Source organism: Trichodesmium erythraeum IMS101 (assembly GCF_000014265.1).
GTDB classification, from domain to species: Bacteria; Cyanobacteriota; Cyanobacteriia; order Cyanobacteriales; family Microcoleaceae; genus Trichodesmium; species Trichodesmium erythraeum.
On sequence record NC_008312.1, the window covers coordinates 1095757 to 2018502 of the forward strand.

The 922746-nt window shown below is 33.4% G+C and carries 603 protein-coding genes, 2 tRNA genes, 56 pseudogenes and 1 riboswitch (1 of these 662 only partly in view); of the genes and pseudogenes, 327 read left to right on the top strand and 334 right to left on the bottom strand.

The window, feature by feature from the left end; genetic code table 11:
* Positions 1-993: the 5' portion of an FG-GAP-like repeat-containing protein gene (locus TERY_RS24690; protein ID WP_011610498.1), read on the bottom strand. It extends 1683 nt beyond the left edge of the window; the window shows 993 of its 2676 coding nt (coding positions 1-993); its start codon is at positions 991-993; its stop codon lies beyond the left edge, outside the window.
* A 127-nt stretch (positions 994-1120) separates the two neighbouring features.
* On the opposite strand from TERY_RS24690, the gene TERY_RS03175 reads away from it, so the two are divergent.
* Complete coding sequence (locus TERY_RS03175; RefSeq protein ID WP_011610499.1) at positions 1121-1855, top strand: diacylglycerol/polyprenol kinase family protein; 735 nt, start codon at positions 1121-1123, stop codon at positions 1853-1855.
* A gap of 680 nt (positions 1856-2535) precedes the next feature.
* Here the strand turns inward: TERY_RS03175 and TERY_RS03180 are convergent.
* From TERY_RS03180 to TERY_RS03185, 3 genes and pseudogenes are all read right to left on the bottom strand, one after another.
* On the bottom strand, positions 2536-3108 hold the full coding sequence (locus TERY_RS03180) for an RNA-guided endonuclease TnpB family protein (RefSeq protein WP_011610500.1): 573 nt from the start codon (positions 3106-3108) through the stop codon (positions 2536-2538).
* Positions 3109-3972: 864 nt separating this feature from the next.
* Positions 3973-4128 (bottom strand): hypothetical protein, encoded by a 156-nt coding sequence (locus TERY_RS34405; RefSeq protein ID WP_196797209.1) that lies wholly within the window; start codon positions 4126-4128, stop codon positions 3973-3975.
* A gap of 551 nt (positions 4129-4679) precedes the next feature.
* A pseudogene (locus TERY_RS03185) lies at positions 4680-6257 on the bottom strand (photosystem II high light acclimation radical SAM protein).
* Between the two features lie 432 nt (positions 6258-6689).
* On the opposite strand from TERY_RS03185, the gene TERY_RS03190 reads away from it, so the two are divergent.
* The 3 genes from TERY_RS03190 to TERY_RS03200 all read left to right on the top strand — a co-directional run bounded on the left by TERY_RS03190 (position 6690) and on the right by TERY_RS03200 (position 8763).
* Positions 6690-7058, top strand: a complete 369-nt coding sequence (locus TERY_RS03190; RefSeq protein ID WP_011610502.1) for a DUF1830 domain-containing protein — start codon at positions 6690-6692, stop codon at positions 7056-7058.
* Between the two features lie 393 nt (positions 7059-7451).
* On the top strand, positions 7452-8006 hold the full coding sequence (locus TERY_RS03195) for a hypothetical protein (protein WP_011610503.1): 555 nt from the start codon (positions 7452-7454) through the stop codon (positions 8004-8006).
* A gap of 7 nt (positions 8007-8013) precedes the next feature.
* The gene (locus TERY_RS03200; protein WP_011610504.1) at positions 8014-8763 is read left to right on the top strand and encodes an ATP-binding cassette domain-containing protein; all 750 of its coding nucleotides are present in this window, start codon (positions 8014-8016) and stop codon (positions 8761-8763) included.
* Positions 8764-9355: 592 nt separating this feature from the next.
* On the opposite strand, the gene TERY_RS03205 is transcribed toward TERY_RS03200, so the two are convergent.
* Positions 9356-10114 carry a winged helix-turn-helix domain-containing protein gene (locus TERY_RS03205; RefSeq protein ID WP_011610505.1) on the bottom strand — a complete coding sequence of 253 codons (759 nt, stop codon included), beginning with the start codon at positions 10112-10114 and terminating at the stop codon, positions 9356-9358.
* A gap of 1654 nt (positions 10115-11768) precedes the next feature.
* On the opposite strand from TERY_RS03205, the gene TERY_RS03210 reads away from it, so the two are divergent.
* The gene (locus TERY_RS03210) at positions 11769-12020 is read left to right on the top strand and encodes a DUF6761 family protein (protein ID WP_011610506.1); all 252 of its coding nucleotides are present in this window, start codon (positions 11769-11771) and stop codon (positions 12018-12020) included.
* A gap of 955 nt (positions 12021-12975) precedes the next feature.
* Here the strand turns inward: TERY_RS03210 and grxD are convergent.
* The 4 genes from grxD to TERY_RS03230 all read right to left on the bottom strand — a co-directional run bounded on the left by grxD (position 12976) and on the right by TERY_RS03230 (position 15490).
* Entirely contained in the window at positions 12976-13311 is a 336-nt protein-coding gene (gene grxD, locus TERY_RS03215) for a Grx4 family monothiol glutaredoxin (protein ID WP_011610507.1), read from the bottom strand.
* Positions 13312-13633: 322 nt separating this feature from the next.
* On the bottom strand, positions 13634-13894 hold the full coding sequence (locus tag TERY_RS03220) for a BolA family protein (protein ID WP_044136349.1): 261 nt from the start codon (positions 13892-13894) through the stop codon (positions 13634-13636).
* Positions 13895-13927: 33 nt separating this feature from the next.
* Complete coding sequence (locus TERY_RS03225; RefSeq protein ID WP_011610509.1) at positions 13928-14629, bottom strand: hypothetical protein; 702 nt, start codon at positions 14627-14629, stop codon at positions 13928-13930.
* 177 nt (positions 14630-14806) lie between these two features.
* The gene (locus TERY_RS03230) at positions 14807-15490 is read right to left on the bottom strand and encodes an HAD-IA family hydrolase (protein WP_011610510.1); all 684 of its coding nucleotides are present in this window, start codon (positions 15488-15490) and stop codon (positions 14807-14809) included.
* A gap of 1171 nt (positions 15491-16661) precedes the next feature.
* On the opposite strand from TERY_RS03230, the gene TERY_RS03235 reads away from it, so the two are divergent.
* From TERY_RS03235 to zwf, 4 genes are all read left to right on the top strand, one after another.
* Positions 16662-16955, top strand: a complete 294-nt coding sequence (locus tag TERY_RS03235; RefSeq protein WP_011610511.1) for a Dabb family protein — start codon at positions 16662-16664, stop codon at positions 16953-16955.
* Between the two features lie 1576 nt (positions 16956-18531).
* Entirely contained in the window at positions 18532-19596 is a 1065-nt protein-coding gene (fbp, locus tag TERY_RS03240; protein ID WP_011610512.1) for a class 1 fructose-bisphosphatase, read from the top strand.
* A 196-nt stretch (positions 19597-19792) separates the two neighbouring features.
* Positions 19793-20935, top strand: a complete 1143-nt coding sequence (tal, locus tag TERY_RS03245; protein WP_011610513.1) for a transaldolase — start codon at positions 19793-19795, stop codon at positions 20933-20935.
* Positions 20936-21284: 349 nt separating this feature from the next.
* The gene (gene zwf, locus TERY_RS03250; RefSeq protein WP_011610514.1) at positions 21285-22814 is read left to right on the top strand and encodes a glucose-6-phosphate dehydrogenase; all 1530 of its coding nucleotides are present in this window, start codon (positions 21285-21287) and stop codon (positions 22812-22814) included.
* A 71-nt stretch (positions 22815-22885) separates the two neighbouring features.
* Here zwf and TERY_RS36060 read toward each other — a convergent pair whose 3' ends face one another.
* Positions 22886-23008: a hypothetical protein gene (locus tag TERY_RS36060; RefSeq protein ID WP_370496534.1), complete on the bottom strand. Its 123-nt coding sequence runs from the start codon at positions 23006-23008 to the stop codon at positions 22886-22888.
* Positions 23009-23188: 180 nt separating this feature from the next.
* On the opposite strand from TERY_RS36060, the gene opcA reads away from it, so the two are divergent.
* Complete coding sequence (opcA, locus tag TERY_RS03255) at positions 23189-24511, top strand: glucose-6-phosphate dehydrogenase assembly protein OpcA (RefSeq protein WP_011610515.1); 1323 nt, start codon at positions 23189-23191, stop codon at positions 24509-24511.
* Between the two features lie 1664 nt (positions 24512-26175).
* Here opcA and TERY_RS03265 read toward each other — a convergent pair.
* Both TERY_RS03265 and folB read right to left on the bottom strand, forming a co-directional pair.
* Complete coding sequence (locus TERY_RS03265) at positions 26176-26781, bottom strand: methyltransferase domain-containing protein (protein WP_011610516.1); 606 nt, start codon at positions 26779-26781, stop codon at positions 26176-26178.
* Positions 26782-27559: 778 nt separating this feature from the next.
* Entirely contained in the window at positions 27560-27922 is a 363-nt protein-coding gene (gene folB, locus TERY_RS03270) for a dihydroneopterin aldolase (protein ID WP_011610517.1), read from the bottom strand.
* Between the two features lie 636 nt (positions 27923-28558).
* On the opposite strand from folB, the gene folK reads away from it, so the two are divergent.
* The 7 genes and pseudogenes from folK (at position 28559) to TERY_RS03290 (ending at position 33525) form a co-directional block, all read left to right on the top strand.
* Positions 28559-29074 carry a 2-amino-4-hydroxy-6-hydroxymethyldihydropteridine diphosphokinase gene (gene folK, locus TERY_RS03275; protein ID WP_011610518.1) on the top strand — a complete coding sequence of 172 codons (516 nt, stop codon included), beginning with the start codon at positions 28559-28561 and terminating at the stop codon, positions 29072-29074.
* A gap of 672 nt (positions 29075-29746) precedes the next feature.
* Positions 29747-30241: pseudogene (locus tag TERY_RS36065) on the top strand (class I SAM-dependent methyltransferase); the annotation flags it as partial.
* 48 nt (positions 30242-30289) lie between these two features.
* Complete coding sequence (locus tag TERY_RS36070) at positions 30290-30586, top strand: hypothetical protein (RefSeq protein WP_370497399.1); 297 nt, start codon at positions 30290-30292, stop codon at positions 30584-30586.
* Positions 30587-30694: 108 nt separating this feature from the next.
* Complete coding sequence (locus TERY_RS36075; protein WP_011610519.1) at positions 30695-30871, top strand: methyltransferase domain-containing protein; 177 nt, start codon at positions 30695-30697, stop codon at positions 30869-30871.
* Between the two features lie 102 nt (positions 30872-30973).
* Complete coding sequence (locus TERY_RS36080; protein WP_370496538.1) at positions 30974-31147, top strand: hypothetical protein; 174 nt, start codon at positions 30974-30976, stop codon at positions 31145-31147.
* A gap of 214 nt (positions 31148-31361) precedes the next feature.
* Complete coding sequence (gene panD, locus TERY_RS03285; protein WP_011610521.1) at positions 31362-31838, top strand: aspartate 1-decarboxylase; 477 nt, start codon at positions 31362-31364, stop codon at positions 31836-31838.
* 700 nt (positions 31839-32538) lie between these two features.
* Complete coding sequence (locus tag TERY_RS03290; RefSeq protein ID WP_011610522.1) at positions 32539-33525, top strand: TauD/TfdA family dioxygenase; 987 nt, start codon at positions 32539-32541, stop codon at positions 33523-33525.
* Between the two features lie 95 nt (positions 33526-33620).
* Here the strand turns inward: TERY_RS03290 and TERY_RS36085 are convergent.
* The 3 genes and pseudogenes from TERY_RS36085 to TERY_RS03300 form a co-directional block, all read right to left on the bottom strand.
* Positions 33621-33782, bottom strand: a pseudogene (locus TERY_RS36085) (IS5/IS1182 family transposase); the annotation flags it as partial.
* On the bottom strand, positions 33763-34164 hold the full coding sequence (locus TERY_RS03295) for an IS5/IS1182 family transposase (protein WP_370497347.1): 402 nt from the start codon (positions 34162-34164) through the stop codon (positions 33763-33765). The gene TERY_RS03295 and the pseudogene TERY_RS36085, both read right to left, overlap by 20 nt.
* A gap of 71 nt (positions 34165-34235) precedes the next feature.
* A complete protein-coding gene (locus TERY_RS03300) occupies positions 34236-34463 on the bottom strand; it encodes a transposase (protein ID WP_011610523.1) in 228 nt (75 codons plus the stop codon).
* A 288-nt stretch (positions 34464-34751) separates the two neighbouring features.
* Here TERY_RS03300 and tmpR (TERY_RS03305) point away from each other — a divergent pair, with 288 nt between their 5' ends.
* The 6 genes from tmpR (TERY_RS03305) (at position 34752) to TERY_RS03335 (ending at position 40603) form a co-directional block, all read left to right on the top strand.
* Positions 34752-35471, top strand: coding sequence for a bifunctional dihydropteridine reductase/dihydrofolate reductase TmpR (gene tmpR, locus TERY_RS03305; protein WP_011610524.1), 720 nt, complete (start codon positions 34752-34754; stop codon positions 35469-35471).
* 83 nt (positions 35472-35554) lie between these two features.
* A complete protein-coding gene (locus TERY_RS03310; RefSeq protein WP_011610525.1) occupies positions 35555-36460 on the top strand; it encodes a dihydropteroate synthase in 906 nt (301 codons plus the stop codon).
* Between the two features lie 30 nt (positions 36461-36490).
* Complete coding sequence (gene tmpR, locus TERY_RS03315) at positions 36491-37210, top strand: bifunctional dihydropteridine reductase/dihydrofolate reductase TmpR (protein WP_011610526.1); 720 nt, start codon at positions 36491-36493, stop codon at positions 37208-37210.
* A 379-nt stretch (positions 37211-37589) separates the two neighbouring features.
* Positions 37590-38483 (top strand): dihydropteroate synthase, encoded by an 894-nt coding sequence (locus TERY_RS03320; RefSeq protein WP_011610527.1) that lies wholly within the window; start codon positions 37590-37592, stop codon positions 38481-38483.
* Between the two features lie 634 nt (positions 38484-39117).
* Positions 39118-39498, top strand: coding sequence for a 6-carboxytetrahydropterin synthase QueD (gene queD, locus TERY_RS03330; protein WP_370497381.1), 381 nt, complete (start codon positions 39118-39120; stop codon positions 39496-39498).
* Between the two features lie 922 nt (positions 39499-40420).
* Positions 40421-40603, top strand: a complete 183-nt coding sequence (locus tag TERY_RS03335; RefSeq protein ID WP_044136358.1) for a hypothetical protein — start codon at positions 40421-40423, stop codon at positions 40601-40603.
* Between the two features lie 670 nt (positions 40604-41273).
* Here TERY_RS03335 and TERY_RS03340 read toward each other — a convergent pair.
* From TERY_RS03340 to TERY_RS03360, 5 genes are all read right to left on the bottom strand, one after another.
* Positions 41274-42266: an L-histidine N(alpha)-methyltransferase gene (locus TERY_RS03340; RefSeq protein ID WP_011610528.1), complete on the bottom strand. Its 993-nt coding sequence runs from the start codon at positions 42264-42266 to the stop codon at positions 41274-41276.
* Positions 42267-42388: 122 nt separating this feature from the next.
* Complete coding sequence (locus TERY_RS03345) at positions 42389-43891, bottom strand: P-loop ATPase, Sll1717 family (RefSeq protein WP_011610529.1); 1503 nt, start codon at positions 43889-43891, stop codon at positions 42389-42391.
* 8 nt (positions 43892-43899) lie between these two features.
* Positions 43900-45300 (bottom strand): KGGVGR-motif variant AAA ATPase, encoded by a 1401-nt coding sequence (locus tag TERY_RS03350; RefSeq protein WP_011610530.1) that lies wholly within the window; start codon positions 45298-45300, stop codon positions 43900-43902.
* The gene (locus tag TERY_RS03355; RefSeq protein ID WP_011610531.1) at positions 45301-45825 is read right to left on the bottom strand and encodes a HEPN domain-containing protein; all 525 of its coding nucleotides are present in this window, start codon (positions 45823-45825) and stop codon (positions 45301-45303) included.
* Positions 45826-45857: 32 nt separating this feature from the next.
* Positions 45858-46097: a GTP cyclohydrolase II domain-containing protein gene (locus TERY_RS03360; RefSeq protein ID WP_011610532.1), complete on the bottom strand. Its 240-nt coding sequence runs from the start codon at positions 46095-46097 to the stop codon at positions 45858-45860.
* 332 nt (positions 46098-46429) lie between these two features.
* On the opposite strand from TERY_RS03360, the gene TERY_RS03365 reads away from it, so the two are divergent.
* Together TERY_RS03365 and TERY_RS03370 are read left to right on the top strand one after the other, a co-directional pair.
* On the top strand, positions 46430-47467 hold the full coding sequence (locus TERY_RS03365; protein WP_011610533.1) for an ABC transporter substrate-binding protein: 1038 nt from the start codon (positions 46430-46432) through the stop codon (positions 47465-47467).
* 250 nt (positions 47468-47717) lie between these two features.
* On the top strand, positions 47718-48290 hold the full coding sequence (locus tag TERY_RS03370) for a TerD family protein (protein WP_011610534.1): 573 nt from the start codon (positions 47718-47720) through the stop codon (positions 48288-48290).
* 736 nt (positions 48291-49026) lie between these two features.
* Here TERY_RS03370 and rsmA read toward each other — a convergent pair.
* Positions 49027-49872 carry a 16S rRNA (adenine(1518)-N(6)/adenine(1519)-N(6))-dimethyltransferase RsmA gene (gene rsmA, locus TERY_RS03375; RefSeq protein WP_011610535.1) on the bottom strand — a complete coding sequence of 282 codons (846 nt, stop codon included), beginning with the start codon at positions 49870-49872 and terminating at the stop codon, positions 49027-49029.
* Between the two features lie 417 nt (positions 49873-50289).
* On the bottom strand, positions 50290-51633 hold the full coding sequence (locus tag TERY_RS03380) for a hypothetical protein (protein WP_011610536.1): 1344 nt from the start codon (positions 51631-51633) through the stop codon (positions 50290-50292).
* A gap of 261 nt (positions 51634-51894) precedes the next feature.
* Between TERY_RS03380 and TERY_RS03385 the strand changes: the two genes are divergently transcribed.
* Positions 51895-52671, top strand: a complete 777-nt coding sequence (locus TERY_RS03385) for an SH3 domain-containing protein (RefSeq protein WP_011610537.1) — start codon at positions 51895-51897, stop codon at positions 52669-52671.
* 2494 nt (positions 52672-55165) lie between these two features.
* Here TERY_RS03385 and hrcA read toward each other — a convergent pair.
* From hrcA to TERY_RS03435, 7 genes are all read right to left on the bottom strand, one after another.
* Entirely contained in the window at positions 55166-56278 is a 1113-nt protein-coding gene (gene hrcA / locus TERY_RS03400) for a heat-inducible transcriptional repressor HrcA (RefSeq protein WP_011610538.1), read from the bottom strand.
* A gap of 325 nt (positions 56279-56603) precedes the next feature.
* On the bottom strand, positions 56604-56966 hold the full coding sequence (locus TERY_RS03405) for a rhodanese-like domain-containing protein (RefSeq protein ID WP_011610539.1): 363 nt from the start codon (positions 56964-56966) through the stop codon (positions 56604-56606).
* Between the two features lie 1635 nt (positions 56967-58601).
* Complete coding sequence (locus TERY_RS03410) at positions 58602-61664, bottom strand: response regulator (RefSeq protein WP_011610540.1); 3063 nt, start codon at positions 61662-61664, stop codon at positions 58602-58604.
* A gap of 520 nt (positions 61665-62184) precedes the next feature.
* Entirely contained in the window at positions 62185-66126 is a 3942-nt protein-coding gene (locus TERY_RS03420) for a GAF domain-containing protein (RefSeq protein WP_011610541.1), read from the bottom strand.
* Positions 66127-66423: 297 nt separating this feature from the next.
* Positions 66424-66906 (bottom strand): chemotaxis protein CheW, encoded by a 483-nt coding sequence (locus TERY_RS03425; protein ID WP_011610542.1) that lies wholly within the window; start codon positions 66904-66906, stop codon positions 66424-66426.
* 41 nt (positions 66907-66947) lie between these two features.
* Positions 66948-67316, bottom strand: coding sequence for a response regulator transcription factor (locus tag TERY_RS03430; RefSeq protein WP_155994281.1), 369 nt, complete (start codon positions 67314-67316; stop codon positions 66948-66950).
* Between the two features lie 524 nt (positions 67317-67840).
* Positions 67841-69007, bottom strand: a complete 1167-nt coding sequence (locus TERY_RS03435) for a response regulator (RefSeq protein WP_011610544.1) — start codon at positions 69005-69007, stop codon at positions 67841-67843.
* 732 nt (positions 69008-69739) lie between these two features.
* Here TERY_RS03435 and TERY_RS24695 point away from each other — a divergent pair.
* Positions 69740-69943 carry a hypothetical protein gene (locus TERY_RS24695; protein ID WP_052845742.1) on the top strand — a complete coding sequence of 68 codons (204 nt, stop codon included), beginning with the start codon at positions 69740-69742 and terminating at the stop codon, positions 69941-69943.
* Positions 69944-70138: 195 nt separating this feature from the next.
* Here the strand turns inward: TERY_RS24695 and TERY_RS03445 are convergent, their stop codons facing one another.
* The 5 genes from TERY_RS03445 to TERY_RS03460 form a co-directional block, all read right to left on the bottom strand.
* Positions 70139-72049, bottom strand: a complete 1911-nt coding sequence (locus TERY_RS03445; RefSeq protein ID WP_011610546.1) for a transketolase C-terminal domain-containing protein — start codon at positions 72047-72049, stop codon at positions 70139-70141.
* 240 nt (positions 72050-72289) lie between these two features.
* Positions 72290-72418, bottom strand: a complete 129-nt coding sequence (locus TERY_RS36090; RefSeq protein ID WP_370496548.1) for a hypothetical protein — start codon at positions 72416-72418, stop codon at positions 72290-72292.
* 666 nt (positions 72419-73084) lie between these two features.
* Entirely contained in the window at positions 73085-74011 is a 927-nt protein-coding gene (locus TERY_RS03450; protein ID WP_011610547.1) for a spermidine synthase, read from the bottom strand.
* 615 nt (positions 74012-74626) lie between these two features.
* A complete protein-coding gene (locus tag TERY_RS03455) occupies positions 74627-76162 on the bottom strand; it encodes a bifunctional ADP-dependent NAD(P)H-hydrate dehydratase/NAD(P)H-hydrate epimerase (protein ID WP_011610548.1) in 1536 nt (511 codons plus the stop codon).
* 996 nt (positions 76163-77158) lie between these two features.
* Positions 77159-77959 carry a hypothetical protein gene (locus TERY_RS03460; RefSeq protein ID WP_044136361.1) on the bottom strand — a complete coding sequence of 267 codons (801 nt, stop codon included), beginning with the start codon at positions 77957-77959 and terminating at the stop codon, positions 77159-77161.
* 121 nt (positions 77960-78080) lie between these two features.
* On the opposite strand from TERY_RS03460, the gene mnmA reads away from it, so the two are divergent.
* Complete coding sequence (gene mnmA / locus TERY_RS03465; protein ID WP_370497383.1) at positions 78081-79175, top strand: tRNA 2-thiouridine(34) synthase MnmA; 1095 nt, start codon at positions 78081-78083, stop codon at positions 79173-79175.
* A gap of 142 nt (positions 79176-79317) precedes the next feature.
* Here the strand turns inward: mnmA and TERY_RS32215 are convergent, their stop codons facing one another.
* From TERY_RS32215 to acsF, 3 genes are all read right to left on the bottom strand, one after another.
* The gene (locus tag TERY_RS32215) at positions 79318-79521 is read right to left on the bottom strand and encodes a hypothetical protein (protein WP_196797210.1); all 204 of its coding nucleotides are present in this window, start codon (positions 79519-79521) and stop codon (positions 79318-79320) included.
* Between the two features lie 198 nt (positions 79522-79719).
* Positions 79720-81618: a squalene--hopene cyclase gene (gene shc / locus TERY_RS03470; protein ID WP_011610552.1), complete on the bottom strand. Its 1899-nt coding sequence runs from the start codon at positions 81616-81618 to the stop codon at positions 79720-79722.
* A gap of 705 nt (positions 81619-82323) precedes the next feature.
* On the bottom strand, positions 82324-83400 hold the full coding sequence (acsF, locus tag TERY_RS03475; RefSeq protein WP_011610553.1) for a magnesium-protoporphyrin IX monomethyl ester (oxidative) cyclase: 1077 nt from the start codon (positions 83398-83400) through the stop codon (positions 82324-82326).
* 1245 nt (positions 83401-84645) lie between these two features.
* On the opposite strand from acsF, the gene TERY_RS36095 reads away from it, so the two are divergent.
* Positions 84646-84861, top strand: a complete 216-nt coding sequence (locus TERY_RS36095) for a hypothetical protein (protein WP_370496552.1) — start codon at positions 84646-84648, stop codon at positions 84859-84861.
* A gap of 145 nt (positions 84862-85006) precedes the next feature.
* Positions 85007-85183 (top strand): 50S ribosomal protein L32, encoded by a 177-nt coding sequence (gene rpmF / locus TERY_RS03485; protein WP_011610554.1) that lies wholly within the window; start codon positions 85007-85009, stop codon positions 85181-85183.
* Positions 85184-85675: 492 nt separating this feature from the next.
* Here the strand turns inward: rpmF and queA are convergent, their stop codons facing one another.
* Complete coding sequence (gene queA, locus TERY_RS03490; protein ID WP_011610555.1) at positions 85676-86785, bottom strand: tRNA preQ1(34) S-adenosylmethionine ribosyltransferase-isomerase QueA; 1110 nt, start codon at positions 86783-86785, stop codon at positions 85676-85678.
* 480 nt (positions 86786-87265) lie between these two features.
* On the opposite strand from queA, the gene TERY_RS03495 reads away from it, so the two are divergent.
* Complete coding sequence (locus TERY_RS03495) at positions 87266-87655, top strand: hypothetical protein (RefSeq protein ID WP_011610556.1); 390 nt, start codon at positions 87266-87268, stop codon at positions 87653-87655.
* A 531-nt stretch (positions 87656-88186) separates the two neighbouring features.
* Here the strand turns inward: TERY_RS03495 and TERY_RS03500 are convergent.
* Complete coding sequence (locus TERY_RS03500) at positions 88187-88729, bottom strand: YraN family protein (protein ID WP_011610557.1); 543 nt, start codon at positions 88727-88729, stop codon at positions 88187-88189.
* Between the two features lie 145 nt (positions 88730-88874).
* Between TERY_RS03500 and TERY_RS03505 the strand changes: the two genes are divergently transcribed.
* Positions 88875-89309: a pentapeptide repeat-containing protein gene (locus TERY_RS03505; RefSeq protein WP_011610558.1), complete on the top strand. Its 435-nt coding sequence runs from the start codon at positions 88875-88877 to the stop codon at positions 89307-89309.
* A gap of 2059 nt (positions 89310-91368) precedes the next feature.
* Here TERY_RS03505 and dnaG read toward each other — a convergent pair.
* The gene (gene dnaG, locus TERY_RS03510; protein WP_011610559.1) at positions 91369-93396 is read right to left on the bottom strand and encodes a DNA primase; all 2028 of its coding nucleotides are present in this window, start codon (positions 93394-93396) and stop codon (positions 91369-91371) included.
* Between the two features lie 1059 nt (positions 93397-94455).
* On the opposite strand from dnaG, the gene TERY_RS03515 reads away from it, so the two are divergent.
* The 5 genes from TERY_RS03515 to argH all read left to right on the top strand — a co-directional run bounded on the left by TERY_RS03515 (position 94456) and on the right by argH (position 101574).
* On the top strand, positions 94456-95145 hold the full coding sequence (locus TERY_RS03515; RefSeq protein WP_044137161.1) for a DUF502 domain-containing protein: 690 nt from the start codon (positions 94456-94458) through the stop codon (positions 95143-95145).
* Positions 95146-95214: 69 nt separating this feature from the next.
* Complete coding sequence (gene nusB, locus TERY_RS03520) at positions 95215-95838, top strand: transcription antitermination factor NusB (protein WP_011610561.1); 624 nt, start codon at positions 95215-95217, stop codon at positions 95836-95838.
* 301 nt (positions 95839-96139) lie between these two features.
* Complete coding sequence (gene ftsY / locus TERY_RS03525; protein ID WP_011610562.1) at positions 96140-97801, top strand: signal recognition particle-docking protein FtsY; 1662 nt, start codon at positions 96140-96142, stop codon at positions 97799-97801.
* Between the two features lie 617 nt (positions 97802-98418).
* On the top strand, positions 98419-99843 hold the full coding sequence (locus TERY_RS03530) for a SpoIIE family protein phosphatase (RefSeq protein ID WP_011610563.1): 1425 nt from the start codon (positions 98419-98421) through the stop codon (positions 99841-99843).
* Between the two features lie 339 nt (positions 99844-100182).
* The gene (argH, locus tag TERY_RS03535) at positions 100183-101574 is read left to right on the top strand and encodes an argininosuccinate lyase (RefSeq protein ID WP_011610564.1); all 1392 of its coding nucleotides are present in this window, start codon (positions 100183-100185) and stop codon (positions 101572-101574) included.
* 799 nt (positions 101575-102373) lie between these two features.
* Here the strand turns inward: argH and TERY_RS03540 are convergent.
* Together TERY_RS03540 and TERY_RS03545 are read right to left on the bottom strand one after the other, a co-directional pair.
* Entirely contained in the window at positions 102374-102556 is a 183-nt protein-coding gene (locus TERY_RS03540) for a hypothetical protein (protein ID WP_011610565.1), read from the bottom strand.
* Positions 102557-103506: 950 nt separating this feature from the next.
* Positions 103507-104712, bottom strand: a complete 1206-nt coding sequence (locus tag TERY_RS03545) for a Coenzyme F420 hydrogenase/dehydrogenase, beta subunit C-terminal domain (protein WP_011610566.1) — start codon at positions 104710-104712, stop codon at positions 103507-103509.
* A gap of 1905 nt (positions 104713-106617) precedes the next feature.
* On the opposite strand from TERY_RS03545, the gene TERY_RS32225 reads away from it, so the two are divergent.
* The 9 genes from TERY_RS32225 (at position 106618) to ureC (ending at position 116280) form a co-directional block, all read left to right on the top strand.
* The gene (locus TERY_RS32225) at positions 106618-106863 is read left to right on the top strand and encodes a hypothetical protein (protein ID WP_155994282.1); all 246 of its coding nucleotides are present in this window, start codon (positions 106618-106620) and stop codon (positions 106861-106863) included.
* 668 nt (positions 106864-107531) lie between these two features.
* Positions 107532-108863: a 16S rRNA (cytosine(967)-C(5))-methyltransferase gene (locus tag TERY_RS03550; protein ID WP_011610567.1), complete on the top strand. Its 1332-nt coding sequence runs from the start codon at positions 107532-107534 to the stop codon at positions 108861-108863.
* A gap of 1139 nt (positions 108864-110002) precedes the next feature.
* Positions 110003-110329, top strand: coding sequence for an urease subunit gamma (gene ureA, locus TERY_RS03555; RefSeq protein WP_011610568.1), 327 nt, complete (start codon positions 110003-110005; stop codon positions 110327-110329).
* A gap of 510 nt (positions 110330-110839) precedes the next feature.
* The gene (locus TERY_RS03560; RefSeq protein ID WP_011610569.1) at positions 110840-111148 is read left to right on the top strand and encodes an urease subunit beta; all 309 of its coding nucleotides are present in this window, start codon (positions 110840-110842) and stop codon (positions 111146-111148) included.
* A gap of 93 nt (positions 111149-111241) precedes the next feature.
* The gene (gene ureG, locus TERY_RS03565) at positions 111242-111880 is read left to right on the top strand and encodes an urease accessory protein UreG (protein WP_011610570.1); all 639 of its coding nucleotides are present in this window, start codon (positions 111242-111244) and stop codon (positions 111878-111880) included.
* The gene (locus TERY_RS03570; protein WP_011610571.1) at positions 111880-112719 is read left to right on the top strand and encodes an urease accessory protein UreD; all 840 of its coding nucleotides are present in this window, start codon (positions 111880-111882) and stop codon (positions 112717-112719) included. The genes ureG and TERY_RS03570 overlap by 1 nt, the downstream gene beginning before the upstream one ends.
* Before the next feature lie 5 nt (positions 112720-112724).
* On the top strand, positions 112725-113252 hold the full coding sequence (locus TERY_RS03575) for an urease accessory protein UreE (RefSeq protein ID WP_011610572.1): 528 nt from the start codon (positions 112725-112727) through the stop codon (positions 113250-113252).
* Positions 113252-113950 (top strand): urease accessory protein UreF, encoded by a 699-nt coding sequence (locus TERY_RS03580; RefSeq protein ID WP_011610573.1) that lies wholly within the window; start codon positions 113252-113254, stop codon positions 113948-113950. The genes TERY_RS03575 and TERY_RS03580 overlap by 1 nt, the downstream gene beginning before the upstream one ends.
* Positions 113951-114567: 617 nt before the next feature.
* Positions 114568-116280, top strand: coding sequence for an urease subunit alpha (ureC, locus tag TERY_RS03585; RefSeq protein WP_011610574.1), 1713 nt, complete (start codon positions 114568-114570; stop codon positions 116278-116280).
* A gap of 888 nt (positions 116281-117168) precedes the next feature.
* Here ureC and TERY_RS03590 read toward each other — a convergent pair.
* Positions 117169-117255: transfer RNA gene (locus TERY_RS03590), tRNA-Ser, on the bottom strand.
* 473 nt (positions 117256-117728) lie between these two features.
* Between TERY_RS03590 and TERY_RS03595 the strand changes: the two genes are divergently transcribed.
* The 7 genes from TERY_RS03595 (at position 117729) to TERY_RS36105 (ending at position 123668) form a co-directional block, all read left to right on the top strand.
* Positions 117729-118097 (top strand): 2Fe-2S iron-sulfur cluster-binding protein, encoded by a 369-nt coding sequence (locus TERY_RS03595; protein ID WP_011610575.1) that lies wholly within the window; start codon positions 117729-117731, stop codon positions 118095-118097.
* A gap of 16 nt (positions 118098-118113) precedes the next feature.
* The gene (locus TERY_RS03600) at positions 118114-118614 is read left to right on the top strand and encodes a thermonuclease family protein (RefSeq protein ID WP_011610576.1); all 501 of its coding nucleotides are present in this window, start codon (positions 118114-118116) and stop codon (positions 118612-118614) included.
* A gap of 357 nt (positions 118615-118971) precedes the next feature.
* Positions 118972-119796 carry an inositol monophosphatase family protein gene (locus tag TERY_RS03605; protein ID WP_011610577.1) on the top strand — a complete coding sequence of 275 codons (825 nt, stop codon included), beginning with the start codon at positions 118972-118974 and terminating at the stop codon, positions 119794-119796.
* A 547-nt stretch (positions 119797-120343) separates the two neighbouring features.
* Positions 120344-121321: a DnaJ domain-containing protein gene (locus tag TERY_RS03610; RefSeq protein WP_011610578.1), complete on the top strand. Its 978-nt coding sequence runs from the start codon at positions 120344-120346 to the stop codon at positions 121319-121321.
* A 155-nt stretch (positions 121322-121476) separates the two neighbouring features.
* Positions 121477-122880, top strand: coding sequence for a histidine--tRNA ligase (gene hisS / locus TERY_RS03615; protein ID WP_011610579.1), 1404 nt, complete (start codon positions 121477-121479; stop codon positions 122878-122880).
* Between the two features lie 188 nt (positions 122881-123068).
* Complete coding sequence (locus TERY_RS36100; protein ID WP_011610580.1) at positions 123069-123437, top strand: NAD(P)-dependent oxidoreductase; 369 nt, start codon at positions 123069-123071, stop codon at positions 123435-123437.
* Between the two features lie 105 nt (positions 123438-123542).
* On the top strand, positions 123543-123668 hold the full coding sequence (locus TERY_RS36105; protein WP_370497386.1) for an NAD(P)-dependent oxidoreductase: 126 nt from the start codon (positions 123543-123545) through the stop codon (positions 123666-123668).
* Positions 123669-123844: 176 nt separating this feature from the next.
* On the opposite strand, the gene TERY_RS03625 is transcribed toward TERY_RS36105, so the two are convergent.
* Positions 123845-124267, bottom strand: a complete 423-nt coding sequence (locus TERY_RS03625) for a DUF4359 domain-containing protein (protein WP_011610581.1) — start codon at positions 124265-124267, stop codon at positions 123845-123847.
* 547 nt (positions 124268-124814) lie between these two features.
* Positions 124815-125774: a M48 family metalloprotease gene (locus TERY_RS03630; RefSeq protein WP_011610582.1), complete on the bottom strand. Its 960-nt coding sequence runs from the start codon at positions 125772-125774 to the stop codon at positions 124815-124817.
* Positions 125775-125893: 119 nt separating this feature from the next.
* Between TERY_RS03630 and TERY_RS03635 the strand changes: the two genes are divergently transcribed.
* From TERY_RS03635 to TERY_RS03645, 3 genes are all read left to right on the top strand, one after another.
* A complete protein-coding gene (locus TERY_RS03635) occupies positions 125894-126271 on the top strand; it encodes a hypothetical protein (RefSeq protein ID WP_011610583.1) in 378 nt (125 codons plus the stop codon).
* Positions 126272-127001: 730 nt separating this feature from the next.
* A complete protein-coding gene (locus tag TERY_RS03640; protein ID WP_011610584.1) occupies positions 127002-127508 on the top strand; it encodes a hypothetical protein in 507 nt (168 codons plus the stop codon).
* A gap of 100 nt (positions 127509-127608) precedes the next feature.
* On the top strand, positions 127609-131199 hold the full coding sequence (locus TERY_RS03645; protein ID WP_044136371.1) for a tetratricopeptide repeat protein: 3591 nt from the start codon (positions 127609-127611) through the stop codon (positions 131197-131199).
* A 212-nt stretch (positions 131200-131411) separates the two neighbouring features.
* On the opposite strand, the gene TERY_RS03650 is transcribed toward TERY_RS03645, so the two are convergent.
* The 3 genes from TERY_RS03650 to cobI form a co-directional block, all read right to left on the bottom strand.
* A complete protein-coding gene (locus TERY_RS03650) occupies positions 131412-132323 on the bottom strand; it encodes an Rpn family recombination-promoting nuclease/putative transposase (RefSeq protein WP_011610586.1) in 912 nt (303 codons plus the stop codon).
* Between the two features lie 201 nt (positions 132324-132524).
* Positions 132525-133760 (bottom strand): molybdenum cofactor synthesis domain-containing protein, encoded by a 1236-nt coding sequence (gene glp, locus TERY_RS03655; protein ID WP_011610587.1) that lies wholly within the window; start codon positions 133758-133760, stop codon positions 132525-132527.
* A gap of 561 nt (positions 133761-134321) precedes the next feature.
* On the bottom strand, positions 134322-135020 hold the full coding sequence (gene cobI, locus TERY_RS03660; RefSeq protein WP_011610588.1) for a precorrin-2 C(20)-methyltransferase: 699 nt from the start codon (positions 135018-135020) through the stop codon (positions 134322-134324).
* A gap of 1443 nt (positions 135021-136463) precedes the next feature.
* Between cobI and TERY_RS03665 the strand changes: the two genes are divergently transcribed.
* From TERY_RS03665 to TERY_RS24705, 7 genes and pseudogenes are all read left to right on the top strand, one after another.
* A complete protein-coding gene (locus TERY_RS03665; protein WP_011610589.1) occupies positions 136464-138188 on the top strand; it encodes a diflavin flavoprotein in 1725 nt (574 codons plus the stop codon).
* 238 nt (positions 138189-138426) lie between these two features.
* A complete protein-coding gene (locus tag TERY_RS03670) occupies positions 138427-138654 on the top strand; it encodes a transposase (RefSeq protein ID WP_011610279.1) in 228 nt (75 codons plus the stop codon).
* A gap of 77 nt (positions 138655-138731) precedes the next feature.
* The gene (locus TERY_RS03675; RefSeq protein ID WP_370497370.1) at positions 138732-139127 is read left to right on the top strand and encodes an IS5/IS1182 family transposase; all 396 of its coding nucleotides are present in this window, start codon (positions 138732-138734) and stop codon (positions 139125-139127) included.
* Positions 139108-139269, top strand: a pseudogene (locus TERY_RS36110) (IS5/IS1182 family transposase); the annotation flags it as partial. The gene TERY_RS03675 and the pseudogene TERY_RS36110, both read left to right, overlap by 20 nt.
* Before the next feature lie 550 nt (positions 139270-139819).
* Positions 139820-140489: pseudogene (locus tag TERY_RS36115) on the top strand (transposase); the annotation flags it as partial.
* Positions 140490-142303: 1814 nt separating this feature from the next.
* Entirely contained in the window at positions 142304-143359 is a 1056-nt protein-coding gene (locus TERY_RS03685) for a glucokinase (RefSeq protein ID WP_011610590.1), read from the top strand.
* Positions 143360-144061: 702 nt separating this feature from the next.
* A complete protein-coding gene (locus tag TERY_RS24705) occupies positions 144062-144310 on the top strand; it encodes a hypothetical protein (RefSeq protein ID WP_011610591.1) in 249 nt (82 codons plus the stop codon).
* Between the two features lie 229 nt (positions 144311-144539).
* On the opposite strand, the gene TERY_RS03695 is transcribed toward TERY_RS24705, so the two are convergent.
* Positions 144540-144815, bottom strand: coding sequence for a hypothetical protein (locus TERY_RS03695; RefSeq protein ID WP_044136374.1), 276 nt, complete (start codon positions 144813-144815; stop codon positions 144540-144542).
* 894 nt (positions 144816-145709) lie between these two features.
* Here TERY_RS03695 and TERY_RS03700 point away from each other — a divergent pair.
* Positions 145710-146276 carry a DUF1802 family protein gene (locus TERY_RS03700; protein WP_011610593.1) on the top strand — a complete coding sequence of 189 codons (567 nt, stop codon included), beginning with the start codon at positions 145710-145712 and terminating at the stop codon, positions 146274-146276.
* A gap of 629 nt (positions 146277-146905) precedes the next feature.
* Here the strand turns inward: TERY_RS03700 and TERY_RS36120 are convergent.
* Positions 146906-147064, bottom strand: coding sequence for a hypothetical protein (locus tag TERY_RS36120; protein ID WP_370496558.1), 159 nt, complete (start codon positions 147062-147064; stop codon positions 146906-146908).
* Positions 147065-148680: 1616 nt separating this feature from the next.
* Positions 148681-149693, bottom strand: a pseudogene (locus TERY_RS34410) (IS630 family transposase).
* A gap of 1946 nt (positions 149694-151639) precedes the next feature.
* Here TERY_RS34410 and TERY_RS03705 point away from each other — a divergent pair.
* From TERY_RS03705 to TERY_RS03725, 4 genes are all read left to right on the top strand, one after another.
* Positions 151640-152266, top strand: coding sequence for an alpha/beta fold hydrolase (locus TERY_RS03705; RefSeq protein ID WP_011610594.1), 627 nt, complete (start codon positions 151640-151642; stop codon positions 152264-152266).
* Positions 152267-153990: 1724 nt separating this feature from the next.
* Positions 153991-155346, top strand: coding sequence for a hypothetical protein (locus TERY_RS03715; RefSeq protein WP_011610595.1), 1356 nt, complete (start codon positions 153991-153993; stop codon positions 155344-155346).
* 846 nt (positions 155347-156192) lie between these two features.
* Complete coding sequence (locus tag TERY_RS03720; RefSeq protein ID WP_011610596.1) at positions 156193-157203, top strand: RNA polymerase sigma factor, RpoD/SigA family; 1011 nt, start codon at positions 156193-156195, stop codon at positions 157201-157203.
* A gap of 331 nt (positions 157204-157534) precedes the next feature.
* Positions 157535-157993, top strand: a complete 459-nt coding sequence (locus tag TERY_RS03725) for a hypothetical protein (protein WP_155994285.1) — start codon at positions 157535-157537, stop codon at positions 157991-157993.
* Positions 157994-158177: 184 nt separating this feature from the next.
* Here TERY_RS03725 and cobO read toward each other — a convergent pair whose 3' ends face one another.
* The 3 genes and pseudogenes from cobO to TERY_RS29770 form a co-directional block, all read right to left on the bottom strand.
* Positions 158178-158777, bottom strand: coding sequence for a cob(I)yrinic acid a,c-diamide adenosyltransferase (cobO, locus tag TERY_RS03730; protein WP_081432391.1), 600 nt, complete (start codon positions 158775-158777; stop codon positions 158178-158180).
* Positions 158778-159177: 400 nt separating this feature from the next.
* Positions 159178-159399: an IS5/IS1182 family transposase gene (locus TERY_RS03735; protein ID WP_011610599.1), complete on the bottom strand. Its 222-nt coding sequence runs from the start codon at positions 159397-159399 to the stop codon at positions 159178-159180.
* 78 nt (positions 159400-159477) lie between these two features.
* Positions 159478-160319, bottom strand: a pseudogene (locus TERY_RS29770) (IS1 family transposase).
* A 369-nt stretch (positions 160320-160688) separates the two neighbouring features.
* Between TERY_RS29770 and TERY_RS03750 the strand changes: the two are divergent.
* Complete coding sequence (locus TERY_RS03750; protein WP_011610602.1) at positions 160689-161876, top strand: hypothetical protein; 1188 nt, start codon at positions 160689-160691, stop codon at positions 161874-161876.
* 453 nt (positions 161877-162329) lie between these two features.
* Here TERY_RS03750 and TERY_RS36125 read toward each other — a convergent pair whose 3' ends face one another.
* On the bottom strand, positions 162330-162461 hold the full coding sequence (locus tag TERY_RS36125; protein ID WP_370496561.1) for a hypothetical protein: 132 nt from the start codon (positions 162459-162461) through the stop codon (positions 162330-162332).
* 192 nt (positions 162462-162653) lie between these two features.
* On the opposite strand from TERY_RS36125, the gene hypF reads away from it, so the two are divergent.
* From hypF to hypA, 6 genes are all read left to right on the top strand, one after another.
* A complete protein-coding gene (hypF, locus tag TERY_RS03755; RefSeq protein ID WP_011610603.1) occupies positions 162654-165011 on the top strand; it encodes a carbamoyltransferase HypF in 2358 nt (785 codons plus the stop codon).
* Between the two features lie 120 nt (positions 165012-165131).
* Positions 165132-165308 (top strand): hypothetical protein, encoded by a 177-nt coding sequence (locus TERY_RS27030; RefSeq protein WP_370497388.1) that lies wholly within the window; start codon positions 165132-165134, stop codon positions 165306-165308.
* Between the two features lie 18 nt (positions 165309-165326).
* Entirely contained in the window at positions 165327-165575 is a 249-nt protein-coding gene (locus TERY_RS03760; protein WP_011610604.1) for a HypC/HybG/HupF family hydrogenase formation chaperone, read from the top strand.
* A 388-nt stretch (positions 165576-165963) separates the two neighbouring features.
* Positions 165964-167097: a hydrogenase formation protein HypD gene (gene hypD / locus TERY_RS03765; RefSeq protein ID WP_011610605.1), complete on the top strand. Its 1134-nt coding sequence runs from the start codon at positions 165964-165966 to the stop codon at positions 167095-167097.
* A gap of 1432 nt (positions 167098-168529) precedes the next feature.
* Positions 168530-169636 (top strand): hydrogenase expression/formation protein HypE, encoded by a 1107-nt coding sequence (hypE, locus tag TERY_RS03770; RefSeq protein WP_011610606.1) that lies wholly within the window; start codon positions 168530-168532, stop codon positions 169634-169636.
* A 255-nt stretch (positions 169637-169891) separates the two neighbouring features.
* Complete coding sequence (hypA, locus tag TERY_RS03775; RefSeq protein WP_011610607.1) at positions 169892-170236, top strand: hydrogenase maturation nickel metallochaperone HypA; 345 nt, start codon at positions 169892-169894, stop codon at positions 170234-170236.
* A 317-nt stretch (positions 170237-170553) separates the two neighbouring features.
* Here the strand turns inward: hypA and mglC are convergent, their stop codons facing one another.
* The 3 genes from mglC to mglB form a co-directional block, all read right to left on the bottom strand.
* The gene (gene mglC, locus TERY_RS03780) at positions 170554-171558 is read right to left on the bottom strand and encodes a galactose/methyl galactoside ABC transporter permease MglC (protein WP_011610608.1); all 1005 of its coding nucleotides are present in this window, start codon (positions 171556-171558) and stop codon (positions 170554-170556) included.
* 209 nt (positions 171559-171767) lie between these two features.
* Complete coding sequence (locus tag TERY_RS03785) at positions 171768-173297, bottom strand: ATP-binding cassette domain-containing protein (protein ID WP_011610609.1); 1530 nt, start codon at positions 173295-173297, stop codon at positions 171768-171770.
* A gap of 233 nt (positions 173298-173530) precedes the next feature.
* On the bottom strand, positions 173531-174607 hold the full coding sequence (gene mglB / locus TERY_RS03790) for a galactose/glucose ABC transporter substrate-binding protein MglB (protein ID WP_196797212.1): 1077 nt from the start codon (positions 174605-174607) through the stop codon (positions 173531-173533).
* 826 nt (positions 174608-175433) lie between these two features.
* On the opposite strand from mglB, the gene TERY_RS36130 reads away from it, so the two are divergent.
* From TERY_RS36130 to TERY_RS03800, 3 genes are all read left to right on the top strand, one after another.
* On the top strand, positions 175434-175517 hold the full coding sequence (locus tag TERY_RS36130) for a DUF2887 domain-containing protein (protein WP_071820739.1): 84 nt from the start codon (positions 175434-175436) through the stop codon (positions 175515-175517).
* Between the two features lie 279 nt (positions 175518-175796).
* Positions 175797-176636, top strand: a complete 840-nt coding sequence (hypB, locus tag TERY_RS03795) for a hydrogenase nickel incorporation protein HypB (protein WP_011610611.1) — start codon at positions 175797-175799, stop codon at positions 176634-176636.
* Positions 176637-180162: 3526 nt separating this feature from the next.
* A complete protein-coding gene (locus tag TERY_RS03800) occupies positions 180163-182067 on the top strand; it encodes a calcium-binding protein (RefSeq protein WP_011610612.1) in 1905 nt (634 codons plus the stop codon).
* 2129 nt (positions 182068-184196) lie between these two features.
* Here TERY_RS03800 and TERY_RS03805 read toward each other — a convergent pair.
* Positions 184197-185135 carry a glycosyltransferase gene (locus tag TERY_RS03805; RefSeq protein ID WP_011610613.1) on the bottom strand — a complete coding sequence of 313 codons (939 nt, stop codon included), beginning with the start codon at positions 185133-185135 and terminating at the stop codon, positions 184197-184199.
* A 489-nt stretch (positions 185136-185624) separates the two neighbouring features.
* Here TERY_RS03805 and TERY_RS03810 point away from each other — a divergent pair, with 489 nt between their 5' ends.
* Positions 185625-186266, top strand: a complete 642-nt coding sequence (locus TERY_RS03810) for a TenA family protein (protein ID WP_011610614.1) — start codon at positions 185625-185627, stop codon at positions 186264-186266.
* A gap of 649 nt (positions 186267-186915) precedes the next feature.
* Here the strand turns inward: TERY_RS03810 and TERY_RS03820 are convergent.
* Positions 186916-188208, bottom strand: coding sequence for a pentapeptide repeat-containing protein (locus TERY_RS03820; protein WP_011610616.1), 1293 nt, complete (start codon positions 188206-188208; stop codon positions 186916-186918).
* Positions 188209-188306: 98 nt separating this feature from the next.
* Between TERY_RS03820 and def the strand changes: the two genes are divergently transcribed.
* A complete protein-coding gene (gene def, locus TERY_RS03825) occupies positions 188307-188870 on the top strand; it encodes a peptide deformylase (protein WP_011610617.1) in 564 nt (187 codons plus the stop codon).
* Between the two features lie 268 nt (positions 188871-189138).
* The gene (locus TERY_RS03830) at positions 189139-189339 is read left to right on the top strand and encodes a hypothetical protein (protein WP_011610618.1); all 201 of its coding nucleotides are present in this window, start codon (positions 189139-189141) and stop codon (positions 189337-189339) included.
* A gap of 472 nt (positions 189340-189811) precedes the next feature.
* Here TERY_RS03830 and TERY_RS36135 read toward each other — a convergent pair.
* A pseudogene (locus TERY_RS36135) lies at positions 189812-190250 on the bottom strand (hypothetical protein); the annotation flags it as partial.
* A 179-nt stretch (positions 190251-190429) separates the two neighbouring features.
* A complete protein-coding gene (locus TERY_RS03835) occupies positions 190430-191326 on the bottom strand; it encodes a hypothetical protein (protein ID WP_011610619.1) in 897 nt (298 codons plus the stop codon).
* A gap of 156 nt (positions 191327-191482) precedes the next feature.
* Between TERY_RS03835 and TERY_RS03840 the strand changes: the two genes are divergently transcribed.
* On the top strand, positions 191483-193414 hold the full coding sequence (locus tag TERY_RS03840; protein WP_011610620.1) for a mechanosensitive ion channel domain-containing protein: 1932 nt from the start codon (positions 191483-191485) through the stop codon (positions 193412-193414).
* A gap of 243 nt (positions 193415-193657) precedes the next feature.
* Positions 193658-193834 (top strand): hypothetical protein, encoded by a 177-nt coding sequence (locus TERY_RS32250; protein WP_155994288.1) that lies wholly within the window; start codon positions 193658-193660, stop codon positions 193832-193834.
* A 190-nt stretch (positions 193835-194024) separates the two neighbouring features.
* Here TERY_RS32250 and TERY_RS03845 read toward each other — a convergent pair whose 3' ends face one another.
* The gene (locus tag TERY_RS03845) at positions 194025-195500 is read right to left on the bottom strand and encodes an AAA-like domain-containing protein (protein WP_011610621.1); all 1476 of its coding nucleotides are present in this window, start codon (positions 195498-195500) and stop codon (positions 194025-194027) included.
* Positions 195501-196203: 703 nt separating this feature from the next.
* Here TERY_RS03845 and TERY_RS03850 point away from each other — a divergent pair.
* The 4 genes and pseudogenes from TERY_RS03850 to TERY_RS29780 all read left to right on the top strand — a co-directional run bounded on the left by TERY_RS03850 (position 196204) and on the right by TERY_RS29780 (position 200714).
* Positions 196204-198357, top strand: a complete 2154-nt coding sequence (locus tag TERY_RS03850; RefSeq protein ID WP_011610622.1) for a hypothetical protein — start codon at positions 196204-196206, stop codon at positions 198355-198357.
* A gap of 450 nt (positions 198358-198807) precedes the next feature.
* On the top strand, positions 198808-200169 hold the full coding sequence (locus TERY_RS03855; RefSeq protein ID WP_011610623.1) for an MAC/perforin domain-containing protein: 1362 nt from the start codon (positions 198808-198810) through the stop codon (positions 200167-200169).
* 169 nt (positions 200170-200338) lie between these two features.
* Positions 200339-200434 (top strand): annotated as a pseudogene (locus tag TERY_RS32255) (IS1 family transposase); the annotation flags it as partial.
* The gene (locus TERY_RS29780) at positions 200424-200714 is read left to right on the top strand and encodes a hypothetical protein (RefSeq protein ID WP_011610624.1); all 291 of its coding nucleotides are present in this window, start codon (positions 200424-200426) and stop codon (positions 200712-200714) included. The pseudogene TERY_RS32255 and the gene TERY_RS29780, both read left to right, overlap by 11 nt.
* A 788-nt stretch (positions 200715-201502) precedes the next feature.
* On the opposite strand, the gene TERY_RS03870 is transcribed toward TERY_RS29780, so the two are convergent.
* From TERY_RS03870 to TERY_RS32260, 10 genes are all read right to left on the bottom strand, one after another.
* Complete coding sequence (locus tag TERY_RS03870; protein ID WP_196797213.1) at positions 201503-202858, bottom strand: vWA domain-containing protein; 1356 nt, start codon at positions 202856-202858, stop codon at positions 201503-201505.
* 515 nt (positions 202859-203373) lie between these two features.
* Positions 203374-203991: a hypothetical protein gene (locus TERY_RS03875; protein WP_011610626.1), complete on the bottom strand. Its 618-nt coding sequence runs from the start codon at positions 203989-203991 to the stop codon at positions 203374-203376.
* Positions 203992-204108: 117 nt separating this feature from the next.
* Positions 204109-205227: a hypothetical protein gene (locus TERY_RS03880; protein ID WP_011610627.1), complete on the bottom strand. Its 1119-nt coding sequence runs from the start codon at positions 205225-205227 to the stop codon at positions 204109-204111.
* Between the two features lie 798 nt (positions 205228-206025).
* Positions 206026-206154, bottom strand: a complete 129-nt coding sequence (locus TERY_RS36140; protein WP_370496572.1) for a hypothetical protein — start codon at positions 206152-206154, stop codon at positions 206026-206028.
* Between the two features lie 21 nt (positions 206155-206175).
* Positions 206176-206382: a hypothetical protein gene (locus TERY_RS36145; protein ID WP_370496574.1), complete on the bottom strand. Its 207-nt coding sequence runs from the start codon at positions 206380-206382 to the stop codon at positions 206176-206178.
* Positions 206383-206474: 92 nt separating this feature from the next.
* On the bottom strand, positions 206475-206822 hold the full coding sequence (locus TERY_RS36150) for a hypothetical protein (RefSeq protein ID WP_011610628.1): 348 nt from the start codon (positions 206820-206822) through the stop codon (positions 206475-206477).
* Positions 206823-207346: 524 nt separating this feature from the next.
* Positions 207347-209527: a hypothetical protein gene (locus tag TERY_RS03890; protein ID WP_011610629.1), complete on the bottom strand. Its 2181-nt coding sequence runs from the start codon at positions 209525-209527 to the stop codon at positions 207347-207349.
* A gap of 347 nt (positions 209528-209874) precedes the next feature.
* On the bottom strand, positions 209875-210780 hold the full coding sequence (locus tag TERY_RS03895; RefSeq protein ID WP_011610630.1) for a hypothetical protein: 906 nt from the start codon (positions 210778-210780) through the stop codon (positions 209875-209877).
* A 58-nt stretch (positions 210781-210838) separates the two neighbouring features.
* Positions 210839-211654: a hypothetical protein gene (locus TERY_RS03900; protein ID WP_011610631.1), complete on the bottom strand. Its 816-nt coding sequence runs from the start codon at positions 211652-211654 to the stop codon at positions 210839-210841.
* 164 nt (positions 211655-211818) lie between these two features.
* The gene (locus tag TERY_RS32260) at positions 211819-211974 is read right to left on the bottom strand and encodes a hypothetical protein (RefSeq protein ID WP_155994292.1); all 156 of its coding nucleotides are present in this window, start codon (positions 211972-211974) and stop codon (positions 211819-211821) included.
* Positions 211975-212621: 647 nt separating this feature from the next.
* Between TERY_RS32260 and TERY_RS03905 the strand changes: the two genes are divergently transcribed.
* Positions 212622-216608, top strand: coding sequence for a sister chromatid cohesion protein PDS5 (locus TERY_RS03905; RefSeq protein ID WP_011610632.1), 3987 nt, complete (start codon positions 212622-212624; stop codon positions 216606-216608).
* Between the two features lie 300 nt (positions 216609-216908).
* Here the strand turns inward: TERY_RS03905 and TERY_RS03910 are convergent, their stop codons facing one another.
* Entirely contained in the window at positions 216909-218216 is a 1308-nt protein-coding gene (locus TERY_RS03910) for a methylglyoxal synthase (protein WP_011610633.1), read from the bottom strand.
* Between the two features lie 914 nt (positions 218217-219130).
* On the opposite strand from TERY_RS03910, the gene TERY_RS03915 reads away from it, so the two are divergent.
* Positions 219131-220921, top strand: a complete 1791-nt coding sequence (locus tag TERY_RS03915; RefSeq protein WP_011610634.1) for an ABC transporter ATP-binding protein — start codon at positions 219131-219133, stop codon at positions 220919-220921.
* A 375-nt stretch (positions 220922-221296) separates the two neighbouring features.
* Positions 221297-221728 (top strand): beta-carboxysome assembly chaperone CcmS, encoded by a 432-nt coding sequence (locus TERY_RS03920; RefSeq protein ID WP_011610635.1) that lies wholly within the window; start codon positions 221297-221299, stop codon positions 221726-221728.
* A gap of 541 nt (positions 221729-222269) precedes the next feature.
* On the opposite strand, the gene TERY_RS03925 is transcribed toward TERY_RS03920, so the two are convergent.
* The 3 genes from TERY_RS03925 to TERY_RS03935 form a co-directional block, all read right to left on the bottom strand.
* Positions 222270-223058: a hypothetical protein gene (locus TERY_RS03925; protein WP_011610636.1), complete on the bottom strand. Its 789-nt coding sequence runs from the start codon at positions 223056-223058 to the stop codon at positions 222270-222272.
* A gap of 42 nt (positions 223059-223100) precedes the next feature.
* Positions 223101-224096 carry a multicopper oxidase domain-containing protein gene (locus TERY_RS03930; RefSeq protein ID WP_011610637.1) on the bottom strand — a complete coding sequence of 332 codons (996 nt, stop codon included), beginning with the start codon at positions 224094-224096 and terminating at the stop codon, positions 223101-223103.
* 336 nt (positions 224097-224432) lie between these two features.
* The gene (locus TERY_RS03935; protein WP_011610638.1) at positions 224433-226520 is read right to left on the bottom strand and encodes a DNA polymerase III subunit gamma/tau; all 2088 of its coding nucleotides are present in this window, start codon (positions 226518-226520) and stop codon (positions 224433-224435) included.
* Between the two features lie 708 nt (positions 226521-227228).
* Between TERY_RS03935 and TERY_RS03940 the strand changes: the two genes are divergently transcribed.
* The 4 genes from TERY_RS03940 to ppc all read left to right on the top strand — a co-directional run bounded on the left by TERY_RS03940 (position 227229) and on the right by ppc (position 234583).
* Complete coding sequence (locus TERY_RS03940) at positions 227229-228032, top strand: hypothetical protein (protein WP_011610639.1); 804 nt, start codon at positions 227229-227231, stop codon at positions 228030-228032.
* 1623 nt (positions 228033-229655) lie between these two features.
* Complete coding sequence (locus tag TERY_RS36155) at positions 229656-229856, top strand: transposase family protein (protein ID WP_063823333.1); 201 nt, start codon at positions 229656-229658, stop codon at positions 229854-229856.
* A gap of 432 nt (positions 229857-230288) precedes the next feature.
* Positions 230289-230522: a hypothetical protein gene (locus tag TERY_RS03950; protein WP_011610640.1), complete on the top strand. Its 234-nt coding sequence runs from the start codon at positions 230289-230291 to the stop codon at positions 230520-230522.
* Between the two features lie 944 nt (positions 230523-231466).
* The gene (gene ppc, locus TERY_RS03955; protein WP_011610641.1) at positions 231467-234583 is read left to right on the top strand and encodes a phosphoenolpyruvate carboxylase; all 3117 of its coding nucleotides are present in this window, start codon (positions 231467-231469) and stop codon (positions 234581-234583) included.
* Positions 234584-234764: 181 nt separating this feature from the next.
* Here the strand turns inward: ppc and TERY_RS03965 are convergent, their stop codons facing one another.
* The 3 genes from TERY_RS03965 to TERY_RS36160 form a co-directional block, all read right to left on the bottom strand.
* Entirely contained in the window at positions 234765-235985 is a 1221-nt protein-coding gene (locus tag TERY_RS03965; RefSeq protein WP_011610642.1) for a hypothetical protein, read from the bottom strand.
* 477 nt (positions 235986-236462) lie between these two features.
* Positions 236463-238115, bottom strand: coding sequence for an iron uptake porin (locus tag TERY_RS03970; protein WP_011610643.1), 1653 nt, complete (start codon positions 238113-238115; stop codon positions 236463-236465).
* A gap of 1987 nt (positions 238116-240102) precedes the next feature.
* Complete coding sequence (locus tag TERY_RS36160) at positions 240103-240267, bottom strand: hypothetical protein (RefSeq protein ID WP_370496581.1); 165 nt, start codon at positions 240265-240267, stop codon at positions 240103-240105.
* Between TERY_RS36160 and TERY_RS29785 the strand changes: the two genes are divergently transcribed.
* The 4 genes from TERY_RS29785 (at position 240191) to TERY_RS34425 (ending at position 241302) form a co-directional block, all read left to right on the top strand.
* On the top strand, positions 240191-240427 hold the full coding sequence (locus TERY_RS29785) for a PfkB family carbohydrate kinase (RefSeq protein WP_370497391.1): 237 nt from the start codon (positions 240191-240193) through the stop codon (positions 240425-240427). The genes TERY_RS36160 and TERY_RS29785 overlap by 77 nt on opposite strands.
* A 75-nt stretch (positions 240428-240502) precedes the next feature.
* The gene (locus TERY_RS36165) at positions 240503-240631 is read left to right on the top strand and encodes a hypothetical protein (protein WP_370496583.1); all 129 of its coding nucleotides are present in this window, start codon (positions 240503-240505) and stop codon (positions 240629-240631) included.
* Between the two features lie 115 nt (positions 240632-240746).
* Entirely contained in the window at positions 240747-241091 is a 345-nt protein-coding gene (locus tag TERY_RS34420; protein WP_044136388.1) for a transposase family protein, read from the top strand.
* Positions 241066-241302, top strand: coding sequence for a transposase family protein (locus TERY_RS34425; RefSeq protein WP_011610644.1), 237 nt, complete (start codon positions 241066-241068; stop codon positions 241300-241302). Before TERY_RS34420 ends, TERY_RS34425 begins: the two co-directional genes overlap by 26 nt.
* A gap of 130 nt (positions 241303-241432) precedes the next feature.
* Here TERY_RS34425 and TERY_RS03985 read toward each other — a convergent pair whose 3' ends face one another.
* The 8 genes from TERY_RS03985 to TERY_RS32265 all read right to left on the bottom strand — a co-directional run bounded on the left by TERY_RS03985 (position 241433) and on the right by TERY_RS32265 (position 249039).
* Positions 241433-242041 (bottom strand): hypothetical protein, encoded by a 609-nt coding sequence (locus TERY_RS03985; RefSeq protein WP_011610645.1) that lies wholly within the window; start codon positions 242039-242041, stop codon positions 241433-241435.
* A 22-nt stretch (positions 242042-242063) separates the two neighbouring features.
* Positions 242064-242939 carry a DUF7676 family protein gene (locus TERY_RS03990; RefSeq protein WP_011610646.1) on the bottom strand — a complete coding sequence of 292 codons (876 nt, stop codon included), beginning with the start codon at positions 242937-242939 and terminating at the stop codon, positions 242064-242066.
* A 505-nt stretch (positions 242940-243444) separates the two neighbouring features.
* The gene (locus tag TERY_RS03995; RefSeq protein ID WP_011610647.1) at positions 243445-244149 is read right to left on the bottom strand and encodes a CADD family putative folate metabolism protein; all 705 of its coding nucleotides are present in this window, start codon (positions 244147-244149) and stop codon (positions 243445-243447) included.
* 356 nt (positions 244150-244505) lie between these two features.
* Positions 244506-244964 (bottom strand): hypothetical protein, encoded by a 459-nt coding sequence (locus TERY_RS04000; RefSeq protein WP_011610648.1) that lies wholly within the window; start codon positions 244962-244964, stop codon positions 244506-244508.
* A gap of 457 nt (positions 244965-245421) precedes the next feature.
* Positions 245422-247656, bottom strand: coding sequence for a 5-methyltetrahydropteroyltriglutamate--homocysteine S-methyltransferase (gene metE, locus TERY_RS04005; RefSeq protein ID WP_011610649.1), 2235 nt, complete (start codon positions 247654-247656; stop codon positions 245422-245424).
* A 294-nt stretch (positions 247657-247950) separates the two neighbouring features.
* Positions 247951-248133 (bottom strand): hypothetical protein, encoded by a 183-nt coding sequence (locus TERY_RS04010; RefSeq protein WP_011610650.1) that lies wholly within the window; start codon positions 248131-248133, stop codon positions 247951-247953.
* Positions 248134-248234: 101 nt separating this feature from the next.
* Complete coding sequence (locus tag TERY_RS04015; RefSeq protein WP_011610651.1) at positions 248235-248807, bottom strand: hypothetical protein; 573 nt, start codon at positions 248805-248807, stop codon at positions 248235-248237.
* A gap of 91 nt (positions 248808-248898) precedes the next feature.
* Positions 248899-249039 carry a hypothetical protein gene (locus TERY_RS32265; protein WP_011610652.1) on the bottom strand — a complete coding sequence of 47 codons (141 nt, stop codon included), beginning with the start codon at positions 249037-249039 and terminating at the stop codon, positions 248899-248901.
* A 502-nt stretch (positions 249040-249541) separates the two neighbouring features.
* A riboswitch (cobalamin riboswitch) is annotated at positions 249542-249689 on the bottom strand.
* 122 nt (positions 249690-249811) lie between these two features.
* On the opposite strand from TERY_RS32265, the pseudogene TERY_RS27055 reads away from it, so the two are divergent.
* From TERY_RS27055 to TERY_RS04045, 5 genes and pseudogenes are all read left to right on the top strand, one after another.
* A pseudogene (locus TERY_RS27055) lies at positions 249812-251092 on the top strand (IS701 family transposase).
* Positions 251093-253429: 2337 nt separating this feature from the next.
* Positions 253430-254699: pseudogene (locus tag TERY_RS04030) on the top strand (IS701 family transposase).
* 3761 nt (positions 254700-258460) lie between these two features.
* Positions 258461-259081, top strand: a complete 621-nt coding sequence (locus TERY_RS04035) for a COP23 domain-containing protein (RefSeq protein ID WP_011610654.1) — start codon at positions 258461-258463, stop codon at positions 259079-259081.
* Between the two features lie 349 nt (positions 259082-259430).
* A complete protein-coding gene (locus TERY_RS04040) occupies positions 259431-260072 on the top strand; it encodes a tetratricopeptide repeat protein (protein WP_011610655.1) in 642 nt (213 codons plus the stop codon).
* A gap of 96 nt (positions 260073-260168) precedes the next feature.
* Entirely contained in the window at positions 260169-261767 is a 1599-nt protein-coding gene (locus tag TERY_RS04045) for a CHAT domain-containing protein (protein WP_011610656.1), read from the top strand.
* Positions 261768-262141: 374 nt separating this feature from the next.
* On the opposite strand, the gene TERY_RS04050 is transcribed toward TERY_RS04045, so the two are convergent.
* The 4 genes and pseudogenes from TERY_RS04050 to TERY_RS04065 form a co-directional block, all read right to left on the bottom strand.
* Entirely contained in the window at positions 262142-263581 is a 1440-nt protein-coding gene (locus TERY_RS04050) for a protein kinase domain-containing protein (protein WP_011610657.1), read from the bottom strand.
* Between the two features lie 367 nt (positions 263582-263948).
* Positions 263949-265871, bottom strand: coding sequence for a cation:proton antiporter (locus TERY_RS04055; RefSeq protein ID WP_011610658.1), 1923 nt, complete (start codon positions 265869-265871; stop codon positions 263949-263951).
* Positions 265872-268233: 2362 nt separating this feature from the next.
* Positions 268234-269087 (bottom strand): annotated as a pseudogene (locus TERY_RS29790) (IS630 transposase-related protein).
* Positions 269088-270211: 1124 nt separating this feature from the next.
* On the bottom strand, positions 270212-272293 hold the full coding sequence (locus tag TERY_RS04065) for a DUF255 domain-containing protein (RefSeq protein WP_011610660.1): 2082 nt from the start codon (positions 272291-272293) through the stop codon (positions 270212-270214).
* Between the two features lie 542 nt (positions 272294-272835).
* Here TERY_RS04065 and TERY_RS24715 point away from each other — a divergent pair.
* Positions 272836-273207, top strand: a complete 372-nt coding sequence (locus TERY_RS24715) for a hypothetical protein (protein ID WP_011610661.1) — start codon at positions 272836-272838, stop codon at positions 273205-273207.
* Between the two features lie 288 nt (positions 273208-273495).
* Here the strand turns inward: TERY_RS24715 and rbsK are convergent, their stop codons facing one another.
* Positions 273496-274413 carry a ribokinase gene (gene rbsK, locus TERY_RS04075; protein ID WP_011610662.1) on the bottom strand — a complete coding sequence of 306 codons (918 nt, stop codon included), beginning with the start codon at positions 274411-274413 and terminating at the stop codon, positions 273496-273498.
* Positions 274414-276163: 1750 nt separating this feature from the next.
* Between rbsK and bchH the strand changes: the two genes are divergently transcribed.
* The 4 genes from bchH (at position 276164) to TERY_RS04100 (ending at position 287225) form a co-directional block, all read left to right on the top strand.
* Complete coding sequence (gene bchH, locus TERY_RS04085; protein WP_011610663.1) at positions 276164-279910, top strand: magnesium chelatase subunit H; 3747 nt, start codon at positions 276164-276166, stop codon at positions 279908-279910.
* Between the two features lie 1124 nt (positions 279911-281034).
* A complete protein-coding gene (locus tag TERY_RS04090; protein ID WP_011610664.1) occupies positions 281035-281481 on the top strand; it encodes a HEPN domain-containing protein in 447 nt (148 codons plus the stop codon).
* A gap of 51 nt (positions 281482-281532) precedes the next feature.
* A complete protein-coding gene (locus TERY_RS04095; protein ID WP_011610665.1) occupies positions 281533-284241 on the top strand; it encodes a P-loop ATPase, Sll1717 family in 2709 nt (902 codons plus the stop codon).
* 1502 nt (positions 284242-285743) lie between these two features.
* Positions 285744-287225, top strand: a complete 1482-nt coding sequence (locus TERY_RS04100) for a phospholipid carrier-dependent glycosyltransferase (RefSeq protein ID WP_011610666.1) — start codon at positions 285744-285746, stop codon at positions 287223-287225.
* Between the two features lie 1201 nt (positions 287226-288426).
* Here the strand turns inward: TERY_RS04100 and trmB are convergent.
* A complete protein-coding gene (gene trmB, locus TERY_RS04105; RefSeq protein ID WP_011610667.1) occupies positions 288427-289089 on the bottom strand; it encodes a tRNA (guanosine(46)-N7)-methyltransferase TrmB in 663 nt (220 codons plus the stop codon).
* 253 nt (positions 289090-289342) lie between these two features.
* On the opposite strand from trmB, the gene TERY_RS04110 reads away from it, so the two are divergent.
* The gene (locus tag TERY_RS04110; protein ID WP_011610668.1) at positions 289343-289558 is read left to right on the top strand and encodes a hypothetical protein; all 216 of its coding nucleotides are present in this window, start codon (positions 289343-289345) and stop codon (positions 289556-289558) included.
* Between the two features lie 1550 nt (positions 289559-291108).
* On the opposite strand, the gene TERY_RS32275 is transcribed toward TERY_RS04110, so the two are convergent.
* Both TERY_RS32275 and TERY_RS04115 read right to left on the bottom strand, forming a co-directional pair.
* The gene (locus TERY_RS32275) at positions 291109-291261 is read right to left on the bottom strand and encodes a hypothetical protein (protein ID WP_155994296.1); all 153 of its coding nucleotides are present in this window, start codon (positions 291259-291261) and stop codon (positions 291109-291111) included.
* 41 nt (positions 291262-291302) lie between these two features.
* Positions 291303-291452 (bottom strand): hypothetical protein, encoded by a 150-nt coding sequence (locus TERY_RS04115; RefSeq protein WP_155994298.1) that lies wholly within the window; start codon positions 291450-291452, stop codon positions 291303-291305.
* Positions 291453-291732: 280 nt separating this feature from the next.
* On the opposite strand from TERY_RS04115, the gene TERY_RS04120 reads away from it, so the two are divergent.
* The 4 genes from TERY_RS04120 to TERY_RS04135 all read left to right on the top strand — a co-directional run bounded on the left by TERY_RS04120 (position 291733) and on the right by TERY_RS04135 (position 299619).
* The gene (locus TERY_RS04120) at positions 291733-292827 is read left to right on the top strand and encodes a Get3/ArsA fold putative tail anchor-mediating ATPase NosAFP (RefSeq protein ID WP_011610669.1); all 1095 of its coding nucleotides are present in this window, start codon (positions 291733-291735) and stop codon (positions 292825-292827) included.
* Positions 292828-293116: 289 nt separating this feature from the next.
* Positions 293117-294097 (top strand): chlorophyll synthase ChlG, encoded by a 981-nt coding sequence (gene chlG, locus TERY_RS04125; protein WP_011610670.1) that lies wholly within the window; start codon positions 293117-293119, stop codon positions 294095-294097.
* A gap of 1567 nt (positions 294098-295664) precedes the next feature.
* Positions 295665-297545: a PBP1A family penicillin-binding protein gene (locus TERY_RS04130; protein ID WP_011610671.1), complete on the top strand. Its 1881-nt coding sequence runs from the start codon at positions 295665-295667 to the stop codon at positions 297543-297545.
* Positions 297546-298506: 961 nt separating this feature from the next.
* A complete protein-coding gene (locus tag TERY_RS04135) occupies positions 298507-299619 on the top strand; it encodes a geranylgeranyl reductase family protein (RefSeq protein WP_011610672.1) in 1113 nt (370 codons plus the stop codon).
* Positions 299620-300193: 574 nt separating this feature from the next.
* Here TERY_RS04135 and TERY_RS04140 read toward each other — a convergent pair.
* Positions 300194-303400, bottom strand: a complete 3207-nt coding sequence (locus tag TERY_RS04140) for an efflux RND transporter permease subunit (protein ID WP_011610673.1) — start codon at positions 303398-303400, stop codon at positions 300194-300196.
* Positions 303401-304212: 812 nt separating this feature from the next.
* On the opposite strand from TERY_RS04140, the gene TERY_RS04145 reads away from it, so the two are divergent.
* Positions 304213-305016 (top strand): thermonuclease family protein, encoded by an 804-nt coding sequence (locus TERY_RS04145; RefSeq protein WP_011610674.1) that lies wholly within the window; start codon positions 304213-304215, stop codon positions 305014-305016.
* 596 nt (positions 305017-305612) lie between these two features.
* Here TERY_RS04145 and TERY_RS04150 read toward each other — a convergent pair.
* Entirely contained in the window at positions 305613-306815 is a 1203-nt protein-coding gene (locus TERY_RS04150) for an argininosuccinate synthase (protein WP_011610675.1), read from the bottom strand.
* A gap of 584 nt (positions 306816-307399) precedes the next feature.
* Between TERY_RS04150 and TERY_RS04155 the strand changes: the two genes are divergently transcribed.
* The 12 genes from TERY_RS04155 (at position 307400) to TERY_RS04205 (ending at position 322746) form a co-directional block, all read left to right on the top strand.
* Positions 307400-308332 carry a glycosyltransferase gene (locus TERY_RS04155; RefSeq protein WP_011610676.1) on the top strand — a complete coding sequence of 311 codons (933 nt, stop codon included), beginning with the start codon at positions 307400-307402 and terminating at the stop codon, positions 308330-308332.
* 272 nt (positions 308333-308604) lie between these two features.
* Positions 308605-308826, top strand: coding sequence for a hypothetical protein (locus tag TERY_RS04160; protein ID WP_011610677.1), 222 nt, complete (start codon positions 308605-308607; stop codon positions 308824-308826).
* 1907 nt (positions 308827-310733) lie between these two features.
* Complete coding sequence (locus tag TERY_RS04165; protein WP_011610678.1) at positions 310734-311666, top strand: methyltransferase domain-containing protein; 933 nt, start codon at positions 310734-310736, stop codon at positions 311664-311666.
* 361 nt (positions 311667-312027) lie between these two features.
* Positions 312028-312195: a YqaE/Pmp3 family membrane protein gene (locus tag TERY_RS27085; RefSeq protein ID WP_011610679.1), complete on the top strand. Its 168-nt coding sequence runs from the start codon at positions 312028-312030 to the stop codon at positions 312193-312195.
* Between the two features lie 303 nt (positions 312196-312498).
* The gene (locus TERY_RS04175) at positions 312499-312963 is read left to right on the top strand and encodes an NINE protein (protein WP_011610680.1); all 465 of its coding nucleotides are present in this window, start codon (positions 312499-312501) and stop codon (positions 312961-312963) included.
* 541 nt (positions 312964-313504) lie between these two features.
* Complete coding sequence (locus TERY_RS04180; RefSeq protein WP_011610681.1) at positions 313505-314572, top strand: branched-chain amino acid aminotransferase; 1068 nt, start codon at positions 313505-313507, stop codon at positions 314570-314572.
* 577 nt (positions 314573-315149) lie between these two features.
* Positions 315150-316007 (top strand): EI24 domain-containing protein, encoded by an 858-nt coding sequence (locus TERY_RS04185; RefSeq protein ID WP_011610682.1) that lies wholly within the window; start codon positions 315150-315152, stop codon positions 316005-316007.
* Positions 316008-316252: 245 nt separating this feature from the next.
* Complete coding sequence (locus tag TERY_RS36170) at positions 316253-316384, top strand: hypothetical protein (RefSeq protein ID WP_370496597.1); 132 nt, start codon at positions 316253-316255, stop codon at positions 316382-316384.
* Between the two features lie 107 nt (positions 316385-316491).
* Entirely contained in the window at positions 316492-316950 is a 459-nt protein-coding gene (gene sodN, locus TERY_RS04190) for a superoxide dismutase, Ni (RefSeq protein WP_044137173.1), read from the top strand.
* Positions 316951-316980: 30 nt separating this feature from the next.
* Positions 316981-317328: a nickel-type superoxide dismutase maturation protease gene (gene sodX / locus TERY_RS04195; RefSeq protein ID WP_011610684.1), complete on the top strand. Its 348-nt coding sequence runs from the start codon at positions 316981-316983 to the stop codon at positions 317326-317328.
* A 1688-nt stretch (positions 317329-319016) separates the two neighbouring features.
* Entirely contained in the window at positions 319017-320609 is a 1593-nt protein-coding gene (locus tag TERY_RS04200; protein WP_011610685.1) for an Hsp70 family protein, read from the top strand.
* 136 nt (positions 320610-320745) lie between these two features.
* Positions 320746-322746 (top strand): NHLP bacteriocin system secretion protein, encoded by a 2001-nt coding sequence (locus tag TERY_RS04205; protein WP_011610686.1) that lies wholly within the window; start codon positions 320746-320748, stop codon positions 322744-322746.
* 498 nt (positions 322747-323244) lie between these two features.
* Here the strand turns inward: TERY_RS04205 and TERY_RS04210 are convergent, their stop codons facing one another.
* The 6 genes from TERY_RS04210 to TERY_RS04235 form a co-directional block, all read right to left on the bottom strand.
* Positions 323245-323553, bottom strand: coding sequence for a hypothetical protein (locus TERY_RS04210; RefSeq protein WP_011610687.1), 309 nt, complete (start codon positions 323551-323553; stop codon positions 323245-323247).
* Positions 323554-323659: 106 nt separating this feature from the next.
* Positions 323660-323902, bottom strand: a complete 243-nt coding sequence (locus tag TERY_RS04215; protein WP_011610688.1) for a DUF2442 domain-containing protein — start codon at positions 323900-323902, stop codon at positions 323660-323662.
* Between the two features lie 88 nt (positions 323903-323990).
* On the bottom strand, positions 323991-324143 hold the full coding sequence (locus TERY_RS34430) for a DUF4160 domain-containing protein (RefSeq protein ID WP_011610689.1): 153 nt from the start codon (positions 324141-324143) through the stop codon (positions 323991-323993).
* Positions 324144-324200: 57 nt separating this feature from the next.
* Positions 324201-324512 carry a nucleotidyltransferase domain-containing protein gene (locus tag TERY_RS04225; protein WP_011610690.1) on the bottom strand — a complete coding sequence of 104 codons (312 nt, stop codon included), beginning with the start codon at positions 324510-324512 and terminating at the stop codon, positions 324201-324203.
* A gap of 53 nt (positions 324513-324565) precedes the next feature.
* Positions 324566-324880, bottom strand: a complete 315-nt coding sequence (locus tag TERY_RS04230) for a type II toxin-antitoxin system VapC family toxin (protein ID WP_155994302.1) — start codon at positions 324878-324880, stop codon at positions 324566-324568.
* Between the two features lie 45 nt (positions 324881-324925).
* Entirely contained in the window at positions 324926-325159 is a 234-nt protein-coding gene (locus TERY_RS04235; protein WP_011610692.1) for a hypothetical protein, read from the bottom strand.
* A 181-nt stretch (positions 325160-325340) separates the two neighbouring features.
* Here TERY_RS04235 and TERY_RS04240 point away from each other — a divergent pair, with 181 nt between their 5' ends.
* On the top strand, positions 325341-326228 hold the full coding sequence (locus TERY_RS04240) for a GNAT family N-acetyltransferase (RefSeq protein ID WP_011610693.1): 888 nt from the start codon (positions 325341-325343) through the stop codon (positions 326226-326228).
* Here the strand turns inward: TERY_RS04240 and TERY_RS04245 are convergent.
* Positions 326198-326413, bottom strand: a complete 216-nt coding sequence (locus TERY_RS04245; RefSeq protein ID WP_044136397.1) for a hypothetical protein — start codon at positions 326411-326413, stop codon at positions 326198-326200. The genes TERY_RS04240 and TERY_RS04245 overlap by 31 nt on opposite strands.
* An 88-nt stretch (positions 326414-326501) precedes the next feature.
* Between TERY_RS04245 and TERY_RS04250 the strand changes: the two genes are divergently transcribed.
* A complete protein-coding gene (locus TERY_RS04250) occupies positions 326502-327254 on the top strand; it encodes a transposase (RefSeq protein WP_011610694.1) in 753 nt (250 codons plus the stop codon).
* Positions 327255-328686: 1432 nt separating this feature from the next.
* Here TERY_RS04250 and TERY_RS26130 read toward each other — a convergent pair.
* Complete coding sequence (locus TERY_RS26130; protein ID WP_011610695.1) at positions 328687-333840, bottom strand: NHLP family bacteriocin export ABC transporter peptidase/permease/ATPase subunit; 5154 nt, start codon at positions 333838-333840, stop codon at positions 328687-328689.
* A gap of 995 nt (positions 333841-334835) precedes the next feature.
* Here TERY_RS26130 and cbiD point away from each other — a divergent pair.
* The 4 genes from cbiD (at position 334836) to ggt (ending at position 341672) form a co-directional block, all read left to right on the top strand.
* Positions 334836-335993 carry a cobalt-precorrin-5B (C(1))-methyltransferase CbiD gene (gene cbiD, locus TERY_RS04260; RefSeq protein ID WP_011610696.1) on the top strand — a complete coding sequence of 386 codons (1158 nt, stop codon included), beginning with the start codon at positions 334836-334838 and terminating at the stop codon, positions 335991-335993.
* A 1391-nt stretch (positions 335994-337384) separates the two neighbouring features.
* Positions 337385-338932, top strand: coding sequence for a glutamine-hydrolyzing GMP synthase (guaA, locus tag TERY_RS04265; RefSeq protein WP_155994643.1), 1548 nt, complete (start codon positions 337385-337387; stop codon positions 338930-338932).
* 532 nt (positions 338933-339464) lie between these two features.
* Positions 339465-339689 carry a hypothetical protein gene (locus TERY_RS04270; RefSeq protein WP_011610698.1) on the top strand — a complete coding sequence of 75 codons (225 nt, stop codon included), beginning with the start codon at positions 339465-339467 and terminating at the stop codon, positions 339687-339689.
* Positions 339690-339899: 210 nt separating this feature from the next.
* Complete coding sequence (gene ggt / locus TERY_RS04275) at positions 339900-341672, top strand: gamma-glutamyltransferase (protein WP_011610699.1); 1773 nt, start codon at positions 339900-339902, stop codon at positions 341670-341672.
* A 361-nt stretch (positions 341673-342033) separates the two neighbouring features.
* Here the strand turns inward: ggt and TERY_RS04280 are convergent, their stop codons facing one another.
* The 3 genes from TERY_RS04280 to TERY_RS04285 form a co-directional block, all read right to left on the bottom strand.
* The gene (locus TERY_RS04280; protein ID WP_044136399.1) at positions 342034-342237 is read right to left on the bottom strand and encodes a hypothetical protein; all 204 of its coding nucleotides are present in this window, start codon (positions 342235-342237) and stop codon (positions 342034-342036) included.
* Positions 342238-342270: 33 nt separating this feature from the next.
* Positions 342271-342414: a hypothetical protein gene (locus TERY_RS32285; protein WP_155994304.1), complete on the bottom strand. Its 144-nt coding sequence runs from the start codon at positions 342412-342414 to the stop codon at positions 342271-342273.
* A gap of 848 nt (positions 342415-343262) precedes the next feature.
* The gene (locus tag TERY_RS04285; protein ID WP_011610700.1) at positions 343263-345758 is read right to left on the bottom strand and encodes a putative PEP-binding protein; all 2496 of its coding nucleotides are present in this window, start codon (positions 345756-345758) and stop codon (positions 343263-343265) included.
* A gap of 194 nt (positions 345759-345952) precedes the next feature.
* On the opposite strand from TERY_RS04285, the gene TERY_RS04290 reads away from it, so the two are divergent.
* The 3 genes and pseudogenes from TERY_RS04290 to TERY_RS27090 form a co-directional block, all read left to right on the top strand.
* A complete protein-coding gene (locus TERY_RS04290; protein ID WP_011610701.1) occupies positions 345953-346720 on the top strand; it encodes a phosphoribosyltransferase family protein in 768 nt (255 codons plus the stop codon).
* Positions 346721-347556: 836 nt separating this feature from the next.
* Entirely contained in the window at positions 347557-348327 is a 771-nt protein-coding gene (locus tag TERY_RS04295) for a DUF1350 family protein (RefSeq protein ID WP_011610702.1), read from the top strand.
* Positions 348328-348878: 551 nt separating this feature from the next.
* Positions 348879-349019 (top strand): annotated as a pseudogene (locus TERY_RS27090) (transposase); the annotation flags it as partial.
* A 660-nt stretch (positions 349020-349679) separates the two neighbouring features.
* Here TERY_RS27090 and TERY_RS32290 read toward each other — a convergent pair.
* Together TERY_RS32290 and TERY_RS04300 are read right to left on the bottom strand one after the other, a co-directional pair.
* On the bottom strand, positions 349680-349838 hold the full coding sequence (locus tag TERY_RS32290) for a hypothetical protein (RefSeq protein WP_155994305.1): 159 nt from the start codon (positions 349836-349838) through the stop codon (positions 349680-349682).
* Positions 349839-350774: 936 nt separating this feature from the next.
* Positions 350775-351782 carry a Gfo/Idh/MocA family oxidoreductase gene (locus TERY_RS04300; RefSeq protein ID WP_011610703.1) on the bottom strand — a complete coding sequence of 336 codons (1008 nt, stop codon included), beginning with the start codon at positions 351780-351782 and terminating at the stop codon, positions 350775-350777.
* A 305-nt stretch (positions 351783-352087) separates the two neighbouring features.
* On the opposite strand from TERY_RS04300, the gene TERY_RS04305 reads away from it, so the two are divergent.
* From TERY_RS04305 to TERY_RS04315, 3 genes are all read left to right on the top strand, one after another.
* Entirely contained in the window at positions 352088-352378 is a 291-nt protein-coding gene (locus tag TERY_RS04305) for a 2Fe-2S iron-sulfur cluster-binding protein (protein ID WP_011610704.1), read from the top strand.
* Positions 352379-352862: 484 nt separating this feature from the next.
* Positions 352863-353165, top strand: coding sequence for a 2Fe-2S iron-sulfur cluster-binding protein (locus TERY_RS04310; protein WP_011610705.1), 303 nt, complete (start codon positions 352863-352865; stop codon positions 353163-353165).
* A 316-nt stretch (positions 353166-353481) separates the two neighbouring features.
* Positions 353482-353778, top strand: coding sequence for a 2Fe-2S iron-sulfur cluster-binding protein (locus tag TERY_RS04315; protein WP_011610706.1), 297 nt, complete (start codon positions 353482-353484; stop codon positions 353776-353778).
* Positions 353779-354317: 539 nt separating this feature from the next.
* Here the strand turns inward: TERY_RS04315 and TERY_RS04320 are convergent.
* Positions 354318-355925 (bottom strand): SpoIID/LytB domain-containing protein, encoded by a 1608-nt coding sequence (locus tag TERY_RS04320; RefSeq protein ID WP_370496606.1) that lies wholly within the window; start codon positions 355923-355925, stop codon positions 354318-354320.
* A gap of 1390 nt (positions 355926-357315) precedes the next feature.
* Here TERY_RS04320 and grpE point away from each other — a divergent pair.
* Positions 357316-357957 carry a nucleotide exchange factor GrpE gene (grpE, locus tag TERY_RS04325; RefSeq protein ID WP_044136401.1) on the top strand — a complete coding sequence of 214 codons (642 nt, stop codon included), beginning with the start codon at positions 357316-357318 and terminating at the stop codon, positions 357955-357957.
* 384 nt (positions 357958-358341) lie between these two features.
* Positions 358342-358689: an anti-sigma factor antagonist gene (locus TERY_RS04330; RefSeq protein WP_011610709.1), complete on the top strand. Its 348-nt coding sequence runs from the start codon at positions 358342-358344 to the stop codon at positions 358687-358689.
* A gap of 1014 nt (positions 358690-359703) precedes the next feature.
* Here the strand turns inward: TERY_RS04330 and TERY_RS04335 are convergent.
* Positions 359704-360837, bottom strand: a complete 1134-nt coding sequence (locus tag TERY_RS04335) for a PP2C family protein-serine/threonine phosphatase (protein ID WP_044137179.1) — start codon at positions 360835-360837, stop codon at positions 359704-359706.
* A 169-nt stretch (positions 360838-361006) separates the two neighbouring features.
* On the opposite strand from TERY_RS04335, the gene TERY_RS04340 reads away from it, so the two are divergent.
* From TERY_RS04340 to TERY_RS29795, 3 genes and pseudogenes are all read left to right on the top strand, one after another.
* Complete coding sequence (locus TERY_RS04340; RefSeq protein WP_011610711.1) at positions 361007-361453, top strand: ATP-binding protein; 447 nt, start codon at positions 361007-361009, stop codon at positions 361451-361453.
* 768 nt (positions 361454-362221) lie between these two features.
* Positions 362222-362404 carry a transposase gene (locus tag TERY_RS27095; RefSeq protein WP_370497140.1) on the top strand — a complete coding sequence of 61 codons (183 nt, stop codon included), beginning with the start codon at positions 362222-362224 and terminating at the stop codon, positions 362402-362404.
* A 302-nt stretch (positions 362405-362706) separates the two neighbouring features.
* Positions 362707-363559, top strand: a pseudogene (locus TERY_RS29795) (IS630 transposase-related protein).
* Positions 363560-364585: 1026 nt separating this feature from the next.
* Here the strand turns inward: TERY_RS29795 and TERY_RS36175 are convergent.
* The 3 genes from TERY_RS36175 to infC all read right to left on the bottom strand — a co-directional run bounded on the left by TERY_RS36175 (position 364586) and on the right by infC (position 371097).
* The gene (locus TERY_RS36175; protein ID WP_011610714.1) at positions 364586-364714 is read right to left on the bottom strand and encodes a hypothetical protein; all 129 of its coding nucleotides are present in this window, start codon (positions 364712-364714) and stop codon (positions 364586-364588) included.
* 1321 nt (positions 364715-366035) lie between these two features.
* The gene (locus tag TERY_RS04365) at positions 366036-369068 is read right to left on the bottom strand and encodes a HEAT repeat domain-containing protein (protein ID WP_011610715.1); all 3033 of its coding nucleotides are present in this window, start codon (positions 369066-369068) and stop codon (positions 366036-366038) included.
* Between the two features lie 1492 nt (positions 369069-370560).
* The gene (gene infC, locus TERY_RS04370) at positions 370561-371097 is read right to left on the bottom strand and encodes a translation initiation factor IF-3 (protein ID WP_011610716.1); all 537 of its coding nucleotides are present in this window, start codon (positions 371095-371097) and stop codon (positions 370561-370563) included.
* 370 nt (positions 371098-371467) lie between these two features.
* Between infC and TERY_RS04375 the strand changes: the two genes are divergently transcribed.
* On the top strand, positions 371468-372292 hold the full coding sequence (locus tag TERY_RS04375; protein ID WP_011610717.1) for an alpha/beta fold hydrolase: 825 nt from the start codon (positions 371468-371470) through the stop codon (positions 372290-372292).
* 248 nt (positions 372293-372540) lie between these two features.
* Here TERY_RS04375 and TERY_RS36180 read toward each other — a convergent pair.
* The 8 genes and pseudogenes from TERY_RS36180 to TERY_RS04405 form a co-directional block, all read right to left on the bottom strand.
* Positions 372541-372858: pseudogene (locus TERY_RS36180) on the bottom strand (D-alanyl-D-alanine carboxypeptidase family protein); the annotation flags it as partial.
* Between the two features lie 48 nt (positions 372859-372906).
* A complete protein-coding gene (locus TERY_RS34445) occupies positions 372907-373086 on the bottom strand; it encodes a hypothetical protein (RefSeq protein WP_196797214.1) in 180 nt (59 codons plus the stop codon).
* Positions 373087-373462: 376 nt separating this feature from the next.
* The gene (locus tag TERY_RS27105; RefSeq protein ID WP_081432519.1) at positions 373463-373918 is read right to left on the bottom strand and encodes an IS630 family transposase; all 456 of its coding nucleotides are present in this window, start codon (positions 373916-373918) and stop codon (positions 373463-373465) included.
* A gap of 8 nt (positions 373919-373926) precedes the next feature.
* A complete protein-coding gene (locus TERY_RS04385; RefSeq protein ID WP_011609939.1) occupies positions 373927-374430 on the bottom strand; it encodes a helix-turn-helix domain-containing protein in 504 nt (167 codons plus the stop codon).
* Between the two features lie 46 nt (positions 374431-374476).
* A complete protein-coding gene (locus TERY_RS04390) occupies positions 374477-375220 on the bottom strand; it encodes an IMS domain-containing protein (RefSeq protein ID WP_011610719.1) in 744 nt (247 codons plus the stop codon).
* A 2-nt stretch (positions 375221-375222) separates the two neighbouring features.
* Complete coding sequence (locus tag TERY_RS04395; protein WP_011610720.1) at positions 375223-375522, bottom strand: hypothetical protein; 300 nt, start codon at positions 375520-375522, stop codon at positions 375223-375225.
* Between the two features lie 476 nt (positions 375523-375998).
* Complete coding sequence (locus TERY_RS04400; protein WP_196797215.1) at positions 375999-377633, bottom strand: NB-ARC domain-containing protein; 1635 nt, start codon at positions 377631-377633, stop codon at positions 375999-376001.
* A gap of 1242 nt (positions 377634-378875) precedes the next feature.
* Complete coding sequence (locus TERY_RS04405) at positions 378876-381935, bottom strand: UPF0182 family protein (protein WP_011610722.1); 3060 nt, start codon at positions 381933-381935, stop codon at positions 378876-378878.
* Positions 381936-385661: 3726 nt separating this feature from the next.
* Here TERY_RS04405 and TERY_RS32295 point away from each other — a divergent pair.
* The 3 genes and pseudogenes from TERY_RS32295 to TERY_RS04425 all read left to right on the top strand — a co-directional run bounded on the left by TERY_RS32295 (position 385662) and on the right by TERY_RS04425 (position 391608).
* Positions 385662-386699, top strand: a pseudogene (locus tag TERY_RS32295) (IS630 family transposase).
* A 63-nt stretch (positions 386700-386762) separates the two neighbouring features.
* Positions 386763-387392 (top strand): hypothetical protein, encoded by a 630-nt coding sequence (locus TERY_RS34450; protein ID WP_011610723.1) that lies wholly within the window; start codon positions 386763-386765, stop codon positions 387390-387392.
* A gap of 61 nt (positions 387393-387453) precedes the next feature.
* Positions 387454-391608, top strand: coding sequence for a response regulator (locus TERY_RS04425; RefSeq protein WP_011610724.1), 4155 nt, complete (start codon positions 387454-387456; stop codon positions 391606-391608).
* A 911-nt stretch (positions 391609-392519) separates the two neighbouring features.
* Here the strand turns inward: TERY_RS04425 and TERY_RS04430 are convergent.
* From TERY_RS04430 to TERY_RS36190, 5 genes are all read right to left on the bottom strand, one after another.
* On the bottom strand, positions 392520-393692 hold the full coding sequence (locus TERY_RS04430) for an LL-diaminopimelate aminotransferase (protein WP_011610725.1): 1173 nt from the start codon (positions 393690-393692) through the stop codon (positions 392520-392522).
* Between the two features lie 1766 nt (positions 393693-395458).
* The gene (locus tag TERY_RS04435) at positions 395459-395788 is read right to left on the bottom strand and encodes a thioredoxin domain-containing protein (RefSeq protein WP_011610726.1); all 330 of its coding nucleotides are present in this window, start codon (positions 395786-395788) and stop codon (positions 395459-395461) included.
* 76 nt (positions 395789-395864) lie between these two features.
* Positions 395865-395990, bottom strand: a complete 126-nt coding sequence (locus TERY_RS36185) for a hypothetical protein (RefSeq protein ID WP_370496613.1) — start codon at positions 395988-395990, stop codon at positions 395865-395867.
* 1494 nt (positions 395991-397484) lie between these two features.
* Entirely contained in the window at positions 397485-397679 is a 195-nt protein-coding gene (locus tag TERY_RS27115; protein ID WP_081432524.1) for a transposase, read from the bottom strand.
* 68 nt (positions 397680-397747) lie between these two features.
* Entirely contained in the window at positions 397748-397843 is a 96-nt protein-coding gene (locus TERY_RS36190; RefSeq protein WP_370497143.1) for a transposase, read from the bottom strand.
* A gap of 1152 nt (positions 397844-398995) precedes the next feature.
* On the opposite strand from TERY_RS36190, the gene glpX reads away from it, so the two are divergent.
* The 4 genes from glpX (at position 398996) to TERY_RS04455 (ending at position 405975) form a co-directional block, all read left to right on the top strand.
* Positions 398996-400033: a class II fructose-bisphosphatase gene (gene glpX, locus TERY_RS04440; RefSeq protein WP_011610727.1), complete on the top strand. Its 1038-nt coding sequence runs from the start codon at positions 398996-398998 to the stop codon at positions 400031-400033.
* A 748-nt stretch (positions 400034-400781) separates the two neighbouring features.
* On the top strand, positions 400782-402077 hold the full coding sequence (locus TERY_RS04445) for a glutamyl-tRNA reductase (RefSeq protein ID WP_011610728.1): 1296 nt from the start codon (positions 400782-400784) through the stop codon (positions 402075-402077).
* Positions 402078-402303: 226 nt separating this feature from the next.
* Positions 402304-403809 carry a DNA methyltransferase gene (locus TERY_RS04450; RefSeq protein ID WP_011610729.1) on the top strand — a complete coding sequence of 502 codons (1506 nt, stop codon included), beginning with the start codon at positions 402304-402306 and terminating at the stop codon, positions 403807-403809.
* A 1881-nt stretch (positions 403810-405690) separates the two neighbouring features.
* On the top strand, positions 405691-405975 hold the full coding sequence (locus tag TERY_RS04455; RefSeq protein WP_011610730.1) for a hypothetical protein: 285 nt from the start codon (positions 405691-405693) through the stop codon (positions 405973-405975).
* Positions 405976-406906: 931 nt separating this feature from the next.
* Here the strand turns inward: TERY_RS04455 and TERY_RS04460 are convergent.
* Both TERY_RS04460 and rpaB read right to left on the bottom strand, forming a co-directional pair.
* A complete protein-coding gene (locus TERY_RS04460; RefSeq protein WP_011610731.1) occupies positions 406907-407551 on the bottom strand; it encodes a cofactor assembly of complex C subunit B in 645 nt (214 codons plus the stop codon).
* A 206-nt stretch (positions 407552-407757) separates the two neighbouring features.
* Positions 407758-408489, bottom strand: a complete 732-nt coding sequence (rpaB, locus tag TERY_RS04465) for a response regulator transcription factor RpaB (RefSeq protein WP_011610732.1) — start codon at positions 408487-408489, stop codon at positions 407758-407760.
* A 1447-nt stretch (positions 408490-409936) separates the two neighbouring features.
* Here rpaB and radA point away from each other — a divergent pair.
* Positions 409937-411490: a DNA repair protein RadA gene (gene radA / locus TERY_RS04470; protein WP_011610733.1), complete on the top strand. Its 1554-nt coding sequence runs from the start codon at positions 409937-409939 to the stop codon at positions 411488-411490.
* A gap of 2134 nt (positions 411491-413624) precedes the next feature.
* Here the strand turns inward: radA and rfbB are convergent.
* Complete coding sequence (gene rfbB / locus TERY_RS04475) at positions 413625-414698, bottom strand: dTDP-glucose 4,6-dehydratase (protein WP_011610734.1); 1074 nt, start codon at positions 414696-414698, stop codon at positions 413625-413627.
* Positions 414699-415757: 1059 nt separating this feature from the next.
* On the opposite strand from rfbB, the gene TERY_RS04480 reads away from it, so the two are divergent.
* On the top strand, positions 415758-417581 hold the full coding sequence (locus TERY_RS04480) for a CapA family protein (protein WP_011610735.1): 1824 nt from the start codon (positions 415758-415760) through the stop codon (positions 417579-417581).
* A gap of 1365 nt (positions 417582-418946) precedes the next feature.
* Here the strand turns inward: TERY_RS04480 and TERY_RS24720 are convergent.
* From TERY_RS24720 to TERY_RS32310, 11 genes and pseudogenes are all read right to left on the bottom strand, one after another.
* Positions 418947-419360 (bottom strand): annotated as a pseudogene (locus TERY_RS24720) (type ISP restriction/modification enzyme); the annotation flags it as partial.
* Between the two features lie 12 nt (positions 419361-419372).
* On the bottom strand, positions 419373-419582 hold the full coding sequence (locus TERY_RS34455; protein WP_196797216.1) for a type ISP restriction/modification enzyme: 210 nt from the start codon (positions 419580-419582) through the stop codon (positions 419373-419375).
* Positions 419583-419608: 26 nt separating this feature from the next.
* Positions 419609-419818 (bottom strand): type ISP restriction/modification enzyme, encoded by a 210-nt coding sequence (locus TERY_RS34460; protein ID WP_196797217.1) that lies wholly within the window; start codon positions 419816-419818, stop codon positions 419609-419611.
* A 26-nt stretch (positions 419819-419844) separates the two neighbouring features.
* Positions 419845-420054 carry a type ISP restriction/modification enzyme gene (locus TERY_RS34465; protein ID WP_196797217.1) on the bottom strand — a complete coding sequence of 70 codons (210 nt, stop codon included), beginning with the start codon at positions 420052-420054 and terminating at the stop codon, positions 419845-419847.
* 12 nt (positions 420055-420066) lie between these two features.
* Entirely contained in the window at positions 420067-420291 is a 225-nt protein-coding gene (locus tag TERY_RS34470; RefSeq protein WP_196797218.1) for a type ISP restriction/modification enzyme, read from the bottom strand.
* 26 nt (positions 420292-420317) lie between these two features.
* Entirely contained in the window at positions 420318-420527 is a 210-nt protein-coding gene (locus tag TERY_RS34475) for a type ISP restriction/modification enzyme (protein ID WP_196797217.1), read from the bottom strand.
* A 26-nt stretch (positions 420528-420553) separates the two neighbouring features.
* The gene (locus TERY_RS34480) at positions 420554-420763 is read right to left on the bottom strand and encodes a type ISP restriction/modification enzyme (RefSeq protein ID WP_196797219.1); all 210 of its coding nucleotides are present in this window, start codon (positions 420761-420763) and stop codon (positions 420554-420556) included.
* Between the two features lie 26 nt (positions 420764-420789).
* Positions 420790-420999, bottom strand: a complete 210-nt coding sequence (locus tag TERY_RS34485; protein ID WP_196797219.1) for a type ISP restriction/modification enzyme — start codon at positions 420997-420999, stop codon at positions 420790-420792.
* Positions 421000-421025: 26 nt separating this feature from the next.
* A pseudogene (locus TERY_RS34490) lies at positions 421026-421181 on the bottom strand (type ISP restriction/modification enzyme); the annotation flags it as partial.
* 294 nt (positions 421182-421475) lie between these two features.
* The gene (locus TERY_RS32305) at positions 421476-421952 is read right to left on the bottom strand and encodes a type ISP restriction/modification enzyme (RefSeq protein WP_052845744.1); all 477 of its coding nucleotides are present in this window, start codon (positions 421950-421952) and stop codon (positions 421476-421478) included.
* Between the two features lie 505 nt (positions 421953-422457).
* Positions 422458-422712 carry a hypothetical protein gene (locus TERY_RS32310; RefSeq protein WP_011610737.1) on the bottom strand — a complete coding sequence of 85 codons (255 nt, stop codon included), beginning with the start codon at positions 422710-422712 and terminating at the stop codon, positions 422458-422460.
* 1420 nt (positions 422713-424132) lie between these two features.
* On the opposite strand from TERY_RS32310, the gene TERY_RS04495 reads away from it, so the two are divergent.
* The 4 genes from TERY_RS04495 to TERY_RS04515 all read left to right on the top strand — a co-directional run bounded on the left by TERY_RS04495 (position 424133) and on the right by TERY_RS04515 (position 432748).
* Positions 424133-425374, top strand: coding sequence for an insulinase family protein (locus TERY_RS04495; protein ID WP_011610738.1), 1242 nt, complete (start codon positions 424133-424135; stop codon positions 425372-425374).
* Positions 425375-427144: 1770 nt separating this feature from the next.
* Positions 427145-428119 (top strand): acetyl-CoA carboxylase carboxyl transferase subunit alpha, encoded by a 975-nt coding sequence (gene accA / locus TERY_RS04505; protein ID WP_011610739.1) that lies wholly within the window; start codon positions 427145-427147, stop codon positions 428117-428119.
* Between the two features lie 1373 nt (positions 428120-429492).
* Positions 429493-430224, top strand: coding sequence for a GTP cyclohydrolase I FolE (gene folE, locus TERY_RS04510; protein ID WP_011610740.1), 732 nt, complete (start codon positions 429493-429495; stop codon positions 430222-430224).
* A 1084-nt stretch (positions 430225-431308) separates the two neighbouring features.
* Complete coding sequence (locus TERY_RS04515; RefSeq protein ID WP_011610741.1) at positions 431309-432748, top strand: phosphoglucomutase/phosphomannomutase family protein; 1440 nt, start codon at positions 431309-431311, stop codon at positions 432746-432748.
* Positions 432749-433622: 874 nt separating this feature from the next.
* Here TERY_RS04515 and TERY_RS36195 read toward each other — a convergent pair.
* A complete protein-coding gene (locus TERY_RS36195; protein ID WP_370496622.1) occupies positions 433623-433745 on the bottom strand; it encodes a hypothetical protein in 123 nt (40 codons plus the stop codon).
* Between the two features lie 2174 nt (positions 433746-435919).
* Between TERY_RS36195 and TERY_RS04520 the strand changes: the two genes are divergently transcribed.
* Positions 435920-437635, top strand: a complete 1716-nt coding sequence (locus tag TERY_RS04520; protein ID WP_011610742.1) for a histidine kinase dimerization/phospho-acceptor domain-containing protein — start codon at positions 435920-435922, stop codon at positions 437633-437635.
* A 1124-nt stretch (positions 437636-438759) separates the two neighbouring features.
* On the opposite strand, the gene TERY_RS04525 is transcribed toward TERY_RS04520, so the two are convergent.
* Positions 438760-440061, bottom strand: a complete 1302-nt coding sequence (locus TERY_RS04525) for an FGGY family carbohydrate kinase (RefSeq protein ID WP_011610743.1) — start codon at positions 440059-440061, stop codon at positions 438760-438762.
* A 1137-nt stretch (positions 440062-441198) separates the two neighbouring features.
* Here TERY_RS04525 and TERY_RS04530 point away from each other — a divergent pair.
* From TERY_RS04530 to TERY_RS04540, 3 genes are all read left to right on the top strand, one after another.
* Complete coding sequence (locus TERY_RS04530; protein WP_011610744.1) at positions 441199-442509, top strand: tetratricopeptide repeat protein; 1311 nt, start codon at positions 441199-441201, stop codon at positions 442507-442509.
* Positions 442510-443131: 622 nt separating this feature from the next.
* Positions 443132-444211, top strand: coding sequence for a tetratricopeptide repeat protein (locus TERY_RS04535; protein ID WP_011610745.1), 1080 nt, complete (start codon positions 443132-443134; stop codon positions 444209-444211).
* Between the two features lie 218 nt (positions 444212-444429).
* Positions 444430-448077, top strand: coding sequence for a tetratricopeptide repeat protein (locus TERY_RS04540; RefSeq protein ID WP_011610746.1), 3648 nt, complete (start codon positions 444430-444432; stop codon positions 448075-448077).
* Positions 448078-448124: 47 nt separating this feature from the next.
* Here TERY_RS04540 and TERY_RS04545 read toward each other — a convergent pair whose 3' ends face one another.
* The 6 genes from TERY_RS04545 to TERY_RS04570 all read right to left on the bottom strand — a co-directional run bounded on the left by TERY_RS04545 (position 448125) and on the right by TERY_RS04570 (position 452875).
* The gene (locus tag TERY_RS04545) at positions 448125-449057 is read right to left on the bottom strand and encodes a HEAT repeat domain-containing protein (RefSeq protein ID WP_155994307.1); all 933 of its coding nucleotides are present in this window, start codon (positions 449055-449057) and stop codon (positions 448125-448127) included.
* 191 nt (positions 449058-449248) lie between these two features.
* A complete protein-coding gene (locus tag TERY_RS04550; RefSeq protein WP_011610748.1) occupies positions 449249-449878 on the bottom strand; it encodes a chromophore lyase CpcT/CpeT in 630 nt (209 codons plus the stop codon).
* A 66-nt stretch (positions 449879-449944) separates the two neighbouring features.
* A complete protein-coding gene (locus tag TERY_RS04555; RefSeq protein ID WP_011610749.1) occupies positions 449945-450604 on the bottom strand; it encodes a HEAT repeat domain-containing protein in 660 nt (219 codons plus the stop codon).
* Positions 450605-451310: 706 nt separating this feature from the next.
* Positions 451311-451616, bottom strand: a complete 306-nt coding sequence (locus TERY_RS04560; protein ID WP_011610750.1) for an ankyrin repeat domain-containing protein — start codon at positions 451614-451616, stop codon at positions 451311-451313.
* 145 nt (positions 451617-451761) lie between these two features.
* A complete protein-coding gene (locus tag TERY_RS04565; RefSeq protein WP_011610751.1) occupies positions 451762-452250 on the bottom strand; it encodes a bleomycin hydrolase in 489 nt (162 codons plus the stop codon).
* An 85-nt stretch (positions 452251-452335) separates the two neighbouring features.
* On the bottom strand, positions 452336-452875 hold the full coding sequence (locus tag TERY_RS04570) for a bleomycin hydrolase (protein ID WP_011610752.1): 540 nt from the start codon (positions 452873-452875) through the stop codon (positions 452336-452338).
* A gap of 486 nt (positions 452876-453361) precedes the next feature.
* Here TERY_RS04570 and TERY_RS04575 point away from each other — a divergent pair, with 486 nt between their 5' ends.
* Complete coding sequence (locus TERY_RS04575; protein WP_011610753.1) at positions 453362-454156, top strand: phycobilisome rod-core linker polypeptide; 795 nt, start codon at positions 453362-453364, stop codon at positions 454154-454156.
* 1397 nt (positions 454157-455553) lie between these two features.
* Positions 455554-456486 carry a phycobilisome linker polypeptide gene (locus TERY_RS04580; protein WP_011610754.1) on the top strand — a complete coding sequence of 311 codons (933 nt, stop codon included), beginning with the start codon at positions 455554-455556 and terminating at the stop codon, positions 456484-456486.
* Positions 456487-456683: 197 nt separating this feature from the next.
* On the opposite strand, the gene TERY_RS04585 is transcribed toward TERY_RS04580, so the two are convergent.
* Together TERY_RS04585 and TERY_RS04590 are read right to left on the bottom strand one after the other, a co-directional pair.
* Positions 456684-457541 carry a HEAT repeat domain-containing protein gene (locus TERY_RS04585; RefSeq protein WP_011610755.1) on the bottom strand — a complete coding sequence of 286 codons (858 nt, stop codon included), beginning with the start codon at positions 457539-457541 and terminating at the stop codon, positions 456684-456686.
* 21 nt (positions 457542-457562) lie between these two features.
* Positions 457563-458036, bottom strand: coding sequence for an ankyrin repeat domain-containing protein (locus TERY_RS04590; protein WP_011610756.1), 474 nt, complete (start codon positions 458034-458036; stop codon positions 457563-457565).
* Between the two features lie 784 nt (positions 458037-458820).
* Between TERY_RS04590 and TERY_RS34500 the strand changes: the two genes are divergently transcribed.
* Positions 458821-459108: a hypothetical protein gene (locus TERY_RS34500; protein WP_011610757.1), complete on the top strand. Its 288-nt coding sequence runs from the start codon at positions 458821-458823 to the stop codon at positions 459106-459108.
* Positions 459109-459593: 485 nt separating this feature from the next.
* Entirely contained in the window at positions 459594-460871 is a 1278-nt protein-coding gene (locus TERY_RS04600) for a HEAT repeat domain-containing protein (protein ID WP_011610758.1), read from the top strand.
* Between the two features lie 847 nt (positions 460872-461718).
* Here TERY_RS04600 and TERY_RS04605 read toward each other — a convergent pair.
* The 8 genes from TERY_RS04605 to TERY_RS04630 all read right to left on the bottom strand — a co-directional run bounded on the left by TERY_RS04605 (position 461719) and on the right by TERY_RS04630 (position 467160).
* Complete coding sequence (locus TERY_RS04605; protein WP_011610759.1) at positions 461719-462099, bottom strand: transposase; 381 nt, start codon at positions 462097-462099, stop codon at positions 461719-461721.
* Positions 462056-462220 (bottom strand): transposase, encoded by a 165-nt coding sequence (locus tag TERY_RS27120; protein WP_071820545.1) that lies wholly within the window; start codon positions 462218-462220, stop codon positions 462056-462058. Before TERY_RS27120 ends, TERY_RS04605 begins: the two co-directional genes overlap by 44 nt.
* 302 nt (positions 462221-462522) lie before the next feature.
* On the bottom strand, positions 462523-462978 hold the full coding sequence (locus TERY_RS27125) for an IS630 family transposase (RefSeq protein ID WP_081432519.1): 456 nt from the start codon (positions 462976-462978) through the stop codon (positions 462523-462525).
* A gap of 8 nt (positions 462979-462986) precedes the next feature.
* Entirely contained in the window at positions 462987-463490 is a 504-nt protein-coding gene (locus tag TERY_RS04610; protein WP_011609939.1) for a helix-turn-helix domain-containing protein, read from the bottom strand.
* Positions 463491-464168: 678 nt separating this feature from the next.
* A complete protein-coding gene (locus tag TERY_RS04615) occupies positions 464169-464780 on the bottom strand; it encodes a HEAT repeat domain-containing protein (protein WP_011610760.1) in 612 nt (203 codons plus the stop codon).
* A 658-nt stretch (positions 464781-465438) separates the two neighbouring features.
* Positions 465439-465933: a bleomycin hydrolase gene (locus tag TERY_RS04620; protein ID WP_011610761.1), complete on the bottom strand. Its 495-nt coding sequence runs from the start codon at positions 465931-465933 to the stop codon at positions 465439-465441.
* A gap of 71 nt (positions 465934-466004) precedes the next feature.
* Entirely contained in the window at positions 466005-466547 is a 543-nt protein-coding gene (locus TERY_RS04625) for a bleomycin hydrolase (RefSeq protein WP_370497145.1), read from the bottom strand.
* Between the two features lie 79 nt (positions 466548-466626).
* Positions 466627-467160 carry a bleomycin hydrolase gene (locus TERY_RS04630; RefSeq protein ID WP_011610763.1) on the bottom strand — a complete coding sequence of 178 codons (534 nt, stop codon included), beginning with the start codon at positions 467158-467160 and terminating at the stop codon, positions 466627-466629.
* A gap of 196 nt (positions 467161-467356) precedes the next feature.
* Here TERY_RS04630 and TERY_RS04635 point away from each other — a divergent pair, with 196 nt between their 5' ends.
* The gene (locus tag TERY_RS04635) at positions 467357-468151 is read left to right on the top strand and encodes a phycobilisome rod-core linker polypeptide (protein WP_044136416.1); all 795 of its coding nucleotides are present in this window, start codon (positions 467357-467359) and stop codon (positions 468149-468151) included.
* 147 nt (positions 468152-468298) lie between these two features.
* Here TERY_RS04635 and TERY_RS04640 read toward each other — a convergent pair whose 3' ends face one another.
* Positions 468299-469783 carry an ankyrin repeat domain-containing protein gene (locus TERY_RS04640; RefSeq protein ID WP_011610765.1) on the bottom strand — a complete coding sequence of 495 codons (1485 nt, stop codon included), beginning with the start codon at positions 469781-469783 and terminating at the stop codon, positions 468299-468301.
* A 260-nt stretch (positions 469784-470043) separates the two neighbouring features.
* Between TERY_RS04640 and TERY_RS04645 the strand changes: the two genes are divergently transcribed.
* Entirely contained in the window at positions 470044-470511 is a 468-nt protein-coding gene (locus TERY_RS04645) for a DUF4079 family protein (RefSeq protein WP_011610766.1), read from the top strand.
* Between the two features lie 483 nt (positions 470512-470994).
* Here TERY_RS04645 and TERY_RS04650 read toward each other — a convergent pair whose 3' ends face one another.
* Positions 470995-471753 (bottom strand): DUF1997 domain-containing protein, encoded by a 759-nt coding sequence (locus TERY_RS04650; RefSeq protein ID WP_011610767.1) that lies wholly within the window; start codon positions 471751-471753, stop codon positions 470995-470997.
* 238 nt (positions 471754-471991) lie between these two features.
* Between TERY_RS04650 and TERY_RS04655 the strand changes: the two genes are divergently transcribed.
* The 3 genes from TERY_RS04655 (at position 471992) to rdgB (ending at position 474408) form a co-directional block, all read left to right on the top strand.
* Positions 471992-472657 carry an NAD(P)H-binding protein gene (locus tag TERY_RS04655; protein WP_011610768.1) on the top strand — a complete coding sequence of 222 codons (666 nt, stop codon included), beginning with the start codon at positions 471992-471994 and terminating at the stop codon, positions 472655-472657.
* Between the two features lie 213 nt (positions 472658-472870).
* Complete coding sequence (locus TERY_RS04660; protein ID WP_011610769.1) at positions 472871-473605, top strand: glycoside hydrolase family protein; 735 nt, start codon at positions 472871-472873, stop codon at positions 473603-473605.
* A gap of 185 nt (positions 473606-473790) precedes the next feature.
* The gene (rdgB, locus tag TERY_RS04665) at positions 473791-474408 is read left to right on the top strand and encodes an RdgB/HAM1 family non-canonical purine NTP pyrophosphatase (RefSeq protein WP_011610770.1); all 618 of its coding nucleotides are present in this window, start codon (positions 473791-473793) and stop codon (positions 474406-474408) included.
* A gap of 372 nt (positions 474409-474780) precedes the next feature.
* Here the strand turns inward: rdgB and TERY_RS36200 are convergent, their stop codons facing one another.
* A complete protein-coding gene (locus TERY_RS36200; RefSeq protein ID WP_044136418.1) occupies positions 474781-474996 on the bottom strand; it encodes a hypothetical protein in 216 nt (71 codons plus the stop codon).
* A 12-nt stretch (positions 474997-475008) separates the two neighbouring features.
* Positions 475009-475188 (bottom strand): annotated as a pseudogene (locus TERY_RS36205) (calcium-binding protein); the annotation flags it as partial.
* Between the two features lie 109 nt (positions 475189-475297).
* On the opposite strand from TERY_RS36205, the gene TERY_RS04680 reads away from it, so the two are divergent.
* From TERY_RS04680 to TERY_RS04695, 5 genes are all read left to right on the top strand, one after another.
* Positions 475298-475801: a helix-turn-helix domain-containing protein gene (locus tag TERY_RS04680; protein ID WP_011610771.1), complete on the top strand. Its 504-nt coding sequence runs from the start codon at positions 475298-475300 to the stop codon at positions 475799-475801.
* An 8-nt stretch (positions 475802-475809) separates the two neighbouring features.
* Positions 475810-476265: an IS630 family transposase gene (locus tag TERY_RS27130; RefSeq protein WP_081432519.1), complete on the top strand. Its 456-nt coding sequence runs from the start codon at positions 475810-475812 to the stop codon at positions 476263-476265.
* A 697-nt stretch (positions 476266-476962) separates the two neighbouring features.
* Positions 476963-477094: a transposase gene (locus TERY_RS32320; RefSeq protein ID WP_155994645.1), complete on the top strand. Its 132-nt coding sequence runs from the start codon at positions 476963-476965 to the stop codon at positions 477092-477094.
* An 859-nt stretch (positions 477095-477953) separates the two neighbouring features.
* On the top strand, positions 477954-478991 hold the full coding sequence (locus TERY_RS04690) for an IS630 family transposase (RefSeq protein ID WP_011610772.1): 1038 nt from the start codon (positions 477954-477956) through the stop codon (positions 478989-478991).
* 69 nt (positions 478992-479060) lie between these two features.
* Positions 479061-479882, top strand: coding sequence for a tetratricopeptide repeat protein (locus TERY_RS04695; protein ID WP_011610773.1), 822 nt, complete (start codon positions 479061-479063; stop codon positions 479880-479882).
* Between the two features lie 131 nt (positions 479883-480013).
* Here the strand turns inward: TERY_RS04695 and secG are convergent, their stop codons facing one another.
* A complete protein-coding gene (secG, locus tag TERY_RS04700; protein ID WP_011610774.1) occupies positions 480014-480247 on the bottom strand; it encodes a preprotein translocase subunit SecG in 234 nt (77 codons plus the stop codon).
* Positions 480248-480311: 64 nt separating this feature from the next.
* Complete coding sequence (gene gpmI / locus TERY_RS04705; RefSeq protein ID WP_011610775.1) at positions 480312-481910, bottom strand: 2,3-bisphosphoglycerate-independent phosphoglycerate mutase; 1599 nt, start codon at positions 481908-481910, stop codon at positions 480312-480314.
* 1415 nt (positions 481911-483325) lie between these two features.
* Here gpmI and TERY_RS32325 point away from each other — a divergent pair.
* From TERY_RS32325 to thrB, 6 genes are all read left to right on the top strand, one after another.
* Positions 483326-484402: a hypothetical protein gene (locus TERY_RS32325; RefSeq protein WP_011610776.1), complete on the top strand. Its 1077-nt coding sequence runs from the start codon at positions 483326-483328 to the stop codon at positions 484400-484402.
* A gap of 339 nt (positions 484403-484741) precedes the next feature.
* Positions 484742-485473, top strand: coding sequence for an MORN repeat-containing protein (locus TERY_RS04715; RefSeq protein WP_044136423.1), 732 nt, complete (start codon positions 484742-484744; stop codon positions 485471-485473).
* A 514-nt stretch (positions 485474-485987) separates the two neighbouring features.
* Positions 485988-486197, top strand: coding sequence for a photosystem I reaction center subunit IV (locus tag TERY_RS04720; RefSeq protein ID WP_011610778.1), 210 nt, complete (start codon positions 485988-485990; stop codon positions 486195-486197).
* 1088 nt (positions 486198-487285) lie between these two features.
* Positions 487286-488188: a DNA-formamidopyrimidine glycosylase gene (locus tag TERY_RS04725; RefSeq protein WP_011610779.1), complete on the top strand. Its 903-nt coding sequence runs from the start codon at positions 487286-487288 to the stop codon at positions 488186-488188.
* Positions 488189-488810: 622 nt separating this feature from the next.
* On the top strand, positions 488811-489029 hold the full coding sequence (locus TERY_RS04730; RefSeq protein ID WP_011610780.1) for an NAD(P)H-quinone oxidoreductase subunit O: 219 nt from the start codon (positions 488811-488813) through the stop codon (positions 489027-489029).
* A 1178-nt stretch (positions 489030-490207) separates the two neighbouring features.
* Entirely contained in the window at positions 490208-491125 is a 918-nt protein-coding gene (thrB, locus tag TERY_RS04735; RefSeq protein WP_011610781.1) for a homoserine kinase, read from the top strand.
* 525 nt (positions 491126-491650) lie between these two features.
* Here the strand turns inward: thrB and TERY_RS36210 are convergent.
* The 3 genes from TERY_RS36210 to TERY_RS04750 all read right to left on the bottom strand — a co-directional run bounded on the left by TERY_RS36210 (position 491651) and on the right by TERY_RS04750 (position 498726).
* Complete coding sequence (locus tag TERY_RS36210) at positions 491651-495646, bottom strand: hydantoinase B/oxoprolinase family protein (protein WP_011610782.1); 3996 nt, start codon at positions 495644-495646, stop codon at positions 491651-491653.
* 303 nt (positions 495647-495949) lie between these two features.
* Positions 495950-497347 (bottom strand): solute carrier family 23 protein, encoded by a 1398-nt coding sequence (locus TERY_RS04745; protein ID WP_011610783.1) that lies wholly within the window; start codon positions 497345-497347, stop codon positions 495950-495952.
* A 1079-nt stretch (positions 497348-498426) separates the two neighbouring features.
* Positions 498427-498726: a hypothetical protein gene (locus tag TERY_RS04750; protein ID WP_011610784.1), complete on the bottom strand. Its 300-nt coding sequence runs from the start codon at positions 498724-498726 to the stop codon at positions 498427-498429.
* A gap of 174 nt (positions 498727-498900) precedes the next feature.
* On the opposite strand from TERY_RS04750, the gene TERY_RS04755 reads away from it, so the two are divergent.
* From TERY_RS04755 to TERY_RS32330, 3 genes are all read left to right on the top strand, one after another.
* Positions 498901-500034 carry an iron-containing alcohol dehydrogenase family protein gene (locus TERY_RS04755; RefSeq protein WP_011610785.1) on the top strand — a complete coding sequence of 378 codons (1134 nt, stop codon included), beginning with the start codon at positions 498901-498903 and terminating at the stop codon, positions 500032-500034.
* A gap of 336 nt (positions 500035-500370) precedes the next feature.
* Positions 500371-501549: an aspartate aminotransferase gene (locus tag TERY_RS04760; protein WP_011610786.1), complete on the top strand. Its 1179-nt coding sequence runs from the start codon at positions 500371-500373 to the stop codon at positions 501547-501549.
* A 416-nt stretch (positions 501550-501965) separates the two neighbouring features.
* Complete coding sequence (locus TERY_RS32330) at positions 501966-502139, top strand: hypothetical protein (RefSeq protein ID WP_155994309.1); 174 nt, start codon at positions 501966-501968, stop codon at positions 502137-502139.
* A 556-nt stretch (positions 502140-502695) separates the two neighbouring features.
* On the opposite strand, the pseudogene TERY_RS04765 reads toward TERY_RS32330, so the two are convergent.
* A pseudogene (locus tag TERY_RS04765) lies at positions 502696-503965 on the bottom strand (IS701 family transposase).
* Between the two features lie 1505 nt (positions 503966-505470).
* On the opposite strand from TERY_RS04765, the gene TERY_RS04770 reads away from it, so the two are divergent.
* On the top strand, positions 505471-506091 hold the full coding sequence (locus TERY_RS04770) for a HupE/UreJ family protein (protein WP_196797220.1): 621 nt from the start codon (positions 505471-505473) through the stop codon (positions 506089-506091).
* Positions 506092-506929: 838 nt separating this feature from the next.
* The gene (cobW, locus tag TERY_RS04775; RefSeq protein ID WP_011610788.1) at positions 506930-507976 is read left to right on the top strand and encodes a cobalamin biosynthesis protein CobW; all 1047 of its coding nucleotides are present in this window, start codon (positions 506930-506932) and stop codon (positions 507974-507976) included.
* 540 nt (positions 507977-508516) lie between these two features.
* Here cobW and TERY_RS36215 read toward each other — a convergent pair.
* From TERY_RS36215 to TERY_RS04795, 5 genes are all read right to left on the bottom strand, one after another.
* A complete protein-coding gene (locus TERY_RS36215; protein ID WP_011610789.1) occupies positions 508517-509002 on the bottom strand; it encodes a hypothetical protein in 486 nt (161 codons plus the stop codon).
* A gap of 6 nt (positions 509003-509008) precedes the next feature.
* Positions 509009-509293, bottom strand: coding sequence for a zinc-ribbon domain-containing protein (locus tag TERY_RS36220; RefSeq protein WP_011610790.1), 285 nt, complete (start codon positions 509291-509293; stop codon positions 509009-509011).
* A 7-nt stretch (positions 509294-509300) separates the two neighbouring features.
* A complete protein-coding gene (locus TERY_RS04785) occupies positions 509301-510482 on the bottom strand; it encodes a protein kinase domain-containing protein (protein ID WP_011610791.1) in 1182 nt (393 codons plus the stop codon).
* Between the two features lie 1395 nt (positions 510483-511877).
* A complete protein-coding gene (locus tag TERY_RS29815; protein WP_081432398.1) occupies positions 511878-512465 on the bottom strand; it encodes a PP2C family protein-serine/threonine phosphatase in 588 nt (195 codons plus the stop codon).
* A complete protein-coding gene (locus TERY_RS04795) occupies positions 512438-512653 on the bottom strand; it encodes a hypothetical protein (protein ID WP_044136431.1) in 216 nt (71 codons plus the stop codon). The genes TERY_RS29815 and TERY_RS04795 overlap by 28 nt, the downstream gene beginning before the upstream one ends.
* Before the next feature lie 4434 nt (positions 512654-517087).
* Here TERY_RS04795 and TERY_RS36225 point away from each other — a divergent pair.
* The 5 genes and pseudogenes from TERY_RS36225 (at position 517088) to TERY_RS04815 (ending at position 520825) form a co-directional block, all read left to right on the top strand.
* The gene (locus tag TERY_RS36225; protein WP_370496638.1) at positions 517088-517267 is read left to right on the top strand and encodes a hypothetical protein; all 180 of its coding nucleotides are present in this window, start codon (positions 517088-517090) and stop codon (positions 517265-517267) included.
* Between the two features lie 156 nt (positions 517268-517423).
* Complete coding sequence (locus tag TERY_RS36230; protein ID WP_370497148.1) at positions 517424-518230, top strand: serine/threonine protein kinase; 807 nt, start codon at positions 517424-517426, stop codon at positions 518228-518230.
* A 38-nt stretch (positions 518231-518268) separates the two neighbouring features.
* Positions 518269-518957 (top strand): annotated as a pseudogene (locus tag TERY_RS36235) (formylglycine-generating enzyme family protein).
* 453 nt (positions 518958-519410) lie between these two features.
* Entirely contained in the window at positions 519411-519713 is a 303-nt protein-coding gene (gene avd, locus TERY_RS04810; RefSeq protein ID WP_011610792.1) for a diversity-generating retroelement protein Avd, read from the top strand.
* Positions 519714-519958: 245 nt separating this feature from the next.
* Complete coding sequence (locus TERY_RS04815) at positions 519959-520825, top strand: reverse transcriptase domain-containing protein (RefSeq protein WP_011610793.1); 867 nt, start codon at positions 519959-519961, stop codon at positions 520823-520825.
* On the opposite strand, the gene TERY_RS32335 is transcribed toward TERY_RS04815, so the two are convergent.
* On the bottom strand, positions 520812-520982 hold the full coding sequence (locus tag TERY_RS32335) for a hypothetical protein (RefSeq protein WP_155994310.1): 171 nt from the start codon (positions 520980-520982) through the stop codon (positions 520812-520814). The two genes, TERY_RS04815 and TERY_RS32335, sit on opposite strands and share 14 nt — an antisense overlap.
* Before the next feature lie 1169 nt (positions 520983-522151).
* Here TERY_RS32335 and TERY_RS32340 point away from each other — a divergent pair.
* Complete coding sequence (locus TERY_RS32340; RefSeq protein ID WP_155994311.1) at positions 522152-522328, top strand: hypothetical protein; 177 nt, start codon at positions 522152-522154, stop codon at positions 522326-522328.
* Between the two features lie 1255 nt (positions 522329-523583).
* Here TERY_RS32340 and TERY_RS04820 read toward each other — a convergent pair.
* Complete coding sequence (locus TERY_RS04820) at positions 523584-525437, bottom strand: SUMF1/EgtB/PvdO family nonheme iron enzyme (protein WP_011610794.1); 1854 nt, start codon at positions 525435-525437, stop codon at positions 523584-523586.
* Positions 525438-528798: 3361 nt separating this feature from the next.
* Here TERY_RS04820 and TERY_RS04825 point away from each other — a divergent pair.
* The 4 genes from TERY_RS04825 (at position 528799) to TERY_RS04840 (ending at position 534717) form a co-directional block, all read left to right on the top strand.
* A complete protein-coding gene (locus TERY_RS04825; RefSeq protein ID WP_011610795.1) occupies positions 528799-529482 on the top strand; it encodes a cyclic nucleotide-binding domain-containing protein in 684 nt (227 codons plus the stop codon).
* A 201-nt stretch (positions 529483-529683) separates the two neighbouring features.
* Positions 529684-531486 (top strand): PDZ domain-containing protein, encoded by a 1803-nt coding sequence (locus tag TERY_RS04830; RefSeq protein WP_011610796.1) that lies wholly within the window; start codon positions 529684-529686, stop codon positions 531484-531486.
* A 475-nt stretch (positions 531487-531961) separates the two neighbouring features.
* Positions 531962-532876 (top strand): vWA domain-containing protein, encoded by a 915-nt coding sequence (locus tag TERY_RS04835; protein WP_011610797.1) that lies wholly within the window; start codon positions 531962-531964, stop codon positions 532874-532876.
* A gap of 1346 nt (positions 532877-534222) precedes the next feature.
* Complete coding sequence (locus TERY_RS04840; protein ID WP_011610798.1) at positions 534223-534717, top strand: TerB family tellurite resistance protein; 495 nt, start codon at positions 534223-534225, stop codon at positions 534715-534717.
* A 703-nt stretch (positions 534718-535420) separates the two neighbouring features.
* Here the strand turns inward: TERY_RS04840 and TERY_RS04845 are convergent.
* Entirely contained in the window at positions 535421-535972 is a 552-nt protein-coding gene (locus tag TERY_RS04845; RefSeq protein WP_011610799.1) for a 3-isopropylmalate dehydratase small subunit, read from the bottom strand.
* 388 nt (positions 535973-536360) lie between these two features.
* On the opposite strand from TERY_RS04845, the gene TERY_RS04850 reads away from it, so the two are divergent.
* The 3 genes and pseudogenes from TERY_RS04850 to TERY_RS29825 all read left to right on the top strand — a co-directional run bounded on the left by TERY_RS04850 (position 536361) and on the right by TERY_RS29825 (position 540458).
* Positions 536361-537239, top strand: coding sequence for a hypothetical protein (locus TERY_RS04850; protein ID WP_011610800.1), 879 nt, complete (start codon positions 536361-536363; stop codon positions 537237-537239).
* A gap of 216 nt (positions 537240-537455) precedes the next feature.
* Positions 537456-539135, top strand: coding sequence for an AarF/UbiB family protein (locus TERY_RS04855; protein WP_011610801.1), 1680 nt, complete (start codon positions 537456-537458; stop codon positions 539133-539135).
* Positions 539136-539579: 444 nt separating this feature from the next.
* Positions 539580-540458 (top strand): annotated as a pseudogene (locus TERY_RS29825) (IS630 family transposase).
* An 83-nt stretch (positions 540459-540541) separates the two neighbouring features.
* On the opposite strand, the gene TERY_RS04870 reads toward TERY_RS29825, so the two are convergent.
* The 11 genes and pseudogenes from TERY_RS04870 to TERY_RS04915 all read right to left on the bottom strand — a co-directional run bounded on the left by TERY_RS04870 (position 540542) and on the right by TERY_RS04915 (position 552600).
* A complete protein-coding gene (locus tag TERY_RS04870; RefSeq protein ID WP_011610804.1) occupies positions 540542-540895 on the bottom strand; it encodes a DUF1257 domain-containing protein in 354 nt (117 codons plus the stop codon).
* A gap of 156 nt (positions 540896-541051) precedes the next feature.
* A complete protein-coding gene (locus tag TERY_RS04875; protein WP_011610805.1) occupies positions 541052-542572 on the bottom strand; it encodes a stress-responsive protein Ycf46 in 1521 nt (506 codons plus the stop codon).
* 152 nt (positions 542573-542724) lie between these two features.
* Complete coding sequence (locus tag TERY_RS04880) at positions 542725-543075, bottom strand: hypothetical protein (protein ID WP_011610806.1); 351 nt, start codon at positions 543073-543075, stop codon at positions 542725-542727.
* A 385-nt stretch (positions 543076-543460) separates the two neighbouring features.
* Positions 543461-544135: pseudogene (locus tag TERY_RS29830) on the bottom strand (IS1 family transposase); the annotation flags it as partial.
* A 2409-nt stretch (positions 544136-546544) separates the two neighbouring features.
* Positions 546545-547614: pseudogene (locus TERY_RS29840) on the bottom strand (transposase).
* 411 nt (positions 547615-548025) lie between these two features.
* Positions 548026-548606, bottom strand: a pseudogene (locus tag TERY_RS36240) (transposase); the annotation flags it as partial.
* A gap of 237 nt (positions 548607-548843) precedes the next feature.
* Complete coding sequence (locus TERY_RS34520; protein ID WP_011610808.1) at positions 548844-549476, bottom strand: transposase family protein; 633 nt, start codon at positions 549474-549476, stop codon at positions 548844-548846.
* Positions 549406-549576 (bottom strand): helix-turn-helix domain-containing protein, encoded by a 171-nt coding sequence (locus TERY_RS34525; protein WP_370497150.1) that lies wholly within the window; start codon positions 549574-549576, stop codon positions 549406-549408. The genes TERY_RS34520 and TERY_RS34525 overlap by 71 nt, the downstream gene beginning before the upstream one ends.
* Positions 549573-549728, bottom strand: a complete 156-nt coding sequence (locus tag TERY_RS36245) for a hypothetical protein (protein ID WP_011610809.1) — start codon at positions 549726-549728, stop codon at positions 549573-549575. The genes TERY_RS34525 and TERY_RS36245 overlap by 4 nt, the downstream gene beginning before the upstream one ends.
* Positions 549729-550754: 1026 nt before the next feature.
* Positions 550755-551273 (bottom strand): annotated as a pseudogene (locus TERY_RS36250) (IS630 family transposase); the annotation flags it as partial.
* A gap of 610 nt (positions 551274-551883) precedes the next feature.
* Positions 551884-552600, bottom strand: a complete 717-nt coding sequence (locus tag TERY_RS04915; protein ID WP_011610810.1) for a glycerophosphodiester phosphodiesterase family protein — start codon at positions 552598-552600, stop codon at positions 551884-551886.
* Between the two features lie 84 nt (positions 552601-552684).
* On the opposite strand from TERY_RS04915, the gene TERY_RS24750 reads away from it, so the two are divergent.
* Entirely contained in the window at positions 552685-553953 is a 1269-nt protein-coding gene (locus tag TERY_RS24750) for an S-layer homology domain-containing protein (protein WP_011610811.1), read from the top strand.
* 1255 nt (positions 553954-555208) lie between these two features.
* Positions 555209-555403: a hypothetical protein gene (locus TERY_RS04925; protein WP_044136434.1), complete on the top strand. Its 195-nt coding sequence runs from the start codon at positions 555209-555211 to the stop codon at positions 555401-555403.
* A gap of 609 nt (positions 555404-556012) precedes the next feature.
* Here the strand turns inward: TERY_RS04925 and TERY_RS32350 are convergent.
* Positions 556013-556156, bottom strand: a complete 144-nt coding sequence (locus TERY_RS32350; protein ID WP_155994313.1) for a hypothetical protein — start codon at positions 556154-556156, stop codon at positions 556013-556015.
* A 336-nt stretch (positions 556157-556492) separates the two neighbouring features.
* Between TERY_RS32350 and TERY_RS04930 the strand changes: the two genes are divergently transcribed.
* Entirely contained in the window at positions 556493-558217 is a 1725-nt protein-coding gene (locus TERY_RS04930) for a bicarbonate transporter BicA (RefSeq protein WP_011610814.1), read from the top strand.
* An 85-nt stretch (positions 558218-558302) separates the two neighbouring features.
* Here TERY_RS04930 and TERY_RS04935 read toward each other — a convergent pair whose 3' ends face one another.
* Positions 558303-559955 (bottom strand): SulP family inorganic anion transporter, encoded by a 1653-nt coding sequence (locus tag TERY_RS04935; RefSeq protein ID WP_011610815.1) that lies wholly within the window; start codon positions 559953-559955, stop codon positions 558303-558305.
* Positions 559956-560165: 210 nt separating this feature from the next.
* Here TERY_RS04935 and TERY_RS04940 point away from each other — a divergent pair, with 210 nt between their 5' ends.
* Positions 560166-560456: a helix-turn-helix domain-containing protein gene (locus TERY_RS04940; RefSeq protein ID WP_011610816.1), complete on the top strand. Its 291-nt coding sequence runs from the start codon at positions 560166-560168 to the stop codon at positions 560454-560456.
* 465 nt (positions 560457-560921) lie between these two features.
* On the opposite strand, the gene TERY_RS24755 is transcribed toward TERY_RS04940, so the two are convergent.
* The 3 genes from TERY_RS24755 to TERY_RS04955 form a co-directional block, all read right to left on the bottom strand.
* The gene (locus tag TERY_RS24755) at positions 560922-561128 is read right to left on the bottom strand and encodes a transposase (protein WP_052845749.1); all 207 of its coding nucleotides are present in this window, start codon (positions 561126-561128) and stop codon (positions 560922-560924) included.
* 4687 nt (positions 561129-565815) lie between these two features.
* Positions 565816-566451: a tRNA (adenosine(37)-N6)-threonylcarbamoyltransferase complex dimerization subunit type 1 TsaB gene (tsaB, locus tag TERY_RS04950; protein WP_011610817.1), complete on the bottom strand. Its 636-nt coding sequence runs from the start codon at positions 566449-566451 to the stop codon at positions 565816-565818.
* A gap of 355 nt (positions 566452-566806) precedes the next feature.
* Entirely contained in the window at positions 566807-567055 is a 249-nt protein-coding gene (locus tag TERY_RS04955) for a Ycf34 family protein (protein WP_011610818.1), read from the bottom strand.
* Between the two features lie 468 nt (positions 567056-567523).
* On the opposite strand from TERY_RS04955, the gene TERY_RS04960 reads away from it, so the two are divergent.
* Positions 567524-568795, top strand: a complete 1272-nt coding sequence (locus TERY_RS04960) for a CCA tRNA nucleotidyltransferase (protein WP_011610819.1) — start codon at positions 567524-567526, stop codon at positions 568793-568795.
* A 299-nt stretch (positions 568796-569094) separates the two neighbouring features.
* Complete coding sequence (locus TERY_RS36255) at positions 569095-569217, top strand: hypothetical protein (protein WP_370496644.1); 123 nt, start codon at positions 569095-569097, stop codon at positions 569215-569217.
* A 782-nt stretch (positions 569218-569999) separates the two neighbouring features.
* Here TERY_RS36255 and TERY_RS04965 read toward each other — a convergent pair.
* Positions 570000-571121, bottom strand: a complete 1122-nt coding sequence (locus tag TERY_RS04965) for a mechanosensitive ion channel domain-containing protein (protein WP_011610820.1) — start codon at positions 571119-571121, stop codon at positions 570000-570002.
* An 837-nt stretch (positions 571122-571958) separates the two neighbouring features.
* On the opposite strand from TERY_RS04965, the gene TERY_RS04970 reads away from it, so the two are divergent.
* Positions 571959-574994: a plasmid replication protein, CyRepA1 family gene (locus TERY_RS04970; RefSeq protein ID WP_370496647.1), complete on the top strand. Its 3036-nt coding sequence runs from the start codon at positions 571959-571961 to the stop codon at positions 574992-574994.
* A gap of 397 nt (positions 574995-575391) precedes the next feature.
* Here TERY_RS04970 and TERY_RS04975 read toward each other — a convergent pair whose 3' ends face one another.
* Complete coding sequence (locus TERY_RS04975; protein WP_011610822.1) at positions 575392-576210, bottom strand: methyltransferase domain-containing protein; 819 nt, start codon at positions 576208-576210, stop codon at positions 575392-575394.
* A gap of 997 nt (positions 576211-577207) precedes the next feature.
* Here TERY_RS04975 and TERY_RS04980 point away from each other — a divergent pair.
* From TERY_RS04980 to TERY_RS36260, 4 genes and pseudogenes are all read left to right on the top strand, one after another.
* Entirely contained in the window at positions 577208-578740 is a 1533-nt protein-coding gene (locus TERY_RS04980; RefSeq protein WP_011610823.1) for a ferredoxin--nitrite reductase, read from the top strand.
* A 409-nt stretch (positions 578741-579149) separates the two neighbouring features.
* On the top strand, positions 579150-580658 hold the full coding sequence (locus TERY_RS04985) for an MFS transporter (RefSeq protein ID WP_011610824.1): 1509 nt from the start codon (positions 579150-579152) through the stop codon (positions 580656-580658).
* A 151-nt stretch (positions 580659-580809) separates the two neighbouring features.
* Positions 580810-583014, top strand: a complete 2205-nt coding sequence (locus TERY_RS04990) for a molybdopterin-dependent oxidoreductase (RefSeq protein WP_011610825.1) — start codon at positions 580810-580812, stop codon at positions 583012-583014.
* Between the two features lie 944 nt (positions 583015-583958).
* A pseudogene (locus TERY_RS36260) lies at positions 583959-584072 on the top strand (RloB domain-containing protein); the annotation flags it as partial.
* Positions 584073-585106: 1034 nt separating this feature from the next.
* Here TERY_RS36260 and TERY_RS04995 read toward each other — a convergent pair.
* From TERY_RS04995 to TERY_RS36265, 3 genes are all read right to left on the bottom strand, one after another.
* Entirely contained in the window at positions 585107-585472 is a 366-nt protein-coding gene (locus TERY_RS04995; RefSeq protein WP_011610826.1) for a type II toxin-antitoxin system PemK/MazF family toxin, read from the bottom strand.
* Positions 585465-585767 carry a DUF2281 domain-containing protein gene (locus TERY_RS32355; protein ID WP_071820740.1) on the bottom strand — a complete coding sequence of 101 codons (303 nt, stop codon included), beginning with the start codon at positions 585765-585767 and terminating at the stop codon, positions 585465-585467. The genes TERY_RS04995 and TERY_RS32355 overlap by 8 nt, the downstream gene beginning before the upstream one ends.
* 169 nt (positions 585768-585936) lie before the next feature.
* Positions 585937-586161 (bottom strand): toxin-antitoxin system TumE family protein, encoded by a 225-nt coding sequence (locus TERY_RS36265; protein WP_370497152.1) that lies wholly within the window; start codon positions 586159-586161, stop codon positions 585937-585939.
* A gap of 99 nt (positions 586162-586260) precedes the next feature.
* Between TERY_RS36265 and TERY_RS32360 the strand changes: the two genes are divergently transcribed.
* Positions 586261-586398: a hypothetical protein gene (locus TERY_RS32360; RefSeq protein WP_155994314.1), complete on the top strand. Its 138-nt coding sequence runs from the start codon at positions 586261-586263 to the stop codon at positions 586396-586398.
* Positions 586399-588113: 1715 nt separating this feature from the next.
* Here TERY_RS32360 and metH read toward each other — a convergent pair.
* Positions 588114-591704 carry a methionine synthase gene (metH, locus tag TERY_RS05005; protein ID WP_044137191.1) on the bottom strand — a complete coding sequence of 1197 codons (3591 nt, stop codon included), beginning with the start codon at positions 591702-591704 and terminating at the stop codon, positions 588114-588116.
* A 1299-nt stretch (positions 591705-593003) separates the two neighbouring features.
* On the opposite strand from metH, the gene TERY_RS05010 reads away from it, so the two are divergent.
* Positions 593004-594305 (top strand): response regulator, encoded by a 1302-nt coding sequence (locus TERY_RS05010; protein WP_011610829.1) that lies wholly within the window; start codon positions 593004-593006, stop codon positions 594303-594305.
* 443 nt (positions 594306-594748) lie between these two features.
* Positions 594749-595621, top strand: coding sequence for a PhzF family phenazine biosynthesis isomerase (locus tag TERY_RS05015; RefSeq protein WP_011610830.1), 873 nt, complete (start codon positions 594749-594751; stop codon positions 595619-595621).
* Positions 595622-596873: 1252 nt separating this feature from the next.
* On the opposite strand, the gene TERY_RS05020 is transcribed toward TERY_RS05015, so the two are convergent.
* The 3 genes from TERY_RS05020 to TERY_RS05030 all read right to left on the bottom strand — a co-directional run bounded on the left by TERY_RS05020 (position 596874) and on the right by TERY_RS05030 (position 600983).
* Positions 596874-597650: an NAD-dependent epimerase/dehydratase family protein gene (locus tag TERY_RS05020; protein WP_011610831.1), complete on the bottom strand. Its 777-nt coding sequence runs from the start codon at positions 597648-597650 to the stop codon at positions 596874-596876.
* 629 nt (positions 597651-598279) lie between these two features.
* Positions 598280-599794, bottom strand: a complete 1515-nt coding sequence (locus TERY_RS05025; protein ID WP_011610832.1) for a GMC family oxidoreductase N-terminal domain-containing protein — start codon at positions 599792-599794, stop codon at positions 598280-598282.
* Positions 599795-600179: 385 nt separating this feature from the next.
* Entirely contained in the window at positions 600180-600983 is an 804-nt protein-coding gene (locus TERY_RS05030) for an aspartyl/asparaginyl beta-hydroxylase domain-containing protein (RefSeq protein WP_011610833.1), read from the bottom strand.
* A 116-nt stretch (positions 600984-601099) separates the two neighbouring features.
* Between TERY_RS05030 and TERY_RS05035 the strand changes: the two genes are divergently transcribed.
* Both TERY_RS05035 and TERY_RS05040 read left to right on the top strand, forming a co-directional pair.
* Positions 601100-601990 carry an ABC transporter permease gene (locus TERY_RS05035; protein WP_011610834.1) on the top strand — a complete coding sequence of 297 codons (891 nt, stop codon included), beginning with the start codon at positions 601100-601102 and terminating at the stop codon, positions 601988-601990.
* Between the two features lie 512 nt (positions 601991-602502).
* Complete coding sequence (locus TERY_RS05040) at positions 602503-602874, top strand: hypothetical protein (protein ID WP_011610835.1); 372 nt, start codon at positions 602503-602505, stop codon at positions 602872-602874.
* A gap of 691 nt (positions 602875-603565) precedes the next feature.
* Here the strand turns inward: TERY_RS05040 and TERY_RS05045 are convergent.
* From TERY_RS05045 to TERY_RS27180, 3 genes are all read right to left on the bottom strand, one after another.
* Positions 603566-603769: a hypothetical protein gene (locus tag TERY_RS05045; protein WP_155994315.1), complete on the bottom strand. Its 204-nt coding sequence runs from the start codon at positions 603767-603769 to the stop codon at positions 603566-603568.
* 195 nt (positions 603770-603964) lie between these two features.
* Positions 603965-604159 carry a DUF4347 domain-containing protein gene (locus TERY_RS32365; RefSeq protein WP_155994646.1) on the bottom strand — a complete coding sequence of 65 codons (195 nt, stop codon included), beginning with the start codon at positions 604157-604159 and terminating at the stop codon, positions 603965-603967.
* A gap of 43 nt (positions 604160-604202) precedes the next feature.
* A complete protein-coding gene (locus tag TERY_RS27180) occupies positions 604203-604322 on the bottom strand; it encodes a DUF4347 domain-containing protein (protein WP_081432527.1) in 120 nt (39 codons plus the stop codon).
* 162 nt (positions 604323-604484) lie between these two features.
* Between TERY_RS27180 and TERY_RS36270 the strand changes: the two genes are divergently transcribed.
* The 3 genes from TERY_RS36270 to TERY_RS34535 all read left to right on the top strand — a co-directional run bounded on the left by TERY_RS36270 (position 604485) and on the right by TERY_RS34535 (position 605275).
* Positions 604485-604733, top strand: coding sequence for a transposase family protein (locus TERY_RS36270; protein ID WP_011610837.1), 249 nt, complete (start codon positions 604485-604487; stop codon positions 604731-604733).
* The gene (locus tag TERY_RS36275; RefSeq protein ID WP_052845808.1) at positions 604720-604962 is read left to right on the top strand and encodes a transposase family protein; all 243 of its coding nucleotides are present in this window, start codon (positions 604720-604722) and stop codon (positions 604960-604962) included. The genes TERY_RS36270 and TERY_RS36275 overlap by 14 nt, the downstream gene beginning before the upstream one ends.
* 157 nt (positions 604963-605119) lie before the next feature.
* Positions 605120-605275, top strand: coding sequence for a hypothetical protein (locus TERY_RS34535; protein WP_196797131.1), 156 nt, complete (start codon positions 605120-605122; stop codon positions 605273-605275).
* Positions 605276-605333: 58 nt separating this feature from the next.
* Here the strand turns inward: TERY_RS34535 and TERY_RS27185 are convergent, their stop codons facing one another.
* Positions 605334-605468, bottom strand: coding sequence for a DUF4347 domain-containing protein (locus TERY_RS27185; RefSeq protein ID WP_081432401.1), 135 nt, complete (start codon positions 605466-605468; stop codon positions 605334-605336).
* 309 nt (positions 605469-605777) lie between these two features.
* Here TERY_RS27185 and TERY_RS05055 point away from each other — a divergent pair, with 309 nt between their 5' ends.
* From TERY_RS05055 to TERY_RS29875, 6 genes and pseudogenes are all read left to right on the top strand, one after another.
* Positions 605778-607412 carry an alpha-D-glucose phosphate-specific phosphoglucomutase gene (locus TERY_RS05055; RefSeq protein WP_011610838.1) on the top strand — a complete coding sequence of 545 codons (1635 nt, stop codon included), beginning with the start codon at positions 605778-605780 and terminating at the stop codon, positions 607410-607412.
* A 731-nt stretch (positions 607413-608143) separates the two neighbouring features.
* Positions 608144-609110 (top strand): annotated as a pseudogene (locus tag TERY_RS24760) (IS5 family transposase).
* A 231-nt stretch (positions 609111-609341) separates the two neighbouring features.
* Positions 609342-609509, top strand: coding sequence for a hypothetical protein (locus TERY_RS32375; RefSeq protein WP_155994316.1), 168 nt, complete (start codon positions 609342-609344; stop codon positions 609507-609509).
* Positions 609510-609907: 398 nt separating this feature from the next.
* Positions 609908-610153: a transposase family protein gene (locus TERY_RS34540; RefSeq protein ID WP_011610840.1), complete on the top strand. Its 246-nt coding sequence runs from the start codon at positions 609908-609910 to the stop codon at positions 610151-610153.
* 54 nt (positions 610154-610207) lie between these two features.
* A complete protein-coding gene (locus tag TERY_RS29870; RefSeq protein ID WP_011610841.1) occupies positions 610208-610507 on the top strand; it encodes a transposase family protein in 300 nt (99 codons plus the stop codon).
* A gap of 8 nt (positions 610508-610515) precedes the next feature.
* Positions 610516-610692, top strand: a complete 177-nt coding sequence (locus tag TERY_RS29875; protein ID WP_081432402.1) for a transposase family protein — start codon at positions 610516-610518, stop codon at positions 610690-610692.
* Between the two features lie 106 nt (positions 610693-610798).
* Here TERY_RS29875 and TERY_RS34545 read toward each other — a convergent pair whose 3' ends face one another.
* On the bottom strand, positions 610799-610936 hold the full coding sequence (locus TERY_RS34545; protein WP_196797221.1) for a hypothetical protein: 138 nt from the start codon (positions 610934-610936) through the stop codon (positions 610799-610801).
* 140 nt (positions 610937-611076) lie between these two features.
* On the opposite strand from TERY_RS34545, the pseudogene TERY_RS05080 reads away from it, so the two are divergent.
* Positions 611077-611769 (top strand): annotated as a pseudogene (locus tag TERY_RS05080) (IS1 family transposase).
* A gap of 61 nt (positions 611770-611830) precedes the next feature.
* On the opposite strand, the gene TERY_RS05085 reads toward TERY_RS05080, so the two are convergent.
* The 4 genes from TERY_RS05085 to TERY_RS05100 form a co-directional block, all read right to left on the bottom strand.
* Positions 611831-613804, bottom strand: coding sequence for a hypothetical protein (locus tag TERY_RS05085; protein WP_011610842.1), 1974 nt, complete (start codon positions 613802-613804; stop codon positions 611831-611833).
* A 158-nt stretch (positions 613805-613962) separates the two neighbouring features.
* On the bottom strand, positions 613963-615978 hold the full coding sequence (locus tag TERY_RS05090) for a tail fiber protein (RefSeq protein ID WP_011610843.1): 2016 nt from the start codon (positions 615976-615978) through the stop codon (positions 613963-613965).
* A 419-nt stretch (positions 615979-616397) separates the two neighbouring features.
* Entirely contained in the window at positions 616398-619721 is a 3324-nt protein-coding gene (locus TERY_RS05095; RefSeq protein ID WP_011610844.1) for a DUF6603 domain-containing protein, read from the bottom strand.
* A 153-nt stretch (positions 619722-619874) separates the two neighbouring features.
* The gene (locus TERY_RS05100; RefSeq protein ID WP_011610845.1) at positions 619875-623825 is read right to left on the bottom strand and encodes a hypothetical protein; all 3951 of its coding nucleotides are present in this window, start codon (positions 623823-623825) and stop codon (positions 619875-619877) included.
* 491 nt (positions 623826-624316) lie between these two features.
* Here TERY_RS05100 and TERY_RS36280 point away from each other — a divergent pair, with 491 nt between their 5' ends.
* The 6 genes from TERY_RS36280 to hpsN all read left to right on the top strand — a co-directional run bounded on the left by TERY_RS36280 (position 624317) and on the right by hpsN (position 630987).
* Entirely contained in the window at positions 624317-624565 is a 249-nt protein-coding gene (locus TERY_RS36280; RefSeq protein WP_011610837.1) for a transposase family protein, read from the top strand.
* Positions 624552-624794: a transposase family protein gene (locus TERY_RS36285; protein ID WP_052845808.1), complete on the top strand. Its 243-nt coding sequence runs from the start codon at positions 624552-624554 to the stop codon at positions 624792-624794. Before TERY_RS36280 ends, TERY_RS36285 begins: the two co-directional genes overlap by 14 nt.
* A 157-nt stretch (positions 624795-624951) precedes the next feature.
* The gene (locus TERY_RS34555; RefSeq protein WP_196797222.1) at positions 624952-625107 is read left to right on the top strand and encodes a hypothetical protein; all 156 of its coding nucleotides are present in this window, start codon (positions 624952-624954) and stop codon (positions 625105-625107) included.
* Positions 625108-625839: 732 nt separating this feature from the next.
* Complete coding sequence (gene glmM, locus TERY_RS05110) at positions 625840-627309, top strand: phosphoglucosamine mutase (protein ID WP_011610846.1); 1470 nt, start codon at positions 625840-625842, stop codon at positions 627307-627309.
* 296 nt (positions 627310-627605) lie between these two features.
* Complete coding sequence (gene hpsL, locus TERY_RS05115) at positions 627606-629210, top strand: hormogonium polysaccharide biosynthesis protein HpsL (RefSeq protein ID WP_011610847.1); 1605 nt, start codon at positions 627606-627608, stop codon at positions 629208-629210.
* 796 nt (positions 629211-630006) lie between these two features.
* Positions 630007-630987, top strand: a complete 981-nt coding sequence (gene hpsN, locus TERY_RS05120; RefSeq protein ID WP_011610848.1) for a hormogonium polysaccharide biosynthesis glycosyltransferase HpsN — start codon at positions 630007-630009, stop codon at positions 630985-630987.
* 148 nt (positions 630988-631135) lie between these two features.
* On the opposite strand, the gene TERY_RS05125 is transcribed toward hpsN, so the two are convergent.
* Entirely contained in the window at positions 631136-631972 is an 837-nt protein-coding gene (locus TERY_RS05125) for a glycosyltransferase (protein WP_011610849.1), read from the bottom strand.
* A gap of 371 nt (positions 631973-632343) precedes the next feature.
* On the opposite strand from TERY_RS05125, the gene hpsO reads away from it, so the two are divergent.
* Positions 632344-633510, top strand: a complete 1167-nt coding sequence (gene hpsO, locus TERY_RS05130) for a hormogonium polysaccharide biosynthesis glycosyltransferase HpsO (RefSeq protein ID WP_011610850.1) — start codon at positions 632344-632346, stop codon at positions 633508-633510.
* Positions 633511-634324: 814 nt separating this feature from the next.
* On the opposite strand, the gene TERY_RS05135 is transcribed toward hpsO, so the two are convergent.
* Positions 634325-634756 carry a helix-turn-helix domain-containing protein gene (locus tag TERY_RS05135; protein ID WP_011610851.1) on the bottom strand — a complete coding sequence of 144 codons (432 nt, stop codon included), beginning with the start codon at positions 634754-634756 and terminating at the stop codon, positions 634325-634327.
* A 112-nt stretch (positions 634757-634868) separates the two neighbouring features.
* Here TERY_RS05135 and TERY_RS05140 point away from each other — a divergent pair.
* Positions 634869-635290, top strand: a pseudogene (locus TERY_RS05140) (IS1 family transposase); the annotation flags it as partial.
* A gap of 348 nt (positions 635291-635638) precedes the next feature.
* Here the strand turns inward: TERY_RS05140 and TERY_RS05145 are convergent.
* The gene (locus tag TERY_RS05145; protein WP_011610853.1) at positions 635639-640162 is read right to left on the bottom strand and encodes a tetratricopeptide repeat protein; all 4524 of its coding nucleotides are present in this window, start codon (positions 640160-640162) and stop codon (positions 635639-635641) included.
* Between the two features lie 423 nt (positions 640163-640585).
* Here TERY_RS05145 and TERY_RS32390 point away from each other — a divergent pair, with 423 nt between their 5' ends.
* The gene (locus TERY_RS32390) at positions 640586-640762 is read left to right on the top strand and encodes a hypothetical protein (protein ID WP_155994317.1); all 177 of its coding nucleotides are present in this window, start codon (positions 640586-640588) and stop codon (positions 640760-640762) included.
* A 295-nt stretch (positions 640763-641057) separates the two neighbouring features.
* Here the strand turns inward: TERY_RS32390 and TERY_RS24770 are convergent, their stop codons facing one another.
* The 6 genes from TERY_RS24770 to TERY_RS05175 form a co-directional block, all read right to left on the bottom strand.
* Entirely contained in the window at positions 641058-641843 is a 786-nt protein-coding gene (locus tag TERY_RS24770; protein ID WP_011610854.1) for a DUF4384 domain-containing protein, read from the bottom strand.
* Between the two features lie 400 nt (positions 641844-642243).
* Positions 642244-643050 carry a DUF4384 domain-containing protein gene (locus TERY_RS24775; RefSeq protein ID WP_011610855.1) on the bottom strand — a complete coding sequence of 269 codons (807 nt, stop codon included), beginning with the start codon at positions 643048-643050 and terminating at the stop codon, positions 642244-642246.
* Between the two features lie 532 nt (positions 643051-643582).
* Positions 643583-644335, bottom strand: a complete 753-nt coding sequence (gene rnc / locus TERY_RS05160; protein ID WP_011610856.1) for a ribonuclease III — start codon at positions 644333-644335, stop codon at positions 643583-643585.
* 247 nt (positions 644336-644582) lie between these two features.
* Positions 644583-646040 carry a metallopeptidase TldD-related protein gene (locus TERY_RS05165; RefSeq protein ID WP_011610857.1) on the bottom strand — a complete coding sequence of 486 codons (1458 nt, stop codon included), beginning with the start codon at positions 646038-646040 and terminating at the stop codon, positions 644583-644585.
* Positions 646041-648013: 1973 nt separating this feature from the next.
* Entirely contained in the window at positions 648014-649189 is a 1176-nt protein-coding gene (gene moeB / locus TERY_RS05170) for a molybdopterin-synthase adenylyltransferase MoeB (protein ID WP_011610858.1), read from the bottom strand.
* A 268-nt stretch (positions 649190-649457) separates the two neighbouring features.
* Positions 649458-649925, bottom strand: coding sequence for a Mov34/MPN/PAD-1 family protein (locus tag TERY_RS05175; RefSeq protein ID WP_011610859.1), 468 nt, complete (start codon positions 649923-649925; stop codon positions 649458-649460).
* 1794 nt (positions 649926-651719) lie between these two features.
* On the opposite strand from TERY_RS05175, the gene TERY_RS05180 reads away from it, so the two are divergent.
* Both TERY_RS05180 and TERY_RS05190 read left to right on the top strand, forming a co-directional pair.
* Complete coding sequence (locus TERY_RS05180) at positions 651720-652385, top strand: FHA domain-containing protein (protein ID WP_011610860.1); 666 nt, start codon at positions 651720-651722, stop codon at positions 652383-652385.
* 1440 nt (positions 652386-653825) lie between these two features.
* Complete coding sequence (locus tag TERY_RS05190) at positions 653826-654179, top strand: hypothetical protein (RefSeq protein WP_011610861.1); 354 nt, start codon at positions 653826-653828, stop codon at positions 654177-654179.
* A 1025-nt stretch (positions 654180-655204) separates the two neighbouring features.
* Here the strand turns inward: TERY_RS05190 and TERY_RS34560 are convergent.
* On the bottom strand, positions 655205-655387 hold the full coding sequence (locus tag TERY_RS34560; protein ID WP_052845751.1) for a hypothetical protein: 183 nt from the start codon (positions 655385-655387) through the stop codon (positions 655205-655207).
* Positions 655388-655660: 273 nt separating this feature from the next.
* On the opposite strand from TERY_RS34560, the gene TERY_RS05200 reads away from it, so the two are divergent.
* Both TERY_RS05200 and TERY_RS32395 read left to right on the top strand, forming a co-directional pair.
* Positions 655661-657085 carry a deoxyribodipyrimidine photo-lyase, 8-HDF type gene (locus TERY_RS05200; RefSeq protein WP_011610862.1) on the top strand — a complete coding sequence of 475 codons (1425 nt, stop codon included), beginning with the start codon at positions 655661-655663 and terminating at the stop codon, positions 657083-657085.
* 292 nt (positions 657086-657377) lie between these two features.
* On the top strand, positions 657378-657536 hold the full coding sequence (locus TERY_RS32395) for a hypothetical protein (protein ID WP_155994318.1): 159 nt from the start codon (positions 657378-657380) through the stop codon (positions 657534-657536).
* Between the two features lie 578 nt (positions 657537-658114).
* Here TERY_RS32395 and ppk1 read toward each other — a convergent pair.
* The 3 genes from ppk1 to TERY_RS05215 all read right to left on the bottom strand — a co-directional run bounded on the left by ppk1 (position 658115) and on the right by TERY_RS05215 (position 662606).
* Positions 658115-660277, bottom strand: coding sequence for a polyphosphate kinase 1 (gene ppk1 / locus TERY_RS05205; protein ID WP_011610863.1), 2163 nt, complete (start codon positions 660275-660277; stop codon positions 658115-658117).
* A gap of 1897 nt (positions 660278-662174) precedes the next feature.
* A complete protein-coding gene (locus tag TERY_RS05210) occupies positions 662175-662408 on the bottom strand; it encodes a hypothetical protein (RefSeq protein ID WP_044136443.1) in 234 nt (77 codons plus the stop codon).
* Positions 662409-662420: 12 nt separating this feature from the next.
* The gene (locus tag TERY_RS05215; RefSeq protein WP_011610864.1) at positions 662421-662606 is read right to left on the bottom strand and encodes a hypothetical protein; all 186 of its coding nucleotides are present in this window, start codon (positions 662604-662606) and stop codon (positions 662421-662423) included.
* 157 nt (positions 662607-662763) lie between these two features.
* Between TERY_RS05215 and TERY_RS24785 the strand changes: the two genes are divergently transcribed.
* Positions 662764-664242: an AMIN domain-containing protein gene (locus tag TERY_RS24785; RefSeq protein ID WP_011610865.1), complete on the top strand. Its 1479-nt coding sequence runs from the start codon at positions 662764-662766 to the stop codon at positions 664240-664242.
* 506 nt (positions 664243-664748) lie between these two features.
* On the opposite strand, the gene TERY_RS05225 is transcribed toward TERY_RS24785, so the two are convergent.
* A complete protein-coding gene (locus TERY_RS05225; protein ID WP_011610866.1) occupies positions 664749-665258 on the bottom strand; it encodes a DUF3172 domain-containing protein in 510 nt (169 codons plus the stop codon).
* 150 nt (positions 665259-665408) lie between these two features.
* Positions 665409-667320, bottom strand: a pseudogene (gene ltrA, locus TERY_RS05230) (group II intron reverse transcriptase/maturase).
* An 888-nt stretch (positions 667321-668208) separates the two neighbouring features.
* Between ltrA and clpS the strand changes: the two are divergent.
* A complete protein-coding gene (gene clpS, locus TERY_RS05235; RefSeq protein ID WP_011610869.1) occupies positions 668209-668496 on the top strand; it encodes an ATP-dependent Clp protease adapter ClpS in 288 nt (95 codons plus the stop codon).
* 73 nt (positions 668497-668569) lie between these two features.
* Positions 668570-669421 carry a CPBP family glutamic-type intramembrane protease gene (locus TERY_RS05240; RefSeq protein WP_011610870.1) on the top strand — a complete coding sequence of 284 codons (852 nt, stop codon included), beginning with the start codon at positions 668570-668572 and terminating at the stop codon, positions 669419-669421.
* Positions 669422-670649: 1228 nt separating this feature from the next.
* Here the strand turns inward: TERY_RS05240 and TERY_RS34565 are convergent.
* The 3 genes from TERY_RS34565 to TERY_RS32400 form a co-directional block, all read right to left on the bottom strand.
* Complete coding sequence (locus tag TERY_RS34565) at positions 670650-671117, bottom strand: hypothetical protein (RefSeq protein WP_011610871.1); 468 nt, start codon at positions 671115-671117, stop codon at positions 670650-670652.
* A 1412-nt stretch (positions 671118-672529) separates the two neighbouring features.
* On the bottom strand, positions 672530-673081 hold the full coding sequence (locus tag TERY_RS05250; protein ID WP_044136445.1) for an NUDIX hydrolase: 552 nt from the start codon (positions 673079-673081) through the stop codon (positions 672530-672532).
* A gap of 1159 nt (positions 673082-674240) precedes the next feature.
* Entirely contained in the window at positions 674241-674393 is a 153-nt protein-coding gene (locus TERY_RS32400) for a hypothetical protein (protein WP_155994319.1), read from the bottom strand.
* A gap of 1086 nt (positions 674394-675479) precedes the next feature.
* On the opposite strand from TERY_RS32400, the gene TERY_RS05255 reads away from it, so the two are divergent.
* Positions 675480-676352: a hypothetical protein gene (locus TERY_RS05255; RefSeq protein WP_011610873.1), complete on the top strand. Its 873-nt coding sequence runs from the start codon at positions 675480-675482 to the stop codon at positions 676350-676352.
* A 470-nt stretch (positions 676353-676822) separates the two neighbouring features.
* Here the strand turns inward: TERY_RS05255 and TERY_RS05260 are convergent, their stop codons facing one another.
* The 11 genes from TERY_RS05260 to petB all read right to left on the bottom strand — a co-directional run bounded on the left by TERY_RS05260 (position 676823) and on the right by petB (position 697828).
* Positions 676823-677701, bottom strand: coding sequence for an ABC transporter permease subunit (locus TERY_RS05260; protein ID WP_011610874.1), 879 nt, complete (start codon positions 677699-677701; stop codon positions 676823-676825).
* A 1531-nt stretch (positions 677702-679232) separates the two neighbouring features.
* On the bottom strand, positions 679233-680144 hold the full coding sequence (locus tag TERY_RS05265; protein WP_011610875.1) for a 2OG-Fe(II) oxygenase: 912 nt from the start codon (positions 680142-680144) through the stop codon (positions 679233-679235).
* 6520 nt (positions 680145-686664) lie between these two features.
* Positions 686665-688218: a bifunctional phosphoribosylaminoimidazolecarboxamide formyltransferase/IMP cyclohydrolase gene (purH, locus tag TERY_RS05270; protein WP_011610876.1), complete on the bottom strand. Its 1554-nt coding sequence runs from the start codon at positions 688216-688218 to the stop codon at positions 686665-686667.
* 311 nt (positions 688219-688529) lie between these two features.
* Positions 688530-690107, bottom strand: coding sequence for a hypothetical protein (locus tag TERY_RS05275; protein ID WP_155994320.1), 1578 nt, complete (start codon positions 690105-690107; stop codon positions 688530-688532).
* A 45-nt stretch (positions 690108-690152) separates the two neighbouring features.
* On the bottom strand, positions 690153-690518 hold the full coding sequence (locus TERY_RS05280) for a hypothetical protein (RefSeq protein ID WP_011610878.1): 366 nt from the start codon (positions 690516-690518) through the stop codon (positions 690153-690155).
* On the bottom strand, positions 690505-691095 hold the full coding sequence (locus TERY_RS05285) for a hypothetical protein (RefSeq protein ID WP_011610879.1): 591 nt from the start codon (positions 691093-691095) through the stop codon (positions 690505-690507). Before TERY_RS05285 ends, TERY_RS05280 begins: the two co-directional genes overlap by 14 nt.
* A gap of 15 nt (positions 691096-691110) precedes the next feature.
* On the bottom strand, positions 691111-692781 hold the full coding sequence (locus tag TERY_RS05290; protein WP_011610880.1) for an AAA family ATPase: 1671 nt from the start codon (positions 692779-692781) through the stop codon (positions 691111-691113).
* Positions 692782-693783: 1002 nt separating this feature from the next.
* Entirely contained in the window at positions 693784-694164 is a 381-nt protein-coding gene (locus tag TERY_RS05300) for a hypothetical protein (protein WP_011610882.1), read from the bottom strand.
* 235 nt (positions 694165-694399) lie between these two features.
* On the bottom strand, positions 694400-695542 hold the full coding sequence (locus tag TERY_RS05305) for a glycosyltransferase (RefSeq protein ID WP_011610883.1): 1143 nt from the start codon (positions 695540-695542) through the stop codon (positions 694400-694402).
* Between the two features lie 1077 nt (positions 695543-696619).
* Entirely contained in the window at positions 696620-697102 is a 483-nt protein-coding gene (gene petD, locus TERY_RS05310; protein WP_011610884.1) for a cytochrome b6-f complex subunit IV, read from the bottom strand.
* A 57-nt stretch (positions 697103-697159) separates the two neighbouring features.
* The gene (petB, locus tag TERY_RS05315) at positions 697160-697828 is read right to left on the bottom strand and encodes a cytochrome b6 (protein ID WP_011610885.1); all 669 of its coding nucleotides are present in this window, start codon (positions 697826-697828) and stop codon (positions 697160-697162) included.
* Between the two features lie 348 nt (positions 697829-698176).
* Between petB and ctpA the strand changes: the two genes are divergently transcribed.
* On the top strand, positions 698177-699415 hold the full coding sequence (gene ctpA, locus TERY_RS05320; protein WP_011610886.1) for a carboxyl-terminal processing protease CtpA: 1239 nt from the start codon (positions 698177-698179) through the stop codon (positions 699413-699415).
* Between the two features lie 941 nt (positions 699416-700356).
* Here ctpA and TERY_RS05325 read toward each other — a convergent pair.
* The 3 genes from TERY_RS05325 to ndk form a co-directional block, all read right to left on the bottom strand.
* Positions 700357-700776 carry a hypothetical protein gene (locus TERY_RS05325; RefSeq protein WP_011610887.1) on the bottom strand — a complete coding sequence of 140 codons (420 nt, stop codon included), beginning with the start codon at positions 700774-700776 and terminating at the stop codon, positions 700357-700359.
* Positions 700777-701972: 1196 nt separating this feature from the next.
* Positions 701973-702068 (bottom strand): photosystem I reaction center subunit XII, encoded by a 96-nt coding sequence (gene psaM / locus TERY_RS27200; RefSeq protein WP_071525264.1) that lies wholly within the window; start codon positions 702066-702068, stop codon positions 701973-701975.
* Positions 702069-702289: 221 nt separating this feature from the next.
* Positions 702290-702739, bottom strand: a complete 450-nt coding sequence (gene ndk, locus TERY_RS05330; RefSeq protein ID WP_011610889.1) for a nucleoside-diphosphate kinase — start codon at positions 702737-702739, stop codon at positions 702290-702292.
* 158 nt (positions 702740-702897) lie between these two features.
* Between ndk and speA the strand changes: the two genes are divergently transcribed.
* Complete coding sequence (gene speA / locus TERY_RS05335; protein WP_011610890.1) at positions 702898-704979, top strand: biosynthetic arginine decarboxylase; 2082 nt, start codon at positions 702898-702900, stop codon at positions 704977-704979.
* A gap of 475 nt (positions 704980-705454) precedes the next feature.
* Here the strand turns inward: speA and TERY_RS05340 are convergent, their stop codons facing one another.
* Positions 705455-706621, bottom strand: a complete 1167-nt coding sequence (locus TERY_RS05340) for a sugar phosphate nucleotidyltransferase (RefSeq protein ID WP_011610891.1) — start codon at positions 706619-706621, stop codon at positions 705455-705457.
* A 521-nt stretch (positions 706622-707142) separates the two neighbouring features.
* Here TERY_RS05340 and TERY_RS32405 point away from each other — a divergent pair.
* Complete coding sequence (locus TERY_RS32405) at positions 707143-707310, top strand: hypothetical protein (protein ID WP_011610892.1); 168 nt, start codon at positions 707143-707145, stop codon at positions 707308-707310.
* A 397-nt stretch (positions 707311-707707) separates the two neighbouring features.
* Positions 707708-707881, top strand: a complete 174-nt coding sequence (locus TERY_RS29905; protein ID WP_370497156.1) for a hypothetical protein — start codon at positions 707708-707710, stop codon at positions 707879-707881.
* 465 nt (positions 707882-708346) lie between these two features.
* On the opposite strand, the gene TERY_RS05350 is transcribed toward TERY_RS29905, so the two are convergent.
* The 5 genes from TERY_RS05350 to TERY_RS05370 form a co-directional block, all read right to left on the bottom strand.
* Complete coding sequence (locus TERY_RS05350) at positions 708347-709201, bottom strand: segregation/condensation protein A (protein WP_011610893.1); 855 nt, start codon at positions 709199-709201, stop codon at positions 708347-708349.
* 388 nt (positions 709202-709589) lie between these two features.
* Positions 709590-709964 carry a lipopolysaccharide assembly protein LapA domain-containing protein gene (locus tag TERY_RS05355; RefSeq protein WP_011610894.1) on the bottom strand — a complete coding sequence of 125 codons (375 nt, stop codon included), beginning with the start codon at positions 709962-709964 and terminating at the stop codon, positions 709590-709592.
* A 147-nt stretch (positions 709965-710111) separates the two neighbouring features.
* Positions 710112-710858, bottom strand: a complete 747-nt coding sequence (locus TERY_RS05360; protein ID WP_011610895.1) for a DUF3153 domain-containing protein — start codon at positions 710856-710858, stop codon at positions 710112-710114.
* Positions 710859-710860: 2 nt separating this feature from the next.
* Positions 710861-711100, bottom strand: coding sequence for a metallopeptidase TldD-related protein (locus TERY_RS05365; RefSeq protein ID WP_011610896.1), 240 nt, complete (start codon positions 711098-711100; stop codon positions 710861-710863).
* Positions 711101-711663: 563 nt separating this feature from the next.
* Entirely contained in the window at positions 711664-712023 is a 360-nt protein-coding gene (locus tag TERY_RS05370; RefSeq protein WP_011610897.1) for a single-stranded DNA-binding protein, read from the bottom strand.
* A gap of 643 nt (positions 712024-712666) precedes the next feature.
* On the opposite strand from TERY_RS05370, the gene TERY_RS05375 reads away from it, so the two are divergent.
* From TERY_RS05375 to argB, 4 genes are all read left to right on the top strand, one after another.
* A complete protein-coding gene (locus tag TERY_RS05375; protein ID WP_044136450.1) occupies positions 712667-713668 on the top strand; it encodes a rod shape-determining protein in 1002 nt (333 codons plus the stop codon).
* Between the two features lie 715 nt (positions 713669-714383).
* Complete coding sequence (gene mreC, locus TERY_RS05380) at positions 714384-715139, top strand: rod shape-determining protein MreC (RefSeq protein WP_011610899.1); 756 nt, start codon at positions 714384-714386, stop codon at positions 715137-715139.
* 126 nt (positions 715140-715265) lie between these two features.
* The gene (mreD, locus tag TERY_RS05385; protein WP_011610900.1) at positions 715266-715862 is read left to right on the top strand and encodes a rod shape-determining protein MreD; all 597 of its coding nucleotides are present in this window, start codon (positions 715266-715268) and stop codon (positions 715860-715862) included.
* 265 nt (positions 715863-716127) lie between these two features.
* Positions 716128-717006, top strand: coding sequence for an acetylglutamate kinase (argB, locus tag TERY_RS05390; protein WP_011610901.1), 879 nt, complete (start codon positions 716128-716130; stop codon positions 717004-717006).
* A gap of 168 nt (positions 717007-717174) precedes the next feature.
* Here argB and TERY_RS05395 read toward each other — a convergent pair whose 3' ends face one another.
* Together TERY_RS05395 and TERY_RS05400 are read right to left on the bottom strand one after the other, a co-directional pair.
* Positions 717175-717708, bottom strand: a complete 534-nt coding sequence (locus TERY_RS05395) for a hypothetical protein (protein ID WP_011610902.1) — start codon at positions 717706-717708, stop codon at positions 717175-717177.
* Positions 717709-717937: 229 nt separating this feature from the next.
* Entirely contained in the window at positions 717938-718261 is a 324-nt protein-coding gene (locus TERY_RS05400; protein ID WP_011610903.1) for a YtxH domain-containing protein, read from the bottom strand.
* Positions 718262-718714: 453 nt separating this feature from the next.
* Here TERY_RS05400 and TERY_RS36290 point away from each other — a divergent pair.
* Positions 718715-718826: pseudogene (locus tag TERY_RS36290) on the top strand (IS630 family transposase); the annotation flags it as partial.
* A 64-nt stretch (positions 718827-718890) separates the two neighbouring features.
* Here the strand turns inward: TERY_RS36290 and TERY_RS05405 are convergent.
* From TERY_RS05405 to rpsB, 6 genes are all read right to left on the bottom strand, one after another.
* The gene (locus TERY_RS05405) at positions 718891-719202 is read right to left on the bottom strand and encodes a hypothetical protein (protein WP_011610904.1); all 312 of its coding nucleotides are present in this window, start codon (positions 719200-719202) and stop codon (positions 718891-718893) included.
* A gap of 457 nt (positions 719203-719659) precedes the next feature.
* Entirely contained in the window at positions 719660-719824 is a 165-nt protein-coding gene (locus TERY_RS32410) for a hypothetical protein (protein ID WP_155994321.1), read from the bottom strand.
* Between the two features lie 223 nt (positions 719825-720047).
* On the bottom strand, positions 720048-722531 hold the full coding sequence (gene recG / locus TERY_RS05410) for an ATP-dependent DNA helicase RecG (protein ID WP_011610905.1): 2484 nt from the start codon (positions 722529-722531) through the stop codon (positions 720048-720050).
* 750 nt (positions 722532-723281) lie between these two features.
* Positions 723282-724298 carry a hypothetical protein gene (locus tag TERY_RS05415; RefSeq protein ID WP_044136451.1) on the bottom strand — a complete coding sequence of 339 codons (1017 nt, stop codon included), beginning with the start codon at positions 724296-724298 and terminating at the stop codon, positions 723282-723284.
* A gap of 99 nt (positions 724299-724397) precedes the next feature.
* A complete protein-coding gene (tsf, locus tag TERY_RS05420) occupies positions 724398-725057 on the bottom strand; it encodes a translation elongation factor Ts (protein WP_011610907.1) in 660 nt (219 codons plus the stop codon).
* A 159-nt stretch (positions 725058-725216) separates the two neighbouring features.
* Positions 725217-726035 carry a 30S ribosomal protein S2 gene (gene rpsB / locus TERY_RS05425; protein WP_011610908.1) on the bottom strand — a complete coding sequence of 273 codons (819 nt, stop codon included), beginning with the start codon at positions 726033-726035 and terminating at the stop codon, positions 725217-725219.
* Between the two features lie 164 nt (positions 726036-726199).
* Between rpsB and TERY_RS32415 the strand changes: the two genes are divergently transcribed.
* Entirely contained in the window at positions 726200-726364 is a 165-nt protein-coding gene (locus tag TERY_RS32415; protein ID WP_213960333.1) for a hypothetical protein, read from the top strand.
* A 220-nt stretch (positions 726365-726584) separates the two neighbouring features.
* Here the strand turns inward: TERY_RS32415 and TERY_RS05430 are convergent, their stop codons facing one another.
* The 5 genes from TERY_RS05430 to TERY_RS05445 form a co-directional block, all read right to left on the bottom strand.
* On the bottom strand, positions 726585-726929 hold the full coding sequence (locus tag TERY_RS05430) for a hypothetical protein (protein ID WP_011610909.1): 345 nt from the start codon (positions 726927-726929) through the stop codon (positions 726585-726587).
* 347 nt (positions 726930-727276) lie between these two features.
* Complete coding sequence (locus TERY_RS27210; RefSeq protein ID WP_081432404.1) at positions 727277-727444, bottom strand: tetratricopeptide repeat protein; 168 nt, start codon at positions 727442-727444, stop codon at positions 727277-727279.
* A 264-nt stretch (positions 727445-727708) separates the two neighbouring features.
* The gene (locus TERY_RS05435) at positions 727709-728374 is read right to left on the bottom strand and encodes an HAS-barrel domain-containing protein (protein ID WP_011610910.1); all 666 of its coding nucleotides are present in this window, start codon (positions 728372-728374) and stop codon (positions 727709-727711) included.
* A 274-nt stretch (positions 728375-728648) separates the two neighbouring features.
* Positions 728649-728843, bottom strand: a complete 195-nt coding sequence (locus TERY_RS05440; RefSeq protein WP_011610911.1) for an NAD(P)H dehydrogenase subunit NdhS — start codon at positions 728841-728843, stop codon at positions 728649-728651.
* Between the two features lie 92 nt (positions 728844-728935).
* Positions 728936-730006, bottom strand: a complete 1071-nt coding sequence (locus TERY_RS05445) for a P-loop NTPase (RefSeq protein WP_011610912.1) — start codon at positions 730004-730006, stop codon at positions 728936-728938.
* Between the two features lie 396 nt (positions 730007-730402).
* Here TERY_RS05445 and hemF point away from each other — a divergent pair, with 396 nt between their 5' ends.
* The 3 genes from hemF (at position 730403) to psb29 (ending at position 733225) form a co-directional block, all read left to right on the top strand.
* Positions 730403-731434: an oxygen-dependent coproporphyrinogen oxidase gene (hemF, locus tag TERY_RS05450; RefSeq protein ID WP_011610913.1), complete on the top strand. Its 1032-nt coding sequence runs from the start codon at positions 730403-730405 to the stop codon at positions 731432-731434.
* Between the two features lie 68 nt (positions 731435-731502).
* Positions 731503-731886 carry an anti-sigma factor antagonist gene (locus TERY_RS05455; protein WP_011610914.1) on the top strand — a complete coding sequence of 128 codons (384 nt, stop codon included), beginning with the start codon at positions 731503-731505 and terminating at the stop codon, positions 731884-731886.
* A 619-nt stretch (positions 731887-732505) separates the two neighbouring features.
* The gene (psb29, locus tag TERY_RS05460) at positions 732506-733225 is read left to right on the top strand and encodes a photosystem II biogenesis protein Psp29 (RefSeq protein WP_011610915.1); all 720 of its coding nucleotides are present in this window, start codon (positions 732506-732508) and stop codon (positions 733223-733225) included.
* A gap of 956 nt (positions 733226-734181) precedes the next feature.
* Here the strand turns inward: psb29 and TERY_RS05465 are convergent.
* The 3 genes from TERY_RS05465 to TERY_RS05475 form a co-directional block, all read right to left on the bottom strand.
* Positions 734182-734721 carry a late competence development ComFB family protein gene (locus TERY_RS05465; protein WP_011610916.1) on the bottom strand — a complete coding sequence of 180 codons (540 nt, stop codon included), beginning with the start codon at positions 734719-734721 and terminating at the stop codon, positions 734182-734184.
* Positions 734722-735179: 458 nt separating this feature from the next.
* Positions 735180-736064, bottom strand: coding sequence for a peptidoglycan DD-metalloendopeptidase family protein (locus TERY_RS05470; protein ID WP_011610917.1), 885 nt, complete (start codon positions 736062-736064; stop codon positions 735180-735182).
* 1741 nt (positions 736065-737805) lie between these two features.
* A complete protein-coding gene (locus tag TERY_RS05475) occupies positions 737806-738018 on the bottom strand; it encodes an Hfq-related RNA-binding protein (protein WP_011610918.1) in 213 nt (70 codons plus the stop codon).
* Between the two features lie 62 nt (positions 738019-738080).
* Here TERY_RS05475 and dapF point away from each other — a divergent pair, with 62 nt between their 5' ends.
* From dapF to TERY_RS05495, 5 genes are all read left to right on the top strand, one after another.
* Positions 738081-738917 (top strand): diaminopimelate epimerase, encoded by an 837-nt coding sequence (gene dapF, locus TERY_RS05480; RefSeq protein WP_011610919.1) that lies wholly within the window; start codon positions 738081-738083, stop codon positions 738915-738917.
* Between the two features lie 290 nt (positions 738918-739207).
* A complete protein-coding gene (locus TERY_RS32420; protein ID WP_155994323.1) occupies positions 739208-739360 on the top strand; it encodes a hypothetical protein in 153 nt (50 codons plus the stop codon).
* A gap of 540 nt (positions 739361-739900) precedes the next feature.
* On the top strand, positions 739901-740062 hold the full coding sequence (locus TERY_RS32425) for a hypothetical protein (protein ID WP_155994324.1): 162 nt from the start codon (positions 739901-739903) through the stop codon (positions 740060-740062).
* A gap of 1589 nt (positions 740063-741651) precedes the next feature.
* Positions 741652-742410 (top strand): uroporphyrinogen-III C-methyltransferase, encoded by a 759-nt coding sequence (cobA, locus tag TERY_RS05490; RefSeq protein ID WP_011610920.1) that lies wholly within the window; start codon positions 741652-741654, stop codon positions 742408-742410.
* A gap of 308 nt (positions 742411-742718) precedes the next feature.
* Positions 742719-743336, top strand: a complete 618-nt coding sequence (locus tag TERY_RS05495; protein WP_011610921.1) for a molybdenum cofactor guanylyltransferase — start codon at positions 742719-742721, stop codon at positions 743334-743336.
* A 1134-nt stretch (positions 743337-744470) separates the two neighbouring features.
* Here the strand turns inward: TERY_RS05495 and TERY_RS29910 are convergent.
* The gene (locus TERY_RS29910; RefSeq protein ID WP_011610922.1) at positions 744471-744617 is read right to left on the bottom strand and encodes a transposase; all 147 of its coding nucleotides are present in this window, start codon (positions 744615-744617) and stop codon (positions 744471-744473) included.
* 770 nt (positions 744618-745387) lie between these two features.
* Here TERY_RS29910 and TERY_RS36295 point away from each other — a divergent pair.
* A pseudogene (locus TERY_RS36295) lies at positions 745388-745657 on the top strand (transposase); the annotation flags it as partial.
* 958 nt (positions 745658-746615) lie between these two features.
* Here TERY_RS36295 and TERY_RS36300 read toward each other — a convergent pair.
* Complete coding sequence (locus TERY_RS36300) at positions 746616-746795, bottom strand: transposase (protein WP_370497158.1); 180 nt, start codon at positions 746793-746795, stop codon at positions 746616-746618.
* Between the two features lie 1045 nt (positions 746796-747840).
* On the opposite strand from TERY_RS36300, the pseudogene TERY_RS36305 reads away from it, so the two are divergent.
* Both TERY_RS36305 and TERY_RS05505 read left to right on the top strand, forming a co-directional pair.
* Positions 747841-748411, top strand: a pseudogene (locus TERY_RS36305) (IS1 family transposase); the annotation flags it as partial.
* A 355-nt stretch (positions 748412-748766) separates the two neighbouring features.
* Positions 748767-751730: an insulinase family protein gene (locus tag TERY_RS05505; RefSeq protein WP_011610923.1), complete on the top strand. Its 2964-nt coding sequence runs from the start codon at positions 748767-748769 to the stop codon at positions 751728-751730.
* 1997 nt (positions 751731-753727) lie between these two features.
* Here the strand turns inward: TERY_RS05505 and TERY_RS05510 are convergent.
* From TERY_RS05510 to hemW, 13 genes and pseudogenes are all read right to left on the bottom strand, one after another.
* Positions 753728-755119, bottom strand: a complete 1392-nt coding sequence (locus TERY_RS05510; protein ID WP_011610924.1) for a hypothetical protein — start codon at positions 755117-755119, stop codon at positions 753728-753730.
* Positions 755120-755331: 212 nt separating this feature from the next.
* Positions 755332-757020, bottom strand: a complete 1689-nt coding sequence (locus TERY_RS32430; RefSeq protein WP_011610925.1) for a hypothetical protein — start codon at positions 757018-757020, stop codon at positions 755332-755334.
* Positions 757021-757050: 30 nt separating this feature from the next.
* Positions 757051-757380 carry a hypothetical protein gene (locus TERY_RS05520; RefSeq protein WP_011610926.1) on the bottom strand — a complete coding sequence of 110 codons (330 nt, stop codon included), beginning with the start codon at positions 757378-757380 and terminating at the stop codon, positions 757051-757053.
* Positions 757381-757545: 165 nt separating this feature from the next.
* On the bottom strand, positions 757546-758562 hold the full coding sequence (locus TERY_RS05525) for a hypothetical protein (protein ID WP_011610927.1): 1017 nt from the start codon (positions 758560-758562) through the stop codon (positions 757546-757548).
* Positions 758563-758646: 84 nt separating this feature from the next.
* Entirely contained in the window at positions 758647-759930 is a 1284-nt protein-coding gene (locus TERY_RS24790; RefSeq protein WP_011610928.1) for a hypothetical protein, read from the bottom strand.
* 180 nt (positions 759931-760110) lie between these two features.
* Positions 760111-761844 carry a hypothetical protein gene (locus tag TERY_RS24795; protein WP_052845753.1) on the bottom strand — a complete coding sequence of 578 codons (1734 nt, stop codon included), beginning with the start codon at positions 761842-761844 and terminating at the stop codon, positions 760111-760113.
* Positions 761845-761930: 86 nt separating this feature from the next.
* A complete protein-coding gene (locus tag TERY_RS24800; RefSeq protein WP_011610930.1) occupies positions 761931-762893 on the bottom strand; it encodes a zinc-ribbon domain-containing protein in 963 nt (320 codons plus the stop codon).
* Between the two features lie 312 nt (positions 762894-763205).
* Complete coding sequence (locus tag TERY_RS34570) at positions 763206-764354, bottom strand: hypothetical protein (protein WP_011610931.1); 1149 nt, start codon at positions 764352-764354, stop codon at positions 763206-763208.
* A gap of 6 nt (positions 764355-764360) precedes the next feature.
* Entirely contained in the window at positions 764361-766481 is a 2121-nt protein-coding gene (locus tag TERY_RS34575) for a hypothetical protein (RefSeq protein WP_011610932.1), read from the bottom strand.
* Positions 766482-766719: 238 nt separating this feature from the next.
* Complete coding sequence (locus TERY_RS05550) at positions 766720-768192, bottom strand: tubulin-like doman-containing protein (RefSeq protein WP_011610933.1); 1473 nt, start codon at positions 768190-768192, stop codon at positions 766720-766722.
* A 205-nt stretch (positions 768193-768397) separates the two neighbouring features.
* Positions 768398-769666: pseudogene (locus TERY_RS27235) on the bottom strand (IS701 family transposase).
* 1559 nt (positions 769667-771225) lie between these two features.
* Entirely contained in the window at positions 771226-771483 is a 258-nt protein-coding gene (locus TERY_RS05580; protein ID WP_044137207.1) for a DUF1830 domain-containing protein, read from the bottom strand.
* Positions 771484-771683: 200 nt separating this feature from the next.
* Positions 771684-772949 (bottom strand): radical SAM family heme chaperone HemW, encoded by a 1266-nt coding sequence (gene hemW / locus TERY_RS05585; protein ID WP_011610937.1) that lies wholly within the window; start codon positions 772947-772949, stop codon positions 771684-771686.
* 973 nt (positions 772950-773922) lie between these two features.
* On the opposite strand from hemW, the gene TERY_RS05590 reads away from it, so the two are divergent.
* From TERY_RS05590 to TERY_RS05605, 4 genes and pseudogenes are all read left to right on the top strand, one after another.
* Positions 773923-775002 carry a PIN domain-containing protein gene (locus TERY_RS05590; protein WP_011610938.1) on the top strand — a complete coding sequence of 360 codons (1080 nt, stop codon included), beginning with the start codon at positions 773923-773925 and terminating at the stop codon, positions 775000-775002.
* Between the two features lie 435 nt (positions 775003-775437).
* Complete coding sequence (locus TERY_RS05595) at positions 775438-776091, top strand: TIGR04282 family arsenosugar biosynthesis glycosyltransferase (RefSeq protein ID WP_011610939.1); 654 nt, start codon at positions 775438-775440, stop codon at positions 776089-776091.
* 975 nt (positions 776092-777066) lie between these two features.
* Complete coding sequence (locus tag TERY_RS05600) at positions 777067-777549, top strand: transposase family protein (protein WP_011610940.1); 483 nt, start codon at positions 777067-777069, stop codon at positions 777547-777549.
* Positions 777550-777561: 12 nt separating this feature from the next.
* Positions 777562-777963: pseudogene (locus tag TERY_RS05605) on the top strand (transposase family protein); the annotation flags it as partial.
* Positions 777964-778842: 879 nt separating this feature from the next.
* Here TERY_RS05605 and TERY_RS29935 read toward each other — a convergent pair.
* Positions 778843-779569 (bottom strand): annotated as a pseudogene (locus tag TERY_RS29935) (IS1 family transposase).
* Between the two features lie 603 nt (positions 779570-780172).
* On the opposite strand from TERY_RS29935, the gene TERY_RS05620 reads away from it, so the two are divergent.
* Complete coding sequence (locus TERY_RS05620; protein ID WP_011610942.1) at positions 780173-780856, top strand: TIGR04283 family arsenosugar biosynthesis glycosyltransferase; 684 nt, start codon at positions 780173-780175, stop codon at positions 780854-780856.
* A 221-nt stretch (positions 780857-781077) separates the two neighbouring features.
* Here the strand turns inward: TERY_RS05620 and TERY_RS05625 are convergent.
* Positions 781078-782347: pseudogene (locus tag TERY_RS05625) on the bottom strand (IS701 family transposase).
* A 699-nt stretch (positions 782348-783046) separates the two neighbouring features.
* Here TERY_RS05625 and TERY_RS05630 point away from each other — a divergent pair.
* The 3 genes from TERY_RS05630 to TERY_RS05640 all read left to right on the top strand — a co-directional run bounded on the left by TERY_RS05630 (position 783047) and on the right by TERY_RS05640 (position 785383).
* Complete coding sequence (locus TERY_RS05630) at positions 783047-783532, top strand: photosystem I reaction center protein subunit XI (RefSeq protein ID WP_011610943.1); 486 nt, start codon at positions 783047-783049, stop codon at positions 783530-783532.
* Positions 783533-783708: 176 nt separating this feature from the next.
* The gene (locus TERY_RS05635; protein WP_011610944.1) at positions 783709-783825 is read left to right on the top strand and encodes a photosystem I reaction center subunit VIII; all 117 of its coding nucleotides are present in this window, start codon (positions 783709-783711) and stop codon (positions 783823-783825) included.
* Between the two features lie 829 nt (positions 783826-784654).
* Positions 784655-785383 (top strand): 2-phosphosulfolactate phosphatase family protein, encoded by a 729-nt coding sequence (locus TERY_RS05640; RefSeq protein ID WP_011610945.1) that lies wholly within the window; start codon positions 784655-784657, stop codon positions 785381-785383.
* Between the two features lie 182 nt (positions 785384-785565).
* On the opposite strand, the pseudogene TERY_RS26145 reads toward TERY_RS05640, so the two are convergent.
* Positions 785566-786589, bottom strand: a pseudogene (locus TERY_RS26145) (transposase).
* A gap of 360 nt (positions 786590-786949) precedes the next feature.
* On the opposite strand from TERY_RS26145, the gene TERY_RS05655 reads away from it, so the two are divergent.
* Positions 786950-787153 carry a hypothetical protein gene (locus TERY_RS05655; protein ID WP_044136466.1) on the top strand — a complete coding sequence of 68 codons (204 nt, stop codon included), beginning with the start codon at positions 786950-786952 and terminating at the stop codon, positions 787151-787153.
* Positions 787154-787279: 126 nt separating this feature from the next.
* Positions 787280-787717 (top strand): ATP-binding protein, encoded by a 438-nt coding sequence (locus TERY_RS05660; RefSeq protein ID WP_011610948.1) that lies wholly within the window; start codon positions 787280-787282, stop codon positions 787715-787717.
* A gap of 632 nt (positions 787718-788349) precedes the next feature.
* Here the strand turns inward: TERY_RS05660 and TERY_RS29940 are convergent.
* Positions 788350-788709 carry a hypothetical protein gene (locus tag TERY_RS29940; protein ID WP_011610949.1) on the bottom strand — a complete coding sequence of 120 codons (360 nt, stop codon included), beginning with the start codon at positions 788707-788709 and terminating at the stop codon, positions 788350-788352.
* Between the two features lie 284 nt (positions 788710-788993).
* Positions 788994-789260, bottom strand: coding sequence for a hypothetical protein (locus TERY_RS29945; RefSeq protein ID WP_081432406.1), 267 nt, complete (start codon positions 789258-789260; stop codon positions 788994-788996).
* Between the two features lie 344 nt (positions 789261-789604).
* Between TERY_RS29945 and TERY_RS05675 the strand changes: the two genes are divergently transcribed.
* Together TERY_RS05675 and TERY_RS05680 are read left to right on the top strand one after the other, a co-directional pair.
* A complete protein-coding gene (locus TERY_RS05675) occupies positions 789605-789991 on the top strand; it encodes a response regulator receiver protein (protein ID WP_011610950.1) in 387 nt (128 codons plus the stop codon).
* On the top strand, positions 789943-790779 hold the full coding sequence (locus TERY_RS05680; protein ID WP_044136472.1) for a hypothetical protein: 837 nt from the start codon (positions 789943-789945) through the stop codon (positions 790777-790779). The genes TERY_RS05675 and TERY_RS05680 overlap by 49 nt, the downstream gene beginning before the upstream one ends.
* A gap of 102 nt (positions 790780-790881) precedes the next feature.
* On the opposite strand, the gene TERY_RS24820 is transcribed toward TERY_RS05680, so the two are convergent.
* Positions 790882-792366, bottom strand: coding sequence for a sigma-70 family RNA polymerase sigma factor (locus tag TERY_RS24820; protein WP_052845755.1), 1485 nt, complete (start codon positions 792364-792366; stop codon positions 790882-790884).
* Between the two features lie 946 nt (positions 792367-793312).
* On the opposite strand from TERY_RS24820, the gene TERY_RS05690 reads away from it, so the two are divergent.
* Complete coding sequence (locus tag TERY_RS05690) at positions 793313-793555, top strand: transposase (RefSeq protein ID WP_011610953.1); 243 nt, start codon at positions 793313-793315, stop codon at positions 793553-793555.
* An 832-nt stretch (positions 793556-794387) separates the two neighbouring features.
* Positions 794388-794528: a hypothetical protein gene (locus tag TERY_RS32445; protein WP_155994326.1), complete on the top strand. Its 141-nt coding sequence runs from the start codon at positions 794388-794390 to the stop codon at positions 794526-794528.
* Between the two features lie 714 nt (positions 794529-795242).
* On the opposite strand, the gene TERY_RS32450 is transcribed toward TERY_RS32445, so the two are convergent.
* From TERY_RS32450 to TERY_RS29960, 4 genes and pseudogenes are all read right to left on the bottom strand, one after another.
* A complete protein-coding gene (locus TERY_RS32450; RefSeq protein ID WP_196797223.1) occupies positions 795243-795440 on the bottom strand; it encodes a hypothetical protein in 198 nt (65 codons plus the stop codon).
* Between the two features lie 838 nt (positions 795441-796278).
* Positions 796279-796491, bottom strand: coding sequence for a hypothetical protein (locus TERY_RS34580; RefSeq protein WP_011610954.1), 213 nt, complete (start codon positions 796489-796491; stop codon positions 796279-796281).
* Positions 796492-797730: 1239 nt separating this feature from the next.
* A pseudogene (locus tag TERY_RS29955) lies at positions 797731-798545 on the bottom strand (IS630 transposase-related protein).
* Between the two features lie 947 nt (positions 798546-799492).
* Positions 799493-800219: pseudogene (locus TERY_RS29960) on the bottom strand (IS1 family transposase).
* Between the two features lie 1874 nt (positions 800220-802093).
* On the opposite strand from TERY_RS29960, the pseudogene TERY_RS05715 reads away from it, so the two are divergent.
* Positions 802094-803363: pseudogene (locus tag TERY_RS05715) on the top strand (IS701 family transposase).
* A 732-nt stretch (positions 803364-804095) separates the two neighbouring features.
* Positions 804096-804335: a transposase gene (locus TERY_RS24830; RefSeq protein ID WP_011610957.1), complete on the top strand. Its 240-nt coding sequence runs from the start codon at positions 804096-804098 to the stop codon at positions 804333-804335.
* A 313-nt stretch (positions 804336-804648) separates the two neighbouring features.
* Here the strand turns inward: TERY_RS24830 and TERY_RS05725 are convergent.
* From TERY_RS05725 to TERY_RS05740, 4 genes are all read right to left on the bottom strand, one after another.
* Positions 804649-804720: transfer RNA gene (locus TERY_RS05725), tRNA-Asn, on the bottom strand.
* Positions 804721-804879: 159 nt separating this feature from the next.
* The gene (locus TERY_RS05730; RefSeq protein ID WP_011610958.1) at positions 804880-805425 is read right to left on the bottom strand and encodes an NYN domain-containing protein; all 546 of its coding nucleotides are present in this window, start codon (positions 805423-805425) and stop codon (positions 804880-804882) included.
* 180 nt (positions 805426-805605) lie between these two features.
* Positions 805606-806301 carry an ATP-binding cassette domain-containing protein gene (locus tag TERY_RS05735; protein ID WP_011610959.1) on the bottom strand — a complete coding sequence of 232 codons (696 nt, stop codon included), beginning with the start codon at positions 806299-806301 and terminating at the stop codon, positions 805606-805608.
* Complete coding sequence (locus TERY_RS05740; RefSeq protein ID WP_011610960.1) at positions 806298-806564, bottom strand: hypothetical protein; 267 nt, start codon at positions 806562-806564, stop codon at positions 806298-806300. Before TERY_RS05740 ends, TERY_RS05735 begins: the two co-directional genes overlap by 4 nt.
* A gap of 1917 nt (positions 806565-808481) precedes the next feature.
* On the opposite strand from TERY_RS05740, the gene psbD reads away from it, so the two are divergent.
* Complete coding sequence (psbD, locus tag TERY_RS05745) at positions 808482-809540, top strand: photosystem II D2 protein (photosystem q(a) protein) (RefSeq protein ID WP_011610961.1); 1059 nt, start codon at positions 808482-808484, stop codon at positions 809538-809540.
* Positions 809541-809687: 147 nt separating this feature from the next.
* Here psbD and TERY_RS34585 read toward each other — a convergent pair.
* Positions 809688-810541 (bottom strand): annotated as a pseudogene (locus TERY_RS34585) (IS1 family transposase).
* Positions 810542-811903: 1362 nt separating this feature from the next.
* Between TERY_RS34585 and TERY_RS05755 the strand changes: the two are divergent.
* From TERY_RS05755 to cysK, 4 genes are all read left to right on the top strand, one after another.
* Positions 811904-812185, top strand: coding sequence for a 4a-hydroxytetrahydrobiopterin dehydratase (locus tag TERY_RS05755; RefSeq protein ID WP_011610962.1), 282 nt, complete (start codon positions 811904-811906; stop codon positions 812183-812185).
* An 848-nt stretch (positions 812186-813033) separates the two neighbouring features.
* Positions 813034-814668, top strand: a complete 1635-nt coding sequence (locus TERY_RS05760; RefSeq protein ID WP_011610963.1) for an HD domain-containing phosphohydrolase — start codon at positions 813034-813036, stop codon at positions 814666-814668.
* Between the two features lie 1143 nt (positions 814669-815811).
* The gene (locus tag TERY_RS05765; RefSeq protein WP_011610964.1) at positions 815812-817731 is read left to right on the top strand and encodes an iron uptake porin; all 1920 of its coding nucleotides are present in this window, start codon (positions 815812-815814) and stop codon (positions 817729-817731) included.
* Positions 817732-819164: 1433 nt separating this feature from the next.
* Positions 819165-820127: a cysteine synthase A gene (gene cysK / locus TERY_RS05770; RefSeq protein WP_011610965.1), complete on the top strand. Its 963-nt coding sequence runs from the start codon at positions 819165-819167 to the stop codon at positions 820125-820127.
* A 1061-nt stretch (positions 820128-821188) separates the two neighbouring features.
* On the opposite strand, the gene TERY_RS05775 is transcribed toward cysK, so the two are convergent.
* From TERY_RS05775 to TERY_RS05785, 4 genes are all read right to left on the bottom strand, one after another.
* Positions 821189-821689 carry a hypothetical protein gene (locus TERY_RS05775; RefSeq protein ID WP_011610966.1) on the bottom strand — a complete coding sequence of 167 codons (501 nt, stop codon included), beginning with the start codon at positions 821687-821689 and terminating at the stop codon, positions 821189-821191.
* A gap of 222 nt (positions 821690-821911) precedes the next feature.
* A complete protein-coding gene (locus tag TERY_RS24835; protein WP_011610967.1) occupies positions 821912-823732 on the bottom strand; it encodes an Hsp70 family protein in 1821 nt (606 codons plus the stop codon).
* A 48-nt stretch (positions 823733-823780) separates the two neighbouring features.
* Positions 823781-824080: a heat shock 70kD protein 12B gene (locus TERY_RS24840; protein ID WP_011610968.1), complete on the bottom strand. Its 300-nt coding sequence runs from the start codon at positions 824078-824080 to the stop codon at positions 823781-823783.
* Positions 824081-824097: 17 nt separating this feature from the next.
* The gene (locus TERY_RS05785) at positions 824098-825900 is read right to left on the bottom strand and encodes a hypothetical protein (RefSeq protein WP_011610969.1); all 1803 of its coding nucleotides are present in this window, start codon (positions 825898-825900) and stop codon (positions 824098-824100) included.
* A 546-nt stretch (positions 825901-826446) separates the two neighbouring features.
* Between TERY_RS05785 and TERY_RS05790 the strand changes: the two genes are divergently transcribed.
* Both TERY_RS05790 and TERY_RS05795 read left to right on the top strand, forming a co-directional pair.
* The gene (locus TERY_RS05790) at positions 826447-827121 is read left to right on the top strand and encodes a DnaJ domain-containing protein (protein ID WP_011610970.1); all 675 of its coding nucleotides are present in this window, start codon (positions 826447-826449) and stop codon (positions 827119-827121) included.
* A gap of 1952 nt (positions 827122-829073) precedes the next feature.
* Positions 829074-830343: pseudogene (locus TERY_RS05795) on the top strand (IS701 family transposase).
* Between the two features lie 111 nt (positions 830344-830454).
* Here TERY_RS05795 and TERY_RS05800 read toward each other — a convergent pair.
* Positions 830455-831693, bottom strand: a complete 1239-nt coding sequence (locus TERY_RS05800) for a VWA domain-containing protein (RefSeq protein ID WP_011610971.1) — start codon at positions 831691-831693, stop codon at positions 830455-830457.
* A 2569-nt stretch (positions 831694-834262) separates the two neighbouring features.
* On the opposite strand from TERY_RS05800, the gene TERY_RS05805 reads away from it, so the two are divergent.
* The 5 genes from TERY_RS05805 to TERY_RS05825 all read left to right on the top strand — a co-directional run bounded on the left by TERY_RS05805 (position 834263) and on the right by TERY_RS05825 (position 843288).
* Positions 834263-834952, top strand: a complete 690-nt coding sequence (locus TERY_RS05805) for an ATP-dependent Clp protease proteolytic subunit (RefSeq protein ID WP_011610972.1) — start codon at positions 834263-834265, stop codon at positions 834950-834952.
* Positions 834953-835166: 214 nt separating this feature from the next.
* Positions 835167-835757 (top strand): ATP-dependent Clp endopeptidase proteolytic subunit ClpP, encoded by a 591-nt coding sequence (clpP, locus tag TERY_RS05810; RefSeq protein ID WP_011610973.1) that lies wholly within the window; start codon positions 835167-835169, stop codon positions 835755-835757.
* Between the two features lie 2882 nt (positions 835758-838639).
* Positions 838640-839266, top strand: a complete 627-nt coding sequence (locus tag TERY_RS05815; RefSeq protein ID WP_011610974.1) for a DnaJ domain-containing protein — start codon at positions 838640-838642, stop codon at positions 839264-839266.
* Between the two features lie 744 nt (positions 839267-840010).
* Complete coding sequence (locus TERY_RS05820; protein ID WP_011610975.1) at positions 840011-841258, top strand: FkbM family methyltransferase; 1248 nt, start codon at positions 840011-840013, stop codon at positions 841256-841258.
* A 1085-nt stretch (positions 841259-842343) separates the two neighbouring features.
* On the top strand, positions 842344-843288 hold the full coding sequence (locus tag TERY_RS05825) for a calcium/sodium antiporter (protein WP_011610976.1): 945 nt from the start codon (positions 842344-842346) through the stop codon (positions 843286-843288).
* A gap of 2777 nt (positions 843289-846065) precedes the next feature.
* Here TERY_RS05825 and TERY_RS26155 read toward each other — a convergent pair.
* A pseudogene (locus TERY_RS26155) lies at positions 846066-846918 on the bottom strand (IS630 transposase-related protein).
* Between the two features lie 254 nt (positions 846919-847172).
* Here TERY_RS26155 and TERY_RS32460 point away from each other — a divergent pair.
* Both TERY_RS32460 and TERY_RS05865 read left to right on the top strand, forming a co-directional pair.
* Positions 847173-847406, top strand: a complete 234-nt coding sequence (locus tag TERY_RS32460) for a winged helix-turn-helix domain-containing protein (protein WP_044136478.1) — start codon at positions 847173-847175, stop codon at positions 847404-847406.
* Between the two features lie 44 nt (positions 847407-847450).
* The gene (locus TERY_RS05865; protein WP_155994328.1) at positions 847451-847639 is read left to right on the top strand and encodes a hypothetical protein; all 189 of its coding nucleotides are present in this window, start codon (positions 847451-847453) and stop codon (positions 847637-847639) included.
* 1106 nt (positions 847640-848745) lie between these two features.
* Here TERY_RS05865 and TERY_RS05870 read toward each other — a convergent pair.
* Together TERY_RS05870 and ychF are read right to left on the bottom strand one after the other, a co-directional pair.
* Positions 848746-849111, bottom strand: a complete 366-nt coding sequence (locus TERY_RS05870; RefSeq protein WP_011610979.1) for a phage holin family protein — start codon at positions 849109-849111, stop codon at positions 848746-848748.
* Between the two features lie 26 nt (positions 849112-849137).
* Entirely contained in the window at positions 849138-850229 is a 1092-nt protein-coding gene (gene ychF / locus TERY_RS05875; RefSeq protein ID WP_011610980.1) for a redox-regulated ATPase YchF, read from the bottom strand.
* A gap of 533 nt (positions 850230-850762) precedes the next feature.
* Between ychF and TERY_RS36310 the strand changes: the two are divergent.
* Positions 850763-850889 (top strand): annotated as a pseudogene (locus TERY_RS36310) (IS630 family transposase); the annotation flags it as partial.
* A 2862-nt stretch (positions 850890-853751) separates the two neighbouring features.
* Here TERY_RS36310 and TERY_RS29980 read toward each other — a convergent pair.
* Both TERY_RS29980 and TERY_RS29985 read right to left on the bottom strand, forming a co-directional pair.
* Positions 853752-854770: pseudogene (locus TERY_RS29980) on the bottom strand (transposase).
* Positions 854771-855038: 268 nt separating this feature from the next.
* Positions 855039-855581 (bottom strand): annotated as a pseudogene (locus TERY_RS29985) (helix-turn-helix domain-containing protein); the annotation flags it as partial.
* Between the two features lie 287 nt (positions 855582-855868).
* On the opposite strand from TERY_RS29985, the pseudogene TERY_RS36315 reads away from it, so the two are divergent.
* A pseudogene (locus tag TERY_RS36315) lies at positions 855869-856584 on the top strand (transposase); the annotation flags it as partial.
* Between the two features lie 829 nt (positions 856585-857413).
* Here TERY_RS36315 and TERY_RS36320 read toward each other — a convergent pair.
* The 3 genes and pseudogenes from TERY_RS36320 to TERY_RS36325 all read right to left on the bottom strand — a co-directional run.
* On the bottom strand, positions 857414-857599 hold the full coding sequence (locus tag TERY_RS36320; protein WP_370497161.1) for a hypothetical protein: 186 nt from the start codon (positions 857597-857599) through the stop codon (positions 857414-857416).
* A 257-nt stretch (positions 857600-857856) separates the two neighbouring features.
* Positions 857857-858012 carry a hypothetical protein gene (locus tag TERY_RS34595; protein ID WP_196797224.1) on the bottom strand — a complete coding sequence of 52 codons (156 nt, stop codon included), beginning with the start codon at positions 858010-858012 and terminating at the stop codon, positions 857857-857859.
* 611 nt (positions 858013-858623) lie between these two features.
* Positions 858624-858965 (bottom strand): annotated as a pseudogene (locus tag TERY_RS36325) (IS701 family transposase); the annotation flags it as partial.
* A gap of 264 nt (positions 858966-859229) precedes the next feature.
* On the opposite strand from TERY_RS36325, the gene TERY_RS05915 reads away from it, so the two are divergent.
* The 3 genes from TERY_RS05915 (at position 859230) to TERY_RS32470 (ending at position 860189) form a co-directional block, all read left to right on the top strand.
* On the top strand, positions 859230-859532 hold the full coding sequence (locus tag TERY_RS05915; protein WP_011610986.1) for a helix-turn-helix domain-containing protein: 303 nt from the start codon (positions 859230-859232) through the stop codon (positions 859530-859532).
* Positions 859533-859626: 94 nt separating this feature from the next.
* Positions 859627-860028 carry a transposase gene (locus TERY_RS32465; RefSeq protein WP_011610987.1) on the top strand — a complete coding sequence of 134 codons (402 nt, stop codon included), beginning with the start codon at positions 859627-859629 and terminating at the stop codon, positions 860026-860028.
* Complete coding sequence (locus TERY_RS32470; RefSeq protein ID WP_155994330.1) at positions 860022-860189, top strand: hypothetical protein; 168 nt, start codon at positions 860022-860024, stop codon at positions 860187-860189. The genes TERY_RS32465 and TERY_RS32470 overlap by 7 nt, the downstream gene beginning before the upstream one ends.
* Before the next feature lie 100 nt (positions 860190-860289).
* Here TERY_RS32470 and TERY_RS32475 read toward each other — a convergent pair whose 3' ends face one another.
* A complete protein-coding gene (locus TERY_RS32475; protein WP_155994331.1) occupies positions 860290-860430 on the bottom strand; it encodes a hypothetical protein in 141 nt (46 codons plus the stop codon).
* A gap of 474 nt (positions 860431-860904) precedes the next feature.
* On the opposite strand from TERY_RS32475, the gene TERY_RS34600 reads away from it, so the two are divergent.
* From TERY_RS34600 to TERY_RS05945, 4 genes are all read left to right on the top strand, one after another.
* Positions 860905-861135: a helix-turn-helix domain-containing protein gene (locus TERY_RS34600; protein ID WP_196797225.1), complete on the top strand. Its 231-nt coding sequence runs from the start codon at positions 860905-860907 to the stop codon at positions 861133-861135.
* Positions 861042-861251 (top strand): hypothetical protein, encoded by a 210-nt coding sequence (locus TERY_RS30010; RefSeq protein WP_044136482.1) that lies wholly within the window; start codon positions 861042-861044, stop codon positions 861249-861251. Before TERY_RS34600 ends, TERY_RS30010 begins: the two co-directional genes overlap by 94 nt.
* Positions 861252-861635 carry a transposase family protein gene (locus tag TERY_RS05935; protein WP_011610989.1) on the top strand — a complete coding sequence of 128 codons (384 nt, stop codon included), beginning with the start codon at positions 861252-861254 and terminating at the stop codon, positions 861633-861635. It begins immediately after the preceding gene.
* 767 nt (positions 861636-862402) lie between these two features.
* Complete coding sequence (locus TERY_RS05945) at positions 862403-864031, top strand: aminotransferase class I/II-fold pyridoxal phosphate-dependent enzyme (RefSeq protein ID WP_011610990.1); 1629 nt, start codon at positions 862403-862405, stop codon at positions 864029-864031.
* 409 nt (positions 864032-864440) lie between these two features.
* On the opposite strand, the pseudogene TERY_RS30015 reads toward TERY_RS05945, so the two are convergent.
* The 3 genes and pseudogenes from TERY_RS30015 to TERY_RS34605 form a co-directional block, all read right to left on the bottom strand.
* A pseudogene (locus TERY_RS30015) lies at positions 864441-865455 on the bottom strand (IS701 family transposase).
* A gap of 804 nt (positions 865456-866259) precedes the next feature.
* Positions 866260-866743, bottom strand: a pseudogene (locus tag TERY_RS36330) (transposase family protein).
* A gap of 54 nt (positions 866744-866797) precedes the next feature.
* On the bottom strand, positions 866798-867043 hold the full coding sequence (locus TERY_RS34605) for a transposase family protein (RefSeq protein WP_011610993.1): 246 nt from the start codon (positions 867041-867043) through the stop codon (positions 866798-866800).
* A 474-nt stretch (positions 867044-867517) separates the two neighbouring features.
* Between TERY_RS34605 and TERY_RS30030 the strand changes: the two genes are divergently transcribed.
* From TERY_RS30030 to TERY_RS36345, 8 genes and pseudogenes are all read left to right on the top strand, one after another.
* Positions 867518-867718, top strand: coding sequence for a transposase (locus TERY_RS30030; RefSeq protein ID WP_196797226.1), 201 nt, complete (start codon positions 867518-867520; stop codon positions 867716-867718).
* 53 nt (positions 867719-867771) lie between these two features.
* Positions 867772-868618 (top strand): IS630-like element ISTer1 family transposase gene (locus TERY_RS30035; protein ID WP_076611779.1). Its coding sequence is split into 2 segments (ribosomal slippage): positions 867772-868077 and positions 868079-868618, totalling 846 coding nucleotides; the frame shifts between segments, so codons are not numbered across the junction.
* 870 nt (positions 868619-869488) lie between these two features.
* On the top strand, positions 869489-869605 hold the full coding sequence (locus TERY_RS36335; protein ID WP_370497163.1) for a hypothetical protein: 117 nt from the start codon (positions 869489-869491) through the stop codon (positions 869603-869605).
* A 287-nt stretch (positions 869606-869892) separates the two neighbouring features.
* Positions 869893-870102: pseudogene (locus TERY_RS36340) on the top strand (IS5/IS1182 family transposase); the annotation flags it as partial.
* Between the two features lie 832 nt (positions 870103-870934).
* Entirely contained in the window at positions 870935-871156 is a 222-nt protein-coding gene (locus tag TERY_RS34610) for a hypothetical protein (RefSeq protein ID WP_011610996.1), read from the top strand.
* 65 nt (positions 871157-871221) lie between these two features.
* On the top strand, positions 871222-871410 hold the full coding sequence (locus tag TERY_RS34615; protein ID WP_011610997.1) for a transposase: 189 nt from the start codon (positions 871222-871224) through the stop codon (positions 871408-871410).
* A 1218-nt stretch (positions 871411-872628) separates the two neighbouring features.
* Positions 872629-873231 carry a precorrin-6Y C5,15-methyltransferase subunit CbiT gene (gene cbiT, locus TERY_RS06000; RefSeq protein ID WP_011610998.1) on the top strand — a complete coding sequence of 201 codons (603 nt, stop codon included), beginning with the start codon at positions 872629-872631 and terminating at the stop codon, positions 873229-873231.
* Between the two features lie 643 nt (positions 873232-873874).
* Complete coding sequence (locus TERY_RS36345; RefSeq protein WP_370496698.1) at positions 873875-874009, top strand: hypothetical protein; 135 nt, start codon at positions 873875-873877, stop codon at positions 874007-874009.
* A 106-nt stretch (positions 874010-874115) separates the two neighbouring features.
* Here the strand turns inward: TERY_RS36345 and TERY_RS06005 are convergent, their stop codons facing one another.
* From TERY_RS06005 to TERY_RS32485, 4 genes are all read right to left on the bottom strand, one after another.
* Positions 874116-874499 (bottom strand): transposase family protein, encoded by a 384-nt coding sequence (locus TERY_RS06005; protein ID WP_011610999.1) that lies wholly within the window; start codon positions 874497-874499, stop codon positions 874116-874118.
* Positions 874500-874709 carry a hypothetical protein gene (locus TERY_RS34620; RefSeq protein ID WP_011611000.1) on the bottom strand — a complete coding sequence of 70 codons (210 nt, stop codon included), beginning with the start codon at positions 874707-874709 and terminating at the stop codon, positions 874500-874502.
* Positions 874696-874848, bottom strand: coding sequence for a transposase family protein (locus TERY_RS34625; RefSeq protein ID WP_370496701.1), 153 nt, complete (start codon positions 874846-874848; stop codon positions 874696-874698). The genes TERY_RS34620 and TERY_RS34625 overlap by 14 nt, the downstream gene beginning before the upstream one ends.
* A gap of 405 nt (positions 874849-875253) precedes the next feature.
* Positions 875254-875394, bottom strand: a complete 141-nt coding sequence (locus tag TERY_RS32485; RefSeq protein ID WP_155994332.1) for a hypothetical protein — start codon at positions 875392-875394, stop codon at positions 875254-875256.
* Positions 875395-875784: 390 nt separating this feature from the next.
* On the opposite strand from TERY_RS32485, the gene TERY_RS06015 reads away from it, so the two are divergent.
* Positions 875785-876666 carry a phosphatidate cytidylyltransferase gene (locus tag TERY_RS06015; protein WP_011611001.1) on the top strand — a complete coding sequence of 294 codons (882 nt, stop codon included), beginning with the start codon at positions 875785-875787 and terminating at the stop codon, positions 876664-876666.
* Between the two features lie 363 nt (positions 876667-877029).
* Here the strand turns inward: TERY_RS06015 and TERY_RS06020 are convergent, their stop codons facing one another.
* Positions 877030-877806 (bottom strand): LmeA family phospholipid-binding protein, encoded by a 777-nt coding sequence (locus tag TERY_RS06020; protein WP_011611002.1) that lies wholly within the window; start codon positions 877804-877806, stop codon positions 877030-877032.
* A 135-nt stretch (positions 877807-877941) separates the two neighbouring features.
* Here TERY_RS06020 and TERY_RS06025 point away from each other — a divergent pair, with 135 nt between their 5' ends.
* Both TERY_RS06025 and TERY_RS06030 read left to right on the top strand, forming a co-directional pair.
* A complete protein-coding gene (locus TERY_RS06025; RefSeq protein WP_011611003.1) occupies positions 877942-878706 on the top strand; it encodes a pseudouridine synthase in 765 nt (254 codons plus the stop codon).
* 676 nt (positions 878707-879382) lie between these two features.
* A complete protein-coding gene (locus TERY_RS06030; protein WP_011611004.1) occupies positions 879383-880270 on the top strand; it encodes a RodZ domain-containing protein in 888 nt (295 codons plus the stop codon).
* A 370-nt stretch (positions 880271-880640) separates the two neighbouring features.
* On the opposite strand, the gene TERY_RS34630 is transcribed toward TERY_RS06030, so the two are convergent.
* From TERY_RS34630 to TERY_RS36355, 4 genes and pseudogenes are all read right to left on the bottom strand, one after another.
* Positions 880641-880892 (bottom strand): transposase family protein, encoded by a 252-nt coding sequence (locus tag TERY_RS34630; RefSeq protein ID WP_196797297.1) that lies wholly within the window; start codon positions 880890-880892, stop codon positions 880641-880643.
* A 492-nt stretch (positions 880893-881384) separates the two neighbouring features.
* Positions 881385-882902, bottom strand: a complete 1518-nt coding sequence (gene malQ / locus TERY_RS06040; protein WP_011611005.1) for a 4-alpha-glucanotransferase — start codon at positions 882900-882902, stop codon at positions 881385-881387.
* A gap of 3426 nt (positions 882903-886328) precedes the next feature.
* Positions 886329-886511: pseudogene (locus TERY_RS36350) on the bottom strand (transposase); the annotation flags it as partial.
* Positions 886512-886937: 426 nt separating this feature from the next.
* Positions 886938-887094, bottom strand: a pseudogene (locus TERY_RS36355) (IS630 family transposase); the annotation flags it as partial.
* A 646-nt stretch (positions 887095-887740) separates the two neighbouring features.
* On the opposite strand from TERY_RS36355, the gene TERY_RS30045 reads away from it, so the two are divergent.
* Together TERY_RS30045 and TERY_RS30050 are read left to right on the top strand one after the other, a co-directional pair.
* Positions 887741-887929, top strand: coding sequence for a DUF4277 domain-containing protein (locus TERY_RS30045; RefSeq protein WP_011611007.1), 189 nt, complete (start codon positions 887741-887743; stop codon positions 887927-887929).
* 6 nt (positions 887930-887935) lie between these two features.
* On the top strand, positions 887936-888079 hold the full coding sequence (locus TERY_RS30050) for a DUF4277 domain-containing protein (protein WP_081432529.1): 144 nt from the start codon (positions 887936-887938) through the stop codon (positions 888077-888079).
* 1751 nt (positions 888080-889830) lie between these two features.
* Here TERY_RS30050 and TERY_RS06055 read toward each other — a convergent pair.
* Complete coding sequence (locus TERY_RS06055; protein WP_011611008.1) at positions 889831-890733, bottom strand: bestrophin family ion channel; 903 nt, start codon at positions 890731-890733, stop codon at positions 889831-889833.
* Positions 890734-891419: 686 nt separating this feature from the next.
* Positions 891420-892169, bottom strand: coding sequence for a hypothetical protein (locus TERY_RS06060; protein ID WP_011611009.1), 750 nt, complete (start codon positions 892167-892169; stop codon positions 891420-891422).
* 80 nt (positions 892170-892249) lie between these two features.
* Here TERY_RS06060 and TERY_RS34635 point away from each other — a divergent pair, with 80 nt between their 5' ends.
* Entirely contained in the window at positions 892250-892438 is a 189-nt protein-coding gene (locus TERY_RS34635) for a hypothetical protein (RefSeq protein WP_196797227.1), read from the top strand.
* 1525 nt (positions 892439-893963) lie between these two features.
* Here the strand turns inward: TERY_RS34635 and TERY_RS06070 are convergent.
* The 3 genes from TERY_RS06070 to TERY_RS06080 all read right to left on the bottom strand — a co-directional run bounded on the left by TERY_RS06070 (position 893964) and on the right by TERY_RS06080 (position 900726).
* Positions 893964-894473, bottom strand: coding sequence for a DUF4112 domain-containing protein (locus tag TERY_RS06070; RefSeq protein ID WP_011611010.1), 510 nt, complete (start codon positions 894471-894473; stop codon positions 893964-893966).
* Positions 894474-894785: 312 nt separating this feature from the next.
* Positions 894786-896702, bottom strand: coding sequence for a molecular chaperone DnaK (dnaK, locus tag TERY_RS06075; RefSeq protein WP_011611011.1), 1917 nt, complete (start codon positions 896700-896702; stop codon positions 894786-894788).
* A gap of 1747 nt (positions 896703-898449) precedes the next feature.
* Positions 898450-900726 carry a heavy metal translocating P-type ATPase gene (locus tag TERY_RS06080; RefSeq protein WP_011611012.1) on the bottom strand — a complete coding sequence of 759 codons (2277 nt, stop codon included), beginning with the start codon at positions 900724-900726 and terminating at the stop codon, positions 898450-898452.
* A 1081-nt stretch (positions 900727-901807) separates the two neighbouring features.
* Between TERY_RS06080 and TERY_RS06085 the strand changes: the two genes are divergently transcribed.
* Together TERY_RS06085 and TERY_RS32495 are read left to right on the top strand one after the other, a co-directional pair.
* Entirely contained in the window at positions 901808-902566 is a 759-nt protein-coding gene (locus tag TERY_RS06085) for an ATP-binding cassette domain-containing protein (RefSeq protein ID WP_011611013.1), read from the top strand.
* Between the two features lie 593 nt (positions 902567-903159).
* The gene (locus TERY_RS32495; protein WP_155994333.1) at positions 903160-903297 is read left to right on the top strand and encodes a hypothetical protein; all 138 of its coding nucleotides are present in this window, start codon (positions 903160-903162) and stop codon (positions 903295-903297) included.
* A 10-nt stretch (positions 903298-903307) separates the two neighbouring features.
* Here the strand turns inward: TERY_RS32495 and TERY_RS27330 are convergent.
* Positions 903308-903992, bottom strand: a pseudogene (locus tag TERY_RS27330) (IS1 family transposase).
* 866 nt (positions 903993-904858) lie between these two features.
* Between TERY_RS27330 and lepB the strand changes: the two are divergent.
* Entirely contained in the window at positions 904859-905455 is a 597-nt protein-coding gene (gene lepB, locus TERY_RS06095) for a signal peptidase I (protein ID WP_011611014.1), read from the top strand.
* A 261-nt stretch (positions 905456-905716) separates the two neighbouring features.
* Here lepB and TERY_RS06100 read toward each other — a convergent pair whose 3' ends face one another.
* Together TERY_RS06100 and TERY_RS06105 are read right to left on the bottom strand one after the other, a co-directional pair.
* Positions 905717-906034 (bottom strand): hypothetical protein, encoded by a 318-nt coding sequence (locus TERY_RS06100; protein WP_011611015.1) that lies wholly within the window; start codon positions 906032-906034, stop codon positions 905717-905719.
* A gap of 465 nt (positions 906035-906499) precedes the next feature.
* Positions 906500-907636, bottom strand: a complete 1137-nt coding sequence (locus tag TERY_RS06105; protein WP_011611016.1) for a peptidylprolyl isomerase — start codon at positions 907634-907636, stop codon at positions 906500-906502.
* A 1655-nt stretch (positions 907637-909291) separates the two neighbouring features.
* On the opposite strand from TERY_RS06105, the gene efp reads away from it, so the two are divergent.
* The 3 genes from efp (at position 909292) to accB (ending at position 910935) form a co-directional block, all read left to right on the top strand.
* Positions 909292-909849 carry an elongation factor P gene (efp, locus tag TERY_RS06110; protein ID WP_011611017.1) on the top strand — a complete coding sequence of 186 codons (558 nt, stop codon included), beginning with the start codon at positions 909292-909294 and terminating at the stop codon, positions 909847-909849.
* 99 nt (positions 909850-909948) lie between these two features.
* The gene (locus TERY_RS36360) at positions 909949-910086 is read left to right on the top strand and encodes a hypothetical protein (protein WP_370496709.1); all 138 of its coding nucleotides are present in this window, start codon (positions 909949-909951) and stop codon (positions 910084-910086) included.
* Positions 910087-910431: 345 nt separating this feature from the next.
* Entirely contained in the window at positions 910432-910935 is a 504-nt protein-coding gene (gene accB / locus TERY_RS06115) for an acetyl-CoA carboxylase biotin carboxyl carrier protein (protein ID WP_011611018.1), read from the top strand.
* Positions 910936-912874: 1939 nt separating this feature from the next.
* Here the strand turns inward: accB and TERY_RS06120 are convergent.
* Positions 912875-913573, bottom strand: coding sequence for a GerMN domain-containing protein (locus TERY_RS06120; protein WP_011611019.1), 699 nt, complete (start codon positions 913571-913573; stop codon positions 912875-912877).
* Positions 913574-915405: 1832 nt separating this feature from the next.
* The gene (gene proS / locus TERY_RS06125) at positions 915406-917211 is read right to left on the bottom strand and encodes a proline--tRNA ligase (protein ID WP_011611020.1); all 1806 of its coding nucleotides are present in this window, start codon (positions 917209-917211) and stop codon (positions 915406-915408) included.
* A gap of 453 nt (positions 917212-917664) precedes the next feature.
* Between proS and TERY_RS06130 the strand changes: the two genes are divergently transcribed.
* The 4 genes from TERY_RS06130 (at position 917665) to TERY_RS32500 (ending at position 919340) form a co-directional block, all read left to right on the top strand.
* Positions 917665-918096 carry an NUDIX domain-containing protein gene (locus tag TERY_RS06130; RefSeq protein WP_011611021.1) on the top strand — a complete coding sequence of 144 codons (432 nt, stop codon included), beginning with the start codon at positions 917665-917667 and terminating at the stop codon, positions 918094-918096.
* Between the two features lie 500 nt (positions 918097-918596).
* Positions 918597-918743 carry a transposase family protein gene (locus TERY_RS27340; RefSeq protein WP_196797228.1) on the top strand — a complete coding sequence of 49 codons (147 nt, stop codon included), beginning with the start codon at positions 918597-918599 and terminating at the stop codon, positions 918741-918743.
* Positions 918706-918843: a hypothetical protein gene (locus TERY_RS34640; protein ID WP_196797349.1), complete on the top strand. Its 138-nt coding sequence runs from the start codon at positions 918706-918708 to the stop codon at positions 918841-918843. Before TERY_RS27340 ends, TERY_RS34640 begins: the two co-directional genes overlap by 38 nt.
* 302 nt (positions 918844-919145) lie before the next feature.
* Positions 919146-919340: a hypothetical protein gene (locus TERY_RS32500; protein WP_155994334.1), complete on the top strand. Its 195-nt coding sequence runs from the start codon at positions 919146-919148 to the stop codon at positions 919338-919340.
* A gap of 1486 nt (positions 919341-920826) precedes the next feature.
* Here the strand turns inward: TERY_RS32500 and TERY_RS06135 are convergent.
* On the bottom strand, positions 920827-921054 hold the full coding sequence (locus TERY_RS06135; protein WP_011611022.1) for a transposase: 228 nt from the start codon (positions 921052-921054) through the stop codon (positions 920827-920829).
* 534 nt (positions 921055-921588) lie between these two features.
* Between TERY_RS06135 and argF the strand changes: the two genes are divergently transcribed.
* The gene (gene argF / locus TERY_RS06140) at positions 921589-922509 is read left to right on the top strand and encodes an ornithine carbamoyltransferase (RefSeq protein WP_011611023.1); all 921 of its coding nucleotides are present in this window, start codon (positions 921589-921591) and stop codon (positions 922507-922509) included.
* Positions 922510-922746: the final 237 nt, after the last annotated feature.

Consider the following 922746-nt stretch of genomic DNA (forward strand, 5'->3'; position numbering starts at 1 on the left):
GGTAACGACATCCAGGTTGCCGTCTCGGTTTACGTCTGCTACCGCTAATTCTAATGGATTATCGCCTACAGCAAAATTGCTAGAACTGCTAAACTGACCTTTCCCATTTCCAAACAACACTGTCACGCTATCGTTCCTGAAATTTGCCGTCACGATATCCTGGTTGCCGTCTCGGTTCATATCTCCTACTGTAACGAGAGCGGGCACAACACCTTCTAATTTAGATAAGAATGCAGTTAACACTCCTCCTTTACCATCACCCAAAAAGATTGATATGCCATTTGCTACTCCAATGTTTGCTACTACAATATCCTGAAACCCATCTTGATTAAAATCTGCTGCTGCCATCCCTAGAGGTTGATCACCCGTTGGGAAAGTTTGAGTCTCAAAAGTCAAATCTGAATTAGCCTCCACTATAACCGTTCCATTTAAAATCTCCCTCCTATCATCCTCACCCCGCAACCGAGCAATTTCCCCCTCGCTCAACTCATCCCCATTCACCAACGCTGCCAAATACTCCCCCTCATCTCCTGGAGTATCTGTGAGATTTAACTTCCACTCAATAGAGTGTGCTATTTCCTCGGTAAGTACACCAACTAGATCAAACTCCCTTGTTTCACTCCCCACAACAGACAATGGCTCAACCAAACTATCCCCTAAATACACCTCACCAGTCAGAGGGTCAAAACCTCCTGCCGCACCATTCATCAGTGCTGCTGGCACAACATTTATCTGTGGCCAGTCCTCACCCTTTACCAAAGCATCAATAATAGTCCTTCCCAAATCAACATTTGTAGACTCCCCAAAGACACTCAACATATCCCTCTCAAAAGTCTCAGAACTAGCAAACTCAGCTAAATTGTTCCGAACCTCACTCCACCCCTCTTCAATTATCCCCATAGCCCCTAGTGGTTCCACAGAAACTTGGGCCATAAAATTGACATCTGGGACAGTAAAAGTGACATCTGGAAAAGTACACCCATCATCAATCATAAATTTCTTCCCATAGAGTTAAATATTAGAGATTAGTATAGTATATTATTCAAACATAATAATTCTATTGTATTAAGGACTTACAGTAAAGAAACCAGGAAAAAAACCTAGTTTCTGAAGTGCTCCTATGTACATCCTGTTATTATTAAATGCTATCCTTTTCAGCTTTCTTATAGTGTCTATCATCAGCACATTTCCCAATATTTGGCTCCAAGTTTTCCTCGTCGGTGGATGGTTAGGAATTATTTTAATCTTTGCCGAAGCACTGAACCGTTTTGCCAAAGTCGACCCAGAGATATCGCGAAAAGTCGTTCATATTGGCACAGGTAATGTAATTCTATTTGCTTGGTGGCTAGAAATTCCCCCCTGGATAGGCATTACTGCCGGAATTATCTCAGCAGCGATCGCCCTTATTTCCTACCGACTTCCCATCCTTCCCAGCGTTAACAGTGTAGGGCGCAAAAGCCTAGGAACATTTTTCTACGCAGTTAGTATTGGTATTCTCATCGGTTGGTTTTGGTCTATTCAACAACCTCAATATGCCGCCATAGGAATATTAACCATGGCTTGGGGTGATGGGTTCGCAGCTATCATTGGTCAAAACTTTGGCAAACATCCCTATCAAGTCTGGGGAATGAACAAAAGTTGGGAAGGCTCCCTAGGAATGTGTTTAGTTAGCTATACCGTTTGTAGTCTAATTTTATTAGCAGTGCAAGGCAACATTTGGCAAACCTGGATAGTTGCTATTCCAGTCGCCTTAGCTGCTACTGCTTTAGAGACCCTATCAAAAGTAGGTCTGGATAATTTGACCGTACCATTAGGTAGTGCTGCCCTTTGCTTTTTCCTCAATCAATTTTTTTAACTAGAATAGAGCCAAGACACCTTCCCGACCTCGCTCCAGGAAACAGCAGAGAACTCCTATGCATTAATCAAATAAACTCACATCAAATTTCATCCATTAATGCTATAATTAAATAAGACTTCATAAATTTAAATCATTAACACACTCTAGTCATAACTTATTTCCAGAATTTAATCTCACATTCATCTAGAGTAGGCTTTTCATATTTATAAACCACATCATCATAAGCAAAACCCAGTAGATACCTTATGCAAAGTCTCCACTGGGTTTACCATACCAGAAAATTGCTGTAAAATTTCATCAGCTCAAAACTTGAACAGTCTCAGTAACTTCAGGAAATTATGTAATATTTAAAGTTAGAAACTATTTGTGAAATATTGAAAATGAACTTGTATTAGGAGTCAGCGACAATACTTAAACAGACTAGAGAAATTTAAAGATTCTCATATAATAGTTTCCTATTCAAAAGTTAGTTTAGTTAATCAATTATGCAGAAAATCAACTCCAATATCTTTGAAATTTGTCTAAAACTTTGTCACTCTAAGTATTAGCTTTTCTCTACATCTACCATCAAGATTTTTTTGAGCTAATTAACCTTCAAACCAAGCAAAAAATTAAATTTTTTTACCAACTAATTTCAGAGCTTAAATATTTTCAAAATTAGTAACCTTAGCCAAAATTTAAACCCCAAAATCAACATCAATTAAATTATTAGACAATAGTAAATTTTTAACAGGAATTTCTACTACAAAAATAGCAAAGTAACAACCTGCATTATCTTTGATAATAGTGACAGAAGTAGGTATACTAGGCAATTCTCTTAACCCAACAACCTTAAAATTTCCTATCTTTGTTAGATATATTTGATCTTCAGCTATCTTATAGTTATATTTTAAAAATCTAGCAGTTTGTTCTGATTTTTTAGTTTTGAACGTAGGAGGTTTAACCTTAACACCTTTTTCTTTACTAGTACAACTATTAAAGAAACTTTGGTAAGCTTGATCTAAATCTTTAAGACATTGTTTTAATGGAGTATCTGCTACATCTTTTAACCAAGTTAATTCTTTTTTAGCTTGAGTTATAAACTGCTTACTTAAATCAGTATATGAAGGTTTCTTAACAGTATAAACATATAACTGATTACAATGAACTAAAGACTGATTCCAAACATATCTACAACAGCCAAATAATTTATTTAATTTAGCTATTTGCACAATATTAGGTTCTATAGGATATTTATATTTAGCTTTCAATATTTTTCACCACTAAAACTAAAGCAATATTATTATAGTCTTAGTTGCTATTTATCTTGACCCTTCCTTGCACAAAAGCGTAGGTCTTTATGCCAATATTTTGATAATTTAGTTAAGAAAAGACATACCCCAATGACTAGTTATTCCTTGATCATTATTGTCTTGATATTTTCCCCAACTATTAAACTCAGGAGAAGTTCAAAGCAGTCAAAGTCCTTAAGCGAGTGAGGTTTTAGACCCATTACACGCTCTGCGCTCCAAAGACTTCTGCACCCACCCCTATCCTAGCAGAGGAATATTAAGAATGGGTAAAGGCTATAGGGAATAGCTTACCCTTGCTTCCTTATCCGTTCTTGGTTTCGGACTACCCACCCGTAACTAAATTAACTAATAAACATTCAAATATCTAAACCAGTAAAACTTTATATAAATTTGAGCAAGCAAATGAAGAAGCTATAGCATATTAAAGAATTTGATCTAATTTTTCTATTTAAACCATTTCATATTATGTTATTTTTCTTTGCCGACAGATAGAGCATTGAAACATTTAATTAGTTTCGTCAAAAATTATAAGTTATTGACACCATCCCCAGGGCAAAAGCGTAGAGAAATAACCGAGCCTTAGAAACTCAGCGGGTTTACTTTTACAAGCTGTCGCTACTTTTGTAGTAGCCTTACACTTGCTTACCCGTCCGTTTTTTTCTAGTGAATACACAAAGAGCAACTAAAACTAACAATATAATAACTTATTGTATTAAAAAAAAATCCACTAAAAAATCTACTAAAAAGTCGCCCTAGAAGGGCGAAACTTTAAACCAAAATTTTCGGTGAGTTGAGAAATTTACTAATTTTTTGATACTTGCTCTAATCTGCATCTAACCAATTAGGTCCTTGATAAACATCTCCTTCAAAAGGACTTACACCAATCATTGGGTACATATCATCACTAGGACCAAAAATCCGACGAATAGCTTCTGAGATATAAACAACGGCCTTTTCCATAGATTTGAAAATACTCATAATTTTACCTCTTTTTGTAATTAAATTTGATACCTTTTATACTTAATATGAGTTTAGCTCATTCTTACCTAAATTGACTGTAGTTGTAACATTTATTTGAACCTTGTATTATTTCGTAATTATTTTACTGATGTTACGCAAAAATAGAATTAGTTATAGAATTAGTTGTTGATATAAAGCATCAGCTGTATAGTACATTTACTCAATAAAATTATATTTAAATCATCAGTTATAAACAAAATATTTTTGTAGAGACATTCCAGAGAATGTCCCTACTAAGGTCTACCTATAAAAAGCCGGGTGTGGTGTTTTTTGAATCAAGCTATAAAACCATTATTTAGCCAAACATTAAATATTTTTCAGCTAATAGTTAAAGGTTTTCGTCCATCGCCGACATAAAATGCTACAGGATATCAAAGGTTAATTATCCCCATAATAGAAAAATGATCAGCAAAATTAAGACCCCCAACTATCTCCGTAGTTAACTAACATAAAAATCTCAGGGTAGTTAGCAAATTTCCCAATCATAAAATTTAGTTTGTGCAGAGAATTTAAAATTTGACTTCTAACTTCTTAATTTGAGGCTCATTTTTAATAGGCGCACTTAAACCTTCACTAAGTTTAGAACAACCTAATTTTTCTTCTAAAATATCCATAACTTCACGACCAAAATCATTAGGGTTTCTTTGCCAAACCTCCATACAAACCTCACCAAAAAATGCACCTAAAAGTTCTGAGTTCCATAACAACTTTCTCGCTGTCCAAGGTATTAAACTTATAGGGTCATATCCAGGACTCAATATTTATTTTGAGAAAGCATAATCTTCTAAATGAGTATGAGGTTGTAACCCTATAAAAAAAATAGCAGGTTCTACTTTATCAGCTCCAAAAATTTTCTCTAGTTCTCTATGATAAGCAATAGTTTACCTAATTGTTTCATAGGTTTCATCAATTACATTAAACGAGTAATTAACTGAAACTAAATCATTAAAACCAGCAGCTTTTAAATTTCGACAATTTTCCCAAACCACCCGCAAGTTATAACCCATCCGCATTTTTCTAACAAGTTCTTGAGAACCACTGATAATACCAACTTCAAAATAATTCATCCCAGTTTTTGCCATTAACTCCCACAACTTCGGAGTAAGATATCCGCACGAATATATGCTGCCCAGTGAATATCATTCAGCCCTGCATCAAGGATTTTTTCTAATAACTCCACAGCATCATTAATATACTTCCGAGCCGGAATAAACTGAGCATCAGTAAACCAGAAATTACGAATACCACGATCATATAGTTGCTTCATTTCTGCAACTACCTCATCAGCAGAGTTGATACGGACTTGTTTACCTTCAATAACTGTATAGATGCAGTAACAACAGTTATGGGGGCAACCGCGTTTTGTTTGTACTCCAATATAGAAGTCTCGGTCTTGGAGATAATATATAAACTCTGGTCAGATACTATTGATATAGTGATACTCACAAGCAGTTTTCTCAATATAAGTAGGTTGTTCATGGATCATCCGATCACGGGGTAATGTTTCCCCTACCACATAACATCGTTGATCTCTAAAATCTTCTCCTCAAACAATTTAGTCTTTCTAACAAGACCTCTCCTTCCCCACAGATACAATAGTACTAGTGGGTAAGCTACGGCCCAGTTGTTCGTAAAAACACTTACTGCTCCACCAACTACTACTACACGAGCTTCTGGTCGATAAGCTTGAGCTCTTTTTAGACCCTGTTTAATTAGTCCTATATTGCGCCAAAGCTCTGTGTAATAGGAAGTAGCTAACCGTAGACCTCCTACTGCACTCCTAAGTTTAATTAGGGGGTTTTTTCCATAATAAAACTCAAAAGCATTTTGCAGAGGGTTTCCTCCACGGCCCCCGACAGGTGCATAGATCTCGATATCTCTCCAGGAGAATACTAATAGGTTTGGCTTGAATTTATCAATACAGTGATTTAAAGCTGTTCTTTAGCTAGAGGTGGTACGGCACCCACATCAAATATCTTTTGTTCTACTTCTGGGAAGAGTTTGTGGACATTATTTGCTAAATACACAACTCCGATAGGAAAAATGGGATTACATGGGAGCCGAACATAAAGAATTTTATTTTCCATAATGTCTTTGTGATACAAGGTTGTGTAAATCCTTTTTTAAGAAAGATTGTTAGTCTGTCAGAGTCATTTAGTTTTAATCTTAAACTTTCTTAAAATTTCGATCTGCAATCTTAAATAATGTTAGTTAATGAGGACAGTCATTTTTATTTTTTTCTATTCCTTACTCCCTGATGCCTAGCCTCTACTGGAAAAAATATTTACAATAGCAAGCACTAGTTTGTAAGATATTAACGTTTTTTAAAAAAAAATTAATGTTTTTGATCTCCTTTTCCAACTAGATATTTACTTAGTTGATATAGAGATTTATCTTGACCATTGAATGAAAAACTTTAAACTTAAGTATTCAAAATTACAACTCATAGAGTTCAGTTAATGTTAAGCTATCTGAATAATTAAATAACTGTATAAACAAAAAACTTTTGATAGATTAATATGGCACAAATTCTTGATCCCCTACCATCTAAAAGCTCCAATCCAATTATCTGTTGTTACATAAATGCCACAAGTCAAATCCAGATAGCTAAAATTAGTAATATACCTAATTGGTATTTTGAAAGAGTTGTATTTCCAGGTCAACGTTTAGTATTTGAATCAGTTATTGGTGCTTTAATGGAGGTTCACACAGGAGCATTGGCCAGCTCTATCTTGTCAGATACAATACCTTGCGATCGCCTACAAATAAATGAAAGTCCTTATTCTTCAATTTGTGAAACTAAGAATTCTGTAGCAAGATCAGTCAATTTATCTCCAAGACTAACCTCTCCTTCAAAATCAAGACAAGTTTTGAGTAGAGTAGATTAATTACCTTAAGCTCCCAAGAGTTAAATTAAAAACTATGAGGATAAATCAACTTAATTATAGTCTAAATATAAGCTTAAAAAAGTTGATTTACTAGATAATTAAAACTCCAAACAAATGGAGTTGTTTTTGTGTTTCGTATTTCCATAAACCTTAGAGAGAATATGATAGTAATTACTCATTTTCTCTCTATAATTCCTGACAATTTTTGGATAAAATGAATAGATCTTATGTCAAAGTAAATATTACTAAATAAAAACATTTTTCCTTTGCTTTGATTTGTTCATATCCATTTACCAGGACGGTAAAAGACTACCTCCTCAGAAATTATCAAACAAAATTTTAGTTCAAACTAGGTATAATTTTATTATGGTTAATTAGGCGTATTTATTCAGTATGATTGAAAATCAAGACTCAGAAACACTTGTATTTAAAATTTCTCCTCTGATAAAACTAACTCTTTTAAGCTTATATGTTGCATTAACTGTACCTTTGCCTTTTTTATCTCAAGCCACAAATGCGCCAGTACCCCCTTTTATTTTAGTAATAGGACTAACAATAGGAGCGATAGCATTATATGGAGCTCTAGCAGAAAGAGTAATAGTAAATGGTCAAGGAATTCAAGTATCCTATCCAGCTTGGGTACCAGACCTCTTTCGCAAAGGTTGGTATTTACCTTGGACAGAAATAAAAGCTCTCAAACCTCGGACTACAGGCCAAGGTGGTCTAGTCTACTATTTTTTGAATAACTCTGAAGAAGGTTATTTGTTGCCCATGCGAGTAGTGGGTTTTGCCAAATTAGTTCGGATAGTAGAAACTTACACTGGTATAGATACAACTGATGTACGTCCTCTATCACAACCTTGGATGTATTTTATTTTATTGGGTTGTACCATACTTTTACTATTAGTAGATGCTTGGACGATCTTTAATGCAGTTGCAATTTCCTAGCTAAAAAATGGAACAGCAGCAGTCTCAACTATATCTAGAAAAAGTAAGTTTAACCGCCCCAGTTAGCTCCCTGTATTTACTTAAAAATATTTCTTTTGCTGTAGAAAAAGGTGCTCGGGTTGCGATAGTAGGAGCTTCTGGAGCGGGTAAGACATCTTTGTTACGACTATTAAATAAATTGAGTTCTCCTACTTCTGGTTATATCTATTTAGATAATCAAGAGTACTGCAAAATACCTATAGTTCAACTACGAAAAGAAGTAACTATGGTATTACAGGAGTCAAAACTTTTGGGAATGCCAGTAGTAGAAGCGATCGCTTATCCTTTAAAACTTAGAGGACTAAAACAAGCAGAAATTGAGCAAAGGTGCGAACATTGGATACAGCAGTTAAATATTCCTGAATCTTGGTTATCCATGTCTGAATTACAACTTTCAATGGGGCAAAGACAGTTAGTAGCGATCGCTCGTGCTGCTGTAATTAAACCTAAAATTCTTTTATTGGATGAACCAACCTCAGCCCTAGATCTTGGTAATGCTAATCGAGTTATACAAGTATTAGCAAAATATGCAGAAAGTGGAGTAACAGTAATTATAGCAACTACTCAAACACATTTAGCCCAACAGTTTTGTCAAAAGCTAGTATATCTAGAACAAGGAGTATTAATTGAAGATGCCCCTAATAGTAAAGTTAATTGGGTTGAATTGCATCATCATATCATCCAAACACAAGCTCAAGAAACTGAAGAGTGGAGTTAAAGAAGTCGTCACTACTTAGCACTCGACACTCAACAGGAGCATTTTCTTATACCTGAACCAATATTAAGCTGTTGAGCATTCAAAGCATATCTACAATTTTTCTCAAAAATAATCTTGAAACAACAGATAATAGGAAATATAAAACCTAAATAATTTTTAGTTGAAACCGCCCCAGCAACTCAGCTCTCCCAACCATATAATCATATAATAATTAGGTCTTACTGATTAATTCTCAAAGCATTGACACAAATTATGTTTGAGGCAAATTTCGGTTTTTCTAAAAGTACCAGAAGTTAGTCACCTCAAACTCATGCATAGAAATGCATTTGAGGCACTCCCATACCAGAGGGAAGCAAGAGAAAAATATATCCAACTACCTCCTCTATAAAATCCTTGTTCCGACCTAAGTCCCTTCCATGGAAAGTACCTACCCACAAAAGAAAATAATTATTCAACCAGACTTGATCTAAAAGAACTTCAACCCATCCTAAAACATTAGTGGCAACAGCGGTATATTTTTACCCAAAGTAGCTCAAAGCTATTAACCCAGTTTCGACCCAAAAGGCTAACTGAGCTAAAAGTTGATAGAATATTAAGCTGGTGCAACTTTTTGAGGTTGTTGATAGCTCTTCTGATAATTATTATTCCATTGATCTATAGTTAAAATTTCTCTATTAAATCTATAACCAACATTTCTAACTGTCTGAATTAGACTAGGTTGACGGGGGTCAATTTCAATTTTTTTCCGCAGAGATAGTACATGAGTATCTATAGTACGAGGATTATCTATAGAATCTGGCCATCCTCTGTGCAGTAATTCTGAACGACTTAGGGGTATTCCTTCTGCTTGAGCTAACACATAAAGAAGATTAAATTCTTGTGGAGTTAAATCAATCAAATTACCCTTGAAGATAACTCTACGGTGTACCAAATCAATAATCAAATCACCATAATCTAAACTAATGGGTGGGGTAGAACTAATACTTCTGCGACGACGTAGTAGTGCTTCTATCCTAGCCATAAACTCTTGCATACCAAAAGGCTTTGTAATATAGTCATCCGCTCCTGACTTTAAGCCTGCCACAATATCAGCTTCAGTTTTGCGTGAGGATAACATTAAAATTAAACACTGTTGCTGTTGCTGAAGCCATTGGCAAAACTCAAAACTATTTCCATCTGGTAGATCAGTTTCCAGAATTACGAGACTTGGGCAATGAGCGTATATTAATTTTTTTGCATGATCAACATCTGCTGACTGATGAACCAAGTGTTTTGATTGCTGCAAATGCCAAGCAAGTAAGGAGCGCAGATGCACATTACCCTCTACAATTAAAATACAAGCATCTCCCACTTAAATAATTTCCTAATAGATTCTTCTTGAATATTACTAAGTATAAAAATAACATAAATTATTGTGGCGCTTTTGTAACAGAAGCTACTAAAAATCATGCACCTAAAATCTAGATAGATTGATTTCTAACTGTCTGAGTTGTATTAGCATAAAAATTGATTCTAGCCTGATATCCGTACTTAATTTTGCCGAAAAATTGAGCTTAAAGACTTGCCGATATGATGTGGGTAACCTTTTAGTTATTTTTTTGAGCGCGCTCAGTCAGAGACAAAAACGGATATTTAGACAACTAAGTGATCAGAAATTCGGTTGTTTAGTGAGCTGCTTTGACACCACAAACTACTCTTATAGTCTAATTATACTAAAATCAGTTAACCTTGATAAGTATATTTTGGTTAGTGTCTGGAGAATTGGAACGCTAATGGCCCCGATAATTTTTCAAGGGTACTGTAACAATTAATTAATCTTTGACATACTTCTCCGCGTAAACGCGGGGGGCAGATCCAGAAAGCAGAATTCAATATTCAACGAGTCAACTTAAATTAAATTGTGATTACTGTAACAATTAATTAATCTTTGACATACTTCTCCGCGTAAACGCGGGGGGCAGATCCAGAAAGCAGAATTCAATATTCAAGGAGTCAACTTAAATTAAATTGTGATTGCGGCATCTATCTAATCAATCGAATTTTTCTCTTCCCAAGGGCTTGCCCTTTTCCTTGATACTACTCCCGTATTCCTTAAAGTACACCTTCTTTCCTTAAAAAACTTATGTGTTCTGGTACTTGTTGTTTAGAACTTTTCTGACTATAAGCATTACAAATCTAATCTCATAACTCTAGTTAATAGTTTAATATGCCAACGCTACAATGAAATGGTCAGTCGCTTGTTTTGAGAGCAATTTGATAAGATATCCCTTATTTAAATAAGGCACAAAGTTCTCCCTAATAGAGTCCGGCTTTAAACCCCATTTTTTTTGTAAAATTTTGACCCGCTTCCAGCTCCCCGATCTCAAAAAGCAAGAGCCATTTTGGGAGCGAGTAAGGAAGTAAGTAGAAAAACTCAAGAGTAAATGCAAGTCCCCTTGTCAAGCAATCAAAAAAGCCTTCAAGATATTGTTCTAGCTATCCTTTACTTTGCTATATCTAAATAAAAAAGATAAATTTTTGTAACGAAACTAAACATTTCCATACATAAACTAATTAATATATTAAATGTTATGTCTTAATTTATATGTTTTCTTTCGGAAAACATAGGGACAAACTAATCTTGTATAGCAATCCTATCAGCAAGAGTGAAAGATTGAAGCTGTTTTAGGGTAGGTGCCATAAGGCACTAATACTGAAGGAACTAAAGTTATAACTATTTTTTAACAAGTCTAGTAACTTTACATAAGATTTAGGATTGCTACAGACATTTCAAGGACATCCGAAAATGGTGAAAAAATAGAGTGAAGTTAAACTTCAAGGATATAAAAACACGCCCATTCATATATATGTAAATGTTACTGTAACTTACAATACTAATGCTTAAATTAGTTGAAACTAACGTCGAAAAAAAGTAGTATAATTTGCATTAAAGAGAAAATAATATTAACCTAAAGTTAGGTTCTAATAACATTAAGATAACCATTTAGCTTGGGAACAGAAAAGTAATGTTAACTGACACTCTCACAATTCGTCACTATCAAAAACTAACCGACGCCCTCGTCGAAATGTGGAACCGTGGTTATCGCTATGAGGAAATGCGTATATATTTAGATGGCTACCTGGCATCTTTAAGAATCTCTAAAGCGATCGAACCATTTTTAATCAACAGATTGGAGGAAGAAACGACTCGCTACATGTATGACCCTTCAAATTTTGAAATACAATTACAAACTCAACCAGAATTAGATTTGTATTAAATTCTTAAGTCTAAGTAGGGTTTGCTGAAAAAATTTTTATAGGCGAGATTTGTTGTACGGAATTAGAAATAAGGAGGTACGGATAAATGACAATTACACAGGAGGTAGCAGTAAAAATTGTCCCCTGATTTTCGACCTAGGTATGCCTACTCGTCTGATCTATCCATAAACTTGATCCACCGAACTTCTGCTACTTTGAGAAATTCAACGTGTGGTTAAAGCATAATTTGCCTTAAGAATTAATCAGCCAGTCTTAAGTAAGTTTAATAGAGATAAAAAAATGAAGGGTACTTTATTATACCTTTCATTTTTTATCAATTTAGATCCTTAACATTCAATACCATGAGTGCTAAGAGTCGTTAACAATGGACAGCAAGATTAACCGGGTTCGGGGGAATCTCCCAATATCTACAAGAAAACCTGTAGATCCTTTTAAGCACTAGCTTTGCCTTGGATTTGCGGGGCTAATAGAGGTTTCAATTACTTAAGCATAGGCCAATGGTTGCTTATCAGGAATTCGGTTATGCCGTAGCCTAACTTTAACACCACAAGCTACTATATTTGTGGGGTTTTACCATTACCTATATAACTTGATAAGAGCTATCTCAATCTATATAAACTAATGGTTAATAAATATTAGTAAATCAACAATAGTTAATTAACCCCCTGGGCTGTTAGGTGCCAAGAAACAAACTAAACAAAGGGGAAGGTTTGATTTACGTTTCACAGGTTACTACAACCAACCCTAACAAACTTAATCAAGGTCCCCTCGGTTGGAGGGGAGCAAGACGAGTTAATTAAGGTTGCCTGATGGGTCAGTTTTTTGTCTCAGAATATCTGTCCGCGACTAATCAATTAACATACATAACATAATGTATTCAAAAAAGAACAACTAAGAAGCCACCTCCTTAGGGGCGAGATTTTAAACTCTATTTTTCGGTAAATGTTGAGATTTCTAGGAAGCTGAAGCAACTGCTAGTTTTTGCTCTAGCTCTTCTTTTTTATTGTTGTACATTTCAATCATCACATCAGAACCTCCCAAGAATTCTCCGTCGACGTAAACCTGAGGAATTGTAGGCCAATTAGAATACTCCTTGATCCCTGTACGAATATCTTGATTTTCTAATACATCACAAGTTTCATAGGTCACTCCTAAAATATTCAATATTTGAACTACATTATTAGAGAAACCACATTGAGGCATCAACTTATTACCTTTCATAAAAACCATAATTTTGTTTTTAGTAACTAAGTCATCAATTTTTGCTTTTAATTCTGGTGTGAGAGTCATATTTCTTTCCTCAAATAGATGATCATGGAAGCCATCGGCATTTACTATTTAGCTAGCCCTAATTTATAGTTGATATGCTTAAGTGATAGGCGATCGCTTTTTAACTAGAACTTACGCACCAAAACAGGTTGATCAAAGAAATTTCATAGTTTAAAAAAAAATAATCAGGATAATAAACCCGGTTTTTTGTTTAAGTACGTAAGTCCTATTAATTATAGAAAATATTAATTTGCCTGATGTTTAATAGCAAATTATAAGAATTAATTAATTATGGCTAATGTAGCCAAATAATCCTGTCTACCTTGTAACCCAAAAGCAAAAATTAAGCAGTTTGTCCTGCGGTTTTCCACTCTTCGGGAGTATAGGTTTTTAAAGCTAAAGCATGGATAGCTTCAGAAGCCATTGGTTCTTTTACAGCGGCATAAACCATTTGATGTTGTTTTACCAGAGTTTTCCCTTCAAACTCAGAGGAAACAACAATAGCCTGTAAATGGTCGCCACCCCCTGTTAAATCTTGGACTTCTACCTGAGCATCTGGCAACTTAGCTTTAATCATTGACTCAACTTGCTCTAAATTCATAATTTTTCCCCTAAGAAAGTACTGCTATTCTACATTTTAATTAAGAGACTGAGATGATGTTGGAGGTTGACCATCTCCAGAAGTTCTAGGATAAGGAATATCCACAAACCCTAGCTCTAGTAACTGCTGGTAAGCTTTTTTTCCCAAATCACGAGTCGGTTGCTGAGAGCTAATAATTTGAACCAGTAATGGTACTGCTAGTTCAGGTTGATTTTGGGCCCTGTGGACAAGGGCCAACTGATAAGTAGCTTGGTCTCTCATTTGGGCAGTTTCCAGAGCTTTAGTACGTTGGCCATCTGCTAAACGATTGTCAATACCAGAAAAACTAGCAGCTAATTGACTATGGAAATTAGAAAGTTGATTAAATATTTGACGAGCTTCTTGTAGTTTTTGGTTAGCTAAATCATAATTCTCGGAAGTAATAGCATTGTCAGCTTCCTTCATTAAACTTTGGCCTCCCTGGAGACTGAGAAGACTATTCTGTGGATCTAAAGGACGAGCATTTTCGGGTTGGGTAGGTTGTATTGGTTGAACTGGAATAGGAGATGATTTTTCTGGGTTTAGTTCAAGTTGGGTAAGTTGTATTGGTTGAACTGGAACAGGAGAAAATTTTTCTGAGTTTACACTTTCTGATGATTGAGCATTAAGTGGTTTTTGTAAAAGTGTGAAAGCTGCCACAATTGGAAGAGTAAAACCCAAGGTGAAGTAAATAAAACGAATATACTTATTAAATAGCATGATTATGTTAGTTGATTTATATAAATAAAAAACTATTTTTCACATATATTATCACTATTTTTAACGGTTACTGAAGCGCGGGTATAATTTTCGTGCTTAGGAATTAGGAAGTAGTTATAATTTATGTCTAGATTATGTAACAGCTATTTGAAAAATATATATTCTATAGTCTATAAGTTATGTTGATAAAAACGATGGTAGTTGCCACAAATGGGGTTGAAATTCTGTGAGGGAATTGAGAATTTGATGAGCAGAATGAAATAAGTTTTTATCCATGTCAGGATCGGGAACAACAACTACAGACATTCTAGCGGCTAAAGCAGCTTCCATACCTGCTAAAGAATCTTCAAATACTAAACATTTTTCTGGAGAAACTTCTAATTTTTGAGCGGCTATTAAGAATATATCTGGGGCTGGTTTTCCATGTTGGATATTGGGGTCATCTCCTACAACAATATAATCAAATAATTGGAACCATTCTTGATGATTTTTTGTTTTTAAATTAAATGGTTCACGGTAAGAACTGGTGGCTACAGCTTGAGGAATTTTATTTTGAGATAAATGTTGAGTAAGGCTAATTGCACCTGGCATTGGTTTGGCTTGAGGAAAGCGTTTATATGTGAGAAGATTTCTTTGCTGAAGATAATTTTCAGGAGTGATAGGTAGTTCTAATAGTTCTACAATTTTTCTGGCAGAATCAATAGATTTTCTGCCGGTAATTTTACATTTAATATGTTTGTCAAAAGTTTTGCCATAACGGCTTGTTACTTCTTGGTTTACTTGAGCATGAATTGATTCTGTATCTAGAAGTAAACCGTCTAAGTCGTAGATAATATGGGTTATTTTTGGGAAATCATTCATATGAATTTTTTGTCCTAAAAATTGATGGGTTAAAACAACTCAAATTGATACTATCAGGACTTACGTATCCAAACAAGAAACTGAGTTTATTGCCTTGATTATTTTTTTGCCCCAGATGGGTATAAGTCATTTGTCAAATCACATGAAGTCTAAAAAAATAGCTCTAACTCCTATTCTTTCTAACTCCTGCCTTCTAGTCGCCCATTTTTTTCTCTGTTCAGATAGGATTACTATATTCAGTTAATAAAACTTAGCATTTTGAGATAAAATATTGTACTTTTTTGAGACTTCACAAGAAGTTCATAGGAATTACTCAATAGTACTAATTGTAGTGGTCATGTCTAAAATAATGACACATTATGAACGATATAAAGTTGTTAGGGAATCAAAAGAAAAAATTCTCAAAATATTCAGGGTAAGCTTTTCAAGGTTTTAGGGTGTTGAAAAAAATAGAATCTTTAACTAATAAGGATTTTAGTCTTTTTTTCCTGAATTCCCAAAAAGTCTGATGTATGAATTAGGTTTAGCAATTTTTTTTTCGTACAGCTTGCTTGTTTGCTTACTATCTGACTGGTACTTGATTTTTATGCAAGTCCCTAAATACCTGGGCAAAATTATTTTTTCTAAGGATGAGCAGGGAGTAAGGATCACTCTGTCAGAAAGAGTAGAGAATTTGCATTCTCAAATTTGGCGATCGCCGAGCTGTTAACAAATTAGAATTTTCAGTTTCTCTTAAAATAGCTTTAAGAATTCAGTTCTCATGGAACCTCTGGAAAAATGCTGGGAGAGGGAAGGGCGGGGCAAAGATTTAAGAACCTTTTGTGGAAATGTCTATTTATCAGTTATCAGTCGTCGTAGAAAGAATTAAAGCGATCGCCTACTATGAGCCAAACTCAACCCATAAATTTATTTGGCACTGTAACAAAATCTTTAATCCAATAAAGTAAGCATTCATTAGCATCAAACTCACCTCTTAAATTAGTAATCGCTGCACCTCAATTTGTGTTATAATTTAAGAGAAGTTTATACCCCAAAATAAGGTATTAAGTCTCCTGCCCTTTTGAGGGGATGAAAAAAATATTCGATTCAGTATTTTAAGGATCTGACAATAGATGTCAGGACTGATGACTGATAATTGATAATTAATAACTAAAATGAGGGATTTATTTAGATGATAGTACATATAGTTTTATTTAAATGGAACTCAGATACTTCAACAGAAACTATTGCCTCGGTTATGTCTGCTTTGAGAGGAATGAAAGGGAAGGTTCCAGAAATAATTGATTTATCTTGTGGGGATAATTTCTCAGAATTGTCTCAAGGATTTCAAAATGGTTTAGTGGTTCAAGTTAAGGATAAAGCTGCTCTTGATGCTTATGCAAAAAATTCTATTCATCAACAAATTATTCAGACTTTGATTAAGCCAATTTTGGCAGATAAAATTACTATTGATTATGAAGTTTAATCAAATTACAATTGAGAAAATTATCCCTATATTTTAATAAAAAATTATGATTTTGAAACTTGGCATTAAGCATTCAGCTATCAGTTATTAACTCATGATCCCAGGAAGTAAGAATTAGTTGCTTAGGATCATAAAAAAATATTAATGAAATTGGTTTTAGCTGACCTTAGTAAATACATTTGCCTCGACAAAATTTAGCTTCAAATAATAGTTTAGGAGCTGTGGTAACAAATAGCCATCTGTTTAATATGCTTTAGGGGGGCTTAATTATCAGTTATCTCAAGTCTGCTTGCTTTAGAGTGTTTAAGAAACTGGGTTTATGGGAGCTAGATTTCATAGCAAATCAAGAAAAAACGTTACAATTTGACTATTTGGTTATTAGTACTCATGTATCTGAAACTTTAGGCTTTTAATGTCATTAAAAAAAGTACACAAATTATTACTACTAGAATGTGGGGAAAGGGAATAGATTTAAATTCATAAAACTTGCTCTTTACCATTCTCAAATATTACTTGACTGAAAGTTTAACTATTCTAAAAATTACTTAGGAAACACTATATTTAAAATATAGAAAAAAGATTATTTAAAACTTCAACCTAATCATCCCATGACTATTAGGAAAAATTACGGCATTTCACGTTCAGAAAATAGGTAATTTAACTAGTTTTGTGACTAAAACCATGGAAGCAAGGATGAACAAAGTCTGTAAATAGTGGAAAGATAGCAGGCGTTTAGACTAGTGAAACTTATCTACATTTTTTGGTAGTCCTGCATAGAGTGACATAGTATATGACGATCCTAAAATTCTGGGAAAAAAATAATGTTACTCTTTCATAGAATAATAATGGTATGCAGGAACAAAGAAGGTTTAGGATGGGGACAAGATGCTTCCACTGCCATACTTGACGACAAAAATAATACAGCTTATTACGTGTAATTGTGATATAATGGTTTCAGTAAATTAACTCAACAAGAATGAAAACTTAATCCCATACTTCCCCGAATTATTGAAAAAGCTAGTGCGACTGTACTTTATAAACTAGTAAATGCCCGCTTCAGATTTTACTAGCTTTACAATGCACTTTCACTGACTTCAAACTTATTTTTTATGCTTTTCAATACACTTAGATCTGTTCTACCTTCTGTTGTCGTACTAGCTTTTGCCAGTATGATTAAAGCCTAGCAAGTTTTACTCCTGGGTTCCAGAATTGTTGTAATAGTTAAAAATTCAGTAAAACTTTTTAGATCTTGTTTTTGTCTACATTATCAACAGGACTTACGGAAAGGCATCTCTGTATAGTGTGAATATCTGAAAGAATCACCAAAAATATATCATATATAGTGGTGCTGGATAAGTCCTGATCAATTGAATATCAAAGGCTAATAATATAATTTTTGACTTTTGACTTTTAAATGTTGACTTACGCAACTATATAAAGTTCATATTAAAGTTGAGCAACCTCTGACTGAAGCTAAAATAAAATAAATCTAAGAAATTCATATCTAAGAAGTAAAGTTCAAATATGAACAACTAGTCTATTGACTGGAGCTACTCAAGATGGAGAAACTACATATATGGTAAATACCCAAGCTCGGGAAGACCTCCACATTCGTCTGGAGGAAACACAGTTATTGGATCGTGACTGTACTACCTTATCACGTCATGTACTACAGCAACTTCATTTTTCACCGGATGCTCAAGATATAAGCTCCTTAATGAATAGAATAGGTTTGGCCGGGAAGTTAATCGCTCGTCGCCTAACTCGTGCTGGGCTATTAGAAGATACTTTAGGGTTTACTGGCACAGTTAATGTCCAGGGAGAGTCCGTCAAAAAGATGGATATCTATGCCAATGATGTATTTATCTCTGTATTTAAGCAAAGTGGCCTTGTCTGCCGCTTGGCATCTGAAGAGATGGAAAAACCTTATTATATTCCAGAAAATTGTCCAATTGGCCGCTATACTTTGCTTTATGACCCTCTGGATGGTTCTTCTAATCTAGATACAAATTTAAATGTGGGATCTATATTCTCAGTTCGCCAACAAGAAGGTAATGATGAAAATGGTTTAGCTCAAGATTTACTTCAAAATGGACATAAACAAATTGCTGCTGGTTATATTCTATATGGACCGAGCACAATGTTGGTATATTCAATAGGTCAAGGAGTACACGCATTTACTCTAGACCCGAGCCTAGGTGAGTTTATTCTTGTTAATGAGAATATTAAAATTCCAGAACATGGTCCGGTCTACAGTGTGAATGAGGGTAACTTTTGGCAGTGGGATGATAGTATGCGGGATTATATCCGCTATGTTCATCGCCATGAGGGTTATACTGCTCGTTATGGTGGCGCATTAGTGGGAGATTTCCATAGAATTTTATATCAAGGTGGGGTATTTTTGTACCCAGGTACAGTTAAAAAGCCAGAAGGAAAATTACGTCTGTTATATGAATCAGCTCCAATGGGTTATCTAGTGGAACAAGCAGGTGGGAGAGCTAGCACAGGAACTGAAGAAATATTAGATGTAGTAGCAGATCAACTGCATCAACGGACGCCATTGATTATTGGTAGTAAGGAAGATGTGGCGCTTGTTGAGTCTTTTATTAAAGAACAAAAACGCATTTCTAATCAAGGTTAATAGCTTGAATTAGGTTATAGATTGAAAGTTGTTGTCAGCATAAATTGTGATTGCACATAGACTTTACTACTCTTAAGAATAATAGTAAATAAATTTTGAATATCTGCTGAAGCAGATAATATTTGTTATTCTTAAGAAGTATCTAAAAGTACAAAAAACTCCGAAAAAACATAGTACAAATTAAGTTAATATAGCTATGGTAACTAATCATTTGCTGGAAATCGAAAACCTAGGACAGAGTATCTGGATGGATAATCTGAGTCGCAATATAATTGAGTCTGGAGAACTCAAGAGCATGATTGGCAAGAAAGGAATTCGTGGCATTACTTCTAATCCTGCGATCTTTGAAAAGGCGATCGCTGGTAATGCTATCTATGATGCAGATATTGAAGCTGGCATCAAGGCTAGTAAGTCAGTGATTGAAATATACGAATCTCTTGTGTTTAAGGATATTCGTGATGCTTGTGATATATTTATGCCAGTGTATGAAGAGACTAAAGGGTTGGATGGTTATATTAGTATAGAGGTACCACCAACTATTGCTAAAGATACAGAAAGTACTATCAGCGAAGCAATTCGTTATTACACGGCTATCGGTCGCGAAAATCTAATGATTAAAATTCCTGGTACTCCAGAAGGTTTACCAGCTGTGACGCGAGTGATTAGTGAGGGGATAAATGTAAATGTCACTTTACTGTTCTCTGTAGAAAGCTATATAAATACAGCTTGGGCTTATATTGAAGGTTTAGAAGCTAGAGCTGCTAAAGGAGAGGATATTGATAAGATAGCTTCTGTGGCAAGTTTTTTTCTAAGTCGCATTGATAGTAATATTGATGGTTTAATTGATGAAAAACTCAAGAAGGTAACAGATGAAACTGTTAAAGCAAAATTAGAAGCAGTTAAAGGAAAAGTAGCGATCGCTAATGCTAAAATCGCTTATCAAGAATACAAAAAAATTATTCAAAGCGATCGCTGGAAAGCTTTATCAGCAAAAGGAGCAAAAGAGCAAAGACTTTTATGGGCAAGCACTAGCACCAAAAATCCAGCCTACAGTGATGTCATGTATGTTGACGAATTAATTGGACCTAACACAGTCAATACCTTGCCCCCCCCAACGATAGATGCTTGTGCTGACCATTGTGATGTTGACAACCGAGTTGAGACCAACATTGAAGTGACAAAGGAGGTTATGGAGAATCTCAAAGATCCTGATATTAATATTAACATTGATCAAGTAATGGAGCAACTCCTAGTAGAAGGAATTGATAAATTTATCAAACCCTTTACTTCTCTAATCAATTCCTTAGAAGAAAAAGTTAAAAAATTAACGCCTGTTTGACTTTAAAAGAACTTGATATCATCAGTCATCGAAAAAAAGTTATACTTTGACTGATGATAAAAATAGGAATTAATGTAGTTAAAGATGCTGAATTATTGAATAATTCAACATAGGATAAATCATAGTAAATAAATAAATAGCTAAATTTTCAGACAGCAGATGCCAAGTTATCTGAGGTAATGTTCAATCCTCAAGTGTGCGAGAATATAGCTTTAGTGTGGTGATTATGACTGCTAGCACCCCACAGAGATAAAATTCGTTGCTATAAATCAAAAAAAAAGATACTTGGGCAAAAACAAAAGAGCTTCTATAGTAATCAATAGTAATCAATTAGAAGGAGTCAATATAGATGGTAGCAGTATTAGAAAATCCTCTGCGAGTTGGACTACAACAAGACCGGGTTCCAGAACCACAAATTATGATTATTTTTGGTGCATCCGGTGATCTAACCCAGAGAAAACTTGTTCCAGCATTATATCAAATGAAGCTAGAACGGAGACTTCCTCCTGAACTAACAATAGTGGGAGTTGCTCGCAGAGAATGGAGCCATGATTACTTCCGCGAACAAATGAAGATAGGTGTAGAAGAATTTGGTGGTGGCTTACAATCTGAAGAACTGTGGAATGATTTTGCTAAGGGGATTTTTTACTGCCCTGGTAATATAGATCAACCAGAAGATTATCAAAGACTCAAAAAACTTTTGAGTCAATTGGACGAAGAGAGAGGTACGCGAGGTAATCGCGTATTTTACTTGTCTGTAGCTCCCCGATACTTTGGAGAAGCAACCCAACAGTTAGGGGCAGCAGGAATGTTAGTTGATCCTAAAAAGCAAAGATTAGTAATTGAAAAACCCTTTGGTAGAGACCTCAGTTCAGCTCAGGTACTCAATAAAATTGTGCGTCAAGTTTGCCCCGAAGAGCAAATATACCGTATTGACCATTATCTAGGGAAAGAAACTGTTCAAAACTTAATGGTATTTAGATTTGCAAATGCTATTTTTGAACCTCTGTGGAACCGTCAATTTGTTGATAATGTCCAAATCACTGTTGCAGAAACGGTAGGGTTAGAAGGACGTGCTGGATATTATGAAACATCAGGTGCATTGCGGGACATGGTACAAAACCACCTGATGCAGCTATTCTCCCTGACAGCAATGGAACCTCCTAATTCTTTAGATGCTGACAGTATTCGCAATGAAAAAGTAAAAGTAGTTCAGGCAACCCGCCTAGCAAATTTAGAGCGTTTAGAATATTCAGCAATTCGTGGTCAGTATACACAGGGTTGGATGAAAGGTAAAAGTGTACCAGCTTATCGGGAAGAGGGAGGAGCAAATCCTAACTCTACAACACCTACGTATGCAGCACTGAAACTCAATATTGATAATTGGCGCTGGAAAGGGGTACCATTTTATTTGCGGACTGGCAAGCGAATGCCAAAAAAAGTCTCAGAAATTGCTATTCAGTTTAAAGAAGTACCGTTTCTGATGTTTCAGTCAGCGGCAAAACAAGCGAATCCTAATGTCTTGGCTTTACGCATCCAGCCTAATGAAGGGGTATCAATGCGTTTTGAAGTCAAAACACCAGGTAGTTCCCTGCGAACTCGCTCAGTAGATATGGATTTTCGTTACGATACTGCTTTTGGTAAGCCTAGTACAGATGCTTACAGTCGTTTGTTGGTTGACTGTATGTTAGGAGACCAAACCTTATTTACTCGTGGCGATGAAGTAGAAGCATCTTGGCGAGCATTAACACCAATACTTAGCATCTGGGATGCTCCTGCTCCACCAGAAGTCATACCTTTGTATGAAGCAGGCACCTGGGGGCCAGTTGAGGCTGAACTGTTGCTCAACCAAGATGGTCGTCGTTGGCGCCGACTTTGAATTAATTATCATTGATCCGGTTTTTACAGTAATGTCAAATAGGTTCGCTTATCCAAGGCTAACTACTGAAGTCAAAGTTGAACATTCTGCAAAAAAGACCTTTCTACGGTGAGGCACACCGAAAGTAATGCTTGGGGAGACACACCCTCTAGTTGTGTTGGAGAAATCTTACATGATTGTGTTTGGTGAGTCATTGAACCAAGAATTCCCGTTGCGAAGAGCGTGGGGAGTGTCAAATTAGAAGTGTTATAACCGGTTCAAGTTTTTACTTAAGAATTTCAAATTTTGTAGAAATTTTTTTAGGAAAAAGAAGCCGAAACAAACACCCGGTTTAACGCAAGCACCACAAAAGAACTAAGCATTTACGAAAAAAAATGAGTACAACACTTGTTGCCTTACAACAACCAAAAGATATCTCTCTGGGTGAAATTGAAGCAGAACTGAATAAAATCTGGCTCAGTCAAGGTGGAGGCAAGGCAACTCCAATTGCTACCAGAGCAGCAACTTTTAGTATGGTCATATATGAACCCGAAGAATTCCAGCAACTTTTAGCCGGTTTAGGATTCTATAAGGGTGAAATAGATGGTGTGAACGGAATAGTAGCTCGTGAAGCTATTAAGGAAGCTCAAAAAGCCTATAATTTACCAATCACAGGTAGAGTAGACTCTGAAACTCTTGCGAAGTTACGCTCAGAGTGGGCTACAAAGTCACTAGAAAATAGACAATTCCCTAATATAGATGTCAGGGGTTCTAGTGTTAGCGAAGTGATTGCAGCTCAAAATCCTTGTCGGGTTATTACGTTGTGTCCTACTTTCGGAGAAGATACAGGAGTAACAGCTCAAGTTTCTGCTTACTGCCCAGTTCAGAAAAAGCAGTCTTCACTAATTTGTTGTGAATATATTACCCTACATGGAACTAGAGAAGCACTGGAACGGGTGAGTGATGTAGTTACATCGTTAATGATTCCTGATCTACCAAAGTTTGTTTGGTGGAAGGCAACTCCCAACCGAGAACAGGAGCTTTTCCGTCGCCTATGCAAAACTAGCAACTGTATTATTCTAGATTCTTCTTATTTTAGTGATCCAGAATCAGAATTTCTCAAAATGCTGGAGTTGATTGAAAATAAAACCTATATTGCTGACTTAAATTGGCATCGTCTTTCTGCATGGCAAGAGTTAACTGCTGCCACTTTTGACCCGCCAGAGCGTCGTGCTTCTTTAGGTGAAATTGATACTATTACTCTTGATTATGAGAAAGGTAATGTATCTCAAGCGTTAATGTTTTTGGGCTGGTTTGCTAGTCGTCTTGATTGGCAACCTACAACTTATACTGAAACTGGTGGTGATTATGACATCATTCATATTAAGTTTATTGGTCCTAACAATAAAGAGATTTTAGCAGAGTTGGCAGCAATTTCTACTACTGACTATGGTGAAATACCTGGAGATTTAGTGGGCTTGCGTTTGGATTCTAGTAATCCTAGTGCAGATTGTTGTACTATTTTGTGTTCTGAAACTACTGGTTGTATGCGATTAGAGGCTGGTGGTAGTGCTCAATCTTGTCGTACAGAGCAAGTCAGTGCTTTAAGCGATCAGAAGGCGGAATATTTGATGGCTCAACAGTTACAACGTTGGGGACGAGAGGTTTTGTATGAAGATAGTTTAGCTGTAACTGTTGAAATTCTCAAATTGCGTTAATTTTGGCAAGACAAAATATCTAGTAAAATGAATATTTTCTAGGAAAAAAATGTAGATATGTTTCATAAAACATATCTACATTTTTGTTTGATTGCTGGGTCTTTTAACTGGCTATCAGCTTTTAGTATTTATATAGAATCTGGTTATATGGCGTTGCATTACTGCAGGATGATTTCTAATTAAGAAGAAAATTGTAATTTATGTGTTCAAAAAGAATTTATCACCGTTTAACTCCAAGCCAATGACTCTAAATACTCCTTCTTAAGCGATCGCTCCCTAATATTAGTTTTATAAATATTTGCTACCATTTATTGAGTAAGGGAGTAGGGAAGTAATATCATGCCTGGTAGCATCGTTGGTGAACAGATATGAGCTATATTGCTATGCCACGCTACTCTTCAAGCTTGTGATAAATTATTAGTAGACTACTAAGGAAAATAGGTGATATCTTGAATAAGTGAGCGCTATTTCATTATAGCAAGACTTGGATTTTGATTTTAACTTTGATTTGGACTTACTTATCTCTGAACTTGAGTTTTGGTTTCTTGTGCTTCTCACAGGTATATCGTACCCTAATTTCTCTTTTTTGTACAACAAAGCCCTTCATCAATTATCGGCCAGAGTCGTTTGGTTGTTTCTAGTTCTGGTGTATGAGCTGGTAAGAACCCCAAGCAGATATCTCCAGAATAAAAATTTAGGTAAAACCATAGAACGAAACCATGCACATCATGTCTGCACATGAATCAAATATTAGAATATATTTATCATTATCCAAAATAGACAAAGAGAATTATTGGTATTACAGACAAACAGCTAATAAAATTAATAGAAAATGCTCAAAAAATTGAACTAGAAAGAAGACAAGCGATCGCTTTCCTGTCGTTATTTTGGTCAGTCGTTATTTTGCTCAGAAACCCAATTTTCCCTATCTGCCATTTCTACAAAAATAACATTGTCAGGCTCCTGAGAAGTTTACCCCATCACCGACATCACATCATCATCGTTACCAGTCACTGCAACAATTAAAACCCTATTGTCCTGATCATACTTAATGGCCTTCCGTTGTTTAGGCATTAACTTGTAGCAAATAGTTACGCTGCCGTCAGGTTTAGTAATGGCCTTGTCCCAACTAAAACTAACAACGGCATCTTTCTCGCGCGCTCGCTTTGCAAAGTCTATAAATTCTTGCAAAGAACGAGCCCATTGACCAAAAACAATGGCCTAACAATTTAAGAAAGGGGCTTTATCCTTAGTCTTGTGAATGATTTTCTATTCGTAAATATTATTTGTTGGACCAAACAATTAATGTTTGTTAACTTCAGTTATGAAAGAAAATGATTTTTCTCTACTTATATTTATAGCAATACTTTTAAGAATTAGTAAAACTCAGCTTATGTAGAAGATATTACTTCGGTTATGGTATTTGAAGGAGATTAGATAAATAAAAATATTTACTAGCGCGCCTCTGCAAATTTTCAGACTAAATTACCAAATAACGGACTTGATTTTTATTACTGACTGCTGCTAATAGCTAGATACTAGAGTGCAGATAAACAAGCAAATGACGGACAGTGTAAATGGTAAAAATATTTTATTATGGCTTCCTAAACTGGATAGGTGTACTTCACGGGCAACACCAAATTTATGTATATATAATCTTACAATTATTTAGTAAAAATTGTTAGTAATACTGATCCTAATAAGTAATAATTAGCTTGTAAATTTAACCCCGCTTCCTTACCAAATTTTTCACGAGCTGTTGGACTGTAAAGTTTCAAACCACCAGGAGAAATACTCAAATACTGTAATTCATCTTGCCATTTAAAATAGGAATCAACTAAATAAAAATATCCACCATGGCGTAACACTCTATTCACTTCATTAAATACCTGTTGGGGATGAGGATAATGTAAAAAACTAATAGTGTTAAAAACAGCATCAAATACATCATTTTCAAAAGGTATTTCTTCAGCATTTCCTAATAAAAATTTTAAACGCTGTGGATAACAATTACGACTATTAGCTTGACTTATCATTTCTGGAGATAAGTCTAAACCATTACCTTGAAGAGTAGGAAAATTAACAGCAAGACGATGGAGAAGTTTTCCTGTACCACAACCTAAATCAAGTACATTTGCTGAATTTGATAAATCTACATATTCCAGTAACCTTTTATGTATAGCTTGATAAACTATAGAAGGGAATAACCAATCATAACTTGGTGCCCAAAGGTCAAAAAATGTTTGTTTAACAGAAGTCTTATTTGTCATATAATTTCAGTTTTTAATTATCAGTTATTAGTACGTATAAAAAAGCTATAGACTTGAAATACTGGAATTTATAGAGTATTTATTAGGCTAATAATAAAACTATTTCAGGCAATATACTCGCCCTAAAAAGTTTGATCATTAATAATAGAAAATTAATAATTATCAAGCTCCCTATAAGCAATTGCCTGAGTCTCCTAATCATGGAATAATATAACCATATTTATTTAGTCTTTAATCAATAGTGAGGTATATAGTTATACATATCAATTGTATTCATAGAAATATTTAATTTATGCCATATCATAAATAAGTTGGTAATCTTGTCCCATCAAGGTTTTGAGTAAAATTGGTGTAGGGTGACGGGGAGTATTTTTCACATTCTGCTAATCTGATATTCAGTTTTTTCTGCCCTCCCCATGCCTAAATATTTTGACTCTCCTATCTCTTTTACCTAAGACACAAGTACTATTACCAGTAAATTAATTAATTAAAAATTGTTATTTATAATAGAAATTTATATCATAGACTTATTAGCAAATTATGGCGTGGGATAATTGATAGTAAGTTAATCAGGTTCAATCTATTATTAATTGATAAATATTGTTTTTTTACTCTTAGAAAAATTGATTTTATTATAACTATGTTTAAGCTAATTTTCCCAAAAATATGTACTGTTTAATTATTAAAAATTAGAACGAAAAAAAGAGAAAATTTTACTATTTAATAATTGGGAAAACTAGCCTATTGTGGATAGTTTATAATTAAATTTTTAAATAAGTTATTTCTCCTTTACTCTAGTAATTTCAATAGTAACTTTGCCACCAAAATCGGGTATAGGTGCGGCTAATTTAGTTAAACGAACCTTGACATTTTGTACTAGTCGTTGTTGTAAAATATCTGTAGCGATCGTATTCGCTACTTTTTCTAATAAAGCAGACTTAGATTGTTTTACTAGTTTTTGGACAGTATTAACTATACTACCATAATCTACAGTATCTTCTAAGGCATCACTTTTGCTAGCAGCAGTCAAATCTAACCCCAAAGTTAAATCTACTTCAAACCATTGACCTAATACTTTCTCTTCTGGAAAAAATCCGATGTATCCGTAGCATCGAATTCCAGTAATGGAGATTGAGTCCATAATAACTAATTAAAAAATAGTTCCATCATTTTATTATATTAAATGGTTTTAATATTAAATGGTTAAACTATTCAGATAATTTATGAAAGGGTATATATTTATTCCTTCAGTTGTTAGTTTTGAGCAAATGATGAAACGAAACCTCTCCTAAGTTAATTCTTGAGATTTTACTAAGGCATGGCTAAATTCTCCTAACACCTCGAAGATGACAATTAATACAACGGTGGCTTGAATTTATTCCTTATTAGTGCTAATCCAACATTTTCTGGTGGCAAAAAATGAGTTAAATTAATTCTAAATAAGGGAATTAACTTAATGGTATAAAATGATTAAACCATTGGTAATTTATGATTTATGCCTTTTTCCATCTATATTTTATATTTAAACTTATTTTCTAGCCCTATTTTGCTTAAGTGCTATTATACTACAATTTGGCTAAAAATAATTAACTATCCTTTCTGGCCGTGGATTATTAATACAAAAAAAAGGGACTTTGTATACAATATCCCTAACTACTTGTTTAAAAAAACTAATTTTGTACTTTAAGAGTATAGAAATTACTATAAAATTGAGGATTATTGATAAAATAATATCAACCAATCACGAACCAGTAAATTATAAGCGATCGCTCTAAAAATGTCTAATCCTACTAACTTAAAGAACTCCCCAAAAAATCAAGGCCATGTAGCTATTGGTATGGGTAGCAATTTGGGAGAATCCCTTGATACTCTCAAGAATGCCATTCAAACTTTAGATGAAATTGCTGGTATTAAATTAATTACTTATTCTAGTTGGTATAGAACTAAACCTATAGGTCCACCACAACCAGATTATATTAATGGTTGTGCATTATTAAAAGTAGAATTAACCCCTCATAAATTATTAGAAGTTCTGTTAGATGTTGAACAAAAATTTAAACGGGTACGTTTAGAACATTGGGGACCTAGAACTTTAGATTTAGATTTAATTTTATATGATGATTTAATATTAGATACTCCTAATCTGCAAATACCCCATCCTCGAATGAAAGAAAGAGCTTTTGTACTTGTCCCACTAGCAGAAATAGCTCCTAATTGGATCGACCCAGTTTCGGGAAAAGCGATCGCTCTTCTTCAAGAAGAGGTAGAATGTTCTGGAATATCTAAGCTGTAAAATAGAAAATATTAACTTGATTTTCTGGTCACGGAACGTAAATTCAATAATACTGGAAATTTGTAGTTGATACTAAGGAAATCTCTTGAGGGTAATTAATTTTCTCTAGCTTCTGGCTTGTTCTCATTCCTAAGTGAGGTATTTGAAAAAAGCAATCTATAGATAGGGGACTTGACAGTTCAATAAAAATTGACTACACTTACTTAAACTTACACAATACTCAGGGATATTGTAACAGCATGAGTAATGAGTGAAAACTATATGAATAAGTATCCTGAGCTTCCTGGTAATTTTTTTGCCTCAATAGGAAAGATAAGTTACAGACTGCACTCAGTGGTATATGGGTGAGACACTGTAGTCTAAAGCTTATACAATTCCCAAACCATGTAAGTTTGGGTAAGTTTAGTAGAAGGGGAAGAGATAAATTGATCATAGATAGGATTTACTTATTGCAAAGGAATTTTGGGCATTTGAAATTGCTAATTACGGACTGCTCCACAAAAGTTGTTGTTTGCTATTGCCAAGCTGCACTAACGCAATGACAGAATTAGTTTATTTTACATAAGTCCTAATAGAATAATATTATACCTCTTCAAAAATGAGGATTTGGAAAGGGTGGGGCAAGGATTTGAGAACTTTTATTTGAGATGTCCATTAATATTGAATATATTTATGACACAAAACAAATTTTCTGAAGCCGATACAGAGGCATTTTATGATATTGAAGACAGTCTTTATCGTAGTTTTTGGGACTCAGAGGGAAGTTTATACTGGGGCTATTTTGAAAATTTAACTGAGGCAAAACCTAAAAATTTTATCACAGCTTGTAAACGGTGGAACGAATATATGTTGTTCCAGAGTGGGATAGAAAAAGATTCGCGAGTACTAGACCTTGTTTGTGGTAATGGCAATACTGCTATATGGCTATCCCAACAGACAGGGTGCGAATTAGTAGGAGTTGACCTCAGTAGTGTCCGCATTGAGAACGCCAAAACCAAAGCACAGCAGTACCCATCACTCAGGTTGAAGTTTATCAAGGCATGAGCAACTAATCTACCTTTTGAAGATAAAAGGTTTACCCATGTTTGGAGCCAAGCCACATTATATCACGTTCATGATCGCCATCAAGCATTACGATCAGCTTACCGCGTACTTGAGGAAGGAGGCATATTTATATTCGATGACCTGATAAGTCCGGCACAGGAAATCAACGAAATGGCCCGTAAATATGTATACGATAGATTGCTGTTTGAACCAATATTTAGTCTGGACTCCTATAAAGAATTCCTCAGGGAGTTAGGGTTTATGGTCTTGGTAACTAAAGACTTGAAGGAACACCTAAACAAAAGCTATGAATTGCTGTCCCAGTTAGCTTTGGCTAAATACCCGGAACTAAGTGCAGCTTATGATCAGACGTGTAAAGCAATTAAAACTAATCAATTAGGATGGGGATATTACTCATGTGAAAAAGTCAGCGATCGCCTCTCCTGGATTTACAAAAATGGTAAATAACATAACTTAGAGGAGAAATATGATGCCTGGGCAGCTGTTTATGATACAGACTTAGACCAACCTTATCATTGTTCTCCAGTCCATTCGGCTAATGCCTTATGGAAAGTATTGCCAGATAAGGATGCCATCATCCTAGATGCAGGAGCAGGCACAGTTATGGTGGGTGAAGCTCTAGCAGAATTAGGATACAACAATATCATCGGGGTTGACTTTTCCGAACAAATGCTAGAAGTAGGGAGGAAAAAGCAGGTTTATACCGCTCTTTACCAAGGTAATTTGGAATAACCTCTAGCTTTTGGCTCTCAAGCAAGTTATAATCTAATATTAGCAGTTGGTGTATTCACGTTTGGTCATGCTCATCCTCGTGCTTTAAGAAATCTGTCCAGTTTGCTGAAACCCGGTGGATATTTTGTACTAACTGTGCGAGTAAATTATTATGATGATGAGAGCAATTCCTTACACGAGGTACTTCAAGAGTTACCTTGGAATTTAGTTACTCAAGAAAGTTTTAATATTTATGAAACCGAACCAATGTATGTTATGGTTTTGCAAAAGTCCTAATGGTACTTAAACATTTTCTGGTTGAGAAGATGGGTCAAAGTCTGTCTAGACAAGGAAATGACGTCGATACCCTAAAAATGGCTAAAACCTGTGCTGGTTCATAATTTATAGCTTGTTTTACATCGAGCCCTTTTGATGTCTATAATTTGAGTCTGTTTTCTCCCTCTATTTTTTTTAATTCCCACTGGTTGTAAATGTAGACAAAAAAGAAATCATGACTACAATCAAATTAATGCATGCTAAACTTCATCGCGTACGAGTAACAGACGCAAAGCCTGACTACGTTGGCAGCGTGACTATAGACTCGGATTTACTCGAAAAAGTAGGAATTTTGCCTTTAGAAGAAGTGCAAATAGTTAATCTTAATAATGGCCAACGTTGGTTAACTTATGTTTTACCCGGACAAGCAGGATCGGGTATGGTTTGTCCAAATGGGGGTGCGGCACTTCTATGTAAAAAAGATGATATATTAATTATCTGGGCTAATGAACAATGCGATCGGGCTGAAGTCCTAGAAAATGGACATAAAGCAAAAATATTTGTGGCAGATGAAAATAACCACTGCCGAGAATTTCTCTATCAAATTTTAAATCCCAATCAAGGAAGTGTTGAATTTCACTCCCTGCCAGTAATTCCAGAAGGTAAAACATCTGAATACCTCCAACAAATGATCGAAACAAATAAAATTTAATCTTTGGAAAATAACACAGTTGAAAATAATAGGTGAGTAAATATTATACCTAATTTTATTGATTAGATATCTCCAGAAAAAGTTTTGGCACCAGATTCCGATCAGCGAAAAGCTGATTATAAAAGCTGATCATAAATATCTATATTATGCCTGACCCTATAATCAGCCTATAATAACCAGATTTAGTATCAAACCCTGGGCCCGCCGTTACCAAATAGGCATTTTTGGAGAGGTCTATTTGATAGGGAAGTAGGGAGTTGGAGAAGCCATTTAAAAATAAGTTGTACAAATTTAATCGGAAATGAATTGTCCAATCTAGCTTCCATAAAAAAACTGTTCAGGTTATTTTGACACGAGTCTGGGAAGATAAATTTTAAATTAGTATCCCTAGTGATAGGTGCTCAAAAATCTTCTCTAACTACTTACTAATGCTAGATAATACTAGATCGAGAAATTCAAGATTTCAACTATGGGCAATAGTCCATTTATTACAGTAAAAGGAAAACGTTTCTACTACATTTGGTTGCATGATAACTTTCTGAGTTCTTAATCTCGCCATCCTACTTCCGTTCAAAAAATTTATGATATTTCTGAGGTTATAATATCTCCCAAACCTCTAAAGGTCCAGTTAACAGATAATGACCTGATTATAGACTGGGATGAAGAAACTCATCATCGCAATATTTTTCCTATTTCTTGGTTGATCAGTCATGCTTATGATGAAGCAGCAGAAAAAGGGGACTTTCACAGTAAAATCGAACTGTGCAAACAAGAAGAAATTTTATGGGATACTGCACGGATAGAAGCACATTCACCAGAAAAACACGACTTTAATTCATGCCGCCCTCTCGACAGAAGTGACTTATCTCGCCAAGGTTGTGTTGAAATATATACCTTGGGTTTTGCAGTCATCAAAAATATGCCCTTATCAGAGTTAAATAATTTTCTCAGTAGTATTGGGCCAATTCCTTATACAGAGGGGGGACACTTCTATACGGTAAAATCTAAGCCAGCGGCTAATGACATAGCTGACACTGGGCACGCGCTACCTCCCTACACAGATTATGAAAGTTATATGTATGCTTCTCACCTACTGCAATTTCTTTACTTTAAAGCAACTAATGAAGATTCAACACTTGTAGATGGCTTTCGGGTAGCCCAAGATTTTCAAAAGCACCACCCAGACTATTTCCAAATTTTGGTAGAAACTCCTGCTCAGTTCCAGCAGTTTTACACAGAGTGGAAATATTATCACCGTCTAGACTATTTCCAAATTTTGGTAGAAACTCCTGCTCAGTTCCAGCAGTTTTACACAGAGTGGAAATATTATCACCGTCGTAGTCGCCGGATCATTGAATTAGACATAAAAGGGGAGGTTTCAGGAGTTTATTTTGGTAACTCCCACGCTTGTAATTGGGATATTCCTTTTGACAAAATGGAAAAATTCTATGAGGCTTATAGTCAATTCTTCCGTTATTTGAAAAGTCCTGAATATCAGTATCATTTCCGTTCAGAAGCAGAAGACTGCCTAATGATTCAGAATTTTCAAGTGCTACATGGAAGAACAGCTTTTGATGCTAATTCTGGTTCGCGACATCTAGAGGTTTCTTATGTAGCTTGGAATTACTTTACAGGAAGAGAAATTTTTCGGCAGTTTCAACATTTGTACTTGAATGAGAATTATTAAATTAGATGATTTGAGAAGTTGGTTAATGAGGCATCAAAATGAGTATTTGGTAGATACCCACTATATAGAACCTATTTGGGATCTTTTTTTGCCGTTCAGGCGATCGCCAATCTCTTAAGCATAAGTCTAACAAAACAAAGATTAATCTTGGTGGTGGCATTCTCAAGAGTTCTTTCAAAGTTTTTGACTAAACTCTTACATCTTTCCATCCAAGAATTAGTTCTTTCAATGACCCATCTAGCTTTGACGGGTACAAAACCCCTTTGTCCCTGCTTCTTCTTCGAGGGCTTTCGAGGGCTTAGGTGAGAGCTTAAACCGAATCTTGGTCATAATCGCTGGATAAATTTTTTTCAACTCAATCGTTAATTTTTCCGGGTGATATCCGTATGTCTGAAGAATAGTGATTTTAGGAATATTGACAGGTTTAGATTTGAAGTAATTAATATTGTCAGACAACATTTCAATTAATCCCACATCATCAGAGACTGATGCTTTAGTACAATGAGTAAAAAAAGGAAAACCTAGGCTATCTACTGCTAGATGCCGCTTGATTCCATTAGTACTCTTGTAAAAGCAAAATCCTTTCGACTCTGTACTTGCATTACAAGTATTTTTGACTGCTTGTGAGTCAATGATGATTAAAGTTGTCCCGGAGCGCTTTTTTTTTTACCTTTTGACGCAGTTGTCCATGTAAAACATCTCTAATCTTCTCAATTACCCCTTCCAATACGCCATTGTTTGTAGTGCCAAAATACCGTCGAATAAGGAGGTAAATCCTTGGGTAAATCACACCAGTTACAACCATTCTTAAGTTGGTAGAGAACACCATCCAATATTTCTCTTTTAGTCCATTTGGGGGGAAAAGTTCTTTTCTTTTTGGGTAACAGGGGTTCAATTATAACCCACTCCTCATCTGTCAAGCTACTAGAATATGGCATTTTCTATCCATTATAGTCTTTCAGAAAGATCCCAAATGGCTTCTATATATTTAGATATGTATGGTTATAATGGCTCAAAAAATTGGAATTCAATTCTGAAAAGATTCTAGGTAGTTTATTTTAATAAATTTAATGAATCTTAACTAATGCAAGAAGTAGACAAATAATTTTAACTGATGCAGGACTTACGCTAAAATGTATAAGTTATGTTTTTTGTAGGGGCTAACAACAGAAGTTAAAAAGTTTGTGTGTAAGTTCTGTGATGATTAAATTTAATTCTCAAAGACAATGATTAAAAAAGCACTTGTAACGGGTTCAGCAGTTGGAATAGGTAGGGCGATCGCTCTCGACTTAGCTAGGAAAGGATTTGATGTAGCATTTCACTATAACCGAAGTGCAGAAGCAGCCAACCAAGGAAGTCAAGAAGCAGCTACCTACGGAGTCAAGTCTATTGCTCTACAAGCAGATGTTACTAAACCAGAGCAAGCTAAATCTTTAGTAGAAAATGCAGCCGAAAAACTCGGAGGGTTATCTGTTGTAGTTAATAATGTGGGAAACTTTCTGGAAAAAACAACTAGTCAAATATCCATAGAAGAATGGGATGAAATGCTTGATTCAAATTTAAATTCCACTTTCTATGTCACTCAAACAACAATTCCTTACCTCAAGGCAGCAGGTTGGGGACGTATTGTCAACTTCAGTTTCGCAAGTGCCCAACATCTAAAAGCAGATGACCAACAAACAGCCTATAGAATTGCCAAAACTGGTATAATCATCTATAGTAAGTCCCTAGCTCAAGAATTAGTTAAGGATAAAATTACAGTAAATGTAGTTGCCCCAGGAGCAGCAGAAAATACTATTGGTCTGGAGGAAACTATTCCTCTGCTCCCAACTAAGCGACCTGCAACTTTGAAAGAAGTAACTCATGCAGTTGCTTTTTTTGTCAGTCCTGAGTCAGATTACATTACTGGGCAAGTTCTGGAAGTAGCAGGGGGTTACAGGTTGTAGCAATACTTAGCTATTTTCCTTGACAAAGATTGGGAATTTTAGCCGACTGAAAATTGTTATTGATTAAATAAAGGAGTTCAAAAATGCTTACTCTCGCAGAAATCTACGAAATTTATGACAAATATAAAGATGACTACAATACCCAAATAGAAGAGTTCAGTATTGGGAATAAAAAATTTAATTTTAATTCTCAAACATCTATTTTAGGAATCATTAATCTTTCTCAAGATTCTTGGTATAAGCAAACTATTTCTTACACTCCAGAACAAGCAATTCGCCGTGGAAAAGTATTAACACTTCAAGGTGCGGATATTATAGATATTGGCACTGAGTCTACTGTGAAAACTGCAGCTAGGGTAGACGAGTTGAAACAAACAAGTCAACTTTTGCCTATTCTGAAAACTTTCAGTCAAGAAGGTGTGTTAACTTCAGTGGAAACTTATTATCCAGAAGTTGCCAGAGAATGCTTAAAAGCAGGTGCAAATGTCATCAACTTTCTGGGAACTGAGCATAGTGAAGAAATGTATCAAGCTGTAGCTGACTTTGATGCAGCAATTATTATTTGTTATGTAGAAGGAAAACACGCTAGAGATGTAGGGGAATTTGACTTTACTTCAGGTAGAGATATGATAGATGTACTATACAATTATTTTGAAAAAGAGATAGAAATAGCAACGAAAATAGGAGTGAAAAAGATTTTTATTGATCCAGCAGTAGGTGTAGGATACACAAATTTTTACTACCAACACAAAAATGTATCAAATAGAATGAGATATCAAATTGAAACTCTTTTAAATGCTTTTCGGCTTAGAAAATTAGGCTTTCCTGTTTTTAATCAAATACCTACAGCTTTAGAAATTTTTGGAGAAGAGTTTAGAAGTGCTCAAGTGTTCACGGCAGTGTTTGCAGCACTAGGAAAAAATGATATGATTAGAACTCATGAAGTTGCTAAAGTTAAAGCTCTTTTAGAAACTCTGAGTTGCTTGTGATAGTTTAGATAGAACTTAATATTCAAGACAATGCTAAAAAAAGCACTTGTGACAGGTTCAGGAGTGGGAATAGGTAGGGCGATCGCTCTTGACTTAGCTGAGAAAGGATTTGATGTAGCATTTCACTATAACCGGAATGCCGAGGCAGCTAACCAAGCAAGTCAAGAAGCAGCTACCTACGGAGTCAAATCTATTGCTCTACAAGCAGATGTGACTAGGCCAGAGTCAGCTCAATGTTTAGTAGAAAATGCAGCAGAAAAACTTGGAGGTTTATCAGTAGTAGTCAATAATGTGGGCAACTTTTTAGGAAGACCTACTAGCAAAATATCCATAGCAGAGTGGCAGGAAGTTATTGACTCTAACCTCAATTCCAATTTCTATGTTACTACAGCAGCACTCCCCCATCTGAAAGCAGCTAATGGGGCACGAATAGTTAATTTTGCTTGCGCTCATGCTCAAAATGTGGTAGCACGAAAGACAAATACGGCTTATGTAATTGCCAAAACAGGGATTATCATCTATAGTAAGTCTCTGGCTCAAGAGCTGATTAAAGACAAAATTACTGTTAATGTAGTATCTCCTGGAATAGCTGAGAATTCTTTTGACCTAGAAGAAATGATTCCTAAGTTACCTGCTAAACGTCCAGCAACTTTGCGAGAAATTAATCATGCAGTTTGGTTTTTTATTAATCCTAATTCTGATTATATTACAGGACAAATTATAGAAGTATCTGGTGGTTGGAATTTATAGACAGGAAATAGGGAATATCAAAGGCAAAAGATAGAAGCTAGAAGGGAAGAAAAAGCACTTATGGGAGAAGTTTTTTTTATGATTGATGATCCGGATATGATATGACATATATCTGGCAATTTTTGGGAATTTTAGATTCAAAAAAATAGCTGTAATCAAATGGATAGTAGGAAAAAATTTAACTTATTTAGGTTAGTCAGCCTCTGACTAATAAATAAGGTCTTAAGCACTTTTATTTAAGGGAGATAAGAAAGAAAATTTCTGGTTTTTTTGCCTCCGGATGAAACTATAGGTACTGCTTCCCTACGGCACATGAAAAACGTACTTCCTCCCCCACCAAAGCTAATTAATAACTAATAACTGATAACGGATAAATGATATGCTGAATCTTGAAGATTTATATACAATCCATGAACAAAACCAAGATTCTATAAAAGCCAAAGTAGAAGAATTTTCTATTGGTAATAAGCAGTTTAACTTTAATACTGAGAAAGCTATTTTAGGAGTAATAAATCTTTCTAATGATTCTTGGTATAGAGAAAGTGTCTGTTTGAGTGCAGAAACAGCCATTCGTAGAGGAATAGTTTTGAAGTCTCAAGGTGCAGATGTAGTAGATATTGGAGCAGAATCAACTTTAGAAAAGGCGGAAAGAGTAGAAGATATTAGGCAAAAAAGTCAAATTTTGCCAGTTCTGAAAGCCCTTCATCAAGAAGGTGTTTTAACTTCTATAGAAACATATTATCCAGAAGTTGCCACGGAATGTTTAAAAGCAGGAGCTAATATAATTAATTTAACTGGACCCGAAAAAAGTGCAGAAATTTATCAGACTGTATCTGAATTTAATGCGGGGGTAATTATCTGTTATGTTCAGGGAAAAAATGTTAGAGAAGTAGGTGATTTTGATTTTGGAGATGACCCCACAAATTTAATGTATGAATATTTTGCTCAAGAAATAGAAACGGCAACTAAGTATGGTGTGAGAAAAATATTTATTGACCCTGGTTTAGGATTTTATTATAAAAATCTTCAGGATAGTTCTTTACGAATTGGTTATCAGATGAAAACTTTTTTAAATACTTTTAGATTGAGGAAATTAGGTTTTCCAGTATGTCATGCACTTCCCCATGCTTTTGAATGTTTTGGAGAAGAAGTTAGAAGTGCTGAACCTTTTTTTTGTGTCTTGGCTGCACTGGGAAAAACTGACTTATTTAGAACTCATGAAGTTCCTAAAATTAGAGCTGTTTTAGATACTTTGGGATTATTTCAAAAATAAGGAAGTAGGGGGAATTTCTAGTGGTGTACTAACATCCCCAAAACAAAAATGTAGGCCTTTGTAGAATAAAGTGAATCCTAACAAACCTGTTCTCCTCTTTTGGTTAGATTTCGTCCCTCAGCCTAACTAACCTCTATTGCAGCAATTTTAGTTGTGTTAGTCTAGTAGAGTGCCTTAGACGGTTTAATTTAGGCTGTCAAAGGTATTTATAAATATGTTGTAATGCACTATTTTAGTGGTATTATTCTAGTTGTTTATGCCCTGATGGAACTTATCACCAATTTCCTCAAGTTAAGAACATATAACTTGATATCTTATCTTTCAAGCTTGATAGACTACTTTTGGAAGTTAAGTTTTAAGTTGATGAAATTGGTATTATACAAAATAGTAGTAGAAAATAGGGTTAAAGTTAGTAGCAAGGAAGAAGGAATAAAAAACTTAAATTTGAGTAGAGAGTTCCCAAAAGTTGAGGTATGTAATAATAGATATGCTTCAATTTTATTTCTTCCTGATAGTCTTCTTAATTCGTTACCTTTTAGTTTTACTTATAACTGATAGCTGAGGTGTTAAATGAAAAAAAAAAGATGAAAAAGATCAAACTATAAAAAATGAATCTGACTCAGAAACTTGGGTAATAGGTAAAGAGTTTAGGTTTGAAGCTTCTCATCAACTACCTAATCATGATGGGAAATGTGCAAGATTACATGGTCATTCTTGGCGTGGTGTTATTTATGTTTCTGGTAATAAGTTGATAACTTCTGGAGCTAAAAAAGGTATGATTATGGATTATGGAGATATTAAAAAATATCTCCAACCACTACTGGATAATTATTTAGACCATTACCATTTAAACGAAACTACAGGTTTAGCTAACCCAAGCAGCGAAGCCATAGCTAAATGGATTTACGAACAATTAGAAAATAAAATTCCTGGGCTTGTAGCAGTTAGAATTGATGAAACTTGTACCAGTCAATGTATTTATTCAAAAGGTAAAATTAATTTTTTGATTTCTTAGAATAAAGAGTCAGTAATTAGTAGCTAGGATAAAAAAAATACTATATTTTTTTGTTTATTAAATAGTCATCATAAATTGGATTCAAACTTTTTATAAGAGTTAATTTGAACCGAACTTTTTTAAAGTTATTGCTCCTGATTTTTAACTTGTGAATTATTTCTTTCTGTAAGCATTCAGCTATCAGCTATCAGCTAGTGTCTAGTGACAAAAGTTAGTAATATTATTTTTAGACAGCGCTTTTCAAATTGATGAACTACATCGCCATAACCAAAACCTTGTAGAGAAATTGCATATAGGTAGGTTGCATAAGGGCGTCCCTATAGTGGTCTACTGTGGAGAAAAACTACCGTAATTTATACAATTAGACACTAGAAGGAAAAATTAGTCTCCAAAAAGAATTAAAAGTCTGACACGAAAAAGATAATCAGCTTTAAGTAAGTATTTTATTACTTTCATTGGTTTCTTGTCTTAGCAAATGATCAGAGTTATAATGAATCTAATGCCACATACCAAGGGCGAGAAGTTAACCATCAAAGTGCTAAAGGAGCTGCCTATATCGAACGTTTTAATATTTTTTTAAAGCGCAAAGGTTTACCCTTCAGTTATGTTAGTATTTGCGAATTAGTTTATTATATAGGTGTAGTTCATCAGCTATTTTTGTGAAATAAAAATATCCTGAATGACCTTACTTGTTGTAATGAAGCACAGTGGTCTGAAGAAGATGTGCGATGGTGTTGTCAATGCGCAAAATGTGCTTTTTCTTATGCTTTAATTGAAGCCGTAACAGATTATCATTTTGCCTCCCAGGTAGTAGGAAAAGACTTATTTAGCTTAAAAAAAAATTGAGGATATTTGGAAACGTTTATTTGACCCAAATTATGAGAAACCATTTGAGTGTGTTGGTGAAAAACGTGAGACTTTGATGGCTTTAGTTAAATGCCGAAAACAACGTCTCAAAAATGGCGAATCTTTGGGTATTCTGGCCGAGATACCTGAAGTCGAATTTGATAAATCTCTACTAAAAATATCTACTCCTCAAAATATTCCAATTCAACATCAAGAAAAACTTAATTTGGTTTTGACTGAATCAGGTAAATATTCTTAATCATTTAGGGATTTTTAAACAAAAATAACTTATACACTCAAACAAGAAACTGGGTTTATTATCTTGATTTTTCAAGTCACAAAATTTTGCATTATAACCATACTTCTAGGTAACTCCTAATCAAAAAATATTCGATTACTGTGAATTTAAAGAGTAGGAAATAGAGACAGGAAAACAAAAAAGTATATTCCCAAAATTAAATCAAGCATATTCCAGATTACAGGGTAAATATTTTTTGTTTACTCCCTATTCTACTACCTTATTAATTAGGGCTGGCTGATTAAATCAGGACTTACGGACCAAGCGCTATATCTAGTAGGGTTTAACAGCCGTTAACTTCTACAGATCATGTATATTTTCATCTGCGTGAATAAGTCCTGTAAATATTAAAATATTAACTGATATTAGTTACTGTTTTTTAGGGTCGAAAAAAGTACCCGGCTTTCAGTGAAAAATCCTTATACATTTTAGAGTTTTGGGCTGACCATAGCAGAAAAATCAAGGGACAAATATATTCGACTACCTACTCACTATTATGTATTGATGCTGCATAAAAATTCCATACCTACTCCCCTATTTTTCCTCCTGGGAGGGGTTAGGGGTAGGTTGGTTATAGTTAGGGGTGAATACCTTTTTTCAATACTCCTTAAAAATGTTTTTTCAGCAAACCCTATATACTTTTTTGGCAGAGATAAACTCCTTCTTCTTGATTAGCAGATTCCCAATAATTCAACATATTTATCCCATAACTACTGAGGATTTCTTGGAGTTTTGCAGTAGTATAACGGTAGGAAAAAAATAACCCAATTTTATCTCCGCTTTTCCATTCTATCAATTGATTATCCAATTTAAAAGTCACATCATTATTTAATTCAAAATCAGCATTAACTCTTTTTAAATCAGGTTTTTCCTCATCATCTTTAATCCTAAATTTAATGCTCCCATTTTCCCGGTTAACTCCCACATCTTCCAATACAGTAGTTAGCCAATCTTTAGTCAAGTTATTATTATATTGCGCCATTATTTTTTCAATACCTTGAACATAGTCAGAACCAGGTGCTAAATTTGCACTTAATAGCAATAAATCTCCCTCAACCAAAAAATTGTTTAAAATTGGGAAAATTTCCTGGGGATGAAAATTAGGAATCATGCCAAAAAATGTAATAATTCTCCTTTCCTGCTCACTTCTTTTCTGAATCTGAAGCATTAAATTATCACTATGAAGTAAATCACAAACAATTGGTTGTACAGATAATTCAGGAAAAGAACTCCTAGCTTTTTGAGCAGAAATTATTGCTAGAGATAAACTAACATCTAGAGGATAATAAGTTAATTCTCGTCGTTTATTAGATAAGTAGGACAATAACAAACTATCTTTAGTTCCACCACCAGAACCTAATCCAATTAACTGTAAACTGGAAAATTTATCTAGAGTTTCTGCTGTTTTTTGGAAACATTTTTTATAAGTATCAACACAATTTCTATCATTTTGAGAAGGGGAATATTCTTGATGAATTTTTAACCATTTTTGACTTTGCTTAACACTATCATAATGAAACTTATGATTAATTTTTTTCCCCGAGAAACTAACTAAATAATCTTGATAAACTTGGTCCGGAAATTGACTTGGATGTACAAATACTTGTTCAAATGTTGCTGACATAATAATTAAAGATTATTTGATTTAGGATAAGCAAATATTGGATATGATAATAAATTTATAAGTGGAACTCAAGGAATTCAAAATCAATATTAATGACAAATAATTCCTTGATTTTAATTGTTTTATCTTGAACGTTTAATTCCACCCTTGCGTTTAACTTCAAAACCATATCGATAAATATCGGGGATATTAATTCTCCGATCTAAGCGAATTTCAACAATACCTAATTGTTCTAAGTATTGTAAAATTTCTTGGGGCTTTAATGAAGGTGGTTCTTGGTTCCATTTTGTGTTTTCTAGTAAGTTGAGAAATTTTTCTTCTTCAGTTAGAAGTGTTAAATCTTTAAGTTCTTTTCTTAAAGCTTCTAACCAGGGATATTCTTCCTCTGTAAGTTCTTTGATTCGATCTTGAGAGGTATCCATTAAAGCTCCTTGTAAATCAGAAGGTTCTAATAAGCGATTTTCGGGCAATTCTTTTTCGTCAAATTTTTCTAATCTACGCTCTGCAGCCAAGGAGAATAACCTTAAAAAAGAACGAGGAGAAATGCTACGTTTTGCATCTTGAAGGTGATTAGAAATCCAGTTATAAGTGTAGCCTTTGCGAGGATTTTCTCCCATAAATACCCCAACTATTTTTTCCATTAATAATTCAAAACGAGATTCATCTGATGTAGGTAATATACCTAGGATGTTATCTCTTTTTAAAGTTGAAGGAATTAAATCAGGAACTATTTTTAAATAATCATTCATTTCTTCTCCAGAGTTAGCTAAACGCTTTACCAATAACTGATATAACAATGGAGTTTTCCACTCTAAAGTAATTTGATGTCCCCTGAGTTTAGAAGCATCTGGAAATCCTAAAAAATCGTGTTGAAATAAGTCTGTGCGTAGAAATATTTTGGGTCTAATTCGTTCCCAACGACGCCATCTATCTAGCCAAAATGCTAATAGTTCGGCGATGGGAGCCCGCAGTTTTAAATAAGAAGGAACAATTCGATCTAGTTCATCATAAGTGATAAATAACCAGCGATCGTCTGCCAATAATTCTTCATCTAATTTATCTAAAGCATAGTTGATACTTTCAAAGTTCTGGCGAGCATCTGGAAACCAGCCGGAAAGTAATGATAATTTGTTAGTTAAACAACCACGAATGTCCTCTGGTATTTCCTGAGCCCAATTGTGATTTGATAATTCTTTTTCTTGTTGAAATATTACTCCTAATACCAATCCGATCCAAAAAATACGCCAATCACTTCTATCCTTGTCTTTCATGTAGTTTTCTGTTACATCTGGTGTAGGAAATTTTTTTTCCCTAGTCTTAGTACGACCATATCCAGCAATCCAAATTGTTTTTTCTAAAGGGGGTAAGCGTTTAATTGTTAAGTTTTTTACTAAGGCTTTGCGACCATTAGGACTTCCTAGTAAACGAAAAAATTCTGTTTTACCAACACCTCTGCCACCTAATATTAAAAATGTATCAGTGTCCAATGTCTTACGGTAGCGATCTACAGGTAAAAAGTTTTTTAGAAATAAATTTTCATTATCACTTTCATGTTCAGCTATACCTTTTCCTGGTGTAACATTAGCCATAATTTCTAATAGCTTTTTTTTATCAAAGTTAGTCATTTTCCTACCTAATTTTTCAGGTTCAATTTACGGTTAAAAAGACGGCACAGTCTTTCTGCCAGTCGTTGATAAGGTTTACCTGTTAAAATATCAATAATATTTAACAAAGAACTATCTTCTTCAACAGCAGAATATTCAAATAAATTTATTTCTCTACGCAATTCACTTTGCCAGTCTATAACTATTGGGTAAAAACGATCTTCTTGACCATTGGAGTTAGGAACATCTTCGCTAGAGCTATAGTAATGATCTTGAAAAACACTATAAGCGTCCTCTCGAAATTTTCTCAGCTCCTGCTCTCTTCCTGGTACACCTATTCCTGGAGCTAGAGCATGGATGAGTAACAGTGGCAAAGCTTCGGGAGCTAAAGGTTTTGCTAGACGACGAATAACTTGAGTTAGTCCTGCCCAACTTTGACGAGATTGAGTGCCAAAAATGACTGCTGCATGGGAGAATTCAGCGATCGCTAATCCTCCAAGATCGTGAAAACCTGTTCTGGTATCAAGTAAAATAAAATCTAGTTTCCCTGCTGCTTCATTCAGTTCTTTGAACTTATCAGACGCTGCTTCATTCAGTTCTTTGAACATATCAGACCAAGTTTTTTCCAGTGGGTTATTGACATTGAGCAAATTCTGGCAATCAAGTCTTGCCAACTTTTCCAGATAGTTATTATCCACATTTCCTGCACTCAGTATAGGTAAAATTCTGTCTTCATCTCCTAATAAATTTTCATCCTTGAATGATTCTAAATGATCCTTAAGTTCCCAATTCTTACCTTGGATATTTTTCTCTAACAAATAATCAATTATCCCTGGAAGACTCTTCTCTCGATCTGGGAAGAAAAAAGTGAATATACCAGGAGATTCTAAATCTAAATCGACTACAGCTACTTGATGACCGTGACGAGCTAATGTCAGAGCTGTTGCAACTAATGTTGTTGTGCGACCAACTCCACCTTTGAAGGAAAAAAACGAAACTATTGCTGGTTTATGACCTTGATCTACTACTTTCTGAGGCCAAGGAGGCTCAGTTTCTTTTTTATTTGTCCATGCTTGTTTAGCAACATGACGCTCTAACACATACCAACGAGGTTGACTTTCATCATCCCATTCAGCGGAAACTCTTTCCGAGCGGATCACATCTATCAAATTTTTATAACCATCTTTTTCTCCTTGTGGTAGCCAAATATCGTGGCCGTAGTAGGAAACGAGTTTATTCTCAAGGCGTTCTTCTAAGTGATTTAGAATAATATCTTCAAGATTTTTGTTTTCTAGAGGTTCCAGGAAAAGTCTAATCTTTCCCTGCACATCGCGAATTATAGTTATTGATTCTAGTTGGTCTTTTATAGAAGATTCTTCAAAGCATTCTTGCACTTTGTCAAATGTTTCACTGAAAGTAATATTAGTCATTTAAAGCTCCTCACTAGATATCCTACCATCCAAAATTAGTTTGGGAATAATTTCGTTATAGATTTCTGCTGCTCGTTTAACTGCTTCTTTTGCCTTGAATTCCTTGCACCAACCAGACTGAAAATAACGTCGCTCTGGATGATATTCAGCTAAAACTGTCCCTTTTATCCGGGAAATTGACAGTTGAGCATCAAGAATAGGATAAATTATCCGTAATCTTCCAATGCCTTTACCTTGAAGTTGTCTTAAATTGTGACCGAATTTTTGACAAGCTTTATTGTTAATATATTGCTCTACTATAACTTTAAGAGTACATTCTACCACATAGCCTGCCAAGTAAACTGCATTATCCCAACGATGTTGAGCTAGCATAATTTCTGCATCATATAAATGCCTTCCAGCAGCTTGGATAAATGACTCTTTAAAATGACTCTTAAATGACTCTTTGATAGATGAATCTTTTGAATCTTTTGAATCTTTTGACTCTTTTGACTCTTTTGACTCTTTGATAGATGAATCTTTCATATTTTAATCAGCTAAGTTTCTCCCTTTAATGGTTAAAAAATATTCTCATCTGGAACTTCTTTATTTGTATAATAAGCTGTCGCTTTCTTGGCCGCAATTTCTACTGGGACATCTTCTGGCACCAACTGATCACGAATAGGCACTCGCTCCACTATTTTAATACCAGAGTTAATAATAGGGCTATATTTGATATCACTCATCGACACTAAACCCTCAATATTACTCATGCCTAAGCAATGAAAAACATCAGCCATTAATTCCCGAAACCGCATATTTTGTAATCCTACTACACATTCAGTCCCAGGAAAATTATGATTTATATGGTAGTATAATATAAATCTAACTATTAGTATTTAAATCAACATTAGTCGTAAGTCTTTAGCTATCAGATACTGAAAACTGTTGACTGTTGACTGATAACTGAAAAAAATGGAGTATTATAACTCTTCGCGCTATAGCTAATGCCTGAATGCTTATTAATTAAGTTAATTATAACTAAAAATTATTAACTGAAAACAAAGCAGGTAAAAAAGAGAGTTTTGTTACTTATAGCTGATAGTTAATACTTGAATGTTTACTATATTAAATAAACCTAGTAAAAAATATGAATTATATTAGTCGCCGTAAATTTATTTACTATACTAGCCTAGCTGTTGGTAATGGCATATTAACAAGTTGTACTAATACTAATAAATCCAATTCAGTAGCTAAAAACGACAAAAATATTGACAAAGTTACTTATGGAACAAACTGGTATGCTCAAGCCGAACATGGAGGTTTTTATCAAGCAATTGCTACAGGAATTTATGAAAATTATGGTTTAGAGGTTACTATCAGAATGGGAAATGCTCAAGTCAATGGAACTCAGCTATTAGTAGGAGGTGCAATAGACTTTTACATGGGCTCTAGTCTGAGTGCAATTAGTTCTGTAGAAGCCAAAATTCCTACTATTACAGTCGCAGCTATTTTCCAAAAAGATCCTCAAGTATTAATTGCTCATCCAGGGATGGGAAATGACTCTTTAGAACAATTAAAAGGCAAGGCAATTTTTACCTCATCTTTATCTGAAAAAGGCTATTGGCAATTCCTAAAAAGTAAGTTTAATTATACAGACGATCAGAAACGTCCTTATAATTTTAGTGTAGCTCCATTTTTATTAGATAAAAATGTAATTCAGCAAGGTTATCTCACATCTGAACCTTTTACAATTCAGCAAAAAGGAGGCTTTGAACCTGTAGTTATGTTATTAGCAGATGCTGGCTATCAACCTTATGCTACTACTATAGAAACAACAAAAGAAATGGTAGAAAAAAATCCCGATTTAGTCCAGAGATTTGTTGATGCTTCAATTAAAGGTTGGTACAGTTATTTAGAAAATCCCGAACCTGCCAATCAACTAATTAAAAAAGATAATCCAGAAATGACAGATGAATTATTAGCTTATAGTTTAGAAAAAATGAAAGAATATGGTGTTGTTATTTCTGGAGATGTTATTACTAAAGGTATCGGTGCTATGACAGACCAACGCTGGAAATCATTTTTTGATAGTGTAGTGGAGACCGGAATAATTAAGCCAGCTACTAACTATAAAGAAGCCTTTACTTTACAGTTTGTTAATAAGGGAGTAGAAGCATATCAATGAGTTAATTTTTCGGAAATAAATAACCTTAATTAATATAGTAATATTAAATTGGTTATGATTTTTTTATAAACAATTAATTTAAACTAAAAAAGTTTGAAATAATGAATGTAAAAAGCAATCCGATGCTTCCCTTAACTAACTACCCCCAAAATATTACAATTAAAATAGGATTGCTATCTTAATAATTGTTAACTAATAACTTATAAACTGGGATAGGATTGCTATATTAATAACCGATAAGAGGTAAATTATGTCTATTAATCTCAGCAAAGGTGAAAGACTAAATCTTTCCAAAGAATCTCCTAATTTAACACAAGCTGGTATTGGGTTAGGATGGGATATTAATACTACAGATACAGGTTCTGAATTTGATTTAGATGCTTCTGTATTTATGTTAGGAGCTAATGCAAAAATTCCTTCAGAAAAATACTTTGTTTTCTACAATAATTTAACATCACCAGATGGTTCTGTTAAACATTCAGGAGATAGTAGAACAGGAGAAGGTTCTGGAGATGATGAACTAATAGAAATAGATTTAAAAAAAGTAGATCAAGAAATTCAAGAAATAGTGTTTGTCGTAACTATTCATGAAGCGGATGCTCGAAGACAAAACTTTGGACAAGTCAGAAATTCTTTTATTAGAATTTGTAATATTACTACTGGAGAAGAAGTAACTAAATATGAATTAGAGGAAGATTTTTCCCGAGAAACTGCCCTAGAATTTGGGAGACTTTATCGCAAAGATAATGACTGGAGATTCCAAGCTGTTGGACAAGGTTATAATTCTGGCTTACAAGGGTTTATTGATAAGTATGTTTCTTAGCTTAAGATTGTAGAGAAATAATGGTAATATTAACCCATAATTTTTTCTTAGGTATTGACTAGATAATTCTAGTTCTTATAAAGCATAATTCCCATTGATAAAACGAAAAAATTATACGGCGCTTTCCGTTGTCGGTGAGGTAGAGAAATAGCACTTACCAAACTAGTTTTTGCACTAATACTTTTAGTAACAGAATATAAGACGGCAATATATGGGAATTGATATTTTCTGTTGTAAGTGTGTAGTAACTATTTTCCTGGTGAGTTATTTTGGATATAAGTTCATAAGTATATTATCAAATTTTGATTCCTAAATATACCTCATAAACTGCGGAAACTGCCGTATTTTTTTTTGATGATAAATTCTCATATTTATGGGTATTTTCTAAGAAGTCAAATTAGTCATTGACTATAACAGTTGTTATTCTTGTTTTTAGATAATTGATTTAAACAAATTGAAATTTATATAAAGGAGAAAGACTTTATCTATCTCAAGAATGAAATGAAAGTTTGAAGTAATCTTGAGTTAGAGTTGATAAATTATATTAATTCAATTTATTTATACAACTAAATTACAAATTCAAGAGTTGGAGCTAAAAATATCTCAATTTAAAAAACAAAATACACAATAAAAACATCCTTATTTTAATGTTTAAGAAGATATTATTATTATGTAAAATTATGGCAGTTAGCAACCCTGTAAAAACATCTCCCCAAGACAGGGTTGCGCGACTTAATTACTTTAATAGTTTATTGTGAGAGTGTAAAAAATGCTCTAAACTATTTGCTAAGGTAACCCACTCCTGAACAGTTAAATCTTCTGCACGACTTTGGGGGTTAACTTTTAAGTTTTCTAATAACTCGAAAAGGCGATCGCGCTCAACAACTGCTTTGAGGTTATTTCTCAACATTTTCCGTTTACTAGCAAAACCTAATTTAACTAACATTTCCATTTGTTTCGGGTTATTTGCCTGGGGTTCTATTAATTGAGGCCGTAGTCGTATTACTGCTGAATCTACTTTGGGTGGTGGATAAAATGCTTTAGCAGGTACATCACAAATAAATTCACATTTGGCTAAATATTGAATTTTTACTGATAAGGAACTATAAGCTTTTGAATCTGGTTTTGCACAAATTCTATCTGCCACTTCTTTTTGTAATAATAAGACAATTAAATCATAAGTATTGGTTAGAGGTTGGGAAATTGTTCCTAATAGTTTTTCTAATATTAATCCAGTAATATTATAAGGTATATTAGCTACAACTTTATGAGGATTTTGGAAACCTATAAATTGTGCTAAATTTGTTTCTAAATCTAGGGATAAAATATCTCCTTGTAATAATAAAAAATTTTTGACTCTGCCAAATTTTTTGACTAACTTTTGACATAAATCTCTATCAATTTCTACTGCCACAACTGAAGCTGCTAGAGGCAATAAACGATGAGTGAGGACCCCTGTACCTGGCCCAATTTCTAGGATGCGATCGCTCTCAGATAATTCAGCAGCTTGGATAATTTTATTGAGAGCTTTATCACTCAATAGCCAATGTTGAGCAAATCTTTTTCGAGGTTGAATAGTCATTTTAGTTATCAGTTATCATTTATCAGCTACCCTAGCAATAGCAAGAATATTTTCTTTTTTTTATACCCTTAAAAGAGTCATAAATAGAACCAGCCAGATTTTTATATATCATAATATATACAACAGATGGTGAGATAGGTAAACCATCAAATTTGGGGATACCACGGAAATTAAAAGTAATTTTATTTCTTTTTTCTTTCTCAATATCTAATAATTGAAAAAAATCCCGTACGCTCCATTTAGAAGACTTTATAGATCCCTTACCCCATTAGGGGTAAATTGGAGAATGAAAACGTCACGCCGCTAACCCCGCCCCCATCTCCACATTTAGATATATCAGAAAAAAGTTTTATAAGCTTAAGATAATGTATCGTTTCCAAAGCTATAGTGAATGCTTTCGACCTTTTGACCTCCCAACTATATTTCAGTAAAATGTTTATACAATAAATAATGAATAAATTGATAGCGATCGCCTATTCTTTGTAACAATAATTGACTACTAGCATAATTAAGAAAACGACGATAATTCCAAGGAATATGCCCATTATTAAATAAAACAATTCGCAGCACCAATTTTTTTAATCCTGGGAAACCAAGCTTTCCACCAATTAAGCCACCAATAGTACCACTAATTAACCCTTCCTTTAATTCCCAAACATATCCAAAAATAAATCCAAAAGTAAACCCCCAAAATAATATACTAATCAAATTAACAATTAACTTATATGCTTGTAACTCGCCATTAGTATCCAACCAACTTGGCTGTAATTTTTTTATTCTAAATTCCTGAATATTTTCTGCTGCCATTCGTTTTGCTAACCATGCCAACCATCGTCTTGTTTGTTCTGGCAGTGGTTCTTGACCCCTAGAATACCATTTATCCTTATTTTCTACCCCTAATTGAAAACGAACATAAGCATTTAATAAATATTTTTCTCTTATCTGTTTAGAAGTAATTCTTCTCCAAGCAGCAATTAAAATTTCCTCATAAGCTAAAGTCATCATGCTTAACATTAATGGTATTTTAGCTAAGTTCAATAACTCTGGTTCATCCTGAATATATACCCAAAGTTCTCGACTTCTAGACGCCAATAAATAATCTTTAATATGACTGTTTTTTAAAGGTTGTAACAAAACAGCAGCATTCACTCTCAACTTATTGTAACAATTTTTATAAGCTGCAAAACTACTACAAACAACTAAATGTTTAGGTTGAAAATCTACTGATAATTTGTTAATCTCTTCTAAGCAATACTCAGATAATTCTGGGGATACTTGATCGAACCCATCTATTAAAGGTAATATTAGCTTATTTTCTAGCCATTCCCTAGTAACTTTCAAGGATATGTTGTATTTAAACTTAAGTTGATAGACTAACCAATCTGAAATTTTATGATTAGGATTTTTCCATGTGGAAAGATCTAATAAGACTGGAATTGGTAAGTTTTGTTCTTTTTCAGCCCTAATCACAAGCCTTCTTGCTAATTCCAGTAAAGTTGTAGTTTTGCCACCTCCAGGATTTCCTAATATAAGTAATTTTCCTTTCATACGGTCAAAAACTTGTATGATATTTACTTGCTCAGGAAGTTTAAAAATAGGGCGCTTTCCTACTTTTACTTCTAGCTCCCAAGAACGTTTTAATTGTTGTGGTGGTTGCTGACGAACCAGATTAATTATTACTGCATGGTGTATAGACTGCGATCGCAGTTGCAGAACTTCTCTCTTAACTATATTTAATAGTTTATCGCGATTTCTTTGCACCTTTGTATAACTCTATTTTAAATGGTTTAGTTAGCTATTATATTGTTAAAATATTAAGCACTTAAAACTTAATTTTTACTCTCCCCTAGTTTGAGATTAGATATACAGTTTAATAGACTAAAAATGATAAAAAATGTAATTAATTTTGTCTGTCTGCTTAACAGCATATCTTAGCTTTAATAGCTAATAGTAAAGCTTTTTATTTAAATGAAAATTGACTAAAAAAGTGAAATAAAATTAAGTTAATCAAGGAATAAAATTATGTCATTACATAAGAGAAATCTGATTCTTGCAGCCATAACTGGATTTGCTAGTACTGCCTCTATTTTTTATTTGACACTTCAGTCTAATTCTTCACAATTTGCTAGTAATTATTTGCAGAAACAAAAGTTGCATAGCAACCTAGTTTCTACTAAACTACAACCCTCATTTTCAACTCTTAACTCCTCAGATTTAGTTACTCAAGAATCTAGTCCAGTTATAATTACACCACCAACATCAGGATGCAAAATAGTTATGGCCATAGTAGATGATCCTGAAGGACCTCTGAATGTTCGTAGCATTCCAGAAGTAAAAGAAGGTAATATAGTTGGTCAACTTAACAATAATACCTTTATTTCTGTCGCAGATGAACAATCTGGTTGGCTACAAATTACTAATCCTCTTAGAGGTTGGGTTGCTAAGAGCCGAACTCGCAGTAGTTGTGCAAGAGTAGAGCAGACCATTACTTTTTCTCCAGGAAGCGACTTAGCTATTGTTAGAGGTGAGATTATTGGTACTGGTAGTCATAACTACCAAGTTAGGATGATTCAGGGCCAGAGCCTAACTATTAAAAATTTAGGAGATGTCTTTCCGGCAATTATTAGCCCTGATGACCAACTTATGACAAGGGAACCTAAGATTTATATTCAAGGTAATGAAAGTGAATGGACAGGTACTATGCCTGTGAGTGGGGTATACACTTTACAATTAGATTCTAATTTTCGTGGATTTAAATATGAGTTTTTAGTATTAATAAAAGGCAATGATAGTTATTAGCTTAAACTCACAATCTATTAAAATTTTGCCTACTTTATTTTATGGGAATAATTATTTTCAAATAGGAATTGATATTATAACTTATATACCTTTTCCATGATTTGAAATGCATTATAATTGACACAGCAATCATACTTCACAATAATTTGATAAGTAATTTGATAAGTAATTGCTAAATCTAACCCCATGCTTTTCCCTACTTCACTTTGTCTAAAATGAACATTAGTATTTGTTAACAAATCTAGAAAACTTAGATAAAGTTATCAAAAATTATCGCTTTTAATGGGTCTTGAATCGATGTTTAAAGATTTTAAAACAGGAGTGTATAATTTAGAAGGAAGCCAAGCTAGTATCCAATGTTTTACCAATTCGATTTTACTGATAGCCATTTCCTATATATCTTCATATTATCGTGGTCAAATAATAAAAAAAAACGGGTATCAAAACTATATTTGTAGATTTACAGAGTTAAGACGAAAAGAGAGAATAAATAACCATTTTTGGGTAATTATCTATGGTAATTTGTGGACGATAGCTGGGTATTATTTATTTGAGATTGTTGAAAATATTATTAATTTAAATCCTCAGAAAAAGCCTAATTATCGAAAAAGATTAATAGCTATATCAAAACTATAAATTCTTTAATTATATGGAGGTAACTGTCATAATTTATCCGAAGGCTGAAATTTTTAATTGACGATCTCTCAAAATTTTAAATTGCCTAAAATTAAGTTTGTGAGCTATCTTAAATTGAATAATACATCAATTAATATAGGGGAGTCGTTGAGCTTTGCTGAACGACTCCCTTTCTAAATAATGATTATTATTCTCAAAAATTTGGCAATTTTTAACCCTCACAAACAGTAGTTAAACCCTTATTCCACAATAGTTTCCACAATAGTGTTAAGGCGCTTGTCACCCCGTGAAGCTTAAATCATATAGGTTTATAGGTTTAGGAAATTTTGATTTTGCTCCACTCTATATCAAACTTGGCACACAGTTAGTTTGCTAAAGCTGCTTCTTGAATATATTTATTTGCCTTAGCGAGAGCGATCGCTGGCTCGTAAGCCTCAATAGCTTTCTAGTTTTGCCCCCAGTATTCTTTGTTTTTCTGCCTCTCTCTATTAAATAGTATTTATGGGAATAGTCGTCTGCTGCATGTTGTGCCCATAATTTCATTTTTTCCCCGTATGTACTCAGTTGTTCTAGCATTTGATCTCGTTCAGCAACTGATGCTTTTGGGCAAAGAGCGAGTAGAGCTAGCGAACCATAAAAGCAATATACTGGAAAATTAAAGAACTCGGTGGCACTGCCCTCAAAATACTCTTCTACTCATATGACATAATATTTTGATTGATGAAAATTACCAAGGAAACAAGACAGAATTAATTTATGAAGATAGATTTGAAATAAACCATAGCAGTCATTAATATTTTCATAGAAAAGAATAAATTTTTCCTCATTAAAAGCACTGCCTAATAATAATTCATGTTTTTTTTCATAGCCGAGTAAATTTAGTACAGCTTGATGAGAAATATTGGTGTAGTAGTAATTATTTTTTGCCTTAAAATGCCAATGTAAGTCAGCTGTGCTTGAGCAAATATAGAGATAAATTTTAATAATAATAAATTGAAGGAACTTTCGGCTGCACTCAGAGATAATTATATCGTGCGGCATTGTTTGCCAATAAAGTCATACAGAAAACAAGAGTTAGGAGCCAGGAGTTAAGAGTCAGGGGTTAACACTCAGGAGACAATAATGGTCGGTAGTCAGAAAAATAAATCAAGTATAAATACTTAAGAGTTTTCTAAATATGGAGTCCGATAGCAATTTGCTAATTAACTTAGTTTACCGAGTATATCTGAGCATTTTCAATTTTCCCACACCAAACAACTCTATTACAAATTTTTTGCCGAATGTGGGTTCAAATATCTTCTTAATTATCCTGAAATTCAAGCTATAGCAGAAGCAATAACATCTCCTCAGTAAAGTTTCCTGAAAAAATATGTCAGTCAGGGCAGGAAATGGGCAATAGTTAGAGCCATTAATTTTTCTGCATTTTTCCCACTCAGGTCAAGGGAAATGCCAAGTGAGCAAATATTAATTTCGTCGTAATTTTTGCGCAATGCCTCTTAAAGTTTAGCACCACTTAAACTAATGTATGATAAAAATCTTATATTTATTCAACCAGCCCTAAGTAGATTTTTAACCCGCCCATGTTGCATCTGTGGAAACCATTTAAAGCATAAGTATTCCCTGATATAATTTATAACAACTATAGATAAAAATATATATTACAAAATCATTCATAATGCTTATCAATTATCTAGGCTATAATCCATCTTATTCATAAAACTTGTGTAGTATTTTTATGATGCTGAATGTGGGTTTTAAGTATAACCAGATAACCTCAATTGGATTTTACTAAACCATTCCCTACTTATTTACTCATCTCAAATGAAAACTTTATATAAAATTAATTATTTTCAGCTACTTAATAACTTCCCATTGCTTCCGATAGAAAATCCGCCGTAGATTTAACTAGAACGATCGCATTCTCATAGACCATCCTAGTCGGTCCTAAAACTCCCACACTTCCTAGAGGAACTGTCCCATTTCCATAAGTTGCAGAAACTAAGGCACAACCTTGAATAGGTTCCAAAGGATTTTCTGAACCAATTGTAACTCTCACCTGTCGATCTGTTTTTTTAGTAGTACTTCCAAATATCAAAGGCCACAATTTATCTTGTTTTTCTTCAAGTAGTTGAATAATAGTTTGGACCTGTTCAAGTTGGGAGAATTCTGGCAAACGTAGTGCTTCTGCTATACCGCTAATTAATATTCTAGTATATTTAGGCGTTCCACAACGCAGAGTTAAATTTTCCAACAGATTTTTGATCAATTTAGCGTATTTCTCAAACTCCCAGTCTAGCTCACTCCAGTCCAATAAAGATAATTCCCCTATTACTCGTCCTTTTAGCTGACTATTCAAAAAATTTGATAATATTTGTAATTCTCGATCAATATCTTCTAAATTGGGGACGGCAGAATTACCCTGTAAATTTTTGCGATCATTTATCTGATTTATTGTCTTTAAGTCCATAATCAGTGATTGAGTTTCATAGGTATTTGTCACTACAATTAGCATGATTTTCTCTGCTTCCACTTGTACCAATTGTAGATGTCGTAGCTTAGCCGTCGAAGTTTGGGGCATTGTCACCAGAGTAATATAACCACTGAGGCTAGCTAAAATTTGAGCGGCTCCTTGAAGTACAACTTCTAGGCGACCTTCTGGCCAATTTAGTTGCTTTTGTAAAAGCTCTTCAATTTCAAAAGCTAGATTTTCTGAAGGTCTAATTAATTGGTCAACATATATTCGGTAACCTGAGTCCGATGGAATTCTTCCAGCCGAAGTATGAGGTTGATATAATAGTCCGCTTTTCTCTAAAAAGCTCATCCCATTGCGAATTGTCGCTGGACTAACACTGAGATTATACTCTTCTACAAGGGATTTTGAGCCAACTGGCTCTGCTGTCGCAATATAGTGGCGAACTGTTGCCCAGAGAATATGTTGATGACGATTATTAAGCTTAACTTGTAATGACATGGATGTAGGGTGAGTATATTCCGGAAGCTACCAAACAATAATAGAAAAAATAATTTTATGTTTATGATAAGGTTAAATTTATTTTTCTTAATAAAATTTAGTACTTTATTATGATATAATCATATTTTTTATATGAATATGTAGCAAAATGAACTTTCCTGACCATAAATCTTAGTCACCGATCCTAAAAATTTTCTATAATGAGGCTTACAGAAAAACTAGGGTTATCAATGAGTGAGAGCAAAAAAAACTATAACCAGGGCTTTTTATTTTGGTGAGTAAGTTCTGCTGTATATAAATTAACTATATCTATATATAGCTATAGCTAATAACGAGGTATACTTTGGTCTACTACTGATGAGTACGCATCTATACCACCAATAATATTTTTAACATTTGTAAAATCCTGATTTTTCAACCATTGGCACATTTGAGCTGAACGGATCCCATGATGGCACAAAACTAAAGTTTCTTGGCTAGAGTCCAAATGAAGATGAATTTTCTCTGACCATTCATGAAATTCACTTAAAGGTAAAACTTTAAAACCTTTGATAAAAGCTACTTCAATTTCTTGCCGTTCCCGAACATCAACTAATTGTAAATTTTCAGGAATACCGTTTATTAGGCGACTTGCCAGCTCTTGGACAGTAATTTCAAGAATAGGTTGTTTAGAAGACTGTTGTGACATTTTTAGACGCAAGAATCTATTAATTTACTAGTAGTATAAATATACATCAAAGAAAGTCGAATCTTACTCCCGACTCTGATATGTAAAGATATAGTGCTTTGTCAATTTTTAAGATTTGGGTTAAAACAATCAATTGAGAAGACAAGGGGGGAAAGTAGACAAAGAGAATTTTTAATAAATTACCTATCAAATCAACCTTTACAAACCAGTAGTAAGACTTTTGAGTTTGGTACAAGTATCAATGATACACTTTGTTGATAGACTACCACATCTTTGATATTTTTTCTTGGCAAACACCATATTTAGTCCCATCATTTGTGTACAAAACTAAATCACAATCAGAAGAAACCCTTCTGCATAAAAGCCTTCTGCCCTCTGTCTTTTTTTCACAAAAAAACATCTCTAATAATAAATAAAAAATAAAATCAATTATGGCGCAGATATCATTAATTCTTTCCCCCTACTCTATACAGGCATTCCATATAATGTCTCTATTTACTCCCTCTTTTTATAAATGTCTAAATTGTAAATGTTCAAATGGACATAATATTAGCTAGTTTGTGTTTTTTGATTATATTACACACTTTCAAATCTTGTTAAACTAAGCAGACCCATTTTCAGTTTTCCTTTATAAAGTTTGCTCATCTTCAGAAACAGATGCGAGACTTTGACCTTATTGAGCTCCTCTCTTAAAGCTCTTTTTTCATAGGTACATCTTTAAAATTCCACTTTTAGATTGAATAAATCCGAGTGGTTAACTACTTTTAAATTTTTGGCAGTTTTAAAATTTCTCAGTGGATATTTAGCATATACTCCCAATTCCTTAACTACCTACTTTATCATACCACTTTTCAAAAATATTGTAACAATAGAAGAGGTCTAAAACTGTTAAGCGATCGCTACTACTCTGTGGCATAAGTGAAACTACTAAAAACAAAAAATAACTATACAAAAACCATCCATTATCCTGTAGATTTAGGATACTTATAACTGCTAATTAATAAGGATGTTCAGGAAAAAATTATCTGAATTTAATGATGATAAAATTGCTCTATAAGCACAATTAAACATTACTACAGTCACAAAATCAGGAAATGGGGAAGAAGGATGCAAAATCTAAAAAAAAAGACTGAAACTTGAGAACATAAGCTAGATATCAAATACAAGACTATGGGCATAAACTATGGATGAAGATGTCGAAGCTAGAAGTAAATTAGGGTAAAAATTCCAGTCTTTAATAAAGCCTTGAAAATGAAAAATCATCCCTCTATAGATTCTATTGGAATAGACAAATGGAATTATCAGACAGCATATCAGTATCAAGTATCGTAGATATACAGAAATTTTGTAAGCTCTGGCAACAAACTGAAGTAACACCAAAGTTAGCGTTTCGACTGTCGCCAATATGAAACGCGGACCACGGCGTCAGTCATATCGTCTACTTTACTTTAATTAATTGGATATAGCTTCATAGTCGCAAGAACAATACTGTAGTCTAAAGAGCTGAATTAGTTTAAGAGATCAAGTGTGGCAGCCATATCACTCCTTGCAACTGGAATCATCTAATTACCTATCTTACACCTTGCTGACACACTACCATCTATTTCTAGCTTAAAATTTTTGAAATACAATGCTTTAGCCCCCTACTGTCGGTAAATAGCTTTGTAAACTATTAATTAAATCTTGGTCTAAAAAAGGTTTAGTTAAATAGTCATTTGCACCCAAATGTTTAGCTAACTGACGATAGGATAGACTGCTACGAGATGTTAAAATTAATATAGGCATTTCTTCCATAGAATATTGTTTACGACAATGACTAAGAAACTGTAAACCATTCATCTCTGGCATTTCCACATCACAAATAATAGCCTGAATTGGAATATGCTGTTGTAGCTTTACTAATCCTTCTTTAGCATCTTTAGCTTGTACAACATTATATCCTGATTTATGTAAAGTTTGAGAAATAGTTTGACGAGTAGTTAAAGAATCATCTACTACCAAAATAGTTGGTAGTTGAGGCAAAGCTGGCTGTTTTAACTTATTTTTAATCCCCGGAAATTTATAAGTATTTGATTCTCCTTTGTGTAATGTTTTTTCTAATAATTTAATGCCGTCTATAACTGGTACTAAACTACCATCTCCTAAGATTGTGCAACCATACAAATATGATGGTGCTGTTAAAATTTTGCTAAAAGGTTTAATCGTCAAATTTTGTTCCATTAATATCTGTTCAACTTTGATAGCAATTGTATCTGTATCTTCAGAAATCAAAAATAACATTACCTTTCCTTGATATTTTTGACCATAAGGACTTTGACCAAATTCAACAGCTTTTTGTTGAATATCACCTAAAACTATAGGATAATTATAATCCGATACAATTGATGGTGCTATTAATACTTTTTTACCTCGCCAAGAATATATTTCTTTCCCTTCTTTATTAACTTTAATTTCAGTCGGATCTGCATAGATAATAGTTGCTAAAATATCTAAGGGAATAGCAAATAAATTACCTTCCATACGAAAAACTAATAATTTTGTGATTGTCAAAGTCCAAGGTAATCTCAGAATAAATCTTGTGCCTTTACCTCTTTCTGATTGGATAGTAATATTGCCTTTTAATGCTTCTATTTGACGTAAAGCTACATCTAATCCTACCCCTCTTCCTGACAATTCACTCACTTTTTCCTTAGTTGAAAAGTCTGGATAGAATAATAATTGGTATAACTGTTTAGTTGATAATTTTGTGGCTTCACTAGCAGAAATAACTTGCTTAACTATAGCTTTATTCCGGATTTTTTCAACATCTATACCACCTCCATCATCTCGAATTTCAATATAAGTATAATTTCCTTGATAATAAGATTTGATAGTAATTATTCCTACCTCTGATTTACCATTAGCTTGTCTTATTTCTACTGGTTCAATACCATGATCGAAAGCATTTCTTAGTATATGAAGTATGGGGTCATATAATTTTTCTAAAACTACTTTGTCTAACATAGTATTTATCCCAATTAATTCTAGTTTTACCTGTTTTTGGTTTTGTACCGATAAATCTCTAATCATTCTAGGGAATCTATTAAATAATGATTCCACAGGTAACATTCGAGTCTTGTTAAGATTACTTTGTATACGCTGTAAGGTTTGTTGCTTTTTTTTGACAATTTGTTGACTCTGCTGATGTAGTACTTTAATATCGTCTACTGCTTCTCCTATTTGAGCAATTTCTTCTGTAATATTTGGTATTATATTTAGTAGAGATGCTAGTTTATTATTTTGAGGATTTGATGAATTTTTTAGTTTCTCATAAAAAACATTAATATCTTGAAGATTTATCATTAATTGCTTAATTTTTTGCCACCCTTTATCTAATGTTTCTATTGAAGCTTGAGCTTGTATATTTTGGAGCATAAAACTATTTTCTTGAGTAGCTAAATCTCCTACTAAATTATTCAATATTTCTAGGTTTTTCAGGTCTATCCTAATACCTAAAGCATATGAGGGTTGAGAAGTAGTTTGTTTTTGCTCAACTTGCTTTTGATTATCAGTAACTTCTGCCCCATAATCTTGTTGTTCCAAAACATTTCCTGATAATGTTGCAGCATTAGAGTTTTGAGTCTTTTTTCTGTTAGTTATCTCTGCTTTTTGACTTTTATTTTGATTAGCAATGTGAGATTTTTTAGTAGATTTCTTGACTTGTTCTGTCTTTTGATTATTAGTCACTTCTAGTCCATAATCTTGTTGATCAGAAACATTTTCTGATAATGTTGTAGCATTATGGGCAGTAGTTTTTGTTCTGTTATTTATCTCCGCTTTTTGAAGTTGAATTTGATTAGCAACATGAGATTTTTTAATTGGTTGACTAACTTGTTTTTTGTTAGTAGTTCCTACAGCTTTTTTAGGTTTTAACGGTTTAGTCAATTTTACTAATGTCTCATTTAATTGTCCACCTTGAGCGCGATCGCCTTCTAATACTGCTTTATGTCCTGCCCAAAAATCTGCTAAAGCTAATTGAGCAATTTTTGTTGTATATTTTGGATTTACCTCTAAAGCTTTAATTGCAGTTTGAGCAATAGAAGTAAACCCAGGCAAATCAAGCATTGCTCCCAAAGTCGCGAAGACTTCTGCTTGTCTCTTCAATTCATCTTTAAGGGATAAACCATTATCACCTTTACTTCTTCCAGCCAACAAATTTTCCCAACGCTGCAAACCAAAGGGTATTTCTTCTGTAAAGAGAAACATAGCCATATCACCCTGTTCCATTGGCATTTCAGGAAACTCTGCTGCTGCTTCTAGAGAATTCCCAAGTTTATTTTCTAGCTGCTGAAAAACCTGCTTTGCTTTGGCAAGAGCTGTCTTTTTATCGTAGTTACCTGTTTCAATTTGTTCTAGAGTTGCTGATTGCAAACAGTCAAAAGCTTGCAGCAGTAAATTCTCTAACTCCATGTCAAAAACAGTATTTTCCTGATAAAGAGCCCTAATGCCATTTTCTAAGTCATGGGCAATTTTTTGAATTCCCATCAAACCAATACAAGCAGCACCTCCCTTAATTGAATGAGCTGCCCGCATCAATTTATGAAGCGTTTTAATATCATGCTTTTGAGAGATATTAATCAATCCTTCTTCAAGAGTGTGCAGTAATTTTGTAGTTTCTTCTACAAAGAATTCGTAGGCTTGATCGTCAATTTCAATCATTGTATAAAAGTTCAAATTTTAAAGAATATAAACAGCATATTATAACACTACACAAAAGTGTTAGCACATTAATAAAATTATAGTAGCTTTATTTTCCTAGAGATTAGACTACAGTAGGGTTGTTCCTTGGAGCTCCATATAAGGATTTTTATGATTAAAAGCGTGTTCCCAATTTGCTGAAAACCACTGAAATCCAATAAAAACAATAGTTTTGACTTGAGCTAGTAGCTGTTTGCATTCGCATTCTGACACGAAAAGGCTGACAGCACTTTTCAAATTGATTACAAACAAAGGAATTCCCAAGCCTCTCCTCGGATAGGGACTCAACAAAATATTCACCACATTTATTTCAGTCCGGATACTTGAAGTCAGGGGCACTGTTTCGCTACGCAACACAAAAAAACGTAGTTCCTCCTCCAGGAGGCTAACTGTAACAGTGATAATTTAAATGACCTCACATCAGAATCAAAAACTTATAGGGAGTTGTAGGGAGTATATCCCTACTACCTAAGAACCCCAATTAATTTACCTTAAACTCAGCAACATTCTTTTCTAAATCTCCAGCCACTGCTAGTAATTTAGCAAAAGACTCTGCCACAGTCATAGATTGTTCAGAAGTTTGATTAGCGATCGCTGCCACTTCCTGCATTGTTTTTGACAGTGTACTAGAAGTATCAGCTTGAGTAGTAGCAGAAACAGTAATATCCTTTACCAACTCATTAATTTTTCCACTCACATCCAACATATCTGTCAGAGTTTGTCGCGCTCCCTTAACTAACTGAGTACCAATCATTACCCGCTTTCGCCCCACTATCATTGATTTAATAACTTCACTGGTGCCAGACTGAATCTCCTCAACAATTTGCTCTATTTCCTCAGTAGCACTAGCTGACTGCTCTGCCAGAGAACGTACCTCACTAGCCACCGTAGCAAATCCTTGGTCATCTTGCCCCGCTCTAGTTGCTTCTACCGAAGCATTCAATGCTAAAACATTTGTTTGATTTGCCAAATCATTAATCAAACTAAGAACCCGTGAAATCTTCTTAGAAGTTTCCCCTAAACTTTTCACCTTCCTAGCAGTTGCCTCAACTGTTTTCTGAATTCCCAGGATTCCATCCACAGTACGGTTCATGGCAGCATCACTCGTTTGTAGAATCTGATTTGCTTGCTGCACCTTAGTTTCTGCTTGTTTGGCATTAGCTACCACTGCCTTAACTGAATTAGCCATTACCTGAATTTGTTGGAAAGCATTAGCTATTGCTTCTGCTTGGCGTTGAGCTTCACCGGACAGCTTTTTAATTTCTGCTTCATTATCAACTGTAGTCAAACTCACAACATTTGTTGCCGACTGCACCTGCAAGACTAACTGCTGTAAGCTTTCAATCGCAGCATTAAAGAAATCAGCAACAGTTCCCATTACACCAGTTGTAACAGTAGCACGCACTGTCAAATCCCCATCAAAAGAATTTTCTATTTCTGCCAAAAACTTTTCTATCTGAGTTTCTAGTAATTCTTTTTGGTTTTGCTGTTCCATAGATATACCTTCTGCTTTTTGACGAGCTTGTTCAATTTGTTGTAACAAAAGTGCTTGGTCAAGAGCATACCCAATTTGCAAAGATACCTGCTTAAAAACTTCAACATCTGACTCTAACCAATTGCGAGTTTCAGAACATTGATGCACCCCTAATAAACCATATAGAGTTTGGTTAACTAAAATCGGAGCCACTATATTCGCCTTAACTTGCCATTTTCCTAGTTGTTCTTCATGACATGCTGTCAAACCTGCTTTACTTACATCTGGTGTAACCTGTACCCGACCTTGACGATATGGTTCCACATAATCTACCGGAAAACAAGTTACCTCAGTTTCCATATCTATAATATTGATATACCCCTGTTTAACCGCCTCACTAATAATCTTACCATCCCAGTCTTTATCAAAACGATAAACTACTACCCGGTCAGCTTCCATCAGTTTAAGTGCTTCTTCTACTCCTGTACGAAAAATGCGGTTTATGTCAAGAGATTCCCGAATTCTTAAACTAATTTGATTCAGTTTTTTAGACTGTTCTACAGTTGTTTTTTGCCGTTGTAGAAGATTTTCCTGCTCAACTGCAAAACCGATTTGAGTTGCTAATTGCTTAATAAAATCAACTTCTGAATCTTTCCAATTACGGGGAGCAGAACATTGATTAGTTACAAAGAAACCATATAGCTTTTTCTCAACCAGAATTGGAGCTGTCAATGTCGCTTTAATTTTTAGAGGTTCAGCATCTTTTAAATAACATTCAGTATTCTTAGCATCATCAATCATAGTTTGAGAGGGGTCGTGTAGATTATTGAATACCTTAACTCGTCCTCGAAGATAAGCTTTAATATGATGTTCCTTAAAACATTTAGCATCCAATTTTGTACCCATAGCAGTAGGCCACATACTATCTACTGATTCAGCCACAACAGTACCATTATAGTCATCATCTAATTTATAAACCATCACTCGGTCTGCTGTTAAAACTTGGCGAGTCTCAACTACTACTGTATTAAAAATATCCTGTTCATTCAAAGATTCCCGAATCATCGAGCTAATTTCATTCAAGCGTCGTGCTTGTTCAGTTGCGACCTTTTGCTGTTCTAAAAGTCTTTTCTGTTCTAAGGCAGTACTGAGTTGACTACCTAACTGTTTGACAAAATTAATTTCTGATTCTTGCCAACTTCGAGGTTGAGAACATTGGTGAACAATTAATAAACCATATAGTCCTGCTTCTACTAAAATTGGAGCAACAATATTTGCTTTAACTTCAAAAGGTTCTAATAATTTAATCTGACACTCAGATATCCCAGAACCTTGAATATTTTCAATTGTGCTAACTTGCCCACGCAGATAAGGCTTAAAATTTTTGGCAAAGCAAGGGTCAGCTATTTTCTTACCCATAGTTTCTGTCCAACCCTGACCAACTGATTCTGCTACCACTGTACCAACCATATTTTCATCAAACTGATAAATTATAGTGCGGTCTGCTCCCAGAGTATTACGAGCTTTTTCAATCAGAATATCAAAAACTTCTTCAGTATTAGTGCTACTACGCAAACTATTGGCAATTTCGTTTAATAATCGAGTTTGTTTAACTATAGCTTGTTGTTGTTCTAATAAGTATGCTTGGTCTAGAGCATACCCTACTTGAATACTAACTTTTCCCATCAAGTCTATTTCTAATTCTGTCCAAGCTCTGGGACCAGAACATTGGTGAGCAATTAACAGACCTTGTAGTTTCTTCTCAACTACAATGGGGGCAACTAAACTAGCTTTGACCTCAAAGAGCTTAAGCTGATTAATATAAGAGGGAGTTAGTTCAGCTTCTTCTATATTGTCTATAACCTTAACTCGCCTTTGTTGATAGGATTGTACATAATGGTCAGCAAAATAGACATCAGTAATTTTTGCTCCCTGGGCTTTTGGCCATTTGCTATCAACTGATTCAGCAATAACTGCGCCTTTTGATTCATTATCAAATTTGTAGACCATTACTCGATCTGAGTTTAAAATACTCCGGGTTTCTTCGACTGTAGTAGCTAATACGTCTTTGAGGTTCAGGGACTTACGAATTTCGTTCGTTATTTTATTTAATTTTTGAGCTTGTTGGGTAGCTGCCCGTTGTTTTTCTAATAGTAACGCTTGGTCTACAGCATAACTAAGTTGAATTGCCAGTTGCTGGAAAAATTCGATTTCTGATTCTATCCATTGTCGAGGTTCAGCACAATGATGGGCTATTAATAAGCCTATTAATTTTCCACTGGCAAGAATAGGAGCGACTAAGTTTGCTCTAATAGCAAAGGTTTCAAGTTGACTGATATGACAATCATTTAATCCTGCTTCATAGATATCAGCAATTCCCCTTACCCGACCTTTTTGATAAAATTCTACATAACGCTCCGCAAAACAGGGATCGGTGATTTCTTCTCCCAGTGTTTCTGGCCATTGCACATCTACTGATTCGGCAATGACTGTGCCTTGCCAATTTTTATCAAATTGATATACTATTACTCTGTCTGTTTGTAAAGCATATCTAGCATCTTCCACAACAGTTTTAAATATATCTTTAAGGTTGAGAGACTCCCGAATGTTGGACGTTATTTGGTTTAATAATTCGGCTCTTTCTGCTGCAGCTCCTTCTGTTTCTATTAATGATTGAAGTTGATTGATTCTGATATCTATATTAGAGCGCAATACTGCTAAATCTTCTGCTAATGCATTAGTTTTTTCCTTTAAACCTAGTGATTTTTTGGTAGAAATAGATGTTTTTCTAGTATTTGGCTGCCACACTTCTACTGGCACAATTGTTAATTCTTCATTTCCTGATTGAGGTTGTTTAGTTTCTATTGGAGATTTTTTAGAGTAATCTTTATCTTTATTGGGCAGTCTATTGTCTTGTTGGTTTGTTTTTCTAAAACCGGTCTGTGTCATAATTTTATTAGTGATGGTTAATGAGGAATTATAGGGGTTTTCACTTCATTAATACAAAACTTCTACAAATGCCTTGTATTTGATTAAATAAATATCTGTATTTTTGAATAATGAAAACTACTATAATTAATGGATATAGGTAAATTTTGTATTAGTAAAGACATACAAATGTCCTCCATTCAAAATTCAAAAGTATGTATTAGTAAGGCTTTTATAATTAATTTTGTTCCTCACTCCTAGTACCGTTCAAAAAAAAAATTATTACTGATGAATTATGAATTATAACGAGGTTTAAATCTAGGTTTTTTCTATGTATTCGATGATTGCTTTAATATCTAAAATCATCTTTTTTTCTCCTGCTGAATTGCTGCAAGTTCCCTGAATAAACTTTTCTACAAGTGAATTTCTTTTGTGTTTTGTTGACGTACTAATCTCTTTACTTTCAAAATCGATCAATTTACCTACTTTTTGGACCAAAATACCTAGATAACTATCTCGAAATTTTACTTTCACTACTCTAAACTTTTGCTGATAGTATCCAGTAGATAGTAAAGGTTGAAAACCCATCAAATAAGCAAGATCGATTAACCATAGAATTTGGCCTTGCCACTGGAATACTCCTACAACTACATTTGGCATACCTGGTATTTGTAAGATTATTCTATGGTCTAAAGTAATCACTTCATCCAGCTCACGAGTAAATAGTATTACCTCTAAAGTCTTAGTGACTTCTAAAGATATAAATTGTTGACTACTATTTAATGATAGTTGTTTTGCCATTGGCTTTTTTTCATGCTTTAGTCATTAAACAACGATGTTTTTCACACAACTAATTTTTCTAATGTTGCCACAAGTTTCTCTTGATCAACTGGTTTAGTAACATAAGCAGATGCTCCCTGCTTCATACCCCACTGTTTATCAATTTTCTCTGATTTACTAGAACAAATAATAATTGGGATATTCGCTGTATTTTTTTGCTTTTTTAGTTCTCTACACAAACTATAACCACTCTGACCCGGTAATACAACATCTATTAAAATTACATCAAAATTTTTTTCCCTCAGCATCACCTTAGCTGCTTCTGCTGTACCTACATTTAAGACCTCATACCCTGATTTTTTCAAGCACTGAGTCAGAGCAGTAGCTTCTCTGTGACTATCTTCTACCATCAAAACACTTCCCTTTACCATTGATTATCTTTCCACTGTCAAAACTAACTTAATAGTAATTCCTAATGATTACTATTATTTCATATAATCGTAAAAGTTTATCTTTCTTCACAATACAATATTAACTACCAAATGGCATCTCAATAATTGCTTTTTCTTGCTTCTGTATGCTGTGACTTTCCTTTTAAGGTTAGTTACTTATTTGATTTAATAAGTAGTAGTATTCAAGAAAGAAACTTAAGTAAGTAATTAAATACTATTATATTTAAAGGAGCGAATAGCAGTAGTTTTATTGATCAAAATAATTATCGCGACTCAACCCCGCCTTGACAAAATGTTTTTGGAGGTTTGCTTATTCCCATACCGTTTACATAAAACTTTTTTTGACTTCTGAGTACTAAACTTTGACTTCTGACGAGCATTAACCCCACTTCAACCATAAATCAAGATGGTCCAAAGACTACCCAAAAACCTGAAACGGAGTAGTTAAATTTATTAATATCTTTTAATAACATAAGTCTAAGTAACAATAGAGTTATTCTTGATCAGTTAAATTTTGGAGTTACAGACAAATGTTTTTTAATAATTTTTAAAATTGCTTCTGGCTTAGGAGGCTTATTCAGAAAATCAGCAGTTCCAATTAACTTGGCCCGACTGCGATCTATTAAATTATTCTTACTAGTAAGAATGATAACTGGTATTTTTTTAAAAGCTGGTGTATTGTGTAAAAATTGATAAACATTATAACCATTAGCATTAGGCATTTCTAAGTCAAGAAAAATCAAATCTGGTTTATGTTCAGCAATTTTCACAAATCCTTTGATTGGATCTTGTATACCGATCAGGTTATATCCAGCAGGCTCAACAATTTTTCTTAATGTTTCAGCAACTACCTTACTATCATCAATACAAGCAATTAATGGCTTTTTTTTTGGTATAGTCTTATCTCTATTTTTATGAGAATTAGTTTTTGCTAAAGATGATGTAAAATTGGGTCCTGGCAAATCTGAAATTGTTTGTAATTGTACCAACCCTTTCTTGACTAAGGGAAGTAAAGTATGAGTGACAACTAAGATTGATTTTTGTAGTTTACATACAATATCCCACAGAGTTAAATCACCCTGTAAATATTTACCGAAACCAGATAAAGCTTCTGAGGCAACAGGTTTTTTAGGAACAGGAACAAGGTTTAGGTTTAAATTTTCAAAACCTGCTTTTCTAGATAGATATTGTATTTGAGCAACTTTAGCGAAAATTGGTTTTATTTCCGAATAAGATAGAGATAAACCAAGGGATAATTCTGATTTACTACCAGGGTTTTCTTCCCACTTATGTATTAGATCTGGGTAGTAGCTTATGGAAAACAAGATTTCTAGGGTAACAGTGCGAATGACTGCTTTTGCTTGAGCAACAGTGATTTGATTTTTGCTAATTCCATCATACAGGAGTAAGTATTCCCAAGGTTTGTATGGCTCTAGTTGTAATTGTATTTGTGAGGTTATAGGATTCCACTTAGGGCAGTATAACTTTACCCGTCGTTCCCAACGCCTTACTCTGTGGATTTCGCTAGTGCTATATAATATCCTACCATAAGATAGGTTGATTTGTCTTTCTTTTGGCAGACTATTTAATAATAATTTGCCAGTTGCATTTAGTTGGCTAAGTTCATCCAAAATTTTGGCCAATTTGATTAACTGTTTGTTAGCAGACATTTTTTAGTTGTCAGGTTGTAGGATTAAACTCAGGGCAGTGCAATCTGATCTGTCGTTCACAAAGCCTTAAGCATCTGGATATCTCTAGTAGCATACGGAATTATACCATAAAATAAGTTAATTTCTCTTTCCTTTGCCGGACTATTTATGAATATTTTGCCAGTTGCATTTAGTTAGCTAAGTACATTCAAAATTTCGGCAAATTTGATGAATTTTTTTGTTACCGGATATTGAACTGAAAATTATAAGATTCAAATTTAAATAATCCTAATTTTTTGTATATTTAATCACATGTATATATTTCAGCTTCCTTCTTACCACGTGAGCTTCTCTTCACATTCTCAAATTTTATCCAAATGCTAAGAAGTTACTGCTACCGTTTAGCGATCGCATTCCTAGTAGACATCGACGCACCCAGTTAATGGTCAAAAACTTAGCTAAGTTGGGGTATCCTATTGATCCACCATCAACCCAGCGCGCGAAAAGTACCAGGAAGACCAAATATTCCTATAGCCTTATTTAATGAAGGTTATGTGCGTTCGCGCCACAAGAATCTTTTGAACCTTGGTTGAGGGATAATAAACCTACTTATGTTCATTATCAGAAATTTTCTATAATTGAAGGTACTAGTTTACTGCGTAGTTGTGGAGTAGTTCCTGTTTGCGAGCACCCCTATCTATTTCATGGGGGCAAGTTGAGGTTATATTACCTAAGATGATATAAGTTGCTTTGATGGAGCCAGAAGCTTTTCATCCCTCTCATTCTCCGACTCAAGTACAAAATTTAAAAGATTTATCCAAAAAGTATAGGTTGTTGATAGCTGGTGGCATTGACTATCATGGAGTTAATAATTATAGAAAAAAGGAAACTACTTTAAATATGCTTCCATTACCAATAGAGTTGCTTGCACCGATCCAGCAAGCTCCTAGTATTTAATGTGGGAAATAGAGAGACAACTGTAGAGACCTTCCTAGGAATATCTCTGTGAGCTATCCCCTTATTCCCACTATCATAGCGCTAGACAAATAGGTGTTTTACATTCCACTAGAAAGCTTCTGGTATTTCCTGTTCCTTAACAACATTAATTTCCCAGTTCTAACCAAAAGACGTAGTACCATAATTAAAAAAAAATTATTTGACTAACTCTTTAACCTTACTCATAATACCTTCAGGGCCAATTCCTTGATGAGGAAACTGTTCCCAGAGACCGCCACAACCTTCTTTGTGAGTAGCAATATAAGCAAACTTAGGACTCATACCACGTTCTAATAACCAAGAACCGAAACGACTGCCCAAACCAGTACGCCTATTGAAAGCTTCAACTACCAATACAAAAGGAGCCGTACCTACCTTTCTCAACATCTCCTCGTCAATTACATTGAGAGTCGGTTTATTAATCAAGCCAACATCTATTCCTTCGAGCCTCAGACGTTCTAATGCATCAAGAGAACGATATAACGCATCACCGAAACTAACAATATAACCAGCAGTACCTTCCCGAATCACCTCATCTTTTCCAGGAATAAACTTGTAATCTTCGCCAAAAAAGTCTTTACCATTGCTGTCAAGCAGAATTGGTACTTTCGAGCGAGTAGAAAAAATAAACCGCATTCCAGATTGAGTAAACACTGCCTCAACGCAAGCTTTCATTTGATTAGCATCTGCTGGGAAGTAGAGGCGAGTTTCATAAGCATCATCAAGGCCATTGTCAGCAAACATATTGTTTAAACCGAAATGACAAGTATTATCTGCCATATCATCTATACCAGCATGGGAGAAATGGCATAAAATATTAGATTTATTTAAGCGCGCCATTGTAATTTCCGAGATGCACATTTCTAGGAAAGCGCTGAAAGTTCCAAAAATACCTTGCTTACCTGGTTCCATACCAAATCCCGCAGCAGCAGAAAAGTTGCCTCGTTCCATAATACCGCCACTAACAAACCGATCCGGGAAAGCTGTACGAATTTGTTTTAGTCCGCAGGAACCTTCTAAGTCACTATCAATAAACAAGTGGTTGCTACGTTCTGTTTCACTCATACCACTAACAATAGATACCACAGTATCCCCAAAGACATTGCGGTTGGAACCAAGTTTGTCACTTACCCCCAAATAAGTGTAGCTTTGTAATGGTTTTTCAATACTTTCAAGATACTTAACTGCTTCAGTTATTCCTCTATCTTTTAAGTACCCGATCGCTAATTTTAAAGGAATTACGTCATGTCCGTGGATAGAACCTTCTAAACCTTCTATTCCTACACACATTTTCCGCTTATTGACTATAGCGATCGGACCGGCTGTCGTAACTGCTTGACACATTCTTTGGTAAAGACTATCTAAATCTTCTCCATCTCCTTCAAGTACTTTTATACCGTGACCTGTGAGAGTTTTATTGAGGTCATAACCTTTTAAATAGTTGGAAGGATGACCCGCAATAGTCACATCATTATCATCAATGAGTAATTTAATATTAAGATTTTGTGCTACTGCCATTCTCGCCGCTTCAGCATCATTACCCTCTTGTTGAGAACCATCAGAACCAAGGCAAAATACTGCTTTATTAGGATTTGCCATTGCCACACCATTGATGTAAGGCCACATATGTCCCAATCTTCCGGAACTAAATTTTACTCCTGGAGTAAGTCCTAGTTCTGGATGTCCTGGTAGATGGGAATTAGCTGCCCGATAATTTACAAGATTTTCAACGGGAAGGTCTCCTTGTATAGCCGCCATTAGGTATTGGGTAGCTACACGGTGTCCAGCCTCATCAAAGAAAATAGGTACAAACTTTTCTGCTGCACCTCGGAAAAAAGCATCTAGAATCATGACTTCCGGCACTGTATCATAAGGGCCACCGGTATGACCTCCTACTCCTCTAGCAGCGCCAGTGGCAGTGAAAAATACGATCATATCACGACAAAGTTGAATATTTGCTTTGAGGGTTTGTCGTTGTTCATCTGTAAGGATGGAATTTGTGGGGTCCAAAGAAAGAGGTTTGTAGCTTTCTATGTTAATTGGAAATGTTGCTCTAGCAGTTGTCATAGTTAATAAGAGGAAAGTACCTATAATTTATTTTCCCATCATTTATTCCATACCTTTAACAAGGCAGAAAATTTTTAGGGCTAGTTACTGAAGTAAAAAAATTGTACAAAAGTTGGGATAATTCTACATTCTTTTTTAGAATATGAGATTGAAGCAAAATTTTTTGTATTTCATATAACTATAGAAGTTAAAGAACTAGGCATAGTTCTACATAGTTAAATATTGATTGTGCTACTATTTCTAATCTGTTAAATATAAATATGTGGGTATAAATAGTAAACGATACTCAATAGAAATCTGATTTCTCTGTTCTACTAATATCCAGTATGTGACAACTATTATTGGCGATCGCTCTTCTATCAATCTCATCTTATGAAGTGGATAAGAGAATAGCTTAATAATATTAATTCCTAAAAATAATGGGATACTTCTTCAAGAGTTTAGTTATTAACTGTACTAAGCTCATGCATATCAAATCATACCCCTACTAGAGACAGTAGTTCTGCGTAACTCCTGATTCAGTAATAAGTAAGTAAGACAAGTAAGAGAAATGTTTTTAATGAATGATTATAGGCAAAGTGGGAGGATATCTTGTATCTTATTAAGTATTATTTTTCCACTAAGCTTGTGTAAATTTATTTATACATGACTACAGGACTTGTGAAACTAGCTTCCTGTTTCATCTCATAACATTGACCTTAGTCTATAAATGTTTGTGTAATATTGATTTGATTTCAATTAGTGATTTATCTCTTTATCAGAAATTGAACATATATTCCTGATAATGACAAATAATATATAATTGTATCAATCTTTGTCAAATTATTTGAATTTAAGTAGATCTGTGTTTAAATTTGTCGCTATATAACAAAGTGTAAATTGACCTCAAATAATCTGTGTGGAAAAGCTTAGAGTCAGTACACAAATCTTAATATAGCTAAGTTTTTTTTACACCTACCTATTTAGTAGTTAGATCTACTCCCTACTTTCAAGAATATTTAGCAAGACTTTGGCAAATGATTAAAGATGTTGCTCTCAAACCTGAATAGATTTTGGTGGAGTTTTCAAAGTATATATCTGAGTTTCTGTAGCGATCGCCTGTCGTAAATTCAAAGGTATTTGCAACATACCCAATAAAGAAACACCATCCATAAACTTAAAACCGCCTGTAGTTTTTTCTGCCAATAAACGGTCTACTTTTTCTGGGTTTGGTGTAGAAGAAAATTTTTGCTCAGAACAAACAACAAACCCTAATGGACATCCATAACTCGTAGAATAAGGTATCAGGGAATAAACACAATTAAATACACTTTGTAAAGTTTTAACTACACGAGCATGAAGATACATCTCAGCAGGAGAAATTGAACCCCCTTGTATTATAAACGAGCCTAAAGCCGACAAAACTTGGGAAATTTTTTGAAAGTATTCCTGAGTAAATAAAGGAAAAGAAAGACCATGTTCAATAGGATCTGTCAGGTCAGAAATAATTACATCCCAAGTTTCATTAGAAGAGTCTAAAAAATTCTGAGCATCATCGATGATTAACTCTACACGGGGGTCTTCAAAAGAATTTTGGTGCATTTCAGGCAAATACTTTTTGCAAGCTTCTACAACCTTCTCATCTATGTCAACCATAACTACTTGCTCAACTGTTTTCCAGCGTAATACTTCTCGTATTGTTGCTCCTTCTGCTCCTCCAAATACTAAGACTTTTCGTGGAGACCCATGACAAATCATAGCTGGATGTACCAAGCCTTCATGGTAGAGAAATTCATCTGCAGTGCAAGACTGCCACTTACCATCTAATATTAAAGCTTTACCATAAACACCCTTGACAATATAAATTTCCTGATATTTTGTTTTTTGATAAACAAGCACCTGGTCAATACCATGTTTATAAATGTCCCAGGGTGTAATTTGCTCAGTGAAATACAAATCTGTATTAATATTAGTACCTGCCATTGATTATTTGTCTCCAGATAATTTACTGAAAGGGAGTAGGGAAAATGAGTCAAAAAATAGGGAACCAGAAAAATATTTATTCCATCAATTATACCAAACTAATTTAGATAAATTATAATACAATACAATTCAGTTAAATATTTTTTTAGCAGTTTTATAATTCTGAAAAGCCCTTAACCATGGTTTTATACCTTATAATTTTTAGTCTTATCTGAAAGGAATAGCAAATATAGACTAGAGAAAATGGCTTGGAGGGGAACAAGCAAAAAAAATATTTACCCCATTAATAATACACAATTAATTCTGATTATAGCGTTTCTGAAATGACTGGGATTAGAGTTGTTGTTCTTCTTTTTTATTCCCATCGAACCAAAATTACAACTATGTCAAGACTTTTCATGGAACCCTTCTAACTATTCCCTGTCGGGAATTAAAAATAATAGTACTAGATAAAACGCCTCAAATTTAGACTAGTCTTAGCTTTAACCTCAAAATTTTCTAAGTTCTAAATCAGCATAGGTTCTAGTCATTGTTACAGCATCAACATAATTCCCTTGTCTAGGCTAATTTTAACTAATTTTTTCTACCAGAAAATGTTAAGTACTACTACTCCTATTAGCAAAAGTTATATTTTTTTAGCGCAGGTATTAAATATTGAGTTAAAGTAAAAGCATCTACTCCTAACTCTGTTCGTTCTTTTACTGCTAATATTGCTGCTTGAGCATGCCACCAAACTGCTGTTTTTACAGCATTGAATGGTAGAGTTTGAGTTGAATTAATAGCTAATAAACCTCCAACTAATCCTGTAAGTACATCTCCACTTCCCCCTCTAGCTAATGCGGGAGTGCTTTCTGGATTTATTAATATTTTTTGGCTATTAGCAATAATTGTTTTTGCCCCTTTTAAAACTATTATAACGTTACTATTTTTAGTAGCTTTTTCAGCAGCTAATATCCGATTATTCAGTTGATCTACTAGATGAGGAAATAGACGTTTAAACTCTCCTGGGTGGGGAGTAATAATTGTTGGTGCTTGACGTTGACTTACTAAAGAATTATTTGCTAAATTTCCACAAATATTTAAAGCATCAGCATCTAAAACTAGAGGACAATTTACAGATAATACTTTTTCTATTATAGATGTAGGTTCTATAGTTAAACCAGGTCCACAAGCAATAGCTTCAAATTTACTTAAATCTATATCTTCTGGTAATTGTTTTATTGTTCCAGTTTCTGTTTCAGGGCAACCAATAATTAGTGCTTCTGGTAAATGACTATTTAGTATAGGTTTAATTGATTTTGGTACAGCAATTGATAACATTCCTACACCTGTTACTCTAGAACCTAATCCTGTTAAAACTGCCGCGCCACTATAACGATGGGAGCCTACAATTAATAATAAATTACCGTTTGTATATTTATAGGTTGCTGGGGGACGAGGTAGAGGTAAATTTTCCAGAGCAGATGTTTTTGTAATTCTCTCAATTGTTGGAAATTCTCCTAAAACTTCTGTAATATCTGCTAGGGGAATATCAAAGTCAATTAATTCAGATTTACCAAAATATTTTAGAGCTTTGTCTTGTAAAAATGCCTGTTTCCACAGACCCAAACAAAATGTGTAGGTAGCACAAATACTTGTTCCTAAAACTTCTCCTGTATCTGTATGTATTCCCGAAGGTAAGTCAATACTAAATACCTGTTTTTGCCAACTATTAATTTGACTGATACTTTCAGCTAAATCTCCAGATATTTCCCGTTCTAAACCAAAACCAAATAAACCATCTATGAGCAAAGCACAATTTTTGAGCAGGGAAATATTTTTGACAAAATTAACTCCTAAATATTGGAGATATTTGGCATGAGCATTTGTTAGTTCTTTCAGGTTTACAAAAGGGCAGTAAACTATTATTTCATAACCTTGAAAATATAATTCTCTGGCTATGACCAAAGCATCTCCACCATTATGACCAGGACCTACTAATACACCTATTTTACTAATATTAGAATTTAATAATTCTGAGATTTTTCGTGTTACTAATCCTGCAACCTTTTCCATTAATGCTGCTACAGGCATTCCCGCAATAAATATACGTTCCTCTATTTGTCGCATTTGTGCAGCAGTAACTATAAATTTTTCTTTGATATTGTTCATTTTTCCGAATTTTATACCAAATATCAAAAGTATTTTTAGGGAGTAAGTAGAGGTGTTATATGCAACCTAACTACTGAGCAGGGAGTAGGAAAATCAGCAGTAATTTGGCCAAAAAGATATAAAAATAGCATCAAACCTTATATAGTAATTGTTTGATATTTAATCAATATATTTCTTTTTCTATCTAGGTTTAATCCATTTTTAGTAATGGCTGAGTATTTTCCTTACCCAAAAATAGCAATGATAGGCATTTTTGCCCTTGGACATTGTCAAAGTATTCTTGGATATAATATATTTTCCCTCTTTTCCTATAATCTTTCAAAACATTGTTGAACTTTACTTATTAGTTAATAACTGAAGTATTGAGGAAGTGTAGCATTATTTTTGTTAATATTATTCTAATTTAACGAACCTTCCTTCAAAAGAATAGAAAATCATATTAAGTCTGATTGATCAGTATTAGAGGGTTTAGGTTAAGATAGTATCTGTAAATAAAATATTAAATCCTGATTTGAGATGGGTATTCCCAGATTCATATCTTCAACTTAGTAATCTTTGTAGTTTGCCGTAACCCAAATAAACGTCAGCTTTAAGCAGAAGTTAAAATTGGTTTTATAGGGAGCCTCTATTTCAATCAATTTTTAAGCTTATCAAAATAATTGAGTTGTCTAAACATAGCTTTTAAAACCATCCATTACCCACATATTTATTAACATCAAAATTTACAAAAAAAATAAAACAATTTATACACTTACTATGAATATTTTTTTACAGTAAATATCTTGAAAAATATATTTTTATTCAATATGTAAATTCCAATTATTCTCCTTTTTTTTTATATCCTTATATCCGTTTTCATAAAATAGTCATAGGAGCTCATGATAATTTTTTTTTTAATGAGAAGTGTTTTTTAAAGGTTATTTGAATCTCTTTTACCAAAACAACTTTGGATTTCATACCTTTTAAAACTTTAACTTTGTTAACTTCTTTGTTATTCTAACGACCATAATAAATAACTACATTAATAAACCCTGAATCTAATAAATAGCGTTGCCATTTTTCTGCAGTTTTTTCATTTTCAAAAGGTCCTATAGCTACATTTTCTGGTATTTCTGTCACCTGAATACCTCTATCAGGAACTCCTAATAATCCCAATTTATATGTCGTTATAGCTAAATCTTTTGACTGGCTAGGAATTAGTAAATAATAGGACTTACTATTTAGTCCATAAGCTATTGAATTAGTCACTGGAGGATATATAGTAGCTGCTAAAGTTGTAGAACTTACAGGTTTTCCAAATGCTTCACCAGGATTCAACTTCAATCGTTTACCATGAATTCCTTTTTCCTTTAAAAAATCTAACAAATCTAAGGTAAAAAACAACTCAGAAAAGCTTCCGACTTGAATAACTTTTCGGTTATTAAAAAAGCGAAATACTGCTCTTGGTTCAATTATTTGCCGAATAATTCTTAACAAAATTTGACTTTTTGAATCAATATAAACAATATATTGTAAACTTGGAAATGGATTAGGTTCAATGGGGTTAAATATTGGTTCTTGTTGTTGGGCTGAGGGTGTTATAATTAATGGTGGTAAATTTTCAACAGGTCTTTTATCTCTAAAAAAATCTGTTATTAGTGGTTCATTATTTGATGTGTTATTTTGGGAGGTAAAAATTGTATTTTGGCTATGATTTTGATTGGTATTTAAGGTTTGATTTTTGATTGATTTTCCTAGAGATAAAGTCTGATAGCTTAGGGCTAAAAACCATCCTAATATAATTGATAATAACGACATTTTTGATGTTTTGTAGCATGATGTTGTAAAAAAAATATTTGGCATGGTTACTTACTTCAATAAATGATGAATTTTAGCTGATAGCTGAATGCTTAGATAGATATATATTTTTTTTAATTGTATAAACTCAAATCCAATGAATAAAATTATAGTTGGTCTCTCTGGTGGAGTTGATAGTTCCACAGCAGCAGCAATATTGCATCATCAAGGATATCAAGTCGAGGGCTTAACTCTTTGGTTAATGAAAGGAAAAGGTCAATGTTGTTCTGAAGGAATGGTTGATGCTGCCTATATTTGCGAACAATTAGATATTCCCCATCATATTGTCGATACTCGCAATTTATTTCAAGCAAATATTGTTGATTATTTGGTGACTGGTTACAGTGCCGGAATTACTCCACTACCTTGTTCTCAATGTAATAAAACAGTAAAATTTGGTCCCATGTTAGCTTATGGTCGTGAAAAATTAGGTATTGACAAAATTGCCACAGGGCACTATGCACGACTTGATTATGACTCAAAAAGCGATCGCTATCTATTAAAACGTGCAATTGATCGTAATAAAGACCAGTCTTATTTTTTGTATGATTTAACACAGTACTTATTGGCAGGTTCAGTATTTCCTCTAGGAGAAATGGTAAAGAGTGAAACCCGACGCATTGCAGCAGAATATGGTTTGAAAACTGCTGACAAACCAGAAAGTCAGGATTTATGTTTGGTAGAGTCTAGCGGTTCCATGCGGGCATTTTTAGATAAATATATTACTCCCCATCAAGGTGAAATAGTTGACCGAGAGGGACGAGTTTTGGGAAGACACGATGGTGTCCATCATTATACTATTGGCCAAAGAAAAGGTTTAGGAGTTTCTGCCCCTCATCCCTTATATGTGATAGACCTAGACCCAGCAATGAATAAAGTAATAGTGGGCGATCGCGATAGCGCGACTAAAATGGAATCTACTGTGAAGCTGGTTAACTGGGTTTCTATTGCCCCACCAAGTACATCAATACGCGCAGAGGTACAAGTGAGGTACCGCAGTTTACCCGTAGCTGCAAATATTATTCCTTTGGGTGTTAATGAAGAAAAACCTCAAGATGGTTTTCGAGTTAAGTTAATTTTTGAAGAAGCAGTTTTTGGTATAACTCCCGGGCAAGCTGCTGTTTGGTATGAAGGAGATATTTTGTTGGGTGGAGGGATCATAGAAAACGAGAAGTAAGTGTTAGTTTGTAGTCTGGATTTTTTAGTTGATCATCAAAACTGAAAATTCAGACTACTAAATTATTTATTATATAGATTTTATTACTTAAACTTAATACTTTTGCTCTGGGACAAGAAACCATTTTTTGATTTTCGTAAAGTCAGAAAGCGATCGCAACTCCTGTAGTAGTACTTTGATATTTTTTCAATAAAATATTGATCATTGTTCTTTTGAGATAAAAATAGTGATGCAAGCATTGAGAATTTAAGTTATACTTCAACCTTACCACTAAACGTAAGTTAATATTTGATAGTCGAGAGCGATCGCTTAGTAGCAAAAAAGAAAAGTATGAGTCTAGAGACATCAACTTAGTTACAAGTACATAACAAACCCTTAACAGACCCATAAACCAATATCTTTACAGCTTTAAGAGCACCCAAAAATTTTGAGTCTTAAAAATCTTACTTTTAGCCTTTGAATGGATGAACTTTAACTTCCGTAAAACAAACAGTATAACTTTAATCTCAATTCCCTGCCTCTTATTCATCCCACTCAAAAAACATCAACCACTTAACAAACTCTCATACCTTCCCAAAGCCATCAAAGGAAAATACTGTGAATAAAAATGATACTTAATATAAAAATGACCAGGAAACCCAGTACCAGTAAACTCATCCTCCAGCCAACTCCCATCATCATTCTGAGTCGAAACTAAAAAACCCACACCCCCATCAATAGCATCCCTAGCAAAATTACCAGTCCCCTCCCCCGCAGCCAATAAACCAATTAACGCCCAAGCAGTCTGAGAAGCCGTACTTTTCCCCTTCCCCTTCAACGACGGATCATTATAACTCCAACAACTTTCACCCCATCCACCATCCGAATTTTGACAACCAACCAACCAACTTGCCCCCCTCTCTATATAACCTCGGTGACTTTCCCGTGCCATAACAGCCAAAGCCAAAATAACTCCACTCGTACCGTATATATAATTAACTCCCCACCGACCAAACCAACAACCTTCCTCTTCCTGCTCCCTTACCAAAAAATCGATCCCCCGTTTCACCCGCCAACTATCCATAGCTAACCCACAACAACCAACCATTTCCAATACCCGCCCCGTCACATCTGCCGTATTCGGATCGATCATCGCCTTTAAATCTCCATAAGGAGTAGCATTCAACCAGTCTTGATTATTATCTACATCAAAAGCTGCCCAACCACCAGCTTCACATTGCATCGAAGCTATCCACTCCATGCCACGAGCGATCGCCTTACCTTTCAGATCCTCATCAGGCAACTCTACAACATCCAAAGCCATAACCACTACCGCCGTATCATCTATATCTGGATAAAAACGATTCATAAATTCAAACGCCCAACCCCCCGGTTTACCAAATTTATTCTTAAACACCCAATCACCATAATCCAAAATTTGCTGTTGCAACAACCATTGTCCAGCCTTAACCATTGCCGGATGACTAGGAGAAATACCAGAATCAACCAACGAACGTATTACCCAAGCGGTATCCCACACTGGAGATACACAGGCTTGTACCCGATAACTATCCTCATTTTCTATAGCAAACCTATCTATAGCCTCCAGTCCCCGCACCACCACAGGGTCAGCCACATCATATTCCAAGCATTTTAATGCCAACATAGAATTTAACATAGCCGGAATAATACCCCCCCAGTCACCCGTAACCTCTTGCCTTTCTAAAATCCATTTTTCTGCTGCTTTTAATCCTTCCTGTTGCAAAGGCATCAAATTCAAATTTTCTGCAAATTTAAAAGCCTTATCTAGTCCCAAAAATAAATCTGTCAGATCGTATTTACGAGGTAATTCAAAACTAGCATTGTTAATTCCTTCGGCATAAAGCTCATCAAGATTAATAGTGGGGTTAACAGAAAAAATCGGCTTTTTATCAAACACAATTAATAGTGGAACAGTACTACTTCTTGCCCAACTTGACATTTCATAAATAGTAAATGGAAAATCTTCAGGAAGTAGCATTATGCTAGAAGGAATAGAAGGAATACCCTGCCAGCTGTAGCATCCAATTAAAGCCAAATGTAATTTAGTAAAAATTCTGCTGCAACTAATACCACCTTTTTTAATAATAAAATTTTGTGCTTCAATCATAATTGGATCTGTTCTTGAAACACCCAATAATCTCAAAGCCATATAAGCTTCAATAGAAGTGCTTAAGTCTCCTCCATCCCCATAAAATAGTTCCCAACCACCATGTTCTCGTTGTTGAGATATTAGGTAATTTTTTGCCTTATTCAATGGTATTTTTTTATCAGTTTGCCAAATTTTATGTAGTAAAATTATTTCTGCTGTTATTGTGACATTTGATTCTAGTTGACCCCACCAGTATCCTTCTGTTTCTTGTAAACTTAATAAGTGCTTTTGACTAGCTAATATAGACTGTTTTACTTTGTTTTTTTCTATCATTTTTATCAATAATTGAAAATATAATATTGTTATTCAAAGCAATAATTAATCAATAGTAATTATCTCTATTTATCTATGATAATAATTATGCAATGCGAGGGAATATAAATGAAAATTTTATATTTTTAACATCCTTAGGGAACCTTCCCTCAAATTTTATTGTCTCTAGATAACTAGATTCTGTATAGATAGACTAGCTTCCCAGTATGCAACTAGCAAACCTGGGAAGTTTCCTTCTTATATATTCCTTTCTAGTTTATCTCTGCTATTATATAAAATAATTCTTTAATCAGCCCAATTAATTTGTAACATTATTTGATTAAAATTTTAGAAATAATTTATATGATTTTATAAATTATATAGTTACTAATATCTTAATATTCTACAGATTAAATAATTAGTAAAAATCATAAATTTTTATTAAACTGCTACTTCTAACTCCAGAACTATAAGTATAGGAAAATATTTACATCCTTAAACTACAGAATAAAATCGTAATCAAAATGCTGTAGCCAGCCTACTAGGTGTACTCTAAATCCAAGCAATGCATGAGCTTTATCCACCCAAATTATGCTACCTTCATTTTGCTAAAGCATAATTTGTGTCAATGCTTTGAAGACTCATCAGCAAGCCCTCCATAAACACAAATAAATAGCCTTGTGTCAAACAAGACTATCAAAATCAAAAAATTAATTATTAACTTTATTAACGAACAGAACTTTGCATAGTAGCCGTTTCAATTGGCTTCATTAAATACAACTTTAAAAATTGCCAACCATTAGATAAATACAGAGGAAACTTTTGGAAAAACTTCACAAAACCAGGATTATTAGAATTAGCGATCTTCGTCAACTTCTCATTATTCTTTATACAAAACTCTAATCTTGCATAAAACTCAGGATTTTCTACATCCAAAATCACTGGAAAAACCCGCCCTGAAGTTTCATTAGTTTTCTCAATCACATACTTATCATAATCACAGGCATTCAAACCAATAGAAGCATAAAAATCAGCACGTTGAATATCATTCAAATACATAGTAGCAAACACAGAAAGCAAGAAAAATCTACACCACAACTTTGCTTGCCAATCATTCAGAAATTCTGGTCTAGCTCTCATAATAGCATCAAAAAAATCTCCATGACGATTTTCATCCTGACACCAATTTTCAAAGAAACGGAAAATAGGATAAATTCTATCTTCTGGGTGAGCTTCTAAATGACGATAAATAGTAATATAACGCCAATAACCAATTTTTTCTGATAAATAAGTAGCATAAAAAATAAACTTTGGTTTAAAGAAAGTATACTTACGACTTTTAGTCAAAAACCCTAAATCCAAAGACAAATTAAAATCTGACATTGCCTTATTTAAAAAACCTGCATGACGAGCTTCATCTCGTGACATTAAAGTGAAACACTCAGCCAAAATAGGACTTTTATTTTTGAGGCGACGACCTAATTCTTTATAAAGTAAAAAACCAGAAAATTCAGCAGTACAAGAACGCTCTAAAAACTCAACAAATAAACGACGAGTTTCCCCATCAATATGATCCCAAGATTGGGCAAATTCCTCATTCCTCACAAAATGATGGCGATTATAATCTGCACGAAACTCTTCCAAAATAGCCATCAATTCATCCTCATTCACAGAGATGTCCATTTTAGCCATCTCATCAAAATCTGTTGTATAAAATCTAGGTGTGAGGATAGTTTCCTTTGCAGGAACTTTAACACCTGGACGCATTTCAGTAAAGGTTTGTTTTTTGAGAGAATTTACCATAAATTTCGTTATTTTCTTAATTATGATTATGAATCTATGTTTATAGTGAGATATAGCTGCACTCAGCAGTTAACCCCTCCCTTTTCCCATTTGGGGGAAAGTTTGTAAAGTGAATACCAAAACTCTCCTATATTCGGAGCACGAACTAAATTGGAAAGTTTAAGAATGTCCTTAGTACCCTGGTGACGCTATATTTTTTTTAATTGCTCCATTAATTGTTAATTAGCTTTATTTTATCTATAGAGAGGGTAGTAAAAATGACACTATGTTTTTCATCCCATACAGTCTATCAAGGTCTGGAGATTTGAATCACATAATTTGCATTAAGAATTGCAAAGCTATTGTAGTTAATTTGATTAATAGCTAATTTCATTAACAAAAACCCACCAAAATTAATTTGTCGATTTTAGTACTCATTTAGTGTAGCGAATCAGGTTACTACCGACTAATTATAGGGTAAGAGAGAAAGTAAGGCTTAATAAGTAATAGATATAATCTATAATCTAATACGGTTCAAACCCGACTAAAACTCATTAAGATATGAAACCATTAAATAACTACTATAGTCTACAGAACTGCAAAAAAATATTACTAGCAATACCTTGAAATTTTTTACACCAGAAACTATTTCAAATCTAGTATGAGTAAGGGAAATACCTGACATAGCTAAAAATAGCAGAAACCTAAATATATTAAGAGAAAGGTAGGTTAAAAGTAAAAACATTAATGTATCAGGTTTTGACATGATTTTTAACCTATTATTTTCTCAAGTCCAGTTAATAAAACGTATTCATATACAATCAGCTTTTCCTCATTGGATTTGGTACTCATTGTCTACAATTTCAAATATACCAGTCCCTAGGGGGCGAGGATATTCTTATACCTCTTTACCTCTTAAATTTTTTCACAGTAATATCTTAACTTATGACTTCTAGCAATTGTTATTTTAACTTCAGCTATAACCAGCTTGTTAGCATAGTTGTATTATGGTTAATAAATTTTTGGACTAAATATAAACAAATAATATAGGATATAATTACCTATTTTGGGCCGCGTGTTTAGTTGATTTAAGTAGATGTCATCGAATCTACAATGGCAAATTTTTTACAGGTTTAGTTTGGCTCTATACCTATGGCTTATTTGGAGTCGTTCAATTTATTAACTTGTTGTTAATTCCGAGTATGCTCAAATCAAAGTAAACTGGGTATTTCAGAGCAAGGGATATCATTAAATTCATCAAATGAAGTGATCGCCATCAAAGCATATTCACCACAAACCCGTCAACAATTAATGATTGCATTACTTAAAACAGCTTCTACAAAGGGAGGAAAATTATCTGTTGCTCAAGGAGTCATGGCAACAGGATATAGCTTTACAGAATTAGAAGAAACCATGAAAGAAATGCTTAAAACTGGTTACGTCAGAGTAGATAACCATCCAGATACAGGAATTGTTATCTAATTTCCATGAACTCTAAATATTGGAAACAAAGTAATCAATAAGATATATTTTAGTTAAAATTTTAACATAGTTGCTCAAATAATGGTACTATAGTATAGTAATATGTTTGTACAATTATCTGTATTTAAAGAATAGAATAACTTTTATGGCTGTACCAAAGAAGAGAACCTCAAAATCTAAGAAAAATATGCGGAAAGCTAACTGGAAAAACCAGGCAAAACTAGCTGCAAAGAAGGCACTATCCCTAGGTAAATCTGTTGAAACTCAACGTTCCCATAGTTTTGTACACCCAAGATATGAAGAGGAAGAAGAAGAAGATTAACCAACTAGGGATTTTTGGTCAATGTTTTCAATATTAAGATTCGGCCAATCTTGAAAGCCCCTAACCAAAAACATTGCTTTAAAACCTTGCTAATACCCAGGCAACCTTTTAGTTTTTTTTTTTGAATGTATCTGTTAAGATGAATATTAATTAACTAATAGCCTGTAAGCAATCTGAGACCAAAAAGGATAAACCAGGCAAACGTAAGACTAGGGTAAAGTTTGATAGAAACATTTAATCACGGGACATAAAAAGTAGCAGGTTGTATTGTATAACTTAGAGCCTTTGCTAAGTGCAAAACTTAAAACCGCCGAGTAAACTAAAGCCTAAGTATATAGGCACCTCTAAATAGGCTTAATAGCCTGGGAAAATGTCGAGAAATGCCTGGTGTCCTAATTGTCCCAAAATAATCTCCTAAAATATGCACTAGATTTAAAAAAAGCTTGTTAGGTAGACTGTTGGAGGCAATATTCCCACGCTACATAATTTGATTTAATTAACTCTAGCCGATGGTAGAATAAACATTGCATCACCAAAAGAATAAAAGCGGTATTTTTGATCAATTGCATCCTGGTATAAACTTAAAAGACGTTTTCTACCAATCATCGCACTAACAAGCATAAGTAAACTAGAGCGCGGAAGATGGAAATTAGTGATTAAACCATCTACTACCCGCCATTTGTAACCAGGATAAATAAATATATCTGTGTAATCAGAAAATGGTCGAATTAAAGGAATTAAAGATTCTTGAGTGCTATAATTATCATTAGCTAGCGCTGCTGCTTCTATAGCTCTCACTACTGTGGTTCCCACTGCGATAATGCGTCCACCTTTAGCCTTTGTCTGGTGAATTTTATCTACACTCAAAGATGAAACCTCAACCCATTCGGAGTGTATATTGTGGGTAGTAATATCTTTAACTTCAACCGGACGAAATGTGCCAATACCAACGTGCAAAGTTATAAAAGCTCGTCCAATATTCCCTTGTTCTAGTTTATATAGTAATTCATCAGTAAAATGTAAGCCAGCGGTAGGAGCAGCGATAGCTCCTGCTATCTTACTATATACAGTTTGATATTGTTCAGTTAAAGCCTGTGAACCTGTAACATAAGGAGGAAAAGGTATATGACCAAATTGCTTTAACAAATCAAGCCAAGAAACTTCTTGAGGCCAATAAAATTGTAAAACACGTCCACCTGTTTCTTGATCAATTGCTAATACTGTTGCCTGCAACTTATAATCACAAGTAAATGATGAATTAGGTTCAAACTCAATCCTTGTCCCAGCACTAAAATGTTTGCCAGGCTTGACCAAAGCTAACCAAGAATCATTTGTGATCTGTTTCAATAATAATATTTCTACCTGAGCACCACTCGTTTTTTGACCATAAAGCCTAGCGGGAATCACACGGGTATTATTTAATACTAGTAAATCTTCTGGTTGGAGTAAATCTGGTAAATCCCTGAAAATACGATGATTGTGTGTGAGGGACTCTATAACCATTAAGCGAGAGCTGTCTCTAGGAACAACTGGATTTTGAGCAATTAGCTCTTGGGGAAGTTCATAATCATAAGCCTCAATGGACCAATCTAAATCGGTCATTTCAGTTATCAGTTATCAGTTATTAGTTATCATTATCTCCTGTCATCAGGAGTTAAGAAAATCCTAGGTTAGGTTTACTTTTTGATCTTTTTGAAAGTGGAGATCAAACCTTATCAATTAGTCATATTTATTGAAGAAACAATAATGGATAATTAATTGGGTAAAACCCCCCATATAAATATGGGTACTTCTCCCCTAGTAATCTTCAACATAAAGAAGTGAATATAGATTAAGTATAGATATAATGATAAAATACTAGGCAGATATAGCTGTAGTGAAAAATACAACAGATTTTATAGCTGATTTAGACTTTTAAACATTGTAGAACATATACCTAATTGATTTATAGGGAAGCGATAAGATCCGCCCCGCTTCCTATAAACTTTTCCCACTACCTTTAATATTTCCTCTGTAGTAGAAAATAAAACTTAGAGGTTAAATCAGGGTAAAAGGGACAGTTATAAGCGGTAATAGTTTGATATGGAATATCTTTACTTTTTAGGAAATACTAGTCTGTGCCTCAGAGTAGTTGAATACTTAGACAATGCCCATCATTTACAGCTTCGTTTTATGACAGTAATTCATCAAATTGATGGCTGGGTCGTAAAACTTAAAATGAGCAAATACTTGACTCCTCAAAAACACGGAGACTTTAGGGCTTTTATGAATGAATTGGGAATACCTTATGATCCTGATATCCGTGTCAGAATGGCACTATGGGGCTTGGAAACTGGACAATCACCCTTAAGTGTGATGAGACGTTATCAGGTAGCAGTGGTTTCCCATGGAGAGCCCAATCAAGATGATATAGAAGCATTTAGAACCCAATTTGTCAGGGGTTTGGGATATTGCCCAGAAACTTTGGGTTAGTCTTGCTGGAATCTGACTCTAATTTATTTGAATTTGTTTGTACCTATACATCTATAAAAAATATATTGTTAATATTAGTATGGGTACAACAAAAAATAGTATATATTTAATTGATTCTTCACAATTGTCATTTTAATAAAGATTAAATTAAAATATAGTAAAATATCTTTATATCTAGTATAGTATTGGTCAATAAAAAAAATATATCTATACTACAGTACTACTGGCTATCAACATCATAGTAGAAAACTGAACTTAGGGACGTTAACATTAGACTAAAAAGGATTTATACCAAAACTGGTTAATAGAGGAGTCATAAAAAGTATTAATCAATTCCATAACAAAACGAAAACTAAATTCCAGAGTAAATTGAAAAAGGAATTGAGAATACCAAAAAAGATCCCTTAGTAATATTTAATTAAATGCTTTTAGTTTTTTTCACCATACCCTAATTGTTTTAGCTGATAATAAGGCCAATAATTTAGCTCGTATAGATGTGTAATTAATCTGACACGACTACTTTGTGACTATTTAATCCAAGTGAATAATAAAAGCAGAAGCAATGTAATTATGTAAAACCAATTGATAACCTGCTAACTCTACAGAATTTCCAATATCAACAGTTAACTCAGATATTTGCTGTTCTATTGATAGTTTTTTTTGGGCTTGAGAATTTTTTCGAATATAATTACACCTGACTAAAGCTACATCAAATCTACATGAATAATCTACTAATTCTGGGCGATCGCTCAAAAAAATTTCTGCAGTTTTCCATAGTTTTGCTTGTTTTGACTCTGTAACTGCTAGTAAACCATCTTGATCCCAGTTACCGCGACTACGGGTTTTAACCTCTACAAATGCTAAAATAGGAAATTTATAATTAGAGCTATCCCTCAATGAAGAAGTAGTTTTTGTGGCAACAATATCTAGCTCTCCCCAGGGACATTGCCACCTTCGATGTAGTATTTGCCAACCTTCAAGATTTAACCATTTTGCCACTAGCTCTTCTCCCAAAATACCTGTGTCAATTTTTTGGGAAATAAAAGTAGATTTACTAGATGAATCAAGACTCATTTTAGTTTATTCTATATTATGAACTGATTAAAGTAAATTAACCAGAAGTAGCATGAATTTTAGACAACAGAAAACTTCCCAAGTTTTAGTCAGCTTTGTCTTTTCATTAGTAGTTTATATGGTTGCTATGGGGACAATAACTGCTATGACCTTTATTAAGGCTACACCAATTTTAGCTGATGAGTATGACAAACAAATATTAGTAGGTCAAGATTTTTCTGGTAAAGACTTAACTAATGATTCATTTACTAAGTCAATTCTGCGTAAAAGTAACTTTAGTAATGCAAATTTGAGTGGAGTTAGTTTATTTGGCGCTCATTTAGAAGGAGCTAATTTAGAGGGAGCAAATCTTAGTTATTCTACTTTGGATGATGCTGTTTTTAACAAAGCAAATTTGACTAATGCTATTTTGGAAGGTGCTTTTGCTTTCCATACTCAATTTCGTGACGCAATTATTGATGGAGCAGATTTTACTGATGCTTTTTTGCGAAAAGATACTACAAAAGATCTATGCAAAATTGCTCAAGGTAAAAATTCTATTACAGGTAAGGAAACAAGAGATACACTCTTTTGTAAATAATTTTTATTACCCTAACTCGCAGGAATTAAGGAACACAGAATTAGGACAAATAAACTTTAGATAAACTTTATTGAAATTTTCCCTTGTCTACCAACGCCCAGGCAATTAGCACTAAAGATTTGATCTTGTTAGGGCTGTTGCTGGGAATAACTGTAGTATTTATGAGCTGGACTTTCTGCTCTACTAAATCTACCTAAACTTACATATAAATTTACTCAAACTTATATAAGCAGGAATTGCATAAGCTTTGGAGCTAGATTCAGTGTTTCACCCTTATGTCACTGAGTACAGTCTTTAACTTATTTAAGACCGAAACTTCAAATTATCAGGAAGCTTAAGCTACTTATTCACATAGTTCTCCCTAATTACTCATACTGCTACGATATTGCTATGTATGTACTATTTTCAATGAACTTAGTTCATTTTTGTTTGACTGTCAAGTCTCACCCATAAGTTCTGCTGACTTTCAATGAGGGCTTGGCCGAACTACAGTGAATTTCAGCAATAGATATCTCCAGAAAAGGTTATCAAACCTTTGCTATGTTATTCTAAAATCTGCATTTTTGGAGAGGTCTAATAAATAGCACGACTATTTGTTGATGGTTCTTCTCTCAGGGAAAATTACCTTAACCCTAATGGTTAAGGGTAGACTCTTGGTAAATTTATTTTTGGTCATTCCGGCAGGGACTACAAAATTAATTATTGTACCATCAATTTATGCTTTTTATGATAATAGCTACAAGTATTAATATTCTGAGTGAGGTGAGGGGAATGTTACTAACTGATAATTTCGACTGACCTTCTTGGCAGAGTATTGTTTTAGTTTAGTTAGCAGAGTCTTTAGGTGAGGTCTGTTTATCTTAGGGTCATTCTTCAGGCTTGTAGGGCTTCAGTAATGAGTGAACGCCTGGTATTCTCTGGCCAACATAGGTTTTGTCTAAAAATAAGGATTGGATAATGGTTGTTTTTTTTTGTACTAATGCATTTCTCCAGTGAATCTTAAAAACTCCGTTTCTTTGTTCAGAGTTTGATATTTTACCAATAGCTAGACTATTTACTAATAGATAGTTAGACTATGTTTCTAGTTTTTAGTTTCTACTCAAGGGATGTTCTAGTTATTTGCTACTGCACTTATACCTAGTATGAACGCAGCAAATTTCATTTTCCGTCCATTAACACACTCGTCGGAGCAGTAGTTTAAATCGTTATTTCTTTACTGCTGCCTCAATGTCAATCACAGATAGGCAGTCCAGACAAGCACATTTCAATTAGGTTACCTTATTCATTGTTGTTTTTCTAAACTTATTATTATAACTAGTTTAACACATGAAAGATATTCAGTAGCTCTGCTCCGAAATGGTAGATGGGGATGAAAAAAGTAAGATTATCCTACTAAATCTCTCGAAAAATTCCAATAAGTGGAAATATTAGGATATATGGTATAAAAACCTTTTATGGATATTTATACTTCTGTTTTTCTCGACAAAATAATTACAACAGACCAGGATTACAATGGGCTAATTTTATTTGATTTTTTTCAAGTATATATTTATATTTTATTAAACATTGAGTTCTTCCTCAGTTCCTGTACAAATAACCAGAATTATTTTTGATTAAAGTTGCAGCCTATAAAAGGGTTTACCTCCTCTAAAAATCTGCTACTTAACTTGTATGAAACTACTAGAGTAGACAGTAGAAGTCTTGGCTTATTCTGGAATGGAAAAGATAAGCTATATGCAGTTTTTAGGGCTAATTAACTTTGCTATTAAGATTTCCCTTTACTATTTCATAACATAATTCGTTTTTTAGATTCATTAATATTCAAACTCTAAAAATCTGCTACTTAACTTGTATGAAACTACTAGAGTAGACAGTAGAAGTCTTGGCTTATTCTGGAATGGAAAAGATAAGCTATATGCAGTTTTTAGGGCTAATTAACTTTGCTATTAAGATTTCCCTTTACTATTTCATAACATAATTCGTTTTTTAGATTCATTAATATTCAAATATTTACTTGTTTACTCTGAAAAATTTGAAGAGTTATTTTTGTACTATGATTTTAGTTAGTTAATTCCCCTAAAGGTACTTCAATTAAATCTTGAATAGTTGTCAGTCTTAACCTCTCCAATTCCTGAATCCATTGTGATTCACTATAAAATTTTTCTTTATATTTTTCAGCTAATTCTGGGTCAACGGATAAATCAGTTTCTTGCCACATATTCAAGAGAGTACTTTGACGTTTTTTTGATATAATTAATTCTATAGTTGCTACTGAAGAACGAATTTCTAAAGGGGCTCTAAGAATATTTTTTTTTGTTTTTTCATCTAAATGAAAAAGATGCTTTAAATTAGGGAATTTATCTAGATTTTCCCAGTAAGTATCTTGTAACTTTGAAATTAAATCATCTGATTGATTAATTTCATTTTCCGAGATATTTTCTGCAGAAACAATTTGCTGCCACAAAAGTCTATTGTGAGCGAAGCTAAACTGTAAATCTCTTGCTTCCATTGCATCTTTCACCTCTCGACGATAGTTAGGACAATGTAAGTAAATACGCAATAATAAAGACTCAGCTTCTGCCAATAAACTCCCTTTTACAGGTGGAGATAAAACCTCTGGTGAATGATTTTTTTTTCCCTTAGTAAAGTTCCTATTATTTCGCTGATTAGATTTTAATTGTTTCGCTACTAGTAACGGTGGTGATATAAATTCACCCTTAGCTAAGATCTTTTTCCAATTAATAAAAACTTGAGTTAATAAATTTTCATAAATTAATGAAACTCTCCGAGTGTCTTCCTGACTCAAAATTTGCGCACAATATTGAAGATAATAAGTAAATTGATTATCATTAGTTATTTTCGTTAATATTTTAACTATTTCTTGACTAGCTTTAGTATATTCATCTGCCAGACTAAGATTTTTAGTTCTGACTATATTTTGAATTTGCCAATCAATCCATAGAGTAGAATTAACCAATAATTCTTGATATTTTTTACCAGAATAAGTTTTCAAATATTCGTCAGCATCTTTCCCGTCAGGAATGTTTAAAATTCTCAGTTGAACTTCCCCACTATAAGCAAATTTTTCCATTTCTCCAATTGCTCTTTCAGTAGCTTGAATACCGGCTCGGTCAGCATCAAAATTTAAGATGATTTGTTTAGATTCTGTGTAACGTAAAAGTTGTCTAATTTGAATTGAACTTAAGGCCGTACCAAGAGAAGCAACAACATTATTAATTCCTGAAGCATGAAGAGCGATCGCGTCAAAATATCCCTCTACAACGACAGCTTTATCTTGTTTAGAAATAGCAGTTTTTGCTTTATCCAAAGCAAATAAAGTTTTACCCTTATCAAATAATTCTGTCTCAGGAGAATTCAAGTATTTAGGTTGTTCATCACTTAAAGTTCTGCCACCAAAACCAATAACTCTACCTTGAATATCATTGATAGGAATCATTAAGCGATCGCGAAATCTATCGTAATAACCAGTACCAGATTTTCTTGACAAAATTAATCCAGTTTTTTCGACTAATTCTACAGGCAAACCTTTTTGTTCTACCAGATAACCATAAATAGTTTCCCAACCATTAGGAGCATAACCCAATTGAAAATTTTGAATGGTTTCTTCTGAAGTTTGACGTGAAATTTGTAAATACTCTAAAGCAATTTTTCCCTGGGGTTGTCTTAAGGCATGTTGATAAAAACTATTAGCTATTGCCAAGATTTCATAAAGTTTTTCACGCAGAGAAATTTGCCGTTGAAACTCTTGTCTATTTTCCGGTAATTCTGTTTTAATTGGTATTTGATAACGTCTCGCTAAATCTAATACAACATCACTAAAAGAAGACTTACCAATTTCCATCAAAAACTTCAACACGTTACCAGCTGCACCACAACCAAAACAGTAGTACAGTTGTTTAGTCGTACTAACAGTAAAGCTAGGAGTTTTTTCTTCATGAAAAGGGCATAATCCTACATAATCTTTTCCCCGCTTTTTTAATAAAAGATGCTCTGAAATAACATCATAAATGTCAGCCCTTTGCTTGACTTCTGTAATAGTATCTTGATGAAAACGGAAATTATTCATAGAATTTATTAAATAATTTAATCTAAACTTTGAATCTTCTAGTCAAGATTAAGTTTTACTACTCAGTACTTGATTTTTTTTGTGCTTATCTGCCATAAATTATGCTGAATTTTTTTGATGTTCAGATCAATAAGTAGTAGAAGAAATAGTTTTACGAAATCTCAAAAGTATCCTTAAATCTTCTGAAGAGTAGAGAATAGATAGAAACGTTGTATTTAAATAACTTATGCTCTATAATTATTAGTCATAATTAATCTAAGATTTAATACATATAATAGTTAAAAACTTAATTATATTTCTAGTGATAATTAATCTCAAGCCTTTGAAATATCTGGATAAAAACTTAGTTTACAGAAATATATATTTGACTTACTTATTGCTTAATCACTAAAGTCGTGAGGAAACATAGTATTATTTATAGTAATTAGTATATTCAGTAATAATTTTTATTTATTTGTCCAAAAAAGGTTCTTAAACTCTTGTTGTTCCTTTCTTAAATAACTATTTTTGGACATAACTATTGCACTTTATTTGGTGGCTACAAATCTTCTACTAATTAGTTATATTTCTTGACTCTTTCAGAGAGACTTACAGTATATAGGTTCAAATTATGTTTGAAGCTTTTTTTATAGGTGCAAATATTGCACTGCTTAATTATATCACCTAACTCTTTGAGTAGACACTTGCACTATATAGGGAAAAATTATCAATGTCTTGTTAAAACTGGACTTGATACCATAGCACTACAAAAAAGTGTTAGAATTTTGTTAAAATAGAAATCTAGGTCAAATAGTAGTTTTAACTTGATATAAATTGCGCAGTACCCCCCAGGAGACTCGTTGATAATTGCTGGCAGAGGATTCCGGTACGGAAATAGTTAAAGCAATATCAAAGATATTTACATCACAGTTGCTAAAATTATCTATCCATTGTCAAGAATTCAACATTATGAAATGTTAAATGGTTAATTTGAAACCTTAGATATTAAGATATAATAAGTAAGTTTGATTTTAGGCTGGAGTAAAAAATATCTAGCCAGTTATGAATAAGTGGGTAACGGTGTTCAAACGCATAAGGCAGGACTTAAAAAATGACCTAATTGCAGGTCTATTGGTAGTCATACCATTGGCCACCACAATTTGGCTGACTATAACTATTACTTGGTGGGTAATTAATTTTCTCACCAAGATTCCAAAGCAAATTAATCCCTTTGATGGTTTACATCCAATTCTGGTGGGTCTACTAAATTTCTTAGTGGGACTAGCAGTACCATTGCTAAGCATCCTAATCATAGGACTGATGGCCAGAAATATTGCGGGAAAATGGCTATTAGATTTAGGAGAGAAAATATTACAAGCAATTCCATTTGCTGGCTCAATTTATGGCACTCTCAAGCAAATATTAGAAACTCTGCTCAGGGACTCTAACCAGAGATTTCGCCGTGTGGTATTGGTAGAATACCCACGTCGAGAAATTTGGACTATAGCTTTTGTCACAGGCACTATAGGTAACGAAATTAAATCTCATCTAGGAGATTCAATGTTAAGTTTATTCATTCCTACAACTCCAAATCCCACATCTGGTTGGTACGCTATAGTACCAGAAAAAGATGTGATTAATGTTTCTTTGTCAGTGGAAGATGCTTTTAAAGTTTTAATATCTGGTGGAATAGTAAATCCTAGTTCAAATTCTGCAGTTAGTGAAGAAAAAATACTCAACAATAAGCTCAAACCAGCACCTCTAGATTAAAGAATTAAGATCAACAACTTTTTGCTGAAAAGGATTTAACAGATTAGACCAGAATATAATACAAAGACTATGAAAAAGACTCCCCGTTCTACAGCTCGCGAATTAGCTCTTCTTGCCTTAAGTCAATTACCAAAAAAATCAGGGAGTTTAGAAAAAAAGCAACTTCAAGAAGTTGTATTGGCAGCAGTTCGGACTTTAAGAATAGAGGCCCAAGATATTTTAGAAACTGCAGCAGCAGAACTACAGAGAGGGAGCGATCGCCTTCTGAATAGTCAGATAGACACTACTGATATTGAAAGTGCTAGAGTAATGCTTTATGAAGCCATAGAGTTAGGCCAAACAGCAATTAATCGTATTGGAACTGCTGTTGAATTACCAGAAATGCTTCAACTTACTAATCAATTAGAAGTTCGCAGCTATGCTATGGAAGTTCTAACAAAAGTAAATGGTAATAGAAAAGAAGTTGATAAATTACTCCAAGAATCAATAGTGGATTGGCAGATAGAACGTTTACCCAGAATTGACCTAGATATACTTAGAATTGCAGTAGCAGAAATGATGTTTATTGGAATTCAAAAACAAGTGGCAATTAGTGAAGCAGTAGAGCTAGCCAAGCGTTATAGTGGTGAAGATGGGTATAAGTTTATCAATGGAGTGTTGCGAAGAGTTTTTGATAAAATTAATGTAATTTGAGGGGTCAAAGTCAAACTTAAAAGTTAAAAGTTAGATTTGATTGGAGCAGGAATTAGGGAAAAACACTAGCAGTTCCCAGAAACTGTAGTGCCAGGGTATATATGTGTTATTACATCGTGGATTAGAGATAGGAACTCTGGGGAAGGTAAACAGCCTCTCAAGTCTGTTTGTCGGGGGTTTATTACCTAGACAAGTGGCGTGGAGGCAGGAATACTTGCTCAATCTTGAGGTTGGGAAACCCGTACTGTATTCGTAGGGTCAGTGTCGGGAAGATGTCACAATAGTAATATGTAAAATAAATATGGTTTTTAATTGGTTCCGTCGTAAGTATAATGATAGTTCAGACAAAACTTCAAAGGAGAAACCTGCACCTAAAAAAGAAAAGTTAGAAGCAGCTGTTGAATCACAAGAAAAATCAGAGCAGGAGTCTACAGACAGTAAAGAAGATTATTTGAGTTGGGCTAAAGCAGCCTATAAAAATATTCAAGAACAGAAAAAAGCTCAAGATAGTGTTCAAGATGCTACAGGTACTTTTGAAAAAGAGGAAAAGCTAGAAACTCAAACAACTGCTACAACAGTAAAGGTTGATCCAAGTATACCAGAGCCACCCAAAATTAAAGAACAAGAAGATATTGCAGGACAAAAAACAGAATCTACATCTACAAGCACTCAGGCCGAACTAATTCCAAGTGTAAGGGAAACTGCTCCAAGGGAAATAAAATCCTCAGAATTAAAAATTCCAGTAGAGTCAGATTCAGTGTTAGAGACAACTGCAGTAGTTGATAAAGTAGATGAAGATTTACCTTTCTGGGCTAAAGCTCAAGCGGAAAGACAAGCAAGGGTAGAACGTCTTAAAGAAACTGCTATAGAAGAACCAGAACCAGAAATTCTTCAAGAAATAACTGTAGATAACGAAACAGAAGAAATAGACCCGATAATTATTGATGAAGCATTTCTCTGGTCAGCAGAAGTTTTAGCAGCTCAAGGTCGTCGCCCAGATCAGGTTTCTGCTGAAGAAATTACTTGGTTGAAGAAATTACGGCAAGGCTTAGATAGAACTCGACGCAACTTGCTCAACCAATTGAAGGCAATTGTTGGCCAAGGACCTCTAAATCAAGATGCGGTAATGGAAATAGAGTCAATGTTGCTACAAGCTGATGTTGGAGTAGAAGCTACTGACTATATTATAGAAACCCTACAAAATAAGTTGCGCTCAGAAGCTTTACCTCTAAAAGAGGCGATCGCTTATTTAAAAAAAATCTTACGAGACATCCTTGATGAGCCATTCAAAGATTTGGAAGTGGCTAGTGCTGCATATAACTTAACTTTTGTCCCAGAAAAGGATTCCCTAAATATTTGGCTCTTGAATGGTGTAAATGGAGCTGGTAAGACTACAACTATTGGTAAAATTGCTCATTTAGCTACCAAGTCAGATTACAAATGTTTAATCGCAGCTGCAGATACATTTCGAGCTGCGGCAGTAGAACAATTAACAATTTGGGGACAACGAAGTGAAGTAGAGGTAATAGCTAATCCTGGTAAAAATACTGATCCAGCAGCAATAGTTTTTGATGCTATACTAGCAGCTCAAAGCAGAAATACGGAATTGTTACTGGTAGATACAGCCGGAAGACTACAAAATAAGAAAAATTTAATGGATGAACTGAGTAAAATTCATCGCATAGTAAATAGAAAAGCTCCAGATGCAGTAGTAGAATCCCTACTGGTATTAGATGCTACACTTGGTCAAAATGGTTTACGACAAGCAGAAGTATTTGCTAAAGCTGCTAAACTAAGTGGCGTAGTTTTAACAAAACTTGACGGAACTGCTAAAGGTGGTGTGGCACTTGCTGTTGTAAAGCAATTGGGTTTACCTATTCGCTTTATTGGTGTGGGAGAAAAAATAGAAGACCTCCGTCCATTTTCTAGTTATGAATTTGTTGAAGCTCTTATAAGTGGTTAAAGGTTTATTGCTTTGACCATTGAGAATGAGAAACTGTACTGAAGTAGCAGTTGTCAAAAAATCTATGTTTTTATTTTTGGTATTTTGATCTTCCTGTAGCCCAGGTATATGAAGTACCATAGCTGTACTTGACTTTTAATGAAATCCTCTGTGTGTAAGTTAAAGATTGATATTATTTTTATTAGTTATGTTTTTATTTATTTTTAGAAAACTAAATTAGCTATAAGTAGTCTCAAGAATGGGAAGATGATAAAATTGATTTTACAAAAACTCTTAAAGATAACTTATGGTGAATTTGATTCGGTGACATCATATTTATATAAAAACACAAAAAAATAAAGAGTAATACTTAGTCATAAATGATGACTTAAAACTAGACTTAATCTCCTACTAACTCATAAAAATAATAACTCTATAAGTCATGCTTAATAAATTTTAAGCAAGCAAGATTGTAGTTTTCGCATTTTGCAGAATAAATTCAAACATAGTTCCAATCAAAATTATCAACGAAGCAGCAATCTAGGAAAACAATAAATCTCATAATTTCAGCTTATGAAATAATACACACTATCAGGTATCAATAAATTTTAGTCTATCAATCTATCAAAAAAAAATCTATGAATGTACTACCTGTATATGGAAATTCCCCTGAACCTAGTGACCATATTGCTACTGAAAATTCCTCACCAGTAACCTCTGCATCTGCTATTCAAAAAATGGTGGCTCGTTTAAATAAGGAACAACAAAATGTTAATGATTTATTAAGTTCTCTAGGCTTTGCCTTGCGTAGCTTCAATAATCTCAACCAGTTTCTAGAATTAATTCCACTTATGGGCTGTCGAGTAACTGATGCAGATGGCGGGGCGTTGGTATTATTTAAGCCTAATGGACAGGTTAGGTTCCAACAATTACACTGCCAAGAAGGCCAAAAATGTCAGGATATCCGAAAAGCATTAGAAATAGCAACTCGTCAATTGATTGCAGAAACAACCTTGCTTGCCGAACTGCAGGAAGTGTCTATTCAAGCTGCTAGTCTAGACTACCAAGTTAGCAATTATTTAGGAAATGATGTTCAATTATTTGGCACGTCAATTCTAGTAAAAAACTCAGAACGAGGCCGTTTATATGTATTTAGTCACGACCCAGAATATGCTTGGACACCAACAAGGCAAAAATTAATTCGCCTAGTAGCAGACCAGACAGCAGTAGCGATCGCCAATGATGAACTATCTAGTTCCTTACGAGAAAAAGAACGTTTAGACCGAGAAGTGGAAATAGGGGCAGAAATTCAACTCCAACTATTACCACCAAAATGTCCAGAAATTCCTGGTGTTACCCTGGCAGCACGGTGTAAAACAGCGAACCGAGTAGGAGGAGATTATTATGACTTTATTCCCTCTAACTACGACCAGGTTAATTCTAAGCAAAAAAAACAGGACTCCTGTAAGTGGAGTATTGTAATTGGAGATGTCATGGGTAAAGGCGTACCTGCGGGTTTAATTATGACCATGACCAGAGGAATGTTGAGAGCGGAGGTATTAAACCGCCACTCACCAGCACGAGTACTACAACATTTGAACCAAGTTATGTACGCTGATCTGGAAAATTCCCATAGATTTGTAACTTTATTTTATTCAGAGTATGATCCAGAAACTACAATTTTGTCCTATAGTAATGCTGCTCACCATCCTCCCATGTTGTGGCAAGCTGCTAGTAATTCTATTGTGAATTTGGATACTCTGGGAATGTTAATTGGTTTGGAAGTAGATTCTGAATATAATGAAGCACAAGTAAAACTTCATCCAGGAGATACTATCATTTATTACACAGATGGGTTTACAGATGCAGCTAATAAGCACGGCGATCGTTATGATGATATTAAGTTAAGTCAAGCGTTCAAATTTGCGTGTCAAAATTATCAAGAACCACAAGAAATATTAGATTATTTATTTGAGCAAGTGGATCAATTTGTTGGAGTAGAAAATAATAACCCAGATGATATGACTCTAGTGGTAATGAGGGTAAAACTTAATGAAAAATAACGGTAATTAAAAGATATCAAGTTGTTTCTATGACTCTGACAGAATAAATAGATTCTCAAGCATATAATTGATAAATAATTAGATAGGAATATGATTAATAATTACAGTAATTATTGATATTTACTAGGATTAAAAATATTGTCTAGTCAGCAACTTTTTACTTAACAACTTGATGTAGATTTATGGGCAGGCATACAAAAATATGGGAACAAATTTATAAAATGTGGTCAGGGATGAACAATATTTAGTTGTTCTGATAATTGGTTAGATAGTTAAAAGTATTTAACCATAATTACTCGCTATTAATAATTTTATTAAATAGGAAAAAAAATCAGTAAAATGAAGCAAGATAGACAAACATGGAGCCAAAGATTTGAAAAAGCACTGCATCCTATGATAGCTAGATTTAATGCTAGTATTAGCTTTGATATTGAATTGATTGAGCATGATATAAATGGCTCAGTAGCTCATACAAAAATGTTAGCTAAAACAGGTATTATCTCCGCTGAAGAAGGAGAAAAATTATTGACAGGTTTAGAACAAATTCGTCAAGAATATATAACCGGAAATTTTCATATAGTTGAAGATGCTGAAGACGTTCACTTTGCTGTCGAAAAAAGACTGATAGAAATCACTGGAGATGTAGGCAAAAAACTACATACAGCTAGGTCTAGAAATGACCAAGTAGGAACTGATACTAGGCTTTATTTACGAGAAAAAATTGAACAAATTCGGTTTTTATTGATCAAATTTCAAAAAGTTATATTAGAATTAGCTGAGTCTAATATTGAAACTTTAATCCCTGGTTATACTCACTTACAAAGAGCGCAACCTTTGAGTTTAGCTCATCATCTTTTGGCTTATTTTCATAAGGCGGAAAGAGATTGGGAAAGGCTAGGAGATGTTTATCGTCGAGTTAATATTTCTCCCCTTGGTTGTGGTGCTTTAGCTGGTACAACTTTTCCTATTGATAGACACTATACTGCTGAGTTATTAGGGTTTGAAAAACCTTATGCTAATAGTTTAGATGGCGTAAGTGACAGAGATTTTGCTATTGAATTTCTTTGCGCAGCTAGTATAATTATGGTGCATTTAAGTCGTTTGGCTGAAGAAATAATTGTGTGGTCATCTGAAGAATTTAGGTTTGTAACTTTAACTGATGTTTGTTCCACAGGCTCGAGTATTATGCCTCAAAAAAAGAATCCTGATGTACCAGAGTTAGTTAGGGGAAAAACAGGTCGAGTATTTGGTCATTTACAAAGTATGTTAGTGGTGATGAAGGGTCTGCCACTAGCATATAATAAAGACTTGCAAGAAGATAAAGAAGGTTTGTTTGATAGTATTAAAACTGTTAAAAGTTGTCTGGAGGCAATGACAATTTTATTGGAGGAAGGTTTGGAATTTAACAGTGATCGCCTAACAGAAGCAGTAGCAGAAGATTTTTCTAATGCTACAGATGTGGCAGATTATTTAGCAGCTCGTGGTGTACCATTTCGAGAAGCTTATAATTTAGTAGGTAAGGTTGTGAAAACTTGTATTTCTGGTGGTAAATTACTGAAAGATTTAACTATAAAAGAATGGAAGGAATTACATCCTGTTTTTGCAAGTGACATTTATGAAGCGATAACCCCTTACCAAGTAGTGTCTGCACGCAATAGCTATGGTGGAACTGGTTTTAAACAAGTAAAAACAGAAATTGACGTTGCCAAGCAAAAATTGGCAGAAAAATAAATAAATTTGGCTTCAAGCCTCACCCATAAGTGGGCTACCTTTGAGTTGTTTTTTTTGAATAAATACGGATATTATTATTGATACTATGAGTGCTAACAATTGTTAACAATACACAGTAAGAGGCTCCTGACATTCTGGGGAGCTCCCAATGCCTACTGTGAAAAATTCTAGGCACTTTTAAGTACTTATATCGCCTTGCTGGCTGGCCGCTTACAGAAGTTTAATTACAATGTCTAGAAGTTAGGTAACAGAAAGCTTGAGTTCGGTTACTTAGTGGGATGATGTGAAAGTACGAACTAATCTTATACTCTAACTATACCAAAACCAGTGAAGCTTGATAAGTATAGTCATATCAGTATATATAAACTTATATAAATAAATCTCGGCAAATCAGTAATATTTAAATAGCCTACATACAGAGGAACAGGAAATTTATAGAGGAGATAGTCGGATTTATTTTTGACTTGCTGCTCTCTGACTAGGGGCTCACCTAAAGTACTAATTTTTTAAGTTTTCCTAACCGAATATCATGCGCAATAATCGATCCTAAAAAGACTAAAATAAATACTAATCAAGGCTTTGATATTTAATTAGCAAGGCCTAACTATATTATTGATTGTGTTTTAAATCACGAAATTTTATCTCATAACCTGGCTTCTGTGTAAGTCCTATAATTATTAAAATCTAGATGGGATTATCTAATTTTCAAATCTAGATTTGACTATATAATTTTCAAATCTAGATTTTATATTTCAAAATTCATAGTTAAGAACTTTGAACATTAAAATATTAAAACATACTATTCTTCTACAGCACTAGTAGTCTCTTCTGATTGATCGTTACCGTTTTGATTATTACCAGATGTAAACTTAGATGAATATCGCTTTGAGAAAAAACCTGTATTCTTCTTTTTACGAAACTTGCGTGCGTAAGCTTGATTACGTTGTGCTTTTTCTTTTTTTGGATTGCGGCGTTTAGCCATTATAACCTCACTAATTAACATCCTCTGAAAGCCATAAATGGGGATTAGCTTCCTAAAAGCTACACTGAGCTATGACCCAAGATTCCTAAATCTCAAACTGGCGCGATCTAACTGATATTGCGCCTACCTTCCAAAATTGACTCTTTTCAGGCTTTATGGCCGTTACACAGTGGTTTGCAAAAGTGGCCAATATTTTGCCCCCTGTAGAACTTTCCTAGATACTGCTAATTTAACAGTAAAAATATTTGGTTAAATATATCACTTACTTTCTCAGGAAGCAAGAGTTTTTTCAAAATTCTTGATATTAGACCAACTATATACCATTATCAACAACTACTTAATACTCTTTCTCGACCACTGGTATTAAGTTATAAGTATTTTTTGGGCATACATAATTAGGAGAAATCCCTAGAAGGTTTAGAAAATAGATAGAATATTCTGTATTTTCTAATAACATTGGTCTAGCCAAGTCTAAAATATAGATTTGGATTATGAAGGATTTGACGAGTTGAATCTCTAAATTTGTATATAAACTCTATATAAACTTATTTAACAAAAAAACTAAAAACCGCATTATCAAAAAAGCCCAGTTAATTATCTATAGTTTTTTCTTTAAATTTATAAATGATATTATTTTCAAGCTTCTATTAACTCTAATATTAAGTATCTAGAACTACTTATTAAAAAAGATTTGAATCATCTCGAAAGTAATGACGACTATTAATATAATATTTATGAAAATACTAACTGTGGGAAAATTTTAGGAAATGGGAGATTGGGAGCAATTGATAGGAGAAAAGTATTTTTATTATGGCTAATGAATGAGACTTAATTAAGGCTCAAATTTCATCCCATTTTTCCCACTTCTACTATTTGCGGGCAAGATACCCGCATACTAAGATTTCTAAAATTAATATTTGTACCTAACATACAGAAAATCTGCTGTATAATCAATCTGGTAACTTATATTGCTCTACAATTTTCTTGGCAAACTCCGGTACATGAGCGTCTAATTTTTTGGGATAATTCCGCTTTACGTAAAGATAATTACGAGTAAAATGGGAATCAATAGAAAACCGCCCATATTCCAAGCCTTTAGGACCAATTTTTTCAATTACAACTCCCATTAATTTTGCTGCCCACATTGGTAAAGTTACAGCTTGATCATAAGCTGGAATACTTTGTTGAACAGCTTGATGTCTATCTCCCTGAGACATTAGAGGTTGAGTCTCTAATTGATTCATCACCAAATCTAGCATTTGTTTTCCTGTCTCATTTCTAACAGTAATCCACTGCCAACCAAAAGTAGCTCCCATATATCCAACTACTAAATCTGCTAAACCATTTACATAGTCAAAACAACTGAGACAAGAAGGAGCAAAAATATCTTTTAGTTTTTTAGTATTTAAACCAAAAAATGGTACTTTTTCTACTGTTCCATCCTCATGTTTAAAATGTACTCTAAAATCTTGCATAAACTCGTAATGTACAACAGTTTCCGGGGACTTACTTGTAGTTTCCAGGAACTTTTGTAATCCCTCTCTTGTGACATTATCTACACAAGGAGTTCCCAAAACATAGAGTTTTTCTAGATCTAATTTTTTTTCTACTGCTCGTAGTGCTTGAATCTGACAACCAACGCCTATTGCTAATATTTTTTTCATCCCAGATTTTTCAATTTTTTCTAACACTGAAAGATTAGGAGAAAGAGTCGGCTTATTAACTTTTGCTGCCAATACTTCCTCTGGTGTACGGGCAATAACTGGCATCGGTTGAAAGCGGTCTTCTTTGGTATTTTGTACACAGACTACACCTTCAACAATACCTTGGTTGAGCATTTCACAGGCGATCGTGCTCACAATACCAGTCCATTGTGCCCCTTCAATAGGTTGTTTTTTGCGAGATGCTATCATATCTTGATAGACACCAAAATAGGTTTCATTTTCATCCTCCAGGTTACGAATACGTCCATGAGTTTGCATCTCCAGGTTTTCAAATTGTTGATTAAGAAATGCACAAGCTTCCTTGACATAATGAATATAATATGTATCGCACAGACCGCATTCGCTACAGAGTTCTTTAGCAGGGCGACGGGCACCTGGTCTAAGAGCTTTAGCTTTTTTGTGTTTAGGTGTATTTGGAGTTGATATAGTCATTTCAGTTAATAGTTATCAGTTATCAATTATTAGTTATCTCAATAATAGAGAGGCAAAATTAGCAACTTTTATCTAAGATACCGCATTAGACTGAATATAATATAAACTCGGTTTTATATTTTTGTATCTAATATAAAGAAAGGAAAAAGTATAAACCAGGAGAGAAAAAACCTGTTAACTCCTTCCCTACAAAAACAATTTATTACTCAAGCTAAAAAACTGAAGAGGTGAGAGCCGCTGTCATAAGTTTCCGCTATACTATACAGCGATCTTTAAATGTTCTATTATCCAAGCTCATCAAAATTTCTTGATCATGAAAAAAAGTCGCGCGAGTTTCTGGTAAAAGTAGAGGAAAAGTTAGAATACACATAAAAATTACAGGGTTTTTATTACCAGTGAGAAATTGTTCTTTGGCAAGAGGTTCAGAGATTAAATAAAGTACTCAGTTTTGTCTCTAATTAAATTGGCAAACTGGTAAGATTATATTTGCTTGCTTTCCCAAAAAAATTAGAGAGGCAAAGGGTTAGAAGGTTTGTGCGCAAATTGTTGACTTCAGGGGTTACGGTATGCGCTCGCTTCAACAAGCTTAAAAAAATTAAAAATAGTGGTTTAGTTGCTAAATTTGTTGCTTGATATTTTGTGAAATGTCTAACAGATGAAAATTAAAAAATGGATTTCACTGCTATAAGGTTTTAGGTAACTTAGGTAATGCTTCTGAAACTGTGGTAAAAACTATTTTAGGTTTGCTTGAAAATAACGAGCACAATTTGGTAGTGCATCATAATGTTGTAAAAGCTTTGAGTAAATTAGGCAATGCTTCCGAAGCTTTGGTATAAGTACTGTTAAACTTAGTTGAAGATAATAATTCGGCTGTATCTCTGTTTTCAAGGTGTTAGAAAAGCTAGACAATAATTTAGAAACTGAATAAGAGTTACGGAAAAACTCTGTATGTTAGGGGTGTTTTTCTGCACGATGTAAGTCAAAGATACTGATAATGGAAGACAATTATGGCAGAAATTCAGGAGTTAAGCGACAAGGAACAAATGAGTTGATGAATTATTGGTTAAACAGCTCCTGTTATAGCGCCGAATTTTATTAAAAGTAGATGGTTATTCAAAGATGAGTCAAGAGACTCAAGAAAAAATTAATCCTGACCCAAAATAGTTTCTAGTAAATGCTTTAATTATGACTTCTAGAATAGAAGAAAAATCTCGGGGTATTGATATCAAAATTATAACTTTATAGCCATTAAAGAAAAGGAGTCAAGGTTAAGTTTCTCACAGTAATTTCAGGTTACCAAAATCCCAAAATAATTTTCCTTGATAATTAATTAAAAAATCTATCTTTTTGCCAATATATTAGACATTAAATCTAGTATTTTTTTTTACAAAGATTAAAAATGATTGACTATTTGCCTTATAAATTAGTTCATAAAAATTTTATTAATAAATGATTATTACCCCGGTTTAATTGAAGAGATAAAATCCTGAATAATCAAATTAGCTTGTTTTTAGAAATAGAATTTAATGTGGATATTTTGGATTAAATGGTATTTGTAAATTTCTGATTAGTCTAGACCCAGAAAAACTATTTCTTAAATATCCAGTTTTTGCTATTGTAGAAGCTAAAAAAGAAAACTTAAACGGTGGTTCAGGAAAATATCTAGCAGAAATGATTGCAGGGAAAATATTTGAACGACAACAAGAAAATTATATTTTCCTAATTTACTAGGTCGTAAAAACTAGAAATATTTATAAATTTTTAAACTTAAAAAATGCATGATTTTAAATTAATTTAACTGAAGATTTTATTGACATTTAGATATAAATAAAATTTTAGATATTTTATTACTGGAAATTAGTAGTAATTTGCCAAAGCAATTGACTTCTGAGTAAAATAATTCTGTTGAAAATCATACAATGGTTAGGAGTTAATGGCCATTTTGCTTCCCAACATATTTGCGAAGCATTCCGAAGGAAAGTGCCCCGACAATATGGACTTTTATCTTTAATACTGAATAATACCGATGGGATAGGATATAATATTGGGTACTTCCGTAGTATTGGCGATCGCTCTAGCCCAGAAAATAATATCACCACTTTTTCGACACAAGATTCTTCTTTTGTCCAATCAACAAAAATTGTTAACTAGGAACTCTTTCAAAATCTCTTATATTCCGAATTAGACCAATTATCATGCATTGATGCTATGGTTCAATGCTGTTTAGTTAAAATTTTTTTTGCAGTTCTGTAACCTCACAAGTTTATCTAATGGTTCCATACTTTGTGAGTTTTAGTCTTATATAAACTGTATTATGCTATACTTATGCAACACTTCAGTTATTAAATAATTAATATAAATAGAATATAAATAGCATAACTTTTTTTGTATAATTAATGCTCTCGAATTGTGTTAATTTTATAAATGTTATACGGAGGTTGTATGAAATATCTCTACTTTACCGATGTTCCATGTAATGTCTCTACTACTCCAACCTTGGAGTTGTATATAATCAGATTATATAGTATATGTTTATCATTCTATAATTACTTAAATATCCCTTACTTTTCTGCTCGTAATTTCCAACTATATAATAATTATTTAACGGAATTTTATATGAGGAGTAGATATCTTACTAAAGGTGCTAAGTAGATTTTTTTTTGATAAATGATTAGAGTATAATTATAATTTTAATCATAATAATTATAGTGATAGATATAGTTTATCACTAAATTTATAAAGTTAAATAATGGCTCTAAATCATGTTATTATTTTTGTTAAAATTTTAAAACAATCTAGAATTTTAAAAATTAATTCCAGTGAATAATAATCCTCGTCAACTAGCTTTTATTATCCTCCAAGAAATATATCGAAAACAAGTTTTTACTGATGTTGCTCTAGATAGACATCTGAAAAAAAATGACTTAATAGATGCTAACCGCAGATTAGTTACAGAATTAGTTTATGGTTGTGTGAGAAGGCAGCGATCGCTTGATGCTATTATCGACCAATTAGCAAAAAAGAAATCTCCCCAACAACACCCATATTTACGGATAATTCTCCATATTGGTTTATATCAATTATCTTATTTAGAACAAATTCCAGAATCAGCAGCAGTTGATACAACAGTTGAGCTAGCTAAACAAAATAAATTTGCTAAATTAGCTGGTTTTGTTAATGGTTTACTCCGAGAATATATTCGGCAGAACTTAACTATAAATCTCCCAGAAAATCCTGTTCAAAAATTAGGAATATCTTATAGTTTTCCTAACTGGATAGTTAAATATTGGATAGAAGAATTAGGTTTAACTGAAGCTGAAAAATTATGCTATTGGTTCAATCTATCCCCTAGTATTGATTTAAGAATTAATCCACTCAAAACTTCTGTTGAAGAAGTAGAAATAGCTATGAAAAATATAGGTATTTCTGTTAGTAGAATTTTGCAAGTTCCCCAAGCTTTAAGATTAAATGGGGCAGTGGGGCAAATTCAAAAATTACCTGGTTATAATGAAGGTTGGTGGTCAATTCAAGATAGTAGCGCTCAGTTAGTTTGTTATTTATTAAATCCTCAACCAGGAGAAATAATAATTGATGCTTGTGCTGCACCTGGAGGTAAGACAACTCATATAGGGGAATTAATGGGAGATAATGGTAAAATTTTTGCTATTGATATGACTGCTTCTAGGTTGAAAAAATTAGAATCAAATACTGAAAGGCTACAGTTAAAATCTATCTCTATTTCTAGAGGTGATAGTCGAAATTTAACTGAGTTTATTAATCAAGCTGACCGGGTTTTATTAGATGTACCTTGTTCTGGTTTAGGTACTTTACATCGTAGGGCAGATGCACGGTGGAGAAAAACTTTAGAGAATATTGGAGAATTGGCTAAACTTCAGGGTGAGTTGCTAGAAAATGCTGCTAAATGGGTGAAGCCTGGGGGTGTCTTAGTATATGCTACTTGCACAATTTATCCCTTAGAAAATGAGGGAGTTATTGAGAAATTTTTAACTAATAATTATGAGTGGGAAATTGAAGCACCAACTGTAGATTTTATGGTTTCACCTTGTAGGGAAGGATGGATAAAAATTTGGCCTCATAGAGAACAAATGGATGGATTTTTTATGGTTAAATTAAGACGCAAGGTTATTTAGCATTTCTCTGTTTAACTAGCTAAATTTACGATTCATCTAAATATTTCTCAAAATCTATGGTTTATAAATATATTTATTAATATTAAAATAAAAAGTGAATATATTTAGTCAAAAAATTTTTTTATGGTTTACCTCCCTAGTTAGAAAAAAATCCCAGAACAAGATTGATATGGGATAAAATAACCTAGCTATATTAACGTTAAATCAAGTAGGTATGAAACCATTATTAATAAATGGTATATCTTTGAAATCTATCAATCAGTACTAGAACAAAGTTAGAGGCATTTTTTAAGCTCTTCTCAAAGAAAAGAAATCAGGTCAAAGGCTGAAAAAAAATTCTAATAAAAGAGAATTTCAAGTCAATAATTATCTCAGATATTGAATCTAGTTTGATTCTTAATAATCAAATCACTAACTTTTAGAGGATATTCTGATAATTGGCAAAAATTAGGAGTGTAAACAGGATATTAATTTAGGAAAAAAGAAGAATCAAAATATTTTTTAGATAGTCTATGCTAAGTTAATATAAATCTTATATTGTCTAGTAAAAATGGTAATAATTAAGGTAATTTTTAGCGGATAATCTTATACCTAAAAATTAATTTTTATGGATATTGATGCAATTATTGTAAACAAAAATTGTGAGAAAAATTAGTCAACTTTTAGTGAAAAAAGGGTGAAATGGGGTTGGTATCAGATAGGATGTGGAAGATTGATTAATGCTGATGTTAATGGTTCTTTTCTCCTGGTGATGATAGCAACAATCCTAAATACCTTTTACTATAGGAGTTAGGGTGTTGTAATTAACCTATCTACGGGTAACGCCAACAAAATAAAACTATGGCATGTTTGACTATATTTTTATAACTATAAGGTGACAAGAAATAGAGAATAAGTCACAGAATAATGTCCTAGTATATTTGTATAGTCTTATAAATTAGGAACAATAAACCCCGGGGGCAAGAAGCTGCTATTGCCATGCCTCATAACAACAATAATGGATCATCGGTACTGTGTAAGTCTTAATATTTTTTTGCTACAAAATTGATGTTTTTTGTATAAATAAAGACTTTTTTAAATTTATTTTTTGGTAAAATATTTTAGTGAGCTTATTAAATATCTTAAAGACTCTATAAATAATGCAGCTATCACCCCAAGAAAAAGACAAATTAATGATTTTTACTGCTGCTCTACTTGCAGAAAAACGAAAGGAAAAAGGGATTAAATTAAACTATCCTGAAGCAGTAGCGTATATTTCTGCGGCTATATTAGAAGGTGCTAGAGAAGGAAAAACAGTAGCTGAATTGATGAGTTACGGCAGAACGGTTTTAAACCAGAATGAAGTAATGGAAGGGATATCAGAAATGATTGAAGAAGTGCAGGTAGAAGCTACCTTCCCAGATGGTACTAAATTAGTGACAGTGCACAATCCTATTATAATAAAAGAAAATGATTTGGCTGAATAAATATATGATACCCTAATATAGGAGTCAGGTAGAGGAGCGATCGCTCAAGAGAAGTAAAAAGTTCAGAATTTAGCAGGCAGAAAAGGAACAGAAAAGATATTTTTTTCCTAATTTAAGTAGGGATATAAATTCTATCTAATTCGTAAAGTAAATGGGCTACTTGAAGGCATGATAAAGGAGTTGGAGATCAGAAAAAAAAGGAGGTGGAGCTATCTTTTTAAGAAGCCTAGTGATTTGAGAAATAATTGATAATTGCTAGAGAAATAGCTATAATTTAGAATCCTATTTGAGCTTAAAACCTAGATTTGCAGGAATTTTTAACCTAAAATCACAAACATAATTGACATCCTCCCGACATTAAATCAGGATTTTTTAGTTAGTGATAAAAAATGAAAATGAGGTCTCGGGTATACCCTCGGATAGGGAATGAAAAAAAATCAACTTCGGTCTTTTAAGCATGGAGCTTCAACGGTCGGTACAGATAATTAATAACTGATAATTGAAATTACAATGATCCCAGGAGAAATAATTACTCAAATAGGTGAAATTGAATTGAATTCCGGGCGTTCAACAATTCAGGTAATAGTAGCTAATACAGGCGATCGCCCGATTCAAATTGGTTCTCATTTTCATTTTTATGAAGTCAACTCGGCCTTAGAGTTTGAGCGTGAACCTACTAAAGGAATGCGTTTAAATATTCCAGCGGGTACAGCAGTTAGGTTTGAACCAGGAGATGAAAAAGAAGTCGAGTTAGTGGCGATCGCAGGTAGTCGAGAAATATACGGTTTTAACTCTTTAGTTAATCAAAAATTAGAATAAAAAAAAGAAGATTTTTAGGGTCAAAAAATAAGGTCTCAAGCCTTCCGTCTAAAAGGAATAAAAAAAAGAAAATACTGATAATTGATAACTGAAATGACAACAGCAGCTAGGTTAGGAATTGGTGGTCCTGTAGGTAGTGGCAAAACTGCCTTGCTAGAATGCATTGTTCCCCTTTTAACCAACCAAGGTATTGAAGTAGCCATAGTAACTAACGACCTACTTACTACTGAAGACGCAGAGCGACTCAAAAGTGGAGGCATCTTACCTCGGGATCGAATTATTGGAGTGGAAACAGGTAGTTGTCCTCATACAGCTATCAGAGAAGACCCAACCATGAATATTTTAGCAGTACAAGACTTGGAACAATTATTTCCTAATCTGAATCTGATAATGATAGAAAGTGGGGGAGATAATCTTGCTTCTACCTTTAGTTACGACTTAGTAGATGCCTATATTTTTGTGATAGATGTAGGGGCAGGAGATGATATTCCTCGTAAAAAAGGACCTGGTTTTATGCAAGCTGACTTAGTAGTAATTAACAAAATTGATCTAGCTCCTTATGTCAATGCTAATTTAAATTTAATTCGTAAAGAAGCATCAGTATATCGTCAAAGTAAACCGATTGCTTATACCAATTGTAAAACCGGAGTTGGATTGAATGAGGTAGTTAATTTTATTCTAGAGAGAGTTTTATTTCGCACTGCTTTGTCAGTAAAGAATTTGGAAAAGTGATGAGCACAAACAATTTGGATATCAAACTAAATTGCAATAGTTCTGGTCAAACTATAGTAACTCATCAGTATACGACTCATCCTTTGCGTTTATCTGGTGTATTTCGTTTGGATACTACTGATCCGCGTACTGCTTACTTGTACCTTATTAATACATCACCCGGGTTATTAGCTGGAGATAACTTGAGTTTATCTTTACAGCTAGAAAAGGGAACGAGTGTTTATCTTACTGACCAAGCTGCTATTAAAGTTCATGCTATGCCAATGACAACTACTAAAGCAAATACAAATATAAAAATTAAAGTCGAAGCAGGAGCAAGATTAGAATTAGTAGCAGAACCTATAATCTTATTTGCAGATGCAGCATTAGAACAAACTACTTATATTCAACTTCATTCTAGGGCAGAACTTTTTTGGAGCGAGATTATTCTTCCTGGGAGACTAGCTAGAGGAGAGTGGTACGAATTTCGCTACTATTTGAGTCAGTTAGAGATAACCTCGATGACAGAAGAAATATGTTTTAGGGATGCTATTCACTTAGAAGGAAAGCAGAATATATTCAAGCACAGGGATCTATTTGCTGCAAAACCTGTACTTGCTAATTTAATTGTAGTTCAACCACATAGCGATCTTGAAGTACTTAGTCAAAAGCTTGAAAATCTTGAAGCAGCTAATTGTCCTGATCTGCTTTTAGGTAGCTCTATATTACCAAACAATAAAGGTTTATTGCTTCGTGCTTTAGCCAGTAAAACTCCACAAATAAAAAAGTATATTAAATATGCTTTAAATTGTGTTCGTAATTTAACGAACCGCTCTAGTTTGCCCTATATTTCTAAATGAATTGAATGCTCGATCAAACCAGAGAAATAGCACAAACTTATTTAGGTAATTTGACAAAAGATGCAAACCTAGCCCAAAGGGTAAAAACAGCCCACACACTCTCTAATTGTTTAGAGACATATCTGAGTCAAACCGATAGTTCCAAAGGAAGAATTCTCGCTGAATCAACTTCTGGAATAATTGTAGGTATTATTAAAAGTAGAGATTGGTCGATATGCGAAGGAGATGTATTTATTACCAAATCTGGTAAGCTATTATTAATTCATCTACAGGAGCAAAAATTGATGGTATTGAGTTTCACCGCACCTGTAGAAAACCACGCCATACAACTGGTTCATCTAGGTCATGTTTTGGGTAATCATCACTGGCCAATAATTATTAAAAAAAATAGAATCTATATTCAGTTAATAGTAGACCCAGGAATAATTGAAGCTACTATTGCTAAATTTCAAATTCCTGGTTTGAAAATAGATTATGAATTGCGATCTCCCCAAGAACATTTCCAATTTTCCCAGCATAGTCATCATAGCTAATGATTAATTCTGACATATCCGAACAACTTGCCTTAATGCAGTTATCTGATTCTTTTTTTCCAACTGGTTCTTTTACTTTTTCTCACGGACTAGAGACCTTGGTTCAAACTGGAAAAATTCAGTCGCAGCCAGAAATTTTGTATTTCTTGCAGATATTATTACGGAACAAAGTTGGAGTTAGTGATGTGGTAGCATTAATTCACAGTTATCGTGGTTGTAAGAACGGAGATATAGAAGCAGTGAGAGTTGCAGATAGGATGTTATTTGTTCAAACAGCGATCGCTAAAAATAGAGAAACTCAGCGTCAAAGTGGACGAGCTTTACTAATGGTAGCTAGTTCTACTTGGCAAGATGAACGATTAAAAACTCTTAATATAGATGCTGTTAGCGGGAATATACACTGTTTACACCCAGTTATTTTTGGTGCAGTTACTTCGGTAGTAGGTTTAGACGAACGAAACGCAGTGTTAGCTTTTTTGCATGGTTTAGTGACTAATATATTGGGGGCAGCTATTCGTTTAGGTATTTTAGGACATATACAAGCACAGCAAATTTTACTCCAATTAGTACCAGACATTGAAGCGGTTTGGTCAACTGCTGTATCAATGAATCTAGAGCAAATGTGGTCTTGTACTCCTTTTATTGATATTGCTCAAATGCAACATCCTAAATTGGCTCATAAATTATTTGCTAATTAAGGCATGAAAATTAAATAAGATCCAAAAATAAACATAGTAATGATAGGCTAATTGTTATAAATTCCTTTAAGCAAACTAATTCTCCTTTAGCTTGAGTTATAAATTGCGTATATTTTATCTATAGAAATAGGTTTCTTTTGACCGCCAACATATAGTTGATTGCAATATACTAAACTTTAATTCCAAATATATCTGCAACAACCAAATAGCTAATTGAATTTAGTTATTTGAATATGACTAGGATATACACCATATTTATATCTAGCTTTTAATTTAGTGTCTTTGCATAAGCCCTCAAAAATTATTAGGACAAAAACATTGACACCCATAGTAAAATAGTGTACTTAAATTAGGCATCGTTTATAAATAGTCTACTTCCTTTAATGTCCCTGTTTTAATAAATGTTAACTTTTCACCAAATGCCTTGGCGTCGTAAGTCCTGATCATCAAGATTTATAATTGTACAGCTAATTGAAACTTCCATTTTTAACAAAAAGTACTTTTTTTCAACCAAATTCAACAATAAATATCTTTATTGAACAAGCATTTAATAGTAATCTTTGATCATGGAAACATTTTTTATTTAATTAAAACTTTATCAAGTAGGAATTCAAGTTATGAGTTATCGTATGAATAGACGGACCTATGCCGAGACCTTTGGTCCAACAGTAGGCGATCGCGTTCGTTTGGCAGATACAGAATTATTTATTCAAGTTGAAAAAGATTACACGACCTATGGTGATGAAGTCAAGTTTGGTGGTGGTAAAGTAATTCGTGATGGCATGGGACAATCTCCCATATCCCGTGAAGGTGGTGCGGTAGATTTAGTAATTACCAATGCCCTAATTTTAGATTGGTGGGGTGTGGTCAAAGCGGATATTGGAATTAAAGACGGCAAAATTCATAAAATAGGTAAAGCAGGTAATCCTTATATTCAAGATCGGGTAGATATTATCATTGGTCCATCTACTGAAATAATTGCCGGAGAAGGACATATTATCACGGCCGGGGGAATAGATAGTCATATTCACTTTATTTGCCCTCAACAAATAGAAATAGCGATCGCTTCTGGGATAACAACAATGATAGGAGGTGGCACAGGTCCGGCCACGGGTACTAATGCTACAACCTGTACTCCTGGTCAGTGGAATATTTGGATGATGCTGCAAGCTGCCGATGCTTTTCCAATGAATTTGGGTTTTTTGGGAAAGGGAAATAGTGCCAAACCAGAAGGGTTAATAGAACAAATTAAAGCTGGAGCCATGGGTTTAAAACTTCATGAAGACTGGGGAACAACTCCTGCCGCCATAGATACTTGTTTAAGTGTTGCCGATGAATATGACGTACAAGTAGCTATCCATACAGATACCCTTAATGAAGCAGGTTTTGTTGAAAATACGATCGCTGCCTTTAAAGATCGAGTAATTCATACCTATCATACTGAAGGTGCGGGAGGTGGACATGCACCAGACATTATTAAAGTTTGTGCCCTCAAAAACGTATTACCTTCTTCAACTAATCCGACTCGTCCTTTTACAGTCAATACTTTAGAAGAACATCTTGATATGTTAATGGTGTGTCACCACCTTGATAAAAACATTCCTGAAGATGTAGCTTTTGCTGAATCTAGAATACGTAAAGAAACTATTGCTGCAGAAGATATTCTGCATGATTTAGGAGCATTTAGCGCTATTGCGTCTGATTCTCAAGCAATGGGTAGAGTGGGAGAAGTTATTATTCGTACTTGGCAAACTGCTCACAAAATGAAAGTACAAAGAGGTATTTTAGCTTCTGAGAAAAAGGAAGTAGCAGATAATTTTCGTGCTAAACGCTACATTGCTAAATATACTATAAATCCGGCAATTATGCACGGTATTGCTGATTATGTTGGTTCTATTGAAGCCGGTAAACTAGCGGATATTTGCCTTTGGAAACCTGCTATGTTTGGGGTCAAGCCCGAAATAGTTATTAAAGGTGGTGCGATCGCTTGGGCACAAATGGGGGACCCCAATGCTAGTATTCCGACACCCCAACCTGTATATATGCGTCCCATGTTTGGTAGCTTTGGTGGTGCAACTTCCAGTACTTCTTTAACTTTCGTCTCTCAAGAGGCATTAGACGCTGAGATACCTAAAAAAATCAATTTAAAAACCCCTGCTGTAGCTGTGAGTAATACACGAAATATTAGCAAGGCAGACATGAAACTAAATGAAGCTACACCTAAAATAGAAGTAAACCCTGAAACTTATGAAGTGAGAGCAGATGGTGAACTATTAACTTGTGAACCTGCCTATGTTTTACCAATGACCCAACGTTATTTTTTATTTTAAACAAAACTAATCTTTCTATGATTCAGTAAGTATTTATATTTAAGATCTCCCTGAAAATTTGACTCCTGAGCAGATAGACTTACCCAAACTCCTAGATAATACCCTATTTTTAGGGACAAATCGCGAATTGACCCTACTAGATATAGCGTTGGTGCCTAAGTCCTCATACTAACATTTTGGTAGTTTTTCAATATTTTTGGTGGTTTGCTCAATTACTTATACTCCCACTCCATCGTAGTTTTTGGGGAACTTGATATCCTCAGTAATATAATATTGATATCATTAATATCAGTGGCACAGAAGAAAAATTTTTAGCATTCATAAGGACAGCTATAGTTTTCAGCAAACACATCTTAGATAGTTCTACTTCTAATGTAGCTATCCCAACAACTGTTGCATTTTTTGTACATATTTGAACTAAGTTCAAAGCTTTTGGGGAGATACACTCAGCGATCGCTAATCTAATCTAACCTAATTTTCTCTTTAATATTATCCTATTTTTTGATGATAAATTTTTCATTTTTATCCACCCTTCCTATATAAGTTAAATTTTTTTTCTATAGTTGATTAAAGATAGATATATTATTACCATATCCCAAATCAATTAACACCAAAAAAAGTATTTAATAATTAGAACAAATAATTAGAACAACTTGTTTATTACAGGAGATAATCAAAATATTAAATTCGGTAATTTTGAGAGGACTAAGCCAAAGTCTTGATTAATAACTCAAACTTATTTATGTTGTTAAACAACTTAAACCATTAAACCAGAACCTAAAGTTTGATAAGTTCCTATAAACCTATTCTTAGATAAGAGATAGACCCATGGAAACAAATAGAACAGAACCTAAGTTTTAGCAAATTACTGAAAGCTAATTTTAAAAACGGAGAGGGGGGGATTCGAACCCCCGTATGAGTCACCCCATAACAGCATTTCCAGTGCTGCGCCTTAAACCACTCGGCCACCTCTCCAGAAAACAATATTATATAATCTTTAATTTAACCGCAATTACACTATAATAGCAGAAACAACTTAAATTTAGCAACCCCCTGAAAGAAAAAAATTTTCTCTAGGATTTTGGACCAATATCAAATAAGATTAACAGTAGCAATATGCACTAATACCAATTAACCTTAAAGATGTCACAAATAGTTTCAAACATAAGATGTGAAAGAATTTCCTAAAATTACTGAGTGGGTCAAAGTTTTGAATATTGAAAATCTTAATCCATAAATACATGAATTTCACCCTTGGGGAAGGTAAGGGGGGAGGCGACTTTTGACTTCTGTAAAACAGTTAATTGTCTTTGAAATTGGAATAAGCTAAAAAACTTTTTTAATAAACTTTTGCCTTCCGAGTATAAGTATATAAGCTACCTTTTAGTCATATCATCAATAACTAAAGTCAAGCATCCTGAGAAATAACCATAAAATCTAAAAACGTTATGTCCTCTTATCACCAGATTCACATACACGATCGCCAAAATAATAACAATTATAGACTCCAAGTTCCCGAAGATCGCTACATTCTTCACAGCGCTGAGAACCAAGGAGTAGAATTACCATTTTCCTGCCGTAATGGCGCTTGTACTACTTGTGCAGTTAGAGTCATCTCGGGCCTTGTCTATCAACCTGAAGCAATGGGGCTATCCCTAGAGCTACAAAAACAAGGTTATGCCCTTTTATGTGTTAGTTATGCTCGTTCTGACCTATTCGTAGAAACACAGGATGAAGATGAAGTGTATGAACTACAATTTGGTCGCTACTTTGGTAAAGGAAAGATGCGAATTGGACTGCCATTGGATGAAGACTAGAATAATTTATCTACTTATGGCCTCCATATTTTTAGTTAGTTGTCAAAACCATTACTTTAACTCAGACAAAATGACTAGAGTAGAAAGGGTGGTTAGTGGCCAAACTATAGAAATAGCTGACCGTTCCGTGGCTGTACCTGTACTAGAACCAATTCGCCTAATTGGTATTCAAGCGCCAGATATTAGACAAAAACCTTGGGGACAAGAAGCAAAAATTCAACTAGAAAAATTAACTTTGGGGCAAGAAGTATTCTTAGAATTTGATGTTGAGGAGAAAGATAGATTCGATAACCTACTAGCTTATGTTTGGCTAGAAAAAAAACTAATCAATGAATTTTTGGTAAAAGAAGGTTGGGCTTTAGCAAAGCCAGATTTTCCTAATACTAAGTACATGGAACGTCTAATTCATGCTCAAGAAAGAGCTAGAATTATGGGACTAGGTATTTGGAACCCAGACCAACCAATGCGTCAAACTCCTGCACAATTTCGTAGACAAAATCTTGATAAAAAAAGATAGTAGATTTTAGTTAGAATTCTCCAGTCGTTTTTAGGCGCGGTGAGAATTCTATTAAGCTCAAACTCAGGGAAGTTTAAAACTGCAAAAGCAACTCTTTTCAGACGGTGAGCGTGAAACCTTGACCCTAGTCAAATCCCTTGTCTACCTATCATATCAGTTTTTTTGTCTCGGACTAAATATAGGTGGTTAACTAATTAAAATAACATATGTATCCAAAAAAAACAACTAAAAAGTTGCGGCCTTGTGGAAAAGGCTTTAAAACTAACTTTTAGATCAGCTTATCTGATATAAAATACTACAGGTTATAGGTAAATTATTAGTTTTTCGTCTTAATATTAATCAAGTTAATTATTTTTTATGAGTATAGAGGAATTAGAATTTTTCTTGGATATTGCGACTGAAGCTGCTCTTGCTGGTGGTGCAGAGTTAATATCTTACTGGGGTAATCTCCAAAATATTCAAGAAAAAGGTAGTCCAGGAAATTTGGTAACTGAAGCAGACAAAGCAGCAGAAGAGGTGATCATTAAAGTTTTACAACGACATTTGCCAGAGCATGGCATTTTGAGCGAAGAAGCAGGAGAGTTGGGAAGTAGAAAAAGTAGATATCTATGGGCAATAGACCCTTTGGACGGTACTACTAATTTTGCTCACCAATATCCTTTTTCAGCTTCTTCGGTAGGATTATTAATTGATGGAGTCCCACAGGTGGGAGTAGTATTTAATCCAATTCTAGAAGAATTGTTTCGTGCTGCTAAAGGGTTGGGGGCAACTCGCAACCGAAAGCCAATTTCTGTTTCTAAAACTACTACTTTACAAAAAAGTTTAGTAATTACCGGTTTTGCTTATGACCGTCGGGAAACAACAGATAATAACTATAAAGAGTTTTGCCAAATGTGTCATTTAACTCAAGGAGTAAGACGTTCCGGATGTGCTTCTTATGATTTATCTTCTATTGCTTGTGGTCGTGCAGATGGTTATTGGGAAAGAGGTTTGTCTCCTTGGGATATAGCTGCTGGTATAGTGGTTTTAGAAGAAGCAGGAGGAAAAGTGACGGCTTACAATAGTAGTCCTTTCGATATCAAGTCGGGCAAAATTTTAGCTACTAATGGCAAAATTCACGATTTGATGAGTAAAGCTTTGATTGAAACTCCACCTTTAGCTCATTGGAATACGGAATACTAGTGGTTGTAAATTATAATGGTAATCTATTTTCATGATTTGGGTCTAACTAACAATTCATTTCACAGAAAATTTGCATACCAGCAGGAAAATAGGGCTTGTACATTCAGTCATGGATGACTTCTGACTTCTGAGGTAGGGAATGGCAGTGGGAGCGTCTTACTTCTATAGACATCTAAAAAAAATACTGATTGATTTGGGAATGGCGGCGCAAGGGTTTCATCACCGTTTTTGGATGTGTTTCATGTTTGGTATTGTTGATTCACATCTATACATTACACAAGTATAATTACCGTATACTACAGCTATTTTCAGAAATATAGAACATATCCTTAATATCAAATCCGGTTGAAGAGTTATTCTCTAGTTGGAGGTAGGGGGTAGGGTAAATTGAAGTAATTATAGAATTCTAAATATATACTATATAACTAGATTCTATATAAGAAGAAAAATCCTTGTAGGAATGTTTCATAGAACTTCTGTATTTTTGTCTACTAATTATGAACAATACTATAAATTACATTTAATAGAAATTTGAGGAGTATTTATAATGTTTATTTTTTCACAGGGATTATTTAAATTTGATTTTACAGACCATCATGCAATTTTAGGAGTTTCTCTGGATGCGGAGTTTGATGAGATTCGGAAAAGATATATGTGGCTGGCACGTCGTTTACACCCTGATACCTGTCCTTTTGAAAAGGATATAGATAAGGAATTGGCTAATGAGTTATTATCTAAATTTGTGAGTCCAGCTTATAATAAATTTTCTAAGAAAAAGGAGCGCGCTGAACTTTTTGTCGTCCTTAAGGAATTAAGGAATAATATTACTTATAACCGTAGTCAGATTGAACTGAAAACTGATATAGCTAAACAAATTGCTCACGGGGGAAATTACAAAAAAACATATAAATTAGCTATTCAAGAATTGAGCGATCGCCAGTATCAATATTTAGATAAAACTTTAGAAATTACAGGAGAAATTAGTGAGCTAAACTTAGCTTATCTTCTACGTAAACAAACTCAAAATCAAGATTATGTAATGCCACAGCGACCACCAACACAACCACCTAAAGATAACAATAAATCTACAACTATAAAACCAAAGGCTCAAAATTCTTTGGTAGATCAAGCTTGCCGTCGTGCAGAAACTTTCATTTCTACGAAAAATTATGCTCAAGCAATTTTGGAGTTGAAAGGTACTCTAAAAACAGATCCAAATGATAGTCGTTATCATGCTTTATTAGGATTTTGCTATTTACACCAAAATCAAAATACAATGGCAAAAATTGAAATTAAAAAAGCTCTATCATTAAACCCTAAAGATCCAAAAGCATTAGAGGTACAAAAAATATTGGAACAAGCTAAATCTAGTAATAATGATAGGAAAAAAACAGGTAAAGTAGCAAGTAAAACTAAACAGAAAGTAAATAAAACTGAGGTAGCAAGTAAAACTAAACAGAAAGTAAATAAAACTGAGCAAGCGGGTGGTTTATTTGGAGCTCTTTTTGGCAGGAATAAAAAGTAAGGAATAAAAATGTTTTTAAAGGTTATAGGCTAAGAGCACAGATACCTCATTCCTACCTAATAACTCTAGCTCTTAATTCCTATGACCAGGGGACGACTTTATGCAAAATCCCTACTTACTCTCTGCTCTAAAGAAAAAAATATCTGAGGTTAAAAATGGCAAAAGCAGATAAAATTAATTATAGTTGTCCGAGTGGTTTTCCCGAATTTCTACCTGGTGAAAAACGATTGGAAAGTTATTTAATGGATACAATTCGTCAGGTGTTTGAACGCTACGGATTTACACCTATTGAAACTCCAGCAGTAGAACGTTTAGAAGTACTACAAGCTAAAGGAAATCAAGGGGATAATATTGTTTATGGTTTATCTCCAATTTTACCTCCAAATCGTCAGGCAGAAAAAGACCAAGCAGGAGATAGTGGTTCAGAAGAAAGGGGGTTAAAATTTGACCAAACTGTTCCTTTAGCTGCTTATATTGCTCGGCATTTAAATGCTTTAAATTTTCCTTTTGCTCGTTATCAAATGGATGTGGTTTTTCGAGGTGAGCGGGCAAAAGATGGTCGTTTTCGACAGTTCAGACAATGCGATATTGATGTTGTAGGTAGAGGAAAATTAAGTTTATTATATGATGCACAAATTCCAGCTATTATTGCTGAAATATTTGAAGCTATTAAAATTGGAGATTTTCTAATAAGGATTAATAATCGTAAGGTTTTGACTGGTTTTTTTGCATCTGTGGGTGTGTTAGTAGAGAATATTGTTTCCTGTATTCGGATTGTTGATACTGTGGAAAAAGTGGGAGAAGTCAAGGTAAAAAAAGCTTTGAAAGAAATTGGTTTATCTGAAGATCAAGTAGAAAAAGTTTGGGATTTTACTAATATTAAGGGTACCGTTGATGATGTTTTAGATAAGTTGAAAAGTATGACAAAAACTGTGGAAAATTCTGAGGTTTTAAGTCAGGGAATTTATGAGTTAGAAACAGTAATTTCTGGGGTCAGAAATTTGGGAGTTTCAGACCAACGTTTTTGTATTGATCTATCAATAGCTAGGGGATTAGATTATTATACAGGTACAGTTTATGAAACGACTTTAATAGGGCATGAAGCTTTAGGAAGTATTTGTTCTGGGGGTAGATATGAAGAATTAGTTGGAACGTTTATTGGGGAAAAAATGCCTGGGGTTGGTATTTCTATTGGTTTAACTAGATTAATGAGTCGTTTATTAAAGGCGGGTATTCTGGAATCTTTTGCTCCTACTCCAGCAACAGTTATGGTTGTGAATATGCAGGAAAGTTTGATGGCTACTTATTTGGATGTTTCCCAAAAATTGCGTCGTAGTGGGATGAATGTTATAACAAGTTTTGATGGTCGTGGAGTTGGAAAACAATTACAACAAGCTGATAAGCAGAAAATTCCTTTTTGCATTATTATTGGCTCTGAGGAAGCAGCAGCTAATATGTGTAGTTTAAAAGATTTAAGAACTGGAGAACAAATGAAAGTGCCTATAGGGAGTTTAGCAGATGTATTAAAACAAAGACTGAGTAATATCATCTCTGGTTGAATATTTATAATTAAGTTTTGTAGTAGGGCTTTAGCTTTATTTTTCTTAGGGCTAAGACTCTACTATAAACAATTTTTTTTTGACCACTTACTATTTGGGAATGATGTATCAACTTAATGAAACAGCGTTCCCGGTAGTGTTGTGTAGCAATATGGCTCTTAAACAGGTTTCACTACTTGAAGTTAATTATGTCTCTAGGAGCAGGTGTTAATAGAATTTTAGAAGATCCACATTTACCAGATAATATCTCTATTGTGCGTTTGGTCTGTGAAAGCAAAAGGTTGCAAATGGTAGAGTATGTGACTATGGCTGTTTTGATTTTTCAAGGGCGGTTGCTTGAATATCAAGTATTACAGACATCACAATGTTGGAAATATTTATCTGTACAAGATGCTACTTCATTGACTGTGGGGGTTTTGGTCTTGGGGAACTTTGGCTTGATGGTTGCCAAAAAACTAAAATTGATGGGTTTTCCTGTTCATGGCTGGAGTAGAACTCCTAAAGCATTTGTAGGAGTGGAGTGCTTTCACGGGAAGGAACAGTTTAAGTTTTCTTAGAATAATGTCAGGCGATCGCCTGTTTGTTACTAGTCACGCTACAAACTTAAGGTATTCTTTGCCATAAATTTTTTTCGGCTTTGCCTCCAGGAGCTTATTTAATTAATTAATGTTCCGCGAGGCAAGCACTTGGTAGAATCAGATTTATTCGCTGCATTAAATTCTGGTCAAATTGCTAGTGCCTGTCTGGATGTTTTTGATATTGAACCTTTGCCTATAGAATATCCTTAATTGTAGGGCTAGCTCTGGTGGATGTAGTAACATTCTGTAAGGGTAACCCAGGGACAATAAGGCTTTCTTGGGTTTCATTTTGTTCTACAAAGGCCTACATATTTAGGCATATCAGTCGAGTCGGGATATTCTATTGAATATCCCGACAAAGGTTAGCAAGTAAGCATGAATTGTCATTAATTTTTATCAATTTTCTCTGGTGGAAATGTAAGAAAGTTTCCCACCCCACCAATAGTATGATATCTATTACCATGAAATTCAGTTGTATAAGTACTAAATAATATTAAGTTTTGACGTCTGGTGGCATTATCCATTAATTCTTTAATAGTAGTTCTTTGACTTTTAATTAACTTTTCACAACTCTTAATTAAACTTTCTGTATAATCATTCAAAAAGTCTGGCACTTTAGATTCTTTACAAACAGATTCTTTAATCTGAGTTGCCAGTTTATTAGAAGCATAATTAACATATTCATCTCTAGGAGGATTAGTAAATCCCAATACTGTAGCTCCTACTGTTAAAGCGATCGCTCCTGCTTTGCTTATACCCCAAAATAGGGGTGGTTTGGTATAGCCATTGGATTTCTTATCTTGTAACATAATTAGAAACTCCTGATTGTTTTGTATAGCTGATTGTTTTTTATAGTCTGCATAGAAAAAATTATAGGCTAGTTGTCAGCATTCGGCCATAAACTTTTGAAAGAATCAAGCAATTACTAATAAATAGATTAAATACATTTCTACAATAGTTATATTTTTAACTACATCTTAATATAATCTAATTTCCGGAAAAATTTTTAATTGCTAGTATCGCTCTAGGCAAATATCATAGGATATCTATCTTTTCCCTGACAACAGATTTTTTTTGTTGAGGACAAAAAATTTAGTGCTATGGTACTAGTCCTTTATGGTAACGATATACGGGAAAAAGGAATACCACTGCACAGGAGCAAAATGATCCCATTTGTCTGTTGAAGAAACATGGCGGACAATGCATGACTATGGCAATGGACCACTATCTATAATTCTATTAATTACCTCAATTTCTCCGAGTCCCAGGCTTGCTGACCTGCCGACTTGCTGAGTCCCCTACCCCCCCACTTCCCTATTGCCCTATTGCCCTATTGCCCTGTTGCCCTAGTCCATGTTATCTTGACTTTATCCGGTTAATTTCTTGTTTTAAGTCTTGAATTTCACGACGCAAAGCATCTGCTTCATTTTCTGGAGAGTTTACTTCGACCTCAACAGCACCCTCACTAGTAGCACATTTATAGTTACCAGCATGAATTTGACGATATTCAGCAGAATTTGCCCAGTTTTGCAAGTAGCGCAGTCGTTCTACTGGGAAAGGATGGCTCAACATTAGACCCTGACCACCATTGTAAAGCAAAAATTTATAAACTTGATTTAGGCCATCTTGGTCTAGGCTTTGATAATCATCAGACTGACGAATGAACTCTTCTAGGCTACACTCATTTGCATACTTATTACTGACTCCAGCTACTTTCATCATAGTTTGCATAACTAAATTTAGGTCGTCCATGACTAAAAGAGCAGCTCGATCTGCTGATAATTCAGCTTTGCGTCGCCACTCGTAAAAGGCAAAAATTAACCCACTGCTAACTAAATTACCTAAACCAAAAGTTACGTCTGTGATCGCTGAAGCAATACCCATTGCCCAAGTTGCCATCTGATTTAAGATTGGGTGGCCACACTTAATATGTCCTAGTTCGTGAGCTAGTACGGTTTTTAATTCTGCTTGATTTAATAAGTCTAAGAGACCAGTATTTAAAACGATAATGGGTTGATCTTTGCCTAGGGAATAACTATTTACTTGGGGATCTTGAGAGACGAATAGGGTCGGTTCAGGTGATATGTCTAAATCTATAACACATCCTCGAAATATTTGATAGATACTGGCATATTGACGAGGCCCAACTTTAATTCCATTGCCCATTAAATAAACATATTGTGGGCGTTTATAAATAAATTCTACAAATTTACTGGCAATTAAGTCAAATCCAGGTACGTTGCGTAATGCATCTTCAGCTTGTCGATCTAGGGGATGGCGAAATGCTTCGCTAGAAATTCCGGTATAGGTAGGCATGGTTAAGTTTTGATGACTTAGTAAGAATAAGCCAGTTTTGATTCTGGCATTTAAAGGTTTATATTAATTATGTTGGCAAATAAAATAAAGCAACTGCAGTTTAAGGTTCAGATTTAAATATGGCTCACCTAAAAAAATACGATTCATTAGATCGTTCTTTAGAAAAAGCTTTGACAAATCAACTGATAGATAAGTATTTTGACCATACGGAAAGTTGGCTGAGGGCTATTCTACGAAAGTGCATTTTTTCTCTTGCTTATGTGCATGAAGAAACTATTTTAACTATTGAATGTCCAAATTTGGCTATTGCTAAAAGGTTGAGTCGTAAAACTCATCCTTTTTTATGTTTTGCAGAGTATTTTTCTGACTATCAAAATGATCGGGTTTTGATTTGTTATTTGGATGAGGGTAAAAGTTGGCAGTGTTTTGACTCAACTGAAAAGTTGTGGATGCCTTTGGCTAATTTTGTTTCTTATTCTGCTCAAACTGATTATTAATTTCAGACTTAATTCAAAACTAAAAAGTTGAGAAGTTTTATCTAGTTATAAGTTCTGAGTAATATCAAATCTAAAAAACTTTTCGATGTTTTCCTAAGTAGGGATGTGTGGAAGTTGAGGAGCCGGGAAGTTTAGGAGCTGCGGAGTCCGGGAGCCAGGAAGTTGAAGAGTCGGGGACAAATAAATATCAGAATTATATACAATTATTGGCTAGTAGTAATTCCTCTTAATGTTATTGAATCTTACTAATTGTTTGATGATAAAAGTTTTGCATTAAGTATAGCATTGTTTGGGAGAAATACATCAATTTTTGAAATTTTATTTAATATTATTTAGGTTTTTGAAGTTTCTTAATGGTTGGTGTATTTCCTCGTGTTTTGTTAAGTGATCAACCATTTATCTACATAATAAAATTTAGATCTTTTGCCTGATTAAATTAACCTATTTACTACAAAATTGGGTTTAAGTTCGGGCTCAAGTTCATAAAAGTTTACAAAAATTATATAAAATTTACACAATGAAAATAAAATTAATAGGGACAGAGGAGGATATAGTTTTCTCTTTGCTAGTTTAAGCGATCGCTCTCCAAGAAAGGTCAAAAGTTACCTATTCAAAAGTCAAATGGAAACTATCTAAATTTAACGGTTTGAAAATGTCTTATAATGATGGGGGTTACTATATTTTAATAAACTGCTATATTTCAATAAATTTTATTTTAGGATAAACATTTATGGTTTATATTCATCAACGGTTAGCTGATTTAGAGAAAACGATTAAAATACTTTACGAAAAACTGGGGTCTTTTGAAAAAGAGCTAGCTATTATCTCTCCCGGTAGTGATAAAAAGTTTGAAATACAGCAACGCATTAAGACAGAAGTCTTACCGGATATTTTTCGTTATGAAAAGGAATACTGGGAGCTTTATCCCATGCAGGAGGTTGTTATTCCTGAAGATCAGGCGGCCAGTCAGTTGGTACAAGTTGAGCAAGCAGTTACTTCTCTTGAAGGTTCTTTTGCTGAGTACCCTCCGGAAATGTTGGCTTTGTTGGCAGAAATTCGAGCTAGGTTGGATGGTTTGGAGAGATCAGCTTCTGCTAAATTGAAAGTTGCTATACCTTTAATTCCGGCGATCGCTTCCTATGAATTGGAGATGGATACCGAAGGTGTGATGTCTAAAACCTGGAAACCTCTCAGAGGATTGATCATGAGGTTACATCCTACCTTTTTTCGGAAATGATGGCCAGTCAAAAAGCAATCCACCTGTCAATAATCATCTTTTTAAGCTCCCACTGTCAGATATTTCGACGTTTACTGGGCGCAGGGATGAGCTGAAACAGTTGGAAAATTTACTGCTGTTTCAGGAGGGTGAGAAAGTATGCAGTATTGTGGGGTTGACGGGAGGAGGCGGAGTTGGTAAATCTGCTTTAGCTTATCATTTTGCTACTGTCCATCGGTATGAGTTTCCTGACGGAGTGATAGGTTTGCGAGTGGATAAAAAGGATGTCAATAGTATTGCCCGTCAGTTGGCGAGAATCATTGGCCATCCTATTGATGAGGATGATGATATAGAAGCTAGGGAGATTATGCAAAGGTTCTTTGCTCCCAGGCGGATGTTGCTGATTTTTGATAATGCGGAAGAGGCGAAAATTAAGGTACTACGTCCGGGGGGAAACCGTTGTGCTATAATTGTTACTACTAGAAAGCAGAATTTGCCTGTTTCTTTGGATTTGTCTGAAACTGCTACAATTAGGTTAAGATCGCTCCCGGAAAATGATGCTCTGGACTTACTGAGGAATATTGTGGGTCAAAGTGAGATTGATAATGCCTTAGCTGCAGCAAAACGGATAGCTGAAGTTGTTGGTAGGTTACCTTTGGCCCTACAGGTTGCAGGTGGTACTCTGCGGGGAAAAAGGCGATCGCTGGCTACTTATGCTGATTCTCTACAAAGGCAAAAGGAGCAATTGAGACTTTTACCACGACTACGCTTGGGGGAAGATCCAGATTTTAATGTGGTAGCTTGTTTGAATTTGAGTTTGGAGTTTTTGCAGGAGGAGGAAATTGATTTTTTTGCTTGTCTGGGGGTTTGTGGGGAGGATGGGTTTGCTCTGAGAACGGCAATGGCAGCAGGGGGTTGTGAGGATGAGTTTGATGCTGAGGATTTTTTAAATAAGTTGTATGAGGTATCGTTGTTGAATTCTGAGGAAGTTCAACAGGACCGTTTTGTATTACATCCTTTGGTGCGGGAGTATGCTAGGTCTGTTGCTCAAGATAGGAATTTGCTGAGTTTGGCTCAGGAACGTCATGCTCAGTTTTTTGTGGAGCGGTTACAGTTTGATGATTTGGAGGATGAGACGGTTATTGCGGAAGTTGCTACAGATTTGAGTGATGTGTTCTTAGCTGCTGAGTGGTTGCAGAGTTATTGGGGTCAGACGACGGAGAGTAGAAAGGAAGCTTATGAATTTGTTTTAAAGTTGCAGCCGTTATTTGAACATTATGGCTATTGGGAACAGGGAATTAGTCTGATGGAAAGACTTCAAACTTGGGCAGAACAATTTGATGATTGGTATACAATAGTTAGATGTCAAATGCACCAAGGTCGGTATTGGTCTTTTGTAGAAGAATTTGAACGAGCAGAAGAAATCTTAATTTCTGCAAAAGATATTTCATCTGATGATCAAAAAATTGAAGATATAGATACGCGGGGGAAGCGCCATTCTAAAGTACTAAATGTACTAGGTGGTGTTTATAAGAAACAAGGTAAGACGGAAAAAGCTATTGAAACTTTTAAAGCACAAATAGCAATTGATGAAAGTCTTGATGATAAAAAGTCTCTTACTATTGCTTGGAACCGTTTAGGAGGAGTGTTAGAAAAACAAGGTAAATTCAAGGAAGCACAGCAGGCTTTTGAAACCGAAATAGACCTCGCTAAAAGTATTGATGACAAACATGGACTTGCTATTGGCTGGAATTGTTTAGGAGGAGTGTTAGAAAAACAAGGTCAATTCAAGGAAGCACAGCAGGCTTTTGAAAAGGGAATAGAGCTGGCTAAAAGTCTTGATGACAAACGTGAACTTGCTATTGCCTGGAATTGTTTAGGAGGAGTGTTAGAAAAACAAGGTAAATTCAAGGAAGCACAGCACGCTTTTGAAAAGGGAATAGAGCTGGCTAAAAGTCTTGATGACAAACATCAACTTGCTATTGGCTGGAATTGTTTAGGAGGAGTGTTAGAAAAACAAGGTAAATTCAAGGAAGCACAGGAGGCTTTTGAAAAGGAAATAGAGCTGGCTAAAAGTCTTGATGACAAACATGGACTTGCTATTGGCTGGAACCGTTTAGGAGGAGTGTTAGAAAAACAAGGTCAATTCAAGGAAGCACAGCAGGCTTTTGAAAAGGGAATAGAGCTGGCTAAAAGTCTTGATGACAAACATGGACTTGCTATTGGCTGGAACCGTTTAGGAGGAGTGTTAGAAAAACAAGGTCAATTCAAGGAAGCACAGCAGGCTTTTGAAAAGGGAATAGAGCTGGCTAAAAGTCTTGATGACAAACATCAACTTGCTATTGGCTGGAATTGTTTAGGAGGAGTGTTAGAAAAACAAGGTCAATTCAAGGAAGCACAGCACGCTTTTGAAACCGAAATAGACCTCGCTAAAAGTCTTGATGACAAACATGGACTTGCTATTGGCTGGAATTGTTTAGGAGGAGTGTTAGAAAAACAAGAGAAACTCAAGGAAGCAGAGCACGCTTTTGAAAAAACAATCAAGAATACAGACTTCAATCATAAACAGTCTCTTACTCTTGGCTGGAAGCGTTTAGAAAGAGTGCAAAAAAAGAGGAAATTAAAGGAAGCACAACAAGCTTTGAAAGAACAAATAGAGAACGCTAAAAGTCTGGATGACCAAAAATCTCTTGCTATTAGCTGGAATTCTCTAGGAGAGTTGCTAAAAAAAGAGAGGAAACTAGATGAAGCACAGCAGGCTTTTGAAATAGTAATTAATATCAGCCAAAATTTCAAAGATCAATATTTTTTAACTGCGTGGGCATTACATAATTTAGGCATAATTTATAAATCAAAAAAAGAATTTGAAACAGCCGAAAAATTCCTCAAGGAAAGCGTCGAAATTTTTAAAGATAACAATTATTTACCAGGTTTAACAAAAGTGATGAGTACCCTAGGCAGTGTTCTAGAAAAACAACAGAAATGGAAAGAAGCAAAGAAAGTCTTAGAAGAAAGTTACAGTTTTGCCGAAAAACTTGGGGATGAATTAGGACAAGCTATTATAGCCAATAGCTTAGGACAAGTTATGGCTCATCTGGAAGAAGACGAAGCTCATGAGCGTTCCTTTATGTACTTTAACCAAAGCATTAAACTAGGAAAAAAACTAAATAATGAACCTCACCTAGCAAAAGTATATACAGCAAGAGGAAAAATATTTTGCAACCGCGGACAGAACGAACGCGCTGTTGAAGAATTGTCTCAAGGGTTTGAAATTGATGTCAAATTAGGCAACATCCGAGGTTTAAGGATAATTATTCCCAGTATAACCCGTATTTTATCTACATTAGGAAAACAAGAAGAAGCATTAGCATATTGTGAGCGGGCACTAAAAGTTGCTCCTAATAATACCAGTTTCCAAGAATTATATCACAAAATTCAGAGAGCGATCGCCACAGGTACTCAGCCAACCTTCTTTATAACAGGTTCAGTGCAATACATTCGGTATGATAAAAAAGAAAAGTTATACAGGGGTAGAATTAGTCCAGATGATGGAACCTTAGACATTTTCTTTAACGACAAATACATGAATACTGAGTCTATATCTCAATTAACCGAAGGAGAGTTAGTAGAAGTTGAGGTCAAAGAAAAAAATGGAAAACGCTATGCAAAACAAATTAGTGTAATTGAGGAAGAAGAAGATGATGATTGGTAATTCTGATAATTGTAGTCAATTCTCAAGTTTTATGAATAGATATATTCCCAACAAAAAAGATATTTACAAACTATTTTTATGATTCTCTAACTGCAATAAAAAATCCTGAAATAAATAATTTATGACAGATAGAGAAACCTAACTTATTATCAATAAAATCAGGTTTTAATTCTCCCTACCATTGTACTAATAATTGATAACTGAAATGATACCTACCTATTTGCCAACCAATTAGATAAATCATCAAGATTATTAAACCTTAAAACTGCCTTAGTTAAACTCTCCAAATATGCCAAAGATAGACCATCAAGCTGAGTAGCAATTTCATCTTCTGGAACTTTGTCAAAACGCTCCTTGAGTAAAAGTATTATCATAGCAATTGTCCCTTTAATTCGACCCTTTTTCTCTCCTTTTTCCTCAGCAAAAAGTATACGCCCACTCTCATCTTGTGCCATAATTGCCCGTTGTTCTAGCAACTCTAATTCCTTAACACTTAGATTAATTTCATTAGCAATATTGAGAGCTTTTTCTATCACCGAAACCTCCCCCAAAATTTCTGGAATAACCTCCAAACTGTCCGCCTCTTTAATAAAATAAATCCACTTATCCACTAAACTTTCCAACTCATCCAATGACTTATTAAACTTCGGCAACTCCACAAAAACTAACCGCATTTCTGCCGCTGTATATTTAAAGAACTTTTTCTCATTTAAAAACGCAAAAGAATTAACAACATCCTCTATTTCTGGAAACATTTCAAAATCCGTAATTGTCACCCCAATAACTGGTTTTAAATGCCTGTAACCTTGGCGCGGACCTAATTGAGTAGAATAGGTTTTTGCCAAATTATAAACCACCCGCTTATCAAAAGCAGTAACACTAGCTACCTGCATTTCAATAATCACCTGAGAATCATCATCCAATACTGCTCTAACATCCAAATAACTATCCTTTAAAGTTTGTACCTGAGCGGGATTATAAGGATTAATTATTATTAGAGATTTAATCTGGTTTTTTCCATCATAAATAACCGCATTGAGAAAGCTAATTAATATGTCTTGACTTTGGTCAGAACCAAATATTTTCTTAAAAGCATAATCAGTTTTCGGACTAATAAATGCCATAGTAATTTCATCCCCTAGTTAATTATTAAACCTCTTGTTTTATTATATAATAAACTCAAAAGACACGTATTTAACCGGAGATGATATTACAGTACTACATAAACAAGACGCGCACAATTATAAATCCTCAAACCTATTCAAGAATTACTTTTGAATTCGCGCCTTCTGACTTCTGAGTTCCACCTAGGAGTATAATAACCATTAATTAATTTTCAATACTCGCACAGACTCACCCGCCGGAATAAAATTTTCATTCAACGGTACAACAGCTAAACCTGTCGCTCCTGCTAAATTAATTAAATTTCCCGAATAATGACTACCAACTGCAAGCTTAAATTCATAACCATCATTTCCTAAATTTAACTGACCCCAGAGATAAGTCTCCCGTTTATTCTTAGAATTTAAATCTTGAAGCAGCCGCGCCCTCACAAACTCCGGTCCCCATTCTGCCTCATTCGCTCCAGCTAACTTTTTCAGCGCAGGTTGCACAAACCGCCAAAAACTCACTAAAGCCGAAACAGGATTTCCTGGTAAACCAAAATATAAACATTTAGTATTAGGAAAACTTGCTACTGTTAATGGTTTTCCTGGTTTAACCGCTACAGAATGAACATGAATTTCCGCTCCTAACTCTGTAATAATTTCCTCAATATAATCATAGTCTCCCACTGATACTCCACCAGTAGAAAGTAAAAAATCTGTATTTAAAATAGCTTCAGCAATAGTCTTTTGCAAAATTTCTGGTTCATCTGGCAGAATACCAAATTTTATTACTTCCACCCCCATTTTCTCTAGAGCTATAGTTAAAGCATATTCATTTGAGTCTACTATCTGACCATATTTTAGAGGTTGATCTGGTTTAACCAATTCATTACCAGTAGAAAAAATTCCTACTTTTACTCGCCGATATACGTTAATTTGAGTACATTGGAGTGCTGCTAAAACAGCAATTTCAGCAGCACCTAAGTAAATTCTCGGGTTGAGTACAGGAGTACCTGCCTTGTAGAATGATCCACGATATCGCACAAATGCTTGGGGTTCTGGAGCTTCTAGGATAAGTACCCTATTACCTTCTCGCTGGGTCACCTCCTGTATAACAATAGTATCTGCTCCTATGGGCATACAAGCACCTGTAAAAATACGAGCTGTTTGCCCTGGTTGAATTTGCTTTTGAGGCTTAGACCCTGCAAGAATTTCTTCTACAATTTCCAAAGATATGGAATTTTCTGGGCTACAGTCTTTAACATCTGCAAATTTGAGGGCATAGCCATCCATTGCTGAATTATCCCAGTGAGGAAAATCAAGTTTACTGACAACTGGGTTAGCTAATATCCGTCCTGATGAATTTAATAGGTCTATTGTCTCTACATCCTTGTCAGCATCTAGGGGTTGTACAAGGCTTAAAATGATTGACTCTGCTTGGTTTACTTCTAGCATTTCTAGTTTGCTTACTAGGATTTTGGTTGTTGATAATTATAAGTCTGATTTGACTATTTTGACTATAAAATAAGATGGGAAATTTATTTTTTTAAAGAGATGAAAAAAATTAACTATTTAGCAGACTCCAGTGGGAGGAAATTGCTGTTTTACTTAGCAATATGTTTGGGCGGCATTCTGATATCAAATCCCCTTATAGCAGTTTTCATATCGGTATACTACAGTAGGGAGGTTGCTTTTAGAGAGGTTGTATGCAAGGTATCTACAAAATTTTGGTTATGGCGATGTAGTTGATCAACCTGAAAAACTCTGTAATTCAATATCAAAAAAAGTTTCATCTTCAGGTAAGCCGGAAATTTTTCCTAAGTCAATTTTCTCTTAAGTTTTGACTTCTGAGTTCTAAGTTCTAATCAATTATTTAATTGTACCAATACTCCCGGATTTAATATTAAGGACAATTACCTGATATTCTGTCTCTTTGACTATCCATAATAAAAGTCTTAGGGAATTAGGATCAATGTTCTGGTTTCAGAGGTACTGTTAACTGATAACTCTTCACCGTTAATTGAAATGACTAGGAATTAAAATTAAAGACCAGTAGGGAACTTCAGTTGGTTCAACCTCAGTAATACTAATAATTTTTTGCTCGGTTTGGGTTGCCCTTTCAATATAAAGTGCCCGCTGCAACAGCCCTAACTCATCCAGAATATTGCGAACTTTAGCAAAATGCCTGCCTAATTTGATAATTACTACCGCATCGGCAACAGCTAGGCGATCGCGTAATTTAACCTCATCTAAAGTAGCAGGTATAATGGTCAAGACATCATTGCGGTAAGTCATTGGCACACTGAGCATAGCAGCGCTTGCCGTTATGGAGGAAATTCCGGGCACAACTTCAGTGGAAAACTTTCCTGAAAGTCGCTGAAAAATATACATAAATGAGCCATACAGCATCGGTTCTCCCTCACATAAAACTGCTACATCTTGTTTCAATTCCAGGTATTGACTAATCTGTTGGGCAGCTTGGTCATAATAGGGTTGGGATGACTCGTGAATATTAAAGGGCAAGTACATCGGAATTTCTGTCTGGTCAGAACGAATAACATTAGCTACGATCGCTCGTGCCAAAGATTTGCTGTTTTCTGAAGTAGGGTAAGCAATTACTGGAACAGTAGTTAAAATTCGGTGTGCTTTGAGAGTCAGTAACTCTGGGTCTCCAGGCCCAATACCTAATCCATATAGTTTTCCTAGTTTTGTCATTTCTTAATTATACCAGTTTGAAAAAAGTTTTTTCATAGTTTTATTCTAGTCCCAATTTATTTATTTTTGGGGATAGTCTCAAAGCAAACTAGAGTTAGGATGTACTTAAATATATAAAATTATACACTAAAAGAAGTTTGGAAAATGTACAGAAAAAAAAATTAATTCTACTGTAGCTAAAAAAAAGAGTGCTTTACCTATACGATAGAAAATTTTACCTATATATTAGAACGATTAATATAACAGAACGAAAACTAGTCATTATTCGGGTTTTAAAATCATTAAAAACACATAAAATAATTATAACTGTATATAGAAAATTCCATAGTATTTTCCTATCCCATTAGCTGAAAAAATATCAAAAAAAAGATATATATTTTATTTTAAAATCAAAAAAATTAGCTATGATTAAACGAGGTATAAAATATGAAATACTAGCATAATTAAAATCAAGATCGGTGAAGCTAAATTATTATTAAATCAAAAGATTACCAATATGCAAGAGAGAAATAATTTACTAAATTATAAAAACTAGAAAAATTGTCAAAAATATGTTTCCAAAAAAAGTATATTTTGAGCAATTTATCATCCCCAGAAAAAGCTCAAAAATCTATATCTAGAGAACGGTAATAGAAGCAATATTTAAAAATTATAAAAGCAGTGTTTATAATCTAGAAGTATATCAAGCTAATTAAACGAGACTGAATAATTTAATTTTATTAATAGCTCTTTCATTCACAATTAGTTATTTTTAAGAACAAAAAATTAAAAATAAAATGGTTAAATAATATATATCAATAACTAAAAAAAAGTAGAAGCTAAAGAAAGCAAAGTAGCTTTTTTATTTGATTATCTTGTATTTATTCCCAAATAAATAATAACTTTACCTAGAAATTATCAGGAAATTTAATACTGCTTAATCCTCATAAATAAAGGAAAAAAATTAATTCTGGAACCATGACAATAAAAGTGGTAATTTAGAAGTTATTTTTAGTTAACTAATCTCCCAAATATTCAGGTTTTATGGATATTATGGTTGAAATTCCATGAAGCCTTTTCCTATTCTATAAGTCAAGCTTTTTGTCCTGTACTTAGACTTTTATGTCCCTGGTGGACACTGCTCTTAAGTTGGGTATCAGCTTTTTTGAGTATATCTAAAGATCGCATCTGTGAAGCGGGAATCATTCTTCCTCTGGCAACTATTATCAGTGTTCAAGCTTCTGTTCATTTCTTCAGTTGCTCATGGTCAGCAGAATCATTCCCTACCCCCAATTATTGAGGGGATACACTATGATTGATGCTTAAATGCAAATTTTTGTTTTATCTGAACCGTATTGTGGTATAAGCCCTGAGAATAGGTGTTTAAGAATTGTAGTGAAGCGATCGCTACAACATGATAAAATATAACATTATAGGGGTTTTGTATAAATTAAATAACTAACTATGCTAGAAACCACAAAAAAAAAAGACGTTCAAGTTGTCATAATTGGTCAAGATACAAAAGTACTAAGGTCTCGCACCTGGGATAGACTAAAATTTGAAGTGGAATATTCCCTGCAAAAAGGTACCACTGCCAACTCCTATCTCATTCAAGGAGAAAAAACCGCAGTTATCGACCCCCCCGGAGAATCATTTACTCAAAATTATTTAGAATCATTACAACTACGCTTAGATTTGCATCGTCTTGACTATGTGATTCTCGGTCACTTTAATGCTAATCGTGGAGGGACCCTAAAAGAATTGTTAGCAATAGCACCATCTGTTACCTTTGTCTGCTCAAACCCTAGTGTTTTAAACCTAAAAGACTATTTTAAAGATGAAGAATTGAAAATTAAGGTAGTAAAAGGAGAAGATACCCTTGACTTAGGTAGTGGCCATAAATTGCAGTTACTCACCACTCCCAGTCCTAAATGGCCAGATGGCCTAATGACCTATGACCCCCAAACTCAAATTCTGTTTACAGATAAATTTTTCGGCGCTCATGTTTGCGGAGACCAAGTTGCTGATGAAGGGTGGACTATTTATAGCGAAGATAGACGCTTTTATTATGATTGTCTCCATGCAGCTCAAGCCAAACAAGTACTTTCTACCCTGGAAAAAATTTCTGAGTTAACAGTGAAACTCTATGCTCCTGGTCACGGGCCACTGGTACGTTATGGGATGATGGAGTTAACCAATCTGTATCGGAAGTGGAGTCAGGAACAGAGTTCGCGAGACTTAAATGTAGTTTTACTTTATGCTTCAGCTTATGGTAACACAGCTATTGTTGCCCAGGCGATCGCTAGAGGCTTAACTAAAGCAGGGGTAGCTGTAGAATCAATTAACTGTGAAGTTGCCACATCTAATGAAATAAGGGAAGTAGTAGAAAAATGCGATGGGTTTATTATTGGTTCCCCCACTCTCGGCGGTCATGCACCAACTCAAATTCAAACAGCTTTGGGTATTGTATTAAATACAGCTTCTAAGGATAAATTAGCAGGAGTATTTGGTTCCTTTGGTTGGAGTGGTGAAGCAATAGATTTTTTGGAAAGTAAGTTAAAAGATACAGGCTATAAATTTGGTTTTGAGCCTATTAGAGTAAAATTTAAGCCAGATGATGTGATGATTCAAACTTGTCAGGAAGCTGGTATTGATTTTGCCCAAGCTTTGATTAAATCACAACAACGTCGTTCACCTAAAGCTTCTGTAAGAGGCTCGGGAAGCGATCGCACCGCTCAAGCAGTGGGAAGGGTTGTGGGTTCTTTATGTGTGATGTCTGCCAAACGTGGGGATGTCACTAGTGCTATGTTAGCTTCTTGGGTATCTCAAGCAAGTTTTAATCCTCCTGGTGTAACTGTTGCTGTTGCTAAAGACCGGGCTTTAGAATCTTTGACCCATACAGGCGATCAATTTGTGTTGAATATATTAGCTGAGGAAAAGAAGAATTTACAAAGGCATTTTATTAAAACTTTTACACCGGGAGAAGATCGTTTTATTGGCATTCAGACAAAGGAAGCTAATAATGGTTGCCCAATTTTAGAAGATGCTCTTGCTTATCTAGAATGTAAAGTAGTCAAACGGATGGAATGTGGCGACCATTGGTTAGTTTATGCTCTGGTAGAGAATGGTCAACTATTAAATGATGGAGTGACTGCTGTTCACTTCCGCAAAACAGGCATTCATTATTGATATACTTCCGACGTTCCGCTTACAAAAGCAATACAGGATTATTCAGTCAGGTCAAAACTGACCATGGTTTTGAGGTGAAGCTATTTCCTCCCCTATATTGACCCCGACTATAATCAAATACCTCCTGCTTGTTAAAAGAAGCGGAACGTTTTTTTTATGTAAGTATCCAACTGTTGACGCTGGCTTTCCCTTATAGAAGCCATTTGGGATCTTTCTGAAAGACTATAATGGATAGAAAATGCCATATTCTAGTAGCTTGACAGATGAGGAGTGGGTTATAATTGAACCCCTGTTACCCAAAAAGAAAAGAACTAAACCCCCCAAATGGACTAAAAGAGAAATATTGGATGGTGTTCTCTACCAACTTAAGAATGGTTGTAACTGGTGTGACTTACCCAAGGATTTACCTCCTTATTCGACGGTATTTTGGCACTACAAACAATGGCGTATTGGAAGGGGTAATTGAGAAGATTAGAGATGTTTTACATGGACAACTGCGTCAAAAGGTAAAAAAAAAAGCGCTCCGGGACAACTTTAATCATCATTGACTCACAAGCAGTCAAAAATACTTGTAATGCAAGTACAGAGTCGAAAGGATTTTGCTTTTACAAGAGTACTAATGGAATCAAGCGGCATCTAGCAGTAGATAGCCTCGGTTTTCCTTTTTTTACTCATTGTACTAAAGCATCAGTCTCTGATGATGTGGGATTAATTGAAATGTTGTCTGACAATATTAATTACTTCAAATCTAAACCTGTCAATATTCCTAAAATCACTATTCTTCAGACATACGGATATCACCCGGAAAAATTAACGATTGAGTTGAAAAAAATTTATCCAGCGATTATGACCAAGATTCGGTTTAAGCTCTCACCTAAGCCCTCGAAAGCCCTCGAAGAAGAAGCAGGGACAAAGGGGTTTTGTACCCGTCAAAGCTAGATGGGTCATTGAAAGAACTAATTCTTGGATGGAAAGATGTAAGAGTTTAGTCAAAAACTTTGAAAGAACTCTTGAGAATGCCACCACCAAGATTAATCTTTGTTTTGTTAGACTTATGCTTAAGAGATTGGCGATCGCCTGAACGGCAAAAAAAGATCCCAAATAGGTTCTATAATATGAAGGGTGAAAAAAGAATGTGTTCAAATAGTAAGAAAGTTTAGTCTCAGTCAAATTAATTATTACTATTACTGTTCAGTATAGTTGATATCTAAGTATAGGAAAAAAAGCTTGACTTATAGAACAGGAAAAGGTTTCATAGAACTTCAACCATAATGTTCATGCAGCCTGAATATTTGGGAGATTAGTTGACTACACTGAACAATACAAAGTTCTCGGTAGAAAAAAAACATTCCCCGCTCTTATGTCAGGGAATGGTGAATGCTGGCTAATGATTCTTAAATTTGACCAGCAAATACTCTTGAAATGCACATAATACTTTGTCTAGAGCAAATATTGACCAACTTACGTCCAGTGTTTAGTCGTCATGCCACTTATAAATAGTTCGTTATACTAATTTCGGGCATTCGTTTATGCAACCAACATTCGGCAGTTACAAATGATCGACTTGCTGTGGAACTAACACAACATTTTTACACCGAAGCTTTGCACTGGTTCCATTCCCAGAAGATTAACAGAGAGATTCAGCAAAGTTCGTGGGAGAGATGGAAGTCTTTATAGAGCTTTATAATAGCTAACACAGTCCAAGGCAGCCTCTAATTTTTACGGATGAAGCAGTTGTCTAGTTCACCGGGGATCTTTATGAACCAATTGAAATGCAAGCACCTCAAGATGCTAAAGAAGATTATCACTACACTAGTGAAAGAACTCAAGCTTTGTTTATATTTTTTGATCTCATTAGCGGTTGGCGACTAGTTACTGGATAGCCTTACCAGTATTAATTAGGCGGAATAAATTCGACCATTATTAGAGGTAAATTATCTTAAAGCTGAAAAAGTGAAATTACTTTGGGATAATCTTAATACTCATAATATTGCTTCATGGTACAAGGCTTTGCCCGCGCCAGAAGCACACCGTCTGACTCAAAGATTGGAAATTTATCAGACACCTTGTAATGTTAGTTGGCTGAATGTTGCCGAGATTGAAATAAGTGTTTGATCACAGCAATGTCTGGCTCGACGTATTCCCACTGTGACGCAACTGGCATCAGAATTGAATACTTGGCAATAGGAATGAAATCACACAGCTAGTAAAGTCATTTGGAATTTCACAACCCAAGATGCACGAATTAAATTGAAATATCTTTATCCGATTTTTGAAACTATGACAGACTCAAAACTTTAAACACTTGTTTTCCTCTGCCAATTTTTAGCGATCGCTTCTTTCTTCTTGTCAATTTTTAGCGATCGCCTGATGGTCTGTGGTCAGAACTTCCTGCCCCTAAGACTAATACACTATTGTAAACTTGACACGCCAGTAGTAGTTGATAGATTCTTTCCATCATCAAAAATTTACTTGAGTGAAACGGAGATTTTTCACTTAGCCTGGTATTAGTCGTCTCACTTCAATTACCAAGCTAGACTATATATATTAATGGTTGCAACCAGGATGAATTTTGCTAACAGTATCAGTGCCGATAGCTGGAATATAAAACTTAGTGATGCTACTTGAACTAGTAGTAGTTGATAGATTCTTTCCAATATCCAGACTTATGCAAAGACACTATATATAGTGTATAATAAATTGACTATTTTCACTATAGGTTTGTGGAACAAAGCGCTTCACCACCCCAAGCAAACGCTTAATTATTTTTATTCAAAAACACTTTTAATTATTCAAATTAAATAAACCTCATTTTTTTTTAGGGTATTTTAATTCTGAGAATAGACCCAACAGTTGATTCAACAGTTGATTGTATTATGGCTAATATTTTTTATTTTGAGAATACTAAATTCATTATAGTACACTTGCTTTGAGTAATTGTGTAAATATTGACAATAATCAAAATATTTAAAACTTTATGCTTGAGATTTAAATGCTTTTATTATAACAGTTATATTTTTTTTCGTGAACTTATTTAATAAAATTAAATAATATCTTACCATGATTTATGCTCTAATTAGTATTAGAAAATAATTGCATTAAAGATGGTACTTATCCAGAAAAACCAAGAAGTAGAATCAAGGTAATAATACTTAAAACTTACGCTATATGTAGTGTCCCTAAGTAAATCCTGATCCTAAAAAAATTGCTCTAGTGGAAAGGAGATTTGCTCGTGAAGCCTCGTAATTAGTTGTCTCACTTCAATCACCAAGCTAAACTATATATATTAAAAGTTACAGCCAGGATAATTTTTGCTAATAGTATCACTGGCAACAGTTAGAATATAAAACTCAGTGATACGGTTTAAATTAGTAGTAATTCATAGGTTCTTTCCATCATGGAAAATTTGCTCTAGTATAACGGAGGTCTCCTCGCAAAGCCTGGTATTGGTCGTCTCACTTCAATCACCAAGCTAGACTATATGTATTATAAAGTTACAATCAAGTTACAACCAGGATAACTTTTGCCAACAGTATCACTGGCAACAGCTAGGATATAAAACTCAGTGATACCGTTTGAATTAGTAGTAACTCATAGGTTCTTTCCATCAAGGAAAGTTTGCTCTAGTATAACGGAGGTCTGTTCGCGAAGCCTGGTATTGGTCGTCTCACTTCAATCACCAAGCTAGACTATATGTATTAAAAATTACAACCAACTTACAACCAGGATAACTTTTGCCAACAGTATCAGTGGCAACAGCTGGGATCTAAAGCTCAGTGATACCGTTTGAATTAGTAGTAATTCATAGGTTCTTTCCATCATGGAAAATTTGCTCTAACTGTGGTGATCTATACGGATATACCACAAAGAATGGGAACGTTTGCCTGCTCTTAATGCGGTATATCATTGACCAAGATTTGAATAAAAGTACAAACCTAAAAAACGTGGTCTGGGAAGACTCATCAATAGCTGTAGATGATTACTGCCAAAGGTCTAAGAGTCAGTAGGAAGTAAACATGACTATTGTTGCCTTATGTGACACTTTCTTTGTGTGACACTTTCCTCATGTGAAAATTGATAGAGCAGTATGCATTTTTTCTAGGAGAATAAAATTTATGACATTGTTAGTTGCAGGTGACATTGGTGGTACGAAAACTATACTACAATTGGTAGAGGTAAACCGAGAAGAATCAAAAGCTTCCGTGGAACTACGTAAACTTTATGAAAATCGTTACTTGAGTAACGATTTTCCCGATTTAGTACCTATAGTAAAAAAGTTCCTTGAAGAAGCTAGTGAAAAATTAGGAGAAAAACAAAAACCTGAAAAAGCTTGTTTTGCCATTGCCGGTCCAGTTGTCAACAACATAGTTAAATTGACTAATTTGCCTTGGATAATAGATGCCAAACTTATGGAAAATGAGTTAGGTATATCTCAAATTAGTTTGATTAATGATTTTGAAGCAGTAGGATATGGAATTTTAGGTTTAAATACTAAGGATCTTGAAACTTTACAACCAGGTGAACCTAAAAGTGATACTCCAATAGCTGTAATTGGTGCTGGTACAGGATTAGGACAATGTTTTTTGATTCGAGCAGCAGGGGTTATTAAAGTATATCCTACAGAAGGAGGTCATACAGATTTTAAGGCACGCTCACAGTTAGAATTTGACCTATTAAAATATTTGAAGAAATTACATAATATAAAGCGAGTCTCTGTAGAAAGAGTAGTTTCGGGAATGGGAATTGTCGCAATTTATCAATTTTTACGCGATAGCCTATTTGCTACAGAATCTCCAGAAATAGGAGATCAAATTAGACAGTGGGAAAAAGAAGTAGGTTCAAATCAAATTACTGTAGACCCAGGAGCAGTGATCGGTAAAGCTGCTTTAGAAAAAAGTGACCCCTTGTGCGAGCAAACCTTGAAGATGTTTATAGAAGCTTATGGGGCAGAAGCGGGAAATTTGGCACTGAAACTTTTACCCTATAGTGGTTTATACATAGCAGGGGGTATTGCTGCTAAAATTATCCCACTTATAAATTCAGGTAGTTTTATGGAAGCTTTTAAGGATAAAGGGCGAATGAAACCCTTATTAGAAAAAATACCTGTTCATGTTATTTTAAATCCTCACGTGGGATTAATTGGTGCAGCAATTCGTGCTTCTAATTTATAGGGAGTAAGAAGTTGGGAATTAGGAGTAAAAGGAGGGAGAAATCTTTGATATTTTGAGTTAAGCTATAGTAGAAACAAACCTAATTTTCATATTCAAACCCTTTCTTCTCTCCTGATTTCTCAATCATAGAATAATTACTTCAGAACCTACACAAAAGCACTATAATTGTAGTATTAAATTCTATCTGCTTCTACCTGGCAACATCGGCGTTATCCCACCCAGTTGCTGTTAAGGCTTTTCTGCAGCGCGGAGCATAGCTCTTACTGACCATTTAAGCTAAATTAAAACTAGCATTATTCCCGCTCTGAGTATACTCTTGAGCAAAAAAGAGTATAATTTGTGCACGAAAGAAGCACATCTACCCTGAGTGATTTATAGACTAAAAGAATAGATATAAAATGTGATCGTTCTTCTTATTATACTTGAAGATTTGTCTGTAAGTCTCGACGGACCATTTTTTTTTCTCCTAAATTATTCACAAGAAAAACATAATCTGAATTAGCTTAATAAATATATTAACTCCTATATAGAATCCCATTATATAATATATGTATATGTATGTCACTAAGAACGGGTAGGCATCAAAGCAATGGGAAAACGTTTGAGCATTAAAGAGCAAATTTGCAAATTTGCAAGAAATAAAGAAGCTTTATTGAGACACTAGAGATGTGGTAGAACTATCAGTGGCAGATTATCTGGCTATTGGCTAAAAGTTCAAAGAGTGAAGAAGTAGCGATAGTGACTGGGTTAGCTTTGCAATGGATTCAACGGATAGCCCAACAGTTTAACAAGCATAGGACCAGCAGTAATTGGAGATGGTCGTCACCAGAACCAGATAGCAAAGGTTTGGCTCCCGGACCAGCAGCAAGCTCAACTGGTAAAAGTTTTAGAAGGAGAGCCACCAGGTGGAGGCAGATGGAGTGGCCCAAAGGTAGGGCTCTTGACGAGTGAGTTGCTGGGACCTCCGGTCTCTCCACAGCGAGAATGGGAATATCTAAGGGGGCTAGAATACAAGATTGAAGTGTCTCGGCCATCTCATGCTTTAGCTTCCGAGTTGGAGCACGAAGAATCGAAAAAAACTCCAACAGCGACTTCAAGAATTAGAAATAAAACTAGGTAAACCTGTATGACTGTGGATTATGTATGGATGAACATCGCTAAGGACTTCAACCTGTAATTCTTAGGAGTTAGTTCTCCTGGTGGTAAGTTGGGAGTGCTCCAGTTTACTAGAGATTTGAGTAGTGGCTGTTTGAGTGAGTAGAAACACAAATAATGAGCCTAATTCTCGAAGCTTTTGCCCAACCCCAGAGAATTCATCAGGAGAATCAAAGGTTACTGGTACCCGATAGAGCTGGATAGCAGACCACAGATAAGTTAGAAATCTCGCCGGGTTTGTTTTGAAAGTTCTTAGCTGCTTATTCTCCTGAACTACAGCCTGTAGAGAGACTATGGCCATGACTAGACGAATCAATTATGAATAAAATTTTTGATTCTTTAGAACAGCAACTAACATTTTATCATCAACTTTCACTGTCAGATTAAATTTTTTATGTTTGCCAGGTACTGGAGGTTTGTAGCTCCAATTAACTATCTTAGGATTGGATTATCTCCTGGTATACCTGCGAGTTTGTATTTCTTTTTATTTGACATTTTTAGCTTCTTAAATATAACTTGATTATAACAAAACTACTTGTAAAATTTTTTGATAAAACTATTAATATTTAGCAAGACTACTTTTTATAAATAGCAGTTCTCACTTAAATGAAGTATACTAAAAGCTTTAATTAACAAGCTTTTTACCTTTAAATATGTACCTCACTCTTCAGGAAAATGCTATGTAGTAACCCACATTCCGCAGATATAACTCCAATTATCAATATTAAAAAAAAATGACGATCAGCAAAATTTTATTCGCCTAATTTTACTAATTACTATCATATCTATCATGAATTTTTTCCAGTCTTGTCTTTGAGCTTCTAAGTATCCATGGAATATTTCTATTTTTTGGGATCTACTCACATTTTTTAAAAGTTTTTTGAGAGTTTCTACCGATTTATTAATCTCAAATTTAACTACTCCTAATATGAGGAAAACTTCTGTATAGATTACTTTTAAAAGTCTAGCTCAGGTTCATAAAATTGGTATTATCTTGATTTAATACTTGATATTGATATTGCAAACTTCACTTTATAGTCTTACTTAATATTTCAGTAATGTTAATATAAAATTATTGAATTTTTACTCCTAAATATTTATAGGGAGATGAGGAGATAGGAAAGTTAGAGTATTAACACAATTTTTTTGTATCTCATATATTTATCAAGTTTTGTTTATATGCTAGAGAATAATTATGAAAACTACTACTACTGCTCTTAAAGAATGGAATGTTACTGTTAACGCTTTGGAAAATGGCAGTACAATTATGTTACTAAGAAAAGGTGGAATTAGAGAACAGAAAGGTAATTTTACTATTGCACATCAACAGGTTTTACTCTACCCTACTTTTGAACATCAAAAGCCAGATTTACTCAAACCAAAATATGCCAGCCAAGTACAAATCGTAGATTCTGGTTGGCATCCTAAAAAAATTAAAATTAGTAGTTTTGCTGAGATTACTAATGTTTTACCCGTAAGTGATAAGTCAATTTTAAATAAGTTATTTTTATCTCATATTTGGAATGAAAAATTTATCAGCAATCGCCTAAAATATAAACCACAAAAAATGCTTTATATTTTACTTTTGAGAACTTATAAACTTTCTCAAGCCTATGAATTTTTTTACCGCCCAGAATATGGAGGCTGTCGTTCTTGGATTAACTTAGCTACACCAATCAATATCACAAACTTAACTCCTGTTTTAAATGATTATACTTATCAGAAACTATCCCGAGAAATTTCTCAACTTTTTACAGATTAAACAATCAGGATTAGTTTAAATAGTTGATATTCATTAACCCTATTAACGGGAATTTAGCCAATTTCAATTCTCAACAAACCTCAAACTATTTTTATAAGCTGTAAATAGGGTTTGCTGAAAAAGCCTGAAAATGGTTGGTTTATTATTCAAAAAAAATTGATGATTATTAAAAACTATCATCATTTATACAACTAGAATTTGAAATCATTAAAAACACCCAGAAAAAAATATAAAAAAATCAAAAAAGCCTCTTTTAAGAGAGTCTAAAGGTTGATTAGTAAGAAAGTCAAAAAAATAATTGCGATTGCAGTTGTAGAAGTTTTAGAAAGTTTAGCCATTACTTTATTATGACTAAATCCTCTTTTGCTACCGGACAAATTTACCTTCAATATGGCGACCTAATATTTCATCGCTCCTGAGCTTTTGTTTCTGTTATTTATCAATATTGTTGTGTGCTCTTCCCTAATGAAATACTGATTATAATACCTTTATCTTTACAGAATTTTCGGTTTTTTCATGTTAGCTAAATTTGGTCTGCATTAAAAAACCTCTGGGTAATAACCTATGTAGTTTTTTTCACTCTTCAAAGTCAGCCTTTAAATCTCAAAATTCGTTATAGTTTTCCCAACTTATTCTATGTAAAAATATATCTCTATCCATACAAATTGCAGATATTTTGGCTCCAAATTCTGTATTTTTCCCCTTTTTACTCTTACTATTAGACGCATATCAGGTTGATTTAAACTTACTACCATATCATCTATTCGTTGTTCTTTGCTATCCCACATAAATTATTGTTGACGCTAAATTTCACAGAAATCCAACAATGTTTTATATTCTCTAATACTCAAACTTTTATGACGGACACCATTATCAATTAACAGCCTTTTGGGAGCTTAAGTTTTTACTTACATATTTCAGTTATTTGTTGATAGCTTTCCTGATAGCCTTAGGAGTTAGTCATCTTTTTTTTGCCTACCTTTAAACATTCTTTTTTTTTGCTGTTTGACAGTGAGTAATGAGTTTTTGGTGAAACTGACTTTTAACAGCCTTTTAAGAGAATATCTTAGATAATTTTGGTTTCAATTTTGCCATTATTTAATATATTTAAGTCCGTCAGATAGCTGGGAGCGCAGGTGCCATCTTAAATTAATTTACCTTAATTTTTGCACTCCTTAATATATTCTAATAAGGTTCTTTTTTTTTGCTTCATCTTCCTAATTTTTACTCTAATTTTTCACCACATCTAAATTAATTTGATTGATTAAATCTACACCTATTATTTCTATAAAATGAACCAACATTGAAGCATAAAAACTCTCTTAGTTGTTATAGTATTTCAGAAAAATAAACCATTGTAAATAGTGTTTTTACTTAATTTGTTATACTTTTTCTCTATTCCTTATACCTAATTTTTATTTAATAATTAACGCCCCTAATTCTATTCTAAAATTTAATCCAGGTGCTCCTATGCATCGTGGAGAAAAAGATTGCATATACATCTTCATATTTCTCCCAAGGAATTAAACTAGCCATCACTACCCAAGGATTTTCTAGGAATAATTTGCCATTGAATGGTAGTTGAAAATTTTCTAGTAGAGTGTCACGTTAGCCTACTTTTCTGTAAATTTTGTGTGCATTATAGATACCTGTTTTTTGGTCTATTTTAGCTAAAAATTAGATACTATTTCTGATGAAAAATACCTAAAATCATTACTCTGTAAGTTTTTTAGATCTATTCAGCAAACCCTAAATATGTCGATATTTTCATCTAACCCATCAACAAAACAATAAGATATTGCTGTACAAAATGCCAATCAAATATCAGTAAAAGTATTGAATAGTTGGTTAGCCCAACACCTTCTTATATGTCTATGTAATTTATACCAGATAATAAATGTATAACCACAAAATACTAAAAAAAAATGCCTTGTTAGGCTGATTTAATTTCTAACTTGATATTCTCTTAATCCTAACTATCATGAGTGCTTATCTGTAGAAAACTTCCACCCAATTTCTCTCTTGATAAGCTGAAATAGGGTAATATTAAACAATTATTTCCACAAAAATATGGTCAAAAAAAAATTAAAGACGACAATAAATTCCCAAAATTGAGCTGAGACAATTATCAGAAAATCGAAAAGCAAATAGCTAAAAACTGGGAAGATACTTTAACTTACTTCTCATTAGTAATCCTGGTCATATACTGGAGATTAGTCGCATAAAAAACTTACGGAGACTGAGAAATAAATGAAGAAAAAAGATGGTAATTTATGAAAGAATTATCTAAAATAGAAAGAAAACTGTAAGTTTATGCATTAGATACTGGTATTAGTAATCAAAAAGATTATCCTTATCGAGTATTTTCTATAGGAAAAAGGCACTGTAGTAATCATCGCATAGGTTATGGCAAAATTAAATACTGAAAAAGTTTAGGAAAATCAAATATTTGACCATCTGCAAAAAATTTAAATCGCCATTTAACTATTTTAAAAGAAGTACAAATTGGTTTGTAAACAAATATATTCTATAGGGTTTTGTTCTGGGGCATCGGGATTAAATGAGTATACAATTTATAAATCATTTTTCTTCGGGTTTTCTTGATTAATTAAAATCAAATATTCTCGAAACTTGATTCAAGTTATGATTACTTGTAGCTTCCCAAAATATTGCCTAGCTTTTTCCTGTTCTTTGGTTTTTTAAATATTTAACAAATTCATTCTTTTTTTCAGTAGAACCAAATCTTTAATTCTTCTACAATAAATTATTTATTCTGATAAATATAAGCTCCATAATAAGTTGATTTTTCAAAATATTTTTTCATCGGAACCTAATTTATTTTATCTGTTATTCCCCAATTATAGCTGCATAGATAACCCCATAATAAATGACATTCATCAACCATAAAAACTGCAAGCTTTTCGTCTTCTATTAATGAATTTAAATTTAGCCAATAGTTCCTCTATTTCTTTTTTTTTGCTTTCACTAATTCATCATTTTTAGCAAGATTTCTATCAGTGAGTTTTTTTCCAAGTTATTCCCGCTTCTTTAAGTAAGTTATAATAACTTTGTAAGAGCTTAAAAAACTATATCATATTGCTTCAAATAAGATTTTTGTAAATCTGATAATCATCAGGTAATTTTGTACCCTTATCCACTCAATTATTTGCTCTTTTTCGACCGCCAATATGCTAACCTTGTGTTCCAATATAATTGAATTTTTAAACTTTCTACCCCATAAAATATTGCTTGATTTTTCCATTCACTAATAAAACTGCTGAGTTACATTTAATAATTCTTGAATTTTACGGTAGGATTTTCTCTACAAAATCATTAAGACTTGCCTAGGCTCTTTTTATTTCTTTTGACTATGCACATTTGATTTATAAAATCGTCTAGTTCATCTAAAATATTCATTTTTTTTCTAGTGAAGTGGATATATTATTATTATATCTGTTGCGACTTATGTGTGGATTGCTATATCCCCATCATACAGGTAAAAAAACGGAAAATTTAAGCTGTATTGTGCTGCAATAAAGAAAAAAATTTTTGTTCCTTTAATATAGAAAACTTCATGTAATAGGGATTTATTGGAAGCTTGATTAACTGATTTTTTTTATGCCATTATTACAACTAGAATATATCATAGTAATAGTCATAGATAATGCTATTTTTAATCATGGTAAAACTATATAATGATTAGTGAAATTGAATGAGATTTCTACATATTATTTACTTCACTATTCACCTGATTTAAAAATTGTTTAGTAGCCATAAAAAACATAGATTAAATCAAAATTTTCCGAATTTAAAACAGTGAGATAAAAGTAGATACAGTATTTTAAAAATGTCTATTACATATTTGCATAATGGAAGACCTACAATCTGAAAAGCATATATTTATTATGATTTAGGAATAAATAATAGTAACTAATTTGACTTAATAATTTATACCAATTATTATGGATTAATACTATACTTAGGTGACACTTAAATCATTAACTAAGTAGGTAAGCATTCAAATTTTTTGCTATGTTACAAAATGTAAATTTACTCTCAAATCAATTGTCTATAGAAGCTTGTAGTTACTTTACAAAAACTCAGATAGTTAAGCAATTTCTTTGGTTACCTACCTAATTAACAGAAGTGTAATAACTTTTTTGATAAATTAATTAACTAGAAGAGTGAGAGTCACTCTTGAGACATTACGGATGCTGTATGCAGACTCCCTACAAAAAATCCTCTATTCCCCTAGCTTATCGAAGCTATACCCCCGAATACAAATTTTACCCTTTAGTAAATGGCTACCACTATTGAGTCAGAATAGATTACTCAACAGTCAGAATAAATAGTTAAAATATTATTATATTATAAATTATAGTTGTTTTGAATATCCCTTTTTAATCAAAAGGAAATCTGATTAAATTATCTTATTAATCCTAGATTATTGATAACATTTTTTTTTAGTCCCGTTATTAGTAGAAGTAACTCCTCTACTCAATAGTCAAGTAGAAAATTTTTTGAGAAATGGTATGAAATATTAGAGATGATTTGTAAAATAGACTTATAGCTTGATGACTTAAAAAATCCCCAAATACTTTGTGACTACAAATACTGGAAAAAGTATAAATGCTGGGACTTTTTGCTTTGTCTAGGCTTAAAATTTTTTTTCATCTATGCTAGGGAAAACTCTAAGTTATAGGATAAATAATAGTGTCTTCGCCTATTACTTATTCCCTATTCTCTATCTCCTTTTTTTATTCCCTTTAATAGTATCTTTGACTATTTCCTATTCCTTATAAGCAAGCAGAAATTGTAATAATTATGTCTTTGCTGATTTCCTATACTCTATTCTCTATAAGTAAACTACGAATATCTGATGTTATGGTAAAATAAACGATAACCAATAATTCTTTGAAGATTGAGACTGTGGGGTTTATTTTTGGAAAAAAAACTGTAAAGTTTTTTATTAGAAAAAGAATTATTAATTGTCCCAAAACGTGGTATTGAGTAGGGTAAGGTCAATAATTGTTGCTTCCATCATTCCCAGTCCCCGCTGTCAAATTTATGGCACTACTGCTACTGGTATTTGTCAAGACAGCATACTATCATAGAGAAAATCTAAGGTTTTCTTTCCTAGGCCAAGATGATATGTAGGAATAGGTAATAATAACTACTAAAATAGAATCGTCAATATGATCAGAAATTGATAATTTGTCATTTTTTATCTTGCAAATGTTCGCCAATTAGGTGAGTTAATGGAGCTAATTTATAGAAAACTATTTTATTTTTATGTAAAATTTATGTTGGCAATATTCATGTTTAATAATCAGTTTTTATTGTACTATTTAAAATTATAAAATATGTCTAAATCAATCATGGATACCAATATTAATTATAAATGTCTGGAGTTGGAAAATGCTCGGATCCATTACCTAGAAACTGGAAAAAAAAATGCAGTTAGTGTATTGTTGCTACATGGAGCAAGTTTTACTGCTCATACATGGCAAGAAATAGGTACTCTTGATATTTTGACTACCCAGGGTTACCGAGCTGTTGCAGTAGATATTCCTGGCTATGGTCGTTCCCAAAGAATATCAGTTTCTAACTTAGGTTTTTTGCGAGGAATATTAAATAAGTTAAACTTAAATTTACCAATTTTAGTATCCCCTTCTATGAGCGGTGGTTATAGTTTCCCTTTTGTGATTGATGATTTTGATAAACTAGGGGGCTTTGTAGCAGTTTCCACTGTAGGAATTGAGCGTTTTCAGGATGAATTAAAAGGAATTAAATTACCAACATTAGCTATTTGGGGAAGTAATGATCGGATAGTACCTATAGAAAAAGCTGATTTATTAGTAGAATTAATGCCCAATGCTCAAAAAGTTATTCTGACTGACGCTGGTCATGCTTGTTATATACAAAAAACTGAAGAGTTTCACAAACATTTAATTAAATTTATTAAGAGCATTGACTTCATTAAAGAATAATATGAAGTGGACTGACACAGGGCATACTAGAAACTAAATTTCTATATGTAATTTCTAGTAATTTATAGCACCCTAAGTAAAGATATGGACATTTATAGGATCGGAATGGGGTAAATCGTATACAAGATATAAATGTTAAAATTATTGTAGTGTTGGACTTTTATAGCTATGTGTGTAATTTATAATAGTAGGAGGTACTGTATATAGCATTTTCAAATGAAATGTAAAACAAGAGTTGTTTATTTACTAACAGTAAAAAGTTTGGCAAACCTTCTTATCTCCAGTATGATTAATTAGCCATAATAAACATCCTTTTTAAAGTATCAATTACTATCAAATTTTTCTAAATTGGGGACTCAAATAGACTTAATATTATATTAAATCCCCTTAATTCGGTTCAAAAAAAATGTTTATTACACAAGGTAACAAGCAAGGATTAAGGTAGATATAATGGCACTATTATGAAGATAAACTAAATAATATAATACATCAATACATCAACTGAAAAGAAATTATTGATTTTCGGAGCTTATTGCGAGGCAAGGGTGCGCTACATTCGCCAAACTTTTAGTTTATCATTTATTCATTCAGAATAAATCCGAAAGTGTTTGATTGATTCTTTAAATAAAGTTATGATTTCCTATTATTATAGATTCATTAAAATATAATTTGAAGTGATTAAACAGGCTGCAAAACAGTTTTTCTCCAAAAAAGTACAAAAAAAGAGAGAAACCTCCTTTTAATAGGGTAGAAAGGTTCATTACTAAAAAAAGTGATTGCGTAGGTATTTGTAGAAGTTTTAGAAAGTTTATCTATCACTTTGACTAAATTAAATATTCTTTGTACTTTGCCTAAATTTACCATGAACATGGTTACATAATCTTTCATCGCTCTTGAGCTTGTTTTCTCTGTTCTTGATCAATATTTTTCCTAGTCAACAAGCAGGCGGACCGCTCTGCTGAAAATACTTTGATTAAGTTTTTTTTCCAGCTTTTCCTCTCACTATTGGACATACATCAGCTTGATTTAGACTTACTATCTTATCATCTATTCGTTGTTTTTCGTGCTCCCACATCCATTGTTGTTGACAATCTACTTGAAATGATGTCCAATAAAGTTTTATCTTGTCTATTATTTAGAGGTTTTAGACTGGCATCTTTATCTATAAGCAGGTTCTCTTTAGAGATTAAATTTTTCCTGACTTATGGTATTTGTTAATTCATCTTTTTCTTAATTCATTTACGATATGATGGTATTTTTTTGCTTCCTTAAAGTATGCTTTTAGAGTTATTTAACGGTAAGTAATAGTTTTTTTATGAAACTAGCAATTAAAAGGTTTATAGAGAATATATATTATTTGTTCAGTTTTAATTATGCCTTAATTTAAATGATGGTAAATATACACAAATAGATACTTTTGTAGATACTTGAGACATAAATTATATTATTATTTACGCACTCAAATAAGAACCATAATTATTGTTTTTATCAAGAAATTTCGTTTATAAACCTGGTGTCTGGGTAATTCTTGATGAATAAAATATCATAAATAACTGAAAGCAGGACAGAAACTAGAATATGTTTCTACCGGATAGAAACTTTTTTTTTGCCACATATAATTCTTATGATATTATACTTATGTCTTAACGTAAAAAGATTTTTACAAATCACTAAAGACTTAACCAATTTAACCAATCATCAACATAATTAAAAAATTTTGACACATGGCTACCAACAGTAACGATAGTATCAATGAAGTAATTCAATTAGGTACTCTGTTTCCTCAAACACCTATAACTCGTTCAGGGACAATAAATGATTTAGATAAACTAGACTTATATGGGCTTACAGTTGATGCACCCTTAAATTCAGGAATTGCACTACAAAATCTTACTGGCAATATTGATCTAGAAGTATTAGATAGCAATGGTAATTTAATTGCTAGGGGTAATAATTTAGGGACGTCTAATGAAGCATTTCAGGCAGTTTTTTCTACCCCCGGTCAATACTTTATCAATGTTTTTCAAACTTCTCCTGGTATTGCTAGTGACTATGAGTTAGCTCTATTTCCTAGGGATGCTAATGTTTCCCTATTTACTGGAGATACTAATACTTATAGTATTAACAATAATAATGATGATCCAAGGACACCAGACTTTTTAGGTACTCTAGTTCCAGAAGAACAAATAAGTGATTCCGCAAGAATTAATAATCTAGATCGTATAGACAACTATAGCTTCATAGCTGAACAACCATTGATTGTAGGGGTTGCTTTTGAAAAAAGCAATAGTAATATTGAAATAGCAGTATTAGATAGTAATCGTAATTTAATTGAGCGTAGTCAAAACTTTGATCAGTTAAGTGAGAAGTTTCAAGTGTTTTTACCTAACCCCGATACTTATAATATCACTATTTTTCAGCCTGAGTCTGTTAGTGATGACTCTTTCTCTGATTATGACTTAAGCCTTTTCCCTAGTGCTTTTGATATGAATTCTGACATTATACCTTCAGTACCTCCAGCAACTCCAATATCTCCAGAACCTCCAACAGATCCAGTAACTCCAACACCGCCAATATCCCCGGAACTTCAAGGAGTAAATGTCAGTATTGACAGTATTATAGACCGAACTGATGAAACAGTGAGAAATCGTGAAAATACGGCTTTTGTTTTTAAAGAAGATTATTTGTTAAATGCTACACCAAATACTCCAATAACAATCGATCTGATCAGCAATAATAGTGACTTTGACCCTCTATTAGAAGTATATCAAATTCCTCAAGATTCTCTGTTAACACCTGAACGGAGACAGATACCAATTGCAGCTAACGATAATGGTGGTAACGATGTTAATAATGTTAATGCAAGAATTGGACCAGAAGTAGAAGCAGATATTCCAGAGATTTCTTCTCAGTTAACTCTATTACCAGAATTTAACTATTTAGTGCGCGTAACTTATACGTCTGATCTACCTTTGGATGGAAGTTTTGCCTTAAGTGGAAGTATTGATAATGGTTTTGTTAATTTCCAGAGGGTACTATCCGGAAATCCTATAGGAGAAATTATCGGAGGAGAGCCGTAAATCAATAATTTTGTTTTATTAATGAAGAAAACTTTTTCTTGATAAAGAAATCACAATAATCAGTTGATATACTCCCCGGCTCTTAGGTGCGGGGATTTTTTATTGGAGGTTGTATATTTCTACTAGAAAGAGAAGACAGATACGGGTAATGGTTTTTCTATTTTATGGCTTTAGCCTAGATCCACTAGGATGGTGGATGTGGATAAATATTTACTTTCGAAACTTTTTCAAATCCACATCAAAAATGGCCTATATACAGGTATAGAAGGGACAAAAAAATTAATTCGATTTGGTTGATGCAAAATTAGTTTTTTATAATAGATCATAGTATATTTTGAGACAATATTTATCAATATTTTATGTTATGGGTAGTATTTTTTAGGAGATGCTATGAAAAACTAAATTTTGATTGTTCTTTGTCAACTTTTGAGAAAATTTCGGTGATTTTTTAAATTTATCTTAAGTAGTTATGGAACCGACTAGATAGTAAGTCAATAGTTTTATTCAAGTTTTGCGGAAATACTGAAAGATAAGTTGAAGTTAATTTTAGTTCCTACCAATCTTAAGCAAAAATCAAGGTTTTATATATGATTATTGAAAATTTCATTGATGAATCTAGTTTAAGCTTTTAGAAAGAATAAGAAAGGTAGACTCACTGTGAGTTGAATTTATATAAACACTATATAAACTTTATAAATATAAATCATGTGAAGATGGAAATAATCTTATAATTCCATAGTAAGGGATAGACAAGGATATCCTTATCTAGTTGGATATCTATGTATTTCTAACCTAAGAAGAAAATTATAACTACTGCAATATTTATTAAAGGAGTTTATTAAAAAAATGTCAAAGCTAAATCAAGAAAATAAAAATCAAAAGAAAACTCAAACTAAATTTGGTCCTACTACTTACTCTTCAATGGACACAGTTCGTACCTACTTACATGAGATTGGTCGTGTACCACTTTTAACTCGTGAGGAAGAGATTGTTTATGGTAAACAAGTGCAGCAAATGATGCAATTCCTAGAATTAAAAGAAAAATTAGAGGAAAAACTTAATAGAACAGCAACTTTACTAGAATGGGCAGAACATTTACTAGTAAGTGAAAAAGTACTTAAGCAAGCAATTAAGCAAGGTCAACGTGCCAAGCAAAAAATGATTGAAGCTAATCTTCGCTTAGTAGTAGCGATCGCTAAAAAGTATCAAAAGCGAAATATGGAGTTCTTAGATTTAATTCAAGAAGGTACTCTTGGTTTAGAAAGAGGGGTGGAAAAATTTGATCCTACACGGGGATACAAATTTTCTACTTATGCTTACTGGTGGATTCGTCAGGCAATTACTAGAGCGATCGCACAACAAGCTCGTACTATTCGCCTACCTATTCATATTACTGAAAAGCTCAACAAAATCAAAAGAGTTCAGAGAGAACTAATTCAGAGTTTGGGTCGTAGTCCTACTCCTTCTGAGATTGCCCAAGCTTTAGAATTAGAACCTTCTCAGATTAGAGAATATCTTTTGATGGCCCGTCATCCTATTTCCTTAGATTTAAGAGTTGGAGATAATCAGGATACTGAACTGCAAGAACTTTTGGAGGATGAAACATCTTCTCCGGATGACTACATAACTGGTGAGTTATTGCGTCAAGATATAAATACCTTACTGGCAGAATTGAGTGAGCAACAACGTCGTGTATTGGTATTGCGTTTTGGTCTTGAGGATGGTAAGGAGATGTCTTTAGCAAAAGTGGGAGATAAACTTCAACTTAGTCGTGAGCGAGTTCGCCAACTAGAACATCAAGCTTTGGCCTTTTTACGCCGTCGTCAGGCCAAGGTGCGGGAGTATGTAGCTAGCTAACTGAAGTCAGAAGCCAACTTCCCCTTAGCTTCTCTAAGGGGAGAAATCAGTGGAAACATATATATATTCCACGCTACATTTCCTAACTGCTATAGTATTTTCCTAGCATTGCTCTCTTGTTCTGTGTGTTATTAATCTCAAGTTTTTATCATTTTGGGCTTAGGCTTATGTTTTTTTGCTTGTCTGTCTAACTATCTATAAGAATAAACTCCTTACTTATGATTTATGACTGATGACTGATGACTGAGAAATTATGACTGATGACTTTAATTATACCTTCATCCTATTTTGTATATATGATAATAGTGTAGATAATAATTAAGCAATATTCGTGATATTTAGGTTAGTGGCGATCGCAACCTACTCTATATTGGCCTATGGTGCAGTTAATAGACCAGTCGTGAAGTATAAATCTATTTCCGTTCAGTTTAAGCAAGAAAGGCCAATTTTTTTTTCAAACATAGACAACAATAATATGTTGTATAGAGATGGAATTTACCTTTTTGGTGAGTCTGAAGAATCAGGTAAAATTCAGAATGAGTATTTTGTTTTTGAGCTGAAAGGTGGTAAGGTAATTGGTGCTTTTTATATGCTCCATTCAAGTTTTTACTGTTTTTATGGTATTCATCAAGAAGATAGCTTACAGGTAAAAGTTATAGATAGTTATGATGAGACTGCCTCTGACTACACGGTGAATTTACGGAAATATTACCGGAGAAATCAAGTGAGTGATAACGATTTTCGAATGTTAAAACTTTGTAAAACTAACTATGAATATCTAGTTTGGTGATGCTATTACTCTTTCAAAGAAGTTAAAAGTAATGCATGAATGTATTGATGTATTAAGATTGTAATGGATCAATACCTGAAAGCCCTCAGTAATTTTCGGAAATTATTTCACATATATTTCACATATAAGGCTTGAAGCCGAAACAACTTGTAACATCTTTAAGGTCAACTGGTATGAGAAAGTCTTAATACTCTATACCAGGTTGCGCCTTAACTCCTTGTTCTCTAAAAGGATGCTTAATCATTTGCATTTCTGTAACTAAATCAGCTTTTTCAATCAATTCAGGAGGAGCGCCTCTACCTGTGAGAATAACATGAGAATCTTCTGATTTTTTTTCCAAGCCTGTCAATAAATCTTCTAATTTTAAATAATTTAATTTCAGAGTAACATTAACTTCATCAAGTAAGACTAGTTTAAAATCTGGGTTTTGAATAAAAGTTAAAGCCAAGTCCCAAGCTTCATAGACTTTCTGGATATCGCGATCGCGGTCTTGAGTTTCCCAGGTAAATCCTTCACCCAAAGCATGAAAACATAGTTGTTCGCCCCACTTGCCCAAGACTTCTTTTTCTGCGGGTTCCCAACCACCTTTAATAAATTGAATAATTGCTACTCGATAGCCATGACCTAAAGAGCGTATTACCATACCCAATGCTGCTGTAGTTTTGCCTTTACCATTACCAGTATTCACAATAATTAAACCTTTTTTCCGATCAGCTTGAGATACTCGCTGGTCTTGAACTTCTTTACGGCGCTGCATTTTCTTTTTATGTTGTTCTGGAGTCATTTCAATTATTAGCTATGGTTTTCAGTTATTAGTTCTCATTTTTTCCCACTTAAGTAAAGTAGGAGTCTTGAAATTAGATAATTTCAAATTTTACTAATAAGAAGATTATAACATATCTAAGTTAACATTATTTATTTTGAGACAAGTTATACATAATTAGCCGCTAAATTTTAGCTTAAATTTTGTTTTAGAGAGGTCTAATAATTAACATATTTAAAGTCCTGGTGCTTGAGACTTAGATATTTTTATTATATTAAATAGATTTTTTAGTGAATACTGGACAATACAAAGTTTTTAATATAAAAAAACATTCCCCACTCTTATGTCAGGAAATAGTGCATACTGGTTAATAATTCATTCATTGTTACCAGCCAATCTCTTAGAAGCTTTTGATAAAGAATTATGAAGTATTAGTAGCGATCGCTAACCGTTTGAGCATTAAACGAATCATTAAAATATGAATGAAGGCTTCGCTGTTGTGAGGATGTTCTTCATAATCTTGAGAAAATCTACGATGACCTCCTAAGCAAGCAAAAGTTCTTTCCACTACCCAACGTCTGGGTAAAACTTTAAACCCTTTTTCAGTTCTATTAACAATATCTAATTTACACCCACAAACCATTGTCACGGACTTCTCCAGTTTTTCAGTCGTTTTTACTGACTGTGAATCAATGATAGCCGCCGATAGTTGGGTAGTGCGTCAGTAAAGTGTGGGATAAGTAATTAAGTCCTTCCAATTCCAAGGAGCGAGGGCGTTCCTCAGCTCTTTGTGCAGCAGTATTTTCTTTGCCACTATGAACCAAAATCAAATTAAAATAGGCCCTCGCCAACCTTACTGTTACCTCAGTTTGTTGCCAGAGCTTGCCAAATTTATTCTGTCGGCGATGCCATCGACCGAGCTGCTGTCTGATAATTCCATTTGTGCCTTCCAATTGCAGGGCAATGGTTTTTACCAATAATGTGTTCTATTACAGGGCAATACTCGTTCATACCCTCCGATCATCAGTTAGCCATTTTTTACAGCTAGTTTTCCCTTTTGTGTTGACGACCAATTCCTCAATCAACTGGTCAGTATGTTTATCTACTCTAGCACTCAGAATTAATCCACTGGATGAAGCCTAGGGGCTTGCCAACCCAAAATCTCCTTCTGTCAATTCCTGATACTGGCACTGTTTTCGTTTTTTTGGACGAATGACCAAAACTCATCACTGCTGATTTTTGAGGTATTGATATTCTGGACATGAGCATTATGAATCATTTGTCCTTTTTCAGAGGCAGCTCTCGCCAAACTAACTACCGTATTATCGGCCAAATTGACTGTTCGAGTAATCCCTCTTAAACTACTGACCTCAACGTGAGTCTCTAGAACCATAGACATTTGTTCAGGTTGAATTGTTCTACGATAGTAGAGAGTGTCAAAAGTATCGGTGAAAGTTTGTAGGCATTCAGGACAATAATATCGTCAAGAACATTACTGGTCTTTCCATGTTTATGAGTTTTCTGATGACCACATAGAAAACATTCCATGATAATAGAAAGTATTTAAGGACAACGATTATATTACCATTTCCATACTTTCTTGATGCACTACCAGAACTTTTGCTTGGTTAGGACGTCATCGTAGATTTTCTAAAGATTATGAAGAACATCCTCACCACAGCGAAGCCTTCATTTATCTTTCAATGATTCGTTTAATGCTCAAACGATTAGCGATCGCTACTAATACTTCATAATTATTTACAAACAGCCTCTTCGTAATTAAAAGAATAATCAAAGATTGTTATATAGTAAAATACTAATATATCTTTCCAAAAAATACCAATTTTGGAAGGGAACTATAACGGTTTGAGAACCAATTTCAGTCGAAATCTAATCTTAATACGAAACAGAAACCCAAAATCTAAAACTTACATGAAAGTATCTCTTAACAATTACCCTAATGAAAACCAAGAAATAAAACCATATATCCTTGAACCTAAGGGAGCAGAAATTATTCTTGGCGCAGCATATTCTAATTCCTTAGTTGTACCACTAACACCCAGTAAAACCACGATGTTCGGACCCCGTGGGGCTTGCCTCATCTCCGAAAACGGCCCCCTGTGGGTAGCTGATACAGGACATCATCGGTTATTAGGATGGCGACAACGCCCCGAAACTGACGATCAACCTGCTGACTGGGTGATAGGGCAACCTGATTTTTCTCAAGAGGGGCAAAACGCTAATGGTCAAACAACCGCAGCAACTGTTAGCGTTCCTACTAGTATCTGTGCTTATGGGGAAGGGTTGGCAGTGGCGGATGCTTGGAATCATAGGGTCTTGATTTGGAAACAGTTACCGGAAGATAATAATGTTCCTGCTGATATTGTTTTGGGGCAAGCAGATTTTTCTGAAAATGAATCTAACCGAAGCAAGTTAGAAACTGCTGCTGACAGAATGCACTGGCCTTATGGTGTCATCTGTCATCACGATCAGCTCTGGGTAGCGGACACGGGTAACCGTAGGGTATTGATGTGGCAGCAATTACCAGAGGTTAACGGGCAACCAGCAGATTTGGTTTTGGGACAAACAGATATGAGTTGTCGCGATGAAAATGGTGGCGGAGAGGCAACGGCAGCAAGTATGCGTTGGCCTCATGATATTACTTTTTGGGAAGAAAGTTTGGTTGTGACGGATGCTGGCAATAACCGGGTGATGGTTTGGGATGGTATTCCTACTGAGAATAATCAACCTTGCTCTGTAGTGCTTGGTCAATCTCAATTTGACACGGTACAGTTAAATCAGGGGGTTTATTTTCCTTCTGCTGTTAGTTTGAGTATGCCTTATGGTGTGGTGGCGACTGGGGAATGGTTGATCGTTGCTGATACTGCTAATTCCCGGTTGTTGGGTTGGCGGGATGTTGTGGGGATGGGAACTCCTGCACTGGCTTTGACTGGTCAACCTCATTTTGAGAGTAAGAGTGAAAATGCTTTGAGTTTACATCCAACTCGGCAAAGTTTGTGCTGGCCTTATGGGATTTCTGTTTGTGGTAATACTGCTGTTATTGCTGATTCTGGTAATAATAGGGTTTTGTTGTGGTCTTTGACATCCTCCCCAACTTAAGGCTCCACCCACCACTTTTGCTGAGGGAGTGGGTATACTTATACTACAGGGAGGGGTAAGAAGCTCCCTAAAGTGCCAACATCGCTTTACATAACTCTAAGAAAGACTTATGGAGTTTGCCTAAACCTTAGATATGAAGAATTCTAGGGGATATCAGAACAGCTAGCAAATTGAAATGCAAAGGTTTAAATTTAATACGCTATACTGATGACTTTGCTATCCTACATGAAGAGATCAAGGTAGTGTTGCAAGGCAAAATCATAATACAGGAATGGTTAAGCTAGGTATAATTAGAACTAAAACCAGAAAAAAATCGTATTGGTTACACCCTATTAATAGAATTTCTTCACCTGTTTGAGAATTTGGGAGCTAATATGTTTGTTGATGTAGGTCAGCTATTGGGATGAATGTATCTAATAAAAGCGCAATTCCTTATTGATAAGAGAAATGAGCTTAACTACAACATAGTTGACCACGAAGAGTAGCTCCAGATAAATTGACTTTTCTCTTGGCCTGGAAGCCATCACTCAAGAAGATATCTAGGTTTGGGTACAAGCGATCGCTAAATTCTCCAGTGTTACCCATAAAATGTACTTAAGCTGAAGCAAACGTAGAAGAAATTGAACATGATCACAAAAAAATTAGGTAGCTTAAAGTATGACACGTTTGTTTGCTGTTTATGAACTAATGTTACAACCAAAACCCTTGAGGAGCATCCCTATTACCGAATTGATTTCCCTTGTATAATTAATTAAGAATCTCAATTATTATTATCCAATGTCTAAAATAGCAGAACAAATTCGTATCTATGGCACTGTCCAAGGTGTAGGTTTTCGCCCTACAGTCTACCGCATTGCTAAAACATTAGGGTTGTGCGGTGAAGTTAGTAATGATGGGCAAGGTGTTTTAATTAAAGTTGTAGGCGATCGCTCGACTATTGACCAGTTGATCGAAAAAATACATTCTGAACGCCCTCCACTTGCCGATATCGAAACCATTACCCGACAGCACTTGGAAAATGCAAATTTCCTAGATTTTATCATTACCTCAAGCAACAACAACAGCGTTCGTACCAAAATAGCACCCGATGCTGCAACCTGCTCCAACTGCAAACATGAAATCCTTGACCCTTTGAGTCGTTGGTATCGCTACCCATTTACTAACTGTACCCACTGCGGACCCCGCTTCAGTATTACTAAAAAATTACCTTATGATCGCAAAAATACAACTATGGCAGATTTTAACTTTTGCCCAGAATGTCAGGAAGAATATTCCGATCCCCTTAACCGTCGCTTCCACGCTCAACCTATTGCCTGTCATGTTTGTGGACCGAAAGCTTGGTTAGAAAGAGCAGATGGTAAACCAGTCACTGCTGATATGTTCTCAATGTTAGATGATGTGGATGCGCTCTGTACTCTGATCCAACGAGGAATGATAGTTGCTGTCAAAGGCTTAGGTGGCTTTCACCTTGCTTGCGATGCCACTAATGAGGAAGCGGTACAAAAATTACGTTATCGCAAACGTCGCCCAGATAAACCTTTAGCATTGATGGCACGAGATATTGAGGTGATTTCCGAATATTGTAGTATTAGTGAGATGGAACACAAATTATTATCAAGTGTAGCTGCTCCTATTGTGTTGTTATCTGCCAACGGTAGCAAACAGGTTGCTCCTAGTGTTGCACCTGGACAAAATACTTTGGGTTTTATGCTACCATATACTCCATTGCATCATTTAGCACTGCGTCGTTTGAATGTTCCCATGGTATTAACAAGTGGCAATTTTTCTGATGAACCTCAGTGTATTGATAATGAAGAAACTCGGGAAAAACTATCAGGAATTGCTGATTATTTTCTCATACATAATCGCCCTATTTTTAATCGGGTTGATGATTCTGTGGTACGAGTTATTAAAGAAGTGCCTCAAGTATTACGTCGAGCTCGTGGTTATGCTCCTGCCCCAATTAATTTACCTCCTGGATTTGCTAATATTTCTCCTATTTTGGCAATGGGAAGTCAGTTAAAAAATACTTTTTGTTTATTGCGTGATGGTCAAGCTATTTTATCTCAACATATTGGGGATTTAAAAAATAGTTTAGCTGTCACGGCTTATCAAAAAACTTTGAATCTTTTTTTGGAGTTATTGGAGGCTAAACCTAGTAATATTGTTGTTGATAAACACCCAGAATATTTATCAACAAAACTAGGAAAAGATTTGGCAAATACTAATAATTCAAAAATTATAGAAGTGCAGCATCATCATAGTCATATAGCAGCTTGTATGGTTGAAAATGGATTAGATATTGATTGTCAGCCTGTTTTAGGAATTGCTCTAGACGGGTTGGGTTATGGGGAAGATGGAACTATTTGGGGAGGAGAATTTTTATTAGCAAATTATCACGGTTTTGAACGTTTAGGAACTTTTAAACCTGTAGCAATGATTGGAGGAGAACAGGCAATTTATCAACCTTGGCGGAATACTTATGCACATTTAGTAGCTGCTTTTGGTGTAGATTTTATTAAGAATTATGAATGTTTGGAATTATTTAGTTTTTTGCAAACAAAACCTCTAGCTTTGCTAAATCAAATGATAGAAAAAAAGATTAATTCTCCCCTGGCTTCTTCTTGTGGACGGTTATTTGATGCGGTAGCTGCTGCGATTGGAATTTGCCAAGAATCTTGTAGTTATGAAGGCCAAGCTGCTATCAGTTTGGAGACTTTAGCAACAGAATATTTGTTAAATGATTCTGAAGAAATTGAGAGTTATCAATTGGATCTGTTACAAATGGAAAATGTAAGTAAATTCCCTCTTACTTATATAGTGCCACAGCCAATGTGGCAATCTTTACTGATAGATACAAAACAAAGTGCCACTCCAGCTCTGATGGCAGCTAAATTTCATCAAGGGTTAGCGAAGGCTATTTCTAAGATGGTAGCTGAATTACATCAGAGTTGTGAGTTTAATCAGGTAGCTTTGACTGGTGGAGTATTTCAAAATCAATTGTTACTTTCTCTAGTGAGCGATCGCTTAATTAAAATGGGGTTAGACGTATTGACTCATCGTCAAGTTCCAGCTAATGATGGTGGTTTATCTCTAGGTCAAGTAGCGATCGCTGCGGCTAGACTGAGAATGTAAAATCAGAGGGACAAGACAAGGAGGAAAAAACAAGGAGTCGTGGACAGATCGAGGAATTTTAAACAATTTTGATTTTAGTCAAAGTTTGATTAATTTATTTTCATAAAAATATGTTTAGGAATTCCTGGTCAAATTGTTGAAATTACCGATATTGTCAAGAAATTGGCAATAGTTGTATTAGTGGGAAAAAGAGAGGTTAATGATGAAGAAGATTCAGTTGAGTCTTGTTTTGGTGACTGGGTATCAGTTCATATGGGCAATTCCTGTGAAGCGTTATTGATTTTAGTAAAAGTTTGATTAACTTATTTAAGAAAAATGTGTTTAGGAATTCCTGGTCAAATTGTTGAAATTACCGATATTGTCAAGAAATTGGCAATGGTTAGTATTAGTGGAGTCAAAAGAGAGGTTAATATTGCTTGCATTATTGATGAAGAACATCCGATAGAGTCTTGTGTTGGTGACTGGGTGTTAGTTCATGTGGGTTTTGCCATGAACCGTTTAGATGAAGAAGAAGCCACAGAAACTTTAAAATTATTGCAGGAAGTCGCTGCAGTAATGAATTAAAAAGTAGGTTTGTTTGAGTAAGGACACATAGGCTTTTAACTTATGGTATAGTTTCTGATCATCTGTAATTATTTTTATTTATGCTACCAGGTTGAATTCAAAACTGAACTGGACCCAAATAACCACTCAAAAAACATTGCTACTCAAACACGAGCTCTGTCACCGGTAGTGCAAATGCAAACACTGCAATGCTCGTGAGTGAGACTTGAGTGCAGCCTTAAATTTAGCAATGGAGTTCACCCCGGGGACCTGGATAACACTCACACTGCCAGCAATAGGGAACAGAAAATTTGTCAAAAATCCAATAATTATTAGATTTTATAAGATTGTTGGAGATTTTTGGGAACGTAAACCTAACATATTATTACATTTATTTCTGATAACTGATATGAAGTACGTTAAAGAATTTCGCGACCCCGACAAAGCACAAGGTTTAGTAAGAGAAATTGCTCAACTCAGCCAAAAGTTAGGATACACCACGGAACACCCACTAAAAATAATGGAAGTTTGTGGGGGTCACACTCACTCTATTTTTAAATATGGCATTCAAGAAGCTTTACCTAATAATATTGAACTAATACATGGCCCTGGCTGTCCAGTTTGCATTATGCCCAGAGGTAGATTAGATGATGCGATCGCTCTGGCAGAAAAACCCAATGTCATTTTTACAACTTTCGGTGATGGGATGCGAGTACCGGGTTCTCAAAAAAGTTTGTTACAGGCAAAAGCTCAGGGTGCAGATATTAGAATGGTTTATTCGCCCCTGGATAGTTTGAAGATAGCTAAAGAAAACCCAGATAAAGAGATAATTTTCTTTGGTTTAGGTTTTGAAACTACTGCCCCCAGTGCAGCTTTAACTATTTTGCAGGCAGAAGCAGAAGGCGTCAAAAATTTCAGTATATTTAGTAACCATGTTTTGGTTGTACCGGCTCTAGAGGCATTACTTAGCAACCCAGATTTAGAATTACAAGGTTTTGTTGGGCCTGGTCATGTGAGTATGGTTATTGGTACTCAAGTATATCACATAATTTCGGAAAAATACCAAAAACCTGTGGTTGTATCAGGTTTTGAACCTTTGGATATTTTGCAGTCTATTTGGATGTTACTACAGCAAATATTAGAAGGTCGTTGTGAAGTTGAAAATCAATATAGTCGCATAGTAAAAGAAGAGGGTAATAGGGTAGCACTTGAAGCCATGAAACGAGTATTTGAAGTGCGAGATACGTTTGAGTGGCGTGGTTTGGGAGAAATTCCCGAGTCCGGATTAAAAATTACTGATGCTTATTCCTGTTTTGATGCTGAGGCTAAGTTTTGTCTGCCTAACAAAAAAGTTGCTGATGCTAAAGCTTGCCAATGTGGGGAAATTCTCAAAGGTGTACTGAAACCTTGGGAGTGTAAAGTCTTTGGTACTGCTTGTACTCCTGAAAACCCGATCGGCACTTGCATGGTTTCCTCTGAAGGTGCTTGTGCTGCCTATTATAAATATGGTCGGTTGTTTAAGAAGGAAAAAGTTAAGGTTTAATGCCAGTGGCTTAGGTTAGGGTTTATAATTGATTCCATAGTGGGACCAATGAACATAAGCCCTTTGTAGGAAATCTCACAAAAAAATCATTTCGTGACAACTGATAAATGATAAATGATAACTAATAACTGATAACTAATAACTGAAATAACTGGTAATCATCATTTAAAAATTTATGCCTACATTACAAGTACTAAAAAACATTAAAAAATCACCCCAAATTTTTCTAGAATAAACGAGAATATTTGGAGTTTCTTGCCCACTATAGTAGGATTATGTTTAATAATTAGTATGATATTTTTGAAGAAAAAAAATATCATTGGTTGGGCTAGTGTCATAAATTAAGTAATATTTTATTAACTGGATATGAACCAGCTAAACAGGAAAATAATGAGTAGATAGATGAGCATAAATTCTCAGGAAAAGAGGTATGAAGCCTGATAAAATTTGACCGTTAATAAATTTAAAAAATTATAATTGAAAAAATTATAATTGAAAAAAAATTGTCTACATCGAAAATACCAATAAATATTGAATTATTCAAAAAAAAATTCGACATTAACCAGAATATTTAGAGTTTATTGCACCGATATTAGTGATGTTATTACTAAAGACAATAGCCCAGTTAAATTTTAATTTATGAACAACAAAAACGATTCTTAACTACTAATTTTTTTTGGTTCCTTTTATACTTATTTACCATTTTTAGCTATTGCCAATATTGGAATATATTTACAGTTACAAGATACCACCATTTGTACTAAATTTTCTCTTCAGTTTACAACTCAAGGTACCGAAGATTGGAGTAACAAAAAAAATCGTTCTTATTTGGGTTGGTATTTTGCTAAACATCCATAAGTAGCTATTGAACCAGATAATTTCATTCGGCTAATATACAGACATCTATTAAAAACTTACTGAGAGTTCATAGAGAAATAAATAATTTCTACAATGAACCTCTATTGGATCGAAAACTCCAAAAACTTTTTAGCAATATGGGTAAGATTCCACCTCAAGTAAACCGTGAATATGTTAATTGTTTAGTAGAAGTACTTTTAACTAATGGAAATAGCGTTGCTTGGTATGCTGAAGGGATATAGAAATCTATAGTAGAAAAATTCGATTCTGAACAAGCACTTACAGCAATACTATCTTTCAATGAATCAAGCATTTCTGCTCGTCTACAACATAAATTATATCAAGAAAAGTTTAAACTTTATTATTGGAAATAATGACAGACTAAAGTTTATATACAGAGAATAAAAAAATGATTTCAAAGTAACAAAAATACAATCCTTCTTTCAATACAATGAAAAATGATTCAGAAATTAAACGTCAGGTTGAAAATTTGAAAAAAATATTATCGTAAATAGATAACTAAATCTAAAAATTAGCAATCTTAATAAAATTGATATTTAAACTGATATTTAATATGACAAACTCTCTATCCAACGAACCCAAACAACATTCTTTATTTAAAAAAATCGAACGAGCGCGACGTCGCCCTACAAAAGTTCGTGACACCAACATTACTCTCGCTTATGGTAGCGGCGGTAAAGCAATGCGTGACCTCATAGAAGATATTTTTGTCAGCAATTTTGACAACCCTATTCTATCTCAACTAGAAGACCAAGCAACATTTGACCTGGCAACCTTTACCGCTCAAGGAGACAGACTTGCTTTTACCACCGACTCCTATGTAGTTGACCCCATCTTTTTTCCTGGAGGTAATATTGGTGAACTAGCAGTCAACGGCACCGTTAACGATCTAGCTGTAAGTGGCGCAAAACCTTTATATCTCTCCTGTGGAATGATTATTGAAGAAGGTTTCCCAGTTGACTCCCTCCGAAAAATAGCAAAAAGTATGAAAGTTGCAGCAGATGTCGCTGGAGTAAAAATTGTTACAGGAGATACAAAAGTTGTTCCTCAAGGCGCTGCAGACAAATTATTTATCAATACTGCGGGGGTGGGTGTAGTTCGCTCTGGTATTTCTATTTCTGCCCAAAATATCCAACCGGGGGATACCGTTATTGTCAATGGTTATCTTGGAGACCACGGAGCAGCTATTACAGTCGCCCGTGGAGACCTGGCCTTAGCAACGGAAGTCAAAAGCGATACTCAAGCTTTAAATGGTTTGGTCGATATTATTCTTGATGTTTGTCTGGAAGTACGGGCGATGCGAGATGCTACCCGTGGCGGTGTAGCAACAGTATTAAATGAATTTGCCATGAGTTCTGAGGTAGGGATACGACTTTTTGAATCTTCTCTACCAGTGCGGGAAGAGGTGCAGGGAGTCTGTGAAATTCTCGGTCTCGACCCTTTATATTTTGCCAATGAAGGTAAGTTAGTGACAGTGGTGCCCAGAGAAAAGGGGGAAGCTGTTTTGGCAGCAATGAAATCTCATCCTGCGGGTATTGATGCTGCTATTGTGGGGGAAGTTATTGCTTCTCCCCCCGGAATTTTGTTCTTGCAAACTACATTCGGCACCGAACGCATTGTGGATATGTTGGTAGGAGAACAACTGCCAAGAATTTGTTAGGCAGGAGCAACACGGAAGTCAAAAGTCAAAATTTAGGAAGTCAAAATTTAGAAAGTTAAAAGTCAAAAGTTAGATTTTAATGGTTTAAAACTTGGGAAGTTAAAAGTCAAAAGTTAGACTTTAATGGTTCAAAATTTTGACGGTTGATCAAAAAAAACTTTTCACTTTCAACTTTTATTTCCCTTCTGCCTTCTGCCTTTCTTTCTCCAAAGTGTAGGTATTTAAAAGCACAGGATATAACACCCATTATCAAATATGCATGAATTAGGAATTACTCAAAATATTGTTGCCATAGTTGCCGAAAATGCTAACAATAGATTGATAAAACGAGTCACCCTAGAAATAGGTGAACTATCTGCTATTATGCCCAATGCTATTGAATTTTGTTTTGATGTTTGCACTCAAGGTACAGTATTGGAAGGGGCAACTTTAGAAATTATCAAAATTCCTGGTTTAGGAAAATGTCGTCAATGTGCAACAGAAATTCCCCTAGAGCAACCATTCGGCATTTGTCATGTTTGTAATAGTGTTGAACTTGATATTATTCAAGGTCAAGAACTTAAAATTAAGGAAATGGAAGTAGAAGAATTATCTGTTTAATATCAAAAGAATTGAAGTTAACTTAAACTTAACTACTTCAACTTTTCCTATTCAGTAAAGTTGACATTGTGTAATATAGTTTTCCCTTTATAACTTAAAATCTCTAAAAAGCTTATCAAAGGTTGAGATAAAGTAGAAGTAATATTATTTTTTTTGAATACCCACAGTGGGAAAATTTTCAAAGAGACATAATATTAGGATTATTTATGGGATTAACTTTAGTAAGTACTTCTAGCATTCAAAAAATTCACCCTCCGTTTCACGAAGTCAATTTATAATTCGTTGCTTTTTTACCACTATCTAATTCTGAATAAAAGTCAACTTTGTCTAACATATTTTCTAATATCAATTGCCACTGCACTGACAATAATTAATCCCTTAACAATAAATTGTAAATAAGGACTTAACTCAATAAATACCAGACCATAATTAATAATTTGGAAAATCAAGACTCCTGTGACAACTCCTGATACAGTACCAATACCTCCGGAAGTAGAAACTCCTCCCACTACACAAGCAGCAATGGCATCTAACTCATACATATTACCAGTATTATTAGTGGCACTGCCAACACGACCTGCTTCTAATATTCCAGCAAATCCGTATAATAAACCCGCTAAAGTATAAACAATTAATAAATACTTAATAACACTAACACCAGAGACAGTTGCTGCTTCAATATTTCCTCCTATAGCATACATATTTCTGCCCAAAATAGTTTGATTCCATAAAACCCAAATAACTCCAATTACTATGACTGCATAGATAATTAAATATGGAATTTCAAAGGAACCTAAAATCAAATCACCTTGAACAAAAGTAGTAAAATTTTCAGCTAATCCACCAACTGGTTGTGCTCCTAAAGGAGGGCGATCAAAATAAATAGAATTTAATCCATAAATTATAATCATTGTTCCTAATGTAGCAATAAAAGGAGGTACTTTAAACATACCTACAACCACTCCATTAATGAACCCAAAAAAAGCACAAATTATCAGAGTAAATAACATCGGAATTATTAAAGGTAATTCCATTAAATTTGGATACATACGGTAAGGATAATCTGCTCCTTGTAATAATGAAGCTGATAATACTGCTCCTACTCCTACTATACGTCCTGCAGATAAATCAGTACCTTGAGTAATTAAAACTCCCCCAACACCCAAAGCAATAATAATTCGAGTCGAAGCTTGAGTTAAAATCAGACGAAAATTATTAACTGTTAAAAAATCAGGTGAAATTATAGTTATAACAATTAACAATAGGATTAACACTAAGTAGATAGCATTATTAAGAGCAAAGTTTATAATTTGTTTAATCATTGGTAAATTTAAATATAATTGTTTTTTTGTTCACACCAAAATCTCTCTCAATTTAAATAAGTAAGTCAAAAAAAAATATATTTTTAAAAGTTTAAAAATTATTTATGAATACTAATTATAATAGTAAGCACTAGTATATTTAGAAAATGAATAAACTTAGAATTACTAAAACTCTTATAGTATGATATTTTCTAATACCAGGACAAGCATTATAAATACAACCCAGATAAACCCATAATTTCCTCTTGAATCCTATTGTTTTGAGTCATTTTTTTTGATTCAACTATACCTGCAACTTTACCGTTACTCATAACTAAAATTCTATCAGTAACTCCCAATAATTCTGACATTTCTGAAGATACCATAATAATTCCCATACCTTCATTAGCTAAATCATTTATTAACTTATATATTTCATATTTAGCCCCCACATCTATCCCTCTTGTTGGCTCATCCAACATCAAAATTTTTGGTTTAGTTAATAACCAACGTCCAATTATTACCTTTTGTTGATTTCCACCAGATAATTTCCCAATTAAAGTTTTTTGTGAAGGTGTTTTTACTCCCATTGAATCAATTATTTCTTGAGTGTGTTGTCGAATTTTTTTTTCGGATAGTAAACCCCAGCTATTCACATAATAATTAATATTAGCAATTGTGGCATTAAAACTTACTGATAAACTATCAAAAATACCCGTACTTCTTCTCTCTTCAGTTACTAAAGCAAATCCCTGAGAAATCACTTTATTAATTCTAGAATTATCAATTTTTTTACCCTCTAAAAGTATTTCTCCTGAACTGACTTTTCTGATGCCAAATATTCCCTCAAGAATATCTGTTCTTTTTGCTCCTACAAGTCCAGCTATTCCTAAAATTTCTCCTGCTTTTAATTCAAAGTTAATATCCTTAATCGAAGGTTGAGTATAAGCAGTTAAATTTTTAACTTCTAAAATAACCTTACCTAGTTGACAAGTTTTATGAGGAAATAAACTAGATAATTTTCTATTAACCATCATCTCTATAATTTCAGATTTGGTTAAATCTTGAGATGGTTTAGTTGCTATACAAAAACCATCTCTCATAATGGTTATTTCATCAGAAATATTTAAAACTTCCTCAATTTTATGAGAGATATAAATAACTCCTACATTTTGATTTTTTAATTGATTAATAATTGAAAATAAATGCTCTACTTCTGTTACCGTTAAAGATGAAGTTGGTTCATCCATGACAATAATTTTAGAATTAGAAGAAACTGCTTTAGCAATTTCTACCAATTGCATTTCTGATATACTCAAAGAACTAACATTTCGTTTAGGGTTAAGTTCTATACTAAGTTTTTCAAACAGATTTTTAGTATCTTTAAAACACTTTATTGTATCAATAAATATTCCCTTTATAGGATATCTTCCTAGCCAAATATTATCCATAATATTCATTTGTCTGACTTGATTAAGTTCTTGGTGAACCATTGAAACACCATACCTTAATGCTTGTTGAGGGCTGAAAATTTTTACCCTTTTTCCAGACAAATAAATTTCACCTGCATCCAACTTATAAATACCAAACAAACATTTCATTAAAGTTGATTTTCCAGCACCATTCTCACCAACTAATGAATGTACTGTACCAGGTCTCACTTTTAATATTGCTCCAGATAATGCTTGTACTCCAGAAAAAGTTTTAGAGATATTAGTCATTTCTAAAGCATACTTCGTCTTGAATTCTTCTCCAACCATATTATTCTTTTTTCTCAAGTATGTTCCACTAATAATATTTTTAGTAATCCCACTATTCGCCCATTAACTAAATTTAAGGAATTCAAGAATAGTGAGATAAGTTTATATAAATATTTATCAGAAATTGAAGTAAATTTATTCTGATAATTAAAACAAACAAGCAGTTAAACTTGTGTGAATTTTTTAGTAAAGTAACTACTGATAATAATCCACACTTTACCTAGAACAGAAGTCTAATTATAAGCATCTTCTGCTACACCCAAATTATCTTTTGTTATAGAAACATAAGGAACTAAGACTGCTTTATTAACATCTAATTTCCATTGAGTATCTGCCAAAATATCTTTACCTAAAGCAGCATTAAAAGCCAAATCAAATGTAGCCTTACCCTGATTCTTAGCATCATTTAAAACAGTACCAACAATTTTTCCTTCTCGAATTTTTATTAACACTTCAGGTATAGCATCAACTCCCACTATTGGAACTAATTTGTTATCTTTAAAATATCCAGCTTTTTCTAAAGATGATAAAGCTCCTAAAGCCATAGCATCATTATTAGCAATTACTAACTCAATTTTATTACCATACTTAGATATCCAGACATCCATTTTATTAGCAGCTTTTGTAGCATCCCACATAGCTGTATCAATTGCTAATTTTTCTACCTCAATACCTGCCTTTTTAACCTCATCAATAACATATTTAGTTCGTGCTTCGGCATCTGGATGTCCTGGTTCACCTTTTAATAAAACATATTGAATTTTTCCATCTTGATTCAGATCCCATTGTTCTTTATTTTTATTCCATAAATTAGTAATTATTGTACCTTGTATAATTCCAGATTCTTGAGAATTAGTACCTACATACCAACTCTTTTCATAACTATTTAAAAGTTCTAATTCTGGCTCTTTATTGAAGAAAATCACAGGTAAATTTGCTTTTTTAGCTTTTGCTATTACTGTTATAGCTGACTTAGGATCTACTAAGTTAATTGCTAAAGCTTTGACTCCCTTAGCAATCATGGTATCAATTTGCTCAAGTTGCTTGGCTTGATTATTTTGTGAATCATTAATAAATAATCTTGCTTTAGCATTAGCACTTGATTCAATATAACGACGTACATAAGACATAAAGTTATCATCATATTTGTAAATAGTGACACCTATCTTAATTAAATTTTCCTTGTTATTACTAGTATTTGCTGTACAACCTATAAATAACAGAGATGCTAAAATTGAAGCTATGAATAAACTCTTTTTCATCACAAAAATTCCTAAATTATAATTACTATTATTATCAATTTTTTTCATGGCTTTAAATTTTAAATTATAAAATTGACACTATTTATTACTCCTATATATGTAGTAATATTTATAAGTAAATATTTTTTAATCTAAAAAAAAACTACAAAAATTACTGCTTTTATAACACTACTATCAAACTTTCATAAATTCTAATTTGAGATAGTTTAGTTTTGAGCAATATCAGGAAATTGTCAGTAAAAAGCTATGCTTTTATTAATTGATCTGAATAATTAATTTTAGATAAAATAGTATAACTTTTCCTGTTTATACTTGTCAAACTTTTCTGAAGGAAAGATCAAGGTAAAATCGGAAATTAAATCCAAATTATCTGATAAAAATGCCTGAAAATTAGTTAACATCATAAATAAAAAAAATATAGTGGTTGTTGATAGTCGATATGGATGTACATCCTTAGTCAAAAAAACTGTAGATATTCCTCGCAATTAGTTAATAGGCTATATCCTTAGATGTTTTTACGATAAGCCGATAGGTCATAATAGCTGTGGTTGTTCTAGATGATATGGGAAAAATTTTTAACTGAATGCTCAAGAAACATCGGTAAAGAGCAAAAGTTATAAAAAAATACAAAAATAGCAATTAGCAACTGAATTGACATCAAAAAAAAATTTACATATCTTAATATTCTATTTTTTTAATCTTTCCCTAGATTATATTTGCAACTATTTAGTCTACACTACTAATAATAAATAATAAAACAAATATTTACTATACAGTAAAACATTTATACTATCGCTAAACTATAAATAATCTGAAAAAAGATAGTATTTTCTATCAAATATTTTTGGAACTTTTCAAAATTTTCTTTTAACTAATTAACCAACCTAATACCGATTCTCAAAGTTATGAATTTACCTCTAATGAAGTCAAACAATTATCTTTTCGTTTAGACAGTTAATTTTTTCCAACTGAAAATAAATCTAATCAAATTTTTTACCTTTTAAAGCTTAATTTCAAGCAGATTTAAGCAGATGATAATTTCTATTATCGCTTATTTACCCAATTATTTCTCTTTTTACGACAATATTAACCCTCTAATCCTTAACACATAATAGTTATTGTCCCAGTCGTAATATAAAAAGGAAAAAAATTAGCGCTTTGGCAACATTTTAGTCTCAAATAAATTTCAACCTTAATAAGGTTGAAAAACTAAAAATTAAATAAATGGAGAAAAATTATGTGTGTAACTTGTGGTTGTTCCGGTAATAATGAAGCTACTATTACTAACTCTCAAACAGGAGAAAAAATAGCAATAAGTAACCATCATCCTCATACCCATACTCTCCCAGATGGTACTGTCATTACTCATACTCATTCTGATAATTATACTCCCAAAAATCATAATCATAAAACGGCAGAAGATCATGCCAAAATCCACAAAAATACTATTAGTTTAGAAAAAGAAATTTTACAGAAAAATGACCTGATAGCTGCCCAAAATAGAGGTTGGTTTAAAGGCCGAAATATTTTGGCTTTAAATTTAGTTAGTTCTCCTGGTTCTGGCAAAACAACTTTATTATCTCGCACAATTAATGATTTAAAATCTGATTTGACTTTTAGTGTGATTGAGGGTGACCAAGAAACTATTAATGATGCGGAAAAAATTCGCAAAACTGGTTGTAAAGTTGTGCAAATTAATACTGGTAAAGGCTGTCACTTGGAAGCTGCAATGGTAGAAAAAGGTTATACAGAATTAAATCCTCCTTTAAATTCAGTTTTGATGATTGAAAATGTGGGGAATTTAGTTTGCCCTGCTTTATTTGATTTAGGAGAAAGTTGTAAGGTGGCAATTCTATCAGTTACTGAAGGAGAAGATAAACCGATTAAATATCCCTATATGTTTCGAGAAAGTCAGGTAATGATTCTGACAAAAATTGATTTATTGCCTTATTTACAGTTTGATTTAAACCGCTGTGTTGAATATGCAAAGCAGGTAAATCCTCAGATTCGTATTTTTCAGGTTTCTGCTTTTACCGGAGAGGGTTTGAATAAGTGGTATGATTGGTTAAAAAGTTAAATTATTCTCGAAAAATTATCAGGTAATCTAAATATTTTATCCTAGGGGTTTAGTGTTCATATATCAGGGCGAATGGGATTGAAATACTAAACTCCTACAGCTTTTTTTACAAATTATTTTATGTGGTAATCGTGTCTTTAAAAATCAAATTAATGGTATTTTGTTTTGTTGATTTAATTCTAATGGTAATTTAATAAAAATAGGAGATTAAATAATATAAGAAAAAAAATCTTTTGCCCCACAAAAAAAATGTAGAAATATCTCAAAAAAAGGCTCGGTTTTCACAGGATATATTCTTGGCAGTAGAGATGAGATTAAAAGTTACGTTTTTATCTGAAATTTAATTAATTAATTAATTAATGATGTGAAATTTTTAGAAATAATTCTTTCTCAAATTCCCTAGATTTTTCTCAACAGATGAATTGTGAAAACTACACGCTGAATAATTCAAAAATAGAATGTTGGGTTTCCATGGCTCAACTCAACCTACGTTTACTATATTTACTACTTTTTTACTGGGGTTAATATCAAGCATCCATCTGGAGAGGAATGAGGTTAGACTACCTTTTCAGAGTTTATCTAAAATCTAATAACTATAACGTTGGAGTTTTTGAGTTAGTCAATTCTTTTCCGGAGGCGTAGAATATGATGGATGTCTCAGTTTGGTTTTCTTAGGGTTACTGAAAAATTTGGGGTTTCCATGGCTCAAACCCACCTAGGTTTTTACTGGGGTTAATATCAAGCATCCATCTAGAGAGGAATGAGGTTAGGCTACCTTTTCAAAGTTTATCTAAAATCTAATAACTATAACGTTGGAGTTTTTGAGTTAGTCAATTCTTTTCCGGAGGCGTAGAATATGATGGATGTCTCAGTTTGGTTTTCTTAGGGTTGCTGAAAAATTTGGGGTTTCCATGGCTCAACTCAACCTACGTTTACTATATTTACTACTTTTTTACTGGGGTTAATATCAAGCATCCATCTAGAGAGGAATGAGGTTAGGCTACCTTTTCAAAGTTTATCTAAAATCTAATAACTATAACGTTGGAGTTTTTGAGTTAGTCAATTCTTTTCCGGAGGCGTAGAATATGATGGATGTCTCAGTTTGGTTTTCTTGGGGTTACTGAAAAATTAGGGGTTTCCATGGCTCAAACCCACCTAGGTTTTTACTGGGGTTAATATCAAGCATCCATCTGGAGAGGAATGAGGTTAGGCTACTTTTTCAGAGTTTATCTAAAATCTAATAACTATAACGTTGGAGTTTTTGAGTTAGTCAATTCTTTTCCGGAAGCGTAGAACATGATGGATGTCTCAGTTTGGTTTTCTTAGGGTTGCTGAAAAATTTGGGGTTTCCATGGCTCAAACCCACCTAGGTTTTTACTGGGGTTAATATCAAGCATCCATCTAGAGAGGAATGAGGTTAGGCTACCTTTTCAAAGTTTATCTAAAATCTAATAACTATAACGTTGGAGTTTTTGAGTTAGTCAATTCTTTTCCGGAGGCGTAGAATATGATGGATGTCTCAGTTTGGTTTTCTTAGGGTTGCTGAAAAATTTGGGGTTTCCATGGCTCAACTCAACCTACGTTTACTATATTTACTACTTTTTTACTGGGGTTAATATCAAGCATCCATCTAGAGAGGAATGAGGTTAGGCTACCTTTTCAAAGTTTATCTAAAATCTAATAACTATAACGTTGGAGTTTTTGAGTTAGTCAATTCTTTTCCGGAGGCGTAGAACATGATGGATGTCTCAGTTTGGTTTTCTTAGGGTTGCTGAAAAATTTGGGGTTTCCATGGCTCAAACCCACCTAGGTTTTTACTGGGGTTAATATCAAGCATCCATCTAGAGAGGAATGAGGTTAGGCTACCTTTTCAAAGTTTATCTAAAATCTAATAACTATAACGTTGGAGTTTTTGAGTTAGTCAATTCTTTTCCGGAGGCGTAGAATATGATGGATGTCTCAGTTTGGTTTTCTTAGGGTTGCTGAAAAATTTGGGGTTTCCATGGCTCAACTCAACCTACGTTTACTATATTTACTACTTTTTTACTGGGGTTAATATCAAGCATCCATCTAGAGAGGAATGAGGTTAGGCTACCTTTTCAAAGTTTATCTAAAATCTAATAACTATAACGTTGGAGTTTTTGAGTTAGTCAATTCTTTTCCGGAGGCGTAGAATATGATGGATGTCTCAGTTTGGTTTTCTTGGGGTTACTGAAAAATTAGGGGTTTCCATGGCTCAAACCCACCTAGGTTTTTACTGGGGTTAATATCAAGCATCCATCTAGAGAGGAATGAGGTTAGGCTACCTTTTCAAAGTTTATCTAAAATCTAATAACTATAACGTTGGAGTTTTTGAGTTAGTCAATTCTTTTCCGGAGGCGTAGAATATGATGGATGTCTCAGTTTGGTTTTCTTAGGGTTGCTGAAAAATTTGGGGTTTCCATGGCTCAACTCAACCTACGTTTACTATATTTACTACTTTTTTACTGGGGTTAATATCAAGCATCCATCTAGAGAGGAATGAGGTTAGGCTACCTTTTCAAAGTTTATCTAAAATCTAATAACTATAACGTTGGAGTTTTTGAGTTAGTCAATTCTTTTCCGGAGGCGTAGAATATGATGGATGTCTCAGTTTGGTTTTCTTGGGGTTACTGAAAAATTAGGGGTTTCCATGGCTCAAACCCACCTAGGTTTTTACTGGGGTTAATATCAAGCATCCATCTGGAGAGGAATGAGGTTAGGCTACTTTTTCAAAGTTTATCTAAAATCTAATAACTATAACGTTGGAGTTTTTGAGTTAGTCAATTCTTTTCCGGAGGCGTAGAATATGATGGATGTCTCAGTTTGGTTTTCTTGGGGTTACTGAAAAATTAGGGGTTTCCATGGCTCAAACCCACCTAGGTTTTTACTGGGGTTAATATCAAGCATCCATCTGGAGAGGAATGAGGTTAGGCTACTTTTTCAGAGTTTATCTAAAATCTAATAACTATAACGTTGGAGTTTTTGAGTTAGTCAATTCTTTTCCGGAGGCGTAGAATATCATGGATGTCTCAGTTTGGTTTTCTTAGGGTTGCTGAAAAATTTGGGGTTTCCATGGCTCAACTCAACCTACGTTTACTCTATTTACTACTTTTTTACTGGGGTTAATATCAAGCATCCATCTGGAGAGGAATGAGGTTAGGCTACCTTTTCAAAGTTTATCTAAAATCTAATAACTATAACGTTGGAGTTTTTGAATTGGTATAGCTGAAAAATGTTGGGTGAAGTCAGATATTAAATTGAGAACTAATTGTTCCTCTAAATTCCTCTCCCATTCCCTATCTGCTAAGCCAAGTTATTCTTCTCAATGTCTCATATTGGTTCATTCATGAAATAATTACCCTTTAATATCCGCCAACACACCGTTAAATTAAAGAGTATAGGTATTGAAAATTGTTGCTCTTAAAATTAAGTAATTTTTCTATTGCTAAACTAGGGTATAAAATATTATTATAGTATAAGAATATACTTTTTTGAGGTAAACATTATGGATAATTTTCCGCAAATCGAACCCCCTGCTGAAGGGGAAGCAGTCCAACTTATTGGCCACAACAAGAAAGAGAGTTTTATAAATGGATCCGACGATGCTGAGGTTCTGAAGGGTAAAAAGCGTGATGATATTCTCGCTGGCTCCGGTGGAGAAGACTGGCTCTATGGAAAACAAGGTCAAGACATCCTGCTCGGCGACAACGTACCTGACGAGACTGACTTTGACGCAGATGGCAAGGTAACGGTCAATCATACCTCAATGAATGACTACCTTTTCGGGAATATTGGTGAGGATACTCTCATTGACCAATTCGGGAGTGACGGTTTAATAGGTGGTCAAGGGAATGATTTGATTATTAGTATGAGTGACTCCAATATTCCCCAGGAAAATCAGACTATACCAGCCAACGTAGATGATGGTGATGACCTTGCTCGGCTTAATTTTTCTGATACATATATTAATCCAGACAACCTTAGCGCTAATGACACATTGAAAGGTGGAAAGGAGGCAGATACATTTTCCTTCCAATTATTGATAAATGCTTCAAAAGAAATTGTCGAGAAGCACACTAATGACCAGGGAGTTACCAACTGGGGAATGAATGGTGTCGCCGGAGAAAATGATAACTACCATGATCATTGGGTGGAAGGCATTGGGCATGATAAAATTATTGACTTTAATGCCAAGGAAGGAGACTCAATTAAAGTTTTCGGCCATACAGTACAAAAGCGACTCCTTGAGAATGATGAACAATCTAAAATCGCTGTTATTGGTCTCTACAGTGATCAAGGTAATGATGGACAGCGAGGTGGGGGTGCTCATGACCTAGATGTTCTCGGTAAAATTGAAGTGCATTATAAAGGCAAGTTTGACTTTGATTCAGATGTTACTGTAGAAAATGAAGATTACGGAGCTTATGGCTTGGACAGTAATGCAATGATTGAGGAATATGATATTCCCAATAAACTGGATGAAGCTAATACATCTGACTTTGTCGGAACTAACGGAGATGACGAAATTGAAGGTAATCTTGGCAAAAATAAGATACAAGGTCTTCAAGGTGATGATCATCTTATTGGCCAAGCGGGGAAAGACAAGTTAGAAGGTTCAGAAGGTGATGATCATCTTATTGGTGATTACATACCTACAGAAGCTGATTACGATGCTGAAGGAGTACTCGACCTTCCCGAAGATGTAGTCTACGATGACAAACTTTTTGGCGATACAGAATCTGATACTCTTGCCGATCAGTATGGGGATGATAAACTCACAGGAGGTGATGGTAATGATAGGTTGATCAGTATTAGTGATAGTAGTATTCCTCGTGAGAACGCTAATATTCCAGCTGGTGTAGATGATGGTGACGACCTTAAGAAGCTTGATTTTTCCAATGAACTTATCAATCCATATAATACCGCCAGTAAGGATATTTTGACAGGAGGTTCCGGTGCTGATACGTTTGAATGGAATCTTCTTATCAATGCCTCAAAAGACATTGTCGAGAAGCACACTGATGACGACGAAATCATCAACTGGGGAATGAATGGTGTGGCCGGAGAAAATGATAACTACCATGATCATTGGGTTGATGGTATTGGAAAGGATTTAATTATGGATTTCAGTGGACAGGGTGGTGAGGATGATAAGATTATCGTCCGAGGACATACGGTTAAAGTCAAGCTCTTGAGTGAAACGTCAGATAAGGCAGAGTTAGGTATCTACAGCGACCAAGGTAATGACGGAGAACGAGGTAATGGTGCCCATGATTTTGATGTTCTAGGAAAAATTGTAGTCAAACATGATGGTAACTTTAACTTTGATAATGATGTACAAGTCGTAGGGGTTGATTATGGTGCCTATGGGAATGGTGCAGAATTATATCAAGTGTTTGGACTTGAATAACTGCCGGGTCGGGTTACATAGACCTGAACTTTCCCTTTGACAAAAAACTATAATATGTGCTATAAAATAGATTTATTTGGTAAAAAAATATATTTTCCACCTATGACTCTATTTTAAGCTTGATGTCTTAATAGAGAGCTTTTCTCTATGTATGTGGGAAATTTCTCAGGTAGGAGCGATCGCTACTTTTTCAGAGTTTATCTAAAATCTCATAACTATAACGTTAGAGTTTTTGAGTCAGTTAATTCTGGTCGGGAAGCGTAGAATATGATGAATGTCTCAATTTGTTTTTCTTGGGGTGGCTGAAAAATGCTTGGTTTCTATGCCTCAAGCCCATCTACATTTATTATGTTTACTACTTTTTGACTGGGGTTAATATCAAGTATCTATCTGGAGAGGAATGAGCGATCGCTACTTTTTCAGAGTTTATCTAAAATCTCATAACTATAACGTTAGAGTTTTTGAGTCAGTCAATTCTGGTCGGGAGGCGTAGAATATGATGAATGTCTCAATTTGGTTTTCTTGGGGTGGCTGAAAAATGTTGGGTTTCTATGCCTCAAGCCCATCTACGTTTATTATGTTTACTACTTTTTGACTGGGGTTAATATCAAGTATCTATCTGGAGAGGAATGAGGTTAGGCTACTTTTTGACTGGGGTTAATATCAAGTATTTATCTGGAGAGGAATGAGGTTAGGCTGCTTTTTCAGAGTTTATCTAAAATCTCATAACTATAACGTTAGAGTTTTTGAGTCAGTCAATTCTGGTCGGGAGGCGTAGAATATGATGGATGTCTCAATTTGGTTTTCTTGGGGTGGCTGAAAAATGTTGGGTTTCTATGCCTCAAGCCCATCTACATTTATTATGTTTACTACTTTTTGACTGGGGTTAATATCAAGTATCTATCTGGAGAGGAATGAGCGATCGCTACTTTTTCAAAGTTTATCTAAAATCTCATAACTATAACGTTAGAGTTTTTGAGTCAGTTAATTCTGGTCGGGAGGTGTAGAATATGATAGATGTCTCAAACAGAAGCAACTCTAATTACTACTAACACTACTGCTACACTTCGTCTGAAACGAAATTAATAGAGACCAAAACAAAAAGCCAGTAAGAAAATTATAGCTTGGTACTCAGCACCTAGAGTTGTGCTTGGCTTGGGCGTGCATTCATAAAAACTGGAAAAAAAAATTATCACCGTTTTTACTTTTATTAGAGTTGTTAGGAATTAAGAAAAAAAAATAACCAGCACCCTTATCAGTTGAGGTTTATAGTGTTTTTGCTCTAAAATACTGAACAGCTGATATGGTAAGCCTTTAATTATTTTATATTTTCCCAAACCAAACAACTCTATTATATAAAACTTCTAGCTTTTGACTCTAGCTTTTTGACTTTGGCTTAGTGCTTTCTGTCTTTGTGTCTTCTGTCTTTGAGTTCAAATCTTTGTATTGTTAAATAATGAAAAGCACTATAATTTAACAACTACAACCAACCGTACTAAAGACAAACCTCAGCCACACCTGCTCGAGTCATTGCTACCAGAAATAGAGAATTGAAGTCAACCTTTTAGTTAACTTCAGTAGTTCTCTCCATGCCTGATAAAATCCATATTTTTTTTCAAGTTTCTTGACAAAGGAAAGTAAAATATTTGCTGTCTAAACCTCTATACCTTGCTCCTGCTAATTAGTTTCATTCCGATCAAACAGAATCATAATTTCTAGATATTTATTACCATCAAACCATTAGAACCAATTCATAGTCCAAACTCATCTCAGTTTTTCTCCTTTTATCCTTGAAATTGAAAAGCGATCGCCTCAAAGTTTCACTAATTTATTACTATTGACCCCACAAAAACTGAAACATTCTCTGTTCATATTTAAGAATATATGTATGATTTATATATTTATACTAAAAAAAACTATTTAGGTCATGCTGCGCAAAAAAATGCATCAAAGTAATAAATTGCTAAGTTTATCTAATCATCTGGGTTAGGGGTAGGTCCCCTAGTTCTTAAAAAAACTTTTTCAGCAAAACCAAATTACATTTTCATTTTATTTAAACAATTACTATACAGCAGATTTAATTGAGAGTTAATTATAGTTTTCCCAACTAAGATATCAGGGTAAAAAAGTTAATTTCTATCCTCAAAACCCACCACTTCAGATAAAGTATAAAGAGGTCTACCTTTTACTTCTTCATAAATTCTTCCGATGTATTCTCCTAAAATTCCAATACTTACTAATTGTACTGCTCCTAAAAAGAAGATTGCCATCATAATAATTGCCAAACCCGTTAACGGAGAATTTGGATAAAAAATCCGCCAATATAAAACCAAACAAGCCATCAATAAAGCCACACAAGCAGCAAATAATCCTACATAAGTAGACAGTCGTAAAGGTACCTTAGAAAAAGACACCAAACCATTAATTGCTAAAGTTAAAGATTTCGCAAAAGTATATTGAATATTTCCAGCAAAACGAGGTTCCCTCTCAAACTTAATTGCTGTTTGTCGAAAACCAACCCATGCCCTTAAACCCCGAATATAACGATTAGTTTCTGGCATTTTATTTAACAGATCTACTACACATCTATCCATCAAACAAAAATCACCCGTATCAATAGGAATTTCCACATCTGCCAAACGTTTTAAAACTCGATAATAAATAAAAGCAGGAAGTCTTTTAAACCAACTTTCTTGATGTCTTTTTGTCCGTTGAGCATAGACAACTTGATAACCCTGTCGCCACTTTTCAATTAAGTCAGGAATTAATTCCGGTGGGTCTTGCAAATCTCCATCTAAAACTACAATAACTTCCCCCCTAGCAAAATTTAAACCAGCAGTAACAGCAATTTGATGTCCGAAGTTACGAGCAAAACTTAAATAACAAATTCGAGGATCTTTTCGATGGAATTCTCGGATAATTTCGAGAGAGCGATCGCGACTCCCATCATTAATCAAAATTAATTCTACATCTCCATCTATTCTCTCCATAACTGCACTGAGCCGCCGATATAACTCAGGCAAATTTTTTTCTTCATTATAAATAGGAATTACTAAAGAATATTTCATAAAATCAGGAATAGGGCTTTAGTTATCTAGGATATAATAAATTATCTTCTACTATTATCTAAATCTCTAAAAATTAAGTCTTTTTGACCCATACCTATAGAGACATTTCTTAGAAAATCTCTATATTCTTTTTAAGAGATTCCTCAAAATATTAACCAAATATCATACCACTAAACCTCTACTCTAAATCATTATCAAAGAGCCACCATTTTTTTTCAAAAAATTATGATAATATAAAAAAATAGGTAAATTATTATATTAAAATTTAATCTTATTATCAGCGCCATTATTAATGCTATTATAAATATTATACCTTAGTCCGTAAGTATCTTCATTCTGATACAGATACCGCTTTTCATAAGTAGTGACGTAACCGAAAAAGTACTTAATTAAATAAACTACTTTGGTTTGTAAGTGAGATGCTCAGACTATTAATTAATTTTCATCAAAGATATACTCATCCTCTCATATACTCCATTAAAAAAAACTATGATCTCAAAAAATCTTTGGAAAAGTAATCAGGACTTAGCAACAGCTTGTTTGTGTCATCCTTTTGTACAAGGAATTGCTAATGGTACACTACCGCAGAAAAGTTTTGCCTATTATGTAGGACAAGATGCCTTTTTCCTGAAAGCATTTGCCCGTGCTTACAGCATTGCTGCTGCTAAGTCTGACGAATGGAAAACATTTGAACTATTTCATACCCTTGCTGGTGGGGTGAAAGAAGAATTAGAATTGCATCAAACCTATGCTGCTAAATGGGGAGTAAATTTAGAAAATATTACCCCAGGGTTTGCCACACGGCGTTACACAGATTTTTTATTAGCAACGGCTTGGGGTAATAATATTGGGGCGATCGCTACAGCCATGACTCCTTGTATGCGGCTCTATGCTTTTTTGGGGCAACAGTTAGCCACACCAAAAATTCCAGAACACCAATATTCTCAATGGATCCGTACTTACAGCACTCAGGAATTTTTACAGTTAGTGCAAAACCTAGAGAAAGTTACAGACCGCTACGCAGAGAATATTCAAGAAACAGAATCAATTTATTGTTATGCCATGGTCTGCGAACGAGATTTCTTTCAAGCAGCTTGGGAAATGGGAAAAGGAGCATACCGTATTCATTAACCTTTCTTATCTATCAAAAAAATTAGCCCTCACCAAAACTTGAATGGAGTTTTCAAAATTAAAAACCCGTTCTGATGACAACAGAGACTGCAAAACAAATTCACAGTTTGAGCAAGTTTGAGAACAAGAATTTCTTCTATAGACTTCTCCAAAAATACCAATTTGGTAACGGTGGGTTAAAGTATTGAAAACCTTTTTTGGAGATATTTTATCAACAACTATTAGTTGCGAGCCATATAGTTTGCACTTATACTTGTGCCTGGCTACGAAACTCATAGAGCCCATATAAATACTCACCTCTATTGCTCCCCTACCAGCGAGGAGATGGGGGTAGGTTATGGTTAGCTATTCTACCTGAACAGAACAGTTTTCTATTGCTATCTAGCTATAGTTAAGAGCCAAATAAGTAGTTAATTTATGTAATAGAGTTACCGCTCAAGAGAGAGATAAAATCGCTCCAAACTAGACAGAGCAATAATTTTAAGTTTTTTTAGTCGGCAATAGCTATAATCTTTACTGAACTTGGTTTTTGGTTATTTTTTAAGTTATAAACAGACAAATCTAATGTGTTTTTTCTCATGTCAGCTATTTTGTTGTCTACTTGATCTACGTTAAGTCGAGCTTTTTTCCAAAAAGATTTAAAAACAATTTAACGCCCTAACTTATTTGGAATACCTCCACAACCATTTGGTATAGTTTTTCTACTTCTTTCTCCACTCCAAGCACAACAATAATAATGTTGTTCATCAGACAACCGCTTCACTTCCGTAAAGTCAACATTTTCTACCACAGCACCAGTATAAGCACCAGTTTGATAGTTAGGTATATGAGTACGACTGCGGGGAGTAGCATATTCAGCAGTACCATAGAAAAATCTGACTCCCCTCAAATCAGCACCTACCAAACTTGCTTCATATAGAATAGTACGAGAGAAATTAGCCTTGACTAAATCACAGCCACTAAGATTAGCTCTCACTAAATTAGCATCACTTAACTCTGTCCACCGCAAATCTGTGTTTTTCAGGTCAGCACCTGCTAACATTACTCCTAAATCAATAACACGAGTACCATGTTCCCTATCTTCAGCATAACCACCTTGACCATCAAATATGGGACGGCCTAGCAGTCTATCACGTTTAATTGGTGTTACCAGTCTAGACTGAGATAAAAATCTGAGAATTTTAGCTTTCCCTTCTTCATCTACACTTTTAATAATAGCCGCTGTACGACCTTCAGCGATCGCTCGTTCCTGTGGCCAATCTTCCAAGAAACCTTTTTCATCCATTGCCAAATCAGAAACCCCTTGAAAGTAAGCATCAATAGTTTGTTGTTGAGTAATGCGGTTTTGTTGAATTGTCAAATCTTTAGAAATAACGTATTGTCGCCAAGCTACATATACAGCAATTATTGCAATTAAAATTTGACCCAAAGCTCCAATAAGTTCACCCACCGCTCCAATAGCATCCCAGTTAATGTGGATATTTCTACTACCAGGTTGTTGGTTTGCCCCACTTAACATCAGCAAACCAACAATAGCTGCCAGGAGACCAAAGCAGGCAATGATTAGATTACGCCAAACTGAAGGAATCAAAGTTTTCCAGACTTTACCCCAACTAGGCCAAATCATTTTGACTGAAGATAGTATTACTATAATAGCACTGGTATAACCAAGCAGCACATTATCTATGGCTAAACCCAGAATCATCAATGCGATCGCTACTAGAGTAACAATAGATGCTACAGGATTTTTTGGCCCTTCAGATTTTTGATGCTCCACTAAAGTATTGGGTGTCGCAGGGGTGGGAAGCATTTGTTCTATTTCATTATCTATGAAGTTTAACTTTTTTACAGAAGTAATTGCTTCGGGGGTACCATTTGGACTTTCTAATGTAGAGTGGGAATTAGGATTATTACTTGGAGAGAAGTTAGAATAATTATTCATTAATTTTGATGATTTTTACTTTTTGAAAATATATATAATAGAAGGACAGGGCTTTAGAGCCTAATTATTGGTAAACACTTTGGTATTCTTAAAATTGTATGGATTCTGAAATTATAGTTAACAAAGAAAAATTAGAAAACTCGCCTTTAGAAATATATTATTTAGGCGATCGCTCTTTACGCCAGTCAGCCAAGCGAGTCGCTAAAGTAGATAGTGATATGAGGAAACTAGTGCGAGAAATGCTCCAAACTATGTATACTGCTGATGGTATTGGTCTCGCTGCACCCCAGGTTAATGTCCAAAAGCAAGTTATTGTTATAGACTGTGAGCCTACTAATTCTGCTACTCCTCCTCTAGTTTTAATTAATCCTACAATTAAAAAGTACAGCAATGATATTTGTCTTTTCCAAGAAGGATGTCTGAGTATTCCTGGGGTTTATTTGGATGTTCAACGTCCCTCAGAGATTGAAGTTGCCTATAAAGACGAAAATGGCCGTCCTCAAACTCTTCAGGCTCAAGAATTATTATCTAGGGCAATTCAACATGAAATGGATCATCTTCAAGGTATCCTTTTTGTAGACCGAGTAGAAAATAAATTGGCACTGAATGAAGAGTTGGCCAAGTATAAGTTTTCTGCCAAAGATGTTAGATCTATTGCTTAAATCTTTCCACATTAGGGGAAGTCATTTTAGTGATCAGCTAGCCTATACCGGAGAAAATGAGCTTTTCCCATACGCCTAGGCAAATAGTTATCAGTTATTAATTATTAATACCTCCGGGTTAATCTAAATGATAGAAATACATAAGGCGAATATTTTTTCCCCAACCTTGAATGGCATTGTTTGAGACCTTATTTCTTGGTAAAGCAAACCGCCTAATTTATTCATTATCACAAAAAACAAAAAAAATCAATAAGTTTGGACAAAAAATATGGTAGGAACTCCTAAGTCAACCTTGTTTTTGGGTGGGTCTTGTGTAGCAGCGATCGCAGCAGTTGGCTCCATTTTTGAGTTATCCTCTGGTTCTCCAGAGCTAGGTACTGCAGTAACGGGGATAGTTCTGAGTTTAAGCATACCTCTAGCAGCTTTACTTTTTTATTTAGCAATTCAAGACGCTAAAGCTAATCAGTAAAAGTTCAAAAATGAACAGTCTACTATTTTACCAAAAATTTGGGGCTAGAGCGTCGCCCGCCCATTGGGCGACTTTTTATTTGTTTTTTTTGAATACATCTGTTATCATAGTTGGTAAATTAGTTAGTTCTGATCGGGTATTCTGAGACTAGACTTGGACGTATAAAGCAAGGGTAAGACTAGGGTCAAGTTTCGCCCTCGCTCCGAAGAAATTGTAGCAGGGTCAGAAACGTCAACCCGCATCAGAGTTTTGGCTCTCAAGAACTCCTTCCTCTGTAGCTAACAGTCGGGGATAATTTAAAGTTGATAATTGTTCTCAGTTGAGTTTAAAATATATTTTTTAGGGAATTCTTGAGTTCTCAATATTATGTATTTAGCTCGGTCCTATTTTTTGAGGAAACTCACTATGGCGACTCATTCTTTCTAAAAGCTTCCTACTTTCTCAAGTCAAGTTTCTAACAAATCTTAGAATTTCATAAATATAGCAATTTGCCAATTGGTTGTGGCAAAACTATATACTGAAAAAGTTTGGCAAAAAAGTTTAGCAAAATCGAATATTTTATCCTCAGGAAAAAACTTAAATAGCCACTTAACTATTTGAAAATAACTGCACAAGTTATAAAATTGTCTTATGAAATATTTGCCTGCCAGCCAAATATCTTCATATGGTTTTTTTCGGGGGCATTCGGAGCAAGTTTTGTACAATTAATCAACCATTCCTCTTATGATAAATCTTGATTAATTCTCATCAAATATTATCCCAATTCTATCAAATTATAATAATGTCTTCCATCCCCAAATATTGCCAATCTTTTTCCTGGTATTTGTTGTTGTAAATATTTAATAAATTCATTGAACCAGTTTCATAGTATTTTCAATATTTCCAGTTTCATACTCTTGAAATATAAATTCCAGGAATTAAATTTTACCCTCTAATTTTACTGATAAAATATGTGGAATTAATTTTGTATAACTACTTGTCTATATTTATGATTAGTATTTTTGTTGTTAATAGTAATAGAGGACTATACCATAATAATTATAGTAAGCATTCAGATATTAAATAGTTACAAATTATAACTTAATTATAACTAATTAAGTGTAACAACATCTATTGACCAATTTTTATTTGCAGAATCCCATACTAAAAATAACTTCAGAGACTGAGTAATATTTTCTCCTGATTTTTTTGTATATTTTACCTGTACATTTACTGTAGCTGTACCTGTACTTATATTAATTTTTTGAATATCTTGAGTCAGAACATTACTGATTCCTGACCACCATTTATAATAGGAATTATAACCCTCTGGATGTAATCTTTGATTATTCTGAAAACTTGCTGATAGTTGATTCCAAGCTTGCTGATATTTACCTTCATTCAGATTTGAATAATAATTTTTTATTGCTTCTTCAGCAGAATTTTTGGTTTGAGTATTTTCTAGCTTTGATATTGACTGAGAAGTTAATGTTGTGTTTTTTGAACTAACCATAGAAGATTCTGATTTTTCCAGATACCCTAAACTCATTTCCAAGTTAAATTCTGCCGGTTCATTAGGACTAGACACTTGCACTATATATTCTCCAGTTAAAGGTAAATCAATCAACATTTGTTCTCCAATTAGGGGAGAATCTTTCTGTGCAGCTATGATTAATTCCCGCCGTTGTAATAATTTGGTATCTGGGGCAAATATCCAAATACAAACATTGCTTGTAATTCTATAGTGAAAATCTTTGCCTGTTCTAGCATAAAATTTATATCCAATGTGTTTTTCAGAGTTAACACTATCAGATATCTTAATCAGACTTTCAGTTAAAGATAAAGACTTAGTTTCTGTTTTATCCAGACGAATTACTGGTTTTTTTGGGCATTCAATAAAGGTCGGAGTGGGAGATGTAATAGGTAAATATAACTGATTTTCTGTAGTAGAAAAGTTACTACACCCAAAGATAATTGAGATAGTGACATATAGTGGTAATTTCTTCATAACAGGGGGAGGACATCACCTCTGTCAAAACTGCGGTTATGGCCCATATTGTTGCCTAAAGACAAAGTTAGGAGTATGTCAAAATATATGATAATATTATACAGTTTTTAATACAATATGCCCCAAATATAAAATTAATTCTGTACAGGTACCTATATGGCAAGACTTCAGAAATATAAGTTGAGATTTGCCCTTGTAGTTAGCATCAGTTTACTATTAGTATTTCTACTCTTTCCTGTCCAAGCTAAAGATACAACCAGTGTCAAAGTTCCAGTAGTATTAGATGGTCGAGAATTGTTAGAAGTTGGTGCTTTAGGAAAACTGACAGCTCAGGAGAGAGCTAAATTTACGACATCAATTCTCAAGTCAGCCTTAGCAGATAGTATTGAACGAGGAACACCTCCAGATGTGAAAGTGGTTCGCTCTAATCAAAATGTGCTATTGAAAGTCGATAGTCGCCCCTTAGTGGAGATAGCAGAAGATACCTTCAACTCCATGTACTCCGAAATGCAGGTGCAAATGTGGCAGAAACAACTGCAGCAGGGTTTGGAAAAAAGTTGGCGGGAACGCACACCAGCTTATACCCGTTGGGCAGTCAAAATGCTGACTATTGCGTTTTTAATTACTCTGTTGCTTCAGGGGGGACTCGTATTGCTGTTTCGTTATGTTCTACGCCAGAAGATAAAAAATCCTCACAGACGCGGGGGTTCTTTACGACTATTAGGTTTGGTATTATTGCAAATAGCAATATGGGCGATATTTATCAATTATGGAGTTCAATTATTTCCCATCACTAGAGGCTGGTTTTACGAGATTTTTCAACTTTTAGACAATACATTTAATGCCAGAATGTTTCAGTTGGGAGAAGAAACCATTTCTCTCAACCGAATATTAACTATCGCCCTCACTATCGCTGCACTTTGGATCGGAGTAGGTTGGCTTGTTAGTATCCTCAAATCTCGCTTGCTTCCCCTCACAGGAGCAGAAACCAGTCACCAAGATACAATTGCTTTTTTTCTTCAATACGGACTGCTATCCGTAGGAGCACTCCTAATTCTCAATGCTGGAGGGGTAGATTTTCAATCTCTAGCTCTCTTACTGGGAGCCCTTGGAGTTGGTATTGGTTTTGGATTACAAAATATTGTTAAAGACTTCATTTGTGGGTTAATTTTAATTGTTGCCCGTCCGATAAAAGTTGGAGAGTTGGTTCAGGTAGGAAATTTTCAAGGTTTAGTTCAACGCATCGGTGCTAGAACTACTGATATTTCTAATGTCGAACGCTATATTATTACTATTCCTAATTCTCGCTTTATTGAAGGGGAAGTTCTCAACTGGAACCGCAGTGGTATAACTAGAGTAAAAGCTTATGTGAAAATTCCTTATGGAACAGATATTGATTTTGTCTACAAAGTTCTACTTGCTGCGGCACAAGTGGAACATCCAGATATTCTCCGCCATCCTCCACCCAAAGTAAAATTTCGGGAATATGTAGAGAATGGGTTGCAGTTTCGGATGGTGGCTTTTATCCGCGATCCTCTTAAGCAACTAGAGGTGAGAACCCACCTGTACAAACAAATAGAAAAATATTTACGAAAGTATGGAGTTGAAGTTGCTCGCCGCCGACAAGATATACATCTCAAAGACCTCGATCCTGAAATCTATGGTGGAGAGCGATCGCAAACTTCTGCAGAAGATCGACTTCTTTCTCAAGAGATGCTATCTATTGAACCACCATCTATTAAAGAAGAGTACGACTGGGAGGCGATATCTACTGCCATGGGTGGAGAGAATGGAGTTTCTATCAAAGATAGACGGTTTCACTTTAAGATCTTCAAAAATGTCTTTTTAGGTTCGGAGGCAGTAGAGTGGTTAATGATTAATGAACGAGCTACTAGGGAAGAAGCTATTCTGATGGGGGAGTTAATGTTGCAACAGGGGATAATTCACCACGTTTTGGATGAACATAATTTTAAGGATGAGCCTCTTTTTTATCGCTTTTATAATCATGAAGTTGAAGCCAATATTAATACTAATGCTAATGGCTCGGAGCATGGAATTGATTCAAAGTTACAAGATGATGCTGAATAATAATTTTTTTTCTGGTTCTATTCTTTGATCAAGAGTAAGATCATGTCCGGATAATGAGTTATCAAAAAGTATATGGTTTGTAGTAGGGCTTTAGCTCTAGGAGTGTCACGTTGGCATACTTTTCTGTATATGGCGTGTGCAGTAGAGATACATGGAATAAGAGTGTATTTTAGCTCAAAATTAAGTCCGATAAGTGAATTAAAAATGCCTTTACAAATGTGAAAGTAGAATCTTCAAACTGTAGTGAATAAATTGATTATTTTAGTCAGAGGAGGTAGTAGACTAAATTTTATTGATCCCAACTTCTTTTTGGTATTTCTGGAATTACCGAAAAAAGCGATCGCTCATAAAGCAAAGACAATTTTTCGGACTAATTCAGTTTCTAGTTTATCCCTAATACTTACTAAACCAGAACAATAATCAAATAGTTTTTTCCCTGATTCTGTTGAAAGGTCTCAAAATACTCCCAGTGCCGCGTTCCACAACTAAAATAATAACAATGTAACAGCACCTCAGCCCATTTCAGTCGGGTACATTAATGAAATGTAATACACCGCAGTATCAGTAGCGTTTGTCAAGAGAATATCACCCACCGCCATCCCAATAACAATCAATTCAAAGCTCCCATAAAAAACGGACGAAATAACTCACAAGAGAGACTTGCAAGATTACCTTTGAGGCGAACTAATCCCATCTTTTGCAACTGATAACCAAGAGATAGTTGGATTTTTATCGGTTTGGGGTTGTTGACAATTTTAGTAAAAATCGGCAATAATTCGTGGTAGTGTTGCAGGTTCCACCATTGTTGTTGTAAATGTTCTGCATAAAGAACAGTTAGACTATCAGAATTTTCTAAAATTGCTTCTAGGGTTATAGTCTGTTGGTATAGAGAATAAAATGCTAACTGCAAACGATAGGGATGTCCGCCAAGAATAGTAATTAATTGCTGGATTTGTGATTCGGTTATTTCTTGTTGGTAGCGCTGTGCTAGCTCCTGCACTTGAGCTGGGGTAAATTCAGGTAAATTGATGAGTGTTCCAGTATTCAATAGGGAGGGATTAATTGAGGAAGGCATCATAATTTCTGTAGAATAAATTGTCAGCAGTCGTAGTTTTTGCCAAGGATGACTTTCTGTTTCCCCTGCTTGAGTTCTCCCAGACCAAGCTCGCAGAAGTTGGAGAAATTCACAAGCAATATCGGGGTAAGTAAAAAGCTGATTGAGTTCATCAATAGCTATTACTAGAGGGCGATCGCTTTGGGTTAAGATGATATCATTTAAATAGTCAGTAGCGATTGATTTGTTACCCAAAGAATTCTGCCAAAAAGCGGTTATCTGCTCATGGTAAATTGCTTGATTTGAGTGGGCTTGAGACAATTTTAACTCCTGAGTAACTCTAGCACAGAACCATTGCAGGAAGCTTTCTAGGTTCTGTAAAATTTTGAGGTCAACGAGTTGCAAATTCAGATAAAAGGTTTGATACCCCAGGGATTTAGCGAAAGCAATGATGCGGCTCATTAGGGAGGTTTTACCCATTTGCTTGGGGGCGCAGATGTTCAAAAGTGTACCTGGTTGCTGGATGCTTTTGTTACAAAGGGATTGGATTATAGGACGGTCAATGTAAAAGACAGAATCAATAGGCATCTGTCCTCCCGGTGTTTTTGGCAGATGAGATTGTAGCTTTTGTTGTGGTTTAACCATGTTTTTGCCTTGGGGGCTATTGTTCTGATAGGGCAGCAGATGCAAAGAAGAGCTGTAGGTTAGTTTTGGGAAGAAGCAGGTTTTGGCTAGTGGTATGGGGTTAATCTCCTCTAAATTCTCTTGATTGGACTGTAGGTAAACATAGTCTTCTCTTGTTAAGGTTAGATTAAAAGCCTGGAAGCAGCACTTCAAGGTACGTTTATCAACTCCTGATGAGCAGGTAAAGACTTTGCTGATGGTATTGGGGGTTAAGCCGATTTTTTCACTAAGAGATTCAAGAGTATATCGCTGATTTTGCTGAACTTCTAAGTCTGATTTAGTCTTAATAAGTTTTCTACAACCTTGAGAACTAAGGATGACACCTCTTCGACGTATAGATTTTGTCATTGTTGTTATATTCAGGATGTAATATAGTTATAATTTTAGTAAAAGTAAAATACACCCTAGTATTCATGCTTGATTTATACTTACATAATACTACTATATGTCAATAAATTTATTATCCTTATCAAGAATAAGTCAAACAATGGATAGTGTAGCAGAGGTATACAAAGTAATAGTCGAAAAAATTTTCAGGTAACTATTTCAGAAAATGATTGTCAACTTCCGGAATAAATTAATTAATTTTTTTCTGACTTCTAATTATAGCCATGAGCGCTCACATATTTACATCAGGACTTACGCAGGTAAGCTATTACTATTATACATATTACACTAGTAGCACTTTGTAACATGTAAATATACCAGCGCACGTTGCTATATGAAGCGGGAAGTAAAGTGCTTAACTTTTTAACTTGGGAAAATTATCAAGTTAAGCAATTTCCTCTCCCATTGGTGATATTATTAAGTTTTCGATAGTCTGAAATTTATACTGGGAGATACTCTGGGGAATTGATAGTACTAAGTTCTTAACTTTTTTCTTAAATTGGTAAACTTTGGTTGTGTTTACGGTAGAACGCCAACTAATGTATGAAGCATAGCCTATAAGAAGCTAAATCGCTAAATCGCTAAATAGATAAATCTTTATGGGTGTATATATAGTGTCTTTGCGTAAGTCCTGTTTATAAGATAAGGAGAAACAAATATTATTATGGATAAGAATACACCAATCTATATAGCTATTTCTGGGGGTGGGTTTCATTCCCATACAGCTATGTCTGCTTGGATTAGTGGAATTTTGCACCATTCAGAACTGGAAAGTTTAGAACAAATCTTTGAGAATGTACGTGGAATTAGTGCTAATTCCGGTGGTAGCTGGTTCATGTCCCATTTGGGTTATTCTAATGCTTTTGTGAAATCTCTGCTTGAAGACAGTCAATCAGAGAAAAGTACCTGGTCATCTTCAGGTTATTTGGGAAAAATGGGAGAAAGTTTTTTCTCCAAAGATGACGAAAAAGCTTCTGACATGTCAATCTTCTCGCCGGTGAAAATTGAGACATTTCTTGCCAAATACATTGACTTGTTCAACGTTTATGCAGAAATTTTCCCCAATGGAAATAGAAGATGGCATCAGTTTGTCACCACCAAGGTCTATGAGCCTCTCGAAAAACTGGGAAATGCAGAAAATGGTTTTGAAACTATGAAAGGCAAAAAGCTAAGCGAGACGAATGATCGCCTTCCATGGTTCAGAGAAAAAGACTTTGTCATTGCTGCAGGTCTTTTGAATTCCAAGGTGGTTCTTCATGCAACTGGGGGGTTGGGTAGTACAAATCAAGTCTACTCGGTCAATTCGGCTGATGGCTCAAAATTGAGAAATTTTGTCCCCATGTGTTTATCCGGTGTAGCAAACGGTCGAAAAGCAGCACCTGTATTTGTGAGTGGTCCACAAGAGGTTATATATAGTGAAGAGTCGAAATGGAGAATCCCATTGACTGCAAACCATCCCCAAAACTTAAACTTGTTGGATGCAACTATTGCATCTTCTTCTGCTATTGCTTTTTTAGCGAGTGAAAGTAGCATAGGAGAAATGATACCAAGTCTTAACGAAGGTCTGACTTTTGAATGGATAAGTTATCAGGAAGCAGATTTTGCTCCCCCAATAAGGTTTGGAAATGATCGCATCGAAATATTAAAAACTCTTGAGCGTGCTAGTTACGATGAATTTGCGAATCAAAAAATGGCCAGGGTAGCAGATGGGGGATATCTTGATAACACTTCAGTTGTCTTCCAACTACGTCATATGAAAGAAAATGGTGATTTAAAAGATGGCTTTCATCTGGTTCTATTTGTGAATGGTTCCGACGAAGGTGTCAAATACCATGGTTATGAAATGAATGTAGGTATTGCTACACTATTTGGGCATGATGGACTTTCCGAAGCTCACAGAGCTGAGAGAGTGAAAAAAGGAGAAAAAATTCAACCTGAGGAAGGTTCTATATGGAACAGTCCTTTTAGCGATCTTTGTATGGAAATTCCCTCGCCCCATGTTTTTGAGACTGAACCGTTGGAAAATAATACAGCCATATCAATGTGGAATTGGAAAAGCAAGGATGAAAAAATCTCGTTGCAGGCTCGTAAGATACCTGTTACTACAGTAGAAAACAAAACCTATGGAATCTCTGCTGGGGTAATGGGTACCATTTATATTTTTGAGGTGACACAACCTGAATCTTTTCCTATGCCAACGCACAGAGATATACTAGAAACCTATGAATATTTATTTGAAACGATTAGAAACGAGGCTTGTGCAAAAAACCAAGCATTGTCCCATCTTAAGGAGGCATTGGCACTAAAGATAAACATCCCAACAGATCCGCATCCGATCCCTGAGATTGTTAAGAAGAACGACAATATTGTGCTTCAATGGAATAGTGATGGTAGTTATCTATCTTCCTCAGATTCTGGTTTTAGATATTATTTGGCTACATTAAACCGATTAAAAAGTTACGCTAAAATACATAAGTTTGATAATATGTATAGTGATAACCTGCACCATGGGGACCTAGTTCGTATAAAAACAACAGAGCAATTCAAGGGTATATGGAACCAACGCAAGCTTCTTGGTGCTTTTGCTAATAGTTATGAATTGTACTACTGGAGTGATTCTGGTGACAAGACTAATTGGATTATTGAAAAGGCTGCTGGTACAGCCCAAGAAACGGAAATTGCCTATGGTGAGAAAGTTTATATTAAGAATAAGTCTTATAATCAGTATCTGGTGTTTGCCAAGGATGGTTATTTAACAACCAAAAAAATACAAAATCCCGGAGATGAACATACATGGGTTATTCATAGGCCTGAATAAAAGCTTAAAGCACTTTTATGATCGCTTTTATAAATCTAAATACTTACTCAAGCTTTCCCTTCTTGCCGTAATACATTTTGTCGTGAGGAATGTAGGTTTTACAGCGCTTTTCAAATTAATGAACTACATCGCCATAATCAAAACCTTGTAGGGACGTTGCATGCAACGTCCCTACTGTGATCTACCGACATGAAAACTGCTGTAACTTGGGAAAAATTCCTAACTTAAGCAATTTCCTCTCCCATGGTGGTGATATTATTAAGTTTTCGATAGTCGGAAATTTAGACTGGAAGACACTCTGGGGAATTGATGGTGCTAAGTCCTTAACTTTTTTCTTAAATTGGTAAACTTTGGTTGTGTTTAGGTAGAAAGCCAGCTAAATTGAAAGTCAGCTAAAGGGAACTAAATTCCCCTTGCTGATGGCCTGTTCATAAAAAATAACTCAAAATTATGACACAATTTACAGAGAAAGAAATTGAAGTTATTCATAATTATCTTGGACGAGGATATAGAGGATACGAAAATTATGCAACTGCAAATAGTATGACATATCCATTGTTTGACTTGAAATCTTGTAGAGTTGATGATTATGTGGATTTACTGAGAGCGACTACATATGAATCCGAAGTCATTATAGGTAAGAGTATGCAAGAGTACATAAAAAAACTCTCAATAAATGCAGGTATTTCTGTTGGTTACGCATTCCTTGGTGAAATTGAAAATCGCTTCGACATGTCTGATGACAAATCAAGCAAACGTACTAACGAATACATATCTTATGATATAAATAACACTCTGTATCGAATTACTTTAAAGGGCAACGTGCCTCTCTCTGAGCAATTTCAAGAAGACTTAAATAGTCTTGACGCAACCACTTTATTTGAGAAATATGGTACTCACTATCTAAAGTCAACTTGGATCGGTGGTAGAATTTCCTTTTCAACGACAATAGATACATACGGGATGACCGATGATATGAGGAAAAAGTTTGCGTTTGTTACTAAGAGGAAAGTCGGTAATTGGACAGGTACTAGTGATGTAGAGCTAACTAGAGAGGAAAAGGATATTAGTGAGAAAATGAAATCCAATAGCATAGTTCGTGTATGGGGAGGTGATCCAAAGCTAGGTAGAGACATTGAGAGGGCAATACAAGGTCATACCGTAAGTGATATTTATCAACAGTGGGGTCAAACCGTTGAAGAACGACCCTACATATCCGATTTTGACCATGGCCAAGGACTAGTGCCGATTTATGAATTAGCTACTGGAACACGGAAAGAACAATTGAAAGAACAATGGGAGGCGTATTGGCAGGATAAATCTGATAAAGAGGAGGGACTCATAGGACCTGATCTTGTTAAGAAAGATCACACGATCGTACTATCGAGTCGTGATGGTCGTTATCTATCTTTCTCATATTCTGGTAATCAATATTATTACGCTAAATTGGGAAATAATCCGTTATCCCACCAATTAGATACTAATAATGAAGACCTGTGCCATGGGAACATAGTTCATCTCAAAACAACAGAGCAATTCAATGGTAAATGGAACCAACGCAAGCTTCTTGGTGCTTTTGCTGATAGTTATGAATTGTACTACTGGAGTGATGATGGTGACAAGACTAAGTGGATTATTGAAAAGGCTGCTGGTACAGCCCAAGAAAAGGAAATTGCCTATGGTGATAAAGTTTATATTAAGAATAAGTCTTATAATCAGTATCTGGTGCCTGCCAAGAATGGTTATTTAACAACCAAAAAAATACAAAATCCCACAGATGAACATACATGGGTTATTCACAGACCTGAATAAAAGCTTAAAGCACTTTTTGGATTGATGAACCACATCATAATAACCTAAACCCAGTAGGAGCTTTCTGGCTCTTAAGCTCCTACTTTGGCACACTTTGGTTGTGTGGTAGTGAATCAAGAAAGTGTGGGAATGATTTGATGAATATAGTCCCATTATTGTGGAAATAATTATGGAATGTCCTCTGTGTAGCCATCCTAAACCCCATAAGCACGGAAAAACCAGTAAAGGAACTCAACGATACTATTGTCCCAAATGTGGACAAACTTTATAAATTTGGTAAAGTCTGGGCACAGACAGAGATAACAGTGAGGTTAGCGATCGCCTATTTCAATTGGATTTTGGTTCATCGTCGCAAAGAAAATACTGCTGCACAAAGAGCTGAGGAACGCGATCGCTCCTTGGAGTTGGAACGACCATTATACTTCTCCCACACTTTACGCTCTGCACTACCGGCATCTTTTTCATATATTTCTGTATATAATTGTGCTGACTATTCTAAATCTTTATCTTCTAATTCTGACTGTAATTTTTCAAAGCAAACTTAATCATTTCTGCTTCATCTTTAAAGCTATAATTTTGATGATGGAGAAGAAAATTGAGTTGAGTTTCTTCAATATTTAATGTTAGTTTTTGGTTCATCTTTCTAGCTAGGATATATAGGAGATATTTTTGATTTTAAAATAAAAATAGAAAATTTAAGTACAGCAAAGTTTTTGATAATTAGTATTATCTTTAAAAGTTGAAAATTGTAAACTTCCAACTTGCAACCCTTAAAACCAGAATTAGAAACCTACTATCAAGATAGAATATTAGTCTTTAAATCTGAACCGATAGGTAATACAGAAACAATCATTGATCAGCTCAAAACAGAAAGAATTAATGAATTAACATCGAGATAAAAGCTTGATTGGCTACAATGGCTTTATTTCCTAAATTATGGACTAATCATCCTCAACATTCAGCTTGTCTTTCACGATTAAAAAAAAGTCAAATAAAAGGGAATTTTTTCTGATTAAAAGTCACTTAAATCCTGAATTTGTAAGTTTTTCTATGGGCAGGCTTAAGACCTTATTTTTTGGTCATATCAGATTATTATAATAGTAGTTTACTAATATTCTAGCAAGTAATGGGAATATTACAGCCCTACTTAATTGATGAACTACATCGCCATAACCAAAACCTTGTAGGGACTTCCTAAGAACCTCCCTACTCTGGTCTACCGTGCCGGAAAACTGCTGTATGAGAATTGCTATCTGTTGAGGGGGTTCTTGACATTTTGTGACATAGGGACAAATTTTAACGCCAACTTACTTATTTACTCACACCTATACTTTTATTGAAACTCTCGTTTAATTGATTTTGCCCATAATAAAAACGGTATTACACCACCTCCTAATAATGCTGCTAATGTGAATAAAAAAATGATGATTCTAGTCAGAGGAGGTAGGGAGCGCGACACCCAAGGAAATACATAAGGCTCTAATTCAGAATCTACTAAATTATTAGGCAACTTAAAACTAACTTGTACATTATGTAATGAGCCACGGTCAGCATTTATTGGTTGAATATAATTAATTTGATACTCATCAAATAAAGCCTCTAAAAATTCGGTCAAACTGGTAGAAATATTTTCAGCATTTCCCGAAAATTCAGCAATACCATTAGTTACTCCTGCGATTTGTTGTAGTCGCCTTTGATCAACAAATTCTTCAGCAGCAACTTCTCTTAATTTCTCTGATCCATTACTTTTTTTTCTGCCTCTTTTACTAATATCTCTAATAGTTGGAGATTGCTTTAAATCATATTTTTGTTGCAACTGTTGGGGAGTCAAACCATAACCTAAAGTATGCACAGTAATATTAGGATAACTTTTTAACATAAACATCATTTTTTCAAAATCTTGTGCTTCTAATTCTGGTTCATTTTCTCTATTTCCATAAATACTATGATAGCCATCAGAAAGTAAAATTATTGAACGTCTTGGCTGAGGTAAATTAGAATTTATTGGTAAGTTAAAACGAGTATCTTCAGGATTACCAAAAAATTGTACTGCCTGACGCAAAGGTTCATAAATATCTGTAGCTGCACAAAGATTATCTAGTTTACTCTCTAATTTATTGAGAGTCTGTTCGACCTTTTTTTTACCAGCTAAAACAAAATTATCTAGTTGTTTTTTCCTGACTTGATTTCCCGGACAATTTTTACCTCCTTTGCCAAAGGGCACGATGGAAATTCTGGTATTTTCTCCCTTTTTAGCTAAATCTTGATTGAACTTTCTAATAGCAGCGATCGCTCCTTCTAATTTAGTTTTTTCTCCACTACTATCCAATTGTTTCATACTGCCACTAAAATCTAATAAAACAATTACCCAAGCCGGAGGTAATTCTTTAGGTTGAGGAATTTTCAAATTAATATCTGCCTGGTTTAAAGTTTGACATTCTCCAGTTTTAGGGTCAGATTTTGGCGGACAAACTGTTAAGTTAAACTCATTTTTTTGCATACCTCTTATTGGTTTATTTTTTTGGTCGTAGACTTTAACCCGGAGGGTGACTTTTCCTTCATTTCTATCAGGAATAGCCTCAATTATTTCCAGATTTTTGACTTTAGCAAAAACAGGATTAATGTAGCAAATTACTATTAATAAAGATAGACTAAGATCCCGGGCAAAAAAATAGATTTTAGTAGACAAATATGAATAATTTTTTAGAATTAACATTTTCAGCATTAAATGTAATTAAGTCGTTATATTTGAGTTGAATTGGTGTACTTTCAGTCAGGCGATCGCCAAGATATTCTATTCTATTAAAAAAGTTGAGATTACGTACTAGAATTATTTGGCTAGATGGGAGGTATAAGTCAGCAATATGTAATAGTAAACCGGGAAAAAATATTCATCCAAAATTGTTAAATGCCTAAAATTTTAATTTGAGCTGAACCTATTTTAAGTTTGCTTTTAGGAGGTAATTGAATGGATATTTTTTTTTCTTCAATTTTATCGGTTAAGTCATTACTAAAAAAATTATTCTGGAAAATAATTATTTATGAATATGGGGATAATTACTAGATATTTTATTTTGACTAATATTGAAATTTTTAAGGTCTTTAAAACCTTTTCCAGCAGATAATTAAGTTATACAATATATGTTGAAATATGTTAATTATATCTATATTTCAATCCTCCCATCTCTCTACTTCCCCTACTCGTTATTTAACCCCAGTGAGAATTGCTACTAAAATTTTCATTAAATCTTCTAAATCATTAGGTACTCGATATAAATTTAGGTCTTGTTTAACTTCCTTGTCAAGTCGTTTCAAAAGAGCAAATTGCCAAATTTTTCCTATAGAAACAGCTCCATATAATAAATTTTGTGCTGGTTCTGTTCTTTTATCAAGAGCAATTAACTCAACTGCTAGTTGCTTAAAACCTCTTTCTAAGTTTTCATCCTTAGCCTCAATAACTAATAAATTATTTCCCGCTTGTAAAAAATAATCTAGAGAACCTCTAAGCTGAGGTTCAACTTCTAAAGGATAGGAAACTTTGAGTTGAGCCTGACAATAATCAACTAATTCTATCAAGACTGGAGCAATTAAAAATTCTCGCTTTGCTATCTCACTATCTAAAGTAATATAAGGGAGACTTTTACGAAATCTTTGCTTGAGATTTTCTAACCCATTAATTTGTCGTTGAGACTTGGGTAAAACTAATTCTTCTTTAATTAATTGATAACCAAAGTAATTTAAGATATCCTCCGGGTAATAATTAAATTTGAAATAATCTGAAAAGTTACAACTATCAGGTAGTTCAATTCGTATATTTATCATAGTTTTTACCCATATTAATACTCTTCTTTAATTTCTTTGAGCTTTTGTAATGTATTCCTAACTACCCGTTATAGAGATTTTACTTCCTTTACTTTTTTATAAATTAATAAATATAGACTAACCTTGGGGATCCAAAAAGCGATTATAGTAAACAAATCTGAATAATTTTTGATTGTTATAGATACCATTTTCAGCATGAAATGTAATTAAATCATTATGTTTAAGTTTAATTGGTGTACTTTCAGTTAAGCGATCGCCTTGATATTCTATTCTATTAAAAAATTTCAGATTAGGCACTAGAATTGTTTGGCTAGGTTCTAGATCTAAATCAGCAATATGTAATGGTAAACCGGGAATACAAATATTTACCCCAAATTGTTGATTACCGAAAATTTTAAGTTGAGCTGAACCTATTTTAACTTTACCTCTAGGAGGTAATTGAATAGATAATCCTTCTTCAATTTTATCGGTTAAGTCATTACTCACAAATTTCAATCTAGGTAATAATTCTTTTTGAATATGAGGATAATTATTAGGTGTTTGATACTGACTAATATCGAGATTTTCAATATATTCAAAACCTGCTCCAGCTCTGAGGGCAACTAGATGACTTGGAGAAGTAGAAAAGCTCAATACTAAACCTAACAAACCACCCAACAAAGAAAACCCTATTGTGTCTTCCCAAGCTTTTAAAGCTATAGGCATTCCTCCCATTTTATGTCGTATCCATTCAAAGATAATAGCTGCTAATAAAGCAGTTAAAATACTGGTGCCCAAGCTAATAGTAAGTCGTTGCCAAAAACGCCTTTTATCTCCTGCTTCTATACTGCGCCATCGCCAAGTCAAACCTTCGGCTAAACCCACTGCTCCTCCAATTAATATCCAGCCAACTATTCTGACAAATTCATCGGGTATAGTTATGACTTTATCTCGTAATTGTGGATTAAGTAATATTTGTACTAATGCTCCAGAAGTAATACCAATTAAAAATCCTAATCCTCCAGCAATACTTAGGGGTATTATACCTCTGCTGAAGTTCCGTTTAAACCGAGTGGGATTACTTAAAAATATATCCGTAGCTACTATGCCAACTGCTAGGGAAATTGCAATACAAGGAAATAATGCTAGTTCGGGAATTTTTTTGAACCAGCCTAGATCACTGAGGATAAATTGCCCTATGCTCCAACCTATTAATGCGGATGTAATGCCTGACAGAATATATAGGTATATTCTCATAATTTCAGATTAATTTTGATTTTTATAGAGTTGACTTAACTAGTATTTTTAACACTGATCCGTGGATGATTAAAGGAATAAACAATCAAGAAGAAATCATATTTTTTTTCATTCTCTTGTTATTCTCAAAAACTTTATAAGTATTCAGTCCTCGGCTATCAGCTATCAGCTATCAGTTATGAGTTATTAGCTCATTATAAAGGAATGTTATGTAATTGGTCATCAGGTAACCTTAGTATTTACTTCTATAAATTCTCAAACTGAGAGCTAACTGCTAATAGCTGAATTCTTAACCCCAAAAGGATACTCTATAAACCAGATTTAGTATTAGTTACTTTGGATAAGCTAATATAAATTATTTTCCATTTCTGTATAAATCAATTAATTTTATTTACTAGGATAATTTTTCACTTAGATAATCAAAAAAAAAGCTCAAAAAACTCAAAATATAGCTTGACAAAATATATTTGACAAGATATTATAAACATAATGGAAAAGATGTGCTCATATATAGTAATTAAGTTATGTACTCATAAGTTTAGAAATGCCTAGGATAGACTATAAATTTACTCCTTATGTTTACCTGAATGACTCAACTTATTTAGTTTGTTTCCTCAGCTTTTAATCATTTTTAGTATTTCTTTTCATCATCACCAAATCAATCAATAGAATTATAAACATATACTATATAACCAGCTTCTATATTATATGGAATTCATTTTCTGACTCGGTTTATGTATCCAATATCGAATAGAGAAAATAGGCGATCGCTTATTTCAGACTAAAGTAGGAATATAACTACCGAACTTGCTCCCTAAGCCATCCCCGTATTATAAGCTCCGGTTCCACACCCAAGGCTTTTAACTGCTCTGCCAAGGGTTCGGCCCGTTGACGTTCTTGTTCAGCTAGCCCACATCCTGTCAGCAAAAGATTTTCTTGGCTATCCCATCAACGCAACCAAGGCCAGACTTGGCTTTGATGTTTGCCTTCCCAGATACCAAGCTCTACCCCCAAAGATTTTATAGGATAACGTTTGCCTTCATTTGGGAGTATTTTTTGATAGTAACCATGTACCAAATTATATACTTCCACACGCGCCTTTTGAACTTCATATATGTGATAAAAAGGTGCACAAATTCCTTGTTCATAAACCAAAAAATTACCTTTTTCCTTGGTGTTTTTTCTCTCTCTTCTGACCAGTCTCCAGAAAAAAATTCTAATACAATTAATGGGTTGATTAATTCCTTCTATAAAACAGAAGAACGACGTAATTTACCATCTAATTTTTGTAGCACATTCGGTACATAAAAACAGTCAGGATAAACAGAACTTTTTTCTGGTGTTTCTGTTGCTTTAGTGATGCGCCAATAAATGGCACTATCTCGACCGACGCAGTATTTATCATCGGGATAAATTTGTTGCAAAATTGGAGTAATAGAATGAGTTAATAAATCTCCTTGTGGAGGTTCTTGAAAATTTTTCACAAAGTCCTGATCCTTGTCGGAGAATTGAGTTTGGTCTGGTAAACTTTTTGATAAATTAGAAGTAGGTAATAAATTAAAGGATTTTTCTGTTGGTTTAGTTATTGAATTCATATTAATTTTAAAGTTACAAACTTAGGCAGGTTTTATAGAATAATTTTCCTGATATTACCTTTGAAATTATTATAGTAGTTTCTTTAAAAGATTACTTAAAAGGTTAGTAGTCTAGTAATCAGCAAAATACATAGAAAGCTATTGAAGTAACAGAAAAATTTTCAGCAAATTGTCTGAATATTATTCCTAATATTGGCTGTATATAAAGCTATTGAAGTAACAGAAAAATTTTCAGCAAATTGTCTGAATATTATTCCTAATATTGGCTGTGAAGTTTATGCGTAAAAAAAATAATTTTGTTGACTATCAAAATGGCAAAGGCATCAGTTTTTATCAACATAAAACACAGTCCTAAGAACAAAACTCTGAAGATTTTATGAAACGTCTTTACTTTGGTTTACCTAAGTAAAAATTCTTCTTATAAGAAATTTATAGAAATTGAATAGCATCAAAAAAAGCTGACGACTGGTAACTTAAATGAAGACTGACTGCTAATAGCTAACTTCTATAACTATAGATAATTTTTATCCACAACGTTGAGGTCGTGTTTGTAAATTAATTTCTAACAAGTCTGCAAGATCGCACTTTAATTTATCTGCCGTTTTCTTATTCGGTTCTATGTAGCCAAAACCATCACTAAAAAATTTTTTTTGATAGGAATAAATTGCTCCTATCCACTGCTTTTTCACCACTAAATATTTATCTTCTTCCCCGATAACATCATCTTTATAGCCTGCGATATACTGAATTTTTACATCATTTTCTAGAATCTCATGAATAGCTTTAATAATTTCTAAACGCGCATCTTCTGTTGTCAATAACGTCGAATTTTGATTTAATAATTCTACCTCTAACTCCCGAACAATTTTTTGAATTTCTCTCCTCGTAGTGGAAAACTTTTCTAGTGCTTTTTCCATTTTTTCCGTCGAAAGTTCACTCACAGTATTTTTTTCTACATCAGTTAATATTTCTTCTGAGGAAAGGGGATATTCTTGAGTTTTCCTTTCAACAATATTTCCACTATTAAGCTTACCTACCTGATATCCTAAAATAAAAAACAAACCATGAGAAAACATAATCAGAAAAGTTGCTGCTACTGACCGTCTATATTTTCTAATTAATATAGTAATATGGTCAGAAAAATCTAATTCCCTTTCAACAGTTAACCCAAAAATAATTGTTTGATAAAAATATTTGAGTTTCGGAAACGCGGCGGTAAAAATTTCTTTTGGTACTTTTCCATTGCTAATTTGGTGAAAATAAGCTGCTAACTCATAATCAGATAGTTGATAAAATAAATCGGCAAAAGGTTGATAATAATTGGAGGTTTTCTGAGAGGTTTTCTGATAGGAGGAGGAAGTTTTATCCCAACGATTTTTTAGAAAATCAATTAACTTTTTCCAAGTAGCATTTCCATACACTAATTCATCTTTTTGTTGACCAGGATTTTTGTGTAATAGACTATTTTCTAAAGATTTTAAATCCTGGCGAACTTGTTGTTTAATTATGCTCGAATGTGCTGACCATAAACTGTCTTGATTTTTTAAAAGACAACAGTAGTCAGTAACAGATATTTTTTTTCCTAAGATTTGAGATAAGACATGATTTGCTCCTAAGATGATTAATGGTTCTAATAATTTTTTATAATTTCTCAGTTGTAATTGTAATTGTCTGGAAATTTTTTGCTTTTCATTTTCTTTCTTTCTATGCCTACTAATATTTAACCAATTTAGATATTCTGGTAAACTCTCAGGAATAAAAATTGCCCTTAAAGTTAATAACCTAATCATCTGAGCATTAGCATTTCCTTGTTTTATCCCATTAGTCGCTCCCAGGTTATCAAATAAATTGTTTAAATATTCTGATGTAATTTGACCATTCTGTAATTTTAAAACTAAATTTTCTATCCATTCTTGCTTGATTTTAGAGCCACTAATTAATCCTTTAATTGCTGTTTCTATAGCAGCTTCATCTATATATCTTGAGGTATTACTAGAAGAATTTTTAATCATTTTTGTCTGTATTTTTGTCAGGTTTGCTGCTACTTCTGCATTGGCTGGATGAATAATTATAAATTGTTCTGGTCGCTCAACAGCTTCAAGATTATAAATCCATGATATGGGGAGATCATTGGCTTTTAATTCAGCCATTTTATTCAGAATTTGTAAGTCAGATAATTTAGTAGAAATTATGACTGGGAAAGTTGTAGTGTTCAGCCAATTTTGCCAATTTTTAGGTAAATTTATTTCTGGTTTTTTTGTGACTTGATGTTTGTTTGGTTTTCCAATCTGTTTAGTTTCAGATGGATTAAATATTGGATTAATTCCCTGTTGCTGCTGAATATTTATCCAATCTAATATTTGCCAAATATTATCTTTTCCAGTACATAAAAAATAACGATAAAAAGAAGTAGAACGACTATATTCATCTTGCCCAGATGTCACTACCGCAACTACTGAATAATCTGGTTCTTTATCGTTCATACTTAACACAACTCGCCCAACAAAAGTAGGTTCTTGACTATGGCGATCTTTGCCGACTTCAAATCCTTTATTGGCAATTGCTCTTGCTAGAGAATAGGGAATTTTTGGCAAGGTTAAATTCATATATTCTCCTACTTTAAATCCCCGGGAAATCCATTGACCGTTGGGTAATATTTCGGGAATTATGCCTGTGCTAAACTCGTGAATTTCAATATTTTTCATTTCCTAATACTAATTCACTTCAATACTTCAATACTGATAAATAAAAATAATTTGTAGGGGTTTTGCAAAACTATTCCACTAAAATATTGAAGCAAAGATTTGCGGAATAAATTTTGATTTAATACTAATTTTTATGGATTAGTTTTATATTGACATGATGCTTCAGTTCTTAATTAATTAAGACAAGGGCAAACAGGAAAAATAGTCAATTAATTTGACTGAAATATTTGCAAAAATTGCTGTCAATACTGGGTGGATAGATGTATCTAAAATATCACCTAACTTTTAATTTTTTAGTTTTTGCTTTTAACTTTTAAATTTTAAATTTTGCCTTTCACAAACTAGTATTAATCTTGCTCTAAATGTAAATTACGCTTACCTGTACAAATCCAATATATAGGAGAAACTAAACCAAAAGGTCGCCATTTTTTTGAGTCTCCTAATACAGATGCTACCCCGCTACGATCGCGATAAATTTCTTCAGAATTTGGTTGAAAATATTTATTTTGATTTCTTGTTGCGCCAAAAGCAGAAGTTGTAAAATATTCCACATTTCCCATTCCTAAATCTTGCCAAGATTCTAATCTTTTAAAAATAGTAGGAAATCTGGCTTTTAACAAAAATTTTGGTTTGTGTCTATTTCCCCATAAATCTGCTAATTCACACTTAGTTAATACTAGAGCAATTCGCCGTTTTTGACTGAAAATATTTCCCCCTGCTAATGCTACTAAAAGTTGATCAACTCCTCTGGCATATTCTAAGTCTTTACGATGAGTTGTACCATCAATCATTAACATAATTCCTGTGGCGGGAAAACAATCATTTAAGTAGTCTCGGAGTAGCTGACTATTTGTTTCTTGAAGTACATCGCTGAAAAATTCTCCAGAATAATCTTTGCAACTAATATCTAAGTTTAAAACGGTGTTTGAAAATTTGGAATTATCTGTTTTTTTCAGAACAATTCTTAAACTATAATCCTTAATTTCTAGCACGTCACTAGCTAAACGAGTTGGTTCAATTTGTAATCCTTTTTCTATCAAGTCTTGTGCCTGTCTAATTAAAGATTCTCCGTCTTTATTTGCTGGAGTAACTAACTCGACTGGACTCGATATATCGGCATTTGGCCACCTAGCTAAAGCAGCCATATAAGTCGTTTTTCCCGCGGCGCGATCGCCTATTACCCGTAAAACTCCAGAATGATTTTCGACTTTTAATTCTTGATTATTTCTGGGTTTAAATATAGATTTAAACATTCTAAATAATTAAAATTTTTTTGATTTTAACTGATTTGAACTTTTGAATGGATGACTTTTAACTTTTCATATACTGACCTTTACTTAACCAGTATAAAGGAGGAATAATTCCATAAGGTTTCCATTTCAAAGGTTCCCGTAAAATTGAGTGAGAACTGCCTAATTCATCTGTACGATTTGGACGGGGGTCATTTCGATGTAAAACACCAAAGGTAGATATAGCATAAAACTGTAAATTTTGCTGAGGAATACGCTTTTTTAAAATATTTGTTGTTCTGGGTAAATGAACTTTAAATATATCTAATTCTGGGTCAAGACGACCAGGCCATATTTCTCCTCTTTCACATTTACTCATTGCTATGGCTAGACGTAAATCTTGAGTACGATCTTTTTCATCTATTAAGTTAATAAATTTTTCTATTACGTTACTATAAAATATGTCGTTTCCTGGTTCCCATTTATGGAGTAAAATTAGACAGCCAAGGTTATCTTTTATCATACATTCATCGAAAAATTCTTGATGTAAAGTGTTAGACATTCCACTTTGTAATTCATTAAAAATTTCCCCTGGGTAATCTCGGACTACTAGGTTGATTTCTTCTGGTTTTCTTTGCCACCAATGTTTGATTTCTATATGAAAAGAATACAAGGGTAAATCGTAAAAACTTTGAATTTTAATTCCGTCGATAATGGTTGGTTCTAAAGAGGCTCCATTTAAAATAATATTCTCCGCTTTAGTAGCTAAATTTTTAGCATCATTAGTAATAGCTGTAATTTGAAAGTTAGGATTAGTTTTTTCCGGCCAATAAGCTAATCCTGCTAGATAAGTTGTTTTGCCTGCACCAGTAGGTCCAATAATACAAATATTCCCCATTTTTGTTTGGTTAAATCTCTAAGTTTTTAGGTATTTAAACTATACAGTGCTACAGCGCTATGGTCCTACTTTTCTAATGGTAGATAGGAACACGCAATGCTTAGTGTGGGAGCAAAATGCTCTGAAATAATTAGAATGGACGGGACAACTATTGTTATCTACCACTATCTATAGTAATTCCCACGGTTATAATTTGCCTCGAGATTTTGATAATTTTGATTGACCAGAGAACCAGGGATATGGTTTCTTTGGGGGCTGCTTAATTCTAGTGCTAAATGAGTTTTTCTGAGGGAGCGATCGCTTCTATAAACTTCTCCCATTTCAGTTATCAGTTATCAGAGATTATTTTTCAATTTTGGTGGTTTTGGCATCATAAATATGTATGAACTGGTTTACTCAAAAAATGATACTTTTGTCGGGAGGTTCTACCTAACATTTATCTTTTGTGAGTCTGAGTCTTTTCTGTTGTCTAATTTGTCTTAATTATTATTAGCAGAATTAGCTATTTTTTCAAGGGCTGGCATCAGATTCTGTTATCTGAATATATCTATTTGATTTTTCAATTATTCGACTTTTTTTCTGGTAATTACAAGGTTTTTATGGTCTTTATTAATTCCCTCAGATTCTGTTTTCTGACTATATCTATTAATAACAATTTAATTGACTTAGGTTACACTACTGTCTATTAGCTGCAAATTTAAAATAATTTCCTCAAACTACTGAGGGTGTCAAAGTTTTGATTTTTTTAAATCTGATTTTTGAATTTTCAATTTTTCGATTTTTTAACTTTTTTTCTGGTAATTTATAGGCAATAAATGTCAAATAATTTCCTCAAACTAATGAGGGTATCAAAGTTCTTGATTTTGATTTTTGATTTTTGGTTAGCTATGTATTTCATGTCTGACTAAGTGCAGTTAACCTAATAATATGTTATACATATTTTATTCCTTATTCCTTGATTAAGTCAATGCTGTTTAACCCCTTTCTCCGTAAATTGCGTTTTTTGCTGCTGTTGTTGTTGGTGCTGTTGGTGGTAAATTTGGGGCATGTTCGAGCTTCTGAGGAGTCACCGCCGGCAGACTGGCAACTCCAGGGAATATTGGCGGCGTTGGATGATCCTGATCCTGATGTTTGGGTTAAAGCTTTGAAGAAAATGTCTGAGTATGACCTTAAACCTGTTGAAATTTCATCAGAGCGGGTTGAACAAATTGGAAAATTGCTGAGTCATGAAAATTGGCATGTCCGTTCTGCAGCAGCAAGGGCAGTGGGTGAGATGGGGGCGGAGGCTAAAGTTTTGATTCCCCAGTTGCTGCAGTTGTTCAGGGATGAAAATTCGGGTGTCCGTTCTGCAGCAGCAAGGGCAGTGGGTGAGATGGGGGCGGAGGCTAAAGTTTTGATTCCCCAGTTGCTGCAGTTGTTCAGGGATGAAAATTCGTATGTCCGTGAAGCAGCAGTAAGGGCAGTGGGTGAGATGGGGGCGGAGGCTAAAGTTTTGATTCCCCAGTTGCTGCAGTTGTTCAGGGATGAAAGTTCGGGTGTCCGTTCTGCAGCAGCAAGGGCAGTGGGTGAGATGGGGGCGGAGGCTAAAGTTTTGATTCCCCAGTTGCTGCAGTTGTTCAGGGATGAAGATTCGTATGTCCGTTCTGCAGCAGCAAGGGCAGTGGGTGAGATGGGGGCGGAGGCTAAAGTTTTGATTCCCCAGTTGCTGCAGTTGTTCAGGGATGAAAGTTCGGGTGTCCGTTCTGCAGCAGCAAGGGCAGTGGGTGAGATGGGGGCGGAGGCTAAAGTTTTGATTCCCCAGTTGCTGCAGTTGTTCAGGGATGAAAGTTCGTATGTCCGTTCTGCAGCAGCAAGGGCAGTGGGTGAGATGGGGGCGGAGGCTAAAGTTTTGATTCCCCAGTTGCTGCAGTTGTTCAGGGATGAAAATTCGTATGTCCGTGAAGCAGCAGTAAGGGCAGTGGGTGAGATGGGGGCGGAGGCTAAAGATTTGATTCCCCAGTTGCTGCAGTTGTTCAGGGATGAAAATTGGTATGTCCGTTCTGCAGCAGTAAGGGCAGTGGGTGAGATGGGGGCGGAGGCTAAAGATTTGATTCCCCAGTTGCAGCAGTTGTTCAGGGATGAAAATCCGTATGTCCGTGAAGCAGCAGCAAGGGCAGTGGGTGAGATGGGGGCGGAGGCTAAAGTTTTGATTCCCCAGTTGCAGCAGTTGTTCAGGGATGAAAATTCGGGTGTCCGTTCTGCAGCAGCAAGGGCAGTGGGTGAGATGGGGGCGGAGGCTAAAGTTTTGATTCCCCAGTTGCAGCAGTTGTTCAGGGATGAAAATTCGGGTGTCCGTTCTGCAGCAGCAAGGGCAGTGGGTGAGATGGGGGCGGAGGCTAAAGTTTTGATTCCCCAGTTGCTGCAGTTGTTCAGGGATGAAAGTTCGTATGTCCGTGAAGCAGCAGCAACGGCAGTGGGTGAGATGGGGGCGGAGGCTAAAGATTTGATTCCCCAGTTGCAGCAGTTGTTGATGGATGAAAATTCGGATGTTCGTGAAAAAGCAGCACGGGCAGTGGGTAAGATAGGAAAATTAAATACTCAGCAGATTTTACCAATTTTAAACGCAGCTCATAGAAACCGAGATAAAGAAGCAACACTTCGTTTTCTCGCCTACTTTGTCAGTGGTGGAGAATATGATGCCCTTACCCTAACTAAATGGTTAGGTTCACCAGAACAATATCCTTATCAAATAGATAAATTTAAGAATGAACGCCCCATTAGCCACGAAGAAGGCAAAAAAGTCTTAGAGCTTTTTGCAGAAATTTGGAAACCAAGTCAGTCCTTAGAATACTTACCTTTTGAATTGGAACGACAAATTAACATAGTAGTCGAAAAAGTAGATTGGCAACCAGAAGATCTGCCCCTACTCAAGAAACACTACAACAACCTCAAAGACGAAGACATCAACGCCAAAATAGTCGCCTTACAAGGAATACAATGGTTCTCCTACCTCTGGAAATTTCTACTCCTTCACGCCTTGACTTGGCTCATCCTCCTCTGCCTCTATGCCAAATCTCCCGAAATTCAAACCCTATTCTGGCATCCCCAGATTCGCAAAATTGCCGGACTCGGTTACATCGGTTTATTACTCACCTGGATACCATCCCTCCGCCGCCTACTCTTTTCCCCCTTCCAACCCATTCTCATCGCAGACGCTGACCTCGACAGTTTCAACCCCCAAGATTACTTTTCCGACTCCAACGTTTGTCTCCAAAATACCCACAACCTACAACCCATCAAAACCACCATTGCCAAAATCCAATCTCCCATTGTCCTCCAAGGAGAATCAGGTCTCGGCAAATCAATGTTCCTGCGGCACTGGGCGAAAACCCGCAAAAATCTAGTAGTTTACTTACCCGCCAGCAAATGTGCCCAAGGAGCGATCGCCGCCATCCAAAGCAAAATACCCATATCTCAAACAGACCCCAAATTCCTCAAAAGGCTGATTTACAATAACGCCCTCGAAATTTGTATTGACGGTCTCAACGAAGTCACCCCCGACACCCGCACAAAAATTAGTTATTTTGTCGAGAGTCACTTCCGGGGTCATATACTCCTAGCAACACAACCCCTATATTGGATCCCACCCTCAACAACCAAAACCTATGTTCTCCAACCATTGAAGCGTGAGCAAATTCGACAGTTTCTCCAGACTCGTCAATTTAACCCATCGGCAGAACCTTCAATTTCCCGGTCTGAATATGAAGAAGCTTGCGAAGAATACCTCGGAAAAACCTTCAATTCACAGAAGCAGTCAGAAGAAGAGCAGAAAACAGTACGTCGGTTACTATCAAACCCCATGGACTTAACTATTGTAGCCCAAATTCTTGCCCAGGGGAAAACCCCGGACTTGCTCAACCTGCAACAACAGCAGTATAAAGTCATGGCAGCAGAATACAAAGAGGTTAATTTTGATTCTTTTCCACTAACAGAGTTTGCCGAAACAACATATCAGATGCGTCTCAACGATGAAATCAATATTCCGTCGGAGTGGAAAAAAGAACTCCAGACCATGGAAAAATACAAAATGGTTTTGCGCCGTCAAAAGTATGTGGAAAATGACGTCGGTTCTCAATGGTATTTCCGCCATGATAAAATTCAAGAATATTTTATCGTCCAGACATTTATCGGTGAGGAAAATCAAAAATTAGAGGAACATATTGACGATCCCAGGTTTCGAGGAGTTTATCTATTATTAGCAACCCTCCTACCCTACCTAGAAGCCTGGTCACTGCGAGAGAAATTATTACAAAATGCAGCCGAAACCAAAGACCATGTTGTTAGCGACCAATTTATTCAACGCTTAAATTCTCGGTCGGAATTATCCAAAAATGGTGAGAATGTATACTTAAAGGAGTTAATAGAAGTTATGAAATTGCTTATTGCTGAGAAAAATAATAATATAAATAAGGAGTTGACAGAATTGACGAAATTGTTTATTACTGAGAAAAATAATAATATAAATATTGAAGTTAACCCTAATATTGAAGCAAACCCTAATACGAGGAATAATTCAATGACAGATAATTCTGAATCAAAATATAACTTTAGCCAAGCCAGAGTTGGTAACGTAGTCGAAACAAATAATGGCAGTATGGGTAATGTAGTCGAGAAAGCCGAAAGTGGCAGTCAAGTTGTAGGAACTCAAAATAACTATGGTTCCCAAGAAAAGCAAACCCTCGCCGAAGCCGCCGCCGAAATTCAAAAATTATTGAAACAATTAGAATTAAATAACCCCGCCGCGACAGACGCAGAAAAAGAAGCATTTGTCACCGCCTCCATTCCCCCAAACAACCGCCAACGTTTTGTCGGAGCATTGCAAGCATTAGGCAAAGAAGCCCTCAAAGAACTATTAGATAACCCTTATATTAATGTGGGAGTAGCCACTGTTGAAGGGTGGCAAAACCCTAAATAATATCATCATGACTTACAGAAATTAACCAGAGTCAGCCTGTAGGTAGTTTCTAGCATTCGCCCTCCCCCTCATGTAGTGCCCGCGAGTAATTCCTGATGATATGCGGTTGAAGAGTTATGATTAAAATTCGTGATCAGGTAAGAGCCCCAAGTGTAGAGAAGGTTGAAGCCCTACTAGAAACCAAAACTTTTTGACCACTAATTATGTGGTGAAAATAACTAGAAAAATAACATAGGTTAGTTAACAATAACAGGAGTTACGCCAACCCAATAGGGGAGAGGTTTTGCGTAACCCCTGATTTCAAGAGAAAAAGCCCCAGGCAGGCTTTTCTTCAGCTTCATTAGTTGGTGGAGCCAACACAGTTAAACCATTAGGAATACACTCTACCTCAATAGGAGTAGTGCCAATAATTTCACCATCAAGCACAACTTTTTGGGGTGGATCTGCACTAACTTTAACCCTTTTTGTACGCAAAGCAATAGTATCTTCATGTTGAGTAGGAGTTTGAAAGATAGCCGAGCCGAACATTCTGACTCCAGCATTAACAGCCTGCAGTGTATTCTTAGAAGTAATGATCATTACTTCCAATAAACCATCATTCATAATTACCTTTCCCAAACCTTGGGCTAAAAATGATGTAGGTGGAGCTGCATTAGCAATAGTAATAGCCCCAGCTTGGAAAGTTTTAGCTACACCATCAATTTCAATTTCAATATCAAAAAGTTGCTGTTCGGTGAGCTGCCGCCAACCTGCCATCATATATGCCAAAACTCCCCAACGGTTTTTAGCTTCCCGGTCTGCTCTTTCTATAGTTTCTGCTTCATATCCCACCCCTGCTAATAAAATCATAGTACGTTCATTGCAACGACCAACATCTATAACACGAGTTTTCCCTGCCAAGATTAGATCACAGGCACCTCTGATCGGCGCAATACTGGGAATGCCTAATGCCATACAAAACGCATTAGCTGTTCCCCTCGGAATTATACCCAGAGGGATATTTGTATTTACTAAAGCCCCAGCAACAGCAGAAACTGTCCCATCTCCTCCACAAGCAATAATTATATCTGCTTGTTTAGCGATCGCTAACTCCGTTAATTCTTCTGCAGTTTTTTCTGGGGTAGTTTGATGTATATCTAAATGTAGATGAGGTTCGAGAAGTGATTTAATTAATAATAAATCTTGTTGAGCATTGCCCTTACCAGATATAGGGTTAAATATGAGGTGAGCAACAGTAGTTTGAATAAAACCCTTAATAATAATTTCCGCCGTAGCAATATTGATCGCAATAGGAACATTATGCACCTGACAAAGACGCAATAATAATTTGATATCAGGTTCATAAGACTGAGAAAATAAGTAGTCCACCAAACAAATAACAGCAACCACATTACCCGTAGTTACTTCTACAGCTAATTGAGCATCTCCTCCCAAGGGGCCTGCCAAGACAGAATTTATCTCTATATCTACCTCTTGTAAAATATATTGGGCAGTGCTTTCTGTCGCTACTAATTGATAGCGAGATAGTACAATTTTATGTTTTTTGACAAATTCAACTAAGTTATCTTTTTTACTGTCATAAGCTAGTAAAGCAATAGTATTTCCCATAATTTTCATCCTAGAATTAACTGACTATAGTGCTACGGGCAATTCAAAAGTTTAAAATTAAAAATTAAAAATTAAAAGTTAAAAATAATCTCTGACAGACTGTTGTTGTTAAGCTCTAATTTTAACTTAGCTTAAATAGTAAGCATTCAGCTATCAGCTATCAGCTAGAAGGAAAAATTCATCTCCAAGAATAATTAAAAGTCCGACAGGAAATAATATACAAATATTAACCTAAAAAGTAAATTATCTTCCTCAAGTATATCCTAAATTTTCGGAGCGATCGCTACTTAATTCTCAACCTGTAAAACTAACAATTTTTTTTTAGCAGTTTGGTAATATATTTTGTAAATTTACCCATCAGAATCAGCCAATAAAAATATTGCTAATTTTAGACAAGTAGCAAATACTGTAAATTTAAAAATCCCATTCTCATCTTCAATAAATTCTATATCTTTAATCATAATTTTTATAAGTCTATAAATTGACAAAAAACCAGAATTAAAAATTAAACTTTCATACTATTTTCCCAAATTTAATCATTAATATCTAGCATAAACTTCCTGTAGCTAGTGCTTTTATTACTTGTTCTATTTTTAGTAATATTTTATCAAAATAATTGAATACAGTTTTTCTGAATATCCTAGTTTATAGCCATACTAATATAAGTAGAATTAGATCAATTATAACTCCAACTACTAAAGCCAGTATTGAAAATAGCTATCGTTGTCGTAAGTAATAAGTTAATCAACAAAAAAAATTAGCAAAGCCATAAGAAAGCAGAATCATAGTTTCATGAATTTTATATACCCGAGAACCTTTCATGATTGACATAGACTAGCTATTTTAAAATATCTATTATAGTTATCAGCAACTATGTTAGAATATTTTCAGAAAAATTTTATCGGGACATCAAATTGCCAAAAAAAACATTAAAACCAAAACATCCCTTTCTCCGCTTACTCAACTATGGAAATGCTTATAAAGCTCAAACTTGGCAAGGGGTTATCTACTCAATTTTAAATAAAATATTTGACCTAGCACCTCCAGTTTTAATCGGTGCAGCAGTAGACGTTGTAGTCAAAAAAGAAGATTCTCTAATCGCTAAATTTGGAATTCAAGATACCTTTAGCCAACTGCTAGCTTTAGCATTTTTGAGCTTAATTGTTTGGGGCTTAGAATCAATTTTTCAATATGCTTATCAACGACTTTGGCGAAATTTAGCTCAGAATATTCAGCATAATTTACGCATTGAAGCTTACAGTCATTTACAAGATTTAGAATTAGCCTACTTTGAAGAACGTAGTACAGGCAATTTAATGACAATTTTAAATGATGATATTAACCAGTTAGAAAGATTTTTAGACGTAGGGGCCAATAAAATAATTCAAGTCACAGTAACAGTAATAATTATTGGTAGTGCTTTCTTTGTTTTAGTTCCTAGCTTTGCTTTGTGGGCAGTGTTACCTATGCCTTTTATTATTTGGGCTTCAACTTGGTTTAAAAATTTTCTGGCTCCTCGTTATGCTGAAGTTCGAGAAAAAGTTAGTTTATTAAATAGTCAATTATCTAATAATCTCTCAGGAATTACCACAATAAAAAGCTTCACAGCCGAAACTTATGAAGTAGGAAGAATTACTAGAAATAGTAATGCTTATAAAAGCAAAAATACAAAGGCGATCGCTTTTTCTGCTGCTTTTGTACCCCTAATTAGAATTATAATTTTTATCGCTTTTGTAGCAACTTTATTATTAGGAGGATTAGAAGCAGTTGATGGTAGATTAGCCGTAGGTACTTATAGTATCATGGTATTTTTAACTCAACGATTATTATGGCCTTTAACTAGTTTAGGAGAAACTCTTGATTTATATCAAAGAAGCATGGCTTCCATAAATAGGGTGATGAACTTATTAGATACTCCAATTACCATTCATCCCGGAGATAAACCTTTATCTGTTGAGTTTATTAAGGGAGAATTAGAATTAGAAAATGTGACTTTTTCCTATCAGAAAAATTTTCCAACCATACAAAATATTTCCATGAAAATTCCAGCAGGAAAAACCATTGGAATTGTCGGCTCAACAGGTTCCGGAAAAAGTACTATCGTCAAATTATTACTGAGATTTTATGAAATTCAATCAGGCAAAATAACTCTTGATGGAATTGAAATAAATCAAATTAATTTACAAGATTTAAGACGTGCAATAGGTTTAGTTAGTCAGGATATATTTCTATTTCATGGAACTGTGATAGAAAATATTAGTTATGGGAGTTTTGATGCAACTTTGTCAGAGATTATTGCAGCAGCTAAAATTGCTGAAGCAGATAATTTTATTAATAAGTTACCCCAGGGTTACGATACTATTATTGGGGAAAGAGGACAAAAATTATCAGGAGGTCAAAGACAACGAATTGCTCTGGCTAGAGCAGTGTTAAAAAATCCTCCTATTTTGATACTTGATGAAGCAACTTCAGCAGTGGATAATGAAACTGAAGCAGCGATTCAAAAATCTTTAGAAAAAATCACTCAAAATCGGACAACTATTGCCATTGCCCATCGTCTTTCAACTATTAGAAATGCTGATTGTATTTATGTGATGGAACATGGCCAAATAGTAGAAGTTGGTCGTCATGAAGAACTATTAAAAAAATCAGGAACTTATTCTACTTTATGGCGCGTACAATCTGGTTTAAAATTAGTAAGCTAGTAAATTTAAGGAAGGCAGAAAGGAGAAGGCAACAATTAATAAAACACTATAAGAAAAAAACTTTTTTTCACAGTCTTATCTTAGCATGATGTCATACAAATTTCCATGTATTAATGCTATAATTAGGTAAAATTTTTAGTCATTAAGTAGTTATACAACAACAATTATTTTATTGTTAATTTAAGCGAAATTAATACTAATTATTCTTATGTTAAATTTTACCAGACTAAAATGACTAAAATGACTAAAATACAGTTTTTTTCTTCTTTTTTATTCACTGTTTTATCCTAGAGAAGCTGTATAAAAATTACCTCTCTAATCCCTAATATGACTCTAATATTTATCAATAAAACTATTTTACTCTAAATATAAATTATGATGACATTTAATAATAATCTACCCCAAAAAAATCAAAATAACTGGCAACATCAGTTAGATAAATTTGTGAAAGCTAATCAAAAAGAATTAGCAGCTTTAGCATGGGGTTTAAAACTAGAAAACGGAGAAACTGATGAAACAATTGGAATTGATTTAAAAGAAACACCAAAATTTGTATATTGTTCAAAAGCAGCCATAGAAACATTAAACCGCAACGTTGATGGTAAAATTCAGGAAATATTAGGCTTAATAGATGGTTATAAACCAGAAATAGAAGTATTAATGATTGCCATTGGTGACAGTCAAATTAAATTGGTTTACTTTCAACCAGAAATATCACCACCTAATTGTTTTGAACAATTGGGTCATAACCTTGATGCTTTATTAGAAATATTAGAAACAGGAATGAGTCAATTTATCAACCTGTAAAATAGTCATTAGTTAGTATCCAAATATCATCTTTAGAGAATCAGTTTTAATGAAGCTATAAGTTATAATTAAGAATTTCAATTCTGACTTAATTATTTTGATAAAAGGGATAGCACAACCAAATTTAAGGCAAGAAAATGAGAGAGAAGAAAAGTATATAAAAAATCAGATAGTTACACACTAATACAAATTTAATAAATATTTGCTACAGTCCCTTGAATAAGGTAGTCTGGGTAGAGACGTTGTCTGCAACGTCCCTACAAAATAAAAATCATTAACATTAACTAGTTAATAACTATGAAAAAGGTGATTCTAACTATTTTAACTACTTAATAATTAAACTTTCCCCCAAGCATAGTATTCTTTTTTTCACCCTCAGTATTCACACACAACCAAAATACCGGGTTTATTGCCCTGGTTCTTCCTTTTTAAATCACGAAACTTTCTAGATCAACCCATATTAACCAGATTTCTTCTTAAGTCCTAACTAGACATACAAACTAGAAATTCGGCTGTATATTCAGCAATTTAAATTATCCGCTTATCCTATTTTTTCACTATTTTGCTTAATCTCCTGAATTAGCTTTGATACTTTAGCAGGTTCCATTGCTACTATTTCTGGTGCTAGAACAGAAGGCCAAGCCTTTTTCAATTTAGCCATATCTGCTTGTATTTTTCCATCAATATCAGAATATTTACTCCCCATTGTATCAGCTATATTTTTGTATAGAATCTCTGCATAATCAACAAATCCTCGTGAGTCTTGATACTCAATAACTTCCACAATTTTTCCATCAAGAATTGCTGCTTCATATTCTGCTCCAGCAGTATCTAATAATTCATTAATTACCTGTAATACAAATTTTGGATTTTGACGCTTTTTACTAGGCAAATTTGAAATAGCTCCATCAATCTCTTCCATAGTTTGTTGATACATACTGTTAAATTTATTAGTATCCTTAGCACCAGCTATCACCAAATCATGTAAATTATTTAAGCTATTTTTGAATTGTTTAATACCACGATCATTTAGCTCATTTTCAATATCTATATACAATTCTTCTATAGGATGAGCAAAATGAGGTTCTGCCTCCTTTTCTTCTTGGGCTACAATTAATTCTTTGCCTACTAATAAATGCCCTTTCATTAATCCTAAATTACTCATATAGTCAATATCTTTACTTTCAGGAGAAACGGCAATACTTGGAGTCCCTAAAAACATAGAATTATTACTCACAGTTTCTTGAATATTAGGATGAAAAACTATAGCTAATAAAGTAGCAAGAAATCCCACCAAAAAATAACGTAAAATAGTGTTAATATTCATCATAATTAATAACCATCAAATTCAGTTAATAATTTGCTCAAATTTTTATGCCTGAGGCAAAACCTCAAATAAACCAATACAACCACTTTCCGCGATCGCATCTTGGTGAGGATGAAACATATATTTACCAGGGAAGGAATAGTAAAATTCGAGAATATGTCTTTCAGAAGTTCCCATAGTAACTACATCTGTTTTTTGCCATGGTTTAACAGTCATACCAGTAGGATAAACCTGGAAAAAATTTCCATGAATATGAAATGTTGCAGCAGAGTCAAACTCAATCATATTCAGTATATACAAACGCACCAGTTTATTTTGCTGTATCAGTATTGGATGGGTTTTGTAATAGTTTGGCAAACCATTAAAAGCATAAAGCTCATTTTTGCCATCATTGTTAGTATCATAACCTCCCATTACCAATACTATCTCATCAGCAGGGGGACGACCTTCGGGAGGATCGATAATAAACATACCGTACAACCCTTTGCTAATATGACGAGTCACTGGAGTAATATGGCAATGATAGAGATGAACCCCAAAAGGTCGAGCATCAAATTCATAAACTGTTGTTTTGCCATGGCGTACTGGTCGTACTCCATCTGCTTCTGCTGGATGAATACCGTGAAAGTGCATCGTATGAGCATGACCACCTTCATTCTCAAAAATAATTCGTACTCGCTCCCCTGCTGTTGCTCTCAGTGTTGGCCCAGGAACACGACCATTATAGTTCCAACTAATTAAGGATACTGCTTGATTTAGTTGTAATTTAGAATTAATTGCTTTAATCTGAAATTCCCTGATTTTGCGACCATTTTCTTCTTTGAGCATGCCATAATCAAAATCCCGCAGAGTATTCATAGGATCTAGTTCTATGGCATTTATGGCAGCCTGGGCCTTAAGTGATGACGACAATAAAGGTAGAATATGTTGAGTACTGATGCCAGCTAAAGTGACACCAGTACCAACTATTCCTAACTTTAGGAATTGCCGTCTGTTCCAAAATTCCGATTTTTCTGGCTTTGGAAGAGGAAGATTGGCCATAGCTCTCTCACAATTATTGATAATTATTTTTAATAAACTGAAAACTATTATATAGCTTATTGAAGTTTTTATCTATATTAGGTAAGTCCAAAACTTATGGAGTGCCCCTATATATGCTCTATAACTACATAATTTCCTCATTTTTCACAGATAACCACTACAATTATTATAATTGCCTAAGTCCTGTAAGCCGACATAATTAAAATACTAAATAATAATTATTATTATTGTTATCTACTTTTTTTTCAATTACAAATTGACCTGCTGAATATGGGCTAGAAAACAAAAAATTCTCCACTGATAAACTGAGTCTTAATTTAATTGAGGATAATCAGATTAAAATATAATATCATCATTAAAATTATCCCCTTCATTTTCTTCTGGTTCATCTATACCAACATGGCTATTTTTAGATTTTTGACTCTGAACATCAATAGATAAATCAGAAGACTCAGATGTTGCAGGTAAATCAGTTTTATCTGCTTGATCTATTTTATCTGGCAATTTAATTGATTTTATATCTACTATTTCTCCCTTAAAAAAATTAACTATCCGACGAGTAGCGATCGCCACAGAATCTCTTTTTCCTTCAGGATATTTTTCCTTTTCTACCAAATCATTCAAAGGTGAATTAGGCAGAGAAAAATTTGGGGTAGTTTTCTTTTCTTTCTGGGAGTTGCTCGGATAGGAAACTGGGAAATTTTCTGGTTCATCTTCGGCAATTTTATCATCATAATTAGAGTTTTCTTGCCTTAGCTTATTATTACTGTTTAGCCTTTCTCTTGGACTATGATTCGGATAAATATTTTCACGAAAACTATGCTGTTTTTGTTGAGAATTTTTTACCTCTACTTTTACTTTTACCGAAGTCTGAAAAATTTTCTCAAACGCAGCTTCAATATTAGGAATTTTATGAATAACCATTTTCTCTAAATTCTTAGAGCTAATACCAATACGCGCCAGTTCATTATTATACCCTAATAATATGACTTGTTGACTTAATAAAGCTTGTGTACTGTGTGGTTTAACTTCTGCTAGAACTTTTTCCCAAATATTCTGTAATTCTGATTCATTCTTAATCTTGTCAGTTTCTAATGAATCTGACGAAGATTTTTTTGCTGTATCATTAGTTGAAGAAGTAAAAAAATCTTCACTTTTAGGAGCAATAGGAACTTCTTTAGAAACTTCTTTTGGTTCTGAGATTTGCTGTTTTGGTTTTTCAGAAATCGGTTTTTTTGTCAGGGGTTGTGATAAATTTTTGGAAGTATTTTTAACAGAAACATTCTGACTTATATCTCTAGTTTCTTGTTTTTCCAACTGGTTAAATTTCGGTAATGCAGAAGGTAATAACCCTAATAAAGTTACCTCCAACCATAAACGAGGTTGAGTAGTATTTTTAATTTGTACTTCCGATGTTTGTAAATGCTTTTGACCAGCTAAAATAGTTCCAATATCCCAGTCTTGAGAAAATTGACAAAGCTTTTCCCAAGTAGGTTTTGTCAAGGCTACTAAATTTTTACTTGTTGGTGCTGTTTTTGCTATCAATAAATCTCGGTAAAACCCTGCCAAATTTTGCAATACAATAATTGGTTCCTTACCCCGATCCATAATTTGGCGAGTGCACTTCAATACTTTTATGGAATTATCCGCAGCGATCGCTTCTACCAGTACCATTAAATCTCGTTCCGGCACCGCCCCCACCAGATCCCAAACTCGTTCAACCGTAATTTCTCCTGCCAACAAACTCAACTGATCTAGCAAACTCTCTGCATCTCTTAACCCACCCTGAGCAATTTGAGCTATCATCTGTATCGCTTCAGTTGTAATATCAATTTTTTCCTCAATAGCAATATGATGTAAATGCTTGACCATTGCTTCAAGAGGAATTCGGCGAAAGTCAAAACGTTGGCAACGGGAAATAATAGTTGCTAAGACTCTCTGTGGATCTGTAGTAGCCAGGATAAATACTACTCCCTTTGGCGGTTCCTCCAAAGTTTTCAGTAAAGCATTGAAGGCAGACACAGACAACATGTGGACTTCATCTATCACATATACTTTATAGCGACACTGCACAGGTGCAAACTGGGATCTTTCAATTAATTCCCTAATGTTGTCCACACCAGTATTGCTAGCAGCATCAATTTCTATAACGTCCAGTGTTGACCCTTTTGTAATTCCTACACAAACATTACAAGTGCCACAGGGACTCGGTGTAGGGTGGTCATAGGACAGACAATTGAGAGATTTGGCCAAAACCCGAGCACTAGAGGTTTTGCCTGTGCCTCTAGGTCCTGTAAATAGATATGCTGGGGCGATGCGTTTGGTATGGATGGCATTAGTGAGAGTTTGGGCAATCACATCTTGACCCACTAAGTCTGCAAAGGTTTGAGGACGATATTTATGATGAAGAGGTTCGTAAGCCACAATTAGGAATAAGAATTATTTTGAATATTTAGTTTAGATAAGGTTATAACCAATACAACTTTACTAGATTTTATTCAATAGAAAGACTTTTATGTTTCTTGAGAGCTTTCGTTTCACAATTTGTATATTTTCTTTATTCATATTAAACAGTATATTTATAAATATACAGATAGTAGCTTAAATATTAAAAGTCTCTTAAAAAATCAGCTTAATTTTTACACTGAAATTAATGGAGGTATAGCTTAAATTATAGTTTTTCAATTATGAGGTATTAGAGTCTTAGAAATATTTGTATTTTGATTAACTTGGTTAAAATTTATAACTTAATTCAGCCTCTTAATTTCCATAAGAATACAAAATTTATACAAGGATTACACTGAATTAATTAATATCATAGACTAGACCATCAAGGTAATTGATATAAGTATATATATTATAAGTTATTTAGTAATTATTTTCAACCAACCTATAGTTTTTAGGAGAATCAATAGTTTCAAATACAGCATCTGATCCAGCAAATAATGTACAAAGTAAATGCTGAAAATATTGTAGTGTAGGCATCTTGCCCGCCATTTGTGTACCTCACCGACAACACCGAACCGCTGTATCTACAAGTATAATTATTAGGTATTTATTCTCAAAACATTAACTCCCTGATTTTTAAGCTTAAACTTCTGTAAATTCATCGTTAAATTATTCGTAGAGTTTATGTTAACACCTATTATTGTCGTGGAATCAAGATTAGCCCAAGTTTCTCCACCTCCAGAACCAAATTTGCTCAAAATAGAATATGTTTGGATGGGTGTATCTGGATTACTATTAATATTACTAATTATTTTGGGCATCTTTCACAAAGCAAAAATCAAAGGATTTAATAAAAAACTTAGCTTAGAAGTATTTAGAAATAAAAACCTCCAACAAAAGTATAAATTAGCTTTAGCAACCATAGCCAAAATGGAAAAAAATCCTGACCTAATCCATTCTCGGGAATTTAACTTAGATTGCTTAAGAATGCGGATGGAAGAGGAAGCTTTCAACTTTGGTATTGTGAACCAAATTAAGGAAAAAGTAAAACAGCACATTAATATAGCACTCCAGCCTAATTCAAGTATAACAGGAGAGAAAAGAAATCCGAATGATCAAAAAATTAATTCAATATTTGAGGTAGAATACAAGACTGGAGAAACAGGTAAAAACCAAATAAAAAGAGTATTATTTCGGGTCTCAATTAAACTGAAAAAGTTATCAAATCAGGTAAGTTATCAAACTATTAATCAAATTATTGATTGTTTAGAAACCTATTTGAGTCCTAATAATGACCATGATAATTGGACTCCTACTATTCAAGGTCAGATTGTACATATTGATTGGGATAAAAAGGCAAAACCAGTACCAATGTTGGTAGTAGAACAATTTAATGATGAGGTAATATTACGTACTAACAAATCTATTTTAAAAAGTCCTACTGCATTACAACCAGAACTACCCGCAGATTCAAAAAAGTATCACTAAAGAAGGCACAAACAAAAATTATAAAAGGCAAATTTCAAAGTACATAAAATCAAAAATCATTCAAACAGGATTCAAAAAAATTATCAATAAATCCCATAAAATTTACAGGTATTTGTGGATGTTTGGAAACTTCTTAAAGAGGCTTTTTTCAGAGATTATATTTGTAGTACTATAGCAGTACTTTAATATTTTTCACGGCAAAAATGCTATTAATTGCTCTTTTGGGTTAGGGGGAATACATCGCTATTACTAAAAATGATTCAAACAAAAGATAGATCATGGCATTAGTTGATTACATCTCAAAAAAATTACCTTAATTATATAAGGGTTTGAGACTATTTTGAATTTATGTTTTGCCCAAAGCACCGATAGTATTAAAATCCTTTATAGTGCTCAATGCATATAATAAACAGCTCTATTTTCAGTTTAAACAACTCAGTTAGCAACATCATAAATAGGATAATCCTGGGTCATCAGTAATAGCTATCGCCACTATAATACTTTTCTCAACCAGTTTATTAATCTACATACTAGATATTGGGACCAAAACTACCACCTTAGCTAGAAAAAACACTTAAATATAGACGGGCAAAGCTTTTGACCTCAGAAAAGTCTAAATCCTAAATCAGCAGGAGTTCTAGCTATTTTTAGAGTATCGACGTAATTATATTGTCCCGAACTCTGGCTTTAATACATTGACCAGAAAATGTTAAGTATCACTATTTCTTCTAATCCTACTATCTGCTTAATAAAATTGGTATGAAACATCACAAATTGCCATATTAATTTTTACTTCCTATTTCCACTAAAGCTGTAGGTGATTATGAACTCATCCAGGGGCTCTAAACAGCAGTTCTTTACCATGGCGCTCCTCCTTTTTTTTCAAGATTTACTTCAATCTATCTTTCCACTCGGGTAGGACTTAGGCATGTTGTATTAAATGTCCCTACTTTATTTAATAGATATCTCCGAAAAATAAATATATCGTGATATAGTAAGAAAGTATGTTATTTTAGCCTGGAAATTATAAGTAGTATATTAGAGCATATTCAGAGTCATTCTCAAGAAGCACAAAGTTTATGGGGAATTAAGTATTAATAACTATAAAAATTATTAAAATAAGCAATAAAATGACAGGAATAAAAGCAGGAGTTAGCATCAACCAAAAAGGTAATAATTATTGGAGCAGGTGGTGATAGACTACCTAAATTATCAGCATCATAGCAAATTATTTTAACCTTAACTTATTTAATAAATTTGACAACATTTTAACTACTAATAGTTCAATTTGGAGTCAGTGAAACTATTGCTAATGATATCTTTAATAACTACAGCCCAATAATTGGGTAATTGTTATTAGCAAATTTATAAGAGGTAAAAAAAACTCTAGTGACCCTAGTGGTTAATAAATTTTTAGCAAGTTTCAAAAAAATATAAGTTAATGATAGATAGCTATGGGCAAACCATAGAAAAATTAAGGGTATAAGAAAAACAAAAAATAATATTATTAAGGAAAAAAAAGTAATACAAGAAAAAGTTAGGTAATTGTGTTGCTTTCAGGTAAATATATTGTTGATATAGAAGCTGGAAAACCAGGAAAAAAAAGTAATATAATCTTTGTTTATGAAAACAAAAAAAATTGTTGAAGGACAAAAAATTACCGGAGATAAAGCTTATATGGGATCACTAGCAATAAAAACACTTAAACAAAATCCTAAAAATGAAGAATTAAGCAATCAAGAAAAGTCTGAAAATAAAGAGCTAGCATTAGAAAGAATATTTGTAGAAGATATAAGTGAGATTATTAAAAATATGCGGGACTAGCCCCAGAAAGATTGAAGCTAAATTCTAGTAAATATGCACAGATAGTAACTAAATATTTGTGGTCTGGTGAGTTTAGGAATAGGTGCATTAATTTTGTAATAATAATTTCTCTTTAATGTACAGATAAATTAGTAAAATTTATAGAGTTACTTCTATGGATAGTTTTTAATAGCAAGTATCTATAATACTGATTTTAATGGAAAAATTAACTATCTTATGGAAACTAGCGATTGCTTTTTAAAGGATAGTTATAGTGAGCGTTTGACTATTTTAGGAGAGGTCTAATAAAAATTTGTATTTATTTAAAATAATAACCAGTTTTGGCATAAGTCCCAAGCAAATTGAAAATTATTGTGAAACTTTTCGACAATTTAGCTAAAATACTAGAATTCAGGTGAAAAACTATGTTTACAACTTAGTGAGGTAATACCCATGCCATCCTTTCGAGAAAATTCGTCTGAAAATCCAACAATTACAACCCCCAGTTGGAAAATTTCCTCTGAGCTTGTCCTCTCCTTGGCCACTGGTCCAGTTTTACTAGGTCTGTTGAGTAATAAAGCTATTAATGAGTTATTATTAGAAATAGGCCTGTATAGCGAGGAAATATTTCGTGGCGATCGCCTACCAATTCTTAAATTTCCCCAAAAAAACCCATTAGATTTATAATTGTATTTAATTTTAATCTTGTCCAAGGTAAATTTTTTTTGAGCTAAAGGTAAAACCATAATAATTGTCATCCTGTTAAACTGGATGAATTTCAAAGCATCGTCATGCTATCATAATATATTTACAGCATTTTTCGGGTTTATAAACCACATCGTCACAAGCAAAACCTTATAAAGACGTTCCTGTAGTTTACTAATCATGAAAACCGCTCTCCAGAAAAGGGGGGGACTTGACAGCTCAATAAAAATTAACTATACTTGTTTAAACTTACACATATTATAGTGACATTGTAACAATATGAGTAATGATCAAAAATTATGTGAATAAGTAGCTTGAGCTTCCTCGGTATTTGAAGCCTAGGTCGTAGATAAGTTAGAGACTGCGGTCAGTGGTATTCTTTGAAACAGGAAGCCAGCTCCAAAACTTATGCAATCACGCCTTATGTAAGTTTGAGTAAGTTTAGTACAACGGAAATCAAGAAACACACTAAAATAAATCCCGTAGGGAAATATGGTGCTAAGTACAAGAGGACTTTTTGTTTCTAGCATCCTATGTCTGTAGGAAGAATAACTCAAATATCATGAAAACATGAACCAAACTACGATAAAATTGTCGGAGTGATGTAGTGTAAAAGTGTTTTTCCTCGGTAACTTCTACAAGACTTGTGCAGAACTACTATATCAAGTAGGTGTGTTTGATGTTGCGAATCACTCGTGGCCGCTCACCCCTATTTACTCCATGTATGATTTTATTCCATGTATGATTGTATATTTTGACTAAGTTTTGTTCTATTAATATGTTTGTAGATTTGTACAAACGCAGACAAAAACCCTATTAGTATAAGCTATTTTCAGACATTGGTACTATTAAATCCATAATCATGGAGATAAGAGTATCAAAAAATACATTTTTTTGATATTACCGATTAAGGAGGAACAGTCAATATGAGCTCACTACTACACTCAAAAGAAATAACCCTAGAACCAGGGTTCAAAAATCCTAAAATGACAGCTTCAGATCTGTTTCTACATAATCGAATCAAAATAGTTGAAAATTTGTGGGAATCAGTGCTCAGACAAGAGTGTGGCCAAGAATTGGTAGATATACTCCAGAAGATGCGCTCGGGTCATTCTCCAGAAGGACAAGCATCTGACTTTCTAGGTTCAGAAATTGAACAACTGATTGAAAAATTAGAACTAAAAGATGCAATTCGGGCAGCTCGAGCTTTTGCTCTATATTTTCAGCTAATTAATATTGTCGAACAACATTATGAACAAAAAATTCAACAACTAGCTTACTCTCACAATAACAGTCTAGAAAAACTAATCTCTAAAGATGATATAGCTAAAGATCATGATACCCGTTCGCTGCGGGTTGAGAGTATACCAGTGTGGAACGATAACAGAATTAAACATGAGGGAGAGGGTACATTTCATTATTTATTTCCCCTCCTACAGACCCTCAATGTACCATCACAATTAATTCAACGACTAATTAATAATTTAGATATCCGTTTAGTGTTTACAGCACACCCAACGGAAATTGTTCGTCGTACAATTAGAACAAAACAAAGACGTATCGCCAAAATTCTCCAACAGCTCGATCAAGTAAATGAAAGCCTTTCAGAATCACACGTAGATGAAGAACAAGTAAATTCTTTAGTGTCATCTTGGAAAATAGAATCCCTCAAAGAACAGTTAACAGAAGAAATTCTTTTATGGTGGCGTACAGATGAACTACATCAATTTAAACCTAGTGTCTTAGATGAAGTAGAAACTACTCTTCATTATTTTAACGAAGTCTTATTTGATGCTACTCCTGAACTACATCGTAGGTTTAAGCAAGCCTTACATAGTTCCTTTCCTTATCTGAAACCACCAAGTTACAATTTCTGTAAATTTGGTTCCTGGGTAGGATCTGACCGTGATGGAAATCCTTTTTGTACACCAGCAGTGACTTGGCAAACAGCTTGTTACCAACGTCAGATAGTATTAGAAAAATATCTTAATGCTATTGATCGCCTCAAAGAACTTTTGAGTTTATCTCTACATTGGAGTGATGTGTTACCAGAATTGTTAGATTCTCTAGACCGTGACCATATACAGATGTCAGAAGTTTACGATCAATGGGCAATTCGCTATCGGCAAGAACCTTATCGTTTGAAGTTGTCTTATATCAAAAAGCGTTTAGAAAATACTCGCGATCGCAATGCGCGTTTATATAATGGTGATGAAGTTCAAAGACAAAAAAAAGAAGTTCTTTCTCAACGACAAAAACAAGTTCTCTCTCAATATCAAGAAACAAAAAGCATTTATCACTCTAGTGCTGATTTTCTAGCTGAATTACAACTAATTCAGCGTAACCTCAAAGAAACTGGTTTAAGCTGTAGTGACTTAGAAAATCTAATCTCTCAAGTAGAAATTTTTGGTTTTAACTTAGCACGACTAGATATTCGTCAAGAGTCTTCAGTCCATGAAGCGGCGATCCAAGAGATTACTGAATATTTACAAATTCTGCCTAAATCTTATATAGAAATGTCGGAGGCAGAGCGGACTGAATGGTTATCAACAGAGTTGCCTACTCGTCGCCCCTTAATTCCCACAGAGTTACCTTTTTCTGAGAAAACCTGCGAAATAATTAATACTTTCCGAATGCTGCGAGAATTACAGCTAGAGTTTGGTGAAGAAATTTGCCAAACCTATATTATTAGTATGAGTAGGGATGTTAGCGATCTATTAGAAGTGTTGTTGTTAGCTCAAGAAGCAGGACTTTATGATCCGGCAACTGGTGCGAGTAGCATTCACGTGGTTCCTTTGTTTGAGACAGTGGAAGACTTGAGAAGTGCTCCCAGGGTAATGCACGATTTATTTAAGTTGTCCCTATATCGTGCAGGGCTTGCTGGTGGATATGATAAATTATCAAAAGAGCCAATTAATGAATTAGTTAACGAAGCTCCTTATTTGCAAGAGGTGATGTTGGGTTACTCAGATAGTAATAAAGATTCTGGGTTTTTGAGTAGTAACTGGGAAATTCATAAAGCTCAAAAAGCTTTATACAAAGTAGGGGAAGAGCATGGCATTGCTTTGCGTATCTTTCATGGACGCGGTGGTTCTGTAGGACGTGGTGGCGGTCCAGCTTATAAAGCTATTTTGGCTCAACCTGGTAAAAGCATTAGTGGGCGGATTAAAATTACTGAACAAGGAGAGGTGCTCGCCTCTAAATATTCTCTGCCTCACTTAGCAATGTTTAACTTGGAAAATGTTACTACTGCAGTAATTCAAGCTAGTTTGCTACATACAGGGTTTGATGAAATTGAAACTTGGAATCAAATTATGGAGGAGTTGGCAGTGCGATCGCGTAGCCATTACCGAAATCTGATTTATGAACAAGAAGATCTAGTAGAATTTTTCTATCAAGTTACACCAATGCCAGAAATTAGTCAACTACAAATTAGTTCCCGTCCAGCTCGGCGGAAAAATGATAAGAAGAAAACAATTTCTGGTTTAAGGGCAATTCCTTGGGTATTTAGTTGGACTCAAAGTCGCTTTCTCTTACCTGCTTGGTATGGTGTGGGAACTGCTTTACAAGAGTTTGTGGAAAAAGAACCAGAAGAACACCTAAAACTTTTGCAATACTTTTATGTAAAGTGGCCTTTCTTTACTACTGCGATTTCTAAAGTGGAGATGACTTTAGCTAAGGTGGATTTGCAAATTGCTCATTATTATGTGCGCGAATTATCCAAACCAGAAGACCGGGAACGCTTTGAGACACTGTTTGAAGAAATTACTATTGAGTATCACCTAACACGGAACTTAGTGCTACAAATTTCTGGTCATCAACGACCTTTGGATGGAGATCCAGATTTACAGCGTTCTGTACAATTACGTAATGCAACTATTATTCCTCTGGGTATGTTGCAGGTAGCTTTGCTGAAACGTCTGCGTCAGCATGATACAGGTACACCTGGTGTAATTAATTCTCGTTATAGTAAGAGTGAGTTATTACGGGGTGCTTTGTTGACTCTTAATGGTATCGCTGCTGGTATGCGAAATACAGGTTGATATGGGAATACTCTCTTCTCTATATAAGGAATAATGTTAAAGAAACTGGGTTTATCGGCTGGGGAAATAAACCCAATTTCTTGTTTAAGTGGGTAAATTCTGATTTAGTCACTGCTATGAATTTAACTTTTGAGTTTGGAGTTCTGAACTTTAAGTTCGCGCCTTCTGAGTTTGGAGTTCGTTAAACCAGTTCATCTGTTACTAAAAGTCTGATAATTTCTGTTACTTCTGCTGCCATCCGAGCATCTATTTCTACTGCTTCTCTGTCACAGTCTCCTAAAGCTTTTGCACCCCGCAAAGTCATAGCTATGGACTTAACTTTTTCCTGATATTCAAACTGAGTAAAACAAGTATAAGTAAGTTCTGTACGCTTACGACTCTTGGTATATCCAAAACCCAATTTAGATAAAATAACAGGATATTTAATACTATTTTGAATTCCCAATTTTTCTAGAGCTACATCTACATAACGAGCAGAATCTTTGCCAGTATTCCTAATCAAAGGTTGCAAATTTTTCCAAGACATTCCTGGTAGTTTTGCTGGTTCTGGCAAATGATAATACCACCCTACCATTGACATAATTCTGGTTAGGTCATAAGCAGTAACAACATTTTCTCCTGTCTGGTCTTCTGGCTTTTTAATTTCTGATACAGCACTCAATAAAACTTGATTATCTTGTACAATTTCAGGAGATATAATAAAGGGTTCTTCACCATATAAACCTTGAAATTCTGTATGATTATTACCTGTAATTTCCTTCAACCATGATTCTAAACCAACATAAGTTTGGAAGCATTTAAACATTGCAGATAAAGCGTTAGAACTACCTACCTTTTCTGCATAAGTAATCACATCTTCTACAGCTTCATTAAAGTCTATATTTTTTCCATCGCCTCGAATTTGACAGGTATTAATATCATTATTAAGAGAACTAAGAGAACAAATTATATTTAAAATTGCAATGACTTTAGTAGAACTCCAATACTGACATTTATCCAGAGAATTTCTACCTAACCAACGAGATTTAAAGAGTCCGCCAGCATTACCACCTAGGCAAATACAAGCTTCTTTAATATCAGGATGAATAAAACTAAGTGCTTGTTCATCAATTTCTGGAAGTTCACCAACATGGGGAAAAGCTTTTGCCCGTGGGGTTGCTAAACTAGACAGCATTTTTAGATGTTCTGGATAATTTTCCACCTGATTTTGATAGGGAGAATTTTGAATGCCTTTATCTAGAATAGCTAGTTTATAGCTATTAAAACCAGCTTCAGCTTTTAAGAAGTCGTTGTAATTTGTTTCTCTATCAATTGCTATTAGTAGAGTAAAGGCTTCTTTTTGACCAAAAATGCCGAAAAAATCTGCCATCATATTGATAATTTGATCGTTAATGTCTTCCATAATTTGATAGAGTGCTAAATTGGACGATTTTTACTAATATATTTAACTATAACATTTTCTAAAAATAATTTATTTTGCATGAATAAAAAGAAGAAATTTATGTAATTTACTAACCCCTAATTAGACTACAAAAAAGATTGGAGATTATTAGTATATTCCTCAATTCTGGGTTACCAATTTCAGGGCAATTTTGGTAAAGATAATCAGGACTGATATCAAATCCGGTAGCAGGAGTAATAAGTTGAATTTCTAGGGATGAGTAAGCTTTTCTCCTTACTGAAGATAAGAATTATATTACTCCGAAGCCAACGGATTTGATATTAAATAGTACTAACCATAATAGCGATCGCTCATCTAATAGTAGGCTATCATCTTCTGTTTGATTTGAAATTTTAAGTAATTCTTTTTTTGAGATGGCCACTCATAAAAAAAATATCGTTAATTCCACTAATTTATATTAGCGATCGCTGATTTTAGTTAAAATACAAACTGAGTTCGGAATGTACTTATCCAAATAGTATCATTAACATCATCATGATTAGGATTTGTAATCACAAATAAACCAGGAGTCAAAGAAATATTATCATTAATTTGAAAACGATAAATTGCCTCTATATGTATAGATGTATCATCATCTTTCAATGAATCATCATCACCACCATCAGTAACAATAGGAGGTACACCAACCATCAAACCACCCAAATTTCCTTCTATCAACAAATCTGGGAAAGCAAAATATAACATTCCATTAATAATAGTAATATCGTCTTCATCACCATTGCTAGTTTCCGGCCGCGCCCAGGTGGAACCAAACCAACCTCCTATCTCAAACTTTTCATTGACTCTCCAATGAGCTTGTAACCCAACATTATCAGCAGTTGTGGAAAGACCATCAAAGGGGTCTTGAGCTTTGAAACTACCAGTCCCATTAGTAATATCCACCCCATCCTTACCCCAATATTTACGAACATAACCCAAGGTAAATGCCAAGGTATCATTAGGTTCAATTATAAGTTGACCTAATGCACTGTAAGCCCCATTGAATGCACCCGCACCTTCAGCAGGATTTGCTGGATCGTCTGTTAAGTAAGCAACATTGACCATAAACATATCATTAAATGCGTAGCTAAAACCAAGAGCTGCATTAGCCGGACCGCGGAAACTGGTAGGGTTGCGTCGTCCAAATCTAGAAATGGTACCATCCCCTTCTTCTGCAAAGGGTGACAGAACTGTGGAAACGTCATCTAGGTCAACTCCAATAGGGCCGATGATGGCTTGGGCGCGATCGCCAATGGGAAATTGATAGAACATCAGGTCAATACCAAAATTATCATTACTATCAGCTTCATCAATGGCAGTACGAGTCATTAAAGTATTGGTAAGATCTGGCTCACTCAAATCGTAAGTATTATTAGCTTGTAGACGGGTGAATAGCAAATCTTCTCCAGTAAAGCTACTCTCAAAGTGTAACCAGGTGCGATAAGAAAAGAAAGTCTGAGTTTTGTTATTGCCAGAAGACTCTCCACGGGCATTTGCTCTTTCTCCGAGGGTATCACTTAACCAAAACAGAATTTCACCATTGAGTTTGGTTGTTGTGGAAAATTGGTTATTTTCTAGTTCTGCTGTGCGTGCTTCTAAAGAATCTATACGACCGCGCAATACTGCTAGTTCGGTTGCAAATTCTTCTTGTAAACGTTGCAATATAGCTAAGTCTTCTCTAGTCACTAGGTTACTGGTTGCTGCTGCAGTTAATTCTGTGATTCTGTCTAGGCAAGCATTTAATCCTGCAGCAAATTCAAAGCGAGTCATGGCCCGGTTGCCTTTGTAGGTTCCATTGGGATAACCTGCTATACAACCATAACGTTCTACTAATGATTGTAATGCTTGGAATGCCCAGTCTGTAGGCTGTACATCTGATAATTGAGAGACAGATGTTACCTGATCTATTGCCTCTTCTACTGCTAGCTCAGATACACTGGGAATTTCTAATGAGGGATCATCTATCGGTAGTGAACGAAATGCTTGAGAAATTTGTATTGGTCGGTTAGCCTCTGCAGGATTTGCTATAAATAATGTGATACTGAGAACACTGGGGGCATATTTGACGAATTTGTTAAAGGTAATCTTCATTAATTTTTCTATTGTATTTCTTAAGACTTAGCAATATTTACCCCTAATTAATGGAAGGGTAAAAGTCATATATTAGAGTTGTTGAAAATTAAGGAAAAAAAATACCTAAAACCTTTATCTGTTGAAGCTTAAGCGTTTTTTTAGGTCTAAAATGCTTCAAACTTTATATAGTAAGCTTTTAAGCATTTTAATTTTTCCCACACCAAACAATTCTATTCTGTATATTGATGACTGTTATCCGCTTAGCAACAGGTGACTTTTTATTGTTAACTTTTTAATTTGATAATGTCAAGTTTTAATGTCAAGTTTAAAGAACTAATTGCCTCGGAATCAATCTTTATAATCCATCTTTAGAGTATTACAGAAAAATCAAAAGTAAGAGTCAACCCCTGATATAATACACTCAGAACTTATGAAGGTGAACTATGTCAAACTTACTGTCAAAATGTGAAATTGTCAATACTATAATCAGTCATTTTTTTGATAGATATTACTTTTAAAGTATATTATAGATACTAATACTAAATTATTTTGAAGATAAATTATCATAAAAAATCGTACTTTTTTTAGGGTAGCTGATTTGACTACATATCATATTTTATCGAATATTATTTAGGATTGCTATAGTAAAAATAAGAAAATAAAATATCTAAAAATATATATGACAGCTTGTCAAATTAATTTGCTGAAAATCTTTAATAATTATAAAAAAATGACTTAATTATATTTAGGAGCAAAAATATTGATTTAATCATCTTATAAATCGTAAATATTGACTAAAATTTTACGGGTCTTAAATCACAATATTGGCTCAACTAAAATCGAAAATATTAGCTATAATACAATCAAATTTTATTGAATATATGAGTCTTTAAATTCAGGATATTTATAGTAAAATTTCCAAGAAACATGTCACAAACACAGCAGAATATATGACTTTTTATGATATAGTAAATTTAAAAAAGTATGGATTAAAATTTGATGGTGTAGCTTTTTTAAAATAAGCACTAGAGCGACAACAATATATTGCCATAAATATAAATTTATTTGCCTTCTATAAACTAGGAATATCTTGATATAGAAATAGTTGATTGTATATATTTTAATTAATCAATTAACAATTATAGATTATAGGTTTTGTTGCCCAGATACTTACAAAAAACAAAATATAAAAGTGTTTAATAAATTATGCAAAATAGCTTTAAATCATAATTAATGTTATTTAAAACTGTATTAATATATAGTTTGTATGCGATACAAATATTAATTACATTAATAGATTATTTAGCAAAAATTGATAGTTATTCCTTAAATAGTAATCCTACCAGTTGATCATATAAAATATTTCAAAATGTACAAAATTTTTCAACAGCTAACCTAGGATATAGAACTGAAAAAAATATCAGGAAAAATAATCAATTAGTAAATAATTTTTACAGCATTAAAAAGTGTTTTTTTTCTTTTTTTACGCCAGCTTCAGCAGAATATATTGTCAAAATATTACCTCAATTAATTATTACTTACAGCCGTACAATTTGAGTCTATTACCCCAGATAAAAAATTGAGGATTTCATACTATCATCAAACAATTAACAGGTTTAAATTATTGTCAATTTCATGTCATACAAATTCAAATAAACCTTATAACTTCTAGGGCATTAGTATGGAATTTTCTGAAAAAGTTAGCAGTGAAAATAGGAAAAACTATTGACAAGGTTACACATAAATTATCAGTGGATTATCTGGTGTTAGAATTGAAATATTTTTTAATTAGAATCAAACTTGTTTAATTATAATAACTAAAGATTTTTGAATAAATATTTCAGTCCTCACTCCCCGTGGCGTTGGCTGGGTTTCCACACTCACAGAATGTAAAAATAGGCAAAATTTTTATGCACTATATATGGTGTTTTTGGGTAACTCTTGATAATTACGATAGACCACTATTACAATATACTACCAGCAGTAAGTAATTTTTTTCAAAGCACTAATAACTTATGAGCATAATTATTTTTGGTAGTGTCAACATTGACTTAATTACAACCACTCCCCGTTTACCGACTCCAGGATAAACTATTAATGGCAACAACTTTTTTACCGCAGGTGGTGGTAAAGGAGCAAACCAAGCTGTTGCTGCTGCTGGCCTTGGCATTCCCACAAAAATAGTGGGGCGAGTCGGAAATGATAGCTTTGGGCAACAACTTCTAGTCAGTTTGTCGACTGCTAATGTTGATACAACAGGTGTGGTAGTTGATGAGAATACTCATAGGGTGCTAGTGGATATTATTATCGCTTTATACTTTACCCTATAAAGTCAATAGGTTATTTGAGATGGGACAATGTTAGATATTAATTGAGTTATAAAAGAAGACTGCCTCTTAAGAGCATTGACTGGACTGAAACGTAAGGCATTCGATGAATTATTACAAGCCTTTTGTATCCAACTTGAGTTGGAAGCGATCGCTAATAGCCAAAAACCTAGACTCCGAAATATAGGAGGAAGGAGAAAAGTATGATGGCTACAGGCCTAAGACAAGTCATGTTTTCATCAAGTTCAATTTTAAGTGCTACCTTACCTTTGATGTAGCAGGAGTGTTGTTTTATTTACACCGCAGCAGAGCACACTATTGGATGTTAAGACTACAGCCATTACCCTTAGAGTGCTTTCAGGAAAAAATGGCCTTACCAGAACGTAAGTTACAAAGCATTGAAGAATTTATTACCAGGTTTCCATCTACCACAGAAATGATGATTGACGTTACAGAACGGCCTATCCAGCCTCCAAAAGACTACCAAAAACAGAAACATCATTACTCAGGCAAAAAAAAGTACCATACTCGTAAACATCTGATCATAAAAGATTCAAAGAAAAGAGCCTTCGTCCCATCGTCATCAAGAAAGGGTAAGGTACATGACAAACGGCAGTTGGATGAAGAAAAGTTGGTAGATTTTGTGTCCTCAGGAGGTAAAAAGTAATGTAGATTTGGGTTTCCAGGGATTACAGAAAGAATTTGTCAATATCAAAATTCCCAGGAAAAAACGATTAGGAAAGGAATTAACTGAGGAAGAAAAACCTCTTAATAGAAAAAAAAGTAGCGCTCGGGTCAAATGTGAACATACAATATCTGGTGTAAAAAGATATAATGCAGCGAGAGAATTGTATCGAAATCACATCAAAGATGGTTAGCTATCGCTTCATGTTGACTGCGGTTATACTCTGGAATTTCTATTAGTGAAAGCCAGAATTTTCCCTTTTCACTTTAAGGTTTGATTTTGCGATAAGTCTATTTATTTAAGAGGCTGTTTGTCTAGTTTTCTTAAGTAGGAGCGATAGAACTCCGTTTCCCTCTTTTAAAGAATTTAATCCCATTCCAAATCAACAGACTATGGAGAAAAGTTAGAGCGATCGCCCAGACTATATTCTTAATAAAAATCCTTCCTAAAATCCCTACCGTTAAAACATGAATGCTTCCTACAATTAAGGTAGCACTCAACAATATTATCCCTTCAAACAAGACATATCCTATGACTAAACTAGCACTCAACCATAAATAATACCTCCAGATTTTATCCTCAATAAATTTAGGCTTAAGAATAGCTATAATTGTTACTAATAATGTTCCCAAACCCATCACTAATCCCCAAGTAAAAGATTCTAAATTCTGGGGATATTGACGGAGAGTAAAACCATATAATTGATTAAATAACCAAATTATCATTGAGGAAATTATTGCCTGTTTTCTATTAAGTGTTACCCCACTAATAGCAGCAAAACCTACTAAGGGAACGTGAGGATAAATAATACTACTAGCACTGCCAATAGTAATTAACAAAAATTCCCACAAACGAGAATAAGAGATTGCTTTTTCAGCATTACTCCAAAGATTATAATTTTCCGACGAATCAACTGTAATTTTATCATTCATAAATTTTGATTCCTAATATTTTTCAACCATTAGTTTTAGGATATAAATTTTTAGACAACTTCACCCCCCCTAATAAATGCTCATTAACAATACGTTTAGCAACATCAGAAGTGACACGAGTGTACCAAGTTCGGTCTGCCGAATAAAAGACCACCGGACCCATTTTGCAAACTTCCAGACAGCCAGAAGTAATCACATCTATATCTAATTCTGATGTTTTTACCGCTGTTTGTAAAGCCTCAAAAATTGGCTGCCACTTCCGAGAAGGATAACAACGACTCGACCGACAAACAGACAAATAAGGTCGTTTTAAAGGATTACTATTAAAAGGAATTGGACGAGTTCCTAAAACATAAATTTCTCGTAACTCCTGATAAAGTGCAAGTTTGGAAAACTCCGCTTTTTTCTCAGGCAAATAATCCTCATCTTCCCCTAAAAATGGATTCGGCAAAAATATCGTCATTAACTTTTCTGCCGCCCCATTCCAAAACTGAATACCCCAACTTTTTGCCACTCCTTCAGGGTTTAGGCGACGATAAAGTGCTGCCCGACTTAAAAGACGCTTTTCTCTTAATTCTATTGGTGTCGTACAGTGAGGTCCTCCTAAATTTTTTTCTAAGCATAAATGAATGTGCCAAGTGGGAGTTGCTACGGTCAAATAACCATCATAAATTAAGCAAAGTTTTGGAGGTTCAGTAAATTCTAATTCTAGTACGCCACCTTCAACAACATGACCTATTTGAACTTGTTGCCACTGTTGCTGAATTAATGTATACAGTAGAGGACCAGTGACATCTATTGTAGTAGGAAAATCTTCATATTCTATCGTTCCACCTTTAGGATTTTTTTCCGATACCATACGTTTTAATGGTGTGACCCATTGATTAAATTCATTCATTTTAGTTCTCTAGATTTAAAGTTTGTTTATCAACAAAATACCTCAAAAGTAGGGCTTTGAAGACTAAACTCTTACAGAATATTAGTGATATTTTAGTCAATACTATTTAATCATACTTGTTGATTCTTTCCTACTCCATACTCCCTATTTCCTCCCACTGAATTAAATAACATTAATTATACCGATCGCTTCTAAATTAAAACCACCAGAAGTCGCAACTAAAGATGATGTCTTCGGTTAGTTCAACCACTGTGCTCTATTTAGGAATGAGATTAAGAAAGTCAGGGCTTAGTAAGTCAACCCACCCATAAACCTTCCCAGGAGCGGAAGTATGGAATTTGAATCCCGCTCCAATATTTCGCCTTAAAAGGCAGGCTTTTAGACCCATATTATTTTGATAAAATAAAACCGGATAAAATTAATTACCCTCAAGAGGTTTATGCGGCATAAAGCATATTTTCCCGGTCTTATTTAATTTCCGTTCCTTAACGGAAAATTGCTGTCATTAATTCACAACTTGACAATATTCTTCATACACCCCATCAAGTAGTAAGTTTAAAGCATCTACTGCTGTTGCTGCTGCTGTTAATGCTTCCTGTTTTTGAGCATTAGTTTCACAGAGTTTTACTAATGCTTCTCGCGTAACTTTGCTGTGAATTTCATCAGCCTTTTCATGTACTTTAAAAAATGCCAAAGCTGCTTCAGAATTAATGCCGTAAAATTTTTTCAAACCAGCAATTTTAGTAGTAGCTACTTCGGGAATTTGGGATTCATAAGCATAGAGAGCAGCTAAACCTTTTGCTGTATTTTCACTGTGGGATAACTGTTGCAAAATCTTCACTGATTCCTGAGTTTTGGCTAGGTGTTGGCGCTCTTGTACAGCTTTCCGTTTTACACCCAAACCTTCTGCAAAACGCAACCATAATTCTGGGTGATTTGTGGCTCCCATTTCTTCTTCTATGAGATTTTCTAGGAGCATTTTTCGGATTTCTAAGTCGTCACAAGCTGCATGCGTAGCACTAACATAAGTAGGGAAATAATGAACTTGTAGATAATATTCTTGAGCGTACTCTTGCAACATTTCTAAAGATAATTTTCCTTCATTCCACATTTGATAGAATTGATGTTTAAGTAAATGTTTTTCTTCAATAATTTTGTCTAATTGAAGAAGAAACTCTTGAGTGGTTATTTTTATATTTTTAGTTAACATAATTGTTTGGCAAATAAATAATATATAGACATAGTATCATCTTTTTTTTTATTGTCAAGAGGCGAATAAATTTTATTAAAATTAACTGTTAATAAAGAATAATTTATTCAAAAAATATTTTTCTTAATTGTATAAATAGAAAAGCAAATAACTTTTAATCATTCAGGATTCAGCTTTTGCCAGAATCAATCAACTACTTAGACCCGCTAATTTTTTTTATAATTTTAATTATCCTTGGATACTAATTATTTTTTTGAGTTGAAAATGAGCTAATAATTCATAGCTTAAGTACTGACAGATAAACACTTACTATAACTTTTTTTATTTAATCTAAAGATATAATAAATTAGCAAATTTTAGAGATGATGATTATTTTGATATTCCTCTGAATATTGAGATGGAAATTCATTCCAAATTTTGACTACTTGTTGGTAACAACTAGGCGGACTAATCGGTAAATTAGTAAGATAAAAGAAAGTAACATAACTGCCAGATTCCAACATAAAAACGACATCTTTTTCAGGGTTATAATTATCTACAGCTTCTAAAATATGAGCATTCATAAAGTGTGTTTTAAGGGGGACAGTATCAGGTGCTTTTAACCAAGCATTGAGAAGAGGTACAAGATTATTACGAGGCACAAAATGTACTTTAAATGTTTCTCCACTTGCACCAATAATAGGTAAGTTTGTACTGCAAATAATTAGACCTCTTTGGCTACTTAAATAACCTTGCCAAGCATTATATCCTATAGAGATTAAATTAGTAGAAATAAACTCTTGCTGCCAATTATGTAAATAATTTTCTCGATCCATTTGATTCGATAACTTATATAATTAAACTACTTAGAAAAGATTTAGGTGTTGCTGAATAGAAATATGAATATGCCATTATTTGTTCTAGTTAAGCCCCCGCGCATCCCCCAAAATTGGGAGGCTAGGGGAGCTTGTATCATACCTAAAATCAGTAAGGCCAAAATTTACAAATGGATTTGAAGCATAATTAATAATTGCTTCTTAGTTATCAGGTTTAATAGTTAATTCTGTTTTTGTAAAGTGGGAGTTTAATATTGCTACAAAAATTCCCGTTTTTATGAGGTAAAATAACAATACTTTTAACAGGGTAAATATTTTTTAATTGTTCCCCTACTTCCCTAGTAAATAGCTTCGGAAACTGCTGTATTTTGAGGGAGATAGAAAAATGTTTGTTTACCCCCTCAATGCCAAATTATCTAAAATTAGGCAATTTTCAGCTTATGGACAAAAACAACAACTACTCCTGTCGCAAACTAATAGCAGCTTGTACCATATTCCGAGTTGCCGGAATTGCCTCTTCCCAACGACGAGTTTTCAAACCACAGTCGGGATTAACCCAAATTTGAGTTACAGGCAGATACTGAATACACTTATACAAACTTTCCCTCAAATATTCAGTAGTAGGAATACTCGGAGAGTGAACGTCATAAACTCCTGGTCCAACCTGAGCAGGATAATCAGCATCAGTCAGTTGCATTAAAGTCTCATTATTACTACGACTATCCTCAATAGAAATTACGTCAGCATCCAATTGCTTAATAGATTCCATAATGTCGCCGAACTCAGAGTAACACATATGAGTATGTACCTGAGTTTCTGGTCGAGCGATCGCCGTCGATAAACGAAAAGCATCAACTGCCCAATTCAAATATTCGTGCCAACGCTGTTGTTTTAGTGGCAAACCTTCCCGCATTGCTGGTTCATCTACTTGAATAAAAGCAGCACCTGCCTTTTCTAAATCTTTCAGTTCTTCGCGAATAGCTAATGCTAATTGGAATGCCTGTTCTTGGCGAGAAATATCGGTCCGGGGATAAGACCAATTCAACATGGTTACTGGTCCAGTTAACATTCCTTTTACTGGTTTTTCAGTTAAAGATTGAGCAACTTCAAATTCCCGAATTGTCATTGCATGAGGGCGATAAATATCACCAAAAATAATTGGCGGGCGTACATAACGACTGCCATAACTTTGTACCCAACCATGAGTAGTAAAAGTATAACCATCTAACTGTTCACCGAAGTATTCCACCATGTCAGAACGTTCAAATTCTCCATGGACTAAAACATCCATTCCCATCCCTTCTTGTAGACCAATACAGTAGGCAATATTAGCATCAATTTGTGCTAAATATTCAGCTTGAGTCAGCTCGCCTTTTTTATAACGTGCTCGTAATTTTCTAACTTGTTTAGTCTGGGGAAATGAGCCGATAGTTGTAGTGGGAAAAGCAGGTAATTTTATTTGATTGTCTAATCTTTCTAAATAAGACATGCTTCGCCTAAAGTCTGTTTCTTTCAGTGCTTTAATTTGACTTTTTACTTTTTCATTGGCAGGGCTAAATTTATAAAATTCTTGCCAGTAGATTTCGATATTTTCTATCTCTGACTTATTACTTTTTCCAGTCAATGCTTTAGATAATAAAACTGTCTCTTCTAGTTTTTGCTCGGCAAAACTTAATACATTTCGCAGTGCTTCTGGGAGTTTTACCTCACGTCTAACATCATAAGGCACAAATTGTAAAGAAGCAGAAGGCTGTACAGAAATATTAGGAATAATCCCCTTTAATTCCTCTAATAAAGATGTTACTTCTTGAGTACGAATTCGCCAAATATTTCGAGCATCAACTACACCAGCACCTAGAGTTTTATCTGCTGGAAAACCATAACTTTTAATTAGTTCTAAATTTTGACCGCGAGTCAAGTCGAGACTAATAGATGTTACTGGCAATTTCATCACCCAAGGATAGGTTTCTCCCAGGTCATCAAAGTAGGTGACAAGATGAATATTTAATCCCACTTTTGCTAATTCAGCATAAGCCATCTCGAACTGTTTTTTAAGATTAGAAGAATCGCCAAAAACTAAAGCAGGTTCGTGTAATTGTATTTCCGAAATTCCTAACTTTTTTAGTTTAGTTAATAGGTCGCTGTATAGCGGCAATAGTTGAGCGAGAATATTGTCAAATTCTACAGATTCTAAACGACTTAAACGGATAAAAGTAATAGGGCTGATAATAATAGGAACTGCACTTTTGCCTATTATTTTTTTCGCGCGTTTCACAGTTTCTAAGAAATCAGAAAAATCTGCTTTGGGAGTAATATCTGGTGTAATTTCTGGCACTAAATAGTGATAGTTTGTATCAAACCATTTAGTCATTTCTAATGCTAGAATACCATCTTTTCCTCGTGCCATTGCAAAGTAGCATTCTAAATTTTGGAATTGTTGAAAACGCTTGGGAATTATTCCGAAACGAAAACTCCAATCTAATATTTGGTCGTAGAGAGTAGCATCACCAATACCAATTCGTTCTATACCTGCTTTAGTTTGGGTTTGCCAACTTGCCTCTTCAATTTCTCGGACAATTTTTAGCAATTCATCAGCACTAATTTTTTGTTGCCAAAATGATTCGAGTGCTTTTTTAACTTCGCGGTTTTTCCCTATGCGGGGATATCCCAAAGTTGATGTTGATATTGACATAGTTTTTATTTATTTCCAGTAAATTGGGTTAATTTATCTGAGGTAAAGCGTCTGTGAAGACTTCCTCAGATTGGGAAAATTAAAAGTTAAAAGTCAAAAGTCAAAAGTAAGATTTCTATACTCAAAACTGGGTTTGAGCAGTGTCACCTATCAATTACAGGAGATTCCAGGTATGTGAAGTACAAATATTCAGAATTAATGTTTTTATTGCCAGGATATTGCCCGGTACTGGTGTACCTCACTAAAGTGGAACCTGCTGTAAATTCCCTCATTTTAATTCTCCAGATTTAGTCATTAAATAACATTAATGACACCGCTCGCTTCCAAATCAAAACCACCAGAAGTCACAGTTGGTCGTGCAGTTGGCCAAAAGTCGAAAATAAGGTCTTCTGTCGCATCTAAAAAGCTACCATTACCAGGGATGTCTACAATACGAACAAACTGAATAGCATTAATATCTACCCGACCGGATGTCACTAACGGGTCGTTAACTAAGTCATCTAAGTCAAAAGGAGTTCCCCAAGAACTGCCAAAAAATTCTCCTTCAAACTCAAAAGCATTATTAACCTGTTTGCCAGCTAAATTATAAACTTGTGTGGGAATGCTTGCCCTGTGAAAAAGTCCCTAGGTACAGGAGCAAAATTTACTCCATCACTGGAAACTTCAACGAATTCTAGTTCGGCAAAAATACCGCCAAGGTTATTAAAACCATTTTCAAGTACTGCAAATTCTGCTCCTGTACCATTACTAATACCAGAGTCAAAGGTTAGAGTAATCTCGCCTGGAGTTACTCCTGGGACTATTTGTTCTTGAGTTAGATCCCCTAGTAAAGCAATATCAATAAAATTATCTGTTCTAGCGGTAGGTCCTAATGTTAGTTCGGGAGTTTGGAATCTTTCATAGACTCCTGGTGCTGGCAAATAATTTTGAAATCCTGCTGCCCATGCTCCAAAGACTGGATTAACAATACTGTCCGGTCTGATTAACCCCTCATCCTCAGAACTAATAAAACCAGGGATGATAGAATATATTTTTCCTGGGTCTTGGGTAGAACTGGAATAAGGTCCTAGTTGTTGGACAAATATTTTAAATTGGTCTTCGGTAAGTTTGCTGCTGTTAACACCTGAGTTGATTTTGTCGTTGAAGAACAAAATTATGGAAACCCTCTCTCCCAGTTAAGGTTTCTGTACCTACATCACCATAAACATTATTGCTACTCAGGTCTTCAGAGAGATTATTGTTCTATTTAACACCCCGCAGTATGTCCCCACTAGCATTTCCGTCAAGAATATCCTTGACTTGGTTGCCACTAATTAAGTCTCCACTTTCTAGACCGTTTATTGTGTCATCTCCTGCTAAACCATTTATTTCGTCTCCCTCCAAACTACTTGTGAGGAGTTCACTATTTTCTGTTTTTATTATTTGATTGTTGTCATTTTATTTCTTTTGAAATTTATGTAAGACTTTCTATCGCAACTTCCGTGCTAATACCAAAGCAGTTGCGATCGCGATTAATTCCACCGTTAACTATCGCTCTTATTACTTATTTTTATATTTTTAACAGTAGATTCTCAAGCACTTTTTGCACTTTTTATCAATTTTCTAGCTGTTATTTTTTTCTTCTTTATTGAAGAAGGCAGAAGGGAAAATTAAATAAAGAAAATTTCCACCCCAAGCAATTTTAAGCGCAGTGATTATGGTAGGCTATTAAATCCACAAAAGAAAATATAAATGCTAATTCACTTCTTTCTAACTAGTAGCTTTTTCCCAGAGTTTGGTTTAAATAAGTTCTGTCTAAATATCTGTAGCGAAAGGTTCTTATTTAGGGCTAATTCCCTTCTTATCAAAACTATATTAGTCATCATCTATACCTCGCAGATGTTTGATAAAGTTACTATTAATCGGCGGGCATTCTGACTGAGAGATAATAAAGTATCTCATCACAGTTGCGGGACAGCGACGGATTTACACCGAACTTTCCCCGTTTCCTCTAATAGCTGCTCTCTATTAGAACCGATTGATTTCATATTAAAACACAGATACTTAATTAATGCAATACTTTTACAAATTTTTTTTAGCTGGACTTTCAAAAAAAATGCAGTAAATTAGGTTAAGATTATTATATATTAAGACTTTTACCTAAAAATGATAGCTGATGAAAGAAACAACTTTATCTGCCTTACCACCATGCTATCAATTGTGGCGTCAAAAATTTGATGAAATATTTCAAAACCAAAGCTCAAAAAAGAGGATTTTGTTATTATTTGGCAGGATTATTAGGAGAAAGTAAACGCAAAAATATTGCTCAAATTACCCACAATATTATCGGCTCTTCATATAATAATATGCATCATTTTATATACTTTGCAGGCTGGGGCTGAAAATTCGATAAATGAGCGTCATTTAGAAATTATGAATCAACAACCTGCAAACCCGATTAGAAATGGATTTGCTCTGATTATTGATGATAATTACCATAGAAAAAGTGGTAATTTTACTGGTGGAATAGGCCGACAATATCTTGGATAAATTGGAAAAACAGATAATGGAGTAGTAATAGTCAGAACTCACCTATATAATGGAGTGCGCAGCCTACCTTTGGATGTGGAGTTGTACCAAAAGTTATCATCTTTACCAGATAGTAAAGATGATCAAGAATTTGTTAAAAAAACCGATTTAGCAATCAAGGAACGTGAAAAAAACTTTGTCTAGAAAATATCGACTAGGTATAACTTTAGTGGATAGAGTTTATGGTAATAATTCGTCTTTTCGCAATAGAATTAGAACAACTCGAACTTAAATATATAGGGGGTAGTGCGAAAAATCTTCAGGTAAGTTTTATTAATCAAAAAAACTGGCAAAAAACAATCACAAAAAAGGTTAGATGAAATCGCCTTATCTTTACCACAAAAGGCTTTTTAAGCAGGAACATTAAAACAAGATATACCCAAAACAGTTTGGGTAGCTACTATAAAAGTAGAAACCAAAGGTTTAACTGGGACTAGAACTATAGTAATCCTCATGAATAATAGTTCTATATCTGAAGCTACTGAAATTGATTATTTAATGACAAATAAACAATATAAAAGTGTGACAGGAGAATGGATAGTCACCACCTTTTATGAGAGAAACTATATTGAAAATTTTTATAGGGAAACTAAGGGATGCTTGGGTTTAAAAGAATATTTTGTCAGAGATAAAACCAGTATGATGCGTCATTTTATCTTAGTTTTTGTAGCCTATACTTTCCTTCTTTACCAACAATTAATGGGAGGCTTGAGAAAGGGTTATTCTTACACCAGTTTGACAAATTTTACAGAGACATTAGAAGCATTTATGACTGGCTGTTTCCTACAAATTTTTTTGCTGGTTACAAGAGAATCAAGTCAGTCAGATTAATTCATCTAAATCTCAAATATTGTCTGAGATAGTTTGATTAGGGATTTTTCATAGAAATTTGGGCTGACAAGGTTTTATTGCGATATGCGCAATAGGAGTTTTTACTCACTTATTTCGGCTGACAAGGTTTTATTGCGATATGCGCAATAGGAGTTTTTACTCACTTACTTCGGCTCAGTCAGATTAATTCATCTAAATCTCAAATATTGTCTGAGATAGTTTGATTAGGGATTTTTCATAGAAATTTGGGCTGACAAGGTTTTATTGCGATATGCGCAATAGGAGTTTTTACTCACTTACTTCGGCTGACAAGGTTTTATTGCGATATGCGCAATAGGAGTTTTTACTCACTTACTTCGGCTCAGTCAGATTAATTCATCTAAATCTCAAATATTGTCTGAGATAGTTTGATTAGGGATTTTTCATAGAAATTTGGGCTGACAAGGTTTTATTGCGGTATGCGCAATAGGAATTTTTACTCACTTATTTCGGCTGACAAGGTTTTATTGCGATATGCGCAATAGGAGTTTTTACTCACTTACTTCGGCTCAGTCAGATTAATTCATCTAAATCTCAAATATTGTCTGAGATAGTTTGATTAGGGATTTTTCATAGAAATTTGGGCTGACAAGGTTTTATTGCGATATGCGCAATAGGAGTTTTTACTCACTTACTTCGGCTGACAAGGTTTTATTGCGGTATGCGCAATAGGAGTTTTTACTCACTTACTTCGGCTCAGTCAGATTAATTCATCTAAATCTCAAATATTGTCTGAGATAGTTTGATTAGGGATTTTTCATAGAAATTTGGGCTGACAAGGTTTTATTGCGATATGCGCAATAGGAGTTTTTACTCACTTACTTCGGCTGACAAGGTTTTATTGCGGTATGCGCAATAGGAGTTTTTACTCACTTACTTCGGCTCAGTCAGATTAATTCATCTAAATCTCAAATATTGTCTGAGATAGTTTGATTAGGGATTTTTCATAGAAATTTGGGCTGACAAGGTTTTATTGCGATATGCGCAATAGGAGTTTTTACTCACTTACTTCGGCTGACAAGGTTTTATTGCGATATGCGCAATAGGAGTTTTTACTCACTTACTTCGGCTCAGTCAGATTAATTCATCTAAATCTCAAATATTGTCTGAGATAGTTTGATTAGGGATTTTTCATAGAAATTTGGGCTGACAAGGTTTTATTGCGGTATGCGCAATAGGAATTTTTACTCACTTATTTCGGCTGACAAGGTTTTATTGCGATATGCGCAATAAGAATTTTTACTCACTTACTTCGGCTCAGTCAGATTAATTCATCTAAATCTCAAATATTGTCTGAGATAGTTTGATTAGGGATTTTTCATAGAAATTTGGGCTGACAAGGTTTTATTGCGACATGGGCAATAGGAGTTTTTACTCACTTACTTCGGCTGACAAGGTTTTATTGCGGTATGCGCAATAGGAGTTTTTACTCACTTACTTCGGCTGACAAGGTTTTATTGCGATATGCGCAATAGGAGTTTTTACTCACTTACTTCGGCTCAGTCAGATTAATTCATCTAAATCTCAAATATTGTCTGAGATAGTTTGATTAGGGATTTTTTATAGAAATTTGGGCTGACAAGGTTTTATTGCGATATGCGCAATAGGAGTTTTTACTCACTTACTTCGGCTGACAAGGTTTTATTGCGGTATGCGCAATAGGAGTTTTTACTCACTTACTTCGGCTCAGTCAGATTAATTCATCTAAATCTCAAATATTGTCTGAGATAGTTTGATTAGGGATTTTTCATAGAAATTTGGGCTGACAAGGTTTTATTGCGATATGCGCAATAGGAGTTTTTACTCACTTATTTCGGCTGACAAGGTTTTATTGCGATATGCGCAATAGGAATTTTTACTCACTTACTTCGGCTCAGTCAGATTAATTCATCTAAATCTCAAATATTGTCTGAGATAGTTTGATTAGGGATTTTTCATAGAAATTTGGGCTGACAAGGTTTTATTGCGATATGCGCAATAGGAGTTTTTACTCACTTACTTCGGCTCAGTCAGATTAATTCATCTAAATCTCAAATATTGTCTGAGATAGTTTGATTAGGGATTTTTCATAGAAATTTGGGCTGACAAGGTTTTATTGCGATATGCGCAATAGGAGTTTTTACTCACTTATTTCGGCTGACAAGGTTTTATTGCGGTATGCGCAATAGGAGTTTTTACTCACTTATTTCGGCTCAGTCAGATTAATTCATCTAAATCTCAAATATTGTCTGAGATAGTTTGATTAGCGGGACTTTAGTGAAAAAATAGTAAAAAAAAGGGTATAATGTATACCTGATATGTATTTTACGTTAATTACTGGCCTGGGAAAAGTTTGATGAAAGAAACAACTTCAGTGGCCATGCCCTCTTGTTTCCATCGATGGTGCGATCGCTTTAACAATGTCTTTAAAACAAAAGCCCAAAAAACAGGGTTTAGGGAATATATAGGAGGATTACTCTTGAGAAAGCGATCGAAAAAACTTGTCTCAAATTGCCAACAACACTGTAGGTCACACGTACCACAAATTACGGCATTTTCTAGTTCGAGCAAATTGGTCTGTAGATGCTGTGAATGAGCGTCGTCTTCAAGTAATGTGGGAACGTCGCCAAACAAAACCTTCTCGATCCTATTGCTTTAATTATAGACGATTCAGGCCACAGAAAAAGTGGTAATTTTACTGCAGGAGTAGGGCGGCAATATATAGGAGAAATAGGAAAAACAGATAATGGTGTAGTCGTGGTGACAACTCATCTTTATGATGGAGTTAAAAGTCTACCTTTAGACATAGCTTTGTATCAGAAAGCTGATTCTTTTCCAAAAGGAAAAAAAGACCCAGAATTTGTCAAGAAACCAGACGAGTGCAATGTCTCTAGTAGATCAATGTTTGTCCAGAGGACACCAACCAGAAATTGTGTTAATTGAAATTTGGCTATGGTAACAATACATCATTCTTAAATCAACTAGAGAAAAGAAGTTTAACTTATATAGGAGGATTAGCTAAAAATCGAAAAGTCATCATTAAAAAACAAGATGACATTAAAGAGGAAATTAGATTAGACAAGCTGGCAGAAAGTATACCTCAGAAAGCTTTCAACTTAGTTCAACTAAGTACAAAAAATGCTAGAGAAGTTTGGGTAGCTACATTAGAAGTAGAAATATCTAGGATGTCAGGTCAAAAAACTATAGCTATCGTTATGAATGCTAAAAGTTTTTCTGAGGCCACTGATATTAACTATTATATCACTAATAGAGAAGACAAATATGTAACTCCTGAGTGGATATATTCTACTTATTCTCAAAGAAATTGGGTGGAAGTTTTCTACAGGGAAGCCAAAGGATGGTTAGGATTAAGAGAATATCAAGTCAGAGATAAAATCAGCCTTAAAAGGCATTTTATTTTAGTATTTTGTGCTTATACATTTATTATCTGGCATCAGTTAACAGGAGGTATAAGAAGGCGTTGGGCTAACAAACCATTAAATACGTTTACTGATACTTTAGAAGCATTTCGTACCGCAATATCTTATCGTTTTGTTGAGTGGTTAGATGAAAACATCGACGTATTTACCGCTCATAAAGAGAGTTTAGGGTTTGTTTGGGCTTGAAATTTGCTAAAGTCCCGTTAGGGATTTTTCATAGAAATTTGGGCTGACAAGGTTTTATTGCGATATGCGCAATAGGAGTTTTTACTCACTTACTTCGGCTCAGTCAGATTAATTCATCTAAATCTCAAATATTGTCTGAGATAGTTTGATTAGGGATTTTTCATAGAAATTTGGGCTGACAAGGTTTTATTGCGGTATGCGCAATAGGAGTTTTTACTCACTTACTTCGGCTGACAAGGTTTTATTGCGATATACGCAATAGGAATTTTTACTCACTTACTTCGACTCAGTCAGATTAATTCATCTAAATCTCAAATATTGTCTGAGATAGTTTGATTAGGGATTTTTCATAGAAATTTGGGCTGACAAGGTTTTATTGCGGTATGCGCAATAGGAGTTTTTACTCACTTACTTCGGCTGACAAGGTTTTATTGCGATATACGCAATAGGAATTTTTACTCACTTACTTCGACTCAGTCAGATTAATTCATCTAAATCTCAAATATTGTCTGAGATAGTTTGATTAGGGATTTTTCATAGAAATTTGGGCTGACAAGGTTTTATTGCGATATGCGCAATAGGAGTTTTTACTCACTTACTTCGGCTGACAAGGTTTTATTGCGATATGCGCAATAGGAATTTTTACTCACTTACTTCGGCTCAGTCAGATTAATTCATCTAAATCTCAAATATTGTCTGAGATAGTTTGATTAGGGATTTTTCATAGAAATTTGGGCTGACAAGGTTTTATTGCGATATGCGCAATAGGAGTTTTTACTCACTTACTTCGGCTGACAAGGTTTTATTGCGGTATGCGCAATAGGAGTTTTTACTCACTTACTTCGGCTCAGTCAGATTAATTCATCTAAATCTCAAATATTGTCTGAAATAGTTTGATTAGGGATTTTTCATAGAAATTTGTGCTGACAAGGTTTTATTGCGATATGCGCAATAGGAGTTTTTACTCACTTACTTCGGCTGACAAGGTTTTATTGCGATATGCGCAATAGGAATTTTTACTCACTTACTTCGGCTCAGTCAGATTAATTCATCTAAATCTCAAATATTGTCTGAGATAGTTTGATTAGGGATTTTTCATAGAAATTTGGGCTGACAAGGTTTTATTGCGATATGCGCAATAGGAGTTTTTACTCACTTATTTCGGCTGACAAGGTTTTATTGCGATATGCGCAATAGAAGTTTTTACTCACTTACTTCGGCTCAGTCAGATTAATTCATCTAAATCTCAAATATTGTCTGAGATAGTTTGATTAGGGATTTTTCATAGAAATTTGGGCTGACAAGGTTTTATTGCGATATGCGCAATAGGAGTTTTTACTCACTTACTTCGGCTCAGTCAGATTAATTCATCTAAATCTCAAATATTGTCTGAGATAGTTTGATTAGGGATTTTTCATAGAAATTTGGGCTGACAAGGTTTTATTGCGATATGCGCAATAGGAGTTTTTACTCACTTATTTCGGCTGACAAGGTTTTATTGCGGTATGCGCAATAGGAGTTTTTACTCACTTATTTCGGCTCAGTCAGATTAATTCATCTAAATCTCAAATATTGTCTGAGATAGTTTGATTAGGGATTTTTCATAGAAATTTGGGCTGACAAGGTTTTATTGCGATATGCGCAATAGGAGTTTTTACTCACTTATTTCGGCTGACAAGGTTTTATTGCGGTATGCGCAATAGAAGTTTTTACTCACTTACTTCGGCTCAGTCAGATTAATTCATCTAAATCTCAAATATTGTCTGAGATAGTTTGATTAGGGATTTTTCATAGAAATTTGGGCTGACAAGGTTTTATTGCGGTATGCGCAATAGGAATTTTTACTCACTTACTTCGGCTGACAAGGTTTTATTGCGATATGCGCAATAGGAGTTTTTACTCACTTATTTCGGCTCAGTCAGATTAATTCATCTAAATCTCAAATATTGTCTGAGATAGTTTGATTAGGGATTTTTCATAGAAATTTGGGCTGACAAGGTTTTATTGCGATATGCGCAATAGGAGTTTTTACTCACTTATTTGGGCTGACAAGGTTTTATTGCGATATGCGCAATAGGAGTTTTTACTCACTTACTTCGGCTCAGTCAGATTAATTCATCTAAATCTCAAATATTGTCTGAGATAGTTTGATTAGGGATTTTTCATAGAAATTTGGGCTGACAAGGTTTTATTGCGATATGCGCAATAGGAGTTTTTACTCACTTACTTCGGCTCAGTCAGATTAATTCATCTAAATCTCAAATATTGTCTGAGATAGTTTGATTAGGGATTTTTCATAGAAATTTGGGCTGACAAGGTTTTATTGCGATATGCGCAATAGGAGTTTTTACTCACTTATTTCGGCTGACAAGGTTTTATTGCGGTATGCGCAATAGGAGTTTTTACTCACTTATTTCGGCTCAGTCAGATTAATTCATCTAAATCTCAAATATTGTCTGAGATAGTTTGATTAGGGATTTTTCATAGAAATTTGGGCTGACAAGGTTTTATTGCGATATGCGCAATAGGAGTTTTTACTCACTTATTTTGGCTGACAAGGTTTTATTGCGGTATGCGCAATAGAAGTTTTTACTCACTTACTTCGGCTCAGTCAGATTAATTCATCTAAATCTCAAATATTGTCTGAGATAGTTTGATTAGGGATTTTTCATAGAAATTTGGGCTGACAAGGTTTTATTGCGGTATGCGCAATAGGAATTTTTACTCACTTATTTGGGCTGACAAGGTTTTATTGCGATATGCGCAATAGGAGTTTTTACTCACTTATTTCGGCTCAGTCAGATTAATTCATCTAAATCTCAAATATTGTCTGAGATAGTTTGATTAGGGATTTTTCATAGAAATTTGGGCTGACAAGGTTTTATTGCGATATGCGCAATAGGAGTTTTTACTCACTTATTTGGGCTGACAAGGTTTTATTGCGATATGCGCAATAGGAGTTTTTACTCACTTATTTCGGCTCAGTCAGATTAATTCATCTAAATCTCAAATATTGTCTGAGATAGTTTGATTAGGGATTTTTCATAGAAATTTGGGCTGACAAGGTTTTATTGCGATATGCGCAATAGGAGTTTTTACTCACTTATTTGGGCTGACAAGGTTTTATTGCGATATGCGCAATAGGAGTTTTTACTCACTTATTTCGGCTCAGTCAGATTAATTCATCTAAATCTCAAATATTGTCTGAGATAGTTTGATTAGGGATTTTTCATAGAAATTTGGGCTGACAAGGTTTTATTGCGATATGCGCAATAGGAGTTTTTACTCACTTACTTCGGCTGACAAGGTTTTATTGCGGTATGCGCAATAGGAGTTTTTACTCACTTACTTCGGCTGACAAAGTTTTATTGCGGTATGCGCAATAGGAATTTTTACTCACTTACTTCGGCTAAAATGGATTTAAGAGTAAGATATTGTCAATTTGTTAATTTTTAAACTTAATACCTAACACCTAACACCTGACATCTGACACCTGACACCTCAAAAATTTATCAATTATCAAATAACTTTAATATTATGGAATTTTAAACAACCATCTTGAAGTTAATTTAAAGACTATCAAAATTACTAATTTGAGGTATCTTTGAAAATTTAAAGTCAGATTAGAGATGTATTACTGTTGTGCTTTGCAACAAAGTTCTATCCTTTTACAATTATGAGCAATAATCAGAAAAAAATCCTGGACTAAATTCGCTGGTTTACTAGGTGGAGTTGCTGGTGTATTTGGTGGAGTTGCTGCTTTGATTACAGCTATTACTCCTTTTATTAAGTCTGAATCAGAACCATCAACGACACCGATACCTACTCCATCCTCGATGGTTAAGGAAGTGTCTTCTTTAGAATCTAGAATTAGATTCTTTTGTGGAACTGGTGAGTATCGAGGTAAGAATATTCCGGCAATAATTGTAGAAAATACTCAATTAAATGAAGAAATAATTGTTATTTTATGGAAGTTAGACAATTATTATTTTGGTAAAAAGTATCCACCAAAAAAGCGATGCGAAATGGTGTCCCAACGGTTCCAGAATATATATGATAGAGGCGGGTTAAAATATATTGTTCCTACCTTAGAAACTTGGGTTCCTAATCAGGAAATTCCGGTAGTATGTGGAGTTAAGCAAATAATGACTTCTTGTAATAATGAGGATTTACTTTTCACTTTGCAGTCAAATGATGATCCAAATTTAGTGGTGCAAGATTTGATGAACTGCCGGAATTTTCCTCGTAAAAATCCGCCAATATTAAGAGGGGAAGAACCTCCTAATACTTTTGCTGAAGGTAAACGAGTTTATTACGATTTTTCTAATGTTTTGAATAGGTGGCAACTAGAGGAATATTCTCAAGAAAAGCCTGCATTTTAAAGTTTAATTCCATATACTGTCTGAAATAGTTTTATTGCGGATGTCGCCATAAAAATTTTTACTTATAAGGTTTTATTGCGTATGCCGCAATAGGAATTTTTGCTTGTTTCCAGAGGCTCAATCAGTTTAATTTCATCTAAATATCTAGATATTATCTGAAATAGTTTTATTGCGGATGTTGCAATAAAATTTTTACTTACAAGATTTTATTGTGTATACCATAATAGGAATTTTGACTTACTTCCAGAGGCTCAATTTTGTAGAAGTCTATTTCAGAAACCCTAATAACTTATATTGTGTTCAGCTATATTCTGATCAATTATCTTTTCAATTTAAAGGAGTGTTAATTATGAAGCTTTATCAGTTAACAACAACAGCAATAATTACTTTAGTTTCTATTATTAGTAATCCTCTAGAAAGTTTTAGTCAAAAGAAGTTTTTTATTCCTCCAGCTTTAGGGCAAGATTCGTGGGTTAATTCTCCTACCCGAATAGAAATCACAAAAAAAACATCATTACAAGAAATTAACTATAAATTAATAGAAATAGATACTATGAGAAAATATAACGCGCCTGTATCCGAAGCAGATAAAAAAGCTATTATAGAAGACTTAGAAAAAATTGAAGCCCTGAGAAAAAGTCGTAATTTAATTATTAATTATATATGTTCAGGCTATAATATTGCTGAAGCTTGGGAAAAGGCAGTTAAAGCTTGTGAAAGAAGCTTAAGAAAGGGAGATGATCCAGATATATTTCACCCAATACATGAAGCTTACTTTGGTGCCAAAAAATACAACAAAGCAATTAATTCTCTGAAACAGTCTCTAAATAGTGATAATAATAATTATCCTTTTGTCTCATATCAAAAACTAGGATTAATGTATTTTAAATTAGGCGATTATCCTGAAGCAATTAGGCAATATCAAAAAGCAGTAGAATCAATAAAAAAATCCTATGAAGGATATAATTGTGAAGCTTGCATTCATGATTAATTTGCTTCTAATCTTTCTTTAATTCAGTCACATTTTGGATTTTCATTACTCCAAAATGGTAAAATAGATGAAGCTGAGAAAAAGTTTTTAGAGGCTATGAAAAATGATTATAAATCATGGAATCATACAATCGCAAACCTACTCGAAAAAAGTGAAAAATTTGAATTATATGGTGGTTTCGACTTTCAAGGCTTTTTAGTAGGAGAAACTGGAATATTTACTCATGGATTAACAGAATTGCGAATTAAACAAGGAAAATATACAGAAGCTTTAGAATTTGCTGAATATGGTCGTACTCGCATACTGTCTTATCTAATCAATAAAAATAAAGAATCATCTATTAATATTGATAAAATTCAAGCCATTGCCAAACAGCAAAATGCAACATTAGTTAAGTATTCCATGCCAACAAGTATTAATTATCCTGGCATGAAAAAAACCTACAAACCACAACTTTATATCTGGGTAGTTCAACCAACAGGAAAAGTTGATTTTGCCAATATAAATCTCAGTTTAGTTAACTCTAAATATAATAGCCTTTTAGCCAATAACAAATCACTAACTCCAGAGAAAAAATCCAACTCATTCCCTAACCTCATCCCCTTTATTCCCCTACTAATTTTTATTTTCGGAATTTCCCTCAGCCTAAAATTACCAGAGCAACGAAAACTTATTTTAATCAGTAGTTATTTCATCATATTTGTAACTACTATTCCCATCATAAATAATCAAACCACCAATTCCAGTAATCAAAACTCAGATCAATCATCAGCAATTTCCTTAGCTAATATTTCTAGAAATACATTTGTCGAAGTCAGAGGAAATACAAGAAACAATTTATCTGAACCTGTAAAAAAAGGGAACTGTCAAAATCAAGATGATTGTTTAAAGCAAATGCACAAAATTTTGATAGAACCCATTGCCAAACTATTACCTAAAAACCCAGAACAAGAAGTAATTATTATTCCCGACGGCGAACTATTTCGAGTTCCCTTCGCCGCCCTCAAAGGAAGTGATAATCAATATCTAATTCAAAAACATACCCTGCGAGTATCTCCCTCCATCCAACTTTTGCAATTCACTCAACAACAAAAAGCTCAAAAAGCTCCAAACTTATTCAATCAAAACTTAGTAGTAGGTAATCCAGTAATGCCCATAGACCACAATGGTCAACAACTCAAAGCTTTACCAAATGCCGAAAAAGAAGCATCGGCGATCGCTCAACTATTAAACACTATTCCCATCACAGGTATAAGAGCAACAAAATCCAGAATTATCAGACAAATGCCCAATGCTAACATCATCCATCTAGCTACTCATGGAGATCCATCTCGTTTAGCTTTTACCCCTTCAGAACAAGAACAAGGTTTTTTAGGAGAAGGGGAAATTTATAAATTCAACTTAACAGCAGACTTAGTTGTGTTAAGTGCTTGCGAAACTGGGTTAGGAGAAATTACCAGTGATGGAATAGTAGGTCTTGCCCGTCCTTTTATTGGAGCAGGAGTTCCCAGCATAGTTGCTTCTTTATGGCAAGTTCCTGATGCAACAACTTCCGAATTAATGATAGACTTCTATAAAAATCTGAAAGCCAAACAAAACAAAGCTCAAGCTCTCCGACAAGCAATGTTAACCACCATGAAAAAACATCCCGAACCTGTGAACTGGGCAGGATTTTTCCTCGTCGGCGAATCATAAGCAAATTTTACCAAAAAATTGGGTTTAAAACCTCCCCCATAAGCGGGCGACCTTCCATGTTATAATAAAAATATTTTGAATACCCGCCTTGTCTCATAAATACTGTAGAAAAGAAAATATAGTCAAAACTCCGCCCATTAAGAGATGAATTTCTAAATCTGAAAGCTTTCAAAGCAGCCTTAGAATTTTTAAAATATGAAGACTAAAAAAGTTAAAACATTTGACTGTTGACTTCTTACTTCTTACTTCGGCTTTGTTGCATCAAAGTGGTAGAAGTCTATTAAATCAGGATTTATCAATAAATGTCACTAATCCTAAAGTCTTGTAATGCAAGGATTCCAGAATATTCTTACAACAAAGCCATTACTAACTATTTACTGAATTAACTTTTCCCAAGCTTGCCATAAAATCTCCACAGCCTCTGCCGGACTATTAGACAAAAATTGCCTTGCCTTCTGCAAACACATTTGTGCTTTTTGTTCATCTCCAGACTTCCTAATTGCCAAACTTAACCACAACCAAACCATGGGTTGCTCCGACTGAATATCCAAAGACTTAAAATAACATTCCACAGATTTTTCATACCTATTAGATTGATAAAACAAAACACCTAAATTCCGCCACCCTTGCCAATGATTTGGTTGTAACTTCACCGTTTTTTTATAACAAAAAATAGCTGAATTATAACGTTTCAACTGATAACAAACCTCAGCCTTCTTATACCAAGCATCATAATTATTAGGTCGAATATTAATAGCCCGGTCATAAGCAGCGATCGCCTCCTCAGTCTTCCCAAACTCCTGCATAATTCGACCCTTAATAATCTGGGGAATTCCCCCCAACATTTTTGTTAACAAAGAAGGATTATTACCACCCATTTGAGAAACAGAATCAGCAAAACTTTTCTGATATTTGATAGACTCTAATTCTTTTAAAACCTGTTCTACAAACTGATACCTTTCATTAATATTCGGAGCCAAAAGCTGATCAATAACTCTCCCCAAATCTTCACTAATATTAGACTGTAAATATTGTCGCCAAACCCATTGTCCCTCAAGCACATCAAACAACTCAAAAGGCGCAACTTGAGTCAACAAATATATACAAGTAACCCCCAAACTATAAAAGTCACTAGCAGGAGCAGCCTTTCCCGCCAACTGTTCTGGGGCCACATATCCCGCACTACCAATCATCGTTCCAGTTTTACCCAAAGAAGAATTCGTAATTACCTTACTCGCCCCAAAATCAACCAACACCAACTGGCCCTTATTTTCCCCTCCACCATCAGGAAGGGTAATAGAATTGCGCCGAATAATATTTTCTGGCTTAATATCCCGATGAATCACCTGGCGTTCGTGGACAAACTCCAACACAGACAACAAATCCCAAAGTAACTCCTGAATTTGATTTTCCGTAAAAGTCCCATTAGCAACCAATTCTTGCTCTAAATTTTGCCCGTCAATAAATTCTTGGACTAAATATTGTTGTTCCCCCTGTTGAAAATGAGCCATTAATTCAGGAATTTGGGGATGTTGACCCAACTCATCAAGTCTTATAGCTTCCCGACGAAACAACTCAGCAGCTTTTAGAGCATTAGCACTATTTTGGGGAAAAAATTGTTTAATTACGCACCTGGGCAAAGAAGGTTTATACTCATCCACAGCCAAAAAAGTTTTACCAAAGCTACCTTGACCAATAGGTTTAATAGCACGGTAGCGATCGCCCAAGAGCAACTTAGCTCCACAGCTTTGGCAAAATGTATTTCCAGATGGATTATATGGCTTTCGGCATTCAGAGTTGAGGCAGTAACTCATCCGTTTAACTTAAAAATTTAGTTAGTGATAGCCTATAAACAGGAAATGCTAGATTCCCGAAGCACGAAAACCAAAATTTTCAGGAAGGGAAAATTTTTCATACCTTAGCCGAAAGATATTTCAGTTACCAGTCATTAGTATTCTAACTGCTTCATAACACTGATATAAAACATCACAACTAGTAATAACAGTAATGTTTACTTCCAGCTTTTACCAGATAGCTAATAATCAGAATCCCATACCAAGAGCAAAAATAGTTTCATAGGCATCAACAGTTAAGGAAACCCTATCTCTCAATTATTCCCAGCTAAAATATTAAATGTTCAACCTAAACCAATATTATACCCAATATTTTTAATTTTTATTATTATTTAGCTGGTATTTTGTCAGAGTTACTTTCGAGAACTACATTAGGAATAGGTACTTCTTCAACTGCCGGATGTCTTTCTATAGTTAAAGCTGTTTGCTGAGAACCAGATAATCTTTTCAGAAGTTTAGGTTTTGGGTCATGTAACAAATAAATAATCTGGTCTCTTGGTTGCCAATTTTCACTAGCAGGTAATACTTGAAGACTTCCTTGTCGTTCTACCAAAAGTGGTATTAATGCCCCAGACTGAATCAGTGCTTTAAGATGAGTCTTTTGAAACTCAAATCCCAATTCCTTAAGCACTGTCTCACCTAACTTCACCTCTTGATCATCAAGATATTGATTCCAACTTTTCAGATTTAATTCAGTTGTAAATGCTTGTTGAACCTTTTCTTTATTATGATGATTTTTCTGCTGGGGACTTTTTGGATAAACAGCTAGTACCCTTGGTGGCTTAAACTCCTCTGCTGCTCTTTGAGCCAAAACTAAATTTACTTCCCCATTGTTAGTCATTGCTAAGAAAGTTCCTACTGATTCTAAGCCAGCTTCTTCTAGGACATTAACATCTAAGGCACTACTTTTATATGCTTGTAAACCTTCTTTCTCTGCCTGCTTACAAGATTCTTCATCTGTATCAATTAGTACCATTGATTCACCCCTGTCTTTAAATATCTTTCCAATTAATCGAGATAAAGGATTTGAACCTACTATAACAGCACCAGTAGCAGCACTAGAAGTAATTCCTAAAAATTGAGCCACAAATTTTGCTGTCAACCCTTGACTAAAAACTGTCATCATAATTGTCAAGAATACCAAAGCTTTAATAGAGTCACCACCATTGATACCATTCTGAGTTAACAAGATAGCAAACAAAGAAGAAACTGAAGCAGAAACTATTCCTCTAGGAGCAACCCAACTAACAAACATCTTTTGTCGCCAATTAAGCTGACTATTCCAAGTACAAATTAATATATTGAGAGGACGAACCAGAAACATCAAGCTCAAAACTGTAAATATACTTCCCCAACCTAGGGCAACAACACTTGCCAAAGATAGGTCTGCCGCTAATAGAATAAACAATACTGAAACACCTAGCATTGTCAGTTGTCCTTTGAAGCGCCTAATTAATCGCAATTCTGGTATTTCAGCAGCTCCAACTACTATCCCGGCTACTACTGTGGCCATTAACCCAGATTCACTGCCGACTACTTCTGCTAGACCAAACATCCCCCACAAAGCAGCTAAAACCACTAAGTTTGCTAACTCTTCAGAGAGAAATTTGGCTCTTTTCAAACTAAACCCAAGTAGCCAACCTCCTGTCCCACCAATAATAGTGCCCATTCCTAAGCGCACAACTAGGTCTCTAAATAATCCTATAGGGGCAGCACCTTCATTTAAGACAATATTAAGTACCAATACGGCTAGAATTGCTCCTATAGGATCAATGAGAACTCCTTCTCCCTCAAGCAAAGTAGCTAATTTTCGGTCTACTGATACCTGTTTGAGCAATGGTCCTACTACTGTTGGCCCTGTAACAACTACTAGGGAAGCATACAAAAATGCAATTGGCCAAGGAAATTCTCCTAACCAGTGAGCAGCCATACCTCCACCAATTAGTGTGATTAATGTCCCTATAGTAACTAAGTTGCGGATACTGCCCGAAACTCTTCCTAATTCTCTTAGTTTCAAATTGAGGCCACCTTCAAACAAGATTAGGGCTACAAATAGAGAGACTATAACCTCTAGACCACTTCCTAATAGGTTTGGATGTACTAAGCCCAAACCATCTTTACCCACTAAAATACCAAATAGTAGCAAAAAGACTATTGCAGGTACTTTAAGGTAGGCAGCCACAACTTGGGAAGCTATACCACTAGCTACTGTAAGGATAATCAGCAGAGTTATATTAAACGGTATTTCCATAAGCGTTTTTTCCAAGTCTTACCAGCTTTTTTCTCAGGGTTCAAATTTTGGCTCTGAAATTTTCTATTTTAATTTTTGCTGGTTAGTTTTTCTAGATTTTTTTGATTTAGGGACTAAGTTCTTATTTTTTTTGGTTGATTAATTCTTGATTTTAAACCATATTTTTGGCAGTAATTCTTTATATAAAACAATTTAACTACTAAGCTTTTTATTTTTTCATTAATTTATTTGATGGCCTAATTTATTTTTGTATACATTGAATAATTTTTGTCCATTTTTTGCTAAAAAGAGATTCATATATTTTTATTATAACTACTATTAACAAAAGTGGAACTATACTGAATTTTTCACTCTTGCAGAAATAGAGATAATTTATATAATTTTCTAATCGTACACTAATATTAATAGTATTTATGGTGATGGCGTCAATTGATGAAAGCTAATTCTATAGACTTAAGAAAAAGAATACAGATATTTGGGATTATGGAAAAAAATCTACCAATAAACTATATCAAAGGTTTAGAAGGTTTAGGGTTAGTAAAAGTGTTATTCAATGAGTTGAGTCAAAAAGTATCAAATAAATGGAGATATTATACCTTGAACTCAAGGTGTAAGCCCTCCTTATAAATTAAATAGTGAAGAGTTAGTAATCTGAGTATAAATAATAGATAAAAATAATAAGGCAGCTAATGAATAATTATGTAATTTACTGGAACCTGGCACAAAAGTAAAAGGGATAAAAGTATAATTAGTCAAAATTTATGCTATAGCCTTTAGAAAATATATATACGCCTGAAAAATTAAATTTTAAATTCAATCTGAAAGATTAGAACATCAGGAAATAGTCATAGAAATTAAGGTAGATAATTTAGTTTTATAGGTTAATTAGGATTGAGTATAACACAGCACTTCGACTATATACTATAGCATTAAAAGAGATAATGGCTAGAGGAGAAACACGGATCAAACTAGAACAAAATATTTTGACATTGAGGGGCTATGTATTCAGAAAAAGTTTTTAATATTTATGCAGCAGTGGACGGAGTAATTTTGGGGTGCATAGCATTCGATACTAAAGCTTTTCTGCTTAAAGAAGTAGTAATATTAATTGTTGGATAGACTTTTTGTCATAATGGATAACCTTAAAATTCCTAAAAAGGAGAAATAGTAAAATAAATTATTGAAGAAATTGAAGATAGTCTCACATATCTACTTAACCTCCTAATTCACCATAATTTTCCTTCTATTAAAATTTTTATCAAGGTTTAATTGATGCTATTACCTAAGAGATATTAGAAATTACTCAAAAAAAAGATATTCGCAACTGGTTTACCCATTGTTGTTATTACAACTGAACTTTCCCCCTACAAATGTACTATAATTTCTAGGAAAAAATATCTATCAATACTTTTACTTACCCTATCTCCTACTTCCATATATGGATACAAAAAATATGTTTTAATTTATGAATAGGGATTGCCATATAATAAAAATTAATAATAAAAATTATACATATACAACAGCATAGCTCAAGATACTCAAATGGTTAAACATCAGAGCTCTTTTCTTGTGGATATTTTTAGTGAAAAAATTGCGGTTAACTACCTTCAAGTGGGAACTTAGTGATTTTTATCAGGAGGAAAGTTCAGTTTTCTTTATGAATAAAAAAACGTACTAATTAGTCGGTTAGGTGAGAATAATTTCACTATATCCTATTGCTATAACCAGCTCAAGAACCAAATATTCCACACTTAACGCCGTTTTAAGAGTTCTTTGATAAATAACTTCTATAAATTTAATCACTAATTAGTTAGTAACTTTCCTGGTTATAGTAATCTATTATTCATCGATAGTTTGCTAATTTATCCGTTAGTAAATTTATGCATTTTATCCCCAGATAACTGCCGATAAATAGAATAAATTATCCTCACAGGTATATTAGCAAATTGAGCTAAAATCAAATTATATAAATAACCATATTGGGGATTATTTTTTAGTAACAAAAGTTCGGAAAATATATAATTTTTTTTAGTTATTCTATATTCACGAGGATTATATTCTATCCTAATTTGTTCTGGTTGAAGCAGTATATGACCAATAATTTTTCCTTTTTTATAATACCTAGCTTTAATAGAAAGCTCAAGTCATCTATCCAGCTACCAGAAAGGAAAATATTTAAATAGTAAAAAAAATTATTGTATATATAAATATCTGCCAAAGTTGCTTGTAGCATTTGATTATTCCATACTTTTTTCTCCAATTTTTTTGTATGACGTATATGCTAATTTTTTATATCCTTGAAAATATATAAAGGATCGAGTTTATTATACAAAGTATAGTTATTTTAAATAAAACTGAGACACTATTTGGCACAATAATTACGAATAAATTCATCAAGAGATGTATTGATAGGTGAATATATTCTAGCTCTTTTTAATGCGCTAAAATCATGTTCTTAGTTATTTAAATCAGGAGAGTATTTTGACAAAAATAGTAATTGGTGACCCCATGCTTCTACTAATTCTCTAATAACGTTTTTTCGTAATTAATGGTGAATTATCCGTGCAGCAGTACACTGGGAATTTTTAATGATGGTAATAAATGTTTATCTAACCATTGTTCAAATCCCACAGCATTTAGACTTCCTTTGAATATAATTGGTGCTATTAAATCTTTTTCCTTTTTTCTTCTCCCGGCTACTAAATTTTCTCTTTTACCTCGTTTTCCCTCTTGCTCACCATAAACTTTTTTCCCTTTTTTTGACTAGGAATAAATACAGTCTTGATTCTCTTAAAATTCTAATTCATCAATAAATACAAGGCTTTTACTTCTAAATTTTTTGATTAAATTTCGAGGGAAAGCTGATAATATTTTATCCTTTCTTCTCTATTTATTTCTCTATAACAAAGTGGTTTCTTTTTTCAAGGAAAATTCATTATTTTTAAAGTATAAAATATAGCTGGTTGATTAACTCCAAATTTTTTAGCTCTGTCTGACAATGAGCGACTATGGATTTGGTTTTACATCTTTTTCTAATTCTTTCCAATCTAATTTTCTTTGACGACTTTTTACCTTAGTTGCTGACAATTTTGGGCGAAATAACCATCTATATATCGAAGCTATTCCTATCCCAAATGTATGAGCTGCTTTGGTAATTGTACCGCCATTTTCTACAAAATTTATTACTTTTTGTCTGAAGTCTAAACTGTAAGGCATAGTTCAAAATGTTTTCTAGTTGACTTAATTTTATTATACCCAATTCTTGTTTCAATCTTAATTAAAACGACTATAACTATGATTATTTCTCCCATATAATTTAGTTTTTCACACAATTTTTTATTTTTTTTACTTACATCATAAGTCTTTATCTCATAAATATTAGGTACTGCTTCCTAAGGAGATTTTAAACTCGAATCATAACCATATTTTAAGTTTTTTTTCTTGGTATTCAAACCCAACTATCAGAGAATTTTTTCAAATATTATTTGATTATTTTTGCAATATCTGGATGGATAAGTTCATCACAAAATCCTTGTGAAAATCTATTTTTTTGAGGCATTTATCAGATTAGTCATTCTTTGAATTATTTCTCCACAAAATAAGCTATTTATTTCTTGAACTCGCGGGCCGCTAATTGAAAATTTTTTTATTCCTGGAGGATTAACTAATATTAATTCTAAATCTCCGTTAATTTTTCATAGAGCTTCGAGCCAATATTCGGGAATTCCTTCTTTGGTGGGGACTACAATTGAGAATGTTGGTTGTCTCATTTCATTTATCAGTTATTAACATTATTAGGATGTCATCGTACTACTATATAACTCCTGGTTTACTACAAACAGTGAAGAAATTTAGGCATTACAAGTTTATTGTCAAAGAAAAAAAATGTTGGTAGACCTAGAAAAATATCGCCTATAGTGGAAAAAAGTTCATGTCTGAACTCTTTCAAACAGAGAGTTTTAATAGTTATGAGGTCAAGCGATCGCGCTTCTTCAAGAATGAAACTACCCTACTATATCCCCATTTCCTCATGTCTAGGATGTCCAGCATTTCCAGCTGCTGGAGCTTCTCCCTCAGAACCCCATATGTCTTTTAAGAGAATGAAAATACCCTGACCCCCCCCAAGAGGGGAAGTCAAAAGCCAAAAGTAAGATTCTATAGGCTCTAAACTTAGATGCTACAGTAATTTCAGCAAATTATTTCACATATATAGTTTTCAACTATTTGTAATATTCTTTTTTTCACCCTTGGTATTATTTATTAGTGTTTAAACAAAAATAATATTAGTAGTTAATATTAGATATAATTTTATCTAACACTAATAACCTAACACCTTCTGATTAAATCCAACGATTTTGACTTTGCTCTAAATGTTCCAATAATTCCTGTCTACTCAAAGAGGGTTTTTGACAAATCAAACCTTGGCAAACTAACCCCACAGAATTTTCTGGTAAATCAGTTTCTTTCTTATAAATAACAGTAGGAAAATACTGAGTAATTAAATTGTTAATTTCTGCATCAGTTGTTCTAACTAAAGTTTGATTTCTGTACCAGTCTAGGGCAACAAATAAACTCGGACAAGCCTGGGGAGATTTTTTCATTATGCTACTAAAAGCTGTTAAGGCTGACTCAGCTCGGTCTAGATAATATAATTCTTCAGTTAGTAAAGATAAACGTACTAAATTAGCAATTGCTATGCCATTTGCTGCTGGAGTTGCGTTATCAATATAATTTCGTTCTCGTAATATTAATTCTCCAGTAACTTCATAAGAAGTATTATAATAACCAGCTGTTTCTTGACTCCACAAAAATTCATCAAATTCATCTTGTAATTTTATAGCTGTTTCTAACCAAAAATTAGTATTAGTATTTAATTTTGATAAAGTTTCTAAACTAATCGAAGCCTGCTGTAAATCTAGCAATGCTTTAATAAACAAAGCATAGTCTTCTGACTGTGCAGTTACTGCAGGTTTTCCCTCATAATTTAGCCGATGAAAACGTCCATCAATCTGCTGATTTGTAATAATAAAATGAGCAGCATTCATGGCTAATTCTAGATATTCTAAGCTGTTAAATACAGTAGCTGTTCTTGCTAATCCAGAAATCATTAAACTATTCCAGGCAACAATCATTTTAGTGTCTGTTACTGCGGGAATTTTGCCAGGCCAGTTGTTATTTTTTGCCTCTTTATTATTTGTTGCTGGTGGAAAAGTTTCTATATTAAAAGGTTGCACACCATACCGTAGTTTAAATAATTTAGACAGAGAATTTTCTACAGTTTTACTTAACTCTTCTGCTTGCTTTCTTTGCAAAACAATTTTTCCTTCAAAGTTGCCATTAGGTTCAATAAAAAATTGTTTTGATAGTTCAGACAATTCTTCCTTGGTTAACAAATTTTCTAATTCTTTATAACTCCAAATATAGAAAGCTCCTTCTTCTGGTTCGACCTCATCTGGAGTAGTAAAACTATCAGCATCTTGGGCAGCATAGAAAAATCCAGTGGGTGCTGTCATTTCTCTTTTTAGCCAATTTACTGTTCCAATAATTCCCCGTTTAAAAGCTGGTTTGTGATACCCTGCACTCCATAAATTAGCTAAGTACTCAACAATTTGACCGTTATCGTAGAGCATTTTTTCAAAGTGAGGAACTGTCCAATTAGGGTCTACTGTATAACGATGAAATCCTCCAGCAACATGGTCATAAATTCCGCCTAATGCTAGATTTAATCCCCTTTCTAAACAAACTTTATTGCTGTTATTTTGAGATTTAAAATTTAACTTTTTTCCTTGTAAAGCAGCTTGAGCATAAGGTATCATTGGAAAGCTTTGTTGGGAGTAGCGATCGCCAATTATTTTTGTAATAACTTCTAAACCTTGTTGTAATATTTCTTCCTTTAAATCTTCTGCTTCTGGCAATAAAACTGACTTCCTTAAACCCTCCAACATTTCGACTTTTAAAGTGTCAAGTTTATTTTTTTCAAGGTCATAAAAACTCCGAATTTTTTGCAAAACTTCTAAAAAACCTGGTCGTCCATAACGAGGTTCAATAGGGAAATAAGTACCACCAACAAAAGGTATTAAATCATCAGGAGTTAAGAATATATTTAAAGGCCAACCTCCTTGTCCGGTTAACATTTGTAATGCTTGCATATAAATACTATCGACATCAGGTCTTTCTTCTCGATCTACTTTAATTGGTAAAAATTTTTCATTTAAATATTGGGCAATTTTTTCATCAGAAAATGCTTCTCCTTCCATAACAGTACACCAGTGACAACTTGAATAACCAATTGATAAAAATATTGGCTTATCTTGCTGCTTTGCAGTTTCTAAAGCTTCCTCAGACCACGGCCACCAATCTACAGGATTTTCTGCATGTTTGCGCAGATAAAGACTTTGGGATTTAGCTAAGCGATTAGTCATATTAATGTTTATCCTAATTATGAATTATCTTGTCACCCCGTCAGGTTTTTAACAATTGATAATTAACTTTCCTGAAGATTATAACCTATTTATATTTTTTTTACTTGATTGAAGTAAACTATTATGATTTAATTAGAATATTTACTGTTTATTTAATCCTCAAAAGAAGCATACTAAATATTTGGTAGCTAAAATATTATTTGACTCATTTAAATTTATCTTTACCTTGACTTTAAAAAATACTGATGGGAGAAGATAAGGTGGAAATATTGTTTCTGAATTATATCCTGCTAGATTCAATAATAAAATATTTTTAGCAGCAGGTTCGGATCATATTTATGGTATTGATATTGATAGTAAAAAGATAGTTTAATATTTTTATATAGGTTCCGATTTGGATGGTACTTTTGCTATTTCTAAAAAAGGTAAATTATTTTGCGCCATAGAGAAAAAGTTTATTCTTGGAAATGGTGGGATGGTGGGTTAGTAAAATTAAATCCTAATAAAATACCTCATAAAATTGTCAAATTTTCAAATGGTTCTTGCCTACAGGTAATATTAAATTTCCTAGTTGGTTAGGGGGTATTTTTGGGTCAGTAGCATTGAATGATGAATATAATAATTATGGAAAATTTACCGCTTTATTTGCTACTAACGCTATTGATGGATATCTATATATTGGTTGCCAAAATTTAACTATAGAAAATCAAGTTAAAGGACTGTTGAAAAAATTTAATTATGATACTCCTATAATTAAATTTAAGCATAAAATAGGACCTTCTATTTCAATACCAATTTTTACTGATGGAAAGAAATTGGTAACGGTTGGATACAATGGGGTTTATCTCTTTAATTTGAATTGGGAATATGCTAAATCTGACGAGAAAAATGCTTTATCTAATAACAAAAAATAATTTTTTCGTTTAAGAGTTGAAGTAGCCGGCAAATTTGCTGGTCAAATTTATTTTGAATCTACTCCTATTGTTTGGGATGGAATTATTAGAATTTGTGGTCTAGATGGTTAGTTATATAGTTTTGGTTGAAGTAGATATTGCTATTGGCTGAAAAGACTTTTTGTTCAATTTATTCTTTAAAAGAGGAGCTTATTTTTTGAGAATATCTCTTTGTAGGGGAGCAAAAGCATGCTCTCCTATTCGCCATGTGAAATGCTCCCAAATTTACTATCTAAAACCTAAAACCTACTACCTTTTTAAAAGAAAATTATCAAATGTTTTTCTATCGGGCATTGCAGGTTGAGCGCCTGGTTTTGTAGTACATAAAGCACCAGCAGCAGCCCCCCATTTAACAGCTTCTTTTAATGATAAACCTGTATCTAATGCTGCTGCTAAACCACCATTAAAAGCATCGCCCGCAGCGACAGTATCGATCGTTTTTACTACAAAGGCAGGTTGAAAAAATGCTTCTTCTTTAGTTGCACAAATAACTCCGCGATCGCCTATTTTCACCACAGCATTTTTTACACCACGGTGACATAATTCAACAGCTGCCTCCATAGCAGTTTCTTGATTATTTACTTCAAACCCAACCAGTTGACTTGCCTCAATTTCATTAGGAGTAATAATGTCAATCAAATTATAAAAATCATTAGGAAAATTTGCTGGCATTGGTGCTGGATCTAGAATAACTTTAACCCCCATTTCTTGAGCTACTTTTGCTGCACTTATAGCAACTTCCACGGGAATTTCTAATTGTAAAAGTAAAGCTGTAACATCCGATAGCAAATTTTTTAGGCGTTCTACATCTGTATTATTAATACTATGGTTAGCACCAGGAACAACAATAATATTATTTTCTCCACTAGCACCCACAGCAATAACTGCCACCCCCGTATGAGTATTCTCATCAACTAACACATCTGTTGTATCAACATTAGCAGTGGACAAACTGACTAGAAGTTGTTGCCCAAAGCTATCATTTCCGACTCGCCCCACTATTTTTGTGGGAATGCCAAGGCCAGCAGCAGCAACAGCTTGATTTGCTCCTTTACCGCCACCTGCGGTAAAAAAGTTGTTGCCATTAATAGTTTCTCCTGGAGTCGGTAAACGGGGAGTAGTTGCAATTAAGTCAATGTTGACACTACCAAAAATAATTATGCTCATAAGTTATTAGTGCTTTGAAAAGAATTACTTACTGCTGGTAGTATATTGTAATAGTGGTCTATTGTAGTTATCAAGAGTTACCCAAAAACACCATATATAGTGCATAACAATTTTGGCTATTTTTACATTCTGTGAGTGTGGAAACCCAGCTAACGCCACGGGGAGTGAGGACTGAAATATTTATTCAAAAATCTTTAGTTATTATAATTAAACAAGTTTGATTCTAATTAAAAAATATTTCAATTCTAACACCAGATAATCCACTGATAATTTATGTGTAACCTTGTCAATAGTTTTTCCTATTTTCACTGCTAACTTTTTTAGAAAATTCCATACTAATACCCTAGAAGTTATAAGGTTTATTTGGATTTGTATGAGATGAAATTGACAATAATTTAAACATGTTAATTGTTTGATAATAGTATGAAATTTTCCATTTTTTATCTATATTGATAGACTCAAATTTTACAGCTCTAAGTAAGATTTAATTGAGGTAATATTTTGAAATATATTCTGCTTAAGCTGGCATAAACAAAGAAAAAAAACACTTTTTAATGCTGTAAAAAGCCTTTCATAATTGATTATTTTTCCTAATATTTTTTCATTTATATACCCTAGGTTAAATGTTAAAAATTTTGTATTTTTTGAAATATTTTATATGATTAAATGCTAGGATTAATGTTTAAGTAAGAATCATATTTTTTTTCTAAATAATCTATTAATTTAATTAATATTTTTATTGCATATACACTATATATTCATACAGTTTTAAATAATATTAATTATGATTTAAAGCTATTTTGCATAATTTAAATTTTAGTCAATATTGACGAGTTATAAGATTATTAAATTAATATTTTTGCCACTAATATAATTATATCATTCTTGTCTAATTATTAAAGATATTCAGAAAATTAATTTGACAAATTGTCATTTATATTTTTAGATTTTTTGTTCTCTTATTGTTATAGCAATCCTAAATAATATTCGATAAAATATGATATTTAGTCAAATTAGCTATCCTAAAAAAATATACTTTTTTATGATAATTTATCTTCAAAATAATTTAGTCTTAGTATATATAATATATTTTAAAAGTAATATCTCTCAAAGACTTTGTTGTACAAAATATGATTAGATAGTAAAAATTAAGAAGTGAAAATGGTACAAAAAACTATAGTCAATAGGTATGAGCAATAGTAAACCTAAGTCCAATTTCAAGTCCTTTTATCGGCTCAAAAACTGGTCTGAGTATGATGCCTCCTTAAAACAGCAAGGAAGTATAACTTTTTGGCTGGCTCCCGAGGTGTTTCAGGAGTGGCTTAATCAGACAAAAACTGAATGCAGGCTTTTCTTGATAAAATTCCTCTAGTTGCCACCTATTTAAAACATCAGAAAAGTTGCAATAAACTCGTTTACCTTCAGCCAAAGTATTAGCCAGTTCCACAAAAAAATCTAACCCTAGATGCTAAAGGTGTTAGGTATTAGGTGTTAGGTATTAGGTTTAAGAATTAACAAATTGATAACATCTTACTACCAAATCTATTGATTTTGGCCATGCTGTTAAATCTCAATAACTTTTTACTCAAAATCAATTCTTTCTAACAACCTGAAATCTAAAACCTGAAGTCTAAAACCTGAAATCTAAAACCTAAAATCTAAAACCTGAAAAATCTCTGTCAAGTTGGCAAATACTTGTGACATCTTTAAACTGTATTTGTTTGACATATCTTTTTCAAAAAAATTGGCCATGAAACGTATTGTTTTAATCGCAGGTTTTGAATCATTTAACACCGGACTCTATCGCCAAGCTGCTCAGTTAGCAACTTCTCGATGTCCAAATTTAGATATCCAAGTATTTAGCGATCGCGCACTTTCCACAGAACCAGAAAAAGTAGCCACCGCCTTAGAAAACGCTGATGTATTTTTCGGCAGTCTCCTCTTCGACTACGACCAAGTTCTGTGGTTACGCGAAAGAATACAACATATTCCCATCCGTCTCGTTTTTGAGTCAGCACTAGAATTAATGGCATTAACAAAATTGGGAAAATTTATTATCGGCGACAAACCCAAAGGAATGCCAAAACCAGTCAAATTTATTCTCAGCAAATTTTCTAGCGGGAGAGAAGAAGACAAACTTGCAGGTTATATCAGTTTCCTGAAAACCGGTCCAAAATTACTCAAATTTGTACCAGTCAAAAAAGTGCAAGACCTCCGGAACTGGTTAATAATTTACGGTTATTGGAATGCCGGCGGTACAGAAAACGTCGCTGCCATGTCTTGGGTATTGGCAGAAAAATATTTAGACTTAAAAGTAGGCGAAATACCTCCACCACTCGAAACTCCCAATATGGGTTTACTCCATCCAGACCACCATGGTTATTTTGAGTCTCCCCGAAAATATCTTGAATGGTATCGCCAACAGAAACCAACTTCCCCCACCCCAGTTGTCGGTATTCTACTCTACCGCAAACACGTCATTACCAAACAACCTTATATTCCCAAACTTATCCACAAATTTGAAGAAGCAGGTTTAACACCTCTTCCTATATTTATTAACGGTGTGGAAGGTCATGTTGCGGTCAGAGACTGGATGACCACCGCTCACGAAAGTCAGAAGTCAACCCCCCCACTTACTCCCAAAGAAGGAAATAAAAAACATAATACCACTAATAGGTCAAAAAATTTGTCTCCTATTAGCAATAAACCAATACTTTCCCTATCTCCCGAAGCAGTGGAAGTCGATGCAGTTGTTTCTACTATTGGGTTTCCCTTGGTGGGAGGTCCTGCAGGTTCTATGGAAGCAGGGCGACAGGTAGAAGTTTCCCAGGCTATTCTCAATGCCAAAAATGTTCCCTATCTTGTAGCAGCACCCTTACTTATTCAAGATATCTATTCTTGGACTCGCCAAGGAGTGGGAGGTTTACAAAGTGTAGTCTTATATGCCTTGCCAGAATTAGATGGAGCAATAGATCCAGTTCCCCTAGGTGGTTTAGTAGGAGAAGATATTTATTTAATTCCCGAACGAGTAAAACGCCTCACAGGTAGAGTCAAAAATTGGATTAAACTACGTCAGACACCCCCGGCACAAAGAAAAATTGCTGTTATTCTCTATGGTTTTCCTCCCGGTTATGGTGCTACAGGTACAGCAGCTTTATTAAATGTGCCCCGCTCGCTCCTGAAATTTCTCCATGCTCTCAAAGAGGAAGGTTACAATGTTGGGGAAATTCCTGAAGATGGGGAAGAACTGATTCGTCAAATTAAGGAGGCAGATGAGGCAATACAAAAAGCAGACCTATCGAAAGTAAATTTTAAAAGTCTCGAAAAATGGTTAGGCTATCTATCAATAACTCGCATGGAAAAACAATGGGGAAATCTCACAAATACTGGCATAAAAACCGATGGTAAAAATTTCCATATTGGGGGAATTCAATTAGGAAATATTTGGCTGGGGGTACAACCACCTCTGGGAATTTCTGGCGACCCTATGCGCTTAATGTTTGAAAGAGATTTAACACCCCATCCCCAATATGCTGCTTTTTATAAATGGCTCCAAAATGAATTTCAAGCTGATGCTGTTGTTCACTTTGGTATGCATGGAACTGTGGAATGGTTACCCGGTTCACCTTTAGGAAATACTGGCTATTCTTGGTCGGATATTCTGTTAGGAAATATGCCACATCTATATATATATGCTGCTAATAATCCCTCAGAATCTATGTTGGCAAAACGTCGGGGTTATGGGGTTTTGATTTCTCATAATATTCCTCCTTATAGTCGGGCAAGTTTGTATAAAGAATTGGTGAGTTTGCGAGAGTTAATTTCTGAATATCGGGAAGATACACAGAAAAATTCTGGGTTACGGGAAGGAATTTTTAAGAAAATTTTTGATACTGGTTTAAATTCTGATTGTCCGTTTGAGTATGGGAAAAAATTAGGAATTGAATTTACTCCGGAAAATGCTCGGATGTTTAGTGCGGATATGGTTAATTCCTATTTTGTGGAGATTTATAACTATTTACAGGTTATAGAACAAAGATTATTTTCTTCTGGTTTACATACTTTGGGAGAGGTGCCGAACGAGGAAGAATTAAAATCTTATTTGGAGGCTTATTTTGGAGAAAAAATCGGAGATATAACTCAGGATTTTAGGGAAAGAGATACAGATAATTTAGTTAATAAAGATGCTGAAAAAATTCGGGAGCTGTTAATGCAAAATACTGATGAGTTGACTAATCTTTTGCGGGGATTAAATGGAGAATATATTCCGGCTGCTCCAGGAGGAGATTTATTACGGGATGGTCCTGGAGTTTTGCCAACAGGAAGGAATATTCATGCTTTGGATCCCTATCGAATGCCTTCTCCTGCTGCTTATGAAAGAGGACGAGAAATTGCTAGGAAAATTATTACTCAGCATCTGGAAGAAAATGATAATTATCCTGAAACTGTGGCAGTAATGTTATGGGGTTTAGATGCTATTAAAACTCGTGGTGAATCTATAGGAATTTTATTAGAATTAGTAGGTGCTGAACCAGTAAAAGAGGGTACCGGTCGTATTGTTCGTTATGAATTAAAAAGTTTAACTGAAGTCGGTCATCCCCGGATTGATATTTTAGGAAATTTATCGGGAATTTTCCGGGATAGTTTTGTGAATATTATTGAATTATTAGATGATCTATTCCAACGAGCGGCAACAGCAGACGAACCTGTGGAGCAGAATTTTATCCGCAAACATGCTTTAGCATTACAAGAGCAAGGAGTAGAAAATATTTCGGCGCGGTTATTTTCTAATCCTGCTGGTGATTTTGGTTCCTTGGTAAATGACCGAGTTGTTGATGGAAACTGGGAGTCTGGGGATGAGTTGGGCGATACTTGGCAAGGGCGAAATGTTTTTAGTTACGGTCGTCAAGATAAAGGTCAGGCACGACCAGAAGTTTTGCAGGAGTTGCTCAAGGGTTGCGATCGCATCGTTCAAGAAATTGATTCGGTGGAGTATGGTTTGACGGATATTCAGGAATATTATGCTAATACTGGTGGGTTGAAGTTGGCAGCAGAAAAACAAAGGGGTAAGAAAGTCAGTGCGAGTTTTGTGGAAAGTTTCTCAAAGGATACCACCCCCCGAAAATTGGAAGATTTGTTGCGGATGGAATATCGCACAAAATTATTGAATCCTAAGTGGGCAGAGGCAATGGCAAATCAAGGTAGTGGAGGAGCTTACGAGATTTCTCAACGGATGACGGCGTTGATAGGTTGGGGGGGTACCGCTAATTTTGTGGATAGTTGGGTTTATGATGGTGCAGCTGAGACTTATGCTTTGGATGCAGAGATGGCGAGGAAATTACGGGAGGCAAACCCGGAGGCGTTTCGGAATATTATTGGGCGGATGTTGGAGGCTAACGGACGGGGTTTTTGGCAAACAGATGATGAGAAGTTGGAGAAGTTGCGGGAGTTGTATGATGTGGTAGATGAGAATATTGAAGGTGTGAGTGTTGGGTAGTTTTTTCTGTTGGGTTTCGTGAGCTCAACTCTACCTACAAAAGCATCAAGCTAGACGTAGGTGGGGTAGAACGGAGTGAAACCCAAGAAAAACATATTTTCAAGTCAGAAGTAGGTTAGCTTGAATAAACTGAGACTGAACAAAAACATCTTTTGTTGGTTTTCGTGACTTCAACCCAACCTACAAAACTACAAAACTAATAATTATTATTTTAATTTTATAGAATATCGTAGGGCAAAAAATACCAGGGGCAATTTATTTTTTCACAGCAGTAAAATACAAACGCTAGAAAGTTTTGTGTCAACCTGAAAATATAGATTTACTAAGAAAAGCTTTTCGATATGTTATGCAAAAATATCCATTTTAAATAGATGTTATTGTCATCCTGCTAGATTACCTCTATACTCTTTGAAAATTACCTAAAAATGATGCGGATTTTTCTAATTGTTGGCAGTTAATTAAAAATTATTTTAGTCGTCAATGCTATTCTCAATATGAGGATAAAATTTTAATATCTCGACAATATACAAGGGAAAAAATTGTTCGGCAATGTAGGTTTTGGGAGCATCAAATTCAAAGGAATTTAGATTTTGCTAATCATATCAAATATATTGATTATCATCCAGTACATCATGGATTAGTGGCTGCTCCCAAAGATTGAGAATACTCTAGTTTTATCGTTATATAAAAATAGGAATTTATGACAAAATGTGGGAGTCTTCATAAACGATTATTTTTGATAGTAATTTTTCCAGAGAATAAAACTATAATTTTTGCCAATAATTAAGGATATTGAGGGTATTATTATTGGGTAGTTTCTTAAGCAAAAATTTTACATTTTCAAAGGGATTTAGATTTTGCTAATCATATCAAATATATTGATTATCATCCAGTATATCATGGATTAGTGGCTGCTCCCAAAGATTGAGAATACTCTAGTTTTTATCGTTATATAAAAATAGGAATTTATGACAAAATGTGGGAGTCTTCATAAACGATTATTTTTGATAGTAATTTTGCCAGAGAATAAAACTATAATTTTTGCCAATAATTAAGGATATTGAGGGTATTGTTATTGGGTAGTTTCTTAAGCAAAAATTTTACATTACAGGAGGTAGATTTTTTTGGATAATAACTCAGATACTTATGGCAGAACTATTTATTTAGGTGCTTCTCGACGTCGCCTTGAAGATGCTGAAGCGCTCTATAATCAAGAACGTTGGAATGGTGCTATTTACATGGGTGGTTATGCTATTGAATGCGCTCTCAAATCTCTCCTTTGTCATGAGGAAGACATAGTGAATTTTAAGAAGACAAAAGTATTTAAGCGCTTAAAAGGTTCAAATTTACATGATTTAGAACAGCTATTAGAAGCTTCGTATATATGTAAAGGAGTTAAAGATTCAAAAAAAGATCAATCTCTTAAAAAGGCATGGGACACAGTTAAATTATGGCAAAATGATAAGTTACGATACTCAGATAAAAAGGGTGATAAAATTGAGGCTAGCAAGTTTATTTATGCAGTAAAAATACTACATGGATATTTCTTGGCAAAACTACAAGCTTATTGATGCAGTAAAAAAACTACATAGATATTTATTGAGCAAACAAGGAGAAGGCTAATGACGGATAGAAAACTCTTAATGGAACAAATTCAGGACCACCTAAACCAGAGTTTACAACTTCAAGATTCACAAGTTCAAGTAAACGTAATAAGAATGTCAACAGGTGGGCTAAAAATTATAATTATTACTAGTTTATTTCAGGAACAATCTTTAGAAGAGCGAGAAGACAAAATTGATGAAATATTAGCAAATATAGATTTGAATTTGAATAAATATCCAATTTTAAGCTATGATTTGTTAACTCCTGAAGAAGCAATAGAAGAACCTTTTGAATCTACTCAACCTCAGTTACCTTTGTGGTCAAATATTTTAATGGCACCAGAACCTGATGTACAAAAAAAATCAGATGAAGAAGATATTTTTAAAACTCCTTTAGTTGTGACATTCTATTCTTTTCGAGGAGGGGTTGGTCGTTCTACGGCATTGGGTTTAGTTGCTGGAATATTAGCTACTGAAAAAAAACGTCGAGTAGTAATACTAGATTTTGATTTAGAAGCACCAGGAATTTCAATTTTATTGGAGCCAGATATTTCTAAATTGAGTCCAGAAAATTATGGTGTATTAGATTATTTATACCAACGCTTTATCTCCCCGGAAGAAAATTTTCCTCCCATTGAACGTTGTATTTATCAAGTAAAATTAAAAGCCCGCGGTGACTTATTTGTGGTTCCGGTTGGGGAATATGATGAATATTATATTCATCGTTTAGCTGAACTAGACAGGGGTACTTTGCAGGCTTTTTATCATCGAGAAAATAATCCAGTTGAACAACTAATTGAAGATATTAAAAAGCAATTAAATCCTGATGTGATTTTAATTGATGCCCGTCCTGGATTTAATGATACTAGTGCTATTGCTTTATTAGATTTAGCTGATACAGGAATTATCTGTTTTTCACCTACTGACCAAAGTTTTAAAGGATTAAGTTGGGTGGTAAAAAGTGTTCGTAAACAATGGGAATATCAAGGGAAACCAGATTTGAGTTTTGTCCTAACACCTATACCTCCTGTTGCTCAAGAACAACGTCAAGTTTGGATAAGTAATGTTGAAGATTGGATAGAAGAAAACTGGGGGTTACCAAATGATAAAACAGTCAGCGACACTTACTATGAAGTTAACTACAATCCTACCCTTAGCACTTTATCAAGTCTAGTTAATAATTTACCTAAAAGTTTACTGGATAATTATCTTTCAATTGCAGAATCAATTGATGCTAGTTTGCCAGATATTAAACCTCATTTAAAAACCACTAATGTTCTTAATAAAGATACTAAAGAAGCTGTTTTAAAGGAGTTAAAATTTTCAGCAGTAACAGCACAAGATATAGAAGTAGAAAAGATTCCAGATATATTCCAACGCACAGGAGATTTCCCCAATTTTTTAAACGATAAAACTTGGTTGATTCGAGGTGCAAAAGGAACAGGAAAAAGCTTATTATTTAGACTTTTTGTAGAACAAACATTAAAAGACAAAGCAAAAAAATTAGCTGAAGAATCTGGTAAAAACATAGATAATTTTTATTGTATTCCTGGTCATGGTAAAGCTACAATAAAAAGGTCTATTTTAGAGGGTACCGCCCTAGCTAGTTATGAAGAGCAGGCGGGAGATAATTGCTGGAGATGTTTTTGGTCAAATTATGCTTTATTACAATTATGTTATTCTTTGCCACAAAAGTCGCTCCCTAATATTAATGAGAATTTAAAAGCTTTAATAGATACTGAGGAACCCAGAAGCGGTGATATAGTTTCGTGGTTAGTTGACCAAGCAAAATCATCAACAGCTAGTGTCGAAACTCTTGATCAACTACGAGATGTTAACTCATACTTACAAGAAAATAATCGGCGAGTGTGGCTCCTCTATGATGAGTTAGATACAGGATTTGGCCATAGTCAAGAAGACTATCGGCGACGAAGAGAAGCATTAGAAGCTTTGCTGGCTTGGTGGTTAGAAAGTGGTATCAGCCTGGAATATATTGTGCCTAAGATATTTTTACGAGAGGATATTTGGAATAAACTTAACTTTACTAACAAAGGACATTTTGCCAGTGGGCGAACGCTTGAATTGAAGTGGGAAGAAGCTGATCTGTGGCGACTTGTACTGCGCCAAGCTCTTCAATTATCTGATAGTCTTAGTCAAACTATTAGTCAGGAGTCAGGAGTAACAGTTGAACGACTTGAGAAGACTGAATTAAAGCAATTACGCCAAAGCCTTTTTCCTCTGTGGGGAGAAAAGATGGGTAGTGGCAACAAGAGTTACATTTACAACTGGATACGGAAACGAACCGCTGACAGCCAAGATAATAGTTTTCCCCGAAGCTTGATATTACTTTTAGAGCAAGCAGTCGAAAGAGAGAAAAATTACTCCAAAGAATATAGTGATCCAAGAATTTTGCGCCCAAAGTCATTAACTGATGCTTTGCCAGAGGTATCTAAGCAGCGTGTCGATGAAGTGTGCAACGAATATCCCGAACTTGAGGCACTGTTAAAGAAACTCCGGGGTGAACGCTCACCTATTGATGAAAAACAACTAACAAAAATATGGAACATTAAAGGTACAAAGTTAAATGCTCGTCTCCAGGAAATGATTGATGCAGGTATTTTTAAAGAGTATTCACGCCGTAAAAATGTCTCCCCAGATGTCCGGGTTTATAGTGTTGCTGAACTATATTTGTATGGATTGGGTATGACTCGTAAGGGACAGCGCTAGGCCAAAAATATTCAGGGCTTACTTATAGCCACCTTAATATAGTAGGGTTTTTCATCTTGTGGAGCACTCCGTTGACCTTTACAAATTTGATATATTGTTACCCTTGCCCTTGTAATTGGAGTAGTGTTTTATAGTTTAGCGATCGCCGATGCCTTTTTTTCGCCATTGGTTAAACCTTTGAGTTGTTGAGCATTATAGTAAATAATCATAACTCGAGTAGCTACTACTAAGTTGAGTCTGACAAAACAACCCTATATAGTTGAGATATTCCCCGCTACCCTTAACAAGGGGGGAGCTAACAAAAAGTTCCCCTTTTAAAAGCAGGGGATCGTAAATTTACCCCATAAGTGTGGAAGTTACTATCTTTTTTTAATTCAACTTTTGCACCGTTGCCCAGCCTAAACTATTCACCTTACGGGGTGACAAGCAGCTCAAAACACGGGCAGGTCAGGGAAAGCCAGGAAAGCTGAAGGGCGGGGAACCTGTGTTTGTTTTTTTTATTCGCGTCCGCGTCCTGCATATCTATCGTAGTATCCCACCTGTTGAACCCCCCTGGCGCCCTTGGAGCCCTACCCTAGAGGAGTGACTAACAGTCTATTCGCTACAAGAAATTGACTTACTACCCTTGCTATTTGTTTATTTTCCGGCATTACCGTCAGCAGAAAGTCAAAAAGGGCTGACTTCTTCTTAGTAGAGCGAGAATTTTAGCCATGGATGTCGTTAGCAATATCCCCTCAGGGCAACCCAAGCAAAATAGGTGCAGGTGTAAGTATAAATTGAGCGATCGCCTCCTTTGAGTACACTATAAATAATTAAATAAATTTGGTTAGGACTCATTACAGTTTGAATAAATACATACTTAAAAAACCTAGCGTTGGTTATTTTCGCGCGTAATTGTACTTTAATAGCGATCTCCTAAACCCCTTTTTCTTACTAGAAAAACATTTTCTATTTTGCCAAATTATGATTTCATCATGATTCACCTATTTAATGGCAAAATTTAGGTTTCAAAAGGTTTTTAATATTATGAAGTGGAGATGTAGCTACCCCTGAGCTTTGCCTTTCATATTAGCAATAGTCAAAACCCTAAAAAAACAGAAAATAAACAGAAAATAAACAGAAAATAAACAGAAAATAATTAGTTTTGTTCTTTAAGTTCCTAGGCAAAATTAATTACCTGATTTTATTCACAAATCATTATAGAATATATACTTTTTTCATTTAAATATGTGTAATTAACTCCGTATAACTAGTTAACTATAGATAAAATTTTTACCACTATTTCACCACTAATTATTAAACAGATTAATATCTGAATCAATAATTATTTTAGCGCAATTCCATCATTTAAAGACTTGACATTTTTAACAAAATAATGTAAATTTATATACATTATTAAACTAACAGCCCTATTTGTTTGAAATAAAGGGGCTGTTTTTTATTGATTTTTACTAAACTTAGAAGTCAGTCAAACTCAATTATACTCAATTACCTAACAATTTATGCAACCAATATCTCATCAATCAAATAAATGGTTTGTTATTGGAATAGCTAGCATATTTCTATTTTCAGCAATTCTGAGATTTTGGCAATTAGGTCGTTTTAATACCCTCGTTTTTGACGAGGTTTATTATGCTAAATTTGCTAATAACTATCTTACTCAAACTGAATTTTTTAACGCCCATCCTCCCCTCAGTCAATATATAATTGCAATTGGTATTTGGATAGGTTCTCATTTACCCTTTGGGCAAGAAATAGTTAATAATGAAACAGGTTCTACTTTAGCCGCTTGGAGTTATCGGTGGGTAAATGCTTTAACAGGTTCATTTATTCCTCTGGTAGTGGGAGCGATCGCCTATAAATTAACACACCGTTGGAGTTATAGTTTGATAGCTACTTTACTCATGGCTTTAGACGGATTATTTTTAGTTGAGTCTCGTTATGCTCTGAATAATATTTATCTAGTAATTTTTGGATTATTAGCTCATTTGTGTTTAATTGTTGCTCTACAAAATAATCAATTAAAACAAAAAAAATGGTTAGTTTTATCAGGAATATTTTTTGGTGCAAGTACAGCGATAAAATGGAATGGTTTGGGATTTTTGTTAGGCATTTATTTACTCTGGATATTGGTATGGATAATTAAATTTTTTATTCAACAAAAAAAATATGAATATACATCTGCTTGGCAAAATTTAACTCGAATCAATCTGATTCAATTAATTCTAAACTTATTCATTATTCCCATAATTACCTATAGTTTACTGTGGATTCCCCACATTATTCTCAACCCTAAATACGGTTTTTTAGAAATGCAGGAACAGATTTTCAGCTATCACCAAAGAATTGGTAGTGGAGCTGATATTCATCCTTATTGCGCTCAATGGTTTACCTGGCCCTTAATGATGAGACCTGTAGTTTATTTTTATAAGAATACGGGTTTACTAGACAAACCAGAACCTTCTTTAGCAACACTATATTCAGATATTATATCTCCCCAACTTAATCCTATAATTTTTGATGTTCATGCCATGGGAAATCCTATTCTTTGGTGGTTCTCAACATGGGGAATTTTATTATTAATCTTGATGTTATTTAATCGTGTTTGGCATTGGGAAAAAAATAGACAAGCTAGGCGTAAAAAAATCAAATTAAACCATCTTTTTAAATTCCCACCTCCCTCAGAAATGTGGTTATTACTATATTTAGTTATAAATTGGCTAAGTAATTTTATGCCTTGGAGTAGAGTAAGTCGTTGTACTTTTTTGTATCATTATATGGGAGCTTTAGTATTTGCTATTTTGGGGTTTTCTTGGTGCTTAGATAGGTGGTTAAATAGTCAGCAAGCTTCCTTGAGAATAATGGGAGTCACAATGATTTTTATAGTTTTATTTGCCTTTGTTTTTTGGATGCCTATTTATTTAGGATTACCTTTATCTCCCCAAAATTGGCAGTTCAGAATGTGGTTTCGGTCTTGGATTTAATTAAATATTAGCTCTTAGTATTTTCGTACCAAAATTATACTATTTATCAAAAACTTTTCTACATTTCCCCATAGCAGATAACCCACCTCTGACCTTTAATACAGATGGGAAAGAGAGTGGGGAGAGGAGCTTTGCATTAAGGTGTCCGTACAATATTATAAGTGGTTATATAAAATTAATTGTACAGAAAAGATAGTTACAGAAAGTGTTTGAGTATTAAAATGCATTTTCTATTAAATATGAATGGATTGAATTTGACGCCGATAATGGTAGGCAAAGTTTACTTAATTATTTCAAAAAAGTGCTTAATAATTTTGCTAGAAAATATGGAATTAATTTTGTTTATAATATTTGTTAAAAATTAATATTAACAAGGATAAAACCACTTAAATAAGTTATTACAAGAGTATGTTAATAACTAAAAATTTTGAAATATTATCTAACTATAGCGTTAATGCATAGGAATTGGTGTTACCCATTCATGTCAGGTAGTTTTTTATGTCCGCGAAAGCCGAAAAGATCAATAATGATTAGATTTTATAACTCTTTACTATATTTCTAAACTTCTGAAGTATTTCAGTAGGAATTTCGTCTCAATTAGGCACGGTATTAGAGAGCAAGAACCCACGCCACAAAATTTAAATTATTTAATTGAAATGCCCAGGTAGGAAGATAAAGGTAATTGCTATTTAAGAATAAATATTTGTACTTCACATACTTGGAATATTCTGTAATATTAAATCAAATATCACAAAGTATTCACTCCAAATTTGGTGATGAAAAATAGGTGAAAAAAATATATTAATTTTCAATTTGCTCAATTTTTATTAACTTTATTCTCTCCTAATAGACTTATATAAATTCTAGCTCACAAGAAATTGCTGATGAAATATTAAACCATGATATTATCAAGTTTTTTTATATTAAAAAAAAAGTGCTATTTTTTAGGTTTTTTGCTTATATTTATCAGCATTAATGGGAAAATAATTTTCTAAAAATCAAGGGACCAATATACCAAACACTTCTTAATTAAATCCTATTTTGATATAGTTATGAATCCTTAATTATGAATTTTATTCCTGAGCTATAATCTCACCAATTAAACTTTTTTAGCAAACTCTAATTAACCATAATAAAAATATTTTTATTATGTTAATTTATCCCAATTCTCAATCCTATAAAATTTTCTCACAGTGAGTATTCAAGGAGATATAATATTAGGAGTAGGTTCCTCTAACTTAATAAATAACGCCCGATACACAGGCTGATTTTTGCCTAAAGTCACCTTTTCTCTTTCTGATAAAACTGGCAGAATATTTTCTTTTAACCAATCATTATAACTTCTATAAAATGAACCATGAGCCGAGAAGCGATTACACATTTCCTTAGCTACTTTTTCTATATCAGAATGCAGAAAAACTTCTCCCCCTACTGTTAAATAATTTGCTAAATCTTCCACTAATTTTGGTTGTACAACTCGACGGGTTTGATGACGTCTTTTAAACCAAGGATCTGGAAATAAAATAGAGACTTTTTTTAAAATTCCTTTTGGAAAAGACTCAAATATTTTTCCCAGGGAAATATTCGCATTACAAAACAAATAATGCAGATTATTTAAACCCTTTTCATCTCGCCAATTATTAGCTTCTATCACCAAGGGTTCCCGTATTTCTAAACCCAGAAAATTCCACTCAGGTTCTACCTGTGCCATCTGCCATAAAAATCTCCCTCTAGCACAACCAATATCCAAATATAATGGTTTCTTTATATCTGCATAAATATCACTAAAATTGGGGATAGTTACTGACTGTTGATATTTGCTAGCTAAAGGGTTGACATGCTGTCTAATTCTTACTCTTACCAAATTTTATGCCTCCATTCTTACAGTCGATCTCTCTCGACTTTAGCTGATTAATAATTAGAGCTTACTGAAAAAGTTTGTTATTGAAGGAATTAATACCAATTGACTTGAAAATAGCGTAAATAACACATTTAATTTAATAGATATAAATTTCCTGTAGGCTTTTTAAAGCTCTACCATTAATCTACTTAGAATTCCATATTATATACCTTTAAACTAATTTTTTAGACTTTTCCAAATATTTGTAGTTTAGAGAATGCTATGCAAAAATATAGACAAAAGTGGGAAATATAATTTCATTATTAATGATGGTACCGGATATCAAGAGAAACTAAGACTTTTGGGTTCCCCAGAAATTATGAGTTGGTATATTTATTGCTTCTGTACAGTTATTCTAGACTCAAACATCTACAAAGCTATTTCGACCTTTGTTCAAGCTGTTCGTAAAGCTTTTTTGGGTAAAGATAGTTAGCTTTTTATGTCACCCAGGGAAACATAACCCTAAAATTCAAATTTTCTATGACAATTTTGCCATGGTTTTCGGTTAAGTAAATTCTCAGTTTATGAAGTCCGTTTTGACGGATGCTTACTACTTTTCTCAGCAACCTGGCTATCTTCAGTTGTGCTGCCTTCAAGTTAGCATAACCCACCTCTTTTGAGAATTTAGGTATTGCATTTGAGATAACTTAGCTTCAAATATATGAATTGGTTTTCACAATTTTAAATACTTTTCCATCACTTAATGTAGCTAAAGTGTTCACTCTTAAACCTACACCAACAATATCAGTTTTTTTTGGTGTTTTTACGACCTAAAATTCATAGCTAGAAACGAGAGACCAATCACCTACTTTTCTGCTAATAATAATTTTTTTAGTTGTTGCCTCTGCCGTGGTTCATAAGTTTTTACCATACCAATAAAAGGTAGTTTATGATTCCATCCATCTAATTCTATTGGTTTTCCAAAATTATCAATTGTAAAAGAATCAGACTTACCTTTTTTCTTAAATATTGGATACTTACCTAACTATTATTTGCGAAGTATTCCGAAGAAAAAAACTCTTAAATACTTTAACTAAGTGGATAAAAGTATATTCATAAACTCTAGACAAAAAATTTTTCATCCAGGGTATTAGTGGTTTTGTATGATTAGTAAAAAACCTCTCTGAGTTTACGGACATTGGGTTGATAACCATCTTTATATGCTGCATTCGTTCAAGCTTAAGTCCCAATAATAACAACATCGTGAGTAACCTGCGTATTGAGCCATCAGGATTTTCTGTTTATTATTAAGTTTGAGTTTGGTATGAATTGATTCCATGTATAACTGAGTACAGTTCACGAGAGTAGTAAGTAATTTCTTGCTATGTTGTATCTTTATTCTTTGACTAAGTCAATGCTCTGGTAACTCTTTTTTTAGTTTATAACTATGATTTTTGGGTAGCCAGAAATAACTATCGTATTATACTGCTTTATAAGGTAAATTTTTAGCTATCAAAACTATCCATCTACATTTTTCTGAGTTATTCCTGTTAGATAATATTTCTAGAAATCTGTATTATTAAAATTAATCAAATAAACATTTTTTGATTCATAATAAAACTGAAGCGAAAATAAGAGTAACTTTAATTTTTATTCTCTCACTTCAATAGAGCTAATAAACTTCCTTTAATATTGATATTGATAATAATTAATTTTTTATTTTTCCCTATATTTGTGGGGAGTTTGATACTCTCTTACTATGTCATCATACTGTAATAGTTGATAGACAGAATTAACACTACGTTCATCTAAAGTATTAATTAAGTAGCTTTGATATATTTATAACCACTATTACCAATTTTTTTGAAGTCAACTTCATAACTAAAAGTAACTTTTTCGCCCCAAGTATTTTGGATTTCTGCTAAATTCTAAGCTAGTGCAAAAGGTTTCTGTCCAGATGTATTAGTTGTACTATCTATCCCATTACCATTACTACCACCTTATTTTACGCCCCGTTGAATATATGGATTATTTTCAGATAAGTTATCTCTCTTTCCGTTGCTTTCTCTGCTTGACCCCATTTTCCTTAATAATTACCCATTTTTTATCCCTTGAGTAATAGCAAATACCCCAAGGTTTATAATCTTCCGTCTCAAAATTCCTTGCCCCATCATCAGTTAGACTATCTTGATACATTGATAAAAACGATTAGCCGAACCACCAGAAACAAGGTAATATTAGTCATTATAATTAGCACCCGTATTTCTGTTGTCAATAGCAATTATTTCATATGACATATTCCACCCTAACCCCAAAAGACCCGTCGGCACTTCCATGTTCCAAGTATCCACCATATTTTGAATGTTACTTTGGTACGTGATGGCCACTTTGACATCCAAATCACTGCGACCCGGAAGAGACATTAGTTCTAAAGGAAGATTAGATTGACATCTCACCGGAATATATTAGCCACATTAGGGACATTCCCTACGCTTCCGCGATCCATCTAAAAGGTTCCGGTAGTAAGAAGTTGAGACAAAGTACTCGGAGAATAATTACTAGACACCATCAATACTAAGCTTGTGTAGAATGTTAGAAAAATGATGATATCAACTAAAGTATTGTTTGTGATCAAACGTTTATTAATCAACTTAACTAATAATTAAAATGACCATTACTTATACATTTTTGGGTAAAGGTGGTACAGGTAAAACAACCATTGCATTTGCCACTGCCAAAAGATACGCTAGCCAAGGTAAACGAGTTTTATTTGTGGGACAAGAACCTGCTTCAACATTATCCTTAATATTAGGTGCTAATATTGGCCCAGAACCAACAGAAATAGACTCGAATCTCAAAGCAGTCCATATTCAGGCAGCAAGTTTACTAGAAAGCGGTTGGAAAGAACTGAAAAAACTAGAAGCTGAATATATTCGTACACCCTTCTTTAAAAAGGTATATGGTCAAGAACTAGGAGTTTTACCAGGAGTAGAAGGAATTCTGACCATTAATGCTATGCAGGAATATAGTGCTAGTGGGAAATATGATTTGATTATTTACGATGGTACCGGAGATAAAGAGACACTAAGACTTTTGGGTTCGGCAGAAATTATGAGTTGGTATATTCGTCGCTTCCGTCAAGTTATTCTCGACTCAGACCTCTACAAAGCTATTTCTCCATTTGTTCAACCTGTTAGTAATGCTATTTTAAATGTTGACTGGACAGGGAATAATTTTTCTCAACCGACTGAAAAAATCAATGAACTTTTAGATAATGCTAAAGCTACTATAGCTGACCCCAACAGGGTGGCAGCATACTTGGTTACGACAAAGGATAAGGCAGCGATCGCCACAGCCAGATATTTATGGGGAAGTGCCCAACAAGTTAATCTCACTGTGGGGGGAGTAATTCTCAATCAAGCAGATAATGTAGATAATATTACTGCTGAATTTTCACCATTATCTGTAACTCCAGTTCCCCATGGTTCTAATGAAAATTGGCAACTTTTAATGGATGCTCTGCCAGATTTTAGCCAGGCAGTTAAAGCTCCCAAGCCTATTATCATAGATATTCAAAAAAGTCAAGTAAGTTTATTTTTACCTAGTTTTGATAAAAAACAAATTGGACTTATTCAAGATGGGCCAGAAGTAACTATAGAAGCAGGAGACCAGAGAAGAAATATTTTCCTTCCTCCACCCCTAAGTGGAAGACCTGTTCGTGGTGCAAAGTTCAAAGACGATTATTTGATTATTTCTTTTTAAAAGGAATGGGAAGTAGAGAAGAGGAAAAAAAGATTGATTTTGAGTTTGGTTAAAAGTTTATAGTAATTGTCAATAGATAACTACAGAACTAAAACCAAAATTTTGTAGGGACATTATAAAATCACAAAACATTTTTCAAGTGTATAAGAGGACTTATGCATAAATCGGGTTTATGAACTAAAATTTGCAATTATCTTGTATTAAATTAGGGTAATAAACCCGGTTGATTATTTGGGAAGCTTAAGTTCTATATAAATTACTTTTACTAATCAGAATAATCTCATTAAAAATGACTAATAAAGAACCAGAAAAATTGGAAAATAGCACTGCTAAAACTAGACAACTATTAGGAATGAAAGGTGCTGCAAGTGGAGAAACTAATATTTGGAAAATCCGTCTGCAATTAATGAAACCCATAACTTGGATTCCTTTGATATGGGGAGTAGTATGCGGTGCTGCATCTTCAGGAAATTATAGTTGGAATCTAGAAAATGTGTTGATGTCTGCTGCTTGTATGTTATTAGCAGGACCTTTGATGGCGGGTTATACACAAACTTTAAATGATTTTTATGACCGGGAAATAGACGCTATTAATGAACCTTATCGACCCATTCCTTCTGGTGCAATTTCTATTTCTCAAGTTGTGACTCAAATTGTTTTTTTGTTATTAGCAGGAGTTGGTTTATCATATCTCTTAGATTTGTCTGCTGGTCACGAATTTCCAATTCTTACTATGCTTTGTTTATTAGGTGCATTTTTAGCTTATATTTATTCGGCACCACCACTGAAGTTAAAACAAAATGGTTGGTTAGGAAATTATGCTTTAGGTTCTAGTTATATTGCTTTGCCTTGGTGGACTGGTCATGCTTTATTTGGAGAGCTAAATTTAACTATTGTAATTCTGACTTTGTTTTATAGTTTTGCTGGATTAGGAATTGCAGTAGTTAATGATTTTAAGAGTGTAGAGGGAGATGAAAAGTTAGGTTTAAAATCCTTACCTGTAATGTTTGGTATTGGTACTGCTGCTTGGATATGTGTATTAATGATTGATATTTTTCAAGCTGGAGTTGCAGTTTATTTAATTAGCATTAAAGAAAATTTGTATGCTGTTATTTTGTTGTTAATGGTAATTCCTCAGATTACTTTTCAGGATATGTATTTTCTCAGAAACCCTCTAGAAAATGATGTAAAATATCAAGCAAGCGCTCAACCTTTTTTAGTATTAGGTATGTTAATTACAGGTTTAGCTTTAGGTCATGCAGGAGTTTAGTATTGAAGAAATAAGGATGAAAACAATAGGAAAAATGCTAATAATTTAACTATAATAATCCTAAATAATTTGATAAAAAAAATAGTAAGATTTGGGTAACAAAAATCAAGGAAAAATATAAATTTGGAGGCCAAACCTAAGCAAAAATATTACAAGTTATTTAGGATTACTATAAAAAGTGATGATGACTTTTAAGAAAACAGATATTACTATAATTAATTATGAAAAAAAAGATGATATTAGCAGTAAACAATTAATTGGAATTTGCCCAAGTATTTGGGTCTAATTAGAAACTTTTTTATTTCTATAAAAATGTTTTTTTACTGTACGGATATGAGATATAAGTTGAAGTTTATTATAATCCCATATTGGCAATGTTCAGAGAGAAAATTTATAACTCTTCGATACTGTACAAGATAATATTGTTTACGGTAGGTTAAATGGCACAGATAAAGAAATTAATCATAGCAATAGAAACAATTAAATATCACAACTTCCGACTTGAATTTTACTGATGGTTATAACTCTATTATTGGGGAGCAAGGAGTGAAATTATCAGGAGAAAAAAGACAAAAAAAGCAATCGCCAGAGTTTTGTTAAAAAATTCCCAAATTGTCATTTTAGATGAAGCAACTTCAGCTTTAGACTCAGAGTCATAAAAATTAATTCAAAAGTCTGTAAAAAAACTTTTTTAAGGATATAATTAGTATAGTTATTACTCATCGGTCATCAATTATTTATCATATTGATTTAATTTTGGTTCAATAAATTGGTACAATAGTAGAAATGGAAACTCATGCATAATTAACTGTTTAAGAAGCTAGGTATGTTAATATTTATCAATTATAATTTTCTCAACTTTTTTTAGAATAGGAAAAGTCATACATTTATGTATAAAAAGTAATCTCTAGTAATCTTTGACAACTGATAACTTAACTGAAAAAAAAGGGTATAGTTAGGGTGTATCAACTACAATTTTCTCAACTTTTATAACCTAGCGATCTTCCCTGTCTATTGCTTTACCAAACCCTTGATAAAATCTGTTGTCAGACTCTAGCTTCAGTAGTAATATAGACCTCTAGGATAGTCGTGGCTATATACCTGCTACCGAATTTGATATAACTAATAAAGTTTTAATTCTCAGGAATTACGCAAACTAACCAATAAACCGGGTTTATTACCCTAATCATTGTTGTTCAAAGCTTGTTTTAAGTCAGTTCTGATAGTATAAAAACAAATATAAGAGAAAAAAGTGGCAAATAAAAAACAGAAAAATATTAAAGAGATATTCTCAGAAACAGAGGCTGATATAATCAGAAAATCTAAGTATATAGAGTCTCAGGTTAGGAACAATAAAAATAATTTTAATCCTGTATCAAATATGTTGAGTCAAAAATTTCAAGAGCCCTTACAAGCACCAAAATTTGATGGCAGAAAAAGCCAGAAAAAAAAAGTTAATCCTGTAGAAAAAAAGACAGGTAAAAAGGTTATAGACGTAAATATAAAAGGAATTTTATTGAGTTGGAAGCTATGGTTAGGGTTAGGTTTGATTGGAATTAGTAGTATTATGATTTACGGTGGGTGGATGTGGCGAAAATTAGAGCAAAGCTTACCAGAAGTTGCCGATATTTCCTCCTATAGAAGAGATGGTACTTTAACGATCAAAGCTACAGATGGTAAAATTATACAACAAACCGGACCTGCCACTCGAGAAAAAATTAAATTACAAGATATTCCTACTCCTTTAGTTCAAGCTTTTATTGCTGTTGAAGACAGACGTTTCTATGAACATAGAGGAGTTGATTATCCAGGAGTTATTCGAGCATTTATATTGAATATAATTGCTAGAGATATAGTTCAAGGGGGTAGCACTATTACCCAACAGTTAGCACGGATGGTTTTCCTTGATATGGAACAAAGTATTTGGCGTAAACTTCGGGAAGCAATGCTAGCTTGGAAAATAGAAAATGAGCTATCTAAAGAAGAAATTCTAGAATTATATCTAAATATAGTTTATCTGGGGTCAGGTACTTATGGAGTCGCTGATGCAGCCTGGGTTTACTTTAGCCAACCAGTTTTCGGACTAACTTTAGCACAAATGGCAACTTTGGCAGGTTTGCCTCCTGCACCCAGTCAATATTCACCTTTGGTTAACGAAGAAGCTGCTAAACGTCGGCGAAATCTAGTATTAAAAGAAATGCAAGCAGCAGGTTTGATTTCTGATGAGCGAACAAAAAGAGCGATCGCTCAACCAATGAAAATAAAACCTAGTGCGCCAAAACGTCTCATAGTTGAAGCTCCATATTTTGCTAACTATATTCAGAAAGAGTTACCGAAATATGTTTCCTCAGAAGTTATAATGGCAGGAGGTTTAACTGTAGAAACTACTCTGGATAGGCGTTGGCAAGAAATAGGGGAAAAAGTAATTCAAGAAGCTGTTGATATTGATGGTTATCGTCAAAGGTTTGACCAAGCAGCATTAGTCGCTATTGATGCTAATACTGGAGAGGTTAAGGCGTTAGTAGGAGGTCGAGATTTTGCTAAGAGTGAATTTAACCGAGCTATTCAAGCGCAACGTCAACCAGGTTCAACTTTTAAAAGTTTTGTCTATGCTGCTGCGGTTGCTGCTGGTATTCCTCCGACTAATGGTTATCGAGATTTACCGTTTACAGTAGATGGTTATAAACCCAAAAATTATGGTAAAAAGTATGGTGGTTGGCGATCAATGATTGATTCTTTGGCATATTCTGTAAATGTGGTGGCAGTGCAGGTGTTGATAGATGTAGGGTTTGAACCTGTGATTAATTTAGCTAAGGATATGGGGATTAAATCTGAGGTTAAGGCTACTTATTCTATGGCGTTGGGTAGTTGGGAGGTTAATTTATTAGAGCTGACAAATGCTTATGCGACTTTTGCTGCACAGGGTAAGTATATTCCAGCTCATGGAATCAAAAAAGTAATTAATCAAAACGGTAAGGTTATCTATGAGAGTAATTTTAAACCAAAGCAGGTGTTAGATAAGGATAGTGCGGCAATTGTTACCTGGATGTTGGAGAATGTGGTGAAATATGGTAGCGGAGCGAATGCTTATTTGTCTGATCGCCCTGTTGCAGGTAAAACTGGTACGACTGAAGAGGCCCGAGATTTGTGGTTTATTGGTTATATTCCCCAAGTGGCAACTGGAATTTGGTTTGGTAATGATGATAATAAACCTACTTGGGGTGTGAGTAGTACAGCAGCTTATAATTGGCAACAGTTTATGAGGAAAGTAGCTAAAGATATACCTGTGAAAAATTTTCCGAAAAAGCCCAGTTTTTACGATCGCAAACCTACTATTGAATCTAAACCAGTGACACCAAGATGGACTAGGTATGGGAATGTTGGGCCTGATGGTAGGGAGTTAGAAAAAAGAAATTATTATAGAGATTATTATGATGGGAGTTATTAGATTTTTTTGAGAAAAAGGATAACTGATGCTTTAATATTTATGCACTGATAAAATGCAAATTATTAATCCTGTCTTTTGTTCTAAGTATGATGGAAAAAAGGAAGGGCAAAAAGACAGGCGGTGCAAGTTTTGTTAACTTAGTTTTACTGAACCTAATTCAAAATGTATTTTTTAGCTGCTCACCTCACCCATAGTCTCATAAAAATGTTTCTTGGTGTATATTACAGCTATAAAAATTTATTTCTCTAATTTCCTTGTTGGAATAAATATACTTTTTTTTGTATTCATAAAAATCTCTTAAAAAGGAGTCATGAAAAATAGTTTTATACTATAAATAATGCGAGATTAAATATTTGTTTGAGTCTAGATAAAAGAGGATAGAATATTATTTGATTGGAGATTATTTTCTAATAAATCTCTTTATATTCTTGTCTTATATCGGATAATATTTTATTTTTCATTATTATCACTATAAATAAGGTAAACTTCATTTTTCATCAAAAACTTAAGTACTATATCCAGGTTTTAAATTTATATTCTTAATGTATTATATAAATTCTTAACTGGTTACGAAAATTTTTATTAATTTTCAGAGAAAATCTTTCTAACTCTAACTTTTAATTTCTGATACCAAATTCCCCAAGCATAAGAGAATATTTTTTAAATTTACCGCCGGGGAGATTATTTTTATATCCTAATTTTGTATAACTTAGTAAATACCACAAAAATATTTTAATTGAAATGGAATTTCTATATGTATGTATGAAAAAATATATGCCTCTATACCTCAAAAAACTAAATAGTTGTATGATTATAAATATTTTGTATAATAGTATTTATTTAGCAATGGTACAGTTTGCTCAGACAAAAATATTAAGGTAATTATAATTGTTTGACTGACAGGGTAGTCCCCTAAAAATGGTATATTATATTCCTTATTTCTTATTTTTACTTGATTATAATGTTTGATTGTATAATAGTTGGTTCCGGACCCGCAGGAGCAAGTGCTGCATATCATCTGGCAAAAAACGGACGTTCTGTATTAGTTTTAGAAAAAGAAACTTTACCTCGATATAAACCCTGTGGAGGTGGAGTTTCTCCTATTGTTCAAGAATGGTTTGATTTTGATTTTACACCAGCTATTTCTTTGAAAATTAACTCCATTTGTTATACTTGGAAAAAAGGCGATTTAGTAGAAGTAAAATTACAAAATAAACAACCTATTTGGATGGTACGTCGAGAAATTTTTGATTATTTTATTATTCAAAAAGCACAAAAACAAGGGGCTGAAATTAGAGATAAAACTAGAGTTATAGGTATAGAATTTAAGAACAATAATTGGCAAGTTTATACAGATAATCAGTCATTTACTTCTCCCTATTTAATTGCTGCTGATGGTGCTAAAGGTTCAATGGCAAAATGGTTAGGATTTAAAAATCGTAAACGTTTTGCTGGTGGAGCGATGGAAATAGAAATACCAGTTAAAAATCAGAAAATTGATAGTGCTTATTTTGAGTTTGGGATGTTAAATAATGGCTATGTTTGGAATTTTCCTAAAGCTGATGGATACTCAATAGGGGTTGGTACATTTTGGCGAAAACACGGTCAAAATTTTACGGCTTTATTAACAGAATATACGAGTATGTTTGAGGTAAATATTCAAAATGTTCAGAAGTTTGGTCATCCTTTATGTTTATGGAATGGAAATCAAAAATTACATACTCAAAATGCTGTTTTAGCAGGAGAAGCAGCTTGTATTGTTGACCCTTTTACTGCAGAAGGAATTCGCCCTTCTATATTTACAGGTGTTAAAGCAGCAAGAGCAATACATAATTCTCTAAATGGTGATTTATTTGCTTTAGAAAAGTATACTCAAATAATTAATGAAGAATGGGGGAAAGATATGGTATGGGCACAACGTTTAGCTCAAGGATTTTCTCGTTTTTCACATATTGGTTATCAAGTAGGTGTGAAGCGACCTCATGCTACTAATATTATGACAAAAATTATGTCAGGAGAATTGCGTTATTCTGATGTAGTGGGTTCTGCTTTACGACGACTTTGGCAAAGGTGAAAAGTAGGGAATACCATTTGATGTAAGTCAAAGTTTAACAGAAAAAGGATTAAATAATGGGGTAGCTAGTCATACAGAAAAAAATAGCGATCGCTTATTATCAAATACTAATATTAATATTATCAAACATTACGAAGATATTAGCTGTTTTCTAGAACCAGATTTAGTCATCAAAGAATTTATAGAGCTTTTAAGTAGTATTGACTATGGCAGCGATATTGAAAATTTACTTGAGTAAAAGACTGGGACAAAAAGTCATCCCTGAATGAATTTTTCTGGGGAAAATGCTCCGCGAACAGAATTGACTAATCTCCTCACCCTAAATAGGTATTACTATATTTAGGTAGTACTACATTATCGAAAAAAGCGATCGCTCCTCAACTCCAATATAAGCATTCAACAATTAACAGTCAGCTTCAGCGCTAAGGCTACCTTCGGAATGCTACGCGAACGAAATTCTGTGCAAACAGAACTTTGTAATTCTCCTTAGAGACTAACTAATTCCTCCTTCCAATATAACTAAGTTAATAACTCATATCTGATAGCTGACTGCTGAATACTTACAACCCAACTATCACCTGCTCAATTTTTCCGCACTATCCTGATTTTTATCATTAACAGGAGCAGTTTTACTATTTCCATTAACAGAACCATTACTAATCTCATCACCATCTGCCGAATATTGAGCATGCTTACGAAATAAACCGAACTGCAAACTCTTCCCCATCACCACATAAAACACAGGCACTACATACAAAGTCAAAACTGTAGACACCAACATTCCACCCATAACCGACATTCCGATGGAAACCCGACTAGCAGCGCCTGGACCAGAAGCAAACGCCAAGGGCATCACCCCAAAAATTGTCGAAAACCCTGTCATCAAAATCGGACGAAACCGCAACCGCGATGCCTCAATAGCAGCTTTAGTAATAGACATTCCCTCTGCCAATAACTGGTTAGCAAATTCCACAATCAAAATTGAATTCTTAGTTGCCAAACCAATTAACATAATTAACCCAATACGACTGTAAACATTCACCTCTAAATCTGCCAACCATAACGCCCCAAAAGCACCCAACAAAGATAAAGGTACCGACAATAAAATCACCAGCGGGTCGATATAACTCTCAAACTGAGCTGCCAAAGTTAAGAAAATAAAAATTAATGCCAACCCAAAAATATATGTCGTTGCCTGACCAGCATCTCGAAACTGGGATGACTCACCCTTTAGATCTATCCGCATATCAGCAGGTAAAACCCGATCCGCCAAATCGTATAATGCTTGCAATGCCTCACCCAAACTAACTCCTGGAGCCGGACTTCCTGTAATTGTTGCCGAACGAAAGCGGTTAAAATGATTAATCTCAGGAGGAGTTGTGCTTGTCTTCACAGTCACCACATTACTCAAAGGTATCATCACCCCTTGCTCAGTTCGCACATATAGATCCTCAATATCTTGGAGATTATTGCGAAACTCATCCTCAGCCCGCACAATTACATCATAGCGCTGGTTTCCTTGAGTAAAATTCGTAATATCTTCCCCACCCATCATAATTTGTAATGTCTGAGCAATATTCTCTACCGATATCCCTAAATTAGCAGCTTGGTAACGATTTATTTCTACTACGATCTCAGGCTTATTAATTTTTAAATCTGTGTCAACATTTTTTAGTTGGGGTAACTGTTGCGCCTCATTGTTAAATTCTTCAGATACTCGCACTAACTCTTCAAAATCATTTCCCTGCAAGACAAACTGTATGGAGCGACTAAGACCAGTACCAGGTAATGAACCAGGATTAATTGGAAATATTCGTGCATCTGTAATTGGTGCAAATGCTCTAAATAACTTTTTGACAACTTCTTGTTGTGCTTGCCCTGGTTTTGTCCGTTCTGACCAGGGTTTCAAGTTGGTGAAAGCAAAAGCTCGGTTAGCTTGAGCTGAACGACCGAACCCAGTAATACTGAAATAACCTTTCATTTCGGGAACTTGAGCAAGTTTATTTTCTACCTGACCCATGACATTGTCAGTATATTCAATGCTTACCCCTTCTGGTGCAGTTACAGAAACAAATACTCTTCCGCGATCTTCTGTGGGCAAAAATCCTTGGGGCAACTGTTGAAATAACCAAACTATTATCCAAAAAGATAGGATAAATCCTAAAATTACTAATGGTTTGATTCTCATCAACAGACGTAATGAGCGATCGTATATTACTGAAATGCGACTGAGAGCATAATCAAATAAATTAAGGGGAATGGTAAATAAACGAGAGATAAAATTTTTTTGTTCCTCTGGTTCTTGTTTTTTAAGAATTCGCCCTGACAATGATGGTGCTAATGTCAGAGCAACAAAGGTAGAAAACACTACTGACACTGCAATAGTTAGGGCAAATTCATTAAATATTCGCCCTGCACCCCCACCGGAAAATCCTACAGGTAGAAATACTGCAATTAAGACAATGGTTGTGGCAATGACAGCAAATACAACTTCCCCGACTCCTAATATTGCAGCTTCCATGGGAGTTTTGCCTTTCTGTTGAATATATCGAACAATATTTTCTAAGATCACAATAGCATCATCTACTACCAAACCTGTTGAAAGTGTTAGAGCAAATAAGGTGAGAGTGTTGATAGAAAATCCCATGAAAAACATTACCCCAAAGGCACCAATGAGGGAAATGGGAATGGTGATAGTAGGAATAATTGTTGCCCGCCAATTTTGCAAAAACATATAGATAACTAAGACAACTAAACAGATGGCGAATAGCAAACTTTTCCAGACTTCTTTGATGGCAACTTCCACAAATGTTGAGTAGTCAACGCTGACGTAGTATTCCATTCCATCGGGAAAATCTTTAGATAATTCTTTCATCCTAGTTTTGACACTTGTGGCAACTTCTATGATATTTGCTCCGGAAAGCTTACTAATTCCAATACCTATTGCTGGTTTACCATTATAGCGAGCAATTGTGCGATTACTTTCTGCTCCAATTTCTGCTCTACCAATATCTTTGAATCTTGTCAGAGAGGTGTCATCATTGCGTCTGATCACCAAGTTTTCGTAAGCTTCTGGTGTTTGTAGACGACCAATAGTGCGGATGGGGTATTCTGTAGATTTTCCTTCTATTCTACCACTGGGAATTTCTACGTTTTGTTGTCTAAGAGCTTGTTTGACATCTAAAGCAGTAATATTTCGAGCAGCCATTTTTTGGGGGTTTAACCATAGTCGCATGGCGTAACGACGTTCGCCTCCGATAAAAACACTACCCACTCCATTAACAGTTTCTAAGATATTTTTAATGAATTTATCGGCATAGTTGCTTAATTCTAATGATGAATATTTTTCCCCAGTTAGGGAAAGCCAAATAATTCTTTCTTCATCGCTACTTCGTTTAGAAACTACTGGTGCATCAACTTCATTGGGAAGTCTTCTCATGGCACGGGAGACACGACTACGAACATCTTGAGCTGCTGCTTCTATATTGCGACTCAGTTGAAATTCAACGTTTATGGAACTTGAACCTTCCCTGGTGCTAGATGTCAGAGTTTTCACACCTTCAACACCATTAATTTCTGCTTCCAGAATTTCTGTTACTTCTGTTTCTACTACTTCTGGGCTAGCTCCTGGGTAGTTGGTTCGTACACTGACTACTGGGGTATCAATGCTAGGAAATTCTTGTACTGGTAGACTGATATAACCGACTAATCCAATTAGGATAATTAGTAGGGAACACACTGAGGCAAATACTGGTCTTTTGATGAAAAAATTTGTAAACATTTATTTTGAAGTCAAAAGTCAAAATTCAAAGGTTCAAAGTTCAAAGTTAGAGTTTAGAAGTTAAAAGTCAAAAGCTCAAAGTCAAAATTTCAAAGTTATAGTTTCAAAGTTATAGTTTAGAAGTTTAAAATCAAATTTTCAAATTTCAAAGTCAAAATTTCAAAAAATTAAAGTCCAAACTTCAAGTTTCAAAGTAAAAGTTAGAATTTCACAGTTAAAAGTAATACTTTAACTGTGATTAAATTGGTAAATCTTATAAAATATTAAACAATAAATAGCTATAGTATTTAATAGGAATTAGGCAAATAAACCTGGTTTATGTGATAAATCATTGTTTTAAGAATAGACATCTAAGAAAAAAATAGGGTTTCTAGTTTTATTTGCGTAAGTCTAATTTAATTGATAAAAATTCAAAGCATTGAAACTGTGGATAGAATAGACATCTCCAATAATAAAAAATCAACAGGACGAACAGAAAGCCCCTACTAGATATGGCGGTTTTATGTAAGTCATGATAAGATTAATTATCCCACAGAAATTATCAAAATTTCCCCCTATACGGAAATTTAAAAAATAAAAAAATATAATGTCCCTACTAATGCCTAATCTCTATCCTAAAATATAGCGCTTAATCGTGATTATGAGGCATAATAATAGTACTTACAGTAGATTCCCAACTAAATATAGTATAATTAATGAGATAAATATTTTTGGCTTGTTTCCTATCCCAATTCCTTAAAACTATCAATATATTTATCTCATAACTTAGGAAACCATTCTATTTGTAGATAGCTAGCAACTTTTAATGATTAATGAAAGAAATAATCAAGAATATTTTAACTAACCTAGGCCAGGTCAAACTACCTGCTCCATCATATTTTGATTCTCTTGAAACTTACACAGTTAAGAAAGTCTCAGATGCCGACACCTTTAATGTTGTTGCTAATGGTTCTGAGGTAGAAATGACTGTCCGTTTTGTTTATATTGATACCCCAGAAACTCCTAAAGGATGGGGAGATTCACAGGTGGAAAAAATGAATCATAAAAATAAAAATCCAATATATCGTAGTCAATTTGAATGGGGAGAAAAAGGTAAAGATAGGCTCCAAGAATTAGTTCAAAAAAGTGATAATCAAGTCAAAGTTAAAGTTACTGGAGAAGAAAACCGACCAGGGCGATCGCCACGTTGTTTTGGTGAAGTTTATTTACTAGATGGTACTTTTGTACAGCACATCTTAGTAAAAGAAGGTTTAGCTCGAGTTTATTATGATTATATTAGCGAATGCCCTAGAGAAATTGCAATTATGTTATTCTTGGCAGAAGCTGATGCTGAGATAAACCAACGGGGAATATGGCAAGAACTTCAATCAGAATTTATGGCTCCTTGGGTATTCCGTTCCCTCAAGAAAAAACAAAAGAATTTTCTTAAAGATATAGGTAAAGAATTGAAAGCAGGTTCAATTAATGAAGCTGAGTTTGAAGCCAAGTTTGAGCTTAAACTGCAGCAGCAAAATCAGATTTTATCAATTCTTCAAAAAGAGTTGATAAGTGGTCTAATTACCCAAGCCAAGTTTGAGGATAAGTGCAAAGAAGAATTGAATCATTTATTTGCATAATCAATTATATTTTCACATCAAAATATAATCTTTTTTATAATTTTATTGGTTATAATTTCTGAATTTATATTGATAGTTTTTAGCAATTTTATCTGATATCTAAAAAATGCTCACTTTAGTTAACCATAACTATTATTTATTTTATTTTCATCAATAATTTAAGTAAGCTGTGAAACATTAAATTTTAAGATATAAAAATAGTAATTTTGACTATCAAAATTAATTTTCAGAGGATTGCCACTATTTTTTTAATCAAAGAATATGTAATTTAAATACCTAGAAACTTGGGTTTCTATTAAAAAGATTGTTTTGACCAAGTATTAAGTGAAAATAGATAAAGTCTTAAAAACCCTTTCATAAATCCTCTGTAGAATTTTGATAAATTCTAGTAGTACCATAAATTTTGATTATGATCTAATCATAATAAGCAAGTATACAAAATTAATTATGCATCTATACAAGCTGAATTTTTACCAGGCAAAAAAAATCTAAGAATTAGAAGATGCCAATAAATTAGTAATTATACTTATTCCTGTAGAGACTAATATTTCATCCCTACAGGAACAACTAATCAAACTTAAAAAATCACCCAGCTATTAACCCCGGAGTTTCTCTGACCAAACACGAGTCGGCAAACCCCAAACATAAATAAATCCTTCCGCCGCTTTATGGTCAAACTCATCCTCCGCACCATAAGTCGCTAAGTCAAAACTATACAAAGAATTATCAGACTTACGACCAACAACCATTGCATTACCCTTAAACAACTTGACCCGCACAACACCAGTCACCCTTTCCTGGGTCTGCTGAATAAAAGCATCCAATGCACCCTTCAACGGACTAAACCACAAACCGTTATAAACCAACTGACTATAAGTCTCCTCAATACCCCGCTTATAACGAGTTACATCAGCAGTTAAAGTCAAACTCTCTAAATCTCGGTGTCCTTGAATTAACACCCACATTGCCGGAGACTCATAAATTTCTCTCGACTTAATCCCCACCAGACGGTTTTCAATCATGTCAATTCGACCAATGCCATGGTTTCCTGCTATCTGATTAAGTTTAGTTATCAACTCAATACCACCCATTTCTTGACCATTAAGACTAACAGGAATACCCCGCTCAAAACCAATCTCTATATATTCTGGTTCGTTGGGAGTGTCAGCGATCGCCTTAGTCATCCCATAAACTTCTTCTGGGGGCTCCACCCAAGGATCTTCCAACTCACCAGCTTCGATCGCCATCCCCAATAAATTCTTATCTATACTATAAGGGGAAGATTTTTTCACAGGAGCCGGAATGCCATACTCTTCACCATAAGCAATAGTCTCCTCCCGACTCATTCCCCACTCCCGCGCAGGTGCAAGAATCTTAATTTGAGGATTTAGTGCGGCAATAGCAACATCAAACCTTACCTGGTCATTACCTTTTCCTGTACAACCGTGGGCAATAGCATCAGCACCATATTTTTCTGCTGCCTCTACTAATATTTTGGCAATTAGAGGTCGAGCTAATGCTGTTGCTAGAGGGTAGCGATTTTCATATAGAGCATTTGCTTGAATAGCAGGAAAAGCATATTCTTTAATTAGAGGTTCAATAACATCTATGACTAGAGATTCTACTGCCCCAGAATCTAATGCTTTTTTCCGAACTCCTTCTAATTCATCTCCTTGACCTAAATCTGCTGCTAGGGTAATTACTTCTTTTACTCCCCATTCATTTTTCAGATAAGGGATACAAACAGAAGTATCTACTCCTCCAGAATAAGCTAGCACAACTTTAGTAGCACGACTCATATTTTTATTCAAAAATTAACAACTGAGTTATTATTATTAAACTAAATCTGTAGCTTTATTGTTAATTAAAGTATAAACTTTTTTTATGCCAATAAAAACCTTAATAAATTTTACTACAGAGGAAACCAAAAGTTTTTCTGATTTTTGAATTTTAAATTTGAGTTTTACTTAGACTCTACAGTAAACGTCCAAAGTTATAATTTTGAATAATGCCACCTTCCCCAACAATAGTCCCTATCAGAACCAACACAGGAGGGCAAAAACACAATCTTTTTAGGCAATCTTTTTAAGTGACAGATATAGCGCGACGGAACTTTTAGGAGTCCTCGGATTAAAAATCTTAGGAAAAGTCAAAACTAAAAAGGATTTGGTAGTTCTGCTCCCGTAATGGTTTTTGAGTAAGTAAAATGGGGGTTGGGTTGGGGGGAATTGAGTAGTTGGGGTGATGGGGAGTATTCTTCCCACTATTTGACCCTAATCTTGAGTTTTTCCTTTTCTCCAAGAAGAAAAATTATCATGCCCCCATATCTTTCACTAAGGACCCAAGTAGCACTACCCAGGATTGAATATAAATAACTGACTCTATGTTTTTTAGTATAATTATTCCCACTTATAATCGCCTGGGAATTTTAGAAAAATGCCTCCGTGCCCTAGAAAGTCAAACTTATGAACAACACATAACCGAATATGAAGTAATAGTTGTCGATGATGGTTCAACAGATGATACTATCCCCTGGCTAAAAGCTAATGCCACAGAATTTCCCCATCTCCAACTTTGGCCTCAGTCTCACCAGGGACCAGCAGCAGCCAGAAATTTAGGAGTTGAAGTAGCTAGGGGAAATTTTATTATTTTTATAGATAGTGACTTAGTAGTAACAGATAATTTTCTTCAGGCCCATGCAAATACTTTAATTAAATATGGCAAAAAATCAAACTGTATCTTTACTTATGGCAGAGTAATTAATACTTGTAATTTTGATTTTCCCACTTTAGAACCATTAAAATTGACGGATTTTTCAGCAGCTTTTTTTGCTACTGGAAATGTAGCGATCGCTCGTCATTGGTTAATTGAAGCTGGATTATTTGATACTAATTTTAACCAGTATGGTTGGGAAGATTTAGAGTTAGGAATTAGGCTAAAAAAATTAGGTTTAAAATTAATTAAATGCTCAGAAGCAGTAGGTTATCATTGGCATCCACCCTTTTCTTTGGAGCAATTGCCAAGAATGATTGACAGAGAAATTCAAAGAGGAAAAATGGGAGTTTTATTCTATCAAAAACATCCTATATTGGAAGTAAAAATTATGATTCAAATGACTTATTTCCACAAGTTATTATGGGGAGTTTTATCACTAGGTGGGAGACTAAATGAGAAAACAATGGCAGTTTTTTTACAATGGTTAATTGACCGAGGTAAATCACAATTGGCTTTAGAAATTTCTCGAATATTTTTGAATTGGTATAATGTCAAAGCTGTTTATAGTGCTTATGCTAATATTGATGGTTTTAGGAAGTAATACTATTTCTCAATCATTTATGCTATTCTACTGAGAAGTTGTATAATATAATCCCATCTCAATAGCAATTATTTTCTCCTAGCTTATCAAACCCAAACCAAGACTCTATCTACTTGAAAACTAGAAATTCTAATGCTAGAGTTGAAGTTTTTGCTAAAGTTTTTTCTTCCTCTAATTATTGAATATTTTATATAGACTCGAAAATATGATAATTTCCGAAAAATAATTTGGAAGTATTTTGAGATAACTATAGCTAATTTAGCCATACTATAATGATTGAACCTGATTTTCCTCATATTATACTTACCTTCGAATATAAAGGTTGGAAGGTCGAAATTGACCAAGGTGAAATGAATGGATCTGCTACTTATGCAGTTTGGGCTAATTATAATAATGGTTGTGTTGTAGCAGTACCATTAGCTTCCTCTCGACAAGAGGCAGTTAGACGTGCCAAGCAATGGATTAATACTCGAAATAAGAAAAATAAAACTTAGGTTCTCATCTATATTTTTTGAGGGTTAGTTGTACTTAATTTTTTTGTTTTCTTTTGCCTATTCTTTATTAAGTTACTTCTTAAAACCTATCACTTTGTATTTTTCTCTTTAATCCTATAAGTAAAATTTAATATAACACTAATTCCCCAAAATAATATAATGTAAGACTTAAGAGCAAAACTTCAGCTATTAAGTAATAAGTCAGTAATAGCAATTTTTTTAACCTATACTGTGCCAAGAATATAATTATTACTTATTAATCACGAATATGACTCCCTAATAAATTAAATAATTCAGTCATTATTTATGATCTTTCCCTTCCTTAAAAGCCATAATTATAATTATTTTGTAATCAGCTATCCATTGACCTTTATAAAATAGATTAGGACGCAATCTATTTTTAATATCATCAATAATAACATTTTGCTTTTTTTCAGGAATCCCTTGAAAAAAACAAATCGCAAAAATATTAATCCAATTACGTAGACCATTTTCTCCATTTTTAAGTTTAGTTAGTATTCCTAATAAAGTTGCAAAAATCGATAAAAGAACTTTTAATTTTAAAAGTTTAGCAGATTCTCTAATACTAGGAAAATATCAAGAATTAAGCTTTTTATTACTGCCATAACCAGCAGCATCTAAAGCTTCATAAATACCACTAATAATTGTTTTAACATTACCTTTTATTCCAAATTATGTGAGGAAACGACCTCCTAGTTTTATTAGACGCCAAATATCAGTGAGAAATTTTTCTTGTTGTTAAATATAATCAAATGTTATATTAGAAAATACTGCATCGAATGTTTATTTAAACTCAATGTTAATTTCATCTCCTACTAAAAACTCAGTATCTGGATAACAACAGTTTGCTCGCTAAACTATAGTAAAAGTATTATCAATTCCTATAATATTTGCTCCTTTTGTAGTAATTTTATAATTTAGATTACCTGTACCACAAACAAGAGCAAGAATTTTTTATCCATTTTGCATACTTAGCAGCTCTAATAAATTTCTTGCCAAGCTAGAAACAAAATAATATTTACTCTCATAAAGTTCTACATCACACTGATTGAAAGAGACATTTGATAAGTTTTTATTTGTATAATTTTTCATAGTAGTATCACTAGTAATTTATTCTATGAATTATATTTACTTGTCAGCTAAAATTTGTTAATTCAAAAGTAAAAAATAAGGTTTAAATGATGAATATAGATAATTTATATAATCTATAACCTAGTGTTTTCAAAGTTCAAAAACTATAAATAAACTCTGAAACCATTGCCTATTGAACCGATGACTTCAAACCCCTATACCCAAAACTATAAGATGGGTAAAAAAAATTAACTTTAGAGTATTACTATATTGAGTTCAACAAGTAGTAATAGTTAGAATATTTTAAAAAAAAATACTTTAGTAATAAGTGGAAATAATATTAATAGAGAAAAGTGATTTTAGCTATAGCCAAACATTTGGAATTAGCATAATGAGTAGAATATTCTCAGCAAAACTTTTCAGTTAAGACCCTATTTAATGTCGATTAGTATACTAACTTTTTTTTAGCTTTGTAATATTGACTTGACAAAAAAAATTTAGCGATCGCTCATTAGGATAACTTGATTTTTCAAAATATCCAAAATAGACTGTATATAATCGCATCAAAGCATAACTATATACCCAGCATTTATCTACAAAAAAATTTCGAGATAATACTAGGTACTTTCTGAATTTTTAAGTAAAAATACTGTGATAATATAATAATAGTCATAAATCATAACTATTAAGTTAATAATATCTCTAAAAACCTCTAGTTTATAGATTAAATTTATTAAGAATAAATAGTTATTTTATGATAATAAATACAATAATCATCTTGATTTTAATACATAAGTTATTTAGGAGTAGGCCTTATGGCAAATAACATGGTAGCTTCAGATCTGTGGATAAGTGAGCATATTACACCTTGGGATATTTATGTTCATGGCCTTACTAAGGTACTTGCCTACAAAAAAACTGCTTACCAAGAAATGTACATTGTAGAAACAGGTATTTATGGTAAGGCACTGGTTCTTGATGGTAAATGGCAGTCTTGTACAGGGGATGAATTTCTATACCATGAACCCCTGGTCCATCCTGCTATGATTTGTCATGGGTCTCCTCGCAAAGTTCTTGTTCTTGGTGGTGGTGAGGGAGCTACTATTCGGGAAGTTTTCCGTTGGCAAAGTGTAGAAAAAGTGGCCATGGTTGATATTGATGGAGAAGTAGTAGAAGCTTGTCGTCAATATTTGCCGGAGATGCATGCCAATGCTTTTGATGACCCCCGCCTCCAGTTGGTCATTGGTGATGCTTTAAAATTTTTGGAGACTTTTGGTGAGAGTTGGGATGTGGTCATTTCTGATCTTTCTGATCCTATTGAAGAGGGACCATCATTTCAATTGTTTACAAAGGAATATTTTGAAAAAATTCTGCGGGTACTTACCCCGGGAGGATTTTTTGTTGTACAGGCAGGTCCTGTTTCCCCTGGTGAAATGAAACTTCATGCTCGAATTGTTAATACAATGAAGGCTGTATTTCCTTTTGTTCAATCTTATAATAGTAATATTCCTACTTATGGTCGACCTTGGGGTTTTGCACTGGGCTCTAGGAAAATGGTTAATAGTCGCCCTGAACCAGAAATGATTGATAAACTTCTGAAAGAAAAAACTATTGGTGGGTTCCGGATGTTGGATGGCACTACCTTATTAGGAATGTTGCAGGTACCACTACATCTGCGAGAAGCGATCGCTACTGAAACAAAAATCTATACTTTAGCAGAACCTCCAAAATTTGGTCGTCCTGCATAGTAATTATTTTTGAGTAAAACTGGAATTATATGATGGGAAGGCAGAGAGTATAGGTGCCTGATATGGGACTTTTTTTGAGAGTTTTTACCCTAAGCATAAACAAACAATATTAAGATCCTATCTTTTTCACTATTTCTATACTACTACTACAAAATTTTTCGGTAAAAGTTCCACTAACAACTGAAGTTATATTAAAAGGGAACAAGGTTAGGAGGTTGACTATACAATACTAACTTGTATAAGCCAATACGGTTCAGATAAAATCAAGGTTCGATCAGATTCTGAATTCCTATAATTCCTAATATTTCTGGCTAGCGCCATATACTCCAAAAAATTTTAATTGTATTTCAGAGTAACTCAAATGTCTATACTAAGAATTCTAGCTGCTATTTTTTTACCACCATTAGGAGTTTTTTTAACTGTTGGTCTAGGTGGTGCTTTTTGGATTAATCTTCTCCTAACTATTTTTGGCTTTTATATTGCTGGCATTGTTCATGCTATTTGGGTAATTGCCAAGCATGATAATTAAATTAAGTAATTAAGATAGGGGTGAGTTTTGTCTGATGTCTGATGAATTTTTAACTCAAAATAATCATTAACTCATCTCTATTAATATGAGTAATATGAATGAATTTTGATTATTAATTGTTCACAGTAAATCATTCAATTACTGACAAGTAATAAATTATCAAAAATCTCTAAACAGATGTGAAAATGATTACCATTGAAATAGATGTTTAGAGTTTTTTAAAAACATTAACTTTTTTCATTCAAAGCTATACTAAATTAAATCTTAGTAATCTAACTAATCAACAGTAACGTCACAATAATTATGAAAGGTATAATACTTGCAGTTTCTATTCAAAAAGGTAATGGAATAATCTCTGGTGATGATGGCAAAAGATATAGGTTTCTGCTATCAAGTTGGTACGCTGAACAGAACCCAAAACAAGGCTTAAGGGTTGATTTTGATACAACTCCTGAAGGAGAAGCATTGGATATATACCAAGATATTTCTGATATTTCTGCATCACCATCAAGTCAACTGAATCCTAAAAATCGTGGAATTGCTGCAATTTTAGCTTTTTTTCTAGGTGCGTTTGGAGCACATAAATTTTATCTTGGCTACTCTCAAGCAGCAATAATAATGCTTATTGTTTCTTTAGTTGGTTCATTTCTTGTAATTCCAACCTTAGTTATGAGTATTATTGCATTTATTGAGTTTATTACCTATTTAACTAAGTCTGACCAAGAGTTTTACGATACTTACTTGAAAAATAAAAAAGCATGGTTTTAAGTTATGTATAAAAAAATTTTAGTTTGATTTCAAACAGTTTTTAAAATTAAATTGAAATATTTTTTTTGTAGTATATACCAAAAACTTCATGATTTTGATACCGTAAATAGCAGTGTTATAAATATATTTTTTTTGAAGATCACTTTTATTAACTATTTAAGATAATTAATTATCGTAAAGTATTCAAAAAAAGATAAATCTGGACTGTATTAATCATTAAAAATCATACTTTATTTGAGGGTTATTTTTTACTCTTCTATTTTTTCTTGGCTCCTTGACACTTGACACCTAATACAAACAAATTTGATTAAAAGGAGAAGTCTAAAATTTTCTCGCTTAATGAGCTTCGATATAATTAGATTAAGCTATCAATGCTCTATCATTTTTATCATTTGCAAATTTATTTTTTTCCCTATTATCTTTATTATCTTTATCACAATCTTTTTTTTTAATATCACTAGATAAATTTGATTAGATGTATTTAACAGGGCATGATATTATAAAATATATAAAGTAGTTTTTTACGAAAAGCCAGATAACAATGCAAATAGTTAATTCTCAAATATCTATAGAAAAAACTAGCCACTCTCGGATTAAAGAACAGGATATTAATAATACTCCCTTTGGTAAAGTATTTAGCGATCATATGTTGGTTGCTACCTATGCAAATAATAGTTGGCAAGAGGTAAAAATTACTCCCTATGGTAATATTTCTATTCGTCCTTCTCTCTCTGTACTTCATTATGGTCAGGCAGTTTTTGAAGGTTTAAAAGCTTATAAAAATTATCAGGGAAAACCTGTATTATTTCGGTTAGAAGCTAATTATAAAAGAATAAATAATTCAGCTTTTAGATTATGTATGCCATCCATTCCTAAAGAAATTTTTATAGATGGTTTAAAGGAATTAATTAGACTAGATACTGATTGGATTCCTACTAAATCAGATAGCGCATTATATATTCGACCTATTTATTTCGCTACAGATGAATCTGTCGGTCTCAAGCCTGCAAATAGTTATAAGTTTATTATTTTGTCTTCCCCTACAGGTACATTTTATTCGGCACCAGTTAAGTTAATTGTTACAGATAAATATGTCCGAGCTTCTGAAGGTGGAACTGGTGCAGCTAAATGTGCTGGGAATTATGCTGGTAGTTTTTTAGCAGATAAAGAAGCTAAAGAACAAGGTTATGATAATGTTTTATGGTTGGATGGAAAGGAAAAAAAATATATTGAAGAATGTGGTACGATGAATGTTGCTTTTGTAATTAATGATGTTTTGATTACTCCTAAGTTGACAGGAAGTATATTAGGGGGAATTACTCGAGATAGTGCATTAACTTTATTTAGAGATATGGGTGTTAAAGTTGAGGAAAGATTAATCTCTATTGATGAGGTTGCAAAGGCTTATGAAGCAGGAAATATTTCTGAGGCTTTTGGTATGGGTACTGCTGCTACAATTGCTCATATTTCTGTTATTAACTATCAAGGTAAAGATATGATTTTACCTCCTGTTGATGAACGAAAATATGCTTCTCAAGTTTTGCAAAAATTAGAAGATATTAAAACTGGTAAAGTCACTGACCCCTATGGTTGGATTTGTCAACTTTAAATACTTGAATATTATATTAGTCTTGGGATGATATAGCTGAATTTAGAATTCATAATTTAGAAGCTATAAGCCAAAATTAAAGAACATAAATTACTCAATAAAAATAATTTTTATAGAATATAAATATAGCAATTATCGGCTGTAATTTTGTCTAAAATATTGCTGTTTTTTGGTAGCCTAGACTAGGAAATTACTAATATTTTTGAAGTTTATTTCTAGTTATTAAGTTGTTTAAAAAAATGTTTTTATATAATTTTTATATAATTTTTATATGGCTAAAATTTATCCTAATTTAGGATGAGATAAAATATTAAAAGTATGACTAGGTATTTTTGATAGTTTAACAGGAGAGTTGAAAATTTGTTGAGAAATGACAACAAACATTAGGATGAGAAGGGGGATTGAGCCTTGACTTCTAAAAATATGACAACTTAACTAACTGATTCCTAACTACTACCAAAATATTACATTACAAATTTTGTGAGTCTAATAAACTACATAGCCAGGCTTAATAATTAATAGTGTTAGGGTGTAACTTGAAAATTAAACTAAGTCAAAAAAACCTAATTTAAAATCAATGATAAAACAAGGTAGTTTCAAATCAATACTATCTATCTTTAAAGCTCCTGCCGGATTAATAGCTGGTTCAACCTATCATTTTCGTGCTTTAATAATATTTGTAAAAAATCCTAGATTAATCAATTACATAATTGCTCCGATTTTTATTAATATTGTTGTCGGTATTTTTCTGTATATTAGTCTGCTATTACCTGGAATAAGTTTAATTAATACTATCTTTAATAATTTATCTTTGCAGTTTGATAGCCTGATTTATCAATTACCAACTTGGTTAAAATTCTTGAGTTATTTGGATAATGCTTTAGGTTTGCTCTTTAAGCTCATTCTATTTACAATATTTTTGCTAATTATTGGATTTTTGTTAGTACAATTTGGAGTTATTCTTGGTTCTCCTTTTTATGGTCAACTTTCTGAACAATTAGAAAAAACTCGAACTGGTACATTACCTGAAGCTTCTTCTGGTTTACTATCTATTATTAGGGATATTTACCGAGCTATACTTTTTGAGCTCAAAAAAGTGGCATTATTATTAGCAATAGGCTTGCCGATGTTGTTGCTCAATTTTTTTCCTGGAGGCTCTTTAATAGCAACTATTGGCGGCATCGCTTTAACAACTTCTATTGTTTGTCTTGACTTTTTTGATGGACCTTTGGAGAGAAGAAAATTAAAATTTCGAGAGAAGTTAAAAGTTGTATATCGTAGCTTACCAGCAAGTGCCACTTTTGGGTTAATTTGTCAAGTTTTAATTACTATTCCTATAGTTAATTTTTTGGCTATTCCTATATGTGTAGTGGCAGGGACTTTATTTTGTTGCGATCGCGTACTACCAAAGTTATTACCAAATAACCAAACTTAAAGAGGGTTTTTAGGTACTATACATTAAATATTAGGGCTTTGATGGCTGATTACAGTAGCAGCCTTTAGGAGAGAGCATGGGTAAGAAAAATGTCAACCTACTATTGAGGTTCGGCTCGGTAGAAATCTCCGCACCTTTACTTTGGGAAGAATATCAAGTTTTTCATTTACAATACCCTCTTATGAGATTTATTGAAAAACCTCTCTCTCAAAGTGGGAAAACATAAAACATAAAGTATAATATTATTGTCTATTGTCGTGGGTGGGCAATCTGAGACATTAAGCAGACGTACAGGGAAGCATAACTTACCTTTATCCACTCCTTCGATGGGGGCAAAAAGGATGGGTGCAGCATTCAATAAAACGTCAACCCACTGAAGAGCTTAGGCTCAGTATGTATCTCCGCGCCTTTATGTCGCTGAGGATCTCAAAATTTTAACAACAATGTAATTTTTTCTATATAAATGGGGATATCTTTGAAAATTATGCTTAACACAATTGCAACTCAGATTAGAAAGTGGTTCTCAGCACCAGAGGTGAGTGCTCACTGTGATGGTCCTTGCGGTGTTTATGACCCTGCTTCTGCTCGCATTTACGCTGAAGCTGTATTATCTATGACTAAGAAAATTCTAGATCTTGACCCAAAAGCTGGAGATCATAAGACTGCTAATACCCTTTCTCGCTATATTGCAATTAAGGAAGAGCAAGCTCAGAAGACTAAGGAAGATTTGCTTATTCTCTGGACTGATTATTTTAAGCCTGTACATTTAGAAAAGTATCCAGACCTCCACGATACTTTTTGGAAGGCTGCTAAGTTATGCTCTGCTTGTAAGGTAGAAGTTAGTTTGGAGCATGCTACTGAGTTACTAGCTGCTGTGGAGAAAATTCACAATATGTTCTGGGCTACTAAGGAGCGGGATGTGACTTGGTACAAGGCTAGCTAATTTTTTTTGTTTGAGGTGGTAGGTACAAGGTTGATACAAACAATTGATAATAAAGAATTATTGCTTTGGTTATTAAGGTTGCGCCAACGGTTTTGTGTCACAGGATTTTCTATGTTTCCTATACTTAAACCTGGAGATGAGGTTCTTGTAGATACAAAAGCCTACCACCACTGTGCTCCAGAAATAGGGGATATGGTTGTGGCTGAACACCCTCATCGTCAAGAGTTAAAAATAATTAAGTGGGTTGCTTTTGTTGATGAAAAAGGTGACTGTTTTTTGGTCGGAGAAAATAAGGAAGAAAGTACCGATAGTCGTTCTTTTGGTTTGGTAAATCGAAAACGAATAATTGGTAAGGTAAAGAGCAAGTTTCCAACATAGTTTAACACATTAGGTTTGAAGGATATTGGTTGAATAAAAAATCATGTTTGCATTTAAATAACTCTTACTAATTTCAGTATATCAATTTTTTTTTAATTGGAGCTTCGCAAAATGATAGTAGCTGCTATCTGTTGTCTTGCTATTTCAGGCACAAAGCGATCATCAGAGAACTAGTTATATAAGACTTATGATTTTTTTCTAGTTGAATAAAAAATCATACAAAAGGGCGAGTTTGTACCACTAACTATAGTATATCAAATTTTTTTTGAGAATGGCTGGTGGAAATAATAATGCTTTTTAGAGCTCCGTAAAATGATAGCGATCGCTATCTGTTGTCTTGCTATTTCAGGCACAAAGCGATCATCAGAGAACTAGTCATATAAGACTTATGATTTTTTTCTAGTTGAATAAAAAATCATACAAAAGGGCGAGTTTGTACCACTAACTATAGTATATCAAATTTTTTTTGAGAATGGCTGGTGGAAATAATAATGCTTTTTTAGAGCTTTGTAAAATGAGAGCGATCGCTATCTGTTGTCTTGCTATTTCAGGCTCAAAGCGTCGAGACTTATGATTTTTTCTAGTTGAATAAAAAATCATACAAAAGGGCGAGTTTGTACCACTAACTATAGTATATCAAATTTTTTTTGAGAATGGCTGGTGGAAATAATAATGCTTTTTTAGAGCTTTGTAAAATGAGAGCGATCGCTATCTGTTGTCTTGCTATTTCAGGCACAAAGCGATCATCAGAGAACTAGTCATATAAGACTTATGATTTTTTTTTAGTTGAATAAAAAATCATACAAAAGGGCGAGTTTGTACCACTAACTATAGTATATCAAATTTTTTTTGAGAATGGCTGGTGGAAATAATAATGCTTTTTTAGAGCTTTGTAAAATGAGAGCGATCGCTATCTGTTGTCTTGCTATTTCAGGCACAAAGCGATCATCAGAGAACTAGTTATATAAGACTTATGATTTTTTTCTAGTTGAATAAAAAATCATACAAAAGGGCGAGCTTGTACCACTGTACCACTAACTATAGTATATCAAATTTTTTTTGAGAATGGCTGGTGAAAATAATAATGTTTTTTTAGAGCTCCGTAAAATGCCAACTAGTTGTTTAGTGGGGGGGGAGGAATGGCTTACATAGGAGATTGAGGCATTTTATTTAATGATCTAGGGGAGTCGTGCCTCACTTTTGGTAGATATTTGAGGAGCCTTAATTCATAATTGTAGCGATCGTAACTAGTGATTTTTTGATTGAATAAAAAATCATATTTAAATTGTTGGTATTGAGTAGAGCGATCGCTGTGCTGACTTTATGGTTAGTTTATAGTTAGTTTTTCTTGGCAAGTACCTTTGCTGAAAAATCAGGATGTAGGGACTTGGTATATAATCTTCCTCAAAGGTTTATGTCAAAACCAAGTTAACTCCTCTGGGAGAAATTCCCACACTTCCTTAAAAAGGAAAGTGCTACGGGAAAGCCAGTAGTTAGTTTTGTGGTTCATTCTTGCTTTCGCTCTTTTTTTTGAGCATTGAGACAGTAAAAACACCACAGGACGCAATAAAGTAAGACTCAATAACTATTCCTTTGGGATTTATCAAAATGATTTTCATTATTTAAGTGAAGCATTTAAAAGATATAAAGAAGGAAGCAATATATCAATTTCCATCAATTAAGAACTAATGACTATAGCTATAGATTTCGGAACAAGTAATACTGTTATTTCTCGTTGGAATCAAACAACTAAACAACCAGAAATTGTCAAGTTACCAAATATCTCAATTCTTTCTGTGGAAAATCCGCCTTTAATTCCTAGCTTAGTCTATGTGGAAAATGTTGCTGAAAAAAAAGTAGTAGTAGGTCAACAGGTTAGAGATAAAGGTTACGATGTTAATACGGAATCTAGATTTTTTCGTAATTTCAAACGGGGTATTGGTGCAAATGTTCAAGGATTTTTGCCGGAACTTGACGGTCAAATTGTTTCTTTTGAACAGGTAGGGAAATTGTTTTTAGAAGAAGTTGTAGCAGGTCTTCAGAAAGTGCCTTTGCCAGTAGAGTCTTTAATTTTTACTGTTCCAGTAGATAGTTTTGAAGCTTATCGAAATTGGTTGGGGGAAGTTTGTCAGTCTCTAGAGGTTGAACAGGTAAGAATGATTGATGAACCTACTGCTGCGGCTTTAGGTTATGGGATGGCAGATGCGGAAATTTTGTTGGTGGTTGATTTTGGTGGGGGAACTTTAGATTTATCTTTGGTAAGGTTGGATAATGTGATGGCAAAACAACCTTTGGGTTATATTCTGAAATGGGGTAAAAAATCTTATGGTAACAATTCAAGTCAAAAGGCAAGAACTGCAAGGGTTTTGGCAAAGGCTGGAGAGAATTTAGGGGGTTCGGATATTGATAATTGGTTGGTGGATTATTTTGTTAAGAGTCAAGGGATAGAAAAGAGCTCTTTAGTTACTCGTTTGGCAGAAAAGTTAAAAATTCAATTGTCTTTGCAGCAAGAGGGAACGGAGGTTTTTTTTGATGATGAAAGTTTGGAAAGTTATGAGCTGGGGTTGGGGCGGGATGCTTTTGAGGAAATTCTCCGGGAAAATGGTTTTTTTGCTAGTCTTGATCAGTCAATGAGTCGGGTTTTACAGCAGGCAAAAAGACAAGGAATAGAGTTATCGGATATTGGTGCTGTTTTATTGGTGGGAGGAACGGTGCAAATTCCGGCGGTTCAGAGGTGGGTAAGGGAATATTTTGATGCTGGAAAAATTCGTTGTGAAAAACCTTTTGAGGCAATTTCTCAGGGAGCGTTGCAATTAGTTCAAGGAGTGGAGGTTAAGGATTTTTTGTATCACGGTTATGGTATCCGGTATTGGGATAGAAAGAAAAATGCTCATGGTTGGCATCCGTTGATTAAGTCTGGTCAACCGTATCCAATGAGTAGTCCTGTAGAGCTGGTTTTGGGTGCTTCTATGAATAGTCAACCTAGTATAGAGTTGGTTTTGGGAGAGTTGGGTGCTGAGTCTGCTGGTACAGAGGTTTTTTTTGATGGCGATCGCCTTATTACTCGGAAAGTTTCTGGGGAGCAAACTGCTGTACAACTTTTAAATGATAGAGAGGGAGGTCGTAGTATTGCTCAATTAAGTCCTTTGGGAAATCCGGGGAGGGATCGCATTAAGGTTTTGTTTTGGGTGGATGAGTCTAGGTTTTTGAGAATAACGGTGGAGGATTTATTGACGAATGAAATTTTGTTAAATGAGCAGGCTGTTGTACAGTTGAGTTAGGGTAGGAGGCTGTTAGTTAGTGGCTGGAAAAAGAGGTTTTGGAGGGATTTTATTCAATATTATCCTTTTGTTTTAGTATTATATTTAACATAATAATTTAACATAATAATAAAGTTGATAATTGATTGAAAAAAAAATGACTAATGAACTACCAAAAACTGATTCTCTAAAAAAAAAGGGTCGTATTTTTTCTCAAGATTCATGGGAAAAAATATCTTCTCCGGAAGAGTTTGACGAATTAATACAAGTAGTTACTGTTAAAAACTGGCTGTCTTTTTCTATATTTGGTGGTCTAGTTTTAGTGGGTATTTTATGGAGTATTTTTGGTAAAATACCTATTACAGTAACTGGAAAGGGGGTGTTAATTCGCCCTCGACAAGTGGTTACATTTCAATCAGCAATTGAAGGTAATTTAGATTCTTTGAAGATTAGAGATGGAGAGTGTGTAAAAAAAGATGAGGTTCTGGCAACTATTAATCCATCTCAACTGAAAAAACAGTTAGAGTTACAACGACAAAAGCTATTTCTTTTTCAAACTCAAGCATTAGATACTCAAAGGTTAGAAGGTCAACGGACTCAGTTAGAAGTAGATGGTCTGACAACTAAGGCTGAAGGTTTAAGGCAACGTTTGCGAGATACTCAAAGTCTTACGCCTACTTTACAAAGTAATACTTTAGAGGCTCTCCGGGAAAAGGGTCAGACTTTGGAGCAACGTTTACAGGATATGCAGGCTGTTACTCCGAGATTAAAGGAGGAAAAATTACAGGAAATTAATAAACAACGAGTAAGTTTAGAAAAACGTTTGGGGGATGCTAAAAAATTAACTCCTGAATTGAGGGATAAAAAATTACAGGCGATCGCTGAACAAAAGATTACTCTGCAGGAAAGGTTACAAAGTGCTAAAAGTTTAACTCCTATTTTGCGGGATAAAAATGAGTTGGCATTGCAACAACAACGAGAAAGTTTAAAGCAACGTTTGAAAGATGCCCAAGAGTTAGTTCCGGTTTTTGAGCAGAGGCTAACAAAGCGCCAGAAGTTATTGGATGATGGTGCTATTTCTCAAGATAATTTATTACAAACAGAACAGGAGTTTAGGCAAAATTTACAGTCTATTGCTCAAATTAAAACTGAGTTAAAACAAGTAGAGGTACAGGAAGCAGAAACTGCAGAAAAATATTTACAAAATTTCAGTACTATTAATGAAATTGAGGATAAACTGAAGGATTTAGAAGTGGAGGAAGTTGAAACTAATCAGAGATATTTAGATAATGTTAATACTATTAGAGAAATTGAGGGTCAATTACAGGGATTAGATTCACAAACAACTGAAACTTCTAAACAATTTCTGGATAATCTCAATCAAATTAATGAGATAAAGGTGCAGTTACAGGAAGTTAAGTTGCAAGAAACTGAGGCTATGGAAAAGTTTTTGGAAAGTCAGAATATTATGGCTCAATTAAAGGTTGATTTGCTGGATTTAGAAACCCAGAAAAAACGTTTGGAACAAGAAAATTTAGAGGCGGCAAATACTCGGAAAAATCAAATAGAAGAAGTTAATCGAGAAATTGCTCAGTTAGAAAAACAGGTTGCAGATAATAGTAAAATTCTTAGTCCTGTAGATGGGTGTATTTTGGAAATTAAAGGCACTGTCGGACAATATGTAAGTCCTGGTACTGTTCTGGGTAAAATTAATGTTCAAGGAAGGTTATCAGGATTAATGGCAGTTAGTTATTTTCCTGTTAAAGATGGTAAAATGATTAAGTCTGATATGAAAATTACTATTACTCCTGATACTGTTAAACGAGAAAGATTTGGAGGAATTATTGGCAATATTACTTCTATTTCTAGTTTTCCTGTGACTAAGGAAGGGGCAAGTTTTGTAGTAGGAAATCCAGAAATAGTAGAAAATATTATTGGGGAAAGTGGGGGGCAAATTGAAACTTATGCTCAACTAAGAAAGGATGATAATACTTTCAGTGATTATCAATGGTCTTCTTCAAAGGGACCACAAAAAAAATTTACTGCGGGTACGACAATAACAGCACGGGTAAGGGTTGAGGAAAGAGCGCCTATTACTTTTGTTTTGCCAATATTAAGGGAGTGGAGCGGGGTTTATTTATTTAAGTCTAAGTCTTAATATAAGTCAAAGGTTTTTTAAAAGCTACCTGCCCACCTATTCACCTATTCAAATATTTTTCTAAAGTAAGTTTTTTTTTGGTTATAAAGTGGAATTTTGAGTCAAAAGTTACTTATTTAAAGGTTAAAAGCTATAGCGCTAATATTTACTGCTATAAAAGTTCATATTTTTTTGAATTTCATAAGTAAAATTAAAAATAATATGCCTATATTAAATGATAGAATTTGAAAAAAATAGTCAAGCTTTTAGATGAGTGTGAATAACTTATTAAAATTCTAATACTATTCTAGCTTCATCTTTAGTCACTAGCAAAAAAAAGCTGGTTAATTTTGAGTTAAAGTTAAATTTTTGCTTATTAAAGGCTAGCTTGAAAATTGTAACTTTTGAATTTTGATTTTAATATTAATGACTTTTAAAAGACTTTTGACTTAAAATTTGACTTAAAATTTGGGAGTTTAAATCCAAATTGGCTCTTTTAAAGTTTATCCCTTCTGCTTTTTATGGCTTTTTATTGATTTTCTTACTTACCTTTTGAAGCTCACTTGATATTTTCTTAGTCATTGTTTTAAAATCAGCTTTGTTGAAGTTATTCTTAACTTTATTCCACTCATTATTAATTGTTTTCAAGTCAGCTTTGTTGAAGTTACCCTTAGCTTTATTCCACTCATTATTAATTGCTTTAAAATCAACTTTCTTGAGCTCATTCTGAACTTTATGCAGCTCATTATCAATTTTTTTAAAATCAACTTTCTTGAGCTCATCTTTAACTTTATTTAGCCCCTTCTCAATTTCGTTATATTTAGTCATTTTTTTTCTCCAAATAAAATAACAAATTGTTCTAATTTTGATTTTAGCATTACAGCGATGCTAGGGAGTCTATCCCTTTCTAGGGTATAGCAGCGTCGGGAGAATGTCAATGTGTACCATTAATCCATATTTCATGTTCACTTATATCAATTTCATCATTCCAAATAATTCCACTCCCTGATGGATCTATTTGAAAATTTTTGCAGAAAGCAAAGTTTTTTGGAGGAAAGAACGTTGGTTTGTTTAGTAATTTTTGAATATTATACTTTCTTGTTTTATGATTGGAGAAATGTACTAACAAGGTGTAGTTATCTATTACTTGAGCTGATTTGATTTTGGGATAAAGCATAATTTTTATTCGATAATTTATTTTTATGGTGGTAATTTTCTAAATTCTTGGGTATTCTTTGCAATAATTCTGTTTGATATATTGATGCCTATTCAATTACTATTTTTGTTGCTCTATTTGCTAAATCACCTTCAATAATTTCCCAGGTTTCTAGATTAAATAGAGGGTTATATTTTCCATAAATTGCATGAAAATGAGGAGGAGGATGATCTGCAAAAAATAATAATTTTGATAATTCCATAAAATCTGGAAACTTCAGGCATTGGTTTGATTCTCAAAAGCAAATTCCCAAAAATAATTATATTATTACTTGCTCATAAATTACCATTGCTTCCTGTAATACCCGCAAAAGGCGAAAATAACGACTTAGATCTTTTGGAGTCCTCAAATCTACTACTCTTCCTAATAAATAATTTAATTCATCTTCTATTCTAATAATTGCTAAACCAGGAGTTTTTCCTGGCTCAAATTCTACTAAGATATCTATATCACTTTCAGTCGTAAAGTCATGCCGCAGCACTGAACCAAATAAGGATAATTTGCTAATATTATACTGCTGACAAATTTGATTAATTTCAGCTTTTTGTAAATCAATAGGTAAAGTTTTCATGTTTATTGCTAGTTAGATAAACTTCAGTTAAAAATTGGCAGCAAGAAATAGAGTCATAATGTTAATTCACTGACTACTAAAATAGATAACTCACGGACTTTTTTGAACTGTAAATCATTAGTTAAAAAAGCATCACAATTAGACTGAATTGCTGTGGCAATTTGTAAAGCATCAGGTAATTTTAAATTATATCTAACCCGAATATCAGCAGCAATAAGAGCAGTCTCTGAATTAATATCCACAAAATTAATTTTGTCTTGACTCGTCAGAATGTTAATAAATTGTTGTTGTACAGAGAGATTTTTTTGACTGGTTATATGGATTATTAGGATTGCTAAATAATCGGAGCAGAATCTAAAAAATCCGATTTAGCTGTCCTAAAATTGTCTCAATTTTCTTTGAATTTAAACAATTTATTGTTCTCGTTGTTGCCATTCTTGACGTAATTCCTTAACCCATTCTTGAGCATCTTTTCCCTCTAAGATATTAGGTAATATTCCTCGCAAATTACACAAACTATGTTTAGAGGTTTTGGGAATAGTTGTCTGACGCTTCAATTGTTCTGTAGTATAGGTAATGATTTGAAACTTTTCTTCTATAGTAAGCTGTTCAATTTCTTGTAATATTTTTGTTAATAAAGGACTCATTAATTTAACCTCCATAAATAGTCTAATTGGGGCTTGCTGATTAAATATAAAAGCATTGACATATTCTTAATATGTATATCTATTCTATCAACATTCCTCACAGGATTATCAACTGGTACCCTAATCACTACTAATACAGTTATGATTGATTCTAGACTAGAGTTGTAGTAGGTATAAAAAAATGAAAAAAATGTTCAAGTTCAGGCTATTAAATCAAAATTCTATCTCTGAGAATCTCGAAAAATATCAAAGACTTACTTATCCTCCTTATCGTCCTATCCTAGATAATCTTCTAGATTCCAAATACATTGCTATAAGTGCAGAAGATAATCAAGAAATATTAGGATTGACTATAGGAAAAATAGATTATAAAAAAAATATTGGGGAAGTTTTGTCTCTGTTTGTTATACCAGAATATCGAAGACAAGGCATTGGTAATCAGTTATTGGTTGCCCTAGAAACAGAGTTCAGGGGGAAAAATTGCCAACAAATTGATTTGATTTATATTCCCAACCAAACAATTATTGCTTTGGAAAAAATATTTCAGAAAAATGCCTGGTCTAAGCCTAAAGCTCGTATGTTAATTGGTCTGGGAGAGCGAGAAACTATCAAAAACATGGCTTGGTTAAATCTAGATCAGAAATTACCATTAGGTTATGAAATCTTTCCCTGGGGAGAATTAACTTCTAAGGAAAGAACAATTCTTGAAAAATCACTTTGGTATCCAGATATTTTATCCCCTTTCACTGAAGAGGATATTATTGAACCAATCAATAGTTTGGGTTTAAGATACAATCATCAAGTAGTAGGTTGGATGATTACTCATCGAATTTCAGAGAATACTATTCGTTACACTATACTTTTTGTTAAAGAAGAACTGCAATCTATTGGTAGAGGAATTGCTCTTCTTGCACGAGCAATTAAATTAAATTTAAATCATCCTGAAATTAATCAAGGTAGTTTTGCTCTTTTGATTAATAATGAAAAAATGGCTAAGTTTACCGAAAGAAGATTAAAACCTTATTTAGCTTCTTTTCGTCAATCTTTTATTAGTAGTAAGTTAACGTAAAATTCGTAGTTTTTCTTTTTTCTCTCTAACTCTTTTGGCACCTGTTGAAGCACGATCGCGAATTTGATACATCCACCACGGCGCGAATGTCGGGGAAAACGAATGTGTTGGGACTGATTAAACTCCTCTCGGTTTCTGGTAGAAGCACTCTTTTCTTCTGCCTTCAGAGCGATCGCCTCCACCATTCGTCTCGTCCCACATTGACCGCTCCTTTGACGGCTCCTAGTTGTTCTTTTTTCTCTCTTACTTTTGACTTTTGACTTGAAATGAATTATGCCAAGAAAACCTCGGAATTTTCAAATTGGACACTCTTATCACATTACGACTCGTTGTAATAACCGTGAATTTAAACTATCCAGGCGCGAATGTCGGGAAGTATTTCTTTATGCAATAAAAAAGGTTAGCACCAAATACAATTTTCGGCTTTATGCTTTGTGCATTATGTCCAATCATGTTCATTATTTGATTGAACCGTTGCAACCAGAAGATTTACCAAAAATTATGCACTACCTCAACTGGTACACAGCTATGTGTTTCAACAGAATGTTAAAACGTACGGGGCATTTTTGGGAAAAACGATATTACTGCAATGGGTTTCCTTCCTCAGATAGAGAAAGAGCATTGAATACTTTACGCTACATCCACGGTAATCCTAAAGCGGCCAAAATGCGTTGCGGCTTTTTCTATGATTTTAGTAACTATGGTAGCTACGAATGTTTGACTAATGATGGCCTGACTCAATGGCATCCGGCTTTCTTAGAGTTGGCCAATACTCTGGACCAATGTGCCCAGAAATATAAGGAATTTTGTAAGAAATATAAGTCCAAACAAAAAGATTCGAGAAAGTGCCACTGGGGCAGCAAACTTTTAGGGGGTATTGTGCTGTCTTTTGATGGCCGAAATTCTCGCTCTGCTAAGAAGAAAAAGTTATCAACTCCTTTTGACTTTCCGCCGACGGTGATGCCAGACAATGAAGAATTAGCAAAGGTAGTTAGTCAATTTGTTGTAGCTAATAGACCGAATTAGCAGAAAAAAAAAATGTAATACCTAGGTTTTAGCTTTAGTTCATAGTTCAGTTCTTTTAAACTATTTCCCCTAAGCAAGCAAAAGAACTTTTCATAGTTCTTTTGCTTGCTTGGACTCCGTTTTTTTGATATTTTTATGAATTTGTTCATCACAAATCCCAACAACTTTTCCCAAAAACTAGCATTGTTTAATTCGTACAAGAGAAACGGTGTAAATTTTAGGACTTACGCAACGGCACTATGTATAGTAGCAATATCTTGAAAATGATATTTTTTGGCACCATATATAGCGGTACTGCGTAAGTCCTGTTAGTTTAAATTCCTCGAGTAGAACAGAACAGACATCCTGTGGCACAACTATGCCAACTGACGAGTTACCAACTGCCTAAACAACCCCTCCTGTGCCATCAACTCATCAAACCTTCCCTTCTGCACAACTCCCCCCTAGAGAGACATCACATAAATAACATCGGCGTTCCTCGGCGTTCCTAGGCGGGGGTGCCAGGTAACAAATAAAGAATGTGAAAAAGGGCTTATGTTTAATGTTATGTATACAATAACCCTTAGGGTTCTACCAATAACCCTAGTTTTGGTTCCTTCTCTTTTTATTTTTTCTTCATTCCTTTCAACTGGAGTTGTTCTCAAGTTACGCTCTCTAATTATTAAGTTCCTCAAGTTCCTCGTAGTGGGCGGCGTCGCCCGGTTGCGAGGTTTCGGTTTTTGGTTTTTTGGTCATTGCGTTCATGGCGTTCATGGTCAACTCCTTTGTTTTTTTTGTTTTTGGTTTAGCGTTCTGCTAATAGCATAGCATTTCTTTTGTTTTTTTTGTGGCGTTTTAAAGTTTTATTAATTAATAGTATTCATATTACAGTTAGTTAATCTAATCTGTATTCATAAGTTTTATTAATCTAATCTGTATTCTTTCGTTATTTTGTATTTCGCTGCGCGGCTATTTCCTCCCCTAGTGTAGCCGTTCCGAGTCGAGAGTATGTTTGTTTTCGATTTTGTCTGGATTTCGTCCGCGTTCGGTGGTTGGGTTGCATTGTGTTATGTCTTCTCTCCCACCGCGTTCGCGTAAAATCTTAATTATAAATCTTCGTTGAATATAGAAAAAAAGAGAAACCTTGATGTGTATGGTCAAATTGTCTAAGCAAATAGACCCTCAAAGTGGGGAGGAAAGGATTTTTTTGCTTTCCCTTCCTGTCGTTTTTATTTCGACAACTGGCTCGTTTTAACGCCAACCACCTTGCGCCAAAAAACTTGCGTAGTAACTATTCCAGTAACCACCCGACCAGCGTTCCATTTGGGTGCAGCCGGCCGGAGCGCCATAGCCACCACAAATTTCCTCCAATTTGTGAGTTCCTATTCTTTTCTTTCAATTATTTACTGCTTTATTTTTTTTAATTGTTTCTCTTATACATCAGTGCCATCAACTATGCCAACTGACGATTTACCAACCGCCTAAACAACCCCTCCTGTGCCATCAACTCATCAAACCTTCCCTTCTGCACAACCCGCCCCTGAGACATCACATAAATAACATCCGCGTTCCTAATAGTACTCAAACGATGAGCAATAACAACCCTGGTCACATTCAACCGCTCCAAACTCTCAGTAACGATCGCCTGAGTTTTATTATCCAAAGCACTAGTCGCCTCATCCAACAAAATAATTTTCGGCTGCAATATCAACGCCCGAGCAATTAACAACCGTTGTCGTTGCCCCACGGAAATATTACCACCTCCCTCACTCACTATTGTATGCATCCCCATAGGCATTTTCTCTATATCATCAGCAAAACCCACCTTCTGAGCGGCCTCCCATGCTACCTGTGGACTTACCAACTCACCACTACTAATATTTTGATAAATACTACCCGTGATCACCTGACCATTTTGCAGCACCACCCCTAATTGTTGTCTAACTGCCTCCAAGTCTAATTCAGCCAAATTTTTACCATCATAAAAAATACTTCCGGTTTGTGGTTGCTCAAACCCCAACAACAAACGAAACAAAGTAGACTTGCCACTGCCAGAGGGGCCCACAATAGCAACAAATTCTCCTGGTTTAACTTCCAAACTAATATTATGGAGTACAGTCACCCCATTAAATTGTGGGAGATTTTCTTCAGTTTTGCCAACTATTAATTTAGACTTTTGATGATAACTAAAAGTCAGATTATCAATAGAAATATGACCTTGTAATTTTCCGGGGTGAGCCAAATTAGGATTATATTCAATAGGAGAATCTAAAATACTTTTAGCTCTTTCCCACAAAGGCACAATACCAATAACATCAGTAATAGTATCACTCAAAGAAGTTACTCCACCAAGAAACACACCCATGGCAGAATTAAAAGCAATAAATGTACCAATATTTAAACCAGGAGTTCCGGTCTGAGCCGCAGAAATAATAATCTGAATAGCAAACCAATAAATCACAATAGAAGTCACCAGAGAAACCACTTCATTAATGACAGAAATAATATCGTTTATCTGAAAAATCCGATTATTAAGTTGAATTTGAGGTTGAAACTTTTTACCCCAAACTGCAAAAGCTCTAACTTCTGCAGCCGCAACTCGTAATTTTTGAATCCCATTGATGAGCTCTACAGTTAAACCTTGAATTTTCCCGCTCAACTTTTCTTGTTCCCGTTCAAAACGAATTAAAATTATTCCAGAAATCAAAGTAATGAGGAAAGAAATTACACCAACAATTAAAACTATTAAAGCTAATTTTTTGCTATAGACAAACATTAAACCCAAATTTAACAGAGAAAATAACCCAGTAAAAATAGTCGTAATTACAGCACTATTAACCAAACCACTAATCTGACTTATCGCAGCAATACGAGTTAATAAATCTCCCAAACTAAATTCCCGGAAAAAAGTTGGGTTGAGCCGAAAAAGACGGTCATAAATTCCAGATTGTAAATTAATTTGCATTCCCTGAGAAACCTTAATAGACATTATGCCTTGGAGCAAACTAAACAAAGATTTTCCTACAGTAACAGCAAGTAAACCCAGTGCTATTTGCCATAATAATAATTTGTCACTATCAGGAATAGCATTATTAATAAGAATGGCACTTGCCTGAGGAGTAACCATACCCATCAGACTGATTATTGTGCCTAAAATCATTACTTTTATTGCATCCCATTCATAACCTTTGATGGCAAATAAAAATATATCCCAAACCTTTTTAACTTGGATGGGAAAAGGGCGATAAAAAGTAAATGCTGTTGATGATAAAGTAGCAGCTACATTTTGATTTATAGGAATAGAAGTTTGAGTCTTTGGGTTGTAGAGAAAATATTGATTATTCTTAGGTAATAAAGCCACGGGTAAATTTTCTAATTTCAGCCAACCCAACAAAGCACCAGAATTTTTTTGCCACCATTTATCTCTGAGTTTTACTTCCCGAATTCGACAACGTGAAGCTCTAGCAATTTCTTGTAAATATATTTGATAATCAGCAGGAGATTGTTTTTCTGGGATAGTATTTTGGAAATTTTTTCTTTGTGTAAGTGGTGGTTTAATTTCTATCTGACTAGCACGACCTATTGCTCCTACTGCGGCTAATAATAAGTCATTAAAATCAGAGACCAAAGAGTTAGTTGTTTTTCGATTATATAAAACAGAAACAAAATTTTGCATAGTTTCTGCTTGACTGCGTTGATTATAGGTTTTGAGTCGTTGAGAATTGAAAATTTCTGTTTGTTCCTCAGCCAAAATAACTTGGTGGAGATAATTGCAAAAATTATTATTAATTGAAACAATTTCCGAAAAATTAGGAAGCTCAGATTTTCCAAAAGATGGCAAAGAAAAATCTTTTGGTATTGAGTCAACAGATTCATCTATCAATTCCAAATTTTGAATTTTGGCTTTTGAATTTTGACTTTCCCAAAGGTAGTTTAACCATTTTTCTACTAGAGAACCAGACAAACTCTGGAAATCTTCATTTAAATCTGTATTAGCAAGATTAATCTGAATTAATTCAGCTTTTTCCAAAGCAATTCCCAATAATTTGCCTTGAGTCTGAGCATCGGAATTAAAAATTAACTCTCCCTGTTTAACCGTAAATAAATAATGACGATTTCCGATTAATTCTCCATCTAATTCCAGAGAATAAAATATTTCCACAGCTCCAGATTTTACGAACCAGATAATTTGGGGGAATTCAAAAATTAGAGGTTGATTACCCTCCAAAAAATAATATTTTGTTTTACTGTCTAAATTAGCCAATAACCGAGTAGAAACCAGAGACTTTTCAACAATATTTTCCCCTTTTATTTCTCTATTTATTCCCAACTCTTGATACCTTAGTTCAGGCAAAATATCCTGCCTAAAATCTTGACTCCCTTCTTCCATCTCCAATAATTGACGATAATAAACACCCTGATGCCAAAGTTGTTGATGAGTACCTCTTTCTAATACCTTTCCTTCTCTTAAAACAATAATTTCATCACAATCTCGAATTGTACTTAAACGGTGGGCAACCACAATACAAGCACAACCCCGACGACGTAAATTCTGATCAATAACTCTTTCAGTTTCCGCATCCAAACTACTCGTTGCTTCATCTAAAATTAAAATCCGAGGATTATTTACTAAAGCTCTAGCAATTTCCAAACGTTGTCTTTGACCACCCGATAAATTCACCCCACCTTCCAACAAATTAGCATCATAACCACCAGATAAACTGATAATAAATTCGTGAATATTTGCATCCTTACAAGCCTGAGTCAAAGCCGAATTACTAATAGTTGGATTCCATAAAGTTAAATTTTCTCGAATTGTACCTTCAAATAAAGATATATCTTGTGCCACCATAGCCACCGACTTTGTTAAAACAGAACGAGGAATTTCTTGACGGGGAATATCATCAAATAAAACTTCTCCTAATAATGGTTGATATAAACCGCAAACTAAATTAGCAATAGTAGATTTTCCAGAACCACTTTTTCCCACCAAAGCAACTCTTGAACCAGGATTAATCAACAAATTAAAATTGACAATTAATGGAGGCTTTAAAGGATTATAACCAAAAGTAATATCTCTAAGTTCAACTTTACCTTTTAATGGAGAATATGGAATTAATAACCCGTTCGGAGCATTTTTTTTATCATAAAATGTCAGTTGTTCCAAATTATTTCCGGCTTCAACAACAGAATTTTCTACATCATTTTCTACTGCTTCAGTAATTTCAATATCTTCATCAAGAGGATTATCCAAAACATCATCAAGACGTTCCAAACTTGCCTCCAACTCTTGTAAACTACTGGCAAAATTGATTAATTTGCCCAGAGGATTCAAAAAACCAGAAGCTACAGTTTGAAATGCCACTAACATCCCAATACTCATGTCTCCTGCCATAACCGTTAAACCTCCCAAAACCAAAATTATTGCAGAAGAAAGAGTACTTAAAAATGTTGGTAAAAGAGTTAAAATTTGAGTTTGAATATTTAATTTTTGTTCCTCATTCATCACCTGAGAATATATCCCCAAAATCCGGGAAAACATATAAGATTCTAAACCCCCCGCCTTGAGACTTTCAATTGCTCCTAAACTACCCAAAAGATAACCAGACAATTTACCTTTTTTTTCGCTCAAATTCAAAGTTGCCTCAATCCGAAATTGTCGAAGCCAATATAATGCTGCCACATTAATCAAACCAAAAACTATAGTAATTCCAGCTAAAACTCCATTATAAAAACTCATTAAAACAGCATAAAATACCAACATTATCGTATCAATAAAAGTATTTGCAACCTGACTCAATAATTGTACAGTTGTGTCATTTAAAGCAGCCCGAGAACTAATATCTCCAGTAAATCTTTGGGCATAAAAATTCATAGGTAATCGTAACAGATGCCACATAAACTTACTATTCATAGTAATTGAAAGTTTAATAATTAACTTCCGCAAGAAAATATATTGCATCCTAGCAATAGTAAATTGTAGAATCGTAGTTACCGCCATTCCTACAAGTAAAGGACGGAGCCAACCTTGCAAACCCTCCACTAAAACTTGGTCAACAAAAACCAAACTAAAAGCCGGAATAATTAAACGAATTAAACTGAGAAAAAAACCAGTAATAAAAGTAAAAACCAGAGCATTTTTCGAGTTTTGTAAACGAACTGCTAAATAAGCAATAAAATTTCTTTTTTTTCCTCCTTTAACAAACTCTTCCCCCGGTTCCATCTGCAAAACAATACCACTGTAAGATTGAGCAAATTCTTCCTTACTAACCTTGCGCCTACCCAATGCCGGATCATTCAGATAAGCAAACTTTTTATCAAAACCTTCCACTACCAAAAAATGATTAAATTTCCAAAAAATAATCACAGGTAAATCAATTTCTTCTAAAAATTCAACGTTACTTTTTCCACCCTTAGCTGTCAAACCATATTCCCTTGCCGTTCTGACAATTTGTCCGGCATTAGTACCATCTCGACTCACACCGCATTTACTGCGCAACTCCATTAAAGGAACTTGACGCCCATAATATTTCAGAATAATACCCAAGGATGCGGCGCCACATTCAGTAGCTTCTCTTTGTAAAAAAGGTTTTGTTTTTACTCTCATTTTTTTTTCCTTAATTTTTTTTATTTGTGATAGAGATATAGCTAATAAAATATCAGCCTTCCCTTTCAACTTCAGCAAAATATATTGTCAAAATACGACTATGATATAAAAGTACGCTTATGATGTATAATTTTAATTTTAAGACAGATAAACAAAAGAAGAATTTTACACTATAATTAAATAACTAACATGTCTAGTTTTATGTCAATATCCTCTGATAAAATTTAATTAAATTATATATAAACTAACTAACTATTAAAATTATAAAATTATATTTTGCTTGTGAGATATTTGTATGAAATTTTCTCATATTCCTTTTTTTTCAAAAATTTAGCAGTAAAAAAAAGTAAAAACACTTGATGTATAATTTTAATTTTAAGACAGATAAACAAAAGAAGAATTTTACACTATAATTAAATAACTAACATGTCTAGTTTTATGTCAATATCCTCTGATAAAATTTAATTAAATTATATATAAACTAACTAACTATTAAAATTATAAAATTAAAATTAATTAAAATAAAATTGTGAGATATTTGTATGAAATTTTCTCATATTCCTTTTTTTTTCAAAAATTTAGCAGTAAAAAAAAGTAAAAACACTTGATGTATAATTTTAATTTTAAGTACAGATAAACAAAAGAAGAATTTTACACTATAATTAAATAACTAACATGTCTAGTTTTATGTCAATATCGTCTGATAAAATTTAATTAAATTATATATAAACTAAATTATATTAAATTAAATATTTTGCTTGTGAAATATTTGTATAGAATTTTCTCATATTCCTTTTTTTTTCAAAAATTTAGCAGTAAAAACACTTAAATTTAAACATAAGTTTCAAGTTTAGTAGGTATGAAAAAACTTAGCTATATTAAGATTTATCTACTGACTTCAATATCCTCTAAGAGATTAATTAACATTTTGACAGACGACAAATTTCAACACTGACCTAATTAATAAATAACTAATAACTAATAACTAATAACTGATGACTGAACCTATTGCTGAACCTATTGCTGGATATACTTTACCTGTATTTGCTTGTGCTGCTGCCGTAGCTGCTCTAGGTTGGCTACGTCAAAATGTTTCCTCTTCATCTACTGTATCAATTAACTTACTAGAACCAAGAGAAATTGTTGATATTCCTATCCAACAGGTAGCTTTACTGAAAAATAATACTGCTTTAGCCGTTACTCGTTCCGATCCCGGTAATAATCTTGACCTAACTCATAATACTCCTATTTGGGCTATGGTAGAATTGGTAAAAGTTTGCCAAACTGACACTTCAGAAAAAATTGTGATTATAGGTGGAGAAGGAATAGGATATGATATTAATAGTAGAGAAGCAGCTATATATAATTATGCCCAACGACTGCTCCAAGAAAATCTTCAACCCTTGCTCAAGCAAAATGAACAAGTTATAGTCACTATTATCCTACCAGAGGGTCGTCAATTAGCGGCTCGGACTTCTAATTCTGCTTTTGGTATAGTTGAAGGTCTTTCTTTGTTAGGGACTACTGGGGTTTCTCAACCTTTAAGTGTGCCTGGACAACTTGAAGTTTACCAAGAGGAACTACAACAAAAGGCGGCGCAGTTTCAGAGTTTGGTGTTTTGTGTAGGGGAAAATGGTCTAGATATAGCCAGGAAAATGGGTATCTCTCCACAGCAGACCGTCAAAACAGCTAACTGGTTGGGCCCAATGTTAGTTGCTGCTGCTATTGCTGGAGTGGAGTATATTCTATTGTTAGGCTATCATGGTAAATTAATTAAGTTGGCTGGTGGAATTTTTCATACTCATCACCATTTAGCTGATGGACGATTAGAAATTTTAACAGCTCACTGTGCAAATATAGGTGTACCTACTTCTGTAGTACAAAAAATTTTTGCTTGTCCTACAGCTGAGAGTGCTTTGAAGCTGCTGCGGAGTATAGATACAAATCAGAAAAATGATTTGGTAGGTAAGGTTTATGGAGCGATCGCTTCAAAAATTGACCAACGTTGTCAAGCTTATATTTTTAATCATAGCCAAAAGCAAGTCCAAGTAGGTTCGATGTTATTTGACCGCGATCGGCAAATTTTCCTCAAAACTAAAGTTGCGGATCAAGTTTTTTCCCAAATTTTTTCCTTTGAAGATCATAAAAAATAAAGAGTAGAAATTTTAAATAGTCAAGTTTAAGTTAGCTGGGGACCAACTAATAATAACTGTTATTTAAGTTGGCTAAAAGAACTCAATAGTGTTTTAGTAAAATCATGAAAACTAGTAGAAACCGTTACTTAAGCTAGCTATGAGAACTATTACTGTTGTGGAAAATCATTTATTATTTTCAAAGTACGCCAAGTAGGACTTACCAAAAATATCTAAGATCATCTGAGAAAATATTTCCGCTTGTTGCTGCCTTGTAAAGAAGAATTTATTAAACTAGGATTTTTCGAATACCATTATACAGACTTCCTTTTTCACATTCACTTTAAGTTCCAATAGTTTCCACGACTTAACCAAGAAAATCTGTAAGTCCTGGAATGAAATTACTGAAAAAAAATACGAGCTAGAGGAAAATTGTTGTGCCTGTATTGATGTTGGATTAGACAATTTAGCTATATTAATTGTACTTCAAGCCGGAATTAAACCCAAGAGTGATAAATGGCAGACCATTAAAATCTATCAATAAATACTAAAAGAAAGTTAAGAGTTGAGCTTATCTTGCAATAAGTCCAGCAAAATCAATCAAGCCGACTACTAAAAAAGCTCAATATGTTAAAAAAAAAGAAAAGAGAATTCTCCCGACCGACTTATCTCCATAAGAGATTTAGAGGAACTTTGTGATTTTAGGCCTTTATACAGGAAGCACCAATATCAACTTAGGGAAAAGAAGATTTCAGATTTCTTGAAGTGTCCCCTATAATAAGTTAATTGAAATGTTATCTGATAAAGCCTCAACATGCTTAGGGATAAGTGTAATTCTAAAAGCAAAAATCTTATAGTTCAAGATCAAGTTTTATAGATAATGATGTTCAAAAATTAAAATTGACTTGAATTATAAAAGGCCAAAAATATTAAGTCACTTTTTCTTCTAAAAAAGTAAAAAGAGAAATGCACAAAGTAACACCAAAAAAAGATTAATCAAAGAGTAATGTGAAGATATCGGGATTGATCGAAAATTCCCACAATGAGAAAAGTAGCTCCCTTACGTTTTTGACCATGATGGGATAATTAGTTTTATAGTTCACCCCCAAATTGAGTAACATCTGGAAAATAAGGATATGTCTTATGTGACTATATTTTTATGAACTATATACCTATAAAAAACGAATCTACAAGCTTTTGTAGAAAGGCAGAAATTTTTTTTTACACTGAGAGTGTGTCAACAGAAAAATTTTTCTCACAATTATTTATTAGTTTGGCTAATAACTCAGAAAATAATTGTTACTAACACAAGAAAATTAATCATTAAAGTCCAACACAATAAAATATTAATCGTGACCCTAACAACACAGACACAAAAAAACTCAGATTCTCTCACTCAATTTAACCGTCAAATGATCGTAATTTTGGATTTTGGTTCTCAATATTCAGAACTAATTGCCCGCCGAATTCGGGAAACTCAAGTATATTCAGAGGTTATTTCTTACCGCACAACTGCAGCTAAACTGGCAGATATAAACCCCAAGGGAATCATTCTTTCTGGTGGGCCAAATTCTGTTTACGATGAAGGGGCACCTCATTGCGATCCCGAAATTTGGAATTTGGGAATACCCATTTTGGGTGTATGCTACGGTATGCAGTTAATGGTAAAACAACTGGGCGGAGAAGTTGAACGCACTCAGTTAGCTGAATATGGTAAAGCATCTGTATCAATAGATGATCCTACAGATTTGCTAACAAATATAGAAGAAGGTACAACTATGTGGATGAGTCATGGAGATTCTGTCACCAAAATGCCTTCTGGTTTTGAAGTATTAGCTCATACAGATAATACTCCTTGTGGAGCAATAGCTGACCACAATAAAAAGCTCTATGGTACTCAGTTTCACCCAGAGGTAGTTCATTCTATTGGTGGTCAAGTATTAATTCGGAATTTTGTTTACCATATCTGCAAGTGTGAACCAACCTGGACGACAGAAGCTTTTGTAGAAGAAGCGATTCGAGAAATTAGAGCTAAAGTAGGGGATAAACGAGTATTATTAGCTCTGTCTGGAGGGGTAGACTCTTCGACTTTAGCATTTTTACTCCATCAGGCCATTGGAGATAAATTAACTTGTATGTTTATTGACCAAGGGTTTATGCGAAAGTATGAACCAGAGAACTTGGTAAAAATATTTCACGAATCTTTTCATATATCAGTTAAATATGTGAATGCTCGCGATCGCTTCTTATCTATACTCAAAGGGGTCAGTGATCCAGAAGAAAAACGGAAATTAATCGGCCATGAATTTATTCAAGTATTTGAAGAAGAGTCAAAACGTTTGGGACCTTTTGATTATCTAGCTCAAGGTACTCTTTATCCAGACGTGATTGAATCTGCTAATACGAATGTTGACCCCAAAACCGGGGAGCGAGTAGCGGTTAAAATTAAGAGTCATCACAATGTTGGTGGTTTGCCGAAAGATTTGAGATTTAAATTGGTCGAACCTTTGCGCAAACTATTTAAGGATGAAGTGAGAAACGTTGGTCGTTCTATTGGCTTACCAGAAGAAATTGTGCGACGACATCCTTTTCCTGGCCCGGGATTAGCAATTCGGATTTTAGGGGAGGTTACAGACAAACGTTTGAAAATATTACGGGATGCTGATTTTATTGTGCGCGATGAAATTAGGCAGCAAGGTATGTATCATGATTTTTGGCAAGCGTTTGCTGTTTTGTTACCTATTCAAAGTGTTGGGGTAATGGGGGATCAACGTACTTATGCTTACCCCATTGTTTTGCGGTTTGTTAAGAGTGAGGATGGAATGACTGCTGACTGGTCTCGTGTACCTTATGATTTGTTAGAAACTATTTCTAACCGCATTGTGAATGAGGTTAAGGGAGTTAATCGGGTGGTGTATGATATTACTTCTAAACCTCCAGGTACTATTGAGTGGGAATAATATAGTACTACGGTTAACTCCTAAGTCGGTAGGGGGTTTGGCTATCAAACCCCCTACTATATTTATTGAATAAATTGGAGTTGTGGGAGTTAGGAGTAGTAGGAGAAAATAATCATCTATCATCTCCAAAAATTGACTAAACCCTTCTATCCTTTTACGAAAGCTTCTTAATCATTGTTAAACATACATAAGCGATCGCAATACTTTGGGATGAGTTTGAATAATGCAAAATATTAACCCAAATTTACCAAAAAAGACAAGTAAATAATATCACTTGTTTTATGGTCAAAGCTACAACAACGACTTTGCTGTTTGTTTGCTTAGAAAAAAAGAAATTAAAAGTGTGTCAAGAGGAAGTAAAATAGTTATAAAATCCGAGTTTGTCTTTGATGTGGAATATCTGGCACTATATAATATAATTGAAATTTTGAAATTTACCGTAAATACCAACTACTATCATAAAAAAAACAAATGAAAGTCATTGAAGTAACAGGAACTTTTAACAAAAAAGGGCAATGATTCTTCGATCGCCATGTTTGGAAAATTCAGCCCCAGGAAAAGCGCGAGTTATACTACCCTCCCAGGAAAAGCGGGAGTTATACTACTCTTTCGCGAAGTAACAGAAAAAATTGAACTCGATCCAGATGATACTCCCGTTGCCAAAATAAAAGTTAGTCTCACAAGAACATTGCCAAAAGCAAAATCTAAACAACCCATTTCCTTTTCTCAAATGTGGAAGGAAATAGATATCGAATAATATTCCTGTAGTTGAGATTGACTTAAAACCTAAAAAGAATAAGAAATCTGCGGAAACTCTTCCCAAAATATCCTCCTATTGAGCTTAGATACTCAACCAGTTATCGAACAAATACTAAAGAAATAAATTTCGAGCGCGATCGCCTGAAGCGACGTTTTCAACCAAACTAAATTATTATGATAAATTTATGTAAAACACTGTAGTTCCATTATGCCTCAGATTCGATTCCCTCAAACTAAAAACCAAATAGTAATATTGAGTTGTGTCGCTGTTTTCTTATGGCTGTTTAGCTGTACTCCCAACTCTCCAAAATCTCTACCTCTAGCAGAATTAAAACGGAGCAAAGAAAGTATAGTAGTTTCAGCTCATCCCCTAGCTAGTGAAGCAGGAAAGTTAATGCTAGAAAAAGGGGGCAATGCAGTAGATGCAGCGGTAGCTACAGCCTTTGCTATTTCTGTAGTAGAACCATTTTCCGCAGGTATTGGAGGTGGAGGCTTTTTACTATTAGGAACTCCTCCAGAAAATTCTGAGACTCAACAGTATAAAATTCGAGCCCTAGACTTTCGGGAAAGAGCTCCTAAAGCAGCAACTCGAAATATGTACCTTAACGAAAAGGGAGAAGTAGAGAAAAGAGCAAGTTTAGATGGACATTTAGCAGTCGGAGTACCTGGAACCGTAGCAGGATTGTATAATATTCACAAGTCCTTAGGCAAGTTACCTTGGAAAGAATTGCTAAAACCAGCTATTCGTTATGCTCGTGATGGGTTTGAGCTAAGGGATGACTTTGTTAGTAAACTAGAAAAACGCTTAGAGGTAATTAACAAAAATCCGGCAGCTAGGGATATATTTACTAAAAATGGCCAAGCTTATGAACCAGGAGATTTGCTGATTCAAACTGATCAAGCTCAAACCTTAGAAACCATTGCTGAAAATCCTCAAAGCTTTTATACAGGTAAAATTGCTCAGGCGATCGCTACTGATATGGCCAAAGCAGGAGGTCTAATTACTTTAGAAGATTTACAGAACTATACACCAATATGGCGTGAACCTATTTGTGGCAAGTTTAGACAAGCAAAAGTTTGTGCTATGCCACCACCATCTTCTGGAGGCGTACATTTACTACAAATATTAAATATTGTGGGAGAGACTAACTTGCAACAGTGGGGTAGGGAAAATGCTGATACTATTCATTTACTTACTGAAGCCATGCGGGTTGCTTATGCCGATCGCTCTTTGCATTTAGGGGACCCAGATTTTCTGGAAGTGCCAGTCAAGGAGTTGACTAGCTTGAGTTATGCTCAACAACGACGTCAGGAAATTAGTCTCACAAAAGTCAGACGTTCCACTGAAGTACAACCAGTATCACCAGAAGTTCTCAGGAGTAATATTTTGGAGTCTCCTGATACTACTCATTTAACCGTAGTAGATCAAGAGCGAAATGTTATTAGTATGACATATACAATTAATGGTAGTTTTGGTGCTGGAGTGGTAGCTGCTGGTACAGGAATATTGTTAAATAATGAAATGGATGATTTTGCCGCTGCTCCTGAAGCACCAAATTTATACGGTTTGGTCGGGGATGAAGCGAATGCTATAGCTCCGAGAAAAACTCCTTTGTCTAGTATGACTCCTACTATTGTTACAGACAATGGTCGGTTAATTATGGCGACTGGTTCTCCTGGGGGTAGTACGATTATTACCACAGTTTTGCAGGTTATATTGAATGTGTTAGAGTATAAAATGAATGTTGCTGAAGCTGTGTCGGCTCCACGTTTTCACCATCAATGGCTGCCAGATAAGTTAATCTTGGAAACAGGGGGGTTTGGCGAGGCAACTGTGAATGAGTTGAAACAGCGCGGACATAATGTAGTAATGCAACGTGGTTGGGGTAATGCAAATGTAGTTTTCCAGGATGAGAGTGGGATGTTGGAAGCAGCAGCAGATCCTCGTGGGGAAGGGGAGGCAATGGGGACTGGCCAGTAGCTCACGAGGGTAGGTTTTTGATTTTCTGGTTGTTACAATATTTGGAAGCGTGGATATATAATACCAATTTTCTAAAGCCAGACTACACATACCTTGACATCTTGGTTTTCAAGCTTGATAAATTACTTTTACAAATGTTGTTTAAGTTTATGAAATTAAGTTTATGAAATTAAGTTTATGAAATTGGTATAAGAACTATTTACTTTAATGAAAGTAGTTTCAGTAGAAGGAAGCTTTAGTAGAGTTTATCTACAGGATAATTCCAACCAACGTCTTTGTGTTTTGGGTCGATATTGGGTTTTATTACCTCAACCCAACCTACAAATACTCTTAAGTTTCTTCTCATTAATTTCCTTCGTAATTATTTGAGTTTATCTAGAAAGTTTTGAGATCCCTCTTGATCTGCTTGTTGTTTATATAAGTCAGCAGCTTTTTCAAAGTCTTTTATGGTCTGTTGCTGATCTCCAACTCCATGGAGATAGTAAACACTACCCCGCCCATAGCAAGCATCAGCTATTCGGGTTAGAGTTAATAGCTTGTTAATATTCAGCAAGCGCCTTTTCATCTTCTGGTCTGAAAAACGTAAATATTACCCCGGTTATAATAGACCAAGAAATTGCCAAAAATAATCGGAATTAGCATTTTTGGGAACCCTTTGAATACCTTGGTTAAACTCAGCGATCGCTTTTTCATCTTTTCCCTTATCCTGATAAAAAAGAACCCTGCTTGTGTGCCCAAGCATCTTAAGCATATTTAGGGTTCTAGTTGAATAGCTTGTTTATAGTTAGGGAGAGCCTTTTCACATTCGGATCTAAATAACATAAATATTACCCTGGTTACCATATTCAGCGATCGCCTTTTCATATTTTTCCTACTTATTGTTAAAAAAGACCTTAGTAAAATGCTATTAATATAATTTTGGGCAATTCAAAGTTGCCATTTTTTACTAAGTTTTCTATCCGTTCTACTAAACTTACCCAAACTTAAATGAATTGGAAATTGCATAAGCTTTGGAGCTAGCTTCGGTGTTTCACCCATATAACACTAAGTGCATTCTGTAACTTATCTTCCCTATCCGACAACAAAACCCAAGTCAGCTCAAGCTACTTATTCATATTCAGGTTTTCGATCATTACTCATACTCCTACAATATTGCTATGTATGTGTAACTGTAAATAAGTATAGTAAATTTTTATTTAACTCTCAAGTCCCCTGATCCAAAGGGGGAGGAGGTTGAGTGATATTCAAGCAGATAAATGCCAGTAGTACTCACATTAACCATGTTAATATTCGTTTCATAATTTGTAAGTTCTCAAAGTTTTCTAAAGACAGTGTTATCATAAAATAACTAATAAACAAATTTTTATTAACTTAACTTTAATCTAAACGCACTGCTGCTATATACAGCGTATTTTTTGCAATTGTTTGAGATATTTATACTATAATTACTATCTGATTAATTGCGGTCTAAAATATGACATTGGCTTATATCATGTCCGCTTAAATACTTATATTTAACAGAAAATAAAGTAGAGAAAAAACTCACTAACTATTTTTAATTTTTCATAACAATTACCAACTGCTAACTACCTATTTAATATTGAGTCGAGCCGCTTCTAAAATCAAACGTTGTTCAGCACGAGCAATCGCTTTATAAGTCTTTTCAACAGCATTCAAATTAACAGAAATAGAAGTAATACCCCACCGAATTAAATCATCTATTATTTCTGGATATAAAGCAGGAGCATCCCCACAAATAGAACAAGGAATACCAGCACTTTTAGCCTTAAAAATTAAATCTTTAATTGCCATCATTACTGCTGGGTTACGAGTATTAAAATAACTTTTTATTTCTTCTTTTTCTCGATCTACACCTAACAATAACTGAGTTAAATCATTAGTACCAATAGCAATACCTTGTACACCTTCTTTTACATATTCAGGTAATAGGAATAAAACTGATGGTACTTCTGCCATAATCCAAATTTGAAAATGATTTGGTTTATCCTTCCATTTTGTCTCAATTCGACTCCTACAAAATTGAAACTCTTCTAAAGAACGTACATAAGGCAAAATTAAATGAATGTTACTATAACCTAACTTATATACTGCAGATAAAATATTTATTTCTAAATCTAGTAACCTCGGTTCCAACATATAACTCAATGTGCCATGTTGTCCTAATATGGGATTATAATAATTACTTTTATAGGAAAAACTTAACTCTTGAAATATATTTTGATCATGAATATTTTGACTATACTGATTATCTTGATTATTAGGATAATTTAGAGATGAATGCTCCAGTTTTTTCGTCATATTTTTTTCTTGATAACTATAATTAAATAGCACTAAATCAAAAGAACGATAAAATACTGATTTGGGAGCAAAAGCAGCAGCAAACTGAGTTAGATTCTCTACCATTAAATCTATTAATTCTGATTCACGACCTTGTTTTATCCACCATAAAGGATGACGATTTTCTAACAGTTCAATTGCCATTAACTCTGACCGCAACAATCCCACTCCATCTATAGGCAAGTTTTGAGCTTTTTTAATTGAATTAATTTGACTAATATTTACAAATAATTTACTGCCAATGGGAAACAATGTTTTAGAATGAAAAGATTTTTTTTCTACTTCTATATCTAGTTTTTTAGGATAATTTTTATGTTTTTTAACTAGATGTACTTCTCCATTATTACCATTAACTAATAAGTAGTTACCTGTTTTAATTATTTTAGTAGAATTGGTAGCTCCGACAATAGCAGGAATCCCAATTTCTCTGGATAAAATTGCAGCATGACTTGTGATACCGCCCTGTTCAGAAATTATCCCAGCAGCATTTTTTAGTAATGGCAAATAACTAGGAATAACTGCTGATACAACTAAAATTTTTTCTTTATAAACCTCTTTTAATTGTGGATTAAAATCCTTAATAACTACAGCTTGAGCTGTGACTTTTCCTTCTGAGACTCCTATGCCTGTAACTATAGGGGAATCAAGTTTTTCAAGAGATTTTTTTTGCTTTTCTCTTGTTAAAGCAGTTGAATTTTCTGATTTTTTAGACTTTGTTTGCATATCCTTAAAATCTGTAATTAATAGTTGATTTTCTTCATGATTATCACTTTTAAACAAAGTCCATTTAAAATAAAAACTAGTAGGAAATTCATTGGTTATTTTCTTAGTAATTTCAAGCAATAATTGTAAATATTTATCTCTCAAAGCAAATTCTTTTTGTACATTTTCTGGCAATAAAAAAGCTTGTAATCCTAGTAAATTATCAGGAATAGGCATTTGAGTATTATCAATTTCTTGCCATGTATTGATATAGCTTACTTTTGTCATAGCTGTATCAAGGTTATAAGCGATAATTTTATTCCCTAGTTTTTTTTCTTGTATAGTGTAATTTTTAGGAGAAATTAGAAAAGAGTCAGGGATAACTTGCCCGAGCTCAATAGATATTCCTAAACCATAAGTTGCTTGAATTTCCCAACTATTTGCAAAAGCTTGCATAGTTCCTGAAGCGATCGCTGATTGTAAAGATTGTACTAAAATTACTGGTTGAAGTTTTTGAATATCAACTTGGTGAATATGCCAATACAATAAACTTTTAGCTTTAAAGATTTCTGACCAGGCCTGTTTAATTACTTGAGTAAATTTTTCTGATTTAGCTTGACAGATTTTTACATCTAATATCCCAAAAGTTTCCAGTTTAGGAGAAGCTAAATAAGGCTGAAAAATTAAGCTTTCAGCATTAAGATTATTAATTGCAGATTCCAAAGATGAGACTAACTCTAATGGTAAATCAGCAGAAAAGATATAGTAATTAATTGATTGAGAAATATGTTGCCATTGTTGATAGTCATCAATATTAAAATTTAAAGAAGAGTCAGGGAAATTAGCTAATAAAGGATCCGACCAATTAATACGTTCTAAAAATTGCCACAAGGTATTGGCTGGAATGACAAAACCAGGGCTAATTGGATAACCTTTATCCATCAGATCTGCTAAATAAAAAGCTTTTTCTCCTACTATGTTCCAGTCTGATGATTTAATTTGATCTAGCCAGTAAAACTTATACACAAAACTATTACTTTGCTTACGTCATTTTAATTATTATAGTTATCAGCTATCAGTTATCAGTACCGAGCAATTTCAGCCAAAGACTTGATTTTTTTTCATTCCCTTAAAATGGATATCTGATAGCTGATGGCTGAATGCTTATTATTAACATAAAATAATATTAGAAATATTATATCTTTTCAAGGTTCTTGACAATGATTAAATTTATCCGGAGAAAAATTTTTAAACCATTTTTGAATATACTTCTTAAAGCTAACTGTCCTCTTTGTCAGCGTTCAGCAGACAGAGAGTTTTGTCAGTATTGCGAAAAACAAGTTTGGCACTGTCAGTTTCCTGGTGGAGGAGAAATATTTTCTGGAGAAGTACCTATATTTGTTTGGGGTCAATATAAAGATAGTCTCAAACGAGCGATCGCTGCCATGAAATATGAAGATCACCCAGAAATAGCAAAACCCCTGGGATATTGGTTGGCGGATGGATGGTTAGCTACAGCACCCCGTGAAAAAGCGGTGGTTATACCCATTCCTATGCACAAAAAAAAGCAGAGGGAACGAGGTTTTAATCAATCTGAACTATTGGCCAATAGTTTTTGTGAGGCGACAGGTTTACAGATATGGCGAAATGCTTTGGTAAAACTGAAACAGACTCAGCCATTATATAATTTGTCTTCTCAGGAGAGGCTAGAGATGGTAAAGGATATTTTTGCGATAGGCAAAGATTTCCGTAATCGGAGTTCCTATGCTCCAGTTTTACTGGTGGATGATATTTATACAACTGGTGCAACGGTGAATTCTGCTATAGAGGTTTTGCGTAAAGCTGGTATTAAAGTCGTGGGAGTATTGGCGATCGCGACTACAAAAGAACCTACTGCGAAGAAACCACTATTAAAAAGTAAAAAAGTTGTGAAAAAAATCTACTTCTCAAAAGTAGAAATGAAACTCAAAAATATAGTAAGTCAGTAACAGTTTTTTGTGATACTACTTATTCCGAGTAAGTAGGTAGGCGTGAAAAAACTTAGCTATATTAAGATTTATGTACTGACTTCAAGCTCTTCCACACAATTGATTTGAGGCGAATTTAGATTTTGTTATATAGCGACAAAATTCATACTGACCTACTTAAAGTATGATATGATATAAATAGTATATTTTTTATCCAAAATATATCTCTCCAAAAATGTCTATTTGGAAATAGCGGGGCAAGGGCTTGAGAACCTTTTCTAGAGATTTTTTTAGGAGAATAAAAACTGAATTGCTAGCTTACAAAAACTATTGAAAGGGACATCAAACATCAAATATTGTAATCACAATTATTATTAGAGCCCTATTCTTTTGTTACCCTTAGTATTATATCAAATGCGATAGTATCGGTATAAATAAAGTATAGAAATCGGGAACAATATCTAGCAAAGGCTGAAAAAATTTCCCCTCATAGTTGGGCTAGACTTTAAACCAAATTTTTCAGTTTTAGGAACAAGGGAAGTAAACTTAGAAATTTTAGGCCAACCTTTACGGGAAATGGGAATTAATCCAGATGATTGAATAAATTTATTCTTACTAATAAAATGGGACTAATATCGATATACATTGAATTTTTCAAAATACACAAATTTGCTTTAAAATTTTATTAATAACTGTTACAAATTTATTAAAAACTAATACTGTTTGAGATTTTTATGATTAACTTATATTTTTTGTTAAAAATAAAATAATACTTCAACTGTATTAAAAGCATTTAATAATTTGGGCAACAACTAAATATCGTAATTGTCAATAAAAAACTTTTATAGTTTTAAATTATGGAATGGCAAGAAAATTCTGGTAATTGGGTATTAATACCCTCTCGTCCCAAAGCAATCATACATTTTTTGGGTGGAGCATTTGTTGCAACAGCACCCCATGTTACTTATCGGTGTTTACTAGAGATTCTAGCAAATCAAGGCTATGCAGTAATAGCTACTCCTTTTATCAATACTTTAGACCATTTAGCAATAGCTAACAACGTTCTCAGTAGTTTTGAGAATTGCCTAAATCACTTATATACTAGTGAAATACTCAGGAAAAAATCTTTACCTATCTATGGAATTGGGCATAGTATGGGATGTAAGTTACATTTACTCATGGGCAGTTTAAACTCTATAGCAAGAGCTGGTAATATTCTCATATCTTTCAACAATTTTGGAGCTCGTAATGCTATTCCCATGGTCGAACAAATATCTTCTGTAGTGAAAGTAGAGTTTACTCCATCCCCAAAAATTACAAACAGCATAATTCAAAAGCGTTATCAAATTCGGCGCAATTTATTGATTAAATTTAATAATGATAATATAGATCAAACTCTTCGTTTGAGCGATATATTACGACTACGTTTTCCCAGCATGGTAACAGTTCAGAGATTAAATGGAAATCATTTAACGCCCTTAGGTCAAGATTTAAGTTGGTCTGTAGGACAAGTATATACTCCTGTAGATGCTATTGGTCAATGGCTGAAACAAGAGATTTATAAAGACTTCAATAAACTTCAACGTGAAATCCTACTTTGGTTAAATCCACTAGCACCAATATCATAGCTTGATCCTGATAAATTCTAAGTAATCGTATCACAATCGGAACAATTCTTTTGTTATAGGATATATGGCCAATATTGTTTGATTATTAACAAACAGTTACGATTATTAGATGTACAGGTACAACTAATATTATCTGCTATTGCATTAAGTTAATCTTATACCCTGGCCACCATCAACAAAAGAGGTATTGTGAAAATAGTCAAATAATTAATTACTATAGCTATGTTTTAGGGAGCGATGTACTACATTTGCTCCGCTTTTCATGTCGCGCAGCGAAACCTTATTTCCCTATTTCCCTAAAATACTTAACTTTTACTCTAAAAGGGGATTTTTGCACCATAGTGTAATAATCATAGTACATGGCATAAAAGTAAGTATGAGTCAGTCAAAGTCCAAGTCAAAGTCCAAGTACCGTCTTAGCAACTGGTCGGAGTATAATACTTCTTTAAAACAAAGAGGTAGTTTGACATTTAGGCTCACCCTATGAGGTAATAAAGCAGTGGGTCAATAAACACAAAAGTTGACCTAGAAGAGCATCTAACAATACAAGTGATTTGATAATTGAATTAATAGTAACTTTGAGTTGTTTATTTGGACTACCAGGGCGACAAACGCAAAGGTTTATAGAATCCGTATTTCAAGTTGATGGGATTAGATTTACCTGTGCTAGATTATATCACTGTATCCCGTAGAGTCCCCGAAATTAAATATTGCGTACAGCGTGATGCCAACTACATAAGATATTCATTTTTTAGTAGATTCTACAGGGGTCAAAGTTTACACCTGAAGGAGAATGGAAAACTACGATTCACCGTTTTTGGTAAAGGTAGAACATGGGGTAAATTACATCTAGGTTTGAATATTTGCGCAGCATCTGAGGAATGCTGCAGAAAAGATTATCACAGCAATAGCTACAACTAATAATGTTGCTGACGAGCAAGTATGAGGGTGATCTAGAGTGAGGTTGATAAAGATGATATTGTCCAAGTATCAGCCGATGGAGCAAAATATCAATATAAGTGTGATGAAAAAGCTAGTCAGTTGGGGGCAAAATCAATAATTCCTCTATGAAAAGATGGGGTTATTTGGCAGCATGGTAATTGTCAAGAAACTCCTCATTCTAGGAATGAAAACTTGAGGCAGGTTTTGGCAAGTGGGACGAGCATGGATGGAAACAGGAAAGTGGTTACTATCGACTCTCTCTATCTCAAACTAATATGTAAGGACTAAAAACGATATTTCGAGGGAAGTTACGACGACGAAAACAGAGATGCTCAAGTAGTGGAATGATTTGTAAAATGTACAAAGCGAATTATTCAAAGAGGTAAACCTGAAGGTTACATGGGTTAAGTCTAATTACTTCTAATAGGGGAGTAGTTTACGATCGCTACCTTCATCCAAGAAAGCTCTTTGGTAGTTGAGCGATAGCCACAAATTAGTTGCGATCGCGAAGTTAATTTTATACTTAATTTTAATGTAACAATATTTTCTGAAATTCGTATAAGTTTCAATATTTTTTTTCTGAGAGTGAGAAAATAAGCTTTTATTTTAGAAACAGAAATTATATTTTTAATAATTGATAAAAATTTAATCTTAGCAAAATCAAGAAGTTCTTATTTTGACTTTAGCGATCGCCTATGAGATACTATTTTACCTATTTAATTATTACTGTTACTGTACCTGACAAGGATACGAAGGTGCTGTAATTTCAATCAAAGTAAACGGGTACTGTTAGTTTTAGACCAAGTAAGATGGTATATGACTAACAAGTTGGTATTACCTGAAAGTATTGACCTGTTTTTTCTCCCGAGTCACTCCCACCTAGTTGCCACCAGCATAATGTTTGTGGCCTTTGACCAATGAATCTATAGATCGATCTTTTGCTTCGGCATAGAACAACTAACATCCGAGGGTTCGCCAACCATTCACCAGAAAACTTAGATGAATTAGAATAGCTATTGATCTATCGCTGTCAAAAAATTATGGATCAGCATAAATTTCCAGGAATGGTTAACCTGTTTTAACCCTTTGTCTCAAACTAGTAATGTTGAATCATTACTAATCATCCGGACATGATATTACTCAACAAAATTATTTACCTATTTGAATTATTTGTACTTTTGAGAAGGGGAAGAATTCAGCTTATATGGGTGCGTAATTAATTTTGTATTATCCCTTGTCATGTTACCATATTTTTCCTTTTCTATTTGCTGATAACTAAAAATAATTTACATTAAATTTGAAGCACCGTTAGCAGAATTTTAAGCTGGCAGTTGCCACACAGATATAATTCATATTTTTTATATCGGTACGTCGAAATATTTTAGTAATTAATCTCAAAAAATCATAATTTATATAGGCTTATAAATAAACATATATTACTACTAACATTAACAATAAACATTTCGATATCTTTAATATAATAGACTTTTTTATGCACGCCCTAATTATTTAAATTTAGTAGCTTTTCCTGAGTTATGAGAGCTTTTTTGACTCAAATTAGCAACTTTTAAAGTATACAAACTTGCTTCTGGAGTTATATATAAGGGAGTTCCCTGCAACAAATATTCAATTACCATTTTCGTATCTTTAGCAAATAAACCACGCCTAGCACCTACTTCTATAGTTTGTATTTTTTCTCCCTGCAATAGTTGACCTTGTTGGGGAGTAAAAATTAATTTACCTTTTTCACCGTAAAGAGTAAAGGTATTTTCTGAATGCCAAAAAGTTTCACCTTTGCCATAGACAACTTCCCCAATTACATTATTATTAAACCTTAACTGAGCAGTACACAAACAGGCTTTATAAAGGTCAACTTCTGTATACCAAAACTGACTTTGACAATTAACGGTATCAACCTGACCAAATAGGTCGGTAAACCGATGGAAACGAGATAGTGCTCCTACAAAAGGAAAGCCAAATAGTGAATAGCGATAAGTCCATTTTTGGGAGGCAGGTTGTTTAGAATTAATTGTGACGTAACGGGCATAGAAAATTTTACCAATTTTGGACAAAGATTCTTTAATAGTATTGTGGAGACCACCGAGAAGTTCTATATGTTCAACGTGTAATAGTTTATTTTTCTTCTTTGCTAGAGTAATTAATGACTCGGCTTCAGTTGGGTCTAGAGAGAGAGGATATTCAACTATAATATGTTTGTTATTTTCCAGAGCTGCAAGCGCGATCGCTCCATGATCTCTATTAATAGTAGAAATGATGACTAGATCCAAATCTTTTCGTTCTACCAGTTGTTGCCAAGAGGCTGCACTTTCAACTTGAAAGGTTTGACTAAACGCTTCGGTTTTTTCTGGGGTATGACCTGCAACAGTTACTAGGAGGGAGCGCTCATCCGCTTTTAATGTCTCAGCTCTAGCCTTGGCAGCATAACCAGTGCCAACAATACCAACTCTAATTGGGATAGAGCAGAAAGAGGAAGAGATATTTATTTGAGTCATACCAAAATATAGAATTACACAATCTTATATTATAAACTATATATTTAATATTTATGACATATTTAATTTTTTTTATACATATAAATTAAAATAATGGCCAATTATGTATAAGTAATCAGAATTAAATTAGAATTATTTATAACAAATTCTATGGTAATTTTTCTCTCAATGGGTTTTACAACTTTGCTTTTTTCCCTTAATATCAGAGATAGAAAAAAAACAAGTGCAAATACTTTGGTTAATTTAGCCTAGTAATTTGTATAAGTTTAAATTATAACTTGAAATTCTTATTGGAGGAAGATTTAATGGCTACTTACAAAGTTACTTTAAAAACGCCAGACGGTGACCAAGTAATTGACTGCCCTGAGGATGAGATTATTCTTGACATTGCAGAAGATCAAGGCTTCGATTTACCCTACTCCTGCCGAGCTGGTGCTTGTTCTAGCTGTGCTGGTAAAGTAGAGTCTGGAACAGTAGATCAAGATGACCAGTCTTTTTTAGACGACGATCAAGTAAAAGAGGGATGGGTACTAACTTGTGTAGCTAAACCAACATCAGATTGTACTATTAACACTCATCAGGAAGATAATCTGTAGTTGTTAACTACTGTAGAAAATTGTCGAATTTGGTTGATATCCACAAGAGTCTAAAAAATAATTTGTCAGTCTTAATATTTTTAGATTTTCGGCTCTGGCAAAAAATAAAATTATTTGATGAAAAAATAGAAAAGGATAGACAAATTTTTAGACATTTAACTAGTGGAAACTAATAAAAAAGTAATTCTCACATCTAGGAAAATTTATGTGAGAATTTTTGCTTATCTTGAATACTCTTGATACTTAGTTATTTTTTTCAAGAAAATCGGCAAAAAAGTTAATTTGAGCAATTTTCTACAGTTGAGTTAATACAGTAGTTTATCAAAACAAATAAATTTTTTTTTGTCAATAATTTAGGGATGGCTGAGCTTAAATAGACTCTTAAGGCACCACAACTAACAAAGAAGAAAAACTTTAATTAAAGACTTTAGTTGGCAACTTCAAATCAATCAATCTACCAAATAAATTTTGAGAGGAAAATAACATGGCTACATACAAAGTTACTCTGATTAATGAAGAAGAAGGAATTAACCAAACTTTTGATTGTCCAGATGATGAGTATATTCTTGATGCAGCAGAAGAACAAGGCTTAGATTTACCCTACTCCTGTCGTGCAGGTGCTTGTTCTAGTTGTACTGGTAAAATAGAGTCTGGAACAATAGATCAAGCAGACCAATCTTTCTTAGATGATGACCAGATGACAGCAGGATATATATTAACTTGTGTAGCTTATCCTACTTCTGATTGTACTATTCGAACTCATCAAGAAGAAGGAATTGCATCATAGAATTGAGTTGACAACCTCAAGTCAATCAATTTACCAATAGCCTGGTTCTTGCCCATTAATTTCTGTAAGCGCCGAAAACAAGGACAACATAAGTAATAAAAGTGTTTACAATATTTTCTTGTTGTCAACTTTGGTTGATACCCCCTCAGTAGATAACTTTCTACTTTGCATTGTTAACAAGTTTTAGCACTCATAGTATCCGAAATTATCTAAGGACGAAAATATTAAACCTATCCAAAAATAGATATTTTGGAGAGTTAGCATAAAGGTTTGACAACCTTTTGTTCAAAAAGTTTATTCAATAAAGGAGCACAACATGCCAAATTACAAAGTCACTTTAAAAACTCCAGATGGAAATAGCACAATTATTGAAGTTCCTGATGATCAGTATATTCTTGAAGAAGCAGAAGAGCAAGGCTTAGATTTACCCTTCTCCTGTCGTGCAGGTGCTTGTTCTACTTGTGCTGGTAAAGTAGTGTCTGGAAAAGTAGACCAATCAGATCAATCTTTCTTAGATGATGACCAGATGGCAGCAGGATATGTATTAACTTGTGTAGCTTATCCTACTTCTGATTGTATTATTGAAACTCACAAAGAAGAAGCACTTTACTAAAGACTTGAGTTGACAACTTCAAGTCAATCAATTTACCAATTTTGAGAGTAACTTTATATGGCTACATATAAAGCTACTCTGATGAATAAAAGATAAGGAGTTCATCAAACTATTGATTATCCTAGTGATAAATATATTTTTGATATTGCCACACAACAAACTCTAGAACTGCTCTATTCCTTTCGTGTAAATGCTAGTCCAGTTGTACCAGTCAAATTAAATTAGGCTCAGTAGACCAGCCTGATAAATCTAAATCTTTCTGAGATAAAGATCAGGTGGCCATGTTGGTAGTTTACAAGATTTACCTACTGATATCAAACCATAGACTAGATGTAGAGGTGAAAAGCCGTGTATGAACCACAATATATTTGCCTAGTACTCGGCAATAAAACACTCCTGCTAGATAAGACAGTTCTGGATAAGCTCTGTTATCAGTTATCTTAGAATGTATGACAATTTAGGATTTTTTAATTGTTTTCTAATTGATTAGAATTAACGATAAACAGCTAATCTATTTACCCAACTATAGCTATAACTATCTATTTTTTTCCAAAATTAGCTAACTTACTAAGAGTTTGGACTTCAGTTCCCGGAAAATAAAAACTGAGAATGCGATCGCTACTCCAACCTAACTCAGCTAACTTAATTGAACCTTTCTGACTCAAGCCTACTCCATGTCCAAAACCACCGCCAACAAAAGCGTAACCCCACAAAGTTTTATCGGGTTTGTATATAGAGTCTAGATAAAACAGTGTGCTCCAAGGGACCCAAAAAGCATTTTGTACCTCGTCTTTATTTAACTCTATAATTCCTCTATCTGTTTCCACAGTCATTTTCAGAACACGACCAGCTAGCGATCGCTTCGTCACCGCTACTTTTTTAATAGTATTAAACTGAGCAAAAGGACTTTTTTTCCTTTGAAAATAACCCCTTAAATAACCAGATATATCCGGTAAACTAACCACCTCCCGCCAGCGAAATTCTCTCCAACCATCTTCATTAAATCCTTTTTTAATACTCATAAACTTACGGAAATTTTGATCAGTTGCTAAACTATTTTTAGATATATCCCAAATATTATTAGTAGCATCAACAACAGGTATTAAATAAGGACGTTTAGTACCATTCCACAAATCATTAAAAGCTGCAGTAACACCACCACTAACAGCAAAATAAACTGCATCTATCAACTCATCTTTATAAGTCAAAACTTTTCCCCTAGTTGCTGTTACTGCCGCATCTGTTTCTGGGTAGACATCTAATCCTTTATAAACCTGACAGTGAGTATTAGCACATAACTCATAATTATCTACCATAAACCGATGTAAATTTTTCAGTGCATAAGTTCTAGCTAAAATTGATTGAGCTTCTAGGGATGCTTTTGGTGGCCAAGCCCCTAATTCATGGGGTACTACTCCCCGAATGTAAGTTTCTATTGGTACATTATTAACTAATGTATAAGTACCATAAGCATTAGGTTGTAGTTTTAACGAGCCTACATAACGTCGTTCTTCTAGTGTTGCTCTGTCTTGGTTAAATTGATTATTGATGATAACTTCATTTTTCCCCGCAGTAATATATAGTTCATGGCGATGATAAATATAGCCATTCATACTCCAGTAAGCTGTAGGCCTTTGTTTTAAAGCTTCCAGCTCAAGATAGATATTTGTATTATTATTAGCTTGTAGACTTTCTAATAGCCAGCGTCGTAATAAAGGAGTTTTATATACTTCTCTTTTTCCCCAAACTTTCCATCTACCTGGTTGAGCTACTTCTACTTCTATTCCTTTCTTTTTCCATAACTGGGCATCTTCTTCAGCATTTTCATAACTACGGTGACTACTAAGAATTAATCGCTCTTTTAAAAGAGGTTTTTTTAGAGGTTTAACTTTAATTTTTAGTTCTACTTTTTCAGTAGTAAGAGTTTCTTCTCCTGCAGGAGTTTTAAACCGCAAAGTCAATTTATCTCCTGGAGTAGCTTTAATAATAATTTTATCTTTTGGTTTAGCACCAAATCTTTGTATAATTCCTATTTTGAGTAATCTGTTATATTCTTCTACGGCTTTGACTGGTGTTATATTTAATCCTAGTAACAAAGCTGTTATAAAAATTGTATTTTTGATGATTTTTTGAGATTTTTTTGCCAACAATTTTATTCACCTATGTAGTATTTATTTGATAATTATTTTACATCAAAATGAGTATATATAAAAAACTATCAAATAAAAAAATAATTTTTATAAAAAAAATTTTTATCTTTTTTCTTGATGTTTTAATCTCAAATATATTAATATAGAAATTATATTTTAATTTGTCTTCAAAATTTTCTCATTTTTTGGAGATATGCAATCGAAATTAGTTCAATTATCAAGAGTTTCGGAGTTTATTTCTAGCTTTTGAATTCTCACAAATATTTGATATGATTAATGTATTATAATCCTCACAGAGTAACAAGCCAGATGAAAGCTATATATTATAGAGAATAAACTGAAAAATATTTCAAGTGAAAAATAAAAATGATTAAGAATCAATAGGGATGTAGTGGTAGTAATGCACCCCTCCCCTTTGAGTAATTTTTTTATTCACTGAAGCAAGTTTTAAAACAGTTAAAGACTAATTAGTAATTACAAATAAAAATTATTAAAATTGAATAGATTAGCTTTGACTACATTCTAGTTTTATTTATTTAAAAAAAATATTATCAAAAAAAGAATAGAATTTTGATTAATACCAACCTAACAATTATGATGAATTTTAGATACAAATTATCAGCCAAATACTAAAACAGTAATAATTAGCTTAGGGAATAAAGTATATATTTAATAAATAACAATAAAAAGAATATTTTTAATAATCATAAAACCTAGTAAATTGACACAAAAAAAATAGTGATTAGTCCTATATTAATATTATTGAAAGGCAAGAAAATAATTAATTATAATGGCAGATAGATAGTGACCAATTATTTTCCTATCCCATTGCTAGTAAAAATATTAACAATAAGATGTATCTATTGTTTTGATACCAAAAAATTAACCACAACTAAAGGAGGTATAAAACTAATAAATTAGGAATGTATGATTTTTTGATATACAAAAAATATAAAAACCATTTTGTACCTTTGCCCGCGATTAAATTTTTAAGGCATGGAGTCATATTTGGGAAAAAGCAAATCAATACAAAAAGAGATTTAACAAACCAAGGCAATACTCTCTTCAGGCACCAAGGCACTGAATAATTATCCTGTCGCCGAAGGCACAAGCCTTCTGAAGATCTTAAAAAATAGGGATTAAGATCATCCCATACAGCAACTCCAGTGGAGTTGGTATTCCCAGCAGAGGTCTTAAGGGTCACCTTCTACATAACTACCTTCTACATCCTGCCTTCTCAAAAATACTCCAGCATACCCCATCTCCCCATCTCTCCTTAATCTTTTAAATAAATACCAAATGGATTATATACTACAAATAGTTAGCAGTTATGGTATATTTTAGGATATACAAAAAAGTTTGCTCTTTTCCGTATTTTACTGGCAGGATGAATCAATCTTTTCGAATCAACTACGCCCCAATATTACAGAACTTAATGCAAGATGCAAATATTTCCAGCTATAGGGAATTAAGTCAAAAAGCTAGAGTTTCTGAGTTACAAGTTATTCGGTTGCAAGGTGGGCTAGCATCACAAATGCGAGTAGATATTTTACTCAAAATAAGTCTGGCATTAGGAATAACTTTAACAGAACTATTAACTAATTTTGCACCTGAACTTGTTAAAAATTTACCGAAAAATTCCACTTCAGCACTAGAACAAGAATGTAAAAATCTCCAAAAAGAATTAGAGCAACAAAAACAATTTTTAATGCAAGAGTTTCAGCAGTCTAGTTTACAAATTTTAGAATCTTGGCTACAACAATGGCCTACCGTGATCTATAAAGCTAAACAAAATCCTAGTTTAGCAGCCATCAAAATATTACCTTTGTTACGTCCAGTAGAAAAACTGATGGGACAGTGGAATGTTGAATCTCTTGCTCCTGTGGGGGCAGAAGTTCCTTTTGACCCGCAGTTGCATCAACTAATGGAAGGATATGCCCAAAAGGGAGAAATGGTAACAATTCGTTATACTGGCTATAGGCAAGGAGATAAACTGCTGTTTCGTGCCAAAGTTAGTCCTATAAGTTAAATTGGTGTTACTGATGGGTGGCTATGATTTTTGTTAATGGCAATAATAGTGAGTATTCCTATTATGTTTTACGGGTTTCATCTCCCGTAGATATTCATGTCGGTCATAGCTGAAAACTCCTAACTATTAAGTAAAAAGGATTTGATATTTTGCCAAATAATGCTTCAATAGCTTTATTTAGCAATGCCGTCAAATTAAACAACAAAGAAGCTTAGAATTAAGGATTAACTTGGAAATAGCTGGACTTTATTTCAGTAATTACCTATACTGTCTTGAGTATTTTTAATATAAACCTCCACAGAAGGTTTGAAAACCTTTACTCAGCCATTCTAAAATTTGCATTTTGGAAAAGTATAATATTAAAATTTATAGCTTCTAGAAAATATGAATAATCTTGTTATTAAATATATTGAACCCTCTGGTATTATAGATAGTACTAAAACTACTTCATTTCGCCAAGATATTAGTGAACAAGTTAATGCTGGAGCTGATGTTGTTGTGATAGATTTTAAAGAAGTAACTTTTATGGATAGTTCCGGTTTAGGTGCTTTAGTCATAGCACTTAAGACTGTTCGTGCTGCTGGACGTAAGTTAGTTATATGTTCTATTAATGAGCAAATTAAAATGCTTTTTGAACTAACTAGCATAGATCGAGTTTTTCGGATATTTCCTAACCGAGAAGAGTTTAAAAAAGCTACTAATATAAGTCTTCAACCTCAAAGCAAATCCTAATCCTAAAATTTCTAAATAAGTATCTTAGATTTTAGAAAGTATGTAATAGCTTTACATAATGTAGATATATTATATAACTGATGGGCTCGTCAAAATAGAATTAGTTTTTGATTAATGGTTCAGCTATCCTGAAACCCACTAAAATTTAATATATTTGGGAGCAATAACGGTCAGTTATATAATCTTATCTCACGGGCTGAAGCAAAGCTCTGCTGACGGGCTAGATACTTTACCTCCTATCTATAGTTTATTGTTTATTCAATAAACAAATAAAAGTTAAAAATATGATCAAAAAGGGTTGATATTTATAAGTAAAAATAAATAAAAGTGAGTATATTAGGGTTTTATCAATACCTTATGGAATAATAATTGAGTCTATTTTAAGTAGTTAAAAATATGTTCAAAAAGGGTGTGATAAAAAAAATCCACAAAAATCATAGGAAATAAAATTATTAAATCTACTATGATTTATTAATTTTATCTAATTCTATAAATTTAATTTTAACCTAAAGTACTACAACAATTAAGCATTGGTGAAGTTAAGAGAATAATTTTAATTTCAATTGCTATTTCTTGTGTCCATAAAAATATTTTAGGCATCGCTTACTATTGAATTCAAGCTATTCCTAATACTAGATACTGGATAATTTTTCCGGTTTCAAATATTACCAAAAATATCACGCTGATTACATAAAAAATGATTGCTAAAATAAGTCATTCTATTTTGAGATATAATATTTTATTTATCGACTAAATTTACATAGTCTAATCACTCAATTTTTAGCTAAATTATTCAGATTATTCCTCAGAAAACTAGGATTTTTTTATAGTTTTAATATAATTCTAATTTTAGTGGTACCTCTGAATAGATTAAATCAATTTGTGAGAAACCCTGGTTAAGAAGTTACAGACTATTGGCCAAAGTGTGATGAATCTCACCTGAATACTTACTTTTCCTGAATTGTAATTCATTTTATCCTTAATACTCAAATAATTTCAAGATACATAGGCAGTCTAACTAAAGATAAGTTTTAGCAAAGAAAAATCATCACTAAATACATCACTACAATTTAGCTTTTGTATATAGTCTAATATTTTGTTTATATCGCAATAACCATATCTATAATATTCTAAAATTAGATTAATAAAATTATCTATTCCCCAAATTTCTCCGTCAGATAAATAAATTTCGTAAACACCATCACTAAATATATATAGAGAGCTAGACTTTTCTACTATGCAAGAATCATCTATATAAGTAGCCTCTGGAAACATACCAATAGGCATTCCAGGAGTTCTCAATTTACTTACTTGAGCAAGGTGACTATCACCAGAGATCAAAATAGCTGGGGGATGACCAGCACTTGCATAAACTAATTGACTTTCAGAGAGATTATATACACCATACCAAATAGTAAAGTATTTATCATTTTGAGAGGTTATTTGGTAAGTATTATTTAAAGCTCTAAGTACATCACTAGGTTTATAGTAATCTAAGTTAGGTATGGCCTTTGACCTCAACAAATTCAAAACTGAAACTGAAGGAAGTGCAGCTCGTAAACCATGACCTGCGACATCTAATAAATATACAGCTAAGTAATTTTCATCTAACCAATAATAATCAAAGCAGTCTCCTCCTAACTTGCGACAAGGAATAAACTGAGATTCAACTTTTACTGGTTCTGTTACAGATGCTGGTAGAAGAGAAGACACATAGTTCGCAGCCTCAGCTAATTCTGCTTCTAGTAGTTGCTTTTGGGTCTGCAAGTCTTGAGAAAGCTGATGTAGTCGGAGTCCAGCTCTGACCCTAGCCTTCATTTCATTGATGTTTATAGGTTTGGAAATAAAGTCATCAGCACCAGCATCAAGACCTTTAACTAAATCTTGAACACTTCCTAAAGAAGTTAACAAAATGAAGAAAGTAGTGGACAAATCAGAACTAGCTTTAACCTTACGGCATACTTCTATTCCTGTGAGCCGCGGCATGATCCAGTCACAGATAATTAAAGCAGGTTGTAGGAGTTGGGCTTGTTTAAAACCTTCTTCACCGTTACTTGCTACTGTGACAGTATAACCCTGTTTGCCTAGAACTCTTCTAAGCAATTCCTGAACTGTAGTATCATCATCAATAACCAAAATTTTATATATCATGGACTTAGTTAAACAATTAATTCACTGTTTCGGCTAAAGATGACATAAAAGTAAGTAGACCAGCAGCTGGAATTTATAATGTTAATTATTTACATAAATTCTATATAGATCAATTATAATATAGAAAATATACCTGATACATTATGTAATTATTGAATATAGAAGTGTGGCTACCGTAAAACGTTCTGATAGATTACCAATGCTTCGTAAAGCTTATTTGCAGGTTTGTTCAGACCTGAAAGAAAATGAGAAAGTTTTGTCATGGTTTGAGCAATTGTATCAAGTAACAATTCCACAAACAATTTGGTTACAGTGTGAATTGACTTTAGCTGAAGGTTTCACTAATGCAACTCGCCATGCTCATAAGTATTTGCCTAGAGAGACACCTATAGATATTGAAATTACAATGTATACCAACTACCTCCAAATTAGAATTTGGGATTATGGTCAGCCTTTTGATTTGATAGAATGGTTAAAGGCACAACCCGATCCAGATATATTTGCTTCCGGTGGACGAGGTATAAGATTAATGTATGCCATAGCAGATCATATTAGTTATACTCGTACATCTGATAATCGTAACTGTTTGTTAATAAGCAAAGATTATTGGTGATATCCCCAAGTTTAAATGGCAATTCTGATTTTGAGAGAATCTGAGCTTTATTAGTTACTCTAAGAAATATTTAGGCTAGATACTCATAAATTAAGTATAGAGAATAATAACTATCTGCATTTTTGTTAAATGATGAATAGGTGCATTTATCATTTACTATGAATTTCTTCCTTCGGGTCTTTTGACTGTCTTTTCTTAATTAAAGTTAATGTCTTCTCCTCTACTATAAGTTTTCACTGATTGGCTATCAGACACTCCCTGCACTAAGTTGGACATTAGGTCTGGCTTTGAGACCCACTCTTACTCTCAATTACTCTTTGAGTCTCTGCTATTTACCATCCAAGTAGCTGGCCTAAACATAAGTGTAGATACTCTGCCATCGTGACAGGCCATAGCATTACTCGCCACTTGATTTCTTTTGTCATCAAGTATCAAATTAAATTGATAAGGTTGGCTTTGTTGCACTGCGGATGCCCATAGTGTAAAAATAATAGTACATGGCATAAAAGTAAGTATGAGTAAGTCCAAGTCCAAGTCCAAATCAAAGTCTAAGTAATGTCTTAGCAACTGTTCTAAGTATAATATTTCCTTAAAACAAAGAGTTAGTTTGACATTTGGGCTAACCCTATGAGGTAATAAAGCAATGGGTCAATCAACACAAGAGTGGGGGGTAGAGGAGCATCTAATAATACAAGTGATTTGATAATTAAATTAATAGTAACTTTGAGTTGTTTATTTGGACTACCAAGGCAATAAACACAAGGGTTTATAGAATTTAGATTTCACTTGATGGGGTTAGATTTACCTGTGCCTGATGATAGCACTGTATCCAGTAAGCTCAATAAATTAAATATTGTGTACAGCGTGATCCCAATCACGAAAGGGATTCATTTGGTAGTAGATTTTACAGGGGTCAAATTTACGGTGAAGGAAAATGGAAAACTTGCATAATTTTAATGGCTAGAAAATAGTGATATAAATGCTATTGTATATTGCTACACTCACAAAATAAGGAATAGGGAAGGTCGATATACCAAAATCGAAAAAAAAGGCTGAAACTTAAGAGTATATGCCAGATACCAACTAGGTAACTATAGGTATAAACTATGCATTAAGATGTCAAACCTAGGAGTAAATTAGGGTAAAAATTCCTGCCTTTAATAAAGCTTTTAAAATGATATAGTTGTTTTAATTAAGATTGAGACAAAAATTGAGTAGAATAATTTTAATTCAACTAAAAACTATTTTTCACCATGCCTTACAGTTTAGACTTCAGGCAAAAAGTCATAAATTTTGTAGAAAATGGTGGTACGATGACCGAAGCAGCTCATTTATTTGAAATAGAAAGAGCTTCGATATATAGATGGTTATCTCGCCCAAAATTGTCAGCAACTAAGGTACAATGTCGTCGAACAAAATTAGGTTGGAAAGAATTAGAAAAAGATTTAAAGCCAAATCCAGAGTTTAAATTGGTAGACAGAGCTAAAAAATTTGGAGTTAATCAAGCAGCTATATTTTATGCTTTGAAAAGAATTAATTTTCCTTAAAAAAACAACAACTTCGTTATAGGGAAAGAAATAGAGAATAAATGATAAAATATTATCAGCTTTCCCTCGAAATTTCATCAAAAAATTTGGAAGTAAAAGCCTTGTATTTATTTATGAATCAGAATTTGAAGAGAATCAAGACTGTATTTATGCCTGGTCAAAAAAAGGGAAAAAAGTTTATCTTGAGCAAGAGGGAAAACGAGATAAAAGAAAAAATTTAGTAGCCGGGATAAGAAAAAAGGAAAAAGATTTAATAGCACCAATTATATTGAAAGGAACCCTAAATGCTGTGGTATTTGAACAATGGTTAGAGCAACATTTATTACCATCATTAAAAATTCCCAGTGTACTGCTGCACGGATAATTAACCATTAATTACGGAAAAAGGTTATTAGAGAATTAGTAGAAGCAGGGGGTCATCAATTACTATTTTTGCCAAAATACTCTCCTGATTTAAATGAGATAGAACATGATTTTAGTGCATTAAAAAAGAGCTAGAATGTATTCATCTATCAATACATCTCTTGATGAAATTATTCGTAATTATTGTTACAAATAGTGTCTCATTCTTATCTATAGTTTATTGTTTATTCAATAAACAAATAAAAGTTAAAAATATGATCAAAAAGGGTTGATAGTTATAAGTAAAAATAAATAAAAGTGAGTATATTAGGGTTTTATCAATACCTTATGGAATAATAATTGAGTCTATTTTAAGTAGTTAAAAATATGTTCAAAAAGGGTGTGATAAAAAAAATCCACAAAAATCATAGGAAATAAAATTATTAAATCTACTATGATTTATTAATTTTATCTAATTCTATAAATTTAATTTTAACCTAAAGTACTACAACAATTAAGCATTGGTGAAGTTAAGAGAATAATTTTAATTTCAATTGCTATTTCTTGTGTCCATAAAAATATTTTAGGCATCGCTTACTATTGAATTCAAGCTATTCCTAATACTAGATACTGGATAATTTTTCTGGTTTCAAATATTACCAAAAATATCACACTGATTACATAAAAAATGATTGCTAAAATAAGTCATTCTATTTTGAGATATAATATTTTATTTATCGACTAAATTTACATAGTCTAATCACTCAATTTTTAGCTAAATTATTCAGATTATTCCTCAGAAAACTAGGATTTTTTTATAGTTTTAATATAATTCTAATTTTAGTGGTACCTCTGAGTAGATTAAATCAATTTGTGAGAAACCCTGGTTAAGAAGTTACAGACTATTGGTCAAAGTGTGATGACTCTCACCTGAATACTTACTCTTCCTGAATTGTAATTCATTTTATCCTTAATACTCAAATAATTTCAAGATACATAGGCAGTCTAACTAAAGATAAGTTTTAGCAAAGAAAAATCATCACTAAATACATCACTACTTAAAAATAACTATATATTATTCTCCACAAGAATCAATTGTTTGTGCAGTTAATTCTGTAATTATAGATATCAACCTTTTCCTGAGCTGCTCTAAATTATCAAATATTTCCCATGTTAATTTTATGTTTATTTCTAACCATAATCTTTCGATAGGGTTTAATTCTGGAGAATAAGGAGGTTAAAATCAAAAAATTATGTTCTCAGGAATTGGCATATTTAAACTTTGATTTAGAGCTCCATTGTCTAATTGAATAATATGTAAATCATCAGGATATTTTTCGGCAAATAACTCCAAATATTTTTCCATACACACTGTGTCTAAATGGCTAAATTAATAGAAAAAACTCTCTCCTGTTAATGCTTCTATTGAATGGTTATATTACTCCCATAAAGCGACAAATGCTTAAACAGCCATTGGTGTTTCCCTATGGACTTAATACTCATTCCTGTTAATAATTGACCATTGATAGTTTTCAGGCAAATTCTTGTTTCGTCTTCACATCAATATCTAATTTTCTCAGCTCTTAATTTTTTTTCCTTAGTTGTTATTTTTTTTTTAAGATTTTCTTTATCTAGTTTTTTTTAAACTCTTCAAATTCTTCTAAATTTGTGGTACTTTCAGTTGACTTTTCAGCCGATATCTAAACAATTCATATACTGTTAATTATTGAACTTTGTTTTCATAAAACACTTGCAGCCATTATTGAAATTGACCATAGCTAAAGAAACCTTCCACAGATATGAGTGAGTTCTTTGGTTATTCTTGTGACGATCTCTGATGGTCCTGCTCTTGGCCTTCCAGGACTTTTTTTGTGTTTAATATTCCTTCTATTTCCCCTTGACGATATTCACCAAACCAAGGTTATACTGTAACTTGATAACAACCGAGCAAGTCTGCTATTTATCCTATAGTAAAAAGCTTTTTCGTTTTTAACCAGTAAAGTGCTTGTAATTTTTCTTTGATACGGCTATCTGTTTGATAGGACAAAAGTTTTTTTAAATTCAGATTCTGTTTCTAATATTTGAGTTTTTGTTCTCATCTGATAACTGCAATCACTTAATAATTTTATAACTATTTTATTGTAACAATCTTTTTGGAAATTAGTATTATTTGAATCACAAAAAGCTCAAGAAAGTCAAAATAGCATAAGCCTATAGTAAGTATTGTAACAATCTTTTTGGAAATTAGTATTATTTGAATCACAAAAAGCTCAAGAAAGTCAAAATAGCATAAGCCTGTAGTAAATATAGCGCTTTTTTCATTATGCACTATAGTATATGTATTATCTTTGTGTAAGTCCTGTGTATATAAAATTAAATCACAATTGGGATAAACCCTTCTGTATAAGTTCCTTATGCCTTCTGCCTTCCTTTCACCAAAGTATAAATATTTATCTGGATATGATTAGATCGTCTTTATAGCGGTAGTCTGATAGACATTACCTCTGAGAACCTCTACAGATAAATTATATCTTCAGTTACCAATACTAATCTTTGTTATCTATTCCATGCATCAGATTTTCCCAGCTGCTGCAATTTAATTGCACCTTCAAGACTTTGTCTACTTCTGTAATCTAGTTTAAATGGTAAAACAGCTTAAGGAATAAGTAGACCCACTCTGAATATTTTTCAATCTAACTAATACCAAACTCAACAATCATTTGCTCTACCTGAGCAGCGACCAGAGGGTCTGGGTCATTCCTCAAATGAGGCAATAATTCAACTAATGCCCGTTGAGATGCCATTCGTAAGTAAGCCAGAGCTGCCTCCCGTACAAAACCAGTAGGATGACGTAAACAAACTAAAGTTTGTTCTGCCGTTAAACTCCAACGAGCTGCACGAGCCATCTGTAAACAACAAGCTAAAGCCCACTCAGAAAGAAAATGGCGAAAATCTAGCAGGTGTCGTAAGCGATCGCTAGGAGCCATTGGTTGATAAATCACCATTTCAGATAAACTATTTAATTTTTCTTCATAGCTCTTTTGATCCAAAATATCAATCAGCGATCGCTTACAAGAAATATCTACAGTATTATCCAAAATTTCCAAACCGCGAGCCACATTTGAACGGGAATCTGAGTTAATATTAAGAGCTGCTGCCTTAATAGAACCCAATGGATAAAGAAACTTCATTAACAAAAAACACTGTTCTATAGCATCTAACTCCAACAATTGTAAAGACCGCAACAATATTTCTGTATAATCAGTAGTTAGTTTTCCATTACTTTTCTCTAAAGCACTAGAGAGAGAATTCTCTGAATTAATACTTACCCCAGACAAGTCTACTATACCCGCATAAATCTGTCCCAAGAACATCAACTCTTGCTCTACTAGAATTTCAACTCCACTGCGGCCTACTCGTTCCAGGACCCCTTCAATTCCTATTTCTTCCGGCATTTTCAATAATCTGCGTAGAATATTACGACGTGTTGTACCCCAAGTTGTCATCATTCTATTTACCAGAGAATCTAGTGCTTCTATTGTACCAATTTCACTAATAGCAGTCCAAGCTTGTAATCGAACTAGATCTGACTTATGAGCATCATCGGCTAACTTCACCAACATTGGAATCGCATCATTACCTAATCTTACTAATGCTTGCAATGCAGATTCTCTGGTTGATTTGTAGGATAAACCCCGTAACAGTGAGGGGTAGTAACCTTCCAAATGAGTAGCAGCAATCACATCCATACAATACTTTCGTACTCGTAAGGATTCATCTTGTAATAAACTCGGAATATATAATCGTAACCCTTGCAAATAATCTGCTTCTCCCAAGGCACGAACACCCATGACTCTTTCCTTTTCCAGTTTAGAAGTAATCATCCTGCGTAAAACATTAGTAGCCTCAGCTTTTTGCTCTCTGTCTCCTCTACGCATAATTAAAGCTGCTGCTGTACCTCTTACTACTGGATCTACTGAAGGTTGTAAATAAGGCCGAAGTTGACTAACATCTGATTTTGATTCTGTAAGCCAGATATAACGTAAAGCCAAAGCTAAAACTTGTGCTGGTAGTGATGTTTGAGTTAACGAGCGCACTTGTTGGAGATAAGCTGGATTAGGGTGATTCAACATTACTTCCAAACTTTGAGATTGTAATGCCGGTGACATTACCCCGAGTAGTGGAGCCAATATTTCACCTATATTTTTTTTATCTATTTGACTTAATAACTCAATACAGGAACGCTTATCTTCTTCTGCCGTTCCTCTTTCCAAAGTTTCTACTACTGAGCGTTTCAATGCCCTCATATCTACATCTAAAACAGCAAATCTACCTTTACCTGCACTCCTTACCAATAAGTTTACATATTGAGTTCTAATTAATAATATTACTCCTAACCATACCAGAGCTGATATGATTATTGCGATCACAAAGACTAGACCCTGCTGGTCTGAAAACAAACGTTGATTGGAGTCTAATATTAATCTACTTACCCCAAGAATTGCTAGTATTATTAATCCACTTAAGCCTGTAGAAAAGGGTTCTGCTACCCCATTTACCATTGTTTGAACATCACTACGAATATTCTCTGGTAAAGGTTGGAATAAAACAGGCCCAGTAGTTTCTATTAATGTATAGTGTAGTAACTCATCTAGAAATCTCAGGATTACTAATCCTATAAATACTGAAAGTAATCCTGTTATTGCCCCCGTCAAAGAAAATAACCCTAAAGCTATTGCCCCTAATGGTAGTACCATTGCTGTACCAAAAACTCCTATTCTTTCTACCAGACGACTAGAGGCAAACCATTGAGTTACTACTTGACAAGTACTCAAAATTCCTTCAAACAAACCCAGGAAACTTGCTATTTGATTTGCCCCATTAAGAGACCGGTTTTCCAATTCTAGTTGATAAAAAAATTGAAAGTCTACTAATACATATAGTACCTCTGCTATTACAAAGAATATGATTAACGGCAATATATAACCTTGTAGAGGTCCTTTTACTATCCGAGTAGAAAACTCCTGCTCCTCATCTTCTGGTATCCAACGGCTAGAATCAGGAAAAGATTGTTGATATCTCTCTGATAAATATAACAGTATTCCTGACCCAAATAATACCATTAAGCCCGATACTATTGTAACGTTATTCAGCGACACAAATGATATTATTAGAGGTAAAGAAAATCCACTAATTACTCCTGCTACTAAAAAACCACTACTTATTATTGGATATGTCCGTTTAATTTCTCTAATATTAAATAATTGGTTACCTGTGATTGAACTATTCAAATCGTTAAGTAAGTAACAAGCCTCTACCCATAACCACATCATAAAAGTAGTGAGAAAAGCTAAACTTAGACCAGCTATCTTGATATTCTCAATGCCAATACCAAGTCTAAATAAGAATAAAGGAATTGCCATTAGTAATAAAATTACTACTATTACTCGGCGCAGAGGCATGATTTTTTGTAGCCAGGAGTAGACAAACCCAAGACCTGAACCTATGCCAGCACTAGCAATATATATCCAAGGTAATTTCTCAGCACCATATTGGTCTAAGAATAAACTAACTGTACTCAGTTCTAACCAAATTAACCCTATAGAAGTAAGAGTATATACCACAAACATTAGTAAGGTTCGCTCTACTTCTTCAGAACGGAGATTGAGAGATATTAGCAGTTTATCTCCTAATCCTGTATAACTTTTTAAATTTCTCACTTCCATCTGGTTTACTGAATTTTTACTAAATTATATAGTTAATGAAATATCGTAAACTTTCTATATCAAGATCGTCAAATATTGTCATATATAACAATATATATAAAATTTATTCACCTAAACAAAAAACCTGATTTGATAGGCTTTTAACCTGTATCTACCTTTAATCTTATATTATGTAAGGTCTATAATTTAGCAAAAAACAGGGTCGCCTCGCCTGCCTATTGGGTGGCTTTTTAGTTGTTTTTGGCGACTTTTTAGTTTTTTTTGAATACATCTGTTATTCTTTCATTAATTAGTTAGTCGCGGGCGGGCAGTCATCAGACAAAATATGAACGCACCAGGCCAGGGGTTTAAATAGGTTCAAGCTTTTTGATATAGATTTAAATTGCAGCAAGATAAAAAAACTTAACCCCCATCGGAGTTAAGGCTCACAATAACTCTTTCGTGCCTTATACCCGGGGAAAATGTTAATGTGTTAAGTCTTTTTAAGAATTAGGGATGTTGCATTCAACGTCCTGAGGGTTATTGTTTATTTAATGTGCTTTATTTCACTGAAAACTCTTGTAGTTTAATACTAATTTCACAAACTTAGACTAGACTGCTTATTTTAAAAGATCATAAGATTTTATTCTTGATTATAATGTGTAGCTATTCTTGAGGGAACTGGTATAATAATTGAAGATTACAGCAGTTTCTTTATGGATAGACTATTATGGACAGACTACAATGGGGAGATTCCATGAAACGCTCCTAAAAATTTTTAATTATAACATGAAGTAATTTATTTTTTTTATCAAGGGTGAAGTAGAGCTATCCCCATTAATATGTCCGCGCTACAAAGATTTGAGGATTAATTAAATGTCTATAAGATTTTCCGCTCCAGAAGCGTCAGTAAACAGCATTTAGCAGTCAACTGAAGATTCAAGGGTAATATTCCCCTACTGTATTTAAACAATTAGTGGGCGATATTTAATGAGGTTTTTAACTACTCATTATATAGCTATTGAAGCTGATAGCTGATATATGAGAGCCGATAGCTCAGAGCTAAGATTTAAGTTCTACTTTAATATTTTTTATATTCGCCCCGGCCAAAAAGCACGGTAATTATTACCGAGCCTTGGCTGATACGTGGTTTGACGTCTTAGAGGCGGCTTCTACCTTGGCAGTAGTCTTAGGCTGACCTTCTCGTCCATTTCAAGTCTCGGAATACCCAAGCAGGACTGACAAAAAAATTTTGTAAGTAGGTCTCTATTTGTGCTTTCAGGTTTGAACTGCTCATTGACCTAAAAGCTTCTTAAGTTTAACTCTCAAATGAAGAGGTTTCAAAAAACCTATTCTTTTCTACTCTACAGTATTTATGAGACAATTCGGGTATTTAAACCCTACTTATTAAACAATTAGAAGTTGTCCTAGAAGGGCAAGGCTTTAAACCCAATTTTTCCGTAATTAATATAATTGGTACCTGCTGTAAATTCTATATAAATGCTTAAAGTATTCAACTTGACTTTTTAGGAGATAACAACATCATCATACTACGTCCCTCCTTTTTGGGAGCTTGTTGAATCTCCGCTAAATCTTTTAAATCTGTTGCCATCCGTTGCAATAATTCTTCTGCAAGGTTACTGTGTTGTATTTCCCGGCCTCGGAACATAATAGTGGCTTTCACTTTATCACCAGACTCGAGAAAACGCTTTGCATGAGATAAGCGGACATTATAGTCATGCTCCTCAATTTTATAGCGCATCTTCACTTCCTTAACTTCGGCATTATGCTGCTTACGTTTGGCATCCTGAACTTTCTTTTTCTGTTCAAACAGATATTTACCGTAATCAATTATTCTACAAACTGGTGGATCAGCTTTATCACTGACCATAACCAGATCGAGACCTTTTTCCTGGGCCATCCGTAAAGCTTCTCTTGTTTCTACAATTCCTAATTGTTGGCCATCTGCATCAACAGCCCTAACTTTGGGAACTCTAATCTTTTCGTTAACTTGAGGGAGATTACGATTATTTTTTTTTTCGATTGGCATTAATTGGAATTTTAAAACGATGTTGGCAAGGATATTGGTTAAACTTTATGTGATATAACTTATCAATAATATATTATCATAATCAAATATTTTTATGCAAGCCTATTACATAACGCTGTTTTTCTCTAGCTTAACACAATGTACATTTTGCTGGTATGAGTGTAAATCTTAAGCAAGAGACTTTTTAGTTGCTTTTTTTTGAATAGATATGTTAATATTTATAATAATCTATAGTAATATAGTTATGCAATTCTGGGGGAAATAGAATATAAAGAATTGGGAAACAAAAGTAGGTAGTCAACGAGACTGGGTATGGCGAGGATGGCAAACTCGCTACACTTATGTTAGATGCCAAAGTAACTACAAAACTATGGAAGGCCAGAATCTACAAAACCCTCCTATACTGCTTTTACATGGTTTTGGTGCATCAATAGGCCATTGGCGACACAACATAAATGTATTAAGTCAAAAACATACAGTCTATGCACTAGATTTATTGGGCTTTGGTGCTTCGGAAAAGGCGATCGCCAACTACAATAGTAACTTTTGGGTAGAGCAAATATATGATTTTTGGCAGGCTTTTATTCAAGTACCAGTAATATTAGTAGGTAACTCTATTGGTTCATTAATATCCCTAGTTGTTACTGCTACACATAAAGATATGGTTGCAGGACTAGTAATGATTAGTTTACCAGACCCAACTGCTCAAGCAGAAGTAATTCCAAGTTGGTGTTTACCTACTGTTGAGTTGATTCAAAATATTGTTGCTTCCCCACTATTGTTAAGGGGTTTGTTTTTTATCCTTCGCAGAAGCTCAATAATTCGTCGCTGGGTTAAACTTGCCTATAGTAATCCCGATCTAGTTACAGAAGAACTAGTGGATATATTGGCAGGACCGCCGAGGGATCAGGGTGCTGCTCGTGCTTTTTGTATTTTATTTAAAATTATGGGTAGCACTAAGTTCGGTCCTAGTGTCAAAGCTATACTTCCTACTCTGGAACTTCCTATGTTGTTAATTTGGGGCAAGCAAGATTTATTCATTCCTGCCAAGTTTGCTAATCCTAGTCAGTTTAGTAAACTTAATTCCCGTTTAGAGTTTATAGAATTAGATAACGCTGGTCATTGTGCCCACGATGAATGTCCCGAAATAGTTAATCGTCTAATTCTTGATTGGATTGTTAAACAAAAATACTGATTGATCAACTTGACTAGACTAAATAGCTAACATATTTCTTGGGTTTTAGGCAAGGGTATTTTTACTTAGAGATGGAGGTTTATACAATAAACCAAAAATACCTAAGTGGATCATTGATGATATTGAAGGTCTGATTCATCTCCAAAGAGAGTGGGAATATCTACCCAGCTTTAAAAGCAATTTTAAAGTACAATGTCCAGTCTTTGAAAAACAATATACCAATGAACAAGAAAGGAATGAACTTCAAACTATTGAAAGCTATCATAATTGGAAAAACGCCAGTGCCAATACTCATAACTTACTCCTTGAGAGTTATTTTCAGGAAATGACATTTCAAAACCATATTGGTTGACATTTTTAATTAACCACTGAAAAGTTTTAGTTTCTCCAAACTCATAAGTAATATCTTTTTCTGGGAAGTTGCTATCAGCCATATCAATTTCCTATCCAGTGTGATGATCACTATAGCTGGGAGGAGCAGTAGTCTTTGCAACTGTTTCTGGAGAACCATAGTGCTGAATTTGGTATTGGAATAGTTGCTTTTGGTTAGCAACAGTGCGAAATCCTGAAACGGTTACAAGTTATATACTATCATCCACTGCTGCATATATCATTTACATCAAAGCAAAGGCTACTTCAGATGCCAATTTTTCAGGCTTTTGATACTCTGCACCAGTGGCATAACTGCCAATAATTACCATTTTTTGTGCTTTCCCCTCCGGGTAGGGAAAATGCCCAATTTTTTGTTCTTTTACTGTTAGATATGATTTTGACTTAACTGAGTGAGGGTTCACTGGAGTTTGTAACGGAGTAGAAAGAGGCGGAGCGGTTTTTTTTCAGGTGCTGGAGAAACAAGAACGGTAGGTGTAATAGAAGGAGAAGGCGCAATGGTTGCATATTTTTTAGTTAAAATTTCACAATTGCATAGCCGTTAAGAATTAGTCCTAACACTAATAAAGCAGTAGGAACAAGAAAACGAAAGCTAGTCCAGAAGCTATTGATCTAAAGTGTCCTATAGATTTATTTTTCACCTGTTTATTAATCTAGTCTTGTAATACCAATTTCCTAAAGTCCGACTACACATAATGCTTCAAGAATAAAATCATATCCTGTACAAGAAGCAATATCTTTTTGACTAAATCCAGTTAATATATTTCTCAGGATTCTGCGTCAGAAATCTAAGGAATCGAAAACTCGATTTTTCAAGAATTTTTTCACCTCTTTCCACAGTCTTTCAATGGGATTAACTTCGGGACAATAAGGAGGTTGAAATAATAAAATGATGTGATCAGGGATAGATAAATCATTCCCTAGATGCCCTCGCCCGTTATCTAGTTGAATAATATGAATCTCTTCAGGATATGTTTGAGAAAAAAGCTCTAAAAATCTTTCAAAGCAAGGAGTATCTAGATGACTAAATTCATAAAAAAAGGAATCTCCTGTTTTTGGTTCTACTAAACCATAAAGCCATAGATATTTAAATAGCCATTGATATAAACCAATGGGCTTAACACCGCAAGCAGTAATGACTTTACCTGTTATAGTTTTTAATCCAATTCTAGTCTCGTCTTGACACCAATAGCGAATTGGCAGTTGATTTTCCGAATATTTATTAATTAACTTAATTTTCTCTTCTAGTTGAGATGAGAGTTTTTTTTAAAGTTTTCTTGAGCTTCTTTATTTTGTTTTATGTGATTTGGACGTGGAACTTTTAATTTACTTTTTAATTTATATCTGACTAATTGATGAACTGTTCGATAAGACAGCTCGATGTCAAAACAAGTCGTTAACCACTGTTGAATTTCACCATAGCTTTGGAAACCTTCCGGGTTTTGCAATTCTGCTTCTAATTTCTCGATTACATTTGGTGGAATTGAACTTGGCCTCCCTCCTAGATTTTTCTTTGGTTCTAGTAAAAGATTCAGTCCACCTGTACGATATTTCCCTAACCATTTTTGTACTGTGACTCGATTGCGTCCTAACATTATCGCAATTTCTTTTACTGTTTCTACTGTTTGAGTTTTCAACCAGTAAATAGTTTGAAGTCTTTCCTTTTCTTGAGCTGTACTCGCACTTTTTAAAAGTTTTTTGAGAGTTTCTACCGATTCATTTATCTCAATTTTTACTACTCCTGACATGGGGACATTTTCTATAATAGGTTACTTCTAAAAGTGTAGCTTAAGTTTATGAAATTAGTATAACATTTGCTATTTTCCATTTACCATTGTTAAATTCAAGAGTAAAGCGATAGGTTTTCTTCCCATCCCGACTAGCACTCTCATCAATAACTCCATCAATGTAAAGTGTTGGACTTTCGTAAACTCCCACATCAATTGTTGCTTGTTTTGCTGATAATTGAAAATTGCCAACAAGCTCAACAACAGGTTTTTCATAAGTATAATATGCTCGATTTCTACTAAGCCAATTTATAGTCCTTCGAGTTTTTTCATAGTAAGCACCAGTTGTATATTTTGATAAAAGTTGACGATTAGGAGAAGGACCTAAGACTTCACCTTTGATTTCTAACCAAGACCGAATCGCTTTAAGAGCAGTTTCGGAGGTTAAAAGACTACTGTCAACAATTGAAAACCCCCTAAGAATAGGTGCATCATTGACAGGTTCAACTGTAATTTCCAAATTTTTTATATCTGTTTTACTCTTTAAAGCACCAATAGGCCAAACAAATTCTTGCTCGTTAATAAAATCTTGTTTACCAAAGTCTTGAACAAATATTTTTAGGCGATCGCTACCAAAAAAGTTAGCATTACTTTCATACACAATTCCATTGTTACTCTTAAGAGTGTTGTTAACTTGGCTAGGAGTACCACAGAAAGTTACTGTATTATCGCTGCTGTATTTAATCTTACGAAATGATACACCATTAAATACATTTTCATTAACAATTATTGTTCCATTGTCTGCACTCAATTTTAAACAAATGTTATCTCCGTCAGGATCTTTAACACTAATTCCTTTGATATTGAATTTTTGTCTTCTTTGGCAGTTTGGTTTTCTGGAACAGTAAGAATTGGAGGTTGATTAATGGAATTAACGTTAACTATTCGATTAAGGGTATTACTACTTTTATTATCTCCATCACCATCAGTAATTTTGATTTCCAAGGTACGAGTACCATTTTTAGGATTATCTGATATGTTTTGATAAACAATGTTTTTTACTGCGGTTTCAACAGCTTGAATGGTAGCATTAGAATTGAAAACAACTTTCAAAGGCTTAGTGCCAATGCCACCTGATTTTTAATAGTACGATTCAAACTCTACATCAAAAAAGATGATCCTATATATTGTCAACAAGGATCATTGAATAAGAATGAATAAACTACCCTCATTATTAATGATTTTAGTTAACTATCAATTCTTAATATCCGAAAAAATTATTGCTTAAAAAGGATTAGCAAATTATCTGAATTTTCCCGCATAAAAATGAATTAAATATTGACAAAATAGCTATTTTTATACAATAAATAGAGGTCAATTTTGTTTTAGTTTATGGGAAATATTTGATGAATTTGCAGAATAATTCATAGCCCTGTGCCTTCAAAAACGGCTGAATTATTACGACTCTGTAGAATATCTGCAAACCTTTTGATTTCAGATTTTTAGTTTTGCCTATCACAGCTCTAGGAATTTTTTATTGTTAGTTTTATTTAATACTTAAATAGCCTTTAGGTATATATATGAGTAGATTAATTATATTCTATTTTATGAGAATAAATATCAATATTCATTAAATCAATCTCTAGTTTAATAGAAAGATTAATAAGATTTTCTTTGCCATAACCACATGGTAAAATTTCGTTACTTTCTAGCTTATTTAGGATTAATAATAATTGTTTTTTGAGGGTTTTATCAGAACTAAATATTTTACTTAGTTGTCTAGCAATTGGTTCAATAATTAACTTATTTTGTCGTTCTTTAATAGAGGAGTTTTCAGTAGTTATGATTAAGGAATGAGTAACAAATAAGTTTAAGTTAGTAGTAATTAATTCACCAATAACTTCTTCAATTAGGTAGTTAAGAATGTACTCCATTACTAGAGGTTCAACTGTATACATACTTAATTTTTTCTTGACTATGGAGCGCCAGATGAGAGCTTCTAAGCTTTCCAGGAGATTAACTTTAGAAATTGCTGGCACAATATCAGTTTCTAATTTTTGTACACTAGTCCAGTCTTGGTTAACTGCTAACCAAACCATAATTTTTTTTTCTAGTTCTGAAAGACGATGAAAGTGTTGGTCGAGGAGTCGGCGAATACCATTGAAGGTAGTAGTATTATGTTGGAGAAATTCTTTTAGGTCTCCATCGAATAAGTCTTTGATAGAGGTAGTGACTATTTTTAATGCTAGGGGACTATAGCCATAATATTCGCTAAGTTGTTGTTTTTGTGCTTCTGAACCTGATATTTCTCTAGTTTCTAGTAAGGCTTTAGCTATTTCTTTTGATCCAAATAGTTGCAAAGATCGTACTGCTGTATCTATACTTTCAAGGGCTGCTACTTCTGGGAGTTTTTCTCTACTGGTGAGAATAAGACAGCTAGAGTGAGATGTTTCGCTGATTAACTGAAATAATTGACTATAGTTTTCATAACCAGAGCGGTAATAACCTGTACATCCAGCTTTTAAAATAGTTTCGACACTATCTAAAATTATTAGACAGCGTGACTGGCGTAAGTATTCAAGAAGTTTGCTTAGTTCTCCTTGAGTACATTTTTGGTGAGAGAAAAACGAGATCAGTTCTCTCAGCATTATTTTTAGTGGTGGAGAGTGGCGCAGCGATCGCCAAATTATATAGTCAAATTCACTTTGTAGTTGTGTAGCAACTTTTGCTGCTACCGCTGTTTTACCGATACCACCCATACCAAGTAGGGCTATCAAGCGACAACCATCTGCGATAATATACTTTTGCAGTTGATTGAGTTCTTGAGAGCGTCCGTAAAAAACAGAAACATCTATAGCTTCTCCCCAATCAATTACTTTTGATTTATATACTATTTTATTTGTTTCACAAGAAGACAGGGAAGTTAGATGCTGTTGAGTATTTAGCTCGGTTTTGGCAATAAATGATTTCTGAATGCCAAATTTTTGTCTCAGCAGAGCGCGAAAATTTTTCTTGGTTACTTTTTCGTCTAAGACATTAGAAATACTTTGCCATAAGTTAGCAGCTACTCCTTTAATGTAGTCTGGATCATAACCTGCTTGCTCGGCAATTTCAGAATATCCTTTATCTTCCCAGGCTTGAGAAAATACCATTTTTTTTACAGCGTTTAAGGAGCCTGGAGGTAGAACTGTCTCCAGAACTTCCAATGCTTCTTCGACTTTCATTTTACTTAATATTTTGATATATTTTGAACTTACCCAAGGGCGGGCCCTCTTTCTCAGATAAATCATTGTTTTTAATAATAGATATCTACGAAAAAAATCTGGTTTTTGGCTTCGCCTGCACAAGTCCTTATATTTTAAATTATATATAAATTGATGTAATTTTACTGTTACTTATGATGCTATTTTATTTGATAATAAAGTAAGAATACTTAATTAATTTGTTGTGGCTTTAATATTTTTTTGACTCATAAATTACGCACAGACAGTAAATGTAGCGCATCTTAATTTCAGGGTTTGTTGATGCAAAGTTTCAGCAACGTTATGATTTTTTTGAGTTATCGAGCAGTATTTTGATTCTATCTCTATCCATAAAAAGTTAAATAACTGTCATTTTCATTGCAGGATATTTGAGTTAAAATAGAGTTATATTTAAATTATAATTAATATTTTAGTTGCGCAATAGTTTTTCCGATAAATTATTTTCAAATTATTCCATGCCAACATGGAGTAAGTAATATAGCAATCCTAAATAGGTCACAACACATAAAAAACGAGAAATAAATTATGAAACTCTTGCCTATTATTCATTGCTTATACCCCACTCCTGAAAAACACTAGAATTTTTGTACACAAATAAAAATAGGATTGCTATATAATTTTTTTAAATTTTTGCTTGACCACATTGGCAAAATTATATTCCTGTTAACTGCTTAATTGTGGTATTAAATTCTTAGATTTTTTTGAAGAGGTTTATTAGACATCTCCAAAATAAAAATTATGGTATAACTTTAATAAAAAATTTGTCAAAACTATAGACTAAAATCAGTTTATTTTCTCTGATATATTCGTCTCTAATATAAATATCCCTGCTTGAATTTTGGGCGCAATGATAATTTATACTCTTATTTCTACCTGACCTTTAACTTGATATTTTATTTTATTTGGTTTGGCCAATTTATTTAGTCCCCCTAGTGTTTGATATTTCCCCTTTTCTATGTACTCAATTTCTGGGATTTGGTAAAGTGTGTAATTTATTTTGTTTATCAACTTACAGTCACGATAGAAGCAACAGGGAAAGAAAAATAAAATCAAAAAAGATGACTGAAAATAAATTTAGTCTATTTTATTAGAAAAATTTTGATTGATTGACTAATACCTTTAAAAAATCTCCCCAGAATAGTTTAATTTTTTATGAAACTATGAGGTAGTTAATTCTAAAAACAGCAAAATTGTTATTAATTATTATTGTATTTGAAAAACCTCCTGAAGTGCTTCATCAAGAGTAGGCTTCATAACAACTCGGTTTTTATAAGAAACAATTACTCTTCTTAAAGTTGGCAAACTATTTTGCTCTGCTTCTAAATAAATAGGCTCAACATAAATCAGAGATTCATTAATTGGAATTACTAATAAATTCCCTTTAATTGCTTTTGAACCTTGACGATTCCAAAGAGAAATTTGCTGGGATATTTCTGGGTCTTGATTAATCAAAGCTTCAATTTGTTCTATACCATATATTAATCGTTGTTTAGGGAATTGATATAACAGTAACTTACCATAATTTTCCCCATCCGATCTTGCTGCTAACCAAGCAATTAAATTATTACGACTTGCTGGAGTATAAGGTAGAAGTAAAATGAATTCTTCTGAAGTTTCTGTTGGTAATTGTGTGATTAGATAATAAGGTTTGACTTTTTGTTGTTGAGCCCCATAAATCTCAATTGGAACCCGCCACAAGTCTTCCCGATTATAAAATACACGAGGGTCATCCATATGATAAGTTGACAAAACTTCAGATTGTACTTGAAATAAATCTAGTGGATAGCGGATATGAGTATAAAGACTAGTTGGCATTTCTTCAATGGAATTAAACATATCTGAAAATGCTTTTTTCCAGGTTCTAATAATAGGGTCTTTTGGGTCAGCAACATAGAATTTTACTGAACCATTATAGGCATCAATTACAACTTTTACTGAATTACGAATATAGTTAAACTCATTATTTTCTGGGTCAGAATAAGGGTAGTGATTAGTCGTAGTATAAGCATCAATAATCCAGTATAGATAATTAGGATTTTTTTGATTCATATTTTTATGACCAAAGTTAGGGTCAGCCACCACTAAATAAGGGTCATGATCATAACGTAGAAATGGAGCTATACTTCGGACTCTAGCATTAATATTACGACGATATAATAGTTTTGTTTCAGGTATAAATTCATTAGTTAATAACATTTTCCAGTCTTTAAGATATTTAGCAAATATCCATCTTTGCCACCCTTGACCAATAACAATTCCTCCACTTCCATCATAAGTGTTATAAGAGTTCGCTTCTCCACTAGGGTAATCTAATTCTTTATTTCTTTGTGCAGTAGAAGTCATAATATTAGTATTAGTAAGTTCTCCATAATAAATTCTCGGTTTACCGATGGGAATGCTGTCTCTAATCCTGTTTAATACTTCTAAAGTGCTATTCTTTTCCAAAGTAGGATCTGGCCCAATATTTTTCACAAAATATTCTGGTAATCCATTTTTTTCAACTTGATTAATTGGAGAAAGAGTAAAACCATAGCCATGAGTATAAACTAAATGTTCATTGACCCAAGTCTGTGCTGGCTGAGGTACAGATTCGTAGTTTAGTTCTCTAGCAGCTATAATTACTTGTTGTTTTTTAGTAAGATTATTTTTTGTTCTTTCTGACTCTTTTTTCAGAAATGTATAACGATCAATATCAGCATTTATAAATTCATAGTAGGGTCTAATTTGTTGCAATTGACGATTCGTTTGTAAAATTGGTCTTGTATCCCAAAGACGAATATTCTCAATGATTAACTTATTATTTATTAAGTCATCATAGGTAAGCTCATTATTTGGGTCGAATAATTCTACTTCTAATTTATCTACATCAATATAAGCTTCTTTAGTAAAGGTAATGCTACGTTTAATATAAGGAATTTCTCGTTCTATCTCATTAGGTTGGACAATTGCCATTTGTACAATTTTTGGTATTAACCAACCAGCAATTACTGCTATTATTAAATACCATGTCAAAATTGCTCTTAATGAATAGCTATTAGCGAATAGTTTAGCAATAACTTTTTTCTTTCTTTTTCTCTTACGACCTAAACGTAAAAACCACAAACTTGCCTCAATATAAGACTGAATACTTTTGACTGAAAAAATTGCTTGCCAAAATAGAAAAAATGCAATTAGTAACGCCAAAATCCCTAAAAATACATATGCTGGAAGCTGAACTTTTATATCGGTATAACCGGCACCATAAACTACACCACGGCGAGAGTAAAGTAACTCAAAACAGGCTATAAAGTAACTAAATGCTATGGTTAATATAAAACCTCCACCTAAACCGTGAAGATGCTTTTCTTGCTGTTGAGAAAATTGATAAAAATTTCCTTGGCTTAAACTTTTTCCTGATAATAAATATATCAAAATACAAGCAACAAATCCATATAGAAATAATCCAATTAACCAAAATCTTAATAGCTCTAAAACGGGGAGTTGAAAAACATAAAAGCTTATATCTATATGAAATAAATCTTCACTTTTATTAAAGGGAGTCCCATGCAACAGCTGTAATATATTTGCCCAATGGCTGGAAAGAATAAAGCTAAAAACTAAACTGAGAACTACTGCAAATACACTTAACCAGAGTATAGGATTAATAATTATAGCAAAAGATAATAGAAGAAATAATCCTAATAACCACAAATTAGATAGTATTGAGGTGAGTATTTTACAAATTGATTCGATGTTAAATTCTGATGGGATTTGAGGAGATACATTAGCAACTGTTAAATCAGGATACAAGTAATTAGTAAATACGTCAATATAATGGGTTAAAATTAATCCTACTAATAAAATTAATCCAAATATACAACATAACAACCAGCTTAGACTTAGTGACGGCTCAATTCGTAGTTTACTTGACGGTATAGTAACTGGGGGAATTAGCATAATTTCTTCAGATCTTTCAGTTATCCGAACTTGTTTTTTTGAATATTTAAAAAAGCTGGCTAATCTCAAATTCACTAAAAAAAAGCCCATACTAATTAAAAATGTTGTTATCCAAAGCCAAGTTTCTGTTTGCAGTTTATTTATTAATACAGGCAAATAATTCAGCTCTTGAAACCATAAAAAATCAGCTAATATATTAGTTGAAAATCCAAGTATTTCCCAGCATACAAATGAAAAAAATAATATTATTAATATATGTATTGATTTGATTCTTTTAAATGCTTTAATCAACCTACATTTTAATTGATAAATAATATGTATTTTCATTTATTTTGTTTTATATTAGTTAATTATTTGAGTTTTTTGAAACTTGATTCAAAGTATGAAGTACAAACATTAACGATCAAACTTTTGTAGTGAGGATATCTGGCAGGCCACAACGCAATAATCGTCCTTCATAATTTATGGTTTGATGGTAGGAATGCCAATTTTTGACTCGGAACTTAACTTTAAATAACTACCTGATCCTTACTTTGAATAACCTTGAATACTTTCTACAATTCCTATTACTAAAGTTTTAACAATAGACAAACCGAAACCTAATCTACTGTTAGCATAATTTTTGACCTTATATCCTCAGTAAAAAAAGTTGGATATCTTACCTTGTTGCGACAAATAAGTACCTTTAGCTTGGTCACAAACGTGAATTACTGCTTCATTATTTTGTTGATATAAATTTAATATAATATAATAATCTTTGTCAGAATATCTTACATAATTTAATTGTGAATAAAATTCAATAATACCTACTTTAAAATATTAGAGTTTATTATAAATTTAATTAATCATAAACTTCTATATTTACAGATATATCTTACCTTGACTTGAGGTTTTTGTATTTAAAACTCAAGCTACTACCAATATTATTATCATCTAAATTAGTATCATAATATGCTTTATTATACTTTTCAATATTGTTTTGCCATTTTTACTATTTATGCCACAAAATTATTCATAATTAGTAATTCTAAATAAAGGTGTATTTGGCCAATATCTAGATGGTCATTAAGTCCAATAAATATTTTCAAAACTTAATCCTAAGTTCTGCTTTCTCATAAGCTAATAACGTTGATTTTTTCTAAGTTATTGTCAAATTATTTTCCCTTATGAGGATACATTGTAAATACCCATAAATAATAGTTAAAGGAGCTCTTAATTTATGGGAAACATTACTGATAAACTACCTTTGGTATTTCCCAAAATCAGATAATTAGTCCAACATCATTTTCAACGTTTTGGCCAATTTTTTTAATTCATTAGGAGCAGCTTTAAAATAAACTGTTGCTTGATCTAGACATTCAGCATTAAGATGATCAGTAAATTGACTAATCTGGGGTAGAGAAATAAGGGAATGTTAAATATAAATAGTGATAGAAACTGTTATACCAATTGTTGCCAAGATACTAACTACACTTAAACTGATCACCATTGTCACTAATATCTTTTGAACGAGGATAATGTCTAAATAAACGTAAAGTTTACGGATAGTTATATCATTAACTACTACAGAATCAACATATAAAAAAGTCCCATCTACTAATTAGATATACTAAGAATTTTAGTCGCATCTTAGCTAGATATTTGAAAATAAAAAAGAAAGCTTTCAGTATTATTATGCAAACTTGCTGATGCAACCAGAAGATCTCTACTCTGACTCTTGACTCAAAGGAATAAATTGGCCATTGTTAAATTATCAATTGCCTTCTCTAAGGTATTGTTGGTGTACCAAGTTTTCTTAATACATTTCAACATTTTTGGAAAAATGTTTAGTTATCTCCTCAATATTACAAGGCTTTCCGTTGTTTAATGGTACAGCTACGAGAGCAAGTTACCATCACTACATCATTCTCGTTATTTACTCTGTACATAATTTGTCCGAAATCTGCTGTATGCTAGTAACTGACTATCAGTAGTTACTGCATCTTTAAATTTGCCCACAAAGCTATACTGCCTATTTCTAATACTGAAAATACTACAGTACCTATTGTGAGACTTTTTCGTAAACACGATGGAGCAAATTTGTATTGACCAAATCCCAAATTATTTGGCCATTTAACTATTTAACTATAAGCTTCATTTTGCTTTTTGTTGCTAAAAAATACTTGAATAATAACTGTCATTAACTTAGCTATTGCTCCTGAGAAAAGCCTGATAATTAATTAGATAAGTAGGTAGCCATGAAAAAACTTAGCTATATTAAGATTTGTATACTGACTTCAAGCTTCTCTACAGAGTTGATTAGAAAACTCTTTGACGCAATAAAAATTTGCTCTTGCTCAAAAGGTTATGAAAATAAAAACAATTAATACAGTTTTAAATAGTGTTTTTTATATTTTACAGCCATTTTGAGTTATTTATTAACATGATCGTGCCTCACGTTTTTTTGTCAGTATATGGATCATAAATACAATAATTTATTACCCACCAATTGTTCACTTTAAGAACAAAACACACATAGTTAACTACTACTATACCTCTAATTAGGGCTGGCTAATTAATTCTCAAAGTATTAACACAAATTATAGTGTAGCCAAATTTTGTATCAGCACAAAAAGTACCATAATTTTGGGAGCTTAAGCTAATGTATAGATAAAATTTTGGGCATATCTAGGCTGAAAAATCAGGAGGCAATTCTTAGTACACTAAACCTGGTAACTTTGCTATTTATCTATGCTTCCATGCTTAGGTACTTTACGGCAAAAAAAACTCAACCTATTAGAAAATAGATGTACTAACCCTAATTACTTGATGTTCATTACTGCTATACTGCTGACAAACAATTACCTCAATTAGAGGAGCGACCTTATCAATTTTATCTACAGATTTTTTTTAATAACTGTGTTATAATTATTAATGTTGTAAGTATCTTTCTATATCAAGTTTAATTTATTTAAAAACATTTTTCCATAAATTGATAGAGCTTAAAGTTGCTTTTTCAATAACAATTAATTGGGGTTTGCTCAAAATTAATGATAAATGTTTTAGAATTGAAAACATGAAATTTCCGAAATGTAACTCCACCCAAGCGAGGAAAAATAGCCGAACACTTGGCCAACAGTGTTTTCCATCTCATCTCAAATCTGTGGTAGTAAACTTGTTGAATTTTCTAAAAGTCAATCCTATCCACCACAGAAAAAAGAACTATGTCTAAAGATGTATTTCAATAGAATGAGTTGACGAGCTGTCCAAAGAATAACAGAGGTTTATCATACAACTATGATCAAATTTATAAAAGATGCAGGTATAAAATTACCAGATGCCCCTAAATAGTAACAGATACCTAAAATCACCGAAATTGATAAGTTACAAACTTTTTAAGGCCACAAAAAACACAAAGTTGGGATTTAGATAATAATTAATCATTAGAAGTCAGGAATCTTATTGTGGGTCTTAGGTGATTTCCTGACGCGACGCTACCACATTTCATATTGCTTTCCGAAACGCAGCAGCACAGCTTTTGAATATCTATGGTTAATAATTAGATGCTGGCATGGCTTTTGGTATGTATGTGATGGTTATTCTGTATACACTTGTTTGATTGCTTGAGAGGAGCACTCAGTTAGTAAAACTTATATGACCAAGATGGAAAAGGAAAATAATTGACTCCGACATTATTTGGTTTGGAATCTTATACAAAACCCTGTGCTACTCTAAGTCCCTTGAGATCCTCAAATATTCTATTCGTCTTCTGCTGCACTATCTAACATTTTATATTCTTCCTATATCAGGATAGATCATTTCTAATCAGCAACGCCTAAACAACCTTTCTCTTTGATGAATTTGGTAAACCAGACATCAAAGCTGATAAAAAGAGAAAATTTCAGAAAGACCACTCGTCAGAAAAAGAACGCAAAACTCCAAAAGAAGATAGTAAAAATAGTAAAAACAGTAAAAACAAGACAATAAAAGTAGACCGAGAAGAAATATAGCAATCCCATATTGGTCGCAACAGATATAATAGTAAGAATAACAGATCTAAGAAAAAGACAAAAAATGAATATTATAGATAAACTAAATGATTTTATTAATCAAACAAAAGAGTCTAAAGAAATTAAAAGGGCCTTGGCCGTAAAAATGACCTTGTCAGGAAAATCCTACCATGAAGTCAAAGAATTATTAAATGTTTCTCACAGTTTTATTAGTGAATGGAAAAACCAAGCATTATTTCATGGTGTAGAAAGTTTAAGGCTTCAGTATCAAGGGAGACAAGGTTACTTAAAAACGGTCGAAAAAGAGAAAACAATTGAGTGGTTGAGAGCACAAGATTATCTTAGGTTATCAGATTTAAAAAACTACTTACAGGAGCAATATGATGTGGTTTTTGAGTCTAATCAAAGTTACTATAACTTGTTTAAAGAAGCGGGCATAAGTTGGAAAAAAACTCAAAAAAAGAATCCTGCTAAAAATGATTAATTAGTAGAAGTTAAAAGAAAAGAAATAGAGGAATTTTTAGCTAAATGGCAACCAGAAATAGAAACTGGAAAGCTTACAGTGTTTATGATTGATGAATGTCATCTTCTATGGGGAGACATATTAGGTTATGCTTGGGGAAAAACAGATGAAAGAATAGAAATTGCAATTAAAAATGAAAAAGAAAGACAGACTTATTATGGAGCTTTAGACTATAAAACCAAGGAATTTCTTGTGCAAGAATATGAGAGTGGAAATACTAAAAATACTATTGAATTTATTAAATATTTGCAGAAGCAAAGACCGGGCAACAAATTAGCAATATTTTGGGATGGGGCAACTTACCATAACTCTCAAGAATTTCGAGAATATTTAATGACAATTAATCAATACTTATCAGAAGAAGAATTGTTGATAAATTGTACAAGATTTGCTCCCAATGCTCCGGAGCAAAATCCTGTTGAAGATATTTGGTTACAAACCAAAAATTTCAGTATTACTTTTTATCATCTTTGCAGTTCTTTTAAAGTAGTTAAGTGGCTATTTAAGTTTTTTGCGGATGGTCAAATATTCAATTTCCCAAAACTTTTTCAGTATGAAATTTTGCCGCAACCTACTTAGGATTGCTATATTAGTCTATTATCAGGAGGATATACCACCAAATTCAGGAGGATATACCACCAAATGCAGAGTTATTTTGGTTATGAAGAAGTAATTGTTCAAGACATTTTACTCAAAACAGATAACGTATTGTTTTCTAAGGAAAAATGCTATTCTCTGCCATTAGCTCAAGTTTCAAACACACTTCTAACAAAAGGTTACGAAGGAGAATTTGGTTTAGGAATCAAAGCATTGATCATGAGCCTATACTATGATGGAAACATGAGCGAAGGTAAACTTCTAGAATTTTTATCAGATATTGGTATCTCAATGTTAGCAGGATACCTTTTATTGATCAGACATGAATCATCTTTTGTAGTTGAATTGAAACAAGTATATAGGGAGTTGTTTCTGGTTGTCGAGTATCTAGAATTACCTTGGTATAATAATCCTGCGGAGTTAGCAGCTAGAACAATGGTGCTGCGACGATCGATTAGTTATGCTACTCAGACATTTATTTGTACAAAGGCTTGGGATATTTTTATGTCCCTTGTTGACACTACTCGTAAGTTGGATATTAGCTTTTTTGAGCATATAAGCGATCACATTTCTCAGGCTGGAATTATTCTTCCTCTGGCAACTATGATTTGTGATCAAGCTTCTCTTCATTTCTGGGGTTGGTCATGGTCAATGGAATCTTTGCCTACTAACTAATTATTGAGGGAATAATAATCATATTTATGGTAATACAATAAAATAAATAGTGAGTAAGCCAATGAAACTTCGCAAAAAAACACGAATAATTATTAATACGGTGATCGCTAGTATTGTAGCAATATTATATGTCGTACAATCAATTATTTTGCTTCACCACTTCCAATATTTGGAGGCAAATTATGTTCGTCTAAATGTTGATAGAGGATTAAATATACTAGATGAGCAGTTGTCTAATTTATCTGCCATAGCAAAACAGGATAGAGTATTATTATTATCAAAAAATTTTGCTAATCAAAACCAACTAGAATCTAATGTTAACCTAACAAAGGAAGAATTTATTAATTTTAATTCTGTTAAAAACTTTTTTATTAATCAAAAACTTAACTTAATCTTACGAGTTAATTCTCAAGGAGAAATTTTATTTTCTCAAGTATTTGATCTAAATAAACAAACAGAAATACCAATATCTGAAAGCTTTAAAAAACATCTATCTCGAATTCAAAATCTGAAGCAAGAAAATTATCTTTCTAAAATAGGTATTATTATTTTACCAGAAGCACCTATGCTAATTGTTGCTACTAATGTTCCCAATGAAAAAGATAGTCTTAGCAACGATACTCTTATTGTGGGACGCTACTTAGATAATACAATGATATCAAGGTTAGCCGAATCCACAAAATTATCACTAACCATCAGTCGGAATCTACAAACTAATCAGCAGCTAAAACTAAAAAATTCAGAAATAGTTGTAAAACCCCTTAGTTCTAATAAAATAGCTGGTTACAAAATTATCAAAGATATCTATAGTCAGCCTGTTCTAATTTTACAAGTAAAAATAGATCGAATAATTAGCAATTCCCTTCAATCATTTTGGGGTTACCTTATTTTTTTATGGGTAATAGTAGGCCTTGTTTTTTGTGTGGTGATAATTGCAGTTATAGAAAAATTATTAGTCTCCCGTGTTTTACAATTGAGCAAACTAGTAAAAAAAATAGCCTCCAGTGGAGACTTTTCCTCCCGTATATCAATGCTAGGAAATGATGAGTTATCTAGTTTAGCAGGAACTATAAATAACATACTTGAAGGACTAAAAAATTATCACTCTGACTATCAAGAAAGTGAAGAAAGCTATCGACTAATGATAGAAAACTCTACTTGTATTATTTCTCGTCACTCTCTAAATGGAATTTTTCTTGATATATCACCTAATTGCAGAAATCTTTTAGGATATTCTCCATTGGAACTTCTTGGTAATCATCCCCAAAAACTTTTTGCACATGAAGATACTAAAGCAATTGCTAAAGCTTATTATGCTGTTCTCAAAAATTCAGTAACTTCAACAATTACTTACCGCCTCCTTTGTAAAGATAGTAAATATATTTGGTTGGAAACTAGTTTTCGTACAATTCGTGATTCTAAAACGGGTAAAGTACAAGAAATTATTGCACTTTCTTATGATATTTCTGAGCTGAAACAAAAAAAAGAAGAATTGCAAGAAAGTGAAGCAGCTATTCTGAGATTATATCAAATAACTTCTGCTACTTGTAAAGATAAAAATCTAGATATGGATCCGAGTTCTTTTTTTAATTATCGCCTTCAAAAGTTATTAGAAATGGGTTGTGAAAAGTTTGATCTAGAAACAGGAGTATTATTTAAAATTGAAGATGGTATATCTACTACTATAGCATCTATAACTCCTGATAATTGTATTTCTAAAGGACAAGAGTTTGAAGTAGAAAAAAATTTTATTTTTACAGCTATAACAGAAAAGCCAATATGTTTTGAATCTATTACATCTTCAGGTTTTTCTATCACAACAGATATAGATTTTCAAATCGAAGCTTATATGGGAGCACCAGTTATGGTAGGGGGTTTAGTTTATGGTACTCTCAATTTCTGGAGTCCTAAACCTCTCAGGCAGCCTTTTAAAGCTATAGATAAAGAATTATTAAAACTAATGGCGCAGTGGGTAGGTGGAGAATTAGAGCGTCAAAAAACGGCAACTGATGCAACTGATTTAGCAAAGGCTAGGGATGAAGCACTAGCTGCTACTAGAGCTAAGAGTGAGTTTCTAGCAACTATGAGTCATGAAATTAGAACCCCAATAAATGCAGTTATTGGTATGACTGGTTTACTATTAGACACTTCTCTAAAATCAGATCAAACAGAATTTGTTGAGACTATTCGCAGTAGTGGTGATGCTTTACTTACACTAATTAACGATATACTTGATTTCTCCAAAATAGAATCAGAAAAATTTGACTTGGAAGAACATCCTTTTGATTTAGAAACTTGTCTAGAAGAATCTATTGATTTATTAGTAGCAAAAGTTTCTGAACAAGGATTGGAACTTGTTTATTTCATTGACCCAGAAACTCCCACTATTGTCATCGGGGATGTTACTAGGGTACGCCAAATTTTGGTTAATCTCTTGAGCAATGCTGTAAAGTTTACTTCTGATGGTGAGGTATTAGTTTCTGTTAGCGGAAGAAAGCTAGAAATAGAGGAAAATGTACAAAATTTAGCAGTAGAAAATATTTCAGAATCTGATACTTGTGACATTTGGCCTGCTTATGAAATACAATTTTCAGTTAAAGATACAGGCATTGGTATTCCTGCTAATCGCATGAATCGTTTATTTAAGCGTTTTAGTCAAGTTGATTCTTCTACCAACCGAGAATATGGGGGTACAGGTTTAGGATTAGTTATCAGTAAAAGATTAGCTGAAATGATGGGTGGTCAGATGTGGGTTGAGAGTATGGGTGTAGTTGGAGGTAACCCCCCAGCAACTTATAGATTACCTGATTTATATGAACACTCAGCTGCTGTGAATGAAAAATCTGGTTCAACTTTTTATTTTACGATAGTTAGTAAATGCAGTATTCAGACTGTTCAAAATAAATTTATTCAAACTAATTATGTAAATGGTAGTCAGCATAAATTAGTAGATAAAAGAATACTAATTGTTGATGATAATAGTACGAATAGAACAATTTTGTTAAGGCAAACTGAATCTTGGGGGATGATAGTTAGGACTGCTGAAAATGCTAATCGTGCTTTAGAATTAATAGCAACAGAGAATAAGTTTGATGTGGCAATTATAGATATGAAAATGCCAGAAATTGACGGATTAAGTTTAGGAAAAAAAATTACTGAATATCCAATATATCAGAATTTACCTATTATACTTCTTTCTTCTCTGGGTCAGCAAGAAATTAATTTTTCTGATAAATTATTGGGATCAGTTATTAATAAACCTATTAAACAATCTCAGCTGTATGAAGCATTACTAAATATTTTTTCTGGTCAAGATGTTAAAGTAAAATTCAAAAATAATAATAAACGAAACTATCAAACAATTCCTGTATTAGCAAAGGAATTACCCCTAAGAATATTATTGGCTGATGACCATTTGGTTAATCAAAAGGTGGCTTTACGAATTTTACAACGGATGGGATATCGTGCTGATCTTGCTAGTAATGGTTTAGAAGTTTTAGCTGCTGTATTTCGTTTGCCTTATGATGTAGTTTTGATGGATGTACAAATGCCTTTAATGGACGGTTTAGAAGCTTCTCGTCACATTCAACGAGAATATGAGAATGCTACAAAATATTCTCAAAAAAGTCCTCAGAAAAGACCTCGAATTATTGCTATGACTGCTAATGTGATGCAGGGCTATCGCGAAGAATGTATAGCTGCTGGAATGGATGATTATATTAGTAAACCTATACAAATAGAGGAGCTTATCAAAGCATTGAGTAAATGTAAGTCTGTTGTTTCTGAGGTTAAAGAAAAACTAAATTTTCCACAATTAAATACTTTTCTAGAAACTGAAGATAATAATAACAACATTTTTCCTGACAAGCCTATTCTTGAAAGTAAGGTAATAGAAAATTTGAGAGAAGTGGAATACCTAGATGAATCAATAGATATTTACCTGGAGACTTCTCCCGAACTGCTAGAGAATATTAATATTGCTATTAATCAAACTGACCCGTTAAGACTTAAGAATGCTGCCCATTCTTTGAAGTCTATTAGTGGTACTTTAGGAGCAATGAATCTTTACAATATTTGTCAAGAATTAGAAGTATTAGCTCGTTTAGCTTATGAGTCAGGAAATTTTACTCCAAAAGAAGTAATAGATATTTTTTCTGAAGTGAAAATTGAGTATGAAAAAGTTATTGCTGCTTTGAAGTTAGAACAACATAAATAGTAGTACGGGAGTGATCAGAGTAGTTTTTATATGATTTTTTTTGTCAGCATTAACATGTAATAAAATTATAATAGGCTTTTTGTCAAAATATTTTATGTTACAATTAATAGTTGTTCGTTGTCTAAATTTAGGTGGCAGGATCCTCATAATTGCTTTTATATTTAGCGGTTACAGCAAATAAAGTTGAATCCTATCAACTTTTTAGTTGGCGATCGCTTGACAGTAGTGGTTACTTTGAAAATCAATAGACCTCTATGATGCCACCAAATACTTTTGCAATAGGTCTAATAATTATTAATTATAAAATATAGTTATATTAGGTGTTTAAATATTTTCAGATATCTCTAATATTCATTTATGGTTGTCGGGCAGGTCTAGTTAATTAAATTATCAGTATTAAAATCAATAATAAAACCTGACACTATTTAAGAAGTACGAATCTTTCTATTAATTGGAGTATCTCAACTTTATAGCATTTGTACTTACAGCAAATTTCGGGCGAATGATCTACAGAGTAAATAGTAAAAATCATGTAGTGATGGTAACCTCCTCTCATAGCTTTACTGTTAAACAACAGAAAGCGCTGTATCATCTTGGTGGAGACAGAGTAGATGTTTTCATGAAGAGCTGCCTTTGAGCAACAGTTTCCATGAAATGGTCTAAGAACTTTCCTATACTTACGAACCACAAAGTAGCAACAGCAGTAGCTAACTACAACCTTTTTACTCCAGCTGGGTCAGTCATTTTCCTGTGATGCCAGCCAAAACCTACCGGTTTAATATCTTTAAATAAACATTCAATCCTAAAACCTATCCCATACGAACATAAACTATACCTCAGTAATTTGAGAAAAGCATTTATCTAGTTTTTTGGTTAAACTCACCCCAATAATAACGATATAATTCACTAAACTATCTTTGTAAAAATACAGAAATTTTCTCTACAGCTCTTGACAAAACCTCTGGTCTATGCACTAAAGCAAACCTCACATACCCTTCTCCCGCCTTACCAAAACCAGCCCCTGGGGCAACTGCTACCCCAGTGTTTTCCACTAAATCTACACAGAAATCCACAGAATCATTAGACCATAATTTCGGTAACTTTGTCCAAACATACATGGTTGCTGATGGCATTGGCACAGTCCAACCAATATTATCCAATGCCTCAATAAAAATGTCCCGCCGTTGGCGAAAAATGTCTACAGTTTTTCTGACCACCTCTTGGGGACCAGTTAAAGCTGCGATCGCCCCATTAAAAATGCCACGATATTGATTAAAGTCAATACAAGCTTTAACCTGTCGTAAAGCTTGAATCAACTGAGCATTACCAATAGCATAGCCCACACGAAAACCCCCCATACTATAAGACTTAGACATAGTAAAAAATTCTATAGAAACACTTTTTTCTACGTCAGCTTGAAAAATAGAAGGAGCTTCAGAAGATGAATTAAAAACAAAATCCAGATAAGGAGCATCGTGAACCAAGACCAAATTATGTTTTTGGCAAAAAGCCACAGCTTCTTGGAGAAATGATATTGGAGCGATCGCCGTTGTGGGATTATGAGGATAACTCAAAATCATCATTTTTGCCTGAGCCAAGACATGTTGAGGAATATCTCCCAAGACAGGCAAAAACTTATTTTCTGCTAATAAAGGCATGGGGTAAACCTGACCTCCGGCCAAATACACCCCACCACTATGAGAAGGATAGCCAGGGTCTTGCAGCAAAGCAAAATCTCCGGGATCCAGGATAGCCAAAGGTAAATGGGCCGTACCTTCCTGGGAACCAATTAAAGCTAAAACTTCAGTTTCCGGGTTTAGTGAAATGTCAAACTTATTACTATACCACCGAGCTACTGCCTCCCTAAAAGCTTGAGTGCTAGAAAATAATGAATAACCATGAGTATTAGAATCTTGTAGAGATTGAGATATCGCCTCTAAAGCGTGACGAGGCGCAGGTAAATCAGAAGATCCTAAAGACAAATCTATTAAATCTTGTCCTGCTGCCTTTGCCCTACCCTTAGCCCTATCCATATCAGCAAAGACATTAAAGCTTAAAGGTTTTAAACGTTTTGATAAATGCATTTTGACTAAATTTTCCTAAGAAAAAAACGGAGATGAACAAAAAGGCTTATTGTTTATTAACAAAAAATATTAAAAATACCATACTATATACAATCTGACAACAATAGCAGTTAGGGGTGCAAAACCAGTTCACTAAGTAAACGCTAGAGTAGTTAGCAGTGCAAAACCAGGTTACTAAGTGAGTGCTAGTCTTGGTTTTGCCAATTAATAGCTTATCTGAGCGCCACCCTACCAAGGGTTAGTTAACTGTTGTTGATTTACTAATATTTATTCACTATTAGTTTATATATATTGATCTAGTTATACTTACAGTGGCTTGGTTTTGCTGATGAGGTAAATTAATTTCGGGCAAGATGCCTGCATTACAATAACTGAAAAAGCCCATTCCCTAATTACTTAACTATCTATTCAAAAAGTTTTAGTAGGTGTTAGAGTTAAATGAGTTTCATTTTAATTGAAGGATATCTTAATTCTAATCTTAGATAACCTGATAACAATTTATGTTTAACTTGATCAATAGGTATCTTCAAAAATGCAGATTTTGAAACAGCAGGTAAGGCTTTGAGAACCTTTTTTGGAGATATTTAATAGTTTTTCCGGTTTCTCACTGCTCTAATATTTTTTCAAAAATTCCAGACTAACATAGCACAGGCCATAAGATTTTTTTTAATTTGACTGATACGAAATTAACCAAACTCTATGCCTGTCAATTGCTTAAGTTCTCTGTGTGTTAAACTTTTTTACTTTCCATCTAGGCAAAAGACTCAAACTCTATAAAATCTACTGAAAATTAACTTAAGTCTAAGGTAGAAATATATTCCGTTCTATTGGTAGAAATACTTGCCCCTAAAGATTTTAGCTTTTATTACTAAACAATATATCTCTTGCAGGTATTGCTCGAGGAAGCCAGGTAGGGTGAAATTTGACTTATAAATTATGCTAATCGCAAATATGCTTAAGTTCCAAAATATGCTAGAGATGTCCTCTAAAAAAAAAGTTCGATTGACTATTCAGTGTGATAAGATTTAGTCATTTGTACCATAAAGGTAATAAACAGTAGATTTAGCAGGCTCAATATATTAGCATCAAAGAAATTGTTGGAGCTTACAGATCGCGATCGCAGTATAGATGGAGCTAGAGAATTGTGAAATTATTTACCTGTTGTTTATGGACAGTTTGCACTAACTTCACATACTTTTGGTCAGCACAAGAAGAAATATTCTCAAGCACATGGCATCAAGCCGTTAGTAAAACAAGTTATCCAAAAGTAATCTAACTAATTAACTATATTGAGAGATTGAAATGTAGCATTAGACAGAGAACATTTGGCAATTTTGAGAAAAACTTGATTATTTTCTAAAAAAGATCGAAAATCATATTGAAGCTATCTGGTATTTCCCGAACTAGTATAAATAAGTCCTTACTTGTGTCGGACTACCCAAAAAATGAAAATATCAATGTCAAAATTGTCAGAGATAATTTGTCTCAAATAGTCAAATAAATTATATTAGTAGTAATTAAACCAAAGAACTCCACAAATAAATTACTGCTATAAAAAATTAGTTTGGCTGGTTTAATGTCTGTCAAATGTATGTTAAACAAATATATCCATCATTACGTCAATAATTAAGTATGCTCAGATTTCCCAGTCTATTAAATGTACTAAAAAAAACACAATATTAATTATAATTAATCCCGACGCTTCCTTTTAGGAAAGCGTGGGTTTTTTCACAACATTTAGAGATAATAGATAAAAAATATCTTGTTCATGCTAAATGAGCTTCTAATCTCTCAACTAACTTATTCAATGTAATGCTTCCTTCATGGGAAAGTAATAATTTTTTATTCCCAAACAGTCTAAGTGCAGGAACTCCTTCAACCTTATATGACTTTACGGTTTCTGGGTTAGGATCAACCTCCATCTTGACCACTTTTAGACGATCACTATACGTAGTGGCCACTTTTTCCACGGAAGGGGATACTAATTTACATGGACCACACCAACTAGCCCAAAAGTAAGCCAATACAAGTTTTTCTGATTGGAGGACTTCACCTTCAAATTCAGAATCAGTAATGACAACAACATTGCTACTCACGTTTCTTCTATCTCACTCATATTTACTAAAATTTTCTGACAAATATTTTCTATTGATTTTATCTATTCTATCATAATTACCTGGCGGAGTGACATAACAGACTAAAAATTTTAATTGACAAAGTTTGCAGTTGTCCTACTTCTGTAATAATTGAGCCGTTTTTGATAAATTTGGCCATCATCTCTTCAACTTTCTCTGGCAAAATTTCCCAGGCATTTAACCAAGCTTGACCTCTATTTCCCGTATAAAAGTGGGGATGTCGTCTATATTTTTTCCCTTTTTCTGTGGTCAGGTTTACATAATTTGCTACTCCTTTTGCGCAAATTATTTTGCCGTTTTTTAAGGATTAAAAATATACTAAAGTGGTCAATAATGTTATGGCAATTAATCGTTATCCCTTGACTTTAGTTCATCCCATCTTATAGCCTCGAATCTTAAAATTCCGGAAATTTATTCGATATATATTCACTTTTTACCAATATTGATTGCTATTTATAAACCAAAATATTTGTTCATATAAACTATGAATCTTCTGCTGTTATACTGACTTACTCTTATTTTATATTTACTTAAAATTTTCTTGATTAAAAACCTCTAGTATTAGTGAATTTTACTTGTTGTAAATATATAGATATTCCCGGCTTTATCCCTCATTAGAAAGTTATTCACTATTCCCCGACTTACTATTCACAATTATTTTTACCTTTCTATATACAAGTTTTTTTTCAGTCTCAGACAAAAGCATATCTTTTTTTGCTATTTTAACTATTTTTCTGGTTCCAGACTACAAAATTATCGGTCTCCTAAAATCACTTTTTGATGACTTGAGAATAAATTTAAAACTTTCAATAATAATTATCTTTTTTCAGAAAAGTTACTGTTTCCTTTTTTGTCTAAGTTGGTAATGTAAATTGGTCTGCTACGGCGCTGATAAACTAGGCTCACAACTAACAAATTTACTACGACCTGATCCTAAGTTTTATTTATAACTAAATATAATAGTTCCCTTGAAAGAAAATTCTGATTTATCCAATCTTTGATAATAGAAAACCATAAAGTTTTAAATTGAATATTTACATCCGATAAAAATTTTTGCAAACCTCGACGACAACTCTGAAATTTAATATATTTTAGTATTTGATTAGCTAGGGTTTTTCACCTTACCCAGATAAGGTTTTCAAGTAGGAAAATTAGAATTTTTTATATAAGCTAGATACTCCTAGTTAATTGATTTTCTATGTGTTTATGGTACAACCAGGGGAGTTTGTTCTTTATTAAATTAGCTTTGTTGATAATTATTGGGCTCATCTTTTTTTACCTTGTTTTACCTGAGTTCGATATAAATAAAAAGGACAGAAGGTAGGTAGAATAAACTTTATCTCAATTCCTTATGTTTATTGATAATAAATAGATAATTTAAAACTATCCAAAATATTTAAATTTTGGTCATTAATGAATTTTTGAATTGTTTATTAAACGTTATTTAATATCTATTTTATTTATAAATTAGGTAAAATTTTTTATTCATTTTTATCTGATTTAATTGCTGGTTTTTCTCTGGAAAACTATAAGCAATTAATCAAGCAATTTTATTCACTATAAAATTTTGCAAACTTCGATTTTAACAGTGCACAAGTTGTGAAATATTTTTTAATTTTTCATTGAAATTTTTAATTAATGAACGTTTTAATACACATTAATTTTTTTTCCATAAATCTACTAATTTATTTTTCATATTTTTCTGATAAAGAGTTACTAAAATTAGATTATTTCCGTATAATTTATCAAATAAATTTTGAGATATATAGCCTTTATCTCCAAATAAATTACCCTTTTTTTTTGAGATAAATTTGAGATAAAAATGTAACTTTTTTGCCTCGTCTAAGCTAATATTTTTGCAAGTTTATTAATAATTAAGTGCAGTTTAAATCCAAAATATCAATCTATTGAACTCTTAGCCTATCTTGCTAACCTCTTAAACACTTTATTTATTTTGGCTCTTTTATTATGACAAATTTTAATGCTCATACAATCAATAAAAAAATATCTGTGCAGTTACCTTTTTGTCTATTAAGGTAAATCTCTAGAAGGTATTAATGTTAATGGTATTAATTCAAAAAAACAATTTTGACTTACCAAACAAGGAAAACATTTCTGTGCAGTTACCTTTTTGTCTATTAAGGTAAATCTCTAGAAGGTATTAATGTTAATGGTATTAATTCAAAAAAACAATTTTGACTTACCAAACAAGGAAAACATTTCTGTGCAGTTACCTTTTTGTCTATTAAGGTAAATCTCTAGAAGGTATTAATATTAATGGTATTAATTCAAAAAAACAATTTTGACTTACCAAACAAGGAAAACATTTTTGATAATATTTATTTTTTTTTTATTTATAATAAGCTTTAAAATTACGACCAATAGACTTATTAAAATAAATCATTATTGTCATGAATTTACTTAAAAATAGGCGAGATATTTTTATTATTTTTCTTTGACAATTTTTCAGAAAATTAAAGTTAATATTTTTTTTAAAATAAAGATAAAACTTACCTATATTACAAAATAATTATTCTAATTAAATAATTATATTTTTCTCAATTAACAAGAGTTATGTTTTGAAACAATCAGGAAAAAATAATCATGAATAATGCTAAATAATTTAAAATCATTTAGCATTATTTAAAAAAAAAATTACTTTGTTTTCTTGTGACATCTTGCCCATTATCAATAAATATTGCTTGTTGAAAATAATTTATTTTTTGTAAATTAGTGAAACTATAAAGTGGAAAATTTTGGGAATAACTATTACTCGCTAAAGCTTACGGCTATCTCAAAGTTAGAAACTTTATCAAAAAACTATAAACCCTGTAAGCAAATTCTTATAATGCTTTCAGCCTTTAAAGCCAATATTTTTTTAGGATAACTTTGTACTCTTCAAAAACTTTTTAAAACCCTTTTTTGACCTCTGCCCAGTATAAGTACCATCTTTTTATTGATGGGGTAATCTTTTTGACATTTGACATTTGATTTTTTAATTTTGACTGATATGAAAAGGTTAACTTCTGACTTCTGACTATCGCAATAAAACTTTACACGAACTCACCCCCCATAAAGTCCTAACCTGAACCCCGCCTCTGATAGACTTTAACACTGGGAGAGCAAAATCAAAAACTTTTCCTGTTTCATTGAGAGAATAAAAAAATTATGGATAATGTAATCGGTTTAGAAATTATCGAAGTAGTAGAACAAGCAGCGATCGCCTCTGCTCGTTGGATGGGAAAAGGGGAGAAAAATACTGCAGACGAAGTAGCTGTAGAAGCTATGCGCGAACGTATGAACAAAATTCACATGAGAGGCCGCATTGTAATTGGAGAAGGGGAGCGAGATGAAGCACCCATGCTCTACATTGGGGAAGAAGTAGGAATTTGTACTCAGCCTGATGCGAAAAAAATGTGTGAGGTAGAACAGCTAATCGAGATTGACATAGCAGTGGACCCTTGTGAAGGTACAAACCTAGTTGCTTATGGTCAAAATGGTTCTATGGCAGTATTAGCTATTTCTGAGAAAGGTGGTTTGTTGGCAGCACCAGATGTCTATATGAAAAAACTAGCGGCACCAGCAGTAGCTAAAAATCATGTAGATATTAATAAGTCGGCTACCGAAAACCTCAAAATTATTTCAGAATGCATGGACCGTGCTGTTGAAGAATTGGTAGTTGTAGTTATGGATCGTCCACGTCACAAACAGTTAATTAGTGAAATTCGTCAAGCTGGTGCTAGAGTTCGTCTAATTAGTGATGGTGACGTTTCTGCTGCAATTTCCTGTGCATTTGCAGGTACAAATATTCATGCTTTGATGGGTATTGGTGCAGCCCCAGAGGGAGTAATTTCTGCAGCAGCTATGCGTGCTTTAGGAGGCCATTTCCAAGGACAACTGATTTATGACCCAGCTATTGTCAAAACTGGTTTAATTGGAGAAAGCAAAGAAGATAATATGAAGCGACTCAAAGATATGGGTATTGAAGATCCAGACAAAGTTTATAATGCTGAAGAATTAGCTTCTGGAGAAACAGTCCTATTTGCAGCTTGTGGTATTACTCCTGGTACTCTGATGGAAGGAGTACGTTTCTTCCCCAATGGCGCTCGTACCCAAAGTTTAGTTATTTCTTCTCAGTCAAAAACTGCTCGTTTTGTAGATACTGTTCATATGTTTGGAGAAACAAAAACACTGCAGCTGAAATAGAAATAGTATTAGGTAAATTAGAGCTAGATATAGTTAATAAAAATTTGCCTAAAATTCTCAAATTTACTCATCGGCTAAAAATGCCACATTAAGAGAATGCTTATAATTGTAAAACTTCGTGTTTGACTTTTGAAATGAGACTTAAAGGGAAGTATTAATCTTGAAAAATATTCAAGAACTAAATAGTTTGTTGGAAAGTCACCTTTGTAGAAAGTCAAAATATTTTAACAGCCAGTCTGTTAAGGATTTAATGAAACAAGAAGTGAACATTAAATCTTCAATTATCTTTAGCATGGGTAAGTTTTATAAAGCAGCTTAGAAAATATGGAATTGAGATTGGAGCATTCTAATACTCAAAATTAATTCCTAAGTTAAGTTATTAGCTATGAGCTATTAGTACTTAGCAATAAAAATGAGATACAAATGAGAGACAAACCAGGGTAAGTTATATCAGTTTCTAAAATTATTACTCAAAAAATTTAGAATTTTTTCTATAGATAGAATTCGCTGAAATGATATTTCTTGACTTCGGTACTCTGGAAAATTATTAATCTTTTAGGGTAGGTTTTAAGGTTTGAAGTTAAATATTTTAGTTAGATAGATACGAAAAATTTAACCATCCATAAAACCTACCTTATTTTTGTTTAATTATAATCGGTGTCAAAATGATAGAAATTTTTCCTAGTTCATCCTTTAAGGTATGATTTTAATCAAAAAAAAACGAAACAATTAACAAAATAAAAATTATATGAATATTGCAGTAATAGGACTGAGTCACAAAACAGCTCCTGTCGAAGTTCGAGAAAAATTAAGTCTTCCAGAAACAGAAATACAAAATGCAATTTCTGAATTGTGTAGTGGAACTTATACCCAAGAAGTAGGAATTCTTAGTACCTGTAATCGTTTAGAAATTTATGTAGTTACTAATGAAATGCAGCCTGGTATTAGGGAAGTAACTCAGTTTCTTTCTGAGTCTAGTAAAATACCTTTAAATCAGCTTCGTCCTCACTTATTTATGTTACTCCATGAAGATTCTATTATGCACTTAATGCGAGTTGCTTCTGGATTAGATAGTTTAGTATTAGGTGAAGGGCAAATTTTAGCTCAGGTTAAACAAACTCATAAACTTGGACAAAAATATAAGGGTATTGGACGTATTCTTAACCGTTTATTTAAGCAGGCTGTAACTGCTGGAAAAAGGGTACGGACAGAAACAAGCATTGGTACTGGCGCTGTTTCTGTTAGTTCTGCTGCAGTGGAATTAGCTCAGATGAAATTAGAGGATTTATCTAATTACCAAGTGGCTATTGTGGGTGCTGGTAAAATGTCAAAATTACTGGTGCAACATTTATTAGCTAAAGGGGCAAATAAGATATCAATAATTAATCGTTCTGTGGGACGCGCTCAGGATTTAGCAAATAGTTTTAAAGATGCAAATATAAAAGTTTATTCTATGTTAGAAATGGTTCAGGTTATTGGTGAATCAGATCTAGTATTTACTAGCACTGCTGCAACTGAACTGATTTTAGATAAAGCCAAATTAGAAACAATTTTAGACCCTTTAAAACCTCTAATGTTGGTGGATATTTCTGTACCTCGTAATATTGGTAATGATGTCAGTGAATTGCCAAATGTTCGTTGTTTTAATGTGGATGATTTAAAGGCGGTTGTTGCTCAAAATAGAGAAAGTCGTCGCCAAATGGCTATGGAAGCTGAGGTTTTATTAGAGGAAGAGGTAGAAGCTTTTGATGTATGGTGGAAAAGTTTGGAAACTGTTCCGACTATTAATTCTTTACGACAAAAAATAGAGACTATTAGAGAACAAGAATTAGAAAAAGCTTTATCTCGTTTAGGTTCAGAATTTGCCGAAAAACATCAAGAGGTAATTGAGGCTTTAACTAGGGGTATTGTGAATAAAATTTTGCATGATCCGATGGTACAGTTACGAGCGCAACAGGATATTGAGGCCAGGCGTCATGCAATGGAGACTTTACAACTTTTGTTTAATTTAGAGTCGGAAATGAGTTCTGGGAAGGTAATTTAGTTAGAGTTTTTGGGTTTTGGTGAATTGGTAATTTTTTTATTTTTTTGTCTATTAGTGTCTTATAAAAAACTATAGTTAGTAAGTTTCATAATAATAAAAATTAATTACCTCATCACCAATACTCTTAATGAAGTTAGAAGTCAGAAATTGTTTTTGTAAAAGTAATTTTAATTTTGAGAACTATCCAAAAATATTTTTCTAAATAAAATATACTATAAATAAAATAATGACAGATAAAAATAATCTGCCAAAACAACTAAGTTTATTTAATTTGAATTCAACAAATATAGAAGATTTAGCAACTCCTAAAGGTTACAAGGGAATTGCAGCATTTCATAAATATTGGGGAAAAAAGCCAATAGAATGTCTTTCATTTTTGATTGAATCATTAACAACGGAAAATGATATTATTTTAGATCCTTTTTTAGGTTCTGGGTTAGTAGCAAGAGAGTCAATATCTAGAAAGAGGCGATTTATTGGTATTGATATTAATCCTATATCAGTAGAACTAGCAAAGATGTTAATTGATTTACCATCTCATTTACATTTAAGAGAAATACTAAGTTCTTTTGAAGAAAATATTAAACCTAAAATAGAGGCAACTTATACTTTGGATGATGGCAATATTGCTAGTCACTATTTATGGGAAGAAGAAAAAATAAAATCTGTTTGGACTATTGCAAAAGGAGGCAGAAAGCGGGAAGAAAGAATACCAACAGAGTATGATTATAATTTGATTGAGCAATTTCAAAATTATCAGCCAAAAATTCCTAGAGAAATTAATCTTTTTCAAAATAGCAGAATTAATACAAAAGATAATTTTAAATTAACAGATTTATTGACTTGTAGAGCTTTGCATAATATAGACATTTTACTAGAAGCAATAAATCAACAAGATAATGAATTGAAGAAAGCTTTATTACTTTCATTAACTTCTGCTTCTGGGCAAATGTCTAAGATGGTATTTGCTATTACAGGACGTGGAAAAAACAAAAATCAACCTACAAAAAAAATAGAAGTAGGTAGTTGGGTAATAGGATATTGGCGACCTACACTTCACTTTGAAATTAATGTCTGGAATTGTTTTGAAAGACGTGTTAAAAAGCTAATTAAAGCTATTGACGAAATTGATGATATAAACACATCTAATTTATCTGGTCAATTAATAGATGTTGTGAATTATAAGGCTAATGTAGCTATTGTAGAAGGAGATAATAGAAAAGTATTATCTGAATGTCCTGATGAAATTATTTCATTAATTGTAGCAGACCCTCCTCATAGCGATCGTATTCCCTATTTAGAGTTGAGTGAAATGTGGAATTCTCTGATTGGTAAAAAGCCAAATTTTTCAGATGAAATAGTTATTTCAAATGCCGTAATTCGAGGTAAAGATCGAAAAACTTATATCAAAGAAATGGGAATTTTTTTTGATAATACTGCCAGAATTTTAAAGCCAGGAGGTATTTTGGCTTTATTTTTTAATTCCAAAGATCGAGAAATTTGGAACTTTCTTAATCAAATAATTTTATCGTCAACAGAAATTAATTTTCGAGGCTATTTTCCTATGAAATATTCTTCTAATTCAGTATTACAGAATAATAGAACTGGCAGTCTTAAACATGATTTTGTGCTAATTTATCAGAAGTCAGGAAAAAGATCTTCAGAGTTTTTTCAATCACTGATAGTTATTCCTGGTTGGCGTTCAGAATTTCCTAATTATGCTGATAATTAATAAAAAAGTAAAAAATTTTGAGGCTATTTTCCTATGAAATATTCTTATAATTCAGTAGTACAGAATCATAGAAATGGTAGTTTTAAAAATAATTTTGTACTAATTTATCAGAAGTCAGGAAAAAGAGCTTCAGAGGTTTTTTAATCATTGACAGTTCTTTCTGGTTGGCGTTCAAAATTTATTAATTATGCTGATAATTAATAAAAAAGTAAAAAATGAAGTATATCAGAAAAGTTGTTGAATAATTTTGATTAATTATCTCAACTTTATACAGAAGAAAATTTTTATGAATTAATATCATTGCCACTAGTTTGAGATTTTCTTAAGCTACATTTAATTGCTGGTAAATGTTACCTGATATATTTATGTAAAAAAGCAGGATTTTTCTACAGAGAAAATCTTAACTAAAAATCTTTTGGTAACTCTATACAAAACTTAAATTTATAAAACTATAATGAATAAAGTTATTAAGGATATTTATGAACAAAAAAAACTGAAATAATAATAAATGAACCAGCACTTTTAGCAGAGCTTTATAAACTATGAGTTTTTAATTAGGCAGGAATATATCAAAACTATATAGGGTTTTTTAAGTTAGGTTGATACAGTTTTTTCTCTTTTCTATACCCTATTTTTCTTGCTTACTAATCTTTCATGGAATTTCCATCCACTTCCCCTGCTAAAACAAATAAATTTTGTACCTCAAGAGTTTGGGAATTGCTATATTAATAAATATTTTGTAGATAACTATATAAAAAAAATAACTAACTATGATAAGTTAATAGAAACAATAGAACATAAAATATTAAATAGCTTAAAATGATTTGTGTTATTCTCCTGGTTCAATATTAATTGAAGATATTTTTAAAGACCACACTCGCGTTCTATTTACAGTTAGAAAAATTAAGCAGTTTGACTTTTTTATTGATGGTATCCCCTTTGACTTCAAAATGACTTATTTCCCTGGAGAATTTATGAAAAAGTAAAGATAAGAAAGAGGTTTAGTCAGTGAAGAATTATCAGCATTGAAAAAAGCAGCTAAATATTTTCAAATACCTTTTGATACTAAGTGTTATAAAAACGATTTAATCATTGACTTAATTACAGTTTTTTATGAAAGTTTAGATGAACAAGTAAAAACGTTTTACAAAAGTATTTTTTCTGCAAGATATGAAATAATTAATCACACAATATCAAATCTTCGCCAATTATTATTTTGGCTTTACGAGAATTATGGTAGTTAAAGATTAGATACTAATATTTGTTTATTTTTGGTAGTTATAGATCAAAATTATTTGGAATATATTTGAAAATTTAAACGAGATTATAAACTACTAAAAAGAGAAATCTAAAGTTATCAAGATAACCATAGTTTTAATCTAAATCAACTTTTGATGAAATGGTATTATAAAGGTCAAAACTATCAAAGTTATACAGATTTTTTGTTGGCATTTAAGTAAATGTGAGAAGAGTAAAAAAACTCTAAATTTATAAAAAAATTACTGTGGAAAGTTATAACTGTGAGTCAAGCAAAGCCTATTCCTAAAAAATGTGGCGCACCGAGGGTATCAACTATTGCGTATGTTAGAATAATATTAAATATTACAAAAATTACAACCTATATTCCGTGCCACAAATATAATGCAAAAGTATTTTTAAGGCATAATTTGGGTTATAGCCTCTTTTCTTACTAAAAACTATTAATAGTCTATATAAGATTTATTTTTGCTTACAAAATTTATAGTTATTATCAGACAAGGCTTTCAATGGTTAACTTTAAATACTACGTTTTAACATGGGGAATATAGCTTAAAACTTAGAATTAATTATATTTAAGTTTTTTCTGAATAATGAAGTCTAACTCATTGATAGTGAATAATCATGAAAAATAAAACACTGTCTGATATAAGACAAGAATATAAAGGACTTTACTTTAAAACAATCTCCAATAAAAAGAGATTCTATTCTCTTTTATCTACACTAAAACGAATATTTAAGATAGGGTTATTTGTAGCAGAAACCTATTTCCACTTTATCCTTTTACCAAATTTATGGTTATCAAGAGATTTTTCTCAAGACAAACAAAAGGTATATTTGAGTCGACAAGGAAACTGGTTGCACAAAAAGTTCTTGACTATGGGTGCAGTATTTATTAAAGCAAGATAATTTATATCTCTACGACCAGATATTCTGGATGACGAAATCTGCCATAAATTAAAAAAATTATACCAATTTTATCAACTTCAGCTAGACTTTTAGAAGTCATTTATTATAGAAAGTATACCCATTTCAGGAATAGTAAAAATCTAGATAAATCAATCAGTATAAACTATCAAAAAAATTTTTAAAACTGCGAGTATAGCTCAATAAAAGGAAGTATTTCAAACAATTTACTGGTTGAAAACTTAAGTTGCACAAAAAGTTCTTGACTATGGGTGTAGTATTTATTAAAGCAAGATAATTTATGTCTCTACGACCAGATATTCTGGATAACGAAATCTGCCATAAATTAAAAAAATTATACCAATGTTATAAACTTCAGCTAGACTTTTAGAAGTCATTTATTATAGAAAGTATACCCACTTTCAGAAATAGTAAAAATTGAGATAAATCAATCATTATAAATTATAAAAAAAATTTTTAAAAGTGCGAGTATAGCTCAATAAAAGGAAATATTTCAAACAATTTACTAGTTGAAAACTTAAGTTGCACAAAAAGTTCTTGACTATGGGTGCAGTATTTATTAAAGCAAGATAATTTATGTCTCTACGACCAGATATTCTGGATGACGAAATCTGCCATAAATTAAAAAACTTATACCAATTTTATAAACTTCAGCTAGACTTTTAGAAGTCATTTATTATAGAAAGTATACCCACTTTCAGAAATAGTAAAAATTGAGATAAATCAATCAGTATAAACTATAAAAAAATTTTTAAAAGTGCAAGTATAGCTCAATAAAAGGAAATATTTCAAACAATTTACTAGTTGAAAACTTAAACAGTAAAAACAGTAAAATAAATTGTGATAATGTTAGGACTTAATTGAGTAACAGTACAAAAAAGGTTAGTTAAATCTCTCTAAACACAGCACTGTACTATAATTTTTTTGATAAGGTATCTGTTAATTTATCTGCTATTCCTGAAATCCAATTTTCATCTTGTTTAGTGTAACTGCGAGGTGCATTTGCACCCAAGATCATTACACCATTATTGCCAAGAGGTTGACAAATTACACCTTGGGTATTTTCTGGCAAATAATTAAACTCAATGCGACCTGGATAAACTTTTAAATCTACTAAATAAATAGGTTTTTGCTTACCCAAAACTTGCTTTAAAATAGTTCCTGGCTTGATGTATGATTCAGATGGTAAAATTCCTCTTCTTAATAAGACCTTCTCTTGATGCCAGATAATAACAGTCTTAGTAACTGTATTAGTTAGTAGTAAACTAGAAGCCCAAGCTAGTTCAGTTTTGACTATCTCTGATAATTCTGGCAATAATTCAAATTCTGATTTACCAATTAATTTGACAGTATCAGGAGAGCGTGGTTGTATTTGTTGCCAAAGTAAACCAGTCAAAATTAAAAAAGCACTTAAAATTACTCCTACTACATCAGAACGAGTTTGGGAAGCTAAAAGATTAGGGGTGAAAAATCTATTAGTCATAAGTAAAGTTGCACCTAATCCTCCTGCTATTATAGGAAGCATTCGTAATACTTTATTTTGGTCAGATTGACTCATATTTTAAGGAAGACAAAAGAACGTCTTTACAGCTATTAGTTGTCAGTTATTAGATAATCAAAACCCTAGTTTCTAGTTACTAATAATTAGTTAACCTTTGAATAGATAACTTTAACTATATTAAGACTTACAAAGAAACCGGGTTATGAGAAGTAATTATGGCAATAGACCTAGTTTCTTGTTTGGGTACATAAGTCCTGTATATTTCAACCAACTTCATCACGTTCAATAATTCGTTGAAATAGATAACCAGTGCCTCGTGCAGTTAAAATCAATTCTGGGTTACTTGGATCTTCTTCCAACTTAGCCCTAAGCCTAGAAATATGAACATCCACTACTCGCGTATCTACATGACGCTCTGGAGTGTAACCCCAAACTTCCTGCAAAATCTCAGAACGAGAAAAAGGCTCTCCAGAACGACTTACCAATAACTCTAATAAACTAAACTCCATACCAGTTAGTCTAATTCTTTCATCACCTTTATAAACCTGACGTTTATTAGTGTCAATTCTAATAGTGCTGACTTGAATAACACCAGAACTAGGAATACCATTACCACCATTTTTATCGACCCGACGTAATACAGAACGAATTCTTGCTTCTAATTCTTTTGGAGAAAAAGGCTTCACCACATAATCATCAGCACCTAATTCTAGACCTGTAATTCTATCTGCAACATCTCCCAAAGCAGTTAGCATAATTATAGGAATATCTGATTCTTTGCGTAATTCTTGGCAGACACCATAACCATCTAATTTTGGCATCATCACATCTAATACCACCAGATCTGGGGTTGTATTGTGAAAAGTCTCCAAAGCTTCTTCACCATCAGCAGCAGTAACAACATCATACCCAATCATTGACAGTCGAGTTTCTAAAATACGACGAATACTTGCTTCATCATCAACAACCAAGATTTTTTCTTTATTATATTCCACTTTTTCTCACACTCCTTAACTAAGGTTTATAATTATATTAATTTTTTTAACTGTATCATCAAAATAACAACAAAAATTACTATTTTTTACTACTCCTAAGCTTGGAATTAGTTGAACTTTAGGATTAAAGTTAGGGGGGAGGGTGACAAAAAGGTTAAAAAGCCTTATTTATCAAGGATTAACCAAAACATGATTAAAAAATACGAGCCTAGATCTTGTTAACAAGGCTTATTTAATAAAAATTAATAAACTACCTTTATCCTACCATAAACATTTTAAAAGTCAATTAAAATTCAATGTTTGGTTAATGTTGAAAGTTTTGATTGCTATAATTAAAGAACACCGATAGATACGTTAAAAAACTCTGGCCAACCAAATCCCAAAATATATAAAATTTGAGAGCTGTTGTCCTGCTATGGAAAGGTTTTTATAATGAAAAATACTAAGATTTAAAACTTTATAGTTTCCAATTTTAAAATCTTGGGTTAAATAAAACTTTGAAGCTAGGGAAATACTGACAATTATGATAAATATAAAGCATAAAATTGCGTAAACTTACTAGTAATAAGCCTAATTTATAACTCTCGTATTAGACCAATTGAAATTACTATTTTTGACTAAAAAGTAATAATAATATTAGGGTAAGTCAAGAATATTTATCTAGTTTTTTAGCTTTATTTTGTAATTTCTAAAAAGTAGTTTTAGGGAATAGATAATTTTGTAGTATGTAACTATATGAATTTTCAAAAGGTCAAGAAAAGACGTATTGTTGTTTGAAATTGAAAAAAAGCTTGGATATAAAAATAAAAACATAACTGTGTATAGCTCTAAAATAATTAGAAATAAAACCGGGGATATTTATATATTTACAATGAATACAAATCACTAAAATTAAGTTTTTTACTGATAAATATTATCGAAAATAGAATATAAAATATAGATATAATATAGCAAAAGAGGCATAATTTATACTAAAAAAATCTGGAATTTATAAATAACAATAAATGTCTCTAAAAAATGAATAGATATTCAATAAATATTCTAGTATTTTAATAAAGGTATAATTTGGAAGGAACTAAAGTCAAAGGTGAAGGATTAATTTCCATCACATTATTGATAAATTTTGCTGACTTTTAATCCTTAATTGTTGGAAAAATAACTTGTCAAAAAGGACTAGCAAATCATGTCAATTGTTCAATCGAAAAAGGAAGAAAATATCGACGACATAGCCATTTTTATACAGGAAATAGAGGTCAATCTTGGTTAAATTCCTTATTCATGTTTGCAGAATAAGTGGAGAATTTGATGGCCAATTACTCTGAAAAACAGCTCAATTATTAGACAGGTAGAAAAGCTGCAAACCATGTTATGTGAGCTTTTTAGTCTTACCTGTCACCTCTCCAGGGATTTTTTATATTTGGTGGTGAACATTAACTTATTTTAAGAAATGCCAAAACACAAAACAAAGTATGTTTGTAGAGAATGTGGGTATGAGTCTACCCAATTTCTGGGCAGATGTCCTGGATGTAATACTTGGAACTCTCTAAAAGAGGAGATAGAACAAACAACTGTAACTGCTTTACAAAGGCTGGGAATAACTGATATTGGTATTGGTTCTCAAGCATCTGAGGGAGATGATTCTTCTGGTCAACCAAGAGCATCTTTTTTACTATCTCAGATTTCTGACCAAACGTTGTCTAGAATGCCTTCTGGGTTTGAAGAGTTAGACCGAGTGCTTGGTGGTGGAATTGTTCCTGGTTCCTTGGTGTTAATTGGTGGAGAACCTGGTATTGGTAAGTCTACTCTTTTATTACAAGTAGCTAATCAGTTGTCTAATAGATGTCGGGTTTTGTATGTTTCCGCGGAAGAGTCTGGACAGCAGGTGAAGTTACGTTCCCAACGTTTAATTGTTAACTTTAATGAAGCAAAAGTAGAGCATAAGGATAATGTTTCAAATGTTGAGATCGATCAGGATTTATCTAATGATGAAAATCAAGAAAATTATGGCAATTCTGAACCTATAAATGATTCTACTACAGATTCAATGGAAAATTTATTTTTATTGCCAGAAACAGATTTAGAAGTAATTTTAAGAGAGTTGGAATCTCTAAAACCATATCTAGCAGTAATTGACAGTATTCAAACTATCTATTTTGCTTCTTTGACTTCCGCTCCTGGTTCGGTTGCTCAAGTCCGGGAATGTACTTCAGCATTAATGCAAGTGGCAAAGCGGGAAAATATTACTTTATTAATAGTTGGTCATGTAACTAAAGATGGTGCTTTAGCAGGTCCTCGTGTTTTAGAACACTTGGTAGATACGGTTCTATATTTTGAGGGCGATCGCTTTGCCTCCCACCGTTTGTTGCGCTCTATGAAAAATCGTTTTGGTGCTACTCACGAAATTGGAGTATTTGAAATGGTGGCTAATGGTTTAAAAGAAATATTAAACCCATCAGAATTATTCCTCGGAAGTAGGGATGAGTATTCTTCTGGAACTTCTACAGTTGTTTCAATGGAAGGTACTCGCCCCATAGTTGTAGAAATTCAAGCTTTAGTAAGTCCGGCAAGTCATGGTTCCCCTCGACGTTCTACTACTGGAATTGATGGTAGTAGATTACAACAAATTTTGGCAGTTTTGGAAAAACGGGTAGGCATTCCTTTATCAAAGTTAGATACTTATGTGGCGACTGTGGGAGGTTTGAGTGTGGAAGAACCTGCTGCAGACTTGGGGATAGCTATTGCTGTGGTGGCTAGTTTTCGCGATCGCGTAGTTGACCCCCGAACTGTTTTACTGGGAGAGGTCGGTTTGGGTGGACAAGTGAGACCTGTATCTCAGTTGGAGTTGAGATTAAGGGAAGCTGCTAAGTTAGGTTTTAAAAGGGCAATTATTCCCAAAGGTCAGCAACCCATGGATTTAGGAATGCGTATTTTGCCTATTGCTAAGGTCATAGATGCAATTATTGCTGCTATTCCGGCCCAACCTCCTACCATGGAGAATTGATATTTTTTTGTTAACAGGAATAAGGAAGAAACAGACTATGTTTTTTATAATCAGCACCCCAAATGTAGGGATTTGTAGTTTTTTTGTATTCTTTTGGAATGCGCAATAGTTAAATATTTTGTTGGTTTGTACTAAAGAAGTATATATTGAAACAGACTATGTTTTTTATAATCAGCACCCTAAAGGTAGAACTTTGTAGTTTTTTTGTATTATTTTGTACTATTCTGGAATGCGCAATAGTTAAATATTTTGTTGGTTTGTACTAGAGCGGTGGAAGCTACCAGAGGTGACAGGTAAGGCTAAAAAGCTAACATAACATGGTGTGTTGGTTTGTACTAAAGAAGTATATATTGAAACAGACTATGTTTTTTATAATCAGCACCCTAAAGGTAGGGCTTTGTAGTTTTTTTGTATTATTTTGTACTATTCTGGAATGCGCAATAGTTAAATATTTTGTTGGTTTGTACTAGAGCGGTGGAAGCTACCAGAGGTGACAGGTAAGGCTAAAAAGCTAACATAACATGGTGTGTTGGTTTGTACTAAAGAAGTATTGAAACAGACTATGTTTTTTATAATCAGCACCCTAAAGGTAGGGCTTTGTAGTTTTTTTGTATTATTTTGTACTATTCTGGAATGCGCAATAGTTAAATATTTTGTTGGTTTGTACTAAAGAAGTATATATTGAAACAGACTATGTTTTTTATAATCAGCACCCTAAAGGTAGAGTTTTGTAGTTTTTTTGTATTATTTTGTACTATTCTGGAATGCGCAATAGTTAAATATTTTGTTGGTTTGTACTAAAGAAGTATATATTGAAACAGACTATGTTTTTTATAATCAGCACCCTAAAGGTAGGGCTTTGTAGTTTTTTTGTATTATTTTGTACTATTCTGGAATGCGCAATAGTTAAATATTTTGTTGGTTTGTACTAAAGAAATAAGCTGATTAGGTGACAGGTAAGGCTAAAAAGCTAACATAAATGGTGTGTTGGTTTGTACTAAATAAGTATATATTGAAACAGACTATGTTTTTTATAATCAGCACCCTAAAGGTAGGGCTTTGTAGTTTTTTTGTATTATTTTGTACTATTCTGGAATGCGCAATAGTTAAATATTTTGTTGGTTTGTACTAAAGAAATAAGCTGATTAGGTGACAGGTAAGACTAAAAAGCTAACATAACATGGTTTGCAGCTTTTCTACCTCTCTGATAATTGAGCCGTTTTTCATTTTCATTGGCCATCTACTCCTCTGCTTCCTCTGCAAACATGAACCAGGAATTGAACCAAGATTGACCTCTATTTCCTGCATAAAAATGGCTATATCGTCGATATTTTCTTCTTTTTTCAGTTTTATAATTCACATAATTTACTACTCTTTTTTGACAAGTTATTTTTTCAACAATTAAGGATTAAGAGTAAGCTTTTGCTGAATCATAGTTAAATATTTTGTTGGTTTGTACTAAAGAAGTAAGAAAGAAAGAGGCTATGTTTTTTATAATCAGCACTCTAAAGGTTTTGCCAATAGTTCCTAATACTAAGTGTAATAGATATTTGTGACAAATAGGTAGAATATTTTTTAATAATTAAAAACTTAATACTCACAACTTAGGATGAATTGCTTCGGTCTCATTTCTGAGTTTATAGCTGATATTTTTAGTCAAAGGGATATCTCATCTAATACTAAGTTTAATAAATTTTTGCTGCAAATAACTAGGGAATTTTTGAATAAGAATTCAGGTATCTAAAACCCAGTGATCAAGAGATTTATGAAAACGATTCACTGATTAATTTAACAGTCTTATTGTCAATAATTAGGAAAATAAAGGCTTATAGGCATCGAAAAATTGAAAATAGGATTTTGAAGGAAGTTGTCAGAAATACTCATCCATCAAAATTTATAGGCTTTTCCATAGGACCTGAATTTTTACAAAAGCATAGACACTTGAGATACTAAGATAAATGACTTTCCCTAACTCCATTATCTCGCTTTAAGAGATTCTTTTGTTATCAAAGCAGTTTTTTTGATTGAATATATAATAGGAAATAATTTATTTTTACGAAGAGAAAAAAGTCAATTAAAATAAGTAATTACTGACTTTTTTTGTTGACTACTGTTAATCTTTTTTATTTTTTTTTTAAGAACTTGAATAAACCTGTTTATAGTAAGCTTGATACTCTTCAGACAATAATGGCTCCCACCAATCTCGGTTATTTAAAAACCATTTTACAGTTTGACGTAAACCTTCTTCAACAGTTACTGAAGGTTGCCAACCTAACTCAGTTTTAATCTTTGTCGCATCAATAGCATAACGTCGATCATGCCCTGGTCTATCCTTGACAAAAGTAATTAATTTTTCACAAGGTTTTACAGGTAAATCATTTGCCAACTCATCCATAATTTGACACAACATTTGTACTAAATTAATATTTTTTACTTCATTATTTCCACCAACATTATAAGTTTGTCCTGGTTTGCCCTTATGAATTACCGTATCTAATGCCCGACAATGATCTATTACATATAACCAATCTCTAATATTTTGCCCATCTCCATAAACTGGTAATTCTTTTCCTAATAATATATTGATGCACATTAAAGGAATTAGCTTCTCAGGAAAATGGTATGGTCCGTAGTTATTAGAACAATTAGTAATAATTGTCGGAACACCATAAGTATGGTAGTAAGCTCTAGCAAAATGGTCACTTCCTGCTTTCGATGCTGAGTAAGGACTATTTGGAGAATAAGGTGTAGTTTCTGTAAAAGCAAGCTCTTGAGGACTTAAACTGCCATAAACTTCATCCGTTGATACATGGAGAAATATACACTTACGGTCTGGGTTTTGGGCCAGAGTCTGATAATGACTTCTGAATGCCTCTAATAGGGTAAAAGTACCCACAACATTAGTTTGAACAAAAGCTGCTGGTCCTAATATAGACCTATCGACATGAGATTCTGCTGCTAAGTGGGCTACTGTATCTATATCCTCTTCCTGGAGTAAGCTATCTACTAAAGAGCGATCGCAAATATCTCCTTGGACAAAACGAAAATTTGATCTGTCTTGTAAATCAGCTAAAGTTTTCTTGTTACCAGCATAAGTTAGAGCATCTAACACAACTACTCGGTGATTAGGATAAGTCTGACACCAATAATGGGTAAAGTTAGAACCAATAAACCCAGCTCCCCCAGTTATCAACAATCGAGTTTCCATAATTTTCATCTCCTAAAGCTGTAATTATCAAAAATATTAAACTAATTATCTGATACTCCCAGGCTTTTAGCCGCAGGGGTTATTGATTTCTATGCATTACTTGTTATGCCAAAATTTTGTGAACCAAAAAGGTAAGCAAAATATTTTAACCATTAGCAAAATAATAGGGTGACTGAAGTAAAAAAGTACTTAAAACTTAAATTCATATCAGTTTTACCTAATCAAATGAGTACTATTAATTCAAAGTTTCGATATGCATATTAGTATATGTATAATTTACCATTAATGCTAAGTGGGAATTGAAACACAATCTACAGGTGAGGTTATAGGACTCAAGTATTTCCTAGCTGATTAGTCAGCAAACCCATATAATTTGCTAATTCCTATATATAGAGTTTTTTTCAAATTCCACATAAATGTGAAAGGGTTGCTCAAGAATTTGTACTTGTCTAAATCTATATCTGATGTAGGTTTGTCTAGATTTCAGGAATGGCTAGAATACTCTGGATATAAAAGCGGTTGGGTGTTGCTAGTCAAGTACACCAATGAGATTATAATTCTACCACTAAAATATTTTCACCATTTACTCTGTAGGTCATTTAGTCAATCAGCGGTTGGGTGTTGCTAGTCAAGTACACCAATTGAGATTATAGTCCTACCACTAAAATATTTTCACCATTTACTCTGTAGGTCATTTACTCAATCATATGCTGTAAGGTTTGAGAAATTAACAGTGTGAGTATTACCTAACTACATATCTCAAGACTGTCCAAAGTGTAAAGGCAGAATAAAAAAAATCTCTATCAACTCGTATCCATGTTTGGCAATGTGAGTATATTGAAGACAGGGATATAGTGGCTAGCCTAAACATTCTGCAAAAAGGACTTAGTACTGTAGGGCAGATGGGAACTTACCCTTGAGGAGAAACTCCCTCTTAGCCGATTTTGATTGGGGCAAACCTGCTCCCTAAGAGGTAGTCGCAGAATCAAGATTTCCCTTGCCAATAGGTTCGCAGAGCGTTAATAAATTTAGCTAACATTCGGCGTGAGGAAAATAATAGTGAGTCAGGAAGAAATATTAATACGAGGAAAACAAGGAGACCCTAAAGCGATCGCATTTCTCATCAACCAAATATTAAATAATATAGGAATTCAAGCTAGAGCTAATATTCAGAAAAAGAATCTGCATCTTTTGCTAGAAGCATCTGAAGTGCCAAATCGCGAAATTTCTATTAGAGTAATTTATCAAGTGATGAAAGTCCTCAAATCACCATTGATTGATTTTGTCAATATTTATGGACGAATCAATGGTCATACAATTCCTGAGTGGACAGAAGTAATTGAATTACATCAAGCTAAAATATACCATCCGGCAGGATTAGAAACAATTTTGTGGCAATTAGAAAACACAAATTATGCTCAAGAATATTCTATACTAACTCTGCCTTACCTACCTAAAAAAGCAACTTTACATAATTCAGAAATAACAAAAAAAAAGCAAAAAGAAGAAGTTGATTATTCTGTTATTAATATCAATCAAACTGTTATAAACAGATGTCATGTAGTAAAAAAAGAAAAAAAATTTTTTTCCCAAATGGAGAGGCAATATTCAAAGAATAAAAATAAATTTATTTGGATATTAGCAAGTGCGATTAGTATATTATTGCTGCCTATATCCACTGTAGTTATTAATTCTCAAACTGACAGAATAAATCCTATTATTTCAAAGATTTTTTTGCTACCTAAAATCTCTCATCTCAATACTTCAGAAGTAGAAGTTAGTAATTCAGTTCCAGCAAGTATATCTACTCGCAATACTAGACAAAGTATTGAAACTAAACCAACTAAAAGTCAACTTAATTTATCAGAAGTTTTTGAGTTTATTTTATCATCAATTAAATCTCCTATAAACCCTGATACTAGAATCACTATTAAGGCAGTGGGTGATATTATTCCAGGTACTAATTATCCTCAAAATAAATTACATCCAAGGAAACAAGAATTACTGGCATCAGTGAAACCACTTTTGCAAAATGCTGATCTTGTATTTGGTAATTTTGAAAGTACCTTAACAAATTATCCTAAGAGTCGGAAAAGAATGGGTAATGGTCGGGTATTTGCTTTTAGAACACCGCCAGATTATAGAAATTTATTGAAAGATGCTGGTTTTAATATATTAAGTGTGGCAAATAATCATTCTTTCGATTTCTTTAAGCAAGGTTTTGAGGATACAATTGCAAATATTAAGACTGTAGGAATGCAGGCAGTTGGTAAAAAAGGAGAAATTGTTTATCGGAAAGTTAAAGGAATTAATATAGGGTTTATTGCGTTTAGTAATTATAGTTATCATAACTCTATGCTTGACCTATATTCTGCTAAGAAACTTGTGCAAGAAGCAGATAAAAATGCAGATATTGTTGTTATATCTGTTCATGCAGGTGCAGAAGGAACTAGAGCATTAAGAATCAAGAATAAAACAGAGTATTTTTTTGGTGAAAATAGAGGCAATAAAGTTTTATTTGCCCATAAATTAATAGATGAAGGTGCAGATTTAATTTTGGGTCATGGTCCTCATGTACCAAGAGCAATGGAAATTTATCAAGGAAAATTAATTGCTTATTCTCTAGGAAATTTTATGGGTTATCGTACTTTATCTAGTAAGGGAAAGTTGGGATATTCTTTGGTTTTAGAGTTAGATATTAATATTAGAGGAGATTTTATTTCTGGAAAAATTTTGCCTGTACATTTGAATAGTAAGGGTATTCCTTATCCCGATAAACTTGGTCGAAGTATTAAGTTAATTAAGGAATTAACACAAAAAGATTTTCCGAAGACAATGTTAGAAATTAATAGTAAGGGTGAGATAACAAGGAAGAAAGGATAAGGAAGAAATAAGAGGAATTGAACAAATTTTTTGATTTTTGAAAAAATTTTTTGGAGGCAGTTTGTAGGGATTTGGTTTTTAACTATACTTATATTTAAGCTGTCTTCTAAGTTAATAGTATCCTTGGTCTGCTATTGATTTAGCTAACTTATTATTAGCCAACATTTTCCTCACATTTAAGTCTTCTATTACAACCATGCCGTGGTTATTAGCTAAATGTATTTTAAATTTATTAAGTATGTTTTTATGAATATTTCACCGCAGGGCAGAAAAAACTACATTTTTGTGTAACTTAGCTATCTTTAAATGTGCCTTTTTGTAATTAGCATAACTAATTTTTTTCCGGTTTAGATATTGGTATCTAGGAAGTTTAGATTCAAATTTATTGTAATATTAATTTCCTTAAGTATAGGTAAACATTATACTCAGGAATGAAATTATATAATCTTATTAATCTTCAGTAAGATAGCCTAAGTTTATGAAGTTGGTATAAGAATTAGTACCTTCAAATACAATTCTTGCCATTAAAAAAGAATAAAGTTTTTACTTTTAAATTTACACCTACAAATTTAGTATTTTTAGGTGTTGAAGTAGGGTTAAATTCGTAGCTACAATTTAAGTAGTAATTGCCTGCTTATCTACTAATTATTATTTTTTATAAAGTAGGTAGGTATGAAAAAACTTAGATATATTAATATTTATGTACTGACTCTAAGCTCTTCCACATATTTGATTGGAGGTGAATTTACATTTTGTTACAGAGCGAAAAATTTCAACTCCAACCGACTTATTGTTTTAATAGGTTCATCAAGTTTGAAAATACTAATAAAAGGTAATTTATGATTTTATCTGTTTAGTTGTATTAGTTTTCCAAAATTATCAATTGTGAAAAAATAATACCTATATTTATTCTTAAACTTTGAATATTTACCTAACCCTTGAAAGAATATTTTCAATGCTTCATCTAAATTAAGACACCCTATTAATAAACTAGATTATGACAAGTTTTTATCAAATAAAAAATAGCTTTCGTGTGATTAGTAAAACTTCTCTAAGCTAAAAAAAATATTGATAATGATCTTTATATGCATGATTTTATAAACTTAAATTTCACCAAATTATAACACTATTTATTATTACCTAAATATTGATTCAAGAGTTTTTTTTATTATTTAAATTGAGCTTTTTTAGGCATAATTTTTATTTCTAACTGAGTTCAACCTATCTAAGATAGTATGTTTTTTTACTTATTAAAATATGGTTATTGTCAATATTAAGTTAATGTTCTATTGCTCTATATACCATAGAAATTTTTGCGTAGTAATTTATAGATTTCTGGGAAAAATGTGGAGAGGTAACTTCTATTCAAGTTTCCATTATCTGAATAATTTTCATAGTTTCGACACTAACATTATCAACTTTTTGTAGTAGGTCAATAACTGTTTCTTTATAGTTAGCAAAACAATAAGTATCAAATTTTTCAGTGATGGTTTTATCTTTAGACTTTTTCTCTTTATATTGATCTAATACCCACTCCAAAGCACTCCGGTTTCCGAGGCAATATTCCCAGGCAATTTTGGGAATTTTTTCTAATATTGTCAAAGTATCTATAAAGATTTTGTGGTTATTTTTATCTACTTTAAATTTTGTTTTGGGAGTGGGAAAGTTATCGGGAGTTGGTAAGTTAATGCGAGTCAATAAAAAAGGTTTAATATTTTCATAATTGATGTGTACTTCGATTAATTTTTTTTCCCATTTTACCCACTGTTTAAAATTTTCATAGAAGGGGAGTCAGGGAAATTTTTTTTTGAGATAAAGTTCGTATTTTTGGCGGTAAGTGGGGTAGTGTAAAACGGCGTAGGTGTAGTAGAAAATATCGAGTTTTTTGATTTTTTTTATTGTTGTAATTAGATTGAAATTTTTGGATACTCCAGTCACTAATATTGTCTTGGTGCCTTCCTTTTTTGTTTTAATAGTAGAGAGTAAATATATTTTACCCACTGTTTAAAATTTTCATAGAAGGGGAGTTAGGGAAATTTTCGTTTGAGATAAAGTTCGTATTTTTGGCGGTAAGTGGGGTAGTGAAAAATGGCGTAGGTGTAGTAGAAAATATTGAGTTTTTTGATTTTTTTTATTGTTGTAATTAGATTGGAATTTTTGGATACTCCAGTCACTAATATTGTCTTGGTGCCTTCCTTTTTTGTTTTAATAGTAGAGAGTAAATATATTTTACCCACTGTTTAAAATTTTCATAGAAGGGGAGTTAGGGAAATTTTCGTTTGAGATAAAGTTCGTATTTTTGGCGGTAAGTGGGGTAGTGAAAAATGGCGTAGGTGTAGTAGAAAATATTGAGTTTTTTGATTTTTTTTATTGTTGTAATTAGATTGGAATTTTTGGATACTCCAGTCACTAATATTGTCTTGGTGCCTTCCTTTTTTGTTTTAATAGTAGAGAGTAAATATATTTTACCCACTGTTTAAAATTTTCATAGAAGGGGAGTCAGGGAAATTTTTTTTTTGAGATAAAGTTCGTATTTTTGGCGGTAAGTGGGGTAGTGTAAAACGGCGTAGGTGTAGTAGAAAATATCGAGTTTTTTGATTTTTTTTATTGTTGTAATTAGATTGGAATTTTTGGATACTCCAGTCACTAATATTGTCTTGGTGCCTTCCTTTTTTGTTTTAATAGTAGAGAGTAAATATATTTTACCCACTGTTTAAAATTTTCATAGAAGGGGAGTTAGGGAAATTTTCGTTTGAGATAAAGTTCGTATTTTTGGCGGTAAGTGGGGTAGTGAAAAATGGCGTAGGTGTAGTAGAAAATATTGAGTTTTTTGATTTTTTTTATTGTTGTAATTAGATTGGAATTTTTGGATACTCCAGTCACTAATATTGTCTTGGTGCCTTCCTTTTTTGTTTTAATAGTAGAGAGTAAATATATTTTACCCACTGTTTAAAATTTTCATAGAAGGGGAGTTAGGGAAATTTTCGTTTGAGATAAAGTTCGTATTTTTGGCGGTAAGTGGGGTAGTGAAAAACGGCGTAGGTGTAGTAGAAAATCTTGAGTTTTTTGATTTTTTTTATTGTTGTAATTAGATTGGAATTTTTGGATACTCCAGTCACTAATATTGTCTTGGTGCCTTCCTTTTTTGTTTTAATAGTAGAGAGTAAATATATTTTACCCACTGTTTAAAATTTTCATAGAAGGGGAGTTAGGGAAATTTTCGTTTGAGATAAAGTTCGTATTTTTGGCGGTAAGTGGGGTAGTGAAAAACGGCGTAGGTGTAGTAGAAAATCTTGAGTTTTTTGATTTTTTTTATTGTTGTAATTAGATTGGAATTTTTGGATACTCCAGTCACTAATATTGTCTTGGTGCCTTCCTTTTTTGTTTTAATAGTAGAGAGTAAATATATTTTACCCACTGTTTAAAATTTTCATAGAAGGGGAGTTAGGGAAATTTTCGTTTGAGATAAAGTTCGTATTTTTGGCGGTAAGTGGGGTAGTGAAAAACGGCGTAGGTGTAGTAGAAAATATCGAGTTTTTTGATTTTTTTATTGTTGTAATTAGATTGGAATTTTTGGATACTCCAGTCACTAATATTGTCTTTGTGCCTTCCTTTTTTATTTTAATAGTAGAGAGTAAATATTTGAGATCCTCTTGAACCTATTCCACCATCACAAACAGTATTTGCTGCTTGAACAAAAAAGGAAACTTGATTGTGAATTGTTAAACAAATTGCTACATTATTTTTGACAATAATAAAAATTTGTTCCTGTTGATATAGTTTGTGTAGGATAGTTTTTGCCAGATAAAGATATTTTTTGGTAAGCGGACATTAAGTAGATGTAACTATAAAATCAGAATTAAACTTTAGGCTAGAATTTCTCAGTAAATGCTCTTATAGTTCAGAAGTATACTTAATTTTTCTATCAAAAAAATCATTAATTACTGTTTTATTATTTGATTGATTCCATCTAACTCTTTTTTGTTCATAAAACTTACAAAAAAACTGAACTTTTTCTGCTAATTGCTGTCTATCGAAGTCGTATAACCATTCATCTCTATTTGTTGCAATTCCTAATATAAATACTTTAAATATTGCTATTTCGCCTGTTTTGCTTTTAGCAAGTCTAGTATTTTTATCAGCTATAGGTAATAAATTATTAAAGTCATTATCTGTGAGATTTATCCAGTTATTATTTTTGTCTGCTTGAATATTTTCAAAATCAATTTTACTAAATTTAGTTGCTGCTAAAAATTGGAATTTATTCTCTCTTAATTCGTGCATAGGAAATAGATGACTGTAATATATTAGATTTCCTACTGTTTTTTCTTGACCATCCTTAAGCAAAAAGGATACAACAATTCCTGTCATAGAAAATTTTCCAAATATAGTATGTTTTTCTCTGATAAAAATCCCATCTATACCTGAAATAGCTCTAATATCATCCCCCTAGTCAAGAAAATAAGCATGAAAAAATTTTTTACTTATCACTTTTCTAAACCTGTCAAAAAAACTACCATCCAAAAATAAAGAGTTAGTTATAAAACAAATTATTCCTTGTTTACCTAATCTATCTGTTGCCCACCTAAAAAAATGAGAATACGAATCATAAGCCTTTGTTTTTTTACCTCTACTTTCTTTAATATAAATATCTTTTAATCTGCTTATCAAGTTCTGGATACGAAGGATTTTTATTATTATTATTTTCATTTACTTGATTTTAATTATAAGGATGGTTACCAATAATCACCGAAATTTCACAATCATTTTGCCGTTTAACACTCTCAGTATTTTTCACTATCATCGCAAATAAATATAACTGCTTACCCTCAAAGAAAGTATGTTCTAAAGTATCAACAAAACAAATATTATTAAACTATTCATAACTCCCTATTTTCTGCTGATAAGTATATTCAATATTAAAATTCCCAATGTAATAAGGCAAAATTGCTACCTCATTACAAAAAATATTATTCTGATACTTATACTCCAACTTATTCTTAGGCAAATACTCAATCAAATCAGTCACAAAAGTACTTGTTCCTGTTGCTATTTCGAGAATCTTTACTCCTGAATCACATAATAATTTTCCAAAATTTTTATCTGCCAAATAATCTACACTTTCAATCATAAACCTGACAATTTATTTACGATTATAAACAATTCCCAATCTATCAGTACCCAGGGGATGATAAGACTTATAAAAATTATCATAAACCACCTTCAAAAATTCCTATTTTTCGTGATAATTATAAATACTTGCCACCTTCCTTTTAATTACCCTATAATAACGCCCAATAAAACTTAAAGTATTTCGGCAATTTGTACCAGTAAAAAAAGTATTCAGAACATCCTCTAATTCTTTAGCAATATTGTTCTTTCAATGAAACTGAGACTTATTAAAAATATTCATAAAAATATCTTCAGTCAAGATGTGTCGAATAATCATTTCCTACACATCAAAGAGATTAACTTCAGAATTAATCTAATCTTGACAAATCCTCAAAAACTTATCCCTAGCTTGAAAAAAAATATGATTATTATTTCACTCTTTTGCAATTAAATCTCGTAAACTATTTAAAATAGTAGGTAAGTCTGATTTAAAAGTAGTAATAGCCTCTAAAAAAAAATTTACTTCCTAGCGAATATAATTAATAAAAGCATTAATAAACCCATCCAAAGCTTCAGTATTTCTCATCAATACTCTTGAAGTTTCTGTCGCTGCTTGAATCAAAACTGCCGTTCATGAATCCTCAAACAAAATATTTTCTTCAGGACAATCTTTAGCTAACTTCCTACAATTTTTTTTATCCAAAAGATGATAATTATCCTTGCTTTCTCAAAATCCATAATTAAGACCCAAAGCATCTTTAACTGTGCCATCAGTAGTCACATTTTTTCCAGTCTTAGTTTGATAATCTAACTCTGAAACTAAAAAAAATCTCTCCTTTTACAATACTCATTTAATAAGTTGTAAAAAACAGACAAAATCGAACTTTTATTCCGAGAAATGCTATATTTAATAATCTATTTGACTTCAGTATAATATCGATTAATCAAGAGTTTATAAATATTTTTAATAAAGAAGAAATAAGTAGTCAAAAGTAATAATTAATAAGTAATAAATAAAAAGTAATTATTTGGAATTCCTAGGAGAGCTATGGGATATGAAAAGCATAGATATGACCTATAATACTAACTAATAACTGATACCAAATATAGTTAAAAAGTACCTTTTTCCAATTCTTTTCTAACCATCTCCCCAAGAGGATACTCCATAAACCGTATTTACTATGAAGTGACTTCTGACTTTTGTACTTCGCCAATTCAACAGCTACTCTATCTTAATAAAATAGGGAAGATATCTTATACCTAATTTTTCTACTCCTTATTCCCTTTTGTAATACCAATTCTCATGCATTAATGCTATACTTCGTCAAGACTTTAGTTATTAAGTAATATAGGGTTTCTCAAGTGACTGAAGTCAAGTTGTTTTTCTTTTTTTATTCTCCTACTCCCTTACTCCCTAATTCCTAATCCCTTTTCTCAAAATGATTAATCAAACAAATATAAATCGAACAGTTTTAAATAATGGCATAGTTGTAATTACAGCAGAAAATACAGTTGCTGATATTGTATCAGCCAAAATATTCTTGGGAATAGGTAGTAGTTATGAAGCTAAAAACCAAGCTGGAATTTCACACTTATTAGCAGCAGTTTTGACAAAAGGAACAAAAAAATTATCGTCTTTAGATATTGCTTTAAAAATTGAATCAGTAGGAGCAAGATTAGGAAGTGATACAACAGCAGATTATTTTTTGCTGAGTATAAAAACAGTATCAGAAGACTTTAATGATATCTTTCAATTATCAGGAGAAATAATCAGATGTCCCTCCTTCCCAGAAACAGAAATTGAGTTAGAAAAACGGATTACCATTCAAAGTATTCGTTCCCAACTAGAACAACCTTTTACTGTAGCATTCTCTCAACTACGAGAGATGATGTATCAAGATCATCCTTATGCTTTATCAACTTTAGGCACAGAAAATACAGTATCTCAAATTACCCGCTACGACATTCAAAAATTTTATGAAACTTACTTCCGTCCAGATAATATAGTAATATCTATAGTAGGTAAAATTAGTAATGCAAAAGCCATTGCTTTAGTTGAACAAATTTATGGAGATTGGCAACCACCAAGAACACTTCTACCAACTTTAAATTTACCAAGAATAACTCCTCAACCTTTCACAGCAAAAAAATATCAAGAAACTCAACAATCTATTATTATGCTTGGGTATTTGGCAGCAAATGTTAATAGTTCTGACTACGCTCCTCTAAAATTACTTAATACTTATTTGGGAAATGGCTTATCAAGTCGTTTATTTGTAGAACTAAGAGAAAAAAGAGGTTTAGCTTACGATGTTTCTGCATTTTACCCTACCCGTCTCTATACTTCTAACTTTACAGTTTATATAGGTACGGCAGGAGAAAATACAGCGATCGCTAAGGCAGGATTAAAATCAGAAATAGAACGCTTAGTTACTGAATTACTCAGTGAAGAAGAGTTAGAAATATCCAAAAACAAATTATTAGGTCAGTATGCTTTGGGCAAACAAACAAATTCACAAATAGCTCAAATTTTAGGATGGTATGAAATCTTAAATTTGGGCATAGATTTTGATGCTAAATTTCAAAAAAATCTGGAAATGGTAACAACCTTAGACACACAAAAAGTTGCTATTAAATACTTTATTGAACCTTACATTTCAATTGTTGGAAAGGAAAAATAATGACTAACAGAGGTCATTGTCTAGGAATAGTCTTAATTGATTCTGGCTTAGGTAATAAGAGACTGTTTCTCAAAAAAAAGCTAAAGGTGGCCATGAATAAATATTGAAGGTAGGAAAATAAAAAAAACAATAATCACTATCAAATAAATGTCGTGAAAATCTTTAGTCAGGGCTCTAAGCTCTCGCCAGTGGGAACTACTCGAACTTCTACTACAGAAACCTCTCTCAACGAGGGCCAAAACCAAATGCTAATCTCGCAGAAGTAGTAAATGGTATATCCTATATCCTTAGGATTTTGCTTAGGGGTGTTTGGGGCAAATTTTGTATAACTTATCAACCATTTTTGTATAAATATTGATTAATTGTTATTAAATATTCTCGAAGTTCTTTAGAATTATAATAAGTCACTTCATCCCAAAATATTGCTAGTCTTTTTCCTAGTATTTGATGTTTTAAATATTTTGATAAAATATATATAATTTTCAGTATTTCTGCTCTTTAATTATTAAACAATAAATTCTTTATTTTTATAGTTTAAGTCTCCATAATAAGTTGATATTTCCAAATCATTTTTAATCGGAATTTATATTCTTTTATCTGTTATTCTCCAATAATATCCTAAGAAATAACCTCATAAAATATGAAATTTGTCAATGATAAAAAAATGTCAGGTTTTCAGCTTCTATTTCTAGTTGCTATTTAGTCAATAATTTATCCCTAACTTTTTTTCTTTCACTAATTTATAATTTTTATCTTGATTTTTTTGTGTTTTTTATACCTTATTTAGACTTTTGTTGAGGTTTTATAATGACTTATTAATATCTCAAAAACTACACTAAATTATATGTTAAAATATTTTTTTATCTGATATTATCTGATAATATTGTGCCTTTAAAAACTAAATAATTTGCTATTTTTCGACTACTTTTAAGTAACCCTTTTTGCATTGATATTAAAGCCTCAAACTCTCTAAACCATGAAAAATAAATCGCCTATTTTTTCCATTCACTAATAAAACTTTGAGAAACTTTTAATAATTCTTTAACTTCATAGTAAGATTTTCCAGAAAAAATCATTTTGACATGCCTTTGCTATTTTAATTCCTTTCAGCTATACATATTTGATTAATAAAATTATCTAGTTCATCTGTAATATTCATTTCATTGATATGTAGGACTCAACCCCAATAGTATTATTGAACAAAATACAAGGAAAACTTTTATTACCAAGAACCAAAACTTATAGCCATACTAATAGAGCTTTATATGGCAATCTATCATGATATTAGAGAAAGTATCTATCATCTGTAGAATATTAGGTATGCTAAACAATCGTACTTTTTCATGACCCCATTTATCTTTAAAATTATTTAGAATTAGTATATAAAATAAATTCCTCAAATTGTAATTATTCTCACAATCAAACTTCATTTACCATAACTAAAGAATCTTACCCAAAAATTGGATCAGATACAGAAACCTCTAATATAAATTTGCTAAGTCTCATTCATTGGTATTAAAGGTGATGAAGTCAGAGGATTAGGATTACAAGAACTTCTACAAGTAAAAAGATTTTGACAGGGAAAAGTTGATGGAGTATTTGGCCTTAAAACTCAAACTCCTGTGAAAGATGCTTAAAGAAAATATTAACAAGAGCACTCATGGCATTGTAGATACTTCTGTATAGATGACTTTACTAAGTTAATTCAAAAATTAGTCAAATGTGGTATACTTATATATGTAATTACGTAACTTAAAAAAAAAATTCCGTGTGCCTAAATCAGAACGTAAAATTTTACTAGATTTTGAAAAGCCTCTAGCAGAATTAGAAAACCGCATAAATCAGATTCGTGAACTAGCAAAAGATTGCAGTAGTGTAGACGTTTCTGAGCAAATTTATCAGCTAGAAGCAAAAGCAACTCAACTACGTCAAGAAATCTTTAGTAGTCTTTCCCCTGTACAAAAACTACAGTTAGCCCGTCATCCCAGACGACCAACTAGTCTGGACTATATCCAAGCTATCAGTGACGAGTGGATAGAGTTACATGGTGACCGTGGTGGTAGCGATGACCCAGCAATAGTAGGAGGTTTGGCCAGAGTAAATGGTAGACCTGTAGTAATTATTGGTCATCAAAAAGGGCGAGATACAAAAGATAATGTCGCTCGTAATTTTGGTATGGCTTCAGCAGGAGGATATCGAAAATCAATTAGATTTATGGAGCATGGCAATCGCTTTGGAATGCCAATTTTGACATTTATAGATACTCCAGGGGCTTGGCCAGGTATAGAAGCTGAAAGATTAGGACAAGGAGAAGCGATCGCCTATAATCTACGAGAAATGTTTCATCTGGACGTACCAATAATTTGTACAGTTATTGGAGAAGGTGGTTCAGGAGGAGCTTTAGGTGTAGGAGTAGGTGATCGGTTATTAATGCTAGAACATTCTATATATACAGTTGCTAGCCCTGAAGCTTGTGCGGCCATTCTCTGGAAAGATGCTAGCAAAGCTTCCCAAGCAGCAGAGGCTTTGAAGATAACTTCCTGGGATTTAAAAAAGATAGGGATTATTGATGATGTAGTTCCAGAACCCTCTGGTGGCGCTCATGCTAACCCCTTACAGGCAGCAGAAAACCTGAAAACGGCCATAGTCAAAAGTTTAGATGACTTAAACCATTTAAGCAGTCCACAACGCCGAAAAAAGCGCTATCAAAAATTTCGTTCTATGGGAGTGTTTTTGGAAACCTGATATGCTCCCAAACTAATGATGATATTTAGTATAGGTTTTTTGGTTGCGAGTCCCACCGACTTATGTTTTATATTTCTGTCTGCTTTTAGATCGCTACACATAATAATGCCTAAATTGAAAGAAATCAATTTGATATAAATAATTCTTTTAATGAAACAGAACTAACTTACGCACTACTACTATAGCTATATATGGTGTATTTTTGCTAATTTATTAGGATATTTACACTACGATTAGAATTAGAACCTTTGCGTAAGTCCTATGAAAGTAATCTCAATATCCAGATTCCATATCAGTTAGGTATATCTGTGACAGGCAATAGTTTCACTGCATAATATAATAGTTTTATTATTAATGTTTTTACCTCAGACAGCAGATTCAGTGATTAATGTATTCAATGTGGTAATGTGGTCAAATAATTAGTTTATATTTTCCCCGGCGGTTAGGCATGAGGATTAATTATAAGCTAACGGGGGAGCTTACTTTTCTGGTCTGCATTCACATGAAGCTATCCCCCATCCCCTCTCCCTTAGGATAATTTAGGGTTCGGTTACCCTTACTTTCGTTTTTCTTTTTTTTTGTATCAGACTACTCCCGCGCGCGACTAGTTTAATCAGTATGATATCTAATCACAGATGTCTTAAAAAAAACGGCTAAAAATTTGAATGATAGGCATACTAGGCTTTAAACCCAAGTTCTGTAAAATTTTTTTGCTGGTGCCCTATCCTCCAACCTATCTTACCTGCTCCCTCAAAGCATCTATACAGGGTTACTTCATAACTTCCGCAACGGTTGTATGTGCTTAATTTGCTGTAGTTGGATATTCACGGGATACTTTCTGAAATAATTATATTAGTAGTATTAAGAATTTTGTTAAAGATTAAGTACTTTGATATCTGGGGGCGTTTACAGTATCTAGTAAATTTTGTTTTGTAGCTCCTGATGAAATAATCACAAAAAAATAAAGAACTACTTAATTAGTCTGACGAGTAATTATTTCTATCCTGTTTTTGTCAATATACCTCTCTAGGAGTAAGAAACTTATTTGGGATCAGTCTTAACTACTTGACCATGATAAAATATTAAGCACAGTTTATCAGTGAATTTTAAATGCTTTGCTGATACCAATTTAGACAGTAGTTATTTACTTATTTTAGATAAATAATGACTTTTGACTTTAAAAAATGGATTCTTGGTCAGTGTAAAACTTACAGGAGAGAAATTGAAAAACTCTAATGGTTATAGTTCATTGCTTATTAATAACTAAAACTAATTAGTATTAATAAACAAAAAATTATAATCTAAGCTAAAAAATCTAGCATAAGTTAGGTCAAAATACAATTTGCTTTTTTTAAATTTGATCCCAATCTATTATGACTCAATCTTCTTCCAACCGTTCCAATTCTAAGAACACACTCAACATGAATGGAGTTAAAACTTCTGATGCAAATATGACGAGTCAAATTTCCTATAGACCTGAGCGTATCTCCTCATCCAATGGTCAATCAATTAAGCAAAAGCTTTCTACTGAAGACAGCAATGAGAGAATGAAGGAGGCAGTGCGGACAATCTTACTCTCAGTAGAAGAAAATCCTGAACGAGAAGGATTACTCAATACTCCCAAGCGGTTTGCAGAAGCAATGCAGTTTCTGACTAGTGGCTACAGTCAATCCCTCGAAGAAATTGTGAATGGTGCGATTTTTGACGAAGGTCATAATGAAATGGTTCTAGTTAGAGATATCAATTTTTTTAGTCTTTGTGAACATCATATGTTACCCTTCATGGGAAAAGCTCATATCGCTTACATTCCTAATCAAAAAGTAGTAGGACTCAGTAAGCTAGCTAGAGTTGTCGACATGTACTCTCGTAGATTGCAAGTCCAGGAGCGACTAAATCGTCAAATTGCTGAGGCAATTCAAACAATTTTGGAACCAAAGGGCGTAGCAGTTGTAATTGAGGCTACTCATATATCTATGGTAATGCGAGGGGTTCAAAAACCTGGTTCTTGGACTGTTACTAGTGCCATGGTTGGTCTTTTTAAAGAAGATCAGAAAACAAGAGAAGAATATCTAAACTTAATTCGCCATCAACCTACCTTCTTTTAACTGCCCCGAGAAGTCCTGCGCTCTTTTGAAGGAGAGCGTCGGGATAAAAGTCGGGCGTTATGTGCGTTTTTGATCTTAATTTTTATGATGGCTATTAACGATTATATATGCAGTCATTGTAATACTATATTGAGAAATAAAGCTCAATAAAAGGGGAAAACATTACCTTGGCTGAATAAACCTGCTTGGTTGCGTAAGCGCAACGTCGGGAGTTATGTAAATAGATAGTAAGACCTTTTTACCGAAAATTTGGGTTTAAAGTCTTGCCTTTTTAGGTTGACTTTTTAGTTGATTTTTTTCAATAAATATGTTAATATTTTATAAATTTTTCTTTCTCTTGAGAAAAAAATGGATAGGTCAGCAAATATAAGACTACTACCAAAATAGCGATAGACTTTCAAACTTAAACCCGATGAGGAGCTAGGGCTCAGTTGTTTCTCCGCACCTTTAGGTCGGGGAGAGTATTAACAAATTTATGCACTTACAAGTCAAAAAATAAGATAATTTAGCCTTAAAACTTATAATTTGCAAGCTTTTTAGGCGATTATTTAAAATTTCAGCATGATGCAACTATTTATGGTATTATTTTAGCGAATTGGTATAACTTTTCCTATATTCTTCTTCTTTTATACAACTCTTTATAGGAAACCAGCTTTGAAAAGTTGAGATTTAAGGGGCTTCTGAACTAAGGGAGGAATCTTTACAAAAAAGCTTAATTCCATCTTTTACTTCCTATCCTCTAAAACCATAATTTATACTTGGATCTATGCAATGCCAAATTCAAAGTATAACAATTTTCATGTTGGTGAGGCACAAAATTTGTTTCTGGCGCAAGAGTAAGGAGTCAGGAGTAGAAAAGAAGAAAAAGAACGGTACCTCAGTAACTTGAGAAAACCTATAGCAATCAGATTAAACGGTTGTAACAATTCAAAAACGAAGAAATAAACTCCGAAATTCTTACTTATCGGTGCGATTCATCTAAAGCCTTATCTCAAAAAATTACAAGATTTTGGATAGGGTAAAAATAAGATTGCTATATAACAGGACTTAGACAAAAAAATATATATATTAAGAGATTTCTGATATGGCTAAACCAATTAAATTTGGAACAGATGGCTGGCGCGGTGTCATAGCTGATGATTTTACATTTGAACGAGTTACTCTAGTAGCTCCTATTGCAGCAAAAATTTTAGATAAAAATTATGCTGATTCTACTAATAATAGTAAAACAATAATTGTTGGCCATGATCGCAGGTTTATGGCTGAAGAATTTGCTCAAGTAGCTGCAGAAGCTATTCAAAATGCAGGATTTGATGTTTTGTTAACGGATACTTATGCTCCTACTCCTGCTTTTAGTTTGGCAGCATTTCAAAAAAAAGCTCTTGGGGCTATTGTTATGACTGCTAGTCATAACCCAGGGAAATATTTAGGGCTAAAAGTAAAGGGTGCTTTTGGTGGGTCGGTACCTCCAGAAATAACTAAACAAATAGAAGATTTATTAACAGTTGAGACTGAAAAAAATCTAGTTCAAGAAGGTAAAATAGAAACTTTTAATCCCTGGCAAAATTACTGTGAAACTCTCAAAAAAATGGTAGAGATTCACAGTATTAAGTCGGCGATTAATGAAGGAAAATTAAAAGTTTTTGCAGATGTAATGCACGGAGCTGCTGCTGGAGGTTTACAACAAATATTGGGAGTAGAAATTGAAGAGGTTAATGGTAATAGGGATCCTTTCTTTGATGGTGGAGCACCTGAACCTTTGCCTCGTTATTTAAGTAAACTTTTTAAGAGAATTAAAAGTTATCGAGCAGCAAATGAAGGAAGTTTAGCAATTGGGTTAGTGTTTGATGGAGATAGCGATCGCATTGCTGCTGTTGATGGTGAGGGTAATTTTCTCAGCTCTCAAATTTTAATTCCCATTCTCATTGAACATTTAACAACTACACATGGGTGTAGTGGAGAAGTTGTAAAAACTATTAGTGGTTCTGATTTATTCCCGAAAGTAGCAGAGTTATACAAGATGCCAGTGTTTGAAACTCCTATTGGCTATAAATATATTGCTGATAGGATGTTGTCAACTCAGGTGCTTGTGGGTGGTGAAGAGTCTGGGGGTATTGGTTATGGTACTCATATTCCAGAAAGGGATGCTTTGTTGTCGGCGCTTTATTTGTTGGAAGCAGTGGTCATGTCTAGTGAAGATTTGACTACTATTTATCGGCATTTGCAAGAAAAAACGGGTTTTAGTTCTGTTTATGACCGGATAGATTTGCCTTTGCTTAATATGGGAGTACGATCACGCCTGTTGGAAGAGTTAATAAATAATCCTGTGACTGAAGTTGCTGGCCAAAAAGTGCTTGATTGTATAACTATAGATGGGTATAAGTTTCGGTTAGCTGATGGTCGTTGGTTGTTAATTCGGTTTAGTGGTACTGAACCTGTTTTGCGACTTTATTGTGAAGCTACGGATATGCAGAAGGTTAAACAAACTTTGGAATGGGCAAAAAATTGGGCTAATAGTATTTAGGAGTTTGATGAATTATATTATGTCTGGTCTCAAGAATTCAGGAGTCAGAAGTCAGGAGGAGTAAAAATAATTTTTTCATTTTTGTTTATAGCAATCCTAAATAAGTTGTAAATTTGATAGTAGCGGTGTGTCTCTAAACCCAAGGGAAAAATAGGATTCTGAAGCCACACCCTTACAGTTTTTTTTTAACAAATAATTTTATGCTGCTATAGCTAATTAAGCCGACAGGATATTATTTTCAATTGAAATAATAGATATCTCTAAAATAAAAATTAAGCTATAGTTTGAGTTGATTTTTTTGCAAAAATATAGTTAGTAATAAAAGATTTAAACATATCAATAAGCACAAAAAAACACCAAGATATTTATTTTATTACTGGTAAACAAGAAAAAAATCATGGAAAATACTCAAATAAGCTTTTTATAAAGTGATGAATGAAATATCCCCGTAGCTCCTTTGTGGATTTTTGAACTTTGTTAAAAAGGATAAATTACTTGATGACTAATCTGGAAATTATTTAAAATCAAGTATTATTTAATCTTTCTATATAGGCTGTTAAACCTGTCTCTTTCTGGGCTCTTGAAGTGCCTTGATCCAAGAAAACAAGAGCGTATATCATACCATAAATCTTGACCCACAAACTGCGTCTATAGATACCTAATATCGCTATTTCACAATCCTATATTCTCCTTTTTTCTCTTCTTTTTCCTAAGTAAAAACCTACAATTTCTTTAGTGCCTATGTCAATTAGTTAACCCGAGCCATTGTTTATTATTTTTATGCTCTATAAATGAACATATTTTATCACATTGGATAGTGAATTTACAGTTTTTTTTAGTACATTTAAGAGACTGGGAAACCGGAGGGTACTTATTATTGACATAACTCTGGATCTTGATGTTGGATCTTTATGTTTGACACACCTATTACAGGAACTATACCAGCTAAACTAATTTTTTCTAGCAGTAATTTATTTTCGGAGTTCTCTGGTTTCATTACTAAATATAATTTATTTGACTATTTTGGACAAATTGTCTAGAACAATTTTGACATTGATATATGCTACAGTAACGCGGGTAAGATGCCTGCAGTACATAATTTTTACCATTTATTTTGTACATCATTTGCCCAAAATATGGTATGAGTCAATCATCACTTACAACTTTAGAATTTGAATCTCAAACCAAATGGAAAATTGAAGAATTTCACGCCAGAATTAAATAATTAACAGGTTTAGGACGTATGCAGGGTGATGTTTGGGGAGAATAAAAAAAATTTTATGGCTTGTACAATGGAGCGTAAGTCCTGTTTGAAAAAAATTTGCACATAAATTTCGACAAGAGTATTTATCAAGAGTTGCTACTAATTATTATCAAAATATCTGGCCTCCGAATTGAAATATTCTTTAATTAAAATGAAGCAAATTTTTACTGGAATAACTAAAGTTTTTTTTTGAATAAAAATAGTTAAGCATTCGCTCCAGGTTGGGGCTTGCGTTATCCCATAAAGTGGAGCATGAAGATCGCGCCTTTTTTTGTCATGCACTATATATAGTGTCTTTGCGTAAGTCCTATATTTATCATATTTTGTTTCATCTCAATTTCTCAAAAGTCTCTTCCAAAAGCTTTCCCATACTTAGTCTGAGCAGGAGAATATATTTATCCAGTTTTTACTGGTCATCAGCAGCTTCTCTTATTCTCTAAGTTTTCACTTCCTTGATCGCTTTTTCTGCTTCCTCTTCCTCTATTTCACAGCCGTATTTTTTCCAGTAAGCTACAACGTTACCATTAAATGGTTTAGCACCTATTTCCCCAGAAATTATATTTAATGCCAGAGGATAAGCTTCATAAGCTGCCTCGATAGGTTGTAAATATTGTCAGTGGATAAATGTGTATCTAGTTCTAACCAAGTTTTCTGATCTCAATTTCGACTTATTTCTTACAGTTAACTTACCTAATAGTATGCAGTGCCCAAATTTTTTATAAGGCTCTGGTATTTGATGGGGGAAATATTGAGAAGTTAAAATGATTCAACTTTGATAATATTCTACTGCTAACAAACTCTTAAAAAAATTCTGCTGCCATTCATCTTTAAAATTGTTCCAACTTTTCTCCTCATTTCTCTCTATAATATTTTCCTAAGAAACTATTAATATTAAATATTCATTATCTTGTGACTGCTTCACAAAAAGGTTTAATTATCTGTAGGTATTTTTGCGGTCTTTTTCCTGGAAGCGATCGCCCCACTTTTCCACCTATCAACTTGTTACACTAGCAAAGTCTGAAGTTTGTCGATCAGATTCAAAATTTTCATTGTTGAAAAACTAATAGAAATTGAAATATATTGTGGCTATCGTCAGGTATGGGTTTATTATAGTACTTTAAAAGATCAACTCTCTAAATATTTTACATTATAAAGACTGTTTAAAGTTTGCATCTAAACTCCGATATAAATCTGGGTAGGCGTAGCATTTGTGACAATAATTTCAATCTATCTAAATTAATATCAAAATTTGACTGTATACCAATTACTATAGAAATATAAATTTTTTTTTAAAAATATGTAAAAATATATAAAAATATATCAAATTTTTTTCCATCTCCTAAAATCTCAGATGTTTGTTATACGATTCAAATAGGATTTCTCTAAAAGTAATGCTATACTTATACTGTTGATTTGTAATATTGTTAATTATATCTTATTACACTGAATATTCTCATTTTTTATTGAGTGCAATTTAATAAAATAAATATTACTAGTACCAGTAAAATTTGTGCTCCTTGAAAGAATAGCTTTTCAACCTTTTCTAAAAAACTACTAAATTAAACACAGGAAAATTAAATTTGGTATTTTTTCTACTCTCTATTCCTTAGTAACGGAGATTGCGGTGATTTAGTTCGGTTATACCAACATAAGTAATAGCTAAATACCTATATCTTAAGTATTAAGTAAGGTATACTTCTATAAGGATAACCAATCAACAAATATTAAAGCCTTTATAGAAGTCTAAATTTATTACTTAACTAGCTATCAGCTTTTAGTATCGAGTGATCAAATTTTTGAATTAGGGTTTAATTTTTCTTATCCCATCTCAAAAAGATTTTCCGACTGATCGCTGACTGTTTTTTTTATAGATTAAAATTATTTATTCATTTATTTGCACAAAAAAAATGGACAACTATATATTACCAACTTTAAGTGACATTTTTGCCTCAGAAAAGTCAAATATTGATGTTTATGCAACAAAAATGGAACTGTCAAAAGAAAATTACCCTCCTTCCATAACAGAGAAAAATAAAGATTTATATTTAAAGGCTCAAAAGGAATGGTATAGTGCTGTTGCTACGATTAATCAACTGCTAGAAAAGTTAGTAAGAACCTCAGATTCTCAAGATTTAAAAAATCAAGAAATAACAAAAACTTACAAACAGAAAGAAATTAAAAAAACTACTCCTGTACTAGAAAATTGGGAATCTCAAACTAGATCAAAATTCCCTACTTCTAATTCCTTGCTTTCTCATCTCAAATCATATCATGGATTAGTATTATCTGGTATGACTCCTGTGTTAACAAATCCTGCTTTAACTAGCAGTTTTTATACTTCAGTATTTACCAGTAAAATATCAGAATCTTTAGAATGGTTATCCATGTTTAGATGGCAAAGCTTACCTTTGTTACCACCAGCAGATCATATTAATTCTTTACCTGCTGCTATACCAATATTACCTTTATCCACTAAAGACCCGATAACAAATGAACAGTTTTGTTTAGTTTTAACTGCTGAATTTAGTTTGATTATGGTCTTAGGAAAAAACCAAGATAATACACCAGCTTTTCTATTTTCTTTTGAGCCAGAAATAGTAAAAAAAGCATGGCTTGTCTTACAGCAACGAAGAGTATTACCAAAATATTTTGATTTCAATAATCTTGATAAGTATCAAAGTTTTATTCACCAATATTCTCAAAAGTTAGCTATTTTAGATGATATTTTTGAGCAGTTTTTACCTGTAGCTCCTGACTACAAAATAGTGATGGAGTTTAGCCGCTTATTATTATCTAATTTACCAATTACAGATACTAAAAATGAAACATTAGAAGTCAATATTTATAACAAAAATGGAGAAAAGCAAGAAGCTACTACATCACTAAAATCTACTATTGAAAATCTCAAGTCTCCTGATGTGGAATTGTTACAGGCGATCGCTCACGAAGTTAAAACTCCTTTAGCAACAATTCAGACTTTAACCCGCCTTTTATTAAAACGTCTTAATCTAAATCAGGAACTAATGAGAAAACATTTACAAATGATTGATACTGAATGTACTTCTCAAATAGAACGCTTTAACCTGATTTTTAGAGCGGCAGAATTAGAAAATCAGCAACCTTTAAAAGAACAACATCCATATTTACAATTAACAAGTATTCCTCTGGCTCAAGTATTTAAAAATAGCATTCCCCGTTGGCAACAAAAAGCAACTCAAAGAAATCATACTTTGAAAGTTATTTTACCTCCAAAAATGCCAAGTATCATTAGCGATCCTACTATGCTTGACCAAGTATTAGGAAATTTGATTGAAAATTTCTCCCGTAATTTAGCCCCTGGCAGTCTTATAAAGGTGGAAGTAATGTTAGCTGGTAGTCAACTAAAATTACAGCTTAAGTCTGATTCTGATATTGGTGAAAAAAGTTCTTCACCTTTTACTAATTACACAAAAACACCTTTGAAATCTATTGGTCCTTTATTAATGTTTCAACCAGAAACAGGTAGTCTTAGTTTAAATTTAAAAGTGACTAAAAATTTGTTTCAAGCAATAGGAGGAAAATTAGTGGTTCGACAAAGACCAACTAAAGGGGAAGTAATGACTATTTTCTTGCCAGTTCAATAATTTATTAAGGTAGGATGATTTTGGAAAAAAAAATACTAATACTATGTTATTTTTAACAAGAAGTTTTTATTTGATTTCATGAATTAAGGTACAATTATTAGGGTTCAAACTTGCGATAATTTACTGGGATTTATCAAAATAGGCAGAAGTGGTTGGTGGAAAGTAACTGAATACTGAGAACCTAATTTTAGATTTGTGGAAGTATAGAAATCAGGTATAATTTGTGAGATAAAAGTTTAGTATTTATAGCTACAAGGGACAGCTATTCTTATTAAGAAGAAATTGTATTTTATTATTTTTATAATATTAAGTACTATTTATTGAACATGATCACCCCTCATGTTTTGTTGTCAGTATCTAGGTTATAAATTCTATAATAGATTTGTTAGGAATTAAGCAAAAAAAAATAGCTAAAACTAAAAACAAATTTAGGTTTATAGTGCTTTTAAGAATTAGAGCTATGAAAATTTATAATTTATAGAAGTAAGCTTTTAAGCATTTTCAATTTTCCACACCCAATAAATTTATTATTAGAGTGTTGGGTAATTAAGCAGAAAAAATGGCTAAAACCAATATTTAGTTAAAGTTTATAATGCTCTTTATGTCTAAAATCCTGAAAAGTTTATAGAGTAAGCTTTTGAGAATTTTCAATTTTTCTATACCAAATAACTATATTAGCAGTTATCACTTTGAGCGCAGAAACAATTATAAAAAACTAGATAAAAATAGTTAATAATTAACAAGAAGTATCTGTAATACTATAAAGCTTGTAAAAAATAGCGATCGCTACCTGAAAAATAGTTATAGGAAGGGAAGTGATAATTTTTGGATATATCTATTGTGGGAGCTACAAGTACCTCTTTATAATTTGATTACTATATATACAGAAGTACCAGTTATTTGAGCAATATTTTTCCGTTGACTTTCTCCTAATAACTAGGCTAAATAGCCAGGAAATCCATTTTTTTTACTAAGAGTATTCCAGAAATCATCAAATTTTTGACAGCATTTTTCCAAGTATGGTGGTAGGGCACACAAGGTTATTTCTTTCATCGGCTAGCATTTTCTATTGAAAGCCATAATATACAATATCTACACTAAAACTGACTTGACTGCATTTTTTCTTAAAGTCCAGTTAAGTTAGTTTGATCAGAAATAAACTGATGAGTTGCCAAAATAGCACTACCATAAGCTGCATCTGTATAAACAGCTTTAATTGTAGGTACTCCTAAATAACGTCCCCGAATTGTGGTAAAAGTAGAATTCTTGGCACCACCTCCGGCGGTATAAACCTTGGTAAGTGTATCTGCGCTTAATGCTTGCAACAATTCATATCCTCGTAATTCAATTTTAGCAATACCTTCAAGTAAACCATGAAGAAATAATATGGAATTTTCTGGTCTAGGGGCTAGTTTTGGGAGTAATTCCGGATCATTAATAGGAAAGCGATCGCCCTTTTCTAGCAAAGGATAATAATCTAATCTACTTTCAATATTAGGGTCTATTTGCCTACTCAAACTTTCCAACTCAGCTTCAGTAAAAAAATGTCGCAAAACAGCACCTCCAGTATTAGAAGCACCTCCTACTAACCACAAATTTCCGAAGCGATGACTATAAATGCCATATTTACTATTATCAACTCTAGTATGACTCAATAGTTTCAATACCAAAGTTGAACCTAAAGAAGTTACGGCTTCTCCAGGACTATTAGCACCACTGGCGATAAAAGCTGCAATGCTATCTGTTGTACCGCCACAAACAACACATTCAGGAGACAAGCCAAAATTATTAACTATTTCTGTTGTGACACTGTCGACGGTCGCACCTGGTTTAACTACTTCTGGTAACTGAATATTTTTCCCAACCTCAGAATTAACAAAATTATTTAACCAGTCTGGATAACATAAGTCGTTTACATCATAACCTAGTTTCAAAACATTGTTATAGTCACTTACTCCTAGTTTTCCATGAAGCAAAAACCCTAGCCAGTCAGCTTGATGCAAAAAATAATATGTTTGATTTTGATTTAAGGTAGAAGTATTTTCAGTCAACCATAACAATTTTGCGAAACTAGAGGTGACGCTAATAACAGAATGATTAGAAGGGGCAATACTTTTCAATTTATTCATCATTGTCACCCCTCTACTATCATTATAAAGTAGCGTTTCAGTCACAGGTTTACCATCACTATTGCACAATAATACAGTTGCCGAAGTACCATCAATAGCGATCGCTCGAATTTTTCTTCGTATTTCCTGAGGAATATTAGAAATAAGATTAAACAGAGCTTTTTGCCAAACATGAGGTAATTTATTTTCCTCAGTTTCCCAAATATATTTTGTTTGTGCTTTAACCCGAAAATTAGAGTCAATAACAACAGCACGCGCTCCGGAAGTGCCAAAATCAATTCCTAGGTATAAGTTCATTTTCAACAAATATCTGCTATCATTTTAAAGTGTATATAGCAATTATCTAAGTACAGGCTAAAAAGCTTGACTTATCAAACAGGGAAAGGTTTCATAGAACTTAAATCATAATGTCCATGAAGTCTGAATATGAATTAAATTAGTTTACTACAAATAGCTTGAAAAAACTACTTTTCTTGCCATCGAGCCAGAATTAAATTTTTCCCTTTATTTCTCTAGGCTGTATTTAGAAAAATATCAACTTGGCACAAATAGCAACTGTATTTTTATCTAATGCTCAAGTAAGTTTTAATTACAAAGGGCTACAAAGGTTTTTCCCACTTTGATATAGATATTAGGGAATTTTTCCAGGTTATAATTGCTATCATTGATGCTCGCAAAAATGGGTTTTGAGTATTTACTGAAGTCAGTTACAGCTTGGTAAGTATACATACAATATTCTCATTTTAGGAATGAAAAAGGAAATTCTCAAACAGCAGAAGGTCTAGATGTGATCGAAAAATTTGCCTCGTTGTTATAAAAGTAGAGGTTGTGACCTTGAGTTTACTCATATAACTGAACCAGAGCGTCTAACTAAAATGATATTTTTATTGACTTTGACACTGTGTTGGTTACACCGAGTGGTTTTTTGCTTAGATGAGCATTGTTTTGTGATCGTCAAAAAAACATGGGGGTAAAGTTCAAAGTTTTTTCCCTCTGCTCTAGATTTTTGGCGTAATATATTCTTCGATATAACTAGCAAAATATCTGATTTTTATAGGATTTAATTTTTTTTCCTGTACTTAGTGAAAGTCTTTATATGACATCTATTATAGTAGTTTATTTAAATTATAAAATATATATTTTTCAGAATTTACATTAGAGAAAAAAAATATTTTATAGAATTATTTATTGTCTTTAATTAATTTTAGATTATATTTTTTTAATTTATTAAATTAGCAATTATATTTTACCATAAATTAAGGAACTTTGAAGCTTTATTTTAAAAAAATTAAAGGATTTAATATTATTATTAATATACAATAAATTTAAGGCCTAAAATTTTTATTAAAACTAAAATAATACGACGGGGCAAAACATACTAGGTTCAAGCCCAGCTTTGTGTAATTACTGTTTTTAATAATTACTACTTTTTCAATGGTTAAAGCGATGAAAGTTACTTTGTTACAACGTTATCAACAATTATTAGATAAGTTAAATAATTCTAATACTCCTCTATCAGAAAAGGATGTTTTAGATATTTTATTGGCTAGAGATGCTATTTCTAAGGCTTTATCTAGTAAGGTTATACCTGATGCTTCTGTAATCTTGAAAATTCAAGAATTAGATGAGAAACTTAAACAGAATTCTGAGAAATTGATTCAATCTATTAATTTGGCTAAATATCGAAATAATTTCCCTAGGTTGCCTAATTCTTGGTGGTGGGATTTGGATATTTATGTTCAGGAAAAAGCGAGAAAGTCTCACCCTTGGAATCGTTTTGATGGGTTTATTAGAGTTATTAGAGTTATAGTTTGGACGGGAAATTTAACTCTTTTGGGAACTTTGGCTAGTCTTTTTCTGAATAGTGCTTCTGGGTTAGGGGGTGCTTTGACTATTGCTATTCCTAGTATTTTATCGTTACTTCAAGCTCAAAGTGAGTTAACAGAAACGGGAAAAAAAGGGTTTGATAAAGTTTTACAAGTGGTGAAAATTCCTCAACATTTTCATGAGGAGGCAAAGTTGGTTTCTAGTTTATTGATTACAGGATTTTTGTTAAGTATTTGGTTGAATTTACCATCTATTTCTAATGGCTACAAACTGACTGGTCAAAAATTAAGAGAACAGGAAAAGTTAGCGGCGGCAGAAGAGAATTTTTTACAGGCAATTAAGTTGAATAATGATAATTTAGATGCTCGTTATAAGTTGGCAAAAGTTTATGAAGAGTTACAAGATTTGGAGAATGCTAAAAAACAATATATAGTTGCGGCTAAAGCTGGGTTTGTGGATGCCTATAATAATCTTGCTTATTGGTATATTCAGGAAAATAAGAATGAGAAAGGGATAGATTTGTTGAAACAGGGTTTGCAGCTTTTAGAGCAAAAGGAAAAGAATTTTGAGAGGTTAACAGATGTAGAAAAGAGTGATTTAAGAACTGAACAATATAGTATATATAAAAATTTAGGATGGGCAAGGTTTCAACAACAGCGATATGATGATGCTATTGATTATCTTTTGCCGGCAATGGCAATTGCTAAAAATTCTAAATATCAGAAGTATATCCGAAACCCAGGGGCGGCTTTTTGTATCTACAGTAAAATTTTGTCAAAGACAGATCAACTATCTTCTAAAGTGAAAGAAAATTGGCAACAATGTCGTCAATTAATTGAACTTCGTCTAGCTGGAGGTGATACTATTTCTTCTGAAGAAGATGGATGGTTATATGAAGCTAAACAACTATTAAATTAACTAGTCTTATGTTAGGTTTTAGGTTTTAGGTTTTGGGTTTTAGGTGTTAGGTTTTAGGTTTTAGGTGTTAGGTTTAGGTATTAGGTATTAGGTATTAGGTGTTAGGTTTTAAGTGTTAGGTTAATAGAAAGAATGAAAATGATTGAAGTAAAAAGTTATCTGGATTTAACGGTGTGGCAAAAATCAATGGATTTGGTAGTAAGATGTTGTCAATTAACTTCTTAACTAAAGCATCAGTAAGGTGATTTATTTTATCTGCTAAAGTGAAAGGGAATTGGCAATAATATCGTCAATTAATTTAACTTTTTCTAGGGGCAGGTGAGACTATTTCTCCTGAAGAGAATGGATGGTTATATGAACCTAAATAACAATTAAATTAATAGACTTCTCCAAAGTAAAAATCAAGGTAAAATTGTAGTGGCAAATTATATAATATAATGACTAAGTTATATGTTGAATTGGAAATGGAAAATCCAGGTTAGGATGCAGGGATAATTTTGTGGTGAGTTTGGCGATCGCTCCCAGGAGCACATTGATAATTGTTTTCTGGTTGTTAATATTTAAACCTAAAACCTAACACCTAACACCTCAAACCTAACACCTCAAACCTTATAAAAATTTTATGTTGAATTGGAAAGCAAAAATTCAGGCAGGATTAATTTTAATATTTGTGGGATGGGCAACTCCTGTGTTAAGTAGTCCTCTTCATATCCTAATTGATGTTCGGGGGAATGTTGAAGTCAAAAAGGCTGAATGGAAGACATTTAATAAGGCTGAGTCTGGTATGACTCTCAGTAGTGAGGACAAAGTTAAATTAGGTAGTAATGCTTCTTTAATCATTTATTGTAGTGATAAGAATAAAAGGGTAGTGGAGGGACCAGGAACCTATCTTGTTTCTGAGAAATGTCTTCCAGGAAAGCCTACTATTAAAGTATGTCCAAGTTGCAATAATGATGATGCACGTCCTGTTGGAGTTAAAGAGGAAGGGTTAAAACAACTACCTTATCTCATTAGTCCCCGTAAGACTTATGTTTTCAATAACCCCTTAACTATTCGTTGGAATGAAGTTTTTGGAGCAACTCTATACAAGGTTAAGTTTGAGTTGGGAGGATGGGAAAGGGAAACAAAGAAAACCCAAATTGTTTATGATGGGGAGTTGGAACCGGGAGATTGGAATAGTATAATTATAGAGGCGGATAATGGAGCTACTTCTTCAGAAGTGGATGCTCAGAATAGTTGGTTTCAGGTGTTGAAGGATGAGGAAGCAAAGATTTTACGAGAACAAGTAGCGGCTATTAAGCGGCAGGAATTAAGTCGGGAGCAAGAAGGCTTGGTTTTAGCTTATTTTTATCGAGGGAATGAGTTAAATTTTGAGGCTATTCAGGTATTGGAAGGCTTGGTAAAGTCTAAGAGTCAGAGAGCAACGGTTTATCAGTTGTTGGGGGACATTTACCTACAGGTAGGATTGATTTTAATGGCCAAGGATGTTTATCAGCAAGGGTTGGCGTTGACTATGGAGGAGGAGAATAAAGAAGTTAAGGCAATGATACAATGGGGTTTAGGGGAGATAGAATATCTATTAGGTAATAAGAATGGGGCTGTAAAGTGGTTGGAAAAGGCTAAGGTAAATTATTTTGCTTTAGGTAAGCAGCTAAATGAGAAAGAGAAAGAGCTAATAAAGAAAGTTTTCGGTGGAAGTTAATTATGAAAAAAGGTTTGATGAATTTATCTATTTTGTCTGTTGTTACTCTTGTGGGGAGGATGGGTTTTTGAGAATAGAATTTTGTGAAATTTGAAATATAAATTTAAGACGTTTAACTATTATTAAAGGCTCTTAAGTGGAAAGTTTCTATTAAGGTTAAATATTTAATATATAGGAATAGGTTCCTAATCACAATCTTATACCATATTGATGTTTTTATGTTTACAAAAATCCTTGGCAAAAATTACTTAGTCAAAACTTGGTTGATAGCTATTCTTGTTATTAATGGGTTAGAAGTTTTAGTTATGCAGGTTGGAAGGGCTGAGAATTTTGTCTTATCACAACAACCATTAACAACAGAGGCAACTGAAGAGCAGATAATTAATGGGACTCGCAATGAAAAAGGTAAACAGGGAAGTTATAAGCTAAGTTGGCGACAGGCTTCAGCTAAAGAAGAGTCTCTTACTTTTGCTACAGAACTTAATGACGAAGCTTTTGAACTATATAAACAAGGTAAATATGATGAAGCAGTTCCTTTATTAGAGCAGTCTTTGAAAATTAGGCTGCAGTTGCTGGGTGCTGAACATCCTGATGTTGCCACCTCCCTCAATAATTTGGCTTTTCTTTACCAACGTCAAGGAAGGTATACAGAAGCGGAACCATTGTATATACAAGCATTAGATATGATAAAGAAGCTCCTTGGTGCTGAACATCCATTAGTTGCGACCTCCCTCAACAATTTGGCAGAACTTTACAGAGTTCAAGGAAGGTATACAGAAGCGGAACCTTTGTATCAACAAGCATTAAAGATGAGAAAGAAGCTCCTTGGTGCTAAACATCCTGATGTTGCCACCAGCCTCAACAGTTTGGCTTTACTTTACAAAGATCAAGGAAGGTATACAGAAGCGGAACCTTTGTATATACAAGCATTAGAGATGAGAAAGAAGCTCCTGGGTGCTGAACATCCTGATGTTGCCTCCAGTCTCAACAATTTGGCAGAACTTTACAGATCTCAAGGAAGGTATACAGAAGCGGAACCTTTATATCTACAAGCATTAGAAATGACAAAGAAGCTCCTGGGTGCTGAACATCCTGATGTTGCCTCCAGCCTCAACAATTTGGCAGGACTTTACAAAGATCAAGGAAGGTATACAGAAGCGGAACCTTTATATCTACAAGCATTAGAGATGAGAAAGAAGCTCCTGGGTGCTGAACATCGATATGTTGCCTCCAGCCTCAACAATTTGGCTTTACTTTACAGAGTTCAAGGAAGGTATACAGAAGCGGAAGCATTGTATATACAAGCATTGGAAATGGATAAGAAGCTCCTGGGTGCTGAACATCCTGATGTTGCCACCAGCCTCAACAATTTGGCTTTACTTTACTCAGATCAAGGAAGGTATACAGAAGCGGAACCTTTGTATATACAAGCATTAGAGATATTTAAGAAGCTCCTTGGTGCTGAACATCGATATGTTGCCTCCAGCCTCAACAATTTGGCAGGACTTTACAGAGTTCAAGGAAGGTATACAGAAGCGGAACCTTTGTATGTACAAGCATTGAAAATGTGGAAGAAGCTCCTGGGTGCTGAACATCCTGATGTTGCCACCAGCCTCAACAATTTGGCTTTACTTTACAAAGATCAAGGAAGGTATACAGAAGCGGAACCATTGTATCAACAAGCATTAGATATGAGAAAGAAGCTCCTTGGTGCTGAACATCCTGATGTTGCCACCAGCCTCAACAATTTGGCAGGACTTTACAGAGTTCAAGGAAGGTATACAGAAGCGGAACCTTTGTATGTACAAGCATTGAAAATGTGGAAGAAGCTCCTGGGTGCTGAACATCCTGATGTTGCCACCAGCCTCAACAATTTGGCTTTACTTTACAAAGCTCAAGGAAGGTATACAGAAGCGGAACCTTTGTATATACAATCATTAGAGATGAGAAAGAAGCTCCTTGGTGCTGAACATCCTTCTGTTGCCCAAAGCCTCAACAATTTGGCAGCACTTTACTATTATCAAGGAAGGTATACAGACGCGGAACCATTGTATCAACAAGCATTAGAGATGAGAAAGAAGCTCCTTGGTGCTGAACATCCTGATGTTGCCATCTCCCTCAACAATTTGGCTTTACTTTACTCTGCTCAAGGTAACATTGCCTCAGCAGTCCAATACCTTGAACGCGGCTTGGAAGTTCAAGAAAAAAACCTAACTTACAACTTAGCCGCCGGTGCTGAACCTCAAAAAGAAAAATATCTCGAAACTATCTCAGGAGCCAAGGATAGATCCATCTCTCTCCATCTGCAAATAGCACCAAATAATCCAGCCGCCACCACTCTAGCATTAACCACCGTCCTACGCCGCAAAGGTCGCCTCCTCCAATTCTTAACCGCCAGCAGAAAAATACTCCGACAACAACTTGACCCTCAAGGACTACAATGGCTAGATGAACTTGATAGTATTAATAGTCAACTTTCCACTCTACTCTATAACCGACCGGAAAATCTCCCTCTAGAAACCTATCGTGATAATTTTGCCAAATTAAAACAACAGGCAAATGAACTAGAAAACAAAATTAGTCGTCGTAGTAGGGAGTTTCGGACTTCGACCCAACCTGTAACCTTAGAAGCTATTCAGCAGTTGATACCCGCCAACGCTGCCTTAGTAGAGTTTATACAGTATTATCCTTTTGACCCCAAGACAGAGACATGGGATGATCCACGCTATGGGGTTTACGTTCTGAATGCAGAGGGAGAACCCCAAGGCATCGACCTGGGAACAGTTGAAGAAATTAAATCAGACCTAGACAAATTTAGAGTTCTTCTAAAAAAGAAAAGAGCCCCTTTAGAGAAGCTTAAAAAAACCGCTAGAGAACTTGACGAAAAACTAATGCAACCTGTACGTCAATTAATAGGTTCAAAGGAACAAATTCTAATTTCTCCTGATAGTCATCTTAACCTAATACCTTTTGAAGCTCTAGTAGATGAAAATAATCAGTATTTAGTAGAAAACTATAGTATTACCTATCTCAGCTCAGGACGTGACTTACTTCAATTGACTACTAAAGCCAGAAAAACATCACCAGCGTTATTGTTAGGAGACCCAAATTATGAAAAAAAAGACAAAATTGCTACTGAGCGTGGTTTCAATAAAACATCTTCTAATATAGTATTAGGAAGACTATTAAAAACTGCTGATGAAGTCAAAGCCATAGGAAAATTACTAGGAGTTAAACCTTTGCTACGAGGAGCAGCCACTGAAAAAGCTATCAGGCAAGCACAAAATCCTTTTATATTACATATAGCTACCCATGGTTTATTTCAAGAATTTGAAGAAAAAGCTCAAAACCCTGGAGAACTGCCTATCATAGGGAGAAAATCCCTACTACGATCAGGTTTAGCTTTGGCTGGGTTTGAGGAAGAAAATATAGTAGGAGATAATAGTGTTCCGCCAGAATTAGAGCCAAAAGAAACAGACGAAGACAATGGTTTTTTGACTGCTTTAGAAGCCACAGGATTAAAATTACTAGGCACAGAGCTCGTAGTGTTATCAGCTTGTGACACAGGGAGGGGGGGAATTAGTCCCGGAGAGGGAGTTTATGGACTACGAAGAGCCTTTTTTATTGCCGGTTCCCAGAGTCAGGTCATTAGTTTATGGCAAGTTGATGATGAAGGCACAAAAGACTTAATGGTCAAGTATTATCAACGTCTGTTAGATGGAAATATAGGACGAACAGAAGCCTTAAGGAAAACTCAACTCGAGATGCTGAGGGGAGAAGCAGGAGAAAACTACAGTCATCCCTATTATTGGGCTAGTTTTATTCCTTCTGGAAATTGGCAACCAGTTCCTCCAAGATTAAAATAGTGTAAAAACTTTTTTCTTATTCAATAGTTGACATCCTCCCAACGCTTTTACTCCACATCATTCTCTGTAAATTGCCTCTCTAATTGAGTAATTGCCAATTTGATAATTTTCTTAATATCTTCCTCTGACTCTTGTTCCCATGATGCTCGCAACGGTTCTAAAGCACTATCGCAACGAATTTTCATTAAAGACAAAGCTGCAGCCTTGCGAGTTTCACCGCTACTAGGATCATTTAGTAACTCAACCAGAAAAGGAACCGCTGGTTTGTAAGCTAAATTTCCCAAAACTGCTGCCGCTTCAGTGCGTACCTCTTCCGACGAGTCTCCCAGAGCAGTTATCAAAATATTGATCCCCTCCTCTTCTTCTGAATATTGGGCAATTTTCGCGATCGCCCCTACCACAGCAGACCTAACTGCTACCTTTTCAGAATTAATCTCCCGATACAAATGCTCCTTGGCTGCAGAACCAATAAATGCCAAAGCCCAAGCAGCATGACCTTTTATGCTTTCTGAATATTCTGTAGACCCTAAAATTTCCAACAAAATAGGAGCGGCAGGTTCACCTATCCGAGCAAGTGCCCCAACAGAGGAGCCCTTAACCACCGTATCTTCATCATTAACCAGAGCATGGACTAGAGGTGAAAACGTCTCTGGATCCGCAATTATAGCCAAAGCCTTAGCACTAGCCCGTCGCACAACAGCATTTGAATGATTCAAAAGAGCTTCAGTCAAAAAAGGAGCAGCCGGTTTGCCAATTTCTCCAAAAGTCTCAGCAAAACCTAAGCGGACCATTCCCCGGGGATCACCCAAGCATTCTACCATTAATTGTAACCGTTGGCTATCACTAGTATCAAAAGTTTTTTCGGTCACTTGTTGTTTAGTTTCTGCTAGAAAAGTATCTATTTCTTCTAGAGACAAAGTTTTTTGGGTTCCCTCTTCTCTAGGTTCTGCTAAAAAAGTATCTGTTTGTTCTTGAGACATGGAAAAACTATAATAAATTATAACAACTAAACAATTAAAATATACAGGACTTACCGAGCCCAAACCATACATGGTGTAAATTTCATCTAGGTAGGTAAGTCCTGGTAGTCTTACTAAATTTAGTAAGTTCTATCATTCACATAGATCACTATTTAAGCAATAGTCCCCACACATTTACCTTAGGGAGTATATCAAAGAATAGCAATATCAGGAATTTCACCGGAAAAATCTTGGACCTTATCAAATTTGAACGGACCGCTATTTGACCCCCAGATTTTTTCATGAGTATTGACATCATAACCTGTATCTCTGCTAGTCCAGGTTTTTTGAGTAACTTTCACTTCACTAACTAAATAAGTCATTGAACCATCCCCACGAGGAATTAAACACTTATGACCAGGTTCAACTCCTCCTACAAAAGTATCCCCTTGACGTTTGAAAATCATTGCACACCCTTTACGAAGTTCAATGTTATCAGGAGTAAGGGTTGCCAGAATTTCCAAATCTTGTCCCGCCCCCGTATGCAAGTCTGGATCTTTTAGGGCATAATTTTCGACCCTAACACTATCCCCTTGAGGAATAACTCGTTTGACAAACTGATAATGAGGATGCCAAGGATCGTGATCATAAATCTCCTCAGAATAAAAACCTATCCCACCAAAAAAATCATACGGTAAGGGACGGAAAAAGATACGAATATGAGGATTAGTTCGAGCATCTTCTAAAGTGTATTTGATACTACTATATTCACCAGCCAACCAACTGGCTAATGTAATAGCTTGACTTACATTTTCTTGTGTTTTAAAATTTGAAGTTATCATAACCAAAAAAAGTTTGTTTTATAATTTTGCCAATTACAAGTTTTTGAGTTTTAATACCTAAATTAATTAATAACGAGTTTTGACTTTTGAGGCAGCCATGCGAGTCAAAGCTGCTTGAGCTGTTTCACGAATATAAGAATCTACCGTTTCATCCTCAGCAATTTTAGATAATAGATTTGCTATTCGATCATAGTCCTCTATGGTTTTAGGGTCATCTTCAGCACCTTTTAAGACATTTGAAGATACGATCGCCTGAATGACCGAAAGACGCAGTGCAATATCTTCTGTGTCTAAAGCCGACAGTAGAATTTCTAGAGCTGGCTTACCAATTGTTCCCAGAGCACCAGTGGCTGCAACTTGAATTGCAGAACTGGGGTCATTGAGAGCTTTGTGCAATGCATCAATAGCAACTTGAGGGAAAGTCTCTCCAGGATAATCATGAGGAAAGAAACGAGCAATTTCCGAAAAAGCTTGGACACAGGAAGCTCTAACTTGATGGCTGTCATTATTAATCAATTCTTCAGCTAAAGCAGGAATTGCTGGTAGACCAATTACTGTTAAAGTTTGGGTAGCTCCATTACGGTAATTAGGATTTTCATCTGATAAAATCTCTATCAACTGAGGAATTGATTCACTGGTAGGTTCTTCGACAATTTTGCTCATAGCTCTTTGTCGTAAAACAGGATTTTTATTTTTTAATTGTTGATATATATCTGTAGTTACCATAAATAGTTGACAAATTAACTAATTTTGGGGTATAATATTGGATTATAATTTAATTGATAAAACATTAGACTTTAGCTAAAACTGGCCAATCTGAATCTAATGCACAAATCTTTCTACCAATATCATCCCTTAAATAGTCTAAAGCAAGTAAACGAGTATAGTTAAATTTCCCAACTTTTGTGTTAGAGCAAAGTTTAGCATCAGGAATTGATTGTTAACTACCCAGAAAGCTAAGGGAAATAGTCGCAGCGATTTTTAGTGTATCAATAAATAAGTCTTGCTTCTGGATATAATTCTCACATCAATTGACTTAGCCCGATAATAATGGCCAGAATTAGTATTGTAGAGTTGTTCAATTACTTTCTCCAGGCTGGGCTTTTCAGAATATTCATCAGCCATGTTTATATTTTGAGAATTATCCCATAAAGCCAATTCCCATCAGTAATGCTAAATTTTTGTCAAACTTCAATTATTAAATAATTAATTAATATAATATAAAATAAATAACTTTTTTATTCTCTTGGAAAAAGAAGATTATTGTCAAGATAAAAATTGTAGAACAGACCTCTACCTGTTTTATGTTTAAAGATAGCTATTCTACAGAGTTGATTTGATTAAGGACTGACGCATAAGCACTATATCTAGTAGGGGAAAACAGCCTTAAATCTACAGATATTGTATGATTTGATATTTTTGGTAAATCTTGTTATTTATTATCAGTGGCACCAGCTTCCCGAAGAATATTTTCCATCTCTTTTAAATTAAGTTTTTTAGCATATTTTAAAGGACTATAGCCCCAGTCATTTACTGCATTGACATCTGCCCCTTTCTCTAGCAACAACTTGACTACTTCTTTGTAATTACGTGAAACTGCCCTCATTAAAGAGGTAGCATTTTCCTTGTCTTTGACATTAACATCAGCACCCTGCGTAATTAGGGATCTGACTAATTCTAGCTTCCCTTCTTTACTAGCTTGCAAGAGGGCTTCATTTAGGTCATCAGTATCACTCATTTAATTATTTTTTGAAAAACACTCCTTAATCACATAGTGAAGGAAGCTGAGTCCATTACTTAACTGTTCCAGTCAAATAAAAGGCTGCAGAATCCTTCAGCTATCAAAAATCGTTACTTTTTTCTCATTTGAGACATACCTATGATTAGGACATAGCGTTGATCACGTAATCAAGATATGCTGTTAATTCAGTTGCTGCTTGACCAGACATATCACGAGGAACACAAAGGCGGTCACGAATTTTAGCTAAACCAGTCACATAAGTATCAGTGCTAATTCCCAGTGCTTTATAAACTTCACGAGCACCTGCAATACCCCATTCATCAACAGGACCTGTACCACCAACTACCAAACAATAATTGATTAAACGTAAATAGTGAACGATGTCACGCTTACACTTGCTTTTTTGAACTTCTGCACCAATATCTTTGCCACTTCCACTGGGGTATTTAGCATAAATTGCGTCAACAGCTTCTTGAGCAACCGCATCATAGTTAGAAGCTAATTTTTCTGCAGCTTCCATACGAGCTGCTGCACGTTGTAAACTACCTTGAACTGACTCTAAGTCAGAACTACTCGGATAACGACCACCTAAATCTGCAGATGCAATTGTTGTGGTTAAAACTGATTTCATAATTGAGATTCTCCCCTCTTAAAAATTGTAAAAATTGATAAAGCACAAAAAAATAAAAAATATATGAACGAAAAATTCTTGGATTCTAGCTAATAGCTGCAACAACAGCATCAAAGTAACCACCAACTTCTGCCGCTAAAGAATCACAAGATCCTGGTTGTTCAGTTACAGTCATTTTACGTTGAGAAGCTGTATTAGTTACAAAAGCTACAGCTGCTGCTTTCATAATAGCAACTGCACGAGCTGCATTTCCAGCTGGTACACCTAATGCTGCATATGTTTCTTTCAGACCATTTAAACAACGGTCATTGAGTACGGAAGCATCACCAGCGAGAAGAGCATAACAAATATAACGAAGAATTATGTCACCATCACGCAAGCAAGCTGCCATTTTACGGGTAGTATAAACACCACCACCTGGTGAAGTCAAACCAGGACTTTCACAACAGATACCTGCTACAGCATCGCTAACGATACAGCTAGCATTACTAGCAATAAAGTTGACTGCATCAAGACGTTTATTTCCGTCTGCAATAAAGGATTTAAGTGATTCTAACCCAGCACCATCAATGAAAGAACCGCTACTGTCTGCCGAAATTACTGATCTAGAAAATGCATCGAGCATATTTAATCTCCTGATTTTTTATTTTTTTCTTCGTCCCTAATAGAATGTGAGGGACTAATTATTTGGTTTACTTAATTTAACCGTTCGGATATAATATAAAGGTTAAAGTCCCACTTTGTCTTTGATTATTATAAAGTAATTAATGTTTTGTAACAAAATAAACAATTGTAACAATTTGTTTTTCATAAGTTATTTATTATAATATAATTCTAAGTAATATAGATGCAAATACTTTAAATTATTCATTACAAAAATTTTCAGCTAATAGACTATAGTAGTTGAATTTAAGTAATGTAGATTTATAGTAGGGAAAGTTCTACTAGAATATTAAGATTCTACTTTTGAAAAGCAGGGTAGGGAGCTTTACAGAAGTTGGAATTTTGTGGTTTAGCCAATTAAAAACTGCTATGGCTCCTTAAGTTTTAGAGAGCTGAGGATTTCTGTTTTTTTGTAATGTTTAAAAAATCATAATTTAAGGAGAAAAATATGGGCAATTTAGCCTTATCAGCAACTTTAGGATTAGATGCTTTTGAAGTTGAACCATTAGAGTTGCGTTCTAATTTTACAGAAGATGACTTACAAACTGTTATTCGAGCGGTCTATAAACAGGTATTAGGAAATGAATATATGATGGAAAGCCAACGTCTTCACAGTCCAGAAGCTCTGTTGAGAAATGGATCCATTAATGTACGTGAGTTTATCAGAGTTGTGGCCAAATCACCTTTGTATCAGTCTCTCTTCTTTCATAGTTCTTCCCAAAACCGATTTATTGAACTCAACTTTAAACACCTTTTAGGTCGTCCTCCTCTCGATCAAGCGGAAATTAGTGATCATGTTTTAATATATCGCGAGCAAGGATATGATGCGGAAATAGATTCTTACCTTGATAGTAATGACTATATTAATAGTTTTGGAGAAGATATTGTTCCTTATCCTCGTCAGATAAAGAGCCGACGTGGGATGAAGACGGAAAGTTTCAATCGGACATTTTCTTTATTAAGAGGACCAGCTACAAGCGATCGCGATCGCAGTGCCAAATTAATTTCCTCTTTAGCTGCTAATTTAGCAACTCCAATCAAAGCACCAGCAGTTGGTAACGGAGCAGCTTCCAGCAATACATCTAAATCTTTCCTGATCGAGTTTTTATCTCGTACTGCTGATGCCAGGCTGAATCGTCGTGGGAAAAGAAAAAGGGTCGTTACCTATTCTCAAATGAACCAACAAGTTCGCAATATTCACAGAAGTGGTGGTAAAATTGTTAAGATAACTGAGTTAGTTTAACTCCACTATTGGGAGGTTCAGAGCTTGGTACAACAAGAAACGTCTATGGGCGAGTCAAACCTTATTTGTAAAGCATTATGGGGGATTCTTTATATACTTTTTTAGTACTGAAATACTGAACCACAACAATGTAACTATAAAGTTTAGGAGCTTTCTGTGAAAGGAAGAAGCCATGATTCATTTTAAAATTAAGGGCAGGTTTTTTTTGACTGAATAATCTTTCCTAGTTGTGTAAGCACAACTAGGAAACTTCATAAACTGGCAACTTATGTAGCCAAAACCAATGCTTAGAGGTCAATAGAAGATTTTAACCTCAAGGGTATTTTAGCTAACCCCGACTCACCTCCATCCCCTCATTCAGAGGGGAGCAAGAGGGGTTGGTACAGACGATGAATTTTATGAGTTTAGGAGACAGCTTGAATATAAAACTCAGTGGTACCGTTCTGGGGCAGGTAAGCTGTTGGTTATAATCTAGTATTATTTCTCTCTATCTGTAATTATCTTTATTCATTTTACTTGGATTCAAAACTAAACTGCACTCAAATAACCAACAAAAAACATTGCTGGCTAAACATGAGCTTTGTAGTCGGTGAATAAATAAACCTTCGCGCAACCATGCTAAAGGTAATAATATTAATAAGATTAGCGCGGAGTCAACTCTAGAACTCTAGAAGTCAAGGTGGGAAGTAAGGGAAAATATAAACCTAATCTCAAAGTCACCCTAATTATCAGGATCCGAATGAGGAGCGAAACTCTCAAGTTTAATTTTGAAACAGAGGTCAAGGGTGGTGATACCCTCGTCGAATGTGACTTTCCATCATCAAAAACTGGCTAAATATTGCGGTCACGTCTAAGATATGCCATAGAAGTTTAAGAATTTATGACTGCCCTGAATGTTGTATATCTATAGACCGTGATTTGAACCCCAGTTTGAGTTATTAAAATGTAGTCGGCTTGAGAGTTGATGCCTGTGAATGAATCAAATGCTGACGAGCTAAGGATAAGCAGGAATTAAAAATCAAAATATAATTTATATAACGTTTGATACTGATTTTATGAAGCAGTCTAATAAAATAGAAAATAGTAGTCAGTAACAAGCAAAATAATTGCTTTTATTAAAATAGGGCTGTTTGAAATTAAGTAGTATGATAAAATAGAAAATAGTAGTCAGTAACAAGTCAAATAATTGCTTTTCTGACTATTATAGCTTTTTTTATATTTGTTAGTATATTAGTAGAGTTGTTTGGAATTAAGGAAGAAAAATGGCTAAAACCCTTATCAGTTAAAGTCTATAGTGTTTTTTTGCCTAAAACTATGAAAATATTATATAGTAAGCATTTGAGTATGTTACATTTTCACATACCAAACAACTCTATTTTTGTTAGAGGAACTTAATAATGAAACAAATGACAACCATTGAAACTTCCCAAATGAGTAATTATGATGATCGCATTATTGAAATTGAGGTGACAGGAGTCTGTCGTCAAGATTTTAAACGGGTCAGTACTTACAAAAAGAAAGTTTCTCATAAGCGTATGAATGAAGCACTGCGAGAGATTTATTCTTTAGGAGGAAAAATTGTAAGCGTTACATTGTTAGGAGAATCAACAGCAACTCAGCCACCAGTTGAGACTTTAGAGGAATCAACAGCAACTCAGCCACCAGTTGAGACTTTAGAGGAATCAACAGCAACTCAGCAGCCCGTTGAGACTTTAGAGGAATCAACAGCAACTCAGCAGCCCGTTGAGACTTTAGAGGAATCAACAGCAACTCAGCCACCAGTTGAGACTTTAGAGGAATCAACAGCAACTCAGCCACCAGTTGAGACTTTAGAGGAATCAACAGCAACTCAGCCACCAGTTGAGACTTTAGAGGAATCAACAGCAACTCAGCCACCAGTTGAGACTTTAGAGGAATCAACAGCAACTCAGCCACCAGTTGAGACTTCAGAGGAATCAAAAGCAACTCAGCAGCCCGTTGAGACTTCGGAGGAATCAAAAGCAACTCAGCAGCCCGTTGAGACTTCAGAGGAATCAACAGCAACTCAGCAGCCCGTTGAGACTTCGGAGGAATCAAAAGCAACTCAGCAGCCCGTTGAGACTTCGGAGGAATCAACAGCAACTCAGCAGCCCGTTGAGACTTCAGAGGAATCAACAGCAACTCAGCAGCCCGTTGAGACCGACGTCACATTGTCGAAGAAATCACCAGCAAATCAGCAGCCCGTTGAGACCGACGTCACATTGTCGAAGAAATCACTTGCAAATAAGCAGCCAGTTAAGAATAAGGGTAAAAGAAGAGGGAAGAAAAAAACAGCTAAAAAAGATCTTTAAATAATTGGTCAACTATTTGTGTGTTTATCCCTAAATTCACTTAAGTCTCAGTCTTGGCCTTTAAACTAAGAAGCTAATAAATTTAATATTTGTCTTTGACACAAGCACAGCAATAGGGTGGGCAAGACTTGTTACCCCTACCCCAGGCCTCTCCTCTAGAGATTAGGGGAGAGTTTTTTTTATAAAAGTCCTTAACATTATTTAATTTGAGAAATAGCAATTTTAGCAACTTGTGAAATTCCAGGTCGATTATCTTCTAATTTAGCTTCTAAATAAGGTAAAGCTTCTTTTTCTCCTAATTTTCCTAATGCTAGAAAAGCTGCTTTTGATAATTCTAAATTAGATTCCTCTAATAGAGGAATAAGTTTAGCTAATGCCAATGCTGGTGGTATTTTACTTAAAGTCGCGATCGCTTCCAGACGCACTTCAATATCTCGATCCTCAAGGGCAGAAAAGAGAATTTGCTCTAAACTATTATCCCATCTGCTTTCTGCTATTCTCCCTAATGCTCCTACTACACTAACTCGAACATCTCTGTGATCTGATTGGTATGCTAACAATAATTCTTCAATACCTTCTGAACCAATAAAGCCTAATGCCCAACTAGCTTGCCCCTTACATGTACCAGGATAATCTCCTTTTATGATTTCTAACAAAGGTTTAACGGCGAGGGCACCCATTTTGGCTAATGCTCCGGCAGATGAACTTTTGACCACTGTATCCTCATCATTTAATAGTGCATTAATTAAAGTGGGAATAGAGGATGGTTCTTGAATTTGAGCTAATCCTTTTCCGGCCGAGCGCCTCACAACAGGATTAGGATGATTTGCTAGTGCTTTTAACAAGAAAGGAGTTATGGGTTTGCCAATTTTACCAAAAGCCTCAACAAAACCTAATCGAATCATACCTCGTTTATCTGCGAGGGCTTCTACCATTTTTTGTAATAGCTCAGAGTCTTTTGGGTCAAATGTTTTTTGGGTAAGTTGTTCATTAATTTGTTTTAATAATTGTTCAGTTTCTATGGGGTCTGGTAATTTCTCAGAAATATTAACCATGAAAAATTAATAATCAATCAATCAAGATTTTAATAATTCTACCATATCAGAATAATTGTATTTTTGAGCCATAATCAATGCCGTTAAACCATTCTCTTCCTGAATATCTTTTCGGGCTTTATTTTCTAGCAACACTTGCACTGTGTCAGGATGATTATGGGCAACAGCCATCATTAAAGCAGTCCATCCTCGAGCATCTTGAACATTAATATTTGCTTCATATTCAAGAATAGTTTTAACTGTTACAGTATGACCAAAAGAAGCGGATGCTTGTAAGGCTGTAACACCATATTTATCGGCAGCATTAATATCTGCTCCTAGAGCTAGCAGAATTTTAACGGTGGCAGTTTCTCCTTGTCGAGCCGCCCACATCAAAGCTGTCCTATTAAAGATGATGTCTGTAGCATCTATATTATCAGCTTGTACAAGCAAAGTTTGTACTAGATCAACATGACCCTTTTTAGCCGCTTCTATCAATTTATCATTGGTATCCATTTTTCCTATTCATTTATAAGTTTAAGTTGGTAGTATTTGTAGCTAATTCCTTGAATTAACTTATACCATTTATCCAAAACTTTTCACCTCGGATATTGAAAGTAGGTAGAGATGCTGCATGAAACATCCCTACTGTCAGAAGAATAATTAACATTAACTTGCAATTGAGAAAGCCAAGAAGGCTGGGAGCGGTGCTCAAAAGCTTTAAAAGCATTAATAAAGGATTTAGGAACATAATGGTCAAAAAAGATGAGGCTTAATATTGTCAACAATGATTGTCTAATGACAGTCATTAATGTATGTACCATAAACATTTAAAAAGTCAATTAAAGTTGAATGTTTAGTTAATATTGAAAATTTGAATTTATCATTCTTGAAGATCGATGAATACCTTTAGAAACTCTGGCAAATAATTAAGCAATAATACTTATAAATTCCTAAACCAAATCTTAACTACCTGTCTTAACGAACTAATATTAACCACTCTACTTGTCTTAAATATGAGCTTGTGCATTCACTCTCATAAGTTAATTTTTATTACTTTTGCTACTTAATTGCTTGACAAAATTGCAAAAAACATTGTTGAAAAAAAATCCATCCTTTTGTTTTGCAGTAGAGATGGTTGACTTAATAAATCAATGATAGTATTCACCTTTTGGCATTAGGCCATGAGAAGAGCGCCGATGCACCCAATTTGATTGAGCCATAATTAGGGGAAGAGATTGCTCACCAATGGACAAAAAGTTTTATCTTTCATCAGACAATCTCTAAACTTATAGCACAAATGTTTGAGGGAGTTAATTTTGTAAGTCTGAAAAAACCCATCTATGACATAAAAATCTTTGACCTGTTCTTTCCCCTTAAGAATCAGATAATTTATACACCAAATTCGTGCAACGTGCAAAAACCTTGGGGTGGAAGGTGTGAACAATATTGTTATGTATTTGCTGATTTTTGCGTCTATGGCGAAGTAAGTAAAATGATTCAAGTTTTTGGTAAAAATTTGTTGGAAATGGAAGAAAGCTTAACAATTTGGGAAGATTTGTTGGGATTAAATGGGTACATTGCCTGAAAATGTGTAGGACTTCCTGAAGAGACCCAGTGGTATTTTTACAAGCTATATTTCAGAGGAGTTAAAGGTCAGGGGATTAATTTATTTGAGCAAGAAGTTCTGAATTATTTAAAATCAAAGGGGAAAAATTATGTAGAACAATACTTTTCTGAAATAGAGCAGCGGTTTTCCGAAGTCTATAAAAACTACAACAGTATACCTGAGTAGTTGTGGCAAAAGATTCAGCTAGTCTTGGAACAGGAGAAAGAAAGTATCTCAACTCTAGGTAAACAAAAAAATACAACATCAAAACTTACCGTTTGCTTAAGTTTTTCAGGAATGATTTTCAAAAAATGTTACACACTTTACCCTATATTGTAAAAAATAGTAGAGATATGTCTAGGAATATCTCTACAAAGGTTTTAGTGTATCTTTATGCCCCAAACTGCTATATGATTTATTCAATCAAGAAATTAATTGTTGATTGTAATTAACATAGACTGAAAATGGATAAGCGTTTTTTCAATATATTTCCTGGATTAACTGAAGAAAAAGCAATTGCTTTGTTAGAAACACCTCTAGAAGAATTAGAAGATAAATCAGACCGTTATATTGCAGCTAGTCATTTAGTTAATTTTCCTAGCGAACGATCAATTAATGCTTTAATTAAAACTATACAAGATACAAATCCTGTTTTAGAACAAAAAATTGCTAGACGTAAGGCGATCGAAACATTGGGGCGTTTAAATGTGGTATCAGCATTGCCCACAATTCGATCTTGTTTGGGTGATGCGGACTGCTACACTACAGAAAATGCTGTTTGGGCAATTGGCGAAATAGGCACTGAAGACCAAGAAATTCTGGCAGAAATTGCTCAGTTGTTGGAAAAACCTGATCAAAGTTATCGTTTGATTATTCAGGTGTTAGGAAAGTTTAACTATAAACCTGCAATAACTAAGATTCAGCAGTTTACAGAATATGATGACAAACCTATTGCTAGTGCAGCGATCGCTACTATTTGCCGTTTAACGGGGGACTACTCACAAATAACAAAGGTGGTGGAGTTTTTACAGCACTCTAGTGTTAATGCTAGGCGGGGTTGTATTCAAGATCTGATTGATACTAAATATTATAAGTCGATTCCAAATATTGCAAAATGCCCTGTATCCATGGTTTTTCGTCTCCGGGGCATTAGACTTTTAGCACAAGCAGGTATTCCCACAGGTGAGATTAACTTTGCTGAAATTGAACCCTTTTTAGATTCAGTTATTCGCGACCATCCCAATGATTTAGAATTAGTTCACGAATATGACCAAGCTCCAGCCTTAGAATTTGTGATTAAGGAATTATATAGTACAGATTTTGGTAGGTGTTATTTAGCTAGTAAGACTCTTTTGCAACATTTTGATCCAGAAGTTACAGGTGCAACATTAATGGCAACTTTTGCAGAAAGTGCCCATAATGATTATGGTGCTCACTATCATGTAGTTAAACTTTTAGGTTGGCTTAAATATGTTGATGCTTATGATTTGTTGGTAGAAGCACTTTACAATAAAGCACCTCAGTTTCAAAAATCTCGTGGTGCTGCTGCACTTGCTCTGGCAAATTTGGGAGATGAGCGATCGATACCTTTGCTTAGAAAAACTATCAGTGATACAAGAATTTTTGATTTGAAATATGCTTGTTTATTGGCATTAAGACAGTTAGGAGATAGTCAGACTGCTAAGGTGCTTGTTGATGATTCAGATTTATTGATTCAAACTAAAGCCAAAAGTATGATTTGAGTTGTAATGTTTTAGTAAGGATAAGGGGTAGAGATGTTGCATAAACATCTTTCTCCGAATTCAAAAAATATCCTTATGACTCGTTTCCAAGTAACCTGAACAGTCGTTTTGATAGAAGCTTGATTTGATAATTTATTTTAGATTAAATTTGTACAATTTATTTTTTTAAAGGTGTGATTAGCTAGTTGAAAACTATATTTAGAGATTTTTTTAAAGGAAAACTTTATTGATAATGGTATGTTCCTAATCTCACAACCTTGGTAAATTTTGGATTTAATAATGTTTTTTTATTCGACATTTTTATTCAATTAAAATATTTGGCAATATTTTTTGCTGACCATAGTTTACTTTTTTTGTCTTTATGCAAATATACCTGATACTTTTTATATTTATTCAGCCAATATGAAAGGAAAAAGCGTATTAAATTATCCATATCTTACTACCCACATTTCTACTTCATAATGTATCACAAAAGGTTATATAAAACCCATCTATTTAATCAAGTAAAATTACTTTTGCTGTTTAATGACTTCAAGTGATATCATAAAGCTGATAATCTCATAATTTTTAATATTAAAAAAATGTCTTTAATGGAATAAATAAAATTAAAAAATATCCGCCAATTAGGAATACTTAAATAACTAATTTATGAGATAAAAATAGTATAAATTATCAACCAAATATTCAGATTTTATAGTCAAAAAAATAAATCGTGACAAGTAAAAAAGCCTTAATTATTAAGAAAATAGAAATGGTATAATATCCTCTATATTTATTTAGTAATTCTTATATTTATTTAGTAATTTATTTGAATACAACGATGTATAAAAATTATTATGGGCAGATATCAAAAGTTAATATTTAAACGATGATAAAATCGGTAGAGTAATCGATTATATTTATCAATCTCCCCAGTTGCCTCATTTACCCCCAAATGGAGCTTACGCCATGTCCGACCTAAGCCCACACCATGAATTCTTGTTTTCCATTCTCCCTTGCCATACACTTTTACTCCCGTAGAGTCTACTACCAGGTGTATGGCTTCTGTTGTTAGTAATATCCGTATCTTGATGTTCAGTTTACTCAAGCGACGACACAAAGTACTATGCTCTGGGACTGGTAAGTCTATTCCCATCAATTCAAATATAGATTCCAAGAAACCCTCAGTTTGTCCTCCTGCCAAACTAAACAAAGTAGCAAGGGTGGCCATTAGCTTGGCGGGGGACATTGCTATAGGTGTTGGATGCTCCCCTAAGTCCAGTTTTATTCTGATTGAGCCACTGTTCTATCACTTCCTGACTCAACCAAAATGTGAGACTGCCCCTGGGCTTTAAGGAGGCATCATCCATAAGACCAATTACTTACCCGGGGTATGAGATTTGGACTTAGACTTGGAGTTAGATTGAGACTTACTCATTGGTACAGTTTTTTGTGCCATACTCTACTATTTTTACCCTAAACATCATCTTTTGTGCAACAAAGCCGTGACCAACTGAAAATAAATGATTCTCCGGACTATGAAACTAAGCCTAGTTATACCAATTTCCTAAAGTCCGACTACACATAATGCTTCAAGAATAAAATCATATCCTGTACAAGAAGCAATATCTTTTTGACTAAATCCAGTTAATATATTTCTCAGGATTCTGCGTCAGAAATCTAAGGAATCGAAAACTCGATTTTTCAAGAATTTTTTCACCTCTTTCCACAGTCTTTCAATGGGATTAACTTCGGGACAATAAGGAGGTTGAAATAATAAAATGATGTGATCAGGGATAGATAAATCATTCCCTAGATGCCCTCGCCCGTTATCTAGTTGAATAATATGAATCTCTTCAGGATATGTTTGAGAAAAAAGCTCTAAAAATCTTTCAAAGCAAGGAGTATCTAGATGACTAAATTCATAAAAAAAGGAATCTCCTGTTTTTGGTTCTACTAAACCATAAAGCCATAGATATTTAAATAGCCATTGATATAAACCAATGGGCTTAACACCGCAAGCAGTAATGACTTTACCTGTTATAGTTTTTAATCCAATTCTAGTCTCGTCTTGACACCAATAGCGAATTGGCAGTTGATTTTCCGAATATTTATTAATTAACTTAATTTTCTCTTCTAGTTGAGATGAGAGTTTTTTTTAAAGTTTTCTTGAGCTTCTTTATTTTGTTTTATGTGATTTGGACGTGGAACTTTTAATTTACTTTTTAATTTATATCTGACTAATTGATGAACTGTTCGATAAGACAGCTCGATGTCAAAACAAGTCGTTAACCACTGTTGAATTTCACCATAGCTTTGGAAACCTTCCGGGTTTTGCAATTCTGCTTCTAATTTCTCGATTACATTTGGTGGAATTGAACTTGGCCTCCCTCCTAGATTTTTCTTTGGTTCTAGTAAAAGATTCAGTCCACCTGTACGATATTTCCCTAACCATTTTTGTACTGTGACTCGATTGCGTCCTAACATTATCGCAATTTCTTTTACTGTTTCTACTGTTTGAGTTTTCAACCAGTAAATAGTTTGAAGTCTTTCCTTTTCTTGAGCTGTACTCGCACTTTTTAAAAGTTTTTTGAGAGTTTCTACCGATTCATTTATCTCAATTTTTACTACTCCTGACATGGGGACATTTTCTATAATAGGTTACTTCTAAAAGTGTAGCTTAAGTTTATGAAATTAGTATAATTAGAACTTACTTGGGCATTAGATAAAAATACAGTTGCTATTTGTGCCAAGTTAATATTTCTCTAAATACAGCCTAGATAAATAAAGGGAGAAATTTAATTCTGGCTCCATGGCAAGAAAAGTGTTAATTTAGAAGTTTTTTCTAGTCAACTAATCTCCTAAATATTCAGATTTGATGGACATTATGGTTTAAGTTCTATGAAACCTTTTCCTGTTCTATAAGTCAAGTTTTTTCTCCTGCACTTAGGTGCTACAGACCCATTATTTATAAACATAAGTCGTTCTAATTGGGGAAAAAGACTAGCTAATGACACCGTTTACAATATAGTCAAACATACAAATGCTAAACTAGGAATAGACAAACCAATGTCACCAAATAAAATCAGACATTCTGATATCACCTAGTGCTTATTTTAGTCTGATAGGGATATCAGAAAAGCACAAAAATTTTCCTGTCATAAAAACTTGGAAACAGTTTAAGTCTATGGCGATAACAGGAAAATTATCATAAACATAGGACCGACTTAATAGCACAAGACTTTTACTTTAAATTATTGTGATCATTAAGAATTTCGGATTTCATTATTCCTCATTGTGCAGAACCAAAAAGTTAATTTAACCAGGGTGAGATTTAAACTTCAACATATCCAAGCGAGATAAAGCACCATTAGCAACTTCCCTTACATAGGTATCAGCAGATTCATCATTTCCCAATTTGGTTAATATTTCTATTGAGCGATCATCATCAATAGAGCTAACAGCATTAATAATTGCTACTGCTAAGCCTACATTATCAGTCTGATCAAGAACTTCTAGTAAGGTATCTAAAGCAGGCACACCAATAACCCCTAAAGCCATTGCCGAAGTAATCTGAACAACCGGATGAGAGTCATTGAGTCCTTCCTTTAAACCCTTAATACCTTCGGAAGGAAAGGGAATATCCTTATAGTTATAAGCTATCTGAGCTAGAGCTTTAGCACAACTGCTTCTAATAGTTGAATTATCACTCTTGAGCAATGAATCTACTAGAAGTGGTATAGTATCTATCCCAATAGCTCCTAGTGTCTTAACTGCTGCTCGCCGATAGACTGTATTTTCTTCTGCCAAAATTCTCATTAAGCGAGGAATAGTCGTTTCATCCCTAGTTTCAGTTATTTCCCGCATTGCTTGATCGCGCAAGCCAGGATCAGGATATTTGAGTTGTTCAAATAATGACGGTTCTGTCATTTCAGTTATCAGTTATCAGTTATTAGTTATCAACTATACCACCTCTGAATCATCAGTGCTCAAAAAACTTTTTCTTGTAAGTGCCTTTTCTTTCTTTGTTCCTTCTATTTTATGATTTCTGGCTTACTTTTTCCGAAGTGTAAGTATTTAACGGGACATGATATTAGTATCCTAAAGAGGATCTTTGTTTTTCATGTTTAGTAGTGAAACAATCACTCTGGCTCAACCCGGAGGCTTGGAATCCGGTTTTTTTCCTATTGTTCAAAAACTTTTCAACTTGGCACAGTGAGTATCAGATTTAGGAGGGAGGTCTACAGGAGAAAATTTAAAAAGCTTATTTTCAGATAATGCTTTAAGTTTTATTTCCTCATTGACTCTGAGCTTTCTCAAATTACTTAAGGAACATTCAATTATGACGAGCTTATCCTCATAATACTAGCTAAGAAAGCAGGTGGGTATTTTTAAAACTATTCCTATTTTCACAAAAGTTGGCCAAAAATGCCTGAGCTTGTATTACAATTTTCCAGTAAAAAAACAAAGGAACTCTTAGTTAGTTACTTATCTACTATTAGGTAAATAACTAACTAAGAGTCCCAAACTTCTAAAATTAAAGTAGTTTTAAAGCCAAAGTGTGGCTTTGGCTTAAATTCCTAGTTTCTTAGGATAGAGAGTTGATTACATAGTCGAGAAGAGCAGTGTATTCAGTCAATGCTTGAGCGGACATATCGCGAGGAGCACAACCACGATTACGGGCAAAAGTCAAAGCTTCAACATAAGGTGCAGTAGGTAAGCTGAGAGCACGATAAACTTCACGTTGACCAGCAATTCCCCATTCATCAAGAGGACCAGTTCCACCAACAACTAAGCAGTAGTTAATTAGGCGCATATAGTGCTTGATATCGCGGAGGCACTTTTCCTTAAAAACTGGTGTGGAATGAGCTTCACCAGTGTTATTCAAGTAACTATACTTGCTAATACAAGCTTCATAGGCTTCTTTAGCAACTGCATCAAGATTGCCTCCTAGTTTTTCAGCAGCTTCTAGACGAGCTGCTGCACGTTGGATAGAACCTTGTACGGACTCTAGATCTGAGGTGCTAGGGAAACGACCTGCCGCATCAGCAGCAGAAATTACTGTGGTAATAACTGATTTCATAATGTAGTTTTTCTCCTATATAAAAATAGATTGGATCAAAAGGTTAGCTCTTAGATTTCAATTAGGTGATTTTAATTAATAGCAGCAATAACTGTATCAAAGTAGCCTGCACATTCACTGGCTAAACTAGAGCAATCACCTTTAGTAACACTCATCTTGCGTTGAGAAGCTGTATTGTTGATAAAAGCAACAGCTGCTGCTTTCATAATTCCCACTGCACGACTTGCACTTGTAGTTGGTACACCTAAAGCGATGTAGGTTTCTTTCAAACCATTTAAGCAACGATCATTGAGGATAGAATCATCCCGAGCTATTAGTGCATAGGTGACATAGCGGAGAATAATTTCTCCATCACGCAAGCAAGCAGCCATACGACGGTTAGGATAGCAGTTACCACCTGCCTGGATTAATCCCGGGTTTTCACAGATCATACCTGAAACAGCATCAGATACAATACAGCTAGCGTTGCTACTAATAAAGTTCACTGCATCAAGACGTTTGTTGCCTTGATCAATCAGTTCTTTGATGCTAGCTAAGGACTCTAGATCTGAGCTACTTGGAAAGCGACCTTGAGCATCAGCGGCATCAATTATCTCATGAACTGATGACATAATTAGGTTTTTCTCTAACTTTAAAAATGGATTGCTTTAAAAGGTTAAGTCTTTAGTTTGAATAACTCAAAACTAAGTGATTTTAACTAATAGCAGCAATGACTGTATCAAAGTAGCCTGCACATTCACTGGCTAAACTAGAGCAGTCACCTTCAGTAACACTCATCTTGCGTTGAGAAGCTGTATTGTTGATAAAAGCAACAGCTGCTGCTTTCATAATTCCCACTGCACGAGCTGCACTTGTAGCTGGTACACCTAATGCGATGTAGGTTTCTTTCAAACCATTTAAGCAACGGTCATTGAGGACAGAAGCATCCCCAGCTAGTAGTGCATAGGTAACATAGCGGAGAATAATTTCTCCATCACGCAAGCAAGCAGCCATACGACGGTTAGGATAGCAGTTACCACCTGCCTGGATTAATCCATTGTTTTCACAGATCATACCAGCAACAGCATCAGATACAATACAGCTGGCGTTGCTAGTAATAGCGTTTACTGAATCAAGACGCTTGTTACCTGCGGCAATGAATTCTTTCAGGCTAGCTAATTCTTCGGTACCAATAGGAGCAGTTTTTGTATCTGCTGTAACTACAGCTTTTGAAAAAGCATCTAACATTGAGTTCTCCTTAAAAGTTTATTTTCTATAACTCTGGATATAAAGTTTCTAATAAGAATGTCTCTTTTGTCTCTCTTTCTGAGGAAGAAAGTAACAATTCGTAAATAAGTAAACATTTGTTACAATTTTTCAGTCAATGAGGTACCAAGAACTTATGATAGAGACAAAATATTTATTCTATTCAATAAATAAACGAATGAAAAAGTTAGCCACATCAAAAACTTTAGGGATAGATACCTTTGAAGTTTACCCTTTAGAACTCCGCCCCAATCCTACTGAGGAAGATGTACAAATAATAATTAGGGCAGTTTACAAACAGATATTGGGCAATCAGTACATTATGGAAAGCAACCGTCTTTCAACTGCTGAGTCTCAACTGCGTAATGGAGAAATTACTGTTAGGGAATTTGTTCGACAGATAGCTCAATCTAGTTTGTATCAATCTCTATTTTTTAATAGTAATAATCAATATCGCTTTATTGAGCTAAACTACAAGCACCTATTAGGCCGTGCTCCTCAAGATCAAACAGAAATTTCTCAGCACGTTCAAATTTATAACGAAAAGGGATATGAAGCCGAAATAGATTCCTATATTGATACTCAAGAATATAACGAAAATTTTGGAGAATCAATTGTACCTTATCCCTATGGTATTACTTCCCAAATTGGTTTAAAAAATAATACCTTTAATCGAATATTTTCCTTGTTAGGTGGACCGGCTACTAATGACGGAGATAATCGTTCTCAATTACTTTCTTCTGTTGCTAGTAATTTACCCACTCCTATTAAACTTCAAGCTAGAGGAAATGGAGCTAACTATGGGAATATGGGCAAACGTTTCCGTATTGTTTATACTACCTCTAAGGTATCAGCTAGACTGAACCGCCTCAGTAAGAAAGAATTGATAATCAACTATACTGAGATGTCCCCATTTGTACAAAGAATTCATCAGACTGGCGGGAAGATTATTAGTATTACTGAGAAAGTCTAATGTTTGGTTGTGGGTGAGTTTAAAACCTATCTCTAGCTGTTAAAAACTTTGATTTTTAATCAAAGGAAAATAGATGTAGATTATTACTGCTCAGTTTCTATTTCCCCTATTTCATTTAGAAGAAAATCCAGATTTTTTGATCTAGTATTAATGTTCTCCTTTAGCATTACTAAGTAATCTAACAATATCTTGATAACCATTAAATTCTGCTAGCATTAAAGCTGTATAACCACTTGTATTTTTATAGGTTAAATTAGCTCCAGAATCAATTAACAATTTTACAGCTTCAGTATGACCTTGATATGCTGCCCACATTAAAGCTGTTGCCTGATTATCATCTCTAAGATTAATATCGGCTTCTCTTCCTAAAAGTATCTTTAATGTTTCAATATCACCTTGGTATACTGCTTTTATCATTGGGGTATAACCTCCCTGAGCTGGAATATTTATATCTACACCAACATCTAGCAAAATATTAATAATCTCCCTATTTTTTTGCCAAATTGCTAAAGTTAAGGCTGTTTCTCCTAAATATTTACTATTTAGTAAAGATGTCAGATTTTGCTTTTCTATTGTTGCCAATAAAATTGAGACAACATCCGTATAACCATGAAAAATTGCACTGAATAAAGGTGTATCGCCAGCTTGATTTTTAGTAATTATTTCTGCCTGATGTTCAAGGAGAATTTTGACTGTTTCAGTATGATTTTCTCCTATTGCAAAACTTAGTGCTGTTTCTCCTTCTAAATCTTGAGCATTAACATCACTATTAGCATCTAATAAAGTAGAGACGATCACTAGATTTCCTTCAGCGGCAGCAGCCATCAAAGCTGTTCCACCACTTCTGCTTTTAATATTTACATCTGCCCCTGATTCTAATAATGCTTTGACAATTTCTAAATCACCTTGATCAGCAGATAAAATCAGGGCAGTTTCTCCATCTTTATCTCTAAAATTAACATCAGCACCAGCTTTTAATAGTGTCTTGACAGTAGATAAATCACCTGCTTCTGCTGCTTGTATTAACCATGTTTTACCCTGTAAATTTTTAGTATTTACATCCACACCATAATTAAGCAAAATTTCTCTCATTTTGGCATGATTACTATGAGCAACTACAGATAAAGTAGACTCATCTATTCTAGCCCCAGCATCTAGCAAAACTTGAACTACATTTTGATAACCTTGAGCGGTTGCTAAACCCAAAGCGGTATCATGATCTTTGTCTACCACATTAACATCTGCCCCAGCGGCTATTAGCTGATTCACCACTAACAGATAACCATTCATAGAGGCGACCATTAGAGGAGAAGCACCATCATAATTTTTAGCATTGACATCAGCACCTCTACTTAACAAAACTTCTACTATTTCAGATCGCCCATGAGCCGCAGCCAACATTAAAGCTGTAGCGCCAAACTTTTTTTTCGTATAGTTGACATTAGCGCCTTTATCTAGTAATAAAGAGGCTATTTGAGTATAGCCCTTTTCTGCGGCCACCATTAGAGCAGTTGTACCATCTAGAGCTTGAGCATTAGCATTAATATTTTGAGCCACGAGGATAGATACTTGAGCAAAATTGCTATTTTTAACAGCCTGTACTAAAGCAGTTTCTTCTTTTTGCGAAGCCATAGTAATAACTATAATCTATGTTTTGGTCTATTTTAACTGGCAAAGCCAAGAATGCTGGGGTAAAAACCATCGCTGGGAGATTTAAATGGTACAAGCCAAGATAATTCTCATGTTTTGTGAAAAGTCCTGAAAAATTTATCAGACTTTTGTCCTTCAAAATGATGTTGATTCAGTTAAGGTTTTTATAAAAATTAACACAGTTTGGGTGTTATGATAAGTTTTACAAAGTTTTTTTACAAACTCCAGAGAGAATATTAATTATGGACCTACCAATTCCAGAGTCAATTAAGCCTTGGCTCAATTTTTTTCATCCTCTAATTATGTGGATACTTTTGGCCTTGGGGATTTATGCCTTATATCTTGGTATTAAAGTTCGCAGTAGCAGAACAGCAACAAAAACAGAAAAGAAAAAAGAATTTGCTAAATTTAAATTTAAACATCACCAAGTGGGTTCCATACTCCTATCTTTTATGGTTTTAGGGTCTCTAGGTGGGATGACAGTCACTTATATTAATAATGGTAAGCTGTTTTTTGGTCCTCATCTTCTAGCAGGTTTAGGTATGATGGGAGCGATCGCTATGTCTGCTTCTCTAACTCCTTTCATGCAAAAAGGCCAAAATTGGGCACGTTACAGCCATATAGCCCTTAACGTTTCATTGCTAGGCCTTTTTAGTTGGCAAGCTGTGACGGGAGTAGAAATTCTGTTAAGAATTATTAGTAATATGTGATATGCTTTCTGTTGTCTTGACATAGTATCCCCAAGGAAAGTGAAATTATTGCCATTAACTAAATTTAATATTTTCAGAAAGTCCTAACAGTAAAGGAATGAAGTTATAGTTAATGCAAACTCCTGACAAAGCTTGTTAAGGTTACCCATAGTAATTAGTTAGCTTGAAATAAAAGTAAAGTACACATTAAAAAAGTTAGGAGCTTGTTGAAAAAGCAAACAATTTTGCTCATCCTAGAACTAAAATTCGTCTTAGAATAAATGGTCATAAGTTAAGCAATATTAAATAATGGACCTCTGAGTTTTCATAGTGCGGATTAGAAGTAGACTAGGAGCCTTGAAACTGAAACTATGGATCTTGTTGGTCTCAGCAAGACTAAAGACTACAAAGTTATTACTTTAACTGTTGATCCCATACACATTCAAGGTTTATGACTTGCGTGTTGACTTTAGATTCGGTTAAATCTTGCACTACTATAAATATTTATTTAGATATTTTAGGGGTTGGGAAACCAAGCCCCTCCTTTCTTTTTCTTTGCTTGGGAAATGGCAAATTATAGGTCTTATGAAAATCTATTTGAGTTTTGTAGCTTAAATACCGTGATACCTGGCGCACTATTTTTACTAATAAGTTATTGCCAGTATTCTCAATTAAAGTAGGAGACATTTTCTGAATAAACTCAGGAAACTTAACCCCCACGGTCAAATCTAAATCCCATTCTACTCCAGTCATAACATTGGGGAGTCCCCATTTTTGAATCTCCTTCTGATTATGAAATTGATCTGTAGGTAACTCTACCAACTCCATTTCTGATTGAAATTTAATTTCATATCCAGGAGCTGTATAATTTGGCAATTTAATATTTCTGATTCTATATTTTCTTGGGGAATCTGATGGTACTAGCTCCAAGCCAACTCTCGCTTCTATCTGGTATCCAAAAGAACCAAATTTTCCAACTAATAAATCATAGCCATTTTCTCCGAGGGGCTCAACTTTCATTGGATAAGCGCATCTATAAAACCAATTCTTGTGAGAGTTAAAGTGCTTTGCTACAGTTTCAACATCTACATATAGTTGCATATAGTCACTGTATTTTACCTTAAACCAGGTTGTTTTATTATTTTCTAATGTGTTTATTTTTATTTTATTTAGGTAACAATCATTAATCAATTTTTTGTCTATTTCTAAAGTTTCATGTCCTGCCAAATTTTCATGCATGGTTAGAATTTTGGTTTTATACATAAACTATACTTAATAATTTTAGGATTGCCAAAGAGCATTAATTTATCTTTATAAAGTATGAATCATGGAATTATAATTAATATTTATTTAATATATTATAGCAGTGTTCATTTTGTTAAACTACACTAGAGAAAATTGTTGTCTATATTTCTGGTTTCTCAAATAAATATGACAAGTCTGGAGACTTTGGTCTGAAAGCTATTACTTTTTATAACTTGAACTTTATATACATTGAAATATGAAAGCATTTATTCCTGGAGCAACTGGTCAAACAGGCCGTCGAATCGTACAAGAGTTGGTAAGACGAGATATTCCTGTTAAAGCTTTAGTTCGTAACTTAGAAATGGCTAGAGAAATTCTGCCTCCAAAAGCAGAGCTAGTTATGGGGGATGTCCTTAATCCTACTAGTCTTTATAATGCTATGGGGGATAGCACAGTTGTATTATGTGCTACAGGTGCTAAACCTAACTTTAATTTTGCTGGTCCATTAATGGTTGATTATTTAGGAACTAAAAATTTAGTAGATGTTTCAAAGCAGAAGGGTATTAAACATTTTGTTTTAGTTTCATCCCTCTGTGTGTCTAAGTTTTTTCACCCCTTAAATTTGTTCTGGTTAGTTTTATTTTGGAAGAAACAAGCTGAAGAATATATTAAGAAAAGTGGTATTAATTATACTATTGTCCGCCCTGGTGGTTTGAAAAATGATGACAATCAATTTCCTATTGTGATGGAACCTGCAGATCGCTTATTTGAAGGTAGTATTCCTCGTACTAAAGTCGCACAAGTTTCTGTAGAGGCTATTTTTCAATCAGCAGCTTGTAATAAAATTGTAGAGATTGTTACTCAGGCAAAAGCGCCTGAAAAATCTTTGGTAGAATTATTTAGTTCTCCCTCTTTGCAGTAGTTTTAAATTGATTTACTACGTAGCAAATTTTGAAATTATTTCAATACAGTAATTATTTTCTAAAAAAATCCGAGCTGTTTTACATTTTAAAGATGGGGAGCAGCTTTGGCTTATTTAAGTTAAACTATATTTTTATTAGAGACTTGAAAAAATGTAATTCATTGTCACAAGCTCTCAGAAGAATATTTGTAAAATCATCCTTGAAAATTTTAGATGGGTTCTGTTAGACCAAAAATTATCAGAAAGAAACGACAGCCTTCTAAAGTCCGTTTCATACTTTTTAAACGCCTAATTTTTATATCGATAGTTATTGTCTCTTTTATATCTTTTTTCCAGGTTTTTAAGGGAAAATTAAATTTAATAAGTAAATCAAATACTCCAATAAATAATGATTATAATAAGAAGGAAAAATGGCCTCGACTAGTAATGAAAGGTGGTGACCCTTATATTAGGGCCTTAATGCGAACTATTTCAGCTAGTGAATCCAATTATTCTGAGCCTTATCATGTTGTTTATACAGGTAAAAAGGTATCTGACCTCAGCAAACATCCAGACTGGTGTATCACAATTGTTTCAGGTCCAAATAAGGGAAACTGTAGCACGGCAGCAGGACGATATCAAATGTTAAGTAATACTTGGTATCTGATGGCAAAACGTTATTATCCTAGACATCATGATTCGTTTATGTTTTGGAAATCTTATAGTTTTGAGCCCAAATATCAGGATGCTGTTGTGTATGGTTGGTTAAGCGATCGCAAATACTGGAAAGCAGATATTCCTGAGTTGTTAAGAAGGGGAGAATTAAATCAAGTTCTGCAATTATTATCTGGTACATGGACAAGTTTAGGATATGGAATTGAAACTAATTCTATGACGAAGCATTTGCCAACAGTATATAAAAAAGTTTTGGAAGATGAATTAAGTTTGTTGGGAGGTAGTTTTGATTGAAAAAAAAGAAGTTTCTGTAGTGGTTGAGTATTTTCCAATAAATACAGTCTTCATGTATGGGAATTGGTGTTATGATAATTGATTTCAGTTATGGTTGGAACACTATGGTAATTTGTTCTCAAATAATAAAAATGGTTGGCAGAATTTGGGAAAATAGAGGTAATAATTGATAATTGATTACTGAAATGAAAAATTTTACTCCTCTAAAAACAACTCCTAGATTACTTGTTGTAGCTACTGGTAATCTAGGGAAAGTTGTAGAAATGCAGGAATATATGGCAGATTTGAATCTCCAATTAGAACTAAAACCCAAGGATTTAGAAATTGAGGAAACTGGAAAAACTTTTTTAGCTAATGCTTGCCTTAAAGCAAGTGAAGTGGCAAAAGTAACTGAAAAATGGGCGATCGCTGATGATTCAGGATTAGCTGTGGATGCTTTGGATGGAAAGCCGGGAATTTATTCTGCTCGTTATGCTCCCACTGTTGCGGAACAAATAGAGCGAGTCTTGAGGGAGTTGAAAGATAGCCAAAATCGTCAAGCAAAATTTGTTTGCGCTCTCGTTATTGCTAGGCCTGATGGTACAATAGCGTTAAAAGCAGAGGGAATTTGCTATGGAGAAATTTTATATTCCACTCGTGGAAATGGTGGGTTTGGTTACGATCCTATTTTTTATGTTCCTTCAGAAAAAAAGACTTTTGCCGAAATGTCTCCTGAAACTAAGCGATCGCTATCCCATCGCGGTAAAGCTTTTCAAATATTACTACCTCAAATAAAAGAGATTTTTGCCATTGAGTCTGTTTGAGTATGTATTTACAAAAGATAATTATTGAAGACATAATTTACACAATTATGTCTTTTTTATTTTCTGGGTAGTTTTGTATATGTAGCGATAAAATTATAGTCAGGCGAAGCGGGCTGTTGTACTTACTCCCTTAAGTTTGTAATGAGTGATGAATGAAATACGCGCGTAGCCCCTAAATGATTTTTGAACTTTGTTAAAAAGGATAAAGTCTTTCTGACCAACCGGGAAATTATTTGATGTCAATTATTATTGAATCATTCATTGGATGGTGAATTTACCTAGTTTTTTTTAGTACATTTAATAAACTGGTAAGCTTGAGGATACTTATTATTGACGTAATTCTGGATCTATTTTTCTGACACAACTGAAAAGCTAGACAATAAAATCAGTTTTATCAATTAAACTGACATCAATACCTGAAATACGAGCTAAAATTTCCTCAGTCACAGTTACTTTAACCAAAGTCGAATTGTCACGACTAACTATATCTAAGTCAGCAAAACCTATACCTCTTTCTAATTTAATTGTATCTGTGCCATCTTTAAATCCTTGAATTATGTCTAAACCCATTCCTGGAGAAATAATCAAAGTATTTTTGCTAGCACCACCATTATATCTGTCGTTGCCCAGACCCCCGTTCCAAGTATCGTCTCCCGCACCACCGTAAAAGGTGTCGTTACCATTTCCTTCATAGAGTTGGTCGTGGTAAAAACCTCCATTGAGGAGGTCATCATTGTTACCGCCATAAATAATGTCATTCCCCTCACCCTCATCAATGATATCATCTCCATAAGGAAATTTGCTTAAAGAAACATAGACCGCATTCTTATACTAATTTCATAAACTTAAGCTACACTTTTAGAAGTAACCTATTATAGAAAATGTCCCCATGTCAGGAGTAGTAAAAATTGAGATAAATGAATCGGTAGAAACTCTCAAAAAACTTTTAAAAAGTGCGAGTACAGCTCAAGAAAAGGAAAGACTTCAAACTATTTACTGGTTGAAAACTCAAACAGTAGAAACAGTAAAAGAAATTGCGATAATGTTAGGACGCAATCGAGTCACAGTACAAAAATGGTTAGGGAAATATCGTACAGGTGGACTGAATCTTTTACTAGAACCAAAGAAAAATCTAGGAGGGAGGCCAAGTTCAATTCCACCAAATGTAATCGAGAAATTAGAAGCAGAATTGCAAAACCCGGAAGGTTTCCAAAGCTATGGTGAAATTCAACAGTGGTTAACGACTTGTTTTGACATCAAGCTGTCTTATCGAACAGTTCATCAATTAGTCAGATATAAATTAAAAAGTAAATTAAAAGTTCCACGTCCAAATCACATAAAACAAAATAAAGAAGCTCAAGAAAACTTTAAAAAAAACTCTCATCTCAACTAGAAGAGAAAATTAAGTTAATTAATAAATATTCGGAAAATCAACTGCCAATTCGCTATTGGTGTCAAGACGAGACTAGAATTGGATTAAAAACTATAACAGGTAAAGTCATTACTGCTTGCGGTGTTAAGCCCATTGGTTTATATCAATGGCTATTTAAATATCTATGGCTTTATGGTTTAGTAGAACCAAAAACAGGAGATTCCTTTTTTTATGAATTTAGTCATCTAGATACTCCTTGCTTTGAAAGATTTTTAGAGCTTTTTTCTCAAACATATCCTGAAGAGATTCATATTATTCAACTAGATAACGGGCGAGGGCATCTAGGGAATGATTTATCTATCCCTGATCACATCATTTTATTATTTCAACCTCCTTATTGTCCCGAAGTTAATCCCATTGAAAGACTGTGGAAAGAGGTGAAAAAATTCTTGAAAAATCGAGTTTTCGATTCCTTAGATTTCTGACGCAGAATCCTGAGAAATATATTAACTGGATTTAGTCAAAAAGATATTGCTTCTTGTACAGGATATGATTTTATTCTTGAAGCATTATGTGTAGTCGGACTTTAGGAAATTGGTATTACAAACGCTTACAAAGGTTTTCCCCAACTTTGACATAGATACTAGGGAATTTTTCCAGGTTGTGATTACAATCATGGACTGCTTGCAAAAATTGGTTTTGAGTAATTACCGAACTTAGTACCAGCCTGGTAAACATACATACAATATTCTCATGTTGGGGGTTGTTTATTAAGGCTTGGCAATTCTCATATTTGGGCAGATGTTTCCAAAAAAAGAAATTCTCAAACATCAGAACCTCTAGATATGATGAAGAAGTTTGCCTTATTGTTAGGTCACCAAAAAGTCGGCTATCTAATAGCACATAGAGAATTTGTGGGCAAAGAATAGTTTAAATATCTTTCTGGTAATTGGGGGTTTCCTATCAGAATTCCTTACACAGACTTAATTGGTGATGGACGCCAATATTTGCCTGGGAACGTGATTTTTAGCAATTTAACCATTGGTGAAATTAGAAGTTTGTCCAAACATCGTCGTATTTGGAGAATTTCCTGTTTGAGGAATGTGGATGTATGTATCAACTTTGAAGTTGGAATCAGGAGAACTGTTAAATTGTAGTTAGCACTCGCCCAGGGTAAATTAGATTCAATATTATAGTCGTCACTGGCAGATAGAAAGGTGGTTTGGTTGCCTTAAAAGAGAAAGTTTTGACCTTGAGTCTACTCATATAACTGAACCAGAAAGTATAACTAAAATGAATTTTTATTTACTTTGACACTGTGTTAGGTAGACCGAGTGGGTGTTTGGTTAGATGAGTATCGTCCTGTGCTGGTCAAAAAACATAGGGGTAAAGCTCAAAGTTTTTTCCATATAGTCTAGATTTTTGCGTAATATGTTTTTTGATATACCTAGTGAAATAGCTGATTTTTGATTTTTTTAAAATTTTTGTCCTGTACTTAGATTTAACCCACACCCCAGACTCTTCTCCTAAAAAAAGAGGGAATAATTTTCCTCCCCAAACCACATCAGGAAAGAGAGTTGATTAGACTATATCAAATCCAGTATTATTAGTATAACTAGATAGTTAATTAGGATTCAGTACTTAGAACTCAGGAGTAAGGAAGAAAGAGAACAGAAGAATATTATGCTAATTGCTGAAGATAAAATATTTTTTTCACACTGAATTAAGCGATTATATATTATATCATGTCCGGTTGAATATTTACACCTTTTAGGATATAAGGTAGAAGCTAGATAGCACGAGGCAGAAGGATAGAATTATCGCTTACCACCAGAAAGTTTTTTTATCAATGATTATTCAGGTTTAATATTATATTACTTTGTACTTAATATACTTGGAAATATATTGTAGATTTGTGAGCTTACAGCAGCTAAAAGCACACAAATTCTAAACCTGTCTAGGTTTGTCATTTGCCAAGAAATAATTTACTAAGCTTACAGTAGAATTTATCTAAAATTGCTTAAGGTAGCCGGTTATTATAACCAATTAATCAGACTTATATATTAGGTTTTTTTAACCTGTATTTTCAAGTTAGACCTACTAATATAGCAATCCCATATTGGTCGCAACAGATATAATAGTAAGAATAACAGATCTAAGAAAAAGACAAAAAATGAATATTATAGATAAACTAAATGATTTTATTAATCAAACAAAAGAGTCTAAAGAAATTAAAAGGGCCTTGGCCGTAAAAATGACCTTGTCAGGAAAATCCTACCATGAAGTCAAAGAATTATTAAATGTTTCTCACAGTTTTATTAGTGAATGGAAAAACCAAGCATTATTTCATGGTGTAGAAAGTTTAAGGCTTCAGTATCAAGGGAGACAAGGTTACTTAAAAACGGTCGAAAAAGAGAAAACAATTGAGTGGTTGAGAGCACAAGATTATCTTAGGTTATCAGATTTAAAAAACTACTTACAGGAGCAATATGATGTGGTTTTTGAGTCTAATCAAAGTTACTATAACTTGTTTAAAGAAGCGGGCATAAGTTGGAAAAAAACTCAAAAAAAGAATCCTGCTAAAAATGATGAATTAGTAGAAGTTAAAAGAAAAGAAATACAGGAATTTTTAGCTAAATGGCAACCAGAAATAGAAACTGGAAAGCTTACAGTGTTTATGATTGATGAATGTCATCTTCTATGGGGAGACATATTAGGTTATGCTTGGGGAAAAACAGATGAAAGAATAGAAATTGCAATTAAAAATGAAAAAGAAAGACAGACTTATTATGGAGCTTTAGACTATAAAACCAAGGAATTTCTTGTGCAAGAATATGAGAGTGGAAATACTAAAAATACTATTGAATTTATTAAATATTTGCAGAAGCAAAGACCGGGCAACAAATTGGCAATATTTTGGGATGGGGCAACTTACCATAACTCTCAAGAATTTCGAGAATATTTAATGACAATTAATCAATACTTATCAGAAGAAGAATTGTTGATAAATTGTACAAGATTTGCTCCCAATGCTCCGGAGCAAAATCCTGTTGAAGATATTTGGTTACAAACCAAAAATTTCAGTATTACTTTTTATCATCTTTGCAGTTCTTTTAAAGTAGTTAAGTGGCTATTTAAGTTTTTTGCGGATGGTCAAATATTCAATTTCCCAAAACTTTTTCAGTATGAAATTTTGCCGCAACCTACTTAGGATTGCTATATTGTTATACTTAAACTTTCTATTAAAGTTACTCACACACTGTATAATTAAATTATCAATATGCTCCACTTAATTCAGAAACTTTTCATAACAATCCTTTTATTCTTCCTATTTTGCTTTAGTAACCCATCAAATGTGATAGCTGCCACTCAATCACAAAATATTACCCCTGCTCAATTAGAAGAATTACATAATCTATTTGATCAAGCCTTAAATGCTAGTAATAACGGTGAGTTTGCCAATGCCGAAAAGTTATGGACTCAAATTATAGAACTATATCCTGACAACCCTGCCATCTGGAGCAACAGAGGTAACATCAGACTGAGCCAAAACAAAATAGAAGAGGCAATATCCGATTATGAAAAAGCTATAGAAATCTTACCCTTAGCTCCTGATGCTTACCTAAATCGTGGTATAGCTTATGAAAGAATCAAAAAATGGTCAGAGGCGATCGCGGATTACAATCAAGTCATAGAATTAGATCCAACAGACCCAGTTGCCTATAATAACCGTGGAAATGCAGAAGGAGGACTAGGAAAATGGGAAAAAGCCACTGAAGATTACAAGAAAGCTTCTGAATTAGCTCCTGAATATGCCTTTGCTCTTGCCAATTATTCTTTAGCTCTTTACCAAATTGGACAAACTCAAAAAGCAGTGCAAACCATGAAAAGTCTCGTTCGTAAATATCCTAACTTTGCTGATATGCGGGCAGCTTTAACCGCTTGTCTCTGGGAACAAGGCAAACCCGGAGAAGCGGAGAGTAACTGGGTAGCTGCTGTAGGATTAGATCCTCGCTATCAAGACCTTAATTGGGTAACTAATGTTCGTCGTTGGCCACCCACATTAATTAATAGTTTGGAGAAATTTATCAAAATAGAATAAAATAATTATTAGTATCCCAGACATTTGTCTGGGAAAATATAGCAGAGACCAGGAAAATCAGGATATTCTCAAAACCTCCAATTTAGTCCCTGCTAAAAATTTAACTTTGTACCTTCCCGCCTTCTGAATTCTTATTGTGGTAACCACCCTGCGCTTAGAAATACAGTTAAACCCATAAACATCACTGACAAAGTCCAAGTAATCCGATTTAAAGTTATCTCTGCAGTCTTAGCGCTGGTAAATAATTGAGCTTGTCCACCAATACCACCTATTCCATCGCCTTTCGGGCTGTGTAATAAGACAAATACAATAATACCAATAGCCGATATAATCCAGATAATTTCTGCTAGTTGAACAACATTCATACTCTTGTTTCTAATGATTTAATTACAGTTCAAAAAATGTACTAATACTTAGTATTGAGGAAGCTTATAAACCAACCCGCACAGGAGTACGATTTGGTTTTAGCTCATACTCTGCCTTCTTAATGATTGACTTTCCAGTCATTTCAGCAGGTTGAGGCAGATTGAGAATTTCCAAAATAGTTGGTGCTATATCTGCCAAACACCCATTTTCTCGTAGTGGTACTTTTGTACCATGGCCAGGAATTTTGCTAACTTCTCCTTCTATCAGTATAAATGGAACTAAATTTGTAGTGTGAGCTGTCCAAGGGTTACCATCTTCATCCCACATGTATTCAGCATTTCCATGGTCAGCAATTATTATTGCTGTGCCACCTACTTTACTAATACCCTGTAAAAGTTTTCCCAGACAATGATCAACTGTCTGAACCGCATTTACTGCAGCATCCATCGCACCGGTATGACCGACCATATCAGGGTTAGCATAATTAATAACAATTAGAGAATATATTTGCTTTTTAACCGCAGCGATCGCCACTTCTGTCAAATCTTCTGCAGACATTTCCGGTGCTTCATCATAATGACTTACCATTGGACTTTGAACCAATTCTCGGTCTTCACCCTCAAATGGTTGTTCCAAACCCCCATTAAAAAAGTAAGTTACATGAGCATACTTTTCAGTTTCCGCAGTACGGAACTGACGCAGACCATGTTGGGAAATTACCTGTCCGAGAATATTATTAAAATTTTGAGGCTCAAAAGCCACTAAAACTGGAAAACTAGAATCATACTGAGTGAAAGTCAAAAATGTTAATGGTTGAATTGTTTGGCGTTCAAACCCATTAAAATCTGGAGCTACAAAAGCTTGAGTTAATTGACGGGCACGATCTGGACGAAAATTAAAGAAAATTACACCATCTCCAGGTTCCACAGCTCCTGGAGCTACTCTAACTGGGAGCACAAATTCATCTGTTATACCTTCAGCATAAGACTTTTGTAGTAAATCTGAAGCAGAACAACCCGTTCCATAACCATCCTGAGTCATTACTTCATAAGCTTTTTGAATTCTGTCCCATCGTTTATCCCGATCCATTGCATAATAGCGACCACTAACTGTAGCAATTCTACCTATGCCAATTTGATTAGTATGATATTCTATTTGTTTAAGTACATGAAGCCCTGACTTAGGATTTGTATCACGTCCATCAGTAATAGCATGAACACAAACATCAGAAATTCCTTTTGCCTTAGCCACATCCAGTAAACCCAATAAATGATTTACATGAGAATGAACTCCTCCAGAGGAACATAAACCTACTAAATGTAGTTTAGAATTACGCTCTATTACATCTTGACAAATCTTTTTAATAGCTTGGTTTTGTACTATTAAGCCATCTTCTATTGCATCAGAAATTCTCACTAATTCCTGAGGAACAACTCGTCCCGCTCCGATATTTAAGTGACCAACTTCTGAGTTACCCATTTGACCTTCCGGCAAACCTACTGCTTTCCCAGAAGCTTGAATTAAAGTTCTTGGATAAGCTTGCCAAAGACTATCAATATTAGGTGTTTTACCCACAGCAATAGCATTTCCATATTTTTCTTCTCGATAACCCCAACCATCTAAAATAATTAGTACAACCGGAGATATAGAACCATTCTTCATAATTTATTACCTATTTATTTATCCTAAATTGGTTTAATAATTAGCTGATCCAGAAGCTTAAATTAAAGTTTTTGGATAAGCGTACAAAAGACTATTTCTATGAGTTATTTTATCCAAAGCAATAGCATCTTCATTTTTTTTTCAATAGCTTCAATCATCTAGAATAATTACTATAACTATTACTCATAATTTATTACTTTATTATACCCTCCAAATCAGCTTGATACTGAAAAATATTAAAATACTATAATTTGAGCATTTTTTTATCTATTTATTAAAATATAAGTTATATACTTGATTAATCCGTTACTTTTTACTCTAAAATTTTTCTATTTCCTTATATTAATTTTAATTATTTCAACTAATCATAGGAAAAAATCAATATTTAAACCCCAAAGGTAAGATAAATAAATACTCTGAAATTTTTATAAATGATTTAATTTTAGCCACCATTTAGCTATCAGCCATAAAAACCCCCTATTAAAAACGAGGTTTAAATGAATATACAATTCCGGCCTAGAACGCAGCTTTTCTAGTAATACTAATTATATTATAGTTTAATTAATAAATTTTACTTCTAAAACTATAAAGAATAGTTTATAGCTGACGACTCAATTAGGACAAATTTTGATATTGTGGGAATGAAAAACTGAAAAATTTAATTATTAAGGCTACAATTAACTATCATATCAACTATATACAAACTAAACTTAAAATCAAGAAATTATTATTGTATTTTATCAGTTAAACAATATTAGCTTTTTGGATATTTAGATATGAATTTGCTCGCTATGAGTGACCTTGAGGTGCAACTTATAAGATAATCAGATGATCAAAGTGTTTATAAGCAAATCTGGTATCAGGTCTAAACTCCTTCTCTGATTCATCATCTCATTGCCAGACAATTACAAAAATCTAGTACAGTTACTAAAGTTACTACCTTGAGCGCATCATCAATTAACCTAGAAGAAAGAGAAAAAGTTCTCAAGTGAAACTTAGAAAAGCAGCTAGATTTTGGAAATTCAGGACAAGAACCTTAGCCAGTTGTATTAGTTCACCAGGGGTAGACAAATATGTTAAATTATACTTTAAATCTCAATACCAAAACTAATACAAGCAGAATCTTTAGTAGGGTAATTACTAGATATACAAGGCCAAAAGTTACCAAATATACTTAACTCCTCCTGAAACACAAGCCTCCATTGCTTGGTGCTCAAATACTAAAATAGTACAATAGTGGCAAGTGATAATAGTTTCGAAATATACCAATAAGGACATAGAAGAAAGTCACCGACTATTTCAGTATTTGAAATTACAAACTCTGTATTAGATGAACGTAGTTGTTAACTTAAACATTGTACAATTGAGCAAAATTATTGCTATCTTATTTAAGATTAGGCTTTTTATAATTGCCAATGCGTAAACTTTTATTAACAGCAATATTAAGTATATTCTCTCTATGGACAAGTGGATGCGAATCTCTTCCCTTTTTTAACAATAGAGAGACTTCTACCGTGAATACTCCTGAGGCTTCTCAAACTCCAAAGTTAGAACCTTCAGAATCTCCATCTCCAACACCTACTAATAAAGTATTTCCATCTCCAGATATTCCCCAAAAGTCAAAAACGGCAACAAATTTAACAAGATCTACAGACCCGAATGAAAGAAGTAAATCCTTAAAACAAGAAACTCAAATTTCAGATCCCTTCTCTGATTTACCAACTATCCCAGTGCCATCTCAAGACTCAGTACCTGGTGTTCCACGACTTCCTAAAGTAGATAGTCAACAAGTACCAGATCTTCCCACACTACCAAATATTGAATTATTCTCCTCTGGGAGACAAACACAGAGAAATCAACCGATAACACAGGGTCAAGATCCAACTGAAGTTGCTCAAGCACCAAATTTACAACAGCCATCTCAAACCAGAAGAACTATACCAGGAAATCAAAACCTAGGTTCCCCAAAACCTTCCTCTCAACCAAATATAACCACACCAGCTAGTTCACAACAGTTACCAAGTTTACCTGAATTGCCCTTACAACCAACCCCACCTGCTCAGTGGAGAGGTCCTGGTGTTCTACCTAAGCCCTTAAAGCTACCAAGCTCATCTACTAAACAATTACCAAGTTTACCTGAATTACCCCAACCAAGTCCACCTGCTCAGTGGAGAGGTCCTGGTTTTCCACCTCCACCACCACCTCCACCACCACCACCACCTCCTCCTCCACCTCCTCCAGATACTACTATTGCTGATGGCATAGAAGTTAGCGGGGTTGTGCAAGTAGGAAGTCAAAAACAGATTATTGTTAAAGTTCCTAGGGAAGCTACAAGTAGATATGTAACAGTTGGACAAAGGTTGGCTAATGGACAGGTATTGGTCAAGAGAGTTGACTTGAAGATGGGTGCTGACCCAATTGTTGTTTTTGAGCAAAGTGGTGTAGAAGTTTTCAAAGAGGTAGGAAGTAAGCCGACAACTACTGAAGGTTAAATGAAATGATTTATAAAAAATGCTAGAATTTATAAGAGTGTACCAAAATCCTTTGTGTTGCCCTGATGCATATTTCCTATCCTCTAAAAAGCACAGATATTTGTTAAGCAATTAAAACAAACAAGATTGCTGCTATATATATTAAGCAATCTTGATATTGACTAAGAAATAAATTCAAAAGTTTCTTCATTGAAAGAGGATAAAAAAGGAAATTTTAGATTTTAAGCCTCTTCTTTAAAGGGGGTAAAAAAAAAAGAAAATTTCAGATTTCAAGCCTATTTCTGGAGTTAATTATTAACTGATAGAGTGATAACTGATAAGGTGATAACTGAAATGACTATGCTGCTATCAATCAAAGAACTAAGAAAGATAATATTAACAGGTTCTTGCCTAGGATACATAATTATAATGTGGGATCCTCAGCCTTTAATGGGACAAGAACAAAGAGAAACACCTATTTGTACGGGTAACCCTCCCACAGGCAAAGTTAAGTGTAATTACCCCGGAGGAGATAATTATGATGGGGATTTTGTAAATGGAAGGCCAGAAGGAAGGGGTATATATGTCTATGCTAATCGCGATCGCTACGAAGGACAGTTTCGTGATGGTCGTCCTAATGGACAAGGTACTTTTATATTCTCCAATGATGCTAGAGTGACAGGAGTCTTCCAAAATGGACAAATTAGGTCTGGGACAATTATTTTTGAGAATGGCGATCGCTTTGTGGGAGAATTTAACTTAGTAAGAAATATCTCTAGTGGTGTTACTAGTAGTCAGCCTGTAGGTCAAGGGGAATTTATTTATGCCAATGGCGATCGCTATCAGGGAGAATTCTTTGCCGGATCTGCTTTTGGCCCAGGAGTGTTTACTCGTGCTAATGGAATGCGGTGTCAAGGAAATTTTTATAACGATGCACTAGATGGCAAAGGTAGTTGTATATATCCTGATGGAATTCGCTATGAAGGAGAACTAAGAGGTGGAATACCTCATGGGGTAGGAAGTATTATAGATAGTAAAGGAAAGCGATTTCCTGGAGTATTTCGTAATGGTCAAAGACAGGAAGAAACATAGTAATTAATATTACTAAATAAAAAAATTAAAGTATAAACAATTTGATTGTAGTTCAAGATAACTAAATCAAAGGTTAATATAAATTTTTAAAGTTAACATTAAAGATTAAATATAAGTAGGTAAACGTGAAAAAAACAATTTAGCTTAAGTTTATGAATTGGTATTATTACAGTGGTTTTCATTTGAACAAACCACAATTATATAAAAAATCCACAGCATCATCTTCAGTAATTTGAGTGATATGGCTGCTGCACTTACTCCGCCAAGGCTAAGTTAATAACTCGCTCTAATTGTTCTAAGGTTTTATCTCTATAAGAACCCAGGAATTTTTTTGATTTTGAACAGCATAGTTCTATAGGTAACTCTCTCTAGAGAATAAGTTGGTAAAAATATTAATTTAGTAAAATCTAAATTAGTTAATTGCAATAAAACTTAAAAAAAAATCAGACAAAAAAGAGATACGATAATATCATAATTTTACTATACTCTAGTTTAAGAGTTTAAGGAAAAAATCATGGTTAAACGTGGTTCTAAAGTTCGGATTTTACGCAAAGAATCCTACTGGTATCAGGATGTTGGTACAGTTGCTTCTGTTGACAAAAGTGGCATTAAGTATCCAGTTATTGTTCGCTTTGATAAAGTAAATTACGCTGGTTCCAGTGGTAGTCCAACTGGGGTTAATACTAATAACTTTGCTATAGATGAAGTTGTAGAGATTAGTTAACTATTGTTGAAGATTTAATATTTATTCACATAAGTTTATATATATTGATCTAGTTATACTGAATCAAGTTATATAGATTTTGGTAAAATCTGACAAATAGAGTAGTTTGTGGTGTCAAACCAGGCTACCGTCTAAGCAAATTCCTAATCAGTTACCTTTAGATATTTCTAGTAATTGAAACTTCTGTGAGTCCCGAGCCACCAAGACGACGGAAGTTCTTAAAAGCGTCTACAGGTTTTCTGTAGACATTGATAGATACCCCTCAGCCAATTAATCTTGCTGTACATTGTTAACAATTGTTAGCACTCATAATATTGGTATGAATTTTTGTTAGCATTTTCTGCGAAGTACTGCGAGAATAGTGGTCGGGTATCATTTCCATTTCTTTTAAAGTAGGAATTAGGAGCTTTGTCATTTCAAAACATTAAAAGTATGAGTAGCATTTAGCTAACTAACTGCTTACTTCTAAATTAAATTAGACAACTGACATACTCCCCGGCGTAAAAGCACGGGGACGATAAACCTCAATAATAATTCTGGCTTCAATGACAGAAGTTACTTAATCTATTTACTGAGCATTAGCATGGGTTTTTGTCTTCCCAAGAATTTCCCATAAGTCTAATGCTTCCATCTGTCCTATACTATTTTTATACTATTCAAGACTAACTATCTAGCCCTCCACGACTCAAGATGTTGTATTTATAGTTTTGAGGATATTAATTATAGCTTTTAAAATTATTATTTTTGATTTTGTCATATTCTATGGTATAATTAGACTAGAGTTTAATATATTAGTATTTTTCACGTCAATTTCAATCAGTTTTGTAGGGTTAATCTATAATCTAAATTTTTAGTTACTTTGGAAGTAAGCTTAATTTTTGTGAATCTATTGTGCTATAGTTTAGAATTAGTATAGATTTATTTCTTACAAGATATGGACTAGGTTAAAAACTACGGCATATAATCTAAAGAGTCCAGAATAATTTGTTACAGAAATAGAAAATTTGGCCATTGAAGAAGAGGCTCAGTTGGTGCCTTCAGATGGGGTGTCTATATAATAATAAATACTGTGAGAAATATTTAGTACTGTGCCAGAACTGCCGGAAGTTGAAATAGTAAAACAAGGTTTAAATCAACTGACTCTCAATAAAAGAATATTGGGTGGGGAAGTACTATTAGAACGTACGCTTGCTTACCCAATTTCTGTAGCTGATTTTTTGAGAGGGTTGGAAGGAAAAGCGATCGCCCAATGGCATCGACAAGGTAAATATTTACTTGCCCAACTTTATAAATGGGGCAAAAAAAACTCAAAACTTCAAGAATACGAAAATGAAGATGGTTGGTTAGGAGTACATCTACGAATGACAGGCCAACTCTTATGGGTAAACCCAGAAGAGAGTCTGCACAAACACACACGAGTAAGATTATTTTTTGGTCATAACTCTTCAGGAGATAAAGATAGCTCTAATTATGAATTGAGATTTGTAGATCAACGCACTTTTGGCAAGATGTGGGGAGTACCACCAGGAAAAGAAATATCTAAAGTTATAACTGGTTTGCAACAACTGGGTCTTGAACCATTTTCTCCAGAATTTTCTCCAAAATACCTTAATAAAAAACTTTACAAAAGACATCGACCAATTAAAACAGCTCTTTTAGACCAGACAACCATTGCCGGGTTAGGTAATATTTATGCTGATGAAGCTCTATTTCTCAGTGGTATTAGACCAACAACTATATGTAAAGATTTGACAGAAAAACAAATAGAACAATTACACCTAGCCATACTTAAAGTTTTACAAACTGCTATAAATGCAGGTGGTACAACTTTCAGCAACTTTCTTAATGTAAAGGGAGTTAATGGTAATTATGGAGGTGTAGCTTGGGTTTATAGTCGTGCTGGTCAACCATGTCGAATTTGTAATACACCTTTAGAAAAAATTAAACTAGCGGGACGGTCTACTCATTTTTGTCCTCAATGTCAAAAATAATAGGGAGTGAGGAAGATGAGAAGATGGGGATATTAAGACTAAACGACCAGTCCTAAACAAAAAATTGATGCACTAGGCTAGGGTCAGACTAGGGTCAAGTTTCGTCCCGGCGATAATAAATTGTAGTAGCAAAAAAAATGTCAACTAACCTTTAAGCTTCAGATCCTAAAAAACTTCTGTCCCTAAATAGTTCAGTCTATAAAAATATAAATATCCTTTAATTTTACCACATTAATCACCACTACTACTGTAGCAATGCAATCAGAACACGGGCAATAGGGAACTTGAGAGTTAAATAAAAAAATAAACTATATTTATTTAAAATTATACATATATAGCGATATTGTAGCAGTATGGGTAGTTTATAATATTATGTGAATAAGTAGCTTGGGTTTCTTTGCTATTTGAAGCTTGCTCCTGAAGATAATTTATAGACTGCGGTCAGTGGGATAAGGGTGAAACACCGAAGCTAACTCTCAAGCTGATAAGATTCCTGATCCATGTAAGTTTGGATAAGTTTAATAAAATGGGAAAAGATAGAATAAGTAAAGATCAAAAAAGATCAATTTATAATTTCCCTATTAGAATTTAATGTAGAAAAGACAACAAATGGAAATCATATATGGCAGAGATTAAAAAAGGTAGTTTAGTTCGTGTTGTGCGAGAAAAACTAGAGAATAGCTTAGAAGCGAAAGCAAGTGACAATAGGTTTCCTGCTTACATATTTGAGAGTCAGGGAGAAATTGTTGATACTAGGGGAGATTACGCTTTTATCAAATTCGGCAAAGTACCGACTCCGAATATTTGGTTGCGACTAGACCAGTTAGAAAAATTTGAGTAAAATTTTCTATAAACTTTAATAATATGTCAAAGGCAGGAGTCTTTCTTTCAATAAAGAACTTAAACAGGAGACTCCTGCTAAGTTTTTTCACTATGGGAATACCTCCGAAACCAAATTATGGGAATGGTAGATATAGCAGGACGAAAGTCAAAAGTTGCTAAGTCAGAATTCAGAAGTAATTTATGAGGGAGTTTTAATATTTTCAATGTTTAACGCTATACTCCGGCTACTATATATATTTTGGGCATTTCTGATTAGTAATGATCTATGGTAAGGTGGGAAGAGTATAAAATTTTAGATAGTACAGCAGAAGACGAATAGAATATTTGAGCATCTCAAGGGGTTTAGAAAAGTAAGCTATATAATATATAGGGCGTTTGCGTAAGTCCTGAAATATTCTAAAGTTTCGCTGCTGCGTTTTGTGTAGGGATATAAAACGCGGAAAGGTTGCGTCAGTAAATTGTCTAGGACTAACAACAAGGTTCCTAACTTCTAATGATTGACTACTGTCCAAATCTTAGCTTTGTGTTTCTTGTGGCCTTAAAAAGGCTGTAACTGATCAATTTCATTAATTTCAGGTATCTCTTGCTCTTTGGGAACATCTGGTAATTTTAGATCTGCATGTTTAATCTATTTGATTATGGTTGCATGATAAACTTCTGTTACTTTTTGGATAGCTCATCAACCCATGCAATTGAGATAAATCTTTAGATATAGTTCTTGAATCTGTGGTCAATAGGGTTTACTCTTAGATAATTCAAGGAATTGATGACCAAAGATTCGACATGGGAAATACTTTTGGCCACATATTCGTAGATTTTTCTTGGTTTGGGTGGAGTTACATTTCTCGAATTTCATGTTTTGAATTCTACAAAATTTATCATTACTTTTCAGCAACGCCCGAAAAAAAACTAATTATAGTATTGAAAATTTCATTTTAACATTACGCTATATGTACTGTGTTTGGGTAAGTCCTGATAATAATATTGTTAGTATGACAATATACGGAGAACTATAACTACCACCAAAATTCAACGCCAGATTAAACCTAGTAATAGAATTCTGTTCCTGTTTGCTATCGCCATACCTTACTCTATTGCGCATAGCCAAAATAATATTGTCAACTGTAAAAATTCCTACTCTTCTAAGCAAACCAAACTACTCTAACTATTTATACTATGACCACACTTTCCTCTATTACAGTTAGCGTTCCTGCAACTACTGCTAATTTAGGCCCCGGTTTTGACTGCCTCGGTGCTGCTATTTCCTTATATAACCGCTTCAAGTTCTCTATTGCGGATAGCGCAATAGAAGTAAAAATCACTGTTACAGGCAAAGAAGCTCCAAAAGTCAGCACAGATAGAAACAATCTTGCCTATCAAGCATTTGTAAAGTTATATGAATATATCAATCAAACTCCCCCATGTGTACTAGTAGAAATTGATTTGGGTGTACCATTGGCCAGAGGATTAGGAAGTTCGGCTACCGCAATAGTCGGAGGTTTGCTAGGGGCAAATCAACTAGCAGGTAGTCCTTTAAGTCAAACTGAAGTGATGAATCTAGCGATCGCTATTGAAGGACACCCAGATAATGTTGTACCTGCCTTACTTGGTGGCTGTCGTTTAACTGCCTCTACCTCCAAAGGTTGGGTTGTATGCGACATTCCCTGGCATCCTGATATTGTGCCAGTAGTAGCAATTCCAGATTTTGAGCTTTCAACAACAGAAGCGCGACGAGTTATACCAACAGAATACATTCGTTCTGATGCTATATTTAATTGTGCTCATCTGGGAATTTTGTTAAGAGGCTTAGAAACTGGTTATGGAGAATGGTTACAAGCGGGAATGCAAGATAAAATTCACCAACCATACCGTAAATCTCTAATTAAAGGATATGAATATGTGCGTTCTGCTGCTTTAAATGCTGGTGCCTATGAAATGGTCATTAGTGGTGCAGGTCCGACTTTATTAGCGTTAACAAACTCACTCACAAGTTCAAAAGTAATAGCAGCAATGACTGGTGCTTGGGAAAACCAAGGAGTAGTTACACAAGTACAAGCTTTAGAAATTAATACTAGAGGTGCAGTTTTTAGTTAGGATAATTCTTAAATCTAATATAGCTAAAATTTTGACAATAGGGAATTAGAAGAGAGGTAAACTTAATTCCTTATATATGTTTTCGCTTACTTTCTAATTTTATTGGTAGGAGAAAATAATTACTTGATTTTGAGATTTTTATGGTTTTATGTACTGATACTCATATATAGTAATATTTGTAATTTTGCTACTTAAGATGGATTTAAATTTAGTTTCATAAAGTCTTGATAAAAAACCTAATATATTCATTTTTATTAATTTTTATTTGCCATTACTAACTCTTTTTTAGAGTATTTTTAGCTATTGCAAAAGTTTTTTTAATTAATAACTAATAAACCAAAAGTAAGGTTTGTTGGGAGGGCCCTGCACTACTAATAACAGAACCCTCTGCGAAAACACTATAACCGTTCTATTCTCAATAAGTATTTTCTTTAAGTTGAAGTATTTTTCAGTTTATTTGGTAAATAATATTTTATATATAGCTTTCAGCTAGCTTGCCACCCCCTGAGTCTAAAAGAACAAACATTACTTCACGAAACTACTGTTTCCCCCACCACCTGGAGTTTCAATTACAAATACATCACCTATATTCATCTCAACAGTGGCAGTTCCCCCCAACTCTTCAACTTTCCCATTACTCCGTTCCACATAATTTTTCCCTACTAAGCCATCACCCCCACCATTTAAACCAAGGGTAGAAACAGCGCGATGACCTGATAATATTCCAGCAGTCATGGGTTCCAAAAAACGCATCCGCCGAACTACTCCATTACCACCTTTATATAAACCTTTACCCCCGCTCCCAGAACGAATAGCAAAGCTTTCCAATAATACTGGAAAGCGCCACTCCAAAACTTCGGGGTCCGTTAAGCGGGAGTTAGTCATGTGAGTATGCACTGCATCAGTGCCATCAAAGTCTGTACCTGCACCGGAACCCCCACAAATAGTTTCATAATATTGATATTTACTATTACCAAAAGTGAAATTATTCATAGTTCCTTGAGATGATGCCATTATTCCCAAAGCATTATATAAAGTATCTCCGATCCCTTGAGAAGTTTCTACATTTCCTGCTACTACTGCTGCGGGATATTTTGGGTCTAACATACTACCTTGAGGAATAATAATTTCTAATGGTTTCAGACAACCTGCATTAAGAGGAATATCATCATCAACTAGAGTACGAAAGACATATAATACTGCTGCTTTACAAACTGCAGTTGGTGCGTTGAAGTTATTGGAAAGTTGAGGAGATGTACCTGTAAAATCTATTTTTGCACTAAGATTTTTTTTGTCGATACTAACAGCAACTGAAATTTTATTGCCGTCATCTAGGATAGAGGTTGCAGTTTTGTTCGTGAGTGATGAAGATAATTTTTTGATAGCTTTACGTACTGAGCTTTCGGCGTTATCTTGAACAAATTTCATGTAAGCTTGTACGGTTTCTAAGCCATAATATGCCGTCATTTTTTGTAGTTCTTGTACACCTTTTTCATTGGCAGCTACTTGTGCTTGTAAGTCGGCAATATTTTGCTTAGTGTTTCTAGCAGGATATTTGCCGGAGCTGAGAATTTTTAATAGTTCTGTTTCTTGAAATTTTCCGTCTTTTACAAGTTGGAAATTATCTATTAGTATTCCTTCTTCTTCAACTGTTTTGCTGTGGGGAGGCATGGAACCGGGGGTAATTCCACCAATGTCTGCATGATGTCCGCGAGAGGCGACATAAAATATAGGGGTTCTTATTTTTTCTCTATTTTTAAGAGAAGTTAGGGAAATATTTGCCTCATTCTCCGAAATCAATTTTTTATTATTAGGAAAGTTTATATACTTTGATTTTTGAGTAATATAATTATTGTTTAAAGTAATATTTGTATCGGATACAATTTCTTCGGTATAGTTGGTTTCAAAAAAAATATTATTGCTCTTGTTTTCCAAGTTATCCTTTGCAATTACAGAAGAATTTTTGGGTTTTTCTAGAGTTGAAAACACGGGAGTAATAACTGTTATATCTGGTAGATGAGTACCGCCATTATAGGGATTATTTAAAACATAAACATCTCCTGGTTTGAATGTGTTACCTTTGTCATAAATTAAGGCATTAACACTTTCGCTCATAGAACCTAAATGTATGGGAATATGAGGAGCATTGGCAACTAATTCACCATCTTGGTCAAATATAGCACAGGAAAAGTCGAGGCGTTCTTTAATATTTACTGATGAGCTGGTATTTTGTAATGTAATTCCCATTTGTTCAGCGATCGCTCGAAATAAGTTATTAAATATTTCTAGCATTACTGGGTCTGCTGAAGTTGAAGTTTTTGTTTGAAACTTAGTGGTTAAATATATAGATTTTTCTGTAGTTTTACTTTTGGTTAATATCAGGTGATTTTTGGCATTTAATTCTGCTTGCCATCCCGGTTCAATAACATTAGTTCCGGTTTTTTCGACTATTAAAGCAGGACTATTAATTTTGTCTCCTGGTTGTAGATTTTCTCTTAAATAAATAGGAGTATCATGCCATTTTTCTGCCGTGTATATTTGTGTTGTTGTAACTGGAGTTGTAGGAGATTTTTGGTTAGGATATTTTTCTATTTCTTCGGGAGTTTCCATATGCTGAATAAGTTCTAGAGAAACAGCTTCAACTATTAAGGATTTTTCTGTCATTATAAATCCATATCTTTGTCGATGAGCTGTTTCAAATTCAGCCTTTACTGTATAGATATTTTTAGCAAAGTCTACTATTAATACTGAGTCACTACCTTGATATTTGAGGCGAACTTTAGATAATACTGAATGACAAAAAATAGATTCTAAATCTGAATCTTGAGAGGAGAAACTTCCTGTGATTAACTCTTGTTTTGTTTCCATTTCTAGCGTAGTAAAAATTTGCTCTAACTCTAGTAATAATTCAGGAGTTAATGTTTTTTCAACTGCTTTTTCTTTCATCACTCGGATATCTGCTAATCCCATACCATAAGCTGATAAAACTCCAGCATAAGGATGGATAAATATTTTTTTCATGCCCAAAGAATCAGCAATTAAACAAGCATGTTGTCCTCCCGCTCCGCCAAAACAACAAAGTGTATATTCAGAAATATCATAACCCTTTTGGAGAGAAATTTTTTTAATTGCATTTGCCATTTTTTCGACAGCGATCGCTAAGTATCCACTTGCTACTTCTTCCGGTTTTCTACTATCACCTATTTTTGCTGTTAATTGAGCAAACTTTTCTTGAACAATCTCTAAATTCAAGGGTAAATTTCTATCTTTACCAAAGACCTTAGGAAAAAATTCTGGCTGTATTTTTCCCACCATTAAATTACAATCTGTCACTGTTAAAGGTCCGCCTTTTCCATAAGCAGCCGGCCCAGGATTTGCTCCTGCAGATTCAGGTCCAACACGATAACGGGCACCATCAAAAAATAAAATTGAACCTCCACCAGCAGCAACAGTATGTATCGACATCATAGGAGTTCGTAGACGTATTCCAGCAATTTCTGTTTCAAATTCTCGTTCATATTCTATTATTTGATTTGCAGCTCCAGCATAATGAGCAACATCAGTAGATGTGCCACCCATATCAAAGCTAATTATTTGATAAAAACCTGCATTTTTACTTGTTTGAACTGCTCCAACAATTCCACCAGCAGGACCAGATAATAGACTATCTTTGCCTTGAAATTTATGAGCATCTGTTAAACCCCCATTTGACTGCATAAACATTAATTTAACTAAGTTAATATCTGGGGAATTGCTACTATTTAAAACATCCTTTCCCTGTTTCTTATTACCTCCTGATTTTTCTAGTAAAAAATCACGAACTTGATTAACATATCGTCGTAAAATTGGTGATAAATAAGCATCAACTACAGTAGTATCTCCCCGACTAACTAATTTCATTAAAGGACTAACTTCATGGGAAACAGATACTTGAGTAAATCCAATTTTTTCAGCAATTTCTTGAATTTTTTGTTCGTGTTTTGGGTAGCGATAACCATGGATCAATACAATAGCACAACTTCTAATTCCTTCATTATATGCTGTTTGAAGTTGAGAAATTAACTCTGTTGTTTGAAGTGGAATTATTTCTTCGCCTTTAGCTGTATAACGTGACTCAACTTCGATGACTTTTTCATAGAGCATTTCTGGCAAAATAATTTGTCGAGCAAAAATATTAGGGCGGTTTTGATAACCAATTCTTAGTGCATCTTTAAAACCTTTATTAATGACTAAAACTGTGCGATCGCCTTTTCTTTCTAATAAAGCATTTGTAGCAACAGTTGTACCCATTTTAATTACTTCTATTTCTTTTAAAGGTATAGGTTGATTCTGAGAAATTTTTAATATTTCTCTAATTCCTTGAACTGGTGCATCAGGGTAGTGTTCTGGATTTTCTGATAGTAGTTTATGAATAATAATTTTACCCTCGGGAGATTTAGCAACTATGTCTGTGAATGTACCCCCACGATCAATCCAAAATTTCCAACGGTTATTAGTCATCAATATCTTAGTTATATTCATATTTATTTTATGTATAATAATTATATCTTTTTTAGTCAAAATTTGTAAAATTTATAGCTGTGCTACCTAATACTTAAAATAAACTACAAATCTATAAAAACTAGTATCCAATAAGGATATAGCTGACACACTTTTTTCGCCAATATGATTTGATAGAAAAAAATACTGAAAAAGTGATGGCAGGTAAAGTGCTAAAAAATGGGGTTTAGGCTATATTAAATCTCTAAAAATTGTGTATAGAACAACATGTTTATTACAATAATTGGGGAGATTTTGCCTTTTCTTTACAATTACTTAGAATGATTAATTTAATAGAAATCTCAGGATAAATACTAAAGCTAAAATCCACATAACACTTGTAGTTTCCTGTGGTTTACCTTGAAAAGTTTTTAGTAAAGGGAAAGTAATTAGACCAAAAGCTAATCCTTCAGCAATAGAATAACTTAAGGGCATCATAATAATCGTTAAAAAAGAGGGAATAGACTCTCCAGGATCATCCCAAAGAATATTCTTGACAGCACTCATCATTAAGATACTAACAATCAGTAAAGCAGGTGCAGTAGCAAAAGTAGGAATAGCAGATAATAGAGGAATAAAAAAGATAGCAACAACAAATAAAAGTGCTGTAACTACTGCAGTAAATCCGCTACGCCCTCCTTCAGAAATCCCTGATGCGGATTCAATATAAGTAGTAACAGTGGAAGTTCCCATAATTGCTCCAGCAGTTGTACCAATAGCATCTGCCATTAAAGCCCTATTTACTCCAGGAAATTTCCCTTTCTTGTTAATATATCTTGCCTTGGTACCTAGTCCAGTAAGTGTACCTACAGTATCAAATAGATCTACAAAAAGAAAAACTAATACAATACGAAAGATTTCCCAAATATTAATCTGCCATATTTGGGTTAAACCGACAAAAGCTTGACCAAACAAATCTGTGGGCAATTGTGGTATACTCATAATACCTTTAGGTGGGGGAGTTAACCCAAAAATCCATCCTAATAATGAGGTGGCAATAATGCCCCAGAATAAAGCACCTTTGATCTCTCGAACGACAAGGGCAAAAGCAATTAAAATTCCTGTGATCGCCACTAAAGTTGTTGGTTGAGTTAAATCTCCTAAAGTGGTTGTGGTTGTCTCAGATGGAGCAATTAAACCTGCGTTCTTAAGAGCAATATAGGCAATAAATAAACCAATTCCTGCGGAGGTAGCGTGTTTAATACAGTCGGGAATAGCAGTAATAATTTTATTGCGAACGTTAGTAACAGTTAACCCAATAAAGATTAATCCCTCAAGCAAAATTGCAGCTAAGGCAACTCGCCAATCAATCCCTAATTCCAAAACTACAGAAAAAGCAAAATAGGCATTTAGTCCCATACCAGGAGCTAGAGCAAAAGGATATTTAGCATAAACTCCCATAATCAAGGTTGCTATCACAGCCGAAATTGCTGTAGCAATTACCAATTCTCCAAATAAATCTCCAGGCTTTTCTAGAAAAATGGCATTAGATAAAATGCTAGGATTGACCACTAAAATATATGACATTGTCATAAAGCTAGTAATTCCAGCTATAATTTCGGTACGAAAATTAGTCTGAAGTTGTCTAAATCGAAAAAATCTAGCTATAGGATTTTTGTCTAATGCAGAGTTTGATTCATTTGTAGAAATAACTTTCTTTGATTTATCTATTTCTTTAGTCATTTTAATCAGCTAATTACTAATAATTTAAGGTCTCTGTCACAATTGAATTTGGGTAACACTAACAAGAGTTGCTCTGTTTAAGCTGAAGAGGAGGTAAACAATAGCTTGGGAATGTGCTTTAATGATAGTTTGGGAAATCCAATTGATTTACTATAACCAGACAGTGCAAAGTTTTTGGAAGAACTATTGCTCAGTTAGCCTTACAGTACTTCCCTTAGAATTAAACTCATACTTTGATAGCTATAGCTGCTGTATAGACTCTCACAATAATACTTTTATTCTTAAGCACCAAATAGTTTTTTAGGAAAATTTTGTAGTCTTCAGTTAAGGTTGTCTTGAATAAAATAATTAAGCGTTCGCGGAGCGTGGCGGAGTAACTGGTCTGCATAAAGCAAAACGTGAAGATCCCCGAAATTTTCATGCTCTATACTATAGCAGATTTTGGGCAAATGATGTACGGCTGTATTTGTTAAAAATAATGTATTCGGGCATCTTATCCCCGTAACTAAACCTTATACAGAAAGAAATAGCTGTATGTATAATGTCTTTTTGTATGTCCTGATCATATTGCTTCAAATAATACTTTTGTCAATCTGATCACCTCAGATAATCTTGTGCCCTCAACCACTCAATTGTTTTCTCTTTTTCTTCGGCTTTAAACTCACCAAATCTTCCAAAATAGCTGAAGCCTTAAATTTTATGTGTCATAAACCATTGTCAAAAGTGCTGCTTTCCCATTCACTCATCAAACTATGATAAATATTTAACAATTATTTGACTTTATGCAAGGATTTTCATACAAAATTATTTTTACTGCCAAGGGTCTTTTAATTTATTTGGACTATACATATTTGATTGATAAAATTATCCAGTTCATCTAGAGTATTCCCTTTTTATCTTTTTCATACGATATGTTATTATTAATATTATATCTGTTGCAACCAATATGGGATTGCTATAGTTTTGTTTTTGGCAGTAAAAGGAAACTAATATATAAATATCACTATGTTTACAGAACTATCTATGAGTTTATTTTTTTATTATCCTTATTACTGATGAGTAAATACTTATATTTTTTGTTATCTACTAGCATTAATTTGTAAAGCAGTTATTCTCTCAGAATTAGCGAATACTCCTTCTCCTTCCATTTGACTTATAGGTGGTTTAATCTCTATTTTCATAATTTTCTCAGTATAAATACAAACTGTTTGATCCATTAAATGAAAGGTAATCCAAGGTTGTTTAAGTAAGTCTTGTAATTGTGTTTGAAATTGTTCTACATTAGCTGGGAAACTAAAGGTTTCTGTATTACCATCTATATAATAAAATTTTATTTGGATACTACTTTCTTGAGTATATTCAGCAAATGAACCTTTCATTATATTTACTCCTAATCATTTGAAAATGGTATAATAAGCAGTAATAAATTAATCAAATATAGTATAAACTTTTGATATAGAAAAAAAACTTAAAATTTTTTAAGAAAACCAGACAACCTGAATAATAGTTACCACTTAGTCAATAAAATTTATACTAACCTATCCTTGGTCGTTATGATTAAATCTACTCATATCTCCCAGACAGCTACAACCTTACTATCTCTAAACATAGCCCCTACTCAAATTATTCGAGGTAAAAATGCTCTGGCCCAATCAGGAGAGGCGATCGCTCGTATTGGCCATCATCCCCTAATCGTTGGGAGTCCTCGCTCTTTGAACATCATCCTGCCCCACCTCCAACCCTTATTACAAATCCATAATTTAAAATTCACCCAAGCTAACTATGGTTCAGACTGTAGTGAAACTAGTTTAGCCAATCTTTCTCAAGCTGTAGCCACACAAAAACCAGACCTAATAATTGGTATTGGTGGTGGTAAAGCTCTTGACACAGCAAAACTCCTAGCTTATAAATGTCATTTGCCCATAATTACCATTCCCACCTCAGCAGCTACTTGCGCAGCTTGGACAGCATTATCAAATATCTACTCAGACCAAGGGGCCTTCTTATACGATATAAGTTTAGCTAAATGTCCAGAATTGCTAATTCTAGATTATGGAATTATTAAAACTGGCCCTTCACGGACTTTAGTGGCTGGTATTGGAGATGCGATCGCCAAATGGTATGAAGCTTCAGTCTCTAGTGGCCATTCAGAGTCAACAATGATTATTTCTGCTGTCCAACAAGCCAGAGTACTAAGGGATATCCTTTTTCAAAAATCAACTTTTGCCCTAGAACAACCAGGAGGAGAAACCTGGCAAGAGGTTGTAGATGCAACAGTATTATTAGCAGGTTTAATTGGAAGTATTGGTGGTGCACAATGTCGGACTGTGGCAGCCCATGCTATTCATAATGGCCTCACTCATTTATCTGCTAGCCATGAAAAATTACATGGAGAAAAAGTCGCTTATGGTATATTGGTTCAGCTAAGGTTAGAAGAAATGCTACAAAGCAATCAACTAGCTGCAACTGCTAGACAACAACTGTTAAAATTCTATAATCAGATTGGTTTACCAAAAAGCTTAAATGACTTAGGCTTAAAAGAAATTACTTTATCTGAATTACGCCATGTTGCTGAAGTTGCTTGTCATCCAAATTCTGACATTCATCGGTTACCATTTAGAATAATTCCAGAGCAATTAGTAGCAGCAATGGTTTCTACAACAGTCCCATTAGAGCTAGAGAAATAAAATTTCAGAACTAACTCATATATTGTTGATATTACTACAACCTCTCAAATGTAGAATGTAGAAATTTTTTATAGTTTTTTCTTATTCTAGATGTTTAAAACTTCTAATATATTGATGTTAATCAATTGATTAATAATGAATATAGAAATTCACCTATTGGTTTTGAAAATCTTTATAACATCGTAAATTAGTAAATAGATTTATCCGATATTTATAGTATCTTTAATAGGTTGAAATATTCTTATAAAAACTTACCGAACAATTGGGTCTTTTGCCTCCCCCTTCTTGGGAAAATTTTTAGTTCGTTTTAAATAAATCAATAAATATGTTATCACTATGTATTCGATTAACCCAGCAAAAAGGGTACAAGCACTACCACCTTATGTTTTTGCCCGTTTAGATGAGTTGAAAGCTCGTGCCCGTGAACAAGGACTAGATTTAATTGATTTGGGAATGGGGAACCCGGATGGGGCTACCCCTAAACCAGTTGTAGAGGCTGCCATTGCTGCTTTACAAGATTCTACCAATCACGGTTATCCACCTTTTGAAGGTACTGCTAGTTTCCGCAAAGCAATTACTGATTGGTATTTTCGTCGTTATAGTGTAAAACTTGACCCTGATGGAGAAGCTTTGCCACTTTTGGGTTCTAAAGAAGGCTTAACTCATTTAGCTTTGGCATATATAAATCCAGGAAATTTAGTTTTGGCACCTAATCCTGCCTATCCCGCCCATTTTCGTGGTCCTTTAATTGCTGGTGGTAAGGTTCATAGCATTCTACTGAAACCAGAAAATGATTGGATTATCGATCTGGCAGATATTCCCGATAGTGTTGCAGAGCAGGCAAAAGTTTTCTACTTTAATTATCCTAGTAATCCTACTGGTGCTACAGCTCCACGAGAATTTTTTCAAGATATTGTTACTTTTGCGAAAAAGTATGAAATTTTGCTAGTTCACGATTTATGTTATGCTGAGTTGGCTTTTGATGGTTATCAGCCTACCAGTTTATTACAGATTCCTGGAGGAAAAGATATTGGTGTAGAATTCCACACTATGTCAAAAACTTATAATATGGCTGGTTGGCGAATAGGTTTTGTAGTCGGTAACTCTAACGTTATTCAAGGGTTACGTACTTTGAAAACTAATATGGATTATGGTGTTTTTAGTGCTTTACAACTAGCAGCTAAAACTGCTTTGCAGTTACCGGATGAATATTTATCTCAGGTTCAAGAACGTTATCGCCAACGTCGAGATTTTCTGATTCAAGGTTTAGGCAAATTAGGTTGGAATGTACAAAAAACTATGGCAACTATGTATTTATGGGTTCCTTGCCCACCAGGTATAGGTTCTACTGATTTTGCTTTGTCTGTCTTACAAAAAACTGGGGTCGTGGTCACTCCTGGAAATGCTTTTGGTAGTGGTGGTGAGGGTTATGTGAGGATTAGTTTAATTGCTGAGTGTAAACGTTTAGATGAAGCATTAAATCGGTTTAAGAAAGCAGGTATTTATTATCAATAAACATCGTGAGAAATCATGTAGAGATATTCCGTGAAACCTCCCTAGCAGAGTTTTACTAGCTATTAGATTTTGCTAGATGAATGCTTGATTCCTCCCGGACTGTTACGCGCGGGGGGCTATTAGCAGCCGAAACTCTGATACAGGTTGACTTTTTTCACTTAGCACGTCCTCCGTGATCCAAAAGCCAGGTGCTTTTTATGTCCCGCAGCAAAACCTAATACTAGTCTTATATTTGCCTGGTGCATCCGTTTTTTTGTCTCGGACTGCCCCCACAATTAAACAAAAGTATGGAACGAGTTGGAAAAACTTTACTGCCAAAGTCAAGACCCAATAGAAGGAAGTAGATTATAAATCCTCTGGTTAGTAGCTTTATGCCACAAAGTAGGACCAGTGGCTGAGATGACTTAATTATCAGCATGGTTAAATTTTCAGAAATTTTAGGGCGCTATAACCAATTGCAATTGGGTTTTGATGAATTAAAAGATCGTCGCCATCAACATCAGGGGCGCGAGACTAAACTCTCAGAAATAGACCAACCTGAGCACATGGCAAGCACTATAAGAGCTACCCGTAGATGGAAGTTTATATAATGAACCCAAAAAAAGTTGGTGTAGAAGGGCGAGGCTTTAAACTAAATTTTTGGGTAAGTTTTTGTATTAACATTCTGTGTATGCTATTACTTTTATTGTTCTGATTAATTACTTACTGTGTCATCAAAAATTAGATATGCTGTTGTATATGGGACAATTTATCCTTTAACATTTCGCCATAAATTTTGTTTTTAAAGACTCATATCTTAAATCAGGATTGATTTTATCATGGCTGGTATTTTCGATTTGGGTTTGCTAAGGAGCGTGTTCCTATAATTCCTGTAAGATTTAAGTAAATATTAATGAGTTACAGCATAATTAAAATTCATATTTTGGCCAGTAATATAATTATGTCATTTCCATCCAAGCCAGACCCTTGAGAAGGAGTTAAAAAAATGGAATTACCCAGAGCAACTACTAGCCCATGTCTTTTGGTGATCAATTACAGCTAATATTTTCCTGTTCCGTACTACTGTTTTTCGCTCCTGCACTTATGTTAATGACCACGGCCAATAGTAACATCTGTAATAGATATTTAGCGGGACTTTAGCAAATTTCAAGCCCAAACAAACCCTAAACTCTCTTTATGAGCGGTAAATACGTCGATGTTTTCATCTAACCACTCAACAAAACGATAAGATATTGCGGTACGAAATGCTTCTAAAGTATCAGTAAACGTATTTAATGGTTTGTTAGCCCAACGCCTTCTTATACCTCCTGTTAACTGATGCCAGATAATAAATGTATAAGCACAAAATACTAAAATAAAATGCCTTTTAAGGCTGATTTTATCTCTGACTTGATATTCTCTTAATCCTAACCATCCTTTGGCTTCCCTGTAGAAAACTTCCACCCAATTTCTTTGAGAATAAGTAGAATATATCCACTCAGGAGTTACATATTTGTCTTCTCTATTAGTGATATAATAGTTAATATCAGTGGCCTCAGAAAAACTTTTAGCATTCATAACGATAGCTATAGTTTTTTGACCTGACATCCTAGATATTTCTACTTCTAATGTAGCTACCCAAACTTCTCTAGCATTTTTTGTACTTAGTTGAACTAAGTTGAAAGCTTTCTGAGGTATACTTTCTGCCAGCTTGTCTAATCTAATTTCCTCTTTAATGTCATCTTGTTTTTTAATGATGACTTTTCGATTTTTAGCTAATCCTCCTATATAAGTTAAACTTCTTTTCTCTAGTTGATTTAAGAATGATGTATTGTTACCATAGCCAAATTTCAATTAACACAATTTCTGGTTGGTGTCCTCTGGACAAACATTGATCTACTAGAGACATTGCACTCGTCTGGTTTCTTGACAAATTCTGGGTCTTTTTTTCCTTTTGGAAAAGAATCAGCTTTCTGATACAAAGCTATGTCTAAAGGTAGACTTTTAACTCCATCATAAAGATGAGTTGTCACCACGACTACACCATTATCTGTTTTTCCTATTTCTCCTATATATTGCCGCCCTACTCCTGCAGTAAAATTACCACTTTTTCTGTGGCCTGAATCGTCTATAATTAAAGCAATAGGATCGAGAAGGTTTTGTTTGGCGACGTTCCCACATTACTTGAAGACGACGCTCATTCACAGCATCTACAGACCAATTTGCTCGAACTAGAAAATGCCGTAATTTGTGGTACGTGTGACCTACAGTGTTGTTGGCAATTTGAGACAAGTTTTTTCGATCGCTTTCTCAAGAGTAATCCTCCTATATATTCCCTAAACCCTGTTTTTTGGGCTTTTGTTTTAAAGACATTGTTAAAGCGATCGCACCATCGATGGAAACAAGAGGGCATGGCCACTGAAGTTGTTTCTTTCATCAAACTTTTCCCAGGCCAGTAATTAACGTAAAATACATATCAGGTATACATTATACCCTTTTTTTTACTATTTTTTCACTAAAGTCCCGTTAGGATTCTGTATCTTCAGCTAAAGCTTGAAGTAGTCTTTCCTTCTTGGAATTCCTGCTCTATAGCTATATAGAAGAGCCTCCACAAAGAGTTGGTCGTCTCTTTCTGTCCATCAATCAATTCCTTCACACCTTGATAGTAAATTTTTAACTACTTCCCATTGGCGGTCCCACAAACCATAATGTTCTACTACTTAACGCAGTCTTTTTTTGTTGTTTCTGTAGTTATAGTAGTGAGCTCTCGCATCTTTAAAGTCTGAAACCTCTAAAGATAGTCCAAATCCTCTAAAGTAAGTCTTTATTAACAAAAAATTATAAGTAGACCAACACATTTGGCTATATCATTTTTTATTATCATACTATACTCATAATGTCAATCTCTTCTTTAATTGATAATATACCCTAGTGTCAATGGGAGTATTTTTGTATATATTCTGAATGGGAGATTGTTTTTGCTGGATAGATGGAAGGTAGGTCACAAATTTAGTAATTAAATTTTCAAGGGATGACGAGGAGTCCCAGTGGCGATCGCTTAGATAGTCGGAACAACTAAGTTGGAAATATCGAATTGTAATTGGTTTTAATTAGCTTTTATTTGCTGCTTTAGCTTGTTACATACTTGAACTCATACTTTTAAAATTTTGAATTATTTATATATAAGGGTTTATAAACTAAATCTTAAGGAGAATAATCATCTGATCATTCCCACACTTTCTTGATGGACTACCAGGTTTTGTTTATAAATGGTCTTTTGAAGCTAAACTGCTGAACCTTCTAAATAGTAGTATTTATGGTCTATCAAAACTGATATGATCTCTAAGGTATTAATTTTTTTTACAATAAATAAAATAATCAAGCTACTTTTTATTTATTGTAAAAAGTAGCTTGGTTAAAATCACAAATACTGTGATAGATTTATTAGCCTATTGTTTGTTCTAGAGAAAGTCAGTCGTTAGAGGTAATGGTACAAATTCAACCCTATCTTGCAACTGTGGAATCATTAAAAATCTATAATTTATCTCTACTTTGGCTATTGTGGTTATATGGTAGAAAAATTACCTCTCAATATTAGATAGTGGAATACATGAGTGTGATAGTCACTATACATAATTAGGGTATAAATGCAAGTATAAATTTTTGGCAGCTTAAGGATAAGTGTCATTGTGTGAAGCTAGCATAGGAGCTGAAGAGAGTAAATTCCCAAAAGTGGGTGCTATAAGGCAGAAAGCCCCTAACAGCGATGCTAGGAAATTTCGCCATGTCTCGTAAGAGTAGCATCAAGAGGATTTTATTGAAGCTATAATACCCAGCAAAATCAAAACAAAATTATTAAGACAATAAATCTACGAGGTTAGGATGACATACAAACACAGTAAATTTACAAAAATTAGAATGGGTAATCAGCTAAATAAAATTTTGACTATTGTAATAGTTACCTGTACAAGTTTAATTTTTTTCAGCACTACAGAATTAGCAATGGCTCACCATCCAATGGGGGGTAAAATACCAGCTAATTTTTGGGAAGGTTTAATTTCTGGTATGGGACATCCAATTATTGGCATAGATCATTTGTCTTTTGTCGTTGGAGTTGGATTAATTGCAGCAGGAATGTCTAACTCTATATTAGTTTTAGTATCTTTTCTGGCTACAGCAATGCTAGGAACAGGTATTCATCTTCTTAGCATTGATTTACCTTTGACAGAAATAGCGATCGCTATTTCTGTGGTTGCTTTGGGTGCAATGTTAGCTTTCAAACAAAAACTAAATACTCCTTTAGTGATTATCTTTGCTGCTATTTCTGGTATATTTCATGGTTATGCTTATGGAGAAGCAATTATTGGTTCAGAAATGACTCCATTATTAGCATATTTGATAGGTTTTACTGCAATGCAATTATTCATAGCATTATTTGCAATGAAGTCTGCTGAATTAGTTAGTAGTTATTGGCAAAACCAATTTTTTAGATTAATGAGTTTTTTAGGTTTATTTATAAGTACTATTGGACTGGTGTTTTTCACAAAAGCTATTTTGAATTGATATTATGCATGGTTTTTAAGTTAGTAATGTATATTTTTTTTGCGTTGCGGAATAACCATAATACTCTAGAATTTAGTAGATAGAAACAAGTTTTTATATTAAGCTTTTGATAGTTATACTAAATTTAAAAATGGAATCAGTAGTAATCTAAAATTAGAATATCGTTAGAAACAATTAAAATTAGGTACATGTTTATTTTTCTTATTTTATATTCCTGATTAAGGTTTGTACTTAATGAAGTTTACTATCTATATTTAATTGAATTGTTATGAAGCTATGGTTAATTGTATATACCAAAAGTTATTTGGCAGTTCCAAATAGATAACTCTAAGATAATTTAGGAAAATATATTTTATTAATCTAATACCTCTTATTAGAAGGATTAGCTGATATATAATTAATATGATTTATAATTATTATTCAAAATTTCAATTCAAGTTTTTTTCTTTAAATACAATAAGAGAATATCTAATATAATTTCTGGGTTAATATTTATTGATATGGTGATTTATCGTTTGTTTGTCAAAGTTTATATGTTTATAAACACTGTTAATGCTTATATTTTATTTCCTCTAAATTAAACAATTTATGACTTCACAAATGCATAACCGAATCGACCCAAAGTTTTTAGATATAAAAAAAATAAAGCGTGAATTTAAAGATATTTAACTCAAAAATAGTACTGCTAGTTTTTATAATTATAAATAATGCTTAATATTATCAGTAATAAGCTTAAAGCTAATCCCTAAAAAGTTAACTTTTTGATTTCTTGTTTTTTCTCTCTTTTCTTGACTTATTAATTTTTTCAAATAACTTTCAATAAATTACTAATAAAATTATGAGTGCTAAAATTCCAGTTACTGTAATTACGGGTTTTCTCGGTAGTGGTAAAACTACGACAATTCGCCATTTATTAAAAAATAATAAAGGTCGTCGCATTGCTGTTTTAGTGAATGAATTTGGTGAAGTTGGTATAGATGGAGATTTATTACGTTCTTGTCAAGTTTATGATGAGGAAGGTATTATTAATAATATTGTTGAACTAAATAATGGTTGTCTTTGCTGTACTGTGCAAGAGGAATTTTTTCCGACTATGCAAGAACTATTAAAACGTCGAGAAAAAATTGATTCTATTTTAATTGAAACTTCTGGGTTAGCTTTACCAAAACCTTTGGTACAAGCATTTCGTTGGCCTCAAATTAAGACTTCTGCTACGGTGGATGGAGTTGTTACTGTTGTTGATTGTGAAGCTGTGGCAAATGGTAGTTTGGTTGGAGATATTGATGCTTTGAAAGCTCAACGTCAAGCTGACCCAAATTTGGATCATGAAACCCCTATTGAGGAATTATTTGAAGATCAGTTAGCTTGTGCTGATCTGGTTTTATTAACTAAGGTTGATATGGTGGATGAAGCTACTTCTGATAAAGTACAAAATTGGTTGAGGGAGCATTTGCCTAAAACTGTGAAAATAGTTCCTTGTATTGGAGGTGAAATTAATCCAGATTTATTGTTGGGTTTTAATGCTGTAGTTGAAGATAATTTAGATTCTCGTCCTAGTCACCATGATACTCAAGAAGAACATGAACATGATGATGAAATTAATTCTGTACATTTAATTTTGGATGAAGAGTTTGAACCCCAAGGGTTAGTTGAAAAGTTGAACGGTTTAGTGACAAATTCTGAAATATATCGGATTAAAGGTTTTGTGGCAGTGCCAAATAAGTCTATGCGTCTGGTTTTGCAGGGGGTGGGTTCACGCTTTGATTTTTTCTATGACCGTCTCTGGCAAAAACAGGAGACTAGGCAAACTAAGTTAGTTTTAATTGGTCGTTCTCTACAAAGAGAAAAAATTTACTCCGAGCTGGTTTCTAATTTCTCTAATTAAATGAAATGTTTTCTATTCTTTTTTTGGAGAGATTGGATATTTCATATTAGTGATTTTTTTCTATTTTAACTTTTTTTTGTTGAATAAAAAATCTAGTTTATAGGAAAATAAATACTACTATATTAATAGTACCATAGAGGATTTCGCTTACATAGTCAAATCCTCTGATTATGAAAATATTAAAGCTTTACAAAATAAATATTTCTAACCCTCCTCAACTGTTCTGATCATTATTTATATAGAGTTAAGGCCACCATATTTTTATGGATTAACTACAAGATTTAGTAATGATTATTTTCTCTGGTTTTCTTGGGGCGATCGCTTGTTTTTTTATAGTTATTTTAATTTGGATTGAGACAAGTTTTTTCTTACTATAATTAAGTTTCAGTAGAAAAAGTTTTCCATTCTTATTTGTAACGACTAGAATTTTTACTGTTGAATAAAAAGTCTAGTATATGGTCAGGTAAATCTAAAATAATAATATCACAATTAGCTTGAGAATGCTAGCTTATTACAAACAGTCAGGAAAAAATATGACTTTCAGCGTGTAGCAGTAGAAATAGTTTTTCCTAGTGACATTAAAGTTCGTTTAAAATTTTCAGCACGACTGCAGAAATCATCACCTTTTCCTAAATCAAATGCCATTCCTTTGACTCCTGATAATAACTTTAAATAAACTTGACTTTCGGCATCTTGAGTGGCAATAACTAAATAAAATTGTTCTATTCCTGTAGTTTGAATAGCTGTTACCACTTCCTCAATATTTTTAGTTTTTTTATCTGGAATATGTGGAGGAGCATCTGTTACTAAAACAATAGCTTTATTACTTTCTAAATCAAAGGGTTGAGCCAATGCCAACATGACTGCATCTAAACTACTTTCTGGCACATCTCCCCCTCCATAAGCTTTAATTTTAGCAACTTTTTGGCGGAAAAGAATGGGATTATTTGTAAAGACTTTTCTGTCAAATTTTAAGAGTTGATGTTCTTCATTAATGAGGCGATCGCGAAATTCTATTAAACCCACTCTAACTCAGACCCCATCTTTTTCGATAGTATCAGCAAATTCCATGATTGTTTCTTTTATCCCATAAATTTCACCTTGCATACTGCCAGTACAATCTAACACAAACATGATATCTGCTTTGCGTTTTATGTCTAAAGTTTCTGCTCTTTGCCTCAGAGTTTCAATAAATTTTTCTCGGGAATAACTTTTAACAGTTTTTGCTGCTAGTTTTGTCTCCAATTTTAGACCACACTCATTACAGAATTTAGCAGTATCTAAATTTGAGGCTCCACATTTAGGGCAAGCTTTCATTGTTTTATTAACTCCTATCTAAAAACACAAACCTTAAAAATACATCTCCCACTTTAATCATATTCCCATGTTTAATTTCCACAGGATAATTATCAATCATTTTACCTTTCAACATAGTACCATTTTTACTACCTAAATCTCGGACAAAATAATTATTTTCCTTTCTCATAAACTCCAAATGTTGTCTACTAATAGTTGTATCAGCTCCGGCAATATCTACACGACCTAAAATCAGACTACCACTATCATTAATATTTACAAAAGTACGAGCTCCTTTGTTATTTCCAGATTCTACTATTAATAAGGGGTATTCAAAATTTAAAGCTATGGGTAACTTGGGATATTCAAGAGGAATTTCTAAATCACAAATCACGTCTTCTACTGACTGATAACGTTCTTCTGGATTAATCTTCATCATCTGGGATAATACCTGCTCTACTTCTGGGAAAAAATCACAGTAAAAATCATTCAAATCTATCCCTATTTTTGGTGTTGGGGTTTGAGTTAAATACTTGATAAAATCTTCTAGTTTATACCAACCGGAATGACGCCAAAAATTTTCTCCCATGGCTAACTCATAAAGAATATGACCGAGAGAATAAATATCACTTTTAGCATCGGCAACTTTGGCTCCTTCTATCAAAAATTCTGGAGCCATATAGGGAGGTGTATCTATTATTTCTTTGCTCATGGTAATATTTTGATCTTTAAATTTGGCAACTCCAAAGTCGATAATTTTTGTTTGCATATCATTGCTAATAATAATATTTGCTGGTTTTAAGTCTCTGTGAATAATGTTGCATTGATGAGCTGCAGATATACCTAATAATATTTGTTTAAATATTTGTTTTTTTTGTCGGTTATTGAGGGATTTTTTTTCTAAGAGTTTGTCTAGGCGTTTGCCGGGAAAGTATTCAAATAATATTAGATAGGTATTAGCATCCCATTCTTTTAGACCTAATAAGGGGATGATGTTTTCTGAGGGGATGTTAACTGCTGCTTCTAAACGAATTCTTTCTACTAAGGTTTCTTCTGGTTTAATTCCTTGAATTACTTTTAAAATATAGTTTTTTTTGTGGCTATGGTCTATTGCTTTCCAAGCGGAACCAAAAGTACCTGTTCCTAGAAGTTCTAATAATTCAATTTCGCCTATTTTATTAATATTGATAGGAATTTTTCCACCTACCATTAATTCTAAAGTTTTTGAAATTTTAGGTTATCAGTTTTTCAGTTATCAGTTTTCCAATTATCAGTTTTTTGATTTATTAGTATTAGTACCTCCAGTTAAAACTTCAGTTCAGAGTTTTTTTCAGTTATAAGTTTTTTCAGTTATCAGCTTTTTTAGTTATTAGCTATTAGTATCTCAAATTCAAGCTTCAATTATCAGCTTTTTCATTTCTTAGCTTTTTCATTTCTTAGCTTTTTCAGTTATCAGCTTTTTCAGTTATCAGCTTTTTGATTTATTAGCTATTAGTACCTCCGATCCAAGCTTTAATTATCAGTTTTTTTCAGTTCTTAGTTTTTTCAGTTATCATTTATCAGTTATCAATTATCAGTTTTTTCAGTTATCAGCTTTTTGATTTATTAGCTATTAGTACCTCCGATCCAAGCTTTAATTATCAGTTTTTTTCAGTTATTATTTATCAGTTATCATTTATCAGTTATCATTTATCAGTTTTTTCAGTTATCAGCTTTTTGATTTATTAGCTATTAGTACCTCCAGTTCAAGCTTCAGTTATCAACTTTTTTAGTTGTGAGCTATTAGTACCTTCAGTTCAAGCTTTAATTATCAGTTTTTTTTCAGTTATTAACTTTTTCAGTTATCAGCTTTTTCAGTTATCAGCTTTTTTAGTTGTTAGCTATTACTACCTCCATTTCAAGCTTTAATCATCAGTTTTTTTTCAGTTATCAGCTTTTTCAGTTATCAGCTTTTTGATTTATTAGTTATGAGTACCTTCAGTTAAAGCTTCAATTATCAGCTTTTTCAGTTCTTATATTTTTCAGTTCTTAGCCTTTTTAGTCATCAACTTTTTCAGTCATCAGCTTTTTTAGTTATTAGTTATTAGCACCTCCAGTTAAAGCTTCATTTATAACTCAGTTATTAACCTTTTTTTACTTATAATCTTTTTTAGTTATTAGCTATTAGTAACTTCAGTTTAAGCTTCAATCATCAGCTTTTTTTAGCTATTAAATTTTTCAATTATTGGCTTTTTTAGTTATCAGTTTTTCAAGGGTTAACTTTTTTAGTTATTAGTGATTAGTCTTTCCACTTAAAACTTTAGTTATTAGTTACTAGGTAAGGATTCAGGTATACAAAATAGGTAAGTATTCAGTTATTAGCTTTTTTTAGTGAGTAGCTGGGGTATTGAAAAATTATTGATTGGTCAAATTATTAATTGAGAGAGAATTAAAATTTACTGTCAAACTACACTGCTTTAACTTTAGAAGTAATTATTCTCTATTAATTCCTAATCACTCAGTTCTTGCCTAAAAAAATATGTTTGTTTACCATTTTTTTATTGATTGAATTACTGTTTCATTATCTGCACTTTTTCCAAGATGACGCCATACAATTAAAGTCTGATTATCCGTTTCCCCCCCCTTGCTGAGATTGACTAATTAATTTCTTAGAGATTTTTTTTAAATCTCCTTCTGATAGGATATCTTTTAATTCTTTTTCCTGGAAATTACTACTCACTCCATCACTACATAATAATAGTAAATCTTCTGCATAAAGCGAAACATAATGTATGGGTAAATCTGGTGGTAAATTATCACACCCTAAATAAAATTCTAACATATTCTTTCCCTCGTGGTGAGCTGCCATTTCTGAGATAATTATTCCTCCTCGTCTTATGGCACTTGCTAATGTGTGGTTGTCGGTAATTTGTCTGATTTTTTGACCATAATTTTGATGAGAATAATGATAGATTAGGCTGTCTCCTAAGTTGGAAATAATTGCTATTGCTTCGGAGATTAAGGCAACTGCTAATGTGGCTCCAGATTTATCCCAACTATTGTTTTTTATTATTCTTTTTATATGAGCGTTTGTTTCGGCGATCGCTTCTTTTATGGCTATAGTTAATGTTTCTATAGTTGGGAGTTTTTTGCTTTTTTCTTGGTTGTTAATACTGGGTTCAAATACTAAGGTTTCAAATAGGCTGAGGCTGATCTTTTTAGGACTTCTCTACTGATTTCTTCTCCATGTTCGTAACCTCCTATTCCATCTGATATTGCTAATAATGTTAATGGGCTTTGCTTTGGGTTTGGGGTGAGTTGGCAGATGATGAAGCTGTCTTCGTTTTTCGGTCGTTTGTTAGTTTCGCTACGACTTACATATTCAATGTTTGTTGTTTTCATTTTTGGCTCTTGGGATTAAAATTAGATAATTTTATAGTTTTTGCTTTTTGGTTTTAATATTTTAAATTTTACGGTTTTTCTGCCGTTGTTAAATTGGCAAATTTTTCTGAGTTGCTGAATGAGGTTTCAATGTTTTTGGCGCTTTTTTGAGATTTTGTGATATCCTATACATAGGATATAATTTTCTACGCTTATACTTTAATTCATTTTTATGGCTTTTAATTCTTATTCTGCCGTTGTCTTGGTTTGTTTTTTTCTGATTCTTCTTTGCTCAAAATGACTAATTTTTCTCTGGTGGTTTTGGCGGTTTTGACAAATTATTTTTTGTGTGATAAGAAAACGGAATTTTTTTGATTTTTAGCAGTGGTTTTATGTTGAATAAAAAGTCTAGTGCGTAGGCGATATAACCTAAATAACATGATAATACCAAAATTTTCTTCGGGATGCAACCCTGATTTTTTGGTCGGCGCCAGTTTTTTGAGCTCCAGAAAATGAGGATAAAAATATACCCTAGTTCAATTAGTGTTGATAAGAGCAAAAGCAACTACTGCTTTTATCATTCTTCCAGGAATTGAAAAGAATCAAACAACCTTTCGGCAAACCCACTCAGCTGTCTAACTCTGGTTGATTTTCGGAAGCTTGATTAAAAACTCAGGAACTGAGTGGATTCTTCCACACTCTTGATAAATTCCCATTTACCAGTCTATTATTCTGCCGGATTCTTTTTTTCTCTGATTCTTCTTTAGAAAATTTGAGTAGAGTTATCCATATTTATGAAATTTTTAGCAGAAGACCAACACCATAATTTAAATTTGAAGACCTCAAAAGTTTCCCATTATAATCACCTACTTATTTCTTGAAATTTTTAATTCTAGACTTGGAATTTTGAACTTTGAATTTTTGAATTTTTGAATTTTAAATTTTGAATGTAGGATTTTTTTCCTTTTCCCTTTTCCCTCTTTCCTTTTTTCCTTAAACTTCATAAAATTTGAGTAGAGTTATCCATATTTATCAAACTTTTAGCAGAAAACCAACACCATAATTTAAATTTGAAGACCTCAAAAGTTTCCCATTGTCATCACCTACTTATTTCTTGAAATTTTTAATTCTAGACTTGGAATTTTGAACTTTGAATTTTTGAATTTTTGAATTTTAAATTTTGAATGTAGGATTTTTTTTCCTTTTCCCTTTTCCCTCTTTCCTTTTTTCCTTAAACTTCAGAAAATTTGAGTAGAGTTATCCATATTTATCAAACTTTTAGCAGAAAACCAACACCATAATTTAAATTTGAAGACCTCAAAAGTTTCCCATTATCATCACCTACTTATTTCTTGAAATTTTTAATTCTAGACTTGGAATTTTGAACTTTGAATTTTTGAATTTTTGAATTTTAAATTTTGAATGTAGGATTTTTTTCCTTTTCCCTTTTCCCTCTTTCCTTTTTTCCTTAAACTTCAGAAAATTTGAGTAGAGTTATCCATATTTATGAAATTTTTAGCAGAAGACCAACACCATAATTTAAATTTGAAGAGCTCAAAAGTTTCCCATTATAATCACCTACTTATTTCTTGAAATTTTTAATTCTAGACTTGGAATTTTGAACTTTGAATTTTTGAATTTTTGAATTTTAAATTTTGAATGTAGGATTTTTTTCCTTTTCCCTTTTCCCTCTTTCCTTTTTTCCTTAAACTTCAGAAAATTTGAGTAGAGTTATCGATATTTATCAAACTTTTAGCAGAAAACCAACACCATAATTTAAATTTGAAGACCTCAAAAGTTTCCCATTATCATCACCTACTTATTTCTTGAAATTTTTAATTCTAGATTTGGAATTTTGAACTTTGAATTTGGAATTTTAAATTTTGAATGTAGGATTTTTTTCCTTTTCCCTTTTCCCTCTTTCCTTTTTTCCTTAAACTTCATAAAATTTGAGTATAGTTATCCATATTTATCACACTTTTAGCAGAAAACCGACACCATAATTTGAATTTTAAGAACTCAAAAGTTTCCCATTATCATCACCTACTTATTTCTTGAAATTTTTAATTCTAGACTTGGAATTTTGAACTTTGAATTTTTGAATTTTAAATTTTTGAATTTGGAATTTTAAATTTTGAATGTTGGATTTTTTTCCTTTTCCCTTTTCCCTCTTTCCTTTTTTCCTTAAACTTCAGAAAATTTGAGTATAGTTATCCATATTTATCACACTTTTAGCAGAAAACCGACACCATAATTTGAATTTGAAGAACTCAAAAGTTTCCCATTATCATCACCTACTTATTTCTTGAAATTTTTAATTCTAGACTTGGAATTTTGAACTTTGAATTTTTGAATTGTAAATTTTTGAATTTGGAATTTTAAATTTTGAATGTAGGATTTTTTTCCTTTTCCCTTTTCCCTCTTTCCTTTTTTCCTTAAACTTCAGAAAATTTGAGTAGAGTTATCCATATTTATGAAATTTTTAGCAGAAAACCGAAACCATAACTTAAATTAGAAGACCTCAAAAGTTTCCCATTATCATCACCTACTTATTTCTTGAAATTTTTAATTCTAGATTTGGAATTTTGAACTTTGAATTTGGAATTTTAAATTTTGAATGTAGGATTTTTTTCCTTTTCCCTTTTCCCTCTTTCCTTTTTTCCTTAAACTTCAGAAAATTTGAGTAGAGTTATCCATATTTATGAAATTTTTAGCAGAAGACCAACACCATAATTTAAATTTGAAGAGCTCAAAAGTTTCCCATTATCATCACCTACTTATTTCTTGAAATTTTTAATTCTAGATTTGGAATTTTGAACTTTGAATTTGGAATTTTAAATTTTGAATGTAGGATTTTTTTCCTTTTCCCTTTTCCCTCTTTCCTTTTTTCCTTAAACTTCAGAAAATTTGAGTAGAGTTATCCATATTTATGAAATTTTTAGCAGAAAACCGAAACCATAACTTAAATTAGAAGACCTCAAAAGTTTCCCATTATCATCACCTACTTATTTCTTGAAATTTTTAATTCTAGACTTGGAATTTTGAACTTTGAATTTTTGAATTTTTGAATTTTAAATTTTGAATGTTGGATTTTTTTCCTTTTCCCTTTTCCCTCTTTCCTTTTTTCCTTAAACTTCAGAAAATTTGAGTATAGTTATCCATATTTATCACACTTTTAGCAGAAAACCGACACCATAATTTGAATTTGAAGAACTCAAAAGTTTCCCATTATCATCACCTACTTATTTCTTGAAATTTTTAATTCTAGACTTGGAATTTTGAACTTTGAATTTTTGAATTGTAAATTTTTGAATTTGGAATTTTAAATTTTGAATGTAGGATTTTTTTCCTTTTCCCTTTTCCCTCTTTCCTTTTTTCCTTAAACTTCAGAAAATTTGAGTAGAGTTATCCATATTTATGAAATTTTTAGCAGAAAACCGAAACCATAACTTAAATTAGAAGACCTCAAAAGTTTCCCATTATCATCACCTACTTATTTCTTGAAATTTTTAATTCTAGATTTGGAATTTTGAACTTTGAATTTGGAATTTTAAATTTTGAATGTAGGATTTTTTTCCTTTTCCCTTTTCCCTCTTTCCTTTTTTCCTTAAACTTCAGAAAATTTGAGTAGAGTTATCCATATTTATGAAATTTTTAGCAGAAGACCAACACCATAATTTAAATTTGAAGAGCTCAAAAGTTTCCCATTATCATCACCTACTTATTTCTTGAAATTTTTAATTCTAGATTTGGAATTTTGAACTTTGAATTTGGAATTTTAAATTTTGAATGTAGGATTTTTTTCCTTTTCCCTTTTCCCTCTTTCCTTTTTTCCTTAAACTTCAGAAAATTTGAGTAGAGTTATCCATATTTATGAAATTTTTAGCAGAAAACCGAAACCATAACTTAAATTAGAAGACCTCAAAAGTTTCCCATTATCATCACCTACTTATTTCTTGAAATTTTTAATTCTAGACTTGGAATTTTGAACTTTGAATTTTTGAATTTTTGAATTTTAAATTTTGAATGTTGGATTTTTTTCCTTTTCCCTTTTCCCTCTTTCCTTTTTTCCTTAAACTTCAGAAAATTTGAGTAGAGTTATCCATATTTATCAAACTTTTAGCAGAAAACCGAAACCATAACTTAAATTAGAAGACCTCAAAAGTTTCCCATTATCATCACCTACTTATTTCTTGAAATTTTTAATTCTAGACTTGGAATTTTGAACTTTGAATTTTTGAATTTTTGAATTTTAAATTTTGAATGTTGGATTTTTTTCCTTTTCCCTTTTCCCTCTTTCCTTTTTTCCTTAAACTTCAGAAAATTTGAGTAGAGTTATCCATATTTATCAAACTTTTAGCAGAAAACCGAAACCATAATTTAAATTTGAAGACCTCAAAAGTTTCCCATTATAATCACCTAATCATCACCTACTTATTTAACTGAAAAAATATCATGCGTTGCCTAAACTGCTATACCGATGGTATCCCACTTGAGACAGAAATATGTTCCAACTGTGGCGCATACCTACCATCACTGACCCGAGACCTTCTCAAACCAGGAACTCAACTTCGAGCCCAGACCTATCGAATAGACTACCCCTTAGGTCGAGGAGGGTTCGGCGTTACCTATTGAGGACACCACACATTATTAGAACAAATAGTCGCCATCAAAGAATACTATCCCCAAAACTACCCCCTGCGACACCCCACCACTGGCGGCTTCACCATTCCCACAAACCAACAGGAAATATTTCAACGGGGTTTACAAAGATTTCTCCGAGAAGGGAAAATATTAGCCCAACTAAATCATCTTCACGTGGTGGGGGTAACTGACTTATTTAAGGAAAATGAAACAGCTTACATGGTGATGGAGCTAGTTACAGGAAAAAGTCTCAGAAAAGAATTAGACTCTCAACCCCAGAAAAAATTTCCTCCTCAAAAAGTCAAAAAAATAATTACTGACCTCGTATCAGCATTATCCGCAGTACATAAAAAAGGAATATTTCACCTGGATATAAAACCCGATAATATTTTGCTAACTCCAGAAGGGCGGTTAGTATTAATTGACTTTGGCTCAGCACAACAAACCTTTGGTACTTCCATGGCTACTTCCAGCACTCGGACTTTTACTGAAGGTTATGTAGCTCCGGAAGTTCTCGCCGGGGGAGAAGTAGGAGTAGAAAGCGATATTTTTGAAGTCGGAATGATGGTTTATGAAATGTTGAGTGGGCAGTTACCTCCTAATGCTTTGGAACGTTTATTATTAAAAGCAAAAGGAAAAAGTTGGGAACCAGAAGGTTTAGAGTCATCTTGGCAAAAGCTGATAATGTCGGCTTTGGTTTTGGAAAAGGAAGGTCGCCCTGGAAATGTTGAAAAGTGGTGGGAGATAAATTTTCAGGAAAAATCAACTGACAGGACTCAGGAGTCAAAATTGAAAATATGGGAATTTATACAGAGAAAGAAAGATGTAAATTCTCCACCCCGACAAAAATTTAGTTTTGAGGTAATAAAGGTTAATTCCCGGGGTAAAGAAATTGACCGTCGTTCCTACGAAGCAGAATTTTTCGCAGAAAATTTAGGTAGGGGAGGGGGGTAGTCTTGGAAATGGTTTATATTCCTGGGGGAAGTTTTCTCATGGGGTCGCCGGAAAATGAGGCGGAAAGATACTCAATAAACTCTGATGAAGGTCCCCAACATCAAGTAAATCTCCAGCCTTTTTATATGAGCAAATATTCTATTACTCAAGACCAGTACCAAGCATGGGAAATAATCCTTCTTACTTTAAAGGAGGAAAACGCCCAGTAGAAAAAGTGAGCTGGCACGACGCTACAAAGTTTTGTCAGAAGCTATCATCAAAAACTGGGAAAATTTACACACTACCTAGTGAGAGTCAATGGAAATATGCTTGTCGCGCCGGGACTACTGCTCCTTTTTATTTTGGAGAAACTATAACGCCTGGGTTAGTTAACTACAGTGGTAACTATCCTTACGCCAATGCTCCTAAAGGAAAATATCGAGGAGAAACAACAGATATAGGAAGTTTTCCTCCTAATGCTTTTGGTTTATATGATATGCACGGCAATGTTTGGGAATGGTGTCTAGATACTTGCCACGATAATTATAATGGAGCACCTACTGATGGAAGTTCTTGGGAAAGTGGGGGTGATAGTAATGACAGGTTGCTCCGTGGCGGTTGCTGGATCCACAATTCTAGATTTTGCCGGAGTGCCTGGCGCAACTATCTCTATGCCGACTACCTCTCCAACGATAGGGGTTTTCGAGTCATCTCCTCTTCCCCGGTGGTTTCTGGCTTTCATTCCTAGTATTCTTCCACTTTTTACTTTTCCCCTTTCCCCCTTTTTCCTTCTTTCCTTTTTCCTCTTTTGAGTCCCGCTTTAGCCGGCCGAAATTTTTTTTCAAATTTAGGGTTGTTATGGCTTAGGCCATAGATAAGAAAGCCAAGGTCCCAAAATTTGAAGTAGGTTGGGCCTCAGAACGAAACCCAACATTCTCCCAATGGCAATAACGGCCTTATACCAAGGACTTATCTTGATACTGAAATATGAAATACTGAAATTATTAGGGGGTAAAAGTTTTAAAAGTTGAAAGTTTTAATCCATGACTTTTGATTTTGGTAAGGGGGGGTTGACTTCTAAAAACCGTGAAAAAAAAAGATTAATTTCATGGGAAAGAAACTGAAAAACAGTTAGCTTTAGGTTTTCTATTGACTCTTTTTGCACTTCCCCGAAATAGTATAAAAATTTAATCGCTATAGAATGAACGAATTATCAATTATCCAAAAAACTTACGACTTAATCATTTGGTATGTACCAATAATTAACAGACTACCTAAAACTCACAAATTTCAAATTGGCGATCGCTTAGTCAACAACTTATATAATTTTCTAGAACTACTAATTATTGCCAAATATGCCTCAGAAAAACTCAACATACTAGAATCTCTAAACCCCAAACTAGACATAGTTCGTTATCAAAACAGAATTATTTTAGACTTCCAAATAATCAACAATAAACGCTACGAATATATCAGCCAAATAATCACAGAAATAGGCAAATAATTAGGAATTTGGATTAAACAACAAAAACCGAAAAATCCTTAAACCATCAAACATGAAAAGACAGAAAAACTTATATCCCCAAATTACATGTTTTGACAACCTCCTCCTCGCAGCAAAAAAATCCCAGAAAGGAAAAAAATATAAACAGAATTTTCTGAAATTTAACTACAACTTAGAATTCATAATTACTACAACTAAAAACAGAATTATAAACTAAAACCTATCAACCAGGAAAATATAACACCTTGAAAATTATCGAAAGAAAACCCAGAATAATTTCCGCAGCTCCCTACCGAGACCGAATCATCCATCACGCCTTATGTAATATTATTATTCCCATCTTTGAAAAAACATTTATCTACGATACTTATGCCAATAGAATCAATTTTGGTACTCATAAAGCCCTAAGTCGCTTCACCAAATTTTCCTGTTCCAGCTGTTACGTTTTACAATGCGACATAGTTAAATATTTTCCCAGCATCGACCATCAAATTCTCAAAGAAATTATTCGTCGCCAAATCAAATGTCAAGATACTCTCTGGTTAATTGAAAAAATTATTGATGGAAGTAACCAACAAATTCCGGTATTAACTAAATTTCCCGGAGACGACTTACTCTCTTCAATAAATAGGAGAAAAGGTTTACCCCTAGGAAATTTAACTAGCCAATTTTTCGCCAACTTATACCTCAATAATTTCGATCATTTCATCAAAGAAGAACTGAAAGTCAAAAAATATCTACGTTATGTCGATGACTTTGCTTTATTCTCAGACGACAAAAAATTTCTAGTTATTGCCAGACAAAAAATTGAAACATATCTAGCCAACCTCTGCCTCAAGATTCATCCTATTAAAAGCCAATTATTTCAAACAAAAAAAGGAGCTAACTTTGTTGGTTTCCTAGTATTGCCAAACCGCATTAGAATACGTTCAGAAAATTTAAGAGCTGCCAGAAAAAAAATTCGACAATTACACGCACATTATCGACAAGGAAACATAGAATCTAGCCACATCCAAAAATCTCTACAAAGTTGGTTTGCTCATTTAGACCATGGCAATACCTGGCGCTTGAAACAAAAAATACTAACTTTTCTCAATACTATGGGAGAATAATTACGGGACTGACAAACCAAAGCTCCGTGGCGGTAGCTGGAACCACAATTCTAGACATTGCCGGAGTGCCAGGGGCAACTATAAAAATGCCGACAACCTCAACAACAATAGGGGTTTTCGAGTCATCTCGTCTTCCCCGGTGGTTTCTGGCTTTCATTCCTAGTATTCTTCATTGCCTGAGTTGGTAAATGGGAATTTATCAAGAGTGTGGAAGAGTCCAGTCAGTTCCTGAGTTTTTAATCAAGCTTCCGAAAATCAACCAGAGTTAGACAGCTGAGTGGGTTTGCCGAAAGGTTGTCTGATTCTTTTCAATTCCTGGAAGAATGATAAAAGCAGTAGTTGCTTTTGCTCCTATCAACACTCATTGAACTAGGGTATATTTTTATCCTTTATCCTCATTCTCGGGAGCTCCAAAAAACTGTCGCCGACCCAAAAATCAGGGTTGCATGCTGAAGAAAATTTTGGTATTATCATGTTAGTAGGTGTAGCTCGCCCATACACTAGACTTTTTATTCAACATAAAACCACTGCTAAAAATCAAAACCGCCAAAACCACCAGAGAAAAATTAGTCATTTTCAGCAAATAAGAATCAGAGAAAAAAAGAAACCGGCAGAATAATAGACTGGTAAATGGGAATTTATCAAGAGTGTGGAAGAATCCACTCAGTTCCAGAGTTTTTAATCAAGCTTCCGAAAATCAACCAGAGTTAGACAGCTGAGTGGGTTTGCCGAAAGGTTGTCTGATTCTTTTCAATTCCTGGAAGAATGATAAAAGCAGTAGTTGCTTTTGCTCTTATCAAGACTAATTGAACTAGGGTATATTTTTATCCTCATTTTCTGGGGCTCAAAAAACTGGCGCCGACCAAAAAAATCAGGGTTGCATCCCGAAGAAAATTTTGGTATTATCATGTTAGTTAGGTGATATCGCCTACGCACTAGACTTTTTATTCAACATAAGACCACTGCTAAAAATCAAAAAAATTCCGTTTTCTTATCACACAAAAAATAATTTGTCAAAACCGCCAAAACCACCAGAGAAAAATTAGTCATTTTGAGCAAAGAAGAATCAGAAAAAAACAAACCAAGACAACGGCAGAATAAGAATTAAGAGCCATAAAAATGAATTAAAGTATAAGCGTAGAAAATTATATCCTATGTATAGGATATCACAAAATCTCAAAAAAGCGCCAAAAACATTGAAACCTCATTCAGCAACTCAGAAAAATTTGCCAATTTAACAACGGCAGAAAAACCGTAAAATTTAAAATATTAAAACCAAAAAGCAAAAACTATAAAATTATCTAATTTTAATCCCAAGAGCCAAAAATGAAAACAACAAACATTGAATATGTAAGTCGTAGCGAAACTAACAAACGACCGAAAAACGAAGACAGCTTCATCATCTGCCAACTCACCCCAAACCCAAAGCAAAGCCCATTAACATTATTAGCAATATCAGATGGAATAGGAGGTAAGGAAAAAAATTCAAGATTCAAAATTTAAAATTCCAAATTCAAAGTTCAAAATTCCAAATCTAGAATTAAAAATTTCAAGAAATAAGTAGGTGATGATAATGGGAAACCTTTGAGTTCTTCAAATTCAAATTATGGTGTTGGTTTTCTGCCAAAAGTTTGATAAGTATGGATAACTCCACTCAAATTTTCTGAAGTTTAAGGAAAAAAGGAAAGAGGAAAAAGGGAAAAGGGAAAAGGAAAAAAAATCCAAATTCCAAATTCAAAAATTCCAAATTTAAAATTCCAAATTCAAAGTTCAAAATTCCAAATCTAGAATTAAAAATTTCAAGAAATAAGTAGGTGATGATAATGGGAAACCTTTGAGGTCTTCAAATTCAAATTATTGCGCCGGTCTTCTGCTAAAAGTTTGATAAGTATGGATAACTCCACTTAAATTTTCTGAAGTTTAAGGAAAAAAGGAAAGAGGGAAAAGGGAAAAGGAAAAAAAATCCTAAGTTCAAAATTTAAAATTCCAAATTCAAAGTTCAAAATTCCAAATCTAGAATTAAAAATTTCAAGAAATAAGTAGGTGATGATAATGGGAAACCTTTGATGTCTTCAAATTCAAATTATGGTGCCGGTCTTCTGCTAAAAATTTCATAAAAAATATGGATAACTCCACTCAAATTTTCTGAAGTTTAAGGAAAAAAGGAAAGAGGGAAAAGGGAAAAGGAAAAAGGGAAAAGGAAAAAAATTCCAAATTCCAAATTCAAAAATTCCAAATTTAAAATTCCAAATTCAAAGTTCAAAATTCTAAATCTAGAATTAAAAATTTCAATAAATAAGTAGGTGATGATAATGGGAAACCTTTGAGGTCTTCAAATTCAAATTATTGCGCCGGTCTTCTGCTAAAAGTTTGATAAGTATGGATAACTCCACTTAAATTTTCTGAAGTTTAAGGAAAAAAGGAAAGAGGGAAAAGGGAAAAGGAAAAAGGGAAAAGGAAAAAAATTCCAAATTCCAAATTCAAAAATTCCAAATTTAAAATTCCAAATTCAAAGTTCAAAATTCCAAATCTAGAATTAAAAATTTCAATAAATAAGTAGGTGATGATAATGGGAAACCTTTGAGGTCTTCAAATTCAAATTATTGCGCCGGTCTTCTGCTAAAAGTTTGATAAGTATGGATAACTCCACTCAAATTTTCTGAAGTTTAAGGAAAAAAGGAAAGACAGAAAAGGGAAAAGGAAAAAAATCCTAAATTCAAAACCTAAAATTAAAAATTAAAAATCCAAAAGAAAAACACTAAGAATTAAAAGCAGAAACCACCGGGGAAGATGAGACAACCCGAAAACCCCTATAGTAGTAAAGATCATCGGCATTGTAATAGAAGCGCCAGGCACTACGACAATTTGTAGAATAGCTGTCCCAGCAACCGCCACGGAGCACTCTTTTACGATTACTACCTCCAGTTTTCCAAGCACTTCCGTTAGTAGGTGCTCCATAATAATTATGGTGCCAAGCATCTAAACACCATTCCGAAACATTGCCGTGCATATCATATAAACCAAAGGCATTAGGAAGAAAACTTCCCACATCTGTTGTTTGTTCCCGATACTCTCCAAATGGAGCATTGCCGTAAGGATAGTTACCATCGTAGTTAACTAACTCAGACGTCATAGTTTCTCCAAAATAAAAAGGAGTACTTGTCCCGGCACGACAAGCATATTCCCATTGACTTTCGCTGGGCAACCTGTAAATTTTCCCAGTTTTCGACGATAGCTTCTCACAAAACTTTGTAGCGTCGTGCCAGCTCACTCTTTCTACTGGGCGTTTTCCTCCTTTAAAGTAAGAAGGATTATCTCCCATAATAGCTTGGTACTGATCTTGAGTAATAGGATATTTGCTCATCAAGAAAGGCTTAATATTAACTTGATGTTGTGGACTTTCACTATCGAATCTTTCGTCCTCATATTCCGGTGACCCCATGAGAAAACTTCCCCCAGGAATATAAACCATTTCCAAGACCAACCCACTATCTAAATTTTCTGCCAAAAATTCTGCTTCGTAGGAACGACGGTCAATTTCTTTACCCCGGGAATTAACCTTTATTACCTCAAAACCAAATTTTTGTCGGGGCGGAGAACTTATATCTTTCTTTCTGTTTTTAAATTCCTTTGTTTTCCATCCTGACTCCTGAGTCCTTTCAGTTGATTTTTTGTGAAAATTCATTTCCCACCACTCCTCAATATTTCCAGGGCGACCTTCCTTTGCCAAAACTAAAGCCGACATTAGCAACTTTTGCCAAGACGACTCTAAGCCTTCAGGTTCCCAACTTTTTTCTTTTGATAATGAACGTTCCAGAACATTGGGAGGTAACTGCCCACTCAACATTTCATAAACCATCATTCCTACTTCAAAAATATCACTTTCTACCCCTACCTCCCCCCTGGCGAGAACCTCCGGAGCCGCATAACTCTCAGCAAAACTCTCAGTGCTGGAAGTACCCATCGAAGTACCAAAAGTTTGTTTTGCCGAGCCAAAGTCAGTCAATACTAACCGTCCTTCTGGAGTTAGTAAAATATTATCGGGTTTTATATCCAGGTGAAATATTCCTTGTTGATGTACTGCCGATAATGCTGATACAAGGTCAGTAATTATTTCTTTGACTTTTTGAGGGGGAAATTTTTTCTCAGGTTGAGAATCTAATTCTTTTCTGAGACTTTTTCCTCTAACTAGCTCCATCACCAGGTAAGCTGTTTCATTTTCCTCAAATAAATCAATTACCCGCACCACATGAGGATGATTTAGTTGGGCTAATATTTTCCCTTCCTGGAGAAACCTTCGCAAACCCTGTTGAAATATTTCCTGTTGGTTTCTGGGAATGGTGAAACCTCCAGTGGTGGGATGTCGCAGGGCGTAATTTTGGGGATAGTATTCTTTAATAGCGACTATTTGTTTTAATAATGTATGGTGTCCTCGATAAGTAACACCAAACCCTCCTCGACCTAAGGGGTAGTCTATTTGATAGGGCTTGTCTCCTAGTTGAGTACCTGGTGTTAGGAGGCCTCGGATTAGTGATGGTAGGTATGCGCCACAGTTATAACATATTTTTGTCTCAAGTGGAATACCGTCGGTATGGCAGTTTAAGCAACGCATGATTTTAAGAGGTCAAAAATTAGATAAGAGTTTCAAAGCTTTCCGTAATTATAGTGTGGAGAATTTCCTGAAAAAGAAGGAAAAATGAGCATAGCATCTTCAAAATAACTATGATATAATTTATGTATAGTTATAAATGTGGCACTATACTAGACTTTTTATTCAATGTAAAAAAAGCGATCGCTACAACACAACAATATATAAAAGGAAATTTAAGACATTCGAATGTTAGACAGTAAAAGATGTCAGAGAGCTTAAAAAAAAAATAACAACTAAATCATTATTACTTGCATTTTTTTTCATTCTGTGAAGCTCCAAAAAAAAGGAACAACGAGGGTAGCATCTTCAAAATAACTATGGTATAATAAATAATGGGTATTCAATGCATATACTAGACTTTTTATTCAACGTAAAAAAAGCGATCGCTACAACACAACAATATATAAAAGGAAATTTAAGACATTCGAATGTTAGACAGTAAAAGATGTCAGAGAGCTTAAAAAAAAAATAACAACTAAATCATTATTACTTGCATTTTTTTTCATTCTGGGAAGCTCAAAAAAAAAGGAACGAGAAACAACGACGGTAGCATCTTCAAAATAACTATGGTATAATAAATAATGAGGATTAAATCCATATACTAGACTTTTTATTCAACGTAAAAAAAGCGATCGCCACAACACAACAATATATAAAAGGAAATTTAAGACATTCGAATGTTGGATAGTAAAAGATGTCAGAGAGCTAAAAAAAAAATAACAACTAAATCATTATTACTTGCATTTTTTTTTCATTCTGTGAAGCTCCAAAAAAAAGGAACAACGACGGTAGCATGTTCAAAATAACTATGGTATAATGAATAATGGGTATTCAATCCATATACTAGACTTTTTATTCAACGTAAAAAAAGCGATCGCTACAACACAACAATATATAAAAGGAAATTTATATTTTTTTTAGTTAGACAGCAAAAGATGTCAAAGATCTTAAAAGCAGAACCTTTTTTTTATTTGAAAGCAAGCATCGTGTTATAGTATTCTTAAAAAAATATTACAAATAATTAGAAGCGATCGCGTCAATTTATTTATCTATGTCTAGAATATAAAAATTAACATTATTGAGCCAGAAGAGACCCTAAAAAAGCTTCTTATAGACCAAAAAACAGGTAAATACATAGAAAGAGTACAAATTTTATACCTACATTAAACCATCAGGGAGAAAGAGTAAAACATTTAGCGAATGTGACTAGCTTAACAAGTCGCCATCGGGTGAAAAGATCAGGATAGTTAAATCAATATCGTCAAGGAAGACTAGAGGCTTTTCTGATAACTGGTAAAATGAAATTCAAAAATCATTAATTCCTGAAAAAGTTAAACGTAAATTAAAGGAAGAATTAAAAGACCCAAAAGGTTTGAATAACTATACTGAAATTCATCAATGACTTAATAGTGTTTTAGACATTCAAGCAAGTTATAAAATAATATATAAGATAGCTCATTATTATTCAAAATCTAAACTTAAGGTGTCACGTCTAGTTAATATTAAACAAGGAAAAGATACAGTAAATAACTTTAAAAAAACTCCCAAAATTAATTAAATCAATCTTATACAAAAATCCATATTTTGGAAAAGATAGTAAAAAAAATTATCGATAGGTATCAATATAAAAGTCGTTTTGGATTGAAAACTATTTCAAGACTAAAAATAACCTATAAAGATGTAAAACCAATTGGAAAATAGCAATAGCAGTTTTTATATAAATATTTATATGGCTTAGTATAGCCATAAAATGGATTGTTTTTATTTACTCATCTTAACAGTATTTATGTCGAGAAATTTTGATAATTATTTGCAGAAAAATTTCCTGATGAAGTTCACATAATTCAGCTAGATAACGGTAGTTTAAATAAAACATTAACATCAAATATTTCTGAGAAGATAGTTTTACTATTTCAAACCGCTTACAGCCCACAAGTTAACTCAATAGAAAGATTATGGCAATAAATCAAGAAAGATTTTAAGCGGATTAATTTTGGCAGCATAGAGAAATTACAAAATGCTTATTCCTAAACGTTTAAACAAGTTAACTCAAAAATTAATAGCTTGAATCACTGGCTGGGGATTTATTATTGATGCTTTAATCAATGGCCAATATTTAGGCATTAATCGTCTTTAAGTATTTAATCTTTAAAAAGTGATCGCTCCTAATCAATAGTGTTGTTCTTAGATCTTCTACTATGTTCTCTGGCCCTAATACTTGTTCTAATATCTAGCTTCAATGACCTTTGTATCCTCCTGCTGCTCGCTTTCATTTTTCTGTGAGACTTTTTGTCCATATTGTACTTGACGTTTTGAGTCCATCAGTTAATGGTGGCTTTGAACAAGTTTTGCTATCTCACCCTAAAAAAATTTCAAGCTCTGCTATCCTGTTGCGCAGTCCGAGATTTTCTCTCTCTAACCTCTTAATTTTTTGATCTTTATTTTTGGGACTCATGGTTGAAATTTACCATATTTTTTTCCTCATTAGAATATTCTTTCCTTTCTCAATTGGGCAGTTACAGTTTTTTATATATCAATGTTGGTCAAAAAGCTTCGCTCCCCTGTTGAAGAGCTTTGAGATAAAAATCAATCAATATTGCTATTTATATAAGTTTTGTGCTATTGTAGGTAAGACTAAATATACTCCAAAATAGTAATTTCATTCTGTGGACTAACCTTCTAGGCCTAAGCCGATGGAGATTAATATCAGGTTCTATGAAACAGAAACACAAACTCTGAGGTTTTTGAATTCTACTTTGTCCCATAAAAGCAAAATTGGAAATATCTTAAAAACAATAGAAATTACCTAGAAAAGAAAAAATCCGTAGGATTACTAATGAACTTAGTTCTAGGTTACTTCCTAAAACAAAAAGAGTAGTATCAAAAAATCTTCAATCATCTTTGTAGGAATATTTGATCCTGGCTCCTGGAGCCGCCAAAAAATTAATGATAAACTAACTCAAAGTATATTGAATTGTTAATAGAGAATATTATTCAGTTTTCATTGTTATGATGTATAAAAGTTAGTACAAATGGGTAGGTATTCACCTATTTTTAAGTTTTGTTCTGATTCTTTAAACAAGTAATATGAAAGCCCATTTGATAAAGTGAAGCAACATGGAGATACAAAATAGATGTGGAAGGAAGGTTAAACCTACCCAAAAGCTCTACTTCCGGAAGGGTATGGAAGTTTGTTGGGTTGTGTGCAATGCCCAATTAAATACCAGCATACCTAGGTTTTAAGTCTCGGTAATAGTTTCTCTGACTTTAAGTCAGGTAATATGTGAACACAAAGAAGATACCATAAAGAGTGCTAATTTTCATGCAAACAGAAGCTTTCAGTGAGCTTTTTCCTTTATTTAAAGGAGCTAATCCAGAAACATTGGAATGGCTCTTATCCGTTGCAGTAAAACATGAGTATCCCTCAAATAGATTAGTCCTAATGGAAGATGCTTGGGGTAATGCTGTTTACTTTGTGGTATCGGGATGGGTCAAAGTCAGACGCAGATTGTCCCCTGATAACTCAGTTACATTGGCTATTCTAGGTAGAGGAGATTTTTTTGGTGAAATGGCCATTCTAGATGAATCCCCCCGCTCAAATGATGTTGTTGCCCTATCTCCGGTTCGTTTGATTAGTATTTCGGCTCAAAGATTTATTCAAACTCTCTTCAAAGATCCTCAGTTACATCACCGAATGCTTCAACTGATGGTTAAGCGTCTCAGGCAGACAAACGTTCGTTATCAATTACGTAATAGACCTCCAGCAGTCAAACTTGCTAATACATTAGTAGAATTAGCTGAAAACTACGGTCAGACCACTGAAAAAACCTGTGAAATATTTAATATTCCTGACCAAGATTTAGGAGATGTAACAGATATTACAATTGATGAAACTACTAAAATTATGGCCAAACTACATAATAAGGGTTGGATTAAGAGAGACCCGGAACATCAGTTAATGCACTTACTTAATCTTAAACATTTAATGCATTTAGCCAGTCAGTAAATTAGATTAATAATTTTTTAAATACTCAAGTTGATAATAAAAAGTCAAAAAAATCAGCTATCTTTCTTGAAAAATTTGCATTAAAACTATAGCAAATTTGGTGATTAATATAGTATAAATGACAAGGCAAATATTTTGGGCTTCTTTCCTATCCTCTAGCCCATATTCTCCACTTTCTATTCACTTTAAAAATTAATAACTATGACTGAAGCTAAAATATTAACCATCAGTCCAACAATTACAAGCCCAGCAATTCAATATAAAGTATCTATGCCTCATCCAGAATCTCATCTGTTTGAGGTTAGTTTGTCTGTAAGAGTTGAAGAATTATCTTCCTCATTATTACAAATGTCCAAAAAACTGGATTTAAAAATGCCAGTATGGACACCAGGTTCTTACTTAATCAGGGAATATGCTAAACATTTGCAAGATTTCTGTGCCTATAGTGAAAATAAACAACCTTTACCTTGGCAAAAACTTAGCAAAAATCACTGGCAAATAGAAACATTGGGAGTCTCAAAAGTAATAGTTCAGTACAAGATATTTGCTAATGAATTAACAGTGCGCACCAATCATTTAGACTCTACACATGCTTATTTTAACGGTGCAGCTTTGTTCTTTTATATTCCTGAATGTGAAAAAAATAAGATTAGGCTCGAAGTTATTTCACCATTACCTAATTGGCAAATTACGACATCTTTACCAAAGACTCCAAATACAGAAAATACATTTGAAGCAGAAGATTTTGATACTTTAGTAGATAGTCCTTTTGAGATAGGTAACCATCAATTATATCAATTTGAAGTAGAAGGAAAAAAACATCAATTAGCTATTTGGGGAAAAGGTAATGCAGAGCCAGAAAAATTAATTCCAGATATACAAAAAATTATTGCAGTAGAAGCAGAGTTTTTTGGTGGTTTGCCTTATGAAGAATATTTATTTATTTTGCATAGTTCTAGTAAAGGATTTGGTGGTTTAGAACATAAGTTTAGTTGTACCTTAAATTATCCGAGATTTGGTTTTAGGAATAAGGAAAAACGTGATCGGTTCATGCAGCTAGTTGCCCATGAATTTTTCCACTTGTGGAATGTTAAACGTATCCGACCTAAAGCATTAGAAGAGTTTGATTATGACCAAGAAAATTATACTCCTTCTCTGTGGTTTTCTGAAGGTACAACTAGTTATTATGACTTATTAATTCCTCTAAGAGCAGGTATTTATGATGTTCAAACTTTCTTGAAAGAATTAGGAAAAGAAATTACACTTCTGCTAACAACAATAGGAAGAAAAGTACAACCTGTAAGTGAGTCTAGTTGGGATGCTTGGATTAAATTATATCGTCGGGATAATAATAGTAACAACTGTCAAATTTCCTATTATTTAAAGGGAGCAATGATATCTTTATTACTTGATTTGTTAATTCGAGAAAAATATGAAAATCAACGCTCACTAGATGATGTAATGTATCAAATGTGGGAGAAATTTGGTAAGTCAGAAATAGGTTTTACTCCAGAACAATTGAAAGCTGTAATTGAAGAGGTAGCAGAATTAGATTTGGGCAACTTCTTTAAGAGATATATTGATGGTTTAGATGAGTTACCTTTTGATGAATACTTCGGGCATTTTGGCCTGCAACTTAAAAAAGAAGATAATGAATGGCCTGATTGGGGTATGAATGTTGTTAGTGAAAATAATAAAGAAATAATTAAGTTTGTAGAAAATAACGGGCCAGCACAGTTGGCGGGAATAAATGCAGGAGATCAGTTACTGGCAATAAATGGTTTTCGGGTAAATGCAGATAAGTTGGGCTATCGCCTCAAAGATTATCAACCAGGAGATATTTTGGAAGTAACTGTTTTCCATCAAGATGAGCTTATTACTCATCAGATAACTTTGGCTCACCCCGGTCCTAGTCGTTACCAATTGGTTCCAGTGAAAAATCCTACGGCAACACAAGAAAAAAATTTTGTTGGGTGGTTGGGAAGTTCATTAGAGTCTATTTGATTGATAACTCAGATTTCTCTTGGTAAAGATAAATTCAAGATGATTTACACAGTATGAATAATTACCAAGCAATTGAATTTAACACTACTTTTAATTTTACAAATTTAGGTATAGAATATGAGTCCATAGTCTTGTTTGGCAAAAATCATTAAGAATTAATAAGTAAAAGTATATATCTTTTTCTAGATAAATATTACCTTAAACAATTACCCAAAGGTAGGATATATAGTATAAATATATGGAATAATTACTGAAAAGACACTGTGTATAGCGGCACTGCGTAAGCCCTGAATGTTTTTTTTCTATTGTAAGTCTTTATGCTGAATTTATTGCTATGACTGGTTTTAGGCTTGATAAAAGCTTTATGTTTTTATTGTCGACAACTGATAACTTTTTGATTTACCTATATTATACTCACCTATGATAATTACAATCTATCAAAGGCAAACGAGTATATATCAAAAGGATAGAACTAGTGAACATTAAGGACAAATACTTACAAGCTAGCACTCTTTTCCTAACTTTGGTGACTGTAGGAGCTACCTCTGCAACTGCGGCTAGCTTAAAAAGTTCTGATGTGGTCGTCATAGTTGATGAATATGGTTCTATGAACTACGAGCAAACATGGCTTGGCACGGTTATTCCACAGTTAGATACTGCTCTGCAAAATCAAGGTATCGTGGGCAACCGTTTTGGTCTTGTTGGATTTGGTACTTCCAATCAAACCTTAGGACGATCTTTGCCTTTAGGTGGAGCCAAGTTTGGTAACTCTGCTGAATTTGCAACTGCTACAAATAGCTTACTATTAAAAGGTGGTTTTGAAGATGGTTATTCTGCAATTGACTTTGCTTTGAATAACTACACCTTCCGCGAAGGTGCTGCTGTTAACTTCATCCTGGTGACAGACGAAGATCGGGATAATGGTAACTCTAGCCTCAACTTCAACAATATCCTGGCCAGATTAAAGCGAAACCCTCAAGACAATAAAGATGATATTCTCTTGAATGCTATAGTCAATGCCAACTTTGTGAATAATTCTCTTGGAGTTAACTCTGAAGGAAATGCCTATATTGCCAACGGTAGTGGTGGATATACAACTACTCAACTTCCACAACCACTAACTAACTTTATTACCAGTGATTTTGGAACTACTAAATTAGACTATATAGATTTAGCTCTTGATAGTGGTGGCACAGGATGGGACTTGAACCAACTACGTGATGGTGGTCTAACTGGAACTTCTTTCGCGAAGGCATTTATTGATATCAAAGTTGAAGAGATTAAGAATCAACAGATACCCGAACCAGGTTTAGTTTTAGGTCTTTTGAGTGCGGGTGTTTTAGGTGTCATTTCATTGGGTAAAAAGCTAACTCAGAGTGTCTTAAACTGAAGCTGTAAGACTTAAGTCAGGCAAAGCAAAGCTTTTAACTTTTTAGGTATACCTGAGCAGGGCTGATAATTGCATTCACCTATTTAATCTATGAGTTAAGGTTAGAATATTTAGGGTTTGCTGATTGACTATCAAAGTATTGAAAGATAAAACTTTAGCATTTTTAGACCGAAAACTAGGCACTTTTTTCGGTCTAAAAATCTAGCATTTTGAGTACGCAAAGGCAAAAAAAAATTACTCTCCTACTGCCCCGCTTCCCTATTCCTTAAAAAGACTGTTTCAGCAAATCCTAATTATGGGTAGATACTAGATGATTAAGCCATAGTTTTTTTGGATAATTTATAATTAGTTCATTATTTTTAGTAGGGCTTTGGTCAGTTATTTGTTATCCTTACCTCATAAGTTTTCTGAGAGTGCTTCCAAGAATGTTTGGTGAATGGTTATTTCAGAGGGGCTAGCCATATTTCTAAGTTTTTGTTATGGTTTGATACTTGAAGGCTTGAAGATTGGAATTTTTATCAGAGGTTAATGACAAATAAGGTGAAATTTTACCCTCTCTGGCTAAGGAGGTTTCAATATTTTCAGCTCTTTGGTGTTCTTTAGATTATCATAAGATTATCGTATTTTACTTATCGTATTGTTGTTTTGAGAGGCGATCGCTTGAATTTTCTCCCTTCCTAAATGAGTGGTTTGATAAATTGACTATTTTGTGGTATACTTAAATAATAACTATTTATTTGTTATAAATATTTGGTTCTGTACTTTATATGGGTGCTTCATAGAATGCTTAGGGAATAGCTGTTTCAGAGGCGATCGCTATATTTTTAAGTTTTTGTTATGGGTTGATGCTTAAAGGTTTGAAAATTGGAATTTTTGTCAGAGGTTGATGATAAATTAGTTGAAATTTTGCCCGCTCTGGCTAAGGAGGATTCAATATTTTCAGCTCTTTGGTTCATTTATGTGATAATATAAAATAAAGAATAATTCAAAAGCAAGTTATTGCTTAATTAAATTTTGAGGTAAGAAATACTTATCGTATTGTTGTTTTTAGAGGCGATCGCTTGAATTTTTAAATGGATGAAAGACTAATTTTTTTCCCTTCCTAAGTAAGTGGCTTGATAAATTAATTATTTTTTGGTATGCAGAAGCAAGAAACTGAAATAGTTCACTTAAACGGAACTCGAAAGAGGAAAGAAAAAAGAGAAAAGAGAAAAGATATAAAGAGAAAAGAAGAAAATAAAAAAGGATAATAATTTTAGGAACGAAAGGAGGAAGAAAGTAGAAATTACACTAAATGATAAGTTAAAAGTTCAGCTATAGAATAGTCAATAACTAAGGAAAAATTTATGACAGTACAACCACCTCCACCCCCATCTATTACTCCACGCCAGATGGATTTGTTGCGGATTGTTGCTTATATGGCATGGTCAGATGGACAACTGGCGCAAGAGGAAGTTGAGCTAATGTTGAATCGTTTTAGTAGTTTATTTGCTACAGGAGATTCCCAACAACAACTTCAAGAGGAATTACGGGATTATCTCATGCAAAATATACCATTGGAGGAGTCAATCCCCAAATTAGAAAGTCAACAAGAACGGGAACTTGTGCTGAAATTAGGTTATGAGGTAATCGCTTGTAGTGCTCGTACTCCTGAAGAAGCAAATATCAATGAAGAGGAAGAAGTTGCTTATCAAAAGTTAAAGCAGTTGCTTAATATTTCAAAGGATGTAGTAAAGCGTATAGAAGCTGAGGCTAATACTGAACTTAATCAGCAAAAACAACAAGGAATTGTTGAGATGATGACTCATGGTCTAGAGCAACATTTACACAAACAAAATTAAATTTATTTATGGAAAATGCAACAACTTATTTATTGTTGCTTTTTTTACCTTTTTTTTACTTTCTTCAGACTAGGAAGTAACTGAGAGTTTATATTTTTATGGAATTTATACTTGAGATATAAATATATATAGACTATATAAATATTTACAATTTATCAGAGTTTGATCTTTCGGTTGATAAAATCATTCTACCAGTTATAATTGAATATATTTGATGTTATTGTCTGTTTAAACAAACTTTGTAGTATAAATATTGAAGATTGCTTGTTTAGTAATATAATTTTGAGTTTAGTATCAAAAATATATGGTTATTGCTACTAAGTTATACCATTTATCAAAAAAATTTCAATATTTATCTAACCACGATAATAATGCGAAATCATTTGTGAAAAATTACTAGTTTTTTTAAATGGCTCCAACTGCTATTACTTTTGGTTTTTCTCTTCAGCATAAGTGTCTTTATAGTCCTCCATCTATTTCACTTTTCAAATAGGATTGCTATATTTACTGAAATTTATATGACGACACAATATTTTGAAGCTTATGAACAGGGACAAATGGCAGGCCATAATTTTCAATATGTTATGTTTTCTCTGGGTAAAATCTTTATAGAAATTTTCACTAATAAATAACTTTGTCCAGGGGAAAATGCTCATATCTCTGAAAAGGGGAGATAAATTGCCTTCCAACTGAAAAGAAATATTCAAACTTCTTTTTGGGAAATCATACCTGTTTGACGAGCATAAGCAAAAAGACCTCCAGCATCAATTACAGGTCTTACTTCTCCCAAAGACTTTAACTGATAAGTTTGATCAAGAGTATGATTAACTATTTGATTTTTTTCAAAATCAATAGTAACTTTTTGACCAGTTTTAAATAACTCACACAGGCGATCGCTAGACTCCCAAGGATATAATTCTCCAGTGGCGGAACAATTACGGAAGAATATACGAGCATAAGATTGAGCAACTACTGCTTGGACACCAGAAGCGCCCAATGCAATAGGTGCATGTTCCCTTGAAGAGCCACAACCAAAATTTTCTCCAGCTACGATAATGGGATACTTTGTTTTCATTGCTTCTGGCTCCATAAATCTACCATAGCGATCAGGCAAACCACACAAAGCATAAGTTCCTAGTTTATCATATTCATCTGGCTTTGAAGGAACCAATGTTAGATACTCAGCAGGTATAATTTGGTCAGTATCTATATTGTCATCTAAGACAAAAATTTTACCAGTTAGGGATTTGGTCATAGTTAATTTTTTGTTTTCCCTCTAATATTGTTACAATTTTCAATTTTTAATTTTATATTCTAGCATAATATTTGTTAAAGACTATTTGTAAAATATATTAAAAAATCTGTGGGACAACTAAATTTTTAAGCTGGAATAAGGCTAGAGATTGAAGTTGATCTACAGGTGTCATGATATGTGTATTTATCTTCCTAAAGTTATGGTTAAAAATAAGTTACAGCAGATTTCGGGCTAATTATGTATATGGTAAATGGTGAAAATTATGTAGTGCAGATATATTGCCCCCATGGGTATACTTAATAACAAAGGAAAGGCTGTATCAATAATTATGTCTTTGCCTATTTCCTATTTTATATTCTCTATTCCCTTGCAATAACTATTAATATCAATGACAAATCAAATTAATGATACATTTATGCAAGCACGCCAGGGTAACATAGCAGCAATTATTCAAGTTATGAATGAAAATTTAGCTAAGTTAGGTGTAAGAATTAGAGCTATATTTTCTGATGGTGTTTTGCAAGTTTTATGTGAAGCACCAGAGCCTCAACATTTAGAAAAGTCTAGTATTTTAAAAGAGGTTAAACAAACCCTTGAAGAAATTTCACCTCGTAATATTCAGCAAATAGAAATTAATAGTAGAATATTTAAATATCCACAACTACTTTGGCTAGAAGATATTACTAAAAATCCAGATAATAAATTACTTTGGTCTCAAAAAATTATTTTGACTAAACCAAATATTTTCAAGCAAATAGCAAATAATTTTTATATTAATAAGCTTAAACGGACTAAAATACCTATGTCTAAAGGTATTCTTCTGAAGAGAATGCAAAGGCTAGATCAATTCCAACCTGATATAATAGGCATTTTTCTTCTGAGTCTGATAATGCTAACTTTAGGTATTCAAGTTAATAGATGGCTCAACAATTCTTGGATAGATCAAATAACAACTTCAGAAAATATAGCTTCCCAGCCTTCATTTCTTAATGATAAAAAATCTTCAGAAGATACTGAGTTGAAGTCAAAAGTAGCTTTTACTCAAGCAGTACGACTGGCTCAAAAAGCTGTTGCATATGGTAAGATAGCTAAGTCTAAAGAAGAATGGATGGCGATCGCTAAGATATGGGAAGAAGCAGCAGAACTAATGGCTTCTGTTTCACCTAGTTACTCACGGCATGATGTAGCACTAGATAGGGCTGAAATTTATCAGAAAAATAGTGATATTGCCAAAACACAAGTAGAGAAAATTGTTAGAGGAGAATGAGAGGGTTTAGTAGTTGGAAATCATAAAGTTTTTTAGATTGATGAATTAAGCAAAAGATTTTAAAGATTTATGGAATATCTCTAATTTAGTTTACTAATTATTATAACTGTCATCTAGAGAATAATATTAGTAGTTATGTCAAGTATGTCAAGTTACAATTAACTAAAACTACAACATATATGTCGTTTCTTACAATAGATTTATATAGTTCTTTGTATGCTCACTAAAAATTCTTCTAAGTCCCGACCTTGGCAACGCGCTCAATATTCTCCCTTAACCAGACAAATAGATGTTTTTAGTGCGGCGGGAAAATTTTTTTTCTTTTTATGGTGGGATAATTTATTTCAAAATAAATCTTCAACTCTCAGGAGGCGTCGGGCTGAATGGTTAGTCAAAACTATGATAAATTTAGGTCCAACTTTTATTAAAATAGGCCAATCTTTATCTACACGAGCTGATATATTGCCGAAGGAATATGTGGAAGAATTAGGAAAATTACAAGACCAGGTGCCTCCTTTTGAAACTACGGAGGCGATCGCTATTATTGAGTCGGAACTTGGCAACTCTCTTTATTCTTTGTATCGAGATTTTAAGGAATTTCCTATCGCTGCAGCAAGTCTTGGACAAGTACATAAAGCTAATTTACAAACTGGTGAGGAAGTTGTGGTTAAAATACAACGTCCTGGGTTAAAAGTTTTATTTGACTTGGATGTGAAAGCTCTCAAAAATGTTATCCGTTTTTGTAAAAGGTATTTTGCTTGGGCTAAGAAGTATGATTTAGATGTTATTTACTATGATTTTTTTACAATTTTATATCAAGAAATTGATTATGTTAATGAGGGAAAAAATGCTGACCGCTTTCGCGACAATTTTCAAGGATATCCTGATATAGTAGTGCCTCGTGTTTATTGGACTCACACTACAGAAAAAGTTATAACTCTTGAGTATTTACCGGGAATTAAAATTAATGATCGTAGGGAAATGGAAGCTTATAATCTTAATCCGAAGCTAATTAATCAAATAGGAGTTTGTTGTTATTTAAAGCAGTTATTGTTAGATGGTTTTTTTCAAGCTGACCCTCATCCAGGAAATTTAGCAGTTAGTTCAGATGGCAAAGTTATTTTTTATGATTTTGGGATGATGGCTGAGGTCAAATCTTTAACTAAAGATCAAATGATTAAAACTTTTTTTGCTGTATTAAAAAAAGATGTTGAACAGGTTTTAAATGCTTTAATTACTATTGGTTTAATTGTACCAATGTCTAATATGATGCCTGTGAGAAGATTACTTGATTTTTTATTGGAAAATTTTACTGATAAACCTGTCAATTTTTATGATTTTGATCAAATTAAGGAAGAACTTTATGTATTGTTTGAAGAACAACCATTTCGTCTCCCCTCTCAAATGACTTTTATTCTTAAGTCACTTACTACTTTGGATGGTATTGCTAGAGAACTTGATCCTGATTATAGTTTAGTTAGTTGTTCTCAACCTTTTGTTAAAAGTATAACTTTTTCTAAAGGTAAAGGTAGAGTTGTTGGTGAGTTAGCTAAACAGACTACAGATTTTATTAAGTATAAATTACGGCAACCTAGTAAAAGTGAAGTTTTAATCCGTCAATTCCAAACAAAAATTGAAGATGGTGAAATTCAGTTTCGGGTACGTTCTATTGAACATGATCGGTTATTGAAACGGATTAATTTAGCTTTGAAAGTTTTGATTTTTACTGGTTTTACTGGTTTTACTTTTTTATCGGGATCTGTTTTACTGACTGGAGGTTATATTAAAGCTGCAATTATTATTTTTGTTTTATCGGTATTGGGATTTATATTCCTATTAAAGTTAGGGTTTCAGTTATCTATTAAAGAAAAATTAGATAAAATAGCAGAAAAATAAATTACTACTAAATTACTACAGTGATCGCCTCATTTTTTCTATTACTTTTTTTGGTTGAATAAAAAGTATTATGTAGGGGCAAACTTACCATGATCTATAAATTTTATTATAGTTATTTTGAAGATGCTAACCTCATTTTCCCTTTTTTTCTTGGAGCTTCAAAGAATAAAAACTTGTGTCATTGCTCACAAGTTATCTCATACTAAGTAATAACATTTTGAAACAATAATGTTACAAATGATTAAGAGCGATCGCGTAAATTTATTTATCTATATCTGGAATACTATAGTCTTACGCATTAAGGTTAGGACATTGACTATGATAGATAAAACTCAAAAATTTATCGAAAATTTATTTATCTATATCTGGAATACTATAGTCTTACGCATTAAGGTTAGGACATTGACTATGATAGATAAAACTCAAAAATTTATCGAAGACTCCATGCCAGCACCATTAGACTATGATCTTCGAACCAAAGCAATTGAAGCAGTAAAAAGAGGAGAGAAAAAACTTCATGTTGCTCAAATGCTTAATATTAGTCGTAATACTTTAGATTTACGGTTAAACAGCAGAATTAGAGACAGGGACTTATGAAGCGCTCCCTAACAAAGGAAGACCACAGAAAATTAAAAATGAAAAACAATTTCGACAATTTATCATAGAGAATAAAAATAAAACTCAACAACAAATAGCATAACTATGGGGGGATAATATAACTCGACAAAATATTAGTTATTTTTGTCAAAAAATAGAAATTACTCGAAAAAAAAACCTACGGATATGAAGGAAGAGACGAGGAAGAAAGACAAAAATTTAGGGAAAAGTTATCAAAAGTAGAAAAAAATCAACTTGTTTATATTGATGAAGCAGGTTTTGATAATCATACTGGTTTATCCTTATGGATATAGTCCTAAAGGGGAAAAATGTTTAGGGTTAAAGTCAGGAAAAAAAAGAGAAAGAACAAGTTGGATAGGGGCATTAAGAGAAAAAAAATTATTTGCCCCCTTAACTTTTGCAGGTTGGTGTAATCCTTATTTATTTGAGTATTGGTTGGAGTTTTGTCTAATTCCTCAATTGAATGTAGGAGACGTTATTATGGTTGATAATGGGAGTTTTCACAAAGGGGAAAATATCAGAAAGATGGTAGAGGAAGCAGGTTATGAAATGTGGTATTTACCAGCTTATTCTCCAGATTTGAACAAAATTGAAAACTGGTAGGCAGTTTGAAAAACATGGATGAAGCAATTATTAAAGGAGTTTGAGACGGTCTCCAATTGTGTCGATGCAGCCTTCAAAAACTGCCCTAATGTTTTTGCGTAAGACTATAGCTCAGTCAAAATAGCTAAAAAAAACGGGTTAACCCGATTTTGGTTAACCCGCAAACTTGGGAACACGCAAATAAATTACTTTTGCACTACCAATTTGACATTAGCGTTTTGTAGACCACGTTGCTTAACAGTAGCTAAGGTTTTGTTAACGGCATACTTTTGGTTGATGGAATTAATTAACTCAGTTTGATTGTGCTTCTTAGCAACACCCCACAAATCAGCGATTAGATCAAAAGAACCATCACTGTTGCGAGACCAGCCTAAATCATATTCGCCTTCTAGAACAGCAACGATATCGGAACGTACACGTTGGCCATTGTATCCACGAACATCAGCATTAGTTTTAACTGTAACTCCCAAATCACCCAAGGAAGCTTTTAAGATTTCAGCGTCAGTTATCTTAGTACGTAATGTGCTGAAGTGAGACATTTGGGTTTCCTCCTAAATTTATAATTAAAACAGAAACAACAACGGTGCTTTATCGAACAGTACCACAAATAATAATTAATGTGGTTTTTTTAGAAACTGCTAGCAACTTTATTCAGTTTACTAGCCTTTACTCCTGTTTGTACCAGGAGAAAGCTTTTAGAACTCCAGTCTTTGATACTCGGCAACTGAAGATGCAGCAGGCCGCGCACGTTGTCTAGCCCAATCTCTTAGAGCAGTAACTTGCTCTGTCATGGTCTTCGATAACGGTAGTGTAGATTTAATTGCGGCAATAATATCTAGCTGTGTAAATTCTCTATCTTGAGCAAATGCTTCATACATAGCAGCAATTATGGCTTGCTCTATTTCTGCACCTGAAAAGCCATCGGATACATTAGATAGTTGATCCAGATCGAAGCGTTCAATATCTCGACGTCTTTTTATTAGGTGAATTTGGAAAATATCTTGGCGTTCTTCTTTGTTTGGTAAGTCTACAAAGAAAATTTCATCAAACCTACCTTTTCTCAAAAACTCTCCTGGTAGACGTTCTACCCGGTTGGCAGTTGCCATAACAAACACTGGAGAAGTTTTTTCCTGCATCCAAGTTAGGAATGAGCCAAATATCCGACTAGAAGTACCTCCATCAGAATCAGCTGAACCTGTACTACCTGCAAAGGCTTTATCTAACTCATCTATAAATAAAATAGCAGGTGAAATTGATTCAGCTGTTCTGAGAGCATTTCGCAAGTTAGCCTCTGAGCGTCCTACCATTGAACCATCGTATACACGTCCCATATCTAATCGCAATAAAGGTAGACCCCATAGACCAGATGTAGTTTTTGCTATCAGAGACTTGCCACATCCAGGTATTCCTAGAATCAACATTCCCTTTGGTTGAGGTAGTCCATATTCTCGGGCACGCTCTGTAAAGGCATCAGAACGTTGCCTTAACCAATGTTTCAACTCCTCTAGACCACCTACAGCATTTATAGTTTCGTCCTTTTCGATGTATTCTAGTATACCGTTGCGCCTGATGAGCTGTTTTTTCTCAGAAAGTACAATGTCAACTTCCTTTTCAGTTAGGCGTCCTGCTGTTACTTGAGCTTTACGATATACTTTTTCGGCTTCATCTTTTGTCAAACCCAGAGCTGCTTTTAGTAGTTTTTCTCTTGTTTCTGTAGAAATACGTCGGTTTTTAGCAGAATCTAATTGTCCTGAGAGAACTTGATTTAATTCTTTCATATCTGGCAATGGAAAGTCAAGGACAACTACTTCCTTTTCTAATTCTATGGGTACATTTTGCACAGGAGACATTAATATAATTGTCTTTTTTGTACCTTTAAAACTAGCTATCGCATCTCTTAACCACCTAGTAACTGGTGGTGAATCGATAAAAGGATGTAAATCCTTGAATACATATATTCCAGCGCCAGTGTTAGGATCTCGCTGCCTAATTACCCACTCTATAGCTGACTCGGGCGAGACTGTATTGTGCTGAGTCGTATTTTTGCTCTGATCATAGTCTGTAATACCGTGAGTCACTGTCCAAACAAATACTTTGCGCTGTAGTTTTCTCTGAGCTAATGCTAAAATTGCCTGCTCTGACCGCTCTTCCTCGGAGGTTACGAGGTAGATCAAAGGATATTGAGCTTCGATTAGAATATTGAGTTCTTCTTTCATAGTCCTTGACCTAGTAGAGACGGTACAAAGTTTACAGTGGCTGAATTAAGATTTTCCTTTTTTTCCCTACCAGATTATGAATTCTAAGAGACTTATTATAAATTATCTCTCTTAATTAGTCATCATATCTAGATTTTTGCTACAGCTTAGTGTTAGCAGGGAACTAACTCTTGTTCTCCCGGTTGAACCTCAGACTTTTCTATTTCTGGGGCTTGCTTAACGGGAATATTTTCGTCTACCAATACGTTTGGCTGATTTTTTATGGATACCAGTTCTCCTTCTCGGACTATAAGTGAGCTTGTACACTCTGGACAACTGTATACCCGGTGGGTCTGTCCATATCTTGAACTTGAGTCATCAATTACTTCTGGGTTTTCTAGATAGAAAAGAATCGCCCTTTCTGCTATTGATGACATTGGTTCCGAGTCAACTGCAGCCCTTATTTTGAGCTTACGATGCAGTTCTGGTTGAATATATAGTGTAACTTTTTGCTTATCTTGCATATTACAGTCAACTTGTTTACCCGGGTATATTCTTTACATTAACGGCTCTTTTCGGGAATGTCAAGCCATTAAACCGCTTTAACTCTACTATTGTAATATTTCTTTACATTTATACTCTATAACTAACCCTAAATAAAGGCTGTATTATCTACTGTGTAAAACTTACAGATTTTTTTATCAATTATATTTATTGAATAGTAAGGAGTAGGAAATAAGGAGTTAGGAGTTAGAAGTAAGAATTGGCCTTTGATTTTTCTAGTTTTGTGTGGCCAAAATCGCATTACAGTTCTAGGGATTCTAGGGACTTAAAACCTGGCATTTTTTTTACAAATATTTTTGTTGAATAAAATATTGGGCGTTGCTGAATCAAGGGATAAATTCTATTGGGAAGAGGTACATCCCAAAACTTAAGATAGTTAACTAGTAGTTTGATAGAATGATTGAGCATCTTTATTAACTTGGAATAACATAGTGTTTTGCCTTGTTTTAGGAGCTAAATAATGCCTCAGATATGTATTTTATCCCTCAAGTCAAGTCATGTAGGTCTTGCTCACAATCTGATCGCCATCGGGAATATATTAGGGGGTAGACTTTCAACACATCAGTAACATAGAAGAAGGAATACCTAAGTATGACTATCTGCCACAGAGGTTCAAAAGTATCGGCGCTATGATCTCCTATGACCCAAGCTAAGATACCCTCTTGGAAGTAATTAACTGCTCTCCTGTGCTAGATTTTCTTTATTTTTCAACTGACCAGACAAAAGTTTGCAGTTTTTCAAGTTCCCCAACTTCAGGAGTTTCTTTAGGGTCTAAGGCATCTAGTAACTGTGCTCCCACCAACTTGACCCATAGAATCACGGTAGTATGGTAAATCCCTGTTACTCTATCTATTCCCCGAAAGCCCATACCAGAACGCGTACATTTTTAAGCAGATTTGACGAGTATTTTTACTATATCTTGGTTGTGGTTGAGTTTGAGGATGAGATACTTGCTTCACGGTCACAATTGATACAAATGTGGTTTTGCCTCTCACATCTTTTACCATTAGATCCGAATATGTTTGAAAAGGATTAAGTGACATAGAATGGAAGTTATTTGAAGATATTTTTCCTATTTCACCAAAAAAAATAGGTAAATATATAGTATACCTCATGCTCCCCGTACAATATGTACAATCATACTCTTCTCTACATAATATTAATAACAGGTTGTCGTTGGTGTGATGTACCACCTTGAGAGATTTGTGCCTCCAAGAGTTCAGTACACAGATGGCTGAAGCGTTGGGAAGAAGATGGAACTCTCAAATACCTACAAGGACGAATTTTAGGAATTGCAGAAAACTAAGGACTAATCAATTGGAGCTACACAGCCGTGGTCGGCTTTTTTTCCTCTGGTCAGGGTAGAGGAGAGGATGTAGCTTACGGCCATGAAGGGAAGGGGATTTTAATTCATACCTTGAGGGAAGGTGCAGGGATTACCAGTAGCTAACTGTACTACCGCCGCTAATGGCAATGAAAGAGAACAGCTAATTCCCTTAATTGATAGTACTAAGTGTGAAAACTTAAAAACGGGGCCGTCCACGTAAGCGATTCCAAGTCATTGCCACTGAGAAAGGATATGATTGTCAACGAGAAAGACAAGCAATGTATCGAAGAGGGATTAGACCTCAACTGCCCAAACGACTTGGGAAAGGCAAAAAGAAACCAGGACGAGGGATAAAAATTTTTGTACCTCGTTTTAAACAAGAGGGTTGTTTTGCCTGATATCAACGTAAATATTGTCGCCTAGTTGTACGATGGGAGCTTATTTCTGCTTGTTTTAGTACTTTTATAGTGATCGCCACTATACTTATGTGGATTAATCGCATTTTATTAGTGGAATAGGTTTGTCTGTGATATTTATAATTTCTTGAAAAGCTTGTATTGCAAGTACATCATAAAAATATTGATTTGTCAATAAAATTTTAGATGAGTTTACCCTGATTTCTGCTATTTTCCAATAATGAGTTTTTATACTCTTACTAGATGGTTTTACCAGTATCTTAAATCCTTGTTTGTTGACTTAACTTTTCATTACCATTAAGTGAATCCTAGGAAGTCCCGGGTTTATTTCCTTTATATTCCTCCAAGGTATGGGCAATTTTAGTTTTTTCTGGTTTTACTTCTCATCCTATCTGGGTTAGCCATTCCTGTATTACGGCTTTTGCTTGTAACACTACTTTGAGGTTTTTGTGTAAGATAACTTTGTTATCAGCATAGCGTATGAAGGATAATGCCTTTTTCTAATTTTGCGTTACTCCAGGTAAGGTATTCGGCCAATTTATTTAAGCATTTTTCTATCCCGTATCGTATAGGGCAATGTTTGCACTTTAGGGGAATAATTACCGCTCCCTATGGTTTACCTTCTACAGTCTTTGAGAACTTTTTACTGTCGAATACCCCAGATTTAACCATTGTTTGATTATAGTGGTTTTCACAAATATAGACTAAAGTAACAACAGTGAGTAAACCAGTTGCGTAACATTTTAGGAGTAACTAAATCCATCAAAGTAGCGATCGCCTGTTCTAATTGTTCACTAGTTGTGGCTAATTTTTTTTAAATGGTCTTTAAGGCTTAGGAGATAGATAAATTAATCTTGCCCCCACAGCTTCAATAGCTTCAGAGGTACCTTTAACCTTATGAGCTGGCAAATTATCTCCAACCACAACTGCTCTGGGGCCATAATTCAGGGACTAGTAGTTCTGCCATAAAAGTTTTAAATACCTTGCCACTGGTTCAATACATTGATGGTCATAGTTTTGAGGACTTGTTTGAAAATGATTGCTCCGATGAGGTTAATCATTTGACCATGAAGATAGGGTGCTACACTGTTTTTTTTGCGAGGAGGGTTTGTATCCTTGTAAGAAACGACTCATTGTAGGAATGCTCACTTTAATAACTGTATCTGTTGCGAATTTTTGACACAGTTGTTCTAGGGTTAAATCCTTGTTTAGCTCTAATTATTCTAGAGTTTTGTGCTTATATGGCTCAAGTTTTCCTGTTTGAGAATGGCCAATAAGTATTAGTTCTAGAGTATTTTCCTTCCGATAAGGTGAAATTACTCTTGTAATCAAGCTTAAACTAACTCGAAAACCCTGGGCGATAAGTCTATAGATACTTTCACCTTCAGTATATATTTCTAAGATTTTTTCTCTCAAGTCTATAGAAAGAATATGGTTTCATCTGGCCGCTCGTTAGTTTTTTCTATTTGCTAAAATTGTTGTCTACTTTTGTGAAAAACGCCATAAATACATATTTTTCTACCTTCTTCCAGTTGATCTTTTTCTATTTAATCAGGACTTACGCAAAGACACTATATATAGCGCATGACAACTTCGACGAACTTCACTATAGTCATGTGCGTTAGCGGAGCTTTGCGTTAGCAATCGCCTAACTATTTTGACTCAAAAAACCTTGAGTTTTTCAAGTCAAATAACTTTCATTTTAATTGAAGGATTTTTCAATTGATCGGTTAGATATTTTGATAATAATTCATGCTTAACTTGATAAATACTTTTGCCTATTTTAGTAGCAAATCTTTTTAATAAGTTCCACACTAACATTGCACAAACAATATGATTTTTCTGAATTATTCGCAGACGACACTGACAAAATCTTAAACCTGTTAACTGACAAAATCTTAAACCTGTTAATTGCTTAATTTCTCTATTAAATTCTTCGATTTTCCATCTAGTTTGAGATTCAAACTCTACATCATAAGAGTGATGATTGAGTCAAGTCATTAGTGACAATATATTCTGCTGAAGTTGGCAGATACACCTAATCCAAAATATTTTCACCTTTTGGCAGAGTGGAAACCCTTTAATTAGAATTATTTTTCCTGACTTTTTTTCAGCTTCATTCCAATTTAAATCTTGAACTTTTTTGTATTTTTCTGCACCTCGTGTATCATCAACGCGCGCGATTACTTTTTAAAGGACAGTAGTAAATTTTTCCTAAGTTATCTATTAATCCCATTAATCTTTGTGTTGCATACCCAAATCCATTAATACTGTTTTAAATGGTATTTTCTTATTATTTATGGCATTAAGTATCATTTCTTCAACACTCTTCTATTTTTGTTTTCTTGTCAGTATCTGGGTCATAAATTCTATAATCTATAATCCATAATTGTTCATTTTGGGGATTAAAATATACACAATTAACTATTCCAAGACCCACGAACTTCGCAGCTGATAGAACGCAAACAACTTGATGAACCTATACCACTATATTGTCGTCGTGTAAGTTCAATATTATATCCATACTTTTTATTAATTACTGTGTCATCAAAAATTAAATAAGCTTCTGTATCACCAAACAAATTCTTCTTGAACATTTCGCCATAAATCTTCTGAATTTAAAGACTCTGCTCTTAAATAGTGATTTATTGTATCATGGCTAATATTTTCACTCTGGATTTGCGGCGTAGCGTTATAGTAAAATTTGTGTGAGATTTAAGTAAATATTGACAGTAGTCAACAAAATTAAAATTCATATTTTTGAACTAATATAATCCTGTCATTATCATCTAATAATTAAAGCTTTTTAGCAAGTTAATTTAACCTAATTGTAACTTTGTTTAAAGATACATTAAAAGTAATATCTATCTGAAAAAAAACTAATTATAGTATGGAGAATTTTATATCGACAGTACGCTATATATAGCGTACTTGCGTAAGTCCCGTTAATGTTTGGGTTAACACTGGCCTGGGTGGGTATATCATAGTTATCCCATACGACTGGACGCTCTACAGCTAAAATGGTTCATTAGAATCCCCCGCTAAAAGTTACTATTGCTATTAAAGAGCGATCCCTCTTTAATAGAAAGTCAAAAACAGGTAAACGCTCTTTAATAGACAGCTAAAAACAGACAATTACTAACAATAGATAATCAAAAACAGGGGATTTATCCCTGTTCGGGAGCTTCAAACAGAGGATAAAGATGTTGCAATTTGACTCTGGCATCCTCAGTGGAGAAATGCCAAGTGACCTTACTAGCAGTTTGATTATGCTCTTAATTGCATGCTTCTAACTCTTTGTGTAACTCCTCAGTAGTAGGAATATGTCTGTCTAAACACTGTTTACTTAAAATTATCAGTTCAATCTCGGCCACATTTAACCAAATGCTATTACCGGGAGTATGATAGATTTCTAAACGTCTAGCTAAGTGATGAGCTTCGGGAGCAGGAAATGCTTCATACAACGAAGCAATGTTATGAGTGTTCAGATGATCACAAACTAACTTGATTTTTCCAGCTTGGGGATAATTTATATCTAAAAGTTGACGAACTTCACTTGCCTAATCTATAGGAGTATGACTATCCTAATGGCTCACTCTTCGCCATCCTCTGTTCGGGTCAAAAAACATGAATAAAGCTTGTACTCCTTCACTAGTATAATGATAGTCCTGTTTTTTTGTCTTGATGGGGTTTCATTTCTAATGGGTGGGTATAGATGTCTTTGTAACTGTATTGCAGCTTCATCCACCAAACAGCAAGAAAGAAATATTTAAAGATAGCAAAAAAAAGATGACCAACTCCTAAGGGAATAGACATCTCCAAAAATACCCACTTCCCTTACTGTGACTATTTTTAAAGGAATTAGCGCCTAATCCCCCAGATAGTCATTTTTTACATACTTTATGGTGTTAGAGATAGTTACTGTTTATTATTCACCATATTGAGCTGTTGTTTTTGTTATCTTCTTTTCTACATACAGTAGGGTTCATGCTAATATTAATGCTCCTATTCTTAGTCTGACTAAACCACATATTGTTAAAATTACCTTTTCATAATTATATTCTTTTAATCTGAACCTTTCTCTAACTATTCCAAATATTTTGAGCAACCTAATAACATGTTCCACAAAGATTCTCTTTTTAGCTAATTTCAAGTTATTTTCTTTCATTTTTGGTGACATTTCTTGTTTTCTAGGCTTTTTTTTTGGTGTTATAGTTCTCTCTGCTCCTTGATACCCTTTATCTCCCTGAAATTTTTGTTCTTTATCAAATTTTGAAAGTTGTTTTATGAGTAAATTTACATCGCTTTCTGGACCTCTTTTTCCCACATTCACATCTACTATTTCTGTACCTTTTTCTGTCGTTATTATTTGGTTTTTTAATGTATGGTTTTTCTTTTTTCCAGAGTAATATTTTTTCTGTTTATCATCAGAGTATGGCCTATATATGCTTTGTTCTGTACTATCTACAATTAATTCTTGTTCTGTTAAAATTTCTTGTATCCATAAATATTCGTCTTCTTTTTTTTGAAATTGTTCTAACAAGCTACTAGGCAGTAACTCTTGTAATATATCTATCCAAAGCCTGAAAAATATTATTTGCTGTTGATGAGCTGACACCAAAGTATATTCCTAGTATTTGGAATGTGGGGAAATGGCGTAAATAGTATAAAGTTAAGATGATTTCTTCCTCGAGTTTTAAGCTTTTTTTTCTGACTATAGTCTTTTTTCTTGACTAGCGATCGCCTGTCTTTTTTTTAATGCAAGTCTTTGAGCATTTCCTAATATTTTTTTAAATTGCTCATTGGTAATCCCAATAACTCTTTTTATTTCTTTTGGGTGGTTATTAATATATTCTAATATCTGAGTCATTAGTATATAGTTTTTACAAATTTTTCATGACAATTATACCTTAATTTTTATTTTGGAGATGTCTAATGAGGAAAGCCATCAAAAAACAACTGAAATATGTAAGTAAACACTTAAGCACTCAAAAAGCTGTTAATTGAGAATGGTGCCCGTCATGAAAATTTGAGTACTAGATAATATAAAACATTGTTGAATTTCCGTGAAATTTAGCATTAACAATAATTGATGTGGGATAACAAAAAACAACGAATAGATGAGATAATAATAATTTTAAATCAATCTTATGTCCGTACAATACTAAGAGTAAAAAGGGTAAAAAACACAGAATTTGGAGCTAAAATATCTGCAATTTGTATAGATGGATATATATTTTTACATAGAATAATTTAGGTTGAATATAACAAATCTCAATATTTAAAAGCTCAAGTTGAATAGGAAAAACTACATAGTTGATTACCAACAATTAGTTCATGTAGAACAAATTTACCTAACATTAGAAAACCAAAAATTATGTGTTGAATAGTAGAAAAACTAGATAGGTTATTACCAATAGTTAGTTTATACAGACCAAATTTACCTAACATTAGAAAAGCAAAAATTATGTAAAGAAAAAGGTATTATAATCATTGGTTTATGAGGGAATACCGTCCAAAAATATTGATAAATAACAGAAAAAATAAGCTCAGGAGCGATGAAAGATTAGGTCACCATATTGAAGGTAAATTTGGCCGGATGCAAAAGAGGATTTAGTTATAAAAAGTAATTATTAAACTTTATAAAACTTCCACAACTGCAATCGCAATTACTTTTTTTACTTTCTTAGTAATCAACCTTTATACCCTGTTAAAAGGGGCTTTGTATCTTTTTTTATAGTTTTTTTGTCTGGGTATTTTTAATAACTTCAACTTTTTTTTGAATAAATGATGATAATTTTTGATGATCATCAATTTTTTATTTGAATAAAAATCAACCGTTTTCAGACTTTTTCAGTAAACCCTAATGAAAGGTTGATTATGGTTGTTAATTAAAGTAAAGGTCTAAGATTACTTCCATTTGAGATACAAATCTTGCCAAATCTCTTTCGGGGATACAAAACCTCTGAGTTTTCCAAGGCCATAATTGTCTTTTTTTAAAGTATATCTTACAGTTTCACGAGAAATTTCGGTGACAATTTGTCCCTGTTGGAGTTCTGAAGTTAATAATCTGATGCTTCAGTAGGCTCTGCCTTGGGGTAGGTCAGAGCCTCCTGAAGCAATAATTTGTGCTTGAGTTGTCCCATCTACTTTCGGGGGTGTGGGTGGAGTGCTTCGAGGGTATCAATTAAGAGCAGGTTTTTATCCTTTGCTGAGGAATCTTTAGCAAACCTGTATCACTTTGTTTCTATATACATTTAAAGTTTCTACTATTTCTTCATCTGTCAAGATGCTCGTGGTCTTTTTTGCTTTGTAACACATTAGCAAAATTCGAGGGTGTAGAATTTTTTTTAGCTGGTGCATGGCCATTTCTAGGGATTCTTTCTAGATTATCCTTCTGTTTTACCGTCAGAATTACTTGCTCATGCCAACCTCTCCCATAGTATTATTATCCATTGCTGCCCATATTTAATAGAGCATTTTAGCTATGGAGTGTCTAGATCCCTATTTTAGAGTCTCTATTGAATAGTTTTGACGAAGCACATAAGGTAGCTATATCGCCTGTTTTTGACTGTCTATGAAAGAGCGTTCGCCTATTTTTGACTGTCTATGAAAGAGCGATCGCTCTTTCTAGGTAAAAGTAGCTTTTAGCGGGGGATTCTAATGCACCATTTTACCTGTGTTAGTCCCACTATAAGGTAATAGAGGCCCATTTGCTTAACTCCACAACTAGTAATGGTTTTAACTATTATAGATTCTCATCCAATTCTAGTAACGTCAAGACACCAATAGGGAATTGGCTATTTCAGTCCCGATTTTTCTTTCACCCTATGTTGATTAATTACATTAATTTTCTCTAGGACCTGGCGGACGCAGTTTTTTTTGAAAGTTTTCTTTAGGATCAATGTCATGTTTTATATGCTTTAGATGTAGGAATTTTAATTTGGTGTTTAATTTATATCTAACTAATTGATGAACTGTCCGAAAGCCAAGAATAGGAAAAATTAAAAAATAATAGCTAAATATTAATTACTATCAAATAACTTCAAAGCTAAATCTGGCCTGTCTGTAATTAATGCAAATATTCCTTTCTTAATAATTTTAGACATTAATTTTTCATCATTAATCGTCCAAACATAGATATTCTTATTAAGAATTTTCATCCGCCACACAAAACCTAATTTTATTAATTGATAATTAGGAGAAACAAAATCAGCTTTAGTTAGAAGTAAACGAAATTCTGGAAAAATTTCTGATAATCGAGTAAGGATGAAATTTTGGGGATTCCCCAGTCCTAGTAATAGACCAGTTGTAATTTTGTTATCAGTTTTTTTAAGGGTGATAATCGCAGTATCAATAAAAGATTTAATGACATAATCTTGATAATCTAAATATTTTTTAACTAAATTAACTATCTCCAATTCATATCCGGCTTCTTTCAATTCAATATCAAGTTTAATTTTCCTCTGACACAGCTTAAGTACATCTTCTACTAATGGCACATCAAAACCTTTTTTCTGTGAAATATTTAAAAGTTGTTGATAAGTCAAATCCCTAAGTTTTATCCCATCAATTGATTCATCATGAAAGGCAACCAATAAATTATCCTGAGTTTTTCTAACATCAAACTCTACCATTGAAACACCTAACTCAATAGCTTTAGCAAAAGATGCTAAAGTATTTTCAAATTTTACCAAGCCAGATGCACCGCGATGAGCAATAATTAATGGTTTAGTAGTCATTTTATTTGATTTTTGTGATACTCAACTTTTTAATTCCTAATATTTAGTTTAATCTAGATGTAGCGCTATATAAATAGAGTAACCATGACAGATACACCGACAAAACTACCATCACAGCTAAGGCCAGTAAAACCTGATGAGTGGATTGCAATATTTGTAGCTTTAGGGACTTTTGGCAGCATATTTTTCTGGGCAACGACTGGAGAAAAGAATGGATTTAATCTACTTTCTAAACCCATGCTTTCTACACCTCTATCTGAAAGTTTTGGTAGTTCCAATATTGCTTCTGGGAAGTCAATATTTAGCTTAGACATACCTCAACTTAAGACTTCGACTGGTAAGTCAGGATCAAATTTTGAAGAGAGCTCTCAAAATCCTGAAGAATTAGGAACAAGTCTGGATACTTTGACTTCTATGACTGATCCTGTTGAGGATGATGAACCAAATCTTCAGAGTTTAGATCAAGTCAAGACTGAGACGAAGACAATACCTAAATTGTTTGAAGTGCTAAAAAAAATTAATCAAAAAGCTGCTCCGCCAGTTGCTGATAATTTGGGAATATTAGACAGTGGAAAGATATTATCTAAATCTCCACCTACTATATCATCGGAAGTTACAGATGATCTAATAACAACTGCTCCTCTACCTGTAGCACCTTCTATTCCTACTCCAACAACAGAGTTACCCCAAGAAAAGGAAACTTCTTTGCCTTCAACAGCATTACCCTCTCCTGATATATCTTCTAGTAGCACGGTTAAATTTTCTGATGTTCCTAATAGTTTTTGGGCAAGTAGTTTTATTCAATCTTTGGTAGAACAGGATTTTATTGCTCAGATTAATAATGATCAGTTTGAGCCAGACAAACCTGTAACACGAGCTGAATTTGCTGCTCAAATTGCCAAAGTATTTGAGGAAAAATCAGCTAAAAAATCTGTTGTATATAAAGATATCAAAGGAGATTCAACAGCTCAAAGTGAAATTCAAACATCTACTAAATCTGGTTTTTTAAGTGGGTATCCAGGGGATGTTTTTCGCCCAGAAGAAAAAGTATCAAGGTTGCAGGTGTTAGTTTCTTTAGCTAGTGGCTTAAGTCTAGAAATTCCATCTGATCCTGATAGTGTTTTAAGTGTTTACAAAGACACAACAGAAATACCTGATTGGGCTAAAGAAAAAGTAGCTGCTGCAACTGCTGCTGAATTAGTAGTGAGCCATCCAGATGTAAAAATGCTGAATCCAAATCAACCTGCTACTCGTGCTGAAGTTGCAGCAGTTTTTTATCAAGCGTTGGTAAAATTAGGGCAGGTAGAAAAGATTTCATCTGAGTATATTGTGAATCCGAAAAAGGAGAATTAGCTCTCTTTTTTGATGATAACTTGTTCCCTAAATAATTAATTTATTACAACCCGGTTTCTTCTGGAAACTGGGTTTTTAATCTCACAAATATTAGCTATTAATCTTCTTCTTAGTATTTTGATATGTTTCAAGGGTGAAAATGTTAAGCAATTTTTAGGGGTAAGGGAAATACATACCTATTGCTAAAAATGGCTCAAAGCAAAGTAGATACAGCTTTCCGTTGTTATAAGGTACAGCTACGCGAGCACATTGCCTAGCGTACTAAATGATTTTCACTATTTACTTTGTACATCATTTGCCCGAAATCTGCTGTATGTTAGAGACTATTTGTAAAAAAAAGCTCAAGATAGCCATAAAAAAGTATTGAAGGTAGGAAAATAAAAAATAATGATCACTGTCAAATAAATGTCGTGAAAATGTGAAAATTTTTAGACAGAGCTCTAAGGGCTCGCCAGTGGGAACTACTCGAACCTATGCTACTGAAACACCTCTCAACCAGGGCTAAAACTAAATGCTAATCTCACAGAAGTAGTAAATAGTATATTCTATATCCTTTACTCTAGTTTTTATTGGCGTTCTTTGCTGTAGAAGCTACCACCTTGGCAAACTGTATCAACAAAATTTTGTAAATGGCACGGATATGGTGTTTAGGAAGAAATCAATCATACTCTAGGGCGAGAGACAAGAGTCCAAGAAGCAAGACATCAAGAATTTACTGTAAATGAGTTGGGGCTGAGTCTAGTTATAGATGAGCGAAGTTTGCTATGGCGATCACAGATTTGATTTCAGCAGCAGTTGAAATAGTCAAGGGTAATACTCAAGAATTTGAAGTCTTATCTAAAGGAAGTGATACGGCTAACGCCACCCTCCGCGAACATAAATAATAGTTGCCACAGCAGGAATATTCTATAGTCTGAGAAATGCGATCGTGTACATCTTCAAAAAAGCTTAATCCTAGCTTACGAGTGGTAGCAACCAGGGACATAAAAGTATCCCAAGATGCAGTCTCCTCTATCGTCTGAGTTCTATAACTGATATGGCTTTAAGTCAATATAGCTCAAGCGGATAAAGGCATCTGGTTATTATGGAATGGCAATTGGGGATGCTCCAACACCAACAGCAACTGTAAAATGAAGGGTAACAGTTAATCGTTTTGGTTCTACCAAAGATAAGTTCTCATTACAAGCACTTACACAGGTTTTTTCCTCATTTTGACATAGATACCAGAGAATTCGTCTAGACTGTGATTGCCATTATGAACTACTTACAAAAGTGGGTTTTGAGTAATTACCGAACTCAATGGCAGCTTGGAAAACATACATACAACATTCTCCTGTTAGGAATTGCTGATCACGGTTTGGCAATTATCATAATTTGGGAGATTTTGCCGAAAAAAGGAAATTCCCAAACTACTGAACGAATAGGAGAAATTTGCTTTCCTATTAGGTAAGGGGTGAGTAGCATACTTAACAGTAGGTATAGAATTTCTAGGTAAACAATGATTTAAATATCTTTCGTTTAATTGGGGGTTTCCCATCAGCATTGGTCACACAGACTTAATTGGTGATAGAGGCCGATATTTACCTTTAAGGGTGATTTTTAGGAGTTTAGCCGTTGTTGAAGTCAGAAGTTTCCTCAAATGCCAGAACGTTTGGGGAATCTGAATATATGTATCAGCCTTAAAATTTGAATCACAAGAACTATTGATACTAGTTAGCGTTGGCAGAGAATGGTGACGGCAGCTATATCGCCCCGGGGAAAGTGCGATTCACGATTATGGTTGTTGCTGGAAGATTGAAACGTTGTTTGGTTGCCTTCAAAGTAGAGGTTTTGACCTTAAGTCAAGTCACATAACTGAACCAAAATGTCTAACTAAAACGATATTTTTATTAACTTTAGCACTGTGTTGGGCATATCACGTATATGTTTGGTTAGATGAGTATTGTCCTCTACTCATCAAAAAATATGGGGGTAAAGCTCAAAGTTTTTTCCCTATTGTCTAGTCTAGAGTTTTGGCGTATATATATTCTTCAAGATATCTAGCCAAATAGATGATTTTCTAGGATGTTAAAATTTTTGTCCTGTACTTAGGTCCTTGTCTTGTACTGTTAATATCAGCAACTATTATCTCAAAGCGATCGAGCTGTTCAAAGATTTCTTGACAAGTGGCTAATAATTCTCTACCAACGCTTATTAAGTACAATTGCTTATCAATTTGCTCGAATTGCTTGACTTGAGCAGAGACAGTGGGTTAAGTAATAAAAACTCTTCAGTAGTTTTACTAAGGCTGCCGTGACAAGCCACTGTCTGGAACACTCTTAACTAATATAAAGTTGCCTGAATCAAGGACTTTTCCTCCTGTAATAAGAAAAATAAAGAAAATATTAATATTGATATAAGTAATTGCAAACTCTTAAGTATTGCATTTACTATCAATTTTTATAACAATCGTGCCATATATGATAGTCAATGTTATATATGAATAATATCGACTAAATTCAATAAACAAATTACTTGAACTTATTCATCAAATCAAGCTATGGCTACGCAAGTTTTCAATAAAATACATTTCAGAAACCTTCAGGGCGACATTTTCGGTGGCTTAACTGCTGCCGTGATTGCTCTTCCAATGGCACTTGCCTTCGGTGTTGCTTCAGGTGCAGGTCCTGCTGCTGGCTTATATGGTTCTGTATTAGTGGGTTTGTTTGCAGCACTGTTTGGTGGTACTCCTACTCTAATTTCTGAACCTACTGGACCAATGACGGTGGTAATGACTGCAGTGATTGCGAACTTAACTGCTACTAACCCAGAAAACGGCATGACAATGGCATTTACAGTGGTAATGCTAGCTGGTTTATTCCAAATCAGTTTTGGTTTCTTAAAGCTGGGTAAATATATTACCATGATGCCTTATAATGTTATATCTGGTTTCATGTCAGGCATTGGTCTTATCCTAATTATCCTGCAAATAGGTCCTTTTCTCGGACAAGCTAGTCCCAAGGGCGGTGTAATTGCTACTATTGAGAATCTTCCTCAACTTCTAAATAATATTAATCCCATAGAAACAGGTTTAGCAGTTCTTACAGTAGTTATCCTGTTTTCTATGCCAACTAAACTCAAGAAAATTTTTCCAGCACCATTGGTAGCATTAGTAATAGGAACAATAATTTCTATTGTATTTTTCTCAGATATTGATATTCGTCGTATTGGTGAAATTCCTAGTGGTCTTCCTAGCTTACAACTACCTTACTTTACTGCCGGTCAGTTACAGTTAATGGTAGTTGATGCTATAGTATTAGCAATGCTGGGTTGTATTGATGCTCTTCTTACTTCTGTGGTAGCTGACAGTTTAACTCGTACTCAACACGACTCTGATAAAGAATTAATTGGTCAAGGTTTAGGGAACCTAGCTTCTGGTTTATTTGGCGGTATTCCAGGTGCTGGTGCGACTATGGGTACTGTAGTCAATATTAATACAGGAGCTCGCACTGCTCTATCTAGTATCACCCGTGCTGTCATTTTAATGGTTGTAGTTTTGGGAGCTGCCAGTTTAACAGCACAAATCCCAATGGCTGTTTTGGCAGGTATTGCCTTCCAGGTAGGCATTAAGATTATTGACTGGGGATTCCTCAAGCGTGCTCATCGCATTTCCTGGAAGTCGGCGATCATTATGTACGCTGTTATTGGTTTAACTGTATTTGTTGACTTGATTACTGCTGTAGGTATTGGGGTATTTATCGCTAATGTTTTGACTATTGATCGCCTGACTCAGCTAAAATCTGAAGATGTTAAAGCTATTACTGATGCTGATGATGCGATCATTTTAGACAATGATGAAAAAGAATTACTAGATCGTGCTGAAGGTCGAATTTTACTGTTTCATTTAAGTGGTCCCATGATATTTGGTATTTCTAAAGCCATCTCTCGACAGCACACACATTTAAATAATTATGAAGTTTTGATTGTAGACTTGAGCGAAGTACCTCACATGGGTGTAACTTCAGCTCTAGCAATAGAAAATGTAATTCAGGAAACTATTGATACAGGTCGTAATGTATTCCTAGTTGGTGCTGCAGGAAGTGTCAAACTCCGATTAGAAAAATTAGGAGTTTTAAATATTGTACCTTCAGAAAATATGTTGATGGATCGCAAGCAAGCATTGGTTAAAGCTGTGGCCTTAGTTACTTCTGATGTTAATATTAATGATCCTATTCAGAACGGAGCTAAGGGTATTCAATCTGGGATTGATAATATTATCAAATAAGTAATACCAAATCCGCTTGCAAGTTGAGTATTAGCGGATTTGATCTAAAAAAATTTGATAATTGTTGACAAACAACCTCTAGGTATTAAATTTTTCGTTCAACCAGGAGGTTAAGTGTCTGTTGCAAAGCCTTGATGCGTGTTCCTACTAGGTTCTGTCGAGGTACAAAGTTCCATATCTTTAACTTTCCCAGTCTAGTTTTAACTCCACCAGATGCACCTACAATAAACACCTCACGATGTTTTCGACTTGCTTCTGTAACCATATTTTCAAGAGCAAGGGACATAGTAATTCCAAGGTAGGAAACATCGCTGAGGTCAAGAATAAGAACATCATACTGTTGTACCATCCCCATGTGTCTAGAGAGAGCCTTGGCAGCCCCAAAACTCATTGGTCCACCAAGATGTAATAGAAGAAGATGACCCCGACATTCCTTAAGTAGTTGTTTTTCTTGATCCCGTAAAGGAATTTCATCATTCGGTTCAACTATAGCCTTAATATCATTAATTTGCATATCACTAAGACGTTTGACAGTCAAGAGATTTGCAATAAATATACCAACTGCGACTGCAGTAACTAGATTAACGAATACAGTCAGTATCAATACGCTGTACATAATGCCAGCAGCTTTGAGTGATAAATTATGTGCTCGTTTGAGAAATCCCCAGTCAATAATATCAACTCCGACTTTGAGTAAGATACCTGCGAGGATAGCTTGAGGAATTGCTTCAGTCAACTTTCCAGCCCACAAAAGGATAAGTAATAGAATAATAGAATGGACAATACCCGATAAGGGAGTTTTTCCACCAGCATGAACGTTAACAACAGTCCGCATTGTTGCTCCCGCTCCTGGTAGTCCACCAAATAATCCAGACATTATATTTCCAATTCCTTGACCAATTAATTCGTGATCGGAGTCATGATTGCTTCGGGTAATGTTATCAGCAACCAGAGAGGTGAGTAGGGAGTCAATAGACCCTAGGGTTCCTAGTACCAAACCATCCACAAGCATATTTTGTAGTTGATTGAAGGTAAATACTGGTAAGTGTAGCTTGGGCAAACCAGTAGGGATTTCTCCAATAAGTATAAGATTACTGTCTGACAAGAAGAATACCGAAATCAAAGTTCCAGTTAATAATGCTAACAATGGAGACGGTATAATCGCAGTTACTTTACGTGGTGTGAATAAAAGAATTACTATTGTGAGAATTCCTAACCCTACTGCAGCGGGATTAAGATTAATTAAAAATTCTGGGATTTTCTTGATAGATTGAGCTACACTAGCAGAGGCCGGATGACCGAGAAACGGGCCGATTTGAATGATGATAATAATTACACCGACTCCGGACATAAATCCTGAGATTACAGCGTAGGGAATTAGGACAATATATTTTCCTAGCTGAAGAACCCCAAAAAGTATCTGGAATATTCCGCCGAGCATGACAACGGTAAATGCCATCTCCAGACCGGCATCTGGGTTATCAGCGAGCAGAGTGGTAAAAACCGTTGCCATGAGTACGGTCATAGGACCAGTCGGACCGGTAATCTGTGAGGGTGTACCTCCACAAAGAGCAGCAAAAAAGCCAACAAAAATGGCACCGTAGAGACCTGTGATTGCTCCAGCACCGGAAGATACCCCGAATGCTAAAGCTAGAGGTAGTGCAACAATTGCCGCAGTCAGACCACCCAATAAATCACCGCGCAGGTTATTGAAATGTAAACTGTTAACAAGTTGCATGAGTAATTTTATCTATTTTTATATTTTTCTAGTTAGTATATTAAATCCTAAATCTGAAAATATGCTACTCCCTTTCTGTTAGAAAATTACTTATTATGTAATATATGTTATTACATAATAGGTAATAAGGGATGAATCATGATTAAATCTTTAGGGAATAAAACTTTTAGGTTAGGCGATCGCTAATTAAATTTAGAATCGTGGCCATAATTGTACTACAGGTGTCAACAAGAATATTTAAGGAAAAGATTATTGGCAATTAAATACTTGTATGAAAGAAAAACTAGAACAGAAGTATCAGATTTATTAAATTGTCATTCTCAAACTTTATCTACTTGGATAGATAAATTTTTAGAAGGAGGATTAAAGAATTTACTAGAACTAATGACTCACCAAGTATCATCAAGATTAAATATAGAGCAGAAACAGGAATTAAAAATAATGATACTGGAAGAATTACCCAGAGATTATGTGGTAGATAGAAACAAATGGAGCTGGTAAAATTATTAGTAATGTTATTGAATTAAGATGGGGAGTAAAACTGAAAATAATCGAGAATATATGAAATTTTAAAGAAACTAAATTTATCAGCTCAAAAAGCCCATAGAAATTATGCTAATGCCAGCCAAGAACAGCAAAAAACATTTTTTTTAAGTCTAAAAAAAATTGGCATCATATTTGTACTTTAGCTTAGCTAGATTAAAGTGTACATAACTACCAATAATTGTTTTGGTAAATATTCTTTTTGGGGGTTTGTATTATAGTTTTTGCTGTAATTCAGTGTTTAAGATCGCGATCGCTAAATTGAACCATTCTATATGGATAAAGGTTTTATCGTTTTGCTGCTCTAATTGGCCTTTATAACATTTATACTACATAATTGGTAATCTTCTAGCAGGAAAGGAGTAGTCATAGCGACATCACTGCTTAGGTTATTACAGCTACTGTTTCCATCTCTCCTGTTGCTTAATTGACACCTAGATATAACTTGCCCTTACCTAGACCATGCTGCCTAATTTTCCACTTTCCCCCACCATAGACTTTGACTACCGTAGAGTCTACTAACAGGTGTATTGCTTTGCTCCCAATGGTACTACTGACATTAGTATGTCCATTTTTTTTGATTCGACGGGATACAGTAGTGTAATTTTGTATAGATAAATCTAGTTCCATGGCTGGTAGATATAGATTATAAAAAGCCCTCTTGTTGCTTGTAGTCCTGGCTAAGTATAAATAGATTTTAGTATTACCATTAATTCAATGGCGACATTACTGTACGTGTTAGATACTCTTAATAGTGCAGTTTTGCTTGAATTCAAACACTTTTCTATCACCTAGGGGAGATAGCTAAAATTTTAGGTTTCCTGTCTATTTTAAGAACACATAATATTTAGATTAGTTATTCACCCAGTAGTTAAATTTGGACTGAATATAGACTTACTAATGTTTACTTCGTGGAGTAGCTTTTAATCAAGTTATCCTTTCTAAGTATACCTCATATCTCATACTAATGGATATGATATTTTTTATGTTTCCTATGCCTTAAAATTAAAAAAAATTGTACACTTTAGACAGGTTAAAAAGCCTATAAGAGATTTGTCGTAAAATTAAAAGAAAATTATAATTTATGAGTAACATCAATTTGAGCTAATTTATTGTCATAAATATAGCAATCCTATTTTTACATTCTGCAGAATATTGCCACTTTTTGTCAATATAAATTGGCTTAATAGGCAAGAGTTTTGGAATTTATTTCTAGTCTAGTTTTTGAATTTTTACAACCTAATTTAGAATTGCTATATACTATTCAGTTTTGATTATTTTTATCCTTAGGGAATGAAAAGCTAGCTGAAAGCTATATAGAGCATTAATTTTGCTATCGGTAACTGAAAAATGCTTCAACATTAAAAAATGTTTATTGAGAATTGATGAGGGTAAGGCGCGAGAAATACACCCCCTACCCTAGAATAATTATTTATTTATTATAAACAACTTTTAAAACAGTTAAAAATATGATAAAAATGGTTGATAATTACAAACAAAAAAGAATCAAAAGTGAATATATTGAGCGTTATTCAAGACCTTATATAAAAAAATTAAGTTCATTTCAACTAATAACATTATAAATATTATTTATTATATTTAATTGACCGATATAAAGCTGTACAAATATCAAAGCTAATCAATTATTGTTTTCGAGCATAACAGAGAAAGTAAAATAAAAAATATACCAATTTTTTTAACTATTTAATTGCTTTATTTGTCAATTTATATCTTCAATTTTTCATATGATTTGAAACTCAAACTCAGAGGGCATAAGTGTGATGATTGGCTTAAGTCATTACTTGCAATATATTCTCCTGAAGTTGGAATAAAAATTTTCTCATAAGGAGTTTTACTTTTTGCTCCCGAAGGAATTCCTTTAATCTTAATTATTTTGCCTGATATTTTATCTGACTCAACCCAATTTAACTATTCAATATTTTTATATTTTTCTACATTGTTAGTATCATCAACGTACTAGATTTATTTTTAATGGAAATAATAAATTTTTCTTAAGTTATCTCTCAATGCCATTAACCTTTTTTTTAAATACCAACTATCCATTAATACAGTTGTAAATAGTATTTTTTTTGTTTATAGCTATATTCAATAATTTATTTAACATAGTCTCTCCTCAGGTTTTTTTCAGCATCTAGGTCATCAATGCCATTACTAATAATCTATAATTATTATCTTTGAGGATAAAAATAGACACAGCTAATTACTCCTATACCTAAATTAATTAATATTAATTACTACTATATTGTCTGCCGAAAAGTACCTCTTTCAGAGAAGCGACCCTCTCAATCAGGGAGCAAGTTTTTTGTTAATAATTATGTCATCAAAATCAGATATCCTTCTGTTTCGGTCACAATTTTTTTTGACATTTTGTCATAAATATAGAAAGCTTAAAGTTACTATTTTGAAATAATGATTATTGCATCATGGCTAATCTTTTAGATTGGAGTTTTCTGATTTTTTTATAGTATAGTTAGCTTAAAAAAAATCAGCAAATAAGTATTGACAGTAATCAATATAGTTAAAATTAATATTCTCTATATTTAGATATTTTTTTATTGTTTAATAATTAGATTTTTCATTTAATTTATTCAATAAAATTAAACCATATTTTTCATAATTTTTTCTATAATTACTACTTAAAATAACTGGTATTAAAGATAGTTTCTATTCAGAAAAAAAAGGGGCCATAATTGAAAATACTCAACCCCAGAATGTACACTGTATCTATTGTACCCGTGTAATTCCTAGCAATATTTAAAGACTATAAAATAGTGGTTATAATTTGGAAATAGACTACCTGCCTGCGACTAATCAATTAATAACATAATAACAGATTTATTTTAAAAAAAACTAATATTAAGTCTGCTTTAATGGGGAGATATTCATAAAACTCAAAACTCTTGCCTTATAATAATTTGGGTACTTAAATACCTACTTTATAATAACCAGATTTTATCTGAAAAGTCAACGGATAGACAGGGGAGGCTTTAAATCAAATTTTTCGGTAAAAATACCAAAAATTCCCTAAGACTATTTAGTTCCATTTACTACTTTATTAATATATTTTTTTTATAACTATTAATTTTGGTAGAGCTAGATCTAAATACAAAATAATGCCATCTCAAATAACGGTAGAGTAGAATCAAATTTTGAGTAGGTAGTACGAGTACAACACAATACTTAATACTTTAGAATAACTAATTTTATTTTTACCTTCTTTGTGGCTTTTTTCTTTGTTTGTCAGCTAACTTTGAGGTGCTGGTATCTGCACTAATTAAACATTGGGGTTCGGTGTGAGGACATATCTTAATTTTATTCTTTTGAAGCACATCCCCTATCCATTACTCCTACTCCATTTTTGGGAATTGTCTCTATAGTTTTAAATACTTATGTATCGTCATGTCTTTGCCCAAAATGAATGGCTATTATTCCTACTTCTGCTGTCCAACTATATTGTCTACAAAAAAAACTTTCCCGGATGGTATCCTTGACTCGATAGTAGTTTACTTGTTAACCCAATTATTATTGAATTAATTAGAAATAATCTTAGACTTTATGCTACTCCTTATTTGATTATTTAATTGTTTTTTCGCTTGATAATTATTTCTTGAAAAATTAGCGAATTTCTTTTTGAAATAGCAATCATTAAATTTGATATTTTTAGGTTTATTCCTTGATAGTTTAGTCTTTGAAATAAATCCCCCATACTGCGTATACTTTGGTTCATTAAATATATATATTTTAACCACAACTGAAAAATGTAAATTTATCTAAACTAGATAATCTTTTCTCTGGTTAGGTTTTCAAATATATCTCACTAATATACAGAAAGCTTCTTACCATAATCATTCACAATTAGCTTTTCTTTCTTTTTTGCAATTGTATCATATAAATAACTTTTTTCTAACATTCAATACTTTTTAGAAAAACCTAAACATAGATTTATATCTCACTTGAAAAAACTAGATCAATAACTGTAGCAATAGACAAACTTGATACTTTATTTATTGGTTAGTTAAAATAGCTTAAGTAGGTCGGTGTTAAAATTTGTCGCTATGTAACAAAATATAAATTCACCTCAAATAAACTCTGTGAATAAGCTTGGAGTCGGTCCACAAATATTAATATGGCTAAGTTTTTTTATACTTATTATATATAACTTTGATTTTTATTCAAAAATGTCATAAAAACCAACTAATCAATATAAGTGTCATTAATTATTATTATTGGAATTTAGAAAAAAATAAAAATAGTTATGGTAAATATTAAACTAACTACGATAGAGTTTAAAGGCAGAGTTAAACCAAAGATAATGTTTATTTATCAACGTTTTGAGAATCTTAAAAAGGATCATCATTGGTCTGCTTCAATTCTTCCACCAAAAAATGTTCAAATAACCTTATTAAAGGAAATAAACTATCATCTTTAACTAATCAATAAAATTCCTTAGATCTATTTTTTTGACTGTATCAATATGAGCTTCACTACCAGCTTTTCCTAAATATTTATATTGATTTTTTTTCTGATGATCAGTAGCCTGATTAAAAATAGTATATCTAGATTTTAATTAATAATAATAGTAAAGTTTTTGATTGATATTGACTTAATAAAGAATGAGATACACTTTAGGATAATTGACCTATCCCTCTTGTTCAATGGTAGTAATTTTTTTGCTCTTACTTTATAAATTAAGCTCTTGATTTGTTTCCCTATAAGGCTAGTTTAAAATTTAGTTTAACAGATTTTTTATGTATTTATTATAGTGAACATAACAACCTTTTTTGCAATCATATATTTATCTATTCAATGAGTTAATACTAATCAAAAATCAAGAAAAAAATTAAAATAGTCAAGGATTTCTTATGCTGGAGAAAAAACCTATATAATGGACTTAGTACAAGAAAAAAAACTCATATAACTACTAAATACCTTCTCATCAAATACTCATAGTCTATTCAAAAATAGCATCTTATAATCATCCTTACTACGAACTCCCCATCAAGTTATCATCAAAGGTAAAAAAATCCAAAAAACAACAAAAAGTTTTTTAGGAGTAGGTGACAACTTTTAATTATTGTCATTTTTTGGTGATTAAATTCACTTGAGACAGGGAAATAATTCTCATGTTTAGTTAGTGTAATATTGACCCTAACTATTTTCCTTTTGTCCCAAGTCCAAATTATTAACTGCACTCATGAACAAAATATTCAAGTATAGGATCAATTAATATTAGAAGAACAAAAAAAAATAAATCAATCTTGTAAAAATCAAGTCTTTCTCTGTTCTAAATACTATTTTACAGAGGATATTTCTCTACAGGACTTTGTCCATAAAAAGGTAATGCTTCTGACCAATGTGGTCTGTTTCCTTTTTGCCATTCTAAATGAGCTAATTCTAATAAACTTACAACATATTTTCCCAAGCTATTTTTAACCTGGATTAAATGATAAGAATTGTCCCAGTCTACTAACATTTTTTCCCATACTAGCGGATTCATTAGTGTATCTCCTGAAATAGGATTTATACCCATTTCTTCTACCTGATAAATAGCTGTAAATAATTGCCCTCTTTGAGCATGCATTTGTAGGAATAAATTATGACTTTTTTGTTTATATGACCAAGCTATAGTTGCCAAAGTTGAAATGGCAAATAGTGGTATATTTAATTGTTGAGCTAAAGTTCTAGCTGTGACTACACCAATACGAGTACCTGTGAAACTTCCCGGACCTTTAGCAACAGTAATAAAGCTTAAATCTTGCCATATTTGAGGTAGTATAAACTCTTGTAATTTTTGATGTAGGTTATTAGATAAATCTCGCCCTAAGTTCCAAGTTTGAGAGCGAGTATATTCATCAAAGTTACTAATAGCTAAACCTAACTCTGGACTGGTAGTATGAATTGCTAAACCATATTTTTTTTCCGTATTTGTCATTTGTTTGAAGGCAGAAATAAGAAGTTATAAAGAAGAAGAAAAGAGGAGGAATGGTGATTTATTTTTTAGTAAGAAAGTTATAGCTAAAGTCATAAAGTGAGAAGGGGTGAAGTCAAATTATTACTGTAGATAATTTTATGGCACTAACCCCAATTCAGAAATCAGAAGTTATTCCTAAATTAGTTTCAGCATTTATAAATATGCTAATCTATTTGCGTAGTTCTGTACTTATTAATATTCCCATCTCCCTATCAATTATGGGTAGCAAAAATTAAGCTATTTCTATTAGGTGAAGTATAGTTATGGTAGGCAAGATACCTGTATACTTATTAACTTATTTCATTTTAGGTTGAATTCAGGTAGGGATAAGTTCACCAGGTCTTAATTTTGCCCATTTGCCCATTTCTTCTAGAAAACTTTCACAACCGACAACATCCCATTCCATCTCAATTTCGTTTTGTTTGGGACGAATATTAACATTTATAGTAGGTTCAACTGGGTCAAAATCTGGATTTTCTGTTAAATGAAGTTGTTCGTGCTGAGTTTCTACAGCATGATAAGTCACACACTGATCCACATAGTGGCAGTTCACACAAATACACATTTTTAAATACCTCATTGATGGTCATTTTAGTTATCAGTTAATAGTTATCAGTACTTCTGAATGAAGCCAGGGTTTTGAAACACTGAAGTTTATTCTTTTCATCCCCTGAAAAAGGGAGGCTTGAAACCTTGTTTTTTTTGTTAAGTTTAATCTTAATTGATACAATAATTTTCGATCTTAATGGTTTGATAAGTTTATATTTTAACCTAAATTAATTTGATCTGGAATTTATAAAATCTTGTCCAAGAGAAAAAGTGGTTTTTATACTGATAAAAAATATACTTTTTTCAGAGATCATGTTAACTTTAACCTAGGTAAAATGGGATTTATATACCTAAACGAGAAACCGGGTTAATTGTCCTAATTATTGTTTTTCGCATGCCATGAAAAATTTTATCTCATAACCTGGTTTCTGGAAAAGTCCTATAAAAGTTTAACTGCAAAGAAATTCATTTTATTTTTGTGGCAATGTTGATAAATTCCCTGTCTGCTTTATCACCAGAAAATTGGCCATTTGAGGCAAAAATGCTGCCCCAAAATGTTTACTTAGTGGGTGGTTCAGTGCGAGATGCTTTACTGAAACGGAAGACTACATATTTAGATTTAGACTTTATTATCCTTGACCAAGCAGTTAGTATTGCTAGAAATATTGCTAAGGAATATCAAGCTGGTTTTGTGGTTTTGGATGCGGAAAGAAAAATTGCTAGGGTAGTATTTAAAGGAACTACAGTTGATTTTGCTGAGATTGAAGGTAATAGTTTGAAGGAAGATTTATGGCGACGAGATTTTACTATAAATGCTATTGCTTATAATCCTTTTACTAATGAATTGATAGATTTATTTAATGCTCTAAAAGATTTGCAAGACGGTATTATTAGAATGGTAAAATCTGAGAATCTTAAAGAGGATCCTCTCCGACTATTACGGGCATATCGTCAAGCAGCACAATTAGGTTTTATTATTTCCCCAGAAACTCAAACAACTATTCGAGAGTTTGCACCTTTAATTACTCAAGTTGCAACAGAAAGAGTGCAGACAGAATTAGGTTATTTGTTGAGTCATCCCCAAGGAATGATTTGGATAGAAAAGGCTTGGAAAAATGGTTTACTCTCAGATTATTTTCCTGCAGCAACAGAAAATTTGGGAATAGGAAAAAAGGTAGAGATAGTAGTAGAAAAATTACAAAAAAATTGGTCTACTTTAAAAGTAGAGTTAGGGAGTGGGGTGCGCAATACAGTCAAAACGTCTTTATTGGCAATTGCTAAATTAGCAATATTAGTTAATTCTAACCCACAAAAAGCGGAAGTTGAACTAATGCGGTTAAAGTATAGCAATGCAGAAATTAGAAGTACAATTGCAGTTCTTAAAAGTTTAGAAAAACTGTCAGAAATAGAAGTTCTTCATATGTCTGTTAGAGAACAATATTTTTTCTTTCAACAAATAGGAAAAAATTTTCCTGCTTTAGCAGTTGTAGCAGTGGCAAAAGGAATATCGATGGAGGAAATTAATTGTTTAATTGAACGTTATATTAATCCAGATGATCTAGTTGCTCATCCCACAACTTTATTGAGTGGAAATGATTTAATTACAGCTCTAAAATTACCTAAAGGTCCCATAGTTGGTCAGCTTTTAACTGAGATTCAAATTGCACGAGCTGAAGAGAATATTTTAACTCAAGATGAAGCTATTAAATTAGCACAAAAATTAATTGCATTCAGGAATGATCCTTCTTCTTTCTAAATATGACGTACTTTTTTATTGGTGGATATCTTTGTTATGAAACTACATTTATGAAAAATTATTATTTGCTCCAATACCAAGGTTGATCCATTAATTGAATAAATAGATTATCTATATCATTTAGTTAATGTTCATAGTAAAGGTAAATAGGTAAAATTAATTTTGAAAGCCAAAGTAAATATTATTTTTCCGAACTAGCATAACTCATAAATTTTAGTGCTGAATTAGCCAATAATTTTTTTTTTAATATTTGAAAGCGTTATGCTGATAATACTAATATTGCCCTAAAATACCCTATTATGGGAGAGTTATTTCCAGATATTTATGACCTTGTCAAAAATGTAAAATTTATATTTATTATTCAAGAACTACGAGATACTATTGTGTCTTTAATTAAAGTAGGAAATAAAATGGCTATTTAGGGTTAAATTAGGCATTTAAAACCGATGTTTACAGAAATAAAATAATCATAATTTATAAATTTTTATTGTCGTACTTATCCACCTTAATACAATTGTCAATTACTAGGTTTTTAAATAATGGTTGGTTATATCAAATATAAATTTTAGTACTTAATCCTGAAAGGAGAATTAAGCAACTTCAAGACTTTACTGGTTTAAGTTTAGGTAGCTTTATAAAAAATTATAAATGCCAGGGAAGTAAAATTAGTTATAGTCAGTTAAGTGATACAGAAAAACCTTGGTATTCATAACTTTATGGCAAAGAAATATTAGCTGTAAGTGTGGGGCTTTATCTTCAGGTTTTGCGAAAGGAATAAATTTAATTTATTCATAAAGAGGGAACAGATATATTTATAATTTTTAGATATTAAAAAGTAGCGATCGCCTTTCATAGCAATTAGAAAAAATAATCTGAGAAATCTCAAACAAAATAGTTAGAAATTTTTGCCGAGGAGCTACCTATATTTCTACGTGCCAGTCAAAATTCAACTTCCCTAACCCCCATAATACAAAATTAATCTATGAATGAGATTCATAATTTACTGATGTCTGTATCTCTAAAAATCTTCAAATTTTACGTGAGGAATAAATTAAGTTGCTTCAGAGAGAAGGAATAGAGAAGGAATAGAAAAGGAATAAATATGTTCAGAATTTTTCCTTACTAAAATCTAACAATAACTAGCCATAAAAATGATGAGAAATTATCCCACAAAAAGCATTGTTCTTATTCCCTACTTCAATACCTAATTTTGACTAGACTGCCAATTTTGATAAGTTTCTGTATCACTAAGAATATTCACATCAAATAAATCTATTTCCTCTTGCTCCAATAAAGCTAATATTGCCAAATTTAATTGGTCATAAGCTCTCGAATAATTGTCTAAATCATTAGTAAATCCAATTACTCTAATCACACGAGCATTTTTTTCTAATCCATTAAATCTCACGACACAAGAGTCATATAAAAGGTCAATTGATTTGGGAATTCCTCGAATTTTATCGTTAAGATAAGCTATCTTTCTAGCTGAAATTCCATCAATCTTGATATACAAATCAATAGCTGCTTTCTTCTTTTCATTTGGCTGTTGGGATAAATTTTTAATATTACCATCAATCATTTTAGAGTTAGGAACTTTCAGGGTAGCTCCCTCAAAACCTATATAAATTGTTGTACTTCTAATACCAATATGTTTAACCTCTGCCCAACGACCACTTGGCAATAAAAGCCAATCATCTATGCGATACAAACTATCACTATAAATTATAATAGTAGCTAACCAATCACCTACGAAATCCTTAAATAATAGACCTAATGTAAGACCAGCACCACCGATTAAACCAAGTAATGCAGTAGCAGAAGCTCCCAGTAATAATTCTGCTACTTTTAAACCAAATATTACGATGGCAGTTAATCTTAGTAGTTTCGGAATATAGGGGCTAATAATATCATCCAATTCAGTGTCTGTTTGAGCTGATAAAATTATAAAAAATTCTCCTAAAATTGGAGATATACGGTAGATAATTAGAGCGAAATTACCTACTATTGCTAAATTAATAATTCCTGTGATTGTTTGATTTAATTGTGGAGAAATATAATCTGTCAATATTAATTGTATTATCCACAATCCTAGTAAATAGATAAACCATCCAATAGGCTTTTTAAGAACTGCAATTAATTGATCATCAAGGGTTGTTTTTGTCTTACTAGTTAAAGCCTCAATTCGTTTAATTACAATTATGCTTAATAATCTTTTGAAGACTAATGTTGTTATTAGTACCAGGCATATAAAAAGTATTGTTATGACTGGTATATTCATAATTTTGATAGTTGTGATATTGTTGATAATTACCGAAATTGCTTCCATAATTGGCTAATAATAATTAGGTTAAAGTAATTGAAAAAGTTTGTAGTTTTTAAGTTAATAGTCAATGTTATTAATTAATAAGAAGGTGGTAGATTTAGGTAGAGTGGTAGACTTTTGTAATCTGGACCTCATTTCCTACAACCTACTCATATATTCAGAGGATAATCCCTATAACTTATAAAGCTTCATAAAGCTTAAAAATCAACTCTGCTCTTACCCCTGATCTGAGAGAACTCATCCATTTATAGGTTTATATAGGATACATTTTTTAATACTACTGTAATTTTACCAAATTATTTCACATATATAGCACTTTGCACGACTAATTAGTACAGGATAATAGTAAGTAGAATAAGTTCTAATTTGCTCAAAGTTTATGATTCCAATTATTGAGCTTAACTTTTATGGAAAGGACTGTATGTTTGAAACTACTTGTGATATTTTCTTACTTTTCGTATTACTAGGTTATAAGTACTCAGAGTTTAACTATAAACTATCAGCTTCATTAGTTTTAAATCTCAGAGTAAATGCTAATAGCTGAATGCTTAAGCTAGATTATAAATGTTTAATATTTTTGTAAGTAAATAGGCAAATTTATATAGTAAATTTGAAATTTGAAATATTTAATAATATTCATAACCAATTACTTGTAAGAATTTTCAATTTTAGAAAAATAACAATTTTATAAAACTTTAAAGTATGATATAATTAAAATATATTAAAAAAACTAAATAACTGTATAATTAGGTTGTTAATGCTAAAGAAAATTTTACCTACATATAGTGTGTTTTTATAATACAATTAAAATCTGTCACTATAGGTAGAATGCATTATTCGATGAGCCCTAATACTGAACCACAAATTAGTTATTTCCGAGAATGGACTAATAGCTGTGTTGATGACCAATTAATCCACCTTAACGTTGTCCCATTAGAAGGACAACGAGCTTATGAATTTTTATTTTATTCTGATGCTATTCCTCGACGAAATGATGGTCGAGTCACAAGCGAAATATTAAACCGATACCAACATATTGAAGAAGGTGGGTGGTGGTGTTCTGGAATTGATTTATTATCAGGAGAAGAAGATTTTTGGGGTTGTTTTAAACCTAGTCAACCACGTCATAGTTACGACGAAAAAAAAATAATTAAATATGAGCACCCTCCCAAAACTCCTACTAGTTTATTTGCTCTAAAAATTCCCCTACATTTATGGCATAAAATAGCGAGTCATTATCAATTAACAATTTTGCCAGAAGATATTGATAATAATCAACCAGACTTTGGTTTTTGGCAGTGGTTTATCGCCCATCCTCAAATACCTTTATGTATTACTGAAGGGGCAAAAAAAGCAGGAGCTTTATTAACAGCATCCTATGTAGCTATTGCCTTACCAGGAGTATTTGGTGGATACCGAGTTTTGAGAGATGAATATGGTAACCGTATTGGTAAACAACATTTAATTCCCCAGTTAGAAAAGCTGATTAATAATACTCGAGAAATTTATATTGCATTTGACCAAGATACTAAAGCTAAAACTATTAAAAATGTTAATGCTGCCATTAGAAAAACTGGATATTTACTCATAAAAAAGGGATGTAAAGTTAAAGTAATTTCCTGGAATCCAGAATTAGGTAAAGGAGTAGATAATTTAATCGCTAATCATGGAAAAAATGTTTTTGATGAAGCTTATAAAAAGGCATTACCTTTAGAACTTTGGAAAGCTAAATCATTTATTCGTCTCACATATCCGGTAAATTTGAGAGTTAATAGTCGCTATCTTTCAGAACAAAATATATTTAATTCTATAGACAATAATAACAATAACTTACATAAATTAGACGACATTGATTTAGATTATAGTATAAATTTTCCCGCTAAACTTATAGGAATAAAATCTGCTAAAGGAACTGGAAAAACTAAGTTTTTAGAAAAAATAGTTTCTGAAGCTGTAGCTCGTAATCAAAAAGTTTTAGTTATCGGGCATCGGGTACAATTAGTACAGGAATTATGTCAACGTTTTGGATTAAAATATATTACAGAAGTTAACTCAAAATCCCCAGATAAATTATTAGGTTTAGGGTTATGTATTGACTCTTTACATCCTAATTCCCAAGCTAACTTTAATCCAGAAACTTGGTCAGATGGAATAGTAATTATTGATGAAATTGAGCAAGTAATTTGGCATGCTTTAAATTCTAATACTTGTAGGAAAAGTAGAGTAAAAATTCTCAGATGTTTTAAAGCGTTAATGCAAAATATTTTAGGGGGTGCAGGTAAAGTATTTATAGCTGATGCTGACCTCAGCGATATTTCTATAGATTATTTACAAGCTTTAGCAGGAGTAAAATTAGAACCTTTCATTGTTCAAAATGATTGGTTACCTGGAGAAAAAGAAGCTTGGAAAATTTTTAATTACCCAGAAACAACTCCCAAAAGATTAATAGCAGATTTACAAAAACATATTCGTGAAGGTGGCAAACCAATAGTTTGTTTATCAGCGCAAAAACTGACAAGTAAATGGGGGACTCGTGCCTTAGAAGCTTATCTGAAAAAACAGTTTCCCAAATTAAAAATTCTGAGAATAGATTCAGAATCTTTAGCAGAAGTAAATCATCCTGCTTATGGTTGTATTAAGTCATTAAATCAAGTATTACTAAAGTATGATATTGTTTTAGCTTCTCCCTCAATTGAAACTGGAGTTAGTATTGATGTTCAAGGGCATTTTACTTCAGTTTGGGCAATTGCTCAGGGGGTGCAGGGAGCCACTTCTGTTTGTCAATCTTTGGGTAGAGTTCGTGAGAATATTCCTAGATATTTGTGGGTAGCTAATTGTGGTTTTAATCAGGTAGGTAATGGTTCTACTTCTATAACTTCTTTGCTCAATTCTGAGCAACGTTTGACTCAATTAAATATTCGGTTATTACAACAATCTGATTTTGATAGTTTAGATGATTTGGAAGTAGGTTTTCAGGCAGAATCTTTTTTGTGTTGGGCAAAAATGGCGGTCCGCTTTAATGCTGGAATGAATCAATATAGAGAGTCAGTTTTAGAATTTTTACGAATAGAAGGACAGCAGATCATAGAAGTTTCTGCAGAAGCTTTACCTGAAAATTTAGAAGAAAAAAAATCATCAGAAACTCCTGAAGAAATTAATACTTTGCAGGAAGCTATAGCTATTGTAATTAAGCAAAACTATCAGACAGAATGTGAGGCGATCGCTACTGCGAAAAGTATTAGTTTATTTGAGTATCAAAAACTCACAAAAAGATTATCAAAACCAATTCAACAACAACGAGAACAACGTAAATTTGAGTTGATGTTACGTTATAGTATTCCCATAACTGCTGAATTAGTTCAGAAAGATGATCGGGGGTGGTACCAACAGTTGCAATTACATTATTTTATGACAGTAGGGCGACCGTATTTACCAGCCCGGGATGGGGAAGTAGTAAAAAAATTGTTGGAGTTAGGTAAAGGTAATATTTTTATTCCTGATTTTAATGACTCTTTATTAGGTGCAATTATTGGAGTAATAGAATTATTAAAAATACCTTCATTATTGAAGGATAAAAAACGAGAGTTGAAAAATATAGACCCAGATTTACAATTATTAGGAAAAACAGCTTTGTCAAACCGAACAGAAATTAAAACTATATTAGGAATAGGATTAGCTGCTAACTCTAGCCCCATTATAATTGTTAGGCGTTTTTTGGAGAAAATTGGCTATAGTTTGGAATGTTTACGAACAGAAACTCACCATAAAAAACGATTGCGAATTTATCGAATTTTTCATCCTGATGATGGTAGGTTTGAAGTATTTCAGCAATGGTTGAGCTCAAGCCATAACTCAAAGGTCAGAACTTGTGTATAACAAATTTATACTCAACAAAGCTTTATTGTTTTTGGGTTATTTTTTGGGATATTCCTCCGTTTACTAGACCCTATTTACCCTTATTGCAGCATTTTAGATGTGTCATTCAAGAGTGTTCCTAGAAACCATGTTTGGCACAGAAACTTGTCATTTTAAAATTGGTAATTTGGTAAGTATTTATGCTGTTAAAATTTCTTAGAAAAAGATTTAGCATAAATACTTACTTAATTTTTTATTTCATGTTTACCATTATAATTTTCTTCTAACTTATAACTCAGAAACTATTTATTTAAGACTACATTATGTCTGCAAAAATATAGGCTATAATATTGTTAACCTCGAGTTTTTACTTGTAGTTGATGACTTATACCTAGAGTTATATTAGTCACATTATTAGTCACATTTTTGTTCCTGATGCCACTAACGCAGACATAGGTAAAATTAATGTATTTTTATCAACATAAGGTTGTGATATTTGATGAAAAGCTGCTTTAATATCTGCAATATTTTCCTGAGCTTGACTCCGAAGTAAAGCACCTGTTCTAGGAGCACCTTTATAGAAAGCATCAAACCATTCATCAGCATTTGCTAACTCCCAGGCCAAAGAAAATTTACTTACTAAAGGACTAGAAAAGCCAGCATTTTTTAATCCATAAATACAGTTTTGCTCTTCACTAAAATAAAAAAATGGAGGCCCTTCAGGCAAAGATACTTCTAAATTTCCATGAGCTTTAACTACTTCATAAACTAGCTTCATACCAATACATTTATCCATTATATCCCAAGCAGTAAAAGCAAATTTTCCTGCATAACGCAAAACTCTAAATGCTTCATTGATTGCCTTTTGAGGTTCAGCCAAATGTAAAATACCAAAATTCATCACAACAGCATCAAACTCTTCATTTTCAAAAGGTAAAAATTCAGCTCCTCCTTGAATAAATTCTAGGTCAGGATTAAGTTGTTTAGCCTTATTTAACATCCCATCAGAAAAATCTAATCCAATTACATTACATTCACGTTTAGCAGCATCTGTAGCTACATAACCAGGTCCAGTAGCAATATCAAGTATTTTGTTTCCTTTTTTGGCGTTGACAGCATTCAGAAGTGGTTGAATCATTTGATTAGTTAGAGAAGCAAAAGAACTATCGTATTGGTCTACAGATTTTTGCCACGCATTATATTCAAATTCTCTAAATTTTTTGATTGAATTACTCATTTTAGTTATTAGCTATTAGTTTGACTGCTGATAATTATCCAGTAAATTTTATAATATAATTTATTGACATTAATTCTTTGGTATCAATTAATAAAAGTAAGTTTTTTTAGATTGGAGCTTAGACTAAATTTTGGGGCATTTAAATCATCTTCTCAAAAAGTTTTGAAAACTTGGAACTTAGAAACCTTGGGCAATAAATATAAGAGGTGTAGATGTTTTCGTAATCAGTTGATTATTTTTCTTTTTTGGCAAGTTTGAATATTTTAAATTTATCCAAACTATTTAAAATATCTTTCCAGAGCATAATTAAAATTACCTTATAGTAAAACCTGTAGATAATTGACTGAAAATTCCTGACAATATTACAAAAGAAATAGTTTCCCTGAAGGTAGGCTTCTCTCACTCCAGTTTCCTGTGGTTAAGTTTTCAGGCACCAAGAATAAAGTCTACACTCCAGTTCATAATATTATTTAGAGAATAACTTGAACAATAATTCAACTCACTTAAGGTTTTTATTACAAGGGCTATAATATAAATCTTTAAATTAGCTTATTACTTTGTAAAGTTTTACTTATCAATACAAATATTGGCGTTGGTGAATCAACATAAAATCTAAGTTTGGCCAAACATAATTTTTTTTCAGTGAATAGTTAGGGGAGCGCCATTAAATGAGAATCAGGCGCCAAAATTACCAACGCCCAGATATTGTTACCCTCATCCCTGTATTTTTATATAGTAGAGTCTTTTATGTAATAAATGCATTTTAACAATGCATAAATGTCATAAAAGACTCTATTTTGTTATATAAGCTACGAATTCTTTATTTCCTTTCCTTTAAATTGATAAATCAAGAAATTCAAATAAAATTAGTTCAACATAATATGTATTCAGAACATTTAATCTTTTAAAAAAGTTTTTTCTTCTAGTAAAGATCTTAAAAAAACAAACAATTCACTAAAAATTAGACATAGAAAATATATAAATCAAGGAAAAGTAGATGACTGAGACTATACAGCGCAAAATGAAACTAAATAGTTTTGATAAATTTAAGGCAGAAAAAGATGGTCTAGCAGTAAAAACAGAAATAGAACATTTTGCTAAAATAGGTTGGGAAGCAATAGACAAAACAGACCGCAACCACAGACTTAAATGGTTGGGTGTATTCTTTAGACCTGTAACTCCAGGCAAATTTATGTTACGGATGCGTATGCCTAATGGAATGCTCTCAAGTCAACAAATGCGAGTCTTGGCAGGAATAGTCCAACGCTACGGCGATGATGGCAATGCCGACATTACCACCCGACAAAATTTACAACTGCGAGGAATTGCAATTGAAGACATTCCAGACATTTTCAATAGACTTGAAAAAGTTGGCTTAACCAGTGTTCAATCTGGCATGGATAATGTGCGAAATATCACAGGTTCCCCAGTTGCTGGCATTGATGCTACCGAACTATACGATACCCGTGAGTTAATCAAGCAAGTCCAAGACATGATTACTGACAACAATAAAGGCAACTTTGAGTTTACTAATTTACCAAGAAAATTCAATATAGCGATCGCCGGATGTCGTGATAATTCAGTCCACGCCGAAATCAACGATATTGCATTTATTCCAGCCTACAAAAATGATAAATTTGGCTTCAACGTTCTGGTAGGTGGCTTCTTTTCCGCCAAACGGTGCGAAGCCGCTATACCTCTAAATGCTTGGGTAGAACCCAATCAAGTCATTGCCCTTTGTCGAGCTATCTTAGAAGTATATCGTGATTACGGACTCCGGGAAAATCGGCAAAAATCAAGGTTAATGTGGCTTATTGACGAGTGGGGGCTCACAAAGTTCCGCTCACAAGTTGAGAAACAAATAGGGCTAACTCTAGAAACAGAAGCCCTCAAAGATGAAATTCTCTGGGAAAAGCGTGACCACATTGGCATTTACAAACAAAAACAACCAGGGTTAAACTACATTGGGTTAAATATTCCTGTTGGCAGATTATATGCTGTCGATATGTTTGACCTAGCTCGTTTGGCTGAAGTTTATGGCAATGGAGAAATCCGTTTGACGGTAGAACAAAATGTCATCATTCCTAATGTTCCTGATTCTCGGCTGGAAACATTTAGAAGTGAACCCCTCCTGAAAAAATTTTCTTTTGAGCCTCAACCACTAACTAGAGCTGTAGTTTCTTGTACAGGATCACAATTTTGTAACTTTGCCTTGATAGAAACTAAAAATCGCGCCTTAGCAATAGCAAAAGAACTAGAAACGGAACTATCAATACCAAAACCAGTACGCATTCATTGGACTGGTTGCCCCAACTCTTGCGGACAACCACAGGTTGCAGACATTGGTCTGATGGGCACTAAAGTTCGCAAAAACGGGAAAATGGTCGATGGTGTTAATCTATATATGGGTGGGAAAGTTGGTAAAGATGCTCAACTTGGCAGTTGTGTTCAAAAAAGTATTCCTTGTGAAGACCTCAAGCCAATATTGCGGAGTTTGCTAATTAAAAATTTTGCTGCTCAACCAAAATAAGTCTGTGCTCAAAGTTATTGAACGAGTACACAGAGAGTTATTCAATTCTTACCCAGTAGTACCATCCTGCTTGATGTAAAGGATAGGTTATGGCTAAGGCCATGCTCCAAATTTTCCTTTGGTTATACTGCGTCAATTAAAAAGCGAAAATATCAACATATCATCAACACTGGAAAAAATTAAAAAAATAGAATAAAATAGATGACAGTGTTATTGATAAGGTAAGAAAAAGATGATATTGTATATGGTATTAGTACAGTAGACATTAGAAAAAGTTGTTAATAAACAAAAAATAATAGAAATAATATTAACAACCAGACCTACTCAAAAAGCATTTTCATTTTGATTTCATGGGGGCATTTCAGCTATAACATAGCTTTGGACCATTTCTGCAATTATCAATAAAAGTATGTTAACAAAACTCTGGTCTTTTCGCGGTCGTTACCGCATTCTCCATTTAACCTGGTTTGCTTTTTTTCTCTCCTTTGTTGTTTGGTTTAACTTAGCACCATTAGCAACAGCACTAAAAGAAGACTTAGGTTTAGAAACTTCTCAAATCAGAACTATTGCCATCTGTAATGTAGCACTCACAGTACCTGCCCGAATTATCATCGGAATGCTACTAGATAAATACGGACCAAGAATCACCTATTCACTCTTGCTCATGTATGCAGCCATTCCCTGTATTGGCTTTGCTTTAGCCCAAAACTTTAGCCATTTGGTAATCAGTCGTTTGGCATTAAGTATTGTAGGTGGTGGTTTCGTGATTGGTATCCGCATGGTAGCAGAGTGGTTTCCCCCTAAAGAAATAGGTTTGGCAGAAGGTATTTATGGCGGTTGGGGTAACTTTGGTTCTGCTGGCGCTGCCTTTACACTCCCAACTATAGCGGCTTGGTTAACTTTTGGTTCAGGCGATGTCTTAAATTGGCGGGTATCGATCGCTCTGACAGGTATTATTGCTGCACTCTATGGTGTGTTTTACTTCTTTAATGTTCTAGACACTCCTCCTGGTAAAACATATCAAAAACCGAAATGTGCCAGAGGCTTAGAAGTTACTACCCCAAAAGATTTCCTTTTTTTGGTTTTGATGAACATTCCTTTAACAGGAGTTCTGTGTTTGTTAGGTTGGCGTTTAAGTAAAGTAGGTTTCTTATCCACAAGTCAACTTTATATTGTCTGGCTAGTGCTATTAGGTTTATACGCTTTCCAAACTTATAACTGTTGGATAACCAACAAAGAGTTAATTGCTCAAGAAAAACACTATCCCCCTAGCGATCGCTATAAATTCTCTCAGGTAGCAATTTTAGAGTTAACTTATTTTGTGAATTTTGGTTCTGAATTAGCAGTAGTTTCTATGCTGCCTGCTTTCTTTGAAAATACTTTTGGTCTTAGTAAGACAATGGCAGGAATGATTGCTGCTAGTTATGCTTTTATGAACTTGGTATCTCGTCCTGGTGGTGGTTTAATTTCTGATAAGTTAGGTAGTCGTAAATTAACAATGACAGTATTGACTGTAGGGATGGCGATCGGCTATTTGACAATGGGTAACGTTAAAGGAAGTTGGTGGTTGCCTGCAGCGGTGTTGCTAACGATGCTTTGTTCTTTCTTTGTTCAAGCTGCAGAAGGTTCCACTTTTGCCATAGTTCCCCTAATAAAACGGCGAGTGACTGGTCAAATAGCAGGTAATGTAGGTGCTTATGGTAACGTAGGAGCAGTCTTATATCTGACTTTGTATAGTTTCCTGCCTGAAGGTGCTATTGGTGACAAGATTTTCTTTGAAGTTATTGGTGTGACATCAATGATCGTTGCTTTCATCTGTGCATTCTTTCTCAAAGAGCCAGAAGGTTCATTTGCTGAACACCATGAGGGAGAAGAGGAAGTACAGATAGAATCTCATACCTTATTCGCTGAGGAATAAGATTGAAAAGCCTTAATAAAAATGGGTTTTAGCGATTTTTATTGCCTTGTATTTACTGACATTTTCTCGGTTATGCTGCACCCTTGAGGTATTTTTTACCCCAGAAAATTTGTAAGTACTATTAGTAAGTTTCCAAAAAATTAAGTGCACTATGAAAACTACAAAAACTGCTTGCCCTTATTGTGGCGTAGGCTGCGGATTAGAAGTATCACCACCAGCAACCCCAGGAAAAGTAACAAATCGCGATAGTAAAGGTAATCCAACTTGGCAAGTACGGGGCGATCGCTCTCATCCATCAAGTCAAGGCAAAGTTTGTCTCAAAGGTGCTACCGTTGGCGAAGCATTGGATAAAAGTCGCCTTAAGTATCCAATGATGCGCAATACCCTAGATGAAGCTTTTCGTCGTGTTACTTGGGAAGAAGCCTTTCGGCGCATTGTTAACCAAATTCAAAAAGTACGTTTTTCTCAGGGACCAGATGCAATTTGTATGTATGGGTCTGGTCAGTTCCAAACAGAAGACTATTACGTTGCTCAAAAGTTGCTTAAAGGATGTCTGGGAACTAACAACTTTGATGCCAACTCTCGCCTCTGTATGTCTTCAGCAGTATCTGGATACATTCAAAGTTTTGGGTCTGATGGTCCTCCTTGTTGCTACGATGACTTAGAAAAGACAGACTGTGCATTTTTAATAGGTACTAATACAGCCGAATGTCATCCTATTATCTTTAACCGTCTCCGGGCATCTAAAAAAAGAAATAAAAAAGTCAAAATGATTGTGGTAGACCCCCGTCGTACCAAAACCGCAGAAGTAGCAGACCTACATTTGGCAATTCGACCAGGTACAGATATTGACTTACTTAATGGTATAGCTAATCTGCTCATACAGTGGGGTTTACTGGATGCAATGTTTATAGATGAGTGTACGAAGGGCTTCCCTGAATACGTAAATATCATTCGTCAGTATCCACCGGGGCTGGTAGCACGTCATTGTGGAATTCGCTTGGATGAGTTGGAAACAGCCGCTCGTTATTGGGGAAAATCCGAGAGAGTTTTATCTTTGTGGTCAATGGGGATGAATCAGTCATCAGAGGGTACAGCAAAAGTGCGAACCTTAATTAATCTTCATTTAATGACAGGTGATATAGGCAAACCAGGCACAGGTCCGTTTTCTCTTACTGGTCAACCAAATGCCATGGGTGGAAGGGAAGCAGGTGGACTAGCTCATCTTTTGCCTGGTTATCGAATGGTAAAAAATTCTCAACATCGTGCTGAGGTTGAAAAATTGTGGGAACTAACTCCCGGAAAAATTTCTGATGTACCTGGTCGCAGTGCTTGGGAAATGATTATGGCTTTGGAACGCAAAGAAATTGGTTGTTTGTGGATTGCGGCCACTAATCCTGCTGTGAGTATGCCTGATTTAAAACGGACTAAGGCTGCTTTGTTGCGATCGCCTTTTACTATTTATCAAGATGCTTATTATCCCACCGAAACAGCTGAATATGCTCACCTATTATTACCGGCAGCTCAGTGGGGAGAAAAAACAGGCACTATGACAAATTCGGAGCGAGTGGTGACTTTGTGTCCGGCATTTCGTGAACCTCTCAGAGAAGCTAAAGCAGATTGGGAAATCTTTGCCGAGGTAGGTCGCCGTTTAGGATTTACAAATCACTTTAATTTTGCTGACTCGGAAGCTGTCAGAGCTGAGTTTTTGGAATTGACACGGGATCGCCCCTGTGATATGACAGGCATTACCTATCAACGACTCCAAGAAAAAGGTCCGACTCAATGGCCTTGTCCTGATAGTAGTGGCGTATCTCAGGAGCGTCTGTATACTGACTTTCGATTTAATACTCCCGATGGCAGGGCGAGGTTTGCAGCATATTACTCTCAAGGACTAGCAGAACCACCTAATCCTGATTATCCATTCATTTTAACAACTGGACGATTATATGGTCATTGGCACACTCAAACCCGTACAGGGCGTATTGAAAAAATTCGCAAAATGTATCCCCTACCATTTATGGAAATTCATCCCCAGGATGCTCAGAGATTGGAGATTTCAGATAATGATTGGGTAGAAGTAAGGTCGCGAAGAGGTTATAGCAGATTTCCAGCCAAAATCACCAAAGCTATTACTCCAGGTACTGTATTTGTACCGATGCACTGGGGTGCATTATGGGCACATCAGGCAGAGGCAAATACTCTGACTCATCCTCAAGCTTGTCCTGAGTCTGGACAACCAGAGTTAAAAGCTTGTGCTGTACAGTTACAACCAGTTAAATTTCAAGCAGCTCCTATAGCGCTATGGGCAAGTAAAAAGTCAACCCCCTTGGGAGAAGTAAAAAGCTCAAAGTAATTTCTATTTCCTGTTTCCTAATTTATCCCTATTTCCCCACCATCCCACCTCTCTCTACTTTGGAGTGTTATAAGAAACCAGATTTATACAAAACAATGATTCCCTATTATTCGGAAATGATAGTCACCCCAGACTCAAAAAGGTTAATGTGTATTAGGGAATGACATATTTTGTCATAGCCCTGTTGTTTTGATGTTTTACAAATATCATGATCAAGTCTTTTAAAAAATACAGTTAATTCTAATAGAACCCTGAAATCATTAATATCAAAACCTTGAAATACCTGTATAAAAACTTAGTTTTCCCAAGAAGATGTTTAATATTTTTAATCTGCTTAATTCCAAAGCTTTTTCAAGGGCTTCTTTTTTTTATTGTTATTTTAAATGAGGAGAATGATCGTAAGTTCCAAAAAGAGACAAAGTAATGATAAGTCGATAGTTATACAATTTTTGCTTCACAGAACCTGAACGTCTAACTAAGATGATGTTTTGGCTTTGGTAATTTTGGCGCGTAATTATTCTTGAATTGCGATCGCCAAACTATTAACTAAAATTTTTTTTATTTTTGCCAAATTTAGATTTCATATTGATTCATCAACACCATATTTTTCACATTGATAAATAGTTGAGTTTCCTCAAAAGTGTTACTGTTTATATGGCTAATACTAGCGGCAAAAGTAATTTGATTAAAGTCATGAATTTTCAGGCTTGGTTTATGCTCAATTCACCAAAAGAAACTCATAAATAAGAAAAATTAATTGCTGATTAAACTAGATAAAATACACTATTTCTTTCTCTAAATGCTCAATTTAACCGCCAAATCTCTACAAGTATTTTCCTCTGGTTTCTAGAAAGGATATAATTTATTGGCGAGGTTTTCGTAAAAATACGATTTCTTTAGTTACAGAAGATTTAAGGATTAAAGAATAAAATAATGACTATGATCAAGTTGTGTGTATATTTGACCGTGATTCCTTTCTGGTAGAAAATTTTAATCAACCCATCAAATATGCTCAAGATAATAATATTAAGGTATCATATTCTAATTCAACTTTTTAACCTTGGTATTTGTTACATTTTGATGATTGTAATACTGCAATTTATCCCAAACCAGATAAACAACTTTTAACTTAAAAGTATGAATAAAAAATATGCTAAAAATAGCAACACAATATGTGAAAATAGTGCCTTTTTCACTCCACAAAAGTACCAGCTTTTGAGTAGCTTAAGATCATGTATATTAGTATTTTGGCCAAACAAAAACAGAGAAATCAAAGGACAACTCTGACTCCTACCTCGTAATTAATTTCTATTTATTCCTAATTCCTAACTTCACTCATAAGACTTTTTCCGTAAACTCTAAATAGGTGTGAAGCGATACATTTTCATCCTGTGAAGCACCACAAAAAATTTGCATCAATTAAGCTGGCATTCTCAAAGCAAATCTGATACTATAGATATTAAAGTACTTGCTTGCACATAAGCTAGATTTTTTATTCAACAAAAAAAATCTAGGTCAATTACCAAAAAATTGAGTCTAAAGCCTTGCCCTTTTGGGGTGACTGTTTAGTTATTTTTTTGAATAATGATTTTTTTTGATTCTGGGTGCTGACAATTAACTGTAAGTTATGGTTTATATATGGAAATGTTCATTAACATACAGTGTATAAATTTTTGATTAAAGGCAGAATGCAGAAGGTAAAAGTCAAAGAGCAGAAGTTTTTTTTAGTTATGAAGTAAAAACCGCTATACTTCTTATAAAAGTTATTAGATTAATTTTAAATTCGTTCAAGTTACTACATATAAAATTATCATTCTTGGAATTACTGAAAATATTCTTCAAAGCCCTATTGGATATTAAAGTTAATTGTTTTGATAAAATATCCTGAAAAAGCCCATAGTTAAGCTTAATAAATTTATATCTTACTTACTCAAAACTAAGAAAAACCATATTATTTTGAGCACTTCAAGAGCCAGAAATTATATAATTTATAATAGTAAAATTATATCATAATTGTCATCGTGGTTCCAAAAGAAGCCACAAACTTTATAAACAAAATAAATTTATTCACAATAAATGGGAATTCATATCCTCATATTAAACTATCATATTCATAATCTATACAGATAATTAAACCTGCTAGTAACTCTTCAAGAATAGAATTTGAAACTCGCCCAAGACATCTCACAAATCTTTCATTAGCAATACTACGAACTTGAAGCACATTACCAGCAGAATCGTTATCTAAACCATTTTCATCAGTTTTCGGTATCGAAATCATAAATAGACGGTTTTTAAATTTAGATTGCCATTTAGCTATAGGAACAATAATTTTAACACTTACTGATCTAAAAATGTTTGAACTAATCACAATTGCTGGGCGAGTTTTTTTTATTTCTTGACCTCTAGTAGGGTCTAATTTTACTAACCATACTTCTCCTCTTTTAGGGTTATTCATCTCCTGTTTCCCAATCTTCTCCATCAAGAATAAAAAACTCTGTTAATTCTGGATCATTCAAAAAATCTTCAGCAGTTTTATCTATTGATGGTGTTAATAATTTATGACGCTCTACTATAGGTAAACGGGCAATTTCTTTAAGAGATAACTGATTATTATAATTAACTTGAGAGTGGTTCAATTTATGTTGAATAAACTGAATAAAGTCTAGTACTTCCTGTTGTTTTTCTGGTGGTAATAATTTAAGATTATCCAAAATTACTTGCTCAATATTATTATTTGTTATTGTCGTCATAAAATCCATCTCCAACTGATAGAAAAAAGTGAGCATATTGTCTACCCCAAATTCAACTATATCAAAATAGGCATTCAAATATTTGGCCATAGAATGATAAGTGATGATCGCTGTTTTAGACTTTTCTAGACAAAATTATTCCTTTGCATTCTGATGCAGATTAATTTTTTTAGTCTGTAACAAGTCTAATTTTTTGAACTGCTCCTAAATATTGGGGCAACTTGGATAACTGAAAACATTTATCAACAAGCCAAAATATTGTCAATTCTCTGCAATACATCATTAGGGGCGTTTGAGGACAGAACATTATTTCGATAACTTCATGTTTATGGTCAGGGAAATTTAACAACTTTAGCTTTTTATGATACCTCGTATTATCATAGCGGAAAATCAGGTTATTTGAGGTTAGTTAACTATTGTTGAAGATCTAATGTTTATTCACCATTAGTTTATATATATTGATCTAATTATACTGAATCAAGTTATATAAATTATGGTAAAATCATACAAACAGACTAATTTGTGGCGTCAAACCAGCCCACCGCTTAACCGAATTCTTGATAAATTACCATTTGTCCTATATCAAGTCATTGAAACTTTTGTGAATTTCGATCCACCAAGGGGAGGCTAGTTCTTAAAAGCGTCTAGAAGTTTTCTTATAGACATTGGGAGATATCCTCTCAGTCGGTCAATGTTGCTGTGGGTTGAATTGTTAGCACTCATAGTATTAGCTGTCTGATATTGATAAGAATATATAAGCACTTAAAACTTAATTGTTTACCTAACCTAGTTTTATATTAAATATGCAATATAAGAGATTAAGCTAAAAAAAATGTGCCATTAATTTTGTCAAGCTGCTTATCACCCTCTACAGTTATTTTTACATCTAAAAACTCGTAAAAGTAAAGTATTGAATTGTGTTTAAATCTAACTTTTCCCGGAAAAACTTTTATCTGCACTTTATTTTTAGGAATTAAATGTAAAATTTTGAATAACTGAAAATGTCTGAAGATTTTTAGCTACTTAATAAAAATCTTGTTGGATAAGCAAAATAAACTGATTTATATATTTATAATTTTTGATAATATCGTTCTCTCATTATTGATTATGTAATGTATTTATATAACTCTCAATTTTCTGAAAATTTATCATTTTATTATATTTTTATAATTCCAACATCTGCTGCCTATTCTTAATTGTAAATATACAATTTTTTGCACCATTAAAACATAGTTATTTATATTTTTTTCCTCGAATTATGCCTTTAAAATAACTTCATTAAGAGACTATCATCTAAAAATTATGTACTATTTAATAAAGTACTATTAAGTCGTGAAGTTGCTGCAAATAATCTTTAAATAACAAATTCAATATATCCCAATTTTTCGGTATTTTCTTCCAGTAGTTTCAACATCAAAGCTTCTCCTATCCATTCATCTAATTCTAATATTTCTTCAAATTAATCTTATAAGAGTATTTTTTTAGTTTTAGTAATTCCTAATTTTAGTAATTTTACTCGGTCAGAAATAAGACTGTCAATGTTATTTGTTAATGATTATGGATACTGGAATTTAACTTTAAATTCTGGCATGTTTATTATCTCCTTTGAAAGTCAGTGTAGGTTGGGTTGAAGGATAGTAAAACCTAACAAAGTTTTAGTATTATTAGGTTTTGTTTGGGTACCAAACCTACGCTTAAAAGATAACTAGTATCCAAAAAATAGACTTCTTTCATATTATACAAATAACGATCGCGATCGCTTACAGTATCCTTTACATAATATTCCACAGGATTTTTATATAAATCTCAAATGGAAGGTGTTTTTTAATGCTGATGATAATAATTTTCCCATTTTCTTGAATAACCTCAAATTATTAGCTTTCTCCTCATAATTCTTTAGGTATTAATAAACCTTGTTCTGTTGCTGTTAATTTTATGTTTGATTACCCTCATTAATTTTGTAGATTAATTCATGAAGATGACTTGATATCAAATATTATGAGAAATTATTCTGTAAATAACTGATATTTGGTCTCAAATTTCTGCAATTTTTTATTTAGTTTATTCAATACCATCAGACAAAAACTGTAACTATTTTTCTAATGCTGATTTTCAAAAGGTTATTAATAATTCTGGGTGCAGGTATTTAATTTTTAATTCTAGCATATTTATGAGCTCTTTTAAAAGTAATCAAATTTAAGATTTCTAGACATTGACAAGATAATAAAGATTAGTAATTTCTAGATTAATTTAGACAAGCGATCGCTCCTCCATTTCACAAAAAAATGAGGAGCGTCGCTATTTCTGTGTGAGCATATTGCCCACCCTAAATTCAACTACATCAAACTACGCACTAAAATACTTCGCCGCAGAATGATAAGTAACGATCGCCGTCGTAGACTGTTCAGGATACAACTGCTCACTCTCATCCATATACATATCAATTCTTTTAGTCTCCAACAAATCTAACTGCTTAAACTGATCCTGCATATTCGGACAAGCAGGATAACCAAAACTATAACGTGAACCTTGATAACGCTGTCTCAGAATATCCTTAATATTATCCGCATCCTTACTACCAAAACCCAACTCCCGACGAATACGAGCGTGTAACCACTCCGCCATCGCTTCCGCAGTTTGTACCGCCATACCGTGGAAATACAAATAATCTGTATATTGATTATCTGCAAACAATTTCTGAGCAAACTCAGTCGCTATTTCTCCCACTGTCACAGCGTGCATCGGAAACACATCAATAACTCCCGACTCCTTAGGAGCAAAAAAGTCAGTAATACACAACCGTCGCCCTGACTTTTGCCGTGGAAACTCAAAACTGTTGACAACTTTTGTTGCCTTTCCAGTCTGACTCATTTCCTCCGAGTCGTAAATTAAAAGTGTATTGCCTTCTGCTTGACAAGGGAAATAACCATAAATTGCTTGGGGATGTAGCAACTTTTCTGTAATTACCCGTGACTTCCAGGTTTCCAGAATAGGATAAACTTTCTCAGCTAAAAACTCATCATACTCTTCCCGCGACTGGTCTTTAGGTTTACGGAATTGCCATTGCCCCGCTATCAACGCTTGCAAATCTAAATACCAGAATAATTCCTCAAATGGCATATCCTCTGGTTGTAATAACTTGGTTCCCCAGAAAGGCGGAGTCGGGCGCTCAATATCAACTGGCACATCATCAGAACGTCGAGTATCTACTGGAGCAGCAGTTTGACTTTCCTCTTGATCTTCAGACTTAACTGAAGTAGCAACTTTACCATTACCATTACCATTACCATTACCATTACCATTACCATTACCATTACCATTACCATTTTCTTCCGCCAACTCATTTAAAAACCCTTGGATATCATCCCACTGCTTTTCTGCTTTTGCTGGCATTAACTTATCCATGAAATTCAAATCAGAAAAAGCATCTTTACCATAAACAACCTTACCTTTGTAAGTATTTTGGCAATCTTCATGGACAAACTTAGGAGTTAGTGCTGCACCACCTAAAATCACCGGAACAGTAATACCTTCTTGATTAAATGTTTCCAAATTATCTTTCATAAATGCAGTTGACTTCACCAATAAACCACTCATAGCAATACAGTCAACATTATGTTCTCGATAAGCAGTAATAATATTATCAACTGGCTGTTTAATTCCTAAGTTAATTACCCGATAACCATTATTTGACAAGATAATATCCACAAGATTTTTACCAATATCATGCACATCTCCCTTAACAGTAGCAATAAGGAAAGTTCCCTTAGAATTATCTCCTGACTCTTCCTTTTCCATATAAGGTTGTAGATAAGCAACAGCTGCTTTCATAGTTTGAGCAGACTGTAATACAAATGGTAATTGCATTTGTCCAGAACCGAATAATTCTCCTACTACTTTCATGCCATTTAATAAGAAGACATTGATAATATCTAGTGGCGGATATGTTTCTAAAGCTTTTCTCAAAGCATCTTCTAAACCAATACGTTCCCCATCAATAATATGTTGTTTTAAACGTTCTTCAATTGGTAAATTTTCTGTAGCAGAACGGTCTTTTTTAGTCGTTTTACCCTCAAACATTTTTGTCAATTCAGTTAGAGGATCATAAACACAAATATCCCCTTCAAATTGACGTTGGTCATATATTAGTTTCCGACAAATATCTTGATGTTTTGGTTCAATTTTTGCTAAAGGTAAAATCTTATTTGCACTAACAATTGCACCATCCAGCCCTACTGCCATTGATTCATGCAAAAACACTGAGTTCAACACTTGTCTAGCTGCAGGGTTTAAGCCAAATGAAACATTAGAAACTCCGAGCATTATATGACAGCCTGGCAACTCTTCTCGGATCCGTTTAATAGCTTCAATTGTTGCTTTTCCATTCTCCCTATCCTCTTCAATACCTGTAGAAATTGGCAAAGCTAGGGTATCAAAAAACAATTCACGGGCTGGAATGCCATATTCTATTGCTGCATCATAAGCTCGTTTAGCTATTTCAAATTTTTTGTCAGCTGTCCTAGCCATTCCATCTTCATCAATAGTTCCAACTACTACACCAGCACCATATTTTTTCGCCAATTCTAATACTTGATAAAAACGGGGTTCTCCATCTTCATAGTTAGTAGAATTAAGCAAACATTTACCACCAGCAACCTTTAAACCAGCCTCCATTTTTTCCCATTCTGTCGAATCTAACATCAGAGGCAAATTAACATTTGTGACCAAGCGAGATGCTAATTCGTGCATATCGCGCACCCCATCACGTCCCACATAATCAACATTAACATCAAGTATTTGTGCCCCTTCTTTTACCTGAGATTTTGCTAGGGCAACTAAGCCATCCCAGTCTTCATCATTTAGTAAAGTTCGGCATTTTTTAGAACCGCTAGCATTCAGTCTTTCACCAACAATTAAGAATGAGTTATCTTGTTCATAAGTTTCTGAAGAATAGATAGAAGCTGCTGCCGGAATATAGTTAGGTTTTCGTTCTTTTGGTTTGAGGGTTTCAGTAATTTCAGCTAATGCTTTAATATGGTCGGGGCGAGTACCACAACAACCACCGATGACTTGGACTCCTAAGTCTTCAACGAAGTGCATTAATGCCATTTTTAACTCTACAGGAGTTAGTTTATAGTGAGCTTGTCCCCCAATATTTTCTGGCAAACCAGCATTAGGAATACACGAAACAATAAAAGGCGAATTTTCTGACAAATAACGAATATGTTCTTTCATTAAATCTGGGCCTGTAGCGCAATTTAATCCCAGAATATCAATAGAATAAGGTTCTAAAATTGTCAGAGCAGCATTAATTTCTGAACCGACTAACATAGTTCCAAAAGATTCCATTGTTACTGATACCATGATAGGTCGGCGATCGCCTTTTTTCGCAAAGATTTCTTCTATGCCATTTAAAGCAGCTTTTATTTGCAAAACATCCTGACAAGTTTCGACAAGAAATAAGTCTACTCCTCCATCAAAAAGACCTTCAGCTTGTTCAGTAAAACTATCTTTTAGGGTAGCAAAATCAATATGTCCGAGGGTAGGTAATTTTGTTCCTGGTCCAATTGAACCAGCCACAAATCTAGGTTTTTCTGGGGTAGAATATTCAGCAGCAGCAGACTTGGCTAATTCCGCTGCTGTTTTATTCAGATAATAAGCCTGGTCTGCTAAGTCATATTCTGCTAAAACAATTTTTGTCCCACCAAAAGTATCAGTTTCTATCACATCCGCACCTGCTGCTAAGAAATCTCGATGAACTTTGGCTACTGCGTCTGGTTTAGTATGGACAAGATATTCATTACAACCTTCATATTCTTTTCCGCCAAAGTCTTCTGCTGTTAGGTTTTGGACTTGTAAGCTAGTACCCATAGCACCATCAAAGACGATCACTGGGCGTTCTGGACTATGGAGACGGTTTAAAAACTGGCTGTTCATCATCGTATATTTAATATTTTAGTGTTAGTATTTATACTACTATTTTGAGAGGTTCAAAGCAATTTATTTTTCAAATTATAATATAGATTGTATTGTGTTTATCAATTAAGTAGAAATAGAATCAAATCATAGAAACAGATTTTATCATTAAAGGGGTTATCTGTTAACTACTATCAGCTCTGGTGTTGCTATTCTCATCATTTTTCTCTCACTTTAACACAGTTAAATAATAACTAAAATCAACTTATAACCATTCAAAAAGTCATCGAAATATGCTAATTGATTATAACTTCTATAGTAATCCTAAATCATTTATGAAAAATTACTAGTATTTTGAAAAATAGCTTTAACCACTCTTACTTTTGGTTTCTCTATTCAGCATAAATACATTGTATTCGTTCCTCTCTTTCACTTTTCAGATAGGATTTTTATCTAAATTCTATTATCAATAATTACTAATTAATTAACATGCTGTATTTATGCAATAAATTATTCTACTTATTTCTTCCAAAGAATAATTATAGACGATCAATTATTTTGTATTTAATCTCTTGATTTTTTTTATGGGATTGCAACTACAACTTTATCCGTAAAGTAATTAAATACAATGAAATTAAAGTAATCATCATTAATAATAGCCAATAAAAATAATCTTAAAAAAATACGGCATTATTTAATATGAAAAATGAAATATAAATCAATCAACTAAAATGTCAAAAAAAAAATGAGCTCAATAGAATGCAAAAAAATAAAAAATAATAGTAATAAAAAATATCAAATAGCCTATAAAATCATGTAAAAATAGTTATTTTTTAGTGGAAATATAATAGTTATTATTTATGCTGTTATAGCTATAAAATTATTTAATTTTACATTTGATAAAATTGTTTATACAAGGTTAATTACACATTTATAAAACCTAAATTATTTGTTTTATGAAAAGCATAAATGATTAAAATCGGCAAATAATGCTCTGAGGTACTTAACTTGAAAATACAAGTTTTCTTTAAAGTACATATAAGAGCTAATAGTATTAATCAATGGCTTGTTAGTAGAAAATTGGAAATCCAAACTATAGAAAATACTTCTACCTTCCCAACTATGAACTGGTCAATAGTTACACCTTTCTTAAAATCCCAGCTCATGGAATAGCAAAATTTTTTTTACCATGATTAATCCTGATTTTTATTAAAATACTAGCAAAGTAAACCAAGATAAAACTAATCTCTAAAATTATAAGTACATTTGAAGTAGAATATTTTCTTATAAAATTTTCAGTAAAAAATAAGGGGTAAATTAATGACAAAAAAACTAAATTCAGAGCATATTTTAGTTGTAGATGATGTTCAAGCTAATCTTAAAGTAATAGTTAAAACTTTAACTAATGAAGGATATAAAGTTTCTACAGCAATTAGCAGTGACCAAGCGCTCAAGCAAATTTCCTATGACTTACCTGATTTAATTTTGCTAGATATACAAACCTCTGGTATTGATGGATTTGAAATTTGTCAAAGGTTAAAAGAAAATCCAGAAATGAAAGACATCCCAGTAATTTTAATGGCTGTTCCTTCAAACATTAAAAATATAGTTAAAGGTTTGACATTGGGAGCCGTAGATTATATTACCATACCATTTCAAACAATTGAAGTCCTTAGTAAAGTAAAAAATCACATACATTTACAACAGTTAAAAAAGAATCTCGAAAAAGAAGTAGCTAAGAAAACTTATGAACTTACTCAAGCTTTAGAGCAGTTAAAAGCATCTCAAGTCAAACCCATTAAAAGTGAAGAAATGTTAGTAACGGGAGAATTAATGGCTGGAGTAGCAAATGAATTTAATCACCCCATTGGTTCAATTTATAGTAATTCTTTTTATTTAGAAACATACATAAAAAATATTTTGGAACATCTATTTCTTTATCAAAAAAATTATCCTAATCCTGTAGCAGAAATTATTCAAAGTGCTGAAGATATTGATCTAGATTTTATTATAGAAGATTTCCCTAATATAATTACTTCTATAAAGACGAGCTCAGAAAGGATTAAATACCTGAGCTCATATTTACAAAAATTTCGTAAACAAAGTGTTATTACAGCCCATAAAAGTATTGATAGTGCTCTATTAATTTTGAAGCATCGCCTCAAAGCTAATCAGTATCGCTCCGGTATTAAAGTAGTCAAAAAATATGGAGATTTGCCTAAGATGAAATGTCTGCCTGGACAATTAATTCAGGTATTTATGAATATAATTTATAATGCTATTGATGAGATTGATGAGTTTGGTAAGAAAGTAGGTTTTTCTAATTGTAAATTTGAGCCTAAAATTGTAATTAATACTTTAATGAGTCATGATAAAAAAGAAGTAATTGTCACTATTAAAAACAATGGCATAGGAATGTCAGAAGAAGTTAAGAGAACAGTTTTTGATAAGCTTTCTAATACTAGAGCTTTAGCTAAAGGAACAAGTTTAAGTTTATCTATTGCTCATCAAATTGTGGTCAATAATTATCATGGTAAGCTTTGCTGTGAGTCAATTATAAATAAGGGGTCAAAATTTATTTTGCAATTACCAATAACAGAAATGAGTAAGAATATGAGATAATAATATAATATAAGGTAGACAAAAAGGAAAGTAAATAATCAAGTATAAATGCTGGAAAATTAAAATTCACAGCTAATTCTAATTTAGCTATCTATCAAATATTTTATATTTTTAGCAAACATTGATTAAGTTTGTATAAAAACTAAGACTTACCAAATATTGAATCTGGTTATTTTACTATAAATAAAGTATAGAAACTAGGGAAAGTATTAGATACTTGATCATATTGACATCCGTCCCCTATAAATTCGGTTTCTGATAAATACTTCAAAGTCAGTATATTTGATATAATATTACTCTGAAAAAAAAGAATGCAAAATTATAATTCATCTAAGATAGTTATTTCTATCCCAATCTCCTTTTTTTCAAGATTTACTTGCTCCTTTGCTCTGAGGGAGGTCTGTTGTATGCAAACTCCCTACTATTTGGTATAATAAAGTGTTATGGATTTTTATATTGTAGATGTATTTGCTGAAACTAAATATTCTGGTAATCAATTAGCTGTATTTACTGGCGCTGAAGTAGCTAATCTTTCTGATGAGAAAATGTTACAAATTGCTAGAGAAATGAATTATTCAGAAACTACTTTTCTTCTCTCTTCTGAACAACAAAATGGTGGTTACGATGTGCGAATATTTACCCCGACTAAAGAATTACCTTTTGCCGGGCATCCAACTTTAGGAACTGCTTATATTATTCAGCGAAAAATTATTAAAAGTCTGGTAGAACAAGTAGTTTTAAATCTGGGTGTAGGGCAAATTCCTGTGAGTTGGAAAGGTGAAGTTTTATGGATGAGCCAGAATGTTCCGACTTTTGCTCAAAAACATCAAGTTGAAACTGTGGCAGAGGTATTAAATTTAGAAGTAGTTGATATTGATACTAGATTTCCTATTCAGGAAGTTTCGACAGGGATACCTTTTATAATTGTACCTTTGAAAAGTCTGGTGGCATTGAAAAAAGCTAAGGTTAATTTGGATAAATATTATCAATTTATTCAAACAACAAAGGTAACAGAAATTTTGATATTTTGCCCAGAGACATACAAAGATATTGATGATTTAAGCGTGAGAATGTTTGCTCCCTATTTAGGAATTACTGAAGACCCGGCAACAGGTAGTGCTAATGGTTGTCTAGCAGGATATTTAGCTGAGTATAATTATTTTAATCAGAGGAAAATTGATATTAGAGTAGAACAAGGATATGAAATTAATCGACCATCTTTATTATTGTTACAGGCTGAGAAAAAAGCCGGCAAAATCGAAGTATTTGTGGGTGGAAATGTTGTGATGATTGCTCAAGGAAAATTTGTTGCTTGAAACAGGAAGCAATGAGACTGATTTTCAAAATGGATGTGATGATATTTATCAAGAAAAACAAATAAAAGAAAAGATAAAAAATAGAATGTAAATTAAATATTCAAAGCTCTATACTGCGGGGGGAAATTAAAAATCTATCACGATTAACAAAATTCTTTCTAGAGGTCATTACTAATATCAGTCTCATCAAATAATGCTACAAATAATAAAATAAATATTTTTACTACGAACAAAGATTTGTAAAAGCACTACAAAATCCCACTAAAACTGATAATTATAAAAATATCTATTTTGGGGCTATTATAATCATTTCTACTATGTTACCTATTTTTACTCATCTTTCTCTATATATTTATTTTGTGATTGGTTACTTAAGAAAAAAAGCAATACATTTATAGAGGTATAGGAAGATGAGGATATAAGAAGATTGAAAAACTCATAATTAGCATCTTTTATTATTCAAGCACCAGGAGACTAATGCTAGAAACAATTCCAGCTCAAAATGTAGACTTATGGAGTTAGTCGATAACTTTAATATTCAGTTAGTTGAAGATAATAATTTTCCCTCCGAGTCGCAAGAAAATTTTCCAGAAATAATAGACATAGAAAAAAACTTTTAGATAAAGTTAGAAGAGGATTTATTAACTTACTTAATTATCTACCACTTTAAGAATATGTAGTCAAAATGTAAGTTCTAGAACCGATTTTATTTATTGATGATTTTTATCTTACACCCTTCTATATTAAGTCATAAAATTAGATATAAATAGAGAGCGAAGATGATGGAATAATTATCAAAGTTAGAATTGAAATTCTAGTATTAAAAAAACAACTTTTGGTGATGGTAATTGAATAAAAAAATCTGCATCTTTTGTGGAAGTGAGACTAGATAAAATATTAGTATATATGCTGGGAAATTCTCACAAAAAAACTAGTTATGGTCTAATTACTACTGGCAAAAAAATCACTTTTATCAAGTTAGTTAAAGCTGAAAATCATAAGTATGGAATTTAAAGTTTATTTATAACTCGAAACCCTAGAGATTTGTATTGGGTTCTGCAAATTTTGAAGCATTTAAGTCAAATTGTTTTAAATAGCTAAATAGTAACTACTCAGCGGTCACCTACTAGCAATAAGTGAAAAGATATTCAAATTTATAGTAGTTTTCAGGTTGGGAACATAAAAAAAGAGAACCCTGTAGGGAAATTGCATAGAACCTCCCTACTTCTCTACTGTCTTACTCCCCTATTTCCTACATAAATTTACTGCCTTTTGGCCAACCATATAACTGTAATCTGTAGAAAAAGTTGGGAAACAAAGCGAATAGATACTTAAAAATCTTAAAGCCAAAAGGCTCATCATAAGTTCCCACCCATTCCTTACTATTTTCTATCCAATTAACTATTTTTTCGGCTACCTGATCCGCAGGTGGAGCAGAATTAACGCGATTTTCTCGAATCTTATAAGCTTTATCATTCAAACGATTTACAGGTGCCCAAGCAAACTTACCAGCAATTACGCCAGGGCGATATAACCGCAGGCGAATCATATTTTTACTAGAATGATAAACAATTGGTCCGACACCAGACCAAAAATAATGTAGGGCTATTTTACCAGAATGATAAACAGGTCCGAAACAAGAGGGACTCCCATCAGCAATTGAGCCAATGGCAATTACATCTAAACATCTGCTCCGAGCTAACTTTGCTGCTTCAGTACCAACAACAGCAGGCCAAGAATAATTAACCCTATTCATCGACTCCACTAACTCAACTACAGGGATGCCACCCTCTCCCACTTCCGTCTCAATTTGACCAGCATTCAAAATCACCACATCTGGGTCATACTCAAAGAGTTTTTTGGCATCCTCAATAGTTTCTTGGGGTGAAATACATAGCTCATCAAAAAAATTTCCCTCTAAATTAGGTTGACGAGTCACACCAACAACTTGCCACCCCCGTGACTTATATGCTTTACCCATCGCACTACCTAAAGTGCCAGAAATTCCAGTAATTACAACAGTCTTCATTTTATTTTTTTATAAACAACTAATATATATAGCTCAATAAGTTTAGGTTAGGTCTCAAAACGAAACTCAATCATAATACAATATGGTTCAGTTAAGGATTTTTTTTGGCACTCCTGTAATTTGAAAAGCTGATTTAACTGTTTCATAACTTATGAGTGGTCTGATCTGAACCGTATTAAATCATAGTAAGGTTGTGTTGAGTTTCACTAGTCGATAGAGATATCACGCCTCATATCCACCCACTGTACATGAGAGTTTCGCTCCTCATAGGGCTCCTAATAATAAAGATTGCCACCGAAAGGGTGCATATACTTTCTTTTACCCACCTTTATTTCCATCTAGGGTTTGCCAGATTTTCTTTTAATGGTAGTCTACTAAATTTAGCTTTTTAGGTATCGGCTTCTTGTTTATAGGGGGCAGAGCTTCCTCTTCGTACTAGGATAAAAGCTGTTTTTTCAAGTTCAATTTCTGCTTCCCGCCAACCTTTTTACTTCCCCAGCTACATTATCTAGTCGCGTCAATTTAGCACTAAAGTGACACATTATTTAAAATAGTGGGTGAAAACAGATTGTTAAATGCCTCTCACAGCATAAATTTTAACCTTTTAAAACATCCTATCAATTTTGCTGTCAAATTATAGCTTTTTGTAATATAGTATCCGCAACTCTCAGAGCATTTGCCGCAATAGTCAAAGCTGGACTAACACCCAAAGCATTAGGCATAAATCCACCATCCACAACAAAAACATTTTCATGCTCATGTAAACGACAATCTTTGTTAAGCACAGATGTATTAGGATCTGTACCAAACCTAGTTGTACCTACCTGGTGGGATGTATGAATATCATCTTTATCACCTGTTGCTCCAAAAGATAATATTGATCCTGCCAAGCGGAATACCTGTTTTAATTTGCTCTTATAGTATTGAGAACGGTAAACATCATAAGGATGAAATTTGTGAAATAGACGAATTTTGCCATCTTTACCTAATTCTATCCGATTTTCCTGTTGGGGTAAATCTTCCACAATGCCAGTTATTGCCAACATTCGCTTGAGCAGAAATTCGGCGATGGTTTTTGGTATTGGTATGGGGAAATTTTGTTGTAGGGAAAGAAGTCCTGGAATAGGAACTGTTTGAGCTAACCCCAATTTGTGAGTAAATTCTTTATTTCCCAGATACAGGTCTGTAAACCCTAATTGTTTAATGAATTTATCTGCCCCTCCTGTCTCTTGTTTGAATAAACCTGCCACTAAAGCACCACAATGATACATATAATTACGCCCTACTTGTCCGCTACGTCCTGTTAAGCCAGACTTCATCAAAATAATTGGACTACCTAAAGCTCCCGCAGAAAGAATATAAAGTTTAGCTGTCAGTTCTTGAACTTTGTTAGTTTTGCGACAACGGAGGCGAATACCTGTAACTTTTTGGTGACTGTTAGTAACTAAACGGTCTGCTTCTGTGAAAGTTTGAACTTGAAGGTGGTAATCAAGAGTGGCCTTATCAATAGTACGTACTACCGTAGAAGCACGAGCTTCATTTGGGCAGTAGAAACCAGGACATTTTGAACAACGCAGACAACTTTTGAAATCTATACCAAAGGGCAGATGAAATGGCATTAACCCGGCATCTTTTATACCTTTTTCCAATTGTTGGTTAATTGGCTCGAGTGGAGGAACTGTAGCTGGATAACCTTTGCTTGGTGTTCCTACATTGGGCATTTTATATGGCCGATCTCCAGCAACATGAAATAATGTTTCTGCTTGCTCGAAGTAGGGAGCCATATCATCGTAAGTAATGGGCCAATCCCACAGGTGACGGGGTAGCCATTGGTCATAGAATTTACCAGGGTGGAAGTCATAAGGACTTGGACGCATTAATACACCTCCATATAAAGATGTACCACCCCCTAATATTCCGGCAATATGAAGTTGGGCGTTACGTCCATTAACTTCAATTTGGCGATCGTCAAAAGCTTCTTTATTTATTAACATTCTTTGCTCATCTTGGAAAGCTTCAACATCACTAAATCTTGGACCACGTTCTACTATAAGAACCTGTTTACCAGCTTTTGCTAGAGTATGGGCGATCGTTCCTCCTCCTGCACCGCTGCCAATAATAATTGCATCAAAATCGTAACCCACTACTCTCTCCCAATATATTTTTTGATTTTTTGATAGGGTTTGTATGTGTAGTGATATTTAGAAGTCAACTCATTTCACTGTGAGAAGTCTAAATACAAAAATTACTACTTGTACACCACTACCGATAAATTAATGAGTTGATTGAGAAACTTTTCTAGTTCGGTTTTGCTACTGACTTTATTCTGCTAGAATTTAACTGTGAAAAATAGCAAAAATTAGTCTCTAAACAAAGGATAGGAACTAGAAAATATTAATAGATAAATATTCTCAAATCATCGACCAACTTCCCAACTTTTGACAATAAAATTAGGCCTTAAGCCTCCTACTGCAGTAGGAGGTATTGTTAATTATTAAGTATTAATTGTGAAGAAGATAACTAAAATGATTAGGTTGATGATGAAACTTTTTCTTTTTGATTTTCCTTGCCAAACAATTTTTCTAAACGGTCTTCCCAGTGTTTCTGATTAATATTTGCATCTTGAATATAGGGAGAAATTGCAATTATTTTCATCATTAATTCATTCAAAAATGAAAGAGGAAAACGCATTGGTCTCATGACATCTAAAAATAAAACAGCACGAACACCATCAGTTTCATTCCAAGCTTCATGAGGAAAAGAATCATCAAAAATCATACTCTTTCCTTCTTCCCAATGACGAGTTTCATTTCCGACGCGAATACGACATTTTTCTTTTGGTTCAGGTACTTTTAATGCTAATAAATAACGAATAACTCCTTTGTATGGACCTCGGTGTTCCGGAATATGTTTACCAGGCATTAAAATCGAAAAGAATGCAGTTTTCATTCCCGGAATTTTTTCAATTAAACGAGTTGTTTCTGGGCATCTTTGACAATTTTTTTCTGCTTTAATTCCATACCCATACATAAAATATGTTTTCCACAAATCGTCAGGGCTAGTATAATCAGCTTGGTCTGGAGAAATATCTTGAAAATTGGGTAAATCATCTCGATATTTGAGGAGTTCATCTAATTCCTTTCTAATCAATATCCAATTTGCATCTATCTCGTTCACCCACTCAAAGTGGTGAGGTTCCAAAAATGCTGTATTGCCAATTAAGGAATAACTAGGAATTAGCTTTTCATAATATCCAAGTAATTTGGCTCCAATTTTATATATTAATATTTTCCTAAATTTTGCCTTTATATTTTCTAAAGAAAGTTGAAGCATAGATTTTTTGTCACTATAATTTAACCTAATTGGACAGTTTTTAATCACTAGTTCCAAGATAATATAATATAAAATAAACTCTCTAGGATCTCCATTAATAATATCTAAAGTCTAATATGAGTAGCACTATTACACCTTCTCAAGAGAATATAAGTCAGTTGTCTGACGCTAAGACGACAACCTTTACTTCGGGTTCCCTAGTAGGAGATTTTTTTCAAGAAACTCTAGCATTAACCCGTCGGTTATTTATTCAACTGAAGCGACGACCTTCTACTTTAATTGCTGGAATTATTCAACCTCTGATGTGGTTAATTCTATTTGGGGCACTTTTCCAAAATGTACCTCAAGGCTTATTTGGTGAAAGTCAAAACTACGGACAGTTTCTCGGTGCTGGTATTATTGTCTTTACTGCTTTTGCTGGTGCCCTTAATGCAGGCTTACCAGTGATGTTTGACCGAGAGTTTGGTTTTCTCAACCGCCTATTGGTAGCGCCATTGACATCCCGCTTTTCTATTGTCTTAGCCTCAGCTACTTTTATCGTCACCCTGAGTTTACTTCAATCAGCTATTATCATTGGTGCAGGTGCATTTTTGGGTGCAGGATTACCTAATATATTGGGATTAGCTACGATCGCCCTGATTATTTTAATGTTAGTTTTGGGTGTGACTGGTTTAAGCTTGGGTCTGGCTTTTGCTTTACCAGGTCACATTGAACTTTTGGCCGTGATTTTTGTAACTAATTTACCTTTGTTATTTGCTAGCACTGCTCTGGCACCTCTATCTTTTATGCCGAGTTGGTTACAAGTAGTAGCTAGTTTAAATCCTTTGAGCTATGCGATCGAACCTATTCGTTATCTGTATCTACATCATAATTTCTCTTTTGGTAGTGTAGTTATGGAAGCGCCTTTTGGTGATATTTCCTTTGGGATAGCATTACTAGTGCTATTAGTTTTTGATATTGTGACTCTAGTCGCAATTCAACCTCTATTACGTCGTCGGTTTGCCTAGATGTGATATCCTCCAACCCTTAGCCTATAGGTAAAACAAAGACTGACCTATCTCACAAGTTCAGCATTCGGTACTATCATATTACTTGTCTAGTTCATAGACCTCTGACAGACTGGACCGGATCCAAAAACGGTATCCTTCATAGTATAGTGATGGTATATGTGAATTAATGATGCCTAGTAAGGGAGCAAAATGCTCCCATTGCCCAAGCCCAATATCAAAATAGTTATAATAGACCATCATTAGCATACACCACCACCCAAAAAACAAGTTTTTAAGCCTGCCATTTAAAAGTTCGGAAAAAAATCAACTTCAGTTTTAGGTAAAACAGTCGCCATTACTATCACGACATTCTTAAACTATCAAATTTAGTCAAAGTAATAATTTAACTTCTGACTTGTGAGAGCTGAATTTTGAATTAAACTATATATATTTTCTTGATCAAAAAATATTAAAAAAGTTGTATCCTAAATACATCTGATAAATTCCCTAAAAAACTAAAATACTACATTATGCCTGCCCAACTTTTCACTAAAATTCTTTTGAGTACCTTAACCACAGGAATAATCACGGTAGTCCTGCCTCAGGGTACTTTTGCTCAATCTTATAACAATAATACAGTTAATCCTTTAAAGGATTTACAAACAATAGATAACTCTGATCCTTTCACTGGTTCAGGTGGGATAGATATGTTCGATATTATTCATAACTCCAGACTGGGAAATAAGCAGAACATGAAGGAGTATATGCTCGAACAACGTGATAGTCTAAATGACGCAGCAACACAGTTCCGCAATAAACAAAAAGAACTTATAGAACAACCACAGAATACTACTGGTAACACTCTTACTCCTTCTACAAGTAGTATGGAAAATAATCCTTAAAATACTTGTTAGTATTAATAGACTGATGCGTATTCAATGTTGCCTTGTATCAAATCCGATAGCATGGTTTTTATTCAGTATTAAAGATAAAAGTCCATATTTAGGGGCGAATGGCTATTCCCTCTTACACACTGAAATATTCTCGTGGAGGCGGTGCTTTACATTTTATTAACGCACCCTACTCGATCTTTTGACTAGCTAATTAGACATCTCCAGAAAAGCTTCTTAAGCCCTTAACCCGCCATTTCCAAATCAGCATTTTTGGAGAGGTCTATTATGTATAATTAGAATTTGCTTTTCTTTGTCTTGTGAGGGTAGAAATTAGGAAGCATGCAATTAGCAATTACAGCGATTTTCAGATTGATAAACCACATCGTCACAACCAAAAAAAATCTTGTAGATACCTTCCTAGGATCCCTTACGGTGGTCTAATGAAATGAAAACTGCTGTAGGGAGCAGGTCGGCACAGATAAATGCCTTGGTCACCGCGGAGGTAGTGGTAAGAATTGTCTCCTGATTTTTCTGCCTAAGTCCTTGAGAAATCAGATCTATGCATGAGCTTAAGCTACCCAACTTCTGCTACTTTTTGTACTCGGCAAAATTTGGCTATGAGCATAATTTGTGCCCATCCTTTGAGAATTAATCAGCAAGCTCTAATTATGTCTAACTTTTTAACTTCTGTAGTTAGCACTTATTTTCTCATGAGGAAATCATCCTTACTAATAGATGGAATATTAGTTAGATTTATAAATTGACCACCAGTTCCAAATTCTGCTTCTATATCATTAGCATTGTAGAATAATTTGCCGTTGTTGCTATTGTAAACAATTACTGTTGCTGAGGTTTCGGCATTAGAATAGAGCAGCATCTTCCACAACATGAAATACCCTGTCATTAATTGCACTCTCACACCCCGCATCAATAAAAGCCTTTTATTCTCCCTTAGAAATAACCGTTATTTCTCCACCACTAGCAATAATATCTAAATCTCCTGTAGCAGCATCTTCCTTATTCTCTGAGATAGTCAAATTATATCTATGTTTCTCCTGCAGTCAGTCGAATAGCATCATTTTCCGGGGTACTGTTCGCTTCAATAATAGCTTTCCTTAGAGAAAGTAACACGATCACTATCATCCACTATATCATTAGTAGTATTCACCATAATATTTGCTAACACTCCGGCATAACTTGCCTTAACTTCTGGTGTAAATGCTAACGCCGACTTAAGTTGAGCAAATATTACCTCTAAATTCCAGTTACCACCTCTGCTAACATTTCCAGTCAGTGTTTACGAGGCAGCAATATTTGCTCGGTGTGAGTTGATGAAGTTATCGAACAAATTCTCTACCTTCTTTACCACTTGCTATCTCACAAGCATAAATCAATATTTTCCCATTAGCAGACAAATATTTACCCTTTTGCTGAATACCCTCAACATATAAATGAATATTAGAGTTGTTGGGAAATAAGGTAAAATAATTTCAGAAAAAATTTGCCATAAAAATGCTAAATATTGAACGAGCCTTAAAACAAGACAGATTACTCAGAGCATTAACACCCATTAAACCGTAAAGCATTTGAATCTTTGTTGGAGTCCTTTGGGCAAATGTATGAGCAAACATTGCACTCGCTCACCTCGTCAACGCTCTGTTGGAGGAGGTCTTTTGGCTCGTTTACGCACTCTACAAGACAAATTGTTTGACATTCTCTTCTACTTTAAATGTTACCCGACTTTTGACTTAGCTGGTATCTTGTTTGATATCGACCGTAGTCAAGCACATTATTGGGTTCATCGCTTACAAACTATGTTAGAAGCAGCCTTGGGAGAAAAAAAGGCGCGATGCATTGCGTCAAATTAACAGTGTCCAAGGATTCATAGAGCGTTTCCCTCGAGTAGAACGAGTGATAATGGATGGCACAGAACGGCCAGTACAAAGACCAACTCACTCTGAAAAACCAAAACTGAATTATTCAGGAAAAAAAAAGCGTCACACTCGCAAACATCTAGTAGCAGTTAATCAAAACAAGAAAGTGCTGGTATTGAGTCAGGCACGAGAAGGAAAGCTGCATGAAGTCGAAGTTCCATGACCAGGAAAAATTGATAGGAAATATACCTCTAGAGATTCCGATAGAAGTAGACAGTGGTTTCCAAGGTCTCCACGCATCAGTATGAAAATATCCGAATCCCCCATAAAAAACCAAAAGGGGGAGAGTTAAGTGAGCAACAAAAACAGATTTTCGGAAATTGAGTCAATCAAGGGTAGTCTGTGAAAACGCCTTGGCGGGCGTCAAGCGTTATGGAGCTGTCAGTCAGATTTCTCGTAATCACAAGTATGATTTTGATGACAAATTAATGCTAACAGCAACTGGTGAGTGGAACTTATATCTGATGACAGCATAAGTAGTCAAATTACTAGGGAAATATGTCAAGTTTTCGTTTGAGTTTTTTCTCTCCTAAGTTATTTCCCAACAACTCTATTATCTAAATTCAGGATACTGTTTCCCAGGTACATAGCACCTTTTGCACCATGAGAAATAATATGGACTGTATCCACATTATGCCCTTTACCCAGGCTTTTAGATATTTGGTTTATACCATTTTAATGGGGTTGTAGGACAATTATTTTTGTCTGAGGGTCAACCTCTGAGATTAGGTGATTGTAATTTTCTACCTTGGGGTCGATGAATAATAGTTTGTCTTGATTCATAATTTTAGAAGGGTGGTAAAGCTATCAGAAAAAAATTACCATTATCATAACAATAAAGTTTTTGTTTACAGAAACAATTCAAAATATCAGTCAATAGTCAATAATTTAAAGTCAAAAGTTAAAATCTAAGATGAATTGACAATTTATAACTGATAACTGATATATAAATACAGTTGTTAAATTTCTAGAAACCCCATGAATGTACAAACAGTTGTAACTAAACCATTTAGGGACCAAAAACCAGGCACTTCTGGACTCCGCAAAAAAGTACCAATTTTTAAAGAACCCCATTACCTAGAAAACTTTATTCAGTCTATCTTTGACAGTCTAGAAGGTTTTTCGGGTCAAACATTTGTACTTGGTGGTGATGGTCGCTATTACAACCGTCAGGCAATTCAAATAATTCTGAAAATGGCTGCCGCTAATGGAGTTGGTCGAATGTTAGTGGGTCAAGGTGGTATTCTTTCCACCCCTGCTGCTTCCTGCATCATCCGCAAAAATCAAGCCTTTGGTGGTATAATTTTGTCTGCTAGTCACAACCCTGGTGGACCAGAAGAGGACTTTGGTGTTAAGTACAATATTAGTAATGGTGGCCCCGCTCCAGAAAAAGTGACAAGTGCCATTTATGAACGTAGTAAAGTTATAGATAGCTACAAAATTCTTGAAGCTAAGAGTATTAACTTAGACCAACTAGGTAGTGAGAAGTTAGGGGAAATGACTGTAGAAGTTATTGACTCTGTAGCAGACTACGCTGATTTGATGGAATCATTGTTTGATTTTGGCAAATTATCACAACTGCTAAGTTCTGGTAAGTTTCGGATGTGTATGGACTCATTACATGCTGTTACCGGACCTTATGCTAAAAATATTTTTGAGCAACGCTTAGGGGCTCCTCTGGGTACAGTGAAAAATGGTATGCCTCTGGAAGATTTTGGCGGTGGACATCCCGACCCTAATTTAGTATATGCTCATGACTTGGTAGAAATTATGTTTGGTGATAATGCTCCGGACTTTGGTGCTGCTTCTGATGGGGATGGCGATCGCAACATGATATTAGGGAAAAATTTCTTTGTCACTCCTAGCGATAGTTTAGCAATATTAGCTGCTAATGCTAAGTTAGTTCCTGGATATAGTTCTGGTTTAACTGGTATTGCTCGTTCCATGCCAACTTCGGCAGCAGCAGACCGAGTAGCAGAGAAAATGGGTCTTGACTGTTATGAAACTCCTACTGGTTGGAAATTTTTTGGTAACTTATTAGATGCGGATAAAGCTACTCTTTGCGGTGAGGAAAGCTTTGGTACAGGGTCTAATCATGTACGGGAAAAAGACGGACTCTGGGCAGTATTATTTTGGTTGAATATTCTGGCAGCAAGGCAAGAGTCAGTAGAAGATATTGTTAAAGAACACTGGAAAACTTACGGTCGCAACTATTATTCTCGCCATGACTATGAAGGGATAGAAAGCGATAAAGCTAGTACTTTGATGGAAAATTTACGTTCTCTATTACCTTCTTTACCAGGAAAACAGTATGGTCAATATGAAGTCAAATATGCTGATGATTTTCGCTATACGGATCCAATAGATGGTAGCGTGAGTCAGAAACAAGGTATTCGTATTGGTTTCAGTGATGGTTCTCGTATGGTATTCCGACTTTCAGGTACAGGAACTCAGGGAGCAACTCTACGTTTGTATGTTGAAAGTTATGAACCAGATACTACTAAGCAAGACCAAGATACTCAAATTGCATTATCTCCTCTGATCAGTTTAGCAGATGAAATTGCTCAAATCAAGAATATTACAGGCCAGGAAAAGCCAACTGTAATTACCTAATTTATAAAGCAGGGAGTATTAGATTTGTCGGTCACTTAAAAAATCACCAAAAACCAAGTTCAGTAAAGATTGTAGCTATTGTGCATCAAGCAAAGCTTAAAAATATTGCTGTATCTAGCTTAGAGCGGTTTTTCCTTTCTACTTAGCTGCAACTCTATTATAATAAATTGCGTGTCAAGAAACTGGGTGTATGGAAAAAAGTATGTCAGTATGTTAGGGCATCTCGTGCTTTCCCCGGTTTCTATCCTTTTTAAGGGCTAGGGGGGATGGCTACCTCAACCTATCAGTACAAACCCTTTGATATCTTTAATAAAAACATCACAAAGTAGTGGATACGTGTCCACTACTTTGTGATGGGGTAGGTAATAATTTAACACTACCCTCACCAAAAGAGTGATGGAATGTATTGGGTCAATCATAAAAAAGAATAAAGGATAAAGAATAATGACACTGGAATACAGTTGGTGATCAAATATGAAATATGAGACAAGCACATAGAAGCGCCAAAAATTAGTTACTCAGGTTCTGCAAACAATCAACCCAAGGGTCATTGAAGATAATTCTTTGTCTTAGAAACTAGAGGTAATAATGAATCTGTATGAGCGCCTTCTAACACAACTCAAAGAATTATAAGAAAAAAAACAATCCCTAAAAGATGCTTTGTTGCACAAAGCAAGGAAAGATGGTAAAAATAACAGTGGGTAGCACAAAATCCTGCATTAACTCTCCTTATGAGTAAGTCTAAGTCTAAGTCCAAGTCTAAGTCCAAGTCCAAGTACCGGGTTAGCAACTGGTCGTATGGATGATGCCTCCTTAAAGCAGAGAGGGAGTCTGACATTTTGGCTAAGTTATGAAGTGATAGAACAGTGGGTAAATCAACATCAAACTGGGCGTCAGGGAGCATCGAATACCTATAGCGATGTAGCTATTGAACTAATGGTCACTCTCAGTAGTTTGTTTGCAGGGCGGGGCGACAGACAGAAGGATTTGTAGAATCTATATTTGATTTTTAGAGATTAGATTTACCTGTACCAGACCATAGCACTGTATGCCGTAGGGTCAGAAAACTAAATATCGGGATACCAGTGAGAACAAGGACAGAAGGGATGCATTTGGTAGTTGATTCTACAGGGGTCAAAGTCTACGGTGAAGGGGAATGGAAAACCAGGATTCATGGTGTAGGTAAACGTAGGACATGGCGTAAATTACTAGAGTGTGAATGAGGCCACCGGAGAGATTGTCACAGCAGTTGTCACAACCAATGATGTGAGTGACGACCAAGTATTTTCTGACCTATTAGATGGAGTAGAAGGTGAAATAGCCCAAGTTTCAGGTGATGGGGCTGATGACAAATACAAGTGCTATGAAACAGCTCACCAAAGAGGCATAAAAACGACCATTCCACCGCGTAAAAATGCTGTGATTAGGCAGCATGGCAACTGTAAAGCCCTACCCGCTCCCAGAGATGAGAACCTCAGAGGAATTCGTCAAATAGGACGGCAAAAATGGAAGCATGAAAGTGGATACCATAGACGCTCTCTATCTGAAACCACTATGTTTAGGTTCAAAGTTTTATTTGGTGGGAAGTTACGAAGACGATAATTTGATAATCAAGCAGTGGAGTTATTCATTCAATGCGCTATCCTGAACCCCATGATACAGAATGGTAAACCCGAAAGTTATCAAGTACACATCTAGAACTGCATCTCTCCAGGGAGTCATCTGCGATCGCAACATTCATACAACAAAGCTATTATTAAGGTTAATTTTGCCTAAACCCATTTGATAATTGGCAGGAATAGTTTTTGATCATCAGCTTTCTGACTGGCTAGTCCGAAAAAATCTCATAAGTGATGATGCGCCTTAGTTTAAGTTACTTTCAGTATTGAGTTGGCTTTGTGTTGAGTACATCAGGGATCACATTATCAAATGTTAACTCTCAAGGTTAATTATCATCAAAAACTCCTCCAACAATTCTGGGATGATTTTTGGTCTGATACAGAGATTTACTGGCCGGGAACAGATACTCCCATACTTTCGACTGCTTTAAGACTACCCTCTGAATTTTTAGAACTTTTCACAACTGTGAGTAGGTGATCAGCAGCTTGGTAGAACCAAAACGATTAACTGTTACCCTGCATTTGAGAGTTGCTGTTGGTGTTGGAACATCCTCAATTGCCATTCCATAATAACCAGGTGCAGTTAGCTGCTTGAGCTATGTTGACTAAAAGCTATATAAGTTATAGAACTCAGACGATGGAGCAAACTGAATCTTGGGATATTTTTATGTTCCTGGTTGCTACTACTCGTAAGCTAAGATTAAGGTTTTTTAAATAGACCTCTCCAAAATAGAAATTAAGGTAAAATTGTAGTGCCAAATTATATATATGCTGTCCCCAAATGAATAATGTATTAGAATATATTTATAATCATCCATCCATATACAAAAAGGATTATTGGTATTACAGATAAACAACTAATAAAATTAATAGAAAATGCTCAAAAAGTTGAAGACAAAAAAAGACAGGCGATCAAAGAAAGAAGAAAAAAAATTAATTAAGGCAGGAGGAGTCAGAAAAAAGTCTTTAGGCAAAGCGGAAGAGATAATTTTGACATTATATTATTTGCATCATGTACCAACATTTCAACTGCTAGGAGCAATATTTGGAGTTAGTGAATCAACAGCAAATAATATTTTTCAGGCTTTGGAGCGATATTTTGATGGAATTATTACCATCTAGTTTACTAGAGGAATTCTCGGGAAAAAAAACGAATATTTATGGATAAAAGAAGCTTTGACAGAAATAGAATTGATAGTTGATAGTACAGAACAGGATATATTCAGGCCAAAAAATGATGGAAAGCAGAAAAAATATTACTCAGGAAAGCAAAAAAGTCATAGGTTAAAAAATCAAATAATAATCACAGATAATGGAAAAAAAATAGTTGATGTAATAGTAGGAGAAAGAGGTCCAGAGAGTGATATAATTTTATTCAAAAAACAACAAAAAAAGTTTGATAAAGAACAAAGATTTCAAGGAGATAAAGGTTATCAAGGTGGGTCAAGAATTGACAGGCCAAAGAAAAAAAAATAAACCATAAAATGTCATACAAAGTAAAGAAAGAGAATCAAAAAAAAGCTCAAAAAATAATATTTGTAGAACATGTAATAAGACTGATAAAAATATTTAAAGTGGCACGAGAAAGATTCAGATTAAAAGAGAGTAATTATGAAAAAGTAATTTTAACAATATGTGGTTTAGTGAGATTAAGAGATTAAGCACTAATGTTAACATAAATCCTAACTTTAGGTCTAGTAAAAAGCAATAAATAATTACATAAAAATGCTAAATAATTAACAATAACTATCTGTAATACTATAAATATCATAAAAAATGACTATCTAGAGGAGCTGGCGATCGCTCTGGAGAAGATAGTGACAGTAAGGGAAGTGATAATTTTTGGAGATGTCTAATATGTACAAGATCGCATTTTTCAGACCATGAATATTCCTGCTGTGGCAACTATTATTTATGTTCGCGGAGGGTGGCGTTAGCCGTATCACTCCTTTATTCATTATAGATAGCGGGATAAGTCTATTTTTTAAAAATAGTTTGTTGGTTTATAATAGTTGACGTCATTAACACCTGTGAGATTTGAATCTATGCAATGTCCTGGCTGTGGCTGCCAGCATATCCGCAAAAATGGCCATCGACTAGGCAAGCAGAACTATATTTGTGTCCCTTGTAGCCGTCAGTTCATCGAACCTTCTCACCCACCAGGATACAGCGATGATGTCAAAAGGCTGTGCTTGAGAATGTACGTTAACGGTATGGGTATTAGAGGAATTGCGCGGGTGACAGGGATTACACATCCAACTATTATCAATTGAATCAAACACACCGGGGAACGCTTACCTGATGCCTTATACCCAGAGCAACTGCCTCAAGTAGGAGAACTTGATGAACTTGAAATTTTTGTTGGTTACTAAGAAAAACAAGGTATGGTTGTGGACTGCGCTAGACCATTTCCGTCCGAGAATTCTAGGTTTGGTAGTAGTAAACCACAGTGCTGATACTTTTCAACCGTTATGGCAGGCGATAGCCTTTTGGCAGTGTTACTTTTAGGTTACTGATGGCAATGGGGTCGCTTCCAGGCTTTATCCCTGACGGAGATCAGATCGTAAGTAAGACCCATAATACCCGCGTAGAAGGGGAAAACACCAGTTTACGCTACCCCAAGGCCCGCTTACATCGTAAAACTTTGTGTTACTCAAAATGTATTAAAATGCTCAAACATTCTATCCGTCTGTTGATTCACGCTTCTCAAATTTGGAGAGGTGCCTATTGCGGCTTAATTCATCCCTTAATTTACCAACGCCTTTTTCTGAAATCTATTGACGTTTTTTTCTGCTCCAATTAGACTGACTCCTTAAAAACAAGTCTAACTTTTTGAACACCTTCTATCATTTGTAAGCCAAATTGACCAGAGGTAAATTCATCTTCATCTGAGCTGCTTAGAGTCTCCTTCATTTGTGTAGCGAACTTTTGTAAATCAATCACTTCTTTTTCTTCATTCTTCCAAGGAATAGGAATAGAGTTTTCCATTAATTCTCCTTCACTATTTCGTAGATTTTTTGACCATTCTGGAGAATCTTCCGTTGGTGCATCTAACCCAAAGTGCATTGACTCCGGTTGTAAGTGAATATCAACGGTTTTGATTTCTCCTTCAAATAAACAAAGTAACACATCTTTAGCTAAGGTTTCCATTCGTAGTAGGGGTAAAAGATTGGCTTCTGTGGGGTCAATTGAATCTAAATCACTTACAACCTGATCATATCCATCAACCAGTAAACCAGGCCAACCAGAAACTACTTGCGATCGCATAATAATTCCACTAATTGTTTTATTTTGCTGACGCAGAAAATTGTTAAGTTCTATAATTTTTTTATCGTCTGATAAATCACCTTTCGTAACACGACCAACACTAAACGCACCATCCTGTAAGCAGTCTATCCAAACAGAATCTAAACAGAAGAAACGGATAGATTCTGGGGGTAATAAGCCCTCATCAGGTACTAAATAATTAAAAGGAACACCTTGTAATAATCCTAACCCTTGAAACCATTGTTTGACAGGGTTTGGGATAATTTTTTTTGTTTTGCTACTTGTGGAGTTAATTAGTCGTAAATGGGTCTGTTGTTGTTGCAAACGTTTGATATTCTGTACAACTTCTCGTTTCCATTTGAATAGTTGAACCGCTAACCCTTGATTTTCTAACATTAACATTCGACCTAATTGCCAAGCAGCAGAATAGGAAATATCAAACATTCCAATTTCGGAATCATAGCGTAATAGTTGATCCGATGCTTTCATAGGAAACTCATAGATTTCTTGTTCTTTATCATTAAAAGCTGTACCTAGGGGACTGCTATACCAAGAATAGGTTTTACTTCCTTTTCGGAGGGAATGGGGAATAGTAACGTATCCTTTTTTTAAGTATTCTTCTGCTTTTTCATTATCACTTTTGGGAAGTCTTGGCGAGGAAGGAGCATGATTTAATCTTTGCAATAATTTGGTGAAACTTTGCTCAGGATCAATACAAGAAAATTCCCAACTCGCTAAACTAACAAAGCGAATTAAATCGTCTTCTTTTGCATCCATAAAATAAAATTTATTATTAGAATAACGCCCTTCTATTGACACTAAATAAACCGTACTTTTGCCACTGGGTTCGGGGAGACGATTACAAATAATTGTAGAATATTCTTTCTCAAGTAGCTTTAGATTTTCTTCTGATGCTGATGCTAGTAATCTTCGACGAACATGAGCAGTATAAGAAAGATCCTCGTAAGTTGGTAAAATGTCTTGAAGATATTTCTTTTTAACATCAATAACAGTCACTTGTTGGTTTGGCGTTTGTCCTAATTCTAATACCATTGTAGGATATTTAATATTAGGAGAGTTTTCTGTAATTAATTCCGAAAGGGTAACATTTTTGGGTTTGGGTTTATCCTCTTCATTCCCGTCAAAATCGCTTTCTCGGAATAATAATAAAATTAACCAAGGCAAGTTGTCATCTGTTTGTCCAGGGTAACGTTCCCAAGGCAAGGTACTTCTTTTAAAAGTAATATGGGGTAAAACGTTGGAATGTTCTCCTAAACTTTCAGGGGGAGGAAAAACGGCATAAATATCATTAGGAGATAAGGGACCAAATCGTTCACCTTGGACAACAAAAGTTAGTTCACGACTATAGGTTTTACCATTACCATTGTTATCAATTTTATCCCCTGCTTTGATGGTTTGTTCGACTTTTAAGTCATAAGTTCCACTTTCTAATGCAGGCTGATGGAATTGGATAAATTGAACTTTTCCTTTTTCAGTTGTTGGCATGGGAATGACTCCTTTTTGTTAGTTTATAATTGAGTTGGTTGGGTTAGCAGTAACGTAACCAAACAAAAGGTTAATGGATGTTGGGTTTCACTTTGTTCAACCCAACCTAGTGTACAATTATGTTAATTATTTTACTTCAGTAGTTAGCCCACAAAAAATTATGTTTTGATGATGTAATTAAGTGCATAATAAGGTGGTCGGTTTTCGAAAGGTTTATTGTTTCCTATTACCTGAAGAGCTTCACAAGAGCCAAGATTTGGCTCTCTGAGACTGTTATTAACATTGTTTGAGGTAGTCACTTTTCCATCCTTTTTTAAAATGAATTTATATTCACCCTTACTATGATCATGGCTTGGCATTTCGTCTTTTGTTAACGTGTGCTTTTCTTCTCCGCCTTTGGCATTAAGACTGTAGGAGTAGCCATCTTTATCTCCAACACCGATGATAAATCTTCCTTTTAAATCTGGAAGAACCTTTATTTCATCAAGCACCTTGTATAATTCTGAATACTGCTCCCAGTCGTATGACTGACCATTGCATAACAACCAACCTTCAGGGGCTGTTAAACCTGCATAAGGAACAATTGTCCCTACAGGAACGACCCAGCCAGTGCTATCTTTAATTCGTCCACACCCAACTTCTAGGTTACCTTCCTGATCAAGCAGCATCTGTGTGCGACCCCCATCACCAGGGGTTGTACTTGTTTCTTCATGACTACCTCCTAGATACCAAGCAAAGTATCCGTTTGTTCGGAAATAAGTGGTATTGCCTTGTGTTCCAACTCCATACTCTGGACCCCATAAGTTAATTCTTTGTCCAGTCTGACCACTTTTGGCAGGAAATTGCAAATCACCGCGCGATGTTAATTCCATCAAGGGTAAGTCATTTTTCTGTTTATAAAATTTGACAGATATATCATCATTTGATGTATCGGTATCAGACCGAAAAATCAAAGTGCCCGTGTGGTTAATTTCCCCTGGAGCATCTAGACTAATCCCATCTTTCACGGTGAGAAGTCCATCTAATGATTTGTTGGTTCCTATGCGGACTTTCTCATCAAAAACTAAGGGAGCTTTTTCAATTTGACAAACAAATTGTCCGTCTCGGTAACCATCAATATATTGATAGCGTAAATACAGGTTAGTCTCTCCTGTGGGGTGCGCTGTAGTAATACCATCCAAGTTAATTAACAAGGTTTCTTGCGAGTTTAAGACCACATCAGATTCTTGAGGAATAAACGTCCATTCCAAAGCCTTAGTTTGACCGTTAACCTGAATTTCTTCCGGACCATCACTAAGTTGCTGCCAATTATTAATAGTAATATTAACACCATTGACATCATCTTGAGTACCTAATGCCCAAGGAACCGAATCTTTATCTCCTACTTCTAAAACAATCACTAACTGAGAACATTGATCCGAGTTTGCATTATAATTAAAGGTAATTGCTGAGTTATCTGCATTTGAAAGATTTGTGTTAGTAATTCGCAGTTGCAGACGGCTATTGTTATCGTGGGTATTGAAAACTTTATTAGAACCCACAAAACCGACATAGAGAGGGATGTTAGATTTTCCAGATGTTTTTTTCATTTCTAATGTTAGGGTAGTTGTTGTATCATACGAATCATCTTGTCCAGGGAATTTAACTTCCGCTATGCTAATGTTTTTCTCTCCAATTATCCAGTTAATGTTGACATCAGCGACTGCTCTGGCGCTAGCACTGTTATTAGCCAAATCAATAACCTCTGTTAAGATAGCCTCTGTAGCACTGTTATTAGCCAAACCAGCAACCCCTGTTAAGATAACCTCTGTTTCTTGACCAGGGTTGAGGATTATTGGTGCTTCTGTCCACAATAAATACAAACACACATAGTTAGGATCTGTTTTGATATAAAGTGACCAACTTTCGGTTTCTTCAATCTTAATTTGGTCGGGATCAGCTAAAATTCCTGGCTGAAACGTTAATTTAAAATGATAATGTTCAGCACTAGCTATCGTTACCTCTGGAATGGAAGCAATTGTGATAACCTTATCAGAAAGAGTATTTCTGAGACCAATATGGAGTGGGGTAACTGTCTCAGGTGTTCCTAACAGTAAACATTGGCAATATTCTTCCTCATCTTCGTCTTCTGGCTCATAACACCAGAAAAACTCAAACGGCATTATGGGTGACATAAACTTAGTTCCTTCATATTAGTTATAAGTTGTATAGTATGCTTGATGACACTATATTGTTATTCTTTGATTAAGTCAATAGAGCTGTCGCTAAACAGAGGGAAAAATCGCTCTAACTTAGACGGAGCAAAAGTTTTATTTTTCTTGTTTTCCAATAGCTACAATCTTTGCTGAACTTGGTTTTAGGTGATTTTTTAAGTGATAAAGCGACAAGTCTAATGCTCCCCTTATACTAAACTTAACCCAAACTTACATGGATCAGGAATTACATAGGCTTTGGAGCTAGCTTCAGTGTTTCACGAATATAGCACTGACCGCAGTCTATAGCTTACCTATTCTATAATCTAGGCTTTAAATTGCTCTTAACTTAAGCCAAATAAAATACATAGTACTCTAAGTTGACAGCAGCATTAGAATCTTTAGGTTAATTTAATGAGGGGGGCAAAGACGAAACTATTAGCGATCGCCTCAGCCTCATCCTCATTCATATCCACTTGATAAACATCCCAGCCCAAAGCGGCTAAAATCTTGTTACGTTGTTCATTACTGCCTACTGTTTGCATAATTTTATTTCGTTTATTTTCTTCATCTAAGTTGGGATTAGGCACAAAGGGGGTACAAGACTCCCAAAGATAAGCATCCTCAACCTTTTCAGTCTCATACTGTAAATGTTCAACTCCAATTTCATGAGTTTTACCTGCTTTAGGGAGTTCTGCTGGTAGAATGCGGAAACCAAAGAACACATTCTCTATAAATTGCTTCCCATTGACTTCAGGGGGTTTAATATGACCATTCACCATATTAGGTTCTCCCCAAGTAGAAGTGGATGCAAGTTTAGTGATAGGTTCAAACTTAAACTTGTCTTCTGCTCTTTCTCTGGAGTCTTTACAAATTGTCACCTTATGGGTAGTGTCCAATTCATTATTATCCACTCCCATTGAATTAATACCAAAATTAGTATCTGTATTAATTTCTTTCTTCTGTTCTCCAACAAACGCTTGTTTTGTAGGAACTAAGCTATCAGTACTCATTTCAAAAACAGTGGGATTAATAATCCAAACTTCCTTTTGTTCTTCTTTTCTTGTTGGTTCAAGAACTTGTTTGACTAACCCATTAATAGAGGTGAGACTACAAACATTTTCGGGTTCAGGTAAAAAGGTGTCCTCAAACTCATCCCATTTAATGGGCACTGGATAAATGGAACTTTGATCCCCAATTTTAATAGTAACTTTGCACACAAAAACACGAAGCTCTAATTTACCGCCAAAGTCAGGGCCCCAGATATGAACCCCCATACCTAAACCTACCGAAAGTGCACCAACACCTACCCTGACAGAGCAGTAAACATTCACATCATAATGATAGGGTGCCCAACCGAGGAGTAAATCAAGTCCTGCCTCAAAATGGGCCCAAACTGACCCCAGTTGATAGCGAATGTCCATCAGTCCTCCGGCCATGATCCCGTGACCACAGATAGCAAAATAAGCCTGAGCAGTAATATGGGAATGACTGTCAATTTGCCAATTCAAGCCCAGTCGAGGCACATTAGGGTAATAATCAGGCACTTGAAAGCGAGGATGATAACCCCCTTGAGTAAATACAAAATCACCCAAAAACCATAACCCGTAAGCAAAGCCACCCGTTAACCGACAATTGCGACTAAAGATGTAGGAATTTTCCGTCAGTTGTCCTTGAATTAGAATCACCCCTTCCATTGGGTTGAAGCGGCCAGCGATCGCTAATTCCGCCATAGCGATCGGTTCATAATTGTCTTTTAGTTTAGTGGGTAACATCATTGTGGCAATACCCAGTAAGTTAATTTCAAACTCATTCTGACTTATTCCCAGAGTAATTAACCCAAACCCATCGACAATTTTACAGCCAGTAAATTTCAGTCCGAGCGCCCCAAACCCAGAGCCAATAGAGGGGGGAATATATTTATTTAAGGCCTCCAATTTTTCAGTAATAATTTCTCCTGTTTGATCAGGATCAATTTTTTGAGGTCCTTTTAGAGCTTCAGTAACTAGGGGAAACTTTTTAATATCTTCAAGGGGCGGAATAATTAAGTCATGGTTATAGCCAAACCCACCAGAGATTCCGGTAACAAAGAAGAATGGGGGACCACCGAAGGGATAATCTGCTGCTAAATAGAGAAATAGGGCAAATTGGTCACTATTCTGATAATCAGTAAAAGAACCAATAGCAGAAAGGGCTAAGGCAGGGCCAACTTTCTTTTGAAAACTTACAGTGACTATTCCTAAATATTCATCATAGTTGTTCTGCCCTTCTGCTCCATGTGCTACTAGGAAAGCACCCCCCATTTCCAAACTGCGGGTTTTTAATTCCAAACCAAAGCCATCAAGATTAAAGTGAGGCTTAAAAGCAGTTAAACCACTACTAATATACAGTCCATTTAGTGCCAGAGTAAAGCGAGAGACCTCAATAATAAATTTCGGGGTCAGACGCATTTCGCCTTTTGTGTAAACTAGTCCTACTTTATCGAAGTAAAGCGGTCCAAAAGATTTTTGAATATTTAACCAAACCCCATTATCTGCTAGGGTAATTACTCCATCTGAGCTGACGTTACCACTGTCATTATTTGTTGTTGTGGTCAAACTACGACTACCCCCTGCAGCAGTGGGAGGCGTTTTAACTAAAGGTAATAACCAAGCTTGAACAAACTGAGCAATTTTTTTATAAACCAGTCCTACCTTTTGGAAGTAAAGCCGTCTAAAGAGTTTTTGAGTATTTAACCAAGCTCCATTATCTGTAGGGGTAATTACTTCATCTGAACTGACCTTACCACTGACATTATTTGTTGTTGTGCTCAAACTACGACTACCCCCTGCAGCAGTGGGAGGCGTTTTAACTAAAGGTAATAACCAAGCTTGAACAAACTGAGCAATTTTGAAGTGTGCGCCAATACTTGCCCCTCTTTCTAGATTGTTAATAGAACTACAAGGGGGTTTAATTAGTAACTTGGTACCCAGTTCTTCTAGTAAGCTATTAATGGTTTTAACTTCTTTTTGTGTAAATTTTTGGAAGGAAACTAAAAATTCAAAAGCAAATTCACCTTCTAGGGAATTAGGGGGAAGTAAAGACCCGGCTAATGGAATATCACTCAAGGCAATTTCTGCATCAAAGCCAATGCTAAATAGCATTTTATTTTGATTTCTTTGACCATTATTTGTGCTATTAATAACAAAAATAACATCCGAACCCAAAGAAAAATTCAACAATTCATCAGGAAATAGATCAGTTAATGATGGACAAATTTCACTAACTAAATTTGATAAATTAACATTACCCAGATTTTGGTTAGCATTAGCATCTAATGAACCTACCACTAATTTAGTATTTTTACCGGATTCAGTTTTAGTTTGATAATCTAAACGAAAGACAAGAGCTCCTGTTGGTTTTATTGGAATTGATAAAGATCCCCCATATACACCTTTGTAATTATTTCCATTATCATCAGTTTTGATCTCAATTACCAGGCTACCACTGAGTTCTTTAGTGGTTAAGCCCTGGCCCTCATCTTGTTCAATGGCAATGGTAACACCTAACGTAAAAGTAAAATTGTTCTGATCTTGGGTGCAGCTTGCTTGCCTAAGAGTAAAGATATCAATGGTATTTAAACTAACATCATCAAATAAAAACTCTGTCTGAATTAAATTAATAAAAGCTTGAATGTCATTTAGTCCTGCTACAATTTCAGCATCAATATTAGGAGATTTTTGCATAATTTTAGTTCCCCAAAAAGCATGTTTTGATTGTTCATTTGTATCACATTATTAGCCTGTCTGATTCATCTCACACCATTTGGTGTGAGGCTCAATAGCGACTTCAGCTAAATAGAATAGAAAGGTAGCCCAGAGGGCTAGCCCACAAGTGAGTTATTCATCTGTGATGTTGGCTCGACTAAGTTGCAACCATCCTTCCAAGGCTTCTTGCATTTGAGTAAATGTTGCTCTGGTGTTAATAGGTTTAATAGTTGCTCTTTCCGTCCATTCTTCCCCGTTCTCTGACTTAGTTAACGATACCCAAGACCAAGTTGCATTAGCTTCTGGAGATAAAGGCATGGCTAGTTCCCCAGAATTAGACAAAATGGGAGTAGAAAGGAAGTTCACCTCCATTTTCTCTAAGGCTTGGTTATAATGCTCGGAGGGTAAACGCAATTCTTGATTAGGTAAAACACCACAAGAAGCATGAACTAAGCCCCTGGGGTCAATTAACATTGTTACGCTTTGGGGTTCAGCATCCACGTTTTGCAGAAAGTGAACGATTCCCTCACTATCGGTAATAATGTTGTTACTATCTACTAAATTGCTTTGAGTGGCATAGAAGATATTGTTTTCATATTCATAATCGCCCTCTATCCCGTTGGCCTTGGGTATTTCTTTCCAATAACCCACCAGTCCATCATTGAGTTGTTGATAATCCCCTAAGCGAATGGGAACTTGTACTCCTGTAAAACCATAAGAAGGAAATTCATTTTCTTCCTGAACCAGAACCGTCGGATCACAAGCGGGTAAACCTTTTACCTCTAAACTAAAAGTGGCTCTAACAATAGCCATCGGTCGTCCGACTAATAAGGCTAAACCGGTATTTTGAGCGAAACTTTCGGGGTCAATGGTTTCTAAGGCATTATCCACAGTAGAAAGAAACTGCTGTTGAAAATCTTTCCCTTGTTCTAAAAGATGGTGAGCCAACTTCTGTAGATGATCATTTCCTAACAGAGGATAACCATTATGATCACGAGATAGTTTTACTCCTGGGGCATTACGCCAATTTCCCAGTAAATCAATGGAGCCCAAACTGCGACCTTGATTATCATAGATAGCTAGGTTACTATCCAAATTATTAGGAACAATCCAACCACAAACAGGTGTCCTGGCAGGGATTTTAGTATATTCAACTTCCTGTAAGGCATCTGCTGATAACCAATGGAAGTTAAGACGGGAGGATTGAGCAATACGGGGAGGTAAAATGGCTTGATAATTCACAGAATTTTTATCGGCTGGGGTCATTTGATAAGTTGTGACAATTTTAGTATTCTGATTGGAATCATTAACGACTTCTTGGTATTGTCCGAAGGTATCAATTAACCACAACTTCTTAACTGAAAATCCACCACTACGAATCGGGTTAAAAATATCACCTGAGAGAATTTTGTGTTGTAGCCTATTCCCTAAACTCCAACGCACTTGTTCTGTAACTAGTTGGCCAATATTATCAGTATCAAGGGGATCATCTACTTGTAGTTGTAGTGTCGGTTGTCCTAATAAAAGAGTATCATTGAAACCACCAAGCATTTGTGCCTGACAATCTAGTGTTTTCATCTTTCTATAAGCCCACAAAGCTATAAAAGTAGGATCGGCTGCCTGTTGTTCTTGTATCTCTAATTGATTTTCCTCTTGATACCAGTTGGTAATTTCATCTAAATTATCATCCAAATAGTTTGAGGTTTGATCTTTTTCAGAAATATTATTTTTGGAGTAGTAATTAGGCAGTAATTGTTCATTGAGGTAAGTGCTCAGTCTTAGGATTAACTCTGTTCCCGCCGATGGGGTTAAAATACTAAACCCACTGTACGTATTACCATTGGAGATAAAGCTGCTTTCTTTTCCATCTCTAAGTTTCAAATCAATGGCATTTTTTTGCAACTCATAGTTATCCAAAATCTGATTAGAGTTATAGTCTTGAACTGTTGAAGACTCTATATCACGACAAGGATAGTTCAGAACGGACCAATGGAAAGCAAAAGGATTCCAAGGTTGTTGAGTCCAAGTGATGAAATTAATCGATTCTTTGCTCTCATCAGGTTGTAAGCTATTTATTTGATTCAGTAGATCCTGATGATTATTGAGAATTTCTGTAATATCAAAATCTAAAGGAATACATTCCAATAAATCGTCATCGTGTAACCGTCCATCTTGTCCAAACCGTAGGGGTGATTTTGTCGATTCCCCTGCTAATAAAATAACAGGATCATTGCCTCGCCAGTAACTTTGAGTTGGAAAGGTCCGAAGTTGATATTGAGTGGCTGAATTTTCGTTATAAGTTGTTATGGCTTGGGATAACTCATTAAGTTTCTTGACCAGATTAAAGGCAACTTGAGCCTCACTCGGTGGAATATAAATAGTAAAAATACCGCCTTCGACTTTGACAGGATAGGTTAGTCCATTATCTTGTATTTCCCATTCTTGATCATCAATAATCTTGGAGACAATTGGGCTATCCGATATTTCTACCCCACAGTTCTTAAATTCAACTTGTATGTCTTCCCATTTGTTAAAAGAGCTGTTAGTGGCTAGTTGCATAGTATCCACATAATTACTGAAATAAGTATTTAACCAAGATAGAATGCCAAACGGTAAGGTTTTACTAGTAACTGTAGTGTTTCCTTTCTCGTCTTGAGTAAATTCTAATTCTCCCGTTTTAGCGATCGCTGTTCGTAAGGGAATTAGACTTGTTTTATTGAATATCTGGTAAAAATTGGTAGGACTTGTTTTATGTGTAATAGAGTAATACCACTGAGTATACAAGCGATCGCGCAATGAACCAATATCTAACCAAGCCTGATTATAGTCTTCTTGGAGCGCGTTCAATTCATTTAATAACTGAGCAAGATGATCGGGAAGTAAATCTAAACTAGTTTTTGTGTTGGGTTGTTCGAGTTGGGAAGATCGAGGCATCAATAACCACAAAACACCCTCATTTTGTGCCCCAAATCCTCTTTCCTGTCGACCTTCTCGGAATTTAGCATCAAGATCCAGTTTTCGAGATTCCAAGCGCTCTGATAAATGTAACGTTTCTAAGGTATCCTGAATACTTTTACGGACAGTTTTTCCCGAGTCATTAGTATCCCCATTAAATTCCTGGGCTAAATAAGCAGAAATAGCTTCTGAGTCTGAATTGCCAATGGCAAGAGTGGGTGTTTCCAAAGTTGGCCAATTCCCTGCCCCGGTAAAAGTTATGCGAGAATGATAAAGAGTGCGATGTAGTATATCTTTTACACCTTCAAAAGTCCAATAAAACTGCTCTTGTAGAGCTTGTAAGAATTCTTCAGCTGTTGTACAACTATTAGCTTCGACAAACTGTTTTAAACAGTCGTCTTCTGCATCACTATACCAACCAATTACATCATATTGTAAGTCTTTAGGAGGTGTATCAGTTTCAAAATCAGGATCATGAAACCCAAAAACACTATAACAGTTAGGATAAAAGGCTGCAAAGGTAGCTTTAACTTCATCAAAAATAGGGATGGTTGCCTGGTTGCCCATAGCGGTTAATTCTTCAGCATATTCTGGGTTTTCACCACCTTCTTCTGGCCACTGACTTAATTCCCAACATTTCCCCATATAACGATACCGTTGGTATTGATAAGTATCAGGCTTTTTGGGATCAACGGTTGCTAGATCAGGGGGTTGAATGAGAATATTAATGGCATTTGGTGGACTACTACTACTATCATTCGGATCTAACTCAGGGTATAAATAGTCACTTTCAATAACCCAAGTTTTCTCTTCTGTTTCTCCCCCTTTACGTACAATTAACCAACGGTTGGGAACTACTGGAAAAGTTGTTCCATTACTGTCGTGCTGTCCATTTGTTAGAGCATCAGGTAAAGACCAATGGAGATGGATTCCTTTTTTCAGGGTAAATTCGTGGTTAAATAATGGGCCTAAAGCTGTTTTACTTAAATTTTCGCTTCCTGAGTTGTAAGTATGCTCCTTATATTTATAAGGCAATAACGTATAGTCAACCATAGCTCTGACAGCTTGTTTATCCTCTTTTAAACATAGAGCATCAGTATGGATAGGAACTAGTAAGGTTTTACTCATAACTTTTTTAGGTTTTATTTATAGTTTACTTATTAACATTGAGTGTGATGGACCAGAGAACATTGAAAAAAGACTGAAATAATTAGTGCCAAATTTTAATTTGATCTCAGGTACGGTTGCCTGATTTTTAATAGCGGTTAATTCCTCAGGATATTCCTTATTTCCGCCTTCAAGCCACTGCCATAAATTTCCAACATTTCCCCAACAAGACCGTTGGTGATAAGTATTGGGATTATTGGAATCAATGGTTGCCAGTAATAGAAATTACATGAGAATATAAATGGCATTTAGTAGAACACTATTATTCCTCGACTCTAAGTCAGAATATAAATAGAGTTGTTGGGAAATAAGGTAAAATAATTTCAGAAAAAATTTGCCATAAAAATGCTAAATATTGAACGAGCCTTAAAACAAGACAGATTACTCAGAGCATTAACACCCATTAAACCGTAAAGCATTTGAATCTTTGTTGGAGTCCTTTGGGCAAATGTATGAGCAAACATTGCACTCGCTCACCTCGTCAACGCTCTGTTGGAGGAGGTCTTTTGGCTCGTTTACGCACTCTACAAGACAAATTGTTTGACATTCTCTTCTACTTTAAATGTTACCCGACTTTTGACTTAGCTGGTATCTTGTTTGATATCGACCGTAGTCAAGCACATTATTGGGTTCATCGCTTACAAACTATGTTAGAAGCAGCCTTGGGAGAAAAAAAGGCGCGATGCATTGCGTCAAATTAACAGTGTCCAAGGATTCATAGAGCGTTTCCCTCGAGTAGAACGAGTGATAATGGATGGCACAGAACGGCCAGTACAAAGACCAACTCACTCTGAAAAACCAAAACTGAATTATTCAGGAAAAAAAAAGCGTCACACTCGCAAACATCTAGTAGCAGTTAATCAAAACAAGAAAGTGCTGGTATTGAGTCAGGCACGAGAAGGAAAGCTGCATGAAGTCGAAGTTCCATGACCAGGAAAAATTGATAGGAAATATACCTCTAGAGATTCCGATAGAAGTAGACAGTGGTTTCCAAGGTCTCCACGCATCAGTATGAAAATATCCGAATCCCCCATAAAAAACCAAAAGGGGGAGAGTTAAGTGAGCAACAAAAACAGATTTTCGGAAATTGAGTCAATCAAGGGTAGTCTGTGAAAACGCCTTCGCGGGCGTCAAGCGTTATGGAGCTGTCAGTCAGATTTATCGTAATCACAAGTATGATTTTGATGACAAATTAATGCTAACAGCAACTGGTGAGTGGAACTTATATCTGATGACAGCATAAGTAGTCAAATTACTAGGGAAATATGTCAAGTTTTCGTTTGAGTTTTTTCTCTCCTAAGTTATTTCCCAACAACTCTAATAATTATTTGATAGAATCAATGGGAGGATTTCTCTTGCTCACCTCTCCTTCAAAAGCCATACATCATAGTTTTGCTCCTCATCAGGCTCCTAATTTGAGATATACATCTAAGAATTCGTCATTTATAATAGTAGATTATTCCCTTCCGATAGTTTAGTTGAACAATATCACAAGGGTTAGGATTCGCCATTAATAACACTAGATGTCCTCCTTCCGGATAGCTGAGTTTTGAAGCTTATTAAAAATGTTACTTTTTTTTATGACAACTACACAATAAATCTATTTAAACTTGCTCTCAAGATTTCATTATTTTTTTTTAAACATTTTTTTTTCAACTAGCATATGTTAATTGACAGTGACAATAAAAATTGGTTAAAGGCCATTTAAAAAACTAGATCAAGGTATTTGACTTGAACTTTTAGGTCAATAGTTCAAAGACTTATATTATATCATGTCCTGATAATTAGTTATAAAAAACTTCCTCCTCTTCTCACCTGACTTCTGTAGAGGCGTTTCATGTCACGCAGCGAAACGGCCTCCCCTACTTCTCTTTAGTTATTTATACTTATGCAACCTGACATGATATTAAATCCGGAAATGCTATCCTCTTTGTTGAGAGTAAAAATAACTTAACCTTGACAAGGAGTTAAAATTATGGTTACAACACCATCATTCAAGCCAACTTACGAACAAAACACTTTTAAATTATCACCTACAGCAACAACAACAACGTTGCCTTGGAATAATACCTCACTGCCCACAACACCCCTATTTGGGACAGATGGCATTCGGGGCAAAGCAGGAGAATTACTCACCGCCCCTATGGCCCTACAAATAGGTTTTTGGGCAGGACAAGTATTGCCCCAATATTGTCAAAATCCTGGCCCGATAATTATGGGTCAAGATACTAGAAACTCAGGTAATATGCTGGCAATGGCTCTCTCAGCAGGTTTGACAGCAGCAGGGTTAGAAGTTTGGAATTTAGGTTTATGCCCTACCCCTTGTGTTGCCTATATCACAAGTATTTCAGAAGCAATAGGCGGAGTAATGATTTCCGCTAGTCATAACCCACCCGAAGATAATGGAATAAAATTTTTTGGTTCCGATGGTACAAAACTCTCTTCAGAATTACAGCAAAAGATAGAATCTGGAATTCGAGGTACCGCAAATTTTCCTACCAATCATAGTAACTGGGGACAGCATTACCATAGACCAGAATTAGTCAAGGAGTACCAAGCATCTCTACATTCTCCATTAACACCAGGATCTCTCCAGGGAATGAAAATAGTTCTAGACTTAGCTTGGGGAGCAGCAGTTCATACTGCCCCAGAAGTTTTTCGAGGAATGGGGGCAGAAATTATTTGTTTGCATGACCAACCCAATGGCGATCGGATCAACGTTAACTGTGGTTCTACCCATCTGTCTCACCTCCAACAAGCAGTAATAGAACATAATGCTAATCTAGGGTTTGCCTTTGATGGAGACGCAGACCGAGTATTAGCAATAGATTCTCAAGGTCGTTCTATTGATGGAGATTATATACTCTATTTCTGGGGTCAAAGCTTAAGTAAAGCAAGGTTACTACCAAACAATTTGATTGTAACTACAGTTATGGCAAACTTAGGTTTTGAACACGCTTGGAACAAACAGGGTGGAAAAATATTACGGACAAAAGTAGGAGACCAATATGTTCATGCTGAAATGCAGCGCACCGGATCTATGCTAGGCGGAGAACAATCAGGACATGTTCTTTGTCCCCACTATGGCATTACAGGAGATGGTCTAATGACGGCCTTACATTTGGCAACCCTAGTCAAAAATTCTGGAATTTCTCTAGCAGAGTTAGTAGACCAAAGCTTTAAGACCTATCCCCAATTGCTCAGAAATGTTAGAGTTGAAGACCGCGATCGACGGGCCAACTGGAAAAACTGCGAACCATTAGTCAAAACTATAGAAGAAGCAGAAACAGCCTTAGCAGATTTGGGACGAGTATTAGTCCGAGCCTCTGGTACAGAGCCGGTAATTCGAGTCATGGTAGAAGCTATTAATCTAGAACTAGCAAAATCTTGGACAGAAAATATAGTTTTAGCAGTCCAGCAGCATTTATTACCTACTAAAGACTAAAACATAGATGATCCTAGACAAGCTACAAAATATCTAGGATCTCAAAAAAATCAGGAGTGTGCAGATAGCAAAAATATTTGCTATTCAAGCCAATGAATATAATATCATAAAAGTCAGAAAATAGTAAAAAAAAATGATATATATTTTGAGTATTATGATAACGTTAAAAATTTATGGGCAGAATATTAACTTTCTATCTAAGCAAGTAAATATTGAAACGGGTTTTCAGTGAATCTTTTGCAGTTAATGATGAAAAATATCTAGCTTGATCTAGTTTTCAAGAAACTGACTCCAAAATGCCAAAAAAACAAAAGTCTCAAAAGAAATTAAAAAAGAAAGGCAAACCTGCTACTCCCCAGATTAGCAAAAAGAAATTAGCTGCTAGGAAGCGCAAACGAGCCAAACAAATTCAGCAATTTATTGGTTCCTTGGCAACTTATGGTGGTCTTGGTGCCATCATTGGTCTTGTATTATTTTTTGTTGCAGAACCAAAAATAGGCCTTGCTGGTGGTTTTGGTCTGGCAGTTTTAGCTCTTTCTTTTAAATATCCAATGTTGGGACTTTGGGGATTTCTAATGTATTTGCCCTTTGCTGGTACTGTTACTTACTGGGTAGGTGACGGAGGTCCTATATTTCAGCTAGCCAAAGATGGGTTTTATATTCCTGCAATCATTGCTATTAGTTTGTGGTGCAAAAAGACAGGAAATCCATTCATTATTCCCAAATCAATAAAAAATCCCCTGTATGCTTTATTGGGCTTGTGTCTCATAACTTTATTCTTAGTTAATGGTGTACAACACTTTAACCCTCCCCAACCAGGAGATAAGGCAATTCCTATGGGAATATTGGGACTCAAAGTCATGATCGGCTACTTACCTCTGATCACGGGGGCTTATTATCAACTCAAAAGTAAAAAAGAGTTATTATTTGTTGCCCGTCTGACACTAATACTAGCTATTATCTGTTGCTTACTAACTATCGTACAATACCAATACCTTTCTTCTGGTAAGTGTAACGGTACTAGGGGTCAAACTGGAGACGCACTATTTAAGGCAAGCTTAGAAGCTAAATGTTTGGTAGGAGGTGCTCTAGTATTTAGTCCTAGTCAAGGCATGATTCGTTTACCAGGTACTTTTGTTGCACCTTGGCAGTGGGGATGGTTCTTGATTTCTAATGCTGCGTTTACCTTTGCAGTTGCTTTTAGTGACCCTTCTTCCCTCTGGCGAATGGGAGGGTTATTTGGTATGGCAGTAGTTTTTATTAATGCAGCTATTAGCGGTCAAAGAATTGCTTTAGCTTTAGTTCCCACAACAACAATAATACTCTTAATCTTAACAGGTCAGCTAGCTAACTTTAAACGGTTGATACCCATTGGAGCTGGACTAGCTGTTATACTAGGAGGTCTAATAGTATCTAATCCCGTAATTGTTCAAGAGCGGATAAATAGTTTTGTTGGTCGCTGGAATGCTTCACCGCCAACTGCTTTTATTTCAGAACAATTTGAGCAGTCTAATCATGCACAAAAAGGGTTTTTTGGTATCGGTCTTGGACGGGCTACTAATTCAGCCCGAGTTTTTGGTAAAACTAAATTAATTGAAACTTATTATCCTAAGTTAATCTATGAAATAGGACCTATAGGCACAATAGCAATGTTAGTTCTATTAACAAATATTACTGTTAGTACTTTTAAAGCTTATCGCTCAGTTAAAGATAAAAACATGCGCAGTTTAGGTGCAAGCTATTGGGTTTTTGTTCTCATAATTAGTTATAACACTTATTATTACCCTCTTGATGTAGATCCAGTTGCAGTTTATTACTGGTATTTTGCTGGAGTCATTATGAAACTGCCAGAAATTGATAAAATTGAACAGATAAAACTTAAAGAAGCTGAGGAAAATTGAGTTTATTCAATAATAAATTTGTGGAAATTAATTTTGTAAATTATTAAATTTCTCAAATTCATCAAGATTATTTCAGCCCTTTTTTTGTTTTACTATATATTTTCTATTATATGTTTTAAACATAGCATATTTTTTTGATTTTAGGTAGTTAAAAGAATAGATGTAATACACTTTGATCACATATTGATCCTAGATATAATATGAATTATATATTAAAAAAAAATCAAATTATATTTCTATTATTTTGGAAATAGATTGAAACAAATTAAATTAGCTAATTAAAAGAATTGAGCAAATTTATCAAGGCTATATATTAGTTGTGATATTTTTTAGAGAGATAGATTATAATATAGCCATACATAGTATTTTTTACTATAGAACTAGTCGTTTATTTATCAATAGTATGAAAAAAAATCTATCTGATCTATATGGAAGGATTTGATATTCTATTTATGCCCTTCTTTTTTATAGTTTGTTACTTAATTTTTGAATTATTGAATCAACAACAAAAAAAAGATAGGTTGTATCTGACGATTACCATCATTATTAGATATCTATTCATACCAAGTATATCTTATACATCAACCCCTATATTTTTTTATTCCATCCTTTAACAAAATATCTCAATCTTGAACCATGTTTAAAAGTAATTCTTGTGATGATAATTAAAATGCTCTTACTAAGAGTTTATTATTTGCCTTGATTTTCTTGGAAAACTTTTTCAAGAAGCTAGTTGTAGAGAAAAAAACTAGCAAATATCAATAAAATTAAACTTACTTTTAAAGGATAGCAGACTATGAATTTACCATCAATTTCCGTTGTTATTCCTACCTACGGGCGGGAGGAACCTCTAATAGATACGATCGCTGATGTTATTAAACAAGACTACCCTAATTTTGAAGTTTTAGTAGTTGACCAAACTGGGACTCATAAACCAGAAACTCAAGTTTATCTGGAAAAACAAGCTAATGCTGGTAGGATAAAATTGTTCCGCCTGACTTGGGCCAGCCTACCAGGAGCAAGGAATTATGCAGTCAGACGTTGTAGTGGCGAAATCATCCTTTTTATTGATGATGATGTACGTTTGCAAAAAGGATTTTTGGCGGCTCATGCTGGTAACTATATTGATCGCCCAGAGATAGGAGCAGTGGCAGGACGAGTATTTGATCGCATGAAATTAGGAGATTCTGGTGGAGAGTTGGAAATAGAAGATTTACCTCCAGAAGCGTCTGACCCTGGTATTGCTTGGTATCATATAGATTTGGTACATACGGTTAAAGCTCAACGAGTCATCTCAGCAAGAGGGTGCAATATGTCATATCGCCGAGAAGTTTTTACTAAATATGGTTTGAGTTTTGATGAGCGGTTTCGTGGCAGTGCAGTAAGGGAAGAGTCTGATTTTTGTTTGAGGTTACGACGAACTGGCTATCACATTTGGTTTGACCCAGAAGCTTCTTTAGTTCACTTGGGTGAAGAAAGTGGGGGTTGTCATGATATTTCTACAAGGTCTCTCAAATATCAAATTACTTTTTATCACAATCACTTTTTTATGGGATTAAAAAATCTCACTCCTCATCAATGTCTGCGTTTTTTTGGCAAATTATTTGATTGTCATGTGTTGGGGAACCCCCCTTGTTACAAAAGTGGTTCTCCTATAAAAATAATTACTCGCGGCGGTTTCTATATTCTTGGTTTTTTTAGTGCTGTTCAAACAAGGATTAAATCTATTTGGGATGACGGGCAAATTTATACAAAAAAAGTCAACACTCAAGAGTAATAATTCAAGAAACTCAAAAATTAAATAAAATTGTTTAAGAGTAGATCGCATAAGGTCGATCTTTATGGTTTTAAGCAAATACTAGAATTGTATAACCTGATTTTAGATAACAGTTTTTTTCAGCTTACTTGTAAAGATGAATTAAAACTTATTTCTTAAGTTTTCTCTGTAAGGCTTTTCGAAAATATACAGTTTGCTGGAAAATCATCTGTAATTTGGATGTAGACCACAATGATTTTTTTAAATATAATTCATATATATTTTTCCGTTGATCAGATATCCAAAAATACCAAGGTTTTGAAGAACCAATATAATGTATAATTCTAGCATTTTTCAAAGCGATATTGTCATCAGGTTTTTGAATTTTTCTTGGGCTTAAGTCCACTTGAAAATTCCATTTCCGATCAATTATTAAGTAATTCTGTTTGATTACACGATTTAAAGCGCTTTGGTCGTGGTATGGCAGCTTATCTCTATTTTTAGTTGCAAAATCAATTACTTTTGTTGAAATTTGTTCATTTCTCCATTTTTCTAAGTTAACAACCATAACACCACTATTAAAACCTTTACTTTTTACCAAAGTGCCAGAAAATCCTGAAGCAGCAATAAAGTAATTTTCTAGATCAATATTATATAGTTCTTCTAAGGGAGAAATTACAACAACATCAGAATCTAAATAAAGAACTTTATCTATATGCTTAGGGAGAATTTCAGCCATTATTAATCTATAATAAGTTGCATTGGAAACATGATCAGATACTTTTAATTTGCTAATTTTATCAAGGTTATTGATTATATATAAATGAAATGAACATTTATAATTTTTACTCAGCGTATCTAATTTTTGTTTTAGTTTTTCTTCCATAAAATTTGTGATTATATGTACATCAAAATGACTAGATAAATTATTTAATAATACAGAAGTGATTGCTACACCGAAGTGTTGTTGATAGTTTTGATCAAAACAAAATAATAGATTCATCATTCTTCTCTTTTATGCCCTGATATTTCTATAATCATCTTATCATAATAATAAAATATTCAGGCGGTTTTAAGGTAGGAGCAAGGAGGCAGAAGGAACAATAGTTAGAGCTATTTTTTTGAAAAGTATGTGATTTGATAAGAATTTAAGATTCCTATTTTGGAGCTAGGTTATGGCCCTAGATTTTCATATATAGTTAAATTTGATTCTAACTAAGGTTTGTTGATTAAATATCTGATAAATGTCCAACTATATATATATATATCAATTTGGTTTTTTTGTCAAAAAAAATGTGTCAGCTTTTTACTCCAAACTAACTCAATTTTGAGCTACAATTCCTATAAATATATCTTCTAAATCACAAAAAAATAACTATGAAAATATTAATCGCTAGCCATACCTATATTGTTGACCTTAATCGGGAAAAGTTACGAGCTTTAGCTAAACTTGAACCAGGTCTTGAAGTTAGGGTTGTTGTACCTCGTCGCTGGAATCCAAAAGGCGTACAAAGTGAAATAGTTGAAACTAAATTTATTGATGAGGGTTCTTTTAAAGTAATACCTCTTTCTAATTATAGTCAAAATAATCAAGCTTTGCTAACTTTCGGTCCCGAACTAATTAGTTTGCTACGAAAATTTAAGCCGGATATTATTCAAGTAGAACAGGGTTCTAAAGCTTTAACTTATGCTCAATTTATTACTTTTAATAAGCTTTTAGGACTCCAGGCTAAAAATTTATTTTTTACTTGGTGGAATTTACCTTATGAACTCAAATTTCCTATTTCTTACCTAGAAAGCTATAACTTGAGAAATACTGATGGAATTGTTGCTGGAAATAAAGATGGAGAAAAAATTTTAAGAAATAAGGGATACAAAGGTCTGATTAAAGTGATGCCTCAGTTAGGAGTAGATGAAAGTTTATTTAAACCAGAACCTCAAGTAGAATTAAGAGATAGTTTAGGAATTAAAGATGATGATTTTGTAGTTGGTTTTGTGGGTCGTTTTGTTCAGGAAAAAGGATTATTAACTTTAACTAAATCCCTAGCAGGTTTACAGGAAAAAAATTGGAAGTGCTTGTTATTGGGTAGGGGTGAATTACAAGCAACTTTGTGGGAAATAGCAACAGCATTAGGAATTAAGGAGCGTTTGATTTTTGTAGAAAGTGTTCCTCACAACTATGTACAAAAATATATTAATTTGATGAATACTTTGGTTTTACCGTCAGAAACTACTTATAAGTTTAAAACTTTAACTTCTGTGGGTTGGAAAGAACAATTCGGTCATGTTTTAATTGAGGCAATGGCTTGTAAGGTACCTGTAATAGGTTCTGATTCTGGAGAAATTCCTAATGTAATTGGGGATGTTGGTTTGGTTTTTCCAGAGGGAAATATTGAAGAGTTGAGGAATTGTTTAATGCAGTTAATGGAACAAAAAGAATTAGCCGAAAGTTTAGGAGAAAAAGGCTATAAAAAGGCAATGAGTCAGTATACAAATAAGTCTTTAGCTAGGCAATTATTAAGTTTTTATCAGGAGTTGCTGTAGATAAGCTGAAAAATAATAAGTGAGGCTGTAGCAATTCCCATAAGGATAAATATTTAACTAAAAAATTACTTGGTTTTAGGAAATATTTAATTAGGAACAAGTAAAGGAAAAAAAGATAGGTTGACTTCAAATTAAGAGAATTCCTAACTGATTAAATGAAGTATAGTATTTAAGTTCAGATAATCTGTTGAAAAACTTTTTCCTTTAAGTTTCTTTTCTTTCCTTCTGCTTCCTCTCAATGATTATAAATGCCAAAATTCTCTAAGCTTTAATGCCATTTATAAAAAGCTTTTCTACATTTTATTGAGTAGGAAAGTAGAGAAAAAGTAAAGTATCGCCTATTGCCAAAGTTGTTTAGCCTGTCTACAAATGTTTTCTATGTAATTTTCTAATGGTGTCTCAGGAGCAAAGTGTAAACAGTGAATATTCTTTTTTTCACTATTATTGATAATACATGAAAATCACGAAATTATTGAGAATGATCAGGACTTGCACTATCAAAAATTCAAACAATTTTGGCTTATTGACTCTGGTTTTGTAGATGTCTAACAAAATTAATTGTTAATAAAATCTTAGCTGTTTGATAAGTGCTAGGTATCTCTTCACCACTGATATATTTCTATTGCGCTATAGTTAAGTTACCAGAGTTACCATGTAGTTGTCTACATCTATTTCTCGTTTTTTTTATAGGCGATCGCTTCATCCATAACCACAAATATGTCTTCCAAGTAGATGCTACTCATAGTTAGTAAAAACTTGATATTTTTCCTGAAATGATTTCTCTAGGGTTGTCTTGAAGCCTATAATTAATTATTTAGTTGTGCTGCTCTACCACACATTTATCAGATTTATATTTGGGGCTTCTGTTTTTTTGACGCCAACTAACTCCAGCGTTTTTAAATAAATTATAATAACTTTGACAGGAGCGATATACTACTCCATAATACTGTTCAACGTGATCAATTAACTCTGAAATATTTATGCGTGTTTTTTGTTTTAGCCAATTCATGACAGCTTCACGTTGTTCCTTATTCAAGTATCCTGCACTACCTTTATATTTCAATTTTATACCCATTAACCCTTCTTCTCGATAACGTTTTTCCCAACGACTAATATAACTTGACTCAACACCCAGTATAGTCTGAATTTCCCGATGCTTAAATCCTTCAAACCGCATTTTTACTACTAAAGCTCGCTTTAACTCTCTGGGATCCGGATTAGTTGCTATAAAATCTTCAATTAACATAAAAACACAATGTGCTATTTTTATTTACTTTACTTTTTTATGATAACTTAATTGATATTTAAAGTTAAATGTTGCACAATACAAAAGCGATATTGTAGAATTTTATTGAATAATGCATTGTCCTTATTGTCAAAGTCATAAAATAGTTAAAAATGGCCATCGTAACGGAAAACAGAGTTATTTGTGTCGTAAATGTGGCCGTCAATTTAGAGAAAACCCTTGTCCTATCGGTTATAGCTCTGAGGTTAAAGAGGCTTGTCTAAAAATGTTCCTTAGCGGCATGGGGTTTCGAGCTATTGAGAGAGCCACTGGTATTTCCCACAACAGCGTCCTTAACTGGGTACGCCGCGCAAAAGTAAATGTTTCTGATCGGAATTCTGAAGCTTCTGAAGCCGCTCAAGTTGATGGACTGCAGATTTTTGTTGACCCAAAAAAATAACTTAGATATCAATAATTCTAAGTAGCAAAATACTAGGACTTCTGAAGTTGGTGGTAGGCGATCGCTCTCTTACCTTCACACTTATGATGCAGATAACTTCACCTCAAGGCCTATGCTATTCCCCCCTTTATCTCTCCCCAAGAGCGGAAACCAAAAGTCAAAGGTCAAAGGTTAGAAAAAAACCATCAGTTAGGTTTCACTTTGTTCTACAAAACCTAAATTTTTCGACGTTTTGCAGCTATTTAGTAATTTTCGTCTCCGTAGACCAGAGTAGAAACCCCCTTATGCAACCTCTATAATATACAAAATACAGAGTTTTGCCGATAGCAATGTAGTTATGAAACTACACCACCTACCACCTACCAGCTAAAATTTACCACCTATCACCTAATACCTAAAACCTAAAACCTAATACCTAATACCTAATACCTAATACCTAATACCTAAAACCTAATACCTAACTCACTGACTGACTGACATATCCACGCTCCCCAAAAATAAGGATGAGCTAATGGTTTACTCTCAATTTTTAGATTTTTTCCTAAATTTAATTCCCCTAAAATATCACTCCCTAATTTACTTTTTTGTAGTTCTCCAACTGTAATATTTCTGATATATTTCTGGGCTTTTCTTAAGGCGGCCCCTGCACTCATTCCTGACCGTGAATCATCTAAAAATTGCTCCATTAATAACATGGTTGCTAATGTTGGTACGCTCCACAAACTCATTATTAATGTTTGATTCCCCGCAACGGCAAAGGCACGACGCAAACCGAATACTCCTTCTCCCGTTTGCACGTCTCCTAACCCGCTTTCACAGGCGATTAAAATTACTAGCTCTGTTTCCCAGAGGTCAAGCCCGGCAATATCTTGAGCAAATGCCATTGTTGGGAATTCTGGGGGGAGTTGGCCACCAGAAAGCCAGGTGTTGGCACCTGTAAAAGCGACGGCGGAACCCATCATCGGGTTTTCGATTTTTGCTTGGTGGCGGTTGGGTTTGAAGGTCTCAAAATCCATGTTATTAACTGGGGGTTTGACTGGGGTCGTCTTGAGCTGCTGTTTCACTAGAGGGGCGATCGCTCTTAACTTTTCTCTGATTTTATTATCCCTATTTTCTGAGTTTCGGTATCTTTCAATAAATGCCAGAAACTCTTCATCCAGTAAACCATAATTTTTTTCTAATATCTCTACTTCTTTTCCCTGGGAAGAGGACAGTAACTCTTTCAACAAAGTCAGATATTTATCTTTTCTCTGGGAGTAATAACCGTGGGTGGCAACTATGAGCTGTTTGGGAGATTGACATTTGAGCAGGCGATCGGCAGTTGCCTCATTTCCCAGAAAAGGTTTGACTCCTAACTGTTGTCCAATAGTTTTGGCAAGATCAGCGGTTGCTTTCACTCGTGGAAATGTTATCCCTGCCAGAGTACCTAACATTGGCTGAACATTCAGACCAGAAACAGCCGGACTTTCTTTTTGTTGTGCCATATCTGGAGCATTCTGAGGCCAATCAAAGTTAGGGTCGGCCATAATTAATGGTGGGTTTGCTGTGGGTTTTGTTTTGATCCGACGCCGCAATAATTCTCGCCCAACGCTGACATAACTAATGTTGTACTCATCCTGCAATGTTGTTTTCCCATCATCTTCTGGTAAGATTTGAAATGGCACTAGGTTTAAATCACCATCGGGAGCTAATACTAGATGAGAGCAACCTGTTAATTTATCTCGCAATTTATCAAAAACTGCTTCTCGTAGTTCTTTCCCTGGTTGGGAGTCATAGATATAATGTTTTGTAGGTGTTTCTGTTTCTGTAGAATTTGGTTTATTATTCCACATATTCATCTGTTGTGGTAGTGGCCACTTTATTACTGAGTTTCGGTAAGTCGAAATTAGGCGATCGATATTTTCTGCTTCTCCTAAATCAATCATTTCTACTTCAGAAGGTTTTCCCCCAGCTAAAACAAATGCCAGATACCGGGCTTTTCCCCAACTCTTCTCCTGAACATCATAGACATCAAACTGCACAAATTCCAATAATTTTTCCCCCTCTGATAACTCTGACGCGACTGCCCGTATGTCTCCCATTTGTTGCTGTATTTCAATTTCTGGCATTTGTTGGGTTAACTTTCTTTCTAACTCATTACATTCTTTTTGCAGTTGAGCTAACTGTTGTTTGTGAGTTTCCCGTTTTTCTGGTCGGGGTACTTCATAGGTAAGTGTTAAAAGTTGGTCGCACTTTCGCCGCCACTGTGGGAAAATTTCTTGGAGTTGGGGATAACGGCCACTGAATACGGCTTGGTTTTGAGCGGCCATGGCTGTTGCTGTTAGAGATTTCCGTTTGAGGACGAGATTTAATGCTGCTTGTTTGGCTTCTGGGGAGTGGGGGAAATGTTGGTAGACTAAGGAGAGGAATGTCTCTAGGTTAGGTCTGACTTCTTGTTTGATATGGGCGAGGCGATCGCTTTCGGAGCTAGAAGCAAAGATAGCCTGGATAGTTTTATCTTCGATTTTGCTGGCTTTGAGCATCAGTTTGAGTGCTTCCGAGTATCTCCCTTGAGATGCATATAATAAAGCTAGGTTATTGAGGCAAGAGGCACGTTGTGGATGATTCGCAGGCAGGGCGACTTTGTGGATTTCTATTGCTTGTTTGTACAATGGTTCCGCTTCCGAGTATCTCCCTTGAGCACGATATAATTCTGCTAGGTTGTTGAGGTTGGTTGCCAGGGATGGATGATTGGCAGGCAGGGCGACTTTGTGGATTTCTATTGCTTGTTTGTACAATGGTTCCGCTTCCGAGTATCTCCCTTGAGCATGATATAATTCTGCTAGGTTGTTGAGGTTGGTTGCCAGGGATGGATGATTGGCAGGCAGGGCGATTTTGTCGACTTCTATTGCTTGTTTGTACAATGGTTCCGCTTCCGAGTATCTCCCTTGAGCAGAATATAAAACTGCTAGGTTGTTGAGGTGGGTTGCCAGGGATGGATGATTGGCAGGCAGGGCGATTTTGTCGACTTCTATTGCTTGTTTGTACAATGGTTCCGCTTCCGAGTATCTCCCTTGAGCACGATATAATTCTGCTAGGTTGTTGAGGTTGGTTGCCAGGGATGGATGATTGGCAGGCAGGGCGATTTTGTCGACTTCTATTGCTTGTTTGTACAATGGTTCCGCTTCCGAGTATCTCCCTTGAGCACGATATAATTCTGCTAGGTTGTTGAGGTTGGTTGCCAGCTCTGGATGATTGGCAGGCAGGGCGATATTGTCGATTTCTATTGCTTGTTTGTACAATGGTTCCGCTTCCGAGTATCTCCCTTGAGCACGATATAATTCTGCTAGGTTGTTGAGGTTGGTTGCCAGGAATGGATGATTGGCAGGCAGGGCGACTTTGTAGATTTCTATTGCTTGTTTCAACAATGGTTCCGCTTCCGAGTATCTCCCTTGAGCACGATATAAACCTGCTAGGTTATTGAGGCCAGAGGCACGTTGTGGATGATTGGCAGGCAGGGCGACTTTGTGGATTTCTATTGCTTGTTTGTACAATGGTTCCGCTTCCGAGTATCTCCCTTGAGATTTATATAAACCTGCTAGGTTGTTGAGGTGGGTTGCCAGGTCTGGATGATTGGCCGGCAGGGCGATCTTGTCGATTTCTATTGCTTGTTTGTACAATGGTTCCGCTTCCGAGTATCTCCCTTGAGAAGAATATAAACCTGCTAGGTTGTTGAGGTCGGTTGCCAGGGATGGATGATTGGCAGGCAGGGCGATATTGTCGATTTCTATGGCTTTTTTGAACAATGGTTCCGCTTCCGAGTATCTCCCTTGAGATTCATATAAACCTGCTAGGTTGTTGAGGTTGGTTGCCAGGGATGGATGATTCGCCGGCAGGGCGATTTTGAAGATTTCTATGGCTTGTTTGTACAATGGTTCCGCTTCCGAGTATCTCCCTTGAGCACGATATAAATTTGCTAGGTTGTTGAGGTTGGTTGCCAGGGATGGATGATTCGCCGGCAGGGCGACTTTGTGGATTTCTATGGCTTGTTTGTACAATGGTTCCGCTTCCGAGTATCTCCCTTGAGCACGATATAATTCTGCTAGGTTGTTGAGGTCTCTAGCCAGGGATGGATGATTCGCAGGCAGGGCGATATTGTCGATTTCTATTGCTTGTTTGTACAATGGTTCCGCTTCCGAGTATCTCCCTTGAGCACGATATAAATTTGCTAGGTTGTTGAGGTTGGTTGCCAGGGATGGATGATTCGCCGGCAGGGCGATTTTGAAGATTTCTATGGCTTGTTTGTACAATGGTTCCGCTTCCGAGTATCTCCCTTGAGATTCATATAAACCTGCTAGGTTGTTGAGGTTGGTTGCCAGGGATGGATGATTCGCCGGCAGGGCGATTTTGAAGATTTCTATGGCTTGTTTGTACAATGGTTCTGCTTCCGAGTATCTCCCTTGAGCACGATATAAATTTGCTAGGTTGTTGAGGTTGGTTGCCAGGGATGGATGATTCGCCGGCAGGGCGACTTTGTGGATTTCTATGGCTTGTTTGTACAATGGTTCCGCTTCCGAGTGTCTCCCTTGAGATTCATATAATAAAGTTAGGTTGTTGAGGTTGGTTGCAACTTCGGCATGACTTTCTCCCCAGAGTTGTCGCGCTAACGTCACCCCTTGTTCGGCAATAGGTATTGCTTCATCATATTTACCGGCATTGTAGAGTTCCATTACTTGAACATCTAGCTTTTCTTTTGCCTCCATCATTTCTGCCAATTCGTTAGCCAAGCCTTGCAACCATTTTGCATTTTTCTCCCCATCTTCTACCATTTTAGCCGCCACTAACTCCATCGTTTTGACAAAGGCTGCATCTAATAATTGAGAATTGGCGTGCAAAATTGCTTGCTCTTCCCCACTAGAGCAAGTTAATAGTTGGTCTATTAAATCTAGGCGAGCTTTAAGTTGTTCTTGAAATTGTTCTTCAGTCATATTAGTTTCTCCTTATTTGAATAACCCTATCATATCCGATCAAACACTCCCGTGGTTGTAGTTGTTCTTTTGCACCCTAATATAGACCTCTATCCATTCAGGAAAACCAAGAAATCTTAGGGACTACTGGGAGTATCTTACTTCCATTCTTATGATATTTCAATAAGTTCAAAATTGCAACAAAAAATCCATATTGTTCTACATAATTCTACCTAGCTCTACCTAGTTCTACTTACCTATATATGATTCTAAACAAATCTATTTTGATTTTAAATAGACTTATTTACTATTATTATTTTATCCACAAAATCTGCCTACAAAAAATTATATCTAACTCTAGTTAACTCTAAAGCCTACTATTTACATCCCTTGAAAATGCAATTTAAAATAAAAGTATACTTTCCCAATAAATCACGGAATAAAATGTCTAAACCAATTAAAATCTTATTAATTTCAATCTTTGCCGGAAGTATTTTCAGCATATTATCATTGAGCAATAACCAAAACAGCAAAGAAATTAGTCAAGCCCTTGAAAGTGGAGTAACTATGACATCCACCATAGCCAGTTTACTAATAAGCTTAAAAGATAGCAATGAATAGTACTGCTCAAACTCAAAAGTCAACACCCCTGTTTTAGTTATAGAAAATTAGTTGTGAAACCCTATCACCAGGCACCAGCCACCTAAAACCTAACACCTATTCCTTATTTTTCAGCTACTTAAGCAACTTTCATGTCGCTAGACCAGAGTAGGGATGTTTCACTACGCGACATGAAACGCATTTTTGTGATGCAACCTCCCTACAAAGCTTTAGTTATAGAAACTTAGTTATGAAACCGTACCACCAGGCACCAGCCACCAGCCACCTACCACCTAAAACCCAACACCAACTACACCTAAACCACATCATAAAACATATACCACAAAGTAGAGTCTGACTCAGCCTGAAAATAAGTCAAAAATTCCTGCAAATGCTTTCCCTCTAACAACAAAGGTGGTTGGTCTCCTTGTGGTAACCAACTTAACCTTGGACGTTCCTGACTGATCCCCGCTATGATCTCCTCAACCCCTGGTTTACCATCCAACCTAAAATAATCAACTGGCGCCCCCTCCATAGGTAAAGACACCACACCCGCATCAAAAATAGGCAAAGCTCCCAAAAATGAAGGAGACAAACAATAAAACTCACCAGAAGTACCCCTTTCTAACAGAGTTAAATATCCCCGACGTTCCAACCGTACCTCAAACTTAATTTCACTATCTAGAGGCACAGTCTTAGGATAATGAGGATCAACCGTATACATATCCATTGTGCTCATCCCTTGAAGAACAGGACCCATTTTATTAGTTGAAGTAGCCATATTTTTTAATTGATACCAGGGATAAAGAACTTCACGGAGCCACTGTCTAGCAATATTAACTTTATCTCTTGTCGCGTCATTAAAATGACAACCTTCAACCTCCAGTTTTTTAAATATTCTCCTCAAAGCATCCCGCATAGTATTATTATGTCGTAAATTTGTTAATAAAACATCAGCCAAAGCTGCATTATTCAAATCATCATTATTTATTTTAAACCGTTCAATAAATACAAGCCTAGTGTTATCTTTAAGACTCAACTTATCAGCTACTTCTCCCAGAAAAGCAACCTCATTATTTTTGTAACTTTCTTCTGGCATCATCAACCATTCCTTTCTTATAGGTTCATTTATAATGATACTTCAATAAAATCAAAAAATCTACAAAAAAACTACATGACTCTACATAACTCTACCTATCTCTACCTATCTCTAACTAGCTGTATATCGCTTAAAATTGACTTATTTTCACTTTCAAAAGATTGATATTCTATTATTATTATCTACAAAATTTACCTTGATAAAACTTCCAAATAATTCTCATCAAACCTATTTCCTACTTACAGCTTAGTCAAACCCATCCCACTGGACTCAAACCTAAAAAACTAACACCTAAAACCTCAACCTCTGCTCGTACCTTACCCTTCCCTGAAACCGAGCTTCAACCCCGTGAATTCCCCCCTTGCCCTCCAAGGGGGGGTTGACTTTGAGCTTATGTATAGCGCTAAACCACCTGATAATGCATGTACCATAAAGTAGAGCCTAACTCAGCCTTAAAATACATCAAAAACTCCTGTAAGTGCTCTCCCTTTAAAAGCAAAGGTAGTTGGTCCGCCGCCGGCAACCAATCTAAGTTTGGACGTTCGTGACTGATCCCTGCTATGATCTCCTCAACCCCTATTTTACCATTCAACTTAAAATGATTAACTGGTGCCCCCTCCATTGGTAACGATGCTACGCCCCCATCAAAAATAGGTGAACTTGCCAAACACGAAGGAGACAAACAATAAAATACGCCAGAAGCACCTTTTTTTAAGAGAGTTAAATATCCCGAACGTTCCAACTGTACCTCAAACTTAACCTCACTATTGAGAGGTATAACACTGGGATAACGAGAAACAGTTTTAGACGTATCCAACTGTGTAATTCCTTGGATAACAAGACCCATTTTATCAGTAAAAGTCGCCATATCTTTTAATGCATGCCAGGGATAAATTATTTCACGCAACCACCGTTTAGCAATTTTAACCTTGTCTCTTTTTGCTCCCTCAAAATCACAACCTTCAGTCTCCAGTTTTTTAAATATTGTTTTCAAAGAGTCCCGCAAAATAATATCTGATGTTGCTTTTTTGCTAGCATTCTGTAATAAATTACTTGATAAAACATCAGCCAGTTTTTGATTATTCAAATCATCATTATCTATTTTAAACCGCTCCGTAAACACCAGCCTGGTTTTATCTTTAACCATCAATTTATCAGCTATTTTGTTCAGAAAAATAGCCTCATTATTTTTATAACTTTCCTCTAGCATAATCAAATTTTCCTTCTTGATAACTTTGTCTATAATTATATTTCTACAAAATTGAAATTGACACAACAATTATACACAATTCTACATAAACTTACATAGGGATGCATAACTGTATTTTGATTTAAAACAATATTTTTTATATCATTATTCATTATTTGTACTTTGATCAAAAACTTATTTAACTCTAACTACTACTATTTACATATCCTAAATTTTGAAATTAAATTATAGTATATTTACCCAAGAATTAAGATCATAAAACCTATAAATTAATCAATTTTTATTAATTTTAATCTTTAGTGGAAGTATTTTCAGCATTTTCTCAGTCAATAATAATCAAAACTCAAAATAAATTAGTCAAGCTGTTGAGCAGATAAAATAACTATAACATCTAACATGACTAGTTTATTAAGAATTTTAAAAGACGCCAATAAAAGTTTTCCAAATATTAATTATTCAGCCTTTGTAGCGCAGTTCAAGAGCTTAAGAAAATGTAGTCAACTCTTAATAAAATATTCTTATCTCATCCTTTTCATTCCTTTTTATCCTTTTCCTCTTTGATAATATTTTGTATTCCCGACTGCTGCAAAAAATCTAAAGCAGATTTAGCAGCCGCTTCCTCTGCGGCCTTAATAGATGGTCCTTTACCTACACCAAGTTTCTGGCCTTTAAACCAAACTTCGGCAAAGAAACGTTCGCGATCGCCATAAATCTTATTTACTTCGTGAGCTTGATAATTTGGTAACGTTTTGTAATAACCTTGAGTCAGCTCTTGGAGAGCAGCCTTATAACTGTGGCAAGCGGGATCCTTGCGAATTTCTGCTATTAACCTTTCAAAATGAGAATCTAACCAAGGGCGGATCAACTCTAAATTATTAGTACTCAAATAAAGAGCACCCAAAACAGCCTCAAAAGAATCTGCAAGTCGACGCTCTCTTCCAACTTTATCCCCTGCTGCACTTTTGGATACCAATAAATAACGACTCCACCCATACTTATCGGCAATTTGTGCCAAAGAGCGATCGCTTACTAAAATAGAACGAATGGCAGTAAATTCTCCTACTGAACAATTAGGATAATTTTCCAACAGTAGTTGTGCCGCCACAAGCCGTACCACTGCATCCCCAAAAAACTCTAGCTTTTCATTATTATGTGTTGATGAAACTGTAGAGTGAGTTAATGCCAAATCTAATAAATTCCATTTAATCAAAGCTTGTTGAGAAATAGATAATTTTTCAACTAAAGATTTAAGTTGCCTTTGGCGCGAATGATACATTTGAGTCATTATTCTGATGCTTTTAGTCTCTGCTGCTATATTTTTGTGACTAACTTCCCCAAGCTCACCCATAAAAATTGTACAAGCTTCGGAGCTAGCCTCCTGCTTCATTGAAAATCACTGACCGAAGTCTGTAACCTTTATTTGTTCACAGACTTAAAATTTCTGAAAACTGAACTTACTGATACAAATAGTTTTCTAAGTTGACCACAACCTTAAAAATTGGTGTCAACCCTACTTATCAGTATTGAGAACTTCACTTCTGACTTCTAATTTCCCGCTTTCTGACCTCAGAAGTATCTCCACCAACAACAACATTCCCAATACGCAAACTCGGACCTCCACAACCAACAGGTAAACCATTTTGCTCACCTTTACCGCAACCGCCAGACTCATCCCAATGAAAATCATCACCGATCGCTTCAATATCTGCCAAAGTATTAAACACATTTCCAGAAAGAGTCACATCCCTAACCGGTTCAGCTAACTCACCATTTCTAATCATCCAAGCTTCTCCAGCACTAAAAGTAAATATTTCCCCATTAGTCATGCCACCAAACCAGTTACAAGCATAAACTCCCTCCTTAATATCAGCAAATAAATCTGAAACAGGAGTATTTCCTTGTGCTATCCAAGTGTTAGTCATCCTCACAATAGGTGGATAACGGTAGTCAAGACAACGTGCATTACCCGTAGGTGCCTCCCCCAGCTTTCCAGCAGTCTCCCGTGAATGTAAGCGCCCTACTAAAACCCCATCCTGAATCAACTGAGTGGTAGTTGCTAAAGTACCTTCATCATCATAAACATAACTACCCCGATGAACTTCTTCCCCAGCCCCACCTAATAAAGGCTCTACCTTCGCACCATCAAATATTTGTAAATTTTCCGGACCAAATACTCGACCAATTGTCATCACTTCCAGTAGATCAGGATTTTCGTATGCCATATCCGCTTCCGAGAGATGACCAAAAGCTTCGTGAACAAATAAACCTGTCAGAATAGGGTCAATAACTACAGTATAAGCATTACCTTGAACTATGGGTAAAGCTAGAGAATTAACAGCTCTCTGAGCAGCACTACGAACTTGTGCATCCAAATTAGTTAAATCTTCATAAGCCTTGCGAGAACCAGTAGTTTCTCTACCCGTTTGTACAGTATCCCCATTTCTAGCAGTAGCAGCAAAGCGCATTTCCATATCTGTCCAAGATTGTTCTAATATCGTTCCTTCCGAAGTAGCTAGAATAGTTTTTTGGGTACTATCCCCATAACGCACAGACACATTAGTAATTCGAGGATCTACACTCCGCAGCACCTGGCCATAATGTTCGCATAGTTCTTTTTTACTAGCTAAACTTATGTAACGAGGGTTTTTTCCTGTGAGAGAAACCACATGAGTTTCTTGAATAATTGGTATAGGAGCTAGAATAGTTTCTTCTTTCCCAATTAGTTTAGCCGCAGCGATCGCCTCTTCTATTCTATCTTTCAAAGTATATATTTGATTAAAACTGGCAAAACCCCAAGCTCCTTTATAGCAGGCTCGTACTTGACCGCCAATAGAAATACCTTCACTCAGAGTTTCTATTTTGTGGCCTCGCAAAAGAATATCTGTTTCTTCCGACTTTTCTAAGCGAATAGCCAAGTAATCTACTTGAGAGCTATAATCACTGAGTAGGTCAGACAATAGATTTTTGGCTTCAGTTAGTGATATGGGCATTTATATTCCAATAGTTTTATGATTAATATTTGTACAACATCAACTTTGAATGTAAGGTTTTTTTTGGTAGTTATTTAACTATTAGAGCTACTCTGATGATTTCATACCTCATAAACTTTAGTTTTATCAACCGCAGTTTGATATAAAACGTATTAGTATATAGACATTCCCTTAGTCACTCCCAAAAAATAATTTTCGGGAAGCTTAACAGTTGCTATAAATATTATAAAAATTATTTTCATAACAATCTACAACTCATTTCACCTTATCGAAAGGAAAATACTCTAGAAACAATACATATTGGCCGTCCTCAAACAGGAAAACCTCAACCATATAAACACAAAATTCTAGAATACTTAAAGCTAAACCAAGGATTTTATCCTAGAACAACTGTGTCAAAAATTCACAACAGATACAGGTATTAAAGTGAGCATTCCTATAATATTTCGTTTCTTACAAGGACACAAACCCTCCTCGCCAAAAAAACTAAGTACAGTACTCAGGCTAAAACTGAAGCTGTACAGGAGTTAATAGTTGAGTTGAGTATTGCCTAGCGTTCGCTCTAGTAAAGGTCACAAACTTGTCTTTATTGATAAAACCCGATTAAATATAGGCATGATACCTGATTATGGTTAGGTAGAACAACATCTGGAGATAGAGTATATAGTCTAGCACCCTATCCTCATGGTCAAATGATTACCCTCATCGGAGCAATCATGTTCAAACAAATCCTCAACACTATGACCATCAATGCACCGAACCAGTGACAAGGTATTTAAAACTTTTATGGAAGAACTACTGGCCCCTGAATTATGGCCCCCGAAAAGTTGTGGTTGGAGATAATTTGCCAGCTATTTGCTAGCTCATAAGGTTAAGGGAATTTCTGAAGCTATTGAAGCAGTGGAGGCGAGATTCATTTATCTATTTCCTTACTCTCCTCAATTTAACCTTATTGAACAATAGTGGTCAAATCTTAAAGCCCATTAAAAAAAATTGGCCACAACTGGTGAACAATTAGAACAGGCGATCGCTACTTTGATGTATTTAGTCACTCCTAAAATGTTAAGCAACTGGTTTACTCACTGTTATTACTGTAGTCTTTTGTTATGAAAACCGCTATAAACGTATAATTTTTCTTTTTTCCAGAAAAATATTTTTTTTGCTTATTATCATCATTTAGGCTATTTATAATTTTTTCTGTCCTATCTAAAATTAATTCTTGTCCTGTTAAAAATTAAAGTGAATTCCTAACATTTAAAAAGTCTTTGTAGACATAAATAGTATAAAGTTAGAATAACTTATTATTCTAATTTTAATCTTTTTTTATGCCAAATTCTGGTTTTATGAATCATTTTTTTATTTGACCTATTCCCCCTTTTTTATTTTTTTTTCGGATATAATTTGAGCATTTTTATTAATTTTTTTCAATTACTGAGTACCAATACCGATAACTATTTTAGTTTCTTTTGGGTAGTAATTTATATACTCTAACATTTGATTCATTAGTATATTTTTTGATAAAATAGACCCTAAAATTATAGCTTAATTTTTATGTAGCCATACAACTATTCATTCTTAGGATATTATAAAGACAACTAAAAGAGAAAAATTTATTTGTGGAACTATTCTCAAAAATAGACGCAAAAAAAAGTACAGTAAAAAAGATAGTAATCCTTTATCTTTTGCCGATTTATCTGAGTTAATAAATAATTTGCAAATTGAATAGTTAAACAATTTGCTGGAGAAGAAAATTATTCGTCATGTTAAGCAACATTTTTTATAAAATTAACTTCGAGAGTAAAAACCTGTACAAAAAGATAATATAGCAGTAACTTGTGAACTATTAATATTCAAATTTGACTAGCAGATAAAGGTTAGAAGGGAGAAGGTTTTTTCTAACTAATTTGATGATTTTAATTCATAGAAATTTTAGCTTTTTTCTTCCTTCTAACTTCCTCCCTCTTACTTCTGAATTAATATTGAGGTACAGAAGAATCTATTTCCTTACTCCAAGCAGTAATTCCACCCTTGAGATTAGTACCCTCAATACCATGTTCTTTAAGAATACCTAAAGCTTTAGCCGATCTCCCCCCCATCTTACAATGAGCAATTAAAGAGCGATTATTCATTAACTCCTTCACCTTTGTCACACCAGGGCCCTGCTCAATATCTGGCAATGGTACTAAAACAGACCCAGGAATTTTGGCAATATCATATTCATTGGGGTTCCGTACATCAACTAAAACAAAATCATCCTTCTTCCCACTATCAAATAATTGCTTCAAATCTTGAACTGTCATTTCTGGAATAGCCATTTTAGTTTCTGCCTCCTGTGCTTTAGCTTGAGGAATACCACAAAACTGCTCATAATCAATCAACTCTTCAATAATTGGTCGTATCGGATTAGGACGCAATTTCAATTCTCGGAAAGTCATATCTAGGGAATTATAAAGTAACAATCTACCACTCAAAGTCTTACCTTTACCCAAAACAACTTTGATAGTTTCCGTTGCTTGGATCACCCCAATTATTCCTGGTAAAATACCCAACACCCCACCTTCTGCACAAGAAGGTACCATTCCTGGGGGTGGAGGTTCAGGGTAAAGGTCACGGTAGTTCGGTCCACCTTCATAATTAAACACAGTTGCCTGACCCTCAAAGCGGAAAATTGAGCCGTAGACATTAGGTTTATTCAAAAGAACACAGGCATCATTAACCAAATAACGAGTCGGGAAATTATCAGTACCATCAACAATCACATCATAAGACTTGAGAATGTCAAGGGCATTTTCAGCACTTAACCTGGTTTCATAAAGGTCAACCTGACAGTAAGGATTAATTTCATGAATCCGATTTTTAGCAGATTCAATTTTTGGCTTACCCACCCAGGAAGTACCATGAATAACCTGTCGTTGTAAATTGGAACTATCGACAATATCAAAATCTACAATTCCAATATTTCCAATTCCTGCTGCTGCTAGATATAACAATAGTGGAGAACCAAGACCTCCCGTGCCTATACATAGAACACTAGCTGCCTTGAGACGTTTTTGACCATCTAATCCTACTTCCGGTAGAATCAGGTGCCTCGAATAACGTTGATATTCTTCTGTATTTAACTGGATTTGTTCCAGATTAGGATTTAACATGACAATTTTTGCCTAGATATTTCTTAGATAAATTCTGTGAACTGTTTTCCTACTAAACTGGAGATAATAGCTGAAATTCATTAACCCTATGGAATTCAGTTATCTGTTTCATAGTCTTAATGTCTCAGCCTTTATATAATTTAAAATGACTTTTTGAAAAAGCATTCAAATTTTATCAAATTTTTTTGAGCTATTGCGATAAATTGCTAGGAATATTAAAGTTAGCAACTACCTCCTAAAATTATCTACATTAAACCTGCTATATAGCTTATTGCTTATCTTTTATTTTAATAATTTTTTCTGGTTGAAACTGGTGATTATCATCAAGAGACCAACAGAGAAAGTCAATAGCTTGGCCTTTTTCCACTGAGATTATAACATAGGAATATTCTGGCCAAGCATAGGTACGGTCAAATTCTGAGGGGATAGCTACATGGTTTGGGTGGGAATGATAGATGCCAATAATAGATAAGTGGCGTTCTCTTGCGGACTTCATTGTTTTTAGCATCAGTTCTGGGGATATGGCATATCTTTTTTCTTCTGTAAATTCTGTTTGTTCTGGCCAATATTCATCTGCTTCTGTTTGCCAGGCATTTTCAGCAGGCCAGACTTCAATAACTGTTTTTGTCTCTTGGTTTTTCTGACCTAATAGTAAACCACAGCATTCATTTGGGTAAGATATTTCAGCATGAGTCAAAATTTTTTGAAAGTAGGAAGAGGAGAGTATTAAGGGCATCTGTTTTGAGAGGTAGGAAAGCCGAATGTGAGTTAAATAATTTTTGTGTACAATCTATTGAATAAGATTTTATGGTTTTTTTCTTCTTCTTAAGGTATTTATAAGACTGTAATCTCATCAATTTGATAATTGCTATATCTTCTGCTTGATTTTTCAATGAATATTAGTAGAACTTTTACCTTGGCATTCAAATTCAGGTTTAGCGATCGCTTCGAGCTATAAATACTACATTTTATTCTCACAAATCATTCCTAATTGCTGTATCAATATTTAATTTTATTTATTAAGTGATACTTTCTTGATGTTTAATATTTACTATTTGGTACAGTTATTTTCTAAGCCTTTTTATTTTCCTGAATTATTTTTTTTTTAGTTTTTTTGATAAAGTAACCATTATATTTACCCTAATAAAAATTTAGGTTTTGCACATCTAAAATTTTATATCTTTTGGCATTTTATTAGCCAGATTTTATTAATGTATACATCGTTTTTATTGAATTATAGTAATCAAAACTTTTAACATTAACCAAAAGTTAAATTTCAACTGATGGAGTAACTTATGGTAATCAAAAACCAAGTTTATTTCATGGTTATGATTGGTAAAAATCTATTTTCCTTGTTTAATTAATGAGGCAAAAACTGGTATTCTTTTAATATTACAATTAGGGGAAGGGAAAATTATAATTAAGCCAAGGGAACGAAAGGAATTTTACGATAGTTATTTTGGCGATTAAAAAAAACCATGGAAAAATGTTTCGATTATTTTAAGAGGATATAGATACTTTTATTTACCAGAAATAATTGATTTTTTTGAACTTCAAAATGTGTAATACTCTTTTAAATTTAGTAGTAATTAAGTCTTCAAAATAAGAATATATTATTTATTAGATATAGCTCGATTAAATTATAATAAATATCATCAAAAAGTTCCTTGATTTGATAATATTTATTACCTTAAAAAAAAAGTTGGGATAAATTTAGTCAAATTAAATATTGCTAAAATTAGATTAGCTATAAAAAATTATAAGCCTCAATTTTTATTCACAAATATGGATATAAAAACTCAATAAACTTATAATAAATTTTATGCTCAAATAGCAGCAAATTTAGATAATACAATTAAATAATAAAAAAAACTTCATAGATATAGGTTAATTTTTTATCAATTTATTGGTGATAAATTCCGTTTATTTCTATCTTAATTAGCTTATATTTTAATATTATAAATCAGAGAATTAGTATCACAAGCTAGATTAGAAAAAGCTCAAATTTATTCAATGAAAGAAACGTTAATAAAAATTGCCAACCGTATCAAAGTTATAACTCATGTAATTATGGTAAAACTAATATTAAATTATCCATTTTAAGCAGAAATAAAACTGATATTACAAAAATTATTAACAGGAAGACAATTAATTTATTCTTGAGATGAGTTGGTTATAGGATTACTATGTCTAAAAGAGATTTTTAGAAGGTTGTTTGAGGAAAATAACTGTAAATTTTTAAGTCTTGTTCTTTGATTAATTTTGATTATCGATCCTTAATCAATCTGTTTATGTTTACTTTTTTCCTTTAGTTTTTTTTGTTCATGAATAATTCAGGTTAGCTAATTTTAGTAAAAATGAATTATCACAACATCAATTTGCTTTCTAATGTCATGAATTCATGACTTATTCTAGGTCTTATAGCACCAGCTTGGTTTATAAATTATGTAAACATTCAACTCTTATGGCATAAGTTTAGAATCAACATCACAATTATTTAGTAAAGCTAAATCAATTATTTAGGAAGATTATGAGTATTACTTGTGATTTATGTTTCTACAACAGAAACTCAGAAAAAAACAAATTTTGCGAAGTTTGTGGTTCAGAAATTAGACTATCAACTACTTTATTGAAAACTCAAGAAAAAAGTATTCAAGAGGGAGAAATACAAACAGCTATCCAAACAGACAAAAACACAGTAAACCAGGATAAAGATATTAATCAAAATATTAATAACTACTTCCTAAAAACACCGACATATATCAATAAAACTACTAGTCAAAATCCAATTATAGAAGCAGATAAAAAAGTAAATATGACACCTAAAAATGCTATTAATTCTACTCTCATCAATAGCAGTATTGTTAAACTTATCCCCAAACAAATAGGTGCTCCTATACCAGAATTTATTATCGATAGCAATAATGCCATTATTGGTAAATTTAACCCAGAAATAGGACCAGTAGAAATTGATTTAGATGGATTTTATGGAGACAATACTGTTTCCTTAACCCATGCAGAAATCTATTTTAAAAATAATCAATGGCAGATAAAAGACATGGGTTCTACTAATGGTATTTATATCAAACATATAGGAAAAACTAGGTTTGGATACCGTATCAATAAACCAGAAATATTAAACTCAGGAGATGAAATTGCCATAGGTAAAATTAGGTTACTATTTATAATTAGTTGAACGTAACTATAGGATGGATATTGTTGATAAGTAAACATTGAGCTATTAACTATCAGCTCTCAGCAATAATACTCTGCTTTTGTAGTAATATTTAATACCAATCATCAAAAATAATGTAAGACTTTAGACCTTACTAAATACTTCATTTATTAAGTAATAAGTAAGGTTTAGTAATGTTTTTACTTAAGTAAAGAACAAAAAAATTAAACAATTAATAAATTCATTTTTTTTTTGAAATTGATGTCAAGAACAATCCCCCGTAAATGATTCAGTCCATAACGAAAAATACTTTTTGCTCTAGGAACGTATTTTTTAATTTTTCAGGGTATTTGTTCATGTAACCATTCCTTAATTAAAATTGCCCAATATAGAGCCAAACTAATTAACGCGAATAATTTACTCAGTCTTTCAATTTGATTAAAATGAGTTAATTTCAAATTGAATTCTCTAGTTTTAAACATCCCGAACAGTATTTCAATCTCCCGATCCCTGTGGAAGCTGAATCATTACTAATCACAATTAGTAATTCTCCATCATCTAACTGTAAAGCTGAAATATAAACTTGTCTGCCCCAAACCCATCATTTTCTTGAAATAGTTTAATATTCCACAATTTGAAGATGAGCAAAGATAATTAATGCGGCTCAACTTTTTTACCCATCACCAATATTATAATCTGCCTTTTACCTCAGCCAAAAATGAATTTGAGGTTCAATTCTTAAGTAAGTTAACCACTGTTTAGGGATAAACTCTCTATCACCACAAAAATACAATAAAAATACAATACTTGAGCATCGGGAAAAATATCCTAGAATTTATCTAACACATTCATTCTTTCACAAGTGTTATGAAGGTAGCGATCATAAACTACTCCCCTATTAAAAGTAACTAGATTTCAACTTATAAATCTATCCTACTAATAGTAAAATGATAATACTATGATCAGCGTTACTCAGTATAGTTAATTGAAAGAAGATGTTAGTAAATTTGAAGAATTAAGTGACATAGAATGGAAGTTATTTGAAGATATTTTTTCTATTTCACCAGAAAAAAGAGGTAAAAGTATGCCTGATACTCCATTTCGATATATACAATCATACCCTTCTCACTTCCTAAATAACAGGTTGTCCTTATTTTAATCACTTGGGAAAGGCAAAAAGAAACCAGGAAATGCGATCAAAATTTCTGTACCTCGTTTTCAAGAAGAGGGTTGTTTTGCCTAGTATCAAGGTAAATATCGTCGCCTAGTTGTAAGATGGGAGGTTATTTCTGCTTGTATTGAAGCAATTGTAGCGCTCGCCACTATACTTATGTGGATTAATTGCATTTTATTAGTGGGATAGGTTTATATAATAATCTGCCCATTGGTTGTGAAAATTTTTATCACAGTAAACTAGAAACGACTAGAATTAATATTATAAAGACAACTATACTTTATAATATGGATTATGAAACCGCCCGCCAATTTCTCATTGACCAGGGAACTGCTCTAGAAACTAAAATTAACCCAGATGCTTTTCTCATGCGTCTCGAACAAGGCAAACCCCCCATTCCTGGTCAAGTAACTAACATTTTGTTAGCTCTAAAAATATCCTTTGAAACATTACAAGGCGACCCCCTTCTAGACCGAGAATTAGTTGCCGGATTATATTTATTAGCAATAGAAAGTCTGAAATTATTTGAAGCAGGTAGACGAAAAAGAGTTATGTGGCCACCACTTTTAAAAGAAGATATCGAACGAATTACAATTGCCGTGAAAAATATTTTTTCTGGAGTTGTTTCTAAAGTAAAATAATACTTTAGATCAAATCTACTTGCTTTGGAGTGTTATTGGAAACTGGGTTTATGGGAGGTAGATATAATAGAAAAATAATAAATGTTTTTTACAGTTTATTTAGTAGGGGAATAGGGAAGTGGGGGAGTAGAGAAGAGAAGTAAAAATTTATAAAATTAACACTTGCTAATAATTATCAAAAAAGCTATTTATTATGCTTGTGTTAATTACTTAAAAATTGAAGTTTAAAGCAAGTATAATATTCTTCTATCAAGTTTGTATTCTATCAAATCCGGTAGCATTTGTCTAATTCCATATAGATGAATAATAAGTTTAAATTCTAGGAATGAGGAAGCTTTTTTCTTTACTGAGGATAGGAATTATATTACTCTGAAGCTAACAGATTTGATATTAGAGGTTGTTTGAAAAGGGGTAGGGATGTAGTCAATGAGTACTAAACGCCAAACAATAAGACTAGTAATGTTTATGTAAATCATAATCTCCGAGTTTTGAGGCAAATAGTCAGTCATCTTGGCTTAAGTGCCAACAACAACTATACCCTTCCTAGGTGCGCTCAACTACCCAATACTTTTTGAGGAGAATGAAACCCTTGAATTATTTGCTGAGACAGCACTATTTGCACAATTTGGAGCCTCAAAAAAAGACTGGTTTTTGATGAAAAAGATTGACACCCTTCCCCGCTGACATGGAGACGCCCAAAACCGCCCTCCGAAAATCTTAGATTCAGCTTTTTATTTGAGGAGCAAATTTTGATAGCCTACCTGGTGGTAATTCTGCTATTAGGGGTTTTTCCTTTTGAGGAGAGTAGTATTTTGTTTAAGGAATAATACCTTATATGTTCTGTTGGTAATATCTTGAATGATTACTTCAACTAAACCTTTAAACTGTGCATCAATGGGCAGTAATTTCATAAAATACTCTAGTATTTGTTTTCTATCTATTTTGAGCTGAGATTTTTTAGTGCCCGATAAATGGTTTTGAGGTAGCTTTCGTTCTTTTTGTGCTCAATAGTTGTGAGAAAATCTTCAAGGTGTTTTAGCTTTGAAAATGGGCTGTTGTTGTTCTCCTTTCAGAAGGTTGTTTTTGTCTTGTAATTCTTTGAGTTGTGTTGGAAAGCGCTCATACAGGTTCAGTTGTACCTCTACTTTTTGAGACAAAAGCTTGTCTTCAATGACCCTTGGGTTGATTGTTTGTAGAACCTGAGTCAATAATTTTTGGAGCTTCTAGGTGCTTGTCTCATATTTCATATTTGATCACCAACTGTATTCCACTGTCATTATTCTTTATCCTTTATTCTTTTTTGTGATTGGCCCAATACACTGCATCGCTCTTATGATGAGGGTAGTGATCAATCATCAACTAACTCATCATATTGAGTAGATACTTGATCATTACCATGTAAAATTATCAAAATGAAAATGATAAATAACTGATAACTACTCTAAACTTAGTTATTAAAGCTAACACTAAACTCAAATAAAATGTCTAACTTAATCCTATTTTGGCATCGGCGTGATTTACGAATTTCAGATAATGTCGGACTGACACAAGCATCTCAAGAAGGTCAAACCGTAGTAGGTATATTTTGTCTTGATGAAAATATTCTTAAACGAGACGATATTGCTTCTGCAAGAGTTACTTATATGATTGGTTGTTTACAGCATCTACAAAAACGCTATAAACAAATAGGAAGTCAACTTTTAATAATGTCCGGAAAACCTATAGAAGCTATACCAAAATTAGCAACTTTTTTGGAGGCTAAAGCTGTATATTGGAACCTGGATGTTGAACCTTATAGTAGGAAACGCGATCGCCAAGTGAAAGAAAACTTAGAAGCTGCAAATATTCAAGTAAAAACTTTTTGGGAGCAACTTCTTCATTCCCCAGAAGAAATATTTACTTCCACAAAAAAACCCTACTCTGTCTACACTCCTTTCTGGAAAAATTGGCAGGGGAAAAAAAAATCTAACCCGCTAAATACTCCCGTACTCAAAGGTTTAACTGAAGATCAGCTTCAATACACAAAAAAAATTGGAGTAATTGACTTGCCTACTGCTAAACAATTAGGATTTAATTGGGACAATAAACTAATTCTTGAACCAGGAGAAACAGCAGCATTAGAAAAACTAGAAAAATTTTCTAATGGGGCGATATCTTCATATCAAGAACAACGAAACTTCCCCAGTCTTGATGGAACATCTCAACTAAGTGTCGCTCTAAAATTTGGTACTATTGGTATTCGTACTGTTTGGGCAAAAACTCAAGAATTAATTGAAAATTGCTATAGTAGTGAAGTATTTGAAAATATAGAAACCTGGCAAAAAGAAATAGCATGGCGGGAATTTTATCAATATGTTATGTACCATTATCCCGAATTAGAAACAGGTCCCTACCGAGAACATTGGAAAAATTTTCCTTGGAAAAATAATAAAGCACATTTTCAAGCTTGGTGCGAAGGAAATACGGGTTATCCTATTGTTGATGCTGCTATGCGTCAGTTAAATGAAACAGGTTGGATGCACAACCGTTGCCGGATGATAGTTGCCAGTTTTTTAACCAAAGATTTAATTATTAACTGGCAGTGGGGCGAAAAATATTTTATGCAGAATTTAATAGATGGAGACCTTTGTGCTAATAATGGTGGTTGGCAATGGAGTGCTTCCAGTGGAATGGACCCAAAACCCTTGAGAATATTTAATCCTGTATCTCAGACACAAAAATATGACCCAGAAGGGGAATATATTCGACAGTGGGTTTGTGAATTGCGGAGTGTAGATACTCAATATTTAGTTACGGGTAAAATTCCAGCGGAAGAAAGAGAGGCTATAGGTTATCCTCTACCTATTGTTGACCATAAAAAACAACAACAACTATTCAAGGATCTTTACCGAGAACAGAAAAATTGATTTTTTAGATTAGAAGGTTGAAGTTAATATAAACTCAAATTAATTATAACACAAAAACGTCAAGCTTGTAACAACTCATAGTCCCATTATAAGTATAAAATGGCAGAGCTGCTGCCACTGAAACAAAAAAAAAGGGGGCGTTTTCTTTTAGCCCCTTAAAAATCAAAATCATGACAGTCTTATGAATATTAACACAATTTTATAGTTAAGTGCGTTGACTCTTCCATATCATTAGTGATAATATTTGCTAACAATGTAAAGCAAGATAAACTTGCTGAGGGGATATCTCCCAATGTCTACAAGAAAACCTGTAGACGCTTTTAAACAGTTACGTCGCCTTGGTTATCAGCTAAACAGAAGTTTTAATTATTTAACCATGCTAGAGGTAACCTATCAAGATAGCGGTTACTTAGCGGCCTGGTTTAACACCACAAACTACTCTGTTTATTAGACTATAACATAATCTATATAACTTTATTAGTATAACTATGTTAATATATATAAACTTCAATTTTAGTAAATTAACAATAGTTAATCAATCTTTTAGTTCACTTAACAATTTTTATTAGTAGATGGACTCACCCATTTTGTGGGGATGGGTTGAACTTGCCTGTTGCCTCTATTTTTTTGTCTCTGACTACCTAGGTGATACTCATTTTAACCTACAATTAAAATAACATATGTTTTATAAAAAAACAACTAAAAAGTCATCCGATGGGCGGGGGAGGTAATAGCAACCCAATTTTTTTGTAATTTAAGTGAAGGGGAATATGTCATTGATTTGTTTTGCATTTGGCTAGGCATTCAACTTTATATATAGTTCGTTCCATAACTTGCTTGAATATCATAAACACTAAATAGCCATTTTTAAGGTCTGTTCAATATTTAGCATTCAAATTCGCCAATTTCTTCTTAATTTCTTTTACCTTATTTCCCAACAACTTTAATATCTCTACCCACTCCCCTACTTTCCCATTTCTCTATAGGGGTAGATCTCCTACTCTTGAAAAAGACAAAGAAGACTAAACCCTAAGTATTAGCTACGGTTTCCATCAAAATTTTATGGCAGGCAAGTTCAGGAAAATTCTCAGTAGAACGACGCTGAATATACTTACCATCTGGTTGTAGATCCCAAGCTTGTCGGTTGTCAGATAACAGAATGCCCATAATTTCTTGCAACTCTTTTGTGATTTCAGAGTCTTCCACAGGTATAATAGCCTCTATCCGACGATCGAGATTACGAGGCATCCAATCAGCAGAACCAATATACACCTCCTCTTTACCTTTATTATAGAAGTAGAAAACCCGAGAGTGTTCTAAATAACGCCCAATAATACTCACCACCTTAATATTATCACTGATACCTTTTAAACCCGGACGCAAACAACAAATACCACGGACAATCAAATCAATTTTCACCCCTACTTGGGACGCTTTATACAAAGAAGTAATAATTTTAGGATCTACCAAAGAGTTCATCTGGGCAACTATACGACCTGTATCTCCATTTTGGCAATTTTCAATTTCCCGACGAATCAGTTTCATAAAGCGATCGCGCATATTTACAGGTGCCACCAACAATTTCCGGTAAGACTGCTGACGAGAATATCCCGTCAAGAAATTAAACAAATCTGCCAAATCTGCTCCTAATTCTGGTCGACAACTCAACAAACCCAAATCAGTATAAATTTTAGCAGTCTTGGGATTATAGTTACCAGTGCCAATATGAACATAGCGACGGATATGACCTTCTTCCTGACGGACCACCATCACAATTTTAGTATGAGTCTTCAGACCTGCTAAACCATAAACCACATGAACACCATATTGTTCTAACTTCCGCGCCCATTGAATATTATTTTCTTCATCAAATCTTGCCTTCAATTCCACCAATACTGCAACTTGTTTATCGTTTTCAGCTGCAGCAATTAAAGCATTAACAATAGGTGAATTTCCAGAAGTCCGATAAAGAGTCATCTTAATCGCCAATACATTAGGATCGTGTGCTGCTTGACTAATGAAACCTTGTACCGTACTTGCAAAAGAATGATATGGATGATGTAACAATAAGTCTTTCTGGCGAATCACTTCAAAAAAATCAATTTTGTTATTCTCATTCAGGTCAGGAATTCTGAGCTCATCACCATAATGTCGCAACCTTGGTGGCATAGTAGATGTCCAAGTTGGATCTTTAAGATGAGGCAACGGCAACCCTAAAAATGACATTAAATCTTTTAAATCAAGTAATCCATCTACTGTGTAAACGTCTTTTTCTGATAACTCCAAGTTGTCCATTAATGTCTTTTTTAATTTACTTGGCATTGTTGGATTAATTTCCATTCTAACTACGGTACCACCTATACGCTGTTTTCTGAGTTCTTTCTCAATCACTAAGAGCAAGTCATCTCCCTCATCTTCTTGCACTGCCAAGTCAGCATCACGAGTAATCCGAAATACGTGATACTCCTGAATATCCATACCAGGAAACAGAGCTCCCAAATTGTGAGCAATGACTTGTTCGAGAGGAACTCCTGTCCAATTTAGAGTTTTAGCCTTTTGTTCTATTTGTAATTTTTCTGGTAAGCACAAAAAGCGAGGTAATATTTTGGGAACTTTAATTCTGGCTAATAAATCTTCTTGAGTATCTGGATTTTTCAGCATTACTGCTAAGTTAAAACTGAGATTAGATAAATAAGGAAAAGGATGACTAGCATCAATAGCTAGAGGAGTAAGTACGGGAAATATGTGTTCTTCAAAATAGTTTCTTAGATATGTTTTTTCTTCTCTATCTAAGTCTATATAATTTAGGATATCAATACCATTTTTTCTTAACTCTGGTCGTAAGTTTTGCTCAAAGAATTGGTGTTGTAAAGAAACCATTGGTAATAGTATTTGATTAATCTCATCTAGTTGTTCTTGAGGAGTACGACCGTCTGGAGTTAACTTATGCACTTCAGCTTCTATTTGTTTTTTAAGAACTGCTACCCTAACCATAAAATATTCATCTAAGTTAGAACTAAAAATTCCTAAAAATTTTAAACGTTCTAATAGGGGAGTACGGGGGTCTAAACCTTCAGATAAAACCCTACGGTTAAACTCTAACCAACTCAATTCTCTATTAAAGTAGTATTGTGGATTACTAAGTTTTTTTTCGATAGGAGTTTCTACTGTATTCTTTTTGTTTTTGGACATAATTATAATATGGATTTAAATTTATATTGATTGTAAGCTAGTCTTTATTACTTGTAAAGTATATTTTTTTTCTATGAATTGGTTGTGTAATTAATTATAAGTTATCTACTTATCACTTATTAGTACTGACCTTGCTTAGTCCGAGAATTAAATATTTATGGTAAGTATTTTTTTGACTCCCTTAAAAGGGGCAAGAGGCCTAATTTTTTGATTAAAGATTACTTTATTAGTAGATCACAAGGTAGGTCTTTTACATGTCATGTCTCACAGGGAGTTATCGTTTTTTATATTCCTAACCTAAAAACTGCTATAACTATAAGATAAAAAAAATCGTAGAGTTAATAGACATAAATCACCTGATTACCCTATATTTTATCTGCTTTTTTAGTTGAGTATATTCCACTTTATTTAGCATTTTTTACAAATAGGTATTATCCTTAATACGATTCATTTTTTATTAATAATTAGATAATAAATTCTTAGTTATCTTGTTTTAATTTGTTAAAATAATTCACAATAAAATCTAATTATTAGATAATTTTCTTATTATATAAGAGTACAAAACATAGATTTTAACTATATTAATTACTGCCAATATTTACTTAGTTATTAAACAAACTATACCATCACAAATTTACAAACACTCTCTTCGTAAGAATTCAGGTATGAGATGTGGAAATAAGAGAAATACCCGATAATTTTTTGTAATTAAAGGTAATTGCCACTAGAGACGGCTCAAAGAAATTAATCAGTAATTACGAAAAAACACTATATATAGCCTATACTAATCTATGGGATCAGACTAGATATTGTAGCGATCGCTTCCAGTTTTCTCTTGATAAGATATTCCTAAAAAACAGTTTTTTTATACTTCATTTATCAACTCTAAAATTCAAAGTATTTTGGATTTTATTACTGAATATTTAATTTCATTTATTAAATAATTTGATAATAATTAATTTTTGATTTTGTCAATAGTTTTCCCCATTGTCCTACATTGAATTTTTAAATAATTCCCAACTACCATGGCAGAAGCAATATGTTTTTTTTAAATTCTGGCTCTATGATATTGGCATTTCTCAAGTCTTGTTAATTGCTTAATTTACCTGTGACACTATTCTATTTTTCATATAGTTTGTAACTAAAATCCTACATCATCTTTCAAGAATTGCTTCAAGTCATTAGTCACTAGATATTCTGCTGAAGTTTGTGGAAACAGTATCCCAGAAAAACCTGATATTTTTTATCTCTATAAAAACCTTTAATATTAATAAATTTTCCTGATACTAATTCAAAATTACTCTATCTTAATTTTTCTAGTTTTTTATACTTTTCTACACCTCCTGTATCGTCTAATAAACAATTTATTTTTAATGGAAAGTAGTATATTTTCTATCATTATTTATTAAAACCATTAGCTTTTTGGTTGCATACTAGCTATCCATTAATACTTTTTTTACTGGTATTTTTTTGTTGTCAACCACATCAATTATCATTCCTTTTACGTGATTTAATTTACTCCTATCATCGCTTTCTAGGTCAGAAATACGATCATCTATTATCCATAATTATTATATTTTTGGATAAAAATATAAGCAATTAACTACTCCTATTCCACGAACTACTATATGCTCATTTCCATTATAATGACGTCGGAAAAGTTCAATTATTCGGGAATGTTTTTTAGTTATCACTGTATCGTCAAAAACTAAATATATATCCCTAGTAGTTTCAATTTATTCTTTGACATTATCCCAGAAAACTTCAGTCCCTAATTAAAAAAAAATTAATTGAAAATTAATCCGATCATGACTGACTTTTTGAAGATAAGTCGCCAGATTTATAATAGTATAATTTTTTCTAACTACTTATTAAATACTCACAATATTGTATGTAATCAAATTCTATGCAAAAATCCTTGATAAAACCTTTTTTTATATACTATAATGGTTAATAATATAGATAAACTTGACTCAATTTTTTCAGTAATTTCAATGTGAAAGTTGATAATGCGATCATCCTCCGGACGGTGCGACTCACCATCACTACCTTCATGCAATAAAGTCTGAGGATAGTATAATATAGCTTTATGGCACTGCTCAAATTTACTAACTAAGTACAGACATATCATAATTCTTATCTACTATATATATATAGAGTCTTTACGTAAGTCCTGGTTATTTTGACGCTTCCATGCTCTTAGTTGAAAATTTAGATCGGAGTTCCTTTCTCCTGTATTTCCTCCTGTAGGTAATCTAATAATTAATTCTACTGTTGCAGTTGTTTCAAATCTTAAATCATTATTTTCATAGACACTGTTTGCAACCATTGTAATTGGGTAAGATAGATTTTTAATTCTAACCTAGCTGGTCAATAAATTGTCAATGTTTCCATGACTTTGCCTCCTTTAACATTCTTATGGTAATCTTAGATAATAGATTGTAGCTTAATGATTAAATATTTCTGGTATTGTGAGGAGTAAGCTGATGGTAAGTCAATTTAAAAAAAACCTGTCAAGATTAAAATCTCAATTAAAACTTATTAGCTTAGTGGGAACAGTAATAATTAATTTCAGTTTTCCAGTGCCAGCTTTTGGTGCTTTTTTAACAAACTGGTTTTTTGACCCAGATAATAATCAACTTCAGTTTACTCTCCCAGCAGGTACAACTCCTACTTATTCTGTTGAAAGCAAACCTACTCGTCTAGTTGTCTATATTGAAGATACTAAAGTTAGTGTAAATGTGACTGAATTATATCCAGCAGGGTTAGTGCGTAGAGTTAGTCTCTCTCAAGAGAGAATGCAACAAGCAAAAGTTATTATAGACTTTGCTCCGGAAGTAGCTATATCTGCTAAAAAAGTCAAATTAGAACAGGTCGAAGCGCCAGAAAATAGTTGGAAGTTACGTTTACTTGTAGGTAAGGAAAAAACCTCAACTCCAAGAGAAACAAAAGTTTTAAATGGAGATGCTGTTACACTAACAACAAAATCTACAGAAACCACAGAACTAGAAGTAGATTCTTTTACACCAACAACAACATCTATAGAAACCACAAAAATAGAAAATTATGAATCTACCAAAGCAGAAGAGGATCAAGCTTTCACTCCACCCAAGCAAAACAGAGTAAGCTTTCAACAGAGAGCTCCCAAAGTAGAATTTCCTCTACCCAACCCCGCACTTTTGGCAGAGCCTTCTATTCCATTCTTAGTTATTCCCACGGAAAAACGAGATGGTGTCATATTTCCATTAATAGACACTTCGCGTGCTCAACAGTCTCCTACTGCATCCTCTGAAATTTCGGAATTACCACCACTCCAAGGGATAGAAATTGAAAATGCTTTTGTTCCACCTCCCCTAGACCCTGAAACTGTAGAAGAACTAAACGATAGAACTACTAAATCAGTTGATGTAATTTCCTTTGGAGAACCATTGCCTGGAACTTCAGGCAAAAATCAGCTTGAAGATGATGCTTCTATCTTAATTGAAGCAGGAAAGATAATATCTCTAATTTACCCCACTAGCGAGCTTGAACTACCACAGGGAGTTGAAATACAGGAAGTTTTGCTTCTCCAAGAGGCCATAACTGATGAATCTGGTAGAATTATAGTACCAGCTAGAACACCTGTGGTCGGTAGTTTTAAGACCTTCAGTCACGGTAGTCAATTTATCGCCAGAGCTATATATTTCAATAATCGTTTAATCCCCTTTGATGCTCGATCTCAATTGCTCGAAGGAGACCTTGATTTTAATGAAAAAGTTTTAGCAGGTAGTAGCACTGGTAGTGGTCTAGCATTATTACTGTTAACGGGTTCAGGTTTTGGTTTCTTGGCAGGAGCAGCTCTTGGAGCTGGTAGTGTTCTTTTTACTGCTCCTCATTCTGTCACCATTGAGCCGGGGCTTATTGTAGAAGTTCGTGTTGTTAAAGATTTACCCCGCTCTAGATTTTATGATACTAGTAGTTTTTAGGATCTGAAAAAAGGGCTGTGCTTTGGGAGGTAAAATCCTCTGGCTGCAGAGGTTGAGCTGATAATCAATAATTTTTACTTGAGCTGATAGCTGATAGATGAATTTCTGTACTTTAAAAGTTTGGCATTCTTCCCAGCTGTTAGGTACTGGGGTTTTATTGGAAGCCTAAGCTTAACCTCGGGTTGACCTTGGAGATCAACACCAGTAGCATTACTATAATTAGATAGTTAATTAGGAAAACAGAACGAGTGGAAAATTTGCAGTTTGAGCTGAAGATGAGTTTTTTTTTGGGAATAAAACGGTTTTGTTATCACAGGCCACTACTTTTGTTTAGCCATCTTTAGTGCCTGGCAACGAGTGGATAGGGATAGGCTTTTTTGTCTGAAGACTGCCCAACTGCAAATAATAAATTATATTATAACATATATATTCAAAAAAAAACAAATAGTCTTCCTATGGGTGAGTCGAGCTTTAAGCTCAATTTTTAGGTAAGAATGGTATATCAGCTAGAAATTATTATTTTCAGGTGGAGCAAACCCGGGCCCCATATTTTTAAAGAATAGGTTTTGAGCGCTGTCATTTTGATAAATGCAATCAATCTCTGGTTCATCGTTAATATTTCCTGTATACCCAAAGGTATTCATCCGGTTTTTACAGTCACGCACTTGCTCATTGTTGACTAATTTTCTTTGTTGTAGAATTTCCCAGTTACTTCTGCGGATGACACATCCTGGTTTCAAACCAGGCTGAGATACATATACATTAAAAGGATTTAAAGTCAAGAAAACGCGCATATTCATTACCATTGCGCTAGCTCCAAACTGTACACAAATTTCGGGGTTAGGTACGCTGCGATCTATAAATTCACTAGAGGCCATATTTTGTGGGGTAAAATTAGCAGTGGAGCTAAAGGCGATGCCAATGCCAATACCCAAAACAAATACTCCGCCTAAAATTGCCAGAGTAGCATAATTAAATCTGGATACTTGGCTGGTGGTTTGATTTGTACGTTTCATATATATCGAAGTGTTATTATATTTGAAATTATCTGAGCAGAGCAACTATTGGGCCATTAATAATGGGAAAAGCTAGATGTATGTTTTTTCTAACATACAGCAAATTCCAAGTATATGTGTATGAAGTATAGTTAAACTAAGCCAGGTAAGTTACCCTACCCGACTCGTCTTCAGAACCGGACGTGAGGCTTTCACCTCATCCGGCTCCTCTCTTAAACGTCCTTTTTTTCATAGGTACATCCCTGTTTTTAGAATCAACATATCATTTACCCATAGGTATTCATCAGGTAAGTCCTGTAACTTAGGTTTTGTGTATGTTTTATTATCTAAAGCAGTTTTAGTATCGTGGCAGTGTCGGTGTAGCAGTTGTTTATTTTTAACTGTGTTGTCACCACCTTCAGACCTTGGTTTTATATGGTCAATTTCCATAAGGTCGTTTGATCTGAAGGTTAATCCACAAAATGCGCATTTATTCTTTTGCCGTTTTAACAGCGTTGTTACTTCTTTCCTTATGCCTGGGTGTTTACCGATTCTACTGCTCCAATAAGTCCAATCGCCGTCATAAGGGGATTTATTGCCCTTTACCTTGACGTGTCTTTTTATAGCTACGTCTGCGTGTAGGTTAAGTACGTATTCGCCGTCATTAAGTAACCAGTTTCTGGTCTCTTTGCAGCGAGGGAAATACTTTTGTTTTACCCATTTGGCTGACTTGTTTGGATGCCGTCTACTTCCCCATCTCCATATCCTTTTCCACAGGAGGCAGTCTAATTTGCTGTATACCTCTTTACTGACTACAGTGGAGAAGTAGTTGGCCCATCCCCTGATTATCGGATTTAGTTTAGCTATTAAAGCTTTCGTAGGGGCGGTTTTGTGGCAATCACATATATCCGCCAACTTCCGATAATGAGTTTTAATACTCTTAGATGATGGCTTAATCAGTGTCTTAAATCCTTGTTTGGTTGTCTTGACTTTCCATTGCCTTATTGTAAATCCTAAAAAATTAAATCCGGGTTTGTTTCCTTCATATTCTTCCAGGGTGTGGGCAATTTTAGTCTTTTCTGGTTTTAGCTCTAATCCTACCTGGTTTAACCATTCCTGTATTAAGGTTTTTGCTTGTATTAATACTTTGATGTCTTTGTGTAGGATTACAAAATCATCTGCGTATCTTATTAAGGATAATGCCTGTATGTTGTCATGCTTTCTCCCTGGAAGGGTTTTGGCAAATTCTTCTAAACATTTTTCCATACCGTGTAGGGCGATGTTTGCTCTTTCAGGGTGAGATAACCCCTCCCTGTGGCGTACCTTCCACAGTGTTTGAGAATTGTTTGTTGTCACACACTCCAGATTTTAACCATTGTTTGATTAATCGTCTGTATGGAGATTTTCCTATTTTTCTCAACAGTGCACCATGGTTAATTTGGTCAAAACATTTGGATATGTCAGCATCTAAAACATATTTTGATTTTTTGTTGATGCTTTTATAGATGGCTTCAATGGCATCATGTGCTGACCGACCTGGTCTAAAACCATAGCTATTAGGCTCAAAAAGTGCCTCCCATTCTGGTTCCATACCTAACTTTACCAGTGCTTGAAGGGCCCTATCATACATGGTAGGTATGCCTAGTGGACGTTTTTCTTCTCTACCTGGTTTTGGTATCCAGACTCTACGGGTTGGGCTTGCTTTAAGATATCGTGACCTTAACATTTCTACCAAGTTAAATCTTTGCATTGGGGGAAGACTTTTTATACCGTCTATACCCGCTGTTTTCTTTCCCTGGTTGTCTTGCGTCACACGCCTAACAGCTAGCAACCTAGCATAATAACTTTTGGTCAGAAGTTTTTGATACTTACGCATTTTGCGGATTTCGCCACGGCTGGATGCTCTGTAAATTAACTTTTGCAACTTAAATACATATTTTTCTACCTTTTTCCAGTTAATGTCTTTCCATTTAAGGTTAGGATTGACACTACATAGGTCTGGTATATCGTTTGTATCCCATGCTACGCTTAAAAATGGCTCAGGATTTTCTAAGTTTCTTTTTAGGGTTTTAGCTTTGTTCATAGCTAGTCATTACTTTACATTACGTCTAACAGTGAGTACGTCTGCATCTGCAATGCTTCTTACTCAATCCTACTCTCCTTAAAACCTACAACTTCTGTGTAGATTGACCTTGAATGGCTTCCTAAGTTTTCGACCTATTTACTTAGGTGTTTTTAAAGAGGTTTCCTCGTTCCCTTATTCCTTTATTGCGATTGATTTAGTGGGGTAAATTCTCCCGGGGGTTATGACATGGTTGTTGACATAAACTATACTATATTTATGTCCATTGGCCCCTGACCTTCGTCCAACATCCCATAGCTACCTTCGGAATGGTCCTTAATAACGAGAGTTTGATTACCTTCCTATTTGTCCACTTGTCAACCTTTGCTCGCGGTATCGTTCCTCGGTAACTGGTATTTTCCCGCTTTTAAACCAGCTTCAGGGATTGATGTTCAATCGCTACCCTGTGGTCTACGCTGTCAACCTAACAACAAGGTGGATGGAATTACACCATCAAGGTAATAAGAGTTATTCACAAGTCGAGGTTTTCCTCATGTGGTGACTTGGAATGGTCATTTATACACAGTTTCCTGGTTTTAGTGACCAACGAGTCGCACAGTATATATGAAGTCCTCACCCCAGCAGGGGGGACTTCAATTCTACAACTATAAATTTTAGCAAGGAAATTATTAGTCTTGATTATGTATAAAGAAGTACAAAAGATATGGACTTTGATTATATTGTGACAACTTTCAAGTTAGGAGTTTTTTATGTCAAAAGTATTAATAAAAAAGTCAGATGACAAAAGAATCTGATTTTTTATTGATTTTTTTAGTTTAATGTTAAGTTTTATGTTATGTGTATACTATAACGTAATATTTAATTTATTTAAGTAAGCAGGATAGAATAGTGTCTATAGAGACTATAGAAAAACCTACCACTTCCACAGTCCGTAAAACTGCACCCCATTATCGTGTTTTACTCCATAATGATGATTTTAACAGCATGGAGTATGTGGTGCAAACTTTGATGAAAACAGTACCAAGCTTGACTCAACCCCAAGCTGTTAACATAATGATGGAAGCTCACTCAAATGGTATTGCATTGGTAATTATCTGTGCTTTAGAACCTGCAGAGTTCTACTGCGAAAATTTGAAAAACCATGGACTAACCAGCACCATAGAACCTGATGAGTAATTTTGTTCTAATTATAGATACCGGGCTTCTTTAGTTGGAAACTCGGTTTCTCCATCTCTTGTGGTTCTTGGCAATGTCTAATTTATTATTACTTCAGAAAATAGCGGAGTTTTCTGCTCCTACAAGAATTGTAATTTTTCTGAGCATATTACTTTTGGTTTGGATGCCACTGGCAATACCAATCTATTTTTTGGTCGAAGATGTTAATCTACAGAGTATATGGACAATAACTCTTCTATACATTGAGTTTATTATTTTAGTCAGGTTATGGGGAAAGAAAGTATATCAGCAACCCCATCTATTATGTGACTACGGTTTAATAATAAATAGACGTAATTTTCAACTGTTTTTTCAAGGTTTAGGAATAGGTTTATTTTGTCTATTTAGTTTGTTGATATTAGAGATGTTTTTGGGATGGTTAGTATGGCTTTCACCCCCAGAAGATTTACTAAAATTTATCTTTGAAGGTTTATTAGTTTCTGTAGGTATTGGTTTTGCTGAAGAGTTATTATTTAGGGGTTGGTTGTTAGATGAGTTGGAGAGAAATTATCAATCAACAATAGTTTTATGGGTGAGTAGTATTGTTTATGCAGTACTACATTTTATTAAACCTATAGAAGAAATTTGGCGGACTTTGTTACAATTTCCGGGTTTAGTTTTATTGGGTTTAATATTTGTTTGGGCAAAACGTAGTAGTGGGAAAAAGTTGAACAAATTTACTAATAAGAAAGAAGAGTTATTGGGTTTTCCTATGGGTATTCATGCTGGTTTAGTATGGGGATATTATATTGTTAATGTGAGTGGTTTAGTTAAATATGATGATGGGGTTGGAGATTGGTTAATTGGAATAGATGGTAATCCTTTAATGGGTTTAATGGGGTTGTTATTTTTAGGAGTGATAGCTTTTGGGGTGAGAAGAAGTTGATTTGTCTAAAAATTCACCTAATTTATGTTCAATTTGGCTCTGAATTATAAATGTTTTATTGTTGACGATTTCAGAAAAATAAATCATATTTCTATGATGTTTTTGGGGAATAATTTTATGGCTAAGAGATAATCCTAATCTCGTACTTTTGTCTTTGGTTTTAGCCGTAAAAAAAATATTATAAAGGCTTTTTTTTAGTTCCTGTGGTATGTCAGGTTGATTCTCTATAAATTTTAATTTTTAGCTAGTCTGGGGTGATAGTTTATGTTTTAATTTTAATTAAACTAGTTTGATTGTTTATATCTTCAATGGTTAGTTTTTGATGATATTTATTAATAACATTATTGACATTACTAATATTTATCAAAATTTGTTTAATTTGATTAGGATAAAAATATATGATAGGTAAATATTTATATTATTTTATAACTTTAATTACTAATTTTTTTAGGATTAGCTTTCAACAATTAATGAAATTATTAATGTACTTTTAAGAGTTTTTTGAAGGTCTATTTTTGGGAATTATGTTTGACTTACTAAGTGTTTATAAAGTAGTTAAATATGATGATAAATTAATTGCTAAACTGGAAAAAATATGAGGGTAAAATATATCTATTGGCTTTCAATTTTTCTAATCGTTATTGATAATAATCTGAACTTTTAAGTTCCTTTTCTATAGTTTTATAAGTACGACTTTAATCTTATCTATTTCACGGTATTTAGCTTTTTGACTAATATTTTAGACACTCTAGGAGCTGTTTGAGTTAAGGCTGAAATATCTTCAAAAAACTAAGCTTCTAAGTATAAAGTATAGCTGTGGTTTGGGAAGCGATCGCTCTTTTTTGAGCTAGGGACGATGTTCTTGGGAATGGCGATCGCTATGGCAAAATTTTTTCAAGGAGTAAAGTTTTTAAAGGAGTAAAGTTTAGAGGGTTGAGCTAGGATAGAAAAAACCCTGTACTTTTATTCAATGAAGCTAGAACATAGTCGGAGGCAGAGCTGGTTAACTCTTGATTTCTAAATCTAATGGAAGTTTTTTCCTGGTTTATGTGTGGGCCACTAAGCTACCTACCAGGTTGACTAGCAAGTTGAAGTTGAACACTCTGGGGTGGGGAGAATGTTCAATAGCAGCAGATATTTTTCAGTTGGTCGTTAACTGACTCAATTAATACCTGCTTCTGTTCCATAACTTTTTTCTGAAATCTATTGACGTTTTTTTCTGCTCCAATTAGACTGACTCCTTAAAAACAAGTCTAACTTTTTGAACACCTTCTATCATTTGTAAGCCAAATTGACCAGGGGTAAATTCATCTGAGATGGTTAGAGTCTCTTGGTTATGTCTAGCAAACTTTTGTAAATCAATGACTTCTTTTGTTTCGTTTTTCCAAGGAATAGAAATAGAGTCTTTCATTAATTCTCCGTCACTATCTCGTAGATTTTTTGACCATTGAGGATAATCTTCTGTTGGTGCATCTAACCCAAAGTGCATTGACTCCGGTTGTAAGTGAATATCAACGGTTTTGATTTCTCCTTCAAATAAACAAAGTAACACATCTTTAACTAAGGTTTCCATTCGTAGTAGGGGTAGAAGGTTGGCTTCTGTGGGGTCAATTGCATCTAAATTACTTACAACCTGATCATATCCATCAACCAGTAAACCAGGCCAACCAGAAACTACTTGCGATCGCATCATCATTCCACTAATTGTTTGATTTTGCTGACGCAGAAAATTGTTAAGTTCTGTAATTTTTTTATCGTCTGATAAATCACCTTTCGTAACACGACCAACACTAAACGCACCATCTTGTAAACAGTCTATCCAAAAAGAATCTAAACAGAAGAAATGGATAAATTCTTGAGGTAATAAGCCCTCATTAGGTACTAAATAATTAAAAGGAACACCTTCTAATAATCCTAACCTTTGAAACCATTTTTCAACAGCATTTGGGATAATACCGAGATTTACTGGCCTTTAACAGATGCTCCCACACTTTTGACTACCTTAAGACTACCCTCTGAATTGTCAGAAATTTTCACAACTGTAAGTGGTGATCAGCAGCTTGGTAGAACCAAAACGATTAACTGTTACCCTACATCTGAGAGTTGCTGTTAGTGTTGGAGCTGCCATTGCATAATAACCAGGCACAGTTAGCTGCTTGAACTATGCTGACCTGACGCCATATCAGTTATAGAACTCAGAGGATGGAGGGAACTGCACCTTGGAATACTTTCTCGTAAGCTAGGATCAAGCTTTTTTTGAATATGTACGCGACCGCATTTCTCAGACTATGAATATACCTGCTGTGCCAACTATTATTTACGTTCGCGGAGCGTAGCGTTAGCCGTATCACTCCTTTTTTTATTCCTTTGGTTGATCTTGGCAACTATAAATCATTGCCTACTCCATCATATTGAGTGGATACATAATAAATAAGGAGAAACAATGACTTTTTGGGATACTGCTCCCTAGCAGATGAGTAAGATAAAATTCCCCCTTTAGAGATTGAGTGCATAAGCTCATGTTATTACTGTTAAAGTGTTTAGAGCAATTCACTTTAAAGATATTAAACATAGTTTCTAACTTTCAAAATCAAATAATTCACTGAAATTCCTGTATGGTAAAAGTTTTGAGTTGATAAAATATTAATGCATGAGTGCATGAATGCATCACTTCCGTAAAAGGTTATTAAAAGGGTATTAGTCTTGGTGGGTTACGGCTGACAGTTAAAATTTAGGTTCGTACATCATAAATATTCTCGCCTAACTCACCCTACTACCCCTGAATTTATTCCTTTTACCAGTAGTCTCTAAGAGCTTATTTATAAAAGAGTTGTTGGGAAATAAACTAAAATAAACCAAGAAAAAATTCGCGAACTTGAATGCTAAATATTAGATTTGTTGGAAATTAAGCAAAAAAAAACAGCTAAAACCCAAAATAAGTTTAGGTTTATAGTGCTTTTAATGCTTAAAATCCTGAAAACCCTATTATAGAGTAATTTTTTGAGGATTTTCAATTTTCCCATACCCAACAACTCTATGATCATTTTTACTATTGGTCCCAATTTTTAAGGGTTACTTTAATCGTTTCAACCATTGTTAGTAAAGCTTTTATATGCGTGATAAAAATGGTTTTGCTAAAAATAAACTAGAGATTGATTTAGCATCTATAAATTCTCCTTCTAAGATAGCTTTTTCTAATTCTTGAGGAGTCATTAAAACTGTTTCCATATCTTCATCAATATCTTGTGCTGGAGGATTTTCTAACTTTTCTAAATCTTCCGCCAAAAAAGCATAAATAAATTCATCTGAATATCCAGGAGCAAGGGGAAACTCTCCTAATTTTTGCCATTTATTTGCTCGATAACCTGTTTCTTCTTCTATTTCTCGTTTAACAGTGTCAGCAGGATTTTCATTTTCCTCTATTGTACCTGCGGGAAATTCTAAAATCCTGCCTTGAATAGCAAATCTATATTGTTTTACTAAAACTAATTTTCCATCTGAGGTAACAGGAATACATAAAGCACCTCCAGGATGACGGATACATTCCCAGTCACCTTCAACTCCATTAGGTAGACGTAAATAGTTAACATCAAAGTTAAATTTTCTACCTTTATATAACAAACGTTGTTTAATAATTTCAGGGGATTCTTGATTTTCCATAAAACATAAAAAACTCAACTTTAACCATAATATCATCTTTGTATAAATATAGGTTAAATGGTTAAACTTGATAGTTATAAATATTCTAATTAGTTTAAGCTATTTATTTTTTACTTACCCAGAAATCAATAAAATTGTAAGATGAGCGATCGCCAAAATTTTATAAAACTTTTAGCCATATAATAATCCTCAATAGCTCAATTGATGCCCAGCATCTTCCCATGCCATGTTCAAATACTAATCCTTACTTTAAATTACTATGTGACAAGTCTATTAAATTGATTTTTTCTCAAGTCAAGGCAACTCAAAAAAAATTATATTAGCCAATTAATTTTTTTTTTAGTCATTAAATCAACTGTGAGCTTTTGACAGTACAAGTATTAATATAATAACATATATATCATTTTTAATAGCCTTTAATAGTAGAGCTATTTCTCTGGAGATAGATTAATCATACGAGGGAGAATATCGACTAAATTTTACAAACTTATGAGCGAAAATTACCATATATATATACCTGAAAAATTTTATATATTCTATCTTTATCTATCAGGCTTTTTAAAATGAAAAAAATATATTTTTTATAGCCAGATTTTTTTTGATAAAATCACTTTTTTTTTAGTAATAAATATAAACACTGTAATCTCAGTAAAAAATAAAATTATTGATTAATAAATTTCTCTTTAATTGGTGAAAATATAGGTAAATGAAAAAAAATAATACTAAATAATGTTGAATATACAGGAATAATCTCTATATTTAATGGGAAGATTAAAACCAGCATATAACGTCTCTATTTCTACAGTTTTTTGAATATAAATTAACCAAAGTAATTTTTTTAATTTTCAACTTTAGTTCCAAAAAAATATTTAAATCTGATTCAGATAATCATAAAAATTGCAAAAAATTGCATTTAATTCGGTATATTTGTGTAAGTATAATTACTTCTTTTGACCATAAAATGTATGTAAATAATGGCAATCTGAGTAAATGAAAGTTCAAGGTTTTTTTGTCTTCAGTCTAAATATTTACTCAAATTTTATGACTAACACATATAAGACATTTGTATCATTAAAGCAAAATTGATTTATTACTCAATTTAATGTTGGGGTGTACTAAGCGCGATCGCTCTCGGTACATACTAATCAATAATAATTAATCATTCTTGCAAAAACCGCCATTTTTTTAGGTGAGTAAATATCCCACAAACCACTATCTCATAATAGTTTGAAAGTGCTTGATACCCCGTAATAGTTTCATCCCATCCAAGTTTTTGTAAAGCTCGAAACATACCAATGTCAGTAAGAGTCACCCAATTTCCTGTTTTAAGTGTAAAGAATGCACATAATTTTACAATAGTAGTATCTGGGCGTTCTGATACCAGTTGTTAGAAATCTAAATCTGCATTTATAGATGACTAAATCTTGGTTTCCCAGGTTTTAATGCTTCACTCATTGCCATCTATTATGACCTTATCGTAGAACTTACACAACTTAATTCCCAAAATTAGGCTTAATGCTTGATATCTAAGGGTTTTACCTCACAGCTATTGATAATGATGAAAAAACTACCCCTACTGCAATGCCCCCCTTGCGCGTGAAAATAGGAAGTCCGATCCCACTATAACTAAAGCTTTAAAAAGATTGATCATACAAGAAAAAAAACTTACGACTATAAATTAAAAAGATAAAAAGAGAAGAAAAAAAACTGGGTGGCCACCCATCTGCGATAAAAGACCGAATTTGTATATATAGATGAATCAGTTATGGACAATAGAGAAGATTATAGTTATCAATGGAATGAATTAGGAAAAAAATATTAGGATTTCAAGTTAGGAAAAAAAGTATAAGGGTAAGTGTTATGGCAGTCGAAGTATAACACTAACAGTAAGTAAGAACTCAGAAGTCATCTATGACTGAATTTCAAGATTTAGCAATGTCTTAACCTTTGCTTTAAGTTTTGTATAAGTGGTTTGTTTTAGAGAAAACTAGTTGCTCAATTGACACTTTTGTGGGCTCTTGTAACTATATAGTTTTTTAAAAATGGTTGAAATAAAAATTATGGCCACAATCAACAATAGTAATATTACTAATATTACTAATATTACTAATATTAGACAATGCAAGTTTTCACAAATCTTCAAAAATATCGAAATAGAATTAGTCGGGACGTTTTTATGCAACGTCCGTAGATTAAATATTTACTACTATATTCTCCTGAGTTAAATAAAATCAAAAATTATTGGTTTTCAATTAAAAATTGAGTCATAAAGTCAGAAGGAAGAATAGAATATTTTTGTATGGAGAGTTGATTCTGCTGCTATTGTTAATATCCTAAACTTTGCTTCGATTTCTATACAAACTCATTCAAAAGAAAATTACTTAATAGTCAAATCAATATGTTTAAGAAAATAATTTGGGGCATAATTAGTGGAACTGTTTGGGGGGTAGTATTTTGTGCTGTTTTAGCTGGTCTATTTATCGGAATTAATCAAAATTTACTCACTATTGTAAGTTCATTATTAATGGGTATTTTGTGGTGTACAATCATCAGCCTAATTTGGAAATCATTAATGGGTAAAAATGATGAATCTAACAAAAATTATATAATAGCAGGAATTATTGGTGGTTTTTTTCTCGGCAGTGCTATTGGAGGCTTGATGTTAGCAATATTAAATCGGGATGCTAATTTTGGTAATACTTATATATTAGGAGCATTTTTGGGAGGAAGTTTTGGTTTTGTTTGGAGTTTGTTTAAACCTCCTATGTTTTTGGGAGGTGTGAGAATTTGGGGTAAGTATGGAGCAATTTTAGGTGCAATTTGGGGGTCATTTTTCGGTACAATTATAGGTATCGTTGCCACACTTTACTTGTTGTTTTCGAGTCAAGGAAATATTGATGCTAGTACTAGTAACTTACCTCAATTATTACTAGCTGTTTTGATTTTTGGTAGTGGAAATGGTGCTATTGGTGGAATTATATCAGGAATTATATTCGGCGGATTAATTAGGGCTTATCCTTTGCCTTTAGCATTAGAATTAATTGGGATAAGAGGTGCAATTGTTGGAGCAATTTGGGGTTCTTTTTTGATGGCGATCGCTTTAGGAATTATTGGCGGGATTTCATCTATAGTTATTGGTGATGATTTGTTTTTAAATGTAATAATTAGTGGTCCAGTTACTTTGCTGAAAGGAGTAATTATTGGTACAGGTATTGGCTCAATTTGGGGAATAATTTCTGGTGCTTTTTGGGGTGGTTGTGGGAAATGGTAATTACCAATAAAAATTAAAAATCAATCAAATAACTTTCATTTCTGAATTTACTGAGGCAAAGTTATTGTTTTCTTTTTGATTCCCACCAAAACTGAATTACTACTCTCTAGTTTATAAGACCTAAATTTTTTATCTCAACCTTTTTAATAATATTATAAATAAGACTTTAGTTATCTAGATGGTACTTATCATTTTCTGGTAGAAAAAGTGTTTTAAACTTAATCTAGATCGGGGAATTATGTCGATCCTAAAAACGCATAAAACCCATGCTGGTGTTCTTATAATTGTAGTGAGTTAACCACTTTCATTGAGAATTTATTTATATCCTATAATTATGTAAAATTTGTCTTATTCTAAACTTTAGACTAAAAGAAATAGACGTGCTAATAGTTTTCATAAATTCTCAAATTTCTGCTCCGAAACCTACCTTTATATTTTTTTTTGTTAGTTAAATTAGCTTTCATAAAAGTCTACTGATTTCTCAACTTAGGATTAACAAATTCATTCAATCCTTCTCCTAATAAAGAGAGTCCAACCACCATTAAAGTTAAAGTAAAACCAGGGAAAAAAGCAGTCCACCAAATACCTGTTGGTAAAGCATTTAAAGCCAACCTTAAATCATTTCCCCATTCAGCAGTTTCAGGAGGTAATCCTAATCCTAAAAATCCTAATCCTCCTAATACTAAAACTGCATCTGCAGCATTAAGAGTAAACAACACAGGAACACTCTGAATAACATTCATAAATAAGTAACGAGTCAACACTCTCCAAGTATTAGCACCCATCGCTCTTGCTGCTTCAATAAAAAGTTCTGTTTTGACACTAACTGTATGGTTACGAACTACTCGATAATACTGAGGAATATAAGCAATACTCAGAGCGATCGCTGCATTTAATATTCCTTTTCCAACTACAAAAGCTAAAGTTATAGAAAGTAATAATCCTGGTAAAGTATAAACAGTATCCATAAAAAATATTAAAACTTTATCAATTCTACCTCCAAGATAACCACTTATCATTCCTAATGGCACACCAATAATTAAACTTAATGTTGTGGCTAAAATTACAACTTTCCAAGCAACTTGTGCGCCGAATAAAGTTCGAGAAAATACATCATAACCTTGACGACTTGTGCCAAACCAATGTTCAAAAGAAGGTGGTTGATGTATAGGGTTACTGAGAAATTCTTGAGGGTCTTGCAACCAACCTAAACTTTCTAAAAGTGGAGCAAAAATACTGATTAATATAAATAGCAATGTAACTATTAAACCCAGCCACATCATCTGCATTGAAATAGTGGGTTTACTAGAAAGCCGGAAAAATTTAGCTAGTGAATATCTACTTATCATAATCTGGTAATATCTCAACTTAGGAATTATAATTCTAGCATAAACTGATATACTTGAATAAGTAGATATATAATATTAATTATATCAAATCTCATACATTCTTACTATATTTTATTTGTGGTAGGTAGTAAAGAGTAGGGAGTAGGAAATAGGGATTAGAGTTTTATAGAGTAAGATATCTTCAATATCTTCACGCTTTTACAAACGAACCCTTAAAATATTGGCCTTAACTTATTTACTGCTTAATAGTAAATTTTATTATAAAAAAAATTAATCTAGATTTCCATCTCATTTGAATATATATAATCTGAATTATTTGCTTTCTAAATATTATAGAGAATTAGAATAGACAAACAATTTTATTTAAGCATTCAGACATTAAATATTGAGCAACATTTAAAATACTATCAAAGCAAATTAGCTAATATTTATGATAAATTACATCATTTTTAAAAAAGAATACTACAAATAAAAATGTGCATTTCTATCAGAGATCTTTCAAAAAGATATCCCCATTCATTTTAGACAGCTATCTCTATAATTTTTTCTTTGTTTTCAACATTTATTCTTTCTCTCCTAAATAACTATATCCTTATTTATTCTTCTTTCTTACTTACTTTTATAGCTCTAATAATTAATAGTTAAACAACCATATTTATTTTTTTATAATAGTCATTTAAGTTTAAATTTTTGTACAAAAAAAATACTAAGAACGAAAATAATAGTATTATTTTTTTGCACAATTTTATTCAATAATTTTGTAGGTTTGAAGTAATAAATATCTATTTTATCATCATATATAACTAATTATTTACCCCATAAAATTGTTAAAGTTATTGATAAAAATATAGCGCTTTTTAAGTTGCTAAACTACAGTTTTTTCTTCTTTTATATACCCTGTTTTCCACATTACTACTCTTTAAGAGACTTTGCATAGAGTTACCCTAATAAAACAAATAAATTTTGTGCCTTAAAAGTCTGAAAATTGCTGTAATAAACATAGGTAACTTCTCTTTTAGTTTAGGAACATTTGTCCTTCTATTATCATTATGTATCTGATAATAATGAATATAATTATGAGTTATTACTTCTCCTTTTATGTGAGCAATAGGAAATTTGCAGGTAGTCAAATTCAACTAAAAATTAAGGTAAAACTAATTTAATTTAATTTAATCACTAATTATAGCTATGGAAATAGATAGTAAATGCAAAATTTGTATTTGCGAAAGGAGGTGTTATTAAAGTTTCAACTAGTAGTAAATTTTTGAAAATATGGCTCTAGTCTAATTACATATTAAAGATTTTTTTTCTTTGAGACCAAAGAAAAAAAATATCAATTTTAACACATTTTTATTTAACCCAATTTCAATTATATTTGTCACCGAGTATAATTATTTATTTGAGGTCTAACTTTTATATTTGATAGCATATTTCAAGTATATAAAGTACAAATATTAATGATAAAACCTTGATAGAAAAGACATATTGCCTGTAATAGCTTTACCTGACACTTGATGACATCTATTTTATATTAACTGCGACGTATCCAACCATTAATAGTAAAGCGACTATCCGCAAAATCTTGAGAAGGACAAGTTACCGGCAAAACTTCATGCATATAACGACTGAGGAAAAATACAATAGTATTATTTGTAGGTTCTATACTTTTAAATGTTTGAGCTTTTACATAGTATTTTCCTTGAATTTTACTATCATAAATTATTAGCTTACCTTCTGTAAATGCTTTAGGTTCTCGATAAAAATAGTAAACATAAGTAAGAACTCTAGTTGCAGTATCAGGAGAACCATTATCATTATGAATTTTATAAAAGTTATTATTGTTATGAGCTGTTAACTGACTTTCAATTTCAGCAATTGAAAATACAGGAATACTCAACTTATTTAAAACATCAGGAAAAATTTCTTTAATTCTATTAACTATCAATTCTTGGAATTTTGGGAAAGAGTACAATACTAAAGAACGACGATAATTTTCAGCTTTAGTTGATGTTGTAGTTGGAGAAAAATCTGATTTTCTTTGCAAAACATAATTCAATAATTGTTTATTTTCTGATTGGCTTAGAAAATTTTCTATCAGTAAATAATGAGATTCTAAATTGTTTATTTTAGGAGTAGTATTAGTAGAATTTTTGAGATTATTTTTAGTATCTTGTGGCTGTAAATTCTGTAAAGAAATTGGTGGTTCGGTTACCATTCCGACTAAATGTTCACTGGGAAAACATAAAGCAGAATGACCTTCTGCTAGAGGAATTTGAAATAGGGTAGAATTTTCATTTTTTTGATGTTTAGATAATAATGTTTTGGCTAAAAGTTGTAGTAAGGGTGCATCAGATTTGAGATAAATAGTATATTGATGCCCTCCTGCTAATAGGAGTTGAATTTTTACTTCTTGGGGTTCGCTTTCGGATACAGTAGTTATCATATTTTTGATAAATAATCAATGTCTTAAATTGGTTAATAGTTTGTAATGCCTCACAGCTTTATAGGAGAGTTTTTATTGTAGCACTTATGAAAAAACAGACATATTATATTGATAGTAAATAACTATTCCACTCGCCAAAATTGCTCTAAGTAAAATGAAAATATCCTCTCCCACATCCGACTTTTTCTCATCTCAAAAATTCTGAGCAGAGTCAATTTTATTTTACCGCTTCTGGAGAAATAGATACATCATATTAATTACTAATTTTATTTTGTCGCTTCTAGAGAAATAGATACATCATCTTAATTACTGAATCGCCAAAATTACTCTAAGTAAAATGAAAATATCCTCTCCCACATCCGACTTTTTCTCATCTCAAAAATTATGAGCAGAGTCAATTTAATTTTGCCGCTTTTGGAGAAATAAATACATCATATTAATTACTCATGTGATTTTGTCGCTTCTGGAGAAATAGATACATCATCTTAATTACTGAATCGCCAAAATTGCTCTAAGTAAAATGAAAATATCCTCTCCCACATCCGACTTTTTCTCATCTCAAAAATTATGAGCAGAGTCAATTTAATTTTGTCACTTCTGGAGAAATAGATACATCATATTAATTACTCATTTTATTTTGTCGCTTCTGGAGAAATAGATACATCATCTTAATTACTGAATCGCCAAAATTGCTCTAAGTAAAATGAAAATATCCTCTCCCACATCCGACTTTTTCTCATCTCAAAAATTCTGAGCAGAGTCAATTTAATTTTGTCACTTCTGGAGAAATAGATACATCATATTAATTACTAATTTTATTTTGTCGCTTCTGGAGAAATAGATACATTATATTAATTACTGAATCACCAAAATTGCCCTAAGTAAAATGAAACTATCCTCTCCCATATCCGACTTTTTCTCATCTCAAAAATTCTGAGCAGAGTCAATTTAATTTTGTCACTTCTGGAGAAATAGATACATCATATTAATTACTAATTTTATTTTGTCGCTTCTGGAGAAATAGATACATCATATTAATTACTGAATCGCCAAAATTGCTCTAAGTAAAATGAAAATATCCTTTCCCACATCTGACTTTTTCTCATCTCAAAAATTCTGAGCAGAGTCAATTTAATTTTGTCACTTCTGGAGAGATAGATACATCATATTAATTACTAATTTAATTTTGTCGCTTCTGGAGAAATAGATACATCATCTTAATTACTGAATCGCCAAAATTGCTCTAAGTAAAATGAAAATATCCTCTCCCACATCCGACTTTTTCTCATCTCAAAAATTCTGAGCAGAGTCAATTTAATTTTGTCACTTCTGGAGAAATAGATACATCATATTAATTACTAATTTTATTTTGTCGCTTCTGGAGAAATAGATACATCATCTTAATTACTGAATCGCCAAAATTGCTCTAAGTAAAATGAAAATATCCTTTCCCACATCCGACTTTTTCTCATCTCAAAAATTCTGAGCAGAGTCAATTTAATTTTGCCACTTCTGGAGAAATAAATACATCATATTAATTACTCATTTTATTTTGTCGCTTCTGGAGAAATAGATACATCATCTTAATTACTGAATCGCCAAAATTGCTCTAAGTAAAATGAAAATATCCTTTCCCACATCCGACTTTTTCTCATCTCAAAAATTCTGAGCAGAGTCAATTTAATTTTGTCACTTCTGGAGAAATAGATACATCATATTAATTACTAATTTTATTTTGTCGCTTCTGGAGAAATAGATACATCATCTTAATTACTGAATCGCCAAAATTGCTCTAAGTAAAATGAAAATATCCTTTCCCACATCCGACTTTTTCTCATCTCAAAAATTCTGAGCAGAGTCAATTTAATTTTGCCACTTCTGGAGAAATAGATACATCATATTAATTACTCATTTTATTTTGTCGCTTCTGGATAAATAGATACATCATATTAATTACTGAATCGCCAAAATTGCTCTAAGTAAAATGAAAATATCCTCTCCCACATCCGACTTTTTCTCATCTCAAAAATTCTGAGCAGAGTCAATTTAATTTTGTCACTTCTGGAGAAATAGATACATCATATTAATTACTCATTTTATTTTGTCGCTTCTGGATAAATAGATACATCATATTAATTACTGAATCGCCAAAATTGCTCTAAGTAAAATGAAAATATCCTCTTCCATATCCGACTTTTTCTCATCTCAAAAATTCTGAGCAGAGTCAATTTAATTTTGTCACTTCTAGAGAAATAGATACATCATATTAATTACTCATGTGATTTTGTCGCTTCTGGAGAAATAGATACATCATATTAATTACTGAATCGCCAAAATTGCTCTAAGTAAAATGAAAATATCCTTTCCCACATCCGACTTTTTCTCATCTCAAAAATTCTGAGCAGAGTCAATTTAATTTTGCCACTTCTGGAGAAATAGATACATCATCTTAATTACTGAATCGCCAAAATTGCTCTAAGTAAAATGAAAATATCCTCTCCCACATCCGACTTTTTCTCATCTCAAAAATTCTGAGCAGAGTCAATTTAATTTTGTCACTTCTAGAGAAATAGATACATCATATTAATTACTCATGTGATTTTGTCGTTTCTGGAGAAATAGATACATCATATTAATTACTGAATCGCCAAAATTGCTCTAAGTAAAATGAAAATATCCTCTCCCACATCCGACTTTTTCTCATCTCAAAAATTCTGAGCAGAGTCAATTTAATTTTGTCACTTCTGGAGAAATAGATACATCATATTAATTACTAATTTTATTTTGTCACTTCTGGAGAAATAGATACATCATATTAATTACTGAATCGCCAAAATTGCTCTAAGTAAAATGAAAATATCCTTTCCCACATCCGACTTTTTCTCATCTCAAAAATTCTGAGCAGAGTAAATTTAATTTTGCCGCTTCTGGAGAAATAAATACATCATATTAATGACTAATTTTATTTTGTCGCTTTTGGAGAAATAGATACATCATATTAATTACTGAATCGCCAAAATTGCTCTAAGTAAAATGAAACTATCCTCTTCCATATCCGACTTTTTCTCATCTCAAAAATTCTGAGCAGAGTCAATTTAATTTTGCCACTTTTGGAGAAATAAATACATCATATTAATTACTCATTTTATTTTGTCGCTTCTGGATAAATAGATACATTATATTAATTACTGAATCGCCAAAATTACTCTAAGTAAAATGAAACTATCCTCTTCCATATCCGACTTTTTCTCATCTCAAAAATTCTGAGCAGAGTCAATTTAATTTTGCCACTTTTGGAGAAATAAATACATCATATTAATTACTCATTTTATTTTGTCGCTTCTGGATAAATAGATACATCATATTAATTACTGAATCGCCAAAATTGCTCTAAGTAAAATGAAAATATCCTTTCCCACATCTGACTTTTTCTCATCTCAAAAATTCTGAGCAGAGTCAATTTTATTTTGCCGCTTCTAGAGAAATAGATACATCATATTAATTACTGAATCGCCAAAATTGCTCTAAGTAAAATGAAAATATCCTCTCCCACATCCGACTTTTTCTCATCTCAAAAATTCTGAGCAGAGTCAATTTAATTTTGTCACTTCTGGAGAAATAGATACATCATATTAATTACTCATTTTATTTTGTCGCTTCTGGATAAATAGATACATCATATTAATTACTGAATCGCCAAAATTGCTCTAAGTAAAATGAAAATATCCTTTCCCACATCCGACTTTTTCTCATCTCAAAAATTCTGAGCAGAGTCAATTTAATTTTGTCACTTCTAGAGAAATAGATACATCATATTAATTACTCATTTTATTTTGTCGCTTCTGGATAAATAGATACATCATATTAATTACTGAATCGCCAAAATTGCTCTAAGTAAAATGAAAATATCCTTTCCCACATCCGACTTTTTCTCATCTCAAAAATTCTGAGCAGAGTCAATTTAATTTTGCCGCTTTTGGAGAAATAAATACATCATATTAATTACTCATTTTATTTTGTCACTTCTGGATAAATAGATACATCATATTAATTACTGAATCGCCAAAATTGCTTTAAGTAAAATGAAAATATCCTTTCCCAAATCCGACTTTTTCTCATCTCAAAAATTCTGAGCAGAGTCAATTTAATTTTGCCACTTATGGAGAAATAAATACATCATATTAATGACTAATTTTATTTTGTCGCTTCTGGAGAAATAGATACATTATATTAATTACTGAATCGCCAAAATTGCTTTAAGTAAAATGAAAATATCCTTTCCCACATCCGACTTTTTCTCATCTCAAAAATTCTGAGCAGAGTCAATTTAATTTTGCCGCTTTTGGAGAAATAAATACATCATATTAATTACTGAATCGCCAAAATTGCTTTAAGTAAAATGAAAATATCCTTTCCCAAATCCGACTTTTTCTCATCTCAAAAATTCTGAGCAGAGTCAATTTAATTTTGCCACTTATGGAGAAATAAATACATCATATTAATGACTAATTTTATTTTGTCGCTTCTGGAGAAATAGATACATTATATTAATTACTGAATCGCCAAAATTGCTCTAAGTAAAATGAAACTATCCTCTTCCATATCCGACTTTTTCTCATCTCAAAAATTCTGAGCAGAGTCAATTTAATTTTGCCACTTTTGGAGAAATAAATACATCATATTAATTACTCATTTTATTTTGTCGCTTCTGGATAAATAGATACATTATATTAATTACTGAATCGCCAAAATTACTCTAAGTAAAATGAAACTATCCTCTTCCATATCCGACTTTTTCTCATCTCAAAAATTCTGAGCAGAGTCAATTTAATTTTGCCACTTTTGGAGAAATAAATACATCATATTAATTACTCATTTTATTTTGTCGCTTCTGGATAAATAGATACATCATATTAATTACTGAATCGCCAAAATTGCTCTAAGTAAAATGAAAATATCCTTTCCCACATCTGACTTTTTCTCATCTCAAAAATTCTGAGCAGAGTCAATTTTATTTTGCCGCTTCTAGAGAAATAGATACATCATATTAATTACTGAATCGCCAAAATTGCTCTAAGTAAAATGAAAATATCCTCTCCCACATCCGACTTTTTCTCATCTCAAAAATTCTGAGCAGAGTCAATTTAATTTTGTCACTTCTGGAGAAATAGATACATCATATTAATTACTCATTTTATTTTGTCGCTTCTGGATAAATAGATACATCATATTAATTACTGAATCGCCAAAATTGCTCTAAGTAAAATGAAAATATCCTTTCCCACATCCGACTTTTTCTCATCTCAAAAATTCTGAGCAGAGTCAATTTAATTTTGTCACTTCTAGAGAAATAGATACATCATATTAATTACTCATTTTATTTTGTCGCTTCTGGATAAATAGATACATCATATTAATTACTGAATCGCCAAAATTGCTCTAAGTAAAATGAAAATATCCTTTCCCACATCCGACTTTTTCTCATCTCAAAAATTCTGAGCAGAGTCAATTTAATTTTGCCGCTTTTGGAGAAATAAATACATCATATTAATTACTCATTTTATTTTGTCACTTCTGGATAAATAGATACATCATATTAATTACTGAATCGCCAAAATTGCTTTAAGTAAAATGAAAATATCCTTTCCCAAATCCGACTTTTTCTCATCTCAAAAATTCTGAGCAGAGTCAATTTAATTTTGCCACTTATGGAGAAATAAATACATCATATTAATGACTAATTTTATTTTGTCGCTTCTGGAGAAATAGATACATTATATTAATTACTGAATCGCCAAAATTGCTTTAAGTAAAATGAAAATATCCTTTCCCACATCCGACTTTTTCTCATCTCAAAAATTCTGAGCAGAGTCAATTTAATTTTGCCGCTTTTGGAGAAATAAATACATCATATTAATTACTCATTTTATTTTGTCACTTCTGGATAAATAGATACATCATATTAATTACTGAATCGCCAAAATTGCTTTAAGTAAAATGAAAATATCCTTTCCCAAATCCGACTTTTTCTCATCTCAAAAATTCTGAGCAGAGTCAATTTAATTTTGCCACTTATGGAGAAATAAATACATCATATTAATGACTAATTTTATTTTGTCGCTTCTGGAGAAATAGATACATTATATTAATTACTGAATCGCCAAAATTGCTTTAAGTAAAATGAAAATATCCTTTCCCACATCCGACTTTTTCTCATCTCAAAAATTCTGAGCAGAGTCAATTTAATTTTGCCACTTATGGAGAAATAAATACATCATATTAATGACTAATTTTATTTTGTCGCTTCTGGAGAAATAGATACATTATATTAATTACTGAATCGCCAAAATTGCTTTAAGTAAAATGAAAATATCCTTTCCCACATCCGACTTTTTCTCATCTCAAAAATTCTGAGCAGAGTCAATTTAATTTTGTCACTTCTGGAGTTAAAGGTAATGCATATTATGTAAATTATCACTAAAAACAGAGAACTAAAAACTGATAACTTATCCGGCTTTTTCTAATGTAAAAAGTGACGAATTCCGGTGAGTATCATTATCAAACCTAATTCATTTGCTGCAGCAATAGAATCTTTATCTTTCAGACTACCACCTGGTTGAATAATTGCAGTTACTCCTGCTGCTGCTGCTGTTTTTACGGAATCATCAAAAGGGAAAAAAGCGTCACTAGCTAATACACCTCCAATAGCTTTTTCCCCTGCTTGTTCCAAAGCTATTTTTACTGCCCCGACTCTATTCATTTGACCCGCACCAATACCAACAGTAGCTCGATTTTTTGTCACAACAATTGCATTAGACTTAACGTGCTTCACCACCTTCCAAGCAAACATTAATTCTTCTATTTGTTCAGTAGTTGGTTGTTTTTCTGTAACGATTTTCCAATCACTATAATTATCTATCGTATCATCAGTATCTTGTACTAAAAAACCCCCAGAAATTACTTTTATAGTTTCCGGTTCACTCTGTTTGAAATATGGTGAAATTAAGACTCTTAATTTAGATTTAGATTTAAAAATTTTCTCCGCTTCAGGTTCACATCCAGGAGCAACTACACATTCCAAAAAGGTCTTAGTCATTGCCTTAGCAGTTGCTGCATCAATAGATTTATTTAAAGCAACAATTCCTCCAAAAGCTGAAACTGAATCTCCGGCAAAAGCTCTTTCATAAGCTGCCAAAATAGTTTCATCAACTGCAACTCCACAAGGATTTGTATGTTTAAGAATTGCTACAGTCGGAGCATCAGAAAATTCTATAATAATCCGTCTTGCTGCTTCTAAATCTACTAAATTATTATAGCTTAATTCTTTACCTTGAATAATTTTACTTGCACCCCAACCACTAGCATTAATTCCTCTTTGATACCAAGTTGCATATTGATGAGGGTTTTCTCCATAACGCAAAGTTTTAATTTTTTTGCCAGAGAGAAAAAATATTTCTTTTTCTGATTTTTCCGACTCAGAAGTTGTTTGTTGCTCCTGTAAATAAGTAGCGATCGCCTGGTCGTAAGTTGCGGTATGTTTAAATCCTGCTAATGCACATTTTTGACGAAATTCTAAGGATACTTCCCCGGCATTTTTTCTTAACTCTTCTAAATAAGAATTGTATTGAAAATGGTTGCATAAAACTGTCAGATGAGCAAAATTTTTAGCTGATGCTCTTAACATTGCAGGTCCGCCAATATCAATTTTTTCAATTGCTTCTGCCAGAGTAACTTCTGGTTTAGAAATTGTTTCTTCAAAGGGGTATAAATTAACAACAACTAAGTCAATAGGTCGAATATTATTAGCATTTAGTTCTTCAACATCTTGAGGCAAATCTTTTCTTGCTAAAATACCCCCATGAATGCGAGGATGTAATGTTTTAACTCTACCTCCTAAAATTTCTGGAAATCCCGTATAGTCAGATACCTTAGTAACATAAATTCCAGCATCTTTGAGAGTTTTAGCAGTACCGCCACTACTAATTATTTCATAGTCAAATTCTGTAACTAGACTTTTTGCTAAATCAATCAGACCTGTTTTATCAGATGTACTAAGTAATGCTAAACGTTTCATTAGTTTTAAATCCTAACTTCGAGAACTGATAGTCTATATTTTAATAATTGAAAATTAAGATATTGAAACTATGCAGATTCTTTTAATATTTTTGTCAGATAGTAACCATTCAGATGTCAGGTTTCAGCTTCCTAATAATTACTTAGTATGTTATTAGAGCGTAGTATTGATATACTAGGATAAACTCGAAAATTTTCTAATTTCATGATACTAATTCCTTATATATTATGTTGTTTGAAGTATGTACAATTCTATTTGAATTTAATCAGCCTAATAGTCAATTATCTATGTTTCAGTCTTTAATTTCTAAGTTATTTAAAACTCCGCTTTTCCATTAGACGTAGCTCAAGAGACTCTGTTACTTTTCTGAGCTCCCCAATAACTTTTATATCATCATCATATTTAAACTTTTCCATCTGTTTTACCGTATCTTTTAGTTGTTTTACTAATGATTCTAATTTGTCAATATTAAAATTATTTTGATGTTCGTAGATTAGTTTTATTGCTTCTAGTCTAATTGTGAAAGATTCTTTAGTATCCTTAATCCTAGCAAGTAGTTTCTTTAAATTCTTATAATCAAGACAGTTTAGTTTTCTCAAAATTCTTTTTCTATATAAGTGGTAACCTATAGTAATCACAACTGCTACAATTACTACTAAGATAGCAGACCATTGGATAGTAGATATAAAACGCCGTTTTTCTATACTTTTGTTCAAGTATTCAAACCTCTCCTGGGTATTTTTAACTGATAACCGAGTTTCTCCTAACTTCTGAAATATTGACTTTTGCAGAGACTTATAACTATCAAGTTCATTCTGTATTTTTTCTTTCAAAGAAGGAAGTTCATTAACCCTGAAATTATTAACATTTTCTACCCTTCTTTGAAGATTAGGTTTTTGACTTAATGCCCCCTGAGTAAATCTTGGAGCTTTCAGAAGATCGCGACCTTCAAAATATAAGTTATTAAGGGGTGTGATTCTATCCTCTATTTTATCAGATTCCTTTCTTAAATTATCAACTAAAATTTTAGTCTTTTTTTCAGCTTGAGAAATTTGATCAAATAAATCATTTATGAGGAATAAATTATTTTCTGTACCACTAATAATTTCCTTATTTAATGTCAAACTTTTCACGTTTTCATATTCACTAATCTGAAGCTCAAAATTGTCAGATTCTTTTTCTATAGTTTTAATCTTACGAATAAGCTCTGATTTTTCTTGTGGAATTGTTTGTATAACACTGTCTATATTATCAATTGTTTGATCAACAAAATCCAACTCACGATTCGCACATTCTATCCAATTATCTATCTGTTCTCTAGTAATTAATCTAGTATCTACAACCTTTTTTTGTGCAGCTAGCCAATTATTCCAAGAAGGAAGAAATCTTTTGGCATCTGAAACATTTTCTTCAATCCTTATTAAATTATTACTAAAAATTTTAAAGTTATTTGAGCTTGAATTTGTAGACTCTTTTAGTGGCAAATAAATATCTCTTAATTTATTACAATACTCATTCTTTTTAGCTAAATATTTTTCATCGCCAACTTCTTGATTATTATTGGCTAAACTGCATATATTTTCTAGCTCAGATATCAAACTATCAAGGTCTTCACCAATAGACCTAATACTACCTTTTATTTTCTCTAAATTCCCTTGTGCTTGATCTACATATTTTTCTTGATACTTAACTTCATTCTTAAATTTCCAATAAATATTATTAATTCTATCAATTTTTGATTGAGAGGCTCTACCAGGGGGTGGCTGTCTGTAAAGTTCTTGATAATTTTCTGAATTTCTCACCTTATTTGATAGGCTTAACTCCTCTGCCAATGAAATTTCTAAACTCTCTATCTTTTCAGAAACAGTTTGATTTAATTTAGTTTCCAATTGCGTTACTTTTTCTTTCACTAATTCAAGCTCTGATAAACTAAATTATGGAGGTTGATACAGTTGACGGACAGCAAGTATACAAAATACTAATAATATAATAATAATTGGATTTTTCCAGCAAAATTTAGCAACATAATAATGCCATCCAACTATAATTGACTTAGGAATAGCTATTCCCGATCTGAAATAAGCAAATATTGAATAGGCTAAAGCAAAAATACAATAGACAAACGGTAAAAGCATAACAATTCTACTTTGGCTTTCCTGAAAAAGAAACCATAATAGCCAAAGATATACTAGGGCAATAAAAGTAGTTAAAGTATATCCAAAAGCTAAAGGTAAAGTTATACAAAAAAACCAATTCCAAAAAGAATTTTTAGTGAGCGATCGCTGATTATACATCTCCAATTAAACCTCTATAAATTGCTGTAGAAAAACCGTTATAAACTTTTAGATATAATTCAAAACGAACAGAATTTCTTAACAAATATTGCAGCATAATTATCCAAATATTAATGTTAAATTTAGTTCTAGATGCGTAGGTAAGAAGAGTAATAGCTGCTGCATCTGCAATACTTGTATCCCTGCGTTGAAGAAGCATTTTAAACAAACCAAGAGGGAGAAAAAAGAAGCTACTATAGCCATTTGAAGATAACCTACTCAGGAATTTTAAAACTCTTAAGGGACTACAAGGATCATATTCTTTATGGGATAAATCAAAATTTTTCCGCTTGAGGAGTTGTGCCACAAAACTTTGAATAAACCCACTCAGGAGCTTTTTGTCATCAGCTCTGACAAATGAAAGGCCATTTACAACTGCTGTCGCTAATACAGGGTCTCTAGATGCAACTTTAGGGTCTAATATCTTATGAAGTTCCTTAGAAATACCAATTGAAATTGCTATTGTTCTGAATAACCAAAAATTAATTTCTCCTTTCTGGAGTATTTCCTTCAAGCCATTTTCAACAAGATAGCGAGCTGCCAAATAGTCAGCAGCTCTTTAATTAAAAAATCTAGAAAAATAATCATTATTGGCATCTAATTCTATTAGGCGATATTGTTCTGCCAGATCCATAATACTAGGAATTACAATAAAAAAATCAAATTTATTTTGACTTCTCAAACCTAAATTTTGCCACTGCAACTGAGAGGTATTTAAGATTTTCAGTATTCTTATAAACTGTCTATCACTTTCAATAATTTTGAGTTCTTGGATTTTATCTACTGATAGTTCATAAGATTGATATTGAGCTAACCTTTGGCTTATTTTTTTGTCAAAATTGACTATATCATTTTTCAAATATTTGTATTTTTCATATAGTGAATTAACAATACTATCATTGGAAATACTTACACCGTAATGAGAAGTTTGTTGAATTTTTAAAGATATCCTCATAAGATGAAAGCTCAAAACTGATAATACTTCCAAAAGGTATTTAAATAGGACTGGTTCTATTTTTTCAAAACGGTTTTGTGGATTTATATCCATACCTTTTAATATCTCCCGTTTTAACTCTAGATCGTGCAAACTGCTGATAGATGGGATGCGATTTTTTGTATCAGCAAAATCTGATTTATCAGAAGAGAATGAAACTTGATATAGCCATAACGATAAATAGTAAGGGTTCCTTAAAAAGGATTCCTGTTCTGCATTAGTATTTATGATTGTCAAAATAGTTTTTCTAATTTGATTCTGGGCTAAAGTATCGTGTTGCAAACTTGTTAATCGCTTATTTAAAAGTTCTTTAATTTGCAGTACACTCATGGGTTTTATTCTGATATTTGCTACTTGCAAAGTATTAGCATACGCTTTATATTCTTCTTCTCTACATGATAAAATCCATCTAGTTTTATTACCGCTATTTTTCATTAAAATTGATAAATAATCAAAGAGAGTTTCCCGTTTACTTTTGTCTATAAACTCATCTAAAGCATCAATAATAATCACAAAATTGAGAGATAGTTTCTTATTCCATAAAACTATAAAATCTTTAAACTCAGGCTTTGATAACTTACCATTAAGTTCATATACATTTGTAATAAATGCCAGAATTTTTGTTATATTTTTACCATGCTTGTTTAACACTTTTTCAACATCATTAGCATGAATAAAAATGGGAATAAAATCTCCTATGCTTTCGGAAAATTCTTTGGTATAGTTTGCAAGTGCTTTATATAAAGTTGTAGACTTTCCACTTCCTGGAGGACCGTATATAAATACCCTAGATTTGTTTGGAGATAACAAGTATTTATCAAGATTTGCTATGTTAGTTCGCTGACTACCTCCTTTTTCTTCATAAGCTTGTTGAGACATCAGACCATTTGGATTTCCTGGCTCTCCGGATAAACTTACATAATTACTTTTTAGATCAAATCCAAGTTCAAATTCTACTTCCTGGTTTACAGCAGTCAGATAATTGTCAATGACTTTTTTATCTCTTACTGTTAATAAACGCCTAAATGTATTTCTAGTCTTGTAATACTTTATAAACCCAGAAAATAACAAGTAAATTACTAGGATACCCCAAATGAATAGGACAATATAAGACAGGTATTTCAATAATTTATTGTCACTGGATAAATAATTTAATGCAATTGGAAGTGAAATACTTATTACAGTTAAAAATATTCTCCATAATACTTTTTGTTCTTTTTCAGCTATGCTTAACATATCCTTTATTTGCTATTTCCTAAAGTCATAAAAATTTGTACCTAATTATGCCTGAAAAGCTAGTGTAATATTTATCATATAGCAGTCGAAGTATAGCACTACTGGTAACTAAGAATTCAGAAGTAATCTCTGAGATAATTTTAGCATTTAGTAATGTCCTAAACTTTGCTTCGACTGCTATAATATTTGGAAGCGATCGCCTCTAAGAAAAAATTACCATAACTATAAAAATCTAGTTATACTCAGAGAAGCGATCGCTAATTCCTAAACAATAAATTTTTACCTAAATAACACATTGTCAGATTTTTTTTCACAATAAAAGCAAGAGCATTTTACCCCTGCACTAAACATTTTTTTTTAAAGTATGTCTCATTATTTTCAATATAAATTCCCATTAAAAATGATTAGAAAAAAAACTATTATAGAGCCTGAGACTATAAAAACAAGGAATTTATTGTTGAATAATTAAATAGCATAAATACTGAAAACACTGTTTAATTAGTTAAATATTTACAATAGCAAAAGCCAGAAAAAAATTAGCAATATTTGGGGACTGTGCAACTTATCATAACCCTCAAGAATCTCAAGAATATTTAATGTTAATCAATCAAGATTTACCAGAAGAAGAATCGTTGATAAATTGTACAAATTTTTCTCCAAATGCTCCTCAAAAAAACCTGTTGAAGATAATTGCCTGCAAGACAAAAAAAATAATCAAAAAATTTGATAATCTTTGCAGTTATTTTAAACTATTTAAGTTAATAATTAATTGTCTAAAACTTTTTCAGGATGAAATTTTGCTACAACCTATGCGAGGATTGCTATATTAATAATTATATTTACCAACCACAAGAATTACTTTTATAAAACTATTCATAAATTAATTCCTTATAGCTTAAGAAAAAAAACTTAATCGTAACTTTGAAAACAGATAAATAATGAATACTTTTTCCCCATTTATCATTCCTAATTCCCTTTTAATACATCTAATTTTTGATACATTTAATCTTCAATTTTTTGCCCATTAACTTCCACAGCAGAAACATCAATTGTACCAGGAGGAGTCAATCTATTAAAATGACCTCCTTCAACCTTAAGAGGTTCTCCACAACTAGGACATTGACATTGAGTCTGATTTAAAGCAGTAAATTCATGACTGCAAATAGGACATTTATCCGTAATTACATTGCGATTTAACCACCAACGTAGACCAATAAATGCAACTATAGGTGTAATTACAATAAAACCAAATAATATTAAAATCGAATTAATTAACCATCCCAACCCTACAGAACCCAGAAACCAAATAACAGCTAAAAAAACTAGCCAATTACGAATATTAGATATAGTTAATTGAAATATTTTTGAGTTCCCTTGATTCACTTAATTATCTCCTTTAATAAACTCTCTTCGTAAGCATTTAGCCGTTAACTATCAGCTACCAGTTATAAATTATTAACCCATTATCACACCGAAGAAAGAATTAGTCTCCCAGGATAATTAAAACTTATGAACAAAAAAGTCACATTTAGCTAACTTTAGTAACTTATTACCTTTAAAAGCTGAAAAAAGCTGAAAGCTGAATACTTAACCTCCTTCTCTATCCTAATCACAAATTTCATAGTTGTCTTACTCTCTCAGTAAAAGCTACCCTACCAAAAACCTTTAAACTTTCCTCTCGCAACCATTGACCATCAGACCTTTTATCCTCTCCCTTCAGCATCTCTATACAAGCATTAGCTACTGCTTCTGGACTTCGGTGAGGTACCCGCCATCCTAACCTTCCATCTTGTAAAGGTTCCGCCGAACCATCAGCATCTCCAGACAAAACAGGCACTCCACAGGCCATTGCCTCTAAATAAACAATACCAAAGCCTTCAAAAGAAGGCATCACATAAGCATCAGCTACCTGATAATGTTTAACCAAATTCTCTGTGGGCACAAAACCTGCAAATACCACTTTTTCACCTATTCCTAAATCTTGAGCTAACTTAGCCAAGCGAGGTTGGTCATCTCCCCGTCCAATTACTAAATACTTGACTTCTGGAAAAAATTGCAGTATAATTGGCAGAGATTTAATGGTAACATCAACGCCTTTATAGGGGTCTCCCGACCAAAGTCTAGCTACAGTCATTAATACCTTTGCTCCCTGAAGATTGTAAGCCTTAATCAAATCTACCGGTGATGGTCCAGGAATAAACTTATCTCCATCCACCATACAAGGCAACAAATGAAACTTTTCCGGATTGAGATGGTTACTTTCACAACAGCGATCGCGACTGTAACGACTAATAGTTAGAATTTTAGTAGCTTGTTTTAATGCCTGTTGATATTTATCTGGTAGTGGCTCCCATACTTCCTTACCATAAGTTAAAACTGTATAGGGAATACCCAGAGGTACACACAAAGCTTTAACCAATGGAGCCAAATTAATATGACCACAAAAAACTTGTAATGGTTGTTTTTTAATTAAAAACCATAGTAATGTTGTAGCTAACTTTAATCTTCCTAACCAAACAAACTTAGTTTTAAAATAATAGAAATTTAGGGTCTTCGACTGATAGGGATTTTCACAATATTGACCATCCCTTAGTAAGAAAATATCTGATTCTTGAAAGGTGTCATTAGGTTTTACATTATTTTTTAAGTCTATGTAAGCTTGAAAAATATCTCTTACATAAGATTGAATGCCACCTTCAGAAGAAAAAATTTCCAAAAAAACAAATATATTTCTTTTTTTTTTCTCAACTTGTTTATTCAATTTTATCTCCAAATTCAATTTATAAAATGATTAGGTCTAAAACTTCTCCTCAGATCTAAAACTTCTCCTCAGAACGGATAACTTTCTCTAGTTTTTTTCAATCATAAATTGTTTTTTTTACAGAATAAATTTTATGGTATAGTACTAAGTATTTTATTTAGTACATAGACAATTTTGGTTATAAGGGAATAGGTTTAGAAACATCAGAGCCCATGATATATTTGCGTAGAAATACAAACTATTAGTTAGATATTCTTATCATAGTCATATTAAAGCCCATGATCAATCACGATAAAGCAGTGAGTAGATAGACTTGAGTAGTAGAATTGGCAAACATCCAGGTTTAAGAACTGAGGTAACAAAAATATGCAAAAATCAGAAGCACAAATGCATATTTTGTAGACTAACCTTGAGAGCAACTGACCCGAAAAATGAGTCTGAAACTTCCCCCTTTTAAGGCAACTTTTTATTAGTGAAAAAAGTAATAAGGCTGTTATTATATTATTAGTTTAGATAACAATTATAAAAGCCAGATTTAAGTATTTTATTTGTCCAATACCAGAAAAAATATCAGAGTAGAAAGTTATGTGTTTTTGTCATATTTTTGGGAATGATAGTCTAGCTTACTGCTGTCTAAAAATTAGAAACTATGCTTAAATCAACCCACTAATTCTGAGCTACAAAAACTCTTTCTTACTCAAGTTAAAAAGATGGAAACTAAAAAATCACTATCAAAAGTTTCAGTTTGAGAATAGAAAGCAATCATAGAATGATTTGAATTCTAGATATCCTCACAGAACTTACTCTTTTAAGTATACAAAAAGCCATAGAAAAGACAAAAGTATAAATCTTCCAAAGTTCAGGCTCTAGAAAATTATGCGCAAACTGCTAGATTTATCTTGAGAATCCTAAAATTATAATAGAATCAAGGATAACTTTACGAAATGAAAATCCCCTGGCCAAAAGGCGAGGGGATTAATATCAACCCCTAGTCAATAATCTCTACAAACACAAATGTAGTTATTGTAGTTATGATTGAAAATCCACAAAGGGGGAAAAATTTTATAAATCCAAGTCTTAGAATAGACCAAAAGTCAAGGATTTATCAATTGGTAAAGTAGCACCAATACCTAACCATAGAGTAACTGCAGTACCAAATAGAAATACAGCAGTAGCTACAGGGCGACGAAAAGGATTTTGGAACTTATTGACACTTTCAATGAAAGGAACCAACATTAATCCTAAAGGAATAGAAGCCATGGCCACAATACCTAACAGTTTATTAGGTACAACACGTAGAATTTGAAAAACTGGCCAGAAATACCACTCAGGCAAAATTTCTAGAGGAGTAGCAAATGGATCTGCTGGCTCACCAATCATAGCAGGATCTAGTACAGCTAAACCTACGCATAAAGCAATTGTACCTACAATTACTACTGGGAATATATAGAGCAAATCGTTAGGCCAAGCAGGTTCACCATAGTAGTTGTGACCCATACCTTTAGCTAACTTAGCTCTTAATTGAGGATCGCTGAGATCTGGCTTTTTTAAAGTAGACATAATCTTTTTTTTCTCCGTAACAACTGAAAGCTAGTATTTAATTATTGATAGCTTAACTTACAAAGGTCCTGAAATACCTTGCTTACGAATCATTAAGAAATGCAGTAGCATAAACACTGCAATAAACCAGGGTAGTACAAAAGTATGAAGACTGTAGAAACGAGTTAGGGTTGCTTGACCAACACTTGTACTACCACGCATCAGTTCTACGATGAATGGACCAACAAATGGAATTGCATCAGGTACACCAGACACAATTTTTACCGCCCAATAACCAATTTGGTCCCAAGGCAAGGAATAACCAGTTACTCCAAAGCTAACAGTAATTACAGCCATAACTACCCCTGTTACCCAGGTTAATTCGCGAGGCTTTTTGAAGCCACCTGTGAGGTAAACCCGGAAAGTATGAAGAATCATCATCAACACCATCATACTGGCAGACCAACGGTGGATGGAACGAATGAGCCAACCAAAGTTAACTTCAGTCATAATGTATTGGACTGATGCTAATGCTTCTGTTACTGTTGGCTTGTAGTAGAAAGTCATAGCAAATCCAGTAGCAAACTGGATCAAAAAGCAAACCAGAGTAATTCCACCTAAGCAGTAAAAAATATTTACATGGGGTGGAACATATTTGCTAGAAATGTCGTCTGCGAGCGCTTGAACTTCTAAGCGTTCGTCAAACCACTTATAAGCGGGTGAATCAGTTACCTGTTTTGAGAACATGAAGCCAAAAATCCTAGATGAATATTGCTGGAATATTAATAAATTCAGTTTATGGGTAGCTAGGAAAAGATACTCACATCAACCTTTGAATCAGCTATACAAATATGATACCAACTGACAAAGGAATCAAGCAGCAAGTTAATTTCTTAACAAAACAAAATAAATATTTATCTTTGCTTACCCTCTAGTAAGAAAATTTAACATAATTTGTAGATATATTTCAGATAAGATGACAATTTTTGTAGAGTTTGATATTCTCTATAATTTTTGTTTACCCTAGAAATTTAATCAAACGATTTAACTATATTGGCCAATTATCAAGGATTAATCATTCTATACTTTTGTTTCATGAAAAAAAGATTTTTGCAAATTCCACTTCTATTAATACTACCAATTCTTCTGAGTTGGGGACTTTGGATATCTTCTGCAACAGCATTAACTGAAGAACAGGGCTTATTGGGAGAAGCTTGGCGTATAGTCAATTTGGCTTATGTTGATGATTCTTTCAATCATCAAAACTGGTGGTTTGTGCGTCAAAATTTGATGAAGAAACCCCTGACAACTAGAGAAGAAACCTATAGCACTATTCAAGAAATGTTAGCTAGCCTAGAAGACCCATTCACGCGACTTCTAAAACCACAGCAGTATCGTAATTTACAGGTTGATACTTCTGGAGAATTAACAGGAGTGGGTTTACAAATTGCCCTGGACTCTCAAACAGGAGAACTAATAGTTATTTCTCCCTTAGAAGGTTCTCCTGCTGAAACTGCTGGTATCCAGGCAGGCGATCGCGTCGTCAAGATTGATGGCCATCCAACCACAGAGTTTTCATTAGACGAAGCTGCAAATAGAATGCGGGGCACTGTTGGCTCTCCTGTGATACTAACAATTTTGAAAGAAAGTAGGGACCAACCCCAAGACATAACCATAATTCGGGATCAAATAGAGATTAATCCAGTTTACGCCAAGTTAAAGTCTAACTCTCAAGCTGGACCTATCGGTTATATTCGTCTGAGTCAATTTAATGCTAACGCTACGGCAGAAATTAGCCAAGTAATAGAGAGTTTTGAGCAGAAGGGAGCTATTGGCTATATACTTGATTTACGAAATAATCCAGGTGGACTATTACAAGCTGGTGTAGGAATTGCTCGTCTGTGGTTAGACGACGGTACAATTGTTTACACGGTTAATAGACAAAGAGTTCTTGGTAGTTTTGAGGCTGTTGGTATTGCTATAACCAATGCCCCATTAGTTGTATTAACTAATAAGGGAACTGCGAGTGCTAGTGAAATTCTAGCTGGCGCACTCCAGGATAATGGTCGTGCAATGCTTGTAGGAGAAAAAACTTTTGGCAAGGGTTTAATTCAATCTTTATTTGATCTATCTGATGGATCGGGATTAGCAGTTACCGTTGCCAAGTATGAAACGCCAAACCATATAGATATTAATAAGCAGGGGATTATCCCTGATGTTGTGATTAAACAAGACCCGATTTTGCCTAACCAAATTACCACAGAAGCTGACAAACAATATCAAGCCGCACTAGAACTTATAACATCTCAATTTGTATTAACAAATGCAGCTTAATTGACTCAGGCGGTGGTATACTCTTTCCCTGACCTATACCATAATAAAACTAACTTCCAATTAGCCGTTTCACTTTATTAAGTTAGGTTAGGGTCATATGCACTCCCCCGGGTAAAGTTAATAATCTCTGTGATTTAGAGTAACCCACCGAAAGCTTAAGTTTGATATGATATTAATATTTATTTTATTTTATACATAACTTTTAAAGTATCCGGCCCGCCGATCATAAAAAGCAGAGCATAAAAAGTTGTATTTTGAAATTAGATTTTGTGGAGTGTCTGTTTGTCCTTTTCTCTGCATCTTTATGTGGTTGAAGTAAAGTTCTGCTTCATCTCTAGATTTGATTACTGGAGTAGTATATAGATACTTACCATTTTAGGCAAACTTTATGCTATAATAAAATAAACTCCATTTTATTTCGTATCTCTAAAAATAATCGACTAACTAATTGTAGCGTTTACATCTATTAAACTACATTTATAGGGTTAACTTCACCTAATACTTTTATTCAGAACAGCTCTCAGCAATAAGTCCCAGAAAATTAAATTTTTTTAAGGTTTAAACTGTACCAGAGGAAAGACAAGAACAGGATATTGAAATAGAGCAAACCCTTAGAGAAAAAATAATTCGATTGATTTGATTCCCTGACCACAATTTAATTTAAGTGGACTTGTTAAACATTGAATTCTGGTTTCTCGATCTGTTCTGTGCATTTATCCCGGAGAGTATGTCAAGTGCCTTTATTTATTCAGTAGCCAAGCAGCACTTAAATTGGATTTAATCTTTATGTCAACTAACCACCATGATTCTTCTTCAATCATTGGTTTGGTAGGACTACTATTTTAGAAATACAATTTTTTCGATTACTTCCCCACACATATACTTAATATTTAATTAATATTTATTCATTCAGATTAATTTAACTCCCAAGTCCTAAATAACTATAGAGAAGAATTAGATTGTGGGCTTTGTTTAATACCATTATCTTCCAACCAAATTATCGGTATTTGATGAGACTCTACTTGGTTACTTTGCTCCTGCATAATAGTCTGAACTTGACCCGGATCAAAATAACGGCTAAATTTTTCCTGATCATTCTGCAGTCTCTCTGTTGTCACCTCAATTTCAGATTCTATAACCTGTAGTTTTTCTTGAATTGATAGGTAATGAGGTAACAATTTTAATAGAGCTGAAGTTACACAGATAGAAAGCAAGACATTAGTTAATAATTTGGCGATACTTTCAATTGTTATTTCTACTGTATAAGTTGACTTTTGTCGTTTAGAGAAAACTCTTTGTTGGACTGGAATAGGCTGACTCTGAGAATGGAGTGAAAATTGAACAGGTTTAGTAGCATGCATACTTTTGTCCAGGATAAGTTAATTAATTATAATACTTTTCCCAATTGTAGATTAATCTATCCAGGGCTGGCTAATTAAATATAAAACTATATATACAGATAAAGGCTTTAGCGTTTTTTATCGTTTTAAAAAGTGCCTAGTTGTGCTTAGGATATTAATCCTAGTATAGATATGGTTAAGCCCAAATTCGGCGATTAAACTTTCTGGGGGTACTATCTTTTATAAGAAACTTCTAAAAATCTTGTAGGGAAAATCTAAGACGTTTTCACTCTCCACCCCACCCATTTTAGGTTAAAGATCGAGAAGCATTTTATAATAAGTGATTAGGCTATTTTTTTCTAATATTAGATATTTTCAGAGCAAAAAATATATAAAGGTGCCTTTAATTTCTATATTTAGGCGATCGCTTTCTTGGAAAGAGAAAACACCTTACTCCTGATATAGAGTATAAAAAAATGTTAGACAGGAAATTTTACTTGTAGAATACTTAGAGTTGATTTTTGACGATTCTCAATCATATCTATTAGAAACCGGGTGTATCCCTAAAGTTTATAATAATGGGAAAAGTTAAATCTTCCCCAAGTTTAGCTTAAACTTTGTTGACATCCAACAAGCCTAAAAATATGGGGAAAAACCTATCCATATCCCAAAATTTATTTGACATTTCACAGGATGCCGCTATCTTATTGGTAATCTTAGGCTTGCCTTCAGGTCTATTTAAAGTCTCGGAATACCCGAGGGCGACTTACCAAAAATTATTGTGGGTCTTTGTTTGTGTCCTCAAGGCACTAACCTTTCCGAAGCCTAAAAGCTCTTCTTATTCTACTCTCAAGTGAATGAGTGTCGACCTAATATTCGTTTCTACAGTATTTGTGATAAAAGGTCGGTATTTGAACGTTAATTAAACCTGCTTATTATAATTTGAATTTTCGCCCAATGGGTGGGCGAGGCTTTAAACCAAATTTTTCGGTAAGTAAGGATCTATCTGACTGAGGCCATTCTTATTATATTTGTGATTATACTACCAACCAGAATGTGGCAGTAGCCCAAATGTTTAAATAAAGAAGGTTAAGTACTGTCAGGCAGACACCGAAAAAAGATCATAGAGTATGAATTATATTGGGCTAGAAGTTGATACTCCTGTTAGGATATTCCTGTGAAGTGAAAATACCAAACCATTCACAGCAGTGAGTATGTCATTTGTAAAGTTCAGTCGAAAGCCGGAATGCTAAGATTCCTGGTATTAGAGCAATTACTAGAGCAACTAATACTTGGGTATCAGATAAAGGCATAGTTTAAAACTCCTAATATTTGTAGTTTACTTTGCAGTTAACTTTCAATATTTTACCTGTAATTTACAAATTACAAATTCATAGACTGTTATTGTTACAAATTTAAATAAACATTAAACTTTTTCCTTTTTTTCTATTCTCTACTTCCCAGAAAGATAGTTAGCCCTTTAAATTAGGGAGCTAACTAATAGATATTTCAAGTCAGAACAATTTTAACTATTTTATTCTACAATCCAGGAAGTTAAAGTAGGTTTCCATGATACTAACTCTTCTTCTTTAAACCAAAGATTAATTTCGGTCTGAGCTGTCTCAATAGCATCAGAACCATGTATTAGATTACGGCCAAGACTAATTCCATAGTCACCGCGAATTGTACCAGGTTCAGCGGTCAAAGGATTAGTTGCCCCAATAATTTTTCTCGCAGACGCTACAACTCCTTCACCTTCCCAAACCATTGCTACTAAAGGACCAGATTTAATAAATTCTATTAAACTTGAAAAAAATGGTCTTTCTTTGTGAACATCATAGTGTTTTTCAGCAAGTTCCTTAGTTACCGTCATGATTTTAAGACCTACTAGGGTAAAACCTTTTGTTTCAAAGCGACTGATAATCTGGCCTACAAGTCCTCTTTGGACACCATCCGGTTTAATCGCTATAAAGGTGCGTTCCAAACTGATACTCCTCAAAAATTTATTCTACAGTAGTACTCTACAATACAAAGTAAATTATAGTTTAGGCTACAGTATTATAATTTTTTTGATAACTTTTATAGCTATACTTATTAAGTTAAAATTATTTCAAATTTAGTCTATTAAAATTAAAATATAAAATGGATTTACACTCAACTATAAATGAAAATTCTTCTCAGATTTCAAACAATACATTACTAACTAATATTTCTCAAACAGATCAAACAGAAATTAATGATATCAAGTCTGAACAAAAAAAATTATGGAGAATTGAAGATAGTGAGAAGCTATATAAAATACTTGGTTGGGGCCATCCTTATTTTTCCATTAATTCTGTTGGTCATGTAACAGTTTCTCCAAAGGGTGATTTAGGAGGTTCTTTAGACTTATATGAACTTGTTGAGTCTATTAAACAAAGAAATATAGGGCTGCCATTAATTATTAGATTTTCAGATATTCTTGAAGATAGAATTGAAAGGTTAAATGCTTGTTTTTCTAAAGCGATCGCTCGTTATAAGTATAAGAATATATATCGAGGTGTATTTCCTGTAAAGTGTAATCAAAATAGTCATTTAGTAGAGGAAGTAGTTAAATTTGGCAAACCTCATAAATTTGGTCTAGAAGCAGGTTCAAAACCAGAATTATTAATTGCTATAGCTACTTTGAATACAACGGACGGACTAATAATTTGTAATGGCTATAAAGACAGAGAATATATTGAGACAGCAATACTAGCTCAAAGATTAGGAAAAATACCAATAATTGTTATTGAACAAGTAGAAGAAGTACAGTTAGTGATAGAAGCTAGTCGAAAACTAAATATTAAACCTGTAGTAGGAATTCGGGTAAAACTAAGTACTAAAGGTATGGGTCGTTGGGCAGGAACTACAGGCGATCGCGCAAAATTCGGATTGAATATTCCTGAAATAATTAAAGTTGTGAATCAGTTAAAAAGTACGGGTATTTTAGATTCTTTACAACTCTTACATTTTCATATTGGCTCTCAAATTTCTTCAATTAGTGTAATTAAAGATGCTATTAGAGAAGCAAGTCAAATTTATGTAGAATTAGCTCAACTAGGAGCGAATATGAAATATTTAGATGTAGGGGGTGGTTTAGCAGTTGATTATGATGGTTCTAAAAGCAATTTTTATGCTTCTAAAAATTATGATATGCAGAACTATGCTAATGATATTGTGGCAGAAGTTAAAGAAGCTTGTGAAGAGAAAAATATATTACCTCCAATATTAATTAGTGAAAGTGGTAGAGCAGTCGCATCCCATCAATCAGTTCTAGTTTTTGATGTATTAGGAGTTAGTCAAATTCCGAAAGAAGAACCACCAGTTATTGGCAAAGGCGAACATTTAATTTTGCAAAACCTTTATGAAACGTATCAATCTATTAACAAAGATAATTATCAGGAAGCATATCATGACGCAATTCAATTCAAAGAAGAATCTATTAGTATATTTAATTTTGGATATCTTAGTATTAGTGAACGAGCAAAAGTAGAGCAACTATATTGGGGATGTTTGAGAAAAATTCAAGAAATACTAAAAAGCTCTGAATATATTCCAAATGATCTGGAAGAACTAGAGAAAGTCATGGCATCTATTTACTATATTAATCTTTCTGTTTTTCAATCTGCTCCTGATAGTTGGGCAATTAATCAATTATTTCCAATTATGCCTATACATAGATTAGATGAAGAACCTACTGAAAGAGTTATATTAGCCGACCTTACCTGCGATAGTGATGGAAAAATTGATCGATTTATTGATTTGCGAGATATAAAATCATTACTAGAATTACACCCTCTTCAAGTTAGTAATAAATCTTCCCAATATTCTCCTATTCAAAAACTAGAAAATTCTACTACAGAAATTATTTCTGTTTTTGAACCTTACTATTTGGCAATGTTTCTTGGAGGTGCATACCAAGAAATAATGGGTAATCTCCATAATTTGTTTGGTGATGTCAATGTTGTACATATTAAATTAAATCCTTCTGGCTACAAAATTGAACACGTTGTTAAAGGTGACACAATGACAGAAGTATTGAATTATGTTCAGTATAATTCTGATGATCTAGTGGAAAATATTCGCTGTCAAACTGAGCAAGCTTTACAAGAAGAAAAAATTACCCTTAAAGAATCACGAATGCTGCTACAAAATTATGAGAGTAGTCTCAGTAGTTACACTTATTTAAGTTTAAGTAACTAACAAAAAATTCAGTAGCTATAAATGATATTAAAGCTATTTATAATGGCTATTGACTAATACCTAATTCAATGATTTTAGAGTTAATTAGCAAACCCTAATTAAACCCACCTACTTATAATAACTATAGAACTTAAACACCCATAGAAATAGGATACTATCTGTAACGTTTAACAGCAGTTTGTTCGGAATTATAAAGAACAACACCTCTACTAAATATGGTGCTTTTGGTTAAGTGCTGAACTATTAGAAAAAACCTAAATATTTGTGGCAAAAATCTAAAAATTTGGTATCGGTAGCTGTATGTAAAGTATACAAATAATTAGAGGGAAAAAAAGCTTAGGCTACAAAAGTTTTATTATTCAAACGTTGTAAATATAATTAATTTCCAATCCGATGTTGTAATGCTATACTCCTTGCTACCTTCTTAGCCCTTGTTCATCCACATCTATTATTAAGGGAGCAGGACTAGCAAAAACTAACCCCCATTTTCCTGCAAAATATCCTTAATTGTTTCATGTTCTGCAGGAGGAGGAGAAGGAAAAGGATGACGAGTATCAGTAATTAGCCAATCAAGGGAAGCCGCTTGAACATCAATAGATGATCCAGTCTTATCCACACAATAACGACCAAAAACCAACTTATCAACTAAGCGAACTCCTGGACCTAAACGAGAATACTCAAAAATAACACTACTATCAACAGTTGCACCACTGCAAATCCAGCAATTAGGACCAATCATACTTGGCCCAACAATTTTGGCTCCATCTTCAATCCTGGTCATACCCCCAATATAAACAGGTCTCTTAATATCTATCTTATCCCAGTTAACGGCTACATTCAAACCAGTATAAATTCCTGGAGATACTTCCTTTCCAGGAATAGAAACATTTTTCACTTTTCCTATGAGCACATCTCTAATTGCTTGCCAGTAGTCCGGCACCTTACCAATATCCACCCATTCAAAATCCATTGCTACACCATAAAAAGGTGCCCCTATCTCTACCAACTTAGGGAATAACTGACTACCAATATCAAATTCCACACCAGATGGAATACAATCAAGCACCTCTGGTTCAAAAATATAAATACCAGTATTAATATTGGTACTAAGAGCTTCTTCAACTTTTGGCTTCTCCTGAAAAGACTGAATTCGTCCTGTTTCATCTGTGACTACAACACCATAGCTAGAAACCTGTTCCCGAGGAATAGACTTCATAATTACAGTAGCCATAGCTCCTTTTTCTTTGTGCCGCTGGAGTGCTTTAGTCAAATCCAAATCTATCAAAGCGTCACCACAAAGAACTATAAAAGTATCATCAAAGTAAGGATAAAAGTCTTGAATTCTCCTCATACCACCAGCAGAACCTAGTGCCTCCCCAATCAAGTTTCCATCCTCAATTCGCCCCTCAAAAGAATAAGCAATGTTGACCCCAAATCTTTGCCCGTCGCGAAAATAGTTCTCTATTTCTTTTGCTAAATGACTAACGTTAACCATAATTTGGTCAAAACCATGTTTACGAAGCAACTCTACAAGGAATTCCATTACTGGTTTTTGCAGAATAGGAATCATCGGTTTAGGAATGCGATAAGTAATTGGACGAATACGAGTTCCTTTACCGGCAGCCAGAATCATGGCTTTCATTTTATTTCCTCCACCTTAAAAATGCCAAAAAGACTAAAATACTTATTATTCTGTTCTAAGCTCATACTTATTCTATTAAAACCTTACTTCAACAGGTAGAAAAGCAGAGTGATAGTTTTTCACTTTCCTAATTAAAAAGTAAATCCCTCAATTTTTATCTAACAAAATTTGTTGATATTAATAGTACACAATTCTATTGTTGGACATAATCTTTCCAGTTCATCAAAATGTTAATTGTTTCCCCGCGCTCTGCTATAAGGAAGCTAGGGCATGAAAACCAATCAATATTGTAGTTTCAAACATAATCTATGAAAATATAATAAAAGTGTAAATGTTCAGGAATTAAGCTTATGATGGTTGAAAAAGCTGAAAAATTTATGTTTTATCCTACTTCTTAGCAACAAGTCTTATTGCACAGAACTTCAGTTTGTGTAAGCCTTTTCTAAAATAAACTTTTAACAGCAAGAATTAATACATACCATGAGAATGAAGAACAAATAAGCTATCAACAAATCTCAACTATGCTTAATTCTAAAGAAAAGCAAAAAGATTTAATTTTGATCACAGAAGTTAGTTGTATACCATTACAACAAAGTGTGAGATATTTACAAACTGCTGTTACTAACTTTTTCAGTGGACATACCACATATCCTAACTTCAAAAAAAAAAAAGAAATAGTGGTAGTGTAGAATTAATAAAATCTGATTTTAAGTGGGAAAATAGTCAAGTTTATCTAGCCAAATGTTCTGAGCCACGACTTATAAAATGGAGCAGAAAATTACTGATTGGTTGTATTCCAACCAAAATAAAAGTAAAGCTTACCTCCAAAAGCAGGTGGTTTGTATCTCTGAGAGTTAATAATACTAGAGATTTGATTCTCAAGCCATTAACCAAACAGTAGGTATTGATATAGGAATTAATCACCTTTTAACTACCAGTTATCGAAAAAACCTAGAAAACCCAAGAAATTTTCAGAAGTTACACAAAAAAAATCAGATATATTCAAAAGTCTCTAGCTAAAAAAACGATTTTGAGTCTAATAACTATAACAAAGCGCGACTTAAAGTAAGTAAGATACACTCTAAAATTAAAGATTTAAGACTTGAGAATACCTATAAACTAACTACTCAAATAATTACAGAAAATCAAACTTTAGTCGTTGAGGACTTACTTACTTACTTAGCAGTAAAAACGTGGTTAAAAGCCATAACCCACCCCGAGCAAGAGGGGTGGGCAGTGATGCTAATTGGGGAGAGTTAGTCACTCAACTAGATTATTAGGCTGAATGGTATGGACAAGAGTTAATCAAAATTGATAGATATTTTACTAGTTCCAAGGGTTACTCTCATTATTGAAGCTAGCCTAACCTACCCCCAAGATGGGTCGTTGTAGTAGACTGTAAAAAGTCAACCTGTATCAGAGATGTGGCTCGGTCACTCGTGCCTAAAGCTAGGGAAGAATCTCAAATGAGATATCAAACCATCCGTTGGTTATTTATTAACAGTGAAAAGTTGGGCTAACCTTTTTAACTGTTACTTTTGTCTCCATAGCTTTTGCCTATAAAGCGACCAATTTTTTTTACGCAACTCATCTGTGCCTAAATATTTTCTGTCTTTTTGCTTCCTATTATCACCCATAAGACTCCTAGCAGTAAGTCTTAATTAGAAGAGGTAAATAATTTTGGTTATCCATTCACTATAGTACTATACCATTGTCTTTAAGGGATTAAATCTTATCATCTAAAACCTTTTGCTCTTGCGAATGTGATGAAATAGTATGGATTTTGATTTCTTGGTAAAATTCTTCTTGAGATAACTCTATTTTAGACTGAGCAGACAGTAGGAGTAATGCCCAAAATGCACCTACTCGATCAGACTTTACTTGGACATTTATCTGTTCATTTTGTTGTTTTTCAGCTTTTAAATCTAATCTTAAAGACCACAATTCTAAAAGATTTTCAAATTCTAAATAACCTTCACTTATCTGTGGCCATTTTTCCAGAAGAAACTCTTCTAGATCTTTTGCTGTTTCAACTAAATTTTCTTGGTGAGCTAATTCTGCAATTACTTTTGCCGTTTGTGCTCGTGCTTTTGAAGTAGTTTTGCGAGTACGAGGAAGTGCTTTTCTATTTTCTATAGCAGCTCCAATAAGCTGTAACTGCTCAATTAATTCTTGAAGGGTAACTCTACGTTTTCTAGGGGAAGGAGCTACAGCGCGACGACGCAATTGTTGCTCAAGTTTTGGTGTGATTTTTGGTGTTTCAAAATTTTCTGCTTCTGGAATTTGTACTATTTCAGATATTTCCGAATTATTTTCAGATGATTCTGAATTAGCCAGGTGATCTGCTTTGAGCCATACTAATATAGATGCGTACAAAAATGCTTGGCCTGACTGATATAAGTTATCAAAATCGTCACTTCCAGAAATATTTGATTCAGGAGTAAGTTTACTTAAGTAGCGATCAATTACTTCAATTACTTGGACATCCCAAGGATTAATTTCTCCTTTTTCCGCTAGGTTTGTTAATAGGGCTATTCCTTCTGAAAGAGTTTCTGAAACTTGGGGGACTCCAATTATCATAGCCGTAGTTTTTTTTCTCTACTTTACTGTTGCTTGATCAGGCTTAAAAACATAGACTATACTAGATAAATATCTACTCTCTTAATATCTATGTTTTCATGCTATTAATTTTTATTATTAGTATACGTCTGCTAATACTAAAGGATTTTAGCAACGATTATGAAGTGTTTTACATTTAACTTTTAATATTATCTATATTTTGAATATAGTAGACTTTGAAATATCAATAATTATCAGACTATCCTGAAAATTTATTTACCTTCAATCCCACACTTTCTGATCAGCATAGGATTATTTTAAGTGAAAATATTAAGGATAGTCAAAGATAGTATAATACAAATACAAGTAACTAATGAAATCAAAAGTCATAACTAAACTAATTATACTTTTATTTAGGAGCTTCTGCTTCAGTAGATTTTACTAGATCAGACAAAGTTTCTGCTACAGGCAAACTAGCTCTTTGTTTGAGTTCCTCTTCATACCTTTCTACATCTTCTTGTAATTCTTGAATACGCTTATTTCTGCTACTAATTTCTCGCATCTGTCTAAAACTTTCTATAGTATATTGTATTCTTGACCATAAATTGAATAGCCATGCCAGAACTGCTCCTAATCCTATGGCAATCAAAAGTTCTACAGATAATGGAGCTTCTAACTCAATACCTTCAATAAGCTTAACAGTAGTTAGTTGGGTATTTTGTAATGTGAATATAACTAATGCTAAACAAACTAAAAAAATCAGCAAAAAGTTTATCTGTTTCATTGTTTTTATCTCAACTTATGCTTGCAATAGTAAATAATAACTTAGGTAATATATGAAAGATGTAAATTGGCAACATATTTTGTTATGCTAATCATAATATTAACAGTTATGATATATTTATATCATGACTATCTTAGGACTAACTATTTAATTTTTACTTATTCCTAAAGTAGGTAATATTTTATATTTTAAAGCTATACCTATACAAATAAATAAACTGATTAAAATTGCACCAATTCCTATGGGGCTAGGAATCCAAAATACTACATCCAATGAATTGATTTCTCCAGGGTTAAGTTTCCAGACAATTTCCCGATTATTTTGATAGTTAATTGTATTATTTTCACTTGATTGGATATTGCTAAAACCCCAAGGTGTAATTAACTTAAAATCCATATCTAAGAACTCATCTGGATTAATTTTAACTTTACTATCAGATTGAGATAATCGCAAATCTAATTTCATACTCAATTTATTCCGTAATGCTACAAAAAAATTATTCTGGCTCACATTAACGTGAGATGATAATTTGGGTAAATTTGCTGCCATCCCTGTAGAAGAATTTTGATATTCTACTGAATCCTGATTTTGAAAAAAACTATTGAACTTTTCTTCCAACTCAGTACCATTATAAAAAGGTATTGTAACTACAACTTCCTCCTTAGATATTCTTTGAGTTTTTCCTTGCAATTGATAAGCTCTAGTTTCTAAACTTTTAAACCAGTCAGAAACTATCTCACTACTAAAATTTCGTAACTTATTTGCTAGTTTAATATGTTGAACAATCTCACCGTGACTTTGACTTTGAAAATTTATTCCTACTTCATATTGAACACATCCACTCAGTAGTAAAACTGCTAAAAAACTAATAACAATCACTTTCATTATTTTCATATCTAAGCCTGCCTTGTTACCACACCTAAATTTTTGAATAAGATAGATAGTAAATAGTAACTACCACTAACTAACTCTGGAAAATTGTCAATATCTACTGAATTTTGAAATGCTTGAAAAATATTATTTACTACCATTATACTTTTAAATATGTCTTTTATTTTACCGTTTTCTGCATAAAAATTGGATGCACAGTCTCTCGCACCCATCAGGCTATTTTTTAGTTGTTTTTGTGAATTCATATCTTAGGACCTGTTGGAAAAGTTCAAAAAATAACTACCCATAATAATATTTATAAAGTGTTGATAAAAGAAATATTAAACCCAAGGATAGGGTGGGTAAGACAACAATACTTAAATATCGGAACCAAAATTAAACTATCCGCCGTAACCGACCAATCTTAAACACTATAGCTGCATTAATATCAGCTCTTACATTCAGTGTAATACGTGCTGGTAGATTAAAATGATTAGGGGAAGCAGATTAAAAGTGGATCAATATTTTTAACCCTTCCTGTTTGAATATACAGTATCAACTAAATCCTCAATTTTAGTGAAAATATTTTCAAATAACACAACCCAGTTTACTTTGGTCAATTAATATCAGATCCACTCCTTCTTTCTTTAGCTTGAATTTGTAGAGATTTTAAACAATTATTAAATAATTATTATCAAATTTTGAGGAGTTATCCTTAATTGATAAATAGTAAATTTCTACAGCTTCAGCTTTTTGAATGTTATATGCTAGGTCGATAATTTACTCTAAAGTTAATTCACTCACAATAATTTTTATTTAATTTTCTTTCCTAGAATTCATTATAGCTTGCTAAAGCAGCCTGCTCACTATCACGTTTAGAACCTAGTAACTCTAGTTGGTATACTCTAATTACTGGCTTGGAACGATTGGCCCCTGTATTACGGTCTTGCCAATAATCAAACTTCAAGGAGCCTTTGACTCCTATCAAGCTACCTTTACGAACATAGTCAGCAGCAACTTCTGCATTTCTATCCCACATTTCTAAATCAAACCAGTCTGGTTGGTCAGTCTTTTTAGATCGACGATTTACAGCTAAAGCAAAACTACAAACCACACTACCTGACTCAAAATATTTAACTTCTGGGTCTCTACCTGCCCTACCAACCAAAGTTACGACATTTAAACTCATATACTATATATTATTTATTAATTAATGAACTTCTAATTTGACCAAAAAACTAGGTTAAAAACTTTGGCCTACAATAGCAGCTTCCTATTATAATATAGATAAGCGAAAAGATAATCAACTACTGTAAAACCTAACTATCTGTTCTCTAGACACACCAAACAACGAACTTAGTCAAGTTTCTTCAGCAAGTGAACTCTACCTTAAGGGTTATGGAAATAGGCTTTGGAAATAGAACAATAGCCTAGAATAGAGAGCTATCATATGGGGATATTGTATTGCCGGTATTGAATTTAATTGGTTTGAATGAACTAAAAATTCTAGATTCTCAAGATAATTTTTATGTCTTGAGGTCAGAAACTAGATTAAATCTACGAAAATACTCTGAGAGGACTAATTGCTCAAGCTACTCCCAATCTCATACTTCCTCCGGATTTGGTCCCCATTGTGTCGCACTAAGAAATCAAGGAAAGTTAAACATACTTATATCATTTTTGATACAGTCCAACTATACTGAGGAATAAAAAACAATATAAAATTTACCTCAGATATATGTATTTATAAATTATTACATCAAGAATTAAGATTTGATATTGGGGGTCAAAATCTAGTGGGTCTGATAAATCGCTTTTCCTTGTCTCGGGACATGGGAATTGACTTAGGTACTGCGAACACACTTGTATATGTATCTGGCAAAGGTATTGTTCTTCAGGAGCCATCTGTGGTAGCTATTGATCAGGAACAAAAAACTTCTATTGCAGTTGGGGAAGAAGCTAAAAGGATGTTAGGGCGAACTCCATCTAATGTAATTGCAATGAGACCTCTAAGGGATGGGGTCATAGCTGATTTTGATACAGCAGAATTAATGCTGAAACATTTTATCAGGCGAGTCCATGAAGGAAGAGCCTTAGTATCTCCAAGAATTGTTATTGGTATTCCTAGCGGAGTAACTGGTGTAGAAAGACGAGCTGTAATGGAAGCCGCTGCTCAAGCTGGTGCTAGGGATGTACGGTTAATTGATGAACCTGTTGCTGCTGCTATTGGGGCGGGGTTGCCTGTGGCCGAACCTACTGGCAATATGATTGTGGATATTGGTGGAGGAACTACAGAAGTTGCTGTTCTTAGTTTACAAGGTACAGTTCTAAGTGAGTCTGTGCGTGTAGCTGGGGATGAATTGAATGATGCTGTTACTCAGTATATGAAAAAAGTTCATAACTTGGTCATAGGTGAGCGAACTGCAGAAGATATTAAGATTCAATTGGGTTCAGCTTATCCCTCTCAGGATGATAATGAGGCAACGATGGAAGTTAGGGGTCTACATTTATTATCAGGTTTGCCTAGAATTGTTACAGTCAAAGCTGCTGAAATTCGAGAAAGTCTAATTGAACCTTTATCTATAGTTGTAGACGCAGTTAAGCGAACTTTGGAACGTACTCCTCCTGAACTAGCCGCAGATATTATAGATAGGGGTATTATGTTAGCTGGTGGTGGTGCTTTGTTAAAGGGGATAGATACTTTAATTAGCCATGAAACTGGTATTGTCACTCATATTGCTGCAGACCCTCTTTGTTGTGTAGTGTTGGGCACTGGCCGTGTTTTAGAGAATTTTAAACAGCTTGAAAGGTTTTTCAGTGGGCCAGTTCGCTAAAGTCAATATATGTTATTTAAGTATCGACGAGGAGGCAATTCTTGTCTAGTTTCTTTGATGAGAACTAAAGATTATTATTAGTTAGGATTTACGCACTTCAAAGAAAATGGGTTTATTGTTCTGATTATTGTTTTAAGGAACGTAAATAAATTTCGTCGACCAACTCCGTTGCATACATAAGTCGTAGTTATGTTAAGCCTAGCTTAATATATGTAGAGTTCAGCAATACTATTAATTACTAATATAAAGTTGATAAGTTATGGTAAGGTATAGCATTACGCAAATACCTTAGGACATTCATCTATTTCCTGTTACCTTATAACCTAAATTTCCCAGTCCTAAACAAAAGACGTAGTGCTATACTTATATTTATTTATTTACTGTTAGAGTGTCTCCTATAGAAGTGTTTCCTAGTTCTCTTAAAGGTAAAATTTTGTACTTCACTCCTTGTAAAAATTACTAATACCTGATGGTTAATTGTATTTTTCGTAAATTAGTAGTTAAACAAAATAAATTTCACAAATTAAGAAGCTTAAATCCAGTTCTTGTGTAAACTCCTGTTTTGTAAATAGCTATGTGTTTAAATGTAAGTTATTAAGATATTAGCACATATATTTATTGGGGAAAAATATTTAATTATAGAAGTTCCTGCTTTTAACTTCAACCAACAGTAAAAAAATATATAAAGTAGTAGGAATTCTCAAAGGTTTTACTAATGCAAACATTACGTCGTCGAGGCTTAAAACTGATGCGAAAAGCTGCATTGTTAGTTTTAGCAGTTAGTGCAGCTTTTTGGGTAAGACAAAATAAAGGTAGTTTATTTTTTGAAATTTACAATTGGCTCAGTCTACCATTTCAACCTAGTTCTGTTCAACAAGAAGTATTAGATAATGCTTATATTAAAGAACTAGAAATTAAATTACAAGAATTAGAGCAACAAAATAATAATCTCACCCAACTTTTGAACTATACAAAAACTAAAAATTTGAAAGGAGTATTAGCTCCTGTTATAGGTAGAAGTGCAGATTATTGGTGGGAAAAAGTAACTTTGGGGAGAGGTAGTAAAGATAGTATTCAAGAGGGTTTTATTGTGATGGGAACTGGTGGTTTAGTAGGTAGAATAACTAGCGTTACAGCTCATACAAGCCAGGTATTATTAGTTAGTGATCCAACTAGTAAAGTTGGTGTGGGAATTATTCGCAGTCGTCAGATGGGTTTTATGAAGGGTCAGGGTAATGATACGGCTGTAATGGAGTTTTTTGATAATTCTCCTAATATTAAAGTTGGTGATGTTGTATCTACTTCTGCTTATAGTCAATTGTTTCCAGCGGGTTTGCCTGTAGGAACAGTTGAATCAATTAATTTAACTAATAATCCTGCTCCAGAAGCTATTATTAAGTTATCAGCTCCACTTAATATTTTGGAATGGGTAAATGTTTATCCAAACAAACCGAATCAAACGAAAAATTAATTAATAATGTAACAATTAAACCTAAGTTGAGATAACAATTCAATTACCTTTTTCCTGAAAACGTTGTTATGCTCAAAAATCTAACTATTAACTTATTTATAACTATTAAAGGTACTTTCTAGTCAGATGTCTAATCTATCTCAGCAAAAAATTTTTAAATTACTAATTATATTTACTTCTGTACTGTTTTTTTCATTGCTGTTGCTTACTCGTATTCCTGGAATGGAAATTTTAGGAATTGGACCTAACTGGTTATTAATTTGGTTAGTGACTTGGAGTAGTCATAGCTCCATTATAGGAGGTTTAGTAGCTGGCTTAATTTTAGGATTAATTCAAGATGCAATGACAGCTCCCTATCCTACTCATATTATTTCTTTAGTTTTTGTTGGATTTTTTACAGCTTTTTTACAAAAAAAACGCTACATACAGGAAGATTTTATTTCTATAGCCTTAGTGACATTTATTATGGCTATTATTACTGAAACTTTCATCGCAATTCAGTTTGGGTTAATGGGTAATCAAAGCTTTGCAGAAGTTTGGATTCACTATAAGCAAGTTGCCTTGGGTTCTGCTGTTATTAGTAGTCTTTGGGCTCCGGTTTTGTATTTTCCTTTTAGTCAATTTTGGAAGGTAAAAAAAAATAACTACTATAATTTCAGTTCTCACTTAGGAGTACATCCAGCTTTAGCTTATAGCCAGAAAATCCTTGAATTTTTGGGTTAAAGAAATATAAGGATTAAAATTAACTAATATTGCGGTTTTCACAGTAGCGTGTTAATTTAAATATTATAACTTACCTAATAGTGTATGAGGTATCTGTTGGATTAGTGACTAGCTCGTTCTGGAATGTGTTTTTATTAGAGCAAAAGGATAGAAGGGCGTTAAAGGCAGGTGCACGAGAACATAAAAATCGGGTATCATCCAGGTGAGTAAATTCCACGTTTTGCACTAGTGGGTATCCTGAGAATATTTTAAATACCAACTATATATGCTAAAAAGTACAGACTTGAAAAATGAGTCAGAAATGAGCCGAGTCAAAGTGTTAAGTGAAGCACTACCTTACATTCAAAAATTTACTGGTCGTAAGATAGTTGTGAAATATGGTGGTGCGGCTATGAGGGATAGTAATGTAAAAGATCAAGTAATGAGAGATATTGTATTATTGTCTTGTGTCGGTATACGTCCCATTGTTGTTCACGGTGGCGGTCCAGAAATTAACTCTTGGTTGGGTAAATTAGGAATTGAACCCCAGTTTAAGGATGGTTTGCGGGTTACTGATGCCTCTACAATGGAAGTAGTTGAGATGGTATTAGTGGGAAAAGTTAATAAAGAAATTGTTTCTTTAATTAATCAAGCAGGAGGATGTGCGGTAGGTTTATGTGGTAAAGATGCCAGCTTAATTCAAGCACGTCCAGAAGGTATAGAAGGAATTGGTTTTGTTGGGGAAGTCAGCAATGTTAAGATAGATATTTTACAATCTCTAGTTGATAATGGCTATATTCCAGTAGTATCTAGTGTAGCAACTGACGAACAAGGACAAGCTTACAATCTTAATGCTGATACAGTGGCGGGTGAAATTGCTGCTGCTATGGAAGCAGAAAAGCTGATTCTACTTACAGATACAGCCGGAATTTTAGAAGATTATCATAATCCAGATAGTTTAATTGTTAAGTTGGATATCCAAGAAGCAAGAGAGTTGATTGAAAAAGGAATTGTATCCGGTGGTATGATTCCTAAAGTAAATTGTTGTGTCAGGAGTTTAGCTCAAGGAGTTCGAGCAGCTCATATTCTTGATGGTCGAGTTCCCCATGTACTTTTGCAGGAAATCTTGACAGATACTGGGGTTGGTTCAATGATAGTAGCTTAGGATGATTTTGAGATCTAGGTCTTGGCATAGGTCAAAAGTAGAAGTTTAAAAGTCTAAAATAATATTCGACTAAATTTGTTGGCATAAATATTCAGCACACAAAATTCACTAATGTCATGCCTCAAGATATTACTATTTATATAGTATTTATATATTGTCTGAGTTAACTTATTTTCTATCAGTCTTTTGTTTTGTTGAGGACTCTGAATTTAGATTAGAGTCTTTAGTTTCCGAGATAGGAGTAATATCTTTGCTGAGAAAATTATTCTGACTATTATTTTTGTCAGAATATGGTGAAAGATGCTTTAACTGCTTCCTCGTATTTTTTTTTCCTTGTTGTTGACAACTAAAAGTTTTCCAAGCTACTTTAATACCAGTAAAAATACTATTTGTGGTAGTTTTAACTTGCTTAGTTTGTTTACGAACATGACTGATTTTTTGATCGACTTGTTTGACTATTTCTCCTGCAGTTTGAACACTATCATTTATATCATCAGTTAGCTCACTAATTTCTATACCAGTAAGACGAATTGCTTCTAGGGTTGATGGTAGTTCACGAGCCAGGATATCAGCTAGTTTTTCTATACTACGAGCTGCCCTTGCTAATGCCAACATTGCAGGTAAAGTAACAATTAATACAGTTGTCAGGCTAAATGCCACTAAGAATAAGGACAGTCCTAACCAAAATAGAGAATTATTCACAAATATTTCGCGCTATGCAGGAGAATGATTATTTCCTATACCTGGATTATCTTAACAAGAATGAGTGCTTTTGAAACTCCAATAATCTTGAGAAAAATTTTATGCTTTTGACCAGTCTTCTCTATTACTACTAGAACTCTGCAAAAGTCAAAAATAAAACAAATTCTTATCTATAAATAATCAATTACTTCTCCCTATTCCCTATTGTATCTTTTCTGGAGAAATATACTCAAACTTCAGAGTTTTTGGTTTGTATTTGAGATAGTATTTTTCTCTCTTTTTGACTAGCTTCTAATCCAGCAGCGATAGCTTGTTTAAGTCTTTCTAAGATATCTTCCCAAGAATTAGTAGCAGAGTCTGAAAAACGGTCTGTTTGAAATTTGATACTTGTAGACAAATCTGTTGCAATTTGTGGAATAGCTGATGCTGATTTTTTCACCAACTGTCTTGCTTTTTTGCCAGTTCTAGGAGCTATTAATAACCCTGTTGCTGTACCTATGGCTGAACCTAGAAGTAAACCACTGATAAATAAACCAGATTTCTGATTGGACATTTTTACAATTTATATATCTCTAAAACGTCTTCCCATATAAACTTATAACAATATTATAGACTTATAATATATAGATATATATTAATATTTTAAGCATAGTAATTTTTATTTTCCCATATTATAGCAGCCGAAGTAAAGATTAGGACATAATATAGAAAAAATTATCTAGAAAAGATTATGCCTGTTCCTTATATATACGACTATTGACAAAAAGCTATTAATACCATTGATCATTGAATGAGTAAAACTCAAGAAGTTTCTATATTTAAAACTAGTCGTAATACTATCAATATTTGGTTACATATAGCAATCCTATCTGAAAATTGAAAGTGATGGGCGCCTAGAAAGTACTTCTGCTAAAAAAAGAAAGAAAAAGGAGCAAGGGTTGGAGCTATTTTTCTAGAAAACTAGTAATTTTAATGAATGATTTAGGATTGTTATAGAAAAAGATAAACTGGTGATATAAGAGCAAAAATAGGTTATCAAAAAGGATATTATCCTAAAATACTAGATTTAGAAAAATGATCGAGAATTTGTTCACATTAATGCTAGTAAAACTCAAAAATAAATGGCACTATTGCTAGAAGTCTCTTGGTAATAAAGTTCTTGGGCAAGAATATAAATCCAAGTTACTTTGAATGCCAAGTTCGACTCCAACGATGCCATAAATTTCTGAGCAACCAAAACATAGCTATTATTTGTTGAAGTTGTTGAACTTGTCCATCCAGTTGTTGATATAGGTGTCGTATTTGATTTACTTTTTGCTGTCGAAGTTGCAAAAATTCAGGTGTTTTGGTGAGTATGTTACTGGTGTAATTATCTATGAGGCTAAGATTGCGTTCTACTTTTAATAATATTTGCCTAAATCTCCAGATTTTCCAAGCTAGAAAAAAGCCAAAAATTGATATAATTATATTTATTTCTATTACTAACCACAGCATCTTTTACTCCACAAAAAACTAGCGAGAATAACTCTTATAAAGAGTCTAATTATAGATTGACTATAATTTTCAGTAAGACCATATATTAGACCATTTTGAAAAAAAATTTTATAAATTAGTATCAGAAAATTATTACCTGGTAAATGTTATTCCTAATTTAGCTATTTTGAAAATTGGTATTAGCTGAAGAACTGGAATTTTTTCTATCTGCTAGATTTTTTTTAGTGACTAAAACAAAAAAAGTGTCTTAATTAAGAATAGGGCAAAACTAAGATGAAATTTATTAATCTCAAGGTTGATTATGCTTTAAAAAAAAGCTTTGGCTCCAAGGAAAGCAAAGAAATTTTAATCAGTTTTCTGGATGCAATAACTTATGATGGAGAAAAATAATCAAGTTTTCACGGGTTAATTAGTACCTCGAAACTATTTTTAAATAAGTATCTATCTTTTTTCAGATTTAGCAAGTTATGGGGCAAGAAGTTTTGAGCATTAGAGGTTCAATATTAGCAAACCTTGCATTTACACGCTTAAAAAAGCCTCCAGAAATTTCCTGGGCTTGGCCTTCTGGAACTTCAATTTCTACTAAAGTTTCATCATTTAGTTCAATCAGTTGGCTTGCCATTACTCTGTTCTTTCCAAACAAAACTCTTTATTTAATTAAGGATACCAAAAATTTCAGATATTTAATAGAAGACATTTGAAGTCTTTATCTGGGACTAAATTTTTGAGGTAGGGAGTAGTCTGTGGACATAATAAATATAGGAAATATAGGAAATATAGGAAATATAGGAAATATAGGAAATATAGGAAATATAGGAAAAAATATACCAATATAACCTATCACCCTAATTTAAAATTGATCCCCCCATCATCTTCTGATACCGCCATTCCAACTCCTTTCTTAACAGGGGCCAACTATTAAGACTTTCATCCTTTTCCATCACCTGTAAAGCAGCACCCCGCGCTAACTCCAAAACCTCCTGATCCTCAACCAAACTTGCCAAAGCAAAATCCGGTAACCCCGACTGCTTTGTTCCCAATACCTGACCAGGACCTCTCAAACGCATATCCATTTCCGCAATAAAAAACCCATCCTGAGACTGCTCCAAAACCTTCAACCGTTCTGTAGCATCCGTCGAACCTGCACCCCTCATCAACAAGCAATAGGAATGGTGGACACCACGACCTACTCGTCCCCGTAACTGATGTAACTGAGATAAACCAAACCTTTCTGCATTTTCAATTAGCATTACTGTGGCATTAGGTACATCTACCCCCACTTCCACCACAGTAGTAGATACTAAAATCTGAGTTTGATTATTCCGAAATGTACTAATAACTTGGTCTTTTTCTGCACTGCTCATTCTGCCATGCAACAAACCTATCTGAAACTCGGGAAAAATTTTTTCAGCTAATTTTTGATGTTCTTCTATTGCAGATTTCACATCCAATTTTTCTGACTCTTCAACTAAGGGTAAAACCACATAAACTTGTCTACCTTGAACTATTTCTCTGCGGATTAAATCATAAGCTTTTTTACGTTGTCTACCAGTCAAATTTGTTGTTTGAATTGGTTGTCTTCCTGGTGGTAGTTCATCTATTTGACTAACATCTAAATCTCCATGTAATGTCAAAGCTAAAGTTCTGGGAATAGGAGTAGCTGTCATTGCTAAAAAGTGGGGAGATTCACCTTTTTGCTGTAATTTTGCTCTTTGGTGAACCCCAAATCTGTGTTGTTCATCTATTACTACTAACCCTAATTTATGAAAGTTGACTGTATCTTGAATTAGGGCATGAGTACCGACTAATATTGGTAATTCTCCAGTCTCAAGTTGAGAGTAAATTTCCCGGCGTTTTGCTATTTTTGTCGAACCTGTTAATAATTCAACTGGCAAATGTAAGAGATTAAACCAAGTAACTAATTTATCATAATGTTGTTCCGCTAATACTTCTGTTGGTGCCATTAAAGCAGCTTGATAACCAACTTGAACTGCTGCTAATATAGCAACTACTGCTACTACTGTTTTTCCAGCGCCCACATCTCCTTGTACTAATCTTTTCATTGGTTCAGGCTTTTGTAGATCCCTGAGAATTTCATTGACTACTCTTTTTTGAGCATTAGTTAATTGAAATGGCAGTAATTTATAAAATTTTTTAATAAGTTTTCCTGTTACAGGTAGAGCTACTCCTATCTCTGTTTTTTTTTGCAGTTGCCGACGTTTTAATAAACCTAATTGTAGATAAAAAAATTCATCAAAAACTAACCGACGGCGAGCTGCTGCTAAACAATCTCTATCTATAGGAAAATGAATATTTTTAATAGCATTTTTTAAATCTATTAATTGATATTGATTCAAAAAAATTTCTGGTAATGTTTCTGAAAAATTTTCTGCTTTTGGTAAAATTTTAAATATTGCCCGTCTCACAACATCTGCTTCTACTCCTTCTGTTAAAGGATAAACTGGTACTAAACGACCAATTTTGATAGACTCAATTTCACTACCTTCACTATCCAAAACTTCTATTTCTGGATTATCTAAATTTTTCCCATATTTAGTTTCTTTAACTAAACCGGAAGCAGCAACAGTTGCACCAACTGGATAGAATTTTTTTTGCATCATTTGCCAACCTTTATTACTAAATCTAGGTCCGGCAAAAAAGCGACTAATTTTGATTTGCCCTGTAGAATCTGTAAGAGTAAGTTCGAGAATAGTTAATTTCTTATTTTTCGGACTAGAAAAACAATTGAACCTTTTAATTTTACCGATAATAGTAACAGTTTCTCCTGCTTCTAAGTTACGAATATTTACTTGACGGGCATAGTCAATATGGTCTCTTGGGTAATAATAAAGTAAATCTCTAACTGTAGATAATCCTAATGTTGATAGGCGATCGCTATTTTTAATTCCGATACTTTTTACATCTTTAAGTAGCTGTTCTAATTCCAGGTTATTGGTATATTTTTGTGAAAAATTAGAATTATCTTTTTGTATTTTTGCAGTTATTTCCAATGAATGAAATTCTAGTCTATCATTCTCTTTTTCTTTAACACATAAAGACTGCATTTGATTTAAAAAAATCTGAGTTTTTTCTAATAAATATTGCCGTTCTTCTCTAGTCATTTCTGGATACGAGACAAATTTTTTAGAAAACTTCTCAAATTTATCTTGATAACCTTTTAATATTATTGGTGGTTTACTTAAACTAATACTTAAAAAGTCATTAAATATATATTGTTTACCTTGGATATTTTGAAATCCACGTCCTGCTTCCACTAATAAAGCTTTTTTTAGTCTTTCCCAGTCTATCATTTCTTTTTCATTATTCATAGCATTTAATTTAAGAAATTATTTATATAATACTTTTTGCATCTATAAAATTTATTTTACTGGGTAGGGAGTAAGAAACAGAATAAATTCGGTAAAAGATATAAATATGATAGGGCATCTAAATCTAATACTTTCCGCAATTTTTATACTTTATTTACATTAAAAAAATGATAACTCTATAGTAATTTCACATATAATATTTATCTATTTTTAGCCTACTAATTAGGGCTTGCTAATCAAATTTAGAATAAATTAAATATAAAAACTTTAGCCTTTGAGTGCGGAAAAAAAATGTGGGCTTTTTGCTTATTTAATCAGAAAATGTGAGAGTTTTTAGCAGACCAGAAAAATAAATTATGGGACAATTTTCCGAATATATCCTCCTTCCTTTCATCTAACTCCTGCCCTCATCCATAAGACAAATTTCAACAAACCCTAACCCTAATTATAAAAAAGCAGTATTATATCAGTATTAAATACTACACTTAATATAACAACGAATTATAGAAGAAAATTATAGCGGTTTTCACTTTTCTAATACAAAATTTATACCTGACTCATAAATGCATAAGTACCTTTAAGTTCAAATCTCTGTATTTTTGAGTAATGAAAATTGCTATACGACTCGGAAAAAAATAAAAAAAACTTTTTAATCTTTTTTATTTGATATGAATTAATTATTTTATCTATTTTACTGTAAATTTCTTATGAAATAATGTTTTTACCGCTCCCAAATCCCTATTTCCTTCTTCAATCTTCATACCAACTAGACCGCCATGCTGACTCAGCTTCTATTACAGCTAGTTCTCGTTGCTTTTTACTATATTCTCGTTGCAGTTGACTAAGCTTTCCTAAAATATTACGAATTTTATTGCGCCAACCTGCAACATTAATATCAGTAAATTCTATTTCAGATAACCGTAGATTTATTGCTATAATTCGAGTAACTTTAGTATCATCATCTTCTTCCGAATCTTCTGCTTCTATTAACAAGTTTAATATATTAGGCTGCCCACTTGCAGTATTACTCCCTGATTCCATTTTTGTCGCAGCTTCTAAAAGTTTTTGTGGTATTTTTTTTTCCAGTATTTCTACTTCATAAAGTATACAGTTTGTCTGATAAGAAAGTTTTTTGAGGATTTCAAGTATTTGCTTTTCTATATTTTCTTGCCAATGTATCAATGTGTCAATATTATGCAATTTATCAATAATATTTTCTGTGGAGATTTTGTTTTTTTCGACTTCAGTTTCATCAGTTTTTTCTTTGACTTCATTTCCTACTTCTTGATCCTGAGAATCTGTTGTAAGTTGGGAGGATATTTCAGTCATAAATAACTCAGAAGAATCAAGCTCTATAGCTTCTTCTTGTTTTTTTATTTTGAGTACCACTTCTTTTTTTTCTTTCTCTTCTTGATAAAGAAGACTTATCATTAATTCTGCGGTAGAGGCATCATCCGAATTTTTTTGATTCTCTGGATATTTATTCAATAATTCTTGTAATTCTTGAGTTGCCAACTTAGATTTTTCTCGTAGCTCTTGCTGAATTTTTTGTCGCTGAGAAAATGATAACTTCAGAAATGCTTCTGGATATTCCTGAGTACATATATAATAACTTGCAAAAACTAACTGTTGGCTCATACCTTGCCCCAAAACTTGTAAATAGCTTTGATATTTACTATAAAGTTCCTTGGCAGTATCAACGATCGCCACTTCAATTCTTTGCAATTCTTGCCCTATTGCTTTAATATCTCCCACTGTTTCCCACAATACCCAAATTATATTTATACATCAACGATTAAAAATTAAAAATAAACATAATTATCTATTTTTAATTTTTAATTGTTTTTATGAAATTTATTAAATTAATTATTTCTTCCCAGTTTGTGCCGCAACTTCTTCAGCAAAATTACTTTCTTGTTTTTCCAAACCTTCTCCCAAAACAAACCTAATAAAACGACGTACTTGTACTTTTTCGCCTAATTGTGCACTAGTTTCCTTAATCAACTCTTCTATTGTCTTATTTTGGTCTCGGATATAAGGTTGATCCATCAAAGTTAATTCTTTTAACCGCTTTCCTATTCGGCCTTGAACTATCTTTTCCCTAATATTTTCTGGCTTGTTACTCAGGTCTTCTCTACCCATTTCTATAGACTTTTCACTTTCTACAAACTCGGTTGGAATATCATCAACTGACACATATTCTACCTGTGGGCAAGCGGCTATTTGCATAGCAACATTCTTAACTAATTCTTTAAATGATTCATTCCGGGCAACAAAATCAGTTTGACAGTTTACTTCTACTAAAACACCTATCCTACCACCTGTATGAATATAACTCTCAACCAACCCCTCTGTTGCTACTTTACCCTCAAGTTTTCCAGCAGAAGCAATACCTTTTTGTCTAAGCCAATCTGTAGCTTTATCAATATTGCCATCAGTTTCTTTCAGAGCTTTTTTACAGTCCATCATACCTGCGCCTGTTTTTTCGCGCAACTCTTTAACCAACTTTGCAGATATTTCCGCCATCTTTTTTCCTTTCCTATTTTAGTTTTAATACAATATCATTTTAGGAAACAATCATACTTTAGCTTTATGACTTTAGGTAGGATATTTAGAAATAATTTACCCTTTGATTTATTCCTAAAAAATCCACCTAGAGACACTCAAAAATATTGCTTGAGTTGATTATTCTTCTTCATTATTATCTTCCAATGATTCCTCTTCATTGGCACTATCTAAATCTAAATCTCCTTCCGCACCTTCATAATCATCTTCATATTCTTCGTAATCTTCATAATAATCTTCATAGTCTGCTTCTAGTTGACCATGACGACCTTCATAGATAGCATCAGCCAATTTACCTACTATAAGTTTTATAGATCGAATAGCATCATCATTTGCTGGAATTGGAATATCTACTTGAGTAGGGTCACAATTAGTATCTAATAAAGAAACAATGGGAATATTTAACTTCTGACATTCCTGAACTGCATTATACTCTCGTCGCTGATCCACCATAATTACTCCATCCGGTAGGCGACGCATATTTTTAATTCCACCCAGATATTTTTGTAGTTTAGCCATCTCACGACGAAGAACCGAGGCTTCTTTTTTTGGCAATAAATCTAGTGCCTTACTTTCCTCACGACGCTCAAGATCTTTCAATCTTTCTACACGAGTCTTAATAGTAGTCCAGTTGGTTAGCATTCCACCTAACCAACGTTGGTTAATATAATAACCTCCGCATCTAGTAGCTTCTTGAGCGATAATACCAGCAGCTTGACGCTTAGTACCAACAAATAAGAATTTTTTTCCTTGTTCTGAGGCCGTTCTAATATAATTGTAAGCCTCATCCATTAATTGAGCTGTTTGAACAAGGTCAATGATATGAACCCCATTACGCTCTGTAAAAATATATTGGGACATCCTTGGGTTCCAACGACGGGTCTGATGTCCAAAGTGAACTCCTGACTCTAGCAATTGAGCCAAACTAACAACTGGCATATTCTATCTCCTATTCGGGTTAATCCTCCATCCAGATGTATTCCCACAGATTTTTTATCTCTAGAACACCCGATTACCTAGATGTGCGATTTTAGATAACTTTTGTAGTGTAGCATATAAAACCCTTAACCAGAACTATAAAATTAGGTAGGGAGATAGGGTGATTGAGAGATAAGGAAATGGTGAATATGGGAGTATTTTTTTACCTTTTTTCCTATTCTATTTCTGAATCTCGACTCCTGGGAGATATCTGGGGTGGTTTAAGTTCTCCTCTATTTATTGTCACCAGAGAAATATACGTCAGTCCTATTAAAGAAAATAAAGTCTAGAGATTGGGTTTCCCAACCACTACAGTTTTTTCTTACGAATTGGTAATTTTTATTCCATAGGTATTGAAGTTATTATTCTATAGATAATCCGTAAGTAAAAAAATGCTAATTTGATGAGGTTTGCAGACCACCTGAATAATTTGTAAATCTATAAAAAAAGGTATAATGGCATAGGCATGAATCTAAACCACTTTCTATTTCTGAACTCCGGAAAATTTATTTATACTTGATTAATAATCTTGTCTAATTCATTTTTGATTGTTCCATCATCCCTTAATTTTTTCATATCTAAACTAATTTTTTTAACTATTTTGATGCTGGAAAAACCTTCTAAGTTTTCGCACTGTGATATATGGTGATTGTGATTCTTATCCTTTACACTTAAGTCTCCATATAATAAATAGTCAGTATCATTATTAATAATATTTTTTAAATTTTCATACTTATTATCTACTATTCCTCTAATTCCCTTTAAATTTGTCCTCGGTATGAAACTTATTACATTTGTTATATGACATAATGAACCAAATAATATTGCAGCATAACCACCTGATGATACACCCATAAATATTATTTTTTTATAATCCCTTTTATTTATTTTATCCTTTAAATATTCTGTTGTTTCATCAATATTATTTGAGATACCTTCTATTCCTTTATGATACTAACATTGTTTTGCATCAATATAAAACCTTAAATCACATTTATCTGCATAGATAGATAATAAATATCTTAAAAATTTAAATGGAAGAATACCTCCCATTAGTAAACTCATTCCACCAAAGAATACTATTAATAATTTAGATACTTTAGACTTACATAATATTACTTTCTCATTTTCTTTGTAATTTACTAATGTTTTCTTAAATAAAGTAGAATTAGGATTAAGTTTAACAGCCTTGCTATAAGCTTTTATTGTTCATAATTTTGTTTTTGTTTGATGAGAGATTCACCCAAGTAAAAGTAATGCCAGCTAAATTGAGGATTAATTTCTATAGCTTTTTTAAAACAGGCGATCGCTTCTTCCAACCGGCACTCCTTATCAAGTTTTCTACCTTGTATAATATAGTTTATGCTCATAATTTTTTAGATAGATAATTGTTTTACTTTAGTAGATTATATTAGCTTGAAAACTTTTTATTTATCTATAAATTTGTATGTTTTACTAACTGCTGATAAATACGTTCCACCAATCATTTCCAATTTTATCGGCAAGCCATACTAAATATAAACAAAACAATTTAGATATTATTTAATATTACCAAAAGGGATTCGATAAAGGATGCGATATGAGCTCTATTGAATAATACAACCTATTCAAGATTACTATCAATTATCCATTAATTAAGGGTGTATTTGGCCTAAAATTATTTTTAAGCGATCATAATCATCTCTAAGTAGAACACTCATATTTCTACCTGCTTGAACTAACCAATTACGATCCGCTTTTCTGAGTTGATAAATTTCTCGAATAGTAGCTGCAACCAAAGCATCAACAGGAGCATTACTTAACTGTAACAATGTCCGTAAAAAATCTAACTGATCACTAAACCTAATTATTTCTTTCGGTTCACATAAATAGACTCCCTGATGAATTTGAGGTGGACGAGGTGGAATATACTGATAAATCCTACCATTTTCTGTTTGAGAACCATTCAAATTTTCTGGGGAAGAAAAACCGACTATTGCTGCTCGAAACTCTGTCTTTAACATAGCGAAAATTTGCGGTTGTTGCTCCCTTAATTCAGGTAGAGACATTCCTAAAGCTCTAGCTCTATGTACAGAATCAACCGGCAAAGTAGTAGCATAATAAACTACCCCATAAATCATATTTTGTGATTGTTCATCTTGAGACTTTACCCAAGTACCAAAAGCAGGCATCATAGGAAAATCTAATTCTTTTGGTTCTAAACATTGAGCTAAAAACTCTGTAGTTGCCGTTTCTATCACTTCAGCTATGTAATTATTTTGGTGATTTGTATTAGCAAACTGGGGTAAAGGAAGACGCATAAGTATTATCAGTAATCAATTATCAGTTATCAGTAAGCTGTTTGGCATATAGTTGGTAGGGACACCTTCAATAAAACCCAAAGGTTTCATTTAACCACGACAGCTTACCTTCTGCTTAAGTAGGATACTTAAAATTAGGAATTTTCTTTTTTCTCCTCTAAAAAGGAAGAGTTTGAAGTCTTATTGATTAGTCATTAATTCAGTATAAATTATATTGATAATGAAACAAGATAGAAATAATTCCTAACTTCTGGCTTTGAACTACTAAATATCCTTATTTTTTCTTGCGGCCTGCCGTTGCATCTACGACCTCTAATTCCGATAATTTAAATGTTACTAATTTATCCCAATTTCCGCCTTCAAATAAAACAGCAGCTTTACCGTCACTTACTCGTTGAACTTGTCCTTGAAAACCATAGTAAGTATCACCAAGATTTTTAACTTTAACCGCTACACCTGGTAAAATCATTGTCTCTACTCCTATCAAAAATATTTGCTAAATTTTACAAAAGTGAAAGTTTTTTTTATTGTAGTTATTTATTTAGGTATTTATAAATTTTTTTATGCTAAAGCAGCAACAGAAACTCTAGCAGCAATGTTTTGAGCGATCGCTTGTAATTTTTGAGCAGATACAGAAGCGGGATCTCCCACTACAATAGGTATACCAGAATCTCCCCCTTCTCTCACCGGCATTTCCAGAGGAACCCCACCAAGCATTGGCACTCCTAATTCTTGGGCTGTTTTTTCACCACCACCAGAGCCAAAAATATCATACTTTTTATCTGGCATATCTGGAGGTACAAAATAACTCATATTTTCCACTATTCCCAAAACAGAAACACCTAACTGCTGAAACATTTTCAAACCCTTGCGCGAGTCAAGTAATGCTACAGTTTGAGGAGTAGTCACAATGACAACTCCAGACATAGGAACAGCTTGAGCTAATGTTAATTGGGCATCACCGGTACCAGGAGGCAAGTCTACCAATAAATAATCTAATTCACCCCATTGCACTTGGTATAAAAATTGTCGGATAATTCCATTCAACATAGGACCACGCCAAATCACTGGTTGATCCTTGTCAATTAGAAAAGCCATAGAAACCAACTTGACCCCATGATTAAAGGCCGGTTGTAGCACTTCCCCAGATTCTCCTTGTTGTACCATAACCTGAGCATCTTCTAGACCCAACATAGTTGGATCATTAGGGCCATAAATATCAGCATCAATTAAACCCACCTTAGCACCCATTTGAGCTAATGCCACAGCTACATTAACTGCCACTGTGCTTTTACCAACCCCACCTTTGCCACTAGAAATAGCAATAATATTTTTGACCCCACCAATACCTTGGCGATCTGGTAAAGTTTTTTGTTGAGGAGTCTCCGCAGTAACATCTACTATAACTTCCTTAACTCCAGGTAATTCCTTGACAGCTTTTTGGCACTCTTCTACAATAAATTCTCGTAATGGACAAGCTGGAGTTGTCAAAACCAAAGTAAATTTGACTTGTCCATCTATAATGTTAACATTACGAATCATATTTAGTTCCACCAAACTCTTACGCAGTTCAGGGTCCTCTACTGGTCGCAATACATCTAAAATTGATTTAATATCAGGTATATTAGACATTTTTATTATTTTCCTCTAAAATTTTAAGACCTTTCCATAAAAGCAAGGGATTATTACTAATCATTAATAGCTCTTGATACCTTACTGTATTGCATATAAAAGTGTCAGGATGTAAAAACAAATATATTGTATCGTCCTGCTGAGTGACCTAGGCCCGTCCCCAGTTTCTAGAATAAATCGTTGTTTTTAACACTAGATATATATCTGGGAAAAAACAGGGTTTTTGGGAAAACCCGACTTAAGTCTCGCTCTACACACTGTTTTTTATGTAAGTACAATGTACTCGAAAAAAGCCGATATAATCTGAAAATTGTAACTAGATGATTTAGGACATGGTAAGATAAAAAGTATGGAAAAGATTTAATTTTTAGCCAACTTCAAATATAGATTATAGTTATGGTAGTTTCGAGTAAGGACCAAGAAATATCTTTATCTGTACCAGCGAGTGACACAAAAGAACGAGTCAGTCAATTTATGCAGACTCTACAAGATGAAATTTGCCAAGGACTAGAAGAATTAGATGGAGTTAGTAAGTTCAAGGAAGACTCTTGGAAACGTCCAGGTGGCGGCGGAGGAAAGTCTCGTGTAATAAGAGACGGTGGAGTTTTTGAACAAGGGGGAGTTAATTTTTCAGAAGTATGGGGAGATAAATTACCTCCAAGTGTACTGAAGCAAAGACCAGAAGCGGCAGGTAATAGTTTCTATGCCACAGGAACCTCTATGGTGCTGCACCCTAAAAATCCTTATGTACCAACAGTACATCTTAACTATCGTTATTTTGAAGCTGGATCTGTATGGTGGTTTGGTGGTGGTGTAGATTTAACACCTTACTATCCTTATGCCGAAGACGCAGCGCACTTTCATCAAACGATTAAGGCAGCCTGTGACAAAAGCCATAAAGAGTATTATCCTATATTTAAAAGATGGTGTGATGAATATTTTTACTTAAAGCATCGTCAAGAAACGCGGGGTGTAGGAGGTATCTTTTTTGATTATCAAGATGGTCAAGGAGAATTATACAAAGGGCCTGATAATCAAGGACCAGCAGCAACCTATAGTAAGGATTTAGGAATTCTTGAATCTCGTAGTTGGGAATCTTTATTTACATTTGTACAAAATTGTGGTGTATCATTTTTACCAGCATACAAGATAATAGTAGAGAGACGGCAACCCATGAAATATGGTGACCGGGAACGCAACTTTCAGCTATACCGACGTGGCCGTTATGTTGAATTTAATTTAGTATATGATAGGGGTACAATTTTTGGTTTGCAAACCAATGGTCGTACAGAATCAATCTTGATGTCTTTACCACCTTTAGTTCGTTGGGAGTATGGTTACAACCCAGAACCCAACACACCAGAAGCTGAACTATATGAAGTATTCTTAAAACCTCATGACTGGGCTGACTGGAAACCAAATCATTAGTTGTTCTGAGTTAAACTACATTTAGATGGGCAACCACCACAAGTAATATCATCCTGAGGGAAGGGTCAGTGATTCAGATTGAGCAAAAAACCCACACAAATAAGGACGAGGACAAAACAGTAATCGTCTTATCACCTAAAGGACGCTTGGATATAACAACAGCTTGGCAGTTTCGCCTTAAGTTGCAAGAATGTATCTCAAAACTAAGTCCTCATGTAGTGGTCAATTTAGGTGAGGTTAACTTTATTGATAGTTCTGGATTGACATCTCTGGTAGCAGGGATGCGAGATGCTGACAAAGGTAAGGGTAGCTTCCGTATTTGTAACGTTCATCCAGAAGCAAAACTGGTATTCGAGGTGACCATGATGGATTCTGTGTTTGAGATTTTTGAGACAGAAGATGAAGCTCTTAATTCTGATGATGTCCGTAACCAGGAAGGGAACAGAGCTTAAAAATTCTGAGGCAGAACTAATCAATTTGATGCTCGAAATAATACATTGATAGTTAAAGTAATATCTAATCAAGAGGTGTTATTTTATTTATATCTATGGTTCTATTCAGAAAATTTATTGATGGAAATCAATGTAACTCTAGTAGCGTAGATTTGTACTTTGGTGAAATACTTATTTGAGTTGGATGAAGCTTTAAATTATGAATTTAAAGTCCTTTTAAATGGCTACTAACTATAAGGTAGTGACCATTTTTAGCCAATTATAAAATTTGTTCTTAACCAAAGCTACAATTTTTGATTAATTTTTATAGCTTTAAGAATTCCCAATAAGGTTACAAGACCTATTGAGGGAATCATAAAACTAGCTTTAAGCAAGCAGCACCATGAAATATCAAGCCTCCAAAAAGCTACTGTTGCAGTAGAAAGGAATTCCTATTTATGACTCCTTATTATGAGCTATCTCTTTCTGAGGATCCTTTCTAACCCTAACAGGCAGGAGTTGATGTCAAATAGCAAAACCCACTCTGCTTTTCTAACTACTACTACTATAAACTTCAAAGGTTTTGTAGTAGATAAGAATATCAATATTCAGAGATGGGATTATAGAATTAGAACACCAGGTGAATAATACTCGTACTGTTTCAGATACTAAGAAAACCTTTTATCACTTTCACACCCGTCCCATTAATTCAATATATAATCGGGTAATTGAAGAGTTGTTAGTGGAAATGCACCTGATTTCCGTTAATGTTGATTATAGCTATAACCCATTTTATGCTTTGGGTGTAGTTACAGCTTTTGACCGTTTTATGCAGGGATATTCTCCACAGGAGGATAAAACGTCGATTTTTAATGCTTTGATTCAAGGGCAAGAAGAGGATCCAAACAAATACCGTAGTGATGCTAAAGGTTTAGAAGATTTAGCTGGAAAAATCTCAGCGTCTGATATACTTTCATGGATTTGTTTATCAAAAAATATAGATAATACTCAATATTTGCAAGATGATTTAAGAGCTATTTCTGAGAATTCAAAATTTAGGTATAGTCGCCTATTTGCTATAGGTTTATTTACTTTACTGGAAATAGTAGATACAGAATTAATCAAGGAACAAGAGAAGCGTACAGAAGCACTTAAGAAAATTTGCCAATCTTTAAATTTGGTAGAAGAAAAGTTGTTAAAAGATATAGATTTGTATCTTAGTAACTTGGAAAGAGTAGCTCAAGCTCGTAGTGCTATGGAAGATACCCTCGCAGCCATGAGGAAAAAACGAGAAAAACGCAGCTTAGAAAAAGTAAATCTTTCTACTTCTGGGAACAAGACTTCAGAAGATAGTGAGTAAGAAAAACAAAGTGATAATCTACTCAGTTAATCTTTATTTTTGCTGATTTTTTATATATATTAAATAAATATTATATAATTATATAATTATATAATAGAGACTACATGCATTGTTAATTTATGAAAAAATGGAGAAAAGGTAACAAAATTGTTTGATTATTTTGATTTTAAATTATATAGATAAAGTTTAAAACTTGTAGATATTATCTAAGCATTGAGTGGAGCAAAATATTGACTATTTATAACTTACTACTGTTAGGGTTAAAGTTATATAAATTTATACTCTTCAAATCATGAGATGGCTTTGATTAGATTGAGCAAGAAAACGAAAAAAACTTTTTATTAGTTTTATAGCATTTTTCATTATTCAAGAGTGCAGATATTTTTTTTACTTAAAAGCACTTATAAATAAATTTATGATTAGGGGATATTTTGATATTTATAAAGTAAAAAATTATATCTATTTAGATTAAAGTGAATTCAATATTTACTTAGTGACTTACTTATTTATTTACTACTACTTGAAATTGATTTATAACTTATGTTGATTTTACTTAATATAATTATTTAGTTATTAAAACTAATTTAAAAAGTTAATCTAGGCAGGTTAATATTAAAAATCTACTGTCTACTTTACTAGAAGACTAACATAAAACTTCACTTACTTAGATGTTTTAATATTTACTTCTTGTTTGTTGTAACTTCAGTCGGCAGTGATACTTTAGTTCGGCACTAAAGGTTTAGGTAGACTGCATCTGTTATGATTTATTATTTATACTTTTATATCATAAGTTTTCTATAGACAAATCAAGCTTATAGCAAGCAATCAAAGGTTAAAAGACTTGATAGCATATCCACTACCTAACTGTAGCTTGACCTTGTATTAGAAAATGTAGAAGATTGAAAAAATAATCCTTTGAAGGCTTTTGTTTCTTGCCTTACCTCTCGCCTCGCATTTTATGAATTAGGAGTTGTATCTTCAAATTCGTTAGCCATAGATTTGAGCAAGCTACTTAGTTGTGAGCTCACATCATTAGAAAAACTGCTCAAAACTTTAGAGTGAATTGGTTTTCGAGTAATATTCTGATCGATAGCTTCACTTACCTGTTTAGAAATCAAATGTTGAAGCTCATCCTTAGCTTTAGACCTTTGAAACTGAGCACCTTCTTCAGTAGTCGCATACAAAGGAGGGAGTCTATTTAAAGCATAAGCTGCAATGTCTCCCACATCAAGAGTTTGATCGCTACTCCCTTCATTCTCTGCTACTCGTGCGATCGCCTCAGATAGAACTAACTCTTCCATCACATTAATAAATTGTTTGCGAGGTAAAACAACTACTTCTCCTGTTAATAAAGCTCCCATTAAACGATCAAGGGACATATACTCCTCAATAGACAATTCAGAAGCTGTATTACAAATTCGTCCTACTTCTGCTTCCATAGAAGGAGTTAAATAACCATCTTGTAGAGCTTGTTCAACAATTTTTTCTATACTCATAACTTTTATGTAAGTTTATTTATAATAACTGTCTAATATAGCAGTCGAATATTTTTCAGCAGACATTACTAAATTCTGAAATTTAGTCAGGGATGAGTTTTTACTCTTGAATTTTGTATAGCGCCTAAACATCTCTAACTTAATAATTTAGAATATGGTAATAAGTCCATCAAAGTCAACAGGAACCACCATATAATTTTTTTTTTAAAGTATAACTAATCAGTTATCAGTTATAACTATCTCCGGCTCTCGCCATAGACTGGAAATACTAAACTTGATTTTTTCATTTTCTTAAAAGATCAGAGTTGATTTATTATCACCTTGTGAAAATTTCTATGCTATGAAAATCCTGTATCTTACTAAAGTTAATAAATATACAGTATGAGGTTACAAATACTCTCTAACCATAACGAGTTATCTCTATCTTAAAAGTGGAGGTAATGGTGCTGACTTTTTGGTCATTCAATACCATCATATCGCCAAGGAATCGGATCTACAGCTTGACCATGTACATATAATCCCCAATGAAGATGAGGACCTGTAGAAGCACCTGTAGATCCTACAGTACCAATTTTCTGGCCAGCTTTCACTATACTACCTTCTTTCACATTGATACCACTCAAATGGATCAAAATACTGGTTACTCCCTGACCATGGTCAATACCTACAGTATTACCATGAATTTCAAAACCTTGAGATTCTAATCCCACTAGAGCAATACGACCAGCAGCAGGGGCAACAACAGGGGAACCATTGTAATCTGCGTAATCAACTCCGCGATGATAATAGTTTTCAGCAAAATTTCCATTATAGTACCTTCGCACTCCGTAGACGGTACTAACTGGACCATTGTTAGGGCGAACAAATGGGCCTTTCCAGAGTTTGTCTGGGGTTACAAGTTGTTTAAATGCTCCCACTCTATCAAATTCTAAGTCTGTTCCTTCAATAGATTCTTTCTCAGGAGGTAGCCAAATAGATTGAGTGGGAAAAGAACGGCTTTGCAAATTCACAGTTAGATTTTGCATACCTGTATCAGTAGTTACCTGAATTTGTCGGAGGCCAGATTTATCTAAAGGAGTTGTGGGTAACAATGCCCGGAATTTATTTTGTCCAAGAGGAAATGAGGGGTAAGTTTTTCCATCTATACTAACTGTGGGAGTTGAGAGCTTTGTATTTGATTGCTGAATCACAACAGATAGAGTATCCCCTAATTTTGGGTTATTGGGAGTTATTACTACAGTTTGACTGAGACCAGGTATGACTACTACAAGAATTGCTGTAACACTAGCTAAGATCAAACTATAGAGAAATCGCTTAATTTTAACTGATAAAAATAAAAACATTAATTATTTGTATTTGAGATTCTTTAGTTCAATTAAATAAAAGTTCAATTTTTTTATTTATACAATTTAGAAATATCCAATAATTCATGTGAAACTATTATCGAAAGGTTCTTAAATTTAAATTTGCAGATATTACTTTTAAAGTAGGAATAATAATAGTTCAAGATACAAATTAATTTTAACTAATCAAAATAAAAATATTAATTATTTGTATTTGAGATTCTTCGGTTCAATTAAATAAAAGTTCAATTTTTTTTCTTTATACAATTAGATATCTCCGATAATTCACCTGAAACTATGATTGAAAGGTTGTTAAATTTGAGTTTGCAGATATTACTTTTAAATTAGGACTAATAAGAGTCAAGAGACAAAAGTTAACCAATATAAAAAAAACTATTGCTTCTGGCCTGACAAGTTTTGGAAGATGATGAACTAAGGTTTATTAAGGATTTTCCCTGGAGATGTTAAACAAGAGTTGGTTATTTACTAACAATAAAAAGTCTTCTAGTAACTTCTTACTTGTTGCCTTTTGCTGTTGGCCTAAAAGTAGCTAGTTTTTTTAGACTGCTCAAATTAAAATTAATAAATAACATAAAATATGTAAAATGTCAAACAAGTATTTAAGCAGGTATATAAAATCAATTACACATTTTTGTCAGCTGCATTCTTCATAATGTATATCTCACATAGAATGAGGTGAGGGTTACAATTAAATTTTAAGTGCTTCCAAATTGAATCCGAATCAATATAGAATCCTAATTCTATATCACTGTTGATGGTGCAGGGGTGTTGATTCTTATAGAGTAAAACAACAGTAAACAGGGGGAAGTATATGGCTATGATGGTAGTAAAAAAGAAAAATAACCTAATGGTAATATCTTGTCTGATAGTTAAAAACTACTACTATGAGTAGGGATACATAGCTATAATAGTGGTAAAAAAAATAAACAGGACCTAATGGTAATATATTATTTGATACTCAATAAATACTACCAGGAGTAGTGGTAAGTGAGGTAAATATGGAAGAACTCTTAGGGGCTAAAGTTATGGTCATGGAACAGGCTGAAAATATTTCAGAAGGAGGAATTAGTTTGGGCTGAGTCTGGTTATAGAGGAGCGAAATTTGCTATGGCGATCGCAGGCCTGATTTCAGCAGGAGTGGAAATACTCAAGGGTAATACTCAATAATTTGAAGTTTTACCTAGAGAATGGGTAGTAGAGAGAACTTTTGGATGTCGAGTTCAGAAGCGTAGAGTATGAACAACTACCTGAGAGAAGTGAAGCTCTGATTTAGACTGCAATGATTAGATTGATGTTTGGAAGGCTTGGTACTAAAAACTCAGGCCGTTTTAAGATTTTTTTGACAAACAGTCTCTTAGCAATAGCTGGGTATTTTCCTTACTCCTACTAGTAATCATAGGTATTTTTGCTATTGAAAAAAAGTCAAAGTACAGTAAATTCAAAATTTTAATACTGATTATAAAAAAAGGTATCAATGCTCTTTTTGAAAGGGGATTAAAAAATAAAGTTTATGATTTTAATTTATCTACTGAATTAGAAGATATTGATAAATGATAGGGGTAACTTTTTTATATCGAAAAATTTTTGATGATCACTTTCTTAAAGTAAGGTTTGTCGTCAGGTATATTTAAGGGTTTTGGAACTGGTCTAACTTGAGTCATTACATCCAGACTCTAAAAATTGCCCCACAGCTATTAAATTGCGGAAAAATTTGTCCTTGTTAGTTTTTTGCTTTGAGATAAACAATAGATTGTCGCCAAATTAAAATTGGTGAGTCATACTGACCGAAGAGGCAGATACAATTTGGATCTTGCCAGAAAACTTTTCCTACATAAAGGTCATTAGTAATTAGTTTTATTTCTACTTCTTTTTTCTCTTGAATGTAGGTTTGAATTTGGCGAGTACTTGGTAAACTTGTATCAAAATCAGACATAATTACTATTTGATATATTTTCTGTCAGAGTAAATTTTTACCTAATTATTTGGAGCATAATAATGACAAAATCATTCACTAAATATCATGGTCTAGGGAACGATTTTATTTTGATTGATAATCGCCACCAATTACAGCCTATACTAACACCAGAACAAGCAATAGAATTGTGCGATCGCAATTTTGGTATTGGTGCAGATGGTGTAATTTTTGCTCTACCTGGAGTGAAGCAAACTGATTATACCATGCGGATTTTCAATTCTGATGGTTCAGAGCCTGAAATGTGTGGAAATGGGATTAGATGTTTAGCTAAGTTTATAGCAGAACTAGAAAACAATAACAAGACTAAATATAATATCCATACCGGTGCCGGTATAATTGTTCCTGAATTGCAAGGTGATGGTCAAGTAACAGTTGATATGGGACAACCCAGACTTTTGGCATCGGAAATACCGACAACTTTAGCTAATGCTGATGATAAAGTTGTGGATCAACTCTTAGAAGTAGGTGGAAAGTCTTGGTTTGTTACCTGTGTGAGTATGGGAAACCCCCACTGCATAACTTTTGTAGAAGATGTTACTGCTATAGATTTAGCTAAAATAGGTCCTAAATTTGAACATAACCCAGTATTTCCAGAACGTACTAATACAGAATTTATTCAAGTTATTAGTCCAAAATATGTGAAGATGCGAGTATGGGAAAGAGGAGCTGGTGCAACACTTGCTTGTGGTACAGGAGCATGCGCGTCAGTTGTGGCAGGAGTTTTAACTCAAAATAATGAGCGCTTAGTTACAGTAGAGTTACCTGGAGGTTGTTTGGAAATTGAATGGTCAACTATAGACCAAAAAATTTATATGACTGGACCGGCAGAAAAAGTATTTACAGGAATCATAGCATAAGTAAGAAGTCAGATAGGGGAGTTGTCAGATTGGTGAGGTACAAAATTTAAATTTGGAGTATGAACTATATTTGAAAGTGCAATAATATCGTAACTGTCTTGGTGGCTGCTATATTAATGAATCAGTAATAAAATGATACTCAGTACTAACTCATAACTCATAGAGGTCTATCAAAGTTGATAACGGCTGAGAGCTAAAGCAGTGTTTAAGAGAGAAAGCTGGTAGCTAGTTAAATTAGGATTTGGATTAATTTGAAGTTGTAACTTAATAATAGGGGTATATTCATGGGAATGGAAGGAGGTATTTATTTAATTCAGGACAACGATCAACTTGTAGAGATGACGGAACAAGCTTATGACTCCGAAGATCAGCTACAAGAATTTTGGGAAACTTATCCTAATCTCTTAGCAGAAGATGATATATACAGAGGTATCCCTAGATGATGGTTATTAATTTGAAGGTAAATAGCAGCACTAAAATGGGAAGAAATAACTCAGCAATGGGTATTATCTTATTTGTTTCTGGATCAAGAACTAATTCCGACATTGGTAGACATCAAACAGACTCATAACACTGAAGTCCCCTAAAAATTAGTGAGTCAAATGTTCATTATGCTGCTAATGTCGGTATTTATTGACCTTTGGAGTCAATTATTGCTAAGTTTTAAGTGAATTGCAAAGAAAATTGTAGAGACCCAGAATAACTATTTGAAAAATTTCTGGGGAAATAAACTAATTAGGAAAAGTTTTAACCTTCTGCCAAAACGAATCTACAAGCAGGGAAAATTCGTTTAGTATTTGTGAAAGAGGATATTCTGGCGGAATTAGGAAGGATCTTAGAATGGCTCTACGAACAGACAGCGCTAGTATAAATTCTAGGATTAGAAATTAAATAGTATATTAGTCAAGAGGGTTTAAGAACTTTAGCTGCTAGAGTAATTGCTCAAACTACAGAATTACAATTGAAAAAATCAAGCACAACTTGTGAAAGAAGTAGATGAAAGAAATACTTTTTTTCGGGAGTTTAAAATAAGATTGGGTGTTGATAAAGCATCAAGAATCATAAAAATGCAGATGTTGGGCCAAAAATCAAGGGTGAAAGATGGGGTACAGGGGATATTTACATTGGTTTTGCAGCAATTTTAAATTAACAAGGGAGAAAAAATCTAGGGTTATTCGGTGTTTATCTTTCTGTTCGTCTGGAAATTTAAGTAAATCATTGTTGAAATTAGTTGCTATGTAACAAAATGTAAATTTACCTCAAATGAATTCTGTAGAGGGGCTTGAAGTCAGTAGACAAATATTAATATAGCTAAGTTTTTTCATGCCTACCTATTTAGACAGATGTCAACTATCCTGTAACTTAACAACTGATATAATATTATTCAGGACTTACACAAAAACACTATATATAGTGTTTGACTTTAAAGGTTTATTTATTTAGTGATATAGCTGCCACCACTATCCTCCGCCAACGCTTGAACAACAAAATATAAAAACTTTAAAAATTTGCTTTAAGACAAATTACTTTGTAGACTAAATTAGTATCAAAGTAATTACTTTTCAATGCTTTGAATATGAACTTTAATTATATAAAATATTGTCAATATCTAATAAGTAATCATAAAAATTATACTCTCGCAAGTATTGTCGCTTATCTTGAATAAATTAGCCACGATTAATTTGATCGTTATTTAACAAATGTTAATTTATTTAGGGATAGAAATTTGGTGGCAAAATTTCAGTGAGGAAATTATTGTTTCTGAAGTATGAAAAAAGTAAAATAGAGCATGTAGAATAAATGATAGTTGAGGTGGTAAAAAAGAATAAAATACGAGTAAAAACAGTATTAATGGAGATTTTTTATACAAATAATGTGACTAATGCCATTAATAGATAATTGAAATAAAGGTTACTATTACCTGTGAAAAATTAGTCGTTTAGTAGATGATAGTGGGGGGTAAAAAATATCAGAAACTGGAAGAATTAAAATGGAATGAGTTGGAATTAATATTAGGAAATATTATCAAGATTAAAGGTTTTTCTAAAGATTAAAAATTTAAGTTATTCTGGGGTGGCTGTTTCCACAAATTTTAGCAGAATATATTGCTACTAATGACCTCTGTTATCAAAGTACAGACGATGTTGAGTTTGAGATTTAAACGAGGTGGAAAATTGAGGAATTTGACGCCATAGTTAAACAACTAATAGAACTCAAACTTTGCCAATTTTGTAGGGCAAAAATTATAAAAAATCACGTTGTTTGTGCTATGGAGTGTATGGAATTATTTGAAAATAATAGCAAATTTTTTAGGAAAAACTATTTATCAATTGAAACATCAATTGTTATCTAAATATCTAGTATCTAATCTAAAATATCCTACAATTAAAATGATAGTTGTTTAAATTTTTATAGACTGTTTAAAATCAGCAAAACTTGGGAATGGCCATAATATTTTAGGTGGTTGCTCTATTTAGCATACGCTATATATAGTGTCTTTGCGTAAGTCTTGATTATTATTATAATCAATTTAACTATAAACTTAAATGATTAAACAGAGAGACAAAACGGTTTTTCCCAAAAGGCTAACAAGGCTAACATGGGTGAGCTTGAGCAACCAAAAAGCAGACACTTTTTTTTGAACCCCAAAAGGCTAAGTGCCAATATTACTCAATATTTTGATAGTTAATTATCCAGCCCTAATTATATTAGAGAGTTATCTAAAATAATAAATATGAATCAGCTAAAATTTGTAGGTAAGGTGTATTTAGTAGGAGCAGGACCGGGAGATCCTGGATTAATTACACTAAAAGGTAAAGTGCTATTAAAACAAGCTGATGTTGTTATCTATGATGCTCTTGTCAGCGCTTCTATCTTAGAAATGATTAACCCAAATGCTGAAAAATTTAATGCAGGTAAACGTCGAGATCGCCATTCTCTAGAGCAAACACAAACAACTCAACTACTAATTGAAAAAGCAAAAACTCATGCAGTTGTGGTACGTCTAAAAGGAGGTGACCCTTTTGTATTTGGTCGTGGTGGAGAGGAGATGGAAGATTTAATGCAAGTAGGAATAGCTGTGGAAGTTATTCCGGGGGTTACTTCCGGTATCGCTGCACCTGCTTATGCTGGTATTCCTTTAACTCACAGAAACTATAGTTCCTCGGTTACTTTTGTCACAGGTCACGAAGCAGCAGGCAAATATCGACCAGAGGTTAATTGGGAGGCGGTCGCCCAGGGTGCAGAAACGATAGTAATTTACATGGGGGTTCATAACTTACAAAATATTATCAAAAAACTAATCGCTGCTGGACGTGACCCAGAAACACCAATTGCTTTAATTCAGTGGGGAACTTATCCAAAACAAAAAGAATTAATTGGAACTCTTAATAATATTGTGGGACAAATTGAGTCAACTGGTTTTGAAGCACCAGCTATTACTGTTATTGGTAATGTAGTTAATTTACATCAAATATTAGGAAATAGGGAGTAATACTATTTATTAAAAGTAATGGTATTTTTTACATCTTATCAAAATAACTAGAGAAATAACATAGTTTAGTAAACAATGAAATTACGCTAATAAATAGTATTTATAAATATAAGGTTTAAGTCTAATAAAGTGTTTTATAATTGATATAAGGGAGTTAGACTAGATTTGGATAAAAATAGAGAATTGGTAAAAAGGGAAAAAAAAGAGTAGATATTAAGAGCTATTTATCGTAAAAGTATAAGTTGGTGTCTCTATTCGATTTATTTGAAAATGCTGTAGAACTCTAATTTTTGATATTTTGAAAGTATATGAATAAATCTTCACTCGCCAAAAATTATTTAGTAGCACTTATTCTGGCAGGTGGAAAAAGTTCCCGTATGGGTCAAGATAAAGCCTTAATTCCTTGGAAAAATATGCCTATGTTAGAAAGGGTTTATCAAGTAGCAAATAAATGTACAGAAAAAGTTTATGTTATTACTCCATGGCCAGAAAAATATAAATCAATTTTACCAACAAAATGTGAATGGTTAACTGAGTTAAAAAGTGAAGGTCCTTTAGTTGCTTTAGGTCAGGGATTAACTCAAATTAATAGTAATTGGATTTTATTATTGGGATGTGATTTACCTCTGTTGAACTCAGATATTATTGAAACTTGGATAGCTCAATTAAACCAACTTTCTCCAGAAATTTTAGCTTTAGTTCCGAAAAAATATCAAGGGTGGGAGCCTTTATGTGGTTTCTATCGGCAACAGATCAAAATAGAATTAGAAAATATTATTGGGCGAGGCGATCGCTCTTTTCAAAGATTACTTGCTCAAATTCCAGTTCAACCATTATCTATTGATTCTCAGACAGCGAAAATGTTGTTTAACTGCAATACTCCTTTAGATTTAGAGGTGGAAAAGGGAATAGGGAACAAAGCTTAAAAAGAGTTAGCACTTAGGTTTTTTTTGCTTTACCTTTGTAGTTTAAGTAGGTCGGTGTTTAAATTTGTCGCTCTATAACAAAATGTAAATTTACCTCAAATAAACTGGGTGGGAGACTTGATATTCAGTCTAGAAATATTAATATGGCTAAGTTTTTTTATGCTTACTTAATTAACTTAAATAAAAACTGCTATAGTGTTTGTAATTTGCGATCAAAGTTTCAAAAAAAATGTTACGTTATGAATAATAATAATCTGTGGAAGTCTTCAATCAATTTTCTCAATTTTAAGTAGTACAATCATATTCTCGAAGGTGCGGAGTACTAGAAGGGTACCATTAAAATCACTGATAATATTTTTGAGAAGCAGAGGGTAAAAAATCTAAAATAAAACTCTATTATCTAGAAGGGTACTATTAAAATCACTGATAATATTTTTGAGAAGCAGAGGGTAAAAAATCTAAAATAAAACTCTATTATTCTGTGAGATTAATTGCTTTTTATAGTTAATTTATTGTTAATAAATTTTATTCTGGAAAGCGTTTAAATATCCATATTAATGTCGGAGTAGTTTTCATTTTTATCCTATTGTTTTTGAATTTTGTATAAGTTATTTTTCAAATATTTCTTAGTTCTATTTTAAAGAGATTATATACTAACAAATACAGTAATATAAAAAATAATATTGTTTCTCATATTTTAGGATTTTAGATAAAAAAAACTATTTGCAAATAATTGTGTTTATTTAATAAATACAAAGCCTCTTTAATAAGAAAAGTTAATTTTTATAGTTCCATAAATCCTCTGGTAATTGCATTTCTGGAGGTGATTAAATATTTATCCCGAAAATAAATTTGTCAAGCACTAAATTTTTTTTTCTCTCTCCGAGACTCTTTGTCGAGCTTCCATTTAATGATGATAAACTACAAGCTATTTATCCAAATTTTTTTCCTGATTTATATGAATTATAAGCTCTACAAATATTTTTCAATATAAAGGAATTATAGGGATTTTAACAAAAATAGACTACAGCAACAACAGTGAGTAAATTAGTTGCGTAACATTTTAGGAGTGACTAATTTTATCAAAGTAGCGATCGCCAGTTCTAATTGTTGACGAGTTGTGGCCATTTTTTTTTAATGGGCTTTAAGACTTGACCACCATTTTTCAATAAGGTTAAATTGAGAAGAGTAAGGAGATAGATAAATTAATCTCGTCCTGATAGTTTTAATAGCTTCAGAGATACCCTTAACCTTATAAGCCGGCAAATTATCTCCAACCACAACTGCTCGGGGGCCATAATTCAGGGACTAGTAGTTCTTCGATAAAAGTTTTAAATACCCTGCCACTTGTTCGGTGCATTAATGGTCATAGTGTTGAGGACTTGTTTAAAAATGATTGCTCCGATGAGGGTAATCATTTGGCCATGAGGATAGGGTGCTACACTATATACTTTATCTCCACATGACCTTCTACCATAAGCAGGTACCATGCCTAGTTGTAATTGGGTTTCATCAATAAAGAGAAGATTTGTGACTTCTACTGAAGCAAAGGCTAGCCAATACTCAACTAAACCCTTAACTCTTGTACAGCTTTAGTTTCAGCCTGAGGACTGTGGTTAGTTTTTTTTGTGAGGAGGGTTTGTGTCCTTGTAAGAAACGACTTATTGTAGGAATGCTCACCTTAATAACTGTATCTGTTGTGAATTTTTGACACAGTTGTTCTAGGATTAAATCTTTGTTTAGTTCTAAGTATTCTAGAATTTTGTGTTTATATGGTTCAAGTTTTCCTTTTTGAGGACGGCCAATAGGTATTGGTTCTACAGTATTTTCCTTGCAATTTCGATAAGGTAAAATTACTCTTGTAATTAAGCTTAAATTAACTCGAAAACTCTGGGCGATAAGTTTATAGGAACTTTCTACCTTCAGTATATGTTCCTAAGATTTTTTCTATCAAGTCCATAGAATAGGGTTTCATATGGCCAGGAGTATATGGAGTAATTTTTGAGGCTTTTATAGTTAAATAAGTAGTTCCATGAATGTGGAAGAGAGCTTGTGTTGTAATGGAAAATGGGAAAATTTATTTCTCCTAAATGGTGAGAGAAGTTGTTGAATAAGTTGGAGTTAGTCTGTTATTTTTATCTCTTTATTGACCTGAATTTTCTCCAATTGAAAACTTTTGGTGAAAGGTGAAAGCTATTCTAAGAAAAGTTAAAGCAAGAAATTATAAAGATTTAATTAATATCATTGCCTCAGCTATATTAAAAGTTAGTCAAAAAGATATTCGCAATTGGTTTATCCATTGTTGTTACTGTACCTCATAGCTATGGGAATTGCTATAACAGAACAACAAGGAGTAATTTGTCTTATTTTAAGATTATTGAAAAAACATCAACTAATTCTAGTAGGGGATAGGGATTTTTATAGTATACATTTATTATTTGGTTTGAAAGATTATTGTCAAAAACATCTATACCTTTGCATTTCAAAAAAATAAATCAAACCTAAATTAAGGGTGTTAGTAAATATTGTAAGCTAGAGCAATTAAAAGTAAACTTTGGGTCGATTTTTTTTTAATTAAAAATTTGCCAAAATAAAGAAGGTCTTGATTGACAATTTGTTGATATATAAAAAGCGCTAAATTAACCAAAAAATCTATCATAAATCTGGTATATTATTAGTGATTTATCGTCATCAGATACAATTAATAAAGTATATAGTCAAAGAATGGTCATTGACGTCATGTTCAAAGATTGTAAGAGTTGAATTTACAATCTTGAAGAAAAAAAAGCAAATGAAGCTAGATTAAATAATTGAATTTTACTAATAGCTATTTCTTGCACAATTAGTTCATTTAAATAACAAAAAAAATAAAAATAAAGGCTTCAAAATATATATCAAAAAGGAATAAAAGAGGTAGGATATAGAGAAGGTATAGTAATTTTTGGATTAGATTATATGGTGTTTCTTAGACATTTTATTATAATTTTATTCAAGAATGGGTAGAGAATTTAATGATCCGAAATTTTTATAAGTTACTTTATTATCGAAAAGTAATTAAAGCTATGTCAAAGATTAATACTATTTTTCAAAAATAATGCTATTAGGTATATGTAAAAAAATTACTTATTCATATATGCGATCGCTAAAACTACCATTATTGATAACTGGCTTACCCAGCCGGAACAGACTAATTAAAATTATTAATTATACCTACTTTTTCTAAAGCTTCAATGATGAACTACCATCCTGTTAATTAAGCTAAAAAATCCTGGTTAATATTTAGTAGAATTTCCTTAAATCTTTTCTAAAAAGGTCTGATAAATATCCCAATATTATCCACTTCAGTTTTTGTTTTATTGCTAACCATAACCTCTCTATCAGGTTAAATTCCGGACAATAACTTGGTTGAAATATGAGAATAATATTATCGGAATTATTAAGTTTAATGATTGATAATATCCAGAATTATCTACTTGAATTATATGTAAATAATTAGGGTAATTATGGGAAAATATTTCCCAGCAAAAATCGTTTAAATTACTCAACTTATAGAAAAAATTTTTCCATGAATTTGCTTCGATTTAACCCATATAAACACAAATATTTATACTCCCATTGTTTAGTTCCTTTACCCTTGATTCTTTTAAGATTTATTACTTTTCCTGTAATAGTTTTTAATCCCATTCTAGTTTTATAACTACACCAGAACCTAATTTTTTTCAGGATTTTTCCTGGCATTAAAATTTTTTAATAGCTTTTTATAGGAGTTCTGACATTTTTTTACTATTCAAAATCTGTTGGATGTTGTTGAATACTCACTGGACTAGGCACTTTAAATTTGGCATTTTAGTGCTCATAAATATATCTATGTACTGTTGAGTATGGTAGATTAATATCACACACTACTTTTAACTATTTTTGTATTTCATTATCACTATTAAAACCTTCTAATTATTCTAGTTCAGCTCTAAGTATATTTTTTAATATTGGTGATATTTTTTTCAGTTTACCAACAATTTTTTTCTTGTTCAATAAACCTTCTATACTCAATTTTGTTTAGGTAGCAAACTATTGTGATAGAGTTGTACGATGACATCCTAATAACATTAATATATATTCAATAGTATCTGCCGGAATAATATTTCTTGGAGTTCTTCAACCGATTCCAGAATATCTATTTTAACAAGACACACCATATTATTCACTGTTTTTATTTTTATTTAAGTAAAGTCTTGCTTTTGATAAATAGTATTATACTCTCTACAATTGTTAATTTTTTTATGATTAATTAAAATTAGTAAAAGTGACCTTTTTTCTAATGTTTTTAGCTATTACAGTTGAACTATTGTTCAATGCAGTGGGGGTGTAGTGTAAGTGGAGAGGGCTTACACTACACCCTATTATTTATATCAATAGGGATTTTATTTTAATTGAAGTATTATTCAGTCCCTAAAGGCCAATTCTTTTCTACATATGGCTTTCAACTAGCTTGTCACCCCGTGAGGTCAAAAATTTCTTTAACGGCATCAGACTCCGAGCTATTGAAAGAATAACTGGTATTTCTCTGTTGGACAGTGCTTAACTGGGTACGACTTGCTACAGCACAAATTTCTGAAAAGAACATAGAAATTCCTGAAACTGCTGAAATTTGCTCACGCTTGATGAACTACAAACTTTTATAGGCTAAAAAAAACAAAGTTTGGGTCTGGAGTGTTGTAAATAATCAAATGCCAGGAATTTTTAAGCTTGTTATTTGTTATTGGCTGCGCTGTTACCTTCACAATATTGTGACAGATGATTCAAAGTTGGACTTATTTTCTTTCTATTAATGATGACTACAAGGTTTATACTTACTTAATTGAGGATTGCGATCACAAGGTCAATAAAACAGCCATGACCAGAGTAGAAGGAGAAAAATGCCGTCGTTGCTACTACTTAACTAGGTTACATCGTAAAACTTTATGCTATTCCAAATCAATTGATATGTTATGCAAGTCAATTGTTTGCTGATCTATTATTTGAAACATCGGCACGTTCCTCAATTCTCTTTATCATTCGTAATTGTGCAAAGCTAAATAAAATGTAGAAAAGTTTTTGAGAAATGGTATTAGTTTTTGATGTTTTAATTTCAGGCCCAAAACAAAAATATAACTAATGCCAACCACTATCAGATTAAAGACTTCAGGCATTTATCTTCATATCAACTTTTCTTTTTGCAAGATGTAAGTTTCCCTGTTTACCTCCCACATTTTCTTTAATCCCTAAAATATATAAATTATTAATTATTCGGTAATCTAGGTTCCTTCAAGTCACTGAGTTACAGTTGTTTTTTCTGTTTTCTATTCCCGGCAAATTGCGCCCTTACTACTCCTTACAGCAAAAAATAACTTAAACTAGGAAGAAGTAAATATTCATAGTAATTCATTTTCTATGCCTTTATTAACAGAAAGAACAATTGAAGTTGGACAAAAACTACAAGGCTTTGAAGTCAAAGCTATTACTGACCTGAAGCAACAGCGAATGGTGGCATATCAGCTAGAACATATCAAAACAGGTGCAAAACTGTTACACCTATATTCAGAAGATGCTGAAAATCTCTTTTCAATTAGTTTTCCCACTCCCCCTCCAAATAGCACAGGAGTATCCCATATCCTAGAACATTCTGTATTAGCAGGTTCAAAAAAATATCCTGTACGCGAACCATTTTTTGAAATGCTAAAAATGAGTCCAGCAACCTTCATTAATGCCATGACTGGCCCTGACTGCACTTACTATCCAGTTTCCAGTAAAGTTAAACAAGACTTATTCAACTTGGCAGAAGTATACTTTGACGCTGTATTTCACCCACTGCTAACCGAAAATACGTTTAAACGAGAAGGACACCACTTAGCTCCTACCGACAAGGAAAACCCAACAGGGGAATTAAAATTTACTGGGGTAGTTTACAATGAAATGAATGGAGCTTTTTCTGACCCTGAACAAAGGTTAGATAGTATTGCTAACCAAAGTCTATTTCCTGATAACATTTATGGTCTTGAATCTGGAGGGAACCCCCAAAATATTCCTGAACTCACTTACAAAGACTTCCGTGACTTCCATTCCAGCTATTATCATCCCAGTAATGCTTACTTTGTTTTTTACGGCAATATTTCTACTCCTGAATATCTTGAATTTTTAGCCAAAAAGCTAGAAGCTTTTGAAAGACAGAAACCTAATATCAATATTAATCCTCAATCTCGCTGGAGTGAACCTCGTTTTAAAGAAGATTCCTACCCTATTAGTGCAGCGGATGAAACAACACAAAAAACTTACATAATGATCAAATGGTTGGTGGGAGATAGCACTGACTCTGAGGAATGGGTAGCTTTAGATATTCTCAGTCGCATCTTGTTGGGAAATGAAGCGGCACCATTGAAAAAGGCGATTGTTGAATCCCAAATTGGTCAAGATCTACTCGGCTCTGGAGTAGATTCTGTGGGTAAGGAGGTTACTTTTCATCTGGGTATTCAAGGAAGCGAACCTAACCAGGGTGAAGCATTCAGTCAGTTAGTAATCAAGACTTTAAAAGAAATTGCTGAAGAGGACATTGAACCTAGTATTGTTGAGGCAGCGTTTCAACAGGCAATTTACCAACACCAGGAAATAGGTAGTATGTATCCTTTACGGATGTTGTTTCGGGTGATGCAAACCTGGATTTATAGTAATGATCCATTGAAGTTTTTACATATTAGCGATCGCCTCGCCGAATGCAAACAACGTTACCTGGAAAAACCTAGATATTTTAATAACCTAATTCGTGAAAAATTACTCAATAACCCCCACCGTTTGACACTGGTATTAAAACCAGATAAAGAATGGCAATCTAATTATGACAAAGCAGTAGTAGCACAGGTGGAACAAGTACGTTCTCAATTAACTTCAGAAGAATTAGAACGCATAGCTACTGAAGCAACAGAATTAGAAATAGAGTCAGGAACTCCTAATTCTCCTGAAGAAATAGCTAAACTGCCCCAACTACAAGTGAAGGACTTACCTGACAAACCAGAACATATTCCTACTGATGTCGAAGAACTTGATGGCCAAGTGACACTTTTAAGGAATCATGTGCTAGCAAATGGAGTAAATTATTTACAACTAGATTTCAGTTTGCGTGGGTTGCCTGAAGATTTGTGGTTGTATCTATCTATTTATATAGATGCACTGCGGAAGTTGGGTGCAGGAGAAATGAACTACGAACAGGTGGCTCGCGGCATTGCTTCTTATACCGGGGGAATTAGTTTTCAATCTCTGTTACGGACTTCTACTAAAGATGCCTATCATTCTGTGCGTGGACTTCGCGTCACCATTAAAACCCTAGATGAACAGATTGAACCAGCATTAGAGTTGTTACACAACATGATTTTTGCAGTTAATCCTCGGGATACAGCTCGACTACGGGAAGTGATGATTCAGTCTTATTCTCAATCTAATTCAGATTTGATTTATAACGGTATCTACACTGCTATATTGCGAGCTAGTGCTGGTATGACATCAGAAGCTAAGATTAGTGAGATTGTTAACGGTTTACCTCAACTGGAGTTGTTGAAAAAAGTATGCGATCGATTTGATGAACATGGGGCAAATTTGATGAGCAAGGTTGAAACTATCCGGGATTATGTAGCCAATCAACCTTTGACTGCTAGTTTTACTGGTTCAGATAATGCTTATAATGTGGTCAAGAAGACTCTCTCGGAGTGGGGTCATCAGCAAAAGCAACAAGAAGGAGATACTTTTGGTAGTCGCTTTGAACCAGTTTATAATATGCGGGAAGCTTTAGCAGGTCCAGTACAGGTGGCTTATTGCGTTCAGACTATGCCAGCTCCTCACTTTAGTGATGAAAGAGCGCCATTTTTAAGGTTAGGTACTCATTTATTAGGTTTGGGTTATCTATTTACAGAAGTTCGTCTTAAGGGTAATGCTTACGGTGCAGGATGTCGTTATAGTGGTTTAGGAAAAGTTATTTCTCTCTATTCTTATCGCGATCCTCATGTCAGTCGTACTCTTGATGTATTTGCTGGTTTGATAGATTATCTTAAGGATGTAGATTGGACTCAGATTGATGTTGACCGGGCAATTATTGCTACAATTCAAGATGATTCTCCAGTTTTGCGCCCAGAAGTAGCCACAAGCTTAGCTTTGGAACGTCATTTGATAGCGCAAACTGCTGAACTTAGGGAGGAACGTTATCAGCGAACGCTCAAAGCTACAGTTGCAGATGTGAAAGAAACTTTGTTAGATGTTTTTACTGCGGGGATGGAACGTAGTAATGTTTGCGTAATGTCTTCTCGCGAAAAATTGGAAGAAGCAAACCGTTCTCGGGAGGCGGATCCATTGACAATTTCTGATATTATGTAATATCAACAGGACTTACGCAATAATTTTGGATAGCTATCTCAAGCGTCTTAAACTACAACAATAATAGGTAAGTCCTGTAATAGTCTTTTGGTTTCTGGTTAATACATTTCTGCTATTGTTACCAAAAGCTATGTCATCGTTTACCTAAAAAGGTCAAATCTAATTTTAAGTTAACCAAACAACGTTTGAATCTCCCAGGGATGAATATAATCTTGAATTACACTTGCCCCTGGGAGATCGCTAACTACCATTAACAGTTGCTATTTGTGCCAAGTTGATATTTCTCTAAATACAGCTTAGATAAATAAAGGGATAAATTTAATTCTGGCTTCATAGCAATAAAAGTGGTAATTTATAAGTTGTTTGTAGTCAACTAATCTCCCAAATATTCAGGTTTCATAGAGATTATGGTTTAAGTACTATAAACTTTTTCCTATTCTATAAGTCAAGCTTTTTGTCCTGTACTTAGGAAAGTAAATCTTTTTAAGAAGTTCCACACGCTCTATCCCACAAACAATATGATTTTTTTGAACAGGAATTACTCGAAGACACTATATAAGTGTATATGCTTGCCAAGAGAGATAGAATTACCTGAGCTTTTGCGAACACTAATTTTTTTTAAGGGATATAGCTGCCATAGTTCCTCCCCTAGTGCTGAACAACAAAATCATCATAACTAATACAAAGATATGTTCTTTAAATTGATTTTAGCTCTATATAGATGTGGCAAATGGTAAAGATTTTTTGCTAAAATACCTGGATTATTGTATAATAATATTATTGTTAATTTGAGCCAACAATATAAATTTTAAATATATTAATTATAGTTAATAATTACTCAATTTTTATACAAATTATACGGTCAAAATTTTTAAAAAATTACCAAAAAATGTTAGCTGTGACATGATAAGTAATCATTTAAAAAAATAAAAAAATGATAATCATAAATAAAAAAAATGTTGGCAAAATATAACTTATACAGAAGCTTATTTGATATTTTATTATCTTTTTTAACAAAAAATATAGTAATAAAACTAACTTTTTTTCGTCAACAGTATAGTAGTAATGAGTATCAAGTAGTTTGTGGTGTATGAATAGCAAACTTTATATCTTTTAAGCTGAAATCGAAAATTTTGGCTCATAGGTTATCGAGTTTATGACCCAGATACTGAGAAAAAAAACCAATATATAAAAATATAAAATAAATAATTTTATACGTAATAAATAATAACAAATTACTATTTAAGATTGTATTAATAGATAATTTTTATAGGACAAAAAGAGCAATAAAATTGATAGATAATATGGAAAAATTTATTATTGCCTCTGCAAATAAATTGTTATCTTCGATAATACTGGTAGTATATAAAAATATAAAATTATAGGATAATTGATTTAGAATAACTTAGAAAAAATATTATGTAAAATAATTCAAATTAAAAGAATTATTTTGAGTTCAAAAAAAAGTCAAGCTATCATAGAAAAATATTTATCCTAAATTCAGCAGAATATATTGTCACTAATCATTTCAGTCAATCTTCAGTATATACTGTATAATCTGAGTCACAAACTAAATCTAATATCGAATAAATTATCCCCAGAATTAAGAAATTAAACGCAATTAAATTTTGTCAATTTCGTCGATTACAATATAAAAAAACCACATAGTTTTTGCTATTTTAGTCTGGAATTTATCAAAAAAATTAACAGTAAAAATAGGAAAAAATATTGATGAAGTTAAATACAAATTACTCTCAGATTATTTTCTTCAATAGTTAAAAAAATCTCACAATAAAAATCAGGGATATTTTTATTTTATAGGTGCTTTAACCCTTGTTTTAACAATGGCAAAAATCTTAAGGGGGTTGTTAAACTTTTAGGCGATCGCGAAGGTTCAGCTCCTTATATTGCTATCGGCAAGAATACGCCCTTATGTAGCTTCTTTGTGTAAATCCTGAAAGTATTAAATCCTTATTCTTTTATTAAGTTAATACTCTCTAATTTTTCTGAATACCATAACAAAGCCGAGCAAGTACTATTGGATTATTTTCCATCAAATCATTTGTTAGACTTTTTAAACCCTGTAAAAAGTGTTCCAAATTATGAGTTTTTGAACCGTCATTTTCGCAATCACGATCCTCACAGTTCCAATTCTGCCACCAATCTTGTTCTCCCAAACCATTAGCGACTACATCAACTTTGAATAAATAAATATTTGCTTGTGGTAATTCATTAGGTTTAATTGTATTTGTATAACTTAAATCACGATTTTTGCCTACTTCCCAATTACTAAATTGCATTGAATTGAAGAGTTTTTTTGCCATTATAGCCTCTGAAGAAATGAATTCTGTTGTTGACTCATCAAAATATTTACTTTCACTAATTTTAGCTTTTATAGAATTAGCTGATGGTGGCAATGTATACTCATTTAAAATCGGCAAATTAACCTTGTATTCAATTGGTATTTCTTTTGAGAAATTGGGGATTATTTCTAACAATTCAAATTCTTTACGCTTCGGGAATTCGATCGCTACTTTACCATTATTAAGAGAGAAGGGTCGCTTCAGACCTGATATTGGTTCGCCTGGGTTTTTCAATTCACTCATGACCGATAAATCATTTATAATATTATTAGGTGAAAAGATTGTAAATTCACTGTTTTTAATTAATTCTCCTCCATCCCGCTTGAGTTTTTCAAAGTAGTAGAGAATATGTTTGTAGGGACCTAAAAATATCACATAAAAAGGCCGAAACTTTTCTATTGGTTTCCCTTCAGTGTTATAAGGAAAGTTAAAGTTATCTCTATTGCTACCAACAACATAAACTTTTCCATTAAATTCACTTCTAATTGCTAAAATACCTGCTGCATATCCTTCTTTATTAAGATAATGTTGTCTAATTTTTTTGTTGACTGCAGTGACATCGCCTTGATTTTGATACAAATCTGTGATCAGAACTAAAAGTTCTTTTCCTTCCTTTTGTGGTGCAATAGCACCTGTTAGATTACTTGTGACTCGATCTTCGTAGTAAAACCTCTCTTTTATTGCTTCTAGGAATTTTGAACGACTGATTTTTTGTTTCTCCGGCCCTCCAACACGATAGTATTCAACTAAGTCAGATATAGAAAATGTGCGGTCTAGCAGTTGTATTGTTTTTATATAACGACTAGCACCGTTAGTTAAATATCCCGGCATAGATTCTGAGCCATCTATATTAAGGCTAATATTAATTGGGCCTGGTGGGGCATCCAATGAGGGAGACTGACCTTTCGTCAAAGGTACATCACAAGATAGATCGTTGTAAGTTTTTGGTCTACAGGCTGTTGTGATACCTATTAGCATGAATAATAGAAGGGGAATTTTCCATCTTGTAATTTTTGTTGAATTCATAATAAGTTACTTAATTTATTTTATTAATTTTCAAAGAATATAATACAGCAGTTTTTATTTGAGTAAAGCAGATTAGGAAAGCTTTATAGAAAGTCCTTACGAGGTTTTGATTTTGACGTGAGGTCATCAATACTGAAAAGCTCTCTAATACGTTTTCACAGAAATCATTTGACTTTCTTTAATTCTGACTTTTGACTTTTGACTTTTGACTTTTAACTTTCTTTTGTCTGATTTTCATTTTCAGAGTTATCCTCATCTTTTAACTTCCTAGATTCAAATTTTAATACTCCCAATTCTAAAACTTTCCACTTACCTCTATCTTCTGTAGGTTCGACTTTTGCTAGCTTCAGTAATTGAAACTTCTTCAACTCCCCTGACGAATCTCCATAACATTCAAATAAACCTTGTACATCTTCATTATTATCTGGGTTAATGTTGGCCTTCTGTCTGGGAGCTAAATAGTCACCGCTTTCCTCCGATAATATCCAGTAATTTCCGAATCTCTTTTTTTCCAAAATAACTGTATTGCTACTATCATTGACTTTTGCAACAGTTGTAGGTTTTTTCGAGCGCCAGCTCTGACTGCTATTGTAAAGCTCTACAAAATTAGCTTCTTCAGGTGGTAGCGGTGGCAGAATTCTTGTTGGTTCTGGTGTTGGTTCTGGTGTTGGTTCTGGTGTTGGTTCTGGTGTTGGTTCTGGTGTTGTTTCTGGTGTTGGTTCTGGTGTTGGTTCTGGCGTTCGTTCTGGTGTTGGTTCTGGTGTTGGTGTTGGAGTATCTGAGGATGACATTTTTATCTGTATCCACTTAACTATACCAGGCTCGGACAACTGCCAACTTTTACCTAAATTAATTGGAGATACTTTAGCGGGTTTTAGGAGTAATAGTTTACTAGAGTCTTCCTGGAAACTGGAAGATTCAAATAATCTAGTAAACATTTGTTTATTAAATTGATTAAGTTTGATATGTTGTTTAGGAATTAGATAGTTGTCACTTTCTTGGGATATTATCCAATAATTTCCCCGGCGGTTAGTTTCAAATACTACTTCCTGAATGGATTGATTCATACTTGCTTCTGTTTCTGAGACTGTTATTGCTATTTCTAATAATGAATCTGGACTTGCATTATAAGTTGCTGCTAACTCAGCTTCTTGCCAACTTAGATTGAGACCTATTGGCGATGGGGGTGGTGATATTTCTTTTGGGGAGGAAGATTGTTTAATGTTATCTAGCCTTTCTGTTAAGGAACTAACTTGTTGAGAAATTATTTCTAAGAGTTCGTCTTGACTACTCTCTTGAGACAATTTTTTCCAACACTTTTGCAAATTTGTTTCTATGGTTGATAACTGAGATTGAATACGCACTCCTACTTGCTCGTTCAAATTTTCCAATATTTCTAGCAACCCAGACTCTAGATTTTCTGCAGGATAGATTTGTTGGGATAATTGTTCTAAAACCTTCTGCAAATTTGTTTCTATGATCAACAACTTAGATTTTTGAACCTCCTGTTCTTGATTTCCCGCTACAACTTGCTTAGTTAAATTATTCAACTTTTCTGCTATTTCTGGCGATCGCTCTTTTTGAGACTCCTGTAATTCTGTTTCCAGTTGATTGTGCTTTTCTGTGTAATCATCCAATTTTGATTTCATCTCCCTTCCCTCTTGTTGAGATTCCTGAAATTCTGTTTGCAGTTGATTGTACTTTTCTGTATAATCATTTAATTCTGATTTCATCTCCCTTCCCTCTTGTTGAGATTCCTGAAATTCTGTTTCCAGTTGATTGTACTTTTCTGTATAATCATTTAATTCTGATTTCATCTCCCTTCCCTCTTGTTGAGATTCCTGAAATTCTGCTTGCAGTTGATTGTACTTTTCTGTATAATCATTTAATTCTGATTTCATCTCCCTTCCCTCTTGTTGAGATTGCTGAAATTATGTTTGCAGTTGATTGTACTTTTCTGTGTAATCATCTAATTCTGATTTCAATCGCGATCGCTCTTGTTGAGATTGCTGAAGTTCTGCTTGTAACTCTTCATATTTGGCCCTCAATTGTTTTAGCTGAGATTCCTGTTTCTTTAGAACGTGCAACTTTTGTATCGCCCACTTTTCTACTTTTTGAAGAGCGTCGGACGAACTAAACCCCGAACCTTCAAGAACTTCATCGCCACTATTGGAATAAAGCCTTAAATACCAACCGCATTTGAGACAAAAATTCACCTGTTGCTGTTGATATTCTGTATTGCAAACCGGACAATTTGGCATTAGTTATCTTTCCATTTATAAATTTACTTCAATCTACAAACCACTGTTCCTCTTTACTCAGATATAATACATCTTCTCATTTTCCCTCTCGTTTTGTGGTAGTAGCTGGTTCTATAGATATGTGAAACTTTACTTGCGGGTCTATCGTTGTAGTCGATGCAGATATTATGGACTATTTCGTAGCCATCCTCCAAACAGACTAACAAGCTCTTTGATTGGCCTCAACTCTCCTTCCAGCAGTCTTTGCAACTCCTCTTTGAGTTTTAATATTTGACTATTAATTTTGTTAATTTCTGCTCCTACCGCTTTTAAATAAGTAGTATTGTTTTTCTGCTTATGAGTTATTTCTTGCAACTGATAGATGTTATTAATTTCACTTTCTTCTAGTTTTGATAATTGAGACTGCAACTGCACCAACTTCTCACTTAACTCAGACTTCAATTGTGCCAACCTCTGAAAATAATCGGCCTCCAAATTAGAACATCGTTGCTCCTGGAGCGCCCCTGCCTGTTCCAACCGTTCTAAACGCTCCGTCAAATTACTCCGCCAGCGATCGCCTTCCTCCAACTTGGCCAAAGTCTTCTGTAAGCGATCGTAAGCCAACTCTGCCACCTGAGAAGCAAAGCGATCGCGCTCGTCCCTGGCCAACCTCAACTCAGATTCCAGTTTTTCTCGCTCCTCCTTTACTCCTTCCAGTTCCGACTGTAGCCGAGATAATTGAGAATTACCACCAAAATCTAACACCCCCCGCTCCTCCAACCGCCACTGATCTCCCCCTGGCGTCAGAGAAACCTTAGCCAGTTTAACCAGGATAAACTCCCGCGCATCCTCTGAAAGAGAACCATTGAACTTGAACAAAGATTTAACAGTATCCTTGTTAAAAGAATTAATTCGGAAATTTGCTTTAGGTAATAACCAGTAACATCCCTTCTCCGTAACCATTACCCAATAATTCCCATTTCGCTCTTCACCGAGCAAAACTTCTGAATTAGAATATCTCCATCCCCTAAAGTCAATTTTTGAAACCTTAATAGCCTTTCTTGAGAGAACCCTCGGCGCATAATTATAAGCTTCGATCAATTCATCTTCAGACAAACTTATCCAACCCCGTGGGAGAGTTTCCAGGGTTTTCGTCACCCGCACCGAGTTAGTTAATTCTGAGGAATAATTATCTGGTTTCATTGTTTTTTTATGATATATAGCCTTTTTTACTGGTCAAATATTATCGAGTTTATTTAACGAAATTTCAATATATTTTACTACCTATTAATCAAATTGTAGTATACCACGTTCGACAAGCTGCCAAGTTTCACCTTTTGAAATAGCAGATACTTTGGCGGGTTTTATTAGTTGAAACCCGGAGTATTCAGGTCGGTATCCCTGACATTCAAATAAATTTGCAACTGTCTTACTGTTATATTCATTAATTTTGATGTTATGCCTAGGAACCATGTAATCAATATCAGCCTCATTTAGTATCCAATAGTTTCCTCTGCGAACTTTCTGAATAATTACTGCTTGAGTGCTACTTATACGAGGTTGAACCATGCTTCGGTCTGCTTCTGAGACCTCTATAGCATTTTCTGATAAAGAACGGGTATCTTCTTTATATATTAACATAAACTCAAGATTGGGCAAACCTCCAGCTATATTATCTGGAGTCTTTAGTTGCTGATTTTGTTGGGGCTGGTTTATTTGATTTGGTAGGTTCCTTAATTCAATATCCAATCTTTTACGAATTTCTTGTTGTAATTGCCCATGAATTTCCTCTTTCACTGCTTCAAAAATCAGCTTTTTATTATCGGCATTGTTGTCTGAAGTCTTTAGTTGCTGATTTTGTTGGAGCTGGTTTATTTGATTTTGTAGGTTCCTTAATTTAATATCCCATCTTTGATCAATTTCTTGTTGTAATTGCCTATAAATCTCCCCTATTTTATCATTTACTACTTGAACAATCAACTTTTTATTATCGACATTATTACCTGGAGTCTTGACTTGCTGATTTTGTTGTAAATAGTATATTTGACTTTTTATTTTTTTCGTTTCAGCATCCCATAATTTAGACATTTTTTCTAATTTATAATAAGCATCTTCTACTTTATAGTCTACTTCATAAACAAGTTCTTGAGTATCTAAATTACTGGGTTTATTAACAGCATTATTCTGTTTTATCTGCCATATTAATAGCGAAATATAAAACAACAATAAGACTGTGAATAGTACTAATAGAATGAAAGAAAATATCACTGTTCTTCGTATATTCTTAAACTGATTTAATTGATTAAAAATTGCTTGTTTTTCATAGTTTAAATTCTTAATTTCTTCCTCATTGTTATTAGCTATAGCGGCTAATTCATTGTTTGTTTTTTGAACATCATCAAAGCTGTTCTTTAAATTTTCCTGATCTGGATTTAAAGGAATTGATGTTGTCGAAGTACTAGGTGGTATTTCTGGCTCTAGTTGTACACAAGCCACGAAAGAACCAGATATTAATACCAAAGACAGCAATAAACTGTATGTGCTTTTCCAACTGTGTATGCTTTTCCACATAAAAACTCACTTTTTTCTTCAAAATACATCCCCATAATAAGGTTTGTAAACCCTTATAGCACTGTTCCAAAATTAGTATTTTGGGAGAAGTCTAATAAACGAACTAATAAACTATCGTATCCTTTTCACTGCGCAATTATCTAACTGAGAATTGACTTCCCCAAAAGGTTCCATTGCCCATTAATAAAATTGCAGTACTCCAAGTTCTACAAGCTGCCAAGTTTCACCTCTGGAAATAGCAGACACTCTCGCTGGTTTTATCAGTTGAAACCCGGAGTATCCAGACCTATATCCCTGACATTCAAATAAATTTTTAACTGTTTCCAAGCTATGCTCGTTAATCTTGATGTTATTTTTAGGAACCATGTAATCAACCCCACCCTCGTTTAATATACAATAGTTTCCCCTGCGAACTTTCTGAAGAATTGCTCCTTGACCGCCACCGAGACGACGTTGGTCAATGCTTTGTTCTGTTTCCGAGACCTCTATAGCATTTTTTAACAAAGAACGGGCGTCGTGCTGATACATTGATATCAATTGCAGATCTGACGACCCAAAATATTGATGGGTAGGTATTTGTGGGTTCATTTGAGGTACTGGTGTTACTTGGCTAGTTAAATGATTGGTTGTTATTCGAGATTCTCTGTGAACTCCAGCTACATTGTCTGAAGTCCTTAGTTTCTGATTTTGTTGGAGCTGGTTTATTTGATTTTGTAGGTTCCTTGATTCAATATCCCATCTTTGATCAATTTCTTGTTGTAATTGCCTATAAATCTCCCCTATTTTCTCATTTACTACTTGAACAATCAACTTTCTATTATCGACATTATTACCTGGAGTCTTGACTTGCTGATTTTGTTGGAGATAGTATATTTGACTTTGTATTTTTTTCGCTTCATTCTCCCAGATTTTAGACATTTTTTCTAATTTATCATAAGCATCTTCTACTTTATCGTCTACTTCATAAACAAGTTCTTGAGTATCTAAATCACCAGTTTGATTAACACCATTATTCGGTTGTTTGGTATTTGTATAAGCTTTGTTATATCTTTTCAAAAGCAGCTTTATTCTCCTCCAATCTTGCCAAATATAAACACATAAACCACTTAAAAATACAGCTATTACCAGCACTATTATGACAACAAATGTCTCTAATTTTAGTCTACTTTGAAACTGATTTAATTGATTATAAATTTCTTGTTTTTCAGAGTTTAAATTCTTAATTTCTTCCTCATTCTTCTTAGCTATAGCGGCTAATTCATTATTTCTTGCTTCCAAATCAGCTATTTTTCTAGCCAATTCTTTGTCATCATCTTTATCGAGGGTAACAGATGAAGGTAAACCAGTAACTTGACCAAGATCGATAATTTTAGCTTTTAGCTGTTTGCTGTTTTCTGTCAATGACTCATTTATTTTACTTTGCGTATCTGGACCTAAGCGTCCAAAATAAGATACTTCCGGATTTGTAATAATCTGCAAATTTAGTTGGACTTCACCAATTTTGTCTTTGCCTAATCCACCTTTTAATTTTTCAGTTATTTCTTTAATGTTACTAATATTTTGATTTATGCTATTAAAATTTTGCTCTAAATTTTCTTGATTTCTTATTTGCGAAATTTGATTTTTATACGTATTAACTTTTTCTTCCAGTTGTATTAGTTTTTCATTAACCTTAGAACTATTTACTGATTCCCTATTTTTGGAACCCTCTCTTACTGCAGCAATGTCCTTAATAAAATCGTCTAATAATGTTTGAAATTCATCGTTTGTTTTTTGAATATCATCAAAGCTGTTCTTTAAATTTTCCTGATCTAAATTTCCCTGATCTGGATTTAAAGGACTTGATGTTATCGAAGGACTAGTAAGTATTGTGTTTGGATCTGTTTGTACACAAGCCACTAAAGAACCAGACATTAATACCAAAGACAGCAATAAACTGTATGTGCTTTTCCAACTATATATGCTTTTCCACATGATAACTAACCTCTTAGTTCAATAAATTAACCAATAAATTCCAGTTTCCCTGGCTCGGACAGTTGCCACTTTTCTTCTCCAATAGAAGAAACTTTAGCAGGCTTTAATAGTTCAAATTTACCCTTAGATCCTTCACTATTGACACCTTGACACTCAAACAAATTTTTCAGAGTATCGATGCTATATTCATTAATCTTTATTGTATCGCTAGGAACTAAATACTGCGAACTACCTTGTTTTAATATCCAATAGTTGCCCCGGCGCTTTTTTTCCAGAACTGATTTACCAATACCTAAACGACTGTTATCAATACTCTCTGTTGCTGCTGAAACAGTTATCGCATTTTGTGATAAAACAGTACGTTTTTCTTCGTCCTTGTAGTCTTTTAACAACTGTTCTTCTTCACTCAGAGGTAATTGATATTTTCCTTCCTCCTCTACTTCTCTGGTGGTATTTAGTTCTGTAGATGTTTGCAACTTTACTTGCGGGTCTATCGTTGTGCTCAATGGCAGATATTCTGGATTATTTTTGAACCATTCTCCAAACAAACTAATCAACTTTTTGATAGGCCTCAACTCATCTTGGAGTTTTGAGATCTCATTATTAATTTGGTTAATTTCTTCTCTTCCTGCCTCTAAAGAAGCAGTATTGTTGTTCTGCTTCTGAATTAGTTCTTGCAACTCCTCTTGGAGTTTTGAGTTCTCATTATTAATTTGGTTAATTTCTTCTCTTTCTGCCTCTAAAGAAGCAGTATTGTTGTTCTGCTTCTGAGTTAGTTCTTGCAATTGAGATTTGAACGATTCTAACATTTGAACCAATTGCTCTTTTATGTTATGCTCCCAAGTTGCAGCATGTGCTGATGTTTCTCTAATATTTTCAAACCCTTGAGGTTTATCGCCAGTTAAACTATCATGCAGAGCATAACCACAATTCCGACAAAAATTATCGCCCTTGTTTACTTCAGCCTGGCACTGTGGACAGTTACTCATATTTCCTACTAAGCTCCTTAACTTCTCTAAAATGGTATATTGTGACGAATTATTAAATCATTTTTACAGCTAGTCATTAAAGCTATCTAACACACCCTACTAGACCAACAAATCTCAAATTGTGCATGACTACGGATTAATAAATCCCTTTTTTAGTATGAATTTAAGCCCTCTAAAGCACCCTAAAAGTTTTGCTACAATAGCCCAAATTAAGCAAATTAATATGATTGCAGATTCAGACATATCTAGTAGTATCCCTAGCAGCCTAATTTCTGGCTGCCAGTATTGAGATTCTAGTCAGAATTAGACCACCTACTTACCTGCCCACTCCTTAGCTAAAACATGTAATAAAGCCTTCAGCCCCATAATAAAAGGCGGTTCCACACGAATATCATCCGTTTCTCCCTTCATATTCAACAAAACATTTGTCAACTCCCTCTGGGTATTTCGCCAAAGAGTCTGGTTATAAGTAGATTCTGGTTCTGCCCCTGGCTCGTTCCCCAGTTCATAATCCTGTAGCGGGAGAATTTCCTCAATCTCCAACTCCTTCAAAGATACATGAAAATCATCTAGAAACGTTCTTAACTGTACTAAATCAGGAATTTTTAACTCCCGAATATTTCCCTCAAACTCCAAGCGTTCTCTCCAGTTGATGGGATTACCATTAATTTCACAATCCTCTCCTGCAATCAACGGATCTTTAGTTTTCCTCCCTAATCCTGTCAACTTAGTACGACCCAAGACCAAACCACAAGCTACCTCGTCTTTTGGTCTCTGACTCAATCTCGTTTTTTCCAATATGCGATCATCAAATCCAGAGCCTTTAGTCAACATCTGACTCAGCAGCTCGTTAACTTCCGAAGAAGGAAGAAATTTACCCCTTTCAGCTAACCAGTTTAACAATCGAGAACCATTTCCGCCAATATAAACAGGAGTAATTTCGCGACTCTTGTATTTTTCCTCTTGTTCAAGAACTCCCAAGATTGTCCCCACATAGTAATACAATCCCCCCATACCAATTGCCATCAGCCGGAGCAAACCTTGAAACTTCGGATCGTCCTCTGCAAAATCCCTTTTATTCTTCAGCCACTTTTCACTTTCCAGGCGTAGAAATACATCCAGCTTGGCACTAAACTTGTCTTCAGTTAATCGATCCCAGTCTTTCAAATTCTGCTCGAATAGCTGGGAGAAAAAATTTGGATTCAATTCTAAAAAATTCGACAACAAATGACGACCAGCCAATAAAACCGAACATTGATGAATGAGCTCGTTGTTGTACCAAACCGAAATATCTGAAGTTCCACCTCCCATATCAATACAAGTTGTTCGGATTAAATCATGTCTTTCCTGGTCTGCAAAATATTGAGCGATCGCCAAACTCTCAGTTTTGAATAAACCTACATCATCTGACTGCGGGCAAATGTGTGTAATTCCAGTTTGAGCTTGAAGTTCCTCCGTCAAATCTTGCTAAGTCTTCGCATACCTATTTTTATCACGACGAGAAAAAGCCGTAGGATAGGAAATACACCACTGAATTTGTTTGACTCCTTCCTTGGCGGCAACCGCGCTTACATGTAAGGCTAAATGTTTCAAAAACAATTTGTTAGGATGGTAATTTTTCCACTTCAAGTCTGTTTCTATCCATCCCCTGAGCGGTTCAAACCTGTTGCGATCAGGAATATATATCCTGCCATCAATAATTGGGAAATCTAGGTTTTCCGTCTTATTTGGCTTCCCCCTAGTTGTCAGCACGCTAGACAAGGGTAACGGTTTGTCAGTCGGGATAAAGCTTTCCGGGACAAAGTATTCAAACAATACAGGCCTGCGGGTTTCTGTCAAAACCTCCGTCACCTTCAAGTGCAAATTTTCCAACTTCAATGGCTCCGATAAACCGTTACTATTGACATAGATATTGGTGAAAGAAGTGCCGAAATCTACCCCCACTTTCCATCGTTCTCCCAGCCTAATTTTCTCTGGACTTTTCAGCAGAATCAAGCCAATGGGACTTCCAGAACTATCCTGACACTCAATGAAACTAGGAAATTCTTCTAGGTGAGTTATTTGATAAGCACCCCTACCATCTATAAAAGGATGACGATCTTTCGCTTCCGGTAGAAACACTTGAAAAGTATCCTCTCCAAATTCAGCATCGTAATAAAAAGCATAATAAGAGCGCCATCCATCCGCCAGGAAATTAGGCCATACTTCCAATACCGGAACTTCCGGCAAAGCATTTTTATCTTCTATGGGATAATCTTTGGAAATCCGATAATTCTGAGGTTGCCGAGGGTCATCTTTCATCCCTGACAAAGGCAAGTCCAGGGTTACCCGCACTTGAGGTCCATCACTACTATTTATTTGAGCAAACTCGACCTTAGCGATTAAATCTTCCGGAGTAAAATAGTCGAGAAGTATAGGATTGATAGGTATCAGGGGCGTAATACTTTTACCCTGAAAAATTAACTTCGTCCCCGGAGGTAGGAAAGCTCCCGGTAGAGCATCTTCTTGGTCTACAAACCGAAATTCTTCCATAAATAAATCCTTGGACTCCTTCCACTCAACATCTGGCCAAGTAATTTTCTTTTCACGCAAGTCTTGTATTTGTAGGGAAGCCAGAGTTTGCTCCTCGTGTATCCAAATATCTTGAGGCGGTTTTCCCCAAGCTGAAGAAATGTTCTGGTCAATAATCAATAGAGGTTTTACCTGCCCCTTATTCTTACTAGGAACTAAGCGAACCCAAGAAGACTGAGCCTCAGCTTTCACCGGACGATTAATACCTTCCAACACCCCTCGATTAATGGCCACACCAAAAAACTGAGGATTATTGCTCAAACTCAGGCCCTGGTCCATTGGGCGAGGCCCCAAACTATTTTGGAAGTCATCTAGCAATCCGCCGATCGCATCAATTGCCTCTGCTTGGCCCTCATAGGAAGTATCGCCTAAAATTCCCCGCAAATTTTCTAACCAGCGCCAGAGGAGAGCCTTCTCGCTGACATTGAGATGTGGTTGAGGAGACTCCAACTGACCCGTCAGTTTGTTCCACCAAGGCAAGCCATTCCATTTTCCTTCTTCAGAGGGGGCCACTATAGTACTAGGAGTAGTAAGACCCACAAGTATACCATACCACAGAAATATATAAATGTCTTGCCAGGGATTTTTGGTTTCTAAGGCATACAGGGCATTAACTGGATCCGGTAGCAGTTCGTATAGAGAACGGGCGAAAGGATTTTGGTCTTTTTCTAGCCCCAAGTCTAAAAATTGAGCAGTTATGGGAAAGCGGCGTACTTCTGCCAAAGCAACCGCCGCCAACATCCCCTGCCACTGTTGGACCATTTTATCTCGGATGGGATAATAGGGATTATGTAAAGCCATCTCCATGGATAAGGGACGAGCCCACATAGTCGGTACAGAGCTAACACTTTTCATTTCTCCTGGAGCTTGATAATCCAGACTAGAGGCCACATCTTGAAAGGCTTTTGCTGGTTGTGCCTCCCATTTACCAGGAGTATCGCTGGATTTCACATCACTATCCCGCTTTAACTTGGGCAGGACTAAAACGTAACTTTTGTTGACTTGTGTTCCTGTCATATCAGTTATCAGTTATCAGTATCGACAGCTAAAGCCAGAGGCTTGAAATACCTATGACATTTTTTTCATCCCCTTCAAAAGGGAGGCTTGAAACCTGATTTTTTTGCCATAATTGATATCCTCCCCGTCCTAAAGTCCCGGGAGAACTTATACTGTGCCTAAGCTCAAGGACTGTTTGACGTTTTATACTTAGCATGCGCTCTGGGCTCCGTAGGTAGTTGCTAACTTAAGTTTTTCCTTAAATCCTAGAGGCCATATATACGGACTTAGCCAGTCCTATAGTCCCACCGGGTGGAGTAGCCTTAAGTCCATCCTTGAGTTTTTTCACCGTATCTCGGGATTTTTTGCCTTTATCGCGACTATCCCCAACTATCAGATTTGGCAGTTCATTTCCGGCCAATTTTTTGTTAGGGGGGAAAGCATCGGCTTGAAACAAAGCGATATTATCACCTTCGCACTGATGCAGAGAGTATAGCCAGCCCAAATAATCTTCACACCAATTATTAATTATTCCAATAGCTTCCTGTTGGTCAACATCAGAAAAGTCCGGTTTAGTCTCCCCAGATTTACTGCCAGTTTGGTAGAATTCCATCATCCAGGGAGCCAACCTTTGAAAGCGAGCATTTTTTTCCTTTTTCGCTTCTTCTAGTTCGGGAGCAATTTCTGCTAGCCATGTAAAAGCAAATCTGGTGGCATTCACTAACTCTGGTTGGACTTCTGCCTTGTCTGGGATATCGTCCCAGGAAATAGTCCCACTCTGCTGGCGAGTCATCAATATCACAGACCCTTTGGCTGTAGATGAATCTCGCCAAAAGTTACGCGCAGCCAATGCGGCGTATAGTTCTAGGAAATGGGGATCGTTGCGCTGACTATCTTTGCCGATACTAAAATTGACTCGGGATAAGTTTTGATTACCTAGGAGATAAACTTGGTCAAAGATTTCCTGACCTTGAGTGACGTAATAACGAAGGGCCGCTTCCGTGTTCAGTAAAAACTGCTCGGAGCGAGCGTAGACCCCATCTGGGTTTTCCCCGGGTGTTGGAGCAAAGCCAAAATAGGGGAGTACAAAGAGGCAACCAGTTTGAACCCGATCGCGTACTTTGATTTTCTTCAACTTATTATCGATCAGGCGGGCAATAGTCGGCAGTCCAGAAGCCCCGGTCCCCCCAAATATAGACCCACACAGAAAAATTTTTGCCTCTTTACCGCCACCGGTATCTCCCTGAATTTCCTCGATCAATCTTCCCCAAGGCTCTTGCTCCAACCTGTCCAAATCTACCTGACTCATCACCGCTGCACCAATGGCCGGTCTGCCCCTAAATCCTACATCTAAGTTAGCTTCCCGTTCTTCTTTAGTATAAAGGACATCGAATAAATGGGCCAAAGTAGGTTGTTTTTGCTTGATTGTGTTGTAGTTAAAAAATGTTCTCAGTTCTTTCTCTTGGGCAAAAGGCGACCAATGATCGAAAGATTCGATTTTGCTTTTCATCCACCCACAATCTTTTTTGTCCCCAGTAGGGATCAAATCATAAGTTTTTTTATAGAGACTGATACTAGTCCTAGCACGAGCCAGATTTCCATTAGTTTCATCTGCATCTACAAATAAAACCTTAATGGGCTCTTCAGTAAATAAGCCTATGGCAGCTAATTTAGCTACTGCTTCAACACATTTAGCCCCCGTTCCACCAATTCCAATCAGATAAAGTCCCATAATTATTCGCTAAAAAAACGACGCAAGTAAATTGAACCTGGGGGAACAAACTTTAAACTCCCAGGAGTAGTGGTTGCAGTTGGCAACCAAAAAAGTAATAAGATGTCCAACACAAAAAAGATAGTCAAAAACACAAGTGCATCATTACTACCTTGAAAAAAGCCTATGGCCCCACAAATACTCAATACCGGGACTTTAGCAAATTTCAAGCCCAAACAAACCCTAAACTCTCTTTATGAGCGGTAAATACGTCGATGTTTTCATCTAACCACTCAACAAAACGATAAGATATTGCGGTACGAAATGCTTCTAAAGTATCAGTAAACGTATTTAATGGTTTGTTAGCCCAACGCCTCTTATACCTCCTGTTAACTGATGCCAGATAATAAATGTATAAGCACAAAATACTAAAATAAAATGCCTTTTAAGGCTGATTTTATCTCTGACTTGATATTCTCTTAATCCTAACCATCCTTTGGCTTCCCTGTAGAAAACTTCCACCCAATTTCTTTGAGAATAAGTAGAATATATCCACTCAGGAGTTACATATTTGTCTTCTCTATTAGTGATATAATAGTTAATATCAGTGGCCTCAGAAAAACTTTTAGCATTCATAACGATAGCTATAGTTTTTTGACCTGACATCCTAGATATTTCTACTTCTAATGTAGCTACCCAAACTTCTCTAGCATTTTTTGTACTTAGTTGAACTAAGTTGAAAGCTTTCTGAGGTATACTTTCTGCCAGCTTGTCTAATCTAATTTCCTCTTTAATGTCATCTTGTTTTTTAATGATGACTTTTCGATTTTTAGCTAATCCTCCTATATAAGTTAAACTTCTTTTCTCTAGTTGATTTAAGAATGATGTATTGTTACCATAGCCAAATTTCAATTAACACAATTTCTGGTTGGTGTCCTCTGGACAAACATTGATCTACTAGAGACATTGCACTCGTCTGGTTTCTTGACAAATTCTGGGTCTTTTTTTCCTTTTGGAAAAGAATCAGCTTTCTGATACAAAGCTATGTCTAAAGGTAGACTTTTAACTCCATCATAAAGATGAGTTGTCACCACGACTACACCATTATCTGTTTTTCCTATTTCTCCTATATATTGCCGCCCTACTCCTGCAGTAAAATTACCACTTTTTCTGTGGCCTGAATCGTCTATAATTAAAGCAATAGGATCGAGAAGGTTTTGTTTGGCGACGTTCCCACATTACTTGAAGACGACGCTCATTCACAGCATCTACAGACCAATTTGCTCGAACTAGAAAATGCCGTAATTTGTGGTACGTGTGACCTACAGTGTTGTTGGCAATTTGAGACAAGTTTTTTCGATCGCTTTCTCAAGAGTAATCCTCCTATATATTCCCTAAACCCTGTTTTTTGGGCTTTTGTTTTAAAGACATTGTTAAAGCGATCGCACCATCGATGGAAACAAGAGGGCATGGCCACTGAAGTTGTTTCTTTCATCAAACTTTTCCCAGGCCAGTAATTAACGTAAAATACATATCAGGTATACATTATACCCTTTTTTTTACTATTTTTTCACTAAAGTCCCGATACGGGAAATAGCAAAAATATCCACCACACTACCACCCACTGGTCCACTTCTTTAGATCGGTGAGCTTTTGCGTTGGCGGTCATTAAATACCAAATTATAGTTGACAGTACCGATACTACAAAAACTATCATCCCGCCAGGGTTGTAATAATTATTTATCCAAGTCCCTACATCAATATCTGATATTCTTAGGATTCTGCTTCTATAAAAAAAAGGTTGTACTAGGAACATTACGATTAATCCTGTCAGGCTAAAAATAATGATCCGAATAATTTCCGATGCTTTTATTGAATCTCCTATCAGTTTTAACTATTTATGTTGCATTCCTCCAAGTAGATTGATCCTGGAGTTTAAATTGATCTCCATATTTTTTTGGTCATCCTCAACCACTATATTATTCTGGCTAATCACTTGACATCCTCCCGACCCGTCTCTACGGGACAGAGCTGGATTCCCTAATATCAAGTTATAGGATATTTGGTACTTCTCGCCTACCTGGCCTCTGAAATTAACTGCCTTCGAGTCTTAGGGTTACTTCACAGTTTATCGCAACTCCGACGCCGTCCCTAGACACTGGGAGTCCCCCAAGGAAAACATTTATACTTGCGTTTATGTCCCTGTCATGTTATTGAAAAGATTCTGGACATTTCTTCTCTTTAATAATCTTCAATAATAATAAAAAATAAAGTTAATTATTCTATAGAAATTATCAATTATTTTCCCCTACTTCCTACCCCGTAAAAACTTTGTATGGAACGTCTCTAACTCTATATTTTCTGGAGATGTCTAATATTCAAAGATAATTTTTCTACTACATGACTACGATGAGAAAAACCCTTATAACTAGGAATATATTGGTCAATTTTGATTAATTCCTGCCCGTACTATTGCGCTTTATATTCTAGTTGCATTACTAATATTAAGTCTGATTAATTATTCATAATAAAAATGCTCTTCTCACATCAATTTATCCCAATTTCCAACTCCCAATTCCTAATTCCCAATTCCCTAAAATTTTCCCACCGTGAGTATTCAAACAAAAATAATATAACCCATCCCTCAGCTGAGGGTGGGCTATAGTTTTTTACCATATTTTATACTGTTAAATTTTCAATTACAATTAATTGATTTTATCTAGATTACTTGGGTAGTCAATTTATGGGTATAGTCAAACCTTGAATATTTCAATTTTTGCCCGTATTATTGATACTTTTAGCTACAATTTTTGATAATTTTTGGAATCTTTAAGTCTTACTGATGAATGATTTTTAAGTTAACCTCAGTTTTTTGTGCAACTTGTTAATATTTTTTGGTTTAACAACTAATTGTCTCTCATCAGAATTTATAAAGTTATTAATCTTTGCTTTTACTAATATAAAAACAGTTAGTGATGATTCCTAAAAAATATCAACCACTAACTATTATGACATACTCTATCAAACTAATTTTGATAGATTTTAAACTATTAATTATTCATCAACTTTCAAGCCTTTGCACGAAAAACTTTCTGATTTAATTTCACCATTTTCTTGAGTTTGATGAATTTCTAATTCTGCTTCAGGAGTTGCTTCAAATAAGAAACGTTCTCCAGGAAAAACTGTACGCTCCCAATATTTGTTTTCTACACTACTAACTCTAGCGATCTGCATTTTACGAGTATTATTCCCATAGAAACAGAGAATCTTTTGGCTTTGCTGTTTTGGTAGTCTATCTAGTGCTATAGTCACAATATTTAAATTCCCTCTAAGTTTTTGCTGCCAATTAGCAACCCGACTGAATCTGATATCTTTAAGAGTGCCAATACTGTTATTATAAGCTAACAAATATTACTTAAGTATATTTTTAATTAACTTTTGTAAAACAAAATTAATTTAACTTAAGTTGTCCAGTATAAACCTAGTATTTTATAAGTATAAATGCCCATAATTTAGCATTTCATACTGATAGAATTACTAATCTTACTAAATAATGTTGATAAAACAGTATTAGAAAACAAAAAACCTTCAGGATCAGTCAATCTCAGATGTCCCTCTATCGGAAGTTTCTGGTTATCAGAGAAAGGGGTTGCTACACCTTTTTGATTGATAAACTCTACCCACCCTAACTTTTGATAGGGTTGTAGATAGATTAATAATTTTTCTACAGTTTTTTGACCAAACTGCTGGGATAATGTTAAGACATTTATCCCTTGTGCCAAGCGAAATCCTAACATCAGTGTTTCTAACAAAAAATCCTGATTTGATGCATTAATACCCTGACTTTCTAAACTATGATCTTGAAACGATAGCACCCATTGATAATATTTTTTCCGCGTACGCGGCCTGGTAAATCTTTGTCCTTCTAAATAGCTGGCTGCACCCATGCCAAAGCCATAATAAGGATGATTTTCCCAGTAAACTCGATTGTGGCTACACTGATAGCCTTGCTTGGCATAATTAGATATCTCATAATGTTCATATCCCGAAATTGATATCAGTTGCTGTGCAATTCGATACATTTCAGCTGCTGTTTCATCTGTAGGTAAAGGAGCATGACCTGGTTTATAGTAATGTCCAAAAGCTGTAACTTTTTCTAGTACAAGGTCATAGCTGGATATATGAGTTGGAGAAATAGCTATTCCACTTAACAAAGAAATTTGCCATTGTTCTAAAGTTTGGTGGGGCAGTCCTGAAATTAAATCAATACTGAAGTTAATAATTCCTGCTTGATGCAATGTATTTACTGCTTTGTAAATATCTGAGACATTGTGTAATCGCCCACAAACCTGTAATAAATCATCTTGAAATGCTTGTACTCCAAGGCTGACTCGATTTACTCCTAGGAATTTATATCCTTGCACTTGTTCTAAGTCAAAAGTTCCGGGGTCCATTTCTATAGAAATTTCAGCATTGGCCACAATTCCAAATTTTTGTTCTAGGGCATCTAAAATCCGACTTAATTGACCCACTGACAATAGGGAAGGAGTACCACCACCAAAAAAAATTGTTTTTAAGGGTTGATCAAAAGACTTTGTAGTGCTTATTTCCTGACAAATTACCTCTACATATTCTTGAATTGGAGAAAAATTATCACCTTTCTTACCATCACCTACTACAGAGATTGGGAAATCACAGTAATAGCATCGCCGTCGGCAGAAAGGGATATGGACATAAGCCGAACTGGGAATACAATAATTTCCGACTGGCCTTTTCACTATTAATTAATTGTATTAATATTTACAAATTTTATAATTATATAAAAATATTTTAAATAATTATAAATTTTATTATGGGTAGTAGTACGGTAAACCATAAAGGTAATATTTTTTAGGGAAAAAAATATTACTTAAATAAAAATAAAATAACGCTTAACATAATTAGCGGATAAAGTCAAGTTGCAGTTGCAAATCAAAAAAATCTTCTTCATCTTGCGTTCTCAACTCTGGTTTCCTTCCACCAAAGTGTAAGTATTCAAGAGGATTTGATATTATAAATTACTTTTATTTAGCCGTATTATTATGGTAATCCTGAGGGTATAAATTATTATATTTTATTAAAGTTAAATAATTTAATAGTAATTAAAAAAAATTGCTATAAATAAGTTTTAGGCAGTAGATTAACAAGTTAATTTTAATTTTTTTAATCTAGCTAAATAGCTTGGTATCGTGTGTTTTTAGCTATGGACTATATGAAAAACAGGGCGAGATGAAAAGGTTCAGAGTAACACAGATAAAATTAATATTATAGATACTACCTTACATTTCATAAATGCACTTACTAGAATTAGTCATTCTAGTAGCTTATTTATAACATTATTTAATTGATTAGTTATAACTATTTAACTACAATCCTAAATATAATTAGTAATATTCCATAAATTTTAATGATAAATTAAGTAAAAATAGTCACTTTTTTTTTGTTGTAAGATAGATTTTGTAGTTCAGGAGTAATTTGACAGGCAAGGCAGCATTATTAATTGTCGGCAAATTGATTCTGAGGTTAAAACCTAATAATAAAGAGAACCTTAAAGAATGGTATCTCAACTTTATAGATATAATATATGCAACATTGAGCTACCCAAAAATTATCCAAAAATCATGGTTCTTAATCATTATTTTATTGGTTAGTACCTCATTAGAGAAATACCTCTTATAAAACAAAAAACAAAACAAAAAACAAACTAAAAAAATGCTTGACGCACTTATTATTATTTCATTTGTATTTGCTGGAGCGGGAATAGGTTTCTATAGCATAGAACTACTTCCACCTAACGTATTGCTAGAAGTCACTAACATCGAAGGTTTACGTTCAGTATTATCTGCCTTCACTTCTTTAATTGGGTTTGTAGTGGGATTAGTATTTCAAACTACATATCGCCGAGTAGAAATTAAATTCAGACAAATGCCTGTAGACTTATTATTAACTCGGGCGATAGGATTAATAATTGGACTATTAGTGGCCAACTTAATGCTGGCGCCACTGTTTTTACTTCCTATTCCCGATGAGTTTAGTTTCATTAAACCTCTTGTGGCAGTTTTAGCTAGTGTGATGTTAGGTTTTACTGGAGTTAATGTTGCTGATACTCATGGTCGTGGTTTTTTACGATTAATTAATCCTAACAGTCTGGATGCAGTATTAGTAGCTGAAGGTACTCTCAAACCTTCTACTACTAAGATTTTGGATACTAGCTGTATTATTGATGGTAGAATAGAAAGTCTGTTGAAGACAGGTTTTTTGGAGGGTCAAATTCTGGTACCAAACTTTGTTTTACAGGAGTTACAGCTTATTGCTGATGCTTCTAATGATCAAAAAAGAGTCAGAGGTAGACGAGGGTTAGATATTTTAAATAGACTTAAAGAGCTTTATCCTTCTCAAATTCAAATCCATTTTGCAGACTATGAAGAAATTCCTACTGTGGATGCGAAGTTGGTTCGTTTTGCTCTGGAAATTAATGGTACTTTGTTGACGAATGATTACAATTTATCTAAGGTTGCTAGTTTACAAAAGGTTCCTGTTCTCAATATTAACGACTTGACTCAAGCAGTAAGACCAAGTTATTTGCCTGGTGATACTATTGAAATCAAAATTCGTAAGGAAGGTAAAGAACCTTCTCAGGGTATTGGCTATTTAGATGATGGTACAATGGTTGTTGTGGAGTCTGGTAGTGGATATGTTGGTGATGAGGTGCGGGTTATTGTGACCAGTTCTTTACAAACTTCTGCGGGTAGGATGATTTTTGCTCGTACTCAAGAGTCAGCGATCGCTTAATCAAATTAAAAGTTAAAACTCGTGCATTCAACAGTCAAAACTTAAAGCTTAAAAATTTGATCAAAGAGATCAGGCTATTAGTTAGGGTGAGGATCAGTTTAACCATTTTGCAACAACTTTTCAAAGATACAATAGCAACAATAGTAGGAGACCTACCTTGCTCCCCTCCCAACGAGGGGATGCTGGTGGGTAGGGACGTTATATAAGGAAGTCTCTACAACAGGTCAACAAATTAAGATTAATAAGGATCAAAGTATACCAATAAGTCCTGTCAGAGAGTATGTTCATCACTTAAATTTCTCAATTGTTATCTAAGTATAGTATTAATGCATGAGAATTGGCTTTATTAAGAATAAAGGAGAAACTAAACTGCCAAAACTTATCCAATTCCGGCGTGAGTAATTTTAGATAAGTTTAGTAGAAAACAATCTAAAAATGAAAAATCAACAGCTAATTATTTTTACTCGTTATCCGGAACCAGGAACAACAAAAACACGGTTAATTCCTGTTTTGGGGGCTAAAGGTGCCGCAAACCTTCAGTTTCATATGACTGAGACAACTGTCATAAAAGCTAAGAAGTTATCTAATATGATGGCATTGTTAGTTGAAGTTAGATTTGCTGGTGGCAATTTACAGTTAATGAAAAATTGGTTAGGAGTGGAGCTTAATTTAAAATATCAAAAACAGGGTACAGGTGATTTAGGTGAACGTATGGCAAGAGCTTTTGAATCTGCTTTTTATCAGGAGATGGAGTCTGTTGTAATTATTGGTACCGACTGCCCAAGCTTAACTGTGGATATTATGTTGGAAGCTTTTGCTAAATTAACTGAATATGATGTGATCATTGGTCCGGCAACTGATGGGGGTTATTATTTAATTGGCCTCAAAAAAATTATTCCTGAGTTGTTTCAAGGAATTAATTGGGGAACTTCTGAAGTATTGTCAAAAACTATGGCGATCGCTCAAAATCTTAATTTAGATATTCACTATTTACCTAAACTTTCTGATATTGACCGTCCAGAAGACCTGGAAAAATTACAATTTGAAATTCATCAGGACTTACGCAAAGATACTATATATAGTACATAATTTTGGTGATATTCACTATAGTTGTATAGGTTTATAGTCGCGACATTAAAACCTCTACTTTGTGGAGCGCAATTCCTTAGTTTTTTTTAAAAGCTCCAGTTATTAGAGTTAAATAAGTTTAATTTTAAGGGCAGGATATTTAAATCCGATGTCAGATAATTTGATAACAATTCCTGGCTATTCTTACTCAATACTTTTTCTGATTTTCCTACTCTATAAGTTAAAAAAAATCCAGAATAATACAATTTTGAAAGTATAATTTTACGAATAGTAAAGTATATAAAAAACAGACGGCAGATGTATAACTAAGAAAAAAAAATGATTGATGAATTCAAAGTGGTATTGAATATATTTTTTCTGACTTTAAAGTTAAATAAGTTTGATTTTAAGGGCTAATTTATAAAGTAAATCTTAAATTATCTAGTCTCTTAAGCGTCAGTTGGATTAATGGTCCATAAATCATTGCTTTACTTACATCTGAATAGACTTCGTAATCCTTACTTAAGCGTCTAAATCTATTTAACCTCCCATAAGTACGTTCAACAAATCTATCGTTTAGGCTATTGCTCAAAACTTTGTGAGGTTCCTTTGATCACTTCTACTCTGACACCATTGCGACAAATCTGTTTAACAATATTTTATTGCTTACAAAATATCTAAACGATATTTAATCACAACACTTAATTTAACTGAGACTAAACTTTTTTTAAATTATCTTTATGAATAAACTCTTAGCTTGCTTATCTTTGTTTTTTGACTATTGGTAGGTTATAATTTCCAAAAAATTAAATTTGTGAAGGATATTTTTATGGAACCTATTGAGTTTGCTTGAGTAGCGATCGCCATTCCCTTCTTGAACAAGTCTGTGGAAAATCTAAGAGAGAAGTTAGGGGAAAATGGAATTAAACAATAGACATCTCCAAAATAAAAAATAAGGTAAAATTATCAAAACCATTTATTTATAAAGTCTCCCAAATGAATCCAACTTTAGAATATATTTATAACCATCCAAAAGAAACAAAAAGAATTATTGGCATTACTTATGAACAGCTAATAAAATTAATAGCAAAGGCCCAAATAATAGAATCAGAGAAAAAGAAGGCGATCGCTAAAACAGAAAAAAGATTAATTAAAGCAGGTGGAGTCAGAAAAAAGAATTTAACAAAGGAGGAAGAAATAATTTTAACGTTATTTTATTTACATCAAATACCGACTTTTCAAACATTAGGAATTAACTTTGGTATAAGTGAATCAAGTGCTAATAATATTTTTCATTACTGGATAGATATTCTCAGAGAATTACTGCCAGCAAGTTTATTAGAACAAGTAAAAAAAAAAGAAAATGAATTGGAATGGGTAAAGGAGATATTAACAGAATTAGAATTAATTGTAGATAGTACAGAACAAAGTAGAGAAAGACCAAGTGAATATAAAGACCAAGAAAAATATAAAATATGAAAAAATAAAAATCATACTTTTAAAAATCAAATAATAACGACACCAAAAGGAACAGAAATAGTAGATGTAATAGTAGGAGAAAAAGGTCCAGTAAGTGATGTAAAAATATTAAGAAAACAACAGGATAAATTTGATAAAAAACAAAAATTTCAAGGAGATAAAGCTTATGAAGGAGTAGAAAGAACTACTACACCAAAAAAGAAACCAAGAAAAAAAGAAATGCCGCTAGAAATCAAAGAAGAAAATCAAGAAAAAGCCAGAAAGAGAATATTTGTAGAACATGTAATAAGATTAATTAAAATATTTGGAATTGCTAGAGAAAGATTCAGATTAAAAGATAATAATTATCAAAAAGTAATCTTAACAATATGTGGTTTAGTGCGACTAAGAATTGGATCTTTTATATTAGCATAAACCATCAAAAGCTGAGATAAAAAGAATAAATTAAAGTACAATAAATATTTGAATTAGTAACACAAAGTATCTCTGATGCCCATAAAACTGTACAAATTAACTATCTTCATAAGTAGCGATCGCACCACTAAAGATAGTTAGGATAAGCGTTTGAGTATTTTTGGAGATGTCTAATTAGCCAAGCTATGGAAAACTATTAGGGCTATGCCTGAAAATACTTTTATGGCTTTAAAACCTTCACAAGATGGTCTTTTTCCTGAAAATTTTGAAGTGGCTATTAAGGAAATAGAAAAAGTTGCTAATCAAAATTGAGAGCTTAAACAAGATATTATTGATGTAATTGCTTTTGCTGAAAAAGAACATTCAGAAGATGTGAAAAACCTGCAAGCTGAGTGTCTTTGTTGCATGAAAATAGCGAACGCAAACTTCCCGCCAGAGAAGTCAATTAGAATTCTACTTTGTAGCTTTTTGGTTGACAATTCTGTATCATGCGCTTAAGGATAGCACACTGTATAACTCTACTGCTTGAGTATCAAATTTTCGAGATCACTTCTGGGAAGATAACTTTGAGCCTAAACATTTTTGTTTCTGCTAAAGAACGTCGATGGTATCCACTCTCACGTTTCCATTTTTTACCTCCCACTCTATGAATTTCTCTAAATTGTCATCTCTTGAGGTTAATAACTTATAGCTGATAACTGAATGCTTACCTTTAATCTCTTTACGGTATCCAACAGCTAATAATTGAATTACCAAAATTAATAAGGCTGTATTCTTTCAGCAAATACAAAAAAAATATCAACTCTTATCAAGACTATCAAATATATCTAAAAAGTGTTTTTTTTAATAATTGGTAGTCCTGTATATGTAGTGATAAAATTACAGTGAAGCGATCGCTTCATTATAATGATTAATGAAATACCAAATAGCTCCTAGATGGGACCGAAGCTTTTTAGAAAAGGATAAAGTCTTTCTGACCAACCGAGAAATTCTTTGACGCAAAGTATTATTCAATCTTTCTATATAAGCTGTTAAACCTGAATATTCCCCACTGATTTATGTCTCTCTTCAGGAAAGACAAGCTCGTAAGCTGACCAAAAATCTGTATAACAAACTGCACACGGCCTTAAGACACCGTGGGTTAGAATTCCATAATCTATGCTGCCCCTTTTTCTCCTCTTTCCCCTAAGTAAAAACCCACAATTTCTTTAGTTTCTATATCAATCGCTAACCACAGCCATTGTTTATTATTTTTATTGCCTACAAATGACCACATTTCATCACATTGAATGGTGAGTTTACCTGTTTTTTTTTAGTACATTTAATAGAGCGTGAAACCTCAGCATACTTATTATTGACGTAATTCTGGAGCCATTTTTCTGACACGCCTGTTACACGGGTTATACCAGCTAAACTAATTTTTTCTCTATTTTAATTTATCAATAAGTTCTTTGGTTTCATTACTAATATAATCTCTTTGACTATTTTCGACAAATTGTCTCTGACAATTTTGACATTGATATTTTTGTTTTTTGTTGTGAATAGTCCCATTTTTGACAATATGATTACTGCCACAACTAGGACAGATTAATTTATGAATGGACATCTGAATTATATAGATTTTTTCTTATTACTGTCATAGATAATAGCATACTTTTTTCATGATAGTTGAGTTTAATTCTTGATAGTTTAATGACTGATTATTATGTAGCGATCGCCTAGATAAAAATTTTGAATTATTAAGCATAAAAAACTTAATGTTTTCAAGATTGATGTCAATAACTAATCATTTATATTGGCTTATCACTACATATACAGGACCACCTAATAATTAAATTCTCACATTCTGAAGCTTTATAAGCTGGTTATATAATTAATAATTATGCAAAAAATATGGCTAAGTTTAGATTTTTTACTGCATTTATAGTTGGTTTTTATGTCATTAATCGCTGTTTAATTGTTGAAAAATTACATCTATTATATCTGTTATACAGCCTCTAAAATTATAAAGTACTCGGAAGCGTTCGCAAACAAAATCATAAAATTATTAGATGATTTGTGGACTAATTGAATAAACTCTATCGATAAAAAATTTGTGTCTTGACATTCATATATTTAAAGGTAACATAGCTATATAACTAATCGCTAAGTGCTGTTAGCGCAGTATTTTAGACAAAATGGTTATATAAATTCCCTTACTAAAAAATTGATGAGCAGTATTTCGATTATTATTCCGGTGTTAAATGAAGTTGGGACGATCGCCCAAACTATTTCCACAGCTCAAACAGGAAAAAATGTAGAAATAATTGTAGTTGACGGTGGCAGTAATGATGGTACTATTGAAGTTGTTAAGTCTTTAAATATTAAACTTATTTATTCCCTCCCTGGTCGTAGTATTCAAATGAATTTTGGGGCAAAGTTAGCAACGGGAAATATTCTTTTGTTTCTTCATGGAGATACTTTTTTACCATTAAATTTTGACGAATTATTAAGAGAAATCATAGTTCAACCGAATATTATTGCAGGTGCGTTTGAATTAGGTATTAGAGGAAAAAAAAGAATTTTACGAATAGTCGAGAGCATAGTAAATTGGCGATCGCGTTATTTACAAATGCCTTATGGAGACCAAGGAATTTTTCTTTCGGCTCAAGTATTTGAACAAATTGGTTGCTTCCCAGAAATACCAATTATGGAAGATTTTGAGTTGATCCAAAAGTTAAGAAAAAGAGGACGAATTGGAATTATATCAAAACCAGTATTAACCTCTGATCGTCGGTGGCAAAAGTTGGGGATATTGAAAACGACTCTAATTAATCAAGTAATAATTATTGCTTACTTGCTTGGGTTGCCTCCAAAAACATTAGCACAATGGTATCGTAGTCATCTGAAGTAAGACTACCTGATTAAATATCAAAGTATTGACTGATATTGGCTAAAGTTTTTTTCTGTCTAAAAAAAAGTACCTGTATCAGATCTAAAACCCTCACATTTTCCACAAAATAATTGCAGAGGGCAGCAAGGGAAATATATCTGACTACCTCCTCCATAATTTAATTTATTCTGACTAACTGTAAGAAGGTTTATGCAACTTTCCTATCGGGACTTTAGCAAATTTCAAGCCCAAACAAACCCTAAACTCTCTTTATGAGCGGTAAATACGTCGATGTTTTCATCTAACCACTCAACAAAACGATAAGATATTGCGGTACGAAATGCTTCTAAAGTATCAGTAAACGTATTTAATGGTTTGTTAGCCCAACGCCTTCTTATACCTCCTGTTAACTGATGCCAGATAATAAATGTATAAGCACAAAATACTAAAATAAAATGCCTTTTAAGGCTGATTTTATCTCTGACTTGATATTCTCTTAATCCTAACCATCCTTTGGCTTCCCTGTAGAAAACTTCCACCCAATTTCTTTGAGAATAAGTAGAATATATCCACTCAGGAGTTACATATTTGTCTTCTCTATTAGTGATATAATAGTTAATATCAGTGGCCTCAGAAAAACTTTTAGCATTCATAACGATAGCTATAGTTTTTTGACCTGACATCCTAGATATTTCTACTTCTAATGTAGCTACCCAAACTTCTCTAGCATTTTTTGTACTTAGTTGAACTAAGTTGAAAGCTTTCTGAGGTATACTTTCTGCCAGCTTGTCTAATCTAATTTCCTCTTTAATGTCATCTTGTTTTTTAATGATGACTTTTCGATTTTTAGCTAATCCTCCTATATAAGTTAAACTTCTTTTCTCTAGTTGATTTAAGAATGATGTATTGTTACCATAGCCAAATTTCAATTAACACAATTTCTGGTTGGTGTCCTCTGGACAAACATTGATCTACTAGAGACATTGCACTCGTCTGGTTTCTTGACAAATTCTGGGTCTTTTTTTCCTTTTGGAAAAGAATCAGCTTTCTGATACAAAGCTATGTCTAAAGGTAGACTTTTAACTCCATCATAAAGATGAGTTGTCACCACGACTACACCATTATCTGTTTTTCCTATTTCTCCTATATATTGCCGCCCTACTCCTGCAGTAAAATTACCACTTTTTCTGTGGCCTGAATCGTCTATAATTAAAGCAATAGGATCGAGAAGGTTTTGTTTGGCGACGTTCCCACATTACTTGAAGACGACGCTCATTCACAGCATCTACAGACCAATTTGCTCGAACTAGAAAATGCCGTAATTTGTGGTACGTGTGACCTACAGTGTTGTTGGCAATTTGAGACAAGTTTTTTCGATCGCTTTCTCAAGAGTAATCCTCCTATATATTCCCTAAACCCTGTTTTTTGGGCTTTTGTTTTAAAGACATTGTTAAAGCGATCGCACCATCGATGGAAACAAGAGGGCATGGCCACTGAAGTTGTTTCTTTCATCAAACTTTTCCCAGGCCAGTAATTAACGTAAAATACATATCAGGTATACATTATACCCTTTTTTTTACTATTTTTTCACTAAAGTCCCGCTATCTACTCCCTCACTCCCTAACTCTCTCTCCACTGCTCCTTAAAAAGATTTAGAGAGCAAATTTCCATGTAGGAATACGGTATTTAAGAGTGAGCATGAAAAGAGGTGTTTCTAGTTAAAGTTAGAGTTCCCCTGAGTGATATGATCATGAGGGAGCAAATTTACCAGCTATATCCATAGAGAGAAAATTTTGGTAAAAAACTTCCAAGGCAGATGAAAGAGGTTTCCATTAATTTTGCTTCAGAACTTCAAGACTATAAATGACTCAAATACTGGATTTCATTTTTTGAGTTTTTTTTATACCACTAGCTTTACTTTTAAAACTAATTTTAGTTATACAAATTGTTAACCCCTAATTTGGGAAGTCAGTAGTCAGAAACTCACCAAAGTGCCCCTATACTCTTGCTGTAGTTAAATTTAAGAGGCGCGAGAATAATCATAATACTCAAAGTCATTTTCTAATATGAAACATAAGCAGAAACCTAGATAAAATTAACTTTTCTAAAGTTGAAGACCAATTTTGAGATTAAAATCCAGCAACCTCTTAGAATAAGATTTTGATATCTTCTAAAGATTTTTCAACTCTCACACCAGAGGAAAGAAGACATATGACACAAGCAACAGATTCAGGATTCGTTCAACCTTACAAAGGAGATCCTTTTGTAGGCCATTTATCCACTCCTATCAGTGATTCTGACTTTACCAGAGCATTTATCGGTAACTTGCCGATTTACCGTCCAGGTCTATCCCCAATTCTACGGGGTCTAGAAGTAGGTATGGCTCACGGTTATTTTATCGTTGGCCCTTGGACAAAACTCGGTCCATTACGAGATTCCGCAGTGGCTAACTTAGGTGGACTAATTTCTACGATCGCTCTAGTTTTAATTGCCACTATTTGTTTATCTGCTTATGGCCTAGTTTCTTTCCAAGGAAAAAGTCCTGAAGGAGCAGACCCATTAAAAACTTCTGAAGGTTGGAGTCAATTTACTGGTGGTTTTTTCATTGGTGCAATGGGTGGTGCCGTTGTGGCTTTCTTCCTACTAGAAAACTTTGAGCTTGTGGACTCCATTTTCCGAGGTTTATTTAACAGCTAAATACCTCATGTTAGTTATCAGTGATTAGTTATCAGTACCTCAGACTGAAACTAGAAACCTGAAAAACTGAAATTTATTTTTTAATCCCCTATTCAAGGGGAAATTTGATAGCTTGTTTTTCGGTAAAATTAGGCGATCGCTTAATTTGAAATTATGTAATTGAAGGAGAATTTGAAATGACTGGTTCTTATGCAGCATCTTACTTACCTTGGATTTTAATTCCTGTAGTTACTTGGTTAATGCCAATTATAGTTATGGGTTTATTGTTTGTCTATATTGAGAGCGATGCCTAGTTTATTAATTAGTTATCAGTTATTAGTGATCAGTAAACAGTCATCCGAGTGAAGCTAAAAACTTGATAATAAAAAATCTAATATTTTTGTTATTCCCTTAAAAGTTCCCCCTATCATTGCCAGACTACAGTAGGGAAATTTCATAGAGCATCAATAGGATGCTACGTTTATTCAAAATGTAGCATATAAAACCCAGAAAATTGAGGTAAGTATTTAAGGCTTGCTGATCAAATATGAAAGTATTAACTGATATTAGCTAAAGCTTTTTTGGGAAAAAAAATAGATTTTTTTTTAGTCGAAAACTCTTGCCCATGTTAGGATTTTGGGATAAAACAGCATAAATATCAAAGGACGAATATAGCCGAATACCCTTTCTATAAATTCCCTGTTTTTCCTAAATATAGGGACGCCCTTATGCAACGTCCCTACTTATTTCCGCTTGAAGGTTGGGCTTAAGGGTGATATCTCTACTTATTAAAAATATTTTTTCAACAAACCCTATTTAATCTCTCAAGATATCTGACACGAAATATGAGAGGATATCTAGATTAGACTAACTTATTAAAAGATGAAGACATATATTGAAGTTAAAAGCTACTGTTAATAGTTAGAAAGTTCTGGAAACTATGACAAAATATGTATGCCTAGGACTTAATTTGTTAAAAGTTAAGTTCAGAAAAAAAACTGGTACTCAAATTCAAAATGATATCTAGTAAGTTATACTCAAATTCAAAATGATATCTAGTAAGTTATTAGTGAAAAATAGAACAAATGTCGAGATAAAGTAATACAATAAGTTAGTTGGTACAGTGAAGTTATCATATAAATTATGAAAATATTTGTCTATCATACCCCAGAAGAAACTCCTACGGAAAATATGCCAGACTGCGCGATCGCAGTTGATGTCCTCAGAGCAACAACAACAATGGCTACAGCTATCTACGCAGGTGCAGAAGCAGTACAAGTATTTAGCGACATTGAAGAATTAATGACGGTCAGCGAAAAATGGTCTGCTGACAAACGTATTCGTGTTGGGGAACGAGGTGGTAAAAAAGTGGAAGGTTGTGATGAAGGCAACTCACCTTTAAACTTTACATCAGAAACAGTAAAAGGTAAACGCTTATTTATGACTACTACTAATGGCACCCGTTGTCTTAAGCGTATTCAAAATGCTAAGGTTGTTCTAGCTGCAGCTCTTGTTAACCGCCGCTCAGTAGTTGAATATCTGAAGGAAAATCAACCAGAAACAATTTGGATCTTAGGTTCCGGGTGGGAAGGTAGTTATTCCCTAGAAGATACAGTTTGTGCAGGAGCGATCGCTCATAGTCTACTTGCAGAAACTAACTCTCTGTCAGATGAAAATGTAGGTAACGATGAAGTATTTGGAGCTATGTCTCTCTATCTTCAGTGGCAGGATAAATTGCATGAACTAATGAACCACGCTAGTCATGGCCAACGTCTCCAACGCTTAGAATGTTATGAAGATTTGAAATATTGTTCTCAAATTGATATATTGGATGTTTTGCCTATGCAGAAAGAAATAGGAGTTTTGTCTTAGTTAATTAGTTGTGTCAAATTAATTATACATCTTTATATATAGGGCTTACGCAAGGGCACTATAATATAGCGTCTACTAATTTAGGCGTTGGCGGAGGATGGTGGCGGCAGCTATATCGCTTAAAAAAAATGTAGCGATCGCCTCAAAATAGATACCATAATTAAAATCAAGGTAAAAAGCAGCTATAAAATAAAAATTGCCCCGAATCTTATTGTGGGCTTTTTCAATTCTTGGCTCAAATAGTCTGAGAGTAATTCCTGTTTGACTTAATCAATAGTTTTTCCTATTTTCATTGCTAATCTTTTTAAGAAATTCTAGACTAACATAGCACAAGCCATGTGATTTTTTTGAATTTTACTAAGGTGACATTGACAAAATTCGATACCCGTTAATTGTTTAATTCTGCAGTGAAATTCTTCAATTTCCCATCTAGTTTGAGTCTCAAATTCTACAGCATCTACTGAAGATTGACTTAAGTCGTTAGTGACCACATATTCTGTTATGTAGGTGGAAACAGTCCCCCAGAATAGCTTGACCTTCTTATCCCTTGGAAAACCTTTAATTTTCATTATTTTACCTGATATTTTTTCTGATTTATTCCCACATAATTCTCCTATTTTTTTATATTTTTCTACTCCACCAGTATCATCTACTAGACGATTTATTTTTAAAGGACAGTAATATATTTTTCCCATATTATCTATTAATGCCATTAATCTTTGTGTTGCATACCAACTATCCATTAATACTGTCTTAAATAGTAATTTATTCTTTTTGACCACATTTAATATCATTTCTTCAACACTCTTCTATTTTGGTCTTTTTATTATTATCTGGAGCATAAATCCGATAAGCTATTATCCAAAATTGTTCAATAGTTGGATTAAAATATATACAGTTTACCATCCCAATACCACGAATTACTTTATGCTTATTACCACTGTACTGTTGCCTAACTAACTCAATTTTACTACCATATTCTTTGTTGAGCACTGTGTCATAAAAAATCAAATAACCTTCTGTGTTAGTGACAATTTATTCTTGAACATTTCGACCTAATTATTTGTAATCAAAATTTTCTATTTTTCAATAACGATTTATCGTATCATGGCTAATATTTTCTAGATAATTTGCCAAATTTGTGATAGTATAATTTGTATGAGAAATAAGTAAATATTGACAGTAATCAATATAGTTAAAATTCATATTTTTGGCTAAAATTAACTAACATAATTCTATAATAATTAGGGTGTTTTGGCAAAATTTATTTACAGTTAGTAATATTTATCATTATGAAAATTAACTTATAGAGCGTGTCTTTATATAAGTTATGATAATTTTGTCATTCAAGCGATCGCTTAAAAAATTATAGCGATTACCTGAATTAGTAGACGCTATATATAGTGCCTTTGCGTAAGTCCTGATATATATAATATAAACTAAATTCTTTCAACTCTTAAGACTGTCTATGAAACCAGCAAGCAAATATATAGAACTGCTGGGAAAAATGGCAACTATACTCAGAAAGTAACCCTGGGAGGAAAACTGCCAACACCTCTAGATATTATGGTAGAGGGTAGTACAAAAAAACAGCTTAAATCTAGTAAATCAAATTCACTGGATTTAGTAGAAGAAAGCAATTCATTAACTAATTCTTGTAATCAACAAAATATTAGGGACAAAAAACATAAAATATATCAAATAATTTGTGCTGATGTAGCTCATAGTTTGAAAGGAGAATTTCTAAATATTGGAGGTTCTAACGAATAAATTCGCTACTTATCTAATAACTCACCGGAAATTTTAGAGGAATGTGAACTAATTAAAAGAAGTCTTGAACATAGGCAGATTCGTCTACAAATGTTGATAGATTATCTGAATCTAGGTAAGCAAAAGATGAAACCTATTGACATTGAGAAACTAATAGGTGAGGTTGAGCTTTTGTCTAGGCACAGATTACCTTCAAATATAAAAATGGAAGTTAAGATACAGGAAAATTTGAAAGGTCGAACTATTCTAGGAAATTTTGATCAAATTAAGAGTGTATTGTTTGAACTGATTAGAAATTCTACAAAGGTATTACATAAACCAGATAGTAAAATCCAAATATTTGCAAGTTATGAAAATGATGGATTGATTACTTTATCTATTAAAGATAATGGCTCTAGTATTGAGGATGGTTTAAAAAAGAAACTGTTCAAAGAAATCGTAGATAGCGAAAGTGGTTCTGATATAGGATTGTATATCATTAACAGAATTATACATCAAATAGGAGGTGATTTAAAACTAACATCTTCGGAGGAAGGAACTACTATTACTCTTTTTTTTTCATGAGAGTTGAATTTATAAAATATATAAATTTGTAAGTTCAACTATAACATTTTTCCAAACTTTTATTTTATGGGTTTTAGAAATTATGGTATTGAGAATATTAATTGTAGACGATAATAGAGATACCCTCAAAAGATATATTAAGTCTTTAAAACGTAGAATCATATCTGAATTTTTTAATGTTGGTATAAAGCAGAATACAGAATCTAAATTCATCATAGAAGTAGAGGGATATGATGCAGTAATCACAGCACTTAAAAAATTAAGAAATTAACCATTTGAAATTCTCATTGTTGATTTAAGAATTCCAGGTTCATCTGGGCAATAAATGGGAGGATTAGAATTAATAGATGAGTCGGTATAGCTCGACTCACTTCGCCCTATTATTGTGATAACTGGCTCACGGGGTGACAAGCCAGTTGAAAGCTATATATATAAAGGGATTTGCCTTCAGGAGCTGAGGAATAATTCAATAAAAAAAAATCCTTATTGGACTGGGAAGGGGGTGTAGTGCGAGCGCAGAGCGCTCGCACTACACCCCCTAACTGGGTTGAATAATAATTCAAGTTGTGCAGTAGAATAATATCATGAAAAAACTTAACTTTATTAATTAATTTTTAATCAAAAATTACAGTCTAATTAACCACTTTATTCATCGCTTTTATTCCCCTGCGATAATATAGTAATTTATGAGGATTAAGGCTCATTAAATTTTCTACTAATTTCCACATTAAATCATCATTTATTGCCCAATAAACACTAGATAACCCTAAGCAAAAACTACTGTTTCTTCTTTCTTTTCTACCTCTTTCATTAGTTCTTGATATATATTCTTGAACTCCTTTATTTTTAATTTCTTGTCCTTTAAATGAACTAATTGTGTATGAAATAGCTATTAATAAAATTAGATTATTAAGTCTAGTTTCGTTGGCTTTTGCTGATTCTAGATTATAACCACCAGTTTTATAATCCTTAAACATGGCTTCTATGCCCATTCTCTGGCTATATATTTTTTTAACTTTTCCACATTACTATGATAAATTGGAGAGAGTATACCATTTCTCTGAAACAGAATTGTGACGATATTTCTGTCTTTTATATACAAGTAAATTATATGTTCCTACCTTCAAAATTTTGGTAATTTTTTGATTCAATAATAGTTGGGATTCACCGATATTTACTTTTAACTCTGAGAGTTGACAATATTTTCTCCCTCGTTTTATCATAGTTGATTTTTTTTGTCTCAAGACAAAATATACGTCTTTTTTTTTATATTCTTTCAACCAATGGCACAGGAAAATACTGTGGAATTCGAGGGTGCTGTGAGAATTATTTTGTGTACTTTCAATAATTTTAATACAGGGCGAATTACTGATTTTTGTTCGGTTAAATTACTAGCTCCTTTATGAGATAAAATCTTCCAATATATAGGTAAAGCTCTCTTTTTCCAAGCTACAGTTATCATTAAAATATTAATATTTTGCCACTGAGTGCGGTCTAAAATCAACACTAACTCTGAGGTAAAGTTGAAGAGATTTTTTACCATTATTTTGACTAAAGGGAACCAAAATATAGGTAAACTTAATTCCTTTAGGGTTAAAAATCTTTCGCATAAGTTTTCGCTTACTTTCTGATTTAATTGGTAGCTGAAAATAATTGGTTAGCTTTGATATTTGTACAGTTTTATGTACTGAAATTAAGTATAATAATATTTGTAATGTTACTACTTGAGATGGACTCAACTTTTGCTTAATATGGTCTTGATAAAAGCCTAATATATTCACTTTTTCTTCTTTTTTTTTTGTAATTATTAACCCTTTTTTATCATATTTTTAACAGTTTTTTTTAATGTTTTAATGAATAAATAATCAACCATGGGTAGGGGGTGTAGTGCGAGCGCAGAGCGCTCGCACTACACCCCTTCCCAGTCCAATAAGCGTTTTCTTTTTGTTGAAATATTCTTCAGTTCCCGAACACAAATTCCTTTCTATATATAGCTTTCAACTAGCTTGTCACCCCGTGAGGATAACTGGTTATGGAAATGTAGAATTAGCAAAGCGAACTTTAACTAAAGGTGTCTTTGATTTTATAGAGAAGTCTGCCACAGCAGTTGAAGATTTAGTGTCAGCAGTTCAAAGAGCCATAGATACTCGTAAAGAAAAAATAAGGCGAGTGGGAAACCCTTTTACACCAATGACAGGTTTAGAACCTACGGTTTTTGGTGGCAGATGGGAACAGGATTCAAAGTTGAGCGCAATAGGAAAAACCAGAAAATAATATCACCTAAAGCTTTTTTTAGAGACACTCTCACCAAACTATGGGAAGACATTGAAGATAAAACTGATGTATTTGTCATCCTTCTTGACGATCTAGAAAACTTGGCAGCAGTTTCAGATATTTTGATGACATTAAAGTCAGCACTATCCACAGAGTCACTGATGGAAACTAAAATTTTAGTTGGTTTGGCATCAACTTCCACAAGTTGGCTAGAAATAACATCTGTTCAAAAACATCATCCCCTCTCTAGATACTTTTTGAGTAGAGTAGAATTGACTTCGTTAACTGAAAAAGAGGTTCAAGAAACCATCCGAGAGTCTCTTGCAGGAACAGAAGTTTCATTCACTCAAGAAGTCATGCAGAATATATTTGAATATTCTAGCGGACATCCATTTGAGATGCAGCTACTGTGTTATCACCTTTTCAGTAATCATCTTTCAAGAATTGTAGAAATTGACATTTGGGAAAAAGCTTTACAAGCAACTGTGAGGGATGTGGGAAATGCTATTTTTGAAAAGTGGTGTTCTGACCTCAGTATTGATGAAGCAAAAGTTCTAAGGATACTCGCAGAAAATGAGAATTCTGTAGCACTAGAAAAGCTGGCAACTACTTTTGAGACGGAAAATCTGATGATCCCTCCAAATTATTCAGTTGAAGAAGTATTGAAAAGTCTTTTGCAGCGAAAGCTGATTAGTAGAGATATTTATGGTAATTATATCGTCAAAGATCTGATGTTTCGTACCTACCTCATTACTCATCTGAATTACAATAGCACTGGAAGCCACTGAAAGGAGTGTTAGAGAAGTTCAAAAGCTTTCCCCAAATTCAAAAGCAAGCTACGGGTTTTATAGGAATTTTCATGTTACAAATTGAAGTGCGGAATCTTGGTTCTAATGAATATATTCCCTGAGAATATGGTTTCGCTTTGGATCTTCTAACTTTCTCAATGCTTTAGCCTCTATTTGCCTAATTCTTTCCCGCGTTAAATTAAAAGTATCACCAATTTCTTTGAGGGTCTTTTCTTGACCATCATCCAAACCGAATCGCATTTGTAACACATTTCTTTCTCGTTCAGTTAGAGTTTTCAAAACACTTTCTACATCTTCTTGCAAGCAATTTTCAAAGACATATTTTGTTGGTGTTTCCCCATTAAATTTAATCATTTCCTTGTAGATAATGTTTTCCCCTTTATTTATAGGGTAGTCTAGAGATAAAGTTTCTTGAGCGCATTCTATAATAAATTGCAACTTCTCCGTTGTCATTTCCATGCGTGTAGCAACTTCTTCTGCAGTTAGGGGAGAACATTCTATTGAAATTTGCTTAACTATTTTCTTAATTTGGGAAATAGTTTCGTAGAGATAAACTGGCAACCGAACGATCCGAGAATAGTCACAAATAGCTCTGGTAATAGCTTGTCGAATCCACCAAATACCATAAGTAGAAAACTTATAACCTTTTGTATGATCAAATTTTTCTGTGGCACGAAGTAATCCTATAACTCCCTCTTGAATTAAATCTTGGAAGTCTAGACCACGGTTTTGGTATCGTTTGGCAACTGATGTCACCAGTCGCAAGTTAGCTGTCACCATTTGATTTTTAGCTCGTCTACCTTGCTCGAGGCGATCACACAGTTCCCATTTGCTCATTTTGGCTTCTGTTGCCCATTCTATTTCGTTAGGCGAACGGTTGAGCTTTTCCTCTAATTTTTCATAAATTTTCTCTAAAGCTAATAGCCCATCAATTTGATGTGCTAAATGAATTTCTTCCTCAGGGTGCAAGCGGGCGAAGCTATTAACTTGCTTATAATAAAGTTGAATTGAGTCTTCAGTAAATGTTCCAGTAGGCGGTTCTATGTCTGGGTCGTAGCTACCTTCACTATTATGTTTATTTGTCAATTCTTCTGTAGGTTCACAATTATTTATAGCTACATTTTCTAGCCAGTAAGTATCATAATAATTAGGATTTTGACAATCAATTAACCACCATTTAATTGAAATTTTAATATTTTGATTTTCTCTTCTATGAGGAGCAACTATTATTAACTTATTATATTTTTTTGTGGCAATTAGCAAGAAATTATTTTTGTTTCTCAAGATTCCCTGAGAAATAGTTATTATTCTTTCTTGCTCTTTATAATTTGTTTTAAATTTTTCTTGTCTTAATTCTAAAAGAAATACTTGTAATTCCTCTTGGTTCGGATTATAAATTTTATAAGTATTATCAATCGTTTCTCTGCAATAACTTGGTAGTTCTAGTTGTTCAATATCTAAATGTTCAATTTGGAAATTGAAGCCAAGTTTTTCAAACAAAGCTACTATCTTTTTCGGGCTACTAATTTTTTTTAGATCGTCTAGTTCTAATGTATGCCCTATCATTATCATCTATCTCCAAAATTAATTTATCTTAATATCTTTAGTCCTCATTGATGTCAATTCAAGGCATTATTTTTTCTGTTTTTTTCGATTAGTAGCAAACTTATAAGAAACATTTTACTTCTATTTACTTCTGTTTCCTGAATTATTCTGATAGGTTTTTATGGGAATCATCTTCTGCACCGCTATCGTAATCGTTTATTTTTCCCTAGTGACTCAAAGCTTCAAGTCAAGCAAAGCCTTACCTTTCTTCAACACAAGTAGTAATCACCAGATAAAAGTTTTAGCTATTACTACCATCAAAGAGCTTAATGAATCCATATATTTTATCATTATACCATATTTATTTTATGATGTCAAAAATGATGCTTCAAATTTTTATGTAATTATGTTTGCAGGTGATTTATTAAATAATATATCACTACCATATTTCAAATACTATGTCAAATATTTGTTGTGTTGACTTATATTTCAAGAAAAAATTTAGGCTCATTTCCCATCTCTGAGTCAGGTAGAAAATTATTTTGTGGCGCGGGAGTATTTAGACACATTGCAGAAAACGTCCGTAGGGATTAGTAATTGGAGTTTGGTGATTGAAAAGAAGAAAAACAATTAGGCCTGAGCAATATAGTAGCCGATCATAAATGGTTCGGACATTAGTTAATCCTGAAATTATCTCAATAATTACTTTTGAATGCATCACTTTTTCCTGAGCTAAAGCTATATTTTATAAACATTTTTTTTAGAATATAACATAGTTGAAAATATAGAAAAATTATATTGCAAAGAAATAGTTTTTTTTAAAGAAGCATATTTAAGAGACTGTTTTTCAAAAAAAAAACTAAAGATGGCCATGAAAAAGTATTGAAGGTAGGAAAATAAAAAAAACAATGATCACTGTCAAATAAATGTCGCGAAAATCTTTAGCCAAGGCTCTAAGCCCTCGCCAGTGGGAACTACTCGAATCTCTGCTACCGAAACCTCTACTCAACGAGGGCCAAAACCAAATGCTAATCTCATAGAAGTAGTAAATAGTATATTCTATATCCTTTACTCTGATTGTCATTGGCGTTCTTTGCCCCAGGATCTACCACCTTGGCAAACTGTGTCAACAAAATTTTCTAAATGCAACGGATATGTTGTTTGGGAACAAATCAATCATACTTTATGGCGAGAGACAAGAGTCCAATAAGCAAGACTTAATGGAGAACCTACTGCAGCCATTGTTGATTCTCGTAGGGTAAAAACAACAGCAAAAAGGGGGAAGTATATGGTTATGATGGTGGTAAAAAAGGAAAAAGTCTTAAGGGTCATATCTTAGTTGATACTCAAGAAATACTACTAAGAGTAGTGGTAAGTGAGGAAAATATCGGAGAACTCTTAGGGGCTATAGCCTTGGTCATGAAACAGGGTGAAAATATTCCAGAAACACTAATTATACCACTTATCAAAAAAAATGCTATGCTTCATACTGCTATCACATATATGTAAAAAAATTACTTATTCATATTAAAATTGTTAATTATACCTACTTTTTCTAAAGCCTCAATGATGAACTGCTATCCTGTTAATGAAGCTACAAAATCCTGGTTAATATTTAGCAGAATTTCCTTAAATTTTTTCTCAAAAGTCTGATAAATCTCCAATCTGATACAACTGCCCAATTACTTCTTTTTTTTGTATCCATATTCAAGAACTAATAACCTACCTGCTGGTAAAATTTTTTGAGTTATTCAATGTTTTCAAATTGTTGACTCGGTTCAGGATGTTCACCTATTGTTATAGGTTTTTGGGTCTAACCCTTGCGATAGTTATGCTGTGTTAACAGTTTGTCTACAACTGTAAAGTAAGAATTGAGATGAGATCGATTACTTCGGTAGTCATAAGTCTCTAACTTCTAAAAATATTAACTCACTTAACAAAAAATCAAACCATAGTAAAGTAATTATCTCAATGAGTCACAGCTCCTTCTAAATGCAGGAAAACTCAACCAGTTATCAAAAAAATAACTGGTGAAAATGCTGTTGACTCAACAAAAAGTAATGGAAAAACTACAACTTGAAATTGAGACATTAAAACTTAGTCGAGAAACTGATAGTAAAACTTTTTCTAAACCCCTATCAACAGACTTGCTGAAAAAAATCAGACAAAGCAAAATACTCTAAAGATACTGGAAGCTCTGAGGCAAAAAAGAAACTCCACCGGGGGCAACCAGGTCATCAGAGTAAAATACCTCAAGGATTTCTAAATTGAACAGAATTGAAATCCTAAAACCTTATGTATGTATGAATTGTAGTCAAACATATTTTTAAGATGAGCCAATTCAAGTAGAAACCCAACAAGTAGCACAACTGGTAGCTAAAACCATAGAAGTACTAGAGTACCAACGTCACAGGTGTCACTCTAAAAGCTGTAGTCAAGAGACATCTGCGGATTACTCTGCTCAGATGATATAATTAACTTGATTTAGGGCTCAAGCTACAAGCTTTCTTGCCGTAATTAGGTAATTATGGACATTTACCTGAGGAAAAACAACAAGAGATGTTATGGGAGTTGGGAAAAATTAAGATTGGGTTAGAGACTTTAGTTAATAAACTTCAAAGTTGTAGTTAATAAACTTCAAAAGTTGGAGTCAGCAATAAAACCTTATTTAGAACAATTATCAAATTGGGTAAAAACTGAACAACCAGCAATTCATATAGATGAAACGCCTTCGCTACTCAAAGGAATTAAGTAGTGACTATCGGTATTTACAAATAAAGATTTCTGTCTATTTAGAGCAACAGACACTAGAACCTATCCCACTAATAAAATGCAATGAATCCAAATTGTATAGTGGCGGGCGCTACAATTGCTTCAATACAAGCAGAAATACCCTCCTATCCTACAACTAGGCGACGATATTTACCTTGATCCCAGGCAAAACAACCCTCTTGTTGAAAACGAGACACAGAAACTTTGATTGCACTTCCTGGTTTCTTTTTCCTTTTCCCAAGTCGTTTGGGCATTTGAGGTTTAATCCCTCTTTGATACCTTGCTTGTCTTTGTCGTTGCATCATATCCTTTATCAGTAGCAATGACTTGAAAGCCCTTACGTGGCCGTCCTCTTTTGTAAGTTTTCAGACTAGTACTATCAATTTAGCAGAATTAGCTGTTCTCTTTCATTGCCATTAACAGGGGTAATATAGTTAACTACTGGTTATCCATTTCCTTGGCTCAAGGTATGAATTAAAATCTCCTTCCCTTTACGGCCGTAAGCTATATCCTCTCCTTCACCCTGACCAGGAAGAAAAAGCTTCATCTACAGCTGTGTAGCTCCAATTGATTAGTCCTTGGTTGTTTGCAATTTCTAAAATTCGTCTTTGTAGATGTTTGAGAGTTCCATCTTCTTCCCAATGCTTCAGGCATCTGTGTGCTGAACTCTTGGAAGCCCTAATCTCTCAAGCTGTTACATCCCACATTTTGTGCTTCATTATGTAGCACTAAAAGATACATGAATCATCATCAGAATTTAAGCCAACAAATTAAACATATTAATTCTATAGAACACAAAAAAATCAGTGGCATGAGTATTGTTTGCAAACCAGAGATTTCTTTTAGCAGGAGAAAGTACAGGAGCAACTATACTCCTATTGATAGCATCAATTAATTTTTGTAACCATTCAAAATGATTCAAGTGGTGTGAACATATGCGTTAGTGTGCGATCGCTTATTATTAAAATCACAGATAATATTTTTGATAACAAGAGGGTAAAAACTCTAAAATCAAGCTCCTTTTTTATGTGAGATTAACTACTTTTTGTAATTGATTAATTATTAACAAATTTACTCATTGAAAATATTAAAATATCCATCTTAATATCGGAGTATTTATCAACTTTCTTAACTAGTTTTTCACTTCACTATTGTTTTTTTTTAAGTCTTTCTCAGCTCTTTTTTACCAAAATTATACAATAATAAACACAGTAACATAATAAACAGTATTGTTTCTACTATTTCTGGTTTTTTGACAAAAAAACTATCGGCAAAAAATAGTTGAGCTTTGAGAACTCTGAAACCACGTTCACAACTCTGTTGGTTTTTATAATTCCAGAGTATTTCTGGGCTTTGAACTTCTGAATACGACATGGAGTATGAGGTATACCTTTACATTCTTTCTGGTGAAATAGGAAAAATATCTTCAAATAACTTCCATTCTATATCACTTAATCCTTCAAATATACCTGGTATCTTCTTTTAATTACCTATACTGAGTAACGCTTATCATAGCGTCACCATTTTACTATATTTTACTATTAGTAGGATAGATTTATGATGTTGCTTTCCCTGTAACTTGAACGATCTTAGAAAATATTGGGAAATCAAAAACTTGTGAAAGAATAGATTTGTTAGCTCAATTCTGAGATACTTTTCCCGATGCTCAAGAATTGTATCTTTGTAGTGATAGATAGTTTATCCCTCAAGAGTGGTTAACTTACTTAGGAATTGAACCTCAAATTCCTTTCCCCCTGAAGTAAAAAGCAGATCATAATATTGGTGATTACTCAAAAAGTTTAGCCACATCAATTATCTTTCCTAACCTTCAAATTGGGGAATATAAAACTATTTTAGGAAAACGATGGGTTTGGTGCAAACAAGTGTATTTTTCAGCTTTACGTTCAGATGATGGAGAATTACTAATTGTGATTAGCAATAATTCAGCTTTCACAGCGCTCGCATTTTATGCTAATTGATAGGGGTGTGAAATACTCTTCGGGATGTTTAAAACCAGAAAATTAAATTTGGAATCAACTCATCTAAATCAACTTAAAAGACTGAGTAAATTATTGGCGTTAATAAGTTGGGCTCTATGTTGGACAATTTTAATCGGGGAATGATTACATAAACAAAGACCCTTGAAAATCAAAAAATACGGTCCTAGGGCAAAAAGTATTTTTCGTTATGGACTGGATCATTTACCGGCGATAGTTCTTGACATTGATTTAAAACAAAATGAATTTATTAATTGTTTAAATTTTTTGTCTTGTACCTAGAATAAAAACATCTAAATGTCAAGCATAAAGATTTAAAATATGTTGATTATTATCAATCTTTTACAATTACTCAGACTAACTATACTATAACAAATTTAGCACTATCCAAATCGAAAATATTAACCATGATAGAATCAACCATTATTTAAGATGTGAATCTTTAAATTAACAATCTTTATAATGAAATATTAAAGTATAAATTTTCCCAAATACATCCACGTATCTAGTTTTTTATCACACAGTAATTTGCAAAAAGTATGGATATAACATTGAACTTAGACGACGACAATATAACGCCAGGGTATATATAGTCATTTAACTTAAGAGTGAGACATTAAAATCCACAATAATCACAGATTATTTCATCTAAGTCTGTATTTGAAAGAGCATACATTATGGCTCTCTTTAAGGCACTAAAATCATGTTCAATATCCTTCAAGTCAGGAAAATAATTAGGCATAAATATGACCTAAAGAGCTCCATATTCAAGTATTTATTTAATCACTATTTTTTGATGAATTGGTGCATGATTTATAATCCAAACTGATGTAATTTTCAATGATGGCAATCAACATATTCATAACCAGCCTTCCCAGTTTTCTACATTCAAACTTCCTATGAATATCATTGATGGAATTAAATCTTTTTTTCCTTTTTTTATACCAGGAACTAAGTTTTCTCTTTTTCCCCTTTTTCCTTGCCTATCTCCAGAAAATTTTCCCCTCTTTTTGACCACAAATAAAGACAATTTAGAAATTATTCAAATCCTGAATCCAAAAGAAATACTAAACTTTTAATCCCATATATTTTGATTAATTTCCATAAATCCTGATAAGATTTTATCCATTATTATCTACTTCTTTGCACCATAACATAGTTCTTTTTTTTCTGGTTATTTTCATTTTTTTGATAGACTTAAAAATTGCATTTGTACTTACACCGTAATTTTTTAGCTGTGTACTTTAATCTAGCTTCTGGATTTTCTGATTAATCTATTGACAATTCTCTTATATCTAGGGAACGCTAGAGATATTTTACCTTTGTTGCTACCAGTTCCTTTCTCTCAAGCCATCTGTAGATTGACCCTATTCCTATTCCAAAAACTTGCGCCGCTTTGCTGACTCTAACACCATTTTCTATTATTACTATTACTTTTTATCTTCAATCTAAACTATAAGCCATGATTTCTATTCCCATACTTTCTCTGTTCAATCTTATACTCTTTTTATTTCATTCTTAAGTTAAATGACTATATCCTTAACCTGAATTATTCATGAACAAAAAAACTAAAGGAAAAAAATAAAAATAAACATATTGATTAACGGTCGATAATCAAAATTAGTCAAATAACTTAAAATAACTTAAAAAAAAACTTAAAAATTTACAGTTATTTTTCTCAAAAAAACCCTAAAAACCTCAAAAATTTTCTTTTTAATTCTTTAATTATATGCTCCAAATTTGTAGTTATTTGAGCATAAAAACTATCATAAATTTATTGTTTTTTTTATCTCCATGTTTATGACTAAAAATTGAGAATTTATAATTTTCTATAGCCCATCTAATTTTATCAATACTTGATGAGGGTTATTCCAACTTTTTTATCAGCAATAAATATCATCAAATAAATGAAATTTTTGATTAGTTTGATAATAATTTAATCTGGCTTTATCTAATAAATAATTAATTTTATTCTGAACACTGCATTACTACTAAATCCAAAAACATATTGTACATTTTGATCTTCACACACTTTAATTATTTCTGGTAAAGAAAAGTATCGATCTCCTCTTAAAATAATCGAAACATTTTTTCATGCTTTTTTTTATTGCCAAAATCACCATCATAAAATTCCCTTTATTCCCTTGGCCGAATGAGAAGTTATTCCCCCTTCATTGTAATATTAAAGTAACACCAGTTTTTGCCTCATTAATTCAACAATAAAAATAGATTTTTTACCCATCAAAATCATGAAATAAACTTAGTTGTTGATTACCATAATTTACCCCATCGTTTTCATCTATATCTAAGCTAATTTTTTTTGATGCATTTCTGAATAACTTTCAATAAATGGTAGTCCTGTATATGTAGTGATAAAATTACAGTGAAGCGATCGCTTCATTATAATGATTAATGAAATACCAAATAGCTCCTAGATGGGACCGAAGCTTTTTAGAAAAGGATAAAGTCTTTCTGACCAACCGAGAAATTCTTTGACGCAAAGTATTATTCAATCTTTCTATATAAGCTGTTAAACCTGAATATTCCCCACTGATTTATGTCTCTCTTCAGGAAAGACAAGCTCGTAAGCTGACCAAAAATCTGTATAACAAACTGCACACGGCCTTAAGACACCGTGGGTTAGAATTCCATAATCTATGCTGCCCCTTTTTCTCCTCTTTCCCCTAAGTAAAAACCCACAATTTCTTTAGTTTCTATATCAATCGCTAACCACAGCCATTGTTTATTATTTTTATTGCCTACAAATGACCACATTTCATCACATTGAATGGTGAGTTTACCTGTTTTTTTTTAGTACATTTAATAGAGCGTGAAACCTCAGCATACTTATTATTGACGTAATTCTGGAGCCATTTTTCTGACACGCCTGTTACACGGGTTATACCAGCTAAACTAATTTTTTCTCTATTTTAATTTATCAATAAGTTCTTTGGTTTCATTACTAATATAATCTCTTTGACTATTTTCGACAAATTGTCTCTGACAATTTTGACATTGATATTTTTGTTTTTTGTTGTGAATAGTCCCATTTTTGACAATATGATTACTGCCACAACTAGGACAGATTAATTTATGAATGGACATCTGAATTATATAGATTTTTTCTTATTACTGTCATAGATAATAGCATACTTTTTTCATGATAGTTGAGTTTAATTCTTGATAGTTTAATGACTGATTATTATGTAGCGATCGCCTAGATAAAAATTTTGAATTATTAAGCATAAAAAACTTAATGTTTTCAAGATTGATGTCAATAACTAATCATTTATATTGGCTTATCACTACATATACAGGACCACCCAATAAATTTATCAACAAAAAAACATTAACTTTTTAATTTATTGAGATAAAAGTTGATTTTCCCATCTACTCATTGTCTCTTGAGCAGCCAAAAATTATCCTTCAATAGTGAGTGTTTTTCAAGAAATAAGCGGCACAATAGAATCGTTGCATAAATAATTCCTATGATTTGATAAATTCTTTGAATCACTAATTATCCCAAAGAATGTTTAACTTGATTAACTTCTATTTTTTGATCTAAACAATCAGCAAATTTTTGACAAAATTTCAGATTTTTTCCCTTTATTTAACCACTAATAAACCAGCATCTTAACTGAAATAAAGGGAGTAAAACTTAAAATCCAATTTTTTAGTAACGGGAAAATTAAAAGGTAATTTCTGACTAAATAAATTCATTTATGTACAATTCAAAATATCATTAAATAATCAATATTTAACGATAATATTATAACTTATTAATAAATAAAAAAATCAGAAATTAATTGTTTTTACTAATATTTATTCCAGGGGAGACAAAAAATACAAACTGCTGGGACTGTGAATTATCTACAAGTAACACTGAATATATGTTTTGAGCTTATTTTCCATTTTCTCATGAATAATTCAAGTTAAAGCTGGTTAAGCTATCTGGCACTTCATCCATCATTACAATGCCTTATTGTCTAAAGCCTTATCCTTTCCCTTTTAAGACTACCTGTTTTGACGTCCATTTTTATTGAACTTGAAAAATCTTATAGTTTTACATTTTCTTTTGCCTATAGTTCACTTAAAAAGATTTGTCAGGGCGAACAGCCACAAAATTCAAGGCTCCTAAGATTTGATATCTTCCTTGGCCTATAATGCTATGATATTACCACTACGCTGAAACTTCGATGGGGGTTAACTTTTCTTACCCTAATGTAATTCAAGTCCTGATCGAGAAACTTGATACTAGTCAAACCCCTTGCGTGGTAACTCCGTTCTTTGTATCGGACTGCCCACCCGTGAATAACTAACAAATAATTAGGGTTTGCTGAATAAATCTAAAAAACTTACACAATAATGATTTTAGGTATTTTTCATCAGAAATAGTATCTAATTTTCAGCTAGAATAAACCTCTATAATACATACAGCATGTAAAGAAAAGTAGGCCAACGTGACACTCCACCAGAAAATTTTTAACTACCATTCAATGGCCAGTTATCCCCAGAAAATCCTTGGGTAGTGATGGCTATTTTAATTCCTTGGAAGAAATATGAAGATGTATATGCAATCTTTTTCTCCACCATAAATAGGAGCACTTAAATTAAATTTAAGAATAGAATTAAGGGCGTTAATTATTAAATAAAAATTAGGTATAAGGGGTAGAGAAAAAGTATAACAAATTAAGTGAAACCACTATTTATAAGAGTTTATTGGTCTAAAAACCTATAACAACCAAGATAATTTTTCTGCTTCAATATTGGTTCATTTTATAGAGAAAATAGGTGCATATTTAATCAATAAAATTAATTTAGATGTGGTGAAAATCAGAGTAAAACTCAGGAATATGAAACAAAAAAAAGAACCTTATTAGAAGATATTAACGGGACTTTAGTGAAAAAATAGTAAAAAAAAGGGTATAATGTATACCTGATATGTATTTTACGTTAATTACTGGCCTGGGAAAAGTTTGATGAAAGAAACAACTTCAGTGGCCATGCCCTCTTGTTTCCATCGATGGTGCGATCGCTTTAACAATGTCTTTAAAACAAAAGCCCAAAAAACAGGGTTTAGGGAATATATAGGAGGATTACTCTTGAGAAAGCGATCGAAAAAACTTGTCTCAAATTGCCAACAACACTGTAGGTCACACGTACCACAAATTACGGCATTTTCTAGTTCGAGCAAATTGGTCTGTAGATGCTGTGAATGAGCGTCGTCTTCAAGTAATGTGGGAACGTCGCCAAACAAAACCTTCTCGATCCTATTGCTTTAATTATAGACGATTCAGGCCACAGAAAAAGTGGTAATTTTACTGCAGGAGTAGGGCGGCAATATATAGGAGAAATAGGAAAAACAGATAATGGTGTAGTCGTGGTGACAACTCATCTTTATGATGGAGTTAAAAGTCTACCTTTAGACATAGCTTTGTATCAGAAAGCTGATTCTTTTCCAAAAGGAAAAAAAGACCCAGAATTTGTCAAGAAACCAGACGAGTGCAATGTCTCTAGTAGATCAATGTTTGTCCAGAGGACACCAACCAGAAATTGTGTTAATTGAAATTTGGCTATGGTAACAATACATCATTCTTAAATCAACTAGAGAAAAGAAGTTTAACTTATATAGGAGGATTAGCTAAAAATCGAAAAGTCATCATTAAAAAACAAGATGACATTAAAGAGGAAATTAGATTAGACAAGCTGGCAGAAAGTATACCTCAGAAAGCTTTCAACTTAGTTCAACTAAGTACAAAAAATGCTAGAGAAGTTTGGGTAGCTACATTAGAAGTAGAAATATCTAGGATGTCAGGTCAAAAAACTATAGCTATCGTTATGAATGCTAAAAGTTTTTCTGAGGCCACTGATATTAACTATTATATCACTAATAGAGAAGACAAATATGTAACTCCTGAGTGGATATATTCTACTTATTCTCAAAGAAATTGGGTGGAAGTTTTCTACAGGGAAGCCAAAGGATGGTTAGGATTAAGAGAATATCAAGTCAGAGATAAAATCAGCCTTAAAAGGCATTTTATTTTAGTATTTTGTGCTTATACATTTATTATCTGGCATCAGTTAACAGGAGGTATAAGAAGGCGTTGGGCTAACAAACCATTAAATACGTTTACTGATACTTTAGAAGCATTTCGTACCGCAATATCTTATCGTTTTGTTGAGTGGTTAGATGAAAACATCGACGTATTTACCGCTCATAAAGAGAGTTTAGGGTTTGTTTGGGCTTGAAATTTGCTAAAGTCCCGTTAAGGAGTTCAAAAATCAAGGTAAATTAATTTAAGGTAAATTAATTTAAGATGGCACCTGCGCTCCCAACTATCCGAAAGACTTAAACCTATTAAATCATGGCATAATTGAAACCTAAATCATCTAAGATATTCTCTTAAAATGCTGTGAAAATCAGTTTCACAAAAAAATCATTACTCACCGTCAAACAGCAAAAAAAAGAATATTTAAAGGTAGGTAAAAAAAGACGAATAACTACTAAAGCTATCAGGAAAGCCATCAAAAAATAACTGAAATATGTAAGTAAAAACTTAAGCACCCAAAAGGCTGTTAATTGAGAATGGTGTCCGTCATGAAAGTTTGAGTATTAGAAAATATAAAACATTGTTGGATTTCTGTGAAATTTAGCGTCAACAATAATTGATGTGGGATAGCAAAGAACAACGAATAGATGGTATAATAATATGTTGAAATCAACCTGATATGCGTCTAATAGTAAGAGTAAAAGGGGGAAAAGTACAGAATTTGGAGCCAAAATATCTGCAAGTTATATGGATAGATATATATTTTTACATAGAATAAGTTAGGAAAACTATAACGAATCTTGAGATTTAAAGGCTTAAGTTGAAAAGTGGAAAAACTATATAGGTTATTACCCAGAGTCAGTTCATGCAGACCAAATTTAGCTAACATGAGAAAACCGAAAATCATGTAAAAATAAAGGTATTAGAATCAGTGTTTCATTACGGAATATCACCCAAAAATTTTGATAAAGAACAGAAAAACAAGCTCAGGAGTGATGAAATATTAGGTCACCATATTGAAGGTAAATTTGCCCAGCAGCAAAAGAGGAGTCATAAGAAAGTAATAGCTAAACTTTCTAAAACTTCTACAACTGCAATCGCAATTACTTTTTTTACTTTCTTAGTAATCAACCTTTCTACTCTCTTAAAAGAGGCTTTTTCTCTTTTTTGATATTTTTTGTCTGGGTCTTTTTAATAATTTCAACTTATAGTTGAATAAATGATGATAATTTTTGATAATCATCAATTTTTTTTGAATAATAAATCAACTATTTTCATACTTTTTCAGAAAACCCTAATTTAGAACAACATATGTATTCAAAAAAAACAAATGAAAACTGAGTCTAGAGCCGCAAGGCTTTAGACTCTATTTCTTGGTAACTATTTACTTACAAGTCAATTATCATATAATTCTTAACTATCAGGTCTTAGTATAAAAATAGAAGTACTAAATATCCCTATATCAAGAATCTAATAATTTTAAACTCCCCGGGCAGGATTCGAACCTGCGACCAATCGGTTAACAGCCGACCGCTCTACCGCTGAGCTACCGAGGAACGAATGTTTAATCACTTATTCCTAAGTACCGATGATTTATTATAATCTTAATTCAAGAGATTTGACAACTCCTTTTCTATATTTTTTTATTATATTTAACATTAAAGAAATTTATAAATTGGAATTGAGTTCTATAAAACTATGTTGTACGATAACAATCATTTTTCCATTCTCAATTCAGCTAAACGCTTTTGAGATTCTGGATCTAAGTAACTAGCCAGAAAACGACCTGATGCCCTTTTATTTCGTTGACATCTACTCCGAACACAATTCGCTGCACTTTCAACATCATGGGCCAGCTGTTGGGAAGACATCCATTCGGCACCATAACCAATCACAGTAAGCCTTTGCACTCTATCTGAAGTAGCTACAATTAACCTACTTCTAGACAAATGGACTTCAGTACGAAGACTAGCACAAGCTTTCTCTATATATGTGTCTGCTGTTTGACCAAATTCTGTATAATGAACCGATAACTTATCAGTAATAATTTCTTTTGTAGTAGGAGTATATTGATATTGAGAATCAAATACTATCTGAGTATTTAAGTCCTGACTAGCACTGTAATTTACCAAAGCCTCAATCAAATCTCTTCTGGCTGTTTCTAAGCCATGAAAATTGCAAATTTCTCGGAGACGAGACCATAAACCAATGACATTATAGCCATCTACAAGCAGAATAGTTTGTCTTAAAGGGCGTGACATAACTCAAGATAATAATTGTTCCAAAAATATTAATAAATACTAACTATTATAACACCTATCCAAATTTTATAGTAATGTATTATTTATTACTTACCCAAAATTATCCACGCTACTATGTTCAATATTCTGAATTTTTAACGAAAAGGCTTAGTGATTTAAGTTAAGTTGAATAGTTACCGCTTAAAATGAATCTTTAATTAAACGTTGCTTTAAAAATTCAGGGTTGCCTTGTGCTACTACCTGACCTTTATCTAGTAAAAATCCTCCATCACAATAATCTAACTCATTTAAGCGATGAGTAACCCACAGAGCAGTAATACCTCGGTTTTTCACCAAACTTTGCACTTGAGTCAACAAATCTAATTGACTATCTGGATCTAGTAAAGCTGTCGGCTCATCTAAAAGTAAGATGTCACAGTTTCGAGCAATAGCACCAGCAATAGCAATTCTTTGTTTTTGTCCCCCACTCAAAGCATATATAGGTCGACGTTCTAGTTCTAATAAATTTACAGTACTTAAGGCATCTTTAACCCGATTACGAACTTGAAGTTTAGATAGTTTCTCTGCAACTAGACCAAAAGCTACATCTGCTCCTACTGTAGGCATGACAAGTTGATGATCAGGATTTTGGAAAACAAAACCTATCTTTCCTTCAAAATTAATTGTTCCTGACTGAGGAGACAAAAGTTTAGTCAATAATCTTAATAAAGTTGATTTACCACTACCATTAGTACCCAAGAGCATCCAAAACTGTCCCTTGGGTACTTTTAGAGAACAAGAGCGTAATACTTGAGAGCCATTAGGCCAATTAAAACAAATATTCTCTACTAAAATTGCTGAACGAGTGGCAATATTGGTTTTATCCTTTGGGTTCATTGAGCTACAGTTACAAAACCAGGTGGCCTTCCAGTCGCAGCAGCACCAGATTTTTGGGAAATTTGAACACCAGAAACTTCACTCATTACTACAGCAATCTTTTTCTCCGGTATTTTCTCACAAGTTAATTCTAAAATTTGAGGATTTCCAGAGCGAATAGACTCAACGATTTGTTCATAAGTAGATTCAGCATCCTCAGCGGACTTACGTTGAATTGAAAATGGTACAGGAGTGTACTTCACAATGATATCAATAGTGAACATTTTTTAATTAGTGAGTGTAAGATATTAGATTACTTATGTCGCCTTGGTTCTCGGCAGTAATAGAACATATATATGGGTAATAACCAGACTTTTTTGTTGCTTATCCAGAATTATACCACTCATAGTTGCAGTTGGCTGCGGAACCAGAACCTTTAACTACTTTGTTTCTTCTATTAGTTAGATTGTAACATTGGGTCGCAAACTATAAACCTTAAATTTTTGTATGCAAATTTCACCTAAAATTGCCAGAAGCCCAGTCCTATAGTATTTCCTAGTAGTACCTACCCCTATTTCTACGCTTACACCGAGTAGATCGGGGTTAGTGATTGTATATTATAACTGTGACATATAATCATAACTATAACATAGAACAAATATTAAGAGTTTATCCAATTCACATTATTGCATGCCTACTTATTTATTATAGTAAATGTAGTCAAAAGATTAGCTATACCTTACTAGTAATTGAGACAAAAATCAAAGGTAATTAACATCACTACAACGTTTTAGCCCAAATAATTTTCACAAGTAAATTCATCATAAATAGTTATTTTATCCTTTACATAAACAATAAAAACCTCAAGACAAATGACTTATAAAAGCTTTTTTAAAACAGCAAAATATAATAAATTTTATTAGACTAAAAAAACTAAAATTTCTAGCTATACTTTACTTTTATCCTAAAATATAAGGTAGGAAAATTACCTAAATAGAAAAATTCATCAAACCTAGATTTTATTAAATCAATATTGGTATGATCTCTAATGTAAGCAGATGTCAAAAATTATATTGCACCCAGTAAAATTTCTATCAAAAATTTTCTCCGTTTTAAATACTCATAAATCATGTTCTTTTAATTACAGAGTAAAGTTAGCTTTGACAATGCTTATTGGCATACTCCTAAAATCAAAAAATATTCCCTTTCTTAGTTATAGAATATTGACCTTAAAACCGATCTAATTTTTCAATATTATTTTAAAACTTATTTTGAAATGGTAATAGTGATTCAATCTTTTAAACATTACTTAAAGTAGTAATCTCTAAATCTAGACTAATTGATTTATTATTTTCTGGTAAAGCTTCTAGATTAATATCTAGAACAAAACTTACAAAGTAACGATCAGCAAATTATTTAATTATTCCAAGGGATATAGATTTATTTGGATTAAGCTTGTAATTATTACCTACAAAAGGAGCAGTTTTTTTGTTTTTATAGATTTAGATTGAGGAACTTTAACCTTTATTCTTTGACGTTTACCTTAACAACTATTAAATAAACTTTTTAATACTATTAATAGTATATATAGATTAGCTTAGTCCTGAAATAGATTTTTCTTCTGGAAATTGATCAGCAGATCTTCTTGCTCTGAATACTTAAAACTAGGAAATTGTATGAAAACTATGGGCTAAAAAGCCTATTAACATCCTCTGTTGCTGAGGTTGTGCAGAAGGTTCTTGCGAGCCGAAGCCCAAGAATCTTAATTTATCTTCACTAGCGCAAAACTTGACCCTACTCTTACCCCTGTCGGATGCGTTCATTTTTCTCTTGGAGTGCCTATTGACCACTAAATAATTAACATTATTAAATTAAATACCTATTTAAAAGAAACTAAAATATCCACTTATGGGCAAGGTTTTAGGCCAAATTTTTGGCTGAAGGAGAAGTTATGTTGCCAATTAAGATTGCTTAAGGGAAAAATCCAAAATCTAAAACACTAGATCGGAAAAAACTTATTTTTCTGGTTGCCCTGAGCAAAAATTACCTCTATAATGAGAATCACGGTAAAAAAATTAAACAATGTTTACAAAAGTTCTTATATTCTGCTCAAGTAGAACACAATTATTAATACATTAATGATGGTGGAGGACAAACATTAGCCGTAGTTATCATAATTATTTGATTTGGAGAACTATTTAATGACTGTAGCAGTCGGACGCCCACAATCTCAAAGAGGAGCATTTGATGTCCTCGATGACTGGCTAAAACGCGATCGCTTTGTATTCGTTGGTTGGTCTGGTATACTTCTCTTCCCATGTGCTTTCTTGTCCATTGGAGGATGGTTAACTGGGACTACCTTCGTCACTTCCTGGTATACCCACGGGTTAGCCAGTTCTTACCTAGAAGGATGTAATTTTCTAACAGTTGCAATTAGCAGCCCAGCTTATAGCATGGGACATTCCCTACTCTTCCTTTGGGGCCCAGAGGCTCAGTGGGACTTTGCCCGTTGGTGTCAAATCGGTGGTCTCTGGTCATTCACTGCCCTACACGGTGCATTTGCTCTAATTGGATTCTGCCTACGTCAGATTGAAATTGCTCGTTTGGTTGGAATACGTCCTTACAATGCTATTGCCTTCACAGGACCAATTGCAGTATTTGTAAGTGTATTTTTAATGTACCCATTGGGTCAATCAAGCTGGTTCTTTGCACCTAGTTTTGGTGTAGCTGGTATATTCAGATTTATCCTATTTTTACAAGGATTCCATAACTGGACACTCAACCCATTTCATATGATGGGTGTAGCAGGAATCTTGGGTGGTGCACTTTTGTGTGCTATTCATGGTGCTACAGTAGAAAACACACTTTTCCAAGATGGAGAGGCAGCAAATACCTTCCGCGCATTTGAGCCTACTCAATCTGAAGAAACATATTCAATGGTGACAGCTAATCGTTTCTGGTCCCAAATTTTCGGTATTGCATTTTCCAACAAACGTTGGTTACACTTCTTCATGTTATTTGTACCAGTAACAGGATTGTGGATGAGTTCCATAGGTATAGTGGGTTTAGCATTCAACCTACGAGCTTATGACTTTGTATCTCAAGAGTTACGGGCAGCAGATGACCCAGAATTTGAAACATTTTATACCAAAAATATCTTGCTAAATGAAGGTATCCGAGCTTGGATGTCTCCTGCAGACCAACCACATCAAAACTTTATGTTCCCAGAGGAAGTACTACCTCGTGGTAACGCTCTTTAATATACTCTAATTTTTTTGACAGGATAAGTTTAATACTTATCCTTAATAGTTCCTACACTAAATATGTAGGAGCTATTAAAAAAAAATCAATACAGCAGTTTTCGGTTGTCATGAGCTACACTTATAGAAAATAATTTGGGCAGTGCGTCAGTAAAGTATGGGATAAGTAATTAAGTCGTTCCCACTCCAAGGATCGAGACCTAACTTAGCTCTTTACGCAGCAGTATTTTCTTTGGGACTATGAACCTAAATCCAATTAAAGTAGGTGCTCACCAACCTTACTGTTATCTCAGTTTGTTGCAAAAGCTGGCCAAATTTATTCTGTCGGCGATGCTATCGACCGAGCTAATCTCTGATAATTCCATTTGTGCGTTCCAATTACAGGGCAATGGTTTTTACCAATAATGTGTTCTATTACAGGGCAATACTCGTTCATACTCTCCCCAATCATCAGTTAGCCATTTTTTACAGATAGTTTTCCCTTCTTTTCCCTTCTGTGTTGATGAGTAATTCCTCAACGAACTGGTCAGTATGTTTATTTACTCTAGCACTTAAAATTAATCCATTGGATAAAGGGTAGGGGCTTGCCAACCCAAGAATCTCTTTCTGTCAATTCTTAATACTGGCAATGTTTTTGTTTTTTTGGACGAATCACCAAAACTCATCACTGCTCATTTGTGAGGTATTGATATTCTGGATATGAGCATTATGAATCAATTTTCCTTTTTCAGAGAGAGCTCTCACTAAAGTAACTACCGTATCATAGGCCAAATTCACTGTTCGACTAATCCCTCTCAAACTACTGCCCTCAACGTGAGCCTCTAGAACCATGCGTATTTGTTCAGGTTGAATTGTTCTACGATAGTAGGTAGTGTCAAAAGTATCAGTGAAAGCTTGTAGGCATTCAGAACAATAATATAGTTGACAACATTACTGGTCTTTCCACGTTTATGAGTTTTCTGATGGCCATATAGAGGAAATTCTATGATAATAGAAAGTATTTAAGGACAACGATTATATTACTATTCCCACACTTTCTTGATGCATTACCATAATTTGATTATATATAGGTAGTCTATGTAGATAGATACGAAAAATCCTAACTATATTAAGTTTTTTCAAGTAACTCCAAGTTCCTTGAGATAGTTGATTGAAAAATAAATTTACATTTTGTTAAATATCCAGACATTTTAATGCCTACCTACTTACTTATAAAATCATATTTAATATATCGGTAGTGCATCAACAAACTGTGAGATAGGTAGTTAAATAATTCTACTTCCAAAGAGCAATATAGCTGCCACACTTGCTCACTTAGGCCTAGGCCAACTTAGATTTGTGTAACACTATTGTTATTGCGAGTATGAACCAATATCTAATTAAAGTAGGCCATCGCTAACTTCACTATTACTTCTACCGGCTCCCAGATATTTCTTCCAGAAAAAAATAGATAGAAATTTAACGAAAAATTTATTTGAAAACCTTACCTAACCATAAGGCGACTTTTCAGTTTTTTTTTGAATACATCTGTTGTCCTAAATGTTCATTAATAGTCTTGCTTGGGCCTACTAAGCTCAAAAACGGATTTATAGGAAAGGCTTTTGAGAAGGGTTAAGTTAACCCTAGCAACGATAAATTGGAGGAGCATGGAGAATGCGGATAACTTCGTAAGTGCAAAAAGTTAACTCACTGAGGAAACTTGCCTCCAGTATCAATGCCTCCCCATCTAAGAATGGGAGAGAATATTAAAACTATTAAAATATTGAACATTAAGGTTGAGTTATCTGGCAAATACGGAATTAAACTTACAAAAGATTCCAAGTATATGAAATTTAAGTATTAATGATTAAATCTTTGTAGCGCGGCTATCTTGTCAGGCAGAGCTATTCCCTAGTCTTTATTAAACCGAGCTGGTTGCCTTTTTTTTAGGATCCTCTCTACAAAACTGAGCTACACAATACTATGGCTTTGAAAAAAAATTTACAATACAATTGCATTCTGAAATTTTTGTGCTAACATAATATTATTAAGTGAAATAAAAAAACCACTTAGGGAATAAAGGAGGTGATGCCTATGTCAGATAGTAGTAAACGCATGGGTCACCTGATTGGAAAATGCCGGCTGTGTGCCAGGACTGCTCTCTAGTAGTTAGCTTATGTTCCTTTTTTATTATAGGAGCTATAATATCAACCGATAAATCACTACCAGGCTGACCTAGGGTTTCTCCCGGCAGTCAGGTTTCAATCAGTGTGACCCCCTAGACCGCTCTTATACAAATTTAGTGTTATAAATATATGATATTGAAACACTATCCCAGATAAGAGCGGATAGTTGCTTATTTTAGTAATTTTAGGAATAGTTCAATGACTGAATTGCTGGCTGTAGAAGAAATTAATCAACGTATCAGTCAAATATCGGACTGGAAATTAGAAGGAAACAAGCTTAAGTATATAAAAACAGTTAAAAATTTTGTTGAAGCTATTAATTTTGTGAATAAATTAGTAGCTCCTGCTGAGGCTTCACAACATCATCCAGACTTAGAAGTATCTTACAATAAAGTGACAATCATATTAACAACCCATAATTCTGGCGGCTTAACAGAAAAAGACTTTAAGATGGCTAAAACAATATCTGGCTTAAGTTAGCTAAATACTCGATTCATCTTACACCATAATTGTTGTTAGAGTTGTTGTGGCAAAAAATTAAAGAAACAGCTTAAAGATAGAACTGATTCTAGCTCAAACTGTGGTATAGTAATAGGCCCAGATATGAATGTTCAGTGCATTCTGTACTTAAATAATTTGTCTATTCGACGTGATATGGGGAAAAGGAAAAGAGAATAATGCTAACTTTACAGTTGGGCATATTAATATTTGACTTTACTGAAAAAGTATCTTTTCTCATCCCTTGCTAAATAATTAATCAAATGAAAATCTATGCTGTATTTTATGTTTTTCATTATTAGAGCTTGCTGAAAAAGTTTTACGAGTTAGGTGTAAGGAATTAATAACTGGGAATAGGCTATATAGCTATATAGCTGTTTATTTTTAGCATTTTTTTCAGTCAGGTAAAGGAAAAATAACTAATTTTATTCATTTAATCGTTTTCTTATAATTTTTCAACGTCTGATATCAAAGCGATTTAGCATCTTTAATTCAAGCTAAATTAGCTTCTGAAGTATTTAGTGTAGTATATAGATAATATAGAGAATTTAAGGCCATTGTATTGGCTAAGTAGGAACTATATTATGTCAAGAATGATTAAAGAAAGAAACTATAAGCCTGATAATTAGGTAATAATATCTTAAATGGGTTATAAAATGGTTATTTATTTATTTAGCAGCCCCTCAGGAAAAGTTAATTAGTGAAATTCTAAAAATTTAATATGCCTAATTTCCAATCATCTTTTCTAAGTACACTTTTATTAGAAAAAATATTATATTAATTAATAATTAAGTTTATTTAAGCTTAAGGCTATTGACTAAGCCTAAACTATGATCCAGTTAAATACACTTAAGTTGTTTCAGGAACTTACTGAGACCTCTGAATTATTGATAATAGAGCAGCTACTAGATATTGGAGTAGCTCTATCTGACACTTACAATTTGGGTGAACTATTAAATTTAATACTGTCCAAGAGTCGGGAAATAACTTGTAGCGATGCAGGTAGCGTTTACTTAGTAGATGAGGTAAATTTCAAAGAACGCAAGTTAGTTTTCAAAGTTGCCCAAAATGATTCTATTCCAGAACTAGCTTTTCAGGAAATCGCATTACCAATTGACTTTAAAAGCTTGACTGGGTATGTTGCTTTAACTGGTCATACTTTAAACATACCAGATGCTTACAATCTTCCTAAAGATATTCCCTATAAGTTTGATGAAAGTTTTGATGAGAAAACAGGTTATCGCACTTGTTCAGTCTTAATTTTGCCAGTACAAAAACAAAATCAGGAAATTATTGGAGTACTTCAGTTGATTAACCGTAAGGTTCAACCTGATGTTGTAATTACAAAAGAAAATGCCAAAGAATTAACTAAAGCATATTCAAAATGGGAACAGAGAATATTAATTTCTCTGGCTTCTCAAGCTGCTATATCTATAGAGAGAAATAATCTACAAGAAAATATAGAAAATTTATTTGAGGGTTTTGTCAAAGCATCAGTACAGGCAATAGAGGCTAGAGACTCCTGCACATCAGGTCATTCAGAGCGAGTAGCTAAGTTAACGGTAGGACTGTGTCAAGAAGTGAATATAATTACTAATGGAGTATTCTCGGGGACATATTTTAGCAATGAGCAAATTCAAGAAATGCGTTATGCAGCTCTATTACATGATTTTGGTAAAATAGGAGTGCCAGAAGGTATTTTAACAAAACGCAAAAAACTATATCAAGAACAATTAGAGCTAATCAAGCAAAGATTTTCTGTAGCCCAGCGTACTTTGGAAATGGAATCTGCTCAAACCAAGTACGAATACTTGCTTAGACATTTATCTGGGACATATCAATCACATACTCAAGAAAGTTGTCCTTTGTGTCAAAAAATTGAAAATTTAGATTTAGAACTAAAAACAGCAATTACTCAGCTTAACAACTATTGGCAAACAATACTAATAGCTAATGAACCAAAAGTTTTAGCAGAAGAACCACTCAAGCAACTACAACAGATATCACTTTATACCTACAAAGATACAGATGGTCAAATTAAACCTCTAATTACATCAGAGGAAATGGCTCAACTTACAGTTCCCAGGGGAAACTTGACTCCTGAAGAACGACGAGCTGTTGAAGCTCATGTAACACATTCTTATGAATTTTTAAAGCAAATTGCCTGGACAAAAAATCTACAGAACATACCAGAAATTGCTTATGGACATCATGAAAAGTTGGACGGTAGTGGTTATCCTAGGGGACTAAAGAAAAACGAAATTTCTCTTCAAACCCAGATAATAGTTATCGCAGATATATATGATGCTTTAACTGCTGGCGATCGCCCGTATAAACAAGGGTTACCCGTAGAAGCGGCTCTGAGAATTATGCGTTCTGAAGCAGCCGAGAATAAAATTAATAGCCATTTCTTGGAACTATTTGAACAAAAGCAAGTCTTTTCCATACTAGGACATAGTAAATAATACGAATTACTAGAAACTTTGCTACATTAAGATTTAAATTTTTATTTAAGTATCACCTTTTAAAGTAAAAAGGCTATTTGATATAAGTGGAAAAAACAAAGATGTAGATGGAGAAATAGGGATAACTGGAAAACTTGAGAACCCCAAGTCAGGAAATATGCCAAATTTATCAATTATTCTAGAAGATAAATTAAGGAATTCTTGTCATTTAAGCTAATGAGACTAACCAAATATTTAGTCAAAGTTTAACGATACTCGGAGACTAAATTCAGCAGTAAATCTTATTAATACCCTCCCCAGCTGTTAGGGGTGAGATTATTTCTATCGTTGTCTTACCCAAGGGCAGGTTGAGGTTTTACACTTAGCAGGTCCTTTGCACTCCTGAATTCTGCTGCAATTTATTGTCGTGAGGGTGAAACTTGACCCTAGTCAAACCACTTTCCTAGTGTGTCAGTTTTGTTGTCTCAGACTCCCTGCCCGGAAGTAATTAAATAACATTTGGGAGCAAATTTACATAAAGAAACTAAAAATTTAATTGCTTATACACGAGGCTTTCAAGCAAATTTTTCTTTAATTTCCCTATTCTCGTAACCCTTTATCTATGTTTGTCTCACCCATCGTTAACTTACGATACTTTGAAAAAACCTTGCCTTTTAAGGTAAGAATATTTGCTGGAGTTAATAGTCTCTGGGATAGTAGTCCTAAGAATTTTTAACAAAGGTTGTTGATACAAAAAAATTGTGATAGTCTGTCAATCATCTACCTAACCTATATATGTACAAGCTATTACTTTTGTAGTTCTCAGCTTGAATATACCTAAAATATTAAGGTGAAAAATCTAAACTTTGTAGTAAAGGTCATAAAAGAGTCTGTTTGTGCTATAAGAAAGTCGAACAAATATCAAAATTTGTTCTAGGGCTAGAATTATTTTAATATTGCTGGAAAAAACCATGTTCTGGAAAGATAGATCCAGATTCAATGAAAAAATTGGACTACCTGCAATTCTAGTCCTTATTAATACATAGTTAATACCCAAGGAGATGCGGGTTTATAAAGCAATAATTAACAATCCTACCCTATTAAAACTAACTAAACAAAAGAGCCAAATAGTCTCTCTATAATTGGTGTGAGGATGAGAGAAAAATGTCAAAAACATTCTGGTATTGTCTAATACTTAGTCCAGCAGTTTTAGGAGCAACTCTTGTTGCATCCTCATACGCTCTGGCGACTGAAAACAAGCAAACTAATACAGTTATTCAGCCTCAAGCTGCAACAACTGAAAATATATCAATAAATAATAATATAGATATACAGGAACCTGATCTATTAGCTCAAGTTACTGCAACCAATTCGACTAATTCTGTTGGGAATACACCTGCAACTACCATACGACAAATTAACCGCTATGGTAGAGAAGGTCGTAATCTTCGTCGACCAGGTCTTCGTAATATTACGAACAATAGGAAACCAATAAAAGGACAAGTTACTTCTGTATCTCAACTTTCTGATGTTCAGCCTACAGATTGGGCTTTTCAAGCATTACAGTCTTTGGTTGAGCGTTATGGATGTATCGTTGGATATCCAGATGGTACTTACAGAGGCAACCGTGCCTTAACTCGTTTTGAATTTGCTGCTGGTGTTAATGCTTGCCTAGATAGAGTTATGGAACTTTTACAAGCAGCTATAGAAGATACCGTAAGTAGAGAAGACCTGGCTATTCTGCAAAGGTTACAGGAGGAATTTTCTGCAGAATTAGCGATTCTCCGGGGTCGTGTTGATGCTCTAGAAGCTCGTGCTGCTGAATTAGAGGCTAATCAATTTTCTACAACTACTAAACTTAGGGGTGAGGTAATTTTTGCCCTTGTTGATAACTTTGAAGACCAAGGAAAATATGGAGCATTTGGTGATACTATCCAGGATGAGGATCAAACGGTATTCCAGTATAGGGTACGTCTGAATTTCAATACTAGCTTTTCTGGTGAAGACTTATTATTTACCAGGTTACAAGCGGGTAATGCTCAAGCATTTAATCAAAAAATAGCTGAGTCTGAGGGACAGCAAACCTTTAATATTCTTGACCGTACAGATGATACGCTTCAACTAGATAAGCTTTTCTACAAGTTCCCTGTCAGAGATAATATTAGAGTAACTATTGCTGCTAATAAGGTAAGTTGGTACGACTTTGTTCCTACACTTAATCCTTATATGGAAGATTTTGATGGAGGCAGCGGTTCTCTAAGTGCTTTTGGTCAAAGAAACCCAATCTATAGGTTAGGGGGTGGTAAAGGACTTGGAGTTGAGTATGATTTTGGTTGTAAAGACCAATATGCTTGTACCTATAGTCCATTTTCTGTATCTTTTGGATACTTAGCGGCAGAAGGTGAAAATCCTAGTCAAGGAAAAGGTCTGTTTAATGGAGACTATGCTGCACTAGCGCAACTAACCTTTACTCCCATCAGAAATTTCCAAGTTGGACTTACCTACAATAAAGGTTATTTTGGTCCAGGGAACTTTGGATTTGATGATGGTGCAGCCACAGGTCTAGGTGATAATGGTAGTTTAAACAGTGGATTTGTAGGAACTGGTATTGCTAACAGTGTTTATGGTTTAAATGCTGGACTTAATGATCGTCGACCAGGTTCTGTCAATATTAATAAGTCAGTTTCGACTAATGCTTATGGTGTAGAAATGTCTTGGCGAGCAGCTGATTGGGTAACTATTAATGGTTTTGGTACATATCTTGATGGGAAACTAATTGGCAAAGGTGATTTTGAAATTTGGACTTATGGAGCTACTATTGCTTTCCCTGATTTATTGAAGGAAGGTAGTCTGGCTGGTATTGTTGTAGGTCGGGAACCTTATTTGAATGACTTAGAACTTCCTAGTGGTTTAGATTCAGGATTACGACAAGATATGTCATGGCATCTTGAAGCATTCTACAAATATCAACTTACAGACTACATTTCAATTACTCCTGGTGTGACTGTAATTACAAATGCTAACCAAGATGATGATAACGATGAGTTAATTATTGGTACTATCAGAACTACTTTTCAGTTCTAGTGGTTAGTTGGAAAGGTTAGGGTGGATAATACCACCCTATAAATTAATTAAATAGGACTTATTTGATATCCTCTCTGGCTGTTAGCTACTGGAAAATAAACGTATCAAATATACTTAGTGAGTTGACGTTTTTTCAGAGCAAAGCTCCACGATTCAAAATGAATACATCCACCTCTCTTTCTATCCTTCTACTTAGGAGATGGGGGTAGGTTATATTTATCTTGTGCGTGCGTTTTTTTGTGTCAGATTCCCCGGCGGGTACTAATTAATTAATAATAAAATAATAACACATGTATTCAAAAAAAACAACTAAAAAGTAGCCCCTTTATGGGCTAGGCTTTAAACTGAATTTTTAGGTAAAGGGAAACTATAAAATCACATTTGCCCTGCTATATTGTTTAATGGTTTTATGTTTTGGATAATTACTTATTAAACTTAATATGTGTTATTTAAGTCTTTTTTATTGTTCTGCTAATTCCTTTATTTTTTGATAATTCTTTGGGAGCTTAACAGGGTATTAGAGTTGACTTGAAGGGAAAAGGGTTAATCTTTAGAGTAAATACATGTCAATCTTAACTCCCTAGTTCCACTCAGAATTGTAGGGTTTAAATCACCTCAAAGAATAATGACTGAAACCCTGAATAGATAATCCTTTCAAAAAGCATATAGAGAAAGTTGAAAATTTACAATTGAGCAGGGATACAAAATTAATTACACATTTTTTCAAGCTGAATCCCTTATAACGTATATATTATATAAAATTAGTGATGCCTGCAATGAGTGTTTAATGGCTGATAAAGTACAAGGTTTTAGGAATTTAGGCAATGGGAGATAGGTAAAAGAAATTAACATTAAACTTACCTAATTACCATAAAAATTGCTGAAATTAAAAGTAAAAAATCTCTAATCATGGAGGTTTAATATTATAAATAGTATATAATATATTAGTTGAAATTAAAAAATCATAAAATACCTAATATCTATATATTTATTTGATTTTATTTTTATTAAAAATTAACTAAATAGTAAGGTGAAAATATATACTATAGCTAGCAATCCGATTTTATTCAAATCAAAAATATTGCTACTTTTTGAAAATAGGTTTGGAAACAATGGTTAATGGATAAGACTTTGGGAGTTAATTTATAGTTTTTGAATCCTGATTATTTTAGATTCCTATATAAAGAAGATAAAGAAAAAACAAAAATGTATTTATTGATCAAAATTCATACATAATTTGTCTATAAACTAAAGCAATCATAACTAAATATTAAGTGTAATATCAAAGAATTTAGACATAAGTATGTTAATACTGATTTGTACTATTGAGGGTATAAAGCTTAATGGTTGAAGTCTGAATTTTTACGTTCTAATAACTGTTTTCTATCATTTATTTGTAGAGTTATAAGTCTAAGGTTAGAGATAAATATATCATGCGTATTGCTCATAATATTACAGAATTAGTAGGTCGCACTCCCCTGGTACAATTAAATTCTATTCCTAAAGCAGAAGGTTGTTTAGCCAAAATAATAGTAAAGCTAGAAGGAATGAATCCCGCTGCCTCAGTTAAGGATCGTATTGGTGTAAATATGATTAATGTAGCGGAGCGCGAAGGTTTGATTAAACCAGGTAAAACAACATTAGTTGAACCAACGTCTGGAAATACAGGTATTGCTTTGGCAATGGTTGCTGCTGCTAGAGGTTACAAGTTAATTTTGACTATGCCAGAAACAATGAGCATGGAGCGTCGTGTTATGTTACGAGCTTATGGGGCAGAGTTAGTATTAACTCCAGGTAGTGAAGGTATGAAAGGTGCAATTACCAAAGCACAAGAAATTGTGGATTTAAGCAGTAATGGATATTATATGTTACAGCAATTTCAGAATCCAGCTAATCCAGAAATTCATAGCAAAACTACAGCTCTAGAAATATGGGAAGATACGGATGGAAAGGTAGATATTCTGGTGGCTGGTGTTGGTACTGGTGGGACAGTTACAGGGGTGGCAGAGACTATTAAGGCAAGAAAGCCTGAATTTCAAGCGATCGCTGTTGAACCTTCTAATAGCCCAGTTTTGTCTGGGGGAAAACCAGGACCACATAAAATTCAGGGAATAGGAGCTGGTTTTGTGCCAGATGTTTTGGATACGAAGATTATTGATGAGGTGATCCAGGTTCCTGATAGTGAGGCGATGGTTTATGGTCGTCGTATAGCAAAGGAAGAAGGTATTTTATCTGGTATTTCTACGGGAGCTGCTCTTTGTGCGGCGATCGAAGTAGGTAAGCGTCCAGAAAATGATGGTAAGTTAATAGTCATGATTCAGCCTAGTTTTGGGGAGCGTTATTTAAGTACTCCATTGTTTCAAGAACTAGGGCCTACTCTCGCTGAAGTCAGGTAGATAATTACGGTTTGCTGAAAAATTATTTTTAAGAAGTAGGAAGTTAGGGGAGTGGTTAGGGACTTTGTATACAATGTATGTATAGGAGGAAGGTCGAATTATATATGAGATAGCCACCTATGGATGTCTTTTGATTTTTCTCCAATTATTCTGACCACAATTCTAAATTTTTGAGGGTTTAGGAGGTGATACCTGACCCTTGTTTTTTTATCCTCAAGGGTAAGAGGGGTAAAAGGGATAAAGAGTATAGTAGTTAAGCAAAATTGCTTAAATCTATCAAAAAAATGCGTTTTTCAACAATACACTTTATTTTTCTCAACAAACAAATAAAATATTGTCACATGCCTTTTATACTTTGCAACCTTCTTTTTTATTTTTAAAATCTAACAATCTATAGTTAAATTATTGGGTTTGAGATATCGGTGACTTCTCATGGTGAAATTACTATTTCATTACCTATTTATATAGAAGCAGATGATACTTTCTGTCGCCTTAGTTTATTTATGTGACTAGATATTAGGAAAGTTTAAGCTACAGTACTTCGCTGACTTTCAGATCTATTAAAAAGTTGGTGTCGTGAGATTTTATGTTTGCTTGAAAGCTTACATATTTTGTCTATGATTTCTAACAGTTAGATAGAGAATTATCACCTAATTATATATAGTATAGCAGATATTGATAGATAAATTACTCTGAGAAAGAGGATATGTTTTGTTAAGAATAAGAAGGATGTTTATTGGTATACTCCCGAAGTTATGCTTACAAAGTAAGTATAAAATTATTTACTCAGGGAATATCTAATAGAAGTTTTGATGTGAAGTGAGACCTTCTTTTTTTATTTATTTTAATATAAATATTATTATAATTATAATGACTGTATATATAATTGTCAACAGCTATATATAGAAAATTAGGACGAACCAGATAGATAACCCCGGACTTTCATCCTGAGGCTATCGTTCGGAATAGCGCGGGATTTCCCGCCGGGGTAGTTAAAGCATACGACTAAAAGTTAGGGTCGGCCTGAGATGCTCTTAGTCTTGGTGTGTCATAAGAGACTGCTATTGATTTTCTATAGAACTTGGCTGTTGATTATTTTGATTATTTTCAGAAGTTTGTGGAACTGGGCTCTGATGATTGGAAGTGGGTTTTAATTGTTGATTAGAGGGAGACTGCTGTTCATTTTCTATAGAATTTGGCTGTTGATGATTTTGATTATTTTCAAAAGGTTGTTCTTCTTGGCCTTCAGGTTGTTTGTTAGGCTCGGTAAATACAAAAGCTTTAAGTGATTCACCAATAATACGGTTGTTTACGGAGTATCCTGGATAGGTAGTATAAACAATCTGGCCACTGGGTTCACAACTGGGGACAGGTTCATGGTTTTCAGGATTAAAGATCTCTCCTGGGTTAGCAATTAAGAAATGACCAGGAGGGTCGTCGTTAACAATCTCTTTTACTAATTTTAATCCTTTTTCTACCAAGTTCTTTAAATTTGTGGGAATAGGTTCCGGAAATTTAGCTGCTTCTGGAATTTGTAAATCAGTTAATATTGAATTTTTCAAGTCTTCGACAACTTGAGGAAATTTATATTCTCCTATTGAATTATTGTCAGTAAAATATTGACTTCCTTGGTCAAATATATGTTTAGAAAATACATGTTTAATTTTGGCAATCTCTCGTTTACGATGAGCTTTTAAATCTGAATTTATTTGAGATAAATGATTGAATATTTCTTGACTAACTTTTGTGATTTCTTGATTTTTAAGTTGGATAAATTTGTCAGTTCAAACATCTCTTTGGGGGCGTGATTCATCAGAAGTAATTGTGTTACTTGTGTCGCGATCACGATCGCTTAACTTACTTAAAAGAGAACTTTTCAATTTACGGAGTTTTTCATTTTCCCTCTTAAGCTCATTTATTAGTATTTCTTGGCTTTGAATTTTTTGGTTTAGCAAGTATACTGTTTCCTTCAGCTCTTGCTTGTGTTTTTGGTTGTATCTTTTTTTTGGCTCTACAATCATTAGGTAGATATTATAAAATTTTTCTAGAAGTTTTTTAGGATTTTTAAGTGCATTTTTAAGAGAGTTAATTTGCTGTTTTTCTTGTTCATGATTATGATTGGAATACTGAATATCAAAATTATTTAATAACCAATTCAAAAAATCATTATTATTTTTATATACTCTCAAGCAATTTTCCCAATTTTCGGGATTATCACTTTGCTGTTTTTGACTTATAATTGTATCCTTAAATTGATTAAATTCCCTAGAGGATGAAACACCATAGGTTAATCGACTCCGCCTGGCGCGAATGATGCCTGGAGCAACACCGAAAGATGCTGCCCCCTTTAAAATGGCAACACCCGGACGTGGAGGCATAACAATTTTCTTGGCCTTGCTTCCAAACTCTTTTTTAATTCGCTGCCGGAGCACAGGGGAAGTAGAAAATCCGCCAACAAGAAAGATGATGTCAACTTCTTCATCTCCCAACTCTTTAAATTGATTTTTAACTGTTGAAACTAAACCATCTAAAGTTGGACGGAAAATATTTTCCATTGTTGAGTAACTTAGATGAATATTTTTATCATCCCCGTTTTGTTCATCAGCTAGCTGTTCGAGGATTTTTGCTTTACGCTTGGAGATAAAATTGTAAAGTCTGGTTGGAATGTTAAAGTAAATAACATCACCACTAGTTTCTGGATCGAAGTTGCACTTTGTTCGTTCCCACTCCTCCATCATCTTCAAATAATCAACAGGCTCCTGATCATGGAAACCCTTCACCATTTCAGCAGAGAGTTTTTCGGTCAAATATTCTTGAAAGCTTTTATCTACATATATCGAGCCAAAAGGACCACCTGTCCCAGGAGCTACCTCATCAAGTCCACCATCTTTGACCAACTTATGAACAGTGATACGGAAAATATTTTCCATTGTTGAGTAGCTTAGATGAATATTTTCATCATCCCCGTTTTGTTCATCAGCTAGCTGTTCGAGGATTTTTGCTTTACGCTTGGAGATAAAATTGTAAAGTCTGGTTGGAATGTTAAAGTAAATAACATCACCACTAGTTTCTGGATCGAAGTTGCACTTTGTTCGTTCCCACTCCTCCATCATCTTCAAATAACCAACAGGATCCTGATCATGGAAACCCTTCACCATTTCAGCAGAGAGTTTTTCGGTCAAATATTCTTGAAAGCTTTTATCTACATATATCGAGCCAAAAGGACCACCTGTCCCAGGAGCTACCTCATCAAGTCCACCATCTTTGACCAACTTATGAACAGTGATATCGACTGTACCGCCACCGCAGTCAATTATCATAATCTTATTACCAGGTGTTAGTGCATTTTTATCTTCCTCTTGGCAAAAGATAGCAGCTGCTTCTGGCTCTAATACAAGGAAAAGACGTTCAGCTTCATCATCAGAGGAATTAATTAATCCAGCTTTTCGTGCCGCACGACGCATCAAATCTTTATCTTCATTTTTCCAAATTGCTGGTATACTTAAACACCACCTAATTTCTTGATCCTTTAATTCTCCAGAGGTACTGTTTTTAATTTCCTTGAGAGCTTCGTCTTTAATGAGACGAATATATTTAGCTATCAAGTCAATAACATAAATTTTTTCTCCGTTATTTTTATTAATGACATAAGGTCAACTTTCGTCTTTTTTACCAGAATGTAACTCCATTTTAAAGTTACGGGTAAAGTAATAATCTTTAGCAGTTCCCTGAGCACGAAATTGAGCCAGTTTTTTCATTGCTGTATAGCCCCAAGCTTCTACTTCTCCTGTAGAAGAAAGCAATAAATAGGTTGCGGTTTTAGGATAAGACATGGGGTTATCAGGCCACAGGTCTCGAAAGACAGAAACGTCCGACTCTTTAAACTTATAAGCAAACCCAGAACGAGATGTTCCGAAGTCAATTGCTACGACGACCTCAAATGATTTGTCCATCTAATTTACCTAATTTATCAAAATAAAGTTTGTCCATGTCCATCTACTCCAATACAGCCCTTAATCTTCAGCTTTCGCCAAGTATCTAGTAAAGTTTCTGCTATAATCACGTAATTTTCTCTTCCAAGTAATAATATAAACTGGTTTAGTCTGTCTAAATATTCGTCATCTCCTGAGACTAAAACATATTTCATCACCTCTAAATTACTAACCTGATCTAAAGATTTAATTCCACGCATTAATAACCAAGATTCTACAGATTTTTCTATCTGTTCTTTCGCCCAAAACTTGTTATCTAGATAAATCAAACTACTAGCAAAATCTATCAGCATTTCTGGAACCCAAGCCGATTCTTCTTCCCCTAATTGCTGATATAAAGATTGATAAAAATAAACAAGATACTCAATAATTTTTTCTCGTTCTTCTGAGGGAATTTCTTCTAAAAGATTAGGTAATAATTCAGGAAGCAAAGGGCGTTTGCGTTCTTGAGGTGGAACATCTAAGAGAAAATATGCATCGGCGGTTCTACCTATTAAGAGAGAAACTTGAATAGCAATGAAACGAGAAAAAGTTTCTTTGTCTGAATCAAGAACTGTATAGTTACGATTAGGTAAATTGTTAGGATCTTGACCTCTTTCTAACAGTCTCTTTTCTCGTTTTATCAACTGTAAATCTGCCAAAAACTTCTTAACTACTTCCTCACCCCAATCTGCATCAAACTCTTCTGTTGTTCCCGTTTCTATTTTTTCCTGATTTCGTTGTTTTTCCCATTTTAATAACCTTTCTTTAACAGCAAAATATAATAATTCTAGCCAAGACAAAGGATCTTCTTTAGGCAAAGAATCAATATAAGGTTCTGGAAAATTTTGACTCCAATAACTATATTCTAGATGATAGTAAGTTCTTTCAACTAATGTGTTGATAACTAACATTGGTTTACTTTTCAAACCACTAAAAATAGTTTTAAAAGCTCCCTCTCCAGACAAAGCTTTTGTCATCCATGCACCGGTTAAAAAATCGACTTTTCTACCAGTTTGTTTATACTTTTCGAGGAAAGCTCTTAACCGTCTATTTAATCCTTGTTCAATATCAGGAAAAGTATTAGGTTGGCTATTTGCACCAGCACCAGCACGGTCATATTTAAGAATAGGTGGAACAAATAAAATGAGTAAATTATCAGATTTTACAATTTCCTTAATTTGTTCATCATCCAGAGTAAGAGGCCAATTATTTAATCGGCGTTGTTGACGAATAACTGTGAGATTATTTTGCAAATCAATAGCTTTTAATTCTCTAGCTAATGTAGCATCTATTTCTTTTAACTGAAGTTGTAAATCTTTTTGTTTTTCCTGTAAAAATATTTGTAATTGAGCCCGAAAAAGTTCTAATTGATGAGCATTTTCACGATTTAATTTACCCTCCTGAATTTGATGCTCCCTATTCAATCTTGCTAACTCAGTTTGTAATTCCCGATTTAACTTTCCTTCTTCAGCCTGAAATAAACGATTAATAGTTCCTAACTCAGTTTGTAATTGACGATTTAATTCTCCTTGTTGAGCTTGAAACTGTCTATTAAGATTACCTTGCTCATACTGAAATTGAAAATTCCTCTCCTCCATAACAGTTTTTAACTGTATTTGAGCAATCTGTATTTGTTGTTGAATACTATCTCTTTTTTCATAATATTCAATTAAATTATCATTATTGATCCGCAGAGTTTCCGATGACATTCTTGCAGACCTAGTTCCCCAAAAAAAATCGCTGAATCCCTCTGCTAAATGTTGAAACCAATTTTTTTTATTAGGTAAAAATTTTTCCATTTATTAGACTCTAATTTAATCAATAAACTACAAAGTATTAGACTTCTATTATCCCTAAGTTTTCCAATACCATAATGGATAAAGTTAATTGCTTCTAAGGTATTTCATTTAATTTATCAGTTACTAGTATTTTGATGTAAAGCCAGAGGTTTAAAATATGTATTATACTAAATACACTTATGAAAAGCTTCTTGTTTTTTTAATCCTTTAAACCTTTCAGCATAAATATCAGTAGCATAAGTATCTTAGTTTTTAATAAAGCTCTTGTGTAAACCGGACTTAACATTAAGAATACTTCTTTTATCCCTTTGAAAGGGCAGGTTTAAGACCTGACTTTTTGGTAATTAATTAACATATTAACAAATATGACGAATACTTCTTTTATCCCTTTAAAAAGGTAGGCTTAAAACCTGATTTTTTGGTCATAAATTAACATTTTGACAAAATCGCCATTATATGTATGCTATGGGATCGTACTAATACTGATTCAGAAGGTATTTATAGTCGCTATATTTGTTATTGTAGTTATTGGATAAAAATGGCTCAATGGTAAGTTCTGACTATTATAAAATCTTAAATGTTCATCCCACTGCAACTCAGGGACAAATTAGACAAGCATATCGTCGTTTAGTTAAATTATTTCACCCAGATACTAATACAGAAGTAGCAAACCACGAACGTATTATTAGTATTAATGAAGCCTATGAAGTATTAAGCGATCCTCAACAAAGAAAATCTTATGATCAGCAGCTTAATCAAAATTATCAAAGATATAGAAACATTAGCCAAGATTACTATAAACACAATAAAAGAAGGCAGAATATTGATGAACATCTGCAAAGATGGATAAATCATGTTTACAGACCAGTTGATACAATTATAATTCAAATACTAAAACCTCTAAAAAATGAAATTGATGATTTAGCTGCAGATCCATTTGATGATCAATTACTTGAATCTTTTCAAGATTATTTAGAAACTTCTCGAGGTCTACTTAAAAAAGCTCATAACTTATTTAGTTCTCAGCCAAACCCATCTAATTTTGCTGGAGTAGCAGCTCATTTATATTATTGTTTGAATCAAGTTAGTGATGGAATAGAAGATTTAGAATTATTTACTCTAAACTACGATGATTATTATTTACATACAGGTCAGGAATTATTTAGAATTGCTGATAAATTGCGCCAGGAAGCACAAGCAGCAATAAAAGGTATCTTTTAAGTTAGAAGTTAAATTCACAACGCTAATTACATTTGATATTTTACTAACATTCTATTAGTTTAGTTGTCTGAGGTTTAAATCACTAAAACTTTCAAAATAAGTTACTCTTTTAAATAAATTACATAAATTATAATTGTTAAGAGATACTAGGGTTAGTTTTTTGATTTTTAGGTTTAAGACTATTCTTTTGTTGCAACTAAATAAATAATAAATGTGGCGATAGATTACTTTTTTTTTATACCTATTTTTTAACTCATAGGAGTCAGTAATAATCTCTTGATTCCTATTTTTATAAAACAGGAAATAATTAATCGAACTACATCTAATAGAATGAGTCTAAAAATAGCACTGCTATAAATATAATTATAGTCATAAAAAAGTTAATTTTTTCAAGAGTTTTTTTACCATTATTTATCTTCTAAGAAAAAATCATATTTGTTTTAAAAAAATACTTATAGATAAAATTTTTAAGATAATCATAATATCTATTAATTTACAAAAATAGTCATCATAAATAAGCTTTAATAAATTGTATACTTATGAAGTTTCGGAAAATTAAAGATTTGATTATTTTTAATTCATTTATACTTTTAAGTAGGGTATAATAACTGTAATTAAAGTCAAAAACTACATTATATTGTTTCTGTAAATAGTTTTGCAAGTCTGACAATTTTAGAGAATCTTTTTCTATTAAGCAGTCAATTGTTTTGTCTTTTTCTGCCTGCCCTAAGTAACCTGACCTTCCTCTACATTAAAGTCTTAAACTTTCTACATCCTGAAAAAGCACTCGGATTTTCTATTGACTGATAAAATTGTGAGAAACTTTCAATAATTCTTTGACTTTATCTCATATTCTGCGCTTCAATTTGTAAAATTAGAATTAGTATAAAATCCGTAGCTTGCTTAAATATTTATACCATAAAAATTATCTTTATTTACCTTAATCAGGAGTTAAATTATCAGGTAAATATTAATGATAAATACTTACTGAATCTTTAACTCCTATTTACCACTATAATTTACTTATTACTTATTACTTCTTATTTTTTACTTCTTACTTTTGACTTATATTTCTATATTACGTTTTGTCCTGCGGAATATATGCTTTATAATAAGATTTTTCCAACAAAAGCATTTTTACTGCCCAAGCCATTTTCATTTATTTTGACTCTTTTTGTATTATTGAGAAAATAATCTAATTCATCTATAACATCATAATTTTTGAATCTTATAAAAAAGTTATTGAGTATGAAAAATGGAGCAAAAGAAAGAAAGGCTAATTAATAATTTATAATTCTAATAAATTTTCCTAAAGTAGTTATATATATTTTCAACAATTACCAATAAAAGATGATGCGGTGTTAGATACATCTTCATTTATGCCAGTCTGATAAAAATATATAATGGATAAAAATATAGTTAGTATGAAGGATTTATTTCAACAATTAAATTATCAAGTAATAGACTGAAAATATTAAATTCAAGGAAGGCAAGTAAAAAAAAGAGCCTCGCTAATCTTTCAATAAATAATTATCAAGCTAAAAAAATTAATTAATCAAAAAAGGAACACAAAATTATCAGATAATTTCCAATTGATTAAACAAGAATTACGTTATAAATTTTAAGTAATTAGGTAGTAGAAAAAAAATAATTTTTCTACTATAGCAAAATCATACTTATAACAATTTATCATCCTATTTCATTCTTTATAGATGATTGAGTAATTCTCAAATAGTAAAAAAATCATAAACATTATTTGACTCCAGTTTCTCCTATTGCTTACTACCAATAAATTTATCATTTTATGACAAGGTAATCAAAATAATTTAAATCACTAAAGTCAGCTTGGTAAAATTATTTTATCGGGACTTTAGTGAAAAAATAGTAAAAAAAAGGGTATAATGTATACCTGATATGTATTTTACGTTAATTACTGGCCTGGGAAAAGTTTGATGAAAGAAACAACTTCAGTGGCCATGCCCTCTTGTTTCCATCGATGGTGCGATCGCTTTAACAATGTCTTTAAAACAAAAGCCCAAAAAACAGGGTTTAGGGAATATATAGGAGGATTACTCTTGAGAAAGCGATCGAAAAAACTTGTCTCAAATTGCCAACAACACTGTAGGTCACACGTACCACAAATTACGGCATTTTCTAGTTCGAGCAAATTGGTCTGTAGATGCTGTGAATGAGCGTCGTCTTCAAGTAATGTGGGAACGTCGCCAAACAAAACCTTCTCGATCCTATTGCTTTAATTATAGACGATTCAGGCCACAGAAAAAGTGGTAATTTTACTGCAGGAGTAGGGCGGCAATATATAGGAGAAATAGGAAAAACAGATAATGGTGTAGTCGTGGTGACAACTCATCTTTATGATGGAGTTAAAAGTCTACCTTTAGACATAGCTTTGTATCAGAAAGCTGATTCTTTTCCAAAAGGAAAAAAAGACCCAGAATTTGTCAAGAAACCAGACGAGTGCAATGTCTCTAGTAGATCAATGTTTGTCCAGAGGACACCAACCAGAAATTGTGTTAATTGAAATTTGGCTATGGTAACAATACATCATTCTTAAATCAACTAGAGAAAAGAAGTTTAACTTATATAGGAGGATTAGCTAAAAATCGAAAAGTCATCATTAAAAAACAAGATGACATTAAAGAGGAAATTAGATTAGACAAGCTGGCAGAAAGTATACCTCAGAAAGCTTTCAACTTAGTTCAACTAAGTACAAAAAATGCTAGAGAAGTTTGGGTAGCTACATTAGAAGTAGAAATATCTAGGATGTCAGGTCAAAAAACTATAGCTATCGTTATGAATGCTAAAAGTTTTTCTGAGGCCACTGATATTAACTATTATATCACTAATAGAGAAGACAAATATGTAACTCCTGAGTGGATATATTCTACTTATTCTCAAAGAAATTGGGTGGAAGTTTTCTACAGGGAAGCCAAAGGATGGTTAGGATTAAGAGAATATCAAGTCAGAGATAAAATCAGCCTTAAAAGGCATTTTATTTTAGTATTTTGTGCTTATACATTTATTATCTGGCATCAGTTAACAGGAGGTATAAGAAGGCGTTGGGCTAACAAACCATTAAATACGTTTACTGATACTTTAGAAGCATTTCGTACCGCAATATCTTATCGTTTTGTTGAGTGGTTAGATGAAAACATCGACGTATTTACCGCTCATAAAGAGAGTTTAGGGTTTGTTTGGGCTTGAAATTTGCTAAAGTCCCGTTATTAAATATTTGATGAAATTGCTATTATGCTGACTCAAACTAATTATTAACCAGGGAAAATTTCCCTGGCTAAAAAACTAGGAAAATATTCTCTACTTTAAAATGGTTTTGGAAACAATTCTTGTTTTTTTACGTTCCATTTCTGAAAGTTTATCCCCATCTTGTAAGCGAGTAGCACTAGTTTGTAAAACAGTTGCAGCTCCTGTATCTCCCATTTGTAATGCTGTTTTAGCTGCTGTTTGTAACATTGTAGCTGCACCTGCTCTATCACCCTGTTGTAATTTTGTTTCAGCTATTTGAGTTTGCCTATATTTTGCTAAAGCTAAAATATGATTTTGTACTTGAGAGTTAACTTGAGGCTGGTATTTTTCCATAAAATTAGCTTCAACTAAAATTGATTCTGAAAGTAAACCTTCTTGATTTTGAGCAGGGTCATCATAACGAATTTGTAATTGAGCAATTGCTTGTTTTCCTTCTGGTAATTGCCCAATATAAGTATTGACTAAAACCACCCTTTCTATATCTTTCATTAAATCTCCCAGTCTAACTATAAACCCATTACCCTCTTTTTTTACTGGCAACTCAATAGTATCTGGTGCCACTTGTGCAATAGGTTTAAGTTCTGCTAACCTCACTTTAGGCATTAAATAAAATTGCAAATAAGAGTTAGTAATTCCTACAGATTTAATGCGATTAAATAATTTACTAAACTCCTCTATTGCCTGTTCTGGTTGTTGAATATAGGAAAGATTTCCCCCTCCAGCATCAGCAATTTTTTCCAAAACATCTTGATTCCAATCATCACCAAATCCTAGAGAATTTAGAGTAATATTATAGTCTGTTGCTAACTTTGCTAGCTTGAGACAAAGGTCATTATCCCCATGTTCATTTTCTCCATCAGTTAATATAAAAGCCTGGGAAATAGACTCTTTTCTACCCTTATTTAATTCTTCTATTCCTAACTTTAAACCTTTATCAATAGCAGTACCACCAGAGGCTCTTAATTTATTAATTTTACCCTTAATACTAGCAGAATCATTGATCATCTGATTAGGAACAATTACTTGAGCTTGATGGTCAAAAGCTACAACCGAAAGGCGATCGCCTTCCTTCAATTTTTCCACAAGTTGTACTGCTGCTTGTTTAACCGTTTCTAGTGGTCTTCCTTCCATAGAACCACTGTGGTCTAAAATTAAACATAAATTTAATGGTACAGTCCTTTCTAGCTGATTAGCCATCACCGAAATAGATAAGGCCACTTGCCGTTGAGATAAAGATTGAGAAGCATCAATATTAGTATCATTGAGAGCCGAACGTAGATTAACTTTCATAAATGTACGATTGATTTTTTTTCACTACTAAGGATATCTTCACAAATATAGGGAGAAGTTTCGATATAAATATCAAAAAAAATTAGCTGCTTAACAAGACAGATAATTATGGCAAAATTTACACAAGGAAAGGAAACACCATATCTGCACAATGTTGACTCAAAATAAAGTAATAGTAAATCTGTCATTTTTGTCCCTGAATTATGGTAAAATTCATCCCTAGACAAAAAACTTGTTTGAGCTTTATAGAATATTATTTTATGACTGGGATATATTAAATCTGTATCACCTATGCCTATGAAGTATACTGACCAATATTTTATATATCTAAAGACTAACTATCAATTAACACTATAGAAATAGCTCAAAATTTGTCGGTATTAATATAACATAATTCCAGGGAAAGTTTTTAATTTGTGGGAGTAAAACAGACTTCCTATAAGTATTTTTCCTCTGGTTTTCTATTTCCCTAAATTCAAAGATAGACCAAACAATGTTGGCTCAAAATAAAGTAATAATAAATCTGCCATTTTTGTCCCTGAATTATGGTAAAATTTATCCTTAGACAAAAAAAATTGTTTCAGCTTTATAGAATGTTATTTTATGACTGGGGTATATTAAATCTGTATCACCTATACCTATGAAGTATACTGACAAATATTTTATATATCTAGGGAGTAACTATCAATTGACACTACAGAAATAGCTCAAAATTTGTCGGTATTAGTACAACCTAATTCTAGGGTAAGGTTTTAAATGGTAGGAGTAAAACAGATTTTCTATAAGTATTTTTCTATGGTTTTTTATTTCCATAAATTAAAAGAAAGACCAAATTACTATAACTATAAAAAGCAATTATCATATCTAAAACAGGATTGAGTAGAGGTTACAAATTCAGGTGATTATTTTGATTTTCTCAGGTTTACTCAAAAGTATTGCATAAATTCTGTGCTAGAAAGTAAAAATCATATTTTCTAGATTTGTCAAAGGTTGATAGTAATGGCGAAGAAATCGGTAAACCTATGCTTAAAAGTTAATTTAGATATCGTTCATTAAGCTTTCCTAATCTTGATAATTATTAGTTAAATTTTTCATGATTTAATAGTAAATTGCTATATATTAAAGGAACAAAAATAGAGTTAAAAAGCATCATAAATCATATAAATAAATCTATCTCATAGACCTAAAATAAAACAAGTTTTACTCATAAAAAAAATATCAGATTCAGTAGATCAAGTCAAGTTGATAATATTAGTCGGTTCCTAATTTAAAAAATTATAATATTCAACCTACTTTATAAAACTCAATTCCTTAAAATTCTATACTATAAACAGATACTTATCTAGTAAAATTAGAAGGAAACAAGTTATATTCTATTAAATTTTTAGTAATCATTCAGTACTTTAGTAGTCAACTTGAAGGACTTTCCTATGTCATGCTTCGATATATATTAAAGTAATAAATCACTAAGTCAAACTTATCATCTTTTCGGTGTCGGAATTTTAATTATTCTTGGAGACTAATTTCTCTTTCTAACTGATAGTTGAATGCTGAATGCTGAATGCTGAATGCTGAATGCTTACAATTTTCAAGAAAGAGTCTAAGCAAATAGTCATTATTCCCCAAACTGAGAATAGATGCTAATATTCTAGTAAATCAAGATTTTTAATAGGTAACAAGAAAGTATAATCTATAAAAAAATAGCTATGACTTATAAAAAATTTCATTGTAAAAAAAACTGAGAAGATGACTGAAGCAGGAAAAAAAAAATTAATTTAATTGTTAAATATAACACTTTTCACTAACAGAAATAGAGCAAAATAATAAGCAAAACAAGATACAGATAGGAAGTATTAACTATTAGGTTAATAGTCAAATTCTATATAAAAAAATATTGGTTAGATACTACTGCAGCGAGGTTAATTTTTTAACATAATAGGTCATGTAACCAAAAAAGCAATTAAAGTTACGTTCCATCTCAGCATTTTAATTCAGGATAGGTAAACTTGAGAGTTATAGAATTAAACAAATTATACATCTCAATTACTTTATCACTGAAGATACAGCCTATTACTAGTAAATTATGGTACAGTGATTTTAGTAGATTTGAGTAACAATGTGGGAAAACTGAATTCCAGACTTCAAAACTATCTAATAAGAAGCTTTTAACTGTACCTCATAAACTACCAAGTGGAATGTAAATTTGTGTTTACAGGTTACAGTATCAGAAAAAACTTTAATGAGGAATTACTGTGAAAAATTGATAAAGATATTAACGCTTCAATGAATTTGAAACTATTTGGGCTGGACTTATTCCAAACTATAAACAATCATAAAAAAACAAAGTGGTTATTGCTTCCTCAAAAAAATACTTCTGTTTATACTGGAAATTTTGACTATTTTTAAAAGTCATGAAAAGCATACACAGAAAGAATATTTATCCGTGTAGGTAAGTTATGTAGAATATAACAATTATATCATAACCCATAACCAATTGTATCCACTACAATAATATTGCCTAGGCTAATATAATTAAAAGATAGTACAATACATCAATAGGAATTATCTGATGAAATCACCGATCAAAGCAGTTCAAACAAGCTCTTACTATGGAGACGTCTCTTTTCGTACACCACCCCCTGATTTAGAATCTTTAATGTTAAAAGAGCGAATCGTTTATTTGGGGCTACCATTATTTTCATCAGATGAAGTCAAAAGAAATGTCGGCATTGATGTTACTCAATTAATTATTGCTCAACTACTTTATTTACAATTTGATAACCCCGAAAAACCAATTTATTTTTATATCAACTCTACTGGCACTTCTTGGTATACAGGAGATGCAATTGGTTTTGAAACAGAAGCATTTGCTATTTGTGACACCATGAGTTATGTAAAACCACCAATTCATACAATATGTATTGGTCAAGCTATGGGTACAGCAGCAATGATTTTGTCAGCAGGGACAAAAGGATATCGGGCAAGTTTACCTCATGCTACAATAGTTCTCAATCAAGCCAAAACAGGAGCAAGGGGTCAAGCAACGGATATTTCCATTAGAGCAAAAGAAGTTTTAGTTAATAAGACAACTTTTTTAGATATTCTCTCGAAAAATACAGGTCAATCAGTAGAAAAGATTGCTAAAGATACAGATAGAATGCTCTACATGACTCCAGAAATAGCTAAAGAATATGGTCTAATAGATCAAGTTTTAGCAAGTAGAAAAGAACTACCAAAACCTTTACCTGCTAATGTTTAAGTGATAAACAAAATTAACAAGTTTTGGCAAGTAGAAAAGAACTATCCAGTATCAAGACTCAAAAATTAGGTCTCAAGCCTTTCCTTCTAAAAGGATAAAAAAAACGCCATACATATTTCAAGCCTCCTACTTCAATTGGGAGGTACTTAGAACTGATAGCTTAAATAACCTGTTACTTTTTAAGTCCTCAATAAAATCAAATGGAAAAAGTATTATGCCTATAGGTATTCCCAGTGTTCCTTATCGTCTTCCTGGTAGTCAGTATGAAAGATGGATAGATATTTATACCCGTCTTGGTCAGGAAAGAATTATATTTCTTGGTCAAGAAGTTACAGATGGGCTAGCTAATAGAATTGTAGCCTATATGTTGTATTTGGATTCTGACGATCCAAATAAACCCATTTATCTTTATATAAACTCTCCTGGTGGTTCTGTCACAGCAGGATTGGCGATATACGATACTATGCAGTATATCAAAGCAGATGTTATTACTATCTGTTTGGGTTTAGCAGCTTCAATGGGTTCATTTTTATTAGCTGCTGGAACTAAAGGTAAAAGATTGGCCTTGCCTAACTCTAGAATTATGATTCACCAACCAATGGGAGGTACTCGCGGTCAAGCTACAGATATTGAGATTGAAGCTAACGAAATTCTGCGGGTTAGATCGGAATTAAATAATATGTTGGCAGAGCGTACAGGTCAATCTTTGGAAAAGATAGAAAAAGATACTGACCGTGATTATTATATGTCTGCTGAAGAAGCTAAAGAATATGGTTTAATTGACCAGGTAATTGAAGAACGTTAAAGTTAAATAAAAAAATAAAGGAGTAAAAAGAACAAACAAAGTTAGTTGAGTAGATAAATCAGAATGTAAGCATTCAGCTATCAGCTAGCTTTCTGAGTTGTAACTCGGTTTTCCTTTTTTATTTCATGTAGCGAAACAGCTATTTATGAGAGGAATAGGTAAAAGCAATTGAGAAATTAGATAATTAAATTTACTCCCAAAGTAAGTTTATTTAACCTTAGAAGGAATTATTCATTATTTGCTGATAGCTAACTGATAAAAGCTGAATGCTTACATTAAAAATAAGTAGGTAGGTACGAAAAAACAAAACTATGTAAAGATACAGTGCCTTAATGTTGCCGGTGAAGTACATTAACAGCATTTACTAACCAGTTTTTAAATGTTGATAATTCATTAACTTAAGTGTCATTATAGATTATTATATCAACCATTTCTGTGTTATTTTTGAGGTAAGTTTTGCTCAAAAATATTTCAATTGTAATCATCATCATTTTATAGAATTAAAGTCCGGCTAGTATGGAAATAAATTTATAACTTTTGAGCCGACAGATTTAATTCTATATTCAATTAATGCTAGTTGATGTGTATGTAAATCATCCATGAAAACTGCCGTCTCTGGGCATAAACTACGGCAGTAAAAATGTTCAATAAATACTTTGAATGTAATGCTTACTATGAAATTATTTATTATCATTAAACATACTACTTATTTAATACTTACTGCACCAATTACTGTAACTTTCTGACTTAAATAAAACAGCTTCATTTTATATACTATAGTCCCTTTATGATAAGCATACATGAGTTATGGTAAAATCTACCATGACAATTTTTTTTATCTATAAATACTAAATTTTATAGCTCTATCTTTTGTATAAATTCCTTTCTATTATTCTCTAAATTTTTGTACTCTCACAAAAAATTGGATTCTACAAGTTTAAAGCTCACCTCACCTAAGTTTGAGTACGATACTACCCTTGTTCCAAAAATTATAGTCTGTTAACACAGTATTTATTCCCAACCATGATTCATTATACCTTTCTTTGTCAAGACTAAAAAAATATAGCAAGTTTTGCTGAGAATAATTAATCATTTTTTGAGCAAAATAAAATTTGAATCAAACAAAAAAAATCACCAGAATTTAGTCATAAAAAAATATCTTATATGTAAGAATTGATCAATTTTTTGAACAGCAAAAACCTAAAAAATTAATTTAATTAATTTAGACTTAGAATAATTAATCATTTTTTGAGTACAATGAAATTTGAATCAAACAAAAAAAATACCAGAATTTAGCCATAAAAAAAAATATCTTATATGTAAGAATTGATCAATTTTTTGAACAGCAAAAACCTAAAAAATTAATTTAATTAATTTAGACTTAGTAAACAGCTAAAAAAAAATTGCTAATTTTGAAGGAAAAAAATTCTCAAATGCTGAAATTCTCTTAAAGAATGAATTTAAAAATACTAAAAATCACAGAAAAGTTTATCAAATTTTTGCAAAATTATCGTTATCTACTTTCTGTAAATTACTCAGTTTATTGATTATTTTTAATTAAAAAATTATAGTATTATTTTATGGAATTAATATATTAAAAAATACGAACATTTATGTTATTATTTATCCTAGCTATAGCCTAAAAAAAATAGATTTTGACGAGAAAAATAGTCGTTATTACTAGTTAAAATTAGCCTAATCTAAATCTAAATCCTGTAGGAAAGTGCATTGGATAAATTGGCTCCAATAGTGATTAAATTAATTAGATATAAATGGCTTGATACTAAAATATTAGTTCATAGTAATAGGGCTTATAAATATAAATAAATCATGGATTTGTGTGAAAATAAAGTCAGAGTTGATTATATAATAGCTATGGTAAATAATCCTCAATTAAAGTTATAAGCTGCCTATGTAATTTCCAAAATAATTAATGATTATGAACAAAGGTTTAAATCTATAATCAAATTAATAGATAGTCATTTTATAAATATAAAAAAACTACAAATATAAAAAAAATATTCTTTAACCAAACTTTATTGGCTTGGCTCTTTATATTAGAAATCCAATCAATTATTTAGTGACAAAATAATAGTTGTGATCAAGGTTATTTATGCTAAAAAAATGTTAAGATACGTCACTTTTTTATATTTTTACCTGCTGATAAAATTAATTACATCTTACTTGATGCAGGTAAATATTATTCAGGAGGAAAGATATAAAATTGGATTAAATAAAAACAATTTTTTGTAATATTAGTAGAATTTAAAAATATAGTTTTTTTCGAGTAACAAGTTAACTTTTAGTTGTCTCCATTAACTTATGTTTCTAGTAAATACAATTTTTTAGACAGCATTGTTGAAATAAAACATATTTTTATCAAGCTATAGTGGTAACAATTAGTTTAATTTTTTTTGAAGTTAGGAGCTAGAATTATTGTTAGCTATATAAAAATTGTAATCGTAATTTTCAGTTCTTATTCTTCTCGCTCATATTTTAGATATGGTTGGTTGATGAATTCTCAAAGTATTGACAGATAAACCTAATTGAATTAGAGTGGCAACATCTGAAAAAAAAAGATGAATTATTAAGACAAATGTTTTAGGATGAGCGAAAGCTTGGTTATGCAGTCATGAATAGAGTGGTAGCAAGAGGAGAAATAAGACAAACAGAACCTATCAAATTTAAACTTTTAAACTTTTAAACTTTTAAACTTTTAACTCTATTAAACTGAATTTATTTTTTTGTTACATAGTTGTAAATTTTCTCGCCTACCTACTTAGCGGAATATAGCTAAATTAAAATAATCTGGTAGAAAATTAAACCAAGCATCTCTAGAATAAACAGACAAATAAATCTTTTTCCCTCCTCCTTAAAAATCTATGAATATTGCAGATTATTATAGAAAATTAGACCTAAATTTAGGAGCTAGTCTAGGAGAAGTAAAAGCTTCTTATCGACGACTAGCAAGAATGTATCATCCTGATGTAAACCCAAAAGATAAGCACGCTAAAGATAAATTTATTGCAGTTACAGAAGCTTATAAAATTTTACTGAGGGTTGCTCCTGCTCAAGCTGAATTACCATATAATTTGACTCCAACATCAACAACGAATAAAAACTCAAAATCAGAAACTGTATCTCCAAGAGAAACAAAGGTTAGGAGAACTGTAAAACAAAAACAAAATCAAAATAAATCTCATACTTTAGAAGTAGAAAGGCAACTTAAACAAAATTATTATTTACAATTAAAGCATTTATTGAAATATAAGAGATATCCTCGGGCTATTGCTTTAGCAGAAGGTTTAGCTCAGAGAATGCCTCAAGATCCCGAAGTCCGCCAATGGCAAGCGATCGCTTATCAACGTTGGGGACGTCAACTTATCAATGAAAGAAAACTAGATAAGGCCAGAAACTATCTGAAGAAAGCCCTAAAAACAGATCCCCAAAACCGTGATCTTTGGGCAGAAATAGAATATGATTTTCATCAATTGGAGAAAATTTATTGATTATTTGTAGATTTGATTCATAATTGTCAGTAGCTGTAAAAATTACTTGAAAATTTAGCGGAGATAGAAAATCTATTAATAACTTAACCCAGCTTTTCAGATACATTAGATACATCATCTATTGTAAAAACTAAAACCATTTTAGGAAAAATGTAGTCTACTAATTCTGAAAAATACTGTAACTAAAAATCTCAACTATATTTGAGTATAAATATGCTAATTACTAATTTATTCTATATACTTATCATCGAGTATAATTTAGGTATTTTTTAAACTAGATTACCTCTTACAACTATTTAGCTTAAGCAACAGTAAAAGTTGTATAGACATTAAACTAATAAATCATTTAATAAATTAACAATGACAGACATAAATCAAGAATTTCAAAGAGCTCTCAAATTCCAAAGAGAGGGAAAGTTACAAGAAGCAGAATCAATATCAATATACATAAACATACATAATTCAGATAGTAAGCATTTTTTAGATACATTAAATACATAACCTATTGTAAAAAATAAAACCATTTTAGTAAAAATGTAGTCTACTAATTCTAAAAAATACTGTAACTAAAAATATCAACTATATTTAAGTATAAATATGCTAATTACTAATTTATTCTATATACTTATCGTCGAGTATAATTTAGGTAGTTTTTAAACTAGATTACCTATTAAAACTATTTAGCTTAGGCAATAGTAAAATTTGTGTAAACCTTAAACTAATAGATGATCTAATAAATTAACAATGACAGACATAAATCAAGAATTTCAAAGAGCTCTCAAATTCCAAAAAGAGGGAAAGTTACAAGAAGCAGAATCAATATATATAAACATACTTAAGTCAGATAGTGACCATGTAGCTTCCCTCATTAATCTTGGTTTAATAGAGCAAAGCCAAGGAAAACTAGAAGAAGCAACTCAATTTTATAAGTATGCTTTTCAAATAGATTCAAATAATATATCTCTACTATATCTTTTAGCAAGAATTACACAAGAGTTAAACCAATTAGATGAAGCTATTAATTACTGGCAAAAATTAGTACAACTAAAACCAGATGGTACTTTAGAATTTTACGGCAATATTGGTAATAGCCTAGTTCAACAGGGTAAATTTGACGAAGCACTAAATTGTTTTCGCGATGCCCTAAAAATATCACCGAATAGTTTTCAAGCTCATCAAGCCATCGGTAATTTACTGATTAGAAAAGAGCAACTTTTGGAAGCTAAATTAGAATTCAGTAAAGCATTAGAAATTAATCCTAATTATCAAACTGCAAAAATTTGGTTAACTTTAGTTGATAAGTTACTCAAAGGAGAAAATATAGTTTCATTCAATTATCAAAGCACCCCTATAAAATTTGAAATAACAGGCAAAAATCTAGCAGTAGAAATTGCTAATGTTGGTGGAACTTTTTATGAATTACCTGAGTTAGAGTTTATCCGGCAAAATCTAAAATCATCAAATCCTGTTATTGTTGATATTGGAGCTAATACAGGGAATCATTTAGTCTACTTTGCCAAAATTATGCAGGCATCAAAAGTAATTCCTATAGAGTTTCATCCAGATATTCTTGCTACTTTGAAGAAACATATATCAATTAATCAAGTTAGTAATATTGATTTATCTATATTAGGTTATGCTATTGGAGAAAATAGCGGTACATCTTTTATAAAAGAACATCCAGCTAAAGATTTATGTTTAACAGAAATTGATAATAATATCATTAATGGTACAAAAGTGGAAGTTATGACTTTAGATGACTTAATTAAAGAAAAAGTTGATTTCATCAAAGTTGATGTACAAGGAACAGAAGTAAAAGCTTTGACAGGGGCAAAAAATTTGATATCTATTTATCAGCCTGATATGCTAGTCGAAGTTGCCAAAAATCATATGAAGGACTTTCGCAAATTTTTAGAAGCAGTCAAATATCAAACTGTTAAAGCATTTGATCATGGAAGATATGTTAATTTCTATATTCAACATACTAAGTGACATACTCCCAAACAAACGTTATGGTAAATTCTGGGCTTTTCTTTTCCCGGTCCCGATACTCTCTCGGAAAAGAAGATACTATGAGGACAAGATCCTCGACCGCTCTATTTTTTTACACTTATGGCTACTTTTTTGGTTCACAGGTATTGTCTAGCGTCAAACATTCTTGACTTTGACGGTCAAAATAGATAGGCACTGTATTGCTGTTAGGGCAACATGAATTTTTACCCTCGAAGTAAAAAGCAATCTTTTTGACTTAAAACCTTCCCTGAATGTTAGGGGGAGAGTTTAATCGTAGCTTTGCTTAAGGGCGGGTTGATGTTTTGTACTTAGTATAAGCAAGTTAGCATAAATAAATCTAACTATAACGTCTATATAAACATAAGTATATATGGATAATATTTCGATTGAGTTAGGAAATTTATACATATATGTCTATGTCGTTTAAGGATATTGCTTACAAGTGAGCAAAACAGAAGTCTTTTGAAGTTGAGAATTGGGGATGTACCTCTAAAAATCAAAAACCACCGCAGAAGTGATTAGATTAAATGCAGATAGGCGGTATTTGTAAAAATTCAAAAACTAGAAATAACCTCTAAAGCTATTTCCCATTGCCTACTCCCAAAAAGTGGCAATATTTTAGATAGGAATAAAATAAGATTGATACATCTATGTTTTAGGGATTTTTTAGCTATTTCAGTTATTTCTCTTGCTAATACTGGGTTTAAAACCATTTTCAATGTAAAGAATTCTCAGGTAGTAGTCTATTTAATTATTTTGTCAAGTGCAACGGTAGTGGACTTACTAGTGGTTGTTAATCCCGAGCTACTATTACGCAAGTAGAGCTACCAAATCTAAAAGTATTATTATTTGGCTTATGTAGAAAATATTCTGGAAAAAGGCAATAGACATCGGAGCAAGATAATGTCAAACTTCTGATCTATTTTTGGATTTTTTTTAACTAAATATTAGGTAAGATGTAAAAGGTAAGAAGGTTTACTCCCCATTTTAGATGTTAGTAAATACCCCAATCTTGTTGGCATTTTATTTAACAATGTATAGAAGTAAATTTAGATAATAAACTAATGCCAAACTTAATTATCTGGCTAATAATATTTATAGTTAGCTTATTCGTTTTAATAAAAGCTTCTGACTTCTTTACAGATGCAGCAGAAAAAATAGGTATATCTTTAGGAATTTCTCCTTTTTTAGTAGGGGTAACAATAGTATCAATAGGAACTTCTTTACCAGAATTAGTATCATCTATTATAGCAGTTTATCAAAACTCCTCTGAAATTGTTTTTGGTAATGTTATGGGTTCTAATATTGCTAATATTTTTTTGATTATTGGTACTGCATCATTGATAAGCAGTCCTTTAAAAATACTATATGAACTAATTAATGTAGATTTACCACTATTTGTTGGTTCAGCTTTTTTATTAGGTTTAACAGTTTTAGATAGTAACTTTTCTATCAATGAAGCTATTATATGTATTTTAGGATATATTGTTTACGTCTTCTATGCAATCAGTAGTGGTAAAGAAGAACAGCAGTCAGAAACTATTGATACTTCACAAAAAAGTTTTCCAGTCAAACAAATAGTAATTCTGATTATTAGTTCATTATTTATCTTTTTTGGTGCTACTTATACAATTAAATCTGTTACTAAAATTTCCGAAATATTGGAAGTTGGTAAAGAGTTAATTGCTTTAAGTGCAGTCGCACTTGGTACATCATTACCAGAACTAATAGTTACCATTTCTGCTGCTAGAAAAGGAAACCCAGAAATAGCAGTAGGAAATGTTCTGGGATCTAATATTTTTAACTCATTAATGGTAATGGGAATACCAAGATTGACGGGTAAGTTAGAAATTCCTGATGATGTTCTTGATAGTGGGTTATTAGTTTTATTAGTAGGAACAATTTTATTCTTTTTTGTCACTCAAGATAAGCAGGTAACTCGTTGGGAAGGATTAATATTTTTCATATTTTATGGATGGTTTATTGGTAATATTTTTGGGTTGGTTTGACATCCTCTCAAACCCAATACTTAACTTTGTGCTTCTTTGAAAAATAGCCAGCAATAGCTAGTAATATAACGAGCACCTATACAACACTAATTACATATTCTTTTCCAAAATTTCTCAGCACTTTTTTGAGACATTCTTTTAAGCTACTCCAACTTTCATAGGCACTAATTTCAACCTACTTATACTTAATAAACTTCTACAATATTTTAATCAATTTTTTCTTGGGTGAGTAGGTAGCTAACCAAAATATCTCTAAATTTTTGTGTTTTCATTCTTCTAGTTTGTAAATCATTTTATTCTTAGTATGAATTAGGGCTTTATACATAACCATTACTGTAGTCATATATCAATATTGAGTAAATTTATCCAACAAGTAAATCAAAACTTGACTATTAATTACCCCTTTATTTGTCTGATCATATAATTGGTTTTTACAATTGATTTATTCCTATAGATTAATTATTTCAATTTTACAAATTTTTATGGTTATTATTTATGATTTTTACTATAGCAATTAGGAATAATTTCTGAGAATAAATTTTAGTATTTAAACCTGCAAGCGATCGCCAAACCTGAAAAAGATAGATAAAGCAGTTTCCGCAAGTTCTAAGGTACCCTAATACCAACTCTCTATGAAGCTGCGCTTAATATAAAGTAATAATATATGAACCTATCCTACTAATAAAATGTGATTAATCCAAATATATATAGTGGCACTATAATTTCTTCAATTACAAAAAAATACGCTCTCATTCTACAACTAGGCGACGATATTTACATTGATACCCAGCAAAAAACGCTATTTTTGAAAACGAAGTACATAAATCTTTATCCCTCCAAATCGGTTTCTTTTTAATTTTCCAAAGTATTTTGGGCAGCTGAGGTCTAATCCCTCTTCGATAACAAGCTTGTCTTTGTCGTTAACAATCAATACCTTTATCACTGGCCATAACTTAGAGCCCTTATGTGGATGGCTTCCTTTGTCAGTTTTCAGATTCATACTATCAATTTACGGGAATTAGCTGTGCTCTTTCATTGGCATTAGCGGGGGTAGTACAGTTAGCTACTAGTAATCCATTTTCTTCCCTCAAGGTATGAATTAAAATCCCCTTCCCTTTATGGCCATAAGCTACATCCACGGCTGTGTAACTCCAATTGATTAGTTCTTGGTTTTCTGCAATTCCTAAAATTAATCCTTGTAGGTGTTTGAGAGTTCCATCTTTTTCCTAACGCTTCAGCCATTTATGTGCGCAAATATTGGAAGCCCAAATCTCTCAACCTCTTATTTAGGAAGTGAGAAGGGTATGATTGTAAATATCAAAATGGAGTATAAGGCATACCTTTACCTCTTTTTTCTGGTGAAAGAGGAAAAATATCTTTAAATAACTTTCATTCTATGTCACTTAATTTTTAAAATCTATCTAGCATCTTATTTGAATTTACTATAACTGAGTAACGCTTATCATAAGTATCATTATTTTACTATTATTGGGATAGATTCTTAACCAAAAAATATCAAGAAACTGGAGATATTAAATTTTTACCTCAACATAGAATTCTTCCTTCTCAGCTCAATAGTGAAGAATTAGTAATCTTAGTAGAAATAATGGATAAAAATAATGATGCAACTAATGAGAAGTTATGGGAATTACTGGAAGTAGGCACGGGAGTAAAAATAGGAAAAAGTACAATCATTGGATAAATGAAAAGTTAAACTACAATCTGAAAAAAACATTGTATGCACCTGAAAAAAAATATTCAACTCCAATATAAGAGAGTAAAATTTTGGGAAATAGTCAGAGGAATAAAGGCAAATAATTTAGTCTTTATAGATGAATCAGGAGTAAAAAATTGGGAATACTTCGATTATATTCTAGAGCCTTAAAAGTAAAAATAGCTAAAGGAAAAAAACTAAAAAACCAGGAAAAATATCTTAATTATAGGAGCTATATTTTTAGAAAAAGTTTTGGCAAAAAAAATATTGATGGAGGAGTATATGGAGTAATTTTTGAGGTTTTTATAGTTAAATAAGTAGTCCTATTACTGTGGAAGGGAGCTTGTGTTTTCATGCACAATGGGAAAATATATTTAGGATAAATGGTGAGAGAAGTTATTGAATAAGTTAGAGTTAGTCTGTTATTTTACCTCCTTATTCACCTGAATTTTCTCCAATTGAAAACTTTTGGTTAAAAGTGAAAGCTATTCTAATAATAGTTAAAGCAAGAAATTATAAAGATTTAATTATTGAAAACTTTTGGTTAAAAGTGAAAGCTATTCTAAGAAGAGTTAAAACAAGAAATTATAAAGATTTAATTGATGCCATTACCATAGCTATATTAAAAGTTAGTCAAAAAGATATTCGCAATTGTTTTACCCATTGTTGTTACTGTACTTCATAGCTATAGAAATTGCTATGTATAAGGAAACTATTAAAAAAATTAATGAGGCTAAAGCTCAAGAAGGAGGCGTAATGATTTTCGGGTATTGTTATCCATCTCAAAGCAATTCGTGGTTTAGATTGAAGTATAGGCTAGGAGAAAAAATGCTGAGGAACTACTCTCTTCCAGCTAGAAAATCACCTATTATGTAATAATATATATTACATGATAGGTAATAAAGGATAAATCATGATTAAATATTTAGGGAATAGAACTTTTAGATTAGGCGATCGCCAATTATATTTAGAATTATGACCATAATTGTGCTACAAATTTCAACAAGAATATTTAAGGAAAAGATTATTAGCAATTATAGTTATTTTAAATAAGAATGAGATACTATTTTGCACGATAATTATGCATAATTTCATCAATAAATGTATTGACAGGTGAATACATTCTAGCTCTTTTTAATTCACTAAAATCATATTCTTAGTCATTTAAATCAGGAGAGTATTTTAGGAAAAATAGTAATTGATGACTCCCTGCTTCTACTAATTCTCTAACAACCTTTTTTCGTAATTAATGTTGAATTATCCGTGTAGCAGTACACTGGGAATTTTTAATGATGGTAATAAATGTTGCTCTAACTATTATTCAAATACCACGGCATTTAGGGTTTCTTTAAATATAATTAGTGCTATTAAATGTTTTTCCTTTTTTCTTCTCCCTGCTACTAAATTTTCTCTTTTACCTCGTTTTCCCTCTTGCTCACCATAAACTTTTTCCCTTTTTTTTACCAGGCATAAATACAGTCTTAATTGTCTTAAGATCCTGATAAATCAATAAATACAACGCTTTTATTTCCAATTTTTTTAATGAAATTTTGAGGGAAAGCTGATAATATTTTATTCTTTCTTCTCTATTTCTTTCCCTGTAACGAAGTTGTTTTTTTTCAAGGAAAATTCATTCTTTTCAAAGCATAAAATATAGCTGTTTGATTAACTCCAATTTTTTTTTTAGCTTTGTATGCCAATTTAAACTCTGAATTTAGTTTGACATCTTTTTCTAATTCTTTCCAATCTAATTTTATTCGACGACGCTTTACCTTAGTTGCTTCCAATTTTTGGCGAGATGACCATCTATATATCGAAGCTATGCCTATCCCAAATACATGAGCTGCTTCGGTAATAGTACCACCATTTTCTACAAAATTTATGACTTTTTGTCTGAAGTCTAAACTGTAAGACATAGTTAGAAATAGTTTCTAATTGACTTAAAATTATTCTACTTAATTTTTCTCTCAATCTTAATTAAAACAACTATAAATACTTGTATGAAGGAAAAACTAGAACAGAAGTATTAGATTTATTAGATTGTCATTATCAAACTTTATCTACTTGAATAGATAAATTTTTAGAAGGAGGATTAAAGAATTTATTAGAACTAATCACTCACCAAGTATCATCAAGATTAAATATAGAGCAGAAACAGGAATTAAAAATAATGATACTGAAAGAATTACCCAGAGATTATGTGGTAGATAGAAACATTTGGAGGGGTAAAATTATTAGTAATGTTATTGAATTAAGATGGGGAGTAAAACTGAAAACAACGAGAATATATAAAATTTTAAATGAATTAAATTTATCAGCTCAAAAAGCCCATATAAATTATGCTAATGCCAGTCAAGAACAGCAAAAAACATTTATTTTAAGTCTAAAAAAAATTGGCATCTAAAAAAGAGAAATAAAAAATAGTATTTTTTGATGAATTTGCTGTTTATGAGTGCTCAAGTATTTTTTACAGATGGGCAGAAAAAAAATACAGCTCCCGAAGTACCGAGTAATGAGAAGGGATTTATAAATAAATTGAATGGAATGATTTCAGTTGATGCCTTTACAGCTCAAGAGTATTTAAAATTAAAAGAAAAATCTAAAACAGAGGAAGTTTCGGATGACTTTTTACAATGAGCTCAAGATTGTTTAACAGAAGGATTTGATAAATTGACTATTATTTTAGATCTGGACTCGACAGATAAAAATAAAATGAAATCTCAATTAAAATTTCATCTCATTAATGCTCAAATATTCAGATAAAATTGTTGTAGATTTTATTCATACTCCAACATATTCTCCTAATTTTAATTGAGTTGAATATATTATTCATCTTTTAAGACTTAAACTGTTGTATCACCTTTCCTGGGATGTAAATATTCAACAAGTTCAAGGGTATATTAGAAAAATTTTTCCAATTTAATCAACTTCAGACACCTGAACAAATCAAGAGTATAATACTGAAGCCAAACCTTTACTGAATTTACTATGTGTTGGTTGAGGTTATCAAGCAACAAGGTAAAATTAACGAAGTAATTAACAACTATAAACTAGCCTTAAAAATTCAACCGGATTTTCCTCAAGCCACTGTAAATTTGCAACATCTATTAGACTGATAAATTCATCTTATAACTTTGTACATTCAAGGCTATTCAAAGATTAACTTTAGAAGAAAAAGTGAAATATTTCTTTTGTCTGAATCTATACTTGAATCTATATTATTTATTATTTTTCAATAATTATTTGAGCTTTTGTTTATTTCAATTGGCTTAATAGCATTAAGTCTTTATTCCTTAGTATAATATTTTATATTTTAAATTCTTACCTAAAATTAATGTATTTTATAATACGACACTTTGAACGGACACAGCTTTCTAGTTATAGTAATCCTATCTCAAGGGTAAGAGAAATGGGTTGTTTTAAAGCAGGAGGCAGAGAGCACTTATAATGAAAGAATAGGAGTTGAAGCTATTTTTTTAAGAAAGCATATGATTTAGGATTACTATACAAACAAGAAGATGCAAGAAGAAAACTGAATATCCAGCAAAAAAATTAACTAGATACCAGTTTTAAAAGTGTACAAAAACACAAACTATTAACAATATAAGCTTTGCCCTAAGTAGATAAGGGTTAAAACTTGTTACTACTTAACAAAATAAAATTAACCTCAAGTTAACTTTAGATAGTAACTTGGAGTCAACTTACAAAAGTTAATATAGTGAGTGTTTTTTTTGGATACCTACTTAACTTACTACTACCCTATTCAGTAATTCATAAAGAAAAGAGTTGATAAAACCTAGTGCTACCGAACCAATTAGAGCACTCCAAAATCCCCAACGTAAGCGAAATCCACTAACCAACCAAGCTGCTAAACCAAAGATAGACATATTCAGAAGTAGAGTAAAAAGAAAACTTGAAAGAACAATCTTAATAGGGAAAACTACAGCAACTAAAACTGGACGAACTAAAGCATTTAAAAATCCAAAAACTACCGAAGAAATTAACGCGATTTTAAAATCATCAATTTCTACTCCTGTTGGTAACTTAGAAATAATAAATAAACTAACAGCAGTCACAAACCAAAGAATCAAAAGTTGTAAAATACTCATTTTTTTTCTCCTTAATTAACAGCAATCTAAACATTAAATCGGAAGAGCATAATATCACCTTCCTTAACAAGATAATCCTTGCCTTCACTCCTTACTAAACCTTTCTCCTTAGCAGTAGTCATTGAACCACTGGTTACTAGATCCTTATAAGCAATTGTTTCTGCTCGAATAAAACCTCGTTCAAAATCAGTATGAATTACACCAGCAGCTTGAGGAGCTAAAGTTCCAGCCTTAATTGTCCAAGCTTTAGTTTCTTTCTCTCCAGTAGTAAAATAAGTATGCAATCCCAACAATTCATAAGTCGCTTTAATCAAAGATTTTAAACCACCTTCTTCTACTCCTAAAGATTTCAAATAATCAGTTATTTCTTCCTCAGGTAACTCAATTAATTCTGATTCTACTTGAGCTGAAATTACCACAACTTGAGCATTTTCTACAGCAGCAATATTGCGAACTTTTTCAACCCAGTCATTCCCATTAGCCAAATCATCTTCTGAGACATTAGCTGCATAAATTATGGGCTTAGAAGTTAATAAATTTAAAGGCTTAATTATCAAAGATTCATCTTTATTTAAACCAGCCATTTTTACCGAATTACCTTCATTTAAAACAACCTCTAATTTTTCTAAAACTTCTAATTCTGTCTGAGCTTCTTTACTGGTACGAGCTTGTTTTTTAGTCCGTTCAATTCGTCGTTCTACCTGAGCTAGATCGGATAAAGCTAATTCTAAATTAATTACCTCAATATCTCGCACTGGATCCACAGAACCAGAGACATGAATAATATCTTCACTATCAAAACAACGAACTACTTGAACAATAGCATCAACCTCTCGAATATTAGATAAAAATTGATTACCTAAACCTTCTCCTTTGCTTGCACCTTTTACTAAACCAGCAATATCAACAAACTCAATTCTAGTAGGAACAGTTTGGGCAGAATTAGAAATTTGAGCCAGCACATTTAACCGATTATCTGGCACAGCTACTACACCAACATTGGGTTCAATTGTGCAAAATGGGAAGTTAGCAGCTTCCGCCTTAGCATTAGCAACTAAAGCATTAAATAAGGTAGATTTTCCTACGTTGGGTAGTCCGACAATTCCAGCTCTGAGCATAAATTTAAGTCAACAATATTTAAAAGTTAAAAATTAAAGAAATTACAGATAGGGTTACTATAAAACTGCCTATCTACTCAGGATAACAGAAGGAAAGAAGAATCTGGATTCCTCACCTCAAATTTTTATGAGCATAAATTTAAGTCAACAATATTTAAAAGTTAAAAATTAAAGAAATTACAGATAGGGTTACTATAAAATTGCCTATCTACTCAGGATAACAGAAGGAAAGAAGAATCTGGATTCCTCACCTCAAATTTTACTGAAAATTAAGAATCAAAAAATTAAAAAATCTAGTTTTTCTTTTTTTGTTAAATTTAAGGGTAGCTGGGTAGAGTAGATAAGCAATAAATTTTGCAGGCCATGAAAAAAAATTATGACAATAAAAAATGAATAATCTCAAGTATTTTTCATTTAATAGCAAGAGCGATAAATACAGTAATATAGAGTAGTTAATGGTGTACAACTAATAATTTTTTAGTTAAGTTATAACTCGTGAAAGATATTTATATAGCAATTCCAAATAAGTTGTAATAGGTATAATAGTAATAATAACATCTCCAGTAAAAATACAAAAAATGAATATTATAGATGAACTAGATAATTTTATTAATCAAACATACATAGATCAAAAAAATTAAAACAGTCTTGGCAGTAAAATGATTTTTTCTCGAAAATACTACTTACTATCAGATTAAATAATTATTATAGCAATTTAAGCAAAGCTTATACCGTCAAATTAACACCATAATCAACTCCATCTTAATCTTCTTTTGACTATTTAATAGTAGTATTTAAAGTTTTTACGTATAGTCAAATATCCGAATTAACAATTTTTATAATCAAAATTTGCCACAATATACGCGCGAATTACTATAGTTGTTTGACTTAATAATGAGAGATAAATTACACAATAATAACGGATAATTTTATATATATATTTATGTATATAGGTATATTTTATAGCTCTATTTAATGCAATAAACCATGTTAATATAATACCAACCTTATGAAATTTAGCTAAACTTTTAGAAGTGATTTATCATACAAATTTTAGTCATATTAGGAGTAGTAAAGATTGAGATAAATGAATCATTAAAAACTCTCAAAAAGCTTTGAAAAAGTGCAATTACAGCAAAAAAAAGGAAAGACTTCAAAATATTTATTGGTTGAAAACTCAAACAGTAAAAACAGTAGAAACAGTAGAAACAGTAAAATAAATTGCAATAATGTGAGGGCGCAATCCAGTAACACTAAAAAAATGGTTAGGTAAATATGGTATAAGTGTACTAAATTTTTTACTACAACCAAAGAAAAATCTGGGAGGGAAGTCAAGTTAAACTCCACCAAATGTAATCGAAAATTAGAAGCACAATTGCACAACCAGGAAGGTTTACAAAGCTATGCTGAAATTCAGCACTTTTTAACCACTTGTTTTGACATCGATATGTCTGATCGAACAGTTCATCAACTAATCAGATTTAAATTAAAAAGTAAATTAAAATTTCCAGGCCCAAATCACATCAAACAAAATAAAAAAGCTCAAGAAAACTAAAAAAAAACTCTCATCTCAACTAGAAGATAAGATTGCTGTTAATTCATAAATATTCGGAAAATTAACTGCCAATTCACTATTGGTGTCAACATGAGACTAGAATTGGATTAAAAATTATAACAAGTAAAATAATTAATGCTTGTGGTGTTAAGCCCATTGGCTTATATCAATATCTATGGCTTTTACTACACCATAAAGCTATAGATATTTACTAGGGTTTGCTGAATAAATCTAAAAAACTTACACAATAATGTTTTTAGGTATTTTTCATCAGAAATAGTATCTAATTTTCAGCTACAATAGACCAAAACCAGGTATCTATAATGCACACAACATGTACAGAAAAGTAGGCTAACGTGACACTCCACCAGAAAATTTTCAACTACCATTCAATGGCAAATTATCCCTAGAAAATCCTTGGGTAGTGATGGCTAGTTTAATTCCTTGGGAGAAATATGAAGATGTATATGCAATCTTTTTCTCCACCATGCATAGGAGCACCTGGATTAAACTTTAGAATAGAATTAGGGGCGTTAATTATTAAATAAAAATTAGGTATAAGGGATAGAGAAAAAGTATAACAAATTAAGTAAAATCACGATTGACAAGGGTTTATTTGTCTGAACTTTTATAACAAATAATAGAGTTTTTACGCTTCAATGTTGGTTCATTTTATAGAAATAATAGGTACATATTTAATCAATAAAATTAATTTAGATGTAGTGAAAAATTAGAGTAAAAATCAGGAATATGATGCAAAAAAAAGAACCTTATTAGAAGATATTAAGAAGTGCAAAAATCAAGGTAAATTAATTTAAGATTGCACCTGCTATCCCAGCTATCCGACGGACTTAAATCTATTAAATAATGGCATAATTGAAACCAAAATCATCTAAGATATTCTCTTAAAAGGCTGTTAAAATCAGTTTTAACAAAAACTCATTACTCACTGTAAAACAGGAAAAAAAAGAATATTTCAAGGTAAGCAAAAAAAGACGAATAACTCCTAAAGCTATCAGGAAAGCTATCAAAAAATAACTGAAATATGTAAGTAAAAACTTAAGTACCCAAAAGGCTGTTAATTGATAATGGTGTCCGTCATGAAAGTTTGAGTATTAGAGAATATAAAACATTGTTGGATTTCCGTAAAATTTAGCGTCAACAATAATTGATGTGGGATAACAAATAACAACGAATAAATGATACGATAGTAAGTTTAAATCAACCTGATATGCGTCCAATAGTAAGAGTAAAAAGGGGAAAAATAGAGAATTTGGAGCCAAAATATCTGCAAGTTGTATGGATAGATATATATTTTTACATAGAATAAGTTGGGAAAACTATAACGAATCTTGAGATTTAAAGGCTGAAGTTGAAGAGTGGAAAAACTACATAAGTTATTACCCAGAGTCAGTTCATGCATACCAAATTTAGCTAACATGAGAAAACCGAAAATTCTGTAAAGATAAAGGTATTAGAATCAATGTTTCATTAGGGAAGAGCACCCAAAAATTTTGATAAAGAACAGAAAAACAAGCTCAGGAGCGATGAAATATTAGGTCACCATATTGAAGGTAAATTCGGCCGGCTGCAAAAGAAGATTTAGTCATAAAAAAGTAATGGCTAAACTTTCTAAAACTTCTACAACTGCAATCACAATTACTTTTTTGACTTTTTTTATTGAATAAAAATCAACCATTTTCAGACTTTTTCAGTAAACCCTAAATAGACATTAATATAAGCCAATGGGCTTAAAACCACAAGCAGTACAGTTAATTTTCCAAATATTTATGAATTAACAGCAATTTTATATTCTAGTTGAGATAAGAGTTTTTTTAAGTTTTCTTGAGCTTCTTTATCAGGACTTGCGCAGAGACACTATATATAGCGTATATTAAATAGAGCGATCGCTAAAAAAATCATAGCCATCCCCCAGCTTTTATTCATTAAAAACAATCCATAAAAACTTAAACAACTGTCATTTTAATTGTCGGATATTTGAGTTCAGAGACTAGATATTTAGATGACAATTGATGTTTTAGTTGATCAATAGTTTTTCCCAAATTATTGGCAATTTTTTTCAAATGATTCCAGACCAACATAGCACAAGCAATGTGATTTTTTTGAATTTTTCCCCGACGACATTGACAAAATTCAAGTCCTGTTAACTGTTTAATTTCTCTGTGGAATTCCTCAATTTTCCACCTAGTTTGAATCTCAAACTCAACATCATCTGTACTTTGACAACTAAGGTCATTAGTAGCAATATATTCTGCTGAAGTTTGTGGAAACAGTAGCCCAGAATAATTTAACTTTTTTATCTCTAGGAAAACCTTTTATTTTAATAATCTTTCCTGATGTTAATTCCCACTCATTCCATTTTAATTCTTCCAGTTTTTGATACTTTTTTACACCCCCACTATCGTCTACTAAACCATTGCTTTTTAAAGGGCAATAGTAAATTTTACCTAAATTATCTATTAAAGCCATTAGTCTTTGGGTTGCATACCAGCTATCCATTAATACTGTTTTGACTGGTATTTTCTGATTTTCCACCATATCAACCAACCTCAACTTCTACATTATCTATTTTACTCTTTTCATCATTTTCTGGATTATAAATACGATAATCTATTATCCAGAATCGCTCTATTTTAGGATGAAAATATAAGCAATTAACTATTCCTATCCCACTCACTACCCCATGTTCATTTCCACTGTACTGACGGCGGACAAGTTCAATTTTTAGGGAATATTTTTTATTAATAACTGTATCATCAGGCCTTTAAATAACCATCTTCAGAATTGACAATTTCTTTCCTGACATTTTGCCACAAAATTTCTGAACCTAAATCAACACTTTTCAAATAACGATTAATTTGATCGTGGCTAATTTTTTCCACCTTGGATCGGCAAGATTTGTTAGAGTATAATTTTTATGACTACTTATTAAATACTGAAAATATTTGATATAATCAAAGTTCATATTAAAGGTATTACAAGTAATTTATATAATATTAATCAAGCATACCAAATAATTTGGGCTCAAGCAAATTTTTAAGGTTTTTGTATTTTGCTGTTCAAGCGATCGCTAAATAGATAAATCTTTAAGGGTAAACACTATATATAGTGTCTTTGCGTAAGTCCTGATTTACTTTTTCACAAAATTTGTCTATGCAAGCTATCACAACATCACTATTTATACTACAGCTAAAAGTGTAAGCCTCTAGCTCATTAGATTTACTAAGAAATCCTCAAACATTTAGTCTTTTACTTTGTTGACTTTTGATTTCTATTTTTTGATTTGTTTCTTGCCAAGCATAAGGAATATAGGGAATTAAACAAAACCCACTTTCATCTAAATACCTAATTTCTATTTCTCCTTTTTCCTCTTGCCTTTTCAATTGTTCTAGCTTCTCAACTTTCCTCTCGTAAAAACCGGGGATAGGTTCACCGCCTACTCTTCTTTTTATTCTGTACCATCCCATTTTTCCTAATTTTATTACTCTTTTAATTGTTTTTTTACTGACTTTAATTTTCCATTGCTTTGGGATTTTTTCTGGGACTTTTTCAAGACTTTTAGGAGTTGCTTTTACCCAGTCCTTTATCTGTTGTTCTTGTACTGAATTAAAGGTCTTTTTTCTGCCACGACCAGGCTGGTTATATAGTCCTACCAAGTTTGATGATTCCCATGAATTCAACCAATTATAAATTGTGTTACGACTTACTTTAAATATTTTCATCAATTCCAATATCTTATATCCCTTCCAGCTTAGTTGAATACAATGTGCTCTCTGTCTTACTTGATAATATTTGCTCTGGAAGTGTAAATTCTGTCTAACATTTTCGACGTTTCTCTTGTTAACCCCTTAATATGTCTCATTCTCACTTTATGTTTCCTGATTGTTTTCCAGGGAGATTAGCAAACTGGCTGCCACTTCGCCCTCTGGCTGGGGGTGCTGTGCCATCGGCTGAAAGCCAAGTACGAAGATAATGGCACTTGTGCGATCGCTAACTTTTTCCCTCTGGACATTATTATCTAATACTTTTGTTAAAAATATACAATTAATTTTGTCTAATCACTTATAGATGGTCATCTCGCCCAAAATTGGAAGCAACTAAGGTAAAGCGTCGTCGAATAAAATTAGATTGGAAAGAATTAGAAAAAGATGTAAAACCAAATCTAGAGTTTAAATTGGCATACAAAGCTAAAAAAAATTGGAGTTAATCAACCAGCTATATTTTATGCTTTTAAAAGAATGAATTTTCCTTGAAAAAAAACAACTTCGTTATAGGGAAAGAAATAGAGAATAAAGAATAAAATATTATTAGAAACTACGAAATTTAATTCAAAAAATTGGAAATAAAAGCGTTGTATTTATTGATGTATCAGGATTTTAATACAATTGAGACTGTATTTATGCCTGGTCAAAAAAAGGGAAAAAATTTATGGTGAGCAAGAGGGAAAACGAGGTAAAAGAGAAAATTTAGTAGCAGGGAGAATAAAAAAGGAAAAAGATTTAAGAGCACAAATTATATTTAAAGGAAACCTAAATGCCGTAGTATTTGAATAATAGTTAGAGAACATTTATTACCATCATTAAAAATTCCCAGTGTACTGCTGCACGGATAATTCACCATTAATTACGAAAAAAGGTTATTAGAGAATTAGTAGAAGCAGGGGGTAATCAATTACTATTTTTGCCAAAATACTCTCCTGATTTAAATGACTAAGAATATGATTTTAGTGAATTAAAAAGAGCTAGAATGTATTCACCTATCAATACATCTCTTGATTAAATTATGCGTAATTATTGTGCCAAATAGTGTCTCATTCTTATTTAAAATAACTATATATATAGCGCCTTTGCGTAAGTCCTGATGTTATTATTTGAGTACCCTCAAAAAAAGTGATGGCGAACTGTGACATCAGCAACAAAGCTAAAACAATTGTAATTGAATAAATTTAAAGGGCTAAAGTGCTTCATGGAGCGACATGAAATGGGGAGAGGGTTGCACAACGGTGTATCGTGGAACAGAGTTATATTGCTATTGATCACAGGAAAATAGTGTTTGTGGATGTGATATAAGATGTAAGCTTAGATGTATTGATGTTGCATTTTTATGCCCTGTAAAGACTTATATAGTATGATTTGAGTCGGAAACTCATGGGGTGACAAGCTAGTTGAAAGCTATATATAGAAATGAATTTGCGTTCAGGAACTGAGGAATACTTCAACTAAAAGAAAATCCTTATTGAGAATGAAAGGGGTGCAGTGCCAGGGCAGAGCGCTCCCACTGCACCCCCTAGATTGGTTGAATCATTATTCAATTTGTACTGGAGAATAATATTATGAAAAAACTCACTTTTATTAATTGATAGTTAATCAAAAATTACAGTCTAATTAACCACTGTATTCATCGCTTTTATTCCCCTATGATAATAGAGAAATTTATGAGGCTTAAGCCTCATTAAATATTCTACTAATTCCCAGAAAAAATTATCATTTATTGCCCAATAAATCCTAGATAATCCCACAAAAAAACTACTATTTCTTCTTTCTTTTATACCTCTTTTATTAGTTCTTGATATATATTCTTGAAGCCCTTTATTTTTAATTTTTTTTCCTTAAAATGAACTAATTGCATAAGAAATAGCTATTAATAAAATTAGATTGTTCAGTCTGTTTTCATTGGCCTTAGCTGCTTCTAGGTTATAAGCACCGCTTTTATAATCCTTAAACATTGCTTCTATTCCCATTCTCTGGCTATATATTTTTTTAACTTTTCCAGTATATGATAAATTGGTGAGAATATACCATTTCTCTACAACAGATTTTTGACGTAATTAATATTTTTATATACTAGTAAATTATATGTACCTACCTTCAAAATCTTGGTAATTTTTTGATTCAATAACAGTTTAGTTTCACCGATATTTATTTTTAATTCTGAGATTTTACAATATTTTCTGCCTCGTTTTATCATGGTTAATTTTTGTTGTCTCAAAACAAAATATACATCTTGTTTTTGATATTTTTTCAACCAATGAGATAGAAAAACACTGTGGAATTATCTATCTGCTGTCAGAATTACTTTCTGGCCTTTTAATAACCTGAGCACTGGACGGATTACTGCTTTTTGTTCAGTTAAATTACTAGCTCCTTTATGAGTTAAAATCTTCCAATATATAGGCAAAGCCCTCTTTTCCAAACCTAAACTAATCATTAATATATTAGTATTTTGCCACTGAGTCCTATCTAAAATTAATACTAATTCTGAACTAAAGCTGAATAAATTTTCTCTTATTATTTGAACTAAAGGAAACCAAAATAAAGGTAAGCTAAATTCTTTTAAAGCTAAAAATATTTCCCATAAGTTTTCGTTTACTTTCTAATTTTATTGGTAGGGGAAAATAATTACTTAATTTTGATATTTGTACAGTTTTATGTACAGATACTAAGTATAATAATATTTGCAATGTTACTACTTGAGATGAACTCAACTTTTGCTTAATATGATTTTGATAAAAGCCTAATATATTCACTTTTATTGATTTTTATTTGTAATTACTAACCCCTTTTTATCATATTTTTAACTATTTCCAAAACTTTTTAAATGAATAAATAATCAACTCAGATGGTGGATAAAAGTGAAGCTCGCGATCGCCACCTCCCAAATTCAAAACCCCATTCTTTTTAAATTTAATTATTATTCAACTTATTGTCTTAAATTATTACTATATCTACAATTAAGCTTACTTGTCACCCCATAAACATTTGAGTCGGAAAACTTGATGCATCAAAGACGATCGCATAGTGTGTCTTCGGAGCTCAGTATTGGTCATTTGTCAAAAAAATTAGATGCGTTTTCCCCGCTTCTTTTCCGAAATCTTTCCTCAACAATTTTTAAAATCCAAATTCTTTGAGATGAGTAATTAATCCTGCTTCAGAAATAGCCAGAGTATTTGCCTGACAATAGTTGTGTGGTTCATTTGAAACAGTTCTATTTTATTCAATTCCCAATAGAAAACCCAATTTCTGGTTTTTGAGAAATTTCAAGTTTTCTACTCCTGAACACCAAGTATCTCCTGTTACAATTCTAGGTTTGACTCCCCAGCTTATTATTTCACTTAGTATTTCTCTGAGATAATGGTTTTTAGTTTTTCCTTCCCTGTTATCATCAGGACTTACGCAGATACGCTATATATAGCGTACTGTCAAAATGAAATTGTCAATACTATAATTAGCTCTTTTAGGATAAATATTACTTTTAATATCTATTAAAATAAGGTTATAAAATATTAATTTTATTTGCTAAAATTGTTTGATTATTAGATAAAAAGTACAGGATTATTTTAGTTAAAAATATGAATTTTAATTTTGTTATAAATCGTCAATATTTACTTAAATAGCACACATATTTTACAATAACGCTTGATTTAAATGATTTACTGTCTAAAAACCAATCAAGTATTGACTCGCGCAGAACTAGCCAAGGTACTAGGTCGCCATGAGTCAACGATTACACGCTGGCTCACACTTTATCGAGCTGGAGGACTAAAAAAGCTGTTAGAAGTCAAAAATGTACCCGGAAAAACTTCAAAAATTTCTCCCGAAATTTTAGCAGGTTTACAAGCCAAATTATCAGAAACAATTGGGTTCAATAGTTTAGGAGAAATTCCAAAGTGGTTAATAGAAAAATATCAAGTTCAACTAGCCGATAAAACCGTTCATAAAATCTTTTGATATAAATTAAAAGCTCAACCGAAAACACCTCGTTCTTATAGTATTAAAAAGGATGTTTTAGCTGAAGAAAATTAAAAAAAAACTGAAATTAGGATTGAAGGTATTATTATATGAACTATTCGGGAAAGGTGAAAAAATTCGCTACTTTTCCCAAAATGAAACCCGTTTAGGATTAAAAACAATTCCTGGTAAAAGGATAACTGTAAAGGGAGTAAAGCCATTAGGATCCACTCAGTGGAAACGAAAAAATTTCTATCTTTATGGGGCAATAGAGATAAAAACTCAAGATTGCTATTTTTATGAATTTTCTCACCTAGATGGTCAATGTTTTCAGGAATTTATCAACCAATTATCTGAGGAATTTAATGGCAGTATCAATTTTCTTCAGCTCGACAATGGGACTTTTCATAAAAACGTAGATTTCAAGGAATTCATAATACCAATATTCCAACTTTCCCATAGTCTTGAACTTAACCCTATTGAACGTTTTTGGTAACAATTAAAGGGGAAGTTACAATTTGGGTTAATTGCCAAATTATTCAACAATTACAGCAAAAAGTTTCGGAGATTCTCCTGAAAATTGACGAGTTAACTTTGGCATCTTTGACTAAATGGAATTATCTAATAGAAGCAATATTAAGCGTAACTTCTTCATAGAGAATTGGTATTAGCGATCGCTCTATAATTTTCTTCACTATTATATATTATTAACTTATATTAAGCGCAGCTTCATAGAGAATTGGTATAAGATTACTAATTATTCACTATTAAGCTGATAAGGAAGACTTCCTCCTTGAGGTAAAGGTTTAATATCCCCAGTTTCTTGATATTTTTTGGTTAAGGTTTGAAGAAAATTTTGGCTAACTCCAAACCTAGGAAAGAGCTTGCTTATAGACATTTTTTCCGCAGCAACAAATTGCTACAATTTTTTTTCTAAAGTCTATAGAATAAGGTTTTATCAGTTTTGCGATCTCTATAAAAATTATCCGTCCTAATTTACCTTATGGCTATGGGAAATGCTATAGTCTAGATGATAACTGAGTTGAATTGGTTTGGCGCTCAGTCAAATAGTATATTGCTAATGGTCTTTTCAAATCAACTGAAAAGTAAGAGTAGTTGTTACATAAACTTTTAAATAGACATCTCCGAAAAATAAATAAATTGTGATAGAGTAATAAAAAATAGAAATTTTTGTAGGCAAATTATGACTAATATACTTGAGTATATTCAGACATCTTCCACAAGAATCAGAAATTTTATTAGGTATCAAGTATGAACGGGTAGAAAAGTTATTAAAACAAGCAAAAAAACTTTGTATCGAAGAAGCGAGAAATAGCCACAGCTAAAAAAGTTAGAATAATCGCTTCTGGTGGTGGTAGATCACCTAAATTATCGTTCTTGTGAACAAATCATTTTAACCTTAACTTATTTAAGACATTTGACAACTTTTCAACTATTAGGAATTCAATTTGGAGTCAGTGAAACTACTGCCAATGATATCTTTAATTATTGGTTTCCAATAATTGGGGAGTTGTTACCATCAAGTCTCCTAGAACAGGTAAAAAAAACTCAAGTGACAAAGAAATTATTAAGGAAATTTTAACAGAGTGTGAGTTAATCATAGATAGCTATGAAAAGGGTATAGAAAGGCTAGAAAAATCTGAACAACAAAAAGAATATTACTCAGGAAACAAAAAAAGTCATACAAGAAAAAGTTAGGTGATTGTGTTACCCAATGGTAAAGATATTGTTGATATCGAAGCTGGAAAACTAGGCCAAATAAGTGAGATAAATTTTTTTCGTGAAACCCAAGAAAAATTCCATCAAGAACAAAAATTTACCAGGGACAAAGCTTATGTGGGAGAACCAGCAATAAAAACGCCTAAAAAAAAGCCCCATATTCAAGAATTAACCAGTAAGGAAAAGTCTCAAAATAAAGAGCTGGCATCTGAAAGAATTTTTGTAGAACATATAATTAGATTACTCAAAATATTTCGAGTAGCCCAGGAAAGATTCAGGCTAAATTCTGATAAATATACGCAAATAATAATGACTATTTGTGGACTTGTAATACTGGGAAGAGGGACGGTTATTTTGCCTTAATAAATTTGCCAATAATTTCTGAAAAAATTCTTGGTTGAAAATACTATAATTAGGGCTATATATTAATACTAACTATCTCTAATACCTATGAGACTGTAAAAATCAACTATCTTCTTGAAATAGCGATCGCTCCAATTAAGATAGTTATAGTATTGATTTGACTATTTTCGGAGAAGTCTAATGAAGGAGAACTTTTTATTCAATGGAATCGTCAACTTAAAAATAAAGGTAAGTAGGTAGGCATGAAAAAACTTAGCTATATTAAGATTTGTATACTAACTCTAAGATTCTCCATACAGTTGATTTGAGGTGAATTTATATTTTGTTACATAGCGACAAATTTCAACACCGACCTACTTAATTCTGTTAAGGTGATTTAAATGTTTAGCAGCTTATAGAATTATAGAAATATATTTAAAAATTTTTAATAATAAAAAATGAAATTAATTATATGCCAGATAAATCATCAATTATTTTCCCCTACTCCCTACTCCCTCTTTAAGGGTATTGTATTCTTCAATCTGATTGCAGTGATCGCTTTCAGTAGAAAAAGTTTTGTAGCTACCTCTATGAGTAGGACTTAGAGAAATTTGTAGCACAAAGATAGCCTCAACCTTTTTTGTGAGAGACAAATGCCTATAATATGTAATGTCAACAAACTCAAAAAACATGAAGACATAGCTTGATGAAAAGCATCCATTGCTTCAGCAAAGGTATTCAAAGGTAGAGTAAATTAATCAAAGCTCCTAAAGTATAGGAAAGTTGAAATGTTTGACCAAACTAAGACACCAATAGTTGAAACTCTTCAAAATCTCACCCAAAAATTTCATGCCCCTTTCTATGCACCAGGGCATAAACATGGAAAAAGCATTCCACAATCCCTGAGTGAATTATTAGGAAAAAAAGTCTTTCCAGCAGATTTACCAGAATTACCAGAACTAGATAACTTATTCGCTCCAGACGGTGTAATTCAAGAAGCTCAAGAATTAGCAGCAGAAACCTTCGGCGCATTACACACCAGATTTATAGTCAACGGTTCTACTTCAGGAATTATTGCCGGAATTCTAGCTACTTGTGGAAATGGAGATAAAATAATTTTACCTCGGAATATTCATCAATCTGTAATCTCTGGCTTAATTCTATCTGGAGCAATTCCGATTTTTATCGATCCAGAATATGATTTAAATTGGGATATTCCTCTCAGCATTACTCCCGAATCTATTACCCAAACATTAGCAAAACACCCTGATACTAAAGCAGTTATGATAGTTTATCCTACTTATCATGGTGTTTGTGGAAATATTAGAGCGATCGCCCAACAAGTCCACAAATATAATATTCCTCTATTAGTAGATGAAGCTCACGGAGCTCACTTTGCTTTTCATTCAGAATTGCCAATACCAGCATTATTAAGTGGAGCAGATTTAAGTGTACAGTCAACTCATAAAACTCTAGGAGCTATGACTCAAGCATCAATGCTTCATGTTGGTAGTAATCGTATTGATCTTGATCGACTTGAGCAAGCATTACAGATATTACAGTCTAGTAGTCCCAGTTATCTACTTCTAGCTTCTCTTGATGCTGCCAGACAACAAATGGCTTTATTTGGTGAGGAACTAATGAGCCAAACCCTGGAATTAGCTAAAAATGCTAGAAACAGAATTAGTCAACTCTCGAATTATTCAGTATTCAATCTAAAAAGAAGGGAAAAGAAGACAGAAGAAAGAAATTTTACTTGCTTATCAAAAGATTCAGATTTATTAAAGAATAGGGTTAAAGAAGATATTGGGGACTCAGGAGCAATATTCTCAAATCCTAATACTCAACTTCCAACTCCCAACTACCCTCCCAATTTTCTAATTAAGAATTATTTCAACCCAGGATTTATTGCTCTTGATCTTACAAGATTAACTATTAAAGTTTCTCAGATTGGATTCAGTGGTTATCAGGCTGATGAAATTTTACATCAGGAATTAGGAGTTACTTGTGAGTTACCCAGTTTTCTAAATCTGACATTTATTATTTCTCCAGGAAATACAAAGGCAGATATTAATCAATTAGTAACTGGTTTGATTAGTTTAAGGCATCGGGGTAGGATTAATTTACCTACTAACGATGGAACAAAATTTGACCTTAAAGTGAATGATTTTTCAATACCTATTTCTCCTAGAGATGCTTTTTTTGCTCAGAAGAATTGTTTACCCATTAAAAAATCTGTAGGATATATCAGTGCCGAATTAATTTGTCCCTATCCACCAGGTATTCCAGTATTAATACCTGGTGAAATTATTACAGAAAAGCATATTCAGATACTTGAACAAGTCCAGGCTAATGGTGGCATAATAGTAGGATGTAGTGACCCTATTCTTAAAACTATCAAAGTCTCTAGATTTTAGTTTTGACCAGCGCTTGTCATCAAATAGAGGGATTGACATTAAAGGAATAGTATGGGTCTAGATAATAGCTATAGCAATAACAGAAAAGGACTGCTCTAAATGACTAGAGGTTATAGCTTGGGTGAGGATCAATGGGAACACATTCAAAATTTATTATCAGGATATGAAAAGACTGTAGACAGAAGCGTAAAGAACAAACACTTCTTTGTATTTGTGAAAGCTGTTTTATAAAGATATAGAGCCGAAATTTCAAACTAGAGACTGGCCATAAAGATTTGTGGACTTCAGGGTGATCTATACAGGACTTACACAAAGACACTATATATAGTGTATAGCAAATAGAGTGATCGCTATAATTTTTTGATCGCGATCGCCAAGTATTTCTGATACTATCTCCATCCATAAAAACTTAAATAACTGTCATTTTAAGTGCAGGATTTTTGAGTTCAGATGTTAGATATTTGAATAATAATTGATGTTTTAATTTATAGATAGTTTTTTCCATAATTTATACCATTTTTTTTCAAATAATTCCAGACAAAAATAGCGCCATTAATATGATTTTTTTGAATTTTTTTCTTGACGACATTGGCAAAATTCTATTCCCGTTAACTGCTTAAATAAGAACGTAAAATTCTTCTATTTTCCACCTAGTTTGCGACTCAAATTTACATCATCTGTAGAAAATTTACTGAAGTCATTAGTAACAATATATTCTGTTCTATTGGCAGAAATAGTAATCCAGAATAGCTTGACTTTTTTATTCCTTGTAAAACCTTTGATTTTTATTATTTTACCTGATATTTTTTATAATTCATTCCAGCTTAATGCAGAAATATTTTTATATTTTTCTACACCTACAGTATCATCTACTAAACGATTTATTCTTAATGGAAAACAATAAATTTTTCTATCATTATCTATCAATACCATTAATTTTTTTTTGCATACCAAATCTCCATCAATACCGTTTTAAATAGTAATTTCTTCTTATTTACCACATCAAACATCATATCTTCAACGTGATCTATTTTATTTTTTTTGTCACTATCTGGGTCATAAATACGATAATCTATTATCCAAAATTGTTCACTTTTCGGATTAAAATAGAGACAATTAACTACTCCTATAGCCCGAATTATCTGATGTTCATTAACACTGTATTGTCGTCGCACAAATTCAATTTTTGTAGCCTATTTTTTATGAAGAACTGTATCATCAAAAATTAGGTATCCTTCTATAGTTTTGACAATTTCTTATTGGGCATTTCCCTACAAATCTTCTGAACTCAAATTTTCAATTTTTCAATAACTGTTTATTGTATCATGGCTAACTTTTTCTAGGTGATTTGCTAAATTTGTCATGGTATAATTTGTATGATAATAAAGTAAATATTGAAAATAATCAATATAGTTAAAATTCATATTGTTAACTCAAATCAACAATAAAATTATTCTCTAATAGCTAGGGTTTTCTGGCAAGATTTATTGAGATAGAGCAACACTTATACAGCTAAGGAAAATCAACTATACCTAAGCCTTAAGTTATTTAAGTTTTTATAGGACTAAAGCCACCAATAGTAAGCAATCGCTGTCTAAAAATTATAGCCATCCCTCTACTAACTATGCGCTATATATAGTATCTTTGCGTAAGTCCTGCTATAACCGTTTTAGTCCTTGGAGTTGCTCAGAGGTCTGGGAAAAAGTATTTCATACTCTAGCTGAGGATATATAGCACTACCCATTTAAGTTAGGACATATAATTAGAATAGCGATCGCTAAATGGGAAGGGGGATAATTATTAAAATAGCCCAAATCCTTCAATGCTCCAACTATCTACTATGCCTGAACTTACCCCTAAAAAAAATAACACAATGCCCAAGCCAAAGTAGTTGAGCGCGATTTTTTCAACTACCGGTTACTGGGTAGAATAGATGGGCTTTTAAGGCCCATATAGTACATTTGTATGGAAGGAAGTTCAGCTATGAAAAGACGTTAGGACAATTCTTAAATGCTGCATCAACGCAATCTCTAATAGACATCTCCAAAAATTATCACTTCCCTTACTGTAACTATCTTCTCCAGAGCGATCGCCAGCTCCTCTAGATAGTCATTTTTTATGATATTTATAGTATTACAGATAGTTATTGTTAATTATTTAGCATTTTTATGTAATTATTTATTGCTTTTTACTAGACCTAAAGTTAGGATTTATGTTAACATTAGTGCTTAATCTCTTAATCTCACTAAACCACATATTGTTAAAATTACTTTTTCATAATTACTCTCTTTTAATCTGAATCTTTCTCGTGCCACTTTAAATATTTTTATCAGTCTTATTACATGTTCTACAAATATTATTTTTTGAGCTTTTTTTTGATTCTCTTTCTTTACTTTGTATGACATTTTATGGTTTATTTTTTTTCTTTGGCCTGTCAATTCTTGACCCACCTTGATAACCTTTATCTCCTTGAAATCTTTGTTCTTTATCAAACTTTTTTTGTTGTTTTTTGAATAAAATTATATCACTCTCTGGACCTCTTTCTCCTACTATTACATCAACTATTTTTTTTCCATTATCTGTGATTATTATTTGATTTTTTAACCTATGACTTTTTTGCTTTCCTGAGTAATATTTTTTCTGCTTTCCATCATTTTTTGGCCTGAATATATCCTGTTCTGTACTATCAACTATCAATTCTATTTCTGTCAAAGCTTCTTTTATCCATAAATATTCGTTTTTTTTCCCGAGAATTCCTCTAGTAAACTAGATGGTAATAATTCCATCAAAATATCGCTCCAAAGCCTGAAAAATATTATTTGCTGTTGATTCACTAACTCCAAATATTGCTCCTAGCAGTTGAAATGTTGGTACATGATGCAAATAATATAATGTCAAAATTATCTCTTCCGCTTTGCCTAAAGACTTTTTTCTGACTCCTCCTGCCTTAATTAATCTTTTTTCTTCTTTCTTCGATCGTCTGTCTTTTTTTGTCTTCAACTTTTTGAGCATTTTCTATTAATTTTATTAGTTGTTTATCTGTAATACCAATAATCCTTTTTGTATATGGATGGATGATTATAAATATATTCTAATACATTATTCATTTGGGGACAGCATATATATAATTGGGCACTACAATTTTACCTTAATTTCTATTTTGGAGAGGTCTATTAGTAGAAGTTTAAAAAAACTTGGGTTTACTCGTAAAAAAAAACATATGGTTATCAAGAAAGAGACGAAATAGAAAGAGAAAAGTTGGCCTTAAAACTGAATCAAATAGACAAAAAAGATATTGTTTATGTAGATGAAGCCGGAATAGATAATAATAGATAATAGAGAAGATTATCCTTATGGTTATGGATTTAAAGGCATTCATAGTACCAGGCATGAAGTCCGGAAAAAGAACTGAGAGAGTTAGTTGGATTGCAGCTATAAATCAATCAAAAATGTTTGCTCCTTTAACATTTACAGGAAGTTGTAATCGTGACTTGTTTGAGAACTGGTTGGAAAATTGTTCCCATACCAAAATTACAACCAGGGCAAGTGATTATATTGGATAACGCAACGTTTCATAAATCAGTTTATATTGAAGAATTAGTGGCCAAGCAAAGGTGTGAAATCTGGTATTTACCACCATACTCACCAGATTTTAATAAGATAGAACGTTGGTGGTTTGTGTTATAGCAGTCGAAGCAAAGATTAGGACATAATGCTCGAAAAATTATCTAGGAAAGATTATGCCTTCTCCTTATAGCTATGACTTAAGACAAAAAGTTATTAAGGCCATTGATGGTGGGATGAGTAAAACTCAAGTAAGTTCTATATTTAAGATTAGTCGTAATACCATCAATACTTGGTTACATAGAAGAAGAGAAACTGGGGATATAAAAGCAAAAACAGGTTATCAAAAAGGATATAATCCCAAAATACCAGACTTAGAACAATTCAGAAAATTTGCCCAGATTAATGGCAGTAAAACTCAAAAAGAAATGGCTGATGAATGGCCAGATAAGGTAAGCGATCGCACTATAAGTAAAGCCTTAAAAAAAATTGGTTATACAAGAAAAAAAAACTTACGGTTACAGAGAAAGAGATGAAGACAAAAGAAAGAAATTTCTGGCCAAAATTCGCGATAAAAGGCCGGAACAGCTAGTGTATATAGATGAATCAGGTATGGATAATAGAGAAGATTATGGTTATGGATGGAATGAATTGGGAAAAAGATATTACGATTTAAAGTCAGGAAAAAGAAGTCTAAGGGTAAGTATTGTAAGTGGTTTGTGTGAAGGAAAATTAGTTGCTCCATTAACATTTGAAGGCTCTTGTAACCGTGTAGTTTTTGAAAAATGGTTGAGAGAAAAATTGTTGCCACAATTAAAAACAGGACAATTAGTAATATTAGACAATGCAAGTTTTCATAAATCCCAAAAAGTTAGAGAATTAATAGAATCAGTGAATTGTGAGCTTGAATATTTACCACCATATTCTCCTGACTTAAATGAAATAGAACATTATTGGTTTCCAATTAAAAATCGAGTCAGAAAGTCAGAAGGAACAATAGAAAATTTTCGCATTGAGAGTTGATTATGCTGTTAAGTTAACGTCCTAACCTTTGCTTCGATTGCTATAAAAAACGATCTGCAAACAAAGACTGAAGAAATTTGATCATTTTAGAGACTGTGTGGATGCAGCTTTTATAGAAAATCCTCAAGTTTTTCCGTAGTGGTGAAAGATATCAATTATTAATATAGAATATAGTTGCTCTTTGAGGCGATTCTCTCACTCGAGAGGCTTCGCGAATACACTCCCATAACACTGTGATTCTTTTGTTGTCAGTTAAATCAAAGTGCAACGCGGGAGTCTATAATACCAAATTTTAATCCGAGCTGCCATGCTATAATTATTGCCTGGCAAGGATTTTCTGACATCCTTATGTCACATTATTTTTTCAGGCATGGCATAAAACTTTAAGGTAGTGCGATTGCGCCTCCGTTCCGTTGTCACGATCGCATAGAAAAAATGTCAGTCATGTAGCAGGATGTATACTACATGAATGACATTGGTAGTATGTAAAGATGCCAGCGCTCATTGCTATATGTGGATTAATCGTATTTAATTAGTGGGATAGGTTCATTGTCAATAGATTAATAGACATCTCCAAAATAGAAAATAAGGTAAAATTATCAAAACCATTTATGTATACAGTCTCCCAAATGAATCCAACTTTAGAATATATTTATAATCATCTAAAAGAAACAAAAATAATTATTAGTATTACTTATAAATAGCTAATAAAATTAATATAAAATACCCCAATAATAGAATCATAAAAAAAGATTAATTAAAGCAGATGGAGTCAGAAAAAATAATTTAATAAACGAAGAATAAATAATTTTAACATGATTTTATTTACATCAAATACCAAGTTTTAAAACATTAGGAATTAACTTTGTTATAAGTGAATCAAGTGCTAATAATATTTTTACTTACTGGATAGATATTCTCAGAGAATTACTGCCAGCAATTTTATTAGAAAAAGTAAAAAAAAAGAAAATGAATTGGAATTGGTAAAGGAGATATTAACAGAATTATAATTAATTTTAGATAGTACAGAACAAGGTAGAGAAAGACCAAGTGAATATAAAAACCAAGAAAAATATCAAATATGAAAAAAGAAAAATTATACTTTTAAAAATTAAATAATAACGATACCAAAAGGAACAGAAATAGTGGATGTAATAGTAGAAAAAAAAGGTACAGTAAGTAATGTGAAAATATTAAGAAAACAACAGGATAAATTTGATAAAAAACAAAAATTTTAAGGAGATAAAGCTGATGAAGGAGTAGAAAAAACTACTACACAAAAAAAGAAACCAAGAAAAAAAGAAATGCCACCAGAAATCAAAGAAGAAAATCAAGAAAAGCCCAAAAAAAGAATATTTTTAGAACATGTAATAAGATTAATTAAAATATTTATACTTCCTAGAGAAAGATTCAGATTAAAAGATAATAATTATCGAAAAGTAATTTTAAAAATATGTAGTTTAGTCCGACTAAGAATTGGCTAATTTATATTAGTAAAAATCATCAAAAACTGAGATAAAAATAATAAATCAAAGTCTAATAAATATTTAAATTAGTAACACGAAGTATCTCTGATAACCATAAAACTGTACAAATTAACTATCTTCAATGTGAGCTAACGCTCCACTAAAAATAGTTAGTATAAGCGTTTGAGTATTTTTGGAGATGTCTATTGAGCTCAAAAATGATTTATCATATCTGTTGATAGTCTAAATTTTTTCCATCCTTTACTTGATTTTATCTTCAACTATTTAGTCTAAACTCCAGTCAGAAGAGTAAAATTCATCCTAGCTGCGACCTCTGGAACCGACATTAGAACGATAAGTGAACAACTATAACTACATAGAAGGCAAGTGAGACAGTGGTGAAAAAGGTCGTTGGAGGCTTCTGAACAACTGGCAATTGCTGAAACTCAACAGGTGAGCGACAAGAAGTTAAAGACACTGATAGAAGACATTCTCAGTGATGCTCCCCGACCAAGAACAACCAAATTTTTCTCCGTGGAGCAAGTGGTCCAAATCGTAGCATAGGCCAGTGAAGACCCAAGACAATCTCAAAGACCAGTGAGTCATTAGACTCCCAGGGAGCTAGCAGAAAAAGCCATAGATAGAAGAATTGTGGAGAAGATTTCACCTCTTAGTGTGGGGCGTTTTTTAAAAGGAAGGGACTCTACAACCTCATGGTCATCGTTACTGGTTAAACTCTAATCCCTCTGACCCAGTAGCTTTTCGCGACCAGGTTAAATCTATCTGTCAGTGATATCTGTCGGCCCAAGAATTACTCGAAAAAGGAATTCATCTGATTAGTACCGATAAAATGACGAGTATCCCAGCTAATGAGAGAATTGGCCCCACTCAACCAATAGAGCCAGGACAAGTCGAACGCAATGAGTTTGAGTACATTTCCCTAGGTACTCAATGTCTACTGGCCAACTGGCACATAGCCAAAAGACAAATCATTACCCCTTCAATTAAGGCCACCCCCAGAGAAGTTGATTTTCTGCAACACATTGAACAGACTATCCATACTGAATTCTGATGGAGGATGAATTTTTCGGATTAGAGCAACTCAATACTCATAAATCTGAATGATTAGTCCGTCAAGTGGCTCAATGTTGTGGTATTCAGACTGATTTGGGGGTAATACAGAAATCAGGTATTCGAGACTCTATGGTAACTCGTGCTGCTTTTTTGTCTGACGAGTTTCACCAGATTCGCTTTGTTTATATCCCTAAACATACTTCTTGGCTGAATCAAATTGAGTGTTGGTTCTCTATTTGGGCCAGGGGTTGACTCCGGCGTAGTAGTTTCTCTTCCACCTCAGAGCTCAAGCAGAAGATACTAAATTTTATTGACTATTTCAACTGTACTCTAGCCAGACCTTGTTGCTGGAAATTTCAGGGGTTTGAGCGAGGATGATTAACCAGATTCAGATTTATGCTCATACTGGCTCAAGCATCAAACTCTATGCCGATCATTTTTAGCTTGGCTATTAGACCATTTATTTTACAAGTGCGATCACACTTCTGAGTATTCCATCTCAGGAAGAAGGCATCACTTCTACTGGTCACTTATTTCTCCCATCCTGTACTAGAGGTGGTAGAAAGCGAGATAGCTCAAGTGTCAGGTCATAGAGCCTATGCTCAACGCAAATGCTACTCCCAAGCATCTCATAGAGGAGCCAAACTGACCATACCGCCCCCTAAAAATATAGTAATATGACATCTAGGCAATTGTAAGAGTCCACCTCATACCAGATATGAGAACCTCAGAGAGATTCGTAGAGTAGGATATAAAAAGTGGAAACGTGAGAGGAGATAGCATAGAAGTTTTCTGTCAGAAAACTCCTGTGTAATGGTTGAAAGTAATATTTGGGGGTAAGTTACAACAACGCAAATTTGACAATCAGGCAGTGGAATTGTTCATACAATGTGCTATACTTAATCGTATGATACAGGATTGTAAGCCAAAAAGCTACAAAGTAGAATTCTAATCAACTTCTCCCCACAAGAGAAGTTAAAGTCGCAACATTTATGCAACAAAGCCCCAAAAAACTGTAAAGCTAATTATTAAGGTAAAGAACTATCAAATAGCTTCAGTTGAGATTGAAATTATTCCTAGCTGTTAGGCACAGGGGTAGTTCTAGCAAGCCAAAGCTCAAGGACGGTTTGAGATTTATTATGCTGCTGGAATTTCTTGTTGTATGTTGCAAAACTTTACCCTAGCGTGATCTTGGCCTGATGTGTCCGTTTTTTTATCTCGGATTGCTTGTGCGGGAATAATTAATTGACATTTAGGATAAAATATACTGAAAAAAATAACTAAAAAGTTGCCTGATAGGCGGGGGAAGCTTTAAACCAAATTTTTTACTATTCTTTTAGCAGGTAAGTAAATCCAAACACCAAAGCATCCTTTGTCGGTGTTAGAAATCTTTCTCCATGGCCTATTCTTGGAGTTAGAAGGATGTTAATCTTTCCTTTTTTCTGATTTATCATTGAAAAATAATTTTCTATGCCTTCCCAACTTTGGCCTTATGTTAGTCCAGGTATCCCAGATGACTTATTTGAACGTTTACCTGGCATTCCCATGAGTAAGCGAGAAGTTCGCTTACTATTAATATCTTATTTACGATTACAATCAGATTCAGTAGTATGGGATATTGGCGCAGGAACAGGAACCATACCAGTAGAAATTGGCTTAATATGTCCTCAAGGTCGAGTTATTGCCATAGAAAGGGATCAAGAAGTAGCAAGTTTAATTAGGAGAAATTGTAACCGCTTTGGAGTGGAAAATGTCACAGTAATTGAAGGTAATGCTCCCGAATGTCTTGATAGTTTAACCGATGCACCTAGCCGTGTTTGTATAGAGGGAGGTCGTTACATCAAAGTTATATTGCAAGAGGTTTGGAAAAAATTATTACCACAAGGTCGTATTATTGCTACGGCTGCTAATCTAGAAAGTCTTTATGCTGTTTCTGAAAGTTTTGCGGATTTACAAGTTAGGAATATAGAGGTCGCCCAGTCGGCTCTGAATCGTCTGGAGACTAGAGGAGTATATCAAACCTTCGCAGCAGTTAATCCTATATTTATTTTGAGTGGAGAAAAAATAAATTAATTTTTGCCTCAGCTTCAAGTAAAGAAAATTAACTATCAACAATTTTCATAATTCCTGAGGTACTTAGATTCCTTTGTTACGTGAAATAATAGAGTAGCTAGGGACGTTCATGCAACGTCCTGATGTTATAGTAATTTGAGCAACAGCGAATAGAAAAGAAAAAAAACAACAGGTTAATAGTGGTGGAGAGTTTGATCTCCTCTCCAGCTTTTATGTGCGGGTATGTCTACCGAGGCTAATCTCAAGTGTGACGTTTTGCTGACTGCTCCCAAAGCTGCTGAACAAACCTAAACCTAATAACTTTAGAGATAGATTATATTATGTCCGGTAGTATCGTTTATTTAAAACCTGAGGGATATGGCTACTTTGCAAGTCCTTGATAAACTATGAGTAGGTCACCAAAACTTTGTTCCATGAAAGTGACGATATAGCTGCTGTACTTGGCCCAAATATCAAACTTCCTCTCTGCTTTAAGGAGACATCATATTTAGACCAGTTGCTAATCTGGTACTTGGACTTGGAATTAGACTTACTCATATCTAGGTTAGTGCAGTTTTTTGTGCTATGAACTGTTATTTTGACCCTCTTTTCTTGCCTTGTTCTAGCTACCAATAATAATAAGTGAGACCTCGAATGAGCGATATTGCTACGCAACGCTACCACGAATGCTATTTCATTAAGTTTATACATCGATCATCAATCATTAGACTTCTCCGAAAATAGTCAAATCAATACTATAACTATCTTAATTGGAGCGATCGCTATTTCAAGAAGATAGTTGATTTTTACAGTCTCATAGGTATTAGAGATAGTTAGTATTAATATATAGCCCTAATTATAGTATTTTCAACCAAGAATTTTTTCAGAAATTATTGGCAAATTTATTAAGACAAAATAACCGTCCCTCTTCCCAGTATTACAAGTCCACAAATAGTCATTATTATTTGCGTATATTTATCAGAATTTAGCCTGAATCTTTCCTGGGCTACTCGAAATATTTTGAGTAATCTAATTATATGTTCTACCAAAATTCTTTCAGATGCCAGCTCTTTATTTTGAGACTTTTCCTTACTGGTTAATTCTTGAATAGGGGGCTTTTTTTTAGGCGTTTTTATTGCTGGTTCTCCCACATAAGCTTTGTCCCTGGTAAATTTTTGTTCTTGATGGAATTTTTCTTGGATTTCACGAAAAAAATTTATCTCACTTATTTGGCCTAGTTTTCTAGCTTCGATATCAACAATATCTTTACCATTGGTTAACACAATCACCTAACTTTTTCTTGTATGACTTTTTTTCTTTCCTGAGTAATATTCTTTTTGTTGTTCAGATTTTTCTAGCCTTTCTATACCCTGTTCATAGCTATCTATGATTAACTCACACTCTGTTAAAATTTCCTTAATAATTTCTTTGTCACTTGAGTTTTTTTTACCTGTTCTAGGAGACTTGATGGTAACAACTCCCCAATTATTGGAAACCAATAATTAAAGATATCATTGGCAGAGTTTCACTGACTCCAAATTGAATTCCTAATAGTTGAAAAGTTGTCAAATGTCTTAAATAAGTTAAGGTTAAAATGATTTGTTCACAAGAACGATAATTTAGGTGATCTACCACCACCAGAAGCGATTATTCTAACTTTTTTAGCTGTGGCTATTTCTCGCTTCTTCGATACAAAGTTTTTTTGCTTGTTTTAATAACTTTTCTACCCGTTCATACTTGATACCTAATAAAATTTCTGATTCTTGTGGAAGATGTCTGAATATACTCAAGTATATTAGTCATAATTTGCCTACAAAAATTTCTATTTTTTATTACTCTATCACAATTTATTTATTTTTCGGAGATGTCTATTGACTATCTCTTCCATCTGGGATAAATTTTCACTCGTTTTGATTACTTATAGATTCATTAATTAGCGGCCAGAGTTGTTCGGCTGGTTGTATAAGCAATCCCTTTGATCCTATTCCATAATCCTCCATCTGGTGCTTTCTCCTGGAGTAACATTATTAGTTTTGCCTGTAGTTACTCACAGAGAAATCCTTTTAGTCCTAGATGTTGATAGTGACTATCTACCAATCCTTCTTGACCCTGATGATTGTAGCAACGTACAATTTTCTTAATGGCCTCCAAACGATAGCCTGTAGCTGAAGAAACTTCTCTCATTGTTTTTCTCTTTGCGCTTAAATATCAGGTCTTTTCTATGGGATCATTAGATAGCTCAGGAGTTTCTTTCCAGTTCATCTAAACTTAGGTATTTTTAAATACTTAAGCGTCTTAGTATAATGGCGCTCGCATTAGTGTTGGATAAAAATATCACTCCAGGCAATTTTTTTTCTATTATTCTATATATATAAAAACGATATTACCAGACATGATATTACTTTTGCCTGGTGCTTCCGTTTTTCGTCTCGGATTACCCTTAGAGCTAATAATTAAGTTAAATGAATTATAACATATGTTTAAAAACAAAACAATTAATAAGTAGAAAGATCATGGGGGAGGCTTCAAACCAAATTTTTCGGTAAAATTAAAATTTCTAAAGTTTATAATATTATGTCTTGGTCTCGAATAGTTAGTGGACTTGTAGCAATTGCGGTAGCTCTGGGAATGATTATCTTTGGGGGATGGTGGTTTACAGCAGGCATGGGAGTCATAGTTTACCTAGGCCAACTCGAATATTTTCAACTAGCTAGTACTAAAGGTATTGTACCAGCAGCCAAAACTACTCTAGGGCTAAGTCAAGTCATGTTAGTAGTAGCAGCTCTCAATCCTAATTTAGTAGATGCCATATTTACATTAGCAGGAACTATAATCTGTTTTTATCTACTGTTTCAGCCAAAATTAGCAAGTATAGCTGACATAGCATCATCAATTTTAGGTCTATTTTATGGTGGATATCTACCTAGCTATTGGATTAGACTCAGAGTTGGATTTGAAGCTCAATTACAGATATCCCAAATAACTTTAGAAAACTACGAGTATACTTCATGGATAGACCCTTTGAGTTGGCCTTCGAGCTTAACATTTACTCTGCTTGGTTTTTGCTGTATATGGGCTGCTGATATAGGTGCTTATTTTGTCGGGAAGTTCTTTGGTCGAATTAGACTTTCAGAAATAAGCCCGAAAAAGACTGTGGAGGGTGCAGTATTTGGAGTTTTAGGTAGTGTAGGAGTAGCTACAATAGGTTCTTGGTACTTAGATTGGCCTGGTTCCCCTTGGACAGGTGCTGTCTTAGGGTTAATAGTAGGTATTGCTAGCCTACTTGGAGACTTAACGGAATCAATGATGAAACGAGATGCAGGTGTTAAAGATTCTGGACAACTCATACCTGGACATGGAGGAATTCTTGACCGCACTGACAGTTATGTTTTTACTGCACCCCTTATATATTATTTTTTCACCTTACTTTTACCAGCCCTCAAAAATTATAATTAGGGCTGGCTGAATGAATAAATATAGAATCCTGATGATACATCACTGTTAGTGATGGCTTATCTTGAGAAAAGGACCAAAAAATCACGAAATTAATATTTTTTCACTTAGGATTTTTCGTGACTTGAATAGGAAAAATGCAAAAAAATTAACATACTGCAACTATTGCCTATTCCCAACTCCCCATTTCCTGCCCTCACTAACAAATTTTTTGAGCAATTAACCTCTAATTGAAATATAAGATAAATCAACCTTTGACCAAACACAGTTGTTTTTCTTCTTTTGTGTTCTCAAATTATTTGCTTTTCCCTAAAATCTAGAATGAATTTTGTACCTTACTCCTAATAATAATTTTAATAGTTGAATTTAGGATTTAACTATTAAGCTACCTTGACAAATAAGTTGACCAGATTCTAATGTTAATTCTTGTAGTTTAACATCAGAACCTAAATCTACTTTGATGGTATTTGAAAGGTCATAATTAGACTTTTGTAAAACTTGAAATTCAAAATTTTCTAGCAATAATTTACAACTAGTAGCAAGCTTTAAACTAGTATGTAAATTTATTGGGATTTTTTCATCAAACTTAGACATAAAGTTAGCAAACAGACTAAGATGACCTGTAAATATTTCAGCTTTTTGGTCATACAATCGAATAGGTTTCTCTAGGCATTCTATAAAATCTGACTGTAATAGTGGGGTTAAAAAATCAACAATAGCCTGAGACAAAAGACCAGATTTTAGACTAGAATTAAAGTCAGATTGAAGACATTTAATCTGACAAAATATAGGAAAAGATTCTAAGATTTTCAATTTTTTTCCCCTGATAATTTGACCAATATTAATCCGAATACCAGTAGCAGATAATTTCACCTCAGTCAAATGTAATCCTCGAAAAATGACATTAGAAGCAGCAAGAGAAACTCGTGGGATTTGACCTGTAATAATTTGGCGATCACCTCCTTCAATATGAACCTTTAATTGTTCTACCTGTTCTAATTGTGATTTTAACCAAAATTGCAAAGCAGGAGATAGGAACCTACTAACAATTCTACTCTTTCTTTTTGTTGATATTTCATCTAAACTCTGATCAGCAATATCAGAACCAGAAATATGATGCAGTTGTGGTAAATTTTTATTCATTAAAGACACCATGAGGATTAGTATACTCTATACTCAATTGTGTAATTATTTCCAGAGATAAGAAATATATAAACTAGCAGATTTTAAATATTTAGGGTAGGAGAAAATATCCAATAAAGTGATGAAATAAATAATATGGATGAAAGATTACAAAAAATATTATCTCAGTGGGGCATAGCATCTCGGCGTCAAGCTGAACAAATGATCATAGCGGGACGAGTAAAGGTTAATGGTAAAATTGTCCAATTAGGAGAAAAGGCTCAACCAGACTTGGACAATATTGAAGTGGATGGTTTGCCCATTAGACCCGAAGCTCGACCATCACCCATATATTTATTGTTAAATAAACCTATGGGAGTAATTTCAACTTGTTCGGAACCTAGGAAACGTAGTAAAGTTTTAGATATCCTAAACGCAGAACTACGAAATGGAAAAGGTATTCATCCTGTAGGACGTTTAGATGCAGACTCTACAGGAGCATTACTCCTCACAAATGATGGTCGGGTGACTTATTGTTTAACCCACCCCAAATATTGTCTTTCTAAAACCTATCAAGTTTTGGTAGAAGGTCATCCCCAAGAATCAATCTTAAAGTTGTGGCGTCAAGGTATTATTTTATCTGGTAAAAAAACTTTACCCGCTGAGGTTAAAGTCTTAAAAGAATGTAATAGTTCTCAAACTCTTTTAGAAGTGGTCATCTCTGAAGGCAGAAATCGCCAGATTCGTAGAGTTGCAGATAAATTGGGACATCGTGTACTTAAACTACACCGTACTGCAATTGGTCAAATTAAGTTGCAGTTGCCTGGAGAGTCAGTTTTACCTATTGGCCATTATAGACAATTAAAGGATTTTGAAATTGAGTTTTTGGATGACCAAATTATTGAATCTAAATTCAGCTAAAAACTCTTTTTTATGACAAACAAGTATGTTTTTTAAAGTCTGAACTAAGTGGCTCAAATAATTTAAATATCTAAATAATATTTCTAAATTATTTTATACTTTGTGCTGGGTCAATTTTGCTCCCTCAATTAGCTATCAGCTTTTTGAACTTGGGCAACAACAAGCATCGGATGCTTAAGTAAGGCTTGAAATATACTTCATGCAAGTCAAAAAAATGACTATCCTGATTGCTGAATGTTGACTACTTGTTTAATAAAAATATATTTTGAAAAACAGAAATTTTATTCAATCGTATTATAGATATATTTAGGATTCTTCATAGCCAAAATTCTTTCTTAAACTAAGCATCCAAAATTAATCATATTATTGCTCAAATTAAGTTATACAAAATAAATCAAATAATGTTACAAGTAATAGAAGTGATTAAAATAATTTATATAAGATGTGATGTCTCTTTGATGAAAAATCAAGTTTATCCTTTCTCATCAAGAAACTAAAATAGATGCCCATAGAAAAATAATAGATAATAAATCTCTCAAATAAATGGTTAGATGCTGTGTCTTCTGAATTATAAATCCTGAATCATAACTCCTAGTAATTTGTAGCCAACTTTTTTCCAAATGGGATAACTATCCAAACTAAACAAGTTATAGTTTATATAAATTAAGTTAAAGCAATGGTGAATTTAACAGCAATCAAAAACCTAAAAAAAAGTTTCTCTTTTGTACCTTTAAGGCAACGTTTTAATCGAAGAAAAAAAATATCTTTTGAAGAAAAACAAAGTCAGGCATTAAAAGATATCGGGGATAAATTAAAAATGTTTAGAAATAAACATTCTATTTGTTTAAAAAGAGTGGCAGTAGTGACAATGATTAGAATTAATTTACTAGAAGCAATAGAAGAAGGTAATTTAAAAGAACTGCCAGAGCCAGTTTATATTCAAGGTATGATTAAGCGATATGCAGATGCTATAGGATTAGATGGAGAGGAACTAGCAAACTCATTTCCAACTGCAAAAGTTCAGGAAATTACGATAAAATCTCTGCCGAATTTATCAATGCTTCAGCTACGACCATATCATCTTTACTTTTTATATGTATTACTTGTTATTTTAGCAGTTCGTTTGTTACCTTATGTTAATAACTCTTATTATATATGGATACGAGATGGTATTACTAAGTCTGAAAAACAACAATATGAACGAGAAAATGAGGTTAATGTTTTACCTCCAGTTTCTCAGAAAAATAGGAAAACTGAGGGAAGATCTTCAGATCAAACAACACAAAAGTCAGATAAACAAAATGATGGACAACCTGTAGTTCTCAGTGTAATTGCGAAAGAAGAATCTTGGGTATCAATAAAGATAGATGGAAAAGTAGCGTTTGAAGGGACTTTAGCTCAAGGCACTCAGAAAACTTGGTCAGCCCAAAAGCAACTGGTTTTTTTCGCAGGCAATGCTGGAGGAATAATTATACCTATTGATAATGGGCAAAATATGCAACTGGGAAAACCGGGTGAAGTCAAAGAAGTTGTTCTTACTTCTACTAACACCCAAATACAATAAATAGTATAGCTTTAAGCTATCAGCTTAAGTTAAAGCTATCTATTGGTTGTAAAAGATTTTAATTTCATTAATGTCTCAATACTTTTTTGTAGTGCTATAAAAATTAGAGTTGTTGGAAAATAACTTAGGTTAGGGAAAAATGAAAACTTAAACCGAGCAATTTTGGTTAGTGACTTTAGCTATTTATGCTGCTATTAGGTACAAGTTCCATAGCCCAGTTGCTGTTAACATTAATTTGTCATCAAAATCATTCTTGTGATTACGGTAAATCTGATTTACAGTCGCGTAGTGTTTGACACCCACAAAGGCGTTTTCACATATCACCCGCTTATTGACTCAATTTCCGATTTTTAAGGCGTTGCTGTTGCTGTTAATTCTCCCCCTTTTTGTTTTTTATGGGGTATGCTGATATTTTTATACTAATGTTAATACCTTGAAACCCACTCATAACTTCAATTGGTATCTCCACAGGTATATTTCCTATCGACTTTTCCTGGTCTAGGAGTTTCAAGTCATGTAACTTTCCCTCTCTTGCCTTACTCAACAACAACACTTGCTTATTGTGCTCTACTGCTGCTAGATATTTGCGAGATAGACGCTTTTTTTTGCCTGAATAATTCAGTTTTTGTTTTTCTGAGTCCGTTCATCGTTGCAATGGCCATTCTGTGCCATCTATTACCACTCGTTCTACTCCAGGAAAACGTTCTATAAATCCTTGGACGCTGTTAATTTTGCGCTCTGGTAGTACCTTATTTCTTCATATACCGGAGTAAAGGCTGAGAGCAAGGATTGAAATGCTTTACGATTTAATCCTGTTAATGCTCTGAGTAACCTATCTTGTCTTAAAGCCTATTTAATGTTTAGCATTAAAGTTGGCCAATTTGCTGTTAACTTATTTTACCTTATTTCCCAACAACTCTATTAAAGATTATGTATGATTTCTCCTAATTGGAAAAAAACGGCCAGGGAGAATGATCAAGGCTTTTAGGTAAAAAAGTTATAACACATGGGGGATAACGGATTCTAGCTATTTTGATAGCATTAACGTAATTCCCTTGTCTAAACTTACTTTGACTGATTTTTTGGACTAGAAAATGTTTAAGTACCACTAATATTAATCCTCGTTATTTGTTGGGGTACGACCATAAATATCTGTCACCTCTTTGAGGCGATCACTTATATCTGAAGTTAACATCTCTGATCGATAACGCCAACTCCAATTACCATCAGGAACACCAGGCTGATTCATAATAGCTTCTTCCCCCAACCCTAAAATATCTTGTAGAGGAAAAATTGCCATATAAGCCACAGAAGACATAGCTAAACGAATTAAATCCCAATGAATGCCATGACCCCAACTATTACCAACAAAACGATAAACTCTTTCCTGTTCTTGAGGAGAACGCTTATTAAACCAGCCGACAGTAGTATTGTTATCGTGAGTGCCAGTATAAACAACCCAATTAGCAGAATTATAATTGCAGGGTAAATAGAGATTATCACTACCTGAGTCAAAAGCAAAATGTAGAATTTTCATACCAGGAAATTCAAACTGATCCCGTAATTGTTCTACTTCAGTAGTAATAACTCCTAAATCCTCAGCAATAACTGGCAGTTTACCTAACTTTTCTTTAATAGTTTTAAAAAAAGCCCTACCTGGAGCTGTAATCCATGTACCATTTTTAGCTGTAGTTTCACCTTGGGGTACTGCCCAATAAGAAACCAAACCTAGAAAATGGTCAATCCTAATCAAATCAACTATATCCAGCATAGACTGAATCCGTTGTACCCACCAAAAAAAATCTTCCTGTTCCAATTTATCCCACTGATAAACTGGATTACCCCATAGTTGACCAGTCTCACTAAAATAATCTGGGGGAACGCCAGCCATTAAAGATGGTTCACTTGTTTGTGAATCTAAAGAGAATATTTCTGGATGTGACCAAACATCAGCACTATCATGGGCAACATATATAGGAACATCGCCAAAGATTTTAATTCCTTGTTGATTAGCATAACTTTTCAGCTGATCCCATTGCTGAAAGAATAAATATTGAAGAAATTTATGGTACTGAATTTTATCAGCTAAACGTTGTTGCCATTCTGCTAATGCTTGTGGTTGACGATGAGCGATGTCTTGATCCCAGGTATGCCAACTTGCTCCTTCGTGAGCCTCTTTCAAAGCCATATAAAAAGCATAATCGTCTAACCAAAAAGCTTTACTGTTACTGAATTGATTGAATGTCTCTTTTTTTTCTTCAGAAGCATATTTTTGAAAGTTTTGGTAAGCAGTTTTCAGCAAAGAACTTTTTACTTGGGCAACTGAATCAAAATCTACCTTATCCCTTGGAAATTCTGGTATATTAGAAAAATCTTCCTCAGAAAGCCATCCTTCATCTTTTAACTTATCTGGACTAATTAACAGAGGATTTCCTGCCATTGCTGAATAAGCTTGATAGGGAGAATTGCCAAAGCCTGTTGGCCCTAATGGTAGAACTTGCCAAATTTTTTGTCCACTATTTTTCAAAAAATTCACAAAATTGTATGCTTCCTGGCCTAAGTCACCAATTCCAAAGGGACTGGGAAAAGAAGTTGGATGCAGTAAAATACCGCTAGATCTCGAAAGTAGCATGATTAAACCTAAAAAATACTAATTAAAAAAGTTATTGGCATTACACCTCAGTCTAGAATTAATTTTACGATGGGGAGAGTGTTTTTTTGATTGAGAGTTAAAATTTTGCTTAATTTTTTATCTTTTTTGTAGTCTAATTAGGGTTTGCTGAGTGTGACTCGTTGGACGAAAAAAGTCAATAAGTACTTGTAGCCCACATCTCTAATAATGACCATAGGTGATATAAAATAATAACTCGCAATTTTTTCGAGGTTAAATTCCTCTCATCTTGGTTAGGCAATGACTCTGTAAGTCAGGTAATTTGAGGTAGAGCTGATTACTGTCGTTGCATGACCTAAACATCAGCAAAGGCTTAAGTCCTTTAGCCTTTGCTGCAAGAGTTGTCACTCCAAATTGAGTAAATACCAATCCTATTACAACTGTCGTCACCCTAGTTAAGGGTAATTATCCAAGTATCTACAGCAAACCAAAACGGTATGGTTTGCTTGCCTCTCGGTACTTTACTATGGCTCAGGACACTGCTGGTAAAACGCCACAGTTAAGCAGTCCTAGCCTAAGACGCGAAAAAGATTATGGGAACCAAGTAAACCCTTGATTTCTCCTCTATTTGGAAGTAGGGAAAGCGTACACTAGAAAGATCAAGTATTAAGGATATCTTAACAAGCAACAGTATAACCTTATAGCTAGGATACCCAGACATAGGAGGCTACTGGAGACATTAGTTTTAGTTGAAACTACTGACAACGGCTAAAACTCAGCTATTAGCAAGGGTGGCATCTATAAGTTATTCCGAATAATAATGAGACACTTTTTTAGCTAAAACCCTTGAAAGCCAGGAAAATCTCGTCTCTATCTAAACTAGGATAGCTATAGTAGTATGAACGGCAAACCCTTAAACATATGTCCATTGTCAGGGGCCTTATGATGAGCGAAACTATGATGTACGGCACGTGAAGGAGAGGTGATGCGGCAAAATGTCCCAATGACCTCAAGGGGTGACAAGCACTTCAAGAGTATTACTAACAATGGTTTAAAGGGTTAAGGCATAGCAATCGAACAAAAGCTTAGGACACTCCCTCTATTCCGGATTTGCTGTATAAACTAAGATTGATGGCTTAGATGGCTTAACCTATACTTTGACTGCTATAATTCTTAAAAATTACGATCAATAGTAAAAATGATAATTATTATTGGTACTTAACAAAATATAGCTAGAAAACAGGCTCGGATATAGACATAAAGAGGATTTTACATCAAAAAAGTATAAATCCTAAATTATCAACGGTTCTAACTATTTTTAGGGTATCGACGTAATTCCCTTAGCTAGACTGACTTTGAGTCATTTTTTTTGAATAGAAAATTTTGAAGTCCCAATTGTTGACTTTTTTAAGTTAAGGCCACTAACAAAATTCAGATCAGCCAATTAAATTTTTTTTTGTCATTAAATCAACTGTGAGCTTTTGAAAGTACAAATACTTAATCTAATAATATAGGCATCGCTTTTAATCCCCTTTGATAATAGAGCTTTTTTCTCTGATGATAGATTTATCATACCAGGGACAATATTGACTAAGTCATCCCAAGTTATAACCCACAATTCACCATACATACCTACTCAAAAATTGCTATGTCTTCTATCTTTTCGACTAGCTTAAAAGAACCGACAAATGTATTTTTGATACCCGGATTTTTTGATGATAATACCAAAGTTGACTAGAAAATCGTATAAGCTAATACGGTTTAGTTAAGACTGAAAATCATGTAAATTAGATATTGTTTCCAAAAAAGGAAATGAGGTGTGGTGAATCTGAAAGACTTATCATTATTCTGTTATAATATACAAAATTTTGAAGTGTTAAAGGGAATTGGAATGGCAATTCTAGCCACGGCATTTTTAGAAGCTACATAACTGCCTCCACCATCCTCTGCAAACGCCAAAACTCAGGTAGTTCTAAACAAGTAAGGATGTATTATTGTAGTTCGAGAAATATCAGATAGCTAGAATATGATTCTCGATCTTTTTTAGAAAATGATCAAGTTTTTCTGACATTGCATGAGATATTCTCTGTCTAATGGTAGATTTCAATCTCTCAATATAGTTAATTAGACTACTTATTTTACTAACTGCTTTATGTCGTGTGTTGGGGAATATTTCTTCTTATGCTGACCAAAAGGTTCTTATGTTCACCAAAAGTCTGTATAAGTGAGTGAATACTGTCGATAGACACCAGGCAAAAAATTCCACAACCCCCTAGCTCCATCTATATTGCGATCGCCAATGTAAGCTCCAACAATTTCAAGACTTATGGAAGTACACTATATATAGGGTGCTTTCATATTAAATTATCCATAATATAATTAGTTTTTTTTTTGAGATAGATATCATTTTAAATAGATGTGATTTAGGAATAGCAAAATTGATTAAAAATTGTTAGATTAATTTTCTCAAAATTGTAAATAATTAGATAATAATTATATGATTATATTACCAGTAAAAATATGGATTTTCATTATGTTAAATGCTGTCAATATTTACTCAAATCTAACACGTATTATACAATAACGCTCCTTAGCAAACCCAGAGAGAAAATATTAGTCACGATAAAATCAACCGTTATTTAATAATAAAGTCTTTAAATTCAGAAGATGTATGGCAAAATGTCAAAGAAGAATTTGTTCTATATGCAGTGGGGAATTTAATTTTTGATGGTACAGTAATCAAGAAAAAGTATGGGTTAAAAATTAAACTTGTGCAACTATAATACAGTGTTAATGAATATAAAGTTATAGTTATTTTAAATAAGAATGAGACACTATTTGGCGCAACAATTACGAAAATTTTATCAAGATATTTATTGATAGGTGAATACATTCTAGATCTTTGTAATGCACTAAAATCATGTTTTATGTCATTTGAATCAGGAGAGTATTGTGGCAAAAATAGTAATTGATAACCCTCTGCTTCTACTAATTCTATAATAACCTTATAGTTAATCGACATTTTTTTTGAGGGCACCTCTAGCATGTTTTAGAAATTTAGCATATTTGCGATTAGCGTAATCCATAACCTCAGTTTAAACTTACCTGTCTTCCTCAAGCAATACCTGTAAAAAAGATATTTTTTAGTAATAATTGATATATAAGTTTTTTGGTATTTTGAAATATAAGTTTTTGTTGAGATTCTTCAACAAGCTGCTAAAAATCTTGTATTTATAATTCTGTTTACCGTTATAAATAAGACTATTATTAACAATTTTTATGCATGTATACTAAGGGCTATTCAGCATTTTTTTGGCAATTTAAAAGTTTTTCTGAATCTCATCCTTACATCTTTTTGATGGTACAGTAATCAAGAAAAAGTATGGGTTAAAAATTAAACTTGTGCAACTATAATACAGTAGTAATGAATATAAAGTTATAGTTATTTTAAATAAGAATGAGACACTGCACAACAATTACGAAAATTTTATCAAGATATTTATTGATAGGTGAATACATTCTATATCTTTTTAATGCACTAAAATCATGTTTTATGTCATTTAAATCAGGAGAGTATTGTGGCAAAAATAGTAATTGATAACCCTCTGCTTTTACTAATTCTATAATAACCTTATAGTTAATCGACATTTTTTTTGAGGGCACCTCTAGCATGTTTTAGAAATTTAGCATATTTGCGATTAGCGTAATTCATAACCTCAGTTGAAACTTACCTATCTTCCTCAAGCAATACCTGTAAAAAAGATATTTTTTAGTAATAATTGATATATAAGTTTTTTGGTATTTTGAAAGATAAGTTTTTGTTGATATTCTTCAACAAATTGGCTGCTAAAAATCTTGTATTTATAATCCTGTTTACCGTTATAAATAAGACTATTATTAACAATTTGTATGCATGTATACTAAGGGCTATTCAGCATTTTTTGGCAATTTAAAAGTTTTTCTGAATCTTATCCTTACATCTTATGGACTAACCTTTTTAGCACTCCCTAGATTTTGTAGGTTGGAAGAAGTTGCACATGACTTTAATTGTTCCTTTTGTAATTCTGAGAACAATTTCTGTGCTAACCACTTTTCAAAAACCAGCACGATTACAAGAAGCCTCAAAGATCAATGGGGAAAATAATTTTCCCTGACAGAAACTACTTATAATAGTTATCCTTAAAGTTCTTTTTCCTGACTTTAAATCATAATATATTTTGCAAAGTTTATTTTATCTATAACTATAATCTTTTCGCTTTGTCAATTGCTGGATTTTACCGACCCTTATTGCTCCCTTCCAACCTAGGAGATGGGGTTGTTTGTTCTAGCTTTTTTTTAGATTTTTATGTCATAAATTATTTTCTTTTCTCTTCATCTTTTTCTCTATCACGGTAATTTTTTTTATGGGGCAAAGCAATTTTTTTTAACGCTTTACCTATCACCAGAAGGTCGTTCTATCGCTAAATGATTCTGACCATTCAGATGTCATTTTTTTTAAGTTTGACTGCTATTAATATGGACAAATTCAAAGAAATTCTTATAAATCTAGTATTTTGGGATTATGTCTTTTTTAATAACTTGTTTTTGCTGCTAATATCGCTAGTTTCTTTTCGTCTATGTAAGCAAATATTGATGGTAGTGCGACTAATCTTAGATATATAAATTGCTTAGGTTTTACTCATTATATTATCAATAAAATTAATAATTTTTTGTCAATAGTCGTAGTTATAAACAACACTTTTACGACAAAATATAGTATATAAATATGGAAAAACTTGAGTAAGTATTTAGACTCAAGAAAAAAACACCTCAAACTGTAATTATAGACAGAAAGTGAAGATAAAAAAAAAGAATAGACAATGTTAGTAGAAGTGAGCAATATAGACCATCTAAGATTATTAGCAGGAATTATTGACGAGATTGGTATGGAGAATAAAATTAATCAACTACTAGGAGAAGAACTACCAGAAAAAATAATAGGGGGTCAAGCAGCCAAAGGAATGCTCTTAAATAGACTAGGTAAGGTTTTATTTATACTATATTTCTAATCGTCAATTTTTTTTCAGGGAAAAGCAATAGAAAATTTAATTGCTCAAGAAGTAAAAATAGAGTATTTTAATGATGATAAATTAGGTCTGGTATTAGAACAACTGTATCCCAGAGGATTAAATCATATTTTTATATCTATGGTGTTATAAACAGTGAAAATTTATGAGCTAAAAACAAGTACAATTCATTAAGAATCTACATGATTTTATGTTCATCTAGATTATCATAGAGATGAGGATAAATCCATAGAATATATAGAACCAAATACTATCAAAATTATTGATTTATATTCGAGAGATAAACAACAAGAATTAAAATAATTTATAATGTATTTAATTTGTATAAACTATGGAGATCTACTATTATAGATGATAGTTTGGTCTGGAAATTAATCTGAAAAAAAGTTCCAAGGCATCAAAGAATTTAATGGCCAGTTAAATTTTAACATTTTAATGATGGCAAATAGTGCAATAGAAGACTCAATAATATCTATATTTACTAACCAATATTAAATTTTTATCCGATTTAATATTTGTATAAAATAGCGATTAAAGTTACTCCACAAATAGATATTTATGATTTAAATTATATATCACATTAAGGGATATAGATATCAATAACTATCAAAAAATTACGGATAAATTCAACAGAAATGGTTGATAGTTAAAAGTCAACTATGTCGAGAATCATATTTTAAAAGCCTAGAGAAAAAAACAGAAATAACGAGCTAAACTTCACAAAAAACTGTTTACTTTAAGGTCATAAAAATTTGCTTGTATACGAGATCCATAAACAGTAAAAAGGAAACTTTTGATAAACTTTTTTACCACAAATTCACATAAATTAATATACAAAAAGTAGAGTCAAAATATGAATTATATTTTCCTTATAAATTATAAGTATAAGTGGGAGGAATAGGGTCAAAAATATAAATGTAAAAAAAGTGATTAGGTAGATTTATTTTGGTGACCAATGTTTTTGATAGGATGAAATTAACTACAGAATAAATGTGGTCAAAATATTAAGGAAAACAATTTATTTAGAGAGTTTTTATATTTATCAAATACTCCCTATTTTTAACTGATAGTGCAGTCCTTAAATCTCCCCATTTATCGAAATATTTAAGATTAATTATGGGCTTGGTTTATACTTGTGGTTAACGTCAACTGCTTAAAAACTTTAAACCGGACTAAATATACTTTCAAAAGTTAATTAGGTCGCCTTAATAATAGACATACTTTACGTTGGATATTTTAATGTTTTTAACCAATTAATTTATTGATTAATTATGAAGTTATAGAGTATATCTAACCTCACTTCATAGCGTCTATAATTACTAAAGTTTTTTCCTTCAAGTTTGAAAAAATACTATCTGCTCAATTGAGAAACTTGAGATGAAAACAGATAAAATGTTCAAATAATCAACAATTGAATAGTAGTGTAAAATGAAAGCACTTGAAAATTATTTGAGATGAAAGTATTCAAGTAATAGAAAGATTTTGGAAATTTCAACTGATATCATTCTATTGATTTACGATCCTCTCCTACCCCATATTATAAGTCTAAATACTTACTCAAGTTTTCTTTTCTTTTGATAATATATTTTGTAGTACAAAATGTAGGTAATAAGGAGCAGGCATAATCTTTCCGAGATTATTCTTTAAGCATTATTTCATAATCTTTGCTTTGAATACTATACTATTTTATCAAAGATATAATAGGAGCAAATTCAATAGTTTAAATGCTGAATTTGAGTCTTATTTATGTGGTAAAATAGTAAAGTATTATTATATTTTTTTTCTGCTAATGTTTTTGATATTTACTTATACATTAAAATCCCTAAAAAAATCATTTTCTACTGTTTAAATTTTAGACTTTGACTATTTGAAGTAAGTATATCTCAATCAATTAAATATTCTTTTCGAGAGTCAGAAGTAAGTAATTCTTCAAGTTCTAACAATAGTTTGTCACACATATTATCTAAAGGCAAATCATTAGGATCATAACCAAAAGGATTTTCTATTTCTAGTCCTATTGCTTCAATTCCTAATAGAGCAAAGCTAATTATTCCTACAACAAGAATAGTTATCCAAGATAATTTAGCTACCATTTGAAAGGGTAAAGCAAAGCAATACAAAAATAATAAATGTTTTAAGTGAATTGCATAAGCTAGAGGGATAGGTGTATTTAAAATTCTTTCGCAGGCAGTTTCATCTTTTACCATAGAGTCTAAGATTTGATTATAGGTAGAAAGCTGAATACTATCTATATAATTCAGATCGTATGCTTTACGGAAATAATCTCCAATCCATTTAGCTATTCTCATAGGAATATGATTAACTTCTTTCAGTTCTAAATATTGATTTTCGCTAATAATTGACCGAATTTTTAGGTCTAAACTTTCATTTCTTAAGTGTAATTTTGTACCTATTAAAAATCCTGCTAAAAGTCGAATTACTGCTATTTTTTCCTCTGTATCTTCTGGAGTTTTTTCAGGAATATTTACCCATATTTGCCTTGACAAAGATCGACAAGAAATTATAATTCCCCCAGTAGCTTTTCGCCCTTCCCAAAATCTGTCATAAGATGTATTAGTTCTAAAAACTAATAATAAACCCAATACTACACTAGGAATTAAACTAACTAAAATTGGTTGATGTATCGAAGTGAATCCAATTTTATAAAGGATCGTAATTATTGCAGAAAAAATCATTGCAACTGCTACTCGTTGCCAAACTTGAGGCACAATAGACCCTTTTAAGGTTAGCAGTAATTTGAGCCAGTTTTTATTTCTAATAATCATAGTTACTTTTTTAGTTTAAGGGAGTAAGGAACAGGAGTAATGTGACATTTTTTCAAGGCTAAAATTCTCATCATTGCTCTTTTAGGTTAAGGAAAATACCTGGCTATTTATAAAAATAGCTTAAACACAAAATAGATCGGTAAACAGGTTGTTTAAATGTCACACAATTACTATATTATGGTTTAATACTATTGTTAATATTTTTTGTCAAAGCAACGATAGAAAATAGGGAGATATATTAATTAGTTCTTTTCTACTCAATAATTATTTCATAAGCATTCAGACATTAGGTATTATCTATAAGTTATTAATTCATTATCATATCTAAGGAGGAATTAGTCTCCAAAGAGAATGAAAGTTGTGTATGAAATTGGTCACGACTCTAATCTTTAGTCATTCATTAAATATATTTAAAAAATGAAAGCTAAATGCTGATGTTATTTCTACTAGCAAAATGAACATATATAGAACTTAGCTATAAACACCATATATAGTAGGAGTCACCACAAATAGTATATCATTCATTTAAGTGAATAAGTCCTGATATGGTAAGTAATAATATAATTTTATTTCGATTTATAACTTACACTTTGGAGGACCTTGGCAGAAAGCAGAAGGCAGAAAGGAAAAAAAGATTTAAAGGGAGTAGAATTAATCAATATTTTTTCAGGAAAAAATAAAATTATTTAACTAGGTTCTAAACAACTATACATCTGATTATTTGATTCAGTTACTTGTTGAACTTGAGTAATATGTTTGTTAATCACTTCTTCTACCTCAATTTTTACATTATCAGACATTGAGGATAGCCATTCACTAATATTAATATGCATCCACTTTTTCATAGAATTATTGTAAACAACAAACTCAAGCAAACGACTCATATTTGTTTCGCCTGCTGTATCGCTAACTTCTTTCATCATAAAGTAGCTCAAGCCATAAAAAGGTTCAAAACCTTGTTGAAAATATTCTTCCCAACCACTCCAATTTAAGTTATTACGAGTTAACAATTTTTCTGCAAAAAGAGTAGCTAAACCCTCTGCATAGCAGTCAAGTAATTGTGCATTTAATAAATGAAATATTTCGTGAGCTAATTGACCATGGAAAGCATATTCAGATGGTTTACGATTTAAGTAAATAGTAAACTCTCCTTGATTTGCATTATCAAGTGAAGTTAAAGGAGTTGTATTTAAGTTTAAATTGACTTTTTTTACTGGTATTCTCGGTTTACCGTAAAGTTGTTGACTATAATTAAATCCCGATTCGACAAAAGAATAAATTTTAGGTTTATTAAAACTAGCATCTAAGGCGTTTATTTCGGGTGATAATATAAGTTGAGCCGAAACTTTTTGAAATGTTAAATTAGGAAAGTATAGAAAAATTATTAGGGAAATAGTTACGATTAATAAAAATTTTATTCTGGAAATAATTACCATAAATCTGTATCAAATAGGAAAATATGAGCTAATATTTGTTTGCTTTTGTTACCTCTAATTCAACAAACTTACTAAGTGTTATGTTGATAATTATAGTGCAATACGGTTCAGTTAAGGATTTTTTGGAGACTTCTGTAACCTTAAGAGCTACTCTAGCGGTTTCATACCACCACGAATTACCCAAAGACACTATTATAGTCCATGACAAATTTGGCTCCACTATGAGCTTATGCAATACCTTGCTCCGCCACAGAATTGCGATCGCTTAACTATTTTTATTCAAAAATACTTGAGTTATTCAAATTAAATAAACTTCATTTTTATTGAAGGATATTTTAATTCTGAGGACAAACTTATGAGTATTCTAATAAAATATTTCAGCATCTCTACTGATGAGCAAATAGCCTGGTGTCTTGCAATTGTTCGCGAGCTATAAAGATACCTCAGACTGTTTTTTCTCTCAATTCTGGTCATGTAGTTCTAGCTCACAATTTGATCGCCATTAGGAATATATAGGGAGTAGACCTTCAACCCATCGGTAAAGTAGAAGAAGCAATGTATAAGTCTCAATATCTGCCACAGAGGATCAATTGTCTTGGCACTTTAGTCTCCCACTACCCAAGCTCAGATACCTCGTACTGGACTTGAGTGTTGTCTGGTGTCCAGGTTTTCTTTTTTTTGAGCATACCAAAGTTTGCATTTCGTTAAGCTACAATACTTCAGGAATTTCTTCAAGGCTTAAGGCATCTGGTAAATGTTCTCTCAACAACTTTAGCTAGTAGTATGATCAATTCCTGTTAATCTTTCTATTCCTCGAAGGCCCATGCCAGATCGCGTACATTTTCAAATAGACTTGATGAGCATCATCACTATATCTTGGTTAAGTTTTAGAATGATTATAAATTGACAGCCACAATTGACACAAATGTTATGGATGCTTCCCACGTCTGTTAACATTAGCGAATATGTAGAAATTGGCACTCTGGACATTTCATACTTTTTCCCTTTTATTTTTTCTCAATTTATAATTCATGCAAGACCTAAAAACTAGCAGAAAGTTGTTGATTTTTGATTCTATAGTTTTGAATAATTATTCTTAGAAAAATAGGTGTTACTTTCGGAAAAGGATAAGTAGTTTCTTTCAAAACTTTTAATTCACTAGCTTTTTTTGCGAAATCATTCAATTGTAGTACTATTATGGCTAGTAAATCAATTGCCATTATAGAAAAAAAAGTCAGGAACTGTAGGTAGAATAAAAAAAATTCTAGTCATAAGTAAGTTCTGATTTATTGAACTTAAACTACGACTCATATCAATCAAAATATAGTTGACTTAAATTTTTTTTGCTGTGTCGTTAAATAGATAGTAAATTGAACTAGGAAGGTGTTGAAAAGCTGGAATTGAACTACTTAATTATTGAGCTATCTCCCAGATTCACCTCATATTCAGCTAATCCTACATGACCTGATAAGAGAAATAAACCATCTTATTGTTCATTTTTAATACATTCAATTCCCTCTACTAATTTATGCTGAGATTCAAATACAGGAGTTAAAGGAGATTGGATATTTTGGTATTTACGGTAAATTTATTTTAATTCTTATTTACGAGAAAACCCCAACACCATACCTATTAAATTGTATTGAGTATCTATATCTATCAAAATTATTTTTTTTCTCTTTGATTTGATGCTAAGACTCAACTTAAATTAAATGTTGTAGTCGTTTTACTAACACCACTTTTATGGTTAAAAAGTGCAATTTTTATGCAACTTATCTCATCGATTTCATCTGACTAACCTGGTATAATAAACTCTATTATTTTGACCAATAAACTAATAATAAAAACACCCAAAATACCCATAGCAATTACAAATAAAATTAAGCAACCTAAAAGGATAAAAATAAACCAATTATCAGCCTTTTTATGAACTGGAGAAGATGCTAAATGACTCTCCAATAGATCCATATTTTTAGAATTTGCCTTCCATGCAACATCAAACAGATCGCCAAAAATAGGTACAATACCAACTAGAGAGTCAAAAACTATATTAGTAACCATTTTTGTTAGAATATTTTTAGGTAATCCCATAGTTGAGGCAGAGAACACTATATAAATAGAAATTAGTCCTCCCAAAACATCACCACCACCAGGAATTAATCCTAACACTGGGTCAAGACCAATACCTAATGATGTACCAGGAACACCAATGGCATTATCCAGTAAGTCGCTAAGTTTTCGCAGTTGTCTAACCTTAGCTGCTTGGGGTTCATTACCTAGATTAGTAGGAGAAGGTTTTGCCATTATTAATTATTAGTTCTCATTTATTAGTCATCAGTCAAAAGTTAAAAGTTAAGAATAATCAATTAAGCTTCATAAAACTAATATAAAATGTCACAATTAGTTATAGATAATATGAAGTCTTATTAATTAGCCATAATAAAAATGTTTTTATAACATCAATTGCTTGCAATTCCCAATTTACTAAATTTTTTTTTGTAGGTATTCAAAGAAACATGATATGAGCTCACCTCACAATCAAAATTTTGTAGGGATTAACCATAGTTAATCCCTACTGTGGTCTACCCACATTAAAACTTTTATAATAATTATAGATTACTTTGTTTCAGTAAAATCAGCATCAATTACATCATCTCCACCTGTAGCATTTGAAGAAGAAGCACCAGAACCAGCATCACTATTTGGTGTAGAACCTTCACCAGGTGCACCACCAGATTGTTGATACATATTGCTGCTAACACTGTAGAGAGCTTGTTGTAACTCAGTAGTCAGAGAAGTAATCTTCTCATCGTCTTCTTGAGCGACAGCATCGCGCAAGTCTTTAATCAAGCCTTCAATTTTAGTCTTATCCGCTTCAGGAACCTTATCCCCCAACTCCTGAATTTGCTTCTCAGCCTGATATGCTAGAGAGTCAGCTTGGTTCTTACGGTCAATTTTATCACGGCGCTCTTTGTCTGCAGTAGCATTTGCTTCTGCTTCTTTAACCATCCGATCGACTTCTGTATCAGGAAGAGTCGAAGCACCTGTAATACTAATAGATTGTTCTTTTCCAGTACCTTTATCCTTCGCAGTTACATTCAGAATACCATTAGCATCAATATCAAAGGTAACTTCAATTTGAGGTACGCCACGAGGTGCTGCGGGGATACCATCTAAGCGGAAAGTTCCCAGACTCTTGTTATCGCTAGACATTTCTCGTTCGCCCTGCAGTACATGAATTTCTACATTTGTCTGACCATCTACAGCAGTTGAAAATACTTCTGATTTTTTAGTAGGAATAGTAGTGTTGCGCGGAATAATTTTGGTCATTACTCCACCAAGAGTTTCCACACCCAGAGATAGAGGAGTAACATCTAATAAGAGAATATCTTTAACTTCACCTGCTAACACACCAGCTTGAATAGCAGCTCCAACAGCTACAACTTCATCAGGGTTAACACTTTGATTTGGTTCTTTACCTAGGACTTTTTTGACTATTTCTTGAACTGCTGGAATTCGAGTGGAACCACCAACCAATACTACTTCATCGATGGCTTTTTTATCTAACTTCGCATCCCGAATGGCATTTTCTACAGGAATACGACAGCGATCAATGAGGTCGGAACATAGACCTTCAAATTCAGCTCTAGTAAGAGTTAGATCTAAATGCTTGGGCCCATCTTGAGTAGCAGTAATAAATGGTAAGTTAATTTCTGCCTGGGTAACACTAGAAAGTTCAATCTTAGCTTTTTCTGCTGCTTCTGTTAAACGTTGTAGTGCTTGTTTATCTTTACGCAGATCAATGCCTTCTACTTTGTTGAATTCTGCAGCGAGATAATCAACAATTTTCTTATCAAAGTCATCACCACCAAGGTGAGTATCACCAGAAGTAGCTAATACTTCAAAGACACCATCACCCACTTCTAGAATAGAAACGTCGAATGTACCACCACCAAGGTCAAATACTAAAATAGTTTCGTTACTTTTTTTATCTAAACCATAAGCTAGAGAAGCTGCTGTTGGTTCGTTGATAATTCGCAGTACTTCTACACCAGCAATTTTACCAGCATCCTTGGTTGCTTGTCTTTGGGAGTCATTGAAGTAAGCAGGTACGGTAATTACGGCTTGCGTTACTTGTTCACCAAGATATTTACTAGCATCATCTATTAGTTTACGAAGTACTTGGGCTGAAATTTCTTCAGAGGCAAATTGTTTTTTTAGTGCTTGGCAATCTAATTTAACGTTACCGTTAATGTTGAGAACTTTATAGGAAACTTCAGTGGTTTCATGGGTTACTTCATCAAATTTACGCCCGATAAACCGCTTTACCGAATAGAAAGTATTTTGGGTGTTCATCACCGCTTGACGCTTGGCAATTTGACCTACCAGTTGTTCTTCTTTTTTGCCATAAGCTACTACCGAAGGCGTTGTACGAAAACCTTCTGCATTAGCTATAACTGTAGGCTTACCACCTTCCATAACTGCAACACAAGAGTTTGTTGTGCCTAAATCAATTCCGACTACTTTTGCCATAACAGTGTTTTTGCTCCAATAATTACAAAACTTTTGTTTATTTGTCAACCGTTCCCAGAAATCTACAAAAATTTGATAAAATCTAGAAATTATCTAATTTTTGGCCTATTTCTATTCGGTGCTTGCTTCTGGTAACATCAGCGTTATCCAATTCACAAGTTACCACGGCCGAACTAACCGCCGTTGCTAGAGTATAACTAGCATTTAAGCTCTATAAAAACTGAAACCACAATGTTCATAATTCAACACTTTTTCTTTTCAGATATTAATATAGAAGCTATTTAATATTTTCAAAGTTAGAACAAGTGTTTCAACTAGGAAAACATTACTTTTGAGTCCTAGTAGTATAAAATAGATAATTAGTAATTATTACATCTTATACTAGTTACTAGCCCTACTTTTTCGGATTGACTTTAGGACTGATATTTCAGCTTAATCTAGGTTAAGTCTGAGGTAAGTCCATTTTAAATACAATCTTAAATCTTAAGATTAAGTTACTTATATCTATATTGCAGTTAGTTAGAGGATTCCATGAAGGTGTATTTACCGAACATCAGCAAACATTGAATTCTCAGGAACTTTAATTTTTTATAGTTTTACCTCTTTTATATTTCTAATTTAGAGCTAGAAAGCTACAATTGTCATTGTGGCAAACCGTAGTAAAATGTTGTGTTTGCCGTCTTTATTTTTTTCCTTACAGCAGTTTAGGAGTCTGGTGAGCTACAAAGTTTTATCACCTTAGTAAATACCGAATAGAAATTAGTTTTTAACTGTATCTCATCATCTGCGCCAAGTTCTTTAATCACTGGGTATGTATTAGATATCTTCAATAATACTGATTTTGGAACAGTTTATAATAATTTCAGAATCAATTCTTGAGATTTCATTTTTTTGATTTTTATTTCCGAAAATATTAATATCTAAAGTATTCTTTAAAATAAAAAAAACCATGTTTTACAGCAACATATTTTTTGAGTTTAAATACTTTTAATAATCCCTAATAATTCCTCTAAAAAATTATAAGATAATTTTACTTAAATGCTTATAGTTTTCCCTTAATAGCATAGTTTTAATGTGCATTTTGTAAGTTTTGTTAAGGTCAGAAACCTAACAAAAATAAGTATATGTTTGGTGTTGCTGTCACTATTTTAATGGTCGTGCTTTTAATTCCACACAGAATTTCATGTCGGCGACACTCAAAAACACAAACATCCTGTGGAGAAAAGCCTAACCTAAGGCAAACAGTTATGTATTAATACATCACATCACATAGGAAGTAAGATTTTCAAGGTGTGAAACTAAAACTCCTCTAGTGCATAAATCTTGTCTGCGTAGGAACTTGTAGGGACGTTCGATGAAAAGTCTTCACTATAGTCTACTAATTATAAATAAAGCAAGGCAATACTCAAGTCAAGCAGGAGGGAAGAGGAATTAGAGTTGTTTTGTGTGAGAAAATTAAAAAAGCTTAAAAGCTTACCCTATAGGTTTTTCAAAATCTCAATTTTTAAGAGCACGCTTAAACTGAACTTGTTTTGGGTTTTAGCCATTTTTTTTGGCTTAATTCCCAACAACTCTATTGATCCTAACGCCGAAGGTAATAGACTTCTGGTTTAGGAAGCAGGGGTTAATATCCCTCACAACAATTCCAGTTCAGTAGCCCCAGTTCAGGAAGTCCTGAACGGTAGCTTCTATCTCCTGCCTTTTCAAAATAGTTGTAAACCCTTAACAGAAAAGATAAATAATTCAGCTAAACTTTTGCTTTTGGCTTAAAATTACGCAATCTCAAAGCATTAGTAACTACGGAAACCGAACTAAATGCCATTGCTCCACCTGCAATAATGGGGTTCAATAACCAACCAGTTAAAGGATATAAAATACCGGCAGCAATAGGAATGCCTAAAGTATTATAAATGAAGGCAAAAAACAGATTTTGACGAATATTTTTTATAGTCGCACGACTCAGCTTAATTGCTGTAATAATGCCAGTTAAGTCTCCAGAAATTAATGTAATATCGCTAGAGGCGATCGCTACATCTGTACCTGTACCAATAGCTATTCCTACATCTGCTTGAGCTAATGCTGGAGCATCATTAATCCCATCTCCCACCATTGCTACAATTTGATGGTCATTCCTTCTTTTTTTCTTTTCTAATTGGAGATTTTTCACAGTTTCAGCTTTTTGGTCTGGGCGTACTTCAGCAAATATTTTACTAATACCAACTTCAGCACCAATAGCTTCTGCTGTTCGGCGATTATCTCCCGTTAGCATCACAACTTCTATTCCCATTTTTTGTAATGTTTGAACCACATTTTTTGAGGATGGTTTTAAAGTATCAGCTATGGCAAATATTCCCTCAATTTCACCATCAATTGCTATCCAGGCAGTAGTTTTTCTATCTGCTTCTAATTTATCTTGATAATTTAGGAAATTAGTAATCTCAATTCCTAACTCATTCATCCAGCGATCAGTACCAATTTGTACCAATCTATCAAATACTATTCCTTGAACACCCATACCAGAGATGGCCTCAAATCTTTCTGGTTCTGGTAGGGGAAATTTTATACCTTGACCTTTAGCATATTCGACAATTGCTGTAGCTAAAGGATGTTCAGATTTTCTCTCAACTGCTGCTGCTATTTTTAACAATTTTATTTCGTTTTCATTGGTAGTTCCTTGAGTAGTTATGTAGTCAGTAACTGTAGGTCTACCTTTAGTAAGAGTACCTGTTTTATCTAGGATAATTGTTTCAATTTTATGAGTAACTTCTAAACTATTTGCACCTTTAATTAATATCCCATTTTCTGCACCTTTTCCTGTTCCTACCATAACAGAAGTAGGGGTAGCTAATCCTAAAGCACAAGGACAAGCAATTATTAATACACTAACTGTTGTAATTAGTGACATTGTTAAATTGCCAGTCAAATTAATCCAAATAAGAAAAGTAGCGATCGCTACCCCCATCACTACAGGTACAAACCAGGAAATTACCATATCTGCTAATTTTTGAATTGGTGCTTTTGAAGCTTGTGCCTGTTGAACTAACTTAATTATTTGAGCTAATACTGTATCTTTTCCCACTCTGGCAGCCTCAAATTTAAAACTACCAGTTTGATTAATTGTTACTCCAATAACTTCATCTCCAGGTTTTTTTTCTACAGGCACACTTTCACCAGTTACCATCGATTCATCTACTGTAGAAAAACCTTCTTTTATTTTCCCATCAACTGGAATTTTTTCCCCAGGACGAACAACAATTAAATCGCCAATTTTGACTTTTTCAATCATAATATCTATTTCTTTTCCATCTCGAATAACTCTAGCAGTTTTTGCCTGCAAACCCATCAATTTTTGAATAGCTGCTGAGGTCTGTTTACGGGCGCGATGTTCGAGCAATTTACCTAATAGAATTAAAGTAATAATAGTAGCTGCTGCTTCATAATAAACATCAGGATTTAATCCTTGTCTAGTAAAAAAAATTGGGGAAAATGTGGGGAACAGAGAATACAAATAAGCCGCACCTGTACCTATAGCAACTAAAGTATTCATATCTACATAACGATTTTTTAATCCTTTAATAGCAGCAAAAAAAAATGATTTGCCACACCAAATCATAACTAGCGTTGTTAATATTAATTGTATTAAGGGATTGCCTAACCATGAAGGTATCCAAGACAAGTTTAATCCGGTCATCATTGGTAAAGAACCAATAATTAAAATTACACTAATAGTACCACCAAATATAACTTTATTGATCATTTTTCGTTCTATTTGGTGATTTTCTCTATCTTTGTCTAATAAATTTATTGTTTCCTGAAGTAGTTGTGCTTCAAAGCCAATATTTGTTACAGATTCTTGAATTTTATGTAAATTTGTTTTCTGGGAATTAAACTTAACTGTTGCTTGTCCTATTGCAAAGTTAACTTGGCATTCTGCTACACCAGTTACATTTTCAATTGCCTTTTGAATTTTATTAGCACAGCCAGCACAACTCATGCCTTTTAACTCTAGATATCTTATTTCCATAATTGCCTCCTGATGACGAGCGTGATAAATTTAGCTTCAAAGCTTTAAAATCAATTCTCTAGTTAACTCGAAAGAAATAATACTATTTACCAAAAACTTTTCTATGCTAGCTATTAAGTAGGACACCCACCCCTAAGCCCGACCGTGGACAGGGGAGTAGAGGATTAGAGAGTAGGGAACTGTCATACAATTTCTGTACAACATAAGAATAATTAACGCGCTACAGGCTCTTTATTATCAAAAAAATCATTTAGCTCATCTTCATTACTTAATAATTAAAATATAACTTATATTATAGCATTACTTTTGATGCTTAGCATGAGTAGTTAGGCATAAATAAATGTTTTTACAAAAAATATAAAAAAGAAGCTAGAAACAACTTCTCAAATACTTCTCACAATTTTGAATTCCTATTGCTATTTGAAGGATAATTACAATCATCTACTTATAAACTAACCAATTTCATAAAATATTCTTACAGTTATTGTACTTACGAGATTTACCCATAACTAATGTATATAACAGAGGTATTTTCTTACGGAATACTACGCCAACGTGTTGTGGAGCAAGCATGGTCTTTCCCTTTTACGTATGCTGTATGATTTGATATGTGTGCATAAGTCCTGAGTTATTATTTCCCATTGATCAGACAGCCAAAAAGAAAGAGGAAATATATATGATATCAAAGAGTACTTTACTATCCCTAAAAGTTATTTAATAAACCAATACAAGACTTAGATTAAAAATGTAGTTTTGCTTTCCAAGTCTTTTATTATTAGATCCGAATATGTTTGGATTGAGACTTTGGACATTTCATACTTTTTCTCTTTTATTTTTCTCTCCCTCTCTGTCATTCATCCTGCAAATATGCAACACCAAAATTTGAGATGTAACTACCTAAACACTAAGAATTTAGTATAATTTCATAAAATCATTGTTTTTTTCTAAGCTTGATAAATTACAACTTGTATTCTATATCTTTTATATAACGTTTATTAAGCTACTAAGGTACAATTATTTTTCTTCTTTTATATTCACTGTTTCCTGCATTCCTAATCTCTCAAATAATATCAAAATAACAATGAACAATCAAACAGCTATTTATTGTCATAATCTCAATAAAATTTATGCTAATGGAACTGTTGCCTTACAAAACATGAACTTAACAATTAACCAAGGAGAATTTTTGACTATTGTCGGACCTTCTGGATGTGGAAAAAGTACGGTATTGCGATTAATAGCAAAATTAAGTGATGTTACTTCAGGTAAAATTGAGTCAAATATAAATCAGAAGAAACATGAATTAGCTTTTGTGTTTCAAGAACCAGCATTAATGCCTTGGTCTCAGGTTATTGATAATGTGTATCTACCTCTTAAATTAGCGGGAAGATCTCTCAGAGAAGCCCGAACAATAGTGCAAGAAGCAATTAATTTAGTAGGTTTAGATGGTTTTGAGTGTTCTTATCCACGAGAGCTATCAGGTGGTATGAAAATGCGAGTTTCTATTGCTAGAGCATTAGTAACTCAGCCAAAAATTGTGTTGATGGATGAACCTTTTGGTGCTTTAGATGAAATGACTCGTAATAAGTTAAATAGTGATTTATTAGGGGTATGGAAAAAACGAAATTGGACTGTAGTTTTTGTTACTCATAATATTTATGAAGCGGTATATTTATCTCAACGAGTAATTGTTATGGCTGCTCGTCCTGGCAGGGTAGTAGCAGATGTCAAAATAGATGCCACTTATCCTCGTAGTGAAGACTTCCGAATGTCACAATTATGTAATGATTATTGTCGGAAAATTTCTAATTATTTAAAAATGGCAGTATCAAATTCTTAATACTAATTCTCAAAAAAAATACTATGCTTAGGTAAGACTTCAATTATTCAATAATTAATAGAGTTGTTGGGCATTAAGCCAAAAAAATGGCTAAAACCTAAAACAAGTTCAGGTTTAGAGTGCTTTTAAGGATTAAAATCATGAAAGCCTCATAGAGTAAACTTTTAAGCATGTTGAATCTTCCTACACCCAACAACTCTAATATACACCAATAAGCTTTTTGATAATTAATGCACCCCAAGTCATTTAATTATTCTAATATAGGAATTACCAAAAACTACTGTATCTATTAGATATCAGCGGTCGCCTTTGCTCCGAACATATTTGTGTAGCATTCTATAGGAAAAGTCTAAATATGAGACTAATATTTGCAAATGTGAAAGTGGTTATCATCGACCTTCCCTATCTATTTGCGCAGTTTTCCTTACGGAATGATGGCATATAAGGGCTAAAAACAATATTTTGAGGGAAGTTGCGATGACAAAAATTTGATGCTCAAGCAGTAGAATTATTTGTACAATGTGCAATGTTAAATCGAATGATTCAAATAGGTAAACCTCAGAGTTACATGGATTGAAATCTAGTTACTTCCAATGGGGGAGTGGTTTGCATTGCCGGAACCTAGTGGTAGCAAAAACGATCTTCCAAATGTAGCTCCACCAATAACAACGGTGGCGGCATTGATAGAAATGTTGGGGGGATTTTTTTTGTCGAAAAAAGGTGTTACATAGTGACAAATGATTAGGAGAGTTGAGGAATTTGCCGATATTTCAAATAATATATCAGCAAGCACATTGACTTGCATAATATATCAATTGACTTGGAGTAGCATAAAGTTTTATAATGTAACCTAGCTAAATAGTTTCAATGACAGCAGTTTTATCTTTCTATTCTGGTCATGGCTGTTTTACTAACATTGTGATCGCAATTCTCAATTAAGCAAGTATAAACTTTGTAGCTATCAGTAACATAAAGAAAACAAGCCCAAACTTGAATTATCTGCCACAATATTGTGAAGGTAACGGCGCAACCTACGCTGATAACAAACTTAAGAATTCCTGGCATTTGACTATTTACAACACTTGAGACCCGAATTTTGTTTTTTTTGAGCCGATAAAAGTTTGTAGTACATCAAGCGTGAGCATTTTCAACAATTGCTATTTTCTTTTCAGGAATTTGTCCTACAGCCAGTTATAACCAATTAAGCACTGTATTATGAAAAATATCAGTTACTCTCTCAATAGCTCGAAATCCCATGCTGTTAAGGGACATCTTGACACACAGCTCTTTAACATTATAACTATAGCCCTAAAGAGCTGGAATTTTCTTGGAATTGACGGCCACACTCACGGCATAAATAACTCTGCTTTTCCTAAAGATGACCATTTTTGACTACTTTATGACCTTAACAATAGGGATAATTCATATTAATGCTTCCAATATATCATTCTATATGATGCAAAATTTCAAAAACCAGCATTACCTATTTACTGGCAAGTTTTGAATTACAAAGGCTCTACTAATTTGACTTAACAGAAGGCACTGATAAAACGAGTTTTAAGGTTATTGAAAAAATATCAACTGGTTATTTCTTATTCGAGCAGGAGAGTCCCAAGGTGCAGATTTATCACAGTGGTTGAAAAATTTAACATCACCTCAAAAAGTTTATTTTATATTCAAGGATAATCACTATCGTCAACTTGGAATAAATTACTATAAACTGATAATTTTGGGGATAAATCTCGGAACAAAAATATTTTTAAGTAACATGAATTTTTCTAAAAAAATAGGTTTTTGTAAATTTAATATATCTACTTCCCAGGAGTTTTTGTTTGACATCCTCCCAGACTATGAAGGGCAAAGAAATTCTACCAAGGGTGAGCTCCCATGGGGATTAATTTTTTGCACTTAGCACGCGCTACCAACTCCACAGGCTATTTCATCAAACGGTTACCTCCGTGTCCGTCTTTTTGTCTCGGACTGCCTATACGCGATTGATTAATTAATAAAACAATATAACTAGAGAGTGGGAAGTTCTAGTAAGAACTATTGTGATCTTTGGCTTATAGCTATCTCAAGGTTAGAAACTTTTTTGAGAACACTATAAATGCTGTAAGCTAATTTATATAATACTTTTAGCCTTTAAAGCCAATAGTTTTTTAGGATAACTTTGTAAGATCGAGAATACAACAAAACAACTAAAAAGTAACTCGCTTATGGGCCCTATGGACGAGGCTTTAAAGCCAATTTTTTGTGTAAAATAGAAATAATCAAAAATTTAAAACCATAAAAATGACATCAGAAAAAGAATCCTCAAATCAACCAATTATAGATAATTCGACAACTCCCTGGTGGTTAAAAATATGGCAGGAACAAAAAGAAAATATTAAAGTTGTAGCGATCGCTCTATTCTTATCTTTATTAATCAGAATATTCATTGCGGAACCGAGATATATACCATCAGATTCAATGATGCCTACCTTAAAAGTAGGCGATCGCCTAGTAATAGAAAAAATATCTTACAATTTTTATCCACCCACAACAGGTGATATCATCGTCTTTGAAGCACCCCAACAATTGCAACCCTACGGTTATACAAAAAATCAAGCTTTTATCAAACGAATTATAGGTTTGCCAGGAGATACTATTAGAATTGAAAATGGTACAGTATATGTTAATGACCAACCCCTTACTGAAAATTATATTGCGGAACCTCCTGAATATGCTTTACCAACTTCAATTAAAATTCCTGAAGATAAATATTTTGTAATGGGGGATAATCGCAACAACAGTAATGACTCTCATGTTTGGGGTTTTTTGCCTAGAAAAAATATTATAGGTAAGGCAGTATTTCGTTTTTGGCCTTATCAAAGATTAGGATCAGTTTAAAATAATCAGAAGGAATTAATTTCTGCTAAAAGTATTAATGAATAATCAGTTTAATATCCCAGCTCTGAAGTTTAAAATTGCAGAATATTCCGATAATTTCAGATACAAATATTAATCTTAAAACCTCTAAACTTCATCCGTATTGCTCACTAGTAGTTTACCTAACTAAGATAAAATTATCTATTAATCTGTGTGTAAAGTTATCGAAAAACCTTATTCCTAAACATTCCCATACTGATAACTTATAACATAAATAACAACTTACCATGGTTGTTGATCTAAAACAGGAGGTAGACTTAAATTAGGAAATTTGTAGAATGTATCTCCTTGTTCATCTATTTCTAGAATTGCCGAGAATATTTGTACTTGATTTTCTAGATATCTCTGAGCAACTTGAGCATCAACTTTAGCAGCAGCAGCTAATTGAATTAGAGAGACTTTACCATTTTGAAGCTGTAATAATTTATAGAAAGCATCATCTAAAATACGCTGCTGCTGTCTATTATTTAACATATTAACTATAAATGCACCTAATACAATTCCTAACCCAGTAAGTATTACAATTTCTATAATAGCCATTTTATCTAAAAAGGAAGAAGTAAGAATCAAGAAAAAGTAAGAAGTAAAAATTAACTACAAAACCTCCTTTTTCTATAAACAACAACTAGGAATAAAAATCAGGAAAACTCATATATATAATTCTAGTATAATGACACTAATTAACTTAATTATTTCCAACTTTTTTCCTATTTTGTAGTCTAACAAATATAACTTAAATTAATATTGTTTAATTTAACTAGAGTAATTGGTAATTTAGTCTTGTAATTATCTATAGCATTTTCCAATGATATTTCAAAAAATAGTTACTTATTTACTAACAGTAAAAAGTCCGCTGTTACCTTCTTAACCGTTGACTTTTGCATGTATATCGTTTTCATAAAAGAAGTCAGTTTTTTTGACATAACTTCTAGAAATTTATATAGAAATTGATAGGCTAAATCATCCAATTACCCTAATTTAATACCAAATTTCCCAACCCAGAAATTAGGCTTCAGGTTCCACAATATTTTCAAACCCAGCTACTACCTTCGCAGAAATAATTTTGTCTCCCTTGTTTAATTCTTCCAAAACCTTTTTTCCTGCAACAACATAACCAAAAACCGTATAACGACCATCCAATAAATTTACTCCGGCAGGGGTTAATTCTGGTTGGAATAGGAAAAAGAAAAATTGAGAAGAAGCACCATCATTTTCAGCTTCAGGCCGAGCCATTGCTACTGCACCATAAGCAGAAAAAGGCAGAACAGGAAGTTCGCGAAAACGGCCAATCTCTTCTAAAGTAAAACTATATATCGGTTCGTTGTCTCCCTGGACTAAAATTTCTAATGGGATATTACGGTACTTCCCACTATCTGGGTCAATAAAACCAACTTCTGGGCCTGGAGGATCTCCAGCTTGCAAGACATAAGACTGTTCTGATCGAATAAACTCTAGGCCATCATAAAAACCCCTCTGAACCAAATCTACAAAATTACCTGCTGTAACAGGGGCACTATAACCATCAACAACTAAAGTCAAGGAACCTTTATTAGTTTCCATGTCAATAGTAGCGCGACCTTTGAGTTGCGGTAAATTAGAAAAATCTGAAGGCACTTCAAACGGAAAACCTACTACCATTAACTGTTCAAGCTGACCTACTAATGTCAGTAGTTTTGCCCGTTGCTCTAATACCTGTTCCCCATCTTTAGCTTCAGCAACCTCTTTAATATCAATAATACCTTGATCGAGTATAGCAATTATTTCCTCTGCCTCAGGTTGTTTTGATTCAGGAACACTAGCTAGCAATTTAGGTTTATTGATACTGAGAACTCTTGATGCAGTCCCAATATCACTAACAACAGAAGTCCAACGTTTACCTCGTAATCTGTTAGAAATATCTTCTAGACTACTTTGTATTTTACGCACAGGTTCATTTTCTATTGGTAGAGCATACCTTAACAAGGCCCTACCATCAGTAATAGGGTCTCCCTGGGGCAAACGACTTTGACGAGTTGTTGTCATACCACCGTTCCACCAAGCAGCACTAATACCAATAGACAGAGTAATAAGTAACAGCCCTAGGATAGCAGTTTTAAGCAGACGTTTACAAGTGTTCATTACGAAATTGCGCAAATTTACCATATTTGTGAAATTTTATTCTCTTAGCTTATATTACATGTCTGTCCACAGTCTTAACGAAGTCATAAGTCAGTATTCAGAAGTCAGAAGTTATCTTTCTCTGCAGTATGGCAGTGAGCAACTCTCCAAAGATATTTCGATAATTCAGCTGGGGTCCCGGGACTAAATTATTTGGGACAGATTTTTGGGGACAAAAATTAGGTGATTTTTGATTAGGCGTTAAAGGTGTTAAAGGTTATTTTTTATCTTCCACAATATTTAACCATTACCTAAAAAGGTGACAAAGAGAACTAAAATTCTAATTGGACAATGCGTTGCGCCCTCTTACCTTTTCAATAATTGAGTCGATGTTACGGACAATTGGCCATCAGTTGCTCGCCTTCTTTTGCCAAAACTTCTAGAGAAATTTTGCCAAGTTTGCCCTCTATATTCCGATATAAAAATGGCTATGGTGTGGATATTTGTTCCTTTTTATGCATAATTTTTATTCTAAAAAGACAAATTTTGGTACCATTAATAATAGATTCAGTTTCAGCAAAAGTACTTAATAATTTTAAATACATTAAGCATTTACCTATAACTTGAGATCCTTACAGATTATAGACTCTATTTTGCAAATTAAAGAAAATTTTCTTAACGTATATTCGTTGTTTATCAGTAATTAAAAATTTTATAATTTGAAAATATTTGTGAGTATAAACTAAGCTGATTATGGATAACAATGTAAATATTTTTTTCTGGTATTTTGTAGATACATTAAAAAAACATAAATTTTAGTGTTTTATTTTTTATTTTATCTTGATTTAATTTCTAATTATTCGATAGTAATATTGAGGAATTTATCAAAATAAATGATAATTTTTTTTCTATAAAAAAACTAAGATAGGTCTTTTATTAGTCTTTTAAACATTAATTTGGCTTCATGATATCAAATTTACATCTCATAAAGCTACTTTTTTTATAACTAGCACATAGAGTTAAATCTATAAATCATAATTATTCTATATCAGGAAAATAAATATTATTTTTTTTTGATATTTTTGATGTAAAAATACAAAATAAAATGCTTATAAGTTAGGTCAAGTAATAACATTTTAAAGACAGACTATTTAGTCAGATAAATAGATAAATATAGTCTTGAACTTTTTAAAATATTTATTAAAATTACTCATTTAAGAGGAGAAAATAAAAAAATAAAATTTCATTTTATACAAATAAAAAAATGTTGCATAGCCCGACTAAAACTTTCAAATAGAGTGTATTTTTGGTATTTGATTGGGTAAGGTTTCCAATCCTTTACATCTATGTTCTATATTCAATATTCAGAGCAATTAAAATAAAATTTTTCAGATGACCCCCCAGATGAAATTTTCGTGAGCCCACGAGATATTTATAGTCAAGTTGAGGTAATTTGTTCATTATCATTAAGATGAGGCTTGTTGATTTTGAGGAGACTTATCTTAATAATAATAATTTTGCTGAATACTTTATACATATAACTTTTCAACCTTGATTGTCACTTCTTGAGAACTATTACTTCGAGTCCCAAATTTTTACTCCTAAGTGATAAACTCCTGAAAATATTTATAGAGAGTATTGTAGGATGTCTAATGTTAACTTCTAATTGAAACAATTAAAAACCGCAATCACGGTGTTATATGATTTCTAGTAATGATTTTCGCCCCGGTGTGACCATAGAATTAGATGGTTCAGTTTGGCGAGTAGTAGAATTTTTACACGTTAAACCAGGCAAAGGTTCTGCTTTTGTTAGAACAAAGCTCAAAAATGTACAAAATGGTAATGTTGTGGAACGAACTTTTAGAGCTGGAGAAACAGTCCCTCAAGCTACTTTGGACAAGAGAGCGATGCAGCATACATATAAAGATAGTGACCAATTTGTATTTATGGATATGGAAACCTATGAAGAGACCAATTTAAGTTCTGAACAAATTGGTGAGCGTGTTAAGTATCTGAATGAAGGGATGGAGGTCAATGTTATTATGTGGGGTGAACAAGTAATAGAGGTGGAGCTACCCAATTCTGTAGTATTAGAAGTAATCGAAACTGACCCTGGGGTTAAAGGAGATACTGCTACTGGTGGTAGTAAACCTGCTACAGTAGAAACAGGTGCCCAAATTATGGTTCCCTTGTTTATATCCAAAGGAGAACGGATTAAAATAGATACCCGTAATGACTCTTACTTGGGTAGAGAGTAATTCTAGGGTACTTATTTTGGCAGGGTTATTATTCCCCTGCCTTTTGGTGTTAAATTCTATATTTATAGCAGCATTCTACTTTAAGAAGTAAATATACTGATGGTTTTAGGGAGTAGGATATTGACAACAGTTAGGTTTTTTTATTTGGAAAGGCATCATAGGGTAGAACAAGTTCGACAAAGGGGAAAAGTTGACAAGAAACCACAAATGATGGAAATTTCTAATGATCAACTGTAAAAGTTCTCGCTTCAAAAAAGATTATGAAAATTTTTGAGCTATTACACACAGTGTCCCATTCCAGAGAGATAATCTTTGACAGACTAAGTTAGTTACTTAGTATAAGATTTTTCTCGAGTTACAATAAATAAGCCCTGCCCTGATGAGAAAGTAGGATAGGGAACAAGCTCAGAATATCTACCAATCAGTTGTACTATATTAATCTGGAATCTGCTGTATATATTTGATAAGTGAGAGTTTTTCTGACTTGAGAATTTACTTAAAGATACTTAAACATTAATAAAATTAATATTTTTATTCAAAATTAATTTAGTTTAATGCTAATTAACTGGAGATATAAGAACTGTGCAATTAGATTTACATCAACTTCAGGAACTACTCAAAGCAATAGACCAAACTAATATTTCGGAGTTGACTCTAAAAAGTGGAGATTTAGAACTGGTGGTACGCAAAGAAACTTCATCTAGCGATCGCCACTCATTACCTTCTTCTAACAAGAGCGATACTATTTCCGAATTAGTTTCTCCTACTGTAGCAGCGTTGGAAACAATGGCTACGTCAAAAACCTCTGTAATGCCTCCTGCCGCACCACCTACGGCTTCAAACAAATTTGAAGAAATTTTGTCTCCAGTTGTTGGTACTTTTTACCGTGCTCCGAATCCTGATGAAACACCGTTTGTGGAAGTGGGCGATCAGATTACTTCTGGCCAAACAGTTTGTATTATTGAAGCGATGAAGGTAATGAATGAGATTGAAGCAGAGGTATCTGGACAAATAATGAAAGTTTTAATTAAGAATGGAGAACCAGTAGAATATAATCAACCTTTAATGCTAGTTAACCCCAACTAAACTTGATCAAAATCATGCCACAATTAATCCATAATCCTATTCGGATTCAATCTAATGGTAATAAACTAAGCAAATTGATAAGTATATTGGCTGTGTAAATAGTCAAACCCATTCTATTAGTGTTGCCCAAATGCTTTCTCTCAGTGGTTGGATGGAACCAGGTTAAAGGCCAGAGTTTGATGAATTTACCCTGGTACTCAAGAGCACTCTCTTTGTTGAATATCAAGGTGGACAATTGTAAGTTGATGCAGGCCAAGCATTAATAGCTCATAAAGGAGAATGGGTAAAATATAGTACACCTGGTGCAGAGGGAAAAGAATATGTCGCTATTTGTTTATCTGCTTTGTCCCCGGATACTGTAAATTGAAATTTTGAGTAAATGACAATTATAGCAATTGTGGCCATAAAGTCAAAAAATTTCTATCAACAGGACTCATTAGTTGTTAGTCATAAATTTGTCGGGAGACAAGTGTCGCAATTAATATTTTTAGCTGTAGATTATAAAGAGTAAGTATAGAGTGAAATAGAAACATTGTAGGGAGAAGAGAAATTTCCAAGGTATTTTCCTGGCTTCTGTATTTGCTGTCTGGAATCCTTAGAAAGATAAAAACCTGTGCTGGAGATAGAAAATTTAATTCAGCAAGGAAGGAATAAGGATTTTATTCTCTACACAATTTGAATTGCCTAAACTCTGTATACTCTTGATTCTTTACTAAAAGTTATGGACCCTATTGATGGTGCTATCTACGATAGTGAGGTTAAGTTAAATAGGGCTTGCTAAATAAATATAGAATCCTGATGTATCATCAGTTTAAGTGGTATTAGACGAGGAAGAGAGTAAAAATACTCTTGTTAACATTCACTTCTTAGGATTTTCCCTTAACTAAGAAGGAAGAAATAGGGAAAAATCAACACTTACAACTGTTTCTTGACTGTTTCTTAATGCTTATTCCCTATTCTTTTCTTTAACTAACAGATTTTTTCAACAGGCCTAAAATACTAATATCTATTTCCCTATTTACTAAGGGGATAAATTTTTGTTTCGTCCTGTAGATGTATTGAGATGTATAAGTTAGACCGTTTCACTATCAGGACTCTAACTGCAAAAATCACTACTTGTTGTACACCACTACTAATACTAAATTTAGTTGTGCATTACGGCCCTTTATGTCAATATTGGCTAAGCTTTGCGAAATGTCAAACAATAATTATAATATAAACAATTTAATTATGTAATATATCTTGATAAGAGACTGTGTTTATTTGACAGTGATCATTGCTTTTTTATTTTCTTACCTTCAATACTTCTTCATGGCTATCTTTAGCTTTTTGTACAAACAGTCTCTAATTCTATCATTACTTTAATATCCAATCCCTTCATATCCCTTTCTCCAAAAGCTATACAATAATTATTCAACTGGAATTAATATTACATATCATAAATCACCAGATTTTCTTCTAGAATTATGTCAATAGAGGTGGATTTTAATTTTCTTTGACTTGCTGATTAATTATCAAAGTATTGGTAGGTAAGATCAAAGCTCTACCTCAAAAAGTTAGAATTTTGGGCTGATCATTGCAGAAAAACAAGAGGCAATTCTTACAACTACCTTCTCTACAATTGACATTTTTCGTAAGTCCTAACTTGCTACTCTCTCCCTAAAAAGACTTTTTCAGCAAACCCTATTTATTTGTTTGAAAATGACCCCTAAAGTTTTTTTTGATTAGGACTTACGCAAATAAACCCGACTTATAGAAGCAATATCATTTGAAAAATAGGCATTGACAAAGAAGCTGGTTTCTGATTTTTTTGTGCATAAATTATAAATTATATAGGCCTATGTAAACATCTTAGGACATTCATCCGTTTTCTATTCTCTATTTCCTGTTACCTTATAAGCTAAATTTATTGTCTTCACCAAAAGATGTAGTAATATATCTAAAATTGAAACTCTTGTTGAAAGTTCTGCCGAGTAATAGGTTGAGATACTTCTAATCCTTCACTCCCTAACATTTCTAAAGGTTTGCCCTCCACAAAAATCCAAACTTTAACATCTGGCTCTAAACTAGAGGCAGTATAAATAACTTGTCCCAAACGCCCTATCATTGAAGCACTACCACCTCCATAAGTAAATTCCTCAGATAAGTCAATGTAAACACCGTTGTTTTCAACAGTTAAGGCTTGAACTTTGGTTCCTTCGGGTATTGCACTTACAACATAGGTATTTTCTGGGCGAGATAATAAAAGGTCAAAAGCAGCTCTTAAAATAGCTTCCGGTTCATCTATTTCTTTAATTTTTACCGGAGAAGACGCTAAGCTAATACCTGTAGCAGTATCCTTAACCCAGTAGACTTCCACAGTCTTTTCTGTAACTGCTAATGGTTCTGATTTTATAGACAAAGGAAACTTTTGGGAGTTTGGAGATTTAATTGTATCAGAAGGAACAGAAGGTAAAGTCTGTAATGGTGACTCTTGAGTAGGGAGGTCTGTAAGAGTCTGGGGATTATTAGAAGTTTTTTTGGTGGTCAATTGTAAATTTGTCCACAACGCAATACCACCACCCACCACCACTGCTAATGCACAGACACTGGCCACAATACTAACAGATAAATTTAGAGTTTGATTTTGTTTTTTCATTTTGACGATCCTTGAGGATTAACATAATGGCAGTGAGGAGCTGAGTTTTCAGTTTCTCTTAGGTTAACTATATTAACTATATTAAAGCTGATTTATAAATAGAATCTCAATAAAGTTGGATCAAGATGAAATTATTTGTTACATCGTAATAGATTAACTTACAATAGCCCTCAATAATTTCGAGAATGTTTAAAGAAAATTAATTAAAATTTAGAAGAAGAAAAATGCTTGGTAAATTGTGATTAATTTTATACCTATGCGCAAAAAAAAATCCTGTAAGAACATAAAGCATATTCCAAGTATATGAAGTACAGATATTAATCATTAAATGTTTCTAGTATGGGCATCTTGCAAACTCTTTAATGGTTGTGGTGCATCATTTTTTTGACCATATTAGGGATATTGAATACAAGGTCTTTACAGTAGCAAAATTTTTAATTCCTCAATCTATATTTGTATAGATATGATAGAAGTATTAATTACAAGTTTAAGCCGAAAAATATCTCCATTGAGAATTTAGATGTAGATGACTAGAGGTATTGTAATTGGATGAATAAAATTCCCAAAGGTTGGGTTTATATTCCTGGTCTTTTTCGTCTTATTAGAGAAAGTTGGCAAACGGGTAGAAAAGTCTATGAGAATAAATTTTTCGTCAATAATGACCATGGTTATATCTTGATTCATCTGTGTTTAATCAAGTACATCCTCCTTGATTACATCGTAAATTTTGGGGATTTATGCACAGTGTTATTTATCAACTCCAAAGTTTATAATTTGGTCACTTTATTGTGCATATTTTATGTTTAATTTTGAATAGTTCTTATTTTTTGTTACCTGATTATTATAATAAAATACCTACTTTTTATGATACTTGGATATCAACAATTCTTTTCTTTCATATTCTTGAAAATTTAAATGGGAGACCTAATTCTTTAGAAAGGTTAGCATTCTAAATACGCCTAACAAAAACAGATAAATTTTCGGTGGTTTGGTAAATGTGTAATGCTTCTTTTCTAGAAATTAGCACAATCTTAGATTTCAAGTAGTACAGTGGTAAATAAATGGAATAATTAAGTATGTTTAAAGAAGGATTAGACTAGATTTTTGATTGAGTTTTACAATAGTTTTATTCTCTTCTATATTCCGTGCTTTAAAAAGTAGTATAAAAAATGTTTCAGCTATTAGTTGATCAGGAAATATAAAAGGCTTCAGATATCAGACTATAGGGTGAGTAATATTAGCTGAATAAAAGTGATTATTCTCCCCAATGCTTCTTAAAAACTTACTCCTGTAATACCGTTTTACGAAAGTCATACATTCATTCATTTAAAACTCATGCATGAATATTTTATATTATAGGATCTATTCTTTAAAACTGTAGTAGCTTCAATAAATTATTCTACTTCCATTGTTTGAAACTAAGTAGGTTGGTGTTGAAATTTGTCGCTATGTAACAAAATGTAAATTAACCTCAAATCAACTGTGTGAAGGATCTTAGATTCAGTACACAAATATTAATATAGCTAAGTTTTTTCACGCCACCTACTTAGTTTGCTTGGTATGCTGGGGGTCAGGGGAGGGTTAACTTCATTTCTGCCGCGTAGCGCTTAAGCCCAAATATATTCTAATAAGGTTTAGATAAAACTAAAACTCATGAATTAAGAATTAATTAGAGTAGCCGTTTAGATTACAGAATTACCAAAAAATCCTTAACTGAACTTATTGGATTATAGTTCAATTTGACTGATTAAGTGGTGTAAGTCCTATTAGTAAAAACACAGCAATAATTAATAAGGGAAAAATTATATTTGAATTTTTCAAGGGTGAATAAATTATTTTAATGCTTTCTCAATTAAGTCTTTTAAGGTAGATAATACTTGCGCGACAACAATTTCCTGGCATTGGTGAGTAGATCTTTCTATAAGTTCAACCTTGCCAGATTTTAATGATCGCCCAGTAACTATTCGATAGGGAATACCAATTAAATCTGCATCTTTAAATTTAACACCTGCACGTTCATCTCGGTCATCTAAAATAGTGTCTATTCCTGCTTCATTTAATTCCTTATAAAGATTTCCTGCTACTTCTATTTGTTGAGTATCTTTAATATTAGGAATACAAATAACTACATGATAGGGAGCAATAGCCACAGGCCAAATTATACCATCTTTGTCATAAGACTGTTCTACTGCCGCTTGGGCTAAACGAGACACTCCCACACCATAACATCCCATTAACAATGGTACTTCCTGGCCCTGTTCATTTGTATAGGTTGCTCCCATAGCTTCAGAATATTTTGTCCCCAACTGAAATATATGACCCACCTCAATGCCTCTAGCAGTTTCTAGAGTTTTACTAGGGTCATGTACAGCGCGATCGCCTTTTTTAGCCTTTCGCACATCTACCACCAACTTTGGCAAAGCAAATTCTTGACCCCAATTTGCCCCCACAATATGATTACCTAGTTCATTACTACCAGTTGCAAAATTTGTCAAGTATACTGCTGTTTTATCGACCATTCGTAGGAACTTAGGACTAACCTGTTTACTAGAAGTGATATAATCATCAGATAAATCTGGAGCAATATAACCCAAAGGTAAAGACTTAGCTGCCCATTTCTTTTGAGCTTCCACATCCGGTACACTCAAAGCCAAAACAGTTTTGGCCTCATAATTTCCAGCTAACCTAGTCAACTCATTCAACAACTTCACATCATTAACATCTTGGTCTCCCCGAATACTCACCAATACTAAAACACTAATCCCATTATCATAAACGGCTTGGTACAAAACATTTTTGACTATATTAGTTGCAGAACAATGGAGAAACTCACACATCTTTTCAATAGTTTCTGTACCAGGAGTTTCCAATTTGTCATAAGTATCAAAAGGTGAAGCTTCTACATCTACAGGCAACGAGATAGCCTTTTCCATATTTGCCGCATACTTACCATCTTGGGTATAGAGAATTTCATCCTCGCCAGCATCGGCCAAAACCATAAATTCTTGGGAAGCAGAACCACCTATGGCCCCAGAATCAGCATCAACGGCCCGAAACTGTAACCCACTGCGACGTAACATATTTCGATAAGCCTTATCCATATCCTGATAAGTTTTTTTCAGACTTTCCTCATCAGCATGAAAGGAATAGCCATCTTTCATAATAAATTCTCGACCTCGCATTAACCCAAATCTAGGACGAATTTCATCTCGGAATTTAGTTTGAAGTTGATAGAGATGTATGGGTAGTTGCCTATAGGAACGAATAATATCTTTAGCAATAGTAGTTATTACCTCTTCATGAGTTGGCCCTAAACCTAATTCTCGATTTTGACGGTCAATTAAAGAAAACATGATACCCTCAGCCTGGGTATAAGTATCCCAGCGACCAGACTCTTGCCAAAGTTCGGCGGGTTGGAGTTGGGGAAGCAAACATTCTTGGGCGCCAGTAGCGTTCATTTCTTCTCGAACAATTGTGGAAACTTTATTGATGACTCGCAACATTAAGGGGAGATATGCGTAAATACCATTACCAATACGACGAATATATCCAGCACGGATGAGGAGTTTGTGGCTAGGAATTTCTGCTTCAGCAGGGTCATCCCGTAAAGTGACCAATAACATTTGAGATAGTCGCATTGTTGCTCCTTGGTAAAAATAATGATTATCTCAGATTAGTTTAAGACATCTAGTATATTGCTAAACAAAAAGCAAAGGGTAATACTTTATCGTTTATTACAATCACAATAGTTTTTCAGATTGTACCAATTTCAAATTAAGTCTGTTTAACTTTAGGGAGAAGTCCTACGCTTCAACTAAGTAGACTTAGTAGATAAATGGTAATTAATATAGTTGACAACTTTCAAAAAGTATGTTCCATAACTTTAACACGGTTAAGACTTACGTAGCTACTACCACTATGTATATAGTAGGGATTTTTTCGTAGGGGTTTTTATGTTATGGAACACTCCAGCCTTGACCGCTACTTTTCCTGTATAGTTTTGTCTTTTATGTTAAATGAAATTCCCTGGAAAGATGAGAGTCTCAGTTTATAGTGATAGCATTAGCGTTAGGTAGTTAACCAAGCATATTATGGAAAAGTCAGAAATTAAGACACAATTTCCTCTTGTGACAGTCGGTGCTTTAATTAAAGGACCTTCTAATCGAATATTAATTGTTGAAACGACAAAATGGAAGGGTACATGGGGAGTACCTGGGGGAAAGGTTGATTGGGGAGAAAGTTTAGAAGCTGCTGTGGCGCGAGAATTTACAGAGGAGGTGGGGTTGAAATTAACTAATATTTGCTTTGCTATGTTCCATGAGGCAATACTAGACCCACAATTTTATAAGGAGGCTCATTTTATTATGTTTAATTATTGGGCAACATCTGATGGAGAAGATGTTGTGCCTAATGAAGAAATTGTACGATGGGAGTGGGTAACTCCTGAAGTGGCTTTAGATTATCCTTTGAATAGTTATACTAGGATACTTATTGAAAAATTTAAGTCTCAAATCTCTTTGTGAATTGTACATAGCTATTTTACAGTTAAAGAAAATTTTGCTTAATTTTGGGTGTGGAGTGTGGTTAAAAAATTGAGTAAAAAAGGATTTTCTGAAGACCTAGGGAGGTTCAATATAGAGTTGTTCAGATCAATGAGGTATAATTTTATTGGTGTGTAAAGCAATGTCTGAATATTGAATTATGTCACTTCCCCTAAAGCCTTGGTAATATAGAGTTGTGACTTTATAAGGTAAATTAAGAATTAGTAGGGAGTTGGAAATAGGACAATGTTAGTATAAATTGAGTGCTAAAAGAAGACTGCCTATTAAGGGCATTGACTGAACTAAACCGTAAGGCATTCGATGAATTATTAGAAGCTTTGTGTGTCTAACTTAAGTTGGAAGCGATATAGCTGCCGCCACTAGGCTCTGCCAACGCTACAATGTAAAAACAAGGACTACTGACTATAGGAGGATGACGAAAAGTCTGGTTGTTAGAGCCTAAAGACAAGCTATTTTTCATATTGTTCTACTTTAAATGCTACCCTACCTTTTATGTGCCTGGATTATTGTTTAACCTACACCGCAGCCGAGCATACTGTTGGATGTTAAGACTACAACTATTACTGGATAATGCATTGGACCGAAGGCAGAGTCTTACTAGAATGTAAATTAGAAGCTATAGAGGAGTTCATAATTAGATTTCCATCTGTCACAGAAGTAATGATTTATGGGACAGAGCGACTCATTCAACGTCCTCAAGACCAATAGAAACAGAAAGATCATTACTCATGTCAAAAAAAGCGTCTAACCCGTAAACATCTAATCCTCAAAATTCGGGAGCGGCGAGTCTTAGTTCTATCGAATTAGAGAGGGTAAGGTTCATGACAAACGGCAGTTGGAGGAAGAGAAAAAAGAAATAAGTTTGGATGGAGCAATGGTGAGGTTACGCACTCCACGTTTGGCAAGTAAGTAAATGGTGGGAATACATTGCCCTCAATATACAAAGTTAAGTCAAGGTAGCATTTTTTAAAGATAATGAAGGATCATGATCTTGAATTAATTGCCAACTTTTGGAAGAAAAGTTCCCCTGCTTAGGAGATGAAGATGACGGAGTATGGGATATCTTTGTGACTCTGGGCACAGCACAGCAACGGGAAGAGATATTGGAGTGCTATCATAATTATGGGAAACTTATACAAAGTGCAAGGAACTCAAGTGCAGCAGGATCAAGTGTGAAATTATCTCTGGCAAGGTCAGTCCACTAATTCTATTCCCTATCTGAGTCAACATCAATAACTGAGGTTCAAATACTTTGATTCAATAGTTGAGAAAGCATCAATCTCGTATTATTAACTACTAGGTCAGGCAAGCTATAGGAGGTTTAGTCGGTTCAGGATCAGTTGAATCTTTAGTTAGGCAAATTGGTTACAGCTATTGTTTCTCTCTTCAAACGTACAGGTATTATATTGTCACTTAATAGGAGCAGCAAATACTATTGAATATATATGAATGTTATTAGGATGTCATAGTACAACTTGATCATGATGGTTTGTTACCTACATAAAATTGGTTATAGAAGGTTTATTGAACAAGAAAAAAATTGTTGGTAAACCTAGGGAAATATCGCCCATATTAGAAAATAAACTTGGAGCTTAACTAGAAAAATATGAAGGTTTTAGTGGTTGTAATTAAATACAAATATGGTTAAAAGTAGTATGTGATATTAATTTCCAATACTAAATAGTACAAAGGTATGTTTATGAGTACTTAAATGTTAAATAAAAGTGCCTCTTCCAGTAAGCATTAAATAAAATTTAACAAATTTTGAAGAGTAAAAAAAATGCCATAATTGCTAGAAAAAGCTATTAAAAAATTTAAATTCTAGGAAAAATCCTGTAAAAAAAATTAGGTTATGGTGTAGTTATAAAGCTAGAAATAGATGAAAAACTATTACTTTAAAAGTAATAACTATTAAAGGAATTAAGGATCAATAAACTCAACAATAGAAGTCTAAATATTTGTATTTATATGGATTAAATTAAACCCAATTTAGGATTTTTTTCTATAGTTTTTAGTTTATATAATTTTTTATTTAAATATTTTCGGATATATTTTTCCATAATTACTCTAATTATTTACATCTAATTCAAGTAGATAGCTTTGGATACTATCAATTATTAAACTTAATTTTTTTTAATAATATTATTATCATATTTAAACAAAGTTATTGTCTAGAATTTAATCTGGTAGAGAGGTTATGATTAGCAATAAAACAAAAGCTGAAGTGGATAATATTTGGAGATTTATCAGACTTTTTGATAAAATATTTAAGGAAATTATACTAAATATTAACCAGGATTTTGTCGCTTCATTAACAGGATGGTAGTTCATCATTGAGGTTTTAGAAAAAGTAGATATAATCAACAATTTTAATTGACCAGCTCCGGCTGATTAAGTAAGTTATCAATAATGGTAGTTTTGACGTACGCATATATGAATAAGTGATTTTTTTACATATATTTAAGAGGAGTATTAAGTATAGCATTTTTTTTTAGAAATAGTATTAAAGGACGTCTATAAATAAAACTTTAAGTGACAAGACGATTTAACATCAGTGAAATCACGGCTATATGAACAACAGATTCACTTACTTCCGCTCAACCCTCCTAATCTTTACTGAGTTCTCTTTGGCGTCTAAGCCTATCTAAAGTTTTCTCCAGCACCCAATGTTGAGATCCAACCTCAAAACTTTCATGAACTTGTAGGCGATCGTGAATTCATTGCCAGACTCCAAGACTCCTGACATTTTCGGCAACCATACACAGTAAAGGCCGGTGGGAAGTCATGGGGTAAGAGTTCCCAGGTGCAACCACTACGATGACTGTAGAGAATACTATTAACAACTTCTGGTAACTCTACTGTTTGTTTCCTTCCTCTGGATGTTTCAGAAAAAGCCATAGCTAGCATGGGAGCTATCATTTGCCAAGTAGCGATACCTTAGCTCTTTGGAATAGTTGAGAGCGAGCCATGTTCTCAATGTTTCAGCTCTAGTTGACGAGTTAGATTTTCTCTGTTTTACTTACTCCTCATTTTATTTTAATTTTTTTTTACAGATACCCTCTTAAAATGAGCTTACCGTGATTAATTAGCTGTAACAAATTCCCTACCTTTAGTCATCTTTAGATGATTTTATCTGTCAGTACAAAAAACTTATTTTTTTGGATATTAAAAGGCTAAAAAACTGATTATATTTTGTCGATTTTCTCCAAATATAAATATTAAATTAATTTTTTATAGGCACTTAATAAAGACATTATAAGATCTTATATATAAATACTTAGGAAGTGTCAAAATATGCTCATCAAGAACAATAAAAAAACTTGATTCCAGTCCCTTTAAAATTTGTGATGGCGGTTTTAAAGAAAAATGGTTAGTTGTAAAAATTTGGCTGCCATTTATTAAACCTGTTCTTATCTTTTTTAAAGGTTATTGACCTAACATTAGTAGTAAATTATGGATAAATTAAAAGGACGAGATTTATTAAGTCTGGCAAACTTGAATTCTGAAGAATTAAAAGAAATTTTACAATTAGCAGCCCAACTAAAATCGGGTGAAATAAATCTTAAATGTAATAAAGTACTAGGATTATTATTTTCTAAAGCATCTACAAGAACCAGGGTAAGTTTTACCGTAGCAATGTATCAATTGGGAGGTCAAGTTATTGATTTGAATCCTAATGTTACTCAGGTTAGTCGGGGAGAAAGTTTGGAAGATACTGCTAGGGTTTTAGACGGATATTTAGATATTTTAGCAATTCGTACTTTTGAACAAAAAGACTTAGAAAGTTTTGCAAATTATGCAAAAATTCCTGTTATTAATGCTCTTACAGATAGGGAACATCCTTGTCAGATATTAGCTGATTTATTAACTGTTCAAGAAAATTTTGGCAAGCTAGATGGAATAACTTTAAGTTATTTTGGTGATGGTAATAATGTGGCAAATTCTTTACTATTAGGTTGTGCAATGGTAGGAATAAATGTCAGGATAGCAACTCCAGAAAATTATCTGCCAAATAAGGAAATTGTGGAACAAGCAAAGACTATTGCTAATGGTAAAAGTGAAGTTCTAGTTACTCAAGACCCCCAGGTAGCAGTTAAGGATAGTCAAGTGCTTTATACTGATGTTTGGGCAAGCATGGGACAAGAACAGGAAGCGAATAATCGAATTCCTATTTTTCAGCCTTATCAAGTTAATGAAAAGTTGGTAGAAAGTGCGGCAGATGATGTAATAATTTTACATTGTTTACCAGCACATAGGGATGAGGAAATTACTGATGCAGTAATAGAAGGAAAGAAATCACTAGTTTGGGAGCAAGCAGAAAATCGAATGCACGCTCAAAAAGCTTTATTGATAAGTATCTTAGGAAGTGATTAGAGCTTACAAAAAAAGTTGAGTTGTATAGTACTACGCGCAAGTAAAAAGTCAACCTCTTCTTTCCCTCAGAGTTTATTTTTTTAACTAGAAAAAAATTTCTCACGGGGTGACAAGCAAGCTATCAATGTATGTTTGTTACCCCCCCATGAGGTAGGGCCAGCTCATTTTAACAATTATTGACAAATAGTATCTTTTCTAATCGTATTGTCCTGACAGCTTTTGAGATTAATTTAGTGA

Coding starts and splice junctions, on each gene's coding strand:
- TERY_RS03175 (WP_011610499.1), top strand. CDS start 1,121: ATGTACATCCTGTTATTATTAAATGCTATCCTTTTCAGCTTTCTTATA.
- TERY_RS34405 (WP_196797209.1), bottom strand. CDS start 4,128: ATGAGTATTTTCAAATCTATGGAAAAGGCCGTTGTTTATATCTCAGAA.
- TERY_RS03190 (WP_011610502.1), top strand. CDS start 6,690: ATGGCACAAATTCTTGATCCCCTACCATCTAAAAGCTCCAATCCAATT.
- TERY_RS03195 (WP_011610503.1), top strand. CDS start 7,452: ATGATTGAAAATCAAGACTCAGAAACACTTGTATTTAAAATTTCTCCT.
- TERY_RS03200 (WP_011610504.1), top strand. CDS start 8,014: ATGGAACAGCAGCAGTCTCAACTATATCTAGAAAAAGTAAGTTTAACC.
- TERY_RS03210 (WP_011610506.1), top strand. CDS start 11,769: ATGTTAACTGACACTCTCACAATTCGTCACTATCAAAAACTAACCGAC.
- grxD (WP_011610507.1), bottom strand. CDS start 13,311: ATGACTCTCACACCAGAATTAAAAGCAAAAATTGATGACTTAGTTACT.
- TERY_RS03225 (WP_011610509.1), bottom strand. CDS start 14,629: ATGCTATTTAATAAGTATATTCGTTTTATTTACTTCACCTTGGGTTTT.
- TERY_RS03230 (WP_011610510.1), bottom strand. CDS start 15,490: ATGAATGATTTCCCAAAAATAACCCATATTATCTACGACTTAGACGGT.
- TERY_RS03235 (WP_011610511.1), top strand. CDS start 16,662: ATGATAGTACATATAGTTTTATTTAAATGGAACTCAGATACTTCAACA.
- fbp (WP_011610512.1), top strand. CDS start 18,532: ATGGTAAATACCCAAGCTCGGGAAGACCTCCACATTCGTCTGGAGGAA.
- tal (WP_011610513.1), top strand. CDS start 19,793: ATGGTAACTAATCATTTGCTGGAAATCGAAAACCTAGGACAGAGTATC.
- zwf (WP_011610514.1), top strand. CDS start 21,285: ATGGTAGCAGTATTAGAAAATCCTCTGCGAGTTGGACTACAACAAGAC.
- TERY_RS36060 (WP_370496534.1), bottom strand. CDS start 23,008: ATGACTCACCAAACACAATCATGTAAGATTTCTCCAACACAACTAGAG.
- opcA (WP_011610515.1), top strand. CDS start 23,189: ATGAGTACAACACTTGTTGCCTTACAACAACCAAAAGATATCTCTCTG.
- TERY_RS03265 (WP_011610516.1), bottom strand. CDS start 26,781: ATGACAAATAAGACTTCTGTTAAACAAACATTTTTTGACCTTTGGGCA.
- folB (WP_011610517.1), bottom strand. CDS start 27,922: ATGGACTCAATCTCCATTACTGGAATTCGATGCTACGGATACATCGGA.
- folK (WP_011610518.1), top strand. CDS start 28,559: ATGTCTAATCCTACTAACTTAAAGAACTCCCCAAAAAATCAAGGCCAT.
- TERY_RS36070 (WP_370497399.1), top strand. CDS start 30,290: ATGGCCCGTAAATATGTATACGATAGATTGCTGTTTGAACCAATATTT.
- panD (WP_011610521.1), top strand. CDS start 31,362: ATGACTACAATCAAATTAATGCATGCTAAACTTCATCGCGTACGAGTA.
- TERY_RS03300 (WP_011610523.1), bottom strand. CDS start 34,463: ATGCCATATTCTAGTAGCTTGACAGATGAGGAGTGGGTTATAATTGAA.
- tmpR (WP_011610524.1), top strand. CDS start 34,752: ATGATTAAAAAAGCACTTGTAACGGGTTCAGCAGTTGGAATAGGTAGG.
- TERY_RS03310 (WP_011610525.1), top strand. CDS start 35,555: ATGCTTACTCTCGCAGAAATCTACGAAATTTATGACAAATATAAAGAT.
- tmpR (WP_011610526.1), top strand. CDS start 36,491: ATGCTAAAAAAAGCACTTGTGACAGGTTCAGGAGTGGGAATAGGTAGG.
- TERY_RS03320 (WP_011610527.1), top strand. CDS start 37,590: ATGCTGAATCTTGAAGATTTATATACAATCCATGAACAAAACCAAGAT.
- TERY_RS03335 (WP_044136358.1), top strand. CDS start 40,421: ATGGCTTTAGTTAAATGCCGAAAACAACGTCTCAAAAATGGCGAATCT.
- TERY_RS03340 (WP_011610528.1), bottom strand. CDS start 42,266: ATGTCAGCAACATTTGAACAAGTATTTGTACATCCAAGTCAATTTCCG.
- TERY_RS03345 (WP_011610529.1), bottom strand. CDS start 43,891: ATGACTAACTTTGATAAAAAAAAGCTATTAGAAATTATGGCTAATGTT.
- TERY_RS03350 (WP_011610530.1), bottom strand. CDS start 45,300: ATGACTAATATTACTTTCAGTGAAACATTTGACAAAGTGCAAGAATGC.
- TERY_RS03355 (WP_011610531.1), bottom strand. CDS start 45,825: ATGAAAGATTCATCTATCAAAGAGTCAAAAGAGTCAAAAGAGTCAAAA.
- TERY_RS03360 (WP_011610532.1), bottom strand. CDS start 46,097: ATGCGGTTTCGGGAATTAATGGCTGATGTTTTTCATTGCTTAGGCATG.
- TERY_RS03365 (WP_011610533.1), top strand. CDS start 46,430: ATGAATTATATTAGTCGCCGTAAATTTATTTACTATACTAGCCTAGCT.
- TERY_RS03370 (WP_011610534.1), top strand. CDS start 47,718: ATGTCTATTAATCTCAGCAAAGGTGAAAGACTAAATCTTTCCAAAGAA.
- rsmA (WP_011610535.1), bottom strand. CDS start 49,872: ATGACTATTCAACCTCGAAAAAGATTTGCTCAACATTGGCTATTGAGT.
- TERY_RS03385 (WP_011610537.1), top strand. CDS start 51,895: ATGTCATTACATAAGAGAAATCTGATTCTTGCAGCCATAACTGGATTT.
- hrcA (WP_011610538.1), bottom strand. CDS start 56,278: ATGTCATTACAAGTTAAGCTTAATAATCGTCATCAACATATTCTCTGG.
- TERY_RS03405 (WP_011610539.1), bottom strand. CDS start 56,966: ATGTCACAACAGTCTTCTAAACAACCTATTCTTGAAATTACTGTCCAA.
- TERY_RS03410 (WP_011610540.1), bottom strand. CDS start 61,664: ATGATTGAAATTGACGATCAAGCCTACGAATTCTTTGTAGAAGAAACT.
- TERY_RS03420 (WP_011610541.1), bottom strand. CDS start 66,126: ATGACACAGACCGGTTTTAGAAAAACAAACCAACAAGACAATAGACTG.
- TERY_RS03425 (WP_011610542.1), bottom strand. CDS start 66,906: ATGGCAAAACAACTATCATTAAATAGTAGTCAACAATTTATATCTTTA.
- TERY_RS03430 (WP_155994281.1), bottom strand. CDS start 67,316: ATGGTAAAGGGAAGTGTTTTGATGGTAGAAGATAGTCACAGAGAAGCT.
- TERY_RS03435 (WP_011610544.1), bottom strand. CDS start 69,007: ATGTCTGCTAACAAACAGTTAATCAAATTGGCCAAAATTTTGGATGAA.
- TERY_RS24695 (WP_052845742.1), top strand. CDS start 69,740: ATGGAGCCAGAAGCTTTTCATCCCTCTCATTCTCCGACTCAAGTACAA.
- TERY_RS03445 (WP_011610546.1), bottom strand. CDS start 72,049: ATGACAACTGCTAGAGCAACATTTCCAATTAACATAGAAAGCTACAAA.
- TERY_RS36090 (WP_370496548.1), bottom strand. CDS start 72,418: ATGAGATTGATAGAAGAGCGATCGCCAATAATAGTTGTCACATACTGG.
- TERY_RS03450 (WP_011610547.1), bottom strand. CDS start 74,011: ATGGCAGGTACTAATATTAATACAGATTTGTATTTCACTGAGCAAATT.
- TERY_RS03455 (WP_011610548.1), bottom strand. CDS start 76,162: ATGAACAATATCAAAGAAAAATTTATAGTTACTGCTGCACAAATGCGA.
- TERY_RS03460 (WP_044136361.1), bottom strand. CDS start 77,959: ATGTCGTTATTATCAATTATATTAGGATGGTTTTTAGCCCTAAGCTAT.
- TERY_RS32215 (WP_196797210.1), bottom strand. CDS start 79,521: ATGTCTCTAGACTCATACTTTTCTTTTTTGCTACTAAGCGATCGCTCT.
- shc (WP_011610552.1), bottom strand. CDS start 81,618: ATGATAGAAAAAAACAAAGTAAAACAGTCTATATTAGCTAGTCAAAAG.
- acsF (WP_011610553.1), bottom strand. CDS start 83,400: ATGGTAAATTCTCTCAAAAAACAAACCTTTACTGAAATGCGTCCAGGT.
- rpmF (WP_011610554.1), top strand. CDS start 85,007: ATGGCTGTACCAAAGAAGAGAACCTCAAAATCTAAGAAAAATATGCGG.
- queA (WP_011610555.1), bottom strand. CDS start 86,785: ATGACCGATTTAGATTGGTCCATTGAGGCTTATGATTATGAACTTCCC.
- TERY_RS03495 (WP_011610556.1), top strand. CDS start 87,266: ATGGAATATCTTTACTTTTTAGGAAATACTAGTCTGTGCCTCAGAGTA.
- TERY_RS03500 (WP_011610557.1), bottom strand. CDS start 88,729: ATGAGTCTTGATTCATCTAGTAAATCTACTTTTATTTCCCAAAAAATT.
- TERY_RS03505 (WP_011610558.1), top strand. CDS start 88,875: ATGACCTTTATTAAGGCTACACCAATTTTAGCTGATGAGTATGACAAA.
- dnaG (WP_011610559.1), bottom strand. CDS start 93,396: ATGAATAATTTCCGTTTTCATCAAGATACTATTACAGAAGTCAAGCAA.
- nusB (WP_011610561.1), top strand. CDS start 95,215: ATGAAAAAGACTCCCCGTTCTACAGCTCGCGAATTAGCTCTTCTTGCC.
- ftsY (WP_011610562.1), top strand. CDS start 96,140: ATGGTTTTTAATTGGTTCCGTCGTAAGTATAATGATAGTTCAGACAAA.
- TERY_RS03530 (WP_011610563.1), top strand. CDS start 98,419: ATGAATGTACTACCTGTATATGGAAATTCCCCTGAACCTAGTGACCAT.
- argH (WP_011610564.1), top strand. CDS start 100,183: ATGAAGCAAGATAGACAAACATGGAGCCAAAGATTTGAAAAAGCACTG.
- TERY_RS03540 (WP_011610565.1), bottom strand. CDS start 102,556: ATGGCTAAACGCCGCAATCCAAAAAAAGAAAAAGCACAACGTAATCAA.
- TERY_RS03545 (WP_011610566.1), bottom strand. CDS start 104,712: ATGACTATATCAACTCCAAATACACCTAAACACAAAAAAGCTAAAGCT.
- ureA (WP_011610568.1), top strand. CDS start 110,003: ATGCAGCTATCACCCCAAGAAAAAGACAAATTAATGATTTTTACTGCT.
- TERY_RS03560 (WP_011610569.1), top strand. CDS start 110,840: ATGATCCCAGGAGAAATAATTACTCAAATAGGTGAAATTGAATTGAAT.
- ureG (WP_011610570.1), top strand. CDS start 111,242: ATGACAACAGCAGCTAGGTTAGGAATTGGTGGTCCTGTAGGTAGTGGC.
- TERY_RS03570 (WP_011610571.1), top strand. CDS start 111,880: ATGAGCACAAACAATTTGGATATCAAACTAAATTGCAATAGTTCTGGT.
- TERY_RS03575 (WP_011610572.1), top strand. CDS start 112,725: ATGCTCGATCAAACCAGAGAAATAGCACAAACTTATTTAGGTAATTTG.
- TERY_RS03580 (WP_011610573.1), top strand. CDS start 113,252: ATGATTAATTCTGACATATCCGAACAACTTGCCTTAATGCAGTTATCT.
- ureC (WP_011610574.1), top strand. CDS start 114,568: ATGAGTTATCGTATGAATAGACGGACCTATGCCGAGACCTTTGGTCCA.
- TERY_RS03595 (WP_011610575.1), top strand. CDS start 117,729: ATGTCCTCTTATCACCAGATTCACATACACGATCGCCAAAATAATAAC.
- TERY_RS03600 (WP_011610576.1), top strand. CDS start 118,114: ATGGCCTCCATATTTTTAGTTAGTTGTCAAAACCATTACTTTAACTCA.
- TERY_RS03605 (WP_011610577.1), top strand. CDS start 118,972: ATGAGTATAGAGGAATTAGAATTTTTCTTGGATATTGCGACTGAAGCT.
- TERY_RS03610 (WP_011610578.1), top strand. CDS start 120,344: ATGTTTATTTTTTCACAGGGATTATTTAAATTTGATTTTACAGACCAT.
- hisS (WP_011610579.1), top strand. CDS start 121,477: ATGGCAAAAGCAGATAAAATTAATTATAGTTGTCCGAGTGGTTTTCCC.
- TERY_RS36100 (WP_011610580.1), top strand. CDS start 123,069: ATGTCTCTAGGAGCAGGTGTTAATAGAATTTTAGAAGATCCACATTTA.
- TERY_RS03625 (WP_011610581.1), bottom strand. CDS start 124,267: ATGTTACAAGATAAGAAATCCAATGGCTATACCAAACCACCCCTATTT.
- TERY_RS03630 (WP_011610582.1), bottom strand. CDS start 125,774: ATGCCTACCTATACCGGAATTTCTAGCGAAGCATTTCGCCATCCCCTA.
- TERY_RS03635 (WP_011610583.1), top strand. CDS start 125,894: ATGGCTCACCTAAAAAAATACGATTCATTAGATCGTTCTTTAGAAAAA.
- TERY_RS03640 (WP_011610584.1), top strand. CDS start 127,002: ATGGTTTATATTCATCAACGGTTAGCTGATTTAGAGAAAACGATTAAA.
- TERY_RS03650 (WP_011610586.1), bottom strand. CDS start 132,323: ATGGCATTTATTAGTCCGAAAACTGATTATGCTTTTAAGAAAATATTT.
- glp (WP_011610587.1), bottom strand. CDS start 133,760: ATGCTAGAAGTAAACCAAGCAGAGTCAATCATTTTAAGCCTTGTACAA.
- cobI (WP_011610588.1), bottom strand. CDS start 135,020: ATGACAAAACTAGGAAAACTATATGGATTAGGTATTGGGCCTGGAGAC.
- TERY_RS03665 (WP_011610589.1), top strand. CDS start 136,464: ATGCTAGAAACCACAAAAAAAAAAGACGTTCAAGTTGTCATAATTGGT.
- TERY_RS03670 (WP_011610279.1), top strand. CDS start 138,427: ATGCCATATTCTAGTAGCTTGACAGATGAGGAGTGGGTTATAATTGAA.
- TERY_RS03685 (WP_011610590.1), top strand. CDS start 142,304: ATGACATTGTTAGTTGCAGGTGACATTGGTGGTACGAAAACTATACTA.
- TERY_RS03695 (WP_044136374.1), bottom strand. CDS start 144,815: ATGGCCATAGTCTCTCTACAGGCTGTAGTTCAGGAGAATAAGCAGCTA.
- TERY_RS03700 (WP_011610593.1), top strand. CDS start 145,710: ATGAAAACTACTACTACTGCTCTTAAAGAATGGAATGTTACTGTTAAC.
- TERY_RS36120 (WP_370496558.1), bottom strand. CDS start 147,064: ATGTGGGATAGCAAAGAACAACGAATAGATGATATGGTAGTAAGTTTA.
- TERY_RS03705 (WP_011610594.1), top strand. CDS start 151,640: ATGTCTAAATCAATCATGGATACCAATATTAATTATAAATGTCTGGAG.
- TERY_RS03715 (WP_011610595.1), top strand. CDS start 153,991: ATGGCTACCAACAGTAACGATAGTATCAATGAAGTAATTCAATTAGGT.
- TERY_RS03720 (WP_011610596.1), top strand. CDS start 156,193: ATGTCAAAGCTAAATCAAGAAAATAAAAATCAAAAGAAAACTCAAACT.
- cobO (WP_081432391.1), bottom strand. CDS start 158,777: ATGACTCCAGAACAACATAAAAAGAAAATGCAGCGCCGTAAAGAAGTT.
- TERY_RS03735 (WP_011610599.1), bottom strand. CDS start 159,399: ATGGTTTGTGGGTGTAAATTAGATATTGTTAATAGAACTGAAAAAGGG.
- TERY_RS03750 (WP_011610602.1), top strand. CDS start 160,689: ATGAAAGTATCTCTTAACAATTACCCTAATGAAAACCAAGAAATAAAA.
- TERY_RS36125 (WP_370496561.1), bottom strand. CDS start 162,461: ATGGGTAACACTGGAGAATTTAGCGATCGCTTGTACCCAAACCTAGAT.
- hypF (WP_011610603.1), top strand. CDS start 162,654: ATGTCTAAAATAGCAGAACAAATTCGTATCTATGGCACTGTCCAAGGT.
- TERY_RS03760 (WP_011610604.1), top strand. CDS start 165,327: ATGTGTTTAGGAATTCCTGGTCAAATTGTTGAAATTACCGATATTGTC.
- hypD (WP_011610605.1), top strand. CDS start 165,964: ATGAAGTACGTTAAAGAATTTCGCGACCCCGACAAAGCACAAGGTTTA.
- hypE (WP_011610606.1), top strand. CDS start 168,530: ATGACAAACTCTCTATCCAACGAACCCAAACAACATTCTTTATTTAAA.
- hypA (WP_011610607.1), top strand. CDS start 169,892: ATGCATGAATTAGGAATTACTCAAAATATTGTTGCCATAGTTGCCGAA.
- mglC (WP_011610608.1), bottom strand. CDS start 171,558: ATGATTAAACAAATTATAAACTTTGCTCTTAATAATGCTATCTACTTA.
- TERY_RS03785 (WP_011610609.1), bottom strand. CDS start 173,297: ATGGTTGGAGAAGAATTCAAGACGAAGTATGCTTTAGAAATGACTAAT.
- mglB (WP_196797212.1), bottom strand. CDS start 174,607: ATGAAAAAAATTGATAATAATAGTAATTATAATTTAGGAATTTTTGTG.
- hypB (WP_011610611.1), top strand. CDS start 175,797: ATGTGTGTAACTTGTGGTTGTTCCGGTAATAATGAAGCTACTATTACT.
- TERY_RS03800 (WP_011610612.1), top strand. CDS start 180,163: ATGGATAATTTTCCGCAAATCGAACCCCCTGCTGAAGGGGAAGCAGTC.
- TERY_RS03805 (WP_011610613.1), bottom strand. CDS start 185,135: ATGAAATATTCTTTAGTAATTCCTATTTATAATGAAGAAAAAAATTTG.
- TERY_RS03810 (WP_011610614.1), top strand. CDS start 185,625: ATGATCTCAAAAAATCTTTGGAAAAGTAATCAGGACTTAGCAACAGCT.
- TERY_RS03820 (WP_011610616.1), bottom strand. CDS start 188,208: ATGAATAATTATTCTAACTTCTCTCCAAGTAATAATCCTAATTCCCAC.
- def (WP_011610617.1), top strand. CDS start 188,307: ATGGATTCTGAAATTATAGTTAACAAAGAAAAATTAGAAAACTCGCCT.
- TERY_RS03830 (WP_011610618.1), top strand. CDS start 189,139: ATGGTAGGAACTCCTAAGTCAACCTTGTTTTTGGGTGGGTCTTGTGTA.
- TERY_RS03835 (WP_011610619.1), bottom strand. CDS start 191,326: ATGAAGAAATTACCACTATATGTCACTATCTCAATTATCTTTGGGTGT.
- TERY_RS03840 (WP_011610620.1), top strand. CDS start 191,483: ATGGCAAGACTTCAGAAATATAAGTTGAGATTTGCCCTTGTAGTTAGC.
- TERY_RS03845 (WP_011610621.1), bottom strand. CDS start 195,500: ATGACAAAATCTATACGTCGAAGAGGTGTCATCCTTAGTTCTCAAGGT.
- TERY_RS03850 (WP_011610622.1), top strand. CDS start 196,204: ATGGATAAGAATACACCAATCTATATAGCTATTTCTGGGGGTGGGTTT.
- TERY_RS03855 (WP_011610623.1), top strand. CDS start 198,808: ATGACACAATTTACAGAGAAAGAAATTGAAGTTATTCATAATTATCTT.
- TERY_RS03875 (WP_011610626.1), bottom strand. CDS start 203,991: ATGATAAATATACGAATTGAACTACCTGATAGTTGTAACTTTTCAGAT.
- TERY_RS03880 (WP_011610627.1), bottom strand. CDS start 205,227: ATGAGAATATACCTATATATTCTGTCAGGCATTACATCCGCATTAATA.
- TERY_RS36150 (WP_011610628.1), bottom strand. CDS start 206,822: ATGAATTCAATAACTAAACCAACAGAAAAATCCTTTAATTTATTACCT.
- TERY_RS03890 (WP_011610629.1), bottom strand. CDS start 209,527: ATGAAAAATATTGAAATTCACGAGTTTAGCACAGGCATAATTCCCGAA.
- TERY_RS03895 (WP_011610630.1), bottom strand. CDS start 210,780: ATGTTTAAATCTATATTTAAACCCAGAAATAATCAAGAATTAAAAGTC.
- TERY_RS03900 (WP_011610631.1), bottom strand. CDS start 211,654: ATGGGGAATATTTGTATTATTGGACCTACTGGTGCAGGCAAAACAACT.
- TERY_RS32260 (WP_155994292.1), bottom strand. CDS start 211,974: ATGGGAGAAGTTTATAGAAGCGATCGCTCCCTCAGAAAAACTCATTTA.
- TERY_RS03905 (WP_011610632.1), top strand. CDS start 212,622: ATGCTGTTTAACCCCTTTCTCCGTAAATTGCGTTTTTTGCTGCTGTTG.
- TERY_RS03910 (WP_011610633.1), bottom strand. CDS start 218,216: ATGGGAAATACTATTGCTTTACTAGCTTATGACAGTAAAAAAGATAAC.
- TERY_RS03920 (WP_011610635.1), top strand. CDS start 221,297: ATGATGACATTTAATAATAATCTACCCCAAAAAAATCAAAATAACTGG.
- TERY_RS03925 (WP_011610636.1), bottom strand. CDS start 223,058: ATGATGAATATTAACACTATTTTACGTTATTTTTTGGTGGGATTTCTT.
- TERY_RS03930 (WP_011610637.1), bottom strand. CDS start 224,096: ATGGCCAATCTTCCTCTTCCAAAGCCAGAAAAATCGGAATTTTGGAAC.
- TERY_RS03940 (WP_011610639.1), top strand. CDS start 227,229: ATGTTAACACCTATTATTGTCGTGGAATCAAGATTAGCCCAAGTTTCT.
- TERY_RS36155 (WP_063823333.1), top strand. CDS start 229,656: ATGAAAACAAAAAAAATTGTTGAAGGACAAAAAATTACCGGAGATAAA.
- TERY_RS03950 (WP_011610640.1), top strand. CDS start 230,289: ATGCCATCCTTTCGAGAAAATTCGTCTGAAAATCCAACAATTACAACC.
- ppc (WP_011610641.1), top strand. CDS start 231,467: ATGAGCTCACTACTACACTCAAAAGAAATAACCCTAGAACCAGGGTTC.
- TERY_RS03965 (WP_011610642.1), bottom strand. CDS start 235,985: ATGGAAGACATTAACGATCAAATTATCAATATGATGGCAGATTTTTTC.
- TERY_RS03970 (WP_011610643.1), bottom strand. CDS start 238,115: ATGAAGATTACCTTTAACAAATTCGTCAAATATGCCCCCAGTGTTCTC.
- TERY_RS36160 (WP_370496581.1), bottom strand. CDS start 240,267: ATGCCAAGGCCAGCAGCAGCAACAGCTTGGTTTGCTCCTTTACCACCA.
- TERY_RS34420 (WP_044136388.1), top strand. CDS start 240,747: ATGTTAAGACTACAGCCATTACCCTTAGAGTGCTTTCAGGAAAAAATG.
- TERY_RS03985 (WP_011610645.1), bottom strand. CDS start 242,041: ATGAATGATAAAATTACAGTTGATTCGTCGGAAAATTATAATCTTTGG.
- TERY_RS03990 (WP_011610646.1), bottom strand. CDS start 242,939: ATGAATGAATTTAATCAATGGGTCACACCATTAAAACGTATGGTATCG.
- TERY_RS03995 (WP_011610647.1), bottom strand. CDS start 244,149: ATGTTAACTAAAAATATAAAAATAACCACTCAAGAGTTTCTTCTTCAA.
- TERY_RS04000 (WP_011610648.1), bottom strand. CDS start 244,964: ATGGATCGAGAAAATTATTTACATAATTGGCAGCAAGAGTTTATTTCT.
- metE (WP_011610649.1), bottom strand. CDS start 247,656: ATGTCAATATCAACATCAACTTTGGGATATCCCCGCATAGGGAAAAAC.
- TERY_RS04040 (WP_011610655.1), top strand. CDS start 259,431: ATGAAGCTTTATCAGTTAACAACAACAGCAATAATTACTTTAGTTTCT.
- TERY_RS04045 (WP_011610656.1), top strand. CDS start 260,169: ATGAAAAATGATTATAAATCATGGAATCATACAATCGCAAACCTACTC.
- TERY_RS04050 (WP_011610657.1), bottom strand. CDS start 263,581: ATGAGTTACTGCCTCAACTCTGAATGCCGAAAGCCATATAATCCATCT.
- TERY_RS04055 (WP_011610658.1), bottom strand. CDS start 265,871: ATGGAAATACCGTTTAATATAACTCTGCTGATTATCCTTACAGTAGCT.
- TERY_RS04065 (WP_011610660.1), bottom strand. CDS start 272,293: ATGACTAATCGCTTAGCTAAATCCCAAAGTCTTTATCTGCGCAAACAT.
- rbsK (WP_011610662.1), bottom strand. CDS start 274,413: ATGAGCATAATTATTTTTGGTAGTGTCAACATTGACTTAATTGCAACT.
- bchH (WP_011610663.1), top strand. CDS start 276,164: ATGAAACGTATTGTTTTAATCGCAGGTTTTGAATCATTTAACACCGGA.
- TERY_RS04095 (WP_011610665.1), top strand. CDS start 281,533: ATGACGGATAGAAAACTCTTAATGGAACAAATTCAGGACCACCTAAAC.
- TERY_RS04100 (WP_011610666.1), top strand. CDS start 285,744: ATGCAACCAATATCTCATCAATCAAATAAATGGTTTGTTATTGGAATA.
- TERY_RS04110 (WP_011610668.1), top strand. CDS start 289,343: ATGCTATGCAAAAATATAGACAAAAGTGGGAAATATAATTTCATTATT.
- TERY_RS32275 (WP_155994296.1), bottom strand. CDS start 291,261: ATGTATCAAGATAGTCTAACTGATGATGGGGCAAGGAATTTTGAGACG.
- TERY_RS04120 (WP_011610669.1), top strand. CDS start 291,733: ATGACCATTACTTATACATTTTTGGGTAAAGGTGGTACAGGTAAAACA.
- chlG (WP_011610670.1), top strand. CDS start 293,117: ATGACTAATAAAGAACCAGAAAAATTGGAAAATAGCACTGCTAAAACT.
- TERY_RS04130 (WP_011610671.1), top strand. CDS start 295,665: ATGATTTACGGTGGGTGGATGTGGCGAAAATTAGAGCAAAGCTTACCA.
- TERY_RS04135 (WP_011610672.1), top strand. CDS start 298,507: ATGTTTGATTGTATAATAGTTGGTTCCGGACCCGCAGGAGCAAGTGCT.
- TERY_RS04140 (WP_011610673.1), bottom strand. CDS start 303,400: ATGTTTACAAATTTTTTCATCAAAAGACCAGTATTTGCCTCAGTGTGT.
- TERY_RS04145 (WP_011610674.1), top strand. CDS start 304,213: ATGAAAGAAATAATCAAGAATATTTTAACTAACCTAGGCCAGGTCAAA.
- TERY_RS04150 (WP_011610675.1), bottom strand. CDS start 306,815: ATGAGTCGTGCTACTAAAGTTGTGCTAGCTTATTCTGGAGGAGTAGAT.
- TERY_RS04155 (WP_011610676.1), top strand. CDS start 307,400: ATGTTTTTTAGTATAATTATTCCCACTTATAATCGCCTGGGAATTTTA.
- TERY_RS04160 (WP_011610677.1), top strand. CDS start 308,605: ATGATTGAACCTGATTTTCCTCATATTATACTTACCTTCGAATATAAA.
- TERY_RS04165 (WP_011610678.1), top strand. CDS start 310,734: ATGGCAAATAACATGGTAGCTTCAGATCTGTGGATAAGTGAGCATATT.
- TERY_RS27085 (WP_011610679.1), top strand. CDS start 312,028: ATGTCTATACTAAGAATTCTAGCTGCTATTTTTTTACCACCATTAGGA.
- TERY_RS04175 (WP_011610680.1), top strand. CDS start 312,499: ATGAAAGGTATAATACTTGCAGTTTCTATTCAAAAAGGTAATGGAATA.
- TERY_RS04180 (WP_011610681.1), top strand. CDS start 313,505: ATGCAAATAGTTAATTCTCAAATATCTATAGAAAAAACTAGCCACTCT.
- TERY_RS04185 (WP_011610682.1), top strand. CDS start 315,150: ATGATAAAACAAGGTAGTTTCAAATCAATACTATCTATCTTTAAAGCT.
- sodN (WP_044137173.1), top strand. CDS start 316,492: ATGCTTAACACAATTGCAACTCAGATTAGAAAGTGGTTCTCAGCACCA.
- TERY_RS04200 (WP_011610685.1), top strand. CDS start 319,017: ATGACTATAGCTATAGATTTCGGAACAAGTAATACTGTTATTTCTCGT.
- TERY_RS04205 (WP_011610686.1), top strand. CDS start 320,746: ATGACTAATGAACTACCAAAAACTGATTCTCTAAAAAAAAAGGGTCGT.
- TERY_RS04210 (WP_011610687.1), bottom strand. CDS start 323,553: ATGACTAAATATAACGAAATTGAGAAGGGGCTAAATAAAGTTAAAGAT.
- TERY_RS04215 (WP_011610688.1), bottom strand. CDS start 323,902: ATGCTTTATCCCAAAATCAAATCAGCTCAAGTAATAGATAACTACACC.
- TERY_RS34430 (WP_011610689.1), bottom strand. CDS start 324,143: ATGGAATTATCAAAATTATTATTTTTTGCAGATCATCCTCCTCCTCAT.
- TERY_RS04225 (WP_011610690.1), bottom strand. CDS start 324,512: ATGAAAACTTTACCTATTGATTTACAAAAAGCTGAAATTAATCAAATT.
- TERY_RS04235 (WP_011610692.1), bottom strand. CDS start 325,159: ATGAGTCCTTTATTAACAAAAATATTACAAGAAATTGAACAGCTTACT.
- TERY_RS04240 (WP_011610693.1), top strand. CDS start 325,341: ATGAAAAAAATGTTCAAGTTCAGGCTATTAAATCAAAATTCTATCTCT.
- TERY_RS04245 (WP_044136397.1), bottom strand. CDS start 326,413: ATGGTGGAGGCGATCGCTCTGAAGGCAGAAGAAAAGAGTGCTTCTACC.
- TERY_RS04250 (WP_011610694.1), top strand. CDS start 326,502: ATGCCAAGAAAACCTCGGAATTTTCAAATTGGACACTCTTATCACATT.
- TERY_RS26130 (WP_011610695.1), bottom strand. CDS start 333,840: ATGAGAGTAAAAACAAAACCTTTTTTACAAAGAGAAGCTACTGAATGT.
- cbiD (WP_011610696.1), top strand. CDS start 334,836: ATGACTGAACCTATTGCTGAACCTATTGCTGGATATACTTTACCTGTA.
- guaA (WP_155994643.1), top strand. CDS start 337,385: ATGATCGTAATTTTGGATTTTGGTTCTCAATATTCAGAACTAATTGCC.
- TERY_RS04270 (WP_011610698.1), top strand. CDS start 339,465: ATGTTTGGAAAATTCAGCCCCAGGAAAAGCGCGAGTTATACTACCCTC.
- ggt (WP_011610699.1), top strand. CDS start 339,900: ATGCCTCAGATTCGATTCCCTCAAACTAAAAACCAAATAGTAATATTG.
- TERY_RS04280 (WP_044136399.1), bottom strand. CDS start 342,237: ATGAAAAGGCGCTTGCTGAATATTAACAAGCTATTAACTCTAACCCGA.
- TERY_RS32285 (WP_155994304.1), bottom strand. CDS start 342,414: ATGCTTGGGCACACAAGCAGGGTTCTTTTTTATCAGGATAAGGGAAAA.
- TERY_RS04290 (WP_011610701.1), top strand. CDS start 345,953: ATGATTAAATTTATCCGGAGAAAAATTTTTAAACCATTTTTGAATATA.
- TERY_RS04295 (WP_011610702.1), top strand. CDS start 347,557: ATGGAATGGCAAGAAAATTCTGGTAATTGGGTATTAATACCCTCTCGT.
- TERY_RS04300 (WP_011610703.1), bottom strand. CDS start 351,782: ATGACTCAAATAAATATCTCTTCCTCTTTCTGCTCTATCCCAATTAGA.
- TERY_RS04305 (WP_011610704.1), top strand. CDS start 352,088: ATGGCTACTTACAAAGTTACTTTAAAAACGCCAGACGGTGACCAAGTA.
- TERY_RS04310 (WP_011610705.1), top strand. CDS start 352,863: ATGGCTACATACAAAGTTACTCTGATTAATGAAGAAGAAGGAATTAAC.
- TERY_RS04315 (WP_011610706.1), top strand. CDS start 353,482: ATGCCAAATTACAAAGTCACTTTAAAAACTCCAGATGGAAATAGCACA.
- grpE (WP_044136401.1), top strand. CDS start 357,316: ATGAATCAATCTTTTCGAATCAACTACGCCCCAATATTACAGAACTTA.
- TERY_RS04330 (WP_011610709.1), top strand. CDS start 358,342: ATGAATAATCTTGTTATTAAATATATTGAACCCTCTGGTATTATAGAT.
- TERY_RS04365 (WP_011610715.1), bottom strand. CDS start 369,068: ATGGAAGTGAGAAATTTAAAAAGTTATACAGGATTAGGAGATAAACTG.
- infC (WP_011610716.1), bottom strand. CDS start 371,097: ATGCCAATCGAAAAAAAAAATAATCGTAATCTCCCTCAAGTTAACGAA.
- TERY_RS04375 (WP_011610717.1), top strand. CDS start 371,468: ATGGAAGGCCAGAATCTACAAAACCCTCCTATACTGCTTTTACATGGT.
- TERY_RS04385 (WP_011609939.1), bottom strand. CDS start 374,430: ATGTCAGGAGTAGTAAAAATTGAGATAAATGAATCGGTAGAAACTCTC.
- TERY_RS04400 (WP_196797215.1), bottom strand. CDS start 377,633: ATGAAAGTCGAAGAAGCATTGGAAGTTCTGGAGACAGTTCTACCTCCA.
- TERY_RS04405 (WP_011610722.1), bottom strand. CDS start 381,935: ATGAAAATACATATTATTTATCAATTAAAATGTAGGTTGATTAAAGCA.
- TERY_RS34450 (WP_011610723.1), top strand. CDS start 386,763: ATGCAGAGTTATTTTGGTTATGAAGAAGTAATTGTTCAAGACATTTTA.
- TERY_RS04425 (WP_011610724.1), top strand. CDS start 387,454: ATGAAACTTCGCAAAAAAACACGAATAATTATTAATACGGTGATCGCT.
- TERY_RS04430 (WP_011610725.1), bottom strand. CDS start 393,692: ATGCATTTATCAAAACGTTTAAAACCTTTAAGCTTTAATGTCTTTGCT.
- glpX (WP_011610727.1), top strand. CDS start 398,996: ATGGATAATGTAATCGGTTTAGAAATTATCGAAGTAGTAGAACAAGCA.
- TERY_RS04445 (WP_011610728.1), top strand. CDS start 400,782: ATGAATATTGCAGTAATAGGACTGAGTCACAAAACAGCTCCTGTCGAA.
- TERY_RS04450 (WP_011610729.1), top strand. CDS start 402,304: ATGACAGATAAAAATAATCTGCCAAAACAACTAAGTTTATTTAATTTG.
- TERY_RS04455 (WP_011610730.1), top strand. CDS start 405,691: ATGAAAAATAAAACACTGTCTGATATAAGACAAGAATATAAAGGACTT.
- TERY_RS04460 (WP_011610731.1), bottom strand. CDS start 407,551: ATGAGTCAATCTGACCAAAATAAAGTATTACGAATGCTTCCTATAATA.
- radA (WP_011610733.1), top strand. CDS start 409,937: ATGCCAAAACACAAAACAAAGTATGTTTGTAGAGAATGTGGGTATGAG.
- rfbB (WP_011610734.1), bottom strand. CDS start 414,698: ATGGAAACTCGATTGTTGATAACTGGGGGAGCTGGGTTTATTGGTTCT.
- TERY_RS32305 (WP_052845744.1), bottom strand. CDS start 421,952: ATGACAGGAATTGTTGTATCCTTTTTGCTTAAGGATGGTCAAGAAAAA.
- TERY_RS32310 (WP_011610737.1), bottom strand. CDS start 422,712: ATGATTGAAAGTGTAGATTATTTGGCAGATAAAAATTTTGGAAAATTA.
- TERY_RS04495 (WP_011610738.1), top strand. CDS start 424,133: ATGATTAATCAAACAAATATAAATCGAACAGTTTTAAATAATGGCATA.
- folE (WP_011610740.1), top strand. CDS start 429,493: ATGACTCAATCTTCTTCCAACCGTTCCAATTCTAAGAACACACTCAAC.
- TERY_RS04515 (WP_011610741.1), top strand. CDS start 431,309: ATGGCTAAACCAATTAAATTTGGAACAGATGGCTGGCGCGGTGTCATA.
- TERY_RS36195 (WP_370496622.1), bottom strand. CDS start 433,745: ATGAAACCAGAGAACTCCGAAAATAAATTACTGCTAGAAAAAATTAGT.
- TERY_RS04520 (WP_011610742.1), top strand. CDS start 435,920: ATGGACAACTATATATTACCAACTTTAAGTGACATTTTTGCCTCAGAA.
- TERY_RS04525 (WP_011610743.1), bottom strand. CDS start 440,061: ATGAACTTATACCTAGGAATTGATTTTGGCACTTCCGGAGCGCGTGCT.
- TERY_RS04530 (WP_011610744.1), top strand. CDS start 441,199: ATGGTTAAAGCGATGAAAGTTACTTTGTTACAACGTTATCAACAATTA.
- TERY_RS04535 (WP_011610745.1), top strand. CDS start 443,132: ATGTTGAATTGGAAAGCAAAAATTCAGGCAGGATTAATTTTAATATTT.
- TERY_RS04540 (WP_011610746.1), top strand. CDS start 444,430: ATGTTTACAAAAATCCTTGGCAAAAATTACTTAGTCAAAACTTGGTTG.
- TERY_RS04545 (WP_155994307.1), bottom strand. CDS start 449,057: ATGTCTCAAGAACAAACAGATACTTTTTTAGCAGAACCTAGAGAAGAG.
- TERY_RS04550 (WP_011610748.1), bottom strand. CDS start 449,878: ATGATAACTTCAAATTTTAAAACACAAGAAAATGTAAGTCAAGCTATT.
- TERY_RS04555 (WP_011610749.1), bottom strand. CDS start 450,604: ATGGTAACTACAGATATATATCAACAATTAAAAAATAAAAATCCTGTT.
- TERY_RS04560 (WP_011610750.1), bottom strand. CDS start 451,616: ATGAGTGATACTGATGACCTAAATGAAGCCCTCTTGCAAGCTAGTAAA.
- TERY_RS04565 (WP_011610751.1), bottom strand. CDS start 452,250: ATGAAATCAGTTTTAACCACAACAATTGCATCTGCAGATTTAGGTGGT.
- TERY_RS04570 (WP_011610752.1), bottom strand. CDS start 452,875: ATGCTCGATGCATTTTCTAGATCAGTAATTTCGGCAGACAGTAGCGGT.
- TERY_RS04575 (WP_011610753.1), top strand. CDS start 453,362: ATGGGCAATTTAGCCTTATCAGCAACTTTAGGATTAGATGCTTTTGAA.
- TERY_RS04580 (WP_011610754.1), top strand. CDS start 455,554: ATGAAACAAATGACAACCATTGAAACTTCCCAAATGAGTAATTATGAT.
- TERY_RS04585 (WP_011610755.1), bottom strand. CDS start 457,541: ATGGTTAATATTTCTGAGAAATTACCAGACCCCATAGAAACTGAACAA.
- TERY_RS04590 (WP_011610756.1), bottom strand. CDS start 458,036: ATGGATACCAATGATAAATTGATAGAAGCGGCTAAAAAGGGTCATGTT.
- TERY_RS34500 (WP_011610757.1), top strand. CDS start 458,821: ATGTTTGAGGGAGTTAATTTTGTAAGTCTGAAAAAACCCATCTATGAC.
- TERY_RS04600 (WP_011610758.1), top strand. CDS start 459,594: ATGGATAAGCGTTTTTTCAATATATTTCCTGGATTAACTGAAGAAAAA.
- TERY_RS04605 (WP_011610759.1), bottom strand. CDS start 462,099: ATGTCCCCCGCCAAGCTAATGGCCACCCTTGCTACTTTGTTTAGTTTG.
- TERY_RS27120 (WP_071820545.1), bottom strand. CDS start 462,220: ATGGATGATGCCTCCTTAAAGCCCAGGGGCAGTCTCACATTTTGGTTG.
- TERY_RS04610 (WP_011609939.1), bottom strand. CDS start 463,490: ATGTCAGGAGTAGTAAAAATTGAGATAAATGAATCGGTAGAAACTCTC.
- TERY_RS04615 (WP_011610760.1), bottom strand. CDS start 464,780: ATGACAGAACCGTCATTATTTGAACAACTCAAATATCCTGATCCTGGC.
- TERY_RS04620 (WP_011610761.1), bottom strand. CDS start 465,933: ATGAAATCAGTTATTACCACAGTAATTTCTGCTGCTGATGCGGCAGGT.
- TERY_RS04630 (WP_011610763.1), bottom strand. CDS start 467,160: ATGTTAGATGCTTTTTCAAAAGCTGTAGTTACAGCAGATACAAAAACT.
- TERY_RS04635 (WP_044136416.1), top strand. CDS start 467,357: ATGAAAAAGTTAGCCACATCAAAAACTTTAGGGATAGATACCTTTGAA.
- TERY_RS04640 (WP_011610765.1), bottom strand. CDS start 469,783: ATGGCTTCGCAAAAAGAAGAAACTGCTTTAGTACAGGCTGTTAAAAAT.
- TERY_RS04645 (WP_011610766.1), top strand. CDS start 470,044: ATGGACCTACCAATTCCAGAGTCAATTAAGCCTTGGCTCAATTTTTTT.
- TERY_RS04650 (WP_011610767.1), bottom strand. CDS start 471,753: ATGTATAAAACCAAAATTCTAACCATGCATGAAAATTTGGCAGGACAT.
- TERY_RS04655 (WP_011610768.1), top strand. CDS start 471,992: ATGAAAGCATTTATTCCTGGAGCAACTGGTCAAACAGGCCGTCGAATC.
- TERY_RS04660 (WP_011610769.1), top strand. CDS start 472,871: ATGGGTTCTGTTAGACCAAAAATTATCAGAAAGAAACGACAGCCTTCT.
- rdgB (WP_011610770.1), top strand. CDS start 473,791: ATGAAAAATTTTACTCCTCTAAAAACAACTCCTAGATTACTTGTTGTA.
- TERY_RS04680 (WP_011610771.1), top strand. CDS start 475,298: ATGTCAGGAGTAGTAAAAATTGAGATAAATGAATCGGTAGAAACTCTC.
- TERY_RS04690 (WP_011610772.1), top strand. CDS start 477,954: ATGAATATTATAGATAAACTAAATGATTTTATTAATCAAACAAAAGAG.
- TERY_RS04695 (WP_011610773.1), top strand. CDS start 479,061: ATGCTCCACTTAATTCAGAAACTTTTCATAACAATCCTTTTATTCTTC.
- secG (WP_011610774.1), bottom strand. CDS start 480,247: ATGAATGTTGTTCAACTAGCAGAAATTATCTGGATTATATCGGCTATT.
- gpmI (WP_011610775.1), bottom strand. CDS start 481,910: ATGAAGAATGGTTCTATATCTCCGGTTGTACTAATTATTTTAGATGGT.
- TERY_RS32325 (WP_011610776.1), top strand. CDS start 483,326: ATGCGTAAACTTTTATTAACAGCAATATTAAGTATATTCTCTCTATGG.
- TERY_RS04715 (WP_044136423.1), top strand. CDS start 484,742: ATGCTGCTATCAATCAAAGAACTAAGAAAGATAATATTAACAGGTTCT.
- TERY_RS04720 (WP_011610778.1), top strand. CDS start 485,988: ATGGTTAAACGTGGTTCTAAAGTTCGGATTTTACGCAAAGAATCCTAC.
- TERY_RS04730 (WP_011610780.1), top strand. CDS start 488,811: ATGGCAGAGATTAAAAAAGGTAGTTTAGTTCGTGTTGTGCGAGAAAAA.
- thrB (WP_011610781.1), top strand. CDS start 490,208: ATGACCACACTTTCCTCTATTACAGTTAGCGTTCCTGCAACTACTGCT.
- TERY_RS36210 (WP_011610782.1), bottom strand. CDS start 495,646: ATGAATATAACTAAGATATTGATGACTAATAACCGTTGGAAATTTTGG.
- TERY_RS04745 (WP_011610783.1), bottom strand. CDS start 497,347: ATGACTAAAGAAATAGATAAATCAAAGAAAGTTATTTCTACAAATGAA.
- TERY_RS04750 (WP_011610784.1), bottom strand. CDS start 498,726: ATGAAAGGTTCATTTGCTGAATATACTCAAGAAAGTAGTATCCAAATA.
- TERY_RS04755 (WP_011610785.1), top strand. CDS start 498,901: ATGATTAAATCTACTCATATCTCCCAGACAGCTACAACCTTACTATCT.
- TERY_RS04760 (WP_011610786.1), top strand. CDS start 500,371: ATGTATTCGATTAACCCAGCAAAAAGGGTACAAGCACTACCACCTTAT.
- TERY_RS32330 (WP_155994309.1), top strand. CDS start 501,966: ATGGTTAAATTTTCAGAAATTTTAGGGCGCTATAACCAATTGCAATTG.
- cobW (WP_011610788.1), top strand. CDS start 506,930: ATGAGTGCTAAAATTCCAGTTACTGTAATTACGGGTTTTCTCGGTAGT.
- TERY_RS36220 (WP_011610790.1), bottom strand. CDS start 509,293: ATGAAAGCTTGCCCTAAATGTGGAGCCTCAAATTTAGATACTGCTAAA.
- TERY_RS04785 (WP_011610791.1), bottom strand. CDS start 510,482: ATGGTAGGTGGAAAAATTCCTATCAATATTAATAAAATAGGCGAAATT.
- TERY_RS04795 (WP_044136431.1), bottom strand. CDS start 512,653: ATGAAAACAACAAACATTGAATATGTAAGTCGTAGCGAAACTAACAAA.
- TERY_RS36225 (WP_370496638.1), top strand. CDS start 517,088: ATGCGTTGCCTAAACTGCTATACCGATGGTATCCCACTTGAGACAGAA.
- avd (WP_011610792.1), top strand. CDS start 519,411: ATGAACGAATTATCAATTATCCAAAAAACTTACGACTTAATCATTTGG.
- TERY_RS32335 (WP_155994310.1), bottom strand. CDS start 520,982: ATGAAAGCCAGAAACCACCGGGGAAGACGAGATGACTCGAAAACCCCT.
- TERY_RS32340 (WP_155994311.1), top strand. CDS start 522,152: ATGAAAACAACAAACATTGAATATGTAAGTCGTAGCGAAACTAACAAA.
- TERY_RS04820 (WP_011610794.1), bottom strand. CDS start 525,437: ATGCGTTGCTTAAACTGCCATACCGACGGTATTCCACTTGAGACAAAA.
- TERY_RS04825 (WP_011610795.1), top strand. CDS start 528,799: ATGCAAACAGAAGCTTTCAGTGAGCTTTTTCCTTTATTTAAAGGAGCT.
- TERY_RS04830 (WP_011610796.1), top strand. CDS start 529,684: ATGACTGAAGCTAAAATATTAACCATCAGTCCAACAATTACAAGCCCA.
- TERY_RS04840 (WP_011610798.1), top strand. CDS start 534,223: ATGACAGTACAACCACCTCCACCCCCATCTATTACTCCACGCCAGATG.
- TERY_RS04845 (WP_011610799.1), bottom strand. CDS start 535,972: ATGACCAAATCCCTAACTGGTAAAATTTTTGTCTTAGATGACAATATA.
- TERY_RS04850 (WP_011610800.1), top strand. CDS start 536,361: ATGACAAATCAAATTAATGATACATTTATGCAAGCACGCCAGGGTAAC.
- TERY_RS04855 (WP_011610801.1), top strand. CDS start 537,456: ATGCTCACTAAAAATTCTTCTAAGTCCCGACCTTGGCAACGCGCTCAA.
- TERY_RS04870 (WP_011610804.1), bottom strand. CDS start 540,895: ATGTCTCACTTCAGCACATTACGTACTAAGATAACTGACGCTGAAATC.
- TERY_RS04875 (WP_011610805.1), bottom strand. CDS start 542,572: ATGAAAGAAGAACTCAATATTCTAATCGAAGCTCAATATCCTTTGATC.
- TERY_RS04880 (WP_011610806.1), bottom strand. CDS start 543,075: ATGCAAGATAAGCAAAAAGTTACACTATATATTCAACCAGAACTGCAT.
- TERY_RS36245 (WP_011610809.1), bottom strand. CDS start 549,728: ATGACTCAGATATTAGAATATATTAATAACCACCCAAAAGAAATAAAA.
- TERY_RS04915 (WP_011610810.1), bottom strand. CDS start 552,600: ATGACTACTAAACCATTAATTATTGCTCATCGCGGTGCATCTGGCTTG.
- TERY_RS24750 (WP_011610811.1), top strand. CDS start 552,685: ATGACAGATACACCGACAAAACTACCATCACAGCTAAGGCCAGTAAAA.
- TERY_RS04925 (WP_044136434.1), top strand. CDS start 555,209: ATGAACTACTTACAAAAGTGGGTTTTGAGTAATTACCGAACTCAATGG.
- TERY_RS04930 (WP_011610814.1), top strand. CDS start 556,493: ATGGCTACGCAAGTTTTCAATAAAATACATTTCAGAAACCTTCAGGGC.
- TERY_RS04935 (WP_011610815.1), bottom strand. CDS start 559,955: ATGCAACTTGTTAACAGTTTACATTTCAATAACCTGCGCGGTGATTTA.
- TERY_RS24755 (WP_052845749.1), bottom strand. CDS start 561,128: ATGGAACTAGATTTATCTATACAAAATTACACTACTGTATCCCGTCGA.
- tsaB (WP_011610817.1), bottom strand. CDS start 566,451: ATGACAAATACGGAAAAAAAATATGGTTTAGCAATTCATACTACCAGT.
- TERY_RS04955 (WP_011610818.1), bottom strand. CDS start 567,055: ATGTGTATTTGTGTGAACTGCCACTATGTGGATCAGTGTGTGACTTAT.
- TERY_RS04960 (WP_011610819.1), top strand. CDS start 567,524: ATGTTGATAAATTCCCTGTCTGCTTTATCACCAGAAAATTGGCCATTT.
- TERY_RS36255 (WP_370496644.1), top strand. CDS start 569,095: ATGGGAGAGTTATTTCCAGATATTTATGACCTTGTCAAAAATGTAAAA.
- TERY_RS04965 (WP_011610820.1), bottom strand. CDS start 571,121: ATGGAAGCAATTTCGGTAATTATCAACAATATCACAACTATCAAAATT.
- TERY_RS04970 (WP_370496647.1), top strand. CDS start 571,959: ATGAGCCCTAATACTGAACCACAAATTAGTTATTTCCGAGAATGGACT.
- TERY_RS04975 (WP_011610822.1), bottom strand. CDS start 576,210: ATGAGTAATTCAATCAAAAAATTTAGAGAATTTGAATATAATGCGTGG.
- TERY_RS04980 (WP_011610823.1), top strand. CDS start 577,208: ATGACTGAGACTATACAGCGCAAAATGAAACTAAATAGTTTTGATAAA.
- TERY_RS04985 (WP_011610824.1), top strand. CDS start 579,150: ATGTTAACAAAACTCTGGTCTTTTCGCGGTCGTTACCGCATTCTCCAT.
- TERY_RS04990 (WP_011610825.1), top strand. CDS start 580,810: ATGAAAACTACAAAAACTGCTTGCCCTTATTGTGGCGTAGGCTGCGGA.
- TERY_RS04995 (WP_011610826.1), bottom strand. CDS start 585,472: ATGAATAACCCTAAAAGAGGAGAAGTATGGTTAGTAAAATTAGACCCT.
- TERY_RS32355 (WP_071820740.1), bottom strand. CDS start 585,767: ATGACGACAATAACAAATAATAATATTGAGCAAGTAATTTTGGATAAT.
- TERY_RS32360 (WP_155994314.1), top strand. CDS start 586,261: ATGGTAAAATCATACAAACAGACTAATTTGTGGCGTCAAACCAGCCCA.
- metH (WP_044137191.1), bottom strand. CDS start 591,704: ATGAACAGCCAGTTTTTAAACCGTCTCCATAGTCCAGAACGCCCAGTG.
- TERY_RS05010 (WP_011610829.1), top strand. CDS start 593,004: ATGACAAAAAAACTAAATTCAGAGCATATTTTAGTTGTAGATGATGTT.
- TERY_RS05015 (WP_011610830.1), top strand. CDS start 594,749: ATGGATTTTTATATTGTAGATGTATTTGCTGAAACTAAATATTCTGGT.
- TERY_RS05020 (WP_011610831.1), bottom strand. CDS start 597,650: ATGAAGACTGTTGTAATTACTGGAATTTCTGGCACTTTAGGTAGTGCG.
- TERY_RS05030 (WP_011610833.1), bottom strand. CDS start 600,983: ATGCTTCAACTTTCTTTAGAAAATATAAAGGCAAAATTTAGGAAAATA.
- TERY_RS05035 (WP_011610834.1), top strand. CDS start 601,100: ATGAGTAGCACTATTACACCTTCTCAAGAGAATATAAGTCAGTTGTCT.
- TERY_RS05040 (WP_011610835.1), top strand. CDS start 602,503: ATGCCTGCCCAACTTTTCACTAAAATTCTTTTGAGTACCTTAACCACA.
- TERY_RS05045 (WP_155994315.1), bottom strand. CDS start 603,769: ATGACAGGGTATTTCATGTTGTGGAAGATGCTGCTCTATTCTAATGCC.
- TERY_RS36270 (WP_011610837.1), top strand. CDS start 604,485: ATGAGCAAACATTGCACTCGCTCACCTCGTCAACGCTCTGTTGGAGGA.
- TERY_RS05055 (WP_011610838.1), top strand. CDS start 605,778: ATGAATGTACAAACAGTTGTAACTAAACCATTTAGGGACCAAAAACCA.
- TERY_RS32375 (WP_155994316.1), top strand. CDS start 609,342: ATGTTAACTCTCAAGGTTAATTATCATCAAAAACTCCTCCAACAATTC.
- TERY_RS34540 (WP_011610840.1), top strand. CDS start 609,908: ATGCTCAAAAAGTTGAAGACAAAAAAAGACAGGCGATCAAAGAAAGAA.
- TERY_RS29875 (WP_081432402.1), top strand. CDS start 610,516: ATGTCATACAAAGTAAAGAAAGAGAATCAAAAAAAAGCTCAAAAAATA.
- TERY_RS05085 (WP_011610842.1), bottom strand. CDS start 613,804: ATGCCAACAACTGAAAAAGGAAAAGTTCAATTTATCCAATTCCATCAG.
- TERY_RS05090 (WP_011610843.1), bottom strand. CDS start 615,978: ATGTCACCCATAATGCCGTTTGAGTTTTTCTGGTGTTATGAGCCAGAA.
- TERY_RS05095 (WP_011610844.1), bottom strand. CDS start 619,721: ATGCAAAAATCTCCTAATATTGATGCTGAAATTGTAGCAGGACTAAAT.
- TERY_RS05100 (WP_011610845.1), bottom strand. CDS start 623,825: ATGAGTAAAACCTTACTAGTTCCTATCCATACTGATGCTCTATGTTTA.
- TERY_RS36280 (WP_011610837.1), top strand. CDS start 624,317: ATGAGCAAACATTGCACTCGCTCACCTCGTCAACGCTCTGTTGGAGGA.
- glmM (WP_011610846.1), top strand. CDS start 625,840: ATGGTTACAACACCATCATTCAAGCCAACTTACGAACAAAACACTTTT.
- hpsL (WP_011610847.1), top strand. CDS start 627,606: ATGCCAAAAAAACAAAAGTCTCAAAAGAAATTAAAAAAGAAAGGCAAA.
- hpsN (WP_011610848.1), top strand. CDS start 630,007: ATGAATTTACCATCAATTTCCGTTGTTATTCCTACCTACGGGCGGGAG.
- TERY_RS05125 (WP_011610849.1), bottom strand. CDS start 631,972: ATGATGAATCTATTATTTTGTTTTGATCAAAACTATCAACAACACTTC.
- hpsO (WP_011610850.1), top strand. CDS start 632,344: ATGAAAATATTAATCGCTAGCCATACCTATATTGTTGACCTTAATCGG.
- TERY_RS05135 (WP_011610851.1), bottom strand. CDS start 634,756: ATGTTAATTGAAGATTTTATAGCAACTAATCCGGATCCCAGAGAGTTA.
- TERY_RS05145 (WP_011610853.1), bottom strand. CDS start 640,162: ATGACTGAAGAACAATTTCAAGAACAACTTAAAGCTCGCCTAGATTTA.
- TERY_RS32390 (WP_155994317.1), top strand. CDS start 640,586: ATGTCTAAACCAATTAAAATCTTATTAATTTCAATCTTTGCCGGAAGT.
- TERY_RS24770 (WP_011610854.1), bottom strand. CDS start 641,843: ATGATGCCAGAAGAAAGTTACAAAAATAATGAGGTTGCTTTTCTGGGA.
- TERY_RS24775 (WP_011610855.1), bottom strand. CDS start 643,050: ATGCTAGAGGAAAGTTATAAAAATAATGAGGCTATTTTTCTGAACAAA.
- rnc (WP_011610856.1), bottom strand. CDS start 644,335: ATGACTCAAATGTATCATTCGCGCCAAAGGCAACTTAAATCTTTAGTT.
- TERY_RS05165 (WP_011610857.1), bottom strand. CDS start 646,040: ATGCCCATATCACTAACTGAAGCCAAAAATCTATTGTCTGACCTACTC.
- moeB (WP_011610858.1), bottom strand. CDS start 649,189: ATGTTAAATCCTAATCTGGAACAAATCCAGTTAAATACAGAAGAATAT.
- TERY_RS05175 (WP_011610859.1), bottom strand. CDS start 649,925: ATGCCCTTAATACTCTCCTCTTCCTACTTTCAAAAAATTTTGACTCAT.
- TERY_RS05180 (WP_011610860.1), top strand. CDS start 651,720: ATGAGTATTACTTGTGATTTATGTTTCTACAACAGAAACTCAGAAAAA.
- TERY_RS05190 (WP_011610861.1), top strand. CDS start 653,826: ATGGATTATGAAACCGCCCGCCAATTTCTCATTGACCAGGGAACTGCT.
- TERY_RS05200 (WP_011610862.1), top strand. CDS start 655,661: ATGTCTAACTTAATCCTATTTTGGCATCGGCGTGATTTACGAATTTCA.
- TERY_RS32395 (WP_155994318.1), top strand. CDS start 657,378: ATGTCTACAAGAAAACCTGTAGACGCTTTTAAACAGTTACGTCGCCTT.
- ppk1 (WP_011610863.1), bottom strand. CDS start 660,277: ATGTCCAAAAACAAAAAGAATACAGTAGAAACTCCTATCGAAAAAAAA.
- TERY_RS05210 (WP_044136443.1), bottom strand. CDS start 662,408: ATGATATGTCTGTACTTAGTTAGTAAATTTGAGCAGTGCCATAAAGCT.
- TERY_RS05215 (WP_011610864.1), bottom strand. CDS start 662,606: ATGGTTGCAAACAGTGTCTATGAAAATAATGATTTAAGATTTGAAACA.
- TERY_RS24785 (WP_011610865.1), top strand. CDS start 662,764: ATGGTAAGTCAATTTAAAAAAAACCTGTCAAGATTAAAATCTCAATTA.
- TERY_RS05225 (WP_011610866.1), bottom strand. CDS start 665,258: ATGAAACGTACAAATCAAACCACCAGCCAAGTATCCAGATTTAATTAT.
- TERY_RS05240 (WP_011610870.1), top strand. CDS start 668,570: ATGTCTAATTTATTATTACTTCAGAAAATAGCGGAGTTTTCTGCTCCT.
- TERY_RS34565 (WP_011610871.1), bottom strand. CDS start 671,117: ATGATGATGCGATCGCAAGTAGTTTCTGGTTGGCCTGGTTTACTGGTT.
- TERY_RS05250 (WP_044136445.1), bottom strand. CDS start 673,081: ATGGAAAATCAAGAATCCCCTGAAATTATTAAACAACGTTTGTTATAT.
- TERY_RS05255 (WP_011610873.1), top strand. CDS start 675,480: ATGTTTAAGAAAATAATTTGGGGCATAATTAGTGGAACTGTTTGGGGG.
- TERY_RS05260 (WP_011610874.1), bottom strand. CDS start 677,701: ATGATAAGTAGATATTCACTAGCTAAATTTTTCCGGCTTTCTAGTAAA.
- TERY_RS05265 (WP_011610875.1), bottom strand. CDS start 680,144: ATGATAACTACTGTATCCGAAAGCGAACCCCAAGAAGTAAAAATTCAA.
- purH (WP_011610876.1), bottom strand. CDS start 688,218: ATGAAACGTTTAGCATTACTTAGTACATCTGATAAAACAGGTCTGATT.
- TERY_RS05290 (WP_011610880.1), bottom strand. CDS start 692,781: ATGTTAAGCATAGCTGAAAAAGAACAAAAAGTATTATGGAGAATATTT.
- petD (WP_011610884.1), bottom strand. CDS start 697,102: ATGTCTACTTTAAAAAAGCCAGATCTCAGCGATCCTCAATTAAGAGCT.
- petB (WP_011610885.1), bottom strand. CDS start 697,828: ATGTTCTCAAAACAGGTAACTGATTCACCCGCTTATAAGTGGTTTGAC.
- ctpA (WP_011610886.1), top strand. CDS start 698,177: ATGAAAAAAAGATTTTTGCAAATTCCACTTCTATTAATACTACCAATT.
- TERY_RS05325 (WP_011610887.1), bottom strand. CDS start 700,776: ATGCATGCTACTAAACCTGTTCAATTTTCACTCCATTCTCAGAGTCAG.
- psaM (WP_071525264.1), bottom strand. CDS start 702,068: ATGCCTTTATCTGATACCCAAGTATTAGTTGCTCTAGTAATTGCTCTA.
- speA (WP_011610890.1), top strand. CDS start 702,898: ATGGATTTACACTCAACTATAAATGAAAATTCTTCTCAGATTTCAAAC.
- TERY_RS05340 (WP_011610891.1), bottom strand. CDS start 706,621: ATGAAAGCCATGATTCTGGCTGCCGGTAAAGGAACTCGTATTCGTCCA.
- TERY_RS32405 (WP_011610892.1), top strand. CDS start 707,143: ATGCTTAATTCTAAAGAAAAGCAAAAAGATTTAATTTTGATCACAGAA.
- TERY_RS05350 (WP_011610893.1), bottom strand. CDS start 709,201: ATGATAATTGGAGTCCCCCAAGTTTCAGAAACTCTTTCAGAAGGAATA.
- TERY_RS05355 (WP_011610894.1), bottom strand. CDS start 709,964: ATGAAACAGATAAACTTTTTGCTGATTTTTTTAGTTTGTTTAGCATTA.
- TERY_RS05360 (WP_011610895.1), bottom strand. CDS start 710,858: ATGAAAATAATGAAAGTGATTGTTATTAGTTTTTTAGCAGTTTTACTA.
- TERY_RS05365 (WP_011610896.1), bottom strand. CDS start 711,100: ATGAATTCACAAAAACAACTAAAAAATAGCCTGATGGGTGCGAGAGAC.
- TERY_RS05370 (WP_011610897.1), bottom strand. CDS start 712,023: ATGAGTTTAAATGTCGTAACTTTGGTTGGTAGGGCAGGTAGAGACCCA.
- TERY_RS05375 (WP_044136450.1), top strand. CDS start 712,667: ATGGGAATTGACTTAGGTACTGCGAACACACTTGTATATGTATCTGGC.
- mreC (WP_011610899.1), top strand. CDS start 714,384: ATGCAAACATTACGTCGTCGAGGCTTAAAACTGATGCGAAAAGCTGCA.
- mreD (WP_011610900.1), top strand. CDS start 715,266: ATGTCTAATCTATCTCAGCAAAAAATTTTTAAATTACTAATTATATTT.
- argB (WP_011610901.1), top strand. CDS start 716,128: ATGCTAAAAAGTACAGACTTGAAAAATGAGTCAGAAATGAGCCGAGTC.
- TERY_RS05400 (WP_011610903.1), bottom strand. CDS start 718,261: ATGTCCAATCAGAAATCTGGTTTATTTATCAGTGGTTTACTTCTAGGT.
- TERY_RS05405 (WP_011610904.1), bottom strand. CDS start 719,202: ATGCTGTGGTTAGTAATAGAAATAAATATAATTATATCAATTTTTGGC.
- TERY_RS32410 (WP_155994321.1), bottom strand. CDS start 719,824: ATGGCAAGCCAACTGATTGAACTAAATGATGAAACTTTAGTAGAAATT.
- recG (WP_011610905.1), bottom strand. CDS start 722,531: ATGAATAATGAAAAAGAAATGATAGACTGGGAAAGACTAAAAAAAGCT.
- tsf (WP_011610907.1), bottom strand. CDS start 725,057: ATGGCGGAAATATCTGCAAAGTTGGTTAAAGAGTTGCGCGAAAAAACA.
- rpsB (WP_011610908.1), bottom strand. CDS start 726,035: ATGCCAGTTGTTAGTTTGGCTCAATTGCTAGAGTCAGGAGTTCACTTT.
- TERY_RS05430 (WP_011610909.1), bottom strand. CDS start 726,929: ATGGGTGTATCATCAGGTGGTTATGCTGCAATATTATTTGGTTCATTA.
- TERY_RS27210 (WP_081432404.1), bottom strand. CDS start 727,444: ATGAGCATAAACTATATTATACAAGGTAGAAAACTTGATAAGGAGTGC.
- TERY_RS05435 (WP_011610910.1), bottom strand. CDS start 728,374: ATGCGTCTTCCTTTACCCCAGTTTGCTAATACAAATCACCAAAATAAT.
- TERY_RS05440 (WP_011610911.1), bottom strand. CDS start 728,843: ATGATTTTACCAGGTGTAGCGGTTAAAGTTAAAAATCTTGGTGATACT.
- TERY_RS05445 (WP_011610912.1), bottom strand. CDS start 730,006: ATGTCTAATATACCTGATATTAAATCAATTTTAGATGTATTGCGACCA.
- hemF (WP_011610913.1), top strand. CDS start 730,403: ATGGTAGTTTCGAGTAAGGACCAAGAAATATCTTTATCTGTACCAGCG.
- TERY_RS05465 (WP_011610916.1), bottom strand. CDS start 734,721: ATGAGTATAGAAAAAATTGTTGAACAAGCTCTACAAGATGGTTATTTA.
- TERY_RS05470 (WP_011610917.1), bottom strand. CDS start 736,064: ATGTTTTTATTTTTATCAGTTAAAATTAAGCGATTTCTCTATAGTTTG.
- TERY_RS05475 (WP_011610918.1), bottom strand. CDS start 738,018: ATGTCTGATTTTGATACAAGTTTACCAAGTACTCGCCAAATTCAAACC.
- dapF (WP_011610919.1), top strand. CDS start 738,081: ATGACAAAATCATTCACTAAATATCATGGTCTAGGGAACGATTTTATT.
- TERY_RS32420 (WP_155994323.1), top strand. CDS start 739,208: ATGGAAGGAGGTATTTATTTAATTCAGGACAACGATCAACTTGTAGAG.
- cobA (WP_011610920.1), top strand. CDS start 741,652: ATGAATCAGCTAAAATTTGTAGGTAAGGTGTATTTAGTAGGAGCAGGA.
- TERY_RS05495 (WP_011610921.1), top strand. CDS start 742,719: ATGAATAAATCTTCACTCGCCAAAAATTATTTAGTAGCACTTATTCTG.
- TERY_RS05505 (WP_011610923.1), top strand. CDS start 748,767: ATGCCTTTATTAACAGAAAGAACAATTGAAGTTGGACAAAAACTACAA.
- TERY_RS05510 (WP_011610924.1), bottom strand. CDS start 755,119: ATGAATTCAACAAAAATTACAAGATGGAAAATTCCCCTTCTATTATTC.
- TERY_RS32430 (WP_011610925.1), bottom strand. CDS start 757,020: ATGAAATCAGAATTAAATGATTATACAGAAAAGTACAATCAACTGCAA.
- TERY_RS05520 (WP_011610926.1), bottom strand. CDS start 757,380: ATGCCAAATTGTCCGGTTTGCAATACAGAATATCAACAGCAACAGGTG.
- TERY_RS05525 (WP_011610927.1), bottom strand. CDS start 758,562: ATGAAACCAGATAATTATTCCTCAGAATTAACTAACTCGGTGCGGGTG.
- TERY_RS24790 (WP_011610928.1), bottom strand. CDS start 759,930: ATGTGGAAAAGCATACACAGTTGGAAAAGCACATACAGTTTATTGCTG.
- TERY_RS24795 (WP_052845753.1), bottom strand. CDS start 761,844: ATGTCTGGTTCTTTAGTGGCTTGTGTACAAACAGATCCAAACACAATA.
- TERY_RS24800 (WP_011610930.1), bottom strand. CDS start 762,893: ATGAGTAACTGTCCACAGTGCCAGGCTGAAGTAAACAAGGGCGATAAT.
- TERY_RS34575 (WP_011610932.1), bottom strand. CDS start 766,481: ATGACAGGAACACAAGTCAACAAAAGTTACGTTTTAGTCCTGCCCAAG.
- TERY_RS05550 (WP_011610933.1), bottom strand. CDS start 768,192: ATGGGACTTTATCTGATTGGAATTGGTGGAACGGGGGCTAAATGTGTT.
- TERY_RS05590 (WP_011610938.1), top strand. CDS start 773,923: ATGCTTGACGCACTTATTATTATTTCATTTGTATTTGCTGGAGCGGGA.
- TERY_RS05595 (WP_011610939.1), top strand. CDS start 775,438: ATGAAAAATCAACAGCTAATTATTTTTACTCGTTATCCGGAACCAGGA.
- TERY_RS05600 (WP_011610940.1), top strand. CDS start 777,067: ATGAATCCAACTTTAGAATATATTTATAACCATCCAAAAGAAACAAAA.
- TERY_RS05620 (WP_011610942.1), top strand. CDS start 780,173: ATGAGCAGTATTTCGATTATTATTCCGGTGTTAAATGAAGTTGGGACG.
- TERY_RS05630 (WP_011610943.1), top strand. CDS start 783,047: ATGACACAAGCAACAGATTCAGGATTCGTTCAACCTTACAAAGGAGAT.
- TERY_RS05635 (WP_011610944.1), top strand. CDS start 783,709: ATGACTGGTTCTTATGCAGCATCTTACTTACCTTGGATTTTAATTCCT.
- TERY_RS05640 (WP_011610945.1), top strand. CDS start 784,655: ATGAAAATATTTGTCTATCATACCCCAGAAGAAACTCCTACGGAAAAT.
- TERY_RS05655 (WP_044136466.1), top strand. CDS start 786,950: ATGGTAGAGGGTAGTACAAAAAAACAGCTTAAATCTAGTAAATCAAAT.
- TERY_RS05660 (WP_011610948.1), top strand. CDS start 787,280: ATGAAACCTATTGACATTGAGAAACTAATAGGTGAGGTTGAGCTTTTG.
- TERY_RS29940 (WP_011610949.1), bottom strand. CDS start 788,709: ATGGGCATAGAAGCCATGTTTAAGGATTATAAAACTGGTGGTTATAAT.
- TERY_RS29945 (WP_081432406.1), bottom strand. CDS start 789,260: ATGGTAAAAAATCTCTTCAACTTTACCTCAGAGTTAGTGTTGATTTTA.
- TERY_RS05680 (WP_044136472.1), top strand. CDS start 789,943: ATGGGAACAGGATTCAAAGTTGAGCGCAATAGGAAAAACCAGAAAATA.
- TERY_RS24820 (WP_052845755.1), bottom strand. CDS start 792,366: ATGATAGGGCATACATTAGAACTAGACGATCTAAAAAAAATTAGTAGC.
- TERY_RS34580 (WP_011610954.1), bottom strand. CDS start 796,491: ATGTCGTATTCAGAAGTTCAAAGCCCAGAAATACTCTGGAATTATAAA.
- TERY_RS05730 (WP_011610958.1), bottom strand. CDS start 805,425: ATGTCACGCCCTTTAAGACAAACTATTCTGCTTGTAGATGGCTATAAT.
- TERY_RS05735 (WP_011610959.1), bottom strand. CDS start 806,301: ATGAACCCAAAGGATAAAACCAATATTGCCACTCGTTCAGCAATTTTA.
- TERY_RS05740 (WP_011610960.1), bottom strand. CDS start 806,564: ATGTTCACTATTGATATCATTGTGAAGTACACTCCTGTACCATTTTCA.
- psbD (WP_011610961.1), top strand. CDS start 808,482: ATGACTGTAGCAGTCGGACGCCCACAATCTCAAAGAGGAGCATTTGAT.
- TERY_RS05755 (WP_011610962.1), top strand. CDS start 811,904: ATGACTGAATTGCTGGCTGTAGAAGAAATTAATCAACGTATCAGTCAA.
- TERY_RS05760 (WP_011610963.1), top strand. CDS start 813,034: ATGATCCAGTTAAATACACTTAAGTTGTTTCAGGAACTTACTGAGACC.
- TERY_RS05765 (WP_011610964.1), top strand. CDS start 815,812: ATGTCAAAAACATTCTGGTATTGTCTAATACTTAGTCCAGCAGTTTTA.
- cysK (WP_011610965.1), top strand. CDS start 819,165: ATGCGTATTGCTCATAATATTACAGAATTAGTAGGTCGCACTCCCCTG.
- TERY_RS24840 (WP_011610968.1), bottom strand. CDS start 824,080: ATGGACAAATCATTTGAGGTCGTCGTAGCAATTGACTTCGGAACATCT.
- TERY_RS05785 (WP_011610969.1), bottom strand. CDS start 825,900: ATGGAAAAATTTTTACCTAATAAAAAAAATTGGTTTCAACATTTAGCA.
- TERY_RS05790 (WP_011610970.1), top strand. CDS start 826,447: ATGGTAAGTTCTGACTATTATAAAATCTTAAATGTTCATCCCACTGCA.
- TERY_RS05800 (WP_011610971.1), bottom strand. CDS start 831,693: ATGAAAGTTAATCTACGTTCGGCTCTCAATGATACTAATATTGATGCT.
- TERY_RS05805 (WP_011610972.1), top strand. CDS start 834,263: ATGAAATCACCGATCAAAGCAGTTCAAACAAGCTCTTACTATGGAGAC.
- clpP (WP_011610973.1), top strand. CDS start 835,167: ATGCCTATAGGTATTCCCAGTGTTCCTTATCGTCTTCCTGGTAGTCAG.
- TERY_RS05815 (WP_011610974.1), top strand. CDS start 838,640: ATGAATATTGCAGATTATTATAGAAAATTAGACCTAAATTTAGGAGCT.
- TERY_RS05820 (WP_011610975.1), top strand. CDS start 840,011: ATGACAGACATAAATCAAGAATTTCAAAGAGCTCTCAAATTCCAAAAA.
- TERY_RS05825 (WP_011610976.1), top strand. CDS start 842,344: ATGCCAAACTTAATTATCTGGCTAATAATATTTATAGTTAGCTTATTC.
- TERY_RS32460 (WP_044136478.1), top strand. CDS start 847,173: ATGATACTGAAAGAATTACCCAGAGATTATGTGGTAGATAGAAACATT.
- TERY_RS05865 (WP_155994328.1), top strand. CDS start 847,451: ATGAGTGCTCAAGTATTTTTTACAGATGGGCAGAAAAAAAATACAGCT.
- TERY_RS05870 (WP_011610979.1), bottom strand. CDS start 849,111: ATGAGTATTTTACAACTTTTGATTCTTTGGTTTGTGACTGCTGTTAGT.
- ychF (WP_011610980.1), bottom strand. CDS start 850,229: ATGCTCAGAGCTGGAATTGTCGGACTACCCAACGTAGGAAAATCTACC.
- TERY_RS34595 (WP_196797224.1), bottom strand. CDS start 858,012: ATGATTAGTTTAGGTTTGGAAAAGAGGGCTTTGCCTATATATTGGAAG.
- TERY_RS05915 (WP_011610986.1), top strand. CDS start 859,230: ATGATTTACTGTCTAAAAACCAATCAAGTATTGACTCGCGCAGAACTA.
- TERY_RS32475 (WP_155994331.1), bottom strand. CDS start 860,430: ATGTCTATAAGCAAGCTCTTTCCTAGGTTTGGAGTTAGCCAAAATTTT.
- TERY_RS05945 (WP_011610990.1), top strand. CDS start 862,403: ATGTTTGACCAAACTAAGACACCAATAGTTGAAACTCTTCAAAATCTC.
- TERY_RS34605 (WP_011610993.1), bottom strand. CDS start 867,043: ATGCTCAAAAAGTTGAAGACAAAAAAAGACAGACGATCGAAGAAAGAA.
- TERY_RS34610 (WP_011610996.1), top strand. CDS start 870,935: ATGACGAGTATCCCAGCTAATGAGAGAATTGGCCCCACTCAACCAATA.
- cbiT (WP_011610998.1), top strand. CDS start 872,629: ATGCCTTCCCAACTTTGGCCTTATGTTAGTCCAGGTATCCCAGATGAC.
- TERY_RS32485 (WP_155994332.1), bottom strand. CDS start 875,394: ATGAGAGAAGTTTCTTCAGCTACAGGCTATCGTTTGGAGGCCATTAAG.
- TERY_RS06015 (WP_011611001.1), top strand. CDS start 875,785: ATGTCTTGGTCTCGAATAGTTAGTGGACTTGTAGCAATTGCGGTAGCT.
- TERY_RS06020 (WP_011611002.1), bottom strand. CDS start 877,806: ATGAATAAAAATTTACCACAACTGCATCATATTTCTGGTTCTGATATT.
- TERY_RS06025 (WP_011611003.1), top strand. CDS start 877,942: ATGGATGAAAGATTACAAAAAATATTATCTCAGTGGGGCATAGCATCT.
- TERY_RS06030 (WP_011611004.1), top strand. CDS start 879,383: ATGGTGAATTTAACAGCAATCAAAAACCTAAAAAAAAGTTTCTCTTTT.
- malQ (WP_011611005.1), bottom strand. CDS start 882,902: ATGCTACTTTCGAGATCTAGCGGTATTTTACTGCATCCAACTTCTTTT.
- TERY_RS30045 (WP_011611007.1), top strand. CDS start 887,741: ATGTTAGTAGAAGTGAGCAATATAGACCATCTAAGATTATTAGCAGGA.
- TERY_RS06055 (WP_011611008.1), bottom strand. CDS start 890,733: ATGATTATTAGAAATAAAAACTGGCTCAAATTACTGCTAACCTTAAAA.
- TERY_RS06060 (WP_011611009.1), bottom strand. CDS start 892,169: ATGGTAATTATTTCCAGAATAAAATTTTTATTAATCGTAACTATTTCC.
- TERY_RS34635 (WP_196797227.1), top strand. CDS start 892,250: ATGTTGATAATTATAGTGCAATACGGTTCAGTTAAGGATTTTTTGGAG.
- TERY_RS06070 (WP_011611010.1), bottom strand. CDS start 894,473: ATGGCAAAACCTTCTCCTACTAATCTAGGTAATGAACCCCAAGCAGCT.
- dnaK (WP_011611011.1), bottom strand. CDS start 896,702: ATGGCAAAAGTAGTCGGAATTGATTTAGGCACAACAAACTCTTGTGTT.
- TERY_RS06080 (WP_011611012.1), bottom strand. CDS start 900,726: ATGGAAATAAGATATCTAGAGTTAAAAGGCATGAGTTGTGCTGGCTGT.
- TERY_RS06085 (WP_011611013.1), top strand. CDS start 901,808: ATGAACAATCAAACAGCTATTTATTGTCATAATCTCAATAAAATTTAT.
- TERY_RS32495 (WP_155994333.1), top strand. CDS start 903,160: ATGGGGGAGTGGTTTGCATTGCCGGAACCTAGTGGTAGCAAAAACGAT.
- lepB (WP_011611014.1), top strand. CDS start 904,859: ATGACATCAGAAAAAGAATCCTCAAATCAACCAATTATAGATAATTCG.
- TERY_RS06100 (WP_011611015.1), bottom strand. CDS start 906,034: ATGGCTATTATAGAAATTGTAATACTTACTGGGTTAGGAATTGTATTA.
- TERY_RS06105 (WP_011611016.1), bottom strand. CDS start 907,636: ATGGTAAATTTGCGCAATTTCGTAATGAACACTTGTAAACGTCTGCTT.
- efp (WP_011611017.1), top strand. CDS start 909,292: ATGATTTCTAGTAATGATTTTCGCCCCGGTGTGACCATAGAATTAGAT.
- TERY_RS36360 (WP_370496709.1), top strand. CDS start 909,949: ATGGTTTTAGGGAGTAGGATATTGACAACAGTTAGGTTTTTTTATTTG.
- TERY_RS06120 (WP_011611019.1), bottom strand. CDS start 913,573: ATGAAAAAACAAAATCAAACTCTAAATTTATCTGTTAGTATTGTGGCC.
- proS (WP_011611020.1), bottom strand. CDS start 917,211: ATGCGACTATCTCAAATGTTATTGGTCACTTTACGGGATGACCCTGCT.
- TERY_RS06130 (WP_011611021.1), top strand. CDS start 917,665: ATGGAAAAGTCAGAAATTAAGACACAATTTCCTCTTGTGACAGTCGGT.
- TERY_RS34640 (WP_196797349.1), top strand. CDS start 918,706: ATGCATTGGACCGAAGGCAGAGTCTTACTAGAATGTAAATTAGAAGCT.
- TERY_RS06135 (WP_011611022.1), bottom strand. CDS start 921,054: ATGATAGCTCCCATGCTAGCTATGGCTTTTTCTGAAACATCCAGAGGA.
- argF (WP_011611023.1), top strand. CDS start 921,589: ATGGATAAATTAAAAGGACGAGATTTATTAAGTCTGGCAAACTTGAAT.